At 67.3% G+C, this 891,632-nt stretch carries 786 protein-coding genes, 7 tRNA genes, 3 rRNA genes, 1 other RNA gene and 5 pseudogenes (2 of these 802 only partly in view); 435 read left to right on the forward strand and 367 right to left on the reverse strand.

Annotation, left to right across the window (positions count from 1 at the left end):
• From ftsA to lpxC, 3 genes are all read left to right on the forward strand, one after another.
• On the forward strand, positions 1 to 226 hold the final stretch of the coding sequence (ftsA, locus tag PotMrB4_RS06290) for a cell division protein FtsA (protein WP_044409544.1). It extends 1,022 nt beyond the left edge of the window; the window shows 226 of its 1,248 coding nt (coding positions 1,023–1,248); its start codon lies beyond the left edge, outside the window; its stop codon occupies positions 224 to 226.
• Between the two features lie 43 nt (positions 227 to 269).
• Positions 270 to 1,460, forward strand: coding sequence for a cell division protein FtsZ (gene ftsZ / locus PotMrB4_RS06295; protein ID WP_044409541.1), 1,191 nt, complete (start codon positions 270 to 272; stop codon positions 1,458 to 1,460).
• A gap of 112 nt (positions 1,461 to 1,572) precedes the next feature.
• Positions 1,573 to 2,484 (forward strand): UDP-3-O-acyl-N-acetylglucosamine deacetylase, encoded by a 912-nt coding sequence (lpxC, locus tag PotMrB4_RS06300; RefSeq protein WP_044409538.1) that lies wholly within the window; start codon positions 1,573 to 1,575, stop codon positions 2,482 to 2,484.
• An 84-nt stretch (positions 2,485 to 2,568) separates the two neighbouring features.
• Here lpxC and PotMrB4_RS06305 read toward each other — a convergent pair whose 3' ends face one another.
• Entirely contained in the window at positions 2,569 to 3,024 is a 456-nt protein-coding gene (locus PotMrB4_RS06305; protein ID WP_044409535.1) for a DciA family protein, read from the reverse strand.
• 80 nt (positions 3,025 to 3,104) lie between these two features.
• Between PotMrB4_RS06305 and PotMrB4_RS06310 the strand changes: the two genes are divergently transcribed.
• From PotMrB4_RS06310 to PotMrB4_RS06330, 5 genes are all read left to right on the forward strand, one after another.
• Positions 3,105 to 4,025 carry a M23 family metallopeptidase gene (locus PotMrB4_RS06310; RefSeq protein WP_172432803.1) on the forward strand — a complete coding sequence of 307 codons (921 nt, stop codon included), beginning with the start codon at positions 3,105 to 3,107 and terminating at the stop codon, positions 4,023 to 4,025.
• Between the two features lie 117 nt (positions 4,026 to 4,142).
• Entirely contained in the window at positions 4,143 to 6,884 is a 2,742-nt protein-coding gene (gene secA / locus PotMrB4_RS06315; RefSeq protein WP_172432804.1) for a preprotein translocase subunit SecA, read from the forward strand.
• A gap of 117 nt (positions 6,885 to 7,001) precedes the next feature.
• On the forward strand, positions 7,002 to 8,219 hold the full coding sequence (argJ, locus tag PotMrB4_RS06320; protein WP_172432805.1) for a bifunctional glutamate N-acetyltransferase/amino-acid acetyltransferase ArgJ: 1,218 nt from the start codon (positions 7,002 to 7,004) through the stop codon (positions 8,217 to 8,219).
• Positions 8,220 to 8,331: 112 nt separating this feature from the next.
• A complete protein-coding gene (locus PotMrB4_RS06325) occupies positions 8,332 to 8,973 on the forward strand; it encodes a glutathione S-transferase family protein (protein ID WP_172432806.1) in 642 nt (213 codons plus the stop codon).
• Positions 8,970 to 9,917: a Nudix family hydrolase gene (locus PotMrB4_RS06330; protein WP_172432807.1), complete on the forward strand. Its 948-nt coding sequence runs from the start codon at positions 8,970 to 8,972 to the stop codon at positions 9,915 to 9,917. Before PotMrB4_RS06325 ends, PotMrB4_RS06330 begins: the two co-directional genes overlap by 4 nt.
• A 94-nt stretch (positions 9,918 to 10,011) precedes the next feature.
• Here the strand turns inward: PotMrB4_RS06330 and PotMrB4_RS06335 are convergent, their stop codons facing one another.
• From PotMrB4_RS06335 to PotMrB4_RS06355, 5 genes and pseudogenes are all read right to left on the reverse strand, one after another.
• Entirely contained in the window at positions 10,012 to 10,476 is a 465-nt protein-coding gene (locus PotMrB4_RS06335; RefSeq protein WP_172432808.1) for an REP-associated tyrosine transposase, read from the reverse strand.
• Positions 10,477 to 10,549: 73 nt separating this feature from the next.
• The gene (locus PotMrB4_RS06340) at positions 10,550 to 11,125 is read right to left on the reverse strand and encodes a cob(I)yrinic acid a,c-diamide adenosyltransferase (protein WP_107331588.1); all 576 of its coding nucleotides are present in this window, start codon (positions 11,123 to 11,125) and stop codon (positions 10,550 to 10,552) included.
• Between the two features lies 1 nt (position 11,126).
• The gene (locus tag PotMrB4_RS06345; RefSeq protein ID WP_074971587.1) at positions 11,127 to 13,139 is read right to left on the reverse strand and encodes a sensor histidine kinase; all 2,013 of its coding nucleotides are present in this window, start codon (positions 13,137 to 13,139) and stop codon (positions 11,127 to 11,129) included.
• Between the two features lie 49 nt (positions 13,140 to 13,188).
• Entirely contained in the window at positions 13,189 to 14,100 is a 912-nt protein-coding gene (locus PotMrB4_RS06350; protein ID WP_172432809.1) for a putative 2-dehydropantoate 2-reductase, read from the reverse strand.
• Positions 14,097 to 15,068: pseudogene (locus PotMrB4_RS06355) on the reverse strand (response regulator); the annotation flags it as partial. The gene PotMrB4_RS06350 and the pseudogene PotMrB4_RS06355, both read right to left, overlap by 4 nt.
• A gap of 215 nt (positions 15,069 to 15,283) precedes the next feature.
• Between PotMrB4_RS06355 and PotMrB4_RS06360 the strand changes: the two are divergent.
• On the forward strand, positions 15,284 to 15,763 hold the full coding sequence (locus PotMrB4_RS06360) for a YajQ family cyclic di-GMP-binding protein (protein ID WP_044409504.1): 480 nt from the start codon (positions 15,284 to 15,286) through the stop codon (positions 15,761 to 15,763).
• Positions 15,764 to 15,867: 104 nt separating this feature from the next.
• Positions 15,868 to 16,692: a mechanosensitive ion channel family protein gene (locus PotMrB4_RS06365; protein WP_142011823.1), complete on the forward strand. Its 825-nt coding sequence runs from the start codon at positions 15,868 to 15,870 to the stop codon at positions 16,690 to 16,692.
• 40 nt (positions 16,693 to 16,732) lie between these two features.
• Here PotMrB4_RS06365 and PotMrB4_RS06370 read toward each other — a convergent pair whose 3' ends face one another.
• Both PotMrB4_RS06370 and PotMrB4_RS06375 read right to left on the reverse strand, forming a co-directional pair.
• Positions 16,733 to 18,478: an AmpG family muropeptide MFS transporter gene (locus PotMrB4_RS06370; RefSeq protein WP_142011821.1), complete on the reverse strand. Its 1,746-nt coding sequence runs from the start codon at positions 18,476 to 18,478 to the stop codon at positions 16,733 to 16,735.
• A gap of 75 nt (positions 18,479 to 18,553) precedes the next feature.
• On the reverse strand, positions 18,554 to 18,922 hold the full coding sequence (locus tag PotMrB4_RS06375; RefSeq protein WP_044409498.1) for an MGMT family protein: 369 nt from the start codon (positions 18,920 to 18,922) through the stop codon (positions 18,554 to 18,556).
• 171 nt (positions 18,923 to 19,093) lie between these two features.
• Between PotMrB4_RS06375 and PotMrB4_RS06380 the strand changes: the two genes are divergently transcribed.
• Positions 19,094 to 20,098 carry a DUF481 domain-containing protein gene (locus tag PotMrB4_RS06380; RefSeq protein ID WP_044409495.1) on the forward strand — a complete coding sequence of 335 codons (1,005 nt, stop codon included), beginning with the start codon at positions 19,094 to 19,096 and terminating at the stop codon, positions 20,096 to 20,098.
• A gap of 60 nt (positions 20,099 to 20,158) precedes the next feature.
• Here PotMrB4_RS06380 and PotMrB4_RS06385 read toward each other — a convergent pair whose 3' ends face one another.
• On the reverse strand, positions 20,159 to 20,917 hold the full coding sequence (locus tag PotMrB4_RS06385) for an SDR family oxidoreductase (protein ID WP_044409491.1): 759 nt from the start codon (positions 20,915 to 20,917) through the stop codon (positions 20,159 to 20,161).
• A gap of 112 nt (positions 20,918 to 21,029) precedes the next feature.
• Here PotMrB4_RS06385 and PotMrB4_RS06390 point away from each other — a divergent pair, with 112 nt between their 5' ends.
• From PotMrB4_RS06390 to PotMrB4_RS06425, 8 genes are all read left to right on the forward strand, one after another.
• On the forward strand, positions 21,030 to 21,761 hold the full coding sequence (locus PotMrB4_RS06390; protein ID WP_044409488.1) for a HugZ family pyridoxamine 5'-phosphate oxidase: 732 nt from the start codon (positions 21,030 to 21,032) through the stop codon (positions 21,759 to 21,761).
• 66 nt (positions 21,762 to 21,827) lie between these two features.
• On the forward strand, positions 21,828 to 22,277 hold the full coding sequence (locus PotMrB4_RS06395) for an FxsA family protein (RefSeq protein WP_172432810.1): 450 nt from the start codon (positions 21,828 to 21,830) through the stop codon (positions 22,275 to 22,277).
• 219 nt (positions 22,278 to 22,496) lie between these two features.
• Complete coding sequence (locus PotMrB4_RS06400; RefSeq protein WP_044409482.1) at positions 22,497 to 22,790, forward strand: co-chaperone GroES; 294 nt, start codon at positions 22,497 to 22,499, stop codon at positions 22,788 to 22,790.
• A gap of 40 nt (positions 22,791 to 22,830) precedes the next feature.
• Entirely contained in the window at positions 22,831 to 24,471 is a 1,641-nt protein-coding gene (groL, locus tag PotMrB4_RS06405; protein ID WP_044409479.1) for a chaperonin GroEL, read from the forward strand.
• A 219-nt stretch (positions 24,472 to 24,690) separates the two neighbouring features.
• The gene (locus PotMrB4_RS06410; protein WP_044409476.1) at positions 24,691 to 25,374 is read left to right on the forward strand and encodes a response regulator transcription factor; all 684 of its coding nucleotides are present in this window, start codon (positions 24,691 to 24,693) and stop codon (positions 25,372 to 25,374) included.
• Positions 25,364 to 26,650, forward strand: coding sequence for a sensor histidine kinase (locus tag PotMrB4_RS06415; protein ID WP_074971582.1), 1,287 nt, complete (start codon positions 25,364 to 25,366; stop codon positions 26,648 to 26,650). Before PotMrB4_RS06410 ends, PotMrB4_RS06415 begins: the two co-directional genes overlap by 11 nt.
• 250 nt (positions 26,651 to 26,900) lie before the next feature.
• A complete protein-coding gene (locus PotMrB4_RS06420; protein WP_074971581.1) occupies positions 26,901 to 27,125 on the forward strand; it encodes a hypothetical protein in 225 nt (74 codons plus the stop codon).
• A 376-nt stretch (positions 27,126 to 27,501) separates the two neighbouring features.
• A complete protein-coding gene (locus PotMrB4_RS06425; protein WP_172432811.1) occupies positions 27,502 to 28,203 on the forward strand; it encodes a lipopolysaccharide kinase InaA family protein in 702 nt (233 codons plus the stop codon).
• Positions 28,204 to 28,258: 55 nt separating this feature from the next.
• On the opposite strand, the gene PotMrB4_RS06430 is transcribed toward PotMrB4_RS06425, so the two are convergent.
• The 7 genes from PotMrB4_RS06430 to PotMrB4_RS06460 all read right to left on the reverse strand — a co-directional run bounded on the left by PotMrB4_RS06430 (position 28,259) and on the right by PotMrB4_RS06460 (position 39,769).
• A complete protein-coding gene (locus tag PotMrB4_RS06430) occupies positions 28,259 to 31,318 on the reverse strand; it encodes a multidrug efflux RND transporter permease subunit (protein WP_172432812.1) in 3,060 nt (1,019 codons plus the stop codon).
• A gap of 21 nt (positions 31,319 to 31,339) precedes the next feature.
• Positions 31,340 to 32,494 carry an efflux RND transporter periplasmic adaptor subunit gene (locus PotMrB4_RS06435; RefSeq protein WP_172432813.1) on the reverse strand — a complete coding sequence of 385 codons (1,155 nt, stop codon included), beginning with the start codon at positions 32,492 to 32,494 and terminating at the stop codon, positions 31,340 to 31,342.
• Positions 32,495 to 32,733: 239 nt separating this feature from the next.
• On the reverse strand, positions 32,734 to 34,365 hold the full coding sequence (locus PotMrB4_RS06440) for a methyl-accepting chemotaxis protein (protein WP_172432814.1): 1,632 nt from the start codon (positions 34,363 to 34,365) through the stop codon (positions 32,734 to 32,736).
• 242 nt (positions 34,366 to 34,607) lie between these two features.
• Positions 34,608 to 35,702, reverse strand: a complete 1,095-nt coding sequence (locus PotMrB4_RS06445) for a DUF1513 domain-containing protein (protein WP_172432815.1) — start codon at positions 35,700 to 35,702, stop codon at positions 34,608 to 34,610.
• Position 35,703: 1 nt separating this feature from the next.
• Positions 35,704 to 36,768: an imelysin family protein gene (locus PotMrB4_RS06450; protein WP_172432816.1), complete on the reverse strand. Its 1,065-nt coding sequence runs from the start codon at positions 36,766 to 36,768 to the stop codon at positions 35,704 to 35,706.
• 10 nt (positions 36,769 to 36,778) lie between these two features.
• A complete protein-coding gene (locus PotMrB4_RS06455) occupies positions 36,779 to 38,206 on the reverse strand; it encodes a di-heme oxidoreductase family protein (RefSeq protein WP_172432817.1) in 1,428 nt (475 codons plus the stop codon).
• A 225-nt stretch (positions 38,207 to 38,431) separates the two neighbouring features.
• Positions 38,432 to 39,769, reverse strand: a complete 1,338-nt coding sequence (locus PotMrB4_RS06460) for an imelysin family protein (RefSeq protein ID WP_172432818.1) — start codon at positions 39,767 to 39,769, stop codon at positions 38,432 to 38,434.
• A gap of 184 nt (positions 39,770 to 39,953) precedes the next feature.
• On the opposite strand from PotMrB4_RS06460, the gene PotMrB4_RS06465 reads away from it, so the two are divergent.
• Both PotMrB4_RS06465 and PotMrB4_RS06470 read left to right on the forward strand, forming a co-directional pair.
• Positions 39,954 to 40,526 carry a LemA family protein gene (locus tag PotMrB4_RS06465; protein WP_044409450.1) on the forward strand — a complete coding sequence of 191 codons (573 nt, stop codon included), beginning with the start codon at positions 39,954 to 39,956 and terminating at the stop codon, positions 40,524 to 40,526.
• Entirely contained in the window at positions 40,526 to 41,434 is a 909-nt protein-coding gene (locus tag PotMrB4_RS06470) for a GIDE domain-containing protein (protein WP_172432819.1), read from the forward strand. The genes PotMrB4_RS06465 and PotMrB4_RS06470 overlap by 1 nt, the downstream gene beginning before the upstream one ends.
• Before the next feature lie 37 nt (positions 41,435 to 41,471).
• Here PotMrB4_RS06470 and PotMrB4_RS06475 read toward each other — a convergent pair whose 3' ends face one another.
• From PotMrB4_RS06475 to PotMrB4_RS06490, 4 genes are all read right to left on the reverse strand, one after another.
• Positions 41,472 to 43,538 carry a putative bifunctional diguanylate cyclase/phosphodiesterase gene (locus PotMrB4_RS06475; RefSeq protein ID WP_044409444.1) on the reverse strand — a complete coding sequence of 689 codons (2,067 nt, stop codon included), beginning with the start codon at positions 43,536 to 43,538 and terminating at the stop codon, positions 41,472 to 41,474.
• A 337-nt stretch (positions 43,539 to 43,875) separates the two neighbouring features.
• A complete protein-coding gene (gene sodB / locus PotMrB4_RS06480; RefSeq protein WP_044409441.1) occupies positions 43,876 to 44,457 on the reverse strand; it encodes a superoxide dismutase [Fe] in 582 nt (193 codons plus the stop codon).
• A gap of 193 nt (positions 44,458 to 44,650) precedes the next feature.
• Positions 44,651 to 45,253 carry a LysE/ArgO family amino acid transporter gene (locus PotMrB4_RS06485; protein ID WP_142011794.1) on the reverse strand — a complete coding sequence of 201 codons (603 nt, stop codon included), beginning with the start codon at positions 45,251 to 45,253 and terminating at the stop codon, positions 44,651 to 44,653.
• Positions 45,254 to 45,256: 3 nt separating this feature from the next.
• Complete coding sequence (locus PotMrB4_RS06490; protein WP_172432820.1) at positions 45,257 to 45,661, reverse strand: ACT domain-containing protein; 405 nt, start codon at positions 45,659 to 45,661, stop codon at positions 45,257 to 45,259.
• A gap of 100 nt (positions 45,662 to 45,761) precedes the next feature.
• Here PotMrB4_RS06490 and PotMrB4_RS06495 point away from each other — a divergent pair, with 100 nt between their 5' ends.
• Positions 45,762 to 46,652, forward strand: coding sequence for a LysR family transcriptional regulator ArgP (locus PotMrB4_RS06495; RefSeq protein WP_394354021.1), 891 nt, complete (start codon positions 45,762 to 45,764; stop codon positions 46,650 to 46,652).
• A gap of 99 nt (positions 46,653 to 46,751) precedes the next feature.
• Positions 46,752 to 47,744, forward strand: coding sequence for an NAD-dependent epimerase/dehydratase family protein (locus PotMrB4_RS06500; RefSeq protein WP_172432821.1), 993 nt, complete (start codon positions 46,752 to 46,754; stop codon positions 47,742 to 47,744).
• 1 nt (position 47,745) lies between these two features.
• On the opposite strand, the gene PotMrB4_RS06505 is transcribed toward PotMrB4_RS06500, so the two are convergent.
• Positions 47,746 to 48,006 carry a hypothetical protein gene (locus PotMrB4_RS06505; RefSeq protein ID WP_044409426.1) on the reverse strand — a complete coding sequence of 87 codons (261 nt, stop codon included), beginning with the start codon at positions 48,004 to 48,006 and terminating at the stop codon, positions 47,746 to 47,748.
• 336 nt (positions 48,007 to 48,342) lie between these two features.
• On the opposite strand from PotMrB4_RS06505, the gene PotMrB4_RS06510 reads away from it, so the two are divergent.
• Positions 48,343 to 49,194 (forward strand): ATPase, encoded by an 852-nt coding sequence (locus tag PotMrB4_RS06510; RefSeq protein WP_172432822.1) that lies wholly within the window; start codon positions 48,343 to 48,345, stop codon positions 49,192 to 49,194.
• Positions 49,195 to 49,371: 177 nt separating this feature from the next.
• Here the strand turns inward: PotMrB4_RS06510 and PotMrB4_RS06515 are convergent, their stop codons facing one another.
• The 3 genes from PotMrB4_RS06515 to PotMrB4_RS06525 form a co-directional block, all read right to left on the reverse strand.
• A complete protein-coding gene (locus tag PotMrB4_RS06515) occupies positions 49,372 to 50,421 on the reverse strand; it encodes an alkene reductase (protein WP_044409422.1) in 1,050 nt (349 codons plus the stop codon).
• 15 nt (positions 50,422 to 50,436) lie between these two features.
• Entirely contained in the window at positions 50,437 to 51,600 is a 1,164-nt protein-coding gene (locus tag PotMrB4_RS06520; RefSeq protein WP_172432823.1) for an MFS transporter, read from the reverse strand.
• 84 nt (positions 51,601 to 51,684) lie between these two features.
• A complete protein-coding gene (locus PotMrB4_RS06525; protein ID WP_044409417.1) occupies positions 51,685 to 52,008 on the reverse strand; it encodes an ArsR/SmtB family transcription factor in 324 nt (107 codons plus the stop codon).
• Positions 52,009 to 52,158: 150 nt separating this feature from the next.
• Here PotMrB4_RS06525 and PotMrB4_RS06530 point away from each other — a divergent pair, with 150 nt between their 5' ends.
• Complete coding sequence (locus tag PotMrB4_RS06530) at positions 52,159 to 52,737, forward strand: acyl carrier protein phosphodiesterase (protein ID WP_172432824.1); 579 nt, start codon at positions 52,159 to 52,161, stop codon at positions 52,735 to 52,737.
• 93 nt (positions 52,738 to 52,830) lie between these two features.
• Positions 52,831 to 53,688 carry a universal stress protein gene (locus tag PotMrB4_RS06535; RefSeq protein ID WP_044409412.1) on the forward strand — a complete coding sequence of 286 codons (858 nt, stop codon included), beginning with the start codon at positions 52,831 to 52,833 and terminating at the stop codon, positions 53,686 to 53,688.
• A gap of 9 nt (positions 53,689 to 53,697) precedes the next feature.
• Here PotMrB4_RS06535 and PotMrB4_RS06540 read toward each other — a convergent pair whose 3' ends face one another.
• Positions 53,698 to 54,471: a lysophospholipid acyltransferase family protein gene (locus PotMrB4_RS06540; RefSeq protein ID WP_074971569.1), complete on the reverse strand. Its 774-nt coding sequence runs from the start codon at positions 54,469 to 54,471 to the stop codon at positions 53,698 to 53,700.
• A gap of 4 nt (positions 54,472 to 54,475) precedes the next feature.
• Positions 54,476 to 55,246 carry an L-ornithine N(alpha)-acyltransferase gene (gene olsB, locus PotMrB4_RS06545; protein ID WP_172432825.1) on the reverse strand — a complete coding sequence of 257 codons (771 nt, stop codon included), beginning with the start codon at positions 55,244 to 55,246 and terminating at the stop codon, positions 54,476 to 54,478.
• Between the two features lie 139 nt (positions 55,247 to 55,385).
• Here olsB and PotMrB4_RS06550 point away from each other — a divergent pair, with 139 nt between their 5' ends.
• The 22 genes from PotMrB4_RS06550 (at position 55,386) to PotMrB4_RS06655 (ending at position 79,469) form a co-directional block, all read left to right on the forward strand.
• Positions 55,386 to 56,273: an acyl-CoA dehydrogenase family protein gene (locus PotMrB4_RS06550; RefSeq protein ID WP_172432826.1), complete on the forward strand. Its 888-nt coding sequence runs from the start codon at positions 55,386 to 55,388 to the stop codon at positions 56,271 to 56,273.
• Between the two features lie 122 nt (positions 56,274 to 56,395).
• Positions 56,396 to 58,486, forward strand: coding sequence for a type VI secretion system Vgr family protein (locus PotMrB4_RS06555; protein WP_172432827.1), 2,091 nt, complete (start codon positions 56,396 to 56,398; stop codon positions 58,484 to 58,486).
• On the forward strand, positions 58,486 to 59,046 hold the full coding sequence (locus PotMrB4_RS06560) for a DUF4123 domain-containing protein (protein ID WP_172432828.1): 561 nt from the start codon (positions 58,486 to 58,488) through the stop codon (positions 59,044 to 59,046). The genes PotMrB4_RS06555 and PotMrB4_RS06560 overlap by 1 nt, the downstream gene beginning before the upstream one ends.
• Complete coding sequence (locus PotMrB4_RS06565) at positions 59,043 to 61,901, forward strand: toxin VasX (protein ID WP_172432829.1); 2,859 nt, start codon at positions 59,043 to 59,045, stop codon at positions 61,899 to 61,901. Before PotMrB4_RS06560 ends, PotMrB4_RS06565 begins: the two co-directional genes overlap by 4 nt.
• Complete coding sequence (locus tag PotMrB4_RS28160) at positions 61,898 to 62,848, forward strand: hypothetical protein (protein ID WP_232060800.1); 951 nt, start codon at positions 61,898 to 61,900, stop codon at positions 62,846 to 62,848. The genes PotMrB4_RS06565 and PotMrB4_RS28160 overlap by 4 nt, the downstream gene beginning before the upstream one ends.
• A complete protein-coding gene (locus tag PotMrB4_RS06575; RefSeq protein ID WP_232060801.1) occupies positions 62,845 to 63,789 on the forward strand; it encodes a hypothetical protein in 945 nt (314 codons plus the stop codon). Before PotMrB4_RS28160 ends, PotMrB4_RS06575 begins: the two co-directional genes overlap by 4 nt.
• Before the next feature lie 323 nt (positions 63,790 to 64,112).
• Positions 64,113 to 64,730: a hypothetical protein gene (locus PotMrB4_RS06580; RefSeq protein ID WP_172432830.1), complete on the forward strand. Its 618-nt coding sequence runs from the start codon at positions 64,113 to 64,115 to the stop codon at positions 64,728 to 64,730.
• Positions 64,731 to 64,872: 142 nt separating this feature from the next.
• Entirely contained in the window at positions 64,873 to 65,658 is a 786-nt protein-coding gene (locus PotMrB4_RS06585) for an oxygen-binding di-iron domain-containing protein (RefSeq protein WP_044409827.1), read from the forward strand.
• Between the two features lie 224 nt (positions 65,659 to 65,882).
• Complete coding sequence (locus PotMrB4_RS06590; protein ID WP_172432831.1) at positions 65,883 to 66,998, forward strand: serine hydrolase domain-containing protein; 1,116 nt, start codon at positions 65,883 to 65,885, stop codon at positions 66,996 to 66,998.
• Entirely contained in the window at positions 66,995 to 67,327 is a 333-nt protein-coding gene (locus PotMrB4_RS06595) for an amidase (RefSeq protein WP_172432832.1), read from the forward strand. Before PotMrB4_RS06590 ends, PotMrB4_RS06595 begins: the two co-directional genes overlap by 4 nt.
• A 119-nt stretch (positions 67,328 to 67,446) precedes the next feature.
• Positions 67,447 to 68,649: a M20 aminoacylase family protein gene (locus PotMrB4_RS06600; RefSeq protein ID WP_172432833.1), complete on the forward strand. Its 1,203-nt coding sequence runs from the start codon at positions 67,447 to 67,449 to the stop codon at positions 68,647 to 68,649.
• Between the two features lie 13 nt (positions 68,650 to 68,662).
• Positions 68,663 to 69,997, forward strand: a complete 1,335-nt coding sequence (locus PotMrB4_RS06605) for a citrate-proton symporter (RefSeq protein ID WP_172432834.1) — start codon at positions 68,663 to 68,665, stop codon at positions 69,995 to 69,997.
• A complete protein-coding gene (locus PotMrB4_RS06610; protein ID WP_172432835.1) occupies positions 69,994 to 71,481 on the forward strand; it encodes an amidase in 1,488 nt (495 codons plus the stop codon). Before PotMrB4_RS06605 ends, PotMrB4_RS06610 begins: the two co-directional genes overlap by 4 nt.
• Before the next feature lie 70 nt (positions 71,482 to 71,551).
• Positions 71,552 to 72,322, forward strand: coding sequence for an IclR family transcriptional regulator (locus PotMrB4_RS06615; RefSeq protein WP_160482610.1), 771 nt, complete (start codon positions 71,552 to 71,554; stop codon positions 72,320 to 72,322).
• A 182-nt stretch (positions 72,323 to 72,504) separates the two neighbouring features.
• Positions 72,505 to 73,812 carry an OprD family outer membrane porin gene (locus PotMrB4_RS06620; RefSeq protein ID WP_172432836.1) on the forward strand — a complete coding sequence of 436 codons (1,308 nt, stop codon included), beginning with the start codon at positions 72,505 to 72,507 and terminating at the stop codon, positions 73,810 to 73,812.
• Positions 73,813 to 73,921: 109 nt separating this feature from the next.
• Positions 73,922 to 74,503, forward strand: coding sequence for a YceI family protein (locus PotMrB4_RS06625; RefSeq protein ID WP_044409364.1), 582 nt, complete (start codon positions 73,922 to 73,924; stop codon positions 74,501 to 74,503).
• A complete protein-coding gene (locus tag PotMrB4_RS06630; protein WP_160482633.1) occupies positions 74,500 to 75,657 on the forward strand; it encodes a phospholipase D-like domain-containing protein in 1,158 nt (385 codons plus the stop codon). Before PotMrB4_RS06625 ends, PotMrB4_RS06630 begins: the two co-directional genes overlap by 4 nt.
• A 76-nt stretch (positions 75,658 to 75,733) precedes the next feature.
• Positions 75,734 to 76,294 (forward strand): DUF2846 domain-containing protein, encoded by a 561-nt coding sequence (locus tag PotMrB4_RS06635; protein ID WP_172432837.1) that lies wholly within the window; start codon positions 75,734 to 75,736, stop codon positions 76,292 to 76,294.
• 85 nt (positions 76,295 to 76,379) lie between these two features.
• Positions 76,380 to 76,961, forward strand: a complete 582-nt coding sequence (locus tag PotMrB4_RS06640; protein ID WP_044409348.1) for a DJ-1/PfpI family protein — start codon at positions 76,380 to 76,382, stop codon at positions 76,959 to 76,961.
• Between the two features lie 142 nt (positions 76,962 to 77,103).
• Positions 77,104 to 77,406: a ribbon-helix-helix domain-containing protein gene (locus tag PotMrB4_RS06645; RefSeq protein WP_044409347.1), complete on the forward strand. Its 303-nt coding sequence runs from the start codon at positions 77,104 to 77,106 to the stop codon at positions 77,404 to 77,406.
• 143 nt (positions 77,407 to 77,549) lie between these two features.
• Entirely contained in the window at positions 77,550 to 78,050 is a 501-nt protein-coding gene (locus tag PotMrB4_RS06650) for a hypothetical protein (RefSeq protein ID WP_197939508.1), read from the forward strand.
• Between the two features lie 102 nt (positions 78,051 to 78,152).
• Positions 78,153 to 79,469, forward strand: coding sequence for an Nramp family divalent metal transporter (locus PotMrB4_RS06655; RefSeq protein ID WP_172432838.1), 1,317 nt, complete (start codon positions 78,153 to 78,155; stop codon positions 79,467 to 79,469).
• A 4-nt stretch (positions 79,470 to 79,473) separates the two neighbouring features.
• Here the strand turns inward: PotMrB4_RS06655 and PotMrB4_RS06660 are convergent, their stop codons facing one another.
• A complete protein-coding gene (locus PotMrB4_RS06660; protein WP_044409344.1) occupies positions 79,474 to 79,872 on the reverse strand; it encodes a nuclear transport factor 2 family protein in 399 nt (132 codons plus the stop codon).
• 110 nt (positions 79,873 to 79,982) lie between these two features.
• On the opposite strand from PotMrB4_RS06660, the gene PotMrB4_RS06665 reads away from it, so the two are divergent.
• Positions 79,983 to 80,573: a hypothetical protein gene (locus PotMrB4_RS06665; protein ID WP_044409342.1), complete on the forward strand. Its 591-nt coding sequence runs from the start codon at positions 79,983 to 79,985 to the stop codon at positions 80,571 to 80,573.
• Complete coding sequence (locus tag PotMrB4_RS06670; protein ID WP_172432839.1) at positions 80,570 to 81,442, forward strand: carbon-nitrogen hydrolase family protein; 873 nt, start codon at positions 80,570 to 80,572, stop codon at positions 81,440 to 81,442. The genes PotMrB4_RS06665 and PotMrB4_RS06670 overlap by 4 nt, the downstream gene beginning before the upstream one ends.
• Here the strand turns inward: PotMrB4_RS06670 and PotMrB4_RS06675 are convergent.
• The 4 genes from PotMrB4_RS06675 to PotMrB4_RS06690 all read right to left on the reverse strand — a co-directional run bounded on the left by PotMrB4_RS06675 (position 81,439) and on the right by PotMrB4_RS06690 (position 89,079).
• The gene (locus PotMrB4_RS06675) at positions 81,439 to 81,981 is read right to left on the reverse strand and encodes a hypothetical protein (RefSeq protein ID WP_172432840.1); all 543 of its coding nucleotides are present in this window, start codon (positions 81,979 to 81,981) and stop codon (positions 81,439 to 81,441) included. The genes PotMrB4_RS06670 and PotMrB4_RS06675 overlap by 4 nt on opposite strands.
• On the reverse strand, positions 81,947 to 84,766 hold the full coding sequence (locus PotMrB4_RS06680; protein WP_172432841.1) for a M66 family metalloprotease: 2,820 nt from the start codon (positions 84,764 to 84,766) through the stop codon (positions 81,947 to 81,949). The genes PotMrB4_RS06675 and PotMrB4_RS06680 overlap by 35 nt, the downstream gene beginning before the upstream one ends.
• Before the next feature lie 54 nt (positions 84,767 to 84,820).
• Complete coding sequence (gene gspD / locus PotMrB4_RS06685) at positions 84,821 to 87,142, reverse strand: type II secretion system secretin GspD (protein WP_172432842.1); 2,322 nt, start codon at positions 87,140 to 87,142, stop codon at positions 84,821 to 84,823.
• Between the two features lie 413 nt (positions 87,143 to 87,555).
• Positions 87,556 to 89,079 (reverse strand): fumarate hydratase, encoded by a 1,524-nt coding sequence (locus PotMrB4_RS06690; RefSeq protein WP_172432843.1) that lies wholly within the window; start codon positions 89,077 to 89,079, stop codon positions 87,556 to 87,558.
• A gap of 223 nt (positions 89,080 to 89,302) precedes the next feature.
• Here PotMrB4_RS06690 and PotMrB4_RS06695 point away from each other — a divergent pair, with 223 nt between their 5' ends.
• Genes PotMrB4_RS06695 through PotMrB4_RS06705 form a run of 3 tightly spaced genes read left to right on the forward strand, consistent with a single transcriptional unit; the run spans position 89,303 to position 92,162 of the window.
• Positions 89,303 to 90,430, forward strand: a complete 1,128-nt coding sequence (locus PotMrB4_RS06695) for a GGDEF domain-containing protein (RefSeq protein WP_172432844.1) — start codon at positions 89,303 to 89,305, stop codon at positions 90,428 to 90,430.
• Positions 90,423 to 91,364 carry an iron-sulfur-binding ferredoxin reductase gene (locus PotMrB4_RS06700; protein ID WP_172432845.1) on the forward strand — a complete coding sequence of 314 codons (942 nt, stop codon included), beginning with the start codon at positions 90,423 to 90,425 and terminating at the stop codon, positions 91,362 to 91,364. Before PotMrB4_RS06695 ends, PotMrB4_RS06700 begins: the two co-directional genes overlap by 8 nt.
• Before the next feature lie 24 nt (positions 91,365 to 91,388).
• Positions 91,389 to 92,162, forward strand: a complete 774-nt coding sequence (locus tag PotMrB4_RS06705) for an enoyl-CoA hydratase (protein ID WP_107329617.1) — start codon at positions 91,389 to 91,391, stop codon at positions 92,160 to 92,162.
• 95 nt (positions 92,163 to 92,257) lie between these two features.
• Here the strand turns inward: PotMrB4_RS06705 and pyk are convergent, their stop codons facing one another.
• Both pyk and PotMrB4_RS06715 read right to left on the reverse strand, forming a co-directional pair.
• Positions 92,258 to 93,709 carry a pyruvate kinase gene (gene pyk / locus PotMrB4_RS06710; RefSeq protein ID WP_107329616.1) on the reverse strand — a complete coding sequence of 484 codons (1,452 nt, stop codon included), beginning with the start codon at positions 93,707 to 93,709 and terminating at the stop codon, positions 92,258 to 92,260.
• 96 nt (positions 93,710 to 93,805) lie between these two features.
• Positions 93,806 to 94,612: a tetratricopeptide repeat protein gene (locus PotMrB4_RS06715; protein ID WP_074971547.1), complete on the reverse strand. Its 807-nt coding sequence runs from the start codon at positions 94,610 to 94,612 to the stop codon at positions 93,806 to 93,808.
• Positions 94,613 to 94,780: 168 nt separating this feature from the next.
• Here PotMrB4_RS06715 and PotMrB4_RS06720 point away from each other — a divergent pair, with 168 nt between their 5' ends.
• The 3 genes from PotMrB4_RS06720 to PotMrB4_RS06730 are packed head-to-tail and all read left to right on the forward strand — an operon-like array spanning position 94,781 to position 96,022.
• The gene (locus PotMrB4_RS06720) at positions 94,781 to 95,149 is read left to right on the forward strand and encodes a tetratricopeptide repeat protein (RefSeq protein ID WP_142011727.1); all 369 of its coding nucleotides are present in this window, start codon (positions 94,781 to 94,783) and stop codon (positions 95,147 to 95,149) included.
• Positions 95,150 to 95,178: 29 nt separating this feature from the next.
• On the forward strand, positions 95,179 to 95,604 hold the full coding sequence (locus PotMrB4_RS06725) for a DUF4124 domain-containing protein (RefSeq protein WP_172432846.1): 426 nt from the start codon (positions 95,179 to 95,181) through the stop codon (positions 95,602 to 95,604).
• Positions 95,605 to 95,662: 58 nt separating this feature from the next.
• Positions 95,663 to 96,022 (forward strand): PilZ domain-containing protein, encoded by a 360-nt coding sequence (locus PotMrB4_RS06730; RefSeq protein WP_044413075.1) that lies wholly within the window; start codon positions 95,663 to 95,665, stop codon positions 96,020 to 96,022.
• A gap of 15 nt (positions 96,023 to 96,037) precedes the next feature.
• Here the strand turns inward: PotMrB4_RS06730 and PotMrB4_RS06735 are convergent, their stop codons facing one another.
• The 7 genes from PotMrB4_RS06735 to PotMrB4_RS06765 form a co-directional block, all read right to left on the reverse strand.
• A complete protein-coding gene (locus PotMrB4_RS06735; RefSeq protein ID WP_172432847.1) occupies positions 96,038 to 97,372 on the reverse strand; it encodes a DUF58 domain-containing protein in 1,335 nt (444 codons plus the stop codon).
• Positions 97,369 to 98,511, reverse strand: a complete 1,143-nt coding sequence (locus tag PotMrB4_RS06740) for an AAA family ATPase (protein WP_232060802.1) — start codon at positions 98,509 to 98,511, stop codon at positions 97,369 to 97,371. The genes PotMrB4_RS06735 and PotMrB4_RS06740 overlap by 4 nt, the downstream gene beginning before the upstream one ends.
• Positions 98,508 to 99,839: a DUF4350 domain-containing protein gene (locus tag PotMrB4_RS06745; protein WP_172432848.1), complete on the reverse strand. Its 1,332-nt coding sequence runs from the start codon at positions 99,837 to 99,839 to the stop codon at positions 98,508 to 98,510. Before PotMrB4_RS06745 ends, PotMrB4_RS06740 begins: the two co-directional genes overlap by 4 nt.
• Positions 99,836 to 101,479, reverse strand: a complete 1,644-nt coding sequence (locus PotMrB4_RS06750) for a DUF4129 domain-containing protein (RefSeq protein WP_172432849.1) — start codon at positions 101,477 to 101,479, stop codon at positions 99,836 to 99,838. Before PotMrB4_RS06750 ends, PotMrB4_RS06745 begins: the two co-directional genes overlap by 4 nt.
• Positions 101,466 to 102,443 (reverse strand): stage II sporulation protein M, encoded by a 978-nt coding sequence (locus tag PotMrB4_RS06755; RefSeq protein WP_074971664.1) that lies wholly within the window; start codon positions 102,441 to 102,443, stop codon positions 101,466 to 101,468. Before PotMrB4_RS06755 ends, PotMrB4_RS06750 begins: the two co-directional genes overlap by 14 nt.
• Complete coding sequence (locus tag PotMrB4_RS06760) at positions 102,440 to 103,177, reverse strand: RDD family protein (RefSeq protein ID WP_044413092.1); 738 nt, start codon at positions 103,175 to 103,177, stop codon at positions 102,440 to 102,442. The genes PotMrB4_RS06755 and PotMrB4_RS06760 overlap by 4 nt, the downstream gene beginning before the upstream one ends.
• A gap of 94 nt (positions 103,178 to 103,271) precedes the next feature.
• Positions 103,272 to 104,024: a DUF2189 domain-containing protein gene (locus PotMrB4_RS06765; RefSeq protein ID WP_142011717.1), complete on the reverse strand. Its 753-nt coding sequence runs from the start codon at positions 104,022 to 104,024 to the stop codon at positions 103,272 to 103,274.
• Positions 104,025 to 104,187: 163 nt separating this feature from the next.
• On the opposite strand from PotMrB4_RS06765, the gene sbcB reads away from it, so the two are divergent.
• Complete coding sequence (gene sbcB / locus PotMrB4_RS06770; protein WP_172432850.1) at positions 104,188 to 105,618, forward strand: exodeoxyribonuclease I; 1,431 nt, start codon at positions 104,188 to 104,190, stop codon at positions 105,616 to 105,618.
• A gap of 64 nt (positions 105,619 to 105,682) precedes the next feature.
• On the opposite strand, the gene mvaT is transcribed toward sbcB, so the two are convergent.
• Complete coding sequence (gene mvaT / locus PotMrB4_RS06775) at positions 105,683 to 106,060, reverse strand: histone-like nucleoid-structuring protein MvaT (RefSeq protein ID WP_044413100.1); 378 nt, start codon at positions 106,058 to 106,060, stop codon at positions 105,683 to 105,685.
• A 302-nt stretch (positions 106,061 to 106,362) separates the two neighbouring features.
• Between mvaT and purU the strand changes: the two genes are divergently transcribed.
• Genes purU through PotMrB4_RS06790 form a run of 3 tightly spaced genes read left to right on the forward strand, consistent with a single transcriptional unit; the run spans position 106,363 to position 107,851 of the window.
• Positions 106,363 to 107,214, forward strand: coding sequence for a formyltetrahydrofolate deformylase (gene purU / locus PotMrB4_RS06780; protein ID WP_044413103.1), 852 nt, complete (start codon positions 106,363 to 106,365; stop codon positions 107,212 to 107,214).
• Between the two features lie 30 nt (positions 107,215 to 107,244).
• Positions 107,245 to 107,664 carry a CBS domain-containing protein gene (locus tag PotMrB4_RS06785; protein WP_172432851.1) on the forward strand — a complete coding sequence of 140 codons (420 nt, stop codon included), beginning with the start codon at positions 107,245 to 107,247 and terminating at the stop codon, positions 107,662 to 107,664.
• 10 nt (positions 107,665 to 107,674) lie between these two features.
• The gene (locus PotMrB4_RS06790; protein WP_172432852.1) at positions 107,675 to 107,851 is read left to right on the forward strand and encodes a hypothetical protein; all 177 of its coding nucleotides are present in this window, start codon (positions 107,675 to 107,677) and stop codon (positions 107,849 to 107,851) included.
• Positions 107,852 to 107,876: 25 nt separating this feature from the next.
• Here PotMrB4_RS06790 and PotMrB4_RS06795 read toward each other — a convergent pair whose 3' ends face one another.
• From PotMrB4_RS06795 to PotMrB4_RS06835, 9 genes are all read right to left on the reverse strand, one after another.
• Positions 107,877 to 109,754, reverse strand: a complete 1,878-nt coding sequence (locus tag PotMrB4_RS06795; protein ID WP_107329608.1) for a methyl-accepting chemotaxis protein — start codon at positions 109,752 to 109,754, stop codon at positions 107,877 to 107,879.
• 216 nt (positions 109,755 to 109,970) lie between these two features.
• Complete coding sequence (locus PotMrB4_RS06800) at positions 109,971 to 111,443, reverse strand: inorganic phosphate transporter (RefSeq protein WP_044413111.1); 1,473 nt, start codon at positions 111,441 to 111,443, stop codon at positions 109,971 to 109,973.
• Between the two features lie 153 nt (positions 111,444 to 111,596).
• Complete coding sequence (locus PotMrB4_RS06805) at positions 111,597 to 111,794, reverse strand: hypothetical protein (RefSeq protein ID WP_044413114.1); 198 nt, start codon at positions 111,792 to 111,794, stop codon at positions 111,597 to 111,599.
• A gap of 427 nt (positions 111,795 to 112,221) precedes the next feature.
• Positions 112,222 to 113,631 (reverse strand): GntR family transcriptional regulator MpaR, encoded by a 1,410-nt coding sequence (gene mapR, locus PotMrB4_RS06810; RefSeq protein WP_044413117.1) that lies wholly within the window; start codon positions 113,629 to 113,631, stop codon positions 112,222 to 112,224.
• Between the two features lie 78 nt (positions 113,632 to 113,709).
• Complete coding sequence (gene ccoG / locus PotMrB4_RS06815; RefSeq protein ID WP_044413121.1) at positions 113,710 to 115,119, reverse strand: cytochrome c oxidase accessory protein CcoG; 1,410 nt, start codon at positions 115,117 to 115,119, stop codon at positions 113,710 to 113,712.
• A 604-nt stretch (positions 115,120 to 115,723) separates the two neighbouring features.
• Positions 115,724 to 116,191, reverse strand: a complete 468-nt coding sequence (locus PotMrB4_RS06820) for a BRO-N domain-containing protein (RefSeq protein WP_172432853.1) — start codon at positions 116,189 to 116,191, stop codon at positions 115,724 to 115,726.
• A 466-nt stretch (positions 116,192 to 116,657) separates the two neighbouring features.
• Positions 116,658 to 117,386 carry a hypothetical protein gene (locus PotMrB4_RS06825; protein WP_232060803.1) on the reverse strand — a complete coding sequence of 243 codons (729 nt, stop codon included), beginning with the start codon at positions 117,384 to 117,386 and terminating at the stop codon, positions 116,658 to 116,660.
• Between the two features lie 161 nt (positions 117,387 to 117,547).
• Positions 117,548 to 118,348 carry a hypothetical protein gene (locus PotMrB4_RS06830; RefSeq protein ID WP_172432854.1) on the reverse strand — a complete coding sequence of 267 codons (801 nt, stop codon included), beginning with the start codon at positions 118,346 to 118,348 and terminating at the stop codon, positions 117,548 to 117,550.
• Between the two features lie 184 nt (positions 118,349 to 118,532).
• A complete protein-coding gene (locus tag PotMrB4_RS06835) occupies positions 118,533 to 119,825 on the reverse strand; it encodes a DUF1173 family protein (protein WP_172432855.1) in 1,293 nt (430 codons plus the stop codon).
• Positions 119,826 to 120,118: 293 nt separating this feature from the next.
• Between PotMrB4_RS06835 and PotMrB4_RS06840 the strand changes: the two genes are divergently transcribed.
• The 5 genes from PotMrB4_RS06840 to pbpG all read left to right on the forward strand — a co-directional run bounded on the left by PotMrB4_RS06840 (position 120,119) and on the right by pbpG (position 126,144).
• Complete coding sequence (locus PotMrB4_RS06840; protein WP_172432856.1) at positions 120,119 to 122,014, forward strand: ATP-dependent nuclease; 1,896 nt, start codon at positions 120,119 to 120,121, stop codon at positions 122,012 to 122,014.
• The gene (locus PotMrB4_RS06845) at positions 122,011 to 123,759 is read left to right on the forward strand and encodes a UvrD-helicase domain-containing protein (RefSeq protein ID WP_172432857.1); all 1,749 of its coding nucleotides are present in this window, start codon (positions 122,011 to 122,013) and stop codon (positions 123,757 to 123,759) included. Before PotMrB4_RS06840 ends, PotMrB4_RS06845 begins: the two co-directional genes overlap by 4 nt.
• A gap of 424 nt (positions 123,760 to 124,183) precedes the next feature.
• The gene (locus PotMrB4_RS28095; RefSeq protein WP_083272564.1) at positions 124,184 to 124,606 is read left to right on the forward strand and encodes a GNAT family N-acetyltransferase; all 423 of its coding nucleotides are present in this window, start codon (positions 124,184 to 124,186) and stop codon (positions 124,604 to 124,606) included.
• A gap of 134 nt (positions 124,607 to 124,740) precedes the next feature.
• The gene (locus PotMrB4_RS06855) at positions 124,741 to 125,076 is read left to right on the forward strand and encodes a hypothetical protein (RefSeq protein ID WP_044413125.1); all 336 of its coding nucleotides are present in this window, start codon (positions 124,741 to 124,743) and stop codon (positions 125,074 to 125,076) included.
• A 135-nt stretch (positions 125,077 to 125,211) separates the two neighbouring features.
• A complete protein-coding gene (gene pbpG / locus PotMrB4_RS06860) occupies positions 125,212 to 126,144 on the forward strand; it encodes a D-alanyl-D-alanine endopeptidase (RefSeq protein ID WP_172432859.1) in 933 nt (310 codons plus the stop codon).
• Between the two features lies 1 nt (position 126,145).
• On the opposite strand, the gene PotMrB4_RS28355 is transcribed toward pbpG, so the two are convergent.
• Positions 126,146 to 126,271, reverse strand: a complete 126-nt coding sequence (locus tag PotMrB4_RS28355; protein WP_269473704.1) for a hypothetical protein — start codon at positions 126,269 to 126,271, stop codon at positions 126,146 to 126,148.
• A 179-nt stretch (positions 126,272 to 126,450) separates the two neighbouring features.
• Between PotMrB4_RS28355 and PotMrB4_RS06865 the strand changes: the two genes are divergently transcribed.
• Entirely contained in the window at positions 126,451 to 127,137 is a 687-nt protein-coding gene (locus tag PotMrB4_RS06865) for a tellurite resistance TerB family protein (RefSeq protein WP_044413129.1), read from the forward strand.
• Here the strand turns inward: PotMrB4_RS06865 and PotMrB4_RS06870 are convergent.
• The gene (locus PotMrB4_RS06870; protein ID WP_172432860.1) at positions 127,130 to 128,797 is read right to left on the reverse strand and encodes a diguanylate cyclase domain-containing protein; all 1,668 of its coding nucleotides are present in this window, start codon (positions 128,795 to 128,797) and stop codon (positions 127,130 to 127,132) included. The genes PotMrB4_RS06865 and PotMrB4_RS06870 overlap by 8 nt on opposite strands.
• A gap of 167 nt (positions 128,798 to 128,964) precedes the next feature.
• On the opposite strand from PotMrB4_RS06870, the gene PotMrB4_RS06875 reads away from it, so the two are divergent.
• From PotMrB4_RS06875 to PotMrB4_RS06925, 11 genes are all read left to right on the forward strand, one after another.
• Positions 128,965 to 130,974, forward strand: coding sequence for a VIT domain-containing protein (locus PotMrB4_RS06875; protein WP_172432861.1), 2,010 nt, complete (start codon positions 128,965 to 128,967; stop codon positions 130,972 to 130,974).
• Entirely contained in the window at positions 130,971 to 132,302 is a 1,332-nt protein-coding gene (xrtQ, locus tag PotMrB4_RS28100; RefSeq protein ID WP_197939509.1) for an exosortase Q, read from the forward strand. The genes PotMrB4_RS06875 and xrtQ overlap by 4 nt, the downstream gene beginning before the upstream one ends.
• A gap of 89 nt (positions 132,303 to 132,391) precedes the next feature.
• A protein-coding gene (gene prfB / locus PotMrB4_RS06885; protein ID WP_107330352.1) for a peptide chain release factor 2 occupies positions 132,392 to 133,487 on the forward strand; the annotation gives its coding sequence in 2 pieces (ribosomal slippage) (positions 132,392 to 132,463 and positions 132,465 to 133,487; 1,095 coding nt in all).
• 123 nt (positions 133,488 to 133,610) lie between these two features.
• Positions 133,611 to 135,116, forward strand: coding sequence for a lysine--tRNA ligase (gene lysS / locus PotMrB4_RS06890; protein ID WP_172432862.1), 1,506 nt, complete (start codon positions 133,611 to 133,613; stop codon positions 135,114 to 135,116).
• Between the two features lie 382 nt (positions 135,117 to 135,498).
• On the forward strand, positions 135,499 to 136,212 hold the full coding sequence (locus PotMrB4_RS06895; RefSeq protein ID WP_160481738.1) for a TetR/AcrR family transcriptional regulator: 714 nt from the start codon (positions 135,499 to 135,501) through the stop codon (positions 136,210 to 136,212).
• A 67-nt stretch (positions 136,213 to 136,279) separates the two neighbouring features.
• Positions 136,280 to 136,834 carry a hypothetical protein gene (locus PotMrB4_RS06900; protein ID WP_142011573.1) on the forward strand — a complete coding sequence of 185 codons (555 nt, stop codon included), beginning with the start codon at positions 136,280 to 136,282 and terminating at the stop codon, positions 136,832 to 136,834.
• A 2-nt stretch (positions 136,835 to 136,836) separates the two neighbouring features.
• A complete protein-coding gene (locus PotMrB4_RS06905; RefSeq protein ID WP_044413148.1) occupies positions 136,837 to 138,126 on the forward strand; it encodes a flavohemoglobin expression-modulating QEGLA motif protein in 1,290 nt (429 codons plus the stop codon).
• Positions 138,127 to 138,213: 87 nt separating this feature from the next.
• A complete protein-coding gene (locus PotMrB4_RS06910) occupies positions 138,214 to 138,960 on the forward strand; it encodes a TIGR00266 family protein (RefSeq protein ID WP_044413151.1) in 747 nt (248 codons plus the stop codon).
• Positions 138,957 to 139,838: an alpha/beta hydrolase gene (locus tag PotMrB4_RS06915; protein ID WP_172432863.1), complete on the forward strand. Its 882-nt coding sequence runs from the start codon at positions 138,957 to 138,959 to the stop codon at positions 139,836 to 139,838. Before PotMrB4_RS06910 ends, PotMrB4_RS06915 begins: the two co-directional genes overlap by 4 nt.
• Positions 139,835 to 140,158, forward strand: coding sequence for a hypothetical protein (locus PotMrB4_RS06920; RefSeq protein WP_172432864.1), 324 nt, complete (start codon positions 139,835 to 139,837; stop codon positions 140,156 to 140,158). Before PotMrB4_RS06915 ends, PotMrB4_RS06920 begins: the two co-directional genes overlap by 4 nt.
• Before the next feature lie 8 nt (positions 140,159 to 140,166).
• Positions 140,167 to 140,667: an O-acetyl-ADP-ribose deacetylase gene (locus tag PotMrB4_RS06925; RefSeq protein WP_394354022.1), complete on the forward strand. Its 501-nt coding sequence runs from the start codon at positions 140,167 to 140,169 to the stop codon at positions 140,665 to 140,667.
• A 177-nt stretch (positions 140,668 to 140,844) separates the two neighbouring features.
• Here the strand turns inward: PotMrB4_RS06925 and PotMrB4_RS06930 are convergent, their stop codons facing one another.
• Entirely contained in the window at positions 140,845 to 142,968 is a 2,124-nt protein-coding gene (locus PotMrB4_RS06930) for a heavy metal translocating P-type ATPase (RefSeq protein ID WP_232060804.1), read from the reverse strand.
• Positions 142,969 to 142,992: 24 nt separating this feature from the next.
• Between PotMrB4_RS06930 and PotMrB4_RS28165 the strand changes: the two genes are divergently transcribed.
• Positions 142,993 to 143,139, forward strand: a complete 147-nt coding sequence (locus tag PotMrB4_RS28165) for a hypothetical protein (RefSeq protein ID WP_232060805.1) — start codon at positions 142,993 to 142,995, stop codon at positions 143,137 to 143,139.
• 56 nt (positions 143,140 to 143,195) lie between these two features.
• On the forward strand, positions 143,196 to 143,663 hold the full coding sequence (cadR, locus tag PotMrB4_RS06935) for a Cd(II)/Pb(II)-responsive transcriptional regulator (protein ID WP_142011566.1): 468 nt from the start codon (positions 143,196 to 143,198) through the stop codon (positions 143,661 to 143,663).
• 61 nt (positions 143,664 to 143,724) lie between these two features.
• On the opposite strand, the gene PotMrB4_RS06940 is transcribed toward cadR, so the two are convergent.
• The gene (locus PotMrB4_RS06940; protein WP_107330359.1) at positions 143,725 to 144,501 is read right to left on the reverse strand and encodes an OmpA family protein; all 777 of its coding nucleotides are present in this window, start codon (positions 144,499 to 144,501) and stop codon (positions 143,725 to 143,727) included.
• 35 nt (positions 144,502 to 144,536) lie between these two features.
• A complete protein-coding gene (locus PotMrB4_RS06945; RefSeq protein WP_074974156.1) occupies positions 144,537 to 144,947 on the reverse strand; it encodes a DUF4398 domain-containing protein in 411 nt (136 codons plus the stop codon).
• Between the two features lie 292 nt (positions 144,948 to 145,239).
• Here PotMrB4_RS06945 and ppc point away from each other — a divergent pair, with 292 nt between their 5' ends.
• The 9 genes from ppc (at position 145,240) to PotMrB4_RS06990 (ending at position 154,520) form a co-directional block, all read left to right on the forward strand.
• Complete coding sequence (gene ppc / locus PotMrB4_RS06950; RefSeq protein WP_172432866.1) at positions 145,240 to 147,879, forward strand: phosphoenolpyruvate carboxylase; 2,640 nt, start codon at positions 145,240 to 145,242, stop codon at positions 147,877 to 147,879.
• Positions 147,880 to 148,036: 157 nt separating this feature from the next.
• Positions 148,037 to 148,684 carry an adenylate kinase gene (adk, locus tag PotMrB4_RS06955; protein WP_044413172.1) on the forward strand — a complete coding sequence of 216 codons (648 nt, stop codon included), beginning with the start codon at positions 148,037 to 148,039 and terminating at the stop codon, positions 148,682 to 148,684.
• Between the two features lie 87 nt (positions 148,685 to 148,771).
• Positions 148,772 to 149,452: a tRNA (adenosine(37)-N6)-threonylcarbamoyltransferase complex dimerization subunit type 1 TsaB gene (gene tsaB, locus PotMrB4_RS06960; RefSeq protein WP_172432867.1), complete on the forward strand. Its 681-nt coding sequence runs from the start codon at positions 148,772 to 148,774 to the stop codon at positions 149,450 to 149,452.
• 130 nt (positions 149,453 to 149,582) lie between these two features.
• A complete protein-coding gene (locus tag PotMrB4_RS06965) occupies positions 149,583 to 149,930 on the forward strand; it encodes a hypothetical protein (RefSeq protein ID WP_044413178.1) in 348 nt (115 codons plus the stop codon).
• Entirely contained in the window at positions 149,930 to 150,790 is an 861-nt protein-coding gene (locus PotMrB4_RS06970; protein WP_172432868.1) for a DUF72 domain-containing protein, read from the forward strand. The genes PotMrB4_RS06965 and PotMrB4_RS06970 overlap by 1 nt, the downstream gene beginning before the upstream one ends.
• 78 nt (positions 150,791 to 150,868) lie before the next feature.
• Positions 150,869 to 151,699 (forward strand): isocitrate lyase/PEP mutase family protein, encoded by an 831-nt coding sequence (locus PotMrB4_RS06975; RefSeq protein WP_172432869.1) that lies wholly within the window; start codon positions 150,869 to 150,871, stop codon positions 151,697 to 151,699.
• Positions 151,696 to 152,394, forward strand: coding sequence for an extensin-like domain-containing protein (locus tag PotMrB4_RS06980; protein WP_172432870.1), 699 nt, complete (start codon positions 151,696 to 151,698; stop codon positions 152,392 to 152,394). The genes PotMrB4_RS06975 and PotMrB4_RS06980 overlap by 4 nt, the downstream gene beginning before the upstream one ends.
• A gap of 55 nt (positions 152,395 to 152,449) precedes the next feature.
• Positions 152,450 to 153,232 (forward strand): class I SAM-dependent methyltransferase, encoded by a 783-nt coding sequence (locus PotMrB4_RS06985; RefSeq protein ID WP_172432871.1) that lies wholly within the window; start codon positions 152,450 to 152,452, stop codon positions 153,230 to 153,232.
• Positions 153,233 to 153,245: 13 nt separating this feature from the next.
• A complete protein-coding gene (locus PotMrB4_RS06990; protein ID WP_172432872.1) occupies positions 153,246 to 154,520 on the forward strand; it encodes a cytochrome P450 in 1,275 nt (424 codons plus the stop codon).
• A gap of 16 nt (positions 154,521 to 154,536) precedes the next feature.
• Here the strand turns inward: PotMrB4_RS06990 and PotMrB4_RS06995 are convergent, their stop codons facing one another.
• Positions 154,537 to 155,178 (reverse strand): TetR/AcrR family transcriptional regulator, encoded by a 642-nt coding sequence (locus PotMrB4_RS06995; protein WP_172432873.1) that lies wholly within the window; start codon positions 155,176 to 155,178, stop codon positions 154,537 to 154,539.
• Between the two features lie 95 nt (positions 155,179 to 155,273).
• On the opposite strand from PotMrB4_RS06995, the gene PotMrB4_RS07000 reads away from it, so the two are divergent.
• Entirely contained in the window at positions 155,274 to 156,377 is a 1,104-nt protein-coding gene (locus PotMrB4_RS07000) for an efflux RND transporter periplasmic adaptor subunit (RefSeq protein ID WP_044413198.1), read from the forward strand.
• A 6-nt stretch (positions 156,378 to 156,383) separates the two neighbouring features.
• Positions 156,384 to 159,455 (forward strand): efflux RND transporter permease subunit, encoded by a 3,072-nt coding sequence (locus PotMrB4_RS07005; protein WP_172432874.1) that lies wholly within the window; start codon positions 156,384 to 156,386, stop codon positions 159,453 to 159,455.
• Between the two features lie 105 nt (positions 159,456 to 159,560).
• Here PotMrB4_RS07005 and rnt read toward each other — a convergent pair whose 3' ends face one another.
• Together rnt and pyrC are read right to left on the reverse strand one after the other, a co-directional pair.
• Complete coding sequence (rnt, locus tag PotMrB4_RS07010) at positions 159,561 to 160,229, reverse strand: ribonuclease T (protein ID WP_069561313.1); 669 nt, start codon at positions 160,227 to 160,229, stop codon at positions 159,561 to 159,563.
• Complete coding sequence (gene pyrC / locus PotMrB4_RS07015) at positions 160,226 to 161,272, reverse strand: dihydroorotase (RefSeq protein ID WP_044413214.1); 1,047 nt, start codon at positions 161,270 to 161,272, stop codon at positions 160,226 to 160,228. Before pyrC ends, rnt begins: the two co-directional genes overlap by 4 nt.
• Positions 161,273 to 161,433: 161 nt before the next feature.
• Between pyrC and PotMrB4_RS07020 the strand changes: the two genes are divergently transcribed.
• The 3 genes from PotMrB4_RS07020 (at position 161,434) to gloA (ending at position 164,243) form a co-directional block, all read left to right on the forward strand.
• Positions 161,434 to 162,423 (forward strand): flagellar protein MotY, encoded by a 990-nt coding sequence (locus PotMrB4_RS07020; RefSeq protein ID WP_373874430.1) that lies wholly within the window; start codon positions 161,434 to 161,436, stop codon positions 162,421 to 162,423.
• A 118-nt stretch (positions 162,424 to 162,541) separates the two neighbouring features.
• Positions 162,542 to 163,759 carry an argininosuccinate synthase gene (locus PotMrB4_RS07025; protein ID WP_044413221.1) on the forward strand — a complete coding sequence of 406 codons (1,218 nt, stop codon included), beginning with the start codon at positions 162,542 to 162,544 and terminating at the stop codon, positions 163,757 to 163,759.
• Between the two features lie 91 nt (positions 163,760 to 163,850).
• Positions 163,851 to 164,243, forward strand: a complete 393-nt coding sequence (gloA, locus tag PotMrB4_RS07030) for a lactoylglutathione lyase (RefSeq protein WP_044413224.1) — start codon at positions 163,851 to 163,853, stop codon at positions 164,241 to 164,243.
• A gap of 46 nt (positions 164,244 to 164,289) precedes the next feature.
• Here the strand turns inward: gloA and PotMrB4_RS07035 are convergent, their stop codons facing one another.
• From PotMrB4_RS07035 to plsB, 4 genes are all read right to left on the reverse strand, one after another.
• Complete coding sequence (locus PotMrB4_RS07035) at positions 164,290 to 164,967, reverse strand: DUF4197 domain-containing protein (protein ID WP_044413226.1); 678 nt, start codon at positions 164,965 to 164,967, stop codon at positions 164,290 to 164,292.
• Positions 164,968 to 164,997: 30 nt separating this feature from the next.
• Entirely contained in the window at positions 164,998 to 165,399 is a 402-nt protein-coding gene (locus tag PotMrB4_RS07040; protein WP_044413229.1) for a YbaY family lipoprotein, read from the reverse strand.
• Positions 165,400 to 165,471: 72 nt separating this feature from the next.
• A complete protein-coding gene (locus PotMrB4_RS07045) occupies positions 165,472 to 166,428 on the reverse strand; it encodes a hypothetical protein (protein ID WP_172432875.1) in 957 nt (318 codons plus the stop codon).
• 161 nt (positions 166,429 to 166,589) lie between these two features.
• Positions 166,590 to 169,094: a glycerol-3-phosphate 1-O-acyltransferase PlsB gene (plsB, locus tag PotMrB4_RS07050; protein ID WP_172432876.1), complete on the reverse strand. Its 2,505-nt coding sequence runs from the start codon at positions 169,092 to 169,094 to the stop codon at positions 166,590 to 166,592.
• A 239-nt stretch (positions 169,095 to 169,333) separates the two neighbouring features.
• Here plsB and PotMrB4_RS07055 point away from each other — a divergent pair, with 239 nt between their 5' ends.
• The 5 genes from PotMrB4_RS07055 to PotMrB4_RS07075 all read left to right on the forward strand — a co-directional run bounded on the left by PotMrB4_RS07055 (position 169,334) and on the right by PotMrB4_RS07075 (position 174,342).
• Positions 169,334 to 170,257: an ABC transporter ATP-binding protein gene (locus tag PotMrB4_RS07055; protein ID WP_074969236.1), complete on the forward strand. Its 924-nt coding sequence runs from the start codon at positions 169,334 to 169,336 to the stop codon at positions 170,255 to 170,257.
• Positions 170,254 to 170,988: an ABC transporter permease subunit gene (locus PotMrB4_RS07060; RefSeq protein WP_044413238.1), complete on the forward strand. Its 735-nt coding sequence runs from the start codon at positions 170,254 to 170,256 to the stop codon at positions 170,986 to 170,988. Before PotMrB4_RS07055 ends, PotMrB4_RS07060 begins: the two co-directional genes overlap by 4 nt.
• A gap of 1 nt (position 170,989) precedes the next feature.
• A complete protein-coding gene (locus PotMrB4_RS07065; protein ID WP_172432877.1) occupies positions 170,990 to 172,822 on the forward strand; it encodes a GldG family protein in 1,833 nt (610 codons plus the stop codon).
• Positions 172,823 to 172,831: 9 nt separating this feature from the next.
• Positions 172,832 to 173,815 carry a DUF4340 domain-containing protein gene (locus PotMrB4_RS07070; RefSeq protein ID WP_172432878.1) on the forward strand — a complete coding sequence of 328 codons (984 nt, stop codon included), beginning with the start codon at positions 172,832 to 172,834 and terminating at the stop codon, positions 173,813 to 173,815.
• Positions 173,816 to 174,132: 317 nt separating this feature from the next.
• Positions 174,133 to 174,342 carry a cold-shock protein gene (locus PotMrB4_RS07075; protein WP_044413245.1) on the forward strand — a complete coding sequence of 70 codons (210 nt, stop codon included), beginning with the start codon at positions 174,133 to 174,135 and terminating at the stop codon, positions 174,340 to 174,342.
• A gap of 286 nt (positions 174,343 to 174,628) precedes the next feature.
• Here PotMrB4_RS07075 and PotMrB4_RS07080 read toward each other — a convergent pair whose 3' ends face one another.
• From PotMrB4_RS07080 to metG, 9 genes are all read right to left on the reverse strand, one after another.
• Entirely contained in the window at positions 174,629 to 174,808 is a 180-nt protein-coding gene (locus tag PotMrB4_RS07080) for a PA3496 family putative envelope integrity protein (protein WP_044413248.1), read from the reverse strand.
• A gap of 108 nt (positions 174,809 to 174,916) precedes the next feature.
• A complete protein-coding gene (gene nth / locus PotMrB4_RS07085; protein ID WP_044413251.1) occupies positions 174,917 to 175,555 on the reverse strand; it encodes an endonuclease III in 639 nt (212 codons plus the stop codon).
• Positions 175,556 to 175,602: 47 nt separating this feature from the next.
• Positions 175,603 to 176,154: an Rnf-Nqr domain containing protein gene (locus PotMrB4_RS07090; protein WP_172432879.1), complete on the reverse strand. Its 552-nt coding sequence runs from the start codon at positions 176,152 to 176,154 to the stop codon at positions 175,603 to 175,605.
• Complete coding sequence (locus tag PotMrB4_RS07095; protein ID WP_172432880.1) at positions 176,151 to 176,753, reverse strand: RnfABCDGE type electron transport complex subunit G; 603 nt, start codon at positions 176,751 to 176,753, stop codon at positions 176,151 to 176,153. Before PotMrB4_RS07095 ends, PotMrB4_RS07090 begins: the two co-directional genes overlap by 4 nt.
• Positions 176,750 to 177,754 (reverse strand): RnfABCDGE type electron transport complex subunit D, encoded by a 1,005-nt coding sequence (locus tag PotMrB4_RS07100; protein ID WP_172432881.1) that lies wholly within the window; start codon positions 177,752 to 177,754, stop codon positions 176,750 to 176,752. Before PotMrB4_RS07100 ends, PotMrB4_RS07095 begins: the two co-directional genes overlap by 4 nt.
• Positions 177,755 to 177,761: 7 nt before the next feature.
• On the reverse strand, positions 177,762 to 179,144 hold the full coding sequence (rsxB, locus tag PotMrB4_RS07105) for an electron transport complex subunit RsxB (protein WP_172432882.1): 1,383 nt from the start codon (positions 179,142 to 179,144) through the stop codon (positions 177,762 to 177,764).
• Positions 179,141 to 179,692 carry an Rnf-Nqr domain containing protein gene (locus tag PotMrB4_RS07110; RefSeq protein ID WP_172432883.1) on the reverse strand — a complete coding sequence of 184 codons (552 nt, stop codon included), beginning with the start codon at positions 179,690 to 179,692 and terminating at the stop codon, positions 179,141 to 179,143. The genes rsxB and PotMrB4_RS07110 overlap by 4 nt, the downstream gene beginning before the upstream one ends.
• A 101-nt stretch (positions 179,693 to 179,793) precedes the next feature.
• Entirely contained in the window at positions 179,794 to 180,594 is an 801-nt protein-coding gene (locus tag PotMrB4_RS07115; protein WP_394354034.1) for a DUF4349 domain-containing protein, read from the reverse strand.
• Positions 180,595 to 180,694: 100 nt separating this feature from the next.
• The gene (gene metG / locus PotMrB4_RS07120) at positions 180,695 to 182,737 is read right to left on the reverse strand and encodes a methionine--tRNA ligase (RefSeq protein WP_142011499.1); all 2,043 of its coding nucleotides are present in this window, start codon (positions 182,735 to 182,737) and stop codon (positions 180,695 to 180,697) included.
• A gap of 146 nt (positions 182,738 to 182,883) precedes the next feature.
• Between metG and apbC the strand changes: the two genes are divergently transcribed.
• A complete protein-coding gene (gene apbC / locus PotMrB4_RS07125; protein ID WP_172432885.1) occupies positions 182,884 to 183,978 on the forward strand; it encodes an iron-sulfur cluster carrier protein ApbC in 1,095 nt (364 codons plus the stop codon).
• Positions 183,979 to 184,017: 39 nt separating this feature from the next.
• On the opposite strand, the gene PotMrB4_RS07130 is transcribed toward apbC, so the two are convergent.
• Both PotMrB4_RS07130 and PotMrB4_RS07135 read right to left on the reverse strand, forming a co-directional pair.
• On the reverse strand, positions 184,018 to 184,512 hold the full coding sequence (locus PotMrB4_RS07130; protein ID WP_044413272.1) for a rod shape-determining protein: 495 nt from the start codon (positions 184,510 to 184,512) through the stop codon (positions 184,018 to 184,020).
• Positions 184,513 to 184,588: 76 nt separating this feature from the next.
• Entirely contained in the window at positions 184,589 to 185,341 is a 753-nt protein-coding gene (locus PotMrB4_RS07135) for a glycine-rich domain-containing protein (RefSeq protein WP_172432886.1), read from the reverse strand.
• 173 nt (positions 185,342 to 185,514) lie between these two features.
• Here PotMrB4_RS07135 and dcd point away from each other — a divergent pair, with 173 nt between their 5' ends.
• The 5 genes from dcd to PotMrB4_RS07160 all read left to right on the forward strand — a co-directional run bounded on the left by dcd (position 185,515) and on the right by PotMrB4_RS07160 (position 190,458).
• Complete coding sequence (dcd, locus tag PotMrB4_RS07140) at positions 185,515 to 186,081, forward strand: dCTP deaminase (RefSeq protein ID WP_044413278.1); 567 nt, start codon at positions 185,515 to 185,517, stop codon at positions 186,079 to 186,081.
• A 102-nt stretch (positions 186,082 to 186,183) separates the two neighbouring features.
• Complete coding sequence (locus tag PotMrB4_RS07145; RefSeq protein WP_172432887.1) at positions 186,184 to 188,895, forward strand: ATP-binding protein; 2,712 nt, start codon at positions 186,184 to 186,186, stop codon at positions 188,893 to 188,895.
• 66 nt (positions 188,896 to 188,961) lie between these two features.
• Positions 188,962 to 189,687, forward strand: coding sequence for a response regulator transcription factor (locus tag PotMrB4_RS07150; RefSeq protein WP_044413284.1), 726 nt, complete (start codon positions 188,962 to 188,964; stop codon positions 189,685 to 189,687).
• Between the two features lie 25 nt (positions 189,688 to 189,712).
• Positions 189,713 to 190,264: a hypothetical protein gene (locus PotMrB4_RS07155; protein WP_160482215.1), complete on the forward strand. Its 552-nt coding sequence runs from the start codon at positions 189,713 to 189,715 to the stop codon at positions 190,262 to 190,264.
• Complete coding sequence (locus PotMrB4_RS07160) at positions 190,261 to 190,458, forward strand: hypothetical protein (protein ID WP_172432888.1); 198 nt, start codon at positions 190,261 to 190,263, stop codon at positions 190,456 to 190,458. The genes PotMrB4_RS07155 and PotMrB4_RS07160 overlap by 4 nt, the downstream gene beginning before the upstream one ends.
• A gap of 64 nt (positions 190,459 to 190,522) precedes the next feature.
• Here PotMrB4_RS07160 and nadE read toward each other — a convergent pair whose 3' ends face one another.
• The 3 genes from nadE to PotMrB4_RS07175 are packed head-to-tail and all read right to left on the reverse strand — an operon-like array spanning position 190,523 to position 193,256.
• A complete protein-coding gene (nadE, locus tag PotMrB4_RS07165) occupies positions 190,523 to 191,350 on the reverse strand; it encodes an ammonia-dependent NAD(+) synthetase (RefSeq protein ID WP_074969208.1) in 828 nt (275 codons plus the stop codon).
• Between the two features lie 11 nt (positions 191,351 to 191,361).
• Positions 191,362 to 192,564 carry a nicotinate phosphoribosyltransferase gene (gene pncB / locus PotMrB4_RS07170; RefSeq protein ID WP_172432889.1) on the reverse strand — a complete coding sequence of 401 codons (1,203 nt, stop codon included), beginning with the start codon at positions 192,562 to 192,564 and terminating at the stop codon, positions 191,362 to 191,364.
• Between the two features lie 2 nt (positions 192,565 to 192,566).
• Positions 192,567 to 193,256, reverse strand: a complete 690-nt coding sequence (locus PotMrB4_RS07175) for a nicotinamidase (protein WP_373466867.1) — start codon at positions 193,254 to 193,256, stop codon at positions 192,567 to 192,569.
• 45 nt (positions 193,257 to 193,301) lie between these two features.
• Here PotMrB4_RS07175 and PotMrB4_RS07180 point away from each other — a divergent pair, with 45 nt between their 5' ends.
• Complete coding sequence (locus tag PotMrB4_RS07180; protein WP_394354023.1) at positions 193,302 to 193,907, forward strand: adenylyltransferase/cytidyltransferase family protein; 606 nt, start codon at positions 193,302 to 193,304, stop codon at positions 193,905 to 193,907.
• Positions 193,904 to 194,584 carry an NUDIX hydrolase gene (locus tag PotMrB4_RS07185; RefSeq protein ID WP_142011484.1) on the forward strand — a complete coding sequence of 227 codons (681 nt, stop codon included), beginning with the start codon at positions 193,904 to 193,906 and terminating at the stop codon, positions 194,582 to 194,584. Before PotMrB4_RS07180 ends, PotMrB4_RS07185 begins: the two co-directional genes overlap by 4 nt.
• 35 nt (positions 194,585 to 194,619) lie before the next feature.
• Here PotMrB4_RS07185 and PotMrB4_RS07190 read toward each other — a convergent pair.
• From PotMrB4_RS07190 to PotMrB4_RS07225, 8 genes and pseudogenes are all read right to left on the reverse strand, one after another.
• A pseudogene (locus PotMrB4_RS07190) lies at positions 194,620 to 196,033 on the reverse strand (amino acid permease); the annotation flags it as partial.
• A gap of 446 nt (positions 196,034 to 196,479) precedes the next feature.
• A complete protein-coding gene (locus tag PotMrB4_RS07195) occupies positions 196,480 to 198,258 on the reverse strand; it encodes an ABC transporter ATP-binding protein (RefSeq protein ID WP_172432891.1) in 1,779 nt (592 codons plus the stop codon).
• Entirely contained in the window at positions 198,251 to 198,889 is a 639-nt protein-coding gene (locus PotMrB4_RS07200; RefSeq protein ID WP_142011480.1) for a DsbA family protein, read from the reverse strand. The genes PotMrB4_RS07195 and PotMrB4_RS07200 overlap by 8 nt, the downstream gene beginning before the upstream one ends.
• A gap of 19 nt (positions 198,890 to 198,908) precedes the next feature.
• Positions 198,909 to 199,844: an oxygen-dependent tRNA uridine(34) hydroxylase TrhO gene (gene trhO, locus PotMrB4_RS07205; RefSeq protein ID WP_044413306.1), complete on the reverse strand. Its 936-nt coding sequence runs from the start codon at positions 199,842 to 199,844 to the stop codon at positions 198,909 to 198,911.
• A gap of 602 nt (positions 199,845 to 200,446) precedes the next feature.
• On the reverse strand, positions 200,447 to 201,109 hold the full coding sequence (gene pdeM / locus PotMrB4_RS07210; protein ID WP_172432892.1) for a ligase-associated DNA damage response endonuclease PdeM: 663 nt from the start codon (positions 201,107 to 201,109) through the stop codon (positions 200,447 to 200,449).
• Positions 201,106 to 203,577, reverse strand: coding sequence for a ligase-associated DNA damage response DEXH box helicase (locus tag PotMrB4_RS07215; RefSeq protein ID WP_172432893.1), 2,472 nt, complete (start codon positions 203,575 to 203,577; stop codon positions 201,106 to 201,108). Before PotMrB4_RS07215 ends, pdeM begins: the two co-directional genes overlap by 4 nt.
• Positions 203,574 to 205,238, reverse strand: a complete 1,665-nt coding sequence (locus PotMrB4_RS07220) for an ATP-dependent DNA ligase (RefSeq protein ID WP_172432894.1) — start codon at positions 205,236 to 205,238, stop codon at positions 203,574 to 203,576. Before PotMrB4_RS07220 ends, PotMrB4_RS07215 begins: the two co-directional genes overlap by 4 nt.
• Positions 205,235 to 206,263: a ligase-associated DNA damage response exonuclease gene (locus tag PotMrB4_RS07225; protein WP_172432895.1), complete on the reverse strand. Its 1,029-nt coding sequence runs from the start codon at positions 206,261 to 206,263 to the stop codon at positions 205,235 to 205,237. The genes PotMrB4_RS07220 and PotMrB4_RS07225 overlap by 4 nt, the downstream gene beginning before the upstream one ends.
• Before the next feature lie 175 nt (positions 206,264 to 206,438).
• Between PotMrB4_RS07225 and PotMrB4_RS07230 the strand changes: the two genes are divergently transcribed.
• Positions 206,439 to 207,596 (forward strand): sterol desaturase family protein, encoded by a 1,158-nt coding sequence (locus PotMrB4_RS07230; RefSeq protein WP_044413317.1) that lies wholly within the window; start codon positions 206,439 to 206,441, stop codon positions 207,594 to 207,596.
• Positions 207,597 to 207,866: 270 nt separating this feature from the next.
• On the opposite strand, the gene PotMrB4_RS07235 is transcribed toward PotMrB4_RS07230, so the two are convergent.
• The 4 genes from PotMrB4_RS07235 to PotMrB4_RS07250 all read right to left on the reverse strand — a co-directional run bounded on the left by PotMrB4_RS07235 (position 207,867) and on the right by PotMrB4_RS07250 (position 212,023).
• The gene (locus PotMrB4_RS07235) at positions 207,867 to 210,407 is read right to left on the reverse strand and encodes a penicillin acylase family protein (protein ID WP_172432896.1); all 2,541 of its coding nucleotides are present in this window, start codon (positions 210,405 to 210,407) and stop codon (positions 207,867 to 207,869) included.
• A 156-nt stretch (positions 210,408 to 210,563) separates the two neighbouring features.
• Positions 210,564 to 211,217: a glutathione binding-like protein gene (locus tag PotMrB4_RS07240; RefSeq protein WP_044413323.1), complete on the reverse strand. Its 654-nt coding sequence runs from the start codon at positions 211,215 to 211,217 to the stop codon at positions 210,564 to 210,566.
• A gap of 105 nt (positions 211,218 to 211,322) precedes the next feature.
• Positions 211,323 to 211,514, reverse strand: coding sequence for an SEC-C metal-binding domain-containing protein (locus PotMrB4_RS07245; RefSeq protein WP_069562382.1), 192 nt, complete (start codon positions 211,512 to 211,514; stop codon positions 211,323 to 211,325).
• Between the two features lie 8 nt (positions 211,515 to 211,522).
• Positions 211,523 to 212,023, reverse strand: coding sequence for an LEA type 2 family protein (locus PotMrB4_RS07250; protein ID WP_044413328.1), 501 nt, complete (start codon positions 212,021 to 212,023; stop codon positions 211,523 to 211,525).
• 113 nt (positions 212,024 to 212,136) lie between these two features.
• Between PotMrB4_RS07250 and PotMrB4_RS07255 the strand changes: the two genes are divergently transcribed.
• On the forward strand, positions 212,137 to 212,709 hold the full coding sequence (locus PotMrB4_RS07255; RefSeq protein WP_172432897.1) for a hypothetical protein: 573 nt from the start codon (positions 212,137 to 212,139) through the stop codon (positions 212,707 to 212,709).
• Positions 212,710 to 212,764: 55 nt separating this feature from the next.
• Here the strand turns inward: PotMrB4_RS07255 and PotMrB4_RS07260 are convergent, their stop codons facing one another.
• The 3 genes from PotMrB4_RS07260 to PotMrB4_RS07270 are packed head-to-tail and all read right to left on the reverse strand — an operon-like array spanning position 212,765 to position 214,888.
• Positions 212,765 to 213,865 carry a hypothetical protein gene (locus PotMrB4_RS07260; RefSeq protein ID WP_172432898.1) on the reverse strand — a complete coding sequence of 367 codons (1,101 nt, stop codon included), beginning with the start codon at positions 213,863 to 213,865 and terminating at the stop codon, positions 212,765 to 212,767.
• Between the two features lie 52 nt (positions 213,866 to 213,917).
• Positions 213,918 to 214,388 (reverse strand): YchJ family protein, encoded by a 471-nt coding sequence (locus PotMrB4_RS07265; protein WP_172432899.1) that lies wholly within the window; start codon positions 214,386 to 214,388, stop codon positions 213,918 to 213,920.
• A gap of 2 nt (positions 214,389 to 214,390) precedes the next feature.
• A complete protein-coding gene (locus PotMrB4_RS07270; RefSeq protein WP_044413338.1) occupies positions 214,391 to 214,888 on the reverse strand; it encodes a DUF6231 family protein in 498 nt (165 codons plus the stop codon).
• A 149-nt stretch (positions 214,889 to 215,037) separates the two neighbouring features.
• On the opposite strand from PotMrB4_RS07270, the gene PotMrB4_RS07275 reads away from it, so the two are divergent.
• The 4 genes from PotMrB4_RS07275 (at position 215,038) to PotMrB4_RS07290 (ending at position 217,789) form a co-directional block, all read left to right on the forward strand.
• On the forward strand, positions 215,038 to 215,736 hold the full coding sequence (locus PotMrB4_RS07275) for an OmpA family protein (protein ID WP_172432900.1): 699 nt from the start codon (positions 215,038 to 215,040) through the stop codon (positions 215,734 to 215,736).
• 97 nt (positions 215,737 to 215,833) lie between these two features.
• Entirely contained in the window at positions 215,834 to 216,568 is a 735-nt protein-coding gene (locus tag PotMrB4_RS07280) for an OmpA family protein (RefSeq protein ID WP_172432901.1), read from the forward strand.
• Between the two features lie 197 nt (positions 216,569 to 216,765).
• A complete protein-coding gene (locus PotMrB4_RS07285; protein ID WP_074969177.1) occupies positions 216,766 to 217,035 on the forward strand; it encodes a DUF1145 domain-containing protein in 270 nt (89 codons plus the stop codon).
• Positions 217,028 to 217,789 carry a collagen-like protein gene (locus PotMrB4_RS07290; protein WP_172432902.1) on the forward strand — a complete coding sequence of 254 codons (762 nt, stop codon included), beginning with the start codon at positions 217,028 to 217,030 and terminating at the stop codon, positions 217,787 to 217,789. Before PotMrB4_RS07285 ends, PotMrB4_RS07290 begins: the two co-directional genes overlap by 8 nt.
• 2 nt (positions 217,790 to 217,791) lie before the next feature.
• Here the strand turns inward: PotMrB4_RS07290 and PotMrB4_RS07295 are convergent, their stop codons facing one another.
• Positions 217,792 to 218,256: a CopD family protein gene (locus tag PotMrB4_RS07295; RefSeq protein WP_044413353.1), complete on the reverse strand. Its 465-nt coding sequence runs from the start codon at positions 218,254 to 218,256 to the stop codon at positions 217,792 to 217,794.
• A 94-nt stretch (positions 218,257 to 218,350) separates the two neighbouring features.
• On the opposite strand from PotMrB4_RS07295, the gene dinG reads away from it, so the two are divergent.
• The 5 genes and pseudogenes from dinG (at position 218,351) to pdxH (ending at position 225,851) form a co-directional block, all read left to right on the forward strand.
• Positions 218,351 to 220,495 carry an ATP-dependent DNA helicase DinG gene (gene dinG, locus PotMrB4_RS07300; RefSeq protein WP_044413355.1) on the forward strand — a complete coding sequence of 715 codons (2,145 nt, stop codon included), beginning with the start codon at positions 218,351 to 218,353 and terminating at the stop codon, positions 220,493 to 220,495.
• 137 nt (positions 220,496 to 220,632) lie between these two features.
• Positions 220,633 to 223,080, forward strand: coding sequence for a beta-agarase (locus tag PotMrB4_RS07305; protein ID WP_394354024.1), 2,448 nt, complete (start codon positions 220,633 to 220,635; stop codon positions 223,078 to 223,080).
• A gap of 88 nt (positions 223,081 to 223,168) precedes the next feature.
• On the forward strand, positions 223,169 to 224,314 hold the full coding sequence (locus tag PotMrB4_RS07310) for a serine hydrolase domain-containing protein (protein WP_172435057.1): 1,146 nt from the start codon (positions 223,169 to 223,171) through the stop codon (positions 224,312 to 224,314).
• Between the two features lie 139 nt (positions 224,315 to 224,453).
• Positions 224,454 to 225,155: pseudogene (locus tag PotMrB4_RS07315) on the forward strand (OmpA family protein); the annotation flags it as partial.
• Positions 225,156 to 225,203: 48 nt separating this feature from the next.
• Positions 225,204 to 225,851 (forward strand): pyridoxamine 5'-phosphate oxidase, encoded by a 648-nt coding sequence (gene pdxH, locus PotMrB4_RS07320; protein ID WP_044413361.1) that lies wholly within the window; start codon positions 225,204 to 225,206, stop codon positions 225,849 to 225,851.
• On the opposite strand, the gene PotMrB4_RS07325 is transcribed toward pdxH, so the two are convergent.
• The gene (locus PotMrB4_RS07325; protein ID WP_044413363.1) at positions 225,848 to 226,096 is read right to left on the reverse strand and encodes a hypothetical protein; all 249 of its coding nucleotides are present in this window, start codon (positions 226,094 to 226,096) and stop codon (positions 225,848 to 225,850) included. The genes pdxH and PotMrB4_RS07325 overlap by 4 nt on opposite strands.
• 157 nt (positions 226,097 to 226,253) lie before the next feature.
• Here PotMrB4_RS07325 and PotMrB4_RS07330 point away from each other — a divergent pair, with 157 nt between their 5' ends.
• The 9 genes from PotMrB4_RS07330 (at position 226,254) to PotMrB4_RS07370 (ending at position 234,756) form a co-directional block, all read left to right on the forward strand.
• A complete protein-coding gene (locus tag PotMrB4_RS07330; protein ID WP_074969173.1) occupies positions 226,254 to 226,718 on the forward strand; it encodes an outer membrane lipoprotein in 465 nt (154 codons plus the stop codon).
• A gap of 225 nt (positions 226,719 to 226,943) precedes the next feature.
• On the forward strand, positions 226,944 to 229,739 hold the full coding sequence (locus tag PotMrB4_RS07335; RefSeq protein WP_172432903.1) for a monovalent cation/H+ antiporter subunit A: 2,796 nt from the start codon (positions 226,944 to 226,946) through the stop codon (positions 229,737 to 229,739).
• Complete coding sequence (locus PotMrB4_RS07340; RefSeq protein WP_044413370.1) at positions 229,739 to 230,071, forward strand: Na+/H+ antiporter subunit C; 333 nt, start codon at positions 229,739 to 229,741, stop codon at positions 230,069 to 230,071. Before PotMrB4_RS07335 ends, PotMrB4_RS07340 begins: the two co-directional genes overlap by 1 nt.
• On the forward strand, positions 230,068 to 231,573 hold the full coding sequence (locus PotMrB4_RS07345) for a monovalent cation/H+ antiporter subunit D (RefSeq protein ID WP_172432904.1): 1,506 nt from the start codon (positions 230,068 to 230,070) through the stop codon (positions 231,571 to 231,573). Before PotMrB4_RS07340 ends, PotMrB4_RS07345 begins: the two co-directional genes overlap by 4 nt.
• The gene (locus PotMrB4_RS07350; protein ID WP_172432905.1) at positions 231,570 to 232,070 is read left to right on the forward strand and encodes a Na+/H+ antiporter subunit E; all 501 of its coding nucleotides are present in this window, start codon (positions 231,570 to 231,572) and stop codon (positions 232,068 to 232,070) included. The genes PotMrB4_RS07345 and PotMrB4_RS07350 overlap by 4 nt, the downstream gene beginning before the upstream one ends.
• On the forward strand, positions 232,055 to 232,324 hold the full coding sequence (locus PotMrB4_RS07355; RefSeq protein WP_044413378.1) for a K+/H+ antiporter subunit F: 270 nt from the start codon (positions 232,055 to 232,057) through the stop codon (positions 232,322 to 232,324). The genes PotMrB4_RS07350 and PotMrB4_RS07355 overlap by 16 nt, the downstream gene beginning before the upstream one ends.
• The gene (locus tag PotMrB4_RS07360; protein ID WP_082078339.1) at positions 232,321 to 232,668 is read left to right on the forward strand and encodes a Na+/H+ antiporter subunit G; all 348 of its coding nucleotides are present in this window, start codon (positions 232,321 to 232,323) and stop codon (positions 232,666 to 232,668) included. Before PotMrB4_RS07355 ends, PotMrB4_RS07360 begins: the two co-directional genes overlap by 4 nt.
• Before the next feature lie 75 nt (positions 232,669 to 232,743).
• Positions 232,744 to 233,649: a DMT family transporter gene (locus PotMrB4_RS07365; protein WP_172432906.1), complete on the forward strand. Its 906-nt coding sequence runs from the start codon at positions 232,744 to 232,746 to the stop codon at positions 233,647 to 233,649.
• A gap of 9 nt (positions 233,650 to 233,658) precedes the next feature.
• Positions 233,659 to 234,756 (forward strand): PLP-dependent cysteine synthase family protein, encoded by a 1,098-nt coding sequence (locus tag PotMrB4_RS07370; protein WP_142011442.1) that lies wholly within the window; start codon positions 233,659 to 233,661, stop codon positions 234,754 to 234,756.
• Positions 234,757 to 234,800: 44 nt separating this feature from the next.
• On the opposite strand, the gene gap is transcribed toward PotMrB4_RS07370, so the two are convergent.
• Together gap and PotMrB4_RS07380 are read right to left on the reverse strand one after the other, a co-directional pair.
• Positions 234,801 to 235,820, reverse strand: coding sequence for a type I glyceraldehyde-3-phosphate dehydrogenase (gap, locus tag PotMrB4_RS07375; protein ID WP_172432907.1), 1,020 nt, complete (start codon positions 235,818 to 235,820; stop codon positions 234,801 to 234,803).
• Between the two features lie 107 nt (positions 235,821 to 235,927).
• Positions 235,928 to 236,596 (reverse strand): COG3650 family protein, encoded by a 669-nt coding sequence (locus PotMrB4_RS07380; RefSeq protein WP_142011436.1) that lies wholly within the window; start codon positions 236,594 to 236,596, stop codon positions 235,928 to 235,930.
• Positions 236,597 to 236,663: 67 nt separating this feature from the next.
• On the opposite strand from PotMrB4_RS07380, the gene PotMrB4_RS07385 reads away from it, so the two are divergent.
• Complete coding sequence (locus PotMrB4_RS07385) at positions 236,664 to 237,059, forward strand: DUF488 domain-containing protein (RefSeq protein WP_172432908.1); 396 nt, start codon at positions 236,664 to 236,666, stop codon at positions 237,057 to 237,059.
• Positions 237,060 to 237,063: 4 nt separating this feature from the next.
• Here PotMrB4_RS07385 and PotMrB4_RS07390 read toward each other — a convergent pair whose 3' ends face one another.
• Positions 237,064 to 237,663 (reverse strand): short chain dehydrogenase, encoded by a 600-nt coding sequence (locus PotMrB4_RS07390; protein WP_172432909.1) that lies wholly within the window; start codon positions 237,661 to 237,663, stop codon positions 237,064 to 237,066.
• Between the two features lie 113 nt (positions 237,664 to 237,776).
• Between PotMrB4_RS07390 and PotMrB4_RS07395 the strand changes: the two genes are divergently transcribed.
• On the forward strand, positions 237,777 to 238,697 hold the full coding sequence (locus PotMrB4_RS07395; RefSeq protein ID WP_172432910.1) for a LysR family transcriptional regulator: 921 nt from the start codon (positions 237,777 to 237,779) through the stop codon (positions 238,695 to 238,697).
• Between the two features lie 467 nt (positions 238,698 to 239,164).
• Here the strand turns inward: PotMrB4_RS07395 and PotMrB4_RS07400 are convergent, their stop codons facing one another.
• The 5 genes from PotMrB4_RS07400 to PotMrB4_RS07420 form a co-directional block, all read right to left on the reverse strand.
• Positions 239,165 to 239,866 (reverse strand): ABC transporter ATP-binding protein, encoded by a 702-nt coding sequence (locus tag PotMrB4_RS07400; RefSeq protein ID WP_044413400.1) that lies wholly within the window; start codon positions 239,864 to 239,866, stop codon positions 239,165 to 239,167.
• Between the two features lie 3 nt (positions 239,867 to 239,869).
• Entirely contained in the window at positions 239,870 to 240,637 is a 768-nt protein-coding gene (gene livG, locus PotMrB4_RS07405; RefSeq protein ID WP_074969155.1) for a high-affinity branched-chain amino acid ABC transporter ATP-binding protein LivG, read from the reverse strand.
• Entirely contained in the window at positions 240,634 to 241,896 is a 1,263-nt protein-coding gene (locus tag PotMrB4_RS07410) for a high-affinity branched-chain amino acid ABC transporter permease LivM (RefSeq protein WP_172432911.1), read from the reverse strand. Before PotMrB4_RS07410 ends, livG begins: the two co-directional genes overlap by 4 nt.
• Positions 241,893 to 242,816 (reverse strand): high-affinity branched-chain amino acid ABC transporter permease LivH, encoded by a 924-nt coding sequence (gene livH / locus PotMrB4_RS07415; RefSeq protein ID WP_044413408.1) that lies wholly within the window; start codon positions 242,814 to 242,816, stop codon positions 241,893 to 241,895. Before livH ends, PotMrB4_RS07410 begins: the two co-directional genes overlap by 4 nt.
• Before the next feature lie 116 nt (positions 242,817 to 242,932).
• Positions 242,933 to 244,051, reverse strand: a complete 1,119-nt coding sequence (locus tag PotMrB4_RS07420; RefSeq protein ID WP_172432912.1) for a branched-chain amino acid ABC transporter substrate-binding protein — start codon at positions 244,049 to 244,051, stop codon at positions 242,933 to 242,935.
• A 309-nt stretch (positions 244,052 to 244,360) separates the two neighbouring features.
• Between PotMrB4_RS07420 and PotMrB4_RS07425 the strand changes: the two genes are divergently transcribed.
• The 4 genes from PotMrB4_RS07425 (at position 244,361) to PotMrB4_RS07440 (ending at position 246,926) form a co-directional block, all read left to right on the forward strand.
• Entirely contained in the window at positions 244,361 to 244,678 is a 318-nt protein-coding gene (locus PotMrB4_RS07425) for a DUF2288 domain-containing protein (protein WP_044413413.1), read from the forward strand.
• Positions 244,679 to 244,747: 69 nt separating this feature from the next.
• Positions 244,748 to 245,116, forward strand: a complete 369-nt coding sequence (locus PotMrB4_RS07430; RefSeq protein WP_044413417.1) for a DUF5064 family protein — start codon at positions 244,748 to 244,750, stop codon at positions 245,114 to 245,116.
• 149 nt (positions 245,117 to 245,265) lie between these two features.
• Positions 245,266 to 246,150 carry an NAD(P)-dependent oxidoreductase gene (locus tag PotMrB4_RS07435; RefSeq protein ID WP_172432913.1) on the forward strand — a complete coding sequence of 295 codons (885 nt, stop codon included), beginning with the start codon at positions 245,266 to 245,268 and terminating at the stop codon, positions 246,148 to 246,150.
• The gene (locus tag PotMrB4_RS07440) at positions 246,147 to 246,926 is read left to right on the forward strand and encodes a hydroxypyruvate isomerase family protein (protein WP_160481324.1); all 780 of its coding nucleotides are present in this window, start codon (positions 246,147 to 246,149) and stop codon (positions 246,924 to 246,926) included. Before PotMrB4_RS07435 ends, PotMrB4_RS07440 begins: the two co-directional genes overlap by 4 nt.
• Positions 246,927 to 246,941: 15 nt before the next feature.
• Here PotMrB4_RS07440 and PotMrB4_RS07445 read toward each other — a convergent pair whose 3' ends face one another.
• On the reverse strand, positions 246,942 to 249,107 hold the full coding sequence (locus PotMrB4_RS07445) for a putative bifunctional diguanylate cyclase/phosphodiesterase (protein WP_172432914.1): 2,166 nt from the start codon (positions 249,105 to 249,107) through the stop codon (positions 246,942 to 246,944).
• A gap of 227 nt (positions 249,108 to 249,334) precedes the next feature.
• On the opposite strand from PotMrB4_RS07445, the gene PotMrB4_RS07450 reads away from it, so the two are divergent.
• Positions 249,335 to 250,672, forward strand: a complete 1,338-nt coding sequence (locus PotMrB4_RS07450; protein WP_142011411.1) for a spinster family MFS transporter — start codon at positions 249,335 to 249,337, stop codon at positions 250,670 to 250,672.
• A gap of 55 nt (positions 250,673 to 250,727) precedes the next feature.
• Here the strand turns inward: PotMrB4_RS07450 and rapA are convergent, their stop codons facing one another.
• Positions 250,728 to 253,577 carry an RNA polymerase-associated protein RapA gene (rapA, locus tag PotMrB4_RS07455; RefSeq protein WP_044413428.1) on the reverse strand — a complete coding sequence of 950 codons (2,850 nt, stop codon included), beginning with the start codon at positions 253,575 to 253,577 and terminating at the stop codon, positions 250,728 to 250,730.
• A 154-nt stretch (positions 253,578 to 253,731) separates the two neighbouring features.
• Between rapA and PotMrB4_RS07460 the strand changes: the two genes are divergently transcribed.
• The 3 genes from PotMrB4_RS07460 to PotMrB4_RS07470 are packed head-to-tail and all read left to right on the forward strand — an operon-like array spanning position 253,732 to position 254,825.
• Complete coding sequence (locus tag PotMrB4_RS07460) at positions 253,732 to 254,028, forward strand: aspartate-semialdehyde dehydrogenase (protein WP_074969141.1); 297 nt, start codon at positions 253,732 to 253,734, stop codon at positions 254,026 to 254,028.
• A gap of 45 nt (positions 254,029 to 254,073) precedes the next feature.
• Positions 254,074 to 254,670 (forward strand): alpha-ketoglutarate-dependent dioxygenase AlkB family protein, encoded by a 597-nt coding sequence (locus tag PotMrB4_RS07465; protein ID WP_172432915.1) that lies wholly within the window; start codon positions 254,074 to 254,076, stop codon positions 254,668 to 254,670.
• Positions 254,667 to 254,825 carry a hypothetical protein gene (locus tag PotMrB4_RS07470; protein WP_172432916.1) on the forward strand — a complete coding sequence of 53 codons (159 nt, stop codon included), beginning with the start codon at positions 254,667 to 254,669 and terminating at the stop codon, positions 254,823 to 254,825. Before PotMrB4_RS07465 ends, PotMrB4_RS07470 begins: the two co-directional genes overlap by 4 nt.
• 139 nt (positions 254,826 to 254,964) lie before the next feature.
• On the opposite strand, the gene ccoM is transcribed toward PotMrB4_RS07470, so the two are convergent.
• Positions 254,965 to 255,084: a cytochrome c oxidase subunit CcoM gene (gene ccoM, locus PotMrB4_RS28450; RefSeq protein WP_044413434.1), complete on the reverse strand. Its 120-nt coding sequence runs from the start codon at positions 255,082 to 255,084 to the stop codon at positions 254,965 to 254,967.
• A 279-nt stretch (positions 255,085 to 255,363) separates the two neighbouring features.
• Here ccoM and PotMrB4_RS07475 point away from each other — a divergent pair, with 279 nt between their 5' ends.
• Genes PotMrB4_RS07475 through PotMrB4_RS07485 form a run of 3 tightly spaced genes read left to right on the forward strand, consistent with a single transcriptional unit; the run spans position 255,364 to position 258,429 of the window.
• Positions 255,364 to 257,352: an FUSC family protein gene (locus PotMrB4_RS07475; RefSeq protein WP_172432917.1), complete on the forward strand. Its 1,989-nt coding sequence runs from the start codon at positions 255,364 to 255,366 to the stop codon at positions 257,350 to 257,352.
• Positions 257,339 to 257,545 (forward strand): DUF1656 domain-containing protein, encoded by a 207-nt coding sequence (locus PotMrB4_RS07480; protein WP_074969135.1) that lies wholly within the window; start codon positions 257,339 to 257,341, stop codon positions 257,543 to 257,545. The genes PotMrB4_RS07475 and PotMrB4_RS07480 overlap by 14 nt, the downstream gene beginning before the upstream one ends.
• Positions 257,546 to 257,556: 11 nt before the next feature.
• Positions 257,557 to 258,429, forward strand: a complete 873-nt coding sequence (locus tag PotMrB4_RS07485) for an efflux RND transporter periplasmic adaptor subunit (protein ID WP_172432918.1) — start codon at positions 257,557 to 257,559, stop codon at positions 258,427 to 258,429.
• A gap of 66 nt (positions 258,430 to 258,495) precedes the next feature.
• Here the strand turns inward: PotMrB4_RS07485 and PotMrB4_RS07490 are convergent, their stop codons facing one another.
• Positions 258,496 to 258,966: a MaoC family dehydratase gene (locus PotMrB4_RS07490; RefSeq protein ID WP_044413444.1), complete on the reverse strand. Its 471-nt coding sequence runs from the start codon at positions 258,964 to 258,966 to the stop codon at positions 258,496 to 258,498.
• The gene (locus PotMrB4_RS07495; RefSeq protein ID WP_172432919.1) at positions 258,963 to 259,919 is read right to left on the reverse strand and encodes an alpha/beta hydrolase; all 957 of its coding nucleotides are present in this window, start codon (positions 259,917 to 259,919) and stop codon (positions 258,963 to 258,965) included. Before PotMrB4_RS07495 ends, PotMrB4_RS07490 begins: the two co-directional genes overlap by 4 nt.
• 268 nt (positions 259,920 to 260,187) lie before the next feature.
• On the opposite strand from PotMrB4_RS07495, the gene fadD2 reads away from it, so the two are divergent.
• From fadD2 to PotMrB4_RS07565, 14 genes are all read left to right on the forward strand, one after another.
• Entirely contained in the window at positions 260,188 to 261,876 is a 1,689-nt protein-coding gene (gene fadD2, locus PotMrB4_RS07500) for a long-chain-fatty-acid--CoA ligase FadD2 (protein WP_172432920.1), read from the forward strand.
• A gap of 290 nt (positions 261,877 to 262,166) precedes the next feature.
• Positions 262,167 to 263,852 carry a long-chain-fatty-acid--CoA ligase FadD1 gene (gene fadD1, locus PotMrB4_RS07505; protein WP_107328610.1) on the forward strand — a complete coding sequence of 562 codons (1,686 nt, stop codon included), beginning with the start codon at positions 262,167 to 262,169 and terminating at the stop codon, positions 263,850 to 263,852.
• A 262-nt stretch (positions 263,853 to 264,114) separates the two neighbouring features.
• Positions 264,115 to 264,942: an SGNH/GDSL hydrolase family protein gene (locus PotMrB4_RS07510; RefSeq protein WP_172432921.1), complete on the forward strand. Its 828-nt coding sequence runs from the start codon at positions 264,115 to 264,117 to the stop codon at positions 264,940 to 264,942.
• A gap of 108 nt (positions 264,943 to 265,050) precedes the next feature.
• On the forward strand, positions 265,051 to 268,950 hold the full coding sequence (gene hrpA, locus PotMrB4_RS07515) for an ATP-dependent RNA helicase HrpA (RefSeq protein WP_172432922.1): 3,900 nt from the start codon (positions 265,051 to 265,053) through the stop codon (positions 268,948 to 268,950).
• Positions 268,951 to 268,965: 15 nt separating this feature from the next.
• On the forward strand, positions 268,966 to 269,490 hold the full coding sequence (locus PotMrB4_RS07520) for a DUF3087 domain-containing protein (RefSeq protein ID WP_044413461.1): 525 nt from the start codon (positions 268,966 to 268,968) through the stop codon (positions 269,488 to 269,490).
• Positions 269,491 to 269,519: 29 nt separating this feature from the next.
• Positions 269,520 to 270,110, forward strand: coding sequence for a nicotinamide riboside transporter PnuC (gene pnuC / locus PotMrB4_RS07525; RefSeq protein ID WP_172432923.1), 591 nt, complete (start codon positions 269,520 to 269,522; stop codon positions 270,108 to 270,110).
• Position 270,111: 1 nt separating this feature from the next.
• Positions 270,112 to 271,152, forward strand: a complete 1,041-nt coding sequence (locus tag PotMrB4_RS07530; protein ID WP_172432924.1) for an AAA family ATPase — start codon at positions 270,112 to 270,114, stop codon at positions 271,150 to 271,152.
• A gap of 87 nt (positions 271,153 to 271,239) precedes the next feature.
• Complete coding sequence (locus PotMrB4_RS07535; RefSeq protein WP_172432925.1) at positions 271,240 to 272,304, forward strand: sensor domain-containing diguanylate cyclase; 1,065 nt, start codon at positions 271,240 to 271,242, stop codon at positions 272,302 to 272,304.
• 83 nt (positions 272,305 to 272,387) lie between these two features.
• Positions 272,388 to 272,819, forward strand: coding sequence for an HIT family protein (locus PotMrB4_RS07540; protein WP_044413468.1), 432 nt, complete (start codon positions 272,388 to 272,390; stop codon positions 272,817 to 272,819).
• Between the two features lie 455 nt (positions 272,820 to 273,274).
• Positions 273,275 to 274,396, forward strand: a complete 1,122-nt coding sequence (locus PotMrB4_RS07545; protein WP_044413473.1) for a beta-ketoacyl-ACP synthase III — start codon at positions 273,275 to 273,277, stop codon at positions 274,394 to 274,396.
• Positions 274,396 to 275,007 carry an RNA polymerase sigma factor gene (locus PotMrB4_RS07550; protein WP_172432927.1) on the forward strand — a complete coding sequence of 204 codons (612 nt, stop codon included), beginning with the start codon at positions 274,396 to 274,398 and terminating at the stop codon, positions 275,005 to 275,007. Before PotMrB4_RS07545 ends, PotMrB4_RS07550 begins: the two co-directional genes overlap by 1 nt.
• Positions 275,001 to 275,234 (forward strand): anti-sigma factor, encoded by a 234-nt coding sequence (locus tag PotMrB4_RS07555; protein ID WP_074969113.1) that lies wholly within the window; start codon positions 275,001 to 275,003, stop codon positions 275,232 to 275,234. The genes PotMrB4_RS07550 and PotMrB4_RS07555 overlap by 7 nt, the downstream gene beginning before the upstream one ends.
• A 257-nt stretch (positions 275,235 to 275,491) precedes the next feature.
• Positions 275,492 to 276,823: an OprO/OprP family phosphate-selective porin gene (locus PotMrB4_RS07560; RefSeq protein WP_074969111.1), complete on the forward strand. Its 1,332-nt coding sequence runs from the start codon at positions 275,492 to 275,494 to the stop codon at positions 276,821 to 276,823.
• A gap of 189 nt (positions 276,824 to 277,012) precedes the next feature.
• On the forward strand, positions 277,013 to 278,140 hold the full coding sequence (locus PotMrB4_RS07565) for a GNAT family N-acetyltransferase (protein WP_172432928.1): 1,128 nt from the start codon (positions 277,013 to 277,015) through the stop codon (positions 278,138 to 278,140).
• A 3-nt stretch (positions 278,141 to 278,143) separates the two neighbouring features.
• Here the strand turns inward: PotMrB4_RS07565 and PotMrB4_RS07570 are convergent, their stop codons facing one another.
• From PotMrB4_RS07570 to PotMrB4_RS07590, 5 genes are all read right to left on the reverse strand, one after another.
• Entirely contained in the window at positions 278,144 to 278,410 is a 267-nt protein-coding gene (locus PotMrB4_RS07570; protein ID WP_044413486.1) for a DUF2790 domain-containing protein, read from the reverse strand.
• Between the two features lie 530 nt (positions 278,411 to 278,940).
• The gene (locus PotMrB4_RS07575; protein ID WP_107328589.1) at positions 278,941 to 280,770 is read right to left on the reverse strand and encodes an ABC transporter ATP-binding protein; all 1,830 of its coding nucleotides are present in this window, start codon (positions 280,768 to 280,770) and stop codon (positions 278,941 to 278,943) included.
• 82 nt (positions 280,771 to 280,852) lie between these two features.
• Entirely contained in the window at positions 280,853 to 281,407 is a 555-nt protein-coding gene (locus PotMrB4_RS07580; protein ID WP_044413490.1) for a peptidylprolyl isomerase, read from the reverse strand.
• Positions 281,401 to 282,210, reverse strand: a complete 810-nt coding sequence (locus PotMrB4_RS07585) for an alpha/beta fold hydrolase (protein ID WP_074969103.1) — start codon at positions 282,208 to 282,210, stop codon at positions 281,401 to 281,403. Before PotMrB4_RS07585 ends, PotMrB4_RS07580 begins: the two co-directional genes overlap by 7 nt.
• Before the next feature lie 10 nt (positions 282,211 to 282,220).
• A complete protein-coding gene (locus PotMrB4_RS07590) occupies positions 282,221 to 283,147 on the reverse strand; it encodes a LysR family transcriptional regulator (protein ID WP_044413495.1) in 927 nt (308 codons plus the stop codon).
• An 85-nt stretch (positions 283,148 to 283,232) separates the two neighbouring features.
• On the opposite strand from PotMrB4_RS07590, the gene PotMrB4_RS07595 reads away from it, so the two are divergent.
• The 3 genes from PotMrB4_RS07595 to rarD all read left to right on the forward strand — a co-directional run bounded on the left by PotMrB4_RS07595 (position 283,233) and on the right by rarD (position 285,573).
• The gene (locus PotMrB4_RS07595) at positions 283,233 to 283,550 is read left to right on the forward strand and encodes an S-Ena type endospore appendage (protein WP_044413498.1); all 318 of its coding nucleotides are present in this window, start codon (positions 283,233 to 283,235) and stop codon (positions 283,548 to 283,550) included.
• A 145-nt stretch (positions 283,551 to 283,695) separates the two neighbouring features.
• A complete protein-coding gene (locus PotMrB4_RS07600; RefSeq protein WP_044413500.1) occupies positions 283,696 to 284,295 on the forward strand; it encodes an FMN-dependent NADH-azoreductase in 600 nt (199 codons plus the stop codon).
• A gap of 378 nt (positions 284,296 to 284,673) precedes the next feature.
• Positions 284,674 to 285,573, forward strand: a complete 900-nt coding sequence (gene rarD, locus PotMrB4_RS07605; protein WP_074969099.1) for an EamA family transporter RarD — start codon at positions 284,674 to 284,676, stop codon at positions 285,571 to 285,573.
• A 10-nt stretch (positions 285,574 to 285,583) separates the two neighbouring features.
• Here the strand turns inward: rarD and PotMrB4_RS07610 are convergent, their stop codons facing one another.
• On the reverse strand, positions 285,584 to 285,991 hold the full coding sequence (locus tag PotMrB4_RS07610) for an NUDIX hydrolase (protein ID WP_074969097.1): 408 nt from the start codon (positions 285,989 to 285,991) through the stop codon (positions 285,584 to 285,586).
• Positions 285,988 to 286,533, reverse strand: coding sequence for a dihydrofolate reductase family protein (locus tag PotMrB4_RS07615; protein WP_107328584.1), 546 nt, complete (start codon positions 286,531 to 286,533; stop codon positions 285,988 to 285,990). The genes PotMrB4_RS07610 and PotMrB4_RS07615 overlap by 4 nt, the downstream gene beginning before the upstream one ends.
• 164 nt (positions 286,534 to 286,697) lie before the next feature.
• Here PotMrB4_RS07615 and PotMrB4_RS07620 point away from each other — a divergent pair, with 164 nt between their 5' ends.
• The 4 genes and pseudogenes from PotMrB4_RS07620 to PotMrB4_RS07635 all read left to right on the forward strand — a co-directional run bounded on the left by PotMrB4_RS07620 (position 286,698) and on the right by PotMrB4_RS07635 (position 290,291).
• Positions 286,698 to 288,029: a DEAD/DEAH box helicase gene (locus tag PotMrB4_RS07620; RefSeq protein ID WP_044413509.1), complete on the forward strand. Its 1,332-nt coding sequence runs from the start codon at positions 286,698 to 286,700 to the stop codon at positions 288,027 to 288,029.
• Between the two features lie 14 nt (positions 288,030 to 288,043).
• Positions 288,044 to 288,274, forward strand: a pseudogene (locus PotMrB4_RS07625) (DUF1294 domain-containing protein); the annotation flags it as partial.
• Between the two features lie 162 nt (positions 288,275 to 288,436).
• Positions 288,437 to 289,495 carry a haloacid dehalogenase-like hydrolase gene (locus PotMrB4_RS07630; RefSeq protein WP_172432929.1) on the forward strand — a complete coding sequence of 353 codons (1,059 nt, stop codon included), beginning with the start codon at positions 288,437 to 288,439 and terminating at the stop codon, positions 289,493 to 289,495.
• 70 nt (positions 289,496 to 289,565) lie between these two features.
• Complete coding sequence (locus tag PotMrB4_RS07635) at positions 289,566 to 290,291, forward strand: substrate-binding periplasmic protein (protein ID WP_052807669.1); 726 nt, start codon at positions 289,566 to 289,568, stop codon at positions 290,289 to 290,291.
• Here PotMrB4_RS07635 and PotMrB4_RS07640 read toward each other — a convergent pair.
• The gene (locus PotMrB4_RS07640; protein ID WP_172432930.1) at positions 290,285 to 290,581 is read right to left on the reverse strand and encodes a hypothetical protein; all 297 of its coding nucleotides are present in this window, start codon (positions 290,579 to 290,581) and stop codon (positions 290,285 to 290,287) included. The genes PotMrB4_RS07635 and PotMrB4_RS07640 overlap by 7 nt on opposite strands.
• Before the next feature lie 35 nt (positions 290,582 to 290,616).
• Positions 290,617 to 292,377 (reverse strand): S8/S53 family peptidase, encoded by a 1,761-nt coding sequence (locus tag PotMrB4_RS07645; protein ID WP_172432931.1) that lies wholly within the window; start codon positions 292,375 to 292,377, stop codon positions 290,617 to 290,619.
• A gap of 141 nt (positions 292,378 to 292,518) precedes the next feature.
• Here PotMrB4_RS07645 and PotMrB4_RS07650 point away from each other — a divergent pair, with 141 nt between their 5' ends.
• On the forward strand, positions 292,519 to 292,920 hold the full coding sequence (locus PotMrB4_RS07650; RefSeq protein ID WP_044413521.1) for a hypothetical protein: 402 nt from the start codon (positions 292,519 to 292,521) through the stop codon (positions 292,918 to 292,920).
• A gap of 3 nt (positions 292,921 to 292,923) precedes the next feature.
• Here PotMrB4_RS07650 and PotMrB4_RS07655 read toward each other — a convergent pair whose 3' ends face one another.
• A complete protein-coding gene (locus PotMrB4_RS07655) occupies positions 292,924 to 293,232 on the reverse strand; it encodes a hypothetical protein (RefSeq protein WP_044413524.1) in 309 nt (102 codons plus the stop codon).
• A gap of 195 nt (positions 293,233 to 293,427) precedes the next feature.
• Between PotMrB4_RS07655 and PotMrB4_RS07660 the strand changes: the two genes are divergently transcribed.
• Entirely contained in the window at positions 293,428 to 294,726 is a 1,299-nt protein-coding gene (locus PotMrB4_RS07660; protein WP_172432932.1) for a phospholipase, read from the forward strand.
• 25 nt (positions 294,727 to 294,751) lie between these two features.
• Here the strand turns inward: PotMrB4_RS07660 and PotMrB4_RS07665 are convergent, their stop codons facing one another.
• On the reverse strand, positions 294,752 to 295,450 hold the full coding sequence (locus PotMrB4_RS07665) for an RNA pseudouridine synthase (protein WP_172432933.1): 699 nt from the start codon (positions 295,448 to 295,450) through the stop codon (positions 294,752 to 294,754).
• Positions 295,451 to 295,495: 45 nt separating this feature from the next.
• The gene (locus PotMrB4_RS07670; RefSeq protein ID WP_172432934.1) at positions 295,496 to 297,844 is read right to left on the reverse strand and encodes an LTA synthase family protein; all 2,349 of its coding nucleotides are present in this window, start codon (positions 297,842 to 297,844) and stop codon (positions 295,496 to 295,498) included.
• 242 nt (positions 297,845 to 298,086) lie between these two features.
• On the opposite strand from PotMrB4_RS07670, the gene PotMrB4_RS07675 reads away from it, so the two are divergent.
• Both PotMrB4_RS07675 and PotMrB4_RS07680 read left to right on the forward strand, forming a co-directional pair.
• Complete coding sequence (locus tag PotMrB4_RS07675) at positions 298,087 to 298,926, forward strand: CvfB family protein (RefSeq protein WP_074969078.1); 840 nt, start codon at positions 298,087 to 298,089, stop codon at positions 298,924 to 298,926.
• Between the two features lie 178 nt (positions 298,927 to 299,104).
• A complete protein-coding gene (locus tag PotMrB4_RS07680) occupies positions 299,105 to 299,374 on the forward strand; it encodes a DUF3509 domain-containing protein (protein ID WP_172432935.1) in 270 nt (89 codons plus the stop codon).
• Between the two features lie 75 nt (positions 299,375 to 299,449).
• Here PotMrB4_RS07680 and PotMrB4_RS07685 read toward each other — a convergent pair whose 3' ends face one another.
• The 4 genes and pseudogenes from PotMrB4_RS07685 to PotMrB4_RS07695 form a co-directional block, all read right to left on the reverse strand.
• Entirely contained in the window at positions 299,450 to 299,764 is a 315-nt protein-coding gene (locus tag PotMrB4_RS07685) for a hypothetical protein (protein WP_044413539.1), read from the reverse strand.
• A 190-nt stretch (positions 299,765 to 299,954) separates the two neighbouring features.
• A complete protein-coding gene (locus PotMrB4_RS28170) occupies positions 299,955 to 300,146 on the reverse strand; it encodes a hypothetical protein (RefSeq protein ID WP_232060807.1) in 192 nt (63 codons plus the stop codon).
• A 180-nt stretch (positions 300,147 to 300,326) separates the two neighbouring features.
• A pseudogene (locus PotMrB4_RS28480) lies at positions 300,327 to 300,410 on the reverse strand (DUF4124 domain-containing protein); the annotation flags it as partial.
• Positions 300,411 to 300,515: 105 nt separating this feature from the next.
• Entirely contained in the window at positions 300,516 to 301,445 is a 930-nt protein-coding gene (locus PotMrB4_RS07695; protein WP_172432936.1) for a DMT family transporter, read from the reverse strand.
• Positions 301,446 to 301,566: 121 nt separating this feature from the next.
• On the opposite strand from PotMrB4_RS07695, the gene PotMrB4_RS07700 reads away from it, so the two are divergent.
• Entirely contained in the window at positions 301,567 to 302,499 is a 933-nt protein-coding gene (locus tag PotMrB4_RS07700; protein WP_074969069.1) for a LysR substrate-binding domain-containing protein, read from the forward strand.
• A 44-nt stretch (positions 302,500 to 302,543) separates the two neighbouring features.
• On the opposite strand, the gene PotMrB4_RS07705 is transcribed toward PotMrB4_RS07700, so the two are convergent.
• Positions 302,544 to 302,753 carry a cold-shock protein gene (locus PotMrB4_RS07705; protein ID WP_044413549.1) on the reverse strand — a complete coding sequence of 70 codons (210 nt, stop codon included), beginning with the start codon at positions 302,751 to 302,753 and terminating at the stop codon, positions 302,544 to 302,546.
• Positions 302,754 to 303,045: 292 nt separating this feature from the next.
• On the opposite strand from PotMrB4_RS07705, the gene def reads away from it, so the two are divergent.
• Together def and PotMrB4_RS07715 are read left to right on the forward strand one after the other, a co-directional pair.
• Positions 303,046 to 303,585, forward strand: a complete 540-nt coding sequence (gene def, locus PotMrB4_RS07710) for a peptide deformylase (RefSeq protein WP_142011350.1) — start codon at positions 303,046 to 303,048, stop codon at positions 303,583 to 303,585.
• A 31-nt stretch (positions 303,586 to 303,616) separates the two neighbouring features.
• Positions 303,617 to 305,155 carry a ComEC/Rec2 family competence protein gene (locus PotMrB4_RS07715; protein WP_172432937.1) on the forward strand — a complete coding sequence of 513 codons (1,539 nt, stop codon included), beginning with the start codon at positions 303,617 to 303,619 and terminating at the stop codon, positions 305,153 to 305,155.
• Position 305,156: 1 nt separating this feature from the next.
• Here PotMrB4_RS07715 and PotMrB4_RS07720 read toward each other — a convergent pair whose 3' ends face one another.
• Together PotMrB4_RS07720 and PotMrB4_RS07725 are read right to left on the reverse strand one after the other, a co-directional pair.
• Positions 305,157 to 305,492, reverse strand: coding sequence for a DUF2025 family protein (locus PotMrB4_RS07720; protein WP_044413557.1), 336 nt, complete (start codon positions 305,490 to 305,492; stop codon positions 305,157 to 305,159).
• A gap of 140 nt (positions 305,493 to 305,632) precedes the next feature.
• Positions 305,633 to 306,175 carry a hypothetical protein gene (locus PotMrB4_RS07725; RefSeq protein ID WP_044413559.1) on the reverse strand — a complete coding sequence of 181 codons (543 nt, stop codon included), beginning with the start codon at positions 306,173 to 306,175 and terminating at the stop codon, positions 305,633 to 305,635.
• A gap of 229 nt (positions 306,176 to 306,404) precedes the next feature.
• On the opposite strand from PotMrB4_RS07725, the gene PotMrB4_RS07730 reads away from it, so the two are divergent.
• From PotMrB4_RS07730 to PotMrB4_RS07740, 3 genes are all read left to right on the forward strand, one after another.
• Complete coding sequence (locus tag PotMrB4_RS07730) at positions 306,405 to 307,205, forward strand: PP2C family protein-serine/threonine phosphatase (protein ID WP_172432938.1); 801 nt, start codon at positions 306,405 to 306,407, stop codon at positions 307,203 to 307,205.
• Positions 307,206 to 307,222: 17 nt separating this feature from the next.
• Positions 307,223 to 308,764, forward strand: coding sequence for a serine/threonine-protein kinase (locus PotMrB4_RS07735; RefSeq protein WP_172432939.1), 1,542 nt, complete (start codon positions 307,223 to 307,225; stop codon positions 308,762 to 308,764).
• Positions 308,765 to 308,825: 61 nt separating this feature from the next.
• Entirely contained in the window at positions 308,826 to 309,686 is an 861-nt protein-coding gene (locus PotMrB4_RS07740) for an FHA domain-containing protein (protein WP_044407376.1), read from the forward strand.
• Positions 309,687 to 309,719: 33 nt separating this feature from the next.
• On the opposite strand, the gene PotMrB4_RS07745 is transcribed toward PotMrB4_RS07740, so the two are convergent.
• The 3 genes from PotMrB4_RS07745 to PotMrB4_RS07755 form a co-directional block, all read right to left on the reverse strand.
• Entirely contained in the window at positions 309,720 to 310,148 is a 429-nt protein-coding gene (locus tag PotMrB4_RS07745) for a DUF4019 domain-containing protein (RefSeq protein ID WP_074969059.1), read from the reverse strand.
• A gap of 55 nt (positions 310,149 to 310,203) precedes the next feature.
• Entirely contained in the window at positions 310,204 to 310,602 is a 399-nt protein-coding gene (locus PotMrB4_RS07750; RefSeq protein ID WP_172432940.1) for a hypothetical protein, read from the reverse strand.
• A 394-nt stretch (positions 310,603 to 310,996) separates the two neighbouring features.
• Positions 310,997 to 312,262: an OprD family porin gene (locus PotMrB4_RS07755; RefSeq protein ID WP_107331410.1), complete on the reverse strand. Its 1,266-nt coding sequence runs from the start codon at positions 312,260 to 312,262 to the stop codon at positions 310,997 to 310,999.
• A gap of 333 nt (positions 312,263 to 312,595) precedes the next feature.
• Between PotMrB4_RS07755 and PotMrB4_RS07760 the strand changes: the two genes are divergently transcribed.
• The gene (locus tag PotMrB4_RS07760; protein WP_142011335.1) at positions 312,596 to 313,969 is read left to right on the forward strand and encodes a CSLREA domain-containing protein; all 1,374 of its coding nucleotides are present in this window, start codon (positions 312,596 to 312,598) and stop codon (positions 313,967 to 313,969) included.
• Between the two features lie 356 nt (positions 313,970 to 314,325).
• On the opposite strand, the gene PotMrB4_RS07765 is transcribed toward PotMrB4_RS07760, so the two are convergent.
• The 4 genes from PotMrB4_RS07765 to PotMrB4_RS07780 form a co-directional block, all read right to left on the reverse strand.
• The gene (locus tag PotMrB4_RS07765; RefSeq protein WP_044407361.1) at positions 314,326 to 314,667 is read right to left on the reverse strand and encodes an FKBP-type peptidyl-prolyl cis-trans isomerase; all 342 of its coding nucleotides are present in this window, start codon (positions 314,665 to 314,667) and stop codon (positions 314,326 to 314,328) included.
• A gap of 88 nt (positions 314,668 to 314,755) precedes the next feature.
• Entirely contained in the window at positions 314,756 to 316,606 is a 1,851-nt protein-coding gene (locus PotMrB4_RS07770) for an ABCB family ABC transporter ATP-binding protein/permease (RefSeq protein ID WP_172432941.1), read from the reverse strand.
• A 103-nt stretch (positions 316,607 to 316,709) separates the two neighbouring features.
• Positions 316,710 to 317,837: a PilT/PilU family type 4a pilus ATPase gene (locus PotMrB4_RS07775; protein ID WP_044407355.1), complete on the reverse strand. Its 1,128-nt coding sequence runs from the start codon at positions 317,835 to 317,837 to the stop codon at positions 316,710 to 316,712.
• Between the two features lie 140 nt (positions 317,838 to 317,977).
• Positions 317,978 to 318,259, reverse strand: a complete 282-nt coding sequence (locus PotMrB4_RS07780; protein WP_044407352.1) for a peptidylprolyl isomerase — start codon at positions 318,257 to 318,259, stop codon at positions 317,978 to 317,980.
• Between the two features lie 284 nt (positions 318,260 to 318,543).
• Here PotMrB4_RS07780 and PotMrB4_RS07785 point away from each other — a divergent pair, with 284 nt between their 5' ends.
• The gene (locus tag PotMrB4_RS07785) at positions 318,544 to 319,143 is read left to right on the forward strand and encodes an eCIS core domain-containing protein (protein WP_172432942.1); all 600 of its coding nucleotides are present in this window, start codon (positions 318,544 to 318,546) and stop codon (positions 319,141 to 319,143) included.
• Here the strand turns inward: PotMrB4_RS07785 and PotMrB4_RS07790 are convergent, their stop codons facing one another.
• Complete coding sequence (locus PotMrB4_RS07790) at positions 319,144 to 320,064, reverse strand: ABC transporter six-transmembrane domain-containing protein (protein WP_172432943.1); 921 nt, start codon at positions 320,062 to 320,064, stop codon at positions 319,144 to 319,146.
• 112 nt (positions 320,065 to 320,176) lie between these two features.
• Here PotMrB4_RS07790 and PotMrB4_RS07795 point away from each other — a divergent pair, with 112 nt between their 5' ends.
• Positions 320,177 to 320,791 carry a TetR/AcrR family transcriptional regulator gene (locus PotMrB4_RS07795; RefSeq protein ID WP_172432944.1) on the forward strand — a complete coding sequence of 205 codons (615 nt, stop codon included), beginning with the start codon at positions 320,177 to 320,179 and terminating at the stop codon, positions 320,789 to 320,791.
• A 26-nt stretch (positions 320,792 to 320,817) separates the two neighbouring features.
• Here PotMrB4_RS07795 and PotMrB4_RS07800 read toward each other — a convergent pair whose 3' ends face one another.
• The 4 genes from PotMrB4_RS07800 to PotMrB4_RS07815 form a co-directional block, all read right to left on the reverse strand.
• Positions 320,818 to 321,042: a hypothetical protein gene (locus tag PotMrB4_RS07800; RefSeq protein WP_044407341.1), complete on the reverse strand. Its 225-nt coding sequence runs from the start codon at positions 321,040 to 321,042 to the stop codon at positions 320,818 to 320,820.
• On the reverse strand, positions 321,042 to 321,746 hold the full coding sequence (locus PotMrB4_RS07805; protein WP_172432945.1) for a YebC/PmpR family DNA-binding transcriptional regulator: 705 nt from the start codon (positions 321,744 to 321,746) through the stop codon (positions 321,042 to 321,044). The genes PotMrB4_RS07800 and PotMrB4_RS07805 overlap by 1 nt, the downstream gene beginning before the upstream one ends.
• Before the next feature lie 110 nt (positions 321,747 to 321,856).
• Complete coding sequence (locus PotMrB4_RS07810; RefSeq protein ID WP_107330647.1) at positions 321,857 to 322,438, reverse strand: NAD(P)H-dependent oxidoreductase; 582 nt, start codon at positions 322,436 to 322,438, stop codon at positions 321,857 to 321,859.
• A 53-nt stretch (positions 322,439 to 322,491) separates the two neighbouring features.
• Positions 322,492 to 322,890 carry a MerR family transcriptional regulator gene (locus tag PotMrB4_RS07815; RefSeq protein WP_172432946.1) on the reverse strand — a complete coding sequence of 133 codons (399 nt, stop codon included), beginning with the start codon at positions 322,888 to 322,890 and terminating at the stop codon, positions 322,492 to 322,494.
• A 108-nt stretch (positions 322,891 to 322,998) separates the two neighbouring features.
• Here PotMrB4_RS07815 and PotMrB4_RS07820 point away from each other — a divergent pair, with 108 nt between their 5' ends.
• On the forward strand, positions 322,999 to 323,424 hold the full coding sequence (locus PotMrB4_RS07820; RefSeq protein WP_172432947.1) for a group II truncated hemoglobin: 426 nt from the start codon (positions 322,999 to 323,001) through the stop codon (positions 323,422 to 323,424).
• A 3-nt stretch (positions 323,425 to 323,427) separates the two neighbouring features.
• Here PotMrB4_RS07820 and PotMrB4_RS07825 read toward each other — a convergent pair whose 3' ends face one another.
• Positions 323,428 to 323,907, reverse strand: coding sequence for a hypothetical protein (locus PotMrB4_RS07825; RefSeq protein WP_142011316.1), 480 nt, complete (start codon positions 323,905 to 323,907; stop codon positions 323,428 to 323,430).
• Positions 323,908 to 324,108: 201 nt separating this feature from the next.
• Here PotMrB4_RS07825 and PotMrB4_RS07830 point away from each other — a divergent pair, with 201 nt between their 5' ends.
• The 3 genes from PotMrB4_RS07830 (at position 324,109) to PotMrB4_RS07840 (ending at position 326,272) form a co-directional block, all read left to right on the forward strand.
• Positions 324,109 to 324,501, forward strand: a complete 393-nt coding sequence (locus PotMrB4_RS07830) for a hypothetical protein (protein ID WP_142011314.1) — start codon at positions 324,109 to 324,111, stop codon at positions 324,499 to 324,501.
• 114 nt (positions 324,502 to 324,615) lie between these two features.
• Complete coding sequence (locus PotMrB4_RS07835; protein WP_172432948.1) at positions 324,616 to 325,239, forward strand: hypothetical protein; 624 nt, start codon at positions 324,616 to 324,618, stop codon at positions 325,237 to 325,239.
• Between the two features lie 181 nt (positions 325,240 to 325,420).
• Positions 325,421 to 326,272, forward strand: coding sequence for a CAP domain-containing protein (locus PotMrB4_RS07840; RefSeq protein WP_044407322.1), 852 nt, complete (start codon positions 325,421 to 325,423; stop codon positions 326,270 to 326,272).
• A gap of 13 nt (positions 326,273 to 326,285) precedes the next feature.
• Here the strand turns inward: PotMrB4_RS07840 and PotMrB4_RS07845 are convergent, their stop codons facing one another.
• Positions 326,286 to 326,723: a helix-turn-helix domain-containing protein gene (locus PotMrB4_RS07845; RefSeq protein WP_172432949.1), complete on the reverse strand. Its 438-nt coding sequence runs from the start codon at positions 326,721 to 326,723 to the stop codon at positions 326,286 to 326,288.
• 71 nt (positions 326,724 to 326,794) lie between these two features.
• Here PotMrB4_RS07845 and PotMrB4_RS07850 point away from each other — a divergent pair, with 71 nt between their 5' ends.
• Complete coding sequence (locus PotMrB4_RS07850; RefSeq protein ID WP_172432950.1) at positions 326,795 to 327,301, forward strand: DUF2938 domain-containing protein; 507 nt, start codon at positions 326,795 to 326,797, stop codon at positions 327,299 to 327,301.
• Between the two features lie 9 nt (positions 327,302 to 327,310).
• Here PotMrB4_RS07850 and PotMrB4_RS07855 read toward each other — a convergent pair whose 3' ends face one another.
• The gene (locus tag PotMrB4_RS07855; RefSeq protein ID WP_142011307.1) at positions 327,311 to 328,198 is read right to left on the reverse strand and encodes a LysR family transcriptional regulator; all 888 of its coding nucleotides are present in this window, start codon (positions 328,196 to 328,198) and stop codon (positions 327,311 to 327,313) included.
• Between the two features lie 85 nt (positions 328,199 to 328,283).
• Between PotMrB4_RS07855 and PotMrB4_RS07860 the strand changes: the two genes are divergently transcribed.
• Positions 328,284 to 329,063, forward strand: coding sequence for an NAD(P)H-dependent oxidoreductase (locus PotMrB4_RS07860; protein WP_172432951.1), 780 nt, complete (start codon positions 328,284 to 328,286; stop codon positions 329,061 to 329,063).
• Between the two features lie 482 nt (positions 329,064 to 329,545).
• Here PotMrB4_RS07860 and PotMrB4_RS07865 read toward each other — a convergent pair whose 3' ends face one another.
• The 12 genes from PotMrB4_RS07865 to PotMrB4_RS07920 form a co-directional block, all read right to left on the reverse strand.
• Positions 329,546 to 330,385, reverse strand: a complete 840-nt coding sequence (locus PotMrB4_RS07865) for a bifunctional allantoicase/(S)-ureidoglycine aminohydrolase (protein ID WP_074969031.1) — start codon at positions 330,383 to 330,385, stop codon at positions 329,546 to 329,548.
• Positions 330,386 to 330,575: 190 nt separating this feature from the next.
• Complete coding sequence (locus tag PotMrB4_RS07870; RefSeq protein WP_044407304.1) at positions 330,576 to 331,460, reverse strand: LysR substrate-binding domain-containing protein; 885 nt, start codon at positions 331,458 to 331,460, stop codon at positions 330,576 to 330,578.
• 166 nt (positions 331,461 to 331,626) lie between these two features.
• Positions 331,627 to 332,193, reverse strand: coding sequence for a prolyl hydroxylase family protein (locus PotMrB4_RS07875; RefSeq protein ID WP_074969029.1), 567 nt, complete (start codon positions 332,191 to 332,193; stop codon positions 331,627 to 331,629).
• A 129-nt stretch (positions 332,194 to 332,322) separates the two neighbouring features.
• Positions 332,323 to 334,374, reverse strand: a complete 2,052-nt coding sequence (locus tag PotMrB4_RS07880) for a TonB-dependent receptor (protein WP_172432952.1) — start codon at positions 334,372 to 334,374, stop codon at positions 332,323 to 332,325.
• 218 nt (positions 334,375 to 334,592) lie between these two features.
• Positions 334,593 to 335,945 carry a methyl-accepting chemotaxis protein gene (locus tag PotMrB4_RS28360; protein WP_394354025.1) on the reverse strand — a complete coding sequence of 451 codons (1,353 nt, stop codon included), beginning with the start codon at positions 335,943 to 335,945 and terminating at the stop codon, positions 334,593 to 334,595.
• 15 nt (positions 335,946 to 335,960) lie between these two features.
• On the reverse strand, positions 335,961 to 336,884 hold the full coding sequence (locus PotMrB4_RS07890; RefSeq protein WP_172432953.1) for a LysR family transcriptional regulator: 924 nt from the start codon (positions 336,882 to 336,884) through the stop codon (positions 335,961 to 335,963).
• Between the two features lie 901 nt (positions 336,885 to 337,785).
• Positions 337,786 to 339,486, reverse strand: a complete 1,701-nt coding sequence (locus PotMrB4_RS07895; RefSeq protein WP_172432954.1) for a sulfate adenylyltransferase — start codon at positions 339,484 to 339,486, stop codon at positions 337,786 to 337,788.
• A gap of 324 nt (positions 339,487 to 339,810) precedes the next feature.
• The gene (locus PotMrB4_RS07900; protein WP_232060809.1) at positions 339,811 to 340,302 is read right to left on the reverse strand and encodes a BRO-N domain-containing protein; all 492 of its coding nucleotides are present in this window, start codon (positions 340,300 to 340,302) and stop codon (positions 339,811 to 339,813) included.
• Positions 340,303 to 341,021: 719 nt separating this feature from the next.
• The gene (locus tag PotMrB4_RS07905) at positions 341,022 to 341,555 is read right to left on the reverse strand and encodes an REP-associated tyrosine transposase (RefSeq protein WP_172432956.1); all 534 of its coding nucleotides are present in this window, start codon (positions 341,553 to 341,555) and stop codon (positions 341,022 to 341,024) included.
• A 349-nt stretch (positions 341,556 to 341,904) separates the two neighbouring features.
• A complete protein-coding gene (locus PotMrB4_RS07910) occupies positions 341,905 to 342,693 on the reverse strand; it encodes a hypothetical protein (RefSeq protein ID WP_172432957.1) in 789 nt (262 codons plus the stop codon).
• A gap of 117 nt (positions 342,694 to 342,810) precedes the next feature.
• Positions 342,811 to 344,055, reverse strand: coding sequence for a ribonucleotide-diphosphate reductase subunit beta (locus PotMrB4_RS07915; RefSeq protein WP_044407281.1), 1,245 nt, complete (start codon positions 344,053 to 344,055; stop codon positions 342,811 to 342,813).
• 315 nt (positions 344,056 to 344,370) lie between these two features.
• A complete protein-coding gene (locus tag PotMrB4_RS07920) occupies positions 344,371 to 347,265 on the reverse strand; it encodes a ribonucleoside-diphosphate reductase subunit alpha (protein WP_074969015.1) in 2,895 nt (964 codons plus the stop codon).
• Between the two features lie 709 nt (positions 347,266 to 347,974).
• On the opposite strand from PotMrB4_RS07920, the gene PotMrB4_RS07925 reads away from it, so the two are divergent.
• Together PotMrB4_RS07925 and PotMrB4_RS07930 are read left to right on the forward strand one after the other, a co-directional pair.
• Positions 347,975 to 348,697: a response regulator gene (locus tag PotMrB4_RS07925; RefSeq protein WP_172432958.1), complete on the forward strand. Its 723-nt coding sequence runs from the start codon at positions 347,975 to 347,977 to the stop codon at positions 348,695 to 348,697.
• Positions 348,698 to 348,734: 37 nt separating this feature from the next.
• Positions 348,735 to 350,351 carry an ATP-binding protein gene (locus tag PotMrB4_RS07930; RefSeq protein ID WP_172432959.1) on the forward strand — a complete coding sequence of 539 codons (1,617 nt, stop codon included), beginning with the start codon at positions 348,735 to 348,737 and terminating at the stop codon, positions 350,349 to 350,351.
• Position 350,352: 1 nt separating this feature from the next.
• On the opposite strand, the gene PotMrB4_RS07935 is transcribed toward PotMrB4_RS07930, so the two are convergent.
• The 7 genes from PotMrB4_RS07935 to PotMrB4_RS07965 all read right to left on the reverse strand — a co-directional run bounded on the left by PotMrB4_RS07935 (position 350,353) and on the right by PotMrB4_RS07965 (position 357,247).
• Positions 350,353 to 351,066, reverse strand: coding sequence for a 4'-phosphopantetheinyl transferase family protein (locus PotMrB4_RS07935; protein ID WP_197939511.1), 714 nt, complete (start codon positions 351,064 to 351,066; stop codon positions 350,353 to 350,355).
• Positions 351,067 to 351,321: 255 nt separating this feature from the next.
• Positions 351,322 to 351,645: a DUF6176 family protein gene (locus PotMrB4_RS07940; protein WP_044407271.1), complete on the reverse strand. Its 324-nt coding sequence runs from the start codon at positions 351,643 to 351,645 to the stop codon at positions 351,322 to 351,324.
• A gap of 212 nt (positions 351,646 to 351,857) precedes the next feature.
• Positions 351,858 to 352,910, reverse strand: coding sequence for an AbrB family transcriptional regulator (locus tag PotMrB4_RS07945; RefSeq protein ID WP_172432961.1), 1,053 nt, complete (start codon positions 352,908 to 352,910; stop codon positions 351,858 to 351,860).
• Positions 352,903 to 354,414, reverse strand: coding sequence for a tripartite tricarboxylate transporter permease (locus tag PotMrB4_RS07950; RefSeq protein ID WP_044407265.1), 1,512 nt, complete (start codon positions 354,412 to 354,414; stop codon positions 352,903 to 352,905). The genes PotMrB4_RS07945 and PotMrB4_RS07950 overlap by 8 nt, the downstream gene beginning before the upstream one ends.
• Before the next feature lie 4 nt (positions 354,415 to 354,418).
• Positions 354,419 to 354,874 carry a tripartite tricarboxylate transporter TctB family protein gene (locus PotMrB4_RS07955; protein WP_074969007.1) on the reverse strand — a complete coding sequence of 152 codons (456 nt, stop codon included), beginning with the start codon at positions 354,872 to 354,874 and terminating at the stop codon, positions 354,419 to 354,421.
• Between the two features lie 99 nt (positions 354,875 to 354,973).
• Positions 354,974 to 355,951, reverse strand: a complete 978-nt coding sequence (locus tag PotMrB4_RS07960) for a Bug family tripartite tricarboxylate transporter substrate binding protein (protein WP_044407258.1) — start codon at positions 355,949 to 355,951, stop codon at positions 354,974 to 354,976.
• A 30-nt stretch (positions 355,952 to 355,981) separates the two neighbouring features.
• Positions 355,982 to 357,247 (reverse strand): OprD family porin, encoded by a 1,266-nt coding sequence (locus PotMrB4_RS07965; protein WP_172432962.1) that lies wholly within the window; start codon positions 357,245 to 357,247, stop codon positions 355,982 to 355,984.
• A gap of 200 nt (positions 357,248 to 357,447) precedes the next feature.
• Between PotMrB4_RS07965 and PotMrB4_RS07970 the strand changes: the two genes are divergently transcribed.
• Positions 357,448 to 358,119 carry a response regulator gene (locus tag PotMrB4_RS07970; protein ID WP_044407382.1) on the forward strand — a complete coding sequence of 224 codons (672 nt, stop codon included), beginning with the start codon at positions 357,448 to 357,450 and terminating at the stop codon, positions 358,117 to 358,119.
• Positions 358,112 to 359,497: a sensor histidine kinase gene (locus PotMrB4_RS07975; RefSeq protein WP_044407252.1), complete on the forward strand. Its 1,386-nt coding sequence runs from the start codon at positions 358,112 to 358,114 to the stop codon at positions 359,495 to 359,497. The genes PotMrB4_RS07970 and PotMrB4_RS07975 overlap by 8 nt, the downstream gene beginning before the upstream one ends.
• An 11-nt stretch (positions 359,498 to 359,508) precedes the next feature.
• Here the strand turns inward: PotMrB4_RS07975 and PotMrB4_RS07980 are convergent, their stop codons facing one another.
• The 3 genes from PotMrB4_RS07980 to ygfZ form a co-directional block, all read right to left on the reverse strand.
• Positions 359,509 to 360,264 carry a substrate-binding periplasmic protein gene (locus PotMrB4_RS07980; RefSeq protein WP_172432963.1) on the reverse strand — a complete coding sequence of 252 codons (756 nt, stop codon included), beginning with the start codon at positions 360,262 to 360,264 and terminating at the stop codon, positions 359,509 to 359,511.
• A 61-nt stretch (positions 360,265 to 360,325) separates the two neighbouring features.
• Positions 360,326 to 361,162 (reverse strand): HDOD domain-containing protein, encoded by an 837-nt coding sequence (locus tag PotMrB4_RS07985; protein ID WP_044407245.1) that lies wholly within the window; start codon positions 361,160 to 361,162, stop codon positions 360,326 to 360,328.
• Between the two features lie 38 nt (positions 361,163 to 361,200).
• Entirely contained in the window at positions 361,201 to 362,142 is a 942-nt protein-coding gene (gene ygfZ / locus PotMrB4_RS07990; protein WP_172432964.1) for a CAF17-like 4Fe-4S cluster assembly/insertion protein YgfZ, read from the reverse strand.
• 120 nt (positions 362,143 to 362,262) lie between these two features.
• Here ygfZ and PotMrB4_RS07995 point away from each other — a divergent pair, with 120 nt between their 5' ends.
• Positions 362,263 to 362,517 carry an FAD assembly factor SdhE gene (locus PotMrB4_RS07995; protein WP_044407239.1) on the forward strand — a complete coding sequence of 85 codons (255 nt, stop codon included), beginning with the start codon at positions 362,263 to 362,265 and terminating at the stop codon, positions 362,515 to 362,517.
• A complete protein-coding gene (locus tag PotMrB4_RS08000) occupies positions 362,501 to 362,953 on the forward strand; it encodes a protein YgfX (RefSeq protein ID WP_172432965.1) in 453 nt (150 codons plus the stop codon). The genes PotMrB4_RS07995 and PotMrB4_RS08000 overlap by 17 nt, the downstream gene beginning before the upstream one ends.
• On the opposite strand, the gene nadB is transcribed toward PotMrB4_RS08000, so the two are convergent.
• Positions 362,922 to 364,538: an L-aspartate oxidase gene (nadB, locus tag PotMrB4_RS08005; RefSeq protein WP_044407236.1), complete on the reverse strand. Its 1,617-nt coding sequence runs from the start codon at positions 364,536 to 364,538 to the stop codon at positions 362,922 to 362,924. The genes PotMrB4_RS08000 and nadB overlap by 32 nt on opposite strands.
• 374 nt (positions 364,539 to 364,912) lie before the next feature.
• Between nadB and rpoE the strand changes: the two genes are divergently transcribed.
• The 11 genes from rpoE (at position 364,913) to pdxJ (ending at position 375,033) form a co-directional block, all read left to right on the forward strand.
• Entirely contained in the window at positions 364,913 to 365,494 is a 582-nt protein-coding gene (gene rpoE / locus PotMrB4_RS08010) for an RNA polymerase sigma factor RpoE (RefSeq protein WP_044407234.1), read from the forward strand.
• 32 nt (positions 365,495 to 365,526) lie between these two features.
• Positions 365,527 to 366,108 (forward strand): RseA family anti-sigma factor, encoded by a 582-nt coding sequence (locus tag PotMrB4_RS08015; RefSeq protein ID WP_172432966.1) that lies wholly within the window; start codon positions 365,527 to 365,529, stop codon positions 366,106 to 366,108.
• Between the two features lie 10 nt (positions 366,109 to 366,118).
• Positions 366,119 to 367,075, forward strand: a complete 957-nt coding sequence (locus PotMrB4_RS08020) for a MucB/RseB C-terminal domain-containing protein (protein WP_172432967.1) — start codon at positions 366,119 to 366,121, stop codon at positions 367,073 to 367,075.
• Positions 367,076 to 367,277: 202 nt separating this feature from the next.
• Positions 367,278 to 368,702, forward strand: coding sequence for a DegQ family serine endoprotease (locus PotMrB4_RS08025; RefSeq protein WP_394354026.1), 1,425 nt, complete (start codon positions 367,278 to 367,280; stop codon positions 368,700 to 368,702).
• Positions 368,703 to 368,853: 151 nt separating this feature from the next.
• Positions 368,854 to 370,653 (forward strand): translation elongation factor 4, encoded by a 1,800-nt coding sequence (gene lepA, locus PotMrB4_RS08030; protein ID WP_044407226.1) that lies wholly within the window; start codon positions 368,854 to 368,856, stop codon positions 370,651 to 370,653.
• Between the two features lie 5 nt (positions 370,654 to 370,658).
• A complete protein-coding gene (lepB, locus tag PotMrB4_RS08035; protein WP_044407223.1) occupies positions 370,659 to 371,513 on the forward strand; it encodes a signal peptidase I in 855 nt (284 codons plus the stop codon).
• A gap of 108 nt (positions 371,514 to 371,621) precedes the next feature.
• Positions 371,622 to 371,999: a DUF4845 domain-containing protein gene (locus PotMrB4_RS08040; RefSeq protein WP_074968987.1), complete on the forward strand. Its 378-nt coding sequence runs from the start codon at positions 371,622 to 371,624 to the stop codon at positions 371,997 to 371,999.
• Positions 371,996 to 372,685: a ribonuclease III gene (gene rnc / locus PotMrB4_RS08045; RefSeq protein WP_044407219.1), complete on the forward strand. Its 690-nt coding sequence runs from the start codon at positions 371,996 to 371,998 to the stop codon at positions 372,683 to 372,685. Before PotMrB4_RS08040 ends, rnc begins: the two co-directional genes overlap by 4 nt.
• Positions 372,678 to 373,580, forward strand: coding sequence for a GTPase Era (gene era / locus PotMrB4_RS08050; protein ID WP_044407217.1), 903 nt, complete (start codon positions 372,678 to 372,680; stop codon positions 373,578 to 373,580). Before rnc ends, era begins: the two co-directional genes overlap by 8 nt.
• Positions 373,581 to 373,586: 6 nt before the next feature.
• Positions 373,587 to 374,291, forward strand: a complete 705-nt coding sequence (gene recO / locus PotMrB4_RS08055; protein WP_044407215.1) for a DNA repair protein RecO — start codon at positions 373,587 to 373,589, stop codon at positions 374,289 to 374,291.
• Positions 374,284 to 375,033, forward strand: coding sequence for a pyridoxine 5'-phosphate synthase (gene pdxJ, locus PotMrB4_RS08060; RefSeq protein ID WP_172432968.1), 750 nt, complete (start codon positions 374,284 to 374,286; stop codon positions 375,031 to 375,033). Before recO ends, pdxJ begins: the two co-directional genes overlap by 8 nt.
• Positions 375,034 to 375,147: 114 nt before the next feature.
• Here the strand turns inward: pdxJ and cmoB are convergent, their stop codons facing one another.
• The 5 genes from cmoB to lon all read right to left on the reverse strand — a co-directional run bounded on the left by cmoB (position 375,148) and on the right by lon (position 380,535).
• Positions 375,148 to 376,116, reverse strand: coding sequence for a tRNA 5-methoxyuridine(34)/uridine 5-oxyacetic acid(34) synthase CmoB (cmoB, locus tag PotMrB4_RS08065; RefSeq protein ID WP_172432969.1), 969 nt, complete (start codon positions 376,114 to 376,116; stop codon positions 375,148 to 375,150).
• Positions 376,113 to 376,856: a carboxy-S-adenosyl-L-methionine synthase CmoA gene (gene cmoA / locus PotMrB4_RS08070; protein ID WP_172432970.1), complete on the reverse strand. Its 744-nt coding sequence runs from the start codon at positions 376,854 to 376,856 to the stop codon at positions 376,113 to 376,115. The genes cmoB and cmoA overlap by 4 nt, the downstream gene beginning before the upstream one ends.
• Positions 376,857 to 376,921: 65 nt before the next feature.
• Positions 376,922 to 377,575, reverse strand: coding sequence for a lysoplasmalogenase (locus PotMrB4_RS08075; protein WP_172432971.1), 654 nt, complete (start codon positions 377,573 to 377,575; stop codon positions 376,922 to 376,924).
• Between the two features lie 94 nt (positions 377,576 to 377,669).
• Positions 377,670 to 378,062 (reverse strand): protease inhibitor I42 family protein, encoded by a 393-nt coding sequence (locus PotMrB4_RS08080; RefSeq protein ID WP_377744550.1) that lies wholly within the window; start codon positions 378,060 to 378,062, stop codon positions 377,670 to 377,672.
• A 76-nt stretch (positions 378,063 to 378,138) separates the two neighbouring features.
• Entirely contained in the window at positions 378,139 to 380,535 is a 2,397-nt protein-coding gene (gene lon / locus PotMrB4_RS08085) for an endopeptidase La (RefSeq protein WP_172432973.1), read from the reverse strand.
• Positions 380,536 to 380,698: 163 nt separating this feature from the next.
• On the opposite strand from lon, the gene PotMrB4_RS08090 reads away from it, so the two are divergent.
• The 3 genes from PotMrB4_RS08090 to putP all read left to right on the forward strand — a co-directional run bounded on the left by PotMrB4_RS08090 (position 380,699) and on the right by putP (position 385,742).
• A complete protein-coding gene (locus tag PotMrB4_RS08090; protein ID WP_044407205.1) occupies positions 380,699 to 381,451 on the forward strand; it encodes an AraC family transcriptional regulator in 753 nt (250 codons plus the stop codon).
• Positions 381,452 to 381,632: 181 nt separating this feature from the next.
• Positions 381,633 to 383,672 carry a TonB-dependent receptor gene (locus PotMrB4_RS08095; RefSeq protein WP_172432974.1) on the forward strand — a complete coding sequence of 680 codons (2,040 nt, stop codon included), beginning with the start codon at positions 381,633 to 381,635 and terminating at the stop codon, positions 383,670 to 383,672.
• 576 nt (positions 383,673 to 384,248) lie between these two features.
• Positions 384,249 to 385,742, forward strand: coding sequence for a sodium/proline symporter PutP (gene putP / locus PotMrB4_RS08100; protein WP_044407203.1), 1,494 nt, complete (start codon positions 384,249 to 384,251; stop codon positions 385,740 to 385,742).
• 135 nt (positions 385,743 to 385,877) lie between these two features.
• On the opposite strand, the gene PotMrB4_RS08105 is transcribed toward putP, so the two are convergent.
• Positions 385,878 to 386,798 carry an alpha/beta fold hydrolase gene (locus PotMrB4_RS08105; protein WP_172432975.1) on the reverse strand — a complete coding sequence of 307 codons (921 nt, stop codon included), beginning with the start codon at positions 386,796 to 386,798 and terminating at the stop codon, positions 385,878 to 385,880.
• 267 nt (positions 386,799 to 387,065) lie between these two features.
• Between PotMrB4_RS08105 and PotMrB4_RS08110 the strand changes: the two genes are divergently transcribed.
• On the forward strand, positions 387,066 to 387,881 hold the full coding sequence (locus PotMrB4_RS08110) for a MerR family transcriptional regulator (protein ID WP_142011218.1): 816 nt from the start codon (positions 387,066 to 387,068) through the stop codon (positions 387,879 to 387,881).
• Here PotMrB4_RS08110 and PotMrB4_RS08115 read toward each other — a convergent pair.
• Both PotMrB4_RS08115 and PotMrB4_RS08120 read right to left on the reverse strand, forming a co-directional pair.
• Complete coding sequence (locus PotMrB4_RS08115; RefSeq protein WP_172432976.1) at positions 387,878 to 389,077, reverse strand: GGDEF domain-containing protein; 1,200 nt, start codon at positions 389,075 to 389,077, stop codon at positions 387,878 to 387,880. The genes PotMrB4_RS08110 and PotMrB4_RS08115 overlap by 4 nt on opposite strands.
• An 88-nt stretch (positions 389,078 to 389,165) precedes the next feature.
• Positions 389,166 to 392,642, reverse strand: a complete 3,477-nt coding sequence (locus PotMrB4_RS08120) for a hybrid sensor histidine kinase/response regulator (protein ID WP_172432977.1) — start codon at positions 392,640 to 392,642, stop codon at positions 389,166 to 389,168.
• A 235-nt stretch (positions 392,643 to 392,877) separates the two neighbouring features.
• On the opposite strand from PotMrB4_RS08120, the gene PotMrB4_RS08125 reads away from it, so the two are divergent.
• The 5 genes from PotMrB4_RS08125 to PotMrB4_RS08145 all read left to right on the forward strand — a co-directional run bounded on the left by PotMrB4_RS08125 (position 392,878) and on the right by PotMrB4_RS08145 (position 397,371).
• The gene (locus PotMrB4_RS08125; RefSeq protein WP_172432978.1) at positions 392,878 to 393,447 is read left to right on the forward strand and encodes a GNAT family N-acetyltransferase; all 570 of its coding nucleotides are present in this window, start codon (positions 392,878 to 392,880) and stop codon (positions 393,445 to 393,447) included.
• Positions 393,444 to 394,286 (forward strand): AraC family transcriptional regulator, encoded by an 843-nt coding sequence (locus tag PotMrB4_RS08130; RefSeq protein WP_172432979.1) that lies wholly within the window; start codon positions 393,444 to 393,446, stop codon positions 394,284 to 394,286. Before PotMrB4_RS08125 ends, PotMrB4_RS08130 begins: the two co-directional genes overlap by 4 nt.
• A 37-nt stretch (positions 394,287 to 394,323) precedes the next feature.
• Positions 394,324 to 395,037, forward strand: a complete 714-nt coding sequence (locus PotMrB4_RS08135) for an AzlC family ABC transporter permease (protein ID WP_142011212.1) — start codon at positions 394,324 to 394,326, stop codon at positions 395,035 to 395,037.
• Positions 395,037 to 395,366: an AzlD domain-containing protein gene (locus PotMrB4_RS08140; protein ID WP_172432980.1), complete on the forward strand. Its 330-nt coding sequence runs from the start codon at positions 395,037 to 395,039 to the stop codon at positions 395,364 to 395,366. Before PotMrB4_RS08135 ends, PotMrB4_RS08140 begins: the two co-directional genes overlap by 1 nt.
• 130 nt (positions 395,367 to 395,496) lie before the next feature.
• Positions 395,497 to 397,371 carry an MFS transporter gene (locus tag PotMrB4_RS08145; protein ID WP_172432981.1) on the forward strand — a complete coding sequence of 625 codons (1,875 nt, stop codon included), beginning with the start codon at positions 395,497 to 395,499 and terminating at the stop codon, positions 397,369 to 397,371.
• A gap of 53 nt (positions 397,372 to 397,424) precedes the next feature.
• Here the strand turns inward: PotMrB4_RS08145 and sugE are convergent, their stop codons facing one another.
• The 3 genes from sugE to rdgC all read right to left on the reverse strand — a co-directional run bounded on the left by sugE (position 397,425) and on the right by rdgC (position 399,835).
• Positions 397,425 to 397,739 (reverse strand): quaternary ammonium compound efflux SMR transporter SugE, encoded by a 315-nt coding sequence (gene sugE, locus PotMrB4_RS08150; RefSeq protein WP_044406178.1) that lies wholly within the window; start codon positions 397,737 to 397,739, stop codon positions 397,425 to 397,427.
• Between the two features lie 163 nt (positions 397,740 to 397,902).
• Positions 397,903 to 398,856 carry a bile acid:sodium symporter family protein gene (locus tag PotMrB4_RS08155; protein ID WP_107330404.1) on the reverse strand — a complete coding sequence of 318 codons (954 nt, stop codon included), beginning with the start codon at positions 398,854 to 398,856 and terminating at the stop codon, positions 397,903 to 397,905.
• A 58-nt stretch (positions 398,857 to 398,914) separates the two neighbouring features.
• Positions 398,915 to 399,835, reverse strand: a complete 921-nt coding sequence (rdgC, locus tag PotMrB4_RS08160; RefSeq protein WP_044406173.1) for a recombination-associated protein RdgC — start codon at positions 399,833 to 399,835, stop codon at positions 398,915 to 398,917.
• A gap of 157 nt (positions 399,836 to 399,992) precedes the next feature.
• Between rdgC and PotMrB4_RS08165 the strand changes: the two genes are divergently transcribed.
• From PotMrB4_RS08165 to PotMrB4_RS08195, 7 genes are all read left to right on the forward strand, one after another.
• A tRNA-Val gene (locus PotMrB4_RS08165) sits at positions 399,993 to 400,068 on the forward strand.
• Positions 400,069 to 400,083: 15 nt separating this feature from the next.
• Positions 400,084 to 400,160: transfer RNA gene (locus PotMrB4_RS08170), tRNA-Asp, on the forward strand.
• A gap of 231 nt (positions 400,161 to 400,391) precedes the next feature.
• Positions 400,392 to 401,117 carry an FKBP-type peptidyl-prolyl cis-trans isomerase gene (locus tag PotMrB4_RS08175; protein WP_044406170.1) on the forward strand — a complete coding sequence of 242 codons (726 nt, stop codon included), beginning with the start codon at positions 400,392 to 400,394 and terminating at the stop codon, positions 401,115 to 401,117.
• 401 nt (positions 401,118 to 401,518) lie between these two features.
• Positions 401,519 to 401,962 carry a YkvA family protein gene (locus PotMrB4_RS08180; RefSeq protein WP_044406167.1) on the forward strand — a complete coding sequence of 148 codons (444 nt, stop codon included), beginning with the start codon at positions 401,519 to 401,521 and terminating at the stop codon, positions 401,960 to 401,962.
• Positions 401,963 to 402,089: 127 nt separating this feature from the next.
• On the forward strand, positions 402,090 to 402,398 hold the full coding sequence (locus PotMrB4_RS08185) for a helix-turn-helix domain-containing protein (RefSeq protein ID WP_044406165.1): 309 nt from the start codon (positions 402,090 to 402,092) through the stop codon (positions 402,396 to 402,398).
• Complete coding sequence (locus tag PotMrB4_RS08190; RefSeq protein ID WP_044406163.1) at positions 402,395 to 402,760, forward strand: hypothetical protein; 366 nt, start codon at positions 402,395 to 402,397, stop codon at positions 402,758 to 402,760. Before PotMrB4_RS08185 ends, PotMrB4_RS08190 begins: the two co-directional genes overlap by 4 nt.
• The gene (locus PotMrB4_RS08195) at positions 402,760 to 403,230 is read left to right on the forward strand and encodes a sel1 repeat family protein (RefSeq protein WP_172432982.1); all 471 of its coding nucleotides are present in this window, start codon (positions 402,760 to 402,762) and stop codon (positions 403,228 to 403,230) included. Before PotMrB4_RS08190 ends, PotMrB4_RS08195 begins: the two co-directional genes overlap by 1 nt.
• Positions 403,231 to 403,396: 166 nt before the next feature.
• On the opposite strand, the gene PotMrB4_RS08200 is transcribed toward PotMrB4_RS08195, so the two are convergent.
• Both PotMrB4_RS08200 and PotMrB4_RS08205 read right to left on the reverse strand, forming a co-directional pair.
• The gene (locus PotMrB4_RS08200) at positions 403,397 to 405,145 is read right to left on the reverse strand and encodes a bifunctional diguanylate cyclase/phosphodiesterase (RefSeq protein ID WP_172432983.1); all 1,749 of its coding nucleotides are present in this window, start codon (positions 405,143 to 405,145) and stop codon (positions 403,397 to 403,399) included.
• A 90-nt stretch (positions 405,146 to 405,235) separates the two neighbouring features.
• The gene (locus PotMrB4_RS08205; RefSeq protein ID WP_172432984.1) at positions 405,236 to 407,317 is read right to left on the reverse strand and encodes a carboxy terminal-processing peptidase; all 2,082 of its coding nucleotides are present in this window, start codon (positions 407,315 to 407,317) and stop codon (positions 405,236 to 405,238) included.
• Positions 407,318 to 407,444: 127 nt separating this feature from the next.
• Between PotMrB4_RS08205 and PotMrB4_RS08210 the strand changes: the two genes are divergently transcribed.
• The 4 genes from PotMrB4_RS08210 (at position 407,445) to PotMrB4_RS08225 (ending at position 411,554) form a co-directional block, all read left to right on the forward strand.
• Positions 407,445 to 408,407: an NAD(P)H-quinone oxidoreductase gene (locus PotMrB4_RS08210; RefSeq protein ID WP_172432985.1), complete on the forward strand. Its 963-nt coding sequence runs from the start codon at positions 407,445 to 407,447 to the stop codon at positions 408,405 to 408,407.
• A 224-nt stretch (positions 408,408 to 408,631) separates the two neighbouring features.
• Positions 408,632 to 409,195: an alkyl hydroperoxide reductase subunit C gene (ahpC, locus tag PotMrB4_RS08215; protein WP_044406148.1), complete on the forward strand. Its 564-nt coding sequence runs from the start codon at positions 408,632 to 408,634 to the stop codon at positions 409,193 to 409,195.
• 138 nt (positions 409,196 to 409,333) lie between these two features.
• Complete coding sequence (gene ahpF / locus PotMrB4_RS08220; protein ID WP_044406145.1) at positions 409,334 to 410,887, forward strand: alkyl hydroperoxide reductase subunit F; 1,554 nt, start codon at positions 409,334 to 409,336, stop codon at positions 410,885 to 410,887.
• 178 nt (positions 410,888 to 411,065) lie between these two features.
• Positions 411,066 to 411,554 carry a GNAT family N-acetyltransferase gene (locus tag PotMrB4_RS08225; RefSeq protein WP_172432986.1) on the forward strand — a complete coding sequence of 163 codons (489 nt, stop codon included), beginning with the start codon at positions 411,066 to 411,068 and terminating at the stop codon, positions 411,552 to 411,554.
• 17 nt (positions 411,555 to 411,571) lie between these two features.
• Here PotMrB4_RS08225 and PotMrB4_RS08230 read toward each other — a convergent pair whose 3' ends face one another.
• Entirely contained in the window at positions 411,572 to 412,168 is a 597-nt protein-coding gene (locus PotMrB4_RS08230) for an NAD(P)H-dependent oxidoreductase (RefSeq protein WP_172432987.1), read from the reverse strand.
• Between the two features lie 161 nt (positions 412,169 to 412,329).
• On the opposite strand from PotMrB4_RS08230, the gene PotMrB4_RS08235 reads away from it, so the two are divergent.
• Positions 412,330 to 412,647, forward strand: a complete 318-nt coding sequence (locus PotMrB4_RS08235; RefSeq protein WP_172432988.1) for a putative quinol monooxygenase — start codon at positions 412,330 to 412,332, stop codon at positions 412,645 to 412,647.
• 95 nt (positions 412,648 to 412,742) lie between these two features.
• Here the strand turns inward: PotMrB4_RS08235 and PotMrB4_RS08240 are convergent, their stop codons facing one another.
• Positions 412,743 to 413,741: an AraC family transcriptional regulator gene (locus PotMrB4_RS08240; RefSeq protein WP_044406132.1), complete on the reverse strand. Its 999-nt coding sequence runs from the start codon at positions 413,739 to 413,741 to the stop codon at positions 412,743 to 412,745.
• 321 nt (positions 413,742 to 414,062) lie between these two features.
• On the opposite strand from PotMrB4_RS08240, the gene PotMrB4_RS08245 reads away from it, so the two are divergent.
• The 5 genes from PotMrB4_RS08245 (at position 414,063) to PotMrB4_RS08265 (ending at position 420,509) form a co-directional block, all read left to right on the forward strand.
• On the forward strand, positions 414,063 to 415,367 hold the full coding sequence (locus PotMrB4_RS08245; protein WP_142011196.1) for a dicarboxylate/amino acid:cation symporter: 1,305 nt from the start codon (positions 414,063 to 414,065) through the stop codon (positions 415,365 to 415,367).
• Between the two features lie 198 nt (positions 415,368 to 415,565).
• Entirely contained in the window at positions 415,566 to 416,705 is a 1,140-nt protein-coding gene (locus PotMrB4_RS08250; RefSeq protein ID WP_044406126.1) for an acyl-CoA dehydrogenase family protein, read from the forward strand.
• Positions 416,706 to 416,755: 50 nt separating this feature from the next.
• Positions 416,756 to 417,592 (forward strand): amidohydrolase family protein, encoded by an 837-nt coding sequence (locus PotMrB4_RS08255; RefSeq protein ID WP_172432989.1) that lies wholly within the window; start codon positions 416,756 to 416,758, stop codon positions 417,590 to 417,592.
• Between the two features lie 66 nt (positions 417,593 to 417,658).
• The gene (locus PotMrB4_RS08260; RefSeq protein ID WP_172432990.1) at positions 417,659 to 419,296 is read left to right on the forward strand and encodes an AMP-binding protein; all 1,638 of its coding nucleotides are present in this window, start codon (positions 417,659 to 417,661) and stop codon (positions 419,294 to 419,296) included.
• 19 nt (positions 419,297 to 419,315) lie between these two features.
• Positions 419,316 to 420,509, forward strand: a complete 1,194-nt coding sequence (locus tag PotMrB4_RS08265; RefSeq protein ID WP_107329489.1) for a CaiB/BaiF CoA transferase family protein — start codon at positions 419,316 to 419,318, stop codon at positions 420,507 to 420,509.
• A gap of 21 nt (positions 420,510 to 420,530) precedes the next feature.
• Here PotMrB4_RS08265 and PotMrB4_RS08270 read toward each other — a convergent pair whose 3' ends face one another.
• Entirely contained in the window at positions 420,531 to 421,445 is a 915-nt protein-coding gene (locus PotMrB4_RS08270; protein ID WP_172432991.1) for a DUF6685 family protein, read from the reverse strand.
• A gap of 153 nt (positions 421,446 to 421,598) precedes the next feature.
• On the opposite strand from PotMrB4_RS08270, the gene PotMrB4_RS08275 reads away from it, so the two are divergent.
• Entirely contained in the window at positions 421,599 to 421,823 is a 225-nt protein-coding gene (locus PotMrB4_RS08275; RefSeq protein ID WP_044406117.1) for a DUF2835 domain-containing protein, read from the forward strand.
• 54 nt (positions 421,824 to 421,877) lie between these two features.
• Positions 421,878 to 422,915, forward strand: coding sequence for a quinone-dependent dihydroorotate dehydrogenase (locus tag PotMrB4_RS08280; protein WP_142011186.1), 1,038 nt, complete (start codon positions 421,878 to 421,880; stop codon positions 422,913 to 422,915).
• Positions 422,916 to 423,004: 89 nt separating this feature from the next.
• On the opposite strand, the gene rmf is transcribed toward PotMrB4_RS08280, so the two are convergent.
• A complete protein-coding gene (rmf, locus tag PotMrB4_RS08285; protein ID WP_074968920.1) occupies positions 423,005 to 423,220 on the reverse strand; it encodes a ribosome modulation factor in 216 nt (71 codons plus the stop codon).
• A gap of 430 nt (positions 423,221 to 423,650) precedes the next feature.
• Between rmf and rlmKL the strand changes: the two genes are divergently transcribed.
• Together rlmKL and PotMrB4_RS08295 are read left to right on the forward strand one after the other, a co-directional pair.
• Positions 423,651 to 425,837, forward strand: coding sequence for a bifunctional 23S rRNA (guanine(2069)-N(7))-methyltransferase RlmK/23S rRNA (guanine(2445)-N(2))-methyltransferase RlmL (gene rlmKL / locus PotMrB4_RS08290; RefSeq protein ID WP_172432992.1), 2,187 nt, complete (start codon positions 423,651 to 423,653; stop codon positions 425,835 to 425,837).
• Positions 425,838 to 425,963: 126 nt separating this feature from the next.
• On the forward strand, positions 425,964 to 428,723 hold the full coding sequence (locus tag PotMrB4_RS08295) for a diguanylate cyclase (protein ID WP_172432993.1): 2,760 nt from the start codon (positions 425,964 to 425,966) through the stop codon (positions 428,721 to 428,723).
• Positions 428,724 to 428,754: 31 nt separating this feature from the next.
• On the opposite strand, the gene dacB is transcribed toward PotMrB4_RS08295, so the two are convergent.
• Positions 428,755 to 430,203, reverse strand: coding sequence for a D-alanyl-D-alanine carboxypeptidase/D-alanyl-D-alanine endopeptidase (gene dacB / locus PotMrB4_RS08300; RefSeq protein ID WP_044406212.1), 1,449 nt, complete (start codon positions 430,201 to 430,203; stop codon positions 428,755 to 428,757).
• A 193-nt stretch (positions 430,204 to 430,396) separates the two neighbouring features.
• On the opposite strand from dacB, the gene PotMrB4_RS08305 reads away from it, so the two are divergent.
• Positions 430,397 to 430,738: a YggL 50S ribosome-binding family protein gene (locus PotMrB4_RS08305; protein WP_044406107.1), complete on the forward strand. Its 342-nt coding sequence runs from the start codon at positions 430,397 to 430,399 to the stop codon at positions 430,736 to 430,738.
• A gap of 71 nt (positions 430,739 to 430,809) precedes the next feature.
• Here PotMrB4_RS08305 and PotMrB4_RS08310 read toward each other — a convergent pair whose 3' ends face one another.
• Entirely contained in the window at positions 430,810 to 433,773 is a 2,964-nt protein-coding gene (locus PotMrB4_RS08310) for an HD domain-containing phosphohydrolase (protein ID WP_172432994.1), read from the reverse strand.
• Positions 433,774 to 434,169: 396 nt separating this feature from the next.
• On the opposite strand from PotMrB4_RS08310, the gene PotMrB4_RS08315 reads away from it, so the two are divergent.
• On the forward strand, positions 434,170 to 434,811 hold the full coding sequence (locus PotMrB4_RS08315) for a response regulator transcription factor (RefSeq protein WP_044406209.1): 642 nt from the start codon (positions 434,170 to 434,172) through the stop codon (positions 434,809 to 434,811).
• A 46-nt stretch (positions 434,812 to 434,857) separates the two neighbouring features.
• Here the strand turns inward: PotMrB4_RS08315 and PotMrB4_RS08320 are convergent, their stop codons facing one another.
• From PotMrB4_RS08320 to PotMrB4_RS08345, 6 genes are all read right to left on the reverse strand, one after another.
• On the reverse strand, positions 434,858 to 435,982 hold the full coding sequence (locus tag PotMrB4_RS08320) for an FUSC family protein (RefSeq protein ID WP_172432995.1): 1,125 nt from the start codon (positions 435,980 to 435,982) through the stop codon (positions 434,858 to 434,860).
• Positions 435,983 to 435,991: 9 nt separating this feature from the next.
• Positions 435,992 to 437,323: a deoxyguanosinetriphosphate triphosphohydrolase gene (locus PotMrB4_RS08325; protein WP_074968910.1), complete on the reverse strand. Its 1,332-nt coding sequence runs from the start codon at positions 437,321 to 437,323 to the stop codon at positions 435,992 to 435,994.
• Positions 437,324 to 437,426: 103 nt separating this feature from the next.
• Positions 437,427 to 438,590: an EAL domain-containing protein gene (locus tag PotMrB4_RS08330; protein WP_172432996.1), complete on the reverse strand. Its 1,164-nt coding sequence runs from the start codon at positions 438,588 to 438,590 to the stop codon at positions 437,427 to 437,429.
• Positions 438,591 to 438,699: 109 nt separating this feature from the next.
• Positions 438,700 to 439,035: a hypothetical protein gene (locus PotMrB4_RS08335; protein ID WP_164707345.1), complete on the reverse strand. Its 336-nt coding sequence runs from the start codon at positions 439,033 to 439,035 to the stop codon at positions 438,700 to 438,702.
• Positions 439,032 to 439,421: a phage holin family protein gene (locus tag PotMrB4_RS08340; protein WP_044406089.1), complete on the reverse strand. Its 390-nt coding sequence runs from the start codon at positions 439,419 to 439,421 to the stop codon at positions 439,032 to 439,034. The genes PotMrB4_RS08335 and PotMrB4_RS08340 overlap by 4 nt, the downstream gene beginning before the upstream one ends.
• Before the next feature lies 1 nt (position 439,422).
• Positions 439,423 to 439,737 carry a DUF883 family protein gene (locus PotMrB4_RS08345; RefSeq protein WP_044406086.1) on the reverse strand — a complete coding sequence of 105 codons (315 nt, stop codon included), beginning with the start codon at positions 439,735 to 439,737 and terminating at the stop codon, positions 439,423 to 439,425.
• Positions 439,738 to 440,106: 369 nt separating this feature from the next.
• Here PotMrB4_RS08345 and PotMrB4_RS08350 point away from each other — a divergent pair, with 369 nt between their 5' ends.
• On the forward strand, positions 440,107 to 441,315 hold the full coding sequence (locus PotMrB4_RS08350) for an ammonium transporter (protein ID WP_044406083.1): 1,209 nt from the start codon (positions 440,107 to 440,109) through the stop codon (positions 441,313 to 441,315).
• A 378-nt stretch (positions 441,316 to 441,693) separates the two neighbouring features.
• Here PotMrB4_RS08350 and PotMrB4_RS08355 read toward each other — a convergent pair whose 3' ends face one another.
• The gene (locus tag PotMrB4_RS08355) at positions 441,694 to 442,380 is read right to left on the reverse strand and encodes a pentapeptide repeat-containing protein (protein WP_172432997.1); all 687 of its coding nucleotides are present in this window, start codon (positions 442,378 to 442,380) and stop codon (positions 441,694 to 441,696) included.
• Between the two features lie 53 nt (positions 442,381 to 442,433).
• Entirely contained in the window at positions 442,434 to 444,299 is a 1,866-nt protein-coding gene (exaA, locus tag PotMrB4_RS08360; RefSeq protein WP_172432998.1) for a quinoprotein ethanol dehydrogenase, read from the reverse strand.
• Between the two features lie 308 nt (positions 444,300 to 444,607).
• Between exaA and pedF the strand changes: the two genes are divergently transcribed.
• The 4 genes from pedF (at position 444,608) to exaC (ending at position 448,444) form a co-directional block, all read left to right on the forward strand.
• Positions 444,608 to 445,048 (forward strand): cytochrome c-550 PedF, encoded by a 441-nt coding sequence (gene pedF / locus PotMrB4_RS08365; RefSeq protein ID WP_044406073.1) that lies wholly within the window; start codon positions 444,608 to 444,610, stop codon positions 445,046 to 445,048.
• Between the two features lie 3 nt (positions 445,049 to 445,051).
• Positions 445,052 to 445,801, forward strand: a complete 750-nt coding sequence (locus PotMrB4_RS08370) for a quinoprotein dehydrogenase-associated SoxYZ-like carrier (RefSeq protein WP_083422351.1) — start codon at positions 445,052 to 445,054, stop codon at positions 445,799 to 445,801.
• A gap of 80 nt (positions 445,802 to 445,881) precedes the next feature.
• Positions 445,882 to 446,814 (forward strand): quinoprotein relay system zinc metallohydrolase 1, encoded by a 933-nt coding sequence (locus tag PotMrB4_RS08375; RefSeq protein WP_172435061.1) that lies wholly within the window; start codon positions 445,882 to 445,884, stop codon positions 446,812 to 446,814.
• 109 nt (positions 446,815 to 446,923) lie between these two features.
• Complete coding sequence (gene exaC / locus PotMrB4_RS08380) at positions 446,924 to 448,444, forward strand: acetaldehyde dehydrogenase ExaC (RefSeq protein ID WP_172432999.1); 1,521 nt, start codon at positions 446,924 to 446,926, stop codon at positions 448,442 to 448,444.
• A 303-nt stretch (positions 448,445 to 448,747) separates the two neighbouring features.
• On the opposite strand, the gene PotMrB4_RS08385 is transcribed toward exaC, so the two are convergent.
• The 9 genes from PotMrB4_RS08385 to PotMrB4_RS08425 all read right to left on the reverse strand — a co-directional run bounded on the left by PotMrB4_RS08385 (position 448,748) and on the right by PotMrB4_RS08425 (position 457,695).
• Positions 448,748 to 450,202 (reverse strand): NAD-dependent succinate-semialdehyde dehydrogenase, encoded by a 1,455-nt coding sequence (locus tag PotMrB4_RS08385; protein ID WP_172433000.1) that lies wholly within the window; start codon positions 450,200 to 450,202, stop codon positions 448,748 to 448,750.
• A gap of 94 nt (positions 450,203 to 450,296) precedes the next feature.
• Positions 450,297 to 451,100 (reverse strand): 4-hydroxy-2-oxoheptanedioate aldolase, encoded by an 804-nt coding sequence (hpaI, locus tag PotMrB4_RS08390; RefSeq protein WP_142011165.1) that lies wholly within the window; start codon positions 451,098 to 451,100, stop codon positions 450,297 to 450,299.
• Between the two features lie 23 nt (positions 451,101 to 451,123).
• A complete protein-coding gene (gene hpaH, locus PotMrB4_RS08395; RefSeq protein ID WP_111264611.1) occupies positions 451,124 to 451,927 on the reverse strand; it encodes a 2-oxo-hept-4-ene-1,7-dioate hydratase in 804 nt (267 codons plus the stop codon).
• Between the two features lie 13 nt (positions 451,928 to 451,940).
• Positions 451,941 to 453,251, reverse strand: a complete 1,311-nt coding sequence (locus PotMrB4_RS08400) for an MFS transporter (RefSeq protein WP_172433001.1) — start codon at positions 453,249 to 453,251, stop codon at positions 451,941 to 451,943.
• 81 nt (positions 453,252 to 453,332) lie between these two features.
• Positions 453,333 to 453,725 carry a 5-carboxymethyl-2-hydroxymuconate Delta-isomerase gene (locus tag PotMrB4_RS08405; protein WP_044405200.1) on the reverse strand — a complete coding sequence of 131 codons (393 nt, stop codon included), beginning with the start codon at positions 453,723 to 453,725 and terminating at the stop codon, positions 453,333 to 453,335.
• A 10-nt stretch (positions 453,726 to 453,735) separates the two neighbouring features.
• Positions 453,736 to 454,659 (reverse strand): 3,4-dihydroxyphenylacetate 2,3-dioxygenase, encoded by a 924-nt coding sequence (hpaD, locus tag PotMrB4_RS08410; protein ID WP_172433002.1) that lies wholly within the window; start codon positions 454,657 to 454,659, stop codon positions 453,736 to 453,738.
• A 132-nt stretch (positions 454,660 to 454,791) separates the two neighbouring features.
• Positions 454,792 to 456,252 carry a 5-carboxymethyl-2-hydroxymuconate semialdehyde dehydrogenase gene (gene hpaE / locus PotMrB4_RS08415; RefSeq protein ID WP_172435062.1) on the reverse strand — a complete coding sequence of 487 codons (1,461 nt, stop codon included), beginning with the start codon at positions 456,250 to 456,252 and terminating at the stop codon, positions 454,792 to 454,794.
• Positions 456,253 to 456,257: 5 nt separating this feature from the next.
• Complete coding sequence (locus PotMrB4_RS08420) at positions 456,258 to 457,028, reverse strand: fumarylacetoacetate hydrolase family protein (RefSeq protein WP_074968526.1); 771 nt, start codon at positions 457,026 to 457,028, stop codon at positions 456,258 to 456,260.
• Positions 457,029 to 457,038: 10 nt separating this feature from the next.
• Positions 457,039 to 457,695 carry a fumarylacetoacetate hydrolase family protein gene (locus PotMrB4_RS08425; protein WP_107331043.1) on the reverse strand — a complete coding sequence of 219 codons (657 nt, stop codon included), beginning with the start codon at positions 457,693 to 457,695 and terminating at the stop codon, positions 457,039 to 457,041.
• A gap of 332 nt (positions 457,696 to 458,027) precedes the next feature.
• On the opposite strand from PotMrB4_RS08425, the gene hpaR reads away from it, so the two are divergent.
• The 3 genes from hpaR to PotMrB4_RS08440 are packed head-to-tail and all read left to right on the forward strand — an operon-like array spanning position 458,028 to position 459,881.
• Positions 458,028 to 458,450 (forward strand): homoprotocatechuate degradation operon regulator HpaR, encoded by a 423-nt coding sequence (gene hpaR / locus PotMrB4_RS08430; RefSeq protein WP_044405190.1) that lies wholly within the window; start codon positions 458,028 to 458,030, stop codon positions 458,448 to 458,450.
• Between the two features lie 20 nt (positions 458,451 to 458,470).
• Positions 458,471 to 459,370 (forward strand): 4-hydroxyphenylacetate catabolism regulatory protein HpaA, encoded by a 900-nt coding sequence (gene hpaA, locus PotMrB4_RS08435; protein WP_069564844.1) that lies wholly within the window; start codon positions 458,471 to 458,473, stop codon positions 459,368 to 459,370.
• A gap of 7 nt (positions 459,371 to 459,377) precedes the next feature.
• Entirely contained in the window at positions 459,378 to 459,881 is a 504-nt protein-coding gene (locus PotMrB4_RS08440) for an AAA family ATPase (protein WP_172435063.1), read from the forward strand.
• Positions 459,882 to 459,979: 98 nt separating this feature from the next.
• Here PotMrB4_RS08440 and PotMrB4_RS08445 read toward each other — a convergent pair whose 3' ends face one another.
• Positions 459,980 to 461,242: an OprD family porin gene (locus PotMrB4_RS08445; protein WP_074968540.1), complete on the reverse strand. Its 1,263-nt coding sequence runs from the start codon at positions 461,240 to 461,242 to the stop codon at positions 459,980 to 459,982.
• 314 nt (positions 461,243 to 461,556) lie between these two features.
• Here PotMrB4_RS08445 and PotMrB4_RS08450 point away from each other — a divergent pair, with 314 nt between their 5' ends.
• Genes PotMrB4_RS08450 through PotMrB4_RS08465 form a run of 4 tightly spaced genes read left to right on the forward strand, consistent with a single transcriptional unit; the run spans position 461,557 to position 465,677 of the window.
• Positions 461,557 to 462,579: a TRAP transporter substrate-binding protein gene (locus PotMrB4_RS08450; RefSeq protein WP_044405181.1), complete on the forward strand. Its 1,023-nt coding sequence runs from the start codon at positions 461,557 to 461,559 to the stop codon at positions 462,577 to 462,579.
• 5 nt (positions 462,580 to 462,584) lie between these two features.
• Entirely contained in the window at positions 462,585 to 463,109 is a 525-nt protein-coding gene (locus tag PotMrB4_RS08455) for a TRAP transporter small permease (RefSeq protein ID WP_044405178.1), read from the forward strand.
• Entirely contained in the window at positions 463,106 to 464,428 is a 1,323-nt protein-coding gene (locus PotMrB4_RS08460; RefSeq protein ID WP_044405176.1) for a TRAP transporter large permease, read from the forward strand. Before PotMrB4_RS08455 ends, PotMrB4_RS08460 begins: the two co-directional genes overlap by 4 nt.
• Positions 464,429 to 464,483: 55 nt before the next feature.
• Complete coding sequence (locus PotMrB4_RS08465; protein ID WP_172433003.1) at positions 464,484 to 465,677, forward strand: Bcr/CflA family multidrug efflux MFS transporter; 1,194 nt, start codon at positions 464,484 to 464,486, stop codon at positions 465,675 to 465,677.
• Here PotMrB4_RS08465 and PotMrB4_RS08470 read toward each other — a convergent pair.
• Positions 465,641 to 466,837 carry an MFS transporter gene (locus tag PotMrB4_RS08470; RefSeq protein ID WP_069563643.1) on the reverse strand — a complete coding sequence of 399 codons (1,197 nt, stop codon included), beginning with the start codon at positions 466,835 to 466,837 and terminating at the stop codon, positions 465,641 to 465,643. The genes PotMrB4_RS08465 and PotMrB4_RS08470 overlap by 37 nt on opposite strands.
• 322 nt (positions 466,838 to 467,159) lie before the next feature.
• Between PotMrB4_RS08470 and PotMrB4_RS08475 the strand changes: the two genes are divergently transcribed.
• The 3 genes from PotMrB4_RS08475 (at position 467,160) to PotMrB4_RS28365 (ending at position 470,452) form a co-directional block, all read left to right on the forward strand.
• On the forward strand, positions 467,160 to 468,329 hold the full coding sequence (locus tag PotMrB4_RS08475; RefSeq protein ID WP_044405165.1) for a p-hydroxyphenylacetate 3-hydroxylase oxygenase component: 1,170 nt from the start codon (positions 467,160 to 467,162) through the stop codon (positions 468,327 to 468,329).
• Positions 468,330 to 468,388: 59 nt separating this feature from the next.
• Positions 468,389 to 469,321 carry a p-hydroxyphenylacetate 3-hydroxylase reductase component gene (locus tag PotMrB4_RS08480; RefSeq protein ID WP_107331669.1) on the forward strand — a complete coding sequence of 311 codons (933 nt, stop codon included), beginning with the start codon at positions 468,389 to 468,391 and terminating at the stop codon, positions 469,319 to 469,321.
• A 126-nt stretch (positions 469,322 to 469,447) separates the two neighbouring features.
• A complete protein-coding gene (locus PotMrB4_RS28365; protein ID WP_172433004.1) occupies positions 469,448 to 470,452 on the forward strand; it encodes a methyl-accepting chemotaxis protein in 1,005 nt (334 codons plus the stop codon).
• A gap of 3 nt (positions 470,453 to 470,455) precedes the next feature.
• Here PotMrB4_RS28365 and tyrS read toward each other — a convergent pair whose 3' ends face one another.
• The 4 genes from tyrS to PotMrB4_RS08505 all read right to left on the reverse strand — a co-directional run bounded on the left by tyrS (position 470,456) and on the right by PotMrB4_RS08505 (position 474,095).
• Positions 470,456 to 471,694, reverse strand: coding sequence for a tyrosine--tRNA ligase (gene tyrS / locus PotMrB4_RS08490; RefSeq protein WP_172433005.1), 1,239 nt, complete (start codon positions 471,692 to 471,694; stop codon positions 470,456 to 470,458).
• A gap of 271 nt (positions 471,695 to 471,965) precedes the next feature.
• On the reverse strand, positions 471,966 to 472,823 hold the full coding sequence (locus PotMrB4_RS08495) for an EamA family transporter (RefSeq protein ID WP_107331666.1): 858 nt from the start codon (positions 472,821 to 472,823) through the stop codon (positions 471,966 to 471,968).
• A 25-nt stretch (positions 472,824 to 472,848) separates the two neighbouring features.
• The gene (locus PotMrB4_RS08500; RefSeq protein WP_044405153.1) at positions 472,849 to 473,511 is read right to left on the reverse strand and encodes a response regulator transcription factor; all 663 of its coding nucleotides are present in this window, start codon (positions 473,509 to 473,511) and stop codon (positions 472,849 to 472,851) included.
• Positions 473,512 to 473,552: 41 nt separating this feature from the next.
• Entirely contained in the window at positions 473,553 to 474,095 is a 543-nt protein-coding gene (locus PotMrB4_RS08505; RefSeq protein ID WP_172433006.1) for a PQQ-dependent catabolism-associated CXXCW motif protein, read from the reverse strand.
• Between the two features lie 429 nt (positions 474,096 to 474,524).
• Here PotMrB4_RS08505 and pqqA point away from each other — a divergent pair, with 429 nt between their 5' ends.
• The 6 genes from pqqA to PotMrB4_RS08535 are packed head-to-tail and all read left to right on the forward strand — an operon-like array spanning position 474,525 to position 479,619.
• On the forward strand, positions 474,525 to 474,596 hold the full coding sequence (pqqA, locus tag PotMrB4_RS08510) for a pyrroloquinoline quinone precursor peptide PqqA (RefSeq protein WP_072432761.1): 72 nt from the start codon (positions 474,525 to 474,527) through the stop codon (positions 474,594 to 474,596).
• 44 nt (positions 474,597 to 474,640) lie between these two features.
• Positions 474,641 to 475,555: a pyrroloquinoline quinone biosynthesis protein PqqB gene (gene pqqB, locus PotMrB4_RS08515; RefSeq protein ID WP_172433007.1), complete on the forward strand. Its 915-nt coding sequence runs from the start codon at positions 474,641 to 474,643 to the stop codon at positions 475,553 to 475,555.
• 11 nt (positions 475,556 to 475,566) lie between these two features.
• Positions 475,567 to 476,319: a pyrroloquinoline-quinone synthase PqqC gene (pqqC, locus tag PotMrB4_RS08520; RefSeq protein ID WP_107331906.1), complete on the forward strand. Its 753-nt coding sequence runs from the start codon at positions 475,567 to 475,569 to the stop codon at positions 476,317 to 476,319.
• Positions 476,316 to 476,594, forward strand: a complete 279-nt coding sequence (gene pqqD / locus PotMrB4_RS08525) for a pyrroloquinoline quinone biosynthesis peptide chaperone PqqD (protein WP_074968563.1) — start codon at positions 476,316 to 476,318, stop codon at positions 476,592 to 476,594. The genes pqqC and pqqD overlap by 4 nt, the downstream gene beginning before the upstream one ends.
• A complete protein-coding gene (gene pqqE, locus PotMrB4_RS08530; protein WP_172433008.1) occupies positions 476,566 to 477,729 on the forward strand; it encodes a pyrroloquinoline quinone biosynthesis protein PqqE in 1,164 nt (387 codons plus the stop codon). Before pqqD ends, pqqE begins: the two co-directional genes overlap by 29 nt.
• A gap of 30 nt (positions 477,730 to 477,759) precedes the next feature.
• A complete protein-coding gene (locus PotMrB4_RS08535; protein ID WP_172433009.1) occupies positions 477,760 to 479,619 on the forward strand; it encodes a S9 family peptidase in 1,860 nt (619 codons plus the stop codon).
• A 4-nt stretch (positions 479,620 to 479,623) separates the two neighbouring features.
• Here PotMrB4_RS08535 and PotMrB4_RS08540 read toward each other — a convergent pair whose 3' ends face one another.
• Genes PotMrB4_RS08540 through PotMrB4_RS08550 form a run of 3 tightly spaced genes read right to left on the reverse strand, consistent with a single transcriptional unit; the run spans position 479,624 to position 483,477 of the window.
• Complete coding sequence (locus PotMrB4_RS08540; protein WP_074968569.1) at positions 479,624 to 480,055, reverse strand: copper uptake system-associated protein; 432 nt, start codon at positions 480,053 to 480,055, stop codon at positions 479,624 to 479,626.
• 23 nt (positions 480,056 to 480,078) lie between these two features.
• Positions 480,079 to 481,995: a TonB-dependent receptor plug domain-containing protein gene (locus PotMrB4_RS08545; RefSeq protein WP_172433010.1), complete on the reverse strand. Its 1,917-nt coding sequence runs from the start codon at positions 481,993 to 481,995 to the stop codon at positions 480,079 to 480,081.
• Between the two features lie 51 nt (positions 481,996 to 482,046).
• Complete coding sequence (locus PotMrB4_RS08550; protein ID WP_394354027.1) at positions 482,047 to 483,477, reverse strand: di-heme oxidoreductase family protein; 1,431 nt, start codon at positions 483,475 to 483,477, stop codon at positions 482,047 to 482,049.
• 122 nt (positions 483,478 to 483,599) lie between these two features.
• Between PotMrB4_RS08550 and PotMrB4_RS08555 the strand changes: the two genes are divergently transcribed.
• From PotMrB4_RS08555 to PotMrB4_RS08565, 3 genes are read left to right on the forward strand one after another with little or no spacing between them, the layout of a single operon-like run.
• On the forward strand, positions 483,600 to 483,896 hold the full coding sequence (locus tag PotMrB4_RS08555) for a hypothetical protein (RefSeq protein WP_172433012.1): 297 nt from the start codon (positions 483,600 to 483,602) through the stop codon (positions 483,894 to 483,896).
• A 33-nt stretch (positions 483,897 to 483,929) separates the two neighbouring features.
• On the forward strand, positions 483,930 to 485,093 hold the full coding sequence (ercA, locus tag PotMrB4_RS08560; RefSeq protein WP_044405130.1) for an alcohol dehydrogenase-like regulatory protein ErcA: 1,164 nt from the start codon (positions 483,930 to 483,932) through the stop codon (positions 485,091 to 485,093).
• A complete protein-coding gene (locus PotMrB4_RS08565; protein WP_172433013.1) occupies positions 485,077 to 486,759 on the forward strand; it encodes a hybrid sensor histidine kinase/response regulator in 1,683 nt (560 codons plus the stop codon). The genes ercA and PotMrB4_RS08565 overlap by 17 nt, the downstream gene beginning before the upstream one ends.
• Positions 486,760 to 486,769: 10 nt before the next feature.
• On the opposite strand, the gene PotMrB4_RS08570 is transcribed toward PotMrB4_RS08565, so the two are convergent.
• The 4 genes from PotMrB4_RS08570 to mobA all read right to left on the reverse strand — a co-directional run bounded on the left by PotMrB4_RS08570 (position 486,770) and on the right by mobA (position 488,908).
• Positions 486,770 to 487,555, reverse strand: a complete 786-nt coding sequence (locus PotMrB4_RS08570; RefSeq protein ID WP_172433014.1) for a substrate-binding periplasmic protein — start codon at positions 487,553 to 487,555, stop codon at positions 486,770 to 486,772.
• Positions 487,556 to 487,774: 219 nt separating this feature from the next.
• Positions 487,775 to 487,851 (reverse strand) — tRNA-Pro (locus PotMrB4_RS08575).
• A gap of 163 nt (positions 487,852 to 488,014) precedes the next feature.
• Positions 488,015 to 488,236 carry a YgdI/YgdR family lipoprotein gene (locus PotMrB4_RS08580; protein WP_044405121.1) on the reverse strand — a complete coding sequence of 74 codons (222 nt, stop codon included), beginning with the start codon at positions 488,234 to 488,236 and terminating at the stop codon, positions 488,015 to 488,017.
• An 84-nt stretch (positions 488,237 to 488,320) separates the two neighbouring features.
• Positions 488,321 to 488,908, reverse strand: coding sequence for a molybdenum cofactor guanylyltransferase MobA (gene mobA, locus PotMrB4_RS08585; protein ID WP_074968577.1), 588 nt, complete (start codon positions 488,906 to 488,908; stop codon positions 488,321 to 488,323).
• A 70-nt stretch (positions 488,909 to 488,978) separates the two neighbouring features.
• Here mobA and moaB point away from each other — a divergent pair, with 70 nt between their 5' ends.
• Both moaB and PotMrB4_RS08595 read left to right on the forward strand, forming a co-directional pair.
• Positions 488,979 to 489,518: a molybdenum cofactor biosynthesis protein B gene (gene moaB / locus PotMrB4_RS08590; protein WP_044405115.1), complete on the forward strand. Its 540-nt coding sequence runs from the start codon at positions 488,979 to 488,981 to the stop codon at positions 489,516 to 489,518.
• The gene (locus tag PotMrB4_RS08595) at positions 489,515 to 490,729 is read left to right on the forward strand and encodes a molybdopterin molybdotransferase MoeA (RefSeq protein ID WP_172433015.1); all 1,215 of its coding nucleotides are present in this window, start codon (positions 489,515 to 489,517) and stop codon (positions 490,727 to 490,729) included. Before moaB ends, PotMrB4_RS08595 begins: the two co-directional genes overlap by 4 nt.
• A gap of 124 nt (positions 490,730 to 490,853) precedes the next feature.
• Here the strand turns inward: PotMrB4_RS08595 and gliR are convergent, their stop codons facing one another.
• Positions 490,854 to 491,876 carry an AraC family transcriptional regulator GliR gene (gliR, locus tag PotMrB4_RS08600; protein WP_074968581.1) on the reverse strand — a complete coding sequence of 341 codons (1,023 nt, stop codon included), beginning with the start codon at positions 491,874 to 491,876 and terminating at the stop codon, positions 490,854 to 490,856.
• Between the two features lie 132 nt (positions 491,877 to 492,008).
• Here gliR and PotMrB4_RS08605 point away from each other — a divergent pair, with 132 nt between their 5' ends.
• From PotMrB4_RS08605 to PotMrB4_RS08615, 3 genes are read left to right on the forward strand one after another with little or no spacing between them, the layout of a single operon-like run.
• Positions 492,009 to 493,604 carry an FAD-binding oxidoreductase gene (locus PotMrB4_RS08605; RefSeq protein WP_172433016.1) on the forward strand — a complete coding sequence of 532 codons (1,596 nt, stop codon included), beginning with the start codon at positions 492,009 to 492,011 and terminating at the stop codon, positions 493,602 to 493,604.
• A 3-nt stretch (positions 493,605 to 493,607) separates the two neighbouring features.
• Entirely contained in the window at positions 493,608 to 495,179 is a 1,572-nt protein-coding gene (locus PotMrB4_RS08610; RefSeq protein WP_172433017.1) for a glycerol-3-phosphate dehydrogenase/oxidase, read from the forward strand.
• 20 nt (positions 495,180 to 495,199) lie between these two features.
• Positions 495,200 to 496,759: an FGGY-family carbohydrate kinase gene (locus PotMrB4_RS08615; RefSeq protein ID WP_044405102.1), complete on the forward strand. Its 1,560-nt coding sequence runs from the start codon at positions 495,200 to 495,202 to the stop codon at positions 496,757 to 496,759.
• A 91-nt stretch (positions 496,760 to 496,850) separates the two neighbouring features.
• On the opposite strand, the gene PotMrB4_RS08620 is transcribed toward PotMrB4_RS08615, so the two are convergent.
• Positions 496,851 to 497,549 carry a pirin family protein gene (locus tag PotMrB4_RS08620; RefSeq protein WP_172433018.1) on the reverse strand — a complete coding sequence of 233 codons (699 nt, stop codon included), beginning with the start codon at positions 497,547 to 497,549 and terminating at the stop codon, positions 496,851 to 496,853.
• Between the two features lie 207 nt (positions 497,550 to 497,756).
• On the opposite strand from PotMrB4_RS08620, the gene yegS reads away from it, so the two are divergent.
• From yegS to PotMrB4_RS08635, 3 genes are all read left to right on the forward strand, one after another.
• Complete coding sequence (gene yegS, locus PotMrB4_RS08625; RefSeq protein ID WP_142011111.1) at positions 497,757 to 498,662, forward strand: lipid kinase YegS; 906 nt, start codon at positions 497,757 to 497,759, stop codon at positions 498,660 to 498,662.
• A gap of 131 nt (positions 498,663 to 498,793) precedes the next feature.
• A complete protein-coding gene (locus PotMrB4_RS08630; protein WP_044405093.1) occupies positions 498,794 to 499,720 on the forward strand; it encodes a chemotaxis protein CheV in 927 nt (308 codons plus the stop codon).
• Between the two features lie 78 nt (positions 499,721 to 499,798).
• Positions 499,799 to 500,602 (forward strand): MOSC domain-containing protein, encoded by an 804-nt coding sequence (locus PotMrB4_RS08635; protein WP_172433019.1) that lies wholly within the window; start codon positions 499,799 to 499,801, stop codon positions 500,600 to 500,602.
• Between the two features lie 75 nt (positions 500,603 to 500,677).
• On the opposite strand, the gene PotMrB4_RS08640 is transcribed toward PotMrB4_RS08635, so the two are convergent.
• A complete protein-coding gene (locus tag PotMrB4_RS08640) occupies positions 500,678 to 502,606 on the reverse strand; it encodes a transglycosylase SLT domain-containing protein (RefSeq protein WP_172433020.1) in 1,929 nt (642 codons plus the stop codon).
• A gap of 180 nt (positions 502,607 to 502,786) precedes the next feature.
• On the opposite strand from PotMrB4_RS08640, the gene PotMrB4_RS08645 reads away from it, so the two are divergent.
• Together PotMrB4_RS08645 and PotMrB4_RS08650 are read left to right on the forward strand one after the other, a co-directional pair.
• Positions 502,787 to 504,712 carry an ATP-binding cassette domain-containing protein gene (locus PotMrB4_RS08645; protein ID WP_107328884.1) on the forward strand — a complete coding sequence of 642 codons (1,926 nt, stop codon included), beginning with the start codon at positions 502,787 to 502,789 and terminating at the stop codon, positions 504,710 to 504,712.
• 23 nt (positions 504,713 to 504,735) lie between these two features.
• The gene (locus PotMrB4_RS08650; protein ID WP_172433021.1) at positions 504,736 to 505,422 is read left to right on the forward strand and encodes a DUF6901 family protein; all 687 of its coding nucleotides are present in this window, start codon (positions 504,736 to 504,738) and stop codon (positions 505,420 to 505,422) included.
• Positions 505,423 to 505,441: 19 nt separating this feature from the next.
• Here the strand turns inward: PotMrB4_RS08650 and PotMrB4_RS08655 are convergent, their stop codons facing one another.
• Positions 505,442 to 505,885 (reverse strand): universal stress protein, encoded by a 444-nt coding sequence (locus PotMrB4_RS08655; RefSeq protein ID WP_044405078.1) that lies wholly within the window; start codon positions 505,883 to 505,885, stop codon positions 505,442 to 505,444.
• A gap of 89 nt (positions 505,886 to 505,974) precedes the next feature.
• On the opposite strand from PotMrB4_RS08655, the gene PotMrB4_RS08660 reads away from it, so the two are divergent.
• Positions 505,975 to 506,412: a hypothetical protein gene (locus tag PotMrB4_RS08660; RefSeq protein ID WP_172433022.1), complete on the forward strand. Its 438-nt coding sequence runs from the start codon at positions 505,975 to 505,977 to the stop codon at positions 506,410 to 506,412.
• Positions 506,413 to 506,432: 20 nt separating this feature from the next.
• On the opposite strand, the gene PotMrB4_RS08665 is transcribed toward PotMrB4_RS08660, so the two are convergent.
• Positions 506,433 to 507,245: a hypothetical protein gene (locus PotMrB4_RS08665; protein ID WP_172433023.1), complete on the reverse strand. Its 813-nt coding sequence runs from the start codon at positions 507,243 to 507,245 to the stop codon at positions 506,433 to 506,435.
• 472 nt (positions 507,246 to 507,717) lie between these two features.
• Between PotMrB4_RS08665 and fadB the strand changes: the two genes are divergently transcribed.
• The 6 genes from fadB to PotMrB4_RS08695 all read left to right on the forward strand — a co-directional run bounded on the left by fadB (position 507,718) and on the right by PotMrB4_RS08695 (position 515,107).
• Complete coding sequence (gene fadB, locus PotMrB4_RS08670; RefSeq protein WP_044405068.1) at positions 507,718 to 509,865, forward strand: fatty acid oxidation complex subunit alpha FadB; 2,148 nt, start codon at positions 507,718 to 507,720, stop codon at positions 509,863 to 509,865.
• A gap of 30 nt (positions 509,866 to 509,895) precedes the next feature.
• On the forward strand, positions 509,896 to 511,071 hold the full coding sequence (fadA, locus tag PotMrB4_RS08675; RefSeq protein ID WP_044405065.1) for an acetyl-CoA C-acyltransferase FadA: 1,176 nt from the start codon (positions 509,896 to 509,898) through the stop codon (positions 511,069 to 511,071).
• Positions 511,072 to 511,207: 136 nt separating this feature from the next.
• A complete protein-coding gene (locus PotMrB4_RS08680) occupies positions 511,208 to 511,444 on the forward strand; it encodes a DUF1653 domain-containing protein (RefSeq protein ID WP_044405062.1) in 237 nt (78 codons plus the stop codon).
• A 121-nt stretch (positions 511,445 to 511,565) separates the two neighbouring features.
• Positions 511,566 to 514,175, forward strand: a complete 2,610-nt coding sequence (topA, locus tag PotMrB4_RS08685; RefSeq protein WP_172433024.1) for a type I DNA topoisomerase — start codon at positions 511,566 to 511,568, stop codon at positions 514,173 to 514,175.
• Between the two features lie 108 nt (positions 514,176 to 514,283).
• On the forward strand, positions 514,284 to 514,802 hold the full coding sequence (locus tag PotMrB4_RS08690) for a DUF6586 family protein (protein ID WP_172433025.1): 519 nt from the start codon (positions 514,284 to 514,286) through the stop codon (positions 514,800 to 514,802).
• Between the two features lie 71 nt (positions 514,803 to 514,873).
• Complete coding sequence (locus PotMrB4_RS08695) at positions 514,874 to 515,107, forward strand: hypothetical protein (RefSeq protein WP_044405053.1); 234 nt, start codon at positions 514,874 to 514,876, stop codon at positions 515,105 to 515,107.
• A gap of 53 nt (positions 515,108 to 515,160) precedes the next feature.
• On the opposite strand, the gene sulA is transcribed toward PotMrB4_RS08695, so the two are convergent.
• Together sulA and lexA are read right to left on the reverse strand one after the other, a co-directional pair.
• Complete coding sequence (sulA, locus tag PotMrB4_RS08700; protein WP_044405049.1) at positions 515,161 to 515,628, reverse strand: SOS-induced cell division inhibitor SulA; 468 nt, start codon at positions 515,626 to 515,628, stop codon at positions 515,161 to 515,163.
• Between the two features lie 11 nt (positions 515,629 to 515,639).
• Positions 515,640 to 516,248, reverse strand: coding sequence for a transcriptional repressor LexA (gene lexA / locus PotMrB4_RS08705; RefSeq protein WP_044405045.1), 609 nt, complete (start codon positions 516,246 to 516,248; stop codon positions 515,640 to 515,642).
• A 236-nt stretch (positions 516,249 to 516,484) separates the two neighbouring features.
• Here lexA and PotMrB4_RS08710 point away from each other — a divergent pair, with 236 nt between their 5' ends.
• The 4 genes from PotMrB4_RS08710 to PotMrB4_RS08725 are packed head-to-tail and all read left to right on the forward strand — an operon-like array spanning position 516,485 to position 519,515.
• Positions 516,485 to 517,192 (forward strand): TetR/AcrR family transcriptional regulator, encoded by a 708-nt coding sequence (locus tag PotMrB4_RS08710; RefSeq protein ID WP_044405042.1) that lies wholly within the window; start codon positions 516,485 to 516,487, stop codon positions 517,190 to 517,192.
• A 43-nt stretch (positions 517,193 to 517,235) separates the two neighbouring features.
• Positions 517,236 to 517,757: a L,D-transpeptidase gene (locus tag PotMrB4_RS08715; RefSeq protein WP_172433026.1), complete on the forward strand. Its 522-nt coding sequence runs from the start codon at positions 517,236 to 517,238 to the stop codon at positions 517,755 to 517,757.
• Between the two features lie 11 nt (positions 517,758 to 517,768).
• Positions 517,769 to 518,767: a beta-N-acetylhexosaminidase gene (nagZ, locus tag PotMrB4_RS08720; protein ID WP_172433027.1), complete on the forward strand. Its 999-nt coding sequence runs from the start codon at positions 517,769 to 517,771 to the stop codon at positions 518,765 to 518,767.
• A 10-nt stretch (positions 518,768 to 518,777) separates the two neighbouring features.
• Positions 518,778 to 519,515 (forward strand): S-methyl-5'-thioinosine phosphorylase, encoded by a 738-nt coding sequence (locus PotMrB4_RS08725; RefSeq protein WP_074968613.1) that lies wholly within the window; start codon positions 518,778 to 518,780, stop codon positions 519,513 to 519,515.
• Positions 519,516 to 519,544: 29 nt separating this feature from the next.
• Here the strand turns inward: PotMrB4_RS08725 and PotMrB4_RS08730 are convergent, their stop codons facing one another.
• The 3 genes from PotMrB4_RS08730 to mfd all read right to left on the reverse strand — a co-directional run bounded on the left by PotMrB4_RS08730 (position 519,545) and on the right by mfd (position 526,176).
• The gene (locus PotMrB4_RS08730; RefSeq protein ID WP_449405567.1) at positions 519,545 to 522,070 is read right to left on the reverse strand and encodes a DEAD/DEAH box helicase; all 2,526 of its coding nucleotides are present in this window, start codon (positions 522,068 to 522,070) and stop codon (positions 519,545 to 519,547) included.
• A 117-nt stretch (positions 522,071 to 522,187) separates the two neighbouring features.
• Positions 522,188 to 522,712, reverse strand: coding sequence for a CsiV family protein (locus PotMrB4_RS08735; RefSeq protein ID WP_074968618.1), 525 nt, complete (start codon positions 522,710 to 522,712; stop codon positions 522,188 to 522,190).
• 11 nt (positions 522,713 to 522,723) lie between these two features.
• Positions 522,724 to 526,176 carry a transcription-repair coupling factor gene (gene mfd / locus PotMrB4_RS08740; protein WP_172433029.1) on the reverse strand — a complete coding sequence of 1,151 codons (3,453 nt, stop codon included), beginning with the start codon at positions 526,174 to 526,176 and terminating at the stop codon, positions 522,724 to 522,726.
• 133 nt (positions 526,177 to 526,309) lie between these two features.
• Between mfd and PotMrB4_RS08745 the strand changes: the two genes are divergently transcribed.
• The 11 genes from PotMrB4_RS08745 (at position 526,310) to sthA (ending at position 538,121) form a co-directional block, all read left to right on the forward strand.
• The gene (locus PotMrB4_RS08745) at positions 526,310 to 527,776 is read left to right on the forward strand and encodes a glyceraldehyde-3-phosphate dehydrogenase (RefSeq protein ID WP_074968622.1); all 1,467 of its coding nucleotides are present in this window, start codon (positions 526,310 to 526,312) and stop codon (positions 527,774 to 527,776) included.
• A gap of 94 nt (positions 527,777 to 527,870) precedes the next feature.
• A complete protein-coding gene (locus PotMrB4_RS08750; protein WP_142011095.1) occupies positions 527,871 to 529,262 on the forward strand; it encodes an amino acid permease in 1,392 nt (463 codons plus the stop codon).
• 270 nt (positions 529,263 to 529,532) lie between these two features.
• The gene (locus PotMrB4_RS08755; protein WP_172433030.1) at positions 529,533 to 530,870 is read left to right on the forward strand and encodes a Na(+)-translocating NADH-quinone reductase subunit A; all 1,338 of its coding nucleotides are present in this window, start codon (positions 529,533 to 529,535) and stop codon (positions 530,868 to 530,870) included.
• Position 530,871: 1 nt separating this feature from the next.
• Entirely contained in the window at positions 530,872 to 532,083 is a 1,212-nt protein-coding gene (locus PotMrB4_RS08760) for an NADH:ubiquinone reductase (Na(+)-transporting) subunit B (RefSeq protein WP_172433031.1), read from the forward strand.
• Positions 532,076 to 532,864 carry a Na(+)-translocating NADH-quinone reductase subunit C gene (locus tag PotMrB4_RS08765; protein ID WP_074968629.1) on the forward strand — a complete coding sequence of 263 codons (789 nt, stop codon included), beginning with the start codon at positions 532,076 to 532,078 and terminating at the stop codon, positions 532,862 to 532,864. Before PotMrB4_RS08760 ends, PotMrB4_RS08765 begins: the two co-directional genes overlap by 8 nt.
• On the forward strand, positions 532,861 to 533,535 hold the full coding sequence (locus PotMrB4_RS08770; protein WP_172433032.1) for an NADH:ubiquinone reductase (Na(+)-transporting) subunit D: 675 nt from the start codon (positions 532,861 to 532,863) through the stop codon (positions 533,533 to 533,535). Before PotMrB4_RS08765 ends, PotMrB4_RS08770 begins: the two co-directional genes overlap by 4 nt.
• The gene (gene nqrE, locus PotMrB4_RS08775; RefSeq protein ID WP_021219522.1) at positions 533,535 to 534,143 is read left to right on the forward strand and encodes an NADH:ubiquinone reductase (Na(+)-transporting) subunit E; all 609 of its coding nucleotides are present in this window, start codon (positions 533,535 to 533,537) and stop codon (positions 534,141 to 534,143) included. Before PotMrB4_RS08770 ends, nqrE begins: the two co-directional genes overlap by 1 nt.
• A 9-nt stretch (positions 534,144 to 534,152) precedes the next feature.
• Positions 534,153 to 535,379: an NADH:ubiquinone reductase (Na(+)-transporting) subunit F gene (gene nqrF / locus PotMrB4_RS08780; protein ID WP_074968631.1), complete on the forward strand. Its 1,227-nt coding sequence runs from the start codon at positions 534,153 to 534,155 to the stop codon at positions 535,377 to 535,379.
• Complete coding sequence (locus tag PotMrB4_RS08785; protein ID WP_172433033.1) at positions 535,363 to 536,379, forward strand: FAD:protein FMN transferase; 1,017 nt, start codon at positions 535,363 to 535,365, stop codon at positions 536,377 to 536,379. The genes nqrF and PotMrB4_RS08785 overlap by 17 nt, the downstream gene beginning before the upstream one ends.
• A 2-nt stretch (positions 536,380 to 536,381) precedes the next feature.
• Positions 536,382 to 536,609 carry a (Na+)-NQR maturation NqrM gene (gene nqrM, locus PotMrB4_RS08790; protein ID WP_044404977.1) on the forward strand — a complete coding sequence of 76 codons (228 nt, stop codon included), beginning with the start codon at positions 536,382 to 536,384 and terminating at the stop codon, positions 536,607 to 536,609.
• A gap of 117 nt (positions 536,610 to 536,726) precedes the next feature.
• On the forward strand, positions 536,727 to 538,121 hold the full coding sequence (gene sthA, locus PotMrB4_RS08795; protein WP_044404974.1) for a Si-specific NAD(P)(+) transhydrogenase: 1,395 nt from the start codon (positions 536,727 to 536,729) through the stop codon (positions 538,119 to 538,121).
• 223 nt (positions 538,122 to 538,344) lie between these two features.
• On the opposite strand, the gene PotMrB4_RS08800 is transcribed toward sthA, so the two are convergent.
• Genes PotMrB4_RS08800 through PotMrB4_RS08810 form a run of 3 tightly spaced genes read right to left on the reverse strand, consistent with a single transcriptional unit; the run spans position 538,345 to position 539,940 of the window.
• Positions 538,345 to 539,064, reverse strand: coding sequence for a glycerophosphodiester phosphodiesterase (locus tag PotMrB4_RS08800; RefSeq protein WP_044404971.1), 720 nt, complete (start codon positions 539,062 to 539,064; stop codon positions 538,345 to 538,347).
• Positions 539,061 to 539,354 (reverse strand): phosphodiesterase, encoded by a 294-nt coding sequence (locus PotMrB4_RS08805; protein WP_107328902.1) that lies wholly within the window; start codon positions 539,352 to 539,354, stop codon positions 539,061 to 539,063. The genes PotMrB4_RS08800 and PotMrB4_RS08805 overlap by 4 nt, the downstream gene beginning before the upstream one ends.
• A 4-nt stretch (positions 539,355 to 539,358) precedes the next feature.
• Complete coding sequence (locus PotMrB4_RS08810; protein ID WP_172433034.1) at positions 539,359 to 539,940, reverse strand: PilZ domain-containing protein; 582 nt, start codon at positions 539,938 to 539,940, stop codon at positions 539,359 to 539,361.
• A 96-nt stretch (positions 539,941 to 540,036) separates the two neighbouring features.
• On the opposite strand from PotMrB4_RS08810, the gene PotMrB4_RS08815 reads away from it, so the two are divergent.
• The 3 genes from PotMrB4_RS08815 to PotMrB4_RS08825 are packed head-to-tail and all read left to right on the forward strand — an operon-like array spanning position 540,037 to position 543,218.
• Positions 540,037 to 541,287, forward strand: a complete 1,251-nt coding sequence (locus PotMrB4_RS08815; protein WP_172433035.1) for a lipoprotein-releasing ABC transporter permease subunit — start codon at positions 540,037 to 540,039, stop codon at positions 541,285 to 541,287.
• A 1-nt stretch (position 541,288) separates the two neighbouring features.
• The gene (gene lolD, locus PotMrB4_RS08820) at positions 541,289 to 541,972 is read left to right on the forward strand and encodes a lipoprotein-releasing ABC transporter ATP-binding protein LolD (RefSeq protein ID WP_160481182.1); all 684 of its coding nucleotides are present in this window, start codon (positions 541,289 to 541,291) and stop codon (positions 541,970 to 541,972) included.
• A gap of 1 nt (position 541,973) precedes the next feature.
• Complete coding sequence (locus PotMrB4_RS08825) at positions 541,974 to 543,218, forward strand: lipoprotein-releasing ABC transporter permease subunit (RefSeq protein ID WP_172433036.1); 1,245 nt, start codon at positions 541,974 to 541,976, stop codon at positions 543,216 to 543,218.
• Between the two features lie 63 nt (positions 543,219 to 543,281).
• On the opposite strand, the gene PotMrB4_RS08830 is transcribed toward PotMrB4_RS08825, so the two are convergent.
• Positions 543,282 to 543,812, reverse strand: a complete 531-nt coding sequence (locus tag PotMrB4_RS08830) for a DUF2062 domain-containing protein (protein ID WP_044404954.1) — start codon at positions 543,810 to 543,812, stop codon at positions 543,282 to 543,284.
• 147 nt (positions 543,813 to 543,959) lie between these two features.
• On the opposite strand from PotMrB4_RS08830, the gene PotMrB4_RS08835 reads away from it, so the two are divergent.
• The 8 genes from PotMrB4_RS08835 to murB all read left to right on the forward strand — a co-directional run bounded on the left by PotMrB4_RS08835 (position 543,960) and on the right by murB (position 550,796).
• Positions 543,960 to 546,182 (forward strand): DNA internalization-related competence protein ComEC/Rec2, encoded by a 2,223-nt coding sequence (locus PotMrB4_RS08835; RefSeq protein WP_172433037.1) that lies wholly within the window; start codon positions 543,960 to 543,962, stop codon positions 546,180 to 546,182.
• Between the two features lie 72 nt (positions 546,183 to 546,254).
• The gene (locus PotMrB4_RS08840; protein ID WP_044404948.1) at positions 546,255 to 546,890 is read left to right on the forward strand and encodes a MotA/TolQ/ExbB proton channel family protein; all 636 of its coding nucleotides are present in this window, start codon (positions 546,255 to 546,257) and stop codon (positions 546,888 to 546,890) included.
• Complete coding sequence (locus PotMrB4_RS08845; RefSeq protein WP_044404945.1) at positions 546,887 to 547,330, forward strand: ExbD/TolR family protein; 444 nt, start codon at positions 546,887 to 546,889, stop codon at positions 547,328 to 547,330. Before PotMrB4_RS08840 ends, PotMrB4_RS08845 begins: the two co-directional genes overlap by 4 nt.
• A complete protein-coding gene (gene lpxK / locus PotMrB4_RS08850) occupies positions 547,330 to 548,334 on the forward strand; it encodes a tetraacyldisaccharide 4'-kinase (RefSeq protein ID WP_172433038.1) in 1,005 nt (334 codons plus the stop codon). The genes PotMrB4_RS08845 and lpxK overlap by 1 nt, the downstream gene beginning before the upstream one ends.
• 35 nt (positions 548,335 to 548,369) lie before the next feature.
• Positions 548,370 to 548,555 carry a Trm112 family protein gene (locus tag PotMrB4_RS08855; RefSeq protein ID WP_069561688.1) on the forward strand — a complete coding sequence of 62 codons (186 nt, stop codon included), beginning with the start codon at positions 548,370 to 548,372 and terminating at the stop codon, positions 548,553 to 548,555.
• Positions 548,555 to 549,319 carry a 3-deoxy-manno-octulosonate cytidylyltransferase gene (gene kdsB / locus PotMrB4_RS08860; protein WP_044404936.1) on the forward strand — a complete coding sequence of 255 codons (765 nt, stop codon included), beginning with the start codon at positions 548,555 to 548,557 and terminating at the stop codon, positions 549,317 to 549,319. Before PotMrB4_RS08855 ends, kdsB begins: the two co-directional genes overlap by 1 nt.
• A complete protein-coding gene (locus tag PotMrB4_RS08865) occupies positions 549,319 to 549,780 on the forward strand; it encodes a low molecular weight protein-tyrosine-phosphatase (RefSeq protein WP_172433039.1) in 462 nt (153 codons plus the stop codon). The genes kdsB and PotMrB4_RS08865 overlap by 1 nt, the downstream gene beginning before the upstream one ends.
• Positions 549,777 to 550,796, forward strand: coding sequence for a UDP-N-acetylmuramate dehydrogenase (gene murB, locus PotMrB4_RS08870; RefSeq protein WP_172433040.1), 1,020 nt, complete (start codon positions 549,777 to 549,779; stop codon positions 550,794 to 550,796). Before PotMrB4_RS08865 ends, murB begins: the two co-directional genes overlap by 4 nt.
• 81 nt (positions 550,797 to 550,877) lie before the next feature.
• Here the strand turns inward: murB and PotMrB4_RS08875 are convergent, their stop codons facing one another.
• On the reverse strand, positions 550,878 to 551,939 hold the full coding sequence (locus tag PotMrB4_RS08875) for an SMP-30/gluconolactonase/LRE family protein (RefSeq protein WP_074968655.1): 1,062 nt from the start codon (positions 551,937 to 551,939) through the stop codon (positions 550,878 to 550,880).
• Positions 551,940 to 552,239: 300 nt separating this feature from the next.
• On the opposite strand from PotMrB4_RS08875, the gene PotMrB4_RS08880 reads away from it, so the two are divergent.
• The 6 genes from PotMrB4_RS08880 to PotMrB4_RS08905 all read left to right on the forward strand — a co-directional run bounded on the left by PotMrB4_RS08880 (position 552,240) and on the right by PotMrB4_RS08905 (position 558,782).
• Positions 552,240 to 553,946 (forward strand): vWA domain-containing protein, encoded by a 1,707-nt coding sequence (locus PotMrB4_RS08880; RefSeq protein WP_172433041.1) that lies wholly within the window; start codon positions 552,240 to 552,242, stop codon positions 553,944 to 553,946.
• Position 553,947: 1 nt separating this feature from the next.
• Positions 553,948 to 554,538: an RNA polymerase sigma factor gene (locus PotMrB4_RS08885; protein ID WP_069564895.1), complete on the forward strand. Its 591-nt coding sequence runs from the start codon at positions 553,948 to 553,950 to the stop codon at positions 554,536 to 554,538.
• Positions 554,535 to 555,275, forward strand: coding sequence for a hypothetical protein (locus tag PotMrB4_RS08890; RefSeq protein WP_172433042.1), 741 nt, complete (start codon positions 554,535 to 554,537; stop codon positions 555,273 to 555,275). Before PotMrB4_RS08885 ends, PotMrB4_RS08890 begins: the two co-directional genes overlap by 4 nt.
• Before the next feature lie 78 nt (positions 555,276 to 555,353).
• Positions 555,354 to 557,798, forward strand: a complete 2,445-nt coding sequence (locus PotMrB4_RS08895) for a hypothetical protein (RefSeq protein WP_172433043.1) — start codon at positions 555,354 to 555,356, stop codon at positions 557,796 to 557,798.
• A complete protein-coding gene (locus PotMrB4_RS08900) occupies positions 557,795 to 558,145 on the forward strand; it encodes a hypothetical protein (RefSeq protein WP_044404913.1) in 351 nt (116 codons plus the stop codon). The genes PotMrB4_RS08895 and PotMrB4_RS08900 overlap by 4 nt, the downstream gene beginning before the upstream one ends.
• A 67-nt stretch (positions 558,146 to 558,212) precedes the next feature.
• Positions 558,213 to 558,782, forward strand: a complete 570-nt coding sequence (locus tag PotMrB4_RS08905; protein ID WP_197939512.1) for a hypothetical protein — start codon at positions 558,213 to 558,215, stop codon at positions 558,780 to 558,782.
• Positions 558,783 to 558,844: 62 nt separating this feature from the next.
• Here the strand turns inward: PotMrB4_RS08905 and PotMrB4_RS08910 are convergent, their stop codons facing one another.
• The 8 genes from PotMrB4_RS08910 to PotMrB4_RS08945 form a co-directional block, all read right to left on the reverse strand.
• Complete coding sequence (locus PotMrB4_RS08910; RefSeq protein ID WP_044404910.1) at positions 558,845 to 560,674, reverse strand: long-chain-acyl-CoA synthetase; 1,830 nt, start codon at positions 560,672 to 560,674, stop codon at positions 558,845 to 558,847.
• A gap of 214 nt (positions 560,675 to 560,888) precedes the next feature.
• Complete coding sequence (locus PotMrB4_RS08915; RefSeq protein ID WP_160482931.1) at positions 560,889 to 561,713, reverse strand: SDR family oxidoreductase; 825 nt, start codon at positions 561,711 to 561,713, stop codon at positions 560,889 to 560,891.
• Between the two features lie 73 nt (positions 561,714 to 561,786).
• Positions 561,787 to 563,772, reverse strand: coding sequence for an acetyl/propionyl/methylcrotonyl-CoA carboxylase subunit alpha (locus PotMrB4_RS08920; protein ID WP_172433044.1), 1,986 nt, complete (start codon positions 563,770 to 563,772; stop codon positions 561,787 to 561,789).
• Positions 563,773 to 564,070: 298 nt separating this feature from the next.
• Positions 564,071 to 564,865: an isohexenylglutaconyl-CoA hydratase gene (atuE, locus tag PotMrB4_RS08925; RefSeq protein ID WP_172433045.1), complete on the reverse strand. Its 795-nt coding sequence runs from the start codon at positions 564,863 to 564,865 to the stop codon at positions 564,071 to 564,073.
• Positions 564,866 to 564,878: 13 nt separating this feature from the next.
• Positions 564,879 to 566,039, reverse strand: coding sequence for a citronellyl-CoA dehydrogenase (gene atuD / locus PotMrB4_RS08930; protein WP_172433046.1), 1,161 nt, complete (start codon positions 566,037 to 566,039; stop codon positions 564,879 to 564,881).
• A gap of 58 nt (positions 566,040 to 566,097) precedes the next feature.
• Positions 566,098 to 567,714 (reverse strand): geranyl-CoA carboxylase subunit beta, encoded by a 1,617-nt coding sequence (gene atuC / locus PotMrB4_RS08935; RefSeq protein ID WP_172433047.1) that lies wholly within the window; start codon positions 567,712 to 567,714, stop codon positions 566,098 to 566,100.
• Between the two features lie 3 nt (positions 567,715 to 567,717).
• Entirely contained in the window at positions 567,718 to 568,587 is an 870-nt protein-coding gene (locus PotMrB4_RS08940; RefSeq protein ID WP_107331182.1) for an SDR family oxidoreductase, read from the reverse strand.
• A gap of 22 nt (positions 568,588 to 568,609) precedes the next feature.
• Positions 568,610 to 570,397, reverse strand: a complete 1,788-nt coding sequence (locus PotMrB4_RS08945) for an acyclic terpene utilization AtuA family protein (protein ID WP_172433048.1) — start codon at positions 570,395 to 570,397, stop codon at positions 568,610 to 568,612.
• A 207-nt stretch (positions 570,398 to 570,604) separates the two neighbouring features.
• Between PotMrB4_RS08945 and PotMrB4_RS08950 the strand changes: the two genes are divergently transcribed.
• The 3 genes from PotMrB4_RS08950 to PotMrB4_RS08960 are packed head-to-tail and all read left to right on the forward strand — an operon-like array spanning position 570,605 to position 572,956.
• On the forward strand, positions 570,605 to 571,228 hold the full coding sequence (locus PotMrB4_RS08950; protein ID WP_044405217.1) for a TetR/AcrR family transcriptional regulator: 624 nt from the start codon (positions 570,605 to 570,607) through the stop codon (positions 571,226 to 571,228).
• A gap of 56 nt (positions 571,229 to 571,284) precedes the next feature.
• Complete coding sequence (locus tag PotMrB4_RS08955; protein WP_172433049.1) at positions 571,285 to 572,082, forward strand: substrate-binding periplasmic protein; 798 nt, start codon at positions 571,285 to 571,287, stop codon at positions 572,080 to 572,082.
• Positions 572,083 to 572,104: 22 nt separating this feature from the next.
• On the forward strand, positions 572,105 to 572,956 hold the full coding sequence (locus PotMrB4_RS08960; RefSeq protein ID WP_172433050.1) for a substrate-binding periplasmic protein: 852 nt from the start codon (positions 572,105 to 572,107) through the stop codon (positions 572,954 to 572,956).
• On the opposite strand, the gene PotMrB4_RS08965 is transcribed toward PotMrB4_RS08960, so the two are convergent.
• From PotMrB4_RS08965 to PotMrB4_RS08975, 3 genes are all read right to left on the reverse strand, one after another.
• On the reverse strand, positions 572,907 to 573,665 hold the full coding sequence (locus PotMrB4_RS08965; protein WP_044404886.1) for a CPBP family intramembrane glutamic endopeptidase: 759 nt from the start codon (positions 573,663 to 573,665) through the stop codon (positions 572,907 to 572,909). The two genes, PotMrB4_RS08960 and PotMrB4_RS08965, sit on opposite strands and share 50 nt — an antisense overlap.
• Positions 573,666 to 573,768: 103 nt before the next feature.
• Positions 573,769 to 573,936 carry a DUF2897 family protein gene (locus tag PotMrB4_RS08970; protein WP_069561667.1) on the reverse strand — a complete coding sequence of 56 codons (168 nt, stop codon included), beginning with the start codon at positions 573,934 to 573,936 and terminating at the stop codon, positions 573,769 to 573,771.
• A 73-nt stretch (positions 573,937 to 574,009) separates the two neighbouring features.
• Complete coding sequence (locus PotMrB4_RS08975) at positions 574,010 to 574,921, reverse strand: LysR family transcriptional regulator (RefSeq protein WP_172433051.1); 912 nt, start codon at positions 574,919 to 574,921, stop codon at positions 574,010 to 574,012.
• 66 nt (positions 574,922 to 574,987) lie between these two features.
• Between PotMrB4_RS08975 and PotMrB4_RS08980 the strand changes: the two genes are divergently transcribed.
• Positions 574,988 to 575,602 carry a LysE family translocator gene (locus tag PotMrB4_RS08980; protein ID WP_172433052.1) on the forward strand — a complete coding sequence of 205 codons (615 nt, stop codon included), beginning with the start codon at positions 574,988 to 574,990 and terminating at the stop codon, positions 575,600 to 575,602.
• A gap of 247 nt (positions 575,603 to 575,849) precedes the next feature.
• The gene (locus PotMrB4_RS08985; protein WP_172433053.1) at positions 575,850 to 576,374 is read left to right on the forward strand and encodes a hypothetical protein; all 525 of its coding nucleotides are present in this window, start codon (positions 575,850 to 575,852) and stop codon (positions 576,372 to 576,374) included.
• 136 nt (positions 576,375 to 576,510) lie between these two features.
• Here the strand turns inward: PotMrB4_RS08985 and PotMrB4_RS08990 are convergent, their stop codons facing one another.
• Both PotMrB4_RS08990 and PotMrB4_RS08995 read right to left on the reverse strand, forming a co-directional pair.
• Positions 576,511 to 577,116, reverse strand: coding sequence for an SMI1/KNR4 family protein (locus tag PotMrB4_RS08990; protein WP_172433054.1), 606 nt, complete (start codon positions 577,114 to 577,116; stop codon positions 576,511 to 576,513).
• Between the two features lie 117 nt (positions 577,117 to 577,233).
• A complete protein-coding gene (locus PotMrB4_RS08995) occupies positions 577,234 to 577,743 on the reverse strand; it encodes a BRO-N domain-containing protein (RefSeq protein WP_107331189.1) in 510 nt (169 codons plus the stop codon).
• Between the two features lie 769 nt (positions 577,744 to 578,512).
• Here PotMrB4_RS08995 and PotMrB4_RS09000 point away from each other — a divergent pair.
• Positions 578,513 to 578,797 (forward strand): hypothetical protein, encoded by a 285-nt coding sequence (locus PotMrB4_RS09000; protein ID WP_142011013.1) that lies wholly within the window; start codon positions 578,513 to 578,515, stop codon positions 578,795 to 578,797.
• A gap of 29 nt (positions 578,798 to 578,826) precedes the next feature.
• Entirely contained in the window at positions 578,827 to 579,699 is an 873-nt protein-coding gene (locus PotMrB4_RS09005; RefSeq protein WP_172433055.1) for a hypothetical protein, read from the forward strand.
• A gap of 158 nt (positions 579,700 to 579,857) precedes the next feature.
• Here PotMrB4_RS09005 and PotMrB4_RS09010 read toward each other — a convergent pair whose 3' ends face one another.
• From PotMrB4_RS09010 to PotMrB4_RS09030, 5 genes are all read right to left on the reverse strand, one after another.
• On the reverse strand, positions 579,858 to 581,036 hold the full coding sequence (locus PotMrB4_RS09010; RefSeq protein ID WP_044409328.1) for a vWA domain-containing protein: 1,179 nt from the start codon (positions 581,034 to 581,036) through the stop codon (positions 579,858 to 579,860).
• Positions 581,037 to 581,065: 29 nt separating this feature from the next.
• The gene (locus PotMrB4_RS09015; RefSeq protein ID WP_074968701.1) at positions 581,066 to 581,461 is read right to left on the reverse strand and encodes a GFA family protein; all 396 of its coding nucleotides are present in this window, start codon (positions 581,459 to 581,461) and stop codon (positions 581,066 to 581,068) included.
• The gene (locus tag PotMrB4_RS09020) at positions 581,454 to 581,888 is read right to left on the reverse strand and encodes a hypothetical protein (RefSeq protein WP_172433056.1); all 435 of its coding nucleotides are present in this window, start codon (positions 581,886 to 581,888) and stop codon (positions 581,454 to 581,456) included. The genes PotMrB4_RS09015 and PotMrB4_RS09020 overlap by 8 nt, the downstream gene beginning before the upstream one ends.
• Positions 581,889 to 581,895: 7 nt before the next feature.
• Positions 581,896 to 582,741, reverse strand: coding sequence for an AAA family ATPase (locus PotMrB4_RS09025; protein WP_044409321.1), 846 nt, complete (start codon positions 582,739 to 582,741; stop codon positions 581,896 to 581,898).
• A 142-nt stretch (positions 582,742 to 582,883) separates the two neighbouring features.
• Positions 582,884 to 584,011, reverse strand: coding sequence for a DUF748 domain-containing protein (locus PotMrB4_RS09030; protein ID WP_172433057.1), 1,128 nt, complete (start codon positions 584,009 to 584,011; stop codon positions 582,884 to 582,886).
• 133 nt (positions 584,012 to 584,144) lie between these two features.
• Here PotMrB4_RS09030 and cysK point away from each other — a divergent pair, with 133 nt between their 5' ends.
• Positions 584,145 to 585,119 (forward strand): cysteine synthase A, encoded by a 975-nt coding sequence (cysK, locus tag PotMrB4_RS09035; protein ID WP_044409315.1) that lies wholly within the window; start codon positions 584,145 to 584,147, stop codon positions 585,117 to 585,119.
• Between the two features lie 65 nt (positions 585,120 to 585,184).
• Here the strand turns inward: cysK and PotMrB4_RS09040 are convergent, their stop codons facing one another.
• Entirely contained in the window at positions 585,185 to 588,391 is a 3,207-nt protein-coding gene (locus tag PotMrB4_RS09040; protein ID WP_197939513.1) for a PKD domain-containing protein, read from the reverse strand.
• Positions 588,392 to 588,926: 535 nt separating this feature from the next.
• Between PotMrB4_RS09040 and PotMrB4_RS09045 the strand changes: the two genes are divergently transcribed.
• The 8 genes from PotMrB4_RS09045 to PotMrB4_RS09080 all read left to right on the forward strand — a co-directional run bounded on the left by PotMrB4_RS09045 (position 588,927) and on the right by PotMrB4_RS09080 (position 598,817).
• Entirely contained in the window at positions 588,927 to 589,016 is a 90-nt protein-coding gene (locus PotMrB4_RS09045; RefSeq protein ID WP_069566518.1) for a K(+)-transporting ATPase subunit F, read from the forward strand.
• 8 nt (positions 589,017 to 589,024) lie between these two features.
• Entirely contained in the window at positions 589,025 to 590,725 is a 1,701-nt protein-coding gene (gene kdpA, locus PotMrB4_RS09050; RefSeq protein ID WP_044409313.1) for a potassium-transporting ATPase subunit KdpA, read from the forward strand.
• A 12-nt stretch (positions 590,726 to 590,737) separates the two neighbouring features.
• The gene (gene kdpB, locus PotMrB4_RS09055) at positions 590,738 to 592,792 is read left to right on the forward strand and encodes a potassium-transporting ATPase subunit KdpB (RefSeq protein WP_172433058.1); all 2,055 of its coding nucleotides are present in this window, start codon (positions 590,738 to 590,740) and stop codon (positions 592,790 to 592,792) included.
• Positions 592,793 to 592,870: 78 nt separating this feature from the next.
• The gene (gene kdpC, locus PotMrB4_RS09060; RefSeq protein WP_044409304.1) at positions 592,871 to 593,422 is read left to right on the forward strand and encodes a potassium-transporting ATPase subunit KdpC; all 552 of its coding nucleotides are present in this window, start codon (positions 592,871 to 592,873) and stop codon (positions 593,420 to 593,422) included.
• On the forward strand, positions 593,419 to 596,082 hold the full coding sequence (locus PotMrB4_RS09065) for a sensor histidine kinase (RefSeq protein WP_172433059.1): 2,664 nt from the start codon (positions 593,419 to 593,421) through the stop codon (positions 596,080 to 596,082). Before kdpC ends, PotMrB4_RS09065 begins: the two co-directional genes overlap by 4 nt.
• A 268-nt stretch (positions 596,083 to 596,350) precedes the next feature.
• Complete coding sequence (locus PotMrB4_RS09070) at positions 596,351 to 597,040, forward strand: response regulator (RefSeq protein WP_044409289.1); 690 nt, start codon at positions 596,351 to 596,353, stop codon at positions 597,038 to 597,040.
• 105 nt (positions 597,041 to 597,145) lie between these two features.
• Positions 597,146 to 598,054: a glutaminase B gene (glsB, locus tag PotMrB4_RS09075; RefSeq protein ID WP_044409287.1), complete on the forward strand. Its 909-nt coding sequence runs from the start codon at positions 597,146 to 597,148 to the stop codon at positions 598,052 to 598,054.
• Between the two features lie 94 nt (positions 598,055 to 598,148).
• Positions 598,149 to 598,817 carry a phytanoyl-CoA dioxygenase family protein gene (locus tag PotMrB4_RS09080; RefSeq protein ID WP_172433060.1) on the forward strand — a complete coding sequence of 223 codons (669 nt, stop codon included), beginning with the start codon at positions 598,149 to 598,151 and terminating at the stop codon, positions 598,815 to 598,817.
• Between the two features lie 24 nt (positions 598,818 to 598,841).
• Here PotMrB4_RS09080 and PotMrB4_RS09085 read toward each other — a convergent pair whose 3' ends face one another.
• On the reverse strand, positions 598,842 to 599,867 hold the full coding sequence (locus PotMrB4_RS09085; protein ID WP_074968724.1) for a patatin-like phospholipase family protein: 1,026 nt from the start codon (positions 599,865 to 599,867) through the stop codon (positions 598,842 to 598,844).
• A 162-nt stretch (positions 599,868 to 600,029) separates the two neighbouring features.
• Here PotMrB4_RS09085 and PotMrB4_RS09090 point away from each other — a divergent pair, with 162 nt between their 5' ends.
• From PotMrB4_RS09090 to PotMrB4_RS09130, 9 genes are all read left to right on the forward strand, one after another.
• On the forward strand, positions 600,030 to 600,308 hold the full coding sequence (locus PotMrB4_RS09090; protein ID WP_044413842.1) for a hypothetical protein: 279 nt from the start codon (positions 600,030 to 600,032) through the stop codon (positions 600,306 to 600,308).
• A 164-nt stretch (positions 600,309 to 600,472) separates the two neighbouring features.
• The gene (locus tag PotMrB4_RS09095) at positions 600,473 to 601,897 is read left to right on the forward strand and encodes an MFS transporter (RefSeq protein ID WP_172433061.1); all 1,425 of its coding nucleotides are present in this window, start codon (positions 600,473 to 600,475) and stop codon (positions 601,895 to 601,897) included.
• A 69-nt stretch (positions 601,898 to 601,966) separates the two neighbouring features.
• Complete coding sequence (locus tag PotMrB4_RS09100) at positions 601,967 to 602,575, forward strand: flavin reductase family protein (RefSeq protein WP_044413836.1); 609 nt, start codon at positions 601,967 to 601,969, stop codon at positions 602,573 to 602,575.
• A 250-nt stretch (positions 602,576 to 602,825) separates the two neighbouring features.
• Positions 602,826 to 604,790: a HAMP domain-containing methyl-accepting chemotaxis protein gene (locus PotMrB4_RS09105; protein WP_172433062.1), complete on the forward strand. Its 1,965-nt coding sequence runs from the start codon at positions 602,826 to 602,828 to the stop codon at positions 604,788 to 604,790.
• Positions 604,791 to 604,913: 123 nt separating this feature from the next.
• Complete coding sequence (locus PotMrB4_RS09110) at positions 604,914 to 605,831, forward strand: AAA family ATPase (protein ID WP_044413830.1); 918 nt, start codon at positions 604,914 to 604,916, stop codon at positions 605,829 to 605,831.
• Complete coding sequence (locus PotMrB4_RS09115) at positions 605,831 to 606,790, forward strand: DUF58 domain-containing protein (protein ID WP_172433063.1); 960 nt, start codon at positions 605,831 to 605,833, stop codon at positions 606,788 to 606,790. The genes PotMrB4_RS09110 and PotMrB4_RS09115 overlap by 1 nt, the downstream gene beginning before the upstream one ends.
• Positions 606,787 to 608,781: a transglutaminase TgpA family protein gene (locus tag PotMrB4_RS09120; RefSeq protein ID WP_172433064.1), complete on the forward strand. Its 1,995-nt coding sequence runs from the start codon at positions 606,787 to 606,789 to the stop codon at positions 608,779 to 608,781. The genes PotMrB4_RS09115 and PotMrB4_RS09120 overlap by 4 nt, the downstream gene beginning before the upstream one ends.
• 41 nt (positions 608,782 to 608,822) lie before the next feature.
• Complete coding sequence (locus PotMrB4_RS09125) at positions 608,823 to 609,584, forward strand: CHAD domain-containing protein (protein ID WP_044413820.1); 762 nt, start codon at positions 608,823 to 608,825, stop codon at positions 609,582 to 609,584.
• A gap of 118 nt (positions 609,585 to 609,702) precedes the next feature.
• On the forward strand, positions 609,703 to 610,500 hold the full coding sequence (locus tag PotMrB4_RS09130; RefSeq protein ID WP_172433065.1) for an acyl-CoA thioesterase: 798 nt from the start codon (positions 609,703 to 609,705) through the stop codon (positions 610,498 to 610,500).
• Position 610,501: 1 nt separating this feature from the next.
• Here the strand turns inward: PotMrB4_RS09130 and PotMrB4_RS09135 are convergent, their stop codons facing one another.
• The 5 genes from PotMrB4_RS09135 to PotMrB4_RS09155 form a co-directional block, all read right to left on the reverse strand.
• Positions 610,502 to 612,076 (reverse strand): GGDEF domain-containing protein, encoded by a 1,575-nt coding sequence (locus PotMrB4_RS09135; RefSeq protein WP_172433066.1) that lies wholly within the window; start codon positions 612,074 to 612,076, stop codon positions 610,502 to 610,504.
• Positions 612,077 to 612,079: 3 nt separating this feature from the next.
• Complete coding sequence (locus PotMrB4_RS09140; RefSeq protein WP_172433067.1) at positions 612,080 to 612,583, reverse strand: molybdopterin-dependent oxidoreductase; 504 nt, start codon at positions 612,581 to 612,583, stop codon at positions 612,080 to 612,082.
• A gap of 95 nt (positions 612,584 to 612,678) precedes the next feature.
• Positions 612,679 to 613,035: an Mpo1-like protein gene (locus tag PotMrB4_RS09145; protein ID WP_172433068.1), complete on the reverse strand. Its 357-nt coding sequence runs from the start codon at positions 613,033 to 613,035 to the stop codon at positions 612,679 to 612,681.
• Between the two features lie 88 nt (positions 613,036 to 613,123).
• Positions 613,124 to 614,605, reverse strand: coding sequence for a methyl-accepting chemotaxis protein (locus tag PotMrB4_RS09150; RefSeq protein WP_044413808.1), 1,482 nt, complete (start codon positions 614,603 to 614,605; stop codon positions 613,124 to 613,126).
• Positions 614,606 to 614,713: 108 nt separating this feature from the next.
• Positions 614,714 to 615,520: a TatD family hydrolase gene (locus PotMrB4_RS09155; protein ID WP_044413805.1), complete on the reverse strand. Its 807-nt coding sequence runs from the start codon at positions 615,518 to 615,520 to the stop codon at positions 614,714 to 614,716.
• Positions 615,521 to 615,760: 240 nt separating this feature from the next.
• Between PotMrB4_RS09155 and PotMrB4_RS09160 the strand changes: the two genes are divergently transcribed.
• Together PotMrB4_RS09160 and PotMrB4_RS09165 are read left to right on the forward strand one after the other, a co-directional pair.
• On the forward strand, positions 615,761 to 617,176 hold the full coding sequence (locus tag PotMrB4_RS09160; protein WP_044413802.1) for an MltF family protein: 1,416 nt from the start codon (positions 615,761 to 615,763) through the stop codon (positions 617,174 to 617,176).
• Positions 617,177 to 617,288: 112 nt separating this feature from the next.
• Complete coding sequence (locus PotMrB4_RS09165) at positions 617,289 to 617,723, forward strand: DoxX family protein (protein ID WP_172433069.1); 435 nt, start codon at positions 617,289 to 617,291, stop codon at positions 617,721 to 617,723.
• A gap of 71 nt (positions 617,724 to 617,794) precedes the next feature.
• Here PotMrB4_RS09165 and PotMrB4_RS09170 read toward each other — a convergent pair whose 3' ends face one another.
• From PotMrB4_RS09170 to thpR, 5 genes are all read right to left on the reverse strand, one after another.
• Positions 617,795 to 618,829: a lipase secretion chaperone gene (locus PotMrB4_RS09170; RefSeq protein WP_172433070.1), complete on the reverse strand. Its 1,035-nt coding sequence runs from the start codon at positions 618,827 to 618,829 to the stop codon at positions 617,795 to 617,797.
• A gap of 46 nt (positions 618,830 to 618,875) precedes the next feature.
• The gene (locus PotMrB4_RS09175) at positions 618,876 to 619,808 is read right to left on the reverse strand and encodes a lipase family alpha/beta hydrolase (RefSeq protein WP_172433071.1); all 933 of its coding nucleotides are present in this window, start codon (positions 619,806 to 619,808) and stop codon (positions 618,876 to 618,878) included.
• A gap of 364 nt (positions 619,809 to 620,172) precedes the next feature.
• Positions 620,173 to 621,207, reverse strand: a complete 1,035-nt coding sequence (locus PotMrB4_RS09180) for a lipase secretion chaperone (RefSeq protein WP_172433072.1) — start codon at positions 621,205 to 621,207, stop codon at positions 620,173 to 620,175.
• Between the two features lie 46 nt (positions 621,208 to 621,253).
• On the reverse strand, positions 621,254 to 622,186 hold the full coding sequence (locus PotMrB4_RS09185) for a triacylglycerol lipase (protein ID WP_172433073.1): 933 nt from the start codon (positions 622,184 to 622,186) through the stop codon (positions 621,254 to 621,256).
• A 198-nt stretch (positions 622,187 to 622,384) separates the two neighbouring features.
• A complete protein-coding gene (gene thpR / locus PotMrB4_RS09190; RefSeq protein WP_172433074.1) occupies positions 622,385 to 622,930 on the reverse strand; it encodes an RNA 2',3'-cyclic phosphodiesterase in 546 nt (181 codons plus the stop codon).
• 239 nt (positions 622,931 to 623,169) lie between these two features.
• On the opposite strand from thpR, the gene PotMrB4_RS09195 reads away from it, so the two are divergent.
• Complete coding sequence (locus PotMrB4_RS09195; RefSeq protein WP_044401509.1) at positions 623,170 to 623,478, forward strand: hypothetical protein; 309 nt, start codon at positions 623,170 to 623,172, stop codon at positions 623,476 to 623,478.
• A 1-nt stretch (position 623,479) separates the two neighbouring features.
• Here the strand turns inward: PotMrB4_RS09195 and greB are convergent, their stop codons facing one another.
• From greB to PotMrB4_RS09210, 3 genes are all read right to left on the reverse strand, one after another.
• The gene (gene greB, locus PotMrB4_RS09200; protein ID WP_044401512.1) at positions 623,480 to 623,977 is read right to left on the reverse strand and encodes a transcription elongation factor GreB; all 498 of its coding nucleotides are present in this window, start codon (positions 623,975 to 623,977) and stop codon (positions 623,480 to 623,482) included.
• Between the two features lie 64 nt (positions 623,978 to 624,041).
• A complete protein-coding gene (locus PotMrB4_RS09205) occupies positions 624,042 to 626,549 on the reverse strand; it encodes an ABC transporter permease (protein ID WP_394354035.1) in 2,508 nt (835 codons plus the stop codon).
• 5 nt (positions 626,550 to 626,554) lie between these two features.
• A complete protein-coding gene (locus PotMrB4_RS09210; protein WP_044401515.1) occupies positions 626,555 to 627,238 on the reverse strand; it encodes an ABC transporter ATP-binding protein in 684 nt (227 codons plus the stop codon).
• Between the two features lie 10 nt (positions 627,239 to 627,248).
• Here PotMrB4_RS09210 and PotMrB4_RS09215 point away from each other — a divergent pair, with 10 nt between their 5' ends.
• The 3 genes from PotMrB4_RS09215 (at position 627,249) to PotMrB4_RS09225 (ending at position 629,222) form a co-directional block, all read left to right on the forward strand.
• Complete coding sequence (locus tag PotMrB4_RS09215) at positions 627,249 to 627,854, forward strand: arylesterase (RefSeq protein WP_074968762.1); 606 nt, start codon at positions 627,249 to 627,251, stop codon at positions 627,852 to 627,854.
• Positions 627,855 to 627,910: 56 nt separating this feature from the next.
• Positions 627,911 to 628,192 (forward strand): hypothetical protein, encoded by a 282-nt coding sequence (locus PotMrB4_RS09220; protein WP_044401521.1) that lies wholly within the window; start codon positions 627,911 to 627,913, stop codon positions 628,190 to 628,192.
• A 70-nt stretch (positions 628,193 to 628,262) separates the two neighbouring features.
• Positions 628,263 to 629,222, forward strand: coding sequence for a L,D-transpeptidase family protein (locus tag PotMrB4_RS09225; RefSeq protein WP_044401524.1), 960 nt, complete (start codon positions 628,263 to 628,265; stop codon positions 629,220 to 629,222).
• Positions 629,223 to 629,345: 123 nt separating this feature from the next.
• Here the strand turns inward: PotMrB4_RS09225 and oprI are convergent, their stop codons facing one another.
• A complete protein-coding gene (oprI, locus tag PotMrB4_RS09230; RefSeq protein WP_011335311.1) occupies positions 629,346 to 629,597 on the reverse strand; it encodes an outer membrane lipoprotei OprI in 252 nt (83 codons plus the stop codon).
• 444 nt (positions 629,598 to 630,041) lie between these two features.
• Here oprI and PotMrB4_RS09235 point away from each other — a divergent pair, with 444 nt between their 5' ends.
• Entirely contained in the window at positions 630,042 to 631,313 is a 1,272-nt protein-coding gene (locus tag PotMrB4_RS09235; protein WP_044401534.1) for a hypothetical protein, read from the forward strand.
• 18 nt (positions 631,314 to 631,331) lie between these two features.
• Positions 631,332 to 631,613 (forward strand): GNAT family N-acetyltransferase, encoded by a 282-nt coding sequence (locus PotMrB4_RS09240; RefSeq protein WP_044401548.1) that lies wholly within the window; start codon positions 631,332 to 631,334, stop codon positions 631,611 to 631,613.
• Between the two features lie 59 nt (positions 631,614 to 631,672).
• Here PotMrB4_RS09240 and PotMrB4_RS09245 read toward each other — a convergent pair whose 3' ends face one another.
• Both PotMrB4_RS09245 and PotMrB4_RS09250 read right to left on the reverse strand, forming a co-directional pair.
• Positions 631,673 to 632,749 (reverse strand): 3-deoxy-7-phosphoheptulonate synthase, encoded by a 1,077-nt coding sequence (locus PotMrB4_RS09245; protein WP_044401551.1) that lies wholly within the window; start codon positions 632,747 to 632,749, stop codon positions 631,673 to 631,675.
• Between the two features lie 162 nt (positions 632,750 to 632,911).
• Positions 632,912 to 633,331 carry a PilZ domain-containing protein gene (locus PotMrB4_RS09250; RefSeq protein ID WP_160479743.1) on the reverse strand — a complete coding sequence of 140 codons (420 nt, stop codon included), beginning with the start codon at positions 633,329 to 633,331 and terminating at the stop codon, positions 632,912 to 632,914.
• On the opposite strand from PotMrB4_RS09250, the gene PotMrB4_RS09255 reads away from it, so the two are divergent.
• From PotMrB4_RS09255 to cysB, 5 genes are all read left to right on the forward strand, one after another.
• Positions 633,332 to 633,715, forward strand: coding sequence for a YbbN family protein (locus PotMrB4_RS09255; RefSeq protein ID WP_107328953.1), 384 nt, complete (start codon positions 633,332 to 633,334; stop codon positions 633,713 to 633,715).
• Complete coding sequence (locus PotMrB4_RS09260) at positions 633,715 to 634,674, forward strand: putative 2-dehydropantoate 2-reductase (protein ID WP_160479746.1); 960 nt, start codon at positions 633,715 to 633,717, stop codon at positions 634,672 to 634,674. Before PotMrB4_RS09255 ends, PotMrB4_RS09260 begins: the two co-directional genes overlap by 1 nt.
• 9 nt (positions 634,675 to 634,683) lie before the next feature.
• The gene (locus PotMrB4_RS09265) at positions 634,684 to 635,586 is read left to right on the forward strand and encodes a 5'-nucleotidase (RefSeq protein WP_044401563.1); all 903 of its coding nucleotides are present in this window, start codon (positions 634,684 to 634,686) and stop codon (positions 635,584 to 635,586) included.
• Positions 635,587 to 635,629: 43 nt separating this feature from the next.
• Positions 635,630 to 636,130 carry a universal stress protein gene (locus tag PotMrB4_RS09270; RefSeq protein WP_044401565.1) on the forward strand — a complete coding sequence of 167 codons (501 nt, stop codon included), beginning with the start codon at positions 635,630 to 635,632 and terminating at the stop codon, positions 636,128 to 636,130.
• Positions 636,131 to 636,251: 121 nt separating this feature from the next.
• Entirely contained in the window at positions 636,252 to 637,226 is a 975-nt protein-coding gene (gene cysB, locus PotMrB4_RS09275) for an HTH-type transcriptional regulator CysB (RefSeq protein WP_044401568.1), read from the forward strand.
• 48 nt (positions 637,227 to 637,274) lie between these two features.
• Here the strand turns inward: cysB and PotMrB4_RS09280 are convergent, their stop codons facing one another.
• Positions 637,275 to 637,550: a hypothetical protein gene (locus tag PotMrB4_RS09280; RefSeq protein ID WP_172433076.1), complete on the reverse strand. Its 276-nt coding sequence runs from the start codon at positions 637,548 to 637,550 to the stop codon at positions 637,275 to 637,277.
• Between the two features lie 4 nt (positions 637,551 to 637,554).
• A complete protein-coding gene (locus PotMrB4_RS09285) occupies positions 637,555 to 638,289 on the reverse strand; it encodes a phosphoadenylyl-sulfate reductase (RefSeq protein ID WP_074968774.1) in 735 nt (244 codons plus the stop codon).
• A gap of 192 nt (positions 638,290 to 638,481) precedes the next feature.
• Here PotMrB4_RS09285 and thrH point away from each other — a divergent pair, with 192 nt between their 5' ends.
• On the forward strand, positions 638,482 to 639,099 hold the full coding sequence (gene thrH / locus PotMrB4_RS09290; protein ID WP_044402055.1) for a bifunctional phosphoserine phosphatase/homoserine phosphotransferase ThrH: 618 nt from the start codon (positions 638,482 to 638,484) through the stop codon (positions 639,097 to 639,099).
• A gap of 53 nt (positions 639,100 to 639,152) precedes the next feature.
• Here the strand turns inward: thrH and pabB are convergent, their stop codons facing one another.
• Positions 639,153 to 640,493 carry an aminodeoxychorismate synthase component I gene (gene pabB / locus PotMrB4_RS09295; RefSeq protein WP_172433077.1) on the reverse strand — a complete coding sequence of 447 codons (1,341 nt, stop codon included), beginning with the start codon at positions 640,491 to 640,493 and terminating at the stop codon, positions 639,153 to 639,155.
• A 256-nt stretch (positions 640,494 to 640,749) separates the two neighbouring features.
• Between pabB and PotMrB4_RS09300 the strand changes: the two genes are divergently transcribed.
• From PotMrB4_RS09300 to PotMrB4_RS09330, 7 genes are all read left to right on the forward strand, one after another.
• A complete protein-coding gene (locus PotMrB4_RS09300) occupies positions 640,750 to 643,461 on the forward strand; it encodes a LuxR C-terminal-related transcriptional regulator (RefSeq protein WP_232060811.1) in 2,712 nt (903 codons plus the stop codon).
• On the forward strand, positions 643,458 to 646,157 hold the full coding sequence (locus PotMrB4_RS09305; protein ID WP_394354028.1) for a helix-turn-helix transcriptional regulator: 2,700 nt from the start codon (positions 643,458 to 643,460) through the stop codon (positions 646,155 to 646,157). The genes PotMrB4_RS09300 and PotMrB4_RS09305 overlap by 4 nt, the downstream gene beginning before the upstream one ends.
• A 242-nt stretch (positions 646,158 to 646,399) precedes the next feature.
• Positions 646,400 to 646,840, forward strand: coding sequence for a DUF6160 family protein (locus PotMrB4_RS09310; protein WP_044401583.1), 441 nt, complete (start codon positions 646,400 to 646,402; stop codon positions 646,838 to 646,840).
• 87 nt (positions 646,841 to 646,927) lie between these two features.
• Positions 646,928 to 647,689 carry a C39 family peptidase gene (locus tag PotMrB4_RS09315; RefSeq protein WP_044401586.1) on the forward strand — a complete coding sequence of 254 codons (762 nt, stop codon included), beginning with the start codon at positions 646,928 to 646,930 and terminating at the stop codon, positions 647,687 to 647,689.
• Between the two features lie 78 nt (positions 647,690 to 647,767).
• Positions 647,768 to 648,775 carry a transporter gene (locus tag PotMrB4_RS09320; protein WP_172433080.1) on the forward strand — a complete coding sequence of 336 codons (1,008 nt, stop codon included), beginning with the start codon at positions 647,768 to 647,770 and terminating at the stop codon, positions 648,773 to 648,775.
• A 16-nt stretch (positions 648,776 to 648,791) separates the two neighbouring features.
• The gene (locus tag PotMrB4_RS09325) at positions 648,792 to 650,384 is read left to right on the forward strand and encodes an outer membrane protein transport protein (protein WP_172433081.1); all 1,593 of its coding nucleotides are present in this window, start codon (positions 648,792 to 648,794) and stop codon (positions 650,382 to 650,384) included.
• Positions 650,384 to 651,535: a MalM family protein gene (locus tag PotMrB4_RS09330; RefSeq protein ID WP_172433082.1), complete on the forward strand. Its 1,152-nt coding sequence runs from the start codon at positions 650,384 to 650,386 to the stop codon at positions 651,533 to 651,535. Before PotMrB4_RS09325 ends, PotMrB4_RS09330 begins: the two co-directional genes overlap by 1 nt.
• A gap of 83 nt (positions 651,536 to 651,618) precedes the next feature.
• Here the strand turns inward: PotMrB4_RS09330 and PotMrB4_RS09335 are convergent, their stop codons facing one another.
• The 3 genes from PotMrB4_RS09335 to rloA are packed head-to-tail and all read right to left on the reverse strand — an operon-like array spanning position 651,619 to position 654,681.
• Positions 651,619 to 652,605, reverse strand: coding sequence for an alpha-L-glutamate ligase-like protein (locus PotMrB4_RS09335; RefSeq protein ID WP_142010918.1), 987 nt, complete (start codon positions 652,603 to 652,605; stop codon positions 651,619 to 651,621).
• A gap of 4 nt (positions 652,606 to 652,609) precedes the next feature.
• A complete protein-coding gene (rloB, locus tag PotMrB4_RS09340; protein WP_044401600.1) occupies positions 652,610 to 654,136 on the reverse strand; it encodes an osmotic stress tolerance membrane protein RloB in 1,527 nt (508 codons plus the stop codon).
• 5 nt (positions 654,137 to 654,141) lie between these two features.
• The gene (gene rloA, locus PotMrB4_RS09345) at positions 654,142 to 654,681 is read right to left on the reverse strand and encodes a retropepsin-like aspartic peptidase RloA (RefSeq protein WP_172433083.1); all 540 of its coding nucleotides are present in this window, start codon (positions 654,679 to 654,681) and stop codon (positions 654,142 to 654,144) included.
• A gap of 297 nt (positions 654,682 to 654,978) precedes the next feature.
• Here rloA and PotMrB4_RS09350 point away from each other — a divergent pair, with 297 nt between their 5' ends.
• The 5 genes from PotMrB4_RS09350 (at position 654,979) to prpF (ending at position 661,792) form a co-directional block, all read left to right on the forward strand.
• Complete coding sequence (locus tag PotMrB4_RS09350) at positions 654,979 to 655,716, forward strand: GntR family transcriptional regulator (protein WP_044401606.1); 738 nt, start codon at positions 654,979 to 654,981, stop codon at positions 655,714 to 655,716.
• Positions 655,713 to 656,600 carry a methylisocitrate lyase gene (prpB, locus tag PotMrB4_RS09355; RefSeq protein ID WP_172433084.1) on the forward strand — a complete coding sequence of 296 codons (888 nt, stop codon included), beginning with the start codon at positions 655,713 to 655,715 and terminating at the stop codon, positions 656,598 to 656,600. The genes PotMrB4_RS09350 and prpB overlap by 4 nt, the downstream gene beginning before the upstream one ends.
• 125 nt (positions 656,601 to 656,725) lie before the next feature.
• On the forward strand, positions 656,726 to 657,886 hold the full coding sequence (gene prpC / locus PotMrB4_RS09360; protein WP_074968784.1) for a bifunctional 2-methylcitrate synthase/citrate synthase: 1,161 nt from the start codon (positions 656,726 to 656,728) through the stop codon (positions 657,884 to 657,886).
• A gap of 14 nt (positions 657,887 to 657,900) precedes the next feature.
• Positions 657,901 to 660,510, forward strand: coding sequence for a Fe/S-dependent 2-methylisocitrate dehydratase AcnD (acnD, locus tag PotMrB4_RS09365; RefSeq protein ID WP_172435064.1), 2,610 nt, complete (start codon positions 657,901 to 657,903; stop codon positions 660,508 to 660,510).
• Positions 660,511 to 660,604: 94 nt separating this feature from the next.
• Positions 660,605 to 661,792, forward strand: a complete 1,188-nt coding sequence (gene prpF / locus PotMrB4_RS09370) for a 2-methylaconitate cis-trans isomerase PrpF (RefSeq protein ID WP_172433085.1) — start codon at positions 660,605 to 660,607, stop codon at positions 661,790 to 661,792.
• Positions 661,793 to 661,797: 5 nt separating this feature from the next.
• Here the strand turns inward: prpF and PotMrB4_RS09375 are convergent, their stop codons facing one another.
• Positions 661,798 to 662,427, reverse strand: coding sequence for a LysE family translocator (locus PotMrB4_RS09375; protein WP_044401621.1), 630 nt, complete (start codon positions 662,425 to 662,427; stop codon positions 661,798 to 661,800).
• Between the two features lie 17 nt (positions 662,428 to 662,444).
• Positions 662,445 to 663,263 carry a posphoenolpyruvate synthetase regulatory kinase/phosphorylase PpsR gene (gene ppsR / locus PotMrB4_RS09380; RefSeq protein ID WP_044401624.1) on the reverse strand — a complete coding sequence of 273 codons (819 nt, stop codon included), beginning with the start codon at positions 663,261 to 663,263 and terminating at the stop codon, positions 662,445 to 662,447.
• 158 nt (positions 663,264 to 663,421) lie between these two features.
• Here ppsR and ppsA point away from each other — a divergent pair, with 158 nt between their 5' ends.
• The 8 genes from ppsA to PotMrB4_RS09420 all read left to right on the forward strand — a co-directional run bounded on the left by ppsA (position 663,422) and on the right by PotMrB4_RS09420 (position 671,558).
• Complete coding sequence (gene ppsA, locus PotMrB4_RS09385) at positions 663,422 to 665,791, forward strand: phosphoenolpyruvate synthase (protein ID WP_044401628.1); 2,370 nt, start codon at positions 663,422 to 663,424, stop codon at positions 665,789 to 665,791.
• A 63-nt stretch (positions 665,792 to 665,854) separates the two neighbouring features.
• Entirely contained in the window at positions 665,855 to 666,835 is a 981-nt protein-coding gene (locus PotMrB4_RS09390) for an alpha/beta fold hydrolase (RefSeq protein WP_044401631.1), read from the forward strand.
• A 258-nt stretch (positions 666,836 to 667,093) separates the two neighbouring features.
• On the forward strand, positions 667,094 to 667,582 hold the full coding sequence (gene rraA, locus PotMrB4_RS09395) for a ribonuclease E activity regulator RraA (RefSeq protein WP_074968794.1): 489 nt from the start codon (positions 667,094 to 667,096) through the stop codon (positions 667,580 to 667,582).
• A 19-nt stretch (positions 667,583 to 667,601) separates the two neighbouring features.
• Entirely contained in the window at positions 667,602 to 668,597 is a 996-nt protein-coding gene (locus PotMrB4_RS09400) for a zinc transporter ZntB (RefSeq protein WP_172433086.1), read from the forward strand.
• A gap of 55 nt (positions 668,598 to 668,652) precedes the next feature.
• Positions 668,653 to 668,898 (forward strand): hypothetical protein, encoded by a 246-nt coding sequence (locus PotMrB4_RS09405; RefSeq protein WP_044401640.1) that lies wholly within the window; start codon positions 668,653 to 668,655, stop codon positions 668,896 to 668,898.
• A 2-nt stretch (positions 668,899 to 668,900) separates the two neighbouring features.
• Positions 668,901 to 669,725, forward strand: coding sequence for a mechanosensitive ion channel family protein (locus PotMrB4_RS09410; protein WP_044401644.1), 825 nt, complete (start codon positions 668,901 to 668,903; stop codon positions 669,723 to 669,725).
• An 87-nt stretch (positions 669,726 to 669,812) separates the two neighbouring features.
• Complete coding sequence (gene sigX, locus PotMrB4_RS09415; protein ID WP_044401647.1) at positions 669,813 to 670,403, forward strand: RNA polymerase sigma factor SigX; 591 nt, start codon at positions 669,813 to 669,815, stop codon at positions 670,401 to 670,403.
• Between the two features lie 108 nt (positions 670,404 to 670,511).
• On the forward strand, positions 670,512 to 671,558 hold the full coding sequence (locus PotMrB4_RS09420) for an OmpA family protein (protein WP_044401650.1): 1,047 nt from the start codon (positions 670,512 to 670,514) through the stop codon (positions 671,556 to 671,558).
• 295 nt (positions 671,559 to 671,853) lie between these two features.
• On the opposite strand, the gene PotMrB4_RS09425 is transcribed toward PotMrB4_RS09420, so the two are convergent.
• From PotMrB4_RS09425 to acnB, 8 genes are all read right to left on the reverse strand, one after another.
• Positions 671,854 to 672,297 (reverse strand): thioesterase family protein, encoded by a 444-nt coding sequence (locus PotMrB4_RS09425; protein WP_044401653.1) that lies wholly within the window; start codon positions 672,295 to 672,297, stop codon positions 671,854 to 671,856.
• Between the two features lie 83 nt (positions 672,298 to 672,380).
• Positions 672,381 to 673,067, reverse strand: a complete 687-nt coding sequence (locus tag PotMrB4_RS09430; protein WP_172433087.1) for a polysaccharide lyase family 7 protein — start codon at positions 673,065 to 673,067, stop codon at positions 672,381 to 672,383.
• Positions 673,068 to 673,161: 94 nt separating this feature from the next.
• Positions 673,162 to 674,049, reverse strand: a complete 888-nt coding sequence (locus tag PotMrB4_RS09435) for an alpha/beta hydrolase fold domain-containing protein (protein ID WP_172433088.1) — start codon at positions 674,047 to 674,049, stop codon at positions 673,162 to 673,164.
• A 110-nt stretch (positions 674,050 to 674,159) separates the two neighbouring features.
• Complete coding sequence (alaC, locus tag PotMrB4_RS09440; RefSeq protein ID WP_074968800.1) at positions 674,160 to 675,389, reverse strand: alanine transaminase; 1,230 nt, start codon at positions 675,387 to 675,389, stop codon at positions 674,160 to 674,162.
• A 292-nt stretch (positions 675,390 to 675,681) separates the two neighbouring features.
• On the reverse strand, positions 675,682 to 676,785 hold the full coding sequence (locus PotMrB4_RS09445) for a polysaccharide lyase family 7 protein (RefSeq protein WP_172433089.1): 1,104 nt from the start codon (positions 676,783 to 676,785) through the stop codon (positions 675,682 to 675,684).
• A 172-nt stretch (positions 676,786 to 676,957) separates the two neighbouring features.
• A complete protein-coding gene (locus PotMrB4_RS09450; RefSeq protein ID WP_172433090.1) occupies positions 676,958 to 678,313 on the reverse strand; it encodes a pyridoxal phosphate-dependent decarboxylase family protein in 1,356 nt (451 codons plus the stop codon).
• Between the two features lie 157 nt (positions 678,314 to 678,470).
• On the reverse strand, positions 678,471 to 678,680 hold the full coding sequence (locus PotMrB4_RS09455; RefSeq protein ID WP_044401668.1) for a YgdI/YgdR family lipoprotein: 210 nt from the start codon (positions 678,678 to 678,680) through the stop codon (positions 678,471 to 678,473).
• Positions 678,681 to 678,838: 158 nt separating this feature from the next.
• The gene (gene acnB, locus PotMrB4_RS09460; protein ID WP_044401671.1) at positions 678,839 to 681,448 is read right to left on the reverse strand and encodes a bifunctional aconitate hydratase 2/2-methylisocitrate dehydratase; all 2,610 of its coding nucleotides are present in this window, start codon (positions 681,446 to 681,448) and stop codon (positions 678,839 to 678,841) included.
• A gap of 405 nt (positions 681,449 to 681,853) precedes the next feature.
• Here acnB and PotMrB4_RS09465 point away from each other — a divergent pair, with 405 nt between their 5' ends.
• Entirely contained in the window at positions 681,854 to 682,330 is a 477-nt protein-coding gene (locus tag PotMrB4_RS09465; protein WP_044401674.1) for a DUF1289 domain-containing protein, read from the forward strand.
• 51 nt (positions 682,331 to 682,381) lie between these two features.
• On the opposite strand, the gene PotMrB4_RS09470 is transcribed toward PotMrB4_RS09465, so the two are convergent.
• A complete protein-coding gene (locus PotMrB4_RS09470) occupies positions 682,382 to 683,245 on the reverse strand; it encodes a universal stress protein (protein WP_172433091.1) in 864 nt (287 codons plus the stop codon).
• A gap of 188 nt (positions 683,246 to 683,433) precedes the next feature.
• On the opposite strand from PotMrB4_RS09470, the gene miaE reads away from it, so the two are divergent.
• Positions 683,434 to 684,036 (forward strand): tRNA-(ms[2]io[6]A)-hydroxylase, encoded by a 603-nt coding sequence (miaE, locus tag PotMrB4_RS09475; protein WP_172435065.1) that lies wholly within the window; start codon positions 683,434 to 683,436, stop codon positions 684,034 to 684,036.
• 58 nt (positions 684,037 to 684,094) lie between these two features.
• On the opposite strand, the gene PotMrB4_RS09480 is transcribed toward miaE, so the two are convergent.
• The 3 genes from PotMrB4_RS09480 to PotMrB4_RS09490 form a co-directional block, all read right to left on the reverse strand.
• A complete protein-coding gene (locus PotMrB4_RS09480; RefSeq protein ID WP_044401680.1) occupies positions 684,095 to 685,432 on the reverse strand; it encodes an SPFH domain-containing protein in 1,338 nt (445 codons plus the stop codon).
• Between the two features lie 101 nt (positions 685,433 to 685,533).
• Positions 685,534 to 686,256, reverse strand: a complete 723-nt coding sequence (gene lpxH / locus PotMrB4_RS09485) for a UDP-2,3-diacylglucosamine diphosphatase (protein WP_044401683.1) — start codon at positions 686,254 to 686,256, stop codon at positions 685,534 to 685,536.
• A complete protein-coding gene (locus PotMrB4_RS09490) occupies positions 686,253 to 686,747 on the reverse strand; it encodes a peptidylprolyl isomerase (protein ID WP_044401686.1) in 495 nt (164 codons plus the stop codon). Before PotMrB4_RS09490 ends, lpxH begins: the two co-directional genes overlap by 4 nt.
• A 120-nt stretch (positions 686,748 to 686,867) precedes the next feature.
• Between PotMrB4_RS09490 and PotMrB4_RS09495 the strand changes: the two genes are divergently transcribed.
• Both PotMrB4_RS09495 and cysS read left to right on the forward strand, forming a co-directional pair.
• The gene (locus PotMrB4_RS09495) at positions 686,868 to 688,538 is read left to right on the forward strand and encodes a glutamine--tRNA ligase/YqeY domain fusion protein (protein WP_107329660.1); all 1,671 of its coding nucleotides are present in this window, start codon (positions 686,868 to 686,870) and stop codon (positions 688,536 to 688,538) included.
• The gene (cysS, locus tag PotMrB4_RS09500) at positions 688,538 to 689,923 is read left to right on the forward strand and encodes a cysteine--tRNA ligase (RefSeq protein ID WP_172433092.1); all 1,386 of its coding nucleotides are present in this window, start codon (positions 688,538 to 688,540) and stop codon (positions 689,921 to 689,923) included. The genes PotMrB4_RS09495 and cysS overlap by 1 nt, the downstream gene beginning before the upstream one ends.
• A 102-nt stretch (positions 689,924 to 690,025) precedes the next feature.
• On the opposite strand, the gene PotMrB4_RS09505 is transcribed toward cysS, so the two are convergent.
• The 7 genes from PotMrB4_RS09505 to PotMrB4_RS09535 all read right to left on the reverse strand — a co-directional run bounded on the left by PotMrB4_RS09505 (position 690,026) and on the right by PotMrB4_RS09535 (position 702,781).
• Positions 690,026 to 690,523 (reverse strand): DUF934 domain-containing protein, encoded by a 498-nt coding sequence (locus tag PotMrB4_RS09505; RefSeq protein ID WP_074968815.1) that lies wholly within the window; start codon positions 690,521 to 690,523, stop codon positions 690,026 to 690,028.
• Positions 690,507 to 692,165, reverse strand: a complete 1,659-nt coding sequence (locus PotMrB4_RS09510) for a nitrite/sulfite reductase (protein ID WP_044401698.1) — start codon at positions 692,163 to 692,165, stop codon at positions 690,507 to 690,509. The genes PotMrB4_RS09505 and PotMrB4_RS09510 overlap by 17 nt, the downstream gene beginning before the upstream one ends.
• 222 nt (positions 692,166 to 692,387) lie before the next feature.
• On the reverse strand, positions 692,388 to 694,397 hold the full coding sequence (locus PotMrB4_RS09515) for an SWIM zinc finger family protein (protein WP_172433093.1): 2,010 nt from the start codon (positions 694,395 to 694,397) through the stop codon (positions 692,388 to 692,390).
• Positions 694,394 to 695,518: a VWA domain-containing protein gene (locus tag PotMrB4_RS09520; RefSeq protein WP_172433094.1), complete on the reverse strand. Its 1,125-nt coding sequence runs from the start codon at positions 695,516 to 695,518 to the stop codon at positions 694,394 to 694,396. Before PotMrB4_RS09520 ends, PotMrB4_RS09515 begins: the two co-directional genes overlap by 4 nt.
• The gene (locus tag PotMrB4_RS09525) at positions 695,511 to 697,976 is read right to left on the reverse strand and encodes a DUF5682 family protein (protein ID WP_197939514.1); all 2,466 of its coding nucleotides are present in this window, start codon (positions 697,974 to 697,976) and stop codon (positions 695,511 to 695,513) included. Before PotMrB4_RS09525 ends, PotMrB4_RS09520 begins: the two co-directional genes overlap by 8 nt.
• A gap of 3 nt (positions 697,977 to 697,979) precedes the next feature.
• Positions 697,980 to 699,077, reverse strand: a complete 1,098-nt coding sequence (locus PotMrB4_RS09530; RefSeq protein WP_172433095.1) for an ATP-binding protein — start codon at positions 699,075 to 699,077, stop codon at positions 697,980 to 697,982.
• The gene (locus PotMrB4_RS09535; protein ID WP_172433096.1) at positions 699,071 to 702,781 is read right to left on the reverse strand and encodes a DUF4132 domain-containing protein; all 3,711 of its coding nucleotides are present in this window, start codon (positions 702,779 to 702,781) and stop codon (positions 699,071 to 699,073) included. Before PotMrB4_RS09535 ends, PotMrB4_RS09530 begins: the two co-directional genes overlap by 7 nt.
• A 375-nt stretch (positions 702,782 to 703,156) precedes the next feature.
• On the opposite strand from PotMrB4_RS09535, the gene PotMrB4_RS09540 reads away from it, so the two are divergent.
• Positions 703,157 to 704,248, forward strand: coding sequence for an ABC transporter substrate-binding protein (locus PotMrB4_RS09540; RefSeq protein WP_373870841.1), 1,092 nt, complete (start codon positions 703,157 to 703,159; stop codon positions 704,246 to 704,248).
• A gap of 5 nt (positions 704,249 to 704,253) precedes the next feature.
• Here PotMrB4_RS09540 and PotMrB4_RS09545 read toward each other — a convergent pair whose 3' ends face one another.
• From PotMrB4_RS09545 to PotMrB4_RS09575, 7 genes are all read right to left on the reverse strand, one after another.
• Positions 704,254 to 704,472, reverse strand: coding sequence for a DUF2970 domain-containing protein (locus PotMrB4_RS09545; protein WP_044401713.1), 219 nt, complete (start codon positions 704,470 to 704,472; stop codon positions 704,254 to 704,256).
• Positions 704,473 to 704,520: 48 nt separating this feature from the next.
• Positions 704,521 to 705,561, reverse strand: coding sequence for an RNA methyltransferase (locus PotMrB4_RS09550; protein ID WP_160479793.1), 1,041 nt, complete (start codon positions 705,559 to 705,561; stop codon positions 704,521 to 704,523).
• 53 nt (positions 705,562 to 705,614) lie between these two features.
• Positions 705,615 to 705,908, reverse strand: a complete 294-nt coding sequence (locus PotMrB4_RS09555; RefSeq protein WP_107328948.1) for a YceK/YidQ family lipoprotein — start codon at positions 705,906 to 705,908, stop codon at positions 705,615 to 705,617.
• Between the two features lie 73 nt (positions 705,909 to 705,981).
• Positions 705,982 to 707,982, reverse strand: coding sequence for a methyl-accepting chemotaxis protein (locus PotMrB4_RS09560; protein WP_172433098.1), 2,001 nt, complete (start codon positions 707,980 to 707,982; stop codon positions 705,982 to 705,984).
• A 231-nt stretch (positions 707,983 to 708,213) separates the two neighbouring features.
• Positions 708,214 to 711,936, reverse strand: coding sequence for a methionine synthase (gene metH / locus PotMrB4_RS09565; protein ID WP_172433099.1), 3,723 nt, complete (start codon positions 711,934 to 711,936; stop codon positions 708,214 to 708,216).
• Between the two features lie 216 nt (positions 711,937 to 712,152).
• Positions 712,153 to 712,626: a hypothetical protein gene (locus tag PotMrB4_RS09570; protein ID WP_044401729.1), complete on the reverse strand. Its 474-nt coding sequence runs from the start codon at positions 712,624 to 712,626 to the stop codon at positions 712,153 to 712,155.
• A 12-nt stretch (positions 712,627 to 712,638) separates the two neighbouring features.
• Entirely contained in the window at positions 712,639 to 713,148 is a 510-nt protein-coding gene (locus PotMrB4_RS09575; protein ID WP_044401731.1) for a hypothetical protein, read from the reverse strand.
• Between the two features lie 312 nt (positions 713,149 to 713,460).
• On the opposite strand from PotMrB4_RS09575, the gene PotMrB4_RS09580 reads away from it, so the two are divergent.
• From PotMrB4_RS09580 to nfuA, 6 genes are all read left to right on the forward strand, one after another.
• Positions 713,461 to 714,195, forward strand: a complete 735-nt coding sequence (locus tag PotMrB4_RS09580) for a hypothetical protein (RefSeq protein WP_172433100.1) — start codon at positions 713,461 to 713,463, stop codon at positions 714,193 to 714,195.
• 50 nt (positions 714,196 to 714,245) lie between these two features.
• Positions 714,246 to 715,214, forward strand: a complete 969-nt coding sequence (locus PotMrB4_RS09585; RefSeq protein WP_172433101.1) for a hypothetical protein — start codon at positions 714,246 to 714,248, stop codon at positions 715,212 to 715,214.
• Between the two features lie 114 nt (positions 715,215 to 715,328).
• A complete protein-coding gene (locus tag PotMrB4_RS09590; protein WP_172433102.1) occupies positions 715,329 to 716,540 on the forward strand; it encodes a hypothetical protein in 1,212 nt (403 codons plus the stop codon).
• The gene (locus tag PotMrB4_RS09595; protein ID WP_172433103.1) at positions 716,525 to 718,675 is read left to right on the forward strand and encodes an AAA family ATPase; all 2,151 of its coding nucleotides are present in this window, start codon (positions 716,525 to 716,527) and stop codon (positions 718,673 to 718,675) included. Before PotMrB4_RS09590 ends, PotMrB4_RS09595 begins: the two co-directional genes overlap by 16 nt.
• A gap of 80 nt (positions 718,676 to 718,755) precedes the next feature.
• Positions 718,756 to 721,032, forward strand: coding sequence for a fatty acid cis/trans isomerase (locus PotMrB4_RS09600; protein ID WP_172433104.1), 2,277 nt, complete (start codon positions 718,756 to 718,758; stop codon positions 721,030 to 721,032).
• A gap of 147 nt (positions 721,033 to 721,179) precedes the next feature.
• Complete coding sequence (gene nfuA / locus PotMrB4_RS09605; protein ID WP_172433105.1) at positions 721,180 to 721,764, forward strand: Fe-S biogenesis protein NfuA; 585 nt, start codon at positions 721,180 to 721,182, stop codon at positions 721,762 to 721,764.
• 28 nt (positions 721,765 to 721,792) lie between these two features.
• Here the strand turns inward: nfuA and PotMrB4_RS09610 are convergent, their stop codons facing one another.
• From PotMrB4_RS09610 to PotMrB4_RS09635, 6 genes are all read right to left on the reverse strand, one after another.
• Positions 721,793 to 722,176: a DUF2589 domain-containing protein gene (locus PotMrB4_RS09610; protein ID WP_172433106.1), complete on the reverse strand. Its 384-nt coding sequence runs from the start codon at positions 722,174 to 722,176 to the stop codon at positions 721,793 to 721,795.
• Between the two features lie 84 nt (positions 722,177 to 722,260).
• A complete protein-coding gene (locus PotMrB4_RS09615) occupies positions 722,261 to 723,427 on the reverse strand; it encodes an MFS transporter (RefSeq protein WP_142010863.1) in 1,167 nt (388 codons plus the stop codon).
• Positions 723,428 to 723,435: 8 nt separating this feature from the next.
• Entirely contained in the window at positions 723,436 to 723,945 is a 510-nt protein-coding gene (locus tag PotMrB4_RS09620) for an HPP family protein (protein ID WP_142010861.1), read from the reverse strand.
• 12 nt (positions 723,946 to 723,957) lie between these two features.
• Positions 723,958 to 724,206 (reverse strand): DUF1272 domain-containing protein, encoded by a 249-nt coding sequence (locus PotMrB4_RS09625; protein ID WP_142010858.1) that lies wholly within the window; start codon positions 724,204 to 724,206, stop codon positions 723,958 to 723,960.
• Between the two features lie 14 nt (positions 724,207 to 724,220).
• Positions 724,221 to 725,219 (reverse strand): GlxA family transcriptional regulator, encoded by a 999-nt coding sequence (locus tag PotMrB4_RS09630; RefSeq protein ID WP_142010855.1) that lies wholly within the window; start codon positions 725,217 to 725,219, stop codon positions 724,221 to 724,223.
• 182 nt (positions 725,220 to 725,401) lie between these two features.
• On the reverse strand, positions 725,402 to 725,671 hold the full coding sequence (locus PotMrB4_RS09635; RefSeq protein ID WP_142010853.1) for a hypothetical protein: 270 nt from the start codon (positions 725,669 to 725,671) through the stop codon (positions 725,402 to 725,404).
• A gap of 272 nt (positions 725,672 to 725,943) precedes the next feature.
• Between PotMrB4_RS09635 and PotMrB4_RS09640 the strand changes: the two genes are divergently transcribed.
• On the forward strand, positions 725,944 to 726,627 hold the full coding sequence (locus PotMrB4_RS09640; RefSeq protein ID WP_232060812.1) for a PA2778 family cysteine peptidase: 684 nt from the start codon (positions 725,944 to 725,946) through the stop codon (positions 726,625 to 726,627).
• A gap of 61 nt (positions 726,628 to 726,688) precedes the next feature.
• Here PotMrB4_RS09640 and PotMrB4_RS09645 read toward each other — a convergent pair whose 3' ends face one another.
• Entirely contained in the window at positions 726,689 to 727,972 is a 1,284-nt protein-coding gene (locus tag PotMrB4_RS09645) for an NAD(P)/FAD-dependent oxidoreductase (RefSeq protein ID WP_142010850.1), read from the reverse strand.
• 183 nt (positions 727,973 to 728,155) lie between these two features.
• On the opposite strand from PotMrB4_RS09645, the gene PotMrB4_RS09650 reads away from it, so the two are divergent.
• Positions 728,156 to 728,232 (forward strand) — tRNA-Val (locus tag PotMrB4_RS09650).
• Positions 728,233 to 728,308: 76 nt separating this feature from the next.
• Here PotMrB4_RS09650 and PotMrB4_RS09655 read toward each other — a convergent pair.
• Positions 728,309 to 728,470 (reverse strand): hypothetical protein, encoded by a 162-nt coding sequence (locus tag PotMrB4_RS09655; RefSeq protein WP_172433107.1) that lies wholly within the window; start codon positions 728,468 to 728,470, stop codon positions 728,309 to 728,311.
• A gap of 357 nt (positions 728,471 to 728,827) precedes the next feature.
• Between PotMrB4_RS09655 and thrS the strand changes: the two genes are divergently transcribed.
• The 9 genes from thrS to PotMrB4_RS09700 all read left to right on the forward strand — a co-directional run bounded on the left by thrS (position 728,828) and on the right by PotMrB4_RS09700 (position 736,270).
• Positions 728,828 to 730,750, forward strand: coding sequence for a threonine--tRNA ligase (gene thrS, locus PotMrB4_RS09660; RefSeq protein WP_142010847.1), 1,923 nt, complete (start codon positions 728,828 to 728,830; stop codon positions 730,748 to 730,750).
• Positions 730,750 to 731,301, forward strand: a complete 552-nt coding sequence (gene infC, locus PotMrB4_RS09665) for a translation initiation factor IF-3 (RefSeq protein ID WP_170832300.1) — start codon at positions 730,750 to 730,752, stop codon at positions 731,299 to 731,301. Before thrS ends, infC begins: the two co-directional genes overlap by 1 nt.
• Positions 731,302 to 731,362: 61 nt before the next feature.
• Positions 731,363 to 731,557 (forward strand): 50S ribosomal protein L35, encoded by a 195-nt coding sequence (gene rpmI / locus PotMrB4_RS09670; protein WP_044401775.1) that lies wholly within the window; start codon positions 731,363 to 731,365, stop codon positions 731,555 to 731,557.
• 26 nt (positions 731,558 to 731,583) lie between these two features.
• The gene (gene rplT, locus PotMrB4_RS09675) at positions 731,584 to 731,940 is read left to right on the forward strand and encodes a 50S ribosomal protein L20 (protein ID WP_044874620.1); all 357 of its coding nucleotides are present in this window, start codon (positions 731,584 to 731,586) and stop codon (positions 731,938 to 731,940) included.
• Positions 731,941 to 732,033: 93 nt separating this feature from the next.
• A complete protein-coding gene (gene pheS, locus PotMrB4_RS09680) occupies positions 732,034 to 733,050 on the forward strand; it encodes a phenylalanine--tRNA ligase subunit alpha (RefSeq protein WP_044401781.1) in 1,017 nt (338 codons plus the stop codon).
• 37 nt (positions 733,051 to 733,087) lie between these two features.
• On the forward strand, positions 733,088 to 735,466 hold the full coding sequence (gene pheT / locus PotMrB4_RS09685) for a phenylalanine--tRNA ligase subunit beta (protein ID WP_172433108.1): 2,379 nt from the start codon (positions 733,088 to 733,090) through the stop codon (positions 735,464 to 735,466).
• 3 nt (positions 735,467 to 735,469) lie between these two features.
• Positions 735,470 to 735,772 (forward strand): integration host factor subunit alpha, encoded by a 303-nt coding sequence (ihfA, locus tag PotMrB4_RS09690; RefSeq protein ID WP_044401787.1) that lies wholly within the window; start codon positions 735,470 to 735,472, stop codon positions 735,770 to 735,772.
• On the forward strand, positions 735,753 to 736,109 hold the full coding sequence (locus PotMrB4_RS09695; RefSeq protein ID WP_044401789.1) for a MerR family transcriptional regulator: 357 nt from the start codon (positions 735,753 to 735,755) through the stop codon (positions 736,107 to 736,109). The genes ihfA and PotMrB4_RS09695 overlap by 20 nt, the downstream gene beginning before the upstream one ends.
• A gap of 84 nt (positions 736,110 to 736,193) precedes the next feature.
• Positions 736,194 to 736,270, forward strand: a tRNA-Pro gene (locus tag PotMrB4_RS09700).
• Positions 736,271 to 736,521: 251 nt separating this feature from the next.
• Here the strand turns inward: PotMrB4_RS09700 and PotMrB4_RS09705 are convergent.
• Entirely contained in the window at positions 736,522 to 737,103 is a 582-nt protein-coding gene (locus PotMrB4_RS09705; RefSeq protein WP_172433109.1) for a plasmid pRiA4b ORF-3 family protein, read from the reverse strand.
• Between the two features lie 486 nt (positions 737,104 to 737,589).
• On the opposite strand from PotMrB4_RS09705, the gene PotMrB4_RS09710 reads away from it, so the two are divergent.
• The 5 genes from PotMrB4_RS09710 to PotMrB4_RS09730 all read left to right on the forward strand — a co-directional run bounded on the left by PotMrB4_RS09710 (position 737,590) and on the right by PotMrB4_RS09730 (position 741,654).
• Positions 737,590 to 738,075 (forward strand): DUF2165 family protein, encoded by a 486-nt coding sequence (locus PotMrB4_RS09710; RefSeq protein WP_172433110.1) that lies wholly within the window; start codon positions 737,590 to 737,592, stop codon positions 738,073 to 738,075.
• A 4-nt stretch (positions 738,076 to 738,079) separates the two neighbouring features.
• Complete coding sequence (locus PotMrB4_RS09715; RefSeq protein ID WP_172433111.1) at positions 738,080 to 738,796, forward strand: SDR family NAD(P)-dependent oxidoreductase; 717 nt, start codon at positions 738,080 to 738,082, stop codon at positions 738,794 to 738,796.
• Between the two features lie 475 nt (positions 738,797 to 739,271).
• Complete coding sequence (locus PotMrB4_RS09720) at positions 739,272 to 739,418, forward strand: hypothetical protein (RefSeq protein WP_172433112.1); 147 nt, start codon at positions 739,272 to 739,274, stop codon at positions 739,416 to 739,418.
• Between the two features lie 276 nt (positions 739,419 to 739,694).
• Entirely contained in the window at positions 739,695 to 740,015 is a 321-nt protein-coding gene (locus PotMrB4_RS09725; RefSeq protein WP_232060813.1) for a hypothetical protein, read from the forward strand.
• 178 nt (positions 740,016 to 740,193) lie between these two features.
• The gene (locus PotMrB4_RS09730) at positions 740,194 to 741,654 is read left to right on the forward strand and encodes an aldehyde dehydrogenase family protein (RefSeq protein WP_172433113.1); all 1,461 of its coding nucleotides are present in this window, start codon (positions 740,194 to 740,196) and stop codon (positions 741,652 to 741,654) included.
• A gap of 38 nt (positions 741,655 to 741,692) precedes the next feature.
• Here the strand turns inward: PotMrB4_RS09730 and PotMrB4_RS09735 are convergent, their stop codons facing one another.
• The 7 genes from PotMrB4_RS09735 to PotMrB4_RS09765 all read right to left on the reverse strand — a co-directional run bounded on the left by PotMrB4_RS09735 (position 741,693) and on the right by PotMrB4_RS09765 (position 757,438).
• Positions 741,693 to 743,519 carry a hypothetical protein gene (locus tag PotMrB4_RS09735; protein ID WP_172433114.1) on the reverse strand — a complete coding sequence of 609 codons (1,827 nt, stop codon included), beginning with the start codon at positions 743,517 to 743,519 and terminating at the stop codon, positions 741,693 to 741,695.
• A gap of 105 nt (positions 743,520 to 743,624) precedes the next feature.
• A complete protein-coding gene (locus tag PotMrB4_RS09740; RefSeq protein ID WP_172433115.1) occupies positions 743,625 to 744,977 on the reverse strand; it encodes a coiled-coil domain-containing protein in 1,353 nt (450 codons plus the stop codon).
• The gene (locus PotMrB4_RS09745) at positions 744,974 to 751,264 is read right to left on the reverse strand and encodes an AAA domain-containing protein (RefSeq protein ID WP_172433116.1); all 6,291 of its coding nucleotides are present in this window, start codon (positions 751,262 to 751,264) and stop codon (positions 744,974 to 744,976) included. The genes PotMrB4_RS09740 and PotMrB4_RS09745 overlap by 4 nt, the downstream gene beginning before the upstream one ends.
• A gap of 13 nt (positions 751,265 to 751,277) precedes the next feature.
• Positions 751,278 to 751,922 (reverse strand): 4Fe-4S single cluster domain-containing protein, encoded by a 645-nt coding sequence (locus PotMrB4_RS09750; RefSeq protein ID WP_172433117.1) that lies wholly within the window; start codon positions 751,920 to 751,922, stop codon positions 751,278 to 751,280.
• Between the two features lies 1 nt (position 751,923).
• On the reverse strand, positions 751,924 to 753,759 hold the full coding sequence (locus PotMrB4_RS09755) for an AAA family ATPase (protein WP_172433118.1): 1,836 nt from the start codon (positions 753,757 to 753,759) through the stop codon (positions 751,924 to 751,926).
• Positions 753,760 to 753,978: 219 nt separating this feature from the next.
• Positions 753,979 to 755,748, reverse strand: coding sequence for an acyl-CoA dehydrogenase C-terminal domain-containing protein (locus PotMrB4_RS09760; RefSeq protein WP_172433119.1), 1,770 nt, complete (start codon positions 755,746 to 755,748; stop codon positions 753,979 to 753,981).
• A 67-nt stretch (positions 755,749 to 755,815) separates the two neighbouring features.
• Positions 755,816 to 757,438, reverse strand: coding sequence for an acyl-CoA synthetase (locus PotMrB4_RS09765; protein WP_172433120.1), 1,623 nt, complete (start codon positions 757,436 to 757,438; stop codon positions 755,816 to 755,818).
• A gap of 232 nt (positions 757,439 to 757,670) precedes the next feature.
• On the opposite strand from PotMrB4_RS09765, the gene PotMrB4_RS09770 reads away from it, so the two are divergent.
• Positions 757,671 to 759,923 carry a PAS domain-containing sensor histidine kinase gene (locus tag PotMrB4_RS09770; protein WP_172433121.1) on the forward strand — a complete coding sequence of 751 codons (2,253 nt, stop codon included), beginning with the start codon at positions 757,671 to 757,673 and terminating at the stop codon, positions 759,921 to 759,923.
• Between the two features lie 25 nt (positions 759,924 to 759,948).
• Complete coding sequence (locus PotMrB4_RS09775) at positions 759,949 to 760,581, forward strand: response regulator transcription factor (RefSeq protein WP_044401834.1); 633 nt, start codon at positions 759,949 to 759,951, stop codon at positions 760,579 to 760,581.
• A 4-nt stretch (positions 760,582 to 760,585) separates the two neighbouring features.
• Here the strand turns inward: PotMrB4_RS09775 and PotMrB4_RS09780 are convergent, their stop codons facing one another.
• Positions 760,586 to 760,771 (reverse strand): carbon storage regulator, encoded by a 186-nt coding sequence (locus tag PotMrB4_RS09780; RefSeq protein ID WP_172433122.1) that lies wholly within the window; start codon positions 760,769 to 760,771, stop codon positions 760,586 to 760,588.
• 665 nt (positions 760,772 to 761,436) lie between these two features.
• Between PotMrB4_RS09780 and PotMrB4_RS09785 the strand changes: the two genes are divergently transcribed.
• The 5 genes from PotMrB4_RS09785 (at position 761,437) to rrf (ending at position 766,598) form a co-directional block, all read left to right on the forward strand.
• Positions 761,437 to 762,972 (forward strand): 16S ribosomal RNA (locus PotMrB4_RS09785).
• A gap of 93 nt (positions 762,973 to 763,065) precedes the next feature.
• Positions 763,066 to 763,142, forward strand: a tRNA-Ile gene (locus PotMrB4_RS09790).
• Positions 763,143 to 763,168: 26 nt separating this feature from the next.
• Positions 763,169 to 763,244, forward strand: a tRNA-Ala gene (locus PotMrB4_RS09795).
• A 224-nt stretch (positions 763,245 to 763,468) separates the two neighbouring features.
• A 23S ribosomal RNA gene (locus PotMrB4_RS09800) occupies positions 763,469 to 766,360 on the forward strand.
• 122 nt (positions 766,361 to 766,482) lie between these two features.
• Positions 766,483 to 766,598 (forward strand): 5S ribosomal RNA (rrf, locus tag PotMrB4_RS09805).
• The 16S, 23S and 5S rRNA genes sit together here with 2 tRNA genes alongside, the layout of an rRNA operon.
• 228 nt (positions 766,599 to 766,826) lie before the next feature.
• Here rrf and queD read toward each other — a convergent pair.
• Both queD and norR read right to left on the reverse strand, forming a co-directional pair.
• Complete coding sequence (gene queD / locus PotMrB4_RS09810; RefSeq protein WP_172433123.1) at positions 766,827 to 767,213, reverse strand: 6-carboxytetrahydropterin synthase QueD; 387 nt, start codon at positions 767,211 to 767,213, stop codon at positions 766,827 to 766,829.
• A gap of 88 nt (positions 767,214 to 767,301) precedes the next feature.
• Complete coding sequence (gene norR / locus PotMrB4_RS09815) at positions 767,302 to 768,858, reverse strand: nitric oxide reductase transcriptional regulator NorR (protein WP_142010801.1); 1,557 nt, start codon at positions 768,856 to 768,858, stop codon at positions 767,302 to 767,304.
• A 148-nt stretch (positions 768,859 to 769,006) separates the two neighbouring features.
• On the opposite strand from norR, the gene hmpA reads away from it, so the two are divergent.
• The 3 genes from hmpA to PotMrB4_RS09830 are packed head-to-tail and all read left to right on the forward strand — an operon-like array spanning position 769,007 to position 771,659.
• The gene (gene hmpA / locus PotMrB4_RS09820; protein WP_172433124.1) at positions 769,007 to 770,188 is read left to right on the forward strand and encodes an NO-inducible flavohemoprotein; all 1,182 of its coding nucleotides are present in this window, start codon (positions 769,007 to 769,009) and stop codon (positions 770,186 to 770,188) included.
• A gap of 48 nt (positions 770,189 to 770,236) precedes the next feature.
• Positions 770,237 to 770,482: a transmembrane sensor/regulator PpyR gene (locus PotMrB4_RS09825; RefSeq protein ID WP_172433125.1), complete on the forward strand. Its 246-nt coding sequence runs from the start codon at positions 770,237 to 770,239 to the stop codon at positions 770,480 to 770,482.
• Positions 770,469 to 771,659, forward strand: coding sequence for an NnrS family protein (locus PotMrB4_RS09830; RefSeq protein ID WP_172433126.1), 1,191 nt, complete (start codon positions 770,469 to 770,471; stop codon positions 771,657 to 771,659). The genes PotMrB4_RS09825 and PotMrB4_RS09830 overlap by 14 nt, the downstream gene beginning before the upstream one ends.
• A gap of 10 nt (positions 771,660 to 771,669) precedes the next feature.
• Here PotMrB4_RS09830 and PotMrB4_RS09835 read toward each other — a convergent pair whose 3' ends face one another.
• Genes PotMrB4_RS09835 through PotMrB4_RS09845 form a run of 3 tightly spaced genes read right to left on the reverse strand, consistent with a single transcriptional unit; the run spans position 771,670 to position 773,918 of the window.
• Positions 771,670 to 771,927: a DUF5329 family protein gene (locus tag PotMrB4_RS09835; protein WP_232060814.1), complete on the reverse strand. Its 258-nt coding sequence runs from the start codon at positions 771,925 to 771,927 to the stop codon at positions 771,670 to 771,672.
• Positions 771,887 to 772,813: a hypothetical protein gene (locus PotMrB4_RS09840; protein ID WP_044408956.1), complete on the reverse strand. Its 927-nt coding sequence runs from the start codon at positions 772,811 to 772,813 to the stop codon at positions 771,887 to 771,889. The genes PotMrB4_RS09835 and PotMrB4_RS09840 overlap by 41 nt, the downstream gene beginning before the upstream one ends.
• A gap of 25 nt (positions 772,814 to 772,838) precedes the next feature.
• The gene (locus PotMrB4_RS09845; RefSeq protein ID WP_172433127.1) at positions 772,839 to 773,918 is read right to left on the reverse strand and encodes a patatin-like phospholipase family protein; all 1,080 of its coding nucleotides are present in this window, start codon (positions 773,916 to 773,918) and stop codon (positions 772,839 to 772,841) included.
• A gap of 201 nt (positions 773,919 to 774,119) precedes the next feature.
• Between PotMrB4_RS09845 and PotMrB4_RS09850 the strand changes: the two genes are divergently transcribed.
• From PotMrB4_RS09850 to PotMrB4_RS09870, 5 genes are all read left to right on the forward strand, one after another.
• On the forward strand, positions 774,120 to 774,428 hold the full coding sequence (locus tag PotMrB4_RS09850) for a PepSY domain-containing protein (protein ID WP_172433128.1): 309 nt from the start codon (positions 774,120 to 774,122) through the stop codon (positions 774,426 to 774,428).
• On the forward strand, positions 774,428 to 774,742 hold the full coding sequence (locus tag PotMrB4_RS09855; protein ID WP_044408964.1) for a PepSY domain-containing protein: 315 nt from the start codon (positions 774,428 to 774,430) through the stop codon (positions 774,740 to 774,742). Before PotMrB4_RS09850 ends, PotMrB4_RS09855 begins: the two co-directional genes overlap by 1 nt.
• Positions 774,742 to 775,410, forward strand: a complete 669-nt coding sequence (locus PotMrB4_RS09860) for a response regulator transcription factor (protein WP_044408967.1) — start codon at positions 774,742 to 774,744, stop codon at positions 775,408 to 775,410. The genes PotMrB4_RS09855 and PotMrB4_RS09860 overlap by 1 nt, the downstream gene beginning before the upstream one ends.
• Positions 775,407 to 776,726, forward strand: a complete 1,320-nt coding sequence (locus PotMrB4_RS09865; protein ID WP_172433129.1) for a sensor histidine kinase — start codon at positions 775,407 to 775,409, stop codon at positions 776,724 to 776,726. Before PotMrB4_RS09860 ends, PotMrB4_RS09865 begins: the two co-directional genes overlap by 4 nt.
• Positions 776,727 to 776,791: 65 nt before the next feature.
• The gene (locus PotMrB4_RS09870) at positions 776,792 to 777,268 is read left to right on the forward strand and encodes a DUF3429 domain-containing protein (protein ID WP_044408976.1); all 477 of its coding nucleotides are present in this window, start codon (positions 776,792 to 776,794) and stop codon (positions 777,266 to 777,268) included.
• Here PotMrB4_RS09870 and PotMrB4_RS09875 read toward each other — a convergent pair.
• From PotMrB4_RS09875 to PotMrB4_RS09885, 3 genes are all read right to left on the reverse strand, one after another.
• Positions 777,248 to 777,772, reverse strand: a complete 525-nt coding sequence (locus PotMrB4_RS09875; protein ID WP_172433130.1) for an AAA family ATPase — start codon at positions 777,770 to 777,772, stop codon at positions 777,248 to 777,250. The genes PotMrB4_RS09870 and PotMrB4_RS09875 overlap by 21 nt on opposite strands.
• Positions 777,769 to 778,332, reverse strand: a complete 564-nt coding sequence (gene pnuC, locus PotMrB4_RS09880; RefSeq protein WP_044408981.1) for a nicotinamide riboside transporter PnuC — start codon at positions 778,330 to 778,332, stop codon at positions 777,769 to 777,771. The genes PotMrB4_RS09875 and pnuC (PotMrB4_RS09880) overlap by 4 nt, the downstream gene beginning before the upstream one ends.
• Positions 778,333 to 778,414: 82 nt before the next feature.
• Positions 778,415 to 780,046 carry a methyl-accepting chemotaxis protein gene (locus PotMrB4_RS09885; protein WP_172433131.1) on the reverse strand — a complete coding sequence of 544 codons (1,632 nt, stop codon included), beginning with the start codon at positions 780,044 to 780,046 and terminating at the stop codon, positions 778,415 to 778,417.
• Positions 780,047 to 780,280: 234 nt separating this feature from the next.
• Between PotMrB4_RS09885 and PotMrB4_RS09890 the strand changes: the two genes are divergently transcribed.
• Positions 780,281 to 781,111: an undecaprenyl-diphosphate phosphatase gene (locus PotMrB4_RS09890; protein ID WP_172433132.1), complete on the forward strand. Its 831-nt coding sequence runs from the start codon at positions 780,281 to 780,283 to the stop codon at positions 781,109 to 781,111.
• Positions 781,112 to 781,200: 89 nt separating this feature from the next.
• A complete protein-coding gene (locus PotMrB4_RS09895) occupies positions 781,201 to 782,166 on the forward strand; it encodes an alpha/beta fold hydrolase (protein ID WP_172433133.1) in 966 nt (321 codons plus the stop codon).
• On the opposite strand, the gene PotMrB4_RS09900 is transcribed toward PotMrB4_RS09895, so the two are convergent.
• The 4 genes from PotMrB4_RS09900 to PotMrB4_RS09915 all read right to left on the reverse strand — a co-directional run bounded on the left by PotMrB4_RS09900 (position 782,157) and on the right by PotMrB4_RS09915 (position 785,096).
• The gene (locus tag PotMrB4_RS09900; protein WP_142010776.1) at positions 782,157 to 782,465 is read right to left on the reverse strand and encodes a DUF2834 domain-containing protein; all 309 of its coding nucleotides are present in this window, start codon (positions 782,463 to 782,465) and stop codon (positions 782,157 to 782,159) included. The two genes, PotMrB4_RS09895 and PotMrB4_RS09900, sit on opposite strands and share 10 nt — an antisense overlap.
• Positions 782,466 to 782,551: 86 nt before the next feature.
• Positions 782,552 to 782,899 carry an MmcQ/YjbR family DNA-binding protein gene (locus PotMrB4_RS09905; protein ID WP_172433134.1) on the reverse strand — a complete coding sequence of 116 codons (348 nt, stop codon included), beginning with the start codon at positions 782,897 to 782,899 and terminating at the stop codon, positions 782,552 to 782,554.
• Between the two features lie 18 nt (positions 782,900 to 782,917).
• Complete coding sequence (locus PotMrB4_RS09910; protein WP_172433135.1) at positions 782,918 to 784,105, reverse strand: MFS transporter; 1,188 nt, start codon at positions 784,103 to 784,105, stop codon at positions 782,918 to 782,920.
• Between the two features lie 82 nt (positions 784,106 to 784,187).
• Positions 784,188 to 785,096 carry a LysR substrate-binding domain-containing protein gene (locus PotMrB4_RS09915; protein ID WP_172433136.1) on the reverse strand — a complete coding sequence of 303 codons (909 nt, stop codon included), beginning with the start codon at positions 785,094 to 785,096 and terminating at the stop codon, positions 784,188 to 784,190.
• 272 nt (positions 785,097 to 785,368) lie between these two features.
• Here PotMrB4_RS09915 and PotMrB4_RS09920 point away from each other — a divergent pair, with 272 nt between their 5' ends.
• From PotMrB4_RS09920 to PotMrB4_RS09930, 3 genes are all read left to right on the forward strand, one after another.
• A complete protein-coding gene (locus tag PotMrB4_RS09920; RefSeq protein WP_044409076.1) occupies positions 785,369 to 786,382 on the forward strand; it encodes an alpha/beta hydrolase family protein in 1,014 nt (337 codons plus the stop codon).
• Positions 786,383 to 786,503: 121 nt separating this feature from the next.
• Positions 786,504 to 787,112 carry an FMN-dependent NADH-azoreductase gene (locus PotMrB4_RS09925; protein ID WP_074967596.1) on the forward strand — a complete coding sequence of 203 codons (609 nt, stop codon included), beginning with the start codon at positions 786,504 to 786,506 and terminating at the stop codon, positions 787,110 to 787,112.
• 185 nt (positions 787,113 to 787,297) lie between these two features.
• Entirely contained in the window at positions 787,298 to 788,887 is a 1,590-nt protein-coding gene (locus tag PotMrB4_RS09930) for an ABC-F family ATPase (RefSeq protein WP_044409009.1), read from the forward strand.
• Between the two features lie 63 nt (positions 788,888 to 788,950).
• On the opposite strand, the gene PotMrB4_RS09935 is transcribed toward PotMrB4_RS09930, so the two are convergent.
• On the reverse strand, positions 788,951 to 789,958 hold the full coding sequence (locus tag PotMrB4_RS09935; RefSeq protein WP_074967598.1) for a sodium-dependent bicarbonate transport family permease: 1,008 nt from the start codon (positions 789,956 to 789,958) through the stop codon (positions 788,951 to 788,953).
• 96 nt (positions 789,959 to 790,054) lie between these two features.
• Between PotMrB4_RS09935 and PotMrB4_RS09940 the strand changes: the two genes are divergently transcribed.
• On the forward strand, positions 790,055 to 790,969 hold the full coding sequence (locus PotMrB4_RS09940) for a LysR family transcriptional regulator (protein ID WP_044409016.1): 915 nt from the start codon (positions 790,055 to 790,057) through the stop codon (positions 790,967 to 790,969).
• A 161-nt stretch (positions 790,970 to 791,130) separates the two neighbouring features.
• Complete coding sequence (locus PotMrB4_RS09945) at positions 791,131 to 792,642, forward strand: GGDEF domain-containing protein (protein WP_172433137.1); 1,512 nt, start codon at positions 791,131 to 791,133, stop codon at positions 792,640 to 792,642.
• A gap of 14 nt (positions 792,643 to 792,656) precedes the next feature.
• On the opposite strand, the gene PotMrB4_RS09950 is transcribed toward PotMrB4_RS09945, so the two are convergent.
• Positions 792,657 to 795,581 carry a TonB-dependent receptor gene (locus tag PotMrB4_RS09950; protein WP_232060815.1) on the reverse strand — a complete coding sequence of 975 codons (2,925 nt, stop codon included), beginning with the start codon at positions 795,579 to 795,581 and terminating at the stop codon, positions 792,657 to 792,659.
• A gap of 177 nt (positions 795,582 to 795,758) precedes the next feature.
• Between PotMrB4_RS09950 and PotMrB4_RS09955 the strand changes: the two genes are divergently transcribed.
• Positions 795,759 to 796,298 (forward strand): sigma-70 family RNA polymerase sigma factor, encoded by a 540-nt coding sequence (locus PotMrB4_RS09955; RefSeq protein WP_172433138.1) that lies wholly within the window; start codon positions 795,759 to 795,761, stop codon positions 796,296 to 796,298.
• Positions 796,291 to 797,256: a FecR domain-containing protein gene (locus PotMrB4_RS09960; RefSeq protein ID WP_172433139.1), complete on the forward strand. Its 966-nt coding sequence runs from the start codon at positions 796,291 to 796,293 to the stop codon at positions 797,254 to 797,256. The genes PotMrB4_RS09955 and PotMrB4_RS09960 overlap by 8 nt, the downstream gene beginning before the upstream one ends.
• Before the next feature lie 9 nt (positions 797,257 to 797,265).
• Here PotMrB4_RS09960 and PotMrB4_RS09965 read toward each other — a convergent pair whose 3' ends face one another.
• The 6 genes from PotMrB4_RS09965 to PotMrB4_RS09990 form a co-directional block, all read right to left on the reverse strand.
• Entirely contained in the window at positions 797,266 to 798,075 is an 810-nt protein-coding gene (locus PotMrB4_RS09965) for a ChbG/HpnK family deacetylase (protein ID WP_172433140.1), read from the reverse strand.
• Positions 798,072 to 798,461: a GtrA family protein gene (locus PotMrB4_RS09970; protein WP_044409036.1), complete on the reverse strand. Its 390-nt coding sequence runs from the start codon at positions 798,459 to 798,461 to the stop codon at positions 798,072 to 798,074. Before PotMrB4_RS09970 ends, PotMrB4_RS09965 begins: the two co-directional genes overlap by 4 nt.
• On the reverse strand, positions 798,458 to 799,459 hold the full coding sequence (locus PotMrB4_RS09975) for a glycosyltransferase family 2 protein (protein WP_172433141.1): 1,002 nt from the start codon (positions 799,457 to 799,459) through the stop codon (positions 798,458 to 798,460). The genes PotMrB4_RS09970 and PotMrB4_RS09975 overlap by 4 nt, the downstream gene beginning before the upstream one ends.
• Entirely contained in the window at positions 799,452 to 800,945 is a 1,494-nt protein-coding gene (locus PotMrB4_RS09980; RefSeq protein WP_172433142.1) for an ArnT family glycosyltransferase, read from the reverse strand. Before PotMrB4_RS09980 ends, PotMrB4_RS09975 begins: the two co-directional genes overlap by 8 nt.
• A gap of 147 nt (positions 800,946 to 801,092) precedes the next feature.
• Entirely contained in the window at positions 801,093 to 802,397 is a 1,305-nt protein-coding gene (locus PotMrB4_RS28370; protein ID WP_044409045.1) for a methyl-accepting chemotaxis protein, read from the reverse strand.
• 118 nt (positions 802,398 to 802,515) lie between these two features.
• Positions 802,516 to 802,794 carry a peptidylprolyl isomerase gene (locus PotMrB4_RS09990; RefSeq protein WP_044409048.1) on the reverse strand — a complete coding sequence of 93 codons (279 nt, stop codon included), beginning with the start codon at positions 802,792 to 802,794 and terminating at the stop codon, positions 802,516 to 802,518.
• Between the two features lie 143 nt (positions 802,795 to 802,937).
• Here PotMrB4_RS09990 and PotMrB4_RS09995 point away from each other — a divergent pair, with 143 nt between their 5' ends.
• On the forward strand, positions 802,938 to 804,152 hold the full coding sequence (locus tag PotMrB4_RS09995; protein WP_172433143.1) for a PilT/PilU family type 4a pilus ATPase: 1,215 nt from the start codon (positions 802,938 to 802,940) through the stop codon (positions 804,150 to 804,152).
• A gap of 28 nt (positions 804,153 to 804,180) precedes the next feature.
• On the opposite strand, the gene PotMrB4_RS10000 is transcribed toward PotMrB4_RS09995, so the two are convergent.
• From PotMrB4_RS10000 to PotMrB4_RS10010, 3 genes are all read right to left on the reverse strand, one after another.
• Positions 804,181 to 804,915: a substrate-binding periplasmic protein gene (locus PotMrB4_RS10000; protein ID WP_232060816.1), complete on the reverse strand. Its 735-nt coding sequence runs from the start codon at positions 804,913 to 804,915 to the stop codon at positions 804,181 to 804,183.
• A gap of 85 nt (positions 804,916 to 805,000) precedes the next feature.
• Positions 805,001 to 805,726, reverse strand: a complete 726-nt coding sequence (locus PotMrB4_RS10005) for an alpha/beta fold hydrolase (RefSeq protein ID WP_172433144.1) — start codon at positions 805,724 to 805,726, stop codon at positions 805,001 to 805,003.
• Entirely contained in the window at positions 805,707 to 806,498 is a 792-nt protein-coding gene (locus PotMrB4_RS10010) for a crotonase/enoyl-CoA hydratase family protein (protein ID WP_044409054.1), read from the reverse strand. The genes PotMrB4_RS10005 and PotMrB4_RS10010 overlap by 20 nt, the downstream gene beginning before the upstream one ends.
• Positions 806,499 to 806,850: 352 nt before the next feature.
• Between PotMrB4_RS10010 and PotMrB4_RS10015 the strand changes: the two genes are divergently transcribed.
• Entirely contained in the window at positions 806,851 to 808,527 is a 1,677-nt protein-coding gene (locus tag PotMrB4_RS10015; protein ID WP_044409057.1) for a DEAD/DEAH box helicase, read from the forward strand.
• Between the two features lie 66 nt (positions 808,528 to 808,593).
• Here the strand turns inward: PotMrB4_RS10015 and guaD are convergent, their stop codons facing one another.
• The 6 genes from guaD to PotMrB4_RS10045 all read right to left on the reverse strand — a co-directional run bounded on the left by guaD (position 808,594) and on the right by PotMrB4_RS10045 (position 816,201).
• A complete protein-coding gene (gene guaD, locus PotMrB4_RS10020; protein WP_172433145.1) occupies positions 808,594 to 809,895 on the reverse strand; it encodes a guanine deaminase in 1,302 nt (433 codons plus the stop codon).
• 102 nt (positions 809,896 to 809,997) lie between these two features.
• Entirely contained in the window at positions 809,998 to 810,846 is an 849-nt protein-coding gene (gene xdhC, locus PotMrB4_RS10025) for a xanthine dehydrogenase accessory protein XdhC (RefSeq protein ID WP_069562554.1), read from the reverse strand.
• The gene (locus PotMrB4_RS10030; RefSeq protein WP_172433146.1) at positions 810,843 to 810,980 is read right to left on the reverse strand and encodes a hypothetical protein; all 138 of its coding nucleotides are present in this window, start codon (positions 810,978 to 810,980) and stop codon (positions 810,843 to 810,845) included. The genes xdhC and PotMrB4_RS10030 overlap by 4 nt, the downstream gene beginning before the upstream one ends.
• Before the next feature lie 20 nt (positions 810,981 to 811,000).
• Positions 811,001 to 813,394, reverse strand: a complete 2,394-nt coding sequence (gene xdhB / locus PotMrB4_RS10035; protein WP_172433147.1) for a xanthine dehydrogenase molybdopterin binding subunit — start codon at positions 813,392 to 813,394, stop codon at positions 811,001 to 811,003.
• A complete protein-coding gene (xdhA, locus tag PotMrB4_RS10040; RefSeq protein WP_044409069.1) occupies positions 813,387 to 814,841 on the reverse strand; it encodes a xanthine dehydrogenase small subunit in 1,455 nt (484 codons plus the stop codon). The genes xdhB and xdhA overlap by 8 nt, the downstream gene beginning before the upstream one ends.
• 223 nt (positions 814,842 to 815,064) lie before the next feature.
• Positions 815,065 to 816,201, reverse strand: coding sequence for an alkane 1-monooxygenase (locus PotMrB4_RS10045; RefSeq protein WP_044412809.1), 1,137 nt, complete (start codon positions 816,199 to 816,201; stop codon positions 815,065 to 815,067).
• Between the two features lie 259 nt (positions 816,202 to 816,460).
• Between PotMrB4_RS10045 and PotMrB4_RS10050 the strand changes: the two genes are divergently transcribed.
• The 4 genes from PotMrB4_RS10050 to ligA all read left to right on the forward strand — a co-directional run bounded on the left by PotMrB4_RS10050 (position 816,461) and on the right by ligA (position 824,098).
• Positions 816,461 to 817,120, forward strand: a complete 660-nt coding sequence (locus PotMrB4_RS10050; RefSeq protein ID WP_172433148.1) for a GntR family transcriptional regulator — start codon at positions 816,461 to 816,463, stop codon at positions 817,118 to 817,120.
• Between the two features lie 24 nt (positions 817,121 to 817,144).
• Positions 817,145 to 820,633 carry a chromosome segregation protein SMC gene (smc, locus tag PotMrB4_RS10055; protein ID WP_172433149.1) on the forward strand — a complete coding sequence of 1,163 codons (3,489 nt, stop codon included), beginning with the start codon at positions 817,145 to 817,147 and terminating at the stop codon, positions 820,631 to 820,633.
• A 212-nt stretch (positions 820,634 to 820,845) separates the two neighbouring features.
• The gene (gene zipA, locus PotMrB4_RS10060; protein WP_074967626.1) at positions 820,846 to 821,655 is read left to right on the forward strand and encodes a cell division protein ZipA; all 810 of its coding nucleotides are present in this window, start codon (positions 820,846 to 820,848) and stop codon (positions 821,653 to 821,655) included.
• 70 nt (positions 821,656 to 821,725) lie between these two features.
• Complete coding sequence (ligA, locus tag PotMrB4_RS10065; protein ID WP_172433150.1) at positions 821,726 to 824,098, forward strand: NAD-dependent DNA ligase LigA; 2,373 nt, start codon at positions 821,726 to 821,728, stop codon at positions 824,096 to 824,098.
• Between the two features lie 47 nt (positions 824,099 to 824,145).
• On the opposite strand, the gene PotMrB4_RS10070 is transcribed toward ligA, so the two are convergent.
• Positions 824,146 to 824,427, reverse strand: coding sequence for an HU family DNA-binding protein (locus PotMrB4_RS10070; RefSeq protein ID WP_044412796.1), 282 nt, complete (start codon positions 824,425 to 824,427; stop codon positions 824,146 to 824,148).
• A gap of 134 nt (positions 824,428 to 824,561) precedes the next feature.
• Here PotMrB4_RS10070 and PotMrB4_RS10075 point away from each other — a divergent pair, with 134 nt between their 5' ends.
• The 5 genes from PotMrB4_RS10075 to recR all read left to right on the forward strand — a co-directional run bounded on the left by PotMrB4_RS10075 (position 824,562) and on the right by recR (position 829,892).
• Positions 824,562 to 826,196, forward strand: a complete 1,635-nt coding sequence (locus tag PotMrB4_RS10075; protein ID WP_172433151.1) for a methyl-accepting chemotaxis protein — start codon at positions 824,562 to 824,564, stop codon at positions 826,194 to 826,196.
• A 104-nt stretch (positions 826,197 to 826,300) separates the two neighbouring features.
• An RNA gene (ffs, locus tag PotMrB4_RS10080) (signal recognition particle sRNA small type) lies at positions 826,301 to 826,397 on the forward strand.
• A gap of 190 nt (positions 826,398 to 826,587) precedes the next feature.
• Positions 826,588 to 828,750 (forward strand): DNA polymerase III subunit gamma/tau, encoded by a 2,163-nt coding sequence (dnaX, locus tag PotMrB4_RS10085; protein ID WP_172433152.1) that lies wholly within the window; start codon positions 826,588 to 826,590, stop codon positions 828,748 to 828,750.
• An 11-nt stretch (positions 828,751 to 828,761) separates the two neighbouring features.
• Positions 828,762 to 829,088 (forward strand): YbaB/EbfC family nucleoid-associated protein, encoded by a 327-nt coding sequence (locus PotMrB4_RS10090; protein WP_044412787.1) that lies wholly within the window; start codon positions 828,762 to 828,764, stop codon positions 829,086 to 829,088.
• 204 nt (positions 829,089 to 829,292) lie between these two features.
• Positions 829,293 to 829,892 carry a recombination mediator RecR gene (gene recR, locus PotMrB4_RS10095; protein WP_044412784.1) on the forward strand — a complete coding sequence of 200 codons (600 nt, stop codon included), beginning with the start codon at positions 829,293 to 829,295 and terminating at the stop codon, positions 829,890 to 829,892.
• A gap of 50 nt (positions 829,893 to 829,942) precedes the next feature.
• Here the strand turns inward: recR and PotMrB4_RS10100 are convergent, their stop codons facing one another.
• Both PotMrB4_RS10100 and PotMrB4_RS10105 read right to left on the reverse strand, forming a co-directional pair.
• Entirely contained in the window at positions 829,943 to 830,428 is a 486-nt protein-coding gene (locus PotMrB4_RS10100) for a GNAT family N-acetyltransferase (RefSeq protein WP_172433153.1), read from the reverse strand.
• A complete protein-coding gene (locus PotMrB4_RS10105) occupies positions 830,422 to 830,859 on the reverse strand; it encodes a rhodanese-like domain-containing protein (protein WP_172433154.1) in 438 nt (145 codons plus the stop codon). The genes PotMrB4_RS10100 and PotMrB4_RS10105 overlap by 7 nt, the downstream gene beginning before the upstream one ends.
• A 97-nt stretch (positions 830,860 to 830,956) precedes the next feature.
• Between PotMrB4_RS10105 and ftrA the strand changes: the two genes are divergently transcribed.
• Together ftrA and PotMrB4_RS10115 are read left to right on the forward strand one after the other, a co-directional pair.
• Entirely contained in the window at positions 830,957 to 831,925 is a 969-nt protein-coding gene (ftrA, locus tag PotMrB4_RS10110) for a transcriptional regulator FtrA (RefSeq protein WP_172433155.1), read from the forward strand.
• A 77-nt stretch (positions 831,926 to 832,002) separates the two neighbouring features.
• Positions 832,003 to 833,151, forward strand: a complete 1,149-nt coding sequence (locus tag PotMrB4_RS10115; RefSeq protein ID WP_044412774.1) for an acyl-CoA dehydrogenase family protein — start codon at positions 832,003 to 832,005, stop codon at positions 833,149 to 833,151.
• Positions 833,152 to 833,212: 61 nt separating this feature from the next.
• Here the strand turns inward: PotMrB4_RS10115 and PotMrB4_RS10120 are convergent, their stop codons facing one another.
• The 5 genes from PotMrB4_RS10120 to PotMrB4_RS10140 form a co-directional block, all read right to left on the reverse strand.
• Complete coding sequence (locus PotMrB4_RS10120) at positions 833,213 to 834,286, reverse strand: NAD(P)H-dependent flavin oxidoreductase (protein WP_172433156.1); 1,074 nt, start codon at positions 834,284 to 834,286, stop codon at positions 833,213 to 833,215.
• Between the two features lie 130 nt (positions 834,287 to 834,416).
• On the reverse strand, positions 834,417 to 840,494 hold the full coding sequence (locus PotMrB4_RS28375; RefSeq protein ID WP_172433157.1) for a beta strand repeat-containing protein: 6,078 nt from the start codon (positions 840,492 to 840,494) through the stop codon (positions 834,417 to 834,419).
• A 236-nt stretch (positions 840,495 to 840,730) separates the two neighbouring features.
• Entirely contained in the window at positions 840,731 to 847,876 is a 7,146-nt protein-coding gene (locus PotMrB4_RS10130) for a beta strand repeat-containing protein (protein ID WP_172433158.1), read from the reverse strand.
• 384 nt (positions 847,877 to 848,260) lie between these two features.
• On the reverse strand, positions 848,261 to 849,676 hold the full coding sequence (locus PotMrB4_RS10135) for an HlyD family type I secretion periplasmic adaptor subunit (protein WP_172433159.1): 1,416 nt from the start codon (positions 849,674 to 849,676) through the stop codon (positions 848,261 to 848,263).
• Between the two features lie 90 nt (positions 849,677 to 849,766).
• On the reverse strand, positions 849,767 to 851,905 hold the full coding sequence (locus PotMrB4_RS10140; protein ID WP_172433160.1) for a type I secretion system permease/ATPase: 2,139 nt from the start codon (positions 851,903 to 851,905) through the stop codon (positions 849,767 to 849,769).
• A 274-nt stretch (positions 851,906 to 852,179) separates the two neighbouring features.
• Between PotMrB4_RS10140 and PotMrB4_RS10145 the strand changes: the two genes are divergently transcribed.
• Entirely contained in the window at positions 852,180 to 855,644 is a 3,465-nt protein-coding gene (locus PotMrB4_RS10145) for a response regulator (RefSeq protein WP_172433161.1), read from the forward strand.
• 28 nt (positions 855,645 to 855,672) lie between these two features.
• Here PotMrB4_RS10145 and PotMrB4_RS10150 read toward each other — a convergent pair whose 3' ends face one another.
• The 6 genes from PotMrB4_RS10150 to PotMrB4_RS10175 form a co-directional block, all read right to left on the reverse strand.
• Positions 855,673 to 858,594 carry a bpX6 domain-containing protein gene (locus PotMrB4_RS10150; protein ID WP_172433162.1) on the reverse strand — a complete coding sequence of 974 codons (2,922 nt, stop codon included), beginning with the start codon at positions 858,592 to 858,594 and terminating at the stop codon, positions 855,673 to 855,675.
• On the reverse strand, positions 858,591 to 860,423 hold the full coding sequence (locus PotMrB4_RS10155; RefSeq protein ID WP_172433163.1) for a hypothetical protein: 1,833 nt from the start codon (positions 860,421 to 860,423) through the stop codon (positions 858,591 to 858,593). Before PotMrB4_RS10155 ends, PotMrB4_RS10150 begins: the two co-directional genes overlap by 4 nt.
• Entirely contained in the window at positions 860,420 to 860,854 is a 435-nt protein-coding gene (locus tag PotMrB4_RS10160; RefSeq protein ID WP_172433164.1) for a bpX5 domain-containing protein, read from the reverse strand. Before PotMrB4_RS10160 ends, PotMrB4_RS10155 begins: the two co-directional genes overlap by 4 nt.
• Positions 860,851 to 861,960 (reverse strand): AAA family ATPase, encoded by a 1,110-nt coding sequence (locus tag PotMrB4_RS10165; protein ID WP_044412763.1) that lies wholly within the window; start codon positions 861,958 to 861,960, stop codon positions 860,851 to 860,853. The genes PotMrB4_RS10160 and PotMrB4_RS10165 overlap by 4 nt, the downstream gene beginning before the upstream one ends.
• 114 nt (positions 861,961 to 862,074) lie before the next feature.
• Entirely contained in the window at positions 862,075 to 864,723 is a 2,649-nt protein-coding gene (locus PotMrB4_RS10170; RefSeq protein ID WP_172433165.1) for a patatin-like phospholipase domain-containing protein, read from the reverse strand.
• Positions 864,724 to 864,801: 78 nt separating this feature from the next.
• A complete protein-coding gene (locus PotMrB4_RS10175; protein WP_232060817.1) occupies positions 864,802 to 866,064 on the reverse strand; it encodes an MFS transporter in 1,263 nt (420 codons plus the stop codon).
• 157 nt (positions 866,065 to 866,221) lie between these two features.
• Here PotMrB4_RS10175 and PotMrB4_RS10180 point away from each other — a divergent pair, with 157 nt between their 5' ends.
• Entirely contained in the window at positions 866,222 to 867,100 is an 879-nt protein-coding gene (locus tag PotMrB4_RS10180) for a LysR family transcriptional regulator (RefSeq protein WP_172433167.1), read from the forward strand.
• A 190-nt stretch (positions 867,101 to 867,290) separates the two neighbouring features.
• Here the strand turns inward: PotMrB4_RS10180 and PotMrB4_RS10185 are convergent, their stop codons facing one another.
• The gene (locus PotMrB4_RS10185) at positions 867,291 to 868,334 is read right to left on the reverse strand and encodes an LLM class flavin-dependent oxidoreductase (RefSeq protein WP_172433168.1); all 1,044 of its coding nucleotides are present in this window, start codon (positions 868,332 to 868,334) and stop codon (positions 867,291 to 867,293) included.
• 182 nt (positions 868,335 to 868,516) lie between these two features.
• Here PotMrB4_RS10185 and PotMrB4_RS10190 point away from each other — a divergent pair, with 182 nt between their 5' ends.
• The gene (locus PotMrB4_RS10190; RefSeq protein WP_044412705.1) at positions 868,517 to 870,463 is read left to right on the forward strand and encodes a methyl-accepting chemotaxis protein; all 1,947 of its coding nucleotides are present in this window, start codon (positions 868,517 to 868,519) and stop codon (positions 870,461 to 870,463) included.
• Between the two features lie 203 nt (positions 870,464 to 870,666).
• Here the strand turns inward: PotMrB4_RS10190 and putA are convergent, their stop codons facing one another.
• Positions 870,667 to 874,641, reverse strand: a complete 3,975-nt coding sequence (gene putA, locus PotMrB4_RS10195) for a trifunctional transcriptional regulator/proline dehydrogenase/L-glutamate gamma-semialdehyde dehydrogenase (protein ID WP_172433169.1) — start codon at positions 874,639 to 874,641, stop codon at positions 870,667 to 870,669.
• A 216-nt stretch (positions 874,642 to 874,857) separates the two neighbouring features.
• Positions 874,858 to 875,106 (reverse strand): DUF3820 family protein, encoded by a 249-nt coding sequence (locus PotMrB4_RS10200; RefSeq protein WP_044412700.1) that lies wholly within the window; start codon positions 875,104 to 875,106, stop codon positions 874,858 to 874,860.
• Positions 875,107 to 875,253: 147 nt separating this feature from the next.
• Here PotMrB4_RS10200 and PotMrB4_RS10205 point away from each other — a divergent pair, with 147 nt between their 5' ends.
• Positions 875,254 to 876,132 carry a DMT family transporter gene (locus PotMrB4_RS10205; protein ID WP_044412698.1) on the forward strand — a complete coding sequence of 293 codons (879 nt, stop codon included), beginning with the start codon at positions 875,254 to 875,256 and terminating at the stop codon, positions 876,130 to 876,132.
• On the opposite strand, the gene PotMrB4_RS10210 is transcribed toward PotMrB4_RS10205, so the two are convergent.
• Positions 876,107 to 876,463 (reverse strand): transcriptional regulator, encoded by a 357-nt coding sequence (locus PotMrB4_RS10210; protein WP_172433170.1) that lies wholly within the window; start codon positions 876,461 to 876,463, stop codon positions 876,107 to 876,109. The genes PotMrB4_RS10205 and PotMrB4_RS10210 overlap by 26 nt on opposite strands.
• A 308-nt stretch (positions 876,464 to 876,771) precedes the next feature.
• Between PotMrB4_RS10210 and PotMrB4_RS10215 the strand changes: the two genes are divergently transcribed.
• Positions 876,772 to 877,458: an endonuclease gene (locus tag PotMrB4_RS10215; protein WP_044412690.1), complete on the forward strand. Its 687-nt coding sequence runs from the start codon at positions 876,772 to 876,774 to the stop codon at positions 877,456 to 877,458.
• 183 nt (positions 877,459 to 877,641) lie between these two features.
• A complete protein-coding gene (locus tag PotMrB4_RS10220; RefSeq protein ID WP_172433171.1) occupies positions 877,642 to 879,777 on the forward strand; it encodes a TonB-dependent siderophore receptor in 2,136 nt (711 codons plus the stop codon).
• 45 nt (positions 879,778 to 879,822) lie between these two features.
• On the opposite strand, the gene PotMrB4_RS10225 is transcribed toward PotMrB4_RS10220, so the two are convergent.
• Positions 879,823 to 880,215 carry a GFA family protein gene (locus PotMrB4_RS10225; RefSeq protein ID WP_172433172.1) on the reverse strand — a complete coding sequence of 131 codons (393 nt, stop codon included), beginning with the start codon at positions 880,213 to 880,215 and terminating at the stop codon, positions 879,823 to 879,825.
• A 160-nt stretch (positions 880,216 to 880,375) separates the two neighbouring features.
• On the opposite strand from PotMrB4_RS10225, the gene PotMrB4_RS10230 reads away from it, so the two are divergent.
• The 4 genes from PotMrB4_RS10230 to PotMrB4_RS10245 all read left to right on the forward strand — a co-directional run bounded on the left by PotMrB4_RS10230 (position 880,376) and on the right by PotMrB4_RS10245 (position 884,100).
• Positions 880,376 to 880,867: a GNAT family N-acetyltransferase gene (locus PotMrB4_RS10230; protein ID WP_172433173.1), complete on the forward strand. Its 492-nt coding sequence runs from the start codon at positions 880,376 to 880,378 to the stop codon at positions 880,865 to 880,867.
• A 169-nt stretch (positions 880,868 to 881,036) separates the two neighbouring features.
• On the forward strand, positions 881,037 to 881,402 hold the full coding sequence (locus tag PotMrB4_RS10235) for a c-type cytochrome (protein WP_172433174.1): 366 nt from the start codon (positions 881,037 to 881,039) through the stop codon (positions 881,400 to 881,402).
• A 10-nt stretch (positions 881,403 to 881,412) separates the two neighbouring features.
• The gene (locus PotMrB4_RS10240) at positions 881,413 to 882,810 is read left to right on the forward strand and encodes a D-arabinono-1,4-lactone oxidase (protein WP_394354029.1); all 1,398 of its coding nucleotides are present in this window, start codon (positions 881,413 to 881,415) and stop codon (positions 882,808 to 882,810) included.
• Between the two features lie 12 nt (positions 882,811 to 882,822).
• Entirely contained in the window at positions 882,823 to 884,100 is a 1,278-nt protein-coding gene (locus PotMrB4_RS10245) for a DSD1 family PLP-dependent enzyme (protein ID WP_394354030.1), read from the forward strand.
• Positions 884,101 to 884,235: 135 nt separating this feature from the next.
• On the opposite strand, the gene PotMrB4_RS10250 is transcribed toward PotMrB4_RS10245, so the two are convergent.
• Positions 884,236 to 885,180, reverse strand: a complete 945-nt coding sequence (locus tag PotMrB4_RS10250) for a SphA family protein (RefSeq protein ID WP_142010681.1) — start codon at positions 885,178 to 885,180, stop codon at positions 884,236 to 884,238.
• 243 nt (positions 885,181 to 885,423) lie between these two features.
• Between PotMrB4_RS10250 and PotMrB4_RS10255 the strand changes: the two genes are divergently transcribed.
• Positions 885,424 to 886,464 (forward strand): AraC family transcriptional regulator, encoded by a 1,041-nt coding sequence (locus PotMrB4_RS10255; RefSeq protein ID WP_172433175.1) that lies wholly within the window; start codon positions 885,424 to 885,426, stop codon positions 886,462 to 886,464.
• An 18-nt stretch (positions 886,465 to 886,482) separates the two neighbouring features.
• Here the strand turns inward: PotMrB4_RS10255 and PotMrB4_RS10260 are convergent, their stop codons facing one another.
• The 4 genes from PotMrB4_RS10260 to PotMrB4_RS10275 all read right to left on the reverse strand — a co-directional run.
• Complete coding sequence (locus PotMrB4_RS10260; RefSeq protein WP_172433176.1) at positions 886,483 to 886,983, reverse strand: DUF3916 domain-containing protein; 501 nt, start codon at positions 886,981 to 886,983, stop codon at positions 886,483 to 886,485.
• Positions 886,971 to 889,277, reverse strand: a complete 2,307-nt coding sequence (locus PotMrB4_RS10265; RefSeq protein ID WP_172433177.1) for an ATP-dependent DNA helicase — start codon at positions 889,275 to 889,277, stop codon at positions 886,971 to 886,973. Before PotMrB4_RS10265 ends, PotMrB4_RS10260 begins: the two co-directional genes overlap by 13 nt.
• Positions 889,274 to 890,932 carry a VRR-NUC domain-containing protein gene (locus tag PotMrB4_RS10270; protein WP_172433178.1) on the reverse strand — a complete coding sequence of 553 codons (1,659 nt, stop codon included), beginning with the start codon at positions 890,930 to 890,932 and terminating at the stop codon, positions 889,274 to 889,276. The genes PotMrB4_RS10265 and PotMrB4_RS10270 overlap by 4 nt, the downstream gene beginning before the upstream one ends.
• A gap of 106 nt (positions 890,933 to 891,038) precedes the next feature.
• Positions 891,039 to 891,632 carry the 3' portion of a hypothetical protein gene (locus PotMrB4_RS10275; protein WP_172433179.1) on the reverse strand. It continues 354 nt past the right edge of the window, so only the last 594 of its 948 coding nucleotides appear in the window; its start codon lies off the right edge, out of view; the stop codon is at positions 891,039 to 891,041.

Raw genomic sequence — 891,632 nt, forward strand, 5'->3', positions numbered from 1 at the left:
CGAAGAGATTTTCCACATGCCGGTGCGCCTGGGCGTGCCGCATAGCGTCAAGGGGCTGAGCGACGTGGTGCGCAACCCGATCTACTCCACGGGCGTGGGCTTGCTGATGTACGGTCTGCAGAAGCAGTCCGATGGCCTGTCTCTCTCCGTGGGGAACAGCTTCAGCGACGAACCGAAGGCACCTGTCCTGGAACGTTTCAAACGCTGGATCCAGGGCAATTTCTGAGTTTGCAGTAGGCGATACAACTAGAAAGGAAGGAGAGGGGAAAATGTTCGAACTCGTAGATAACGTTCCGCAAACAGCGGTCATCAAGGTTATCGGCGTCGGTGGTGGCGGTGGCAACGCCGTGAACCACATGGCCAAGACCAACATCGAAGGCGTGGAATTCATCTGCGCCAACACCGATGCGCAGGCGCTGAAGAACATCGGTGCGCGCACCGTTCTGCAACTCGGCCCGGGCGTCACCAAGGGCCTGGGTGCGGGTGCCAATCCGGAAGTCGGTCGTCAGGCCGCGCTGGAAGACCGCGACCGCATCGCCGAAGTCCTGCAGGGCACCGACATGGTCTTCATCACCACCGGCATGGGTGGCGGTACCGGTACCGGTGCAGCGCCGATCATCGCCGAGGTGGCCAAGGACCTGGGTATCCTGACCGTGGCCGTGGTCACCCGTCCGTTCCCGTTCGAAGGTCGCAAGCGCATGCAGATCGCCGATGAAGGCATCCGCGCGCTGGCCGAGAACGTCGACTCGCTGATCACTATCCCCAACGAGAAGCTGCTGACCATCCTGGGCAAGGATGCGAGCCTGCTGTCGGCCTTCTCCAAGGCAGACGACGTGCTGGCCGGCGCCGTGCGCGGCATCTCCGACATCATCAAGCGTCCGGGCATGATCAACGTCGACTTTGCCGACGTGAAGACCGTCATGAGCGAAATGGGCATGGCGATGATGGGCACCGGCTGCGCCAGCGGTCCGAATCGCGCTCGCGAGGCCACCGAGGCGGCCATCCGCAACCCGCTGCTGGATGATGTCAACCTGCAGGGCGCCCGCGGCATCCTGGTCAACATCACCGCCGGTCCGGACCTGTCCCTGGGTGAGTACTCCGACGTGGGCAGCATCATCGAGCAGTTCGCTTCCGAGAACGCCACCGTGAAGGTGGGCACCGTGATCGATCCGGACATGCGCGACGAACTGCACGTCACCGTGGTTGCCACCGGCCTGGGCGCGCGCCTGGAGAAGCCGGTCAAGGTTGTGGACAACACCGTCCAGGCCGCTGCGGCCGTGGCTGCCCCGGCTGCTCCCCAGCGTGCCGAGCAACCGTCGGTCAACTACCGTGACCTGGACCGTCCGACCGTGATGCGCAACCAGTCCCATGGCAACACCGCAGCCGCGGCGAAGCTGAACCCGCAGGATGACCTGGATTACCTGGACATCCCCGCGTTCCTGCGCCGTCAGGCCGATTGATGGAGTCAATCAGCGCTATGTCTGTGATTGGTGTTCAGCAAAGGCCGGTTCTGCTATTATCCCCGGCCATTGTTGAAAACAGTTCGCAACTAGCGCGAAAGCGGCCACAGCCATGATCAAACAACGCACTCTCAAGAACGTCATCCGTGCCACGGGTGTCGGGCTGCACTCCGGGGAAAAGGTCTACCTGACCCTCAAGCCCGCTCCCGTGGACACCGGCATCGTGTTCTGCCGTACCGACCTGGACCCGATGGTCCAGATTGCCGCTTATGCCGAAAATGTTGGCGAGACGACCATGTCCACCAATCTTTTCAACGGCGACGTCAAGGTCGGCACGGTTGAACACCTGCTCTCGGCCATGGCCGGCCTGGGTATCGACAACGCCTACGTCGAACTGTCCGCCGCCGAAGTGCCGATCATGGATGGCAGCGCCGGTCCGTTCGTCTTCCTGATCCAGTCCGCTGGCCTGGAAGAGCAGGACGCACCCAAGCGTTTCATCCGTATCAAGCGTGAAGTGAGTGTGCAGGATGGCGACAAGCGCGCCACCTTCGTTCCCTTCGATGGCTTCAAGGTCACTTTCGAGATCGACTTCGACCACCCTGTGGTCAACGGTCGCACCCAGAAAGCGTCGGTGGACTTCTCCAGCACCACCTTCGTCAAGGAAGTCAGCCGTGCGCGTACCTTCGGTTTCGTGCGCGACCTGGAGTTCCTGCGGTCCCACAACCTGGCACTCGGCGGCAGCGTCGACAACGCCATCGTGGTGGACGAGGACAGCGTGCTGAACGAAGACGGCCTCCGTTACGAGGACGAGTTCGTCAAGCACAAGATCCTCGACGCCATCGGCGACCTGTACCTGCTCGGCAACAGCCTGATCGGCGAGTTCCGTGGCTACAAGTCGGGCCATGCGCTCAACAATCGCCTGCTGCGCGCATTGATCGCCGACAAGGATGCCTGGGAAGTGGTGACCTTCGAGGATGCCAGTACCGCACCGATCTCCTACATGCGCCCGGTAGCGGCCGTGTAAGCAACAATACCTTTCCTTTCTTTCGAGGCCACCCGATGGGTGGCCTCTTTTTTTCCGGATTATTGTCGCCTGGGTAGGAAAGGGTCAGTCCGTTGGGCGAGCTCTGGAGGCCAGGCGTTCGAGTGCGGCACGCAGTCGCGGGTCGCTGATGCCTTCGGCCGTGGATTGCAGGCTTTCCGCCGCGTAGGCTGACAGCGCAGCGCCCTGAGAGGGGTTGCGCCCAGCGCTTCTGGAAGGTTGCACCTTGAAGATGATTTTCGTTAAGTTCGCGAACTCTTCGAGCGCCTGCAGCTGACGTTGCAGGCGCCGCTGCTGATAACGCAGGCGAGTCGCCCAGTGACCGTCGCTGATGATCAGCAGCAGGCAGCCGTCCCGCCACGATGCCACCCGACAGTGCTCGCGGGCCGCCGGTTGCAGCTGGCCTTCCAGAACGCGTTGTAGATGGTCGATGCGCTGGGCCTGGTCGAACAGGGCCCTCAGGGGCTTCTCCTCCTTCAGCAAGGCGACGGGGGAACGGGCCGGCAAGGGACGAAAAGACATGGCAGGACGCCTGAAGAATACAGAGCGGGCATGGTAGCAGAAGGCTGCACCAGCGACCCGCCGGATCACATGGGGAAGTCATGCACATCATTTTTCTGAGCCGCGACCGCGGTGCGGCGCGGTCGCTCAGCCTGGACGTTCGCTGGCTGCTGTTGGGTGGCCTGCTGAGTCTCGGGCTGGTGCTTGGCACCGGCGTTGCCCTGGGCTCGTGGATGAACGCGAGCGAGTCGGTATCCGCTGATCCTCGCCTGGCCGATGCGCTCAATGCCCAGCGCAGCGAGATGACCCAGGCCCGCGAGGATGCCCAGCGACAGTTGGATGCCTTCGCCGCCCACATCGCCGAACTCCAGGCCCGCCTCACCCGGCTCGACGCCCTGGGTGAGCGCGTCGCCGAGTTGGCCGAACTGGATGCCAGTGAGTTCGACTTTTCCCTGGGGGTAGGGCAGGGCGGGCCGGAGGATGCGCTCGACGCACCGGCCTACCAGCCGCCGTTCATGGAGGTGCTCGACCAGCTCGGTGAGCGGCTGCACAGCCGCGAGCAGCAGTTGGAGGTGCTTGAGCAGCTGCTGGGTGAGCGCCGCCTCAACGACGCCACCAGCCCGGCTGGCCGCCCGGTCCGCCAAGGCTACGTGTCCTCCCCATTCGGTGTACGCAGCGACCCGCTGACGGGTCGGCTCAGCCACCACAAGGGTGTCGACTTCGCCGCCAAGGCCGGCAGCGATGTGCTGGCAGTCGGCGCCGGTGTGGTGACCTGGTCAGGCCGCAAGAGCGGCTACGGCAACCTGGTCGAGATCAGCCATGCCGACGGGTACCGGACCCTCTACGCGCACAACCAGCGCAACCTCGTCGAGGTGGGGGATCTGGTGCAGCGTGGACAGGCCATCGCCAAGGTCGGCAGCAGTGGCCGATCCACCGGCGCACACGTGCATTTCGAGGTCACCCGGGATGGCGAAGTCGTCAATCCGACCCTCTATATAGCGCGTTCCACCGACGCGGAATAACGCCGCTTTTCTCCAGAACGAATCCGAGTAGAATGCCCCCTTCGCATGCAGCCATGAAGGCTGCAAGGGCGACTTCGGGAGCGCCCCCCATCCATATATGTGGAAGATCCTTTCGATATGTTTGCGCCTTTGTTGAAGAAACTCTTTGGAAGCAAGAACGAGCGCGAAGTGAAGCGCATGACCAGGGCTGTCCAGGCAATCAACGCCCTGGAAGAGCAGATGGTCGCGCTGAGCGACGAGCAGCTCAGAGCCAAGACCGAAGAGTTCAAGGCCCGGGTGGCCAAGGGCGAAACCCTGGACCAGATCCTTCCCGAAGCATTTGCTGTCGTTCGTGAAGCGGGCAAGCGTGTGATGGGCATGCGCCACTTCGACGTCCAGCTCATCGGCGGCATGACCCTCCACGAAGGCAAGATCGCCGAGATGCGTACCGGCGAGGGCAAGACCCTGGTGGGCACACTGCCGGTCTACCTCAACGCCATGTCCTGCAAGGGCGTGCACGTGGTGACGGTGAACGACTACCTCGCTCGCCGCGATGCCAACTGGATGCGCCCGCTGTATGAATTCCTCGGCCTCACCGTCGGCATCGTGATGCCCTTCCAGCCGCCGGAAGAGAAGCGCGCCGCCTACGCCGCCGACATCACCTACGGCACCAACAACGAATTCGGCTTCGACTACCTGCGCGACAACATGGCGTTCAGCCTGGAAGACAAGTTCCAGCGCGAACTGAACTTCGCCGTGATCGACGAAGTGGACTCTATCCTCATCGACGAAGCGCGTACCCCGCTGATCATCTCCGGCCAGGCCGAGGACAGCTCCCGCCTGTACCAGCAGATCAACACCCTGATCCCGCGCCTGAAGAAGCACGTCGAGCCCGAAGAAGGCAACGTCGTCCAGGAAGGTCACTACACCGTCGACGAGAAGACCCGCCAGGTCGAACTCAACGAACAGGGCCACCAGTACATCGAGGAGCTGCTCACCCAGGCCGGCCTGCTGGCCGAGGGCGAGAGCCTCTACTCCGCGCACAACCTGGGCCTGCTGACCCACGTCTATGCCGGCCTGCGCGCCCACACCCTGTTCCACCGCAACGTCGAGTACATCGTCCAGGACGGCCAGATCCTGCTGATCGACGAGCACACCGGCCGTACCATGCCCGGCCGTCGCCTGTCCGAGGGCCTGCACCAGGCCATCGAGGCGAAGGAAAACCTGCAGATCCAGGCCGAGAGCCAGACCCTGGCCTCCACCACCTTCCAGAACTACTTCCGCCTCTACAACAAGCTGGCCGGCATGACCGGTACGGCCGACACCGAGGCGTTCGAGTTCCACAGCATCTACGGCCTCGAAGTGGTGGTCATCCCCACCCACCGCCCGATCGCCCGCAAGGACTTCAACGACCTGGTCTACCTGACCCAGGAAGAGAAGTACGCCGCCATCATCACCGACATCAAGGAATGCCAGGCCACCGGCCGGCCGATCCTGGTGGGTACCGCCTCCATCGACAGCTCCGAGTACGTCTCCCAGCTGCTGACCAAGGCCGGCATCGAGCACAAGGTGCTGAACGCCAAGTACCACGAGCGTGAGGCCGAGATCATCGCCCAGGCCGGCCGCCCCGGCGCCGTCACCATCGCCACCAACATGGCCGGTCGTGGTACCGACATCCTGCTGGGCGGTAACTGGGAGGTCGAAGTCGCCGCCCTGGAGAACCCCACCGAAGAGCAGGTCGCCCAGATCAAGGCCGAGTGGCAGAAGCGCCACCAGCAAGTGATCGAGGCCGGCGGCCTCCACGTGATCGCCTCCGAGCGCCACGAATCCCGCCGTATCGACAACCAGCTGCGTGGCCGTGCCGGTCGCCAGGGTGACCCGGGTTCCAGCCGTTTCTACCTGTCCCTGGAAGACAACCTGATGCGCATCTTCGCCTCCGACCGGGTGAAGAACTTCATGAAGGCGCTGGGCATGCAACAGGGCGAGGCCATCGAACACCGCATGGTGACCAACGCCATCGAGAAGGCGCAGCGCAAGGTCGAAGGCCGCAACTTCGACATCCGCAAGCAACTGCTCGAATACGACGACGTGGCCAACGAGCAGCGCAAGGTGATCTACCACATGCGCAACAGCCTGCTGGCGGCCGAGGACATCGGCGACACCATCGCCGAGTTCCGCCAGGACGTGCTGGGCCGCACCATCGACGCCCACATCCCGCCGCAATCGTTGCCGGAACAGTGGGACGTGGCCGGTCTGGAAGCGGCGCTCTACAGCGACTTCGGCATCAAGCTGCCGGTCCAGCAGTGGCTCGACGAAGACGACAAGCTGTTCGAAGACACCCTGCGCGAGAAGATCCTCGAGCAACTGGTGGCCGCCTACAACGAGAAGGAAGAACTGGCCGGCGCCGAGGCCCTGCGCTCCTTCGAGAAGCAGATGCTGCTGCGCGTGCTGGACGACCTGTGGAAGGACCACCTGTCCACCATGGATCACCTGCGCCACGGCATCCACCTGCGCGGCTATGCCCAGAAGAACCCGAAGCAGGAATACAAGCGCGAGTCCTTTGCCCTGTTCCAGGAGCTGATGGACTCCATCCGCCGCGACACCATCCGCGTCCTCTCCCACGTCCAGGTCCGCCGCGAAGACCCGGCCGAAGAAGAAGCCCGCCTGCGCCGCGAGGCCGAGGAACTGGCCAAGCGCATGCAGTTCCAGCATGCCGAAGCCCCGGGTCTCGACGAGCCCGAAGAGGCGATGGAGGAGGGCGATGTCGCCACCGCTGCCGCCGTGGCTCCGGTTCGCGCCGAGCCCAAGATCGGCCGCAACGAGCCCTGCCCCTGCGGTTCCGGCAAGAAGTACAAGCACTGCCACGGCCAGATCAGCTGACCTGCCCGGCATGACGACAGCGCCGCGACCGGCTTGAGCCGCTCGCGGCGTTTTCACACTGACCCCCTGAACAGCGGCACCCCGCCGCCTGTCCACCTCACGACAAGGAGCGCTTCCATGGCTGTTGGTCTCGGCCCTCTGCCCACCCTCCACCCGGTTCCCGGTTTCGAACTCGGCATCGCCTCTGCCGGCATCAAGCGACCCGGGCGAAAGGATGTGGTGGTGATGCGATGCGCGGAAGGCTCCACTGTCGCTGGTGTGTTCACCCTCAATGCTTTCTGCGCCGCGCCGGTGATCCTGGCCCGCAAACGCGTTCTCGGTCCGGTGCGCTACCTGCTCACCAACACCGGCAACGCCAACGCCGGCACCGGTGAGCCCGGCCTGGCCGCAGCAGCGCGCACCTGCGCCCGCCTCGCCGACCTGGCCGGCGTGGATGAAAGCGCCGTGCTGCCGTTCTCCACCGGCGTGATCGGCGAGCCACTGCCGGTCGAGAAGATCGAAGCTGTACTGGGCGATGCCCTGGCGGACCTCTCCGAGAACAACTGGGCGGCGGCTGCCACCGGCATCATGACCACCGACACCCTGCCCAAGGGCGCCAGCCGCCAGTTCGTGCACGACGGCGTCACCGTCACCGTCACCGGCATCAGCAAGGGCGCCGGGATGATCAAGCCCAACATGGCCACCATGCTCGGCTACATCGCCACCGACGCGAAGGTCGCCCAGGGCGTGCTGCAGGACCTGCTGCGCGATGCCGCCAACAAGTCCTTCAACCGCATCACCATCGACGGTGACACCTCCACCAACGACTGCTGCATGCTGGTCGCCACCGGCCGCGCCGCGCTGCCGGAGATCACCCAGGCTTCCGGCGAGCTGTTCGCCGCCCTGAAGCAGGCGGTGTTCGAAGTGTGCATGGAAGTGGCCCAGGCCATCGTCCGCGACGGCGAAGGCGCCACCAAGTTCGTCACCGTGCAGGTCAACGGCGGTGGCACCCACCAGGAGTGCCTGGACGTGGCCTACGCCGTGGCCCATTCCCCGCTGATCAAGACCGCACTGTTCGCCTCCGACCCCAACTGGGGCCGCATCCTCGCTGCGGTCGGCCGCGCCGGCGTGCCGAACCTGGACGTGAGCAAGATCGACGTGTTCCTCGGTGACGTCTGCATCGCCAGCAAAGGCGGCCGCGCGTCGACCTACACCGAAGCCCTGGGCGCCGAGGTGATGGCCCGCGAGGAAATCGGTATCCGCATCGAGCTGGGCCGTGGCAACTGCAACGAGATCATCTGGACCACCGACCTGTCCCACGAGTACGTGAAGATCAACGCCGAATACCGTACCTGACAGCCCGGCATTCCCATCGCTCATGCCCCCATGAGCGATGGGAATTGCCAGGCCTCGGCGGCCCCTCTAGGGTGCGTGTTCGGCCCCTGGAGCAGCCCCTGAGGAGAACGTCATGCCCCTGAACCTGGTGATCGGCAACAAGAACTATTCGTCGTGGTCCCTTCGCGCCTGGCTCGCCATCGAGCTGACCGGCGCCGCCTATGACGAGACCCTCATCCCCCTCTTCCAGCCCGACAGCCGCCAGCGCCTGCTGACCCACTCCCCCACGGGCAAGGTGCCGGTCCTGCTGACCGAGGCCCATGGCGCCATCTGGGACTCCCTGTCCATCGGCGAATACCTCGCCGAGCGTTTCCCCGAGGCGGGCCTCTGGCCCCGCGATGTAGCCGCGCGAGCCCTTGCCCGTTCGGTATGCGCCGAGATGCACAGCGGCTTCATGGCCCTGCGCAGCCACATGCCGATGGACATGGCGCGTCGCCAGGCCCTGGACACGGTGCCGGCGGAAGTAGAGGCGGACATCCAGCGGGTCGTGGCGTTGTGGGCAGAGTGCCGTCGCCGCTTCGGCCAGGGCGGGCCCTACCTGTTCGGCCAGCCGAGCCTGGCGGACGCCTTTTTCGCACCGGTGGCGAGCCGGTTGCGCAGTTATGCGGTGGCGCTGCCGGACGAGGCCGCCGCCTATGTCGAAACCCTCTACCAGTGGCCTGCCTTCCAGCGTTGGTACCAGGCGGCCCTGGAGGAAGCGGAGAGCAGTGAATGAAGCGAGTACACGTAGCGGCAGCCGTGATCCGTGGCGCCGATGGCCGGGTGCTGATTGCCAAGCGCCCGGAGGAGAAGCACCAGGGCGGCCTGTGGGAGTTCCCCGGCGGCAAGGTCGAAGACGGGGAGGCCATGGAGGCCGCTCTGGCACGTGAGCTGGAGGAAGAGCTGGGCATCCGTGTCGAAGCCGCCCGCCCGCTGATCCAGATCCACCACGACTACCCGGACAAGCAGGTGCTGCTGGATGTCTGGGAGGTCACGGCCTTCTCCGGCGAGCCCCATGGCGCCGAAGGCCAGCCCCTGGCCTGGGTGGAGTCCCGCGACCTGCCCGACTACGGCTTTCCCGCCGCCAACCAGCCGATCATCGCTGCCGCACGGCTGCCGGACCGCTACCTGATCACCCCGGATGGTCTGGAGCCGGCAGAGTTGCTGGCAGGCGTGCGGCGCGCAGTCGCCGAGGGCGTTCAGCTCATCCAGCTGCGTGCGCCGAACATGTTCGACCCGCAGTACCGCGACCTGGCGGTGGACATCCAGGGGCTCTGCGCGCGCAAGGCCCAGTTGATGCTCAAGGGGCCGCTGGAGTGGCTCGGTGACTTCCCGGCGGCGGGTTGGCACCTGACCGCTGAACAACTGCGCAAGTACGCCGCCAAGGGGCGCCCGTTCCCCGAAGCGCGCTGGCTGGCCGCGTCCTGCCACAGCGAAGAGGAACTGGAGCTGGCGACCCGGATGGGGGTGGACTTCGTCACCCTGTCGCCCGTACAGCCCACCCAGACCCACCCGGATGCGCAGCCCCTGGGCTGGGAGGCCGCGCAATCGATGATCCGCCGCTTCAACAAGCCGGTGTACCTGCTCGGCGGCGTCGGTCCCGACGACCGTGAGCGGGCATGGAAAGCCGGCGCCCAGGGCGTGGCGGGCATCCGTGCCTTCTGGCCCGGCCAAGGCTGAAGAGGGGGAGGGTGGGTGCCATTCTTTGCGCCCACCCATGGATGGCATGACCGTGTCTGCCGATTGATCGCGGGTTCGCGAGCAGAGCTCGCTCCTACGGGGCTTTGAGCCAGATGGCGTCCCAGAGCGGGTAATCGGCAAGCCGGCTGACCAGGCCAGCCCGTAATGGGTTGGCCACGACGTAGCGGGCCAGACCGATCAAATCTTCTTCTTTGCGCAGCGCACGGTCGTGATAACCCTTCTGCCAAACCCGCCCGTGCGTTCCAAGGTATTGATTGACTGCCTTGGCACTTCGGGACTTGAAACGTCGCATTAGACTTACCAGCGAGTCGCGCTCCAGTTGCACCAGCCAGTGCAGGTGATCCGGCATCAGTACCCAGCAAAGCGTCTGAGCCAGTCCGCTGGACTGAGTTTCGCGCAGTTGCTCGACTACCTTTCGCCCGGCGTAGATATTGTCGAAAAGCGGCTGTCGATCGTGAGTGACTGTCGTCAGCGGGTAGATCCGGCCCGTTTCGGACACGCGTCCACGACGCAGGGCGCTGCTTTGATAACGCTGCACATCGAATTCCCTCTCCTGGCGGCAAGGTTCGTTCTACTGCGTAGGAGCGAGCTCTGCTCGCGAAGCCGTGGTTTCAGGCCTTTGCCGCTGCCTGCCACAGCACTTCGCCGATCCCCTGTCGCCGGGCGATCAGGCGGGCGGCGACGAAGAGCAGGTCGGAGAGGCGGTTGAGGTAGGCGAGCAATTCCCCCCGCAGGGGCTCCTCGGCGTTGAGGGCCTGGGCCCGGCGTTCGGCAGTGCGGGCGGCGGAGCGGCAGACGTGGGCCTGGGCCACCAGGCGCGAGCCGCCGGGCAGGATGAAGTTCTCCAGGGGGCCCAACTCCTCGTTCCAGCGGTCGATGGCCACTTCCAGCCGCTCCACTTCGTTGGCACGCAGCGACTGGTACTCGGGCATCGAGAGTTCACCACCCAGGTCGAACAGGCGGTGCTGGCAGGGCGCGAGCACCTCGATCACCTCGGCCAGTCCGGGCCAGTCGGCCTGGCGCTCGGCCATCTCGGCCAGCAGCAGCCCGATCTGGCTGTTGAGGCTGTCCACCTCGCCGATGGCTTCGATGCGGGGGTGGTTCTTGGAGACGCGGCGGTTGCCGGAGAGGCCGGTCTGCCCCTGGTCGCCGGTGCGGGTGTAGATCTTCGAAAGGCGGTTTCCCATGTCAGGCTCCTGGGGCGCTGGCATTCAACGGCAGGCGCAGGGTGAAGCAGGTGCCCTGTCCGGGCTTGGACTGCACTTCCATCTGGCCTTTGTGGTTGTTGGTGATGATGAAGTAGGAGACGGAGAGCCCGAGCCCGGTGCCCTGGCCCACCTCCTTGGTGGTGAAGAAGGGTTCGAAGATGCGCTTGCGCACGTTCTCGGGGATGCCCACGCCGTTGTCCTCCACCTGGATTTCCGCCCAGGGCGGCGCCAGGCGGGTGCGCAGGGCGATATGGCCTTCCTGCTCGTCCTCGCGCTGGTGGATGGCCTGGGCGGCGTTCTTCAGCAGGTTGAGCAGCACCTGCTCCAGTTCGTTGGCCGTGCCGGGCACCGGGCCCAGCTTCGGGTCGAACTCGCGGGTGATGCGCATGCCCTTGAAGTCGAAGCCCTCGGTGAGGTCGAAGTCGTTGCTGGCGATCTCCACGGCCTGATCCAGCAACTGGGGCAGCTGGCAGGGCTCCATCTGGCGGTTGCTGCGGCGACTGAACGCCAGCATGTGGGTGACGATCTTGGCCGCTCGGCTGCCGGCCTGGTGGATGCCGTCCAGCAGCTTGGGCACCTCGCGTGCTTCCAGATACTGGTTGACGGCCTCCAGGCGTATGCCGGTGGCCTCGGCCTGCTCGCGGTTCTTCTCCAGCTCGGGGGAGAGGCGGCGGCGGATGTTCTGCACGTTGTGCAGGATGGCGCCGAGGGGGTTGTTGATCTCGTGGGCCATGCCGGCCGCCAGGCCGCCGACGGAGAGCATCTTCTCCGACTGCACCATCAGCTCCTCCATGGACAGGCGCTGAGTGATGTCGTCGATGCGGATCACCACGCCACGCCCGGTGCCGCCCATCAGCGGGTAGAAGGTCAGGGCGTAGTGGTGCACTTCTTCCCCCATCAGCCAACTGACCCGCTCGACCTTCTCCACCCGGTGATACTCGGCGGTGCGCTTGATCTGCGGCAGGAAGGGCTTGAGCGAGGGGAAGGCGAGGAACACCGGCTGGTTGAGCGCGTCGTCCAGCGGTGTGCCGGAGAGGGCGGTGGCTTCCTGGTTCCATTGGGTGACGTAGAGCTGCTCGTCGAGGGCGATCAGCGCCGACGGCATCGAGTCGATGATGCTGTTGAGGTAGTTCTGGAACCCCGTCAGCTTCTTTTCGATCTTGCTGCGCACCTGCACTTCCAGCTCCAGCTTGCGGTTGGAGTGGCGTGTCTCCTCGGCCAGGGCCTGGGCCTGGTTGAAGGCTGCCTGGGACTCGTCCCGCGCGCGCTTGAGCTGCTGTTCGCGGGCTTCCATGCGGCTGAGCATGGTGTTGAAGGCGTCGGCCAGGCTGCCGATCTCGTCGCGGTGGCCGCGCTCGGCACGCAGGGAGTAGTTCTCCTCCCGGGTCACCTGGCGCGACAGTTCTTCCAGTTCGTGGATCGGCCGGGTGATCAGGCGGCGGATCTGGCGGGCCACCAGCATCCACATCAGGACGCTGCAGGCGAGGATCGCCAGGCTGGCGCTGAGGGTGCCGGTGTAGAAGGCGCCGGGTAGTTCGCTGGAGGCCACCAGCAGCAGGTGGCCCGGTGGACCTGCCGGTTGCGGCAGCTCCACCACCTGTGTAGTACGGAATTCATGCAGGCGCCAGCGCTTCAGGGCGTCGGCGTGCTGCGGGAGCTTCAGGCCGCTGCCGCTGATCCGTTCGGCCAGGCGCTGGCCCTGGCTGTCGTAGATCGCGGCGGCGCGCAGCGGTCCGTAGCCCTCCAGCTGGATAAGCAGATGCTCGGCAGCTTTCGCCGAGGACAAGGCTTCGCCAGCCAGTTGTGGGGTGGCGATGAGGCGGCCGAGGGTCTGCAGGGCCTGGGGCGCCATGCTCTCCTGGGAGATCCAGTAGGCTGCGCTGATGAAGGCCAGGTTGGCGATCAGCAGCACGGTGGCCAGCAGGACCAGCAGGGCGGCCAGCAGTTTGCGGCCGACGGACAGGTTCTCGAGGCGTTGGCGCAGGCTGTTCACGGGCAGGGTCCAGGCAGGGCGCGGGGAAGGCGGCAGGTTAGCGCGGGGCTCAGTCCTGGGGCAATCCGTGGGCGGCCAGGTGCTGGCGCAGGGCGTCCAGCAGCTGTTCCAGGCGTGGCAGCGACACGCCCAGGCGCCGTGCCTCGGCACTGGCGTGGCCGATCAGGTAGCGGATCTCGGTGCGTTGGCCGCGCGCCACGTCCTGGTACATGGAGGAGTAGTTGGCGGCGGTGGCGTCGATCACTCGCCACACCTCCTGGTGCAGATCGCGCGCGGCGTCGGTCTGGCCGCAGGCCTGGAGCAGCCGGGCGAGCTCGTCGCACAGGCCGTTGACCGCCTCCGGCTGGGCGGCCAGTTCGCCGTTGCGGCAATGGTGCAGCACCGTCAGCGGGTTGATCGCGCAGTTGAGCGCCAGCTTGCGCCAGAGCCGGGTTTCGATGTCGGCGGTCCAGCCGTGGGGGATGCCGGCTGTCTCCAGTTCGCCCAGCCAGGCCGGCGGGGCGGAGGCGAGTGGGTCGCCCAGCCAGGTGAAGCCCTGCCCGGCGAACACCACGCGGAAGTCCGCCTCGCGGAAGGCACCTTCGGTGCTGGAGGCGAGGATGCAGCGGGCCTGGGGCAGGCTGTCCGCCACGGCCTGCTGGCTACCGAGGCCGTTCTGCAGCAGCACCACCTCGGCACCGGGAGCCAGCCGTGCGCGGACGCTGGCCACGGCGGCTTCGGCGTCATAGGCCTTGCAGGCGACGAGCAGGCGCTGGATCGGGTCGGGGGCGCTGGCGAGTTCGGCTGGCAGGGCGCAGGTCCGGGGCTGGCTTTGGGTCACCAGGGTCAGCCCGCCCGCCTGGTGGTAGGCGGCCAGGCGGGCTTCGTCACGCAGCAGCAGGCGCACGTCCAGGCCCGCCTGGGCGAGGCGGCAGGCCCACAGTGTGCCGAGGCTGCCGCTGCCGAGGATGTGCCAGGTCATGCGCTGGGCAGGCGTACCGCGCTGACCCGGCCGCTGGCGTAGGAGTCCGGCAGGAGACGCTCGGCCCGTTCGAGCAGGGCCTCGACCTCCACAGGCAGGGCCTTGGCATCCAGGCCCACCAGGCTGATGCCGGCCTTGAGGGTGATGAAGCCTTCGCTGGTCTTGAAGGCCTTGAGGTTCAGGCTTTCATGCAGGCGCTTGAAGCTGCTGGGGGAGCACTCGTGCAGGTCACCCAGCAGGGTGATCAGGCCGAAATGGTTGTCGTCCAGCCGGGTCAGCACGTCCAGCGGGCGGACCAGTTGCTGCAGACGGCGGGAAACGCCCTGCAGAAGTTCGTTGTAGAACGCCGGGCCGTACTGGTTGCGCAGCTGCGGCGCATCCTGCAGGCCGATCAGCAGGTAGCACAGGGCGCCGCCACGGGACTCCACCTGGCGCAGGCTGTCGGCCAGCTTCTGGCGCAGGTAGCGGGGGTTGCCGAGGCCGGTGAGGGAGTCCACCAGGTTGCGCTGCTCCAGGCTGGCGATGTTCTGGGTCATCAGCCGGTTCTCGTGGAGCAGGCGCTGCAGGGTGTTGCACAGGCGGTCGGCGGCGTAGACGCGCGGCACCAGTTGTTCGTTCATCGAGGACTTGCTGATGAAGTCGTCCACGCCGCGGTCGAAGGCCTCGCCCAGCACGTTCTCGCCTTCCTTGCCGGTCAGCAGGATGACGTAGGTGTAGTGGTCGATCATCTCGTCGAGCTGGCGCACCCGCGCGGTGAGTTCCAGGCCGTCGATCTCGGGCATCAGCCAGTCCGCCAGCAGCACGTTCGCCGGTCGCTCTTCCAGCAGGCGCAGGGCCTCGCCCGCACTGTTGGCGAAGCGGACGTCCTGATAGCCGGCCTGGCTCAGCGCCCGGCCGATCATCGCACTGGAGAACTTGGCGTCATCCACCACCAGGATGCTGAGGTGAGGGTTGGGCATGGCAGGCTCGCAAGAAAGGCAGAAGAGGGGAAGTTGATGGCTTGGTGATATCAGTGCCTATTTCAGCAGGTTTTCATGCTGACGGTTAGCGCTGAATGTGTCGCTGCCACGCATTCCCGCAAAAAAGGGAATCCTGATCGTTATAATGGGCGCCCATTCTCACCCGTCAAGCCAGGCGCATCCCTTACGTGATGTGGGTCGCGCCGTCTATCTGGAGGAAACCCATGCCATCGTTCGACGTGGTGTCCGAGCTGGACAAGCACGAACTCACCAACGCCCTCGACAACGCCACCAAGGAGCTGGAGCGCCGCTTCGACCTGCGCGGCAAGTGCAGCGTGGAGTGCAAGGACAAGTCCGTCACCATTACTGCCGAGGCCGATTTCATGCTGGAGCAGGTGCTGGACATCCTGCGTAGCTGCCTGATCAAGCGGAAACTCGACATCCAGTGCATGGAGCTCAAGGACCCGTACCCGTCCGGCAAGGTGGTCAAGCAGGAAGTGAACTTCCGCGAGGGCATCGACAAGGAGCTGGCGAAGAAGATCGTCGCCCTGATCAAGGACAAGAAGCTCAAGGTCCAGGCCGCCATCCAGGGCGAGCAGGTGCGTGTCACCGGCAAGAAGCGCGACGACCTGCAGGAAGCCATCGCCCTGCTGCGTGGCGAATCCCTCGGCATGCCGCTGCAGTACACCAACTTCCGCGACTGACCCGGTTGAACCTTCGCGGTCTCCCCGCGTCGCACATAGGCCCGCTTGCCGCCCTGCTTGCCAGGGCGGCTGCGGTTTTCTCGAGTCGATAGAAGGAGGTCCGCATGGACATGAACCTCGACAACCTGGTCAGGCAGTCCGAAGCCTGGCTCCCCGTCATTCTCGAATACAGCGGCAAGGTCACCCTCGCCCTGGTGACGCTGCTGGTCGGCTGGTGGCTGATCAACCTGCTCACCAACCGGGTCAGCGCCCTGCTGTCGATGCGCCGGGTCGACCTGACCCTGCACCGCTTCATTTCCAACCTGGCCAACATCGCCCTCAAGGTGCTGCTGCTGGTCAGCGTCGCCTCGATGATCGGCATCGAGACCACCTCCTTCATCGCCGCCATCGGCGCCGCCGGCCTGGCCATCGGCCTGGCGCTGCAGGGCAGCCTGGCGAACTTCGCCGGCGGGGTGCTGATCCTGTTCTTCCGGCCGTTCAAGGTGGGCGACTTCATCGAGGCCCAGGGCATCTCCGGGACCGTCGACAGCATCCAGATCTTCCACACCGTGCTGCGCACCGGCGACAACCGCACGGTGATCGTGCCCAACGGCGCGCTGTCCAACGGCATCATCACCAACACCTCCAGTCAGCCCACCCGGCAGGTGATGTACGAGGTGAAGGTCGACTACGCCAGCGACCTGGCCAAGGCGCGCGAGGCCCTGCTGGCCCTGGCGAACGATCCCCGTGTGTTGCCTGACCCGGCACCCGTGGTGGTGGTGGCTGCGCTGACGGATACGTCCATCAACCTGTCCCTGCGTCTGTGGACGGCTGCAGGCGACTACGGTGCGGTGATCTTCATGCTCAACGAGCAGGTGCGTGACCGCTTGCGCGCGGCTGGCGTGGAACTGGCCCAGCCGCCCAGGCTGGTGCAGGTCCAGCCGGGCTAGGCCCGGATGATGAAAAAGGCCGGCGTGATGCCGGCCTTTTTCATGGGCGTTCGGAGGATGGGGGCCGTGCCGGCTCCTCGGCCTTGGGTTCGGCGGGCTGCACCGATTTACGCGACTCGCGGCTCCACTGGATGGCGATCAGCACCAGGGTCGGGATGCCGAGGATGGCGGTCAGCTGGAAGAACTGGTGATAGCCCAGGCTCTCCACCATCACCCCGGAATAGCCGCCGATCAGGCGCGGCAGCAGCATCATCAGCGAACTGAGCAGCGCGTACTGGGTCGCCGAGAACTTCAGGTTGGTCAGGCTCGACAGGTAGGCCACGAAGGCCGAGGTGGCGAGCCCGGCGCTGAAGTTGTCGCAGGAGATGGTGAGGATCAGCATCTGCAAATGCGCGCCCATGTCGCTGAGCACCACGAACATCAGGTTGGTGGCCGCCGACGCGGCACCGCCGATGAACAGGATGGGCAGGATGCCGAAGCGCACGATCAGCACCCCGCCGGCGCCGGCGCCCAGCAGCGTCATCACCAGGCCGAAGACCTTGCTGACGCTGGCGATCTGGTCCTTGGTGAAGCCCTGGTCGATGTAGAAGACGTTGGCCATCACCCCCATCACCGTGTCCGACATCCGGTAGGTGGCGATCAGCCCCAGCAGCAGCAGGGCCTGCCAGCGGTAGCGCTGGACGAACTCGCTGATGGGGGTCACCACCGGCGCCATCAGCAGGCGCCCCGGTGCGGAGAAGCAGGCCAGGGTGATCAGCACGAACAGCGTGCCCCGGGGCCAGGCGCCCGAGGCGTAGGCCTTGATGGCTGCCGCCGTGGTCACCAGGATCACGATCAGCACGATCATCGATACGGCCTGGTGCACGAAATCGAAGTTGGGAATCACCTTGCCCCGCGCTGCCGCCAGCAGTTGCCGGCGTTGCTGGCTGAGCAGGTCGCGCACCGGGGCGATCTGGCGGCGCCCCCAGGGCGACAGGCACGCCACCAGGAACAGGAAGTAGAGCAGGGCCCGTGGCCAGGCGCGGTCGAGCATGCCGGTGATCATCGCCGGCAGGGAAATCAGCATCACCAGCAGGATCAGCACCGAGGCGAGCTGGTCCTTGAGGCGGAAGCGCGAGGTGCTGGTCTGCACCTGGGCGTCGATGTGGGGTTCTCGCATCCACAGGCTGGTGATCAGCCCCGGCAGCATCAGCAGCGCGAACACCAGGTAGGTGCTGGCCCAGGCGCCGTATTCATAGGCACCGGCGGTGGAACCGAACCCCTCGGCGAAATACAGGGCGCCCGCCGTGGCGAGCAGGGCCGAGACCCGGTAGCCCAGCATGTAGCTGGCGGCCAGGGCGGCCTGGCGGCTGTCATCGGCGATTTCCAGGCGGTAGGCATCCACCGCGATGTCCTGGGTGGCCGAGGCGAAGGCCACCACCACCGCGAGGCCGATCAGCCAGGTCAGGTGTGCCTTGGGGTCGGCGAGGGCCATGCCGATCAGGCCGAGTGCAACCAGCGCCTGGGATAGCACCAGCCAGGAACGGCGCCGGCCGAGGCGGCCCAGCAGCGGCAGGCGGAACTGGTCCAGCAGCGGCGACCAGATCCATTTGAAGGCGTAGGCCAGGCCAATGAGGCTGGCGAAGCCGATGGTCTCGCGGGCGACGCCGGCCTCGCGCAACCAGACGGAGAGGGTGGAGAACACCAGCATGTACGGCAAGCCTGCCGCAAAGCCCAGCAGGAGCAGGGCCAGGGTGGCCGGGCTGGCATAGGCGGCCAGGGCGGCGCGCCAGGTTCGGTGGGACATCAGGCGTGAGATCCAGAGGGCACGGGGCGGTCCTTGACGGCGTGCGCGCCTGGGGACCGCAACAAAGCGCGCACTCTAACCCTTGGGTGGCATGGGAAGCCAGCCGTGCCGACGCATGTCCACCCGTTCGTTGTGGATGAAGACCCCTTCGGCCCGCAAACGTGCCCGTTGTTCGTCACCGGAGACGGTTCCGGCGGGCAGGCTGAGCCGTCCGCCCGCCGCGATCACGCGGTGCCAGGGCAGGCGGGTGCCCTCCGGCAACTGGCCGAGGGTACGGCCCACCCAGCGCGCCGCGCGGCCCAGTCCGGCCATTTCGCCCAGTTGCCCATAGCTGACCACCTTGCCGGGCGGAACCTGGGCCAGCGTGAGGTAGAGGGCTTCGCGACGGGCTTCCGGGCTGGAGAGCCGCAAATCGTCCTGGGCAGGGGGCGTTGACGGGGGCATGGCGGGTTCCGGCGGGCGGTGGCGGCCAGCATAGGGCGGCGCCAGGGGAGGGGCAATGTGGGAGGCGGCGACGGGAACTTGGCGACGATACGTCGGTCAGTCCTTGCTCAGCCGCCGGGCTTGCGGATAATGCCCGGTTTTTCCGCAAAGTCCTGAGCCTGCGTATCCGCCATGTTGTCCAGAAAACTCCTTTGCCTGGCCCTTGCTGCCGCTTCGACCTCCACCTTCGCCGACACCGTCTGGATGAAGAACGGTGACCGCCTGACCGGCAAGATCCGCGTCTTCGACGGCGGCAAACTGATGTTGCAGACGGACTACGGCGGTTCCATCCCGCTGGACTGGTCCAAGGTCGCCACCCTGCAGAGCGACCAGGAGCTGATGGTCAAGCAGGACGACCTCACCGGCGAGCGCGCCAAGACCCTGATGCCGGCCGAGCCGGGCAAGGTGATCCTGGCCAACGGCGAGGCGCCCAAGACCGTCGAGCTGGCCAGCATCGAGCAGATCATGAAGCCCAAGCCCTTCGTCGAGGACCTGACCTGGACCGGCAACGTCGACGTCTCGCTCGACTACAAGCGCGCCGAGAAGGACACCGACGACTACGACGTCGACTTCAAGACCAAGGCCCGTCATGGTCGCTGGCGGCACAACGCCAACGGCGAGTACAACCGCGAATTCCAGAACGAGGTGAAGACCACCGAGAACTGGGAGCTGGAGTACGCCCTCGACCGCTTCATCACCGACAAGTTCTTCTGGCAGGGCCGCGCCGGCTACAAGCGCGACAAGATCGAGGAACTGCGTCGCCAGCGCACCGTGGGTACCGGCCCCGGTTACCAGTTCTGGGACGACGAGCTGGGCGCCTTCTCCCTGGCCTCCCTGATCAACCGCACCGACTACCAGTACGACACCGGCGAGAAGGACAACTTCTATGCCCTCGGCGTGAAGTGGGACTACAACCGCTACCTGGTGGGCAAGACCGTCGAGTTCTTCACCACCGGCGAAGTGGGCCGCCCGCTGGGCAACGCCGCCGATTACTCCCTGGATGCCGAGGTGGGCCTGCGCTACAAGGTCACCGACTGGGCGTCGCTCAACATGAAGGCCGAGCGCGACCTGGTCAGCGGTGCCGAAGGGGACACCGACCGCACCCGCTACACCGTTGGCTTCGGTATCGGCTGGTAACGCCGACCGGCATGAAAAAGCCCCGCTTCGGCGGGGCTTTTTCGTGGAGCGGGGCGTGCCTTACAGGCGCAGGCCACCGTCCAGTTCCAGCACGCGGCCGGTGAAGTAGTCGTTCTCCAGGATGTAGGCCACCGAGTGGGCGATCTCCATCGGCTTGCCCAGGCGCTTGAGCGGAATGCCGGCGGTCATCTTCTCCAGGGCCTCGGGCTTCATGCTGGCGACCATCTCGGTCTCGATGAAGCCGGGGGCCACGGCACCGACGCGGATGCCGTAGCGTGCCAGTTCCTTGGCCCACACCACGGTATCGGCTGCCACACCGGCCTTGGCCGCGGAGTAGTTGGCCTGGCCCATGTTGCCGGCGCGGGAGATGGAGGAAATGTTGACGATGGCGCCTTCGTTCTTCAGCTCGATCATCTTGGCGGCCACTTCGCGGGTGCAGAGGAACACGCCGGTCAGGTTCACGTCGATCACCGCCTGCCACTGGGCCAGGCTCATCTTGGTCAGCTCGCCGTCCTTGACCTTGATGGTCAGGCCGTCGCGCAGGATGCCGGCGTTGTTCACCAGGCCGTTGATTGCGCCGAAGTCATCCGCCACCTGGCTGACCAGGTGGGTCACCTGCTCTTCGTTGGCCACGTTGCACAGGTAGGCGCGGGCGTCGCCACCGGCTGCCTTGCAGGCCGCCACGGCCTCGTCCAGGCGCTCCTGGTTGAGGTCGACCAGCGCCAGGCGTGCGCCCTTGGCCGCCAGGTATTCGCCCATGGCCCGGCCCAGGCCCTGGCCGCCGCCGGTGATGATGATGACCTTGTCTTTCAGCTGCATGGTGTAGCCCCTCGAACTGGGAATTATGGATCGCTGTGCCCCGCTGGCAGCCCGGAACCGTTATCCTGAGCGCCCGTCCGTTTACGACGGATTCTCTGCGAGGAGTCAGAAGGTGAGCGTGAAAGCCGCAAAGAATGCCCGAGAATTGCTGCTCAAGGAATACCGGGGCGTGCTCTCGACCCAGTCCAAGGCCATGCCCGGCTACCCCTTCGGATCGGTGGCCCCCTATTGCCTGGACGCCGAGGGCCGGCCGCTCATCCTCATCAGCCGCATCGCCCAGCACACCCACAACCTGCAGAAGGACCCGAAGTGTTCGCTGCTGGTGGGTGAGCGCGGCGCCGATGACATCCAGGCTGTCGGCCGCTTGACCCTGCTGGCCGAGGCGCGCCAGTTGACGGAGCCCGAGGCCATCGCCGCCGCCGGTGCGCGCTACTACCGCTACTTCCCCCAATCCCGTGACTACCACCTGACCCATGATTTCGATTTCTGGGTACTGGAGCCGGTGCGTGCCCGTTTCATCGGCGGCTTCGGCGCCATCCACTGGATCGACGAGGTGGCCCTGGCCAACCCCTTCGCCGGGGAAAGCGAGACCGGGATGGTGGAGCACATGAACGCCGACCATCGCAGCGCCATCGACCACTACCTGGCCCTGCGCGGCCTGCCGGCCGATCCGGCGGCCGAACTGGTGGGCATCGACAGCGAAGGCTTCCATGTCCGGCTGGGTCAGAGCATTCACTGGCTGCCCTTCCCAACATCCTGCAACACACCGGGTGCAGTCCGTCAGGCCCTGGTGGCGCTGGCCCGGGCCGACCGCTGGCCGGATGCCGAGGCGCCCGACGCTTGAATTCGCCGGAGGCCGGCTTCATGTAGCTGTCTTACCGGAAGCCGTTCTTCCGCGAAGGAAACTTTCATGCGTGTCTTTGCGTTCCTCTTCCTGCTGTTCCCGCTCATCGAGCTGGCCGTCCTGATCAAGGTCGGCAGCGTCATCGGCGTCTTCCCGACCCTGCTGCTGCTGGTGGCCACCGCCTTGCTGGGCAGCTTCATGCTGCGCATCGCCGGCGTCGCCACCGCCTGGCGCGCCCGTGAGCGGCTGGCCCGGGGCGAACTGCCTGAGCAGGAGATGCTCGAGGGTTTGATGATCGCGGTCGGCGGCGGCCTGCTGCTGCTCCCCGGCTTCATCAGCGACCTCTTCGGGCTTGTCTGCATCATTCCCTTCACACGTCGCCTGATCATCCGTCGTGTCCTGCAGCGTGCCGCTCGACAAGCCGAACGCCAGCGGGCCTTCTCCGACGACCCGCTGGCGCGCAATCAGCCGCGCCGTAACGTCATCGAAGGCGAATACGAGCGTCGCGACGACTGATTCCGCCCCGTTATCGGGCGGCCCGAGGAATTTTTTTCGGGTGCCCCTTGAAATGCCGCCAGGCGACCCTATCTATCCGACACCGCAAGGTTACTGCCCCCAGGGGCAGTTCAGACTTCCGCAGCGTGCCTGGCACGCTGCTGCCGGCACCGCCGGCTTTTGCTAACCCGCCGGTGATTTTCACCGGCGCCGGAAAACACTGATTGGGAGAGTTAGACCATGAAGCTTCGTCCCCTGCATGACCGCGTCGTGATCCGTCGCAGCGAAGAAGAAACCAAGACCGCTGGCGGCATCGTGCTGCCGGGCTCGGCTGCCGAGAAGCCGAACCGCGGCGAAGTGGTTGCTGTCGGTACCGGTCGCGTGCTGGACAACGGCGAAGTCCGTCCCCTGGCTGTGAAGGTCGGTGACCAGGTTGTGTTCGGCCCCTACTCCGGCAGCAACACCGTGAAAGTCGACGGTGAAGACCTGCTGGTCATGGGCGAGAACGAAATCCTCGCTGTCATCGAAGCCTGAACCCGACCCCTTTCCCACTTAGAGATTCGAGGAAGACAACATGGCTGCTAAAGACGTCAAATTCGGCGATGCCGCTCGCAAGAAACTGCTCGTAGGCGTTAACACCCTGGCTGATGCCGTTAAAGCCACCCTCGGCCCGAAAGGCCGCAACGTGGTTCTGGAGCGCAGCTTCGGTGCTCCGCTGATCACCAAGGACGGTGTTTCCGTCGCCAAGGAAATCGAGCTGAAGGACCGCATCGAGAACATCGGCGCCCAGCTGGTGAAAGACGTGGCTTCCAAGGCCAACGACGCTGCCGGTGACGGCACCACCACCGCCACCGTTCTGGCCCAGGCCATCGTCACCGAAGGCCTGAAAGCCGTCGCTGCCGGCCTGAACCCGATGGACCTGAAGCGCGGCATCGACAAGGCCACCACCGCCATCGTTGCCGAGCTGAAGAACCTGTCCAAGCCGTGCACCGACACCAAGGCCATCGCCCAGGTCGGCACCATCTCCGCCAACTCCGACGACTCCATCGGCAACATCATTGCCGAAGCCATGGAGAAAGTAGGCAAGGAAGGCGTGATCACCGTTGAAGAAGGCTCGGGCCTGGAAAACGAACTGTCCGTCGTGGAAGGCATGCAGTTCGACCGTGGCTACCTGTCCCCCTACTTCATCAACAAGCCGGACACCATGGTGGCCGAGCTCGACGGCCCGCTGCTGCTGCTGGTCGACAAGAAGATCTCCAACATCCGCGAACTGCTGCCGGTTCTGGAAGCCGTTGCCAAGTCCGGCCGCCCGCTGCTGATCGTGGCTGAAGACGTCGAAGGCGAAGCCCTGGCTACCCTGGTCGTCAACAACATGCGCGGCATCGTCAAGGTTGCTGCCGTCAAGGCCCCGGGCTTCGGCGACCGCCGCAAGGCCATGCTGCAGGACATCGCCATCCTGACCGGCGGTACCGTCATCTCCGAAGAAGTCGGCCTGTCCCTGGAAAGCGCCACCCTGGAGCACCTGGGCAACGCCAAGCGCGTCGTCCTGAGCAAGGAAAACACCACCATCATCGACGGCGCTGGCGCCCAGGCTGACATCGAAGCCCGCGTTGCCCAGATCCGCAAGCAAGTCGAGGAAACCTCCTCCGACTACGACAAGGAGAAGCTGCAAGAGCGTCTGGCCAAGCTGGCCGGCGGTGTTGCCGTGATCAAGGTCGGTGCGGCTACCGAAGTCGAGATGAAAGAGAAGAAGGCCCGCGTCGAAGACGCCCTGCACGCCACCCGTGCTGCAGTGGAAGAAGGCGTGGTTCCTGGCGGTGGCGTGGCACTGGTTCGTGCCCTGTCCTCCATCAAGGACCTGACCGGTGCCAACGAAGAGCAGACCGCAGGTATCAACATCCTGCGTCGCGCTGTCGAGGCTCCGCTGCGCCAGATCGTCACCAACGCCGGTGACGAGGCTTCCGTGGTTCTGGACAAGGTCAAGCAGGGTTCCGGCAACTACGGCTACGACGCTGCCACCGGCCAGTACGGCGACATGATCGAGTTCGGCATCATCGACCCGGCCAAGGTCACCCGTACCGCGCTGCAGGCTGCTGCCTCCATCGCCGGCCTGATGATCACCACCGAAGCCATCGTGGCTGACCTGCCGGAAGACAAGCCGGCTCCGGCCATGCCCGACATGGGCGGCATGGGCGGCATGGGCGGCATGATGTAAGCCACCCCAGCTCACGCTGATCGAAAAGCCCCGCCTTGTGCGGGGCTTTTCTTTTTGGGGGGCAGGCCCTTGCAGCGACCGGTATGCCCTGCATATGGCTCTGCGCTTCCCAACCCAGGCCGCTCTCGCCAGAATGAGCGCCATTCCCGGAACCTGCGTCCCGGCCGTGGTCAAAGGCCGGCGCCGCGACGTGAGGGCAACCTGTTCGAGGAGGGGGCGATGCGCATCCTGCTGGTAGAAGACAACAAGGACATCCTGGCCAACATGGCCGATTACCTGGAGCTCAAGGGCTACACGGTGGACTGCGCCCAGGATGGCTTGTCCGGCCTGCACCTGGCGGCCAACGGGCATTTCGACCTGATCGTGCTGGACGTGATGCTCCCCGGCCTGGACGGCAACAGCCTGTGCCAGCGCCTGCGGGAAGAGGCCCGCCTGGACACCCCGGTGATCATGCTCACCGCCCGCGATGCCCTGGACGACCGCCTGCAGGGCTTCCGCTCCGGTGCCGACGACTACCTGGTCAAGCCCTTCGCCCTGTCCGAGCTGGCGGCCCGCATCGAGGCCGTCCTGCGGCGCAGCCGGGGCGGCGGCAAGCGTGCCCTGCAGGTGGGCGACCTGCACTACGACCTCGACACCCTGGAGGTCAGCCGGGGTGGCAAGCCGCTCAAGCTCAACCCCATCGGCCTCAAGCTGCTGGCGGTGCTGATGCAGAAGAGCCCGCACCTGGTGCGCCGCGAAGTGCTGGAAGAGGCCCTGTGGGGCGACGACTGCCCCGACAGCGATGCCCTGCGCAGCCACATCCACCAACTGCGCCAGGTGATCGACAAGCCCTTCGGCAAGCCCCTGCTGCACACCCTGCACGGCCTTGGCTACCGGCTCTCGGAGTCGATCGATGGAGTTTAGGCAGAGTCTCGCCCGCCGCATCGTCATCGCCTTCACCCTGATGACCGTGCTGGTGGGCGGCACCTTCTCCCTGGGCATCATCGAAGTGGTGCACGTGATCGAGGAGCAGCTGATCTCCCGCGACCTGAGCAACGAACTGGATCGCGTGCTGGAGCAGAACATCTACCAGGGGCGCCCGCCGATCCTGGACAGCGACACCCGTTTCTACATGGATGATGGCGGCCACAACCGCTACTCCATGCCCGAGTCCTACCGCGAGCTGAGCGAGGGTTTCCACGAGATCTTCGAGGGGGCGCTGTCCTACCACGCCCTGGTGCGGGATGTGCACGGGCGCCGCTACATGCTGCTGCAGGACCAGAGCGACTTCGAAGACCGCGAGCGCGTGCTCTACGGCGTGGTGCTGGTAGGCTTCGTGCTCAGCGTGCTGCTCTCCGCCGTGCTCGGCTGGCTGCTGGCGCGCAAGGTCATCGAACCCGTGGTGCGCCTGGCCCGCCAGGTCCGCCACCGCGACCAGTTGCTCGGGCTCGCGCCGCCACTGGCGCCGGACTACGCCACCGACGAGGTGGGTCAACTCGCCCAGGCGTTCGACGACACCCTGGGCCGTCTGCACCAGGTGCTGACCCGCGAGCGCCTATTCACCAGCGACGTCAGCCACGAACTGCGTACCCCGCTGATGGTGATGGCCTCCTCCTGCGAGTTGCTGGAGGAGAACCGCAGCCTCGACGGTCGTGCCCAGGCCCAGGTGGAGCGTATCGCCCGTGCCAGCGAGGAGATGCGCGACCTGGTGCAGACCTTCCTGATGCTCGCCCGCGCGCGCCAGGAGGAGGTCAACCTCGGGCCCCAGGCCAGCCTGAGGGAAGTGGCCGATGAGCTGGATGCCCTGTGGCGGCCCGCCATCGAGGACAAGGGCCTGGCCTTCACCTACCTGCCCGGCGAGGCGGCCAGCGAGGTGCGCTACAACGCCGCCTTCCTGCGCTCGGTCATGGGCAACCTGCTGCGCAACGCGCTGCACTACACCGACAGCGGCAGCATCCGCCTTGAGCTCTCCGGTGCCGCCTTCGTGGTGCAGGACACCGGCGTCGGCATCCCCGAGGAAGACCGCGAGGCGATGTTCCAGCCCTTCGTCCGCGGCGGCGCCAAGCGGGGCGATGGGCTGGGGCTCGGCCTCTCGCTGGTGCAGCGGATCTGCGACAACCAGGGCTGGAGCATCGCCCTCACCGCCGTCGAGCCCAATGGCTGCCGCTTCGAGGTCGTGCTCGGCAAGCGCCCGACCTGAATTGACGCTTTTTTCACCTTCGCTTGATCTCCCCTTGACCCCCATCCGCGTAGCGTACTGACGCGCGGATGGGGCGGCAGGGAACCTCGAACTGAAACAATTGTCTGCCAGCCTCAGCCGTTGATTTTCTGCGGCGGTGCACCGAGCACCCCGGACCCGAAGGACCGTTCGTCACTCCAAGTCACGGTCACCGCCAGGTGTTCTACGGTTAAGTCACAGCGTTTGGCAGCGCTATCAAGGGGTTGCGATCATGAAATTAGAAATCACGCGAGCTTTGTTCCTCGCCGGCGCCCTGGGAGTCGCCTCTGCGGCGGCAGCGGCATGGCACGAGCCATCGCCCTCGGTAGTCAGTTCCAACGGTCTCGGCTACTGCCCGGTACCGCCCAACGCCCGCCACAAGCCCCTGGCCAGGCCCGACGATAACCTCCTGTTGCTGATGTATGGCCTGACCCAAGGGCTGCGCGGCCAGTCCTGATCCTCGCCATGGTGCTCCTCCCTCATGACGGGGAGGAGCCCGTCAACACCTTCCCTGCTTCTGCTCCAATCGCCATTCCTCGATTCCCTGCTTCAATACCCGGCTAGCGGTACGGCCTTTGCAACGTCGCCGCTACGAGCCGACGAGCGCAGGGATGCTTCGGTGCAACTCCCGGGCTAGAGACGCTGCCGCCCATCCAGGCGATGCGATTCGGGGCTTGCCGTCGTGAATGGGGTTACCCCGTGCACGATCCTGTTACCGCAGGCGACACAAAAAAGGGCAGGAATCATTCGCCCATTCGGACGGTCTCGATCAGAACGATGACCTGGAATTCACCAGGCGACGAACGGAGGGGTACCTGATGGCGGCAGGCGTGATGACGTTGACGAGGGCCATGGATGACCGGTTCGAACAGTTCTGGGACTGGCGAGGCGAATGGGTCGAGCCGCCGAACCTGAGGCGCGGCGGCGAGAGCGGGGTGGAGCGGGTGCGCCGCGACGACGGTGTGCTGCTCTACTGCAAGCGCCAGTGCGGCCACCTCTACCGCAGCCTGTTGCACCCCTTCGGGCGTCCGACGGTGCTGCGCGAGCGGGATGCCATCCGTGCCTTCGAGCGCCTGGGCGTGCGCGTGCCACGGCTCGTCTACTGCGGTGCCCGGCGTGGCGGGGACTCTGGTTGGCAGGCCCTGCTGGTGACCGAGGCGCTGGATGGCTTCATCGATTTCGAATGCTGGTACGCCTCCCTGGCGGGGCGGCCGGACACCGAGGATGAACGTGCCCGGGTGCTGGACCAGATCGCCACGGTCCTGGCGCGGTTGCACCGGGGTGGCTGGCAACATGGCTGCCTGTACCCCAAGCACATCTTCATCCGCCTCGGGGAAGGGCAGGGCGCCACGCCGGAGATTGCCCTGCTCGACCTGGAGAAGAGCCGTCGCCGCTTCGCCCAGGCGCGCGCGGCATTCAATGACGTCGGCAAGATCAAGCGCCACTCCGCCATCAGCGAGGCGGACTGGGCCCACCTGCTGACTGCCTACGAACGCGCCTTCGGCCACCGCGTAGAGGCCCTGCACCGGCTTTGAGCAGCCCCGAACGAAAAAGGCCCCGCATCTGCGGGGCCTTCTCGTTCTACGTGCCTCAGTGGCTCGAGACGGGCTCGGCCTGGGGCTGGTGCTGCGGGTCCTTGCGCGTCAGCAGCGTGTAGACGCATGGCAGGACGAACAGGGTGAACAGCGTGCCGATGGACATGCCGGTGGCGATCACCAGGCCGATGTCGAAGCGGCTCACCGCGCCCGCACCCGTGGCGAGGATCAGCGGCACCATGCCGAACACCATCGCCGCCGTGGTCATCAGCACCGGGCGCAGGCGGATCGACGCCGCTTCCTCCACGGCCTCGCGCGGGGACAGGCCCTTCTCGCGGCGCAGCTGGTTGGCGAACTCCACGATCAGGATGCCGTGCTTGCTGATCAGGCCGATCAGCGTCACCAGGCCCACCTGGGTGTAGATGTTCATGCTGGAGATGCCGAGGAACAGCGGGATCAGCGCCCCGCAGATGGACAGCGGCACCGTCACCAGGATCACCAGCGGGTCGCGGAAGCTCTCGAACTGCGCGGCCAGCACCAGGAAGATGATCGCCAGCGCCAGGCCGAAGGTGACGTACAGCGCGCTGCCTTCCTGGACGTACTGGCGCGAGGCGCCGGCGTAGTCGAAGGCGAAGCCGCGCGGGGCCTCCTCGCGGGCGATCTGGGTCACCGTCTCCACCGCATCGCCCATGCTCACCACCGGGAAGCCCTCGATGATCGCCGAGTTCAACTGCTGGAACTGCTTGAGCTTGGTCGGGCGGGCGGTGTCATGCACGGTGATCAGCGTGGACAGGGGCACCATGGTGCCGCTCTCGCTCTTCACGTAGTAGTTGTTCAGCCAGCCCGGGTTGTCGCGGTAGGCCCGCTCCACCTGGGCGATCACCTTGTAGCTGCGGCCGTCGATGGTGAAGCGGTTGATCTCGCCTTCGCCCAGCAGCAGGGCCAGGGTGGAACCCAGGTCCTGCATGGAGACGCCCATCTGCGCGGCCTTCTGCCGGTCGATGTCCACCACCACCTCGGGCTTGTCGAACGCCAGGTCGATGTTCAGGAAGGCGAACTTCCCGGACTCCTCTGCCCGTTTCTTGATGCGCTCGGTCACCTGCAGCAGCGACTCGTAGTCGTTGGGGGTGTTGACCACGAACTGGAACGGCAGGCCCTCGCCGGTACCCGGCAGGGACGGCAGGTTGAAGCCGAAGATCTGCAGGCCGGGGATCTTGTCCAGCTTGGCCTGGACCTGCGGCAGCAGCTCCATCTGGGTACGCTCGCGCTCGTCCCAGGGCTTGAGCAGGAAGCCGCCGATACCCGCCTGCACGCCGTCGAAGCCGTTGATCTGGAACGACGAGTAGTACTCGGGGAAGGACTTGAACAGGTCCACGAACTGCGCCGAGTAGGCGTTCAGGTAGTCCAGGTTGGTCGGCTGCGGCGCCTTGGCCATGAGGAACACGATGCCCTGGTCCTCGTCGGGGGCCAGTTCGCTCTTGGTGAACATCATCAGCACCGGGATCAGGCAGAACACCAGCACGGCGAACACCACCACCACTGGGCGGGTGTTGAGGGTGCCGTGCAGGGCGCGCTGGTAGCGGTGCTTGAGGCGCTCGAAGATCAGGTCCAGCCGGTGGGCCAGGCCGCTCGGGTTTTCCTCGTGGCGCAGCAGCTTGGAGCACATCATCGGCGACAGCGTCAGAGCGACGATGCCGGAGATGATCACCGCGCCCGCCAGGGTCAGGGCGAACTCGCGGAACAGCGCACCGGTCAGGCCTTCGAGGAAGCCGATGGGGGCGTACACCGCCGCCAGGGTGATGGTCATGGAAATGACCGGCACGGCGATCTCGCGGGCACCCTCGATGGCGGCGTCGAAGGGCGTCTTGCCCTCCTCGATGTGCCGGTGGATGTTCTCCACCACCACGATGGCGTCGTCCACCACCAGGCCGATGGCGAGCACCATGGCCAGCAGCGTCAGCAGGTTGATGGAGTAGCCCATCAGCTGCATGAAGAACAGCACGCCGATCATCGACAGCGGGATGGTGATCACCGGGATCAGCACCGAGCGGAAGGCGCCGAGGAACAGGAACACGACCACGATGACGATCAGCACCGCCTCACCGAGGGTCTTCACCACCTCGTCGATGGAGGCCTGGATGAAGCGGGTGGCGTCGTAGGCGATGGACACCTTCAGGTTCGGCGGCAGCTGCGCTTCCAGCTCGGGCATGATCGCGCGCACGTGCTTGATCACGTCCAGCGGGTTGGCGCTGGGGGTGCCCTTGATGCCGATGTACACCGAGGGGATGCCGTCGAAGGAACTGATGGAGTCGTAGTTCTCCGCGCCCATCTCGACGCGGGCGATGTCACGCACCAGCACGCGGCTGTCACCCACGGTCTTCACCGGGATGGCAGCGAAGGCCTCGGGGGACTTCAGGTCGGTGGTGGCGTTGATGCTGGTCACCACGTACTCGCCCTTCACTTGGCCGGCGGCCGAGAGGAAGTTGTACTTGCGCACCGCATCGCTCACGTCGGTGGCGGTGACCCCGTAGGCGGCCATCTTCACCGGGTCCAGCCACAGGCGCATGGCGAAGACCTGGTTGCCGAGGATCTCCGCCTCCGCCATGCCCGGCAGGGTCGCCAGCTTGGGCTGGATGACCCGCGACAGGTAGTCGGTGATCTGCGGGTTGGACAGCTCATCGCTGTAGAAGCTGATGTACATCAGCGCCGAGGCGTCGGCCGACTCCTTGGACAGCACGGGGTCTTCGGCGTCCTGAGGCAACTGGTTCTTAACCTCGTTGGCCTTGGCCAGCAGCTCGGTGAACAACCGGTCCGAGTTGGCGCCGATGCGCGCGTAGATCGAGATGACCGACATGTTCTGCTGGCTCGACGACGTCATGTAGTCGATGCCTTCGGCACTCGCCAGGCTCTGCTGCAGCGGCTGGGTGATGTAGCCCTGGATGGTCTCGGCGTTGGCCCCCGGGTAGGCGGTGGTCACCGTGATCAGGGCGTTCTCCATCTGCGGGTACTGGCGGATGACCAGCTTGCTGAACGCCTGGAAACCGAGCAGGACGATGAGCAGGCTGACCACGGTCGCCAGGACCGGTCGACGGATGAAGGGATCTGTGAAAGCCATATGCGATTCCTTGGCGCTGCCTTATTGGGCAGCGCTGGCTTGATCTTCCGTTTTGGGGGCGAGGACCGGGTCGTCCACCACCGCGACGTGGGAGCCGTTGTCCAGCTTCAGCTGGCCGGAGGTGACCACCTGCTCGCCGGTCTTGAGGCCCTTGAGCACCACCACCTGGCCGTCGCGGCGCTCGCCGGTCTCGACGAAGCGGCGCTCGACCACCAGGTAGGGTGCGCCCTTGTCGTCCTTCTGCTCCTGGCCGTCCTCGCCCTTCTTCGGCGCGATGACGTACACGGAGTTGCCGTACAGGGTGAAGGTGATGGCGGTCTCCGGGACCACCACGCGTTGCTCTTCACCCGGCAGCAGCACGTCGAGGTTGGCGAACATGCCCGGCAGCAGCTTGTTGTCGGGGTTCTTCAGTACGGCGCGGACCTGCAGGTTGCGGGTGGTGTCCTCGACCTTCGGGTTGATCGCCGAGATGGTGCCTTCGAACACCTCGCCCGGGTACGCCGCCACGCTCACCCGCACGCGCTGTTCCAGGGCCAGCTTGGGCACGGCCTGCTCGGGCAGGAAGAAGTCTACATAGAGGTTGTCCAGGTCCTGCAGGGTGGCGATGGTGGTGCCGGAAGAGAGAAAGTCACCCACGTCCACCTTGCGGATACCGATGGTGCCGCCGAACGGCGCGAGGATGCGCTTCTTGTCCAGCGTCGCCTTCAACTGGGCCACCGAGGCGTTGGCCTTCTGCAGCTCGGAGGACAGACGGTCGAACTCGCTCTTGGAGATGTTCTGCCGGTTGACCAGGCTGCGGCCGCGCTCGAATTCGACGCGGGCCAGGGACAGGGTCGCCTCGGCGGTGGCCAGGCTGGCCTTCTCCACGTCGCTGTCCATCTGGATCAGCGGCTGGCCCTGGCGCACCTTCTCGCCGGAGCGGAACAGCACATCCTGCACGGTGCCGGAGACCTCAACGGTCAGGTCGACGCCCTGGAAGGCCTTGAGCGAGCCGATCGCCGGCAGGCGCTCCTGCCACGGACGCTGTTCGGCCAGGGCGGCCGACACGCTGATGGCCGGTTTGGGCGCGGTGAACATCGCGATCTGTTGCTTGATGGAGAAGGCTTTGTAGGCGGCAAGGGCGAGCACCACGAGGATGACCGCGCCGAGCATGATGAGCATGCGGCGGAGCAACATATTCCGGTTCCTTGGCAAGGCAGAGTCGGGCCTGGGAATAGGCGAGGCGTGCACCTTATTCCTACCGGCGGGGGCAAGTCAAAGCCCCGGAATTTCAAAAGATTGCGCTAGGCGGGCGGTTTGCTGGCTGCTGTTCATGATCGGCGAGGATCGCCGAATATCGCGGATTTTATTTTGGCCGGTAGGCCGGCGCCGAACAGGCGAGGGGGAGGGGAAGGCACATCCCTGTGCCGGGAGAATCAGGCGCTGAAGCGGCGGGTGACGTCGTTCAGTTCGCCCGAGAGGCCATGCAGCCGCTGGCTGGCGCCTTCGGTGCGTTGCACGTTCTCGTTGTTGGTGTTGGCGATGGCGGTGATCTCGGTGAGGTTGCGGGAGATGTCCTCGGCCACCGAGGTCTGCTCCTCGGCTGCGGTGGCGATCTGCCGGTTCATGTCGCGGATCGCCTCCACGGCCTCGGTGATGCGCTGCAGCATGGCACCGGCCTCGGTGACCTGGGTGACGCTCTGCTCGCTGCGGTTCTGGCCGTTCTCGATGGCGCGCACCGCGTTCACCGCGCCGGTCTGCACCGTGTCGATGATCTGGTGGATCTCGGCGGTGGATTCGGCGGTGCGCTGGGCCAGGGTGCGGACCTCATCGGCCACCACCGCGAAGCCACGGCCCTGTTCGCCGGCGCGGGCGGCCTCGATGGCGGCGTTGAGGGCCAGCAGGTTGGTCTGCTCGGCGATGCCACGGATCACTTCCAGCACCTTGCTGATGCGCCCGCTGTCGCTTTCCAGGCGACGGATCACCTCGGCGGTGGAGGCGATCTCGCCGCGCATGCCGGTGATGCTCTGGATGGTGGCCTGCATCACCCGCTCGCCCTGCTGGGCGGAGGTGTCGGCCTGGTCGGCAGCGCCAGCGGCCTCGGCAGCATGGCGCGCCACTTCCTGGGCGGTGGCGGACATCTCGTGCATCGCCGTGGCCACCTGGTCGGTGCGGGAGAACTGCTCTCGCACGCCCTGGGCCATCAGCACGGCGATGGCGTTGAGCTCGCCGCTGGCGTTGTCCAGCTCGCTGGTGCTGTGCTTCAGCCGGTTGAAGGTGTCGGCGAGGAAGTCCCGCAGCACGTTCGCCGAATTGGCCAGGCTGCCCAGTTCGTCCCTGCGGCTGCTGTCGACGCGCTCGCCGAAGTTGCCCTGGCTCAGGCGGGCGATGTGCTCGATGAGGGTGCGGATCGGCGCGATCAGGCGGCGGTTGATCAGCCACAGGGCCAGCACGCCGATCACCAGGCTGGACAGCAGCAGGGTCACCAGGCCGCCAGTCACGGTAGCGCCGGCACTGGCGCTGATCTCGGCCGACTGCTGAATGCCACGGTCATGCAGCTGGGTGACCAGGGCGGTCATCTGGTCGCTGGCGGCACGGTCGATGCCCTGCACCGCCTTGTCGCCGGCGGTCGGGTCGGCCCCGGCGGCAAGGAAGGCCTCGCGGCCCTTGCGGTAGGCCGCGCCCAGGCTCTGGTGCTCGGTGCGCAGGCGCTCCACCTGGGTCTGCAGGTCGCGGTCGCCCATGTCGCGGGCTTCATTGACCAGCTTGCCGAGGATGTCCTGGACCTTGCGTTCCTGATCCTCGAACTGGCCCCAGTACTTGGCCAGGGCGGCCGGGTCCTTGCCGCGCAGCAGCACGTTCTTCCATTCCTGGACCTGGCCTTTGAATTCGACGTTGGCGCTGTCGACGAGGCCGGACGCTTCCAGCGTGCCACCTACGAGATTGCGATAGGACTGGATACCACCAGACAGTGAATTGAAGCAGGCAAGCGCGACCACCAGGATCAGCAACAGGCTGCCACCCAACAGCGCGAGGAGCTGGCCTCGCAGGGAGTTTTGCAGGGACATGGAAGAACGCCTCAGGGAGGAGGAAGGGAAGTGCAGACAAAGTATAGGTCGGCCGCCATGACCGAGGCGTTAGCAGGCTGTTGAAAAACTAACTGCGTTGCCGCTGCGGCGTTGAAAACGCCCTCAAAATGCTCATTTACCGTACGTAAACTGCGCTTTTTCGGGCGTTTTCGCCTTGCATCGGCTGCCTCGTCCACGTTTTTCAACGGCCTGTTGAATCATGGCGACGAAATGCTCGGGTTTCACGCCAGGTGCAGGTGGTTGTCCCAGAGCCCGGCGGGCAATTGCAGCGGTGTGGCGGTGGGGGTGGCCTGGCGGCAGTCGTAGAGGCGGCAGCGCCCCTGGCCGGAGGTGACGACGAAGCCGTCCTTCACCGCGCCCACGCCGGCGCAGTCGGGCAGCGGGGCGTCCAGGCGCAGGGCGCCGCTGTCCAGGTCCCAGATGAAGAAGCGATTGCCGCGTGGGGCGGTCAGGGCCACCAGGCGCAGTTCGTCGTGCACCGCCACGCTGGCGGTGTACTGGGCCATGGCCAGGCGCTGTTCGTCCGCCACGGGGAATGCGACGAACGGCTGGCCAGGGCGCTTGATGGCCAGCAGGTCGGCGTGGTCTCCGCCATCGCCCATGTACTGCTGGCCCGCCACCACGGTGCCGTCGGCAGCGACGGCCAGGTGGCGGATGCTGTTCATCTGTTGTGGCAGGGTCTCGCGGCTGATCAAGCTGCCGTCGCGACGCATCAGTACCAGGCTCGGCTCCATGGCATCGAGGTTCATTTCCTTGCGGCTTTCCGCTTCGGTGCGGATACCGCCGTTGGCTACCACGAAGGTCTCGCCATCCGGCATCCAGGACACCTGGTGCGGGCCGAGGCCGTGGGTGGACAGCTCGCCCTGGAAGCTCAGCTGGCGGTTGGCATAGGCGTAGACGCCCAGCACACCGCGGCCGGGGTCGCGGGTGTCGTTGTCGGTGACGTACAGCCATTCGCCGCTCTTGTGGAACACGCCGTGGCCATAGAAGTGCCGGTCCGGCTGCGAGCGCAGGGTCTGCAGCAGGCGGCCGTCCTCCAGGTCGATCAGGTAGCTCTCGGTGCCCGGGCGACGGGCGACGAACAGGGCCACCGCTTCGCTGGGGTGCTGGACGATGTCGTGGCAGCGCTGGGCGACCCGGGTGGCGAACACCTGGGTGCCGTCCAGGCGGTAGCCCACGGCGTAATGGCCGCCGTCGGCATCGTCACGGGCAGAGAGCAGCAGGGGCTCGCGCCCCTTGCGATTGAGCGACCAGCCGCCCAGCGTCACCGCGCCGAGCAGCAGGCTGCCGAGTGCGACCACCTGGCGGCGCAGCATGTCAGTCACCATCGTTGGCGTTGAAGCCCAGTTGTACGTTGAGGACGCGGGCCAGCTCGTTGGAATGCAGGCGGTGCACCACGTCCAGGCTGGCGTAGAAGACGCCCAATTGCTTGAGGCCCTCTTCGCTCTCCAGCAGCTTGCTCAGTGGCGGCTGCAGTGCGTCGAGCTTGCTGCGGGCGTCGGCATAGGCGGCGTCGATCTGCTCGGCCAGTGCCTTCTGGTCGCTGCCCAGCAGGCTGCGCAGGCCCTTGCCATCGACGCCCTTCCACAGTTGCTCGGCGCTGAGCAGGCTGGCACCAAGGCTGGCCAGGGAGGTGTCGCTGCGCCAACCGTCGGCCTGGTAGGGCTGGGGCACGCCCTTGCTCATGCGGCCCATGGGGGTGCCAAGCTTCTTCTTCAGGGTGTCGAGGGCAGTCACCTGCACGCGCAGCAGCTCCGAGATGGCCTCGTGGGAGTCGGCGTAGCGGGTGTTGGGGAACTTGGTCAGCTGTTCCAGCATGCCGTCCTTCTTGTTCCAGCTCGCAAGGATTTCCTCGGCCAGTGTCTTCTGGCGCTGGCCGATGGCTTCCAGCAGCGGGCAGTAGCGGGCTTTCTGCTCGGCATCGGCCAGGTCCAGGCCGCTGTCGAAGAGGATGTATTCGTAGGCGGACAGGCCCTGCACCACCACGCTGGACTTGCCCAGCCCTTCGGCGTCGATCTGCGGCTTGGCGTTGACCAGTTGCTCCACCTGGCGGCCCACCAGGTTCTTCTTGTCCGGCCAGAACTGCACTTGCCAGGCGCGGTTGCCCTCGGCCAGGGGGCCGACCATCAGCGGCTGCAGCTCGGCCCAGGCCTTCTGGGCGACGAGGAAGTCGGCACGGGCCTTGGCCAGGTCCTCCTTGCCGGAGCAGAACGCCAGGGCGCTGGCGGCCAGGGCACGGTCGGCTTCCACCCAGCGGCTGTAGGTGGGCAGGATCACCTGCTTGGCCAGCGCGGACGTGGCCTGGGCTTGCGGGTCCTGGGGCGCGCAGGCGCCGAGTGCAAGGGCGGCGAGGCTGGTGAAGAGCAGTTTGGGGCGGAACATGCAGGGCTCCTTACAAGGAATTCAGGAATGCCAGCAGCGCGGCTCGCTGCCCGGCGTCGTAGCGCATGACGGTCTGTTTCGCCGCCTCGGCCTCGCCACCGTGCCAGAGGATGGCCTCCAGCAGGTTACGGGCGCGCCCATCGTGAAGGAAGCGGGTGTGGCCATTGACCACCTCGGTGAGGCCGATGCCCCACAGCGGCGGTGTGCGCCAGTCGCGGCCGCTGGCCTGGAACTCGGGGCGGCCGTCGGCCAGGCCCTCGCCCATGTCGTGCAGCAGCAGGTCGGTATAGGGCCGGATCAGCTGGTTGGCCAGTTCCGGTTCGGCGGCATCGGCCCGGGTGGTGAAGCTCGGGGTGTGGCAGCCCTGGCAGCCGGCCTGGTGGAACAGGCCCTTGCCGTCCAGCACCTGCGGGTCGTTGACCCCGCGCCGCGAGGGCACGGCGAGGTTGCGACTGTAGAACAGCACCAGGCGCAGGATGTTGTCGCTGACCTCGGGCTCGCCGCCGTTCACGGCATTCAGGCAGTCCACCTGGGCGGGCGTGCAGTCGTCGTGGGGCAGCAGGCTGGTGGTCAGGCCCATGTCGCCGGAGAAGGCGTGGGCGTTCTGCTGGTTCAGGCTGGGCTGGCCGGCCTTCCAGCCGAAGCGGCCGAGCACGGTCTTGCCGGCGGCGTCGTCCCAGACCTGGTTGGGGCGGCCAACGATGCCAGGGCCCTTGGCCTCGGACGGGCCGGCATTGGCCAGGATGGCCTCCTCGGGAATGGCCTCCAGCAGGCCCAGGCCGATCATCGGTGGGGCGACCCGCGCGGAGAACATCGTCTGCGGGTGCATGGGGCCGTAGCCCAGCTGGGTGATCTCCAAGGTCGGCTTCTGCAGCTCCACCACGGTGCCGTCGCCCAGGGTGACGTTGAGCGGCTCGTAGCGCATGCGCACCTTGCCTTCCGGTGCGACGCCGGGGATGGCGACGTCCTGCAACTGTCCGCCGTACACCGGCTCGGGCACCACGCCCAGGCGCTCCAGCATCTGCTGGTGCTCGGCCTTGGCTTCGGCGGGGATGGACAGGCGCACCAGCATCGACACGGCGTTGTCACCGCGAACGCCCGGCGGATGGCCGCGGCCGTCCTTCACGTGGCAGTTCTGGCAGGCGTTGGTGTTGAACAGCGGGCCCAGGCCATCCCTCGCGGTGGTGGAGGAGGGGGCGATCACCCAGGGGTTACGGAAGAAACTGTTGCCGACGTTGAAGTCCAGTCGGCGGCTCGGCGTGAGGTTGCCGGAGGCCTGGGAGAAGGCGTTGCGGTCATGCAGGTTGATGGTCGCGGCACCGCCTGAAAGCTGCTCGCCGGGTTCGGCCTGGGTGAAGCGGGGGGGCTTGTCGCAACCGGCCAGGGCAACGGCCAGCAACAGCGGCGACAGGTGGCGGAGGGCCGACGATACGGGCATTGGCGGGTCCGGCTGGGGAAAACAGGCGGGCAATGTTAGCAGGCGAACGGCTATTAAATAAGAGGGATTTGCGTTCGTGATAGCGGGTCCGGCTGGCCGCTGCGGAGCGGGTTGAACCCAGGCGTGACGTGCCTTCCAGCGAGGCGAGAGGCGGATTTCCGGGCATGAAAAAAGCGGATGCGGCGATGGGCCGCATCCGCTTTGCGGGACGCGTGGACGAGTCGATCAGAACTCGTGGTCGGCGTTGTCCGGCTTCAGGTCGCTGATGCCCAGCTTGCCGGCGGCCTGCTCGATGGCGCCGGTCTGCTTGACCAGGGCGGCGATGGCGTCACGCACCACCTGGTTGCCTTCGGCGTTGTCCGGGGCGATCAGCTGGTCGAAGTGCTCGCCCTTGTTGGCGCGGTCCACCAGGACCTGCAGCTTGGCCTCGGTGGCCTCCAGGTCGGCCTTCAGGGTGGCGTCGGCCTGGGCATCGGCCTTGGCGACCAGGGAGGACAGGCTCGGGCCGGTCAGGGTGGTGCCGTCGACCTTCTTGTACTCGCCCAGGTAGACGTTGCGGATGCCCTTGCCGTTGTAGAAGTGCGAATTGTGGGTGTTGTCGCTGAAGCAGTCGTGTTCGTCTTCAGGGGAGTTGGCTTCCAGGGCGACCTTCATGCGCTCGCCGGCCAGTTCGCCGAGGGACAGGCTGCCCATGCCGAACAGCATCTTGCGCAGGCCGGACTCGGCCGGTTCGGCTTCCAGCTTGGCGCGGTAGTTGTCGGCCACGCCGGCTTTCCACTGGCCGACCATGTACTCCAGGTCGCTCACCAGCAGGTCGGTGACGGCCTTCAGGTAGGTGGCACGGCGATCGCAGTTGCCGCCGGTGCAGTCCTTGCCCTGGGCGTAGTCGGTGGCCGGGCGGTTGCCGGCGCCCGGGCCGGTGCCGTTCAGGTCCTGGCCCCAGAGGAGGAATTCGATGGCGTGGTAGCCGGTGGCGACGTTGGCCTCGGAACCGCCCAGTTCGTTCAGGCTGGCCAGTTTCTCGCCGGTGATTTCGGTGACGTCGATCTTGTCTTCGCCGACCTGGATTTCCTTGTTGGCGATGATGTTGGCGGTGGCGCCCGGGTTGCCCAGGGCGTGCTGGTAGTCCTTGGCGACGTAGTCGATCAGGCCTTCGTCCAGCGGCCAGGCGTTCAGCTGGCCTTCCCAGTCGTCCACCACCGGGTTGCCGAAGCGGAACACCTCGGTCTGCATGTAGGGCACGCGTGCGGCCAGCCAGGCTTCGCGGGCGGCTTTCAGGGTGTCGTCATTCGGGTTGGCGAGGAAGGCGTCCACGGCCTTCTGCAGGGCTACGCCGGTGGTGTGGGCGTCGGTGAACACGGCCAGGGCCAGGTCGGCGTAGTGCTTGACCACTGCCTTGGTCGCTGCCTCGTCCACCTTGGCGGCGGCCGGTGCAGCGGTGCTGCTGGCGGCTGCCGGGGCTGCGGCCTGGGGCGCGGCGGCCTTGTCCTTGTCGTCGCCGCAACCGGCGAGAGTGATGGCGATGGCAAGCAGGCTGGCGGTGGCCAGGGGCATACGACTCATGGCGGATTCCTTCGGTGGTGTTGGGAAGCGCTGCTGCGCGAAAACGGCGAACATAATGCGAAAGATTTGCATTTTTGAAAAGTGGCACTTTGTCTCGCTGTCGCGTTGGGTGTGCCCCGGGTCGCTGTGCCGGAGGGCGGTGGGCGCTAGAATCCGCCGGAACCGAAGACAAGGAGTCGTTCGCATGTCCCTGAGCACCGTTGCCATCCTCGTCGCCCTGCTGCTGGCGGGCGCCTATGCCGTGATCCTCTACAACGCCCTGGTGCGCCTGAAGCACGGTGTGGGCAAGGCCTGGTCGAACATCGAGGTGCTGCTCAAGCAGCGCCACGACGAGCTGCCCAAGCTGGTGGAAACCTGCAAGCAGTACATGCAGCACGAGCGCAGCACCCTGGAGCGTGTGATTGCCGCGCGCAACGCCGTGGCCGGCGCCCGAGAGCGCGGTGACCTGGGCGCCCTGGGCCAGGCCGAGAGCGGGCTGCGGGCCGGCCTCGGGCAGCTGTTCGCGCTGGCGGAGAACTACCCGCAGCTCAAGGCCAACGAGAACTTCCAGTTCCTCCAGCAGCGCATCAGCGGGCTGGAGAACGGCATCGCCGACCGCCGCGAGCTGTACAACGAGGCGGTCAACCTGAACAACGTGCGCATCGAGCAGTTCCCTGATGTGCTGATCGCCCGCATGTTCGGCTTCCGCCCGGCGGAGCTGCTGGTGTTCAGCGAGGCCGAGAAGGCCGATGTGGACATCAAGAGCCTGTTCAACTGATGGATGGTGGTGACGCCGGCGGCCTGGCGATGAGCCTGGCCTTCAGCCTGGGGGCCTTTCTCGGTGGCGGCTGGTGGTGCCTGAAGCGCTTCTACGAGGGGCGCCTGCTGCTGGATACGCCCACTTCGAAGATCCGCTCGGCAGCCCAGGGTTACGTGGAACTCTACGGCGTGCTGCACGAGCCGCAGCATGGCCTGTTGAGCGCGCCGCTCACCGGCAAGCCCTGCGTGTGGTGGCGCTTCCGGATCGAGGAGCGCAGCGGAAGCGGCAAGGACAAGCGCTGGAAAGTGGTGGAAAGCGGCGCCAGTGACCAGTGGCTGGCGCTGGGGGACGGTACCGGCGAGTGCCTGATCGACCCGCGGGGTGCCGAGGTCCGACCCGCCTCCCGCGACGTCTGGCATGGCAGCCAGCGGCACCCGCTACGGGTGGAGTCTACCGGCTTCTTCGGCTCGCTGTTCGGTGGCGGCGACTACCGCTACACCGAGGAGCGCCTGGAACTGGGCGGCCCGCTCTACGCCATCGGCGAATTCGTCACCACCGGCGCGAGCCAGCAGGGTTTCGATGCCAGCCGCGCCGAGGGGGCGGTGATCCGCGAATGGAAAAGTGATTTCGCCGGCCTGCTGAAGCGCTTCGACAGCAACGGCGACGGCCAACTGGACGAGGCGGAGTGGGGGCGGGTGCGTCTGGCGGCGCAGCTGGAGGCGGAGGATCGCCACCGCGCCACCAGTGCGGCACCGGCGGTCAACCGCATGCGTCGCCCGGGGGAGGCGCGGCCTTTCCTGCTGTCCAGCCATGGCGAGGACGTGCTGGCGCGGACCTTCTTCTGGCAGGCGCTGGGCGCTGGGCTGGTGTGCATCGCAGGGGCGGTGGCAACGGTCTATCTGCTGCGCACCACCGGGTGGCTCTAGCGTCTGGCGGCCATCCGCAGGCGGTGCATGTGGCGTATCACAGGGCAGCGGGGTTGGAGGCAGCGGCGCTCAGGCGGCGGGATTGCTTGAGGTAGCCGGTCAGCTCGCGGGCCGGTAGCGGCTTGCTGTAGAGATAGCCCTGACCCTCGTTGCAGCCCTGGGCAATGATGTAGCTCTCCTGCTCGGGGGTTTCGACCCCTTCGGCGATCACCTGCATGCCGAGGCTGCGGGCCAGCTGGATGATGGCGCGGACGATGGTGGCGTCGTCCTCGTCCTCCAGCACGTCCTGGACGAAGCTCTTGTCGATCTTGATCTTGTCCAGCGGCAGGCTCTTCAGGTAGCTCAGCGAGGAATAGCCGGTCCCGAAGTCGTCGATGGCGATCAGTGCGCCGGAGCGCCGCAGGCTGAGCAGGTGCTGGGCGGCGGTGGAGATGTCCTCCATCAGGCCGGTCTCGGTGACTTCCAGCTCCAGGCTGCGCGGCGGCAGGCGGTAGACCTGCAGCAGGTTGTTGACCACGCGCGGCAGCTCGGTGTGGTGCAGCTGCACGGTGGAGAGGTTCACGGCCATGCGCAGTTCGTTGAAGCCCTGGTCGTGCCAGTCCCGCAGCTGGTGGCAGGCCTGGTCCAGCACCCACTCGCCGATGGGGATGATGCTGCCGTTCTGCTCGGCCAGGGGGATGAACAGGTCCGGCGGCACGAAACCGTGTTGCGGATGCTGCCAGCGCAGCAGCGCCTCCACGCCCACCACACGGTGGTCGCGGTAGTCCACCTGGGGTTGGTAGACCAATTGCAGCTCGTTGCGCTTGAGGGCTTCGCGCAGGTCCTTCTCCAGCTCGCGGCGGCGGCGCATCTCGCTGTCCACGCTAGCGATGTAGAACTGGTAGCGGTTGCGCGAGCGGCTCTTGGCCAGGGTCATGGTCTGTTCGGCTTTCTGCAGCAGCTTCTCGGTGCTGTCGCCGTCTTCCGGGAAGAGGGTGATGCCGATGGTGGCGCGCAGGCGGACTTCCTGCTGTTCCAGCGCGAAGGGGGCTTCCAGGTCGTCCAGCACACTCTGGGCCAGCTCGGCGGCCTCGTAGGGCTGCTCGATATCCGCCTGTACCAGGGCGAACTGGTCACCCCCCAGGCGGGCCAGCGCGCCGAGGCGGCCGCTGTGGCCACGCAGGCGATCGGCCAGGGCGATCAGCAACTGGTCGCCGGTCTGGTAGCTGTACTGCTCGTTGACGCCCTTGAAGTCGTCCAGGCCCACGCACAGCACGGCAACCCGGCGCTGCAGGCGGCCGGCGTCCTCGAGGATCTGATCCAGCTGCTGCTGCAGCTGCTGTCGGTTGGGCAGGCCGGTGAGGAAGTCGTACTGGGCCATGCGCAGCAGGCTGTTCTCGGCCTCCCGGCGCAGGTGCGTATTGCGTTCGATGGACGCCAGCAGCTCGTTGGCGGTGTTGATCCACAACCCCAGCTCGTTCTTCTCGTTGCCCTTGAGCATGGGCAGCTTGTGCTCGCTGGGGCGGTCGGGGTTGATGTTGGTCAGGTGCTCGATGATCTTCGACAGCGGCTTGGTCAGCAGCCAGTGGTAGACGGAGTAGAGCACCAGGCCCATGGCCAGGGCGCGCAGCACGCCGGAGACGAAGATGATCACCGAGCTGATGACGAAGTCCTCGCCATAGGGCGCGGTGTCGAGGGTGATGGTCAGGTCGCCGTAGTACTCGCTGTACGGTCCGCGTCCCACCAGCTGGGTGGTGAAGTTCTGTTCCTTGCCGAGGATCGGGTCGGTGAGCCAGCGGGTGGGCAGCTCACTGAGCGGGCGGGTCTTCTCCGCCAGCATGGGTTCGTTGGGGTGGCCGATGCTGGCAAAGCGCACCGACTCGTGCTGGAACAGGCCTTCGATGACCTGCATGCCCATTTCGCGGTCCAGGCTGTAGACGGCCTGGGTCGATGGATCGCGGAACATGCCGAGGATGCGGTGGGCGTCATTGGCCACCGCCTGGCGGGTCTTGTAGACGTCGAACACGATCTGCGCGCAGCTGAGCACCACGCCCACCACCAGTGCGGACAGCAGCACCACGCGGAGCAACTTCAGTGACAAGCTGTTTTTCAGATCCAGCTTCAAGTAGGAATTCCTTGTTCGATGCCGGTAAGTGCCAGGTGCCAGACCGCTTGAGTATTGGCAAACACGGGGTAGCCGTCAAAGGGCCAGTACGCAAAAAGCGGAACCCGGTCCCCGAATGGGACGTTCGCCAGGCCGGTGGATTAAGCGAACACGCCCCTGTGTCGGTGCGGCATCGGCTGACTTGAATGCCAGACGACGAATGGACAGCGCCGCTGAGTTCAACGGGCGACCCGATTGGTTCTGCGGTTTAGGAGGGTAGGAGGGAGGACGACGCGAGCGCCGGCATGAACGAAAAGACCCGGCGCAAGGCCGGGTCCTTTCAGGTGCTGCGGGTGACTCAGGCGGCGAAGTTCTTGGCCACGAAGTCCCAGTTCACCAGGTTCCAGAACGCCTCGACGTACTTCGGACGCAGGTTGCGGTAGTCGATGTAGTAGGCGTGTTCCCAGACGTCGCAGGTCAGCAGCGGGGTGTCGCCGCTGGTCAGCGGGCAGCCGGCGCCGATGGTGCTGGCCAGGGCCAGGGAGCCGTCAGCCTTCTTCACCAGCCAGCCCCAGCCGGAGCCGAAGGTACCGACGGAGGTCTTGGTGAACTCTTCCTTGAACTTGTCGAAGGAACCGAATGCGGCGTTGATGGCGTCAGCCAGGGCGCCGGTGGGCTGGCCACCGCCGTTCGGGCTCAGGCAGTTCCAGTAGAAGGTGTGGTTCCACACCTGAGCGGCGTTGTTGAAGATGCCGCCCGAGGAGGTCTTGACGATCTCTTCCAGGCTCTTGCCTTCGAACTCGGTGCCCGGAACCAGGTTGTTCAGGTTCACGACATAGGTGTTGTGGTGCTTGTCGTGGTGGAATTCCAGGGTCTCGGCGGAAATGTGCGGCTCGAGAGCGTTCTTCTCGTACGGCAGCGGCGGCAATTCGAAAGCCATGTCTGTCTCCTTCATCAGGTCTGGATATGTGCGCAAGGCGCGGGGCCGTTCACGGGCGGCCGGTGAGCGGCTTTGAGTTCGTACTCTTTATGTGCCGCGAGGGCCGGATCATAGCACCCGACCAGAGGCTTAACCACGCAGTATCCGTGTGGAATAGCCCCTCCGCGGCCCGTGCTGCTTGGACCGCCCGGGTTCAGATCCCGTTCACCAATTGTGCCGCCATGGCGAACATCATCAGCGCCACGGTGAAGTCCAGCAGCCGCCAGGTGGCGGGACGGGCCAGCCAGGGGGCGAGCCAGGCAGCGCCCAGCGCCAGGGCGAAGAACCAGATCAGCGAGGCACTGGCCGCGCCCAGGGCGTAGGCACCGGGCACCGGCTGCTGGGCGCCGAGGGAGCCGATCAGCAGCACCGTATCCAGGTAGACATGGGGGTTGAGCAGCGTCACTGCCAGCGCCGCCAGCAGCACCGCCTTGCGCGAGCGTGGCCCGGCGTCGGCCTGCATCGCCAGGGTGCCCGGGCTCAGTGCACGGCGCAGGGCCAGGCTGCCGTACCAGGCGAGGAAGGCCACCCCACCCCAGCGGGCGATGGCCAGCAGCATCGGGTTCTGTGCCAGCACGCTGGCCAGGCCGAACACCCCGGCGCTCACCAGTAGCGCGTCGCACAGCACGCAGAGCGCCGCCACCGGCAGGTGGTGCTCGCGGCGCAGGCTCTGGGCGAGGACGAAGGCATTCTGCGCGCCGATGGCGATGATCAGCCCGGCCGCCACCAGCATGCCGTTGAAGTAGCTCTGCCACATGCCTCAGCCCTCCACCGCGCTGGCGGCCAGCGCCCGCAGGATCGACACCGCGCACTCGGCGCGTTCGCGGGGCACGAACAGGTGGTCGTGGTGGTAGCCCGCCACCACGTTGCAGCTGATGTCGGCCTGGGCCAGCGCTGCCGCCACGGCGGCCGTCAGCCCCACCGCCGCCAGGGAGGAGTGCACCTGCAGGGTGATCCAGGCGGCGACGTAGTCGTAGGGCAGGTCCAGGGCATCGGCCTGTTCACGCGGGAGGATCAGGCTCAACCCTTCGGCCTCGCGGATGCTGGCCACGGGCGTGCAACTGGTCGGGGCGTCAGACGCCAGGGTGCAGAAGACGTAGTCACCGTCGTCGAGACGGGGTTCCAGGCTGCGCAGCAGCACGGACAGGGCGGTTTCTCCGGCCACGGTCGGTTCCTTGAAAGGCGAAAGGGAATGCTGGCGAGTCTGCCGAGGGCGGTTGTATAAGGAAAACGAATCCTGCTGATCTCGCATAAGGAAAATCGATATGTTCGACTACAAGCTCCTGGCTGCCCTCGCCGCCGTGGTGGAGCAGGGTGGTTTCGAGCGGGCCGCCCAGGTGCTGGGGTTGTCCCAGTCGGCGGTGTCCCAGCGGGTCAAGCTGCTGGAAGCGAGGGTCGGGCAGCCCGTGCTTGTACGTGCCGCGCCACCGGCACCGACGGAGATCGGCACCCGCCTGCTCAACCATGTGCAGCAGGTGTGCCTGCTGGAGCGCGACCTCCAGGCCCAGGTGCCGGCGCTGGACGAAGGCGGCCTGCCGGAGCGCCTGCGCATCGCCATCAATGCCGACAGCCTGGCCACCTGGTGGGCCCCGGCGGTGGCGGACTACTGCTCCAGCCACCGGGTTCTGATGGACCTGGTGGTGGAAGACCAGGAGGTCGGCCTCAAGCGCATGCGTGCCGGTGAAGTGGCCGGCTGCATCTGCGCCGCCGAGCGCCCGGTGGCCGGGGCCCGCAGCCTGGCGTTGGGCGCCATGCGCTACCGCGCCCTGGCCAGCCCGGGGTTCGTGGCCCGGCACTTCTCCCGGGGCGTCACGGCGGAGGCGCTGCTGAATGCGCCCTCCATCGTCTATGGCCCCGACGACCAATTGCAGCATCGCTACCTGGCCGCGCTGGGCATCCAGGGCGCCTTTCCCCATCATCTCTGCCCCTCGTCCGAAGGCTTCGTCCGCCTGACCCAGGCGGGCCTCGGCTGGGGGCTGGTGCCCGAGCACCAGGTGGAGGGTGAACGGGCCCGAGGGGAGCTGGTGGAGCTGATTCCCCAACGGCCCATCGACGTGCCGCTCTACTGGCACCACTGGCGCCACGGTGGCGAGCTGCTGGCCAGCCTCACCGACCATCTGGCCCGGGCCGGTGGGCGCTGGCTGGTACGGGACTGACCCAGGTGGCCGGCATCGGGCGCGTGCTGGCTCGCCGCGCCACGACGGCATGCCGGGGCGCTGCTAGAGTGCGCAACACATGACAGGTTGGGGACGGCAATGAAGATTCTGGTGACCGGAGCGAGTGGCTTCATCGGTGGGCGCTTCGCCCGCTTTGCCCTGGAGCAGGGGCTTACAGTTCGGGTCACCGGCCGTCGGCCCGAGGCCGTGGAACACCTGGTGCGGCGGGGCGCGGAGTTCGTCGCCGGTGACCTGGGGGACCCGCAACTGGCCCAGGCCCTGTGCCGGGACGTGGAGGCCGTGGTGCATTGCGCCGGCGCCGTGGGCGTCTGGGGCCGCTACGAAGACTTCCACCGGGCCAACGTCGAGGTCACCGAGAACCTGGTGGAGGCCTGCCTCAAGCAGCGGGTCAAGCGCCTGGTGCACCTGTCCTCGCCGTCGATCTACTTCGATGGGCGCTCCCACGTCGGCATCACCGAGGATCAGGTGCCCAAGCGCTTCTCCGACCACTACGGCGCCACCAAGTACCTGGCCGAGCAGAAGGTCTTCGCCGCCGAGGAATTCGGCCTGGAGGTCGTCGCCTTCCGCCCACGCTTCGTCACCGGGGCCGGTGACACCAGCATCTTCCCGCGGCTGATCGCCATGCAGCGCAAGGGGCGCCTGTCGATCATCGGCAACGGCCTGAACAAGGTCGACTTCACCAGCGTGCACAACCTCAACGACGTGCTGTTCAGCGGCCTGCTGGCCGCCGGGCCGGCGCTGGGCAAGGTCTACAACATCAGCAACGGCGAGCCGGTGCCGCTGTGGGACGTGGTCAACTACGTGCTGCGCCGCCTCGACCTGCCGCCGGTCACCCGGCACGTGCCCTTCGGTGTGGCCTACGCAGCGGCGACCCTCAACGAAACGGTCTGCCGGCTGTTGCCGGGGCGCCCCGAGCCCTCGCTGTTCCGGCTGGGCGTGGCGGTGATGGCGCGGGACTTCAGCCTCGACATCAGCTGCGCCCGGCACTACCTGGAGTACGACCCCCAGGTGAGCCTGTGGACGGCCCTCGACGAGTTCTGCACCTGGTGGAAGGCGCAGCAGGGCGCCTGATTCAGCCGCGCAGCGGGCCGGCGTACTGGGTGTACTTGCGCACCAGCTCTTCCTCGGTCAGCACCTTCGGCACGCGCACGCCGGTCAGTTCGCTGAGGCGCTCGCCCAGGCTGATCACCGCCTCGCGCCGGGATTCGGCACAGGCCTTGAGCATCTGCTGGATGGCATCGGGTTGGCTGAGACGGATGTCCAGGGCCTGTTCCTCGCGAATCTGGCGACGAAGGCTCTGCATGCAATCCAGCACGGCTTTGGTCAGTTCCACGCGTATTCCCCCCAAGGTGTGAAGAGAGCTCCGGCCTGTCGTCCTGCCCGGACGGAGCGCGTCGGACCCGTTCAGCGGTGGGTCCGTCCGGCGCGGCACGGGCCGCGCATGGAGCGCCCCCAGACGCCCCGCAACGACCGAAGCAAGCCGCGTACCAGTTCACAATCCCAGGAACCATGGGGCCTGCAGCCGGTCCATCAGCTTGGATGCGCACCGACGAAGGGCACCCGCACCAGCATGGCGCGGCGCTGATGCCGGCTAAGCGAACCGGTATACTGGCGCCCCTCGGCCTGGGTGCCGACCCCGATTCCTTGCTCCTCCTGCCGAAGGTCAATCATGCGTAACGATGCTCTCGATGAACTGGACGATGTCCCCAGCCTGTCAACCGACGCGCAGGACCGCGACGAGTTCGGCCACCACCCACGCCGTGTCGCCTCCACGCCGGCCCGGGGCGGTCGCACGGGGTACGAGCCCGAAGCCCGAGGCGGCGCCAGCACCGGTCCGCTGTGGGCCCTGCTGGGTGCCACCGTCATTGCCTTCTGTGGCCTCGGCTGGTGGAGCTTCCAGCAGATCTCGATGATGGAGCAGCAACTGGTCGCCACCCAGGAAAGCTTCGCCCGCATCAGCGAAGAGGCCGCCGGGCGCATCAAGGACATCAGCGGCAAGGTCGTTGCCACCGAGTCCAACGTCACCAGCGGCAGCGAGTCCATCAAGCTGGACATCCGCCAGCTGCAATCCCGCCTGGCCGAGGTGGCCAAGCAGCAGCAGGCCCTCAGCGCCCAGCTGGGCAGCCAGGACAAGCGCGTCGAGCAGCTTTCCGGCGACTTCAAGACCCAGAGCGGCTCTGCCGGCCAACTGGACAGCCGCCTGCAGAGCCTGGCCGAAGAACAGGCCCGCCTGAAGGCCGCACAAGGCGACGCCGCCAAGCTGGACGAGCGCATCAAGGCGCTGGCCGGTGAAGTGGAGGCCCTGAAGAAGCAGGGCAACCCCAGCCAGGCCATCAAGAGCCTCGAACAGGACCTGCTGGTCCTGCGCAGCCAGCTGGACAGCCGCCCGGCCCAGGCCCCGGCAGCCGGCGGCGGTGCCAACCAGGCCGAGTTCGACGCCTTCCGCGCGCAGATGACCCGCAACATCAGCACCCTGCAGAGCCAGGTGCAGAACCTGCAGCAGCAGATCAACGCGCGCTGATCCATCACCGCAGTGAACGAGCCCCGCTCCGCAAGGACCGGGGCTTTTTCATGCACGGGCTACGCCGCCCCTGCAAGGGGGACCTGTAGGGGCGAATTCATTCGCCCGCATCTACCCGCCGCCACGAAAAAGCCCCGACCTTGAAGGCCGGGGCTTCGTTCATTGCAGCGTTGCCGCTTACAGGCGCGGGTAGTCGATGTAGCCGACCGGGCCCTTGCCGTAGAAGGTTTCCGGGTGCGGCTCGTTCCAGGGCGCATCCTTCTCCAGGCGGGCCGGCAGGTCCGGGTTGGCGATGAAGGGGATGCCCCAGGCCACGGCGTCGGCCTTGCCTTCGGCGATCCAGGCGTTGGCCTGGTCCTTGGTGAAGCGCTCGTTGGCGATGAACACGCCGCCGAAGGCTTCCTTCAGTTGCGGGGCCAGGCTGTCGTCGGCTTCCTTCTCGCGGGCGCAGATGAAGGCGATGCCGCGCTTGCCCAGTTCACGGGCCACGTAGCCGAAGGTCTCGGCACGGTTGGAGTCGCCCATGTCGTGGGCGTCGGCACGCGGTGCCAGGTGCACACCGACACGGCCGGCGCCCCAGACCTTGATCAGCTCGTCGGTGATCTCCAGCAGCAGGCGCGCGCGGTTCTCCAGGGAGCCGCCGTAGCGGTCGGTGCGGGTGTTGGTGCTGTCCTGCAGGAACTGGTCCACCAGGTAGCCGTTGGCGGCGTGCAGCTCGACACCGTCGAAGCCGGCAGCCAGGGCATTCTCCGCGCCGAGGCGGTAGGCCTCGATGACGTCGGCGATCTCCTCGGTCTCCAGCGCGCGGGGCACCGGGTAGTCACGCAGCGGGCGCAGCAGGCTGACGTGGCCCTTGGCAGCGATGGCGCTGGGGGCCACCGGAGCTTCGCCGTCCAGGTAGCTCGGGTCGGAGATGCGGCCCACGTGCCACAGCTGCAGGACGATCTTGCCGCCGTTGGCGTGCACGGCCTTGGTCACGTTGCTCCAGCCCTTGACCTGATCGTCGTTCCAGATGCCGGGGGTGTCGGGGTAGCCGACGCCCATCGGGGTCACGGCGGTGGCCTCGCTGATGATCAGGCCGGCGGACGCGCGCTGGCTGTAGTACTCGGCCATCAGCGCGTTGGGCACGCGGCCTTCGTCGGCGCGGCAGCGGGTCAGGGGGGCCATGATGATGCGGTTGGCCAGTTCCAGGTCGCCCACTTTGATCGGATCGAACAATGTTGCCATTTTGAACACCTCGTCTTAGTCGAGAGCGGTTTCCAGCTCGGGTTTGCGTTGGCTGAAGGTCAGCAGGGTGGCGACCAGCGCCAGGATGGCGAGTACGGCAGCGGCGAGCGGCACGCGGGTCAGACCCAGGCCCTGCTCGATCACCACGCCACCGACCCAGGCGCCCAGGGCGTTGCCCACGTTGAAGGCGCCGATATTGAGGGTGGAGACCAGGTTCGGCGCACCGGCGCCGAACGCCACCACGTTCACCTGCAGGGCCGGCACGGCCGCGAAGGCGGCGGTGGCCCAGAGGAACAGGGTGATCTCCATGGGAATCAGGTACGGGCTGGCCAGGTGCACCACGGTGGAGGTGACGGCCAGGGCGATGAACACGCCCATCAGCGTCTGTGCCAGCTTCCAGTCGGCCAGGCGGCCGCCGATGAAGTTGCCCAGGGTCAGGCCCAGGCCGATCAGCAGCAACGTGCCGGTCACGCCGCGTGGCGACACCCCGGTGATCTCGCCCAGCAGCGGCGCCACGTAGGTGAAGATGCAGAACACCGCCGCCGAGAACAGCACCGTGGTCGACAGCGCCAGCCACAGCCCGGCACCGCGCAGAGCGGCCAGCTCGGCGCGCATGTCGGCGGCTTCTTCGTCATCCTGGCGTGGCAGCACGCGCCACAGCCCGATGAAGGCCGCCACGCCGATCAGCGTCACCGCCCAGAAGGTCGAGCGCCAGCCCGCCACCTGGCCCAGCGCGGTACCCAGGGGCACGCCCAGCACGTTGGCCAGGGTCAGCCCGGTGAACATCAGCGCCACCGCCGACGCCTTGCGGTTCGGCGGTACCAGGCTGGCGGCCACCACCGAGCCGATGCCGAAGAAGGCCCCGTGGCAGAGCGCCGTCACCACCCGCGCCAGCATCAGCAGGTCGTAGTTCAGTGCCGTGGCGCACAGCAGGTTGCCGAGGATGAAGATCGCCATCAGCGCCAGCATTGCCGCCTTGCGAGGGAAGCGCGCCGTGGCCATGGCCATGAACGGCGCACCGACCGCCACGCCCAGGGCGTAGCCGGTCACTAGCCAGCCGGCGACGGGGATGCTCACGGACAGGTCCGTGGCGACATCGGGCAGCAGGCCCATGATCACGAATTCAGTGGTGCCGATGGCGAATGCGGACAAAGCCAGGACGAGAAGCGCGGTTGGCATGGGCCAGCTCCTGAGTGAATGGGGGCAGGTGGCAAAGGGGCCGGGGTGAGCCCGCCGGGCGGGACTCTTGATCGGGTACTGCGGTCAGAGTTCGGTGCTCATCCGCTGCAGGAACGCCTCGATTACGGCCTCGTTGCGCTTGAAGAAGTTCCACTGGCCGATGCGCCGGCTGGTCACCAGGCCAGCCTTCTGCAACGTGGTCAGGTGGGCCGATACGGTGGACTGGGAGAGCCCGGTGCGCTGGTCGAACTTGCCGGCGCACACGCCGATCTCGAACGGGTGGTCCTGCTCGACGAAGTAGCGCTCCGGCTCCTTCAGCCACAGCAGCATGTCGCGCCGTACCGGGTGGGCGAGGGCCTTGAGGATCTCGCCCAGGTCGATGTCGAGGCTGTCGGGGGTGTCGGTCATGGCCGTCTCCACCAGTCATATCGGAATGGAGCGAACTATATATCGGGCAAAAACGATACGGGATCGTTTCCCACGATAGTCATCATCAGCCCGGCTGATGGGCATGCGCCGACACAACGGAGTTTTTCAGCAGCCTGCTAAGCTGGCGCGATGAATTACCTCGCCCACCTCCACCTCGGCGGCCCCGCGCCCCACCAGCTGCTCGGCAGCCTCTACGGCGACTTCGTCAAAGGGCCGCTGGACGGCCGTTGGCCCCAGGCCATCGAGGCCGGCATTCGCCTGCACCGGCGCATCGACCTGTTCACCGACACCCACCCGCTGGTGCGGGACGCCCGCGCCCTGTTCCCGGCGGCCCGGCGGCGGGTGTCCGGCATCCTGCTGGACCTGTTTTTCGACCACTGCCTGGCCCGCGATTGGGCCGACTATGCCGAGGTGCCGCTGCCCGCCTTCACCGGCCAGGTCTACCGGGTGCTGGCCGACCAGGCGGCGCTGCCCGGTGCCTTGGCCCGCATCGCCCCGCGTATGGCCGAGCAGGACTGGCTCGGCAGCTACCGCGACTTCGACACCCTGGCAGCCGTGGTGGGTGGCATGAGCCGCCGCCTGTCCCGGCCCGAGCTGCTGGCCGGCGGCTTCGATGAACTGGCCGAGCGCTACCAGCCCCTGAACGATCACTTCCGGCGCTTCTACCCCGAGCTGCAGCGCTTCGCCGCCCAGGCCGGCATGGCTTGACCTGCATCAAGCCCCGGCAGCGGATCGGGGCGTGCAATGCGTGGACCCCGGACCGCCCCGGCCCGGCCTGACGAGAACAGTGGAGGTGCTCCGATGAAAGCGCTGCTCCTGGCGACCGACCTGTCCAACCGCTCCGAACGTGCCCTGCGTCGTGCCGCCCAACTGGTGCGGCAGTTCCGTTGCCCCTGGACGGTGCTGCACGTGGTGGATGCCGACCAGCCCCAGGCCTTGGCCAGCGCCTGGAGCGCCCAGGTCCACGAGGCCCTCGCCTCGCACCTGGGCGAGATCGCTGAACTGGCGGGCGCCGCCCCGGCGCTGCGCGTCGAAGTGGGCGACCCGGCCGAGCGCATCGTCGACTTCGCCCGCAGCCAGGGCTTCGACCTGCTGGTGATGGGCTGCCACCGGCGCAACGCCCTGCGCGACGTGTTCGTCGGCACCACCCTGGAGCGCGTGCTGCGCACCGGGGACACACCGGTGCTGGTGGTCAACCGCGAGACCGACGGGCACTACCACGACATCCTCGTCGGCCTCGACCTCTCGCCCTGTTCGGCTCGCGCGGCCCAGGCGGCTCGTGAACTGGGGATTCTGGAGCTGGCCCGCAGCCGTGCGCTCTACGCCTTCGAGCCCTTCGCCCGGCTCACCCTGCTGGGTGCCGGGCTGTCCGACAGCGCCCTGGAGGACCATGAACAACGCGAAGCCGTGGCGGCCCGTTCGGCCCTGGCGCAGTTCCTTGGTGAGCAGGGGCTGCTGGGCGTGTTCAGCCAGCATTCGGCGGAGGAGGGATTGCCCATCACCGTGCTGCGCCATGCACTGCAGCAGGCCGAACCGGACCTGCTGGTGCTGGGCACGCGGGGCATGAGCGGGGTCAAGCGGGCATTGATCGGCAGCGTGGCGGACGCCGCCCTGCGGGAGTTCGATTGCGACATGCTGGTGGTGCCGCCCGCCCGCTGAGGCAGCGGCTCAGGCCGCCAGTTCGTCGGACGGGGCTTCACCGAACAGCGCCACCTGCACCGCCTGCTGGGCCTCGCGGGCCAGGGCGTTGCGGTGGCGACCGCTGCTGGGGATGGGTGTCAGCAGGCGGATCTCCACCTCGCTGCACGGGCTGCGCAGCAGGCGTACCAGGTGGGACACCAGGTCATCCTCGCCAATGAACGGCGCCACGCTGTCCCGCTCGCCATCGCGCAGGTAGCGGATCGCCACCGGCTGCACCGCCACTCCGGTCTCGCAGGCGCTGGTCAGCAGGCGGCCATGGAAGGTGCGCACCAGGCTGCCATCGGTGGTGGTGCCTTCCGGGAAGATCACCAGGTTGCGGCCCAGCCCCAGGTGCCGGCCCAGTTGCTGCCCCACCAGGTTGCTCTCCCCCGAACCACGGCGGATGAACAGCGTCCCGGCCTTGTGCGCCAGCCAGCCGGCCACCGGCCAGGCGCGCACCTCCGCCTTGGACAGGAAGGACAGCGGCGCGAGCATGCCCAGCAGCGGGATGTCGGTCCACGACACATGGTTGCTGACCCACAGCATCGGCACCGTCGGCACCTCGCCTTCCACGCGGACCCGGAAGGGCAGGGCGCCGGCCAGGCGCGCCAGGAACCAGCGGGTCAGGCGCTGCCGGCGCGGCATCAGGTCCCGTCCCCGGGCCAGCCGTTCCAGCACCACCACCCCGCTCGCCAGCAGCAGGCCGAGGCCGATCACCGCCAGCAGGCGTAGCACCCGCAGGTAGAAGCGCAGCCCGGCCACGGCGTCAGACCGCCGCCTTGAAGTGGCGGGCGTAGCGCGGGCACAGCTCGTCGCGCTTGAGCAGGATGAACACGTCGGCGACCTGGAAGTCCGGGTCCCAGCACGGCTCGCCGCAGATCTTCGCCCCCAGGCGCATGTAGGCCTTCAGCAGCGGCGGCATCTCCGCGATCACGTTGCTCGGCAGCTCCAGCGCCGGCAGCGGGGTGCGCGGCTCGGCACGCAGGTGCTCGGTGCACAGGTAGCGTTCGCGCAGGCGCTGCATGATGGCCTGGGCCTGGATGCCGCCGTCCTGCATGGGGATGCTCGCGCAGCCCATCAGGTAGCGGTAGCCGCCCTCGTTGAGCACCTCTGCCAGCTCGCTCCAGAGCACCGCGATGGTGCCGCCGTTGCGGTAGGCCGCATCGACGCAGGTGCGGCCGATTTCCAGTACCGGGCCCTGCAGCTCGCCCAGGCCTTCGAGGCGGAACTCCTCTTCGCTGTAGAAGCGGCCGATGTCGTGGGCGGCCTGGTGGTCCAGCAGGCGGGTGGTGGCCACCAGCTCACCGCTGTCCAGGTCGCGCACACCGATGTGCTGGCAGTGCGGGTCGAAGTCATCCATGTCGAGGCCGAATTCGGCGCCCTTGAGCTTGGCATCGAACTCCGCGCTGAACACCCGGTAGCGCAGGGCCTGGGCTTCACGCAGGGCAGCCACCCCGCTGAGGCGCTCGGCCTGCAGGCGGCGTGGGCTCTTGTCGCCGCGTGCGGCGTTGTCGCGGGTGATAGCGATCTGAGTCATGAGTAAGCCTCCATTTGGGCCGGCTAGATCCCGGTTGCAGCCGGACGATCTTGTTGTGCAAGCTCAGGCTAGGCAGACCCGGTGTCACCTCCGTGACGTTTCCGTGATGCTTGAATGACAGCCCCCAAGGAGACCGCCCATGACCTGGCAACGCCTGCTCGAGACCCGTGACCGCCTGCCCGCGCAGCCTCTCGAAGAGTGGTACGGCAGCCTGCTGGAGCGCCTGGGTGAGGCCACGCCCTTCGAACTCGCCATCCTCGGCGGGCGCCTCGCCGCCACCCCGGGGCTGGCCTTCCTCGCGGGCTACCAGGGCGCGCTGCGCCTGCTCTGGCCCTCCGCTCCGCGCAGCCTCGGCGCCCTCTGCGTGACCGAAGCGCGCAGCGTGCGCCCGGCGGACATGCAGGTCCGCCTCGACGGGCTCAGCCTCAATGGCCGCAAGGACTTCGTCACCGCCGCCGACGCCGCCGACTGGCTGCTGGTGGCCGCCCGCGAGGAAGCCGACGGCGAAGCCCCGCGCCTGGCCCTCACCGTGGTGCGCAACGGCGCGCCCGGCGTGCGCATCGAACCCCTGCCGGCGCTGCCGCTGATGCCCGACATCCCCCACGCCCGCCTGCACCTGGACGGCGCCCATTGCGAGCGCCTCGCCGGGGACGGCTGGGATGCCTACGTCAAACCCTTCCGCAGCCTGGAAGACCTCCACGTCCTCGCCGCCCTCAGCGCCTGGCTGCTGGGTGTCGGCCAGGACAGCGGCTGGCCGCCGGCCCTGCGCATGCGCCTGCTGGGGCTGCTGGCCGGCGCCGCCGAAGTGGCCCGGCTGTGCGCCACCAGCCCGGTGATGCACGTCATGCTGGCCGGCCTCTTCGCCGAGTTCGACGGCCTGCGCAGCGAACTGGACGCCGCCTTCGCCAGCGGCCCCGGGCCATGGGCAACGCTCTGGACGCGCGACCAGGGCCTGCTGGCCATCGCCGGCGCCGCACGCGCCACGCGCTTGGCCAAGGCGCGGGAGGCACTGGGGTGGGTGGATTGAACCCGGGCGGTTGACACCGTCCAGTGGCGCGGCCGTACACGGCTATCGGAAGCGCCTGATGGAATCGCCCTTGCCCAACCCGGCAGGCTCCGTCCTCCCAGTTCCAATGGACGGAGCCCCGCATGTTCAACCCCGCCAACCAGGCGCACTTCAGCCTCGACATCGAAGGCGCCAACCCTGACTTCAAGGTCCTCGCCTTCACCGGCCACGAAGCCCTCAACCAGCCCTTCCGTTTCGACATCGAACTGGTCAGCGAGCGCAGCCGCCTCGACCTCGAAAGCCTTCTGCACAAACCCGCCTTTCTCGCCTTCACCCCCGACGGGCGCGGCGTGCATGGGCAGGTCTTCGGCATCGCCGTCGGCGAGATCGGCAACCGCCTCACCCACTACCACCTGACCCTCGTCCCGCGCCTCGCCTACCTCGCCCTGCGCCACAACCAGCGCATCTTCCAGCACCTGAGCGTCCCGCAGATCATTGGCCAGGTCCTCGAAGACCACGGCATCCTCGCCGACGCCTACCGCTTCCGCCTCGGCCCCAAGGCCCCGCCGCCCCGGGACTACTGCACCCAGTACGACGAAAGCGACCTGCACTTCATCAGCCGCCTCTGCGAAGAAGAGGGCCTGCACTTCCACTTCGAGCACCAGAGCGACAGCCACCTGCTGGTCTTCGGCGAAGACGCCAGCGCCTTCCCCAAACTCGGCCGCCCCGTCGCCTACGTCGCCAACACCGGCCAGGTCGCCGACGAACCCGTCATCAAACGCTTCGGCCTGCGGATGGAAGCCCGCACCCTGCGCGTCACCCGCCGCGACTACTTCTTCGAAAAGCCCAGGCTGCTGATGGAAGCCGCCCACACCCCCCAGGACGACCTCCCCCAGCCCGACCTCGAAGACTACGACTACCCCGGCCGCTTCACCGAACGCGACCGGGGCCGCCGCCTCGCACGGCAGGCCCAGGAACGCCACCGCCGCGACTACCGACTCGCCGAAGGCGACAGCGACGAACCGCGCCTGGTCAGTGGCCACCTCCTCAGCCTCACCGACCACCCCAAGCACGAGTGGAACGACCTCTGGCTGATCACCGCCCTCCACCACGAAGGCAAGCAGCCCCAAGTGCTGGAAGAGTTCGCCAGCCTCGACAGCGCCATCGACACTCTTACGGGTAACGCCGCTCCCAACGGCGACTTCAAACAGGGCTACCGCAACCGCTTCCAGGCCATCCCCTGGGACGTCCCCGCCCGCCCTGACCTCAACCACCCCAAGCCCCGAGTCCTCGGCAGCCAGACCGCCGTCGTCACCGGTCCAAAGGGCGAAGAAATCCACTGCGACCGCCACGGCCGCATCAAGGTCCAGTTCCACTGGGACCGCGAAGGCCAGGCCGACGAGCACACCAGCTGCTGGCTCCGCGTCGCCAGCAGCTGGGCCGGCAACGCCTACGGCGCCATCGCCATCCCTCGCATCGGCATGGAAGTGCTCGTCACCTTCCTCGAAGGCGACCCCGACCAACCCCTCGTCACCGGCTGCCTCTACCACGGCGTCCACCAGCCGCCCTACGAACTGCCCGCGAACAAGACCCGCACCCTGCTCAAGACCGACAGCAGCCCCGGCGGCGGGGGCTACAACGAACTGCGCATCGAAGACCGCAAGGGCCAGGAACAGATCTACATCCACGCCCAGCGGGACTGGGACGAGAACATCGAACACGACCAGAAGATCCGCGTCGGCCACCAGCGCCACGACCGCGTCGAAGGCAGCGTCTACAGCGAATTCTTCGGCGAGCAGCACCACACCCTGCACAAGGACCGCAAGACCGAACTGAAGCTGGATGACCACCTCACCATCGGAAACGAGCAGCACATCCAACTGGGCAGCGGGCAGTTCGTCGAAGCAGGGCAGGAGATCCACTACTACGCCGGCGACAAGGTCGTCATCGACGCCGGCATGGAGCTCACCGCCAGCGGCGGCGGCAGTTTCCTCAAGCTCGACCCGGGCGGCGTCACCTTCAGCGGCGCCACCATCAACCTGAACTCAGGGGGCGCGGCAGGGGAGGGCTCAGGTGCCCGGCCCATCCTGCCGGGCGCGGTGAAGCCGGCGGACAAGGACAAGGCCGGCATCACCCTGGAGGCCCTGGCCAAGCAACGGCGGGTATTCCTCCAGGCCAGCACGGGCATCTGTGAGGTCTGCGAAGCGGCCAAGCGCGCCAGGGAGGCCAAATGATGGACAGCGGATTCCTGCTCTTCGACGGCGCCTCCCACCGGCAGGCGCTGGTCTGGCTGTGCCAGAACTTTCCCGAACACAGCCCGCGCCCCCTGTTGCAAGGCACCCCGTACGAACCGCTGGCGGCAATCGGCCCCATCCTGCTGCAGGCCGATGCCGGCACTCCGCTGAATGACGCCTGGCAGGCCGGCCAGCCCGAGCTTGAACAGGCCGTCTGGCTCAGGAGCGAGCTGCCCCTGGTCGCCTTGCGAGAGAGCCTGCGTCGGCGTTTACGCATCCTGGCGCCGGATGGCCGCGTGTTCTGGCTGCGGCTGGCCGATGCACGCCCGCTGCGCCAGGCATGGCGCAGCCAGGTCCAGTGGCCGACGGGGTTCTGGCATGGCGTGAGCGAGGTCTGGCTGCGCGACGGGGAGGCCCCGATCCTGGCCTGGCACAACCCCCATCCCCAACTGGATGCGACCCAGCCCGGCCCACCGCTCGAAGCCCAGATCACCCTGGATTGGCCACTGCTCGACGCACTGGCTCAACCCGAACCCCACCCGCAGGACGCACCCGCATGAACGCCCCCGCCACCCAACCCAGCCGTCTCCAGCCCGCCACCTGCCCCTTGCTGGCCGCCGTATTGCCGCTGCGTTATGCCATCGGCCCCATCGAGACGCGCAACCCCTCCACCCTGGACGCCGCCACCCTGGGGCTGCCCGCCCTCAACGGCAACTTCCCGGAGATGGGCCCCGAGCATGCCTCGCTCAAGGATCGTCCCCTGGGCTACGTCCCCCGTGCGCTGCGCGATGGCTGGTTGTACGTCTGGGAAGACAGCCTCAAGGCACTCAGCGAATACCGGGTGGACGCCGCCATGCTGAAACCGACCGCACGCGGCACCCCCGCACCGGACACCACCACCCGTGCCTACCTGATGCTGGAGGCGGGTGCACTGGTGCTGATGGCCTGGTCCCCCATCCGCTGGAGTGCCGACGTCTTCGCGGAGCTGGAGAGCCAGCCCGCCAAGCGCCAACGCATGATGCGCAGCCTGACCCCCGGCGTGGCGCCCTTCAGTGGCAGCGTCCAGGCCATGCACGGGCAGATCGGCGACCTGAAGACCGAGCACTACACCTGGAGCATCGCCGCCAGAAAGGCCAGCTACTGGCTGCTGCAAGACCCGCCCCTCAAACCCATGCAGCGCTGCGAGCAGCAGCACTTCGCCCTGGTCGACGATCCCTGGGGCGTACTGGGTGACCTGGCCGCCCTGGTGCGCGAGCGCCGCATCGCCTTCACCAAGCTCAACAAACACCGCAACGACGAGTGGGCCACGGCCGAACTGATCCAATCCGTAGCCGACAGCGACGAAGTCATCCGCAGCAACCTCGCCTCCATGATCGACGTGCCCCAGCTGCAGAAGGTTCTGAAGCAGCCGGCCCTGGCGCTGGACGCCCTCGATGCCGACCTGCGGCGCCTGACGGAGTGCTGGGCCCGCTGGTTCGAGACCCTGGAAGGCGGCATGCCGTCGCACCTGGACTCCGCCTGCGCCATGTTCGACCTGACCCAGCCCGATCAGCGCGACCTGCTGGAAATCCACTTCGCCTGCAGTTGCCTGGGCCCCTCCGCCACCCCGCTGGGGGTGAAGACCCTGGAGCGGGAGCTGGACGCTGCCCAACCGAGGGAGCAGCCCTGGTTGCTGTGGTCGTTGCTGGGGGCCACCCGCAAGATCGACCCCGGCACCCTGAAGCAAGCCTTGCACCTGCCGGAAGCCCTCGCCGACGTGACCGACGCCCCTGGCGCCGCCGCTCGTGTCGCCAGGGCGACAGCCTTCGCCACGGCCGTCAACCTCGCTGCCGATCAGGTGCAGGCGTTGAATCCGGCGCGCGGTGGGGAGCCCCTGTTCGCCGTGCTCTCACCCAGCCTCGGCGGGCGCCTGCGCAGCCTGAGTGAACAGATCCACCCTCTGGCGTACAACCTCATGACCGCCATGCTGGTACGCAGCGCCCAGCGCCTGGAGGTGGACAGCCTGAGCCGAGTGGATGCGATCGGCTGGCTCAACGAGCAGATCGACCAGGCCCACAACAAGGGCCAACTGCGCCGCCTCAAGAAGCAACTGGAGAAGGAGATCCGCAACCAGGCGCGTGCCGCCCGCGAGGCCGTCGGCCTTTCAACCCCCGCCAAAAGCCCCACGGCGACCCAGGTCGAGGAGGCCATTCCGCATCTCCGTGTCGTACCGGCCCCAGAAGCGGCCCCGCCCCATCCCTCACCCGGCTATGGCAGCGACGCCCCGCGCGCGCCCGGCAAGCCCGGCACAACGCTGCCGCCCCTGAGCGGAAAAGCCGCGCGCCTCTCACTGGGGGTGCCTCGAAATATCAGCGAACTGCTGAACGAGGCGCCCTTGAAGACATTGATTGCGTTTGTGTCGGTTTGGAATTTGGCGGCGGTGGCAACGCAGGCCTGGAATGAGACATCCACGAAGAGCGTTATTTCGGCTGTTGGTGCTGTGACGGCTACGGCAACTGCATCTGCGGCAGTTCTGCAGCAACTTGCTGACGTTCGTTGGGAGCAGCATGTAGGTAGTGCCAGTAAGCTCGACGTCAAGGCTCAGGAGTACTTGGCACGCGCATTGGGCCTGGGAGCCGGAGCTATGCGGCTGCAAGCCATCACCGCAGGCTTGGATGTGTTCATCTACGGCTGGCAAGCGCTGGATGCTTACCAGGCTGGCGACCTGGATACTGCGGCAGTCAGCCTGGGGCTGGTTGGAGCCAACCTTGCTTACGCCCACGTCTCGTTGCGAGCCATGCGCGCCTTGCGCCTGGCTCGCACAGCAGTACTCGCCGGTGAGTCGGCGGCCCTGTCTACCGGTATCCGCGTGTTGTCCCTGCCCCTGCGCCTGAGTCTGGTGGGGCTGGTTGGCACCATCCTGATCGGCATGGTCTCCCTGCTCTACACAAAAGACACCCCGCTGGAAAGCTGGCTCAAGCAGACCCGTTTCGGTATCCGCCCTGCGGACTGGTCCGGCAGCCTCACCGGTACCCTCGAGGCCTTCTGGCGCATCATCTTGCCTGTCAGCCTGATTCTGGAACGCAGGCAGGGCCTCAACACGCGGGGCCAATGGGTGAATGAAATGGCCCTGGTGCTGCACCTGCCCGGCCAGAGCGAGTACCAACCGGGCATGGTCACCTTCGATGGCTATGAAGAATGGGAGGACCTGAGCATCAACAGGCGTTGGTGTGTCCCGCTGGTATGGGAGCGGGACGATCCCATTCCCTTCGATACACAGATCTGCACGCCCTACGACAGGCAGGATGCCGGCGGCGTCTGGCTGCGCCGTGCCTACCACAATCGCCTCGACAGAATCGTCGCCATCCGCGGCAGCCTCACCTACTACCCCGCTGAAGGGCTGAGCCTGCCGGCCATCGACATTGAAGTGAAATGACCATGCCTGACACGACACCGATCACCTTCGTCCGGCGCTTTACCCAAGTGCCGGACAGCCGACTGCTCCAGGCTGATAAGTCCACCGAGGCACAGCTTATGTGCATGCCCGAAGTGGAGGAACAGACCGAGCGCTACCTGAGCCTTGAGCACGGGGAAAGTGTGGATCGGGGGGGCTGGACCGGGGCGTTGGGTGGGGTGGGGGGCGCTTTTTTGTTCTTCTTTGCGCTGTCTATTTTGATAGATGGCCGCACCGAAATCGCTCTCAACCTCTTCTTGGTTGCGCTTGCGTGTGTTCTGGTCCCTTTCATCTTTGAAGTGCGCCAGCCCATGCCCCTGCCTATCCTGCTCAACCGCCGCACCCGAGAGCTGTACTTCGAGCAGGACGGCGAGCTGTACCACACCCCCTGGGACGGCATTGCTGCTGCAGCCTATCCCTTCGAAACTGTGGGGCTCTATACCGGTGGCATGCGCCATGCCGCACTGGAAGTGCTGCTACACCGCTACGGCCACCCGGAGGAGCAGGTGGTGATCAACCTGGGGTCGCCCATTGGCAAGAGCCTGGAGATGCAGTTGGGCTTTTGGGAGTACCTGCGGGCCTATATGGATAACGGCCCCTGGTTCGATGAACACGGCAGGCCCAGCGAATCGCCCGCGTTCAACCAGAGCCTGTTGGAGGTGCGCAAGCGGCGAGGGCATTGGACTCGCCTTCAGTGGCGAGACATCAAGGAGCAGTATGTTGCTCATGGTGCGCTCAGCTATCTCAATCTCTCAGACGTGGCGCTTTTGCTGGGGGGCATGATGTTTGCGCCATTCAACGCCCTGCAGAACTTCACCTACGCCATCGCCAAACGCCGTGCTCGCAGCCAATGGCCGGCCCTGGTCCGCGAGCGCCTGCGGGCCGATGGCCCCACCAGTCGGCTGGTGGATCTGGAGCAGCAGGCGTGACGACAGAGGCTGCCGGCGCCTTTGCCCAGCGCTTCGCTCAAGTGGCCGACAGCCGCTTGCTCCAGGCTGATAAGCCCACTGGGGCACTGCTCATGTGCATGCCCGAAGTGGAAGAGCAGACCGAGCACTATCTGAGCCTTGAGCATGGGGAGAGTGCGGACAGAGGGATGTGGACCGGGGCGTTGGGTGAAGGTGCAGTGTTTTTTGGGCTGATCGCGATTGTGCCCCTGCTGCTAGACGGTGACATGCAATGGGCCAGCCGACTGGCTTTGTTTACGTACCCTCCCGTGCTAGCGGTATTTCTGTGGGAAATCCTCCAACCCATGCCCCTTCCGATCCTGCTCAACCGCCGCACCCGAGAGCTGTACTTCGAGCAGGACGGCGAGCTGTACCACACCCCCTGGGATGGCATCGCCGCTGCGGCTTACCCCTTTGACACCGTCGGGCTGTACACCGGCGGCATGCGCCATGCCGCACTGGAAGTGCTGCTGCACCGCTACGGCCACCCCGAGGAGCAGGTGGTGATCAACCTGGGCTCGCCCATCGGCAAGAGCCTGGAGATGCAGTTGGGCTTTTGGGAGTACCTGCGGGCTTACATGGAGCATGGTCCCTGGTTCGATGAGCAGGGGCAGCGCAGTGATACGCCAGAGCGTGTGGACGAGCTGCGAGAGGTGCGCAGCAGCAAAGGCCAATCGGTTCGCTTGTACTGGGGCCTGATCAAGGCGGAGTACCACGCCAACAATGGACGCAATTTCCTCAGTTACGCCGACACTGTTCTGCTGCTGGGCAGCATTCTGTTGCTGCCGATGCGCACATTGCAAAACCTCACCTGTGCCGTCGCCAAACGCCGGGCCCGCACCCAATGGCCGGCCTTGGTCCGCGAGCGCCTGCGGGCCGATGGCCCCACCAGCCGGCTGGTGGATCTGGAGCAGCAGGCATGACGGCCGAGGCTGCCCGCATGTTTACCCGACGCTTCGCCCAAGTGCCTGACAGTCGCCTGCTCCAGTCCGACCAGCCCACGCACGCATCGCTCATGTGCATGCCCGAGGTGGAAGAACAGACTGAGCACTACCTGAGCCTTGAGCACGGCGAGAGTGCAGATCGGGGGATGTGGACCGGGGCGTTGGGGGGAGGCGTGCTACTGATATTTGGAGGCTTCTCAATAGCTTTTTTCTTGGATGGCAGAACTGGGCCAGGGTGGGCGTGTTTAGCCTTGATTAGTGTGGCCCTGCTAGTGCCTTTCCTACTGGAAATCTTCCGCCCAATGCCCCTGCCGATCCTGCTTAACCGTCGCACCCGCGAGCTGTACTTCGAGCAGGACGGCGAGCTGTACCACACCCCCTGGGACGGCATCGCTGCTGCGGCCTATCCCTTCGATACCGTGGGGTTGTACACCGGCGGCATGCGCCATACCGCGCTGGAAGTGCTGCTGCACCGCTACGGCCACCCTGAGGAGCAGGTGGTGATCAACCTGGGCTCGCCCATCAGCAAGAGCCTGGAGATGCAGTTGGGCTTCTGGGAGTACCTGCGGACTTACATGGATAACGGGCCCTGGTTCAATGAACACGGCAGGCACAGCGAGTCGCCCGAGTTCAACCAGAGTCTGTTGGAGGTACGTAAGACGCGCGGGCAGTGGACCCGCCTGCACTGGGGCATCCTGACGCGCGAGTACAAGGCCAAGCAGGGGCGGAACTTCCTGGGCTATGACGACGTGATGCTGATCCTGCTAAGCGCCTTGTTTGCCCCTATGAATGCGCTGCAAAACTTCACCTACGCCATCGCCAAACGCCGCGCCCGCACCCAATGGCCGGCCCTGGTCCGCGAGCGCCTGCGGGCCGATGGCCCCACCAGTCGACTGGTGGATCTGGAGCAGCACCCCTAAGCCCCTCGGCTGTCGCGGATTGCGACGCAGCGCGCCTCCCTGCGACCTTTGCTCCCTTGACGAAGGGGGCGCTTGACACAGATCAGTACGCCCGGACAAGGGGCTCCGCATGCTGTGCGCCGCAACCGAATCCGAGGTGTCCATGCGCCGTGAACCCATCGTGCTGTTCGACAACGGCACCCACCAATGCATGCTGTTCGACGATCTGGTCAGTGGGGACGGCATCCAGTCCAACCAGTTCCTGATCACCGACCATGACCAGTACCTGCTGCTCGATCCGGGCGGCGACCTGACCTACACCCCGCTGTCGCTGGAGCTGTCCAAGCACATCCCGGTGCAGGACCTGACCTACATCTTCGCCTCCCACCAGGACCCGGACATCATCGCGTCCCTGGACAAGTGGCTGCTGCACACCCGCGCCAAGGTGGTCTGCTCCAAGCTCTGGGCGCGCTTCCTGCCGCACCTGACCGCCAACTACCTGGCCATCAGCCATGGCATCTCCACCTACGACCGCATCATCGCGCTGCCTGACCGTGGCCAGTCGATCCCGCTCGGCCGTTGCAACCTCAAGGCGGTGCCGGCGCACTTCCTGCACTCGGTGGGCAACTTCCAACTGTACGACCCGGTGAGCAAGATCCTCTTCTCCGGCGACATGGGCGCGTCCATGACCGAAGACGCCTCCCCGGTGCGCGACTTCACCAACCATGTGCCGGAGATGGAAGGCTTCCACCGGCGCTACATGGCCGGCAACAAGGCCTGCCGCCTGTGGGCCGCGATGGTCCGTGGCATGGACCTGGAGATGATCGTGCCGCAGCACGGCCGTCCCTTCGTCGGCAAGGAAATGATCAGCGCCTTCCTCTACTGGATCGAGAACCTCGACTGCGGCCTCGACCTGATGGGCCCCGAGGACTACCAGCTGCCTCGCTGACAGCCCGAGGCGAACGCACCTGCAGCAGGTTCGCGTTCGCCAGGCGCGCACACGGAAACCGGCCGGAAGCCTGCGCCTCCCGCCGGTTTTTTTGCGGGATCGCCCACGCCGTGGTACTGCCCCGAAGTTGTCTGGAATGGCCACCTTTCGCGGCGCGTTCGGCGCTTTTGACTGTCATCAACCCGTGCTAGGGTCGGCCTCTTCCTACAACAAGAGGCCTGCCGATGCCCATGTCCCTGCTCCGCGCCCTGTGCCTGGCCCTTGGCCTTGCCGCCGTGCTGCCCGCCCAGGCGGAACGCTGGCCCGATCCTGACTGGACGACCACCCCCGCCGCCAGCAGCCCCGCCCTCGACGCCTTCGAGCGCTACGCCTTTCCCGCCCGTGACGATGCCCAGCGCCAGGGCGTGCGCAGCGACGCGGTGGTGGTGATCCGCGATGGCGAGCTGGTCTACGAACGCTATGCCGGCCCCACCCAGGCGCAGACGCCGCACCTCACCTGGTCGGTGAGCAAGAGCCTGCTGGCCGCCACCCTGGGTGTGGCCTTTGGCGAGGGGCGCTTCAAGCTGGACGACCCGGTCGCCCGCCACTACCCCGCCTTCGCCAGCCACCCCGGCGTGCAGGTGCAGCACCTGCTGCACTGGGCCTCCGGCCTGGCCTGGCAGGAGGACTACGAATACGCCCCGCTCAAGTCCTCCGTAGTGGCCATGCTCTACACCCGAGGCCGTGGCGACATGGCCGCCTTCGCCGCCGAGCACCCGCTGGACGCCGTGCCCGGCAAGCGCTTCCGCTACTCCAGCGGCGACAGCAACGTGCTCTCCGCCGCCCTGCGCGGCATGGTGGGCGAGGCCGCCTACCCGGACTACCCCTGGACCGCGCTGTTCGAGCCCCTCGGCATCCGCTCCGCCGTGTGGGAGCGGGACGCCGCCGGCACCTTCGTCGGCTCCTCCTACGCCTACCTCAGCGCCCGTGACCTGGCCCGGGTCGGCCTGCTCATGCAGCGCAACGGTCGCTGGGGCGAGCGGCAACTGCTGCCCGCCGAGTGGGTGGCCTTCAACCGCACGCCCTTCGCCGACTACCGGCCGGACCCGAAACAGCCCGGCGAAGCCGTCCCCGGCGGGCACTGGTGGCTCAACCGCGTGGTGGAGGGCGCGCCGAAGCCCTGGCCGCACGCCCCGGAAGACGCCTTTGCCGCCCTCGGCCACTGGGGCCAGGCGCTCTACGTGCTGCCCACCGAGAAGCTGGTGATCGTGCGCTACGCCGACGACCGCGACGGCACCTACCAGCACGATCGCTTCCTCGAACTGGCCCTGGCCGCCTTCGCCCCGGAGGTGAAGCCATGATCCGCCGCCGTCCCGTGCTCAGCGTCCTCGTCCTGCTGCTGCTCCTGCTCGCCGGCCTGGCCTGGCACAACCGCGTCCACCTGCAGGCCTTCCCCGGCATCATCAGCGCCTACACCGCCAAGGAGTACTGCTCCTGCCGCTACGTGATGCACAACGCGGCGGACTACTGCCAGGGCTACGTGAAGCAGTACGTGCCCATCAGCGGCTTCCTCGACGATGCCGCCGGCAAGCGCGTGACCGCCCGTGGCCTGGGGCGCAACAACACCGCTGCCTGGCTCGGCGAGCGCCAGGGCTGCCAGTTGCTGGCGGAGCCCGACCCGCTGCCCTGAGGCCGCGCGCTCGGGTTCCACCCTGTGGAACCACCTTCGATTGTTCTCCTCCGCCCCGCGCGGTTAGCTGGAGACCGACCGCCCCGGGCGGTCTCCACCGGACGAGGAGAACAACAACAATGACCCGCTTCGCTCCCATCCAGGCCTGGCTCGACGACATCGCCGATGAGCTGCGTGCCTTGCGACACGACATCCACGCCCACCCCGAGCTCGGCTTCGAGGAGCACCGTACCGCCGAGCTGGTGGCGCGCCTGCTGCGCGGCTGGGGCTACGAAGTGCACACCGGCATCGGCCGCACCGGCGTGGTCGGTGTGCTGCGCCGTGGCCGGGGTACGGCGCGGCTCGGCCTGCGGGCCGACATGGACGCACTGCCCATCCACGAGGCCGGCGCGGCCGCCCACATCAGCCGCCATGCCGGCTGCATGCACGCCTGCGGGCACGACGGCCACACCGTGATGCTGCTGGGCGCCGCCCGCTACCTGGCCCAGGCCGGACGCTTCGACGGCACCCTCAACTTGATCTTCCAGCCCGCCGAGGAAGGGCAGGGCGGCGCCCTGGCCATGCTGGAGGACGGCCTGCTGGAGCGCTTCCCCTGCGATGCCCTGTTCGGCATGCACAACATGCCGGGCCTGCCGGCCGGGCAACTGGCCTTCCGCGCCGGGCCGGTGATGGCCTCCCAGGACCTGCTGGAGGTCACCCTCGAAGGCGTCGGCGGGCACGGCTCCATGCCGCACCTGTGCGTTGACCCGCTGGTGGCCGGTGCCGACATCGTCATGGCCCTGCAGACTGTGGTGGCCCGCCACATCGATGCGCAACAGGCGGCGGTGGTCAGCATCGGTGCCTTCCAGGCCGGCGAGGCGGCCAACGTCATCCCGCAGACGGCCCGCCTGCGCCTGAGCCTGCGTGCGCTGGACCCGGCGGTGCGCGAGCGCCAGCTGCAGCGGGTGATGGCGATCATCCGTGGCCACGCCGCCAGCCATGGCTGCCAGGTGCAGATCGAACACCGGCCGGCCTACCCGGTCACCGTCAACCACCCCGCCGAGACTGCCTTCGCCCGGCGTGTCGCCCTCGACCTGGCCGGTGCCGACGCCGTGCAGGACGCGCCCACCCTCATGGGCAGCGAGGACTTCGGCTGGATGCTGCAGCGCTGCCCCGGCAGCTACCTGATGATCGGCAACGGTGACGGGCCGATGGTCCATAACCCCGCCTACGACTTCAACGACGCCATCCTCCCGAGGGGTGCCGCCTACTGGGCCGCCCTGGCCGAATCCTGGCTGCAGGTGACGCCCGTGCGCCTCGCCGAACCCGCCGCCCACGCCTGACCCGGAGACCGCCATGAAACCATCCGCCAGCGGCGCCTCGCGCAGCCGCCAGGTGACGGCTGCCGTCATCGGAAACGCACTGGAGTGGTACGACTTCATCGTCTACGGCTTCCTTTCCAGCATCATCGCCCGGCTGTTCTTCCCCTCGGACGACGAGTACGCCTCGCTGCTGATGGCCCTGGCCACCTTCGGCGTCGGCTTCTTCATGCGCCCGGTGGGCGGCATCCTCCTGGGCCTCTACGCCGACCGCCGGGGGCGCAAGGCGGCCATGCAGCTGATCATCCTGCTGATGACCGTCTCCATCGCCATGATCGCCCTGGCCCCCGACTACGCCGCCATCGGCCTCGGCGCGCCGCTGCTGATCGTGGTGGCGCGGATGCTCCAGGGATTTGCCACCGGCGGCGAATACGGCAGCGCCACGGCCTTCCTGGTGGAGAGCGCCCCGGCCCATCGGCGCGGGCTGTATGGCGCCTGGCAGCTGTTCGGCCAGTGCCTGGCGGTGTTCGCCGGCTCCGGCATGGGCGCCCTGGTCACCCACGGGCTCTCGCCCGAGGCGCTGGATGCCTGGGGGTGGCGGGTGCCCTTCCTGGTGGGCCTGTTGATCGGCCCGGTGGGGCTGTGGATGCGCCGGCACATGGCCGAGACCGAAGCCTTCCTGGAGGCCCGTGACACCCAGCGCGGCGAGCACATCGGCTTCGGTCGCATGCTGCGGGAGAACGGCCGGGCCGTGCTGGTCACCCTCGGCTGCACCATCAGCGGCACCGTGGCCTTCTACGTGGTGCTGGTGAACATGCCCACCTTCGCCCACAAGCAGCTGGGGCTGCCGCTGGACCAGGTGTTCATGGTGCAGATGGCCGCCGTGGCCTGGATGACCCTGGTGATCCCCCTGGCGGGGCACCTGTCCGACCAGGTCGGGCGGCGCCCGGTGCTGCTGGTGGGCACCTTCGCCTTCCTGGTGATGGTCTACCCGCTGTTCAGCTGGGTGGCGACCGCGCCCGGCCTCGGCCGCCTGCTGGTGATGCAGCTGCTGCTGTGCAGCGCCATCGGCAGCATCTACGGCCCCGGGCCCACCGCCAGCGCCGAGCAGTTCCCGGCGGCGGTGCGCTCCACCGGGCTGGCGCTGTCGAACAACCTGGGGGTGATGCTGTTCGGCGGGTTCGCCCCCTTCATCGTCACCTGGCTTACCCAGACCACCGGTGACCCGGTGGCACCCGCCTACTATGTGGTCTTCGCCGCCAGCCTCGGCCTGGTCGCCAACTGGCACCTGCGCGAAGGCGCTCCTGCCGCCCTGGCGCGCCGTGCCCGCCGGCATTCCCTGTCCCAGCCCACCCGGAGCCTTGCCGAATGAGCCTGACCCGAACCCCCGCACCTGCCCGTTCCCTGCGCGAGGAGATCGTCGCCCTGGATGCCCTGCCGCTGTCCGAGGCCATCCGCACCCGTCAGGTGGCCTGCCGCGAGGTGATGCAGGCCTACCTGGAGCACATCCACGCCCTCAACCCGGTGGTCAACGCCCTGGTTGACCTGCAGCCCGAGGAGCGCCTGCTGGCCGAGGCGGAGCAGCGCGACCGGCAACTGGCCAACGGGCAATGGCTGGGCTGGATGCATGGCATGCCCCAGGCGCCGAAGGACCTGGCCGCCACCGCCGGCCTGCGCACCAGCCTCGGCTCCCCACTGTTCGCCGACCAGGTGACCCGCCACGACGCCTACGTGGTGGCCCGCGCCCGGGCGGCCGGGGCGCTGTTCATCGGGCGCAGCAACACCCCCGAGTTCGGCCTCGGCTCGCACACCTACAACCCGGTACACGGCACCACCGGTAACGCCTACGACCCCAGCCGCAGTGCCGGCGGCAGCAGCGGCGGGGCGGCGGTGGCGCTGGCCCTGCGCCTGCTGCCGGTGGCCGACGGCAGCGACATGATGGGCTCGCTGCGCAACCCGGCGGCCTTCAACAACGTCTACGGCCTGCGCCCGTCCCTGGGGCGGGTGCCCTTCGGCCCGACCCCGGAGCTGTTCGTCCAGCAATTGGCCACCGAAGGGCCGATGGGCCGCAGCGTGGCCGACGTCGCCGCGCTGTTGCGTACCCAGGCCGGACCGGCGGCGGGCGTGCCCCTGGCGCAGTTGTCCAGCCAGGACCTGGAGGGCCCGCTGGAGCGGGACTTCACCGGCACCCGCATCGGCTGGCTTGGCGACCTGGGTGGCCACCTGCCCATGGAGGCGGGGCTTCTGGCGCTGTGCGAGGCCGGGCTGGCGGACTTCCGCGCCCTGGGCTGCGAGGTGGAGCCGGTGGTGCCGGATTACGATCCGGAGCGGCTCTGGCGCTGCTGGTGCGTGCACCGCCACTGGCTGGTGGCCGGCAGCCTGGGGTCGCTGTACGCCGACCCGGCGCGGCGCGCGCGGCTCAAGCCGGAAGCCTGCTGGGAGGTGGAGGGTGGCCTGGGCCTCAGCGCCGAGGCGGTGCACCAGGCCTCGGTGGACCGCAGCGACTGGTACCGCGTGGTGACGGCGCTGTTCGAGCGTTACGACTTCCTGCTGCTGCCCAGCGCCCAGGTGTTCCCTTTCGACTCGGCCCAGCCCTGGCCCACCGAGGTGGCCGGCCGCGCCATGGACAGCTACCACCGCTGGATGGAGGTGGTGATCGGCGTGAGCCTCGCGGGCCTGCCGGCCATGAGCGTGCCGGTGGGCTTCGGCGAGGCCGGGCTGCCCATGGGCGTGCAACTGATCGGCCCGGCGCGCGCCGACCTGGCGGTGCTGCAACTGGCCCATGCCCACGAGCAACAGACCCGCTGGGTGGCGCGGCGCCCGCCCGCGTTGCTGGGCTGGCCATCCGCCAACTGAGCGATCACGGGCTGGCCAAGGCCCGTATCTTGCTGGCGCCTGTCATCGCCATGGGGGAGGGGAGGCGGGTATGCAAACACGAGAAGACAGCGGCACGGTGCGCTCGGTGGAGCGCGCCTTGGGCATCCTCGAACTGCTGGGCGCCCATGACGCCCTGGGGTTGGAGGAGCTGCACTACCTCACCGGCCTGCCCAAGGCCACGGTGTCGCGCCTGTTGCACACCCTGCAGGAGCAGGGCTGGCTGTACCGGGGGCTGTGCGACCGGCGCTACCGGCTCACCGCCGAGCGCCTGTTCGGCGACCCGCAGCAGCGCTTCCTCCGGCAACTGGTGGAGCGCGCCTCGCCGCTGCTCAGCGAGCTGGCCGAGCGCACCGGCCTGGTGGCGGACCTGTCGTTCTTCGACGGCGACGACCTGCTGGTGGTGGAAAGCGCCGTGCCCCAGGTGCTGCGTCGGCGCTATCCGAACAACCGCCTGGTGGTGGGGCTCAAGGCCAGCCTGCACCAGTCGGCCATGGGCAAGGCCTGCGTCGCTGCCCTGGAGCCCACCGACCTGGAGCGCCTCGCCGCACGCCACGGCCTGCCCGGCGAGGCGCTGCAGCGGGTCCATGAACAGGCCCACCGCCAGGGCTATGGCGAGCGCACCGAGGGCAGCTGGGAATATGCCGTGCGCCTGCCCTTCCTGATCCGCGCCGTGGCCCTGCCGGTGCGGCGCCAGGGGCGGGTGGTGGGCAGCGTCGCCCTGCACTGGCCCCGCGACCAGGACAGCGTCGAGCGGGTCAGCGGCCAGCACCTGCAGGACCTCGCCGGCACCGTCGACCTGTTGCAGGGCCGGCTGGCCTAGGCCGCCGGCCCACCCTCCCGCCGGGCAGGCCTGCCCGGCTTCCTGTCGCCTGCACCATCGCCCGCCCGCCATTCCACCCGGTGGAACCCATTTCGATTGCCCGTCGGGGGCGGCCGCCCACAATGGGCATGCCTGTCCGGACAGCCTCACCTTTCATCCAGAACAACAAGAAGGACAACGAGATGAACCTGCGAGAGAAAGGCCTCGCCGGGCTGCTGTGCCTGGCGTCCGGCTGGGCGTGCCATGCCGAACCCTTCATCGACGACAGCCGCACGTCGCTGCGCTACAGCCAGTTCTACTGGAAGGAGAACGACGGCGGCGAGGTCGGCCCCAACCGCGACGAATGGGTGCAGGCCGCCCTGTTCAGCTTCAACTCCGGCTGGTACCGCGACCTGTTCGGCGTGGACTACGCCTACGGCCTGGCCGATGCGCTGCACGTGGGCCACGAGGCCACCAGCATCAGCAACCTGGAAGCCGGGCGCAGCGTGCAGTCGCCCCACGGCATCGCCAAGCCGGTGGAGGCCTACCTGCGCGGGCGGCTCCCGGTGGCCGACGGCTACCTGCAACTGGGGCTCGGCAAGAAGAGCCGGCGCTACGGGCAGTACTACGACGACCCCTTCAGCCGCATCCTGCCGCCCTCCACCCTGGGGACGGACCTGGAGTGGCGCGCCGAGGGCCGCGCCCTGCGCTACAGCCGGCTCACCGGCTTCAGTGCGCGCAACGAGTCGGGCTGGTCCGACACCCTGCGCAACTTCCGTGGCCAGCGCATCGAGGCACTGCACCTGGTGGCCGTGGAGTGGACGTTGCCCACCACCAGCCGCCTGACCGCCGAGTACAGCCTGGCCGAGGACTACCTCAAGGTCGGCTCCATCAAGCTGGAGCACAGCCTGGCCCTGGGGGATGAGCGCTTCATCGACCTCGCGGGCACCCTCGGCGCCCAGCAGGACGCCGGGCGCCTGTTCGAGCACGAGGGCGTGCGCGGCCTGTTCGAGGCGGAGCGGCAGCACCGGGCGCGCTACACCGACCTGTCGCTGAAGTACCGCACGCCCACCTATACCCTGGGGGCGGCCTACAACCGGGTGCGGGGTGGCGACTTCGACCGCCCGTTCTTCCGCCAGGACCACGGCACCTGGAACAGCAGCGCCAAGCTGTTCTACTACTTCGGCGCCGAGGACGAGGCCATGGTCAAGCTCATGGCCGGGATGGACTTCAGCGCCTTCGGCCTGCCCCAGCTGCGGCTGGACAGCCACTACGCCTTCTCCGACCACGCCGCCGGCTACCGCGACTTCTCCCGGCGGGAGTTCCAGAGCCTGCTGCAGTACCGCTTCGACGGGCCGCTCAAGGGGCTCAGCCTGGCCTGGCTGCACAACCGCTTCCACACCGAAGGCGTGCCCGACGGGGTGGACCGCCGGCAGGCCTCGCGCGGGCCGGCGGGCATCATCACCCACCACGCCGAACGTTTGTACCTGAACTACGTCTATAGCTTCTGATCCGAAGGACAGGCCGGCCCTCGCCCTGCTGGCGACGGGCCGGCGACCCTGGTTTGCAGGTGCGCTGGCCGGCGGTTTAAGGTGGCGCCGATTTGCAACAGGAGTCCCCATGCGCACGTCCATTCCCCTCGTCTTCGCCCTGCTGGGCGCCCTGGCGCTGCCGGCCCATGCGGGCTGGTACCTGGACAACGAGTCCTCGCGGCTGTCCTTCATCTCCACCAAGGGCGGCAGCCTCTCCGAGGTGCACCGCTTCCTCACCCTGCACGGCAGCATCGGCGAAACCGGCAAGGCTCACCTGCGCGTCGAGCTGGAGTCGGTGAGCACCGGCATCCCGCTGCGGGACCAGCGCCTGCGCGACCTGTTCTTCGAGATCGAACGCAACCCCGAGGCCGAGGTGCACGCCCAGATCGACCTGCGCCCCATCACCGACCTGGCCCCCGGCGCCCAGCTGGAGCTGCGCCTGCCGCTGAAGGTGACGCTGCACGGCCGCGAGCACGAGTACCAGGCCGAGCTGCTGGCCACCCGGCTGGATGACCGCCGCTTCCAGGTGGTGACCCTGGCCCCGCTGGTGCTGCAGGCGGAGGACTTCGGCCTGATGGAAGGCCTGGGCACCCTCAAGCAACTGGCGGGGCTCTCCTCCATCAGCAGCTCGGTGCCGGTGGGCGCCGTGCTGATCTTCACGGCGCGCTGATGGGCCACATCTTCCCCTGGAAGTCCGGCAACCGCTTCGATCTGCTGATCGACGGGCCGAGCTTCTTTCCCGCCATGCTGGCCGACATCGACCGGGCCGAGCACCACGTCAGCCTGGAGCTCTACCTGGTGGAGGACGGCCGTTGCAGCGAGGCCCTGGTGGAGGTGCTTTGCCAGGCCGCGCGGCGGGGGGTGAAGGTGCGTTGCCTGTTCGACGGCTTCGGCAGCCAGAAGCTCGGCCAGGCCCTGCGCGGGCGGCTGGCCGAGGCTGGTGTGCTGCTGCAGTTCTACAACCCCATCCGCTGGCGGCGTGGGGCGAACAACTTCTACCGCGACCACCGCAAGATCCTGGTGGTGGACGACCGCGTCGCCTATGTAGGCGGCACTGGCTCCACCGACGACTTCTGGCAGCCCGGCGAGGCCGAAAGCCATTGGCACGAGGCCATGGTGGCGATCCACGGGCCGCTGGTGGTGCATTGGAAACTGATCTTCGACTTCCAGTGGCTGGCCAACCTGCGTCGCCGTCCCTGGCTGCCGGACGAGGCGCCGGGGCTCAGCCACCTGCCGCCCTATCCCTCGGCCGGCGTGGGCATGGGCCGGGTGGCCTACGCCGACGCCCGCCAGCACCTGGACATCGTCCAGTCCCTGGTGCGCAGCCTGCGCAATGCCAAGGAGCGGGTGTGGCTGGCCACGCCGTACTTCCTGCCCAGCTGGAAGGTGCGCCGCGCCCTGATCAAGGCCGCCCGGCGCGGCGTGGACGTGCGCCTGCTGCTCACCGGGCGCAACACCGACCACCCGCCGGTGCGCTTCGCCGGGCAGCGCTACTACCCGCGCCTGCTGCGGGCCAACGTGCGGATCTTCGAGTACCAGCCGCGCTTCCTTCACCTGAAGATGGTGCTGGTGGACGGCTGGGTCAGCGTCGGCTCGTGCAACTTCGATCACTGGAACCTGCGCTTCAACCTCGAAGCCAACGTCGAGGCCCTGGACCGGCACTTCACCGAGCAGGTGGCGGCCTCCCTCGGCCGCGACTTCGACGACAGCCGCGAGATCACCCTGGAGGACTGGCACGCCCGGCCGCTGCTCAAGCGCTTCTACCAGCGCCTGTGGGGCTGGCTCGACCGCCTGGCGGTGAACCTGCTGGACCGCCGCCGCTGAGCCGAACCTTTGTCGGGTGTCGGCAGTGGCCCGCCGCCGGCTACGCTCCCTGCACCCCATAACGAGAGATGTGCCCATGCGCCGTCCGCTGCTGCTGCCCCTGCTGCCCCTGCTGGTCGTGCTGTTGTCCGCCTGTTCCACCCCCGGTGCCTTCTTCGGCGCCACCGACGGCCCGGCCTTCGAGGCGCTGGCGCCCCGGGACGGCGACCATGCCCTGGTCTACATCTACCGCCCCCGCAGCGACTGGGCCGACCAGGAGCTGGAGGCGCCTGGGCTGTTCCTCGACGGCCGGCTGATCGGCACCCTGCCGAGCAACGGCTACCTGGCCCTGGAGTTCGACGTCGCCAACTACCGCCTGGAGATGCGCCGCCCGCTGATGGGCACCTACTGGACGCTGCTGGCCGGCGGCTATTTCGACTTCACCCAGATCACCAGCTTCGCCTTCGAGGTCGGTGCCGGCGGCACCTACTACCTGCGCTACGACGAGCTCAATCCGCCGCCGAAGAACGCCGAGCTCCCGCCCCAGGGCGACGGCCCGCTGCAGCTGGTGGGCGAGGCGCTGGGCCGCCAGGAGATCGCCGCCACCCGCCAGGTGCAACCGCTGCTGCGCATCGACGCCAACGGCCAGCCCCTGTAGTAGCCGGGTGTTACCCAGGGGGCCACGCGGGGGAGGATGATTGGCTACCTTTGTCACCCTGAGCCCTGACTGGGAGGACCCCGCAATGGCAGCCAAGAAGATCCTGATGCTGGTCGGCGACTACGCCGAAGACTACGAAACCATGGTGCCGTTCCAGGCCCTCGGCATGGTCGGCCACACCGTCCACGCCGTGTGCCCCGACAAGGTCGCCGGGCAGACCGTGCGCACCGCCATCCATGACTTCGAAGGCGACCAGACCTACAGCGAGAAGCCCGGCCACAACTTCGCCCTCAACTTCGACTTCGACCGCGTCCGCGCCGAGGACTACGACGCCTTGCTGATCCCCGGCGGCCGTGCCCCCGAATACCTGCGCCTGAACGCCCGGGTGATCGAGCTGGTGAAAGCCTTCGACGCCGCGAAGAAACCCATCGCCGCCGTCTGCCACGGCCCGCAACTGCTGGCCGCCGCCGGCGTGCTCAAGGGCCGCTCCTGCAGCGCCTACCCGGCCTGCGCACCGGAAGTCGCCCTGGCCGGTGGCGAGTTCGTCGACATCGCCGTGGACCACGCCCACGTGGACGGCCACCTGGTCACCGCCCCCGCCTGGCCGGCCCATTCGGCCTGGCTGGCGAAGTTCCTCGAGGTGCTGGGGACGCGGATCAGCCTGTAACGAGGCGCAGAATCCCTGCGCCGTCCTGCATACTGCGGTGCGGCGCCAGGGGCGCGACCATCACGCTGGCGCCGTGGCGCACCGCTGGGCGACCGAAGCCGCCCCTGCACGATTCAGGATCACCCGATAAAGGACCCGCCCCATGTGCGAGCTCTATGTAAAGGCCGACCCGATCCTCTACGAATCCCGCTCGCGCTCCCTGCGCATCCGGGGCGTGGTCACCACCCTGCGCCTGGAGAACCAGTTCTGGGACATCCTCCGGGAGATCGCCGAGGTGGACGGCATGACCACCAACCAGCTCATCACCAAGCTCTACGACGAAGTGATGGACTACCGTGGCGAGGTGGTGAACTTCGCCTCCTTCCTGCGGGTGAGCTGCACCCGTTACCTGGCCCAGCGCAGCACGGCGGCCGGGCTGAGCCTGGTCCCGCGCCGCACCGGGTGACCGATTGGTCGGAAACATGAGGCGGTCGGCGGATCGCCCCAGCCTGCTCGGGTAGTCTTGCCCCCGCGCGTGGCAGGGAGGCCACCGCCGCGCGTCCACCGGCTGCATTCGCGGTCGGGGTTCGATGGCCCCAGGAGTTGTTCATGGCTGCCAAACGCTTCATCACCCTCACCGCCCTTGCTGCCTGCCTGCTGGCCGGTGCGCCGGCCTTCGCCGAGCCGTCCCTGGCCGAGCGTCGCGCCATCACCGCCTACGAGCAGGGCGTCTACGTCGACCAGGTCAAGGCCATCCAGGCCGCTGCCGGCTACGAGCTGCCGCTGGACGTGCAATGGAACACCATTGCGCTGCCCGACCAGTCCGCCAACTACGCCCAGGACGGTTTCTGGACCCAGATCTACTTCGTGCCCCTGCAGAAGGCCCTGTCCGCCATTGCCGTGGACGACATGGGCAAGCAGGCCCTGAAAGCCAAGCTGAGCAAGGTGGTGGTGCGCTACGACGAGGCCACGGCACCCTCCAGCGCCTACCAGGACGGCGTGGCCTTCGACGGCGGCGTGCTGAACCTGAACTTCCGCCCGTTCAGCAACGTCGACGACGTGGACGCCCGCGCCGACGCGATCCGCAAGGCCCTCGAAGCCAAGCTCTGATCCGTACCCGGCAACCGGCCTCCCGGCCGGTTGCCACGACGCCTTTGCCCGCGCCGGCGAGGAGTCTAAGCTGCGCTATCTCCCTTCCCGGCGCGTTCCGCGATGTACAAGCTGCCCACCACGGCCACTGCGCCGTTCTGCCCCTCCGCCGTCAGCCACAGCGTGACCATTCCTTCAGGCGCCTCCCTGGGTCGCCGGCTGATGCTGTTCCTCGGCCCGGGCCTCTTGGTCTCGGTCGGCTACATGGACCCCGGCAACTGGGCCACCGCCATCGAGGCCGGGTCGCGCTTCGGCTATGCGCTGCTGTTCGTGGTGGTGCTGGCGAGCCTGTCGGGCATGGTGCTGCAGAGCCTCTGCTCGCGGCTGGGCATCGCCACCGGGCGTGACCTGGCGCAGCTCTGCCGCGAGCGCTACCGCCCCGGCGTGGCGCGGGGGCAATGGCTGCTGGCGGAACTGTCGATCATCGCCACCGACCTGGCCGAAGTGCTCGGCGCGGCCCTGGCCTTTCACCTGCTGCTGGGGGTGTCGCTGACCGTGGGCGTGGTGCTGACGGCATTCGACACGCTGATCGTGCTGGCGCTGCAGGGCGCCAACTTCCGCCGGCTGGAGGCCATCGTGCTGGGGCTGATCGCCACCATCGGCGCCTGCTTCTTCATCGAGCTGCTGCTGGTGCGGCCGCACTGGCCAGAGGTGGCGGCGGGGCTGCGGCCCAGCTGGGAGGTGCTCAGCGGGCAGGAGCCGCTGTACCTGGCCATCGGCATCCTCGGGGCGACGGTGATGCCGCACAACCTCTACCTGCACTCCTCGGTGGTGCAGACGCGGGTCAACGGCGAGGACGAGGCCAGCAAGCGCAGCGCCATCCGCTTCGCCCGGTTCGACACCATCGGCTCGCTGTCCCTGGCGCTGCTGGTCAATGGCGCCATCCTGGTGCTGGCCGCCGCCGCCTTCCATGGCAACGGCCACACCGAGGTGGTGGAGATCCAGGACGCCTACCACCTGCTGGACCCGCTGGTGGGCGGTGCGCTGGCCAGCTTCCTGTTCGGCTTCGCGCTGCTGGCGGCGGGGCAGAGTTCCACCTTCACCGGCACCATTGCCGGCCAGGTGGTGATGGAGGGTTTCCTGCAGGCGAAGATCCCCTGCTGGCAGCGGCGCCTGATCACCCGCGCACTGGCGCTGGCCCCGGCGATCGCCGGGGTGCTCTGGCTGGGGGAAGGGGCGGTGGGCAAGCTGCTGGTGCTGAGCCAGGTGGTGCTCAGCCTGCAACTGCCCTTCGCGCTGTGGCCGCTGATCCGCTTCACCAGCGACCGGCGGTTGATGGGGCCGTTCGCCAACAGCCTGCCGGTGGCGCTGCTGGCCTGGGCGCTGTTCGGGCTGATCGCCCTGGCGAACCTGACGCTGCTGTACTTCTGGCTGGCCTGAGGCCTCAGCTGACCTGCTCGATCCAGTCGGTCAGGTTGTAGTAGTTGGTCACCCGCGCGATCTTGCCGGCGTGCACGTGGAAGAAGGCGCCGGCCGGCAGCACGTAGGTCTGGCCGCGGGCCGGTGGCAGGCCCTCGTCACCCACCAGGTACTGCCCGTGCACCACGAACTCGGCGGCCACGCGGCTGCCGTCTGCGCTGGGCATGATGACGATGTCGGTCAGGCGCTCCTTGTAGCAGCGGTTCATCTTCTCCATGAAGGCGGCGAACACCGCCTTGCCCTGCTGGCGCTCGCCCTGGTTGATGTCGTGCACCACGTCCTCGCTGAGCAGGGCGAGGAAGGCCGGCATGTCCCCGGCGTTGAAGGCGTCGTAATAGGCTTTCACCAGTTCGGCTGCGGTCATGGTCAAGGTCCTGTCGCAAATGGGTCGGTTCGGGGTTGCGCTGCATGATAGGGTCTTGTCCGCCCCCGCTCTTAGCCAGGGGCGTCATCGAGGCTGGCAAAACGACGACCATGGACATCCGACGCTACCAGGGCGCGGCCATCGCGCCTTTCATCGACGACCTCGCACGGCTGCGCCTGACGGTGTTCCGCGAGTACCCCTATCTCTACGACGGCACCCTGGACTACGAAGCGCGCTACCTGGCCACCTACGCCGAGTCGGCCGAGAGCCTGTTCGTGCTGGTGTTCGACCAGGGCCGGGTGGTCGGGGCCTCCACCGGGTTGCCCCTGGCGGACGAGACCGACGCCTTCCAGCGGCCCTTCCTTGACCAGGGCTGGGACCCGGCGCGGATCTTCTACTTCGGGGAGTCGGTGCTGTTGCCGGCGTACCGGGGCGGCGGCCTGGGCGTGCGCTTCTTCGCCGAGCGCGAGGCCTATGCCCGTGCGCTGGGGCGTTTCCAGTGGTGCGCCTTCTGCGCCGTGGAGCGCCCGGACGACCACCCGCGCCGACCGCCCGGCTACCAGCCGCTGCACGGGTTCTGGGCCCGTCGCGGCTACCGCCACCACCCCGCCTTGCGCACCGAGTACCACTGGCGCGACCTGGACGAGCGCGAGGAAAGCGCCAAGCCCATGTCGTTCTGGCTGAAGGAGCTGACCCCGTGAAGATCGCCGCCTGCCAATACCACATCGACCTCTTCGACACCTGGGACGCCTACGCCGAGCACCTCACCACCCTGTGCGAGGCCGCTGCCGGCGAGGGCGCGGAGCTGTTGCTGCTGCCGGAGTACGCCGGCCTGGTGCTGAGCGGGCAACTGCCGCCGGCCCAGCGCGGCGACCTGCAGGCCTCCATCGACGGCATCCAGCCGCTGCTGCCCGCCTGGCGGGCACTGTGCGCGGACCTGGCGCGGCGCCTCGGCGTCTACCTGCAGCCCGGTTCGGTGGCGGTGCGCGATGCCGACGGCCAGTACCGCAACCGCGCCTGGTTCTACGGCCCGGACGGCGAGCTGGGCCACCAGGACAAGCTGATGATGACCCGCTTCGAGCGCGAGCACTGGCACATCGCGGCGGGGCAGGGGCTGCGGGTGTTCGACACGGCGTTCGGGCGCCTGGGCATCCTCATCTGCTACGACAACGAGTTCCCCCTGCTGGCGCGGACCCTGGCCGAGGGCGGCGCCGACCTGATCCTCGCCCCCAGCTGCACCGACACCGAGGCCGGCTACCACCGCGTGCGCATCGGCGCCCAGGCCCGCGCCCTGGAAAGCCAGATCGCCGTGCTGCAGTCGCCCACCGTGGGGCTGGCGCCCTGGTCCCCGGCGCTGGACGAGAACATCGGCCGCGCCGGCCTCTATGTGCCGCCGGACTACGGCATGCCGAGCAACGGCGTGATCGCCGAGAGCCCCGAGCTGTGCCCGGACGGCAGTCGCTGGCTGCTGGCCGAGCTGGACCTGGAGGAGGTGCGCCGGGTTCGGCGGGAGGGGCAGGTGTTCACCCGGCGGGACTGGCCGGAGCAGTTCGAGCGCGTGAGGGGCTAACCCCCGCTCTCGTCCGCCAGCGACGGGCATCCGCCCAGGGCCTGCAGTTCGTCCAGGGGGACGCCTCCGAGGGCGAAGGCTTCGCAGTCGGGCGGCAGGCTGGGCAGGTTGCCGGGGGCCTCGCTGGCCATGGAGGCGACGGCGCTGTCGCCCGTGTCCGGCGCGCGGCCCAGGATCACCAGTTCGCCGAGTTCTCGGCCGCGCCGCAGCAGCAGGCGGTCGCGCTGGATCGCCAGCACCTCGACGCCGCCGGGCAGGCGGTCACCGGTCCGGACGCTGAAGGGCGGCCCGTCTTCAAGGCTGAGGGTGGCGCTGCCCTGGCCATCTCCCCGACTGAACACCCCGTGCAGGCGCCATGCGCTGAGGCCGGGCAGTGCCCCCAGCGGCTGCAGGTGCAGCCGGGGTGGGGTCAGCAGCGCGGTGGGCAGTTCCACTGCGGCAAGCGGCAGGGGCAGCAGCGCCAGCAGCAGCGCCAGGCCCCACGGGGCCCGGCGCCGGTGGGCCTCAGGGGGCCACGGCTTGGGCGCGTTGCTCGGCATAGGCGGTGAAGGCGGCGATGTTGCGGCTTTGCAGCAGCGGCAGCAGGCCGTTGTCGCTGAGGGTGGGGCCGTACCATTTCTGGTTGGCGCCGCCGGTGCAGCCGTAGAGGATCAGCTTGCCGCGCCCGTTGGTGAGGTAGCCGCCGGAGAGGTCCAGGCAGCGGCTGCCGGCCTTCAGCTGTGGCAGTGCGGAGAAGTCCCAGGCCTGGGCGTCCTGCTGGCTGTCGCAGGCGCTCAGGCCCACGTCGTTGCTGGCGGTCAGGCACTGGGTGGGCTGGGCGACGCTGCGGATGCGACCGCTGGCGTCCACCCGCCATTGTTCCTCCGCCGAGCCGGTGCACTGGGCCTTGGTCAGCACGTAGGGCTGCCAGGCGCCATCCACCTGTTCCACCCGCACGCAGTTGCCGTTGCCCATGGCGAAGCCCTGGCGCGGTGGCAGCAGGGTGCGGCTGTCGAACTGCAGGGTGGCCAGCAGGGCATCCAGGGCCTGGCCGGCGTCGGCACTGACGGCCAGCTGGGCGCCGTAGGCGTCGAGCCAGCGATTCAGGCGCAGGGCGCGGGCCTGTTGGTCCAGCAGGCGTTGGCGTACCTGCTGGGCCGTGGCCGAGAGGCCGTCGGGCTGGTCGCTGTAGCTGTCGAAGAGCACCCGTGCGTTGCCCTTGAGGGTGGGCACGAGCTGGCCGGCGAGAGCCGTGAGGGCGGCGTCGAGCTGGGGCAGTTCTTCCTGGCGCAGGGCCTGGAAGCCGGCTTCGCGACCGACGATCACCGGCGGCGGCAGGGCGGGCAGGCCCTGGGGAATGATCACGCTGGCCAGCTCGGTGGTGGCGGCGCCTGCCGTGTCGCGGCATTGCAGGGCCGCGGCGACGGGCTGTTCGGCCTGGGCCAGGTTGACGTGCAGCTTGTTGGCGTTGCTGCCCAGGCGCGTGGGGGCGACGGCGATGCGCTGGGTCCTGTCGTTGGCGAAGCTGACCTCCAGCCAGCATTGCCGGCTGGTGGCGGCGGCGTCGGGCGGCGGCAGGTCGTAGACCTGGCCCCAGTTGCCACGCAGGGCCGGGTAGAGCACGGCGGCGCCGGTCTCCGGGTCGTAGCCGCCGAGCAGGGTGATGACCGGGACGCCGAACAGGCGCGGCTTGCGGTAGTTGCCGTCGGCGCTGTCGTACCAGACGGTGCGGGAGGTCGGTGTCTTCGGCTGGAACACCTCCATCTTGCGGCTGGTGGCGTCCCACTTGCGGTAGCCGGTGGGGGAATCGGGTGCCCAGACGGCGCGGTTCAGCGCCGGCTGGATCTTCTGCCGCGTGCTGTAGCCGGTGTAGTGGGTGTAGCGCGACAGGCCGCTGGCGAAGTTGCCGCCGGCCATGGCGTCGGTGGCGAAGCTGTAGGCATCGGCGTAGATCGGCATGCCGTTGAGGCCGCCGGTCTTGGCGCGGGTCCAGTGCAGGTTGGCGCGCATGCGCTTGCGGTAGGCGATGTAGCCCCAGCCGCTGTCGTGGTGGTGACCGGACCAGAAGTAGTTGTCGCCGCTCTGCCCGGGGTAGTGGCCGAGGCCGTAGTGGTGGCCGATCTCGTGGCTGAACTCGTTCCCCACCGAGTCGATCAGGGTGAGGATGCCGTTGCCGCCGCTGAGGCCGTGGTTGACCGGGCCGTTGGCGTACTGGCCGCGGGCGTGGTGGATGACCGCCGAGTTGGTCAGCTGCGGCTGTTCCTGGCTGGCCATGCCGGCGCTGGTGATGCCCCAGTTGGCCAGGTTGATGCCGGTACTGAAGGTGGACTTGGCAGTGTTCTCGCGCATGTCGCCGCTGTACACGTCGCCGGTGGTGGCGCTGGCCTGGCCCTGGTCGGCGTCGTAGATCGTGCCGTTGGCCACCATGACCTTGCGCAGCAGCACGTCCTCGTACCGGCTGGCCACCATGCGGGCGATGGGCACGGTCTGGAAGTAGTCGGTGGCGGCCTGGGCCGGCTGGGTGTTGAACCAGTGCTGGCCTCCCGGGACCTCGGGGGTGAGCATGCCGATGCGGATGGCCTGGACCAGCAGTTCGGCGGGCGGGGCGAAGTCGAAGGCCTCGGCGCCGCGCTGGCCGCTACGGCCCTGGTCGTCGCTGAGCTGCAGGCTCATGCCCGGCACCACCCAGTCCCAGGGCAGCACGGCGGACCAGGCGCGGCGCGAGTAGACCACGTCGGGGCGGGCGTCGCTGCCGGTGCGGTCGGCGCGGAATAGCTCGTCGGGGTGGCGCAGCGTCAGGTCGCCCTTGAGGGCGCCGTCCACCAGCACCTGCACGCGCAGGGACCTGGGCAGGGGCTGGTCCGGGTCGGGGGTGACCAGCAGCAGGGCTTCGCGCTCGCTGGTCAGGCGCGGCATGTTCTTCGCTTCGTTGCCTTGCGGGTCCACCGAGTGGCTCTGCACGAACTGCAGCATGGCCGCGAGGGTACCGGTGAGGTCGTTGCGCACCGGACGCGGCTGGCCGTCGGCGGTCTGGTCGTAGAAGCCGAGGGCTCCGACCTCATCCACCACGGCGGCACTGGGCTCGGGGAAGCGGTTCTCCGGTTGGGTGACCGGCGGCTCGGTGGGCGGCGTGACCGGGGGCGTGACCGGTGGCTGCGGGGTTTCGGGCGTTTCCGGATCCGGGGTGGCACCACCGCCACCGGCGGGCGGCTGGGATGGCGTCTCCGGGGTGCTGGTGGCCGGTGGGGCGGGGTTGCTGGAGCCTCCACCACCCCCGCCGCCGCCCAGGTCCAGGCAACCGGCCAGGCTGAGCAGTCCGTAGATCAGTACGAGCTTGCGAAACATGTCCCCTCGCTTTCAGTTCGGCTTTGTTGTGATTGTTGTGAGCCGGGGCGAGCGCTAGAGCGCCATGACCCGTCCCCGATGGCTGGGCAGTGTGGCCGGCAGGTCGCGCAGGGCGCGCTCGGCCAGGTCGGCCTGGGAGTACTCGCCGTAGAACATGCGGTACCAGTCCTGGCCGTTGCGCTGCGAATGCTGGATGCGCAGGGGCGCGCCGGGGTGGCGGGCCATCAGTGCGCGCATGTACTGCTCGCTGCTGCCTTCGATCAGGTTGATGCTGTAGCGCTGCGGGGCGGCCGGGGCTGGCGCCAGAGCGGCGGCAGGCTGGGCCGGAGCCGCAGGCGCCGGGGGCTGTGCCGGTGGCGGCGTGGTGGCTGCCACGGGTTGGGCACTGCGCTGCAGGGGCGTTTCAGCCGGGGCGGCGTAGGGTTGGGCCGGGGCCGGGGCCGGCTTGGGCGCAGGTGCCGGTGTTGGTGCCGGTGCCGTCGCGACCGGGGCGGCCGAGCGGGTGGACTTGAACAGCTGCGCCGGCTCCTGGGGCAGGCTGCGCTGGGCGTTTGGCCCGGCGGCCTGCTGCCGCAGGTCGAGGTACTTCTCCTGACTGAGGTCGGCCAGGCGGTTGCCGTCGCGGACCACGCTGGGCCGCAGGAAGACCATCAGGTTGCGCTTGACGTTGACGTCCTTGCTGGAGCGGAACAGGCCGCCCACCAGGGGCATGTCGCCCAGCAGCGGCACCTTGCTCTCGCTGCGGGTGACGTCGTCCTGGATCAGGCCGCCGAGCACGATCACCTGGCCGTTGTCGGCCAGTACAGTGCTCTTGATCATGCGTTTGTTGGTGACCAGGTCCACCGCGCGGGAGGCGGCGCCGGTGCTGGGGGCGATGGAGGAGATCTCCTGCTCGATCACCAGGCGCAGGGTGCCGCCTTCGTTGATGTGCGGGGTGACCTTGAGGGTGACGCCGACATCCTTGCGCTCGATTGTGGTGAAGGGGTTGTTGGCCCCGGCGGCGTCGGTGGTGTAGGAGCCGGTCTGGAAGGGCACGTTCTGCCCCACGAGGATCTCGGCCTTCTGGTTGTCCAGGGTCAGCAGGCTGGGGGTGGAAAGCAGGTTGCTGTTGCCGTTGGCGGAGAGGGCGGTGATCAGCGCACCGAAGTTCTTGTTGCCGATGCCGACGATGGCGCCGTCGGGCAGGCTGACCGGGGTCTTGGCGTCGATGGCGCCGAGCAGGGTGCCCACCGAGAGCCCGGTGTTGCTGAAGTTGCTGCCGCCGATGGGGCCGCTGTCGGAGCGCCCGTCGATGGCCCACTGCACGCCGAGCGCCTCGCTGACGTCGCCGGACATCTCGACGATGGCGGCCTCCACCAGCACCTGGGCGCGGGGCACGTCGAGCTGATGCACCAGGTCTTCCAGCTGCGCCACCATGTCCGGCTCGGCCATCAGGATGAGGGCGTTGATCCCCTCGTCGGCGCGGATCAGCACCGGGGCCTGGGTGGTGGTGGGCGAGGCGGTGCCGCGCAGTTGCTCGGAGAGGTCGCTGAGGGTCTTGGCCAGGTCCTTGGCGTCGCCATGGCGCAGGCGCACGACCCGGGTGTTGGCCGAGCGCACGGGCTGGGTGTCCAGCTGGCGGGCCATCTTCAGCAGGCGCTCGCGGGCCTCGGGCGGGCCGAGCAGCAGCAGGCGGTTGGTGCGCGGGTCGGCGATCACCTGGGCGTTGCCGTTGCCGGCCGGCTGCCCGCGCCGCAGGCTCTCCTGCAGCATCGCGGCGACGTCGCGGGCCCAGGCGTGCTTGAGGTCGTAGAACACGCTGTCGTTGGCTCCGGCGCTGTCCACCTGGGCGATCAGGGCGATCAGCCGTTCGATGTTGGCGCGCTTGTCACTGACGATCAGCGAGTTGCTGGAGGGGATGGCCGCCAGGTGACCGTTCTGCGGCACCAGCGGGCGGATCAGCGGGAGCAGTTCGTTGACCGGCGTCTGCTGCACCTGCAGCAGGCGCGTCTCGAGGGTTTCCGGGCCGCTGCCGACGGGGCTGTTGGCCACGCTGCGGCCCTCCACATCGGGCACGATGCGCGCCTGGTTGCCCTGGGTGACCACGCTGTAGCCGTGGGTGCTCATCACCGAGAGGAACAGCTGGTAGACCTCGCTGAGGGTCAGCGGCGATTCGGAAATGACGGTGACCTGGCCCTTGACCCGGGGATCGAGCACCAGGGTCTGGCCACTGATGCTGGCAACCTGCTCGGTGAAGTCGCGGATGTCGGCGTCGCGCATGTTGATGGTCCAGCGCTCCTCGCCGTCCTGGCTGGCCGGCTCTGCCCACAGCAGCGGGCACAGCAGCAGGCAGGCCCAGGCGAGGCGGGCCAGGCGACGGGGCAGGCACAGGCTCATCGGCGGGGCTCCCGGATGCTCGGGCAATCGGCTACGGGCAGCCGCGTGCCGGCCGGAAGGCGCAGGGAGAGGGCAAAGGTCCAGGGCATAGAGAAAGCTCGACAGACTGCTGCGCATCCATGCGACGTGTTGGTTTCCTATGGCGACCTGCCTGGGGGAGACCCGACAAGCGGGCGAGAGAATAAGGAAAGCGGCACGTCCGTTCGACTGGTCGGAGTACAACTGTGCATGGGCTCACACTCCTGAAATTGACCGGTTGGTCATATCAGGATGTGGGTCCCGTTTTGGGGATTTGGTGGGCAGTAGGTTGGCGTCTGGAATCCGCTTGGCGGTCAGCTGATCAGCAGCGCGTTACCGGAAGAGCGCCAAGAAAAAGCCCGGCGCGAGGCCGGGCTTTTCAATTGCGGTGTGGCTTACTTCACTTCCACCGCGAGGCTTTCAGCGATCTTCTTGTTCCAGATCGCCGGGCCGGTGATGTGCACCGACTCGCCGTTGGTGTCGACGGCGACTGTGACCGGCATGTCCTTCACGTCGAATTCGTAGATGGCTTCCATCCCGAGTTCGGCGAAGGCCAGGACCTTGGACTTCTTGATCGCCTGGGCCACCAGGTAGGCGGCGCCGCCGACGGCCATCAGGTACACGGCCTTGTTGTCCTTGATCGCTTCGATGGCGATGGGGCCACGCTCGGACTTGCCGATCATGCCCAGCAGGCCGGTGCTTTCCAGGATCTGGCGGGTGAACTTGTCCATGCGGGTGGCGGTGGTGGGGCCTGCCGGGCCGACCACTTCGTCACCGACCGGATCGACCGGGCCGACGTAGTAGATGAAGCGGCCCTTGAGGTCCACCGGCAGTTCCTCGCCCTTGTTGAGCATGTCGACCATGCGCTTGTGGGCGGCGTCGCGGCCGGTGAGCATCTTGCCGTTGAGCAGCAGGGTCTCACCCGGCTTCCAGCTCTGCACCTCCTCGGGGGTGATGCTGTCGAGGTCGACGCGGCGGGCGCTCGGGCCGGCTTCCCAGACGATTTCCGGGTAGGCGTCCAGCGGCGGGGCTTCCAGGGTGGCCGGGCCGGAACCGTCGAGCACGAAGTGGGCGTGACGGGTGGCGGCGCAGTTGGGGATCATGCACACCGGCAGCGAGGCGGCGTGGGTCGGGTAGTCCATGATCTTCACGTCGAGGACGGTGGTCAGGCCACCCAGGCCCTGGGCGCCGATGCCCAGCTGGTTGACCTTCTCGAACAGTTCGAGGCGCATTTCCTCGATCTTGTTCTGCGGGCCACGGGCCTTCAGTTCGTGGATGTCGATCGGGTCCATCAGGACTTCCTTCGCCATCACCGCGGCCTTCTCGGCGGTGCCGCCGATGCCGATGCCGAGCATGCCCGGCGGGCACCAGCCGGCGCCCATGGTCGGGACGGTCTTGAGCACCCAGTCGACGATGGAGTCGGACGGGTTGAGCATGGCCATCTTCGACTTGTTCTCGGAACCACCGCCCTTGGCGGCCACGTCCACTTCCACGGTGTTGCCGGGGACGATGGAGTAGTGGATCACCGCCGGGGTGTTGTCCTTGGTGTTCTTACGGGCACCCGCCGGGTCGGCCAGGATGGAGGCGCGCAGGACGTTCTCCGGCAGGTTGTAAGCGCGGCGTACGCCCTCGTTGATCATGTCGTCGACGCTCATGGTGGCGCCGTCCCAGCGCACGTCCATGCCCACGCGGACGAACACGGTAACGATGCCGGTGTCCTGGCAGATGGGGCGGTGGCCGGTGGCGCACATGCGCGAGTTGATCAGGATCTGCGCCATGGAGTCGCGCGCGGCGGGCGACTCTTCGCGCAGGTAGGCCTCGTGCATGGCCTGGATGAAATCGACGGGGTGGTAATAGGAGATGAACTGCAGGGCGTCGGCGACGCTCTGAATCAGGTCGTCCTGCTTGATCACGGTCATGGGTGCGCTCCTCTTCAATTCGGGAACATCAGGAAGCGCCGGACCACGACCCGGCGCGCATTGGATTGGGGGTGAAAATGGCGCGGAAGTATACCGCGTGCTCAAGGCCGGGCACACCCGCCAAGAGTCGACCCCGGGCGCTTGGCGAACCGCTTGCGTCCCCTAGGTTTTTCGTTTTCACGCGCGTAGAGTGGCGGCATCGTGCCAGCACGGGACGGAGCCCATGAGCACATCCAGTCGAGGGTCCACCCAACGGGGCCTGCAAAGCCTGCTGCTGAAGCGCTTCGGCATGGCAGTGGCAACCTATGCGCTCGTGCTGCTGCTGTTCTGGCTGGCGGTGCTGGGCGGTTTCTACCAGCGCTCGCCCTGGGTGGCGCTGGGCTTCACCGGACTCATCGTCATTTCCCAACTCGCGTTCTTCGCGCTCCTGCGCAGCGGCCGCAACCTGCGTTTCCCCGACCCCAGCCTGACCGAGGCGCAGATCCTCGTGGCCATGACCTGGCACACCCTGCTGATGGCCGACCTGGGGCCGGCCCGGGGCGCACTGCTGGTGGTGTATGTGCTGATCCTGCTGTTCGGCGTGTTCCAGCTGCCGCCACGGGTATTCCTGCGCTGCGCGGGCTTCGGGCTGACGGCCTTCGCCGGCCTGAACCTGCTGGAGGCGTACCAGATGCGCCTGCAGTCGCCGGCCTTGGCGCTGTTGCAGGTGTGTGCGCTGTTCGTGCTGCTGGTGTGGCTGGGGCTGTTCGCCAGCTATGTCCAGGCGATGCGCCAGCGCATGCGTCAGCGGCGCTTCGCCCTGCAGGCCCACCAGGACACGCTGCGCGGGATGATGCGCCAGCTGGAAGACCTGGTGGCCACCGACGAACTCACCGGGCTGTTCAACCGCCGGCACTTCCTGCGCATGGCGGCGCGGGAGATGAAGGGCGTGCCGCCGGGTCGCTTCCATGGCCTGGCGCTGATCGACCTCGACCACTTCAAGCGCATCAATGACCAGCATGGCCACGCGGCCGGCGACCGGGTGCTGCAGACCTTCGCGGCCGTGGCGCGGGCCTGCCTGCGCGATGGCGATCTCCTGGCCCGCTACGGTGGCGAGGAGTTCGTGCTGCTGTTGCCCGACTGCGATGCCGACCGCCTGACCAGCTGCTGCGAGCGGCTGCGGGAGGCCTTCGCCAGCGCCGAGCCGGTGGGGGTGCAGGTGGGGGCGCTGAGCCTGTCTGCCGGCATGACCCTGATCGGTTGCAACGATGACCTGGACGACGCCCTGCAGCGGGCCGACCAGGCGCTCTACCGGGCCAAGCGCAATGGCCGCAACCGCTGCGATGCGGCATGGGAGATCCAGGGTGCCTGAACTCGAAGCCGCCGGGCGCCGCTGGAGCGTGGCGCCCGCCAGCAACCTGCTGGATGCCCTGAATGCCGGTGGCTGCCGCGTGCCGTTCAGTTGCCGTGCCGGCAGCTGCCATGCCTGCCTGGTGCGGGTGACCGCCGGCGAGCCGGCCGATGCGCGCCCGGAGGCGCTGGATGCCGAGCGTCGTGAACAGGGATGGCGCCTGGCCTGCCAGTGCCTGGTGGTGCAGGACCTGGCGGTGGAGCTGTTCGACCCCCAGCGCGACGGCATCCCGGCCCGGGTCGCGGCCTGTGACTGGCTGGGGGGCGAGGTGCTGCGCCTGCGCCTGGAACCACAACGACCGCTGCGCTACAGCGCCGGCCAGCACCTGCTGCTGTGGACGGGGGAGGGCGTGGCCCGGCCCTACTCGCTGGCCAGCCTGCCGGGGGAGACGCCCTGGCTGGAGTTCCACATCGATTGCCGTGCGCCGGGCGCCTTCTGCGATGCTGCCCGGGCCCTGGTGCCCGGGGATGCGCTGCGCCTGGGCGAGCTGCGCGGCGGCGCGCTGCACTACGACCCGGCCTGGGATGCCCGGCCGCTGCTGATGCTGGCCGCCGGCACGGGGTTGGCACCGATCTGGGGGGTGCTGCGGGAGGCGCTGCGCCAGCATCATGCCGGCCCCATCCGGCTCATTCACGTGGCCCATGACGAGGCCGGCCACTACCTGGCGGAGCCCTTGCGTGCGCTGGCAGCCGAGCATGCCAACGTCACGGTCGAGCTGGTGACGGTGGCGCAGCTGCAGGCTGTTTTGGCCGAAATCCGGCTTGTGAGCCGACAAACCGTCGCCCTACTCTGCGGGCGGCCGGAGCGGGTCGAGGCCTTCGCCCGCCGGCTCTATCTCGCGGGCCTGCCCCGCAACCAACTGCTGGCCGACGAATTCCTGAGCCGCTCCGTCTGAGGCGGCCACCGCCGAGGACCCACCATGAGCGAACACATCCACCTGGAACGCGAGCAGGGCCTGCTGACCCTGCGCATGGACCGCGAGGACAAGAAGAACGCCCTGACCCGCGCCATGTATGGCGCCCTGGCCGATGCGCTGGACGCCGCCGACGAGGACCGCAGCGTGCGTGCGGTGCTGATCACCGGCAGCGAGACCTGCTTCACCAGCGGCAACGACGTGGCCGACTTCATCCAGGCGCCGCCGTCCGGGCTGGACAGCGAAGTGTTCCGCTTCATGAAGGCACTGTTCGATTTCAGCAAGCCGGTGGTGGCTGCCGTGAGTGGCCCGGCCGTGGGCATCGGCACCACGCTGCTGCTGCATTGCGACCTGGTCTACGTGGCGCGCGACGCCAAGCTGAAGATGCCCTTCGTCAACCTGGGGCTGTGCCCGGAGTACGGCTCCAGCCTGATCCTGCCGCGCCTGCTCGGCCACGCCCGTGCGGCGGAGCTGCTGTTGCTGGGCGAAGCGTTCACCGGTGAGCAGGCGGCTGCCTGGGGCATCGCCAACGAGGCCCTGGCGGACGGCGCCGCAACCCTGGCCCGTGCCCGCGAGATGGCCCAGCGCTTCGAGCAACTGGCGCCCTCGGCGGTGGCGGTGAGCAAGCGCCTGATGCGCGAACCCGGCCGTGAGGAACTGCGCCGGGTGATCATGGAGGAGGGCGAGCTGTTCGGTCAGCGCCTGCGTACGCCCGAGGCCATCGAGGCGCTGTCGGCGTTCATGCAGCGGCGCAAACCCGATTTTTCCAAGTTCGCCTGAGTGGCCCGTGGGGGTGGGCTTCAGCCCACCCCTCCCGTTTCGGCACATGAAAAAAGGCCGCTCGATGAGCGGCCTTTTCACGTGCTGCAGATGCCTTACACCAGCGGGTCGCCGACGTGGAGGATCTTCATGGTGTTGGTGCCGCCGACGGTGTGGTAGCTGTCGCCCTTGGTCAGGATGACCCAGTCGCCCTGTTGCACGATGCCGCGCTTGAGCAGCTCGTCCACGGCGGCCTGGCTGACCTTGTCCGCCGGCAGTGCGGCCGGGTCGAAGGGGATGGTGGAGACGCCACGGAACAGCGCCACGCGCGCCTGGGTGGCGCGGTGGGGGGAGAAGGCGAAGATCGGCACCGAGGAACGGATGCGCGACATGATCAGCGGGCTGTAGCCGCTTTCGGTCAGGCAGATGATGGCCTTCACGCCCGGGAAGTGGTTGGCGGTGTACATGGTCGCCAGGGCCACGCTCTCGTCACAGCGGCTGAAGGTGTGGCCCAGGCGGTGGCTGGACTTCTGGCTGGTGGGGTGCTTTTCGGCACCGACGCAGACGCGGGCCATGGCCTTGACCGCTTCCACCGGGTATTCGCCGGCGGCGCTCTCGGCGGAGAGCATCACGGCGTCCGTGTAGTCGAGCACGGCGTTGGCTACGTCGGAGACTTCCGCGCGGGTCGGCATGGGGCTGTGGATCATCGACTCCATCATCTGGGTCGCGGTGATCACGGCTTTGTTGTAGCGGCGGGCGTGCAGGATGATCTTCTTCTGGATGCCCACCAGCTCGGCATCGCCGATTTCCACGCCGAGGTCGCCACGGGCCACCATCACGGCGTCGCTGGCGCGGATCAGGCCGTCGAGGGCCTCGTCATCGGCCACGGCTTCGGCACGTTCGATCTTGGCCACCAGCCAGGCGCTGCCACCGGCTTCGTCGCGCAGGCGGCGGGCCAGTTCCATGTCGGCGGCGTCACGGGGGAAGGAGACGGCCAGGTAGTCCAGCTCCATTTCGGCGGCGAGCTTGATGTCGGCCTTGTCCTTGGCGGTCAGGGCCGGGGCGGTGAGGCCGCCGCCACGACGGTTGATGCCCTTGTGGTCGGACAGCGGGCCGCCGATCAGTACGGTGCAGTGCAGTTCGTCGGCGGTGGTGGCGTCGACGCGCATGACCACGCGGCCGTCGTCCAGTAGCAGTTCGTCACCGACGCCGCAGTCCTTGATCAGGTCCGGGTAGTCGATGCCGACCACGTCCTGGCTGCCGGCGTCACGCGGGTGGGTGACGGAGAAGCGGAACTTGTCGCCTTCGGCCAGTTCGATGCGCTTGTTGGCGAACTTGGCGATGCGGATCTTCGGACCTTGCAGGTCGCCGAGCAGGGCGACGAAGCGGCCGTGCTTGGCCGCCAGCTCGCGCACCAGGCGGGCGCGTGCCTTGTGTTCTTCGGGGGTGCCGTGGGAGAAGTTCAGGCGGGCGACGTCGATCCCGGCGATGATCAGTTGCTCCAGCACCTCGGGTGAGTTGCTGGCCGGGCCGAGGGTGGCGACTATCTTGGTACGGCGGAAGGACATGCGAAGGCTCCAGTTTCAAAGCAGAGCCCGAGGCTACACCGCCCTTCGGCTGTAGTCTCGTTCCATTTCTACTACCCGCGCGGCGGGTGCACGGCGTCACTTCACGCCGGGGTTCAGCGCCATGTCCAGGTGCCGGGCGGCAGGCTCGGCCTGTTCGGCGTCGGGGAACTCGGCCAGCAGGCGGCGCAGGTAGCCCACGGCCTTCTGGCGGTCGGCATGGGGATTGGCCGGCGCCAGGTTCATCAGGGCCATCTGGTACAGGGCGCGGGCCTTGATGTCCGGCTGCACGTGGTCGTCGATCAAGGCCAGAGCGTAGAGCTGCTCGGCTTCGCCGACCCGGTCCTTGAGCACGGCGCGGCGGGACAGCAGCGTCATGTCGGGGTCCAGGTCGCGCTGGTAGAGGTCGAGGTTCTGGCTGGGCTTCCAGTCCGCCAGCAGCTCGCGGGCGGTTTTCTGCACGGGCGCTTCGGCGCGTTTCTGGATCATCAGGATGCGCGCCTGGGCATGCTCGGCGGCGTGGGTGCCGGGGAACTCGTTGGTGACCTGGTAGAACAGGTTGAGGGCCCGGGTGTCGTCGCGCTGGTCGTTGTAGCGGCTCATGTAGATGAGGCCGATCTGGTAGAGGGCGATGGCGCGGACTTCGGGGGTGAACTGCCGGTCGCGGTAGCCGGTCATGTACAGCGCTTCGGCCTTGGCGCTGGTGCCGTCGCGGATGGCCATGGCGCTGTAGGTGAGCAGGTCGCCTTCTTCCTCCACGGCCGCTGCCATGCGGGCGTTCTTCAGGGCCTTCTGTTCCACCACTTCGTTGGTGGTGATCTGGGCGATGAACAACGGGGTGGTGGGGGCGCAGGCGGACAAGGCGAGCAGGCAACTGGCGAGCAGGGCAGGGCGGAGGTGGCGCATGGGGGCTCCAGGTGGGCTCTCGGGCCGGACGGCGGGAGTCTAGCAGCGCCGCCGGGTGCATCGTTGCGGGGCCGTGCAAGTCCCATCGGAGGTTGTGCCCGGCCGCCGGAAGGCGTTGCAGAAATCCCCGGGAGCGCCGATATACTCGCCAACGGAGGAGACACCCCAATGCGCACGTTCATCATCCTGGCCCTGCTGGTCGGCCTTGCCGGCTGTACCCGCTGGTCCCTCGACCGCCACCTGAACAACGCCTACCAGGCCTATGACGAAGGAAACTGCGAGGAGGCGATGCTCGAGCTGTCCATGGCCGAGCGCAGCAGCCGCTCGCGCAGCTACATGCAGCCGGAGATTTCCCTGCTGCGTGGCCAGTGCCTGGAGCGCCAGAGCCTGTTCGTGGATGCGGCGCAGACCTACCATTTCATCATCAACCGCTACCCCAGCAGTGAATACGCCTTCCGCGCCAAGGCTCGTCTCGAGACCCTGGAGCGCATCGGCCAGCTGGGCAGCGCGGCCAAACCGAGCGCGGCGCCCCTCTGACGGCGGGCGTGGCGGGACAGGGAGAATCCATGCGTCACCTGCTTTTCTGCCTGCTGGCCTGCTCCAGCCTGGCGTCGGCCGAGATCTACCGCTGGACGGATGCCAACGGCCAGGTGCACTTTAGCGAGCAGCCGCAGGAGGGCGCGCAGCAGGTCGAGGTCCGCCCGCCGGCCCTGGATGACGACGCGCCGACCCGGGAGCGTCTGCAGCGCACTGAACAATTCTTCGATGCGCGTCGCCAGGAGAAGGAGGAGGCTCGCCGCAAGGAGGCCCAGGCCCGCAACGAGCGGGCGAGCCAGTGCGTGCAACTGCGTTCCCAGCTGTCGCAGATCAAGCGCGAGGGCAAGTATTTCAGCGTCGATGCCAAGGGAGAACGGCAGTACTACAGCGCCGAGCAGGTGGACGCCGCTCGTCGCAAACTGACCGACGCAATCAAGGAGCGTTGCGGGCGGTAGTTGGTTTGGGTGCAGTAGTGAGGCCATACTGAACGGCCATCAATAGCGATTCGCCATCATGCGTAGCCAGCGCCATATCGAACGCCATCAACTGCCGTACTACCTGAAGGTGTTCAACCGCATCACCGACAAACCCATGGGTTATCTGGGCAATGTGTCCCTGGATGGCCTGATGCTCGTCAGCCAGCTGCCCATGCTGGTGGGGGCCCGTTTCGACATGCGCCTGAAGATCCCGGCGCATGACGGGCAGATCCGCTTCATCGATTTCTACGCCACGTGCCACTGGAGCCGGGAGGATGTGAACCCCGGCAACTACGACTCGGGCTTCTCGCTGGTGGCGCCGCCGCCGGAGTACGCGGAGCTGGTCGAGGCGTTGCGCTACTACTTCAGCTTCCGCCCGTTGGCCGCCTCCGCCTGATCGGGGCGGAGCGACTCAGAAGACGCCGGCCTTCTTCCAGGCCAGGTAGCGGCTGACCAGCTCGGGACCGAGCTCGGAAGGGCGGCAATCCAGAACCGGGACACCGTGGGCGGCCAGCCGCTCGTGCAGGCCGTTGCGGGCGTTGAGGTAGCTCACCGTGCCGCAGTAGCCGAGGGCTTCCTCGTAGCGCTGCACGGGCGTGTGACGCAGGGTGTCGAGCACTTCCTCGCGCAGGCTGGCCACCAGCACACGGTGTTGCCGGCCCAGGCGCTTCACCGCCGTCAGCAGTTCCTCGTCGTCCTCGTCACGCAGGTTGGTCACCAGCACCACCAGGGCGCGGCGGCGTTGCTTGGCCTGCAGCGCGTCGATGGCGGTGGCGAAGTCGGCGGGGCGCTGGCTGCTTTCCAGGTCGTACACCGCGTTGAGCAGCACCGAGAGCTGGGCCTGGCCCTTGACCGGTGCCAGGTAGCGATCCGCGTTGGTGCCGGCGAAGGTCGACAGACCCACCGCGTCGCCCTGGCGCAGGGCCACGTAGCTGAGCAGCAGGCTGGCGTTGAGGGCGTGGTCGAAGTGCGAGAGGTCGCCGTCCTGGCTGCGCATGCGGCGGCCACAGTCGAGCATGAAGACGATCTGCTGGTCGCGCTCGTCCTGGTACTCCCGGGCGATCGGCGTGCGCTTGCGGGCGGTGGCCTTCCAGTCGATCTGCCGCAGGGTGTCGCCGTCGCGGAATTCCCGCAGTTGGTGGAACTCCAGCCCCAGGCCACGGCGTGGGCGCTGGCGCACGCCGAGCTGGCTGATCCAGTCGTCCACCGCCATCAGCTGGGCGCCGTAGAGGCGGGCGAAATCGGGGTAGACGCGGGTTTCGTCGCTCATCTCCAGGCGCCGGCGATGGCCCCAGAGCCCCAGCGGGCTGGGCAGCTCCACCTCGCAGCGGGGGAAGACGAAGCGGCCGCGGGCCAGCGGGCGGACGCGGTAGCCGAATTCGGTGGTGTTGCCGGGCTGCAGGCCGACCACCTGGGGCAGGTGCTCGAACTCCATGCCTTCGGGCACGTGGTCGAACACCTTCAGTGCCAGTTCGCGGGCGTAGGGGTGGTGCACGGTCATGCGCACTTCGCCCCAGCGACCGAGGGACAGGTTGCCGTGCAGCTGGCGCTCCAGGCGCGGCGAGGGCAGTTGCCGGAGCCAGGTGGCGTCGAGCGCGGCGATGAAGCCCAGGGCGCCGAGCAGGCCCCACCAGATGAGGTGGAGCTGCGCCGGCGCACCGACCTTGAGGGCATCCAGGGTGCCGAGCACGATGCCGAGCGCCAGCAGGACGCCCAGCAGGGCCAGCAGGAGGCGCGATGGCTTCATAGGCGGGGTGCCGGCACCTGGTCGAGCAGTTGCTGGAGGACGTCGTCGACGGAGCGGCCTTCGATGTCCAGCTCGGGCGACAGGCGCACACGGTGGCGCAGCACGGCCAGGGCGCAGGCCTTGATGTCGTCGGGGAGCACGAAGTCGCCGCCGCGCAGCAGGGCGCGGGCACGGCCACCACGCACCAGGGCGATGGAGGCGCGCGGGCCGGCACCCATGGCCAGGCCCGGCCAGCTGCGGGTGGCGCGGGCCAGGCGCACGGCGTAGTCGAGCACCTGGTCGTCGATCGGCAGTTCGCTGGCGATGCGTTGCAGGGCCTGGACGTCCTTGGCCTGCAGCAGGGTGCGCAGGGGCGCTACCTCCAGCATGTCGGCACGGGCGGAGCGGGTGACCTGGCGCACCAGGGCAAGCTCTTCGCCGGCCTCGGGGTAGTCCATGCGCAGCTTGAGCATGAAGCGGTCCAGCTCGGCCTCGGGCAGGGGGTAGGTGCCTTCCTGCTCGATGGGGTTCTGGGTGGCCATCACCAGGAATGGCTGGGGCACGGCCAGGGCGCGGCCTTCCAGGGTGACCTGGCGTTCCTGCATCACTTCCAGCAGGGCGGCCTGGGTCTTGGCTGGGGCGCGGTTGATCTCGTCCGCCAGCAGCAGGTTGGTGAACACCGGGCCCTTGCGCAGCTTGAACTGCTCGCTCTGCATGTCGTAGACGGCGTGGCCGGTGACGTCGCTGGGCATCAGGTCGGGGGTGAACTGGATGCGCGAGAACTCACCGCCGAAGCAGCGCGCCAGGGCGCGTACCAGAAGGGTCTTGCCGAGGCCGGGCACGCCTTCCACCAGCACGTGGCCGCCGGCCAGCAGGGCGGTGAGCACGTCGTCGATGACCTGCAGCTGGCCGACCACGGCCTTCTGCAGTTCCTGGCGCAGGGCCTGGGCCAGTTGGCTGGCGCGCTGGCGCTGGGAGCTGGCGGCAGTGGCGTGTGCGGGCGCTGGCTGCGGGGCCGGTGTCGGCGCTGGTGCGGCAGCAGCCGGTGCCGGTTGGGCGGGCTGGGGCGTGGCGGTGGCATCCGAGGTCACGTCGGCGAGGTCCAGGTTGAGGCCTTCGGCTTCGTCGGTGATCGGCTGATCGGGCTTCTGTTCGCTCATAGGGCATTCCTGAGGCTTTGCAGGTGGGCGACCTGGCGGGTGAATTCGGAGGCGCTGAGGCGCTGCTTGGGCAGCGGCCGCATGGCCTGGCTGATGGCGCTGGGGGGCAGGCGGCTGAGGCGGCTGAGCACCTGCCACTGCTCGGCCACGCCGAGGCGTTCGAAACCGGGGTGACGACGACGGGCGCGGCGCAGGATGTCGCCCTGCAGGTGGCGCAGCAGCACCTGGTTGCCGCTGCGGCGCAGGAGGAAGTCGGCGCTGGCGCGCAGGTGCTCTTCCAGTTGCCGGCGCGCGCGGTTCGCCGGGGCGATCTGCGGGCCCTGGCGCAGGCCGACGTGCCACAGGCCGAGCAGCACCAGCAGGGCGAGGGCGGCCAGGGCTTCGGGGAAGTGGCGGCCGAGCAGGCTGGCCAGGTCGTCGCGGTCGGCGTTGTAGAGCAGCGTGGCGTGGGTGTCCTGGGTCAGGTACCAGAGCAGCCAGGCGTTGTCGTGGCTGGCGATGTTGTCGTTCTGCCAGATCCAGCTGTCGGTGAGCACGGTGACCAGGCCGTTGCCGTAGTTCATCTGCAGCATGTGGGTGGCCTTGTCGCTGTTGGCCCAGGCGTGGGCGCGGTCCTCGCTGTCGTACAGGTGGAAGCGGGTGTCGAAGTCGATGTAGGCCGGCGCGTCCTCGTTCTCGAGGTAGAGCTTGGTCAGCTCGGGGTAGGGCTCCCCGTCATCTTCGCCATCCGCTTCCGGCTGCTCGTCCGCGTCCTGCTCGTCGGCGGGGGCTTCGGCCTGCTGGGTCGCTTCGTCGATGCCTGGGTCGGCGTCTTCGTTGCTGTCGGCCTCGCTGTCAGCGTCTTCGCTGTCCGTTGCCTGCTCCTCGTCCGCTGCGCTCTCGGGCGCATCCTCGTCGACGTCGTCGAGCTCCTCGGCGTCGAACTGCTGGATGCCGAGGCGGTTGAGCAGCAGGTCGTCGCTGGTGCCGGTTTCCTCGTCGTAGAGGGCTTCGGCCACGAACAGCAGGTGGCCGCCCTTGCTGGCCCATTCCAGTACGCGGTCGGCCTGGGAAGGCGTCATGTTCTCGCGGCTGGCGATCAGCAGCAGGGTGTTGCCGGGAGCGGGCAGGGTGTCCAGCACGCTGAGGTTGTCGGCCCGGCTGGCTTCGATGCCCTGGCGCTTGAGGTAGTACTGGGCGGCCAGGTAGTCGTCCTGGCGGGCCTCGGGGGCTGCGCCCAGTTCGAGGGTTTCCTCGTAGGGCTCCAGGCGGCCGAGCAGGTAGATGGCAATGAGCCCGATGATCAGGAACGCAAGGGCGCCAAGGATGAACTGGCCGCGACGGCTCATGCGCTGGCCCCCTGGGCGAACAGTCGGCGCCAGCCTTCACAGAGGCCGCGCTTGAGGGTTTCCGGCGGCATCTGGTGGCCGTAGGCGAGGTTCTGCCAGTGGCGGGTCAGCACCTGAGCGAAGCGCCCGAGGTCGTCACGTTCCAGGGCCTGGACCAGCTGCAGTACTTCGCCTTCGGTGTGGGAGCCCTTGAGGGGCAGGCGGAAGTCGTGCAAAAGCCGGCTGAGCAGGGCGCGGTAGAGCAGGCCGAGGGCTTCGCGGGGGTGGTCGCTCCAGAGGCGTTCGGCTTCGGCGGCGACATCGTCGGGCAGGCTTTCGGGCGCCACTTCCAGGCCGAACAGCTGGGTGGGGGTGTCGCGGCGGATGCGGGCGGGCAGGCCGATCCGGTCGACGAAGGTGGAGAGCCATTCGCGGTAGCGCCAGACCAGCAGCAACACCAGGCTGATGACCAGGGTCCAGAGCAGGACCTCGATGACCTTGGCGAGGAAACCGAGGGATTTCCAGAAGTCCCCCAGGGCCATGAGGCCACGGATGAAGCGTTCGAAGGCGTCCTTGTCGTCCTGGCTCAGCTCTTCCTTCTTCTTCTCCGGCTTCTCGTCCTCGTGCAGGCGCCAGCGGGTCAATGTCTCGCGGTTGGTGAAGGGCGGGGCGTCGAGAATGGCCTTGATGTTGTCCCGGGAGGCTGTGCTGGTGAGGGGCTGGTTGAGCAGGCGGTCGGCATCGGGGCCCATCGGGTCGACCTTCTCTTCCGGCTTGGCGGCGGCCTTGTCGCCGGCAGTGGCCGTGTCGGGCACCGACTCGGCTGTGGCTTCCTGCGCAATGGCGGGGGCGGAAGGCAGGGTGAAGGCCAGGCCGACGCCCAGGCCCAGCAGCAGGGCGTAGGCGACTCCGGTGAGGCGCTGGCGCAGGCGGCGGAACACCAGCTCGATGTCCCAGGCTTCCAGCTGGGTGCGGCGGTTCAGGTAGAGCGTGAAGCCGCAGGCGACGTAGACCGGCTCCCAGATGATCAGTACGAAGGCGTAGAACAGGTTGGACAGGTGCTCGATCCAGACCCACTCACCTTCCTGGGCTTGCAGCAGCTTCTGCCAGTCCATGTCGATGATCAGCTGCTGGGGCAGCATCAGGTAGAGGAGGGTGATGAAGCCGGTGAACAGCGCCCACTCCAGGTGCATGCCGATGATGGTCAGCCAGGTGGCCCCGCCGGCGTCGCGCTGGCCCAGCACGGCCAGGCGCTGGCTGCGCGGGATGCCGGACAGGCCTTCGAGCTGCATGACCGGCATGTCGAAACTGCGGGTGGGGCTGAAGCGGCGCCAGGTCAGGCTGGCGATGATCTGCCGCCTGGCCAGGGTCGGCCAGGCCTTGAGCGCTTCGCGCAGGGTAGGGGTGTCGCCGAACAGGGCGCGGGAGAGGATGTACAGCGGCAGGCGTTCGAACAGCGGCTTGAGCCACCAGAAGGCGATGAAGGCCCAGGTGGAGTACTTCCACAGCAGCAGGCTGATGACGATGAACACTGGCAGGGTGGTCAGCGCCCAGCTGGCCATCAGCAGGCCGGCGTGGCGGCGGGCCAGCAGGACGCCCAGGTCCATGGCTTCCCAGGCGCTGCGTGGGCGGATGGCGACGGAGGCGTCAGTCAGGCGCATGGCCACCCCGTCCGGCAAAGGTGAAATAGCTGCCCACCAGCATCCACAGGCTGCCGCCGACCACGTACTTCACCAGGGGCGTGGCGAAGGTCATGGAGGACCAGTAGGCCTCGATGAAGGCGGCGATCAGCAGCATCAGGATCACCCCGGCCACCAGGCGCACGCTGCGGGCACCGGCCAGACGCAAAGATTCGGCACGGGTGTAGCGACCGGGTGCCAGCAGCGCCCAGCCGAGCTGCAGCCCGGCGGCGCCGGCGAAGGTGATGGCAGTGAGTTCGAAGGCACCGTGGCCGATGACGAAGGACCAGAAGGTCTCGCCGTAGCCGGCCTGGGTCAGGTGGCCGGCGATGGCGCCGATCATCAGGCCGTTGAAGAGGATGAAGAACAGGCTGCCGACCCCGAACAGCAGGCCGCCGGCGTAGGTCTGAAAGCCGATGCCGATGTTGTTCATGATGTAGTGGCCGAACATCATCCAGTCGTCGCTGGCGTCGCGCTTGCTGGCGCCGATGCGGTGGGCATCCGGCTCGTACATCGAATCCATCTCGCTGACCTGTTCCGGCGAGACGACGCTGTAGACCAGGTCGGGGAAGCAATACACCAGCACGCCCATGAGGATGAGGGTGCCGTAGAACAGCAGGCTGGACACGGCGATGCTGCGCCACTGTTCGCGCACCAGGCGCGGGAAGCCGCCGAGGATGAAGCCGAGGATCTGTGCACCCAGGTGGCTGCGGTGGCGGTAGAACTGCTGGTGGCCGCGCATGGCCAGGTGCTGCAGCTGGTCGATCAGGTGGCTGCTGTAGCCGCGCTCCTGGGCGAGGGAGAGCTGCTGGCAGAGGTGGCGGTACTCCGCGGCGAAGGTCTCGCAGCTGGCGGGGTCGGCCTTGCCGCGTTCCAGGGCGTCGAGCTGGGCGGCGAAGCGGTTCCAGCCGGCCTGATGGCGGTGTTCGAAGAGGCTCTGTTTCATGGGCTTCCCAGTAGGCCGCGGGCAATGCCGTTGAGCGTGGCTTCGGCCTGTTCGGGCGGTGTTTCCAGGGGCGCGGCGAGGATGCCGGCCAGCTCGGCACGGCGGCCGCTGGAGAGGCCGGCCTGGCGCTCGGCGAAGCCGAGGATGGCGCGCTGCTCCTCCAGGCTCAGGGGCACCGGCGAGCGCAGGGGCGTGGCCTCGGGCAGGTTCGGGCGGCTGGCCTTCTCTTCGCGGTAGACCACCAGGGTCCCGGCGGCAATGTCGCCCAGGCGCTTGAAGGCCGGGTTGAGCAGGCTGCTGATCAGCCCGAGGGTATAGCCGAAGGGCAGCAGGTCGATGAAGCGCAGCAGGTTGCGCACCAGGGAGGAGGCCCAGCCCACCGGGGTGCCGTCGTCATGCACCACGCGCAGGCCCATGACCTGCTTGCCGGGGGAACGGCCCTGGTTGAGCACCTCGAACAGCACCATGTACCACCAGTTGACCAGGAACAGCAGGATCATCCCCAGGCCGATACCGAACTGGCCGAGCAGGGCGAGGACCACGAACATCACCAGCAGGATGCCGCCACGGATCAGCAGGTCGATGAAGAACGCCAGGGCGCGTGGCAGGAGGCTGGCGGGGCGCAGCAGCAGGTCGATGCCTTCGGGCGTCTCGACGCGGTAGCGGGTGTCCAGCGGAGCGGTCAGACCCTGCTCATTTCCGTATGGGCTGTTGTTGCCGGTCGTAGAAGACATGGTCCGACTGCGTGGAGGGGGTGGCCGATGCTAGCGAGCAACGGGGTGGCGAGGCAACCGATCCGCTCGGGCGGATCGGTCCGGGCTCCGCGAATTACTGGGGGAACTGCTGGATGCCGAAGATGCGCTGGTACAGCAGGGCCACCACCACGAAGCACATGGGCAGGGTCCAGACCAGGCCGATGAACAGCGGCAGGGCGCTGAGCATGACGATCAGGCCGAGCAGGGTGAACAGGCCGAAGCACTTGAACCAGCGCTGGCTGATGGCGCGCCGCGAAGCTTCCATCGCCTGCCAGGGCGAGAGGCCGCGCTCCACCACCAGCGGCATGGCCAGGGCATAGGCGATGCCAAGATAGATGCCGGGAATGACCAGCAGCAGGAAGCCGGCATAGACCATCAGCGGGATCAGCAGGCTGAGGATGGCCAGGGGGACGAACTTGCCGGTGTGGGCGAAGACTTCGTTGAAGTTCAGCGGCTGGCCGGTCACGTGACGCATGGCCAGCATGTACAGGCCGGCCATCACCGGCGCGGCGCAGGCACCGGCGATGATGCCGATGATCATCTGGCCGATCACCAGCAGCATGCCCTCGCTGCCGACGAACAGCCCCAGCACCAGGCCGAGGATGAAACTGACGAACTGGCTGACCACCGAGTAGACCAGCAGGCCGCCGATCATCATGCCCTTCAGGCCCTGGATGCGTTGCCAGCTTTCGCTGATGAGTTCGCCGATGCGGAAGTCATAGCCGCGGGCGAGTGCGTCTTCGATGCTGGGCACATTGTCTGCCGGCGGACGTTCTACCAGCTCGCTGCGCGGTGCGGAGTAGGGGTTCTGCTGGAGTTCGCTCATGACGCTTCCCTGTGCCTTGGGCCTGGATATGAATGGTGGGCGAGTTTCTGGAGTTGTCCGGGCAATTGCAATCGGCTGCATCACGATTTGGCGATTTGCCTTGGGAGGGGGCTGTTAGACTTCCGGCCCACTGCGACCCTACGCCCGGATTCAAGGAGGCGGCGTGACCCCCAGCATCTTCTGGTACGACTACGAGACCACCGGCATCAACCCGCGTAGCGACCGGGCCATCCAGATGGCCGGCATCCGCACCGACGAGGCACTGAACGAAGTCGGCGAGCCGGTGAACTTGTATTGCCGCGTCAGCGACGACATCCTGCCCCACCCGGCGGCCTGCCTGGTGACCGGCATCCTGCCGTCGACCTTGCAAGGCAAGGGGCTGGACGAGGCGGCCTTCATCCACCGGGTGCATGCCGAGCTGTCGCGCCCGGGCACCTGCGGCGCGGGCTACAACACCCTGCGCTTCGATGACGAGGTGACCCGCTACAGCTTCTACCGCAACTTCATCGACCCCTACGCCCGGGAATGGCAGGGCGGCAACAGCCGCTGGGACCTGATCGATACCCTGCGCACGGCCTATGCCCTGCGGCCGGAAGGCCTGCAGTGGCCCACCGAGGAGGGGCGGGTGACCCTGCGCCTGGAGCGGCTGACCGCTGCCAACGGCATCGACCATGGCCAGGCCCACGACGCGCTGTCCGACGTGCGCGCCACCATCGGCATGGCCCGCCGGGTGCGCGAAGCCCAGCCCAAGCTGTACGACTACCTGTTCCAGCTGCGCAGCAAGCACAAGGTGATGGAGCAGATCCGCCTGATGCAGCCGCTGGTCCACGTATCGGGCCGCTATTCGGCGGAGCGTCATTTCCTTGCGGTGGTGCTGCCGCTGGCCTGGCACCCGCGCAACCGCAACGCCCTGATCGTCTGTGATCTGCAGGTGGAGGTTTCGCCCTTGCTGGACCTGGACGCCGAGACCTTGCGCGCCCGTCTCTATACCCGGCGGGATGCCCTGGCCGAAGGCGAACTGCCGGTCCCACTGAAACTGCTGCACATTAACAAGTGCCCCGTGGTGGCACCGCTTTCCGTACTAAGGCCGGCGGATCGGGAGCGGATTGGCGTCGACCTGGCCGCCTGTCAGGCCAAGGCAGATGAACTGGCACGGCAACAGGCGAACTGGCAGGACAAGTTGGCAATGGTTTATGCCGAAGAGTCCTTTGCCGGCAGCGAAGATCCCGAGCAGCAACTTTATGACGGCTTCCTCGGGGATCGTGATCGTCGACTGTGCGAGCAGGTGCGCAATGCCGATCCGCAGCGACTGGCGCGGGAAGTATGGCCATTCGATGATTCGCGCTTGCCGGAGTTGCTGTTCCGTTACCGGGCGCGAAACTTCCCGGAAACTTTGAGTGCGGAGGAGCAGTCGCGCTGGCAGGAGTTCTGTCGGAATCGGCTTATGCATCCCAATTACGGAGCACCCAATACCCTGGCGGCATTCACCGAAGCGCTGCTGGAGTTGCGTGCAACTGCGTCAACCGATCAGTTGGCGATTCTTGATGCCTGGCAAGCCCATGCCGAAGTAATGCGTCAGCGTTATTCGCTGTAGTCCTGTTCGAACAGGCAATAAAAAACGCCAGCATCCGCTGGCGTTTTTGTTGAAACCGACTGAATCAGCCCAGCAGGGTGGCCCAGCTTTCAACGGTTTCGGCGCCCCACTTGGCTTTCCACTCTTTCAGGGTCTTGTGGTTGCCACCTTTGGTTTCGATGACTTCGCCGGTGTTCGGGTTCTTGTACTGCTTGACCTTGCGGGCACGCTTGGTGCCGGTGGCCGGCTTGGCTGCGCGCGGTTGCTTGGCGGCTTTGGCCTCGGGGTCGAGCAGGGCAATGATATCGCGCAGGGATTTCTGGTATTCGCCCATCAGGGTGCGGAGTTTGCCTTCGAATTCCAGTTCTTTCTGCAGCTTGTCGTCCTGGGACAGGTTCTTCAGGCGCTCCTGGAGTTCTTTGATGGCTTCTTCAGTGGCGCGGTATTCATTGATCAGCGACATGTCGGCGTCCCTTGGTGAATTAGGGGTGAATGATGTGGAGGGATAATAGTCAGGACACTAAACCAAGTAAACATGTCAGGAAAGTATCAATCGAATATTTTTTACCAATGAATGCAGGCGGGCCTGTTAGTTGTTCACCCACAACTGGCATGAACAACTCCCCCGCCAATTGAAGACCCGCGTGCTAATACCCATGCCCCTGGCAGGGGCACGCGGGACGTCGGATGAAGTGTTCGGGCCTGCTGAAGTTTTCACCGCGTGCCGCTAGAATGGCCGCCTTTGCGAAGTATCTGGAGTTTCCCATGCGCACATTTCGTCTGGTGATTGCCTGCCCGGACGGCGTCGGCATTGTCGCCAAGGTGAGTAATTTCCTGGCCACCTATAACGGTTGGATTACCGAGGCAAGCCATCACTCCGACAACCAGAGCGGTTGGTTCTTCATGCGGCATGAAATCCGCGCCGACTCGCTGCCGTTCGACCTGGACGGTTTCCGCCAGGCCTTCGCGCCGATTGCCCGGGAGTTCTCCATGTCCTGGCGCATCACCGATTCGGCGGTGAAGAAGCGCGTGGTGCTGATGGCCAGCCGCGAGTCCCACTGCCTGGCCGACCTGCTGCACCGCTGGCACAGCGGCGAGCTGGATTGCGAGATTCCCTGCGTCATCGCCAACCATGACGACCTGCGCAGCATGGTCGAGTGGCACGGCATCCCCTACTTCCACGTACCGGTGGACCCGAAGGACAAGGCCCCGGCCTTCGCCGAGGTGTCCCGCCTGGTCGACGCACACAATGCCGACACCGTGGTTCTGGCGCGCTACATGCAGATCCTCCCGCCGGACCTGTGCCAGCGCTATGCCCACCAGGTGATCAACATCCACCACAGCTTCCTGCCCTCCTTCGTGGGTGCCAAGCCTTACCACCAGGCCTCGCTGCGCGGCGTGAAGCTGATCGGCGCCACCTGCCACTACGTCACCGAGGAGCTGGACGCCGGCCCGATCATCGAACAGGACGTGGTGCGCATCAGCCACCGCGACGACATCGAAGACCTGGTCCGCCTCGGCAAGGACGTGGAGAAGCTGGTGCTGGCCCGTGGCTTGCGCTACCACTTGGAAGACCGCGTGCTGGTGCACGACAACAAGACCGTCGTCTTCGACTGATCGCACACTGCCGGAACAAGGAACGATCCCATGCTCAAGTCCATCCAGGTTCGTGACTACATGACCCACCACCAGGTGACCTTCCGGCCGGAGACCGACCTGTTCCTGGCCATCGAGCGCCTGCTGGAGCACCGTCTGAGCGGTGCCCCGGTAGTGGACGCCCAGGGCCACCTGCTGGGCATGCTGTCCGAATCCGATTGCCTGCGCGGCATTCTCTCCGGTGCCTACTACGATGCTGTAGGCGGTGTGGTGGGAGCGTGCATGCAGGCACAGCTGGACAGCGTCTCCCCCGACGAGGACGTGGTTGACGTCTGCCAGCGCCTGCTGCGGGAGCGGCGCGAGGCCTTGCCGGTGGTGGAGCGGGGCGTGCTGGTGGGCGTGCTCAGCCGCCGTGATGCCCTGCGGGCGATCAAGGCCTTCGCCCAGCACGACGCCAGCCGCCTGGCCTAGGGGACTGCCCATGTCCGATCCGCTCGATCGCGCCACCTCGAAAGCCCCGCCCACCCTCGGCGAGGGCTGCGTGCGGCGCTATGACCCCGAGGCGCTGGACGAGGAGGACGGCACCGACTTCCCGGATGCAGAAGCCCTCTGGAAGCAGATCCAGGACGAAGCGGAAGACACGAAAAAGGCGCCTTGAGGCGCCTTTTTCATGCCCGGACGGTTCAGATGCGGAAGCTGTCCACCAGGTGCTTCAGGCGGGCGGCCTGCTGCTCCAGGTCCGCGCAGGCACGCAGGGTCGCCTGCAGGTTCTCCACGCCTTCCTGGTTGAGCATGTTGATCTCGTTGATGTCCACGTTGAGGGACTCCACCACCGAGGTCTGCTCTTCCGTCGCGGTCGCCACCGACTGGTTCATGCCGTCGATCTCGCCGATGCGCAGGGTCACGCTGGAGAGGCGCTCGCCGGCCTGGTTGGCGATGGTCACGCTCTCCTCGCTGTAGCGCTGGCTCTCGGTCATGGTGTTGACCGCCTCGCGAGCGCCCACCTGCAGCTCCTCGATCATCTTCTGTATCTCCTGTGCCGACTCCTGGGTACGGTGGGCCAGGTTGCGCACTTCGTCCGCCACCACCGCGAAGCCGCGCCCGGCTTCGCCCGCGCGGGCGGCCTCGATGGCTGCGTTCAGCGCCAGCAGGTTGGTCTGCTCGGAGATGCCCTTGATCACCTCCAGGATCTGCCCGATGTTCACCGTCTTGGCGTTGAGGGCCTCGATGTTGGCGCAGGAGGTGCTGATCTTCGCCGACAGGTCGCTCATGGCCTTGATGGTCTGCTCCACCACCTGGCGGCCGTCTTCCGACTGGTCCTTGGCATCGGAGGCCTGGTGGGAAGCATCCGCCGCGTTGCGGGCGATCTCCTGGGCGGCCGCGCCCAGCTCGTTGATCGCCGCCGCCACGCTGTTGGTGCGCTGCGCCTGCTCGTCGGAGTTGCTCATGGAGGAGTTCGAGGCATTCAGCACCAGCTGGGCGACCTCGTTCACCTGGCGCGTGGTGGCCGAAACCTCGCGGATGGAGGCGTGGATCCGCTCGACGAAACGGTTGAAGGCCTGGGCCAGCTCGCCGAACTCATCCTGGGAATGCACCTCCAGCCGACGGGTCAGGTCGCCTTCGCCCTGGGCGATGTCGCTCATGGCGCGGCCCATCAGCAGCAGCGGCTGCATCAGGAAGCGGATCAGCATGCCCAGCAGGAGGATGATGATCACCACCGAGATCACCATGACGATGATGGCCGAGGTGCGGAACTCGTTGAGCATCGAGAAGGCCTGGGCCTTGTCGATGGACAGGCCGATGTACCACTTCACCGTCGGCAGCCCCTTGATGGGCGCGAAGGTGAGGATGCTGGGCTTGCCGTCCAGCTCCGTCTCGGTGAAGTCGGTGCTGATGCGCGGGGTGTTGGTCGGGTAGACCTCCGCCAGCTTCTTCATCACCAGGTCCTTGTTGGGGTGGACCAGGATGGTGCCGTCCTCGCTCACCAGGAAGGCGTAGCCCATGCCCTGGAAGTCCAGCGAGTTGACGATCTGCTGCATGGTTTCCAGGCTCAGGTCGCCGCCCACCACGCCCTGGCCGGGCGCCGGCGTGGCGATGGTCATGATCAGCACCTTGGTTGCCGCATCGATGTAGGGCTCGGTCAGGGTGGTCGAGCCGGCGGCGATGGCGTCCTTGTACCAGGGGCGCTGACGGGGGTCGTAGCCGGCCGGCATCGCCTCGTCCGGGCGCATGGTGAAGGCACCGTCCTGGGTGCCCAGGTAGGTAAAGGCAAAGGTGGAGGTCAGCGCCTTCTGTTCCAGCAGCTTGGCCACTGCATCCGGCTCGGGGTGCTGGGCAATGTTCTGGGCCAGGTTCTCCACCATCAGGATCCGGCCGGAGAGCCAGTTCTGGATGTTGCCGGCGGTGACGTTACCCATTTCCTTCAGGTAACTCTCCAGGTCTTCCCGGATCGCATTCCGTTGCAGGTAATCGTTGTACAGGGTGAACAGCGAGAAGGCCGCGATCACCACCAGCGAGGCGGCGAGCAGGATCTTGTGGCTGAACTTCATATTTTTGGTCATGGCTTCGTGCGTCCGGTTGGGGCGGGGTGCCGAGTACGGCAAGTGCGCGGCTTCTGGTGGTCGCGTCCCCCACTGTGTCGGTCATTACCCATTAAAGCTTGAGGCTGGCGAAATGCCTGTATGTCGGAACTTTCCACAGGTATTCAGCGACGCCCCGGCCGGCGAGCAGGCATGAAAAAGGCGCCCGCAGGCGCCTTTCTCGATGAAGCCGATGACTCAGACGAACAGCGTGGTCGCCAGCCAGAACAGGCCAGCGGAGAGCGCCATCGAGGTGGGCAGGGTCAGCACCCAGGCCATCAGGATGTTGCGCACGGTGCCGCCCTGCAGGCCGCTCTTGTTGGCGACCATGGTGCCGGCCACGCCGGAGGAGAGCACGTGGGTGGTGGAGACCGGCAGGCTGTAGATGTTGGCCATGCCGATGGCGATGGCGGCGGTGATCTGCGCGCTCATGCCCTGGGCGTAGCTCATGCCCTGCTTGCCGATCTTCTCGCCGACGGTGAGCACCACGCGCTTCCAGCCGACCATGGTGCCGATGCCCAGGGCCAGGGCCACCGCGATGATCACCCAGAAGGGGGCGTACTCGGTGGTGGCGGTCAGGTCCTTGCGCAGCTTCTCCAGGTCGGCCTTTTCACGGGCCGGCAGGTCGGACAGCTTGCCCACCTTCTTCGCCGTGTCGTCCAGGCAGAGCAGGTAGCGGCGGGTCTCGACGCGCTTCTCTTCGCTCATGTCGGCGTAGCTCTGCACGCCCTGAAGGTTGCCCAGCAGGCCGGCGATGGTCGCCTCGGTCTGCTTCGGCTCGCAGCGGAACGCCTGCGGCATCTCGCTCACGTTGGCTTTGCCGAGGGCCAGCATCTCACCGAGGGTGTCGGTGTGGCGCTGGTAGAACTGGCTCAGGTGAGTGGCAGCGTCGCGGGTGCGTTCGATCTGGTAGGTGGTGCTGTTCAGGTCCAGCACGAACTTGGCCGGAACGATGCCGATCAGCACCAGCATGATCAGGCCGATGCCCTTCTGGCCGTCGTTGGAGCCGTGCACGAAGCTCACGGCCATCGCCGAGAGCACCAGCACCAGGCGGTTCCAGAACGGCGGGTGCTTCTTGTCGTCCAGTTCCTTACGGGTTTCCGGTGTCTTGTGCATCTTCGACAGCGGATACAGCCACTTCAGGCTCAGCAGCACCAGGGCTGCGACCATGAAGCCGGCCGCCGGGGAGAAGATCAGCGACAGGCCGATGTCGATGGCCTTGCCCCAGTTCACGCCCTCGCCCAGGGGCAGGTCGGAGATCAGCGCGTTGGCCAGGCCGACGCCGAGGATCGAACCGATCAGGGTGTGGGAGCTGGAGGCCGGGATACCGAAGTACCAGGTGCCCAGGTTCCAGGTGATGGCCGCCGCCAGCAGCGAGAACACCATGGCCAGCCCGTGGCCGGTGTTGACGTTGATGAGCAGCTCCACCGGCAGCAGGTGGACGATGGCATAGGCCACGCCGACTCCACCCAGCAGCACGCCGAGGAAGTTGAAGATGCCGGAGAGCACCACCGCCCGGTAGGGCGACATGGCCTTGGTGTAGATGACCGTGGCGACCGCGTTGGCGGTGTCATGGAAACCGTTGATGAACTCGAAGGTCAGGACGAATGCCAGGGCGAGCACCAGGCTCAGCACCAGCCAGGCATCAAGCCCGCTGAAGAGATCGAACATGAAGGTTGTATGACGGCTGGTTAGGGGGCGCGGATTATGCCAGAAAACCGCTTCCCGCCCAGCTCCGGACCGCCGATTGGTCGTATCGTTCCGTGCGTCATGGCAGCGCAGCCCTAGAAGCGAGGGCTGCGCAGGCTTTGTTTAAAAATCGTTTCAGTCCGATTGCTTGAGCTCTTTTTCCATCTTCTGGAGCTCGCGCTCGAAGGCCTGGTCCAGGTAGTTGGGGCGTTTGCGCCAGGGCTTGCGTTCGGGGTCCGGCTGGGCGGCGTAGGTGGTGACTTCCCCGCCATATACATCCTTGTAACGTTTCTCCTGGCGCTCGAGTTCGGCGCGCAGTTCGTCTTTCGTCACGTAATGATCCGCTTGTGTGCTGTTGAAATGGTCTTGATCCAAGTTCCGGTGATGAAGGGTCGAATGCCCTTTGCAACTTTCGCCGGAAGAGGAGTGTGCGTGCCTTGCACAATCCTGTTGCAACCTCGAGGTTGTCTTCGTGATCCGCCCAGGCCGCATGGCGCCTGTGTTACAGCGAGGTCGCAATGCGTATCGGGAGGTGGGCGAAGTATATAGGCAAACTTGCCGCCAGCTCTAGGCTCGCGTGAAAAGTTCATACACCGTCACAGGCGGAACATGGGGCCGCCCGCGTGATTCAAACACCGCCGCACTTCGCTGCCATGGCAACTTCGTAGCGACTGTGTATCGAACCTGAAGCATAGAACACACAAAAGCCGGCAAAGTTCAGGTCAATGAACGAGCCGGCCATTGGTGTGGGGAAGGGCGCTCAGAGGGACTTGATGATGCGCCCGAGGGTCTCCACCGCCTGCTCGCTGCGGGGCGTCCAGGGGTGGCCGTAGTTGAGGCGGGCGCAATGCCCGTAGCTGCGGGTCGCGGAGAAGATCGGCCCCGGCGCGATGCTGATGCCCTGGGCCAGGGCCAGCTGGAACAGCCGCAGCGCATCCACCTGGCGGGGGAATTCCAGCCAGAGGAAGTAACCGCCGTCGGGCCGGCTGACCCCGGTCTGCTCCGGCAGGTGTCGGGCCACCGCCGCCAGCATCGCGTTCTGCTGGCTCTCCAGCGCATAGCGCAGGCGCCGCAGGTGGCGGTCGTAGCCGCCGTGCTGCAGGTAGTCGGCAATGGCCGCCTGGGCCGGCACCGAGGCGGAGATGCTGGTCATCAGCTTCAGCCGCTCGATCTCCCCGGCATAGCGCCCACCCGCCACCCAGCCGACCCGGTAGCCCGGCGCCAGGCTCTTGGAGAACGAACTGCAGTGCATCACCAGCCCTTCGCTGTCGAAGGCCTTCACCGGCTTGGGCGCGTGCTGGCCGAAGTACAGCTCGGCGTACACGTCATCCTCGATCATCGGCACCTGGTAGCGGGCCAGCAGCCCCGCCAGGTGCTTCTTGCGTTCCTCGGTCAGGCTCGCCCCGAGCGGGTTGTGGAAGTTGCTCATGAACCAGCAGGCCTTGATCGGCAGGCTGGCCAGGCTGCGCTCCAGCACCTCCAGGTCGATGCCCTCGCGCGGGTGCACGGGGATTTCCACCGCCTTCAGCTTGAGCCGCTCCAGCACCTGCAGGCTCGCGTAGAACGCCGGCGACTCGATGGCCACCAGGTCGCCCGGCCGGGTCACCACCTGCAGGCAGAGGTTCAGCGCCTCCAGCGCGCCGTTGGTGATCACCAGCTCTTCGATGGGCAGCGGCAGCCCGCCGACCATGTAGCGCAGCGCGATCTGCCGGCGCAGGCCGTGGTTGCCCGGCGTCATGTCGGCCACGGTGGAGCGCGGGTCCATGTCGCGCACCGCATGGGCCATCGAGCGCGCCAGGCGTTGCAGGGGGAACAGGTCCGGGCTGGGGAAGGCCGAGCCGAAGGGCACCGTGTCCGGGTCACGGATCGAACTGAGCACCGAGAACACCAGCTCGCTCACGTCCACCTCGGTGGTGGCCGCCTCGCGGCTGCTCACCTGGGGCTCCTGCAGCGGACGCTTGACGTGCTGGCAGACGAAGTAGCCGGAGCGCGCGCGGGCCATGATCAGCCCGCGGCTCTCCAGCAGGTAGTACGCCTGGAACACCGTGGAGGCACTGACCCCGTAGGTGCGGCTGGCATGCCGCACCGAGGGCACCTTCTGGCCCGGCGCCAGGACGCCGGTGCGGATCAGTTCAGCGATCTCGTCCGCGAATTTCTCGTAGCGCTTCATCTTGTCCTGGGGAAGGTGGGCCGGGGAGGCCCACTCTAAGCGCTGCGTGCGGCTACCGCCACGGCCGTGCTCCATGGCTCAGCGCCTCGGGCTGACGAAGGTGCTGCTGGCGCTGGCCTGGGCATCGCCCTCCACCGCGCGGATGCGGAACACCAGCTCGCGGGGGCCGCTGCGGCCATCGTCGTCCACCAGGGCCACCGACACCGGCAGGTCGAGGATCTCCCCGGCTTCCACCTTGATCAGCGCCGGCGCCTCCAGCTCCAGGCCATCGCCCTCGGCCAGCTCCAGGCGGTAGCGCAGGTCCTGCTGGGTCTTGTTGATCAGCTTCAGGTTGTAGATGTTCTCGATCTGCCCAGCGGCGTTCTCGCGGAACATGCCCCGGTCCTTGATCACATCCAGCGACACCTCCGAGCGCGTCGCCAGCAACCAGGCGAAGGCCCCGATCATGATCACCAGCGCAGCGGCGTAACCCACCAGGCGCGGACGCAGCAGGTGCGTGGTACCGCCTTCCAGCTCGCGTTCCGAGCTGTAGCGCACCAGGCCCTTGGCGTAGCCCATCTTCTCCATCACCGAATCGCAGGCGTCCACGCAGGCCGCACAGCCGATGCAGGCGATCTGCAGGCCATCGCGGATGTCGATGCCGGTCGGGCACACCTGCACGCACACCGTGCAGTCGATGCAATCGCCCAGGCCCTGGCTCTTCGGGTCCACCCCCTTCTTGCGCGCCCCGCGCGACTCGCCCCGGGCGGTGTCGTAGGAGATCACCAGGGTGTCCTTGTCGAACATCACGCTCTGGAAGCGCGAATACGGGCACATGTGGATGCACACCTGCTCACGCATCCAGCCGGCATTGATGTAGGTGGCCGCAGTGAAGAACACCACCCAGAACAGCGCCACCCCGCCGGCTTCCAGCGTCAGCAGGTTCATCGCCAGCTCACGCACCGGCGTGAAGTAGCCGACGAAGGTCACCGCCGTGGCCAGGCTGATGGCCAGCCACAGACCGTGCTTGGCCACGTTGCGCGCCACCTTCTCCGCACCCCAGGGCGCGGCGGCCAGCTTGATGCGCTGGTTGCGGTCACCCTGGGTGCGCTGCTCCACCCACATGAACATCCAGGTCCAGACGCTCTGCGGACAGGTGTAGCCGCACCACACCCGGCCGGCGAACACCGTGATGAAGAACAGCCCGAAGGCACAGATGATCAGCAACCCCGACAGCAGGATGAAGTCCTGCGGCCAGAAGGTCGCACCGAAGATGTAGAACTTGCTGTCCTCCAGACTCCAGAGCACGGCCTGGCGGCCGTCCCAGTCGAGCCAGAGGGTGCCGAAGAACAACAGGCACAACAGCCCCGCGCCCAACCGGCGCAGGTTGCGGAAACGCCCGGTGAAGCTGCGGGTGTGGATCGGTGCACTGGAGGCATACAGGGACGTGGCAGCGGGGCGACTCGTTGGGTCGACCTCTACCTGCCGGACGGGGATGGTCTCGCTCATGATTCAGGCCTTTTGGGCTATGACGGCGAGGCGGACTATAGGGAGGCGCTGATACCGGAAACAGATTCAGGTAATCAGGCAAAAACCATATCAGATGACCCCGCAGCACCCCCTGGCCCTTGAAACCCGTGGTTCCTGGCCGCGCGAGCGAAGGCCCTGTCGGGATCGCGGCAATAGGTCGCAGTGCAGATGATCGAACGGCGCGCCTCACACGCAGACGCTCCACCGCAGGCACCCCGCGGGAGCGAATTCATTCGCGAAAAACCTCCCGCTCGACCCACCCGGCCTACACCCGTAGGGGCGATTTCAATCGCCCAAGGGCAACGCAGTTGCCCCAAAGGCCCTTCCTGACACCGAGAGGGGCGTAGGTGCGGGGCCAAGGCAAACGCCATTAGTGGTTGGAAAGAGCGCCATCCCCTCTACGCCTGACCGCAGGCACCCCGTGGGAGTGAATTCATTCGCGAAAGCCCTCCGCCCGCCCCACCCGGCATACACCTGTAGGGGCGATTTCAATCGCCCAAGGGCAACCCCGTTGCCCAAAGAGGCCCCTCCCGATACCGAAAGGGGCCAAGCCCAGCTCAGCGACCGGCAGCCGGAGTACCGGTCACCCCGTCACCTCCGGCTCGCCAGCCATGAAGGACGGCAAATCCCGCCAGGCCACCCACAGCTCACCTTGCCAGCGCACCACCCCCAGCCGACGCCCGCCGTAGTTCAACACCTCACGGCTGGGCGCCGCATCCGGCGTGCGGTGATGGTCATGCAGCGTCGGCACCAGCACCTCGTTCAGCCAGCGGCCCACCTCGCCGTGCTTCGGCTGGCCGAACTGGAACAGCGCCCGGTAGGCACCGATATCGCTGATCACCACCACCTCTTCGTGGAAGTCATCGCTGTAGCCCAGGCAGAGCGTTTGCTGCTCGTGCGGCTCCAGGGCCGGGAGCAGGGGGAGGGCATCGGCCAGGCCGATCAACAGCGCGAAATCATGGGCGACGAACCAGGGCTGGTTGTCGACCATCACGGCGCGCAGGCGTTGGTGGTGGTGATAGAAAACGAAGGGGGTGAAAGCTTTGCTCATGGCGAATAGTCCTTTGCTGAGTTCATCAGCTGCCACCATTCGCTGTCATTCGAAGGGTGGCAGATCGCGTAGGGTTGACAGACCGGGCAAAGGAGCCGGCAGACCCGAGGGTCTCCCCACGCGATCTGCCATAGAGCCATGCAGTTGGAAAACTGCATGCGAGCAAGAGCCTGCAAGAAACGCTCGCCGTTTCTCGCATGCACCTTGCGGCGCAATCGCGCCTTTGCATCGGGCTGTCAAACCCGGCCACGGGATTTACCGTGGCTGGGGGAGGATAGGGAGGTGGGACTTTGAGGGCAAGGGTGTGGCAGTGGTTTGCCTGATGGATCGTGAGGCGGGCGGGCAATTAGCGCTAACTAATGAGTCTGCTGCCTATGACTGGCAGGAAACGGCCAATAGCAGCCCTCCGGAGAGAGGACAAAAGCAGGCGCTAGCGTTGGCCAACGGAATTCGTCCCACTAGACGTTCACTTCAGCTCCACAGGCTCGCTAAGGAAGTCGATAAGCTGCGATCCTAACTCGGTGGTTCTGCGGGCCAGAATGCCTTGGCGCGACATGGTCGTGCCAAGGCATTCTGTGTTGATAAAGCCGCGCTGATAGAGGTCACCCCAGATGACCTTGTAGATCTGCTCTTTGCCTTGGAGATCTGGAAACGCATGCTCAATGGCTTGCGTGATGCCGCCCATGCTCCATCCACTCGGGAACTCCACTCCATGCTTATGGCCCCACTCTTCTGGGCCGTTCATAAGGCTGAGCAGGCGAATGTGGGTCACCGTGCAAACATCGATGAAATTGAGGAACAGCTGTCTTAGGTCTTCTTCTGGGGCATGGCCTACTGCGACGTTCAGCACTGTGTTGCGGAGCGCCTGCAGCTTCTCTTGCTGATGACTCCGTATCGCCAACATCGATGCTTGGGCCACCGTGGTGATAAAGGTTTGGTTGTGCTGCAAGCCTTGCTCGGTCAGCACCCCCTTCTCGATCAGATCGTTCAGCGCGTTGCCGACCTGATTCATCCACTGCACCTTTCTCTCATTCATCGGCGTGTCGATGACTGAGTTGAAGATCTCGACCCCAGCACCGCCCAGGATGGGCAGTGCGCCAATCATGATTCTGGCTACGCGGTGAGCTTTCTCGCCACCTGGTTCAATGACTGGGTCGATCAGTTCGTTGTCGATCTTGTTTATCTGGAGCTCCATTCGAGGACGGATGAAGCAGAGATACCCGATACCTCATCGTTAGCCAAGCCGCAGCAGGCGAATGAGGCGGCTGCAGGTTAGATACTCCGCATGACAGGCCGCTCCGGCCAAAAGCGGATCTCGTAGGCCACCGCGGCGAGTGAAGCCGATTGCGTTGGCACTCAGGCCCGGAGCCGTTGTCGCAAACGCTTCACATACGAGCCATCAAGCAGATCATCGTCTACTAGGCCCAGCGCGCAGTTTGCTAGCGAGGCGAGGCTGTTGTCCGAGGGGCGGAAGTCATTAGGGAGCCAACCGTTCTCAGCACACCGATGCTCCTCAATTGCCACGAACCATGCCTTGAAGAAGTCAGCGAGTGACGATCGCGCAGCATCGGTCGCTGCCTCGGTCAACGGGTCTGAGGCCTCAATCTCAGCTTCGCGTGCGTCATCTGCGATGGCATCAATACAAGCATCCAAAGCCGGCCAGTACTTGAGGTCGTAACGTGCTTGCAGCGTCTCCAGCTCATCCTCCAAATACATCGTGAAGTGGCCGTTATGCTGGCCAGCTTCCTTGATCAGATCAGCAATGTGGTAGCTGGTGTTGCTCCGAAAACCTGACATGTTGTGCGACTTGTCACGGCGCCTTAGTAAGATGGCTAGGTCTTCACCCATTTCAGCGATCTGCTGATTGATCCTGACAAGCTCATCTCGCTCCGCCCGAGCTTTTGCGATCCGTTCCGGCCCCCAGAATGCAACTGAATCAAGGAGAGCTCCGAAAAAGCTATCTAACGCATTCGGATGCGCATACAGCTTCTTGTAGAGGTCGGAATATGCATCACGCAGCTCCAGTTCGCGGAGGAGTAAACGCTCAATGACGATGTTATGGCTGGGTAGAATTCTTCGCTCCAAGTTGCACTGCTTCCTGGCGAGAAGGACTCCATTGCAGACCTTGGCTGACAGATTCGCATCGGTGACTTTCATTTGAAAATTCCATCTTGTGACGTGCGCTTAGGCTACCGAAGCCATTAAGCTCCATCGGTACCTGACGGATTGAAAGTCAAGCGACCTTCAGGTACCTCGCGGTCAAAACGCAGAATAAAGTGCTCCTGGACACAGGTGCTTGCCGCTCTCCAGCTGGTATTGACCGGCGCCTATTCGGCATCGACTAAAGATCCGACACATCGTCATCGGCTGCCTCTGCGTTTTCCTTGTCGCGGTAGTCGATCTCTCGTTTAGGGAGAGCTGGGATCGCGTTCCCTTGGGAATCGTTAAAGGCATCCCAGTACCACCATCCGGTGGGGCCAAACCGCACGTTGTACCAGCGTATCTTTCTCTGCCGGCGTACCTGGTACGCCGGCGTGTTCATTCCGAATACTTCCAGGGGGTACTGCGTGTCACGTCCCATGTCCAATAGCCAGAAGTCAGGAAAAATTTCGTCCTCGGCTTCAAAACGCGGGGGCTTGAAGAAAGCGCGGCCCTCCGCATGAAGCTTCGCCTCGATCGCTGCTTCGTAGCCGGAGTCGAGCGGTATCATCCGCTCGCTTACTCGCATTAGTGCAAGATCCAGGACATCGGCATAGCGTCCCTTTTTCAGGTTCAGCTGTGCTATCGCGATAACCTCGCTCCCTGCCTCCCATGCTGCCAATTCAGCGGCAAAGCTACGTTCGACGCGGCGCCGGACCTCAGCACGAATGTCCATTGAGGGCATGCCGAATGGTCCGGAGAGTGACAGTTGCACGAGGCTGCGACGCTCGGGATTGAAGGAGGCCAGCGGAGACACAGCAATGAGCCTGCGCGAATGCTTCCGTGCCAGATCAACAACCTCGGCGTTACGCGTCGCCCTGTTTGAGTTTTTCTTGGCAGACACCAGCAATACGTCGTGCACCGTCATTCGACTGGCCCGGATACGTTTTGCAGACTCAGAGACCCAGTACGCCACATTCGCAGGTTTACGCTTGCCCTCCATGAGCGGGTACCATTTGGCCAGACCGGCTTCTAACCACAGCAATTGAAGCAGCCCCAGCAGCCGTATCGACGGCTTTTTCACTCCCGGAGTACGCGGCACATCGTCTGCATCATTCTCGACGGGAGCCGCGTCGTTGACTCGGAGGCCATGGGCCAGGCGGATCCGTAGTGTGTTGTCATCAGCTTCTTCTACAACGCCCGCGGCGTATCCCTGCAATCCAGATCGCTCTGGGGCATAGGCATGAAAGCGGCAGTCGTTCGCGTGCTCTGGGCCTGTATTGGCATAACGGGCTAAATGATAGTTGTCGCTCCCCTCCCGATGTTTAACCGAGAGATATCGATTGCCATTGCCGGGGCAGAGGCAGATCACTGGGGTACCGTGTGCTCGTCGTAGGACCAATTTCCAACCGACCTCGAACTCCTTCTCGATCTGGAACTCCCTAGAGTATTTCTTCTGTGTGCTGATCACCCGTACTTCGTAGGTCTTCCCCATTCTCACTCCCTGGATGTGGCAGATTCAGCCTTCCTCAGTCCCCGGCACTAACACGAGGCCTTGGATGCACCTAGAAAACTGGCGCTTATTCATACCAGCCATTTGTACCTCCTGTTGACCACGCTTTCGTAGCTGATCTCTGCGGCCAAGCTCCTGCCTGGCAATGCAGCCAGTATCTTGTCCACCGTCGGGAGCGCTAGGATGTGGCCACTTCCGCACTATTGCTCATGATTGAGGTTGTGTAGAAGCTAAGTCAGCATTACCTCCGCTTAGCTCTGTATGAAGGGATTCTCATGTTTCTGCGAGCGTTAGAGATCGAGGGCTTCAAGTGCTTCAACGCTAGTTTTTCTATCGAATTCCACAACGGACTAAACGTTCTGGTTGGAGAAAACGGTTCAGGTAAGACGGGGGTCGTCAGCGCAATCCGTCAGCTGTTCAATGACTCAGAGTCAGGCAAGCGCTCAATTCACGAGCGAGACTTTTATCGCGGCTTCGAAACAGACTCATTATCTGCTGAGGCCATTCGCATAGAAGCGACCTTCAGCGAGTTGAGCCAGGATGAAAGCACCGCTTTCATCGACTGGTGCGGCAAGGATCCGGAAGCCAAACTCACCTTCAACGCAACAAATCGCGAATCCCGCGGACGTTACCGGCACCAGATCTGGGGCGGTCATCAACGTGTGAAACCGGTAGATCCAGAAACACTCGACTTGATCCACTGCATCTACCTCCCACCGCTACGTGATGCTGAGATAAAGCTTCGTGAAGGACGGCAATCGCGACTTGCCCGCCTACTGAAGGCTCTGTGTCGCAAGGAACTGGACGCCTGTCGAAAGGAGGGCACTGCCCATCCGCTGGAGCAGCGCGTGGGCGCCTTCAATAAAGAGCTTTCTGAGAGCGACGAATACGCCATCAAGCAGGCCAATCAGCGAATCGGGGACAACCTCAAGAAAGCGCTGGGCATGAATTTGTCTCAGGGCACCCTCATTCAGTTTTCAGAGGTTAATTTTTCCAAAATCGTCGAAGGTCTGAGGCTCCTGTATTACCCCGACCTGAGCGAGGCGGTCGCGACTCAATTCAGGTCGCTTGAAGAAAATAGCCTGGGTTACAACAACCTCTTGTACATAGCGTCAATCTTGGCCGAGTTGATCCTTGAAGCGGAGGAGGACCGCGGTGAGGAGACTTATTTGCGGCTGTTGCTAATCGAAGAGCCGGAGGCACACTTACATCCCCAGCTTCAGGTTCGCCTGCTCAAACATCTAAAAGCGGTCGCAGAGAAGCAAGGGATTCAGGTCATCGTGACCACTCACTCGACCGTCATATCCTCTGCCGTATCGGTGGAGAACATCATTCACTTATCACGGAAGGACGCACCAGTAGCGGTACCGTTGCGGAGCTGTGGCCTCTCAGACGCAAGCAAGAAATTCATCGACCGCTGGCTCGACGTAACAAAGTCCAACCTGCTTTTCTCGAGGGGGGTAATCCTCGTCGAAGGAATCGCTGAAGCTATTGTTGTACCTGAGCTTGCTCGAATCGTCCTTAAGGAATATGGGGAGGGGCGTAACACTCTAGAGGACTTTGGTGTCTCGGTGATCAACCTGAACGGCATTTACTTTAACCACTTTATGCAGCTGTTCTGCGATGTCGATGGGGAGCAGGAAAGCCTAAATATTCCGGTTCGATGTGCAGGGCTAACTGATAACGATCCACCGAAATCCGTAGAGACAGTTGAGGATGCTGAGGGCAAGAAGACTGCAGTCCTCTATCTTCCGCACGCCGATAGCTTCATGGCGGGTGAAAACCATGCCCTTAAGCTCGTACCACTGATTGCAAAATCTGAGCATGGAAGGCTGTTTGCCGGAAGCTACAAGACGTTCGAGTATGACCTCGCGCTTGAGGGGAACAATCTCGCCCGAATGTTTGAGGCTGCATCCAGCAACTGGCCTACTCAGGGACCAGTGAAAAAGGGGCTTCATGCCAGATCGGAGCTCAAGTTTGCAGAGATGGGGAATCAGGAACGGGCTAATTACGCGTGGGAGCTCCTAGAGCGCATCGACTCAGATGACATGGGCAAGGGGCTCTACGCACAGATCCTGGCAGATGAACTGGCGGCGAACCAAGAGAGCGAATTCCTCGTCCCAGACTACATTCGTGATGCTGTGCTGTGGGCCTGTGAGCTAAACAAATGACGTTCCCCACCCATGAGCAGCAGGCCTATATCGGGGCATCACTGAATGAGCATGTCTACTTGCGAGCCTGTCCCGGGAGTGGGAAAACCGAGGTAGTCGCCGCGATGATCGCGAAAGCCACTCGGGAATGGCAGCGGTCACCATCGGGGATTGCGGTCCTGACCTTCTGCAACAGCGCGACCGATGAGCTGAAGGATCGACTGTATGAGCACTTGGGCGACGCGCTACCTCATCCGCACTGCGTTTCAACTTTTGACAGCTTTCTGCTGAACCACGTCGTAGGGAATATCGCCACCCACCTGACAGGGTATCCGGGTCGAGATGGCGATTACAGGATACGGCTACTCGATAAGGCCTCTAACATTTACCTGACCCGTACCAAGATCGGTGAAAGGAAAATATCTGCCTGTAAGTACGACTATGACATGGTGACTAGGCGCTTCGAATTCACGACGGGGGATCGGACTGACGCTAAGTTGAATGCCGTTGAGCAAAGCCCAGAAATCATTGATGACCTAACTGAGACCAAACGACGGTTTTGGCGTGGGGGGTTTGCCACTTACCGCGACATAGACATGCTTGCGCTCATGGCATTGAGAGACGTCGCTTTCGAGGACTATTTTGCGAAGGTGGTTCGCAGATTCCCCGTAGTGATCGTTGACGAGTGCCAAGACTTGTCTGTCGAGCAGTTATCGATTGTCCGGCAGTTGGCCCGAAGAGGCATGAAATTTCACTTTGTGGGTGATCTGAACCAATCCATCTATGGATTCCGAAAGTCGGATCCTGCCAGGGTGCGCAAACTGCTTGAGGAACTCAAATTTACTGAGTACGCGCTGACAGCTAACTGGAGAAGCGGTCAAGCCATCGTAGATCTCTGCAGTGACCTGCTGCGCGTATCAAGAAGCGCGGGGAATCCAGACATCGAACCCTTGAAGCCCCTACTGATTCAGTACCAAGAATGCCCATCGGAGCTCACTCCGAAGATTACCGAGCTCACACATGCATACCAAAACGTCGTCGTTGTTGCTCGAGGACACACAACGCTCCAGCGCTTTACCCGCGGAGCATCTGAGCTTTCGGCCATAGAAGAATTGGCACTTTCATGTGTCTTGATCGAGAGCCGAAACCTTGAGGAGGTACGGCAGGCGCTTAAATCATTTGCGGAATGGTTAGCTTCCAAGCTGAGTTTTGAGGTGTCGCCGGGTAGCCTCTCATGCCCTATACAGGTCGAATCGAAACTGGAATGGCGGCAGTTCATCTTCCAATGTCTCAAGTTCCTGAGCGGTTCCGGTGCCTCGAATCTTGATCTCACATGGAAAGAGTGGGCTGCTCAAACAAAGCGGGTGATCCAGACGCTCCCTGGCCAGCCATTCGTGCCGCTCTCTATTGTGCGGCTACTAGAGGGGCTTAGAGACATGAGCCTGTCGGCTCCAGCTGGTAAGGGAGCTGAAGTGGTCGCCGAACAGCTGCTTCAACTTGGTCAGCAACCCCTCTCCAACTATCGGGTCGCCACCATTCATCAGGTTAAAGGCGAATCCCATGACGCTACGGTGCTTCTCTCTTCGCTTAGGACCGGCTTCCAGGGACACTGGAAAGACTGGCTGCAAGATCCGCTTTCGGAGGCTGCACGATTTGCATACGTCGCCAGCTCGAGACCTCGGCACTTACTCATTTGGGGGGTTAAAGCATTGAAGCCAGACGAGCGAGATCGGATAGCTGAATTGGGTTTTGAGATCGTTGATTGATCGAAACCGCACACAGGCGCTTCTTAGACCGGCTAGGGCATCGCTGAGCAATCCGAAATGACTGCTTTTGGCCGAAATCAGTCGTCCATGTGAGCACGTGGCTTCAACTAATCGCACGAACGCTAGCCACGACCCTACGATGAAACTTGAGCTGCCCCACATGTTTTGGTCGCTAATTTCCTTACTTAATAGCGGCCAGCGGGTATGTGACCCTAGCTGTGGCAGCACCTTTATATGGAGATGATGTGGCCTGCCATATCCCCAAGCAGTACGGCACGTTGAAGCTAGGTTTCGTTGAACTGGCGATCCTGCCGAAGCAGATGGGATGCCTTCCCATCGACAAGAAGCTCCTGTCCATACCCAGCGAACATCTGGCTTACTAGCCCACGCCTCTGCCCCTTCCCACCCCACCACGGTGACGCCATTGACTGCCTATTCCTGCCTGCTCGAAACCCCTTCCGTCCCGGTCTACCAGGCCTTGCGCACGGGCTCCGGCCTCAGCGGCAAGACCGATGAAGCAGCGGTGCGCGGGCTGCCCAATACGCTCTTCGCGGTGCAGATTCTTCATCAATCGCAACCCGTAGGAATGGGGCGGGTGATTGGTGATGGCGGGTGCTTTTTCCAGGTCGTCGACATTGCCGTGCTCAAGGCGCACCAGGGCAAGGGGCTGGGCAAACGCATCATGGGCGAGATCCTGAAGTACATCGAAACCCATGTGCCGGAGAGCGGCTACGTCAGCCTCATCGCCGATGGCCAGGCGCAGGACCTCTACGCGCAGTTCGGCTTCGTGCAGACCGCGCCGCGTTCGGTGGGCATGGCCTACCGGCGACCGGAGTTGAAGCGCTGACCGACGTGGCAGCGCTCCGGCCACTACTCGTTCCCCACCACTGATCCGAAACCCATCCCAGCCCCGAACCCAAGCTCTGGAGCGGTTGCCCAACGGACGTATCATCGGCATCCATCCCTCAGCGAAGTACGGCCATGAAGCTCTTCCGTTGTGCGCTGCTGGCCCTGGTGGCGAGCGGTGCGATCCCCGCGCTGGCCGCCGAGCCGAACGGGCAGCAGACCATCCGCGTCATCCCCAAGACCTACGTCAGCCCCGGCGCCAGCGGTAGTGTGGACACCTACGAGCGCAGCGAGCGCTACAACGTCTACGGCGGGCAGCCCGTGCCCCAGGGCACCACGCGCTACAGCACCGGAAGCGGCAGCCAGGTGATCCAGCAGCAGGGCGGAATTCGCCAGAGCACGGAGTACCCCAACGGGGTGATCATCGAGCGGACGCCGGGGCAGGGGAGTTACCAGTACCAGCAGCGCTGACGGGGGCGTTTGCGAGCTGAGAGTTTTCTTTCAGAAAACGATGAAAGTGACTGAAGGAATTGGCCTTCGGGGATCTATAATGTGCGCCAGTTCGCACAGGCGATCTTCATCCCACTCTTCATCCGGTAGCCTCCCGTGAAAATCCGAACCGCTCTGCTCAAGGCCCTGTTCTTCTGCACCAGCCTGGCCGTCGCCGCCCCCCTCGAAGCCCAGGCGGCCACCCCGGCCCGTGACCCCGCCCAGCTGCAGCTCGCCTCCGGCAGCGCCATGCTGGTGGACCTCGCCACCGGCAAGCTGATCTACGCCAACAACCCCGACCTGGTGGTGCCCATCGCCTCGGTGACCAAGCTGATGACCGCCCTGGTGGTGCTCGAAGCCAAGCAGCCGCTGGACGAGATCATCAGCATCGACATCAGCCAGACCAAGGAAATGAAGGGTGTCTATTCGCGGGTACGCGTGGGCAGCCTGGTGAGCCGTCGTGACGTGCTGCTGATGGCGCTGATGTCTTCCGAGAACCGTGCGGCGGCGAGCCTCGCCCACCACTACCCGGGCGGCTACGGCGCCTTCATCGCGGCGATGAACGCCAAGGCCCGCGCGCTGGGCATGAAGCACACCCGCTATGTGGAGCCCACCGGGCTGTCGCTGAACAACGTCTCCACCGCCCGCGACCTGGTCCAGCTGCTGCTGGAAAGCCGCAAGTACCCGCTGCTGAGCCAGATGAGCACCACCAAGGAAAAGACCATCACCTTCGTCAAGCCGCGCTACAGCCTGGGCTTCAGCAACACCAACCACCTGACCCGCAAGAGCGACTGGGACATCGAGCTGACCAAGACCGGCTTCACCGACGAGGCCGGCCACTGCCTGGTGATGCGCACCCGCATGGGCAACCAGCGGGTCGCCATGGTGCTGCTGGACGCCTTCGGCAAGTACACCCACTTCGCCGACGCCACGCGCATGCGCCGCTGGGTCGAGACCGGCAAGGGCGGCCCGATCCCCGAGGCGGCGAAGGCCTATCGCCAGCAGAAGGACGCGGCCCGTCGCCAGCAGATGGTCGCCTCGCCCAACTGAGTCAGGCGCGCCAGTCCTCTTCGCTACGGTCTTCCTTCAGGCCGTAGCGAATGTACAGCCGCACACCCAGGTGCAGGCTCACGGCCAGCAGCACCCATCCCCACCCGCCCAGCGACAACCCTTCCATGACGGCCTCCTGACGAAACGGCCTACAGCCTAGCCGGTAGGCGTCGGCAGGGCTACGCGGCACGGGACCGGTGATAGCGGTTTCGGGACGCAATATCTCGAAGCACTCCGCCTGCGCGGCCCGCGGAGAACTGGCGGTAGAGTGCGCCCCATCGTCCATTGCGACCTTGGAGGCCCCCCATGAACACCCGTGGATTGCTCGATCAATTGCTCAAGTCCGGCCAGGACCTGCTGCAGAAGAAGGCCGGCGGCAAACCGTCCGGCATCGGCGGCGGCCAGCTCGGCAGCCTGCTCGGTGGCGCGGGCGGTGGTGCCCTGGCTGCCGGCGCGCTGGGCCTGCTGCTGGGCAACAAGAGCGCGCGCAAGCTCGGTGGCAAGGCGCTGACCTACGGCGGGCTCGCCGCCCTGGGTGTGCTGGCCTACAAGGCCTACAGCAACTGGCAGGCCAACCAGCCCACCGCGCCCCAGGGCGAGCCCCGCACCCTCGACCGCCTGCCGGCGCCCCAGGCCGAGCAGCACAGCCAGGCCATCCTCAAGGCCCTGGTGGCGGCGGCCAAGGCCGATGGCCATGTGGATGCCCGCGAGCGGCAACTGATCGAGAGCGAACTGGCCCGCCTGACCGACGACCCCAGCCTGCGTGGCTGGCTGGAAACGGAGCTGAACAAGCCGCTGGACCCGTCCGAAGTGGCCCGCGCGGCCACCACCCCGGAGATGGCGGCCGAGATGTACCTGGCCAGCGTGCTGATGGTGGACGAGGAGCACTTCATGGAGCGCGCCTACCTGGACGAGCTGGCGCGGCAGATGCGCCTGGAGCCGGGGCTCAAGGCGGAGCTGGAAGCCCAGGTGCGGGACGCCCAGGTCAGTTGACGGCGGGGCCTGCGGCGATGTGCACCGCTTCGTCTTCGTCATGCAGGAAGGCCCGGTTGCGGCCTTCCCGCTTGGCTCGGTAGAGCGCCTGGTCGGCGCGTTCCATCACCTCTTCCAGGCGTTCCCCGTCCCGGGGCCACAGGGCCCCGCCGATGCTGCAGCCGATGCCCAGGGTGCGCCCCTCCAGCAGCATCGGCTCTCCCAGCACCTGCAGCGCCCGCTGGGCGACCCGGCTGATGTGGCTCAGGCCGTCGTCCTGCTGCAGCTGCAGCACCATCAGGAACTCATCCCCGCCCAGGCGCGCCACCAGGTCCCCGTCCCGCAGGCAGCCGCGCATCCGCTGGGCGGCCTCGCGCAGCACCAGGTCGCCGACGGCGTGGCCGTGGGTGTCGTTGATCGGTTTGAACCCATCCAGGTCCAGGTAGAGCAGCCCCAGTGCGCCGCCCGCTACGTGGCAGCGCTGCTGCAGCCGGGGCAGGTGCTTCTCCAGCGCGGCGCGGTTCGGCAGGCCGGTGAGCGGGTCGTGATGGGCCTTGTTCTCCAGCAGGCCGAGGGTGAGCTGCTGCTGGGTGAGGCTCTCCACCAGGTGGGCGATGGATTTGCTCAGCGTGCGGATCTCCCGGGTGCCGGTGCCGGAGGGGATGACGGCGATCTCCCCGGCGCTGAGGCGGTCCGCTGCGTCGGCGATGCGCTGCAGCGGGCGCGTCACCCGGGCCGCCAGCACCCAGCCGAGAACGGCGAAGAAGATCGCCAGCGCGCCGCCCCAGAGGTAGATCTCCCGCTGCAGGGCGTGGGCGGGGGCGAAGGCTTCTTCTTCTGCCTGGCGGGTGACCACGATCCAGCCGAGGCCGGGGTAGTCGCGGTAGCCGTGGCTGGGGGCGAAGCCGGTGAGGTAGCGGCGGCCGTCCGGCCAGCGCTGCACGCTCCAGAAGCTCTTGCGCGCGTCGATGCTGGCCAGGGCCGGCAGCTCCAGCTTCTGACCGATGCTGCTCGCCGGGCCCAGCAGCACGCTGCGGTCGCTGCTGAGGATGAAGAACTCCACCCGGCGGTGCGTCTGCATGGGCTCGATCAGCGCGCGGCGCACCTCATCGGCCCAGGACCAGGAGAGGTGCGAGGCGAGCACGCCAACGGTGCGCCCGTCCGATCCCTTCACCGGCAGGGCGATGTCGACGAACTTCATCGCCTCCCCGGTGGGGTTGGGCAGCAGCTTGGCCAGCAGCACGGCCTCGTGCACGTCACCGATGAAGCGGCCCTGGATGCCTCGCTGGTAGACCGGCCGCTGGGCGATGTTCACCCCTTCCAGCACGCCGTTGCTGGAGGCCAGGACCAGGCCGTCTGGGTCAGTGAAGCCGATCCAGGCGATGTCCGGCAGCTCGTGCTGCAGGCTGTCCAGCAGGGCGCGGACCTGGCGGATGTCGTCCGGCTGGCGCAAGGCCTGCAACTCGCTGATGACCTGCAGCAGGCGGGCGCGGTTGTCCATGTCGCGGTCCAGCCGGTCGACCATCTGGAACGACAGCTCCGCCAGTCCCTGGCCGAATTCCTCGCCCATGCGCTCGCCGGAGCGCTGGCCGATCAGCGTGCCGAGCAGCCAGCTCAGGGCACACACCAGCAGGGCGACGGACAGGGCGATGCGGCTACGCAGGCTGTGGGGGCGACGCATGGGGGAGGGTCTCCGAGCGAGGACTGCTGGCGAGCCGGCCGGTAAAGCATAGTCCGCTCCGTTTCGGCTCGGCCGCATAAAACCACAGAAACACCACACACCCTGCACGAAGCCTCCACGGGCGCGGGCGAGGCTGGGCTTCCGATACACGCAAGGAGCCATGTCCCATGTCCCGCCCTGTTTCCCTCCCGCGCCGCCGCTGGTGGAGCCTGTTGTTGTTGCTGGTGCCGATGACCGTCCTGGCCGACGCGCCGCAGCCCGCCCCGGAAGGGCCCTACTTCGTGGTGGAGAACGCCGAGCCCGGTGTCGACGGCCTGCCCCTCAAGGCCACTGAGGTGAAGGCGCGGGTGCTTGGGGTGATCGCCGACGTCAGCGTCACCCAGCACTACCGCAACGAAGGCAGCCGGGCGCTGGAGGCGCGCTACGTGTTCCCCGGCTCGACCCGGGCGGCGGTGCACGGCATGACCGTGCGCATCGGCCAGCGGGTGATCGAGGCGCGCATCGAGGAGAAGGGCAAGGCCCGCGAGGACTACGAGGCGGCCAAGGTGGCTGGGCAGACCGCGGCCTTGCTGGAGCAGCAGCGCAGCAACGTGTTCGAGATGAATGTCGCCAACATCCTCCCCGGCGATGCGGTGGATGTGGAGCTGCGCTACACCGAGCTGCTGGTCCCCCGCGATGGGCTCTATTCCTTCGTCTTCCCCACCGTGGTCGGCCCGCGCTACACCGGCCGGCCGGGGGGCGCCGTCGAACCCTGGACGGCCACCGCGCACCTGCCGGAAGGCGAGCCGGGAACCGCCGGGTTCAGCCTGGACGTGGACCTGCAGGCCCCGGCGGACATCGCCGAGCTGGCCTCGCCCAGCCACCGCATCCTGCGCCAGGGGCAGGATGCCCGGCATGTGCGGGTGAGCCTGGACCCGGCCGGCGGCGCGGCGGCCAACCGCGACTTCGTGCTGGATTACCGCCTGGGTGGCGAGGGCTTCCAGAGCGGGGTGCTGCTCAGCGAGGGGGCCGAGGAGAACTTCTTCCTGGCCATGGTGGCGCCGCCCCGGCGCGTGCCCAGCGAGGCGGTGGTGCCCCGTGAATACGTGTTCGTGGTGGACATTTCCGGCTCCATGCACGGCTTCCCCCTGGACACCGCCAAGCACCTGCTGCGTCGGTTGATCGGCGGCCTGCGCCCGCAGGACCGCTTCAACGTGCTGCTGTTCTCCGGCAGTGCCAGCCTGCTGGCGCCGCAGTCCATCCCCGCCGATGCCGAGCACATCCAGCAGGCCCTGGGGCTGCTGGACACCGAGATGGGCAGCGGCGGCACCGAGTTGCTGCCGGCCCTGCGTCAGGCCCTGGCGATGCCGGCGGAGGCGGGGCGCTCGCGCTCCTTCATCGTGGTCACCGACGGTTTCGTGGACGTGGAAAGCGAGGCCTACGCGCTGGTGCGCGGCAACCTGGGCAAGGCCAACCTGTTCGCCTTCGGCATCGGCAGCTCGGTGAACCGCGAGCTGATCGAGGGCCTGGCCCGCGCCGGCCAGGGCGAGCCCTTCGTGGTGCTGGACGCCGCGCAGGCCGATGCCCAGGCCGAGCGCCTGCAGCGGATGATCGAGTCGCCGGTGCTGGTGCGCCCGAAACTGACCTTCGACGGGCTGGACACCTATGACGTGGAGCCCCTGGAGCTGCCCGACCTGTTCGCCGAGCGGCCGCTGGTGGTGTTCGGCAAGTGGCGCGGCGAGCGCCGGGGCTTCCTCCGCGCCCAGGGCCTGACCAGCCGGGGCACCTGGCATGCCGAGGCGCCGCTGCTGGCCGGGCAGGCCGTGGAGGGCAGCGCCCTGGCGCACCTCTGGGCCCGCCAGCGCATCGCCTCGCTGATGGACCAGGAGGCCATCGAAGGTGGCTACGCCTACAACTACAGCCAGCAGATCCTCGACCTCGGCCTCAAGTACAGCCTGCTGACGCCCTACACCTCCTTCGTCGCGGTGGATGAGCAGGTGCGCAACCCGGCGCCGCAGGACGCGGCGGAAGTCGACCAGCCGCTGCCCCTGCCCCAGGGCGGCAGCGCCCAGGCCGTGGGCGGCAACGTCAGCGGGCCGATGGTGCCGGGCACGCCGGAGCCGGCGACCTGGGCGCTGCTGCTGGTGGGCCTGCTGGGCCTGGGATGGGCATTGCGCCGTCAGCGGGGCCAGGCGTGACCCGCGCGCTGCCCGTCTGGGCCTGGCTGGCGCTGCCGGCCCTGGCGCTGTGGCCGGTGTGGCGCTGGGCCGTTGCCCGCATGGGTGATGGCTCGGACGACCCCTGGGGCGCGGTGGCGCTGGTGGTGCTGTTGGCCTGCCTGTGGCGTGACCGTCACGCGCTGCTGGCGGCGCCGCGCCTGCCCGGGCTGCTCGCCTCCCTGGGGCTGACGGCAGCCGCGCTGCTGGTGCCGGGCGTGCCGGTCCTGGGGCGCGGGTTGCTGGCGGTGCTGGCGGTGCTGGTGATGGCCTTCGCCCAGCGTCGGCCAGGCCAGCCGCTGCTGGCCTGGCTGGGGCTGGGGGTGCTGGCGCTGCCGATCCTGGCGTCGCTGCAGTTCTTCATCGGCTACCCGCTGCGGGTGATCACCGCCGAGGCCAGCCTCTGGGCCCTGCGCGGGTTGGGCTTCGCCGTCACGCGCCAGGGCAGTGCGCTGGAAGTGGGCGGCCAGCTGGTGATGGTCGACGCGCCCTGTTCCGGCGTGCAGATGGCCTGGGCCGCCTACTTCGTGGCCTTCACCGCCGCCGCCTGGCTGCGGGTGGCGGATGCTCGGCTGCTGCGCCGGCTGCCCTGGCTCAGCCTGCTGATCCTCGGGGCCAATGCGCTGCGCAATACGCTGCTGGTGCTGCAGGAAGCCGGGCATTGGCAGGGGCCGGCCTGGCTCCACGAGGGCATCGGGCTGGCGGTGTTCGCTGCGCTCTGCGGGCTGGTGCTGCGCCTGGTGGTGGGGTTGCCGGCCCAGCCGGCGAGCCGGGCGGATGGCCTATCCGGCGCGGGGCGCCCGTGGCCCTGGGGCGCGCTCTTCGTCGGCCTGGCGGCGTACAGCCTGGTGCCGGGCGCGGGCGGGGAGGGTGCGCGCCCGGCCGGTTTCGTCGAGTGGCCGAGCACCTTCGAGGGGCAGGCATTGCGCCCGCTGGCGCTGACGGCGGTGGAGCGGCGCTTCGCGGAGGATTTCCCCGGTCGCCTGGCGCGCTTCGCCGCCGGCCCACGCACCCTGGTGCTGCGCCAGGTGCAGGTGCCGACCCGCAAGCTGCACCCGGCGGCGGACTGCTACCGCGCCCTGGGCTTTCGCATCAGCGCCATCGCCTTGCACCGCCGGGCCAGCGGCGAGGGCCTGCAGCGCTGCTTCCTGGCCAGCGCCGCCTCCGGCCGGCTGCGGGTGTGCGAATACATCGAGGACGCCGCCGGGCGGAGCTTCAGCGACACCTCCGCCTGGTACTGGTCGGCCCTGGCCGGCACCTCCCCGGGGCCCTGGCGGGCGGTCACCGTGGCCGAGGTGGCAGGCCTGTAAACGGTCATCGGCACAGGCTGCCCGAGGCGAATCGACTCGGGTATACTCGCCGGCTTTTCCGAAAGTTTTGCCAGTGAGAGCTTCCCGCCATGGAAATCAACCCGATCCTGAACAGCATCAAGGACCTCTCCGAACGTACCCAGGCCATTCGGGGGTATCTTTGACTACGATCAGAAGCATGATCGTCTCGTCGAAGTAAACCGCGAACTCGAAGACCCCAACGTCTGGAACAACCCCGAATACGCCCAGAACCTGGGCCGCGAACGCTCCATGCTGGCGCAGGTGGTCGAGACCCTCGACGAACTCACCAGCGGCCTGGCCGACTCCAGCGACCTGCTGGACATGGCGGTCGAGGAGAACGACGAAGGCGCCGTGAACGACGTCGCCACCGAAGTCGAGCGCCTGCGCGAGATCCTCGAGAAGCTGGAGTTCCGCCGCATGTTCAGCGGCGAGATGGACCCCAACAACGCCTACCTGGACATCCAGGCCGGTTCCGGCGGCACCGAGGCCCAGGACTGGGCCAACATGCTGCTGCGCATGTACCTGCGCTGGGCCGACAAGAACGGCTTCGCCGCCGAGATCGTCGAACTGTCCGAAGGCGAAGTCGCCGGCATCAAGGGCGCCACCGTGCACATCAAGGGCGAATACGCCTTCGGTTGGCTGCGCACCGAGATCGGCGTGCACCGCCTGGTGCGCAAGAGCCCGTTCGACTCCGGCAACCGTCGTCACACCTCGTTCACCGCGGTGTTCGTCTCCCCGGAGATCGACGACAACATCGAGATCGAGATCAACCCGTCCGACCTGCGCATCGACACCTACCGCTCCTCCGGTGCCGGTGGCCAGCACGTGAACACCACCGACTCCGCGGTGCGGATCACCCACGTGCCCACCAACACCGTGGTGGCGTGCCAGAACGAACGCTCCCAGCATGCCAACAAGGACACCGCCATGAAGATGCTGCGGGCCAAGTTGTACGAGCTGGAGATGCAGAAGCGCAACGCCGCCTCCCAGGCCCTGGAGGACACCAAGTCCGACATCGGCTGGGGGCACCAGATCCGCTCCTACGTCCTCGACCAGTCGCGGATCAAGGACCTGCGCACCGGCGTCGAGCGCAGCGACTGCGACAAGGTGCTGGATGGGGATCTGAACGAGTACCTCGAGGCCAGCCTCAAGCAAGGGCTGTAACGCCGCCGCGCCCGGCCAGCCCGCCTCAGGCAGCGGCTGGCCTGCGCCCGCCAGGCTTTGCTGCCGCTGTTATGCAATCCGTTTCCACAGGCAAGAGCGCCTAATCAGGAACCACCGAAGACCATGAGCGACCAACAACCCGACCAGCACGAACTGCAACAGGAAGAGAACAAGCTGATCGCCCAGCGCAAGGAAAAGCTTGCTGCCGTGCGCGAAGCCAAGGCCATCGCCTTCCCGAACGACTTCCGCCGCGACGCCTACTTCGCGGACCTGCAGAAACAGTACGCGGACAAGACCAAGGAAGAGCTGGAAGCTGCAGCCATCCCGGTCAAGGTCGCCGGTCGCATCATGCTCAACCGCGGCTCCTTCATCGTCCTGCAGGACAGCAGCGCTCGCCTGCAGGTCTACGTGAACCGCAAGACCCTGCCGGAAGAGACCCTGGCCGAGATCAAGACCTGGGACCTGGGCGACATCATCGGCGCCGAAGGCACCCTGGCCCGTTCCGGCAAGGGTGACCTGTACGTCGACATGACCAGCGTGCGCCTGCTGACCAAGTCCCTGCGCCCGCTGCCGGACAAGCACCACGGCCTGACCGACACCGAGCAGCGCTACCGCCAGCGCTACGTCGACCTGATCGTCAACGAGGAAACCCGCCACACCTTCCGCGTGCGCTCCCAGGTCATCGCCCACATCCGCCGCTTCCTCAGCGAGCGCGGTTTCCTCGAAGTGGAAACCCCGATGCTGCAGACCATCCCCGGCGGCGCGGCGGCCAAGCCCTTCGCGACCCACCACAACGCCCTGGACATGCCGATGTTCCTGCGTATCGCCCCGGAGCTGTACCTCAAGCGCCTGGTGGTCGGTGGCTTCGAGAAGGTCTTCGAGATCAACCGCAACTTCCGTAACGAAGGCGTCTCGACCCGGCACAACCCCGAGTTCACCATGCTCGAGTTCTACCAGGCCTACGCCGACTACGAAGACAACATGGACCTGACCGAGGAGCTGTTCCGCGAGCTGGCCCAGGCCGTGCTCGGCAGCACCGACGTGCCCTATGGCGACAAGGTCTTCCACTTCGGCGAGCCCTTCGCCCGCCTGTCGGTGTTCGACGCCATCCTCAAGTACAACCCGGACATCACCGCCGCCGACCTCAACAACGTCGAGAAGGCCCGCGCCATCGCCAAGAAGGCCGGCGCCAAGGTCCTCGGCCACGAAGGCCTGGGCAAGCTGCAGGTGATGATTTTCGAGGAGCTGGTGGAGAGCAAGCTGGAGCAGCCGCACTTCATCACCCAGTACCCCTTCGAGGTCTCCCCGCTGGCCCGCCGCAACGACAAGGACCCGAGCGTCACCGACCGCTTCGAGCTGTTCATCGGTGGCCGCGAGATCGCCAACGCCTACTCCGAGCTGAACGACGCCGAAGACCAGGCCGAGCGCTTCATGCTGCAGGTGAAGGAGAAGGACGCCGGTGACGACGAGGCGATGCACTACGACGCCGACTTCGTCAACGCGCTGGAATACGGCATGCCGCCCACCGCCGGCGAAGGCATCGGCATCGACCGCCTGGTGATGCTGCTGACCAACTCCCCGTCGATCCGCGACGTGATCCTGTTCCCCCACATGCGGCCCCAGGCCTGAGTGGGATGAGAAAGCCGCCTTCGGGCGGCTTTTTTGTGGCTGTTGCCTGCCTTCTGCCACGACTCGCCTGGGAAGGCGAAACAGAAAACAACCGCAGAACTCGATACACAGCCTGACACCTTGTTGAGGCTTGGCTTTCTGTGAGCGGCGGGGTTGCTCCTGAACGCCGCATTCCGGGTGCCGACCGATCAATGTCCAGGTCGGTTTTTCGCGCCGAAAGGTGTCAGAGCGGGAAGTCGTCCACACGGCACGACGGGCGGTGTGCCCCGGCCGGGTCTCATCACGTCGAGTACGCAAGTTCTTACCTTGTGGCAGTTGAATCGACCGCTGATTGGTCGAAACTGTCTGACATCCACGTCCCGTAGCCGAAGGTTCCCGCATCTTGCCCCAGCCGTCCCGTCGTGACAGTGCCGCCCAGGCGGCCAGCGCCCTCGCCGAAAGTGTCCAGTACCAGGGCCGCAAGGCCAGCCGCCACGGCAGCGAGCAGCGCCGCCAGGCCATCCTCGATGCCGCCATGCGCATCATCGTCCGCGATGGCGTGCGGGCCGTGCGCCACCGGGCCGTGGCCGCCGAGGCGGATGTGCCGCTGTCGGCCACCACCTATTACTTCAAGGACATCAACGACCTCATCACCGACACCTTCGCCCAGTTCGTCGAGCGCAGTGCCGAGGCCATGGCCGCGTTCTGGAGCAGCGTCGAAGGAGACCTGCAGGACATGGCCGCGGCCATGGAGCAGGGCGGTGAGCCCCGCCGGGAGATGACCGACCGCATCGTCGAGCTGGCCATCGAGTACGTGCGCCGCCAGGTGCTGGAGAACCGCACCCAGCTGCTCGCCGAACAGGCGTTCCGCCAGGAGGCGCTGATCAACGAGGGGTTGCGGGGGCTCGCCGAGGCCCATCGGGGCATCCTCTCCCAGGGGGCGGAGCACTTTTTCCAGGTCCTGGGCACCGAGGAGCCCGCCGAGGACGCCAAGGTGTTGACGGCCATCATTCTGCAGATGGAATATCAGGGCCTTGTCGGCGGTGTGGATAACCTCGACATCAACGAAATGCGAGCCGTGCTGAGGCGTTACTTCCATCTGGTGATGGACCTCTAGCGCAGTGGCGCCGAACCCCGCTCCAGGCATCCGCCTCGCGGGGTTTTTAATGAACAAGGAGAACACGATGAACCCCTGGCGCGTGCTGCTTGCCCTGTCCTTCCTGCTGCTGGGCGGCTGCCTGGTCACCCTTCGGGAGCCGATCCCCGCCAACGAGCCGGCGCCCATGCCGCTGCTGGGGGACTGGTCGCGCAAGGACGAGTGGGGCGAGCGCGCCTACCTGGAGATCAGCCGCTCCGGCTCCAACCTCTACCGCGCCCGCACCTTCGAGGGCGGCAAGGACAACCTCGAGAGCCTGCGCGAGTACGGCTTCACCGTCGCCCACCACGGCCGCCGCTGGTACCTCTCCGCCGGGCTGCCGAAGCAGTGGGGCGCCAACTTCGCCATCGCCGGCTTCGAGCTGACCGCCGACAACGAGCTGGTGGTCTACAACCTCGACGTGGAGCGCCTGCGCCAGGAAGTGGAGCGCGGCACCTTCAAGGGCGAGGCGGTGGAGATGCCCGAGGGCGACGGCGTGGTGCTGGACGTGCCCTGGAGCACCCTGCAGGCCTGGCTGGACGACCCGGCCAACTCCGACGTGTTCATCGAGGCGGCGCGCTACCAGCGGGCCGGGGCGGAATGACCATGAGCCGACGCAAGGTCCCTGACGACTACCAGAACACCGTTCGCAGCCTGTCCGACCGCATCGTCCTGGCGCAGACACCGATCCGCGTGCTGGATGCCATCAAGTGGGACGACAGCGTTCGCCAGGGCTTCCTCAAGCACAAGGGCAAGGCTATGCCCGAGGTGGACCGCGCCTATTACGAGAGCCGGCCGCTGGCCTTCGACCCGGTGGCCAAGAAGCTCGAATTCCAGAACATCGAACGCGACATCACCCGCCAGCTCGGCCAGTTCAACCCGGTGGGGCAGATCATGCGGCGCATGTGCAAGGAGTACCGGATGGTCATCCGCATGCTCGAAGCACGCGGTACGCCGGACTTCGGGCTGATCTCCCAGGAGCTTTACGGCGCGGCCTCCGACGCCTTCCATGCTGGTGACCCGACCCTGTCCGACCTGGGCCTGATGCTCTCGGACTACCTGAACAAGATCGACGACCGCGGCGACCTGAAGGACGAGCCCAAGACCCTCACCGCCAAGGACGCCGTCGGCCTGCTGCAGAGCCGTCTCTCGGCGGTGTTCGGCGACGAGACCATCCGCGTGCTGGAGTCCGACGGCATCGTCGCCGACGCGGCGGCCGGCGCCGACTACATCAAGATCCGCAGCGACGCGCTGTTCAACGAGCGTGACGTGCGCGCGCTGGAAGTCCACGAAGGGCTGGTGCACGTCGGCACCACCCTCAATGGCCAGAACCAGCCGGTGTGCACCTTCCTCGCCAAGGGCCCGCCGTCGTCCACCGTGACCCAGGAAGGCCTGGCGATCCTCATGGAAGTGATCGCCTTCGCCTCCTACCCCTCGCGCCTGCGCAAGCTCACCAACCGCACCCGTGCCATCCACATGGCGGAGGAGGGCGCGGACTTCCTCGAGGTCTACCAGTTCTACCGCGAGCAGGGCTACGGCATGGGCGAGAGCTACGGCAGCGCCAGCCGCGTGTTCCGGGGCTCGTCGCCGGACGGGCTGCCCTTCACCAAGGACCTGTCCTACCTGAAGGGTTTCATCATGATCTACAACTACATCCAGCTCGCCGTGCGCAAGGGCAAGCTGGAGCAGATCCCGCTGCTGTTCTGCGGCAAGACCACCCTGGAAGACATGCGCACCCTGCGCCAGCTGGTGGACGAGGGCCTGGTGGTGCCGCCGAAGTACCTGCCGCCGCAGTTCCGCGACCTCAACGCGCTGTCGGCGTGGATGTGCTTCTCCAACTTCCTCAACCACCTGAGCCTGGACCGCATCGAGGCGGACTACGCCAACATCCTCTGACGCTGCGGCGCTCGGCCCCGGGGTGCCGAACCGCGGCCTGGCCGGCGCTCGCGATTGATCCCCCAGCCACCTCCAAGGGAGCCCTGCATGGCCAGCCACCAGCTCGAATACGACATCCTCGGCGCCTCGGCGCAGACCGTGGAGATCATCCTCGACCCCGGTGAAACGGTGATCGCCGAGGCCGGCGCCATGAACTACATGACCGAAGGCATCCGCTTCGAAGCCCGCATGGGCGACGGCAGCAGCAATGGCCTGCTCGGCAAGCTGTGGGGCGCCGGCAAGCGCATGCTCACCGGCGAGTCGCTGTTCATGACCCACTTCACCAACGAAGGGCAGGGCAAGCAGCGCGTCGGTTTCGCTGCGCCCTACCCGGGCACCGTGGTGCCGGTGGACCTGGCCCAGGTCGGCGGGCAACTGGTGTGCCAGAAGGATGCCTTCCTCTGCGCCGCCCACGGCACGCGCATCGGCATCGCCTTCAACAAACGCCTGGGCGCCGGGTTCTTCGGCGGTGAAGGCTTCATCCTGCAGAAGCTGGAGGGCGATGGCCTGGCCTTCGTGCATGCCGGCGGCACGGTGATCCGCAAGGAGCTGAACAACGAGACCCTGCGCCTGGACACCGGCTGCCTGGTGGCCTTCACCCAGGGCATCGACTACGACATCGGCCTGGCCGGCGGGCTGAAGAGCATGCTCTTCGGCGGCGAGGGCATCCTCCTGGCCACCCTGCGCGGCACCGGGACGGTGTGGATCCAGAGCCTGCCCTTCTCGCGCCTGGCCGAGCGCATCTACGAAGCCACCTACAAGGCGCGCGAGGAAACCCGCGCCGGCGGCCAGTGAGGCGCCTCGTCCCGCTGCTGCTGGCGGCGCTGCTGAGCGGCTGCAGCGGCCTGCTGTTCTACCCCGAGCGCGAGCTGCCCTTCACCCCCGAGCGGGCCGGGCTGGCCTACCGCGACGTGCAGCTGGTGACCCGCGACGGCCTGCGCCTGCACGGCTGGTGGCTGCCGGTGGCGCCGGGCAAGGCGGTCAAGGGCACCGTGCTGCACCTGCACGGCAACGGCGGCAACCTCGCCAGCCACCTCGGCGGCAGCTGGTGGCTGCCCGAGCAGGGCTACCAGGTGCTGATGCTGGACTATCGCGGCTACGGCCACTCCGAAGGCCGGCCGGCCCTGCCGGATGTGTTCCTCGACCTGGACGTCGCCTTCGACTGGCTCGACCGTGCGCCCGAGGCCCAGGGCCAGCCGCGCATCATCCTCGGGCAGAGCCTGGGCGGCGCCCTGGCGGTGCGCTACCTGGCCGAGCACCCCGAGCGCCGCGCCGGCGTCAGGGCGCTGGTGCTGGACGGCGTACCGGCCAGCTACCGTGACGTGGCTCAATTCACCCTCGGCAACGCCTGGTTAACCTGGCCGCTGCAAGTGCCGCTGTCCTGGCTGGTGCCGGATGGCGACAGTGCAATCGGCGCCATCGGCCGCCTGCAGGGGCTGCCGATGCTGATCTACCAGAGCATCGACGATCCGGTGGTGCCCCTTTCCAATGGCGTGCGCTTGTATCAAGCTGCGCCCCCGCCACGGGTGTTCCAGCCGACCCGGGGCGGGCACGTGCAGACCTTTGCCGACCCCACCTGGCGCGAAGTGATGCTGCGTTACCTCGACGACCCCAAGGGGTTCGTCGGGTTGCGACGGCTGGCTGAAGTCCCGAATACAGAGAGTCCCCAATGAGCGAACGCAACCCCATTCCGCTGATCCTCACCGGCGTCGGCACCATCATCGGCACCGTGATGGTCCTCTGGTACTACGGCTACCTGCACTTCGCCAAACCCGAGGACGCGTTGCTGCTGTCCGACTTCACCATGCTCAAGACCGTTCCCGGCGAGGACTACAAGGTCTCGCTGCAGCCGGCCAACCAGGTCGCGCAGTGCATCGATGGCGTGCTGGTGCTGTTCGACACCCAGCAGAAGGGCCTGACCGGCGTGCTGGTGGACAACAAGAAGCAGGCCGTGCGCTGCATGGGCCAGGAAACCCCGCAGGAAGTCCGCTGAGACCGCTGATGAAGATCACCGTCTGGCAGGGCGACATCACCACCCTCGATGTGGACGCCATCGTCAACGCCGCCAATTCCTCCCTGCTGGGCGGGGGTGGCGTCGATGGCGCGATCCACCGTGCGGCCGGGCCGGAGCTGGTGGCCCGCTGCCGGATCATCGGCGGCTGCCCCACGGGCGAGGCGCGCATCACCCCGGGCTACCGCCTTCCGGCGCGCTTCGTGATCCATACCGTCGGGCCGGTCTGGCGCGGCGGTGACCAGGGCGAGCCCGAGCTGCTCGCCCGCTGCTACCGCAACAGCCTGGCACTGGCCGAGGCGCAAGGGCTGGCGCGCATCGCCTTCCCGGCCATCAGCTGCGGCATCTACGGCTACCCGCTGGAGGCCGCTGCCGTCGTGGCCGTCCACGAACTGCGCCAACCGCGCCCCGCCGGCAGCAGCCTGGAAGAGGTGCTGCTGGTGGCCTTCGCTGACGACATGGCCCGCGTCTACCGCAACGCCCTCGCCTGATCCCTCTCCACGTAGGGTGGGTCGGGCGGCGTTCCGTTTCAGCCCACCGCTTTTCAGTGGCTTGAAGCACCAGAATGACCCGGCGACATTCCGGGCTCGCTGCTTCCTTGGGGGGAACCGCCCCGGGCTGAAGCCCGGGCTACGTGAGCTGCACCGTAGCCGGGCGATGCCGTTCCTCTACTTCACGCCGCGCAACAGCCGCAGGCCGTTGAACACCACCAGCAGGCTCGCGCCCATGTCGGCGAATACCGCCATCCACAGGGTGCCTTCGCCCATCAGCGTGAGCACCAGGAACACCGCCTTGATGCCCAGGGCGAGGGCGATGTTCTGCACCAGCACCGACCAGGTCCGGCGCGACAGGCGGATGAACTGCGGCAGCTTGCGCAGGTCGTCGTCCATCAGCGCCACGCCGGCGGTCTCGATGGCGGTGTCGGTGCCCGCCGCGCCCATGGCGAAGCCGATGTCGGCGCGGGCCAGGGCCGGTGCGTCGTTGATGCCGTCGCCGACCATGCCGACCCGCTTGCCGCCGGCCTGGCACTCGCGGATCGCGGCCAGCTTGTCTTCCGGCAGCAGGTTGCCGCGTGCTTCGTCGATGCCCACCTGGGCGGCGATGGCCGCAGCGGTGTGCGGGTTGTCGCCGGTCAGCATCAGGGTGCGCACCCCCAGCTGGTGCAGCTCGGCCACTGCTTCACGGCTGGTTTCGCGGACGCTGTCGGCCACGGCGAAGAGCGCCAGTGGGCCCTGTTCGTCGAGCAGCACGATCACCGTCTTGCCCTGGCGCTCCAGCACGTCCAGGCGGGCTTCCAGTTCGGGCGAGCACAGCCCCAGCTCTTCCACCAGGCGGTGGTTGCCCAGGTGGCAGGCACGTCCGGCCACCGTGCCCCGTACGCCACGGCCGGGCAGGGCGGCTTGCTCGTCCACCTCCAGCAGGGCGACGCCGTCGGCCTCGGCCGCCCGGGCGATGGCCTGGGACACCGGGTGGTCCGAACGGGCGGCCAGGCTGGCGGCCAGCTGGCGCGGGTCGAGGCCCGGCAGGTCGCGCAGGCGTACGTGGTCGGTCTGGGTCGGTTGGCCGTGGGTCAGGGTGCCGGTCTTGTCGAGGGCGACCCAGGCGAGCTGGCGGCCCATCTCCAGGAACACGCCCCCCTTGACCAGCACGCCGCTGCGCGCGGCGGCGGCGAGCCCGCTGACCAGGGTGACCGGCGTGGAGATCACCAGGGCGCAGGGGCAGGCGATCACCAGCAGCACCAGCGCGCGGTAGATCCAGTCCAGCCACAGCCCGCCCAGCAGCAGCGGCGGTACCACGGCAGTGGCCACGGCGATGAGGAACACCACCGGGGTGTAGACGCGGGAGAAGGCGTCGACGAAGCGCTGGGTCGGCGCCCGCGCGCCCTGGGCTTCCTCCACGGCGTGGATGATGCGCGCCAGGGTGCTGTCGTCCGCCGCGCGGGTGACGCTGTATTCCAGCTCGCCCTCGCCGTTGATGCTGCCGGCGAACAGCGTCTCGCCCGGCTCCTTCTCCACCGGCAGGCTCTCGCCGGTGATGGGCGCCTGGTTGACGCTGGAGCGGCCGCGCAGCACTTCGCCGTCCAGGGCGATACGTTCACCGGGGCGTACCCGCACCCGTGCGCCGACCTGCACCTCGCGCGAAGACAGCGCCTGCCAGCTGCCGTCCTGCCACACCGTGGCCTGCTCCGGCGCCAGGTCCAGCAGGCCGCGGATGGCGTTGCGCGCCCGTTCCAGGGAGCGCGCCTCGATCAGCTCGGCGATGGCGAAGAGCACGCTGACCATGGCCGCTTCCGGCCACTGGCCGATCAGCATGGCGCCGGTGACGGCGATGCTCATCAGCGCGTTGATGTTGAGGTTGAGGTTCTTCAGCGCGATCCAGCCCTTGCGGTAGGTGGGCAGGCCGGCGGTGAGGATGGCCATCACCGCCAGCCCGGCTTCCAGCCAGCCCGGGCCGATGGAGAACCACTCGCAGGCCTCGGCCGCCAGGGCGGCGACGCCAGCCAGGGCCAGCGGCCACCAGGGCTTGCGGCGCTCGGCCGGTGCCGGCGCGCCGGCTTCCAGGGGCTCGGCCTGCATGCCGAGCTGGGCCACCAGTTGCTGCAGCGGCGCCAGGTCGACGAAGCGGTGGCGGACCTTGAGCACCCGCTGCATCAGGTTGAATTCCAGGGCCTCGATGGCCGGGACCTTGCCCAGGGCGTCACGCAGCAGGCGCTCCTCGGTGGGGCAGTCCATCGCCTCGATGCGCAGGCTGCTCCAGCGCGCCTCGCCGAGGGTGGCGTCCGGGGCGTGCAACTCCGGCGCGGGGCCCGCAGGCTGATGATCGTGATCGTGATCGTGATCGTGATCGTGATCGTGATCGTGATCGTGATCGTGATGGCCGTGGGCTGCCTTCGGCTTGGCTGTGGCCGCACGTCCGTGGTTGTGGTTGCAGCAATTGTCCTGGCTCATGGCGGACTCCATTGACGGTACGGGCGTCATTGCACACCCTGTAGCAACTACAGAGTCAAGGAGTGCTGCTCATGAAGATCGGTGAACTGGCCCGGCTGACCGAATGCCCGGTGGAAACCATCCGCTACTACGAGCGCGAGGGGCTGCTGCCCGAGCCCGCGCGCAGCGAGGGTAACTACCGCCTCTATACCCAGGCCCACGTGGAGCGCCTGGCGTTCATCCGCCATTGCCGCTCGCTGGACATGACCCAGCAGGAGATCCGCGAGCTGCTGCGCCTGCGGGACAACCCCGAGGCCGATTGCGCAGCGGCAAACCGGCTGATCGACGAGCACATCCACCACGTCGAGGTGCGCATCGCCGAGCTGCGTGCGCTGCAGGGCCAGCTGCGGGACCTGCGCGCCCAGTGCCAGGGCGCCGGCAGCAGCGAGTCGTGCGGCATCCTGCGGGAGCTGGAGCAGCCGGCACCGCCCAGCGTGGTGTCAGAAACCTGCGCCGAGGCGGGGCACCTGCATGTGCCGGGTGTGCACGGGCGGCACTGAGTGAAGATCGCTGCATGAAAAAGCCCGCCATCAGGCGGGCTTCTTCATGGGGGCGACGGCTTCAGAGGGCGCGAGGGGCGACCGGGCCGGGGCCGTTGGCGATGGTCACCTCGACCCGGCGATTCAGCGCGCGGGAGGAGGGCGAGTCATTGCTGGCCACCGGGTAGTCCTTGCCGAAGCCGTGGGTGGTGACGCGGCTCGGGTTCACACCCATGGCCACCAGGGCACGGCGCACGGAGTCGGCGCGGGCCTGGGACAGGCGCAGGTTGTGGTCGACGGTGCCGGTGTTGTCGGTGAAGCCTTCGATCACCACTTGACGGTCCGGGTTCTGGGTCAGGTAGGTGCCCAGCTGGTGCACGCTCTGCATGCCGTTGGGGGTCAGCTCGGCGCGGTCCACCTCGAAGAGCACGTCACCCAGGGTCACCACCTGGCCACGGTCGGTCTGCTTGGCCTTGAGCTGGTTGAGCAGCACGTCCACCTGCTGGTTGCGGGCGTCCAGCTGGGCCTGGGTACGCTGGGCCGGCGCCTTGGCCAGGGCCTCTTCGGCGGCCTTCTGCTTGATGGTCTGGCGGGCCAGCTCGACGCGCTGGTTGGTCAGGTAGGCCAGGTGGTCCACCTGCACCGGCTCCTGCTTGTCGGCGTAGGCCTGCTCGGCACGGCTGAGCATGTCGCCGGCTTCCTTGGTCTCGAGGGCGGCCAGGCTGTTGGCCTGGGGCTCGGCCTGCAGCTGGGAATAGTTGCTGCGGGCCTGGTCCAGGTTCGGGTTCGGCTTGGAGGCGCAGGCCACCAGGGCCAGGCTCAGCACGGAAAGGGCGGAAACGCTGATCAGCTTGTTCATGGGGATCATCCTTAACTGGGTTCGGAGGCCGGGATTCACTGCACCAGGATCGGGGTGCGCGAGCCCTCTTCACGGATCTGCTGGACACCCTGGTGGGCATCGTCCAGCACCTTCTCGGCCTTCACCGCCAGCGCCTTGCGCTCGGCCACGCGGGCGTCCCACTCGGCCTGTTCGGCAACGCGGCGGGCCTCGTCGTAGCGCTCGTCGCGCATCAGGCGCTCGGCCTGGTCGAGCTTGTCCTGGGCGGTCTTCATTTCAACCGGGGCGTACTGCGGAGCGCCGGCATCGACTGCGCTCTTGACCACGGTGTTGGTGACGGCGAACTGTTCGGTCGGCGGGTTGCCGGCGCAGCCGGCGAGCAGGGCGGTAGCGCCCAGGGCCAGCACGGCCATCACTGTTCTCGGATTCGCTACAGCAGCGCGCTTTTTCATCATGTTCAGCTCCATTGGTGACCTCGGCCCGGTGGGGCCTCATGGCTACTTTCCTGCCAGATGCGCGCCAATGAATACCTATTGGCGCCGGATGGCCGCTTTTAGGCGGCGTTTGCCGAATGACCTGGCTTATGGGGTGTGACCGGCCGCCTGTCGAAAATGTTCAAGAAAATTTACGAGGCAGGGGCACAGCCCTTGACCGCAGCGAGCCGGAGCGCAGGTGCCGCGGGGTAGAGCGGCGGTCTTGCCAGTGCTGCCTGGCGTGGGCACTCTGGAGCCTCCTTGCCCTTTACCGGAGAGGCCTGCCATGGCGGAGATCGACCCGCGCCTGCGTGAAGACGTCCACCTGCTCGGCGAACTGCTGGGTGACACTATCCGTGACCAGTGGGGCGATGCCTTCCTGGAGAAGATCGAGCGCATCCGCAAGGGCGCCAAGGCCGCGCGCCAGGGTGTGGCAGAAGGGCGGCAGCGGCTGGAGGCGTCCTTCGCCGACCTCACCACCGACGAGCTGCTGCCGGTAGCCCGTGCCTTCAACCAGTTCCTCAACCTGGCCAACATCGCCGAGCAGTACCACCGGGTACGCCGCCAGGCGCCGGGTGAGCCGCTGGCGTTCGAGCAGCGCGTGCTGCCGGAACTGCTGCAGCGCCTGCGTCAGGCTGGCCATGCCCCCGATGCGCTGGCCCGCCAGGTGGCGACGCTGGACATCGAGCTGGTGCTCACCGCCCACCCCACCGAGGTGGCCCGGCGGACGCTGATCCAGAAGTACGACGCCATGGCGGCGCAACTGGCCCGCCTGGACCATGACGACCTCACCGACGCGGAGCGCGAGTCCGTGCACCTGGCGTTGCGCCGGCTGATCGCCGAGGCCTGGCACACCGACGAGATCCGCCGCCAGCGGCCGACCCCCGTGGACGAGGCCAAGTGGGGCTTCGCGGTGATCGAGCATTCCCTCTGGCAAGCGCTGCCCAACGTGCTGCGCAAGGCCGACCAGGCGCTATTCGCCGCCACTGGCGAGCACCTGCCCCTGCGCGCCGCGCCCGTGCGCTTCGCCTCGTGGATGGGCGGCGACCGCGACGGCAACCCCAACGTCACCGCAGCGGTCACCCGCCAGGTGCTGCTGCTGGCCCGCTGGATGGCGGCCGACCTGTACCTGCGGGACGTCGATCACCTGGCGGCCGAGCTGTCCATGCAACGCGCCACCGATGAATTGCTGGCGTGCGTCGGCGGCGAACAGGCCGAGCCCTATCGTGCCTTGCTCAAGCAACTGCGCGAGCGCCTGCGCGCCACCCGTGCCTGGGCCCAGGCTGCGCTGGACGGCGAACGGCTGCCCGGCACCGATGTGCTGCAGGACAACGAGGACCTGCTGCAACCGCTGGAACTCTGCCACCGCTCGCTGCATGCCTGCGGCATGGGCGTTATCGCCGATGGCGCGCTGCTGGATTGCCTGCGCCGCGCGGCCACCTTCGGCCTGTTCCTGGTGCGCCTGGACGTGCGCCAGGACTCGGCCCGCCACCGCGCCGCCCTGGCCGAGATCACCGACTACCTGGGGCTGGGCGACTACAGCCAGTGGGACGAGGACACGCGCCTGGCCTTCCTCCAGCGTGAGCTGGCCAACCCGCGCCCGTTGCTGCCGCCCCATCACCAGCCCGGCGAGGACACCGCCGAGGTGCTCGCCACCTGCCGCGTGGTGGCCCAGGCGCCGGCGGCGTCACTCGGCTCCTACGTGATCTCCATGGCGGGGGCGGCCTCGGACGTGCTCGCCGTGCAACTGCTGCTGAAGGAGGCCGGGCTGCAACGGCCGATCCGCGTGGTCCCGCTGTTCGAGACCCTGGCGGACCTGGACAACGCCGCGCCGACCATCGACCGGCTGCTGGGCCTGTCGGACTACCGCGCGCGCCTGTGCGGCCCGCAGGAAGTGATGATCGGCTACTCCGACTCGGCCAAGGACGCCGGCACCACCGCCGCCGCCTGGGCCCAGTACCGTGCCCAGGAAGCACTGGTGCAGGTGTGCGCCCGGCATGGCGTAGAACTGCTGCTGTTCCATGGCCGGGGCGGCACGGTGGGGCGCGGCGGCGGCCCGGCCCACGCGGCCATCCTGTCGCAGCCGCCGGGTTCGGTGGCGGGGCGTTTCCGCACCACCGAGCAGGGCGAGATGATCCGCTTCAAGTTCGGCCTGCCCGACATCGCCGAGCAGAACCTCAACCTCTACCTGGCCGCCGTGCTGGAGGCGACCCTGCTGCCGCCGCCGGAGCCCGAGCCGGCCTGGCGTGAGGCCATGGACCGGCTGGCCGCTGATGGCCTGGCCGGCTACCGCGACGTGGTGCGCGGGCACCCGCTGTTCGTCGAGTACTTCCGCCAGGCCACGCCCGAGCAGGAGCTGGGGCGGCTGCCCCTGGGCAGCCGGCCGGCCAAGCGCCGGGCCGGCGGCATCGAGAGCCTGCGGGCGATCCCCTGGATCTTCGCCTGGACCCAGACGCGGCTGATGCTGCCGGCCTGGCTGGGCTGGGAGCGCGCATTGCAGGGCGCCGAGGCGCGGGGCGAGGGGCCGTTGCTGCAGCGCATGCGCGAGGGCTGGCCGTTCTTCGCCACCCGCATCGACATGCTGGAGATGGTCCTGGCCAAGGCCGACGCGCCGATCGCGGCGCTCTACGACGAACGTCTGGTGGAAAATGGCCTGCGTCCGCTGGGTGCGCATTTACGCGACCTATTGTCGCAGGCCTGTACGTCGGTACTGCGCGTGACCGGCCATTCCGAGCTGCTCGCCCTCAGTCCGGAGACCCGCGAGGCTATCGGCGTACGGAATATCTACCTGGACCCGCTTCACCTGCTGCAGACCGAGCTCCTGGCCCGTTCCAGAGCGGCTGGAAGCCGCGTGGAAGACCCCCTGCAGCTGGCCTTGCTGGTGAGCGTGGCGGGCATCGCGGCGGGCCTGCGGAACACCGGCTAGAGGGCCTTTTGCTCCGACTTTCGACGGCTTGTGCGCTATAGGGGTGCTGTGTATCTTGAGCAACCTTTTGGCCGCTCGAAGACGCCGAAACCGATACTGAGATTGGCCCCACGAGGCGAATCCGAAGACTTCAAAACAATTCTTGAGGAGCACATCGATGCGCGTGATTCTGCTGGGGGCGCCCGGTGCCGGCAAAGGTACCCAGGCTGGTTTCATCACCAAGAAATTCTCCATCCCGCAAATCTCCACCGGCGACATGCTGCGTGCCGCCGTGAAGGCCGGTACCGAGCTGGGCCTGAAGGCCAAGAGCGTGATGGATGCAGGTGGCCTGGTGTCCGACGACCTGATCATCAACCTGGTCAAGGAACGCATTGCCCAGCCCGATTGCGCCAACGGCTTCCTGTTCGATGGCTTCCCGCGCACCATTCCCCAGGCCGAGGCCATGAAGGAAGCAGGCGTGAGCATCGACCACGTGGTCGAGATCGCCGTCGATGACGAGGAGATCGTCCAGCGCATCGCCGGTCGCCGTGTGCACGAGGCCAGTGGCCGCGTCTACCACGTCGTCTACAACCCGCCGAAGGTCGAGGGCAAGGACGACGTCACCGGTGAAGAACTGGTGCAGCGCAAGGACGACACCGAGGAGACCGTGCGTCATCGCCTCTCCGTGTACCACTCCCAGACCAAGCCGCTGGTGGACTTCTACCAGAAGCTGTCGGCCGCCGAAGGCACGCCGAAGTACAGCGCCGTCGCCGGCGTGGGCAGCGTCGACGAGATCACCGCCAAGGTGTTCGCCGCCCTGTCCTGATCCCTCGCGATCATCCCGACCAACGGCCCGCTTGCGGGCCGTTGGCGTTTATAATGCGCGCCTTTTTTCGCTCACCTGGATGCCCCGATGACCACCCTGCTGGCCCTGGATACCGCCACCGAAGCCTGTTCCGTCGCCCTCCTGCATGAAGGGCGCGTGCTCAGCCATTACGAGGTGATTCCCCGGCAGCACGCCCAGCGCCTGCTGCCCATGATCCAGGACCTGCTGGGCGAGGCGGGGGTCGCCCTGTCCGCCGTGGACGCCATCGCCTTCGGCCGTGGCCCGGGTGCCTTCACCGGGGTGCGCATCGCCATCGGCGTGGTCCAGGGGCTGGCATTCGCCCTCGAGCGCCCGGTACTGCCGGTTTCCAACCTCGCGGTGCTGGCCCAGCGCGCCCACCGGGAGCAGGGCGTGACCCAGGTGGCCGCCGCCATCGACGCGCGCATGGACGAGGTCTACTGGGGCTGCTACCGCCTGGAAGCCGGCGAAATGCGCCTGGCCGGTGTCGAAGCGGTCCTGCCGCCGGAGCAGGTGGCGCTGCCCCGCGATGCAGCGGGCGACTGGTTCGGTGCCGGCACCGGCTGGGGCTCCTACGGCGAGCGCCTGGCGGTGCCGACCCAGGGGCGCGACGCGGCCCTGCTGCCCCACGCCCAGGACCTGCTCGCCCTGGCCGGTTTTGCCTGGGCCCGTGGCGAGGCCGTTGCGGCCGACGCGGCGCAGCCGGTGTACCTGCGCGACAACGTGGCCACCCCCAAGGCGCCGGTCTGAGGGGAAACATCGGCGGTCGCCATAGGCGACGGCCGGTATGGCCGGACGTCCGTGCCGATTGAAAATCACCCGGCGCCCGGCTAGATTCCACTCCGTTCACGCCCACCTTTAGGGACAGCAGAAGCTCGCAATGCGCATCGACGGTTTCACCTCCTCCATCTCGCTGGACCGCAGCCCTCGCCAGGGCAGCGCGACCAATGCTTTCCGCGAGGTGCAGCGCGAGGTCGAAGCGCGCCGTGATACGCCGTCCAGCCCCGGCAATACCCAGGGTTTCGAACAGGTCGCCCAGCCCCGTAAGGTGGAGGCGGGCAACGCCAGCAGCAATGCCCTGCCGGCCCGTCCCCAGGACCTGCAGCAACCCGCCGCGCGCAACCTCAGCAACCGGGCCTACCAGGCCATCGCCAGCTACAGCTCCACGGCCAGCTTCGCCTCCGAAGCCGACGCGCCGGAAGTCCTCGGACTCGACCTCTACGCCTGATGCTGCCGTACTTCCTCGGCTGCCCGTCCTGGAACGAGCCAGCCTGGCGCGGTTCCCTCTACCCTGACGATGTCCGCCCGGCGGAAACCCTGGAGCACTACGCCCGGGTGTTCAACGCCGTCGAGGGCAACACCACCTTCTATGCCCGTCCCGCGCCCGCCACCCTGCAGCAATGGGCCGAGCGGATGCCGGAGGGCTTCCGTTTCTGCGCCAAGCTGCCCCGGGACATCAGCCACGAAGGCGACCTGCGGGACAAGGTCGAGGCCACCCAGGCCTTCCTGCACCTGCTCGAACCGCTCGGTGGGCGGGTCGCGCCGCTCTGGCTGCAACTGCCGGCCAGCTTCGGGCCGCAGCGGCTCGGCGAGCTGGCGGACTGGCTCGACACCTTCTCCCACCGCGCCATGGCGGTGGAGGTGCGCAACAACGCCTTCTTCGCCCGGGGCGACGAGGAGAAGGCCCTGAACCGCCTGCTCCATGAGCGCGGTGTGGAGCGCATCTGCCTGGATTCCCGGGCGCTGTTCGCCTGTGAGTCCGACGACCCCGCCGTTCGCCACGCGCAATCGAAGAAGCCGCGTGTACCGGTGCGCCCGGCGGCGTTCAGCCGCGCCCCGCAGGTGCGCTTCATCGGCGGCCCTGACCTGGACGCCAACCAGGTGTGGCTGGAGCCCTGGCTGGACAAGGTGGCCGGCTGGATCGAGGAGGGCCTCACGCCCTACGTGTTCCTGCACACCCCCGACAACCACCTGGCCGCCGCCCAGGCCAGGCGCTTCCACGACGGCCTGATGGGACGCCTGCCGGGCCTGCCCGCCCTGGCCGAGCCCGAGGTGGCCCCGGCAGCGGAGCAGTTCGAGCTGCTCTGATCCCCGGGCGCTGTATCTGTCCGCTCCCGTTCCCCTGGGGTAAGGTCGGGCCTCCCCGCCTTCGATGGAGCGACCCCCATGACTGACCAGAGCCAACGCGCCCGAGACTTCGCCGCCCTGCACCAGGGACCGGACCTGCTGGTCCTGCCCAACCCCTGGGATGCCGGCTCCGCTCGCATGCTGGCGCACCTGGGCTTCAAGGCCCTGGCCACCACCAGCGCCGGCCTGGCCTTTTCCCTCGGGCGGCGGGATGCGGAAGGGGCAGTGAGCCGCGAAGAGGCCCTGGCCAATGCCCGCGCCATCGTCGAGGCCACGCCGCTGCCGGTGGCGGCCGACCTGGAGAACGGCTATGGCGACAGCCCGGAAGCCTGCGCCGAGACCCTGCGGTTGGCAGCGGAAGCCGGCCTGGTCGGTGGCTCCATCGAAGACGCCAGCGGCCGGCCGGACGCGCCCATCTACGATGCCGGGCTGGCCCTGGAGCGTATCCAGGCGGCCGTCGAGGCCGCGCGGGCGCTGCCGTTCCCCTTCACCCTCGCTGCACGGGCGGAGAACTTCCTGCATGGCCGGTCGGACCTGGACGACACCCTGCGCCGCCTGGTGGCCTATGCCGAGGCCGGCGCCGATGTGCTCTACGCCCCCGGTCTGACCACCCGCGAGCAGATCGCCGAGGTGGTGGCCGCCGTCGCCCCCAAGCCGGTCAATATCCTGGTGGGCTCGCCGGCGCTGGCGTTGACCCTCGACGAACTGGCCGCACTGGGCGTGCGTCGGGTCAGCCTGGGGTCCAACCTGGCGCGGGTGGCCTACGGTGCGTTCTTCGAGGCGGCGCGCCAGCTCCATGGGCATGACCTGTCCGCGGCCCAGCAGGCGATGCCGTTCGACCGGATCAACGCGCTGTTTTCTCCCCGATGAGTCGACGCGGGCGGGTGCTGGGCGGGGGCCTCGTCCTGGCGCTGGCGCTGCTGCCGCTGGCGGTGAGGCAGGGCTGGATCGAGGTGCCCCCACGCTGGAACCCCTGGGCCCCGCTGGACGTGCGTGAGCCGCCGAACCTGCTGACCTCCTTCAAGCTGATGCGCCTGCAGGCCGACCCCCAGCTCTGCAAGCAGGCCCTGGACAGCGCGGGGATGCGCTACCAGGCGGTGCCCGACAGCGTGCCGGCGCCGGGCTGCCCGGTGGACAACGCGGTGCGTGTGAGCGCATCCGGCGTGCGCTTCAGCAGCAGCTTCCTGGCCACCTGCGAAGTGGCGGTGGGCTGGGCGCTGTTCGAGCGGCATGGCCTGCAGCCGGCCGCCCGCGAGGTGTTCGGCCAGCCGGTGGCGCGGGTGGAGCACCTGGGCAGCTTCGCCTGCCGCAACATCGGTACCAGCCAGCGCCGCAGCCAGCACGCCTACGCCAATGCCCTGGACATCGCCGGCTTCCAGCTGGCCGATGGTCGGCGCATCAGCGTGGCCCGCGACTGGAGCGGCCAGGGCGATGCCGCACGCTTCCTGCACCGGGCGCACCAGGCCGCCTGCGACACCTTCCACGTCACCCTGGGGCCGGATTACAACGCGGCCCACCGCGATCACTTCCACCTCGACATGGGGCTGTTCCGCCAGTGCCGCTGACCCCGGGCAGCCGGCTCTGGCAAAATGCCGCCCATTCGATTCGGTGGAACCCCTGATGAACGACGAGCAGCAAACGGCCCGGGTAAGGGTCGAGGCCCTGGTGCCTCACCTGGAGGCCGAGGCTCGGGCTTGGGCCGAGCGCCTGGGCCTGCCCCTGGACGGCGAAGCGGGCTTCGCCCTGCAACTGGGCGACGACGGCCTGCAACTGGTGGAGCTGGGGCCGGGCGCGCCCGGCCCGGTACGGGTGGATTTCGTCGAAGGGGCTGCGGCGCATCGGCGCCAGTTCGGCGGCGGGGCAGGGCAGATGATCGCCAAGGCGGTGGGCATCCAGCCGGGTATTCGGCCTCGGGTACTGGACGCCACGGCGGGGCTCGGACGCGATGGCTTCGTGCTCGCCAGCCTGGGCTGCGAAGTGCACCTGATCGAGCGCCAGCCGCTGGTGGCGGCCCTGCTGGAAGATGGCCTGGCCCGCGCTGCACGCGATCTTGACGTGGCCCCCATCGCCGCCCGCCTGCACCTGCTGACCGGCAATGCGATCACCCGCATGGCTGAGTGGACGGACGAGCCGCCCCAGGTGATCTACCTCGACCCGATGTTCCCGCACCGGGACAAGAGCGCCCTGGTGAAGAAGGAGATGCGCCTGTTCCGCCCCCTGGTGGGGGATGATCTGGACGCCCCGGCCCTGCTGGCTGCCGCCCTGGAGCTGGCTAGCCACCGGGTGGTGGTGAAGCGCCCCCGCAAGGCGCCGATCATCGACGGGCCGAAGCCGGGCTACGCCCTGGAAGGCAAGTCCAGCCGCTACGACATCTACACGAAGAAAGCCCTCGCCAAGGGCTGAGTGCGAGGTGCTCATGGACGACACGCTGCGTTGCCCCATCCGCCGCACCCTGGCGCGCCTGCCCTGGGTCGATGACCAGCGTGCCGGTGCGCGGCACTGGCTGGCGTTACAGCGCGACCCGCTGGCCTGGCTGGCGCAGGTGCACGCCGAGCAGCCCGATATGGCCGTCTCGCGCATGGGCCTGAACCGCGTGTGGTGCCTGTTCCATCCCGAGGCTGTGCATCAGGCGCTGGTGGAGCACCGTGCCCTGTTGCGGCGCTGGGAGCCGAGCCTGTGCATGATGCGCCAGTGGAACGGGCGCAGTTTCATGATGCGCGAGGGGCCACCCGCCCAGGCCCAGCGCAAGGCTGTCCGCCCGCACATCGCCGCGCCGCAGCCGCTGGAGATCCTGCAATTGGCCGAGCGCTGGGGGCAGGGGCTGGAAGACGGTGGCGAAGTCGATCTCGACCTGCAGATGGCGGCCTACAGCGCCACGCTTACCGGCCACGCGCTGTTCGGCATGGACCTGCGCGACCAGGCCTTCGACATCGCCCGGGCCGTGCGCCTGCTCTCGCGGGTGGCGTTGCTGGAGACCAGCACGGGCATTCCCCTCGGGCACTGGTTCCCCAGCAAGCTCTGCCCGCGCAAGCGCTGGGCCCTGGGGCGTCTGCAGGCGGTGGTCGCCGGCATCGCCGAGCAGTCGCCGCGCCCGCTGGCGGCACAGCGCGACGAACTGGCGACCCTGCTCATGGCCGGTCACCAGTCCACCGGGGTGACCCTGACCTGGACACTGCTGATGCTGGCCCGGCACCCCGAGGTGCTGGCGGCATTGCGGCAGGAGCTGGCCGGCGTCGACTGGTCACGCATCGAGGGTGTGGCGGACCTGCGGGGTTGCCCGCTGCTGCGGGCGGTGATCCAGGAGAGCCTGCGCCTGTACCCGCCGGCCTACGGCCTGGTGCCGCGGCAATTGACGGCCGACACCGAGGTGTTCGGGCAGGCGCTGCAGAAGGGCGACATCCTCATGCTGTCCAGCTGGATCACCCACCGCGACCCGCGCTGGTTCGACGAGCCGCTGGCCTTCCGGCCGCAACGTTTCCTGGAACCGGCCACCTGGCCGAAAGGCGCGTACTTCCCCTTCGGCCTGGGCGACCGGGCCTGCCCCGGCACGGCCATGGCGATGCTCGATGTGGCGGTGTCCCTGGCCTGGTGGGTCACCCACTGGGACGTGGAGCCGCTCGGAGCGATCGAGCCCCAGGGCTGGTTCTCCCTGAGGCCCCGCCGCGCACGGGTGCGCCTGCACCGGCGCTGAGTGCCGGGCGTACTCCTCAGACCCCGGCCCGGTAGGCCTTGAGGAACAGCTCCACCACTTCCTGCACGTGCTGTTCGGCACCTGGCCCTTCCAGTGCGGTGCAGCAGCCGATCAGCAGGCGGAAGTTGTGCCCGCCCTTGATCAGGCAGAAGAAGTGCTCGGCGGCGTTCAACGGCTTGTCGATGCGCAGCTTGCCGGCGTCGTTGGCGCGGGCCAGCAGGCGCTCCATCTCGTTGAGGATGCGCTGTGGGCCGGCGTCGAAGAACAGCCGCGAGAGCTTTGGGTCCTGCGCGCCCAGCGCCACCATCAGGCGATGCAGCTCGATGGATTCGCGGCTGTTGATCAGCGCATGGAAGCCCCGGCCGATGTTCAGCAGCACGCTCTCGATGGTGCCGTCGTGGGGCAGCTGGAACAGCAGCTCCGGCAATTGCTCCTCGCACTTGGCCTTCACGGCGGCGGAGAACAGCGTCTCCTTGTCGGTGAAGTGGCTGTAGACCGTGAGCTTGGAGACCCCGGCTTCCGCGGCGATAGCGTCCATACTGCTGCCGTCGTAGCCCTTGCTGAGGAACAGCGATTTCGCCGCCTCAAGGATCGCTGCGCGTTTCGCCGGATCCTTCGGGCGCCCCGGGCCGCTGCTCTGCAAAGAATTGTCTGACATTTTCTCGTTAATACTGGACTGGTGAGTTCGCTATTTTTACTATACCGGGCAGTATAAATATTCAAAAAACCGTACGTCGCGAAAGGTCATTCACCATGCACCGCCATGCTCTGTCCCTCGCTCTGCCCGTGTCGCTGTCCCTTCTCCTTGGTGCCTGTGGCAATGGTGAAAGCGCGCAGCCTACCATCCGCCCGGCCATGGTGGTGCAACCTCAACCTGCGGCGGACGCCGTGGACACCTACGCCGGCGAGGTGCGCGCCCGCTACGAACCGGACCTGGCCTTCCGCATCGGCGGCAAGATCACCCGCCGTCTGGTGGAGGTGGGTGACCGGGTGAAGAAGGACCAGCCCCTGGCCGAGCTGGACCCCCAGGACGTACGCCTGCAACTGGAGGCGACCCGTGCCCAGGTCGCGGCCGCCGAAGCCAACCTGCAACTGGTGCGTGCCGAGCGTGACCGCTATCGCACGCTGCTGGAGCGCAAGCTCATCAGCCAGTCGCAGTTCGACAACGTCGAGAACCAGTACCGCGCCGGCGAGGCGCGCCTCAAGCAGATCAAGGCCGAGTACAACGTCGCCAGCAACCAGGCGGACTACGCCGTGCTGCGCGCCTCCCAGGATGGCGTGATCGCCTCCCGCCGTGCCGAGGTGGGCCAGGTGGTGGCCGCCGGGCAGACGGTCTTCAGCCTGGCCGCCGACGGCGAGCGCGAAGTGCTGATCAGCCTGCCCGAGCACGCCATCGACCGCTTCAAGGTGGACCAGCCGGTGGCCGTGGAGCTGTGGTCCCAGCCGGGCCGGCAGCTGCCGGCGCGCATCCGTGAACTGGCGCCGGCGGCGGACCAGCAGTCGCGGACCTTCGCCGCGCGGGTCGCCTTCACCGCCGGCCAGGTGCCGGCGGAGCTGGGCCAGAGCGCGCGCGTCTACGTGAAGGGCGTGGGAGCGGAGACCCTCTCGGTACCCCTGTCGGCGCTGACGGCCGAGGCCGGCACCCCGTTCGTCTGGGTGGTCGACCCTGCCACCTCCACCCTGGTGCGGCGTACCGTGCACGTCGGTCCCTATGGCGAGGACCGGGTGCCGGTGCTGGACGGGCTGAAGGCCCAGGACTGGGTCGTCGCAGCCGGCGTCCAGGTGCTGCGCGAGGGGCAGGAAGTACGCCCCGTGGACCGCGCCAACCGCGCGGTGAAGCTGGTGGCCAAGGAGTAAGGCACGGTGAACTTCAACCTTTCCGCCTGGGCGCTGAAGAACCGCCAGATCGTCCTCTACGTCATGTTGCTCCTGGGTATCGTCGGTGCCCTGTCGTACTCCAAGCTGGGGCAGAGCGAGGACCCGCCCTTCACTTTCAAGGCCATGGTGATCCGCACCAACTGGCCCGGCGCCAGCGCCGAAGAGGTCTCCCGCCAGGTCACCGAGCGCATCGAGAAGAAGCTCATGGAAACCGGCGAGTACGACCGCATCGTGTCGTTCTCCCGGCCGGGTGAATCCCAGGTCACCTTCCTGGCGCGGGACTCGATGCACTCCAACGAGATTCCCGAGCTCTGGTACCAGGTTCGCAAGAAGATCAACGACATCCGCTACACCCTGCCCCAGGGCATCCAGGGGCCGTTCTTCAACGACGAGTTCGGCACCACCTTCGGCAACATCTACGCCCTCACTGGCGAGGGTTTCGACTACGCCGTGCTCAAGGACTACGCCGACCGCATCCAGCTGCAACTGCAGCGGGTGAAGGACGTGGGCAAGGTCGAACTGATCGGCCTGCAGGACGAGAAGATCTGGATCGAACTCTCCAACACCAAGGCCGCCACCCTGGGCCTGCCACTGGCCGCCGTGCAGCAGGCGCTGGAAGAGCAGAACGCCGTGGCGGCCGCCGGCTTCTTCGAGACGCCCACCGACCGCGTGCAACTGCGGGTGAGCGGGCGCTTCGATTCGGTGAAGGAGATCCGCGACTTCCCCATCCGCGTGGGGGATCGCACCTTCCGCATCGGTGACGTGGCCGAAGTGCGCCGGGGCTTCAACGACCCGCCGGCGCCGCGCATGCGCTTCATGGGCGAGAACGCCATTGGCCTTGCGGTCTCGATGAAGGCGGGGGGCGACATCCTGGTCCTCGGCCAGGCCCTGGAGGGCGAGTTCGCCCGCCTGCAGGAAACCCTCCCGGCCGGCATGCAGCTGCGCAAGGTGTCCGACCAGCCGGCTGCGGTGAAGACCGGCGTGGGCGAGTTCGTCCGGGTGCTCACCGAGGCGCTGATCATCGTGCTGCTGGTGAGCTTCTTCTCCCTCGGCCTGCGCACCGGCCTGGTGGTGGCACTGTCCATCCCCCTGGTGCTGGCGATGACCTTCGCCGCGATGCACTACTTCGGCATCGGCCTGCACAAGATTTCCCTCGGCGCGCTGGTGCTGGCCCTGGGCCTGCTGGTGGACGACGCGATCATCGCGGTGGAGATGATGGCCATCAAGATGGAGCAGGGCTACGACCGCCTCAAGGCGGCCAGCTTCGCCTGGACCAGCACCGCCTTCCCCATGCTCACCGGCACCCTGATCACCGCCGCCGGCTTCCTGCCCATCGCCACCGCCCAGTCCGGCACCGGCGAGTACACCCGCTCGATCTTCCAGGTGGTGACCATCGCCCTGCTGGTGTCCTGGATCGCCGCCGTGATGTTCGTGCCCTACCTGGGTGACCGGCTGCTGCCCGACCTGGCCAAGCGCCACGCCGAGAAGCACGGCGGCGACGGCGCCCACGACCCCTACGCCACGCCCTTCTACCAGCGCGTGCGGCGTGTGGTGGAGTGGTGCGTACGCCGGCGCAAGACGGTCATCGTGCTGACCCTGGTGGCGTTCGTCGCCTCCATCGCCTTGTTCCGTTTCGTGCCCCAGCAGTTCTTCCCCGCCTCCGGGCGCCTGGAGCTGATGGTGGACCTCAAGCTGGGTGAGGGCGCCTCCCTGCTCAACACCGAAGCCGAGGCCGCGCGCCTGGAGGCGCTGCTCAAGGACCACCCCGGCATCGACAACTACGTGGCCTACGTCGGCACCGGGTCGCCGCGTTTCTACCTGCCCCTCGACCAGCAGTTGCCGGCCGCGAGCTTTGCCCAGTTCGTGGTGCTGGCCAAGACCATCGAGGACCGCGAGGCGGTACGCAGCTGGCTGATCCAGGTGCTCAACGACGAGTTCCCGGCTGTGCGCACCCGCGTGTCCCGCCTGGAGAACGGCCCGCCGGTGGGTTACCCGGTGCAGTTCCGCGTGTCCGGCGAGCACATCGACGAGGTCCGCGCCCTGGCCCGCAAGGTGGCCGACAAGGTGCGCGAGAACCCCCACGTGGTGAACGTGCACCTGGACTGGGAGGAGCCGAGCAAGGTGGTGCGGCTGAACATCGACCAGGACCGCGCCCGCGCCCTGGGCGTGAGCACCGCCGACCTGTCGCGCTTCCTGCAGAGTTCCCTCAGCGGCAGCACTGTCAGCCAGTACCGCGAGGACAACGAGCTGATCGACATCCTCCTGCGCGGCACCCCGCGTGAGCGCGAGGAGCTGGCCCTGCTGCCGAGCCTGGCGGTGCCCACCGACAGCGGCCGCAGTGTGCCGCTGTCCCAGGTGGCGACCCTGGAATACGGCTTCGAGGAAGGCATCATCTGGCACCGCAACCGCCTGCCGACGGTCACCGTGCGCGCCGACATCTACGACAAGTCGCTGCCGGCCAGCCTGGTGACGCAGATCCAGCCGACCCTCGACCCGATCCGCGCCGAGCTGCCCAGCGGCTACCTGCTGGAGGTGGGCGGCACGGTGGAGGACTCCGCGCGCGGGCAGAAGTCGGTCAACGCTGGTGTGCCGCTGTTCATCGTGGTGGTGCTGACGCTGCTGATGCTGCAGCTCAAGAGCTTCTCGCGCTCGGCCATGGTGTTCCTCACCGCGCCCCTGGGGCTGATCGGCGTGACCCTGTTCCTCCTGGTGTTCCGCCAGCCGTTCGGCTTCGTGGCGATGCTCGGCACCATCGCCCTGTCGGGGATGATCATGCGCAACTCGGTGATCCTCGTGGACCAGATCGAGCAGGACATCAGCGCCGGCCTGGACCGCTGGCACGCCATCATCGAGGCCACGGTGCGCCGTTTCCGGCCCATCGTGCTCACCGCCCTGGCGGCGGTGCTGGCAATGATCCCGCTGTCGCGCAGCGTGTTCTTCGGCCCCATGGCGGTGGCTATCATGGGCGGCCTGATCGTCGCCACCGCGCTGACCCTGCTGTTCCTGCCGGCGCTCTATGCGGCCTGGTTCAGGGTCAAGCCGGCCGAGCGGGCCTGATCAGGAAACGTGAACGGGGGCTTCGGCCCCCGTTTTGCTGCAGCGCAGAAAGACAAAAAAGGCCGCGCGTACCAGGTACGGGCGGCCTTTTTCGTGGCGGTGGGATCAGTCGTCGATCCAGCCGCCCATTTCCTTCCAGCGGTTGACGATGCCGCAGAACAGCTCGGCGGTCTTCTCGGTGTCGTAGCGTGCCGAGTGTGCCTCGCGGCCATCGAATTCGATGCCGGCGGCCTGGCAGGCCTTGGCCAGCACCGTCTGGCCGTAGGCCAGGCCCGCCAGGGTGGCGGTGTCGAAGCTGGAGAAGGGGTGGAAGGGGTTGCGCTTGATGCCGGTGCGGTTCACGGCGGCATTCAGGAAGCCCAGGTCGAAGCTGCTGTTGTGCCCCACGAGGATGGCGCGCTTGCAGCCGTGTGCCTTGATGGACTTGCGCAGGCCCCGGAAGATCTCGCCCAGGGCATGTTCCTCGGTCACGGCCATGCGCAGCGGGTGGTCCAGCTTGATCCCGGTGAACTCCAGGGCGGCCTGTTCGATGTTGGCGCCCTCGAAGGGCTCGACCCGGAAGAAGTGCGTGTGGTCCGGGTAGAGGAAGCCGCCTTCATCCATCGAGATGGTGGTGGCCGCGATCTCCAGCAGGGCGTCGGTGGCGCAGTTGAAACCACCGGTCTCCACGTCCACCACCACCGGCAGGTAGCCACGGAAGCGTGCCGCCATCGGGTGGCGCGGGCCGGACGGCAGGCTGCCGTCGAGTTCGTCGTCGAAGAATTCCTCGCTCACGCCTGGCCCTCCAGCAGTCGCCAACGCAGGGTTTCGCCCGCGCGCAGGGGCACCACGCTGTTCTCGCCCAGGGGCAGGGTGGCCGGAGCGGTCCAGTCCTCGCGTACCAGGGTGATGGTGTCGGTGTTGCGCGGCAGGCCGTAGAAATCGGGGCCGTGGTGGCTGGCGAAGGCTTCCAGCTTGTCCAGGGCGTTGCGCTGCTCGAAGGCCTCGGCGTACAGCTCGATGGCCGCATACGCGGTGTAGCAGCCGGCGCAGCCGCAAGCGGCTTCCTTGGCGTGCTGGGCGTGGGGCGCGGAGTCGGTGCCGAGGAAGAATTGCGGGCTGCCGCTGGTGGCAGCGTCCAGCAGGGCTTCCTGGTGCACGTTGCGCTTGAGGATGGGCAGGCAATAGAAGTGCGGGCGGATGCCGCCCACCAGCATGTGATTGCGGTTGTACAGCAGGTGGTGGGCGGTGATGGTGGCGCCCACGTTGCTGGAGGCCGAGCGCACGAACTGCACGGCGTCACCGGTGGTGATGTGCTCGAACACCACCTTCAGGGTGGGGAAGCGCTCGACGACACGCACCAGGTGCTCGTCGATGAAGGCCTTCTCGCGGTCGAACACGTCGATCTCGCTGCGGGTTACTTCGCCGTGCACCAGCAGCAGCATGCCGACTTCGGCCATGGCTTCCAGCACCGGGAAGATGGCGTCGATGCGCGTCACCCCGGAATCGGAGTTGGTGGTGGCGCCTGCCGGGTAGAGCTTGGCGGCGTGGACGAAACCGCTGGCCTTGGCGGCGCGGATGTCCTCGGGGCGGGTGCGGTCGGTGAGGTACAGCACCATCAGCGGTTCGAACCCGCTGCCGGCCGGACGGGCGGCGAGGATGCGCTGGCGGTAGGCGTCGGCTTCCTCGGCGTTGCGCACCGGGGGCACCAGGTTGGGCATGATGATGGCGCGGCCGAAGGTGCGCGCGGCATCGGCCACGGTGTGGGCCAGCACGGCGCCATCACGCAGGTGGATGTGCCAGTCGTCGGGACGCAGCAGGGTCAGGCGGTCGGACATGGGGGGATTCCAGGCGGGTGAAACTCGGCGTGCATGCTACCGGAAAAGCCCGGCCGGGGCACGGGCGGCGCGTCAGGCCCGAGGGCGCCGAACGGCGCTTAAGTTTTCCGCCTTCGCACCGATAGCCCTTGTGAACCTGACGTCTTTCCCCGGAGCCAGCCGTGCGCGCTTTTCCCATCGCCCTGCTCAGCCTCATTGCCCTGCCGGCCATGGCCATCACCTTCCAGACCCGCCTGGAGAAGGTGGAGTGGAAGGTGGAAGGGGACAAGTTCGAGTGCCGCCTGTCGCAGCCAATCACCGACTTCGGCAGCGGAGAGTTCGTCCGCCGTGCCGGCGAGCAGGTCACCTTCCGCCTCAAGCCTAACGAGCGCTGGATGGGCGGCGGCCAGGCGACTTTGCTCGCAGCGGCGGCGCCCTGGCAGCCCGGGCGTGGCGATATCAACCTCGGCGCCGTGGCGGTGGGCAACGGCGAAGTGCCGTTCAACAGCAACCAGCTGCAGGGCGGGCGCCTGCTCACCGGCCTGCTGGAAGGGCGCAGCCCGCTGGTGCGCCACCGCACCCAGCAGGGCGGGGACGCCCTGGAGGTGCGCCTGCTGCCGGTGCATTTCAACAAGGCCTACAACGACTACCTGGCCTGCACCGCCAAGCTGCTGCCGGTGAACTTCGACCAGGTGAAGAAGCTGGAGCTGGGATTTCCCGGCGGCGGCGTGGCGCTGGACCCGATGGCCCGCGCCAAGCTGGAGATCGTCCTCGACTACATGAAGGCCGACCCGGCGGTGAACCACATCGAGATCGACGGCCACTCCGACAACGCCGGCAACCGCCTGACCAACCGCGACCTGTCGCGGCGCCGGGCGCTGGCGGTGTTCGACTACTTCAAGGCCAATGGCGTGCCGGAGTCGCAGATGGTGATGCGCTTCCACGGCGAGCGCTATCCGCTGGTGCCCAACACCAACGAGGCCAACCGGGCGAAGAACCGCCGGGTCGCCGTGGCCCTGTCAAAGGAGCCGGAGGCACCCCCGGCGGAAACCCCAGCCGCCGCACCGGCCGCCGAGCCGGCACCGGCGACGGCCCCTGCCGCACCTTCCACGGCGCCTGCCGTGCCCCCGACCGCCAGCCCGGCGCCTGCCAAGCCGGCGTCCGCCTCCTGAGCGGCGCCGGATCGAAAGAATCTGTCGCCTGGTCGTCATTGCCTGTCGCGCCACTGTAATTTGGCCGCCAGGGTCAGTAGAATCCCCGGTTTTCGTACAACCCCGTGGAGTTGATGGCATGGCGGACGTGAAGAAGGTTGTCCTGGCTTATTCCGGTGGCCTGGACACCTCGGTGATCCTGAAGTGGCTGCAAGATACCTATAACTGCGAAGTGGTGACCTTCACCGCCGACCTCGGCCAGGGCGAGGAGGTCGAGCCGGCCCGTGCCAAGGCCCAGGCCATGGGCGTCAAGGAAATCTACATCGATGACCTGCGCGAAGAGTTCGTCCGCGACTTCGTGTTCCCGATGTTCCGCGCCAACACCATCTACGAAGGCGAGTACCTGCTGGGCACTTCCATCGCCCGCCCGCTGATCGCCAAGCGCCTGATCGAGATCGCCAACGAGACCGGCGCCGACGCCATCTCCCACGGTGCCACCGGCAAGGGCAACGACCAGGTCCGCTTCGAGCTGGGCGCCTACGCGCTGAAGCCGGGCGTCAAGGTCATCGCCCCCTGGCGTGAGTGGGACCTGCTGTCCCGCGAGAAGCTGATGGACTACGCCGAGAAGCACGGCATCCCGATTGAGCGCCACGGCAAGAAGAAGTCCCCGTACTCCATGGATGCCAACCTGCTGCACATCTCCTATGAGGGCGGCGTGCTGGAAGACACCTGGACCGAGCACGAAGAGGACATGTGGCGCTGGACCAAGTCCCCGGAAGCCGCGCCGAACACCCCGACCTACATCGAGCTGACCTACCGCGCCGGTGACATCGTCGCCATCGACGGCAAGGACATGACCCCGGCCCAGGTGCTGACCGAGCTGAACCGCATCGGTGGCGAGAACGGCATCGGCCGCCTCGATATCGTCGAGAACCGCTACGTCGGCATGAAGTCCCGCGGCTGCTACGAGACCCCCGGCGGCACCATCATGCTCAAGGCCCACCGCGCCATCGAGTCCATCACCCTGGACCGCGAAGTGGCTCACCTGAAAGACGAGCTGATGCCCAAGTACGCCAGCCTCATCTACACCGGCTACTGGTGGAGCCCCGAGCGCCTGATGCTGCAGCAGATGATCGACGCCTCCCAGGCCAACGTGAACGGTGTGGTACGCCTGAAGCTGTACAAGGGCAACGTCATCGTCGTGGGCCGCAAGTCCGACGACTCGCTGTTCGACGCCAACATCGCCACCTTCGAAGAAGATGGCGGCGCGTACAACCAGGCGGACGCGGCGGGCTTCATCAAGCTCAACGCCCTGCGCATGCGCATCGCCGCCGGCAAGGGCCGCAAGCTGTTCTGATAAGCTGAGCGCCCCGTGCCAAAAGGAACCCCGGCCACGAGCCGGGGTTCTGCTTTTATGAGCCCTGATCGGGCAACAAGAGGAATCCCTGATGAGACTGCTGCATACCATGCTGCGCGTCGGCGATCTGGACAAATCCATCGCCTTCTACACCGAAGTCCTGGGCATGACCCTGCTGCGTCGCAAGGACTACCCGGACGGCCAGTTCACCCTGGCGTTTGTCGGCTACGGCGACGAGGCCCACAACAGCGTGATCGAGCTGACCCACAACTGGGGCGTGGACAAGTACGAACTGGGCACCGGCTACGGCCACATCGCCCTGGAAGTGGCGGACGTCTACAAGGCCTGCGAAGACATCCGCGCCCGTGGCGGCAAGGTCACCCGCGAGCCGGGGCCGATGAAGCACGGCACCAGCATCCTGGCCTTCGTCGAGGACCCGGACGGCTACAAGATCGAGTTGCTGTCGCCTTCGCGCAACGACTGATAAAAAAGCCCGGCAGATGCCGGGCTTTTTCTTAGTGTGGGCGGGCTCAGAGCACGCCGAACACTTTCTTCGCCAGGCTGGTGGCGGCACCGGCCGGGTTCTGGCGGATGCTCGCTTCCTGCTCGGCGATCATCTTGAACAGGCCATCCAGCGCTTCTTCGGTCACGTAGCTCTCGATGTTGGCGCTCTTGGCGTCCACCACGCCGAAGCTCGCGGCCTGGCCGGCGAAGCTGTTGTACTGCTGCGCCAGGCCGACCTGGTCGGTGGCCTTCTTCACGATGGGCAGGAACTTGGCACGCAGCTGCTCGCGGCTGGTCTTGTTCAGGTACTGGGTGGCGGAGTCCTGCGGGCCGGTGAGGATGCCCTTGGCGTCCTGCACGGTCATCTTCTTCACCGCGTCCACCAGCAGGGCCTGGGCCTGCGGCACGGCGGCCTCGGCGGCCTTGTTCATGCTGGTTTCCAGCTGCTCCACCTGGTCGCCCATGCCCATCATCTTCATGGTCTTGGCGGCCTTGCCCAGCTTGCCGGGCAGTTCGATGCGCACCTCGGGGTTGTTGCTGAAGCCGCCCGGCTTGCCGAGCTGCTGCACGGCGACCTTGGCGCCTTGGGTGAGTGCATCTTTCAGGCCGCCGGCGGCGTCCTGCTGGCTGAGGTCGCTGAGGGAGAGGGCGAAGGCGTTGACGGAAAGGGCCAGGCCGGCGACCAGGGCAGTGAGTCGGAACATGAGGGCTTCCTTGGGCTGGTGGAGTTCGGATCAGCGAACCGGGTCGACCCGGATGCGCAGGGGCTGCGGGTCGGTGCCGTCGAGTTTAACCGAGTGGCGTTCGCTGCTGATGAACATCAGCTTGCCGTCGAGCTCGATGCGCGCCGCCACGGCGTACTGGTGGCCGCTCTGCAGGTTGGCCGGGTCGTAGCTGAGCTGGAAGGCCAGGGGCACCTGGCCCTCGATGCGGCCCTGCTGGTGAGCCAGTTCGCGGGCGGGGGCATCCGCCAGCGAGACGTCCACCAGGGTGACCCGCAGGGTTGCATCCGGCGGCAGGGCCATGCGCTGCAGGTAGTACACCTCGCCTTCGAGCTGGGCCATCGAGGCCGTTTGCGGGGTGGTGCAGGCGCCGAGCAGCAGGCTGGCGAAGAGCAGGGGCAAGGTTCTTTTCATGAGTACATTCCGTGATTGGACCCCACACACTATAGAGCGTCGGGGCAGACCGGGCTGGCGGGCATCGCCGGTTCAGTCATCGACCACCGGCAGGACCTTGCCGATGGCGCCCAGCGTGTTGTTCACGTGGACGTTCTCGTTGACGGTGCGCATCAGCCGGCGAAGGCGCTCCTTGGCGGCCACCAGCTTCTCGATCTGCACATCCAGCTCCGCAGCGCGACGATCGAGGGCGGCTTCGTGCTCGGCCAGACGCGTGCGGCGCTGCTCCTGTTCGTCCTGGCGCGCCTGGAGCTGGGCCTCCAGTGCCTGCAGACGGGCTTCCTGTGCCTGCAGCTCGCGCTCGCGCTCGGCCAGTCCCGGGTCTGGCTGAAGGGGGCCGCCGTCCGGCTGGCGGCGGGTGAACACGCCGGCCATCTCCACCAGGGTGTTGAGGGTGGCCTGCACCTCCCTGAGCATCTGTTCGCTGCGGCTGGCGTTGTGGGGTACCGGGGCTGGGTGCTCGGGCGCGTCCGCTGCCTGCCGGGGCTCCACCGTCGCCACTGGCGAGTCGTGCAGGGGGGATTCGTAGGGCTGGTAGGGCAGCGGATGGGCCGAGTAGAAGGGCGCGCCGATGTTGTCGCTGCTGCGGCAGGCCAGCAGTGTCTGGATGGCGCCGGGGCCGAGGGTCAGCGGGTGGTGCTGTTCCATGCAGGTGGGGTGCGGGGTGAGGGGCGGGCCCAGGCGTTCGATGCGGATGAAGTGGTAGGCGGTGGCCGCATCGCGATTCCCGCGTGCGCCCTCGATGATCTGGCGCAACGCCCGGCGGGCGACCTGGCAGGCGCGCTCGTCCAGGCTGCTCAACTGGTATCCCCCCTCGGCCAGGGGCGCCAGGGCGGCGAGGTAGACCCAGGACGTGCCCTGGGGCCCGGCTTCATTGAGGGTGTAGACGAGGACGTTGGCTTCGATCTCGGGGATGGCGAGGCTGCACAGCACGGCGGCATTGAACGCCTCCCGCTGGCCGTTCTCGACGGTGATGGTTCTCAGCAGCATGGGGGTTCCCTGGGTGAAGAGGGCAGAAGGACGCGCGAATGCGCAGCCGCCATGGTACTGAGGGCCGGACAGGCAGCCCCTCGGGGGATTCTGTCCGGCTTGTAGGGCATTTCTTCTAGTGGGCGAAGCAGAAAGCGGGCGGCCGAAGCCGCCCGCCTGGATCAGGGGGCTTCGGCCTGCGGCTCGTCCTGGGGGGCTTCGTCCGTCTGGCGCTCCAGTGCCACCTGGCGGATGGAGAGACGGATCTCGGCGGTGAGCACGCGCTTGGCCGCGCCCTCGGCCAGGTCGCCCAGCTCGGGGTGGTAGCTGAGCTTGCCGGCTTCGTCCTGGCGCAGCACGCGCTGGTCCAGCAGGGTCTGGATGAAGTGGCGGAACAGCGTCTTGTCGAAGAACTCCGGGGCGTTGAGGCCATGGAGGATCGACAGGCGCTGGGCCATGACGGTGCACAGGTTCTCCAGCTCCTCGGCGGTGAGCTGGTTCTGCCCGGCGTTGAGCAGCAGGGCGATGGCCATGTAGAAGCGCTGCAGCGTCTGGGCGATGGCGCGGGACATCAGCGTCAGCAGCACGAACTGCCGCGAGCTGGGCGCCGGGCGCACGTACACGTCGTTCTCCACCTTCAGCAGCCCCTGCTCGACGAAGGCGGCCAGCCACTGGTCCACCACCGCGTCCAGCTCGTCCAGGTTCCAGCGGATGAACAGCTCGGCCTGCAGGTAGGGGTACAGGGCGCGGGTGTAGCGCAGGATCTGCTCGCGGCTGCTGCGTCCGCTGCTCTGGAAGAAGCTGGCCAGCAGCCCCGGCAGGGCGAAGATGTGCAGCACGTTGTTGCGGTAGTAGGTCATCAGGACGGCGTTCTGCTCGTCCAGGTAGAGGATCTTGCCCAGGGCGTCCTTCTGCTCGGCCAGCAGGTCCATGCTCTGCACGTACTGGATCAGCGCCTGGCCGTCGCCTTCCGGCAGGGTGGCGTGGGGCGAGTAGGGCACCGCGCGCAGCAGGGCCAGGTACAGGTCCAGGACGCGGGTCAGCGCGCGTTCGTCCAGCGCCAGGCGGCTGGTGGAGAGCAGCGCCAGGGCCACCAGGTTGACCGGGTTGATCGCCGCCGCGTCGTTGAGGTGGCGGGCGATGCGCACGGCCAGGCGGTTGGTGGTGTCGTTGAGCCAGGCCGGGCGGAACTGCGGTCCCAGCTCCTGGGCGCGCCAGTCCGGTTGCTGCTGGTCGAGGAACTCCGCCAGCTTGATCGGCTCGCCGAAGTTCACCGCGACGCTGCCGAAACGCAGCTTCAGGGCGCCGATGACCTTGAAGATGTCGAAGATCGACTCCTTCTTCTTGCTCGCACCGCGCAGCTCGCCCAGGTAGGTGCGGCCTTCCAGCACGCGCTCGTAGCCGATGTACACCGGGACGAAGACGATGGGCAGGCGCGAGGAGCGCAGGAAGCTGCGCAGGGTGATGGCGAGCATGCCGGTCTTCGGGTGCAGCATGCGCCCGGTGCGCGAGCGCCCGCCCTCGACGAAGTACTCCACCGGGAAGCCACGGCTGAACAGGGTGTGCAGGTACTCGTTGAACACCGAGGTGTAGAGCGGGTTGCCCTTGAAGGTACGGCGCATGAAGAAGGCGCCGCCACGGCGCAGCAGGCCGCCGATCACCGGCATGTTGAGGTTGATGCCGGCGGCGATGTGCGGCGGCGTCAGGCCGTTGCGGAACAGCAGGTAGGACAGCAGCAGGTAGTCGATGTGGCTGCGGTGGCAGGGCACGTAGATCACCTCGTGACCCTGGGCGATGTCCTGCACGCCCTCGATGTGGTTGACCTTGATGCCCTCGTAGAGCTTGTTCCAGAACCAGCTCAGCACCACTTCGAGGAAGCGGATCGCCGTGTAGGCGAAGTCGGAGGCGATTTCGTTGCCGTACTTCAGCGCCTGGGCCTCGGCCTTGGCCGGGCTGATCTTCTCGCGCTCGGCTTCCTCGGCGATGGCCTGGCGCACCAGCGGCGCATGCACCAGCCCCTTCACCAGGTTGCGGCGGTGGGAGAGGTCGGGGCCGATCACGGCGGTCTTCTGGTTGCGGAAGTGCACCCGCAGGATGCGCTGCACCATGCGCTGGGTGCGCTCCGGGCCCTTGCCCTGGGCGATCAGCTCGCGCAGGTGGATGGGGGCGGAGAACTGCACCCGGGTCTTGCGCCCGAGGATGAGGATGCTGACCAGCTTGCGCAGGCGCCCGGTCACGGCCCAGCTGTCGGCGAACAGCAGCTTCCAAGGGCTGGTCTCGCGGTCCGGGGACTGGCCCCAGAACACCGTCACCGGAATGATCTGCGCGTCATCCACCGCGTGCTGCTGGATGGCGTCCAGCACCCGCACCAGGGTCGGCGAGGTGCCGCGCTTGTCCTGCCCGCCGAACCAGCCCGGCTCCGGGGTCAGGTAGAAGAAGGCGGCCGGCTCCAGGCTGTCGCCCACTGCCACCGGCAGCACCGGGCGCGGCAGCCCGGCCTTGGTGCATTCCCGGTCCACCACCGCCAGGTCGCTGGCCGAGGGTTGCTGCAGCACGTAGAGCACGGGCTTGCTGCGGTCGAGCTTGAGGGTGAAGGCGGACTGGTTGATGGTTTCCGAGCGCACCCACAGGTAGAGGAGGCGGCGCAGGGTGCCGAAGGCCAGGCGGCGGAACGGGGAACGGGTCATACGGGCGTCGTGGTGTGGAACGAGCGTGTGCTCGGGGCGGCTAGTGTGCCGTATTCGCTGACCCGCCGCAAAAAGCCGAAGCCTGCTTTTGCAGGGCGGAATCCCACGTTACAGCAGGAAACTTTCGGCACGCTTCGCTGTCTTGCTATGCCGCCGGGAGACTCCTTATAGTCCGCCGGCGTTTTGCAGGGCCCCTGAGGCCAGCATGGCCGGGGGCTTTTCCCGTTGGGGTAGAGGCCATGATCGACATAAGAAAACTGACCAGACGATTCGCGCAGCACACCGCCGTGGACGACCTGTCCTTCGCGGTCGAGCCGGGGGAAGTGCTCGGCTTTCTCGGCCCGAATGGCGCCGGCAAGTCCACCACCATGAAGATGCTCACCGGCTTCCTGGCGCCCACCTCCGGCACGGCCAGCATCTTCGGCCACGACATCCAGACCCAGACCCTGCAGGCCCAGCGCAGCCTCGGCTACCTGCCCGAGGGCGCGCCCTGCTACGGCGACATGACGGTGCGCGGCTTCCTCGAATTCATCGCCGAGATCCGTGGCTTCCGTGGCGCCGAGAAGAAGGCCCGCGTCGCCCAGGCCGCCGGCCAGGTGGAGCTGGACAAGGTACTCGGGCAGAGCATCGAGACCCTGTCCAAGGGCTTCAAGCGCCGCGTCGGGCTGGCCCAGGCCATCCTCCATGACCCCCGCGTGCTGATCCTCGACGAGCCCACCGACGGCCTCGACCCGAACCAGAAGCATCAGGTGCGCCAGCTCATCCAGAGCCTGGCCCGGGACAAGATCGTGATCATCTCCACTCACATCCTCGAAGAGGTGACGGCGGTGTGCACCCGCGCGGTGGTGATCGCCGCCGGCAAGCTGGTGGCCGACGACACCCCCTACGAGCTGGAGCGCCGCTCCCGCTACCACCAGGCGGTGACCCTGGTGGCCGACGAGCCCCTCGATCCGCTGGCGCTGGCCGTGCTGCCGGGCGTTGCCGGTGTTGAGGAAAACGCCGCTGGCGGTGGCCTGACGGTGCTGGCCAAGCCGGGCGAGGTGATCTTCCCGCAGGTCAACCAGCTCATCCACCAGCGTGGCTGGCGGGTCAAGGAGCTGGACGTGGAGCGCGGCCGCCTCGATGAAGTCTTCCGCAGCCTGACCCGGGGGGAAGCGGCATGAAGCAGTTGCCGGTCATCTTCAAACGCGAGCTGGCGAGCTATTTCGCCACCCCGCTGGCCTATGTGTTCATCGTGATCTTCCTGGTGCTGTCCGGGGTCTTCACCTTCTACCTGGGCGGTTTCTTCGAGAGCGGCCAGGCCAGCCTGGCGCCCTTCTTCAACTTCCATCCCTGGCTCTACCTGTTCCTGGTGCCGGCCATCGCCATGCGCCTGTGGGCGGAGGAGCGCAAGTCCGGCTCCATCGAACTGCTGATGACCCTGCCGGTCACCCGCTTCGAGGCGGTCACCGGCAAGTTCCTCGCCGCCTGGGCCTTCGCCGGCCTGGCGCTGCTGCTGACCTTCCCCATGGTCATCACCGTCAACTACCTGGGCGAGCCGGACAATGGCGCCATCGTCACCGGCTACATCGGCAGCTGGCTGCTGGCCGGCTCCTACCTGGCGGTGGGCTCGTGCATGTCGGCGCTGGCCAAGAACCAGGTGATCGCCTTCATCCTCGCCGTGGTGGTGTGCTTCCTGTTCATCGTCAGCGGCTTCCCGCTGGTGCTCGACGCCTTCAGCGCCTGGGCCCCGCAATGGTTGCTGGACGCGGTCGCCTCGCTGAGCTTCCTGACCCGCTTCGACGCCATCAGCAAGGGCGTGATCGACCTCCGCGACCTGCTCTACTTCCTCTCCCTGATCGCCGCGTGGCTCGCCGCCACCGCCGTGGTGGTCGATCTGAAGAAGGCCGACTGACATGAAGAAACTGATGTATTCCAGCGCCGGCCTGCTGCTCATCGCCCTGGCCTTCCTGGTGTTCAACATGGTCTCGGGCCTGGCGCTGACCAACGCCCGCCTCGACCTCACCGAGCAGAAGCTCTACACCATCTCCGACGGCACCCGGCAGATCCTCGGGGAGCTGGACGAGCCCATCAACCTGTACTTCTTCTACTCCGACAAGTCCGCCAAGGACCTGGTGGTGCTGCGCAACTACGCCCGCCGCGTGGAGGAGATGCTCAAGGCCTACGCCCAGGCGGCGGACGGCAAGATCAAGCTGCACATCGTCGACCCCGAGCCCTTCTCCGAGGATGAGGACAAGGCCGCCGAGTTCGGCCTCCAGGCGGTGCCTGCCCAGCAGGGCGGCGATGCCATCTACTTCGGCCTGGCCGGCACCAACAGCGTCGACGACCACCAGGTGATCCCGTTCTTCCCGCTGGACCAGGAAGAGTTCCTCGAATACGAGGTCAGCCGCCTGGTGCAGAGCCTGGCGCATCCCCAGCGTCCGGTGGTCGGCGTGCTCTCCGGGCTGCCGCTCAACGGCGGCTTCGACATGCAGACCCAGCAGCCCAGCTCGCCGTGGATGGTGATGGAGGAAATCCGCCAGCTGTTCCAGATCGAGAGCCTCAAGCCCGACGTCGACCAGATCCCCGACAAGGTCTCGGTGCTGCTGCTGGTGCACCCGAAGAACCTGCCCGAGCAGACCCAGTACGCCATCGACCAGTTCGTCCTGCGGGGCGGCAAGCTGCTGGCCTTCGTCGACCCCTGGAGCGAGGCCGACCACGCCATGCCGATGCCCGGCGAGATGGGTGGCGAGGGCAAGAGCTCCGACCTGCCGGCGCTGTTCAAGGCCTGGGGCTTCGAGATGCTGCCCGGCAAGGTACTGGGCGACGGTGCCTACGCCATGTCGGTGAGCATGGGCCAGGGCGAGCGCCCGGCCCGTCATCCGGCCTGGCTGACCCTGCCGCGCCAGGCGCTGGACCCGAGCGACGTGGCCACCGCCAACCTGGAGACCCTGACGGTCGCCACCGCCGGCATCCTGCGCCCGCTGGAGGGTGCCAAGACCCTCTTCGTGCCGCTGATCCACAGCTCCGAGTACGCCATGCCGTTCGACGCCCAGCGCTTCGCCATGCTGCGCAACCCGCAGGAGCTGATGGGCGAGCTGAACCCCAGCGGTGACCGCTACACCGTCGCGGCCCGTATCAGCGGGCCGGCACAGAGCGCGTTCCCCGACGGCATCGAAGGGCGCAAGGACGGGCTGAAGTCGGCCGACAACATCAACGTCATCGTGGTCGCCGACACCGACATGCTCAGCGACCGCATGTGGGTGCAGGTGCAGGACTTCTTCGGCCAGCGCGTGCCGCAGCCCTGGGCGGACAACTCCGCCTTCGCCATCAACGCCCTGGACAACCTCTCCGGCTCCGAGGCACTGATCAGCGTGCGCTCCCGCGGTCGCTTCACCCGCCCCTTCACCGTGGTGGAAGACCTCCAGCGCCAGGCCGAAGCGCGTTTCCGCGAGCAGGAGCAGGCCCTCAAGCAGCGCCTGTCCGAGACTGAGGAGAAGCTGGCCAGCCTGCAGAACCAGGACCCGGCCAAGGCCCTGGAACTGACCCCCGAGCAGCAGGCCACCCTGCAGCAGTTCATGCAGGAGAAGCTGCGCATCCGCAAGGAGCTGCGCGAGGTCAACTACCAGCTCAACGCCGACATCGAGAAGCTCGGCCGCACGCTCAAGTTCATCAACATCGCCCTGGTGCCGCTGGTGCTGACCCTGGGCGTGCTGCTGCTGTGGGCCTGGCGCCGTCGCCGGGCCTGAGGAGAGGACATGGGACGCAAGGCTTTCATCTTCCTGTTCATCCTGGCCGTCGCACTGGGCGGCACCTTCCTGGCGCTGCAGCGCCAGGCGGGGCCGACGCCGGGGGCGCAAGCCCAGGCCTGGCTGCCGGCCCTGCAGGGCCGGCTGGCCGACATCGACGCCATCGAGGTGCAGCGGCCCGGTCAACCGCCGGTGCACCTGGCGCGTCGCGACTCCACCTGGGTGGTGGCGGACAAGGCCGGCTACCCGGCCGATGCCCGCGCCGTGGCCGACCTGCTGCGGGCCCTGGGCGAGGCGCGCCGGGTCGAGGCCCGCACCGCCAAGCCGGAGCTGCACGCCCAGCTGGGCCTGGCCGAGAAGCCCGTGGAAGGCCAGGCCCTGCGCCTGGTGGTGCGCGGGCAGAACGGCCTGCCGCAGCAGGACCTGCTGATCGGCAAGCCCGGCCAGCAGGGCAAGGGGCAACTGGTGCGCCTGCCCGGCGACAACCAGAGCTGGCTGATCGACCGGCGCATCGAGCTGCCCGAGACCGAGCTGGCCTGGCTCGACCGGCGCATCGCCGCCATTCCCTTCTCCAGCGTGCGCCAGGTCGAAGTCCGCTACCCCCAGGGCAAGGAACTGACGGTGTACCGCGACGCCGAGAACGAGCCGAACATGAAGGTCCGCCAGCTGCCGGCCGGTCGCAAGCTGGCCTACGAGGCGGCGGCCAACGGCATGGCGGCGGTGTTCGCCGGCCTGCAGTTCGCCGACGCCGCGCCGCTGGACCAGGTCCAGTTCAAGGACAAGCCGCTGCTCAGCTTCGAACTGCAGACCTTCGCCGGCGGCCGCCTCACCGGCGAACTGCTGGGGCAGGGTGAGCAGTACTGGCTGCGCCTGACCGGCCAGGAGAAGCTCGACGACCAGGTACCGGGGCGTACCGATTGGGCCTACCTGATCGAGCCCTTCCAGTACCAGGCACTGGCCCGAAAGCTGGAGGACCTGCTCTCGGCGAAGTGAGCCTCAGGGCGTTTCCGGGCCCTGCCCAGGGGCCCGGAGCGCCTTCGCCGAAATGCCCCATTTTGTGACGCGAAAGCCCCGGAAAAGGGCGTGAACACCTAGTCTCACGGCGTTTTCCGCATGCCGGAAAAAAGTGCTTTTCTGTAGCATTTCCTGTCGTATACTCCGGGCGCGGTGGTTAAAAGAACGCCTTTCGGAGTACCCGCCCACGCCTCGTCAGACCGCGGTCGGATATCGAGAAAAATACGTCTTTACCAACCCGTCTAAGTCCCAGGATTGGGGCCAACAACAAAATTGCGAGTTTGGAGAGAGTAGTAATGGCTGATCGTGAGGTCGGAACCGTCAAGTGGTTCAATGACGCTAAAGGCTATGGATTCATCCAGCGTGAAAGCGGTCCGGATGTATTCGTTCACTACCGCGCTATCCGCGGCGAAGGTCACCGTTCCCTGGTCGAAGGCCAGAAGGTCGAGTTCTCGGTGATCCAGGGCCAGAAAGGCCTGCAGGCGGAAGACGTCGCCCGCGTCTGAGTCTCCAAGCGAAAGGCCCGTCCAAGCGACGGGCCTTTTGTTTGTCCCCTTCTTGCCGCTGTCCTGCGGCGCTCCTTCGTGACCTGCCGTTCTCGCCCGCCCGCTGACCGCTGGCGAAGGCGTTTGCGGGCTGCCGCTCCAGCGCCCGACTGCACGGCATGAATGCTCTGCGCACCTTTTTGCTGCTCTTCAGCGCCTTGCAGCCGTCCTGCTCTGCAACGCGCGGCTGGCGGTGCGCGGCCAACAAAAAGCCCCGCAGGTGCGGGGCTCTTTCAGGCGCTGTCGATCACAGGTCGAAGTCGTAGTCGTTCAGCTGCTTCTGCAGGCGACGCTCTTCGAGGTAGTTGTCGATGATGCGCCGCTTGGTCAGGTTGGTCTTGGCCACTTCGGCAGGCGCCTCGGCTTCTTCCGCTTCCTCGGCGATGAAGTCTTCCTCGATCTCGATCTCTTCTTTGACAGTGCTCATTCAGGTCACTCCACGATGCGGGGCGGTGATGGCGCACCTTATAGCGACAAAGAATCGGCCGGTAAAAAAGATTTTTTCAATTGAAAACCAGGACTTTGCAGGGTCCGCTCAATCGTCCGAAGTCTTCGCCTTGTACTCGCACAAGTCCTCGATCCGGCAGGCTCCGCAGCGCGGCTTCCGGGCGACGCACACATAGCGCCCATGGAGGATCAGCCAATGGTGGGCGTCGAGCAGGTAGTCCTTCGGCACGAACTTCACCAGCTTCTTCTCCACTTCCAGCACGGTCTTGCCCGGGGCGATGCCGGTGCGGTTGCTGACGCGGAAGATGTGGGTGTCCACCGCCATCACCGGCTGGCGGAAGGCGGTGTTGAGCACCACGTTCGCCGTCTTGCGGCCCACGCCGGGCAGGGCCTCCAGGTCCTCGCGGTTGTCCGGCACCTGGCTGCCGTGCTTCTCCATGAGGATGCGGCAGGTCTCGATGACGTTCTTCGCCTTGCTGTTGTACAGGCCGATGGTCTTGATGTACTCCGACAGGCCCTCCACCCCCAGCGCGTGGATGGCTTCGGGGGTATTGGCTACCGGGTACAGCCGGGCGGTGGCCTTGTTGACGCTGACGTCGGTGGCCTGGGCGGAGAGGATCACCGCGATCAGCAGTTCGAAGGGCGTGGTGTAGGCCAGCTCGGTCTTGGGATCGGGGTTGTCTTCGTGCAGGCGACGGAAGATTTCCAGGCGTTTGGCAGCGTTCATGGCATTCGGCTTTTCACGGTGGATTCAGGGTGGGGCGCGAACCGCGCTCAGGGCAAGGCGCGACGCAGCGGCACCCACAGCAGGGCGAGCAGGATAAGCCCTCCCGGCGCCGAGGCGAAGAGCGGGACGCCATGGCCGGCGAACGTGAGGCTCAGTGCACCCAGGCCCAGCCAGTCGCCGTGGCCCAGCAGGCTGGCATGGCCGATGCCCTCGCGCAGCGCGCCGAGCAGCAGGGCCAGCAGGCTGAACTCCAGGCCTGCCCTGAGGCCATCGCTGGCCCGGCCCGGTGCCTCCAGCGCCAGGTGCAGGCACGGCAGGGCCAGCAGCCACAGCCAGGGGCCCAGGGCCTGGTGCAGGTCGTAGGCGAAGGCCCGCAGAAGCTGGTCGGCCAGCGCCACGCCGCAGCCAGCCAGCATCAGCGTCCCGAGCCAGAAGGCCCGGCCCGCCAGGTGGCGATGCAGCCAAGGCAGCAGGGCCCCGACTCCGGTCAGCAAGGGCAGGGCGACCAGGGCCAGGCCCAGTGCTTTCACCAGCAGGTCGCTGGCCCCCAGCAGCGGTGCCAGGCCGAGCAATGCAGCGGTGCGTGCAGGCGTGCTCATGGCGTGGCTCCCAGCAAGGCGTCGCGGTGGGCGTCGAAGTAGCGCAGGCCCGCCTGGACGCCCGCCACCACGGCGCGGGAGGTGATGGTGGCGCCGGCGATCTGGTCGACATCGCCACCATCCGCGCGGACCCGCCATTCCCCCGGCTGCTCCGCCAGGTTCCGGCCTGCCAGGCTGCCCAGCCAGGGGCTGCGGGAGGCTTCGATGCGATCGCCGATTCCCGGTGTTTCCCGGTGCGCCAGGACCTTGCTGTGCAGCAGCCGGCCATCCGGCGCGATGGCCAGCAACAGGTCGATGGGCCCTTCATAGCCCCGTGCCCGTACCGGCAGCAGCACGGCCACCAGGCGCTCGCCCTGGCGTGCGCGCCAGGCGGTGGCCGGTGAGGGGCTGCCCAGGTCGTCAGCCCCGGTCAGGGGCACGGCGTCCTGCAGGGGGTGGTTGTCATAGCTGCCGGCGGGCAGCAGGTCGAGCAGGGCACGCTCGGCGGAGGCCTCGGCGGCCGCCTGCTGGCGAGGGGCGAGTACGCCGTGCAGCGCCGTGAGCAGGCCCACCGCCAGGGCGGCGGCCCCCAGCAGGCATGCGAGGCTGCGCCCGTTCACGGAGAGGGCCTCGCGCGCTGGGCCCAGCGCTCCAGCGCCGGCACCGCCAGGTTCATCAGCAGCACGGCGAAGGCCATGCCGTCGGCATAGCCGCCCCAGGTGCGGATCACGTAGACCAGCACGCCAACGCCCAGGCCGAATGCCAGCCGCGCCCGGTCGGCACTGGGGCCGGAGACCGGCTCGGTGACGATGAAGAAGGCGCCGAGCATGGTGGCGCCGGAGAACAGGTGCAGCAGCGGCGAGCCGTTGGAGTCCGAGCCGCTGCCGTTCCAGCCCAGCAGGCTGGCGACGAACAGCCCGGCGATCAGCCCCACCGGGGCGTGCCAGCGGATCACCCGACGCTGCAGCAGCCACAGGCCGCCGGCGAGGAAGGCCAGGTTGACCCATTCCGCACCGCGCCCGCCGAGGTGGCCGAAGGCGGCGTTGCGGGCGAACAGTTCGTCGATGGTCAGACGGTCGTTGTGGCGCAGGCTGTCCAGCACCGTGGCTTGGCTCCAGCCGTCCACCAGGCCGCTGCCCAGGCCCAGCACCTGCTGCAGCGCGGCCAGCAGGCCGTGGGGTTGGCCGGCAACGGGCCATTGGGCCATCTGCGCCGGGAAGGCCAGCAGGGCCAGGGCGAAGCCGAGCATGGCGGGGTTGAAGGGGGTGCGGCCGAAACCGCCGAAGACCGACTTGCCCAGCAGGATGGCCGCCGCACAGGCCAGCAGCGTCAGCCAGGCGGGGCAATAGGGCGGCAGGGCCAGGGCCAGCAGGGTGGCCGTCACCAGGGCGCTGCCCTCGGCCAGCCAGGGGCGGCCGAACAGGGCCTCGTCCGGGGCGACGTACTGCCCGCGCAGGCGCCGCACCAGCGCCTCGCAGGCCAGGGCGCAGGGGATGGCCAGGGCCAGTTGCAGCAAGGTACCGAGCCCGTAGTGCCAGAGCTGGACCAGCAGGCCCGGCAGGCACGCCAGCAGCACCAGGCTCATGGCCGGGCGCGGGTCGAAACCGGGAGCGCTGGCCATGGCGGGGTCAGGCCTCGGGGTGTTCGCCGAGGCGGCGTTCGGCTTCGGCCAGGCGGGCCTGGGCGCGGCCGATGGCAGCCTCGTCGCGGGGTTGGCGGCGCTCCAGGCGGCTGACCTCGGCACGGGCCATGGCCAGCTCGGTCTTCAGCGCGCGCAGGGCCGGGTCCACCGGGCGCTTGTCGATGCGCTGCAGTTCGGGCGGCGCCTTGCCGCAGGCATCCTCGGCGGCATGCAGGGCGGCCTCGGCGTCGGCCAGGGCCTGGCGCAGCGGCGCCAGCTCGGCTTCGTCCGCGCCACGGGCCTCGGCGCTGCGCAACGCGCCCCGACGGGTCACCAGGGCGACCTTGGCCTGCTTGAGCGCGGCCTCGCCCGGGCTGGGCGGCGTGGCCGGCTGCGCTGCCTGCAGGCGCGCCAGGGTGGCCTCGGCGGCATCCACCGCCTGTTGCAGGGCGGCCAGCTGGGCCTGCTGCCCGGCATCCGGTTCGGCGCCATAGGCCTTCTGTGCCTTGGCCAACTGGGCGCGGCTCATGGCGGCTTCGATCTTGGCTTTCTTCAGCGCCGCTTCGTCCGTGACCGGCGCGGGGGCGGCGCTGGCTTGGGCCAGGGCGGCCTCCGCCCGCTCGCTGGCAGCTTTGAGCTCGGCCACCTGGGCGGCGAGGTCGGAGGTGCCGTAGGTGGCGTACTGCTTCTCCGCGCGGGACAGCGCCACCCGGGCCATGGCTGCCTCCACCTTGAGGCGCTTCTGTTCGTCGCTGAGGGTGCCGGCGGCGGCCTTCTGGGCCTTGACCCGTTCGATGGCGGCCTGCACCGGGTCGATGCTGGCGGCGGCTTCGTTGCGGGCCTTTTCCTGGGCGTGGGCCTGGCGCTGTGCGCGAGCCTCGCGCTCGGCCTGGCGGCGGGCTTCGTCACGGGCCAGGCGGGCATTGCGCTGCTCGAAGCGCTGGCGGAACTGGTCGGCCCGCTCGCGCTGGGCGCTGGCGTCCGGCTCGGCCAGGGGCAGGATGTCGATGCAGTCCACCGGGCAGGGCGCGACGCAGAGTTCGCAGCCGGTGCACTCGTCGCGGATGACCGTGTGCATCTGCCGCGCGGCCCCGACGATGGCGTCGGTCGGGCAAGCCTGGATGCACTTGGTGCAGCCGATGCACTCGGCCTCGCGGATGAAGGCGACCTGCGGCGGGACCGGGCCATTGGGCGCGTCCAGCGGCAGGACCGGCACCTGCAGCAGGTCGGCCAGGGCGATGAGGGTCACCTGGCCGCCGGGCGGGCACTTGTTGATGGCTTCGCCCTGGGCGATGCCTTCGGCGTAGGGGCGGCAGCCGGGGTGGCCGCACTTGCCGCACTGGGTCTGCGGCAGCAGGGCGTCGATGCGCTGGACAAGGGCCTGGCTCATGGCGCCACCAGGCCGTTGAAGCCCATCAGCGCGACGCCCATGAGGCCGGCGCAGAGCAGGGTGATCGGCGTGCCGCGCAGGGGCGCGGGTACATCGGCGGCGTCGACCCGTTGCATCAGGTCGGCGAACAGCCCCAGTGCCAGCCAGAAGCCGATGCCACCTGCCAGGCCGAGGCCCAGCGCGTGGACGAAACCACTGCTCGCGGCCAGGTACAGGCCACCGAGTACCGCGCCATTGCCCAGCAGCAGCGGGAACAGGCCGTTCGGTACGTCGGCGGTGCCGGGCAGGTGCTTGAGCAGCGCCAGCGCGGCCCAGGCCAGGGGCGCCAGCAGGGGCAGCAGCACCAGCGGGCGCAGGTGGTCGAGGGCCAGGGGCGCCAGCAGAAGACGGTCGAGCAGCCAGGCCAGGGGAAGCCCCAGGACCAGCATCAGGCCGCCGGCACGGGCCAGGGCCTGCAGACGGGGCTGGGCGTCGCCACCCGCTGCCTGTGCCAGCAGCAGGTTGTTGACCAGGGCGGCGCCCAACAGCGCGATGAGGAGATCGGTCATGGATTCGGGACGGGCCGGATCGTTCACAAAGGGCCGCGTATTATCCGGGATGGCGCCGGGCGGGTACAGGGCCGCCCGGGGCGACCCTGGTCCCAGCCTGTTCAGCCTTGGGCAGCGGCCTTGTTGCGGCCCGTGGCGCGGCGCCACAGCCCGCGCACCAGCAGCGCCAGGGGGAAGAGGATGACCACGAAGGGAATGCCGTAGCCGAGCATCTCCAGGGCCTGGGCGGTGCCTTCGGTGGCGTTGTCCAGCAGGCCGGCGGCAGCCTCGCCGATGCGCGACAGGCGGCTCGGGCGCTGCTGGTCGGTGGTGAAGTCCAAGGTCAGCAGGTTGGTGGCGATGCGCCGTTGCTGCTGGGCGGACTCCTGGGCATTGGCGGCCAGCTGCACCTCCAGCTCGGCCATCTCCCTGGCCAGGGCCAGCAGGTCGGCGACGGCCAGGTCCTTGCGCTCCTGGAAGGCTTGCAGGGTCTTGTACTGGCGCTCCAGGCGCTCGCGGGTGCGGGCATTGTCGCCCACCGCCTGGGCCAGGTCTTCGGCGCGGGTGGTGCGGCTTTGCAGCTCGCCGCCCTCGGCGGCCAGGGCCACGATCTTCTCCACGCCTTCGGGCACGATGCGCAGCACCAGCTGGCCGGCGCGGTAGCCGCCCTGGTTCTGCTCGATGGTCAGCAGCTCGCAGCTGCCGAAGCGGCCGTCGTTGCAGGCTTCGCGGGTGGCGGCCAGACGCGGGGCAACGGCCTCGGCGGCGAGGTGGATGGAGACTTGGTGCTCGTAGGCGAGGAAGGCGCCGGGCTTGGAAGCTTCGCCCTGGAGGGCGGCACCGCCGCTCGCCTCGCGGTCCGACGGGGAGCAGCCGGCCAGGGCGGTGAGGGCCAGCAGGAAGGGGAGGGTCCAGTGCTTGATCATGGGCGTTCCTTGCGTGGTGTCGCGTGGTTTGTCGGTTCCTGAAACGACGAAGCGCCTGGCCGGTGACCGGGCAGGCGCTTCGCGAAGGCGGCGCGGCTTACTTGACGCGCTGGCCCGGCTTGGCGCCGCTGTCGGGGCTGAGCAGGTAGATCTCCTCGCCGCCGGGGCCGGCCGCCAGGACCATGCCTTCGGAGACGCCGAACTTCATCTTGCGCGCAGCCAGGTTGGCCACGTACAGGGTCAGGCGGCCTTCCAGCTTGCTCGGGTCCGGGTAGGCGCTCTTGATGCCGGAGAATACGTTGCGCTTGGCGTCGCCGATGTCCAGGGTCAGGCGCAGCAGCTTGTCGGCACCCTCGACGAACTCGGCCTTCTCGATCAGGGCGATGCGCAGGTCCACGGCAGCGAAGGCGTCGAAGGCGATTTCCGGAGCCAGCGGCTCCTTGGTCAGCTCGCCGTTGCCGGCGGGGGCCGGGGCGGCGTTCTGGGCGGCGAGGTCTTCCTTGGAGGCAGCGATCATGGCGTCGATCTTCACGGGGTCGATCCGGGTCATCAGCGGGTTGAAGGGGTTCAGGTCGTGGTCGGCCAGCAGCACCTGGTGGTCGTTCCAGCTCAACGGGGCGACGTTGAGGAACTGCTCGGCGGCGGCGGCCAGGTTCGGCAGCACCGGCTTGAGGAAGATCACCAGCTGGCGGAACAGGTTCACGCCCGCGGCGCAGATGGCCTGCACCTCGGCCTGCTTGCCGTCCTGCTTGTTCAGGGCCCAGGGCGCCTTGTCGGCGATCCAGGCGTTGGCGCGGTCGGCCAGCGCCATGATCTCGCGCATGGCACGGGCGAAGTCGCGGTTCTCATAGGCCTCGGCGATGCTCGGCGCGGCGCTGGCGAATTCGGCGAACAGCTCCGGCGCGGCATTCTCGGCCACCAGGCGGCCGCCGTTGCCCTTGTGGATGAAACCGGCGCAGCGGCTGGCAATGTTGACCACCTTGCCCACCAGGTCGGAGTTCACCTTCTGCACGAAATCCTCCAGGTTCAGGTCGAGGTCGTCGACGCTGCGGCTGAGCTTGGAGGCGTAGTAGTAGCGCAGGTATTCCGGGTCCAGGTGGTCCAGGTAGGTGCGGGCCTTGATGAAGGTGCCGCGGGACTTGGACATCTTCTGGCCGTTGACGGTCAGGTAGCCGTGCACGTTCAGCGCGGTGGGCTTGCGGAAGCCGGCGCCTTCGAGCATGGCGGGCCAGAACAGGGCGTGGAAGTTGACGATGTCCTTGCCGATGAAGTGGTACAGCTCGGCGCTGGAGTCCTTGGCCCAGTAGGCGTCGAAGTCCAGCTCCGGGCGGCGCGCACAGAGGTTCTGGAAGCTGGCCATGTAGCCGATGGGGGCATCCAGCCAGACGTAGAAGTACTTGCCCGGCGCGTCGGGGATCTCGAAGCCGAAGTAGGGCGCATCACGGCTGATGTCCCACTGCTGCAGGCCGGCGTCCAGCCATTCGGCGATCTTGTTGGCCACCGACTCCTGCAGGGCACCGCTGCGGGTCCACTGCTTCAGCATGGCGTCGAAGTCCGGCAGTTTGAAGAAGTAGTGCAGCGACTCCTTGAGCACCGGGGTGGCGCCGGAGATGGCCGACTTGGGGTTCTTCAGCTCGGTGGGGGCGTAGGTGGCGCCGCACACTTCGCAGTTGTCGCCGTACTGGTCCTCGGCCGCGCATTTCGGGCAGGTGCCCTTGATGAAGCGGTCGGCCAGGAACATCTGCTTGTCCGGGTCGAAGTACTGGGTCACCGGGCGGGTGGCGATGTGGCCGGCGTCGCGCAGGCGGGTGTAGATCAGGCTCGACAGCGCCTGGTTCTCCGGCGAGTGGGTGGAGTGGTAGTTGTCGAAGTCCACCAGGAAGTCGGCGAAGTCGGTGGTGTGCTCGGCGCGCACGTTGTCGATCAGCTGCTCGGAGGTGATGCCCTCCTTCTCGGCGCGCAGCATGATGGCCGAACCGTGGGCGTCGTCGGCGCAGACGTAGATGGCCTGGTTGCCGCGCATCTTCTGGAAGCGCACCCAGATGTCGGTCTGGATGTACTCGACCATATGCCCCAGGTGGATGGAACCGTTGGCATAGGGAAGGGCGCTTGTCACAAGGATCTTGCGGGGCTCGGTCATGGTGCTGGGCTACCGGATACGGAACGAAGGGAAGTCGGCAACTATAAAGAGTCGCCGGCTTTTTTTCACGCCCGGAGGGCCCGGTGGCGGGAGGGCTCGGGTAGGATACCCGCCAGTTTTGCTCGGTCTTTATCTGGAGTCCCGCCATGAGCACCGTTTCCCGCGCCCAGGTCGAAGCGACCCTGCGCCAGTTCACCGATCCCCACCTCAACCAGGACCCGGTCAGCGCGGGTTGCCTGCGTGATGTCGACATCCAGGGCGGCAAGGTCAGCGTGCGCCTGGAGCTGGGCTACGCGGCCGGGCTGTTCAAGAGTGGCTGGGCGCAGACCCTGCAGATGGCCCTGGAGAACCTCGACGGCGTCGACCGCGCCGAGGTCCGCGTGGACTGCGTGATCCAGCCGCACAAGGCCCAGGAGCAGGTCCCGGCCCTGGCCAACGTGAAGAACATCATCGCCGTCGCCTCCGGCAAGGGCGGCGTCGGCAAGTCCACCACCGCCGCCAACCTGGCCCTGGCCCTGGCCCGCGAAGGCGCCCGCGTCGGCATCCTCGACGCGGACATCTACGGCCCCAGCCAGGGCATCATGTTCGGCATCCCCGAGGGCACCCGCCCGCAGGTGCGCGACCAGAAGTTCTTCGTACCGCTGGAAGCCCACGGCGTGCAGGTCATGTCCATGGCCTTCCTCACCGACGACAACACCCCGGTGGTGTGGCGCGGGCCGATGGTCTCCGGCGCGCTGATCCAGCTGATCACCCAAACCGCCTGGGACGACCTCGACTACCTGGTGGTGGACATGCCCCCAGGCACCGGTGACATCCAGCTGACCCTGGCGCAGAAGGTGCCGGTGGCCGGCAGCGTGATCGTCACCACCCCGCAGGACCTGGCCCTGCTGGACGCCAAGAAGGGCGTGGAGATGTTCCGCAAGGTCAACATCCCGGTGCTAGGCGTGGTGGAGAACATGGCCGTGCACATCTGCTCCAACTGCGGCCATGCCGAGCACCTGTTCGGCGAAGGCGGTGGCGAGAAGCTGGCGGCCCAGTACGGCGTCGACCTGCTGGCCTCGCTGCCGCTGTCCATGGCCATCCGCATGCAGTCCGACGGTGGCAAACCCACCACCGTGGCCGACCCCGAAAGCCAGATCGCCATGATCTACCAGCAGATGGCCCGCACCGTCGGCGCGCGCATCGCCCAGGCCGGCCTGGGTGCCACGGCGATGCCGAGCATCACCATCAGCGACGATTGATCAAGGGCGCCGCTGCGTGCTTGAGGGCATCCGGGTCCGCTAGATCGCCAGCAGCGTGCCGCCTTCCGTGGGGAACTGCCGGGCCAGCAGTTCCTCGCGGGTGAGTTCCCGGCCGACCCACAGGTGCACCTTGCGGGCACCGGCGCTGCGGCCCAGTTCATACAGCCCACGGATTTCCACCTGGGTCAGCCCGCCCTCCAGGTGCTCCAGCGGGTGCAGGACCAGCACCGGCGCCGCGCTGGTGAAGGTCCGGGGCGCCAGTTGGCGGATGAACAGGCGCAGGGTGTTCTCCGCGAGGGTGAAATCCGCCAGCAGGGCGCGTGGGTGCTCGAAGCCGTTCACCAGCTCCACCTCGGGCTGGCCGAGCAGTTGCCGGGCTGCGTGCCCGGCCGCCAACACCGTGCGTTTGCCGTTGCGGGTCTGGATCGCCAGCACAGGTGGCTCGTCGAGCACCTGGCCCGATTTCGCATTCAGGCCGCGGAGCTGCTGCGCACGGAGCGTGATGTAGAGCAGTGGGGAGAAGGCGTCGATCATGGCGGCGTTCCAGGCGGGGAGGGCACCAGCCTAGCGGGCGTGCGACCCGCCGTCGGTCGACCGCCTCACAGGGCGCTCAGTCCCCGCCACCGCCACACCCGCCACCGCATCCGCCGGAGTCGCCGCCGCTGTCTCCACCGCCGGAGTCCCCGCCCCAGCTGTCGCCGCTGCCCGATGAGCTGTCGCTCACGCCACGGCCGTCGCCGAAGTCGCTGGAGTCGTAGCTGCTGTCGCTGCCGACGAAGTCGCCACCGCAGTAGATGACGGTGCTGCCCGAGTCGCCCTGGTCGTCACGGCGCACGCCCCGGCAATCAGCCACATAGAGGAAGCCGCCGGCGATGCCCAGGCGCCGGTCCAGGTCGAACAGCAGCGGCACACGGCCCGGTGTGTGCGGGTCGATGCGTTCCTGCTCGCAGGCGTACCACCAGCAGCGCCGCAGGCCGGCGTCGGCCTGCCGGGCCTTGCCGGACAGTGCCCAGGCCGGGCGGTGGTGGAGGAAGCGGCCGAAGGCGCGCTGGCAGAAGCGCCGGTATTCGCGGGTGTCGAGGATCAGCGCATGCCACAGGTCGTCCACCACCTGGGAGGGCATGGACACATAGCCGAAGCCGCTCTTCAGGTAGCAGAGGAAGAACTGCCGCAGCCCGGCGCAGACCAGCATGCAGTCCTCCAGGCTCAGCTGCGGGTGGCGTTTGCGCAGCTCGTCGAGCAGGCGCGGCGGCGGGCGGAACGCTCGGATCAGGCGTTCCCGGGCGGCGATACGGCGACGCTTCCACAGGGTGAAGCCGAAGGCGGCCGCGCACAGGCCGGGGATGACGATCCAGAAGGTCATGGTGGGTCCTTTCTCCACGAGGGCGGCCCACAGTGTCCCAGGCGGCCCGGACGCTTCAAGCCCCTCGCGCTGCCGCTGGGCGGCAGGCCACGGAACCCGGCGCTGCCCTTTGCCCGGAACGTGCGCGACCGGTAAGATTCGCGGTCAAATTTCGCCTCACAGGAACACCCGCCATGAGCATCAAATCGGACAAGTGGATTCGCCGCATGGCACTGGAACACGGCATGATCGAGCCCTTCGTCGAGCGCCAGGTGCGCGGCGCGGACGACAGCCGGGTGATCTCCTACGGGGTGTCCAGCTACGGCTACGACGTGCGTTGCGCTGCCGAGTTCAAGGTCTTCACCAACATCCACTCGGCCGTGGTGGACCCGAAGAACTTCGACGAGAAGAGCTTCGTCGACATCAACAGCGACGTCTGCATCATCCCGCCGAACTCCTTCGCCCTGGCCCGTACCGTCGAGTACTTCCGCATCCCCCGCGACGTGCTGACCATCTGCCTGGGCAAGAGCACCTATGCCCGCTGCGGCATCATCGTCAACGTCACCCCGCTGGAGCCGGAGTGGGAAGGCCACGTGACCCTGGAGTTCTCCAACACCACCAACCTGCCGGCGAAGATCTACGCCAACGAAGGCGTGGCGCAGATGCTCTTCCTGCAATCGGACGAGGCCTGCGAGGTGTCCTACAAGGACCGGGGCGGCAAGTACCAGGGCCAGGTCGGCGTGACATTGCCGAAAGCCTGACCCACACCTTCTGTCGGAAAAGCCGGGCATTGCCCGGCTTTTTCGTGAGTGGCGCCCCGCCAGCGCCTTTCCTTGAAGCCAGCCGCCCGCCGAGGGTTTCCCGTGTCCCGATTGCGCCTGTACCTGTTCCTCTGCCTGTCGCTGTGGCTGCCGGCCTGGGCCGCCCAGGCCGAGCCGCTGAACGACCTGCGGGCCTGGGACCCGGCACAGGGCGCCCTGCACGTGCTCGACGGCACCTGGCGGCTGACCTGGCTGGAGCCGGCACGGGCAGAGCAGGAGGTGCCGCTGCCCTTCACCTGGAAGGACGGCACCCGCAAGCCCTGGGGCGAGGTGGGCTTCGGGCGCATCGAGCTGACCAGCAAGCTGCTGCTGCCCGATTACCCGGAACCCCTGGCGCTGTACTTCGACGACTTCAAGTCCGCAGCGCGGGTCTGGATCGACGGCGAGCTGGCCTTCGAGCGCGGCCAGCCGGGGGATGCCGAGCACGAGGTGCAGCGGCTGCAGTCGGCCATCGTGCCGCTGCCCGTCGGTGCCAAACGAGTGACGGTGCGGATCGAGCTGTCCAACCACTTCCACCATGAAGGCGGCATCGACATGGAGGTGCGTGCCGGCACCCTGGCCGGCCTGGCGCTGGATGCCAGCCGCCAGCGCGCCCTGTACCTGCTGACCCTGGGCGGTGCGCTGATGATGGCGCTGTTCATGGCCCTGATGGACCGCAGCGCGGCGCGGGCGCTCGGTGGCCTGCCGTTTGCCGTGCTGCTGGTGCTGGCCGGGTTGCGCGCGGCGTCCAGCGGCGAACTGCTGGACCACTACCTGCAATGGCCGTCGGTGTGGATCTACCGCATCGAATACCTCACCGGGCACCTGTTCTCCCCGGTCTACGGCGTGTTGCTGCTGCGCCTGTTCCCCGACGAGCTGTCGCGGCGGGTGCAGCGCGTGCTGGTCGCGGTGGGCGTGCTGGGTGCGCTGGTCACCCTGGGGACACCGCCGGCCTTCTTCACCCTGACGCGGGACCCCTGTGCCATCTGGCTGCTGCTCTGCGAGCTGTACTTCCTCGGCGCCCTGGTGCTGGCCGTGCGGCGTCGGCGCCCCGGGGCCCTGGTGGCGCTGGGCGGGATGCTGGTGATGGACGTCACCATCGTCAACGACCTGCTGCTCTATTCCCTCAGCGTGCCGACCCTGAACCTGATCCCGCTGGGCATCCTCTTCTTCATGCTCTCCCACGGCGTGGTAGTGGGCAGCCGGGTGATCGACGCCCTGCAGCGCAGCAAGCAACTGAGCCGGGACCTGCAGCGCCTCAACGCCTCCCTGGAAGCCCGCGTGGAGGAGCGCACCCAGGCCCTGGCGGTGGCCCGCGACCAGGCCCTGCACGAGGCCCAGCAGTCCCTGGAGCGCCAGGCCATGCTCAGCCACGAGCTGCGCACCCCGCTGGTGGCCATCCAGGGGCACCTGCACCTGCTGCAGGGCGACGGCCTGGACGAGCAGCAGCGCCATCGCCTGGACACCGTGCGCGTCGCCGCCCAGAGCCTCACCGACGTGCTCGACGGGCTGATGCTGCTGTCCCGCGCCGAGAAGCTCGAACTGCCGCCGGCCCAGGTGTTCTCCCCGGAGCGCCTGGTGGAGGAGTGCGCCGCCATCTTCCGGCCCCAGGCCGAGGCTCGCGGCCTGCGCCTGCTCACCCGCTGTGCCGACGACCTGCCCGCCTACGTGCTGGGGCACCCCCAGCCGTTGCGCCAGGTGCTCTACAACCTGCTGGGCAACGCCCTCAAGTTCACCGACCAGGGCCAGGTGCTGGTGATCCTCGAACGCAGCAGCCAGGGCCTGGCCCTGCGGGTGGCCGACACCGGCCCCGGCATCCGCCACGAACTGCAGCCGACCCTGTTCGAGGCCTTCGTCCGCGACCCCGAAGCGGGCCAGCCCGGCATCGGCCTGGGGCTCTACATCAGCGCCCGCCTGGCCGCGCTGATGGGCGCCCGCCTGGCGCTGGACAGCGCCCCCGGCCAGGGCACGCGCATCGACCTCTGGCTGCCCTGGCAGCCGGCCGAAGCCCCGGCAGCGGAGGAGGAAGACGAAGCCGCCGCGCTGCTGCAGGGCCTGCGGGTGCTGCTGGTGGAAGACGTGGAGGTGAACCGCCTGGTGACCGCCGAACTGCTGGAGCGCTGGGGCTGCCAGGTGAGCACCGCCCGGGATGGCCGCGAAGGCGTCGAGGCCTGCGCCACGGGCACCTTCGACCTGGTGCTGATGGACCTGCGCCTGCCGGACATCGACGGCCTCACCGCCAGCCGGCTGATCCTCCAGCAGGCCCGCTCGACACCGCCCCTGCTGGTGGCCCTGACCGCCAACGCGCGGGACCTGGACCCGCGCCAGTGGCGCGAGGCCGGCTTGCGCGCGGTGCTCGGCAAGCCCCTGCGGCGCGAGGCCCTGCTGGCCGTGCTGGAGGACTGGGACATCCCCGGCGAAGCCTCGCCCACCCAGCCCGAGGAGTTCTCCGAGGCGCGCCTGGAGGCGCTGCGCGGTTGGCTCGGTCACGCCCTGTTCGACCGCCTGCTGCCCACCCTGGTGGCGTCCCTGGAGGAGGTGCGTGACGCCCTGGCGCACCTGCCCGAGGCCCCCGAGGCAGCCCGCCTGGAGCTGAGCGCCCTGTGCCACCGCCTGCGCGGCAGCACCCTGAACTTCGGGCTCGACAGCCTGGCCCAGGCCGCCGAGCGCACCGAACGGCCGGAGCAGGTGCCCGAGCTGCTGGCGATCCTGGAGCGCCACCTGCTGCTGCTCAGGGAACGCCTGCAGCGTGAAGCGGGTCGCGCAATCCCTTGACCCAGGTGGTGGCAACGCGCCTTGGGTTTGCGCCAGAATCCGCCGCCTGACGAAGAGGGGCTGTGGATGGTCGACAAGCTGCTGGTGGTCGAAGACGCGCCGGAAATCCGCGAGATGCTGGTGCTGTACCTGCGCGAAGCCGGGTTCGAGGTGCATGCCACCGACTCCGGGCGGGCCTGCCTGGAGCTGGTCCAGCAACTGCGCCCGGCCCTGGTGCTGCTGGACATCGGCCTGCCCGACCTGGACGGCCTGACCATCACCGCCCAGCTGCGCCGCAGCCAGCCGCAGCTCGGCATCATCCTGGTCACCGTGCGGGACGAGGACTACGACCGCGTGGTGGGCCTGGAGGCCGGTGCCGACGGCTACCTGACCAAGCCGCTGAACCTGCGCATCCTCCTCGCCCAGGTGCGCAGCCTGCTGCGCCGCTGTGGCCAGGGTGAGCGCGAGGCCGACTTCTCCGTACGCCTCGGGCGCTTCCGCGTCGACCTGCTGCGCCGCCGCATCAGCGATACCGCCGGCCAGGACGTGGTGCTCACCCCCGGCGAGTTCGCCCTGCTGATCGGCCTCATCGAGCGCCGGGGCAGCGCGGTCAACCGCCACGACCTCATGCAGTGCCTGCGCCGGGGCCAGGACGACGACGAGGAAGTCGACGCCCGTACCGTGGACGCCCTGATCGTGCGCCTGCGCCGCAAGCTGGAGGTCAACGCCAACCGCCCACAACTGATCCAGACCGTCTACGGCAAGGGCTACCGCCTGGCCGCCGAAGACGAGGCCAGCCTGGCCACCCCCTGAACCCACGGACCCGGGAGCTTCACCGATGAAACGCCTCTTCGCCCTTGGCCTCGCCTTGTGCCTGTCCCTGCCCCTGGCCCACGCCCGGACCCTCTCGGTAATCGGTGATCGCGAGGTGTTCGGCCTTCCCGCGGATGCCTCGCCGGAGCGCTTCGTCCAGGCCCTGGGCGAGCCCACTGTCCGGCTGCCCATGAGCGGCAACAGCCAGGGTCTGCTCTACGGCAACAGCCTGCTGCTGGTGTTCCAGGACGGGCGCCTGGCCGAGGTGCGCTGCTGGCGCCTCGACCGCTTCACCGACGAGCTCGGCCTGGGCTGGCTGCAGCGGGTGGCGCCCGGCGCGGCGACCTGGGACTTCGTGGTGGACAAGCAACTGGCCCTCGGCATGGACCGGGAGCGGGCCCTCACCCTGATGCAGGGGCTGGAGGGCGATGGCGACGAGTATTCGGACGTGCGCCAGCGTGGCGGCAGCACCCTCTGGCTGGGCTACGGGCAGTCCGGCAACTACGGCCTGGAAGGGCCGGATCGCCAGGTGGTCACGTCCCTCACCGTGACCTACGACGCCCCCGGCGACGAATGACCCGGAATCCCACGGGCTGCGTGGCGTCCCACAAGGACAGCCCCTCCGTGGAGAACCTCGCCATGCCCATCGCCGTACACGAACTCCCGGCCACCCGGCCCTGGCCCTTCTTCGCCCAGCACGTGCCTGGCGACCCCGGCGAGCCGGGCGAGCCGACCCTGCCGGACGAACCGCCGCCCGACCCAGTCGCCTGAACCCAGACAGCAGAACGCCCGGCATTGCCGGGCGTTTTGCGTCAAGCGCTGGTGCTTCAGGGCTTCAGGGCGCCAGCGGCAGCTCGCGCTTGTGACGGGTGTTGTCGTAGGTGCGGACGATGGCGTCATAGGCCGCCTGGCTGACCGGCTGGCCGTGCAGGAAGGCGTCGATCTCGGTGTAGCTCACGCCGTGGGCTTCCTCGTCCGGCTTGCCGGGGCGCAGCTCTTCCAGGTCGGCGGTCGGCACCTTGTTCACGGCGCTGTTCGGCGCCCCCAGGTAGGCGGCGATGGCTCGCACCTGGCCTTTCACCAGGCCGGAGAGCGGAGCCAGGTCGCAGGCGCCGTCGCCGAACTTGGTGAAGAAGCCCATCACCGCTTCGGCGGCGTGGTCGGTGCCGATCACCAGGCCGTTGTTGGCGTTGGCGATGGCGAACTGCGCCACCATGCGGATGCGCGCCTTGATGTTGCCGGTGACGAAGTCGCGGCGGGCGTCGGTCAGGTGGTTGAGGTGGGTGACCTGCTCGGCCAGGCCGACCACGCTGTCGGCGATGTTGACCGTCTCTTCCTCGTCGGCGCGGATGAAGTTCATCGCCACCTGGGCGTCGGCCTCGTCGTGCTGCACGTTGTAGGGCAGGCGCACCGCGATGAAGCGGTAGCCGTCATCGCCGGTCTCGGCGCGCAGCTCTTCCACCGAGAGCTGGGCCAGGCGGCCGGCGGTGGTGGAGTCGACGCCGCCGCTGATGCCCAGCACCAGCACCTTGAGGCCGGAGGTGCGCAGGCAGTCCTTGATGAAGGCCTTGCGCCGCTCGACTTCCGCCACCAGGGCGGCCTGGTCGGCGAAGGGCGGGACCACGGCGAGGGCTTGGGCGATTTCTTGCTGGCGGTTGCTCATGGGGTGTCTCCTCAGCGTGCGTCCACGCGGAATACATGTTTCAGGTAGGTCACGAAGTTCTCGTCGCGGCACTGGGTCTTGCCCGGCGTGTCGGAGAGCTTCGCCACCGGCTGGCCGTTGCAGGCGGTCATCTTGATGACGATGTTCATCGGTTCGACCCCGGGGATGTCGCAGGTCAGCCGCGTGCCGATGCCGAAGCTGACATGGATGCGCTCATGCAGGGCGCGGTACAGATCCAGCGCCTTGGGCAGATCGAGACCGTCGGAGAATACGAGGGTCTTGGAGAGCGGGTCTATACCGAGCTTCTCGTAGTGGCGGATGCATTTTTCGGCCCACTCCAGCGGGTCCCCGGAGTCGTGCCGCAGGCCGTCGAAGAGCTTGGCGAAGTACAGGTCGAAGTCCCGCAGGAAGGCATCGGTGGTGATGCAGTCGGTCAGCGCGATGCCGAGCAGGCCCCGGTACTCGCGGACCCAGCAGTCCAGCGCGGCGATCTGGCTGTCGATCAGGCGCGGGCCGAGCTGCTGGTGGGCCATCAGCCACTCGTGGGCCATGGTGCCGATGGGCTTGATGCCGAACTCGCGGGCCAGGTGCACGTTGCTGGTGCCGACGAAGCGCCCGGGGAAGTCGCGCTTGAGGATGTGCACCATCTCCTCCTGCACCCGGTAGGAGAAGCGCCGGCGGGTGCCGAAGTCGGCCACCTGGAAGCCCTCCAGCTCGCTCGGGCTGGCCTCGCGCTTGAGCCAGTCGAGCTTCTCGTAGAGACGCTCGCTGGCCTGCTCGATCACCACCTCGCGGTAGCGGTAGCGGTTGCGCACCTCGCTGACGATGGCCAGCAGCGGGATCTCGAAGAGGATCACGTGCAGCCAGGGGCCGCGCAGGCGGATGCACAGCTGGCCGTCTTCGACCCCGGCCTGGACGTAGCGCATGTTGAAGCGGAACAGGCTGAGGAAGCGGATGAAGTCCGGCTTGATGAAGGGGATGCGTTCGAGGAAGGCCAGTTGGTCAGCGGTGACGCTGATCTCGGCCAGGCGCTCGATCTGGTAGCGGATCTCCGCCAGGTAGGGCGTCAGGTCCTCGGCGTTGCGGCAGCGGAACTCCCATTCCACCTCGGCGTTGGGGTAGTTGTGCAGGACCGCCTGCATCATCGTCAGCTTGTAGAAGTCGGTGTCCAGCAGGTTCTGCACGATGCGGTCGGAAAACACGCTCTCGGCCATCTTCAGCACTCCCAGGTGGTGCGGTTGAGCAGGGCATCCAGCTCGGCTTCGCCGGCGCACAGGACGATGCCCGCTGCGTTCATCTCGAGCCGAGCAGTCTCGGCGGTGGCCTCGGCAATGGCACGGCAGGCGGGGAGGTAGACGATAACCTCAAAGCCGGCGCGGCGCAGTTGCAGGGCCGTGGTTTTCACGCAGTAGTCCAGCGCCAGGCCGCCGACCAGCACATGGCTGACCGCGTTCTGCCGGAGGAATTCGATCACCCCGGTGCTGCGGCGTTCCGCCAGGTCGTGGTAGCAGGCGCCGTAGGGGTGCAGGTCGGGCTCCACGCCCTTCCACACGAAGTAGTCGTACTCCAGCGGGCGGGGCAGTTCATCCAGCAGCTCGAAGCCGGCGGTGCCGGGCACGCAGTGGCTGACCCAGGTGATGTCGGCATTGGCCAGGGGCAGCGGTGCGAGCATCTCCGCGTGGCTGCCCACCACCCAGGGGGCGCTGGGGCTGTGGGCGTCCTTGCTGCCGATGCGCAGGGTGGCGCGGCGGGCCAGCAGGTTCAGGTGCGCCGCGATCTCGTCGCCGCCGGGCACCGGCAGTTCGTCCGGGCAGAGCGGGGTGAAGCCCTTCTGGGCGTCGACATCGAAGCTGGCGATCTTCATGGCTGCGTTCCTTTCTCGGTGACGGCTGGCTACATATTCCATCTCGTGTAATATGTCGTCAAGCGTTTTTCAGGAAGGAGTGGAAAAGTGAGCAGCCATCCGCATTCGAATCCCTCGGCAAGCCTGGCCGCCTACGCCGCCGGCAGCCAACGGGCTGGCACCCTGCGTTTCCGCCTGGCGGTCTACGGTGGCGCCTTCGACCCGCCGCACCCGGGGCACGAGACGGTGGTCCGCCGTGCCCTGGCGGTGGCCGACCGGGTGCTGCTGGTGCCCAGCCACCGCCACGCCCACGGCAAGCGCATGGTGGACTTCGCCCTGCGCTGCGCCTGGCTGGAGCGCCTGGCCCAGCGCATCGACCCGCAGCGGGTGCTGTGCGAGCCCATCGAGGCCTGCCTGTCGCCGGGGCAGGGGGCGGTGTACAGCTACGACCTCATGCACGCCTTGGCCGAGGCCCATGGCGTGGCGCCGGAGGCCATGGCGCTGGTGATCGGCGAGGACAACCTCGAACACCTGCCGGGCTTCCACCGCGGCGCCGAGTTGCGCCGGGATTTCGGCCTGCTGGTGGCGAAGGAGACGCGGGTGCTGCACAGTTCCGCCATTCGCCTGCACCTGCGGGAAGGACGACCACTGCCGGCCACCTGGTGCCTGCCGGAAGTGGCCGGTGATCTAGCTGTCTATAGGGAGATGCAATGAGTTCCGCACAGGTACTGGCCAGCGTCGACATCGTCGCACTGCGCCTCGATCCGGCCCAAGGCCTTGACGTGCTGCTGATCCGCCGGGCCCAGGGGCCCTTCGAAGGGGAATGGGCGCTGCCCGGTGTGCTGGTCAACGGCCGTTGCGCCGACGACGACCTCGACGCCGCCGCCAAGCGAGCCCTGGGCGGCAAGGCGCGGGTCGAGCCGCAGCACCTGGAACAGGTGGCCACGGTGGGCAACTCCCGGCGCGACCCCCGGGGCTGGTCTCTGTCCACCTTCTACCTGGCGCTCCTGGCGCCGGACACCGAAGTGACCGCCGACGACCTGCGCTTCGCCCCCCTGGCGGGGCTGGCGGGCCTGCCCTTCGACCACGACCAGCTGGTGACCCAGGCCCGCGAGCGGTTGTCGAGCAAGTCGGTCTACACCTCGCTGCCGCTGCACCTGCTGGCGCCGCGCTTCACCGTCACCGAAGCCCTCGGCGCCTTCCAGGCCTGCCTCGGCCAGCCGGTGCAGCACACCACCCTGCGCGGGCGGCTGGAGAAGATGAAGGGGCAGGGCTGGATCGTCGACACCGGCGAGCAGAATCACCCGAGGATGGGCCGCCCGCAGAAGGTGCTGGAGCACCGACCCGGCGCGGGTGGGCTGTTCACCTTCGACCGCAGCGTTCTGTCCTGAGGAATGTGCCCCCTGCCCGGCCGGGCAGGGGGCGTGGCGTCAGCCGGCGGCCAGCGCGTTGCGGGCCTGGGCGGCGCGGCTGAGCTTGAGGCGGTAGCAGCCGCCCATCACCAGCAGCCACACGGGGATGGCATAGACCGAGACGTTGATGCCGGGGGTCAGCAGCATCACCCCGAGGATGAACGCCACGAAGGCCAGGCACAGCCAGTTGCCGAAGGGCGACCAGAAGGCACGGAAGGCGGTGCGTACGCCCTCGCGGTCCTTGTGCTGGCGGAACTTGAGGTGGGCGTAGCTGATCATCGCCCAGTTGATCACCAGGGTGGCCACCACCAGGGACATCAGCAGTTCCAGGGCGTTGTGCGGCAGCACGTAGTTCACCAGCACCGCCAGCCCGGTTACCAGGGCCGACACCACCAGTGCCGGCACCGGCACGCCGCGCTTGTCCACACGGGCCAGAGCGCGGGGGGCGTCGCCCTGTTCGGCCAGGCCCACCAGCATGCGGCCGTTGCAGTAGGTGCCGCTGTTGTAGACCGACAGTGCGGCGGTCAGCACCACGAAGTTCAGCAGGTGGGCGGCGGTGTCGCTGCCGATCAGCGCGAAGATCTTCACGAAGGGGCTGCCGCTGTACGGATCGCCGGCGCTGCTGATGCTGGCCAGCAGGGCATCCCAGGGGCTGAGGGCGAGCAGCACCACCAGGGCGCCGACGTAGAAGATCAGGATGCGCCAGATCACCTGGTTGATCGCCTTGGGGATCACCTGGCTGGGTTTCTCCGCCTCGGCGGCGGTGAAGCCGAGCATCTCCAGCCCGCCGAACGAGAACATGATGAAGGCCATGGCCATCACCAGCCCGCTGATGCCGTTGGGGAAGAAGCCGCCGTGGGCCCAGAGGTTGGTGACGCTGGCCTGCTCGCCGCCATTGCCGCTGAACAGCAGCCAGCAGCCGAGGATGATCATGCCGACGATGGCCACCACCTTGATCATGGCGAACCAGAACTCGGCCTCGCCGAACAGCTTCACGTTGGCCAGGTTGATGGCGTTGACCAGCACGAAGAAGGCTGCGGCCGTGGCCCAGGTGGGCACGTCGGGCCACCAGAAGTGGATGTACTTGCCCACCGCCGTGAGTTCGGACATGCCCACCAGGATGTACAGCACCCAGCAGTTCCAGCCCGAGAGGAAGCCGGCGAAGCCGCCCCAGTACTGGTGCGCGAAGTGGCTGAAGGAGCCGGCGACCGGCTCGTCGACGATCATCTCGCCGAGCTGGCGCATGATCAGGAAGGCGATGAAACCGCAGATGGCGTAGCCGAGGATCATCGACGGCCCGGCGGACTTGAGCACCCCGGCGGAGCCGAGGAACAGGCCGGTGCCGATGGCGCCACCGAGGGCGATGAGCTGGATGTGGCGGTTCTTCAGGCCGCGCTTGAGCGATCCGGTGTGTTGCGCGTCGTGCATGGCGTCACCTTTTCTTGTTGTCGTGACGGAAATCGAACCCGCTGCGCTTGTGGCGCGGCGGCGTGGGCAAGGCGGTTGACCTTTAGTGGCCGTGCATGGGCACGTCCCCGAGTGGGGGCCGCGATTGTACAGGCGCAGGTGGGAGGATGCGCGCCGGCACCACCGGGTCACAGGCGGGCGGGGCGAGGGCGGGGAGGCGCACGCGGGCGCCGGGCAGCAAGGCTGGGGTCACGGTGACCTCCGGTTGTTGTTCTTGTCGGTCGAGCGCGGCCATCTGACCCCGCCGCACCGGCGCGAAACAAGGCACAGTCGCGCACCGGAACTGTGCTGGCCGGCGCTGGGCGCGGCAGCTTTTCCTGACAGCACCGCCCCGCGCCCCGGCAATGCCGGGTGCGGGCGTAACGTTTGCTTGACAGGCTGGTGCGCCGACGTGACGCAGGGGCGGCTCAGTGCTGCAGGTGGCCGTAGAGGCGGGCGTAGAGGCCGCCGTGGTCGATCAGGCGCTGGTGGTCGCCGTCCTCGGCGATGCGCCCGCCGTCGAACACCAGTACCCGGTCGGCCTGCTTCACCGCCGACAGGCGATGGGCGATGACCAGGGTGGTACGGCCGGCGAGGAAGCGCGCCAGGGCCTGGTGCAGGGCGTATTCGGTGGCCGCGTCCAGGGCCGAGGTGGCCTCGTCGAGGATCACCACCTTTGGCTCGGCCAGCACCATCCGGGCGATGGCCAGGCGCTGGCGCTGGCCGCCGGACAGGCGCACGCCGGAGCGCCCGACGATGCTGTCCAGGCCCTTGGGCAGGGCGCGGATGGTCTCGGCCAGCTGGGCGATCTCCAGGGCCTGCCAGCAGGCCTCGTCGCTGCGCTCGCGGCCCATGGTCAGGTTGGCGCGCACGCTGTCGTTGAACAGCGCCGGGTGCTGCAGCACCACCGCGACGTGTTCGCGCACCCGCTCCAGGCCGATCTCCTCCAGGCTGGCGCCGCCGAAGCGGATGCTGCCGGCCTGGGGCGTGTAGAGACCCAGCAACAGCTGCACCAGGGTGCTCTTGCCACCGCCGCTGGCGCCGACGATGGCGACCTTCTCGCCGGGGGCGATGGTCAGGTCGAGGCCGTCCAGCACCGGCTCCTCGCCGTAGGCGAAGCGCAGGCCGCGCACCTCGACGCCCACGGTGCGGTGGTCGGCGAAGGGGTCGATGCGCGGCGGGTACTGCGGCTCGTCGGCCCGTGCCAGCAGCTCGTTGAGGCGGCTCAGTGCGCCGCCGGCGGCGTAGAAGGCGTACTGCAGGCCGAGCAGCTGCTCCACCGGGCCGATCATGAACCAGAGGTAGCTGAACACCGCCAGCATCTGGCCGATGGACAGGTCGGAGAACAGCACGGTGAGCATCGCCGCGCCGCGGAACACGTCGATGCCGAACTGGAACAGCAGGCCGCTGGTGCGCCCGGCGGCGTCGCTCTTCCATTGCGAGGCCACGGCGTAGTCGCGCACTTCCCGCGCCCGTTCGCCGAGGCGGCCGAGGAAGAAGCCCTGGCGGTTGCCGGCGCGGATCTCCTGGATGGCCTCCAGGGTCTCGGTCAGGGCCTGGGTGAAGCGGGCGGTGCTGTCGTTCTCCAGCTTCTTCAGGTGCTTCACGCGCTTGCCCAGCTGCACCGTGGCGTAGATCACCAGCGGGTTGAACAGCAGGATCAGCAGCGCCAGCTTCCAGTGCATCCACATCAGGATGCCGGCGGTGCCCACCAGGCTGAGCATGGCCACCAGGAAGCGGCTGAGGGTCTCGCCGATGAACTTGTCCAGGGTGTCCAGGTCGGTCACCAGGTGGGCCGAGACGGTGCCGCCGCCGAGGCTTTCGTACTCGCCAAGGGAGATGCGCTTGAGGCGTTCGATCAGGCGCACCCGCAGGCGGTACACCACGTCCTTGGAGAGGCGGGCGAACAGGCGTGCCTGCAGCACGTTGAACACCAGGGCGCAGCTGCGCAGCACCAGGGTGACGGCCAGCATCAGGCCGATGTAGCCCACCGGCCCCTGCCAGGCATCGGGCAGGAAGCCGTCCATGAAGCGCAGGGCGGCGTCGCCCTTGCCCAGCAGCACTTCGTCCACCAGCAGCGGCAGCAGCAGCGGGATCGGCACGGCGCAGAGCGCGGCGAGGATGGCCACGCCGTTGGCCAGCCAGAGGGCCTTGCGGTGGCGCAGGGCGAGGCGGCGGATCTCCGCCCAGCTCAGCTGGTCAACCATGGGCGATGCGCTCCAGCCAGCGGCCCAGCAGCGGTTGCAGGTCACTCAGCGGCTGGTAGCCGTTGGTCAGCAGGGCCAGCTGGCCATCGCGTTCGGCCAGCAGGGTGGGGAAGCCGGCGATGCCCAGGTCCTGCACCCAGGTGAAGTCCTCGGCGGTGGCCTGGCGGGTGGCCGGGTCATCGAAGGCCTCGGCGAACTCGATGCGCGGGATGCCGGCTGTTTCGGCCAGGGCCACCAGTTGCTGGGCCTGGGTCACGTCCTGGCCTTGTGCATAGAAGGCGTGCTGGATGCTGCGGGCCAGCGCCCAGGTGGCGTCTTCGTCGAGCCCGCGCGCGGCCACCAGGGCCCGGCACGCCGGTTCGGTGTCGTAGACGAAGCCGTCGGGCAGCGCGCCGTCGAAGCGGAACGGCTGGCCGGTGGCCTGCTCGACGGCGTGCCAGTGTTCGAGGATGTAGCGCCGCGTGGTCGGCTCCAGCGCTGCGCCCTGGCCGGTGCGCAGGCCACCGACCACCAGGCGCAGCGGCACGCCGGCGTCACGCGCCTGCTCGATCAGCGCTCCGGCCACCGGGGCGAACCCCCAGCACCAGGAGCACATGGGGTCCATCACGTAGAGCAGGCGTGCGTTGGCCATGGCGATCCCTCGTCGTCGGTCAGTGTTCCGGATTCTGCCGCGGGTCGCGGCCGATGGGGTGGGGCTGGTTGCGCTGCTTGGCCAGCTCGATCTGCTTCTGCCGTTCACGGGCGCTGGCGCGGGTCTTCTCCGAGAGGCTGTCCCAGCAGTGGGGGCAGCTGATGCCGGGGGCGTAGTGCGGGGACTGGCGGTCTTCCACCGAGATCGGGTTGCGGCAGGCGTGGCACTGGTCGTAGTCGCCTTCGCTGAGGTCGTGGCGCACGGTCACGCGGTTGTCGAAGACGAAGCAGTCGCCGCGCCACAGGCTCTGCTCCTGGGGCACGTCCTCCAGGTACTTGAGGATGCCGCCCTTGAGGTGGAAGACTTCTTCGAAGCCCTGGTTGAGCATGTAGCTGGAGGCCTTCTCGCAACGGATGCCGCCGGTGCAGAACATCGCCACCTTCTTGTGCACCGCCGGGTCGTAGTGGGCCTTGATGTACTCGGGGAACTCGCGGAAGGACTTGGTCTTCGGGTCCACCGCGCCTTCGAAGGTGCCGATGGCCACTTCGTAGTCGTTGCGGGTGTCGATCAGCAGCACCTCGGGGTCGCTGATGAGGGCGTTCCAGTCCTGCGGCTCGACGTAGGTGCCCACCTGCTGGTTCGGGTCCACGCCCGGCACGCCGAGGGTGACGATCTCTTTCTTCAGCTTGACCTTGGTGCGGTAGAAGGGCTGCTCGTCGCAGTAGGACTCCTTGTGGTCCAGGTCGACGAAGCGTGGGTCGACCTTGAGCCAGGCCAGCAGGGCGTCGATGCCCTCGCGGGTGCCGGACACGGTGCCGTTGATGCCTTCCTCGGCGAGCAGCAGGGTGCCCTTGATGCCGTGCTCGGTCATGGTCTTGAGCAGGGGCTCGCGCAGGGCGACGTAGTCTTTCAGGGATACGAACTTGTAGAGCGCCGCGACAACGATGCGGGACATGAAAACCTCCAGTGGTCGCCCACGCAAAGGGCGGACCGGGTGACAGAAACGACAGCGCCGGCTGGGCCGGCGCTGGGGGCGGAGTCTATCAAAAACCGCTGGGTCACGGATGTGGGGGAATGTCTCAGTCGTCGGGTGGGGAGGTCATGAGCGGTGGATTGCTCGAGGTCTGGCTGTATATCGAGTTCTGCGGATGTTCTTTGTTTCGCCTTCCCAGGCGAGTTTCTTTTTTCAGTCGTCGGAATGCCGCCCACAAAAAAGAAACCAAAAAGGCTCGCCCCTGCATCCGGGTCCCGCTTCGCGGGCCTTCCCTCGCTCCGTCATTGCTACGGGGGCCGGCGCGATGGGCCATCCATGGCCAGGCGCGCCTCTCGCGGCATCCATGCCGCTCGTCCCCCTGCGCAACGACTGCGCTCGGTCTCCTGAAGGGGCAGGTTCCCTGCCTCAACTTCTCAGCCACATGCAATTTCGGAGTGCGCTTCAGATGGACTGCTCTCCAAAAAAACAGGCGCCACGAGGGCGCCACAGGGAGCAATGAACAATGCCCTTGTTCTGACCCCCTGGGGGCCGACACGTTCAGTCGTTGGCCCGGATCGGTGGTTTCAGGCCGTCGGCACGGGCCAGACGCCGCCGTCGCCGCAGAGGTAGAGGCGGGTGCCCGGGGTGGCGGGTTGTTCCAGCCCGCCGGTGAATTCGCCGAAGGCCGGCAGCAGGCTGACGCTGCGGCCGAGGGCGAAGCAGGGCAGGCGCAGGCTCTGCCGGCCGGGGCCGCGCAGGCGGTGGCAGGGGTGCAGGTGGCCGGCCAGGACGTGGCGCTCGGGGTGGGGTTCGGGCTCGTGGCGCAGGGCGAAGGGGCCGAGCAGCAGTTCGGCCTCGTGCAGGTCGAAGCCGAGGCTGGCGGGCGGGTCGCCGGCGTGGCGGTCGTGGTTGCCGCGCACCAGGTCGACGTGCAGCGCGGGATGCTGTTCGCGCCAGTCGGCCAAGGCCTGCCAGAGGCCGTCGTGGCGCCCGTGGCGGGCGTGCAGGAAGTCGCCGAGGAAGACCAGGCGCCGGGTGTCGTGGCTGTGCAGCAGGCGGTCCAGCCGTGCCAGGTTGGCGGCGGTGGTGCCGGCGGGGACCGGTTGGCCGAGGCGGCGGAAGCTGGCGGCCTTGCCGAAGTGGATGTCGGCGATCAGCAGGCAGTGCTGTTCCGGCCAGTAGAGGGCGCGGTCCCCCAGCAGGCGCAGGCGGGTGCCGGCCAGGTCCACGTCGAGGTGGGTGTTCACGGGCGGCGCCTCCGTCTGGGCGGGGCGTCGGCGGCTTTTTCCAGTTGCGCCACCATGCGGGCGATGCGGTCGGCGAGCTTCTCGGTGCTCAGGCCCTCGCGCAGGCGCTCCACCAGCAGGGGGAAGGCCAGCGGGGTGGCGCGTTCGACGTCCTTCACCACCAGGCGCCGCTGGCGCAGGCGGGCGAGGGCGTCGGCCAGGCGTGGCAGGTCCAGCTCCTGGCGCAGGGCTTCGTCGCGGGCCTGGTGCAGCAGGCGGTTGTCCGGGTCGTACTGGCGGAACACGTCGAAGAACAGGCTGCTGGAGGCCTGCAGCTGGCGGGTGCTTTTGTGCGCCCCGGGCGGGCCGCTGTAGAGCAGGCCGGCGATCTGGGCGATCTCGCGGAAGCGGCGGCGGGTCAGCTCGCTGGCGTTGAGGCTGTCCAGCAGTTCGGTGAGCAGGTCGCCGTCCTCCAGCAGGGCGGGCAGGCGGGCGTCGTCCCAGTCGGGGGCTTCGGCGGCCAGCAGCTCCAGGCCGTAGTCGTTGACGGCGATGGAGAAGGTGCCGGGGCGCTGGCGGGCCAGTCGCCAGGCCAGGAGGCTGGCAAGGCCCAGGTGCACGTGGCGGCCGGCGAAGGGGTAGAGGAACAGGTGCCAGCCCTCCCGCGAGTGCAGGCGCTCCACCAGCAGGTTGTCGTCCTCGGGCAGGGCGGACCAGGCAGCCTGCAGGCTCAGCAACGGGCGCACGAGCTGCAGTTCGGGGCTGTCGTAGCGGCCCTGGGCGGCCTCGCCGAGCTGGTGCACCAGGGCGGCGGCCAGTTCGCTGGAGAGCGGCATGCGCCCGCCGTTCCAGCGCGGGATGGCGGCCTTGCGGGCGCTGGAGCGGCGTACGTAGGCGGTCATGCCTTCCACCCGCACCAGTTCCAGGTGGCGGCCGGCGAAGAGGAACACCTCGCCGGGGCGCAGGCGGGCGATGAAGCTCTCTTCGATGCTGCCCAGGTGGCCGGCGGCACCGCCCTTGCCCCAGAAGCGCACCTGCAGGCTGGCGTCGCCGACGATGGTGCCGACGCTCTGCCGGTGGCGCCGGGCCAGGGCGCGGTTGGGTACGCGCCAGAGGCCCTGCTCGTCGGGCTCCACCCGCTGGTAGTCGGGGTAGGCGCTGAGGGAGCTGCCGCCGTGGCGGACGAAGGCCAGGCACCAGGCCCAGTCGGCGGCGTCGAGGTGGCGGTAGGCCCAGGCGCCGCGCACTTCCGCCAGCAGTGCGTCGGGCTGGAAACCGCCCCCCAGGGCCATGCTGACCAGGTGCTGCACCAGCACGTCGAGGGGCTTTTCCGGGCTCTGCCGGGCTTCGATGCGGCGCTCGGCCACGGCCTGGCGGGCGGCGACGGCCTCCACCAGTTCGAGGCTGTGGGTGGGCACCAGGGTGACCCGCGAGGTGCGGCCGGGGGCGTGCCCGGAGCGGCCGGCGCGCTGCATGAGGCGGGCGATGCCCTTGGCGGTGCCGATCTGCAGGACCCGTTCGACGGGCAGGAAGTCCACCCCCAGGTCGAGGCTGGAGGTGCAGACCACGGCCTTGAGCCGGCCGTGCTTGAGGGCGTCCTCGACCCATTCGCGCACCTCGCGGGACAGCGAGGCGTGGTGCAGGGCGATCAGCCCGGCCCAGTCGGGCCGCGCCTCCAGCAGGGCCTGGTACCAGAGTTCGGCCTGGGAGCGGGTGTTGGTGAACATCAGGCTGCTGGGGCTGGCCTCCAGTTCGGCGACCACCTTGGGCAGCATGCGCAGGCCCATGTGGCCGGCCCAGGGGAAGCGTTCGACGCTGTCGGGGAGCAGGGTGTCCACCGCCAGGGCCTTGTCCTGGCGGCCTTCCAGCAGCAGGCCCTGGCCGTCGGGTACCAGCACCTCCAGGGCGTGGTCGAGGTTGCCGAGGGTGGCGGAGAGGCCCCAGGTCACCAGTTGCGGGTGCCAGCGGCGCAGGCGTGCGAGGGCCAGCTGCAGTTGCACGCCGCGCTTGCTGCCGAGCAGTTCGTGCCATTCGTCCACCACCACCATCTGCAGGTGGGCGAAGGCCTCGGCGGCGTCGGCGCGGGTCAGCAGCAGGGTGAGGCTTTCCGGGGTGGTGACCAGGGCGCTGGGCAGGCGCCGGGCCTGGCGGGCGCGCTCGCTGCTGCCGGTGTCGCCGGTGCGCAGGCCGAGGCTCCAGGGCAGGCCGAGGGCGTCCAGGGGCGCCTGCAGGGCGCGGGCGGTGTCGGCGGCCAGGGCGCGCATGGGGGTGATCCACAGCACCGAGAGGGGCAGCGGCTTGGCGGGGCTGGCGGTGCCGGGGGCGATGGCGTCGAGGGCGGCGAACCAGGCGGCGTAGGTCTTGCCGGAGCCGGTGGTGGCGTGGAGCAGGCCGGAGCGGCGCTGGCGGGCGGCGTCCCAGAGCTGGCGCTGGAAGGGGAAGGGCGTCCAGCCCTGGGCGTCGAACCAGGCTTCGGAGGGGCGGCTCATGCATCGTCCTCTGCCGGGGCATCGCCCAGCAGGGCGTGCAGGCTGGCCAGGGTGTCGGCGTCCTCCACGGGTTTGTCGCGGCGCCAGCGCAGCATGCGTGGGAAGCGCACGGCGACGCCGCTCTTGTGCCGGCGCGAGCGGGCGATGCCTTCGAAGCCCAGTTCGAACACCAGGCTGGGGGTGACGCTGCGCACCGGGCCGAACTTCTCCACGGTGGTGCGGCGGATGATGGCGTCCACCTGGCGCATCTCCTCGTCGGTGAGCCCGGAGTAGGCCTTGGCGAAGGGCACCAGGCTGCGCGGGGCGTCGCCTTCGCCCTCGGCCCAGACGGCGAAGGTGAAGTCGGTGTAGAGGCTGGCGCGGCGGCCGTGGCCACGCTGGGCGTAGATGAGCACGGCGTCGACGCTGTAGGGGTCGAGCTTCCATTTCCACCAGGTGCCGTCCTCGCGGGTGCGGCCGACGCCGTAGAGGGCGTCGCGGGCCTTGAGCATGAGGCCTTCCACGCCCTGTTCGCGGGCGCGCTGGCGTTCGGCGGCCAGGGCCTCCCAGGTGGCGCCGGTGACTTCCGGGGACAGCCCCAGCAGCGGGGTGTCGAGCCCCGCCAGCAGCTGTTCGAGCTGGGCGCGGCGGGCCTGTTGCGGGCGGCTGCGCCAGTCTTCGCCCTGCCATTCCAGCAGGTCGTAGGCCAGCACCCGCACGGGGGCGTCTTCCAGCATCTGGCGGGTCAGGCGCTTGCGGCCGATGCGCTGTTGCAGCAGGGCGAAGGGCTGGGCGCGGCCGTCTTTCCAGACCAGCAGTTCGCCGTCGATCACGCAGCCGTCGGGCAACTGCCGGCAGAGGGCGTGCAGCTCGGGGAAGCGCTCGGTGACCAGCTCTTCGCCCCGGGACCAGATCCACAGCTGGCCGTCGCGGCGTACCAGTTGCGCGCGGATGCCGTCCCACTTCCATTCCGCCAGCCAGTCGCTGGGCGGGCCGAGGCGTTCGTCGAAGGCCTCGGGCTCCAGCTGCAGCGGGTGGGCGAGGAAGAAGGGATAGGGCTGGCCGCCGCGTTCGCGGTGCTCGTCGGGGCTTTCGGCGGCGATCAGCCGGCGGTAGCCGTCGGCGCTGGGGACGCGGCTGATGTCGGTGTAGCCGACCATGCGCTGGGCGATGCGCTTGGGGTCCAGGCCGCTGAGGCTGGCCAGGGCGCGGGTCACCAGCAGGCGCGAGACGCCGACGCGGAAGGCGCCGGTGATGAGTTTGTTGAACACCAGCAGGCCGTCGCGATCGAGCCGCGCCCAGAGCCGCGACAGGCGCTCGGTGAGTTCGGCCGGCGGCAGGCCGCGCAGGGGCAGCAGGTGCTCTTCCAGCCACTGGGCGAGGCCCTCCTGGCTGTCGCTGGCGGCGGGGGGCAACAGCAGGGCGATGGTTTCGGCGAGGTCGCCGACGCTCTGGTAGCTCTCTTCGAAGAGCCATTCGGGCAGGCCGGTGACGGCCAGGGTGCTGGCCTTGAGCTGGCGCACCGGCACCAGTTGGCGCGGTTTGCCGCCGCTGAGGAAGTACACGGCCCAGGCGGCGTCTTCGGCGCTGGCCTGGCGGAAGTAGTCCTCCAGGGCGGCGAGCTTGGCGTTGCTGGAGGTGCTGGCGTCGAGGCGCACGTAGAGGTCGGCGAAGGCCTTCATGCGGGGGCCTCCGGGGTGGCGTCGGCGCTGTCGGGGGTGTCGTCCTCGTCGCCGTACTCGGTGCTGAAGCCCTGGGCGTCGAGGCCCTGTTCGCGCAGGTAGCGCACAAGCACGGGGACCGAGCCGTGGGTGACGAAGACCCGCTCCGCGCCGCTCTGCTGCACGGCCCAGAGCAGGCCGGGCCAGTCGGCGTGGTCGGAGAGCACGAAGCCGCGGTCCACGCCCCTGCGGCGACGGGCGCCACGCAGGAGCATCCAGCCGCTGGCGAAGGCGTCGCTGTAGTCGCCGAAGCGGCGCATCCAGGTGCTGCCACCGGCGGAAGGCGGGGCGATGACCAGGGCTTCGCGCAGCAGCGGGTCGTTGCGCTTGAGTTCGCCGGCGTAGCGGGTGGCTGCCAGGCGCACGCCGGCTTCGCGGTAGACGCGGTTGAGGGGCTCCACGGCGCCGTGGACGAGGATCGGGCCGGGTTCGTCCGCCAGGCCGTGGAGCAGCCGCTGGGCCTTGCCGAAGGCGTAGCTGAACAGCACGCTGGCGCGCCCGGCGGCACGGTTGGCCTGCCACCACTGGCGCACCTGGTCCATGACCTGGGCCTGGGGCTGCCAGCGGTAGATGGGCAGGCCGAAGGTGGATTCGGTGATGAAGCAGTGGCAGCGCACCGGCTCGAAGGGGGCGCAGGTGCCGTCGGCTTCGGTCTTGTAGTCACCGGAGGCGACCCAGACCTGGCCCTGGTGTTCCAGGCGCACCTGGGCGGAGCCGAGCACGTGGCCGGCGGGGTGCAGGCTGATGCGCACGCCGTTGTGCAGCAGGGCTTCGCCGTAGTCCAGGGTCTGCAGGGGCACGTCGCCGAGGCGGGCACGCAACACGCCGGCACCGGGGGTGGCGGTGAGGTAGTGGCCGTTGCCGCTGCGGGCATGGTCACCGTGGCCGTGGGTGATGACGGCGCGGGCGACGGGTTTCCAGGGATCGATGTAGAAATCGCCGGGCGGGCAGTAGAGGCCCTCCGGCCGGGCGACGACCAGGTCCATGGGATGCCTTGCTGTGGGTTCGTGTCTGCTGACCCTGCCGTGCGCCGGTTGGTTCGCCCTCAACGCGATGGACGTCGCAGTTGGACGCGGCATTCGTCGCCGGAGGTGGCCTGGAGCGCGGCAGGTGCGTCAAGATCGTGAACGGCCAGAAGGCCGGTTTCAAGGAGGATGTCCGATGGAGGCTCTCAAAGCCTATTTCCAGCGTCATGGCCACGCCCCGTTCCGGGTCGGGGAAGGGCGCATCAGTGGTTACCTGTCTGCGGCACTGGGCCTGTTGAGCCTCTGCGCGGTGCTGTGTTTCCTGTTTCCCGAGTGGCTGACCTTCGCGGAGTTCCGCAAGGTCTACAGCGAGCAGTTCGCCCGTACGGTGCTGCTGGTGGGCCTGGTGCTGTCGTTCAGCCTGGGCACGCTGAACATCCTGCTGAACCGGCGCAAGCGCCTGGGCTTCACCGGCATCGCGGCCTCGGGGCTGGCGGTGTTCCTGGGGGGGACCAACATCCAGTTCGAGACCATCGGCGAGACGCCCTATTCCCTGGGGCTGGACTGGTTCGTGCTGGCGCTGCTGGTGTCGGCCATCGTCTTCATCCCGCTGGAGAAGCTGTACGCGAAGGACCCGGAGCAGAACATCCTGCGGCCGCACTGGCGCACGGACCTGGCGTACTTCTTCGTAAGCCACATGCTGGTGCAGTTCATCCTGATCTTCGTCACTGCGTCCTCCACCCTGCTGGGGGGCTGGGCGGTCTCGGCGACCTTCCAGGCCGGCGTGCAGTCCATGCCGATCTGGCTGCAGTTCATCCTCGCGGTGCTGGTGGCGGACCTCGGCCAGTACTGGCTGCACCGCCTGTACCACGTGGTGCCCTGGCTGTGGCGCTTCCATGCGGTGCACCACTCCAGCACGTCGATGGACTGGCTGGCCGGCTCGCGCATCCACTTCGTGGAGATCCTGCTGACCCGTACCGGGGTGCTGGTGCCGCTGATGCTGATGGGCTTCTCGCCCCAGGCGATGAACGCCTACGTGATCCTGGTGGGCGTGCAGGCGGTGCTGGCCCACGCCAACGTGCGCATCGATGGCGGCTGGCTGAACTACCTGCTGGTGCTGCCGCGCTACCACCACTGGCACCACGCCCGGCACCCGGACTACATCTACAAGAACTATGCGATCCACCTGCCGATCGTCGACATGGTGTTCGGCACCTTCAAGCTGCCGCCGAAGGAGTGGCCGACCCGCTACGGGGTGTTCGGCAAGCCGCTGCCGGACGGCATCCTGCGCCAGCACCTGTATCCCTTCCTGAAGCCGGAGCCCAAGGCGCCGGTGAAGCCCAAGGCGTCCTGAACCCGGGCGGCCCCTGTGCAATGCAGGGGCCGCTTTCCCTGGCTTTTCCCTTCTTGCCGATTTCCCGGGCTGAAGCCCGGGCTACGTCCGTGCATTTTTCCGCAGGTTGGCGCCGAGCTCGCGATGCCCGACGTTGGGCGTCTGGATCGGCCGGGAGGCTTTTCACGGGCAAAAGAAAGGGCGCCGGTAAGGGCGCCCTGAAGATGTGATCTATGGAGTAAGTCCGTTTACATAGACAGCCACCACGCGGGGAGTTCCGCGTGGTGGTGATCATTTTTGCGGGGTGAGCATCAGCCGCTTGGTGCCGTAGACGCCGTCGAGGTTCTGCGACTGGAACGGGAAGCTCAGGTAGCGGGCCTTGAGCCAGGCGTCGATGCCGTCGGCGTAGTGCGGGCTGGCGGGGTTGCCGGACTGGCCGGAGCTGTTGAGGCCGATCATGGGTTCCGGCTGGCCGAAGTCGACGATGATGCGCATGGCCGGGATCAGCCAGGTGTCGAAGTCGTTGCCCCAGTTGTAGCCGGAGACGTTGAGGGTGTTCATGTCGCCGCCGGCGGGGTAGGGGCCGCGGTCCAGGTAACCCTTGATGGCGTTGATGCTGGTGCGCTGGCTGGCGCTCATGTAGGGCGCGAGACGGGTGGTGTCGGTGGCCCAGGTGTAGGTGTGCAGCTTGCCCCACTGCCAGCTGCGGCGGTCGGCGCCGAGCTTGCCTTCGGCGAAGCTGACGGCGGCGGCGAGGCTGCGGGCGAGGATGGCGGGCTTGTCTTCCTTCTGCGGGGTGCGCACGTCGTCCCAGAAGGGGCTGTCGGCGCGGCCCAGGAGGTGGTCGGCCTGGGCGGAGTAGGAGAGGTTGGCGGTCTCCACCAGGGCCTGCCAGGCGGGGCTGGTGTCCGGGCCCAGTTCGTCGAGGAAGATCTGCCGCGCACTCTCGTGGAGGAAGGCTTCGTAGTAGACGGCGTCGGCCGAGGTCGGGGCGAGGTTGCCGTCGAAGGCCAGCAGGCGGCTCAGGGCTTCGCGGGCACGGTCACGCTCGGCGCCGGGCAGGGCGTCGATGGCCTGCTTGAGCGGCTGGGCCATGGCCGGGTCTTCGAACATGGCCTTGAGCTTGGCGGCGAAGGGGGTGGTCTGGTCGTACTGCATGGCGATCATGCTGCGGGTGTCGTGCTTGCCGCTGCCGGCCAGCTGGGCGATGCGCTCGGCCCGCTCGGGGTAGAACCAGGAGTTGGACAGCTGCACGCCATAGCCGCCCTGGACGGTGCGCTGGTTGGCGGTGCCGAGCCAGCCCTGGGGCGGGTCCTGGTCGTAGGGGTGGAGCATGGGGTCGGCGTAGCCGTCCCAGTCGTAGCGGCTGTCCCAGCCGGGAGAGGGCATCAGGCCCCGGCCTTCACGGCGGTTCGGGTAGCGGCCGGTGACCTGCCAGGCGATGTGCTGGGCGTCGGCGGTGAGCAGGTTGAGGCCGATGGCGCGGATGGCACGGGTGGCTTCGGCGGCCTGCTCCACGGACTGGGCGCGGGACAGGTCGAAGAAGGCGTCGAGGGTGGTGTCCTGCTCGAACTGGGCGGTCTTCAGGGCGATGCCCAGGCCGCTCTTCAGCTCCACCGGCTGCAGCGGGTGCTTGCGCTGGCCGAGCACGGAGTTGAGCAGCGGGCCGTGGCGGGTCTCGTAGATGGTCTCGCGGATCGGGCGCTCGCCCTTGATGAAGAAGGTCTCGTTGCGCTCGATGGCCGGCTGCCATTTGCCGTCGGCCAGGTAGTAGAGGCGGTTGCCTTCGCGCTTGACCTTCTCCAGGTAGAGGTCCTGGTTGTCGGCCATGACCATGGTCATGCCCCAGGCGAGCTTGCCGTTGAAGCCGGCGACGATGGCCGGGACACCCGCCACCGAGACGCCGGCGGCCTGGAATTTCGGCGAGCGGATCTGCACGAAGCTCCAGATGGAGGGCATGGACAGCGGCAGGTGGGTGTCGTTGGCGAGGATGCTCTTGCCATTGCGCGCGCGCTGCGGGGCGATGGCCCAGTTGTTGGAGGCGGCGACGCCGAGCATGCCGAGGCCGGCCACCTGGCCGGCGGCCTGGTCGATGCTGGCCAGGCCGGGGATCTGCCCGCCGAGGTTGAGGCCCTTGAGCTTTTCGGCTTCGTCGAAGGGCAGGTTCTCGTCGGGGTAGATCGGCAGCAGCCAGGCCACCTTGTCGGCGCCGACCTTCTGCGCCATGACCAGGGAGGCGATTTCTTCCTGCAGGTTCACCGCCAGGCCGAAGTTGAGCAGGGTGAAGACCAGCACCGAGTCCTCGGGCTTCCAGTAGGCGGGCCGGTAGCCGGATTCGGCCAGGTCCATCGGCAGCTTGTCGCGGTAGCGGTAGAGGTAGGCGTTGACGCCCCGGGCGTAGACCTCGAAGAAGGACTTCAGGCGCGGGGAGGCGTTCTTGTAGAGGAGGTCGGCGCTCTTGCGCAGGTTGGCCGCGCGCATGAAGCGGTCGATCTCCAGTACGCCCGGGCCGGCCATCTCTGCCAGGCGGCCTTCGGCCATGAGGCGCAGGCCGACCATCTGGCTGAGGCGGTCGGAGGCGTGCACGTAGCCCATGGCGAAGAGGGCGTCGTGGAAGGTGGTGGTTTCGATCAGCGGCATGCCCAGCGGGTTGCGGCGGATCGAGACGCTCTGCGCCAGGCCCTTGACCGGCTGGAAGCCGGAGGTGGGCGGCAGGCTGTCGGCGTAGCGGCTGTCCAGCCAGGACTGGCAGCCGGTGAGGCCGACCATGGCGCTGAGGGCGGCGCCCAGGCAGAAGGTGGAGATGAGGCGCTTGGGCGCAGGCGAAGCCATGGGGCGGTGTCTCCCGGGGAAGGCGGCGGTTCGAAACGCGCTACGTTAGAGAGCGTCTTCGGACTGCGCAAGGGCCGGATGACCGGCCTTCCGACGGGGGCGCCCGGGCAGTGCCCGACGCCCGTTGCATCACGGGTGCCGGGCGCTGTGCAGGGGTTACTTCCGGACGGCAGCGGCGGGGTTGATGCGCTCCACCAGGTCGTAGGCGCGGACGGTGGCCGGGCGCGCCTGGATGGCCTGGAACCAGCGCTTGACGTGGGGGAAGTCGTCCAGGTCCTGCTCCTGGTAGGCGTGGGGCACGATCCAGGGGTAGATGGCCATGTCGGCGATGCTGTAGTCGTCGCCGGCGACGAAGGCGCGGTCGGCCAGGCGGCGGTCGAGCACGCCGTAGAGGCGGGCGGTTTCCTTGACGTAGCGCTGGATGGCGTAGGGCACCTTCTCCGGGGCGAAGCGGTTGAAGTGGTGGTTCTGCCCGGCCATCGGGCCGAGGCCGCCCATCTGCCAGAACAGCCACTGCAGGGCTTCCTGGCGGCCGCGCAGGTCCTGGGGAATGAAGCGCCCGGTCTTCTCGGCGAGGTAGAGCAGGATGGCCCCGGACTCGAACAGCGAGAGCGGTTCGCCGCCGTCCGCCGGCTCGTTGTCGACGATGGCGGGGATGCGGTTGTTGGGGGCGATCTTGAGGAAATGCGGCTGGAACTGTTCGTCCTTGCCGATGTTGATGGGGTGGATCCGGTAGGGGAGGCCGGTCTCCTCGAGGAACAGGGTGATCTTGTGGCCGTTGGGGGTGGTCCAGTAATACAGGTCGATCATGGCGGGACTCCTCGGAACAGCGCTGGAATGGGTCGGTCAGCCTAAAGGATTCCCGGCAGATACGAAAAGGCCCGTACTAGACGGGCCTCGTTGTGCGGATGCGGATCAGGCACCGTGGCACTTCTTGAACTTCTTCTGGCTGCCGCAGGGGCAGGGATCGTTGCGGCCCACTTCCTTCAGCGGGTTGCGCACGGGCTCCTGGTGACCGTGGTTGCAGTGCGGGCCGTGGACGTGGTGGTGATCGTGGTCATGGTCGTGGTTGCAGTCGGGACCATGGACGTGTTCGTGCTGGCTCATGGGGTGGATCACTCCGGGATGTAGTTGCCCGGGATTATCTCGCCATTGCGGGCGAGGTGCACGCTCTTGCCGAACATGAGGCCGGTCTTCACTTCGCCTTCGAGGCGGTAGCGGATGACCTCGTTGGGCTTCTCCAGCAGCTTGACGATGTACTTCATGTGGCGCCACAGGTTGGTGCGCACCGGCACTTCGAAGGTCTCGCGGCCCAGGGCGGGGACGGTGAACCAGGTGTCGGACTCGCCGGTGGCGAGCTTCACGTCGTTGAGGTAGACGGTGTAGGCCAGGCCACGGATGGGCAGGCTGACGTCGTTGGGGTTGTCTACGCGAAAGCGCAGCAGGAACTGTTGTTCGAGGAGACGGGCCTTGATCACGTCGACCTTGACCAGTTGCACGTCGGGATCGCGAAAGCCCCCGGTCAGCCAGGTGGAACAACCGGAAAGGCCCGAGGCAGAGAGGGTCAGCAAAACCAGTAGGCTGAGAATTCTTATCGTTTGCGCCTGATAAAACATCGCGATACTCCGAAGACGCTCAAGTGTAACAAGCAACTGCTCGGCTGCAACTTGTTGTTGGCAGAAAAAAACCTGCGCCATACTGCGGGCTGTTTTGGACAGGAGTGTGACCGATGAGCCGCTACGAGATCGCCTTCTCCGGCCAACTGGTTCCCGGTGCGGATGCCGACCAGGTGAAGGCCAACCTCGCCAAGCTGTTCCAGGCCGACGCACAGCGCATAGCCTTGCTGTTTTCCGGCCGGCGCATCGTGATCAAGAACAATCTTGATGCGGCCGGGGCGGAAAAATACCGGGTGACGCTGGAGCGGGCCGGGGCGCGGGTGGATGTGCGCGACATGGACGTGGAGATCGAGGAGGTGGAGCTGGCGCCCCCGCCACCCGCCGAGCCGGCAGCGCCTGCCGTGGCACCGGTGCCCGCTGCTGCGGCTCCCGCAGCCGCACCGGCCGGACGCCTCAAGGTGGCCCCGCGGGACGAGTACATGGCGGCCTTCATGGACGTCGACGCGCCGAACTTCGGCATCGCGCCGGTGGGGGCGGACCTGCAGGACGCCAAGGCCGAGCCGGTGGCGCCGAAGGTGGACCTCAGCCAGTTCAGCCTGGCGCCGGTGGGCAGTGACATGGGCCAGGCCAAGGCCGTGCCGGCTGGCCCGCCGCCGGACATCTCGCACCTGAAGCTGCAGGAATGAACGAAAGAGCCCGCCGATCTGGCGGGCTCTTTCGTTCCGGCCGTTGCGCCCTGCCTCAGCCTTGCGGGGCGGTGCAGGTCTGCTTGGCCTTGTCGGCGTCGTACTTGCGGATGGAGGTGTAGAACAGCTCGCAGGTCTGCACCTTGTTGGTCACCTGCCAGGTCTGCTTGCAGCTGGAAAGGGTGGTGGACGGATCGGCACTTGGGTTGCTGCCCAGCTTGGCCTGCCAGCAGGCAGCGCTGAGATCCTGGCCCATCACCTTGAGGCCGGCGGCGTTCGCCTTGGCTTCGTCGCCGTCGTAGTTGTCCGGGTTGGCGGCGTACCAGATGTAGCTCGGGTGGTTGCTGCCCAGCACCGGGACCTTCTGGTCCTTGCCGAGATCGATCTGCCCGAGGCCGAGCACGCCGATGCTGACGTTGTACTGCTTCTTCACCCAGTCCCGGACCGGCTTGCCGAACGCCACCATGGGCAGCGCCGGCTTGCCGGCGGTGAGCTCCTGGACCATCCGCGTCTGGTAGGGGGTGAAGTAGTCGTAGACGGTTTCCAGGGTGCTGCCCGCGTCGGCCGGGGCGGCGATGGGGGCGATGTCGATGATGGTCTGGTAGCCCGGGGTCGCGTCGGCGGCCACGCCGTTGACCACCAGCAGGCTGGCCCAGCGGTTGGTGGTGGACGACTCGAGGTAGTCCTGCGCCTTGGTCAGGGAGTAGTCCGGCGGGAAGTGCAGCAGCTCGACGCTGCGGCGGTTTTCCAGGGCCATGCCCAGCGGCAGGAAGAAGTACCAGTTGTACTGCCACTGCTTGTCATGGTTCAGGCGCTTGGCGCCTTCGTAGGCGCTGTCACCGGCATCCAGCAGCTTCATCAGCGGCTTGCCGTAGTCGGCCGGCACGCCGGAGAAGTTGGCGTAGACGCCGTCCTTGTCGCGGTGGACCTTCACCGAGGCCTTGGCCAGGCCGTCGCGGGCCAGGCTCTGCTTGAGGTAGTGCTCGACCGTCTGCTCCAGGCTCCAGTCGCGGTAGCAGATGACGTTGCAGTTGTTGGGGTAGGCGAACAGGCGGGTGACCCGCTCGGCGCTGCCGAGTCCGAGGTGGACTTCGGCGGCCTGGCTGGCGCAGGCCATGGCGGCGAGCAGGGGGATGAGCAAATGGCGCTTGGCCATGGGTGTCTCCTTCTTGGGGTTGGCGTGGATTCCTTTCGCTGCGCAGCCGTGTCTAGAGATACCCCGCGCAGCATTTCTTGAATTTCTGCCCGCTGCCACAGATGCAGGGGTCGTTGCGGCCCGCCTTCACCGGCACGGTGGGGTCGATGAAGTACCAGCGCCCGTCACGTTGGACGAAGGACGAGCGCTCGCGATGGGCGTGCTCGCCCTGGCTGTCGTGCCAGCGGGCGGTGAAGGTGACGCGGGCGTGTTCGGGGGCGCCGCCGAGGACTTCGCTGGCCTCCACCTCCAGGCCCAGCCAGGTACTGCCCAGGCTCCAGGCCTTGATCGACTCCTGGTCCAGGCCCGCCTGCTGGCTCGGCAGGGTGGTGGCGAGCAGGTAGTCCACCCGGCCCAGTACGTAGGCGCAGTAGCGCGAGCGCATCAGCGCCTCGGCGCTGGGGGCCGGCTGGCCGGCGTGGTAGCGGCCGCAGCATTGGTCGAGCAGGTTGCCGCTGCCGCAGGCACAAGGGGTTGCGCTCATGGTCACCACCAGTACTTGCCGAAGTTTTCCGGGTTGGCCCAGAACTTCGCGTTCAGCCAGTCGGGCACCTGCTTGTATTCGTGCAGGTCGTAGGTGAACAGGTGCAGCACCTGGCCTTCGCGCTGGAAGGTTTCGGTGGCCTGGAGGGCCAGGGCGAAGAAGTCGGTGTCCTGCCAGCCGCAGGCTGCGAGGTCCACCAGCACGGCGATGCGGCTGGCGTTCAGGTTGCGGATGCCGCCCAGCAGTTCCAGGCCGGTGCGCTTGGGCAGGTGTTCCAGGCAGTCGGCCAGCAGGGCCAGGTCATAGCGCTGGGCCGCCTGGGCGCTGGGCAGCGGGGCGGCGGGGGCGTGTTCCACCTGGCTGTCGGGATGGGCGGCGGCAAAGGCTTCGGCCGCCGGCAGCGGGGTATTGCCCACCAGCAGCAGGCGGGCCGGGGCATAGCGGTCGAGCAGGGCGGCAACGGCCTGCTGCGGAGTGCGGGTGGAAAAGCTCTGGGTCATCGTGGTTCCTCGGACAGGTTTGCGAAGACTAGCTTGCCCGTGGGGCCAGGCCTAGTTCTGCCGGGTGCCTGGCTGGCAGTTTGCAGGGGCCGCGTCTTTACTCCCCAGGGATCGGCTTTCCGGGCCGACAACCACGAGGAGACAGGCATATGAGCATCACAAGGACAGCAATACCCTTGCTACTTGTGTCGACTCTGCTGACCGGCTGCGCCGGCCTGCAGAAGACCGACTGGCCCAAGTGCGCAGCAGTAGGCGGTGTAGGCGGTGCGGCGTTGGGTGCGATCGAGAGCAGTTCCTGGGCGGGTTGGGGGGCGTTGCTCGGTGGCGGCCTGGCGGCCGGCTACTGCTGGTCGCACGGCGACGGCGACGAGGATGGCGACGGCGTACCGGACAGCCGCGACAAGTGCCCCGGCACGCCGCGCGGTACCGTGGTGGACGCCAACGGCTGCCCGCCGGCGGCCCCGGTGGTGGAGCAGGTGGAAGAGGTGGTGGTGGTCAAGGAAGAAACCATCGTGGTCCGTGACCTGCTGTTCGCCTTCGATTCGGCCAAGCTCGATCCGGCCGACAAGATCAAGCTGGACACCATCGTCGCGCGGCTGCGCAACGAGGCCCCCAGCGCTCGCCTGAGCGTGACCGGGCACACCGACAGCGTCGGCAGCGATGCGTACAACCTCAAGCTGTCGGAGAAGCGCGCCAAGTCGGTGGCGGACTACCTGGTGGCCTCGGGGATTCCGGCGGACAGCGTGCAGTCGGTCGGCGGGGCGGGCGAGAGCGAGCCGGTGGCGGACAACAAGACCGCTGAAGGCCGCGCGCTGAACCGCCGCGTGGAGATCGTCATCCACCGCTAGGCCACGGCCCGCGTGGCCTGCGGCTTGGCAAGCGCAGCGCCGGGGTCTTTACTCCTGTGTTGCCGGCATTCGGTCGGTGACACAGGAGAACTTCATCATGAGTACCTTTCCACGGGTGGCTCTCTTTCTTCTGGTCGGCAGTGTTCTTTCCGGTTGCGCCTCGACGTCCAGTAAGGGCGACGCGCCGCTCAACCAGGGGAACTGGCCAATCTGCAGTGCGATCGGTGCCCTGGCCGGCGGTGGGCTGGGGGCGATCGAGAGTTCAGCCTGGGCTGGGGGCGGGGCCGTCGCGGGTGCGGTGGTCGGCGGCCTCATCTGCTATGCCCAGGACGGTGACGCGGACGGTGACGGTGTCTTCGACCGCCGCGATACCTGCCCCAACACCCCGGCCGGCATGAAGGTCAACCACAACGGTTGCCCGCAGCCGAGCTACCCCGACACGGTGCGCAACGAGCCGCCACCACCCCCGCCGCCCGCCGAGGACGAAGTCATCGTGCTGAGCGACCAGGGCAAGGTGCTGTTCGCCTTCGACTCGGCCGAGCTCACGGCGGCCGCCAAGCAGGAGCTGGCCACCATCGCGACCCGCCTGAACGGCGCCTCGATGGTGTCGGTGAAGGTGGTCGGGCATACCGACAGCGTGGGGGCCGATGGCTACAACCAGCGGCTTTCCGAGCGCCGGGCCCGCAGCGCGGCGGACTACCTGATCAGCCAGGGCGTGCCCTCGGGCAAGGTCACCACCGAAGGGTTCGGCGAAAGCCAGCCGGTGGCGGACAACGGCACCGACGCAGGCCGTGCGCAGAACCGGCGGGTGGAGATCCACGTCGACCGTTGAAACATGTCAGACCATCGAAGGGGCCGGCAGGCCCCTTCTTTTTGCCTGTTATCAACCGCCGGTATCTGGCTTATGAAGGGAGGCGCAAAGGTCGCCAGGACAGGAGGTCCGTCGCTGCAACTTTATTTCGGCGGGGGTATTTGGCTGCGGCGACGTTAGGGGTAAGGTCGCCCCACTAGAAAAACAAAGGGGGTGACATGAAATTATTCCTGGGGGTGGGCAAGTCCGTTGCCCTGCTGTTCTGGCTGGCGGTGCTGGCCAATCTGTTCGAACCCTTCGCTCGACCCTTCTCCACACTGCTCAATGGCCTCGCCCTGCTGGTGCTCGGGCTGCACGTGCTGGAAGCGCTGCTCTACAACGCCCAGCTCCGGGCGCGGCCGCACCCCTGGCGGGACCGCCTGCAACTGATGCTCTTCGGCGTGTTCCACCTGGCCGGACTGCCGAAGCAGGAGGCCAGCCATGCGTAGACTCTGCCTCCTCGCCCTGCTGGTCAGCCCGCTGGCCCTCGCTGAAACCAGCGTGACCGTCGCCACCAACAGCTTCATCAAGCTGCCGGCACTGACCGGCACCCTCAGCCTCGATCGCGTGGTGATTGCCGACCACGGCACCCTCGTGGTGCCTGCCAGCATCACCGAACTCAAGGTGGGCGAGTTGCGCATGGGGCGTGATGCGCGCATCGGCATTGCCTCGGCTGATCAGCCCTTCCGCCTGGAAGTCACCCAGGGTGAGATCGCCACCGGCGGCCACATCACCGCCTCCGGCGCAGCCGGCAGCATGAAGAAACCGGCCAGCGACGGCCGCGACCTGACCCTGCGCCTCGGCACCGTCGCCGTCGACGAACTCACCGTGGATGTACGCGGTGGCATCGGTGCACCGGGCTACAGCGGCCTGGCCGGTGCCGATGGCAAGCCCGGTGGCTGCCTCTGGGGCCAGGCCAGCCGGGGCCACGATGGCCAGAACGGCGGCAACGGCGGGGAAGGGGGCAAGGGCGGGCACATTCGCCTGGAAGTGGCCCAGGACTTCCCGCTGGAGCAGGTACGGGCCCGGGTCGAGGGCGGTGCCGGCGGGCCGGCCGGCGAGGCCGGTGCCCCCGGCGCGGGTGGTGCCGCCAAGGGCTGCCTGGTCTACAGCACCGACCGTGGCCAGAAAGGCCGGGCCGGCCAGCCGGGGCAGGCAGGCCCGGCCGGCACGAACGGTCGCATGGACGTGGTGCGCTACTGACCTCAGAAGCTGGGGCGGGCGGCGGCGATGGCCACCAGCAGCAGCCCCAGCAGCAGGTTGATCCCCACCAGCCGACGGATGCGCCCCAGGGCCGCGCCGCCGGCTGGCCAGTCTTCCGCCGCCACGGCGCGCTTCAGTTCCGGTAGCTGCAGCAGGCTGACCCGCAGGAACAGCGCCAGCATGGCCAGGTACAGGCCCACCATGATGTGCACGTAGCGCGGCGAGCCGTCGAAGCCGGCGAAGCGCAGGTGCATCATCCCCACGCCGCTCAGCGGCAGCGCCAGCACGGCGACCCAGACCCAGACGAAGAACCGGCGAAACACCTCGATCCACAGCTTCAGGCGCTCTGGCGGTTGCAGCGTGGTCACGGCCGCCGGGCGCAGCACCATCCAGGCGAAGAACATGCCGCCGACCCACACCAGGGCGGCGAGGACGTGGGCAGCGTAGAGCGCGGCGAAGGGCGTCATCGGGTTTCTCCAGTCGGAAACAGGGCGCGGTATGATAGCCGCCCTGTTAAAGTACTGAAAATTTATCCAGCTCTCCGGCGTCCGCAACCTCCCCATGCTCAGCACCGAACTCAAGTCCCAGATCCAGGGGGCCTACTCCCGTTTCCTCGAAGCCAAGGGGCTCAAGGCCCGCTATGGGCAGCGCCTGATGATCGCCGAGGTGGCCAAGGTGCTTGGCGCCATTCCCCAGGATGACGAAGGGCACCGCCAGGGCGAGCCGGCGGTGGTGGCGGTGGAGGCCGGCACCGGTACCGGCAAGACCGTGGCCTACAGCCTGGCGGCGATTCCTTCGGCCAAGGCGGCGGGCAAGCGGCTGGTGATCGCCACGGCCACCGTGGCCCTGCAGGAGCAGATCGTCCACAAGGACCTGCCCGACCTGATCCGCAACAGCGGGCTGAATTTCAGCTTCGCCCTGGCCAAGGGGCGCGGTCGCTACCTGTGCCTGTCCAAGCTCGACATGCTGCTGCAGGACGGCCAGGCGCAGAGCGCCACCGCGCAGCTGTTCGCCGAAGAAGGCTTCCGCATCGACGTCGACGAGAGCAGCCAGAAGCTGCTCAACCAGATGATCGAGCGCCTGGCCGGCAACCGCTGGGACGGCGACCGTGACTCCTGGCCCGAGGCCATCGAGGACCAGGACTGGGCCCGCGTCACCACCGACCACAGCCAGTGCACCAAGCGCCATTGCCCCAACTTCCAGCAATGTGCCTTCTACAAGGCGCGCGAGGGCATGACCAAGGTGGACGTGATCGTCACCAACCACGACATGGTCCTGGCAGACCTTGCCCTGGGCGGTGGTGCCGTGCTGCCCGACCCGCGCGAAACCCTCTACGTGTTCGACGAGGGCCACCACCTGCCGGACAAGGCCATCGGCCACTTCGCCCACTACACCCGCCTGCGCTCCACCGCCGACTGGCTGGAGACGGTGGCCAAGAACCTCACCAAGCTGCTGGCCCAGCACCCGCTGCCGGGGGACATGGGCCGCCTGATCGAGAACGTGCCCGAGCTGGCGCGGGAGATCCGGGCCCAGCAGCAATTCATGTTCACCGCCTGCGAAGAGCTGGCCGACTTCCGGGCCGGCGAAGACATGGAAGGCCGCGAGCGCCCGCGCCACCGCTTCGAGGGCGGCGTGGTGCCGGAGCACCTGGTGGAGATGGGCATCGAGCTGAAGAAAGGCTTCGCCAAGCTCAACGACCTGTTCACCCGCCTGGCCGAACTGCTCAAGGAAGCCATGGACGGGGAGGGCGCCAACGGCCTCTCCAGCCAGCAGGCCGAGGAGTGGTACCCGCTGTTCGGCAGCCTGCAGACCCGCGCCCAGAACAACTGGGAGCTGTGGACCGCCTTCACCACCGAGGACCCGGAGGAGAGCCCGCCCATGGCGCGTTGGCTGACCCTCGCCGAGTTCGGCGCGGCCTACGACATCGAGGTCAACGCCAGCCCGATCCTCGCCGCCGAGACCCTGCGGCGGAACCTGTGGAACGTCGCCCACGGCGCCCTGGTGACCTCGGCGACCCTCACCGCGCTCGGCACCTTCGACCGTTACCGCATGCGCGCCGGCCTGCCGCGGCAGTCGGTCACGGCCGTGGTGCCCAGCCCCTTCCACCATGCCGACGCGGGCCTGCTGCGGGTGCCGGACCTCAAGGCCGACCCCCGTGACGCCGCCGCCCACACCGCCGCCATCACCCGCGAGCTGCCGCGCCTGGTGGAAGGCGCCCGGGGCACCCTGGTGCTGTTCGCCTCGCGCCGGCAGATGCAGGACGTGTTCGACGGGCTGGAGCGCGACTGGCGCAAGCGGGTGCTGATCCAGGGCAACCTGTCCAAGCAGGAGACCCTCAACAAGCACAAGGCCCGGGTGGACGACGGCGAGCCCAGCGTGCTGTTCGGCCTGGCGTCCTTCGCCGAGGGTGTGGACCTGCCGGGTGCCTACTGCGAACACGTGGTGATCGCCAAGATCCCCTTCGCGGTGCCGGATGACCCGGTGGAAGCGGCCCTGGCCGAGTGGATCGAGGCCCGTGGCGGCAACCCCTTCATGGAGATCGCCGTGCCCGATGCCTCCCTGCGCCTGGTGCAGGCCTGTGGTCGCCTGCTGCGTACCGAAAGCGACCGCGGCACCATCACCCTGCTGGATCGCCGGGTGGTCACCCAGCGCTATGGCAAGGCCATCCTCAACGCGCTGCCCCCCTTCCGACGCGAGATCGAATGACCGGACGGTCCCCGGCGCTTGACGCCGGGCTTGCCTCTGCGATCATTGCCCGCTCGCGCGGACACGGATCGCTCGATCAGCGGCAACATTCGCCGGATCCGTTGTCTATGCACTGACTTTTCTTGGGGATCGGCTTGATGTTCTCGACACCTAAATCGGCACGCCTGCTGCCCATCGTGCTGGCCCTGGCCGGCATGAGCGCCTCCGTCCAGGCCGACACGCTGTTCAATTTCGTGCGTCCGCTGGACGCCGTCACCGTCACCACCCAGGACGCTGCCCTGCCCAGCGTCACCGCGGAAACCACGCCCGAGGGGGAGGTGCTGCGTCGCCTGACCTTCAACCCGGCCGAGAAGCCCAGCCTGCGCCTGGCGCCGCAGAACGGCACCTGGGACTGGAGCCAGGCCGGTGTCATGAGCCTGCGCCTGCAAAGCGCCCAGGACTGGGCCATCACCCTCGACGTCACCGTCGAAAGCGCCGACGGCAAGACCTTGCGCAGCCGCATCGCCCTGCCGGCCGGCCCTGCCCAGACCCTGCTGCTGCCCCTGGCCGCCACATCGCCCCGTGCCCAGGGCATGCGCGCCGCGCCGCCCCAGCCCTGGGTGAAGGACGGCAAGCGCTACCTGCTGGCCACCGAGGTGGAAGGCGAGCTGGACCTGTCCAAGGTCACCGCCGTGACCCTTTCCCTGGAGCACCCGGACGCGGCGCAGAACATCCTGCTGGGCCGCTTCGGCACCGAGGACAAGAACCCCCAGGCTGATTTCTACGCCGGCCTGATCGATGCCTACGGCCAGTACACCCGCGCCGACTGGCCGGAGAAGGTCAAGAGCGACGAGCAGCTCAAGGCGGCCGCCGAGAAGGAGCGCAAGCAACTGGAGGAATGGAAGGCCAAGCTGCCCGAGCAGGACGCCTATGGTGGTTGGCTCGGTGGCCCGAGCTTCGAGGCCAGCGGGTTCTTCCGCACCGAGAAGCGTGACGGGCGCTGGTACCTGGTCTCTCCCGAAGGCCACCCGTTCTTCTCCCTGGGCGTCAACACCGTCACCCCGGACAACAGCCAGACCTACGTCGAAGGCCGCGAGGGCATGTTCACCGCGCTGCCCAAGGACGGCGAACCCCTCGCCAACTGGTACGGCAACGGCGACAGCCGCCGCGAGACCGGCTCCAACAAGGGGCGGGCCTTCGACCATGGTCGCTGGTACGACTTCTACCGTGCCAACCTGGAGCGCACCTACGGTCCGCAGGAGCCCGCACGCTGGGTCGAACACAGCCTGGATCGCCTGAAAGCCTGGGGCTTCAACACCGTGGGCAACTGGAGCGCCGGCGAATTCGGCACCGCCCAACGCATGCCCTACACCCTGCCGCTGTCGATCCATGGCGATTTCGCCACCATCAGCACCGGCCTCGACTGGTGGGGCGGCATGCCCGACCCGTTCGACCCGCGCTTCGCCATGGCGGCCGAGCGGGCGATTGCCATTGCCGCCCGTGACCACCGCGACGACCCCTGGCTGATCGGCTACTTCGCCGACAACGAGCTGGCCTGGGCCGGCCCCGGCAGCGATCCCAAGTCCCGCTACGCCCTGGCCTACGGCACCCTGCGCCTGACCACCGACGTGCCGGCCAAGCGTGCCTTCCTCAAGCAGCTGCGCGACAAGTACCGCAACCAGCAGGGCCTGTCCCAGGCCTGGGGCATCGAGCTGCCGGCCTGGGAGCTGATGGAGGACCCGGGCTTCGAGGCACCGCTGCCCAATCCCGAGCACCCGGCCATCGAGGAAGACCTCAAGCGCTTCCAGCGCTTCTTCGCCGACACCTACTTCAAGACCATCGCCGAGTCGATGAAGTGGCACGCACCGAACCACCTGCTGCTGGGCGGACGCTTCGCCGCCACCGTGCCGGAGGCCGTGGAGTCATGCGCCCAGTATTGCGACGTGCTCAGCTTCAACTTCTACACCCGCGAGCCGCAGCAGGGGCATGACTTCGAGTTCCTGCGCAAGCTGGACAAGCCGCTGCTGGTCACCGAGTTCCACTTCGGTTCCCGCGACCGGGGCCCGTTCTGGGGCGGTGTCTCCGAGGTCTACAAGGAAGAGGAGCGTGGCCCGGCCTACGCCAACTTCCTCAAGAAGGCCCTGGAGGAACCGCTGATCGTCGGTGCCCACTGGTTCCAGTACCTTGACCAGCCCGCCAGCGGTCGCCTGCTGGATGGCGAGAACGGCCACCTCGGCCTGGTGGCCATCACTGACCGCCCCTACGAGGGCTTCGTCAAGTCGGTGCGCAAGACCAACCTCGACATCGCCGCGCAACTGGCCGCTCCCGCTCCGGCAGCGAACGAGTCGGCCAAGCAGCCGGCCAGCGCACCGAAGGCAGCGCCCGCCAAGCCCGAGACGCCGAAGGCCCAGGCACCCAAGCCTGAAGCCGCCAAGCCGGAAGCCCCGAAGACCGAGCCGGCGAAGCCCGAGGCGCCGAAAGCTGAGGCACCCAAGGCCGAGCCTGAGGCCAGCGAAGCGCCGAAGCCTGAGGCGTCCAGCCCCGTGCCGGCCCAGCCTGCACCCGAGGCCAAGGATGCAGCGCCGGCACAACCCGCCGCGAACTGAGGCCACCCGCGCCGAACTTCAGCGGGGTTCACAGCAGACGGCGGCATCGCAACAATGCCGCCGTCGTCTTTTTTGAAGGAGAGTGATGGTGCAGATCCAGGGTTACTTCGACTTGCGTTTCGAAGCGGTGCGCGACCAGTTCGCCGCCCTGTTCGAGGGCTCCCAGGAGCGCGGGGCCGCGCTGTGCGTGCAGGTGGGCGGGGAGACCGTACTCGACCTGTGGGCCGGCACCGCCGACAAGGACGGCCAGCAGGCCTGGCACAGCGACACCCTGCTGAACCTCTTCTCCTGCACCAAGACCTATGCCGCCGTCACCGCCCTGCAGCTGGTGGGGGAGGGCAAGCTCGACCTCGATGCACCGGTCGCCCGTCTGTGGCCGGAGTTCGCTGCCGCCGGCAAGGAGCGCATCACCCTGCGCCACCTGCTCAGCCATCGCGCCGGCTTGCCGGCGATCCGCGAGCCGTTGCCGGCCGAGGCGCTCTATGACTGGGACGCCATGACGACCGCCCTGGCCGCCGAGCAGCCCTGGTGGACGCCGGGCGAGGGCCATGGCTACGCGCCCATCACCTACGGCTGGCTGGTGGGCGAACTGATCCGCCGTGCCGATGGCCGTGGCCCCGGTGAATCCATCGTGGCCCGCGTGGCCCGGCCCCTGGGGCTGGACTTCCACGTCGGCCTGGACGATGCCGAATTCCATCGTGTCGCCCACATCGCCCGGGGCAAGGGCAACCTGGGGGATGCAGCGGCCCAGCGGCTGCTCAAGTGCATGATGAGCGAGCCCACCGCCCTCAGCACCCGCGCCTTCACCAACCCGCCGTCGATCATGACCAGCACCAACAAGCCCGAATGGCGGCGCATGCAACAGCCGGCGGCCAACGGCCACGGCAATGCCCGCAGCCTGGCCGGCTTCTATGCCGGCCTGCTGGATGGCAGCCTGCTGGACTCGGCACTGCTGGCCGAGCTGACCCGCGAACACAGCCTGGGTGACGACCGCACCCTGCTGACCCAGACCCGTTTCGGCCTGGGCTGCATGCTGGAGCAGCCCGATGTGCCCAATGCCACCTACGGCATGGGGCGCCTGGCGTTCGGCCATCCGGGTGCGGGCGGTTCCATCGGTTTCGCCGATCCGGAGCGCGACGTGGCCTTCGGCTTCGTCACCAACACCCTCGGTCCCTATGTGCTGATGGACCCCCGCGCCCAGCACCTGGCACGCACCCTGGTCAGCTGCCTGTAGCGCCACTCGTCAGCTGGAACGAATATCCCTTTTCGGATTAATGGGTTGCGTCCAGAATTTCAGCCTGAATCTGAGATTGATGCGCCATCACGCGATGGCGCATCGGCTTTCTTCACCCCTCCTGTCACGGGTCCTTTCCATGAAGCTGTTCAAGTACTCCACCTTGATCCTCTGCATGACCGTTGCTGGTTGCAGCACCTTCAGCCATGACAAGCAGCCGGCGGAGGCCCAGGCGCAGAACAGCGGTACCCACCACTGGTGGTGGCCGTTCGGTGGGGGCGAACAGAAGGCCGAGCCGGCCAAGGTCGCCAAGATCGACACCCAGGCCACCCAGGCCTGGCTGGACCAGTACGAGCCGCGCCTGCGTGAAGCGGTGAAGGGCTCGCGCATGGAAGTGGAGCGCCGCGACAACGTGCTGGTAGTCACCGCGCCGGTGGACGGTTCCTTCAACCCGGACCGCCCGAGCATGCTGCTGCCGATCTCCCTCGGGCCGGTGTCCCGCGTTGCCAAGCTGGTGGAGGGCGATGCCAAGACCGGCGTGCTGGTGCTCGGCCATGCCGATCCGTCCGGCGACGACGCCAAGAACCGCCAGCTCAGCCAGGAACGGGCCCAGGCCGTGGCTGCCATCTTCCGCCTCAGCGGGCTGCAGCGTGACCGCCTGTCGCTGAAGGGTGTGGGCTCCGACATGCCGCGCGCCGCCAACGACAGCAAGGACGGCCGTGCCCTGAACCGCCGTGTGGAAATCGTCCTCACCCCGCAGGACACCCTGGTGGCCCTGCTGGCGCGTTACAACCAGCCGCCCAAGGTCGCCCAGCAGGCGGTTGCGGCAGATCAAGGCAAGTGAGCAATCCTCGGATAGGCTAGCGTTTTCCCTTTCCGGAGAGCCCCCATGACCCAGACCCTGGCCGATATGCGCCGCGACTACACCCGCGACGGACTCAGCGAGGAGCAGGCCCCCCAGGAGCCGCTCGCGCTGTTCCACCGCTGGTTCGACGAGGCGGTAAAGACCGAGCAATTGCCCGTCGAACCCAACGCCATGACCCTGGCTACGGTGGACGCCGATGGGCGCCCCCATTGCCGGGTGCTGCTGCTCAAGGGGCTGGATGAGCGTGGCTTCACCTTCTTCAGCAACTACGACAGTGCCAAGGGCGAGCAACTGGCGGCGCGGCCGTTCGCGGCCATGACCTTCTTCTGGCCCAGCCTGGAGCGCCAGGTGCGCATCGAGGGGCGCGTGGAGCGGGTGACTCCGGCGGAGTCTGACGCCTACTTCCAGGTCCGCCCGCTGGGCAGCCGCATCGGCGCCTGGGCCTCACCGCAGAGCCGGGTGATCGCCGATCGCGCCGAACTGGAGGCCTTGCTGGCCGACACCGAGCGGCGTTTCCTCAACCAGTCCCCCACCTGCCCGCCGCACTGGGGCGGCTACCGGCTGCTGCCGGAGCGCGTCGAGTTCTGGCAGGGGCGCCCAAGCCGGCTGCACGACCGCCTCAACTACCGCCTGGTAGATGGGCGCTGGCAGCGCGAGCGCCTCGCACCCTAGGACGCCTGGGGCGGCTGCGGGTAACGGCTGGCCGCCTGCTCCAGCCAGGCCTGCAGCGCCTTGCGCTTGATCCCCGCAGCCTTCGCCGCCTCCAGTTGCTCCAGCATGTAGGCGCGGCGCTGCGGGTCATCCCCCGCCATCGACAGGGCCAGGTCGCGGTCCACCCAGCGCTTGATGCGCACGTAGATCCACCAGTGGAAGTACAGGCCCGCGACGGTGGTGACGACGATGATGAAGTAATCCATGGACTAACCTTGCTGCTCGGCACCCTGGCGTCGTTTCGTTGTCCGATAGCCGTGGCTGTACGGAAACTGAACGAGTCTGCACTTTGGCCGAGCGTCGAGTGACAGTTGAAGGTGCCGCGCAGTCTAATGGAGGCGCATCCAATCTGGAGGAAAAATCATGCGTAAATCCGTTCTGCTGGCCGCTTCGTTCGCCTCGATGGCGATGGTTCTGAGCGGCTGTCAATCGAGCCTGACCGGAGACACCTACTCCCGCGCCGAGGCCCGCCAGGTGCAGACCGTGCGCATGGGGACCATCGAATCGCTGCGCCCGGTGAAGATCGAGGGCACCAAGACCCCCATCGGCGCCGGTGCCGGTGCGGTGGTGGGCGGTGTCGGCGGCAGCGCCATCGGCGGTGGCCGTGGCAGTGTGGTGGCCGCCGTGATCGGCGCCGTGGCCGGTGGCCTGCTGGGCGCCGCGACCGAAGAAGGCCTGACCCGCACCCAGGGCGTGGAGATCACCGTGCGCGAGGATGACGGTTCCATGCGCGCCTACGTGCAGGAAGTGCAGGAAAACGAGATCTTCCGTGTCGGCGAACGTGTTCGCATCATGACCGTCAATGGCACCAGCCGCGTGACCCACTGATCCATCCCCCCGCAACCGGCGGGCTTTCCGCCGGTTCGTCCCCTACGCTTCATCTCACCAGCCAACCGGCAGGCGATTCATGGCTCTGTAGAGCGGGTCGCCTGTTCCGGCTTGCTAGGTTTTGAAATAATTCATGCATGCGCGGTGATCGATAGTTCTGGATAATCGATCACCGCATCGCCATTGCCGTGCTCAGCGCTGGCAGGCCGAAAGAGGAGGATTTCGATGCTACTGGCGCTGATCGTCGCCCTGCCGTTCCTGGGAACCCTGTTGCCGCTGCTGTTCGGCCGCCATTGCCGCACCCGTGCCGCGCTGGCAGCCGCCGTGGCGCCGGCCATCGGCCTTGGCCTGCTGCTCGCCCAGGCCGGCACCGTGCTGGGTGGGGAGGTCCTGAAACTGTCCATCCCCTGGTTGCCGCAGCTGGGGCTGAACTTCAGCCTGCGCCTGGATGGGCTGGGCTTCCTCTTCGCACTGATGATCCTCGGCATCGGCCTGCTGGTGATCCTCTACGCCCGCTACTACCTCTCCGAGCGCGAGCCCTGTGGCCGCTTCTTCGCCTACCTGCTGCTGTTCATGGGTGCCATGCTCGGCGTGGTGCTGTCCGAGAACCTGTTGCTGATGCTGGTGTTCTGGGAGGCCACCAGCCTGTCGTCGTTCCTGCTGATCGGTTTCTGGGGGCATCGCTCCGACGCCCGCAAGGGCGCACGCATGGCGCTGGCGGTCACCGGTGGCGGCGGCCTGGCGTTGCTGGCGGGCATCCTCCTGCTCGGGCAGATCGCCGGCAGCTTCGAGCTGACCGAGGTGCTGGCCCAGGGCGAGCTGATCCGCCAGCACAGCCTCTACCCGGTGATGCTGTGCCTGGTGCTGCTGGGGGCGCTGACCAAGTCGGCGCAGTTCCCCTTCCACTTCTGGCTGCCCCACGCCATGGCCGCGCCGACCCCGGTGTCCGCCTACCTGCACTCGGCGACCATGGTGAAGGCCGGTGTGTTCCTCCTGGCGCGGCTCTACCCGGCCCTGGCCGGCACCGACCTGTGGTTCTACCTGGTGGGCCTGAGCGGCCTGGCGACCCTGCTGCTGGGCGCCGGTATGGCGCTGTTCCAGCATGACCTCAAGGGCCTGCTGGCCTATTCCACCATCAGCCACCTGGGCCTGATCACCCTGCTGTTCGGCCTGGATACCCCGCTGTCCAACGTCGCGGCGGTGTTCCACATCATCAACCACGCCACCTTCAAGGCATCGCTGTTCATGGCGGCCGGCATCATCGACCACGAGACCGGCAGCCGCGACATGCGGCAGATCAACGGCATGTGGCGCTACCTGCCGCACACCGCCGTGCTGGCGATGGTCGCCTCCCTGGCCATGGCCGGGGTGCCGTTGCTCAACGGCTTCCTCAGCAAGGAGATGTTCTTCAGCGAGACCCTGGGGCAGGACCTGCTGGGCAGCTTCAGCTGGCTGATCCCGGCCGGGGCGACCCTGGCGGGCGTGTTCTCGGTGGCCTACTCGCTGCGCTTCGTCCATGACGTGTTCTTCAACGGCGAGCCGCGCCAGTTGCCCAAGTTCCCGCCCCATGAGCCGCCGCGCTACATGAAGGTGCCGGTGGAGGTGCTCGTCGCCCTGTGCCTGCTGGTGGGCATGGCGCCGAACTTCAGCGTCGCGCCCCTGCTGGCGGCCGCGTCCTCGGTGAGCATGGGCGGCACGCTGCCGGAGTACAGCCTGGCGATCTGGCACGGGCTCAACCTGCCGCTGCTAATGAGCACCCTGGCACTGGTCGGCGGCGTGCTGATCTACATCGGCCGCAAGCCGCTGTTCCTCTGGTACGAAGGGCTGCCGGACGCGGACGCGAAGGAAATCTTCGAGGCAGCCGTCCAGCGGCTGATCGGCGTGGCTGCGCACTTCATCGCCGCGCTGGAGAACGGCTCCCTGCAGCGCTACATGGCGGTGCTGCTGCTGGCGGCCATCGTCGTGGTGGTCGTGGCCCTGGCGCCGCTGACCTCGCTGACGGGCTCGCGGCCGCTCACCGGGCTGGATGGCGTGACGGCGGTGGGAATGCTGGTGCTGGCCGCCAGCGGTGTGCTGACGGCGTTGCTGCACCGCCAGCGCATGGTGGCGCTGCTGGTGCTGGGCGTCGGCGGCCTGCTGGTGGCCCTGGCCTTCGCCCGCTTCTCCGCGCCCGACCTGGCACTGACCCAGCTGACGGTGGAGGTGGTGACCCTGGTGCTGCTGATCCTCGCCATGTACTACCTGCCCTCGCGTACCCCGGCGGAAAGCTCCAGCCTGCGCATCCTCCGCGACCTCGGCCTGGCCGGCGCCGGCGGCACCCTGGTGGGCCTGCTGACCTACGCGGTGATGACCCGCCCGTACACCACCATCGCCGACTACTTCATTGCCAACGCCATCCCCGGCGGCGGCGGGCACAACGTGGTCAACGTCATCCTCGTGGACTTCCGCGGGTTCGACACCCTGGGCGAGATCACCGTGCTGGCGATCGCCGCGGTGGGCGTGCATGCGCTGCTGTCCGGGCTGTTGCTGCGCAACCCCACCTGCGATCCCCAGGGCCGCAACTGGGCACGGGCCAAGCACCCGCTGATCCTCGAAACCCTGTCGCGGCTGCTGCTGCCCCTGGCGCTGATGGTGTCGGCCTTCATCTTCCTGCGCGGGCACAACCTGCCGGGCGGCGGCTTCATCGCCGGCCTGATCACCGCCGTGGCCCTGGTGTTGCAGTACATCGCCAGTGGTTCGGCCTACGTCGAATCGCGGCTGCCGCTGCGCTACCAGCGCATGGCCGGCTGCGGCGTGCTGCTGGCCGGCCTTACCGGGCTGGGCAGCTGGGCCTTCGGCGCCCCGTTCCTGACCTCGGCCTTCGACCACTTCCACCTGCCGCTGGTGGGTGAGTTCGAACTGGCCACGGCACTGGCCTTCGACCTGGGCGTCTACCTCGCCGTGGTCGGCGCCGTGATGCTGATCCTCTCCGGGCTCGGCAAGCTGAGCCTGCACCCGCCCATGACCGAGGAGGTCCACTGATGGAAGCCCTGTTCGCCGTCACCCTCGGGCTGCTCACCGCCAGCGGCCTGTACCTGCTGCTCCGGGCGCGCACCTTCCCGGTCGTGCTCGGGCTGACGCTGTTGTCCTACGCGGTCAACCTGTTCCTCTTCGCCATGGGGCGCCTGGCAGGCGACGCCGCCGTGCTCGGCCAGGGCGGCACCCCGGCCGACCCGCTGCCCCAGGCGCTTGTGCTCACCGCCATCGTCATCGGCTTCGCCATGACCGCCTTCGTGGTGGCCCTGGCCCTGCGGGGCGTCGGCGAGCTGGGCAACGACCATGTCGATGGCCGCCGTGACGGGGAGGGCCGATGAACCACCTGCTCATCCTGCCGATCCTCCTGCCCCTGTTCGCCGGGGCGGCGCTGCTGATGCTGCCCTCGCTGGAGCGCATCAAGCGCACCCTGTCGATCCTTGCCTGCCTGGCGCTGATTCCCGTGGCCCTGTTGCTGATGCGGCAGGCGGCGGAAGGCGACCTGCAGGTGTACGCACTGGGCGGCTGGCAGGCACCGTTCGGCATCGTGCTGATGCTGGACCGCCTCAGCGCGCTGATGCTGCTGGTCACCGCCGTGCTCGGCACCGCCGTGGCGATCTATGCGGCCCGGGGTGATGACCGCCGGGGCATGCGCTTCCACGCGCTGCTGCAGTTCCAGCTGCTGGGCCTGAACGGCGCCTTCACCACCGGCGACCTGTTCAACCTCTTCGTGTTCTTCGAGGTGATGCTGATCGCCTCCTATGCGCTGCTGTTCCATGGTGGCGGTGCCGAACGGACCCGCGCCGGTTTGCACTACGTGGTGCTGAACCTGGTGGGCTCGGCGTTCTTCCTGATCGCCCTGGGCGTGTTCTACGGCATCACCGGCACCCTCAACATGGCCGACCTGTCGGTGAAGGTGGCCGCCGTGGCACCCGCCGATGCGCCGTTGCTGGCGGCTGCCGGGCTGCTCCTGCTGGTGGTGTTCGCACTCAAGGCGGCGTTGCTGCCGCTGCACTTCTGGCTGCCGCGTGCCTATGCCGTGGCCAGTGCGCCGGTGGCGGCGCTGTTCGCGATCATGACCAAGGTGGGCGTCTACTCCATCGTGCGGGTCTACCTGCTGGTGTTCGGTGCCGGGGCGGGTGAGCTGGCCCACCTGGGCAACGACTGGCTGTGGCCGCTGGCGCTGCTGACCATGGCCGTGGCCGCACTCGGTGCCCTGGCTGCCGCCAGCCTGCAGGCGCTGGTGGCCTACCTGGTGCTGCTCTCCGCCGGCACCCTGCTGGTGGCCGTGGCCCTGGGCACGCCGGCCTCCCTGGGCGCGGCGCTTTACTACCTGGTGCACAGCACCTGGGCGGCGGCCGGGCTGTTCCTGCTGGCCGACCTCATCAGCCGCGAGCGTGGCGAACGCCGGGGCGCGCTGGTGCAGGGGCCGCTGCTGGAGCACCCGGCCCTGCTGGGCGGCGCCTTCTTCTTCGCGGCCATCTCGGTGGCCGGCCTGCCGCCGTTGTCCGGCTTCATCGGCAAGCTGCTGCTGCTCAAGGCCGCGACGCCGGGCCTGCCGACGGCCTTGCTGTGGGGCGTGCTGCTGGGCGGCAGCCTGCTGTGCCTGGTGGCCCTGAGCCGGGCTGGCAGCACGCTGTTCTGGCGCACCACCGGGGCTGATGCGCCCGGTGGCGAGGGGCTCGACGGCGTGCGCCTGGCCGTCACCCTTGCCCTGCTGGGCCTGGCGGTGCTGCTGGTGGTGCTGGCGGGCCCGCTGATGAGCTACCTGGAGGCCACGGCCACCCAGCTGCACGATGTCGATCTCTACCGGCAGGCCGTCCTGCCAGGAGCGGGCGCATGATCCGTCGTCTCTTGCCCCATCCGGCCACCAGCCTGCTGCTGCTGGTCACCTGGCTGCTGCTGGTGGATTCCCTGTCCTTCGGCCAGTGGCTGCTGGGCGGCGCACTGGCCGTGCTCATCCCGCTGCTGTGCAACCCGCTGATGCTGGAGCACCCGCGCGCCTGGCGCCCGGCCCGCCTGGCCCGGTTCATCCTGCTGGTGCTGTGGGACATCCTGGTGGCCAACTTCCTGGTGGCCCGCCAGACCCTCGGCCCGATCCGGCGCCTGCAGCCGGGGTTCGTCGAGGTGCCGATCGACCTGGACAACGAAATGGCCACCAGCCTGCTGGTGTGCGTGGTGTCCCTGACCCCGGGCTCGGTGTCCGCCGACCTCAGCGGCGACCGCCGCATCCTGCTGGTCCACGCCCTGGACGTGCCCGATGCCGACGCGCTGGTGGCGGAGATCAAGCAGCGCTACGAAGCGCCCCTCAAGGAGGTGTTCCCATGCTCGCGTACGTGATTCCCGTCTGCCTGGGGCTGCTGGTGGTGGCCATGCTGCTGACCCTGGCCCGCCTGGTGCGCGGGCCCTGCCTGCCCGACCGGGTGCTGGCGCTGGATACCCTCTACGTCAACGCCATCGCCATGCTGATCCTGCTGGGCATCTGGCAGGGCACCAACCTGTATTTCGAGGTGGCGCTGCTGATCGCCGTGCTGGGGTTCGTCGGCACGGTGGCGGTGGCCAAGTACATGCTGCGCGGAGACATCATCGAATGAACATCGCCGACCTGCCCCTGTGGGCCGAGATCCTGGTTTCCCTGCTGCTGCTGCTGGGGGCGCTGTTCGTGCTGATCGGTGCCATCGGCCTCTATCGCCTGCCGGACTTCTTCATGCGCCTGCACGGGCCGACCAAGGCCACCACCCTGGGTGTGGGCAGCCTGGTGATGGGGTCGCTGGTGTACTTCTCCTGGGTGTCCGGCACGCTCAGCTTCCACGAGCTGCTGATCAGCCTGTTCCTCTTCATCAGTGCCCCGGTCAGTGCCTACATGCTGGCCAAGGCCGCTGTGCTGCAGCAGCTGCCGCTCACTTCGCGGACCCGCGGCAAGCCCTGGCAGCAGTAACAGTTTTACCGGGCGGCTGTGCCTGTCGGGGGCGCCTGCCGCCCCCTAGACTGTCGATTTTTCCGGAGATGGGGCATGGCGCAGCAGGCTCGGTGGGTGGCAGTGGTCTGCCTGGTGCTGGCCATGGCGCTGTGGGGCAGCTCGTTCATCGCCCTCAAGTTCGCTTTCCGCGAGGTGCCGTCGATGTGGGTGATCTTCGCCCGCATGGCCCTCGGCAGCCTGGTGTTCCTGCTGGCCTGGCGCTGGCGGGGGAGGGCTGAACCCCGGCGCGGCGACTGGAAGTACTTCCTGGCCCTGGGCGCCTGCGAGCCCTGCCTCTATTTCATCTTCGAAGCCCTGGCGCTGGAGCACACCAGCGCCTCCCAGGCGGGGATGATCACGGCGCTGTTGCCGCTGCTGGTGGCGGTGGGGGCCTACCTGTTCCTCCAGGAGCGCATCACCCGCACCACCCTGGCCGGCTTCCTGCTGGCGGTGCTCGGCGCGGTGTGGCTGAGCCTGGCCAGCGAGTCGGACGCCCATGCCCGCGCGCCCCTGCTGGGCAACTTCTACGAATTCCTCGCGATGCTCTGCGCCACCGGCTACACGCTGCTGCTCAAGCACCTGTCGTCGCGCTACTCGGCCTTCCACCTGACGGCCTTGCAGGCGTTCATCGGGGCCGGGTTCTTCCTGCCGGTGGCGCTGCTGGGCGAGCCCTTGCCCGCCGTCATCAGCCCGCTGGCGCTGGGGTCGATGGTCTACCTCGGCATCGTGGTCACCGTCGGCGCCTATGGCCTCTACAATTTCGGCGTGGGGCGCCTGCCGGCCAGCCAGGCCACCGGCTTCATCAACCTGATCCCGGTGTTCACCCTGATCTTCGCCATGCTGCTGCTGGACGAACGCCTCAGCCCTGCCCAGTTCTGCGCCGCTGCCCTGGTATTCGCCGGGGTGGCCCTCAGCCAGTGGCGCAGCGCCCCGCCGGCCCCGGCCGGCATCCTCGATTGAGTACACACCATGCCCGCTGATTTCCGCCGTTGGACCCGCGACGCCATCCGCCTCATCGAGGCCGACTTCCAGCGCAGCGCCGATACCCACCTGATCCCCCTCGCGCTGCCGGGCTTCCCGGGTGTCGACCTGTATTTCAAGGACGAGTCCAGCCACCCCACCGGCAGCCTCAAGCACCGCCTGGCCCGTTCGCTGTTCCTCTATGCGCTGTGCAACGGCTGGCTGAAACCGGGGGCGCCGGTGATCGAGGCCTCCAGCGGCTCTACGGCGGTGTCCGAGGCCTACTTCGCGCGCCTGCTGGGGCTGCCGTTCATCGCCGTGATGCCGGCCAGCACTTCCCCGGAGAAGATCGCCCAGATCGCCTTCTATGGCGGCCGCAGCCACCTGGTGAGCGACCCGACGCAGATCTATGCCGAGTCCGAACGACTGGCGCGGGAGAGCGGCGGCCACTTCATGGACCAGTTCACCTACGCCGAGCGCGCCACCGACTGGCGGGCGAACAACAACATCGCCGAGTCGATCTTCCAGCAGATGCGCCACGAGCCGCACCCGGAGCCGAGCTGGCTGGTGTCCAGCCCCGGCACGGGCGGCACCCTGGCCACCCTCGGGCGCTACGTGCGCTACCGCCAGCACCCGACCCGGGTGCTGTGTGCCGACGCCGAGCGTTCGGTGTTCTTCGATGCCTACGTGAGTGGCGACCGCAACCTGACCCTGGGCTGCGGGTCGCGCATTGAGGGCATTGGCCGGCCTCGGGTCGAGGCGTCTTTCCTGCCCCAGGTGATCGATGCGATGGCCAAGGTGCCGGATGCGCTGTCCCTGGCGGCCATGCACTACCTGGCGCAGCGTCTGGGACGGCGGGTCGGTGGCTCCAGCGGGACCAACCTGGTGGGGGCCTTGCGGGTGGCCGCAGACATGGCGGCCAAGGGCGAGCAGGGCTCGGTGGTGGCGATCCTCTGCGACGGCGGCGAGCGCTACGCGACCACCTACTACGATCCGGCCTGGCTGGCGAGCCAGGGGTTCGACCTCGAACCCCTGGTCGCGCAGATCGCCGCCTGCGCCGAGCAGGGCGCGCCCCTGCCGGATTCGCTGGCGGTGGCCGGGCTCTGACAGGCTGTTGAAACGCATACGGCGCTGCCGTGGCGCCGTGTGCGTCATTCAACGGCGTGCCGGGCCTCGCCCCCTCGCCAGGCGAGGGCCACATCCAGCATGCGGTGGGCGAAGGCCCACTCGTTGTCATACCAGGCGAGCACCTTCACCAGCTCGTCCTGCACCCGCGTCTGGGTCAGGTCGGCGACGCAGGACACCGGGTAGCCGTTGAAGTCCACCGACACCAGCGGCAGCTCGTTGCAGCTCATCACCCCCTCCGGCATGCGGAAGGCGCCTTCGCGCAGCGCGGCGTTGACCGCCTCGCGGGTGGTGGGGCGCTCGGCGATGAAGCTCAGGTCCACCAGCGAGACGTTGGGGGTCGGCACCCTGACCGCCAGGCCGTCGAGGCGCCCGGCCAGCTCCGGTAGCACCAGGCCGATGGCCCGTGCCGCGCCGGTGCTGGTGGGAATCATCGAGAGGGCGGCGGCCCGCGCGCGGTAGAGGTCGTCGTGGGTCTTGTCCAGCAGGTTCTGGTCGTTGGTGTAGGCGTGCACCGTGGTCACCAGGCCGCTGCGGATGCCCACGGCGGCATGCAGCACCTTGGCCAGGGGCGCCAGGCAGTTGGTGGTGCAGGAGGCGTTGGAGACGATGCGTTGGTCGCCCAGCTGGTCGTGGTTGACCCCGTACACCACCGTCAGGTCGGCGCTGTCCAGCGGGTGGGAGAGCAGCACGTGGGAGGCCCCGGCGGCCAGGTGCCGTTCCACCTGTTCGCGCTTCTTCATCCGCCCCGAGCATTCCAGCACCAGGTCCACCCCCAGGTCCGCCCAGGGCAGGTTGCCGGGTTCCGGCTCGGCCAGCAGGCGGATCGCCTGGGTGCCGACGTGCAGGTGGTCCTGGCGCAGTTCGAGGGGGCCGGCGAAGCGGCCGAAGGTGGAGTCGAAGCGGGTGAGGTGGGCGAGGGTGGCGAAATCGCCGAGGTCGTTGATGGCTTCGATCCGCACCTGCTGGTCGAGGCCCCGTTCGAACACGGCGCGGACAATGGCCCGGCCGATGCGTCCATACCCGTTCAATGCGATGCGCAGCATGACGTTCTCCTTCTTGCGTGTCCTGCCTGCAAGCTTAGGAGGTCATCGGCGAACGGGGGCCGCTCCGGCCCGGGGAACGGGCCGAGGCGGGGGAGGGAAACAACGGTTCAGTCGTTGCGGGCGCCGCCGAAAGCGGCACAGCCGCGCAGGGTCTTGCCGTCCAGGCGCAGTTCGGCGGAGAGGTGCTCGACGGCGCCGCTCATGCTGTCGACGCAGCGTTTCGGGGCGATCCACAGCTCCACCCGGCGGCCGTTGGCTTCGCTGGTGAGGTTGAAGCGGCCGTCGGGCAGTTGTTCTTCCATGTAGGGAATGGCCAGCGGCGGCTGCTCCGGCTGTTCCAGCACCAGGCCGGCGTTGCTGACGTTGACGTTCCAGGACGGCTCGTTGCCGCTGGCACGCAGCAGCAGGCGGCGGAAGTTCGGGTCGTCGCAGCCATGGCCCTCGCGCTGCAGGCGGTACAGGCGGCGCACGTCCAGCTGGCCATCGGCACCGGCCTTGCTCGCACCCAGCTGGCCGCCGAGGTCGGCGAACAGCGGGCCCGGCCCGTCGTCCAGGAGGGTGGCGGCTTCCTGCAGGATGCCGGTGGCGCCCACGTCGGTAATCACGAAGCGGCGCTGCTCCTGGCAGGGGCGGAACACCAGGCGTCCATCGCTGGCCTCCAGTTCGCCCTGCATCCGCTGCTGCGGGAGTTGCGGCGCCTTCTCCGGGCCGGTGAACACCTGGCAGCCGGCGAACAGGGGGATCAGACTGAACAGCAGGGGACGAACGATGCGCATGGGGGCCTCCTTGGGAAGCGGCCACGTTACCGGGGCGCCTCGGCGAGCTCAAGGGCGAGGAGGACGGATGATCCAGTGCAAGCGGGTTTATGAACCCTGGGATGAAGGCGATGGCCAGCGGGTGCTGGTGGACCGGCTGTGGCCGCGCGGATGCCGCAAGGAAGCACTGGGGCTGGCGCTCTGGCAGAAGGCGGTGGCGCCTTCGGATGCGTTGCGCCGCGACTTCTGCCACGACCCCGAGCGCTTCGATGAATTCCGCCTGCGCTACCGGGGCGAGCTGGTGGCCCATCCGGAGCACTGGCAGGGGTTGCTGCAGATGGCGCGGGAAGGGACGCTGACCCTGCTCTACGCCGCCCGTGACGAACAGGCCAACAACGCCCGGGTGCTGGCCGAGTTCCTCGAGGAGGAGCTGGACCGCGAAGGGCCGTCCAGCTCCCCGGTGTGCTACGCCGGCGAGGTGTAGCGGCTTACCAGACGCGGTACACCTGGCCGGTCTGGCCGCCTTCGGCGCTCTTGGCATAGGCCAGGGCTGCGACGGCTGCCGGCACGGCCTTGAAGCCGCGGAAGAACGGGCCGTAGGACGGCAGGGCTTCTTCGATCACCGTGGGGCTGACGCTGTTGATGCGCAGGCCGCGGGGCAGTTCGATGGCGGCGCTTTTCACGAAGCTGTCGATGGCGCCGTTGACCATGCTGGCCGAGGCGCCGGCGCGGATCGGGTCGTCGCTCAGCACCCCGGAGGTGAGGGTGAAGGAGCCGCCGTCGTTGATGAACTCACGGCCGATCAGCACCAGGTTCACCTGGCCCATCAGCTTGTCCGCCAGGCCCTTGGCGAATTCCGCTTCGCCCATTTCCGCCAGGGCGCCGAAGTGCACCTTGCCGGTGGCGCTGATCAGCGCGTCGAAGTGGCCGGTCTGTTCGAACAGGCGGCGGATCGAGGCAGCATCGCGGATGTCCACCTGGAAGTCGCCGCTGCTGTGGCCGACGCGGACGATCTCGTGGCGCTCCTTGAGCTCGTTGTCGATGGCTTGACCGATGGTGCCGCTGGCGCCGATGAGAAGGATCTTCATGAAGGGATTCCTGTGGCTGAGGGATGACGGAATCCAGTGTAGAGTCGCTTTTGTTTCCGATAAGCGGGGTAATCGGAAACCTTGGGTTTTCATTTGGAAACAGTGAGGGGCGCGTGAGCGAACTCGACGACCTGGCGGCGTTCGCCGTCTTGCTGGAAGCGGGCAGCTTTACCCGCGCGGCCGAACGGCTGGGGTGCAGCAAGGGGCAGTTGTCCAAGCGCATCCGTCATCTGGAGGAGGGGCTGGGCACGACGCTGTTGCACCGCACCACCCGGCGCCTGGATCTGACGGCGGCCGGCGCCGCGCTGTTACCCCAGGCCCGCGCCCTGGTGGCCCAGGCGGAGGTGGCACGGCAGGCGGTGAAGCGCCTGCAGGAGGAAGTGTCCGGTCGGGTGCGGATCAGCGTGCCGGTCTCCCTGGGGGAGACCTTCTTCGATGCGCTGCTGCTGGACTTCACCCGCCAGTACCCGGCGGTGCGGGTGGAGCTGGACCTGAGCAATGCCTACCGCGACCTGATTGCCGAGGGCTTCGACCTGGGCGTGCGCAGCGGCCCGCATCAGGACGAGCGGCTGGTGGCCCGGCCGCTGTTCTCCCTGGAGGAGATCACCTGCGCCGCCCCGGACTACCTGGCCCGCCACGGTGAACCCCATGCCCCGGCGGAGCTGGCCGGCCACCAGTGCCTGCTGAACACCCACTACGCCGGCTACGAGGAGTGGCTCTACCACCGCCAGCACCAGCTGGAGCGGGTGCAGGTGGCGGGCAACCTCGCCAGCAACCACTACAGCCTGCTGAAGAAGGCCGCCCTGGCCGGCGCCGGCATCGCCCGGCTGCCGTCCTACATGCTGCACGACGAACTGGCGGATGGCCGCCTGGTGTGGCTGCTGCGTGGGTACCGTACCCGGCAGTCGCCGGTGTTCCTCGTGCATCCCTACCAGAGCGGCCTGCCCCGCCGTACCCAGGTGCTGGTGGACTACCTGCTGGACTGGTTCGAGCGCAGCCGCCAGGCCCTCGACCGGCTGGAGCTCGGGGCGTAGGGCGGAGTCATCTGCAATGCCATGGGCGCAGGCTCGGTGGGAGCTGCCCCGGTGTGATGCGCTTCGTGCCCCAGCACATCCTACGAGCCGACGTCACCCGTAGGATGGGCTGAGCTGTGCGAAGCCCATCGTGTCCAGGCGATTACCGGCTAAACGCTGCAGGGTGGACCGCGTTTCATCGGTCCACCGTTGTGCGCCCAGCCAGGCATCGATGGTGGATGGGAAGAGCGCCATCCCGCTACAACCCCGTGATGCGCTTCGTGCCTCAGCGCATCCTACGAGCCGACGTCACCCGTAGGATGGGCTGAGCTGTGCGAAGCCCATCGTTTCCAGGCGATTGCCGGCTAAACGCCGCAGGGTGGACCGCGCTTCGTCGGTCCACCGTCGTGCGCCCAGCCAGGCTCCGGGGCTCTGGCGACACAAACGAAAACGGCCCCTTCCGGGGCCGTTGTCGTGTCGCTGCGGGATCAGCCGCCGAGGTACGCGTCGCGCACCTTGGGGTCGGTCAGCAGGGCTTCACCGGTGCCCTGCATGACGATCCGTCCGTTCTCCAGCACGTAGCCGCGATCCGCCAGCTTGAGCGCCTGGTTGGCGTTCTGCTCGACGAGGAACACGGTCACGCCATCACGGCGCAGCTGTTCGATGATGTCGAAGATCTGCTGGATGATGATCGGCGCCAGGCCCAGGGACGGCTCGTCCAGCAGCAGCAGCTGGGGCTTGCTCATCAGCGCGCGGCCGATGGCGAGCATCTGCTGTTCGCCGCCGGACATGGTGCCGGCGCGCTGGGCATAGCGTTCCTTGAGGCGCGGGAACAGGTGCAGGATCTTGTCCAGCTGCTCCTGGTAGTCACCCTTGGGCGTGAAGAAACCGCCCATGGCCAGGTTCTCCTCGACGGTCAGGCGGGCGAACACACGGCGGCCTTCCGGCACCACCGCGATGCTCTTGCGCATGATGTCGCTGGACTCCTGGCCCACCAGCTCCTCGCCGAGGTAGCGGATGCTGCCGCTGGCCGCACGCGGCGAGCCGCAGAGGGTCATCAGCAGGGTGGACTTGCCGGCACCGTTGGCACCGATCAGGGTGACGATCTCGCCACGGCTGACTTCCATGCTGACGTCGTGCAGCGCCTGGACCTTGCCGTAGAAGGTGGAAACCTTGTCGAAACTCAGCATGACTCAGGCCTCCCCCAGATAGGCTTTGATCACATCCGGGTTGCTGCGGATCTGCTCCGGCGTACCGTCGGCCAGGGGCGTGCCCTGGTTGATCACGTAGATGTGGTCGGAAATGCTCATCACCAGGTGCATGTCGTGCTCGATCAGCAGCACGGTGACGTTGTGCTCGTTGCGCAGCAGGGCGATCAGCGCCTTCAGGTCCTCGGTCTCGCGCGGGTTCAGGCCGGCGGCGGGCTCGTCGAGCATGAGGATGCGCGGGCGCGTCATCATGCAGCGGGCGATCTCCAGCCGGCGCTGCTGGCCGTAGGCGAGGGTGCCGGCGGGGCGGTTGGCCACGTCGGTGAGGTTGACCTGCTCCAGCCAGTGCGCCGCCAGGTCCATGGCCTCGCGTTCGCTCTTGCGGAAGCCCGGGGTCTTGAACAGCCCGGCCAGGAAGTTGGTGTTGAGGTGGCGGTGCTGGGCGACCAGCAGGTTCTCCACCGCCGTCATTTCCTTGAACAGGCGGACGTTCTGGAAGGTGCGGACCACGCCCTTGCGGGCGATCTTGTGGCCCGGCAGGCCGGCGATCTGCTCGCCGTCCAGCAGGATGCTGCCCCCGGTCGGCTGGTAGAAGCCGGTGAGGCAGTTGAACACGGTGGTCTTGCCGGCGCCGTTGGGGCCGATCATCGAGACCACCTGCTTTTCTTTGACGTTCAGGGCCACACCATTGACGGCCAGCAGGCCGCCGAAGCGCATGGAGAGGCCGCTTACTTCGAGGATGGTGCGGCTCATTGCTTCAGCTCCAGGTGGGGACGCTGCATGGGCAGGAGGCCCTGCGGACGCCAGATCATCATCAGCACCATCAGGGCGCCGAACATCAGCATGCGGTACTCGTTGAATTCACGGGCGAGTTCCGGCAGCAGGATCATCACCACCGCAGCGAGGATCACCCCCAGCTGCGAGCCCATGCCGCCCAGCACCACGATGGCGAGGATGATCGCCGACTCGATGAAGGTGAAGGACTCAGGGGTCACCAGGCCCTGGCGCGCGGCGAAGAAGCTGCCGGCGAAACCGGCGAAGCAGGCGCCCAGGGTAAAGGCCGAGAGCTTGATCACGGTGGGGTTCATCCCCAGCGCGCGGCAGGCGATCTCGTCTTCGCGCAGCGCTTCCCAGGCGCGGCCGATGGGCATGCGCAGGAGGCGGTTGATCACGAACAGGGTCAGCAGCACCAGCAGCAGCGCCACCAGGTAGAGGAACACCACCTTGTACTGGGAGTTGTAGGCAATCCCGAAGTACTCGTGGAAGGTCTGCATGCCCTCGGCCGCGCGACGCTCGAAGGTGAGGCCGAACAGGCTGGGCTTCTCGATGTTGCTGATGCCGTTGGGGCCGCCGGTGATCTCTGTGAGGTTGCGCAGCAGGATGCGGATGATCTCGCCGAAGCCGAGGGTCACGATGGCCAGGTAGTCACCGCGCAGGCGCAACACCGGGAAGCCCAGCAGGAAGCCGAACAGCGCGGCCATCATGCCGGCGATCGGCAGGCACACCCAGAAGCCCAGGCCGTAGTAGTGCGACAGCAGCGCATAGCTGTAGGCGCCCACGGCGTAGAAGCCGACATAGCCCAGGTCCAGCAGGCCGGCGAGGCCGACCACGATGTTCAGGCCGAGGCCGAGCATCACGTAGATCAGGATCAGCGTGGCGATGTCCACCGCACCGCGCGAGCCGAAGAACGGCCAGGCGAGGGCGACCACGATCAGGCCGAGGATGATCCAGCGCTGGGTGGAGGGCAGGGTGAGGAAGTTGGTGGCCTTGTCCGACAGCTTCGGCCGACTCGGGGCCTTGCTCCAGGCTTCGGTCAGCTGGTTGCGGAACAGCTGCCAGACGAACATGGCGATGGCACAGCCGGCGATGGTCCAGAGCACGGCGGGGCTGCCGCCCTGCACCTGCAGGCTGATGCCCACGGTGGTGAGCTTCAGGCCCAGCACCGGGTAGGCGACCGCGACGACCAGCAGGGCGCTGAAGAGGGCGGTCTTGAGGTTCTTGGCGGTGTTCATACCTTCTCCACCTCCGGGCGACCGAGGATGCCGGTGGGGCGGAACAGCAGGACCAGGACCAGCAGGCTGAAGGACACCACGTCCTTGTACTGGTCACCGAACACATCGGCGCCGAAGGCTTCGGCCACGCCGAGCACCAGGCCGCCGAGCATGGCGCCGGGGATGCTGCCGATGCCGCCGAGTACCGCGGCGGTGAAGGCCTTGATGCCGGCGAGGAAGCCCAGGTGCGGGTTGATCACGCCGTACTGCATGCCCAGCAGCACTGCGGCGATGGCAGCCAGGGTGGCGCCGATGACGAAGGTGAGGGCGATGATGTTGTTGGTGTTGATCCCCAGCAGGTTGGCCATCTTGATGTCCTCGGCGCAGGCGCGGCAGGCGCGGCCCAGGCGGGAACGGGAGATGAACTGGGTGAGGCCGAACATGACCAGGAAGGTGACGACGAAGATCAGCACCTGCATGTACGAGATGGTGACCCCGTTCATGGTGCTTTCGCCGAACACGAAGTTGCCCGGCAGCAGGTTCGGGATCGCCTTGTCCTTGGAGTCCTGGGCGAGCAGGACTTCGTTCTGCAGGAAGATCGACATGCCGATGGCGGAGATCAGCGGGATCAGGCGGTTGCTGCCGCGCAGCGGCCGGTAGGCCACCCGTTCGATGCTGTAGCCATAGGCGCTGGCGACGATGATGCTGGCGCTGAAGGCCGCCACCATCAGGAGAGGCAGGCTGTCGAGACCGAGCATGGTGAGCCCGGCAATGGCGATGAAGGCTACGTACGAGCCGATCATGTAAACCTCGCCGTGGGCGAAGTTGATCATGCCGATGATGCCGTAGACCATGGTGTAGCCGATGGCGATCAGGGCATAGGTGCTGCCAACGGTCAGGCCGTTAACCAGCTGTTGCAGGTAGTGATAGAGATCAGGCATTCCCCAACTCCTCGGGCATCACGTAAAGCGGCGCTTGTGGCGCAGCGGAGCCCGTAAAACTCGGATAAACAAAGCCCACTGCGGATGCAGTGGGCTCTGGGCTTAAGGCGGGAAGCTTATTTGGCTTCGGTCTTGGTGCCGTCCTTGTGCCACTCGTACACCACGAAGCTGAAGTCCTTCAGATCGCCCTTCTTGTCGAAGGAGAGGGTGCCGGTCGGGGTTTCGAAAGTGTTGGAGCGCAGGGCTTCAGCCACCTTGGCGGTGTCGTCGCCAGCCTTCTTGATGCCTTCGGCAATGACTTGCACGGCGGCGTAGGCCGGGAACACGAACGGACCGGTGGGGTCTTCGTTCTTGGCCTTGAAGGCCTCTACCAGGGCCTGGTTCTTCGGATCCTGGTCGAAGGACTTCGGCAGGGTCACCAGCAGGCCTTCGGAAGCCGGGCCGGCGATGGCGGAGATTTCCTTGTTGCCGACACCTTCCGGACCCATGAAGCGAGCGCTCAGGCCTTTTTCGGAAGCCTGGCGCAGCAGCAGGCCCAGCTCGGGGTGGTAGCCGCCGTAGTAGACGAAGTCGACATTGGCTTGCTTCAGCTTGGCGATCAGGGCGGAGAAGTCCTTGTCGCCGGCGTTGATGCCTTCGAACAGGGCCACCTTGCCGCCCTTGGCTTCCAGGGTCTGCTTCACGGCCGTGGCGATGCCTTCGCCGTACTGCTGCTTGTCGTGGATGACGGCGACGTTTTTCGGCTTGATGTGGTCAGCGATGAAGTTGCCGGCGGTCGGGCCTTGCAGGCTGTCCAGGCCGATGGTGCGGAACACCAGCTGGTAGCCACGGGCGGTGATCTCGGGGCTGGTGGAGGCCGCGGTGATCATCAGGATGCCTTCGTCTTCGTAGATGTCGGACGCAGGCTGGGTGGAGCTGGAGCACAGGTGGCCAACGACGTACTTCACGCCATCGTTGACGATCTTGTTGGCTACGGCGACCGCTTGCTTCGGATCGCACGCGTCGTCGTAGACCACGCCTTCGAGTTGAGCGCCGTTCACCCCGCCGGCCTTGTTGATCTGCTCGATCGCCATCTTGGCGCCGATGAACTGCATTTCACCGTACTGGGCGACCGCACCGGTCACCGGGCCGGCCAGGGCGATCTTGATGGTGTCGGCCGCTACGGAGTAGCTGGCGGCACCGGCGAGGGCCATGGCGGCGAACAGTTTGGAAAGCTGCTTGGTAGCCTTGTTCATAGTGCTCCACTCGTATGTTTATCGTTGTTGTTGTCCTGGTTGCCTGAAAGCAGAGGACAGGGTCCTTTTTGTCACCCCGCCGAGTCCTGCGGCAACTGTACCGGTACAGTGTAGAGTGCCGATTTGCGGCTTGAAAAGCCGACAGGAGGGTGCGGAATGTTCCTATGTCGCCTAATCGCAACAAACGTATAGAAATACGGCGTGCCCTGAAGGACGCAGGAAGCGTCTGGCTGCACTTGTGAACAAGATGACGGGCGTTGGTTATCATTGCCCGCCCTGCAACCGTTACTTTCCCACTCAGAGCAAGCCATGAACGAATCCTCAAGCACCCTCTATGCCAAGCTGCTCGGCGAAACCGCCGCCATCACCTGGGAGGAGCTGCAGCCCTTCTTCGCCCGTGGGCAACTGCTCTGGGTCGAGGGTCAGGAGGATCTGGTCGGCGTCGCCCTGGCCGTGGCCGAGGACGACAAGCCCCAGGTCGCAGCGTTGCTGCAGGCCGGCAAGCTGGAGCGCGTGGAAGAGGCCCGGGCACGCGACCTGCTGGAGCGTGATCCCACCCTCTGGGCCGTGGTGGTGGCGCCCTGGGTGCTGGTGCAGGAACGCCTGGAGGCACCGGCCCGTCACTGAGGGCTGCGGCCTGCCGGCAAAGGCCGTCTAGACTCCTTCCACCCCGATCGTCTCTCAAGGAGCTTCACCATGTTCGAACCCGGCCACCTGCACCGTGCCAGCATTCCCGGGCTGCCCAACCAGCCGGAGTTCTCCATCGACCTCTATTACGAGGTCCGGCGTGATGCGGAGGAAGGCACCATGCTGCACTTCCGCATGGTGGGCGTGATCAATGGCGTGAGCTTCGAGGAAACCTTCGAGCTGCACCGGGACACCGCCTTCAACTTCGCCAGCGTCGCCACCCGCATTGCCAACAAGCACGGGCTGCACACCAGCGTCGGGCCGATCGTGCACAACCACCAGGAGTTCGATGCGATGTTCGAGGACATCCGTCAGAAGCTGGGGGCGGAACCCGGCGAGCCGGTGAACCTGGATCACCTGCAGAAGGACGGCCTCTGACCCATATCGGTGCGCACTCCTGGTGCGCACCGTTACCTTTCGCACCGTTGAGGTGCATTTTTCCTGCTGGGTGACACACCGATTTCCGGGGCGGTGCACGGCCTGGGCAGCCGGTTAAGATAGGCGCTTCCGCCCGACTGGAGCTCAGCATGTCGTTACCCCGCATCGCCTTCGCCGGCATCGGCCTCATGGGCCTGCCGATGACCCGCCGCCTGCTGGCCGCCGGCTTCCCCCTCACGGTCTGGAACCGGACTCCCGACAAATGCACACCCCTGCTGGAGCTCGGTGCACGCCGTGCCGAAACCCCGGCCGAGCTGTGTGCCGATGCCGACATCCTCATGCTCTGCCTGGCCGACACGGCCGTGGTGCGTGAGGTGGTGTTCGGGCCGGGGGGCGTGGTGGAAGGGGCGCGGGCTGGGCAGGTGCTGGTGGACTTCTCCAGCCTCGAACCGGCGGCGACCCGCGAGATGGCCGCCGAACTGGAGCGACGCACCGGCGTGCACTGGATCGATGCACCGGTTTCCGGTGGCACCCCGGGTGCCGAGGCCGGCACCCTGGCGATCATGGCCGGTGGCCGCGAGGAGGATGTGGAGCGGGTGCGCCCCGTGCTCGCGCACCTGGGGCAGCGTCTGACGCGCATGGGCGAGGTCGGTGCCGGCCAGGTGACCAAGGTCTGCAACCAGATGATCGTCGCCTGCAATGCCCTGGTGATTGCCGAGGTGGTGGCCCTGGCGGAAAAGGCCGGGGTCGATGCCAGTCTGCTGGCGCCGGCACTGGCCGGCGGCTTCGCCGACTCGCGGCCCTTGCAGATCCTGGCGCCGCAGATGGCCGAAAGCTGCTTCGAGCCGGTCAAATGGCATGTCCGCACCCTGCTCAAGGACCTCGACACCGCCACCCGCCTGTCCCGCGAGGAGGGCAGCGCCACCCCCATGAGCGGGCTCGCCGCGCAGCTCATGCGCCTGCATGGCAGCCAGGGCAACCTGGAGCGCGACCCCGCGACCCTGATCGAACTCTACCGAGAGGAGCACCCATGAAGGTTTCCGCCAACCTGTCGCTGCTGTTCACCGAGCTGCCCCTGATCGAACGCATCGGCGCTGCCGCCGAGGCGGGTTTCGACGGCGTGGAGATCCAGTTCCCCTACGAGCTGCCTGCCGGCGAGCTGAAGGCCGCCCTGGACCAGGCCGGCCTGCCGCTGGTGCTCATCAACCTGCCCGCCGGCGATCTGATGCAGGGCGGCGCCGGGCTGGCTGCCGTGCCGGCCCAGCAGGACGCCTTCGACGCCGCCCTGCGCCATGCCTACACCTACGCCGCGCTGGTGCAGCCGCAGTGCGTCAACGTACTGCCCGGGCGCCTGGCCAATGGCGTGTCGCGACCCGAGGCGCTGGCCACGCTGGTGGCCAACCTGCGCAAGGCTGCCGACACCTTCCACCCGCTGGGCATCCAGGTGCTGGCCGAGGCGATCAACCCCTTCGACATGCCGGGCTTCCTCATCAACACCCCCGAGCAGTTGCTGGAGCTGGTGCGCTCGGTGGAAAGCCCCAACTTCGCCGCCCAGCTGGACCTCTATCACCTGGCCCGCCAGCAACTGGACCCGGTGGCGGCCATCCGCCTGCTGGGCGACGCCATCGGCCATGTGCAGTTCGCCGACCACCCCGGACGCGGCGCCCCTGGCAGTGGTGAGCTGGATTTCGCCCCGGCGCTCGCCGCCCTGGCCGAGGTGGGATACGCCGGCTGGTTGGGCGCTGAGTATCGCCCCGGCGGGCCGACCCGCGACGGGCTCGACTGGTTGCCGCGCTTCAAGGCCGCGTGACCGAATGGGCCGGCCTCAGGCGAAGTTGAGGGCCGGCCCCTCGCCCCACTCCTCCAGCAGCGGACGCAGGTCCGCCAGCAATCGGGGGCGACTCAGCAGGTAGCCCTGGATGAAGTCGCAGCCCAGCCCGCGCAGCAACTCCAGCTGCGCCTCGCTTTCCACCCCTTCGGCCACCACCTGCAGGCGCAGGGTATGGGCCATGCCGATGATGGCCTGGACGATCTCCATGTCCGCGTGGGCGTGGGGCAGGTCCTGGATGAAGCAGCGGTCGATCTTCAGCGTGTCCAGCGGCAGGCGCTTGAGGTAGGCCAGGGACGAATAGCCGGTGCCGAAGTCGTCGATGGAGACGGCCACCCCCTGGTCGCGGATGCGATGCAGTAGGGTCAGGGCCTGGTTGATGTTGCTCATCAGCGCGTTCTCGGTCACCTCCAGTTCCAGCCGGTTGGCGGCCAGCCCCGACAAGGCCAGGGCCTCGGCCACGCGGTCGGCCAGTTCGTCCTGGCACAGGTTCAGGGCCGAGCAGTTGACCGCCACCCGCAGGCCGTCGTGCCCCAGCTCTGCCAGCTCGCGGCAGGCACGGCGCAGCACCCAGGCGTCCAGCTCGGTGATGAAGCCGTTGGCCTCGGCAATGCCGACGAACCGGTCCGGCGTCAGCAGGCCATGCTGCGGATGACGCCAGCGCACCAGGGCCTCCAGCTTGCCCAGGCGGTTGCCGGCCAGGGCGAGGATGGGCTGGTAATGCAGCTCCAGCTCACGGTCTTCGGCCAGGGCGCGGCGCAGCTCTTCCTCCAGCTGCAACTCGACGGTGGCCTTGTGCTTCAGGTGGCGGCTGAAGAAGTGCAGGTTGTTGCGGCCGCTGCCCTTGGATTGGTACAGCGCCAGGTCCGCGTGCTTGAGCAGTTCCTCGCAGCTCTCGCCGTCCTCGGGGAACAGGCTGATGCCGATGCTGGTGGTCATCACCATCTTCCGTCCGGCCAGCTCGATGGGCTCCTTGAGCGCCTGCATCACCCGCTGGGCCAGCACCCGTGCCTCTTCCGGGCGGTGCAGGCCGGCGAGGATGCAGAACTCGTCGCCGCCCAGCCGGGCGATCAGGTCCTCGTCCCGCAGCATCGCTGCGATGCGCTCGGCCACGGCCTTGAGCAGGGCATCGCCGGCATCGTGGCCGAGGCTGTCGTTGATCCGCTTGAAGTGGTCGATGTCGAGGAACATCACCGCCAGCGACTGCCGGGTGCGGCCATGGATCGCCAGCCGCTCGGCGAACACCTCGTTGAAGGCCCGGCGGTTGGGCAGGTTGGTCAGCGGGTCGACATGGGCGACTTTCTGCAACACCGCCTTGGCCTGGTCCAGTTGCTTGAGCAGGCTGCCGACGCGCTCCAGGTCCTGGTCGCGGCGCTGCAACTGGCGATCGGCCCAGGCGGCGCCGAGGCCGAAGAACAGGCTGAGGAAGGCGATCAGCCCGACGCTCACGGCCATCGCCAGGTTCTGCGCGGGGGGCTGCAGGTGCAGTTCGGTGCCGGGGGACACGGTCAGCTCCAGCGCCCACATGCCGGTGAAGTGCATGGAAACGATGGCCCCGCCCATCACCAGGCTGGCCGGGATGCGCAGGCGGTGGTTGAGGCTGTCGTCGCGGCCGCGGAAGAACACCGCCAGCATCAGCGCCACCAGGCTGGTGACCACGGCCACGTCGATGGAGAGCATGAACAGCTCGGGGCGGTAGGTCTGGGTGGCTTCCGAGCGGATCGCCGCCATGCCGGTGTAATGCATGCAGGCGATGCCCAGGCCCAGGGTCAGCGAGCCGGCCAGGTAGTGCCGGGGACCCAGTTGCGGATGGCCCAGGGTGCGCATCGTCGCCAGGGAGACGCCGATCACCACCAGCAGGGAGAGGGCGGTCACCAGGGCGTTGTAATGCAGCACCACCGGCGCTTCGAAGGCGAGCATGGCGATGAAGTGCATGGACCAGATGCCGCCGCCCAGGCACAGCGCGCCGATCCAGTACCAGCGTCGTCGGGCTGCCGGGTCGGCCACGTTGGCCACGCGCTCGCCCATGCTCAGCGCGGTGTAGGCGGCGGCGCTGGCCACCAGGAAGGCCAGCAGCACCAGCCAGCCGTTGTGGGTGCAGTCCAGCAGGCGCACCTGTCCCTCGGGGAGTTCGTTGCTGATGCGCAACCCGAGCCATTCCATTGCCTGTTGCCTCCGCGACGGGGCGTGCCGATCCGTTTGAGTATCGGCCAGCCCCATCCACCCGCCACGGCTGCCCGGCGCCGTACGACGAGTGGTCGGGGGAGGGCGCCATCGTTCGCCATAACCAGCGCGAATGTTCGCAGACAGCCGCAAGGCGAGCCTCTAGATTCGGCCTTACAAGCCCGGCAGGCGGTCTGCCGGGTCACCAACAACAAAGAGACCGACCCATGCAGCCTTCCCCGCAAGCGGCCAATGCCTGGCGCGTGCTGTTCCTGTTGTTCCTGGCCAACCTGTTCAACTTCTTCGATCGCACCATCCCCGCGATCATCATCGAGCCGGTGCGCCACGAATGGAGCCTGAGCGACTTCCAGCTGGGGCTGATCGGCACCGCCTTCACCCTGGTCTACGCCGTGGCCGGCCTGCCCCTCGGGCGCATGGCCGACACCGGCTCGCGGAAGAAGATCATGGGCTGGGGCCTGGCGGTGTGGAGCGGGCTGACGGCGGTGAACGCCCTGGCGTGGAACTTCTGGAGCTTCCTGCTGATCCGCATGGGGATCGGCATCGGCGAAGCCAGTTATGCCCCGGCGGCCAACTCGCTGATCGGCGACCTGTTCCCGCCGAACAAGCGCGCCCGCGCCATGGGCCTGTTCATGCTCGGCCTGCCGCTGGGGCTGCTGCTGGCCTTCTTTACCATCGGTGCGATGGTGCAGGCCTTCGGCAGCTGGCGGGCGCCCTTCGTCATCGCGGCGATTCCGGGGCTGATCCTCGCGGTGTTCATGTTCTTCATCAAGGAGCCGCAGCGCGGCGCCGCCGACAACCGCACCCAGGACCAGACGCCGCTGGACCGCCCGCTGCGCCGGGTGCTGTCGATCCGCACCTTCTGGTGGCTGACCCTGGCGGGGCTGACCTTCAACTTCGCCACCTACGCCTGCAACTCCTTCATGGTGCCGATGCTGCAGCGCTACTTCCTGATGTCCCTGCAGGGGGCTGCCGTCGCCACCGGCATCATCGCCGGCCTCACCGGGCTGGTCGGCCTGACCCTGGGCGGCTGGCTGGCGGACAAGGCCCACGAGAAGTCCGAACGTGGCCGCCTGCTGCTGGCCACCGGCAGCCTGCTGGTGGCGACCCTGGCCACCGGCTTCGCGCTGTTCTCCGGGCGCATCGAGGTGGGGGTGTTCGTGGGCGTGTTCAGCATCGGCTGGCTGTTCGCCTACACCTTCTACACCTGCGTCTACACCGCCATTCAGGACGTGGTGGAGCCGCGCCTGCGGGCCACAGCCATGGCGCTGTTCTTCGCCGGTCTCTACCTGCTGGGCGGTGGCCTGGGGCCGGTGGTGGTGGGGCTGCTGTCGGACCACTTCGCCCATGCGGCGATGTACGCCGCCGGTGCCAGCGAGATGACCGAGGCCTTCAAGGCCGTGGGCCTGCACGATGCCATGTACCTGATCCCGGTGGCCCTGGGGCTGACCACCCTGGCCCTGTTCCAGGCAGCGCGCTGCTTCGGGCAGGACGCCCGGCGCATGCGCGCAGGGCAGCAGCCGGCGGCGCAGGCCGCGCTGGCCTGATGCCGCAGAAACGAAAAAGCGCGCCGAGGCGCGCTTTTTCGTGGGCGGGGTTTGCTTAGCCGGCGACCAGTACCCGGATGGACTCCAGCCGCAGCGCGGCCTTCTCCATCAGCGCCAGGCCCTCTTCGCGCTGACGGCGCAGGGCCTCGATCTCGCTGTCGCGGACGCTGGGGTTGACCGCCTTGAGCGCTTCCAGGCGCGCCAGTTCTTCCTCCAGCTCGGCCGCGAGGCGCTTGGTGGCCTCGGCCACGCGGGCGTCGTGGCGCGGGCGGATCTTGGTCTCGGCAACCTGGATCTGCGCCGCGAGCACGTCGCGCTGGGCCTGGACGAACTTGTTGGCACTGCCGCGCGGCACGCTTTCCAGCTGGTCGTTGAGGGTGTCGAAGGCCACCTTGGAGGCCAGGTCGTTGCCGTTGGCGTCCAGCAGGCAGCGCAGCGCGGCCGGCGGCAGGAAGCGGCTCAGCTGCAGGCTGCGCGGCGCCACCACCTCGCTCACGTAGAGCAGCTCCAGCAGCACGGTGCCGGGCTTGAGGGCCTTGTTCTTGATCAGCGCGACGGCGGTGTTGCCCATGGAGCCGGACAGCACCAGGTCCATGCCGCCCTGGACCATGGGGTGCTCCCAGGTGAGGAACTGCATGTCCTCGCGGGACAGGGCCTGGTTGCGGTCGTAGGTGATGGTCACGCCTTCGTCGTCGCCCAGGGGGAAGCCGGCGTCGAGCATCTTCTCGCCGGGCTTGAGCACCAGGGCGTTCTCGGAGTGGTCCTCACTGTCGATGCCGAAGGCGTCGAGCAGGGACTCCATGTAGATCGGCAGGGCGAACTCGTCGTCCTGCTCGAGGATGGCCTCGACCAGCGCACGGCCTTCGCCGCCGCCGTTGGAGTTCAGCTCCAGCAGGCGGTCGCGGCCGGAATGCATTTCGCTTTCCAGGCGCTTGCGCTCGGCTTCGGCTTCGCTCAGCAGCGCACCCCAGGTGTCTTCGTCGGCGTCTTCCAGCAGCGGCAGCAGGCGCGGGCCGAACTGGTGCTGCAGGGCGTTGCCGGTGGGGCAGGTGGCGAGGAAGGCGTTCAGCGCGCGGTCGTACCACTGGAACAGGCGCTCCTGGGGGCTGTTCTCCAGGTAGGGCACGTGCAGCTGGATGGTGTGCTTCTGGCCGATCCGGTCGAGGCGGCCGATGCGCTGTTCCAGCAGGTCCGGGTGGGCCGGCAGGTCGAACAGCACCAGGTGGTGGGCGAACTGGAAGTTGCGGCCTTCGGAGCCGATCTCGGAGCAGATCAGCACCTGGGCGCCGAATTCCTCGTCGGCGAAGTAGGCCGCGGCGCGGTCGCGCTCGAGGATGCTCATGCCTTCGTGGAACACGGTGGCGGGGATGCCGGAGCGCACACGCAGGGCGTCTTCCAGGTCGAGGGCGGTCTCGGCATGGGCGCAGATCACCAGCACCTTGAACTTCTTCAGCATCTTCAGGGTGTCGATCAGCCACTCGACACGGGGGTCGAAGCGCCACCAGCGCTCGCTGTCGTCGACCTCGCCCTGCTGGGCCTGGAAGCTGACCTCGGGGTACAGGTCCGGATGGTCGCCCACCGGCAGCTCCATGTATTCGCTGGGGTTGGGCAGCGGGTAGGGGTGCAGCTGGCGCTCGGGGAAGCCCTGGACGGCGGCACGGGTGTTGCGGAACAGCAGGCGGCCGGTGCCGTGGCGGTCCAGCAGCTCGCGCACCAGGCGCGCGGAGGCGTCGCTGTCGCCCTCGGCGACGGCGGCCAGCAGGGTTTCGCCTTCGCTGCCGAGGAAGTTGGCGATGGTGGCCCGCGCTTCTGCGGACAGGCGGCCCTCGTCCAGCAGCTCCTGCACCGCTTCGGCGATGGGGCGGTAGTGGGCGCTCTCGGCACGGAAGGCTTCCAGGTCATGGAAGCGGTTGCGGTCCAGCAGGCGCAGGCGCGCGAAGTGGCTTTCCTGGCCCAGTTGCTCCGGGGTCGCGGTCAGCAGCAGGACGCCGGGGATGACCTCGGCCAGTTGCTCCACCAGGCGGTACTCGTCGCTGGCGTGCTCGGGGTGCCAGACCAGGTGGTGGGCTTCGTCCACCACCAGCAGGTCCCAGCCGGCGGCGAAGGCGGCATCCTGGGCGCGCTCGCTGTCCTTCAGCCATTCCAGGGACACCAGGGCGAGCTGGGCATCCTCGAAGGGGTTGCTGGCATCGCTCTCGGCGAAGCGCTCGGCATCGAACAGCGCGACCTGCAGGTTGAAGCGGCGGCGCATCTCCACCAGCCATTGGTGCTGGAGGTTCTCCGGGACCAGGATCAGCACCCGGCTGGCGCGCCCGGAGAGCAGCTGGCGGTGGATCACCAGGCCGGCCTCGATGGTCTTGCCCAGGCCCACTTCGTCGGCCAGCAGGACGCGAGGCGCGATGCGGTCGGCCACTTCGCGGGCGATGTGCAGCTGGTGGGCGATGGGCTGGGCGCGGGCGCCGGACAGGCCCCACAGCGAGGATTGCAGCAGGCGGCTCTGGTGTTGCAGGGTGTGGTAGCGCAGGCCGAACCAGTTCAGCGGGTCGATCTGCCCGGCGAACAGGCGGTCGCTGGCCAGGCGGAACTGGATGAAGTTGGACAGCTGCGTTTCCGGCAGGGTGCGGGCTTCGTTCTGGGCCGTGATGCCGTGGTAGACCAGCAGGCCGTCGACGTCGTCGACTTCCTGCACGGTGAGCTTCCAGCCCTCGAAGTGGGTGATCTCGTCACCCGGAGCGAAGCGCACGCGGGTCAGCGGGGCGTTGCGCAGGGCATACTGGCGCGTCTCGCCGGTCGCCGGGTAGAGCACGGTGAGCAGCCGCCCGTCGGATGTCAGGATGGTTCCGAGGCCCAGTTCAGCCTCGCTGTCACTGATCCAGCGTTGCCCCGGTTCATACTGCTGCGCCATGCGTGTCTCCCGCCATGCAAAAAAGCCGGCTAGTTTAGCGGAACGCGTGGCCAAGAGCGACGGAACTTGCGTTCCCGTTTGCGGTAGAAGTGTAGCGAGGCCGCTAAAGGTGTGGCCTGTGTTGCCGACAGGTTGAATGACAGAGGGTCTGACCATGTTGCCGCCGATCCCCCACAGCCTGGTTCCCGTGACCGCCCAGCAGGACGTGGCCAAGCCACGCCCCGACATTCCCCCCGTGGCGCCAGCCCAGGAAAGCCAGCACGAAAGCGAAGTGGGGCTGGACCGCCGCCACCCGCAGGAAGCCGAGGAGATGCTCCGCGAGGAGCAGCGCCGCCGCCAGCGCCGGGGCTACACCCCCGAGCAACTGGCCGAGGGCGAGGTGAAGCCGGCGGACGAGGAGGTGATCGACACCCTCCCGCGTCAGGGCCTCTGGGTGGACGTCGAGGTCTGACGTCGTGGGAGAATGCGTCCCCCTGTTTGCGCAATCGGTCATCCCATGAGCCTGTTCGACGACCTGCCCCTTGAGCTGCCGGACGCCTGCCTGCGCCACGAGCGCCACTGGCTGGCGGTGGAGGAAGCCGACGAATGGCTGGCCGGGTTGCTGGCGGAGACGCCCTGGGAGCAGCCGGTTGTGCACCTGCACGGCCAGGACTACCGGGTGCCCCGGCATGTGGCCTGGTACGGAGACCCCGAAGCGAGCTACCGCTATTCCGGCCTGGTGCATCGCCCGCTGCCCTGGACGCCCCTGCTGGCGAAAATCCGCCAGCGCGTGCAGGAAGACGTGGGGCAGCCCTTCAACGGCGTGCTGCTGAACCTCTACCGGGACGGCCAGGACTCCATGGGCTGGCACAGCGACGACGAGCCGGAACTGGGGCCCAATCCCACCGTGGCGTCGGTGAACCTCGGCGGCACCCGGCGCTTCGACCTGCGCCGCAAGGGCAGCGGGCGCATCGAGCACTCGCTGGAGCTGGCACACGGTGCGCTGCTGGTCATGAGCGGGCCGACGCAGCATCATTGGCAACACCAGGTGGCCAAGACCCGAGCCGCCTGCCAGCCACGTCTCAACCTCACCTTCCGCTGGATCCGCCCATGAGCAATGACGACAAGCTGATCGATTTCGGCGCCGAGCGCGACAAGCGCATCCATGACCTGCACGAGAAACGGCTGGTGGACATGCGCCAGGCCTTCGAAAAGGTGCTGCCGCTGGGCAAGGCGAAGAAGAACCGCAGCAAACCGAAGAAGCGCTGAACGCTAACCTGAACGGCCCGTCATGGGCTGCGGTCAGAGTGTCGCCCGGTGCCAGCTGGGATATTTTCGACGGACGAAAAAAAGGGCGACCGAAGTCGCCCGAGGTGCCTTGCGTGCCTGTGTACCTGGAGAACTCGACTTACGCTTTCTTGTCGCGCTTGTGAGAGTCCTTCCAGATGAAGTATCCGACGCCACCGAAGAAGGCGAGCATCAGGCCAACAGTGCCGATACCGGCTAGAACCACAACATCGACGAACATAAGGGCCTCCTGCGTCTGGCGTCTTGTTTCGATGGGTCAAAGGTAGACCCGGGCCAGGGGGCCGAAATTGATCTGGATCAATGGCCGCAGGGCCCGTCCCGCAAGGTCTGCGGGTAACTGATCCAGGTCAATTTTCCAGGGGGTCCCCTGCGCCGGATGGGGCATTTCAGAGCCTTTCGACAGGGAAGGAGAGGGGGGAGATGATCAGACGAATCCAGGGCCGTGCCGTACAGGCGGGCGGCCGCCTATGCTTGCCGCACCTCTTCCAAGGTTCCCGACGTGCGTGAAACCCTGAAGGCCTTCCTCGCCCCCGACCTCCCGGCCCTGCAGTTCGCCATCAAGACATTGCTCGGGGGCGGCCTGGCGCTCTGGTGTGCGCTGCGCTTCGGCCTGGAGCAGCCGCAATGGGCGCTGATGACCGCCTTCATCGTGGCCCAGCCGCTGTCCGGGATGGTGGTGCAGAAGGGCCTGGCGCGGCTGCTCGGCACCCTGGTCGGAACCACCATGGCCGTGGTGATCATGGCGCTGTTCGCCCAGACGCCCTGGCTGTTCCTCTTCGTCCTGGCCACCTGGCTGGCGCTGTGCACGGCGGCCTCCACCATGCTGCGCAGTGCCTGGTCGTACGCCTTCGTCCTAGCCGGCTACACGGTGGCCATCATCGGCCTGCCGGCCATCGCCCACCCGCTCAATGTCTTCGACCAGGCCGTGGCCCGCTGCACCGAGATCTGCCTCGGCATCCTCTGTGCCACCGCCACCAGCGCGCTGATCTGGCCGCAGCGGGTGGAGCGCCAGCTGGTGCGCCAGGCCACCGAGGCCTGGGAGAGCGGCATCCGTGCGGCCCGCTCGGCCCTGGACGGTGCGCCCTACGAGCGCCAGGGGCTGCTGGGTGTCCTGGGGCGCCTGGTGGCCGTGGATGCCCAGCGCGAGCACGCCTGGTTCGAAGGCGCGCGCGGCCGGCGTCGCGCCGCCGCCTTGCGGGTGCTCAGCCGCGACCTGCTCAGCGTGCTGCGGCTGGCGCGTGGGGTGGCACGCCAGTGGCGGCAGCTGTCGGACGACGAGGCCGAGCGCCTGGCCCCCTGGCTGGAGGCCGTGCGACAGGCGCTGGAGTCACCCGATCCGGCACGCCTCGAAGCCCTGGGGCAGCGCCTGCTGGAGGCGGCCGAATCCCCCGAACTGAGCGTGGTGCAGCAATACTGCCTGGGGCGCCTGGCGGTCACCCTCCGCCAGGTACGGGCCGCCGCCGCAGCGCTGGAGGCCGTGGAGCGTGGCGCTCCCACCGAGGACAGTTCGGCGCCCCTGTCCTGGCACCACGACCTGCCCACGGCCTTGCTCTACGGCTCCCGCAGCGGGCTGGCCTTCCTCGGGCTGGCGACCTTCTGGATGGCCACCGCCTGGACCTCCTCCATCGGCGCGCTGACCCTCACCTGCGTGGTCTGCAGCCTCTTTGCCAGCCGCGAGAACGCCGCGCAGATCGGCCTGATGTTCCTGCGCGGCATCCTCTATGCGCTGCCGGTGGCCTTCTTCATCGGCCAGGTGGTACTGCCCCAGTTCAGTGGCTTCCCGCTGCTCTGCATGGCCCTCGGCGTGCCGCTGTTCTTCGGCACCCTGGGCATGGCGCGGCCGGCCCTGAGCGGCACGGCCACCTCGTTCTGCCTGCACTTCATCGTGCTGTGCGCACCGCAGAACACCATGCACTTCGACGTTGCGGTGTTCCTCAACGAAGCCCTGTCCATCCTGCTGGGGGTCGGTTTCGCCGTGCTGGTGTTCCGCCTCATCGTGCTGACCCACCCCGGCTGGCATGGCCGGCGGCTGCTGCGGGCCACCTTCAGCGACCTGGGCCGGCTCACCCACCGCACCCTGGCGGGGGCGGAGAACTGGTTCGGCGGGCGCATGGCCGACCGCCTGCTGCAACTGGCCCGCCACTACCCGGCGCTGCCCAGCCAGTCCCGCAACCGTTGGGACGACGGTATCACCAGCCTCGACATCGGTGACGAACTGCTGCACCTGCGCCGTTGCCTGGCCGTGGGGGAGCGCTCCCTCGGCGCCTCCGAGGCGCGCTTTCTCGAACGGATCGAGCCACTGCTGGAGCAGGGGCCGGCGCCGGAGCGGGCGGATGCGATGGACGCGCCGTCCGAACAACTGATCCAGGCCCTGCGCGAGGCCGGCAACAGCATCGACCGGCGGCTGGCCCTGGCGGCCTTGCTGCAGTTGCGGCAGAGCTGGCGGCAGTGGTGTGAACAACAGGAGGCGAGCCATGGGCTTGCGTGAATGGTCACTGGGCGGCGTATTGCTCAGCCCGCTGCTGATCTACGCCCTGGCGGCGCTGCTGGTGACCGGCGTGCTGCGCCTGGCGCTGCAGCGGCTGGGCCTGGCGCGCTGGATCTGGCACGAGGCGCTGTTCGATACCGCCCTCTATGTCTGTGTACTGTCGGTGCTGGTCGCCATCTTCGGGCACTGGTGAAGGAGAAAACCATGGGTTCCACCTTGCGTGTCGTTGTCACCCTGGCGCTGGTCGCCGCAGCCGTTGTGGGGGGCTACAGCCTCTGGCAGCACTACATGCTCGCGCCCTGGACGCGGGACGCGCGCATCCGCGCCGACGTGGTGGTGATAGCACCGGACGTGTCCGGCTGGGTGGTGGACCTGAAGGTCCGAGACAACCAGCAGGTGAAGGCCGGGGACCTGCTGATGACCATCGACCGCGACCGCTACGAGGCCGCCCTGGAAAAGGCCCGCGCCGTCGCCGAAACCCGCCAGCAGCAACTGCGCCTGCGTGAGCACGAGGCCTCGCGCCGCGCCAGCCTCGGCCCCCAGGCCATCAGCGCGGAGCTGCGGGAGAACGCCCAGATCACCGCCGACATCGCCCGGGGCGAATACCGCCAGGCCCAGGCCGACGTGAAGGTCGCCGAGTTGAACCTGGCCCGCAGCGAAGTGCGTGCCCCGCGCAGCGGCCAGGTCACCAACCTGCGCCTGGCCCAGGGCAACTACGCCAGCGCCGGGCAGCCGGTGATGGCACTGGTGGACGACCAGTCCTTCTACGTGCAGGCGTACTTCGAGGAGACCAAGCTGCCCGGCATCCGTGTGGGCGCACCGGTGGACATCTGGCTGATGAGCGCCGGCCAGCCGCTCAAGGGCACGGTGGAAAGCGTCAGCCGCGGCATCACCGACCGCAACGCCAGCCCGGACGGGCAACTGCTCGCCAACGTCGAACCCACCTTCAACTGGGTACGCCTGGCCCAGCGCATCCCGGTACGGATCAAACTCGACCAGGTACCGGACACCATCCAGCTCAGTGCGGGGATGACCGCCAGCGTCACGGTCGGGGATCAGCCGCAGGCGCAGGACTAGCCGGAAGCTCCCCCGGAACGAAAAAGCCCGGCGATTGCCGGGCTTCCTTCATCAGGGCTGCGGGGTTCAGCCAATGGTGATCGGCGGCAGCTCCGGCAGCTCGATGGCGAGCGATTGCTTGGGCGCCAGTACCTCGGCCTCGCCGTCCACCACCTGCTCGGCGTTCTGGTTGAACACGCGGGTGGCGATGCGCACGCGGTTCTTCGGCAGCTTCTCGAGGATCTCCAGTTCCACGGTCAGGCTGTCGCCCAGCTTCACCGGGCGGGTGAACTTCAGTTGCTGGCCCAGGTAGATGGTGCCCGGCCCGGGTAGCTCGCAGGCGATGGCCGCGCTGATCAGGGCGCCGCTGAACATGCCGTGGGCGATGCGTTCCTTGAAGAGCGTGCCGGCCGCGTACTCGGCATCCAGGTGCACCGGGTTGCGGTCGCCGGACAGGGCGGCGAACAACTGGATGTCACGCTCCTCCACCTGCTTCGCGTAGCTGGCCTTCTGGCCGACTTCGAGGGCGTCGTAGGTGAAGTTGGTTACCTGGCTCATGGCGTCTCCTTGTTCGGTTGGCAGGCTCGACCCTGGGCGAGGGCGTGCCCCAGCCAGTCGAGCAGATGATTCGTCACCTCGTCGCGGTTGGTCTCGTTGAACAACTCGTGGCGGGCGTCGGGGTAGATCCTCAGTTGCACGTCGCGCACACCGGCCGAGCGCAGGGCATTGGCCAGGTCCTCCAGGCGCTTGCCGTCGCTGACCGGGTCGCACGCGCCGCCGATCACCAGCAGGGGCAGGCCCGGGTCGATCTGCGCCAGGTGGCCGATAGGCGTGATGTTCTGAAGCCCGCCGAGCAGGTCGAGCCACAACTGGTTGGTGCAGCGGAAGCCGCAGAGGCTGTCGTTGACGTACTTGTCCACCTCGTCCGGGTCGCGGCTGAGCCAGTCGAAGGGCGTGCGGTTGGGTTTGAAGGCCTTGTTGAACGAGCCGAAGGAGAGGAACTCGATCAGCGCGCTGCGGCCGTTCGGGCCCTGGCGCCAGCGTTCCAGCCGTGCCACCACGGCAGCCGCGCGGTACAGCCCCACCGGCTGGTAGTTGGAGCCGGAAAGGATGGCCCCCTGCAGGCTGCAGCTGTGGCGCATCAGGTAGCCCTGGGCGATGTAGCTGCCCATGCTGTGGCCGAGCAGGATGATCGGCGTCTGCGGGTGCTGCTGGCGGATGTGGTGGTTGAGGGCCGCGAGGTCGGCGATCACCTTGTTCCAGCCGTCGTGCTCGGCGTACAGGCCGAGTATGCCGTGCTGGGCGGTGCGCCCGTGGCCGCGCTGGTCGTGGGCGTAGACCTCGACGCCCGCCGCCACCAGCGCGGATGCCAGCCGCGCGTAGCGGCCGCTGTGCTCGGCCATGCCGTGGGCGATCATCACCACCGCCCGGGGTGGCTCCTCGCCGCTCCAGCGGTTCACGTAGAGCGGGGCGGCATCGCTGGCGGTGAGCCAGAAAGCGTCGTGGCGCATGGCCAATCCTTTTGGCGGGAGTGGAGTGATCGGCGCATTGTGCACGGGGGCCGGGGCGGCGCAAAGGGGCTGCACTGCGTGACCGGTCGGTCCTGCGCGGACCGTTTCGACAGCCTTTGTTCAGCCGCTCAGGCACGGGCTGTTGCGGCGAGATTCACGGGATCAATGAGAGCGCTTGGCGTATTTGCGCACGCGGGTGGACCTGCTACTTTCCGGGCAGTCCCGCAGCGCGGGCCAGACACATTCAGGGCAAATGAGGACAACAACAATGCAACCTGATTTCTGGAGCGACAAACGCCCTGCCGGCGTACCGGACCAGATCGACCTGGCGGCCTACCGTTCCGTGGTCGAGGTGTTCGAGCGTTCCTGCAAGAAATTCGCCGACCGCCCGGCCTTCCACAACCTGGGCGTGACCCTGACCTACGCCGAGCTGGACCGCCTGTCCGCCGCCTTCGCCGCCTACCTGCAGAAGCACACGGACCTCAAGCCCGGCGACCGCATCGCCGTGCAGATGCCCAACGTCCTGCAGTACCCCATCGCCGTGTTCGGCGCCCTGCGCGCCGGCCTGGTGGTGGTCAACACCAACCCCCTCTACACCGCCCGCGAGATGCGCCACCAGTTCAAGGACGCCGGCGTGCGGGCCCTGGTGTACATCAACCTGTTCGGCAAGCTGGTGCAGGAAGTGCTGCCCGACACCGAGATCGAGCACCTGATCGAGGCGCGCATGGGGGACATGCTGCCCAGCCTCAAGGGCTGGCTGGTCAACACCGTGGTGAAGAAGGTCAAGAAGATGGTGCCGGACTACCACCTGCCCCAGGCCGTCTCCTTCAAGGACGCCCTGCGCCAGGGCCGGGGCCATGGCCTCAAGCCGGTCAGTGTCGGCCTGGAAGACCTTGCCGTGCTGCAGTACACCGGCGGCACCACGGGCGTGGCCAAGGGCGCGATGCTCACCCACGGCAACCTCGTGGCCAACATGCAGCAGGTCAACGCCTGCCTGTCGCAGCTGGGCCCGGATGGCCAGCCGCTGATGAAGCAGGGGCAGGAGATCATGATCGCGCCGCTGCCGCTCTACCACATCTACGCCTTCACCGCGAACTGCATGTGCATGATGGTCAACGGCAACCTCAACGTGCTGATCACCAATCCGCGCGACATCCCCGGCTTCGTCAAGGAGCTGAAGAAGTGGCGCTTCTCCGCGCTGCTGGGCCTCAACACGCTGTTCGTCGCGTTGATGGACAACCCCGACTTCAAGGACCTGGACTTCTCCAACCTCAAGGTCACCAACTCCGGCGGCACCGCCCTGGTCAAGGCCACCGCCGAGCGCTGGCAGGCCGTCACCGGCTGCACCGTGGTGGAGGGCTACGGTCTCACCGAGACCTCCCCGGTGGCCAGCGCCAACCCCTACGGTGCCCAGGCCCGCCTGGGCACCGTAGGCATCCCGGTGCCCGGCACCGCCTTCAAGGTGATCGACGACGACGGTAACGAACTGCCCCTGGGCGAGCGCGGCGAGCTGTGCATCCAGGGCCCGCAGGTGATGAAGGGCTACTGGAACCGCCCCGAAGCCACCGCCGAGGTGCTGGACGCCGAGGGCTGGCTGAAGACCGGCGACATCGCCGTGATCGACCCGGACGGCTACGTGCGCATCGTCGACCGCAAGAAGGACCTGATCATCGTCTCCGGCTTCAACGTCTACCCCAACGAGATCGAGGACGTGGTCATGGCCCACCCGAAGGTGGCCAGCTGCGCCGCCATCGGCGTGCCCGACGAGAAGTCCGGCGAGGCGGTGAAGCTGTTCGTCGTCGCCCGCGAGGGCGGCGTTTCCGTCGAGGAGCTGAAGGCCTACTGCAAGGAAAACTTCACCGGCTACAAGGTGCCCAAGCACATCGTCCTCAAGGACGCCCTGCCCATGACGCCGGTCGGCAAGATCCTCCGTCGCGAGCTGCGCGACATCGCCTGATCCACCCCCTCCGACCCTCGCACCTGCCGCCCGGCAGTGTGCGAGGGTTCACAAACCGCCCTGGGACGCGCTTTCTACGCCAGTTAGGTGGTTTGCTCTAAAGGTGACTGATTGGTTTTATCTGGTCATTTTGTTGACTGGAAAGGGTCTATTTGGCTCTGGTCGCCTTTTTTCAAAGCTGATAATCTCGGCGCGCTTTTCGCCCTGGGAAGGGCCTGAAACCGCACAGACCACAAAAAACAACTGCCTCGTGCAGTGAAGATCAGCTGTTGCTCAGGAGTGGGCTTTCCATGACCGATAACTTCTGGACGGACAAGTATCCAGCAGGCGTTCCTGCGGAAATCAATGCCGACGCTTACCCCAACATTCAGGCGGTATTGAAAGAGTCCTGCCAACGCTTTGCCGACAAGCCCGCATTCAGCAACCTGGGCAAGACCCTCACCTACGGTGAGCTCTACGCACTCTCCGGTGCCTTCGCCGCCTACCTGCAGAACCACACCGACCTGCAGCCCGGCGACCGTATCGCCGTGCAACTGCCCAACGTCCTGCAGTACCCCGTCGTGGTCTTCGGCGCCCTGCGCGCCGGCCTGGTGGTGGTGAACACCAACCCGCTGTACACCGCGCGGGAGATGGAGCACCAGTTCAACGACTCCGGCGCCAAGGCCCTGGTGTGCCTGGCCAACATGGCCCACCTGGCCGAGAGCGTGCTGCCCAAGACCGGCATCCGCCATGTGGTGGTGACTGAAGTGGGCGACCTGCTGCCGCCGCTCAAGCGCCTGCTGGTGAACAGCGTCATCAAGTACGTGAAGAAGATGGTCCCGGCCTTCCACCTGCCCCAGGCCGTCAAGCTCAACCAGGCACTGGCCAAGGGCCAGGGCAAGGCCGTGCGCGAAGCCTCGCCGGCCGCCAACGACGTTGCCGTGCTGCAGTACACCGGCGGCACCACCGGCGTGGCCAAGGGCGCGATGCTCACCCATCGCAACCTCATCGCCAACATGCTGCAGTGCAAGGCGCTGATGGGCGCCAACCTCAATGAAGGGTGCGAGGTGCTCATCACCCCGCTGCCGCTCTATCACATCTACGCCTTCACCTTCCATTGCATGGCGATGATGCTGACCGGCAACCACAACATCCTGATCAGCAACCCGCGCGACCTGCCGGCGATGGTCAAGGAACTGGGCAACTGGAAGTTCACCGGCTTCGTCGGCCTCAACACCCTGTTCGTTGCCCTGTGCAACAACGAGGACTTCCGCAAGCTCGACTTCTCCGCCCTCAAGCTCACCCTGTCCGGCGGCATGGCCCTGCAACTGGCTGCGGCCGAGCGCTGGAAAGAGGTCACCGGCTGCGCCATCTGCGAAGGCTTCGGCATGACCGAGACCAGCCCCGTGGTGTCGGTGAACCCGTTCCAGAGCATCCAGATCGGCACCATCGGCATCCCGGTCCCCTCGACCCAGTGCAAGGTGGTGGACGACGAGGGCAACGACCTCGCCATCGGCGCCATCGGCGAGCTGTGCGTCAAGGGCCCGCAGGTGATGAAGGGCTACTGGCAGCGCCAGGACGCCACCGACGAGATCCTCTCGGCGGACGGCTGGCTGAAGACCGGCGACATCGGCCTGATCCAGGAAGACGGCTACATGCGCATCGTCGACCGCAAGAAGGACATGATCCTGGTCTCCGGCTTCAACGTGTACCCGAACGAGCTGGAAGACGTGCTCGCCACCCTGCCGGGCGTGCTGCAATGCGCTGCCATCGGCATCCCGGACGAGAAGTCCGGCGAGGCGATCAAGGTCTTCGTGGTGGTCAAGCCGGGTGCCAGCCTGACCAAGGACGAGGTGATGCAGCACATGCGCGCCAACGTCACCGGCTACAAGGTCCCGCGCTCCGTCGAGTTCCGCGACAGCCTGCCGACCACCAACGTCGGCAAGATCCTGCGCCGTGAACTGCGTGACCAGGAACTGAAGAAGCTCAAGGGCTGATCCGTCCCGGCATGAACGAGCCCCGCACCTGCGGGGCTTTTTCTTTGCCTCGCCCGATGCAATCACCCCAGCAGAGGTAGCCCGGGCTTCAGCCCGGGAGCGCCCCGTGCCTCCAGCCGCTTCGCCAGCTCTACCGAACGGTATGACCTCCCGTCACCCCCGCCCGCTGCCAGCATTGCGACAGCGGTGGATTCGCATAACCTGCGCCGGTCCGCGGGCCCGTGGCCCGCACCGTTGCGCTTCCTGGGGGACCTCCATGCGTATGAACGTGCGTCGAATCCTCCTGGCCTGGATGCTGGGAGTTGTCGTCGTCGGCCCGAGCGTGGCCGCTGAAAGCCCGTCCGCGAAACCGCTGATCGGCTCCGCCTCGCCGCAGGCCGTGATGGGCCGCCCGCTCAGCGTGCTGTTCGTGGGCAACAGCTACACCTTCTTCAACGACCTGCCGACCATGGTCCGGCAGATGTCGCTCGACGCCGCCCAGCCGCGCCCGCTGGACGTGCGCGACGTCACCTTCGGCGGCGCCAGCCTGGAGGCCCACTGGAACCGCGGCGTGGTGCAGCAGGTGCTGGCCAGCCAGCACTGGGACTACGTGGTGATCCAGGACTTCAGCACCATGCCGGTGGACAACCCCGAGAAGACCCGCACCTACGTGCGCCTGATGGCCGCCGAGGCACGCAAGGCCGGCGCCCAGCCGATCCTCTACCTGACCTGGGCACGCCAGGCGAACCCGGCCATGCAGGCGCAGCTCGATGCCGTCTACACCGGCCTGGCCAACGAGACCCACGCGCTGCTGGCCCCGGTCGGGCAGGCCTGGAAGCAGGCCCTGGCGGCCACCCCGCAACCGCACCTGTTCATCGAGGACGGCAGCCACCCGAGCTACAGCGGCAGCTACCTGACCGCCTCGGTGTTCTACGCGCTGATCTACGGCGTGCAGCCGCCGGCACCGTCCAGCGAGCAGGCCGCGCGCCTGGACCACGACAGCAGCAGCGCCCTGCAGGGCTTCGCCTGGAATTCCCTGCAGGCCCAGGACCTGGCCCTGCGCACCGTCCCGGCCGAGCTGCGCAGCCTGCCGGTCACCGCCACCCGCTGACCCGTTCCGCCCCGCGCCGCCGAGCCATCGGCGCGCGGGCGCTTCCCGGTGCGGTGCGGGGGCGGAATCTGCGACAATCGCGCCTTTGCCACGATTGCCCAGCGCCTGATGACCGACATCGCCTCCCTGCACAAGAACCTCGACCACGCCCTGATCGCCGACCGCCATCGCCTGCGCCGCCAGCTCCACGAGCTGCACAAGAAGCCGGACGAGGCGAAGCTCGCCCAGTGGCTGGAACGCTTCCAGGCTTCCTGCGCCAAGGTCGAGGCTCGTCGCGCCAGCGTGCCGCGCATGCGCTACGACGACGCCCTGCCCATCGCCGCCAAGCGCGACGAGATCAAGGCCGCCCTGGAGAAGCACCAGGTGCTGGTGATCGCCGGCGAGACCGGTTCGGGCAAGACCACCCAGCTGCCGAAGATCTGCCTGGAGATCGGCCGCGGCACCCATGGCCTGATCGGCCACACCCAGCCGCGCCGGCTGGCTGCGCGCAGCGTGGCGACCCGCGTGGCCGAGGAGATCGGCACGCCCCTGGGCGAACTGGTGGGCTACCAGGTGCGCTTCGAGGACCAGTCCAACGAGCGCAGCCTGGTCAAGCTGATGACCGACGGCATCCTCCTGGCTGAAACCCAGCACGACCGCCTGCTCGAGCGCTACGACACGATCATCGTCGACGAGGCCCACGAGCGCAGCCTCAACATCGACTTCCTCCTGGGCTACCTGAAGACCCTGCTGCCGCGCCGCCCGGACCTGAAGCTGATCATCACCTCGGCGACCATCGACCTGGAGCGCTTTTCCAAGCACTTCGGCGACGCGCCCATCGTCGAAGTCTCCGGCCGCACCTACCCGGTGGAGACCTGGTACCGGCCCCTGGCCGCCGAGGTGGACGAGAACGGCGAGCCGCTGTTCGACGACCTGTCGGTGGACCAGGGCATCCTCCGCGCCCTGGACGAGATCGCCGACCACGAGCGCGCCGAAGGCAAGCGCCCGGGCGACGTGCTGGTGTTCCTCCCCGGCGAGCGCGAGATCCGCGACGCCGCCGAGGTGCTGCGCAAGGCCAACCTGCGCCACACCGAGGTGCTGCCGCTGTATGCACGGCTGACCCCGGCCGAGCAGCAGAAGATCTTCGCGCCCATGCCGGGCCGCAAGATCGTGCTCGCCACCAACGTCGCCGAAACCTCGCTGACGGTGCCCGGCATCCGCTACGTGATCGACAGCGGCACCGCGCGCATCAGCCGCTACAGCTACCGCGCCAAGGTCCAGCGCCTGCCCATCGAGGCCGTGTCCCAGGCCAGCGCCAACCAGCGCAAGGGCCGCTGCGGGCGGGTCGAACCGGGCATCTGCGTGCGCCTGTACAGCGAGGAGGACTTCCTCGGTCGCCCCGAGTTCACCGACCCGGAGATCCTGCGCACCAACCTGGCGGCGGTGATCCTGCAGATGCTCCACCTGCGCCTGGGCGACATCGCCGACTTCCCCTTCATCGAACCGCCGGACGGCAAGGCGGTGAGCGACGGCTTCACCCTGCTGCAGGAACTCTCGGCGGTGAACCGCGAGGGCCAGCTCACGCCCCTGGGCCGCCAGCTGGCACGCCTGCCGGTGGACCCGCGCCTGGGCCGCATGCTGTTGGAGGCCGCCCACCAGGGCAGCCTCGACGAGGTGCTGCTGATCACCAGCGCGCTCTCGGTGCAGGACCCGCGCGAACGGCCGATGGATCGCCAGCAGGCCGCCGACCAGGCCCACGCGCAGTGGAAGGACGCCGATTCCGACTTCGCCGCGCTGGTCAACCTCTGGCGCGGCTTCGAGGAGCAGCGCCAGGCACTGGGCTCCAACGCCCTGCGCACCTGGTGCCGCAAGAACTTCCTCAACTACATGCGCCTGCGCGAGTGGCGCGATGCCCACCGCCAGCTGACGCTGATCTGCCGCGAACTCAAGCTGACCCTCAACAAGGAGCCGGCTGACTACCCGCGCGTGCACAAGGCGCTGCTCTCCGGCCTGCTCAGCCAGATCGGCCAGAAGAGCGAGGACGGCGACTACCTCGGTGCCCGCCAGCGGCGTTTCTGGATCCACCCCTCCACCGTGATCGCCAAGAAGCGGCCGCAATGGATCATGGCCGCCGAGCTGGTGGAGACCACCAAGCTGTTCGCACGCATGGTCGCCAAGATCGACCCCGACTGGCTGGAACCCCTGGCCGGCCACCTGGTGAAGAAGAATCACCTGGAGCCGCACTGGGAGAAGCGCCGTGGCCAGGTCGTGGCCTACGAGCAGGTCACCCTCTACGGGCTGATCGTGGTCGGCCGTCGCCCGGTGCACTACGGCCCCATCGACCCGCCGGTGGCGCGCGAGCTGTTCATCCGCGAGGGCCTGGTGCGGGGCGAGATCCACAGCCGCGCCAAGTGCCTGGCCGCCAACCGCCAGTTGCTGGAACGGCTCGACGAGCTGGAGGCCAAGGCCCGCCGCCGCGACATCCTCGCCGACGAGGAAACCCTCTTTGGCTACTACGCCGCGCGCCTGCCCGAGGACATCTACCAGACCGCCAGCTTCGAGAAGTGGTACGAGCGCGAGCGGGCGAAGAACCCCGAGCTGCTGATCATGCGTGAGGAGGACGTGCTGGCCCGCGAAGCCAGCGAAGTCACCGCCGCGCAGTACCCGGACACCCTGCGCATCGGCGAGCTGCAACTGCCGCTGGACTACCACTTCGAACCCGGCCACCCGCGTGACGGCGTGACCCTGCGGGTGCCCGCGCCCCTGCTGCCGCAGCTGCCCGCCGAGCGCCTCGACTGGCTGGTGCCCGGCCTGCTGGAAGCCAAGTGCGTGGCCCTGGTGCGCAACCTGCCCAAGGCCATCCGCAAGAACTTCGTGCCGGTGCCGGATTTCGTGAAGGCCGCGCTGGCCAAGCTGGCCTTCGCCCAGGGCTCGCTGCCCGAGGCGCTGGGCCGCGAACTGCAGCGCATGACCGGCGCTCGCGTGCCCGAGGAGGCCTGGGCGGAAGCCGCCGGCCTGCTGGAGCAGCACCTGAAGATGAACATCGAGGTGGTGGACGCGCGCGGCAAGTTCCTCGGCGAAGGCCGCGACCTGGCCGAGCTGACCGCGCGCTTCGCCGAGGCCAGCCAGGCCGCCTTGGCCATCCCGCAGAAGCAGGGCGAGCAGCGCCCGGTGGAAGCCAAGGGCTTCGCCCAGGTGGCGGAGAAGACCCAGCAGAAGGTCGCCGGCCTGTCCATGACCGTCTACCCGGCGCTGGTGGAGGAGGGCGGCAGCGTCAAGGAAAGCCGCTTCCCCACCCAGGCCGAGGCCGACTGGCAACACCGCCGCGCCCTGCAGCGCCTGCTGCTGCAACAACTGGCCGAGCCGGCCAAGTACCTGCGCGGCAAGCTGCCGGGCCTGACCGAGCTGGGCCTGCTGTACCGCGACATGGGCCGGGTCGACGCGCTGGTGGAGGACATCCTCCTGGCCAGCCTCGACAGCTGCATCCTCGACGGCGAAGCCAGCCTGCCCCGCGATGGCGCGGCCCTGGCCTCGCTGGCGGAGAAGAAGCGCGGTGCCTGGGCCGAGCACGCCGAACGCCTGGCCCGCCTGACCCTGGACATCCTCAAGCTCTGGCATGGCCTGCAGAAGCGCTTCAAGGGCCGCATCGACCTGGCTCAGGCGGTGGCGCTCAACGACATCAAGGCGCAGCTGGGCAACCTCGTGTACCCGGGTTTCGTCCGCGAGACCCCGGCCGAGTGGCTGAAGGAAGTGCCGCGCTACCTCAAGGCCATCGAGCAGCGCTTCGACAAGATCGGCGCCCAGCTGCAGCGTGACCGCGTCTGGTCCGGCGAGCTGGCCGGCTACTGGGAGCAGTACCAGGCGCGCCTGGCCAAGCATGCCCAGGAAGGCAAGCGCGACCCCGAGCTGGTGCTGTACCGCTGGATGCTGGAGGAGTACCGCGTGTCCCTCTTCGCCCAGCAGTTGGGGACGAAGATGCCGGTCTCCGACAAGCGTCTCAACAAGCAGTGGACCCAGGTGGAGGGTTGATCCGTGAGTGATGTGCTGTTCGAAATCCGCCCCATGAGCCCCGAGCTGTACCGTGAGAAGACCCGGCGCATCGCCATCGGCATCGCCGTGCTGTTCATCGCCCTGGCCATGCTGTTCGCCACCGCCAGCGTGCAGCTGTTCGGCACCCCCGGTGGCGACAACTTCCGCTGGAACCTGGCCGGCGTGCTGGCCGGGCTGGCGGTGACCGTGGCCCTGGTGCGCCTGCAGCTCTGGCCGCGCCCGTTCATGGCACCGGCGGTCTATGGCTGGGGGCTCAAGCGCAGCCTGATGCGCGTCACCAACCTGATGCACCGGGTCAAGGCCGGCGTCGCCGTGAACGACCCGGCGGCGATGAAGCTGCTGCGCTTCTACCACCTGGGCGTGACCCAGATGCACCAGCTGGACGGCAACACCTCCGACCTCAGCCAGATGGTCCGCGAGATCGATGCGCACCGCGAGGCCATGCTGGCCTTGGGGCTCGACCCGGAGCAGGGACGCCTGGAGCGCGACTGGCTGGACGCGGTCAAGCGCTTCGGCTGAACCCGGCCGCATCGGACAAGAACGACCCCATGCCTTCCATCCTCGAACTCGTCGCCGACCTGGTGAACCTGATCGCCGTGCTGCTGGCGGCGCGCAACAGCGTGCACACCTGGTCCAGCGGCATCCTCGGCTGCGTGCTGTTCGGCTGGTTGTTCTTCGAATCCCAGCTGTATGCCGACGTCACCCTGCAGGGCTTCTTCATCGTCACCAGCGCCCTGGGCTGGTGGGCCTGGTTGCGTGGCAACGCCGGCACCCAGCTGCCGGTGAGCCGCACCGCGCCAGGCACGCTGGCGTGGATGGCGGCCCTGGCGGTGGTGGTAGCGCTGGCCTACGGGGCGCTGCTGCACCACTTCACCGACGCCTACGCACCGCTGGTGGATTCCCTGGTGCTGACCTTCAGCGTGCTGGCACAACTGTTGCTGATGCGCCGGCGCCTGGAGAACTGGTACGCCTGGCTGCTGGTGAACACCCTGGCGGTGCCGCTCTACGCCTCCCGCGAGCTGTACCTCACCGCCGGGCTCTACACGCTGTTCTGGTGCAATGCCTGGTACGGCCTGTACCGCTGGCGCCGCGAGCTGCGCGAGGCCACCGCGCCCCTGGCCGGACAGGAACCGGCCTGAGATGAACACGGCCTTTCGCACCGGCCTGGTGGTGGGCAAGTTCTCGCCGCTGCACCTGGGCCATGAGCGGCTGATCCGCGCGGCCCGGGGGCAATGCGAGCGGCTGTTGCTGCTTTGCTGGTCCCTCCCCGAGCTGCCGGGTTGCGAGGCCGGGCGCCGTGAGCGCTGGCTGCGCCTGCGCTTTCCGGAGTTGCAGGCCGAGGTGGTCACCCCGGCCCGCATCCAGGCCTGGCGGGAGGAGGGCAAGCGCCTGCCCGACCTGCCCCACAACGACGCCCCCGAGTTCGAGCCGCGCCAGTTCGTCGCCGAGTTCTGCCAGGCGGTGTTCGGCACCACGGTGGACGCGGTGTTCACCAGCGAGGGCTATGGCGAGGGGTTTGCCGCGCACCTGGCGGGTATCTTCGGGCACCCGGTGCAGCACGTCTGCGTCGACCCGCAGCGCCTCGCCGTGCCCGTCTCCGGCACCCGCCTGCGGGCCGACCCCCACGGGTTGCGGGACTTCCTCGCCCCCGAGGTGCACGCCGACTTCGTCGAACGGATCGTCCTGCTCGGTGGCGAATCCACCGGCAAGAGCAGCCTCGCCATCGCCCTGGCCGCCGCGCTCGACGCGCCTTGCGTGGCCGAGTTCGGCCGCGAGCACTGGGTGGCGAAGGACGGCCAGCTGGAGTACGACGACCTGCTGCACATCGGCCGCACCCAGGTGGCGCGGGAAGACCAGGCGGCACTCACGGCCGGGCGCTACCTGGTCTGTGACACCTCGGCGCTGACCACGCTGTTCTACAGCCACGCGATGTTCGGCCGCGCCGAGGCCGAGCTGGCCACCCTGGCCGAACGCCCCTATGCGCACACCTTCCTCTGCGCCGACGACTTCCCCTTCGTGCAGGACGGTACCCGCCAGGACGACACCTTCCGCCGTCGCCAGCAGGCCTGGTACCGCGCGGAACTGCAGCGCCGCGGCTGGCCCTTCCAGGTACTCACCGGTCCGCTGGAGGCGCGGGTGGAGCAGGTGCTGGACGCCCTGCACGGTGGCTCCCCGGGCTGAAGCCCGGGCTACGGGGCGGCGAGCTACGTGGTGAGGGTGGTGGCGCCGTGCTATACAGCCCGGCAGGACTCCCGAGAGTGAACGACCATGGCCAGGCAGAACGGCAGCAGTACCGTCCCGGCAGTGCCTTCCGGCAAGCACGGGCACAGCCGCTTCGTCTGGCGGGCCCTGTTGCCTCGTGCCCTGGGGCTGCCTGTCGGCGCCTTGTGCCTTGCCCTGCCGCTGTGGGAGTTGCACCGACCGGCGTGGGTCTGGGTGCTGCTGGCGTTGTTCTCCTTCGTCTGGCCCTGGGTGGCCCTGGCGTTGAGCCGGAGCTACCAGGACCCGGTGCGCAACGAGCGCCGGCACATCCTGTTCGACTCCTTCGCCGGCACTTTCTGGATCGCCACCGCCGGCTTCAGCCCGCTTGCCACCTGCGTGGCCTTCGCCATGCTGCAGGCGAACAACGTCGCCGCCGGCGGCATCCGCTTCGTGGCCCAGGGCCTGCTGGCGCAGCTGGCCGGCGTGGGGGCGGGCATCCTGGTGTTCGGCTTCACTTTCCACAGCCCCATCACCCTGCAGCACCTGCTGCTGTGCCTGCCGATGATGCTGCTGCACCCCCTGGTGATCGGCGCCACCCTCTATGACCTGGCCCAGAGCGTGGCGCGCAGCCGCAAGGCGCTGCGCACCCTGAGCCAGACCGACAGCCTCACCGGCCTCTACAACCGCCGCCACTGGACCGAGCAGGCCCAGCAGGAATTCCTCCGCTGCCAACGGGGTGGCCAGCCCGCCTGCCTGGCGCTGGTGGACCTGGATCACTTCAAGGCCGTCAACGACACCCGTGGCCACCTGGCCGGCGACGAGTTGCTGGAGCGCCTGGGCCGGGGCTTGCGCGAGACCCTGCGGGACACCGACCTGTGCGGGCGCTATGGCGGCGACGAGTTCTGCGTGCTGCTGCCGATGACCCAGGAGGAGGGCGCCCGGGTGCTGCTGGAGCGCCTGCGCGAGAAGATCGCCCGCGAGGAAGGCGATGTGGGGCTGAGCATCGGCCTGGTCGCCTTCGACGGGCGCATGGCGTCGGTGGAGGACTGGATCCGCGCAGCGGACCAGGCGCTCTACCGGGCCAAGTCCCAGGGGCGCAACCGGGTGGTGGTGCTGGAACGCACGGGGTAACACCAGCACGGTGCCGGGGGTTCAACTCCGGCGCCGCAGCGGGTAAGGTGCGCGGCTGACCAGTCGGCATATGGAGCGCCACGATGAGCCTTCACGGTACCTACGATCCGCAGAACATCTTTGCCCAGATCATCCGGGGCGATGCCCCGTGCTACAGGCTCTACGAAGACGACGACGTGCTCGCCTTCCTCGACCTGTTCCCGCAGTCCTACGGCCATGCCCTGGTGATCCCCAAGCGCTCGGCGGCGCGCAACCTGCTGGACGTGGACCCGGAGGCGCTGGCCAAGGTGATGGCCGTGGTGCAGCGGCTGTCCCGCGTGATCACCGAGGAGCTGAAGCCGGCCGGTGTCCAGGTGGCCCAGTTCAACGGCGCCCCGGCCGGGCAGACCGTGTTCCACCTGCACTTCCACATCATTCCCCGCTACGAGGGTGAAGGCCTGGGCATCCACGCCAGCCAGAAGGCCGACCCCGCCGTGCTGGAAGCACTCCAGGCGCGCATCAGCCGCCATCTGTAAGGCCTGTTGCCCTCGCGCTGCGAGGGCATCCTGGCCGAAATTCCATGCATTTTGGCCACATGAACGCCGACGTTGAGACGCATCGCTGTGTCTTCCAGGTGCTCTCGAGCTTCTACGCAAAAGTGTGACTTGTAAGTCTTTTCTGATTGACGCTTGCTTGTTTTCCTACGGCTGCTGGCCCTCCCGCAGGATTGCGCCGGTGGTCTGCCGTTGCGCTCCGGCAGGCGCCAGAAGGGCCCGTGCTGTGGCAAACTTCGCCGCCAGCAAGCGCCTCGCCCGTTATCCTGCGTGGGCCGTGCCCAGTCCGGGGCACGGATGACTTGTCAACCCGTTCCACCCACCATCCCGCTGCCCGGAGATGGCCCAATTTCAGACGCCGGGCGCGCCCTGTCGGCCGGCGAACCAACTGCCTAACCGGCTGTGCCCGTCACAGCCCCGCAATGAGAGGATCGACCGTGCACAACGTCGTGATCAGTGGCACCGGCCTTTACACCCCGTCCAACAGCATCTCCAACGAAGAACTCGTGGCTTCCTTCAACGCCTACGTGCAGGCCTTCAACGCCGATAACGCCGCTGCCATCGAGCGCGGCGAGGTTGAGGCGCTGGCCGAGTCCAGCGTGGCGTTCATCGAGAAGGCCTCGGGCATCAAGAGCCGCTTCGTGGTGGACAAGGCCGGCATCCTCGATCCGCAGCGCATGGTGCCGCGCATCCCCGAACGCTCCAACGACGAGTGGGGCATCCTCTGCGAGATGGCCGTGGGCGCGGCCCGCGAGGCCCTGGAGCGTGCCGGCCGTACTGCTGCCGATATCGACGGCGTGATCGTCGCCTGCTCCAACCTGCAGCGCGCCTACCCTGCAGTGGCCATCGAGGTCCAGGCTGCACTGGGCATCCAGGGCTACGGCTACGACATGAACGTCGCCTGCTCCTCCGCCACCTTCGGCATCCAGGCGGCCGTGACCGCGATCCAGACCGGCCAGGCCCGCGCCATCCTCATGGTCAACCCGGAGATCTGCACCGGCCACCTGAACTTCCGCGACCGCGACAGCCACTTCATCTTCGGCGACGCCGCCACCGCAGTGATCCTGGAGCGCGCCGACAAGGCCACCTCCAAGCACCAGTTCGAAGTCGTCGGCACCAAGCTGCTGACCCAGTTCTCCAACAACATCCGCAACAACTTCGGCTTCCTCAACCGCGCGGCGGAAGAGGGCATCGGTGCCCGCGACAAGCTGTTCGTGCAGGAAGGCCGCAAGGTGTTCAAGGACGTCTGCCCGATGGTGGCCGAGCTGATCGCCGCGCACCTGCAGGAGAACGACATCGACGTCACCCAGGTGAAGCGCTTCTGGCTGCACCAGGCCAACCTGAACATGAACCTGCTGATCGCCCGCAAGCTGCTGGGCCGTGACGCCGAGCCCCAGGAAGCACCGGTGATCCTCGACACCTACGCCAACACCAGCTCCGCCGGTTCGGTAATCGCCTTCCACAAGCACCAGGACGACCTGCCCAGCGGCAGCCTCGGCGTGCTCAGCTCCTTCGGCGCCGGTTACTCCATCGGCAGCGTGATCCTGCGCAAGCGCTGATGCCCCTCCCTGCGGACGCCGAACTGCTGCCCCGCCTGCGCGCGGGGGAGCCTTCGGCGTTCCGCCAGCTCATCGCCGCCCACCAGGGCGCGATGCGCGCGGTGGCCTACGCCATCGCCGGCCCCCGCCATGTCGAAGAAGTGGTCCAGGACGCCTGGCTGGCCGCCGTGCGCGCGCTCGACGGTTTCGAAGGCCGCTCCAGCCTCAAGACCTGGCTGCTCACCATCGCCGCCAACACCGCCCGTACCCGCGCCAGCCAGGCCCGGCGGGAGGTGCTGCTGGATGACCTGCCGGCGCCCCATGGCAGCATTGATGACGCCCGCTTCGCCCCTGACGGCCATTGGCTGCGCCCGCCCAGCGCCTGGCACGAGGACTCGCCGGAAGCCCTGCTGCAGGCCGACGAGCTGCGCCAGTGCCTGGAGCAGACCCTGCTGAGCCTGTCCGACCTGCAGCGCAGCGTGTTGCTGTTGCACGAGCGCGAAGGGCTGGCGCCGGAGGCCATCTGTAATCTCCTGGACGTTTCGCTCTCCAATATGCGCGTGCTGCTGCACCGCGCGCGCCTGAAGGTCTTCGCCACCCTGGAGCACTACGAGGAGACGGGCCAATGCTGAACTGCCGAGCGCTGGTGGCCTGCTCCAGCGACTACCTCGACGGCCGCCTCGGGCTGCTGGCGCGCCTCGATGCGCGCCGCCATCTGCTGTTTTGCGCCGATTGCCGGCGCTTCATCCACCAGCTGGCGGTGACCCGCGAGGTGGTGCGGCATCTGCCTGATGCTTCCCCGGGGGAAGTGGACGTACTGGCCCAGCGCCTGGCCGACGAGCGCCGCTCCCGGGGCTGACGCACCCTCGCCACCGTTCTGTCATCTTTCCCGCCGCCACGAACCTGTACGCCCTGCTTGATGGCCGGCTGGAACCCGCATGGGTGCTGGCTTTGAGCCTTATTTCCCATCGGACTTAAAAAGTTCCTATGTCATAAAACATTTATCTAAAAGCAACTGAGCTGAAATAACCCCCCGCCAACATTCCCCACCAGCACGAACGAGCCCCGAGGGCTCGGGTGTTTTTCCAGCACTAAGACCAATTAGGGGAATCTTCGATGATCCGTAAGCACCTCGCCGGTATTGCCGCCAGCGCCATCGCCCTGGCCATTTCCGCCCAGGCCTTCGCAGGTACCGTGACCACCGACGGCACCGACATCGTTATCAAGACCAAGGGCGGCCTGGAAGTCGGCACCACCGACAAGGCGTTCAGCTTCAAGCTCGGCGGCCGTCTGCAAGCCGACTATGGCCGCTTCGATGGCCTGTACACCCGCAACGGCGACACCGGTGACGCGGCCTACTTCCGTCGTGCTTACCTGGAACTGTCCGGCGTGGCCTACACCGACTGGGCCTATGCCGTGGCCTACGACTTCTCCGAGAACTCCGGCAACAGCAGCGGCGCGCCCAGCAGCGGCAACTTCGACGAAGCCTCGATCAGCTACACCGGCTTCAACCCGATCACCATCCGCTTCGGTCGCTTCGACCCGGACTTCGGCCTGGAGAAAGCCACCAGCTCCAAGTGGGTGACCGCGCTCGAGCGCAGCGCCATGAACGAAGTGATCGACTGGGCCAACACCCACCAGGACGGCATGGGCATCCAGTTGCAGGCGCTGATCAGCAACTACGCCTACGTGTCCACCAGCCTGAGCAGCAAGGACGCCAACGACGACGAAGGCGACAGCGTCAAGCAGTTCAACGCCCGCGCCGTATTCGCGCCGATGGCCGAAGCCGGCAACGTGCTGCACTTCGGTGCCAACTTCGCCCGCCGCAACCTGGACGACGTGGCCGGTGCCGACGTTCGCTACCGCTCCCGCCTGGGCATGCGCGGTGTAGACACCAACGGCGGCAACGCCTCCGGCAACCTGGGCAACCGTGCTGTGCTGGCCGGTACCAACTCCGCCACTTCCTTCTGGGATGACGACTCCGCCTACGGCCTGGAAGCCGCCTACGCAACCGGCCCGTTCTCCCTGCAGGGCGAATGGATGAAGCGTGAGACCAAATCCGCCGGCACCCAGTCCGACCTCGAAGCCTCCGGCTTCTACGTCCAGGCTGCCTACACCCTCACTGGCGAGGCTCGCGGCTACAAGATGGGCAAGTTCGACTCCATCAAACCGACCAACAAGCAGACCGGCGCCTGGGAAGTCTATTACCGCTACGACAGCATCTCGGCTGACAACGATGTCGCCGTCGCTGCCGCCGCCAACCAGACCTACCTGCGTGATGCCCAGGACACCAAGGCCAAGGTGCACAACCTCGGTGTGAACTGGTACGCCAACGAAGCGGTGAAGATCAGCGGCATGTACACCAAGGCCAAGACTGACCACTTCACCAACCGCAATGGCGACGACAGCGGCGACGGCTTCGTCATCCGCGCGCAATACGTGTTCTAAGCAACTCCGTTCATCCGCTCCTTCTTGGGCCCCGCTTCGGCGGGGCTTTTTTATGGCGCGGATTTTCGCGGTCGGACCCGCGTGCGCGACGCCTTGTGGGAGCGGCTTCACCCGCTCTGCACCAGGGGCGTCGGCAATTTCTCCACGGCGGACTTTTTTTCGACTGCGCCCCGCGCCAGACTGCTCGCCATGCCTATCCAGACCCTCACCCGACTCTCCGACCTGGCGCCCGAGCACTGGGACGCCCTGCTGCCCGATGACCAGCCCTTCCTGCGCCATGCCTTCCTCTCGACCCTGGAGGACAGCGGCAGTGTGGGGGGACAGTCCGGCTGGTACCCGGCGCACCGGCTGCTGCTGGACGACCAGGGCCTCCTGCGCGCGGCGATGCCGGCCTATGTGAAGGTGCACTCCTACGGTGAGTACGTGTTCGACTGGTCCTGGGCCGATGCCTGCCAGCGTGCCGGGATCGGCTACTACCCCAAGCTGCTGGGGGCCGTGCCGTTCTCCCCGGTCGGCGGCGCGCGCCTGCTGGCGGTGGACGCCAGCGCGGCGTCGGCGCTGCTGGAGGGGGTGACCGAAGCCCTCGACGCGGAGGACCTGTCGAGCCTGCATCTGAATTTCACCGATGCCTTCGCCGACGCGGTGCTGCGCGGGCGCGAGCACTGGCTGGAGCGCCTGGGCTGCCAGTACCACTGGCACAACCGGGGCTACCGGGACTTCCAGGACTTTCTCGATGCATTCGCCTCGCGCAAGCGCAAGCAGGTGCGCAAGGAGCGTGAGCAGGTGGCGGGGCAGGGGATCGATTTCCAGTGGCGCGAGGGGTACGAGCTGCTGGAGGCGGACTGGGACTTCGTCTATGCCTGCTACGCCAACACCTATGCGGTGCGGGGGCAGACGCCCTACCTGACGCGCGCCTTCTTCAGCCTGTTGGCCGAGCGCATGCCTCAGGCCATTCGCGTGGTGTTCGCGGTGCAGGCAGGCCGGCCGGTGGCCATGGCGTTCTCGCTGGTGGATGGCAGCACCCTGTACGGGCGTTACTGGGGCTGCCTGGCGGAGTTCGACCGCCTGCATTTCGAGACCTGTTTCTACCAGGGCATCGAGTGGGCGATCCGCGCCGGGCTGTCGCGTTTCGACGCCGGCGCCCAGGGCGAACACAAACTGATCCGGGGCTTCGAGCCGGTCGTGACCCGCTCCTGGCACCTGCTGCTCCACCCCGGCTTGCGCGCGGCAGTGGCGGACTTCCTGGCCCAGGAACGCCCCGCGATCCTCCGTTATGCCGAGGAGGCGCGGGGCCTGTTGCCCTATCGCCAGGGCTGAGCCTCAGCCGTTGCTGAGGGTGCTGCCGCCCCATTCCAGGTAGCGCATCTTGTGCACGTCGCCCTGGCTGTCCTCGTACACCATCACCACCGGCACCACGCCGGCACGGCTGCTGTTGTCGGTGCGGTAGAGCACTTTCTTCACGTCGACCTGCATCCCGTAGTGGTACTCCTCCACCGGGAGGCCGGCGCCGGGGTCGCGGCTTTCGGCGGCGAACACGGTGGGGGCGAGGCTGGAGAGAACGGCGGTGACGGCGGCTGCGATTTTCATGACGGTCTTTCCTCGATCAGTGGGTGGCGCTCCGACCGAAGCCCGGGGCCTGTGGCGCGGCTTCGGTGGGGGCCGGGAACGGGGTCTATATGACCACCGCCCCTTTCATCGCGGAAATTGATGGTTCTTCTAGTCGAGATCATCGGGATTGATAGTCGACACGGGCTCCCTGTGGCCGCCATGCGCGGGAATGGTGGATGGAAAGAGCGCCATCCACCCTACGCAACCACTGGCACCCCGTAGGGTGGATCGCGCTTCATCGATCCACCGTTGCGGTGTGGCCGATGTGGCGGGTGGGTTCCTCAAAACCGTTGCATTGATCGTCGCGATGCGCTTCGTGGCCTCAGCACATCCTACGGGCTGAGCCTGTGGCTGTTGCAGCATGGCCGATGTGTCGGTGGGCTCAGACCGTTGCGGTGCGGCCTGATGCGCTTCGTGGCCTCAGCGCATCCTACGGGCCGTACCTGTGGCCGTAGGATGGGCTTCGCTGTGCGAAGCCCATGGTGTTCGGAGGGTGGATCTCCGGCGGCTCAGTCGACGCCGACGAAGCCGCCGGTCTGGTGGCGCCACAGGCGGGCGTAGAGGCCGCCCTGGGCGAGCAGTTCGGCGTGGCTGCCGCTTTCCACCACGCGGCCCTGGTCGAGGACCACCAGGCGGTCCATGCGGGCGATGGTGGAGAGGCGGTGGGCGATGGCGATCACCGTCTTGCCGCGCATCAGGCTCTCCAGGCTTTCCTGGATGGCCGCTTCCACTTCCGAATCCAGTGCCGAGGTGGCCTCGTCGAGGATCAGCAGCGGTGCGTCCTTGAGCAGTACGCGGGCGATGGCGATGCGCTGGCGCTGGCCGCCGGAGAGCTTCACGCCGCGCTCGCCGACGTGGGCGTCCAGGCCGTGGCGGCCTTCGGCGTCGCTGAGCTGGGGGATGAAGCCGTCGGCGCGGGCCTTGCTCACTGCATCCCAGAGCGCCGCATCGTCCGCGTCCGGACGGCCGTAGAGCAGGTTCTCGCGGATGGAGCGGTGCAGCAGCGAGGTGTCCTGGGTGACCATGCCGATCTGCGCGCGCAGGCTGTCCTGGGTCACCTGGGCGATGTCCTGGCCATCGATGAGGATGCGCCCGCCTTCCAGGTCGTAGAGGCGCAGCAGCAGGTTCACCAGGGTCGACTTGCCGGCGCCGGAAGGGCCCACCAGGCCGATCTTCTCGCCGGGGCGCACGTGCAGGTCCAGGTGCTCGATCACCCCGCTGCCCTTGCCGTAGTGGAAGCGCACCGCCTCGAAACGCACCTCGCCACGCTGCACCTGCAGGGGCTGGGCGTCGGGGGCGTCCACCACCTGGCGCGGCACGGCGATGGTCTGGATGCCGTCCTGCACCTGGCCGATGTTGTCGAAGATGCCGTTGACCACCCACATGATCCAGCCGGACATGTTGATGATGCGGATCACCAGCCCGGTGGCCAGGGCGATGGCGCCGGCGCTGATCAGGCCCTGGTTCCACAGCCACAGGGCGAGGCCGCAGGTGCTGACCACCAGGGCGCCGCCGAGCAGGGTGACGACGGTGTCCATGATGGTGACCACCCGCGCGGCCAGTTGGCTGCGCCAGGTCTGTTCGTCCAGCGCTTCGCGGGCGTAGCCCTCTTCGTCACGGGTGTGGGCGAACAGCTTGAGGGTGGTGATGTTGGTGTAGCCGTCGACGATGCGTCCCATCAGCCGCGAGCGGGCATCGGAGGACTCCACCGAGCGCTGCTTGACCCGGGGCACGAACCAGGCGATGGCGATGACGTAGGCGATGATCCAGGCCACCAGCGGCAGCATCAGCCGCCAGTCGGCCTCGGCGAACAGCACCAGGGAGCTGACGGCGTAGATCAGCACGTGCCAGAGGGCGTCCACCGCCTGCACGGCGGAGTCCCGCAGGGAGTTGCCGGTCTGCATGATGCGCTGGGCGATGCGGCCGGCGAAGTCGTTCTGGAAGAAGCCGAGGCTCTGCTTGAGCACGTAGCGGTGGTTCTGCCAGCGGATCAGGTTGGTCAGGCTGGGGTTGATGCTCTGGTGCACCAGCAGGTCGTGCAGGGCGTTGAACAGCGGGCGCAGCAGCAGGGTCACCACCGCCATCCACAGCAGCTCGTGGCCGTGGGCGCTGAACAGTTCGCCGGCCGGGGTGGACTGCGCCAGGTCGACGATGCGTCCGAGGAAGCTGAACATCGCCACTTCGATCAGCGCCACGATCAGCCCCACCACCAGCAGGGCGGCGAACACCGGCCAGACCTGGCGCAGGTAGTGCAGGTAGAAGCGCAGCACGCTGCGTGGCGGGGTGTCGTCAGGGGCCGGTCGGAAGACGTCGATCAGGCGTTCGAAGCGGCGGAACATGGCGGGACCTCGACGAAGAACGGGGCCGGCTCCAGGGAGCCGGCCCCGTGTGCAGCGGCCCGCCGAGGCGGGCCGCAAGGGGTCAGGAGCGCTTGGCGGAGAGGATCACCACCGGCTGCACTGGCACGTCCTGGTGCATGCCACGGCGACCGGTGGGGACGTTGGCGATCTGGTCGACCACGTCCATGCCGCGCACCACCTTGCCGAACACCGCGTAGCCGAAGCCACGGGCACCGTGGTCCAGCGCGGCGTTGTCGCGGTGGTTGATGAAGAACTGGCTGGTGGCCGAGTCGGTGGCCTGGGTGCGGGCCATGGCGATGGTGCCGCGCACGTTGTGCAGGCCGTTGTCGGCTTCGTTCTTGATCGGCGGGTTGGTGGACTTGTCCTGCATGTCGGCGGTCATGCCGCCGCCCTGGATCATGAAGCCGGGGATGACCCGGTGGAACACGGTGCCGTTGTAGAAGCCCGCGTCCACGTAGGCGAGGAAGTTCTTCACGGTGATCGGCGCCTTGGCCTCGTCCAGCTCCAGCTCGATCTCCCCGGCGGAGGTGTTGAGGGTGACGTGGGGGTTGCCGGCGGCCAGCAGGTGGGAGGCGAACAGCAGGGTGCAGGCCGCGAGGGCGAGTTTCTTCAGCATGTGGGGCGTTCCTTGTTGTGCTCGACCTCGTGGAGGAAGCCGAGGAGGGTGGTGTTGAAGCGTTGCGGTTGATCCAGCGGGGTGGCATGGCGGGATTGCTCGATCACCACCAGGCGGGCATCGGGCAATTCGCGGACGTAGGCCTCCTTTTGCGCCACCGGGGTGTAGTCCCGGTCGGCCGTCACCACCAGCGTAGGACAGGTGATGCGGGCCAGGCGTTCCCGCACGCCCCAGCCGATGATGGCGTCGAGGGCGGCAAGGTAGGCGCGCTTGTCGTTGCGTGGCCAGCGTTCTTCCACCTTGGCGCGCAGCTCGGCCTGCTCCGGCAGCGGGAACAGCAGGCGGCCCAGGGCCTTGGCGATGGTGTCCAGCCCCAGCAGGCGCGAGAGGGTCCAGCGCTTGGCCACCTCCAGGTAGTCGCGCGGGCTGCGGGGTTTCACTTCCGGTGCGCTGTTGACGATGGTCAGGCTGCGCAGCAGTTCGGGGCGGTCGACGCCGAGCTGGAAGCCGATCATCCCGCCCATGCTGATGCCCACCAGGTGCACCGGGGCCAGGCCCAGGTGCTCGATCAGCGCGGCGGCGTCGGCGGCGAAGCCGGCGATGCTGTAGCGCTCGCGGGGCTTGTCCGACTGGCCGTGGCCGCGCACGTCCATCAGCACCACCTGGTGGCGGGCGCTGAGGGCGGGGAGCTGGTACTCCCAGTCCAGGGTGCTGGAGCCGAGGCCGTGCACCAGCAGCACCGGGGTGCCCTGGCCGTGGATTTCGTAGTGCAGGCGACAGCCGTGATGGTCGAACCAGGGCATGGCGGGCTCCTCAGGCGCTGGGCATCGGCGCGGCGAAAGGGGCGTTGAGGGGCGTCGAGTCGAAGGTCTTGATCAGCTCGACGAGGATCTGCGAGGCCGGTCCCAGGGCCTTCTCCTTGCTCGCGTAGAGGAAGAAGTTCGGGTGCCGGGTGGCGCCCTGGTCCAGCGGCAACGGCTTGAGCAGGCCGTCGGCCAGCTCCCGTTCGATGATGTGGCGCGGCAGCCAGGCGAAGCCCAGGCCGTTGCTGACGAAGTTGGCGGCGGTGGGCAGGCTGCCCACCGTCCAGCGCTGTTCGGCGCCCAGCCAGCCGACGTCGCGGGGCTGGGTGCGGCCGGAGTCGCGGATCACCACCTGCAGCTGGCTTTCCAGGTCCTGGAAGCTGAGGGTGCGGTTGAGCCGGTGCAGCGGGTGGTCGGGGTGGGCCACGGCGACGAACTCCACGTTGCACAGTTCGGTGCCCAGGTAGCCGGCCACGGTGAGGCTGGTGATGGCCAGGTCGGCGGTGCCCTCCAGCAGCACCTCCTCCACGCCGGACAGCACCTCCTCGCGCAGGCGCACCCGGCAGCCGCGGCTCTGCGGCATGAACGCGGCCAGTGCACGCAGCAGGCGGGCGGTGGGGTAGGCGGCGTCGACCACCAGGCGCACCTCGGCCTCCCAGCCCTGCTCCATGTGGTGGGCCAGCTCCTCCAGCTGGCTGGCGGCCTTGACCAGGTGGCGGGATCGGCGCAGCAGCACCTCGCCGGCTTCGGTGAGCACCGCCTTGCGCCCGTCGATGCGCAGCAGCGGCACGCCGAGCTGTTCCTGCATGCGCGCGATGGTGTAGCTCACCGAGGACTGGGAGCGGTGGGTGGCCTCCGCCGCCTGGGCGAAGCCGCCGTGGTCCACCACGGCCTGCAGGGTTCTCCATTGGTCCAGGGTGACCCGGGGCGCTTTCATGGCTGGCTCCTCACGTTGACCGGCGCCGATGACCTGGATCGGCGCTCTCCTGTAATCTGGCGGCCCACCGCAGCGGAGACCCCCGATGAAAACAACAATGCTCTGTACCCTGCTGGCCTGCCTGCCCGGCGTCGCCCTGGCCTACCCCATCGAGGTGGAGAAGCAGTACAACGGTGCCGAGATTTCCTACCAGACCAATGACATCGACCACAACATGGGCGCCATCACGGTCTACAACCTGGGCGGGACCCGTGCCGAATGCACCGCGCGCTTCGTCAACGGCCCGGAAACCCCTCGGGTGCGCCGCTCGGTGATCGCACCGGGGGAGAGCGTCTCGCTGACCGCCAAGTTCAACCGCAGCATCATCCGCCTGCGCGTCGGGCTGACCTGCAAGCCGGTTTGATTGCGTCGCCTCCTGGTCGATCAGGAGGCCTTTATAAATTAAAAACATCGATATTTAGTAGCGGATTTTTTCGCTTTTTTATCGAATTGTGTCCTCCTAAGCTGCGCTCCATCGAATCGCAACCGTTCTTGATGGAGCAGCCAGCATGTCCCGTGTCCTCATCGTCGAAAGCAGCGCCCGCCAACAGGGTTCCATCTCCCGCCAACTGACCGCCGAGTTCATCGCCCAATGGAAGGCCGCCCACCCGGCCGACGAGGTGGTGGTGCGCGACCTGGCCCAGGAAAGCGTGCCGCACCTGGACAGCGACCTGCTGGGTGGCTGGATGAAGCCGGCTGACCAGCAGAACGACGCCGAGCGCGCGGCCCTGGCCCGCTCCAACCGACTCACCGAGGAACTGCTGGCCGCCGACGTGCTGGTGCTGGCGGCGCCGATGTACAACTTCGGCATCCCCAGCACCCTCAAGGCCTGGCTGGACCATGTGCTGCGCGCCGGGGTGACCTTCAAGTACACCGAGACCGGCCCCCAGGGCCTGCTCAGCGGCAAGCGCGCCTTCGTCCTCACCGCCCGTGGCGGCGTGTACGCCGGTGGTCCGCTGGACCACCAGGAGCCCTACCTGCGCCAGGCGCTGGCGTTCATCGGCATCCATGACGTCACCTTCATCCATGCCGAGGGCCTGAACATGGGCGCCGAGTTCCAGGAGAAGGGCATCGCCCAGGCCCGTGCGCAACTGGTCAAGGTTGCCTGACCGGCTTCACCCGATTGCTCCGTGCGTGATCCCGACGCACACACTCCGCCCGGCCCATGGCCGGGCTTTTTTATGGGCGCTCGCTTCCCGTTGGAGCGCGCTCTGCTCGCGAAGCCGGTGAGGTGAGAGTCGGTGGGCGTAGGGTGGGCTTCAGCCCACCGCCCTGCTTCGGCCGACTCGGCGCCCGGTTGGTTTCCCAAGCGGGAGCCTGGTAGGCAGGTGCCGCTTTCAGGCCCGTGGATGCCGGGTTGGTCCCAGCGGGTCCGCACGTGCGTGGATAAGCTTCCTCTGTTGGTGATGAGCGGGTATTTTCGCCGGCTGCAATCAGAGGCCTGCCATGTCTTCTTCGTTCTTCTACCCAGCCGTCACGGTGTGCCGGTGAGGCTGTCCGGGCGCGGAGTCGCCCTGTCCCTGGTGGCGTCGGTGCTGTTTGCGCTGATGCCGGGCTACGTGCGCGAGCTGGCGCCGCTGGATGGCGTGCAGGTGTTCGCCCAGCGCGTGCTCTGGTCGATTCCGGCGGTGTTGCTGCTGGTGGCGCTGAGTCGCCAGTGGGCCACCCTTGGCGGGGTGCTCGTGCGGTTGCGGCGCGAGCCGCTGTTGCTGGCGGCGCTGCCGCTGGCGGCGTTGCTGATCGGCCTGCAGTGGGGGCTGTTCCTCTGGGCGCCGTTGCAGGGGCGGATGCTGGAGGTGTCGCTGGGCTACTTCCTGCTGCCGCTGGCGATGGTGGTGTGCGGCCGGCTGTTCTACAACGAGCGCCTGCGTCCGCTGCAACTGCTGGCGGTGATCTGCGCGCTGGCCGGGGTGCTCCACGAGTTGTGGATGACCCGCGCCTTCTCCTGGCTGACGCTGGTCACGGCGTTGGGCTACCCGCCGTATTTCATGCTGCGCCGCTGGATGCGCCTGGATGCGCTGTCCGGTTTCATCCTAGAAATGCTGGTGCTGGCCCCCCTGGCGGCGTGGCTGATCATCGCCCACGGCCCCGAGGGCGCGTTCGCCCAGTCACCGGCGCTGTGGTGGCTGATTCCCGGGCTGGGCGTGTTGGGCACCCTGGCCTTTGCGGCGATGATGGCTTCCAGCCGGCTTCTGCCGCTGGGGCTGTTCGGCATCCTCAGCTACGTGGAGCCGGTGCTGCTGTTCGCGGTGGCGGTGGTGTTCCTCGGCGAGGCGTTCGACCCGGCGCAGCTGTGGACCTACCTGCCCATCTGGCTGGCGGTGCTGCTGATCGGCTGGGACAGCGCCCAGCTGCTGCGGCGCCAGGCGCGCCAGCTGGGCGTGTGAGGCGCAGCCTTCAGGCGAAGGCGGGGTGAGCGGCCAGGGCCGGCAGGACCTGTTCCCGCAGCAGTGGGGCCAGGGTGTCCGGCAGGGGTTGGCCGGGGGCCAGCCAGGCCAGTTCCTCCAGCTCGGCGGCGGGCGCCACCGGCTGCTCCAGGCGTGCGACGAAGACCTGGGCCTCGACCCAGGTGTCAGGCTCGTTGGCCGCTGCCGCGCGGAATGACCCCAGCGGGCTCAGGGCCTCGGCCGGCAGGCTCAGTTCCAGCTCTTCCTGCAGTTCACGGCGCAGCGCCTCGTGCGCGCTCTCGCCGGGCTCGCGCTTGCCGCCGGGAAGCATGAAGGCCCGGGTGTTGCGCTTGCGCACCAGCAGCAGGCGGTTGTCGGCGTCGATCAGGCAGGCGGCGGCGATGTCGAGGGTGGTCATGGGGCAGGGGCTTCCGGTAGCAGTCGGTAATGCAGCTGCACCACGCCGGTGGCGAAGCTGCGTTGTTCGTGCAGTTGCAGGCGCCGTTCGAGGCCGGTGGCGAACATCGGGATGCCCGCACCGAGCAGGTGGGGAATCACGCTGACGATCAGCTCGTCCAGCAGGCCGGCGGCGTAGCAGGTGCCCGCGAGGGACCCGCCGCCCACCAGCCAGACCCGCTTGCAGCCGGCCTCGGCCAGCTCCGCCAGGGCCTCCTGGGGCGTGCTGTGGCGGATCTTCACCTGGGGGCCGGCGGGTTGCAGGTCGGCGCGGGTGAGCACGGTACAGGGCTTGCCGGGGTAGGGCCAGTCGCCGCCCATCGCCAGCACGGTCTCGTAGGTCCCCCGGCCCATCAGTAGGCCGTCGATGCTTTCGTAGAAGGCGTGGTAGCCGTGGTCGTCGCCGGAGCGCTCGATGGGTTCGAGCCAGTCCACCCGGCCGTCGGGGCGGGCGATGTAGCCGTCGAGGCTGGTGGCGACGTAATAGATCAGCGAAGCAGTCATGGGGGCTTTCCGCAGAGGGGATCGGGGGCGTCAGGGTTTGGAGTGGGCCGGTCGGGCGCGAGTTCAGTCGTGCGCAGGGGCCGGCGAAGGGATCGCGGGCGTTCGGGCGCGACACAAGGTAACCTACGCAGCTGTTTTCCAGGCTTCCGATCGAGGTGGTACCCGTGTTCTCCCAATTCGCCCTGCACGAACGTCTGCTCAAGGCTGTCGCCGAACTGAAATTCGTCGAACCGACGCCCGTGCAGCAGGCGGCGATTCCCCCGGCGCTGGAAGGGCGCGACCTGCGCGTCACCGCGCGCACCGGCAGCGGCAAGACGGCGGCCTTCGTGCTGCCCCTGCTGAACCGCCTGATCGGTGAAGCCAAGCCCCGCGAGCGCATCCGTTCGCTGATCCTGCTGCCGACCCGGGAGCTGGCCCAGCAGACCCTGAAGGAAGTGGAGCGCTTCTCGCAGTTCACCTTCATCAAGTCCGGCCTGGTGACCGGCGGCGAGGACTTCAAGGTCCAGGCCGCCATGCTGCGCAAGCTGCCGGACGTGCTGGTGAGCACCCCCGGCCGCCTGATCGAGCACCTCAACTCCGGCACCGTGAGCCTCAAGGAGGTGGAGGTGCTGGTGCTGGACGAGGCCGACCGCATGCTGGACATGGGCTTCGCCGAGGACATGCAGCGCATCACCGCCGAATGCGCCAACCGCCAGCAGACCCTGCTGTTCTCCGCCACCACCGGCGGCGCGGCCCTGCGCGAGGTGTCCGCCCAGGTCCTGAAGGACCCGCTGCACCTGCGCCTGAACGGCATCGAGCAGCTCAACGAGTCGACCCGGCAGCAAGTCATCACCGCCGACGACGTGGACCACAAGGAAGCCCTGGCGCGCTGGCTGCTGGCCAACGAGACCTACCAGAAGGCCATCGTCTTCACCAACACCCGTGCCCAGGCCGACCGTTTCTACGGCCACCTGGTGGCGGCCGGCTACAAGGCCTTCGTGCTGCACGGCGACAAGGACCAGAAGGACCGCAAGCTGGCCATCGACCGCGTGCGCGAGGGCGGCACCAAGGTGCTGGTGGCCACCGACGTGGCGGCCCGTGGCCTGGACATCGAAGGCATGGACCTGGTGATCAACTTCGACATGCCGCGCTCCGGCGACGAGTACGTGCACCGCGTCGGCCGCACCGGCCGTGCCGGGGGCGAGGGCCTGGCCGTCTCGCTGATCTGCCACAACGACTGGAACCTGATGTCCAGCGTCGAGCGCTACCTCAAGCAGAGCTTCGAGCGCCGTGTGATCAAGGAGCTGAAAGGCACCTACAACGGGCCGAAGAAGGTCAAGGCCTCGGGCAAGGCGGTCGGTAGCAAGAAGAAAAAGACCGACAAGAAGAGCACCGGCAAGGCATCCGCCAAGCCCGCCGCCAAGCGCAAGCCGTCCAGCCCGCGCCGCGAGCAGCCGCAGGTGGTGAGCAGCGACGGCCTGGCACCGCTCAAGCGTCGCAAGCCGGCGGCTGAGTGACCCTCCCTTCGGGCTGGCAGCTGCTGGCCCTCGTCTACCTGGTCATGAGCCTGGTCTGCTTCGTCGCCTACTGGTACGACAAGCGCCAGGCCGTGGCCGGCATGCGGCGCATCCCCGAGGCGCGCCTGCACCTCTTCGAGCTTCTCGGCGGCTGGCCCGGCGGCCTGCTGGCCCAGCGGCTGATCCGCCACAAGAACCGCAAGCTGCCCTACCAGTTGCGCTTCTGGTTCATCGTCCTGCTGCACCTCGGGGCCTTCGGCGCCTGGGTCGCGTGGCGCTGGCACTGAAGTGGACGCAAGCGCGATGGTGCGTGTCGGTTACGGTCATGGCGGTGTCATGGTCCTCTGCTAGGGTCCAGGGGCCCGGGGCGCCTGATGCGCCTCGCCCACCCCGAGGGAACCTACGCGATGACATTGACCCGGACGCTTCTCGCCGCCGCCCTGTGCCTTGGCCTGGCCGGCCCCGCCGCAGCCGCCACCGAACTCGCCCACTGGCCGGCGCCCGCCGCCAAGCAGCTGGACGCGCTGATCGCCGCCAACGCCAACAAGGGCGCCTACGCGGTGTTCGACATGGACAACACCAGCTACCGCTACGACCTGGAGGAGTCCCTGCTGCCCTTCCTGGAAATGAAGGGCGTGCTGACCCGCGAGAAGCTCGACCCGTCGCTCAAGCTCATCCCGTTCAAGGACGTCAACGGCCACAAGGAAAGCCTCAACAGCTACTACTACCGCCTCTGCGAAGTGGACGATCTGGTCTGCTACCCCTGGGTGGCCCAGGTGTTCTCCGGCTTCACCCTGCGCGAGCTGAAGGGCTACGTGGACGAGCTGATGGCCTACGGCAAGCCGATCCCCAGCACCTACTACGAGGGGGATGAGGTCAAGACCATCGAGATCAACCCGCCCAAGCCCTTCACCGGGCAGAAGGAGCTGATGAACAAGCTCCGGGAGAACGGCATCGAGGTGTACATCATGACCGCCGCCCTGGAAGAGCTGGTGCGCATGGTCGCCGCCGATCCCAAGTACGGCTACAACGTGAAGCCCGAGAACGTCATCGGCGTCACCACCCTGCTCAAGGACCGCAAGACCGGCGTCCTGACCACCGCGCGCAAGCAGATCAAGGACGGCCACTACGACGAGAAGGCCAACCTCGACTTGGAGGTCACCCCCTACCTGTGGACCCCGGCCACCTGGATGGCGGGCAAGCAGGCGGCCATCCTCACCTACATCGACCAGTGGAAGAAGCCGATCCTGGTGGGCGGTGATACCCCCGAGAGCGATGGCTACATGCTGTTCCACGGCACCGACGTGGAGAAGGGCGGGCTGCGGGTGTGGGTGAACCGCAAGGCCAAGTACATGGACCAGATCACCGCCATGCAGAAGAAGAACGCCGAGTCCCAGGCCAAGCTGGGCCTGCCGGTCACCGCCGACCGCAACTGGGTGGTGGTGACGCCGGAGGAGATCCAGTAACCGGCCGTCTTGCCCCCTGCGCAGCCACAGCGCCAGCGACTATTCTGCGAGGCAGTGACCAGGGGGTGGCATGGGAAAGTGGTTCATCGGCATCGTGCTGGCAGGGGTGACCCTGCTGGCACAGGGGGAAACCCTGCGGTTCGGTTTCGGCACCGAGAAGCCACCTTATGTATTCGAAGCGGAGCAACGCGGCCTGGAGGTGGAGATCATCGCCGCCGCCGCCCGTGAAGCCGGCTTCGAGCTGGAGTACCACTACCTGCCCATGGAGCGCCTGCACCTGATGCTGGCGCGCGGCGAGCTGGACGGCATCGCCCCCACCAGCGAGCTGAGCCAGGTGCAGGCGTTCTATTCCGATGTCTACCTGCAGTACCACAACTACGCCATCGCGCTGGCAGCCTCGAACCTGACCCTGTCCTCCATCGAGGACCTCGGGCAGTACTCGGTGAGCGCCTTCCAGCGTGCGCGCTTCCTGCTCGGGCCGCGCTTCCAGGCCATGGCCGAGAACAACCCGCGCTACCGAGAGGAGGCCCACCAGATCGCCCGCAACCGGTTGCTGTATGCGCGGCGCATCGATGTGGTCATCGGTGACCGGCGCATCATCAACTACCTCAACCAGGAGGTGAGGGACCAGGTGGACGTGGCCCAGCCGCTGGCCTGGTTCGATCTCTTCGAGCCCACCGACTACAAGGTGGGCTTCCTCCACGCCTACCAGCGCGACCGCTTCAACATCGGCCTGCGGCGCATCCGCGAGAGCGGCGAGTACGGCGTGATCGAGCGCAAGTACGGGCGCTACTGATCCGGCGTCTTGCGTTCGGCCTCGCTGCCGGCGCGTTCCACTTCGCGGGCCCGTCGCTCGGCGGCGGCGCATTCATCGGTGCCCGGCCGGGCGGACGTCTCGGGCTTGTCCTGGCGCAGTTCTTTGTTCACCTGGGCTGCCTGCTTCGGGTCGCTGTCGGTGGCCTGGTGCACCTCGCGGGCCAGTTGCCCGCGCTGGTCGACGGCGTCGTCCACGCCGCAGGTGGCCAGGGCCGGCAGCGGTGCGGCGAGCGCCAGTGCCAGGGCGAGGAGCGGGGTACGAGGGTTCATGGTGACCTCCTGTTTCGGCATCTGAGGGGCGTGCGTCAGCGCACGCGGTCGCGGCTCCGGACCGCCAGGTCCAGGGCCTTCTGCATGTCCAGCCGTGCCGAGCGGCCGACATCCGGGTCATCGAGCCGGTAGCGACGTTCCGAGGGCAGGATGGGGGCCGTCAGGTCCTCGGCATCCATGGGCTCGAAGTCATAGTCGCCGCCGATGGTCATGGCGCTGCGGCGCAGCAGCATGCGCAGCTGGTCCGGCTGCAGGCGCGGGTTGATCGAGAGCATGGCGGCCACCACCCCGGTGACCATGGGCGTGGCGTAGGAGGTGCCGCAGTGCACGTCGCCGCGCTGGCCGTCCTGCAGGGTGGAGGCGTGGGTGCAGGCGGCGGCGGTGATGTCCACCCGCATGTCGATGTTCGAGGTGCTGCGCTTGACCGCATAGGCCGGGTCGTCCACCGCCAGGCCTTCGCGTTCGCTGCGCTGGTGGCCGCCCACCACCAGCAACTGGTCGGTGACGAAGGAGGAGGGCAGGCGGTACTCGTCGGTGCCGGAGAAGGAGGCGCCGTTGCCCGCCGAGTTGATCACCACCACATCCGGGTGGGCCTTGCGCAGCCAGAGGAAGAACTCTTCCAGCAGTTCCTCGTAGCCGCTCATGGCGATGCCGGAGCGCACCAGCGAGTCCACCTCGTCGCCTTCCACGTTGCGTGCGCCGACCCGGTGGATGCCCCAGCTCCAGTTGAGGACCCGCACGCCGTCCTCCACCAGGTTCACCGAGGCGGCGATGTTGGCGGTGATGCCAGCATCGGCATTGCGCTCGACGATCACCTCGAAGCCCTGGCTGGCGCCGTCCAGTGCCCGCAGGAAGCCGCTGTTGCCACCGCGCCCGGCATGCGCCGCGAGGATGCCGGCCACGGTGGCGCCGTGGTTGTCCGGGCGCCGTGCGTCGCGAGCGTAGAGGCAGGTGCGCGGCCCTTCGCAGGAACCGAGGTAGTCGGCGAAGTCGGGGGCGTCGAAGTCCACCTCGCGCTCGATCACCCCGATGCGCACCGGGGTGGCCGGCACCGGGGCCTGGTGTGCGGGAATGCGCCGGGTGTAGTAGTTCACCGCGTCCATGAAGCGGTTGGCGGCCCATTCGTCCGAGTCGGGCGCCGGTTTGCTGCGCGCCGGCCCGGCTTCGGCCTCTTCGCCCTTCTCGGGGGCGGATTCCTCCACCACCACGGCGTCGACGCTGGTCTCGCTGCCCAGGCGCAGCACCAGGGCGTCGCGCTCGGTCAGGTCGCGGGCCGGCAGGCGCAGCTGGTAGACGTTCAGCGGCGGGATCGCGCCGACGACCTGGGCACCGTACTTGCCGGCCAGGCGCTGGGCCTCCTGGGCGCCGTCGCGGTCTTCTTCGATCAGCAGGCTCACCAGGTCGACGTAGGTGGTCAGCCCGTCCATGTTCTTCGCCACCTCATCCGGCCCGGCGGCCAGCACGTGGCTGCGGTTGAGCGACAGCCACACCGGGTTGCTGCGCCGGCCATCGACCTCCAGCCAGACCGGCCCGCTGCGGTGTTCGCGGGCGTCCACCTGCAGGCGCAGTCGGCCCTCGGCGGGCTCCCGCTCCACGGCCAGGGTGCGCCCCCCCAGGTGCAGCACGGGGTCGGCCTTGCCCAGCCCGCGCACGCCGAGGCACCAGGTCTGCCGGGTCGGCTCCAGCAGGTCCCCGCAGCGGGCCAGCCGCTCGATGCGCAAGGGCTCCGGGCCGGCTTCGGCCAGGCCGGACAGGGCCAGCAGCACGGGAGCGAGGCAGGCGGGGTGAAGGGGCATCGGCGGTTCTCCTGGATCGGGCCTTGTGCAGTTCCGACTGCCCCCGGGCGGCTTTCGTTCAGGTGACCGTCCGCCTCGTCGGTCGAACCGCCTGGGCGTCGTCCGGTCGCAAGGAAGAGGACCACCACAGGAGTCATCGCCATGAACGAGCACTACGACTGGGAACTGATCGAGCGTCTGCTGCACGAGGCGCAGAACGGCGCGAACCGACCTTTCGCACCGCGCGAGTACGCCGCGCAACTGGCCGAGGAGCGCCTGGCCAGCGGTCGCGACCCTGGCGGCAATCTGGATGCGCTGAAGATGCGCGCCGCGGACTACGAGGCCTTGCTGCTGGAGGGCGGCTACCTGGAACACCGCCCGGAAGCGGAGGGCGGCAACGGCGAGAACTTCGTGCTGGGCGCGCGTGGCGTGCGCCTGCTGGAAATCCTCGGCAGCAGCCTGCCGGCGCACCTGCAGGTGCGTGAGCAGTTGACCGAGCGCGGCAGTGCGGCGCTGGTGCCGGAGGTGTTCGACACCCTGGCCGACCAGGCGGCCAGGGCCTGAGCCTCAGTAGTTCGGCGGGGTTTCCGGCAGCACCTCGGGATCGGGGATGTAGGGCATGGCCCAGGGGTCGAGGTTGCGCCCCTGGTGGGTCAGGTCCAGCCGAACCTGTTCCAGCACGCCGGCCAGGCGCACCGGGTCGGCGTACTGGGTGCTGCGGACGTGGCTGATCTCCAGCACCTTGCCGCCGTGGAGGTCGGTCACGGTGAAGCTGAAGCTGTCGTCCTCGTCATGGGCCCGGGCCTGGCAGCCATAGGGCAGGAAGGCCTGGGTGGCCAGGCGCATGGCGGTGTCGCGGGTGATCGGCGTGGTCATGGCGGGCTCCTCGTGGATGGGGTCGCAGAGGGTGGACCACCGGCCCTGTGGCAGGGGTTCCCATGGCCCGACGAGGGGCAGCGACCGATTTGGTGAGTCGCCTGTCCTGCCTGGACAGTGCCCCGGCGTTCCTTCGATTGTTACCCTTGCGTGACGAGCGCCCCGGCAAGAGGGCGCCCCAGACACGGAGATGCAATGAAACGCCTGCTGCTCGCCCTCTGCGGCCTGATCGCCTGTTCGCCGGCCACCCTGCTGGCCTGGTCCAACCATTCCCTCGGCACCTGGCTGGCCCTGGCCGACCTGCCCGAGCTGCGCCAGGCCGAGCCGGTGCAGGTGGAGCGCCTGGAGGACTTCCTCGCGGCCGAGGCGGTGGCCCTGCAGCAGGTGCTGGACGAGCAGGAGGCGCGTGCCCGCGAGGAGCTGCCGGACTACCCGGCCCGGCCGGACAGCCTGCGCTGGATCGCCGATGGCAGCGGCGACCGGCGTCGTGCCTTCCTCATGGCGCTGCGGGTCAGCCCGGAGATCCGCCTGGCGTATTTCGTCCAGGCGCTGCCGGGGCTGGAGCTGCCGGCGGCCAAGGTGCTGCCGGCCCAGGACGTACTGGTGTTCCGCAAGCTGAGCCTGTGGAACGAATGGCGCTTCCTGGCCGTGGAGCCGGGGGAGCGGGTGAGCCCCCGTGCGGTGCTCGCCAGCGCGGCGGACGAGCCGGACTACGGGCACGACATCAACCTCTTCTCGGACAACCCCGGCGAGGTCGGCGCGCTCTACGGCTTCGGCCCCCAGCCCTTCGGTGATGCGCGTTTCGAATACTCGTCCCAGGCGCCGTTCCACATCGGCTACTACCACGAGTCGGCGGTCATCTATCAGGCCGCGCCGTTCCTCGCCCGCACCTACCCGGAGCTGCGCGTGCGCCAGTACATGGCGCTGGCGCGGCTGGCGTTCGAGAGTGGCCACCCGTACTGGGGCTACCGCTTCCTCGGCTGGGCACTGCACTACGTGCAGGACCTGACCCAGCCCTACCACGCCAAGGCCCTGCCCGGTGAAAACACCGCCACGCTGATGTGGACGGCCATCCAGGCGGCGCTGGGCGATACCTCGGGCAAGGAGGCGGCCATCGAGCGGGTGGCGACCCGCCATACGGAAGTGGAGAAGTACCAGGCCGACTGGTTGCGCCGGCTGCTGCGCGAGGGGCGCAATGACGACCCGCTGCTCAGGGCCTATGCGGACACGTCGGACGACGACCGCTACCCGCCGTTCGGCCCCGGCTACCTGCAGGACGTGGTGGCGCAGGAGTCCTATGAGGCGGCGGACGAGTTCGACGAGCGCATCGGCCTGTGGCTGGCCGGTGCCCAGCCGGGGCAGGGCTTCAGTGCGGGCAACCAGCTCAAGCCGGCGGAGACCGATCCGGCGCTGAACGAGGTGCTGGTGAAGCTGATTCGGCATTTCGCCGGGCACACCCGCAACCTGGTGAAGACCACCCTGGACAATCCATAGGAAGGCGGGCCATTGGCCCGCCGCTTCAGAACTTCTCGCCGGGCAGCAGGTAACGCCACTGCCCCGGCTGCAGCCGTGCTGCCGAGACGCCGCCCAGGCGCAGGCGCCGAAGGCCCAGCAGCTCCAGGCCGAGGTGCTCGCAGATCTGCCGCAGCTGGCCGGGGCGCGGGCTCTTCAGGGCGATGCGCAGGCGGTTCTCGCTCTGCCAGCTGACCTTGGCCCGGGGCAGCGGGCGGCCCTTGTGCTCGACCCCGCGTGCCACCCGCGCCAGGTGTTCGGCATCGGCTTCGCCGCGCACGTCGACGGTGTATTCCTCTTCCAGCGGGCGCTCGAAGCGCAGGGTGACGCCGTGGGCCTGGGTGAAGATCACCAGGCCGCTGGCCCGGGGTTCCAGCGGGGCCATCTGCGTCAGTCGCGAGAAGTGCTTGCGCAGGGTGCGCTCGCCGGCCTGCTCCGCCGCCAGGTTGGCCGGCACCAGCAGGGCGCGGGCGCCGTCCTTATCCACGCCGGCGGGTTTGTGCAGCAGCAGGGTGACCGGCGGCACCGGCGTCGGCTTGGCGTCGGGGTGAAGGTTGATGACTTCGTCGGTCACCCGCGCGTGGGGTTCTTCCACCACCTGGCCGGCGACGCTGACCCAGCCGTTCTCGATGTACAGCTCGGCGTCGCGGCGCGAGCAGGGCAGCAGCTCGGCGAGGCGCTTGGAGAGGCGGATGGGGTCGGTCATGGTGCGGGCTCCTGTGGCGGGGCCCGCATTGTCCCCGGTGCGCGGTCAGCGCACCAGGGTTTCCGGCTCGGCGTCGACCGGTAACAGCTCGGGCAGGGCCTCGGACTCGGCTTCCCCGGTGCTCTCCAGGTCGTTGTCGACCGTCTCCGGATGGCGGGCGAACAGGTTGAGCACCCGGGCGATGCCCTTGCGCTCGGGGGCTGCATCCGCCACCTGGCTGGCCGCCTCCGGCGCGGCAGGGAGATTAGGCAGCGGCTGGGTGACCACCTTGAAGTTGCTGATCTCGATGGTGCCGCGCCCTTCGGCCAGCAGGTGGAAGGAGAACGCCTTGCGTGCCTCGGGGTTGTCGAAGGCGAAGTGCAGGGTCACCGGCTTGCCGCGCTTGAGCAGCGGGAACTCGGGAAGGGCCAGGGCCACGTCGCGCTCGAACTCCTTGGTCTTGAGCTGCAGGCGGGCGCCCTTGGCGTCCATGGCGTGGACCTTGATGGTCAGCTCCACCTCGGTGCGGGTGTTCTTCGGCAGCTCCAGGTACTGGGCGCCGATCAGGTTGTCGGCCCAGTCGTCCTTCACCTGCTGCTTCAGGCGGATGCGCTCGCGAGTGGCGAACTGGTATTCCTGGCCCACCTGGCCGCCGACCAGGGACTGGTCCAGCAGGGTGCCACGGGTGGCCACCTGACGGGCTTCGCGGCCGCTGAAACGGCCTTCGAAGCGGGCCTGGTCGGCGATGAAGCCTTCACTGCGGTAGCGCCGGCAGACCTGCTGGAAGTCGCATTCGACGAAGTGCTCCTTGCCGTCGTGGTAGCGCAGCATGCCGTTGGTGTAGGAGATCATCTCGCGGCCCTGCTCGTAGTCGCGGAACAGCGAGCGGCCGGCCAGGCTCAGCGGGACGCGGTAGCCGAAGTAATCGAGCACCGAGGCGGTCAGGTCGACGTGGCCGTAGACGCCCCCCTTGATCGGCGGCAGGGCGGCCTGCTCGGGGGCCAGCACCAGGTTGAAGCCCCAGGCGGAGGCCAGGCGCACCTGGTCGATGCCGTGGGATTCGTCGGAGGTGATGATGACCAGGGTGTCCTTCAGTACGCCCTGTTTCTCCAGGCCGCTGAGGAAGGCGTCCACGGCATCGTCCAGGTAGGCGATGGCGGCGCGCTTGGCGTCCGGGTAGCGAGCCAGGTAGTCCTCCGGCGCCGAGTAGGGCTGGTGGGTGCCGACGGTGAGCAGGGTGAGCATCCACGGCTTCTTCTGCTTGCGCAGTTGCTGCACGTAGGTCTGCGCGCCCTCGAAGAAGGCCTTGTCGTCCATGCCCCAGGGGAATTCGAGGTAGGGGGTGTTGCGGAACCAGTCGCGGCCCTGGGTCTTGTCGAAGCCCATGCGCGGCATGATCTTGTCCTTGGCCATGAAGCGCAGCCCGGCACCCTGCAGGAAGTGGGTGCTGAAGCCGTGCTGGTGCAGCTGGGCCGGCAGGCAGTCCTGGGCGCGGGTGGGGTTGTTCAGCAGTTCCAGGCCCTTGGGGGTGCCGGAGTCGAGCTTGCTGTAGTCACCGCAGAGCATGGCGTAGAGGCCGCGGATGGTCTGGTGGCTGTGGAGCACGTAGTCCGGCGTGGTCATGGCGCGTTCGGCCCACTGGCTCAGGCGCGGCATGGGCGATTCGACGTAGTGGCTGTTGATGGCGGCGCGGTTGGCGGCGATGTAGGCACCCGGGATGCCTTCCAGGGTGATCACCAGCACGTTGCGCGCCTGGCCGGGGCCGGCCAGCAGCGGGGTGCCGTCGAGGTCCAGGCGGGCCAGGCCGGCGATGTCCGGCGGGCTTTCCGGCTGGTCCCCGGCGAGCCAGTCTTCCGCGGCCATCTGGCCGCTGCTGAGGGCACCGGCGAGCAGCTTGTGGGGCAGGTTGAACTGGCGCCACTGGTCCGCTTCGCTGGGGCGCAGGTACTGCAGGGTGGCGTGGCCGGCCAGCAAGGTGAGCGGCACGGCCAGCCAGGCACGGGCCGGGCGTTTGGCCGGGCGATGCCAGGCCAGCAGGGCGGCGAGGATGCCGACGGCCAGTGCGCCGGCCAGCCAGGGGTAGGTCAGCCCGCCGCCCTGGGTGGAGTGGCCGACGAACTGCGGGTCCAGCAGGTACTTGAGGTCGCTCGGCTCGGGCATGCGCCCGACTGCGCCCACCAGCTCGGCCGTCCCCAGCATGATCAGCGCCCAGAATAGCATCACCGGCAGCGCCACCCAGCGCGGGCGACCATACAGCAGGGCCACCAGGAGGCTGCCGAAGGCCAGGTCGGAACCGTAGCCGAAGCCTTCGCTCCAGCCGAGCAGTGCACGGCTGACCAACGGGATGCCAATGAACAGGACGATGAGCAGGAACAGGTGGAGGGGAGCAGACAGCCAACGGCCGATGGTGCGCACAGGAACTCCTGAGATAGGGCAGCGAGAATCCGAAAAGCGGGCGTGTGTTTCAACGCGGACACGATTCTGAAACATCATTGTGCTAGCGGCCAGTAGACAACGCCGGCAATGCGGAATTCTCCGCATCAAGGTGTTTCAGCGAAGCGGCGACAGGTGGCGTTGCGAGGCCGTCGAGCGGTGTGCGTGGCCCCGTTGCGGCGGGGGCTGTAGAATGCGCGCCCTGTCAATTCGAGGTACGCGAGATGGCCCTGATCGGTCGATTCAACAGCCTGCCGGTGGCCAAGCACACCGATTTCGGTCTCTATCTGGACGGTGGTGCGGAAGGCGAGATCCTCCTGCCCCGGCGTTATGTGCCCAAGGACCAGCCCTGCGAAGTGGGTGACTGGCTCAACGTGTTTGTCTACCTCGACAGCGAGGACCGCCTGATCGCCACCACCCAGAAACCCAAGGTCCAGGTGGGCGGTTTCGCCAGCCTGAAGGTGGTGGAGATCAACCGCATCGGCCTGTTCCTCGACTGGGGCCTGCCGAAGGACCTGCTGTTGCCGCACTCGGAAGAGAAGCGCCCGCTGCAGGTGGGCGACTACTGCGTGGTGCACGTCTACCTCGACCGCTCCCGCCGGATCACCGCCACGGCCCGGCTGGACCGCTACCTGGACACGACCCCGGCCCGCTACAGCGTGGGCCAGGAAGTGGACCTGCTGGTGGTGGAGCAGACCGACATGGGCTTCAAGGCCATCATCGAGGACCGCCACTGGGGGCTGATCCACCGCAACGAGGTGTTCAAGTTCCTGCGCAGCGGCATGCGCGAGAAGGGCTACATCCGCGAGATCCGCCCCGACGGCAAGATCGCCCTGAGCCTGCAGCCCCAGGGGCAAGCCGCATCGTCCGACCTCGCCGAGCGCATCCTCGAGCGTCTGCGCGCCGAAGGTGGCCGCCTGGCGTTGAGCGACAAGAGCCCGCCGGAGGTGATCGCCCAGATGTTCAACGTCAGCAAGGGCAACTTCAAGAAGGCCATCGGCGGCCTCTACAAGCGCGGTGAGATCGTCATCCACGAGGACGGCATCGAGCTGGCGCGCCGCTGAATCGCATCGTGCATATTGCCCGTTGATTTTCGGGTGATCGGGCGAAATGCACGAAAGCGGGTTGGGCTTGTTTCACCAACGCATTGATTTTATTGGGCTTTCGCTTGTCTCAAGGCTGGCACGCTGCCTGCAGGACACCCTGCCAGGAAAAATTTTGCCCCTTGGAGAGTGAAACGCTATGGGTCTCGACATCAAGCAGTTGGCCAAGGCCTTTCCCGAATACGCGCTCAGCGCCCAGCGCCGCCCTGACGGTGGCTACGTGGTGGTGCTGGAGAAGGACGACACCCGCTTCCAGCGCGTGGTGCCGGCGCTCAAGCAGCCGGCTCAGCTGGAGCTGATCATCGCCACGCTGCGGCGCGACATCGCCCTGGAGCTGGGTGAGGTGCCGCCGGTGGAGTCGTTGCGCAACCTGCACAGCACGCCGTTGCCGCGCTACTTCGGCGCCTGATTTCCATACGGCAGAACGCCGGCCCGGGTCGCCCCGGGCCGGCGTTCTCGCGTCTGCGCTGGGTGGCGAGGCTGATCAGGTTTCCACGCCAGCGGGCGGCATCATGGCGTCGCCCTCCTTCGGGCGCTCGCCCTCGGCACGGGGTGGTTGTTCGGGCTGTTCGCCGGGTTGTGCCTTGAGCCATTCGCGGGTGGCCTGCTGCGCCTTGTCCACTTCCTTGTTCACCTGGTCCACGGTGTCGTTGATGGCTTCGCGGGCCAGTTCCTCGGCGGCTTCGCGGGTCTTCTCGGCGAGGCGGTCGGCCGACTCCTGGGCCATGTCGCAGCCAGAAAGGGCCAGCAGCAGGCCGCTGCCGAACAGCAGGGAGGGGAGGCGGGAAAGCGTGGGCATGGTTGGGCTCCGTAGGGCTGGCCGCAGATCGGGCCGACGTCGCCCGGCATGATCAGGCACGCCGGGCCCGGCGTGAACGCCCCGGGCGCAGGGAAACTGTGAGCGGAGATGACAGGTGAAACGACCCCGGACCCCCAGCGGCGACTCTATGGGGTCCGAGGCCTGAGGCCGCCGGTCATCGGCCTCGTTGTCACTGACCCGTGCCCGTGCTCGATGGTTCCCCGGTGGTCGACGAACTGCTGTTGGGGGATGGGGCTGGAGTCTGCTGGCGCTGACGGGCTTCGTATTCGCGCTGCAGGCGCAGTTCTTGCTCTTGACGCTTGATGCGTTCGAAATCCCTGATGTAACTCTCCTCCTTCTCTCGCTGGGCACGTTCGCGCATCTCGTTGGCTCGTGCTTCCCGATTACTGGCGGAGCTGTCCTCAATTACGGTGATGCGCGTGCCAGGTGGGCGGTCTGGCTCGCTTGCCGTTGCTGCGGGGGAGGCTTGTGTTTCCAGGGGGGGGACCGCTGCAGGCGGGCCGGAGGTCGGCATAGGTTCCACGATCCGTGTGGTCTGGCCTTCAGTGGCGGGGCAGGGCACGGCGGAGTAGCTGACAGCGCCGTCGTTGCCGACGCATTTGTAAACGGCCGCCTGCGCCAGCATGGGCAGCAGGCAGAGGCCGAGCAGGGCCGATCTCAAAGTGCATCCCTCACTTTGTCTGAAACGGCCGACAGGCTATCAGCCCTTTTTCCTGACCGATAGGTGCAATCAGGTGCTGTGTGTCACGCGCCGACGCGCCAGGTGGTCGCGCAGCAGCTCGGCGCCGGTGACCAGCAGCAGGCCTCCCAGCACCAGCAGGCCGCCGAAGATGAAGGAGGAGTCCAGCGGCTCGCCCAGCACCAGCACGCCGAAGCCGACGCCGAACAGCGGGGTCATGAACGACAGCATCGACAGGCGCGAGGCGAGGTAGCGGCGCAGCAGCCAGAACCACCCCAGGTAGCTGATCAGCGCCACCACCACCACCTGGAAGCCGAGGCTGAGCAGGGCGCGGTCGCTGGGGACCAGGCCCAGGCGGCCAGTGGCGGCGGCCACCGCCAGCAGGACCACGCCGGCAACGCCGAGCTGGTAGAAAAGCGTCTTCACCGGGGCGGCTTCCGACAGGCTCGAGCCCCGGATGAGCACGGTGGTGGCGCCCCAGGCGACGGCGGCGCAGATGCCCAGCGCATCGCCGAACAGGCTGCCTGCGGCATTCCCCGGTTTGCCGAGAAAGGCCAGGGCGATGCCGCCGAAGGCCACCAGCACGCCCAGCCACTGGATCGGCGACAGGCGTTCCTCGGGGAGGATCAGGTGCAGCCCCAGGGCGGCGAAGATCGGCGCGGTGTAGAGGAACACCGCGATGTGGGATGCGCTGGTGCGGACCAGCCCTTCGGAGATGAAGAAGAACTCCAGGGTGAACAGCAGGCCGACCCCGAGCCCCGGCAGCAGGGTGCCGTCACCGAAGGCCCCACGGCCTTCCCGCCACAGGGTGATGGCGCCCAGCACCAGCGCGGCGATGCCGGAGCGGATGGCCAGTTGCAGGACCGGCGCCACGTCCTGCTCCACCAGCTTGATGGAGACCTGCTGGAAGCCCCAGACGATGCAGAGCAGCAGCATCAGGCCGCAGGCGAAAGGGTCCAGGGGCAGGCGTGTGGGTCTCATCGATGACTCGCAAGGCAGGGGCCGCACAGGTGGGCCGGAAGGGCGGCAGGATGGCGAGCGGGCGCCTTGCATTCAAACGATGTTTTGTCATCATGCTTTGACTTCAACTCAAAGCACTCCCATGCGCACACCATCCCTTGTCGCCCTGCGCGCCTTCGAGGTCGCCGCCCGCAGCCGCAACTTCACCGAGGCCGCCCATGAGCTGTCGGTCACCCCGGGTGCCGTCAGCCGGCAGATCCGTCTGCTGGAGGAAGAGCTCGGGGTCAGCCTGTTCGACCGTACCCGCAACACCGTCACCCTCAACGACAACGGCCGGCGCCTGGCTGCCACCGTGTCCCAGGCGTTCGCCCTGCTGGCCGAGGGGGCGGCGGCGCTGCGGGGCATGCCCGAGGGGCCGCTGCAGGTCAGCTGTGCGCCCTCCATCGCGTCCCACTGGTTGATGCGCCGGCTCAACCAGTTCTCCGGCACTCATCCGGACATCGCCCTGAGCCTGGAGGCCACCGAAGAGCTGGTGGACCTGGAGCGTGGCGAGGCCAGCCTGGCGATCCGCTTCGTCACCGAGGGCACCGTGTTGCCCGCCAGCGAGTTGCTGTTCCGTGAGGTGTTCTTCCCGGTGTGCAGCCCGGCCTACCTGGAGGCCCATCCGGTCCGTGAGCCGGCGGATCTCGTGGGCGCGCGGCTGGTCCACGCCCATTGGAAGAGCGCCAGCAACCTGCGGATTCCCGACTGGGGGGACTGGTTCGAGCGCTATGTCGGCGCGCGCGTCGATACCTCGGCCGGCATCCGCTTCGGCCTGATCGGGCATGCGATCCAGGGTGCGGTGAATGGGCAGGGCTTTGCGTTGGGGTCGACGGCGCTGGCGGGGGATGACATCGCGCAGGGGCGACTGGTGCTGCCGTTCGGTGAGGCGTGTCGCTTGCCGACACCCTGGGAATACCGCCTGGCCTGGAGCCGGAAGGGGCAGCCCAGCGAGCGGCTACGCCGGCTGATTGACTGGCTTGTGGCCGAGGCTCGCGCCAGTACGCGCGTCAGCGAAGCCAAATCGCAGGCATGAAAAAACCGGCCCGAGGGCCGGTTTTTCCGGAAGACGGTCGGTGATCAGATCACTTGGACTTCGTCTGCCTGCATGCCCTTCTGGCCCTGAACGGCTACGAAGGAAACCTTTTGGCCTTCCTTCAGAGTTTTGAAGCCGTTGGACTGGATGGAACGGTAGTGGACGAACAGGTCCGGGCCGTTGTCAGTGGTGATGAAGCCGAAGCCTTTTTCATCGTTGAACCACTTAACGGTGCCAGTTTGACGATCAGCCATTTGGAGTAACTCCTTGAACAAAGTTGACACGGCGAGGACTTTCCACGCCGGACTGAGCGCAAAGAGTACAAATCGAAGCTTGGAACATGGATCGATTTACGTCACACATGCAGCACAGTGGGCAACACCATACCCGTCATTTCGGGGATTGCCTACCGTTTTTTAGCGCTGCGTTGAAAGACCCGTTTGCGCCCCCCGCCGAGGTGCGTTGCAAAGCCGTTGCGACCCTTGCCAGCGGGCGCGTTTGCAGGCTTCATCGAGCCCCTCCAGCCACCGTTCCGGAATGCCCGAGATGATCCGCGAAATCCTCCGCATGGGTGACCCGCGCCTGCTGCGCATCGCCCCGCCCGTGCCCGACGAGATGATCGGCAGCGCCGCCCTCAAGACGCTGATCGACGACATGTTCGAAACCATGCACCACGTCGGTGGCGTCGGCCTGGCCGCCCCGCAGATCGGCGTCGACCTGCAGCTGGTGATCTTCGGGTTCGAGCGCAGCGAGCGATACCCCGACGCGCCGGCCGTGCCACCCACCATCCTCCTCAACCCGGTGATCACGCCCCTGGACGATGCCCGAGAAAGCGGCTGGGAAGGTTGCCTCTCGGTGCCCGGTCTGCGTGGCTGGGTGCCGCGCTACCGGGCCATCCGCTACCAGGGCGTCGATCCGGACGGACAGCCCATCGATCGCACCGTCGACGGCTTCCACGCCCGCGTCGTACAGCATGAATGCGACCACCTGATCGGCCGGCTTTACCCCTCGCGCATCGAAGACTTCACTCGCTTCGGCTTCACCGAGGTGCTGTTCCCCGGCCTCGATCCCACGGCCGACGACTGACCCGCCCAACACGCCCGGAAGGAGCCCGAGCATGACCGCCCAGCACGCCATCGCCGTCGACCTCGCCAACGTCTACGACAGCCCGGAACGCAACACGCTGCTCTACACCCTCGCCTGGGGGGATTTTGTCGAGGTACTGGAGGTGACCGAGCGGCATGTGCGCATCGCCACCCACACCTACGAGGAGCGCCCCGACGGCAGCATCCTGCCCGTCGCGACCGAGGCCTGGCTGGTGCCTCCGCGCTCGGCCCGGCGCCGCGATGGCAAGCCCCTGCGACCGGCCGACCTGGTCATGCCGCGCACGGAAAGCCGGGTGCTCAAGGTCAACTTCGTCGACGTGCAGCAGGGCGATGGCGCGGTGATCGAGACCCCGGGCGGGCAGGTGATGCTGGTGGACGGCGGCGACAACCAGATGTTCGCCCGCTACCTGGCCGCTCGCTACCGCGGCTCCTCGCCCGAGGCGCCCAAGGTGATCGACTGCATCCTCGTCACCCACGGCGATGCCGACCACTTCTCCGGGCTGACCCAGATCCACCGCTCGGAAACCAACGCCGAACCGCGCAAGCGGCTGTTCATCGAGCCCCGGCGGATCTACCACAACGGCCTGGTCAAGCGTGCCGCCAAGGGCCTCAAGGAAACCGAGCAGCTCGGCCCAACCCGCCAGGCCGGCGACGCCCTGCTGGTCTCGCCCCTGCTGGACAACCCCTTGGACGTACCGGCCGAGGCGATGAACACCGACTTCCGTGCCTGGCGCAAGGCATTGGAGGCCTGGTCGAGCCGGGCCCGCCAGCCCATCGAGTTCCGCCGCCTGTCCTTCGGCCAGCACGATGCCTTCGACTTCCTCCGCAAGGAGGGGGTGGACGTCCAGGTGCTCGGCCCATTGCCGGTCGGCGAAGGGGTCGACGCCGGCCTGCCGTTCCTCGGTGCGCCACCCGCCGGGCCCCGTGTCGGCCATGACTCGCTGGAAACGGCGCCCACCGGCTTCTCCGGCTACTCCGCTTCCCACACCATCAACGGCCACTCCGTGGTGTTCCGCCTGGCCTATGGCGGCTTCAGCTACCTGTTCTGCGGGGACCTCAACGACGAAGCCGGACGCACCCTGGCCCGCCAGCACGATGCCGGGCAGGTCAACCTGCGTTCCGAAGTGTTCAAGGTGCCGCACCACGGTTCCGCGGACTTCTCCGGGGCGCTGTTCAAGCGGGTGTCGCCGGTGGTCAACGTCGTCTCCAGCGGCGACGACCCGATGAACGAGTACATTCACCCCCGCGCCACCCTCATGGGCGCCCTGGGGCGGCATTCCCGGGTCGAGGAGCCGCTGGTGTTCGTCACCGAGCTGGTGGCGTTCTTCCGCATGGAGGGCTGGGCTCGCCTGACCGACGCCCAGAAGGCCGAACGCCGTGGCGACTTCTACGCCTTCAGCCGAACCGCCTACGGCCTGGTGAAGACCCGCACCGACGGCCAGCGCCTGCTGGTCTACACCGACAGCGGCAAGGCCAACCTCAAGGAAGCCTACTGCTACGAGCTGGACGAGGCCGGCGAGCCGCGCCCGGTGCCGGTGCTGAAGGCCTGACTCAGGCCTCCAGGCAGCCCCGCAGGCGGCGCTCGGCGGTGATCTCGGGCAGGTCGCGGCGGCGCATGTACACCCGCAGCGGCTCGCTGATGTTCAGGCGCTCGTCGATGTTCTGGTCCAGCAGCAACTGGATCAGCTCGCGCTTGAGGGTCATGGTGTGGTCGGTGTGGGGCTGCCAGACGAATTCGCTGGCCGGCATGATGCTGTCGTTGTCCACGTCCATGCCGAAGGAGTCCTCGCTGAAGCGCACGATGTGGTGCCCGGTCTTCAGGTTGAAGCCGACGAAGCCCTGCAGCTGGTCGGCGGCGGCGCAGATGCCGCTGGAAGTGATGCTCATGGGTAAACCTCGCTGGAAGGTCCGCAGGACCGGTTCGGGTCTACACGCGCAGGCGAAGGGCGCCGGTCTGGCGCCGGGCTCCGGGGGCGGATTGTGCCGCAGGCGTCGGCGAGGTGGGGCTGGGCGTATTGCCGCAGGCGTCAGCGCCCGCTGACCCGCGCCCCGGCCGGGTTGGAGCGGTCCACCAGGGTATTGACCACCGCCAGGGCCTTCTCGAAGGAGGGGTAGCCGCTCTTGGCCACGTCCAGGTCGGCATAGCGTGCCCGGTACAGCTCGGCACGCAACGGGTCGGCCTCGGTGGCCAGGAAGGGTTCGGACCAGATCTTGTAGAGCAGGGCGATGGCGTGGGGGTGCTTGCGCGCCGCTGCCTTCTCCAGCAGATCGAGCACCTCCTCCAACTGCGGCCCCTCGTTGATCAGCAGCACCGCCTGGTAGAAGGGCACCTCGCCGCGCGTATCCCCCGGCTCCGCCCGCTTGAGCAGCGCGCCTGCCAGCTCGTAGTTCTCCGGGTCACCCGCCGCGATCAGCAGCTTGGCCTGCAGCATGTCGTTCTGGTAGAGCAGCTTCTCGTCGCGGCAGGTCTCGCCGGAAAGCGGCTCGTCGCAGGACTGGCCGGCGCAGCCGGCCAGCAGCAGGGGCAGGCCGAGCAACAGGGTGCGGAAGCTGAAGCGGGTCACGGGCATGGGGCGTCCTCGGGTCCGGGTGCCAGGGTTGAGCGTTCGACTGCACGTGGCAGGGCCGGTTCGGCCCGTGCCGGCCCCGAAGCGCAAGCATAGACGCCCGGGTTGCGCACCACGCGTGCGACAAAGCCTCGACTGTTTAACACTTGTGGGGCACGGAACGCGACAGCCAGCGTGGCTGCCGCCATCATTCAGGGTCGACCCGACCCACCCGAGACCCCCGCCGCCGCCCATGCCCAACACGCCCGCCCCCTCCGCACCTGCCTACGCCGCCCTGTCCGTGGCCGGCCGCGTGCGTGAACACAACGAAGACGCCCTGCTGTGCAGCAGCACCCTGGGCCTCTGGGCCGTGGCCGATGGCATGGGCGGGCACCAGTGCGGCGAAGTGGCCAGCGCCACCGCCCTGGCCGCGCTGGAGCAGCACATCCAGGCCGGTGCCGACCTGCCCACGGCCGTACACGGCGCCAATGAAGCCGTGCTCGCGGTGGCAGCCGAAGGGGGCGAGGAGCGCCGCGGCATGGGCACCACCCTGGTCGCCCTGCACCTTCAGGGCGATGCCTACCAGCTGGCCTGGGCCGGTGACAGCCGCTGCTACCTCATCGACGCCAGCGGCATCCGCCAGATCAGCCACGACCACAGCTGGGTGCAGATGCTGGTGGACCTCGGCCAGCTCACCCCCGAGCAGGCCCGCCAGGACCCGCGTCGCAACGTCGTCACCCAGTGCCTAGGCCGGGACGACCAGGCCCTGGAAGTCGGCAGCCTGGTCGGTCGCCTCGCCCCAGGCGAGCTGCTGCTGCTGTGCAGCGACGGCCTCAGCAACGAACTGGACGACGCCACCCTGCACCAGGTCTGCAGTCGCTCGAGCACCCTCGAAGCGATGGTTGGCACGCTGGTCGAGCTAGCCAATTGCCATGGCGGCAGGGACAATATCTCCTGCATCGTGCTGGGCCTGTCGGCGCCGGAGTCCGTTCCACCGGAGGCCCCGCCACGCAGCTTCCTCAGCCGATGGTTCGGCTCCCGAAAACAGCGATAAGCGCACCTTACTTCCCTATGAACGACAGCTTGTTGGAGATACCCGGCTACAGCGTGCAAGGCCGGCTGGGCCGTGGCGGCATGGCCGAGGTCTACCTCGCCACCCAGGAATCCCTGCACCGCCAGGTGGCGATCAAGGTCCTGCAACGCCTGGATGATGAGGCCTTCGCCAAGCGCTTCATCAAGGAAGCGCACCTGGTGGCCTCGCTGCACCACCCCGCGATCATCACCATCCACGACATCGGCCGGCTCGCCGATGGCCGCCCCTACATCGCCATGGAGTTCGTCGCCGGTGGCGACCTGGCGCAGCACCGGGGCGAGCGCTTCGAGCCCCAGCGGGCGCTGACCCTCATCCGGCAGATCGCCAGCGCCCTGGTGGTGGTGCACGACAAGGGCATGATCCACCGCGACATCAAGCCGGCCAACATCCTCTTCCGAGAGGACGGCACCGCCGTGCTCAGCGACTTCGGCATCGCCAAGGAACTGGCCCTGGACAGCGACCTCACCCAGCATGACGTCGCCGTCGGCAGCCCCGCCTACAGCAGCCCGGAGCAGGCCCAGTGCCTGCCCCTGGACCCGCGCAGCGACATCTACAGCCTGGGCGTGATCTTCCTCGAGCTGCTCATCGGCACCAACCCGTTCCGTGGCACCAGCTACACCCAGACCGTGCTCAACCACGTGCAGATGGAGCCACCGCGCCTGGCCGGTGCCCTGGAGCCCTACCAGTTCCTGGTGGACCGCATGCTCGCCAAGGACCCGGAAGAGCGCTTCGCCGACTGCCGCGTGCTGCTGGCCAGCCTCGCCGAGCTGAACGAGAACGAGCAGGACCACACCCGCGTCACCCGCACCCCCGACCTCGCCAAGGGAGCCGGCCCCGCGCGCACCTCCCCGCGTTCGCCCGTGCCGGCCGCTGCCCCGGCCCGTCGCCTGCCCGTCTGGGGCTGGGCGCTGCTTGGCGTGCTGCTGCTGGGTATCGGCTCCGCCGTCGGCCTGCACCTGGTCAAGCAGAAGGAAATCCGCGACCTCCTGGCCCAGGGCGAACAGCGCCTGGCCGCCGGCCAACTCGCCAGCCCGGCCGGTGACAGCGCCGAAGACTTCTTCAACCGCGTGCTCGCCCGCGAACCCGACAATGCCCAGGCCCGCGATGGCCTTGCCCGCGTCCTCCAGGCCCGCATCGAGGCCGCCCTGGCCCAGGGTGATGCGCGCCTGGCCGAGGACCGCCTGGTGCAACCCGAGGATGACAGCGCGGTCTACCACTACCGCCAGGCCCTGGCCCTGAAGCCGGACGAGGCCCGCGCCGAGCAGGGGCTCGACCGCGTCGCCGCGCGCTTCGCCCAGCTCGCCGATGAGGCCTACGGGCACCGCGAGTTCGCCCTGGCCCAGCAGTTCATCGAGGCCGGGCTCAAGGTCCGCCCGCTGGACGAACCCCTGCTGGCCCTGCAGGCCGGCCATGCCCAGCGCGTGCGCCGGGCACAGGCCCGTGCCTCCGGCAGCCAGGCGGCCCGGCAGCAGCAGAGCAGCAACCCGGTCAAGCGTTTGTGGAATCGCATCTTCGATTGATGCGCGGTAACAGGTCAGCTGGGCAATCGGCTTGGCGCAACGGAAATCAAGGACTTCGGACATGCTCAGGATTCACTTCGCGGACAACCGCCAGGAACCCATCTGGCTGGCGGACGAGCGCTTCACCATCGGCCAGGACGAACGCAACCACCTGGTACTGAACGAAGCGGACGTCAGCCCCTTCCACGCCGAGATCCGCCAGGACCACGGCCACTACTACCTCTCCGACTGCGGCACCCGCAACGGCACCCTGGTCAACGGCGAGCGCATCGGCGCCCGCTACCAGCTGCGTTCCGAGGACCGCGTGAAGGTCGGCTCCGTGGAACTGGTGCTGGTCGATCCGGCCAAGGTCAAGCCCAAGGCCGCACCCACCGCGCGCTGGTTCCTGCAGGTGATCAAGGGCGAGAACGAAGGGCGCAAGTACCACGTCACCGGCTCCATGACCTTCGGCCGGTCGGTGAAGTGCGAACTGTGCTTCAGCGACCTGGAACTGTCCCGCCGGCACGCCGAGTTCTTCCTCAAGGACGACGTGCTGGAGATCAAGGACCTGGCGTCTGCCAATGGCGTCTACGTCAACCAGCAGAAGGTCGGCACCGCCGTGCTCGCCCCGGGCGACCAGGTGCGCATGGCCTCGGTGACGCTGCTGGTGATCGGACCCAAGGTGGAAGTGCGCCAGGCGGCCGACGAGGACGCCACCCAGTTCGTGCGCGTGGTCGACCTGCCCAAACCGGCCCCGGCGGCCGCCCGCGAGGCGAGCCAGCCGGCAGCGGCCAACCCGCTGCGCGCCGTGGCACCGGCCCCCGCCGAAGCGGCAGCCTCGGTGGCCACCAATGAAGACGCCAAGGGGCGTCTGGTGCTGATCGGCGGCATCGTCATCGCCGTGCTGGGCATCGGCGCCGCCGTCGCCAAGTTCGTGCTCTGACCCGCCAGGACCCCGCGCCCGTCGGGCGCGGGGTCAATCCACGAAGTAGCTCACCACCCGCCACCGGCCGTCGCTGTCGCGCATCGGCGTCACCGTCTCGGTCGCGCCGTCCCGGTGCTCGAAGTCGCTGCGGTACTGCAGGATCACGTATTCCCCATCCGGCAGCCCCGGCAGCTGCGTGGCGTAGCTGGCGCCCTGCAGTTCACGTTGCTTGAGCGCCCCCAGGGGCGAGCGCAGGTCCACCGCCAGGGTCACCCAGTCGTACTGGCTGGTACTGCGGCGCAGCACACTGGCCGCCTGCTGCCAGGTGCGGATGTAGTCTTCACGGTCGGCCACCGCCAGCCAGGCGCGGGCGGCGGCCTTGGCCTGCTCGATGGCCTGGGCCTCCCCGGCGGCCTGGGCCGGGGTCAGGACGCAGAACAGCAGGCCCACCAGCAGCGGCAGGATGCCGCGTCGGTTCATCACGAAATCCTCCTTGAGGCACCCGCCGCACAGGCGACGGGCGTGGCTTTCTACCTTAGTCCTTCAGGCGCTCGTCACGTTTCAGCTGGACCATGTCGCCCCGCGTGCACTGCTGCGGCTCGGTGGAGGTCAGGTCATAGCAGCGCTGGCCGAAGCCCATGGGCCAGTAGATGATCGCGAACGGCGGCCAGAAGATCGACGCCACCCGGAAGCGCGCCCGCAGCTTGCCCTGCTGCACCGGCGCCCCGTCGATACGGGTGAGCTTGTAGGGGATGCCACCGCTGGCGGTCCAGAAGAACGGCCGGGTGGTGACCATGCCTTGCGGGTACTGCTCGGCGCGTTCGTAGACGGAAACCCGGGTGTTTTCCGGGAGCTTGAAATAGGTGCGGGTGGAGCAACCCCCCGCCACCAGGGCCGCCGCCAGAAGGGCGGCCGTACGCGTGTACTTCTTCACTTCCAATCCTTTTCGGTACGACTGTCCAGGGCGGTATCGCCGCCGGGTGCGCATGGTGCCCGGATCGGCTTGATGGCGCCAGGCCATTAGTCAGTGGATGGGCAGCACCGGGTGTTTATGTGAACCGTTCGACGGTGTGTCGGCGGGGGATTTGTAGCTCGGCTGGTTATCGAGTTCTGCTGATGTCACCTGTTTCGCCTTGGCGGGCGCGTTTCTTTTTCAGTCTCCCCCCGCGTCAGGCAACAGCAAAGTGTGTGCTCGGAATTCGCTCAATTTTTCACTACCTGGGATAAGGCTGGGGGGAGAGTGGGTATCAGCGCCTGGGAAGACAGGACCACCGCCAATAAAAAGCCCCGGCGCTTTCACGACGGGGCCTTTCGGAACGGGACGGGAATCAGAACACCCGGATCGGGTACTCCACGAACACCCGCACCTCGTTGCCATCGTCCACATAGCTGTTGACGTTGTTGGACGCCCGCAGCATCGAACCGCGCAGCTTCAGCTTGAGGTCCTTGGCCGGGCCTTCCTGCACCAGGTACTGCAGCTGGTTGAAGATCTCGCGCTCCTGGCCACGGCCGGCCTGGCCGGCGTCGATGTTGTCGCCGCGCACGTAGGCCACGCGGTAGCTCAGGCCGGGGATGCCGTACTCGGCGAAGTCCAGGCCGTAGGCCACCTGCCAGGAGTTCTCGTCCTTGCCGTTGAAGTCCGACCAGTAGGAGTTGGCCAGCCAGATGGTGGTGCCGCCGTCGCCGATGTAGTCGGCACTCTGGTAGCCGCCGTAGAGGTAGCCGATGTCACCGCTGCTGCGCTGGTGGGCGAGGGTGAAGGAGTGCGCGCCCATGGCGTAGGTGGCCGCCAGGCTCCAGATGCGGTTGGTGCGGTTGTCGTCCTTGGCGAAGTCCTTGTCCAGGCGGGTGCGGTAGCCGTTGAAGTCCAGGGTCAGGGAGCGGTCCTTGGCGATCGGGTAGACGTAGTTCAGGTTCACGTACTGCTTCTTCAGCACGTCTTCCACGTCGGAGCCGTACAGCGAGGCGCTGAACTGGTCGTTGAAGCGGTAGCTGCCGCCCAGCACGTCGATGCGCTTGAGACCGCCGCTGTCACGGCCTTCGGCGCTCTTGCGGGCCTCGGCGGTGAAGTGGCCGGCGTTCAGCTCCAGGCCCTCGATCTCCTTGGAGGTGATCAGGGTGCCGGTGTAGCTCTCCGGCAGCAGGCGCGAATCGTCGTAGCTCAGCACCGGCAGGGCGGGCATCTGGTCACCGAACTTCACCACGGTGTTGGAGAAGCGCGCCTTGACCGCCGCACCGCCACGGGCGATGTCGTCCTGGGCGTGGCCGCTGTCGCCGGGCTTGAAGAAGTCGATGCCGGCCGCGCCGACACGGCCCTTGCCGCCGTCCAGGCGCAGGCCGTAGAGGCCGAAGGCGTCGACGCCCACGCCCACGGTGCCCTGGGTGAAGCCGGAGGTGAAGGTGCCGATGACGCCCTGGCCCCACTCCATCTTGTCCTTGTTGTGGTGCTTGTAGTCGCGGTTCATGTACGCGTTGCGCAGCAGCACGTCGAGGTGGCTGTCTTCCACGAAGCCCTTGGCGGTGGACTGGTCGTCGGCCAGGGCCGAGGTGGAGGCGGCGATGCAGAGGGCGATCAGGCTGAGCGTGTTCTTCATGTTCGGTGCGGCTCGGTTTTTCGAAAGGCGGCGATTCTGACCAAGTCGTCCAAGGGGTTCAACCCGCCTAAGGTCGCGTTTTGCCCCTGGCAGCGTGGGCGACTGCCCGTGCTGCCTGCCGGAGCCGACCGCTCTGCGACGGGGTGTCCAGGCTGCGGATGACCTTCCGTCCGGTTCGTTGAACCCGAGACATGTTGCGCCGGTCGATCACCCTGCCGCACTCGAGCGGAACGTGCGGAGGCCCGGTCGTATCCGCACCCATTGGAACCGGCAGGGCCTGGACGCTCACCTCGAACAGCGACCGCGCCCTGTCCACGACACTCAGGACGGGTCATGCACATGCCACGTATCCCCTCTCGCCTCGGCGCCCCCTGCGCCGCACTGTCCCTTGCCTTCCTCGGCCTGCCGGCCGGCGCAGCCGACTTCATCGTCAACCAGACCGACGACCGCTACGACGGGGTCTGCGATGCCCACTGCTCCCTGCGCGACGCGGTTTCCGCCGCCAATGCGCTGCCGGGGCCGGACCGCATCATCCTCCAGGCCGAAACCTACCGCCTCAGCCTGCCCGCCGGGCGCGACGAGGAGGGCGATGTGCTGGACGAGGACGACAACCTCAACGGCGACCTCGACATCCGCGATTCCCTCACCATCGTCGGCCAGGGCCCCAGCCGCACCATCATCAGCGGCAGCCCCGAGGCCAACGACCGGCTGATCGAAGTGTTCGCCGGGGCCCGCGTGGTGCTGGAGCGCCTGCGCCTCACCGGTGGGCACAGCTCCACCTACGGCGGCGCCCTGGAGAACCACGGCGAAGTGGTGCTGCGCCAGGTGGAGGTGAGCGGCAACCGCTCCACGGCGGCCTTCCAGCCCGGCAACGGCGGCGGCGTGGCCAACCACGGACGGCTGGAGGTGCACCGCTCGCTGTTCGCCAACAACTGGGCGGGGGCCGGCGAAGGGCACTACGGCCTCGGCGGCGGCCTGTACAACGACGGCGATCTGTTGCTGCGCGACAGCACCCTGCTCGGCAACCGCGCCAGCGACGACGATGACGCCGGCTTCGGCGGCGGGCTCTACAACAAGGGCCGCGCCGACGTGGCGCGCACCACCTTCACCGGCAACGAAGCCAGCTTCGGCTCGGCCATCGGCAACGACGGCGTGCTGACCCTGGCCAATGCCACCCTCAGCGGCAACCGCCAGCCCTACTACGGCCAGGCGACCTTCAACAACGGCCAGTACCAGGTGGGCGGCACGCCGCCCGAAGCGCTGCTGGTGAACGTGACCATCGCCAACAACAGCGGCGGCTACGGGCTGATCAACCTCGGCAAGGTGACCCTGCGCAACAGCATCATCGCCGGCAACCTCGACGAGGACCTGGCGACCCCGATGAACTGCGACAACCGGGGCGCCCAGGCGCAGTACAAGGCCATCGGCCTGCTGCTCGGCACCGGTCCGGGTAACTGCACGGGCGAGCTCTACGTGGAACAGGCCGATGTGATGACCAAGGTTCTCTACCCGCTGGCGGACAACAACGGCCGTACCCAGACCCATGCCCTGCGCCCGCGCAGCCCGGCGGTGGACGCCGGCATCGGCACCTGCACCGCCCGTGACCAGCGCGGTTCCAAGCGCCCGCGTGATGGGGATGGTGATGGCGTGGCGCGCTGTGACCTGGGGGCCTATGAGCGGCCGAAGCCGTGGGTGGCGAAGCCCTGAGCGGGTGTAGAGAAAGGGGGCCGGGGCCTGCGAGGGACCCGGTGCTTTTGGGGTGAGGAGGCTGCTGCTAGAGGACTAAGTTGATTACCGAGTTCCGCGGATGTCTTCTGTTTCGCCTTGCCGGGCGAGCCCCTTTTGGCAGTCGCCCTGTACGGACCGGAGACATAGCTGACAGGTGTGCGATGGGCCATCCATGGCCTGACTCGCTTCTCGCGGCATCCATTCCGCTCGTCCCCCTGCGCAACGACTGCGCTCGGCCTCCTGAAGGGGCAGTTTCCCTGCCTCACCTTTTCAGCCAGACGGTGGGGTCAGCGTGCGCTTCATACATGTCGTTGCAAAGGGCAAAGGCTCCCGGTTCAGTCGTCCCGGGTCAGCACTTCCAGCAGTTCGATCTCGAACACGAGGTTGGAGCCGGGGGTGATGTGGGCGCCGACCTGGCGGTCGCCGTAGGCCAGGTGGGCGGGGACGTGGAGCTTGCGCTTGCCGCCGACCTTCATGCCCATCAGGCCCTGGTCCCAGCCCTTGATCACGCGGCCGGTGCCGATCACGCACTGGAAGGGGCGGCCTTTCTGGTAGGAGGAGTCGAACAGGGTGCCGTCCTCCAGCCAGCCGTTGTACTGGGTGGTGATCAGCGCGCCCTTGACCACGGCCTTGCCGTCGCCTTCGAGCAGGTCTTCGATCTTCAGTTCATCGCTCATGGGAGTCGCTCCGGTGGGGAAGGCGCGCGTTTTCGCAGGAAGCGCGGCGCTTGGCAAGGGGCCGGTCGTGGGGCGACCGGCCCTCGGCTCAGGCTTCGGCGGGCTCGTCCGGCTCCTGCTGCTGCAGGGTCCACATCTGCGCGTAGGTGCCGCCGGCCTCCAGCAGTTCGCGGTGGGTGCCCTTTTCGATCACCCGGCCGGCGTCGAGCACCAGGATCTGGTCGGCGTCCATCACCGTCGACAGGCGGTGGGCGATGACCAGGGTGGTGCGGCCTTCCTGGATGCGGTCGAGGGCGGTCTGGATGGCCTTCTCGGACTTGGAGTCCAGCGCCGAGGTGGCCTCGTCGAAGATCAGGATCGCCGGGTTCTTCAGCAAGGCCCGGGCGATGGCGACGCGCTGTTTCTCGCCGCCGGAGAGCTTCAGGCCGCGCTCGCCCACCGGGGTCTCGTAGCCGTCGGGCAGGCGCTGGATGAAGTCGTGGATGTGGGCGGCGCGGGCGGCGGCCTCCACCTCTTCGCGGGTGGCATCGGGGCGGCCGTAGCGGATGTTGTAGTAGATGCTGTCGTTGAACAGCACCGTGTCCTGGGGAACGATGGCGATGGCCCCGCGCAGGGACGACTGGGTCAGCTCCCGCAGGTCGTGGCCGTCGATGCGGATGTGGCCGCTGTCGATGTCGTAGAAGCGGTACAGCAGGCGGGCGAGGGTGGACTTGCCCGAGCCGGAATGCCCCACCACCGCCACCGTGCCGCCGGGCGGGATCTCGAAGTCCACGCCGTGGAGGATCTCCCGGCGCGGGTCGTAGCCGAAGTGCACGTTCTCGAAGCGCACCCGGGGCCGGGTGGCCTGCAGCGGTACGGCGCCCTCGGCATCGCGCACGTCCTGGCGCTCGTCCAGCAGGCCGAACAGCCGCTCCATGTTGGTCAGCGACTGCTTCACCTCGCGGTACATCATGCCGAGCAGGAACAGCGGCGCGGAGAGCTGCAGCAGGTAGGTGTTCACCAGCACCAGGTCGCCGATGGTCAGCTCGCCGGCCACCACGCCGGCGGCGGCGCGCCACATCATCGCGGTCACGCCCAGGGCGACGATGGCGGTCTGGCCCAGGTTGAGCAGTGCCAGGGACTTGGTCGCCTTGACCTTGGCGTTCTCCAGGTGGCGCAGGTTCTCGTCGTAGCGAGCGGCTTCGTGGGCTTCGTTGTTGAAGTACTTCACCGTCTCGTAGTTGAGCAGCGAGTCCACCGCGCGCTCGTTGGCGCGGGTGTCCGCCTCCACCGAGGCGCGGTAGTAGGCGGTGCGCCACTCGGTCACCGCCACCGTCCACAGGCCGTAGGCCACCAGGGTGGCGAGGGTGATGAGGGCGAAGCCCCAGTCATAGGCCCAGACCAGCACGGCGGTGACCATGACGATCTCCACCAGGGTCGGGACGATGGTGTAGAGGGTCCAGTCCAGCAGGTCGGAGATGGCGCTGCCGCCGCGCTCCACATCCCGTGCCACGCCGCCGGTGCGGCGGCCCAGGTGGAACTTGAGGCTGAGGCCGTGCAGGTGCTGGAACACCTGCAGGGTGATCTGCCGCGAGGCCCGCGCCATGACCCGGGCGAACACCACCTGGCGCAGCTCGGTGAACAGGGTCACGCCGATGCGTGCGGCACCGTAGGCCAGCAGCAGGCCGGCCGGCAGCACCACCAGGCTGGGGGCGACGTTGAGCTGGTCGACGATCTGCTTGAGCGCCATGGGCACGTAGAGGTTGACCAGCTTGGCCGCGAGGATCAGCCCCAGGGCCACGGCGATGCGCCCGGTGTAGGGGCGCAGGTAGGGGAGGAGGGTGGCGATCACCGCTGCATCGCCACGGGCGTTCGCCTGACGCGCCACCGGGGAGGCGCCGTCATGGGGGCTGCCGGCGTCCGCCGGCGGGGTCTGGGTCTGTTCGTTCTGGGCTGCCATCGCCCACCTGCCTTGTGTCGTCGAGAAGGGGCGACCTTACTCCAGCGCTGGCGCGGGTGCGAATCGTGCCGGTCGATGGTGGTCATCGACCGCTGGTGGGCGATCAGGCGTCGCGCAGCACCTTGCGCTCGGCGTCCTGACCGTCGAAGCCGTGCTCCAGCTTCACCTTCAGCGCCAGGTCGGTACGCGAGTCGGCGAAGCGCAGCGCATCGGCCAGGCTGACGCGGTTGGCCTCGACCAGGCGGAACAGGCTCTGGTCGAAGCTGCACATGCCGGCCTCCAGGGCGTTCTCGATGGCGTCCTTGAGCTCGTGCAACTCGTCGCGCAGCACCAGGTCTCGCACGTGGGGCGTGCCCAGCATCAGTTCCACGGCGGCCACGCGCTTGTGGTCGATGCCTGGCACCAGGCGCTGGCCGACCATGGCCAGGAGGTTCTGCGAGAGGTCGGCGAGCACCTGCTTGCGGGCCTCGTCGGGGAAGAAGCGGGTGACGCGCTCGATGGCATGGCGGGCGCTGGTGCCATGCAGCGTGGCCACGCACAGGTGGCCGGTCTCGGCGTAGTGCAGGGCGTGCTGCATGGTGTCGGCGTCGCGCACCTCGCCGAGCATGATCACGTCCGGCGCCTCGCGCAGGACGTTGCGCAGGGCGGCGGAGAAGCTGTGGGTGTCCAGGCCCACCTCGCGTTGGTCGACGATGGAGCGACGGTGCGGGTGGAGGAACTCGATGGGGTCTTCGATGCAGATGATGTGGCCGCTGCGCTGGGCGTTGCGGTGGTCGAGCATGGCCGCCAGGGTGGTGGACTTGCCGGAGCCGGCGGCGCCCACCACCAGGATCAGGCCGCGGTCCTGCAGGGCCAGCTTCTCCAGCACCGGTGGCAGGCCGAGGCTCTCCAGGCTGGGGATGCTGGTCTTGATCAGGCGCACCACCATCGAGACCTCGCCCCGCTGCAGGTACATGTTGGCGCGGAAGCGGCCGCTGCCGGGCAGGCTGACGGCCAGGTTCATCTCCCATTCGCGCTCGAACTCGGTGACCTGGGCGGGGGACATCAGCTGATAGGCGAGCTGGCGCACTTCGCCGGGCTGCAGGGCGCGTTCGCCCACGGGCCGGGCGTGGCCTTCGATCTTGATGTGGGGCGGCGAGCCGACGCTGAAGAACATGTCGGAGCCCTGGTGCTGGTGCAGCAGGTCCAGGTAGGTGAATACGCCGGGGACCGTGTCGAGGGAGTCGCTCATCCCGCCTCCTTGCTGGGTGGATCGGGCAAGCCTAGCAGTGGCGGCGCGGGGCGTGCCATCCGGCACGGCGTCGCAGGGGGAAGAGGGGGAGGGGAGAAGGGAACGTGGAAAGGCCCGGCGCTGCCGGGCCTCGGGGCGGATCAGTCCTGGCGGCTGGTGACTTCCACCAGGTGGTAGCCGAACTGGGTCTTCACCGGGCCCTGGACCACGCCGACCGGCGCGCTGAAGACCACGGTGTCGAACTCGCGGACCATCTGGCCGGGGCCGAAGGAACCGAGGTTGCCGCCGTCACGGCTGGAAGGGCAGGTGGAGTTGTCCTTGGCGACCTGGGCGAAGTCGGCACCGCCTTCGATGGCGGCTTTCAGTTCGTTGCACTTGGCTTCGCTGGAAACCAGGATGTGGCGGGCGGTTGCGCGGGGCATGGGTGGACTCCTCTGGAAAAGCGCAGAGCCTACCGTAATGCGCCGGCCAGTCAAACGCCGTCGGGGCACCTCTAAAAACTACCTGCGTTGCCATCGCGGCGTTAAAAACAGGCTCGTGCGCGAGTCCGATCAAAATGCTCATTTACCCCGCGTAAACTGCGCTTCTTCGCCTGTTTTTGCCTTGCGCTGGCTGCCTCGCCTACGTTTTTAGAGGCGCCCGTGGGGGCTGGACAACAGCGCGCGGCTGCCCAAGTATCGCCGCGCGTTTCGTCCCGGAGTCGTCCATGCGCCTTGCCCTGTCCACCCGCTGCCTCGGGTTGCTGCTGTTGTCCGCCTCGCCCGCCTTTGCCGCGTCCTGCCCGGCGGGGCAGACGCAGGTCTGCCTGGGGGGCTGCATCTGCGTGCCCGACCCGGACGGGGTGATCGGCCCGGCCCAGCAGCGGGTCGGCGAAGTGGCGGCCACCTCCCTGGAGGGCTGGATCCTGCGTTCTCGCGCCTCGGCGCTGAGCCAGGGCACCGCGCCGATCCCGCCGGCGATCCGCCAGATGCTGCTGCCGTACTACCCCACCGACGTGCTCGACAACGTGCGCTACCGGGTGGGCGATGCCGACGACATGGCCGCCGCCCGCACCATGTTGCAGAACCCCGACATCAAGGCGGTGACGCTGGTGGACGTGATCGTCTTCCGCAACGAGGCCCTGGCCCAGGACGCCGCGCTCTGGGCCCACGAGCTGTTCCACGTCCAGCAGTACCGCCAGTGGGGCAGCCTGGAATTCGCCCGGCGCTACACCCGCGATTACGACGCGGTGGAGTCGCCGGCCTACCGCCAGCAGTTCGACGTGGCCCGCGAGCTGCGGCAGCAGGCCCAGCGCCCGGCCCACTGATCAGGCCGGGGTGTCGTCCCGGCCGATGTCGACGCGCTTGCCGATGTCCCGCAGGCGGGCCAGCTGGTCCACCACCGAGGGCGCTTCGTCCAGGCTGCCGACGAAGGTCCACAGGTAGGTCATCACCGCGTAGATGTGCCCGGCCTTGATCTGCTCGGCAGAGGCCAGGCAGGTGATGGCGACCACGAACAGCAGCGCAGCCATCACCCCCAGCAGCAGGTAGGCCACTGCCTCGCGGTCGGAGAGCCGCACCCGTAGGCTCGACAGGTGCCGGTAGTGGCGCAGCAGGCTGCCCCGGCCGACCCGACCCACCAGCGCCACCTCCTGCTCCAGGCGGTCGTTCAGGCGCTCGTGCAGGGCCTGGTTGCGGGTGGCGAAGCGCGGCAGGCAGGCCAGGCACAGCGAGAGGGCCAGCAGGCAGGCCGCGCCCACCCAGGGCTCGATGGCCAGCAGCATCGCCGCGGCGCCGACGATGGAGACCAGGGCGGTGGCGATTACCGGGATCTGCTTCTCGAAGAAGTCGACGAACTCCCGGGCCAGCACCACCCGTGCCGCCACCTTCGAGGTGCCATGCTGCTGCCGGCGCTGGTGCAGCACCACCGGCACCGCCAGTTCGGCATAGATGCGGGTGAAGGTGCGGGTGTCCACTGCACGGCGCGCCGCGCCCACCACCCAGAAGCCCAGCACCACCAGCGCATAGAGCACCGCCAGGCGTGCTTCGCCACGCACGATGGCGTCGATGGCGAACCCGGCGAACAGCGGGTAGGCCAGCATCAGCAGGTTCTCCAGGGCGACCAGGGAGAAGGTGCCCAGCAGCTTGCCGGGGTAGGCGCAGGCGATGGCCTTGAGGGTGGTGGCGGCGGATTGCTGGCCGAGGCGGGCGCCGGTGGAGGCCAGTTGCTCGGTATCGAGGGGGTGCATCGTCGGTAGACCGTAGTGAGTGAAGAAGGGCCGCGCTATGATTTGAGCGGCCGCTCAATTTTCCTTGAGCAGTCGCTCAAAATTCAAGAGCCACTCATCCCCCGGAGATCCCATGGCCCGTTCCCCCGTTGCCGAACGCAAGGATCAGATCATCACCGCCGCCCTGGAGCTGTTCCTGCGCAACGGCCTGGCCAGCGTCTCCACCCGTGACCTGGCGGAGCACACGGGGTTGTCCCGTAGCCACCTGTACCACTACTTCAGTGACTGGAAGACCCTGCGCCGGGCGGCGTTCGAGCGCTTCTCCGAGGAACAGTTGGCCGGCACCCAGGCGTTGCTCCAGGGGCTCGACCCCGAGCCTGCGCTCATCGCGCTGATGCGCGATTGCCTGCCGGCGCGCAAGGACGATGCGGCCTGGACGCTCTGGCTGGATGCCTGGGACGAATCCCTGCACGACCCGGAACTGGCCGAGGCCTACCGGCTGGCGCTCGGCCAATGGCAAGGGCTGCTGCTGGGGCTGATCGCCGAGGGATGCGCCAGTGGGGTGTTCAGCTGCGATGACCTGCCACGGGCCACCCGGCAGATCACCGCCCTGGCCAACAGCTACGCGGCGGACCTGCTGCTGGAGCCCTCGCCCATCACCCTGGAGGCGGCGCTGGAGGAAATCATCGAGGTGGCGGGCTTGCTGCTGGGGACGCCCAGGCTGGGCGCACGGCTGAAGCCTGCGTGAGGAGTGCCCGCGCTGTGACGCGCGGGTCAGTGGACCGTGGTGCCCGGCGCGTCCAGCAGGCGCTGGGCCGAGGTCAGCCTCTCCAGCTCGCGGCGCACCATGTTGGCGTATTCCGGCGGCTTGAACTGGTAGAGCTCGGTGGCCACCCAGGCCAGCCAGCGCGGGCCGAGGGCGACGCGCTGGGCCAGCAGGCGCAACGCGTCGGCGCGGGCGCGCTCGGCGTGTTCCTCGTGGAAGTCCCGGCGGCTCATCAGGCCACGGAGAGGCCCACGTAGACGTTCTGCACGTCATCGTGGCCGTCGAGGGCTTCGAGGAAGGCCTCCACTTCCTCCAGCTCGGCGCCGGAGAGGGTGACCGGGTTCTTGGCCTTGTAGCCGAGGTTGGCCGAATGCACGGTGAAGCCGAAGTCCGGCAGGGCCTTGCACACGGCGTCCAGGTCGGTGGGCTCGGTGTAGAACACGCTGGTGTTGTCGTCACCGGGCTCGAAATCCTGGGCGCCGGCTTCGATGGCGGCCAGTTCCACGTCGGCATCGGCGTTGGCCGGCTCGGCCTCGATGATGCCCAGGTGGTCGAAGTCCCAGGACACGGAGCCGGAGGTGCCCAGCTGGCCCTTGCGGAACAGCACGCGGATTTCCGCCACGGTGCGGTTCAGGTTGTCGGTCAGGCACTCGACAATCACCGGCACGCGGTGCGGGGCGAAGCCTTCGTACAGGGTGCGCTCGTAGTTGACCACCTCACCGGACAGCCCGGCGCCTTTCTTGATGGCGCGCTCCAGGGTGTCCTTGGGCATGGAGGCCTTCTTGGCCTGGTGAACGGCCAGGCGCAGCTTGGGGTTCATGTCCGGGTCGGCGCCGTTGCGCGCGGCGATCATGATTTCCTTCACCAGCTTGCCGAAGATCTTCCCTCGGGCGTTGGCGGCGGCTTCTTTGGGTTTGGCTTTCCACTGGGCGCCCATGGCGTATCTCCCGCAGGTTGATGGGGCGGACGTGACCGTCCGGCAGGGCGGCGATTCTACCGGGCCAGCAGGGGCGCCTGCCAGCGGGGCGCCGAGTGGTGCGCGGGGGTTCACAGCGCCCTCGCCAGGCGTCGGGCACGGTGCAGGCCGTTTTCCAGGCGTGGGGCACCGGCCTTGCGGATCGGGCCCAGGGTCAGCGTCTTCACCGGGCGTATGCCGCAGAAACGCAGGGTGGTGCACTCCATCTGCCGCAGGCCCGGCGCGCCCTGCACCCAGCGGAAGTACCAGGGTGGCGTGTCGAGGGTGACCAACTGGTGAGCCGAGCGCCCCTTCAGCAGTTGCTCCGGCCATGGGTTGCCGTCGCGATAGGCGAAGGCGAAGCCGGGCAGCAGCACGCGGTCCAGAAAGCCCTTGAGCAGCGCCGGTACGCCACCCCACCAGATGGGGTAGACGAAGCACAGGTGGTCGGCCCAGGTAAGCAGGTTGCAGGCCTCGACCAGGTCCGCCTCCAGGGGCTGTGGGTGGCGGTAGCCGCTGCGCAGCACCGGGTCGAACTGCAGGTGATGCAGCGCCAGGGTGCGCACGTCGTGGCCGGCCTGCCGGGCCGTTTCGCCGTAGGCCTCGGCCAGGGCCGCGCAGTAGCTGTCACCGTCCGGATGGCCGAGCACCACCAGTACCTTTCTCGTGTTCATGTACCGCCTCCTTGAGCAAGGCGGCAGTCTGCGGTCTGCCCCTAAGGGCAGAGTCAAGCCACAGAGGGGGCAGAGGTGTTGCAGAGCACGTCGTCGGCCCGTGCGGTGTCGGCCAGGCACCGGGCGATCTCTTCGTCGACCTCTCCCAGCCGGGCGTCCAGCCGGCGCAGGCGGACCAATTCGGCGCGTACTGCCTGGCGCTTGGCCTGCAGGTGCTGGCGCAGCAACGCCCAGTCGGGCGTGTCCACGCCCCGCAGCAGGGGCTCCAGTTCGGCGAGGCTGAAGCCCACCGATTGCGCCTGGCGGATCAACAGCAGGCGTTCGAGGTGCGACATGTCGTAGCAGCGATAGGTGCCCCGACGTGGTACCGGGCCCAGCAGGCCACGGCTCTCGTAGAGGCGGATGGCCTTGGCGCTGGCGCCGCTGCGGGCGATGAGCTGGCCGATCTGCATGGTGTCGCTCTCCTCGGGCTGGGCGGGCCATTCTGGTATGCGCCGGCCGGGCTTGTCACCGCTGGCGACCGGCCGTCGCTACAATCCGCGCTTTGCCCGGAGCCCTCCATGAGCCATGCGCCCTACGGCGTCGGCGATGCCTCTTACCAGGCTGCCGGCGGCATCGACGGTTTGCGCCGTCTGGTCGACGACTTCTACCAGCAGATGGACAGCCTGCCCGAGGCGGCGGCGCTGCGCCGGCTGCACCCCGAGGATCTGGCGCCCTCGCGGGACAAGCTGGCCTGCTTCCTAAGCGGCTGGCTGGGCGGCCCGCGCCTGTTCAGCGAGAAGTACGGCGCCATCGCCATCCCGGCGTTCCATGCCCGCTGGCCCATCGACGAGGCGCTCAGCGAGGCGTGGCTGCTGTGCATGGAGCGGGCGATCGCCCGGCAGGGCTACGCGGCGGATTTCGCCGAGTACCTGCTGGTGCAGTTGCGGGTGCCGGCCGAGCGGGTGGTGCAGGCCGCCCGGGCGCGGCACGGCTTGCCGGGCTGAGGCTCAGCGCCGGCGGCGCAGGTCGTCGAGGAAGCTGCAGGCCTGGTCGATGTCTTCGCCCCAGGCCAGCAGCCACGGCTGCTCGCCGCACCACTGCATGAAGCGCAGCAGCAGCCCGAGCTGCTGCGCATCCAGCGCGCCGAGGCGGGTGCGGGTGTCCTCGCGGTAGGCGGGGGAGGGGTTGAGGTTGAGGATGAGGAAGCCCAGCAGCAGGTTGATCTCATCGGGCGGCGACTCCAGCACCAGCCGCAGGTAGGAGGGCAGCGCCCAGCGCCAGCCGGCGGCGGAGAGGCTGCTCATGTCGTCGTGCAGCCAGAAGAGGGCCTCCATCGGCAGCTTGCGCCCGGGCCAGATGGCCAGCTCCGTGCGCAGCATGTCGCAGGCGTCGCAGCCGCTGGGGTGAAAGGACAGGTCCGGACCTACGGGCTTGTCCACCGGGGGCAGCAGGCGGTCCAGTTCGTCGAGCAGTTCCAGCCGGTCCATGTCAGCCCCTCCGCTGTCGCAGGGGGAAACGGACGTGGTCGGGGGTTCGCAGGGCAGGGCTCATGGGGTTCCTTCCATGGGGTGGTGGGGTGTCGGGTGCCACGTTCTGGGACGGTCGTCCGGGCGGTCGCCGATGATGCTCGCTGCGTGGTGCCGAGCGTTGCCTTGCGTCAACATGTGCGCTTTTCACGGAGGAAAACCATGCCTGTCCAGTACCCGCTGACCACCTATGAGCTCGTTGTCCTGGCCATTCCAGTCGTACTGGTTCTGATGCTTTTGGGATGGCTGGGCTTGACCGTCCGTCGAGCGCCGGGTCTGGCTTCGCTATGGGTGTCGGCCCTCGGTGTGGGGAGCGGTTACGTGCTTTTTGTCGGCAACCTGGTCGCCAAGGGATTGCAGCAAGCGTCGCTGGAATGGCCGCTCAGTCTTTCACTGGCGGTGTGCACGGTATTGCTGCTGTTGGGGGCGTGGCGCTATCGGATCGAGGGGCGGCGAACCGTTGGAATGGTGGTGATCGGTGCGGTCATGTTGCTGGCAAGCATGCTGCCGACCTGGTTCGTGTTCGGCTGCATGACCACCTCGGTCTGTCTGTAAGCCCAAACGCCGGCTGATTCCCCTGTCATCCCCGGCCGCTCCTATGCTGGGGCCGCTGACGGTGTGCCTGGGCGTGGGTAATCTGCGCGCCCCTTTGTTTGCCGGCGTTGCCCCATGAATCCGTTGCCCATCGTCCTGCTGGTTGCCCTCGGCCTGGTGCCTGCCGTGGCTGATGCCCGCGCCGTCGACACGGTTGTGGCGGCCCCCGCCCTGGCCTCGCTCGGGCTGCCGCCGCTGGAGCCGGTGCAGGGGGACCTGCGCGGTGCGCGGCTGCTGCACCAGGCGGACTGGTTGCGGGTGCAGTTCCTGGCGCCGGGCCAGCGTGGAGCGGCCGAGGCGGCGTTGAGTGCGCTCAAGACCAGCGGGGCGCCGGGCCCTGGCGCGCTGGGTGGTGTGCCGCTGGTGCCGTTGCCCGATGCACTGGAGCGCCTGGCCGCGCGGCTCGGCGTCACGCCCGGGCCGGCGCCGGTGGTGGTGGCCGAGGGGCAGGTGCTGGGGCGGCTCGCCCAGGGGTTCAGCCTGCCCGTGGGGCGCGGTACCTGGCTCTACGGCTACACCGGCCCGCGCGGGCTGTTGGCGCTGGGCGCCGTGCTGGAGGAGGGGGCGGACTCCCAGGCCTTGATGGGCGCGTTCCTCGCCCTCAACCGCGAGCACGGCCTGTTGCTGGTGGACTGGCCCCAGCGGCTTTTGCTGCTCGGCGCCGATGCCAAGGGCCAGGTGCAGGGCTGGCGGCCCTGAACGGGGCTATCCCGGTGCGAATGGCCTGGGATTTGCCCGGCCCCCGTGGTTGAATCCACCCCTATCCGTCCGGCCAGGCAACCAATCGCCCGTCTGCCGGTCATACGCCCTTCCGATAAGCCGCGACCCCAGCCCCGAGTGGGCTCGCGCACCCGGGCGCAACCCGTCCAAGGAGGCATTCATGCGCGTCACCTCTACCGTCCTGCGGCTTGCGGCCCTGTCGCTGGGCCTGTTGCTCGCCCAAGGCGCCCGTGCCGGCGATGAAGCGCAGCTGATCGAGGCCCTCAACGCCTACCGCGGCCAGGTGCAGAGCTGCGCCGGCCAGGCTTCCCTGGAGCTGCCGCCGCTCACCGCCGACCCGCGCCTGGTGATTTCCGCCACCACCATGGGCGACCTGCAGGAGGCGATGACCCAGTCGCGCTACCCCATGGTCAATGTCCAGGCCATCAGCCTTTCCGGCCCCCGCGATGCGCAGTCGGCGATGAAGGCCATCCGCGAGAGCTTCTGCCAGGTGGTGCTGGACCCGCAGTTCGTCGACATCGGCGTCAGCCGCGATGACCGCGAGTGGCGCATCGTCCTGGCCCGACCGCTGCTCACCGGGCGCCTGGGCGACTGGCAGGCCGAGGGCCAGAAGCTGCTGGAGCAGATCAACACCGCCCGCGCCCAGTCCCGCCAGTGCGGCACACAGTTCTTCGCCGCCGCTGCGCCGCTGAGCTGGAACGCCTCCCTGGCCACGGCGGCCGAGGGGCACTCCCGCGCCATGGCCAACAACAATTTCTTCGACCACAAGGACCGCGACGGCCGCACCCCGGGTGACCGCGCCGAGCTGTCCGGCTACATCGGCCGGCAGATCGGCGAGAACATCGCCGCCGGCCAGGACACCTCGCGCAAGGTGCTCGACGGCTGGCTCGCCAGCCCCGGCCACTGCGCCAACCTGATGAACCCGCAGTTCCGCGACCTGGGCGCCGCCTACTCGGTGGACCCGAAGAGCGACGCCGGCATCTACTGGACCGCGCTGTTCGGCAGCCAGTGACCCCGCGCCGGTCTCAGGGCCGGCGTTTCGTACCCGCCCGCCGCGCCGGTTCCCGCGTGGCGGCGCGGGCCGCCACTTTCATCAGGCGCTGGAAGGTGGGACAGGCCAGGTGATCCTCCGCCGGGCAGTCCACCGCGTGGCGCAGGCTGTCGCGGATCGCCGATAGCTGGCGGATGGTCGCGTCCAGCGCGTCGGCCTGTTCCGCCAGGCGCTGGCGGTCCAGGGTCGGTTGCCGTGTGCTGCCGAGCAGGGCGCCGATGTCGTCCAGCGAGAACCCCGCCGCCCGTCCCATGGCGATCAGCGCCAGGCGCTCCAGCACGTTGGCGTTGAACACCCGCTTCATGCCGGCGCGGCCGATGGAGCGGATCAGTCCCTTCTCCTCGTAATAGCGCAGCGTCGAGGCCGGCAGGCCGGAGTTTCTCGCCACCTGGGCGATGTCCATCTCTTTCATGCTTGACCTCAAGTCGACTTGAACTGGCAGCCTGATTCCACGGGCGTTCCGTGACAGTGGAGGAGCTAAGCATGAACGGTGAGACGGTGGTAGCGGTGGTGGGGATCGGCGTGGGCGCGACCCTGGTGATGGACCTGTGGGGCTGGCTGCTGCGCCGCCTGACCGGCAACGCCGGGCTGGACTACGCCCTGGTGGGGCGCTGGGTCGGGCACATGCCCCGAGGGCGCTTCCGCCACGCGGGCATCGGCCGTGCCGCGCCGGTGCGCGGTGAACGGGTGCTGGGCTGGACCTGCCACTACCTGATCGGCATCGGCTTCGCCGCGTTGCTGGTGGCGGTTGCCGGGCCGGCCTGGCTGTGCCGGCCAAGCCTGTGGCCGGCGCTGGCGTTCGGGCTGCTGAGCGTGGCGGCGCCGTTCCTGGTGATGCAGCCGGCCTTCGGGCTCGGCATCGCCGCTTCCCGCACCCCGGAGCCGCTCAAGGCGCGGCTGCGCAGCCTGCGCACGCACCTGGTGTTCGGCCTGGGCCTGTACCTGGCGGCCCTGGGCATGGCCTGGGGGTGGATCAGCTGCGCGGGCTGAGCGGCGGGCTCACAGGGCGCTGACGATCTGCTCCCGCAGCCACTGGTGGGCCGGGTCGCGGTGCACGCGTTCGTGCCAGAGCATGGCCATCTCGTAGCCGGGCACGTCCACGGGCGCGTCGACCACCTGCAGCGTGCTGCCCTTCAGCAGGCGCTCGGGAAGCATGGCCACCAGGTCGGTGCTCTCCAGCACGGCCCGGAGGAACAGGAAGTGCGGCACCGAGAGCACCACCTTCCGTTCCAGGCCCAGGCTTGCCAGGGCCTCGTCGGTGGGGCCGCTGAAGCCGCCGCCATCGGGCGAGACGATCGCCTGGTCCAGCGCGCAGAACTGCTCCCGCGTCGGCCGCCGCTTGAGGCCGGGATGCCCGGCGCGGCCAGCGAGCACGTAGCGTTCGGCGAACAGGGTGCGGCGATGCAGGCTGGTGGGCGAGCCCTCCACGGTGTGGAAGGCCAGCTCGATTTCCCCATGCTCCGCCTGCCGGGCGATGCGCGAGGGCACCATCTCCACCACCGCCACGCGCATGCCCGGGGCAGCCCGCAAGCGGGGCAGGGCGGGCAGCAGGATGGCCGACTCGCCGTAGTCGGTGGCGGCCACCCGCCAGGTGCCCTGGGCCTGGGCGGGGTCGAACGGGCTGGCCGGGGCCACGGCGCGCTCCAGGGCCTCCAGCGCCTGGCGCAAGGGTTCGCGCAGGGCCTCGGCGCGAGCGGTGGGGCGCATGCCGCGAGGGCCGGGCAGCAGCAGCGGGTCGTTGAAGATCTCCCTCAGCTTGGCCAGGTGCACGCTCACCGAGGGCTGGGAGAAGTTCAGGCGTTCGGCGGTGCGGGTGACGTTGTGTTCGGTCAACAGCGTGTCGAGGGTTACCAGCAGGTTGAGGTCCAACCGTCTGAGATTATTCATGCGTATACCTGGGATATCAGCTATTCATTTCCAATATATCTGCCGGGCTCCCATCCTGCGTACCTCCCGTCCCGTGAGGTGCCCCATGAATATCCTGATCGTCCATGCCCACCCTGAACCCCGCTCCCTCAACGGCGCGCTGAAGGACTTCAGCGTCCGGCACCTGCAGGCCGCCGGCCATGCGGTGCAGGTGTCCGACCTGTACGCCATGGGCTGGAAGCCGACCCTCGACGCCGCCGACAACCTGGACCACGAGCCCGGTGCTCGCTTCGATGCCTCGCAGGACTCCCGGCATGCCTTCGCCAACGGCCGGCAGAGGCCGGACATCGCCGCTGAGCAGGACAAGCTGCGCTGGGCGGATGCGCTCATCCTGCAGTTCCCGCTCTGGTGGTTCACCCTGCCGGCGATCCTCAAGGGATGGGTCGACCGCGTGTATGCCTACGGATTCGCCTACGGCGTGGGCGAGCATTCGGATGCGCGCTGGGGGGACCGCTACGGCGAAGGCTCCATGGCCGGCAAGCGGGCCATGCTGGTGGTCACCACCGGTGGCTGGGATTCCCACTACAGCCCGCGCGGCATCAACGGCCCGATGGAGGACCTGCTGTTCCCGATCCACCACGGCATCCTCCATTACCCCGGCTTCGACGTGCTGCCGCCCTTCGTCGTGCACCGCACCAGCCGCATCGACGCGGCACGCTTCGCCCGCATCCAGCAGGAACTGGGGCAGCGCCTGGACGACCTGTGGCGCACCGAGCCCATCGCCTACCGGAAGCAGAACGCGGGGGACTACGAGATCCCCGCCCTGACCCTCAAGCCCGACGTCGCACCAGGGGAGGAGGGGTTCGCAGCGCATGTGAAGCGGTAGGCGAGGGGCAACGTAGCCCAGGCTTCAGCCCGGGACCGGGATCGACCCCGCATCCCTGGGCTGAAGCCCAGGCTACGAAGCCTTTGCGGCACCGCAGAAACGACGATGGGAGATCAGGCCATCCGAGCCTTGCAGGAGCGAACTCTGCTCGCGAACCGCTGCCGCTCAGAGGTTCAGCAGCAACCGTAGCCCGGGCTTCAGCCCGGGGCCGGAGTTCACCGAAGCATCCCTGGGCTGAAGCCCAGGCTACGAAGCCTTTGCGGCCCCGCAGAAACGACGATGGGAGATCAGGCGATCCGAGCCTTGTAGGAGCGAGCTCTGCTCGCGAACCGCTGCCGCTCCGAGTTTCGGCAGCAACCGTAGCCCGGGCTTCAGCCCGGGGCCGGAGTCCACCGAGGTATCCCTGGGCTGAAGCCCAGGCTACGGGCCTTTTGCGGTCCCGCAGAAACGACGACGGGAGCGCTGGGCTCCCGTCGTTTGGATCAATGGGCCTGGTTGAGGGTCAGGCGCATGTGGCGGTTCACATCCTTGTACAGCAGGTAGCGGAAGCGACCCGGGCCACCGGAGTAGCAGGCCTGTGGGCAGAAGGCACGCAGCCACATGAAGTCGCCGGCCTCCACCTCGACCCAGTCCTGGTTCAGGCGGTACACCGCCTTGCCTTCCAGCACGTAGAGGCCGTGTTCCATCACGTGGGTCTCGGCGAAGGGGATCACGCCGCCCGGCTCGAAGTTGACGATGTTCACGTGCATGTCGTGGCGCATGTCGCTGATGTCCACGAAGCGGGTGGTGCTCCAGCGGCCTTCGGTGTCCGGCATCACCTTCGGCTCGATGTCCTGCTCGTTGGTGACGAAGGCTTCCGGCAGCGGCACGCCGTCAACGCGCTGGTAGTGCTTGCGGATCCAGTGGAAGCGGGTGTGCTGGCCGGAGGTGTTGCGCACCTTGTAGTCGGCACCCGGCGGAATGAACGCATAGCCGCCCGGCTGCATGTTGTGTACCTGGCCCTGCAGGGTCAGGGTCAGCTCGCCTTCGACAATGAACAGCACCGCCTCGGCGTTCGGGTCCAGTTCGGGCTTGTCGCTGCCGCCGTTGGGCGCCAGCTCGACGATGTATTGGGAGAAGGTCTCGGCGAAACCGGACAGCGGGCGGGCGATGACCCACATGCGCATGTCGTCCCAGAAGGGCAGGTGGCTGGTGACGATGTCACGCATCACCCCTTTGGGGATCACGGCGTAGGCTTCGGTGAACATCGCACGGTCGGTCAGCAGCTCGGTCTGGGCCGGGTGACCGCCGTGGGGGGCGAAATAGAAAGGCTTCTTGGACACGAAAAGTCTCCTGTGGGTATTCGGCGCCCCGCCAGTGGCCAGGAGGCCGACGCTGGCGTCGCGTGGGCGCAGCCGCAACCGGACGGGTCGCAGGTGCGCGGGGCGGAATCCACGATATCCAGCTGTCTTAGCATCCACAAATTAAATATCGGGATGGGTCACATTCGGTTATCGAATGCGATGCGCGACCTTAGCGCTGGCGCTCCTCGTCCAGCAGGCGGCACAGGGACTCGGCCAGCGCCTTGATCACCGGCCCGGCGCTGGGGCGGTGCAGCAGTGCCACTTCGAACAGGTCCAGCGGCTGCAGCCCCATCTTCTTCGGCAGCACCGCGTGGTCGGCCGTCACCGCCCGTGCTGGCAGCAGGCCGACGCCCATGCCATCGGCGATGGCAGCCTGGATGCCGCTCAGGCTGGAGCTGGTGAAGCTGATGCGCCAGCGCCGGCCGGCGGCTTCCAGGGCGCTGATCATCTCGTCGCGGTACAGCCCGCGCGGGGGGAAGGTGACGATGGGCAGCGGGTCCAGGTTGGCAGCCGGGGTGCGCGCGCTGTCCACCCAGCGGGTCTTCTCCGGCCAGCGGGCGATGGCGTCGCGGCTGTTGCGGCGCTGCTTGATCAGCACCAGGTCCAGCTCGCCACGGTCATAGCTGGCGGCCAGGTCGCGGCTCAGCCCGCTGGTGACCTCCAGCTTGGCCTGGGGGAAGTGGTGGTTGAACACCGCCAGGTGGCGGGTGGTGCTGCCGGCGGCGAAGTCATCCGGCACGCCGATGCGCACCGTCAGCGACACCCGCGCACCCGCCAGCGCCTCGTGCAGCTCATCGTTCAGCGCCAGCATGCGCCGGGCATAGGCCAGCAGCGTCTCCCCGGCATCGGTGGGCAGCACATCGCGGTTACCGCGCTCCAGCAACCGGTGCCCGGCCAGCTCCTCCAGCCGCCGGACCTTCTGGCTCACCGTCGACTGCGTGGAGCTGAGGCGCCCGGCGGCACTGGTGAAACTGCCGCAATCGGCCACCGCCACCAGCGCCCGCAGCAGGTCCAGCTCGAACAGGCGGTTATTCGATCTGTCACTGTGGTCCATGGGGGTATTCGTCTTTCAAATGGGGATGAAGGCTTGTAGCAGCTTGAGGGGGGAGGGGCAAACATCGTCACTGAGGCGGCGATGGCCCATCACCTCTGCCGTGGAAAGAGCACGGCGATGCACCGATGCTCAAGCTTCTGTGGGGCCACTCGCTAAGCAGGTGCTGTCAGGCCCCGGCTTCTATCCGCCGGTACATCACATCGGTGCGCAGCACGTACTTCACCCCGGCCGTTATCGGCGAGCCCTGGTGCATCACGCGGTGGGGGAAGACCAGTGCCATGCCGGTCTCGGGGCGGATGTCGGCTTCGTCGCGCAGTTGGGTGGCGCCGCCCTGGTAGTTGTCGTTGAGGTAGATGAGCAGGGTCAGCTGGCTGATCTCGCTGGGGCTGCGCTGGAAGGCGCCGTCCCGGTGCCATTTGAAGTACTGCTCCGGGGTGTAGCGGTAGAAGCGGAAGCGCTCGTTCAGGCCCACCAACTGCCACTCGTTGTCCAGGCAGTCGGGCAGCCAGGGGCGGGCCCGTTCCAGCAGGCGCTGGGCCAGGGCCGGGTCGTCGAAGAGGATGCGGTCGTTGTTGCGGATGGCCTTGTTCATCGCCTGGCCGCCGTCGCGGGTCTGGATGGCGGCTTCTTCGTAGCCCAGGGCTTCGCTGGCGTGGATGTGGCCCTGGCATTCGTCGGGGCTGAGGAAGCCGTGGATGAGAAAGCGCATGCCGCCCAGGTCGGTCTTTTCCATGATCCGGTCCGTGGTTTCGTGGGAAAGGCCGGATGCTACGGCCGCGCCGGGCGGGCTGTCGAGGACCGCTTGCGCCCGGTGGGATGGGGTTCGCGGGCGTGGCAGGGCGGCTGCCACGCCCGCCAGGAGCTACAGCTTCAGGTTCAGCGACAGGTAGGCCGTGCGCCCCGGTGCGGGGGAGAACATCGGCTGGTCAGCACCGCCCCAGAAGAAGTTGTCGTACCAGACGTATTCGTACTGGCGGTCGGTGAGGTTCTTCACCTGCAGGTCCAGGCTGGTGGTGGGGCTCAGCCGGTAGTTCACGCTGGCGTCCAGCAGCGCGTAGCCGCCGTACTTGCCCTGCTGGTTCAGCTCGTCGATGTAGTAGTCGCCCTGGGCGCGGGCCTGCAGGCCGAAGCGCCAGTCGTCGTTGAGCCGGTAGTCCGCCCCCAGGTTGGAGATGTGGCGCGGGGTGGAGAACACCTCCTTGCCGGCCAGGGACTGGCCGCTGGCAGTGAAGGCGCTGACCACCTTGGCCTCCTGGATCGAGTGAGAGGCCCAGAGGCTCCAGTGCTCGTCGAGTTCGGCGGTCAGCTGCAGGTCGACGCCGCGCCGGCGGGTCTTGCCGAGGCCGACGGTGGTGCCGGTGCTGGGCATGTTGGCCACTTCGTCGGTGGCGTCCTGCTGCCACAGGGCGATGCGCGTTTCGGTGCCGTTGACCGGGTTGAACCGCACGCCCACTTCCTTGCCGGTGTTGATGGAGGGCTTGAAGGCCTTCTGCCCGGCGGTGAGGTAGGCCGGCTCGCGGGAGCCGGTGAGGATCTGGAAGGTGCGGCCCCAGTTGGCGTAGACGTTCAGGTCTGGGGTGAGGCTGTAGACCACGCTCAGCTTGGGCTGGCGGATCCAGCCGTAGTCCTGCAGGTCGGCCTTGATGCCGCCGGGCAGCTCGGTCTCGCCGGAGAAGCGGTCCAGGCGGTACGCCGGGATGATCTTCAACTGCTCGGTGGGCTGGATCACCGCCTGCACGTAGGTGCCGAAGTTGTCCAGGGTGTAGGCGTCGTCGTTCTGGATGCGCGCCGGCGGGGCGTCGAAGTTCGTCGGCACGCTGTAGCTGTAGCGGTAACGACGGTACTCGTTGTCCTGGTGTTCGAGGTTGATGCCGCCGTCCAGGGTCAGCCAGTCGGTGCTGGCCCAGGTGAGGTTGCTCAGCAGGCCGGTCTGGCGTTCGTCCCACTGGCGGCGCTGGCGCGGTGCGTTGCCCACGGCGTAGGAGGTGAAGGTGACCTTGCGGTCGTCCTCGTAGCGGTTGTGGTAGAGCGTGTTGCTCAGGCTCAGGTCGTCGCGCAGTTGCCAGTCCAGGTGCAGCGCCAGCTGCTTCATGTCGCGGTCGTCGCCGTCGTTGGCGTTCTTCGCAGCGGAGTCGGTGCGGCTGGCCTTGAGTTCCTGGCGGGTGAGGAAGCCCGGCTCGTCGGCCTCGTGGTGGTAGAGGCGGGTCACCAGGCCGACCTTGAGCAGGCCCTCGTCGTCGGTGAAGAACCACTTGGCGCCGAGGGAGTACTTGTCCGATCTGGCGTGGTCGCGGAAGCCGTCCGAGTCCTGCTTGGCGAAGAAGTAGTTCTGCGCGAAGTTGCCCGACTCACGGCCTACGGCCACCTGCAGTTCGCGGGTGTTGAAGCTGCCGTAGGACAGCCGGCCGTCGCTGTAGTTGCCGCCCTGGCGGGTGACGAAGTTGATGTTGCCGCCGATGTTGTGCAGGCCGTAGCGCGGGTCGTTGGTGCCGCGCACCACCTCGATGTAGTCGATGTCGAGGGGGAAGACCATGTCGATGAAGCGCTGGTTGCCGCTGTTGACGTTGCTCGGCACGCCGTCGATCAGGGTCTTGATGCCGTTGATGTAGCCCTCGCCGTTGAAGGCGCGGAAGGTGGCCTTGCCCGACTCGGCGCCCTGGCGGGTCTCGGTCAGCTGGATGCCGGGCATCTGCCCCAGCAGCTCCCAGCTGTTCATCACGTTCTTTTCCTCCACCTTGTCGGCGCCCAGCACGTCCACCGAGGTCAGCACGCTGCTGCCGGTCTGCAGGGGGCGCCCGGAGGAGGAGTCCACCCGGACTTCGCCGAGGGTCAGGGTGGATTCGCCAGCGGGCGCCGCTTCGGCGCCACCTGCCAGGGCGGCCAGCATGGCCAGGGGGGCAAGCTCGTTCTTCATCGTGTGTCCTTGCAACCGGGTCGGGAGGGCGCCCCGGCAGGTGAGCGGGACGGCAGCCAGCCCGACGCGGCCGCAAGGCCGGTCGACAGGGCGGGGAGGGGCTGCACGGAACCGCTCATGTCTCCGTGCCGGGGTCAGGGGTCGCAAATGTTATACCGTAACGTTTTGTCGCGTCATCCCCGGCGCGATTTCAAGCCTTCTCGTGCAGGTCGGCGGGCTCAGTGCCCGGTTTGCCAGGCGCCGGTCTTCACCTCCGACTCGTCCAGCAGGTTGGCGAACATGCTGACCGCCTGCACGGCGTCGTTGGTGCCCTGGCGGATCTGCTCGATCACCGCACCGGCCTGATCCGCCAGGGCGATGCCGGCTTCGGCGCGGTGATGGGTGTGTTTCATGCTTTCGACCGCCTGCCTTGTCTCGTTCAGGATCATGCCGATCATTTCCGCGATCTCGGTCGTCGCGCTGCTGGTGCGCCCCGCCAGTTGCCGAACCTCATCGGCGACCACCGCGAAACCCCGGCCCTGGTCGCCTGCCCGGGCAGCCTCGATGGCGGCATTGAGTGCCAGCAGGTTGGTCTGGTCGGCGATGCTGCGGATGGTGTTGACGATGGTGGTGATGCGCTCTGAGCGAGAGCCGAGCTGTTCGACGATATGGGTGGACGCGTTGACGTCTTCGGCGATGCCATGCATTTCGCGCGCGGCCTTGTGGATGATCTCGGAGCCGTTTTCCGCGACCCGTTCCGTTTCCACGGAGATGTGGTAGGCGGTGCTGGCGCTGCGTGAGTCCTGCTCGTACTTCTCCATGCGCTCGGTAATGTCGGTGGCGAACTTGACCACTTTTATCAGCACGCCTTCCGAGTTGTAGACCGGGTTATACGTCGCTTCCAGCCAGACAGGCGAACCGCTTCTCCGCAAACGTTTGAATTGCCCGGAGAAAAACTGCCCCTGATTGAGCTGCGACCAGAAGAGTGCATAGTCGGTGCTTTGCACATAGTTCGCTTCGCAAAATACGCGGTGGGTCTTGCCGCGTAAGTCGTGCAGGGTATAGCCCATGACATCCAGGAAGTTCTGGTTGGCATTGAGGATCTGGCCATCGGGTGTGAATTCGATCGTTGCCATGGAGCGGTCCAGCGCGGCAAGGCGTGAGCGCACTTCTGCTTCGGCCTCGACCCGTTCGGTGATGTCGTAGGCGAGTTTGACGATGCGGTGTACTTCGCCGTCCTCAAGTACGGGCGAGTAGCAGGCCTCCAGCCAGATAGACTTGCCCTGGCTGTCCAGACGCTGGAACACGCCGCGAACAACTTGCCCGCTTCTTAATGTGTTCCACAAACGCTCGTAATTAGGGCTGCGTACATAGTCTGTTGTGCAGAACATCCGGTGCGCCTTGCCCGCTATTTGATCCAGTCTGTAACCGAACAACTGCAGGAAGTTCGAGTTGGCTTTGATGATGGTGCCGTCGGGTTGGAATTCAATGACACCCATCGCTACGTCAATAGCCGTCAAGGTGTTCTCTGCCGTCGCCAAGGCGTGGGTCAGTGTGTGGGTGATCTTGGCTGAGCGTTTGAGGTTGAACATGAAAACACCCCTTGCTTACAGGTCTTCGTAATTGCCGAGGAAATGACAGTTCGAGTCTTCCGTGGCGAATGCCTCGGTGTTGGAGAGCGTTGTTTCCAGGACCGCTCGTGCGCAGGCGGACAGCGAGCGTGAATTGAGGTACGTGATGTAGACCGGGCGCCCCTGTGTTGTCAGATTCGGCAGGACCTTGATCAATGAGCCGTTCTCGACATGGCGTTGGGCTAACTGCGATGGCAGGAGTCCTATGCCAATGCCGCTAAGCGTGGCTTGTAGCAGCACCATGCTCGATTTCGTTATCAACCGCTCGTGCAGCCTTACGTGAACAGGCGTCCCGTCCTGATCATAAAGACGGCACTCTGCCTGGCAGTTGTGGTGCAGGACTTCATGCTCACTCAGTTGCTCTGGCCTATCGACGAACGGGTGACTTTCCAGATAGAGCGGGGATGCAAAAAGAGCGAGTTCGGTATCGAACAGCTTTTTCGTTACACAGCCTGTGTTTTTCAATTCGCCAATGTGGATGAGTAGGTCGATTCCCTCCAGGATCAGGTCGGGCTCCAGATCGCTGACCATGATTTCGATACGGATGCCAGGTGAAGTGTCCAGCAGGGTTTTAACTGCCGAACTCTTCGTCCACTCGAAAAAACTACTGGGCACCTGGATACGCACTTTGCCAATCAGCCCGATCCGTTCGTTTTGTACGGAAGACAGGGCTTGTTTCAATTGGTCGACGCTGTCTTTGCAGATGGCGTAAAGGCATTCTCCGTCGCAGGTGCAGCGTAGAGATTTGGTCGAACGGAAGAACAGCGTCGCCCCGATTCGTTTCTCGAAGGCCTGGAGGCGTCGGCTGACAGTGCTGGCCGGCATGTCCAGTATCTTGCCCGCCTTGGCAAGGCTGCCCGCACGAACCAGCGTTACAAAGAGATCGATATCGCTCAGCATTTTTTAATCTACGCAAGGGCTATTTATAGTTTTTGCATGTGCCTTGGTCATATATAGGCTGTCACGCTTATGTAATAAAAGCTGAATCCAGATCGCTTATTAATCTTGTACTTCAGTACCAGGTTTTCGTTTCTACAGTGTGTGCAGCGGGAATAAGGGCTCCTCATGCGAATGATTAATTTTTTTCATTGCTGCACCCCTTTGAGTCGCCATCTCACAAAGTGAAATGTTGTTTATTAATTGTCTTGGTCGCTAAATCTAACAACAGGTGGAATAGGGGGAAACCGTGAATTTCGGGAAAATGGATTGCATTTTTGCACGGCAGTCAACATTCAGTTGAACGGGGTCAAGGTGCGTGGAGGTCAATGCCATATTGAACGGGGGACTGATTTTCAATAATAAAATCAGTCACTTGCTGATCGGCGCGAGAGCTCGCACGGGGGAGTGGCTGCGGGTGTCAGGAATCGAGAGCGCCCATATAGAAGGCTGGATGCACTTTTCTTTCAGATCTAGTATCCGCCTGCTCCCGACAGCGGGTCCGTAGGATGCGGTGAGCTGTGCGAACCGCATCGAATCCGGCGCCCGGGCAATGATGGGCTTCGCACAGCTCAGCCCATCCTACGTTTGCCGCCATGCCCTGATTCGTAGGGGGGAGCGGGCTTCGCCGGTGACACCACGGGCGGGTCCGTAGGATGCGGTGAGCTGTGCGAACCGCATCGACTCCGGCGCTCGGGCAATGATGGGCTTCGCACAGCTCAGCCCATCCTACGTTTGCTGCCATGCCCCGATTCGTAGGGGGGATCGCGCTTCACCGATCCACCGCGTTGCCGCGTTCGATGCCGGTTGTTGGAGGGAGAAACACCCACGGCAGCCCGTGCAGGCGCTGCCGTGGGGTGTGGGGTCAGGCGTCGTCGGCGCCGCGGTAGCGGGGGTAGGGCAGGCTGTTCCAGGCGCGGTTGGCGAGGCGGTTGGCGTCCATCGCTGCGGGGATGTCGTCGAGCAGGGTGCGGGCGGCGCTCAGTTCCCGCTGCACTTCCGCCTGGTCCTGGTACATGAACTCGTCGGAGGCCTGCTCCGGGGCCTGCCTGAATTTCTCGTCCAGGTCATCCAGCAGGCGCCGCTGCTGTCGGTGCAGGGCGTCGCGCGCGTCGTCCACCCAAGACGGTTGCAGGCTGCGGTTGTGGTCCAGCAGGGCGGTGTATTCGCGGTAGACACCGTCGTAGACATCGCCGGTGTGGGTGCGCGCCTCGTGGCAGGCCAGTTCCAGGTCGCGCACGGTGAGGGCGTCCGCGTCCAGGGGCTGCTGGCGCGGTGCGCCGCCCAGGCGGGTGAAGCGGGTGTAGAAGGGGAACAGGCTCTGGATCACCTTGGCCACCGGCAGGGTGCCTTCGCCGTCGTCCCCCAGCCCCTTGGGCTGGATGCCCTGCATGGCCGCCAGGGCCGACTCCGGGCGCACCACCTCCTTGGGCGGCACCAGGCCGTGGCGCAGCATCTCGCGGATGCCGGTGCCGGAGATGTTCAGCCGGTAGCGCTCGTCGTGGGGGCAGGTTTCGGTCGTGGCGTGGCTGGCGCAGCGCACGCAGTAGAACACCTCGTGGAACAGGCGCACCTCGATGCCCAGCTCGTCCGGGGTGAACTGGTCGAAGATGCTGTGGCTGGCGTACTTGTCGTAATAGCTGCCGATCCCCGCGTGGTCGCGGCCGATCAGGGCGTGGGTGCAGCCGTAGTTCTTCATGATCAGGGCGTGCAGCACCGTCTCCCGGGGGCCGGCGAAGATGTAGGTGACCCGCAGCGGCGAGAGCATGGCGCGGTCCTTCGGGTAGTAGGTCTCCAGCACGTTGCGGTAGGCCTGCATGCGGTACTCGTGGCGCACGTATTCACGCTTGGCCATTTCCACCAGCGGCTGCAGCAGCAGGCCGTCGATGCCTTCCAGGGCGTTGCGGTGGATGTATTCGTGGCCACGGTGCAGCGGGTTGGCGCCGGTGATGAAGCCGGCTACGGAGCGGAAGCCGCGCTCCTCGTAGAAGCGCTTCCAGGTGTCCCGGGGTTCCAGGCGCAACGACTCGAAGGGGCCCCAGTCGACCCGTTGCAGCAGCTGCAGCGTGCCGCCCAGGGCGACGTCGCCCATGCGCCGGTGGATGGCGTCCACCCCGGGGTGGTTGCGGTCGGTGGTGCCGAACAGCTGGCGGGCGCGCTCTTCCTTGTCGTAATCGAAGATGTCCTCGATGGCGAGGATGGCCACCGGCTCGTTGCGGTTGTCGATCAGGGCCACTTCATCGCCCACCGCCAGGGCGGCGATCACCTCGCGGTTGCGCTCGCCCACCGGGGCGAAGCTCAGCGGCACCGGCCACACCACGCCGTTGGCCAGCCGGCCGCTGCCCAGTACGGACAGATAGTCGGCCTGGTTCATGAAGCCCTTGTTGGGCGAGAGCACGCCGGTGGTGATCATCTCGATGGTGATCACCGCCTCCAGGTCGATGCGGATCGACGGCATGGCGCGTGCCCGCGCGATTTCTGCCTGGACCCGGTCGGCGGGCACCACCTGGTTGACCAGGGTTCCACCGTGGGGCTGCTGGGGGTAGCGATCGAAGGCGAGTTCCATGTTTCCTCCTGCTCGGCTCTGGCCCCGCTCGCTGGTCGCCTGAGCGTCGAACGGGTCGCACTGTGCCGTTTTGTTATGGGTAGGACATGGCCGGTCACTGCGGCCGTCCGGCCTGCCTGTGGGCGCACCGGACTGGCTGAACGGTAGGGGCCGGGGGCCGGGGCGGACAAGGACGTTGCCCTGTGGGGAAAGTCTGGAAGTTACCGGCGGAGCGTCTGCCGGGCGGGCTGGGCGTGGTACGGGGGCGTGCAAGCGGGCGTTGGCCGTTTGCCGGGCGCACCCTGCGACGGCTCGGCTGCAGGGGCTTTGCGTGGGGCGCGGGGCTTAGCCGATCACCCGTGCCGGTCGCTGCAGCAGGCGGTGGCATTCGCTGGCATCCAGCCAGGTGCGGCCCTGCCAGTGCAGCACTTCCAGCGGGCGTTCCTGCCAGTGCAGCACGTCGCGGTAGGGGCGCAGGGCGTTCGGGTGGCGCTCTTCGCGCAGGCGGGGGATCACCTCGCGGCTGATCCAGCGGCGGATGCCGCCGTTCTCCGGGTGGTAGTAGAAGATCAGCAGCGCGTAGACGCCACAGTCGCTGACCAGCAGCTCGCGCTGGTACTCGCCCCTGCTGTCGCGCACCCAGGCGGGCTGCAGTTGGTCCGGGTCCAGGTTGCGCGGCGCGCGTTCGTCGAGCGGTACGCGGTTGATCAGCCGCGCCAGGTCGTTGAGGACGAACCAGGGCTCGTCGTCCAGCAGCAACGCACGGAGCTGGCGGCGGTGGCGGGTGAACAGGGTGGGGATGAGGATCTCGTCGTGGAGCTCGGGTGAATCGGGCATGTCCATTACCTCTGCTAGGTCTTACAGCTTTCTCAGGGCTGTTGGCGTCGGGAGTTAAGAAACCCCACCTAGAGGGCCGGACGTATTTCCCTTTCGGGTCTTGTATTAGCCCACTCCCGACATACAGAGGTTTTGAGCGTGCGCGAGTGTGCCGCATGCACAAAAAAGCCGCTGAACTTTCGGGAGCGGTCAGGCCGCTAGGTGAGTAAGCGTTTCTTAGGCGCCGGGGACGGAGGCTATGGGCGCACCCGGAAGGTGGCAATGCAGTTGCTGCGTGGGAAATGGCTGATCGGTCAGGCGGAAGCGGGAGGGCGGGGTCGGGTGGATCGCGCGTTATTGATCGACCGCCGTGTCGCGTTCGATGCCGGTTGGTGGATGGGAAGAGCGCCATCCACCCTACGCCCCGAATGGCTTCTGGCACTTGGTCGGTAGGCTGCGCTTCACCGGTCCATCATCACGCCTCGCCCGACTCCTGGCGCATGGCCCGTAGGGTGGATCGCGCTTCATCGATCCACCGTTGTGCCGCGCTCGACGCCGGTTGGTGGATGGGAAGAGCGCCATCCACCCTACGCCCCGAATGGCTTCTGGCGCTTGGCCGGTTGGCCGGGCTTCACCGGTCCCTCATCACGCCTCGCCCGACTCCTGGCGCATGGCCCGTAGGGTGGATCGCGCTTCATCGATCCACCGTTGTGCCGCGCTCGGCTCGCCCGGCGCAGGCCTCACTCGCCCCACTGCGCTCCGTTGGTGTCCACCCCGTTCCCGGCCCAATCCGCCGGGTAGATGCCGTCCCGCACCGCTCGGTGAAAGCTGGAATATGGCCAATCCCGAACCTGTTGGACGTGCCCGTGTTTCATCGGGTTGATGTGGATGTAATCGAAATGCCGCTGGTAATCGAGGTCGTCGCGGATCAGGTGTTCCCAATAGCGGCGTTGCCAGATGCCGCGCTCCTTTCGCGTCCGTTGTCGGTCGGTACGGGGTTCGGTGTCGGGCAGGCGCTTGGAGAAGGCGAATTTGATGGCCTTCCAGCGTTCGGCAAAGGCGTGATCGCCGGGTGGCAGCGTCCAGAGGCAGTGCATATGTTCGGGGAGCACCACCCAGGCATCGATATGGAAGGGCAGGCGCGCCTTCACCAAGCCCACCGTCTGGCGCAGCAGGTGAATTTCGCGCACCAGCAGGTCGCTGCTCCGGTCACGCAGGTTGACGGTAAAGAAGTAGGTGCCGCCCGGCATTCGTGCGCGGCGGTAGTTGGACATGACCCCTCCTTGAGTCAGTGGCAGTGCGGGTGAACGGGAAGATCGTTTCCACCTTCCTCGGCACCCGACGTTCAGGCCCCGGTAGGGTGGATCGCGCTTCACCGATCCACCGTTGTGCCGTATTCAGCGCCGGTTGGTGGATGGAAAGAGCGTCATCCACCCTACGCCCCGAGTTGGCCGTGGTGCGGGTGGGAAGGTAGGTGAATGGGAAGTTCGTTTCCACCTCCCCCGGCACCCGACGTTCAGGCTCCGGTAGGGTGGATCGCGTTTCACCGATCCACCGTTGTGCCGTATTCAGCGCCGGTTGGTGGATGGGAAGAGTGTCATCCACCCTACGCACTAAATCGGATTAGTTCTTTTGAGTACCAAGTTTTTGCTGTTCAAGGCGCTTGGTCAGATTGCGCTTGATATTAACTAAATGCTTACTTTTGCAACCGGATTCCTCTGCTTGGTTTAGGTGCTGAAGTGCATCCTTGATTTCTAGATTTTTTTCATAACGGGCAACAATGAAGTGCGCCTCTGCAGTGAACTGGGCGAGGCTTAGTTTTGGAGCGGCGAGTGCTGCCGTCATTTCTTCCAATGTGGGGTTTTCGCCGAGCGAAGGTAGATCTTCACATTCAGGTCGCTGGAAGGCCTGGATTGGGTAAAACCTGGAATAAGGGTCGGCGCTTGATAGGCCGGTGGCTATATCGTGTGTCGCTTTCTGTTGTGCCTCAATGATTTTCATAATGTTCCTTGATTCGGAACATGAAGTTCTTTTGGCTAGGCTGGAGGCGAGTAGGCCCTGGTGAGATGCGAGTTCAAGTAGTTCGCAAATTCTTTTTTCGTTTTTTGGTTTTTCAAATGTGAGGGTATAGGCAAGAAGGTGTTGCGCTGGTGCGAAGCCAAGTTTTGCAGAGGTCTCCAGGTTATCTTTATATGTTGCAGTGCTCTGGAGGATAGCTTCTCTCATTTGTTCTTTCCTGGCTGACTCTTCTTTTTCTATTGGGTGGCTTTTTTCCTCTAGCAAAATTTCCTGTAGTTGGGACGAGGCTAAAATTGCTTTGTCATACTCTTCTTCGCCTTTCAGCAAGTCAGCATGACTGTAGTTATTGGCCAGGAAGGAAAGCAGTAACAGAAAAGCATGTGATTTGCGCATAACTGACCTTGGGAAAATAAAAACCCCGCACAAGGCGGGGTTTCGTCTTTCTTCGCTACCCCGAAAATCCATATCAGGTTGAAGCGTTTTAAGTAGTCCTAATGGTTCGACCCGGAATCAATCCCAGCTCAGCGCACCACCAGTCTGATACTCGATCACACGGGTCTCGAAGAAGTTCTTTTCTTTCTTCAGGTCCATGATTTCGCTCATCCAGGGGAACGGGTTGGTGGTGCCCGGGTATTCCTCTTTCAGGCCGATCTGGGTCAGGCGGCGGTTGGCGATGAACTTGAGGTAGTCCTCCATCATCGCGGCGTTCATGCCCAGTACGCCGCGCGGCATGGTGTCGCGTGCGTATTCGATCTCGAGCTGGGTGCCCTGGAGAATCATCTGGGTGGCTTCGTCCTTCATCTGGGCATCCCACAGGTGCGGGTTTTCGATCTTGATCTGGTTGATCACGTCGATGCCGAAGTTCAGGTGCATGGATTCGTCGCGCAGGATGTACTGGAACTGCTCGGCGGTGCCGGTCATCTTGTTGCGGCGGCCCATGGAGAGGATCTGGGTGAAGCCGCAGTAGAAGAAGATGCCTTCCAGTACGCAGTAGTAGGCGATCAGGTTGCGCAGGAACTGGCGGTCGGTTTCCGGGGTGCCGGTGTTGAACTGCGGATCGGAGATGGAGCGGGTGTACTTGAGGCCCCAGGAGGCCTTTTTCGCGACGCTCGGAATCTCGTGGTACATGTTGAAGATCTCGCCTTCATCCATGCCCAGGGACTCGATGCAGTACTGGTAGGCGTGGGTGTGGATCGCCTCTTCGAAGGCCTGGCGCAGGATGTACTGGCGGCATTCGGGGTTGGTGATCAGGCGGTACACGGCCAGTACCAGGTTGTTGGCAACCAGGGAGTCGGCGGTGGAGAAGAAGCCGAGGTTGCGCATGACGATGCGGCGCTCGTCTTCGCTGAGGCCGTCCTTGCTCTTCCACAGGGCAATGTCGGCGTTCATGTTCACTTCCTGGGGCATCCAGTGGTTGGCGCAGCCATCCAGGTACTTCTGCCAGGCCCAGTCGTACTTGAAGGGTACGAGCTGGTTGAGGTCGGCACGGGCGTTGATCATCTGCTTGTCGCCGACCTGTACGCGCGCGGAGGCGCCTTCGAGGTCGTCCAGGCCTTCCTGGATGTCGAGGGCGTCGAGGGCCTTCTTGGCGCGGGCGACGGCGTCGGAGTCGTCAGCCGATACGGCGCGGGCGTCCTGCACGGAGCCGGCGGCTTCGTCGTCGAGCTTGTCGGCGTTCTGCGCGGCCTGGGCAACGGCGGGCGCGGCCTTGGCTTCGGTGGGGTCTTCTTTGTCGAATTCGTCCCAGCTGAGCATGTTTCCTCTCCTGGTGTCTGGATGCGTGAAAGTGGGTTGCACGCTAAAGCGATCATCTGGCCGGCGGTGCTTTGCCTGGCCTGCACGCCCGGTTTGTGGACGTGCTGTTCGGATTCGGTACTGCTTGAGGTTTCCCTCTTTACCCATCCCTCTCTCCCGCTGGCGGGAGAGGGGAGGGCTGGCTGCGGGCGCGTCGCAGTTTCCGGCGTGAGTCAGCGCTAGGCGGACACTTGGCCGGAGCCCCTGAGCGTACGTCCGTACGTGATGGGGTCCGGCCGAGTGGCCAACAACGCGATGGCTGCGCCGGGGACTGCGTTACTGGCACGCCTCGCAGTCGGGGTTGTCGATGCTGCAAGCCTTCGGCACCGGCGCCGGCTGCGGCGCGGCGGCCGGGGCAGCCTGCAGGCCTTCGTCGATCACCGAGCTGACGGCGTTGAGCTTGCCGGTGTTGATGGTGGACTTCTCGGTGCTGGTGGCGGCCAGGGCACGGAGGTAGTAGGTGGTCTTCAGGCCACGGTACCAAGCCATGCGGTAGGTCACGTCCAGCTTCTTGCCGGAGGCGCCGGCGATGTAGAGGTTCAGGGACTGGGCCTGATCGATCCACTTCTGGCGGCGGCTGGCGGCGTCGACGATCCACTTGGTCTCGACTTCGAAGGCGGTGGCGTACAGGTCTTTCAGGTCTTGCGGGATGCGCTCGATCTGCTGCACGGAGCCGTCGTAGTACTTCAGGTCGTTGACCATGACCGGGTCCCACAGGCCACGGGCCTTGAGGTCGCGTACCAGGTAGGGGTTGATCACGGTGAACTCGCCGGAGAGGTTCGATTTCACGTACAGGTTCTGGTAGGTCGGCTCGATGGACTGCGATACGCCGGTGATGTTGGCGATGGTCGCGGTCGGCGCGATGGCCATGATGTTCGAGTTGCGGATGCCTTTCTTGACGCGCTCGCGCACCGGGGCCCAGTCGAGGGACTCGGTCAGGTCGACGTCGATGTACTTCTGGCCACGGGCTTCGATGAGGATCTGCTGGGAGTCCAGCGGCAGGATGCCCTTGGACCACAGGGAGCCGTCGAAGGTCTCGTAGGCGCCGCGCTCGTCGGCCAGGTCACAGGAGGCCTGGATGGCGAAGTAGCTCACCGCTTCCATGGACTTGTCGGCGAACTCGATGGCCGCGTCGGAGCCGTAGGCGATGTGCTGCAGGTACAGGGCGTCCTGGAAGCCCATGATGCCGAGGCCTACCGGGCGGTGCTTGAGGTTCGAGTTGCGAGCCTGCGGGACCGAGTAGTAGTTGATGTCGATGACGTTATCGAGCATGCGCACGGCGGTCTTCACGGTCTTCTGCAGCTTGGCGGTGTCCAGCTTGCCGTCGACGATGTGGTTGACCAGGTTGATCGAGCCCAGGTTGCAGACGGCGATTTCGTCGGCATTGGTGTTCAGGGTGATCTCGGTGCACAGGTTCGAGCTGTGGACGACGCCCACGTGCTGCTGCGGGCTGCGCAGGTTGCACGGGTCCTTGAAGGTCAGCCACGGGTGGCCGGTCTCGAACAGCATGGAGAGCATCTTGCGCCACAGGTCCTTGGCCTGGACGACCTTGAACACCTTGATCTTGTTGTACTCGGTCAGGGCTTCGTAATACTCGTAGCGCTCTTCGAAGGCCTTGCCGGTCAGGTCGTGCAGGTCCGGCACTTCGGACGGGGAGAACAGGGTCCACTTGCCGTCGTCGAAGACGCGCTTCATGAACAGGTCCGGAATCCAGTTCGCGGTGTTCATGTCGTGGGTGCGGCGACGGTCGTCACCGGTGTTCTTGCGCAGTTCGAGGAATTCCTCGATGTCCAGGTGCCAGGTTTCCAGGTAGGCGCAGACGGCGCCCTTGCGCTTGCCGCCCTGGTTCACGGCCACGGCGGTGTCGTTGACCACTTTCAGGAAGGGGACGACGCCCTGGGATTTGCCGTTGGTGCCCTTGATGTAGGAGCCCAGCGCGCGCACCGGGGTCCAGTCGTTGCCCAGGCCACCGGCGAATTTCGACAGCATGGCGTTGTCGTGGATCGCGTTGTAGATGCCCGACAGGTCGTCCGGCACGGTGGTCAGGTAGCAGGACGACAGCTGCGGACGCAGGGTGCCGGCGTTGAACAGGGTCGGGGTCGACGACATGTAGTCGAACGAGGAGAGCAGGTTGTAGAACTCGATGGCGCGGGCTTCACGGTCCTTCTCTTCGATGGCCAGGCCCATGGCCACGCGCATGAAGAAGACCTGCGGCAGTTCGAAGCGGATGCCGTCCTTGTGGATGAAGTAGCGGTCGTACAGGGTCTGCAGGCCCAGGTAGGTGAACTGCTGGTCACGCTCGTGGTTCAGCGCGGCGCCCAGCTTGGCCAGGTCGAATTCCTTGAGCTTGGGGTCGATCAGCTCGAACTCGGCACCTTTCTCTACATAAGCCGCCAGGGCCTTGGTGTAGAGGTTGGCCATTTCGTGGTGAGTGGCGCTTTCGGCCACGCCGAGGAAGCCCAGGGCTTCGGCGCGCAGGGTGTCCATCAGCAGGCGGGCGGTGACGTAGGAGTAGTTCGGCTCACGTTCCACCAGGGTACGGGCGGTCATCACCAGGGCGGTGTTGACGTCCTTCTCGGCCACGCCGTCGTACAGGTTCTTCAGGGTTTCGCGCTCGATCAGGGCGCCGTCCACCTCGGCCAGGCCTTCGCAGGCTTCGCGGATGATGGTCTGCAGGCGGCCCATGTCCAGCGGCTGGACGCTGCCGTCGGCCTTGGTGATGCGGATGCTCGGGTGCGGCACGGCAACGTCGCTGGCGGCGGCGCCACGCTTGGCGCGCTCCTGGGCGCGGGCTTCGCGGTAGAGCACGTAGTCACGGGCGACTTTCTGCTCGCCGGCGCGCATCAGGCTCAGTTCGACCTGGTCCTGGATTTCTTCGATGTGGATGGTGCCGCCGGAGGGCATGCGACGCTTGAAGGTCGCGGTGACCTGCTCGGTCAGGCGGGCAACGGTTTCATGGATGCGGGAAGAAGCAGCGGCAGTACCGCCTTCCACGGCGAGGAACGCCTTGGTGATGGCAACGGTGATCTTGTCATCGGTGTAGGGGACGACGGTGCCGTTGCGTTTGATCACGCGCAGCTGGCCGGGAGCGGTGGCGGCCAGGTCCTGGGCGGAGTCGGCTGCCAGCGGCGCGTTGGCCTGCGGGTTCTCGCGAGTGGTGTCGGTCTGCATGGGGGTCTCCATGTTCGTATAGGTCTGGTTGGGCGCCGGGGCACCCGTTATTCCGTTACAAAGCTCGCCGCGCCGGCCAGGGCCGGGCGGTGGGTACTACAAGGCAGAGAGGTCGGACTCAGGTGCCTCCCTGGCCCTACAAAGTCTAGGGTCGCCGTGTTAAGGCACGACGACTGAAACACAATACCTAGTGGTGCGGCCTGCTCCGGCTGCGCACCGCTTCCGGTGGCGGTCACGTCTTGCGCGTCTCGCCCCGGCACCGTCTGCCGGGGCAGCGCGGTGGGTTGGACTCTCGATGGATCACCGGGTTCGAATGCACGGAAAAGGCTCTTCGGGACTTGATTCTGGTTGTGCCTGGTGATCTAGCAAAACCCCAATATGTAGGGGTGCTGCGCGATGGGGGTACAAGATAATGCGCTGTCTGGGCTATTGCAAGGCGAGGGGTACTGAACAAGCTGTGGATAAGTTGTGGGTGCTCTGTGCGCGGCGGCCGGCGGGCGCCGGGTAGGCCTTGGGCGGCGTGGGGTACGCCGTTCGTCGTCACTTCGCAGGCCTTTTCAGGGGCGATCCGAGGATGCCGACGGGTGCGCAAGCTAACACAATATGTAGTGTTTTTCCGCTGTTCTGGCATGCGCTGTGCAGAACGGCCGGCATTGCTACAATCCGCGCGTTTTTCCTGGCCCTCGCGGCGCTGGAGTGGGAGTAGGTGGTGGAACAAGAAGCCTGGCGCATCCTCATTGTTGAAGACGACCAGCGACTGGCCGAGCTGACCCGTGAATACCTGGAAGGCAACGGCCTGCGGGTGTCCATCGAGTCGGACGGCGGCCAGGCGGTGGCGCGCATCCTGGCGGAACGCCCGGACCTGGTGATCCTGGACCTGATGCTGCCGGGTGATGATGGCCTGTCCATCTGCCGCAAGGTACGGGGGCGCTACGACGGCCCGATCCTGATGCTCACCGCGCGCACCGACGACATGGACCAGGTGCTGGGCCTGGAGATGGGCGCCGACGACTACGTGTGCAAGCCGGTGCGCCCGCGCGTGCTGCTGGCGCGCATCCGTGCCCTGCTGCGGCGCAGCGAGGGCGTGACCGACAGCGTGGAAGACACCCCGCGACGCCTGGAATTCGGCAGCCTGGTGATCGACAACGCCATGCGCGAGGCCTGGCTCAGCGAGCGCAGCATCGAGCTGACCAGCGCCGAGTTCGACCTGCTCTGGCTGCTGGCGGTGAACGCCGGGCGCATCCTCTCCCGCGAGGAGATCTTCAATGCCCTGCGCGGCATCGAGTACGACGGCCAGGACCGCTCCATCGATGTGCGCATCTCGCGCATCCGCCCCAAGATCGGCGACGACCCGATGCACCCGCGCCTGATCAAGACGGTGCGCAGCAAGGGCTACCTGTTCGTCGGCGAGGCGGCCGACGGCCAGCCATGACCCGCGCCGCCCGCTCGGCCGTGGCCTGGGGGCGGCCATGAACTCCATCTTCCTGCGCATCTACGGCGGCCTGCTGGCCACCCTGGTGCTGGTGGCCCTGCTGGGGGTGTTCACCCTGCACCAGGTCAACGAGGTGCGCGCCGACCGCTACCGGGAAAGCCTGGCGCGCGGCACCTTCCGCCTGATGTCCGACAACCTCGAACCCATGACCCAGGTGGAACGCCGCCGCGCCCTGGTGCTGTGGAGCCGCCTGCTGGGCATCCCCCTGGCGCTGCAGGACCTGGACGAGGACCGCCTCGACAGCGGCGTGCGTTCCCGCGTGTTGCGCCGCCAGGTGATGGTGGAGCAGACCGGCCCCCACGCCGCCAAGGTCTACAGCCTGGTGAGCGAGAAGGACCACCTGGTGCTCACTGGCGAGGTGCAGCAGATCAGCGAGCAACTGGCCCGGGCCACCGTCTACCTGCTGATCGACGAACTGGTGCGCTACCCGGTCAGCGAACAGCCGCAGCGTCTGGCCGCCCTGAAGGAGAGCAAGCAGTTCGGCTTCGACCTGCACCTGGTGACCCTGGAGAACGCCGACCTCGACGAAGACCAGCGGCGCCGGGTGGACGAGGGCGACACGGTGATGGCCCTGGGCAAGGGCGGCGACTCCATCCGCATCTTCGCCGGCATCGTCGACACGCCCTGGGTGCTGGAGATCGGCCCGCTGGTGCTGATGAACCCCTACCCGCCGGAGCTGCTGATCCTCATCGGCGTGCTCGGGCTGAGCCTGATCGGCCTCACCATCTATCTGCTGGTGCGCCAGCTGGAGCGGCGCCTGCTGGGGCTGGAGGCGGCGGCCACGCGCATCGCCCACGGCAAGCTGGACGCCCGCGTACCGGCCCGCGGCGCCGACTCGGTGGGGCGCCTGGCGGCCGCCTTCAACGGCATGGCCGAGCAGTTGCAGCAGTTGCTCTCGGTGCAGCGCGAGCTGGTGCGGGCGGTGTCCCACGAGCTGCGCACGCCGGTGGCGCGGCTGCGCTTCGGCCTGGAGATGATCGCCGACGCCGAGACCGACACCGCGCGGCGCAAGTACATGGAAGGCATGGACGGCGACATCCAGGAACTCGACAAGCTGGTGGACGAGATGCTGACCTACGCCCGCCTGGAGCAGGGCACGCCGGCGCTGAACTTCCAGCGGGTCGACCTGGATGCGCTGATGGAGCAGGTGATCGCCGAGCTGGCGCCGCTGCGCCCGGCCATCCGCGTCGAGCGCGGCCATGCCTTCGGCCGTGTCGAGGAGGGCGCCTGGGTGGAGGCCGAGCCTCGTTATCTGCACCGGGCCCTGCAGAACCTGGTGAGCAATGCCATGCGCCACGCCGAGTCGCGTGTGCGCCTGAGCTTCCAGATCGGCGAAGCGCTGTGCCGCATCGACGTGGAGGACGACGGCCCCGGCGTGCCGGAAAGCGCTTGGGAGCGCATCTTCACCCCCTTCCTGCGGCTGGACGACAGCCGTACCCGCGCCTCCGGCGGGCATGGCCTGGGCCTGTCCATCGTCCGGCGCATCATCTATTGGCACAGCGGGCGTGCGCAGATCGGCCGCAGCGAGGCCCTGGGTGGCGCGCAGTTCAGCCTGGTCTGGCCGTGCCGGCAGGGCGAACGCCTGCCTTCCTGAGTCAGCGCACCGCCACCAGGGTCAGCAGGCGGTCCGGGTAGTGGCGCACCTGCCCCTGCAGCTCGCGGCCCTGGTGCCATTCGGCGGAGAGGTCGATCAACAGGCGCAGCTGCACGCGGTGGCCGTCCACCGCCAGCACTTCCGCATCATGGAAATAGAAGCGCACCCCCACCAGCGGGTAGAGCGCCTTGAACAGGCTCTCCTTGATGGAGAAGGTCAGGGTCACCCGCTCGGCCCTGGCCTCCAGCGGCAGGGCGTCGAGCCGTTGCAGTTCGGCCTCGGTGAGGATCTCCCCGGCCAGGCGCAGGGCGCGCTCGGGTTCCAGGCGCTGCTCCAGGTCCAGCCCCAGGCCGCGCCATGCCTCGGCACGGGCCACCACGCTGGCCGCCTGGCCGGTGCCGTGGGTGATGGAGCCGACGATGCCGGCCGGCCACACCGGTGCCCGGTCCTCGCCGGTGGCGGGCACCTCGGCCTGCCCGGTGAGCGCCTGCAAGGCCGCCCGCGCGCAGAGCCGCCCGGCCAGGTACTCCGCACGGCGCTTGGCCACCGAGCGCTGGATGCTCGGCGTGGTGGGGATGTTGCAGCGGGCGAAGTCGCCGTCGTCGAGGGCCGCCGGGTCGAAGCGGCAGCTGTGGAAACCCACGCCCTCCAGCGCCTCGGCGAAGGGCCAGGCGGCATCGGGCTGGGTGCAGAAGGGGGGCAGGGTCAGGTTCATGGCGCGCATTCTGCCGCGCCGGTGGGGCGGCCGACCAGACGCTGGCTCGGTTACATATGTTTGCAATCGGGTTACCAAAGCTAAACGGATCGTCCAGTCGGCTTTTGCCAGACTAGCCGTGCGTTTCTTCTGGAACGCAGGTGAGGTTGTAGCCTGGGGCCGTTATCGGCCCCGGCGTTTTCTCTGAATCGAGAACGGGAGCCCTGTGGCTCCCGTTTTTTTTTGCTTTGGATTCTGCACCTGGCGCAGCGCGCCTTATTCAGGGTTCTCCAGGTCCACCAGCAGCCGGGCGGGGTAGACCTTCTCCCAGTGGGCCTTGAAGCGCTTGTGCACGCGGTCGATATCGAAGGTGCTTTCCCGGCCCACCTTCTGCGCGTGGGCGATGTCATGAGCCCGCATGTAGGCGATCAGGAACGGTTCGCCGTTCAGCTCCAGGTGAAACCAGGATTCGACGGTCACGCCCTCCGCCTTGAGGGTTTCCACGGCTTCGGCCTTGCGGCGTTCTATTTCGCTCCTCCAGGCCTCGACCTGTTCCATCGAGTCGCTCTTCAGCTTGATCAGTACGGAACCGACATCCATTGCGGCACTCCAGCGTGTGGTGAAAGGGGATGCCGAGGTTAAACGCGGGCTGGTCGTGCGGTAGGGCGGCTGCCGATTGCTCAGCCAGCCGTTCACGCCGTTGGAGCTGCCACGGGCGGGCGTTGGCGGCTCAATGCGCCGTGTTCGTCAGCGAGGGGAGGTGGACGCGTTGGGCGGAGTCCGACGGGCTCAGTCGTCAATGCACCCTGGGATCAGCGCCCTGGTTCGCCAGGGCCTGATGCACCCAGGCGCTGCCAGCACCGGAACACCGGTTCGGCCAGGAACAGCACCAGCAGCAGCCGGGCCACCTGCAGGGCGGTGACCAGCGGGACGGAGAGCTGCAGGGTCTCGGCGGTGAGGCTCATCTCGGCGATGCCGCCGGGCATCATCCCCAGGGTCAGGGAGCGCAGGTCCAGAGCGCTGGCCCAGGCGATGCCGAAGGCGCAGAGGCTGGCGAAGCCGATCATCAGTGCGGTGCCCAGCAGGGTGCGGGCGAGGAAGGCCGGGGCTCGGCGGAAGAAGGGGCGGTCGAAGTGGCAGCCCAGGCCGCTGCCGATCAGCAACTGACCCACCTGGCTGGCCCCTGGGGGCAGGCCGATGTGCAGGTCCCAGGCGACGCTGGCGCAGGCACTGACCAGCAGCGGGCCGAACAACCAGGGGTTGGGTTGGCGCAGGCGTTGCCAGAGCAGCGCCACCAGGCCGCCGGCCGGCACCAGCACGGCCAGCCAGGCCCAGTCCACCGGGGCGCTGGTGTGCAGGGCGGGGCCGTCGCCCAGCAGCAGTTTGAACAGTGCCGGTATGCACAGCACCACGGCCACCACCCGCAGGCTCTGGGCCGCGGCCACGCGGCTGGTGCTGGCGCCGTTGCGCTGGCCGAGGTTGACCATCTCCCCCGAGCCGCCGGGCATGCAGGCGAAGAAGGCGGTGGCGCGGTCCTCGCCGCTGCGGCGCAACAGCCCGATGGCGAGGACGCTGGAGAGGCTGGTGAACAGGGCACCGAAGAGCACCAGCGCCCAGTGGGCGGTGACCTGCTCCAGCACCTGGGGGGTGAAGTGCAGGCCGATGCCGATGCCGATGATCCATTGCCCGGTCTTGCGCCCGCCCGGCAGGTCACGGATCTGCCAGGGCGTGGCGCAGCGGAACAGGATGACCGCCACCAGGGCGCCGATCATCCACGGCAGCGGCCAGTGGGCGAGGCTGGCGAGCAGGCCGCCCGCCGCGCCCACCAGGGGCGTCGCCCACCAGCTGCGCCAGCCATCACGCATCCGCCAGGGCCTCCCGGCGGGCGCGGCGGCGCCAGATGCGCACCAGCGGCAGGGCCAGCATCACCGCTACCAGCACCCAGGTGCCGATGGCGATGGGGCTGGACCAGAGGATGCCCAGCTCGCCGTTGGAGATGGACAGCGCGCGGCGCAGGTTCTGCTCCATCAGCCCGCCGAGGATGAAGCCCAGCAGCAGCGGCGAGAGGGGGAAGTCCAGCTTGCGCAGGATGTAGCCGAAGATGCCGATGGCGACCATCAGGAACAGGTCGAAGGTGGTGGCGTGCACGGCGTAGACGCCGATGGAGGTGATGATGGCGATCACCGGCACCAGGGCCCAGTTGGGCACGGCGAGGATGCGGGTGAATATCCGGATCATCGGGATGTTGAGGATCACCAGCATGACGTTGGCGATGAACAGCGAGGCGATCAGGCCCCAGACGATGTCCGGCTGCTGCTGGAACAGCATCGGGCCGGGGGTGATGTTGTACAGCGTCAGTGCGCCGATCATCACCGCCGTGGTGCCGGAGCCGGGAACGCCCAGGGTCAGCATCGGCACCATGGCGCCGCAGGCAGAGGCGCCGATGGCGGTTTCCGGGGCGGCCAGGCCGCGCATGTCGCCTTTGCCGAACCTGCCGGAGTCGCCGGCGAGCTTCTTCTCGGTCATGTAGGCCACGGCGCTGGCCAGGGTGGCACCGGCGCCCGGCAGCACGCCGAGGATGAAGCCCATCACCCCGCAACGCAGGTTGACCACGGCGACCGAGGCGGCCTCCTTGAGGTTGAACAGCATTCGCCCGGTGGCTTTCACCGCGACGTGGCCGTGGTGGGTCTTCTCCAGCAGCAGGAGGATCTCGCTCACCGAGAACAGGCCCAGCACCAGCACGACGAACTGGATGCCGTCGGCGACGTGGATGCTGTCGAAGGTGAAGCGGTACACGCCGCTGTTGGCGTCGATGCCGATGGTGGAGAGGAACAGGCCGAGCAGGGCGGCGATGAAGGTCTTCAGCGGCCGGTCGCCGGCCATGCCGCCGAGGGCGACGATGGCGAACACCATCAGCACGAAGTACTCCGCCGGGCCGAAGGCGATGGCCCACTTGGCCAGCAGCGGGGCGAACAGCACCATGCCGCAGGTGGCGATGAAGGCGCCGATGAAGGAGCTCCAGGCCGACAGCGACAGGGCGACGCCGGCCAGGCCCTGGCGGGCCATGGGGTAGCCGTCGAGGGTGGTCATCACGGTGGAGGCTTCGCCAGGGATGTTCAGCAGGATGGAGCTGATGCGCCCGCCGTATTCGCAGCCCAGGTACACGGCGGCCAGCAGGATCAGCGCCGACTCCGGCGGCAGGCCGAGGGCGAAGGCCACCGGGATCAGCAGGGCCACGCCGTTGATCGGGCCGAGGCCCGGCAGCAGGCCCACCACGGTGCCGATCAGGGTGCCCACCAGGGCGGTGACCAGGTTGTAGGGGGAGAGGGCCACGCCGAAGCCCTGGCCGAGGTAGCTCAAGGTATCCATGTCGTCACTCCAGGAAGTCGAGGAGGCCCAGCGGCAGGGGCACGTCCAGGGTCTTGTCGAACAGCAGGTAGAGGCCAACGCTGATGGCCAGCGCGGCGATGGCGCTGGGTAGCCAGCGGCCGCCGTACAGGCGGGCCATCAGCAGGCCGGCGAGGGTGCTGGAGAGGATGAAGCCCAGCGGCTCGAAGAGCCCGGCGTAGACCAGCAGCAGGGCGATGCAGGCGATCACCTTGCGCAGGGTGGGGGCGTCCAGCGGGGTGTCGTCGTGTTTGTGCAGCAGGGCACCGGGGCGCAGCACCTGCCACAGCAGTGCAGCGGCCATCAGCCCGAGGGTGAGCAGGGGGAAGGCGCGGGGGCCGACCGGTTCATAGGAGAAGGCGGCGTGGTAGTCCCAGGCGAGCGCGGCAAAAAACAGGCATGCGACCAGCCAGCCCAGACTGAACAGGCGTTGAAAAAGCATGGGGGATTCCTCGCGGAATGGGGGCGCGGAGGGCCGGCTGGCGGGGGCGCTCAGCCGGCTGTTCGGGGCCTTAGCGTCTGTTCACGCTCTTGTGAGCGCTTACTGAGTGAGGCCGAACTCCTTGGCCATGTCCTTGTACTGGGCGACGCGCTGCTTCACGTAGGCGTCCAGTTCCGGGCCGGTCATGGCGAAGGGGAAGAGCTCGCGCTGGTCGCGCAGCTTGGCGAAGTCCTCGGAGGCCAGCAGCTGGTCGAAGGCGGCCTTCCACCAGGCGTAGTCCTCGTCGCTCACCTTCGGGCCCAGGTAGAAGCCACGCACCACCGGCCAGGTGATGTCGTAGCCCTGTTCCTTGGCGGTGGGGATGTTGGCCTTGTCTTCACCCGGCAGGCGCTCGTCGGAGAGCACGGCGAGGATGCGCATGTTGCCGGCGAGGATGTGCGGCATGGAGTCGGAGATGTCGGTACTGCCCACCTGGATGTGCCCGCCGAGCAGGGCGGTGGCGATCTCGCCGCCGCCTTCCAGGGCCACGTAGCGCAGGTTGCGCGGGTCGATGCCGGCGGCCTTGGCCAGCAGTGCGGTCTGCATCCAGTCCTGGCTGCCGACGGTGCCGGAGGAACCGATCACCACCTTGCCCGGGTCGGCCTTGAGGGCTTTGACCAGGTCGTCGAGGGTCTTGTAGGGGGAGTCGTTGCGCACGGCGATGGCGCCGTAGCTGGTGCCGATGCCGGCGAGCCAGCGCACGGCGTTCTCGTCGAAGCGGCCGAACTTGCCCTGGGCCAGGTTGAGCAGCGAGCCGCTGGACCAGGCGGTGATGGTGCCGGCGTCACCGGGGCGCTGGGCGACCACGGCGTTGTAGGCCACGGCACCGACGCCACCGGGCATGTAGGTGACGCGCATGGGCTTGCTGAGCAGCTTGGCGTCCATCAGGGCGCTCTGGGCCAGCTTGCAGGTGAGGTCGAAGCCGCCGCCGGGGGCGGCCGGGGCGATGCACTCGGGGCGCTTGGGCTCGGCCATCAGCTGGGTGGAGAGCAGCAGGCCGGTGGCGAGCAGGGCAAGGCGGGAGAGGGCGGTCTTCATCGGTTGTCTCCTGTGGAGTCTTATTGTGGATCACCAGATGGCGAGGGCGTAGCTGACGATCAGGCGCAGTTCGTCGGCATCCCGGGCGAAGTTGGAGCGGAAGCCGGCGTGGCGGGCGCGGAAGGTGAGGTCCTTGAGGGCGCCGCTCTGGACGACGTACTTGAACTCCACGTCGCGTTCCCACTCGCGGCCTTCCTGGTCGCTGCCGGTGACCTGGGCGTTGTCGCTGGTGATGTAGCGGGTCATGAAGCTCAGGCCGGGGACGCCGAGGCTGGCGAAGTCCAGGTCGTAGCGGGCCTGCCAGGAGCGCTGGTCGGCGTTGGCGAAGTCGTTGATCTGCACGAAGTTGACCAGGAACGGGTCGCTGCCGTCGATGTAGGCGTAGCCGGTGTCGCCGCTCATGCGCTGGTAGCCGAGGCCGACCTTGTGGGCGCCCTGGCCGTAGCTGACCATGCCGTTCAGCGCGCGGTTGTCCACCTTGCCGGCGGCGGCGCGGCCGGTGTCGGCGCTCATGGCGTAGCGCAGGTCGGCGCTGAGGGTGCCGCTGCCCAGGGGCTGGGTGGCGAGCAGGCCGAAGAAGTGCTGGCGGTAGACGTCGTCCAGCTCGGCGAAGTAGTAGCGCCCGGTGAGCTGCTTGCTGAACACGTAGTCGGCGCCGGCCAGGTCGTAGTGGTCGCCGCTGGCACCACTGGCGAAGCGCCGGTTCTTGTTGTTCAGGGCCAGGTCTTCGGAGTTGGTGGAGGCGCGGTCCTTCACTTCGCGCAGGCGGCCGCCGGTGAAGGTGAGGCCTTCGATCTCCTTGGAGGTGAGCAGGCCGCCTTCGAACACCTGGGGCAGGATGCGGCTGTCGCTGGCCTTGACCACCGGTAGCTCGGGAATGTGGCTGCCGATGCGCAGTTCACTCTTGGAGAAGCGCACCTTGCCGGTCAGGCCCAGCTTGCCGTAGGTGTCCGGGGTGCCGCCGTCGTCCTGCACCGGCAGCAGGTCGGTGCCGCTGCGGCCTTTGCCGGAGTCGAGCTTGACGCCGACCATGCCGAGGGCGTCCACGCCGAAGCCGACGGTGCCTTCGGTGAAGCCGGATTCGATGTTGAGGATGAAGCCCTGGGCCCATTCGTCGCGCTTGGACTGGCCGGTGCCTTCGCGGAAGTCGCGGTTCAGGTAGATGTTGCGGGCTTCGAGAGTGGCCGAGCTGTCCTTGATGAAGTCAGCCTGGGCGAACGGGGCGAGGGTGCAGCCGGCAATGGCCAGGCTGACGATGCGAGCAGGCGGCAACGCCTGCCGGGAGGCAGTTTGCATCGGTGGTCTCCGTTGTTGTTCTTGTAAAGCCGGCTCAACCAGGGCCGGCTATTGATGGGTGGTTTTGTCCACCCTGTGGCGATCCTAGGGGGCGAAGCTTTCGCCAGGCTTTCAGCGTGAAAGAATTCGGCAGGCCGGTTTTTTGCCGGTGGTTGGCCGTTACACTGCGGGCCGTTTCCTACAGCCTGGAGGACTCCACCGTGCGAATCCTGCTCGTCGAAGACCATCTGCAATTGGCCGATAGCGTGGCCCAGGCGCTGCGCGCGGCGGGCTGGACGGTGGACGTGCTGCACGATGGGGTGGCGGCGGACCTGGCGCTGTCCAGCGAGGAGTACGCCCTGGCGGTGCTGGATGTGGGGCTGCCGCGCCTGGATGGCTTCGAGGTGCTGTCGCGCCTGCGCGGGCGGGGCAAGACGCTGCCGGTGCTGATGCTCACCGCGCGGGGCGAGGTGAAGGACCGGGTGCTGGGCCTGAACCTGGGCGCCGACGATTACCTGGCCAAGCCCTTCGAGCTGTCGGAGCTGGAGGCGCGGGTGAAGGCGCTGCTGCGGCGCACGGTGCTGGGTGGCGAGCAGCAGCAGCGTTGCGGGCCGCTGCTCTATGACCTGGGCACCCGGCGCTTCAGCCTGGACGGCCAGCCGCTGACCCTGACCTCGCGGGAGCAGGCGGTGCTGGAGGTGCTGATCGCGCGGCCTGGCCGGGTGATGAGCAAGGACCAGTTGGCCGCCCAGGTGTTCGGCCTGGACGAGGAGGCCAGCCCGGACGCCATCGAGATCTACATCCACCGCCTGCGCAAGAAGCTGGAGGGCAGCACGGCGCGCATCGTCACCTTCCGCGGCCTGGGCTACCTGCTGGAGCACCAGGATGCGTGAGTCGGGAAGCCTGCGCGGGCGGCTGCTGCGGCGGCTGGCGCTGCTGCTGGCGGTGTTGCTGGTGCTCGGCAGCCTGAGTGCCTACTTCAATGCCCGCCAGGCGGCGGACACCGCCTACGACCGCACCCTGCTGGCGTCGGCCCGGGCCATTTCCGCCGGGCTCTACGAGGCCGACGGCCGGCTCAAGGCCGATGTGCCCTATGTGGCGCTGGACACCTTCGCCTACGACAGCGCGGGGCGGATCTTCTACCAGGTGACCGACATCGAGGGGAAGCTGGTCTCCGGCTACGAGAACCTGCCCGGCCCGCCGCCCGGCACGCCACGCACCGATGACTACCCGGCCCTGGCACGCTTCTACGACGCCAACTACGGCGGGGTGGACGTGCGGGTGGTGAGCCTGCTGCGCCCGGTGAGCGAGGCAAGCATCAACGGCATGGCGGAAATCCGCGTGGCCGAGACCGAGGAGGCCCGCGAGCGCCTGGCCCGGGGGCTGCTGGTGGATACGTTGTGGCGCCTGGCGCTGATGTCCCTGGCGGCGCTGGGGCTGGTGTGGCTGGCGGTGAGTGCGGCGATGCGCCCGCTCAACCAGCTGCGTTCGGCGGTGGAGGAGCGCCAGCCGGACGACATGCGCCCGTTGCCGGTGGTGGTGGTGCAGAGCGAGCTCAAGCCGCTGGTGGATGCGCTCAACCGGTTCACCGAGCGCCTGCGCGGGCTGTTCCAGCGCCAGGCGGACTTCATCGCCGACGCCTCCCACGAGTTGCGCACGCCCCTGGCGGCCCTGAAGGCGCGGATCGAGCTGGGCCTGCGCGAGCAGGACCCGGCCGCCTGGCGCCGGACCCTGGAGGAAAGCGCGGCGAACACCGATCGGCTGACCCACCTGGCCAACCAGTTGCTCTCCCTGGCCCGCATCGAGAGCGGGGCGCGGGCGATTGCCGAGGGCGGTGCCGAGCGCATCGAGCTGGGTGCCCTGGCCCGTGAGCTGGGGATGGCCCTGGCGCCCCTGGCCCACGCGCGGGGCATCGCCCTGGCGCTGGAGGCCGAGGACAGCGCCTGGGTGATGGGCGAGCCGACGCTGCTCAACGAGTTGCTCAGCAACCTGGTGGACAACGCCCTGGCCCATACGCCGAAGGGCGCCAGTGTGACCCTGCGGGTGATGGCGCCGGCGGTGCTGGAGGTGGAGGACGAGGGCAGCGGCATTCCGCCGGAAGAGCGCGAGCGGGTGTTCGAGCGTTTCTACCGGCGCACGGCCCAGGCCAGCGGGGCCGGGCTGGGCCTGGCCATCGTCGGCGAGATCTGCCGGGCGCACATGGCCGAGATCAGCCTGCACGACGGCGGCGCGGGTGGGTTGCGGGTGCGGGTGAGCTTTCCGCCGGCCTGAACGGCCTGCCGTCAGTGCAGGGCGCTCAGCGGCTGTTCGGCTTCGAGCAGGTAGCGGGCGACCTTGCCGCTTTCGCGCAGTTGCGCCAGGCCCTGGTTGAAGCGCGCCATGAGCTGTTCGTTGCCGGGCACCGAGCGGGACAGCAGCAGGTGCATGGTGTCGCTGCGCAGGGGCCGGGGGTGGAAGGTGAGGCGGCTGCGTTCCTCGCGGCTGAAGCCTTGCTGCAGGTTGGCGATGCCGACCACTTTGTCCATGGGGAACACGTCGATGCGGCCGGCCAGGAGCATGCGCAGGCCCTGTTCCTCGGCGGCCAGGCGCTGCACGCGCAGGCGGCCGTCCTGCTCGGCACGCTGGAAGGCCTCGCCGTAGTCGTAGCCGATGGTGGCGCCCAGGCGGTGCTGCCGGAGGTCCTCCACGCTCTGCCATTCGAGGGCGGTGTCCTTGCGGTGGAACAGCACGTAGCCGCTCTCGATCACCGGATCACTGACGTAGAAATCCCGCTCGCGGTCGGCCGTGCGCAGCCAGATGGCGGTGCCGTGGCGCTCGCCTTTCTCGGCCAGGCGCAGGGCGCGGGCCCAGGGGTAGAACTCCCAGTGGACGGTGACGCCCTCCAGGGCGAAGGCTTCGGCGACGATGCGCGAGGCTACGCCCTGGTGCGGCAGCGTGGCGCCGAGGTAGGGCGCCCATTCACCGTTGGTGAGGCGCACGTCTTCAGCGGCGGCGAGGCTGCCGAAGGCAAGGGCGAAGAGAAGGAAGAGGGCGCGCATCCGTCGGGTCCGGTACTCCATGTATGCAGGGAGTCTAGACAGGGATGGCGCGCCCGTTAGATCACTGCAGCATGCTCATGGCCGCTTCCATGGCGGCGGAGAGGTCTTCGTCGGCCTGCATGTCGACCTGCGGGTCGAGGCCGAGCTTGGCGAAGGCGGGGACCTGGCTCCAGTCGAGCTGGGTATAGGGGTGCTCGCTGCCCAGGTAGCTCTGCAGGGTGGCGACCTGGACGATGTCCACGTAGTCGACCTTGGGGGAGTTGCGGGTGAAATCCAGGTACTGGCTGGGGATCTGCGCGATCGGGGCGGGGAATTCCCAGGCCTTGAGGATGCGGTCGCCGATGATCGGGTGGATGCGCTCGATCACGTGGTTGAGGCTGATGGAGTCGGCCAGCAGTTCGTAGTGCTCTTCGGCGTAGGTGAGGATCGGCAGCACGCCGATCTGGTGCACCAGGCCGGCGAGGGTGGCCTGGTCCGGCGCGAGGCGGGTGTAGTGGCGGCAGAGGACGTGGCAGATGCCGGCGATCTCGGTGCTCTTGTTCCAGACTTCGCGCATCTTGCGGTCGACCACGTCGGAGGTGGCCTGGAACATCTGCTCCATGGCCAGGCCCGTGGCGAGGTTGCAGGTGTAGTTGATGCCGAGGCGGCTGATGGCCATCTGCAGGTCGGTGATTTCCTTGTTGGTGCGCAGCAGCGGGCTGTTCACCACCTTGATGATGCGGGCGGTGAGGGCGGCGTCGTTGCCGATCACCTTGGACAGGGCGGGGATGCTCACGTCGGGGTCTTCCGCGGCTTCGCGCACCTTCAGCGCCACTTCGGGCAGGGTGGGCAGCACCAGCTCATCGTTGTCGATGGCGCGGATCAGGTCTTCCTGGACTTTCTCGGCAAGCTTGCTCATGGGGGCTCTCTAGGCGTTGTAGGCGGTTGGACCGGCCCTCAGCGCTGGATCTCGCGGTCGGCGTCCAGCGTGTAGGGGAGGTCGAGCAGGTTCAGCACGGGGCCGTCGATGGCGCCCAGGTGGATCCGTCCGTCGTTGACCGCGTCTTCCTGGAGCACGGCGAGGAGTTCGTAACCCTGTTCCGCCGGGGCGGCCAGCACCACTTCGCCGACGCTGCTCTGGTGAACGGGGGAAAAGAGTTCGAGGCCGGGGGCCGGGCGTTCGCCTTCGGGCAGGGCCAGGCGCTGCAGGCGGCGCTTGAGTTTGCCCAGGTACTGCATGCGGGCGACGATCTCCTGCCCGGTATAGCACCCTTTCTTGAAGCTGACGCCGCCGACCGCCTGGAGGTTGATCATCTGCGGGATGAACAGCTCGCGGGTGGCGGCGAAGACCTGGCCGACCCCGGCGCGCACCTGGGCCAGCAGCCAGGCATCCAGCGGGGCCTCGGGCAGGTGGGCGGCGAGGTGGGCGCGCAGGCTGTCGGCTTCGCCAGCCGCTGCCCAGAGTTCAGCGCGGCCGTCGGAGAGGCGCAGGGCGATGCGGCCCTCGGCGCGTACGACGGCGCCGGCTTCGGTGGGCAGGTCGAGGCCCAGTGCGGCCAGCACGGCGTCGCCCCGGGCCAGGCCGAAGCGCACCCAGGTGGCGCTCTCGTCGGCCAGGGTGGCCTTGGAGAACACGGCGTATTTCTTCAGGTCGGCGAGTTGCACGTCCAGCAGCTGGGCGTCGAGGGCGAGCAGGTAGCCGTCGCCTTCGGGCAGGATGCGGAAGCTGGAGACCATGCGTCCCTTGGGGGTGCAGCGGGCGCCGAGGCTGGTGGTGGTGTCGTTGAGGTAGGCGAGGTTGCAGGTGACCTGGCCCTGGAGGAACTTGGCGGCGTCCACGCCACGGACGGCGATGATGCCTTCGTGGGTGAGCGGGCAGAAGAATGCGGTTTCAGCCATGGGATATCGCTGGAAAGGGTGTCCGGGGCGTCATCATAGAGCCCGGTCGGCGGCTTGTCAGCGGGTGCCGGCCGGCGTCCGTGCCGTTATACTGCGCGCCTGTTTACTGGAGGCACCCCGATGGCCGACGCAACTGAACTGAACCGACTCTTCTGGCACAGCCGCCGCGGCATGCTGGAGCTGGATGTGCTGCTGGTCCCCTTCGTGCAGGAGGCGTACCCGCACCTCGACGAGGCCGACCAGGCCCGTTACCGCAAGCTGCTGGAATGTGAGGACCAGGACATGTTCGGCTGGTTCATGCAGCGCGGCGAGCCGGAAGATGCGGACCTGCGGCGCATCGTGAAAATGATCCTGGACCGTGTCCAGCCCAAGTAGTCCCTTCGAATGCCACTGGCGCCCGTCGCGGCGCCTGCTGGCGATCTACCTCTTCCTTCTAGTGCTGTGCCTGGTGGCGCTGGCGGCGGCCGAGTGCCCGGCCTGGGTGCGCCTGCTCGGTGTGCTGCTGTGCGCTGGCCACGCGGCCTGGGTGCTGCCCCGGCGCATTCTGCTGACGGCGCCGTCGGCGATCCTCGGGTTGCGCCTGTCGTCGGATGGGCTGGCGTTGCTGCGCCGGGATGGCGAATGGCTGCCTGTGCAACTGTCGCCGGACAGCCTGGCGCTACCCCTGGCGGTGCTGCTGGTCTATCGCCAGCCGGGTCGCCCCTGGGCCCAGGGGCTCTGCGTGCCGGCCGATGCGATGGACGCCGATTGGCATCGGCGCCTGCGGGTGCAGCTGCGTTTCAGTCGCCAAAGGTGGGCGGCACCAGAATAGTGTCGTGGGCTTCGGGCAGGGTGTCGGGGTAGTCCAGGGTGTAGTGCAGGCCCCGGGATTCCTTGCGCTGCATGGCCGAGCGGATGATCAGGTCCGCCACCTGGGCCAGGTTGCGCAGCTCGATGAGGTCACGGCTGACCTTGTAGTTGGAGTAGAACTCGTCGATCTCGCTGAGCAGCAGGCGCACCCGGTGCTGGGCGCGCTGCAGGCGCTTGTTGGTGCGCACGATGCCGACGTAGTCCCACATGAATCGCCGCAGTTCGTCCCAGTTGTGCGCGATGATCACGTCCTCGTCCGAGTCGGTGACCTGGCTGGCGTCCCAGGTGGGCAGGCTGTCGGGAACGGGGATCTGCTCCATCTGGCCGAGCATGTCCTCGGCGGCGGAGCGGGCGTAGACGAAGCACTCCAGCAGGGAGTTGCTGGCCATGCGGTTGGCGCCGTGCAGGCCGGTGAAGCTGGTCTCGCCGATGGCGTAGAGGCCGGGGACGTCGGTGTGGCCGTGGCGGTCCACCACCACGCCGCCGCAGGTGTAATGGGCGGCGGGCACCACGGGGATGGGCTGGCGGGTGATGTCGATGCCGAAGCCCAGGCAGCGCTCGTAGACCGTGGGGAAGTGGCTCTTCACGAACTCGGCGGGCTTGTGGCTGATGTCCAGGTAGACGCAGTCGATGCCCAGGCGCTTCATCTCGTGGTCGATGGCGCGGGCGACGATGTCGCGCGGTGCCAGTTCGGCACGCTGGTCGAAGCGTTGCATGAAGCGCTCGCCGCTGGGCAGGCGCAACAGGCCGCCTTCGCCGCGCACCGCTTCGGTGATCAGGAAGCTCTTGGCCTGCGGGTGGTAGAGGCAGGTGGGGTGGAACTGGTTGAACTCCAGGTTGCCCACCCGGCAGCCGGCCCGCCAGGCCATGGCGATGCCATCACCGCAGGCGCCGTCGGGGTTGCTGGTGTAGAGGTAGACCTTGGCTGCGCCGCCGGAGGCAAGCACGGTGAAGCGCGCGCCGTAGGTGTCGACCTCGCCGCTGCTGCGGTTCAGTACGTAGGCACCGAGGCAGCGCTGGCCGGGCAGGCCGAGCTTGCGCTCGGTGATCAGGTCGACGGCGACATGCTGCTCCAGCAGTTCGATGTTGGGGCACTGCCGGGCGCGCGCCAGCAGGGTGTTGAAGATGGCGGCACCGGTGGCGTCGGCGGCATGGATGATGCGCCGGTGGCTGTGCCCGCCCTCGCGGGTGAGGTGGAACTGGAAGCCACCGTCTTCACGGGCACTCTCGTCCTCGCGGGTGAAGGGCACGCCCTGGTCGATCAGCCACTGGATGGCCTGGCGGCTGTGCTCGACGGTGAAGCGGACGGCATCCTCGCGACAGAGCCCGGCCCCGGCGATGAGGGTGTCTTCGACATGGGAATCGACGGTGTCGGTGTCGTCCAGGACGGCAGCGACGCCCCCCTGGGCCCAGAAGGTCGAGCCCTGGGACAGGTCGCCCTTGCTGAGGACGGCGATGCGCAGGTGGGAAGGCAGTGTCAGCGCAAGGGTGAGGCCGGCGGCGCCGCTGCCGATCACCAGTACATCGTGCTGGAAGTGTTGGCTCATGTCGGGGATCCCGCGGGAAGGCGGCCCCTAGTATATAGAGGGGGTGGTCGGCACAATAGCGCGTTCATGGTCGCCGAATAAATCGTGGGAACTTTCCATTGCCCCCCGCTTTCTTAGGTGTGTCGCACATGAAGTGACGTGCTTGGCGAGTTGTGCCGCGAGGGGCTTCCTGCTCCTCTGGCTGCGGCAAATCAGGCGAATAAATTATCCGCGCAGCAGCGGTTGAACCCTGCTGCGTGATTCCGTGCAAGAAGGAAACGGTCTTGCAGGAAGCTTGCTTGGAGGGGAGAACTTTTGCGTAACGCCCGAGTCTATCTTGGCAAGCCGATCCACTGGGCGGCGCGGTGCCCCTCGAGCTCCAACGAGGAGTATCCATGCTAACCCAGGAACAGGATCAGCAACTGGTCGAGCGGGTGCAGCGAGGCGATAAGAGGGCTTTCGATCTCTTGGTGCTGAAGTATCAGCACAAGATCCTCGGGTTGATCGTGCGGTTCGTGCACGACACCCAGGAAGCCCAGGATGTCGCTCAGGAAGCCTTCATCAAGGCGTATCGTGCGCTCGGTAATTTTCGCGGTGACAGTGCTTTCTATACCTGGCTGTACCGCATCGCCATCAACACGGCGAAGAACCATCTGGTGGCGCGTGGTCGACGTCCTCCGGATAGTGATGTGAGTGCGGAGGATGCGGAGTTCTACGATGGCGATCATGCCCTCAAGGACAACGAATCGCCCGAGCGCTCGCTGCTGCGGGACGAGATCGAGGGTACGGTCCATCGAACCATCCAGCAGTTGCCCGAGGATTTGCGTACGGCGCTGACGTTGCGTGAATTCGATGGTCTGAGTTACGAGGACATCGCCAGCGTCATGCAGTGTCCGGTTGGTACGGTTCGCTCGCGTATTTTCAGGGCGCGAGAAGCGATCGATAAAGCCCTGCAGCCCCTGCTGCAGGAATCCTGAGACAGCGGCGACAGCAATAGAGAGGAATCGCCATGAGTCGTGAAGCCCTGCATGAATCGCTGTCCGCGGTGATGGATAACGAAGCGGATGAACTGGAGTTGCGCCGAGTGCTCGCCTCCAGCGGTGATGAGGAGATCCGTGCCACGTGGTCGCGCTACCAGATAGCCCGTGCCGTGATGCACAAGGAGCTGCTCGAGCCCCGTCTCGACATCGCGGCGGCGGTATCCGCAGCGCTGGCGGAAGAGGCTGCTCCGGCTACCGCTACCAAGGGCCCCTGGCGGACCCTGGGTCGCCTGGCAGTCGCTGCATCGGTGACTGTCGCCGTGCTGGCCGGTGTGCGCCTGTACAACCAGGACGAGGTGGGCGCCCGCCAACTGGCCCAGCAAGGTGGCGTGCAGCCCCTGATCACTGCGCCCCAGGCCAACAAGGATGCGGTGCTGGCGGGTTACAGCGTCGAGTCCCCGCGTGTACTGCCGCAAGGTTCGGCTGCGCCGTCGGGCTGGCATGACCAGCGCCTGCCGGCCTACCTGCGCCAGCACGCCCAACAGGCCGCCATGAGCGGCTCCGAGAGCGCGCTGCCCTATGCACGCGCTGCCAGTCTGGAGAGCCGCTGAGCAGTAATCCATGCGCGCACTACCACTCTTCTTGCTGCTCGGCGGCGGATGGCTGGCTCAGGCCGCCCACGCCGCCGAACCCCAGGATTGGCTGAAGCGTATTGCCCAGGCCGAGCAGCAGCAGAATTTCCAGGGAACATTCGTCTACGAACGCAGCGGCAGTTTTTCCACCCACCAGGTCTGGCATCGGGTCGATGCCGGCAAGGTGCGTGAGCGCCTGCAGCAGCTCGATGGCCCGGCCCAGGAGGTCGTGCGGGTGGACGGCAGGACGCAGTGTGTCAGTGGCGCCCTTGCCGACCAGATGGGCGGGCAGCTGTGGCCCGCGCGCGACCTAGATGCGGCGCAGATCGCCAAGTCCTACGAGATCAGCGTGGTGGGTGAGTCCCGTGTTGCCGGGCGGCCCGCTGTGGTCTTGAGTCTGGTGCCGCGTGACCAGCACCGCTATGGCTTCGAGCTTCACCTGGATCGCGAGACCGGCCTGCCGCTCAAGTCGCTGATGCTCAATGACAAGGGGGGGCTGCTGGAGCGCTTCCAGTTCACCCAGCTCGAAACGGTCCGTCCGGACGATGCCGAGCTTCAGCCCGGGGCCGATTGCCAGTCGGTGAGTTTCTCCGATGCGCCGGCGGAGCAGGCCAGTGGCTGGCGCTCCGACTGGTTGCCGCCAGGCTTCAGTCTTTCCAGTTCGACCCAGCGCCGCAGCCCGGCGTCATCCGATACCGTGGCCTGCCTGCTCTATGGCGATGGCCTGGCGCGCTTCTCGGTCTTCCTTGAGCCGCTGCACGGCGCGCGGGTGGAGGACATCGTGCCCTACGAGCTCGGGCCTACGGTGGCGGTATCCCGTCGACTGAGCACGGCAGACGGGGATGTGATGGTCACCGTCGTAGGTGAAATTCCTGTGGGAACTGCGGAGCGCGTCGCGTTGTCTATGCGTTCGGCGGGTACCGCTGGCAGTCCGGCGCCCCAGTAATTGAGGGGCGCACGGGCGGCAGCGCTGGGCCTCCTGCTCGAACGGAGGTCAGCAATCGGTGGCAATCTGCCATCGATTCGTGTCCCAAGTTGTGCAATGTTCTATCGGGCTGGAAGCCTCGCTTCCGGCCCGATTTGCGTTTGCCTGCCCCGCCCCAGGGCGCTCGGTGGGTTCAAATTCCTCGTGTAATTACGGGAGCTGTATGTCGATGCTAAGCATGAAATCCTGCATGTCCGCCGTGGCGGCGCTGCTGCTGCTCGGACAAACCCTCGTGGCGCGTGCCGAACTGCCTGACTTCACCCCGCTGGTGGAGCAGGCGTCCCCCGCCGTGGTCAACATCAGTACGCGACAGAAGCTGCCCGAGCGCGCTGTCGCCAACCAGATGCCGGACCTGGAGGGGCTGCCGCCGATGCTGCGGGAGTTCTTCGAGCGCAGCATGCCCCAGGCGCCCCGCGGCCAGGGCGGTCGCCAGCGCGAAGCGCAGTCCCTGGGTTCCGGCTTCATCATCTCCAAGGACGGTTACATCCTGACCAACAACCATGTGGTGGCGGACGCCGACGAGATCATCGTGCGCCTGTCCGACCGCAGCGAACTGGAGGCCAAGCTCATTGGCGCCGACGCCCGCACCGACGTGGCCCTGCTGAAGGTGGAGGGCAAGGACCTGCCCATCGTCAAGCTCGGCAAGTCCGACGCGCTGAAGGTGGGTAGCTGGGTGCTGGCCATCGGTTCGCCGTTCGGCTTCGATCACTCGGTGACCGCCGGTATCGTAAGCGCCAAGGGCCGCAGCCTGCCCAACGAGAGCTACGTACCGTTCATCCAGACCGACGTGGCGATCAACCCGGGTAACTCCGGTGGCCCGCTGTTCAACCTGGACGGCGAAGTGGTCGGCATCAACTCGCAGATCTTCACCCGCTCCGGTGGCTTCATGGGCCTGTCCTTCGCCATCCCGATCGACGTGGCGATGAGCGTGGCCGATCAGCTCAAGGCCAACGGCAAGGTCAACCGCGGCTGGCTGGGCGTGGTGATCCAGGAGGTCAACAAGGACCTCGCCGAATCCTTCGGTCTCGACAAGCCGGCCGGTGCGCTGGTGGCCCAGGTGCTGGAGAACGGCCCCGCTGCCAAGGGCGGTCTGCAAGTGGGCGACGTCATCCTCAGCATGAACGGCCAGCCCATCGTCATGTCCGCCGACCTGCCGCACCTGGTGGGCGGGCTGAAGCCGGGTACCAAGATCGACCTGGGCATCGTCCGCGATGGCAATCGCAAGAACCTGTCCCTGAGCATCGGTGCGCTGCCGGAGGACGGTGAGGAGCTGGCCAGTGCCGGCGAGTCCTCGGGTGCCGAGCGCAGCAGCAACCGTCTGGGCGTGCTGGTGGCCGGCCTCTCCGAGGAACAGCAGAAGGCGCTGGACATCAAGGGTGGCGTGGTCATCCGCGAGATCCAGGATGGACCGGCTGCGCTGATGGGCTTGCGCCCGGGCGACGTGATCACCCACCTGAACAACCAGGCCATCGATTCGGTGCAGACCTTCGCCAAGATCGCCAAGGAACTGCCGAAGAACCGTTCGGTGTCCATGCGTGTGCTGCGCCAGGGCCGCGCGAGCTTCATCACCTTCAAATTGTCGGAGTGATCCGATGCACTGAAAAAGGGCGGCCCAGGTCGCCCTTTTTCATGGGCGGGGCCCGTCGGTCGTGCGTGACGCCCATGATGGCGATCAGGTAAACTCCCCGGCTATTTTTCGGCAAGCAACCGGCTTGCGGCTTTTTTCGAGTGTCGATCCCGTGAGTGACCTGAGTCATATCCGCAACTTTTCCATCATCGCCCACATCGACCATGGCAAGTCGACCCTGGCGGATCGCTTCATCCAGCTCTGTGGTGGCCTTTCCGATCGCGAAATGGAGGCCCAGGTGCTCGACTCCATGGACCTGGAGCGTGAGCGCGGCATCACCATCAAGGCCCACAGCGTCACCCTGCACTACAAGGCGCAGGACGGCCGGACCTACCAGCTGAACTTCATCGATACCCCCGGCCACGTGGACTTCACCTACGAGGTGAGCCGCTCCCTGGCTGCCTGCGAAGGCGCGCTGCTGGTGGTGGACGCGGGGCAGGGCGTCGAGGCCCAGTCGGTAGCCAACTGCTACACCGCCATCGAGCAGGGCCTGGAAGTGATGCCCGTGCTGAACAAGATGGACCTGCCCCAGGCCGAGCCGGAGCGGGTCAAGGACGAGATCGAGCACATCATCGGCATCGACGCCACGGACGCCGTGCCCTGCAGCGCCAAGAGCGGCATGGGCGTGATCGAGGTGCTGGAGCAGCTGGTCAAGGTGATCCCGCCGCCCGAAGGCGAGATCGAGGCGCCTCTGCAGGCGCTGATCATCGACTCCTGGTTCGACAACTACCTGGGCGTGGTCTCGCTGGTGCGGGTCAAGCACGGCCGGGTGAAGAAGGGCGACAAGATCCTGGTGAAGTCCACCGGCAAGGTCCACCAGGTGGACAGTGTCGGCGTCTTCACCCCCAAGCACACCGAGACCGCAGACCTCAAGGCCGGCGAAGTGGGCTTCATCATCGCCGGCATCAAGGACATCCACGGCGCGCCGGTGGGTGACACCCTGACCCTGTCCAATACCCCGGACGTGGACGTGCTGCCCGGCTTCCAGCGCATCAAGCCGCAGGTCTATGCCGGCCTGTTCCCGGTCAGCTCCGATGACTTCGAGGACTTCCGCGAGGCTCTGCAGAAGCTGACCCTGAACGACGCCGCGCTGCAGTACGAGCCGGAAAGCTCCGAGGCCCTGGGCTTCGGCTTCCGCATCGGCTTCCTCGGCATGCTGCACATGGAGATCATCCAGGAGCGCCTGGAGCGCGAATACGACCTGGACCTGATCACCACCGCCCCGACCGTGGTCTTCGAGATCGTCCTTAAGAGCGGCGAGACCGTCTACGTCGACAACCCGTCCAAGCTGCCGGACCTGGCGTCCATCCAGGAGATGCGCGAGCCCATCGTGCGCGCCAACATCCTGGTGCCTCAGGAGCACCTGGGCAACGTCATCACCCTGTGCATCGAGAAGCGTGGCGTGCAGCGCGACATGCAGTTCCTCAGTTCCCAGGTTCAGGTCTGCTACGACCTGCCGATGAACGAGGTGGTGCTGGACTTCTTCGACCGCCTGAAGTCGGTGAGCCGTGGTTACGCCTCGCTGGACTACAGCTTCGACCGCTTCGAGCCCGCCAACCTCGTCCGCCTGGACGTGCTGATCAACGGCGAGAAGGTCGATGCGCTGGCACTGATCGTTCACCGCGAGCAGGCCCACTACAAGGGCCGTGCGTTGACCGAGAAGATGAAGGACCTGATTCCTCGGCAGATGTTCGACGTCGCCATCCAGGCCGCTATCGGCGGCCAGATCGTGGCGCGGACCACCGTCAAGGCACTCAGGAAGAACGTTCTGGCCAAGTGCTACGGCGGCGACGTCAGCCGTAAGAAGAAGCTGCTGGAGAAGCAGAAGGCCGGTAAGAAACGGATGAAGCAGGTAGGCAGCGTGGAAATCCCGCAGGAAGCCTTCCTCGCTGTTCTCAAAGTGGATAGCTAGGGTCTATGTCGATCAATTTCCCGCTCTTGTTGGTTATCGCCGTGGCGGTCTGCGGCGTGCTCGCGCTCCTCGATCTGGTCCTGCTGGCGCCTCGCCGGCGCACTGCGATCGCCACCTACCAGGGGCAGGTCGGCGAGCCCGATCCGGCAGTGCTGGAAAAGCTCGGCAAGGAGCCCCTGCTGGTCGAGTACGGCAAGTCCTTCTTCCCGGTGCTGGCCATCGTGCTGGTGCTGCGTTCGTTCCTGGTGGAGCCCTTCCAGATCCCGTCGGGCTCGATGAAGCCGACGCTGGAAGTGGGCGATTTCATCCTGGTGAACAAGTTCGCCTACGGCATCCGCCTGCCGGTGCTGGACACCAAGGTGATCGAAGTGGGTGACCCGCAGCGCGGCGATGTGATGGTGTTCCGCTACCCCAGCGACCCGAACGTCAACTACATCAAGCGCGTCATCGGCCTGCCGGGTGATCGCATCGCCTACAGCAATGACAAGCGCCTCACCGTCAACGGCCAACTGGTGGCCGAGACGCTGGTGGGCGACGAGCCCGGCACCCTGGGCAGCGCGCGCCTGTACCAGGAGAAGCTGGGCGAGGTCGAGCACATGATCCGCAAGGAAATGCGCCGCAACCTCATGGAGCCCGGCAAGGAGTGGGTGGTCCCGGAGGGGCACTACTTCATGATGGGCGACAACCGCGACAACTCGAACGACAGCCGCTACTGGAACGACCCGAACATCCCCCGCGACCTGCTGGGCATGGTTCCGGACCGCAACATCGTCGGCAAGGCCTTTGCCGTATGGATGAGCTGGCCGGACCCCAAGCTGCGCAGCCTGCCGAACTTCTCCCGCGTCGGCCTGATCCACTGACCGACCCGGGATTTCGCTTTTGCGGCGCTGTTCACGACGGCGCCGCCCGCTATATATAGTCTTGCGACGGGCCGGCCGGCCCGAACAACAACCGACATTGAGGTCAACATGACGTTCGCACGCTCGCAGCGCGGCCTTTCGCTCCTGGGTTGGATGGTGGTCCTGGCCATCGTCGCCTTCCTCGCCAGCACCGCCTTCAAGATCATTCCTCACTACATGGACTACTACGCGCTGGAAAAGCTGATCACGTCCGTGGAGAACGAAAAGGGGCAGGGCATCAGCACCCCGGCTGACTTCAGGGACTATGTGCGTAAGGGTATGCAGGTCAACAGCATCCGCGACATCGACCTGGACAAGGCGCTGGACGTGAAGGTTGAAAACAACGACTTCTACGCCACCCTGAAGTACGAGAAGCGCGAGCCGCTGATCGAGAACCTCGACCTGGTGGTCCATTTCGACAAAGAATTCCGTGTAAGAGTCCCGTGAGCGCATCCCTAAGCCGTCTCGAGCGCCAGCTCGGCCATACCTTCAACGACCAGGGTCTGATGACCCTGGCCCTCACCCACCGCAGCTACGCCGGGCGCAACAATGAGCGCCTGGAGTTCCTGGGTGACGCCGTGCTCAACTTCGTCGCGGGCGAGGCCCTCTACGAGCGCTTTCCCCAAGCCCGTGAGGGGCAGCTCTCACGGCTGCGCGCGCGGTTGGTGAAGGGCGAGACCCTGGCTCTGCTGGCACGGGGTTTCGAACTGGGCGAATACCTGCGCCTGGGTTCCGGAGAGCTGAAGAGTGGTGGCTTCCGCCGCGAATCGATCCTGGCGGACGCCCTGGAGGCGCTGATCGGTGCCATCTACCTCGATGCAGGCATGGACAGGGCCCGTGAACGGGTCCTGGCCTGGCTGGAGAACGAGCTGGAAAGCCTGACCCTGGTGGACACCAACAAGGACCCCAAGACCCGCCTGCAGGAATTCCTGCAGTCCCGGGCCTGCGAGCTGCCCCGCTACGAAGTGGTGGATATCCAGGGTGAACCGCACTGCCGCACCTTTTTCGTCGAGTGCGACATCACCCTGCTGAACGACAAGACCCGTGGCCAAGGGGCCAGCCGGCGCATCGCCGAGCAGGTGGCTGCGGCCGCCGCCCTGGTCGCCCTGGGCGTGGAGAATGGCCATGACTGATCTCGAAACCTCCCGCTGCGGCTACGTGGCCATCGTCGGACGCCCCAACGTGGGCAAGTCCACCCTGCTCAACCACATCCTCGGGCAGAAGCTGGCGATCACCTCCCGCAAGCCCCAGACCACCCGCCACACCATGCTCGGCATCAAGACCGAAGGCGCGGTGCAGGCGGTCTACGTCGACACCCCCGGCCTGCACAAGAACAACGAGAAAGCGCTCAACCGCTACATGAACAAATCCGCCGCCGCTGCCCTCAAGGACGTCGACGTGGTGGTGTTCGTGGTGGACCGCACCCGTTGGACCGACGAGGACCAGATGGTGCTCGAGCGCGTCCAGTACGTGCAGGGCCCGGTGATCATCGCCGTGAACAAGACCGACCGCCTGGAAGAGAAGTCCGAGCTGCTGCCGCACCTGACCTGGCTGCAGGAGCAACTGCCCAAGGCCGAGATCGTGCCGATCTCCGCCCAGCACGGCCACAACCTCGATGCCCTGGAGCGCCTGGTGGCGGACAACCTCCCGGAAAACGAGCACTTCTTCCCGGAAGACCAGATCACCGACCGCAGCAGTCGCTTCCTCGCCGCCGAACTGGTGCGGGAGAAGATCATGCGCCAGCTGGGCGCCGAGCTGCCCTACCAGATCACCGTCGAGATCGAGGAGTTCAAGCACGATGGGCGCACGCTGCACATCCATGCGCTGATCCTCGTCGAGCGCGACGGGCAGAAGAAAATCATCATTGGCGACGGTGGCGAGCGCATCAAACGCATCGGCCAGGATGCGCGCAAGGACATGGAGGTCATGTTCGACTCCAAGGTCATGCTCAACCTCTGGGTCAAGGTGAAGGGCGGCTGGTCCGACGACGAGCGGGCCCTGCGCTCCCTGGGCTACAACGACCTCTGACCCGCCATGCAGACACCCGCGCAGGCGGTACCGGCCTTTGTCCTGCACAGCCGGGCCTACCGCGAAAGCAGTGCGCTGGTGGATCTGTTCACCCCCGATGGGCGCCTGCGCGCAGTGTTGCGCGGCGCCCGTGGCAAGGCCGGCACCCTGGCCCGGCCTTTCGTCCCCCTCGAAGTGGAACTGCGTGGCCGTAGCGAGCTGAAGAACATCGGCCGGCTCGAAGGCGCGGGCATCCCGCATTTCCTCACCGGCGAAGCCCTGTTCAGCGGGCTCTACCTCAATGAACTGCTGGTGCGCCTGCTGCCGGCGGAAGCGCCTCACCCCGACCTGTTCCAGCATTACGCCGTGACCCTCCAGGCCCTTGCCGCCAACCGCCCGCTGGAGCCGCTGCTGCGCGCTTTCGAGTGGCGGCTGCTGGACGAGCTGGGCTACGGTTTCGCCCTGGACATCGACCTGCACGGCGCGCCCATCGCCGTCGACGGCATCTACCGCCTGCTGCCTGACGCCGGCCTGGAGCCGGTCGGCCACCTGCAACCCGGCCTCTTCCAGGGCGCCGAGCTGCTGGCCCTGGCCGAGGCCGACTGGTCGGCGCCGGGGGCCCTGGCCGCGGCCAAGCGCCTGATGCGCCAGGCCCTGGCCCCTCACCTTGGTGGCCGGCCGCTGGCCAGCCGCGAACTCTTCATGACGATCAAGGAACCTGCCCGTGACTGAAGCCAACCGTGTACTGCTCGGCGTGAATATCGACCACGTCGCCACCCTGCGCCAGGCCCGGGGGACCCGTTACCCCGACCCGGTCAAGGCCGCCCTGGACGCCGAGGAAGCTGGCGCCGACGGCATCACCGTGCACCTGCGCGAAGACCGCCGGCACATCCAGGAGCGCGACGTGCGCGTGCTCAAGGAGGTCCTGCAGACCCGCATGAACTTCGAGATGGGCGTCACCGAGCCGATGATGGCCTTCGTCGAGGAAATCCGCCCCGAACACATCTGCCTCGTGCCGGAAACCCGCCAGGAGCTGACCACCGAAGGCGGCCTCGACGTGGCCGGCCAGGAGGCGCGCATCCAGGCCGCCGTCGAGCGCCTGGCCAAGCTCGGCAGTGAGGTTTCGCTGTTCATCGACGCCGACCCGCTGCAGATCCAGGCCGCCCACCGCGTCGGTGCGCCGGCCATCGAGTTGCACACCGGCCGTTACGCCGATGCCCACACCCCGGAGGAAGCCGAGCAGGAGCTGCAGCGCATCCGTGAGGGCGTTGCCCTGGGCCTCAAGCTCGGCCTGGTGGTCAATGCCGGTCATGGTCTGCACTACCACAACGTCGAGCCGGTGGCGGCGATCCCCGGCATCAACGAGCTGAACATCGGCCACGCCCTGGTGGCCCACGCGCTGTTCGTCGGCTTCAAGCAGGCGGTGGTGGAGATGAAGCAGCTGATCCAGGGGGCGCAGGCGTCGCGCGTCTGACGCAGCCCAGGGTCACCACCCGCTGACCCCTGATGAAACGCCGGCCTACCCGTGGTGCACGGGTAGGCCGGTTCGTTTGTGGCGGGCATTCCCGGACTGAAGGCGGGTTGCGGTTCAGGGCTTGCGGGCGACGATCACCGCGCGAGCGGGGGCGGGTAGGCCTTCGACGGTGCGGCTGTGGTCGGCCGGGTCGAGGAACTCGGGCAGCGACTGGAAGCGCATCCACTCCGTGCTGCGCTGTTCCTCCACGCTGGTGACGCTCACGTCCACGCAACGCACGTCCACGTAACCGGCGCGGCGCAGCCACAGCTCCAGCGCCGGCACCGACGGCAGGAACCACACGTTGCGCATCTGCGCGTAGCGGTCCTCGGGCACCAGCACCTGCTGGGCATCGCCTTCCACCACCAGGGTTTCCAGCACCAGTTCGCCGCCGCGCACCAGGCAGCCCTTCAGGTCGTACAGGTGATCGATGGGCGAGCGCCGGTGGTACAGCACGCCCATGGAGAACACCGTGTCGAAGCCTTCCAGCTTCGCCGGCAGCTCCTCCAGGGCCAGGGGCAGGTGCCAGGCGGGGAGGTCGGGCAGGAAGCGCTTCATGGCGAGGAACTGGCAGAAGAACAGCCAGTTCGGGTCCACGCCCACCACGCAGTCGGCGCCGGCGCCGAGCATGCGCCACTGGTAGTAGCCGTTGCCGCAGCCCACATCCAGCACCCGCTTGCCGACGAGGTCCAGATGGGGCGAGACGCGCGCCCATTTCCAGTCCGAGCGCCACTCGGTGTCGACATGCACGCCGAACAGCTCGAACGGCCCCTTGCGCCAGGGAATCAGCCCTTGCAAGGCCGCTTTCAGTTGGGCCCGGGTGGCCTCGTCGCAGGGGCCGTCCAGCAGGAAGCGCTGGGCCAGCTCCACCTGCTGCGGTTGCAGCGCGGGGAGGGCGTTGACGGCCGCTCCCCAGCGCTCCAGGTCGCCGTGGCCGACGGCCAGCTTGGCGTCCAGTTGCGCCGGCAGGTCGGCGGCCCAGTCCTGCAGGCGGGTGCCGGCCAGTTGCTGTTGCAGGCTGTCGAGGTCGAGGGTGCGGATCATGGTAGGGCGATCAACGAGGCGAAGTTGAGGCACTGGAACCAGGGCACCACCTTGGAGAAGCCGGCGGCGAGCAAACGCTCGCGGTGTTCCTCCAGGCTGTCCGGGTGCATGACGTTCTCCAGGGCGCTGCGCTTCTGGGCGATTTCCAGCTCGCTGTAGCCATTGGCGCGCTTGAAGGCGACGTGCAGGTCGGTGAGCAGCGCGTGGGCCTCGGCGTCCTCGAAACGCAGCTTCTCCGAGAGAATCAGCGCCCCACCCGGCAACAGGGCCTGGCGGATGCGCCCCAGCAGTTCCTGGCGGCGCTCGCGGGGGACGAATTGCAGGGTGAAGTTCAGCGCCACCAGGCTGGTGGGCTGGAATTCCAGGGCGAGGATGTCCGCCTCCAGCACCTCCACCGGCAGCAGTTCCTGGAACATCGAGTCCTGGGCGTGCAGGTACTCCCGGCAGCGCGCCACCATGGCGCTGGAGTTGTCCACCGCGATCACCCGGCAGCCTTCGGTCTTCACGTGGCGGCGCAGGGCCTGGGTCACGGCGCCGAGGGAGCTGCCCAGGTCGTAGAGCGGGGTGTTGGGCTGGGCGAACTGCGCGGCCAGCACGCCGATGTTCTCGACGATGGTGGGGTAGCCCGGCACCGAGCGCTTGATCATGTCCGGGAAGACCCGGACCACGTCCTCGTTGAAGGCGAAGTCGGCCACCTGGGCCTGGGGCGTGGCGTAGATGCGGTCGGGTTGTTGCTTCACGGGCCGGTACCAGCAGTTGGAAAGGGCGGCATTCTAGCCAAGACTGCCCGCCGCCCCAAATGCCGCTACGTCGGGTTGCAGGCCGTGCCCGCCTTGAACCGCGCCGAGGCGGTGATGCCCCACTGGCCGAGCCAGTAGCTGAGGATGATGGCGTAGCCGTCACCGGGGAAACTGCCGACGAAGCGCGCAATGCCCAGCAGGCTGTCCGAGACCACGAAGCACAACGCCCCGGCCACGGCGGCCAGCACCGACCCGCGTGCTATCCCGGTCTCGCCGATGCGGGCCAGGGCGCGCCAGAGCATGGTGCTGATGGTCAGGGCGTAGAGCGCCACGGGCAGCGCCAGGGGCCCCAGGCCGCCGCTGCCGAGCAGGGCGAACATGGCGCCGCCATAGACCAGGCAGGCCACCAGGGCGAGTGGCGCCAGGCGGCGGCTGTCGCTCAGGTAGGCGGCGATGTAGCACAGGTGGCCCAGCAGGAACGCCGCCAGGCCGGGGACGAACAGGTCGCCGGGCCATTGCAGCAGCACATCCCCCAGCAGGCACAGCGCCAGGCCGAGGGCGACGCGGTTGCGGTAGGCGCCGGCCGGGGCACACCGCAGCCAGAACATCAGGGCGATGACCGGCAGCGGCTTGCTGGCGAAGCACAGCCAGGGCAGGTCGAGTGCACGGCCGATGAGGAAGGCGCAGGCGCCGGTCAGGCCGATCAGCAGGGCAGGCATGGCGCCGCTCCATCGAGGGGGAGGGCGCACTTTGCTTCAGCATCCGGTCGGGCCGCCAGGCGTCGTGCGCCAGGGCGGCTCGCCGATTGCGCCGTCACTCCACGTGGACGGGGCAGTCGAAGGTCTGCTCCGGGGCGACGTCGGTTTCCCAGGGGCGCTGGTAGACCAGCAGCAGGCGACCATCGCCCGGCTGGGCGGCGCTGAAGCGCCAGGTGGATTCCCCGGCGCCGCCGACCAGGCCGGCCTCCTCGGGGGCGTTGTAGACCTCCGGGCCGAGGCTGCGCAGCACGCCGGGCGCGGCGTCCTTCACCACCCAGCGGAAGCCGGTGGTGGGGTTGCTCGGCAGGGTCAGCACCAGGGTCTGGCCCTTGTCCAGCTCCAGGGGGCAGCGGTCCTGTTCCTGCACCAGCAGGGTGGTCGACTCGTGGGCGCAGCCGGCCAGCAGGGCGAGGGCGCCGGGCAGCAGCAGGCGGGGGAGGGGATTCAGGCGCATGGACGGCTCCATCGTTCAAGGGCCGGTGCAGCATATCCGCTGCTCCGGCCCCTGGGTAGGCACCGCGGGTTCAGCCGAAGAGCACCTTGGCGACATCCGAGAAGCGCTTGGCGAAGTGCACCGTCATGCCCTCGCGCAGGTAGTCCGGCAGTTCCTCGTAGGCACCCCGGTTGGCTTCGGGGAGGATCAGCTCGTGGAGTTTCTGCCGCCGCGCGGCGATGACCTTCTCACGCACCCCGCCGATCGGCAGCACCTGGCCAGTTAGGGTCAGCTCGCCGGTCATGGCCACGCCCTTCTTCGGCGCCTGGTCGCGGGCCAGGGACAGCAGGGCGCTGGCCATGGTGATGCCGGCGCTGGGGCCGTCCTTGGGCGTGGCGCCTTCCGGTACGTGGAGGTGCACGAAGGCCTGGTCGAAGAAGGTCGGGTCGCCGCCGAACTGCTTGAGGTGCGAACTCACGTAGCTGTAGGCGATCTCGGCCGACTCCTTCATCACGTCACCCAGCTGGCCGGTGAGCTTGAAGCCCCGGTTGAGGGTGTGGATGCGGGTGGCTTCGATGGGCAGGGTGGCGCCACCCATGCTGGTCCAGGCCAGCCCGGTGATCACGCCCTTGCCCGCCAGCACCTGTTCCTTGCGGAAGGGCGGTGTGCCCAGCAGCGGCTCCAGGTCCTTGTTGCCGACGCGGATCTTCGCCTCGGGCTCCTCCAGCAGGCGCACCACCGACTTGCGGATGATCTTGCCCAGCTGCTTCTCCAGCTGGCGGACGCCGGACTCCCGCGCATACCCCTCGATCACCGCGGTGAGCGCAGCGTCGGTGATGGCCAGGCGCTGCTTCGGCACACCGGTGCGTTCCAGCAGGCGCGGCCACAGGTGGCGCTTGGCGATGGCGTGCTTTTCCTCGGTGATGTAGCCGGACAGGCGGATCACCTCCATGCGGTCCAGCAGCGGGCCCGGGATCGAATCCAGGGTGTTGGCGGTGCACACGAACAGCACCTTGGACAGATCCAGGCGCAGGTCCAGGTAGTGGTCGAGGAACTCGACGTTCTGCTCCGGGTCGAGGGTCTCCAGCAGGGCCGAGGCGGGGTCGCCCTGGTAGCTGGCACCGAGCTTGTCGATCTCGTCGAGCATGATCACCGGGTTCATCACCTCCACTTCCTTCAGCGCCTGCACCAGCTTGCCGGGCAGGGCGCCGATGTAGGTGCGGCGGTGGCCCTTGATCTCGGCCTCGTCACGCATGCCGCCGACGCTGAAGCGGTAGAAGGGGCGGCCCAGGGACTCGGCGATGGACTTGCCGATGCTGGTCTTGCCGACGCCGGGTGGGCCCACCAGCAGCACGATGGAGCCGTCGATCTCGCCCTTGAAGGCGCCGACGGCGAGGAATTCGAGGATGCGGTTCTTGATGTCGTCGAGGCCCGCGTGGTGGCGGTCCAGCACCTGGCGCGCGTGCTTGAGGTCCAGCCGGTCCTTGCCGTACACGCCCCAGGGCAGGGCCGTGGCCCAGTCCAGGTAGTTGCGGGTCACCGCGTACTCGGGGGAGCCGGTCTCCAGGATCGACAGCTTGTTCAGCTCCTCGTCGATGCGCTTCTTCGCCTGCTCCGGCAGGGTCTTGCCCTCCAGGCGCTGGCGGAACTGCTCGGCGTCGGCGCTGCGGTCGTCCTTGGTGATGCCCAGCTCCTGCTGGATCAGCTTCAGCTGCTCCTTGAGGAAGAACTCCCGCTGGTGCTTGCCGATCTTGCGGTTCACCTCCGCCGACAGCTCGCTCTGCAGGCGGGCCACCTCGACTTCCTTGCGCAGCATCGGCAGCACCTTCTCCATGCGCTTGAGCACGGGGATGGTGTCCAGCACCTCCTGAAGGTCGGTGGCCGGTGCGGTGGTGAGGGCGGCGGCGAAGTCGGTGAGCGGCGACGGGTCGTTGGGGCTGAAGCGGTTCAGGTAGTTCTTCAGCTCCTCGCTGTACAGCGGGTTGAGCGGCAGCAGCTCCTTGATGGCGTTGATCAGCGCCATGCCGTAGGCCTTCACCTCGTCGCGCGGGTCGGATTGCGGGCGCGGGTAGTCCACCTCCACCAGGTAGGGCGGGCGGTGGCGCTTGAGCCAGCCACGGATGCGCACCCGCGACAGGCCCTGGGCCACGAACTGCAGCTTGCCGCCCTCGCGGGTGGCGTGGTGCACCCGCACCAGGGTGCCGTGCTCGGGCAGGGTGCTGGGGTCGAAATGGCGCGGGTCACCCGGCGGGCTGTCGACGAAGAACAGCGCCAGGCTGTGGTGGTTGGTCTTGGCCACCAGCTCCAGGGTTTCTGCCCAGGGCTCCTCCTCGACGATCACCGGCAGCACCTGCGCCGGGAAGAACGGGCGGTTGTGGATGGGGATGACGTACACGGTGTCCGGCAGCGTCTGGCCGGGCAGCGCCAGGCCCGTACTGGTGGCACTGGTGTCATCGACGAGAGTGGCGTGGATCTCCTGATCGCTCATTGGGCACCTGATGGAAACGAATGGGCTTGGGGTGGGGCATGCAGGCTAGATGGGGCGGCTCCGGGGGCTTTTCAACCGGCACGTCGAAGCGGGGCCTGCCCGGTGGTGCTGGGCAGGCGAGCGCCGCTTGTTTAAAATGCGCAAATTTTGAGCAACCCCTGCCATGCTCGTCGCCCGCCTGCAACGCCTGGATGAACAGGCCCACGCCCACGCCCATGACCACCATCAACTGGTGATGTCCCTGGCTGGCCGCGCCGCTTTTGAGGTCGGTGGCCGCGGTGGCGAGGTGTGCCGTATGCGCGCCTGCGTGGTGCCGGGCACCACCGAGCACGTCTTCGCCGGCTGCGGCGACAACCGCATGCTGATCCTCGACCTCAATGCGCCGGAGGCCGCCAGCGAGGACCGCGAGCTGCTCCAGCGCCTGTTCGACATCCCCCGCTTCCCCGACCTCGACGCCGACTTCCAGCACCTGCTGAGCTACGCCGGCGCCGAGCTGCAGCGCTACGGCGACGACCCGCTGCTGGCCCGTGCCCTGGGCGGTGTCCTGCTGCGCGCGCTGTACCTGCGGCTGTTCGGTGAGCGTGGGCGGCGCAGCAACCAGGGCCTCGACCTGGAGCCGCTGGATGCCTACATCGCCGACAACCTGGCCCGGCGCATCAGCGTGGCCGAGCTGGCCCAGGTGGCCTGCCTCAGCCCCAGCCATTTCCACGCCCTGTTCAAGGACAGCGTCGGTCTGACGCCCCACCAGTACCTGCTGCGCGCTCGCCTCGACCGCGCCTCCCGCCTGCTGCGCGAAAGCGACCTCGCCCTGGTGCGCATCGCCGAGGAATGCGGCTTCTCCAGCCAGAGCGCCCTGACCACTGCCATGCGCCGCCACCTGGGTCTGACGCCGAAGCGACTGCGCGACCACGCCTGACGGGGCCGTAAGGCCCGTTCCAAAGCCTTTGTCAGTGAATTGCCGGCCAATGCGATTCGCTCTTATTTGTTACGTTATAACGCTTTATAGTGGCGGCCCGACGCAGCCTGCCTGCGTCGCACGTCCATCCGCCTGACAGGCGCGCAAGGTGGCGCGCCGACGACTATTCGAGGACCCCATGATGAAACCGATCCGCTCTCCACTCGCCCTGGCCATCGCCCTGTTCTCCGGGCCGGCGGCCCTGGCAGCCGAAGCCGAATCGCCCCTGGAGCTGGAGCCCAGCGTGGTGCGCGCCAGCGCCCTGTCCACCGCAACCCGCGACATGACGACCCCCGCCGAGGTGCTGGAAGGCGACGCCCTGCGCCTGCGCCGCGAGGCGACCCTCGGCGAGACGCTCGACGGCCTGCCCGGGGTGCATGCCAGCAGCTTCGGCCCCGGCGCCAGCCGCCAGTTGATCCGTGGGCTGGACGGTGCGCGGGTGCGGGTCCTCAGCGACGGCGTGGACACGCTGGATGCGTCCACCGTCAGCCCGGACCACGCCGTGGCGATCGAGCCGTTGCTGGTGGAACGCGTCGAAGTGCTGAAGGGGCCCGCCACCCTGTTGTATGGCGGCGGTGCCATCGGCGGGGTGGTGAACGTGATCGACAAGAAGATTCCCGTTGCGCTCCCCGAGAAGGGCTACGAAGGCGAGCTGGAGCTGCGCGGCAACACCGTGGCCGACGAGGGCCTCGGGGCCGGTGGCCTGACGATCGGCACCGGCCCGTTCGCCTGGCGCATCGAGGGGCTCAAGCGCCAGGCCAACGCCTACGACATCCCCGGTGCGGCCGGCGACCCGCGCTCCTCGAAGCAGACCGGGGCCTACAACGACACCGACAGCGCCACCCTGGGCGGCAGCTGGATCGGGGATCGCGGCTACCTGGGCCTGGCCTACACCGAGCAGAACAATCGCTACGGCCTGCTCGCCCACGAACATGCCCACTGCCACACCCATGGCCCGCGCGACTGGCATTGCGGTTCCCATGGGCACGGCCATGCCCACGATGACCACGAGGAGGGCGGGCTGCCCTACATCGACATGAAGCAGAAGCGCTGGGACGTACGCGGTGAGTACAGCGACCCGCTGCCGGGCTTCGAACTGGCCCGTGTACGAGGGGGCTACAGCGACTACCAGCACGAGGAGATGGAAGGCGGGGTGGCCGCAACCACCTTCAAGAACAAGGCCTACGACTCCCGCCTGGAGCTGACCCACGCACCGCTGTTCGGCTGGCGTGGCGTGCTGGGCGGGCAGAGCTCGCGCCGGGACTTCCAGGCCCTGGGTGAAGAGGCCTATGTGCCGCCGAGCCTGACCCGCAACCACGGCCTGTTCCTGCTGGAGGAGTACACCTGGGATGACTGGCGCTACGAGCTGGGCCTGCGCCACGAGTGGCAGGACATCTCCGCGCGCGGGGAGCGCAGCCGCCAGCACCGCGGCACCTCCGTGTCCGCCGGGGCGGTCTGGACCTTCGCGCCGGAATACTCCCTTGGCTTCTCCCTGTCCCGCTCCCAGCGCCTGCCCACCGCCGAAGAGCTGTACGCCAACGGCCCCCACGCCGCGACTCGTACCGTCGAGCTGGGGGACCCGAACCTGAGCGAGGAAACCTCGCGGAACGTCGAACTGACCCTGCGCAAGTTCGCCGGCCGCACCCACTTCAGCCTCAGCGTCTACCGCAACCAGATCGATGACTTCATCTACGCGGCGGATACCGGGCGCGACATCGGCGGCGAGATGCGCGAGATCCAGTACCGCCAGCAGGATGCCGTGCTGACCGGCGCCGAGGGCGAGGTGGGCTATCGCTTCAGCGATGACACCGACGTCACGCTCTTCGGCGACCGCGTGCGTGGCCGCCTGCGCAGCGGCGGCGGGGACCTGCCGCGCATCCCGGCCGATCGCCTGGGCATCCGCCTCGATCAGCGCCTGGCACCGGCCCTCGCCGGGCAGCTGGAGTTCTACCGCGTGCAGCGCCAGGACCAGCTCGCCGACTACGAGACCCGTACCGGCGGCTACAACATGCTCGGTGCCGCGCTGACCTACACCGGCAAGCTGGAGATGGCCGGCTACGAGCTCTACCTCAAGGGGAGCAACCTGCTGGATGCCGAAGGGCGCAACCACAGCTCCTTCATCAAGGACGAGGTGCTACTCCCGGGGCGCAACCTGACCATGGGCGTGCGCCTGGCTTTCTGAGCCAAAGTGCCGGCTGCTCTGACGAGTAGCCGGTTGCACCTTTTGGCAGAAAGTTCCCTTTATCGGACTATCCGGAAATGAAATCAGAGGATTGTGTAAGAAAGTCGAGGTGCCACCTCTCTACATTCCACGCTTCCTGATTTTCAGCCCGCCTTCATCGACGGTTTGGGCTGTACTGAATCCAACGCGATGGTCATGAAGACCAACGGGTAGCGCACCCGGGAATCACGCCTTTCCACGTGCAGGCGCGGTACCCGAACGGGCCCCATGTCCGATGAGGTGGCCGCCCGTCACCCCGCAGCGGTTAATCCACGCACCGTCCTGGGCGGACGGTGCGTCAGCCAAGAGGCCAGGTATTTCTGTACATGTTCGCGAGGGCCGCTCCCCATGAGCAGGGCCTTCGATGACGGGTGGGGCCGGATCGCCTCGCTTGAAGTTCGATCGGACGTTAATCGGCTATTGGCCGACAGGGTCGAGAAGCCAAGCGGTCATCGCCACGCGCGGTCGCCAAACAATCACCACGGGAGCAGACCACCCTCAGCTCCCGAATAACAACAAACGAGCAGGGGAGACCCCATGACACTCAGCAACCCGATGCTGATCACGTTCGTGATCTATATCGCCGCCATGGTACTGATCGGCCTGGCCGCCTACCGTTCCACCAACAACCTGTCCGACTACATCCTCGGGGGCCGCAGCCTCGGCAGCTTCGTCACCGCGCTGTCCGCTGGCGCTTCCGACATGAGCGGCTGGCTGCTGATGGGCCTGCCCGGCGCCATCTACCTCTCGGGCCTGTCCGAGGCCTGGATCGCCATCGGCCTGATCGTCGGCGCCTACCTCAACTGGCTGCTGGTGGCCGGCCGCCTGCGGGTGCAGACCGAGCACAACGGCAACGCCCTGACCCTGCCGGACTTCTTCACCAACCGCTTCGAAGACCACAGCCGCATCCTGCGCATCTTCTCCGCCGTGGTGATCCTGGTGTTCTTCACCATCTACTGCGCCTCCGGCATCGTCGCCGGTGCCCGCCTGTTCGAAAGCACCTTCGGCCTGTCCTACGGGACCGCGCTGTGGGCCGGCGCCGCCGCCACCATCGCCTACACCTTCATCGGTGGCTTCCTGGCGGTGAGCTGGACCGACACCGTGCAGGCGACCCTGATGATCTTCGCCCTGATCCTCACCCCGGTCGTGGTGATGATGATCAACGGCGGCATTGATCCGACCTTCGCCGCCATCGAACTGCAGGACGCCGCCCACTTCGACATGCTCAAGGGCGCCACCTTCATCGGTGTGATCTCGCTGATGGCCTGGGGCCTGGGCTACTTCGGCCAGCCGCACATCCTGGCGCGCTTCATGGCCGCTGACTCGGTCAAGTCCATCCCCAACGCCCGCCGCATCTCCATGACCTGGATGATCGCCTGCCTGGGCGGCGCGGTTGCCGTCGGCTTCTTCGGCATCGCCTACTTCTCCGCTCACCCGGACGTGGCCGGCCCGGTCACCGCCAACCCCGAGCGCGTGTTCATCGAACTGGCCAAGCTGCTGTTCAACCCCTGGGTGGCCGGCGTGCTGCTGTCCGCCATCCTGGCGGCCGTGATGTCCACCCTGAGCTGCCAGCTGCTGGTGTGCTCCAGCGCCCTGACCGAAGACTTCTACAAGGCCTTCTTCCGCAAGAACGCCAGCCAGAACGAACTGGTCTGGGTCGGCCGCGCCATGGTGCTGCTGGTGGCCGTGATCGCCATCGCCATCGCCTCCAACCCCGAGAGCAAGGTGCTGGGCCTGGTGTCCTACGCCTGGGCCGGCTTCGGCGCCGCCTTCGGCCCGGTGGTGATCCTCTCCCTGGTGTGGAAGGGCATGACCCGCAACGGTGCCCTGGCGGGCATGGTGCTGGGCGCCGTCACCGTGATCCTGTGGAAGAACTTCTTCGGCTGGACCGGCCTGTACGAAATCATCCCGGGCTTCATCCTCGCCACCCTCGGCATCCTGATCTTCAGCCGCATCGGCGCCGCGCCGTCGGATTCGATGATCAAGCGCTTCGACGCCGCCGAGAAGGAATACCAGGACGCCAGCGCCTGACCGGCGTCCTCCAGCGGGGCACAGACTCCGCCTGACGATTGCGATAGCGCCTCAACGGCCCACGTCCTCCCCGACTTGGGCCGTTTTTTTATGTTGTGTGGCAGGTGGTGCGATGGGGTCGGAAACTTCCCCTGCTCAGGGCGCCGCGTGCCCGGCGTCGTGCTCCTTCGCCTCGACGAAGGCCCGCAACCAGGCCGCCAGGCGACCCGGACGGGCCAGCAGTTGCCAGTGGCCGGCGTCCACCTCGCGCCGCAGCAGGTCCGGGACCCAGCGTTCCAGGCCGTCGAACAACTGGGGTCGCACGTAGCGGTCGCGGGTCTGCACCACCAGTTGCACCGGTACCCGGGTGGGGCGTTGGCGAGCGGCGAACAGGCGCGGCATGAAGTTGGCGCGGTAGAGCTTCACCCCGTGCTGGCCGTCGGCCAACTGGTGCGGGTTGCGCTCCGGCTCGCGGATGCGCTCCATCTGCCGCATCACGGCCGGCCAGGCGCGCGCCAGGCCCAGCCGCCAGCACAGTTCCGGCAGCCAGGGCGTCTGGAAGAAGGCGATGTACCAGGAGCTGACCAGTTGCCCGAGCGCCTGCAGCCAGCCGCGTGGGGCGAGGCGCCCGAAGCGGGCGCGCATCCAGTGGCCGACATGGTCCAGGCAGGGCCCGGAGAGGCTGGTGTAGGAGGCCAGCAGCGGCTCGAAGCGCGGATCGGTCACCGCCTCCCAGCTCTGGATCGAGCCCCAGTCATGGGCCACCAGGTGCACCGGGCGGTCCGGGCTGTGGGCGCGGATCACCGCTTCGAGGTCGTTGGCCAGGTGCACCAGGCGGTAGTCCCGCACCCGCCGGGGGGCTTCGGAGTCACCGGCGCCGCGCACGTCGTAGGCGATGATCCGGTAGTCGGCGGCCAGTTCGCGCACCAGCGGCAGCCAGACCCGGTGGTTGTCGGGGTAGCCGTGCACCAGCAGCAGCACCGGGCCCTTGGCGTTGCCCCATTGGTAGGTGGCCAGGCGCACGCCATCGCCCTGGACGAGGGTGCGCTGGGGTTCGAGGTTGAGCGGTGCGTTCATGGACGTGCTCCCGGGCGTGAGGTGGGCCTGGGGCACGGATCGTGACATCAGGCGATGTCATGGATTGTCAGTGAGACGCCGGCGCCTGGCCAGTTGCCGCGCCCGCAGCGTTACCCCGTTACCGCCCGCCTGAAGGCCTTGCCGTACCTGGCTTTGCGCGCTTCTGCGAGGTGGCGGGCGGGAAGGGGCGGCAGCAAGTCCAGCCATAGGATGGGGCGGGGTGGGCGTGTTGTTGGCGGTCCGGGGGCGGGGCTATGATCCGCCCCCATGAAGACACCCCAGCCCTTCCTGTCCCGCCTGCTGGCCCGTACGCCAGCCGAGGGGGATGCCCCGCCCGAGGCGGCGGAATACACCGTCGATGAACTGGCCCGCGAGGCCGGCACCACCGTGCGCAACCTGCGGGCCTACCAGGATCGGGGCCTGCTGCCGCCGCCGGAGCGTCGCGGGCGGGTGGGCATCTACAACGGCGGGCACCTGTCGCGGTTGCTGCTGATCGGCCAGTTGCTGGAGCGCGGCTACAGCATCGCCAGCATCCGCGAGCTGCTGGAGGCCTGGGAGCAGGGGCGCGACCTGGCCCATGTGCTGGGCCTGGACGCTGCCATCGCCGGGGCCTGGGGCCAGCCGGAGCCGACCCGCCTGGGCTTCGACGAGTTGATTGCGCTGTTCGGCGAGGCGCTGACCGACGACACCCTGGACCGCGCCCGCGAGCTGGGGCTGGTGGAGTTCGCCGGGGATCACCTGCGGGTGCTGAACCCGCGCATCTTCAACGCCGGGGTGCAGCTGCACCGCTCCGGCATCCCGCTGGCGGTACTGCTGGAGCAGTTCGCGCTGATCCGCCAGCAAGTGGCGCCGGTGGCCGATGGCATCGTCGGCATGATCGTTGCCCACCTGGTCAACCCGCTGCTCAGCAGCAGCCTGCCCCACGTGTCCGAGCTGGAGGCGCTGAACCGGCAACTGCTGGCCCTGCGGCCGCTGGTGGAGGAGGTGGTGGACAGCGAGCTGGCGCGGGGGCTGCAGGCGTCGGCCAACCAGGAGCTGGGTGGCCGTGTCGGTGAACTGCTGAAGGGCTTTCTGAAGAGCTAGGGAGCACTGGTTGCCGGGGCATCCTCGGCGGTGAAGGCTTCGACCCGGTTACGGCCCTGGTGCTTGGCCTTGTAGAGCGCCACATCCGCATTCCCTACCAGGGCCTCTTCACGGGCCACCGGCTGTTCGGTGGAGGCCACGCCGATGCTCACCGTGAGGTAGCCGCGCTGCGCACCGGCATGGGGGACCTGCAGAGACTCGATGGACGCGCGGATGCGTTCGGCGATGGCCTGGGCCGTGGCCAGGTCGGTGCCGGGCATGACCACGGTGAACTCCTCCCCGCCGAAGCGTGCGACGAAATCGCAGTGCTCGCGGATGCTGCCGCGCATGGCCTCGGCCACCTGGCGGATGCAGGTGTCGCCGGCCAGGTGGCCATAGCGGTCGTTGTAGAGCTTGAAGTGGTCGATATCCAGCATCAGCACGCTCAGCGGCGCGTGGGTGCGGGCGCAGCGGTGCCACTCGCGCTTGAGGGTTTCGTCCAGGTGGCGCTTGTTGGCGATGCGGGTCAGGTCGTCGGTGCGGCTCAGCACCGCCAGCTCCTGGTTGGCCAGGGCGTACTTGTGCGCCAGCACCTGGTGTTCCCAGGCCAGCTTGAGGGCCTCGTTGAAGCGGATCTGCAGGCGCCGGCCCATCTCGGCGATGAAGGGGCACACCACCCAGGCGGAGATGGCGAGGAAGCGCGCCTGGGGCTCCGGGTCGAGGGCGTAGGCGATGCCCAGCAGGGTGAACATCGGCACGTGGAACGCCAGGTGGGCCGGCCAGTAGGAGACGTTGCTCATCGCCACCATCACCGAGGCCAGGGCGATGCAGCCGTAGATCACGTCCTCGTAGGCGGTGCCGTAGCCCATCAGCCAGATGGCGCCGAAGCCCCAGGCGAGGCCGACCGCGCCGCACTGGCACATGGTCAGGCGGGCCCAGGCAAGCGGGGTGAAGCGCTGCGGGTTGCGGCGCCAGGCCGCCACCAGCCAGAGCCGCACGCCCATCAGCAGCACCAGCACCAGCAGCCAGACGCAACGCCCGAACAACGGGGCGCTGGCGTGGTAGACGCCGAACACCATGGTGCCGGAGAAGACGTTGCCCACCGCCGTGGCCGGGCTGGTGGAGAAGAGGGTGGCGACCCGTTCTGCGAGGTAGTCCTCGGCGGGGCGTTCGGGCAGGGGCGGCATGACTGCGGCCTGCCCGGTCTGGAGTGGCATCGACGGCATTCCTGGATTTCGTGGCGCTTCTTATACCGCGATGCCTGGAAAGCGGGAACTGCGTCACATCGGTTGGCGTTTTTGCCCGTCAGCGCAGCGTCACGTGGCGGCTGATCAGCGCCCGCAGCGCGGCGGGCTTCACCGGCTTGGCGAGGTAGTCGAGCCCCGCCGCGTGGACTTCCGCCACCAGCTCGGCGCGGGCGTCGGCGCTGATCACCACACCGGGCACCGGGCCGCCCATGCGGGTGCGCAGCCAGCCCATCAGCTCGGTGCCGGTCTCGCCTTCGTCGAGGTGGTAGTCCACCAGCACCAGTTCCGGGCGCACGGCTTCCTCCAGCAACTGCTCGCACTCCAGGCGGTTGCGCGCGGTCCAGACGCGGCAGCCCCAGCGTGACAGCAGGCTGTCCATGCCGGTGAGGATGCTGTCCTCGTTGTCGACGCACAGCACCTGGGTGCCGTTGAGGGCCTGGCCGGCGCCTTCCTGCGGCTGGCGGGCCGGGGCCGGACGGGCCTGGCGCGCCACGGGCACGGTAACGCTGAAGACGCTGCCCTTGCCGGGCCAGGAGCGCACCTCCAGCCGGTGGCCGAGCACCCGGCAGAGGCCGTCGGCAATCGCCAGGCCCAGGCCCAGACCCTTCTCGGCGCGGGTCTGGTGGCTGTCGAGGCGCTTGAACTCCTCGAAGATGACCTTGCGCTTGTCCTCGGGGATGCCGGGGCCGCGGTCCCAGACTTCCAGGCGCAGGGCGTCGCCTTCGCGGCGCACGCCCAGCAGCACGTGGCCCTTGGCGTAGCGGAAGGCGTTGGTGAGGAAGTTCTGCAGCACCCGGCGCAGCAGCTTGGCGTCGCTCTCGATGTTCAGCCGGCTTCCGCACAGGCGGAACTGCACGCCCTGTTCCTGGGCCAGGGCCTTGAACTCGGCTCCCAGGGTGTCGAACAGGCTGGCCAGGGGGAAGGTGGTGCGGTCGGGGGTGATGCGGCCGCTTTCCAGGCGCGAGATGTCCAGCAGGTCGGTGATCAGGTCCTCGGCCGAACGCAGCGAGCTGTCGAGGTGCCCCACCAGTTCGCGGGCCTCGGGGGGTAGCGCTTCCAGCTGGTGGGCGAGGGCGGCGGAGAACAGCCGCGCGGCGTTCAGCGGCTGCATCAGGTCGTGGCTGACGGCGGCGAGGAAGCGGGTCTTCGACTGGTTGGCGGCCTCGGCCGTGCCCTTGGCCTCGATCAGCGCCTGGTTCAGCTGGGACAGTTCCTGGGTGCGCTCGACGACGCGCTGCTCCAGGCTTTCGTTGGATTCCTTGAGGGCGTGCTCGGCCTCGCGGAAGGCGGTGATGTCGGTGAAGCTCATGACGAAGCCGCCGCCGGGCATGGGGTTGCCGATCAGCTCGATGACCCGGCCGTTGGGGAACATCCGTTCCGAGGTGTGGGCGTTGCCCTGGCGCATCCAGTACAGCCGGCGGGAGACATGGGCTTCGGCATCACCGGGGCCGCACAGGCCGCGCTCGGCGTTGTAGCGGATGATGTCGGCGATGGGCCGGCCGACGCTGATCAGGCCTTCCGGGTAGTCGAACAGCTCCAGGTAGCGGCGGTTCCAGGCCACCAGGCGCAGGGACTGGTCCACCACGCTGATGCCCTGGGTGATATTCTCGATGGCGCCCTGCAGCAGGGCGCGGTTGAACTGCAGCACCTCGGAGGCTTCGTCGACGATGCGCACGACGTCCTCCACCTGCATCTCGCGGCCTTCGATGGCGGCCTTCACCACCGCGCGGGCGGAGGAGGCGCCGAGCACGCCGGCCAGCAGGCGTTCGGTGTGGGTGATCCAGTCCTGGTTGGCGTTCTGCGTGGGGGTGAAGCTGGTGCCCTGGCGGTAGGCGAAGCGGGCGAAGCTCTGCCGTGCGCGTTCCTCGCCGACGAAGCGGGCGGCGAGCATCAGCAGGTCCTCCACCTGCACCGCCAGCAGCGAGCGGCCGCTGGGGCGTGCCGAGACCACCTGGCCGATGAAGCGGCTGGCCTGCCAGTGTTCGGAGACGCGGGTGCGGGAGAGCAGCGAGACCCAGGCGAACAGCAGCCAGTTGCCGGCCAGGGAAATGACCACGCCCTGGGTCTGCGGGTCGATGGGCAGGTGCAGCGGGTTGGCCATCAGCCAGGCCAGGCCGGGGAAGGCCTCCAGTGGCCAGCCGAGGCCGCGCGCCACCAGCGGCAGCACCAGGGTGTAGGCCCAGAGCGCCGAGCCGGTGGCCAGCCCGGCGAACACGCCCCGGCGGTTGGCCTGCTTCCAGTACAGGGCGCCGGCCATGGCCGGGCCGAGCTGGGCGATGGCGGCGAAGGCGATCTGGCCGATGGTGGCCAGGCTCGCGGTGGAGCCCAGCAGGCGGTAGCTGACGTAGCCGAGCAGGATGATCACCACGATGCTGATGCGGCGCACCGAGAGCATCCAGTGGCGGAACACCTCGAACGGCCGCTCGGCGTTCTGCCGGCGCAGCAGCCAGGGCAGCAGCATGTCGTTGGAGACCATGGTCGAGAGGGCCACGGCTTCGACGATCACCATGCCGGTGGCTGCCGAGGCGCCGCCGATGAAGGCCATCAGGGCCAGGGCCGGGTGGGCCTCGGCCAGGGGCAGGCTGATGACGAAGGAGTCCGGCATCACGCCGGCGGGCAGCAGCATCATGCCGGCCAGGGCGATGGGCACGACGAACAGCGCGGCCAGGGCCAGGTACACCGGGAACACCCAGCGGGCGGTGCGCAGGTCGCGGGCGTCGATGTTCTCCACCACCGCCACGTGGAACTGCCGGGGCAGGCAGACGAAGGCGGTCATGGCCACGGCGGTCTGCACGATGAGGGTTGGCCATTCCACCGGGTGGTTCCAGAAGTTTTCCAGCTGCGGGGCGAGCAGGGCGCGGCGGGTCAGGTCGTCGAAGCCGTCGAAGAGCACGAAGCTGACGTAGGTACCCACCGCGAGGAACGCCAGCAGCTTGATCAGCGATTCGAAGGAAATCGCCATCACCATGCCCCGGTGGTGCTCGGTGGCGTCCAGGTTGCGGGTGCCGAAGAGGATGGTGAACAGGGCCAGCACCAGGGACACGATCAGCGCCGTGTCCTGGGCGCGGGTGCCGGTGGAGTCCGCGCCGGAGCCCACCAGCAGGTTGACGCCGAGGACGATGCCCTTGAGCTGCAGGGCGATGTAGGGCAGCACGCTGACCAGGCAGATCAGCGCCACCACCACCGCCAGCGCCTGGGACTTGCCGTAGCGGGCGGCGATGAAGTCGGCGATGGAGGTGATGTTCTCCTGCTTGCTGATCAGCACCATCTTCTGCAGCACCCAGGGGGCGAACACCATCAGCAGGATGGGCCCCAGGTAGATGGGCAGGAAGGCCCAGATCTGCCCGGCGGCCTGGCCGACGGCGCCGAAGAAGGTCCAGCTGGTGCAGTACACCGCCAGCGACAGGCTGAACATCAGGGCACGCGCCCGGGGCGGCATCGGGGCGCTGCGGCGATCGCCGTAGAAGGCGATGCTGAACAGCACCGCCATGTAGAGGAGGGCGACCGCGGCGATCAGCCCGCTGGACAACGACATGCAGACTCCGGAGGAAAAAGGGCGGGCAGGGCCCGGGCACAGGCTGCAGTTTCGCACCAAAGGTCATTTCCGTCAGGCGGCTGCTACCAAGGTCGCAGGCGGACTTGAGCGCCTCTTGCCGGGCTGTTAGCTTGGCTTGCCGCGCCGGGCCTGGAGCCCGCCGCAGCCCTGCCAGGCAACCGCGTCCGGTTGTCGCGTAGAACGGGCAGGGGTTATTCGCCTGAGGAGGGCGCAGATGTTCAATCCGCAACCGGTCACCCTGCAGCGTGGCGCATTGCGCCTGGAGCCACTGGGGGAGGCCGATGTCAGCGAGCTGGCGGCCCTGGCCGAAGCCAATCGCAACGAACTGGTCTACATGAGCGGCCCGCTGCGGCCGGACTGGTACCGGCAGGGCATCGCCCAGCAGCGCGAAGGCCAGGCCGTGGTGTTCGCCATCCGCCTGGGTGACCGCCTGGTGGGCACCAGCCGATTCGCCGAATTCATGCCGGCCCTGCCCGCCGTGGAGATCGGCTGGACCTGGCTGGCCGGCAGCGAGCACGGCACTGGCCTCAACGCCTCGATCAAGTACCTGATGCTGCGCCACGCCTTCGAGGAGTGGCATGTGGTGCGGGTGCAGCTGAAGACCGCCGGCAGCAACCTGCGCTCGCAACGGGCCATCGAGAAGCTTGGCGCGGTGCGTGAGGGTGTGCTGCGCAACCACCGTCGCCTGGCCGACGGGCGCCTGGACGACAGCGTCATGTTCAGCATCACGGACCACGAGTGGCCGGCGGTGAAGCAGGCACTGGAAGCTGCATTCGTCCAATGAGCACGGGGGGTGAGCGCACCCGCTTCTGGCAGGCCAGTGCGCTGAGCGGGGTCGAGCTCCTGCATGCGCGCTACATCCAGCATCGCTTCTCGCCCCACGTGCACGAAGGCTACGTCTTCACCATCCTCGAGTCCGGCGCCCAGCGCTTCCGCCATCGCGGCAGCGACCACCTGGCCGCCGTCGGCAGCATGGTGCTGATCAACCCGGACGAGCTGCACACCGGCTCCAAGGCCCACGAGGAAGGCTGGCGCTACCGGGGGTTCTACCCCGACCTGCACCGGGTGACCGATGTGCTGGACGAGCTGGAGATCGCCACCGGTGGCCTGCCCACCTTCGCCGACAGCGTGCTGCATGACCCCGAGGTGACCCGCCGCTTCCTCGACCTGCACTGCCTGCTGGAGCGCAATGCCTCCGCCCTGGAGCAGCAGGTGGCCTGGCGCGAGGCGATCCTGCTGCTGTTCAGCCGCCACGCGCGCATCGGTGCGCCACGGCCGGCGGGGCAGGAGCCCCAGGCCGTGGCGCTGGCCCGCGAGATGATGGCGGCGCGCCTGGCCTCGCCGCCATCCCTGGAGGAACTGGCGGCCCTGGTGGGGCTTTCGCCGTTCCACTTCGCCCGGGTCTTCCAGCGCGCCACCGGGATGCCGCCCCACGCGTGGCTCAAGCAGCGTCGCCTGGAGCAGGCGCGGGCCATGCTGCGCAGCGGTTGCGCGCCGTTGTCGGTGGCGATGCAGCTGGGCTTTGCCGACCAGAGCCACCTGACCCGTCAGTTCAAGCAGACCTACGGGGTAGGTCCCGGCGAATACCGGACCGCCAGCGCAAGATCGTTCAAGACCGACTGAGCGCCGGCTGGCAGAGTACGGGGACAAGGAGAATCCCATGTCCCGCTCTACAGAATTCCTCCGTGGCGTTCGCGACATCGTGCCGATGCTCATCGGCGCCATGCCCTTCGGCATCATCTACGGCACCCTGGCCGCCGGGGCTGGCCTCGATGCCTGGCAGACCCTCGGCATGTCCCTGTTGGTGTTCGCCGGCTCGGCCCAGTTCATCGCCATCACCCTGCTGGGCGGTGGTGCCGGGGTGGCGGTGGTGCTGCTCACCACCCTGGTGGTGAACCTGCGCCACGCCCTCTACAGCGCCACCCTGCAACCCTTCGTGCGGCACCTGCCGCGGCGCTGGCGCCTGCTGCTGGCCTTCTGGCTCACCGACGAGGCGTTCGCCGTGGTGCAGCACCGTTATGCAGAGGAGGACGACTCGCCGCTCAAGCACTGGTACTTCCTCGGTGCTGCGCTGGCGATGTACCTGAGCTGGGTGTCCTACACCCTGGTGGGGGTGGTGTTCGGCCAGGCGGTGCCCAATCTCGCGGCCTGGGGGCTGGACTTCGCCATGCTGGCGACCTTCATCGGCATCGTCGTGCCCATGCTGCGCAATCGTCCGCAGGTGGCGGCGGCGCTGGTGGCCGGTGCGGTGGCGGTGGCGTGTCAGGGCCTGCCCTACAAGCTCGGGCTGATGGCCGCGGCGCTGGCCGGCATCGTGGTGGGCGTGGTGCTGGAGCGCCGTGATCGCCTTGACCTGCTGGGGGAGACCCTGTGATGGAAACCTGGTTGCTGATCCTCGGCATGGCCGCGATCACCTTCGCCATTCGCTACAGCCTGTTCGCCTGGCCGGACCTGCGCTTCCCGCCGGTGGTGCGCCAGGGGCTGCACTACGTGCCCACGGCGGTGCTCACCGCCATCGTGGTACCGGGCATGCTGATGCCTGACGGCGAGCACCTGGCCCTGGCGCTGGACAACGCCTACCTGCTGGGCGGGCTGGGCTGCATCCTCATCGCCGCGCTGACCCGGCACCTGCTGGCGACCATCCTCGGTGGGTTGCTGCTGTTCTTCGCGCTGCGGGCGTACCTGGGGCAGTTGCCGTTGTAGGGGGAGAATTCCGCGCCGTTTCAAACATCCTCGCGGCAGATGTGGCTTTCCGACCGGGTCCTGATGTCCAATCAGCGACGTGCGATTCCCTGCGGGGCGCATTCTCGCCAACCATCAGGTACCAAGGACGATGAGCCAACATTCGCAATTCGCTCTGCTGGGCACGCGGCGCTTCCTGCCGTTCTTCGTGACCCAGCTGCTCGGGGCCTTCAACGACAACATCTTCAAGCAATCGCTGATCCTGGCGATCCTCTACAAGCTGGCGATCTCCGGTGACAAGGGGATCTACGTCAACCTCTGCGCGCTGTTGTTCATCCTGCCGTTCTTCCTGTTTTCGGCCCTGGGTGGCCAGTTCGGCGAGAAGTACGCCAAGGACGCCCTGATCCGCGCCATCAAGCTGGCGGAGATCGCCATCATGGCGGTCGGTGCGCTGGGCTTCTTCTTCGACAACCTCTGGCTGCTGCTGGCGGCGCTGTTCGCCATGGGCACCCACTCGGCGCTGTTCGGCCCGGTGAAGTACTCGATCCTGCCGCAGACCCTGCGCGAGCAGGAGCTGGTGGGGGGCAACGCGCTGGTGGAGATGGGCACCTTCCTGGCGATCCTCGCCGGCACCATCGGCGCGGGCGTCATGATGTCCGCGTCGCACTACGAGCCGATCGTGGCTGGTGCCATCCTGCTCACCGCCTGCCTGGGCTACCTGGCCAGCCGGGGCATTCCCCGGGCGGCGGCGGCCATGCCGGAGCTGAAGCTGGAGTGGAACATCTTCGTGCAGTCCTGGCGCATCCTGCGGCTGGGCCTGGAGCAGCGGCCGTCGGTGTCGCGCTCGCTGGTGGGCAACTCCTGGTTCTGGTTCCTCGGCGCCATCTACCTGACGCAGATCCCGGCCTACTCGAAGGACCTGCTGTACGGCGACGAGAGCGTGGTGACGCTGATCCTCACGGTGTTCTCGGTGGGCATCGCCATGGGGTCGATGCTTTGCGAGCGCCTTTCCGGCGGCAAGGTGGAGATCGGCCTGGTGCCCTTCGGCTCCATCGGCCTGACGGTGTTCGGCATCCTGCTGTGGTGGCACTCCGGCGGCTTCCCCCAGGGCGCCCAGTCCCATGACTGGCTGGCCGTGCTGAGCGAGCCGCAGGCGTGGATGATCCTGGCGGACATCTTCGGCATCGGCCTGTTCGGCGGCTTCTACATCGTGCCGTTGTATGCGCTGATCCAGTCGCGCACCGCGGAGAACGAGCGGGCGCGGGTGATCGCGGCCAACAACATCCTCAACGCCTTGTTCATGGTGGTTTCGGCCATCGCCTCGATCCTGTTCCTGAGCGTCGCCAAGCTGTCGATCCCGCAGCTGTTCCTGGTGGTGTCGCTGATGAACATCGCGGTGAACAGCTACATCTTCAAGATCGTCCCCGAGTTCAGCATGCGCTTTCTGGTGTGGCTGCTCGGCCACTCCATGTACCGCGTGCACCATCGCGGCCTGGAGGCGATCCCGGAGGAGGGCGCGGCGCTGCTGGTGTGCAACCACGTGTCCTTCGTCGATGCGCTGCTGATCGGCGGCGCGGTGCGCCGGCCGGTGCGCTTCGTCATGTACTACAAGATCTACAACCTGCCGGTGCTCAACTTCATCTTCCGCACGGCCGGCACCGTGCCGATCGCCGGCCGCAGCGAGGACCTGCTGGTCTACGACCGTGCGTTCAAGAAGATCGACGAGTACCTGAAGGCGGGCGAGGTGGTGTGCATCTTCCCCGAGGGCAAGCTGACCGGCGATGGCGAGATGAACGAGTTCAAGAGCGGCGTGGAGCGCATCCTCGAACAGAACCCGGTGCCGGTGATCCCGATGGCGCTGCAGGGCCTGTGGGGCAGCTTCTTCAGCCGCGACCCGAACAAAGGCCTGTTCAAGCGCTTCTGGTCCCACATCAACCTGGTGGCTGGCCCGGCGCTGGCGCCGGAGACGGTGGACCGCCTCAGCCTGCAGGCGTCGGTGGCGGCGCTGCGTGGTGAGGTGCGCTGAGCGATCCGGAACGAAAAAGCCCGCCGGAAGGCGGGCTTTTTCATGGGCGCGATTCAGGTACTCATCTTGAGCCCGATCAGCCCGCAGATGATCAGCGCGACGCTGCCCAGGCGCATCAGCGCGACCGACTCGCCGAACAGGATGACGCCGGCGATGACGGTGCCGACGGCGCCGATGCCGGTCCAGATCGCGTAGGCGGTACCCAGGGGCAGCTGCTTCATGGCCAGGCCCAGGAGGCCGAGGCTGATGGCCATGGCCAGCACGGTGAGGGCGGTGGGCAGCGGGCGGGTGAAGCCTTCGGTGTATTTCAGGCCGACGGCCCAACCCACTTCGAACAGGCCGGCGAAGAACAGGATGATCCAGGACATGGTGACCTCCAGAGGGGGACGGAATGTGGGGGCCGTCCCCGGGTGGTCACTGCAGCGCCGCACTGAAGGCGTGGCTGGAAGTGGCAGGGCCGTCCCTGCGTTTGCGCAGTATTTTGCACATCCTGCCCGTGCGGACAAGTCCGAACGGGCAGGCGGTTGTCAGTCAATGGTGTGCGGAACGGTCGGAATCGGGTTCGCTCATGCGTCGGAAGATCGCGGCGAGGAGTGAGCCGGACAGATTGTGCCAAACGCTGAACAGCGCGCTCGGCACGGCGGCCAGGGGGGAGAAATGGGCGTTGGCCAGGGCTGCGCCGAGCCCGGAGTTCTGCATGCCGACCTCGATGGAGAGGGTCTTGCGCTGGGCCAGCGGCAGGCCGAAGACGCGGCCGGCGAGGTAGCCCAACGCCAGGCCGAAGCCGTTGTGCAGCACCACCACCGCCATGATCAGCAGGCCGGACTCGGCGATCTTGGCCTGGCTGGCGGCCACGACGCCGGCCACGATGGCGACGATGCACAGCACCGACACCAGTGGCAGCACCTGCTCGGCCACCTGCACCCGCGCACCCAGCAGGCGCTGCACCACGAAGCCGAGGGCGATGGGCACCAGCACCACCTGCAGGATGGACATGAACAGGGCGCTGAACTGCACTGGCAGCCAGGCCGAGGCCAGCAGCCAGATCAGTGCGGGCGTGACCAGTGGCGCCAGCAGGGTGGTGACGGCGGTGATGGCGACGGACAGGGCCACGTCCCCGCGGGAGAACCAGGTCATCACGTTCGAGGCGGTGCCGCCGGGGCAGCAGCCGACCAGGATGACGCCGACGGCGATTTCCGGTGGCAGCTGCAGCAATCGGCAGAGCAGCCAGGCCAGGCCCGGCATGATGATGAACTGGGCGAGCACGCCGATCAGCACCCACAGCGGCCGCCGCGCGACCTCGCGGAAGTCCGCTGCCTTCAGTGTCAGGCCCATGCCGAACATCACCAGCCCCAGCAACGGCACGATCCATTGGGTGATCGGCAGGAAGGGTGCCGGGACGCAGAACGCCAGCACGGCGAACAGCAGGATCCAGAGGGCGAAGGTGTTGCCGACGAAGCGGCTCAAGGCAGCGAGGGCGCGCATGGTCATTCCTTGTCGTTATCGTGAAAGCGCCGGCTCTGGGCCGGCGCTTCGGGGAGGGTCAGATGCCCTGGGGTATCTCTTCGCCGCCGAGGGCGTCGAGCAGCTGGGGCAGGAACTCCACCAGCGTCAGCATCATCAGGGTGAAGCTGGCGTCCAACTGGGCGAGGGCGTCTTCGCCGCCGTCCTGCTCGGCCTTCTCCTGCAGCAGGTCTTCGAAGCGCAGGCGCTTGATCACCAGCTTGTCGTCGAGGATGAAGGAGAGCTTGTCCTGCCAGGCCAGGGACAGCTGGGTGACCAGCTTGCCGGAGGAGAGGTGCAGCTGGATCTCGTCGCTGGTCAGGTCCTGGCGCTTGCAGCGCACCACGCCGCCGTCTTCGTCGGTGTCACGCAGCTCGCATTCGTCGAGGACGTAGAAGTCCTTGGCGGCTTCCTGGGTCTTGACCCACTCGGTGAGGGTGGCGGTGGGGGCGATCTTCACCGAGGCCGGGCGCACCGGCAGCGAGCCGATGGCCTCGCGCAGGGTGGAGAGCAGGTCCTCGGCACGCTTCGGGCTGGAGGCGTCTACCAGGATCAGGCCCTGGGCCGGGGCGATGGCGGCGAAGGTGGCCGACTTGCGGATGAAGGCGCGCGGCAGCAAGGTCTGGACGATCTCGTCCTTGAGCTGGTCGCGCTCCTTCTTGTAGACCTTGCGCATCTGCTGGGTCTCGATCTCGTCGACCTTCTCCTTCAGCGCGTCACGCACCACGCTGCCGGGCAGGATGCGTTCCTCCTTGCGGGCGGCCACCAGCATGAAGCCCTCGCTCACGTGGACCAGCGGCGCGTCCGCACCTTTGCCGAAAGGCGCCACGAAGCCGTAGGTAGTCAGTTCCTGGCTGGCGCAGGGGCGCGCGGGCTTGGTGGCCAGGGCGGCCTCCAGGGCGTCGGCGTCGAAGGGCACATCCTGGGTGAGGCGGTAGACGAGCAGGTTGCGGAACCACATAAGAGGAACTCTCCGGAAACAAAGGCCGCATTATTCTCGTCCCGGGCCTGCAGGCCAACCCTGCGCTAAGCCTTTGGAACGGCTGAAAAATTTTTTTGAAAAAGGGCTTGCCAGAGTTCGAATGCATCCCTAGAATGCGCACCACTTCGAGAGTGAAGGGTGATTAGCTCAGCCGGGAGAGCATCTGCCTTACAAGCAGAGGGTCGGCGGTTCGATCCCGTCATCACCCACCAATCTCGGGGTAACGCGCAGCGGTAGTTCAGTCGGTTAGAATACCGGCCTGTCACGCCGGGGGTCGCGGGTTCGAGTCCCGTCCGCTGCGCCATATACAAAGCCCTCAGGTAGCGATACCTGAGGGCTTTTTCGTTCGTCCCGGTTTTTTCGGTGCGGTTCCGGCCCAGGTGACTGGTGGCGAAAAGCCGCAAAATCCTCGCCCTGGCGCTGAACTTATTCCCCTGTTTTCGATCCTAAGTGCCCATAGCCACTGATCGCAGCGGCCTGCTAAGCTCGCCGCTTCTTCGAACATGCCCTCACGGCGTACAGATAAGGAATCAGCATGAAACAAACTCGGTTGGCGGCAGCGGTGGCCCTGGTGGGCCTGGTGCTCGCAGGTTGCGACTCCCAGACCAGCAGCGTCGAGCTGAAGACCCCGGCCCAGAAGGCGTCCTATGGCATCGGCCTGAACATGGGCAAGAGCCTCGCCCAGGAAGGCATGGACGACCTGGATTCCAAAGCCGTCGCCCTGGGTATCGAAGACGCCATCGGCAAGAAGGACCAGCGCCTGAAGGATGAAGAGCTGGTCGAAGCCTTCGCCTTCCTGCAGAAGCGTGCCGAAGAGCGCATGACCAAGCTGAACGAAGAGTCCGCCAAGGCGGGCAAGAAGTTCCTGGAAGAGAACGGCAAGCGCAAGGAAGTCACCACCACCGCTTCCGGCCTGCAGTACGAAGTGATCAAGAAGGCCGACGGCGCCCAGCCCAAGCCCACCGACGTGGTCACTGTCCACTACGAAGGCAAGCTGACCGACGGCACCGTGTTCGACAGCTCTATCCAGCGTGGCAGCCCGATCGACCTGCCGGTGAGCGGCGTGATCCCCGGTTGGGTGGAAGGCCTGCAACTGATGCACGTCGGCGAGAAGTACAAGCTGTACATCCCGTCCGAGCTGGCATACGGCGCGCAGAGCCCGAGCCCGGCGATCCCGGCCAACTCGGTCCTGGTCTTCGACCTGGAACTGATCGGCATCAAGGATCAGGCCGCTGACCAGGGTGCTGCTCCGCAGCAGTAATGCCTGGTCGACCAGACGCCCCGCTTAGCGGGGCGTTTTCGTTTGTGCCTTTCTTTCGATAGGCGCTCCTGACCGTAACGGGACTGCGGGTTACCAAACGAACCCCGGCTCGACCGGCAGGTCTGAAAGGGGGTGGAGGCACGCCACCCTGTTACGGTTATGCACATGGTCGTGCAGTCACGGATTTGTCATTGCGACGGGCTGCCGCAGCGACTGGACAAAAAATCAACTGGTTGATTTAGCTGGCTTTTTCGGCGTGGCGAAAAAATCGCCGATCTGAGCGGAGGCCTCGTGGCGCGGGGCTTTCATGGCGTAATCAATACACTGTCAACAAGGTTATCCACAGGATCTGTGAGTAACCGCCGAAGAGCCCGTCCCATGCGGTTCGGAGAGACGAGACGATGAAGGCACCCTGGAATTTCGAGCGTTACCTGCCCCTGGCCGGCCGATTCCTGGCTCGCGGGCGGCTACCGGCCTTGTTGTTGGCCGTCACCCGAAAGAGTGCCCGCCAAGGTGGTCGTCTGGGTGGCGCACGGGAGGACCTGAAGCTGCTGATGGCGCTCTGCGTGGCACGGGTTCGCGGGCAGTATCGGGATCTGAGCCCAAAGGCGCTGCTGTCGGTGGTGGCCGGGCTGGTCTACTTCCTGACGCCAGTGGATGCGATCCCCGATTGGGTGCTGGGAGCGGGCCTGATCGACGACCTCGCGGTGCTGGCCTGGGTCATGCGCACCTGGGGCCAGGAGCTGGAGGCATTCCGCCGCTGGCGCGATGCCCAGGCACCGGAGGTGGTGGCGCGTCTGGAGCAACTCCCCGCACCGCAGGAACTGTCGGAGGAATTCAGCTGATCCCGTGGGTCTGCCTACCCGGTCATGCTCCGTTCATGTAGGACCCCGTAGGCCGATTCGCCCTGTTAAGATGGCCGCCTGCAAGGAAGGTGCTGAGACGTCGGCACTGCTGTCCACGGGAGTTGCAATGAACGTGCAAGTGATCATGCGTGACGGCGAAGCAGAATACGCCGTATTGCCTTGGGCCGATTACCAGGCGCTGCTGCAGGCCGCCGGACAGGCCGCACCCGCTTCGGCCCCCGCCGATACCCATTCCCTGCGCGAGCTGCGGGCACTGCGCGAGGCGCGTGGCCAGAGCATCGAGCAATTGGCGCGTGCGGTGGGCATCAGCCCGGTCTACCTGGGGTTGATCGAGGAGGGCGAGCGCGAGCCTGATGCCGCTATCCAGCGGTCCCTGGCCGTGACCCTGGGGATCGCCGGCTGGGAGGTGCAATGAGCGTACGCATCAGTCGCCAGCACTGGCAGTCGCTGTTGAATGAGCTGGATGATGCGCGGCGCCAGCGGCATCTCCTGACCTACCGGGCCTTGGTGGAGCGCCTGCAACTGCCGAGCCCGGCGATGCAGACCCTCACTGCTGCCCTGGAACACCTGGCGGCGCTGGATGCCCGGGCCGAGCGGCCGTTGCGCAGCTCCCTGGTGATCAGCCAGGGCGCCAGTCGCCTGCCGCGTACCGGCTTCTTCGAATTCGTGGTGCGACTGGGGCGTTTCTCCGGTCCTCCGGACGGCGTGGCCGCTGCCTCCTGGCATGCCGCCGAGGTGGTTCGCGTCTTCGAATTCGACTACCCCGAGGAACCCTGATGGCCATCTGGAAGCTGCGGGCCTGGCTGGGTTATGCGGTGGCCCGCTGGCTGCTGCGCTTCCCGTCGCTGGTGCGCAACCCGCGTGCCTGGAACTGGATGCAGGGGCAGTACGCCCGGCAGGCCAACCTCGGGAATATCGCGGCCCAGCGCTTCTACGGCCACCTGCTGTTGCACCGCGGCCAGGGCTTCGGCGCGCGGGAGGAGGGCATTCGCTTGTTGCGCCTGGCGGGCCAGGCCGGGGACGGCAAGTCGGCTTACCAACTGGGCGTACTGGCATTGGCCGGTGATGCCCGGCAGGCACCGGATGCGGCCCAGGCCGCCCATTGGTGGAGCCTGGCGGAGCAGGCCGGCCACCCGCTCGCGGCGCGCAAGCTGGCGGACCTGTACCGCGAGGGCGGGCCGGGACTGGCGGCGGATGTCGAGGCCGCCGAACGCCTGGATCGTCGCGCCGCCCAGCTCGGGCTCTGAGTCGAACCTAGGCTCTGTACGAAAAGTCGTCGAGCGAAGGTCAGGCAAGGCGAAAACGCCCGAAGAAGCGCAGTTTACGTGTTGTAAATGAGCATTCTGATCGGACTCGCGCACGAGGGCGTTTTCAACGCAGCATCACCGAGCGCAGGCACTTTTCGTTCAACGCCTAGACTGCGTCGAGGATATGCAGGCTGTATCCGGGCACAGCCTTGGCGTGGCGCTTGGCCTCCGAGGCGAGGCCGGCCAGCTGCCCGGCATCCAGCTGGCTGCAGGCCTCGGGCGTCAGGTTCACCACGCCGATGGAGAGTGACAGCAGGGGGAACTCCTCACGCTGGCCGCTGCGGTTGTGGGCGATGAAGCAGCCCGCCTGCAGGTGGTCGGCCCGGTAGAAGCGCCGGCACTGCCCCTGGAAGTCCTCCAGCAGGAAGTTGAGCTTGCTGCGCCAGTCATCCGAGCCCAGCACCAGCATGAAGTCATCCCCGCCGATGTGCCCGACGAAATCCCGCGCCGGGTCGACGCGCTCGTTCAGGCATTGCGCCAGGCACAGCAGCACTTCGTCGCCCTTGGCATAGCCGTAGAGGTCGTTGAAGGGCTTGAAGCTGTCGATGTCCACGTAGCAGACCCGTGCGGCACGCCCCTGCTGAAGCAGGCGGCTCAGGCACTGCTGGATGGGCACGTTGCCCGGCAGCAGGGTCAGCGGGTTGGCGTGGCGGGCCTGCTGGATCTTCATCTCTGTGATCAGCTTGAGCACGTCGATCACCCGCCCCAGGCCGAGGTAGCGCCCCTCGGAAATGATCACGAAGTCTTCCTCGATCCGCTGCCGCGCCCGGCTGGTGAGCAGGCGGCTGACCTGCTGCAGGGACTGGCCGATCTCCACGGCGAGGAAGTCATCGCTCATCAGCCGGCTGATGGGCTTGCGAGCGAACAGGTCGGTGGCGAAGGGCTTGAGCAGCGCATCGGAGAGCAGGTGGCGGTGGACGATGCCGATGGGCTGCTGCTGGTCGTCCAGCACGGCCACCGAGTTCAGGTTGGCTTGCACGCGGAAGGCCTCCAGCACTTCGCTGATGGGGGTGTTGCGGTGCATCGCCGGCTGCTCGTTGAGCAGGTGCTTGAGGTCGGCGCTGTCCTCGCCCAGTTGGCTCTGAGCGCGGTCCAGTAGCGGCAGGTAGGCGCGGGCCTCTCGCGGCGGGTTCTCCTGGGGCCGGCAGAGCAGGTAGCCTTGCACCAGGTCCAGGCCCATCTCGGCCAGCACGGCCAGTTCCTCGCTGAGCTCGATGCCCTCGGCGATGACCTGGGCGCGGGAGGCCTTGGCCATCTTCAGGATGGAGCCGACGAACTCGCGCTTCACCGCGTCCTGGTGGATGCCGTCGATGAAGTGGCGGTCGATCTTCACGTAGTCGGGGCGCAGCTCCGACCACAGGCGCAGGCTGGAATAGCCCGCACCCAGGTCGTCCAGGGCGATGGAGAAGCCCATGGCGCGGTAGTGGTGCAGGGCGGTGTCGAGCAGGGCGAAGTCATCGGTGGGGGCATGCTCGGTGAGCTCGATGACCACCTCGCTCGGCGGGATGCCGAAGGCCTGCAGCATCTGCAGGGTGCGGCCCGGTTGGTGGGCCGGGTCCAGCAGGGATTCGGGGGAAACGTTGAGGAACAGCTTGCCGTCGAGCTTCAGCTCATGGAAGCGGGTGCAGGCGCGCTTGCGGCAGGCCATTTCCAGTTCGCTCAACCGTCCGGCGTGGCGGGCCATGGCGAACAGGGTGACGGGGGAGTGCAGCGGGCTGTTGGAGGGGCCGCGGGTCAGGGCCTCGTAGCCGAGGATGCGCCGCTCGGAAAGGGAGAAGATCGGTTGGAACAGGCTGTTCAGGTCGCCGTGAGCGAGGATCTGGCCCAAGGCGCTCAACTGCTCGGTGACTGTCATGAGGGGCTCTCGTAAAGGAGGCGCTAAAAGCAAGGGGCCGCATAAGCGGCCCCTGCATTTCACGACAGTTTCGTGACGATCTGATGACGCTCAGTGCTTGGCTACCGTGGTGTTCAGGCCCAGGTAGTCCAGTAGGATCTGTCCGGTCTCGGTCAGGTAGGCGTCGTCTTCCGGCTTGGTCTTGTCGTCCTCCGGCAGGGCGTCCTCGTCTTCCCTTTTCAGCTCCTTGAGCAGGTCTTCGCCCTTGGCCTTGCGGCGGGCGTTTTCCATGGCCAGCTGCTTGTTCTCGATATCGGTCTGCTGGGCGCGGCGCTTGGCTTCGTTGAGGCTGACGACGGTTTCCTTCATCAGCTTCTGGGCCAGTGCCAGGCGTTCGCGACTGTAAACGAAGTCCGGGTTGTGGGCGGTACGCGCGTCGTGGCGGGCCTTCAGCTCAGCCAGGAAGGGGCGGAAGGGGTCGACCTCCGGCTTGATCGCCGGGCGGATGCTGTCCCAGGGCATGGCCTCGGGCAGGGCGCTCTCGCCGATTTCCTTGGTGTCCACCACCGAGGGGTACTCGATGTCGGGAATCACGCCCTGGTGCTGGGTGCTCTGGCCGGAGACGCGGTAGAACTTGGCCAGGGTCAGCTTCAGTTCGCCATGGTTCAGCGGCTGGATGGTCTGCACGGTGCCCTTGCCGAAGGTCTGGCCGCCGATGATGAGCGCGCGGTGGTAGTCCTGCATGGCGCCGGCGAAGATCTCCGAGGCCGAGGCGGACAGTCGGTTCACCAGCACGGCCATCGGGCCCTTGTAGAACACGCCGCTGTTCTCGTCGGCCAGCACGTCGACGCGGCCGTCGCTGTTGCGTACCAGCACGGTGGGACCCTGGTCGATGAACAGGCCGGTCAGTTCGGTGGCTTCCTGCAGGGAACCGCCGCCGTTGTTGCGCAGGTCGATGACCACGCCGTCGACGTTTTCCTTCTGCAGCTCACCCAGCAGCTTCTTCACGTCGCGGGTGGTGCTCTTGTACTCGGGGTCGCCGGCGCGGAAGGCCTTGAAGTCCAGGTAGAAGGCCGGAACCTCGATCACGCCGAGTTTGAACGGATGGCCGTCGTGCTCGAGCTTGAGCACCGATTTCTTCGCGGCCTGCTCCTCCAGCTTCACTGCCTCACGGGTGATGGAGACGATCTTGCTGGTCTGGTCGTTCGGGGCGTTGCTGGCAGGCACCACTTCCAGGCGAACCACCGAGCCCTTCGGTCCGCGGATCAGCTTGACCACTTCGTCCAGGCGCCAGCCGATCACGTCGACCATCTCGCCGTTGCCCTGGGCAACGCCGACGATCTTGTCGGCCGGAGCGATCTGCTTGCTCTTCTCGGCGGGGCCGGCCGGAACCAGGCGCACCACCTTCACATGCTCGCTGTCGCTCTGCAGGACGGCACCGATGCCTTCCAGCGACAGGCTCATGTTGATGTCGAAGTTCTCGGCGTTGTCCGGGGAGAGGTACTGGGTGTGGGGGTCGTAGGTCTGGGCGAAGGCGTTGATGTAGGCCTGGAAGATGTCTTCGCCACGGGTCTGCTCAAGGCGCGAAAGCTGGTTCTTGTAGCGCTTGATCAGCAGCTCCTGGATGGCCTTGGGCTCCTTGTTGGCGAGCTTCAGGCGCAGGACCTCGTCCTTCACGCGCTTGCGCCACAGGTCGTCCAGCGCGGCGCTGTCCTTGGCCCAGGTGGCTTTCTCGCGGTCGGTCTCGAGGGTCTCGTCGACGGTGAAGTCGATCTTGTCGACGCCCTTCTCGAGCATCGCCAGGGCGAAGTCCAGACGCTCCTTCAGGCGGTCGAGGTGGCGCTTGTAGATGGTGAAGCCGGGCTGCAGGTCACCCTTCTTCAGGAAGTCGTCGAACTGCGTCTTCCAGGCGTTGAATTCGGCGATGTCGCCCGCAGTGAAGTACATCTTCGCGGGGTCGAGCATCTTGAGGTAGCCCTCGTAGATCTTCACCGAGCGTTCGTCGTTGAGCGGGGGCTTGTTGTAGTGGTGGCGCTTGAGCAGCTCGACCACGTTGAGGCTGGCGATCACCTGCTCGCGGTCCGGCTGGAGGGAGTCCCAGCTGTCGCTTGCCGAGGTGGTGGAGGCATGCAGCGGGAGCGCGCTGATGCTGAAAACGAACGCAAGGGCGGAGCAGATCAGAGAACGCTTCATGCTGATTCGACGTCGGGGCAGGTGATAACGCATATTAGGCCGTATTTGAGGGCGCCGGGTTCCTTCGGCGCAAAGCAAAAGCCCGGCGGTCAGCGCCGGGCGGGTCCGGGGTCACTATGGAGGCAGCGTGAAAGCATTGCAAGGCATTGAAGGCCGCGTGGAGTGGGCAGAGCGCACGGTTCCGAGCTGTGATGTGGGCCAGGTCCGAATCCGTGTCGCCGCGGCAGGTTTGAACCGTGCCGACCTGCTCCAGGCAGCGGGTCATTACCCCCCACCGCCGGGGGCCAGTGACGTGATCGGGCTGGAGTGTTCCGGGGTGATCACCGAGGTCGGTCCCGGGTGCGCCTGGGCGGTTGGCGACCGGGTCTGTGCACTGCTCGCGGGCGGTGGCATGGCCGAGGAGGTGGTGGTGGATGCCCGCCACGCGCTGCCGGTGCCGGAGGGGCTGTCCCTGGCCGAGGCGGCCGCTGTGCCCGAGGTGTATGCCACCGCCTGGCTCAACCTGTTCCAGCTCGCCGCGCTCGGCCCGGGTGAGAAGGTGCTGCTGCACGCGGGCGCCAGCGGCGTCGGCTCGGCGGCCATCCAGTTGTGCAAGGCGTTCGGCAACCCGGTCTGGGTCAGCGTGGGTTCAGCTGAACGGCTGGCTTATTGTGTGGGCCTGGGTGCCCAGGGCGGCGCGCTGCGGGGTGATGACCTGCAGGGCCTCAAGGATTTCGGTCCGTTCGACGTGATCCTCGATCCGGTCGGCGGCAACTACGCCGCGCTGAACCTCGACCTGCTGGCCCGCGACGGCCGCTGGGTCAACATCGGCCTCATGGGCGGCCGCAAGGCCGAGCTGGACATGGCCCAGGTGCTGGGCAAGCGCATCCAGCTCATCGGTTCCACCCTGCGCAACCGCGACGACGCCTTCAAGGCCGACCTGTTGCGCGATCTGCACCAGCAGGTCTGGCCGCTGTTCGCCGAGGGGCGTGTGAAGCCGCAGCTGGAAAAGACCTTCGCGGCGGCCGATGTGCAGCTCGCATTCGACACGCTCGCCGGCAACCAGGTGGCCGGCAAGCTGGTGGTCATACTGGACGAGAGCCTGTCGTGATGGTCTGATCGTCGGCCGTTCATCGGCGAATTCTCGGCGCAGACGGCCTCGCCAAGGCCCGCTGAATCGCTGCAGGCCCCGTAGTCACTGGGCTGCAGCATTGATTTAGTAAACCAATGATGGCGATGCTCTCAATCAATAAGCTCTTTACCGAGTAACCGCCTAGTATTCGTCGGGTAGATTTTTCAACCCACCCTTCACCCATGGAAAAGAGGTCTAACTGGATGTCTCTGATCAATACCTCCGTACAACCCTTCAAGGTCAACGCTTTCCACAATGGCAAGTTCATTGAGGTCACCGAAGAGTCCCTCAAGGGCAAGTGGTCGGTCCTGATCTTCATGCCGGCAGCCTTCACCTTCAACTGCCCGACCGAGATCGAAGACGCCGCCAACAACTACGCCGAGTTCCAGAAGGCCGGTGCCGAGGTCTACATCGTGACCACCGACACCCACTTCTCCCACAAGGTGTGGCACGAAACCTCCCCGGCGGTCGGCAAGGCTCAGTTCCCGCTGATCGGCGACCCGACCCACCAGCTGACCAACGCGTTCGGCGTGCACATTCCGGAAGAAGGCCTGGCCCTGCGCGGTACCTTCGTGATCAACCCGGAAGGCGTCATCAAGACCGTCGAGATCCACTCCAACGAGATCGCCCGTGACGTGTCCGAGACCCTGCGCAAGCTGAAAGCTGCCCAGTACACCGCTGCCCACCCGGGCGAAGTGTGCCCGGCCAAGTGGAAGGAAGGCGCCGCTACCCTGGCCCCGTCCCTGGACCTGGTCGGCAAGATCTAAGTCACGCAATACCCTTCCCCCGGTGGCCGGCCGACCGGCTGGCCACCCTGCACAAAGCCCGAATCCGAGCGAGCAGGGCGGACGCGTCAGCGTCCGCCGCGGGGACCCCTTACGCCCGAAATACCCAAGGAGTCAGTCATGTTGGACGCCAATCTTAAAACCCAGTTGAAGGCCTACCTGGAAAAGGTCACCCAGCCGTTCGAGATCGTCGCGTCCCTCGATGACAGCGACAAATCCCGCGAACTGCGCGAACTCCTGCAGGAAATCGTCGGCCTGACCGACAAGATCACCCTGCGCGAAGACGGCAACGACGCCCGCAAGCCCTCCTTCGCCCTGGAGCGCCCGGGTGCCGACATCAGCCTGCGCTTTGCCGGCATCCCCATGGGCCACGAGTTCACCTCCCTGGTCCTGGCCCTGCTCCAGGTCGGCGGCCACCCGTCCAAGCTGGACGCCGCCGTGATCGAGCAGATCAAGAACCTCGAAGGCGAATTCAACTTCGAAACCTACTTCTCGCTGTCCTGCCAGAACTGCCCCGACGTGGTGCAGGCGCTGAACCTGATGGCCGTGCTCAACCCCAACATCCGCAACGTGTCCATCGACGGCGCGCTGTTCCAGGACGAGGTCGAGCAGCGCCAGGTCATGTCCGTGCCCAGCATCTACCTGAACGGTGAGCTGTTCGCCCAGGGCCGCATGGGCGCGGAAGAGATTCTCGCCAAGATCGATACCGGCGCCGCCGCCCGCGATGCCGAGAAGCTCAGTGCCAAGGAGGCCTTCGACGTGCTGGTGGTGGGCGGTGGCCCGGCCGGTGCCTCGGCCGCCATCTATGCCGCCCGCAAGGGCATCCGCACCGGCGTTGCCGCCGAGCGCTTCGGCGGCCAGGTGCTGGACACCATGGCCATCGAGAACTTCATCTCCGTCCCGGAGACCGAAGGCCCGAAACTGGCCCGCGCGCTGGAAGAGCACGTCAAGCACTACGACGTCGACATCATGAACCTGCAGCGTGCCAGCGCCCTGATCCCGGCCAAGGCCGAAGGTGGCCTGCACGAAGTGAAGTTCGAGAGCGGTGCCAGCCTCAAGGCCAAGACCGTGATCCTCGCCACCGGCGCCCGCTGGCGTGAAATGAACGTCCCCGGCGAGCAGGAATACCGCGGCCGTGGCGTCGCCTACTGCCCGCACTGCGACGGCCCGCTGTTCAAGGGCAAGCGCGTTGCGGTGATCGGCGGGGGCAACTCCGGTGTCGAGGCGGCCATCGACCTGGCCGGCATCGTCGCCCACGTCACCCTGATCGAGTTCGACAGCAAGCTGCGCGCCGACGCCGTGCTGCAGAAGAAGCTGCACAGCCTGCCCAACGTCGAGGTGATCACCAGTGCGCTGACCAGCGAAGTGAAGGGCGACGGCCAGAAGGTCACCGGCCTGACCTACAAGGACCGCACCAACGATGAGTTCAAGACCCTGGAGCTGGAAGGCATCTTCGTGCAGATCGGCCTGCTGCCCAACAGCGACTGGCTGAAAGGCACCGTCGAGCTGAGCCCCCGTGGCGAGATCATCGTCGACGCCCGTGGCGAAACCTCGCTGCCCGGCATCTTCGCCGCTGGCGACGTCACCACCGTGCCGTACAAGCAGATCGTCATCGCGGTTGGCGAGGGTGCCAAGGCTTCCCTCAGCGCCTTCGATCACCTGATCCGCAACTGATCGGTCGACGCTCCACCCCAAAAGGCAGCCCTCGGGCTGCCTTTTTTGGTTAGTGCGAGTCGTCCATGCCGACGCCGGACATGCTCCTTGGGCGATCCATGGGCAGCGATTATGCTCGGCGCTCTTTTGCCGACAGCACCGCACCCACCTTATCCAGGCCAATCGACAGGGAGTCCCCGTGAGCCTTCACATCCGCCCGGCCGTGCGCAGCGACGCCAGCCAGATCCTCACCTTCATCCTCGAACTGGCCCGTTATGAAAAGGCCGAGCACCAGGTGGTCGCCACCGTCCCGGATATCGAGCAGAGCCTGTTCGCCAGCGACTCGCCGGCCCAGGCGTTGATCTGCGAGGTGGAGGGGCAGCCCATCGGCTTCGCCGTCTACTACTACGCCTATTCCACCTGGCTGGGCCGCAAGAGCCTGTACCTGGAAGACCTCTACGTTTCCCCCGAGCACCGTGGCCTGGGCGCCGGCAAGGCGCTGCTCGCGTACCTGGCCCGGGTGGCCTGCGAGAGCGGCTGCCGCCGCATGGAATGGATGGTGATGGAGTGGAACGAGCCCGCTCTGGCGTTCTATCGCCGCCTGGGCGCGGGCCCTCTGGAGGACCTGGTGCGCTATCGCCTCGCCGACGACGCACTCCAGGCCCTGGCCGAAACCCGCCCGGCCTGAAGCAGCCGGTCGGAGCCTCAGGCCGGGGTGCCGACGCCGAAGACCTGGGCCAGGTGCGCCTGGTAGCGGGCCACGTCGCCGTCGATGTCCGGGCGCTTCATTACATCCACCGCGAGGAAGGTCGGCAGCGGCTGCATGCCGAGGAACTGGTTGGCCTTGTGGAAGGGGAAGTACACCGCGTCCACGCCCTTGGCTTCGAAGAAGTCGGTGGGGTCGTCGAAGGCCTGCCGGGGCGCATTCCAGGTGGCGGAGATCATGTAGCGCTTGCCCTGCAGCAGGCCGCCGCTGCCGTACTTCTGCGAGGCGTCCGAGCGGGTGCGGCCATCGTTGGCGTAGAGGCTGCCATGGCCGGCGGTGAACACCTCGTCGATATAGCGCTTCACCGTCCAGGGCGCGCCCATCCACCAACCCGGCATCTGCCAGACGATCACGTCGGCCCAGAGGAATTTCTGCACTTCCTCGGCGATGTCGTAGCCGCCGTCGATGAAGGTGGCTTGCACCTCGAATCCGGCGCGGTCGAGGAAGGCGAGGGCCGCCTCGTGCAGGGTCTGGTTGTAGCGGCCGTCGGAGTGGGCGAACTGCTTGCCGCCGTTGAGCAGGAGAATCTTTTTCATGGCCAGGGCCTCATGGGAGCGAAGAATGGCCGGCAGCGTAGCGGGCGATAGGTGCGGGAAACACCGTCTCCCGTTCAAATCGCCTTTGCGTGAAAGTCATGAATCGGTCGCTGACCCGTGCGCTAGGCTGGCGCTCCCTTTCGACCCCCGACGGAGTGTCCATGACCGCGCCCTATGCCTTCATCCTTCATGCCCAGTTGCGCCCGGAGAAAGCCGATGACTTCGAGGCGCTGTTCCGCGCCTACGTCGAACCCAGCCGCGCCGAGGCCGGCTGCCTGGAGTACCACATGCTGCGGGATGCCCAGGACCCGACGCTGTTCATCTTCTTCGAGGTCTGGCGCTCGCGGGCGGATCTGGAGTTCCACGCCGCCTTGCCCCACATGCAGGCGTTCCATGCCCGGCGCATGGAGTACCTGGTGCGGGATTTCGAGATCCGCGAGGTGGCGGTGCTCAGCGAGGGGGGGAGGAGGGCGCGTTGAGGGGCGTGCGGGGGCTTCAGGTGTTCTGAAAACCCTGCTCCCCGGACTGAAGTCCGGGCTACGTCCGGGCTACGGCCAGGAACAAGCCGGGGCGGTCAGGCTTCCTGGGCGCGGTAGGCACCGGGGGTGAGCCCCGTCCATTTCTTGAAGGCGCGGTGGAAGGCCGAGGGCTCGGAGAAGCCGAGCTGCTCGGCCAGGTCCTGGATGGACAGCTCGTCCCGCCCCAGGTGGTAGATCGCCAGGTCCCGGCGCAGGTGGTCCTTCAGTTCCTGGAAGCTGGAGCCTTCTTCCCGCAGGTGGCGGCGCAGGGTCTGCGGGCTCATGTGCAGCTGCTGGGCGACTCGCTCCAGGTCCGGCCAGGTGCGGCAGTCGCGCCCCAGCAGGCGGCGGATCTGGCTGGTCAGGCTGTCGCCGCCATCCGGGCGGGCCAGCAGGTCGGCGGGGGAGTGTTCGAGGAAGTGCTTCAGCGTGCGCTCGTCCTGCAGCAGTGGCATGGCCAGGTAGCGCGCGTTGAACAGCAGGCTGGTGCCCATCGCGCCGAAGCGGCGAGCGGTGGGGAAGAGCAGCTCGTACTCGGCCACGTGCTCCGGCTCGGCATAGGCGAAGGTGGCTTCCTCCAGGCGGATGCGCTGGCCGATCAGCCAACTGCCCAGGCGGTGCCAGATCACCAGCAGGCTCTCCACCAGGAAGTGGTCCGGGTCCCAGAGCATGCTGTCGTCCACGCTCAGGCGCACGCACTCGCCCTCACGCTCCAGGCGGATCATCGGGGCTTCCGGGAACAGCCCGTAGAACAGCGCACCGCGCACCAGGGCTTTTTCCAGGGACCGGCAATGGATGATGGCGTGGCACATCATGGCGAAGGTGCCGCGCTTGCTGCGCTGCCGGCCGAAGCCCATGTACTCGTCGTCCAGCGCTTCCCACAGCAACTGCATCAGCCGGCTGAACTGCTCGGGGGCGACCCGTGCGCGGGGCTCCTCCAGGAGGGCCGGGTGGATCCCGGCCTGCCTGAGGAGGGCACTGCAGTCCAGGCCATGACGTGCCGGACCACGCAGGGCGGCACGGACGAAATGGCTGGCAATGGTGCGCTCGCGCATGGGCGGATTCCCGGTCTGGAGGTGGCCGATGGTAGGGCGCTGCCGGAACGCGCCACAAGGGGCAGGGTGGCGGAAATCCCCCTCGCGGGAGGGCGGAAACCCGCCCTGAATCGCCCGTCACGCAATCGGACGGTGAGCTAGGCCCTTAGTGCCACAAGGGTTTGATGGGTTGAGTGAAGTTGGCACAAGGGCTGCAAAAGGCAGCTGCCGTCCAATGGTTTGGGCCGCAGAACAAGAAAGCCTCCCGGCAAGGGAGGAGCCAGATACCCGGTGCTGCGGGTCCGTTACGGACCTGGTCCCCAGCGCCCGAGAGGAACTGCCATGACCCGTCAACCCCTCTACAAAAGCCTCTATGTCCAGGTGCTGGTGGCCATCGCCATCGGTATCCTCATCGGGCACTTCTACCCGCAGACCGGCGTAGCCCTGAAACCCCTGGGCGACAGCTTCGTCAAGCTGATCAAGATGGCCATCGCCCCGATCATCTTCTGCACCGTGGTGACCGGCATCGCCGGCATGCAGAGCATGAAGGCCGTGGGCAAGACCGGTGGCTACGCGCTGCTGTACTTCGAAGTCGTGTCCACCCTGGCCCTGATCATCGGCCTGGTGGTGGTCAACGTCGCCCAGCCCGGCGCCGGCATGCATGTCGACCCGACCACCCTGGACACCAAGGGCATCGCGGCCTACGCGGCGGCGGGCGAGAAGCAGTCCACCATCGACTTCCTGATGAACGTGATTCCGGGAACCGTGGTCGGCGCCTTCGCCAATGGCGACATCCTCCAGGTGCTGTTCTTCTCCGTGCTGTTCGGCTACGCCCTGCACCGCCTGGGTGACTACGGTCGCCCGGTGTTCGAGTTCATCGAGCGCATCTCCCAGGTGATGTTCAACATCATCAACGTGATCATGAAGGTCGCGCCCATCGGCGCCTTCGGTGCCATGGCCTTCACCATCGGCGCCTACGGTGTGGGCTCGCTGGTGCAGCTCGGCCAACTGATGGCCTGCTTCTACATCACCTGCCTGCTGTTCGTGCTCATCGTCCTGGGCGGCATCGCCCGTGCCCATGGCTTCAGCATCCTCAAGTTCATCAAGTACATCCGCGAAGAACTGCTGATCGTGCTGGGCACCTCCTCCTCCGAGTCCGCCCTGCCGCGCATGATCGACAAGCTGCAGAAACTGGGCGCCGACAAGTCCGTCGTTGGCCTGGTGATCCCCACCGGCTACTCCTTCAACCTCGACGGCACCTCCATCTACCTGACCATGGCCGCGGTGTTCATCGCCCAGGCCACCGACACCCCGATGGACATCACCCACCAGATCACCCTGCTGCTGGTGCTGCTGATCGCTTCCAAGGGCGCTGCCGGCGTCACCGGCAGTGGCTTCATCGTCCTCGCCGCCACCCTCTCCGCCGTCGGCCACCTGCCGGTCGCCGGCCTGGCGCTGATCCTCGGCATCGACCGTTTCATGTCCGAAGCCCGCGCCCTGACCAACCTGGTCGGCAACGGCGTCGCCACCCTGGTGGTGGCCAAGTGGTGCAAGCAGCTGGACACCGACACCCTGAACCGCGAGCTGGCCGGCAACGGTGCGACGGCTGTGGACGTTGCCAGTGCGGGTGACGCCCAGCGCGCCTGATAGCGTTTCAACGGTTTCTCCTCCCTCCCCACGGGGAGGAGCCTTTCCAAGCCCGTCTCAGGACGGGCTTTTTTATGTCCGGAAGCCCACGCCGCCCCCAAGAGCGCATCGGTCAATCCACCCTGAGCGCTTGCGTCATTGAGCGGCCATTCGGCCGACGCCTACCCTGCGGGACGATTCCAACAGGGGGGACCCCGCATGCAACGCCAGCACTTCGAGACCGAGCACAACCTGTTCCGCGACGCCTTCAGTGCCTTCCTGCAGAAGGAAGTGGTGCCGCACCAGGACGAATGGGAAGCCGCCGGGGTGGTGGACCGCAGCGTGTGGAAGAAGGCAGGGGAAATGGGGTTCCTGCTGCCGTGGGCGGACGAGACGTACGGCGGGGCGGGGCTCAAGGACTTCCGCTACGAACAGATCATGTGTGAGGAACTGGCGGCCATCAACGAGCCCGGTTTCATGATCCCGCTGCACTCCGCCCTGTGTGGCCCATACATCGCCGAGTACGGCAGTGAGGAGCAGAAGGCCCGCCTGCTGCCGGGGATCATTCGCGGCGAGATCATCCTCGCCGTGGCGATGACCGAGCCGTCCGCCGGCTCCGACCTGGCCGGCATGCGCACCACCGCCGTGGACAAGGGTGACCACTACGAGCTGAACGGCTCCAAGGTGTTCATCTCCAACGGCCTGCTGGCCGACGTGGTGATAGTCGCCGCCAAGACCGATCCGGCGAACAAGCACGCCATGGGCCTGTTCCTGGTGGAGCGGGGCATGGAGGGCTTCGAGCGCGGGCGCAACCTGAAGAAGCTGGGCATGAAGAGCCAGGACACCGCCGAGCTGTTCTTCAACAACGTCAAGGTGCCCAAGGCCAACCTGCTGGGCGATGCCAAGGGCGGCTTTTTCTACCTGATGAACATGCTCGCCCAGGAGCGCCTGACCAACGCCTGCGGCGCGGTGGCCGGTGCCGAAGCGGCGCTGCAGACCACCCTCGACTACGTGAAGGAGCGCAAGGCCTTCGATCGGCCCGTGTCCCACTTCCAGAACACCCGTTTCAAACTGGCCGAGATGCGCACCCAGATCGACGTCGCCCAGGTGTTCACCGACCGCTGCGTGATGGACCACAACCAGAAGAAGCTCACCCCCGAGGTGGCCGCCGAGGCCAAGCTGTTCACCACCGAACTGCTGTGCAAGGTGGTGGATGAAGGCGTGCAGCTGCACGGCGGCTGGGGCTACATGTGGGAGTACCCGATCTGCAAGATGTACGCGAATGCGCGCATCCAGCGCATCTTCGCCGGCACCTCGGAAATCATGAAGGAGATCATCAGCCGCGGGATGAAGCTCTGAGCCCTGTCCCGGCTGTCACCGCCATGCCTGACGGCCAGGAGGCCACTGCCATGAATGCCACTGCTTCGCTGGGCGCCATCGACGCCTGGGCCCAACCCGCCAACGGCCGCGCCCGGCAGCTGCTGCCAGAGGTGGTGCGGTTGTTCGAGAAGTCCGGCTCTGCGCACCTGCTGGACCAGCCCCTGACGCCGGCGCAAACCGTGGCGGCCATGGACGAGGCCGGGGTGGAGAAGCTGATGCTGGCAGCCTGGTGCCGGCCGGAAGGGTGGGTGTTCGACAACGACCTGGTGGCCGAGTACACCCGTGCCTTCCCCGACCGCTTCGTCGGGGTCGCCACCGTGGACCTGACGCGCCCCATGGCGGCCCTGCGCGAGCTGGAGCGGGCGGTGCAGGAGCTGGGCTGCAAGGCGCTGCGCATCGTGCCCTGGCTGTGGAAGCTGCCGCCCAACCACCGGCTCTACTACCCGCTGTACGCCAAGTGCATCGAGCTGGACATTCCCTTCTGCACCCAGGTCGGCCACACCGGGCCGCTGATGCCTTCGGAGACCGGACGGCCGGTGCCCTACCTGGACGAGGTGGCGCTGGACTTCCCCGAGCTGCGCATCGTCGCCGGGCACATTGGCCATCCCTGGACGGAGGAGATGATCGGGCTGGCCTGGAAGCACGACAACGTCTTCATCGACACCTCCGCCTACCTGCCGCGCTACTACCCCCAGGCGCTGCTGCACTACATGGCCAGCTACGGGCGGGACAAGGTGCTGTTCGGCAGCAACTTCCCGCAGCTGTCGTTGCAGCAGTGCATGGAGCAGGTCCGCGCCCTGGGGCTCAGGCCGGAGGTGGAAGCCGCCTTCCTGCAGGGCAATGCCCGGCGGGTGTTCCGCCTCTGAATCGCGCGGCCGGGAGAGCCGCCTGGCACCAGCCTCCACCACAACGACAAGCACAAGGGGGACGGGATGACTGACGCACTGCCACTGCAACAACTGGCCCACTGGGTCACCACCACGCCGGACCGGGTCTGGCTGCGCCAGCCGGTGGCGCGCCACTGGCACACGCTCACCTGGCGCCAGGCCGACGACCAGGCCCGGCGTATGGCCAGCGCCTTGCGCGCCCTGGGCTGCGAGCCGGGGGATCGGGTCGCGATCCTGGCGAAGAACTGCGCCGAGTGGGTGCTGAGCGACCTGGCGATCATGCTTGCCGGGCTGGTCAGCGTGCCGCTCTACCCGCTGCAATCGGCCGAAAGCATCGACTACGTGCTGCGCCATGCCGGCTGCAAGGTGATCATCCTCGGCAAGCTGGACGACCCCGAGCGCCTGGCGCCGGGCCTGCCCGAGACGCTGGCACGCATCGCCATGCCCTATCCGACTCTGCCGGCCGAGCACGCCTGGGACGACCTGCTGCGCCGCCATCCGCCCCTGGAGGACGCCCACTGGCAGCAGCCCGACGACCTGCTGAGCATCCTCTACACCTCCGGCACCACCGGCCAGCCCAAGGGGGTGATGCACAGGGCCCGGGCCTTTGCCTTCGCTTCCAGCCGCTCGGTGCGGGAAATGGGCCTGGGGCCGGAGGAGCAGTTCGTTTCCTACCTGCCCTTGTCCCACGCGGCCGAACGCTTCCTGGTGGAGAGCAACAGCCTGTACAGCGGGGGCAGCATCGCCTTCGTCGAATCCCTGGAGACCTTCGCCGAGGACCTGCGGATCATCCGCCCCACGGTGTTCTTCTCGGTGCCGCGCCTGTGGACGCGCTTCCAGCAGGGCGTGCTGGAGAAACTGCCCCAGGCGAAGCTGGAGCGCCTGCTGCGCCTCCCCCTGGTGGGCGGCCTGGTGGCCCGGCGCATCCGCCGAGCCCTCGGGCTGGACCGTGCGCGGGTGCTGGTGAGTGGCGCCGCACCGATCCCGGTGGCGCTGCTGAGCTGGTACCAGCGCCTGGGCATGACCATTTGCGAGGGCTACGGCATGACCGAGAACTTCGCCTACGGCAACTTCAACCGGCCCGGGCAGGTGCGCTTCGGCACGGTCGGCCGGGTCATGCCCGACAACGAGCTGCGCATCGCCGAGGACGGCGAGGTGCTCTATCGCAGCCCCAGCCTGATGACCGGCTATTACCGGGAGCCGGAGAAAACTGCCGAGACCCTGCGTGATGGCTGGCTGCACACCGGCGACAAGGGCCAGGTGGACGAGGAGGGCTACCTGCGCATCACCGGGCGGGTGAAGGACATCTTCAAGACCAGCAAGGGCAAGTACGTGGCTCCGGCGCCCATCGAGGGTGAACTCGCCAAGAGCCACTGGGTGGAGCAGGTGTGCCTGATGGGCAGCGGCCTGGACCAGCCCCTGGCGCTGCTGGAGCTGAGCCCGGCAGCCCGTGCCGAGGCCCGGGAGCAGCTGGAGCGCGACCTGCTCTCGGTGCTGGAGCGGGTGAACGCTACGCTGTTGCCCCATGAGCGCATCCGCCACCTGGTGCTGGTGCGCGAACCCTGGACGGTGGACAACGGCTGCATGACACCCACCATGAAGATCCGCCGCAACGTACTGGAAGACCGCTTCGCCGCGCTGGCCGCCGGGCTCGACCCGCAGCGGCCGTTGCATTGGGAATGAACCGAACCTGGGAGTCGCCATGAAAGGCCCGCTCGCGTCACTGAAGATCCTCGATTTCTCCACCCTGCTGCCGGGGCCCTTCGCCTCGCTGCTGCTGGCCGACATGGGCGCCGAGGTGCTGCGCGTCGAGTCCCCTACCCGCATGGACCTGGTGCGGGTGCTGCCACCCCATGACGGCGGGCAGTCCACCAGTCACGCCTACCTGAACCGCAACAAGCGCAGCATCGCGCTGGACCTGAAGCGGCCCGAGGCGCTGGCGGTGATCCATCGCCTGGTGGCCGAGTACGACATCCTGCTGGAGCAGTTCCGCCCCGGTGTGATGGAGCGACTGGGCCTCGGCTACGAGGCGCTGAAGGCGATCAACCCGCGGCTGATCTACGTCTCCATCACCGGCTACGGGCAGACCGGCCCCTACCGTGACCGTGCCGGGCATGACATCAACTACCTGGCCCTGGCCGGGGTGGCCAGCTACACCGGCCGCCGCGACAGCGGCCCGTTGCCGCTGGGGGTGCAACTGGCAGATATCGGGGGTGGCTCGCTGCATGGTGCCCTGGGGTTGCTGGCGGCGGTGATCCACCGGCAGGCGACGGGGGAGGGGCAGCACGTGGACGTGAGCATGACCGACTGCGCCTTCAGCCTGAACGGTATGGCCGGCGCGGGCTACCTGGGGGCCGGGGTCGAGCCGGACATGGAGAACCAGGCGCTCAACGGCGGCAGCTTCTACGACTACTACCGCACCCGCGACGGCCGCTGGTTCTCCGTTGGCAGCCTGGAGCCGCAGTTCATGGAGGCGTTCTGCGCGGCCATCGGCCGGCCCGAGCTGGCGGCCCGTGGCCTGTCACCCCGTCCAGAGGACCAGCAGGCGCTCAAGCGTGCCATCGAGATCGAGTTCGAGAAGCGCGACTTCAGCGAGTGGCAACAGGTGTTCGCCGGCCTGGATGCCTGCGTGGAACCCATGCTGCCGCTCTCCGAAGCGGTGGAGCACCCGCAGATCCGCGCCCGTGAGCTGGTGGTGGAGGTCCCGCGCGAGGGGCAGCCGGCCCAGCGCCAGATGGCCTGCCCCATCCGTTTCTCGGCGGGGCTGCCGGCACCGCGCCACACGGGCGTGGCGTTGGGCGCGCACACCCGGGAGGTGCTGGCGGGCCTGGGCTACACCGAGGAGCAGATCGAGGCGCTGAAGGCAGCCGGCGTCACCGGGCCGGCGAAGCGCTGAGGCGCTGGCCGGCGAAGGGCGTCACTTCGCGCCGGGGAGGGCGGGGGGCTTGTCCAGGAGGGTGCGCAAGTAATGCACCACGTCGGCCGCACCGGCCAGGCGCAGGCCTTCGCCCAGGGCGGTGGCCTCGGGGTTGTCCTTGGGCAGCAGCAGGAACTCGGGGGCCTTGCCCTTGCGATTCTTCAGCAGGCTGAGGCGGGCGTAGGGAATGCCCTCGCTCATCAGCAGGGCCATGAACTCGGCGTGGCTCCAGGCCTCCACCGGCATCGACAGCACGTGGTAGCGGCTGTCCAGCAGGTCCAGCCCGGCGGGGAGCAGGCGGTAGGTCACCAAGTCGGCCGGCAGCGTCACCTCCATCTGCCGGCGCCGAGCGTATACGACAGCCGCAGCGAAGGCCTCGGGGTGATGGCTGCCGTGCCAGAAGACCCGGTCGCCGTACCAGCTGGCCTGGTACAGGGCCAGCCGTTCACCGGCGAGGAAGCGCGGCAGCGGCTGGCTGATGGCCTTGACGAAATCCTTGTAGCTGATGATCCGCACGTTCTTGCAGGCGGGCGTGGCGGCGTACAGCTCGAAGCTGGGGCAGGGCGGTTCCGGTTCGTCGTGCCCGTGGATCCCTTCCACTAGGCGCAGGTCGAAGTCGGACAGGTCGCGCCGTTCTTCCTCCACCAGATGCACCAGCACGGCGTGGGCCTGGGCCTTGTCTTCCTGCACCGGGCCGGAAAGTGCGTTGCGCGGCAGGTCCACCAGGCGTTGCAACGGCGGACCGTTCTGCCACCAGATGTCCGGCTGCAGGGGGGAGAGCGGGGCGAAAGGCAGTTGCAGGCGGCTGGCCTGTTCCAGTACCTGGCGGGAGGCACGGCCCACCAGCCCCAGGCGTTGAGCCAGGGCTGCCAGGCGGGACGACAGGGTGTTCGTTGGGGACTGCGGCGAACTCATGGCCAGACAAGGACTCCCGGATCACGAAGGGGAGTTTGGCAGAGGTCGCGGATGGCTGCACGGCTTTGACGGTAACGGCAGTGATACGCTGGCGCGGTACGCCGCACAGTGCCGGCAGGTTGGATCATTTCGACGAACAACGAGGAGGCCTCCATGCCCAGCCTGGTGCTGGATATCTCACTGACCGCGGACCAGTTCCTCGCGGTCTATCAGGGCCACGCCAATCGGGTGATGGTGCGTAGCCGGGACGGGCGCAAGGTTAGCTTACCTGCGCATCATCTGCGGCCTTTTCTGACCCACGAAGGCATCCGCGGTTCCTTCGAACTGGTGTTCGACCCGGCCAGCGGCACCCTGGAGTCGTTGCGTCGCCTCGCCTGAGTCGGGTCCGACGGCTATAATCGCCGGCCCATCCCGCCGATCGAAAACCCGCCCATGTACACCCTGGCCCGCGAGCTGCTGTTCAAACTGTCCCCGGAAACCTCCCACGAGCTGTCCATCGACCTGATCGGGGCCGGCGGACGCCTGGGCCTGAACCGCCTGCTGACCAAGGCACCGGCCAGCCTCCCGGTGAAGGTGATGGGGCTGGAGTTCCCCAACCCCGTGGGCCTGGCTGCCGGTCTGGACAAGAACGGCGACGCCATCGACGGCTTCGCCCAGCTGGGCTTCGGCTTCGTCGAGATCGGCACCGTCACCCCACGACCGCAGCCGGGCAACCCCAAGCCGCGCCTGTTCCGCCTGCCCCAGGCCGAGGCGGTGATCAACCGCATGGGCTTCAACAACCACGGCGTCGACCACCTGCTGGCACGCGTGCGTGCAGCCAGGTTCGACGGCGTGCTGGGCATCAACATCGGCAAGAACTTCGACACCCCGGTCGAGCGTGCCGTCGACGACTACCTGATCTGCCTGGACAAGGTCTACGCCCACGCCAGCTACGTGACGGTCAACGTCAGCTCGCCCAACACCCCCGGCTTGCGCAGCCTGCAGTTCGGTGACTCGCTCAAGCAGCTGCTCGAAGCCCTGCGCCAGCGCCAGGAAGACCTCGCCGTGCAGCACGGCCGCCGCGTGCCGCTGGCGATCAAGATCGCCCCGGACATGAGCGACGAGGAAACCGCCCTGGTGGCCAGCGCGCTGGTGGAGTCGGGCATGGATGCAGTGATCGCCACCAACACCACCCTGGGCCGCGAAGGCGTCGAGGGCCTGGAGCATGGCGACGAGGCCGGCGGCCTGTCGGGCGCGCCAGTGCGGGAGAAGAGCACCCACACCGTGAAGGTGCTGGCGGCGGAACTGGGCGGGCGCCTGCCGATCATCGCCGTGGGCGGGATCACCGAAGGCCGTCACGCCGCCGAGAAGATCGCCGCCGGCGCAAGCCTGGTGCAGATCTACTCGGGCTTCATCTACAAGGGGCCGGCGCTCATCCGTGAATCGGTGGACGCCATCGCCGCGCTGCCGGGATTCGGCAAGGGGCGCTGAAATGAAAAGGGCTCCCGCTTGGGAGCCCCTGGGCTTGCGCCCGCCGCCCGGATGGGGCGTGCTTGGTGAAATCGGTCAGGTCCGAGGTATCAGCCTACGGCGTGGAGTTGATTGAGTCGGTGAATGCCGGCCGTGCCGGTAAAGCCATCCCAGTGGTCGCCGCGGCCCTCCCGCCAGCCGTTGATCCAGGCTTGGCGAGTGGTGGGATGGGTGAAAGGACAAAGGTCGCGGGATTTGCCATGAATGCCGTGCTGATAACCGCGCAGGAATGCTCGTTCCATCGGATCACGCTTAAGTCTTCTCATAGGGTGTAGCCCTCATTTGTTGACTGTTATGTCCCATGGCCCGGGTGCCGGGCCTGGCAGGTCTGGCCTGCCTTCGGGGAGGCGCTGCCGGCGTGGCGCTCCCCTCGTCCGCTGCCGTTGCGGTAGCGGATTAAGCTGTGTTCTAACCCTTGCTCCGGGGCATTGGAATGATCGTTTTGTCATAAGGACGTAACGAACATGGGCTCCGGACCATAAGCCGGAGGGGCTGTTTTTCGCCCCTCGGCGCCCTGTGCCCCCTGTGGCGCGGCCTTGCGCGAAGTTGATGTCGAGGTGCCATGAAGGCCTCGCGCTTGAGAATGAGAATTCTCCAATCCGACGAAGGGACGTTCTGCGACCTTCAGTCACATAATTCTTTGAGGTGTGGAGACATTTCCGCGCCGTTGATCAGCCGAAAGGCATTGGAACTAGCATGTCGGACCGTTACGAACTCTTCCTCACCTGCCCGAAAAGCCTGGAAGGGCTGTTGCTGGAGGAAGCCAGCCAGCTCGGCCTGGAGGAGCCCCGCGAGCAGGTCGCTGCCATTCGCGGCCACGGCAGCCTGGAAACGGCCTATCGGCTGTGCCTCTGGTCGCGCCTGGCCAACCGCGTGCTGCTGGTGCTCGCGCGCTTCCCGGTGAGCAATGCCGACGACCTCTACGAGGGCGTCAAGGCCGTGGACTGGCATGACCACCTGGCCGCCGACGGCAGCCTGGCCGTGGAGTTCAGCGGCCACGGTGCCGGCATCGACAACACCCACTTCGGCGCCCTCAAGGTGAAGGACGCCGTGGTCGACCGCCTGCGTACCAGCACCGGCCAGCGCCCCTCGGTGGACAAGCAGAACCCCGACGTGCGCCTGCACCTGCGCCTGGAGAAGGGCGAGGCGATCCTCTCCCTCGACCTCGCCGGCCACAGCCTGCACCAGCGCGGCTACCGCCTGCAGCAGGGCGCGGCGCCGCTGAAGGAGAACCTCGCCTCGGCGATCCTGATCCGCGCCGGCTGGCCGCGCATCGCTGCCGAGGGCGGCGCCCTGGCCGACCCCATGTGCGGTGTCGGCACTTTCCTGGTGGAGGCGGCGATGATGGCCGCCGACGTCGCCCCCAACTTCAAGCGCGAGCGCTGGGGCTTCTCCAACTGGCTCGGTCACGTACCGGCGATCTGGCGCAAGCTGCACGACGAGGCCCAGGCCCGTGCCGACGCCGGCCTGGCCCGCCCGCCGCTGTGGATCCGTGGCTACGAGGCCGATCCCCGGCTGATCCAGCCGGCCCGCAACAACATCGAGCGTGCCGGGCTGGGCGCCTGGGTGAAGATCTACCAGGGCGAGCTGGCCACCTTCGAACCGCGCCCGGACCAGAACCAGAAGGGCCTGGTCATCAGCAACCCGCCCTACGGCGAACGCCTCGGTGACGAAGCCAGCCTGCTCTACCTCTACCAGAACCTCGGCGAGCGCCTGCGCCAGGCCTGCATGGGCTGGGAAGCCGCGGTGTTCACCGGCGCGCCCGAGCTGGGCAAGCGCATGGGCATCCGCAGCCACAAGCAGTACGCCTTCTGGAACGGCGCGCTGCCTTGCAAGCTGCTGCTGATCAAGGTGCTGCCCGAGCAGTTCGTCACCGGCTCGCGCCGCCAGGATTCCACTGCCGAGGTAGAACCAGGCGTGGCCCCGGCCGCAGAGCCGGCACGCCTGTCCGAGGGCGGGCAGATGTTCGCCAACCGCCTGCAGAAGAACCTCAAGCAGCTGGGCAAGTGGGCGCGCAAGGAAGGCATCCAGTGCTACCGCCTGTATGACGCCGACATGCCCGAGTACGCCCTGGCCGTCGACCTCTATGGCGACTGGGTGCACGTGCAGGAATACGCCCCACCGCGCTCCATCGACCCGGAGAAGGCCCAGGCCCGCCTGCTGGACGCCCTTGCGGCGATTCCCCAGGCCCTGCAGATCGACCCGTCCCGCGTGGTGGTCAAGCGCCGCGAACGGCAGACCGGCACCCGCCAGTACGAGCGCCAGGGCGCCGAAGGGCGCTTCATGGAGGTGAACGAAGGCGGCGTGAAGCTGCTGGTCAACCTCACCGACTACCTGGACACCGGCCTGTTCCTCGACCACCGTCCCATGCGCCTGCGCATCCAGCGCGAGGCTGCGGGCAAGCGTTTCCTCAACCTGTTCTGCTACACCGCCACCGCCACCGTGCATGCTGCCAAGGGCGGTGCCCGCAGCACCACCAGCGTCGACCTCTCCAAGACCTACCTGGACTGGGCGCGGCGCAACCTCTCGCTGAACGGCTTCTCCGACAAGCAACGGCTGCAGCAGGGCGACGTGATGGCCTGGCTGGAGGAGGATCGCGGCGAGTACGACCTGATCTTCATCGACCCGCCGACCTTCTCCAACTCCAAGCGCATGGAAGGGGTGTTCGACGTCCAGCGCGACCATGTGCACCTGCTCGACCTGGCCATGGCCCGCCTGGCCCCTGGCGGGGTGCTCTACTTCTCCAACAACTTCCGCAAGTTCCAGCTGGATGAAGCCCTGGGCGCCCGTTACCAGGTCAGCGAGATCAGCGCCGAAACCATCGACCCGGACTTCGCCCGCAACGGCAAGATCCACCGAGCCTGGCGCCTGACCGCCCGTTGAGCACCGTCCGTCCCCGCCCGTAAGGGCGGGGCGGAACTTTTCCCGACGGCGCTAGGCAAAATGCCAGCATCCCGCTAGGTTTGTGATCACAGGGACGTCTTTTCCATCACGAACCGAGGCTCGAGCATGGCTACGCCTGCCCAGTCAATCACGTCCCTTTCCTTTCCGGCAGGCAGCCGCGGTCTGCTCCTGCTCATCTGCGTACTGGTGATCGGTATCGGCCTGGGGTTCACCGTCCTGCTTGGCCGAGCCGTGCACGACTCCGAGGAGCACCAGCTGCGGGAGCGCTTCGCCCAGGTCGCCAACGAGCGCATCAGCCGGGTCGAGGAGCGCCTCAACGGGCAACTCAAGGAGCTGGATGCGCTGCAGCGTTTCGTCGCCAACTCGCCCCGCCTCGACCTGCAGCGCTACCGGCGCTTCGTCGAGCCGATGCTGCTGGACACGCTGGCGTACTACTGGGTACCGCGGGTGGACGCCGGCCAGCGCGACCGCTACGAGAGCACGGCGCGCCACGAGGGATTGGCGGACTTCCGCATCCATGACCTGGAAGGGGCCAGCCCCGCCCGCGACTACTACCTGCCGCTCTTCTATGGAGCGGCCCGCCGCAACAGCGAGCTGCCCATCGGCCTGGACATGCGCGCCTTGCCCGAGCGCCAGGCCCTGCTGAACAAGGCCGAGGTGGAGCGGCAGGTGACGGTGTCCGGCCTGGTCCGGGTCTATGGCATGCCGGACAACATCCACGAAGGCGTCCTGATCGTCGCCCCGGTGCTTGGGCGGGCGGAGGAGCCACTGCCCGGTTTCGTCGTCGCCATCGTGAGCCTGCGCCAGGAGCTGGAAGACGGCCTGCCGAGCGAAATGCTCGCCAATATGCCCACGCGGCTCGACGACATCACCGACCCGGTTCGTCCGCAACGCCTCTACCAGAGCCATTCCGTCGCCGACGACAGCGAGCTGGTGCTGGAACGTACCCTGGCTTTTGGCGACCGGACCTACCGCCTTGAGGTACGGCCCAGCCCGAAGTTTCTCGCCGACAACCGCACCACCTCCTGGCACCTGGTGCTGGGCACCGGCATCGCCCTCAGCCTGATGCTGGGCGGCTACGTCCTGCTGCTCATCAGCCAGCGCCAGCGGGCCTTGCGCCTGGTGGCCGAGCGCACCGCCGAGCTGCGCCAGCGCGAACTGCAGCTCAAGCTCAGCGAGGAGCGCTGGAGCTTCGCCCTGGACGGCGCCGGCCACGGCGTCTGGGACTGGGAGCCGGACAGCGGGCGGATGTTCTTCTCTCCGGCCTGGAAGACCATGCTCGGCTACCTGCCCGGCGAGCTGGAGGACAGCCTCGACACTGCGCTCGGGCTGCGTCATCCCGATGACCTGCAGGGCTCGCGGGAGGCGCTGCGGCGCTACCTGAACGGCGAGGTCGACGTCTACCGCAGCGAGCACCGCATGCGCCGCAAGGACGGCAGCTGGGCCTGGGTGCTGGAGCGCGGCCAGGTGGTGGAGATCAATGACGATGGCTCGCCGCTGCGGCTGATCGGCACCCAGACCGACATCAGCGAGAGCAAGGCGGTGGAGCTGCAACTGGCCCTGGCCAACGGCAACCTGCGCAGCCTGCTGGACGCGGCGACCGAGGTGTCGATCATCGCCACCGACCTGGAGGGCTACATCCTCCAGTACAACGCCGGTGCCGAGCGCATGTTCGGCTACAGCGCCGAGGAGATGCTCGGCACCCGTCCCCGCACCCTGCACCTGGAAAGCGAGGTGCGCGAGCGCTGCGCGGCCCTGGCCCAGCGCCTCGGCCGCCCGGTGCCCGACTTCCACCGCTATGTGGTGGAGGTGACCGCCGGACGCTGCTACGACGAACACGAGTGGACCTACGTGCGCAAGGACGGCAGCCAGTTGATCGGCAACCTGATCCTCACCGAGGTGCGCAACGAGGCGGGCGAGTTGATCGGCTTCCTCGGCATTTCCACCGACATCACCGAGCGCAAGCGTGTGCAGCAGGCCCTGGAGGAGCGCGACCGCCTGCTGGAGAAGCTCAGCGCGCGGGTACCGGGGGCGATCTACCAGTACCTGTTGATGCCCGACGGCTCCAGCCGTTTCCCCTACGTCAGCGCCGGCATCCACGACCTGGTGGAGATGAACGCGCCCGAGGTCCGGCAGGATGGCGAACGGGTGTTCCAGCGTGTGCACCCGGAAGACCTCGAACGGGTGCAGGGCAGTATCCTCGCCTCCGCCCAGACCCTGGAGACCTGGCGCGAGGACTTCCGCGTGCTCCTGCCGCAGAAGGGGGTGCGCTGGCTGCGCGGCGAATCGGTGCCCGAGCGCATGCCCGACGGCAGCGTGCTCTGGCATGGCTACATCTCCGACATCACCGGCCACAAGCTGGTGGAGCAGGAGCTGCGCACCCTGTCCATCACCGACGCACTTACCGGCGTCTACAACCGCCGGCACTTCCAGGAGCGCCTGGAGGTGGAGATCGCCCGCGCCCAGCGCAGCGAAGGGCCGCTGTCGGTGCTGATGTTCGACATCGACCACTTCAAGCAGGTCAACGACCGCTTCGGCCACGAAGCCGGCGACCGGGTGCTCAAGGCCATCTGCCAGCGGGTCGGCGAGCGGCTGCGGCGCATCGACGTGTTCTGCCGCCTGGGGGGCGAGGAGTTCATCGTCATCTGCCCCAACACCGGCGAGTCCCAGGTCCAGGTCCTGGCCGACGCGCTGTGGAACACGCTGTCGAAGGAGGCGTTGCCGGAGGTGGGCGTGGTCACTGCCAGCTTCGGGCTGGCCTGCTGGCGGGAGGGGGAACTGGCCGACGACCTGTTGCGGCGGGTCGACGAGGCGGTCTATGCCGCCAAGCAGGCCGGACGCAACCGCGTCTGCGTCGCGGCCTGAATGCGGCCCCGGGCGGGGCCGCCATTCAACTTCAGCGGGCGCCGCCCTTGGACTGGTGCAGGTCCAGCAGCACCTGATCGAGGATCGACGAGGCACCCCAGGGGCGCGGGTCGTTGAGGATCGCCACCACGGCCCAGGTGTTGCCCGCGCCGTCGCGGCTGAAGCCGGCAATGGCCCGTACCGTGTTCAGCGTTCCGGTCTTGATGTGGGCTTCGCCTGCCATGGGGGTTCGGCGCAGGCGCTTGCGCATGGTGCCGTCCATCGCCACCAGCGGCAGCGAGGCGATGTACTCGGCGGCGTAGGGGCTCTGCCAGGCCGCGTGGAGGATGGTGGCCATCTCCCGCGCACTGACCCGCTCGTTGCGCGACAGGCCCGAGCCGTTCTCCATCACCAGATGCGGGGCGGTGATGCCCTTCTGTGCCAGCCACTTGCGGATGACCCGTTGCGCCGCCTTGGCGTCGTCGCCATCGGCGTCGGTGCGGAACTGCGCGCCGATGCTGAGGAACAGCTGCTGGGCCATGGTGTTGTTGCTGTACTTGTTGATGTCCCGAATGATCTCCACCAGGTCCGGGGAGAAGGCGCGGGCCAGCAGCTTGGCGTCCTTGGGCACGTCGGCCTGGCGGTCCTTGCCGAGGATCGAGCCGCCCAGCTCCTTCCAGATGGCGCGCACGGCACCGGCGGCGTAGGCCGGGTGGTCGAGGATCGACAGGTAGGTCTGGGCGCTGCAGCCTTCCGGCAGCTGGCCGGTGGCGATCACCGTGGTGCCGTCGAACTGGGTCACCGGGTTGTAGCGCACGTCGGGGAAGGCGGGGCAGGGCGCGGCCTTGGTCACCTTGATCTGGTTGTCCAGGCGGATGCTCTCGATGGGCGGCTCGGCCGCCAGGCTCACGCGGCCCCCGTCGGCGCGGGCGACGAAGCGCAGGGCCTTGAGGTTGACCAGCAGCGAATCCGGGCCCACCAGGAAGGGCTTGTTGTCGTCGCCGCCGTCGTCGTTGAACGCCGGCAGCTGCGGGTGGACGAAGCGGCTGCGGTCCAGCACCAGGTCACCGGTGACCTTCAGCACGCCGTTGGCGCGCAGGTCGCGCATCATCAGCCACAGCTTCTCCATGTTCAGCTTCGGGTCGCCACCGCCCTTGAGGTAGAGGTTGCCGTTGAGCACCCCGTCCTTGAGCGTGCCGTCGGTGTAGAACTCGGTCTTCCACTGGTAGGTGGGGCCCAGCAGCTCCAGGGCGGCGTAGGTGGTGATCAGCTTCATGGTGGAGGCTGGGTTCACCGACACGTCCGCATTGAAGATGGTCTGGGCGCCCGGGCCGGTCAGCGGCAGGGTCACCAGCGACAGGGAGGAGGGGGCGATCTTGTTCTTCTTCAGGGCCTGTTGGACCTTCGGCGTGAGGGTCGCATTGACCTGGACGGCCTGGGCCGGCAGGGCGAGGGGCAGGAGCAGGCCGGCGAAGGCGAGTGGGCGAAGGGTCTTGAACAGGGACATCAACGACGATCCTCCAGGCGGAGGCGGACAACGGGGTCATGCATGGCTGGGTGTTCCCGCGGTGGTTTGGGGAAAATGCGCGCATTATGCCGCAAGCGACCGCCGGGCGCAGGGCCCCATGCGGCACGGGCCAAGCGGCGCCGAACCTGCTAGAGTGCGCGCCTTGAAAACCTCTGAGGACTGCCTGATGGCCAAGAACCGCTCCCGTCGCCTGCGTAAGAAGCTCTGTGTGGATGAATTCCAGGAGCTGGGCTGCGAACTCAGCCTGACCTACAAGGAAGGCCTGGACCTCAACGCGCTGCAGGACTTCCTGGATGCCTTCATCGTCGAAGCCATCGATGGCAACGGCCTGGGCTACGTCGGTGGCGAAGACTACGGCTTCGTCTGCCTGGCCAAGCGTGGCTCGGTCAACGAAGAGCAGCGCACCGCCCTGGAAGCCTGGCTCAAGGGCCGCAGCGAACTGGCCGAGTTCAACCTCAGCCCGCTGGTCGACGTGTGGTACCCCGAGAACGCGATCAACGCCCAGTAAGCAGTTGACGTGACTCGGAAAAAAGGCGCCCCAGGGCGCCTTTTTTCATGCTCGCAGGAAGGCCGCAGTGGCTATGACGGGCTCTCCGTCACCCCCGCCCGCTGCAGCAGCTGTGCCTCGTCCACCGCATCCACCTGCTCGGGCCGCAGGAAGCGTTCGGCGTAGTCCCGGTACACGCCGCTGCGGATGAACAGCCCGAACAGCTCGGTGTCGATGTGCGCGCCCTTGCACATGCCGGCCATGATCCCCAGCGCCTCGGAGAGGGTCTTGCCCTTCTTGTAGGGGCGGTCAACGGCTGTCAGCGCCTCGAAGATGTCGGCGATGGCCATCATCCGCGCCGGCAGACTCATCTGCTCGCGGGCCAGGCGCTTGGGATAGCCGGTGCCGTCCATCTTCTCGTGGTGCCCGCCAGCGATCTCCGCCACGTTCTTCAGGTGTGGTGGGAAGGGCAGGCGGCTGAGCATCAGGATGGTCTGCACGATGTGGTGGTTGATGATGTAGCGCTCCTCCGCCGTCAGCGTCCCGCGTGCGATGGCGAGGTTGTGCAGTTCGCCCCGGTTGAACTTGTGTTCCGGCACGTCGAGACGGAATCCCCACGGATTGTCCGCCGCCATGCGCTCGCCCTCGGGGCGCTCCAGCAGGTGCTCGGGACGGTCCGCCAGCAGCGGCTCCTCCGCCGGCAGGGGGCGTGGCGGCGTGCGGGCCTGGCGCTGGGCCTCTTCCCAGGACACCCCCAGGCGGTCGTCCAGGGTGCGCAGCCAGGTGCGCCCGGCAATGGCGTGCAGCCGCTGCTGGTCTGCCTCGGCCATGAACTCCCCGCCCAGGTTGCAGCGGGCGATGAAGGCGAATTCGTCATCCAGGGTGGCCAGCAGCGCGTCCCGCTGCGCCGCCAGCACGGCCTCATCGGCTCCTTCTGCACGGGCCCGCCAGTAGGTGATCCAGGCATCGCGCTTGAGCACCTCGAAGCGCATCCGCACTTCATGGATGCGGTCGTAGAGGGTTTCCAGCTTGGTGGCCTTGTCCACCACGTACTCGGGGGTGGTGACCTTGCCGCAGTCGTGCAGCCAGGCGGCGATGTGCAGGGCCTCCCAGTCCTCGTCACTGGGGTTGTAGTCGCGGAAGGGGCCGTCCTCGCTCTCGGCAGCGGCACGGGCCAGGGCCAGGGTGATCTCCGGGACGCGCTGGCAGTGGCCGCCGGTGTAGGGGCTCTTGGCGTCGATGGCGCCGGCGATCAGCTGGATGAACGCATCCAGCAGCTGCTTCTGCCGTTCCAGCAGGCGCTGGCTTTCGATGCACAGCGCCGCCACGCCGGACAGGGCCTCGACGAAGGCGATGCGTTCCGGCCGCAGCATGGCGGGGTTGGCCTCGCCGCCGGTGTCGCGCTGCAGCAGCACCAGCAAGCCGATGGTGTCGCCCTGGCGGTTATGCAGGCCGGTGCCCATCAGGTGGGCGCGCGGCGTGCCCAGGGCGTTCAGCAGCGGCCCCAGTTCGCCAGCCTGGTCGTAGCCGAGCGACTGGGCCAGGGTCGCGCCGCCGTTGGCGGGCTGGCGGATCCAGGCGGGGAGGGCGGGGTCGTTCATGTCCCGTGCGGCCAGGCCGAGCTCCGAGGGCTGCCGCTGCTGGCCGTCGAGGAACAGGGCCTGGGGTTCGAGCCGCCCCTGCTCGGCGTCCAGCAGGTAGAGGATGCCGCCGGCGGATTCGCTGATCTCCACGGTCTCTTCGAGGACCCGGCTCAGCAACGCATCGAAGCGCTTTTCCGCCGAGAGGCTGGCAGTGATGTCGAGGAAGCTGCCCAGGGTGACCTTCATCTTCTCCATCGCCACGGCCAACTGGTCCACCTCCAGCACCGGCGAGCGGCCGAGCGCGGGCATATCGAAGTCGAAGCGACGGATGGCCTCGGCTTCCACCACCAGCGCCCGCAGGGGCTTCACCAGGATGCGTGACAGCAGCCAGCCGACCGGGATGCACAGGATGAGGATGACCAGGGTGAGCACGCCGCCCTGCCAGCGGATGCGGTAGGCATCGGCCAGCAGCTCGTCCTCGGGGGCCAGCAGGGCCAGGTAGAGCCCCTTGGGGCCGCCGGCCTGCAGGTGCTGGCGGGAAACCACCCATTGCCGTCCCGCCAGTTTCAGGGTGGTGCGCAGGTCGTCTTGCTCGCTGCGGTCGAGCAGCGCGGCGATGGCCGGGTCCAGGTCGCGGGCCATGGTCAGGCGCGGCTTGTCGTCGATGCGGGTGATCAGGCGCGTGCTGTCGGGGTAGGCCACTGCTTCGCCACTGGGCGCGAACAGTACTACCTGGGTGCCGGGGGTGACCCGGTGCGCCGCCAGGGTGGCGGAGAGGTCGGCCAGGGTCAGGTCGGCGCCGATCACCGAATCCTCGCCCGCCGGCAGTGCCAGGGTGGTGCCCACCGCGCCGCTGGAGAAGAACACATAGGGCGCGGTGGCGATATGGCCACCCTGCTCCAGGGCGGTGTTGAACCAGGGGCGGCTGCGTGGATCGTAGCGCTCGTTGAGGTCCTGCCGACGGCTGATCACCGTCAGGTTGTCGTCGAGGAAGGTCGACTCGGACTGCGCGCGGGACAGGTTGTTGCGCTCGATGCTCCAGACCTGGAAGGCCGCGCCAGGCGGGGCATCGAAGCGCTTCTTCAGGGCTTCGGTGCGCAGCGGGCGGACCATGAGGAAGTCACCGTCGTCGTACCCCTGGTAGAGGGCGGCCAGCTTGGGGTGGTCGCGCAGGGCCTGGACGAAGGGCCTGAGCAGGCGTTCCTGGCGCTGCCAGGCGGGGTCCTGTGCGCTGCCTGGCGTCAGGGCCATCAGGTTGAGCAGGGTGTCGATGGGACGGTAGGTGCCCTCCAGGTCCGCCTCCACCTGCTGGCTGATTTTCCCGAACAGCGCGTCGCTGCTGGACAGGATGATCTGCGTGGCCTGCCGGTAGTTGAAGACCCCGAGGATCACCCCGGAGATCAGCAGGAGCAGCGTGAACAGCAGGCTGATGTGGACATGCAACGGAAATCGACGTTCGAGCGACCTTGGCATTGCCGAAGCTCCTGATCCCTGTTTGGGGCGCGCTTGCAGCATAGATGAGGCCTGGGGAAGGCGCTGGGGCAGCCGCGGAATAGACCGCTCTGCCTGGGCAGTGACGGCTGCCGGGGGATATGGCCGAACGGGGAAGCACAGGCGGAGTGATCGCGCATCTGCTTCCAGTGGTAGCGAGAGCTGGGAATGAGAGGGGAAAAGACGGGTTTGGGCCCTGATGCTGCGGTTAGAAAGTAGGACTATTCCTAAGGTTCTGACGGCTCCGTCCCTAATCCCTGCGATCCACCCCATCGACGCTCGACAGGCCTCCCGTCATCTCTATCTTGGCGAAACCCGTACACCCTCAAGGGAGATAAAAAGGTGAGCAAATTGGTAGACCTGGATGAGTTCCTGCGCATGGGCAGCGAAGCACCGAGCAAGGTGCTGATCGTCGACGACCACCCCGTGATCCGACTGGCCGTGCGCCTGCTGCTCAACCGCGAGGGGTATGAAGTGATCGCCGAGACCGACAACGGCGTCGATGCCATCGCCCTGGCCCGCGAACACGTGCCGGACCTCATCATCCTCGACATCGGCATCCCCAAGCTCGGCGGCCTCGACGTCATCGCCCGCCTCAGTTCGCTGGAGCTGCCGCTGCGCATCCTCGTGCTGACCGGACAGAACCCCAGCCACTACGCCGCCCGCTGCATGCAGGCCGGCGCTGCCGGTTTCGTCTGCAAGGAAGGCGACCTGGGCGAACTGGCTTCGTCCGTACGCGCGGTGCTCTCGGGCTACAGCTACTTCCCCAGCGACGTGATCCGTTCCGGCAAGCGCCAGGTCGGTGTCCCCGACGAGCAGGAGCTGATCAGCCGCCTCTCCGACCGCGAGCTGGTGGTGCTCAAGTACCTGGCCAACGGCTACAGCAACAAACGCATCGCCGACGAGATGTTCATCAGCAACAAGACCGTCAGTACCTACAAGTCCCGCCTGCTGCTCAAGCTCAACGCCCGCTCGCTGATCGAGTTGGTGGAGTTCGCCAATCGCAACGCGCTGGTCTGAGCGCATCACAACCCAGTAGGCGTCGGGATCGGCGACGCTGCGGGGGTCAGTCGCGCAGGGGCTCGGTGACGGGCTCCGCCTGCGGGGCCGGTCCAGCCGCCCCAAGCGCTTCCTCTACTTCCACGTCTGCCTCCGCCGGCGCCTGTGGCGTCCAGCGCAGCCGTGCGCGGTGCGCGCCGTAGGCCACCAGCAGTGCCAGGGCGGCGCCCAGCAGGCTGTTGTAGAGGCGCACCTCCGGCAGGTGCCAGTCGTGGGCCAGGCTCTCGGCCAGCAGCACGAAACACAGCATGGTCTGCGCCACGAACAGGCCGTAGTGCTGGGCGATGAAGGCACGGCTGAGCACGATCAGCGGCAGCATCGCCGCCACCAGCCAACCCGGGCTTTCCAGCCAGTGACCGAACAGGATCAGTGCCAGCGCCGCCGCCAGGCTGCCGAGGCTGCGCTGGATGGCCCGCACCAGGCTGCCGTCCAGCTCCATCTGCAATGTCGTCACCACCGTCAGCGTCAGCCAGTAGCCTCGCGGCAGGCCGCTGAGGTTGGCCGCCAGGCCCGCCAGGGCCACCGCCAGGGTGCAGGCCAGGGCGTGGATCCACCACAGCCGCTGTGGCAGGCGCCCGGCGTGCCGGCCGAACACCTTGATGAACCCGCTCAGGCGCGGCAGCACCGGCCACAGGCGCAGGCCGTGGGCGCCCCGCAGGAAGAACGCCAGCAGCATCACCCACAGCCCGCCGATGGCGAACAGCGCCCCTACCGCCAGGCCGTTGTGCAGGTTGCCGCTGCCGGCCTGGCCCTGGCCGAGGCACAGGCACACCGCCAGCCCGACCCCCAGCTTGCCCAGCTCCGTGCCGTAGCGCTGCAGCACCGCCAGCAGGAAGCCCCACAGGGCGAAGGTGCCGAGGCTGGCCAGGGGATGGCTGGCGGCCCAGAAGCCGATGCCTGCGCTGAGGGCGCCGAGCAGCGTGAGCAGCAGCATGCGCAGCATGCCGAAGCGATGCATCGGGTTGGCCAGCGCCGCCTGGAAGGCCCCGGTGGCGGCCCAGAGGAAGCCCGTGTGCGCGGTGAACAGACCGAGCAGCAGCGGCAGGCCGCAGCCCAGGCCGGCGATGGCCGCCGGGCCCCAGGCCGGAGGGCCGGCGTGCCAGTGGAAGCTCTGCCTGATCGCCTGACGCACGGAGGTTCCCTAGACCGGGCTCGAACGGCCGGTCATCTCCCGGGCCATCTCGGTGGCGTAGCTGTCGGTCATGCCGGCGATGAAATCCAGCACCCGCAGGAAGGAGCGGTACAGCGGCCAGCCCGGGTTGGGCGCGTTGTTGCCCAACAGGTCGAGGATGCGCCGGTTCTTGAACGACGGCGTACGCCCGCCGTGCTGCTCCAGCGCTGCGCCGCAGAAGGCGTTGAGGAGGATTTCCAGGGTGGTGTAGGCGCCGATCTCGTGCAGCGTCTTGCGCTTGTCCTGGAAGATGCGTTCGCGGGCGATGGCCTTGGCGCGCAGCACGCAACGCTTGGCCGGACCGTCCATGTGCTCCACCAGGTCGCCGTGCAGGGTGCCGGCGAGCAGGGCGTCCTGCTGTTCGACGAAGGCCCGCGCGGCGGCGTTGGTCAGGTGCTCGATGGCCTTGCCACGCAGGATCGCCAGCTTGCGCCGGCGCGAGTCGTGTGGGCCGAGCTGGCGGTAGGTTTCCGGCAGGTCGTCGCCCACCAGGCCCAGCAGCACGGCCTCCACCTCGGCGTAGTCCAGCAGCTCCATCTCCAGGCCGTCTTCCAGGTCGATGAGGGCGTAGCAGATGTCGTCGGCCGCCTCCATCAGGTAGACCAGCGGGTGGCGCGCCCAGCGCTGCGGTTCCAACTGCGGCATGCCGAGCTTCTGGGTGATCTGCTCCATCAGCGGCAGTTCGCTCTGGTAGCAGCCGAACTTGTGCTTCTTGTAGCCCAGCGCCTCGGCGTGCTGCGAGGTCCAGGGGTACTTGAGGTACGCGCCGAGTGTGGCGTAGGTCAGGCGCGTGCCGCCGTCGAACTGGTGGTACTCCAGCTGGGTGAGCACGCGAAAGCCTTGGGCATTGCCCTCGAAGCTGAGGAAGTCGGCGCGCTCGACGTCGCTCATCGCATCCAGCCAGCCGCGCCCGGCCGCCTGCTGGAACCAGTGGCGGATGGCGTCCTCGCCGGAGTGGCCGAACGGCGGGTTGCCGATGTCGTGGGCCAGGCAGGCGGACTGCACGATCACCCCCAGGTCCGAGGGTTCGCACCAGTCCGGCAGCGCCTCGCGCAGCACCTCGCCCACGCGCATGCCCAGGGAGCGGCCGACGCAGCCCACCTCCAGGGAATGGGTCAGGCGGGTGTGGATGTGGTCGTTGCTGGAAACCGGGTGCACCTGGGTCTTGCGGCCCAGGCGGCGGAAGGCGCCGGAGAAGATGATGCGGTCGTGATCCTTGTGGAACGGGCTGCGGCCCAGCTCCTCGGTGCTGTGCACCGGCTTGCCGAGCCGTTCCCGGGTAAGCAGTGTCTGCCAGTCCAATGCCTGTCCTCGCCTTCAGTGGCTCAATGGGAGGCTAGCTTCCCGGTTAAGCCCGGGCGAGGCAAGTGGACCTTGGGACGGCTGCGGTAGTTCCGCGCCTGGCTCAGAGCCCGGCGGCGTCGATGTCCACCAGCAGCAGGCGGCGGCCGTTGTCGATGAACTGGCCGGCGGTCAGGCAGTACTGGTTGGTGGTGGCGTCGCGGTAGGTGGTGGAGAGCGTCAGGCGACGCTCCTCCCAGCCCTCGGCCAGCAACTGGTAGAAGTACGGCCGCCAGGACCAGTTGTGGCCCTGGTAGCGGGCGTCCTCCCGCCACGCGCCCTGGTGCCATTCCAGGTTGGGGGTCAGCTGGGTGCCGGTGCGGTCGCACTGGTAGATGCGTAGCAGCCAGGGGAACTCGGCGGGGTTCGGCAGCGCCTGGTGGCTGCTGCCGGCCTCGGCCCAGGACTTCAGCTGGTTCATCAGGCGGTTCAGTTGCTGGCGCATGTCCATCAGTTGCGAGCGCTCGGCCAGCTTGCGCTTCACGTAGCGATCGCGCAGCTCGGCGAAGCGCGCAACGAAGGCATCCGCCGGGAAGAACGCCAGGTGCGGCGCGGCGAACAGATAGCCCTGCACGTAGCGGGCGCCGCACTCCAGGGCGAAGTCCAGTTCGGCCTCGGTCTCCACGCCCTCGGCGATGATCCAGCAGCCGGTCTTCTCCGCCATCTGCGCCAGCGCCTTCACCACCTCGCCGCTCGGCCCACCCCGGGCGGCGGCCTGGAACAGCTGCATGTCCAGCTTGAGGATGTCCGGCTGCAACGCCAGCACCCGGTCGAGCTGCGAATAGCCCGCGCCGAAATCATCGATGGCGATGCGTGCACCGGCCTCGCGGTAGCGCGCCACCACGTCCGGCAGGCGCTGGCTGGCGCCGCCCAGTTCGGTGATCTCGAAGACGATGCGCTCGGGGCTCACTCCGTTGCGCTGCAGCTGCTTGAGGCTGGGCAGGGCCTGGCCGGGGCGCAGCCGGCTGATCCAGCGGGGCGAGATGTTGAGGCTGAGGAACCAGTCGGCCGGCGCTTCGTGCAGGCGGCGCAGGGCGTCCTCGCGGATCTCCCGGTCCAGCCGGCGCAGGGCGGCGGGCGGGATGCGCGGGTCGACGAACAGCGGGCCCACCGAACGCAGGGTGGCGTCTTCCAGGCGCAGCCGCCCCAGGGCCTCGACCCCCGCGATCCGGCCGGTGGCGGTATCGATGAAGGGCTGGAAAGAGGCGAGTGGTTGCCCCTCGATCACGGGCGGCTCCTTGTTGTAATGACCCCAGGGTCCGCGCAAGCCAGCGCGGGAACGACGGGCGATGCCCGGACCGTTCCATTAGCAAGAACGTGGCCAGTTTGTCCGACGATCAGGGGCGGGGCGGGCGGTCCACGGCCTGGCTGTGTTGCTTCCACAGGGCGCCCAGCAGCGGTAGCAGGGTGCCACCCAGCCGGACCCAGCGCGCCAGCGAGCCGCCGCGGGCCGCGAAGAAGCCCAGCGCGGCGATGCCGGCAATGCCCCAGAGTGGTGCGTGCCCCTGGCCCAGGGGATGCTGCAGGCTTTGCGCCAGGCCCTTCACCCGGCGCAGGGGCCGGGTAATCACCTGGGCTTCGTGGCGGATCTCCTGGCGGTGCATCTCCAGGCGCAGGCGGACCAGCGCCTTGCGCAGTTCACGGCGGGAGGAGGGCAGGGGCGGCTGGGTCATGGCAGCAGGCGCTCGCGGTCAAGGGCCAGCTCTTCGAGGGTGCCGGCGAAGGGGGAGGCTTCGTCGTCCACGGCCTGCTTCAGGCGCCAGGCGCAGTAGACGGTGAGCAGCCCGTAGAACAGGCAGAGCCCGCCGATGGCCTGCAGGCGCCAGGCGTCCCAGCACAGCACCAGGACCAGCGCCGACAGGCTCATCAGCAGCAGCAGGGCGAAGACCAGCGCCAGCCCGGCGAACAGCAGCAGGCGCAGGCTGTTGGCCTTCTGCTCCTGCAGCTCGATGCCGAACAGCTCCACATGGCTGTGCAGCAGCCCCAGCACGGCCGCGCCGAGGCGGCGCGGCGACGGGCCGGGCTCGCCGGCCTCGGGGTTGGGCGCGTCCGCCTGCATGTCAGCGACGGTTGGCCAGCAGGCCGAGCAGGAAGCCGACCCCGGCGGCAAGGCCGATGGTCTGCCACGGGTGCTCCTGCACGTAGCCCTCGGTGGCGGCGACGGCGGCCTTGCCCTTGTCCACCAGGCGTTCTTCCGCGAGGTTCAGGGTTTCCCGGGCGCGCTTTAGGGAGTCGTGGATCTGCAGGCGGAGGTCCTCGGCCTGCTCGCCGGCCAGGCTCGCGGTGTGCTGCAGCAGTTTCTCGGTGTCGCCGACGAGGGCCTGGAATTCGGCGATCAGGTCATCCTGGGCGCGGGAGGCGTTGTTGCGGGGCATGGCGGTTCTCCTTGAAAGGCTCAGGGGTTCTGAGTCCTGCCCGGCGCAAAGGGTTCAGGGGAAATTTGCCCGGCCGTCCGCCAACACCCGCCGTGCCTTGGTATGCGGCTTGCTTTGCCCTGGTGCGCCCGGCTGGAAAACGCCCCGTTATCGAGCGGCAAGGCGGCCTGCCGAGGTGCACGCTTGATTGGTCAAGCGACTGATAAATAAAGAAAAAGTCATGAGTCAGCTGATGCTTCACACTGCCTTTCGCCCCGTTGCGGGGCATCGCCAGGGAGCGGTCCCCGGTGGGGTGGCATCAGTCTGGTGCGCTGTGATGGTGCTGTGACCTTTCTTGGTGCCCTTTCACTGCCGGAGAGCCCCCTCTCGATGGAAAACCTCAACAGCGCCGTGCAAACCCTGATCCACGGCTCCAATACCCTGTTCATCCTGATGGGTGCGGTCATGGTCCTGGCCATGCACGCCGGCTTCGCCTTCCTCGAAGTCGGCACCGTGCGGCAGAAGAACCAGGTCAACGCCCTGTCGAAGATCCTCTCGGATTTCGCCGTCTCCACCCTGGCCTACTTCTTCATCGGTTACTGGGTGGCCTACGGGGTCAACTTCCTGCAGCCGGCCGCCGTCCTGGCGGAGGACCATGGCTACGCGCTGGTGAAGTTCTTCTTCCTGCTGACCTTCGCCGCCGCCATCCCCGCGATCATCTCCGGCGGCATCGCCGAGCGCGCCAAGTTCGGTCCGCAGCTGTGCGCCACCGCACTGATCGTCGCCTTCGTCTACCCCTTCTTCGAGGGGCTGATCTGGAACGGCAACTTCGGCCTGCAGGACTGGCTGAAAGCCAGCTTCGGCGCCAGCTTCCATGACTTCGCCGGCTCGGTGGTGGTGCATGCCGTGGGCGGCTGGCTGGCCTTCGGCGCGGTGGTGCTGTTGGGCCGCCGCGATGGCCGCTACCGTGATGGCCGGCTGATCGCCTTCGCCCCGTCGAACATCCCGTTCCTGGCCCTCGGCTCGTGGATCCTCATCGTCGGCTGGTTCGGCTTCAACGTCATGAGCGCCCAGACCCTGCAGGGCGTCAGCGGCCTGGTGGCGGTCAACTCGCTGATGGCCATGGTGGGCGGCACGGCGGCCTCGCTGCTGGTGGGCCGCAACGACCCCGGCTTCCTGCACAACGGGCCGCTGGCCGGCCTGGTGGCGGTGTGTGCCGGCTCCGACCTGATGCATCCGGTGGGCGCCCTGGCCACCGGCGCCATCGCCGGCGGGTTGTTCGTCTGGGCCTTCACCGCCACCCAGGTGAAATGGAAGATCGACGACGTCCTCGGCGTCTGGCCCCTGCACGGCCTGTGCGGCGCCTGGGGCGGCATCGCCTGCGGCCTCTTCGGCCAGCAGGCCCTGGGCGGCCTCGGCGGCGTCAGCCTCGCCAGCCAGTTCATCGGCACCGCGCTGGGCCTGGTGGTGGCGCTGGTGGGGGGCTTCGCCGTGTATGGCCTGCTGAAGAAGACCCTGGGCATCCGCCTCAGCCAGGAGCAGGAGTATTACGGCGCCGACTTGTCGATCCACCGCATCGGCGCGACCAGCCAGGATTGACCCCGGCAGCGGGCACGGAGAGGCGCACCTGTGCGCCTCTTTTCGTTTGTGGTGGTGGGCGCCCGTAGCCTGGGCTTCAGCCCAGGGGGGCGGTGCAGGCCATTCCCGGACTGAAGTCCGGGCTACGGGGATGTTCAGGTGGCGCAGGGGGATCGCACTCCACCGATCCACTCCCGCCGCCGCACCGGGCGCCCCGGTTTGATGCGGTTCGCACGGCTCACCGCATCCTACGGCTGCTCGGTTCGTAGGATGGGCTGAGCTGTGCGAAGCCCATCGTTGCGGGCTGTGTGCTTAACCGATCCACCGAATTGTTGGGAGGCACAGGCACAAAAAAGGGGCCATCCCTGGCCCCTTGCAGAAACGCGTGTGGAGTGCCGGTTACTTTTCCCAATCCTGGGGGCAGGCGGTGCAGCCTTCCATGTTCACGCCCTGGAACGAGGCGTAGTGCTGGCGGGTGCCGCTGAGGTCGGCGTTCTCCAGGTTTGCGTCGGCGAGCTTGGCCTCCTGCAGGTTGGCGTCGTTGAGGCGGGCGCCCTTGAGGTCGGCGCGGCTGAGGAAGGTCATCTCCAGGTCGGCCGCCTGCAGGTTCACGTCGTGCAGCTTGGCGCCGGAGAGGCGGGCGAATTCCAGGTAGGCACCGGTCAGGTCGGCCCCCTTGAACTGCGCGCCCTGGCCGAACAGGCCCCAGCCCTGGATGGCCATCAGGTGCGCGTCGCTGAGGTCGGCCAGGCGCAGGTTGGTCTGCTGCAGGCTGGCGCGGGTGAGGTTGGCGCCCACCAGTCGGGCCTTCTCCAGGTTGGCCAGGTCGAGGTTGGCGTGGCGCAGGTTGGCACCGGCCAGGTTGGCCCCGGACAGGTCGATGCGGCGCAGGTCCAGGTTGCTCAGGTCGGCGTTGGCCAGGTTGGCCCCCGGGCAGTGGGCGCCGGGCTCCAGGCGGCAACCGTCGATCACGCGCACGGCGTCGGCATCGCTGTCGTCGGCGGCTGGCTGGGCGGGTTCGGGCTGGGCCCAGGCGAGGCCGAAGACCAGCATGAGCAGGGGAAGGAACATGGGCAGGTAGTTCATGGCAGCTCCCGGAACGAGAACCGGCGCACCCGAGGGCGCGCCGGTGAGGATGGTCAGCGGCTGGCGGTCTTGTTGTCCCAGCTGGGCAGCTTGAACACCCAGAAGGAACCGCCCTGGGCGACCGGCTTGGTCAGCTCGGCCATGTCGCCGCCCCACAGGGGCACGGCACCGCCGTAGCCGACGGTCACGCCGATGTACTGCTCGCCATCCTGTTCCCAGGTGATGGGCGGGGAGACGATCCCGCTGCCGGTCTGGAATTTCCACAGCTCCTTGCCGGTCTTCGCATCGAAGGCCTTGAGGAAGCCGTCACCGGTGCCGGTGAACACCAGGTTGCCCTTGGTGGCCAGCACGCCGGCCCACAGCGGCAGGTGCTCGTTGTGCTCCCACACCACCTTGCCGGTGGTCGGGTCCATGGCGCGCAGGCTGCCGACGTGGTCGTCGTACATGCGCTTGATGCGGAAGCCCATGCCCAGGTAGGCGGAGCCCTTCTTGTAGTTCACCTCCTCGGTCCAGTAGTCCTCCTTCCAGTTGTTGGCCGGCACGTAGAACAGGCCGGTGTCCTGGCTGTAGGCCATCGGGTTCCAGTTCTTGCCGCCGAGGAAGGGCGGGGAGACCTCCACCGGCTTGCCGTGCTTCTGGCCCGGCTCGGGCAGCGGCGGACGCTGGCCTTCGTTCTCCACCGGGCGGCCGGTCTTCAGGTCGATGTGGCTGGCCCAGGTGATGTTGTCGACGAAGGGGAAGGCGTTCTGCAGCTTGCCGTTGGTGCGGTCCACCACATAGAAGAAGCCGTTGCGGTCGGCGTGGGCGGTGGCCTTCACCGTCTTGCCGTCCTTGCCCTTGTAGTCGAACAGCACCAGCTCGTTGTTGCCGGAGAAGTCCCAGGCGTCGTTCGGGGTGTGCTGGTAGAACCACTTCACCTCGCCGGTGCTCGGGTCCACGCCCACCTGGCCGGAGGTGTAGAGGCTGTCGTAGTCGTGGGGGTTGCCGCCCTTGGTGGTGCGCGCCCAGGTGTTCCAGGGGCCGGGGTTGCCGGCGCCGACGATGATGGTGTTGGTCTCGGCGTCGAAGCTGGCGCTCTGCCAGGGGGCGCCGCCGCCGTGGCTCCAGGCCTCCACCTTGCCGGTGGGGGAGTCCTTGTCGTCCGGCCAGGAGGGGGCCTTCACGTCGCCGGTGGGGGTGCTGTCCTTGCCGTTCAGGCGGCCCATGTGGCCCTCGACGAAGGGACGCATCCAGACTTCCTCGCCGGTATCCGGGTCGCGGGCGAACAGCTGGCCGACCACGCCGAATTCGTCACCGGAGCTGCCGTGGATCAGCAGCACCTTGCCGGTCTTCTGGTCCTTGATGAGGGTCGGCGCGCCGGTCATGGTGTAGCCCGCCGTGTGGTCGCCGAACTTCTTGTTCCACACCACCTTGCCGGTGTCCTTGTTCAGCGCCACGAGGCGGCCGTCCAGGGTGCCGAAGAAGATCTTGTCGCCGAAGATCGCGGCGCCCCGGTTGACCACGTCGCAGCACGGGCGGATGTCGGCCGGCAGGCGGTGGTTGTAGACCCACAGGCGCTTGCCGGTCTTGGCGTCCAGCGCGAACACGCGGGAATAGGAAGCGGTGACGTAGATCACCCCGTCGCTGACGATGGCCTGGGACTCCTGGCCGCGCTGCTTCTCGTCACCGAAGGAGAAGGACCAGGCCGGCACCAGCTTGAACACGTTCTTGTCGTTCACCTGGGCCAGGGGGCTCCAGCGCTGGGCATTGGTGCCCATGCCGTACTGCAGCACGTCCTTGACCGAGACATGGTCGTTGGCGATGTCTTCCCAGGTGACGTTCTTGGCGAAGGCAGCGCTGGTGGCAGCCAGGCCGCCGGCGAGGAGCAGACCCTTGACGGCGAGGGCCAGCGGGGAGTGGGGGAGCGATCTTGTTGTCATCTTTGTGGTTCCCGTGGTCGTTGAGGACCAGTGCGCCACCTGGCGTCCTGGCGTATCGCATAGTGGAAGCGACCCCCTTGCCGGGATACGGAAAAACTCCCGCGATGGCCGGGAAAAATTCCCAGTCCGGACATGACTTGGACTTGCTGCCAAAGCCTCCCCCGGCACCTCCCCGGGGCCTGCTACCAAGGGAGTAGGGCGCGCCCACCAAAGCAGCATTCGGGCCCCCTGGGGGCCTCCTTACCATCCTCGGCACCACGCTCCAGGCGAGCGTTGCCTTGCCCAGCATCTCGATGAGGATGGAAGTCATGCACAACAACAAGAACACCCTGCGCGGTCTGCTGCTGCTCGCCGGCATGGGCCTGTCCGGCCTGGCCCTGGCCCACGGCGACGTGGTGCCCCAGGCGGTGAACACCGAAGGCCTCGAGCCCCTGGGCAAGGAATGGCGCGAAACCAACCCCTACCGCGCGCCCTACGAGAAGAACGCCCTGGCGGTGGAGATCGGCGCCTCGGCCTATAACCAGAACTGCGCCCGCTGCCACGGCCTGGAAGCCAAGTCCGGCGGCATCGCCCCCGACCTGCGCTACCTGGAGACCGATGCCAGCGGTGACGAGTGGTTCAAGGAGCGGGTGATCAACGGCGCCGTTCGCGATGGGGCCGTGTACATGCCGAAGATGGCCGACTTCCTCAGCCAGGAAGCGCTCTGGGCCATCCGCTCCTACCTGGAAAGCGTCCACGTGGACGAGTGAGCCATGCGCCGCTGGCTGCCACTGGCCCTGGGGGTGTGCCTGAACGTCCAGGCCGCTCCCGATCCGGGCCCGGACCCGGTGCCCTCGGTGATGTGGGCCTACCACCACCAGCGCATCCTCGAAGGCGCCCCCTTCGTCTTCGACTCGCGCGTGGTGCTGCAGGCCCCGCCCTTCGCCGAGGACGCCCGGCAGGTGCCGATCCAGGTCGACGCCCGGGGGCTGCCCGGCCCGGTGCGGCGGCTGGTGGCCTGGGCCGAGCTCAATCCCATCCCGCGGATCTTCGATTTTCGCCCCGGCGAGCGGGTGCTGCCGGTGGTGGCCGTGCGCATCCGTGTCGAGCAAGCCACCGCCGTGCGGGTTGCCGCGCTCACCGATGACGGTGTCTGGCATGTCGGCTCCGCCTGGGTCGACGCCGCCGGCGGTGGCTGCACCGCCCCCAGCGTGGTGCGCGCCCAGCCGGGCTGGGAGCAGCGCCTCGGGCACATCCAGGGCGCCCGCTTCGCCCACGACGGCGCAAGCCGCCTGCGCCTGCGCATCGACCACCCCATGGACAACGGCCTGGTCGGCGGCGTGCCCGAGTTCTTCCTCAACCAGGCCGAACTGCGCAGCCCCACGGGCGAGGTCCTCGCCAGCCTGGAACTGTTCCCCGCCGTCGCCGAGAACCCCACCCTCAGCCTGGAGACCCGCACCCCGGAGCCGACCCACCTGTGGCTGAGGGACAACAACGGCAACGAGTTCGAGGCCGACTTCTGAACCGTGCGCTCAAGGAGATAGACGTGCGCCATCACGAGCCCCATCCCCGCGAACCACGGCCCGTGGCCACCCGCCCGGCGATGGGCCTGCTGGTGCTGGTGTTCCTGATCCTGCTGCCGCTGCTGTCCCGTGCCGAGCCGGAATACCCCCTGGAACCCCGGCGCATCGCCGACGACACCTGGCTGCTGGAAGGCAGCACCGAGAACTTCAGCAGCGCCAACGGCGGCAACGTGGTCAATAGCGCCTTCATCGTCACCGATGCCGGCGTGGTGGTGATCGACACCGGCCCCTCGCGGCGCTACGGCGAAAGCCTGCGCCGCGCCATCGCCCGGGTTACCGAGCGCCCGGTGGTGCTGGTGTTCAACACCCACCACCATCCTGACCACGTGCTGGGCAACCAGGCCTTCGCCGACGTGCCCATCGCCGCACTGCCCGGCACCACCGAACTGCTGCGCCAGCAGGGCGACGCCATGGCCGAGAACATGTACCGCCTGGTGGGCGACTGGATGCGCGGCACCGAAGTGCGCCTGCCGGACCAGGCCGTGCAGGCGGGCACCCGCACCGTTGGCGGCCACCCGCTGCGCCTGCTGGCCCTGCGCGGCCACACCGGGGCCGACCTGGCCATCCTCGACGAGCGCACCGGCGTGCTGTTCGCCGGCGACCTGGTGTTCTACCAGCGTGCCCTCACCACCCCCAACAGCCCGGGGCTGGAGGTCTGGCTCGACGACCTGCGCCAGCTCCAGGCGCTGCCCTGGAAGCACCTGGTGCCCGGCCACGGGCCGGTCACCGAGGACGCCGCCGCCTTCGATCAGATGCGCGACTACCTGGGCTGGCTCGACGGCCTGCTGCGCGAGGGTGCCGCCCAGGGCGCGGACATGAACGAGCTGATCCGCGCGCCGATTCCCGAGCGCTTCGCCGCCGTCAGCCTCAGTCGCTTCGAACTGGTGCGCAGCGTCAGCCACCTCTACCCCCGCTACGAACAGGCCGTGCTGCAAGGCGCTACTACCAAATGAGGAGGCCACCGCACCCATGGGCGCATACCGATGGGGGCAGCGTGGCCACTAGCATCCACTCACCCCCTGGCCCGTATCGGCGCCAGGCCCCGTCAGGAGAGCCCATCGCATGCGTTACGCACAACCCGGCACCCCCGGCGCCGTCGTTTCCTTCAAGGACCGCTACGGCAACTACATCGGCGGCGAATTCGTGCCCCCGGTCAAAGGCCAGTACTTCACCAACACCTCCCCGGTGAACGGCCAGCCCATCGCCGAATTCCCCCGCTCCACCGCCGAAGACATCGACAAGGCCCTCGACGCCGCCCACGCCGCCGCCGATGCCTGGGGCCGCACCTCCGTGCAGGACCGCTCCAACGTCCTGCTGAAGATCGCCGACCGCATCGAACAGAACCTCGAAGTCCTCGCCGTCACCGAAACCTGGGACAACGGCAAGGCCGTGCGCGAAACCCTCAACGCCGACATCCCGCTCGCCGCCGACCACTTCCGCTACTTCGCCGGCTGCATCCGCGCCCAGGAAGGCGGCGCCGCCGAAATCAACGACGGCACCGTCGCCTACCACATCCACGAACCCCTCGGCGTGGTCGGCCAGATCATCCCCTGGAACTTCCCGCTGCTCATGGCCGCCTGGAAGCTCGCCCCGGCCCTCGCCGCCGGCAACTGCATCGTCCTCAAGCCCGCCGAACAGACCCCGCTGGGCATCACCGTACTCATGGAGCTGATCGGCGACCTGCTGCCGCCCGGCGTACTCAACGTCGTCCAGGGCTTCGGCAAGGAAGCCGGCGAAGCGCTCGCCACCAGCAAGCGCATCGCCAAGATCGCCTTCACCGGCTCCACCCCCGTCGGCTCGCACATCCTCAAGTGCGCCGCCGAGAACATCATCCCCAGCACCGTCGAACTGGGTGGCAAGAGCCCCAACATCTACTTCGAAGACATCATGCAGGCCGAACCGGCCTTCATCGAAAAGGCCGCCGAAGGCCTGGTCCTCGCCTTCTTCAACCAGGGCGAAGTCTGCACCTGCCCCTCCCGCGCCCTGGTGCAGGAATCCATCTACCCCGCCTTCATGGCCGAAGTGATGAAGAAGGTGAAAGCCATCAAGCGCGGCGACCCCCTGGACACCGACACCATGGTCGGCGCCCAGGCCTCCCAGCAGCAGTACGAGAAGATCCTCAGCTACCTCGACATCGCCCAGCAGGAAGGCGCCGAAGTGCTCACCGGCGGCGCCGCCGAGAAGCTCGAAGGCAGCCTCGCCACCGGCTACTACATCCAGCCGACCCTGCTCAAAGGCCACAACAAGATGCGCGTCTTCCAGGAAGAGATCTTCGGCCCGGTGGTGGGCGTCACCACCTTCAAGGACGAAGCCGAAGCCCTGGCCATCGCCAACGACACCGAGTTCGGCCTCGGCGCCGGCCTCTGGACCCGCGACATCAACCGCGCCTGGCGCATGGGCCGTGGCATCAAGGCCGGTCGCGTCTGGACCAACTGCTACCACCTGTACCCGGCCCACGCCGCCTTCGGTGGCTACAAGAAGTCCGGCGTCGGCCGCGAAACCCACAAGATGATGCTCGACCACTACCAGCAGACCAAGAACCTCCTGGTCAGCTACGACATCAACCCCCTGGGCTTCTTCTGACCCCACCCGCTCCACGAAAAACGCGGCCTCGGCCGCGTTTTTCGTTTCAGCCAGCCCCCACACGCACCGGGTCGCGGCGACAAACGTAGGATGGGCTGAGCTGTGCGAAGCCCATCATTGCGGAGCCAGGGCACGGAGCGATGCGGTTCGCCGAGCTCACCGCATCCTACGGATGCGACCGTGCGTGGATCGCGTTTCATCGATCCACCGCCGGAGCCATGCCGCTCCCACGGGGTGCTGCCCGGTGGGTTGGGGCATTTCCGTAGGGTGGGCTTCAGCCCACGCTGAGCAACGCTGAGGGCATCAGCCGATGCCCAGGCACATGTACTTCTGCTCGATGTAGTCGTCGATGCCGTATCTGGAGCCTTCGCGGCCGAGGCCGGATTGCTTGATGCCGCCGAAGGGGGCGACTTCGGTGGAGATGAGGCCTTCGTTGACGCCGACCATGCCGTATTCGAGTGCTTCGCTGACCCGCCAGGCGCGGCCGAGGTCGCGGGTGTAGAGGTAGGAGGCGAGGCCGAACTCGGTGTCGTTGGCCATGGCGATGGCCTGCTCCTCGGTGTCGAAGCGGAAGATCGGCGCCAGCGGGCCGAAGGTCTCGTCGCGGGCCACCAGCATCTCCGGGGTCACCTCGCCGAGCACGGTGGGCTCGAAGAAGTTGCCGCCCAGGGCATGGGGCTTGCCGCCGGCCAGGACGCGGGCGCCCTTGGCGACGGCGTCGGCGATGTGCTCCTCCACCTTGGCCACGGCCTTGGCGTTGATCAGCGGGCCCTGTTGGGCGCCGTCGTCGTCGGCCGGGGCCACCTTGAGGGCGTTGACCGCCGCCACCAGGCGCCGGGCGAATTCGTCGTAGACGCCGCGCTGCACCAGCAGGCGGTTGGTGCACACGCAGGTCTGCCCGGTGTTGCGGAACTTGGAGCCGAGGGCGCCCTGCACGGCGGCGTCGAGGTCGGCGTCGTCGAAGACGATGAAGGGCGCGTTGCCGCCCAGTTCCAGGCTGACCTTCTTGATGGTCTCGGCGCACTGGGCCATCAGCAGCTTGCCGATGCCGGTGGAGCCGGTGAAGGAGAGCTTCTGCACCAGCGGGTTGCCGGTCAGTTCGGCGCCGATCTCCCGCGAGCGGGTGCCGGGGACGATGTTCAGCACCCCGGCGGGAATCCCGGCGCGCTCGCCGAGCGCGGCCAGGGCGAGGGCGGACAGCGGCGTCTCCGAGGCGGGCTTGAGCACCACGGTGCAGCCGGCGGCCAGGGCCGGGCCGACCTTGCGGGTGATCATGGCGTTGGGGAAGTTCCACGGGGTGATGGCGGCGACCACGCCTATGGCCTGCTTGATCACCACCAGGCGGCGGCCGGGCTTGTCGTGGGGGATGACGTCGCCGTAGACGCGCTTGGCCTCTTCGGCGAACCACTCGATGAAGCTGGCGCCGTAGGCGATCTCGCCCCGGCTTTCCGCCAGGGGCTTGCCCTGTTCCCAGCTGAGCAAGCGGGCCAGGTCCTCCTGGTTGGCCATGATCAGCTCGTACCAGCGACGCAGGATCGTGCTGCGCTCCTTGGCGGTGCGGGTGCGCCAGGCGGGCAGGGCGGCCTGGGCGGCGTCGATGGCGCGGGCGGTTTCCACCCGGCCGAGGGAGGCGACTTCGGCGATCAGCTCGCCGTTGGCGGGGTTGGTCACGGCGAAGCGCGCGTCGTCGTCGGCTTCGATCCACTGGCCGTTCACGTAGGCCTGTTCGCGCAGCAGGTTGAGGTCATCGAGGGTCATCGGTCTGCCTTCTTTCGGACGGTCGTCGCCCGTTCCCGGTGCTGCGTGCAGCACCGGGGCGGACGTTGATGGGGGAGCGGGTCGGGAATGCGGGTCAGTAGACGCTGCCGGCGCTGGGTGGCGGCGCGGGAGTGCCCTTGAAGCGGCCGGCGAGGCCTTGCAGGGCCTTCATCAGCAGGCTGGTGTCGACGCCGACGGCGACAAAGCTGCAGCCCAGCTCCAGGTAGCGGCGAGCCAGGGCCTCGTCGGCGCTGAGGATGCCGACGGCCTTGCCGGCGCGGCGGATGCGGGCGATGGCGTCTTCGATGGCGGCCTGCACCTCGGGATGGCCGGGGTTGCCGCGATGGCCCATGGCGGCGGAGAGGTCGGCTGGGCCGATGAACACGCCGTCGACACCCTCCACGGCAGCGATGGCGTCGAGGTTGGCCAGCCCGTCGAGGTTCTCGATCTGCACCAGCAGGCACATCTGTTCGTCGGCCTTGTCCAGGTAGCCGGGGATGCTGTTCCAGCGCGAGGCACGGGCCAGGGCGCTGCCGACACCCCGGATGCCGAATGGCGGGTAGCGCATGGCACGCACCAGTTCGGCGGCCTGGGCGGCGGAGTCCACCATGGGCACCAGCAGGGTCTGCACGCCGATGTCCAGCAGTTGCTTGATCAGCACCGGGTCGCCGATGGGTGGGCGGATGATCGGCTGGGCAGGGTAGGGCGCCACGGCCTGCAACTGGCCGAGCAGGCTGCGCAGGTCGTTGGGGGCGTGCTCGCCGTCGATCAGCAGCCAGTCGAAGCCGGCGTTGGCGGCCAGCTCCGCGCAGTATGGGTCGGCCAGGCCGAGCCACAGGCCGACCTGGGCGTCACCGGCCAGGAGGCGTTGCTTGAAGGTGTTGACGGGCATGTCCATGGGGACTCCTCGTGGGCGGTGGTTCAGACGAAGCGGCAGGCAATCGAGCCCAGCTGGTCATAGTCGACATGGAAGGTGTCGCCGGGGCGGGCGGCCACCGGGCGGGTGAAGGAGCCGCCGAGGATGATCTGCCCGGCTTCCAGGGTGACGTCGTAGGGCGCCAGCTTGTTGGCCAGCCAGGCGACGCCCTTGGCCGGGTGGTTGAGCACGGCGGCGGAGACGCCGGATTCCTCGATCACGCCGTTGCGGTAGAGCACGGCGGGCACGCGGCGCAGGTCGATCTCGGTGGGGCGCACGGCGCGTCCGCCCATCACCACGCCGGCGTTGGCGGCGTTGTCGGAGATGGTGTCGAAGACCTTGCGGGTGGCCTGGGTCTCCGGGTCCACCTGCTGGATGCGGGCGTCGATGATCTCCAGGGCGGGGATGACCCACTCGGTGGCGTCGAGCACGTCGAACAGGGTGACGTTCGGCCCGCGCAGCGGCTTGCCGAGGACGAAGGCCAGCTCCACTTCCACGCGGGGGACGATGAAGCGCTCGAAGGGGATGTCGGTGCCTTCGTCGAAGAACATGTCATCCAGCAGCGCGCCGTAGTCCGGCTCGGTGATGTTGGAGGACACCTGCATGGCGCGGGAGGTGAGGCCGATCTTGTGGCCCACCAGCTTGCGCCCGTCCTGGATCTTCTGCGCCACCCAGGCGCGCTGGATGGCGTAGGCGTCTTCGATGGTGATGCCGGGGTGGTCCAGGGAGAACTGGCGGATCTGCTGCCGCGAGCGTTCGGCGGCGTCGAGTCGGGCGGCGGCCTGCTGGATCAGGGTGGCGTCGAGCATGGTGGGGTCTCTCTTAGCGTGGGTTGACCAGGGCGGCGGGGGTGCGCAGCACCAGTCCGGCGCCGAGGGCGATGAAGAAGGCCAGGACGAACAGCGCGAGGCTGGCGCTCTGGGTGGTGTCGCGCATCCAGCCGATGAGGTAGGGCGCGAGGAACGAGGCGATGCTGCCGAAGGAGCTGATGAGGCCGATGCCGGCAGCCTGGGCCTTGTCGGAGAGGAAGGCCGGCGGCAGCTGCCAGAACATCGGCAGGGCGGCGCTGGCGCCCATGCCGGCGATGATCAGGCCGGTCAGCACGGGGATCGCGCTGGTGGGCGCGAGGCCGCTGCTGGCGATGCCCACGGCGCACATCAGCAGCGGCACGCTGAGGTGCCAGCGGCGTTCGCGGTGGCGGTCCGACGAGCGGCCGCAGGCGAGCATGAAGAACACCCCGGCGAGGTAGGGCACGGCGCTGAGCAGGCCGACCTGGCTGTCGCGGGCGACGCCGGCGCCGTGGATCAGGGTGGGCATCCAGAAGGCCAGGGTGTTCACCGCGAGCATCACGGCGAAGTAGATGGCCACCAGCAGCCAGACGTGGCGGTCGCGCAGGATGCCGGCGAAGGAGGTGATCGGCTTGCGCTGTTCCTCCTGGGCCATGTCTTCGCGCAGCTGGCGCTTCTGGGCGTCGTCGAGCCAGGCGACGTCATCGAAGCGCTCCGGCAGGCGCGCCCAGACCAGCAGGCCGAGCAGCACCACGGGGGCGCCTTCGAGGAGGAACATCCACTGCCAGCCGCGCAGGCCGAGGGCGTCGTGGAAGCCTTCGAGGATGGCGCCGGACAGCGGCCCGCCGATGACCCCGGCCATGGGCACGGCGATGGCGAACAGGGCGGTGATCTGCGCGCGGCGGCGGGCCGGGTACCAGCGGTTGAGGTAGACGAGGATGCCGGGGAAGAAACCGGCCTCGGCGACCCCCAGCAAAAAGCGCAGGACGTAGAAGCCGGTGGCGCCCTGCACCAGGAACATGCTGGTGGAGAGCACGCCCCAGACCACCATCAGGGTGGCGATCCAGCGGCGCGGGCCGACGCGGTCGAGGGCGAGGTTGCTGGGCACGCCGAACAGCGCGTAGGCGATGAAGAACAGGCCGGCGCCGAAGCCGTAGACGGTGTCGCTGAACTGCAGGTCGGCGCTCATCTGCATCTTGGCGAAGCCGATGTTGATGCGGTCCAGGTGGGCGAACAGGTAGCACACCAGCAGCAGCGGCATGAGCCGCCAGGTGACGGTGCGGTGGGTGGTGTCGCGGGTGGCGTGGTCAGCGCCGGTGGGGCAGGCGGTGTGGGCGGTGCTCATGGTCTTGTACTTCTTGTTGGGAGTCGCGTCGGGGTGCGCGGCGCGGGGCGTTGCCACCCCGCGCCGGCGGTGGACCGGGGGTCAGCCGGCCTGGCCCTTGAGGAAGGCGTGCACGTTGTTGAGCTTGTAGTTGAGCTCGGCGTCCAGCTCGGTCATCTCGAAGGAGAGGGCCAGCAGGCGCCGGGCCTGGAGCGCGGCGAAGTGGCCGCTGATCACCTCGAACAGCGCATCGGCCACCTGGCGGCGGGTGGCCAGGTCGCGGCCGGCGCCCACCTTCAGGGTCATGTGGACGAAGGCGTAATCGTGCTGGCCGTCGGCCATGCGCCAGGTGTCCAGGCGCACGGCACGGCTGCGGATGCCGCCGAGGGGGAAGACCCCGGAGGCGCCCAGGCAGGCGTGGACCTTCTCGAACAGGCCGGGCAGGTCGGCCTCGGCTTCGATGTTGTGGGTGTATTCGGCGATGAAGTGCGGCATGGCGCGGTCCTCAGAGGCGGCTGCCGGTGGGGCTGCCGCCGGGGTTGGAGGCCTGGGCGGCGGGAATGGCCGAGCCGTCCTGGGGGGTGACCGGGAAGATGGCGTTGATCTGGCCGGTGCCGGAGGAGCCGAAGTAGGGGGTCACGACCTCTGCCTTGCCGTCGTACTTCGACCAGCCGAGGGCGCCGAGCAGCATGGCGGTGTCATGCATGAAGCCTTCGCCATGACCCTTGACGGCGTACTCGGGGAGCATGGCGCAGAAGTCTTCCCATTCGCCGTCCTGCCACATCTGCACCACGCGGTGGTCGAGGGTCTCCAGGAAGGGGCTCCAGACCTTGGTGGCGAACTCGGGGGCCTGGCCGTTCTGGGCGAAGCGGTGGGACAGCGAGCCACTGGCGAGGAAGGCGACGTTGCCGTCGTAGTGCTTCTCCACGGCCTGGCGCATGGCCCAGCCGAGGCGGGCGCTGTCGTTGAGGTAGTGGGAGGTGCACAGGGCGGAGACGGAGATGACCTTGAAGTGGCGGTCGGTGTTCATGTAGCGCATGGGCACCAGGGTGCCGTACTCGGGGGCGAGGGTGGTGGCGTCGTGGGCCATGGTCTCCACGCCCAGGCGGTTGCATTCATCGGCCAGCAGGCGGCCCAGCTCGGGGTTGCCGGGGAAGGCGTAGTCCATGTTGCTGATGAAGTGCGGCAGTTCGTTGCTGGTGTAGAGCCCTTCGAACTGGGCAGCGCAGTTGACGTGGTAGTTGGCGTTGACCAGCCAGTGGGTGTCGAACACCACGATGGTGTCGACGTTCAGTTCGCGGCAGCGGCGACCGATCTCGATGTGCCCGTCGATGGCGGCCTGGCGGAAGCCGTGGCGCGGGCCGGGCAGCTCCGACAGGTACATGGAGGGGACGTGGGTGATCTTGGCAGCCAGAGCAACGTTGCCCATGACGGTTCTCCTGGTGGCGGGCGCCTGGTGGGGCGGCCGGGATTCTTGTGGTTGTGGATGCACGCCAGCTGATACGACGCCCTGGGTGCCGGGTTCCGGCACCTGGGCGTTCTGCATGAGTACCTGGCGTGGCTACACGCCCCAGCGGGGAATGTGGTGGCTCCCCATGGAAATGCACACGTTCTTGATCTCGGCGAACACTTCGAAGCTGTACTGGCCGCCTTCGCGGCCGGTGCCGGAGCCCTTCACACCGCCGAACGGCTGGCGCAGGTCGCGCACGTTCTGGCTGTTGATGAACACCATGCCGGCTTCGATGCCACGGGCCAGGCGGTGGGCCTTGCTGATGTCCTGGGTCCAGATGTAGGAGGCCAGGCCGTATTCGGTGTCGTTGGCCAGGCGCAGGGCCTCGGCCTCGTCCTTGAACTTCATCAGGCACACCACCGGGCCGAAGATCTCTTCCTGGGCGATGCGCATGCGGTTGTCCACGTCGGCGAAGACGGTGGGCTGGATGAACTGGCCCCTGGACAGGTGCGCGGGCAGGTTGGCCGGGCGCTCCAGGCCGCCGGCCAGCAGGGTGGCGCCTTCCTCGATGCCGATGCGGATGTAGCCGGTGACCTTGTCGTAGTGGGCCTGGGTGATCATCGAGCCGACCTGGGTCTTCGGGTCCTGCGGGTCGCCGACGATCAGGCGCTTGGCGCGGGCGGCGAACTCGGCGACGAAGCGGTCGTAGACGGTCTCCTGGATGAAGATGCGGCTGCCGGCGGTGCAGCGCTCGCCGTTGAGGGAGAAGATGGTGAACAGCGCGGCGTCGAGGGCGCGGTCGAGGTCGGCGTCATCGAAGATCAGCACCGGGGACTTGCCGCCCAGCTCCATGGAGTACTTCTTCAGGCCGGCGGTCTGCATGATCTTGCGGCCGGTGGCGGTGCCGCCGGTGAAGGAGATGGCGCGCACGTCCGGGTGGCGGACCAGGGCGTCGCCGGCGGTGGCGCCGTAACCCTGCACCACGTTGAGCACGCCCTTGGGGATGCCGGCTTCCAGCGCCAGGCGACCCAGTTCGTTGGCGGTCAGCGGCGACAGTTCGCTCATCTTCAGCACGGCGGTGTTGCCCAGGGCCAGGCAGGGTGCGGTCTTCCAGGTGGCGGTCATGAACGGCACGTTCCACGGGGAGACCAGGCCGCACACGCCCACCGGCTGGTAGAGGGTGTAGTTGAGCATCTGGTCGTCCACCGGGTAGCTGTGGCCGTCCATGCGGGTGCAGACCTCGGCGAAGAACTCGAAGTTGTGCGAGGCGCGGGGGATCAGCACGTTCTTGGTCTGGTGGATCGGCAGGCCGGTGTCCAGGGTCTCCAGCTCGGCCAGCTTGGGCACGTTCTGGTCGATCAGTTCACCCAGCTTGCGCATCAGCTTGGCGCGCTCCTTGGCCGGGGTGTTGGCCCACTTGGGGAAGGCGTCCTTGGCGGCGGCGACGGCCGCGGCGATCTCTTCGGCACCGCCGCTGGCGACTTCGCCGATGGCGTCCATGGTGGCCGGGTTGTAGTTGACGAAGGTCTCTTTGCTTTCGACTTCCTGGCCGTTGATCCAGTGCTTGATCATGCTGCTCATGCCTCTTGTTTGCGGGCGAAGAACTCGGCTTCGCTGACGATTCGGTTGACCAGGCGGCCGACGCCTTCCACTTCCACCACCACTTCATCGCCCGGCACCACGTCGGCCAGGCCCTCCGGCGTGCCGGTGGCGATCATGTCGCCCGGCTGCAGGGTCATGAAGCTGGAGAAGTATTCGATCAGGTAAGGGATGTCGAAGATCATGTCGGCGGTGGTGCCTTCCTGCTTCAGCTCGCCGTTGATCCAGGTGCGCAGCCTGAGCTTCGACGGGTCCGGCACGTCGGCGGCGTCGACGATCCAGGGGCCGACCGGGGTGGTGCAGTCGCGGTTCTTCACTCGCAGGTTGGGGCGGTAGTAGTTCTCGAGGAAGTCGCGGATGGCGTAGTCGTTGCAGACGGTGTAGCCGGCCAGGTACTGCAGGGCGTCCTCGCGCTTGACGTTGCGCGCGGGCTTGCCGATCACCGCCACCAGCTCGCACTCGTAGTGCATGTAGGCGACGTTGTCCGGGCGCCAGGTGACCTGGTTGTGGCCGGTGTAGGTGCCGGGGGACTTGATGAAGGCCAGCGGCTCGGTGGGCGCCTTGAAGGCCAGTTCGGCGGCGTGGTCGGCGTAGTTCAGGCCGAGGGCGAACATGCTGCCGGTGGCCGGGGGCAGCCACTCGACCTGGTCTTCGGCCAGCAGGCGGCCATCGGCGAGGCGGACGGCGTTGCCGTCTTCGACGGTCACGGCGTGGATGTCGCCCTGGTAACGGATACGTGCGTGTTTCATCAGGGACTCCTTATTCCGCAACCACGGTGTTGGCGAGGCGGCCGAGGCCGTCGATCTCCACCACCACCTCGTCGCCGGGCTGCACGTCGACACGGCCTTCCGGGGTGCCGGTGATCAGCACGTCGCCTTCGTGCAGGGTCATGAACTCGCTGATCTCGGCGATCAGCTGGGGGATGCTGCGCACCAGGTTGGCGGTGCTATTCTCCTGGCGCAGCTCGCCGTTCACCCGCAGGCGGATGCCCAGGGCGTGCGGGTTGCCGATGCTCTCGGCCGGCACCAGCTCGTCGGAGAGGGCGCAGAAGCCGTCGCGGCACTTGGCTTTCACCGCCGGGCGGTAGTAGCTCGTTTCCGGCAGGCTGAACTCGTTGACGATGACGTAGCCGGCCACGTGGGCCAGGGCGTCCTCGGCGCTGACGCGGCTGGCGTCGCGGCCGATCACCACACCCAGGGCCGGGCCCGGCTGCAGGCGCTCGCCGGCCGGGAAGGGCACGGCGCCGCCGTCGTGGTTGCGGGTGTTCGGGGTCTTGATGAAGAGCACCGGCTTGACCGGTGGCTTCTGGTAGGGCGGCTCGTTGAACTCGGGCAGTCGGCTTTCCAGCAGCCCCCTGTAGTTCAGCGCGACGCCGAACAGGGTGCCTTGGGCGACTTCGCTAGTGGCGCGACGCATGGATCTGTTCACTCCTGACGCAGGTGGGGCAGGGCCCCGATGGAAAAACCAGGTGGGCTCGACGGTGGGAGCGCAGCACCTGAAAACCGTTAACTCATTAACAGGTTAACTTTTATAGTTAATATGTTAACGACAATCAAGCCTTGGTCGTGCGATCGGGCTGTGGCTATTTAAAGCGCGGAGGGCAAACGGGACTTGTCGCTGGCTGCCAAACCGAGTTGCACCGGGTTGCCAGGCGGGGGCTTACAGGCTGTGGCAGCAGGAAGGTAATTGCCTCGGTTCGGCGGTTGTTGATTAAATTCTTCACCTTCACTTCCCACCGAGACCGCCTGATGTCGACCCCACGACCGTCCCTGACCCTGACCCTGTTGCAGGCCCGCGAGGCCGCCATGGCCTTCTTCAGGCCGCTGCTCAACCAGCACGGGCTGACCGAGCAGCAGTGGCGGGTCATCCGCATCCTGCGCCAGTCCGGCGAGATGGAGAGCCACCAGCTGGCGCAGCAGGCCTGCATCCTCAAGCCGAGCATGACCGGCGTGCTGGCGCGCCTGGAGCGTGATGGGGTGGTGCGCCGCTGGAAGTCCGCCCAGGACCAGCGCCGGGTCTTCGTCGGCCTGACCGAGAAGGGCCAGCAGTGCTTCGTGTCCATGAGCGATGGCATGGAGCGCAACTACCAGAAGATCCACCAGCAGTTCGGCGAGGCCAAGCTGCAGCAGCTCCTGGACCTGCTCAACGAGCTGAAGCAGATCAAGCCCTGAGCCCCGCGGAGGCGGCCACGATGGCGGTGTCCTCGCCCATCCCCAACATCGACATCGGCCAGGTCTACGACCAGCGCTACGCCGATGCCGACGTGCACTACGAGGCCCTCGGCAAGCTCGCCGACTTCTTCGGCCGCAACATGCCGGTGCACCGCCACGACCGCTTCTTCCAGGTGCACTACGTCAAGAGCGGCACCGTGCGGGTGTTCCTCGACGACGAGGGCTTCGTCCAGGAAGGGCCGATGTTCTTCCTCACCCCGCCCACCGTCACCCACGCCTTCGTCACCGATGCGGAAAGCGACGGCCATGTGCTGACCGTGCGCCAGCAACTGGTGTGGCCGCTGCTGGAGGCCCACGCCGGGCTCGCCAGCGGTCCGCGCATCGCGCCGTTGTGCGTGTCGGTGGGGGCGCTGGAGCCGCGCTACGAAGGGGAGGTGGCGCGCCTGAACCTGTTGTTCGACGAACTGCGCCAGGAATTCGCCGACAGCCGACCGGGCCGCGCCCTGAGCCTGGTGGCACTGACCGAGCTGATCTTCATCAGCCTGTTGCGCCTCTCCAGCCGCTCCCTGGCCGCCCAGCCGGCCCGCCGCGAGGACCTGCACATCTTCCAGCGCTTCAACGTGCTGATCGAACAGCGCTACCCCGAGCACTGGGGCCTGGGCCAGTACGCCGATGCCCTGGGCGTGACCGAGGCACGGCTCAACGAGGTGTGCCGACGCATCGCCGGCATGCCCTCCAAGCGCCTGGTATTCGAACGGCTGATGCAGGAAGCGCGGCGCCTGCTGCTGTTCACCGGGGAGTCGGTGAACGGCATCGGCTACCGCCTGGGCTTCAAGGACCCGGCCTACTTCAGCCGCTTCTTCACCCGCCACGCCGGGATGACCCCGGGGGCCTACCGCAGCAGCCGAGGGACGGAATGAAATGAGCGTGCTGATCGTCTTCACGGGGCTGCCGGGCACCGGCAAGACCACGCTCGCATCGCGCCTGGCCCGCGAGCTGGGTGCGGTGTACCTGCGGCTCGACGTGATCGAGCAGGCCATCCGCGAGGCCGGCATCGCCGCCGACGTGGGCACCAGCGGCTACCGCGTGGCCAACGGCCTGGCCCTGGGCAACCTGCGGCTGGGGCATCGGGTGGTGGTGGATTGCGTCAACCCGGTGGCCGAGAGCCGCCAGGCCTGGGCACAGGTGGCAGCCGACGCCGGCGCGAGGCTGTGCGACATGCGGGTGATCTGCAGTGACGCGGCCGAGCACCGGCGCCGGGTCGAGACGCGCCAGGGCGACATCCCGGGCCTGGTGCTGCCCACCTGGGCGTCCGTGCAGCGGCACGCGTTCGACCCGTGGGACAGCCCGCCCTTCACCGTCGACACGGCCCGGCTGACGGTGGACGCGGCGCTGGAGGCGATCCGCACCCACCTATCGCTTCCGGTCTAGAACCCTCCACGCTCACGCCAGCACCGAGCCGCCGCCGGGGCGCGCCGAATGCCGGCTCCCCGGCAGCCCGTGTGGCCACCGGGGAGACGCGACGGGGCTCAGAACAGCGGCAGGGTGTAGCCGAGGATCAGCCGGTTCTCGTCCACGTCGGTGGTCAGCCCGTTGCTGGAGCGGAAGGTGGCGTTGCGCAGGCGCACGTTGAAGCCCTTCAGCGGGCCGTCTTGGAAGACGTAGGCCAGGTCGGTGTCGCGCTCCCATTCCTTGCCGTTGCGCACGCTGGCGGTCTGCACGTGTTCACCGCTCACGTAGCGGGTCATGAAGCTCAGGCCGGGGATGCCCAGGGCGGCGAAGTCGAAGTCGTAGCGCGCCTGCCAGGCGTCCGTCTCGGCCTTGGTGAAGACGTTGAAGGTCACCAGGTTGACCGAGTACGGGTCCAGCCCCGGGTAGGCGAAGTCGCCGTCGCCGGAGAGGTTCTGGTAGCCCAGGCCGACCTTGTGGGCGCCCATGCCGAGGGTGAGCATGCCGTTGAAGAAGCGGTTGTCGATGCGCCCGCCGTCCACCCGCTTGGCGCTGCGGTAGCGGTGGTCGCCGTGCTCGCCGGTGTCGAAGTAGCGCAGGTCGGTCTTCAGCGTCACCCCGTCGCCGAGGGTGGCGTTGTGCACCAGGCCGACGAAGTGCTGGCGGTAGATGTCCTCCATCTGCGCGGCGTAGTAGCTGAGGGTCAGCCCCGGGTTGACCGCGTAGCTGCCGCCGATCAGGTCCAGGTGCGCGCTTTCCACGCCGCCGTAGTTCATCTCGTCGTTGCTGGAGGAGTCACGCAGGTTGATCTTCTCCAGCCGGCCGACGTTCAGCGTCAGCCCATCCACGTCCTGGGAGGTCAGCAGGCCGCCGGAGTAGGTGGAGGAGAGCAGGCGCACGTCGTTGTAGGCGGCCACCGGCAGCTGCGGCTGCAGGGTGCCGAGCTTCAGCACGCTGCGCGCCAGGCGCAGCTTGGCGGTCACGCCCAGCTCGCTGTAGGTGTCCTCGGGCTCGTGGCTCTGGGCGCCGTAGGGCAGCAGGCCGGTGCCGCGCCGGCCCTTGCCGGAGTCGAGCTTGATGGCGGTCTGGCCCATGGCGTCCAGGCCGAAGCCGACGGTGCCTTCGGTGAAGCCGGACTCGTAGCGCAGGGTGAAGCCCTGGGCCCATTCCTCGGCCTTGGCCTGGGCGGCGCCGTGCTGGCGGAAGTCGCGGTTCATGTACATGTTGCGGGCTTCGACGCTGGCCTTGCTGTCGGCCAGGAAGTCGGCCCGTGCCACGCCACCGAGGCCCAGCGCGGGGCCCAGCAGGCAGGCGAGTGCCAGCGGTTTCGGGGTCCTGATCATTGTTCTTGTCTCCAGGATTGAGGGGAAACCATCGCCGTTGGGTGGGCGATGGCGGGCATACTCTAGGCATTTAGTTAATATTTTAACAATACGAATGGGGATCGACCTTGGTGGGGTAGGTGACCTTTTTGCGTGTGGATTGTTTATTAAATAATTGATTTATATGAATTTAATTGAGTTAAAGACGCGAGAAGAGCCCACCTGAGACGCAGCGGTCCCGCGAAGAGGTGTTGACAGTGCGCGCAATAAAATTAACTTATTAACGGAATTGCGTTCCCCGTCCCGCCCTACAAGAACAACAAGGAGCCACCCCGATGAAGATCCTTCCCCTCGCTACCCTGTGCCTGGCCCTGCCGCTGGCGCACCTGGCCCAGGCCGCCGATGTGATCACCCTCAAGGTGGCGCATTTCCTGCCTTCCACCTCCAACGCCCAGGCCAACATCATCGAGCCCTGGTGCGCGCAGCTGACCGAGGAATCCGCCGGGCGCCTGCGTTGCCAGCTCTACCCCTCGATGCAGCTCGGCGGCACGCCGGCCAAGCTCGCCGACATGGCGCGCAACGGCGTGGCCGACATCGTCTGGACCGCCCCGGCCTATTCCGCCGGCAAGTTCCCCCGGGTCGAGGCGCTGGAGCTGCCGTTCGTGCTGCCCAGCGGCGGCGCGCGGGGCAACGCCATCATCTGGGACTACTACGAGCGCTACGCCAAGGACGACTTCAAGGGCTACAAGGTGCTGGTGGTCCACGGTGACGGCGGCATGAGCCTGCACACCCGTGGCCAGCCGGTGAAGACCCTGGCGGACCTGGCCGGGCTGAAGCTGCGGGCCTCCAGCCGCACCGCCGCCAAGACCGTCGAAAGCCTGGGCGCGACCCCGGTGAGCATGCCGCCGGCGCAGATGACCGAAGCCATCTCCAAGGGCGTGGTGGATGGCGCCCTGGCCGCCTGGGAAGTGGTGCCCGCCACCAAGCTCGACGAAGTGACCCAGTTCCACACCGACGTGCCGGAAGGGCAGCCCGCCGTGGGCTACACCGTGCTGGCGATGCTGATGAACCCGCGCAAGTTCGACAGCCTGCCGCCGGACCTGCAGGCCATCATCGAGCGCAACAGTGGCAAGGCCCTGTCGGAACGCTTCGCCAGCGCCTGGGACAAGGCCACCGATGCCGCCGTCGCCGCCACCCCGGCCGACGCGCGGGTGACCTTCGCCGAGGCCGACTACGAAGCCCTGCGCAAGGCCTCGGCCGGTGCCGTCGAGCAGTGGATCAGCGAAGCCGACGGCAAGGGCCTGGACGGCCGTGCCCTGGTCGACGGCGTGCGCACCCTCGCCAGCGAGGCCCGGTAAGCACCATGAAGGAATCCCTGGATTTCACCCCGGCGGCGGACCTCGGTCCGCTGCAGCGGGGGCTGCTGCGGGTGGCCGAGGCCTTCGCCCTGGCCGGTGGCCTGGTGCTGATCGCCCTGGTGGGCATGTCCATGCTCTCCATCATCGGCCGCAAGCTGTTCTCCACCCCGGTGCGCGGTGACATGGAGCTGATGGAAGTCGGCGCGGCCATCGCCATCGCCGCCTTCCTGCCGCTGTGCGAGCTGCGCGGCATGCACATCCGCGTCGATGCCCTGAGCAACTGGCTGCCGGCGGGCATCCGCCGTGGCCTGGACACCCTGGCCCACCTGCTGTGCGCCGCCGCGGCCGGCCTGCTGGCCTGGCGCACCGCGCTGCAGATGGTCGACAACCGCGAATACGGCGATGCCACCACGCTGCTGTCGCTGCCGCTGTGGATCCCCCTGGCGCTGATCGTGCCCAGCCTCGGCCTGCTCGCCCTGTGCGCGCTGGCCCGGGCGGCGCGGGTACTGGGCGGCGGGGGTGCGGCATGAGCGGCCTCGCCCTCGGGCTGATCGCCCTGGCCATCACCATGAGCCTCCTGCTGCTGCGGGTGCACATCGGCATCACCATGCTGGTGGGCGGCGCCGCCTGCTTCTGGGCGGTCAACGACGGTGACCTGTCCTCGCTGCTGTTCACCCTCAACGACCTGGCCTACTCGCGGCTGTCCAACTACGACCTGGCGGTGATCCCGCTGTTCGTGCTGATGGGCCAGTTCGCCACCCACGGCGGCCTGTCGCGGGCCATCTTCCGCTGCGCCTCGGCCTTCATCGGCCACTGGAAGGGCGGCATGGGCCTGTCCGCCATCGGCGCCTGCGCCGGCTTCGGGGCCATCTGCGGCTCGTCCCTGGCCACCGCCGCCACCATGAGCCACGTGGCCCTGCCGGAGCTGCGCCGGCACAACTATTCCGGGCGCCTGGCCACCGCCACGGTGGCGGCGGGCGGCACCCTGGGCATCCTCATCCCGCCGTCGGTGCCGCTGATCATCTACGCGGTGCTGACCCAGGAATCCATCGCCAAGCTGTTCGTCGCCGCCATCGTGCCGGGGGTGATCGCCATCCTCGGCTACATGCTGGTGCTGCGGATCATGGTGGCGCGGGACGAGAGCCAGGCCACCGTCTCCCCCCGTGCCAGCACGGCGGAGCGGCTGCGCGCGCTGCTGGGCGTGAGCCCGGTGATCGGCGTGTTCCTGGTGGTGATCGTCGGCATCTACGGTGGCTGGGCCAACCCCACCGAGGCCGCCTCCATCGGCGCCGCCGCCTGTGGCGTGCTTGCCGTGCTGCAGGGCGGCATGCGCTGGAGCGGGCTGCGCGCCAGCCTGCTGGGCACCGCCGAGACCACCGCGATGATCTTCCTCGTGCTGCTGGGTGCCGACCTGCTCAACTCCGGCCTGGCGCTGACCCAGATGCCCGGCGAGCTGGCGGCCTGGGTGATCGGCAGCGGCCTGGCGCCGATGCTGGTGCTGATCCTGATCCTCGCCCTGTACCTGCTGCTGGGCTGCGTGATGGATTCGCTGGCGATGATCCTGCTGACCATCCCGATCTTCTACCCGATGATCATGGGCCTGGATTTCTTCGGCCTCGGCGAGACGGAGAAGTCCATCTGGTTCGGCATCCTCGCGCTGATGGTGGTGGAGATCGGCCTGATCCACCCGCCCCTGGGCATGAACCTGTTCATCGTCCAGCGCGCCGCCGGCGACGTGCCCTACGGCGAGACGGCACGGGGCATCGTGCCCTTCCTCTGTTCCGACCTGGTGCGCATCGCCCTGCTGGTGGCCTTCCCCGGGCTCAGCCTGTGGCTGCTCAGCCTCTGATCCAGCCGGCCGCCTGCGGGCGGCCGTTTCCTTCCTGCCGCTGCGGAACCCGCCCATGACCCCGACCGTTGCCCAGCCCCAGCGCCTGATCGTGCTGCTGGCCGCCCTGGTGGCCTTCGCCCCGCTGTCGATCGACATGTACCTGCCGAGCCTGCCGCGCATCGCCGCCGACCTGGGCGCGCCGGAGTCGGCGGTGCAGCTGACCATCGGCGTGTTCCTCGCCGGGCTGTGCCTGGGCATGCTCGCCTACGGGCCGCTGTCCGACCGCTACGGCCGGCGCCGCCTGCTGCTGGGCGGCATCGCCCTGTACCTGGTGGCCAGCCTCGGCTGCGTGCTGGCCAGCGGCGTCGAGGCGCTGATCGCCTGGCGCTTGCTGCAGGCCCTCGGCGGGGCCGCGGCCTCGGTGCTGGCGCGGGCCATCGTGCGGGACCTGTTCCCCCTGCGCGACGCGGCCCGGGTGCTCTCGCTGATGCACCTGGTGACCATGTTCGCCACCCTGGTGGCGCCGCTGCTGGGCGGCTACCTGATGCTGGTGGCCGGCTGGCGCTCGCTGTTCGTGGTGCTGATGGTGTTCGCCGGGCTGTGCCTGCTGGCCACCGCCTGGAAGATCCCCGAGACGCACCTGCCGGAGGCCCGTGGCCGCACCCTGGGCGAGGCCTTCCGCGCCTACGGGCGCATGGCGCTGCAGCCGCTGGCGCTGGGCTACATCTTCTGCATGGGCCTGTGCTTCGCCGGCATGTTCGCCTTCATCACCGCCTCGCCCTTCGTCTACATCGGCTACTTCGGCGTCTCGCCCCTGGGCTATGCCTGGCTGTTCGGGCTGAACATCGCCGGCATCATCGTCGCCACCTTCCTGAATGCCCGGCTGGTGGGGCGCGTGTCGCCCGAGCGCATGCTGGCCTGGGGCACCGTCGTGGCCGCCGTGGCCGGGCTGGCCCTGGCCGGCGTGGGGCTCGCCGGGGTCGGCGGGTTGCCGGCGGTGGTGGCCTGCGTGGTGGCGTACGTCAGCGTCACCGGGTTGCTCGGCGCCAACTGCCTGGCCTGCCTGCTGGCGGCCTACCCGGGGCAGGCCGGCGCGGCGGCCGGGCTGGCGGTGGCCACCCAGTTCGGCCTGGGCACCGCCTGCAGCGCGCTGGTCAGTGCCCTGTACGACGGCACCCCGTTGCCCATGTGCCTGGTGATCGGCGCCACCGGCATCGGTTGCCTGCTGGCCTACCGGCTGGCCCGGCGCGCATCCCACAGGCAATAGAGCAGCAACAGCACGCCGGCTGCGGCCAGCACCGGCGGCGCGCCCAGCTGCGCCGCCAGCAGGCCGGCGAGCAGCCCGCCGATGGCGTCGAAGCCGAAGCGCACCGAGGTGTACAGCGACACCACACGCCCGCGCAGGGTCTCCGGGGCCGAACTCTGCAGCACGATGTTGGTGCCGACGTTGCTGCTGGAGATGCCGAAGCCCAATACCGCCATCGCCACCAGCGACAGCCACAGCTGCGTGCTCCAGGCGAACACCAGCATGGCCAGCCCGCTGGCCGCCGCCGAGGCGAGGATGACCCGGGGCAGGGCGCTCGGCGCCCGGTGGCTGGCCAGCAGCACGCTGGAGGCCAGCGAGCCGAGCCCGGCGGCGCCCCAGAGCCAGCCGAGGGTGGTGGCATCACCGGCGAAGATGTCCTTGGCGAACACCGGCAGCAGCACCACGTAGCTGGAGGCGGTGAGGTTGACCGCCATCACGCTGAGCATCATCGCCTTCACCGCCGGCGTGCCCCGTGCATAGGCCACCCCTTCGCCGAACACGTTGCGGAACGAGCCGCTGGCCCGCGGGATCGGTCCCATGCGCACCCACCACAGACCCAGCATCAGCGCGCCGTAGGAGAGGGCGTTGAGGGCGAAGCACAGCGCCTCGCTGACCACCCCCAGCAGCAGCCCGGCCAGGGGCGGGCCGACGAAGCGGGCGAGGGTGAAGAGCATGGCATTCAGCGCCAGGGCGTTGGCCAGGTCCTCACGCTCGTCGACGAAGCGGCTGAGCAGCGACTGGCGCAACGGCGTGTCCACCGCGTTGAGCACCCCCAGCAGCCCGGCCATGAATACGATCAGCCCCGGCCCGATCAGGCCGCTGGCGGTCAGCGCCGCCAGGGTGGCGGCCTGCACCCCGAGCAGCGCCTCCACTGCGATCAGCAGGCGGCGCTTGTCGTGCCGGTCGATCCAGGCGCCGGCCAGCGGGCCCACCAGCAACTGCGGCAGCAGTGCCACGAAGGTCACCAGCCCCAGCAGCGCCGAGGAGCCGGTAAGGCGGTACACCAGCCAGGCCAGCGCCACCTGCTGGATCCAGGTGCCCAGGGTGGAAACGGCATGGCCGAAGAAGTACAGGCGGAAGTTGCGGTGGCGCAGGGCACGCAGGGCGGTGGGCCAGGTCATGGTTGGGCGGCGGCAAGGGGGGCGGGGCGCCCATGCTAATGAAAAACGCCGTTCATTAACATATTCATGTCTGTCGCAACGGGTGCCTCCCGGCGCGAGCGGGGCCGGGCGTCGGCAGCGCTTGGAAAGCCGGGCATGAAATCGCGGAAATCCCATGAAAAGTACAATCGACCCTGTGGAACGTCCATTCAGGGGGATCGTTCATATCTTCATAATGTGCCCGAACCCCACCGGGTAGTCAGACCGCATGTCACGCATGCCGGGTGTTCCGGAGCGTTCGCGGTAGCGCCTGCCTGCGACCAACAATAACCAGGGCCTCCAGATGAAAAAGACAAATCCCCTGCTCGACGCACTGCGGGAAATCCTCCCCGCCATCGCCGCCAATGCCGCCCAGGCCGAGCGTGATCGCATGGTCCCCGCCGAGAACATCGCCATGCTCAAGGGCATCGGCATGCACCGCGCCTTCCAGCCCCGTGCCTATGGCGGCCTGGAGATCTCCCTGCCGGAATTCACCGAGTGCGTCATCGCCCTGGCCGGCGCCTGTGCCAGCACCGCCTGGGCCTTCAGCCTGCTGTGCACCCACAGCCACCAACTGGCGATGTTCCCCAAGCAACTGCAGGACGAAATCTGGGGCAAGGACCCGGACGCCACCGCCAGCAGCTCCATCGCCCCCTTCGGCCGCATCGAGGAAGTGGACGGCGGTGTGCGCTTCAACGGCGAGATGGGCTGGAGCAGCGGTTGCGACCACGCCGAGTGGGCCATCGTCGGCTGCCGCCGGCAGAACGCCGAGGGTGAGCTGGTCTACTGCTTCGCCGTGCTGCCGCGCAGCGACTACGAGATCCGTGACGACTGGTTCGCCGCCGGCATGCGCGGCAGCGGCACCAAGACCCTGGTGATCAAGGACGCCTTCGTCCCCAACCACCGCATCCAGGCCGCCAAGGACATGATGGAAGGCCGCTCCGCCGGCTTCGGCCTGTACCCCGACAGCAAGATCTTCTACACCCCGTACCGCCCGTACTTCGCCAGCGGCTTCGCCTCCATCAGCCTGGGTATCGCCGAGCGCATGCTGGAGGCCTTCAAGGAAAAGACCAGAAACCGCGTGCGGGCCTACACCGGCGCCAGCGTCGGCACCGCCACCCCGGCGCTGATGCGCCTGGCCGAGTCGACCCACCAGGTGGCCGCCGCCCGCGCCTTCCTGGAGAAGACCTGGCAGGACCACGCCGCCCATGGCGAGCGCCACGAGTACCCGAGCCGCGAGACCCTGGCCTACTGGCGCACCAACCAGGCCTACGCCGTGAAGATGTGCATCCAGGCCGTGGACCGCCTGTTCGAAGCCGCCGGCGGCACCGCCTGGTTCGAGGGCAACGAGATGCAGCGCCTGTTCCGTGACTCCCACATGACCGGTGCCCACGCCTACACCGACTACGACGTCTGCGCGCAGATCCTCGGCCGCGAGCTGATGGGGCTGGAGCCGGACCCGAGCATGGTCTGACCCCGCCACCCGATAACAAGAACGCCGCCCTCGCCAGCAGGGCGGCCAGCGAGACGACTATGACTACCCAAGCGTGCTTCGACCCGCGCGACTTCCGTCGCGCGCTGGGCAACTTCGCCACCGGCGTGACCATCGTCACCGCCGCCACCGCCTCGGGCGAGAAGGCCGGCGTCACTGCCAACAGCTTCAACTCCGTGTCCCTCGACCCGCCGCTGATCCTCTGGAGCATCGACAAGCGCTCCGGCAGCCTGCCGGTGTTCGAGGCGGCCAGCCACTTCGCGGTGAACATCCTCGCCGCCGACCAGATCGACCTGTCCAACCGTTTCGCCCGCTCCAAGGACGACAAGTTCGCCGGCTTCGAGCACGAGGTCGGCCTTGGCGGCTCCCCGCTGTTCGCCGACTGCTCGGCGCGCTTCCAGTGCGAGAAGTGGGCGCAGATCGAGGGCGGCGACCACTGGATCCTGATCGGCAAGGTGGTGGCCTTCGACGACTTCGGTCGCTCCCCCCTGCTCTACCACCAGGGCGCCTATTCCATGGTCCTGCCCCATGCGCGTATGACCCGCAAGGAAGAGGAGCGCCCCGCCACCAGCGCCTTCCAGGGCCGCCTGCGGCACAACCTCTACTACCTCATGACCCAGGCCCTGCGCAGCTACCAGGCCGCCTACCAGCCGCGCCAGCTGTCCACCGGCCTGCGCACCAGCGAGGCGCGCATGCTGATGGTGCTGGAGAACGACGCCGGCCTCGACGAGTGCGGCCTGCAGCGCGAAGTGGCGATGCCCAGGCGCGAGATCGAGGAAGCGGCCGCCATCCTCCGGCGCAAGGACATGGTGGTGGAGCAGGGCGGCAGCTACGCCCTCACGCCGCTGGGCGTGGAGCAGGCCGAAGCGCTCTGGAGCATCGCCCAGGAGCAGCAGGACAGCGTCTTCAGCCAGTTCAGCGCCGAACAGGTGGAGACCTTCCGCAGCGTGCTCAAGGCCATCATCGCTGCCTGATCCGTGCCGGCAGGCTCGGTCAAGCGCCGGGCAGGGTCGTGCAAGACCCTGCCCGGCGGCTTTCCTAGAGTGCCCGGCACGTCGCCCTTCCCCCCTTCCTCGCCGGGGCGGCGCCCGGGAGGATGCATGCTGTTCCGCGACACCCGAAAGGACTGGGTCCGCCAACTCGACACCTTGCTGCGGCAGGTGCTCGCCGACCCCGGCCAAACGCCCGCCCAACTCCACGACCGCGCACTCGCCGAACCCCTGGAGGACCTGCGCCAGGCCCTGCTGGAGGCGCAGCGCCTGGGTGCCGACCTAACGCGCTGCCAGCGCGAGCACGCGGCCGACCAGGCCCGCCTCGCCGATCTTGCGCGGCAGCTCGCCCAGCTCGAAGGGCAGCAGGCCGAGACCCTCCAGGCCTTCGACGCCGAACGCCGGCACTGGGCCCAGGCCCAGCGCGACTGGGCGCTGGAAACCCATGTCTGGGAGCAGACCCGCGCCACCCTCACCGAGGGCTGCTGGGACCTGCAGGTGGCCAACGGGCGCCTCGATGACCCCCACAGCCTGATGCGCATCTCCAACCAGTTCCGCGCCGTGCTCGGCTACCGCCCGGACGAACTGCCCGATGGCTGGGACAGCCAGGTGGGCATCACCCACCCCGAGGACCTGCCCCGGGTGCTGGGGCTGTTCGAGCGGGAGATCGCCGACCCCGCCGGCAGCGGCGAATACGTGGTGGAGTACCGCATGCGCCATCGCCAGCGCGGCTACATCTGGTGCCGCGAGCGCGGGCGTGCGGTGCGCGACGAAGGCGGCCGGCTGTACCGGGTGATCGGCGCCGTGCGCGACATCAGCGACGAGCGCGCCCTGCACCTGGCCCACGAGCAGCGCCAGCGGCGCAACCAGCAGGCCTACGGGCAGATCGCCCAGGTGGTGGGGGTGATCAAGGGCATCGCCGAGCAGACCAACCTGCTGGCCCTGAATGCCGCCATCGAAGCCGCGCGGGCCGGCGATGTCGGCCGGGGCTTCTCGGTGGTCGCCGACGAGGTGAAGAAGCTCGCCGGCAACACCCGCCAGGCCACCCAGGAGATCCAGGCCATGCTCGACGCCCAGGCCCGCGAGGCCGAGGCGCCGGAGAGCGCCCCGGCCTGAGCCTCAGCCCCGGGTCACGCGGATCGCGTAGTGGCGCTTCTTGCCCAGGCTCAGGGTCCAGCCCTGGGCCTCGGCCGGCAGCGGCGCGTCGAGGTCGCGCACCTCCACGCCGTCCAGGCGCACGCCACCGCCGGCGGCCAGGCGCCGGGCCGCGCCACGGGAGGGCTGCAGGCCGGCATCCAGCAACAGGTCGATCAGCGTCGCGCCCCGCGCCAGCGCCTCGGCCGACAGCTCCAGCTGCACCGCCGCCAGGTCGCCCTGGCCGCCGCCGAACAGCGCCGCTGCCGTGGCTTCCGCCTCACGGGCCGCCGCCTCGCCGTGGGCGAGGGCGGTGGCGTGGTTGGCCAGCACCACCTTGGCGGCGTTCAGCTCGGCGCCCTTGAGGGCTGCCAGGCGGGCGATCTCGTCCAGCTCCAGTTCGGTGAACAGGGCCAGGAAGCGGGCCACATCGCGGTCGTCGCAGTTGCGCCAGAACTGCCAGAAGGCATAGGGCGCCAGGCGGTCGGCGTTGAGCCACACCGCGCCATTGGCGGACTTGCCCATCTTGCGCCCGTCGCTGGTGGTCAGCAGCGGCATGGTCAGCCCGTAGAGCGGCGCGGTGCCCTGGCGGCGCCCCAGCTCCACGCCGTTGATGATGTTCGCCCACTGGTCCGCACCGCCCAGCTGCAGGGTGCAGCCATGCCGGCGCGCCAGCTCGGTGAAGTCGTGGGCCTGCAGCAGGGTGTAGCCGAACTCCTGGAAGGACAGCGAGTGCTCGCGGTCCAGGCGCTGGCGCACCGCGTCGAAGGTCAGCAGGCGGTTGACCGAGAAATGCCGCCCCACCTGGTTGAGGAAGGCCAGGTAACCGATGCCGTCGAGCCACTCGGCGTTGTCCACCACCCGCGCGCCGGGGGCGTCGAGGTCGACGTAGCGGCCAAAGGCGGAGGTGATGCCGGCGATGTTCGCCTGGATCTGCGCCTCGCTCAGCATCGGCCGGCTCTCGTCACGGAAGCTGGGATCGCCGATGCGCGTGGTGGCCCCGCCGATCAGCAGGATCGGGTGGTGGCCGAAGCGCTGCATCCAGCGCATCAGCATCAGGCCCTGCAGGTGGCCGACGTGGAGGCTGTCGGCAGTGGCGTCGAAGCCCAGGTAGAGGCTGACCGGGCCCTGGGCGAGGTGCTGGCGCAGGCCTTCCAGATCGGTGCATTGGTGCACGAAGCCGCGGGCTTGCAGCAGGGCGAGGAGGTCGGGGGTGGTGTTCATGGTGTCTCCTTGGTTGGGCCCGAGGAGACCGGGGATTCCGAGCCGCCTCAGGCGGATCGGATGAGCACGCGGCTACCGCCTGGAATCAGGAGTCGGGTAGGCGTAATAGGCGGCCGCGAGGCGGATCGTTAACGTATTCATGGTCGCGCATTCTAGCGGCATGAAAGGTCGCGTCAATGCGCGGTGGATCATGGAATGGGTTCTTTCTGCAGAGGGCCTTGTCGCTGTCCCATCGTCCGGCATGACGTCGGCGTGCGTCTCGCGGTTCGGCTCAGGCCCCTGCCGGCTTCGCCTGGAACCGCCCCCGCAGCACCAGTGCGATGCCACCCAGCACCGCCACCGACACCAGCGCCAGGCGCAGGCTGATGGCCTCCCCCAGCAGCAGGGCGCCACCGAGGGCGGCCAGGACCGGGACGCTCAGCTGCACGCTGGCGGCCTGCAAGGCGCCCAGACCGGGGAGGGCGCTGTACCAGATGGCGTAGCCGATGCCGGAGGTGAGCGCGCCGGAGAGCAGCGCATAGGCCAGGCCCGGGCCGTCCCAGCTCAACTGGCCGAGGAAGGGCAGCAGCAACAGCCCGGCCAGGGGCAGGGCGCGGATGAAGTTGCCCGCCGTGGCCGCCAGCGGCGGGCCGGCCTGGCGGCCGAGCAGGGTGTAGGCGCCCCAGGCCAGGCCTGCCAGCAGCATCAGCAGCGCGCCGCCCAGGGGCGGGGCGCTGGCGCCGGGCAGCAACAGGACCACCAGCCCGCCGCCGGCCAGCAGGAAGCCGAGGCTCTGCAGCGGCCCCAGGCGTTCGCCGCGCAGCAGGCCCACCGCGCCCATGCTCAGCTGCACCGCGCCGAACAGCAGCAGTGCGCCGCTGCCCGCATCCAGTTGCAGGTAGGCGTAGGAGAAGGCGGCGGCGTAGACGAACAGCGCGGTGGCGGCCCGCCAGTTGCCGCTGGGGGCCAGGGGCGGGCGGCGCAGGCGCAGCAGCAGGCCGAGCACCAGGGCACCGGCCACCAGGCGCAGCACGGTGAAGCTCACCGCGTCCACGGCGGTGTGCTTGAGGGCCAGGCGACAGAGCAGGGAGTTGCCGGCGAAGGCCAGCATGGCCAGGGCGGTGAGCAGCAGGATGCGTGGAGCGGGCATGGGCCTCCGGGCGTGGGCGCCGTGGTCAGCGGCGCAGGTAGGCCGAGAAGTCGATGTCGCTGGCGCAGAGGATCGCCTGCACCCGGTTGTGCACGTTGAGCTTGCGCAGGATGGCCGAGACGTGGGCCTTCACCGTGGTCTCGGCGATGTCCAGGTTGTAGGCGATCTGCTTGTTGGATTCGCCCTTGGTCATGCGCTCCAGCACCAGCAGCTGCTTGCGGGTCAGCGCCTGCAGCAGCTCCGGCGGGATGGCGTGCTCGTCCTGGCCCCGGCGCGGCGCGGCCTTCTGGGTGCGGATGATGTCCGAGGGCAGGTAGACGTTGCCGTTGAGGATCTGCTCGATGGCCTCGGTCATCTGCGCGCGCGGCGAGGACTTGGTGATGAAACCCACCGCGCCGTAGGTGATGGCCTGCAGCACCACCTGCTTGTCCTGCTCGGCGGAGACGATCACCACCGGGATGGTCGGCGCCTCGTTGCGCAGGTTGATCAGGCCGTTGAGGCCGTGCATGCCGGGCATGTTCAGGTCGAGCAGGATGAGGTCGAGGTCGTCGTGCTCCTGGGTCAGGCCGAGGGCGCTGTCCAGGTCGGCGGTCTCCATGACTTCGCTGTCGGGGAAGCCGTCGCTGATGACGTTGTGGATGGCTTCGCGGAACAGGGGGTGATCGTCGGCGATCAGGATCTTGTACATGGCCAGGTCACCTCATTGTTGTGGTTGTGGGTGGACGGCGATCAGGGGAAGGGCTGCGGTTCGGCCGGTGTCAGCGGCAGGCCGGCCTGCTGCCAGGCGTCGATGCCGTCACGGTACCAGTAGAGGTTGCGGTAGCCCAGTGCGTGGGCGCGGCGGGCGGCGTTCCAGCCCAGCCAGCAATCGGAGCGGCAGTAGAACACCAGGGGCCAGTCCTTGTCGCCCTGGCTGATGCGTTCGAGGTTGCGGCTGAAGTAGGCCTGCCAGTCCGGGGCCAGGGCGCCGTCGCCGGTGTTGGCCAGCCACAGGCTGCCGGGCAGGTTGGCGTGGACCTCGTCGGGGATGAAGCGATCGTTCAGCCAGGTGCGCCGGTAGACGTCCAGCAGGCGGGTACGCGGCTCGTGGGCCAGCAACTGGCGCAGGCCCTCGGTGTCGAGGGTGCGGGCCTGCTCGTGCCGGGCCGGGGTGGGGCTGCGGTATTGGGTGATGCGGTAGCCGTCCGGGGAGAACAGCGGGGCGGTGGTGTCCGCCGCCCAGGCAGGGACGGACAGCAGGCAGAGCAGCAGGGCCTTCTTGATGAGGCGCATGGCGAGGTTCTCATTGTTCTTGTCGGCCCATTACATGCCAGGGCGGGAGCCTTGCAAATCCTACGTTCTACGGATTGAAGCAGTACCAAAGTAGTAGGTCGGGGCCCCGTGGTCGGCGGCTGGGGTGGGGCAAGGCCTCATCTATCGGGGCTTGGCGAGCTGCGTGGCGGGCCTGGTGAGAGAGGGCTGGGCACCGGTCGCCGTTTTCTTCGAACCCGGGGCGGGCTCGGGCCCTCCAATCCCGGGTAGGGCACGCGGGGCCTTGCCGTGGCGGGTTCGGTGACCCGATCGGCCGGTGCGCAGGGGCTCGCCGACCCCTACCAAATCAGGACCGGAACTCCGTCGAAAGTAGCATTCGGAGCCCTCCGGGCCGGTGTTTAACTCGAGGCGCCGGAATGCTCCGGCCCCCAATAAGAAGAGGATCGACCCATGTGGACCAAACCCGCCTTTACCGACCTGCGCATTGGCTTCGAAGTGACGCTGTACTTCGCCAACCGCTGATCCGAAGCGCCCCGGTCCGCCGGGGCGTCCTGGGGGGTTCTCCCATGCATATCCGCATTCTCGGGTCCGCCGCTGGCGGCGGATTCCCGCAGTGGAACTGCCACTGCCGCAACTGCGCCGGCCTGCGCGCCGGCACCCTCGACGCCGAGGCGCGCACCCAGTCGTCCATCGCCCTGAGTGACGACGGGGTGAACTGGGTGCTGTGCAACACCTCGCCCGACATCCGCGCGCAAATCGAGTCCTTCGCGCCGCTGCGTCCGGCCCGCCGCCTGCGGGATACCGGCATCGCGGCGGTGCTGCTGATGGACAGCCAGATCGACCACGTCACCGGCCTGCTCAGCCTGCGCGAGGGCTGCCCGCACGCGGTCTGGTGCACCGAGATGGTCCACCAGGACCTGACCCGGGGCTTCCCGCTGTTCGAGATGCTCCGGCACTGGAACGGCGGCCTGGCCTGGAACCCCATTGCGCTGGACGGCGAACCCTTCGTCATCCCCGCGTGCCCGGGGCTGCGCTTCACCGCCATCCCCCTGCGCAGCAGCGCGCCGCCCTATTCGCCGCACCGGGGCAACCCGCACCCGGGGGACAACATCGGCCTGTTCATCGAGGACCTGCGCAGCGGCGGCTCGCTGTTCTACGCGCCGGGCCTGGGGCAGGTGGACGAGGCCCTGCTGGGCTGGATGCGCCGCGCCGATTGCCTGCTGGTGGACGGCACGCTCTGGCGTGATGACGAGATGCGCCTGTGCGAGGTGGGCGACAAGCTCGGCAGCGAGATGGGCCACCTGCCCCAGAGCGGGCCGGGCGGCATGATCGAGGTGCTGGACGGCATCCCCGGCCCGCGCAAGGTGCTCATCCACATCAACAACACCAACCCCATCCTCGACGCCGGCTCCGCCGAGCGGGCCGAACTGGCCCGCCATGGCATCGAGGTGGCGCGGGACGGAATGGACATCCGGTTATAGGAGTCTTGCCCATGAGCCAGCACGCCATGACCCCGGCGGCATTCGAGCAGGCCCTGCGCGCCAAGGGCGCCTGCTACCACATCCACCACCCGTTCCACGTCGCCATGTACGAGGGCCGCGCCAGCCGCGAGCAGATCCAGGGCTGGGTGGCCAACCGCTTCTACTACCAGGTGTGCATCCCGCTGAAGGATGCGGCGATCCTCGCCAACTGCCCGGACCGCGACACCCGCCGCGAGTGGATCCAGCGCATCCAGGACCACGACGGCGCACCGGGCGAGGCCGGCGGCATCGAGGCCTGGCTGCGCCTGGCCGAGGCGGTGGGGCTGGAGCGCGAGCAGGTCCTGTCACAGGAGCTGGTGCTGCCGGGGGTGCGTTTCGCGGTGGACGCCTACGTCAACTTCGCCCGCCGCGCCAGCTGGCAGGAGGCGGCGAGCAGCTCGCTGACCGAGCTCTTCGCGCCGCAGATCCACCAGTCGCGACTCGACGCCTGGCCCACCCACTACCCGTGGATCGACCCGGCCGGCTACGACTACTTCCGCTCGCGCCTGTCCCAGGCCCGGCGCGACGTGGAGCACGGCCTGCGCATCACCCTCGCGCACTACCGCACGGCGGAGCAGCAGGCGCGGATGCTGGAGATCCTGCAGTTCAAGCTCGATGTGCTGTGGAGCATGCTCGACGCCATGAGCATGGCCTACGAGCTGGAGCGCCCGCCCTACCACACGGTGACCCGCGAGCGGGTCTGGCACCGGGGGCTGGGGCTATGAGCGAGGACCTGCGCATCCGCGTACCGGCCCTGCGCCGGGGCTTCCGCTTCCAGTTCGAGCCGGCCCAGGGCTGCCACGTGCTGCTCTACCCGGAAGGCATGGTGAAGCTCAACGAGAGCGCCGGGCTGATCCTCGAACGGGTGGACGGCCAGCGCAGCGTCGCCACCATCATCGACCAGCTCGCCGAGCGCTTCCCCGGCGTGCCGGGGCTGGACGAGGACATCCTCGCCTTCATGGAGGTGGCCAGTGCTCAGTTCTGGATCGAGCTGCGTTGAATCGCTCGGCGCTGCCAGCCCGCCCGGACCGCCCCTGTGGCTGCTCGCGGAGCTGACGTACCGCTGCCCGCTGCAATGCCCCTATTGCTCCAACCCCCTGGACTTCGACCGCCAGGGCGAGGAACTGAGCACCGCCGAGTGGATCGAGGTGTTCCGCCAGGCCCGTGAGCTGGGCGCGGCGCAGCTGGGGTTTTCCGGCGGCGAGCCGCTGGTGCGCCAGGACCTGGCCGAGCTGATCCGCGCGGCGCGTGGCTTGGGCTACTACACCAACCTCATCACCTCCGGCATCGGCCTCACCGAGGCGCGCATCGCCGAATTCGCCGAGGCGGGGCTGGACCATATCCAGGTCAGCTTCCAGGCCGCCGACGAGGCGGTGAACAACCTGCTGGCCGGCTCGCGCAAGGCCTTCGCCCAGAAGCTGGCCATGGCCCGGGCGGTGAAGGCGGCGGGCTACCCGATGGTGCTCAACTTCGTCACCCACCGGCATAACATCGACCACATCGAACGCATCATCGAGCTGTGCCTGGCGCTGGAGGCGGACTACGTCGAACTCGCCACCTGCCAGTTCTACGGCTGGGCCGAGCTGAACCGCGCTGGCCTGCTGCCGACCCGCGAGCAACTGGCCCGTGCCGAGGCAGTCACCCAGGCCTACCGGGAAAAGCTGGCGGCCGAGAACCACCCCTGCAAGCTGATCTTCGTCACCCCGGACTACTACGAGGAGCGCCCCAAGGCCTGCATGAACGGCTGGGGCAACCTGTTCCTCGACATCACCCCCGACGGCACCGCGCTGCCCTGCCACAGCGCCCGGCAACTGCCGGTGCAGTTCCCCAACGTGCGTGAACACAGCATCCGCCACATCTGGCAGGAGTCCTTCGGCTTCAACCGCTTTCGCGGTGATGCCTGGATGCCCGAACCTTGCCGTTCCTGCGACGAGAAGGACCGCGACTTCGGCGGCTGCCGTTGCCAGGCCTTCATGCTCACCGGGGATGCCAGCAACGCCGACCCGGTGTGCAGCAAATCGAAGCACCACGGCCTCATCCTCGATGCCCGCCGCCAGGCCGAGGAGGCGCCCGGCGGGCTGGACGAGCTGGTGTTCCGCAACCCGGCCAACGCCCGGCTGATCGCCAAGGCGTGACCCTTGCCGAGGCCCTGAACGGAGGCCGTCATGCCGTCAACTGCCCTGCCTTTCGGGACCTGGCCGAGCACCTTCAGCGCGATCGATGCGGCCACCGCCAGCTGTGACTTCGGCGAGTTGCGCGTCGCGCCCGAGGGGCTGTTGTGGAGCCGTTTCGACCCGCGCGATGCGCGCACCACCCTGTGGGTGTGGCAGGTCGGCGCGCCCCGCTGCCTGACCCCGCCGGGGCAGTCGGTGCGCAGCCGCGTGCACGAGTACGGCGGGGGCGCCTTTTGTGTGCTGGACGGCGCCGTGGCCTTCGTCGACGAGGCCGACCAGCAGCTCTGGCTGCAGCCCCTCGACGGCGACCCGCTGTGCCTTGCCGGCGCGTCGGGCAGCCGCCTGGGTGACCTGGCCTTCGACCGCCAGGGCCGGGCGGTGCTGGCGGTGGAGGAGCAGCACGGTGATGGGCCAGTGTGCAATCGCCTGGTCAGCCTCGACCTGGGTGACGGCCAGCGCCGGGTGGTGGCCGAGGGGGCCGACTTCTACGCCGCGCCGACCCTCTCCGAGGACGGCCTGCGCCTGGCCTGGATCGAGTGGGACCGGCCCGCCCAACCCTGGACCAGCACCCGCCTGTGCTGCGCCTGGCGCGAAGCCACGGGTGCCTGGTCGGCGCCGCGCGTGGTGGCGGGGGAGGGCGGTGGCGAATCCCTGCAGCAACCGCGCTTCGACGCCCGGCGGCGCCTGCTCTGCCTCAGCGACCGCGACGGGGCCTGGCGCCCCTGGGGCGAGACGGCCGATGGCTGGCTGCCGCTGCCGGGCTGCGCGCGGCTGGACCACGCGCCGGCACCCTGGCAGCTGGGGCTGTGCACCTGGCTGTCGCTGGCGCCCGGCCACCTGCTGCTGAGCCGCTTCGAAGGCGGCTTCGGCCACCTGGTGGAGCAGCAGGGCCACGCCGAGCGGCGGCTGGCCCCGGAGTGGACCCGCTTCCGTGCCCTGGCGGCGGATGCGCGGGCCTTCTACTGCATCGCCCATGCACCGGACCGGTCACCGGCGGTGCTGGCGGTGGACCGAATCGGGGGCGAGGTGCAGGTGCTGGCCGGGGGTGAGCGGCCCTTGCCGGCCGAGGCCGTGCCCAGGCCCGAGGCCATCACCTTCGCCAGCGACGGCGAGCCGGCCCACGGCTTCTTCTACCCGCCGTGCAACCCGGCCTGCGAGGGCCCGGCGGGCGAGCGGCCGCCGCTGCTGGTGTTCGTCCATGGCGGGCCGACCTCGGCCTGCTACCCGCAGTTCGACCCGCGCATCCTGTTCTGGACCCAGCGCGGTTTCGCCGTGTTCGACCTCAACTACCGGGGCAGCAGCGGCTACGGCCGTGCCTACCGTCAGGGGCTGCAGGGGCGTTGGGGGGAGGTGGACGTGGCGGATGCGCGGGCGGTGGTCGCCCACCTGGCCGGGCTCGGGTGCATCGACCCGGCGCAGGCGTTCATCCGTGGCGCCAGCGCCGGCGGCTTCACCACCCTGCTGGCCCTGGCCGGGGACACGCCGTTCCGCGCCGGCACCAGCCTTTACGGCGTCAGTGAGCCCCTGGCGCTGCGCCGGGTGACCCACAAGTTCGAGGCCGATTACCTCGACTGGCTGATCGGCGACCCCGTGCGCGATGCCGCCCGCTACCACGCCCGCAGCCCGGCCCTGCACCCGGAGGCGATCCGCGCGCCGGTGCTGTTCTTCCAGGGCGGCCGCGACGTGGTGGTGGTGCCGGAGCAGACCCGGGCCATGGCCGATGCCCTGCAGCGCCTCGGTCGCGAGGCCCAGGTGCACCTCTACCCGGAGGAAGGCCACGGCTTCCGCCAGGCCGCCAGCCTGGCCCATGCGCTGGAGGCGGAGTACGGGTTCTATCAGCGTTGGTTGTGAGGCCTCAGTGCGTGCCGTGAGCGTGCCCGGCGTCCACCCGCACCTGCCCCTGGAACAGGGCGAACTGGCGGATGCGGGCGGCCGGTTGCCGGGCTTCTGCCTCGCGGGCCTTGCCTTGCAGCGTGCCGATCCGGGCTTCGGGTACGCCAGCATCGCGCAGGGTGGCGCTGTCCAGCAGGCTGTCGCCGGCACAGAGCACCACGCGCCAGCCCTCGGCAGTGCGCTGCAGCAGTGCCCGGCCGCCACGCTCGCCCTGGGTCCAGCCGGCGATGGCGTAATCCTCGACCGTGCTGACCGGCCCGACATCCAGCGGCGCGCCGGGCTTTTCCCAGGTGTGTTTCATCAGGTGCTCGATCTGCTGGGTCTCGTCGGCCAGGGCAAGCGGGCTGCCCAGGCTCAACAGGCCCAGAAGGGCCAGCGTTCGCAGGGTGGTCATGGGGCGTCTCCTTTCATGGGGCTTCAGAAACCCATCTTCACGCCGACCTGGGCCGAGGTGCCGGGCATGGGGTAGCCGGTGCGGTAGGCGTAGTCGCGGTCGAACAGGTTTTCCACGGCGAGGAAGACCTCGCCCACTTCGCCGAGGGCCGGCACGGCATGGCCGACCCGCAGGTTGACCACGGTGAAGGCGTCCACCTGCTCGGTGTTGCTGGCGCCGTTGACCCGCTCTTCCTGCAGGACGTACATCCGGCTCTGGTACTGGGCATCGGTGCTGACGCGCCAGGGGCCCTGTGCGTAGGTGACTCCCAGGGAGACGGAGCGCTCGGGGGCATACGGCAGGGTCTTGAGGGTCGGGTCCAGCCAGGTGAGGCCGAGGAAGCTGCTCCAGTTGGCGTTCCAGCGCTGCTGCCAGCTGGCCTCGCTGCCGCGCACTTCGTAGTCGCCGAGGTTGATGTAGGTCGGTTGCGACACGGCAGGCGGGAAGGCGAAGAGGTAGCGGTTCTCGAGCTTGTCCTGGAACACGGCCAGGTCGAGGGTGGCGCTGTCGGTGGGGTTGAATTTCACGCCCAGTTCGCGGTGGTCCAGGCGCTCGGGGTCCAGCTCGCGCCAGGTCTGGCCGAGGGCGGGGATCAGGTGGGAGAGCACCGAGGTTTCCAGCCCGGGGTAATTCACCCCTCGGGAGACGTTGGCTCGCAGCTCCAGGTTGCGGGTGGAGAGCACCACCCCGGCATGGGGCGCCTGCTCGCTGGCGTAGACGTTGTGGTCGTAGGTGCGGATGCCGGCGGAGGGGGTGAGGGTCCAGTCCGGCCCCAGGTCGATGGCCTGGCTGATTGCGATATGCGGGGAGACCAGGCGCAAGGTCGGGGTGTCGAACTGGTCCTGCGGGGCGGGTGCGACGCGGCGGAAGGTGACGTCGCCCCGGGTTTCGTCGATGTCCAGGCCCAGCGCCAGCTCGCCCTGGGACCAGGGTTGCAGGGTTTCTTCCCAGCGCAGCCCCTGGAGGACGAAGTCGGTGATGGTGTCGCCGTCCAGTCCGGTCTGCTCCAGGGCGCTGCCGCGACCTTCGTTGCGGTACAGCTTGAGGCTGCCCTGGGCCTGCTCGTAGTCATGCGCGAGGGTCAGGGCGGCGAGGGTTCCTCGGGTGCGGAAGCGTCCGTTGCGGGTTTCCGGCTTGTGCAACTGGCCGGGATCGGAGGCTTCGTTGTCGGCGTGTAGCAGCAGCAAGCGGGTCGACCAGTTTTCATTCAGGCGGTAGCCCAGTTGGCCGAGGCCGTTGTTGAGCCGGCCGTCGCCATCGGCACGGTCGCCGTCGGAGTGGGCACTGCCTTGGGCCAGTGTGTAGTCCCAGTCGCCGCTACGCCCGCTGAGGGCGGCCTGTTCGGTGACGGTGCGGAAGCTGCCGCCGGTCAATTGCAGTTCGCCGTGATGGTTGTCACCCGGTCCGGCCAGGCGCGGGGCCAGGTCGATGGCGGCGAAGGTGTTGCCGAAGCGCTGTGGTTGCGGCCCTTTGTAGACGGTGACGCTTTGCATGCCATGGATGGGCAGCAGGTCGAGGAGCGGGTGGTTCCAGACCGGCATGTAGAACGGCACGCCGTCGATGTAGGTCTTGATTTCGCTGCCCGGGCGGCTGGCGCCCATGCCGCGGATGTAGACCGCACCCCCTTCGGCGCCCCCGAAGGCGCCTACCGGGTTGAAGCGCGAGACGGTGACGCCTGGGGTTCGACGCAGGGCGGAGGACAGGTCGAGGGCATTCAGGTCGCGGATCTGCTCCTGGCCGACCACGGTGGCGAGGCTGCCGAAGCGGTCGGTTTCGTTCTGGTCGATCACCGGCGAGTCCACCACCTGGGTGGTGTCCAGCTCCAGGGCAGCGGCTTGGGTGAGGCCGCTCATGCCGGTGAGGGCCAGGGTCATGGCGTGACGCAGTAGGGGGCTGTTCATCCGCGATTCCTTGTTGGGTTTTTGTTGTGCGGTGCTGTTCGCTGGACGGGTTCAGAGCGATTCGAGAAAGCGCAGCAGGGCCTGGCGGTCGTCGGTGGCCAGGGCCACGACCCTGTCGCGCGAGCCCTGGGCTTCGCCGCCGTGCCAGAGGATGGCTTCCAGCAGGCTTTCGGCGCGGCCGTCGTGCAGGTACTGGGTGTGCCCGCTGACGGTGGCGGTGAGGCCGATGCCCCACAGCGGCGGTGTCCGCCATTCGCTGCCGCTTGCGAGGAACTCGGGGCGACCGTCGGCCAGGCCTGGCCCCATGTCGTGCAGCAGCAGGTCGGTGTAGGGGTAGATGTGCTGCTGGGCGAGCTCCGCTTCGGCGGCCTCGCCGGTGGTGTAGGAGGGGCGGTGGCAGGCGGCGCACCCCAGCTCGCTGAACACGGCCTTGCCGCGCAGGACGTCTGGACTGCCCGCCTCGCGACGCATGGGCACGGCGAGGTGGCGGGTATAGAACAGCACGCTGTCGAGGACCGATTCGCTGACCTCGGGCTGGCTGCCCTGGGGCGCTTCCCGGCAGGCGGACTGCGCGCCGGTGCAGTCGTCATGGGCGAACACGCTGCTGCTCAGGCCCATGTCGCCGGCGAAGGCGGCGGCGTTCTGCTGGCGCAGGCTGGGTTGCCCGGCCTTCCAGCCGAAGCGGCCGATGACCGTACGGGCACTGGCTTCGTCCCAGACCCGGTTGAGGCGGCCGCTCACCTGGCCGTGGCTCGCCTGGTCGCGCGCGTTGGCTTCGAGCTCTGCGTCGGGAATGGCCTCCAGCAGGCCGAGGCCGATCATCGGCGGGGCGACATGCAATGACATCAGGGTGTCGGGGTGGAGCGGGCCGTAGCCGAGGTCGCGGATCTCGATCTTCGGTTGGCGCAGGTGCACGTCGGTGCCGTCGGCCAGGGTCACGCTGCTGCGGGTGTACTCCAGCCACACACGGCCTTCGGGGCGGTGGCCTTCGAGGGCGTTGTCCTGCAGCTGACCGCCATAGACCGGCTCGGCGATCACGCCGTTGCGCACCAGGCTCGCGGCATCCTCCTCGCTTGCCGGGATCGACAGCCGCACCAGGGCGGAGAGCGCCGGCGCCAGGCTCTGCTCGTGGGGCGGGTGGCCACGGCCGTCCTTGATGTGGCAGCTCTGGCAGGCGTCGGTGTTGAACAGCGGCCCGAGGCCGCTCTTGCCCTGTGCGCCGTTGCCTGCAGGTTTCCAGCCGGAGCGGAAGAAGGCATTGCCGACGAAGAAGTCCATGCGCCGGATCGGGCGCAGGTTGTTGCTGGGCATGGAGAAGGCGTTGGCATCCTGCTGGGCGGTGGTGGTGGCCCCGCCCGGGTGGCTCTCGCCAGGCTCCAGGCGGGCCTGGGGCGAGCTATCGCAGCCGTGCAGGCAGGCGCAGAGCAGGAGCAGTGGAATGTTCAATGTCCACCCGCTGCGGGTGGCGCCTGTGTCGGGCACGTTGACCTCGTCGATACCGATGGGCGAGGGGAGGGCGGCATGGCCGCCGGGGCGGGATCGGAACCCGGGCGAGTACGGCGCCGGTGGCTGAAAGAGAGGCCCTTTGCGGGGAAGGGCCATCCATGATCAAACCGATCCAAAGGGCTTCAGGCCTAACCGTGGAAACCCATTTTTCAGCGATCTTCCGGCCTGAAGTGAGGCGCACCTTAGGCAGCGGGCCGGGCTTCAACAACTGCGACGACCTGCCGCAGCAAGGTGTCGTGCGAGCCTGTAAAACGGGCAGCGGGGTGGGTGTGGCGGAATGTCGCGGAGTCGCCTGCAGGTTGGTTGGCGAAACACAAGCGTGGTGGTCGGCTTTTTCTGTCGGACAACACCCGATGGTCGGATTGAAAACGTTATCTTTTGCAGTAGTCTGCTAGCCCATTCCATAACAACAAGAATCAGGCGGTTTCATGCGCCACGACATCAGCCAACTGCGTAAATTCGTCTCCCCGGAAATCATCTTCGGTGCCGGCTGCCGGCATAACGTCGGCAACTACGCCAGCACCTTCGGCGCGCGCAAGGTGCTGGTGGTGTCCGACCCCGGCGTGGTCGCGGCCGGCTGGGTGGCTGATGTAGAGGCCAGCCTGGCGGCCCAGGGCATCGACTACCGGCTGTTCACCCAGGTGTCACCGAACCCCCGGGTGGAGGAGGTGCACCAGGGCGCGGACGTCTACCGCGCCGAGGGCTGCAACGTGATCGTCGCCGTCGGCGGCGGCAGCCCGATGGATTGCGCCAAGGGTATCGGCATCGTGGTGGCCCACGGGCGCAGCATCCTGGAGTTCGAGGGGGTGGACACCATCCGCGTGCCCAGCCCGCCGCTGATCCTGATCCCCACCACCGCCGGCACCTCGGCGGACGTCTCGCAGTTCGTGATCATTTCCAACCAGACCGAGCGGATGAAGTTCTCCATCGTCAGCAAGGCGGTGGTGCCCGATGTGTCGCTGATCGACCCGGAAACCACCCTGAGCATGGACCCGTTCCTCTCGGCCTGTACCGGCATCGATGCGTTGGTGCACGCCATCGAGGCGTTCGTCTCCACCGGCAGCGGCCCGCTCACCGATCCCCATGCCCTGGAGGCGATGCGGCTGATCAGCGGCAACCTGGTGGAGATGATCGCCAACCCCGACGACATCGGCCGCCGCGAGAAGATCATGCTCGGCAGCATGCAGGCGGGGCTGGCGTTCTCCAACGCCATCCTCGGGGCGGTGCATGCCATGTCCCACAGCCTGGGCGGCTTCCTCGACCTGCCCCACGGCATGTGCAACGCGGCGCTGGTGGAGCACGTGGTGGCCTTCAACTACAACGCCGCGCCGGAGCGCTTCCGGGTGGTGGCCGAGACCCTTGGGCTGGACGTGCGCGGGCTGAACCAGACGCAGACCCGCCAGCGCCTGGTGGAACACCTGGTGGCCTTCAAGCGCTCGGTGGGCTTTGCCGACACCCTGAGCCTGCACGGGGTGTCGGTGTCGGACATCCCCTTCCTGTCGCGCCACGCCATGGAGGACCCGTGCATCCTCACCAACCCCCGCGAGTCCAGCCAGCGGGACGTGGAAGTGGTGTATGCCGAGGCACTCTGAGGAGCAGCGCCAGGCCCTGCTGGGCCTGGGCAGCCACTCCGCGCGCAAGAGCCATTACCCCGAGCTGCTGAGCCGCCTGGAGGAGCTGGAGACCGAGCGCAACCGCTACAAGTGGCTGTTCGAGCACGCGGTGCACGGCATCTTCCAGGCCAGCCTGCAGGACGGGCTGCGCGCGGCCAATCCGGCGCTGGCGCGGATGCTGGGCTACGCCCAGGCCGACGAGCTGCTGGCGATGCCGGCGGATTTCGCGGCGCTGCTGTTCGCCGACGGTGCGGCGGAGCTGGAGCGCATCCGCGCCCGCCTGCGCGGCAAGCCGGGGCTGTTCGGCTACGAGACGCGCCTGCGGCGGCGCGATGGCAGCCATGTGGACGTATTGATGAACCTGTTGCTCAAGCCGGACGAGGAGGGGCTGGTGGAGGGCTTCGTCGCCGACATCACCGAGCGCATCCTCGCCCAGCAGCGCCTGCAGCACCTCAACGATGAACTGGAGCAGCGGGTGGCGGCGCGCACCGCCGAGCTGGAGGCGCTGAACGGCCAGCTGCGCGAAGCGCGGGATGCCGCCATGGCGGCGAACCTGAGCAAGGACAAGTACCTGGCGGCGGCCAGCCACGACCTGCTGCAACCGCTCAATGCGGCGCGACTGCTGGTGGCGACCCTGCGCGAGCGCCGCCTGCCGAGCGCCGAGCAGCAACTGGTGGAGCGCACTCACCTGGCGCTGGAAGGGGCGGAGGACCTGCTCACCGACCTGCTGGAGATTTCCAAGCTGGACCAGAGCGCCATCCGCCCGGACGTGGAGGCCTACCGCGTGCAGGACCTGCTGGCGCCGCTGGTGTCGGAGTTCGAGGGGGTGGCGCAGTCCGCCGGGCTGCAGTTGCGCGCGCGCATTCCCCGGCACCTGGCGGTGCGCACCGACTTCCGTCTGCTGACGCGCATCCTGCGCAACTTCCTCAGCAATGCCTGCCGCTACACCGAGCGTGGCCGTGTGCTGCTGGGGTGCCGCCGGCAGGGCGATACCGTGCGCCTGGAGGTGTGGGACAGCGGCCGGGGCATTCCGGCGGACCAGCTGCGGGCGATCTTCCTGGAGTTCAACCAGCTGGACCGGGGCCGGGCGGCCGAGCGCAAGGGCGTTGGCCTGGGCCTGGCCATCGTCGACCGCATCGCCGGCATCCTCGGTTGCCCGGTGGAGGTGCGCTCCAAGCCGGGGCGGGGCTCTGTCTTCGCCATCCGCGTGCCGCTGGCGCCGCTGCCGGAGGTGCCGGCCCATGATAGCGCAGTGGCGCGCCCGCTGGCCGGCGACCCGCTGCCGGGACGACGCCTGCTGGTGGTGGACAACGAGGTGAGCATCCTCCACAGCATGGCGGCGCTGCTCGGGCAGTGGGGCTGCGAGGTGCTGGTAGCGCCTGACCTGGACGCCGCACGGGCGGTGCTGCAGGGGCAGGCGCCCGAGGCGATCCTGGCGGACTTCCACCTGGACCACGGGGTGACCGGCTGCGAGGTGGTGCGGGCCCTGCGGGAGCAGTTCGAGCGGCCCATCCCGGCGGTGATGATCACGGCCGACCGCAGCGACGAGTGCCGCCGCGAACTGCAGGGGCTGGGTGCGCCGATGCTCAACAAGCCGGTGAAGCCGGGCAAGCTGCGGGCGGTGCTGAGCCAGTTGCTGGGCTAGCGAAGGCGGTTCAGGGGGCTTTGCCGAGGGTGCTCTGCAAGCGCTGGCGGTAGGCGTCCGATTCGCGCTGGCGGCGCACTTCATCCCAGATTGCCTGGGCCAGCTGGGGCGTTGTCTGCACCCGCTGGTGGGAGAGCATCAGGTAGTAGTCCTTCTGCTCCAGCGGGATGGGGCGCTTTTCGATATCGACTGACAGGTCCGGGTGGTCCGCCAGGACCTTGTCCGCCCGCAGCGTCTGCATGGCCGCCACGTCGAAGCGGTGGCCGTGGAGCATGCGCATCAGTGCCACCGGGTCGCGGCTGGTTTCTTCTACCTGCAGGCCGTGCTTGAGCAGCATCGGGATGATGGAAAAGCCGCCGAGGGAGCCTACCTGCCCCTGGATGCCGTGGAAGGCCTGGCCGTCCCAGTCGGCGGCGCTGCCCTTGATGCGGTAGAGCGAGTAGCTGGCGTCGTGCAGGCGGTAGTCGCGGTCCGGTCGGCCGTCCTTGAGGCCGGGATAGAGGCCCAGCGCCAGGCGCTCCGGGTTGAAGGACGCGGCGAAGGCGCCGTCGTAGAGCCCTCGGGACAGGCCGTCGAGGCAGCGCTTCCAGGGCATCGGCACCTGGCGGATGTCCAGGTGCAGGTCCTTGCCGAGCTGGTTGAGCAGGGCCTGGTTGAGGCCGCTGCCATCGAGCATCACCCAGGGCCAGGAATCCTGGTCCTCGTAGCAGAACACCAGTGGGCCGGTGGAGTCCGCCCGGGCTGGTAGGCAGAGGAGGCAGGCGATGAGGCAGGCAAGTGGCTTGAAGCTCGGCATGAACTGGCTATCCCGGGCGTGTGCCCGGAGAAGTGTAGACGGGGGGAAAGGGGGGCGGCTTTCTACCATGCTGGCCAATGGCCGTCCCGGTTCGTTGGTGAGGATGTGAACCGGTCTGCGTTCTGCAGCCGTTGCGCTGGAAGAAGGGGCGGAATGATGGGCCTGGGGTTTTCGTCAGGCAATAAAAAACCCGCCGTTGAGGCGGGTTTTTTCGGGATTTGGTCGGAGCGACTGGATTCGAACCAGCGACCTTCTCGTCCCGAACGAGACGCGCTACCAAGCTGCGCTACGCTCCGTGAGATGGCGCGCATTCTACAGAAAACTTTTTGGTCGACAAGGGGTTAGCGAAAAAAATTTTGCGGGGCGACGGTTTTCGCGCTCTGGCGGGGGTGCAGATGAAACAAAGCCCGCGACGGGCAGGACCCGTGGCGGGCTGGGCGCGGGTGAGGCGCGGGACGATCAGAGTTCCTTGATGGTGCGGACCTGGTCCTTGTTGACCTTGGCGCGCTTGCCATCGAGTTGTTCGAACTCGTAGAAGCCGGTGTCGTCGTCGTAGTCCGGCTTGTCCACGGTCTGCAGCTCGCGGCCGTCGTTGAGGGTGATCACGCTGGGGGTGGAGCAGCCGGCGAGGGCGGCCAGGCCCAGTACAAGCGCAAAAGCGGGAAGGATCCGCTGGTTCATCTGCCATCTCCTTGATGAATGAACGGGTTGTTCTGGAGGCTCTGACGGACGAAGCGCGGCCAAAGTTCCGGAACCGGGCCAGTGTCACGCCGTCGGGGGCGTGCTTTCAAGCAGTTCCGGGGTGTTCAGGTTGGCCAGGCGCGGGTCGTCGTCGGCGCAGGGGATGGCCAGCGGGTCGAGTGGGCGCAGGGCGCGCTGGGGGCTGCGCTCGCCGGCCTGCCAGGCAGCTTCCAGCACCGGCAGTACGCTGCGCGGCAGGACGCAGAACAGCGGCTCCCAGAAACCGCCCCGGTGCAGCATCGCCGGGCGCTCGCCGGCGGCGTCCAGCAGGCGCTGCAGCAGCTCGTCGTCCACCAGCGGGGCGTCGCAGGGCAGCACCAGCAGGTGCGGGTGGCGGGCGGCGGCCAGGCCGGCGCGGATGCCGGCCAGGGGGCCCTGGTAGTCGGGGCTGTCGTCCTGCACCAGGCGGTCGGCCCAGGCGGCGTAGCGTTCGGTGTTGCGGTTGCAGGAGATGATCAGGTCGTCGGTGATCGGCCGGGCCACGGCGTGCAGCCAGTCGATAAGCGGGCGGCCGCGCCATTCCACCAGGCCCTTGTCGCGGCCGCCCAGGCGTTGCCCCCGGCCACCGGACAGCAGCAGGACGGAGCAGGGCAGGGCAGGCACGGCGGGCATGGGCGAGGTCTCGGCGAACGGGCGCTGTGATATAACACCGGCCTCCCTGTCCTACAACTGGAAGCCAGCCATGAACCACAAGGCCGAGGCGGTGTTCGTGCCGCTCAATATCGCCGTGCTCACCGTCAGCGACACCCGCTCCCTGGAGACCGACACCTCCGGCCAGCTGTTCGTCGATCGCCTCACCGCTGCCGGCCACAACCTGGCTGCGCGCGTCCTGCTGAAGGACGACCTGTACAAGATCCGCGCCCAGGTGGCCACCTGGATCGCCGAGGACACCGTGCAGGTGGTGCTGATCACCGGTGGCACCGGTTTCACCGGCCGCGACAGCACCCCCGAGGCGGTAGCCTGCCTGCTGGACAAGCGCGTCGACGGCTTCGGCGAGTACTTCCGGCAGATCTCGGTGGCCGACATCGGCACCTCCACCCTGCAATCCCGCGCCCTGGCGGGCCTGGCCAACGGCACCCTGGTGTGCTGCCTGCCGGGTTCCACCAATGCCTGCCGCACCGCCTGGGACGGCATCCTCGGCGAGCAGCTGGACAACCGCCACCGCCCCTGCAACTTCGTGCCGCACCTGAAGGCCGCCGCCCCCTGCGAGAGCCGCGGATGAGCGGCTGCGACCACCCCGGGTTGCTGCCGGTCGAGGCGGCCCAGGCGCGCCTGCTGGCGCTGGCCGATGCGGCGCGGATCGCCGGTGTGGAGGCCCTGCCGCTGGCCCAGGCCGATGGCCGCGTGCTGGCCGAGCCCCTGGTGGCCAGCCTGGACCTGCCGCCCTGGGACAACAGCGCCATGGATGGCTATGCCCTGCGCCTGGACGACTGGCAGGGCGAGCCGCTGGTGGTGAGCCAGCGGATCCTCGCCGGCAGTGCCCCGGCACCGCTGCAGCCCGGTACCTGCGCGCGTATCTTCACCGGGGCGCCGCTGCCCGAGGGCGCCGACTGCGTGGAGATGCAGGAGAACGTCGAAGTGCTGGCCGATGGCCGGGTGCGCCTGCTGCAGCCGCTCAAGGCCCGGCAGAACGTGCGCCCCCGTGGCCAGGAAACGCGGGTGGGCGAGACGGTGCTGGATGCCGGCACCCTGCTCGGCCCCATCGAACTGGGGCTGGCCGCGACCCTGGGCGTGGCCGTGCTGCCGGTGCGCCGCCGTGCGCGGGTGGCGGTGCTCTCCACCGGTGACGAGCTGGTGGAGCCGGGCCAGGCCCTTGGCCCCGGGCAGATCTACAACAGCAACCGCACGCTGCTCTGCGCCTGGCTGCGCCGCCTGGGCTGCGAGGTGGTGGACGGTGGCATCCTCGCCGACGACCTGGAACTGACCCGCCAGGCCCTGGGGGCGCTGAGCGATGTGGACCTGATTCTCTCCACGGGCGGGGTGTCGGTGGGCGAGGCGGACTTCCTCGGCCTGGCGCTGCGCGAGGAGGGCGAGCTGGCGCTGTGGAAGCTGGCCATCAAGCCGGGCAAGCCGCTGACCTTCGGGCATTTCCGGGGTGTGCCGGTGATCGGCCTGCCGGGCAACCCGGCCTCGACCCTGGTGACCTTCGGCCTGCTGGCGCGACCTTACCTGCTGCGTCGCCTGGGCGTGGAACGCATCGAGCCGCTGGGCTTCCCGGTGCCGGCCGGGTTCACCTGGAGCAAACCGGGCAACCGCCGCGAGTACCTGCGGGCACGGCTGGAGAATGGCCGGGCGGTGATCTACCGCAACCAGAGCTCCGGCGTGCTGCGCAGTGCCGCCTGGGCAGACGGCCTGGTGGAAGTGCTGGAAGGCACCACCCTGGCCGAGGGCGACCTGCTGCGCTTCATCCCCCTCAGCGAACTGCAGGCCTGATCTGGCGAGCCCGTAGCCCCGGGCTTCTGCTCGGGGATCAAGAGCCCCTGGGCTGAAGCCCAGGCTACGGGGTGGTGCTTGTAGGGGCTTTTGTAGCCCGGACTTCAGTCCGGGGATGGAGCGCTCAGCCCTGGCGCTTGGCCTCCCGGTATTCGCCGGGTGTCTGGCCGGTCCAGGCCTTGAAGCTGCGGTGGAACGAGCGTGATTCGGTGAAGCCGAGGTAGGCGGCGATGTCCTGGATCGCCAGGTCGCTGCGCAGCAGGTAGTGCTCGGCCAGCTCCTGGCGCAGTTCGTCGAGGATCTGCTGGTAGCTGGTGCCGGCCTGCTGCAGGTGGCGCTGCAGGGTGCGCACCGTCATGTGGAATTTCTCCGCCACCCGCTCCTTGCGCGGCAGGCCGTCCTTGAGCAGCAGGCGCAGGGCGTTCTTCACCCGTTGCGGCAGCGGCTCGTCCTGGTCCAGCCCGGCCATCATCGCCAGGGCGTGTTCCTCCAGGGTGCGCAGGAGGTTGGCATCGGCCTGGCGCAGGGGCACGGCGAGGTATTCCAGGGGCACCAGCAGGGCGCTGCAGGGCTGCTCGAAGTGCACCGGGCAGCCGAATACCGCTTCGTAGTCCTCCTGGCGCGTGCCCGTTGGCAGCGCGTGCTCGAACCAGACCTCGCGGGGCGAACGCTCCATGTCGGCGATCCAGCGGGCATAGAGCAGCCAGGAGGCGAGCACGTTCTCCACCATGTGCCGGCGGATCTCCGGGGCTTCGTGGCGGCAGTTCCAGCTCAGGCGGATGTGGTCCGCGCCGGCTTCGATCTGGCTGGTGCCCATGTCCCCCACCAATTTCTCGTAGGGGATGATGCGGCTCATGGCTTCGCCCAGGGTGGCGCAGTTCATGGTGATGTAGCCCAGCACGCTCCAGGAGCCCGGCTGGACGAAATGCGCGGAGTGCAGGCCGAACAGCGGGTCGCCGGACACTTCGATCAGGTGCTGCAGCAGGCGTTCGTGGCTCTCGCTGGGAATCCGCCGGCCGTTGTCGGTGAGGTCCTCGGGCTGCAGGCCGGCGGCGCGCAGGGCGGCGTCGCGGTCCAGGCCCAGGTGGTCGGCATGGCGCAGGTACTTCAGCAGGGCGGGAACGGAGGTATAGCCGAGCGCGTGCATGGGTTCTTCTTGTTCTGGGTTGTCCTGATTGGCGATAGCCGCTGTCCCGATCAGACAGTGACGCTGCGGGGCGGCTGGCTAGTATAGGCAGCCATCGAAAACCTTCGAAACAACCAGGACAAGGAGAACGGGATGCGACGCTGGAACGGCTGGGGCGACGAGTCGACCGTGGTGGAGCTGCCGGCCAATGGGGCCGAATTCCTGGGCGCGCGGGTCGGCGCCGGGCAGGTATTGGCGGATGCCACCCTGGAGCAGGTGCTGGCCAGCGTGCCGGCCTCGCGCCTGCCGGAGCACCCGCTGGTGAGCCAGGATGCGGAGGTGCGGGTGCGCCATGCCCGTGGCCAGAGCCTGCCGGACTGGCTGGCGATGCGCGAAGGCCGCTTCGAGGTGTTCCCCGACGGCGTGGCCTTCCCCGAAAGCCCGCAGGACATCCGCGTGCTGATGGCCTGGGCGGCCCAGCATGACGTGGTGCTGATCCCCTACGGCGGCGGTACTTCTGTGGCCGGGCACATCAACCCGCAGGCCTCCAGCCGCCCGGTGCTGACCCTGTCCCTGGCGCGCATGAGCCGCCTGCTGGAGCTGGACGAGGCGAGCCAGATCGCCACCTTCGGCCCCGGTGCCAACGGCCCGCAGGTGGAAAGCCAGTTGCGCGCCCGGGGCTTCACCCTGGGGCACTTCCCGCAGTCCTGGGAGCTGTCCACCCTCGGCGGCTGGGTCGCCAGCCGCTCCAGTGGCCAGCAGTCGCTGCGCTACGGGCGCATCGAGCAGTTGTTCGCCGGCGGCACCCTGGAGACCTTCGACGGCCCGCTGGAGCTGCCGACCTTCCCGGCCTCGGCGGCCGGGCCGGACCTGCGCGAGCTGGTGCTGGGCTCCGAGGGGCGCTTCGGGGTGATTTCTGAGGTCAAGGTGCGGGTGTCGCGCCTGGCCGATCAGGAGCGCTTCTACGCGGTGTTCCTGCCGGACTGGACGCGGGCGCTGCAAGCGGTGCGGACCCTGGCCCAGGCGCGGGTGCCGCTGTCCATGCTGCGCCTGTCCAATGCCATCGAGACCGAGACCCAACTGGCCCTGGCCGGCCATCCGGAGCGCATCGCGCTGCTGGAGAAGTACCTGGCCTTCCGTGGGGCGCGCGCCGGCAAGTGCATGCTGACCTTCGGCGTGACCGGCTCGCGGGTGCAGAACGCCGCCTCGCTGCGCCAGGCCAAGGCGCTGCTGAAGCCGTTTGGCGGGGTGTTCACCGGCACCCTGCTGGGCAGCAAGTGGGCGGAGAACCGCTTCCGCTTCCCCTACCTGCGCCACGCCCTGTGGGAGGCCGGCTACGTGGTGGACACCCTGGAGACGGCCACCGACTGGTCCAACGTCGACGCCCTGATGGGCAAGGTGGAGGCCAGCCTGCGCGAGGGCCTGGCGGACGAGGGCGAGCGGGTGCACGTGTTCACCCACCTGTCCCACGTCTACGGCGAGGGTTCGAGCATCTACACCACCTACGTGTTCCGCCCTGGTGCGAGCTACGAGACGGCCCTGGGCCGCTGGCAGCGCCTCAAGTTCGCGGCGAGCGAGGTGATCGCCCACAACCGCGGCACCATCAGCCACCAGCACGGCGTGGGCCGCGACCACGCGCCCTGGCTGCCGCTGGAAAAGGGTGTGCGTGGAATGGCCACGCTGCAGGCGATGGCCAGCCACTTCGACCCGGACGGCCGCCTGGCGCCCGGCGTGCTGCTGCAGGACTGAGCCGTGGAGACCTGGAACGCCGCCTGGCGGGCGGCCGCGCTGCCGACGCTGGCTGCGCGGGAGTGGGACCTGATCGTGGTCGGGGGCGGCATCACCGGGGCCGGCATCCTGCGTGAGGCGGCGCGGCGGGGCTGGTCCTGCCTGCTGCTGGAGCAGCGGGACTTCGCCTGGGGCACCTCCAGCCGCTCGTCGAAGATGGTCCACGGCGGCCTGCGCTACATCGCCAAGGGGCAGATCGGCCTCACCCGCGACTCGGTGCGCGAGCGCCAGCGGCTGCTGGCGGAAGCGCCCGGCCTGGTGGACCCGCTGAGCTTCGTGATGCCCCATCGCGGCGGCTTTCCCGGTCCCCGGGTGTTCGGCACGCTGCTGGCGCTGTACGACGCTCTGGCCGGGGTGCGCAACCACTGCTACCACCCGCTGCCGCAGCTGCGCTTCCTGGCCCCTGGGCTGGGCGAGGCGGGGCTGCAGGGCGGGACGCAGTTCTTCGATGCCGTGACGGATGATGCACGCCTGGTGATGCGGGTGCTGGCCGAGGCCCGGCGCGAGGGCGGTGAAGCCCTCAACGGGATGCGGGTGCTGGAACTGACCCGCGACCAGGGGCGGGTGACCGGCCTGGTGGCGGAGGACGCCGAGGGCGGCGGGCGGCTGGCGTTTCGCAGCCGCGCCGTGGCCCTGGCCACCGGCGCCTGGGCAGACGAGCTGCGCCGTCGCGAGGGGCCGGAGCACATCCGCCCGCTGCGGGGCAGCCACCTGTTGTTGCCGGCCTGGCGCCTGCCGCTGGCCCATGCCATCAGCTTCATGCACTCGGATGACGGGCGCCCGGTGTTCGTCTTCCCCTGGGAAGGCGCGACCGTGGTGGGTACCACCGACCTGGACCACCGCGCGGGGCTGACCGAAGACGCAGCCATCAGCGCCGAGGAAGTCGACTACCTGCTGGCCGCCTGCGCCGCGCAGTTCCCGGGTGCCGCCATCGGCCGCGCCGATGTGCTCTCCACCTGGGCCGGTGTGCGGCCGGTGGTCAGCGATGGGGCCGAGGGTCGCAAGCCCTCCGACGAGAAGCGCGAGCACGCGCTGTGGACGGAGCCCGGCTGCGTGACCCTGGCCGGGGGCAAGCTCACCACCTTCCGCCTGCTGGCCCTGGAGGTGCTGCAGGCTTGCGCACCGTTCACCGGGCGCGAAGTGGCGGACCATGGTTCGGCGGTGTTTACGCCGGCACCGCTGCCGCCCCTGCCGGTGGGCGCGGGTTTGCAACGGCGCCTGGCGGGCCGTCATGGCCCGGAACTGGCGCGGCTGGCGCCCTGGCTGGAGCGCTTGGGGAGCGAGCGGGTGGGCGGCAGCGAGGTGCTTTGGGCCGAGCTGGCCTGGGCGGCCGAAGGCGAGCTGGTGCTGCACCTGGATGATCTGCTGCTGCGCCGCACGCGGCTGGGCCTGCTGGTGGCGGAGGGCGGCCAGGCGTACCTGCCGCGCATCCGCGCACTGTGCCAGCCGCTGCTGGAATGGGACGATGCGCGCTGGGCGCACGAGGAGCAGGCATACCGGGCACTGTGGCGCCGGTACTACAGCCTGCCCGCATAACGACAAGAAAGGACGTCACCGTGAGCGAAACGAGCTACCTGCTGGCCATCGACAACGGCACCCAGAGCGTGCGTGCCCTGCTGTTCGACCTGCAGGGCAACCTGGTGGGCAAGGGCAAGGTGCCGCTGGAGGCCTACTACTCCAAGCAGCCCGGCTGGGCCGAGCAGGACCCGGACTACTACTGGTCGAGCCTGGCCGAGGCCTGCCGCCTGCTGTGGGCGTCGGTGGATATCGACCGTAGCCTGATCCGTGGCGTGGCCCTGACCACCCAGCGCGGCACGGTGATTCACGTCGACGAGCAGGGTCAGCCGCTGCGCCCGGCGATCATCTGGCTGGACCAGCGTCGCGCCGAGGCCGAGGGCCGCATCAAGGGGCCCTGGGGCTGGCTGTTCCGCCTGCTGCGGCTGGAGCCGACGGTGGACCACTTCCGCACCCAGGCGGAGGTGAACTGGGTGGCGCAGAACCAGCCGGAGCTGTGGGCGCGGACCCACAAGGTGCTGCTGCTGTCGGGGTTCCTGACCCACCGGCTGTGCGGCCGCTTCGTGGATTCGGTGGGCTGCCAGGTGGCCTACCTGCCGTTCGACTACAAGCGCCTGGACTGGGCCAAGCCGAGCGACTGGAAGTGGCAGGCGATGCCGGTGCGCCGCGAGCAGCTGCCGGACCTGTGCAAGCCGGGCGAGACCCTGGGGCGCATCACCGCCGAGGCGAGCCGCCTGACCGGCATCCCCGAGGGGCTGCCGCTGGTGGCCGCCGCCGCCGACAAGGCCTGCGAGGTGATGGGCTCGGGTGGGGTGGCGCCGGACACGGCCTGCCTCTCCTACGGCACCACGGCCACCATCAACACCACGCGCCAGCGCTACCTGGAGACGATTCCGCTGATCCCGCCTTACCCGGCGGCGGTGCCGGACCACTTCAATACCGAGGTGATGATCTACCGCGGGTTCTGGATGGTCAGCTGGTTCAAGCAGGAGTTCGGCCTGCGGGAAATGCAGCGGGCGCGGGAGCTGGGGGTGGAGCCGGAGGCGCTGTTCGACGAGCTGGTCAACGGCGTGCCGCCCGGCTCCATGGGGCTGACGCTGCAGCCGTACTGGTCCCCGGGCATCCGTGAGCCGGGGCTGGAGGCGAAGGGGTCGATCATCGGCTTCGGCGACGTGCACACCCGGGCGCACATCTACCGGGCCATCCTCGAAGGGCTGGCCTACGCCCTGCGCCAGGGCAAGGAGCGCATCGAGAAGCGCTCCGGCACGCGCATCACCCGGCTGCGGGTGTCTGGCGGGGGCTCCCAGAGCGATGCGGCGATGCAGTTGACGGCGGACATCTTCGGCCTGCCGGCGGAGCGGCCCCATGTGTTCGAGACCTCGGGGTTGGGGGCGGCCATCGACTGCGCGGTGGGCCTGGGCCTGCACCCGGACTTCCCCACGGCCATCGCGGCGATGACGCGGGTGGGGCAGGTGTTCCAGCCCAACCCGGAGGCGCGGCGGGTGTACGAGCAGTTGTACCGCGAGGTGTACCTGAACATGTACCGGCAGCTGAAGCCGCTGTACCAGAAGATCCGCGACATCACCGGCTACCCGGCCTGAATGGAACCGGGGCACGGGTGTGTCGTGATCCCGGGCTACGGCTTGAACGGAACGCCCCCGGTGGTTGCCACCGGGGGCGTTCTGCTTCGGCTCAGGCCACGTCCACCAGCACGATCTCGGTGTCTTCCTGGGCGCTGAAGGACAGGTGCGTTTCATCCTTCACGGCGACGCCGTCCCGGGCCTGGGCGGGGATGCCGTTCACTTCGTAGCGACCCTGGGCCGCCACCAGGTAGGCCTTGCGGCCGGGTTCGAGGTGGTACTCGGCGGTCTGTCCGGCCTTGATCGTGGCGGCTACCAGCCGGGCATTGGCGCGGATGTGCAGGGCATCGCTGCCTGCGTCGATACCGCTGGCGAGGGTGACGAAGGTGCCGGCGCGCTCCCCCTTGGGAAACGGTCGGGTCCCCCAGGACGGCGCCGTACCGAACTCGGTGGGCATGATCCAGATCTGAAAGATGCGGGTGGTCTCGTCCTCCAGGTTGTATTCGGAGTGGGCGATGCCGGTGCCCGCGCTCATCACCTGCACGTCGCCGGCCACGGTGCGGCCCTTGTTGCCGAGGTTGTCCTGGTGGGTGATGGCGCCGTCACGGACGTAGGTGATGATCTCCATGTCCCGGTGCGGGTGCGGCGGGAAGCCGGAGTGCGGGGCGATCTCGTCGTCGTTCCACACCCGCAGCTGGCCCCAGTTCATCCGCGCCGGGTCGTGGTACTCGGCGAAGGAAAAGTGGTGACGGGCATTCAGCCAGCCATGCTGGGCGGCGCCGAGTTGCTGGAAGGGGCGTACGTCGATCATGGGAATCTCCTGTCGGGCCGGGGTGGGTTGGGCTCCCCGGTGCAATGGTGGCCATGATCCATCGACTGGAGGCGGTGAAGAAGCGGGATTTCTGGGTTCCAGCTATCGATGTGTTCGATGGTTGTTTTGGATTTGGCTGACAGGCCTTTTCACTTTTTCCCTGGGGGCGTGCCTATACTCGGGCCCATTCCCGGCGTGGAGCGATTGATGACTGAGCGCAAGGCGGTGCTGGTGCTGCATGGCAAGCAGGCCATGAACGAAGAGGTCCGCGCGGCGGTGATGGCCCGCCGTGAGGCGGGCTGGGAGCTGGCGGTGCGAGTGACCTGGGAAGGCGGCGATGCCCGCCGGCTGGTGGACGAGGCCCTGGCGGCCGGCTACAGCACCCTGGTAGCCGGGGGTGGCGACGGCACCCTGCGGGACGTGGCCGAGGCCATTGCCCTGTCGGGCGAGGACGCCAGCCTGGCCCTGCTGCCCCTGGGCACCGCTAACGACTTCGCTCGCGCAGCCGGGGTGCCGCTGGTGCCTGGCGAGGCGCTGGCGCTGCTGGACGTGCCGGCCCGGGCCATCGACCTGGGGGAAGCCGACGGGCGGCTGTTCCTCAACATGGCGACCGGTGGCTTCGGTTCCAAGGTCACGGCCAACACCTCGGAGGACCTGAAGAAGGTGCTCGGCGGGGCGGCCTACCTGCTCACCGGGCTGACGCGCTTCTCGGAGGTGCATGCGGCCTTCGGGCGCTTCCGTGGGCCTGATTTCGCCTGGGAGGGGGAGTTCCTCGCCCTGGGCATCGGCAACGGCAGCCAGGCGGGCGGCGGGCACGTGCTCTGCCCCCGTGCGCGGGTGGACGACGGCCTGCTCGATCTGTGCATCGTGCCGGCGCCGCAGGACGTGGTCGGCACCCTGGGGACGCTGTTGTCGGGCGGCATGCGCGGCCTGGAGGCTGTGTCCGTGACCGCCCGTCTGCCCTGGGTGGAGGTGGAGGCGCCGGAGGGGCTGGATGTGAATCTGGACGGCGAGCCGCTGGAATGTCGGCAGGTTCGCTTCAGTGCACGCCGTAACGCACTACGCTTACATCTGCCGGAGGGTTCGCCGCTGCTACAGGCTGCCGTGCCGTGAGCCGCCTTCTGGTGTGGTGCGCCGGGGTGGTGCATGATGGCTCCCCGCCATGACGGCTACAGTTATCCCATCACCCTGCCGATAAGGTGAAGCAGCCGCAGCCCGGCTGGAATTTTCTACAGGAGCATGCAATGGCCGGTATTCTCGACACAGTCGACCAGCGCACCCAACTGGTGGGTGAGAACCGCCTGGAAATCCTCATGTTCCGACTGGTGGGCCGTCAGCTGTTCGCCATCAACGTGTTCAAGGTGCAGGAAGTCCTGCAACTGCCCAAGTTGACCCTGATTCCCCAGCGCCATCCCTACGTTTGCGGCGTGGTCAACCTGCGCGGCCATACGCTGCCGGTGATCGACCTGTCCCGCGCCATCGGCATGCGCGCGCTGGTGCCGGACCAGAACAGCACCATCATCGTCACCGAGTACAACCGCTCGGTGCAGGCCTTCCTGGTGGGGGGCGTGGACCGCATCCTCAACCTCAACTGGGAGTCCATCCAGCCGCCGCCCGGTGGGGCCGGCCGCCAGCACTACCTGACGGCGATCACCAAGGTGGAGGACCAGATCGTCGAGATCATCGACGTGGAGAAGGTGCTGGCCGAGATCGTGCCCATGAGCACCCGCGTTTCGGAGGAGCGCCTGGGCAACCCGCTGCTGGAGCGTGCCCGTGGCCGCGAAGTGCTGCTGGTGGACGACTCCAACGTCGCCCTGACCCAGTTGCGCGAGACGCTGTCCCAGCTGGGCATCCGCACCCATGCCGCCAGTGACGGCCTGAAGGCCCTCAACCTGCTGAAGAAGTGGGCGGATTCCGGCGAGGTGATGACCGACAAGCTGCTGATGATCTTCACCGATGCCGAGATGCCGGAGATGGACGGCTACCGCCTGACCACCGAGATCCGCAACGACCCGCGCCTGCGTGACCTCTATGTGGTGATGCACACTTCGCTGTCCGGCAGCTTCAACGACGCCATGGTGAAGAAGGTGGGCTGCGACAACTTCCTCTCCAAGTTCCAGCCCGACAAGCTGGTCGACGTGGTGGCGGACCGCCTGAGCAAGGGCAACTGACCGCCGGGCGACGGGCTTGGCCGCCCGTCGCCGATTCCGTATAAGGGACGCTTCCGACCGCCTGATGGAAGCTGGCCCATGCTGCGTCTCACCGCCCTGTATCGCTACCCCATGAAATCCGCCATCGGCGAGTCCCTCGCGCGCGCCGAGCTGGACGGCCTCGGCCTGGCCGGTGATCGCCGCTGGATGCTGGTTGACGCCAGCAACGGGCGCTTCCTCACTCAACGTGCACTGCCGCAGATGTCCCAGCTCAGCGCCCGCTGGAACGCCACGGGTGGCCTGAGCCTGCGTGCCGCCGGCCTGCCGGAACTGGAGGTGCCCCTGCCGGGGGCCGAGGCGGAGTTGCGCAGCGCGCTGATCTGGAGCGATGCGATGCGGGTGCCGGATGCCGGCGATGAGGCGGCCGAGTGGCTGAGCCGCTTCATCGGCAAGCCGTGCCGCCTGGTGCACGTGCCGGCCGAGCGTGCCCGGGACATTCCGGGCAGTCTGCTGCCGGAGGAGAAGGTGGGCTTTGCCGACGGCTACCCGCTGCTGCTGATCGGCCAGGCCTCCCTCGATGACCTCTCGGCCCGGGTCGGTCGTCCGCTGGAGATGCTGCGCTTCCGCCCGAACCTCGTGGTGGAGGGCAGCGAACCCTATGCCGAGGACAGCTGGAAGCGCATCCGCATCGGCGGCGTGGAGTTCAGCGTTGTCAAGGGCTGCAGCCGTTGCATCCTCACCACCATCGACCCGGCCACCGGCGAGCGCAGTGCCGACCGGGAACCGCTGACCACCCTGAAGACCTATCGGGAGCGGGAGGGCGAGGTGTTCTTCGGGCAGAACCTGATCAACCGCAGCAGCGGCGCCCTGGAGGTGGGGATGACGGTGGAGGTGCTGGAGTGAGGGGCTGACCCCGCTGCAGCAGGACGATGAAACAAGACGGGCGCCGATGGGCGCCCGTCTTGTTTCAGGAGGGGATCACTGGTCGTCGAAGAAGCGCTCGTGCCAGTCCACCAGGGGCTGCGGGGCGTTGAGCTTCTTGCCGTAGATGACCGAGTAGGACAGGACGTTCTGCACGTACTGGCGGGTCTCGTCGAAGGGGATGCTCTCCACCCAGACGTCGAAGGCCAGGTGGTTGGCGCCCTTGAGCCACTGGCGCACACGGCCGGGGCCGGCGTTGTAGGCGGCGGAGGCGAGCACGCGGTTGCCGTTGAACTGGCCGTGCACCTGGCTCAGGTAGGCGGCACCGAGCTGGATGTTCACGTCCGGATTGAGCGCCTGCTGGGGCGAGGCGAGGGGGATGCCGAACTTGCGCGCGGTCTCCTTGGCGGTGCCGGGCATCAGCTGCATCAGGCCCATGGCGCCCACGCCGGAGCGGGCGTCGGCCATGAAGGCGCTTTCCTGGCGGGTGATGGCGAACACCCAGCTGGAATGTAGCCCGCGCACCTTGGCCTGTTGGGTGAGGGTGCTGCGGTGGGCCATGGGGAAGCGGATGTCCAGGTCGTCCCAGTACTGGGCCTGGCTGATGGTGCGGATGGCCGGGAAGTACCACTCCATGTCGTAGGCGAGCTTGGCCTGGGCGACCAGTTCCTCGCGGCTGAACAGGCGGCTGACGTAGTACCACTCGCGGCGGCCGTCGACGATCTCGCCGCGGTCATGGAACTCCATGGCCCGGCGGATGCCGGCGGTGTTGCGCACCTTCTGCATCACCTTGGGGTCGATGGCCATCGGCTTGTTGTTGAGCTGGTACGGCACCTGGATGCGGTCGGCGGCGAGGAAACCGTAGAAGTCACGCTCGCGGGCCAGGGGCTGCATGAGGCGGGTGGCTTCGGCGCTCTGCGGCTGTGCCAGCTGCAGGCTGCGGGCCTGCCAGTAGCGCCAGCGGTTGGTGCTGGCCAGCGATGGCGGCATCTGCCGGGTCAGCTGGTAGGCGTCCTGCCAGCGGCCCAGGCGCAGCAGCAGGCGCGCGCGCCATTCGCTGACGGTGTCGTCGCGCAGCTTGGGGTCGTACTGGGTCATCAGCTGCAGGGCGCGGGCGTCGAAGCGCTTGGCCAGTGCCAGGCCGATCTCCCGGGCGATGGCGACCTTTTCCTCGCTGGAGAAGGGCATGCGGGTGGCGTAGGCGTCCAGCAGGGTGGTGGCCTTGTCCGGGTCCTGGCGGGCCAGGCGGCGCAGGCCGAGCCCGACCACGTCGGCCATGGCACGGTCGGCGGGGCTGAAGCGGGCGGTCTGGCTGAGCAGTTGCGGGTTCTGGGCGACGTCCACCAGCAATTTGCCCTGGGTGGACAGGCTCGGCAGGCTCTTGGCCAGGAAGCTGGCCAGGCCGTAGTTGCGGGCTTCGGCCGCCAGCTTGGCGCGGCGCCAGCGCATCTGTTCGGTCATCTGGCCGTCGGCGCGCCAGAGTTCGAACAGCACGTCGCAGGCCTCGGGCTGGGACTTGCCCACCAGCCAGAGCTTCTCGGCGGTCTTGTGGCCTTCGGCCTTGAGGCCGTGCTTGAGCTGGTACTGGCCGTAGAGGCAGTCCAGCTCGGTGAAGTTCATCTTGGGGTCGTAGTGGTTGACGAAGGTCTTCCAGTCGCCGCGCTCGGCGAGCCAGCGCAGCCAGCGCAGGCGCATCCAGTTGGACTGGGGCAGGTCGCCATGCTCGGCGAGGAATTTCTCGATTTCCTCGTTGCTGGCCCATTTCAGGCGGGCGGTCAGCTCGTCGTAGGCCAGGTGCGGCTCCAGCGGGTAGTCGGCCAGCGCGCTGGCGTAGCGCTTGTACGGGCCGCTGTCGCCCTTGGCCAGGGCGCGCTTGGCCTCGTCGTACATCTGCCGCTGCTGGGCGAGGGGCACCGCATGGGCCGCGTCGAGCGTGAAGGTGGTGAGAAGCAGGCAGGAGAACAGGCTGAGCAGACGACCGCGCATGACACTTCCGGGTAGAGAAAACGTAGTGGGCGACGGCCACAGGGCCACCGGAGGTGCGTAGCTTAGCCGTTTGCCGGGTGCAGGTGGAGTCTCGTCGGAGGGGGGAAACATGATGAAAAAATGGCGGCCGTGGCGATGGCCAATCGGGGTAGAATGCGCGCCCATCTTTCGGAGGCCCCCATGACCCTGCTCAAGTTCAGTGATGTTTCCCTTGCCTATGGCGCCATGCCGTTGCTGGACAAGGTGTCGTGGCAGATCGCCCGGGGCGAGCGGGTCTGCGTGATTGGCCGCAACGGCACCGGCAAGTCCAGCATGCTGCGCCTGGTGAAGGGTGAGCAGCACGCGGACGACGGCGAGATCTGGCGGGCTCCGGCGCTGAAGATCGGCGAACTGCCCCAGGAGCTGCCCCGTGCCGACGAACGTACGGTGTTCGACGTGGTGGCCGAGGGCCTGGCTGGCGTTGGCGAGTTGCTGGCCCAGTACCACCACCTGAGCCAGAACATCCGCGACGAGCACGACCTGGAGCGCCTGACCCATGTCCAGCAGGAGCTGGAGGCGAAGGACGGTTGGCGCCTGCAGCAACTGGTGGACAGCACCCTGAGCCGCCTGCAGCTGCCGGCGGACAAGACCCTGGCGGAACTCTCCGGTGGCTGGCGCCGCCGCGTGCTGCTGGCCCAGGCGCTGGTTTCCGAACCTGACCTGCTGCTGCTGGATGAGCCCACCAACCACCTGGACATCGGTGCCATCGCCTGGCTGGAAGAGGCCCTGTCGGGCTTCGGTGGCGCGGTGCTGTTCATCACCCACGACCGTTCCTTCCTGCAGAACCTGGCGACCCGCATCCTCGAACTGGACCGTGGCAACCTGATCGACTGGAACGGCGACTACGCCAGCTTCCTGGTGCACAAGGAGCAGCAGCTGGCGGCGGAAGAGACCGCCAACGCGCTGTTCGACAAGCGTCTGGCCCAGGAAGAGGTGTGGATCCGCCAGGGCATCAAGGCCCGGCGGACCCGCAACGAGGGCCGTGTGCGTGCGCTCAAGGCGATGCGCATGGAGCGTGCCGAACGCCGTGAGCGCCAGGGGCGCGCGACCTTCCAGCTGGAGACGGCGGACAAGTCCGGCAAGCAGGTGATCGTGGTGGAGAACGTGGGTTTCGCCCACCCGGGCGGCGAGCTGCTGATCCGCGACTTCTCCATGGTGCTGCAGCGTGGCGACCGCATCGGCCTGCTGGGCGCCAACGGCACCGGCAAGACCACGCTGCTCAAGCTGCTGCTGGGTGACCTGCAGCCGACCCAGGGCAGCATCGAGGTCGGCACCAAGCTGGAGGTGGCCTACTTCGACCAGCTGCGCCATGCGCTGGAGCCGGAGAAAACGGTGATCGACAACCTCGCCGAAGGGCGCGAGTTCATTACCGTGGGCGGACAGAACCGCCATGTCCTCAGCTACCTCGGCGATTTCCTCTTCAGCCCGCAGCGTGCGCGTACGCCGGTCAAGGCACTGTCCGGCGGCGAGCGTGCGCGCCTGTTGCTGGCCAAGCTGTTCAGCAAGCCGGCCAACCTGCTGGTGCTGGACGAACCGACCAACGACCTCGACGTGGAAACCCTGGAGCTGCTTGAAGAGGTGCTGCTGGAGTTCCCGGGCACCGTGCTGATGGTCAGCCACGACCGGGCCTTCCTCGACAACGTGGTGACCAGCACCCTGGTGTTCGAGGGTGAAGGCCGGGTGCGCGAGTACGTCGGTGGCTACCAGGACTGGCTGCGCCAGGGTGGTTCGCCACGCCTGCTGGGTGTGGGCGAGGGGCGCAGCGCCAAGGCCGAGCCCCGTGCCGAATCGCCGGCCGTCGCCGAGGCACCTGCGCAGGCGGCCGAGAAGCCGGCCGGCGAGGCGCCGAAGAAGAAACTCAGCTACAAATTGCAGCGTGAGCTCGAAGCCCTTCCCGGGCAGATCGAGGCCCTGGAGGCCGAGATGGAGGCCGTCCAGCAGGAGATTTCCGACCCGGCGTTCTACCAGCGCCCCGCAGAGCAGACCCGCGCGGTGCTGGAGCGTTTCGAGCAGCAGCAGCAGGAACTGGACCGCCTGCTGGAGCGCTGGGCCGAACTGGAAGATTGATGTCTGTTTGAGTCGGAGAGCCCATGGCTGTCGAGTACCGCATCACGCTGGACGATGAACACGAGTTCAGCTATCGCATCGAGCTGGACCGGGAATATGACCACGAGCGCGCGGCGACGGCGCCGAAGTGGACGCGCCTGGATTTCAACCAGTGCAGCAATTGCCCGCTCTCACGTGATCGCTTCAGCCATTGCCCGGCAGCCGTAGACCTGCACCGGGTGATCGAGGACTTCCACGGCCTGCCGGCCTTCAAGAAGGCGGTGTTCATGGTGCGCACGCCGGAGCGCGAGTACACCAAGCACGTCGGCCTGGAAGAGGGCTTGCGGGCGCTGCTGGGGGTGATCATGGCCTCCAGTGCCTGCCCGGTCCTGGGGCGTCTCAAGCCGATGGCCCAGCAGCACCTGCCGTTCGCCAGCAACCAGGAGTTCATCCTGAGGGCGGTGTCGCTCTACCTGGCGCGGCAGTACTTCAACATGCGCGAAGGGCGACATGCCGATTGGGAGCTGAAGGGGCTGGTGAGGCTGTTCCAGCAATTGCAGCTGGTGAACCAGGCGTTCTGGCAGCGCATCCATGACGTGTGCGAAGGGGATTCGAACCTCAAGGCCTTCCTGACCTTCTTCTCCATGGCGTCCAGCATGACCTACTCGCTGGAAACGCAGCTGCAGAAGATCCGTCCTCTGGTGATGAGTGCCGACGAAGGCTTCATGTAGGCCTTCGTCGGCAGCCGCGTTATTTCTCTGATTTGTTGAGACGCACCGCGAGCACGTCGCAAGGCGCGCCGTGGAGGACGTCGTTGGCGGTGGAGCCCAGCAGCAGGGCCAGGCCGTGGCGGCCATGGCTGCCGACCACGATCAGGTCGCAGCCCTGCTCTTCGGCCAGCCGGTGGATCTCCTGGCGAGGCTGGCCGTAGGTCAGGTGGCGTTGCTCGGCGCTGATCTCGGGGTAGAGGCCGGCAAAGCCGTCGAGGCGCTCACGGGCCTGTTCGAACTGCTGCTGCTGCAGCATGGAGAGGTCCATGGGGACATCGCCGCCGAAGGCCATGGCCATGGGCTCGACGATGTGCACCAGGGACAGCCGGGCCTGGGAGGCTTGAGCCAGGGCCTGCGCGCGGCGCACGACGGGGTGGCATTCGTCGGTGAGGTCGATGGCGACCAGGATGTGCTGGTAGGGCATGGGGTGACTCCTCCTTAAGGTTGCACCTGGCATGAAGTATGGCCGCCATGGGGGCGCGCCGGCATGATTTTCATCATGGGAATGCAGTTATGACCCTGTGGTTGGTGGTGTTTCTCCTGCTCGCTGTGCTCAGTCCGCTGGTCTGGCTGTTGCCTTCCAAGGGGCAGCGCGGGCGCATGGACTTGCGCATGCAGGCCCGACGCATGGGGCTGGCGATGCAGTTGGCGCGGCAGGAGTGGCCGCACTGGCTGTCGGTCGAGCCGCCGCCCTCCTGTGCACAGTTCCACCGAGCCCGCCGCCGTGGGGCCGAGGGTGCATGGGCCTATTGGCAGGTGGCACCCGGGCAGTGGGTCAACCAGTGGCGCGAGCCGTTGGAAGACCCTGTATTGCTCGGGTGTTTCGCGGGGTTGCCTGCCGATGTCTACAAGGTCGAGACCACGCCGCAGATGGTGGCGCTGTACTGGGGCGAGCGGGGTACGGCGGAGGACCTCCAGCGCATCGCCGAGGTGCTGCGCGCCATCGACTGACGCGCAGCGAGCAGGGCGGCTCAGAGCTGGGCCGTGGCGTACTGGGCGGACACGCCTTCGAGGCCTTCGATGATGCTGTCCGAGTACTTGTTGATGAGGAACGGCACGCTGTTCTCGTTGTAGTTCTGCAGCGAGCGCTCGATGTAGCGCCACTTGGTGCCGATGCTGGTCAGCGCCTGGCTGATCTGCGGGGTGTTCCTGGGCTGCTGTGCCAGTGCGGTGAGCTGACCGGCAAAGTCCCTGGCCAGTTCGTCGATGGCCTTGCCCTCACCACCGCCGAAGAAAGACGCGCCCACGGACGCACTGCGCGAGGCGTAGTCAACGGCGATGGTTTGCATCAGCAGGCTCTGCTGGCGGCTTTGCTGGGTCAGCGGGGGGACGACGAAGTTGCTTTCCTGCTGGATGCGGTCATAGAGCTCGCCGGCCAGTGCGATCAGCTTCTGGTTGCGCGCCGTCATGTCGGCGACGGGCTGCAGGTCGGTGAAACCCTTGGTGCGCAGGGCGGTGACCAGGCCGCCGAGTTCACTGGAATAGTCCTTCCACTGCTGTTGCAGCTGGGTGTGCAGGGCCTTCGAAGCGTCGCCCTGGATGTCCTTGAGTTCCTTCATGCGCGCATCGGCTTCCTGCGCGGACTCGTCGATCATCCGGGCGTAGCGCTGGTCGCCTTCCATGCCGTTGTACATGTAGAAGTCGCCCAGGCTTTTCAGGGCGGCCAGGCGCATCTGGTGGAGCTTGAGGAGGGTGGTGCCGGGGTCGGCCGCCTGGCTCGGGGAAACCAGGCAGAAGAAGGAAAGGAGGGTGCCTAGCAGTACGGCAAGCGTGCGGCTCGTCATGGTGCTACTCCGTGTGCCCCTGGGGGCGTGTTTGTTGTTTTTATTCGGCCTGTCCCGGCCGTGCCACGGGACTCTACTCTTCATGGCTGGCCTTTGGCTAGCGTGCTTCGGCAGCTACCGGAGTGGCCTTCCATCGACTTTCTGATGCAATGACATAAGCTCCGTGCATAGTGGTTTCGGCAGCCTGCCGCATCGCTTGAAGCGCCGGTTACAGAGCGGTTTGGGCGTGGCTGGGCGGTCACGAAGCGCAATTGACAACGGAGGACTTTTCCGTGAATGTGTGCGCACCCAAATCAAACGGGCGTATGAATTGAGCGTTTGCCTGGTGGGCGCGCTCCAATGACCACGACCCGATATCGCGTCGGTGGGTGTGCCGGACCGAATCGGACTTGACCCAGGGCCCAGCCCAGGGCCGGTTCGCCGGTTGGCTCCGATGTGTACTGTTCAGCTTCCATACCGTGGAGATCAGTTGATGATTTACGAAGGTAAAGCCATCACGGTTAAGGCTCTTGAGGGCGGCATCGTCGAACTGCAGTTCGATCTCAAGGGTGAGTCCGTCAACAAGTTCAACCGTCTTACCCTGAACGAACTGCGCCAGGCCGTCGACGCCATCAAGGCAGACGCTTCGGTCAAGGGCGTCATCGTCACCAGCGGCAAGGACGTGTTCATCGTCGGCGCTGACATCACCGAGTTCGTCGACAACTTCAAGCTGCCCGACGAAGAACTGGTGGCCGGCAACCTCGAAGCCAACAAGATCTTCAGCGATTTCGAAGACCTGGCCGTACCCACCGTCGTCGCCATCAACGGCATCGCCCTGGGCGGCGGCCTGGAGATGTGCCTCTCCGCCGACTACCGCGTGATGAGCGAAACCGCCAAGATCGGCCTGCCTGAAGTCAAGCTGGGCATCTACCCGGGCTTCGGCGGCACCGTGCGCCTGCCGCGCCTGATCGGTGTGGACAACGCCATCGAGTGGATCGCCTCCGGCAAGGAGAACAAGGCCGCCGACGCCCTGAAAGTGGGTGCTGTCGACGCCGTGGTCGCTCCGGCCAAGCTGAAGGAAGGCGCCCTGGACCTGGTCAAGCGCGCCATCGCCGGCGAGCTGGACTACAAGGCCAAGCGCCAGCCCAAGCTGGAAAAGATCAAGCTGAACGCCATCGAGCAGATGATGGCCTTCGAGACCGCCAAAGGTTTCGTGGCTGGCCAGGCCGGCCCGAACTACCCGGCGCCGGTCGAAGCGATCAAGACCATCCAGAAAGCCGCCAACTTCGGCCGTGACAAGGCGCTGGAAGTCGAGGCCGCCGGCTTCGTCAAGCTGGCCAAGACCTCGGTTGCCGAGAGCCTCATCGGTCTGTTCCTGAACGACCAGGAACTGAAGAAGAAGGCCAAGAAGCACGACGAGATCGCCCAGGACGTGAAGCTGGCCGCCGTACTCGGCGCCGGCATCATGGGTGGCGGTATCGCCTACCAGTCCGCTTCCAAGGGCACTCCGATCCTGATGAAGGATATCCGCGAAGAGGGTATCCAGATGGGCCTGAACGAGGCGTCCAAGCTGCTCGGCAAGCGCGTCGAGAAAGGCCGCATGACCCCGGCCAAGATGGCCGAGGCGCTGAACGCCATCCGTCCGACCATGTCCTACGGTGACTTCGCCCATGTCGACATCGTGGTCGAGGCCGTGGTCGAGAACCCGAAGGTCAAGCACGCCGTGCTGGCCGAGGTGGAAGGCCATGTGAAGGACAACGCGATCATCGCGTCCAACACCTCCACCATCTCCATCAGCTACCTGGCCCAGGCCCTGAAGCGCCCCGAGAACTTCGTCGGCATGCACTTCTTCAACCCGGTGCACATGATGCCGCTGGTCGAGGTCATCCGTGGCGAGAAGTCCAGCGAAGTGGCCGTGGCCACCACCGTTGCCTACGCCAAGAAGATGGGCAAGAACCCCATCGTGGTGAACGACTGCCCCGGCTTCCTGGTGAACCGCGTGCTGTTCCCGTACTTCGGTGGCTTCGCCAAGCTGCTGGAGTTCGGCGTGGACTTCGTCCGCATCGACAAGATCATGGAGAAGTTCGGCTGGCCCATGGGCCCGGCCTACCTGTCCGACGTGGTCGGCATCGACACCGGCCACCACGGCCGTGACGTGATGGCAGAAGGCTTCCCGGACCGCATGGCGGTCGAGGGCAAGACCGCCGTCGACGTGATGTACGAAGCCAACCGCCTGGGCCAGAAGAACGGCAAGGGCTTCTACGCCTACGAAATGGACAAGCGCGGCAAGCCGAAGAAGGTCCAGGACCCCGAGGCCTACGAGATCCTGAAGCCGATCATCAAGGAACAGCGCGAGCTGACCGATGAGGACATCATCAACTTCATGATGATCCCGCTGTGCCTGGAAACCGTTCGCTGCCTGGAAGACGGCATCGTCGAAACCGCAGCCGAGGCCGACATGGGCCTGATCTACGGCATCGGCTTCCCCCCCTTCCGTGGTGGTGCGCTGCGTTACATCGATTCCATTGGTGTAGCCGAGTTCGTCGCCCTGGCCGACAAGTATGCCGACCTGGGCGCCCTGTACCACCCGACCGCCAAGCTTCGTGAGATGGCCGCCAAGGGCCAGAAGTTTTTCGGTTAATCGCGCAGCGAACAGAGCGAGAGAAGAAATATGAGCCTGAATCCGAGAGACGCGGTCATTGTCGACTTCGGCCGCACCCCGATGGGTCGTTCCAAGGGTGGCATGCACCGCAACACCCGTGCCGAGACCATGTCGGCCCACCTGATCAGCAAGCTGCTGGAGCGCAACCCCAAGGTTGACCCGGCTGAAGTGGAAGACGTGATCTGGGGCTGCGTGAACCAGACCCTGGAACAGGGCTGGAACATTGCGCGCATGGCGTCGCTGATGACCCAGATCCCCCACACCAGCGCTGGCCAGACCGTCAGCCGCCTGTGCGGTTCCTCCATGAGCGCCCTGCACACTGCCGTGCAAGCCATCCAGACCGGCAACGGCGATGTGTTCGTCATCGGCGGCGTGGAGCACATGGGTCACGTCGGCATGATGCACGGCGTCGACCCGAACCCGCACCTGTCCCTGTACGCCGCCAAGGCATCCGGGATGATGGGCCTGACCGCCGAGATGCTGGGCAAGATGCACGGCATCACCCGCGAGGCCCAGGACCAGTTCGGCGTGCGCTCCCACCAGCTGGCCCACAAGGCCACTGTGGAAGGCAAGTTCAAGGACGAGATCATCCCGATGGAAGGCTATGACGAGAATGGCTTCCTGAAGGTGTTCGACTTCGACGAAACCATCCGTCCGGAAACCACCCTCGAAGGTCTGGCGTCCCTGAAGCCGGCGTTCAACCCGAAGGGCGGTACCGTGACTGCCGGTACGTCGTCGCAGATCACCGACGGTGCGTCCTGCATGATCGTGATGAGCGCTCAGCGCGCCAAGGACCTGGGCATCGAGCCCATGGCCGTGGTTCGTGCCATGGCGGTCGCGGGTGTCGACCCGGCGATCATGGGTTACGGCCCGGTGCCGTCCACCCAGAAAGCACTCAAGCGTGCCGGCCTGACCATGGCTGACATCGACTTCATCGAGCTCAACGAAGCCTTCGCTGCCCAGGCCCTGCCCGTGCTGAAGGACCTGAAAGTGCTCGACAAGATGGAAGAGAAGGTCAACCTGCACGGCGGCGCCATCGCCCTGGGTCATCCGTTCGGCTGCTCCGGTGCGCGTATCTCCGGCACCCTGCTGAACGTGATGAAGCAGAACGACGGCAAGCTGGGCGTGGCCACCATGTGCGTGGGCCTCGGCCAGGGCATCACCACCATCTTCGAGCGCGTCTGAGCCTGAAGCTGGACAAGACCGGGGCCTCGTGCCCCGGTTTTCGTTTCCGCCAATTTCTCACCAAGGCTGGCCATATCCCGTCGGAGTGGGCACCATGCGCACCTTGGCAAGCCGTCGACCGAGCACTGAGGGGAACATGAGCGTACAACCGGGACTCTATCGCCACTACAAGGGGCAGCAGTACCGCGTGATCGGAACCGCTCGGCACTCGGAGAGCGAAGAGGAGCTGGTGGTGTACCAGGCGCTCTACGGCGAACATGGGCTCTGGGTGCGTCCGCTGGAGATGTTCACCGGCACGGTGACGGTGGAGGGCGAACAGATCGCGCGCTTCTCCCTCGTGACTGCCGAGTCGGATCCCTATCCGCGCCGCTGAGTCGACTCGCCGGCCCCGGCGAACTTGACCTTGTCTCCTTCGCCACTATATATAGCGGTGCCGCCTGGGGCGGCTCCCGCCTTTGTTTATCTATCTCTCGAATTCAGGAACTTTCCGATCCATGGGCAAATCGCTGGTCATCGTGGAATCCCCGGCCAAGGCCAAGACCATCAACAAGTACCTGGGCAACCAGTACGTGGTGAAGTCGAGCATCGGCCACATCCGTGACCTGCCCACCAGCGGTTCGGCAAGTGCCACCAAGGAGCCGGTCAAGCGCGGCAAGGCCGCAGCAGCCGAAGCGCCGGCCCTCTCGCCGAAGGAGAAAGCCAAGCGCCAGCTGTTCGCGCGCATGGGGGTGGACCCCGAGCACGGCTGGAAGGCCAAGTACGAGATCCTGCCCGGCAAGGAAAAGGTGATCGACGAACTGCGCCGCCTGGCCAAGGATGCCGACACCATCTACCTCGCAACCGACTTGGACCGCGAAGGGGAGGCCATCGCCTGGCACCTGCGGGAATCCATCGGCGGTGACGACAGCCGCTACAAGCGCGTGGTGTTCAACGAGATCACCAAGAAGGCCATCCAGGAGGCTTTCTCCCAGCCCGGCGAATTGGACATCAACCGCGTCAACGCCCAGCAGGCGCGTCGCTTCCTCGACCGCGTGGTGGGCTACATGGTCTCGCCGCTGCTGTGGCAGAAGATCGCCCGTGGCCTGTCCGCCGGTCGCGTGCAGTCGGTGGCGGTGAAGCTGGTGGTGGAGCGCGAGCGCGAGATCCGCGCCTTCGTCCCCGAGGAATACTGGGAGGTCCATGCCGACCTGGGCACCGCCAAGGGCGCCAATGTGCGCTTCGAGGTGGCCAAGGAGAACGGCGCGGCCTTCAAGCCGCTGAACGAAGCCCAGGCCATGGCCGCGCTGGAGAAGCTCAAGGCCTCCAGCTACAGCGTGCAGAAACGCGAGGACAAGCCCACTTCCAGCCGTCCCTCCGCGCCGTTCATCACCTCCACCCTGCAGCAGGCCGCGAGCAACCGCCTGGGCTTCGGGGTGAAGAAGACCATGATGATGGCCCAGCGTCTCTACGAGGCGGGCTACATCACCTATATGCGTACCGACTCGACCAACCTTTCTGCCGACGCCGTCACCATGGTGCGTGGCTTCATCGAGGGCGAGTTCGGTGAGAAGTACCTGCCGGCCAAGCCAAACTTCTATTCGAGCAAGGAAGGCGCCCAGGAGGCGCACGAAGCCATCCGGCCGTCCGACGTCAACCTCAAGCCGACCCAGCTGTCCGGCATGGAGCGTGATGCCGAGCGCCTGTACGACCTGATCTGGCGCCAGTTCGTGGCCTGCCAGATGCCGCCTGCCGAGTACCTGTCCACCAGCGTCAGCGTGGCGGCGGGCAACTTCGAGCTGCGTGCCAAGGGCCGCATCCTCAAGTTCGACGGCTATACCCGTGTGCTGCCGCAGCAGAGCAAGCCGGGCGAGGACGACGTACTGCCCGACATGAAGGAAGGCGAGGCGCTCAAGCTGATCAAGCTCGACCCCAGCCAGCACTTCACCAAGCCGCCGGCGCGCTTCTCCGAGGCCAGCCTGGTCAAGGAGCTGGAAAAGCGTGGCATTGGCCGCCCGTCCACCTATGCGGCGATCATCTCCACCATCCAGGAGCGTGGCTATGTGACGGTGCACAACCGCCGCTTCTACTCCGAGAAGATGGGCGACATCGTCACCGAGCGCCTCAATGAAAGCTTCGCCAACCTGATGGACTACGGCTTCACCGCCGGCATGGAAGAGAATCTGGACGACGTCGCCCAGGGCGAGCGCGACTGGAAGAACCTGCTGGACGAGTTCTACGGTGATTTCCGCAAGAAGCTGGAGCTGGCCGAAGGCAGCGACAGTGGCATGCGTGCCAACCAGCCGACCCTTACCGATATTCCGTGCCGTGAGTGCGGCCGCCCGATGATGATCCGTACGGCCTCCACGGGCGTCTTCCTGGGATGCTCGGGCTATGCGCTGCCGCCGAAGGAGCGCTGCAAGGCCACCATCAATCTCGTGCCGGGCGATGAGATCGCCGCGGATGACGAGGGTGAGTCCGAATCCCGTGTGCTGCGTGGCAAGCACCGCTGCCCGATCTGCTCCACGGCGATGGACGCCTACTTGCTGGACGAAAGCCGCAAGCTGCACATCTGCGGCAACAACCCGGATTGCGCGGGCTACGAGATCGAGCAGGGCCAGTACCGCATCAAGGGCTACGAAGGCCCGAGCCTTGAGTGCGACAAGTGCGGCAGCGAGATGCAGCTGAAGACCGGCCGTTTCGGCAAGTTCTTCGGTTGCACCAATTCCAGCTGCAAGAACACCCGCAAGCTGCTCAAGAACGGTGAGGCCGCGCCGCCGAAGATCGACCCGATCAAGATGCCGGAGCTCAAGTGCGAGAAGGTGGACGATACCTATGTGCTGCGTGATGGTGCCTCGGGTCTCTTCCTGGCTGCCAGTCAGTTCCCGAAGAATCGCGAGACCCGTGCGCCGTTGGTGCTGGAGCTGATTCCGCACAAGGATGAGCTGGATCCGAAGTATCACTTCCTGCTCAGTGCACCGGTAAAAGATCCGGATGGCCGCCCGGCTGTCATTCGTTTCAGCCGCAAGACCAAGGAGCAGTACGTGCAGTCGGAGGTGGATGGCAAGCCGACCGGCTGGCGTGCATTCTTCGACGGCGGCAAGTGGAAGGTCGAAGACAAGCGCTGAGTCCCGCTGCGCGCATGGCTCCCATGCGCGCATACTGGCAAGGCCGGACCACAGGTCCGGCCTTCTTCGTTTCGGTCTTATACCGATTGCATATCCGGAGTCCGTGCCATGGCCCATGAGCCCTACACCCGCACCAACCAGAAACTCTTTTTCGCCGGACTTTGCCTTGAGAACTGGCGCAAGGCAGAAGAGGGGCGTGCGATGAATGCGCAAGCCCAGGTCCAGGCGGAGCGGGAGGCTGCGCTTTTCCACCTTCACGGTGCCTTGCTGGGGCTATGCCACGAGATCACCCATTACTACCGCATGCCTAACCCGGGGGCTCCGGATGTGGCAGCGATCCTGAGTTCAGAGGTGCTGTCTGCCTCGCCGAGCCCGGAGCTGGCCGAGTTGGTGGAACTGTTCCAGCAGCCCGAGAGCTGGCTGGGTTCCCTCGAACGGGCCTATCAGGCGCTCTTCCTGCCGCCTCAGGCACCCACCAAGGCCAAGGTGGACCCGACGCTTCCCTTGATCGAGGCGGTTGTACTGGATGAGGAGGAAGCCCCCCTGTCCCGTGAGGAGTTGGAGTCCTGGCGTCAGCAGCTGAAGGCGCTGGTGCTTCGTTATCGGGAAAGTCTCTCGGAGTGCTGAGTGACGGAAGGGGTAGGGCGCCAAGCCGAGCGGCTGTTACAATGCGCGGTCTTTAGTGGAGAGATGAAGCGATGACAACGTCCTTCCTGGAAATAGTCGAATTGCCCGACGGGCGCATTATTCTGCGCCGTGCAGAGGACGAGGAAGCGCTGGTGACGCTGGACTTCTCCGCTGATGCCAAGGCATTCCTCCAGGGGCATCACCTGGAAGTGGCCAAGGCCATGCTCAACGTGGGTGTGCAGATGGCCGGCCGACTCGCCGAAGGCGAGATGGACCATGATGACCAGCCCCGCGTCTTGCACTGATCAACGAATAGTCTCCTCGCCGATCATTGCCATTTGATTAAGCAGGGCCCTGGCTATCCGAGGTGGATGTTCAGGCTCTGTGCATTGCCTTCCCGTGCGGCCCTGATGAGGGCGTCCTTGTCCCGAGCACTGAGTGAAAGCCAACTCACGACAGTGTGGCTGCGCCCCAACCGGAGGGCTTCGCATGCCAATTCCAGAGCGTCCTTGCCGCCTCGGGGTTCGAGCAGGAGGATGCGCTCACGGTTGAGTCCCGCATCCCGCAGCCAGGCCTGATTAAGGGTGGCGGGTGCTCCGATGAGGGTGAGCCAGCGGGCGTCCTGTTCTTCGCTCAGCTCCCTCAGCATCGGGGCCAGCAGGTGGCGGCAATGGAGTGGGCTGCCTCGCAATGAGAGTTCGCTGAAGGCCTCGCTTTCCGCTTCCAGGGGAGCCTCGGGCTCCAGCAGGTCGTGAAGCGGTGTTGCGACGATGGCGTCGTGGAAGAGGGGCAGTTGGATGCGGCCGATCGGTTGCGAGAACTGCATGACGCCTCCTGTTAGCGGCGAATGACGCCGACGCTCAAGCCTTCGATCACCAGTTCCTGCTCGTGCAGGTCGACTTCGATCGGAGAGAATTCGGGGTTTTCGGCGATCAGCCAGACTTTGTCGCCTTCGCGTTTGAAACGCTTGACCGTCACTTCGTCGCCCAGTCGTGCTACCACCACTTGGCCGTTGCGGGCCTCACGAGTGGAGTGGACGGCCAGGAGGTCGCCATCGAAGATTCCGATGTCCTTCATGCTCATGCCGCGTACGCGCAGCAAATAGTCGGCCTTGGGGTGGAAGAAGTCGGGGTTGATGCGGCAGGATTCCTCGATGTTCTGCTGGGCAAGGATAGGCGCACCTGCAGCGACTCGGCCGATCACGGGAAGTCCACCTTCCTCGGCTGCCGGCTCGAATCCAGGGATACGGATGCCGCGGGAAGCGCCCGGGGTCATCTCGATGGCGCCCTTGCGCGCCAGGGCCTTGAGGTGTTCCTCGGCGGCGTTGGGCGACTTGAAGCCGAGCTCCTGGGCAATTTCCGCCCGGGTCGGCGGATAACCGTTGTCTTCCAGGCAGCGCTTGATGAACGCGAGAATCTCGGCTTGGCGGGGCGTCAGTTTCAGCATGTCGGGCTCTGTCTTTTTATACAGTGACTGGTGTTTTATACAGTGCCTCGAGTGGGCCTACAAGTATTTTCTGAAGACCCGGCCTGCCATTCGGCGGTGTGCCGGATGAGGTTTCGCCTCGGCTGCGTAGGATGTCCTCCGGCGTGACCCATGCGTCAGAAGGTGGTGAGTGCGACTTGACAAAGGCAGGGTCTGAAACGTATGTTTCAAACAAGTGTTTGTCAGGTGGGGGAACCATGGCTCAGTCGGAAACCGTCGAACGCATCCTCGATGCAGCGGAACAGTTGTTCGCGGAGAAAGGCTTCGCCGAAACCTCCTTGCGCCTGATCACCAGCAAGGCCGGGGTCAACCTGGCGGCGGTGAATTATCACTTCGGTTCGAAGAAGGCCCTGATCCAGGCGGTCTTCTCGCGCTTCCTCGGGCCGTTCTGCCAGAGCCTGGAGCGTGAGCTCGACAAACGCCAAGGCAAGTCTGAAACGCCGCCCTCTCTGGAGGAGCTGCTGGTGATGCTCGTGGAGCAGGCGCTGGCGGTAAAGCCTCGCAGTGGCAACGACCTTTCCATTTTCATGCGCTTGCTCGGGCTTGCCTTCAGTCAGAGCCAGGGTCACCTGCGCAAGTACCTCGAAGAGGTGTATGGCAAGGTGTTCCGTCGCTACATGCTGCTGGTCAACGAGGCGGCGCCCCGGTTGCCGCCTCTTGAGATCTTCTGGCGTGTCCACTTCATGCTGGGGGCTGCTGCGTTCAGCATGTCCGGCATCAAGGCGCTGCGGGCCATGGCCGAGACCGATTTCGGTGTGAATACCTCCATCGAACAGGTCATGCGCCTGATGGTCCCGTTCCTCGCGGCAGGCATGCGCGCAGAAACGGGCCTGGCCGACGAGGCCCTGTCCAAGGCCGTACTGAAGCCCAGGGCAAAGCCCGCTCCTGCAGCCGGCAAGGCCTGACGCCGGTGGGCGAGGGCGGCGGGATCAGCTAAGCTAGCCGCCCATGTCCGACCTCGATCTACTCCATATCTCCATTGCTGATCAGCGCCTCTACGGCTTCGCTGCTGGACGCCTGCTGGTCAGTTATCCCGTGTCGACCGCCCTCAATGGCCCCGGTGAACTCAGTGGTTCCAACTGCACACCCCGTGGTCTCCACGAAGTGCGGGCCAGGATTGGTGCCGATCTTCCGTTGAATGCCGTTTTGCGCGGACGTCGCTGGACCGGTGAGGTCTGGTCCGAGGCGCTGCACGAACAGTTCCCCGGGCGTGACTGGATCCTCTCTCGCATCCTCTGGCTGAGTGGGCGGGAGCCCGGCTTCAACCGCCTGGGCAAGGTCGACAGCATGCGCCGCTACATCTATATCCACGGCACGCCGGATACCGAGCCCATGGGCGTCCCGCGCTCCCACGGCTGCGTGCGCATGCGCAACGCCGACCTGCTGGAACTCTTTCCCCGCGTACCCGTCCACTGTGCGGTGCGCATCGATGAAGCGCCCAGGCCCGAGTGGGCGGCGCCCAACCCCTGACAAGGAACCCCATGCAAGGCTCCCTGATGCTGGACATCGGCGGCACCTGGCTGACTGCCGAAGACCGCCACATCCTGCGCCAGCCCGAAGTGGCCGGCCTGATCCTGTTCGCCCGCAATATCGAGGACCCACGCCAGGTGCGTGACCTGTGCGCTGCGATTCGTGCCGTACGCCCCGACCTCATCCTCGCCGTCGACCAGGAAGGCGGACGGGTGCAGCGCCTGCGTCGCGGCTTCGTGCGCCTGCCGGCGATGCGCGCCCTCGCCGATACGCCCAACGCCGAGGCCCTGGCCGAGCAATGCGGTTGGCTGATGGCGACCGAAGTGCTGGCCGCCGGCCTGGACCTCAGCTTCGCCCCGGTGCTGGACCTGGATCAACAGCGCAGCGCCGTGGTGGGCAGCCGTGCCTTCGAGGGCGATCCTCAGCGCGCCACAGACCTGGCCGGTGCCTTCATCAAGGGCCTGCGTGTTGCCGGCATGGCGGCCACTGGCAAGCACTTCCCCGGTCACGGCTGGGCGGAAGCCGACTCCCACGTCGCCATCCCCACGGATGAGCGCAGCCTGGAGCAGATCCGTGCGGCCGACCTCGTGCCCTTCACCCGCCTGGCGTCCGATCTGGACGGCATGATGCCCGCCCACGTCATCTACCCCCAGGTCGATGCCCAGCCCGCCGGCTTCTCGCGTCGCTGGCTGCAGGACATCCTGCGCGGCGAGCTGAAGTTCACCGGGGTGATCTTCAGCGACGACCTCTCCATGGCCGGTGCCCATGTGGTGGGTGATGCCGCCGAGCGCATCGAGGCCGCGCTGAGCGCAGGCTGCGACATGGGCCTGGTGTGCAACGACCGCGCTGCCGCCGAGCTGGCCCTGTCGCGTCTGCAGCGCCTGGGCGTGACCCCGTCCCCGCAACTGGCCCGCATGCGCCGTCGTGCCTTCCCGGGCACCGAATACCGTCAAGACCCGCGCTGGCAGGCCGCTGTGGGTGCCCTGCGCGAAGCCCAGCTGATCGACTGAAGGAAGCGACATGACCGTTTACGCGATTATCGGTGGTACCGGCCTGACCCAACTGGACGGCCTCAGCATGAAGGCCCTGCTCAACCCCGAGACGCCCTACGGCGCACCGTCCGCAGGGATCGTGCAGGGCGAGTACGCCGGTCGTGAGGTGCTCTTCCTCGCCCGTCACGGCCACCCGCACCGCATTCCGCCGCACCAGGTCAACTACCGCGCCAACCTCTGGGCGCTGAAGCATGCCGGGGCCGAGGCGGTCATCGCCGTCAACGCCGTTGGCGGCATCACCGCCGGGATGGGCACCGGGCAACTGGTGGTGCCGCATCAGGTGATCGACTACACCCAGGGGCGCATCGGTACCTTCTTCGAGGGCGAACTGGACCACGTCACCCACATCGACTTCAGCCACCCCTACGACGAACCGCTGCGGCAGAAGCTGCTCGATGCCCTGCGTCGCGCCGGCCACGCCCACAGCGATTACGGCGTCTATGGCTGCACCCAGGGCCCGCGCCTGGAGACGGTCGCCGAGATTGCCCGCATGGAGCGCGATGGCTGCGACATCGTCGGCATGACCGGCATGCCCGAAGCCGCCCTCGCGCGCGAGCTGAACCTGCCCTATGCCGCCCTCTCCCTGGTGGTCAATCCGGCAGCCGGCAAATCCACCAGCATCATCACCATGGCCGAGATCGAGGCCGCGCTCGCGGCGGGTATCGGCAAGGTGCGCGAAACCCTGTCCATCCTGCTGAAGGCGTGACCGATGCCTGGCCCGGGCGGTAACCCGGGTCAGGCGTGGGGGAGGGGCGCGAACAGCGCGTCGATGTCTTCCTCGCGCAGGTGCCAGTCGCTGCCGGCCGGCGCGCTCAGCACGCTTTGCGCCAGGTCGGCCTTGCGCTGCTGCAGCTGCTGGATCTTCTCTTCCACCGTGCCCCGGGCGATCAGCTTGTAGACGAACACCGGCTTGTCCTGGCCGATGCGGTAGGCGCGGTCAGTGGCCTGGCGTTCGGCTGCCGGATTCCACCAGGGGTCGAAGTGGATCACCGTGTCGGCCTGGGTCAGGTTCAGCCCGGTGCCGCCGGCCTTGAGGCTGATGAGGAACAGTGGCACCTCGCCGGCCTGGAAGCGCTCCACCGGCGTGCGCCGGTCGCGGGTCTCGCCGGTCAGCAGCAGGTAGTCGATCTGGCGCGTCTGCAATTCGCCCTCGATCAGTTCCAGCATGCTGGTGAACTGGGAGAACAGCAGTACTCGCCGGCCTTCCATGAACAGCTCCTCGAGCATCTCCATCAGGCTGTCCAGCTTGCCCGAGGTGCTGCCGCGTACCTCACGCTCCGGCTCCACCAGGCGCAGGTCGCAGCAGGTCTGGCGCAGCTTGAGCAGGGCTTCGAGGATCACCATCTGGCTGCGGGCCATGCCCTTGTGCTCGATTTCCGAACGCACCTTCTGGTCCATCGCCAGGCGCACGGTCTCGTAGAGGTCGCGCTGGGCCTCGCTCAGTTCCACCCAGTGGATCATCTCGGTCTTGGCCGGCAGTTCGGTCGCCACCGACTCCTTGGTGCGCCGCAGCATGAAGGGGCGGATGCGGCCGTTCAGGTGGGCCAGGCGTTCGTTGTCGGCGTGCTTCTCGATGGGGGTGCGGTAGTCGCGGGCGAACTGCTTGGCATCGCCCAGCCAGCCGGGCATCAGGAAGTGGAACAGCGACCACAGTTCGCCCAGGTGGTTTTCCAGCGGCGTGCCCGACAGGCACAGGCGCTGGCGGGCCTGCAGCTGGCGCACGGCCTGGGCGGCCTTGCTGGTGGCGGTCTTGATGTTCTGCGCCTCGTCCAGCACCAGCAGGTGCAGCGGCTGCTCCTTCCATTGCGGCAGGTCGCGGGGCAGCAGGGCGTAGGTGGTGAGCAGCAGGTCGTGATCGGCCAGGTGCTCGAAGTCCTTGTGCCGGTTGGGGCCATGCAGCGCCAGGACCTTCAGATCCGGGGCGAAGCGCGCGGCCTCGTCCTGCCAGTTCGGCACCAGGCTGGTGGGCATCACCACCAGGGCAGGACGGTCCAGCCGGCCGGCCTCCTTCTCGGTGAGGATGTGCGCCAGGGTCTGCAGGGTCTTGCCCAGGCCCATGTCGTCGCCCAGCACGCCACCGGCGTCCAGCTCGCGCAGGGTCTGCAGCCAGGCCAGGCCCTGGAGCTGATAGGTGCGTAGCTCGGCCTTCAGTCCCTTGGGCGTGGGGTGGCTGCCATGACGGCTGTCCCGCAGGCGTTCGGCGAAGGTGCGCAGGCGTTCTCCGCCTCGCCAGGCCAAGCCGAGGGACTCCAGTTGGTCGAGCCGTGCAGCATCCGGCAGTCCGAGCCGCAGGCTGCGGCCCTCGCCGCGATCCCGCAGGAACAGCTCGCCCAGCGTGCCGAGCAGGGGCTTGAGGCGGCCGTAGGGGAGGGCGACCTGCAGGGGACGCCCGGTCTCGCTGCTCAGCGTATCGAGCTGGAGGCGCAACTGGTCGTCGTCCTTGCGTCGCTGCAGGACCTTGGCACTGAGCAGCTTGGGGTTGTCCCGGATCAGCTTGAGCAACACCGGCAGCAGGCTGATGCGCTGTCCTTCCACGAGGATGCCCAGCTCCAGGTCGAACCACTGCTGGCCCGGTTGCTCGTCCACCTCGGCATACCAGCCATCCACCGGGGTGAGGTCGAAGTGGAAGCCGGGGCGGATCTCGATCAGCCAGCCCTCGTCGCGCAACTGCGGCAGTTGCAGCTGGACGAAGCGCTGCCAGGCCTCGTCGTCGGGCAGCTCGAACAGTTCCAGCAGGTCCCCCGGCAGGGCCTGGCTCTGCCGCAGGGATTCCTTGAAGCCCAGCTGTCGCAGGCGCTCGCGCAGCGTTTCCTCGGCCTGGGGATTGCGCTGCATGGCCACCAGCTCGCCATCCTGCCGACGCCTGACCGGGTTGGCGCGGGTGTTCTTGCCGTGGACCAGCGCCCCTGCATAGTCGAAGGCCAGCCCGGCGCGGTGCTGCTGGTTGCCCACCATGCGGCCGCTGCGCAGGTCATAGAGGCTCTGGGCCAGGCTGCCCAGGGCCAGGTGCGGACGTGGCGGGATGTCTTTCAGCAGCCGGGGTGCGCGCGCCGGTGCCGGGGTGACGGGCTCCGGTCGTGCGGCCGGCGGGCCGTCGGACAGCAGCTGGAGGATGGCGGCGACGCAGTGCTTGCAGTTCAGGCCGACCGGGCAGGTGCAACGACCGATCACCCCGAGCCCATGGGGCGCGAGGCGGATCGTCTGCAGGTAGGGCGTCTCGGCGGAGCCTGCGCAGCTGGCCAGCAGCTGCGTCTCGTCCATGGCCCGCAGGCGCGCTTTCCGCTGTTGGGCGTAGCGGGCGCCGCGGTCGAGCGCGCCCTGGTCGAAGTCCTGGCGCCAGTCTTCCTGGCGCAGGTGTTCGAGCAGGGTGGGCATGGGTCAGAGCGGGTTGACGCGGATCAGGATGCCCAGGCTGGAGTGGTCGAGGTAGGTCAGCTCGCCGCTCTTCAGGCGGGTGCCCTGCTTGATGCGCTCACTGCCGCTGAGCAGGCCGCTGGCGTCGAAGCGGTTGACCCAGAAGTCGACGGACACGTCGGTGAAGCGGCCCTGGCTCAGCTCCACGGTGCCTTCTACCGGGAAGTGGCCGAGCTGGCCGTCGCCGGTAGTGACCGCCACCTTGCTCGGGGTGGCGCCAATGCTCTGGGACCAGGCCTTGTGCAGCAGCACCTGGTAGCCGGCGCCCGGGTTGAGGCGGGCGGCTTCGTTGTTCAGGTTGGTGGCGCGCTCGCCGACGCTGGACAGGGTCTGGCTGCCGTTGGCCCAGTCATCCGGGGCGTTCTGGCTGGCCGGGACCGGCTCGCCGGCCTGGCGGAAGAGGATCATCTCCACCTGGTAGAGCCCGTCGGCGAAGGCGCTGGGGGCCACCAGGGCGAGCAGCAGGGTGATGAAACGGAACGCACGCATGGATCAGTCCTTTAAGCGGATTGCGGAACGAGGCGCTCGAACAGCGCCTCCAGTGTGTTGAAGCGTTCTTCCGGTCGCTCCATCGGGACCAGGAAGCGGAACTGGGTGGCGCCTTCGAATTTGTAGCGCTTGGGCTGGCCCTGGATCAGCTTGATCAGCACCAGCGGGTCGACGCAGGTGTCGGCGGCGAATTCTATCCGACCACCTTGGGGGCCGGCGTCGACTTTCTTGATGCCGAGCTTCTCCGCCTGCAGCTTGAGCAGGGTGAGGCGCACCAGATTCTTGGTGGGCTCGGGGAGCAGGCCGAAGCGGTCGATCATTTCCACCTGCAGCTCCTTCAGGCCGTCCTCGTCGGCGGCCGAGGCGATGCGCTTGTAGAGGATCAGCCGTGCGTGCACGTCGGGCAGGTAGTCCTCGGGAATCAGTGCCGGCACCCGCAGGTTGATTTCCGGCCCGCCGCCCAGGGGCTGCTCCAGGTTGGGTTGCTCGCCCTTCTGGATGGATTTGACCGCGCGTTCGAGCATTTCCATGTAGAGGGTGAAGCCCACGGCCTGGATCTGCCCGCTCTGGCCCTCGCCCAGCAGCTCACCGGCGCCGCGGATCTCCAGGTCATGGGTGGCCAGCACGAAGCCGGCCCCCAGGTCCTGGGCGTTGGCGATGGCTTCCAGGCGCTTCTGGGCGTCCTCGGTCATCTGCTTGCGCGGTGGCGTCAGCAGGTAGGCGTAGGCCTGGTGGTGGCTGCGGCCGACGCGGCCACGCAGCTGGTGCAACTGGGCCAGGCCGAACTTGTCGGCACGCTCGATGATGATGGTGTTGGCGCTGGGCACGTCGATGCCGGTCTCGATGATGGTGGAGGCCACCAGCACGTTGAAGCGCTTGTGGTAGAAGTCGCTCATCACCTGTTCGAGCTCGCGCTCGTGCATCTGCCCGTGGCCGATGCCGATACGGGCCTCGGGCACCAGTTCGGCGAGGTCGGCGGCGCACTTCTCGATGGTCTTGACCTCGTTGTGCAGGTAGTAGACCTGCCCGCCCCGTAGCAGCTCGCGCAGCAGGGCCTCCTTGATCACCGTGTTCTGCTGTTCCATCACGAAGGTGCGCACCGACAGGCGGCGCGCCGGCGGGGTGGCGATGATCGACAGGTCGCGCATGCCGGCCACGGCCATGTTCAGGGTGCGCGGGATCGGCGTGGCGGTGAGGGTGAGGATGTCCACCTCGCTGCGCAGGGCCTTGAGCTGCTCCTTCTGGCGCACGCCGAAGCGGTGTTCCTCGTCGATGATCACCAGGCCCAGCTGCTTGAAGCGGATGTCGCCCTGCAGCAGGCGGTGGGTGCCGATGACGATGTCCACCTTGCCTTCGGCCAGCTCGTTGGCGGCGCCTTCCACTTCCTTGGCGGTCTTGAAGCGGCTCATCACCTCCACGCGCACCGGCCAGTCGGCGAAGCGGTCGCGGAAGCTGTTGTAGTGCTGCTGGGCGAGGAGGGTGGTGGGCACCAGCACCGCCACCTGCTTGCCGCTGTGCACGGCGACGAAGGCCGCGCGCATGGCCACCTCGGTCTTGCCGAAGCCGACGTCGCCGCAGACCAGGCGGTCCATCGGCTTGGGCGCCAGCATGTCGGCGACCACGGCCTCGATGGCGGCCTGTTGGTCCGGGGTTTCCTCGAAGGGGAAGCCGGCGGAGAAGGTGGCGTAGTCGGCCAGCGGGTCCTTGAAGGCATAGCCTTTTCGCGCGGCGCGGCGGGCGTAGATGTCCAGCAGCTCGGCGGCGACGTCGCGCACCTGTTCGGCGGCCTTGCGCTTGGCCTTCTGCCAGGTTTCCGAGCCCAGGCGGTGCAGCGGTGCCAGGGCGTCATCGGTGCCGGTGTAGCGGGCGATCAGGTGCAGGCTGGCGACCGGCACGTAGAGCTTGGCTTCCTCGGCGTACTGCAGGGCGAGGAATTCGGCGGCCTGGCCTTCGATCTCCAGGGTGATCAGGCCGAGGTAGCGGCCCACGCCGTGGTCGATGTGCACCACCGGTGCGCCTTCGCGCAGCTCGGCGAGGTTCTTGATGACGTTGTCGCCACCGTCGCTGCGGCGTTCGCGGCGACGGCGCTGCATGACGCGCTGGCCGAACAGTGGGCTTTCGGCGACCAGCGCCAGGGCCGGTTCGTCCAGCAGCAGGCCCTCGTCCAGCGGGGCGATGGTGATGGCCAGGCGCTCGCTGCTGGCGACGAACTCCGGCCAGCCGGCGACTTCCTGCGGGCGTAGCTTGAGCCGGGCGAGCAGTTCCAGCAGCACTTCGCGGCGGCCGGCCGATTCGGCGCTGAACAGCACGCGGCCGGGGAACTCCTCCAGGAAGCGGCGCAGGGCCGCCAGCGGCTCGCTGGCCTTGCCTTCGATGGCGAGGTCGGGCAGGGCGCGGGTGGGGAAGCGCTCGCGGCCCACGCCGGGCGCCAGGTCGCTGGGGTCGGCCACCACGCGGGGTGAGGCCTTCAGCCGGGCGAAGCAGTCCTCCACCGGCAGGAACAGTTCGGCCGGCGGCACCAGCGGGCGCTCGGGGTCGACGCGGCGCTCTTCATAGCGGCTGCGCACGTCGCTCCAGAACTGCTCGGCGGCCTGTTCGATGCCGGGCAGGGAGAACACCTGGGTGTTGCCGGGCAGGTAGTCGAAGAGCGTCTCGGTCTCCTCGAAGAACAGCGGCAGGTAGTACTCGATGCCGGCCGGGGTGATGCCGCTGGCCAGGTCCTGGTAGATCGGGCAGCGGCGGAAGTCGACGTCGAAGCACTCGCGGAAGCGGCCGCGGAAGTCGGTGACCGCCTTCTTGTCCAGCGGGAACTCGCGGGCCGGCAGCAGGCGGATCGATTCCACCTTGTCCACCGAGCGCTGGGTTTCCGGGTCGAAGGTGCGCAGGGTCTCGATCTCGTCATCGAACAGGTCGATGCGGTAGGGCAGGTCGCTGCCCATGGGGAACAGGTCGATCAGCGCGCCGCGCACGGCGAACTCGCCGTGCTCGTAGACCGTTTCCACGCAGCGGTAGCCGGCCCCTTCCAGGCGCAGGCGCATCTGCTCCACGTCCAGCTTCTGGCCCACGTCCAACACCAGGCTTGAACCCAGCAGGAAGCGCCGGGGCGGCAGGCGGTGCAGGGCGGTGGTGATCGGCACCACCAGCACGCCATGGTCCAGTTCCGGCAGGCGATAGAGGCTGGCCACCCGCTGGGAAATGATGTCCTGGTGGGGGGAGAACAGGTCGTAGGGCAGCGTTTCCCAGTCCGGGAAGTGCAGCACCGGCAGGTCCGGGGCGAAGAAGCCCAGTTCCTGCTCCAGGCGTTCGGCGCTCTGGCTGTCGGCGGTCAGCAACAGGGTGAAGCGTCGGGCAGTGCTCGCCGCTTCGGCGATGGCCAGGCCGAGGGCCGCACCGTTGAGGTTGCCCCACTGCTGCTTGCCGCTGGCGGTGGGGAGGGTCGGGAGACGCAGGACGGAGGCGGGCAAAAGGGGGCTCCGGTCGGAATTCTAACCGGGCGATTGTAACTATCCCGACCGTTGGATGTCAGTCTTGCGACGGCTGCAGATTGCCGGCGCTTGCGCGCGTCGTCATAATGTAGCCCCTTTTTTCATCCCCTACATGTGGAAGGTACTGCCCGTGACTCAGAAGCCCGACCAGTGTCTCGGTGAATGGATCGATCGTGAAGCCCTCGCGGAAGCGATGATTCCGCTGATCGGCCAGCTCTATCGCAACAACAACGTGGTCACCTCGATCTATGGTCGCGGCCTGATCAACCGTTCCGTGATCGACATCCTGAAAGCCCACCGTTTCGCCCGCCACCGCCAGGCCGACGAAGCCGAGCTGTCGGTCCACGACACCTTCCCGATCCTGAAGGCCATGAGCGAGCTCAAGCTGGGCGCCGCTTCCGTAGACCTGGGCAAGATGGTCGCCAAGTTCAAGGCCGAGGGTGCCGGTCGCAGCCTCGAGCAGTTCACCAAGGACGAGCTGGCCGAGCTGGTCGGCAAGCAGAACGGCGCTGCCCGTGAAGGCACCGACGTCGTCCTCTACGGCTTCGGCCGCATTGGTCGCCTGCTGGCGCGCATCCTCATCGAGAAGACCGGTGGCGGCGACGGCCTGCGCCTGCGCGCCATCGTCGTCCGCAAGGGCGCCGAGAACGACCTGGTCAAGCGCGCCAGCCTGCTGCGTCGCGACTCCGTGCACGGTCCGTTCGACGGCACCATCGTCATCGACGAGGAGAACAACACCCTCACCGCCAACGGCAACCTGATCCAGGTGATCTACTCCAACGATCCCGCCTCGGTCGACTACACCGCCTACGGCATCAAGAACGCCCTGCTGGTGGACAACACCGGCAAATGGCGTGACGCCGAGGGCCTGAGCCAGCACCTGAAGTGCCCGGGCATCGATCGCGTGGTCCTCACCGCTCCCGGCAAGGGCGCGCTGAAGAACATCGTCCACGGCATCAACCACGGCGAAATCACCGCCGACGACAAGATCATCTCCGCTGCCTCCTGCACCACCAACGCCATCGTGCCGGTGCTCAAGGCCGTGAATGACAAGTTCGGCATCGCCAACGGCCACGTCGAGACCGTTCACTCGTACACCAACGACCAGAACCTGATCGACAACTTCCACAAGGGCAGCCGCCGTGGCCGCAGCGCCGCGCTGAACATGGTGATCACCGAGACCGGTGCCGCTACTGCAGCCGCCAAGGCCCTGCCGGTGCTGAAAGGCAAGCTGACCGGCAACGCCATCCGCGTGCCGACCCCGAACGTCTCCATGGCCATCCTCAACCTGAACCTGGAGAAGGCCACCACCCGCGACGAGATCAACGAGTACCTGCGCCAGATGGCCATGCACTCCGACCTGCACAAGCAGATCGACTACGTCTCCTCCCAGGAAGTGGTTTCCACCGACTTCGTCGGCTCCCGCCACGCTGGCGTGGTGGATGCCGAAGCCACCATCTGCAACGACAACCGTGTCGTCCTCTATGTCTGGTACGACAACGAGTTCGGCTACAGCTGCCAGGTGGTCCGCGTGATGGAAGACATGGCTGGGGTCAACCCGCCGGCCTTCCCGCGCTAAGTCGCTGGTCCGTGAAAACGGGAGCTCTCGGGCTCCCGTTTTTCATTTTTCCGGCTGTAATCGCTAGACCCCTCCCTTCTTTTCGGAACTCCTGATGGACGGACAACAGCAGCACGCCGGCTCGCTCAAGCGCGGGCTGGAAAACCGCCATATCCAGTTGATCGCCCTGGGTGGCGCCATCGGCACCGGCCTGTTCCTCGGCTCCGCCGGGGTGCTCAAGTCCGCCGGGCCGTCGATGATCCTCGGCTACGCCATCGCCGGCTTCATCGCCTTCCTGATCATGCGCCAGCTCGGCGAGATGATCGTCGAGGAGCCCGTGGCCGGCTCCTTCAGTCACTTCGCCCACAAGTACTGGGGCGGCTACGCGGGCTTCCTGGCCGGCTGGAACTACTGGGTGCTCTACGTCCTGGTGGGCATGGCCGAGCTGACCGCCGTGGGCAAGTACATCCAGTTCTGGTGGCCCGACGTGCCCACCTGGGTGACGGCAGCGGTGTTCTTCGTGCTGATCAACGTGATCAACCTGGCCAACGTGCGGGTCTTTGGGGAGACGGAGTTCTGGTTCGCCCTGATCAAGGTGGTGGCGATCATCGGCATGATCATCCTCGGCCTCTACCTGCTGGTCTCCGGCACCGGCGGCGAGCAGGCCGCGGTGAGCAACCTCTGGAGCCACGGCGGGTTCTTCCCCAATGGCCTGGAAGGGCTGGTGATGGTCCTGGCGATCATCATGTTCTCCTTCGGTGGCCTGGAGCTGGTGGGCATCACCGCCGCCGAGGCCAGCGAGCCGAAGAAGGTGATCCCCAAGGCGATCAACCAGGTCATCTACCGCATTCTGATCTTCTACATCGGCGCCCTCAGCGTGCTGCTGATGCTCTATCCCTGGGACAAGCTGCTGGAAACCCTGAACGCCGCCGGCGACCCCTACAGCGGCAGCCCCTTCGTGCAGATCTTCTCGCTGATCGGCAGTGACACCGCCGCCCACCTGCTGAACTTCGTGGTGCTGACCGCCGCGCTGTCGGTCTACAACAGTGGCGTGTACTGCAACAGCCGCATGCTCTACGGCCTGGCCGAGCAGGGCGATGCGCCGAAGGCGCTGCTCAAGGTCAACCGCCGTGGCGTGCCGGTGCTGGCCATCGGCGTGTCCGCGCTGATCACCCTGCTCTGCGTACTGGTGAACTACCTGGCGCCCAAGCAGGCGCTGGAACTGCTGATGGCGCTGGTGGTGGCAGCCCTGGTGATCAACTGGGCGATGATCAGCCTGTCGCACCTGATGTTCCGCAAGTCGCTGCAGCGCCAGGGCATCGAGCCGTTCTTCAAGTCGCTCTGGTACCCCTTCAGCAACTACCTGTGCCTGGCCTTCGTGGCGCTCATCCTGGGCGTGATGCTGCTGATCCCGGGCATCAACGTGTCGGTCTACGCCATTCCGTTCTGGCTCGCATTTATTGCGGTTTGTTACTGGATCAGGCGCTCCACCGGGGCGCGCCGGTAAAACCTGAAACGGGGGCCTCGGCCCCCGTTTTTCATGGCGTGGCGGGCGGTGACCATTCGTCCGCACGCTGACTTCCAGTTGCCCGAGTCGCTCTAACAGTCGGAAATTTCAGGACTTTCAGTGGCCGCTTGGGAAGTCGCCTCTTTATAATGCGCGGTTTTCGTCCCGAGGCTCTGCCGCGTGCCGGCATATGTGCCGGTGCCTGCCTGGCGTTTGGCGGCTACTGTTCGACACCGGGACGAAACCCTTCTCAAGGTTCAGGCGAGAGACATGACAAGAATCAGACGGGGGTTGGACCTGCCCATCGCAGGCCAGCCTGAGCAGCGCATCGAGGCTGCACGCGCCGTGCGTAGCGTGGCCGTGATCGGCTTCGACTACCACGGCATGAAGCCCACCATGCAGGTGCAGGTCGGGGACCGGGTGAAGCTGGGCCAGGCCCTGTTCGCCGACAAGAAGAACCCCGGCGTGCTCTTCACCGCCCCGGCGGCGGGCGTGGTCTCGGCCATCCACCGCGGCGAGCAGCGTGTGCTGCAGTCGGTGGTGATCGATGTGGACGGCGACGACGAAGTCGTCTTCGACACCTGCCCGGACAACGCCCTGGATGCCCTCGAGCCTCAGGCCGTGCGGGACAACCTGCAGCGCTCGGGCCTCTGGACCGCACTGCGTACGCGCCCGTTCAGCCGGGTGCCGGCCGTCGATGCCGTTCCCAGTTCGATCTTCGTGACCGCCCTCGATACCCACCCGCTGGCCGCCGACCCGCAGCCGATCATCGCTGCCCACGCCGCCGACTTCGAGCGCGGTCTCAAGGTGCTGGCGCGTCTGGGCCGGGTGTTCCTGTGCAAGGCCGACGGGGCCAGCCTGCCGGGTGAGCAGTTGACCGGCGTGCGCGCCGAGTCCTTCTCCGGTCCGCATCCGGCGGGTCTTCCGGGCACCCACATCCACTTCCTCGACCCGGTCAGCGCCACCAAGAGCGTCTGGCACATCGGCTACCAGGACGTGATCGCCATCGGCAAGCTGTTCGCCACCGGCCGCCTGTGGGTCGAGCGTGTCGTGTCCCTGGCCGGCCCGGTGGTGGAGAAGCCGCGCCTGCTGGCCACCCGCCTGGGTGCGAGCCTCGACGAGCTGACCGCCGGCGAGCTCAAGCCCGGCGTCAACCGCGTGGTGTCCGGCTCCCTGCTGGGCGGGCGCACCTCCCGTGGCGCCTGCGCCTACCTGGGGCGCTACCACCTGCAGGTGTCCTGCCTGGCCGAAGGCAATGACCGCGAACTGCTGCACTACCTGCGCGCCGGGGTGAACAAGCATTCGGTGCTGAACATCTTCGTCTCCAAGCTGATGGCGGCCCGCCGGTTTGCCTTCAGCACCAGCACCAACGGCAGCCCGCGCGCCATGGTGCCGGTGGGCAACTACGAGGCGGTGATGCCGCTGGACATCCTGCCCACCCAGTTGCTGCGCTACCTCATCGTCGGCGACACCGAGATGGCCCAGAAACTGGGCTGCCTGGAGCTGGACGAGGAAGACCTGGCGCTGTGCAGCTACGTCTGCGCCGGCAAGTACGAGTACGGCCCCATCCTGCGGGACAACCTCAACCGCATCGAGAAGGAGGGCTGACATGGGCCTGCGCAAATTCCTCGACCGGATCGAGCACAACTTCGAACAGGGGGGCCGCTTCGAGAAGTGGTACGCCCTGTACGAAGCGATCGACACCTTCTTCTACCGGCCGGCCAACGTCACCCGGACCACGGCCCACGTGCGCGATGGCATCGACCTCAAGCGCATGATGATCACCGTGTGGCTCTGCACCTTCCCGGCGATGTTCTTCGGCATGTGGAACGTCGGCTACCAGGCCAACCTGGTGTTCGCCCAGAGCCCGGACCTGCTGGCCGCCCAGGACGGCTGGCGCTTCGCGCTGATCGGCAGCCTGGCGGGCTTCGACCCCAACAGCCTGTGGGACAACGTCATCCAGGGCGCCGCCTGGTTCCTGCCCATCTACGCCGTGACCTTCATCGTCGGCGGCTTCTGGGAAGTGCTGTTCGCCGCCATCCGTCGTCATGAAGTGAACGAAGGTTTCTTCGTCACCTCCGTGCTCTTCGCCCTCACCCTGCCGCCGAGCATCCCGCTGTGGCAGGTGGCCCTGGGCATCAGCTTCGGCGTGGTGCTGGGCAAGGAAGTGTTCGGCGGCACCGGCAAGAACTTCCTCAACCCCGCCCTGGTGGGCCGTGCCTTCCTGTTCTTCGCCTACCCGGCGCAGATTTCCGGTGACGCCGTGTGGACGGCGGTGGACGGCTTCGCCGGCGCCACCTCCCTGAGCCTGGGCGCTGCCGGTGGCGTGGAGAACATCGTCGGCCACGGCATCACCTGGATGGACGCCTTCCTCGGGACCATTCACGGCTCCATCGGCGAGACCAGCACCCTGGCCATCTTCATCGGCGGCGGCGTGCTGCTGCTGACCCGCATCGCCGCCTGGCGCATCGTCGTCGGCGTGCTGCTGGGTATGATCGCCACCAGCACGCTGTTCAACGCCATCGGCTCCGACACCAACCCGATGTTCGCCATGCCCTGGTACTGGCACCTGGTCCTCGGCGGCTTCGCCTTCGGCATGATGTTCATGGCCACCGACCCGGTGTCCGCCTCCATGACCAACACCGGCAAGTGGCTGTTCGGCGCGCTGATCGGCCTGATGGTGGTGCTGATCCGCGTGGTCAACCCCGCCTTCCCGGAGGGCATGATGCTGGCGATCCTCTTCGCCAACCTCTGTGCACCGCTGATCGACCACTTCGTCGTCCAGGCCAACATCAAGCGGAGGCTGGCACGCCATGGCTAACCAGAAGGAATCCACGATCCGCACCCTGCTGGTGGCCCTGGTGGTCTGCCTGGTGTGCTCCATCTTCGTCGCCGGCGGGGCAGTAGCCCTCAAGCCGGTGCAGGTGGAGAACCGCGAGCTGGACAAGCAGCGCAGCATCCTCTCCATCGCCGGCCTCGGCCAGCCGGGCATGTCCGCCAGCGAAGTGAAGGCGCTCTATGCCGAGCGCATCACCGCCAAGGTGGTGGACCTCTCCAGCGGCGAGTACAGCGACGCCATCCAGGCCGCCGGCTTCGACCCGCTGAAGGCCGCCAAGGACCCGAAGCTCTCCGACGCCCTGCCGGGTGACCAGGACATTGCCTCCATCAAGCGCCGCGAGCGCTTCACCACCGTCTACCTGGTGGAGAAGGACGGCCAGCTTGACACCCTGATCCTGCCGGTGCGCGGCTACGGCCTGTGGTCCACCCTGTACGGCTTCCTCGCACTCAAGGGCGACCTCAACACCGTGGTCGGCCTGGGCTTCTACCAGCACGGCGAGACGCCCGGCCTCGGCGGTGAGGTGGACAACCCGAAATGGAAGGCGCTGTGGAACGGCAAGAGCCTGTTCGATGAGCAGGGCCAACTGGCCATCCAGATCATCAAGGGCAGCGTCGAGCCCGGCTCGCCCAACGCCAGCCACCAGGTCGACGGCCTGGCCGGCGCCACGCTGACCAGCAAGGGCGTCAACAACCTGCTGCATTTCTGGCTCGGCAAGAACGGCTTCGGCCCCTTCCTGGCCAAGCTGAACAACGGGGAGGCATGAACATGGCGCAACCCACGATCCGCTCGGTCCTGCTGGACCCGATCCTGCACAACAACCCCATCGGCCTGCAGATCCTCGGCATCTGCTCGGCCCTGGCGGTCACTTCCAACCTGAAGACCGCGCTGGTGATGTCCATCGCCCTGACGCTGGTGACCGGCTTCTCCAACCTGTTCATCTCGATGATCCGCAGCCAGATCCCCAGCTCGATCCGCATGATCGTGCAGATGGTGATCATCGCCTCGCTGGTGATAGTGGTGGACCAGGTGCTCAAGGCCTATGCCTTCAGCCTGTCCAAGCAGCTCTCGGTGTTCGTCGGCCTGATCATCACCAACTGCATCGTGATGGGCCGCGCCGAAGCCTTCGCCATGGCCAACCCGCCCGTGCTGTCGTTCTTCGACGGCATCGGCAACGGCCTGGGCTACAGCGCCATGCTCATCGTCCTCGGCGTGATCCGCGAGCTGTTCGGCTCCGGCAAGCTGCTGGGCTACGAGATCCTCCCGGTGATCAACGACGGCGGCTGGTACCAGCCCAACGGCCTGTTGCTGCTGCCGCCCTCGGCCTTCTTCCTCATCGGCCTGATCATCTGGGCCCTGCGCAGCTGGAAGACCGAGCAGAAGGAAGCGCCGTCCTTCAAGATCGCGCCCCAGGTATCCAACAAGGAGGCCTACTGATGGAGCACTACATCAGCCTGTTCGTGAAGGCGGTGTTCGTCGAGAACATGGCCCTGGCCTTCTTCCTCGGCATGTGCACCTTCATCGCCATTTCCAAGAAGGTGGAAACCGCCATCGGCCTCGGCATCGCCGTGATCGTGGTGCAGGCCATCACCGTGCCGGCCAACAACCTGCTCTACACCCTCCTGCTCAAGGACGGTGCGCTGGCCTGGGCCGGCCTGCCGGACGTGGACCTGTCGTTCCTCGGCCTGCTCAGCTACATCGGGGTGATCGCCGCCATCGTGCAGATCCTCGAGATGCTGCTCGACAAGTACGTGCCCTCGCTCTACAACGCCCTCGGCGTGTTCCTGCCGCTGATCACGGTGAACTGCGCCATCATGGCCGGCTCGCTGTTCATGGTGGAGCGCGACTACAACCTGGGCGAGAGCGTGGTCTACGGCGTCGGCTCCGGCTTCTCCTGGGCCCTGGCCATCGCGCTGCTCGCCGGCATCCGCGAGAAGCTCAAGTACAGCGATGTACCCGAGGGCCTGCAGGGCCTGGGCATCACCTTCATCACCATCGGCCTGATGTCGCTGGGCTTCATGTCCTTTTCGGGCGTCCAGTTGTAAGGAGACGACATGCCGAGTTTCGAAATCTTCCTCGCCATTGGCATGTTCACCGCCATCGTCCTCGCGCTGGTGGTGATCATCCTCGCCGCCCGCGCCAAGCTGGTGTCCAGCGGCGACGTGAACATCGTGATCAACCGCGAGCGCACCATCACCGTCCCGGCCGGCGGCAAGCTGCTGCAGACCCTGGCAGCGCAGAACATCTTCCTCTCCTCGGCCTGCGGCGGCGGCGGTACCTGCGCCCAGTGCAAGTGCGTGGTGGAGAGCGGCGGCGGCGAGATGTTGCCCACCGAGGAGTCCCACTTCACCCGCCGCCAGGCGAAGGAAGGCTGGCGCCTGTCCTGCCAGACCCCGGTGAAGCAGGACATGCACATCGAGGTGCCCGAAGAGGTCTTCGGGGTGAAGAAGTGGGAATGCACGGTGGAGTCCAACCCCAACGTCGCCACCTTCATCAAGGAGCTGACCCTGCGCCTGCCGGAAGGGGAGAGCGTGGACTTCCGCGCCGGTGGCTACGTCCAGCTGGAGTGCCCGCCCCACGAGGTGCACTACAAGGACTTCGACATCCAGCCCGAGTACCGAGCCGACTGGGACAAGTTCAACCTCTGGAAGTACGTCTCCAGGGTCGACGAGACCGTCATCCGCGCCTACTCCATGGCCAACTACCCGGATGAGAAGGGCATCGTGAAGTTCAACATCCGCGTGGCCTCGCCGCCGCCGGGCAAGGACGAGATCCCACCGGGCAAGATGTCCTCCTGGGTGTTCAACCTCAAGCCGGGCGACAAGGTCACCGTGTATGGCCCCTTCGGCGAGTTCTTCGCCAAGGAGACCCAGGCCGAGATGGTCTTCATCGGTGGCGGCGCGGGCATGGCGCCCATGCGCTCGCACATCTTCGACCAGCTCAAGCGCCTGGGCTCCCAGCGCAAGATCAGCTTCTGGTACGGCGCGCGCTCCCTGCGTGAAGCCTTCTACACCGAGGAGTACGACCAGCTGGCCGCCGAGAACCCGAACTTCCAGTGGCACCTGGCGCTGTCCGACCCGCAGCCCGAGGACAACTGGACCGGCTACACCGGCTTCATCCACAACGTGCTGTTCGAGAACTACCTCAAGGACCACCCGGCCCCCGAGGACTGCGAGTTCTACATGTGCGGCCCGCCGATGATGAACGCCGCCGTGATCAAGATGCTGCTGGACCTGGGCGTCGAGCGCGAGAACATCCTGCTGGATGATTTCGGTGGTTAGACCCTTCGCCCTGCTGCTTTCGGCCAGCGTTCTCTTGGCCGGATGTGGCGACTCCCTGGAGCAGTTCGGCGGCCCGACCATGGGCAGCAGCTACTCGGTGAAGTACGTGCGCAACGCGTCCGGGCCCTCCGTGGAGCAGGCGCGGGGCGAAGTGGAGGGCATCCTCGCCGAGATCGACCGGCAGATGTCCACCTACCGCGCCGACTCCGACGTGGAGCGTTTCAACGCCTTGCCGGCGGGCAGCTGCATGGCCCTGCCGGCGCCCATGCTGGAGCTGGTGGCCTTTGGCGACAGCCTGTCCGCACAGAGCGACGGCGCCTTCGACATGACCCTGGAGCCGCTGCTCAACCTCTGGGGCTTCGGCCCGCAGTCGCGCGGGGACCAGGTGCCCAGCGCCGAGGCCATCGCCGCGGCCCGGGCCAATGTCGGCCACCAGCACCTCAAGCGCCAGGGCGACCAACTGTGCAAGGACGCCGCCGTTCAACTGGACTTCAACGCCATCGCCGCCGGCTATGCCGTGGATCGCGTCAGCGCGCGGCTGGGCGAGCTGGGCGTGACCAGTTCCCTGGTGGACATCACCGGGGAGATGAAGGCCGTCGGCCACAAGCCCGACGGCAGCCCCTGGCGCGTGGCCATCGAGGCACCGCGCGACGACCGCCAGGTGGCGCAGAAGATTGTTGCATTGCAGGACATGGGCATTTCCACCTCAGGCGACTATCGCAACTACTTCGAACGGGGTGGACAGCGGTATTCTCACACCCTCGACCCCACCAGCGGCGCACCCATCACCCATCACCTGGCAGCGGTCACGGTCATCGACCCGTCGGCCCTGCGTGCCGATGGACTGTCTACGCTGTTGATGGTGCTCGGCCCCGAGGCCGGCCTGGCGTTTGCCGACCGCCACGACATCGCGGCGTTCTTCGTCACCCGTGAAGGCACGGGCTTCGCCACCCGCGGCAGCCGCCGCTTCGAGCAACTGTTCCCCACGGAGGCGCACTGAACATGACCTGGCTACTGGTCTTCCTGATCATGCTGCTGGTGGTGCTGGGCATGGCCATCGGCGTGATCATGGGGCGCAAGCCCATCGCCGGTTCCTGCGGCGGCATCGCCAACCTGGGGATCGAGAAGGAGTGCTCGATCTGTGGCGGCAATCGCGAAAAGTGCGAAGAGGTGAATCGCGCTGGCGATGTAGTGGACGCGGAACTCGCCTACGACGCGACCAAGCGCTAATGTGCAGCGCCATGCAGTGTGACTAAGCTGCGCGCCGAATTCGAATTGCCACGGCCGCTGGTGCCGTGGCCCTGCCGGGGGCGCTGACGATCCCCGGTCCGTGTATGAGGAGTAAGCATGGCTGTCTACAACTACGACATCGTGGTGCTGGGTTCCGGCCCGGCGGGTGAGGGTGCGGCAATGAACGCCGCCAAGGCGGGCCGCAAGGTCGCCGTGGTGGACAGCCGCCGCGAAGTCGGCGGCAACTGCACCCACCTGGGCACCATCCCTTCCAAGGCCCTGCGTCACTCCGTCCGACAGATCATGCAGTTCAACACCAACCCGATGTTCCGCCAGATCGGCGAGCCGCGTTGGTTCTCCTTCCCCGACGTGCTCAAGAGCGCCGAGAAGGTCATCGCCAAGCAGGTGGCCTCGCGCACCGGCTACTACGCCCGCAACCGCATCGACACCTTCTTCGGCACCGGCAGCTTCCATGACGAGCAGACCATCGAAGTGGTGTGCCTGAACGGCGTGGTGGAGCGCCTGGTGGCCAAGCAGATCATCGTCGCCACCGGTTCGCGCCCCTACCGCCCGGCGGACGTCGACTTCACCCACCCGCGCATCTACGACAGCGACACCATCCTCAGCCTGACCCACACCCCGCGCCGGATCATCATCTACGGAGCCGGGGTGATCGGCAGCGAATACGCCTCCATCTTCAGTGGCCTGGGCGTACTGGTGGACCTGATCGACAACCGCGACCAGCTGCTCAGCTTCCTCGACGACGAGATCTCCGACGCCCTCAGCTACCACCTGCGCAACAACAACGTGCTCATCCGCCACAACGAGGAGTACGAGCGCATCGAAGGGGTGGACAACGGCGTGGTCCTGCACCTGAAGTCCGGCAAGAAGATCAAGGCCGACTGCCTGCTGTGGTGCAACGGCCGTACCGGCAACACCGACCGCCTGGGCCTGGAGAACATCGGCATCAAGGTCAACAGCCGTGGCCAGATCAGCGTCGACGAGCACTACCGCACCGAAGTCAGCAACGTCTACGCCGCCGGTGACGTGATCGGCTGGCCGAGCCTGGCCAGTGCCGCCGCCGACCAGGGCCGCTCCGCTGCCGGCAGCGCCGTGGAGAACGACAGCTGGCGCTTCGTCGACGACGTGCCCACCGGCATCTACACCATCCCCGAGATCAGCTCCATCGGTAAGAACGAGAAGGAACTGACCCAGGCCAAGATCCCCTACGAAGTCGGCAAGGCCTTCTTCAAGGGCATGGCCCGCGCGCAGATCGCCGTTGAGCCCGTGGGCATGCTGAAGATCCTGTTCCACCGCGAGACCCTGGAAGTGCTCGGCGTGCACTGCTTCGGCTACCAGGCCTCGGAGATCGTCCACATCGGCCAGGCGATCATGAACCAGAAGGGTGAGGCGAATACCATCAAGTACTTCATCAACACCACCTTCAACTACCCGACCATGGCGGAAGCCTATCGGGTGGCGGCGTTCGACGGCCTCAACCGGCTTTTTTGAGCGGCACCGGCCGGGCGCCTGAACCGGCCGGGGAGGACCCTCGCGGGGATCCGGCCAACTGGCATTGGCCTAATCGCGAGAGCTTCTGATCAGGCAGCGCCCATGAAAAAACCGGCCCAGGTGGCCGGTTTTTTCGTTTCTGCCGTTCGCCGCAGGGTGGGCTTCAGCCCACCGCCTGCCCAGGCCTTGCGGAGCCCAGGCTTCAGCCCGGGAGCCAGGGTATTCAACGCGGCAGCGTACTCACCGCCACGCCGGGGAAGTCGGTGATGATGCTGTCGACACCGAAGTCCGCCAGGCGGCGCATCAGGGCCGGCTCGTTCACCGTCCATACCGATACGTGCAGCCCCTGCTTCTGGGCGCGCAGCAGGCGCTCCGGGGTGCACAGGGTCCAGTTCAGCGCCAGCAGGTCGCAGCCGTGGTGGGCGGCGACCTTCAGCGGGTCGAGCCAGGCATATTCCGCCACCAGCCCACGGGAGAGCTTCGGTGTCAGCCGGTTCAGCGCGCGCAGCACCTCGCGGGAGCTGGAGGTGACCGTCACCTTGTCCATCAGCCCGTAGCGCTCGGCCAGTTCCTGGATCGCCAGCACGGTACGCGCGGCGCGCACGCGGGAGGCGCTCTTCACCTCCAGCTGCCAGTGCTCGAAGTCGCAGCGCTCGAACAGCTCGGACAGGCGCGGGATGGGGCAGGGGCTGACCCAGCCCGGGCCGCCCAGGCGTGCGTCGTACTTCACCAGCTCCTCGGCGTCATGCTCCACCACCTTGCCGCGACGGCCGGTGGTGCGCTTGAGGGTCGGGTCGTGGATCACCATCAGCTCGCCGTCGCGGGACAGGTGCAGGTCCAGCTCGCAACGCTTGACGCCGTGGGACAGGCACTGCTGGAAGCTGGCCAGGGTGTTTTCCGGGCATTCGCCCTTGGCGCCGCGATGGCCGTAGATCAGGGTCACTGGGAAACCTCGGGGTTGCGGGGTTGGTGGTGGCGGACGCTGTCGATCACGCGGCCGCTCTCGAAATAGACGGAGAACTCACGGTAGTCCCAGCGGGCGATCGGCGGTTTGCCGACCGCCGGGTGCTCCTCGTCCGGGAGGCCGAAACGCTCCAGCACGGCGCGCTGCGACTCACCGCGCGCAGGCAGCGGGGTGCCGCTGTCGCCTTGCTGGCCCAGCGGGATTTCCAGGGTGTCAGCGAGGACGGGGAGGGGCAGGGCGAGGCAGAGCAGGAGCAGCAGACGCGACATGGATTCATCCTGAAGACGGGCGTTGGCGGGCCAGGCGACGGGCCTGGGCCTGTTTCTGCAGGATATGCCGGGCCAGCAACTGGCGCTGTGCGTCAGTCAGCGCTTCGAATTCGGTGCCCAGTTCGTACTGGCCGTCCTCGCGCGGCTTGCAGTGGATCACTACCGCACGCAACAGCAGGCCGAGCGCCTGGGGCATCAGCACCATCTTGATCGCCAGGTGGGTGCCCTGATCGAACGGCTGTGCCGTGATGAAGCCTACGCCGCCCTCGGACAGCGTCACCTGCCGGGGCGGGCCGATGTCGCGCATCAGGCTCTGGGCCACCGCCTGGCCCAACAGGTCGATGCGCTTGTTGATCACCTTCAGGTAGCTGGCCAGGGTACGGTCGCGCTCGGCGATGTGGCGCAACAGGTGCTGCGACTCGAAGTCCATCAGGTGCAGGTCGCTGAGCAGGTTGAACAGCGGGGACGGGTCTTGGAGGGCTTCGCCAGCCTGCGCCTGGGCACTGGAAAGCGGCATGAATTCCAGTGCGATCGTATCTTCGATACGGTAGTATTCGCGGCGGTCATCTGCGTCTTGTATCGACATGGCGAACCCATGGCTGCAGGGGTGGTCAGAGTGTAAAGCTGCTCGCCGGGCCCCGCCACAAGGACGTTCCTTTCTTCGCAAGCGAACCTTTTTTCTATGTTCAGACCGCTGCCCCTGTTCATCGGCGCCCGTTACACGCGCGCCAAGCGTCGCAGTTACTTCGTCTCGTTCATCTCCCTGACTTCCATGATCGGCCTCGCCCTCGGCGTGCTGGTGATGATCCTCGTGCTGTCCGTGATGAACGGCTTCGACCGGGAGATGCGCGAACGCGTGCTGGGCATGGTGCCCCACGCCACCATCGAATCCGCCGTGCCCATCAACGACTGGCAGGCCCTCGCCGAGCAGGTCCGGCAGCAGCCGGGCGTCGCCGCCGTGGCGCCCTACATCCAGATGCAGGGCCTGCTGACCAGCAATGGCCAGGTGCAGAAGGTGCTGGTCAATGCGGTGGACCCGGACCTCGAAGGCGCCGTGTCGATCATCGGCAACTTCATGCAGCAGGGCAGTATCCAGGACCTGCGCCCGGGCGAGTTCGGCATCGTCATCGGCGACCGTGCCGCTGCCAAGCTGGGCGTGAAGATGGGCGACAAGGTCACCATCGTGCTGCCCGAGGTCTCGGTGACGCCGGCCGGGGTCTTCCCGCGCATGAAGCGCTTCACCGTGGTCGGCCTGTTCCATGTCGGCGCCGGTGAACTGGACGGCTTCCTGGCGCTGACCAACCTGCAGGACACCGCCCGCCTGCACCGCTGGAAACCCGAGCAGGTGCAGGGCCTGCGGCTCAAGCTGGACGACCTGTTCCAGGCACCGCAGATCGCCTGGCAGATCGCCGGGCAGCTCAAGGGCGAGGACTTCTACGCCCGCGACTGGACCCGCACCCACGGCAACCTCTACCAGGCCATCGGCATGGAGAAGACCATGATCGGCCTGTTGCTGCTGCTGATCGTCGCCGTGGCCGCCTTCAACATCATCTCTACCCTTGTGATGGTGGTGACCGACAAGAAGGGCGACATCGCCATCCTCCGCACCCTCGGCGCCACGCCGGGGCAGATCATGGGCATCTTCATGGTCCAGGGCACGGTGATCGGCGTGGTCGGCACCGCCATCGGCTGCGTGCTGGGCGTGCTCGCCGCCCTCAACATCAGCGCCGCCATCGACGGCCTGGAGCGACTGATCGGCCACAAGTTCCTCAGTGCCGAGGTGTACTTCATCGACTACCTGCCCTCCCAGCTCCAGCTGGAGGACGTGGTCCTGGTCTGCGGCGCTGCCCTGATCCTGAGTTTCTTCGCCACCCTTTACCCGGCCTGGCGTGCCTCCCGCACCCAGCCTGCTGAGGCGCTTCGTTATGAGTGACGTGAAAGACCGCGCGGTGCTGAGCTGCCGCAACATCGCCAAGAGCTACGAGGAAGGCCCGCAGTCCGTGCAGGTGCTCAGCGGCGTCGAACTGGAGCTGAACCCCGGCGAGCGCGTGGCCATCGTCGGCAGCTCCGGCTCCGGCAAGAGCACCCTGCTGAACATGCTCGGCGGCCTCGACGTGCCCACCACCGGCAGCGTCTGGCTGGCCGGCGAAGAGCTCTCCGCCCTCAACGAACGCGCCCGTGGCCTGCTGCGCAACCGCGCCCTCGGCTTCGTCTACCAGTTCCATCACCTGCTGCCGGAGTTCACCGCCCTGGAGAACGTCTGCATGCCGCTGCTGATCGGCCGCACGCCGATCGCCGAGGCCCGCCAGCGTGCCACCGCGCTGCTGGAGCGTGTCGGCCTCGGCCACCGCCTGACGCACAAGCCGGCGGAGCTGTCCGGTGGCGAGCGCCAGCGCGTCGCCATCGCCCGCGCCCTGGTCAACAACCCGGCGCTGGTGCTGCTCGACGAGCCCACCGGCAACCTCGACCAGCACACCGCCCAGGGCATCCAGGAACTGATGCTGGAGCTGAGCCAGTCGTCGCGCACCGCCTTCCTGGTGGTCACCCACGACCCGCAACTGGCCCGGCAGATGGACCGCGTGCTGCGCCTGGAAGACGGCCGGCTGGTGGCTGCCTGACATGTTCAGACCGCTCGCCGTCTTCGTCGGGGCGCGCTACGTGCGCGCCAAGCGACGCAACCACTTCATCTCCTTCATCTCCCTGACCTCGATGATCGGGCTGGCGCTGGGCGTGCTGGCGATGATCGTGGTGCTCTCGGTGATGAACGGGTTCCAGAAGGAAATGAGCTCGCGCATCCTCGGCATGGTGCCCCACGCCACCCTGTCCGGGCCCGAACCGCTGGCCGACTGGCACCAGGTGGCCGAGGCCGCCTCGCGCAACCGCAGCGTCACCGGCGTGGCGCCGTTCGCCGAGCTGGAGGGCATGCTCTCCTTCAAGGGGCTGATGCAGCCGGTGCAGATCAACGGCATCGACCCGGCGGAAGAGCCCAAGGTTTCCATCATCGGCCAGCACATGGTGCAGGGCTCGCTGCAGGACCTGCGCCCCGGCGAGTCCGGCATCGTCATCGGCGAGATCACCGCGCGGCGCTTCCGCCTCTCCGTGGGCGACAAGCTGACCCTGATCGTCCCCGAGCTGAGCAGCGCCCCGGGCGGCATCACCCCGCGCATGCAGCGCTTCAACGTGGTGGGCGTGTTCAAGGTCGGCGCTGAGCTGGACAGCACCCTGGCGCTGATCAACGTCGCCGACGCCTCCGATGTGTTGCGCCTGCCGGAAGGCACCGTGCAGCGGGTGCGCATCGCCCTCAAGGACCTGTACCAGGCGCCCCAGGTGTCCGCCGAGATCGCCCGGCAACTGGGCGCGGGCTACCGGGCCGACGACTGGACCCACACCCAGGGCAGCCTGTTCAGCGCGATGAAGATGGAGAAGACCATGATCGGCCTGCTGCTGATGCTGATCGTCGCCGTCGCCGCCTTCAACATCATCGCCACGCTGATCATGGTGGTCTCCGACAAGCGCGCCGACATCGCCATCCTCCGCACCCTGGGCGCCACGCCCCGGCAGATCATGGCGGTGTTCATGGTCCAGGGCAGCGTCATCGGCAGCGTCGGCACCTTGATCGGCACCCTGCTCGGCGTGGTCACGGCGCTCAACGTCAGCACCTGGATCGCCGCCCTGGAACGCGCCACCGGCCTGCACATCTTCAGTTCCGACGTGTACTTCGTGGCCTACCTGCCGTCCGACCTGCAGGTGGGCGACGTGGTGATGGTCTGCGGCGCGGCCTTGCTGATGAGCTTCCTCGCCACCCTCTACCCGGCCTGGCGTGCCGCCCAGACCCACCCGGCCGAGGCCCTGCGCTACGAGTGATCCCCGCCCGGATGCCGCAGACGAAAAAACGCCGCAGTGATGCGGCGTTTTCGTTTCCCGGTGTCAGGCCCCCGTGCGCTCGCGGCGGCGACGTTGCCGCTTGCGCCAGCTGTGGGCGACCCACCAGCGCCAATAGAGCATGGTGAGCACGTAGCCCAGCGCCCCCACCAGCACACCGCAGACCAGCGAGCCCAGCAGGAAGGGTTGCCACAGGGTGGACAGCTCCTGGGTGATCCACTCCCAGGTGAGCGAGTCCGGCAGCGTGCGCGGCGCCACGCCCATCAGCCAGGCGCCCATCTTGTAGGTGCAATAGAACACCGGCGGCATGGTGATAGGGTTCGTCAGCCACACCAGCCCCACCGAGATGGGCATGTTGGCTCGCACCATCACCGCCAGGCCGGCGGCCAGCAGCATCTGCATCGGGATCGGCACGAACGCCGCGAACAGCCCCATGGCCATCGCCCGCGAGACGGAATGGCGATTGAGGTGCCAGAGGTTGGGATCGTGCAGCAGCGTGCCGAGGAAACGCAGGGACTTGTGCTCCCTGATCGTGTCCGGGTTGGGCATGTAGCGTTTGAAGAGGTGGCGCGGCATCGGCGGTCTCGGCGGGCGGAAGCGCCGGTCATTATGCATAGCGATTCATGACACCGCCGGGACAGTTTGTGTCGATAAATGAACGAACCCGAGGCACCCGCTCAACCACGGGCCTCGGGTTCGCATCGTCTCCAGGGAGGGTAGGGGATGCGAGGTTTCTGGCTGGCCCTGGCCGGCGGGCTGCTGGCGCTGCGCTTCCTGCCGGCGCTGCCGCCCGGTTGGGTGCTGCTGGGGCTGGCGGGCATCGGCGTGGTGCTGCTGCCCTGGCGGACGCGAGCGCTCGGCGTTGCCCTGATCGGCTTCGCCTGGGCCTGTCACTGCGCCCAGGTCGCCCTCGACGACCGGCTCGACCCGGCGCTGGACGGCACCACCCGCTGGCTGCAGGGGCAGGTGGTCGGCCTGCCGCAGCAGGACGGCGGCGTGGTGCGCTTCGAACTGGTGCCCGCCGCCATCGAAGGGCTGCGCTTGCCCGGGCGGATGCGGGTGTCCTGGTACGGCGGGCTGGAGGTGCGCAGCGGCGAGACCTGGCGACTGGCCGTCACCCTTCGCCGTCCGCGTGGCCTGGTGAACCCCCACGCCTTCGACTACGAGGCCTGGCTGCTGGCTCGGCATATCGGCGCCACCGGCACGGTGAAGGCGGGCGAGCGGATCAAAGCGGCCGAAGGGCCCGGCGCCTGGCGTGACGACCTGCGCCAGGCCATCCAACAGGCCGAGGCGAGGGGGCGCAACGGCACCATCGCCGCGCTGGTCCTGGGCGACGGCTCCGGCCTCAGCAGCCGCGACTGGCGGCACCTGCAGGACACCGGCACGGTCCACCTGATGGTCATCTCCGGGCAGCACATCTCCCTGCTGGCACTGCTGCTCTACGGTGCCGTGGCCGCCCTGGCCCGGCTCGGGCTCTGGCCAACGCGCCTGCCCTGGCTGCCCTGTGCCTGCGCGCTGGCCCTGGCTGGTGCTCTCGGCTATGGGGCGTTGGCCGGGTTCGACGTACCGGTGCAGCGCGCCTGCCTGATGACCGCCCTGGCGCTGCTCTGGCGCCTGCGTTTCCGCCGGCTCGGGGTGGTCACGCCGCTGTTGGCGGTGCTTTGTATCGTGCTGCTGGTGGACCCGCTGGCCTCCCTGCGGGCGGGCTTCTGGCTCTCCTTCGCTGCCGTGGCGCTGCTGGTGCTGGTGTTCGCCGGGCGACTGGGCAGCCTGCCGGCCTGGCGCAGCGCGTGGCGGGCACAGTGGGCCCTGAGCCTGGCGCTGACCCCGGCGCTGATGGCTCTTGCCCTGCCCATCAGCCTCAGCGGCCCCCTGGCCAACCTGGTGGCGGTGCCCTGGGTCAGCTTCGTCTCGGTGCCGCTGTCCCTGGCCGGCACGGCCCTGCACGCCGTGCCCGGCCTGGGTGAGGGCCTGCTGTGGCTGGCGGGGCTTTCCCTGGAGGGGCTCTTCCTTCTACTGGGCTGGATCGCCGAGGCGATGCCGGCCTGGCAGGCGCCTGCGCTGGCGGTCTGGAGCTGGGGCCTGGTGCTGCTGGGCTGCCTGCTGCTGATCCTGCCGCCGGCGCTGCCCTTTCGCCTGCCGGGGCTGCTGTTGCTGGTGCTGCTGGTTTGGCCGCCCCTGCAGCGGCTCGCGCCCGGTACGGCGGATGTCCGCGTGTTGGACGTGGGGCAGGGCCTGGCGGTGCTGGTGCTCACCGAGCACCACGCCTTGCTGTATGACGCCGGCCCGCGCCAGGGCGGCTTCGACCTGGGCGAGCGGGTGGTGGTGCCGGCCCTGCGCGGGCTGGGTGTACGGCATCTGGACGAACTGCTGCTGAGCCACGCCGACAACGACCATTCCGGCGGGGCCGAGGCGGTGGTGCGCGCCCTGTCCGTGGCGCGGGTGATCAGCGGCGAGGTGGAGCGCCTGCCGCCCGGCCTCAACGCCCAGCCCTGCGAAGCCCGCCAGTGGGAGTGGGATGGCGTGCACCTGCGCACCTGGCGCTGGCCCGAAGCCCGCGACAGCAATGATCGCTCCTGCGTGCTCACCCTCGAGGCCAACGGCGAGCGCCTGCACCTGACCGGCGACCTCGGCCAGGCCGCCGAAGCCGCCTGGGTGGAGAGCGGCGAGCCCCTCGCAGCGGACTGGCTGCTGGCGCCCCACCATGGCAGCCGCAGTTCCTCCTCGGCGCGCCTGCTGCAGGCGGTGCGGCCGCGCGGGGCGCTGATCTCCCGGGGCGCGCGCAACGCCTTCGGCCATCCCCATCCCCAGGTGCTGGCGCGTTACCGTGCACTGCCGGCGGCTCTTTACGACACCGCCGAGTCCGGCGCGCTGCTGATTCGCCTGGGCACCCACGGCGAGGTGTCGGGACTGCGGAGCCAGGCACGTTTCTGGCGGGAAAAATGAGAACAGCGACGGTCGGCGGGCCGGGTGCCCTGTGCTAGAGTTGCGCGACTTTTTTCGAGGGGATTTACCACCGTGTGGGAGCTGGTCAAAGCAGGCGGCTGGATGATGCTGCCGATCATTCTGAGTTCCGTGGTCGCCACCGCCATCATCGCCGAGCGTCTCTGGACGCTGCGCAAGAACCGTGTCGCACCGCCGCAACTGCTGGGTCAGGTCTGGCGCATGGTCAAGGACAAGCAGCTCAACAGCCAGAAGCTCAAGGAGCTGCGCGCCTCCTCGCCGCTGGGTGAGGTGCTCGCCGCAGGCCTGGCCAACTCCAAGCACGGTCGCGAGATCATGAAGGAGTGCATCGAGGAGGCCGCGTCCCGCGTCATCCACGAGCTGGAGCGCTACCTCAATACCCTCGGCACCATCGCCGCCATGGGCCCGCTGCTCGGCCTGCTGGGCACCGTGTTCGGCATGATCGAGATCTTCGGCGGCTTCATGGACAACGGCATGGCCAACGCCCCGGCCCTGGCCGGCGGCATCGGCAAGGCGCTGATCACCACCGCCGCCGGCCTGATGGTCGCCATCCCCGCCGTGTTCTTCCACCGCTTCCTGCTGCGTCGTGTCGACGAGCTGGTGGTGGCCATGGAACAGGACGCCATCAAGCTGGTGGAAGTGACCCAGGGCGACCGTGAAGTGGACTTCGCAGAGGAAGGCAAAGCGTGAAGTTCCGCCGTCGGGCGGGCAACGTGGCCCGCGAGGAAGTCTTCCTCAACCTGACCTCGTTCATCGACGTCATCTTCGTGCTGCTGCTGTTCTTCGTGGTCACCACCACCTTCAGCCGCCCCAGTGAGATGAAGATCGAACTGCCCGAGGCGGTCAGCGGCACGCCCACCGAGGCCACCACCGAGAAGACCCTGGAGCTGAGCATCAGCGCCGACGGGCAATACGCCCTCAACGGCCAGGTGCTGGTGAAGAACGACCTCACCACCCTGATGAACGCCCTCGGCAAGGAATCCGGTGGTGACAACAGCCTGCCGATGATCATCAGCGCCGACGCCAAGACCACTCACCAGTCGGTGATCACCGCCATGGATGCCGCCGGCAAGCTGGGCTTCAGCAAGCTGCGCATCACCACCGTCGAGGCCCAGCCGGAGAAGCCCTGATGGCCTTCTCCGACCGCCTGCTGGAGGCCTGGTACCGGGGCCATCCCGCACTGGGCCTGCTGCGCCCGCTCGAGGCCCTCTACCGCCGCATCGCCGCCCGCCGCCGCGCCGCCTTCCTGGCCGGCGAGGGCGAGATCTATCGTGCCCCGGTCCCGGTGATGGTGGTGGGCAACATCACCGTCGGCGGCACCGGCAAGACCCCGATGATCCTCTGGCTGATCGAGCACTGCCGGCAGCGCGGCCTGCGCGTCGGCGTGGTCAGCCGGGGCTACGGCGCCGAGCCGCCGCACCTGCCCTGGCGGGTCGAGGCCGACCAGAGCGCCGCCGTCGCCGGTGACGAACCCCTGCTGATCGTTCAGCGCAGCGGCGTGCCGCTGGTGATCGACCCCGACCGCTCCCGCGCCGTCCGCGCGCTGCTGGAGGAGGGGCCCTTCGACCTCATCCTCAGCGACGACGGCCTGCAGCATTACCGCCTGGCGCGGGACATCGAACTGGTGCTGATCGACGCCGCCCGTGGCCTCGGCAATCGTCGCTGCCTGCCGGCCGGCCCCCTGCGCGAGCCCGCCGAGCGCCTGGCCAGCGTCGATGCCGTGCTCTACAACGGCGCAGACGAGGGCCCAGACGGTGCCCACGGCTTCCGCCTGCGCCCCTCGGCGCTGGTCAACCTGCGCAGCGGCGAGCGCGTCGGGCTCGAATATTTCCCCCCCGGCCAGGCCCTGCACGCGGTGGCCGGCATCGGCAACCCGCAGCGTTTCTTCACCACGCTCGAGGCGCTAAACTGGCGCCCGATTCCGCATGCCTTCGCCGATCACGCCCGCTTCGGGCCCGCTGAGCTGCAGTTCAGCCCGCCGCTGCCCCTGGTGATGACGGAGAAGGATGCGGTCAAGTGCCGGGCCTTCGCCGGCGCCGACTGGTGGTACCTGGCGGTGGACGCCGCGCCATCCGCCGGCTTCGTCCGCTGGCTCGATGCGCGCCTCGCCGCACTGGCGCCGGCCTGCCCCTGAAACCCGCCCCCGAGGCGGTCACCAAGGATTCCCCCATGGACCCGAAACTGCTCGACATCCTCGCCTGCCCGCTGTGCAAGGGCCCGCTCAAGCTCGCCGACGACAAGAGCGAGCTGATCTGCAAGAACGACGCCCTGGCCTTCCCCGTGCGTGAAGGCATCCCGGTGATGCTCGAAGGCGAAGCCCGCACCCTCAACGTCGACGAACGGCTGGACAAGTGATGGGCCAGGCCTTCACCGTCGTCATCCCCGCCCGCTACGCCTCCACCCGCCTGCCCGGCAAGCCCCTGCAGGACATCGGCGGCAAGCCGATGATCCAGCACGTCTGGGAGCAGGCCCGCCGCAGCGCCGCCGAGCGTGTGGTGGTGGCCACCGATGATGCGCGCATCGTCGAGGCCTGCCAGGGCTTCGGCGCCGAGGTGGTGCTGACCCGCGTCGACCACAACTCCGGCACCGACCGCCTGGCCGAAGTGGCCACCCAGCTGGGCCTGGCCGGCGACGCCATCGTGGTCAACGTCCAGGGCGACGAGCCGCTGATCCCCCCGGCGATCATCGACCAGGTGGCCGCCAACCTGGCCGCCCACCCGGAAGCCGGCATCGCCACCCTGGCCGAGCCCATCGGCGAGGTGCAGGCCCTGTTCAACCCCAATGTGGTGAAGGTGGTGACCGACCTCAACGGCCTGGCCCTGACCTTCAGCCGCGCACCGCTGCCCTGGGCGCGGGACGCCTTCGCCCGGGACCGCGACAGCCTGCCGGCCGGCGTGCCCTACCGCCGCCACATCGGCATCTACGCCTACCGCGCCGGCTTCCTGCATGACTTCGTCGCCTGGGGCCCGTGCTGGCTGGAAGACACCGAGTGCCTGGAGCAGCTGCGTGCCCTCTGGCACGGCGTGCGCATCCACGTCGCCGATGCTCTGGAAGCCCCGGCTGCCGGGGTCGACACCGCCGAAGACCTGGAGCGGGTCCGCCGCCTGCTGGGGGCCTGATGCGCGTTCTCTTCGTCTGCCTCGGCAACATCTGCCGCTCGCCCACCGCCGAGGGCGTCCTGCGCGGCAAGCTGGAACAGGCCGGCCTGGCTGAGCGGGTGGAAGTGGATTCCGCCGGCACCGCCGGCTGGCACATCGGCAAGGCGCCGGACCCGCGCACCTGCCAGGCCGCCGCCAAGCGCGGCTACGACCTTTCCGCCCTGCGTGCGCGCCAGGTCAGCGCCGAGGACTTCCAGCGCTTCGACCTGGTCCTGGCCATGGACCACTCCAACCTGCGCGACCTCAAGGCCCTGCACGCCGGCCGGGGCAACGCCCCGGACCTGTTCCTGCGCCGCTACGACCTAGCCACCGAGGAAGTGCCCGATCCCTACTACGGCGGGGAAGACGGCTTCGAGACCGTGCTCGACCTGGTGGAGCAGGCCTGCGACGGCCTGATCGCCGAGATCCGGGAGCGCCTGTGAGCCTGCAGCTGCACGACAACCAGCCCCTCAAGCCCTACAACACCTTCGGCGTATCGGTGCAGGCGCGCCTGTTCGCCGAGGCCCGCACCGACGACGAGGTGCGCGAAGCGCTGGCCCTGGCCGCCGAGCGCGGCCTGCCCCTGCAGGTGATCGGCGGCGGCAGCAACCTGCTGCTGACCCGTGATCTCGACGCCCTGGTGCTGCGCATGGCCAGCCGTGGCATCCGCGTGCTGGCCGAGGCCGACGGGCGCGTCATCGTCGAAGCCGAAGCCGGCGAACCCTGGCACCCCTTCGTGCTCTGGACCCTCGACCAGGGCCTGGCCGGGCTGGAGAACCTCAGCCTGATCCCGGGCACGGTCGGCGCCGCGCCGATGCAGAACATCGGTGCCTACGGGGTGGAGATCAAGGATGTCTTCGTCGGCCTCACCGCGCTGGATCGCCAGAGCGGCGAGCTGCACGAGTTTGGCCTCGACGACTGCGCCTTCGGCTACCGCGAGAGCCGCTTCAAGCGCGAGGCCGGCCGCTGGGTGATCCTGCGCGTGCGCTTCGCCCTGGGCCGCGCCGCCGCGTTGCACCTGGACTACGGCCCGGTGCGTCAGCGCCTGGAGGCCGAAGGCATCAGCGCGCCGACCCCGCGTGATGTCAGCCGCGCCATCTGCGCCATCCGCAGCGAGAAGCTGCCGGACCCGGCCCAGCTCGGCAACGCCGGCAGCTTCTTCAAGAACCCCGTGGTGCCGGCCGCCCAGGCCGAGGCGCTGCGCCAGCAGTACCCCGACCTGGTGGCCTATCCCCAGGGCGAAGGCCAGGCGAAGCTCGCCGCCGGCTGGCTGATCGACAAGGCCGGCTGGAAGGGTTTTCGCGAAGGGGATGCGGGCGTCCATCGCCTGCAGGCGCTGGTGCTGGTGAACCACGGCCAGGCCACCGGTGGGGAGATCCACGCCCTGGCCGGGCGCATCCAGGCGGACATCGCCGCCCGGTTCGGGGTCGAGCTGGAGATGGAACCCAACCTGCTCTGACCCCTGGCAGGCTGCGGGAATACCGACGGCGTTGAAAACGCCCGTCCGGAGGGCTCTCCCAGGCGGGAGAGCCCTTTTGCCTCAATGCAGCTTCAGCTTGCCGATGCGGTCGTTGTCCAGGCTGCCGAAGTACAGCGTGTCGCCCACCGGCTTCACCGACGTGATCATGCGCAGGTGCGTGCCGCTGGTGTCGTGCAGGCTGCGGATGATCTGCCCGTTCTCGTCCAGCGCGATCACCAGCCCGTAGGGCACCGGCTTCGGCCACAGCGCGCGGGGCAGCTTGGCGATCTGTGCCTTCAGCCAGGGCTGGGTGTGGAGGAAGTCCGCATCGGCCTTGCGCGGGGAGGGCAGGGCCACCCAGAAGGTGCCCTTGCGGTCGCCCTGCAGGTTGTCCGGCAGGCCCGGCAGGTTGTCGATGAACACGTCATGGGTGCCGGCCTTCTCGCCGCTCAGCCAGTAGCGGGTGATGCGGTAGCGGTAGGTTTCGTTCACCAGCACGAAGTCTTCCTTGGCCGACAGCGCCACGCCGTTGGCGAAGTACAGGTCCTTGAGCAGCACCTCCACCTTGCCGGTGGCCGGGTCGTAGCGCATCAGGCGGCCGTGGGGGCGGGCCTCCAGCAGGTCCAGCAGGTAGTCCGGCTGCTGGAACTTGTCCGAGGCGTCGGTGAAATAGATGCGGCCGTCGCTGGCGATGTCCAGGTCGTCGGTGAAGCGGAACGGGCCGCCTTCGGCCTCGGTGGCCAGCACCTTGATGGTGCCTTTCGGGTCGATGCTCAGCAGCCCCTTGTAGGCGTCGCCGACGATCAGGTTGCCCTGGGCGTCGAAGTCCATGCCCAGCGGGCGGCCGCCGGTCTCGGCGAAGGTTTCCAGTCGCCCGTCGGTGTCGATGCGCACCACGCGGCCGTCATGCAGGCCGGCGTAGACGCGGCCCTGGGCATCCACAGCGGTGTCTTCCGGCCCGTGCACCTGCCCCTTGGCCAGCAGCTCGGCCTTCATCAGCGTGTCGTTGGGTTCCAGCACCCCGGTCATGGTCGGCGCCGGCGGCGCATCCCAGGCCAGCGGGTCGATGGGGGAGGGGGTGAAGGCAAGGTAGAGGGTGAGCGCGAGGATCAACAGGGCCAGCAGGCCCAGCAACTTCTTCATGTCCGAATTCCCTGGCGGTGGCCCACGGGGCCTGGTTGTTGTCGGAGGCGGCTCTTTCGTGGCGTGCCGGCCGCCCCGGGGGATCGGCGCGAGGCCGAAGGTCCGAGGCGGGATGCTACTGCGTCGCGGTTAGGGTGGGGAGGTTTTTTACGGACGACCCGCAAGCGGCGGCCGTTTTTCCGCCGCCAGGGGGGCGCATTCTCGAACCGCAAAAAAACTTCACACCCCTTAACCCGTTCGCCGAACCCCCTCCGTCTACTGGTGCACAAGGACATTCCGGTCCCCCCAGGAGAACCCGCCATGCACCCGCTTCAAGCCCTGACCCGTCGCCCCCTCGCCGCCGGTTTCGCCGCCACCCTGCTGCTCGCCCTGGCCGCCTGCTCCCAGCATGGCGGGGAGACCCGCGGCGCTGCCAACGAGTCGCAGAAAGACAGCCTGGCCGCCAAGCCCGTCGCCATCGAAGCCATCGCCATCGAACCCAGCGCCAGCTACGCGGTGATGGAGCGCAAGATGATGGCACCGGCACCGGTGGCCCCCGCGCCGCTGACCGACAGCCTCCCCGGCTACCAGGACAGCTACCGCGAGCAGTACGCCAAGGTGGAAGAGAGCAGCGTCCACGCCGTGGCCGCCGAGCCGGTCTCCACCTTCAGCATCGACGTCGACACCGGCGCCTACGCCAACGTACGGCGCTTCCTCAACGGTGGGAGCCTGCCGCCCAAGGAGGCGGTGCGCCTCGAAGAGATGGTCAACTACTTCCCCTACAACTACCCGCTACCCAAGGGCAACGTGCCGTTCGGCATCGACACCGAACTGGCCCGCTCGCCGTGGAACCCCGAGGCGCGCCTGCTGCGTATCGCCATCAAGGCCTCCGACACCCAGGTCGCACGCATTCCCCCGGCCAACCTGGTGTTCCTGGTGGACGTCTCCGGCTCCATGGACCGTCGCGAAGGCCTGCCCATGGTGCAGGGCACCCTGAAGCTGCTGGTGGACCAGCTGCGCCCCGAGGACCGCGTGTCCCTCGTCACCTACGCCGGCGAAGCCCGCGTGGTGCTGGAGTCCACCCCGGGCAACGAGAAGGAGAAGATCCGCGCCGCCATCGACCAGTTGGCCGCCGGGGGCTCCACCGCTGGCGAGTCCGGCATCCAGCTGGCCTATGCCCAGGCGCGCAAGGGCCTGATCAAGGACGGCATCAACCGCATCCTCCTGGCCACCGACGGTGACTTCAACGTCGGCATCAGCGACTTCGACAGCCTCAAGGCCCTGGCCGAGGAGAAGCGCCGCACCGGCATCTCCCTCACCACCCTCGGCTTTGGCGTGGACAACTACAACGAACACCTGATGGAACAGCTGGCCGACGCCGGCGACGGCAACTACGCCTACATCGACAGCCTGCGCGAAGCCCGCAAGGTGCTGGTGGACCAGCTCAGCTCCACCCTCCAGGTGGTGGCCAAGGACGTGAAGCTGCAGGTGGAATTCAACCCCGCCCAGGTCAGCGAATACCGCCTGCTGGGCTACGAGAACCGTGCCCTCAAGCGCGAAGACTTCAGCAACGACAAGGTCGATGCCGGCGAGATCGGCGCGGGCCATACCGTCACCGCGCTGTACGAGATCGTCCCGGCCGGCGGCAAGGGCTGGCTGGAGCCGCTGCGTTACCAGCCGGCCGCACCGGCGGCCGGCAAGGCCGGTGAGCTGGCCTGGCTGCGCATTCGCTACAAGGCGCCGGGCACCGACACCAGCCGCCTGCTGGAGCAACCCATCGCCGCCGCCGACGCCCGTCCCATCGCCCAGGCCAGCGACGACCTGCGCTTCGCCGCCTCGGTCGCCGCCTTCGCCCAGCAGCTCAAGGGCGCCCGCTACACCGGCCAGTTCGGCTACGCCGACACCCTGGCCCTGGCACGCGGCGCGCGCGGCGATGACCCCTACGGCCTGCGCAACGAGTTCGTGCAACTGGTGGAACTCGCGCAAAGCCTGCAAAATCCGGCCTCCAACCCGGTACGGACCGAGTGACTTGAGCGACACCATCACGGATGACGACGCCGCCCTGCTGCGGCGTTACCGACGCGGCGATGCCGAGGCCTTCGGCGTGCTCTACGCGCGCCATCGCCTCGGCCTCTACCGTTTTCTCTGCGGCCTGTGCGGCGACAGCTCGCTGGCCGAAGAGATCTTCCAGGAGACCTGGCTCAGCCTGGTGCGCAGCGCCAGCGAGCAGCGCGAGGCCGTGGCCTTCCGCACCTGGCTCTACCAGATCGCCCGCAACCGCCTGATCGACCATTGGCGCAAGCACGGGCGGCTGCAGGGCAAGGTGGAGGCCTTCGACGAGCAGGCCCATGCCGACCTGCTGCCGAGCGAGGAGGCCGACGACCCCGAGGCCCAGCTGAGCCTCAGCCGCGACCGCCAGCGCCTGCAGGCCGCCCTGGACGAACTGCCCGGCGAGCAGCGAGAAGTCTTCCTGCTGCGCGCCCATGGCGACCTCGAGCTGCACGAGATCGCCGAGATGACCCGCACACCCGCCGAGACGGTGAAGAGTCGCCTGCGCTATGCCCTGCAGAAGCTGCGCCGGCTGCTGGCCGACCCCGCCGCCGAGGAGAGAACCGCATGAACCAGGACCCACGCAGAGAGGACGAGCTGGAGCGGCAATTGCTCGCCCACTTCCGTGCCCACGGCGAGGGCGAGCCCTCCGCCGAGCTGGATGCACGCATTCTCGCCGCCGCCCGCGAGGCCGTCCGCCCGCCGGCGCCGAGCCTGGGCCAGCGCCTGCATGCCTGGCTGTTCGGCCCCGGTGGCCGCCAGCGCTGGTCGGTGGCCTTCGCCGGCCTGGCCTGTCTGGGCGTGGGCGTCAGCCTGACCTTCCAGAACCTCGATCGGCAGCCGCCGGAGTACGCCGTCGCCCCCGCGCCGGCCATGGCCCCAGCCGCCCCGGCGCCCCTGGCCCGTAGCGCCCCCGCCCCGGATGCGGGCTACAGCGCCGAGCCCGCTGCGCCGCCGATGCAGGCCTTTTCCGCGCCCGCGCCGGCAGCGGAGATGAAGAAGGCCGCACCTCAGTTCGAGTCCGCCCCGGTGGCCGCGCTGGCCGACAGCGCCACTGCCGATGCGCGGATCGCCGAGCAGGCCCGCCTGGCCGCCGACGAGGCCTTCCCGCCTGCGGCCAAGCTGGCCAAGCCCGCTGCCGCGCCCCTCGAACCGGCCCTGCAGCAGGGCCTGCGCGAGGTGCTGGAGTTGCGACGCCAAGGCCAGGCCAAGGCCGCCGACGAGCGCCTGGAGGCCCTGCGCAAGGCCTACCCCCGGCAGGACCTGGACGCCCTGCTGAAGGCCCTGGAGCCTTCCCCGGCGCCTTGATGGTCGCAACTTGCCGCCTGTGTCACGCCAGGGTGACGGTCGATCCGTCACCCTGTGACGCCCGCGCAGGAGCCTGACATGCACCCCGTTCCCGAATCCGACGCCCCGACCGAGAGCCTGCCGCGCCTGTTGCTGGGGCTCGTCTGGCAGCTGGCGGTGCTGGTGCTGCCGATCCTGCTGGTGGCCAGCCTGCCCTTGGCCGGTGCGGCCACAAGCGTGGTGGGGCTGGCCCTGGTGCTGATCGTCGTCGCCCGCTGGCCGCGCATCGGCAAGGGCGTCAGCAGCCTGCTCACCAGCGCCGTGATAGGCGCCGCCTTCAGCCTGGGAGCCACGCTGCCCGGCTACTGGGGCATCGGCGCCGGCGTGCTCTGGGTGTTCATCGGCCTGGCCAGCGCGGCGACCCTGGAGCGTCGTCTGGGCCTGGCCAGCGGCCCGGTCACGGCTGAACCCATCGGCCCGGTGGACGCGGGCGCCCGGGGCACCAGCGCCTGGGGCGGCGGTGAGCTGCTCACGCCGGAGGGCGAGCCGGTGCGCACCCTGGGCTGGGGCGAGATCGCCATGGGCGGGCCGGTGTACACGGACTACCTGATGCCCGACGGCGTGTTGCTGGAGGGGCTGGGCAGCTCGGCCCGCTTCTCCGACGACGGCCGCTACTTCGCCGCGCCGATCCCCTCGCGCGGCGCCTGGTCGCTGGCGGTGTTCGATCGCCAGCTGCGCCGGCTCTACCACTGCGCCAACGACGCCTTCTGGGAGCTGGACGCCTTCAGTGGTGGCGAGCTGCGCGGTCGCCACAGCCCGCTGGTGTCGGACCAGGGCTACCGCCTCAGCCTCGAAGCCGTGCTGCGCGAGGCGACCTGCGAGGACTTCGTCACCATCGGCGACCTCTGGCTCGCTCCCGGTTGGGCCGAGAGGCAGCAGCAGGCCGTGCTGGACCTCTCGCCCCCCACCGGCCCCCATCGCCTGCGCGGCGAACCCTGGCTGCCGGCGCGACTGCGCGAGCGTGACGATCCGCTGCTGCCGCTGCGCTACCCCAGCTACCAGCTGTGGCTGGACGACGCCCCCACCGGGCTGCTGCTGCCCGACGACGCGCGCCCCGTGTGGCGAGCCGACGGCCTGGCCTTCGCCTGCCGCCTGCGCGACACCGCCCAGGAGCGCCCGTGGCCATGCCCTGTCCGGGTCTGGGAAGCCGGGCCGGGCTGGCGCACCCTGGACGACTGGCAGCCCCGGGAAGATGAGCCGCGCCTGATGCTCGAAGCGCCGCTCGCACTGGAGCCGACCCACCTGGTCATGCAGGCCCGCTTCGACCTCCCCGAACTGGACCAGATGGAGCATGGGAACGCCGTGCACCACATCTTCAACGAGGAACTCGAACGCCTGGCCGGCTTCGACGCCTGGGGCCGCGCCGTACCGGGTTTGCGTGCTGCCACGCGGCTGGAGCTGCTGCACCCCCTCGGCCGCGCCGCGCCGGTGATGCGGGCTGACCTGCGCCTGGCACCGCTGGCCGATGGCCGCCGCCCGTTGCTGGAGTGGCAGCGGGAGAGCGCCGACGGGCTGCGGGCGGCCTACCGCTGCCGCATCGGTGAGTGGGTGCTGGAGGGTGAGTGGTGCCTGGATCACCGTGTTTCCGCCTGCGGTCGCTACCTCGCACTGGTGGCGTTCGCCGAAGCCCCGGCCGTGCCCCATCGCCTGGTGGTGGCGGACGTGCCGGCCCGTCGCCTGCTGGGCATCGACCTCGGCCTTTCCCTGACACGGCTGATGGATTTCCAGGACGGCATCGTCGAACTGGCCGTGGTGACCGGACGCCTGGCCGACACGCGCACGGCCACCCCGTTGCAGACCATCGACCAGCCGCCACCCCCGGTGGCAAGCGCTGCGGATTTCCTCACGCGCCGTGAGGGCAGCCAGCTCTGCTATGCCCTGCGCCGCCTGCGTTTGGGCGCGGCGCTCGAGCCGCTGCCCGACTGGCACCCGCTGAGCCAGCCGCCCGCTTCCAACGCCTACGGCGACTTCGTGCTGCCGGCGCCCGCCGGCGGCAATGCGGCCTGGCTGTTCGGCAGCCGCACCGCCTATGGCGGCGCCTACCTGCATGAGCGCCTGCCGCGCCAGGGTGGGTACCTGCTCACCGCCTGCGGTTGCGCCCTGGCCGATCTCGCGCCGGCCATGGCCTGGTCGGCGGACGGCCGCTACCTGGCCCTGACCCGCCATGACGACGGTGAGTGGCACCTGCTGGTGCTGGACACACTCGCGCACCGGCTCCACCCCTGGCCCGACCCCATCGGCCCGATGCCGCGTTTCGAAGGGTTCAGCGGAGGGGCGTTGCATTGGCGGAACCACCCGTACCACGACGACGTCGCAGAAGAGGCTGGCGAGCCTCGACACCTGCCCCTCGACGCCCTCCTGGGCGTCGCCCCCGAGGCGCTGGAGGCCGTGGACGGCCTCTGGCTGCCACCTTCCGAGCGCCTCCGTGCTGCCCAGTGGCGGCGCCTCGATACCGCCCATCTCGACCCCTGGAGACCCCAATGAGCGAGAGCATCCTCTCCCACGCCCTGACCATGCAGGTTCTCGGTTACATCGGCCTGGTACCGCTGATCATCGCCTGGCTGGCCGGCATCGCCCTGTCCGTCCGCTACTGGCGCGAGCGCCCCCGGGCCGCCCGCTTCTGCCTGGCCAGCATGGGCGTGATGCTGGCCTGGACCCTGCTGCAGCAGGTGCTCTACCTCACCGTCTACCTGTGGGCCGAGGACATGGAGGCAGCGCGGGTGAGCGTGGTCTTCAGCGGCATCAGCGCCATCGGCGGGCTGGTCCATACCCTGGGCTTCGGCCTGCTGCTGGTGGCCGTATTCACCGGCCGTGAAGCCGCCCGCGAATGAAGCAGGGTTGCCAGTGTCCGCCTGGCGCGCCAGCATGGCGCACATCTCACCCTGCGGTAGCCGCTCCATGACCCGAATCCTGCTGCCTGCCCTGTTCCTTGGCTTCTGCGCATCGACCCTGGCCAGCCCGGCCCCGGTGGCCCCCCGGGTGGACGCCTGGCCTGGCCTGGTGGCCATGCCCGCCGTGAGCCCCGGCAACGCCTGCGCAGAGGCCTCTACGCAAGCCAAGCCGAAACCCAAGCCGACCGCCACCAAGGCCGAGACCGCCAAACCCAAACCCAAGCCGGCACCGACCAAGGCCGAGACCACCAAGCCGAAGCCCAAACCCAAGCCCGCCACCCCCAAGCCAAAACCGAAGCCCACGCCCGCCAAGCCCAAGCCGTCCAAGGTGGAGCAGGTCAAGCTGCGCGAGCCGAAGCTCGACCTGAGCCTGCCCAAGCACCTGGTGGACGAACTGGAACCGCGGGTGAAGCAGGAGCAGCACGTCGAGCAGCCACTGCTGCCGCCGATGTTCGTGGAGAAGCCGCCGGAGCAGAGCCCCTACCAGCTCAACGGCAAGCTGATCACCAACCAGCGGGAAGAAGACTATCTGCGCTCCGTGGAGGGCGCCGAGCTGCAGATCGAGTTCAAGCAGTAGCCCGGCTGGCGCTCACGGCGAGGAGGCAACGGGGCGAGCCGGGCTCACCCCGTGGAACAGCCTCAGAAGCGGTACTCGCCGCTCTGGATCGCTGCATGCAGGTCGGTGTCTAGGGGACGGAAGGCCGGTTCCCCCGGTAGCCGCACGTAGAGTGGCTCGTTGACCTGGGTGGGGTCGAAGCCGGCCTTCTTCAGGTCGGTCTTCTTGTACTTGAAGGTGCCGGTGGTCTCGATCTCGTCCAGTAGCCGCAGGAACAGCGGGGCGGCGTAGGGCGGCAGCTCGCGGTCCAGGTGCTCGGCCACGGCGGCGGCGTCCAGGTCCGCGTCGGGGCTCAGGCGCAGGGCCGCCATGCCGCAGCGGCCGTTGGTGCCGGGAATCTCCACACCGTAGACCACCGCATCCTCCACCCCGTCGAACACCCCCAGCACGCTTTCCACCTCGGTGGTGGAGACGTTCTCGCCCTTCCAGCGGAAGGTGTCGCCCAGGCGGTCGACGAACTGCGCGTGCTTGCAGCCGATGTCGCGCATCAGGTCGCCGGTGTTGAACCAGGCATCGCCCTTCTTGAATACGTTGCGCAGGATCACCGCCTCGCTCTTGGCCGGGTCGGTGTAGCCGTCGAAGGGCCACTTTTCGCTGATCTCGCTGATCAGCAGGCCCGGCTCGCCCTTGTCCACCTTGGTCAGGAAGCCCTTGTGGTCGCGCACCGGGCAGTCGTTCTCCAGGTCGTAGCGGACGATGGCGTAGGTGGCCGGGGAGAAGCCCACGGTGTTGTCGAAGTTGAAGACGTTGGTGAAGCCGATGTTGCCTTCGCTGGAGGCATAGAACTCGGTGACGCGCTGGATGCCGAAGCGGGTCTTGAACTCGTCCCAGATGGCCGGGCGCAGGCCGTTGCCGATCATGCTGGTGAGGGTGTTGTCCTTCTCCTCGGGGCAGGGCGGCTGGTTCAGCAGGTAGCGGCACAGCTCGCCGATGTAGCCGAAGCAGGTGGCCTGGTAGCGCGCCACGTCCTTCCAGAAGTTGCTGGCGGAAAACTTGCGGCGCAGGGCGATGGCCGCGCCACCGGCCAGCACCGAGGCCCAGCTCACGGTCACGGCGTTGTTGTGGTAGCAGGGCAGCGTCAGGTAGAAGACGTCGCGGTCGGTGAGCCCCAGCCCGGAGTGGCCGAAGCCGCCGTAGGCCTTGATCCACTTGCCGTGGCTGAGGATCGAGGCCTTCGGCAGGCCGGTGGTGCCGGAGGTGTAGATGTAGAAGCAGGCGTCCTTCAGGCGCACCCGCCCGGTGTCCGCCGGGTTCTCCGCACTGTGCTCGCCGGCCAGGCGCATCAGGTTGGTCCAGCCGCGCGGGGCCTGTCCGGCGTCGCGGCGGGTGTCCAGGTCGTCGGCCACCCAGTAGCGCCGGGCGCCGGCGGTCTCCAGTTCCGCCTCCACCTCCTCGAAGGCGCTGCGCAGCTCTTCGCCGACCACATGGTGGCCGGCCTTCACCAGGTTGAGGCTGTGGGCGAGCACCTTGCCGCGCTGGGTGGTGTTGACCAGCGCGCCGATGCCGCCCAGCTTGGCCACCGCCGCCAGCACCGCGAGGATCTCGATGCGGTTCTCCAGCATGATCGCCACCACCTTTCCAGGGCCCACGCCTTCGGACTTGAGCGCGTGGGCGATGCGGTTGGCCCAGGCATTGAACTCGGCGTAGGTCAGGCTGCGCGTCTCGTCCATCACCGCCGGCCGCTGCGGATAGCGCGCCGCCGCCCGCTCCAGGGCCCAGCCCAGGGAGAGCGTCTTGTCGCGGTTGCGGATCCCGGTGAAGTAGAGGCCCAGCAACATGCGGGGCACGCGATTGAGGTTCGCCGGCAGGCGGGCGAGGAAGCGGAACGGGGAGATCAGGTCGGCCTGGGTCATGGTTCTCGCACTTCAGTCTTGTTGTTCTGACCACCTTCGCGGGGTGGGAATAGGCGCCACCGGCGAATCTAGGCGCGTTTCCGGCGAATGCACTTGGCCCGCGCGCGGAGGAGGGCGGTCAGTTCGGCAAATACCGGGGATGTGGTTCAGGTGCGGTGCCCAGGCGGCGAAGTGCGACGCCGTGCGCGGGTGTACGCACGGCGCGTGGCGTGGCTCAGTCGACGAACAGGTCCGGGATGAGGCTGCCGCCCTCGGGGTCGAAGCGGTAGTGCTCGAACTCGGTCTGGCCCTGTTCGCGGAGGATCTCCTCGTCCACCAGCAGGCGCCCGGTGATGCGGCGGCCTTCGCTGGAGAGGATGGCGTGGGCGGCGTCGGCCATGATCGCCGGGGTGCGGGCGCGCTTGAAGGCGTCGCGGCTGCCCAGTTCGAACTCGATGGCGGCGGTGGCGATCATGGTCTTCGGCCACAGCGAGTTGACGCTGACGCCGTAGCGCTTGAACTCCTCGCTCATGCCCAGGGTGAGCATGCTCATGCCGTACTTGGTGACGGTGTAAGGACCGTGCTGGGTGAACCACTTGGCGTCGAGGTTCAGCGGCGGGGACAGGTTGAGGATGTGGCCGTTGCCGCTCTGCTTGAGGTAGGGCAGGGCGGCCTGGCTGCAGACCATCACCGCGCGGGTGTTGATCTGGTACATCAGGTCGAAGCGCTTGGGCTCCAGGCGCTCGACGCCCACCAGCTTGATGGCGCCGGCGTTGTTGACCAGGGCATCGATGCCGCCGAAGTGCTCGGCCGCCTGGGCCAGGGCATCACGTACGGCGGCTTCGTCGCGCACGTCCAGTTGCAGGGGCAGGGCCCGACCGCCGGCCGCTTCCACTTCCGCGGCGACGCTGTGGATGGTGCCTTCCAGCTTGGGATGGGGCTCGGCGCTCTTGGCGGCGATGACGATGTTGGCGCCATCGGCGGCGGCCCGCAGGGCGATCTCGCGGCCGATGCCACGGCTGGCACCGGTGATGAACAGGGTCTTGCCGGAAAGGGACATGGGGGTGCTCCTGTCGGTGTTGTCGGGTTCCTGGCCACTCAACTTAGTCGAGTGGCGCGGTTCGAGCGGTTGTTCAGTCGGCGGCTTCGACCTCCACCAGCACCTGGCGGCTCTTCACCTGGTCGCCGGCGCTGACCTGCACGCGGCAGACGGTGCCGTCCATCCCGGCCTTGAGGGGGTGCTCCATCTTCATGGCTTCCAGCACCACCAGCAGTTGGCCCTTGGTGACCGGGGTGCCTTCCTCCACCAGCACGTCGACGATGGCGCCGTCCATGGGCGCCTTGACGGTGCCGGAGGCGGCGCCGGCCTGGCCGCCGGCGGGTTCGTGGGTGACGTCCTGCAGTTCGATGCTGCCCTGGTGGCCCTTGAGCCACAGACGCTCGCCGTCGTGGTGGTAGGCGAGGCGGCGGCGGATGCCGTCCAGCTCCAGGGTGGCCCAGCGGCCGTCGCAGGCCAGCAGGCGTACGGCGACGGACTGCCCGGCGGCCTGGACCTGCAACTGCGGTTGCGGGCCGCTGGCGCGGACGTCCAGCAGGACTTCGTGCTTCTGCTCGCCCTGGCGCAGCACCAGGCGCCAGGGCGCGCTGCCGGCGCTGCGCCAGCCGGCGAGGCCGGCCTGGTGGGCGCGGGATTCGGCGGAGGCCTGGTAGAGCAGGGTGGCTGCGGCGGCCAGCTCCACGGCCGGCAGCGGCTGCGGGGCCAGGCTCGGGTCGGCGGCGAAGTGTTCGCCGATGAAGGCGGTGGTGGCGTGGCCGGCGGCGAATTCGGGGTGGGCCAGCAGGTTGGCGAGGAACCGCTGGTTGCCCTTGACCCCCAGCAGCACGCAGTCCTCCACCGCGCGGATCAGCTTGCGCCGGGCTTCGTCACGGGTGGCGCCCCAGGCGATCACCTTGGCCAGCATGGGGTCGTAGAAGGGCGTCACCGGCTGGCCTTCCACCAGGCCGTGGTCGATGCGCACGCCGGCGCCGCTGGCGGGTTCCCAGCGCAGCACGTCGCCGGTCTGCGGCAGGAAGCCGGCGGCCGGGTCCTCGGCGTAGAGGCGGACTTCCATGGCATGGCCGTCGAGGCGGATGTCGTCCTGGGCCAGCGGCAGGGCTTCGCCGGCGGCGACGCGGATCTGCCAGGCCACCAGGTCGAGCCCGGTGACCAGTTCGGTGACCGGGTGCTCCACCTGCAGGCGGGTGTTCATTTCCAGGAAGTAGAAGCGGCCTTCGGCGTCCAGCAGGAACTCCACGGTGCCGGCGCCCAGGTAGTTCACCGAGGCGGCCGCCTTGACGGCCGCTTCGCCCATGGCCTGGCGCAGGGACGGTGTCATCACCGGGCAGGGGGCTTCTTCCACCACCTTCTGGTGGCGGCGCTGCACCGAGCAGTCGCGCTCGCCCAGGTAGAGGATGTGGCCGTGGCGGTCGCCGAATACCTGGATCTCCACATGGCGCGGCTGGATCACCGCGCGTTCGAGGATCAGCTCGCCGCTGCCGAAGGCGTTCTGCGCTTCCGAGCGCGCGGTGCGGATCTGCGCCGCCAGCTCGCTCGCCTCGTGCACCAGGCGCATGCCACGGCCGCCACCGCCGGCGCTGGCCTTGATCATCAGCGGGTAGCCGATGCGCTCGGCCTCGTGGGCGAGGGTGGCGTCGTCCTGATCGGCGCCTTCGTAGCCGGGGATGCAGGGCACGCCGGCTTCGAGCATGGCGATCTTGGACAGGCGCTTGCTGCCCATCAGGTGGATGGCCTCCACGGTGGGGCCGATGAAGGTGATGCCGGCGGCCTCGCAGGCCTGGGCGAAGGCGGCGTTCTCGGAGAGGAAGCCGTAGCCCGGGTGCACCGCATCCGCGCCGGTGCGCCGCGCGGCGTCGAGGATGGCCTCGACGCACAGGTAGGACTGGCCCACCGGTGCCGGGCCGATGCACACGGCTTCGTCGGCCAGCTGCACGTGGCGCGCGTCGCGGTCGGCCTCGCTGTACACGGCCACGGTGCGGTAGCCCAGGTCGTGGGCGGTGCGCATCACCCGACAGGCGATCTCGCCCCGGTTGGCGATCAGGATCTTGTTGAATGCGGGCATCTTCGTGCTCCTGCTGGGGGACCGGAGGGCGTCCGGGATCCGGGCTGTTTGCGTTCGGTGTTGCCGGCGGATCGGGTTGGGGTGATCCGCCTGTTGTGTTCGGTGTAGTGGTGGATGTGAAGAGCGACATCCACCCTACGGGTGCCTCGGTGTTGCGTGGGGATCGGGTTGGGGTGATCCGCCTGTGGTGTTCGGTGTTGCGGTGGATGTGAAGAGCGACATCCACCCTACGGGTGCTTCGGTGTTGCGTGGGGGCGGGCGTAGGGTGGATCGCGCTCCATCGATCCACCGCCTGGGCTCACTGGGCCCAGGTCGGTTTGCGTTTCTGCACGAAGGCCAGGGTTCCCTCGGTGCCTTCGGCGCCGGTGACGGCTTCGGCGAACCAGGCGGCGGCGTCGTCCAGCAGCGGGCCCAGCTCGCGTTCCTCGGTGGACAGCAGCAGCGCCTTGGTACGGGCATTGGCGCCGGGGGCGCAGCGGCGCACCTGGTCGAGGGTGTCGGCCAGGCGCTGGTCCAGGGCCGCTGCGTCGGCCTCGGCGCTGTGCACCAGGCCCAGGCGCAGGGCCTCGCGGCCATCGAAGCGGGCGGCGGTGAGGGCCAGGCGGCGGGCCTGGGTGAGGCCGATGCGCTTGACCACGAAGGGCGCGATCTGTGCCGGGAGGATGCCGAGGCTGGTCTCCGGCAGGCCGAACTGGGCGCTTTCGGCGGCCAGGGCGATGTCGGAAACGCAGGCCAGGCCGAAGCCGCCACCGAGCACCGCGCCTTCCAGCACGGCGATCACCACCTGCGGCTGGGCCTGGGCCTCTTCCAGCAGGCGGCCGAAGGCGCGGTTCAGGCGCTGGTAGGCCTCACCGCCGGTGGCGCGGGCGCTGGCCATGTCCTTGATGTCGCCGCCGGCGCAGAAGTGCCCGCCGGCCCCGCGCAGCACCAGGGCACGCACCTCGGGCGCCTGGCGCGCGGCGGCGAGCACCGCGCGCAGCTCTTCCACCATGGCCAGGCTCATGGCGTTGCGGCTCTCCGGGCGGTTGAGGGTGATGTGCAGCACGCCGTCAGCGGGCTCCAGCTGCAGGGTCTCGGTGTTCGGCAGTTCCATGGTCACCCCCGTCTCAGTCTTTCTTCTTGCCCGGCAGGATGCCCATCAGCTTGCAGATGATGCCGAGCATGATCTCGTCGGCACCGCCGCCGATGGACACCAGGCGGGTGTCGCGGTAGGCGCGGGAAATGTGGTTGTCCCACATGAAGCCCATGCCGCCCCAGTACTGCAGGCAGGCATCGGTGACCTCGCGGCCCAGGCGCCCGGCCTTGAGCTTGGCCATGGAGGCGAGGCGGGTGACGTCCTTGCCCTTCACGTACATTTCGGTGGCCTGGTAGACCAGGGCGCGCAGGCATTCCACCTCGGTCATCAGCTCGGCCATGCGGAAGTGGATGACCTGGTTGTCGATCAGCGCGTTGCCGAAGGTCTTGCGTTCCTTGCAGTAGTCGATGGTGGCGTCGATGCAGTGCTCCAGGCCCTTGATCATGTTGGCCGCGCCGAACAGGCGCTCTTCCTGGAACTGCAGCATCTGCATCATGAAGCCGGCGCCTTCGTGGCCGATGCGGTTGCGCTGCGGCACGCGGACGTTGTCGAAGAACACCTGGGCGGTCTCGGAGCTGCGCATGCCGAGCTTGTCCAGGTGCGGGCTGAGGGTGATGCCGGGGGTGTTCATCGGCACCATGATCAGCGACTTGTTGACGTGGGGCTTGTCGTCGGAGGTGTTGGCCAGCAGGCAGATGAAGTCGGCGGACGGGGAGTTGGTGATCCACATCTTGCTGCCGTTGATCACGTAGTCGTCGCCGTCCTTGCGGGCGCTGGTCTTGAGCCCGGCGACGTCGGAGCCGGCACCCACCTCGGAGACGCCGATGCAGCCGACCATCTCGCCGGTGATGGCCGGGCGCAGGAACTCTTCGCGCAGCTCGTCGGAGCCGAAGCGCGCCAGGGCCGGGGTGCACATGTCGGTCTGCACGCCGATGGACATGGGGATGCCGCCGCAATGGATGGTGCCGAACTCTTCGGCGGCGACGATGGAGTAGCTGTAGTCCAGGCCCATGCCGCCGAATTTCTCCGGCTTGGAGATGCCCAGCAGGCCCAGCTCACCGGCCTTCTTGAAGATGTCGTGGATGGGGAAGCGGCCGTCCTTCTCCCACTGGTCGACGTGGGGGTTGATCTCCTTGTCGACGAAGTTGCGGACGGTACGGCGGAGTTCTTCGTGTTCCTGGGTGAAGATCATTGTTGTTGTTCTCCGTGAGTAAGCCGTTGGGGGTGCGCCAGGCGCACCGTGAGGGTTCTCAGAAGCGAGCCACGCCGAAGCGGTTGGACTTCAGGGGCCGGGCCTCGGCCTCGGCGCAGATGTCCAGCAGGTAGCCCAGCAGCTTGCGGCTGTCGCGGGGGTCGATCAGGCCGTCGTCCCACAGGCTGGCGGTGCCGTAGAGCGCGGTGGACTGGCTGTCGAGCTTCTGCGCGGTCATCTGTTCCAGCATGTCGAGCATCTTCGGGTCGGCTTCCTTGCCCTCCTTGGCGTGTTTCTCCTCGGTGACGATGCGCAGCACCTTGCCGGCCTGGGCGCCGCCCATCACGGCGGTGCGGCTGTTGGGCCAGGCGAAGATGAAGCGCGGGTCCAGCCCACGGCCGCACATGGCGTAGTTGCCGGCGCCGTAGGAGCCGCCCACCACCAGGGTGAGCTTGGGCACGCTGGCGTTGGCCACGGCCTGGATCATCTTCGAGCCGTGCTTGATCACCCCCAGCTGCTCCGACTCGGTGCCCACCATGAAGCCGGTGGTGTTGTGCAGGAACAGCAGCGGGGTGTTGCTCTGCTCGCAGAGCTGGATGAACTGCGCGGCCTTGGCGGCGCCGCGCGGGGTGATCGGGCCGTTGTTGCCGATCAGCCCGCAGGGGCGGCCCTCGATGCGCAGGTGGCCGCAGACGGTCTGGCTGTCGAATTCGTTCTTGAAGTCGAGGAATTCCGAGCCGTCGGCGATGCGGGCGATGATCTCGCGCACGTCGTAGGGCTTCTTCGGGTCCGCCGGCACCACGCCCAGCAGCTCGTCGGTGCTGTACAGCGGCTCGCGCCAGGTGGGCTTCACCGGGGCCGGCAACTGGGCGTTCCAGGGCAGCATGGCGAGCACCTCGCGGGCGATGCGCAGGGCGTCGGCATCGTTCTCGGCCAGGTATTCGGCGGTGCCGGCCACCTGGGCGTGCATCTCGGCGCCACCGAGTTCTTCGTCGGTGGCCACTTCGCCGGTGGCGGCCTTGAGCAGGGGCGGGCCGGCGAGGAACATCTTGGCCTTGCCGCGCACCACGATGACGTAGTCCGACAGGCCCGGCTGATAGGCCCCGCCGGCGGTGCTGGAGCCGTGCACCACGGTGACCTGGGGAATGCCCATGGCGGAGATGCGCGCCTGGTTGGCGAAGCCGCGCGCGCCTTCGACGAAGATCTCCGCCGCGTAGTTGAGGTTGGCGCCGCCGCTCTCGGTGAGGGCCACCATGGGCAGCTTGTTCTCCACGGCGATCTGCTGCAGGCGCAGGGTCTTCTTCAGGCCGGTGGGGGAGATGGTGCCGCCCTTGATGGCGCTGTTGCTGGCGCTGATCAGGCAGCGCACCCCGGCGATGTAGCCGATGCCGGCGATGATGCCGCCGCCGGCCTGGGTGCCGTCCTTGTCGTCGTGCAGCTTGTAGCCGGCCAGGGAGCACAGCTCCAGGAAGGGGCTGCCCGGATCCAGCAGGAGGTTGAGGCGTTCGCGGGGCAGCAGCTGGCCGCGTTTCTCGAACTTGGGCTTGGCGTCCTGTGCCTTGTCCAGCACCTTCTGCTCAACCTCGCGGAAGCTCGCCACCGCGGCCAGCATGGCCTCGCGGTTGCGGGCGAAGTCGTCGCCGTGGACGTCGAGTTCGGATTGGATCACGGCCATGGCTTACTCCTCGTCCTTGAACACGGCGGGCAGATAGGCCCGGTGGAAACCGTTGTAGGACTCGCTGGCGCGGGCCTTGCCCAGGGTCCAGGCACGGGTGCCCTGGCTGGCGGCACCGTCTATGCGGATGGTGTTGCCGCTGATGAAATGGGCACCCGGGGAGAGCAGGAAGACGATGGCGGCCGCCACCTCGGACTCGGTGCCGATGCGCTGCAGCGGGACGTGGTCCTTGAGGGAACGGATCATCGCTTTCATCGACTCCGGGTAGGTGTCCATGCCGCTGGAGGCGATCCAGCCCGGCGCCACGGCGTTGACCCGCACCCCGGCGTGGCCCCATTCGTAGGCGGCGGTCTTGGTGAAGTTCTCCATGCCGGCGCGGGCGGCGCCGGAGTGGCCCATGCCGGGCATGCCGCCCCACATGTCGGCGAGCATGTTGACGATGCTGCCGCCGGTCTTGCTCATGCTCTGCAGGAAGACCTCCTTGGCCACCAGGAAGCCGCCCACCAGGTTGGTGCGCACCACGGTCTCGAAGCCCTTCTGGTTGATGCCGATGAGCGGCGCGGGGAACTGGCCGCCGGCGTTGTTGACCAGGTGGTGGATGGGGCCGCGCTCGGCCACCACGGCCTTGACCATGGCCTTGACCGCTTCTTCGTCACGGATGTCGCAGGCCTGCCAGCTGGCGCTGCCGCCGTCTTCGATGATCTCGCCGGCGGTGGCTTCGAGTTTTTCCGCCTTGCGCCCCACCAGCACCACGTGGGCGCCCAGGTGGGCCAGTTCGTGGGCCACGCAGCGGCCGATGCCGCTGCCGCCGCCGGTGACCAGGATGGTCTGGCCGGCGAACAGGCCGGGCCGGAATACGGAGTCGTAGCTCATTGTTGTTGTCGTCCTCGTCGCGCTACAGGGTCTCGGCCAGTGCGCGCGGCACCGGTACGGGGAATTCAAGCAGTTGCTGGGCGAAGGCCTTGCCCTGCGGGTCGATGCGCAGGCTGGCGACGCCGCCGCCGCCCAGGGCGTTCTCCAGCAGGAAGTTCAGGCTGTGGGTGCCGGGCAGGTACCAGCGCTGCACGCGGCCGGTCTGCGGGTCGAGCACGTGGGCCATCCAGTCCACCACGGCCTCGGGCGTCAGCGCCTCGGCGATCCACGGCAGGAACTCGGGCCGGCGCGCCATGACGCCGATGTTGCTGTGGTTGCCCTTGTCGCCGGAGCGGGCCACGGCGAGCCTGATCAGCGGCACGCTGGCGTCGGCCTCGCCGACCGGGCGTGGCGGGTGCAGGTCTTCGGCCAGGGCCGTCGGGTCGGCGCTGCCGGCTTCGGGCAGGGCCACCGGGTGGCGTTCGCCGTCCAACTCCACCTCCAGGCTGCAAGCGCTCTTGTCCACCAGGAAGGAGAACAGGCGGATCACCGGGTACACCGTGGGGCGGCCGCCGACGATGCCGGTCAGGCCGGGGGCCATGCCGGTGGCGGCCTGGGCGATCTCGCGGGAGAAGAGGATCAGCGCTTCCTTCTTGCTGTGGCGCACGGCGAGCTTGATCACTACTTCGCGGCTGTCCTGTCGTTGGCCGTGGGGCCCGTAGGTGGCCTCGCTGCCGAGCAGTTCGATGTTCACCTCGCGGTAGGGGCCCCAGCCTCGTGCGGCGAAGATTTCCTCGGTCTTGGCGATGATGGCGCGGCTCACCCGCTCGGCCTTCTTCACCGCATCGATGCCGGCGATCAGGCAACTGGCGGTGCAGCGGAAGCCGTCGGGGTAGGTGGCGCTGACCTTGTAGCGGTCGGTGGGCGCCAGGCCCCGGGCGCCGGAGACGCGCACGCGGTCGGTGCCGGCGGCCTCCAGGCGCACCTGGGTGAAGTCGCAGATCACGTCGGGCAGCAGGTAGGCGCGCGGGTCGCCGATCTCGTAGAGCATCTGCTCGCCGACGGTGAAGGGCGTCACTAGGCCGCCGGAACCGTCCGGCTTGGTCACGCAGAACTGGCCGTCGGCCTCCACTTCGACGATGGGGAAGCCGATGTGCTCGTAGTCCGGCACCTGTTCCCAGTCGGTGAAGTTGCCGCCGGTGCACTGGGCGCCGCATTCGATGATGTGGCCGGCGAGGGCGGCCTGGGCCAGGCGGTTGTGGTCGTCCCAGCGCCATTTGAATTCGTGGACCAGGGCGGCGCTGACCACGGCGCTGTCCACCACCCGGCCGGTGATGACGATGTCGGCACCGGCCTCCAGCGCCGCGACGATGCCGGGGGCGCCCAGGTAGGCGTTGACGGAGACGCACATGGGCGGCAGCGGGGCGTCGGTGAACATCTCGCGGACGCCGGCCTTGGCCAGCTCGCCCAGGCGTGGCTGCAGGTTGTCGCCGTGCAGCACGGCGATCTTCAGCGCCACGCCGGCTTTCTCGCAGGCTGCGGAGAGCGCGGCAGCGCAGGCCACCGGGTTGACCCCGCCGGCGTTGCTGATCACGCGGATGCGCTTGTCGGCGATCTGCGGCAGCAGCGGTGCCAGCACCTCGACGAAGTCGGTGGCATAGCCTTCGTCCGGCTTCTTCATGCGTGCCCCGGCGAGGATCGACATGGTGATCTCCGCCAGGTAGTCGAACACCAGGTAGTCCAGCTGCGCGCCGTTCACCAACTGGGCGGCGGCGGTGGAGGTGTCGCCCCAGAATGCGGAGGCGCAACCGATGCGTACGGCTCTGGTCATTGTTATGGCCCGTATCACTCAAGAAGGTGGGGCGACATTACCAAGCAAGCGCTTGGTTGAAAAGTGGAGGGTGGCAGTTTTTTGCCCAAGCGCTTGCTTGGGCGCCGGGCGGGGAATAGATTTCGCGAATCAAGACAGAGACTTGCGCTCCATTCTTAAGTTGGATGGGCAAGCGCCGTGCGAACGAGGTAGTGGCGAGCGATGAGCCTGGACAACCCAAAAGCCCAAGACGTGATGCGTGAACTGGTGGAAAGCGGGCAGATCACCGACCCGGAAAGCCCCCGCGGCAAATTGCTGCAGACCGCCGCCCACCTGTTCCGCAGCAAGGGCTACGAGCGCACCACCGTGCGCGACCTGGCCAGTGCCGTGGGCATCCAGTCGGGCAGCATCTTTCACCACTTCAAGAGCAAGGACGAGATCCTCCGCTCGGTGATGGAGGAGACCATTCTCTACAACACCGCGCTGATGAAGGCCGCCCTGGCCGAGGCCGACAGCCTGCGCGAGCGGGTGCTGGCGCTGATCCGCTGCGAGCTGCAGTCGATCATGGGCGGCACCGGCGAGGCCATGGCCGTGCTGGTGTACGAGTGGCGTTCGCTCTCGGAGGAGGGGCAGCGCTACATCCTCGAACTGCGCGATGCCTATGAGCAGTTCTGGCTGGAGGTGCTGGGCGAGGCCCGTGCCCAGGGCTACGTCCAAGGCGACCCGTTCATCCTGCGGCGCTTTCTCACCGGCGCGCTGTCCTGGACCACCACCTGGTTCCGCCCCGAGGGTCCCATGAGCCTCGATCAGCTCTGCGAAGAGGCTCTGGCGCTGGTGCTCAAGGACGGCTGAGCCGGCATGAACTAGTCTTCCCCGGGAGCCGTTCCACCTCTTTCTCCGGGGCCAAGATGTCGGGTGTCTGGTCTATCACGTCACGGTTGTTCCTGCTGTCGCTCTGCCTCCTGGCAGGGAGCGCCTGGGCCGCGCTGCCCCGCGAGATTCTCATCGGCGCCTACAACTTCCCGCCCTACATGGTGCACCCCGAGCGGGATACCGGCAGCGGCCTGACGGTGGAGCTGGTGGCGCTGTTCAACCAGGTGCAGAAGCGCTTCCACTTCAGCATCGTGCCCACCTCTTCGGCACGCCGTTACCGCGACCTGCAGACCGGCCGCTTTGATCTCATCCTCTTCGAGGACCCCCACTGGGGCTGGGAGGGCGCGCGCTACACCCTCATCGACATGGGCATCGACGATGCCGAGGTCTACGTGGCCCGCGCCGAGCCCGAACGGGGCGAGGACTATTTCGACACCCTGCTCGGCAAGCGCCTGGTGCTCTATGCCGGCTATCACTACGGCTTCGCCGGCTACGACGCCGATCCGCTCATGCTGCAGAAACGCTTCCAGGCCACGCTCACCTATTCCCACGACAGCAACCTGCTCATGGTTTTGCATGATCGTGCCGATATAGCCGTGGTCACCCGGTCCTACCTCGAGCAGATGCTCCAGCGGGACCCCGAACTGCACGGCAAACTGCTTGTTTCCCGTCGGTTCGATCAGGAATACCATCTCAACGCCATGCTCAGACCCAACGCCCCCATCGAGCCCCAGGACTTCGAAGGGCTGTTGCAACGGTTGCAGGCGGATGAGTCTTACCAACGGCTGCTGGAGCGATACCAACTGCCGTTCAAGAAGAACGACCGAGATTAAGAACGGCGCATACGGGGAAAACATGGCTTTTGCACACGTTCGGCGGAAGGTTTGCCGACAACGGATTGGGGGACGCAAGGGACTGCTGGCCGCTCTGGCCCTGTTCGCTTCGCTGGAGCCGGCGCTCGCCGCCGAGGTGGTCAAGGTGGGCGGCGCCCACTTCCCGCCCTATGTGATCAAGCCGGAATCGGAAGCGGCCACCGGCCTGCTGCCCGAACTGCTGGAGGCCCTCAACCAGGCCCAGGCGGATTACCGTTTCGTCATGCTGCCCACTGCCATCCCGCGGCGTTTCCGCGACTTCCAGAGCGGGCGCATCGACATGGCGGTGTTCGAGAACCCCGGCTGGGGCTGGCAGGACATCGAGGCGGCGCGCATCGACATGGGCCTGGAGGACGCCGAAGTCTTCGTCGCCCACAAGCGCGACAGCCGTGGGCAGAACTACTTCCGCAGCCTGGATGGCAAGCGCCTGGCCCTCTACAGCGGCTACCACTACGGTTTCGCCGGGTTCGATGCCGACCCGGAATACCTCATGCGCGAATTCAACGCGATGCTGACCTACTCCCACGACAGCAACCTGCTGATGGTGCTGCGTGACCGCGCCGACATCGCCCTGGTGACGCGCTCGTACCTGGGCATGTACCTGGAGCGCAACCCGGACGTGGCGGGGCAATTCCTCGTCTCCGACCGGGTCGACCAGTACTACCGCCACTACGCCCTGTTGCGGCCGGGCGCAGCCATCAGTCCGTCGCGCTTTGCGCATCTGCTGGAAAGCCTGCGGGCCGATGGCAGCCTGGAGCGCATCTTCGGCCGCTACCGCATCCGCGTCAGCCCAGCTTCAGTGGATAACTCAGCAGCAGGACGTGGCAGAGATTGACCCCCAGGTGCAGGGCCACCGCCGGCCCCAGCCGACCCGAGAAGTGGAACGCCAGGCCGTAGCCCAGGCCCGCCACCGTCGCCACCACGGCGAACAGCGTGCTGAAGGGCAGGTGCACCGCACCGAACAGCAGCGTCGCCAGCAGCAGCCCCGCCCAGGGGCCCAGGCGCGCCGCCAGGGAGCGCTGCAGCAGCGCACGGAACACCAGCTCTTCCGCCAGCACCGTCACCAGCAGGTTCACCGCCAGCCATAACGCCAGGTGTTCCGGCCACTTCGGCACCCAGCCCACCAGCCCCAGGGCCAGCGCCAGTACCGGCACGGCCACCAGCGTCGCCAGCATCACCGCCAGGGTCGCGCTGCGGCGCGCCGTCGGCACCGGGTCCGGGCGGCCCAGCCACCAGGCCAGCAGGCTCATGCCCACCAGCGCCTTGTCCCAGTTCACCCGCAGGGCGTAGGGCGGCGCGTCCGGGCTCCAGGGTGTCGGCTCGGTCAGGGAGAGGTAGGCGAAGCCCGGCACCAGGTGCGCGGCCAGGGCCACGCTGGCCAGCAGCGTCACCGGCAGCCACAGCCAGTTGGGCAGGCGTTTTGCCGCCAGCACCCAGCCGGCATAGGCCACACCGAGTGCCAGGCCGAGCGGGCTGATGTGGCCGGTGGCATGGCCTAGGGCCAGGGTGAGCAGGGGAAGCAGGATTTGTAGATGGATAGGCATGTCACCTCCTGAGAAATCAGGTGGCGCACTTTAAGGCCATCTCGCCATCAGGTGTTGGCGGATGTGCGGGAAACCGGCCCGTGGCCGGCTTCCGTGCCGGCTCTCAGCGGTCTTCCGCGTCCTTGGCGTCCGCTTCCGCGTTGCGCTGGCGGATGCGCGCCAGTTGCTCCTCGGTCAGCGGAACCTTCTTCGCGGTGTCGCGCAGCATCATCAGGCCGCCGACGATGGAGCCAAGGGCCAGCGCTAGGATCAGCCAGGCATACCAGGGCATGTCGATCTCCTTTTCAAATAGGGCATGTGGGGTTGGATGCTACGGCGCGCGTGCCGTTCCGTCATTCGTTGCATCAGGCCTGCTCCCGCAGCCACGCCAGTAGCGCGGCCGGCAGGCTGCCGGGCGGCGGTGGGGCCTCGCTCAGCAGGCAGTAGCGCGAGCCATCGGCCACGAACCCCAGCGGCGCCACCAGCGCGCCGCTCGCCAGGTCGTCGCGCACCAGGTGCCACGGGCCGATGGCCACCCCCAGTCCGGCCACCGCCGCCTGCAGGCTGAAGTAGAAGTGCTCGAACACCTGCCCGCCCGGCAGGCCCGGAGCGCGACCGGCCGCCGTGCTCCAGTCCGCCCAGGCTGCTGGCCGGGTGCGGGTGTGCAGCCGGGGCGCATCCGGGCGCAGGTCGTCCGCCTCGAACCACTGGGTGGCCCGCTCCGGCCGGCACACCGGCCCCACCTGCTCCTCGAACAATGGCTCCACGTGCCAGTGCGGCGGGTGCGGGAAATCCTCGCGGCGGATTGCCAGGTCGATGCCGGCCTGGAAGGAGAAGGCCCCGCCGCCGGCCACCAGGTGGATCACCCAGTCCGGGTGGCGCGCCTGGAAGTCCGGCCAGCGCGGGATCAGCCAGCGCATCAGCAGCGTCGGCTCGCACGACACCACCCATTGCCGCTCCCGGCGTGCCTTGGTCCGCAAGCCCTGGGCAGCCTGTTGCATCAGTGCCAGTCCGTCGTGCACCGCGCGAGCCAGGGTGCGGCCGTCCTCGGTGAGGAAGACGCGGCGGTTGCGCCGTTCGAACAGCGCCACGCCGAGGTCGTCTTCCAGCAGCCGAACCGCCCGGCTCACCGCGCCATGGGTCAGGTGCAGCGCCTCCGCCGCGCGGGTGAAGTTCTCCAGGCGGGCTGCGGCCTCGAAGCAGCGCAGCGCCATCAGCGAGGGCAGGCGGGAATCGCTGGATGGTGAGCCAGGCTCACCGGAATGGTCAGAAAGCATCGTTGGTCAGGCCCCTGGCTGGCTTCCTATGATCGGCACCTCTATCGAACCGCCAGAGGATACGCCATGGCCGAACTGTTAGCCGTCATCACCATCACCCTGCTTGCGGTGATCAGCCCCGGGCCGGACTTCGCCCTCGTCTCACGCAACAGCCTGCTGCGCTCCCGCCGCGCCGGCGCCCTGACGGCGCTGGGCATCGGGCTGGGTGTGCTGGTGCATGTCAGCTACACCCTGGTGGGTGTCGGCGTGCTCATCCAGCAGTCGCTCTGGCTGTTCGATGCCATCCGCCTGGCCGGTGCCGCCTACCTGATCCTGCTGGGGGTGAAGATGCTGCGCAGCCAGCCCGCCGGTACCCAGGCCGAGACGCCCGAAGCACCGCTGAGCGACGCAGCGGCCCTGCGCATGGGCTTCTTCACCAACGTGCTCAACCCCAAGACCACGGTCTTCATCGTCAGCCTGTTCCTGCAGGTGGTGCGCCCGGACACGCCCCTGGCGGTGCAGGTGGGCTATGGCGCCTTCATCGCCAGCGCCCACGTCGCCTGGTTCGGCCTGGTGGCGCTGTGCTTCTCCTCCGGCGCCGTGCGCCAGCGCTTGCTGGCGGTGCGGCACTGGGTGGACCGCAGCTTCGGCGCGTTGCTGGTGGGCTTCGGTTGCTGGCTGGCGTTGTTCCGCAGGGGGTGAAGGTCGCCGCCAGTCCACAGCCAGCCACGGGGCTTTGCCACCTGTCGAACTCTTTTCAGTGGTGTGCGCCTGAGCGGGTGGTTTCTTCCTGAGGCGCTTTCATCAGTTTTGGACGATACGGTTGCGGCTGCTTGGCCTTGTACAGCGCTTGCCAGAGACGCCTCGCCGCAAAGGTGCTCCTGTGCTGTCTTGCCTGCCCTGTGAGGGCTGGGATAGGTTGCGAGCCTGTCCACAACGGGGCAACGCCATGCGCAAACCTTCAAGACACATGCACGACATGCCACACGCACCGGCACGGTTACCGCTCGGCTTGGTTCTGTTGCTGCTGTGCCTGCTCGTTGGCCTGGTCTGGAGCATCGTGCAGCAGCCTGCGCTGCTGTGGGTTGTGGCCGGCACGGCTGTGCTGGTGACGTACTTGAGCTGGCGAGAGCAGCGACGTTTAGCGAGGCTGGCTGCGCAGCGCCAGGGGCAGTCCATATGCCAGTTCGCTCGCGCCTTCCCTCGGTGGCAGGTGGACACCTGGGTGATCCGCGCCGTGTACGAGTCTCTGCACGGTTATCTCGGTGGACGCTTGCCGATCCGTGCCGATGATCGCTTCGAGGAGGATCTGAACCTGGACGACGAGGATCTGGAGTTCGAGCTGCTGGAGGATATGGCCCGACTAAGTGGCCGGTCTCTGGCGGGCGTTGAGAACAACCCCTTCTACGGCAAGGTTCTGCACGTGCGTGACCTGGTGCTGCTGCTGGATCATCAACCGCGCAGCCTTTCCTGAGTGCCTCACTAGGCGTGCAGCCTGACAACAGGCCCAGGTAAGCCCTCGCTGGTTCAGCGCGCAGGGCAGGCCACTCCTTGTCGTGCGGAGCGCCTGGGCCGCGCGCATCCTGGCACAGCTGGCGCTGTTCCCTGGGTCAGCCGAAGGCTTCCAGCCCCTCGCGTACCTCGTCCAGCGCCTGGCCGAGCAGGGCCTCCAGCGAGTGGCCGGGCAGGCCCGACTCCAGCAGCCCGAGCAGGCCACGCCGGGCTTCGGCGAAACGGTCCTGGTGGTAGTGCAGGCGGCCGAACCCGCCGGCCCGGTCGAAGAACAGGAAGTGCGCGCCTTCCAGCATGTCGTCGCCCATGAACCAGCCAAAGCCGATGAAACGCTGGTCCAGCGCTTGCAGCTGAGCCGCATCGAAGTGCGTGCCCGCGTCCAGCTCCGGACGGTCGCCACCCCAGAAGGCCCGCATCAGCGACACCAGCCCGGCGCCACTGCCCTGGTCTTCCAGCCAGTCCACCAGCTCGCCCGGGGCGGGCAGCCAGAAGCAGTGGTTGTCGTCCTGGGTGTTGTTCTTCAGGCTGCCGAAGTGGCGGTAGAAGGCAACCAACTCCGCCGGCAGCGGCATCCCGGCCAGGGCCTGGAAGCGCTCGATGTCCGCCGCCGGCGCGGGGCCGTCGCAAGCCAGCTCATCGTCTTCGCCGTGCAGGTCCTGGAAGGTCTGGTTGTACGCGTCGATGCCGTTTTGCAGGGTGTCCATGCTCGAATCCGCTCGGTGGGGGCAAAGGCAGCACCCTAGCCGAATGGCCACCGGTGCATACCGCACACGCGCACAATTTCGACAACCGGGAGCGGGGCGCACCCGCTCCCGGTTCGGCTACCAATCGCCGAAGGGCATGTGCTTCCAGCTCGGTTCGTTGCCCAGTGCCGGCTCCTCGCGGCTGCAGAGGAACACCGGCAGGTCGCGCCGGGCGATCCAGATGTCCCCTTGCCACTTCACCACGCCGATCCGCTGGTTGGCCCAGCTCATGTACGCCCGGCGGGGCGCCGCGTTGGCGTCACGGTAGTGGTCGTGCAGCGTCGGCACCACCTCCTCGCTGAGCCAGCGGCTCAGGCAGCGGTGCTCCGGGTGCTGGTAGCGGTACAGCAGGCGGTAGGCGCCGGCCTCGCTGAGGGCGATGACTTCCTCGCTGCCACCGCTGGCGTGCCGCAAGCGGACGGCGCGGCGCTGGTGCGGGTCCACCAGGCGGGGCAGGCGGCCGGGCTTCAACGCGCCGATCATCCGCGCGAAGTCCATGGCCACGAACCAGGGCTGGTTGTCGACCATGGCGGCACGGAGCTGGTGGTTGTGGCGTTGGAAAACGATGGGGGTGTATGCGTCGTGCATGGTGTTGCTCCCGAGCTAGATGAAGGAGCTGCCACCTGTCGCTGTCATTCGAAGGGTGGCAGACCGCACGGGGTTGACAGACCGGGCTCGGACCGGCAGACCCGCTAGGGTCTCCCCGCGCGATCTGCCATAGAGCAGAGCAGCCAAGAAAGCTGCATGCGTGCCGATGCCTGCAAAAAACATTCGCCGTTTTTCGCATGCACCTTCAGGCGCATTCGCGCCGAGCAACGGGCTGTCAAACCCGGTCGCGGGATTGACCGCGACGCCGGGAGGATAGGGAGGTGGGGGAGGGAGGGCAAGGGGCATGGCCAACGCCCTGGGCTGGGGATGCCGTGCGATGGGGTGGTGGCGGATCGCATGGGGTTGGCGAGCCGGCTAGTAGAGGCCGGCAGACCCGAAGGTCTCCCCATGCGATCCGCCGTGACGAGATGGCTGTATCGCCGGACGTTGATGGGAGCAGGAGGGCAGACCGCGCGAGATTGACAGACCGGTACAGGTAGCCGGCAGGCCGCTAGGCCTCCTCGCGCGGTCTGCCGACACGGAGTCTGCCTCGTAGTCGGCAGTGGTGCGTGTATTGAGTGGCCTGCCGAGTGGTGGGACCTGTCGTATTCGGTCTGGTGGCGATTACTCAGGCCCAGTAATGCGTTCTGACGATCCGCAGTGGTGTTGTATAGAATCGCCCGCCGCGTTATGCCTGAAACGGTACGACGCTCCGTTATCCGATACGTCAGCCGTTGATTGGCTGATCCAGTACAAGCAAGGAGTCGCTATGTCATCCCATTTCAAGCAAGTTTCCATGATCGTTTTTCTGGTAGGACTTTCGTTGTCGGCAGATGCCGCCGAGAGAGCCTCGGGGGGTTCGCCATGGGTCAGTTTGTTTTTCACATTCGGCCCCCTGATGCTCATGTTGGTTTGTATGCCGCTGGTTCTGCGGATCGCCATGCAGCGAACGCGTAACCTGGCTCAGCGAACTGCCGAGGCCAATGAGCGCATTGCCAAGAGCCTCGAAGAACTTGTGGAGCTGATGCGGAAAAATGGAAAGGCTGATCACTGATAACGACTCTTTTTAAGCAAGGAGGCTGCATGTCTAGCAACGACTTCACTATCACGTGTCTGGCTGATGAACAGGAGTCTTTGGTTCCTCTTCACCACGTATTTCGTCATGCGCGCGAAACCGAAGAGTGGCCGAGTGATCTACAGCATCTGGCTGACGATTGGTCTCCCGCATGGGTTAACGATGTCCAGTGGAGAGGAAACTCGCTGCATCTGCTCATTCAGGGTTCCTCGGGAAGCATGTTCGAGTCTTGGCATGCCGCTGCATTGCACGCCAGGGGAGCGAAGTATGTACGGGTTCGCATTTATCACGGACAAACAGACGATGTGAGCGAGCTTTTCTACCGTGCCGGGGAACCCATTTCCAGAAGGCAATTTCCCGCAGTTCAAATGTCTGAACGCGAGGAAATTCAAAGCCTGGTTCTTGATGGTGAAGATGTACGTTTGGCTACGCGTATCAAGGCAGGCGCCAGTCTGGATATAGAGGTCGATGGCCAGCCGCTGATTCTGAAACTTCTGGAATACGGACTGGAGAAGTCGATCAAGGCCGCATTGGCACGGGGGATTGATCTATCCCCATGCCTGGTTGACTTATGCGAGTTCGCGCGACTGATTGTTATCTATGGTGGTAAGCAGCGAGCCTCAATCTTGCGTTCTTTGCTGGACTTGACGCCCACGGGTGCGGCTTTGCTTTGGCAGGACGAAGACTTCATGGCGCGTGCTGCCGGCTATCTGGAACTGCTGGAGTTGCTGATCGAGCACGGTGCTGATGTGAACGCATCGATATCTGAGCAAGGTTCACTACTGTTCGACAGCGACCGGTATTTCGACAGTCAGCCACGAATATTGGCGTTCCTGCGGAAACATAACGCACAGTCCATACCGCCGGCGGCGGATCAATAGAAGCTCCGTCTGCAGTGAGTACGACCTTTGGAACACGCTCTTTTGCTATTTCTGGTTTCGCCATACAAGGCGAAACAGGTGACATCAGTAGCGGTCTGTCAGGCCTCTGAAAGCACGAGAGCAGCCAAAGAAAAGGGCCCTTCCGGGCCCTTTCTTTTTCACTTGGAGAGAAAGCGCATCCCTTCCTCCAGCCCCTGCAGGGTGAGGGGGAACATCTGGTCGTTGATCAGCTCCCGCACCAGCCCGGTGGAGGCGGTGTAGTTCCAGGTGTCCTTGGGGTAGGGGTTGATCCAGATGAGCTTCTTGTACTTCTCCATGAAGCGCTTCATCCACACGTAGCCCGGCTCTTCGTTCCAGTGCTCGACGCTGCCGCCGGCCTGGGTGATCTCGTAGGGGGCCATGGCGGCGTCGCCGACGAACACCACCTTGTAGTCGGCGCCGTACTTGTGCAGCAGGTCCTGGGTGGAGGTGCGCTCGGAGGTGCGGCGCAGGTTGTTCTTCCACACCGATTCGTAGACGAAGTTGTGGAAGTAGAAGTATTCCAGGTGCTTGAACTCGGTCTTGCAGGCGGAGAACAGCTCTTCGCAGACCTTCACGTGGGCGTCCATGGAGCCGCCGATGTCCAGCAGCAGCAGGAGCTTCACGGTGTTGCGCCGTTCGGGGCGCATCTGGATGTTGAGCAGGCCGGCATCGCGGGCGGTGTGGTCGATGGTGCCGTCCAGGTCCAGCTCTTCCGCTGCGCCTTCACGGGCGAACTTGCGCAGGCGGCGCAGGGCGACCTTGATGTTGCGGGTGCCCAGTTCCACCTGGTCGTCGAGGTTCTTGTACTCGCGCTGGTCCCAGACCTTGGCGGCCTTGCCCTGGCGCTTGCCGGCGTCGCCGACGCGGATGCCCTCGGGGTTGAAGCCGCCGGAGCCGAAGGGGCTGGTGCCGCCGGTGCCGATCCACTTGTTGCCGCCGGCGTGGCGTTCCTTCTGTTCTTCCAGGCGTTTCTTGAATTCTTCGATGAGCTTGTCCAGCCCGCCGAGGGACTGGATCTGCGCGCGCTCTTCGTCGGTGAGCAGGCGCTCGAATTCCTTGCGCAGCCACTCTTCGGGGATCAGCGCCTCGATGTGCTCGTTGAGGTTCTCCAGGCCCTTGAAGTAGGCGGAGAAGGCGCGGTCGAACTTGTCGAAGTGGCGTTCGTCCTTCACCAACACGGTGCGGGCGAGGTAGTAGAACTCGTCCATGTCGGCGAAGACGACGTTGTGCTTGAGCGCGTTGATCAGGTCCAGCAGTTCGCGGACCGAGACCGGCACCTTGGCGGCGCGCATTTCGTTGAACAGGTTGAGCAGCATGGCTGCACCCTCTTGCTAGCGGTGGGGCCTCAGGACCGGGATTCCTGGGGCAGGCCGTCGGCGATGGCGTACCAGTCGGCCTTGGATTCTGTGTAGATGTGCTTCTGCGGGACGTCACCCAGGGGCGAGTCCAGGGTGCCCAGGGCCACTGAGACCCACTTGGGGTGCGGGTGGTCGGCGAACCATTGCAGGTTGCTGCCGCACTGGCGGCAGAAGGTCCGGGTCACGTGGGGGGAGGAGTGGAACGCGGCCACCTGGTCCTGCCCTGCGGTGAAGCGGAAGTGCTCGCGCCGCACGTTGCCGTAGCTGGCGAAGGCTGCGCCATGGCCCTTGCGGCACTGGCCGCAATGGCAATGGGTGGCGGATTCGATGGGCGCGTCGATCTGGTACTTCACCGCGCCGCACAGGCAGCTGCCGTTATGCATCGTCGCTGGCCTCTCCGTTGAGCTGACGTTGGATTTCCAGGGCCCAGGCACCGTCGCTGACACCCGTCCCGCGGTGTTGACGGGAGGTCGAGGTCTGCTCGGTCACGTCATGCCAATGGTTGCGGCCTTCGGCATCCAGCTCGGAGCAGTCCTCGTTGGTATCGAGGTCGAATTCGATGAACCGGCAGTCCTGTGTCAGCAGCAGGCCGCTGACCCCATGGCCACCGTATTGCTCGATATGCAGGTCGACCACGATGGTGCGGCTCCAGTCGATCCCCTGTGCCTGCGGGTGCTGCAACAGCACGCGGGGCACTTTGTCTGGCTGTTTGCGGTAGTACTCGGCGGTCAGTTGCAGCCCCTCACGCCGGAGCAGGGCCTGCTCCTGAACGTTCTTCTGGCGCTTGCGCCTGATCCGCTCGAGGTCCATCGCAGCCTCAGCGGCTGGCGCGGCGCGCCATGAAGGCCAGGCGTTCGAGCAGCATCACGTCCTGCTCGTTCTTCACCAGGGCGCCGGCCAGCGGCGGGATGGCCTTGGACGGGTCGCGCTCGCGCAGTACGGCTTCGCCGATGTTGTCGGCCATCAGCAGCTTCAGCCAGTCCACCAGTTCGCTGGTGGAGGGCTTCTTCTTCAGGCCCGGGACCTTGCGCACGTCGAAGAACACGTCCAGCGCCTCGGCCACCAGTTCGCCGCTGATGTTGGGGTAGTGGACGTCGACGATCTTCTTCAGCGTCTCGCGGTCGGGGAAGGCGATGTAGTGGAAGAAGCAGCGGCGCAGGAAGGCGTCCGGCAGTTCCTTCTCGTTGTTGGAGGTGATGATGATGATCGGGCGCTGCTTGGCCTTGATGGTCTCGTTCGTCTCGTAGACGTAGAACTCCATCTTGTCGAGTTCCTGCAGCAGGTCGTTGGGGAACTCGATGTCGGCCTTGTCGATCTCGTCGATCAGCAGGATCACGCGCTCGTCGGCCTCGAAGGCCTCCCAGAGCTTGCCTTTCTTGATGTAGTTGCGGACGTCGTGGACCTTGTCGGAGTTGAGCTGGGAGTCGCGCAGGCGGCTCACGGCGTCGTACTCGTAAAGGCCCTGGTGGGCCTTGGTGGTGGACTTGATGTGCCAGGTGATCAGCTTGGCGCCGAAGGCTTCGGCCAGCTGCTCGGCGAGCATGGTCTTGCCGGTGCCCGGTTCGCCCTTGACCAGCAGCGGGCGTTGCAGGGTGATCGCGGCGTTGACGGCGAGCTTGAGGTCGTCGGTGGCGACGTAGGACTGGGTGCCTTCGAACTTCATCAGGTAATCCTCGAACGGTAACGACCGGCAGTGCCGGGCGCGCGGTATCAGGTGGAGGCGCCGACTATAGCGTGAGCCCCGGCGCACTGTGAACGCAGACGGGGCATTCAGTCACTGAATGGGCGGTCACGGCCCTTGCAGCCTAGTCCGTCGTGGCGGCGGCGGGGCCCTGTCCTCCGGTGGGTCGTGTGGCGTCATCGCGCTCGGGCGGGGCATGTTCGAAGCGCGGGGTGAAGGCTTCGATGAAGGCATTGCGCAGGATGGCGATGAACGCCTGGAAGGCGCTGACGTCCTGCTGGTGCACGTTGCCGCTGAGTTCCACGCGGGTGGCGAACTGGTCGCGGCGCTGGTTCTTCAGCAGGGTCTCGCCGCCGCCGACGAGGGCCTCCCAGAGGGCGCGGAGCGCGCCCTTGTCTTCGTTCTCCACGTCCTGGCGCCAGTCGAACACGTCCACATCGTGCAGCAGTGGCTTGATGTAGCCGCTGAGCCGGGCGTTGTCGGCGCGGGCTTCGATCACCAGGTCGCCCTGGCCCCGGCGGAAGTCGAAGCGGCCGTAGGCGCGGGCCAGGTCGTTGAGCCGGGGCAGGTCGATGTCGCGGGCGCGCAGGCGCAGCTGGAAGTCCTCGAAGTTCTTGAACGGGTCGAAGGTGGCCTCCACCTCCAGGGGCGCATGGCCGAGCAACTGGGCGCGGCCCTCGAAGCGGGCCACGCGCTCGCCCTGGCTGTCGGCGACGTTGGTGAGGTTGTAGAGGCTGGCGTTCACCTGGCTGGCGTCCAGGTCCACTTTGGGGGTGGAGGTGAAGTTGTGGAAGGCGATGCGGCCGTCCAGCACGCGCAGTTCGTTGAGGGTGATGGGCAGCAGTTTGTTGAGCTGGTCGCGCCAGTCGGTGCCGGCACCGGTCTGGGACTGGCGCTTGTCGGCGCCGCCGTCGACGAAGTTCAGTTCGGGGCCCTCGAACACCACCCGCGCGACCACGGCGCGGTCCTGCCAGAGCGCCTGCCAGCTCACCGCCAGGTCGATGCCCGGCGCGTCCAGCAGCGGCACCGGCACGCTGCCATCGGCCTTGACGATGGACAGGCCGTTGATGCGGTACGCGCCTCGCCACCAGGCCAGGTCGATGTCGTCGATGTGGCCGCGGTACTCGCCCATGTCGGCGAGCTTGCCGTTGAGGTAGTCACGGATCAGCCAGGGCAGCGTCAGCTGGGCCACCAGCAGGAGCAGCAGGAGGGTGAGCAGGGCCTTGAGCGGCCAGCCATAGCGTCGCTTCATGGGGGGCTTCCGGCGTTTGGCACATGTCCGATGGACTGTGCCGGCGCCATTCGGTTCGGCTGGACTGCCGGGGCACCTGGGCATAGGCTGGGCCCCTTTCTCCCATCGACCCGCCACCTTCGAGGACCGGTTCATGAGCCGCATCTACGCAGACAACTCCAAGGCCATCGGCAACACGCCGCTGGTGATGATCAACCGCCTGGGCCCCAAGGGCGTGACCATCCTCGCCAAGATCGAGGGGCGCAACCCGGCCTATTCGGTGAAGTGCCGCATCGGCGCCAGCATGATCTGGGACGCGGAAGAGAGCGGCCGCCTGCGCCCGGGCATGACCCTGGTGGAGCCCACCTCGGGCAACACCGGCATCGGCCTGGCCTTCGTCGCGGCGGCGCGGGGCTACAAGCTGATCCTCACCATGCCGGCCTCCATGAGCCTGGAGCGGCGCAAGGTGCTCAAGGCCCTGGGCGCCGAGCTGGTGCTCACCGAACCGGCCAAGGGCATGAAGGGCGCCATCGAGAAGGCGGCCGAGATCGCCGCCGGCAACCCCGAGCAGTACCTGCTGCTGCAACAGTTCGAGAACCCGGCCAACCCGGCCATTCATGAGAAGACCACCGGCCCGGAGATCTGGAACGACACCGACGGCGCCATCGACGTGCTGGTGGCCGGCGTCGGCACCGGCGGCACCATCACCGGCATTTCCCGCTACATCAAGCAGCAGCGCGGCAAGCCGATCCTCTCGGTGGCGGTGGAGCCGGTGACTTCGCCGGTGATCAGCCAGACCCTGGCCGGTGACGAGGTGAAGCCCAGCCCGCACAAGATCCAGGGCATCGGTGCCGGCTTCGTGCCGAAGAACCTGGACCTGTCCATCGTCGACCGCGTCGAGCAGGTCAGCGATGAGGAGGCCAAGGCCATGGCCCAGCGCCTGATGCGCGAGGAAGGCATCCTCTGCGGCATTTCCTGCGGGGCGGCGATGGCTGCCGCCGTGCGCCTGGCCGAGAAGCCGGAGATGCAGGGCAAGACCCTGGTGGTGATCCTCCCTGACTCGGGCGAGCGCTACCTGTCCACCATGCTCTTCGACGGCCTGTTCACCGAGCAGGAGTTGCAGCAGTAACCCCGCTGCCCGCAATGAAAGAGGCCGCCCACTGGGCGGCCTCTTTCGTTTGGCGGGGTTGGGGTTTACCGGCAGGCGCCCTCGTCACGCCAGACCTTGCCGCTGCCGTCGGCGCCGGTGAAGGCCGGGTTGCCGGGCTCGTTGCCCTTGGTCCACCAGCGGGCGGTGTAGGTGCGGCCCTTGTGGGTCACCTTGTTGCCTTCCCAGTAGGTGCCCGAGGCGCTCCAGGGGCTGGCACAGGTACCGGGTTGCTGGCCGGCCTCGGCCTTCACCCGGACCTTGTGGGTGCGGGTCACTTCGTGGTGGCCGTTGCCCAGGGTGAGGGTGAAGGTGTAGTCGGCATCCTTGTCCAGGCGCGGCGCGGTGAAGCTGAGGCCGGCGCCGTCGCTCTGGAAGGCGAGGGCAGGGTTCACGCTCCAGCGGTAGCGGAGGTTGAGTCCGTTCGGGTCTGTCGATCCGGCGGCACTGAGCTGCACGCGGTCACCAGCCTTGGCTTCTGCCGGTCCGCTGATGGCTGCAACGGGTGGCAGGATCGCCGGAGCCTCGGCCTTCACCCGGACCTTGTGGGTGCGGGTCACTTCGTGGTGGCCGTTACCCAGGGTGAGGGTGAAGGTGTAGTCGGCGTCCTTGTCCAGGCGCGGCGCGGTGAAGCTGAGGCCGGCGCCTTCGCTCTGGAAGGCGAGGGCGGGGCTCACGCTCCAGCGGTAGCTGAGGGCCAGCCCGTTCGGGTCGCTGGAGGCAGAGGCGCTGAGCTGCACACGGTCACCGGCCTTGGCATCCGCCGGTCCGCTGATGGCGGGCACCGGCGGCAGGATCACCGGCGGCTGCTCGGGCGTGCCGCTGGCCTCGCAGGGGCCCAGGTCACGCCAGACCTTGCCGCTGCCGTCCGCCCCGGTGGAGGCGGCGGTGCCGGGCTCGTTGTTGCGCGTCCACCAGCGGGCTTCGTACAGGCGGCCTTTCCACTGGGCCTTGTGGCCTTGCAGGTACTCGGTGCCGGGTTGCCAGGTGGCTTCGCAGGTGGCGCCGGCGCCGCTGGCAGCCTTGACCAGCAGCTCATGCACGCGGGTGGTGGTCTGCTTGCCGTTGCTGACCGTCACGCTGAAGCGGTAGCGGGTGTCGCTGCTGTGCTCCGGGGCCTTGAGGGTCAGGCGCGGGCCGTCGATGTCGAAGTCCAGCGCCGGGGTCACGGACCAGCTGTAGCTCAGGGCGCTGCCCTGGGGATCGCTGGAGCCGGAGGCGTCCAGCTGTACCTTCTGGCCGGCTTCGGCCGAGGCCGGGCCCTGGATCACCACCACCGGCGGCTTGCCGGCGTCCTCGGCTTTCAGCGGGGCGGCCTGGGCCTCGTTGCTGGCGCTGAATTCGCCCTGGCCGAGCAGGGCCCAGTTGCCGTTGGGGTTGTCGCTTCCATAGATGCGGTAGCCCTTGATGTTGCCCTCCATGTCGCGCACCTGCTGGGGCAGGTAGTTGAGGCTGGAGAAGCGCTGCTCGCCACCCAGGTCGATGACCATCTGGTGGGGGTAGCGGTCACCGGGCACGGTGCTCCAGTAGGAGCTGGTGTTGCCGTCGATGGCGTGGGCGCCGCTCGCCGAGGCGGGGACGGCGCTGCTGACGGAGTGCACCCGCCAGCCGTCACGGGACAGCAACCGGCCCTGGGCGTCCGCCAGGTGCAGCTCGGCGGCGCTGGCGCGCTCCTTGCCATCGATGGAGGACTCGGCCACCAGCTTCAGGTAGCGCGCCTGGGCGGTGTCCTGGGTGGCGGCGTAGAGGGCGCCGTCCAGGTAGATGTCGTCCACCGGGTTGTTGGGTTCTGCGCGGATCGCCAGGTGCCAGCGGCCCGGGGCCGGGTTGTCCAGCGCCAGGAAGGGGTGGTTGTTCAGCGTCGAACGGGCGTCGAACTGGGCGTCGCTGGGCAGGGCGCCACGGCGCAGCAGCAGTTGCGAGCGGCCGTTGCCCCGGTCGTAGCCCTCGCCATGGGCGGTGCTGATCAGCAGGCGTCGGCTGCCCTCGGGCACGTCGATGACGAAGTTGCGCCATTGGTTCTTGGCCAGGCTGACCCGCTCCTTCAGCACCTCGCGCTTGATCTCCTCGGCCAGGGGCACGACCGCCGGGCTGTAGGCCGACATGCGTGCCGCGTTCTCGCGCCAGACCCTGGCCATGTTGGCAGTGCTGGCATCGCCCAGGGGGATCCCCTGCACGTCGCGCAGGTCCGGGTTGGAGTAGAAGGGCACATGGTTGCCGCAAAGGATGGTGCCGACCCGGCCGTTGTTGTAGCCGAAGCGGTAGCTCTTGCCGTCCGAGCAGTGGCTGCCGCCGGCGTTGTGGGCAACTTCGTGGCGGAAGGTGGTGGGGGAGTTGATGTAGTTGATCGAGTAGCGCCCCGGCACGTAGGCCCAGCCAATGGCGGTGTCGACGCCTGGGGTGCCCATGATGAAGCCGGCCACCAGGTCGGGGCTGTACTGGCGCATGCCATCGCGGAACAGCGTCGACAGCTTGGCGAGGGTGTCGGTGGTGATGGGGTGGTCGTCCGCGATCACCTGGGTGCCCACCAGGCGTATGCGTACCCCTTCGACCTGGGACTGCTTCAGGGCGCGGTTGACCAGGGCCACCTGGGCCAGGGCATAGGCCTCGTGGTCGCGGATGTAATTGGCGGCTTTCTGGGAGAAGCCGGCCAGCAGGTCGATCACGATCTCTCCGGCCTGGCTACGGTCCACCAGCAGGCTGCGCTTGCCACGTTCCTCGAGGATGCCGGGCACCTCTTCAAGCACCTGCTCGACGTAGTCGACCTGGCTCGGGTGGAAGGCGTGCGGGGTGTCGAAGCGGGTCAGCACCTGCTCGCCGTCGGCCGAGCCACGGATGATGGCGTTGGCCTCGGGCAGCAGGGCGACGAAGCTGCCGTTGTCCCGCGCAGCGAGGAAGAACTCACCAGGGCCCGAGAGGCTGCGAGCCGCCCCCAGGGTCTGGCCGACGTACACGTTGAGCCCGGCTTGATGCTCGATGGGTTCGGCGCTGGTGCGCAGCAGGCTCAGGCCTGCCTCCTGGCGTAACTGCTCGGTGCCCAGGGCGGCGACACCGCTGCGCGCCGTGCCCGGCTTGAGGGCCTGCAGGTCGATGAACTGGCCGGTGAGGGTGACTTCCCGCGTGGCGCTGGCGTGCTGAGCGGTGGCGGGATCGGCCGCAGTGGCCGTTGCCACCGGCAGGGCCGCCAGGGTGCCCAGTGAGGCTGCCCAGAGGCAGATGCCTCGGCAGACGGGGTTGATCTTGAAGCTCGGCATAAAGCACTCCTGAGCCTGCACCGCCCGAAGGCGCGCGGGCTCGCCAGCCTGTGGCTGGTGTTCGTTCAGTGGGAGGGTTGGTTGCCGGCGCGCCGATGGTAGGCACGGCCTCGGGCCGCTGTAAAAGAAGCGGGGGGATTTTCGGACAGGTCCGAACCGGGCGTTTCGGCAGGGTGTTTCCCGCTGCCGGGATGGATCATGCCGGGGGCGTTTTGGCACTCGGCAGCGGGCGTGGGAGGGGGTAGGCGGTGGACGGTCGGGGGCGCAGGACTTCGGGTGGAGCGTTCCGCTTCCGACGCGTTCTGCCGACTCCCATGGCTCGCCCGCCTGAAGGCCACTGTCCCCGCCCGAGCCTTCCCCGCTTCGCGTCGGCGCGGCGTGCTGGCCAGGCGCTGGGAGTCCTGGCAGACGGGCACTTGGCCCACTTCTTTACGCGATCTTTATGCCGCCAGGCCCTTCCGTGGCTCGTTCCTTTACGCCCCCCTTGTCGAGAATTTGCCCAAAGCGGCGCCGTCCGCATCACGGAGCACTACACATGAGCATTCTCGACGGGTTGTCCCTGGCCATGGCCACGGGGCTTTTCATCTACCTGCTGGTCGCGCTGCTGCGCGCCGAGCGTGGCTAGGGGGCGCCATGGACGTACAGGACTACGGCCTGATCCTGGCCTTCTTCCTCCTGGTGCTGGTGCCGGCGCCCTTCATCGGGCGCTACATCTACCGTGCCATGGAGGGTGAGCGAACCTTCCTGACCCCGCTGTTCGCCCCGGTGGAGCGTCTGTGCTACCGCATCGCCGGCGTCGACCCGCAGCGCGAGCACGACTGGAAGACCTACACCCTGGCGCTGTTGGCGTTCAACGCCGCCGGGCTGGTGCTGCTGTTCAGCATCCTCACCCTGCAGCACCTGCTGCCGCTGAACCCGCAGCACCTGCCGGGGCTGGAATGGAGCCTGGCGTTCAACACCGCCGTCAGCTTCGTCACCAACACCAACTGGCAGTCCTACAGCGGCGAGGCGAGCCTGAGCTACTTCAGCCAGATGGTCGGCCTGGGCGTGCAGAACTTCGTCAGCGCCTCGGTGGGCCTGTGCGTGCTGGTGGCCCTGGCCCGTGGCATCGCCCGGCGCAGCACGCGGGACCTGGGCAACTTCTGGGTCGACCTGACCCGGGGCACCCTCTATGCGCTGCTGCCGCTGTGCCTGCTGCTGGCGCTGTTCCTGGTGTGGCAGGGCGTGCCGCAGACCTTCGCCGACTACGTCAGCGCCAAGACCCTGGGCGGCACCGACCAGGTCATCCCCCTCGGCCCGGCGGCCAGCCAGATCGCCATCAAGCAGCTCGGCACCAACGGCGGCGGCTTCTTCGGCGTGAACTCCAGCCACCCGTTCGAGAACCCCAGCGCCTGGAGCAACCTGTTCGAGGTGGCGTCGATCATCCTGATCCCCGCCGCGCTGGTGTTCAGCTTCGGCCACTACGTGAAGGACCTGCGCCAGAGCCGCGCGCTGCTGGCCTGCATGCTGGTGCTGTTCGCCGTCGGCCTCAGCGTCACCCTGTGGGCGGAGTTCCGCCCCAACCCGGCCCTGGCCGCGCTGCCCATCGAGCAGGTGGGGTCGCTGGAGGGCAAGGAGGCGCGCTTCGGCACCGCCGCGTCGGCACTCTGGGCGGTGACCACCACGGCCGCGTCCAACGGCTCGGTGAACGCCATGCACGACAGCTTCAGCGCCCTGGGCGGCATGGTGCCGATGTTCAACATGATGCTCGGCGAGGTGATCTTCGGCGGGGTCGGCGCAGGCCTCTACGGCATGCTGCTGTTCGTGCTGATCGCGGTGTTCCTCGCCGGCCTGATGATCGGCCGCACCCCCGAATACCTGGGCAAGAAGCTGGAAGCCCGCGAGGTGCGCCTGCTGGTGGCCACGCTGCTGGTGATGCCGGTGGGCGTGCTGGTGTTCTGCGCCCTGGCGGTGAGCCTGCCGGGCCCGGCGGCGTCCATCACCAACCCGGGTGCCCACGGCTTCAGCCAGGCGCTGTACGCCTACACCTCGGGTACCGCCAACAACGGGTCGGCGTTCGCCGGGCTGGGGGCCAACACGGTGTTCCACAACGTGATGATCGGCCTGGCCATGCTGCTCGGGCGCTTCGGCTACATCCTCCCGGTGCTGGCCATCGCCGGCAGCCTGGCGGCGAAGAAGCGCGCGCCGGTCGGTGCCGACAGCTTCCCCACCCACGGCCCGCTGTTCGTCACTTTGCTGACCCTGACCATCCTGCTGGTGGGTGGCCTGACCTTCCTCCCGGCATTGGCCCTCGGGCCCATCGCCGAACACCTCGCGCAGCTCCAGGGCTTCTAACGGAGAACCATGATGAACGCCCCTCTGAAGGCGCCCAAGGCCGGCGCCAAGCAACCCTCCGCCACCACTGTCGCCGCGCTGTGGAAGCCGGCGCTGGTGCAGGCCTTCGTCAAGCTCGACCCGCGCCAGCTCAAGCGCTCGCCGGTGATGCTGGTGGTGGAGCTGACCGCGGTGCTGACCACCGTGCTCTGCTTCATCCCCAACCCGGCGGTGTCCCTCGGCCTGGCGCTGCAGCTCGCGCTGTGGCTGTGGTTCACCGTGCTCTTCGCCAACTTCGCCGAGGCCCTGGCCGAAGGCCGTGGCAAGGCCCGCGCCGACAGCCTCAAGGCTGGCAGCCAGGGCCTTGGCGCCCGTCGCCGCACGGCCTCCGGTGCCTTCGAGACGGTGCCGGCCAGCAGCCTGCGCCGGGGCGACATCGTCCGCGTCGAGGCCGGTGAGCTGATCCCCGGTGACGGCGAGGTGATCCAGGGCATCGCGGCGGTCAACGAGGCCGCCATCACCGGTGAATCCGCACCGGTGATCCGCGAGTCCGGCGGCGACCGCTCGGCCGTCACCGGCAACACCCGCGTGGTGTCGGACTGGCTGCTGGTGAAGATCACCGCCAACCCCGGCGAGTCGACCCTGGACCGCATGATCGCCCTGGTGGAAGGCGCGCGCCGGCAGAAGACGCCGAACGAAGTGGCGCTGGACATCCTGCTCATCGGCCTGACGCTGATCTTCCTGCTGGTAGCGGCCACCCTGCAGCCCTTCGCCCGCTTCGCCGGTGGCGACCTGCCGCTGGTGTACCTGGTGGCGCTGCTGGTGACGCTCATCCCCACCACCATCGGCGGCCTGCTCTCGGCCATCGGCATCGCCGGCATGGACCGCCTGGTGCGCCTGAACGTCATCGCCAAGTCCGGCCGTGCCGTGGAAGCGGCAGGGGACGTGCACGTGCTGCTGCTGGACAAGACCGGCACCATCACCTTCGGCAACCGCCGCTGCAGCGCGATGGTCAAGGCCCCCGGCATTAGCGGCAAGGAACTGGCCGACGCGGCGCTGCTGGCCTCCCTGGCCGACGACACGCCGGAAGGCAAGTCCATCGTCGAGTACCTGCGCGCGCTCAACACCCTGGAGGAGCCGGCCCGCGAGGCCGTCACCGCCATCGCCTTCAGCGCCGAGACGCGCCTCTCCGGTGCCGACTGGAACGGCCACCGCTACCGCAAGGGCGCCGTGGACGCGGTGCTGGCCTGGGTCGGCATGGAGCGCGACGGCATGCCCGAGGTGCTCGCCCGTGAGGTCGAGCGCATCGCCCAGGGCGGCGGCACGCCGCTTCTGGTGGCCGCCGACGGCCGCCTGCTGGGTGCCATCCACCTCAAGGACGTAGTCAAGCCCGGCATCCGCGACCGCTTCGCCGAGCTGCGCCGCATGGGCATACGCACCGTGATGGTGACCGGTGACAACCCGCTGACCGCCGCCGCCATTGCCGCCGAAGCCGGGGTGGACGACGTGATCGCCGAGGCCACGCCGGAGAAGAAGCTGGCGCGCATCCGCTTCGAGCAGGGCGAAGGCAAGCTGGTGGCCATGTGCGGCGACGGCGCCAACGACGCCCCGGCGCTGGCCCAGGCCGACGTGGGCCTGGCGATGAACGACGGCACCCAGGCCGCCCGCGAGGCCGCCAACCTGGTGGACCTGGACTCCGACCCGACCAAGCTGCTGGACGTGGTGCAGGTGGGCAAGGAACTGCTGGTGACCCGTGGCGCGCTGACCACCTTCTCGGTGGCCAACGACGTGGCCAAGTACTTCGCCATCCTCCCCGCGCTGTTCGCCGGCATCTACCCGCAGCTGGGCGTGCTCAACCTGATGCAGCTGCACAGCCCGCAGAGCGCCATCCTCTCGGCCATCGTGTTCAACGCGCTGATCATCATCGCGCTGATCCCCCTGGCCCTGCGCGGGGTGCGCATCCAGGCCGCGGACGCCGCCAGCCTGCTGCGCCGCAACCTGCTGATCTACGGCCTGGGTGGGCTGGTGGCGCCCTTCGTCGGCATCAAGGTGATCGACGTGCTGCTGACCTTCATCGGCCTGGTGTGACGCCATTCCCTCCTACCAGAGGAGGACCGGGGGCACACCCGCCCCCGGTCGCTTTCGCTTTCCATCGAGGAACTGAATATGCTTTCGCAACTTCGACCCGCCCTGAGCCTCCTGGCCCTGATGACCCTGATTACCGGCGTCGCCTACCCCCTCACCGTGACCGGCATTGCCCAGGTGGCCTTCCCCGAGCAGGCCAACGGCAGCCTGGTGCGCGATGCCCAGGGCGAGGTGCGCGGCAGCCGCCTGCTAGCCCAGCCCGTGGACGGCCCGCAATGGTTCCAGCCGCGCCCCTCCGCCGGTGACTACGCCACCGTGTCCAGCGCGGCCAGCAACCTGGCGCCAAGCAACCCGGCCCTGGCCGAGCGCATCAACAAGGACGCCAACCGCCTGCTGGCCGACGCCCAGGGCCCGGTGCCGATGGCCCTGGTGACTACCTCCGGCAGCGGCCTCGACCCGCACCTGCCGCCGGCTGCCGCGCGCTACCAGATTCCGCGCATCGCCGCCGCCCGCCACCTGCCGCCCGAGCAGCTGGAGCGCCTGGTGGAGCGCTACACCGAACGGCCGGCCATCGGTGAGCCGGTGGTCAACGTCCTGGCCCTCAACCTGAGACTGAACGAGATGCCCGAATGAGTGATGCCGGCCGCGCGGACGCGCTGTTGGCCGAACTGCCCCGCGAAGGGCGTGGCCGCCTGAAAGTCTTCCTCGGAGCCGCGCCCGGCGTAGGCAAGACCTACGCCATGCTCCAGGCCGCCCAGGCGCAACGGCGCCAGGGCGTCGACTTGCGCGTGGGCGTGGTGGAGACCCATGGCCGCAGCGAGACCGAGGCGATGCTCGCCGGCCTGCCGCAACAACCCCAGCGACGCCTGGAGTACCGGGGCGTGCCGCTGACCGAGATGGACCTGGACGGCCTGCTGGCCCACCCGCCACGCCTGGCCCTGGTGGACGAGCTGGCTCACAGCAACGCCCCCGGCAGCCGCCACGCCAAGCGCTGGCAGGATGTGCAGGAGCTGCTGGCCGCCGGCATCGACGTGTACACCACGGTCAACGTGCAGCACCTGGAGGCCCTCAACGACCAGGTGTTCGACATCACCGGCGTGCAGGTGCGCGAGACGGTGCCGGACTGGGTGCTGCAGGAGGCGGACGAGATACTCCTCATCGACCTGCCGCCCCGCGAGCTGCTGGAGCGCCTGCGCGAAGGCAAGGTCTACGTGCCGGAACAGGCCCGCGCGGCCATCGATGCCTTCTTCTCCCAGACCAACCTCACCGCCCTGCGCGAGCTGGCCATGCAGACCGCCGCCGCGCGGGTGGATGCCGACCTGGCGCGGCGCTACCGCCTGCAGGGCCAGGAGGCACCGCCGGTGCGCGGCCGCCTGCTGGTGGGCGTGGACGGCGACGACCAGGCCGAGCGCCTGGTGCGCCATGCCTGCCGGGTGGCCGAGCGCCGCCACCTGCCCTGGAGCCTGGTGCACGTGGACACCGGCCGCACCCGCAACGAAGACAGCCGCGCCCGCCTGCAGGCCGCCCAGCAACTGGCCGAGCGCCTGGGCGGGGAGGTGGTGACCCTGCGTGCCGAGGCCGTGGCCTCGACCCTGCTGGCCCACGCCCGCGAGCGCCGCGCCAGCTTGCTGCTGGTGGGGCGCAGCCGTCAGCGCCTGCGTCGTCGCTGGCTGGGCCGGGGCGTGGCGGAACGCCTGTTGCGCCATGGCCAGGGGCTGGAGATCAGCGTGCTCGACACCGACCCGGACGCCCGCCCCGCGCCCAATGGGCGCGATCCCGTGCCGGCGGGCGACTACGGCCTGGCGCTGGGGGCGGTGCTGGCCGCCAGCGGCATCGCCTGGGGCGCGCACCTGGTGCTGGCGCTGCCGAACATCTCCCTGGTGTTCCTCGCCGCCGTGCTGCTGGTGGCGGTGCGCAGCAGCCTGGCCCCGGCACTGGTGTGCGCTGGGCTGTCGTTCCTGGCCTATGACTTCCTGTTCATCCCGCCGGTGTTCTCCCTGACCATCGCCCGCCAGGAAGACGTGCTGACCCTGCTGTTCTTCCTGCTCATGGCCGGGCTCACCGGCAACCTCGCCTCGCGCCAGCGTCGCCAGGTGCAGGCCCTGCGCAGCACCCAGGCGGAAACCACGGCACTGCTGGACCTCTCGCGCAAGCTCACCGCCGCCACCGACCGCCAGGCGGTGATGAAGGCGGCCACCCAGCAGTTCGAGGCCTGGAACGACCTGGAGGTGTGCCTGCTGGGCCGTGGCCGTGACGGGTTGTGGAAGATCGAAGCCGGCGTGCAGCGCCTGCTGGCGGACCAGGAGCGGGCCGCCGCCGACTGGTCCTGGCAGCACGAACAGAGCGCCGGCCTGGGCACCGGCACGCTGCCGGGCGGGCGCTGGTGGTGGCTGCCGCTGAGTGGCGAGGACGGCCCGCTGGCCCTGCTCGGCGTCGCCCCGCGCGATGGCCAGCCGCTGTCCGCCGAGCGCCGTCGTCTGCTGGCCGCCCTGGGCCAGCCGCTGGCCCAGGCCCTGGCCCGCGCCCAGTTGGCGGAGGACCTGGAGGCCGCGCGCCTGCACGGCGAGACCGAACAGCTGCGCAGCGCGCTGCTGGCGTCCGTCTCCCATGACCTGCGCACGCCGCTGACGGCCATGCGCGGCTCCATCGACAGCCTGCTGGCCCTGGGCGAGGCGATCCCCCTGGCGGACCGCCGCGAGCTGCTGGAGGGCACCCGCGACGAGGCCGAGCGCCTGGACCGCTACATCCAGAACTTGCTGGACATGACACGCCTGGGCCACGGCGGCCTCAAGCTCGCCCGCGACTGGGTGGCGCCGGTGGACATCGTCGCCAGCGCCCTGCAACGGCTGCGCCCGGTGCTGGCGCCACTGAAGGTGGAGACGCAGGTGCCCGAGGCGCTGCCGCTGCTCTACGTGCACGCGGCACTCATCGAGCAGGCGCTGGTCAACGTGCTGGAGAATGCCGCGCGCTTCTCGCCCACCGGCGGCCGCCTGCGGGTGGCGGTGGAGGCGGGCGACGACGAACTGCGCCTGGCGGTCAGCGATGAAGGCCCCGGCATCCCGGTGGCCGAGCGCGAGCGCATCTTCGACATGTTCTACACCGCCGCCCGGGGCGACCGGGGCGGGCAGGGCACCGGCCTGGGCCTGGCCATCTGCCAGGGCATGGTCGGCGCCCACGGCGGCCGCGTCAGCGTCGGTGAGGGGCTGGAGGGTCGGGGGACTACGCTGACCCTGCACCTGCCGTTGCACCCGCAGCCGGTGCTGGAGGAGGAGGCGGGCGATGACCCGCTGTAGGGCACCTCTAAAAACTACCTGCGTTGCCATCGCGGCGTTAAAAACAGGCTCGTGCGCGAGTCCGATCAAAATGCTCATTTACCCCGCGTAAACTGCGCTTTTTCGCCTGTTTTTGCCTTGCGCTGGCTGCCTCGCCTACGTTCTTAGAAGCGACCTGTAGGGGCGAATTCATTCGCCATGCGGGCCGCAGGACCGCCGCGAGTAACCCGGCGCGGCGTTGCTGCTCTGGGCTGCTACCGGTAGCCAACGGTTTTCGATGAAGGATTGTATGAGCACCAACCAATCAACCGTGCTGGTCATCGACGACGAAGCACAGATCCGCAAGTTCCTGCGCATCAGCCTGGCCTCCCAGGGGCACAAGGTGCTCGAAGCCGCCAACGGCACCGAGGGCCTGGCCCAGGTGGCCCTCGGCCGGCCCGACCTGGTGGTGCTGGACCTCGGCCTGCCGGACATGGACGGCCAGGCCGTGCTGGCCGAGCTGCGCCAGTGGTCCCACGTGCCGGTGCTGGTGCTCTCGGTGCGGGCCAGCGAGGGCGAGAAGGTGCTGGCGCTGGACAACGGCGCCAACGACTACGTGACCAAGCCCTTCGGTATCCAGGAGTTCCTCGCCCGGGTGCGGGTGCTGCTGCGCCAGGGCGGCGGCGAGCCCCAGGAGGCCAGCGTGAGCAGCGGCCCGCTGCACCTGGACTTCGCCTACCGCCGCGTCACCCTGGACGGCCAGGAGGTGGCGCTGACCCGCAAGGAGTACGCCGTGCTCGCCCAGCTGGCGCGGCACCTCGGGCGGGTGGTGACCCAGCAGCAACTGCTCAAGGACATCTGGGGCCCCACCCATGTCGAGGACACCCACTACCTGCGGGTGGTGGTGGGCCACCTGCGGCAGAAGCTCGGCGACGACCCGGCCGCACCGCGTTTCATCGTCACCGAGGCCGGCGTCGGTTACCGCCTGCTTGAGGGTTAGGGGCATCCTGTCGCGGTTTTGCGACGGCGCTGTGTTGCGCGCGGTGAATCCGTCGTCTAGCGCTTATTCCTGACCCGCTTGGTTACCCGTTCGGACCCTCTCACGATGCAAGCCCTGCTCGACGACATCCTCGATCACGTACGCCCCCTCATCGGCACCGGCAAGGTCGCCGACTACATCCCGGCCCTGGCGCGGGTTTCCGCCAACCAGCTGGGCATCGCCGTGTACGGCAACGACGGCCAGCTGTACACCGCCGGCGACGGCCACCTGCCGTTCTCCATCCAGAGCATTTCCAAGGTGTTCAGCCTGGTGCAGGCCTTCCAGCATTCCGGCGAGGCCATCTGGGAGCGACTGGGCCACGAGCCGTCGGGCCAGCCGTTCAACTCGCTGGTGCAGCTGGAGTTCGAGCGTGGCGTGCCGCGCAACCCCTTCATCAACGCCGGGGCGCTGGTGATCTGCGACATCAACCAGTCGCGCTTCGCCGCGCCGAGCCTCTCCATGCGCGACTTCGTGCGGCGCCTCTCAGGCAACCCGGAGGTGGTATCGGACGCGGTGGTGGCGCGCTCGGAGTACGAACACCGCTCGCGCAATGCTGCAGCGGCCTACCTGATGAAGTCCTTCGGCAACTTCCACAACGACGTGGAGGAGGTGCTGCGCAGCTACTTCCACCACTGCGCGCTGTGCATGAGCTGCGCCGACCTGGCGCGGGCCTTCAGCTTCCTGGCCAACGAGGGCGTCAACGTGCACAGCGGCGAAACCGTGCTGAGCGCCCGGCAGACCCGCCAGGTGAACGCACTGATGGCCACCAGCGGGCTCTACGACGAGGCCGGCAACTTCGCCTACCGCGTCGGCCTGCCGGGCAAGAGCGGCGTCGGCGGCGGCATCGTCGCCGTGGTGCCGGGGCAGTTCACCGTGTGCGTCTGGTCGCCGGAGCTGAATGCATCCGGCAACTCGGTGGCCGGCATGGCGGCGCTGGAGGAACTCTCCGCGCGGATCGGCTGGTCGATCTTCTGACGATGATCAATGCCGGTGGGGCGCGGATCGGTTGATCATCCGCCGCACCGGATCACCCCCACCCACGGCCACCGATAGGGACATCGAGCACGCCATGAACGAACGCGAACAGCTTCACCGGGATGGCTTCGCGCTGCTGCGCGGGGCGGTGCCGGCCGACTGGCTGGAGGGCCTGCGCAGCGCCTTCGACGCCGGGGTGAAACCCTCCGCCGAATGGCCGGTGCCGCGCGGCCAGGATTGGCAGCACGCGCTGCTGGACCTCGACGCCGGCGTCCGCGCGGTGTGCCGCCTGCCGGCGCTGCTCGCCGTGGTGGGCGCGTTGATCGGCGAGCGCTTCTTCCTCGCCCAGGTGGAAGGGCGCGAGCCCCTGCCCAACGGCGGCAGGCAGCGGCTGCACCGGGACTTCTCCGCCGAGCGCCCCGGCGACACCGTCAACGCCCTGGTCTTTCTCGACGACTACGGCCCCGACAACGGCGCCACCCGCCTTATCCCCGGCAGCCACCGCCCCGACCTGGCAGCGCCTCCCGTCGACTTCGACGACGAGTCCCATGCGATTCAACTGAGCGGCTCGGCGGGCGACATCCTCGTCTTCGACGCCGACCTGATCCACGCCGGCAGCCTCAACCGACTCGGTAGCCGACGCCGCACCCTGCTGGTCGCCTACTTCGCCGCGCCCCTCTACGCCCAGCACCAGGCCACCGCCGCGCTGCGCTATGTGCGGATGGAGCCTGTGGAGTATTTCGAGGTGGGGCGGCGTGGCTAGCTGAGCGGTGCCGCTTGTAAAGGCTCAGTGCAACTCCTCATACCGCTCCAGCGTATCCCGCGCGATCTGCCGGCCCAGCTGGATCAGCTCCGGCGCTTTGTAGAACTCGAAGAAGCGGCAGACGCGCTTGGGCACGTTGATGAGGATGTCCGGCGGGTAGCCGGCGATCTTGTATTGGGCGAGGGAGGTCTGCATGACCTCGAAGCTCTGGTTGACCAGCTCCAGCAGGGAGGCGGGGCCGACGCTGGCGACCACCTGGGAGCCGCTGGCCGAGCGAGGGGCGCCTTCGCGTTCCGGGGCGGCCGCGGGTTGCTGGGCCTGGGGGCGGGCGCTGTCGTCGGTCCACGGGTCGGGCAGGGCGGGGAGGGTGGCGATGGCGTCGGGTTCCTCCTCGTCGCTGCGACGGCGGAAGGGCAGGCGATCGCCCAGGGAGCTGATGAGCTGGTCCAGGCGCCCCTTGAGGGCGGGGGAGCGCTCGATCACCGGGAGCTGGTACTGCTTCTGGTTGGTGGCGTTGAGGTTGACCGCGATGATCAGGTCGCAATGGCTGGAGACCACCGGGACAATCGGCAGCGGGTTGAGCAGGCCGCCGTCCACCAGCATTCGCGAGCCCTGCATCACCGGGGTGAAGAGGCTGGGGATGGCTGCCGAGGCGCGCATGGCCTGGTGCAGGCAGCCTTCCTGGAACCAGATTTCCTGCTGGTTGGTGAGGTCGGTGGCGACGGCGGTGAAGGGGATGGGCAACTGCTCGATGTCGATCTCGCCGACGATTTCGCGGATGCGGCCGAACACCTTTTCCCCGCGGATGGCCCCCAGGCGGAAGCTGACATCCAGCAGGCGCAGCACGTCGAGGTAGTCGAGGCTCTCGGTCCACTCGCGGTATTCGTCGAGCTTGCCGGCGGCGTAGATGCCGCCCACCACGGCGCCCATGGAGCAGCCGGCGACGCAGGCGATCTCGTAGCCCCGCGCCTCCAGTTCCTGGATCACCCCGATGTGGGCATAGCCCCGGGCACCGCCCGATCCGAGCACCAGTGCGACGCGTTTGCTCATGTGCTGTCATCCGTTTCTTTCAGAATGCGCCAGACAATACCTGTCGAGTCCTAGGGCAGCCAAGCGGCGACCGAGCATTGCGTGACCCCGTGGAATCTTTTGGCGGAGCGGCCAGTCTGAGTAGACTGATGGCCATTTCCCATGCAGCCGAGGAGGAAAACCATGAAAGCCTGGATCAGCCTGTCCCTCGTTGCCCTTGCCCTCGTGGGGTGCGCTGGCAAGACGGCGTACCGCGAGAGCTGCGGCAGCCAACTGGATGCCGCCTGGCGTGAGCTCGACCTGGCCAAGGCCGAGGGCTTCGCCGGCACCGTGAGTTATTCCAAGGCCCTGAGCCTGCTGACGGCGGCCAAGACCCAGCAGCAGTTCGAGGGGTTCCAGGGCTGCACGGCGAAGGCCGAGAAGGCGCGCTTCTACATCCGCGAGTCCCGCGCGGGCCGCTGAAACCCTTGGGTGAACGAGCCGGGGCTTGCCCCGGCTTTTTTGTGGCCGCGAGAAGGCCATAGGCAGCGCCTATCGGCTTTATCAAAGAAATTTCTTGTTTAATTTGTCGGGCGATTTCTAATATCCAAGCCGTTGCTTGGATAAAGGCCATGGAGAGACGCCTGATGACGACTGCCACTTCTTCCCCGGGAACCCCTTCCACCGCTTCCTGGGGCGATCTTTTCAGCGGGCGCAACGGCCTGCTGGCCGTTGCACTGACCGGCAGCGTGGCGCTGCACGCGATCAACGTTCATATCGTCACCACCGTGCTGCCGTCGGTGGTGCGTGAGATCGGCGGGCTGGACTGGTACGCCTGGAACACGACCCTGTTCGTGGTGGCGTCCATCATCGGCGCGGCGCTGTCGGTGCGGGTGCTGGCGGGCAGCGGGCCGCGAGGCGCCTGCCTGGCGGCGCTGGCCTTGTTCAGCCTGGGCACCATGGGTTGCGCCACGGCACTGTCGATGCCGTGGATGCTGGCGGCCCGTGCGGTCCAGGGGTTGGGCGGGGGCCTGTTGGCGGCCCTCAGCTATGCGCTGATCCGTGTGGTGTTCGAACCGCCGCTGTGGCCCCGCGCGGTGGCACTGGTGTCAGGCATGTGGGGCGTGGCGACGCTGTGCGGGCCGGCGGTGGGCGGGCTGTTCGCCGAGGCCGGGCACTGGCGCTGGGCGTTCTGGTCGCTGCTGCCGGTGGCGGCGGCCCAGGCCCTGCTGGTGACACTGCAGCTCGGCCCGCGTGAGCGTGGGACTGGGGCACCGCCCCGGGTGCCGGTGCTGCAGATCGTCCTGCTCGCCGCCTCGGTGCTGGCGGTGGCCACGGCCAGTCGCGCCGGGCACCTGGCCTGGCAGGGGGCCGGAGTGGTCCTGGGGTTGGCACTGGGGGCCCTGGCCCTGCGGGTGGATCGCCAGGCGCGGGTGCGTCTGTTGCCCAGCGGCAGCGCATCCCTGGGCGCGCCCCTGGGGGCGGCCTACGCCTGCGTTGCGCTGTTGCTGGTGGGCACCACCACCGAGATATTCGTGCCGTACTTCCTGCAGGTGCTGCACGGCCAGACGCCGCTGCTGGCGGGCTACCTGACGGCGGCGATGGCGGCCGGCTGGAGCATCGGCTCGCTGACCTCCTCGGGGCGCGAGGGGCGCCAGGCCAATGGCCTGCTGCGCACGGGGCCGCTGTTCTGCGTGGCGGGCCTGGCGGCGTTGGCGGTGGTGCTGCCCCTGGGCAGTGACTGGAACGCCATGTTGCGGACGCCGCTCGCTGCGCTGGCGTTGGCGGCAGTGGGGGCAGGGGTCGGCATGGGCTGGCCGCACCTGCTCACCCGGGTGATGGCCCTGGCTCCCAAGGGCGAGGAAGACGCCGCGTCCACCGCCATCACCACCGTGCAGCTCTACGGCATGGCCATCGGCGCGGCGGTGGCGGGGCTGGTGGCCAACGCGGCCGGCCTGATCGAACCCGGCGGCGAGGCCGGTGCGCGGTCGGCGGCGATCTGGCTGTTCAGCGGCTTCATCCTTGCGCCGGCCCTGGCCGCCTGGCTGGTAAGGCGCGTGGCAGAGCGCTGAGGCGGTTGCGTCGGGCAGGCGAGGGCGGGGCATAATCCGGCCTCGCCTTTGCCGTTGCCGGAGCACCTGATGCAACTCGACTTCTCCACCCTCACGCCCCTGGAGGCCTACCGCTGGCTGGCCTCCACCGTGACCCCGCGCCCCATCGCCTGGGTCTCCAGCCTGTCTGCCAGTGGCGTCGCCAACCTGGCGCCGTTCAGCTTCTTCCAGGTGATCAGCGACGACCCGCCGACGCTGATGGTCAACGTCGGCAGCCGCGATGACGGCAGCCTCAAGGACACCCTGCGCAACGTGCAGGAAACCGGCGAGCTGGTGATCCACCTGGTGCCGTTCGCCTTCGCCGAGGCGATGAACGCCACCGCTGCACCGTTGGCGTACACGGTGAGCGAGTTCGAGAGCTGCGGCATCGAGCACGAGCCGTCGCTGCGGGTGGCGCCGCCCCGGGTCAAGGGCGCGCCGGTCGCCTTCGAGTGCCGCCTGCTGGAGGCGCAGCCGTTCCCTCGCGACAACCCCAACTGCCACCTGATCTTCGCCGAGGTGCTGCTGGCCCATATCGATGACGCGGTGCTCACCGAGCAGGGGCGCGTCGATACCCAGGCGCTGGACCTGGTAGGCCGCCTGGGCGGCAGCGCCTATGTGCGCACCCGCGACATCTTCAACATGGTGCGCCCCACCTGACCCGCCCGGCCCCGCACCATTGCGGGGCCTTTCGCACGCGCCTGTGCGATCTCGACCGGCTTCTGACGCCGCGACTTTGACGACCTGCCGCCGAATGGTCTGAAAGCGACCTCTGCATATCCAAAAAAACCAGCTAGCGTGGGATTGGCGCGGTCATGGCTTGTCGCCAGCAGGGGCGCGCTCCTAAGTTCGCGCTGTTGTCCGGGGTGGCGAGCGCGTCGACCCGGTTACCGGCATGGAGGGAAGCAGCATGGCATCGGTTGTCCAACGGGGTATCGCCAGCCTGGGCACGGCGGCCAAGCTGGCACTCGGCTTCGGCGTGGTGCTGGCGCTCACGGCAGTGGTGGCGGCCACCGGCTACCTGGCGCTGCGCAACGTGGCGGCCGGGGCGGCGCTGCTGGAGCGCATGGACGCCCTGGGCGGCGAGGTGCAACGCATGCGCCTGGTGGAGAAGGACTACGCCCTGACCGGCGATGCCAAGCGCGCCGAGGCCCTGCGCCAGGCGACCCAGACCCTGCTCGAACACAACGAGGCCCTGAAGGGCGACGTGGATGCCGCCAGCCGCCAGGCCCTGGACGAAGTGGCCGGGGCGGTGGGCGGCTACCGCGCGGCCTTCGACCGCTATGTGGAGCTTTCCGACAACATGCGCCTGGCGCTGGAGGCGGCCAACTGGCTGGTGGTCAGCGCCTCCAACAGCCTCGATGTGCTGCAGTCGGGTCTCAACGAGGACGGCATCGACCTGCTGAAAAGCTCCCAGGGTGCAGAGGGCGCGGACATGGTGGCGCAGGGCGGCGAGATCAGCCGCATCTACCAGTCCCTGCTGTTGGCGCTGAACCAGGCCCGTACGCGCCTGGAGCAGAGCCGCAGCACCGGGGAGGCCGCCGATACCCAGATCCAGGAAGCGCTGGACGCCCAGAAGCTCGCCGGCGAGCTGCGCGACCGCATGCAGGACCCGGGCTACGCCGCCGTCCTCACCGAGGTGATCGGCAACATCGACTCCTTCAACGAACGCCTGCGCGAGTACACCGAGAACCTGCAGCAGCAGAAGCGCGAGTTCCAGGGCCTGACCGCCGGGGCCGAGGCCATGGTCGCGGCCGTGGACAAGGCACGTGATCACCAGGAGCAGGCCATGCAGGACCAGCAGCGTGGCAGCTCGCTGCTGATCATCGGTGGCAGCGCGCTGGCGCTGCTGATCGGCCTGGCGGCGGCGATGCTCATCGCGCTGCTGATTGTGCGGCCGCTCAAGCGGGTGATCGAGGTGGCGCAGCAGATCTCCGCCGGTGACCTCAGCGGCGACATCGAGGTGGGCCGCAGCGACGAGGTGGGCCAGTTGCTGGAGGCCATGCGCGCCATGTCGGCCAACCTGCGGAACATGGTCGGCCAGCTGCAGGGCGGGGTGCAGCAGATTTCCAACTCGGCCCAGGCGCTGTCCGCCGTCACCGAGCAGACCCGCGTCGGGGTCAACGGGCAGAAGCAGGAGACCGACCAGGTCGCCACCGCCATGAGCCAGATGACTGCCACCGTGCACGAGGTGGCGCGCAATGCCGAGGCCGCTGCGGCCTCCACCCACAGCGCCGACACCCGCGTGGCCAGCGGCAACGAGGTGGTACGCCAGAGCCGGGGGCGCATCGACCAGTTGGCCAGGGCGATGGAGGTCACCACCCAGAGCATCGAGCAGCTCAGCCAGGAGGCGCAGAGCATTGGCGCAGTGCTGGACGTGATCAAGAGCGTGGCCGAGCAGACCAACCTGCTGGCGCTCAACGCTGCCATCGAGGCGGCGCGGGCCGGCGAGCAGGGCCGCGGCTTCGCCGTGGTGGCCGACGAGGTGCGGGCCCTGGCGCGGCGTACCCAGCAGTCCACCGCCGAGATCGAGCGGCTGATCGGCACCCTGCGCGAAGGCGTGCGCCGCTCGGTGGAGACCATGCACCAGAGCGAGAGCCTGGTGCAGAAGACTGTGGAGGACGCCGGCCAGACCGAGGCGGCGCTCAACGGCATTGCTGAGGCCGTGTCCACCCTGCACCAGATGAACCAGCAGATCGCCGCCGCCGCCGAGCAGCAGACGGCGGTGGCCGAAGAGATCAACCGCAGCGTCACCAGCATCCGCGACATCGCCGACCAGTCCGCCGAGGCGATGGAGGAGACCGCCACCTCCAGCACCCGCCTGGCCGCTCTGGGGCGGGACCTGCAGGCGATGGCTGCGCACTTCAGGTTGTGACCGGGCCGACGTTTCCGTGATCGCGCGGCCTGTCGGCCCGGGCTTTCATGAGCAAATCTTGCAAGTCGCTTTGCCAGCGCGCCGGGCGCGGCTAGCATCGGCCGATCGTTCATGGAGCCTGATATGCGAACCCGACTGGATGCCTGCCTCGACGCCATCAACCAGGTCCTGCTGGGCAAGGAGGTGCAGGTCCGTCTGGCCCTCACCTGCCTGCTGGCGCGGGGGCACCTGCTGATCGAAGACCTGCCCGGCATGGGCAAGACCACCCTCAGCCACACCCTGGCCAAGGTTCTGGGGCTCAGCTTCCAGCGCATCCAGTTCACGTCCGACCTGCTGCCCGGCGACATCCTCGGCACCTCGGTGTTCGACAAGGACACCGGCCAGTTCGTCTTCCACCCCGGGCCGGTGTTCGCCGAGCTGGTGCTGGCCGACGAGATCAACCGCGCCACCCCCAAGAGCCAGAGCGCACTGCTGGAGGCCATGGAGGAGGGGCAGGTGACCATCGAGGGCGCCACCCGGCCGCTGCCCGATCCCTTCTTCGTCATCGCCACCCAGAACCCGGTGAGCCAGGGCGGCACCTTCGCCTTGCCGGAATCCCAGCTGGACCGCTTCCTCATGCGGCTGTCCCTCGGCTACCCGGCCCGCGCGGCGGAGAAGGCGCTGCTGCTGGGCGAGGCCCGGCGCGACCTGCTGCCACGGCTGGAGGCAGTGCTGGACCACGCGGCCCTGGCCGCGCTGCAGGACGAGGTGCCCCGGGTGCGCGCCAGCGATGCCCTGGTGGACTACGTGCTGCGCCTGGTGGAGGCCACCCGCACCCACCCGCAGTTCGCCCTCGGCCTTTCGCCACGGGGCAGCCTGGCGCTGCTGGGCGCGGCGCGGGCCTGGGCGCTGCTGGCGGGGCGTGACTACGTGATCCCCGAGGACGTGCAGGCCGTGCTGCCCTCGGTGGCCGGCCACCGCCTGCGCGAGCGCGCCGACCCCACCGGCCACGGTGGCGGCACGCTGGTGCAGTGGCTGCTGCGCGAAGTCCCGGCGCTCTGATGGCCCGCGGCATCCTGCGGCCGCGCTGGGACCGCTGGCTGGCCCGGCGCATCCCTCCGGCCCACGAACTGCGCCTGGACCAGAAGCGCATCTTCATCATTCCCACCCGCACCGGCGCGGCCTTCGGCGGTGCCCTGGTGCTGATGCTGCTGGCGGCCATCAACTACCAGAACAGCCTGGCGTACGGGCTGACCTTTCTGCTGGCCTCGGTGTTCATCCTCGCCATCCTCCATACCTACCGGAACCTCTCCGGGCTGGTGCTGCGGGCGGCCGGCGCACCGCCGGTGTTCGTCGGCGAGCAGGCGCGCTTCAAGGTGCGCCTGGAGAGCCGCCGCCATGCCCACGAGGCCATCGCCCTGGGCTGGCCGCCCGAGCCGCTGCAACTGCAGGACGTGCCGGCCAGCGGGGCCACTGATTGCGAGCTGAGCCAGCCGGCGCTCCAGCGCGGCTGGCTGCGGCCCGGTCGCCTGCGGGTGGAGAGCCGCTTTCCCCTCGGCCTGCTGGTGGCCTGGAGCTGGGTCGACCTCGACCAGGCCGCGCTGGTGTACCCGCGCCCCTTGCCCGGTGACCTGCCCCTGGCCGCCGGCGGGCGCGCCGATGCGGAGGAGGAGGGCGTGCGCGTGGACGGGCGCGGTGCCGACGACTTCCAGGGCCTGCGGCCCTACCAGCCGGGGGACTCCCGCCGGCGCCTGCACTGGAAGGCTTATTCCCGGGGGCAGGGGCTGTTCATCAAGGACTTCGCCGCCCTCTCCGGAGCGGACCTGTGGCTCGACCTTGCCGGGCTGGACGGCGACCTGGAGAGCCGCCTTTCGTTGCTCTGCCACTGGGTGCTGACCTTCACCGAGCGCGGCCAGCCCTTCGGCCTGCGCCTGGGTGGCCTGGAGCTGCCGGCCGATGTCGGCGAGCCCCACCGCGACGCCTGCCTGCGGGCCCTGGCGCTCTACGAGGTGGCGCCATGAGCGTGGAACAGCCGATCCCGCGCATCGCCCTGACCTGGCTGCTGGTGGCTCAGGTGCTGGTGATCGTCCCGCACCTGGTGCACCTGCCGGTGTGGATCATCGGCCTCTGGGTGGTCTGTGCGGCCTGGCGGGTGCAGATCTTCCGCATGCGTGCGCGCTACCCCAATGGCCTGGCGAAGATCCTGATGATGCTGGTGGCGGCTGCCGGCGTGGTGCTGTCCCGGGGCAGCCTGATCGGCCTGGATGCCGGCGCGGTGCTGCTGGTGGCGGCCTTCATCCTCAAGCTGGTGGAGATGCGCACCCGGCGTGATGCGCTGGTGCTGATCTTCCTCGGCTTCTTCACCGTGGTGGTGGCGTACCTGTTCGACGACGGCATGCTCGCCGGGCTCTACAGCCTGCTGCCGGTGACGGCCTTGCTGGCGGCGCTGATCGGCCTGCAGCAGAGCGGTTTCGCCCAGCGCCCGACCGCTACCCTGAAGCTGGCCGGCACCCTGTTGCTGCAGGCGTTGCCGCTGATGCTGGTGCTGTTCCTGTTCTTCCCGCGCATGGGGCCGCTGTGGTCCTTGCCGTTGCCCAGCGACAAGGGCGTGACCGGGCTTTCCGATGACATGGCGCCCGGCGACATCGCCGAGCTGAGCCAGTCCGGCGCGCTGGCCTTCCGCGCCAGCTTCCAGGGCGACCCGCCACCCCGGCGTGAGCTCTACTGGCGGGCACTCACGCTGGAGCGCTTCGACGGTCGGCGCTGGTCCCAGTCCCCGGCGAGCCAGGTGCAGGCACCGGCGCAATGGGCGAAACAGGGCCCCGCACTCGACTACAGCGTGGTGATGGAGCCCAGCGGCAAGCCCTGGCTGTTCGGCCTGGACGTGGCCGAGACCCGTGTCGAAGACACCCGCCAGATGGTCGACTTCCACCTCCAGCGGCGCCTGCCGGTGGAGCGCTCGCTGCTCTACAGCGTCACCTCCTGGCCCCAGGCGGTGCGCGACCCGCAGCTGGCGGACGCGGTGCGCCGGCGCAACCTGCAACTGCCCCGCGAAGGCGACCCGCGCGCGCGGGCCTGGGCCGAGCAGTTGAGCGCCCGCTACACCGAGCCGGATGCCCTGGTGCAGGCGCTGCTGCGGCATTTCAACCAGGAACCGTTCGTCTACACCCTGCGCCCGCCGCTGGCCGAGCGGGACACGGTGGATGCCTTCCTGTTCGACAGCCGACGGGGCTTCTGCGCCCACTACGCCGGCGCCATGACCTTCGTCCTGCGTGCCGCCGGCATTCCCGCACGGGTGGTGGCTGGCTACCAGGGGGGCGAGATCAACCCCGCCGGCAACTACGTGCTGGTGCACCAGTTCGACGCCCATGCCTGGGTCGAGTACTGGACGGCCGGCGCCGGCTGGACCCGTGTCGACCCCACCTTCCAGGTGGCGCCGGAGCGCATCGAAAACGGCCTGGAACAGGCCGTGACCCAGGAGCAGAGCTTCCTGCAGGACTCGCCTTTCTCCCCCCTGCGTTACCGCGACATCGGCTGGATCAACCAGCTGCGCCTGGCCTGGGACCGGGTGAACTACGGTTGGCAGCGCTGGGTGCTGGGCTACCAGGGCGAGACTCAGGCCCAGGTGCTGCAACGCTGGTTCGGCCAGCTGGACGCGCGCACCTTCGCCCTCCTGCTGGTGGGCACGGCGGCCTTCCTGGTGGCCCTGGTGGCGCTGTGGATGTTCAAGCCCTGGCGCCGCGAGCGGGACCCGCAGGTGCGCCTGCACCAGGCCTTCGAGCGTGTGCTGGCCCGCCACGGGCTGGTGCGCGGTGCCGCCGAGGGCCCGCGTGATTTCGCCGCCCGTGCCGCCCAGGCCCTGCCGCAGCAGGCGCGGCTGATCGAGGAATTCGCCCGCCGCTATGAGGCGCTGCGCTATGCTGGCGCCCCTGAAGCGCCGGCCGACCTGCGGCGCACGCTGAACAACCTGCGCCGGGCCCTGCCCTGGCGCCTGACTCGACAGGAGCGCTGACCCGGGCCTCGCCGGGGCGCTCCGCCGAAGGAACACCTGCCATGTCCGCCATGCTCGACGACCTGATCGCCCAGGTCCTGAAACTCGAAATCCAGCTCATCTCCGCCCGTGCCCGCCTGGAGGCCAGCACCGACGACGAGGCCCTGCACGACCTGCGCATCAACCTGCGGCGCCTGCGCAGCCTGCTGCGGCCGTTGCGTGGGCTGCCGGTGGCCGATGTGCTGATCGAGGCGGCTCGGGAGCTGGGGCGGATCACCACGCCGCTGCGCGACCTGGAGGTGCTGATCGCCGAACTGGCCCGCCATCACCACGAGCGCCTGGCCGAGCCCCGCCGCCTGCGCCTGCGCCAAGGCTGCCGCGAGGTGCTCCAGGCCCCGGCGCTGGAGCGGCTGTTCCAGGTGCTCGACGCCTGGCCGCAGCTGCTGCGCCTGTCGGCCCGTGAAGGCTTGCTGGAGCAGCCGCGCAAGCGCATCCGCAAGCGCCTGCTGAAGGACTGGGCCCGCCTGGAGCAGGCCCTGGCCGATCCGGCTCACGACCGCCACGCCCTGCGCCTGCTCATCAAGCGCGCGCGCTATGGCGCCGATGCCTACCCGGGGGTGGTGGAGGTGCCGGAGCGTACCCGGCGCCTGCTCAAGGGGGCCCAGGATGCCCTGGGCAAATGGCACGACCGACTGCAGTGGCTGGCCACCGCCGAGCGTGAGCCGGACCTGGCCCCGCGCACCCGTGCCTGGAGCACCGCCCTGCATGCCGCCGAGCTGCGGGCCGACCGCGTGCTGGAGAAGTTGCAGGCGCGCCTGGGCTGAGGTGCCGCCGCTGGCGTTTATCCCCTCCGGGTTGTCGGGACTCGCTTGAAGTTCGGCTTCCGGGGGGCGGGGGCTTCCCCTACCATCGCCCCATCCTAGAGCCGTGGATGAGATCCCGATGACCTTCTTCGAATTGATGCAGGCGGTCCAGAAGGACCCGCTGGACGTGACCGTGCCCGCTCGCTGGGCCCAGGGCCGTGCGAGCTTCGGCGGCCTGGTGGCGGCGCTGGCCTATGGGGCCATGCGTGACAAGGCGCAACCGGGCCGGCCGGTGCGTTCCCTGGCGATCACCTTCGTCGGCCCGATGGAGGCCGAGGTGCCGGCCCGTTTCGAGGCCGAGGTGCTGCGCGAGGGCAAGGCGGTGAGCCAGATGTTCTGCCGGGTGCGCCAGGGCGAGCAGACCGTGGCGGTGGTGCAGGGCAGCTTCGGCGCCGCGCGGGATTCGGCAATTGCCGTGGAGGGCGAGCCGGCCCCCGTGATCAAGGCCCCCGATGCCTGCCAGGAGCTGCCCTACCTGCGCGGCGTGACCCCCGAGTTCACCCGTTACCTGGCGATGCGCTGGGGCATCGGTGGCATGCCGTTCACCAACAACCCCAGCCGTGAGATGGGCGGCTGGGTGAGGCTGCGTGGGGAGGTGGAGGAAACCCCGGTGGACGAGGCGCTGCTGCTGGCCCTGGTGGACGCCTGGCCGCCGGCGGTGCTGCCGCACCTGCGCTCGCCGGTGCCGGGCAGTTCGCTGACCTGGACCATCGAGTTCGTGCAGCCGGCGCCGGCCCTGAGCACCCTGGACTGGTGCCTGTACCGCGCCGAGATCGACCACGCCCGGGATGGCTACGGCCACATCTCCGCACGGCTCTGGACCCCGGCGGGCGAGCTGGTGGCGCTGAGCCGGCAGACGGTGGCGGTATTCGGCTGAGTCAGACCGCCTGCTCGACGCGGTTGCGGCCGGCGAGCTTGGCGGCGTAGAGGGCCTTGTCGGCACGCCCCAGCAGGCTTTCCAGGCTTTCACCGGGGTGCAACTGGGCCAGGCCCAGGCTGACGGTCAGGTGCAGCGCCTGGCAGTCGGGCAGTTCCATGCACTGGCCCTCGATCTCGCTACGCAGGCGTTCGGCCACCTGCCGGGCCGCCTCCAGGGTGGCCTCCGGCAACAGCGCGGCGAACTCCTCGCCGCCCAGCCGACCCAGTACATCCACTTCCCGCAGGGTGGCGGTCATCGCCCGTGCTGCCGCCTGCAGCGCTTCGTCACCGGCGCTGTGGCCGTGCTGGTCGTTGACGGCCTTGAAGTGGTCCAGGTCCATCATCAGCAGGCAGCAGGGGTGGCCGAAGCGGTCCTGCTGGCGCAGCAGGTCACCGGCGCGCTGCATGAAGGCGCGGCGATTGCCCAGGCCGGTGAGGGCGTCGGTGGTGGCCAGGGTCAGCAACTCCTGCTCGAGCCGCTTGCGCGGGGTGATGTCGTAGCTCCAGACCAGGTAGGCCGGCTCGCCGTCCACCTCCACCAGGCGCCCGGAGATGACGCCCCAGTAAGGCTGCTGGCGGCCCAGCCGGGCTTCCCAGTCATCCAGCTCGCCACGGGATTCCAGTGTGGCGCGAAACCGCTGGGCTTCCTCGGGGTCGGTGAACAGCTGCTCGAGGGCGACCCGGCGCGCCCGCGCCCAGGCGTGGCGCCTCAGCAGGCGCTGGGTGACGAAGTGGACCTTGCCGGAAAGGGTGCCGATGAGGGCCACGTCGCTGGGGCTGGCTTCGAGGATGTCCCGCAGCAGCTCGCGGCCCTGGCGCAGCTCGCGGGTACGGGCGTCCACCCGCGCCTCCAGGCTCTGGTTCAACTCGCCCAGGCGCTCGGCCAGGCGTCGTTCGCGCCGGTAGTTGCGCACCAGTTGCAGCATCAGCAGCGAGCCGCCACCGAGCAGGCCGCAGAGGGCCCAGGCCAGGTTGTGGAAGTAGCGGTAGAGGTGCTGGCGCTCGCCGTCCAGCTCGTTGGCCAGGGAGATGTTGGCGGCCACCATCACTTCGTGCATGGCGAGCTGCAGGGGGGGCAGTTCATGGATCACCTCGCCGGCAAGCTGCCTGGCCGTGTCGCGGTCCTCCCAGCTGGCGCGCTGCTGCCAGTGGAGGCTGAGCTGCTCCACCTGGCGCAGGGTGCCGTTCACGTCCGGTCGGGGGCGGGGCAGGTGGGCGAACATCGGGTGGTCGGAGAGGTCGCGGGTCAGGCTGCGCAGCACGCCCAGGCGCACGGTGAAGGCCGAGGGGCTGCTGCCCCCGCTTTCCAGGCTGCGGGCCTCCTCGACGAGGCGGCCCATGGCGTTGCGGATCTGGTAGGCCTGCCACAGCTCGCCATGGGAGGTCGGGTGGCCCAGTTGCCGGGCCTCGCGGATCACCATCCACAGGCAGCCGGCCACCACCACGGCCATGCCGGCCAGCAGCGCCAGCAGGACGAACATGACCATCCGCTGGCGGGCGATGTAGGCGGCGTTGTCGGGTAGGCGCTCGGGCATGGCTTACTCGATGAAGATCTCGCTGAGTTGCCAGATGGCGCGGTTGTAGTACTTCTGGGTCCGCAGTTCGTGGTGCTGGTCGAACGGGTACATGAGAAACAGTGGCCCGAGGGATTCCACCGGCATCGGCTGGCCGTCGCGCTGGTAGGCGATGACCGGGGAATAGCGGTTGATGTCGCTGGCCGGGATGATCACCGAGTAGTCGTTCAGTGCGCGCATGCGCAGCTGGGCATTGGCCGGTGGGCTCACGTGCAGCTGGCGCAGCAGGTAGGCCAGGGGCACGCCGCGCCACTCGGAGACGCGATCATCTGCCGGGCCACGGGCCGTGACGGTGGTGGCTGGCATGCTCTGCAAGGTGCGCAGGGTGAAGGTGCGGACGGGTTGCCCAGGGCTGTGCACCCTCAGGGCGGGCAGGTCCAGCGGGTAGGCGGCCTCATCTGCCCGGACCCAGGGACAGGCCAGTAGCGTCAGGAAAATGGTGACAAAAAAACGTCGCTTTAACGGCATGCGACTGTCCTCGGGCCTCGTGGTGCCAGCATATCGTCAGCATGCCGGCAGGCTTGAGGGAATCCGACGAAACGTGATGGCGCTTTGATGCCCGTTCAGGAACGGTTCCGCCAGTTGCGCCACCAGCCGCCGCTGAAGAGGAAGCGCGGGAAGGTCACGAACTGCTCCATCAGGATGCGTCCCACCGCATCACGGCGGCCCTCGAAGGGCTCCGGCGCTTCGTGCTCCAGGCGGTGGCCGTGGCCTTGCAGGGCAAGGGAGGCCAGCACGCCGATGACCCCCAGCGCCAGGGGCAGCCAGGCGAGGTCGAACAGGCCGGTGAGGATCACCAGCACCGAGACGATGAACAGCGGCACGGCGATCAGGTGCAGCACGAGGTTGGTGGGGTTGCGGTGGTTCCTGGCGTAGGTGCGCCACTGCCAGCGGTGAAGATCGGGATGACGTTTGCCCATGTGCGAATCCTCCGGGATTGGCGGGCAGTCTAGGCCGGCCCCGAGGGGGCCGGCGAATGGGTCTTCTCTATGGGTGGGATAGAAGCGGCTACAGCTTGAGCTGGCGGATGGCGCGGGACAGCTCGCTGGCCAGTTCGGCCAGCTCGTTGCTGGTGGCGGCGGAGCCGACGGTCTGGCCGACGGTGAGTTCGGTGACGTCGCGGATGCGCACCACGGCGCGGGTCATTTCCTCGGCCACCTGGCTCTGCTGCTCGGCGGCGACGGCGATCTGGGTGTTGCTCTCACGCATCTGCGCCACGGCTCCGGCGATGGCGGCCAGGGCTTCGCCGGCTTCGTGGGCCTGCTGCACGCAGCTGTCGGCCTTGTAGGAGCTCTCCTGCATGAACTCCACGGCGTCCCGGGTGCCGGACTGCAGGGCGTTGATCATGGAGGTGATCTCGTCGGTGGAGTCCTGCACGCGGCGGGCGAGGTTGCGCACCTCGTCGGCCACCACGGCGAAGCCACGGCCCATTTCCCCGGCGCGGGCGGCTTCGATGGCGGCGTTGAGCGCCAGCAGGTTGGTCTGCTCGGCGATGCCGTGGATGACGCTGACCACGCTGCTGATCTTCTGGCTGTCCTCGGCGAGGCGGCCGATCATCTCGGCGGTCTGCTGCACGCCGCTGGACAGCCCGGCGATGGACTCACCCACGCGGCTGACCACCTGCTGGCCATTGCCGGCCAACTGGTCGGCGGTGCGCGACTGGTCGCGGGTGTCGGCGGCGTGCTGGGCGATGTGGTGGACGGTGGCGGACATCTCGTTGATGGCGGTGGCGGCCTGGTCGGTCTCGCTCTGTTGCCCGAGCATGCCCTGGCGGACCTCGCCCATGCTGCCGGCGAGGCGGGCGGCACCTTCGTCGAGGCGGGCGGTGACCTGGGCGACGGTGCCCACCACGCGCTGGAAGCCCGACTGCATGGCGTTGAAGGCGCTGGCCATCTGGCCCACTTCGTCGCGGCTGTCCAGCGGAACGCGGGCGGAGAGGTCGCCGCTCTTCTCCACGTGGAGCATCACGTCCTTGAGGGTGTTGAGGTGGCTGAGCAGGAAGCGGATCAGCAGCTGCGAGGACGCCAGCAGCACGATCATCAGCAGGAACACGGTAACGGCGTAGTTGAGGGTGCGATCAGCGAACACCTCGATGAAGCTCGGCCCTCGGACCAGCACGGCCACGCGCTGGCCCTGGCCGGCGTCCTGCACCTGGGCGCCGATGACCGGGTCGCTGCCGAAGAGGTTGTCATGGGGGAGGTCGACCCAGCCATTGGCACGGGCCAGCGCCGAGCCATCGACATCGCGCACATCGGGGCTGCTGCCGCTGGCGAAGACCACCACGTCCCCGCCGCCGGGCAGGGCCTGGCCGCTCGGCCAGGCCTTGAGCAGCTGCGCCCTGGATTGCGCCGCCTCGCGGGCAGCCTGCTGGCGGGCATCCTGCTCCAGGGAAATGGCATGCAGCACCAGGAGCAGGGTGGTGGCGAATGCCACCGCGTTGACGGCCCAGAACTTGTACTTCAGTGACAGGTCGCGAATCCATTTGCCCATGGGGTCGTTCTTCTTCTCGGTATGGCTGTTGGCAAGGTGCCAGCATTGTTTCGCAGCACTCTGACGCGAAACTTGATCCTTATCAATTCGCACTTTCGCACGAAGAGGTTAGGCGATATCTGGCAGCCCAAAGAACTGACGAGCGCATGCCGTGCTGTGTGAGGCGAGCTGTTCCTGGGACTCGCCCCGGTGCAGCGCGACCTCCCGCAGGACTTCCGTGAGGAAGGCCGGCTCATTGCGCCCATGCTTGGGTTTCGGCCGCAAACTGCGAGGCATTAGGTAGGGCGCATCACTTTCCAGCATCAACCGACCGGCGGGAATGTCCCGCACCAGCGGGTGCAGGTGGGTGCCACGGCGCTCATCGCAGATCCAGCCGGTGATGCCGATGTGCAGGTCGAGGTCCAGGTAGGCGTACAGCGTGCGCTGCTCGCCGGTGAAGCAGTGCACCACGGCGGCGGGCAACTGGTCGCGGAAGGGGCGGAGGATCGCCAGCAGGCGTTCGCTCGCCTCGCGCTCGTGGAGGAACACCGGCTTGCCCAACTCCACGGCCAGCGCCAGCTGTTCTTCGAGGGCTTTCTCCTGCAGCGGGCGGGGGGAGAAGTCGCGGTTGAAGTCCAGGCCGCATTCGCCCACGGCGCGTACGTCCGGCTCGCTCAGCAAGGCCTTCAGGCGACGAGCGGTATCGGCGTTCCAGTGGCTGGCATCGTGGGGGTGGACGCCGGCGGTGCTGAACAGCCGTTGCCGCTCGGGATCGAGCCGGCGGGCCAGTGCCAGAGCGGCTTCGCTTTCCTTCTCGCTGGTGCCGGTGAGCACCATCTGCACCACGCCGGCGGCGATGGCGCGCTCCAGAAGGGCTTCGCACTCGGGGGCGAAGCTCGGGTGGGTCAGATTGACGCCGATGTCGATGAGTTGCATCTTTCCTACCTCTCTGATGCGAGCGGGGCAGGATAGCAAGCGCCCGATCAGTCGAAAAAGCCAATATTTACGTGGGGTTATGCGGGTTCGTCGGCAGGGCGACCGCCGGTGGCTGGCAATGCACGGCGGGCTGTGACACTCTCCGCGCCCCCTCGCTGGCGCCCAGGGAACTCCCCTGTGGCATGGCGTTCTCAGTCGCTCGGGTTCGCATGGTGCGGGCCGTACGGGTCCGGAGATCAGATGACGCGAATCCTGCCGCTGCTCGTGTGCCTGCTGGCCCTGCTGCCGTTCCCGGCGGCGGCGCGCCTGGCCGGCCCGCCGGAGAACTGGCAGCAGCCGAGCGAGGCCCGCGACCTGGCGCAGATCCGCCGGACCGGGGTGCTCAAGGTGCTGGTCAACCAGAGCCGCAACAGCTCTGGCGAGGTGAAGGGCCAGGCCATCGGCGTCGAATACCACCGCATCCGTGCCTTCGAACAGTTCCTCAACCGTGATGGGCGCCCGCTCGAAGTGCGCATCATTCCCCGCCCCAAGGACCAGCTCGCCGCGGCATTGCTGCGCGGTGAGGGCGATCTGGTCGCGCCCGGTGAACTCCTCGATCCCCGTGCCACCTCGGACGTCAGCGCCAGCGCGCCGGTACGCGAGCACGTGCCGCTGGTGCTGGTGGCGCGCACCGGCGACCGGCGTTTCCAGCGCCTGGAGCAACTGGCCGGGCGGGTGGTGACCCTGCCCGCCGGCAGCGGCGCGGCGGAGGCGGTACGCAAGGTGAACCGGCAGCTCGCCCAGCGCCACCTGGCGCCCATCGCCATCGAGTGGGTGGACCCCAGCCTGGCGGTGGAAGACGTGCTGGAGATGGTGCAGGCCGGCATCTATTCGATGACGGTGGTGGAGCAGCCCATTGCCGAGCGCTGGGCCAAGGTGCTGCCCAAGCTGCGCATCGACCGCCACCTGGTGCTGGACAACCAGCGCGACATGACTTGGTACGTGCGCCGCGATGCGCCGATGCTGCGGGCCAGCATCGACCGTTTCCTGGCGACCTACAAGACGCCGGCAGACCAGGACGCCACCTTCCAGCGCGTCTACCGGCGCCTGTACAAGGTGCGCTACCCGCTGGCCCGGGCTGATCGCCAGCGGCTTGAGAAGGTCCGCCCGGTGCTGCAGCGCTTCGCCGACGAGCATGCACTGGACTGGTTGAACCTGGCGGCAGTGGCCTTCAAGGAGTCCAGCCTCAACCCCGGTGCGCGGGGCGCCAGCGGGGCGACCGGGCTGATGCAGATCACCCCGGCTGCGGCACGCTCGGTGGGGGTGGGTGACATCCATGCGCTGGACAAGAACGTGCAGGCCTCGGCCCGCTACATGGCGAAGCTGCGCAAGGGTTTCTTCAACAGTGCTCAGCTCAACGAGCGCGAGCGCATGGCCTTCGTGCTGGCGGCCTACAACGTGGGCCCGCAGCGGGTCCAGAGCCTGCGCGCCGAGGCTCGTCGGCGGGGGCTCAATCCCAACCAGTGGTTCTTCCAGGTCGAGCGCGTCGCCGCCGAGCAACTGGGCATGGGCGTGGTGAGTTATGTCAGCGCGGTCAACAAGTACTACCTGGCTTACGCCCGGGAGCGGGACGACCTGGAGGGGCAAGTCCGCGTGGCCAGTCGAGGGCGTAAATAATCGATTTTATCGATAGCGATTACGGGTTTTTTGCGATTTTAATATCGATAAATTTGGATAGGATGGCGTCCACCTGAACCCACAACGCTTCACAACGAAAGGAACAGCCACCATGTCGAACACCCTCAAGCGCCTCTTCTCCACCAACGCCGGCATCGGCATCACCCTGCTTCGCGTCGTCACCGGCCTGACCTTCATGGCCCACGGCTCGCAGAAACTCTTCGGCCTGTTCGGCGGCTACGGCCTGGCCGGCACCGGCCAGTGGATGGAGAGCATCGGCCTGACCCCGGGCTACCTGATGGCCCTGATGGCGGGCAGCGCCGAGTTCTTCGGCGGCCTGGCCCTGGTGATCGGCCTGCTGGTGCGTCCGGCGGCGCTGTCGCTGATCGTGGCGATGGTGGTGGCGACCTTCAGCGTGCACTGGGCCAGCGGCTTCTTCATCATCGACGGTGGCTTCGAGTACGCGATGATCCTTGGCCTGATCGCCGCGACCCTGCTGGTCGAAGGGGCCGGGCGCTACTCCCTGGATCGCAAGCTGGCGCAATAACCCGGCGTTCGCAGCAAGCCCTACACGCAAAACCCGAGGCAGTCACTGCCTCGGGTTTTTTCATGGGCGGCTTATGGGGCGGCCTGCTCGGCGCGACGGCTGGCCAGCTCCAGGGCGGCATTCAGGCGCAGGCGCTCGCGTTCGTCGAAGCGCTCCTCCGCCAGGCGCTGGATGGCCTGACGCCGGTCTGCCTCGCTCAGGCCTGCGTTGGCTTCGATGCGCAGTTTCTCCTCCTGGAAGGCGGCGATACGGCGATTCCAGCCCTGCCGGCGGCCGTCCAGTTCCTCCAGGCGCTGGGTGGCCTCGGCGCCTACCAGTTGCTGGCGCAGGCGGCGGATCTCCGCGGGGCTGGCCCCTTCGGCCTGCAGGCGGCTGGTGGCGGTACGCAGTTCCACCTGCAGTTGCGGCAGGAGCGCATCGTGCAGCTCCTCGGGCAATGCCTGGCGCAGCCGGTCCACGGCGGCCGCCTTGGCCTCGTCGTCAAGGCTGGCGTCGTGGCGGATGGCCAGGCGCTCGAGTGTGAAGCGGTTGTATGCCTCTTCGCGGGCGAAGAACGCCTGGTGGGCTTCCGGGCTGAAGATCCTTGCGCGCAGGGCGGCCACGGCGCCCTCCCGCTGGCGCAGGGCCGCGAGGTCGGTCTGCTGGGGCAGGTCGCGTTCCAGTTCGATCAGTTGCCGCTTGTAGTCCAGGTACTGCTCCAGCAGCGCCAGGGCCTGCTGCCGGGCGGGCTCCTGCAGCTGGCTGGCGACGTAGTCGCGCAGGCGTTGCACGGTGGTGGCCAGGGGCTCTTCACCCATGGCGGCGAGGAAGTAGTCGAACAGCAGGCGTATGTCTTCCTCGATCACCAGGTTGCCGGCTGCATCCACGCGCAGACGGCCATCGACTTCCGTCCCGGCGAAGGAGGGCGGGAGGGGGGCGATGGCTGTCGGCAGCGGCGGTGGGCCGGTGAGCGCAGGTTCGGGAGATTCGATGGGTTCGGCCGCTTGCGGGGTGATGGCCGGGAGTGGGCTGCCGGTGCCCGGTTCGGCCTGCTCGGCAGCCTGGTGAAGGAACACGGCAAGGCCGCCGGCGAACAGCAGCGGGATGGAGAGAAGGCGCTTTTTCACGGTGACCTCGGATGAGGGACGGAGCCCGGAGGCTCCGCCCATGGGGTTACAGCCCTTCGTTCTTCAGGCGGTTGGCGTGCTGGCGGTAGACGCTCACAGGCGGCGTCTCGAACAGGCTGACCAGGCCGAACAGGTGGTTGACCTCGTCCAGGTGGTTCATGCGGTAGTCGTCACGCACGACCCTGCCCAGGTGGGAGCTGCAGCGGCCGACCAGCCCGTCGTTCTCCTGGCCCTTGAACGGCAGCGAGGTGATGAGCAGCAGGGGGTCGCTGATATCGAAGGGGTTGGTGAGGGTACGGACACCGCTCCAGGAGTAGTAGCGCACGCCCCGGGCCGCGTAGGCGCCTTCGCCGCAGACGGTGGTGGGGACGCCCTCGGGGAAGCGGGCGTTGAACTTGGCCGAGCCGACGGGCGTCAGGGATTCCAGGCCGGCCAGGACATCCTGGGGCAGGTTGCTGGAGCTGCCGGACATGATGTGGATCACCTTGCCGATGGCGTTGGCGATGTTGGCGAGGAAGGCTTCGCCGGCGGAGTCCCGCGGTATGTTGCGCAGGAAGTCGGCGGTGGCGGAGCCTTTGTGGGGGCTGCCGACGGAGGTCACCGAGGCCACCAGGTTGGGACGGATGCCGGCGACGTAGCGCGCGGTCGGGCCGCCGTGGCTGTGGCCGATGAGGTTGACCTTGGGCTTGCCGCTGATGGCGACGATGTCTTCCACCTGCTCCAGCAATTCCTCGCCGCGGGCCTCGGTGGAGTTCAGCTGGCTGACCTCGGCGACGTAGACCGAGGCGCCGTGGCGGCTCAGTCCGTAGGGGATGCCGTACCAGTAGTCCACTCCGAGGATGCTGTCGAAGCCGAACATGCCGTGGGCCAGGACGATGGGGTACCGGGTCTGGGTGTAGCCGGTGGCGGCGAAGGATTGGGCGGAGGCGAGCAGGCCGGCGCCGAGGCCGAGGGCCAGGAAAAGTTTGCGTTTCGTCATGAAGTGCTTGCTCTTGCGGTTGATGGATGAGGACGCGGCGCTTCCCGCAAGGTGGCGTCTCGTCCGTGGAACGCTCAGGGCAGTCAGTTGGGGCTCTTCTTGAAATGGAACTGGGCGTCTAGTCGGGGGCTTGGCCGGCCCCCGTGGCCCGAAGCGGGGGGAGTATGCGCGCCGTTACATGGGCGGCTTGAGCGACTCGCCAGTTAAATCCTGTAGGACGTTGCTGAGGAATCGGCGGCTTCTCTTGGGTTGCCGTTCAGGTGGGCCTGGGCATCGATTGATCCCCGGCCCCTGGACGTGTCGGTCGCGGCGCTGCGGCGCGAAGCCCTGTGTGCCGCCCGGACGGGTGCCTGCTTCGAGGGCGCTACTGGACGGACTTGTCGTCTTTCCGGCTGGCCAGCTCCATGGCGGCATTCAGGCGCAGGCGCTCGCGTTCGTCGAAGCGCTCTTCGGCCAGGCGCTGGATGGCCTGGTGCTTGTCGGCCTCGCTGAGCCCGGCATTGGCTTCGATGCGGGTTTTCTCTTCCTGGAAGGCCGCGATGCGGCGGTTCCAGCCTTGCCGACGGCCGTCCAGTTCCTCCAGGCGCTGGGTGGCTTCGGCGCCTACCAATTGCTGGCGCATGCGGCGGATGTCCGCCGGGGTGGCGCCCTCGGCTTGCAGGCGACTGGTTTCCACCCGCAGTTCGGCCTGGAGCTGGGGCAGGACGGCATCCTGCAACTCCTCGGGCAGGGACTGCCGCAGGCGGTCCACGGCCTGGGCCTTGGCGTCGTCGTCGAGGCTGGTGTCATGCCGGATGGCGAGGCGATCGAGGGTGAAGCGGTTGTACGCCTCTTCCTGGGCGAAGAACGCGCGGTGGGCCTCCTGGCTGAAAAGGCGCGCGCGCAGTGCGGCGACGGCATCTTCCCGCTGGCGCAGGGCGGCGAGGTCGGCCTGGCGGGGCAGGTCGCGCTCCAGTTCGGCCAGCTGGCGCTTGTAGTCCAGGTATTGGTCCAGCAGGGCGAGGGCCTGCTGGCGGGCGGGTTCCTGCAACTGGCTGCCGATGTAGTCGCGCAGGCGCTGCACGGTGGTGGGCAGGGGCTCCTCGCCCATGGCGGCGAGGAAGTAGTCGAAGAGCCGGCGCACGCCTTCTTCGATCACCAGGTTGCCGGCGGCGTCCACCTGCAGGCGGCCATCCACCGTGGTACCGGCGAAGGAGGGCGGCAGGGCAGCAACCTTCGGGGGCAGGGAGGGGGCGGCGTCGCTGGCGGCCGGTTCGGGGGAGAGGGCCGGGTCGCTGGTCTGCGGGGCCGGTGCGGTGACGGCAGGCGCGGCACGGCGGGCCTGGCCGGTGTCGATGTAGAGCAGGGCGGCGAGGCAGCCGGCGAACAGCAGGGGCAGGGACAGCAGGAGTTTCTTCACGGGCACCTCGAACAGGGGGCGGGGCCCGAAGGCCCCGCCCGTTGGGTCACAGTCCGTCGTTCTTCAGGCGGTTGGCATGTTGCCGGTAGACGGTGACGGGGTCGGTCTCGAACAGGCTGACGAGGCCGAAGGTCTGGTTGACCTCGTCCAGGTGGTTCATGCGGTAGTTGTCACGCACGACCTTGCCCAGGTGGGAGCTGCAGCGGCCGACGAGGCCGTCGGTGGCTTCGCCCTTGAAGGTCAGGGCGGTGGCGGCCAGCAGGCCGTCGCTGATGTCCAGCAGGTTGGTCATCGGGCTGGTGCCACTCCAGGAGTAGTAGCGCACGCCATTGACCTGGTAGGCGCCTTCGCCGCAGGCGGTGGTGGGGATGCCCTGGGGGAACTTGGTGTTGAAGCGGGCCGCGCCCTGGCTGTTGAGCGACTCCAGGGAACCGAGTGCGTTCTGCGGCTGGGTGCTGCGGCTGCCGGAGAGGAAGTTGATGAGGCTGCCGAGGCCGTTGACGATGCCGGCCAGGACGGCTTCACCGGCAGAGCCCGGGGGGATCTGGCGCAGGAAGTCGGCGGTGGCGGAGCCCTTGTGCGGGCCGCCGACGCTGGTGGCGGAGGCGACCAGATCGGGGCGTACGCCGGCGACGTAGCGAATGGTCGGGCCGCCGTGGCTGTGGCCGATGAGGTTGACCTTGGGCTTGCCGCTGATGGCGACGATCTCTTCCACCTGTTCCAGCAGCTCTTCTCCGCGTGCCTCGGAGGTGTTCAGCTGGCTCACCTCGGTGACGTACACGCTGGCGCCGTCACGTCGAAGGGCGGAGGGGATGCCGTACCAGTAGTCGACGCCGAGGATGCTGTCGAAGCCCAGCATGCCGTGGGCCAGCACGATGGGATAACGGGTCTGGGTGTAGCCGGTGGCGGCCAGTGATTCTCCGGAGGCGGCCAGGCCGACTCCCAGGGCGAGCGCGAGCAGGATCTTGTTGTTGTTCATCGGGTGCTCTCGTGGGTGGTGGAACAGGCAGTGTGGAGTGCGTCCCTGCTACTTCGCGCCCCGTCCCGGGGGCGCACATCGGCGTGGAGCCCGTGGCAGATTCCATGCCAGTGCGGGCCGCAGGTGCCTGTGCCTTCTGGGACGGGCGTTTCGCCGTTGTTTACAGCCGTTCACCCAACGATGCGGGCCGTTTCCCTGTTACTGAGTGAAACGCGCGTTTGAGTCGACTGCCCGTAACGGCCAACTGTGCACGGCGCGGTAATGGAGGCGGTCTCCGTGGTTTTCCGAAGAAAACAGGGTGAAGCGGTCGGCGACCCAATCGAAGGTTTGGGGTGCGCCCTCGGGGCGCTGGCGAGCCCGCCGGGCCAGGGTGACGTGGGGGCGGTAGGCGCGGCGCTCCTGGGGGAAACCGGCGGCGTTGAGGCGCTCGGCGAGGGTTGAGGCCAGGTTCAGCAGGGCGGCGGGCGGCTGGCTGGGCGCCAGGTGCAGCAGCCCCTGGTGCCAGAGGTCCAGCCGGTCCAGGTAGAGGGGGAAGGCATCGGCCTGGATGCCGTCCGCCAGGGCGAGGAGCTCATCGAGGCGTTCGCTGGGTTGGCTGCCCAGGAAGGCGAGGGTGAGGTGCAGGTTGGCGACCGCCACCGGCTGGCCGCCGCAATCGAGGGTGTCGCGCCAGCTGGCCACGGACGAGGCGATGGGGTCGGGTAGCGGCAGGGCGAAGAACAGGCGCAGGGGCGGTGTTGGCATGGCGATCCTGGGTGGAATTGAAGGGGGGAGGGTGGCGTTCGGAATCTTCCCAAAAGGTGACGAGAGTTGTCTTGACAGTGCTGAGGCGCCTTCTCTAGGATTTCGTCCCATGCGCCGATTTAAGACAGCTACTTGCAGGGCGCGGCAGGGGATTCCCCTCGAAAAATACTGCTAAAGCGCTGGTTCGGTGTCGCCTCCACCGCTGCCCAGCGGCAACAACGAGGCAGAGACACGACAACATGACCTGTCCGCAACCCCAGATCCGCCTGACCCCCATCACCACCGGCCCCGCGCCGCGCAATCCGCGCATCCTGCTCAGCGGTGCCAACCAACCCAAGTTGCTGCGTTACCTCGACGGCTGGCCGAAGCGCTGGAACGGGTCACGCAACCTGCTCATCCAGTTCGCCCTCGACGCCCAGGCCATGCAGCGCTACGCCCGGGACAGTTTCGACATGGCGGTGGTCCAGGCGCCTTGCGCGGAAGACCTCGAGGAACTGGTGCACGAGCTGGTCCGGGTCGCCCGCCAGGGGCTGATCACCCGCCGCTGATTCAGGGGTACTCGATCTCCACCAGGTACCAGGTCTTCTCGCCGGTGGGCGTGTTGACCCGGACCTCGGCGTCCAGCGGCTTGCCCACCAGGGCGCGGGCCAATGGCGAGTCGATGCTGATGAGGTTCTGCTTCAGGTCCAGCTCGTCCGGCCCGACGATGCGGTAGCGGGCCTGTTCGCCGTCCTCGTCTTCCAGGGTGACCCAGGCACCGAAGTACACCTTGCCCGGGTCCGCCGGGCGCTCGCGTACCACCTTGAGGTTCTCCAGGCGCTTGGTGAGGAAGCGCACGCGGCTGTCGATCTCCCGCAGCATCTTCTTGCCGTAGGTGTATTCGGCGTTCTCGGAGCGGTCGCCCTGGGCGGCGGCCTCGCTGACGGCCTGGGTCACCTTGGGCCGGCGCACGTGCCAGAGCTCATGCAGTTCGGCGCGCAGGCGGGCTTCGCCTTCCGGGGTGATCAGCGGGGTGCCGGCGGTACGAGGGGGGCGGTAGCGGCTCATGGGGCAGGGGTGTCTCCGGGAACGGGCCGCCGAGTCTAGCAAGGGCTCGGCGGCCACGGCAGGGTCAGCCTTCGCGCAGGACCTGGAGCGGGCTGGCCGTCAGCGCGCGGCGCGTGCCCAGCAGGCCTGCGCTGCCGACCAGCAGGGCGCCGATGACCGGCAAGAGCAGCAGCCAGGGGTGTGGCTTCCAGTCCAGGTTGAAGGCGTAGGTATAAAGGAGGGCGCTGACCAGTTCGCAACCCAGTGCCGCCAGCAGGCCGCTGCAGGCGCCGAGCAGGGCGAACTCGCGGCGCCGGGCCTGTTGCAGCAGGCGCCGCTCGGCCCCCAGGGCCCGCAGCAGCGCGCCCTGGCGCAGGCGCTCGTCGAGGGTGGACTGCAGGCCGGCGAAGAGCACCGCCAGGCCTGCGGCGAGCACGAACAGCAGGACGAACTCCACCGCCACCGTCACTTGGGCGAGGATGCTGCGCAGCTGCTTGAGGATGGCTTCCACCTCCAGCAAGGTGACAGCCGGGAAGTCCCGAGCCAGCTGCACCAGTTCGCGGTCGTGACCCGGCGGCAGGTAGAAGCTGGTGAGGTAGGTGGTGGGCAGGTCGGCCAGGGAGCCGGGCGCGAAGATCATGAAGAAATTGGGCTGGAAGTTGTCCCAGTCGACGGTGCGCAGGCTGGTGATGCGCACTTCCCGTTCCATGCCGCCGACCACGAAGCCGAGCCGATCGCCCAGTTTGAGGCCGAGGTTGGTGGCGAGCTTGGCCTCCACCGAGACGCCGGGCAGCTCGCCGGGCGCTGCCTCGTCCCACCACTGGCCGGCGCTGAGGCTGTTGCCCGGCGGCAGCTCGGCGGACCAGGTGAGGCTGAGGTCGCGCTGCAGGGCGCGCTCGCCCTGGGAGTCCTCGGTGGCGTGCTCGCTGGCGGGCTGGCCGTTGATGCGGGTCAGGCGCCCAGGGATCACCGGGTAGAGCGGCGCGGCATGGGGGGAGAGGGCCTGGATGCGCTGGTCGAAGGCGTCCTTGTCGGCGGGCAGGACGTTGAGGACGAAGTAGTTCGGGGCGTTTTCCGGCAGTTGGTCCTGCCAGGTGTCCAGCAGTTCGCCACGCAGCAGGGCGACCAGGGCCATGGCCAGCAGGATCAGGCCGAAGGCGAGCGACTGGCCGGCGGCGGCCAGTGGGTGGCGCAGCAGCTGGCCCAGCCCGAGGCGCCAGGGCAGGGCGGCGCGGGCGAGGGCCCGGCGCAGGGCATTGAGCCCCAGCAGCATGAGGCCACCCAGCAGCAGGGTGGCGAGCAGCCCGCCGCCGAGCAGGGCGAGGGTCAGTTTCAGGTCCAGGCTCAGGCGCCACATGATCAGCCCGAGGGCGAGGATGGCGGCGCCGTAGACCAGCCAGGCGCTGGGCGGTACGGGGAGCAGGTCCCGGCGCAGCACCCGCAGCGGCGGTACGCGGCCGAGTGCGGCCAGGGGCGGCAAGGCGAAGCCGGCGAGGGCCACCAGGCCGGTGGCGATCCCCGCCAGGGCCGGAATGAAACCGCCGGATGGGACTTCCGCGGGCAGCAGTTCCCGCAGCAGGTGGAACAGGCCCAGCTGTGCAAGCCAGCCGAGCAGGGCGCCCACGAGGCTGGCGGCCAGGCCCAGGATGGCCAGCTGCAGGGCATACAGGGTAAGTGCTTCGCGGCGGGATAGGCCGAGGCAGCGCAGCAGGGCGCTGGCGTCGAAGCGCCGGGCGGCGAAACGGGCGGCGGAGAGGGCGACCGCGACGCCCGCGAGCAGTACGGCGGCAAGGCTGGCGAGGTTGAGGTAGCGCTCGGCGCGGGAGAGGGCGCCGCCGACCTGGCGGTTGCCGTCGCGTGCGTCTTCGATGCGCTGGTTGGCGGCGAGGGTGGGCTCCAGGGCGGCACGGTAGCGTGCCAGGGCTTCGGCCGGGCCGCTCCACAGTTCCCGGTAGCGGACACGGCTGCCGGGCTGCACCACGCCGGTGGCATCAAGGTCGGACAGGTTCATCATCAGGCGCGGGGTTAGGCTGTAGAAGTCGCCGGCGCGGTCGGGTTCGTAGGTGAGTACGCGGGTCAGGCGCAGGGTCTTCTGGCCGACATCGACGCTGTCGCCGGGCTTGATGTCGAGGGCGGTGAACAGGCGTGATTCGGCCCAGGCTTCACCGGGCGCGGGGCCGGCACCGGCCTGCTCTTCACCGTAGGGTTGGGCGGCGCTGCGCAGTTCGCCGCGCAAGGGGTAGCTGCCGTTCACGGCCTTGACGCTGGCGAGCTGGATGCCGTTGTCGCCGGCGATCACGCTGGAGAATTCGACGGCGCTTGCATGGCGCAGGCCGAAGCGGGTGCCGACCTCCACCTGTTCGGCGTCGGCGGGGGAGGAGCCGCTGAGCAGCAGGTCGGCACCGAGGAATTCGGTGGCGCGCAGCAACATTGCGCCGTTAAGGCGGGCGCCGAAGTAGCCGATGGCGCTGCTGGCGGCCACGGCGACCAGCAGGGCGAAGAACAGCACGCGCAGTTCGCCGGCGCGGGCGTCCCGCAGCAGTTGGCGCAGGGCCAGTGCGAGCAGGCGCGAGAGTGGCAGGCCTCCCTTCATCGCCATCAGGGTTCCACCCGGTCGATCAGGTGGCCGGCTTCCAGGCGGATCAGGCGCTGGCAGCGATGGGCCAGGCGTTCGTCGTGGGTGACCAGCACCAGGGTGGTGCCGCGCTCCTGGTTCATTTCGAAGAGCAGGTCGGTGATGCGCTCGCCGGTGTGGCTGTCGAGGTTGCCGGTGGGCTCGTCGGCGAAGAGCACGTCCGGCTCGGCGGCGAAGGCGCGGGCCAGGGCAACGCGCTGCTGCTCACCGCCGGACAGTTGGCGGGGGTAGTGCGTCAGCCGCTGGCCGAGGCCGACCCGTTCGAGCAGGCTGCGGGCGCGCTGGCGGGCATCACGGTGGCCTTCCAGTTCGAGGGGCAGCATGACGTTCTCGAGGGCGTTGAGGCTGTCCAGCAACTGGAAGGACTGGAACACGAAACCGACATGCTCGGCCCGCACGCGGGCGCGCTCGTCTTCGTCCAGCCGCGAGAGGTGGTGGCCGGCCAGGGTGACTTCGCCGGAGCTGGGCAGGTCGAGCCCGGCCAGCAGGCCGAGGAGGGTGGATTTGCCCGAGCCGGAGCTGCCGACGATGGCCAGGCTGTCGCCTTGCGCGAGGTCCAGGTCGAGCCCCTGGAGGATGGTCAGTTCACCTTCCGCGCTGGGGACCACTTTGCTAAGGTGCCGCGCATTGAGAATGCTTGGGCTCATGGAGAATCCGATGCGTGCTGGGTGGATGGGCTGCTGCCTGGGGCTGTTGCTGCTGGCGCAGGAGGCTGCGGCGGGGACCGTGCTGGTCGTCGGCGATAGTATCAGCGCCGCTTTGGGGCTGGAAACCAGCCAGGGCTGGGTCTCCCTGCTGCAGAAAAAGCTCGATTCCGAGCGTATCGATCACCGTGTGGTGAATGCGTCCATCAGCGGCGACACCAGTGCTGGCGGGGCTGCGCGGCTGCCTGCGCTGCTCGGCGAGCACAAGCCGGAAGTGGTGATCATCGAGCTGGGGGGCAACGATGGCTTGCGTGGCCAACCCCCGGCGCAATTGCAACAGAATCTTGCCTCGATGGTTGAGCAGTCCCGGCAGGTGGGCGCCAAGGTGCTGGTGCTGGGGATGCGCCTGCCGCCCAACTATGGCAAGCGCTACACCGACGCGTTCGCTCGTGTGTTCAGTGACGTGGCCAAGGAACAGCAGGTGCCGCTGGTGCCGTTCTTTCTCGAGGGCGTCGGAGGCGTGGAGGGCATGATGCAGGCCGACGGTATCCATCCGGCTGCCGGTGCCCAGCAAAAGCTGCTGGAAAACGTCTGGCCGTCGCTCCAGCCGCTGCTTTGAGGCTTTTCCGAGGCGGGGCTTTCGGCTAATGTTGCGCACCCGCTCCGGAGTCCCCCATGCCTCGCCCCGCCTGGTCCCTGCACGCCTATAAGCTGATCGAGCCAGACGAGCAGCTCGACCTGTTCGCCTGCCGTGAGGTCCGCCTGCATCTGGTGGCGCGCCAGCTCGAGTTGGGGGGCTACGCCGACCGTACGTTGTGCGGCGGGCTGCTGCCGGCCATGCCCCGTTGGTGCGAGGTGGGCCGCAGCCTTCTGCAGGACCGCCGGTTGTGCCCGTTCTGCAAGCAGGAACTCGAGGCGCAGCGCGATGGCAAGCGGCCGGAGTGGCCTGACAGCTAGCCTCCCGGCTGCTGGCGGGCCGGTGTACAATCCGCCACTCATTTTTCAACCCTCAGCCAAGGATTCCCGGATGTTGTCGCGCGTTCCCGCCGTCGCCCGTACCCTGTCTCTGGCCGCCGCTGTACTGGCCGGTAACGCCGCAGCACTGGAGCTGCCCCTGCCGCCCCCCGGGGAGGATATCGTTGGCCAGGTCCAGGTGATCAAGGCCAAGTACGAGGACACCTTCGCCGACATCGGCGTGGCCAATGACCTGGGCTACCTGGAGATGGTCGCGGCCAACCCCGGCGTTGATCCCTGGCTGCCGGGCGAAGGCGCAGAGATCATCCTGCCGACCCGCTTCATCCTGCCGCCGGGGCCGCGCGAGGGGATCGTGATCAACCTCGCCGAGTACCGGATGTACTACTTCCCGAAAGGGCAGAACGTGGTGCACACCTATCCGCTGGGCATTGGCCGGGAAGGCTGGGGTTCGCCTATCAGCACCACCAAGATCACGGCCAAGACGCCGAATCCGGCCTGGTACCCGCCCAAGTCGATCCGTGAAGAGCACGCTGCCGATGGCGACCCGCTTCCGACCGTGGTGCCGGCGGGGCCGAACAACCCCCTCGGTCCGTTCAAGTTCACCCTGGGCCTGCCGGGTTACCTGATCCACGGCTCCAACAAGAAGTTCGGCATCGGGATGCGCGTCAGCCACGGCTGCTTCCGCATGCTCAACAACAACGTGCTGGAACTGGCCAAGATGGCGCCGGTGGGCACGCCGGTGCGGGTGATCAACGAGCCTTACAAGTTCGGCGTCAGCGGCGGCAAGATCTACCTGGAGGCCCACGCTCCGCTGGACGACCATGGCGATCCGTCGGTGGTCGACAAGCACACTGCGGTGATCAATGCGCTGCTCAAGCGCGAGGACCTGGTCAACACCATCCGCCTGGATTGGGACGTGGTGCGTGAGGTGGTGGCGGCCGAAGACGGCCTGCCGGTGGAGATCGCCGAGCCTTCGACGTCGGTTGCGGCCAGCGCTACGCCCGCGCTCTGATCGCATCCAGAAGACCCGCCTCCCATTCGGGTGGCGGGTTTTTTATTGCCGGCGACTTTGTGCAGGCAATAAAAAACCGACCCAGTTGCCTGGGTCGGTTTCAGGTAAAAGCCTTGTGGGCTATTACTTGCGGCTGGCTTTTTCCAGCATGCGCAGAGCGCGCTCGTTAGCCTCGTCAGCGGTCTGCTGGGCTTTCTGAGCGGCGGCCAGAGCTTCGTCAGCCTTGCGGTAGGCTTCGTCAGCACGGGCTTGAGCACGAGCAGCTGCGTCTTCGGTAGCGGTCAGACGAGCTTCGGTTTCTTTGGAGGCGCTGCTGCAACCGGTGGCCAGAACAGCAGCCAGAGCCAGAGCAGAGAATTTCAGAACGTTGTTCATCGTGTTCCCCTTTAAGGTGGACATTTCCATTAAAAGCAATTCCCCGAGCGTGGGAAATTAGCCGGCGTACATACTACCCATAACTTGTAGTAAGTAAACTGACGGGGCGCAAGGCGGACACTTTTTTTTCACCTTGGCTGCCTTTTTACCCCACTGGGCACGGGCGCTTGAGCAAAAAACGACCAGAAAGCCGCTGTTCACCACAAGCGAAGTTCAAATTCTAGCTGCTGTATGCGGCATTGAGCTGTTGAGTGGGCTGCAATGGCTTATCGATAAGTTGAGTTGACCTGTCAGCGCCGGACAGCAAGTTGCCGTCACCCGCACTCTTCAGTGAACTTCTTCACGTAATGGAAAAGTGTTTGTACCGCCATCGTGGGGCGGATGGTGGCACCTTGGGCGCACTGATAAGCTCGTCGCATTTTTTACCGCCTCAAGGATGGCGTCATGGCAAAACTTCTCAAGTGGGCGGTGCTGGGTGTTCTTGCGCTGGCTGTGCTGATCAAGGGCTCTTTGTGGCTCTCCGTGCGTTCCATCATGAACGAGGCGGTCACCAAGCTCTCGCCGGTCATGGACATCAGCTACGGCGGCATCACGTCGTCGTTCGACGGCCGTGTCGGGCTGGAGAACGTCACGATCCGCGTTCCTGCCCTGGGGGACAGCCTGCAGGTGCAACACGCGCAGCTGCGCTTCAACGGGCTTCGCGAGCTGCTGAGCTTCAAGGAGCGTCTGGAGGAGGGCAAGCTGCCCAAGCAGATGTCCGTCGAGCTCAAGGGGCTGCAACTGGCAGTCCATGGCCCGTTCATGCAGCAGCTGTATGACGCGCCGGCCGAGCGCAGCATCTTCACTGCGATGAGTGAGGTGGCGTGCGGCAAGGTGAGCCACATCGGCACCAACGAGTTGCTGGACATGGGTTACCGGACGTTCGAGACCGATGCCCAGTTCTCGTACCAGCTGGAGGAGGGGGCCAAGCGCCTGACCTTCAACCTCAAGGCCGATACCCGCGACATGGGGGATACCCGTCTCAGCCTGTCCCTGATCAACATGCCGGACAACCCGGGTGACCTGCGGGTAAACCCGCCGCGCGTCTCCAGCGTGGTGTTCGAGCTGAACGACAACCAGTACCAGCGCAAGGTGCAGGACTTCTGTGCCGGCAAGCTGGGCCAGTCACGCGAGGCCTACCTCAAGACGGCGGTGGAGCAGTTCGACCGTAACCTGCGGGCCCAGCGTGTCGCACTCGAGCCTGCCGTGCTGGAGGCCTACGGTCGTTACCTGAGCGATCCCCAGGCACTGCGCCTGGAGCTGAGCCCGAGCGAGGGCATGGCCTGGGAAGGCCTGGAGTTCTTCGAGCCGAAAGACGTGATCGGCATGCTGCGCCCGGTGGTGCTGGTCAACCAGCAGGCTGTCCAGCCGATCGCCTTCTCCTGGGTCGATACCACCAAGCGACCGGAGATGAAGGGCAACGAGCGGGTGTCCGCCGAGGTCGAAAAAGATGAAAACGCCGGTGCCTCGCCGCGCTACGAGTTCGTCCAAGTCTCCGATCTGGCGGGATACAAGGGCAAACGCCTGCAATTCATCACCTACGATGGCGCCTATTACCAAGGTGTATTACACAAGGTGGAGAACGGTAAGGCGTTTCTCAGTGTCCAATTTGGGTCCGGCTCGGCTGAAATGTTCCTTCGGCTCGAAAAGATAGATAAGGTACGGGTGATGTTCTAAACCCGCAGAGGAGTTGCGATGAGCGAGGCGTTGTCCATCCATCATGACCAGGCAGGTCATCAGTTCGAGACCACCGTGGATGGTCACCGTGCTTACCTGGCCTATATGGATCTCGGCAAGCAGACCCTGGATATCTACAGGACCTTCGTGCCGAACGCGCTGCGCGGACGCGGCATTGCTGCGGCGCTGACCGAGAAGGCGCTGAGCTTTGCCGAAGACCAGGGTTACACCGTGATTCCCTCATGCTCCTATGTGGAGCGCTATATCGAACGCCGCCAGCGCCACGCTCCGAAGGAGTGAAGGCGCTGAAACGAAAACGCTGGGCAATGCCCGGCGTTTTTGTTTCAGCAGCAGCCCTTTCAGCTGCGCTTGCGCTTGGGCAGCACGTCCTTGAGCTTGGCGTGCATGGAGCGCAGGGTCTTCTCGGTGGTGTCCCAGTCGATGCAGGCATCGGTGATGGAGACGCCGTACTGCAGCTGGTTGAGGTCCTTGGGAATGGATTGGGCACCCCAGCCCAGGTGGCTTTCCACCATCAGGCCGACGATGGAGTTGTTGCCCTCGAGTATCTGGTTGGCGACGTTGTCCATCACCAGTGGTTGCAGCGATGGGTCCTTGTTGGAGTTGGCATGGCTGCAGTCGACCATGATGTTCGGCTTGATGCTGGCCTTGGTCAGGGCTTGCTCGCAGACGGCGACGCTCACCGAGTCATAGTTTGGCTTGCCGTTGCCGCCACGCAGAACCACGTGGCCATAGGCGTTGCCTTTGGTGGTGACGATGGAGACGCCGCCTTCCTGGTTGATGCCAAGGAAGCGATGCGGGCTCGACACCGACTGCAGGGCGTTGATGGCCACGGTCAGGCTACCGTCGGTGCCGTTCTTGAAGCCCACGGCCGAAGACAGGCCGGAAGCCATCTCGCGGTGGGTCTGGGATTCGGTGGTGCGGGCGCCGATGGCCGACCAGCTGATCAGGTCCTGCAGGTACTGCGGGGAGATCGGATCCAGGGCTTCGGTGGCAGTCGGCAGGCCTTTCTCGGCCAGGTCACGCAGGAGCTGGCGACCGATGTGCAGGCCGTCCTGGATCTTGAAGGAGTCATCCAAGTAAGGATCGTTGATCAGGCCTTTCCAGCCGACGGTGGTGCGGGGCTTCTCGAAGTACACGCGCATGACCAGGAACAGCGTGTCGGAGACCTCGGCAGCCAGGCCCTTGAGACGGTCGGCGTATTCGTGAGCGGCCTTGATGTCGTGGATGGAGCAGGGCCCCACGACCACGAACAGGCGGTGGTCCTTGCCGTCGAGGATGTCACGGACCACCTGGCGGCCATGGGCGACGGTCTGCAGGGCGGCGTCCGTCAGGGGGATTTCGCGTTTCAGCTGCGCCGGGGTGATCAGGGTCTCGTTGGAGGCAACGTTCAGGTCGTCGAGCGGTAAATCAGCCATGGTGCTAGTCATTGGAATTCAGTCGTCGGGTCACGGGTGCTTGACCGCCACCATCCCCCGAGCGGCGGAGCACGGCATTGAAGGCGTGGCAGGGACGCGGAACCTTAACGCTTTAGGCAGTGGCTAGACAATGGCGCCAAGGTCGCAATTGGACGGATGCGGTCAGTTCAGGCTGGCGGCCGAGAACTCGGTGGCATGCTGGGCAATCCACTCCTCGGCGATCTGCTCGATGGGCTGCGTTTCGCCCGACTCCGCCTCGCGCTGCTTGCGGTAGGCCTCGATCTGGCAGACCTGCTCCACCATGCGGGCGCGGAACAGGGACTCCTCGTCGGTGAAGCAGATGCCGACAAGGTAGTCGTCCGGCTGCTTGCGGCACCAGGCCACGACCCCTGGGCAGCTGGCCTGCTCACCCAGCAGGGGGATTCGCAGCTCGATTGCCGTGCCCTTGCGGAAGCCCCTCGTGGAGTTGCACGCCACCCCGCCGAGGCTGATATTGTGCAGCCGCTGTCGCGGCAGGAAGTTGTGCTTGCGTAGAACCAGTTCGACCGGCAGGTCGCTGGGGTGACGCAGGAATCGGCGCATATGAGTACTCCCTTGTGCCAGTGGTCTGGCCCGGTTGGAGGATGCGGCTTGCATGAAATCGAGTTGAGCGACTTCGACGCTGATCAGCGTCTGCTCAGTCTGCCCGGAACCTCCCTGCTGATATTCACCAGCATAGGCTGTGCCAGTTGCCGGTGGGCGCGCCGCCATTTGCCCAGCCTCGACCTGGCCGTCGACCGATTGTGCTGGATAGACGCCGCCGATAATGGTGGCCTGGTCCAGCGCTACGAGGTATTCCACCTTCCCGCCCTGTTCCTGGTGCGGGATGGCCAATTTCTTGGCGCCCTGCACAGTACGTTGCGGGACGCTGACCTGAACGAGAACCTGGCGGCTGCCCACCAGCGCCAGGCTGAGGAGCTGCCCTGATGAGTTCGACCCCATCCCCCCGCATCGGCATCATCGGCACCGGCGCCATTGGCGGTTTCTACGGGCTGCTGCTTGCCCGTGCCGGATTCGATGTGCATTTCCTCCTTCGCAGTGAATACGAGACCGTGAGCCGCCAGGGGCTGCGCCTGTCCAGTGCCGTTCATGGCGAGCTGGCGCTGCACCCGGTGAATGCCTACCGGGATGCGGCGGCGATGCCCCCGTGCGACTGGCTGCTGGTGGGGGCGAAGACCACCAGCAATGCCGAGCTGGCACCGTTGATCAGCCAGGTCGCTGCGCCGGGCGCCCGGGTGGTGCTGTTGCAGAACGGCCTTGGGGTGGAGGAGGCATTGCGCCCCCTGCTGCCCGCGCACCTCAACCTGCTGGGCGGGCTCTGTTACATCTGCGTCCACCGCGAGGCCCCGGGGCACGTGGTGCACCAGTCCCTGGGGGCCGTGAACCTCGGCTACCACAGCGGGCCCGCGACCGATGCCGCCGAGCGCATGGCCCTTCTCGAGGAGGGGGTGGCCTGCTTCAGGGCTGCCGGGCTGGACTCCACCGCCATGCCCAGCCTTGAACAGGCGCGCTGGCAGAAGTTGGTGTGGAACGTTCCCTACAACGGCCTTTCCGTTGTGCTCAATGCGGGCACTACCGCGTTGATGGGCAACCCGGACAGCCGCGCGCTGATCCAGGCGTTGATGCAGGAAGTGGTGGAGGGCGCCGTGGCCTGCGGGCACACCCTGCCGGAGGGCTTTGCCGGCAAGTTGCTGGCCTCGACGGACCGCATGCCCGACTACCTGCCCAGCATGTACCACGACCATGTGCAGCGGCGACCTCTTGAACTTGAGGCCATCTATGCGGCCCCCCTGGCTGCTGCGGAAGCCGCGGGGTGTGACCTCCCGCGAATCCGGGCGCTTTACCAGGCGCTGCGTTTCATCGATGCCCGCAACCGCACCGAGTGAGTCGCCAGGATGAGCGCGCTGAACGACAAGCTGGTGCTGGCGATTTCCTCCCGGGCACTGTTCGACCTCGATGAGAGCCATCGCGTCTACGAGTCGGAAGGGATCGAAGCCTATCGCCAGTACCAGATCGAACATGAAGACGAGCTGCTGGAGCCGGGTGATGCCTTTCCCCTGGTGCACAAGTTGCTGGCCCTCAATGAGCAGCTCGGCCAGGCGCGGGTAGAGGTGATCCTGGTCTCGCGCAACAGCGCCGACACAGGCCTGCGGGCGTTCAACTCGATCCAGAAGCACGGCCTGGCGATTTCTCGCGCAGCCTTCTCCGGTGGTCGCAGCCCTGGGCCTTACCTGAAGGCCTTTGGATGCCACCTGTTCCTCTCCACCCACGTGGAGGACGTCCGGGTGGCGTTGCAGGCAGGTTTTGCCGCGGCGACCATTCTCCCCGGCGCGCCACGCAGGGCGTCCAGCAGCGAGTTGCGCATTGCCTTCGATGGCGATGCTGTGCTGTTCGCCGATGACGCTGAGCGCGTCTACCAGTCCGGCGGGCTGGCTGCATTCCAGGCCCACGAGCGTGAGGCAGCATTGAGACCGCTGGACGGTGGGCCGTTCAAACCCTTCCTCTCGGCGCTCAACCAGTTGCAGCGCGAATTGCCCGTGGATGGCTGCCCGATTCGTACCGCGCTGGTCACCGCGCGCTCCGCTCCGGCCCATGAGCGGGTGATCCGTACCCTGCGCGACTGGGACATCCGCCTGGACGAGTCGTTCTTCCTGGGCGGGCTCGAGAAGTCCGCTATTCTCGACGCCTTTGGCGCCGATGTATTCTTCGACGACCAGGCCGGCCATTGCGAGAAAGCCCGCGAAGTGGTCGCCACCGGGCATGTACCGCATGGCGTGAGCAACGAGCCGAAGATCTGACTAAGCTGATGCGAGGCCCGCCAAGCAGGCAGTAGGAGGCCTCATGATTCGCTCGATCCTCTATGCGACCGACCTCGGGTTGTACTCGCCCTATGTCCTTCAACATGCCCTTTCCCTCGCCAAGGCCCACAGGGCCGAACTCTACGTGGTGCACGCGGTGGAGCCCCTCGGGCTGTTCGCCGAATCCGTCCTGCAGACATACCTGGACGAGACCTTGCTAAAGGAGTTGCGTGCCCAGGGCCTGGGCACGGTGATGGCCAGCATCGAGCAGCGGGTTCTCGAGGGTTTTCGTGACGAGATCGGCGATGCGGAGAATGAGCTGAGCCTGATCAAGGCCGTCCGGGTGGTGCAGGGGGACCCGCCGCAGATGATTCTCGAGGAGGCCCAGAAACTTGGCGTCGATCTGCTGGTCGTAGGCAGTCACAGTCACGGCGCTGCGCTCGAGACGCCCCTCGGTCGTACCGCCTCCCGTCTGGTGCAGCTCTCCGAGGTGCCGGTCTACCTGGTTCCGATGCTCCAGCACCGCGGGCGCGGCGAGTTCTGATACGCCGACGAAAGAGCGTGCAGGAAATAAAAAAACGTCTAGTTTTAACCCTCAAACCATTAATATGGTTATAAAAGGTCACCGACCACCTACGCGTCGCCATCTGCTCTGAGGGACATCTATGAAGCTTCAGCAACTGCGCTACATCTGGGAGGTGGCGCACCACGACCTGAACGTCTCAGCCACCGCGCAGAGTCTCTATACCTCGCAGCCGGGTATCAGCAAGCAGATCCGCCTGCTCGAAGACGAGCTGGGTGTCGAGGTCTTCGCCCGCAGCGGCAAGCACCTGACCCGCGTGACACCCGCCGGGGAGCGGATCATCAACACGGCCGGCGAGATCCTCCGCAAGGTCGAAAGCATCAAGCAGATCGCCCAGGAGTTCTCCAACGAGAAGAAGGGCACCCTCTCCATCGCCACCACCCACACCCAGGCGCGCTATGCGCTGCCGCCAGTGATCAGCAGCTTCATCCGCCAGTACCCCGATGTGTCTCTGCACATGCACCAGGGCACCCCGATGCAGATCGCCGAGATGGCCGCCGATGGCACTGTCGACTTCGCCATTGCCACCGAAGCCCTGGAGCTGTTCGGCGACTTGGTGATGATGCCCTGCTACCGCTGGAACCGCTGCGTGATCGTGCCCCAGGGCCACCCCCTGGCCAAGCTGCCGAAGCTGACCCTGGAAGCCCTGGCGGAGCATCCCATCGTCACCTACGTATTCGGGTTCACCGGGCGCTCCAAGCTGGACGAAGCCTTCAGCCACCGCGGCCTCACGCCGAAGGTGGTGTTCACCGCGGCTGACGCGGACGTGATCAAGACCTACGTGCGCCTGGGCCTGGGCGTCGGCATCGTGGCGAAGATGGCGGTCGATGCGAAGCTGGACAGCGACCTGGTGGTGCTGGATGCCAGTGAACTGTTCGAGTCCAGCGTGACCAAGATCGGCTTCCGCCGTGGCACCTTCCTGCGCGGCTTCATGTGCGACTTCATCGAGAAGTTCGCCCCCCACCTGACCCGCGAGATGCTCGCCAAGGCCGTGCAGTGCCACAACAAGGTGGAACTGGACGAACTGTTCCAGGACGTCGAACTGCCCACCTACTGATTCGCCCCCATCAACGAACAAGCCCGGCAATCGCCGGGCTTGTTCGTTTCAGCCTGCCTCCAGGACCTCGTGGAGAAATTCGTGGAAGACGGTGTAGACCCGCTCGCGGCCGTCGTCCGTTCGCACCACGAAGAAGGGGGCGCTGCCCACGCCGTAGAGCTGCGCCGCGATCCAGCCCAGGCCGGCGGGGTCGCGCTCGTCCGCCACCAGGGTGCGGTCGATGCGTGGCAGGTGGTTACCCCGTTCCAGCAGCCGCATCACATCCTTGCACTTGGCACAGGCCGTTCCATCGGCCAGGACCTTGGTCACCAGGGTGATGCGCATCCTGTCACTCCCGAGCGATCAGATTGCCGGCGTGCAGCCCGCATTCCTTCTGGGTGGCTTCCTCCCACCACCAGCGGCCTTCGCGCTCATGCTGGTTGGGCAGCACCGGGCGGGTGCAGGGCTCGCAGCCGATGCTGATGAAACCGCGCTCGTGCAGCGGGTTGTAGGGGATCTCCAGCATGCGGATGTAGGCCCAGACCTCTTCGCTGCTCATCTGCGCCAAGGGGTTGAACTTGTAGAGAGGCTTCTCCGGCGTGGAGAAGGCACCGTCCACTTCCACGGCAGCCACCTTGCTGCGGGTGCCGGGGCTCTGGTCGCGGCGCTGGCCGGTGGCCCAGGCGCTGACGCCCGAGAGCTTGCGCCGCAGCGGCGCGATCTTGCGGATGCCGCAGCATTCCTCGTGGCCGTCCTTGTAGAAGCTGAACAGACCCTTCTCACGGACGAAAGGCTCCAGCTTGGCGGCGTCGGGGGAGAGCACCTCGATGGCGATGCCGTAGTGCTCGCGGACCTTGTCGATGAAGCGGTAGGTCTCCGGGTGCAGGCGGCCGGTATCCAGGCTGAACACCTTCACGTTCTTGTTCAGCTTCCAGGCCATGTCCACCAGGACCACGTCCTCGGCGCCGCTGAACGAGATCCACAGGTCGTCGCCAAACTGCTCGAAGGCGAACTTGAGGATTTCCTGGGGGGATTTGCTGGCGTAGGACGCAGCAATATCGGTGACGTCGAAGGGATGGCTCATCAGGCGGACTTCCTACTGGCTACGGCGCTACGCGCTCTGTGGCGGCGGATGGTAGCAAAAGCCATTTATGCGCCTAAATAACCATACGGAAGGTGGACTGCCTGTTTCGGGTATAAGGCCCCGCGTTGCGTGCCCGACGAGGGAAAGGCTAGAGTGCCGCCTCCTTTACAAGCCAATAACGGGGAAATGCTCGTGGAAATCGCCTGTCTCGACCTTGAAGGTGTGCTGGTTCCTGAAATCTGGATCGCCTTCGCCGAAAAAACCGGAATCGAAGCGCTCAAGGCCACTACCCGCGACATCCCCGACTACGACGTGCTGATGAAGCAGCGCCTGCGCATCCTCGACGAGCACGGCCTGAAGCTGTCCGACATCCAGGAAGTGATCGCCACCCTCAAGCCGCTGGACGGCGCGGTGGAGTTCGTCGACTGGCTGCGTGAGCGCTTCCAGGTGGTCATCCTTTCCGACACCTTCTACGAGTTCTCCCAGCCGCTGATGCGCCAGCTGGGCTTCCCGACCCTGCTGTGCCACCGCCTGATCACCGACGAGACCGACCGCGTCGTCGGCTACCAGCTGCGCCAGAAGGACCCGAAACGCCAGTCCGTGATCGCCTTCAAGAGCCTCTACTACCGCGTGATCGCCGCCGGCGACTCGTACAACGACACCACCATGCTCTCCGAAGCCCATGCCGGCATCCTCTTCCACGCACCGGAGAACGTCATCCGCGAGTTCCCGCAGTTCCCGGCGGTGCACACCTACGAGGACCTCAAGCGCGAGTTCCTCAAGGCGTCCAACCGCCCGCTGAGCCTCTGAGCCCAGCCATGAAAAAGCCCGCGCAAGCGGGCTTTTCTGTCTCTGGCACCGGCCTACAGCGCTTCCAGGGTACGCAGCAGGACCTGGACCTTGGTGATCGACTCGCGGTATTCCGCCTGCCAGTCCGAGTCGGCCACGATGCCGCCGCCGCCCCAGCAGCTCGCCTGGCCGTCCTTCACCAGCAGGGTGCGGATGGCGATGGAGCTGTCCATCTCCCCCCGCACGTCCAGGTACAGCAGCGAGCCGCAGTAGATCGAGCGGCGCGTCGGCTCCAGCTCGTCGATGATCTCCATCGCGCGGATCTTTGGCGCCCCGGTGATGGAGCCGCCGGGGAAGCTGCCCGCCAGCAGGTCCAGCGCGTCCTTGCCTTCGGCCAGCTCGCCGCGAACGGCGCTGACCAGGTGATGGACGTTGGGGTAGCTCTCCAGCGCGAACAGCTCCGGCACCCTCACGCTGCCGATGCGGCAGCTGCGCCCGAGGTCGTTGCGCAGGAGGTCGACGATCATCAGGTTCTCCGCGCGGTCCTTCGGGCTGCCAAGCAGGTCGTCGGCCTGTGCCAGGTCCTCGTCCGGGGTCAGGCCGCGCGGGCGCGTGCCCTTGATCGGGCGGGTCTCCACCTGGCCCTGGCTCAAGCGGATGAAGCGTTCGGGGGACAGGCTGACGATCGCACCGGCTTCCAGCGCCAGGTAGCCCGAGAAGGGGGTCGGACAGGCGCCGCGCAGCGCCAGGTAGGCGCCCCAGGGGTCGCCGTCACAGGGGGCCTGGAAGCGTTGGGTGAAGTTCACCTGGTAGCAGTCCCCGGCACGGATGTAGGCCAGGATGCGTTCGATGCCCCGACGGTAATCCGCCTCGCTGATGCTGGCCGCGAAGGGTGCCTTGAGGCGGAAGGCGCCTGCTGGCTGCGCCGTTGGCTCGCTCAGCAATTGGATAAGCCGAGTGCGTTCGTCATCGGCGAGTGCAGGGTGGAAGACCAGTTGGCTGGTGCGGCGCTCATGGTCGCTCACCAGTGCCCAGGCATACAGGCCCAGTCGGGCGTCGGGCAGCGCCAGGTCGTCCTGGGTCTGTGCAGGCAGGCACTCCAGGCGGCGGCCGAAGTCGTAGGCGAAATAGCCGATCAATCCGCCCGTGAATGGCAGCTCCACGCCGCCCGGCGCTTCGCAGCGCCCCAACTGGCGCAGCGCCGTGCGGAGGCGATCAGCGAAGTCGTTGGCCGATTCGTCGTCGCCCGGCGCAAGTTCTGCCAATGGCCAGGCGCTGAATAGGTCATAGCGTCCACGGCTGGCACCGGGTCGCCCCGCGTCCAGCAGTACCGCCCCGGGTGCATGGCGGATGCGTGAGAAGCGCATTCCCGGGTCTTCATGATAGGGCAGGGGGTGTACGAGACAGTTGGGCATAGGGCAAGGCAAGCAGGGCGACAGCGGATTCTAGGGAAACTCTGAAAAAGTTCCAATTTTGCCTTGTAGCCGTCCCGGACGCGGCATGCTTGCCAGGGTGAAACGGACATTTTCAAGACCGCCCCAGGTACGGCTGTAGAGTCGATGCTAGAGCGATTTCCTAAGTTTACGCAGGAATTGCATTCTGATAATTATGGACAGGTCCCGCGGGGGGAACTCCCCGTCCCACAATGATAAAGACACAGGGATACAGGCCGTGGATGCAGTTCTCGACCCCGCAGCCGGCAGCTTCTTGCGCTCGCAAACGATGACGCCCCAGGCGTCTGCCGGCTATTTGCCGCGACCGCAGATCCAGGCGGCCATGGCGGCATACCCTCAAGCTCGACTGCTGCTGTTCTCGGCTCCGGCCGGTTTCGGCAAGAGCACCGCCCTGGCTTCGCTTGCCGAACAACGTCGGCAGGCCGGCAGCCTCGTGGCCTGGCTCTCGCTGGGCAGCGAGGACGACGATCCCGCGCGTTTCTTCCTGAAGCTCAGCCATGCGCTGGACGAGGCTGTGCCCGGCCTGGCCGATCCTGCCCGCGCCTTCCTGCAGAACACCATGCAAGTGCCCGTCGCAGCGGTGCTGGAGAGCCTGCTGGTGGGGCTTTCCGCCCTCGACCAGCCGCTGCTGCTGGTGCTGGACGACCTGCACCTGGTCACTGATGCCGAAATCTTCAATGCCCTGAGCCGATTGGTGAAGCTGGCGCCACCGGGTTTCAGCCTGGCCATCGGCAGCCGTTCCCTGCCGCCGATGAACCTGGCCACCCTGCGGGCCAAGGGCTGGCTGCTGGAGGTGGGGCTTGACGAATTGCGCCTGACCGAGGACGAAACCCGCGCCTACCTGGAGCGCAGTGGCATCGTGTTGGACGCCACCACCCTGGCCGCACTGCACCAGCGCACCGAGGGCTGGATGATCGGCGTGCACCTGGCCAGTCTCTGGCTGCGCCACCAGCCCCAGGCCGCCGAGCAGGTGCAGACCCTGGGTGCCGATCAGGCCGCCGTGGGTGACTACCTGCTCACCTCCGTGTTCGAGCAACTGCCCGCCGACCTGCAGGAAGCCCTGCTGGCCCTGGGCATCGCCAGCCAGCTCAGTGGCGACCTGGCCAATGCCCTCACCGGGCGCAGCGATGGCCAGGCCCTGCTGGAGCGGCTGGAGACCATGCAGCTGTTCCTCCTGCCCCTGGACCGCGAGCGCCAGTGGTACCGCTTCCACCACCTGTTCGCTGACTTCCTCCGGGGCCGGTTGCGCGCCCGCGACCCGGACCGCTTCCAGCAGCTGCACTTCAACGCCAGCCTGTGGTTCACCAACCACCACATGCAGAACCTCGCCATCGAGCACGCCTGCCTGGCCGAGGACCCCGAGATGCTCGCGGCCCTGGTGGACGGCTGCGGCCTGGAGCTGATCAACCGTGGTCAGCTCAACCAGATCTACCGCTGGCGCCAGCAGGTGCCGGACGACATCGCTGCGCGCTATCCCACCCTGGTGCTGGCCGACGTGTGGAACCGCGCCACCGAACTGGCGCTGCCCGAAGCCAACCAGATGCTCGACGACCTGCTCGCCCGCTGGGGCGGGGAGGGCGGCCAGGCTCCCCTCAGCGACAAATACCTGGCAGCCCTGGCGGTCAAGGCTGCCATCGCCCTGCAGAAGGATGATCTCGATCTGTGCGTGACGCTGGCGCGCAAGGTCGAAGGCCACCTGGGCCAGAACGAGGCCTTCCTCGAAGTGGCCATGCTGGTCATCGGCGCCCTGGCGCTGTCGATCCTCGCCCAGCCCGACCAGGCCCGCCGCTTGCTGGCCCTGGCGCAGCAACGCAACCACTTCCTCGAAGGGCGCTACCTCGACATGCAACTGGGCAACGTCGAGGTGCTGCTCGCCCTGGAGCAGGGCCAGGTCAAGCAGGCACAGCTGCTCCACGAGCAGATGCGCGCGCGCCTGGTGCCGCTGTTCGACGAGCGCTCCCGTGCCCTGGCCCTGCCCGCCATCATCGAAGCGCTGATCGCCTACCACCAGGGCCGCCTGGACGGCCTGGAGGAGCGCCTGCGCTGGGCCCTCGGGCATGTCGACGTGATCAAGCCGATCGACATCTACGCCCAGGGCATGTTGTTCCTCGCCCGTGTCCAGCGCATGCAGGACCGCTCCAAGGAGGCCCAGGCCACCCTGGTGCTGATGCAGAACCTCGCCGCACGCAACCAGTCCTGGCGCTTCTATGCCCAGGCGGTGGCCGACGAGGTGACGCTGATCCTGCAGGAGCCGGCCACCGACCGCATCAAGCGCGCCGAGCAGCGCCTCAAGACCGTGGACTGGGACAAGCTCGCCGCCGACTACGTCCGCCGCGGCTTCAACCCGGTGCTCTGGACCCAGGGCCTGTTGCGGGTGCGCCTGCAGCAGGCGCGGGGGCACTACAGCGAGGCACTGCACGAGATCAACCAGTTGCGCGCCCAACTACTGCCCGGCTGGCACGGCCTGCAGCGCTTGCGGCTCGACCTGCTGGCAGCGCTGAGCTACCAGCGCCTCGGCTACCAGGAGCGCGCCCACAGCCTGCTGGTGCAATGCCTGCTGAGTGCCGAGCGTGAAGGCATCCGCAGCCTGTTCGTCGAAGAGGGCGACGCCATCCGCTTGCTGCTGCAACAGCTGGAGGCGGCCGAGCGCCAGCCCTCCCTGCAGGGCTTCATCCGCGAATTGCTGGCCATCTGGCCGGGGCAGGACGTACGCAAGGCCCAGGACGTGCTGGAGGAGGGGCTGACCGAGCGTGAGCGCGAGGTCGTGCTGCTGGCCGCCGAAGGGCTTTCCAACGAGGAGATCGGCCAGCAGCTCTCGCTGGCCCTGGGGACCGTCAAATGGCACCTGCACAACATCTACGAGAAGCTCAAGGTGCGCAATCGCACCCAGGCCATCCGTCGGGCCCGGGAACTGGGGCTGCTGCAGTGAGCAGCGTCAGCCAGCCGTTCCACCTGCTGCGCACCAAGCTCTACCCGCCGGAAGTCGGCGGGCAGCCGCGCCTGCCGCGCCAGGCGCTGATCGACCGCCTGTGGGAGGCGCGTGAGCGTCGCGTGCTGGTGCTCAGCGCGCCGGCCGGCTTCGGCAAAAGCACCGTGCTCAGCCTGTTCCGCGAGGCCCTGCAGCGCGAGGGCGCGCGGGTTGCCTGGCTCTCCTGCGACGAGTCGGACAGCGAGCCGCAGCGCCTGCTGCAGTACCTGGTGGCTGCCGTCGAGGCGGTGATCCCCGGTTTCGGCGCCAACACCGCCGGCCTGCTCTGTGGTGAGGTGAACTGGCCGGTAGAGGCCATCATCGACGCCTTCGTCAGCGACCTGCAGCGCCTGGAGGGCGAGCTGTACCTGATGCTCGACGACTTCCACCGCATCCGCCACGCCAGCCTGGAGCAGGGCGCCCGCCACCTGGTGGAGCGCCTGCCCCGCAACGTGCACCTGATCAGCAGCACCCGCTTCACCCCGCGCAGCCTGTTCGTCGAGAACGAAGCCTTCATGCTCCAGGCCGAGGACCTGCGCCTGTCCCTGGAGGAGACCGAAGCCTACTTCCGTGACGTGCGCCCGCTGGAACTCAGCCGCAGCGAGCTCAAGCAACTGCACGCACGCACCGAGGGCTGGATCACCGCCCTGCACCTGGCCAGCCTGGCGCTGGCGCGGCATCCCGATCGCACGGCCTTCCTCGCCAGCCTCAGCGGCACCGAGCGCAACATCGCCGACTACCTGGCCGAGGACGTGGTCAACAGCCTGCCGGTGACCTTGCAGCAGTTCCTCGACCAGACCTCGGTGCTGGACGAATTCTGTGCCGACCTGTGCAACGCCCTGACCGGCCGGCGTGACGGCCTGGACATGCTGATGCGCCTGCAGCGCGAGCAGCTCTTCGTCATCGCCCTGGACGAGCAGGGCGAGTGGTTCCGCTACCACCACCTGTTCGCCGAGTTCCTCCAGGGGCGCCTGGCGCGACACGGCGACAGCGCGACCTTGCTGCACGCCGCCGCCCGCTGGTGCGAAAGCCATGACCTGCCCGACCGGGCCATCAAGTACGCCCTGCGCGGGCGCGATTTCGGCTTTGCTGCCGAGTTGCTGGAGCGCCAGGGGGCGCGGCTCATTGCCGGCAACCGGGTCTACGGCATCCTCTCCATGCTCAAGGACGTGCCGGCGGAGGTGATCCGCGAGCACCCGGTGTTCCAGATCTTCTACGCCTGGCAGCTGGCCTTCGAGCAGAAGTTCGCCGAGTCCGAGGCGCTGATCGAAGAAGTCAGCACGCGCCTGCTGCAGGGGCGCGGCAAGGTCATCCACTTTGGACTCGGCGAGCTGCTGGCCGCATCCCAGGTGCTCAAAGCCCTGGTGCTGCTCTACCAGGACAAGCTGGAAGCCTGCCTCAAGGTGGCCCGTCAGTGGCTGGCCATGGTGCCGGACAACCAGCCGGTGTTCCGTGCCAGCCTCGCCTGCGTGCAGGCAGCGGCCTATGCGTTGCTGGGGGAATTCGGTGATGCCGCCGGCTCCATTGCCGCAGCGCGGGAGTGCCTGCGCCTGGTGGACAGCGAATACCTGCACGTCATGACCAGCCTGATCGAGTCACTGATCTGCAAGGAGAGCGGCGAACTGGAGCGTGGGCGCTCCATCGCCGAAGTCGCCCGGGGCCGTGTCGAGCGCGTGTTCGGCCGCCGCAGCCGGGTTGGCGGGCCGCTGGTGCTGGCCTACGCCGACCTGCTCTATGAGCAAGACCGCCACGCCGCCGTGCTGGCCGAATTGCCCCTGGCCACCACCTGGCGCGACGTGGCCACGCCGGTGGAGCTGATCAGCCGTGGTCAGCTGGTGATGGCGCGGGCGCGGTTCTTCGCCGGTGAGTCGGAGCTGGCTCTCAATCAACTGGACGACTGGCTCGCCGGGCTTCAGGGCCCTGGCTACGAGCGGGTCTTCGCCCATGGCATGAGCTGCAAGGTGCAGTTCCTGCTCTGGCTGCGCCGGCCCAACGAGGCCGAGCGGGTCTGCCTGCAGCTGGAACGCCACCTGGCGCCGTTGTCCCAGGCCCGTTATGCCGACGCCCATACGGTGCTGGCGCTTTCCCAGGCACGGCTCGCCCTCAGTGAGCGCCGGCCGGAGAAGGCCCAGTCCGTGCTGGAGGCCTGCCTGGCGCGGCAGGGCGCGGAACACCAGCGTGACCGCCGCCTGCGCCTGTCGCTGTTACTTTCCGTGGCGTACTGGCGCAAGGGTAACAGCGACAAGGCATTCGCCCTGTTCCAGCCCGTGCTGGAAGAGGCCTGGAACCGGGGCTACCGGCGCCTGTTCCAGGACGACGCGCTCTGGTTGCTGCCGTTGTGGGAGGCCTGGCGTGCTGCCGAGCCCAAGCGGGCCGGGGTCTGGCAGGGGTTGGCCGACAACCTGCGCGAGCAGTGCCGCCGCCTCAACGTCGATCCGGAGACCTTCGACGACAACCAGGACATCAGCCACCGGGAGCGGGAGATCCTCCGTTTCGTTGCGGCCGGCTTGTCGAACCGTGACATCGCCCAGGCGGTTCACCTCTCCGAAGCCACCATCAAGTGGCATTTGCACAACCTGTTCGCCAAGTTGGGCGTGCGCAGCCGCACCCAGGCGGTGCTCAAGGGCAAGAGCCTGGGCCTGCTCAGCGAGGCCTGATGAGATCAATGCGGTAGCGACTCGCCATCCTCCATCCCTTGGATGGGCTGGCAGCCGGGCAGGCGCTCGGTAACGTGGAATCAGGTCGGGGCACTCTGTGTGCTCCGAGTCCAAAGCGGGAGCGCATAGGGAAGCAGCGCCTGCTATGGAGATCGGCCAGGCCGATCCAACTGTCGCTGATGAGGAGGTAGGCGGCAGGCCCCCGGGGCAACCCACCTGTGAGAATCTTGGAGATAAAAACAATGAAAAGCTTCAAACAACTGGCTCTCGCCGCTGCTGTGCTCGCTGCTCCGTTCATGGCCCAGGCTGATTTGAAAGCCATGGATGACTCGGCCCTCTCGGGCGTCACCGGTCAGGATGGCATCAGCATCTCCGGTAACTTCAACGGCACCATCGGCAGCGTCGTCTACACCGACAAGGAAGGCTCCGCTTCCGGCAGCCTGCGCCTGGACACCATCGCCTTCACCGGCTTCAACATCTCCGACAGCGCCCCGATCCTGGTCGACGTGATCGACGGCGGTGCCGGCGGCAATGACAAGCTGCAGATCACCCTGCCGACCATCACCGGTCAGCTCAGCGTCGGCGCCATCCGCATGGGTGATGCCACTGCTGCCAGCATCGGCTCCCTGGCCGTCAACGACATGAACCTGGCCGGCACCACCATCAAGGTCTGGGGTCACTGATCCGCGCGCACGACCTGTAGTCCGGAAGGTCCCGTCGAGCCCCGTCGGCGGGGCCTTCCTTGTCGCAAGTCCTGATTCGGAACGGCAATGATCGAGATACTGGTTGGCAGCCTGCTGGGCCTGTTCGGCTTCACCCAGGCCGTGGACACCAAGCCGCAGCCCCAGGGTTCCGTGAACCTGACGCAGTCGCTCGCGCCCAACGGTCCTTACCGGGAGACCGTGAACATCGAGCCGATGAGCCAGTTGCAGTTCCGCAATGTGATCCGCCAGGCGTACGACTACAGCTGTGGCTCGGCCGCATTGACCAGCCTGCTGGACTACTACCTGGGGCGTAACCTGCAGGAGCGCCAGGTGATGGAGGGGCTGCTGCGCTATGGCGAGGCGGACAAGATCGTCGAGCGGAGGGGGTTCTCCCTGCTGGACATGAAGCGCTTCGTCACCGCCCTGGGCTACAAGAGCGGCGGTTTCCGCGCCGAATTCGAGGACCTCGACAAGCTGGAGCACCCGGCGCTGGTCCCGATCCACTACGGCGGCTTCAAGCATTTCGTGGTGGTGCGCGACGTCTACAACGATCACGTGTTCATCGCTGACCCTGCCCTGGGGAACATCAGCTTCACCCGCACCCGATTCGAAGAAGTGTGGGACCAGAACGTGCTGTTCGTGATCTACCCGACCGGTGCGGAACCGCGTAACGCGATGGCCCTGACCGAGCGCGACCTGCGCCTGGTGGATGACAGGACCATCAGCCTCCTGGCGTTCCAGCAGTTTCCGCAGATCACCAAGTTCACCGAAAACCAGTTGGACGAGTTGGGCTCGGGAGGCGATATCCGTTACTACCGACGCAAGTGAGCGTGCCGTCGGCAGGCCGTCCCGGCCAGTAAAAAGAAGAACCCGCATAAGTTAGAAAAATAACCAGGGGACCGTGCCATGGGAGTGAGGGGTTATGCATGGCTGGCCATGCTGGCGCTGGGCGCCTGCGGGCCGCTGTGGGCCGAGGAGAGCTCGGTGGACGATGCGCGTGAGGCGCTGAGCAAGAAGGACGGTGACGCCGACAGCGCCAAGGCGCTGGAGCAGGTGTTCCAGGCATCGGAGAAGAGCTACACGCTGCTGAAGAAGGGCGAGCGCACGCTCACCTACGGCTTCGACTACTCGCTGACCCGGGATGTGCAGATCGAGCAGGTGCGCACCGGGAACAACGTGTACAGCGTGATCCCGCGCAGCGAGGCCCAGCACACCTTCACCAACTCCTTCACCTTCGACTATGGCGTCTGGGACAACCTCACCTTCAGCGTGCGGCTGCCCTTCATCGCCAAGTACGACACCGAGCGTGACGTGAACGTCTACAGCCTGGGCGATGTGTCCGCCAGCCTGCGCTGGCAGCCCTGGTCGGCCACCCGTGGCAAGCCGGTCACCACGCTGTTCGCCACCCTTGGCCTGCCCACCGGCGAGAGCCCCTACGACATCAACCGCGAGTCGGACCTCTCCACCGGCAACGGCTACTACAGCCTGGGCGTGGGGGCCAACACCTCCTATGTGATCGACCCGGTCGTGCTGTTCGGCTCGGTCGGCTACACCTACAACATGCCGGTGCACAACATCCACCAGAACGTCGGCGGGCGAGAACTGGTGGACGTGGACCCAGGCGGCACTCTGTCCATGAGCATGGGTTTCGCCTACGCGCTGTCCTATGACGTCTCCCTGGCCACCTCCTACCAGATGGCCTACAACACGCGCCCTACCTACACCTTCTCCGACGGCAACAAGGCCGAAGGCAGCGAGCAGACCAGCGCAGTCATGAACTTCTCGCTCGGCCTGCGGACCTCGCCGGACTACATCGTCAACATCAACGCCGGCTTCGGCATGACCGAGGACTCCCCGGACGTGATGCTCGGGTTCTCCGTTCCCCTGGACATCAAAGGCCTGAAGGCCCAGTAACCGGCGAGGCGACGACATGACGATGCGTATTTCGCCGCTGGCCTTGGCGCTGGCGGGGGTGGGGCTCGGTTGGGCGGGGGGCGTGCAGGCGCAGTTGGCCAACGACCTGACCATCGGCAACCCCAAGGCCATGGCCATGGCCAATGCCGTGACGGCCGACTCCACCGGGATCGATGCGGTGCACTACAACCCGGCGGCCCTGGTCAAGCTCAAGGGCCGGCAGACCACGGTGAAGGTGATCGCCGGGGTGATGGACATCCGCGCCAAGTTCGATGCGCCCGCCGACTATGGCTTCTTCGGCTACAAGAACGACAGCGTGGCCGGCGCCAGCAGCCGCACCCTCACACCGGCCATGTACCTGCCCGGCATGGGCGGCATGACCGACATGCCGCTGCTGGCAGCCCCGCTGGCGGGGCTGTCGATCAACCCGCCGGGCTCCAAGTTCACCTTCGCCACCAACGTCTACGCGCCCATGGCGCTGGGCTACTCGCGGGACTCGGACAGCGACCCGGCCCGCTTTCAGGGGCGCCAGGTGGCGATTCAGCGCATCACCTACTTCTCGCCCTCGGTGGGCTACCAGGTGAACGACGAGCTGGCCCTTGGGCTGTCGGTGGGGTTCTCCCACCAGGCCATGGCGCTCAACCAGGACTTCCGTGCGCCGGGGATGCTCACCGGCCTCGCGGCCATGGCCCACGACGTGCTGTGCAAACCGGGCCTGGGTGACATGATCGGCCCCATTTTCAACGTCTGCGGCGGACGCATCGGCCCCTTCGACTCGCTCGCCAACCTGGACCTGGACATGCAGGAGTCGCTGTCGCCCACCTGGAACATCGGCGTGCTCTGGGAGCCCACCGACTGGTTCGCCTGGGGCGCCACCTACCAGAGCGAGGCCCGTATGCACCTGCAGGGCAAGTACCGGGTGGACTACTCCAGGGAGTGGCAAGGGTTCTGGAGCGGCTTCCAGTCGGCGGTGTTCGGCCAGATCCTCAGCCCGCTGTTCCCGTATGGGCGTACCGACGAGGAGAGCGGCAACGCCACGCTGACCATGACCTACCCGGACAACTTCTCCACCGGGATCAAGATCAAGCCGTTCGAGCGCTGGCAGTTCAACTTCGACCTGAAGTGGTCCGGCTACAGCGACTGGAACGAGTTCGAGATCGAGTTCGACCGCGAACTGGACATGCTGCGCATCGCCAAGACCTTCGGGGGCGGCAAGGCCACCGCCACCAGCATCACCCTGGACCGCGGCTACCGCGACACCTGGAGCTGGGCGGTGGGGGCGCAGTACGACGTGACCGACCGCCTGGCCCTGCGCGCCGGCTACGAGTTCCGCCCCTCGGCCATTCCGGACGACAAGGCCGACGTGCTGGCCCCCATCGGCGATGCCCACCTCTACGGGCTCGGCCTGGGCTACCGCTGGGACAAGGACACCACCATCGACCTGGGGATGAACTACTTCGTCACCACCCAGCGGACCCCCGCTGGCGAGAGCTGCAACATGAACTGCGTTGGCCTGGACAAGATGGTCTACAACCCCTACGCCGGGATGAACGTGGAGACCTCGGTCAAGGCACTGATCATGGCATTCACCTACACGACGACCTTCTGATGAAGACGCTCATCCCCGTCCTGCTCGCCTTCTCCATCCTGCCGACGGCCCAGGCCAGCGGCGGGCGCTACCTGACCTGGATCGATGACAACGGCCGCGTGCACAACAGCTTCGTCGACGACCGCTACAGCCAGCAGCAGCAGGAGGCGGCCCGGCGCGTCAGCCGCAGCGACCTGGAGCGGCTGAAGGAGCAGGGCGCGGCCGGCTGGGGCGCGGCGGGTGGCGAGCAGAAGCGTCGCTACTTCACCTGGGTGGATGCCAGCGGCAACCTGCAGAACAGCTTCTACGCCGCCGGCCAGGTGCCGGCGGGCCAGCGTGACTACCTGCTGCCCAGCGGGCACCGCGCGGGCGAGTACATCGATGCCGACGTGCTGGAAGGGCGCGGCTACTCCCGCCCGGAGAACGGCACCGGTTACTACACCTGGGTGGACGACCAGGGGCGCACCCACAACTCGCCGGTGCCGCCGAAGGACGGCACCAGGGCGGTGGCCAGCGTCGGCCAGCCAGTGGCCTACACCGAGAGCCGCGAGGTGGTGTTCGAGCGCAAGACGCCGATCCTCCCCGCCCTGGACGGGCAACCCAACGAAGCCATGAAGGCCCTGCTGGAAGGCAGCGAGGAGCGCAGTCGCGTGCTCTACCAGGAGCTGGTGGACCAGTGTTGCGGCCAGTTGTCCGATTCGGCCTTCACCGAGCTGTCCCCCGAGGAACCGCGCTACGAGGAGCTGAACCGCTTCTCGCCGAGCTTCACCTTCCCCATGGGGCGCAGCTACTACGCCGCCGTGCGTCTGCCGCGCTCGGGGCGGGAGTACGGCTTGCGCATCCGCAGCTTCGCCAATCGCCAGGTGGTCTACCCGTCGATCCTCTTCCTCGACGAGGCCAAGCGGCCGACCCGACTGGTGAGCGACGCGGTGTACCAGCTCCACGGCGAGACCTGGTACCGCTACGCCTACATCGAAGGCACCGTGCAGGTCCGCGCCAACCAGGGCGAGCGCTATGCCCTGTTGCTCACCACCGACGAGGATCGCGCGGTGAAGACCCTGGACAACAAGCCCTACAAGCGCCCGCTGCAGGACCTCTCCCTGAACGAGACCGGCATGCAGGTGCATGAGCACTCGGATGAGGGGGCGTTCGAGCTGGCCATCGTGCGGTAGTGCTTGTCGCTCGGTGGCCGAGTCGCGACCGCCCATGAAAAAGCCCGGCATCGAGCCGGGCTTTTTCATGGGGGCGGGGCGGGTCAGATTTCCGTCGGCCGTACGTTGCCGAACAGCGCCTGGGAAAAGCGCACGCGCTCTTCCGGGGACTCCTGGATGCCCTTGGCCTTCAGCTCTTCGAGGCGTGCCTCGACGGCGTGGGCGCGGTGGGTCAGGCCGCAGTCGTTGGCGATCTGGATGTTCAGGCCCGGGCGGGCGTTCAGTTCCAGGATCAGCGGGCCCTTGTCCACGTCCAGCACCATGTCCACGCCGATGTAGCCCAGGCCACACAGCTCGTAGCAACCGGCCGCCAGCTTCATGAAGCCGTCCCAGTTGGGCAGCTGCACGCCGTCCACCGCGTTGGTGGTGTCCGGGTGCTTGGCGATCTTGTTGTTCAGCCAGGTGCCGCGCAGGGTGATGCCGGTGGCGAGATCGACGCCCACGCCGATGGCGCCCTGGTGCAGGTTGGCCTTGCCGCTGGACTGGCGGGTGGGCAGGCGCAGCATCGCCATCACCGGGTAACCCATCAGCACGATGATGCGGATGTCCGGCACGCCTTCGTAGCTGATGCTCTTGAAGATCGGGTCCGGGGTCACGCGGTACTCGATCAGCGCGCGGTCGCGGTGCCCGCCGAGGGAGTAGAGGCCGGTGAGGATCGAGGAGATCTGATGCTCGATCTCCTCGTGGCTGATGATCTTCCCGGAGACGGTCTTGTAGCGGCCTTCGAAGCGGTCGGCGATCACCAGGATGCCGTCGCCACCGGCGCCCTGCGCCGGCTTGATCACGAAGTCGTTGCGCTCGCCGATGATCTCGTCGAGCTTGTCGATCTCCTTCTCGGTGGAAATGATCCCGTACATCTCGGGTACGTGGATCCCCGCCTCGATGGCGCGCTGCTTGGTGATGATCTTGTCGTCGACGATCGGGTACAGGTGCCGTTTGTTGTACTTCAGCACGTAGTCCGCGTTGCGTCGGTTGATGCCCATGATCCCTTTGGCTTCAAGGGCTTTCCACGTCTTGATCAGGCCGAACATGGGCTCAGTCCTTCACGAAGGCTTTGAAGCGGAACAGTTCGGTCAGGCGGTAGCCGCGGTAGCGACCCATCGCCAGCATGAAGCCCACCAGGATCAGCAGCACCGCCGGGAATGTGAAGATGAAGTAGGTCAGCTCCGGCACGGTCATCAGCAGGTGCGCCAGGGTGGCGGCGAACAGCGTACCGATGGCGACCTTGAAGGCATGGCCACCGCCGCGCTCTTCCCAGGTGATGGACAGGCGCTCGATGGTCATGGTCAGGATCACCATCGGGAACAGGGCGACGGACAGGCCGCGCTCCAGGCCGAGCTTGTGGCTGAGCAGGCTGATCACCGCGATGAGGATCACCACGAACGTCAGCACCACCGACAGGCGCGGCAGCATCTGCAGCTTGAGGTGCTCCAGGTAGGAGCGCAGCGACAGGCCCAGCGCCGTGATGATGGTGAACAGGGCGATGCCGAAGCCCAGCTGGGTCTCGCGGAAGGCCAGGGCGATCAGCACCGGGGTGAAGGTGCCGAGGGTCTGCAGGCCGCCGAGATTGCGCAGGATGAGGATCACCAGCACACCGATCGGGATCATGATCATGATCTGGTAGGTCTGCTGGGTCTGCAGCGGCAGGCCGTACAGGGAGTATTCGAGGAAGTCGGCGTCGGTGTTCTCGTCGGTCAGCTTGGCCAGGCGGATGGCGTTCATCTCGCTGTTGTTCAGGCTGAAGGTCACCTGGGCCTTCTTGCCGCCGTCGACGGTGATCAGCGGCTCGTCGCCGGTCCACCACACCAGGCGGTCACCCGGCAGGCCCTGCTGGCCGGTCTCGGGGTTGAAGTAGAGCCAGCTCTCGCCGTTGAAGCTGCGCAGCCAGAGCTCGGGGCTCTGCGGCTGGTCGGCGGCCAGGCGGATGGTGTGCACGCGCTCCATCGGCACGTGGGCGATGGACAGCAGCAGTTCGATGACCTTGGCCTTGTTCGGCGTACCGGCGTCGCCGCCGAGCAGCAGCTTGACGTTGTCATCGTTGACGTTGTTGACGCGCTTGATGGTCTCGCTGATGAAGGTCTCGACGTCGGCCGAGTGCTGGCGGATGGGCGCCAGCAGGGCTTCGGCGGCGATCTTCTCGGCGCCTTCCACCGGGATGCTGTCGCGGAAGATCGGCCCCTTGTCCTTGGGCTTCTCGCCGCTGTAGCGCTTGGTCAGCACCAGGCGGTAGTAGAGGGTCTGGTTGCCACTGGCGCGGCGGGCGGACCAGGTCACCTTGCGGTTGCCGTCCACGCGGTTGATGCTCACGCCGTAGTTGTTGGAGATGAAGCTCTCGTTGAGGCTGACGTAGTCCCGGTTCAGCGGCGGCACGAACATCTGCACCTTGATCGGGTCGCGCGGGCTGGCCTGGAATTCGACCTTGGCGTCGATGTTCCAGAGGTCGTCGGTCTCATCCTCGGTGATCGGGATGCCCTGAATGAAGATCTGGTAGGCCGTTATCAGAACGCCCAGGGTCACCAGCAGGGTGATGAGGACTTTCAGATGCAGGGTAAGAGAGCGCATGTGAGTTACTCGGCAGCGTTTGCGTCAGTGGCACAGCCGGGTTGGCCGGCAGCGTATTTAAGGCTCGGGTCGACCAGTGCATCGAAGCGCTTGAGTGCCTCGGAACCGATCAGGAGCGGGTATTGGAAAGCGCTTCGGTCGGTGAGGTTCACTTCGATCCGCCGCAGGGCGCCGCCCATGCACACGTCCAGTTCGATGACCGGGCGTGCGGTGTAACGGTTGTCGTCTTCCTCGGGGTCGTAGTCGCCGGCACGCCGCTTGATCTTGCTGATGCGCGCCAGGGGGCGCTCGATCGGGTGGGCGTGGGCGTCGTCGATGGCCAGGTAGAAGCGTACCCACGACTCTCCGTTCTTCTTGAAACGCTTGATTTCGCGGGCGCTGAGGGAGGCGGTCTTGGCCCCGGTGTCCAGCTTGGCAGCGATCACCAGGTCAAGGTCGGAAAGGCGGGCGTATTCGTTCAGACCGTAGACGGTCTTGCCGTTGGCGAGGCTGAGGTCTGGCAGGCTCGCCAGGCACAGGAGCAGGGCTAGTGGCTTGTAAGTCATGGGTCCTTGGATGCGGTTCGGGATCCTGATGCCCGGCGCAAGGACCAAAGCCCCGGCGTCTGGCGAAAGAGTCTAGCAAGCAAAACGGTGGCGCCTCGCCAGGCGCATGAGGCGCGCATTCTAGCATGTGGGTTTTCTGCGGCGACAGACGGCCCGCGCGCTTTGTGAAGGCGGTGGCGCCTTTATATGAATTTTTCGCGACACTCGACCATTGTCGACAATGTGGGTCTTTGGTTTGACAGTAAATGGCCTTGGGCGTACTTTTCGGCGCATCTGAAATTAAATGTGTCGACAATCATGGCTGCCACCCTGGAAACTCCCCTGGCTGTGACCGAAGACTCGGAAACCCTCTCCGAGCACGTCTTCCGTCGTATCCAGGCCGCCATCATCCGGGGCGAGATTGCGCCGGGCAGCAAGATCTCCGAGCCGGAGCTTGCGCGTACCTACGGCATCAGCCGTGGCCCGCTGCGCGAAGCCATCCACCGTCTGGAAGGGCAGAAGCTGCTGGTGCGCGTGCCCCACGTCGGCGCGCGGGTGGTGTCGCTGAGCCCCACCGAGCTGATCGAGCTGTACGAGATCCGCGAGTCCCTCGAAGGCATGGCCTGTCGCCTGGCTGCCGAGCGCATGACCCAGGCGGAGATCGACGAGCTGCGCCGGGTGCTGGATACCCATGAGCGCGACGAGGCCTTCCAGGCCGGGCGTGGCTACTACCAGCAGGAAGGCGACTTCGACTTCCACTACCGGATCATCCAGGGCAGCGGCAACCAGACCCTGACCCGCATGCTCTGCGGCGAGCTGTACCAGCTGGTGCGCATGTACCGCATCCAGTTCTCCGCCACGCCGAACCGCCCGCGCCAGGCCTTTGCCGAACACCACCGCATTCTCGATGCCATCGCCGACCGAGACGGCGAGCTGGCCGAGCTGCTGATGCGCCGTCACATCGGCGCCTCCAAGCGAAACATCGAGCGCCACTACGGCTCCCAGAACGGGCAGGACGCGCTCGCCAACCCCTCCCACACCCGAGGTGATTCATGACCCAGCTCTCCGCCGGCCAGCGTTTCCGCCAGGCCCTTGCCGAAGAAAGCCCGCTGCAGGTGATCGGTGCGATCAACGCCAACCATGCGCTGCTGGCCAAGTGTGCCGGTTTCCGTGCCATCTACCTCTCCGGTGGTGGCGTGGCGGCCGGCTCCCTGGGCCTGCCGGACCTGGGCATCAACACCCTGGACGACGTGCTCACCGACGTGCGCCGCATCACCGATGTCTGTGACCTGCCGCTGCTGGTGGACATCGACACCGGCTTCGGCCCGAGCGCCTTCAACATCGAGCGCACGGTGAAGAGCCTGATCAAGGCCGGCGCTGCCGCGGCGCACATCGAGGACCAGGTCGGCGCCAAGCGCTGCGGCCACCGACCGGGCAAGGAGATCGTTTCCTGCGAGGAAATGGTCGACCGCGTGCGTGCCGCCGCTGACGCCCGGACCGATCCGGACTTCTTCCTCATCGCCCGCACCGATGCCATCCAGGCCGAGGGCGTGGACGCCGCCATCGAGCGCTGCAAGCGCTACGTGGAGGCCGGTGCCGACGGCATCTTCGCCGAGGCCGCCTACGACCTGCCCACCTACGCGCGTTTCGTCAAGGAACTGAACGTGCCGGTGCTGGCCAACATCACCGAGTTCGGCGCCACCCCGCTGTTCACCCGTGACGAGCTGGCCTCGGTTGGCGTGGCCATCCAGCTCTACCCGCTGTCGGCCTTCCGCGCGGCCAACAAGGCGGCGGAAGCCGTGTACACCGCCATTCGCCAGAGTGGCCACCAGAAGGACGTGATCGAGCTGATGCAGACCCGCGCGGAGCTTTACGACCGCATCGGCTACCACGCCTTCGAGCAGAAGCTCGACGCGTTGTTCGCCGCCGGCAAGAAGTAGAACCAGCAAGGTCGTAGGGTGGGCTTCAGCCCACCGTGTCAGCGCTGTTGGTGGGCTGAAGCGGATCGCCGCCCGCCCCACCCTACTCAGCGCGCAACAGAACAAAAAGACTCGAGGAGATACCGATGAGCACCACCGAAACCACCACTCCGGGCTTCAAGCCGAAGAAATCCGTGGCCCTTTCCGGCACCGCCGCCGGCAATACCGCCCTGTGCACCGTTGGCCGTACCGGCAACGACCTGCACTACCGGGGCTACGACGTGCTGGATTTCGCCAACCGCTGCGAATTCGAAGAGATCGCCCACCTGCTGGTCCACGGCAAGCTGCCCAATGTGGCCGAGCTGGCCGGCTACAAGGCCAAGCTGAAGGCCCTGCGCGGCCTGCCCGCTGGCGTCAAGGCCGCGCTGGAGCAACTGCCGCCTTCCGCCCACCCGATGGACGTGATGCGCACCGCCGTCTCCGTGCTGGGCTGCCTGTCGCCGGAGAAGGACGACCACAACCACCCCGGCGCCCGCGACATCGCCGACAAGCTGATGGCCTCCCTGGGTTCCGCGCTGCTGTACTGGTACCACTACAGCCACAACGGCAAGCGCATCGAGGTGGAGACCGACGACGACTCCATCGGCGGCCACTTCCTGCACCTGCTGCATGGCGAGAAGCCCCGCGAATCCTGGGTGCGCGCCATGCACACCTCGCTGAACCTGTACGCCGAGCACGAGTTCAACGCCTCTACCTTCACCTCGCGGGTGATCGCCGGCACCGGCTCGGACATGTACTCCTGCATCGCCGGCGCCATCGGCGCGCTGCGCGGGCCCAAGCATGGCGGCGCCAACGAGGTGGCCTTCGAAGTGCAGAAGCGCTATGACAGCCCGGATGAGGCCGAGGCCGACATCCGCGCCCGTGTCGAGAAGAAGGAAGTGATCATCGGCTTCGGCCACCCGGTCTACACCGTCTCCGATCCGCGCAACAAGGTGATCAAGGAAGTGGCCCGCGAGCTCTCCGTGGAGCAGGGCAATACCAAGATGTTCGACATCGCCGAGCGCCTGGAAAGCACCATGTGGGAAATCAAGAAGATGTTCCCCAACCTCGATTGGTTCAGCGCCGTCAGCTACCACATGATGGGCGTGCCCACCGCCATGTTCACCCCGCTGTTCGTGATCGCCCGCACCTCGGGCTGGTCCAGCCACGTCATCGAACAGCGCATCGACGGCAAGATCATCCGCCCGAGCGCCAACTACACAGGCCCCGAAGACCTGAAGTTCGTGCCGCTCAAGGACCGTAAATAACAATGACCACGACCGTGAACAGCCAATACCGCAAGCGCTTGCCCGGCACCGCGCTGGATTACTTCGACGCCCGCGAGGCGGTCGAGGCGATCCAGGCCGGCGCCTGGGACAAGCTCCCCTACACCTCCCGCGTGCTGGCCGAGCAGTTGGTGCGCCGCTGCGAGCCCGCCGACCTGACCGCATCGCTGGAGCAGCTGGTCTACCGCAAGCGCGACCTGGACTTCCCCTGGTACCCGGCGCGGGTGGTCTGCCACGACATCCTCGGGCAGACCGCGCTGGTGGACCTGGCCGGCCTGCGTGATGCCATCGCCGAGCAGGGCGGGGACCCGTCCAAGGTCAACCCGGTGGTGCCGACCCAGTTGATCGTCGACCACTCCCTGGCCGTCGAGGCCCCGGGCTTCGACCCGGACGCCTTCGAGAAGAACCGCGCCATCGAGGACCGTCGCAACGAGGACCGCTTCCACTTCATCGAGTGGACCAAGACCGCGTTCAAGAACGTCGACGTGATCCCCGCCGGGAACGGGATCATGCACCAGATCAACCTGGAGAAGATGAGCCCGGTGATCCAGGCGCGCGGCGGCATCGCCTTCCCCGACACCTGCGTCGGCACTGACTCGCACACGCCGCACGTGGACGCCCTGGGCGTGATCGCCATCGGCGTAGGCGGCCTGGAGGCCGAGACCGTGATGCTCGGCCACCCGTCGATGATGCGCCTGCCCGACATCGTCGGTGTCGAGCTGACCGGCAAGCGTCAGCCCGGTATCACCGCCACCGACATCGTCCTGGCCTTGACCGAGTTCCTGCGCAAGGAGCGTGTGGTGGGCGCCTACGTCGAGTTCTTCGGCGAGGGGGCGGACAGCCTGTCCATCGGCGACCGCGCGACCATTTCCAACATGTGCCCGGAATACGGCGCCACCGCCGCGATGTTCTACATCGACGAGCAAACCATCGACTACCTCAAGCTCACCGGCCGCGAGACCGAGCAGGTGGCGCTGGTGGAGAACTACGCCAAGACCCTGGGGCTGTGGGGCAGTGCACTGAACGCCGCCGAGTACGAGCGCGTGCTGAGCTTCGACCTGGGCAGCGTGGTGCGCAACATGGCCGGCCCGTCCAACCCGCACCGCCGCCTGCCGACCTCGGCGCTGGCCGAGCGCGGCATCGCCGACGAGGCCAAGCTGCAGGCCGGTCGTGACGAAGAGGCGAAGGGCCTGATGCCCGATGGCGCGGTGATCATCGCTGCCATCACCAGCTGCACCAACACCTCCAACCCGCGCAACGTGATCGCTGCCGGCCTGGTGGCGAAGAAGGCCAATGCCCTCGGCCTGGTGCGCAAACCCTGGGTGAAGACCTCCTTCGCCCCGGGCTCCAAGGTCGCCAAGCTGTACCTGGAGGAAGCCGGGCTGCTACCGGAGCTGGAGAAGCTCGGCTTTGGCATCGTCGCCTACGCCTGCACCACCTGTAACGGCATGTCCGGCGCGCTGGACCCGGTGATCCAGAAGGAGATCATCGACCGCGACCTGTACGCCACCGCCGTGCTCTCGGGCAACCGCAACTTCGACGGGCGCATCCACCCCTACGCCAAGCAGGCCTTCCTCGCCTCGCCGCCGCTGGTGGTGGCCTATGCCATCGCCGGCACCGTGCGCTTCGACATCGAGCAGGACCCGCTGGGCACCGATGCCCAGGGCAACCCCGTCACGCTGAAGGACCTGTGGCCGAGCGACGAGGAGATCGACGCCATCGTCGCCGCCTCGGTGAAGCCCGAGCAGTTCAAGCAGATCTACATCCCGATGTTCGACCTGGGCAGCGTGCAGGAGGCGGAAAGCCCGCTGTACGACTGGCGTCCGATGTCCACCTACATCCGTCGTCCCCCGTACTGGGAGGGCGCGTTGGCCGGCGAGCGCACGCTCAAGGGCATGCGGCCGCTGGCGATCCTGCCGGACAACATCACCACCGACCACCTGTCGCCGTCCAACGCCATCCTGGCGGACTCGGCCGCCGGCGAGTACCTGGCGAAAATGGGCCTGCCGGAGGAGGACTTCAACTCCTACGCCACCCACCGTGGCGACCACCTGACGGCCCAGCGTGCCACCTTCGCCAACCCGCAGCTGGTCAACGAGATGGCCGTGGTCGACGGGCAGGTGAAGAAGGGCTCGCTGGCCCGCGTGGAGCCGGAAGGCCAGGTGATGCGCATGTGGGAAGCCATCGAGACCTACATGAACCGCAAGCAGAACCTGATCATCGTCGCCGGTGCCGACTACGGCCAGGGCTCGTCCCGCGACTGGGCGGCCAAGGGCGTGCGCCTGGCGGGTGTGGAAGTGATCGTCGCCGAGGGCTTCGAGCGCATTCACCGGACCAACCTGGTGGGCATGGGCGTGCTGCCGGTGGAGTTCAAGCCGGGCACCACGCGTCTGACCCTGGGCCTGGACGGTACCGAGACCTACGACGTCGAAGGCGACATTTCGCCGCGCTGCGACCTGACCCTGGTGGTCAATCGCCGCAACGGCGAGGTGGTGCGGGTGCCGGTGACCTGCCGCCTGGACACCGCTGCCGACGTCAGCGTGTACAAGGCCGGTGGCGTGCTGCAGCGCTTTGCCAAGGACTTCCTCAAGGGCGAGGTCGCCTGACTGCGCAGGGTGGAGGGCCCTTTTTCCCTCCACCCTGCGGCTCATTGAAGGCTTAGCCCGGATGGCATCCGGGCCATTTTTCAGGACTGCACTCATGGCTCATCTGCCGCAAGTGAAAATCCCCGCCACCTACATCCGTGGCGGCACCAGCAAGGGCGTGTTCTTCCGCCTGCAGGACCTGCCCGAGGCCTGCCAGGTGCCGGGCGAGGCCCGTGACCGGCTGTTCATGCGGGTGATCGGCAGCCCCGATCCCTACGCCGCGCACATCGACGGCATGGGCGGGGCGACCTCCAGCACCAGCAAGTGCGTGATCCTGTCGAAGAGCAGCCAGCCTGGGCACGATGTCGACTACCTCTACGGGCAGGTCTCCATCGACAAGGCCTTCGTCGACTGGAGCGGCAACTGCGGCAATTTGTCCACCGCGGCGGGCGCCTTTGCCATTCATGCCGGGCTGGTGGACCCTTCACGCATTCCGGCCAACGGCACCTGCGTGGTGCGCATCTGGCAGGCCAACATCCAGAAAACCATCATCGCCCACGTGCCGGTCACCGATGGCCAGGTGCAGGAAACCGGCGATTTCGAGCTGGACGGGGTGACCTTCCCGGCGGCGGAGATCGTGCTGGAATTCCTCGACCCGTCGGATGACGGGGAGGAGGGCGGTTCGATGTTCCCCACCGGCAACCTGGTGGATGAGCTGGACGTGCCGGACGTCGGCACCTTCAAGGCGACCCTGATCACCGCCGGCATTCCCACGGTGTTCGTCAACGCCGAGGACATCGGCTACACCGGCACCGAGCTGCGCGAGGCCATCAACGGCGACCCCGAGGCGCTGGCGCGCTTCGAGAAGATCCGCGTCGCCGGCGCACTGCGCATGGGGCTGATCAAGTCCCCCGAAGAGGCGCTGACCCGCCAGCACACGCCGAAGGTGGCGTTCGTTGCCCCGCCCAGGGACTACCAGGCCTCCAGCGGCAAGACGGTGAAGGCCGACGAGATCGACCTGCTGGTGCGGGCGCTGTCTATGGGCAAGTTGCATCACGCGATGATGGGCACGGCGGCGGTTGCCATCGGCACTGCGGCGGCCATCCCCGGCACCCTGGTGAACCTGGCGGCCGGTGGTGGCGAGCGCACGGCGGTGCGTTTCGGACACCCTTCGGGCACCCTGCGCGTGGGCGCCGAAGCCCGGCAGGTGGACGGCCAGTGGCAGGTGACCAAGGCGATCATGAGCCGCAGCGCGCGGATATTGATGGAAGGCTGGGTACGGGTGCCGGGCGACAGCTTCTGAGTCGCTCAGTGCTGGCTGGTACCCAGCAACAGGCCGCCGGCGCCGACAAAGAAGGCGCCGGTGGTGCGGTTGAGGTTGCGCACGCCGCGGGCGCTACGAATCAGGCGGCGAATCTGCAGGCCGAACAGTGCATAGAGCAACGAAGCTGCATATTCAGCCAGCAGATAGGTCGTGCCCAGGTAGAGAAACTGTTCGGCGGCCGGCTGATCGGGGCGGATGAATTGCGGGAAGATCGCTGCGAACAGCAGGATGGCCTTGGGATTGCTGATGCCGATGAGAAACTCCTGGCGCATCGCCAGCCACAAGGTGCGTCTTGATTGCGTCGGGCTTTGCTGTTCGTCCAGGGCGAAGGCGCGGCTACGCCAGGCGCTGACGCCCAGGTAGAGCAGGTAGGCAGCGCCGACCCATTTGACCGCGCTGAACAGCTGTTCGGAGGCCATCAGCATGGCGCCGAGGCCGACCGCCGAAATGAGCAGGAAGAAGGCGAACGCAATCACTCGCCCCGTGGTGGCCAGTACGGCGGTCGCCATGCCGTGGCGGATGCCGTTGTTCATCGCGCAGAAGTTGTTGGGGCCCGGCGTGATCGCGATCAGCAGCGCGATCGGGGCGAACAGCAGGGCATCGTTGAGGGTCATGACGGGCTCGTGACAGATTACTTGAGGCGGCGCTCAACGCCTTTTTCGACGAGGATCTTCGCGGAAATCTCCTCCACCGAGAAATGGGTGGAGTTGATGTAGGCGATGTTTTCCCGGCGGAACAGGTTTTCCACCTCGCGCACCTCGAACTCGCACTGGGCGAAGCTCGCGTAGCGGCTGTTGGGCTTGCGCTCGTTGCGGATGGCGGTGAGGCGGTCGGGGTCGATGGTCAGGCCGAACAGCTTGTGCTTGTAGGGGCGCAGGGCATTGGGCAGCTGCAGGCGCTCCATGTCCTCTTCGGTCAGCGGGTAGTTGGCCGCGCGGATGCCGTACTGCATCGCCATGTACAGGCAGGTGGGCGTTTTGCCGCAGCGCGACACGCCGACCAGGATCAGGTCCGCCTTGTCGTAGTAGTGGGTGCGTGCACCGTCGTCGTTGTCCAGCGCGAAGTTCACCGCCTCGATGCGCTCCATGTAGTTGGAGTTGTGGGCGATGGAGTGGGACTTGCCCACGGAGTACGAGGAATGGGAGGTGAGCTCCTGTTCCAGCGGCGCGAGGAAGGTCGAGAAGATGTCGATCATGAAGCCGTTGGAGGTCGCGAGAATTTCCCGGATCTCCTTGTTCACGATGGTGTCGAAGATAATCGGTCGCGCCCCGTCTGCCTCGGCAGCCTTGTTGATTTGCTGTACCATGGCGCGCGCTTTTTCCACGCTGTCGATGTAGGGCCGCGTGAGCTTTGCGAACGTGATGGTTTCGAACTGCGCCAGCAGGCTCTGTCCGAGGGTTTCAGCGGTAATGCCGGTACCGTCGGAGATGAAAAAAGCGGTTCGTTTCATGCGCCAAAGGCCTTAAGTCGGGAACGATTCTTGGCTATCATAGGTCCGTTTTGCTGGCCTGAAGCCGGCCTGCATTGTGACTCATTTTTCCGGCACCATGCCAGAACGCGGCGGAACCGCTCCGCCCAGCTATTCCAACAGATAGTGGAGAGATCACCTTGGTAGAGTACGTAGTTTCCCTCGATAAGCTCGGCGTCCACGATGTTGAGCATGTGGGGGGCAAGAACGCATCCCTGGGCGAGATGATCAGCAATCTGGCGGGTGCTGGGGTTTCCGTTCCCGGTGGTTTCGCCACGACTGCCCAGGCCTACCGTGACTTCCTCGAGCAGAGCGGCCTGAACGATCGCATCCACGATGCGCTGGACAAGCTCGACGTGGACGACGTCAACGCGCTGGCCAAGACCGGTGCCGAGATTCGCCAGTGGGTCATGGATGCCGAGTTCCCGGCGCGCCTGGACGCTGAAATCCGTGCGGCGTTCGCTGAAATGGCCGCTGGCAACGAGAACATGGCCGTGGCCGTGCGCTCCTCCGCCACCGCCGAAGACCTGCCGGACGCCTCCTTCGCCGGCCAGCAGGAGACCTTCCTCAACATCCGTGGCGTGGACAACGTGATCCGTGCCGCCAAGGAAGTCTTCGCCTCCCTCTTCAATGACCGTGCCATCGCCTACCGCGTGCACCAGGGCTTCGACCACAAACTGGTCGCCCTGTCCGCCGGTGTGCAGCGCATGGTGCGTTCGGAAACCGGCACGGCCGGCGTGATGTTCACCCTGGACACCGAGTCCGGCTTCCGTGACGTGGTGTTCATCACCGGCGCCTACGGCCTTGGCGAGACCGTGGTGCAGGGCGCGGTGAACCCCGACGAGTTCTACGTGCACAAGCACACCCTGGAAGCCGGCCGCCCCGCGATCCTGCGCCGCAACCTGGGCAGCAAGGCGATCAAGATGGTCTATGGCGACGAAGCCAAGGCCGGCAAGTCGGTGAAGACCGTCGACGTCGACCGCGCCGACCGCGCCCGCTTCTGCATCACCGATGCCGAAGTCACCGAGCTGGCCAAGCAGGCCATGATCATCGAGAAGCACTACGGCCGTCCGATGGACATCGAATGGGCCAAGGACGGTGACGACGGCAAGCTGTACATCGTGCAGGCCCGCCCCGAGACCGTTAAGAGCCGCGCCAGCGCCACCGTGATGGAGCGCTACCTGCTGAAGGAAAAGGGCACCGTCCTGGTGGAAGGCCGCGCCATCGGCCAGCGCATCGGCGCCGGCCCGGTGAAGGTGATCCACGACGTTTCCGAGATGGACAAGGTCCAGCCGGGCGACGTGCTGGTCTCCGACATGACCGACCCGGACTGGGAACCGGTGATGAAGCGCGCCAGCGCCATTGTCACCAACCGTGGCGGCCGTACCTGCCACGCCGCGATCATCGCCCGTGAGCTGGGCATCCCGGCTGTCGTGGGCTGCGGCAACGCCACCCAGGTGCTGAAGGACGGCCAGGGCGTGACCGTTTCCTGCGCCGAGGGCGACACCGGCTTCATCTTCGAAGGCCAGCTGGGCTTCGACGTGCGCAAGAACTCCGTCGACGCCATGCCGGAGCTGCCGTTCAAGATCATGATGAACGTCGGCAACCCCGACCGTGCCTTCGACTTCGCTCAGCTGCCCAACGAGGGCGTGGGCCTGGCCCGCCTGGAATTCATCATCAACCGCATGATCGGCGTGCATCCCAAGGCGCTGCTGAACTTCGCCGGCCTGCCGCCGGAGATCAAGGAAAGCGTCGAGAAGCGCATCGCCGGCTACGACGACCCGGTCGGCTTCTACGTAGAGAAGCTGGTCGAAGGCATCAGTACCCTGGCCGCGGCCTTCTGGCCGAAGAAGGTCATCGTCCGCCTGTCGGACTTCAAGTCCAACGAATACGCCAACCTGATCGGCGGCAAGCTGTACGAGCCTGAGGAAGAGAACCCCATGCTGGGCTTCCGTGGCGCCTCCCGCTACATCAGCGAGTCGTTCCGTGATTGCTTCGAGCTGGAATGCCGCGCGCTGAAGAAGGTGCGCAACGAGATGGGCCTGACCAACGTCGAGATCATGGTGCCCTTCGTCCGTACCCTGGGCGAGGCGAGCCAGGTGATCGACCTGCTGGCCCACTATGGCCTCAAGCGCGGTGAGAACGGCCTGCGCATCATCATGATGTGCGAGCTGCCGTCCAATGCCCTGCTGGCCGAGGAGTTCCTGGAGTTCTTCGATGGCTTCTCCATCGGCTCCAACGACATGACCCAGCTGACCCTGGGCCTGGACCGCGATTCCGGCATCATTGCCCACCTGTTCGACGAGCGTAATCCGGCGGTGAAGAAGCTCCTGTCCAACGCCATCGCCGCGTGCAACAAGGCGGGCAAGTACATCGGCATCTGTGGCCAGGGCCCGTCGGATCACCCGGACCTGGCCAAGTGGCTGATGGAGCAGGGCATCGAGAGCGTCTCCCTCAACCCCGACTCCGTGCTGGACACCTGGTTCTTCCTGGCTGAAGGCCAAGCCTGATCCCGAACGGCAACCGGAAAGAGGGCGGGTCATCACCCGCCCTTTTTCGTGCAAGTAGTTTTCATGCAAAGCAGCAGTCTTCTTTTTCCGGTGGCCCTGGTGGGCGCCGAACTCCGTGGGGACCTCACGGAAGACCTCTATCGCCTCAAACCCGGCAACAGCCCTGATCCCAGCGTCGAGCTGGTGGTCACGCGCCTGGGCCTGTACGGGCGTGAAGGACAGCGCGGAGCCCCCGTGGTGCTGGTGCACGGCAGCTTCTCCAATCGTCGCTTCTGGTATTCACCGCGTGGCCTGGGTCTTGGGCCTTTCCTGGCCAGGGCGGGTTTCGATGTGTGGATCGTCGAGATGCGCGGCCACGGTCTTTCCCCTCGCAACCAGGCCTACCGACACAACCGGGTGGCCGACTACGCCCGCTACGACTTGCCGGCCATTGGCGCCTTCGTGCGCGAGCAGTCCGGATCGCCCGCCCATTGGGTGGGGCATTCCCTGGGCGGAGTGACCCTGGCTGCTGCGCTGGGAGGTGGCTACCTCGACGAGGAGACTGCGGCGTCCGCTGCCCTGTTCGGCAGCCAGATCAGCCGGGTCTACTGGCCCCTCAAGGTTCCGCCGGTGGAGTGGCTGGGACGTTTCCTGCTCAAGCGCTTCGAGGTGCTCTCCGGTTCCGGTCTCAAGCGCGGGCCCGAGGATGAGCCCATCGGCGTCGGGCTGGAGAATCTCCGCTGGCACGGCCTGTTCGGCCGCTTCGGTGATGCCGAGCGGGATTGGTGGAAGGGGCTGGCGGATGTCCGCATCCCGGTGCTGGCCGTGGGCTCGGCCGGGGACCACCAGGACCCGGCGTGGGCATGCCGGAAGCTGCTCGACCAGTTCGGCAGCGAGGTCCGTGAGTTCCTTTGCCTGTCCCGCGAGGCTGGCTTCGCCGAGGACTACGGCCATGTGGAGATGCTGGTGAGCAAGTCGGCGCAGCAGGAGGTCTGGCCGCTCGTCGAGCACTGGCTCTTGCATCGCAGCCTGCCGGCGCTGCCAGGTCAGGCTGTGCCTGCCTGAGTGTGGAATTTCTTCGGCTATATGAAACCGATTGCAATTGATTGTCGCTGAATCGCTGCCAAGTGCCCCGGAAAGACGCCGTAACGGCGGTGCTGCGCCCTTGCGCGGCGCTCGCCTCGTCGGTAGGGTGCTGCGCTGTTCCCGCCACGGGATCGCCTTCGACCTGGAATGCGCTGGTGCATGCGCTGCGCACCGCTCTCTGCTGCCAGGACGGTGAACGTGACGGCCCCGATCTCTAGACCCGCAAGGAGCCACGCCATGCAATACGTCACCCCTGATCTGTGCGATGCCTACCCTGACCTGGTACAGGTCGTCGAGCCGATGTTCAGCAACTTCGGCGGTCGCGATTCCTTCGGCGGCGAAATCGTCACCATCAAGTGCTTCGAGGACAACTCGGTGGTCAAGGAGCAGGTCGACCAGCCCGGCCAGGGCAAGGTCCTGGTAGTGGACGGTGGTGGCTCCCTGCGCCGCGCGCTGCTGGGCGACATGCTCGCCGAGAAGGCCGCGAAGAATGGCTGGGAAGGCATCGTGGTGTACGGCTGCATCCGTGATGTGGACGTGATCGCCCAGACCGACCTGGGTGTCCAGGCGCTGGCCAGCCACCCGATGAAGACGGACAAGCGCGGCATCGGCGACCTGAATGTGGCGGTCACCTTTGGTGGCGTGACCTTCCGCCCGGGGCAGTACCTGTATGCCGACAACAACGGCATCATCGTGTCCCCCGAACCGCTGAAGATGCCCGAGTAACCGGGCAGGTGGCGCGAGGATGACAGGTGAGCAGAACCCCGGCGCGGGCCTGGTCCATGCATTCGTGCTCGACGGGCAGGGTGGCGCACGCGCCATCAGTCGCGCCGAGCTGGATGGGCTCCAGCTCGGCGCGCATGAAAGCCTCTGGCTGCACTGGGACCGGGGACATCCCCTGGCGCGCCTGTGGCTGCGCGAGCGCAGTGGGCTGGGGGAGTTCGCCTGTGACTTGCTGCTGGAAGAGAGCACCCGTCCGCGCCTGGTAACCCTGCCGGATGAGCAACTGCTGCTGTTCCTTCGCGGAGTCAACCTCAACCCCGGCGCCCAGCCGGAAGACATGGTGGCGGTGCGCATCTTTGCCGATGCGCGTCGCGTGATTTCCCTGCGCTTGCGTCCCCTCCACGCCACTGATGAGCTGATCAAGCAGTGGCGCGCCGGGACCGGGCCGCGCACTGCATCCGAGGTGTTGCTCTACCTTGCCGAGCACCTGACCAGCAAGGTGGATGCGCTGATCGCCCACCTGGGGGATGCGGTCGATGAGCAGGAGGAGCAGCTCGACGCCAACGAGCGCTACAACCCCGATCATGACCTGATGCTGCAGATCCGCCGGCGGGCGGCGGCCTTGCGGCGCTTCCTCTCCCCGCAGCGGGACATCTATGGCCAGCTGGTGCGCAATCGCCTCGGCTGGTTCGCGTCCGACGATGCGGACTACTGGAATGAGCTGAACAACCGCCTGACCCGCTACCTCGAAGAACTGGAGATGATCCGCGAACGGGTCGCCCTGGTGCTGGAGTCCGAGAACCGCCGGATGAGCGAGCGGATGACGCGCACCATGTACCTGCTGGGCATCATCACCGGCTTCTTCCTGCCCATGAGCTTCATCACCGGGCTCCTGGGCATCAACGTGGGAGGGCTGCCGGGCGCCGACGCGTCCTACGGCTTCCCCATCGTGTGCCTGCTCCTCCTCGGGGTGGCCGCCTTCCAGTGGTGGCTCTTCCGTCGGCTGCGCTGGCTTTGAATGTGACCCATCCCCAGCCTGCCGCGTCTAGCCGACATACCCACGAGAGGTGCGAATGCACGATCCCTTCGAAGAATCCCTGCGGGACATGCTCCGCAACGCGCCGTCCGACCATGACGACAGCGCGGCGCTCGGTCGCGTCCTCAAGACCGCGAACCGGCAGGTTGGCGTGGGCGACCTCTTCTGCCTGCTCGGCCACTGGGCCGAAGCCCTGATGATCGCCCTGAACAACGGCTCGGCGCATGTGGCGCCCGTATCTCGCCGCCCCTCCTCGAAACGCTCTGCTGACAAGGCTGAATGAAGATGGAATTCGACCCCTGGACCCAAGGTATCGTTAACGCCATGACCACGGTGTGGACACCGGTCGCCGGCTTCATTCCGCGCTTCTTCGGCGCGCTGGTGGTGGTTCTGGTTGGCTTCGTCGTCGCCAAGCTGCTGGATACCCTGCTCTCCAAGCTGCTGGCCAAGCTGGGATTGGATCGCCTGATGGCCGGGACCGGCCTGACCAAGATGCTCGGCCGCGTCGGCATCCAGGTGCCGGTTTCGTCGCTGATCGGCAAGATCGTCTACTGGTTCGTCCTGCTCATCTTCCTGGTGTCCGCTGCCGAGTCCCTGGGCCTTGATCGCGTCTCGGCGACCCTGGACATGCTCGCGCTCTACCTGCCCAAGGTGCTGGGCGCTGCCCTGGTGCTGCTGGCCGGCGTGCTGCTGGCACAACTGCTCAGCGGGATCGTCCGTGGCGCGGCGGAGGGTGTGGGCCTGGACTACGCCCATGGCCTGGGGCGCATCGCCCAGGGCCTGGTCATCCTCATCAGCATCTCCGTGGCCATCGGCCAGTTGGAGGTCAAGACCGACCTGCTGAACAACGTCATCGCCATTGCGCTGATCTCCATTGGCCTGGCGGCCGCTCTGGCCCTGGGCCTCGGCAGCCGTGACATCGCCGCGCAGATCATCGCCGGGATCTATGTGCGCGAGCTCTACCAGGTCGGCCAGGAGGTCAAGGTCGGGGACATCGAAGGGCAGATCGAGGAGATCGGCACCGTGAAGACCATCCTGCTCACCGACGAGGGGGATCTGGTATCGGTGGCCAACCGGACGCTTCTCGACCAGCGGGTAACGAGTCGCTAACACGAAGCGCCATCCCTGCTAATATTGGCCGCCGGATCAGCGCCCATGCACTCCGGCGGCTCCCGATCATTGCCGGCCCGACCTGTTTTGAACAAACCCCAATCGCTGTCCCTGCGCTATGACCCTCACGAACTCTCCGACGAAGAGCTGGTGGAGCGTGCGCATGTCGAGCTGTTCCATGTCACTCGTGCCTACGAGGAGCTGATGCGCCGCTACCAGCGGACCCTCTTCAATGTGTGCGCGAGATATTTGGGGAACGAACGAGACGCTGACGATGTCTGTCAGGAGGTGATGCTCAAAGTGCTATATGGCCTGAAGAACTTCGAGGGTAAATCCAAGTTCAAGACCTGGCTCTACAGCATCACGTACAACGAATGCATTACCCAGTACCGCAAAGAGCGACGCAAGCGTCGCTTGCTCGATGCCTTGAGTCTCGATCCGCTCGAGGAGGCTTCAGATGAGAAGGCTCCGAAGATCGAGGAGCGTGGCGGGCTCGAGCGCTGGCTGGTGCATGTGAACCCGATCGATCGTGAAATCCTCGTATTGCGTTTTGTTGCGGAACTGGAGTTCCAGGAAATCGCCGACATCATGCATATGGGCCTGAGCGCGACCAAGATGAGGTACAAGCGCGCTCTGGATCGCTTGCGCGAAAAATTTTCAGGATCGGCCGAAACTTAGTTGGGCAAAATCAATCTCTAAGAGCAGCGAGTTCTGGTAAACTTGCGGACCAAGTTGTCCATTGAGATTGTTCGACAACTTACTGACAACCAAGATGGGGATTTACGGATGAAACTGAAAAACACCTTAGGCGTAGCCGTTGGCTCTCTCGTTGCCGCATTTTCTCTGAACGCGCTGGCGCAAGGCCAAGGCGCTGTCGAGGTGGAGGCTTTCGGCAAGCGCTACTTCACCGATAGCTCGCGTGATCTGTCCAACGGCAACCTGCTGGGCGGCTCGGTTGGTTACTACCTGACCGACGACGTCGAACTGGCTCTGTCCTACGGCGAGTTTCACGACATTCGTTCGGAAAACGACACTGGTAACAAGAACATCAAAGGCAACCAGGCTGGTCTGGATGCGATCTACCACTTCGGCACTCCCGGTGTAGGTCTGCGCCCGTACGTGTCCGCTGGTCTCGCCCACCAGAACATCAGCAACGTTCCGGCTCGTACCGGTCGTGACCACAGCACCTTCGCCAACATCGGCACCGGCGTGAAGTACTACTTCACCGAGAACTTCTACGCCAAGGCTGGTCTGGACGGCATGTACAACATCGACGCCAACGAAGCCGAATGGGCTGCCGGCGTAGGTGTTGGCGTGAACTTCGGTGGTGGCTCCAAGCCTGCTGCACAGCCGGCTCCGGCTCCGGTTGCCGAAGTCTGCTCCGACAGCGACAACGATGGCGTCTGCGACAACGTCGACAAGTGCCCGAACACCCCGGCCAACGTCACCGTTGACGCCGATGGCTGCCCGGCCGTTGCCGAAGTGGTCCGTGTTGAGCTGGACGTGAAGTTCGACTTCGACAAGTCCAAGGTCAAGGAAGAAAGCTACGGCGACATCAAGAACCTGGCTGACTTCATGAAGCAGTACCCGGCCACCACCACCACCGTTGAAGGCCACACCGACTCCGTTGGTACCGACGCCTACAACCAGAAGCTGTCCGAGCGCCGTGCCAACGCCGTTCGTGAAGTGCTGGTCAACCAATACGGTGTAGGTGCTGACCGCGTCAACGCCGTTGGTTACGGTGAGTCCCGCCCGGTTGCCGACAACGCCACCGAAGCTGGCCGCGCTGTTAACCGTCGCGTAGAAGCTGAAGTAGAAGCCCAAGCCAAGTAATTGGTCTGAGCTTCAGGAAAACCCGGCCTAGGCCGGGTTTTTCTTTGCCTGGGGAAAACTGCGCCAAATAAAAAAGGCGTTCCGCCTGGGCAGAACGCCTTCACGCAAGCTGCCCCTCTTGAGGCAAGTGCCACCTCGGAGGATGGGCGCTTCTTGTAGATTGTATGGAGCTTTAAGCACGCTCCGTGCCAGCTCGCGTATCAGCATGCCCTGCGGGCTTTTGAGAGGCCAGTGCTTCCCAGGCGGGCATGTTGTTGCACTTGAAAGGTGCGCGGTGATCCGAAAGGGTGCGCCGTCAGTCCAGCCAGTTGGCCTGCGGAAAGGTCGCGCGGAAGGACTCCGGCATTTCCACCACCCGTGAGTGCGCGTAGTCGAAGAAGACGAAGCCGGACTTGGCCATGGCCACCAGCTTTCCATCGGCGGGGCGGGTGATACGGAAGATGATGTCGCCGCCGTAGCGGTTGAAGTCCATCACCCCCACCTCGAAGCACAGCTGGTCCCGCGCGTGGGCTTCGGCTCGGTAGGTGGTGGCGAGGTCGGTGACGATGATGCCGACGCGGTCGGCGCCCGTCTCGGTGATCCCGTAGTCGTACAGGAAGCGGGCGCGGGCCTCGGAAATCATCGAGATCATCGAGTCGTTGCCCAGGTGGTTCGCGCCGTTGATGTCGGTGACGCGTACGGTGAGGTGGGTGGAGTAGCAGAACTGGTCGTCTGGAAAGCTCAGCGTCAGGCGGGCCATCGTTGAAATCTCAGGGATAGGGCAGGCGCGGATTCTACCTGCCCCCGGCTTGGGCCCGCCTGGTCATTCGCCAGGTGAATGACTCAGCGATGCAGGCTGTTCAGCCAGTGGAACGTGACCCGGCCGCCTTCGTTGCTCGGGCCGTAGTTGTCCTGGATGTAGGCACCGGCCTTGAAGTACAGCTGCTGTTTGCTCCAGTAGCCGCTCAGTTGTCGGTACAGTCCGCCGTCATCGCCCTTGCTGCTGACCGTGATGCCCAGGCGCCCCGTTGGTGTCAGCCGCAGGTCGTAGCCGAAGCGTTCGCCCAGATCGACATGTTCGACCAGGACGATGTTCTCCACCTCTGCATCACCGGGTCGCTTGCGCAGCAGGGCCTCGATCCGGCCATTCCCGTCCTTGAAGTGGTACTGCAGCTTCAGCAGCGGATCGTTCTCGCTGCCGGCTTCGTCCTTGCTGTGGATCTGCCCGATGATCACCTTGTTGCGGCTGGGGACCTGTTGCACGGTCAGGACTGCGCTGAGGTAGTTGTCCGCGCTTGCGTAGTACCAGTAGCTCAGCGTGCCATCTGCCTGGGTTTCCCTCAATTCGCTGCGCGGATACCGGGCGTCTTCGCTCCGGCTCCCGGTCACGGGCACCCAGAAGGTGACGCTGCCGTCCCTGTTGCGTCGGAAGTACTGGCTCTCATAGCCGTTGTTCAGGCGCTGGGTGCTGATTTCGGTGGCGGAGGTGTGGGTGGGAATGTCCAGTTGCCAGGTGCTGAGATCGATCACGCGCGGTCCTTAATGCGGGATGGGAACCCCAGATCGGACCGGCGTGACGCCTGAAGTTCAGCAAGGTTCAGGTTTTGCGACGAACTGCGGCTGCTCAGAGGCGCAGCACGCCCAGGCTGCGCAGGAAGCGCTCGACATCCCGGGTGTAGCCGTTGTCCTGGCCGAGCTCGTGGTTGATCTGCCGGTGCGACATGTCCACCCCCATCACCTCGACGCGCTTGCCCAGGCTGCGGCCCTTGCTGGCGAAACCGCGCGCTTGCGGGCAGGCATCGTCGCGTCGGGTGGAGCAGACCGCCAGCAGCGGCGTGCCAGGTTGCTCCAGTCGCAAGGTCGGGGAGGCCGCCTGCCAGGTGGCGGGATCGTTCCCGAACGCCTTGTCGTACAGCTTCATGTGGGGCGCCTGCATGATGCTTTCGACATCGAAGGCCGCGCTGTCCAGGGCAACGGTCCCGATCCAGGGACGCGCACCCTGCTGGGCGGCAATTTCCGGCGCGGCATCCAGCAAGGCGACCAGATGCGCCCCTGCCGAATGTCCCATCAGGACGAAGCGCGCCGGGTCCGCCTGCCATCCGCTCGCCAGTTGCTGGGCATGCGCCAGGGCGTGAGCCACGTCGTCGGCCTGGGCCAGGGGCGGAGTGTCGGGCAGCATGCGGTAATTGGCCGAGACCAGCACCACCCCCTGGGGCACCCAGCGCAGTGCCTTGTTCAGGGCGACGCTGCCGTTGTCCTTGTCACCGGTGACCCATGCACCGCCGTGGACCATGAAGATCACCGGCGCCTGCCCGCGTCCCGGATTGGCGGGCAGGTAGACATCGAGGCGCTGCCGCTCATCGTTGCCGTAGGCGATATCCCGCAGGACGCGGATTCCCGCCTGCTCCAGCTGGCGGGCTTCCCGGCGGTCCTGCAGCAGGCCGGCACAGGCGGGTTGCAGGGGGAGGGCGAGCAGCAGGGCAAGGCAGCAAAGCAAGCGGGTCATGGACATGGTGGGCTTCCGAAGTGGAGTGTCGTGCACCTGATACGCCGTTCGCCGAACATCCCTGCGTTTTTCCGCGCCCCAACGAAACAGCGCCCCGAAGGGGCGCTGTGTGGCGATCAGGAGGAGGCTTTGCGAGGCTTCGCCTCGATCAACCCATCGGCCCTGAACATCGCCTTGATGCCACGGATGGCCTGGCGGATGCGGTCCTGGTTCTCGATCAGGGCGAAGCGTACGTGGTCGTCACCGTATTCGCCGAAGCCGATGCCGGGGGAGACGCACACCTTGGCCTCGGCCAGCAGCTTCTTGGCAAACTCCAGGGAACCGAGGTGGGCGTAGGGCTCGGGGATCTTCGCCCAGATGTACATCGAGGCCTTGGGGTTCTCGACCATCCAGCCGGCCTCGTGCAGGCCCTTGACCAGCATGTTGCGACGCTGGCGGTATTGCTCGGCGATGTCGCGCACACACTGCTGGTCGCCTTCCAGCGCGGCGATGGCAGCCACCTGCAGCGGGGTGAAGGTGCCGTAGTCGTGGTAGCTCTTGATCCGCGCCAGGGCGCTGACCAGCTCCGGGTTGCCGACCATGAAGCCGATGCGCCAGCCGGCCATGTTGTAGCTCTTGGACAGGGTGAAGAACTCCACCGCGATGTCCTTGGCGCCGGGCACCTGCATGATCGAGGGGGCCTTCCAGCCGTCGTAGACGATGTCGGCGTAGGCCAGGTCGTGGATCACCAGCACGTCGTACTGCTTGGCCAGGGCCACCACGCGTTCGAAGAAGTCCAGCTCCACGCACTGCGCGGTGGGGTTGGAGGGGAAGCCGATGATCATCATCTTCGGCTTGGGGATGGATTCGCGGATGGCGCGCTCCATCTCGGCGAAGAAGTCCACGCCGGGCACCAGCGGCACCGAGCGCACCTGGGCGCCGGCGATCACCGCGCCGTAGATGTGGATCGGGTAGCTGGGGTTGGGCACCAGCACCGTGTCGCCGTGGTCCAGGGTGGCCAGCATCAGGTGCGCGAGGCCTTCCTTGGAGCCGATGGTGACGATGGCTTCGCTTTCGGGGTCGATCTCCACGTCGTAGCGGTCCTTGTACCAGCGCGAGATGGCGCGGCGCAGGCGGGGAATACCGCGGGAGGTGGAGTATCCGTGGGTGTCTTCACGCTGGGCGACCTGCACCAGCTTCTCGACGATGTGTGGCGGGGTGGCCCCATCGGGGTTGCCCATGGACAGGTCGATGATGTCCTCGCCACGACGGCGCGCGGCCATCTTGAGTTCGGCGGTGATGTTGAAGACGTAGGGGGGGAGACGATCGATACGCGCGAAACGGCGCGGAGAACGGGAGTCAGCCATGCTTTCCTCGGATACGTAAGCGCCCGGAACCGTCCGAGCGACGTCGGCCACATGGGTGGCCTGGCGGCGAAGATAAGCGCAGCGGAGGGGCGTTGTCGAGAAAAATCCGAGGCGCTGTGGGGCGCTGTCCTTCGGGGGCGAATGTATGTACCACAGGGTGTTGCGCATCGCGGATGAATCCGCTCCCACAGGGCGGATTCCGCTCTTTGTATCCACCCGCGGTGCGGGCCTGGGCGCCGGTGGGGTGGACCGGTGAAGCGCGGTCCACCCCGCTAGAGCTAGGCGTGCAGGGTTACTGCGGGATGAGGATGGAGAACTTCTTGTGGTGGGTGTTGCCATTGGCATCACGCGCCTGGGCCACGAACCAGTGTGCGGTAGCAGAAGCGGTCCCGGCTTCCGGGGTGCCGCTGACCAGGCCGTCGGCGGCCAGCGTCAGGCCGGCCGGCGGATGGCCGCTGACCAGCTTCCAGGTGGCGCCACCGAGACCGCCGGTGGCGGACAGCTGGGCCTGGTAGGGCTGGCCGACGCGGGCCTCGGGCAGGGCGGCGGGGCTGTTGATCAGGAGACCGTCGTTGGGGTGGCTGGCGGCCAGGCGGTAGAACTTCACCCGCGCGCCTTCGGTGGCGCTGTCGCCGTGCATGTGCAGGTAGGCGCCGGCCTTGAAGTAGAAGGTCTCGCTGTTCCAGGCCGGGTCCATCGCCATGGTCGCCACCGGCCCGCCGTTGGCCGAGGCCATGGCGACGTTGTGGCTGACCTTCATCTGGTAGCTGAAGGTCTCGCCCAGGGCGATGTTCGTGGCGAGCACATGGTTGGTATAGGGCGGGCCCTGTTCCGGCAGACCCTGCAGCTTGGCGATGACGCGGCCGGTCTGCTTGGAGAAGTCATAGCGGTAGTAGAGGAGGATCAGCGGTGCGCTGCCGTAGCCGTGCACCTGGCCGACGATGACGATGCCATCGCGGGGCACTTGCATGACCTTGAGCAGGGCGTCCTGCACCGATTCGCCAGCCCCGCTCCAGGTCACGCCCAGGTTGGTCGGGTCGAGCATTTCGCGCAGTTCGGCGCGTGGGCTGCTTGAGCCGCCGGCCGTAGCGCCGTTGATGGGTGTCCAGAAGGTCATCGAGCCGTCCTGCGGGTCGGTGCGGAACCAGCGGGACTGGTAGCCATAGGGGCCGGACAACTGGTCCGGGCGTATGGTGATCGCTTTGCCGGTGGTGTTGCCGTCGGCGTCCTGAGGCACGGTGATGTTCCAGTTCTCCAGGGCGAAGTTGCCGCCCGGGGCGACGCCCTTGTAGAGCTCGGCCTGGGCTTCGCCGAGCAGCAGGCAGCCGAGCAGGCCGAGCCAGCGGGCAGGGTGGTTGTGCAGGAGATGGGTGTGGGGCGGTTGGAACCTGGGCATGCCTTGCATCCTCGTCGTTGGGCTGCACCCCGCTCGAGACCGCCTGCTTCGACGCGCGTGCCTTCCCTGGGCTTCGTGGGCCTGCCGATGGGCAGGCCTTTCACAGACCCGGCGAGGGCGGAGAAGGTTCGTTTGCAGCGCGATGCCGCTGCCCCAGGCTGTGACGCCGCGCTCAACCCGGGTGCTGGGCCTTGAGGGTGATCAGCAGGTTGGCGAGCCGTTCGATGTCGGCGTCTGTAGTGCGCCAGGACGAGACGCTGAGGCGGAACGCCGGGCGCCCCTGCCACAGCGTGGGGCCGAACCACACCTCGCCCGTAGCCTGGGCGGCGAGGCGGATGGCCAGGGTCTGCTCGTCGCTGTCGGCGCGCACCAGCACCTGGTTCAGCACCACGCGGTTGAGTACCTGGTAGCCGGCGTCGCGCAGGCGTTCGGCGAGGTATGTGGCCTGGCGCAGGTGGCGGTCGATCAACGCGCGCAGGCCGTCGCGGCCGAGGCTGGCCAGGGCTGCCCAGATGGGCACGCCACGGGCGCGGCGGGAGAATTCCAGATTGAGGTTCTTCTGCGCATCGCGGGAGGCGCTGGCGTAGGCGGCGTCGCTGTTCATCGCCGTGGCCAGGGCCTCTGCATCCCGGCAGATGGCCATGGCGCCGTCGTAGGGGGTGTTCAGCCACTTGTGGCCGTCGGTGGTCCAGCTGTCGGCCTGCTCGACGCCTTCGGCCAGCGCGGCGGCGGAGCTGGCCCGGGCCCAGAGGCCGAAGGCACCGTCGACGTGCACCCAGGCGCCAGCGGCGCGGGCGCGGGGGATGAGCGCGGCGAAGGGGTCGAATTCGCCGGTGTTGACCTCGCCGGCCTGCAGGCAGAGGACGGTCATGTCGTCCAGCGGCGGCAGTTGCGCCGGGTCGATCCGGCCCAGCTCGTCGACGGGCGCCACTAGCAGACGGTTGATGCCGAAGCCGAGGATGCGCAGGGCTTTCTTAACGGTGATGTGCACGCTGGCGGAGACCACCACGCGCACCTCGGGCGCGCCCATCAGGCCGTCGCCGTCGAAGTCCCAGCCCTTGCGTGCGAGCAGGGCGCGCCGGGCGGCACTGAGGCAGGCGAGGGTGCAGGCGGTGGCGCTGGTGCCGAAGCCCACGGCGCTCTCGGCCGGCAGGCCGAGGCTCTCCAGCACCCAGCGCGCGGCGGCCTTCTCGATGCGGTCGGCGGCGGGGGAGTTGTCGAAGGAGGATGCGCACTGGTCCCAGGCCAGCACCAGGCGCTCGGCAGCGGCGGCGGCCGGCAGGGTGGCGCCGATGACGAAGCCGAAGTAGCGACCGCCATTGGAGGCCGTGGTAGCGGAGGAGCCCAGCTCGTCCAGCTGCCGTAGCACCCCTTCGGGCGAACGCCCCTGCTGCGGCAGTGGACCTTCGAAGCCGGCCAGTGCGGCGATGGCGTCGGGCGTGGGGAAGACGCGCCGCCCGGGGATGCCGTCGAGGTAGGCGAGGGCGCGGCGGTCGGCGTCTTCGAGGAGTTGGCGTTCGGTGTCCATGGCGGCCTCGGCGTGGGCAGAGGGCCACCTTAGCGCGAGGTGCGGGTTCGCAGCAGGTACAGCTCGAGTCCGAGATGGCTGTACAGCTGGGGGCGGGGAGGGCGAGGCCGCTGCAACAGCGGGGGTTCTGACCCGTACAGTTGCCTCGCCGTCCTGATCAGCGGGGCATCACCTGCTTCACCTGGCTTTCGGGAATGCGCTGCTCACGGCCTTCGCTGTCTTCGAATTCGAGCATGCCGGTGTCGGCGTCCAGCTCGGGTTTGCCGTCACTGGTGAGCATCTGCCCGTCGGTGGTCTGGACGAGGTACTCGCTGGAGCAGCCTGCCAGGCCCAGCAGGCAGACGAGGATGAGGGGCCAGCGTTTCATGGGGATTCTCCTGTTCCGGTGGTTGTCGCTTCGCCATGGCCGGTGGCCAGTGCGGGCGTTCAGGCATTTGGGCCGTCGCCTGCGCCGGGGAGTTCAGGAAAAATCTGCGCCCAAGAAAAAGCCCCGCACGGGGCGGGGCTCTTTCAACAACGCGTGGGTCAGGCCTGGATGACCGGGATCTTGGCGTTGGCTGCAGCTTCGCGGAACTCGGCGATCTGGTCGAAGCTCAGGTAGCGGTAGATATCGGCAGACATGCTGTCGATGTCCTTCGCATAGGCCATGTACTCCTCGACGGTCGGCAGCTTGCCGATGATCGAAGCGACAGCGGCCAGCTCGGCAGATGCCAGGAACACGTCGGTGGCATCGCCCAGACGGTTCGGGAAGTTACGGGTCGAGGTGGAGACCACGGTCGAACCGGTCTGGACGCGAGCCTGGTTACCCATGCACAGCGAGCAGCCCGGCATTTCCATGCGCGCGCCAGCCTTGCCGTAGATGCCGTAGTAGCCTTCTTCGGTCAGCTGGTGGGCGTCCATCTTGGTCGGCGGGGCCAGCCACAGACGGGTCGGAATGCCACCCTTGACCTTGTCCAGCAGTTTGCCGGCAGCGCGGAAGTGACCGATGTTGGTCATGCAGGAACCGATGAACACTTCATCGATCTTGCGGCCCTGGACGCTGGACAGCAGGCGAGCGTCGTCCGGGTCGTTCGGGGCGCAGAGCACGGGCTCCTTGACGTCGGCCAGGTCGATCTCGATGACGGCGGCGTACTCGGCGTCCTTGTCGGCTTCCAGCAGCTCCGGCTTGGCCAGCCAGGCTTCCATCGCCTGGGCGCGACGCTCCAGGGTGCGGGCATCACCGTAGCCTTCGCCGATCATCCAGCGCAGCAGGGTGATGTTGGACTGCAGGTATTCGGCGATGGCCTTCTCCGGCAGCTTGATGGTGCAGCCCGCAGCGGAACGCTCGGCGGAGGCGTCGGACAGCTCGAAGGCTTGCTCGACGGTCAGGTCGTTCAGGCCTTCGATCTCGAGGATGCGGCCGGAGAAGATGTTCTTCTTGCCTTTCTTCTCGACGGTCAGCAGGCCGGCCTGGATGGCGTAGTAGGGGATGGCATGCACCAGGTCACGCAGGGTGATACCGGGCTGCATCTTGCCCTTGAAGCGCACCAGCACGGATTCGGGCATGTCCAGCGGCATGACGCCGGTGGCGGCGGCGAAGGCCACCAGGCCGGAACCGGCCGGGAAGGAGATGCCGATCGGGAAGCGGGTGTGGGAGTCGCCACCGGTGCCGACGGTGTCAGGCAGCAGCATGCGGTTCAGCCAGCTGTGGATGATGCCGTCGCCCGGACGCAGGGAAACACCGCCGCGGGTCATGATGAAGTCCGGCAGGGTGTGGTGGGTCTTGACGTCGATGGGCTTCGGATAGGCCGCGGTGTGGCAGAAGGACTGCATCACCAGGTCGGCGGAGAAGCCCAGGCAGGCCAGGTCCTTCAGCTCGTCACGGGTCATCGGGCCAGTGGTGTCCTGGGAGCCGACGGTGGTCATCTTCGGTTCGCAGTAGGTGCCCGGACGGACGCCCTTGCCTTCCGGCAGGCCACAGGCGCGACCGACCATCTTCTGCGCCAGGGTGAAGCCCTTGCCGCTGTCGGCGGGGGCTTCCGGCTTCTTGAACAGGTCGGATGCGGGCAGGCCCAGTTCGGCGCGTGCCTTCTCGGTCAGGCCACGGCCCACGATCAGCGGGATACGGCCGCCGGCGCGGACTTCGTCCAGCAGGACCGGGGTCTTCAGTTCGAAGGTGGTGACCACTTCGCCGCTGTCATGACGCACGACCTTGCCTTCGTACGGGTACACGTCGATGACGTCGCCCATGGCCAGGTTGGTGCAGTCGAATTCGATCGGCAGGGCGCCGGCGTCTTCCATGGTGTTGTAGAAGATCGGGGCGATCTTGGTGCCGAAGCAGAAGCCGCCTGCGCGCTTGTTCGGTACGTAGGGGATGTCGTCGCCGAAGAACCACAGCACCGAGTTGGTGGCGGACTTGCGGGAGGAACCGGTACCGACCACGTCACCGACGTAGGCAACCGGGAAGCCCTTGGCCTTGACGGCTTCGATCTGCTTCAGCGGGCCGACGGAACCGGGTTGTACCGGCTCGATGCCGTCGCGGGCCATTTTCAGCATGGCCAGGGCGTGCAGCGGGATGTCGGGGCGCGACCAGGCGTCCGGAGCGGGGGACAGGTCGTCGGTGTTGGTTTCGCCGGGGACCTTGAACACGGTCAGGGTCAGCTTCTCGGCAACGGCAGGGCGGGCCTTGAACCACTCGCCATCGGCCCAGGACTGCAGCACGGCCTTGGCGGCGGCGTTGCCTTTCTTGGCGCGTTCGGCGACGTCGTGGAAGGCGTCGAACATCAGCAGGGTGTGCTTCAGCTGCGCGGCGGCGACTTCGGCCAGCTCGGCGCTGTCCAGCAGCTCCACCAGGGTGGCGATGTTGTAGCCGCCCTGCATGGTGCCCAGCAGCTCGACGGCGCGAGCCTTGGAGATCAGCGGGGAGGTGGCTTCGCCCTTGGCGACGGCGGACAGGAAGCCGGCCTTGACGTAGGCGGCTTCGTCAACGCCCGGGGGAACGCGGTTGGTGATCAGGTCGACGAGGAATTCTTCTTCGCCAGCGGGCGGGTTCTTCAGCAGCTCGACCAGGCCTGCGGTCTGTTCGGCGTTCAGCGGCTGGGGTACGACCCCCTGGGCGGCACGCTCTTCTACGTGTTTGCGATAGGCTTCAAGCACAGTTTTACCCTCATCAGTGGTCCCTAGTCTTGGTTCGGGACGCTCATCCAGGATTCCACCGAACACATGCGCCGCGCGGCTTTTTGGGCCGCCTGGCCAGTGTTTCGATGGTTCCATCCAGAAGCTGCTTTCAAAGTTTTACGCCGGAAGGAAGAGCCTGATGAGGGCTGGCGTTGGGTCTCATCGGGAGAGGAGAACCCAGCGCCAAGATTTCCTGCCGGATCGACTGTGCTCGTGACGCTTTGAAAACAGCTTCCAACGGATTTGGCGCCTAAAACGGCGGAACGATTCTAAAGGAAAGCGGAACCGAAGTTAAGACAAAAGCCCCGCCTATCTTGGGGTGACCCTGCTTAGACAAAGGGCTAAGATGCCGCGTCCGTACCTGCGTTACCCAATGTCCCCGCCATGCCCAACCAGCGCATCAAGACGCCTTGCGTCGGCCTCTGCTCCACCGTCTACGGCGATACCGTGTGCCGGGGTTGCAAGCGTTTCCACCACGAGATCATCAACTGGAATCTCTATAGCGACGAGGAGAAGCGCGCGGTCTGGCGTCGCCTGGAGCAATTGCTGGTGCAGGTGGTGGAGGCCAAGCTGGAGGTCTTCGATCCGGCGCTGCTGCGGGGTCAGTTGGAGCAGCGGCAGATCCGCTTCGTGCCGGAGCAGTCGGTGTATTGCTGGGCCTACCAGTTGATCGCGCGGGGCTCGCGGGTGATCAACCGCCTGGAGGCCTATGGGTTGGTGTTGATGCCGGAGTTCCGCGACTGGCCGCTGCCGGACCTGCGCGAGGCCATCGACCGCGAGTTCTTCCTGCTCTCCGAGGCACACTACGAGCGCTACATCGCCCCGCGCTTCCTGCGCGAGGGGATGGAACTCCGCGTTTGACCCGCCCATGAGAAAGCCGCCCGTCGGGCGGCTTTCCGTTCATCGCTTGATTCAGTGCTGGGCTACCAGCTCCTCCAGGTGGGCGATGATCTCGTCCGGCTTCAGCACCAGCACGTCGCTTTCCAGCGCATCCAGGACCACCTCGGCGGTGTTGCCGATCAGCGCGCCGGAGAGGCCGGTGCGGGCGACGGTGCCGATTACGGTGACGGCTGCCTTCAGGGTCTTCGCCGCGTAGGGGATGATCACGTCCGCCGGGCCTTCGGCGATGTGCAGGTTGTCGTCACTGACGTCGAACTCCTCCTGGAATTCCTTGCAGGCACTGCGGTAGCGCGCCTCGATGCTCTCCTTGAGCTGGAAGGTCGGGTCCGCTGCCGAGAGCATGGGGGAGGGGTGGGCGCTGACCACGTGCAAGCTGCCCCGCGCCAGGCCGGCGATGTCGTAGCCGTGGCTGATGATGCTGGCATGCAGGGTGCGGTGCGGGCCGTCGTTGTTGCCCACGTCCACGGCCGCGAGGATCACGCCACCGGTCCAGGGCGTATCGGTCTTCACCATCAGCACCGGGCCGGGACAGTAGCGCAGCAGCTTCCAGTCGTCCGGCGTGAGCAGGGCGCGCTTGAGCGGGTTCTCCGGCACGTGTTGCTTGATCACCAGGCCACAGCCCTCGGCCTGTTGCACGGTGATCACCGTCTGGTGCAGGTTCTCGTGCCAGGCCTGCTGGGTGCTGACGCTGTAGCCGTCGCCGGTCAGGGTGCCGGCCAGGTCGGCGAGCCAGGCGCTGTGGTCCTGCTTGCGATCGCAGACCAGCAGGTGCAGGTGGGATTGGGTCACGCCGGCGATCAGCGTGGCGCGCTTGAGCGCCAGGCTCTCGGGGTGGCTCGGATCGACTACCACCAGGATGCTGCGAATGGCTTGCATGGTCATGCTCTCCCTGTGAGACAGATGGCTGGGAGTCACTCTAGCGGCGATTGCACGAACGTGCTTGATGCATATCAATCGCGGATGGCTGGCCGGCGACCGGTGCATTCGTATAATGCGCACCTTTTTGCCGAGGCCTCGCCGTGAGCGCCCTGGCTGTCTGCTGCCCGAACTGGAGTGCCCGCCCGATGAACCTGCCGGAGATCCACGATTTCCTCCCCTGCCGCACCCCGCAGGCCTGGGTGGAGGCGGCGCTGGCCGATCAGGAAACCCTGCTGATCGACCACAAGAACAACGAGTTCAAGGCGGCGTCCACCGCCATGGCGCTGATCGCCAAGTACAACACGCACCTCGACCTGATCAATTTCATGTCGCGCCTGGCCCGGGAGGAACTGGTCCACCACGAGCAGGTGCTGCGGATCATGAGGAAGCGCCACATTCCCCTGCGGCCGGTATCGGCAGCGCGCTACGCCTCGGGCCTGCGCAAGGCGGTGCGCAACCACGAGCCGGCCAAGCTGGTGGACACACTGGTGGTGGGCGCCTTCATCGAGGCCCGTTCGTGCGAGCGCTTCGAGTCACTGGTGCCTCACCTGGACGAGGACCTGGGCGCGTTCTATTTCGGCCTGCTGAAGAGCGAGTCGCGGCATTACCAGGGCTACCTGAAGCTGGCCTACCAGTACGGTGAGGCGGCGGACGTGGATGCGACGATCGAGCGGGTGCGTGGCGTGGAACAGGAGCTGATCGAGAGCCCTGACGAGGAGTTCCGCTTCCACAGCGGCGTTCCGGCCTGAATCCGGCCCGGAATGAAAAAGCGCCCCAAGGGGCGCTTTTTTTGTGGGCGGTGCCTGGTCAGTCCTTCACTTTCAGGTCCAGGGCCAGGTCGCGGGCGGCCTTGGTGGCGAGTACCCCCATCAGCTGGCCGATCTCGTCCTGGCGGCTGGTGGCACCGTTCTGGCCGGCGCCCATCATCACGCTGGGCACCGGTGCCTGGGCAGCGGCTTCGGCCCACACCTTGTTGATGGCGATCAGTGCATCGAGCTTGGGCTGCAATGCGCCGTCCGCCTTGATCACCGCTTCGCGGGCATAGGCCTCGGCATCGGCGGTGATCTTGGTGGCCTGGGCGGTGATGCTGGCCTTGTCACGCAGCAGTTCGGCGGTCTGCTTCTCGATCTCGGCGCGGCCTTTCTCGCGCTCGGCGTTGATGCGCGCGAGCTGCTTCTCGGTCTCGGCCTGGGTGGTGCGCTCGATCTGGTCGCGCAGGGTCTCCTGGCGGCGGGCCTCCACTTCCTTTTCACCGCGGGCGGTGACCAGCAGCTTCTCTTCCTCTTCCTTCAGGCGGTTCTGCCGCGCCACGGCCAGTTCTGCCAGGGCCTGCTGGACCTTGACCATGCGCTGCTTGTACTGCGGGTTGGGGTCGACGTTGGTGATGCGCGCCTCCACCACTTCCACGCCGTACTTGCGGAACTGCTGCTGCTTGCGCACCGGGATGCCCTTGGAGTCGATGACCTTCTCGGTGACGAACTGGCTGGCATTGTTGTCGCCGAAGGTGCCCTGCTCGGTGCCGGCCTGGAGGATGGCGGTCTGGTGGGGCATGGCGCCGCGCGGGCCGCGCACTTCCTTGCGCTTGATCAGATAGAGGCCGTCGTTGAGCTGGTTTTCGAACTCGGCGGCGAACTCGCTGCGGGCGCCGGCATAGAAGTCGTCGGCGGTCATCAGGGAGGCAGTGGCCTGCAGGGTTTCCTTGATGGCCGGAACCAGGGCGGTGCGGATGAAGTTCTCGGGGTTGCGGTATTCCTGGGCGATCTTCAGGAACTGGTCGCCGCCCGGCAGGCGGAAGCGCGCGGAGGACTCCACCTTGGCGTCGACGTTGCCGAGGAACACGATGGGGAAGGCTTCGATGGTGGCGCCGAGGGAGTCGTTGTCGCTGTTCTCGTCGATCTGGTTGAGCGCTTCGGTGAGCACCGACTGCACGCTCAGGGCCTTCTTCCAGGGGGTGGCGCGGCCGAACCACTTGGTGGCGTAGCCGACGTCGTCCACCACCTTCTCCTCGCCGAAGATGGTTCGCACGTGGGTGGCGAAGCCGGCTTCGTTATAGAAGAAGACGCCGTTGAACAGGGCGAAACCGAGGCCGGCAGCGGCAGCGCCGCCGACCAGGTACTTGATGTAGGGGGCGTTCGCAAACTGCATGGTCGCTCCTTGACGGTGTGGGGATGCGGCATGCTGGAGGCCGCATGCCGCCTCGTCAAGCAGCACTCACTCGGGCTGCGGGCAGGTTCTCGCTGCGGCGGTCAGTCGAGGGCGAATGGCGCCTGGCGGAAGCCGTCGGCGTCCACTTCCAGCGCCCAGCCCTGGCGGTCCCAGTCACCCAGCACGATGCGCTGTGCCGGCTGTCCGCCGATTTCCAGGGTGTGCACCGCCGGTCGATGGGTGTGCCCGTGGATGAGCGTGGGCACCTTGGCGTCGATCATCACCCGGGTGACTTCCTCGGGGGTGACATCGACGATGTCGTAGGCCTTCTGCCGGGTCTGGGCGCGGCTTTCGCTGCGCAGCTTGCGGGCCAGGCGGTGACGCACGCGCAGGGGCAGGTGGCGCAGGATGAAGAGGGTCAGCGGGTGGCGCAGGATGCGGCGCAGGCGCATGTACGCCTCGTCGCGGGTGCACAGGCTGTCGCCGTGCATCAGCAGCACCGGGTGGCCGGCCAGTTCGGCCTGGGCCGGGTCGCCCAGCAGGGTGCAGCCGGCCTCGCGGCAGAACCGCTCACCGACGAGGAAGTCGCGGTTGCCGTGCATCAGGAACAGCCGCGTACCGCCGTCAGCCACCTGCCGCAGTGCACGGGCGATGGCGTGCTGGTAGGGGGTCATGGCGTCGTCGCCGATCCAGGCTTCGAAGAAGTCGCCGAGGATGTACAGCGCCTCGGCCTGGCGGGCGCGGGTGTCGAGGAAACGAAGAAACGCCCGGGTGATGTCCGGGCGTTCCTCTTCGAGATGCAGGTCGGAGATCAGCAGGATCACTCGACGATCTCGGCCTTCTCGATGATCACGTCTTCGACCGGGACGTCCTGGTGGCCGGCCTTCATGGTGGTGGCCACGCCCTTGATCGCGTTGACCACGTCCATGCCTTCGGTCACCTGGCCGAACACCGCGTAGCCCCAGCCCTGGGTGGTGGGGGCGCTGTGGTCGAGGAAGTCGTTGTCGGAAACGTTGATGAAGAACTGCGCGGAGGCGGAGTGCGGGTCCATGGTGCGGGCCATGGCGATGGTGCCGACCTTGTTCGACAGGCCGTTGTTGGCCTCGTTCTTGATCGGTGCGCGGGTGGATTTCTGCTTCATGCCGGGCTCGAAGCCGCCGCCCTGGATCATGAAGTTGGAGATGACGCGGTGGAACACGGTGCCGTCGTAGTGACCGGCCTTTACGTATTCCTTGAAGTTAGCGGTGGTTTCAGGCGCTTTGTCCTCGAAGAGTTCCAGGGTGATAACGCCGTGGTTGGTGTGCAGCTTGATCATGGGCAATTCGCTCTGAACGTGAAATCCGAAGGCCTGTCAGGGGGTTGACAGCTTCGGTATGATAAGCGCTTTGATTTGGCCGGCCTACCCTGAGCCGCAAAGCATGATCTTAAGGACACCATGAGCAAGCCAGAGACCCCCGTCGTCGCCACGAACTTCCTTCGCCCCATCGTCCAGGCCGACCTGGACGCCGGCAAGCACGCGAAGATCGTCACCCGCTTCCCCCCGGAACCCAACGGCTACCTGCACATCGGCCATGCCAAGTCGATCTGCCTGAACTTCGGCCTGGCCCAGGAATTCGGCGGCGACTGTCATCTGCGCTTCGACGACACCAACCCGGCCAAGGAAGACCAGGAATACATCGACGCCATCGAGCGCGATGTGAAGTGGCTGGGCTTCCAGTGGGCGGGCAAGGTTCGCTACGCCTCGGACTACTTCGACCAGCTGCACGCCTGGGCCGTCGAGCTGATCAAGGCCGGCAAGGCCTTCGTCTGCGACCTCACCCCCGAGGAAATGCGCGAGTACCGTGGCAGCCTGCATGAACCGGGCAAGAACAGCCCGTTCCGCGACCGCTCCGTCGAGGAGAACCTGGACCTGTTCGCCCGCATGAAGGCCGGCGAGTTCCCGGACGGCGCCCGTTCCCTGCGCGCCAAGATCGACATGGCCTCGCCGAACATCAACCTGCGCGACCCGATCCTCTACCGCATCCGCCACGCCCATCACCACCAGACCGGCGATAAGTGGTGCATCTACCCCAGCTACGACTTCACCCACGGCCAGTCGGACGCCATCGAGGGCATCACCCACTCCATCTGCACCCTGGAGTTCGAGGACCATCGCCCGCTCTACGAATGGTTCCTGGCCAACCTGCCGGTACCGGCGCAGCCGCGCCAGTACGAGTTCTCGCGCCTGAACCTGAACTACACCATCACCAGCAAGCGCAAGCTCAAGCAGCTGGTGGACGAAGGGCATGTCAGCGGCTGGGACGACCCGCGCATGTCCACCCTGTCCGGCTACCGCCGCCGGGGCTACACCCCCGAGTCGCTGCGCAACTTCTGCGAGATGATCGGCGTCAACCGTGCCAGCGGCGTAGTGGACATCGGCATGCTGGAATTCAGCATCCGTGACCACCTGGACGCCACTGCCGCCCGCGCCATGTGCGTGCTCAAGCCGCTCAAGGTGGTCATCACCAACTACCCGGAAGGCCAGGTCGAGCAGCTCGAACTACCGCGCCACCCGAAGGAAGACATGGGCGTGCGCACGCTGCCCTTCGCCCGCGAGATCTACATCGACGCCAGCGATTTCGAGGAAGTCCCGCCTGCCGGCTTCAAGCGCCTGGTACCCGGTGGCGAAGTGCGCCTGCGCGGCAGCTACGTGATCCGTGCCGACGAAGCCATCAAGGACGCCGACGGCAACATCGTCGAGCTGCGCTGCTCCTACGACGAGAACACCCTCGGCAAGAACCCCGAAGGGCGCAAGGTCAAGGGCGTGATCCACTGGGTGCCGGTGGAAGGCAGCCTGGAGTGCGAAGTGCGCCTGTACGACCGCCTGTTCCGCTCGGCCAACCCCGAGAAGTCGGAAGAGGGCGGCAGCTTCCTTGACAACATCAATCCCGGCTCGCTGGTGGTGCTCACCGGTTGCCGTGCCGAGCCGTCCCTGGCCCAGGCCCAGCCCGAGGAACGCTTCCAGTTCGAGCGCGAAGGCTACTTCGTTGCCGATCTCAAGGACTCCAAGCCCGGCCAGCCGGTCTTCAACCGCACCGTCACCCTGCGTGACTCCTGGGGGCAGTGATGGCGCTGACGATCTACAACACCCTCACCAAGGCCAAGGAAGCCTTCCAGCCCCTGGAAGGCAACAGCGTGCGCATGTACGTGTGCGGCATGACCGTGTACGACTACTGCCACATCGGCCATGCCCGGGTGATGGTCGCCTTCGACGTGGTCACCCGCTGGCTGCGCGAGCGCGGCTATGACGTGACCTACGTGCGCAACATCACCGACATCGACGACAAGATCATCAAGCGCGCCCAGGAGAACGGCGAGCCGTTCGAAGCGCTGGTGGACCGCATGATCGCCGCCATGCACGAAGACGAGGCGCGCCTCTCCGTGCTGCGCCCGGACATCGAGCCCCGTGCCACCGGCCACATCGCCGGCATGCACCAGATGATCCAGACCCTTATCGACAAGGGCTTCGCCTACGCCCCCGGCAATGGCGACGTCTACTACCGCGTCGGCAAGTTCGAGGGCTACGGCAAGCTCTCCCGCCGCCGCATCGACGAGCTGAAGATCGGCGCGCGCATCGAGGTCGACGAATCCAAGGAAGACCCGCTGGACTTCGTCCTCTGGAAGGGCGCCAAGCCCGGCGAGCCGAGCTGGGAATCCCCCTGGGGCGCTGGCCGTCCCGGCTGGCACATCGAGTGCTCGGTCATGTCCACCTGCTGCCTGGGCGAGACCTTCGACATCCACGGCGGCGGCCCGGACCTGGTGTTCCCCCACCACGAGAACGAGATCGCCCAGAGCGAGGCCGCCACCGGCAAGCTCTACGCCAAGGCCTGGATGCACGCCGGCGCGGTCCGTGTGGATGGCGAGAAGATGTCCAAGTCCCTGGGCAACTTCTTCACCATTCGCGAGGTGCTGGAGAAGTACCACCCCGAGGTGGTGCGCTACCTGCTGGTGTCCAGCCACTACCGCAGCCCGATCAACTACTCCGAGGACAACCTCAAGGAAGCCAAGGGCGCCCTGGAACGCTTCTACACCGCCCTGCGCGGCCTGCCGGTCGTCGAGGCGGCAGGTGGCGAAGCCTTCGTCGAGCGCTTCGGCGCGGCCATGGACGATGACTTCAACAGCCCCGAAGCCGTCGCCACCCTGTTCGAGATGGCCCGCGAGGTGAACCGCCTGCGTGACAGCGACCCGAGCACCGCAGCCGCCCTGGCGGCACGCATGAAGGCCCTGGGTGGCCTGCTCGGCCTGCTGCAGCTGGAGCCGGATGCGTTCCTCCAGGCCGGTGCCACCGGCAAGGTGGACGCCGCTGAGGTCGAAGGGCTGATCCAGGCGCGCCTGACCGCGCGTGCGGAGAAGAACTGGGCCGAGTCCGACCGCATCCGCGACCAGCTCACCGCCATGGGCGTGGTGCTGGAGGATGGCAAGGGTGGCACCACCTGGCGCCTGGCTGAATAACAGCTGACCGACGGGGCGTTGCGGATAACGCCCCATCCAAGCGCCATAAAAAAACCGGGACCTGCGAAGGTCCCGGTTTTCTTTTGCCCGTTGCCTGGGGAATCAGGCGCGGCGGCGGAACAGTGGCAGCGGCTGGTCGGCGGAGGCCTGGTAGACCTCGCTGAAGTCCTCGAAGGCCTTCAGCGCGTCGTACGGGTCCTTGTCCTCGCGCAGGGCGAAGGCATCGAAACCGCAGCGCTTGAGGGCGAACAGCTGGTCGCGCAGCACGTCGCCGATGGCGCGGACCTCACCCTGGTAGCCGTAGCGCTGGCGCAGCAGGTAGGCAGTGGAGGAGTGGCGGCCATCGGTGAAGGCCGGGAAGTTCAGCGCAATGACCTGGAAGTGCGAGAGGTCGTCGGCGATCTCCTCGATCTCCTCACCGGCGTCCAGCCACACGCCCAGGCCGCCATCGCGGGCCTTGAGGGCGTGGCTGTGCTCGACCCAGAGGGCCAGGGGCACGATCAGGTCGTCGCAGTTGGACAGGCCATCGAGGGTCGCGTCCTTCGGCAGCAGGTGCCAGGTCTCGTCGATGACCTGGCCGTTCTTAATGATTCGCTGCATATACGCGCTCCTTGAACGGGTCGATGCCGATGCGGCGGAAGGTATCGAGGAAAGGCTCCTCCTCGGTGCGGCGCTCGACGTAGACCTTGATGATCTTCTCGATCACGTCGGCCATTTCCTCCTGGGCGAAGGACGGGCCGAGGATCTGCGCCAGGCTGGCGTCGCGGCCGGCGCTGCCACCCAGGGACACCTGGTAGAACTCCTGGCCCTTCTTGTCCACGCCGAGGATGCCGATGTGGCCGACGTGGTGGTGGCCGCAGGCGTTCATGCAGCCGGAGATGTTCAGGTCCAGGTTGCCGATGTCGAACAGGTAGTCCAGGTCATCGAAGCGGCGCTGGATGGCCTCGGCCACCGGGATCGACTTGGCGTTGGCCAGGGAGCAGTAGTCACCGCCCGGACAGCAGATGATGTCGGTGAGCAGGCCCACGTTCGGCGTGGCGAAGCCCTGCTCGCGCAGTTCGTTCCACAGGGTGAACAGCTGCGCCTGCTCCACGTCCGCCAGGATCACGTTCTGGTTGTGGCTGTTGCGCACTTCACCGAAGGCGTAGCGGTCGGCCAGGTCGGCGATGGCGTCCAGCTGCTTGTCGGTCACGTCGCCCGGGGCCACCCCGGTGGGCTTCAGCGACAGGGTCACGGCCACGTAGCCCGGCTTCTTGTGGGCGAAGGTGTTGCGCTGGCGCCAGCGGGCGAAGCCCGGGTGCTCGGCGTCCAGGGCGGCGAGGGCGGCGTCCTGGTCCTCCAGGGCCTTGTAGGCCGGGTCGACGAAATGCCTGGCGACGCGATCGACTTCCGCCTGGGTCAGGGTGGTGGGGCCATCCTTCAGGTGTGCCCACTCGGCGTTGACGCGCTCGGCGAACACCTCGGGGGTCAGCGCCTTCACCAGGATCTTGATGCGCGCCTTGTACTTGTTGTCCCGGCGGCCGTAGCGGTTGTAGACGCGCAGAATGGCGTCCAGGTAGCTCAGCAGGTGCTGCCAGGGCAGGAATTCGTTGATGAAGCTGCCGACGATCGGGGTACGGCCCAGGCCGCCGCCGACGGAGACGCGGAAACCCAGCTCACCGGCTTCGTTCTTCACCGCTTCCAGGCCGATGTCGTGCACCTCGATGGCGGCACGGTCGCCCACGGCGCCGTTCACGGCGATCTTGAACTTGCGCGGCAGGTGCGAGAACTCGGGGTGGAAGGTGGACCACTGGCGGATGATTTCGCACCAGGGGCGCGGGTCCACCAGCTCGTCACGGGCGACGCCGGCGAACTGGTCGGTGGTGGTGTTGCGGATGCAGTTGCCGCTGGTCTGGATCGCGTGCATCTGCACGGTGGCCAGCTCGGCGAGGATCTCCGGCACGTCCTCCAGCTCCGGCCAGTTGAACTGGACGTTCTGGCGGGTGCTGATGTGGGCGTAGCCCTTGTCGTAGTCGCGAGCGATCTGCGCCAGCTTGCGCACCTGGGCGGACGACAGCAGGCCATAGGGCACGGCGACCCGCAGCATGGGGGCGTAGCGCTGGATATAGAGGCCGTTCTGCAGACGCAGGGGACGGAATTCCTCGCCCGAGAGTTCCCCGGCCAGGTAGCGGCGGGTCTGATCGCGGAACTGCTTGACGCGGTCCTCTACGATGCGTTGATCGTACTCGTCGTATACGTACATGAATGGTCCTGTTGTCAGGCTGCTTACAGCTTTTCTGCGCGCACGGCCGCGCACCCCCTGCGGAGCCGGTGGAAGATACCAGCTCAGGTTTATGCGCAAAAGTGATGTTTGAGTATATGTAAAGAACCTGATCGCATAAGCAGGGGTGTGAGCATAACCTTCCCCGCGCGGCTGGAGGCCCCGGCCGGCGGGCGTCGAGAATGCTTCTCGACTGGCCCGGCGTCAGCCCAGGGCAAGCAGGCGGCTCATCAGGTGCGTCCCCCGCAGCAGGGTCTCGGAGGAGACCCTGGGCGACTCCGCCAATTGCCCCAGCGCTTGCGCCAGCACCGCCACCCCCGCTGCGTCGGCCAGCGCCTGCTGGGCCCGCAGCACCTCCCGGTGATGGGCAGAGGGCTGCTGGCGGCCGCTGCTGGCCAGGCTTTCCAGCACGTCCAGGGCCGGCTCCACCAGCCGTCCGGCGAGGCTCGGCGGCTCCACCGCCGGCACGGGGCGGTCGGTGCGGCTGAGCAGGCGCTGGATGCGGTCGAACAGCCGGCGGTTGCGGCTCAAGCCGCCGCGCACCAGGGATTCGAAGTCCAGCGACAGGCAGCGCAGCCGGCCGTGATCGGCCACCAGCAGCGCGAGGGGCTCCAGGCAGCGGCGGCGACCGTCCAGCCAAGGCCGCACCAGCACGGCACGGATATCGTCCAGGGCCTTCTGCGCCCGCTCCAGGTTGTCCAGGCGTTCGCGACGCTCGGCGGTGCAGGGCAGCTCCAGCAGCAGGGTGCGGCCGTTGCTGTCCTCCAGCGGCCAGGTCAGCACCTGCCTGGCTTCGTCCAGGCTCGCTTCATGGCAGCGTGCGGGGCGCAGCAGCAGCCGGGTCGGCGGCTCGCTGGCGAGGGCGGCGCTGTCTTCCAAGGCCAGGCCCAGCTGTTCCCAGTCCGCCAGGCCGAGGTCGAGCAGGCGCGGGTCATCCGCTGGCCAGCCCTCCTGGGGGCGCGCAATGCCGCCGCCGGGGGCCAGCCGGCCATCCTCGGCCAGGCGCGGTCCTTCCAGCTGCAAGGGCGCGCGGCACAGCCGCTCGGGCGTGCTGCGCCACAGCGCCTGCTGGGCCCAGACCGCGTCGCGGCGGAAGCCGGGGTCGCTGCCATCGGGGCGGGCCAGGGTGGTTTCCAGCACCTGGCCGTCGTTGAGGTCCCAGAAGACCAGGCTCAGGCCGCGGGCGCCGCCGGCACTGGTCCACCAGTGGCCGCCCAGGGGCAGCAGGTCGAGGGTTTCACCGGCCTGGTAGTCGCGCCGCAGGCGGCCGCGCAGCGGGGGCAGGCGCTCGCTGTCGGCGCGCAGAAGCGCCTGGCAGAGGGCGTGGACGCGGGCCATCTGCACCAGTGCCTCCCGCTCGCTGCTGTGGTCGTCGCGCTCGGCCAGGCGGGTGATCTGCCCGCCCAGGGTGTGCAGGTGGCCGGCTAGGCGCGGCAGGCCTTCGGTGCGGGCGCCGAGGTTGAGCAGGCGCAGCTGCAGGGCGCTGGCCCGGCTGACGTGGGACAGCCCCTGGCCCAGCAGCTCATGCAGCAGCTGCTGCACCGAGGCCAGCAGCTCGCGCTCGGCCTCGCCCAGGCCGTCCCGCGTGGTGTCGGTGGGGGCGCTTTCGGCGGTCCAGGCCCAGGGTTGGCCGTGGGCCTGGAAGAGCCCGGCGAGGGCCGCCAGGTGCAGGGCCTTGCGTTCGCTGTCCCGCGCCCCGGAGAGCATCCCCTCGAAGCCGGCACCCGCCAGGTAGCTGACTTCGCCCTCCAGGCCGTCGAAGGCGATGGCCAGGCGCAGGCCGTGGTTGCTCAACCGGGGTGTGCCGAGGGCCTCGATCCATTGCCGGGCGCGGCGGGTGGCCACCTTGCCGGCGAGCTTCTGCAACTGCGCCGGGTCCAGCGCCAGGGCTTCCACCTGGGCGGCATCGGGATCGGGCTGCTCCGTGCCAGTGGCCGCGTCGGGCGCTTCGCTGCGCAGCCACAGCACGGCGGCGAGGATGTGCTTGCAGCAGCCGCTGGCCGGGCAGGTGCAGCGCGCCGCCTCCACGCCGCCGGCGTCCAGGCGCACGGTCTGGCCGTCGGTCTCGATCAGCCCGTGTGCCTCGGTGCGCTCGCCCCAGGCCAGCTTGCCGGCTTCCACGTCCTTGCCGGCGCGGCGCAGCAGGCCGGCGTTGGCCAGGGTTTCCAGGGCCGCGTCGTCGTAGGCCCGGTAGCGGGCCAGCCAGGCGCTCATTGCATCACCTCCGCCAGCCATTCGGCGAAGTGCTCCGGGGTCAGTGCGGCGATCCGCATGCCCCGATCCGCCAGGCGCTGGCCCATGGACGGGTCATAGACCGGCCGGGCGGCATCATCCAGGGCCGCCAGGCCGAGCAGGCGCACGCGGGCCTCGTTCAGCCGCGAGACGCAGGCCAGCAGCGGACCGATGGCCGCGCCTTCTTCGAAGTCGCTGATCAGCGCCAGCACGGTGCGCTGGGGCGTGTCCACCAGTTGCTCGCAGTAGCGCAGGGCCTTGCCGATGTCGGTGCCGCCGCCCAGTTGCACGGTCAGCAGCACCTCCACCGGGTCGTGGGCGAGGTGGCTGAGGTCCACCACCTGGGTGTCGAACAGCACCAGGCGCACACGCACGCTGGGCAGGGTGGCGAGGATGCTGGCGCAGATGGCGCTGTACATCACCGAGTCGAGCATCGAGCCGCTCTGGTCGACGCAGAGGATCACGTCCCAGGGCAGCTGCCGGCGGACCCGGGCGTTGAAGCGCGGCGATTCGATCAGCAGCTGTTTGCGCTCCGGGTCGTAGTGCTTGAGGTTGGCGGCGATGGTGGCGCGCCAGTCGAAGTTCTGCGCGTGGCGGATCGGCGAGCGGCGGAAGCGGTTGCGGCGGCCGTTGAGGGCGTTGGTGAAGCGGCTGCGCAGGCGCTGGAGGATTTCTTCCACCACCTTGGCGATCAGCTGGCGCACCGCGTCGCGGGTGTCGGCGCTGAGGCGACCGCGCACGCTGAGTAGCGCCTTGGCCAGGGCCGGGCTGGGTTCCAGGCTGGCGAGGCTGGCCGGGTCGGTGAGCAGTGCGCTGATGGCGTAGCGCTCGATGGCCTGGGTCTGCAGGCGCTCGAAGGTGGAGCGGGGGAACAGGTTGCGGGCCTGCTCCAGCCAGTTGAGGGCGGTCAGCTGGCTGTCGTCGAGGGAGCCGCCGCGCCCGCCCTGGACATGGCCGCGACGCTGGTACTCACGGTTGTAGAGGTAGTCGAGGGTCTTCTCCAGCCGCGCGTCGGTGGGGTTCAGGGCGGCCTGTTCGAGGGCGCGGTCGGCGTAGCGGCCGAGGATCAGGCGCCAGCGGCGGGCGGTTTCCAGGTCAGTCATGGTCGGCTTCCGTGGCCCAGCCGAGCAGGCCGTCGCGCGCCAGCGAGCGCCCGAGCGCCAGGTGCAGGGCGGCGCCGGCGAGCAGGTCGTGGCTGTCCAGTTCGTGGTGGGCGCTGTCCAGGGCGCTGTCACCCAGGCCGTTCAGCGCGGCCAATTGGCTGGCCAGGCGCCCGGTCTCCTGGGGCTTGAGGCGAGTGAAGGTCAGGCGCAGGTCGGGCAGGTGGCGGACGAAGGTGGCCTCGTCCCAGCCGGCCACCAGGGCGTTGAGTGCCTGGCCCAGGTGTTCGACCCGCAGGATCAGCTCCGGTGCGGCCTGCAGCAGCCCGCCGAGGTAGCGCACGGCGTCTTCGCTGTCGGCGCCCGGGCCGAAGCGGCGGCCCAGGGCTTCGGCCAGGCGGGCCTCGTCATCGAGATCGTCCAGGTAGCGCAGCGCGTCCAGGGCGCCGGCCAGGGTGGGCGGCGCCTCGTCGCGGAGACGGGCCAGGGCGCCCTGCAGGGCTTCGTCCTGGCCATCCAGGCCCACCAGGCCGCTGCCCAGGCGGATGAACTCGCGCAGGGCCAGCAGCGCATCCACGGCGGCGCCTTCCTGCTCGGGGGCGCAGAGGGCCAGGCCCGGCACCAGGAACAGCGCCGCCGGCACGATGCGCTGCAGCAGCGCCGGCAGTTGCGGTTGCTCTTCCAGCCCGAGCAGTTCGCGGCCGCGCCAGAGGTGCAGCAGGCGCTGGCCGCAGGCGACCACCGAGGCCAGTTCGGGGTCTTCGTCCAGGTGTTCGGCCAGGCGCTGGAACAGCCTTGGCAGCTGCTCGCCCAGGCCGATCAGCCCGGCGCGGGCCACCAGCTGTGCCACGCGGCCGGCGCTGCGGCCCTGGCCCTGGCCGAGCAGCGCACGTTCTTCGTCCAGCAGGCGGCGCAGGGCGATGTCGCGCAGGTTACTGCCTTGTTCGGCCCGTTCGATGAGGTTGGCTTCCACCAACGGCGACCAGGCGTATTCCCACTCCTCGAAGAGCAGGTCGAGGCCGCTGCCGTTGACGAAGTCCGGCCCGCCTTGGTGCCGGGCCAGGCCGCTGTCCAGGTAGGCCATGAGGTGCAGGAAGCGGCTGCGGGCGCGGTGGCGGGGCTTGCGGTAGAGGTCCAGGCGGGTGCGCCGGGCCAGGCTGTCGCTGAGGTCCAGGCGGTGGGCGAGGGCCAGCCGCCGGGCTTCTTCCACCAGGGGCGGGGCCTGGGTCGAGGGCGGCACGTCGCCCAGGCGGTTGCCGCCCAGGTGGCGCTGCACGGCCCGCAGCAGGCCGTCCTGGCCTTCGTCCAGGCTGCCCTTGACGAAGCAGGCGTGCACCGCGTCCAGCAGGTCGTAGCGCCCCGGGCCGGGGTGCTGGCGCAGCCGGGCGAGGCCGGCGGCCTGCTCGGCGGCATTGCTCACGCTGGCGAAGGTCAGGGCATCGGCCAGGCGCTGCTCGCGGGTTTCGGCGGCGATGCCGCTGAGCAGGCGGGTGGCGATGCGCTGGCGGGCGAGGGTGTCGTCCTCCTCGCCCAGCAGCGCGTCCCAGACCTGCTGGTAATAGGCCGGCGAGGGCATGCCGGAGGCATAGCCGTTGAGGGCGTCGAGGCGGTCGAAGCTGTAGCGGATCAGCCAGGCCTGGCTGTCCTCCGGGGCGGCGGGTCTGTCCGGTGCCGGGGTGCCGGCGGCCAGGGCCTCCACCAGCGCCAGGGTGTGGAAGCCGCCGGTGACCACCACCAGCGGGCCGTCCACCCGGCCACGCCAGTCGCGGATGCAGCCGAGCATGTGGGCTTCACGGGCCAGGGAACCCTCGGCGGCGAGCACGTCGTCCTCGTAGTCCAGGCGGGCCATGGCGCACCAGGCGAAGGCGTCGTCGAACAGCCGCTGCCAGTCGGCCAGCGCCGCGCGGGGGCGCAGTTCGAACAGGTGCTCCCAGAGTTCGTCGTGGTCCCGGCAGTGGGCTTCGCGGGCCAGGGCGGCGAGGTAGCGGCTGTGGGCCAGGTAGCGCTCGGCCATGAGGCTGCGCTGCTGGTCGGCGGCCTGCTCCTCGTCGTGCTGGCGGGCCCAGGGCAGGTCGATGAAGGCCAGCTGCGCCCCCAGGTGCTGGCCGTCCTGCAGGGCCTGCCATTCCGGCGAGTAGTCGCAGAAGGGGAAGAAGGCCGAGCGCAGCGTCGGCTCGCCCTCGGCATCGGGCCGGCGGTGCTGGGAGAGGATCGCCAGGGGCGGCCGGCTGCGGGAGTCCAGCAGGTCGGGGATGAGCCGGTCGAAGTCCGCCGGCCCCTCGATCAGGATGGCCGCCGGCTGCAGGGCCTGGAGTTGCTGGCGCAGGGCGAAGGCACAGGCCGGGCTGTGGTGGCGCACCGGCACCAGGTGAATGCCGGCCCGGGCCAGGGCTGCGCGCTCACGGGCGGCGGCCTGCAGCCGTTCGGGCAGGCGCGGGTCGCTGGCGAAGGCCTCTGCCATGACTCAGTCCCAGAGGCCCTTGCTGGCGTCGAAGAAACGCTTCCAGTGGTCGTCGCGGCGGGCGCGCTCGCGCACCACGCTGTCCAGGTAGTGGCGCAGGCGGCGGGCGTCGTCCTGGCTGTCTTTGAAGACCACGCCGAGCAGCTGGCGCGCCAGCTCGGCGGCGGTCAGGCGGCCGTCGCCCAGGTAGCGGGCCTCCAGGGCGGCGGCGTAGGCGACGCTGACCGCTTCGGCGGTGGACATCACCGCGTCCGGGGCCTTGATCGCCGTGCCTTCGCGGGTGCTGCCCTGGCGCAGCTCCTGGAACACGGTGACCAGCAGGGCGATGACGTCCCGCTCGACGGCGACCTTGCCGGCCTGCTCGCCCAGTTCGCGCTGCAGCTGGCGCATCACCAGCTCCACTTCGAATTCGCTGTCGGCGATGGGGCGCACCGTCTCGAAGTTGAAGCGGCGCTTGAGGGCGGCGGACATCTCGTGCACGCCGCGGTCGCGCAGGTTGGCGGTGGCGATCAGGTTGAAGCCGGGGCGGGCCAGCAGGCGGCCACCTTCGCCCAGCTCGGGGATCATCATCTGCTTCTCGGAGAGCAGGGAGACGAGCACGTCCTGGATCTCCGGCGGGCAACGGGTGATCTCCTCGAAGCGCACCAGCTTGCCGGCCTGCATGCCCTGGTGCAGCGGGGAGGGCACCAGGGCGCGCGGGGTCGGTCCCTCGGCCAGCAGCAGGGCGTAGTTCCAGGAGTACTTGATGTGGTCCTCGGTGGTGCCGGCGGTGCCCTGGATGGTGAGGGTGGAGTCACCGCTGATGGCGGCGGCCAGCAGCTCGGAGAGCATCGACTTGGCGGTGCCCGGCTCGCCCACCAGCATCAGCCCCTGGCGGCCGAGCAGGGTGACAATGGCGCGGTCCACCAGGGCGTCGTCGCCGTAGAACTTGCGGCTGATGCCCAGGGCGTCGTCACCGAGGATGAAGCGGCGCACCGAACGCGGCGAGCGCAGCCAGCCCGGGGGCAGGTCGGCGCCGGCCTGCTGGTCGGCTTCGCTCAGGCGCGCCAGTTCGTCGGCATGCAGGTGTTCGGCGCTGTGGCGCAGGGCGGTGCTTACCATGGTGTCTTCTTCTTCCACTGGGGATCGAAGCCGACGCAGGCGTCGGCGGCGGCGCGGTAGTCGGCGTAGGTCTCGGCCAGCAGAACGGGCGGGATCTCCGCCAGGGGCAGGCTCTCGCCGGTGGACCAGCGCTGGGCCATGCGTTCGTAGCTGAGGTGGGTGAGCGCGGCGGGGACGTTCTCTTCGGGCAGGCAGTTGCCGGTGAAGCCGATGCACACCCGCAGGCCCAGGCTGGAGAACTCCTTGAAGTAGTGGTCGAAGAAGCCCCCGTCCTCGGCGGCGGCGCGCTGGTAGCCGAGCTTGGTGAGGGTGCCGCGCAGGGTGAAGGTGTCGCTGAGCCAGCCGAGGCGGTCGGCGATGCGTTCGCCGCTGCCTTCGTCCTGCTCCGGCGTCTCGCTGGCGGTGGGCTCGGGCAGCATGCGGCTCATCTGGGCGAACAGCGGCTTGACCTTGTAGTCCTTGAAGTGGGCGGTCCAGGCCTTGGCGGTGTCGGCGTCCACCAGGGCGGCGTGGGCCAGGCGCACGCGGCGGGTTTCGTCCAGCTCGACCTCGTCGTCGTCGAGGTCGATCAGGCTGCCGTCCTCGGTGGGGCGGAACAGGCGCAGGGCGCCGTCCTCGGCCACTTCGGCCCAGACCAGGCGCTGCACCAGGTGGGTGACCACCGGGTGGCGCTGCAGGTATTCGCGCCACTCGCCGGCAGGCCACAGGCGCTCGGCGCACATGGCTTCGTAGAGGCGCTGGGTCTGCAGTTCGATGACCTGCTTGAGCTCCTTCTTGCTGGTGGAGAGCTGGGTCTTGGCTTCCTTGATCAGCGCCGGGTCGTCGCTCTTGCGCGGCTCGGGCAGGGCCTTGACCACCTTGTCGTCGGGGTTGCGCAGCTCCAGCTTGAGGGCGCCGTCCAGGCGCGCGGTGAACAGGCGCTCGCCGTACTGCAGGTTGAGCACGCCCTGTTCGTCGAAGCCGGCGCTGGGGATGGTGCGGTCGGCCAGTTCGTCGGCGCTCCAGCCGTTGCGCTGGGCGATCTGCTCCACCAGTACGCGGGCCAGGGCCTGGACCGAGGCGGTGCGGTGGCGGCGGGCGACGGCCAGCAGCAGCTGGATCACCAGCGGGTCGTTGCTGTTGGCGGCGGCGCTGAGCAGCGCCTCGACCTGGGCGCGGCGCTGGTAGTGGTCGCGCATGTAGGCCTGCAGCAGGCTGACCAGCTCGTGGCCGGCCATGGCCCAGGTGAGGGCGAGGATGCCCTTGTCGGCGATGGCGCTGCCCAGGTAGATGGACAGGTGCTCGCGCTTGAGGATCTCGAAGGCCTGCTCCTGGGTGATGTCGGCGTACTCGGGGGACCACTTGGCCCAGGCCTGGTAGCTCTGCATGCGCTGGGCGAGGTTGGCCTGGGCGTGGGCGATGGCCTCCTCCTGGCTCGGGTGGCGGGTGTCCTGGGCGATGAAGCCCAGCAGCAGGGCCTTGCCCAACGCTGCCCGGCTGGCCGGGGCCAGCAGCTCCAGGTAGCGGTTGAGCAGGGCGTTGCCGGCCGGCTCCTTGAGCTTGCAGGCGAGCACCACCCACCAGCGCACGATCTCCGGCTCCACTGCGCTGCCGTCCAGCCACTGGCAGGCGGGCAGCCGGTCCAGGTCGAGCCAGGCCAGGCTGGCCGGGGGCTTGCCCTGCAGGCCCTTGCGCGCTTCGGCGAGCAGTACGGCTGGGGCGAGGTGGCCGCTGATGTCGTCGCCCAGGGCTTCCAGGGCGGTGAGCAGGGCGGCGCGCACGGTCTCGCGCTTCTCCTTGGCCAGGGCGGCCTTGAGCGCGGGGACGGCTTCGGGGCGGCCCAGGCGTTGCAGCCATTCGGCGGCGAGGGTGCGGATCTCCTGCTTGCTGGAGCCCAGGGCCTCGATGGCGCGCTCGGCGATGTCGGGCAGGGTTTCCAGCAGGCGCTGGGCTTCGCTGCGGTTGGTCTTGCTGGCGCCGAGGGCCAGTTCCAGCAGCACCGGGATCAGCCGTTTCGGCAGCACCGGGAAGCGCTCCAGCAGGCTGAGGGCGGTGGGCACGTCGAACTCGGTGCGGCCATGGTTGGGGCGCAGGCCGAAGGCCTCTTCGAGGAACTGCGGGTGCTCGGCGAAGAACGGCCAGACGCGGTCGGGGTCGAGCTGGGCCAGCGGCGAGTTCCAGCCGAAGCACAGGCCGGCGGTCTCGCGTTCCGGCTCTTCGCTGCCGCAGCGGCGTAGGGCGTCGGCCAGGGTGCGCAGGTCGAGACGGCGCAGGGCGTCGCCCTTGAGCCACTGCATGAGCTGGTAGGCGTTGAAGTAGCGGCGGCGGGTCACCCGCAGGGCGTGCAGCAGGTTGACGTCGGCGCTGGCGGCCAGGCGGCCACGGTAGGCGAGCACGTCTTCGAGGCCGTCGGAGAGCTTGCGGCTCTTGCCGTTGAGGAAGTCGAGGGCGGCCTGCAGGTCCTTGTCGGTCAGGGCCTTGAGCTTCTTGTAGGCCTTCTGCTGCCAGTCCCACTTGCGCTTGTGTTCCAGGTTGCCGCGGATCTCTTCCTCGGCGGAGAGACGGCTCTCCTCCAGCAGTTCGGTGAGGTTGCGGCGCAGCAGGTCGAGGGTGGTGGCCCCCAGTTCCACGTCGGGGCAGCGCTCGTAGTCGCCGGCCTCCGGCAGCACCTGTTCCTCGGCGCTGGACTGGCTGTCCAGGCGGGCCATGGCGCTGGCCAGGGCCTGCTGCACGGGCTTGGAGGTTTCCTCGGCCAGGCGCGCCTGGAGGATCGCCCGTGCGCCCTCGCCGCTGCGGGCGAGGAGGTCGGCGGCCAGGGTGCGTTCGCTGCTGCTGCCGGTCGCCAGCAGGAGGCCGAGCTGTTCCAGCTTGACGTCCTGGGGCAGGGTCTCCACGTGCGGACCGGCGGCGGCGCGCACGGTCTTGGCGCTGTTCACCGCGAGGCGCACGAGGATGTCGGCGTAGGCGGCAGCCAGGCGCGGGTGGGGGCCGATCAGGCCCACCAGGGACAGGTTGCCGCTGGCCGAGAGGCGTGCCGGCAGGGCGCGGGTGGCTTCGGGGTGCTGCAGCAGGTGGTCGGCCAGGTCGGGCAGGCGCAGCAGGGCGTTGAGGTCGCGCCAGTGGTAGTCGCCGAGGTCGCGGCGGTCCAGCACCAGCAGCAGGGCGTCGTCGCCGGGCAGGTCGTCCACCGCCAGCAGGCGCGTGAGCAGGTCGAGGGTCCAGTGCTGGCGCAGGTCGCTGCTGATCTTGCTGCCGAAGTCCTTGCGGGTGGTGTGCAGGGCATCGACCACCAGGTAGATGAACCAGTCGGGCACCTGGGCGATGCGGGTGAGGTTGACGCCCTGGCAGGCGGCGGCCAGCACCTTGCCGAAACGGGCCAGGGCGACGACATCGGGTTCGGCGCCGATCACGTAGAGGCGGGTGCGTGCATTGGTCGCGGCGTTGATGCGCTTCTTGTGCTTCTGGGCGTCGTTGCGCAGGTTGCCCGAGGGGTACCACCAGCCGAGGGTGGCGGGCTGGTCGAGGAGCACGGCGGCTTCTTCGCCATTGAGCCGGGACAGCTCGGCGAGGACCTGTTCCTCCCGCCCGCTGAGGACGAAGGCGGCGGCACGGGCGGCCAGGCCCGGCGCCAGGATGTCCAGCACCTCGAGGCTTTCGGCGACGTGCTTGGCGAAGGGGGTGGCGGGGGCGGTGATGCCGAGTTTTTCCAGCAGTGTCTGCAGCATGGGGAGGGCCTGTCCTTGGAATGCGAGGCGCCGATGTTAAAACATCGGGCCGGTCGCTCGCCTGCTCGCGCGCAGGGTTTGCTGGCTGGCGCAAGTTTTCCTCCCGACGGCCTGCCTTGAGGGCCTGTCGGGGCTGGTCTTAACTGCTGGAGCGTGCCCATCCATAACCACAAGAAGGGGTTGCCATGAACGAGCCTATCCAGCACCCGGGCGGGGACAGCCGCGCGGACGCCATCGCCATCTTCTGCCTGATCCTGATCGTCGTCTCCACGGCGGTGTTCTGGGTGAGCCACCAGTAGACGGGCCCAGCGAGGCGGCGGGGCAGGGCAGACGTGGCGCGGGTATACTGCGGCGCATTCGACGAACAGGTTCTCCTTGATGCCCTTCCTGCGTTCCCTGGCCCTGTGCGTGGGCCTGCTCTGTTGTGGCCTGGCGCAGGCCGCCTCCGTCGTGTTCCTCAACCCCGGTCGTAGCGACGAACCGTTCTGGCGCAGCTACGCCGATTTCATGCAGGCCGCCGCCGATGACTTGGGGATGGACCTGCGCATCGAGTTCGCCGAGCGCGACAACGCGCGCATGCTGCGCCAGGCCCGGGCGATCCTGCAGGGGCCGGAAGCCCAGCGCCCCGACTACCTGGTGTTCGTCAACGAGCAATACGCCGCGCCGGAGATCCTCCGCCTGGGGCAGGGCAGCGGCGTTCGCCTGTTCACCGTCAACAGTACCCTCACCGATGAGCAACGTGAGCTGACCGGTGGCCCGCGCGAGCGCTACAGCAACTGGATCGGCAGCCTGGTGCCCAATGACGAGGAGGCTGGCGCGCTGATGGCCGAGGAGCTGATCCGCCAGCAGCGTCGCCTGCAGCCCCAGGGAACCATCGAGATGCTGGCGTTCTCCGGGGTGAAGCAGACGCCTGCTGCGCGCTTTCGCGAGGCCGGGCTGCGCCGGGTGCTGGCCGCGAACCCGGATGTGCGACTGCGGCAGCTGGTGTACGCGGAGTGGGACCGGGGCCGCGCCTTCGAGCAGGCCAGCCAGCTGCTGCCGCGTTATCCGCGGGTCAGCCTGATCTGGGCCGCCAACGATGAGATGGCCTTTGGCGCCATGCGTGCCGCCGATGCGCTGGGCCCGTTGGTGCGTGGGCGCCTGCATGTTTCCGCGTTGAACAATTCGCCGGAGGTGCTGCAGGCACGCATCGACGGGCGCGTGGACGTGCTGGTGGGTGGGCACTTCACCCTGGGGGGCTGGGCGCTGGTGATGCTGGCGGATTACGACGCCGGGCTGGATTTCGCCCGCTACGGTGGCGTCGACCAGCATGCCCGGCTGTTCACCCGGCTGGATGTGCAGCAGGCGCGCCGGCTGCTGGCGCACATCCGCCAGCCGGGCTACGGGGTTCGCTTCCGCGATTTCGGCGCTCGGGGCAATCCCGGGTTCTCCGGCTACCGCTTCTCCCTGGCGCCGCTGCTGGACTGAGGCGGCTACAGGCCGGCCAGGTGCAGCACCAGCTTCACCACGCCGAACAGCATCAGCGCGAACACCAGGGTGAACAGCACGCCCAGCAGGATGAAGTGGCTGGGCTTGCCCCGGCTGAAATCACGGGCGCGGTTCTTGCCGCTCTGCACCCCGAACGCCGCAGCGGCGACGCTGTGGAGCATTTCGCGAAAGGTCAGTGGGCGGTCTTGCTGTGGGTCGTCCATGGGGCACCTCCTGCTGCAAGCGTAGGTGCTTTCCATGGAATTGCCGGGTCAGGAGGCGGGGGAATGCAGCCGGCGGGTGTTGACCCGCTCTACGGCGCGGGCGCGCAGTTGGCCGCAGCCACCTTCCACGTCCTGGCCGGCGGAGTTGCGCACCTTGGTCAGCACGCCGTTGCGGTGCAGGTAGTGCACCAGCTCGACGATGCGCTCGCCGCTGGGGCGGCTGTAGTCGTCGACTTCCAGGCTGTTGTAGGGGATCAGGTTCATCACCGCGTACTTGCCCTTGAGCAGGCGCAGGATGCCTTCGGCCTCTTCGAGGCTGTCGTTGATGCCTTCGAGCAGGGTCCACTGGTACTGGATGGGGTAGCCGACCTGGCGGGCGTAGGTCTCGCCCAGTTCCACCAGTTCGTCCGGGGTGATGCGCGGGGCCTTCGGCAGCAGTTGCTCGCGGACCTCGGCCTTGCTGCTGTGCAGTGACAAGGCGAGGGCAGGCTTGACCCGCAGGTGCGGCAGGCGCTCGAACACGCGGGGATCACCGACGGTGGAGAACACCAGGTTCTTGTGGCCGATGTCGCCGAGGGTGCCGAGCAGGTCGATGGCTTCCAGTACGTTGTCCAGGTTGTGGGCGGGCTCGCCCATGCCCATGAACACCACCTTCTTGACCTTGCGGTAGCGCCGCGCGAGCACCACCTGGGCGACGATCTCCAGGCTGGAGACCTGGCGCAGCAGGCCGCTCTTGCCGGTCATGCAGAACACGCAGCCCACGGCGCACCCCACCTGGCTGGAGACGCACAGGCCGTCGCGCGGGAGCAGCACGCTCTCCACCATCTGACCGTCGCCCAGGCCTACCAGCAGGCGGGCCGAGCCGTCGCCACCGGGGTGCTCGGAGCGCAGGCGCACCAGGCCGTCGAGGGTTTCGGTGAGGGCGGGCAGGGCTTCGCGCACCCGCAGCGGCAGGAAGTCGTCGGCCTGCTGGCGTGGGCGGCCGCTGTCCAGGGGTTTGCCCTGCAGCCAGGCACGCAGCATCCGATCCCGGTGGATGGGCTTGGCGCCAAGGGCGGCGAGCTGTTGGTCGAGGTCGTGGATACGCATGGGGCGCGCATCCTACCACCGGCTTGGGCGCTTAAGTAGGGGCGCCGGGGGCTTCAGCGCTCGGCGGCGATGTCGTGGGGCAGCAGGGCGACATCCACCACCAGGTCCACCGGCACCGAGACCACGGTGGCGACCGGGCAGATCAGCGACATCCAGCAGACGGTGCTCATGGGGAAGGAGCCTTCGTCCAGGTTGCCGGTGAGCAACTGCACGTCGCCCTGGGTGCTGCGGAAGTAGTCGGCATCCACCAGGTGGACGTCCTGGCTGCGGGCGAGGATGGAGCCACAGCCGCCGAGCAGGGCGGCGATCAGGGCGAGGCCTGCAAGGCGGCCTGTGGGGAAGGGCATGGTGGGTCTCGGTGGCGAAGAAAGCGGGAGCCTAGCAGCTCCCGCTTCGCTTCGGTGGGCACCGTTCGCAGTCTCAGCGACCGCGGCTCAGCTCGGCCAGGCGGCTGGCGGCGTCCTGCACGGAGTGGCCGAGGGCGTCGAGGTCCACGGCGTCGCGGGCGTTCTCTTCGCTGGCGGAGTGGATGCGCACGGCCAGTTCGTTGATCTCCTGGGTGACGTGGCTCTGCTGCTGGGCGGCGACGGCGATCTGCTGGGCGCGCTGGGAGATGTCGTCGAAGCTCTGCACCGTGGCCGACAGGCTGCTGGCGGCGCCTTCGGCTTCCTCCACGGCGTGGCGGGTGCGTGCCTCGCCGGCCTGCATGGCCTGCACCGCCTGGCGCGAGGCCTGCTGGAGGTTGGCGATCATGCCGCTGATCTCGTTGGCCGAGCTCTGGGTCTTGCCGGCCAGGGAGCGCACTTCGTCGGCCACCACGGCGAAGCCCCGGCCCTGTTCGCCGGCCCGGGCTGCCTCGATGGCGGCGTTGAGGGCCAGCAGGTTGGTCTGTTCGGAGATGGCCTTGATCACGTCCAGCACGGCGCCGACCTGCTGGCTGTCCTGCTCCAGCTGGGTGATCACGGCGGCGGCGCTGGCCATCTCGCCGGCCAGGGCCTGGATGGCGCGACTGTTGGCGGCCACCTTGTCCTGGCCCTGGCGCACCACGCTCTGGGAGCGCTGGGCGGTGTCGGCGCAGTCGTTGGTGTTCTGTGCCACTTCCTGGGCGCTGGAGGACATCTGGGTGATGGCGGTGGCCAGCTGGGTGTTCTCCTGGCGCTGCTGCTCGGCCCGTTGCAGCAGGGCGCTGCTCAGGCGGCCGAGGCTGCCGGCTTCGTCACGCAGGCGCTGGGACTCGCTGGCGATGCTCTGCAGCATGCCCTGCAGGCGCCCGGCGTACTGGTTGACCGCCTGGCGCAGCTGGCCGATCTCGTCGTCGCGCAGCACGCTGAGGGCGCCGCCCTGGCCGGACTGGCCATTGCCGAGGGCCTGGATCTGCGCGGTGGTCTCGCCGATCTGCTCCAGCAGCTTGCGCCCGGCCAGCCAGACGAACAGCAGCAGCAGGCCCAGCACCGGCAGCAGGAAGGCCAGCAGCTCATAGGTCAGCGCGCGGGCCAGGCCGGTGACGCGGGCCTGGGGAGTGACCAGCCCGACCACCCAGCCGGTTTGCGGCATGCGGAACAGGTTGGCCTGGACGGCGGTGTCGAGTACGGCGTCGGCGTCCAGCTGCACGCTGGAGTGGCCGTCGGTGGCGGCCTTGCGGCGGGCCTCCTGCAAGGGCGCGAGCCAGGCCTCGCGGCTGGCCAGGTCGTCGAACTTCTGCATGGTCACGTCCTGGCCGAGGGGGAAGAACAGGACGTTGCCGGCCTGGTCCAGGGCGAAGGCGTAGCCGCCGGTAACCGTGCCCTGTTCCTTGAGGAAACGGGCCAGGTCGTCCAGGCGCAGGTCGATGGTGCTGACGCCGGCGAAGCGGCCCTGCAATTGGTAGGGCACGCTGCAGGTGACCATGGGCACCTTGCTGACCGGGTCCTGGTAGGCCTCGGACCAGACGCAGGCATTGCCGGCGGCGCTGCGGGCGCCGGTGTACCAGGCGTCGTTGTGGTAGCCGGGGCCGTCGGGCTTGTTGTAGTCGTCGGAGTAATCCAGGGCGCCGCTGGCGTTGCGCGCCCAGAAGAAGCTGCGGCGCTCGGTGCCGCTGGTGAAGGCATTGGGTTCCGGCCAGATGCCGCCGCCGGCGATGGCGGCGTCGCCGCTGTTGTCGATCAGCGGTGGGTAGGTGGTGCGGTAGAGCGCCTCGTCATGGGGCAGGGTCTGGGCCAGGTGGGCCATGCTCACCGCCAGCCCCTGGATGCCGGTGAGCTGCAGGCCGAGCTGGCGCACGATGGCGCTGCCGGTCTGTTCGATCAGGGCGTTGCTCTCGGCGACGACGCGGGGCTGGCCACGCAACACCATCACGGCGAATACCGCGAGGGCGGTCAGCAGCAGCAGGAGGATGGCGCCCAGGGTCAGGCGGGTGGAAATACGATCAGGCAGCAGCGACATGCAGGTACTCCTCGTTTCCCGGTCTCGAAGGGGAGCCATGGGGCTCCCGGGCCGCACAGATCAGCACGCAAGCGCAATGCCTGGCCAGCGGGCTCGCCTGTTTTGGCTATCGGCGTTTTCGGAAACTGCTCCAGCCCGAAGGGACGGACGGTCGCGAGGGGGTGAGGCAGGGGGGAAGAAGAGAGGAGGGTGGAATGAAGACAGGGCGCCCATGGGCGCCCTGTCGGTGGCTCAGTTGTCGTAGCCCAGGTTGGGCGCCAGCCAGCGTTCGCTGACCGTCTGCTCCTGGCCCTTGCGCTTGCTGTACTGCTCGATCTGGTCGCGCTCGACCTTGCCGACGGCGAAGTACTGCGCCTCGGGGTGGGCGAAGTACCAGCCGGACACCGCGGCAGCCGGGAACATGGCGAAGTGCTCGGTGAGGAACACGCCGCTCTGGCCGGGCTTGCCGAAGTCGGCGGTCGGGTCCAGCAGGCGGAACAGGGTGGCTTTCTCGGTGTGGTCCGGGCAGGCCGGGTAGCCGGGGGCGGGGCGGATGCCCTTGTACTGCTCCTTGATCAGGGCTTCGTTGTCCAGCTGCTCATCGGCTGCGTAGCCCCAGTATTCCTTGCGCACGCGCTCGTGCAGCCATTCGGCGCAGGCTTCGGCCAGGCGATCGGCCAGGGCCTTGACCATGATGGCGCTGTAGTCGTCGCCCTTGGCTTCGTACTGCTTGGCCAGCTCCTCGGCGCCGATGCCGGCGGTGGTGATGAAGCCGCCGACGTAGTCGGTGACGCCGCTTTCCTTCGGTGCGACGAAGTCGGCCAGGCTGAGGTTCGGCTTGCCATCGGGCTTGATGGTCTGCTGGCGCAGGTGGTGCAGGACGGCCAGCGGCTTGCCCTGCTCGTCGCGCACTTCGATGTCGTCGTGGTTGACCTGGCTGGCGGGCCAGAAGCCGAACACCGCGCGGGCCTTGATCAGTTTCTGCTCGATGAGCGACTTCAGCATGGCCTGGGCGTCGGCGAACAGCGCGGTGGCGGCTTCGCCCACCACTTCGTCGGTGAGGATGCGCGGGTACTTGCCGGCCAGGTCCCAGGATATGAAGAAGGGCGTCCAGTCGATGTACTCGGCGAGCACCGCCAGGTCGATGTCTTCCAGCACGCGCACGCCGGTGAAGCTGGGCTTGGGCGCGCGGTAGCCGGTCCAGTCGAAGGCCGGCTTGTTGGCGATGGCGTCGGCATAGGCCAGGCGCTCGGTGCGGGCGGCGCGGTTGGCGGTGCGTTCGCGGACTTCGGCGTAGTCGACGCGGGTCTTCTCGACGAACTCGGGCTTGAGCTCCTTGGACAGCAGGCTGGTGGCCACGCCCACGGCGCGGGAGGCGTCGGTGACGTAGACCACGGCGTCGTTGCTGTACTGCGGCTCGATCTTCACCGCCGTGTGGGCCTTGGAGGTGGTGGCGCCGCCGATCATCAGCGGCAGCTGGAAGCCCTGGCGCTGCATCTCGCGGGCGACGTGGACCATCTCGTCCAAGGAGGGGGTGATCAGCCCGGAGAGGCCGATGATGTCGCACTTCTCCTCGCGGGCGACCTGGAGGATCTTCTCCGCTGGCACCATCACGCCGAGGTCGACGATGTCGTAGCCGTTGCAGCCAAGCACGACGCCGACGATGTTCTTGCCGATGTCGTGGACGTCGCCCTTCACGGTGGCCATGAGGATCTTGCCCTTGGCCTCGGGCTTGTCGCCCTTCTCCGCTTCGATGAAGGGAATCAGGTGGGCCACGGCCTGCTTCATCACGCGGGCGGACTTGACCACCTGGGGCAGGAACATCTTGCCGGCGCCGAACAGGTCGCCGACCACGTTCATGCCGGCCATCAGCGGGCCTTCGATCACTTCGATGGGGCGCGCGCACTGCTGGCGGCACTCCTCGGTGTCTTCGACGATGAAGGCGGTGATGCCCTTGACCAGGGCGTGCTCCAGGCGCTTGGTCACCGGGTAGCTGCGCCATTCCTCGTCTTCGGCTTCCTTGACGGCGCCGCCGCCCCGGTAGTTTTCGGCGATGGCCAGCAGCGCCTCGGTGCTGCCTTCGTGACGGTTGAGCACCACGTCCTCGACCTTCTCGCGCAGCTCTGCGGGGATCTCGTCGTAGATCTCCAGCTGGCCGGCGTTGACGATGCCCATGGTCAGGCCGTTGCGGATGGCGTGGTAGAGGAAGACCGAGTGGATGGCCTCGCGCACCGGGTTGTTGCCGCGGAACGAGAACGAGACGTTGGAGACGCCGCCGGAGGAGAGCGCATGGGGCAGCTCGTCGCGGATGTAGGCGCAGGCCTCGATGAAGTCGACGGCGTAGTTGTTGTGCTCTTCGATGCCGGTGGCGACGGCGAAGATGTTCGGGTCGAAGATGATGTCTTCCGGCGGGAAGCCCACTTCATTGACCAGGATGTCGTAGCTGCGCTTGCAGATTTCCTTCTTGCGCGCGGCGGTGTCGGCCTGGCCGACCTCGTCGAAGGCCATCACCACCACGGCGGCGCCGTAGCGCTTGCACAGGCGGGCGTGGTGCTTGAACTGCTCGACGCCTTCCTTCATGGAGATGGAGTTGACGATGCCCTTGCCCTGGATGCACTTGAGGCCGGCTTCGATCACCTCCCACTTGGAGGAGTCGATCATGATCGGCACGCGGGAGATGTCGGGCTCGCCGGCGATCAGGTTGAGGAAGGTGACCATGGCCGCCTTCGAGTCGAGCATGCCCTCGTCCATGTTGATGTCGATCACCTGGGCGCCGGCTTCCACCTGCTGCAGGGCGACTTCGAGGGCTTCGGTGTAGTTCTCCTCGCGGATCAGGCGGGCGAACTTGGCGCTGCCGGTGATGTTGGTGCGCTCGCCGACGTTCACGAACAGCGAGTTGCGATCGATGGTGAAGGGCTCCAGGCCCGACAGGCGGCAGGCCTTGGGAATGTCCGGCAGGGCACGGGGCTTGTGCTTGGCCACGGCCTCGGCGATGGCCTGGATGTGCGGCGGGGTGGTGCCGCAGCAGCCGCCGACGATGTTCAGCAGGCCGCTGGCGGCGAACTCTTCCACCACGGCGGCCATTTCCGCCGGGGTCTCGTCGTATTCGCCGAAGGCGTTGGGCAGGCCGGCGTTGGGGTGGGCGGAGACGTGGGTCTCGGCCTTGGCCGCCAGCTCCGCCAGGTAGGGGCGCAGCTCCTTGGCGCCGAGGGCGCAGTTCAGGCCCACGGAGATCGGCCTGGCGTGGCGCACCGAGTTCCAGAACGCTTCGGTGGTCTGCCCGGAGAGGGTGCGGCCGGAGGCGTCGGTGATGGTGCCGGAGATCATGATCGGCAGTTCGACGCCGTCTTCCTCGAACACCTGCTGCACGGCAAAGATCGCCGCCTTGGCGTTGAGGGTGTCGAAGATGGTCTCGATCAGGATCAGGTCGGCGCCGCCTTCGATCAGGCCACGGGTCGCCTCGGTGTAGTTCTCCACCAGTTCGTCGAAGGTGACGTTGCGATAGCCGGGGTTGTTCACGTCCGGGGAGATGGAGCAGGTACGGCTGGTGGGGCCGAGGACGCCGGCGACGAAGCGCGGGCGCTCCGGGGTTTCCAGGGTCTTGGCATCGGCCACCTGGCGGGCCACGCGGGCGCCGGCGACGTTCAGTTCGTAAACCAGCGCTTCCATGCCGTAGTCGGCCTGGGACACGCGGGTGGCGTTGAAGGTGTTGGTCTCGAGGATGTCGGCGCCGGCATCCAGGTAGGCGCGCTCGATCTCGGCGATCACCTGCGGCTGGCTCAGCAGCAGCAGGTCGTTGTTGCCCTTCACGTCGCTGGGCCAGTCGGCGAAGCGCGCGCCGCGGTAGTCCTCCTCCTGCAGCTTGTAGCTCTGGATCATGGTGCCCATGCCGCCATCGAGGATCAGGATGCGTTCCTTGAGGGCTTGCTGGAGGGCGTTGAGGCGTGCGCCACGATCGGTGAGCGTGCTGGACATGAGGGACCTGTCTGGCTGGGCGGAAAAAGGGCGCCGATCATAACAAAGATGAAGGGTTTACGGCCTGTGCCGCCTGGAACATGAATGTGGCTCATGTTCGCGCCGGGCAGTGTACGGGCGACTGGCGAGGTGTGCGGGGTACAGCGGGGGATGGCCGGAAACGGCCCGGAAGGCGGGCGCCGTGGATGAGGGGGGATCATCCACGGCGTGGCGGGCTTACTTGGCGCAGCTGACGGTTTCGTACACGAAGTACTTCACCAGGTCGCGGTCGGTGCGGTTCCACACCTCGCCGACCGAACGCACGCCCTGGCTCTGGCCCACCGGGCCGGCGATGCTGCCGCACCAGCAGCGCGGGTAGGTGCCGCGGTACAGGGTGCCGCCGATGACCACGGCGACGTGGCCGTTGTTGCGCGCTGGGTTGTGGTCGCTGCCTTTCAGGCCGGCGATCACGAACCAGCCCTGGGAGGCCTTCTGCGCGGCTTCCGCGCCGCTCTTCAGCTCCTTCCAGCCGCTGGCCTGGGGCAGGCCGGACATGATGGCGTCGGCATTGCCGGCGGGGATCGGCACGTTGAGGGCGGCGGCAACCGATTGGAGGAAGCCGGAGCAGTTGTTCTTGTTCTTGGTGCCGGCGATGAAGCTTTCATCCCAGGCGGCCGTGCAGGCGTTGACGATGCAGGTATCGAGGCTCATTGACGTTCCCTATCAGGGTTTGCAGAACGGTTGGACGGGTTGGCGCGCCTGTTTCTTGCAGCTGCCGAGCGAGTCGCCGTCGCACTGGCTGCCCAGCACCAGCTGCTCGCCCACCACGGCGGCGCGCTTGCCGGAGACGTCCAGGCGGTGGACGGCCTTGCAGGTGGCGGTGTCGTAGGCCACCAGTTCGCTGTTGGAGCCGCTGTACTCGAAAGTCACCAGGCGCTTCTCGTCACGGCTCAGGTACAGGGGTTCACGGGCCCAGATGCCACCGTCCTCGATGTTGCAGCCCTTGCCGCTGGCGGTGTCGCGCAGCACCACGGGGGGCTCGGGGAAGGCATCCGGCTCTTTGATCTCGGGGTTCTCGTTGGTGAAGCTGACCTCCAGGTGCTGGCCCTTGCCGACGAAGACGTTCGGCGCTGCGGCGCTGGCACTGAGGGGGAGCGGCGCGAAACCGCAATCGGCGGCCTGGGTGCAGGCACAGAGGAACAGGGCGGCAAGGCCACCGGCGAGGGCTTTCATGACGATCTCCTGTGGAGCATGCGATGGGGTGGCGACCCTCGGGGTGCGGCCGGGTGGCGAGCGGGCATGGTGCCCGTCGACGTCCCTGTGGCTGCGCCGACTGTCCCTGATGGTCCGGCGTGGCGCGAAGGATACGCCTGACGCGGTGTACGGAAAATGACGCGGTTCACGGATGCGACGGCCTGCAGGGTGCCGCTTGACGGCGTGTCAACCGGCGCCATGCGGGCCTGACAACTCCGGGACTGCCTCGCTCCGGTGGGCGCGGAATACTGGGCCCGTTCTTCCAACAAACCAGGGAAACGGGAGCCTCACATGGACCTGCGCAACGAGCTGATCCGCCAATTGCTGGTGATCGTCAACGCTGATTTCGACTACGTTTCGGACCGCATGCCGTCCCGCCGCCTGCACGAGGCGGAGCTGGTCGGCCTCGAGGCCCAGGACCTGCCCACCTCGCTTCGGCCCTGGTGCGCCGTGGATTTCGCCGACCTGGCCAGCAAGGGGCGGGATTGCACCCTCAGCTCCTGCCGGCTGGCTCGCGCGGACGACGGCCAGGTGTCGATGCTGGTGGACTTCTACCAGCGGGCCTACCTCAGCAACCCCGGTGCAGCGGAGGCGGCCAGCTACCAGGGCACCCGCATCGTGCGGATGATCGAGGAGCGGGTGGCGCAGGATCTGGAGCTGATCGCCGCGCTGGCCGATGGCGGTGAGATCGTCCTCGCCAACCCGACCTTCGAAGGCACCGAGTACTTCGGCCTGGCCGGCCACCCGGCGCTGGCCAAGCTGGTCTGGAACAACCTGGTGCGGACCTACACCAGCCTGGGCATGGGCTACATCAACCCGCCGCTGACGGACGAAGAGCGCCTGGCGTGCTCGATTATCGACATGGATCACGAAAGCCTTTTCCTGCTCTTCACAAGGCGGGCGCTGGTCCTGCAGATTGATGCTGGCACCTCGCTATTGCTTCATGCACTGGACGGCAAGGTGCTGCAGGATGTGCGGGACATCCTGCCCGAGGCCCTCGGCCTCTGTGCTTTCTCTCTGCAATGACCCCCCTCAGGTGGCCGCAGGGCCGCCGACTCGAACAAGGACGCCAACGGATGGAACACGCAAGAAAAGTGATGGAGATGGCTGGATTCTTCGCCGGTCATGCAGTGCAGAGCGTTTCGGACGGGGAGATGCTCATCCCCATCGTCGGTTACCTCGGGGTGGACCAGAGCTCGCGGATGGTGCGCCTGGCCATGGGCAGCTCGGCAGAGGCCATGCAGGTCGGTGAGGCCCGTATCAGCGAACTGGACGGCGACACCCTGGGTGCGGTGTTCATCCGCGACGGCATGGTGACCCTGCCCACGGGCAAGACCGATTGCCTGATCGCCGATGTGCGCTTCGCCTCCGACCGTGGGCGGCGCTTCCAGTGGTTGCTGCCTTACCGCAATGCCAGCCACGCCTCGGGCTTCGCCGTGCACAAACCCAAGGTGTCGGAGGGGGCGGGCTTCTCCAAGGACGAGTTGAAGGCGCTGGGCCAGGTGTTCTTCAGCGGCATGGAGCGCCACGAGCAAGGCTGGGCGCTGTGGAATGCCCACTACGTCGAACAGGCTGGCGAGAGCTCCGCGTCTGCGGGGCAGGAAAATACCGACTTCAGTGCCGAGGAATTCCATGCCCTGTGCCGTTCGCCGGTGCTGGTGTTCCTGCTGGTGGCGGCCTCCGACGGCAAGTTCGACAAGAAGGAGGTGGAGGCCTTCATGAAGCAACTGGTGGCCCTGGCCGGTTCGGGCAGCCCGCTGTTCTCGCGGGTGGCCACCAACGTCGTCGGCAACGCCCCAACCCTGTTGCAGGAACTGGTGAGCACGTCGATGGACTACTCGGCGGAGCTGGTGCGCGTCCGCGAGATCCTCCAGGCCCGCGTCGCGGCTGACGATGCGCGGATCTACTGCGAGACCCTGGTGGCGCTGGGCAAGGCCGTGGCCGCGTCCTCCGGCGGCTTCCTTGGTTTCGGCAGCAAGATCAGCAAGCAGGAAAAGGCGGCTCTCGAGCACATCGCCCTCAACCTGGGTGTCAGCTACAGCTGAGCCTGAGCGCAGGGGGTGGGTCCGCCCCCTGCCATCCCCTTGGCTTTCTCTGGCCCGCCCTTTGGCGGGCCTTTTCCTGCTCCGCCCTGTGGGGCGTTTCACCTGGATTGTCCGATGCAGAACCCGTTGTTTTCCCAGCTGCTCACCCTCTACATGCGGCGCATCCGCGCCAGCGCGGCCGGTGTCGCCACCGAAATCGGCCTCAGCCGCGAGGCGGTCAACAACTGGCGCAACGGGTTGTCCCTGCCCAACCCGAAGTTCCGTGATCGCCTTCTGGCGTGTGCGCGCTACCTGCGCCTGACCGAGGCCGAGACCAACCGCCTGTTCGAGGCGGCGGGTTTCGAGCTGGAGTTTCCCCTGCAGCAAGAGGCAGCGGGGGGCGGCCCCTTCGCCGGTTTCATCGAGGTGCTTTTCGAGCGGCTGGGACGCCTGGCGCCGTTCCCCATCCTCATGCTCCTGTCCCAGGCCCACTGGGGGCAGCCGCCGTTCCGCCAGGCCCTGCTGGCGCGGGCGCGGGCCCTGTACGGCGAGGCGGCGGTGTTGCACGTGCAGCCGCCATTCAGCACCAGCACCGCCAGCGCCGACTATTTCGCAGCCATCGGCCGGCAGTGCGGGTTTGCCGATGTGGGCTCCGACTATGAATTCGAGGCCGCGCTGGAGCGCCGCCTGCTCGATGGCGAGCGGCTGTTCTGCCTGGTCAGCCGTTTCGAGCAGGGCACCGAGACCCAGCGCGAGACCCTCGCCGGCATCCTGCGCAGCCTCAGCGAGATGCATGGCGGCCAGTTGCACCTGCTGCTCTGCGGTGGCGAGGCTCTGGCGGACCTGAAGTACCGCAGCGGTGACCTGTCGTTGCTCAACATCGCCCAGGTGGTGCACTGGCCGGAGCTGGGCCACGGCGACCTGGATGCGCTGGCGCGGCAGCGTTGGCCGGGCCGCGCCTTCGATCCGGCGGCGCTGGGCGTGCTGCTGCAGGTGACGGGCGGGCACCCGGCCCTGGTGGAGGAGGGGCTGCAGGCCCTGGTCGACCAGGCGCTGGAGCCCTCGCCTGAATCCCTGCACCGGCAACTGCTGGGCAGCGAGCGGCTCTGGCAGGCCTTTGTACCGCTGGTGGAGGACGCTGTGGCGAGGGCACGCGTGCAGGAGCGCTTGCAGGCCGATGACCTGGGGCGGGCCCATCCTTACCTGGCGGATGCCGAGTTGCGGCGGCTGTTCTGGAGCAACCTGATCACGGCCCGGGAGACCGAGGCAGGGGCTCGCCTGTGCTGGCGCTCCAGCGTGATTCGCGAGGCCGGGCTGAAGGTGATCGACGCATGTTCCGGTCGCTGATCCGCCGCCCGGGCGCTGCCCGGTTGCTGCTGGTGGCCTTCGCCACGCTGTTCGTGGGCAGCCTGGTGCTGACGCCCCACCTCAACCCGTTCAGCCGGGGCCGTGTGCTGGCGATCACTGCCATGGACCGGGTCTGGGGCGATGTGATGGATGTGCGCCGCAAGCTGATGGACGTCCAGCAGATCGAAGGGGACTGGCCGGCGGACATCACGCCCTACCTGCCTCCGGCGGATCGCAGCAGCGTGCGCATCGAGTCGCCTGCGCCCTATCGCCTGGTGGTGAAGGTGGTGGACCAGGACGAGATGGGCTCCCTGGCGGGCACGCAGATGATCCTCGACTTCGACCGGCAACTGAACATGTCCAGTTGCCGACCGGGCAACCCGCCGTTCCCCCAGGGCTATCTGCCCCTGAACTGCCAGGAGGCGGACAAGGCCCGCGTCCCCATCATCGATACCCTGCATGCGGTGGTGATCGCCTGCGGTGTGCTGTTCGCTATTGCGACGCTGTTGTTGCTGCTCCGCCATCCGCTGTTGATGCCGGTGCAGATGCGGCCGTCCCGCCTGCTGCGTTTGCCGGTGGGGCAACTGGTTCGGCTGGATCGCCTGCTGGGCCTGCTGGGGCGCCGTGAGTCGACGTTGATGGCGGCCGGAACCAATGTCGGGCGCTGGCGCCAGGCCCTGACCTATGCCCGGGGCACGGCCTCGCAGCGCCTGGGTGCCCTGGCCTTGCGCCTTGGGGCGGAGTACCGGCCGAGCAGCGGCTGGAGCCTCCCGGGGGTGATGGGGGAGTGGCTGTTCAAGGGCGAGTTGCCGGTGTCCATAGACCGCTGCCTGGTCTACCTGCCGGAGCCGGGGCTGGCCGACGAGTTGCTGCTGCAGCACCTGCGCGCCCAGCAGACCGGGCTCGACGTGATGCTGGTGGTGCGCGAGGAGGCGGGCGAGGCCCTGCGGGACCATTGTGCCGATCCCGCCAACCTGCTGGTGCTGGTGGACGGGGCGGCCCAGACCGAGCTGTTGCTGGCGGCGCGACCCATCGAGGTGCTGCTGCGCCTGCTGGCGGCCCAGCTGCGGGTGACGCGCATCTCGCCCTACCAGACCCGTGGGGGCGTGGTGCGCCCGGGCTCGTTCTTCGGTCGGGCGCAGATGCTGGCCCGCGTGCTGAACCGGGAGCCGGCCAATTACCTGGTGGTGGGCGGCCGGCAACTGGGCAAGAGCAGCCTGCTGAAGGCCGTGCAGCGCCGCTTGCAGGACCATCCTCACCTGGCCTGCCACTACGTTTCACTGCGTGATCACCGCCTGGCGCCGCGCCTGGCGTTGCAGTTCGGCTTGCCTGCCGAAACGGCGCTGGAGCAGGTGGTGGAGCACCTGGCTGCGCAGTGCGTGGGCAAGCGGCTGTTCCTGCTGATCGACGAGGCGGACCTGTTCTTCCGGGACGAGGCCCAGCACGGGTATGGGCAGCTTTCCACCCTGCGGGCGCTGAGCGAGGAGGGGCGCTGCTGGTTCATGCTCGCCGGCTTCTGGGACCTCTACGCCACGGCCGTGCTGGACTACCAGTCGCCCCTGCGCAACTTCGGCGAGGTGCTGACGGTGGGCGCGCTGGAAGTGGAGGCGTGCCGGGAGCTGGCTCGGGTGCCGCTGGAGCTGCTACGGCTGGGGTTTGCCAACGATTCGCTCATCGAGGACCTGGTGGAGGCCAGTGGGCGCCGGGCCAACCTGGTGGCGATTCTCTGCCAGGAATGCCTGGAAGGCTTGCAGCCGGGTGAGCGGGCCATCGAACGCCGGCACCTGCAGGCGGCGATCTCTTCCCAGGCCGTACGTGACGCGTTGGCCGGCTGGGGACGGCTCAGCCACGACGAGCGTGCCTGCCGGCTGGACCGGATCCTGGTCTACCAGGTTGCGTGCAACGGTGCGGTTCGCCTGGCGGACCTGGTGGAGCGCTTCCGTGGGCGCGGTGTTCGGGTCGAGGCGGACGAGTTGCAGCGTTCGCTTTCGCGCCTGTTGCTGGCCTATGTGCTGCAGCGGGAGGCAGGGGCTTATGGTTTCGCTGTCCCGCTCCTGGCTCATCAGTTCGATGTGGCGGAAACCCGTGTGCTGCTGGAGCAGGAGTTCGAGGCATTGGCGCTGCAACTCGTCTGACCGGGCCTTTGTCACTGCGCGACGGAGACGGGGCCGGTAGAATCCCCGCTTTCCGTTTCGCTTCGTTCAAGGATGAGGTCATGCGCCATCGCCTGTTGTCGTTCGTGTTCCTGCTCTGCGCGGGCTCTGGGGTGCAGGCTGCATCGGTGTCCTACACCCGTGATGTGCAGCCGATCTTCGAGAAGAAGTGCGTGGCCTGCCATGCCTGCTATGACTCGCCCTGCCAGTTGAACCTGGGCAGCGCCGAGGGGGCTGCCCGTGGGGCCACCAAGCAGCCGGTCTACGACGGCACGCGGACCCAGGCCCAGGCCACCACGCGGCTGTACTTCGATGCCCACGGCGAGGCGGCCTGGCGGCAGAAGGATTTCTATTCGGTGCTCAACGGCCAGGGGCCCCAGGCTGCCCTGATGGCGCGCATGCTGGAGTTGGGCCACAGCAACCCGCCGGCGCCCAATGCGAAGCTGCCGGAGGACCTGGACATCGGCATCAACCGGCAGAACCAGTGCCCGACGCCTGCCGAGTTCGACGACTACGCGCGGCGCTATGCCCATGCCGGCATGCCCTTCGCGGTGACCGGGCTGGACGCGCAGGAATACCAGACTCTCCAGCGCTGGCTGGGGGCCGGGGCGCCGGTGGAGGAGCAGGCACCGCTGCCGACGCCGAGCGAGGCGGCCCAGGTGGCACAGTGGGAGGCGCTGCTCAATGCCCCCGGTGCCCGCGAGGTGCTGGTGGGGCGTTGGTTGTTCGAGCACCTGTTCCTGGCGCACCTGTACTTCGACGGTGGGCGCAGCGGCCACTTCTTCCAGTTGGTGCGCTCGCGTACGCCCAGTGGCCAGCCCATCGACCCCATCGCCACCCGCCGGCCGAACGATGACCCGGGCACCACCTTCTACTACCGGATGTGGCCGATCCAGGGGGCCATCGTCCACAAGACCCACATCACCTACCCGCTGAGCGCGGAGAAGATGAAGCGGGTCCGTGAGCTGTTCTTCTCCAGCAACTGGAACACCGACAAGGTGCCGGGCTACGGCGCCCAGCGCCGGGCAAATCCGTTCGAGACCTTCGAGGCGATCCCGGCCCGGGCCCGCTACCAGTTCATGCTGGACAACGCGGAGTACTTCGTTCGCACCTTCATCCGCGGGCCGGTATGCCGCGGGCAGATCGCCACCGACGTGATCCGCGACAACTTCTGGGCGATGTTCCAGGACCCGGCGCACGACCTGTACGTCACCGACGCCGCCTACCGTGGCCAGGCCACGCCGCTGCTGGCGATGCCGGGGCAGTTCGACGACATCGGCAACCTGCTGGGGCTGTGGCTGAGCTACCGGGACAAGCGCAACGCCTACGAGAAGCTGCGCCAGGAGGCCTATGCGGCGGCTCCGGCGCCCACCTGGAGCACCCTCTGGGCGGGCAATGACAATGCGCTGCTGTCGATCTACCGGCAGTTCGACAGCGCATCGGTGCGCAAGGGGCTGATCGGTCAGGTGCCGCAGACGATGTGGTTGTTGGACTACCCGTTGCTGGAGCGCACCTACTACCAGCTGGTGGTCAACTTCGATGTGTTCGGCAACGTGTCCCACCAGGCGCAGACCCGGCTCTATTTCGACCTGATCCGCAATGGCGCGGAGGTGAATTTCCTGCGCCTGATGCCGGCGGCATCGCGGGATGGGTTGCTGGATGACTGGTACCAGAACAGCGGCAAATTGAAGATGTGGCTGGATTACGAGGCCATCGACAACGACACCCCGACCGGGCTGTTCCTGCCGGTTGAGGGGGCCAAGGGCGCCTTTGCCGCTGAGCTGGTCAAGCGCTTCGAGGGGCTCAATGCCCGGCCGGATCCGATCAACCGCTGCACGGTGAACTGCTACCGCCCGGGCATCGACCCGGCGCTGCAGGACGCCGAGCAGGCGCTGAGCCAGTTGGTCAGTCGCCCGGCGGCAGGGCTGCGGGTGATCGAGCAGTTGCCCGAGGCGACCTTGCTGAGGGTGGAGCTGCCCAACGGCAAGCGCGAGGTCTACAGCGTGCTGCGCAACCGCGCCCACAGCAACGTGGCCTTCATGATGGGCGAGGAGCTCCGCTACCAGCCCGGCCTGGACACCCTGACCATCTACCCGGGCGTGCTCACCAGCTACCCGAACTTCATCTTCGCTTTGCGCGCCGACGAGGTGCCGGACTTCGTCACCGCCCTGGGGCGGGTGAAGGACACGGCAGCCTTCGACAAGGTGGTGGAGCGCTGGGGCATCCGCCGTAGTCACCCGCAGTTCTGGTTCTACTTCCACGACCTGTCGGCCTACATCCGCGAGACCGAGCCGGTGGAGGCGGGCGTGCTGGACATGAACCGCTACCAGAACCTCTGAGGCGCGCTGCAGCGCTTTTTCCACCGGGAAGAGCGCTGCGTGAAGCCTGGGCTGAGCTAATCGGGAATAATTCCTACTAAATTACTGGGACTTTATCCGTCGGACCGGATTGGCGTACACTGCGCGCCATGTTCGCGAGGAGTTGCCATGAGCGCCATCACCATTACCCAGGCAGCCCAGGATTACCTGGCTGACCTGCTGTCGAAGCAGAACACCCCCGGCATCGGTATCCGCATCTTCATCACCCAGCCCGGCACCCAGTACGCCGAGACGTGCATCGCCTACTGCAAGCCCAGCGAGCAGAAGCCCGAGGATACGCCCCTGGCCCTTGCGTCCTTCACGGCGTGGATCGATGCCGTCAGTGAGCCCTTCCTCGAAGACGCGGTGGTGGACTATGCGACCGACCGCATGGGCGGCCAGCTGACCATCAAGGCGCCGAATGCCAAGGTGCCGATGGTCAAAGAGGACAGCCCGCTCAACGAGCGCATCGACTATTACCTGCAGACCGAGATCAACCCCGGCCTGGCCAGCCACGGCGGCCAGGTGAGCCTGGTGGACGTGGTCGAGGAAGGCATCGCCGTGCTGCGTTTCGGCGGCGGCTGCCAGGGCTGCGGCATGGTCGACATGACGCTGAAGGACGGTGTCGAGAAGACCCTGATGGAGCGCATCCCCGAGCTCAAGGGCGTGCGTGACGTCACCGACCACAGCAACCGCGAGAACGCCTACTACTGAGGCGTTGCGCGAAGCAGAGAGAGGCAGCCTACGGGCTGCCTTTTTCGTTTTCGGGACTGGGGGCGGTTGGCGCCGAGGCTGCTGACTCGTCGGGCCCGACGTGGTTGTCGCCAGCGGGTGAGACGGGGCGCGGGGCGATGGTCTGGCCGAGGATGTCCAGGACACGCTGCAGGCCTTCGGGCATCAGTGTCTGGCGGGCGTGTACGTCTATGTTGTATTCGACGCCGTACTTCCGGCTTGTGTCGCTGCCTTTGACGTCAGGCGATGGCATCGCGACCGGGGCGTTGATCGTCCCCCAGACCGGCTGGCCCGAGGTTGGGCTGGACAGGTCGATTCCCGGGAGTGGAAGTTCGTGCGCCGACGCTTCTGCGGCGGTGGAGGCATCGTGCGGGTCGGTTATCGGCTTCGACATCGTGCTGGGCCTTGTGGTTGGGGTGGGCCGGTAGCGGGCAACTCTAGCCGTTGGCAGGGCGGCCGGCGAGCAAGGCGGCTGTGCTCAGTGCGCCTTGTGTGGGCGAACGCTGGCTGCCAGCAAGGCGATGACCAGCAGCGGCAGCATGCCGAGGTTCACGGCGGCCCAGCCCAGGCCGGTGATGAGGGCACCGGAGGCGAAGGACGCGCAGGCTGCCACCAGGCTGTTGCTCAGCTCCATCAGGGCCTGGGCCTGGCCCCGCTCGGCACTGTCGTGGCCTTCCGCAAGCACGGTGGTGCCGGCGACCAGCATGAGGTTCCATCCCAGGCCGAGGCACATCGAGCTGACCAGGAAATGGCTGCGCGCCAGGCCTGTAAGGGCGGTGGCCGCGCTGATGGCCAGCAGCAGGATGCCGAGCCGTGCCACCTGGCGGCTGCCGAAGCGGTCCACCAGCGGGCCGGCGGCGAACGCCGGGAGGAACATGCCCAGGACGTGCCAGCGGATCACTTCCGAGCCTTCTTCGATCGACAGCCCGCACAGGCTCATGGCCAGGGGCGTGGCGTTCATCACCAGGATCATCAGGCCGTGCCCGATGGCGGTGGTGGCGATGGCTGCGCGCACCAGGGGGCGGGCCAGCAATGCGCGTGTCGAGGCCCAGCCGGTTCGTGGGGCAGGGGGTGCATCGCCTTCACGCAGGCGATGAAGCAGCAGCAGGGCGAGCGCGGCCAGTGCCGCGATGGCGAGGTAGGCGCCGACGAAGGGTGTCGGCAGGGCGTTGCGCGACCACAGCGCCAGGCTGGGTGCCAGCAGGGCGGCGCAGATGCCGCCGCCGATCACGTAGGCGGTGGCACGGCCCTTCTGCTCCGGCGGGACCGCTTCCTGGGCGGCGAAGCGGTAGTACATCGCCGAGGCCTGGTAGGCCCCGATGGGCAAGGCGCCCAGGCACAGTAGGCTGAAGTCGCCGAGCCAGACGCCCAGGGCGCTGGTCAGGCCGCCGAGGATGCCCCCGGCCGCTCCGAGCATCAGGCCCGGGCGGCGGCCGTGGCGTTGCATGAACACCGACAGCGGCTGCACGGCGAGCAGGTTGCCCAGCACCAGCAGTGCCAGCGGCAGGGTGGCGAGGGCGTTGGCCGGCGCCAGTTGGAGGCCGATCAGCGCGGTCAGGGTGATGCCGATCAGCGAGCAGCTCCAGTACAGCGCTTGGCAGGCGAACAGCAGGCGGACTCCGGGGTTGCTCAGCAGAAGGGGCATGCGGTGGCCTACCAGTACTTGGGGTAGCGGGCCTCGCGGCTCGCGTTGTTGTAGAGCAGGGCGACGAAGACCAGGAGCAGTGCACCGCTGAGGGTGGGGTAGAGCAGGAAGTCCCAGCCGGGCTGCAGCAGGAAGATGATCACCGGGTTGGAGCCGGCCGGTGGGTGCACGGTGCGGGTCACCATCATCAGGGCGATGGCGCTGCCGACGGCAAGGGCAATGGCCCACCAGTGGGGCCCGCAGAGGGCCAGGAATATCAGGCCTACCAGGCTGCTGAGGACGTGGCCGAGCACCACGTTGCGTGGCTGCGAGAAGGGGACGTCGGGGAAGCCGAAGACCAGCACGCAGGAGGCACCGAAGGAGCCCAGCAGCAGGCTGAGGGTGAGTGCGTCGCCCAGGCCGGCGATGCCGGCAATGGCCAGCACGCCGCCGAACCAGGCGAGGATCACCTGGCGCGAAGCGGGACGAGGGGGCAGGGCGGCGGCGTCGCCCCGGAGCTTCTTGGCGAATTCGAGCATGGTGACTCCAGCTTAGGCGTGCTTCAGGCAGCCATTGGGGTGGTGGATGCGTTGGGTTGACGGTGGGTTGGCCGCCAGCTTCGCGTCGGGCCGTATGGGGCGGCTCACCAGTGTGCCGGCGCAGTTGGGGCAGCGCCCGTCCAGGTGGTCTTCGGCGCAGTCACGGCAGAAGGTGCATTCGAAGGAGCAGATCATGGCGTCGGTGGCGGCTGGCGGCAGGTCCTTGTCGCAGCATTCGCAGTTGGGGCGCAGTTCGAGCATCGCGGTTCTCCGGGTCAGGGGCGGCCGAAGCGCTCGGCGTATTCCTGGGGACTGATGGACAGGTGCTTGTGGAAGGTGCGGCGCAGGTTCTCGGGGTGACCGAAGCCGGTGAGGCGGGAGACGGTCGAGATGGAGGCCTGGGCGTCCTGCAACAGGTTGCGCGCGGCCTCCAGGCGCACCCGCTCGACGTACTGGCCGGGCCCCATGCCCAGCTCCTGGCTGAAGAGCCGGGAGAGGGTGCGCGGCGACAGGTTCGCCTGGCTGGCGAGGGTGTCGAGGCTGAGGTCTTCGCCGAGGTGGAGGGGGATCCACTCCAGCAGGGCGGCGAGGCGTGATGTGCGGTGCGGGTCCGGCGCCAGCAGCGGGCTGAACTGCGCCTGGCCGCCGGGGCGCCGCAGGAAGAGCACCAGGCGCCGGGCGACTGCCAGTGCGATGGAGCGGCCGAGGTCGGCCTCCACCAGGGCGAGGGCCAGGTCGATGCCGGCGGTGACCCCGGCCGAGGTGAAGACATGGGGATCGCCGTCGCGGCCACAGGCATCGTAGGTGTGCAGGCGGTCGCCCTGGACGTCCACGGCGGCATGGCAGCGCAGTGTGTCGACGTCGGACCAGTGGGTGGTGGCGGTCCGGCCGTCCAGCAGGCCGGCGGCCGCAAGAATGAGGGCGCCGGAGCAGATCGAGCCGAGGCGGCGGACCTTGGGTTCGGCATCACGCAGCCAGCCAAGGAGGGGCGCATGGCTGCGTAGCGGCTCAACGCCGAAACCGCCCGGTACGAGCAGGGTGTCGAGGGTTTCCGCCGGGCAGTTGCTGCAGGCCTGCTCCGCCAGCAGGGCAAAGCCGGCTGAGGTGCGCACCGGCCCAGCCTCCAGGCCGAGCAGGAGGATGCGGTAGGGCGCGGGCAGGCCCTGGCGCTCTCGCTCGACATTGGCAGACGCGAAGACCTGCAGAGGGCCGGTCACGTCGAGGCTCATCACATCGGGGAAAGCCAGGCAGGCGATGGTCAGTGGGGTGTCCATGGCGTTCGCTTCAAGGGGGACGCCATCAGTGTGGAGGTCGGAGGTCGTGGCGACAACGACAACAAGCCCACGGATCTTGCCAATCCGCTGCTTGGGAAAGAGGGGAGAAGGTGGAGGGGATCAGGTCAGCGGCGAGCCGTGTGGACGGCTCGCCGGCGCAGTGGGCACAGCGCGGAAGAGGATTATTCCGGCATCTTCCACGGGTCGAGGCGGTAGCCCTGGCGTGACAGCTCCTCGCGGGACTGCTTGAGGACGCTGGCCAGTTGGGCCGGGTCGGTGTAGGTGCTGGTGGTGAGTTTCGAGCGGCCCAGCAGGCGGGTGTTGGTGCGGTCGATCACGCTGATGCTGAGTTCACCGCTGCCATCCTGGGGAGCCCAGGCGACGCACTGGTAGGGTTGGAAGGCGCGGCCGGCGATGATCAAGGCTTCGTTGACGCGGAGCGGAGCGTTCATTGGGGGATTCTCTCCATATTGTGCCCAAGGGTTGACTTGGCCGCCGCCAATGTGGCTGGGCGGTGTCGTGGATATGGATGGCTGATTCCCCGCTATAAGTCACAGCGAGTCGCGCTTTGGAAACAATTTGTCGCCAGGATGAATGGTGCAGTGTGCACAGGTCGCATTTCTGTCATCTGACGCTGGGGCGAGGTCCCATAAAACATGGGGTTCCGGTTGGGGGCGAGCGCTATCATGCGGGCCTCTTCCCGGTTGCTAACAAGGTGGTTTCCTTGCGCCGTTCCCGATTTGTTGCCTGTTCCCGCCAGGTCGTGATGGCCTGCCTCGTTCCATTCCTGCTGGTGGCCTGCGCGGGGCACGATCCCGCCGATGATCCGCGCGTGCGGGCCCTGCCGATGGTGGTGGAGCTGAGCAGCGTGCCGTTCTTCGCCCAGCAGACTTATCAGAGTGCGCCGGCTTCCCTGGCTGCGCTGTTTGGCTTCCAGGGAGAAACGGTGACGCCGGGAATGGTGGAGAAGGCGTTGCAACTGCCTGAGGCCGAGGCGTCGCTTGCTCAGCGGATTCCTGTGGTCGCCCACCAGCATGGTCTGTTGGTGTACCCGCTCGATAAACATCTGGAGGACCTGCTGGTCCAGGTGTCGGCTGGCAACCCGGTACTGGTGCATCTGCGCCAGGGCTATGGCTGGCTGCCGTCGTGGCGTTATGCGGTGCTGGTCGGATTCGACCGGGAGCGTGAGGTGGTGCTGTTGCGGTTGGCCGGTGATCGTCGGGCCCAGGTCGGGTTTGCCGAGTTCGCGGCAGACTGGGCCGCCGCTGGGCACTGGGCCGTGCTGCTTCAGGCGCCCAACGTGCTGCCGGTGGCGGCTGATATGGCTCGCTGGCAGGCAGCGGCGGATGCGCTGGCGGCTGCGGGTCAGGTGGATGCGGCGGACATGGCGAGGAAACAGGTGCGCTGAATGTGCATCGTCCCAATGAAAACGGCGCCCTGTGGCGCCGTTTTCATTCAAGGATGGAGCATCAGAAGCCCAGCTTGTCGCGCAGGCTGTAGTACCAGGCGCCGAGGGCGCTGAAGGGTACCTGGAACAGGTGGCCGCCTGGGAACGGGTAGTGCGGCAGGCTGGCGAAGGCGTCGAAACGCTCGGCCTGGCCGCGCAGTGCCTCTGCCAGCACCTTGCCGGCGAGGTGGGTGTAGGTGACACCGTGGCCGCTGCAGCCCTGGGAGTAGTAGATGTTGTCGCCAAGACGACCCACCTGGGGCAGGCGGGACAGGGTCAGCAGGAAGTTGCCGGTCCAGGCGAAGTCGATCTTCACGTTCTTCAGCTGTGGGAAGGTCTTGAGCATCTTCGGGCGGATGATGGCCTCGATGTTCGACGGATCGCGTGCACCGTAGACCACGCCACCGCCGTAGATCAGGCGGTTGTCGCCAGACAGGCGGAAGTAGTCCAGCAGGTAGTTGCAGTCTTCCACGCAGTAGTCCTGCGGCAGCAGGCTGCGGGCCATCTCGTCCGACAGCGGCTCGGTGGTGATCACCTGGGTGCCGCACGGCATCGACTTGGCCATCAGTTCCGGCAGCAGGTTGCCCAGGTAGGCGTTGCCGGCGACGACGACGAACTTGGCCTTTACCGACCCTTTGGGGGTGTAGACCACCGGGTTATCGCCACGCTCGACGCGGATGGCCGGGCTTTGCTCGTGGATCACGCCGCCCAGGGACTCCACTGCCGCTGCCTCGCCGAGGGCCAGGTTCAGCGGGTGGATGTGGCCGCCGCTCATGTCGAGCATGCCGCCAATGTAGTTCTCGCTCGCCACTACTTCGCGGATGCGCTTGCCATCCAGCAGTTCCAGCTGGGTGTGGCCGTAGCGCTCCCAGAGCTTCTTCTGGGATTCCAGGTGGCCCATCTGTTTGGCAGTAAAGGCGGCGAATACGCCACCGTCCTTCAGGTCGCACTTGATGTCGTACTTGGCGATGCGCTCGCGGATGATGCGTCCGCCTTCAAACGCCATCTGGCCGAGCAGTTGGGCCTGCTTGGGGCCGACGGTGCGTTCGATGACATCGATGTCACGGCTGTAGCTGTTGACGATCTGGCCACCGTTGCGCCCCGATGCGCCGAAGCCGACCTTGGCCGCTTCCACGATGGTGACCTTGAAGCCGTTCTCCAGCAGGAAAAGGGCGGTGGAAAGGCCGGTATAGCCCGCGCCGATGATGCAGACGTCGGTCTGCGTCTCGCCTTCCAGTTCCGGACGGGCCGGAACCGGGTTGGCGGAGGCGGCGTAATAGGATTGGGGGTAGGGAGTGTGCGTCATCTTGAATCTCTGTTTTTTATTTTTTACGGATGGCGAGATGCTACCCGAGTTGAAAATAGCCGGCTAGCCTCCGTGCAAGATAATTGACGAGGGGCTGAACAGTAAAAGCTCCACTTTTTCAGTCAGTTAGCGAAAAAAGTTGTTGACACCAAAATTTAACCCCGTAGAATGCGCACCCATCGAAGGCACATAGCTCAGTTGGTTAGAGCACCACCTTGACATGGTGGGGGTCGTTGGTTCGAGTCCAATTGTGCCTACCAAATCAAGCCGAAAGGCTTAGCAGAAAGGGCGATCCGAAAGGATCGCCCTTTTTGTTTTTGGCTTCGTGGTCACGCTTCAGGCAGCTGCGATATGGCCGATCAGCATGCCATGAGCAATCGTGTAGAGGCTGCCGTTTGCCCTGAGGGTGAGTGGTTCTCGGCTGAGAATTCGGCCGCCGCTCTGGATCAGTTCATCAATGTGCGCACGCAGTGCGAGGTATCTCCGTTGTTCTTTCATTGCGCGCCCTCCCGAGGGTGGCGGGTTACCCGCTTGAGCTTAGGTGTGCGAGCGATCTGTCAGGTTGCTGTGCTGGGTTTGTGTGATCCGTGTCTCGTTTCGGCGTGAGTTACGGATGTGCGGTGGGTGGTGAGGTGTCGCTGGCTAAATGCTCTGTGAGGCCCAATTCCTGCTTGTCACTGCGTTGTCTTTCTGAAAGCATTCGCGTTTCCCGAAATACCTCCAGTGACCCTGGTTCGGTCAGGTTGGCCTGAAAGGGCTCTGCCATCGTGTGGCAGGTATACCGCCGGATCATTTACTGGCTCATCCCAACCCATGTGGCCTTTGGTAGAGGTCACCACTAGGAGAGGAGGCGCCATGCCCATCATTACTCTTCCCGACGGCAGTCAGCGTTCGTTCGATAAACCCGTTTCCGTGCTCGAGGTGGCTCAGTCCATCGGTGCTGGTCTGGCCAAGGCCACGCTGGCGGGTCGGGTCAACGGCAAGTTGGTCGATGCTTGTGACCTGATCGAAGCCGACGCCACCCTGCAAATCATCACGCCGAAGGACGAGGAGGGGCTGGAGATCATCCGTCACTCCTGTGCTCACCTGGTCGGGCATGCGGTCAAGCAGCTCTATCCCAGTGCCAAGATGGTCATTGGGCCGGTGATTGACGAGGGCTTCTATTACGACATCGCGTTCGAGCGCCCCTTCACGCCGGACGACATGGCGGCCATCGAGAAGCGCATGGCCGAGCTGATCGACAAGGATTACGACGTCATCAAGAAGGTGACGCCGCGTGCGGAGGTGATCGAGACCTTCAAGGCGCGAGGCGAGGAGTACAAGCTTCGCCTGGTCGATGACATGCCGGACGAGAAGGCCATGGGTCTGTACTTCCATGAGGAGTACGTGGACATGTGCCGTGGCCCGCACGTGCCGAACACGCGTTTCCTCAAGGCCTTCAAGCTCACCAAGATTTCGGGTGCCTACTGGCGCGGCGACTCCAAGAACGAGCAGTTGCAGCGTGTCTATGGCACTGCCTGGGCTGACAAGAAGCAGCTGGCTGCTTATGTCCAGCGCATCGAAGAGGCCGAGAAGCGGGATCACCGCCGTATCGGCAAGCAGCTGGACCTCTTCCACCTCCAGGAAGAAGCGCCGGGCATGGTGTTCTGGCACCCCAATGGCTGGACCGTCTATCAGGTGCTCGAGCAGTACATGCGTCAGGTTCAGCGTGAGCATGGCTATGTCGAGGTGCGGACGCCCCAGGTGGTCGATCGCATCCTGTGGGAGCGCTCCGGCCACTGGTCCAACTACGCCGAGAACATGTTCACCACCGCGTCCGAGAGTCGCGACTATGCCGTGAAGCCGATGAACTGCCCGTGCCACGTGCAGATCTTCAATCAGGGGTTGAAGTCCTATCGCGATCTCCCGCTGCGCCTGGCTGAATTCGGTGCCTGCCACCGCAATGAGCCGTCGGGCGCGCTGCACGGCATCATGCGCGTGCGCGGCTTTACCCAGGACGACGCCCACATCTTCTGCACCGAAGAGCAGGTGAAGAAGGAGGCTGCGGACTTCATCAAGCTAACCTTGCAGGTCTATTCCGACTTCGGCTTCAGTGACATTTCCATGAAGCTCTCGACCCGCCCGGCCAAGCGCGTGGGGTCCGAGGAGTTGTGGGATCGGGCTGAAGGGGCTCTGGCTGACGCGCTGAACGAGTCGGGCCTGGCCTGGGAATACCAGCCGGGTGAGGGGGCTTTCTACGGTCCGAAGATCGAATTCACCCTCAAGGACTGCCTGGGTCGTAACTGGCAGTGCGGTACCCTGCAGTACGATCCGAACCTGCCTGATCGGCTCGATGCCAGCTACATCGCCGAAGATAACAACCGCAAGCGCCCGGTCATGCTTCACCGCGCGATCCTCGGTTCCTTCGAGCGCTTCATCGGCATGCTCATCGAGCACTATGCAGGGTCGTTCCCGGCGTGGCTGGCGCCGACCCAGGCGGTGATCATGAATATCACCGACAAACAGGCGGATTTTGCCCTGGAGGTCGAAAAGACTCTCAACCAAAGCGGGTTCCGTGCCAAGTCCGACTTGAGAAACGAAAAAATCGGCTTTAAAATCCGCGAGCATACTTTGCTCAAGGTTCCCTATCTCCTGGTTATCGGAGACAGGGAAGTTGAGACACGATCCGTTGCTGTGCGCACCCGTGAAGGCGTCGATCTGGGCTCCATGCCCCTCGAGCAATTCGTCACCACGCTCGCGCAGACGGTTTCCCGGCGTGGTCGCCAAGAATCGGAGTAATCACTATTAAGCGTGAAATGAGACAAGATAAACGAGCTGCACCCAAGGCCCCGATCAACGAGAACATCACGGCTCGAGAGGTGCGACTTATTGGTGCAGACGGCCAGCAAATTGGCGTCGTCTCGATCGATGAAGCGCTTCGCGCTGCTGATGAAGCAAAGCTGGACCTCGTAGAGATCTCGGCAGACGCGGTACCGCCTGTCTGCCGGATCATGGACTACGGCAAGCACCTCTTCGAGAAGAAGAAGCAGGCTGCTGCAGCCAAGAAGAATCAGCACCAGCAACAGATCAAAGAGATCAAGTTTCGTCCAGGGACGGAAGAAGGAGATTACCAGGTAAAACTACGCAACCTGGTACGTTTCCTTAATGATGGGGACAAGGCCAAGGTATCGCTTCGATTCCGCGGCCGTGAGATGGCTCACCAGGAGCTGGGTATGGAACTGCTGAAGCGGGTCGAAACTGACCTTGCTGAAATCGGAACCGTCGAACAGCATCCCAAGCTGGAAGGACGCCAGCTGATGATGGTCATCGCTCCCAAAAAGAAAAAGTAACCACCAGGGCACTGGCAGGCCTTGCGGTTATGCGTAATCACTCAATGCGGAGTATCCGAACATGCCAAAGATGAAAACCAAGAGCGGTGCAGCCAAGCGTTTCCTCAAGACCGCTTCCGGCTACAAGCACAAGCACGCTTTCAAGAGCCACATCCTGACCAAGATGTCCACCAAGCGTAAGCGTCAACTTCGCGGTAGCGAACTGATGCATCCGTCGGACAAAGCAAAAGTCGAGCGCATGCTGCGCGTTCGTTAATCGGTCAAGACTAGAGGAATACACTCATGGCTCGTGTTAAGCGTGGCGTTATCGCTCGTGCTCGTCACAAAAAAATTCTGAAACTCGCCAAAGGCTACTACGGTGCTCGCTCTCGCGTGTTCCGCGTTGCCAAGCAAGCGGTAATCAAGGCAGGCCAATACGCCTACCGTGACCGCCGTCAGCGCAAGCGTCAGTTCCGCGCTCTGTGGATCGCTCGTATCAACGCTGGTGCTCGTCAGAACGGTCTGTCCTACAGCCGCCTGATCGCTGGCCTGAAAAAAGCGGCCATCGAGATCGACCGCAAGGTTCTGGCCGATCTGGCAGTGAACGAAAAAGCGGCGTTTGCTGCGATTGTCGAGAAAGCTAAGGCCGTTCTGGCTTAAGTCCCCGACAATCACCGGGCCATCCCGGTGCTGAACGTCACCAATAGGGGAAGAGCCTTGGCTCTTCCCCTATTTCGTATCTGGAGTCAGTAAATGGAAAATCTGGATGCGCTGGTCTCTCAAGCGCTTGAGGCCGTGCAACAAACCGAAGACGTGAATGCTCTCGAACAGATTCGCGTTCAGTACCTCGGCAAGAAAGGCGAGCTGACCCAGGTGATGAAGACCCTGGGTGACCTGCCTGCAGACGAGCGGCCCAAGGTCGGTGCGCTGATCAATGCCGCCAAAGAGCGCGTCCAGGACGCCCTCAACGCCCGTAAGGACTCGCTTGAGCAAGCTGCATTGGCAGCCAAGCTCGCGGCCGAGCGGATCGATGTCACCCTTCCGGGACGCGGCCAGGTATCTGGCGGCCTGCATCCGGTTACCCGTACTCTCGAGCGCGTCGAGCAGTTCTTCACCCGCATCGGCTACGGCATCGCCGAAGGCCCGGAGGTTGAAGACGACTATCACAACTTCGAAGCGCTCAACATCCCTGGCCACCACCCGGCCCGGGCGATGCACGATACCTTCTATTTCAACGCCAACATGTTGCTGCGCACCCACACCTCCCCGGTCCAGGTGCGCACCATGGAGTCCCAACAGCCGCCGATCCGCATCGTCTGCCCCGGTCGTGTTTATCGCTGTGACTCGGATATCACGCATTCGCCGATGTTCCATCAGGTCGAAGGCCTGCTGGTCGACGAAGGCATCAGCTTCGCCGACCTGAAAGGCACCATCGAGGAGTTCCTCCGCGTCTTCTTCGAGAAGGACTTGGGCGTGCGTTTCCGCCCCTCGTTCTTCCCCTTCACCGAGCCGTCCGCCGAAGTCGACATGCAGTGCGTCATGTGTTCCGGCAAAGGCTGCCGCGTCTGCAAGCAGACCGGCTGGCTGGAAGTGATGGGTTGCGGCATGGTCCACCCCAATGTTCTGCGCATGTCCGGCATCGATCCCGAGAAGTACCAGGGCTTTGCCTTCGGCATGGGCGTCGAGCGTTTGGCCATGCTGCGTTATGGCGTCAACGATTTGCGCCTGTTCTTCGACAACGACCTGCGCTTCCTCGCGCAATTCCGCTAGGTCGTAGTCCACGTAACGAATTCCTCAGGAGAGCAGGATGAAATTCAGTGAACAGTGGCTGCGGAGCTGGGTAAGCCCGCAGGTATCCCGCGACGAGCTGGTGGCTCGTCTGTCGATGGCCGGCCTGGAAGTGGACAGCGTCACGCCTGTCGCCGGTGCGTTCAGTGGTGTTGTGGTGGGCGAGGTGCTCAGCACCGAGCAGCACCCCGATGCCGACAAGCTGCGTGTATGCCAGGTCAGCAATGGCAGCGAGACCTTCCAGGTGGTGTGCGGCGCGCCCAACGTGCGCCCCGGCCTGAAGATACCCTTCGCCATGATCGGTGCCGAGCTGCCCGGCGACTTCAAGATCAAGAAAGCCAAGCTTCGCGGCGTCGAGTCCTTTGGCATGCTCTGCTCTGCCAGTGAGCTGCAGATCAGTGACGAGAACGCCGGCCTGATGGAACTAGCTGCCGATGCTCCAGTCGGGCAGGACATCCGGGCCTACCTCGGTCTGGATGATGTCGTCATCGAGCTGGGCCTCACGCCCAACCGTGGCGATTGTCTCAACATGTCTGGTCTGGCCCGTGAGGTGGGTGCCCTGTATGCGGCATCCGTCACCCCTGTAGTGATCAGCCCGGTCGCACCGACTCACGACGAAGTTCGCCCGGTGGACGTGCTGGCGCCGAAGGCTTGTCCTCGCTATCTCGGTCGGGTGGTGCGTAATGTCGACCTCTCCAAGCCCACTCCGTTGTGGATGGTCGAGCGCCTTCGTCGGGCGGACGTGCGCAGCATTGATGCAGCCGTCGATATCACCAACTACGTGATGCTTGAGCTCGGCCAACCGATGCACGCGTTTGACCTTGCCGAAATCAATGGCGGCATCCGCGTGCGCATGGCGGAGGAGGGGGAGAAGCTCGTCCTGCTCGATGGCCAGGAGGTCAGCCTGCGTGGAGACACCCTCGTCATCGCCGACCACAGCCGTGCCCTGGCTATCGCAGGGGTAATGGGGGGCGAGCACAGCGGCGTCAGCGACAAGACCCGCGACCTGTTCCTCGAGGCAGCTTTCTTCGACACCATCGCCGTTGCTGGTAAGGCCCGCTCCTATGGCCTGCACACCGACTCTTCGCATCGCTTCGAGCGTGGCGTGGACTGGCAGCTTGCCCGCCAGGCCATGGAGCGCGCCACTGCGTTGCTGCTGGAGATCGTGGGGGGGGAAGCTGGCCCGATCATCGAGGCTGTAAGTGAGGCAGATCTGCCGAGCGTTGCCCCAGTCATCCTGCGTGCCGAGCGTATTGCCCAGATGCTGGGCATGGAGATGGACGCCGCCGAGGTCGAGCGCTTGCTTACCGCGCTGGGTCTGGGCGTCACCTCTATTGCGCCGGGGCAGTGGAAGGTTTCAGTGCCCAGTCACCGCTTCGACATCAGCCTGGAAGTGGATCTGATCGAAGAGCTTGGTCGTCTCTATGGCTACAACCGCCTGCCGGTTCGCTACCCGCAAGCGCGCCTCGCGCCTCGCGCTCGTGCCGAATCTGCAGTCGAGCTGCCGGCCTTGCGTCGCCTGCTGGTTGCCCGGGGCTATCAGGAAGCGATCACCTACAGCTTCATCGATCCCAAGTGGTTCGAGCTGTTCAATCCTGGCGCCAAGCCGCTCATGCTGGCCAACCCCATCTCGAACGACATGGCTGCCATGCGTTCCTCGCTGTGGCCGGGTTTGGTCAAGGCGCTGCAGCATAACCTCAACCGTCAGCAGAGCCGTGTCCGCCTGTTTGAAAGTGGCCTTCGCTTCGTCGGCCAACTCGAAGGCCTGAAGCAGGAAGCGATGATCGCCGGTGTCGTCTGTGGCAAGCGCCTGCCGGAGGCCTGGGCCCATGGCCGCGAAGGCGTGGATTTCTATGACGTCAAGGCCGACGTCGAGGCGCTGTTGGGTGCAGCTGGCGCGTTGGACGCATTCAGCTTCGTGCCGGGCGAGCATCCGGCGCTGCACCCGGGGCAAACCGCTCGCATCGAACGAGATGGCAAGCTGGTTGGCTACCTCGGTGCCATTCACCCCGAACTGGCCAAGAGCCTCGATCTTGACCAGCCCGTTTACCTCTTCGAGCTCGTGCTGGCTGAGGTCATGAGTGGACGCCTGCCCACGTTCAGCGAGCTGTCGCGCTTCCCCGAAGTGCGTCGTGATCTGGCCGTCCTGGTTGATCGTGAGGTCGCCGCTGAAGCCGTCCTCGACACGATTCGCGAAGCCGCCGGGGAGTGGTTGACGGACCTCAGGCTATTTGACGTCTATCACGGTAAAGGTATTGATCCGCTTAGAAAAAGCCTGGCCGTCGGCTTGACCTGGCAACATCCATCGCGCACTCTTAACGACGATGAGGTGAACACCACAACCCAGAACATCGTCACCTCGCTGGAAGGTAGGTTCAACGCCACGTTAAGGAAGTAGCGTATGGGGGCTCTGACGAAAGCTGAGATGGCTGAACGTCTGTATGAAGAGCTTGGCCTGAACAAACGGGAAGCCAAGGAACTGGTCGAACTGTTTTTCGAGGAAATCCGTCAGGCGCTGGAGCAGAACGAACAGGTGAAATTGTCCGGTTTCGGAAACTTCGACCTGCGCGATAAACGCCAGCGCCCCGGACGCAACCCGAAGACAGGCGAGGAAATCCCGATCACGGCACGTCGTGTCGTGACGTTCCGTCCGGGCCAAAAACTGAAAGCCAGAGTTGAAGCTTATGCTGGAACCAAGTCATAACGACGAACTGCCACCTATTCCTGGCAAGCGTTATTTCACCATTGGCGAGGTCAGCGAGCTCTGCGCAGTCAAGCCCCACGTGCTGCGTTACTGGGAGCAGGAATTTCCCCAGCTCAACCCAGTCAAGCGGCGGGGTAACCGCCGCTACTACCAGCGTCAGGATGTGCTGATGATTCGGCAGATCCGGGCCCTGCTGTACGATCAGGGCTTTACCATCGGCGGGGCGCGTCAGCGTCTCTCCGGTGACGAGGCCAAGGATGACACCACTCAGTACAAGCAGCTGATACGGCAGATGATTGCCGAGCTTGAAGACGTCCTCGTCGTACTGCGTAAGTGAAAAAAATCCAAAAAAAACCTTCCACAATTCAAAAGCTTAAAGTATAGTTCGCGTCGTTCCGGTGACGGAGCTAGCAACAAATGTCGGGGCGTAGCGCAGCCTGGTAGCGCACTTGCATGGGGTGCAAGGGGTCGAGTGTTCGAATCACTCCGTCCCGACCATATTTAGAGAAAGGCCCAAGTCGAAAGACTTGGGAATTTTTCGTTTGTTTGGTCTGTTGTCCCTTTTCCAAGAGAGCTTCGCTGCAGAACTCTTCGCGCTAGTGAAGTCCGCTGCTAAAGATAAGTAAGCCTATGCGTGGTAGGCCGTGCCTGTTAATTGCGGCCGGCCACGACGACTCATGCGTCTTCGCAGTAGTTGGATCTATATGGCCGCCTTTAGCTAAGCCCAGCCGCATTGGCTTGATCGAATATCACCCCCACTGATTATTGCAAACCCGCTGCACGGCTGCCTTCGCAGCCCGGAGATCGAACAGCTCCGGATCGAACGGGCCACCCGCCCACTCCAGTGCCTCCCGACCAGCAGGGCTGGTGGGGGAGTGGATGCTCTGCAAGAACGCCATGTACCCGTGTGGCCCGCCTACGTCCTCCGGCGGACATGCGCCGGCTCCGTCCAGCAGCTCGCACCAGGCCCCCGTAATCTCGCACGGCTGGTTAGTTTCCACTGCGATCACATGCAGCCATTCATCCCCGAAATCGTAGATGTACTGCATCCGGTCACCTGCTTTAAGCGCGTGCCGCACTTTCACTCGGCGATCATCCGCTGTTCCCGCTTCCGGCAGTCCTATGTCTGGGTCAGGTGGCAGGTAGTGGTCGATGCCATTGGAGAACTCATGCAGATGGCGGCTCTCCCAGCCGAATGCTGCCTGGATGAAGTGGTGCAGCCGTCGCAGTGAACAATCCCCCGTTACCGCCAGCCGCCGCCAGACGGGTGGCAGTACCACCAGGGGAGCCAACTGAACATGCAGCACATACATCGATGGAGTCGTTGCCATTCATTCTTCCTGTTGCCCTGGCTTTGAGCAGGAGCTGTCGGTACTTGGTCCGAGGCTCGTCAGTGAGCCGCTCTTGATTGCAGACGAGGGACTGTCGACCAGGTAACGGACTTAAGCAAGGTTTTCTGGGAAGCAAGTCCTGCACATTCGGATGCGAGGTGAGGAGTGATTGATACCGGACGATGGGGAGACGCGTGCTACGGCTTTCGGCGGTATCCTTTGTGTGGGAACGGGTCCTGTTGGCAACCTGGAGTGTTCGCTTTGAGCTGGGTGCTTGTGCTTGAGGAGCATAGGCGGCTGTTTGATGGCTGCTGGTGGGCTGAAGCCCACCCCATGTGCCTTATAGCTCGTCGGACCTCCGGCGGATCTACTTTCCCTGCTTGCCTGCTATTGACCTCAACTTAGCTTGAGGTTTTATCGTCCTGCCCGTTCTTGCCCGCCACCCAGGGTGCGGCAAGCGTCTTTTGCAACCAACAAGGACCCGGAATGGACACCCAGACTTCATTGATGATCTTCCAAACCACGTGCTTCCTTGGGTTTGCGCTGTGGTTGAGCATTGCCCTGATCAACAACCTGCACGGTTTCGCCAGTTCGGTGGGGGCGGTGGGGGCGACGCTGTCGATGGCGCCCTTGCGCCAGCCGCCTGTGGTCGACATCCCCTTGCTCAGCCGGGCACTGGTTTCGCCGACGCTGCATCGCCTGGCACTGGGGGTGATCGTGGTGCTGCAGGCGGTGGCCGTTCTCGCCGTGTGGGCGGGTTGCTACCTCCTGCTGTTCGGCGGTGGGCTGGAGGCCGCTCGACCCTGGTTGAACCTGGCGCTGAGCGTGGCCCTGGCCTCGCTCTTCGCCATGCTGCTGGGTGGGCTCTGGTTCGCCTACTGGATACGCCAGGAGGGCCTGCAACTGACGCACCTGGTGCTGGTGATCTGGGTGTTGCTGAACTTCCTCGTGCTCAATCTGCGCTGGAGCTGACCTTATGAAGATGATGGTGATAGGCGCCAGCCGGGGCCTGGGTCGTGCGTTGGTGGAGGGGCTGGGCAAGCCGGGGGACCGCATCGTGGGCGTATCGCGCAGTCGGCCGGATCGGCTGGCGGTCGCCGCAGGCGTCGACATCCAGTGGATCGAGGCCGACCTGGCCGAGCCGAAGGTAGCCGTGGCGCATATCGAGGCCCAGGCACCGGCGGAGCTCGATGTGCTCATCTGCAACGTCGGCATCTGGGAGCCGCAGGCCTTCAGCGAGGGGTACGGCTTCCTGAACGATAGCGATGAGACGCTCGCCAGGTTGGTGGAGGTGAACATCACCGCCACGCTGTTGTTGCTCAAGCGCCTGATGCCAAGGCTGCTCGGTTCTACCAGGCCACAGCTGATCCTCACCGGCTCCACCTCCGCTCTGCACCGCAGCGGGCGACCCGAGGTAGCGTTCGGTGCCTCCAAGTTCGCGTTGAACGGGATGGCCGATGCGTTGCGCGAGGGCTTTCGCGACCAGCGGCTGGCAGTGACGGTGCTGCAGTTGGGTTGCCTGAATACTGACGACCCACTGGCTGTGCCAATGGAAGAGGCGGCTGCGCGAGGGGAGGGGCAACTAGTGCCTGTGCACGATGTGGTCACCATGGTCAACGCGCTGCTGCGGCTGTCAGCGGCTTCCTTCGTGCGGGAACTGATCTTGCCGGCAATCGAGGACGGACGTTTTTGAGCTGAGTACTGGTGCTGGAGGGGCACGGGCGGATGTTTGATGGCTACCGGTGGGCTGAACACCCTACCGGCCAGGTTGTCTTGCTCAGAGCGCTTACAGCCGCATGTTCACCAGGGCCTTGGTGTGCACCATCACGTCCCCGAGTGCCATGGCCCTCGGCGTGTGCCTGGTGTTGTCTGCGATGCGCTCCAGTTACTCACTCCCTGCCAAAAGCAGACGACGCATGACGGTGTGGTTGGCCTAGGCGATGAGGTAGACACCGTCTCCAGCAAAAACCTTCATGCTGCAATCCACGATGACTGCATCGCCTTCGTTGAGGGTGCTTTCCACATGAGGCTCTTACCGGCGCGGAGCCTCAGCATTTCAAGCACGAAGGCAGCCGTTCCGTCCTTCCCTTGTTAGCGGAAGTGATCGATCTCACCCGCCCCGCTGACGAGCCGCGGCTGCGCGCTGGGCTGCGTAGCTTATAGAAGTGGTGCCGTCGGATCAGCAGTTGGTGTTCCTGCACGAGCACGAGAAGCTGGGAGTCACCAGCCAGGTGCAACTGCTGGGGCTGTTCCTCAATGGGCTGATGGAGCAGGTGGCGACTCCCGGTATCCGGCCCTGCGGCCCCGACACCTAGGCAGTACCTACCGAGCCATGGCAGCACCGGGTTCTACAGCTCCGATTGTCCTCTCCATTCCCACTTTGCACGGGGCGGCGCCTTGCTTTGCGCCTTTGGTGGCCTTAGCGCGAAACGCGTTGTGGTCTGCCGAGGCAAGGCCTACAGCGGTGCCCGAAGCTGGCTACTGTCCGAGTCGTACCGCTGCGTGCGCGTGCGTTGTTAGTGTGGCCTTTGCCGTGCCCGGCTCGCCTGGTAGGAGATCTGCCCGAACAACCGCGCTCGCCGGTCTCCACCTTGTTCGAGGAGGGCCAGGCGCTGCGCACATTGATGCTGTGGCTGACCTTCTTCTGTGGCTTGTTCGTGTTCTATCTGTTGACCAACTGGCTTCCCACCATCCTGCGCTCCAGCGGCTACGGACCGAGCGAGTCGGCTCACGTGGCGTCGATGATTCCCATGGGCGGGGGCCTGGGCAGCATCGTCATGGCGCTGCTGCTGGACCGGGTAGGGCCACGCTGGGTGCTGCCGCTGCGGGCAGCGTTCTCGGCCGTGGCGCTGGGGCTGATCGGCACCCGACTGGGCCGCGCGAGGTGGTGGCCAGCCTGGCGCTCGGAGTGATGGGCTGGCGTCGCGTGGCCGACGGCCTTGATGTGTTACGCCTCGCCGCTTGGCACGGTGGCGAGAGGGCCGGCGGGGTTGCGGCGCCAGAGGTGCAGGTCTGGCGTGGCATATGCGCAGCGGTTTGTGTGCCGCCCTGGATGGGCTGTATTGACGAGGGAGAACCATGGGGACGGGAATGCTTTACATCGATGGCCGCTGGCTGGCTCCGGCCGCCTGTCGCCGTTTCACCAGCGTGGACCCGGCCACGGAGGCTCCTATCCAGACGCTGGTGATGGCCGGCCCGCGAGAGGTGGACCAGGCCGTATGCGCCGCGCGGCGGGCCTTCGACAGCCACTGGCGCTTCACCAGCGGGCGCGAGCGTGGCGCATTGCTGGACGGCATTGCCGACGACCTGGCCGTCCGTGCCGAGGACCTGGCCCTGTTGGAGGTGCAGGACCACGGCAAGCCCTACCCGGATGCTCTGCAGGACGTGGCCGATGCCGCCGCCTGCTTCCGCTATTACGCGGGCCTGGCGCGGGCGCTGGATGAGCGCCAGGGCTTAGCGCTGGAGATCGACGACCCACATTTCGAGTGCCGCGTGATACACGAACCGGTAGGCGTCGCGGCGCTGTTCACACCCTTCACCTTCCCGTTGCTGACAGCGGCCTGGTGCGTGGCACCGGCACTGGCGGCAGGGGCCACCTGCGTCATCAAACCATCCTCGCTGACGCCGCTCTCCACCCTGGAGCTGGCGCGCTCAGCCGATATGGCCGGGCTGCCTTCCGGCGTGCTCAACGTGCTGCTGGGCTATGGCGCGGAGCTGGGGCCCGCGCTGGTGCAGCACCCGGAAGTGGACAAGGTGACCTTCGCCGGCAGCCTGGCCAACGGCACCCAGGTGATGGCCAGTGCCGCGCCGGACATCAAGCCGGTGAGCCTGGAGCTGGGCGGCAAGTCCTCGCTCATCGTGTTCGACGACGCTGACATCGAGACGGCCGTGGAGTGGGCCCTGTACGGCGCGTTCTGGAACCAGGGTCAGACCAGCAGCGCACTGTCGCGGCTGCTGGTGCAGGAGGCGCTGTTCGAGCCGCTGCTGGAATGCCTGGTGGCCCGCACCCAGGCCTTGCGTGTGGGGCCGGGAATGGAGCCGGGCGTGCAGCTCGGGCCCTTGGCCGGGCTTCGCCATCTGCACCGGATGATCAGCCTCATTGCCCAGGGCCAGCAGGACGCACGCCTGCTCTGCGGGGGCCTGCGTCCCTCGCTCCTGGGGCGAGGCTATTTCATCCAGCCGGCGGTGTTCGCCGAGCCCGACGTGGCCAGCCCGCTGTGGCGGCACGAGTGCCTGGGCCCGGTGCTGAGCGTGAAGCGCTTCCGCAACGAGGAAGAGGCGCTGGCCCTGGCCAACGACACCATCTACGGGCTGGCGGCAGCGGTCGTCACGGGTGACCCCGCCCGCGCGGACTGGATGAGCCAGCGGCTGCGGGCCGGGGTGGTCTGGCTCAACTGCGCCCATGCCAGCTTCATCCAGGCGCCCTGGGGCGGCAACCGGCTCAGCGGCAATGGCCGCCAGCGCGGCCCCTGGGGCCTGCAGAACTACCTGGCGCCCAAGCAGGTGACCCGTTTCGTGGGGGCGCAGCCTTGGAGGTGGCGCCAGCCCTAGGCCGGTCGGGGTGCACGTATGCCCGAAGAGGGGCGTACTCATCGCAGCTGCATGAGGCTCCAGTACATGGAGAAGTGCCCGAGGTGATTGGGGTGGAACATGCCGTATTGCCAGGCCTCCCGGCTGAAGCGGGAATCGGCGTACTGGGTCAGCAGGGCGTCGTTGGGGGTGCGGAACCAGCGTGCGGTACTGGCCCAGGGCTCGGTCTGCCAGGGCTTGTACGGCCACCAGTAGCCGGCCGGTGTCTGTTTGTAGGTAGTGGGCAGTTCCAGGTCGTACCGTCCGCTACGTGCGCAAAACCCATGGGTGCGGAAGGGGGCGGCGATGTCGAGCGTCTGCACCTGTCCTCCGGCGCTGGCGAGGATGGTTCGCTGCAGTGGGTCCACAGTCTGGCGTTCGACCTCTTTCACTTTCACGGCGAGCGGGCCGACGGTATAGCGGTCGTACCACGGGGCTACCAACGAGTCCCATAGTTCTTCGTCCAAAACGCGGAACAGCTCGTTTTTCAGGGCCCTGGAAGCGGTGGTCGAAGGACCGATATCGCACACCGCCCCGGACTCGTCACGGGTCGGTGAGGGGTAGTTCAGCTGCAGCAGGCGTGCGGGCTGCAGGTACTGGTTGATCAGTCGATGGCTGAGGCGGATGTTCTGCCCGAGCCAGTTATCCGCGAAGGCCTTTTCGGCGCTGAAGATATCGCCGCAGCGTGTGTCGTTCAGACTGTTGTGTCGGGGGCAGGCCATCTTGCTTTTGGGTGTGAGCGCGCGGTTGACCTGGCTGACGCCGAACAGTGTGGTGACCGAGTTGTACCCGCGCTCCGGAAACGCGGTCCAGGCGATCAGGCCGGAGAAGGCCACATCGTTGCCGCCAATCGTCAGCAGCACTTCGTCGGGCGCTTTGAGCTTGCCGGAAGGGCACCGGCTGACCGTGACCTCATGCTGGATGCCGGTGCGCCGCTGCTCATGTGTGCCCTCGACCTCGCGTTGTGGCGGCTCGCTGCACAGCAGGCCCACCGCCTCATTGAGCTGGGAGTCGGGTGCCTTGTAGGTGCGCTTGCCATCCACCTGGGAGAGCTCCTGGCGGACCAGCAGGCCGTCGTAGATTTCAGCACCGGAGCAAGCGAAGGATGCGAACTTGACGAGAGTATGAGGGTCGCGGGTGGACTGCTTGAGGGCGTAGAGAAATTGCCAGGAATAGAGAGAGCGGTGGCAACTCACGTCCTGCCAATCGGCCTTGTCGTCGTCCTGAATATCGATGGCCTTGAAGGCCCAATCGCGACGCAGCCCTTTGGCGGCCTTTGTGCTCAGCTGTTCCGGCCGCCAGCGGAACGGTCGGTCCGGATTGCCTTCGCCGGAAGAGAAGGAGTCGCCCAGGCCGATGATCAGGCGCTCTTTAGGTTGGACGCTGTAGGTGAAACGGCTGACCTCCTCGCCCTGCTCGACGAAGACCTGGAGGTTGTCCGGGCGAGCGGTATCGATTTCGACGCGTTGCTCGTGTTGGCACGGACCGGCTGGCGTGACGGTTAGGCCTTTCCATGTGCATGTGGCGTCGGTGAGGCTGTCCAGCCGGACCATCACCGCGGTGCGCGGTTGATGGATGTAATCGCGGGCATAACGTTGCTGCGTGCTGTCCCATTGGGTTTGTTGGTACGCGCTGAGTACGGCTTCGCTGTAGAGGGCGAAATCCTGCTGGCGCTCCATGGCATCCAGCCCACGGGTCAGGTACTCCACGTGCTTGGGGTTCTTGACCAGGGGAAATGGATTTTCCACGCGCCATACCAGCCCAGGCGCCGGATCGTCCGCCAGGGCGGGAGTGGGCGCGAGACAAATCGTGAGGACGACCAGGGCTGAGAGGGCGGGCGTTTTCATGCGTGCTCCTTCACGAGTGATGTTGAACCAATATCACTAGCGTGTTTCGCGGGCATTGCAAGAATCGGGGAGCCCTGAGGGGCATCGTGCTCGATGGCTGTTCCGCTACAGGCCGCGCTGCCGGGTGGCCGCGGCTGTGGTCTCGCTGTGCTCCAGCGCCACTTCCTTGAGGGGCACCTCGCCGATGGCCAGGGCTCGCTCGATGGTCAGCTCGTCGCCGTCGGCCTGGAGCAGCGCCTGCAAGCGCTGGAATTCCCCGCACCAGAGGGTCTCAATGTCTCGATCACGCCGGCTGTCTCGGTCAGGCGTCAGGGCCACCGCGCGTACTTGCAAGCGGCCGTTATCTGCCTTGCCGCCAACTTCGACACCGTAGCCGGGAGTGGCGGGCTTGCGCAGCACCACCCGGCCCGTGTCGGCCCAGGCGGTGGCCATGCCTTCGCGAACTTCGTAGCCGAGGCTGGCCAATCCCTGCAGCACCGCTTCGCGGCGGGCAAGGGCGGCCTGCTGCTCCAGGTGCCGGGCCAGCGTAGCCTGGCACTGCCCGGTCAGTTCGACCACTGCCTGGGGCTGGGGTGAGGCCAGGCAGTCAGCGATGCGCTGGAGCAGGTCGCGATGGGTTTCATCGCCAAGGGAGGTGATCTCGCTGGCCAGGTCTTGCAGACGTTCAAGTTGCTCGCGCACCTGCTGATGGGCTCGGGTGGCCTGGGCGAGATCGAGCACCAGGCTGTCGAGCAGGAGGTTGCGTTGCGCAGGCTGAGTCTGAGCTTCGGCTGTGGCCAGTCGTTCGAGAAAGCGCTGCGCGGCCTCAGCACCCTGCAGCAACTGCAACTCGGCGATATGCCGGTCGATGCGCGTCAGTCGCTCCTGGCGTGGAAGGTCCTGGGGTTGCTGGGCCAGCCATTGCGCCAGGGTGGGGCGAGCAGTGCCCTCTTGCAGGCGTTGGGCGAGCGCACGCTGAGTTTCGGTCAGTCGTTCTTCCGTCGGGCTCGGAGCCAGGGCCGCGAAGCCTTGGGCCAGAAGGGTATCGGCGTCAGCCATTGGTGTGCCCTGGGCAACGGCAGCGAGCGACTGACGCAGTGGCTCGGGCAGCGCATTGGGTCTGCCTGCCACGGCCAGTAGCAGGGCGCTGGCGTTTTCCTGGAGCCGACGTTGCCGCTGGCGTTCATCTGCCGCACGGGTGATGGCGCGGGCCTCCCGCTCGGCGAGGTCGCGCTTGAGGAACTCGATTTCGATGGGTACCGCCTTCTGCAGGGCCGCGAACTGCTCATTGGCGAGCATGGCGTGGAGCCGGTCGCGGCGGGCGAGGGTGGCGGCATGTTCGGTCTCGCTGAGCTTACCGATCCGTGTGGTTTGGGCCTGCCAGCGGGCGATGGCGCTTTCCAGGCGCTGCAGGTGGCCTTCACACAGGGCGATGATTTCTTCCCGGGTAACGATGCGTACGACTTTCGGTCCACTCATTGGGCGGCTTCCGTGGTTGGGGGCGGCGGGACGAGGGGGGGCATGGCCGGTTTCAAGGCGTTCTCGATGGCGGAGCGCAACCGGCTGCGCTCGTTTTCGCCGTCGTGGTACCAGGCCTGGGAGGAGACGCGGTGCACATGGGGGATCGCGCGGCGCAGTACCGAGGGGCGCCAAATCTCCCGGGCTCGGGCACGGGCCAGCAGGGGATGGCAGGGGGCATCGCATTCGATGCCGATGGCGTAGAGCCCGTTGCGTGGGTCTTCGATGGCGAAGTCGAGGCCGAAGGCGTCTCCTTCGCTGGCCGGAGCGGCCGCCCAGCCGAGGGAGGCGATGTACTCGCCCACCAGCTCGACGAAGCCGTCGCGCGCGTGGCGGGTACGCCGCAGGCTGTCGCTGCGGTCGGTGTGCAGGCGCTCGAGCAGGGCGCTGGTGCTGGCGAACTCACCGCTGGAGAGCGTCCGCGCGTACTCCAGGTAGCCCTGCAGGTAGTCGCGCGGGCTGCTCGGTGCGCGCTGTGTGCCGAGCATGTCGGATACATCGCCGATCGGCATCGAGGTGATCATCACCACCTTGTGCCTGGCACGGGTGACGGCCACGTTCAGTCGCCGCTCGCCGCCGGTTTGCCCGAGTACACCGAAGTTGCGCCGGAAGCTGCCCTGGCTGTTGCGCCCGAAGGTGGAGGAGAAAACGATGATGTCGCGCTCATCGCCCTGCACGTTCTCCACGTTCTTGACGAAGACCGCCATGTCCTCGCCGTCTTCGCTGCGGTCGCGTTCCTGGGTATAGGCCAGGCGGAAGGCTTCATCGTGCTCGGCTCGGCGTTCCAGGTGCTCTTCGATCAGGTCGGCCTGTTTGCGGTTGAAGGTCACCACGCCTACGGAGGGGCGAGCTTCATAGGGCTGTTGCCACAGCTCGGCCAGGTAGTCGACCACCCGTTCGGCTTCTAGCTCGTTGCTCTGGTTCTGGTACAGGCCATTCACCTGGATCAATTCCACCGGCTTGATGCGCAGGATGTTGGCCTGCGGGTGGCGCACGGGGACGCTCAGGCGGTTGCCATAGAAGGAGGCATTGGAGAACCCGATCAGCTCGCGGTAGGCCGAGCGGTAGTGGATCTGCAAGGTGGTGTTGGGCAAGGCGCTGCGGGCCAGTTGCAGCAGATCGGGGCAGTCCTTGATCTCGCGGCGGTTCCAGGTGTCCTCGAAGGCTTCGCGCTGTTCTTCGTCCACGTCCTCGTCGGGGGCTTCACCGTCGAACAGTTCCGCTTCATCGCTTTCGATCCGGCTGGAGAAGAAGGCCGTCGGTGGCATCTGCTTCTCGTCCCCGCTGACCACGGTGAGCTTGCCCCGGTAGAGCGTTGGCAGGGCGAACTCCACGGGCATCTGCGACGCCTCGTCATAGATGACCATGTCGAACAGGCCGGCCTTCAGCGGCAGCACGCGGCTGGCCACGTCAGGGTTCATCAGCCAGACCGGGCGCAGGTTCATCAGCCCCAGCGGGCTGCCCAGTTCGATGAATTCCCGTAGGCGGCGGGAGCGCTTGCCAGTCAGGCGGGTCACGTCTTCCCATTGCTTGCGGTTGCCGAGGCGGCGGGTGTCGATGACCTTGCCCAGCAGCTCACGGTTGAGCGCACGCATCTGTACGTCGGCCTGCGCCAGGCTGGCGATCTTCGATTGTGCTTCGCCGTGGCCGAGTTGCAGCTCCGGGCGGGTTTGTTCGAGGCGGTACTTCCAGGCCAGCCGTGCCTCCCGGTTGAGCAACCGACGTACGGCGGACTCGAGCTGGTCGGGGGCGATGGCATCCAGCTGCGCCTGGCACTGGCGCAGCAGCGCCAGGAACTGCAGATCGGCCGCGTCCAGCTGGCTGGCGCGGCCCCGGAAGCGCTGATAGGCCACCAGGCTCGGCAGGGCCTCGCGCAGGCGACCGAGCGTCGGCAGGTTGCTTTGATTGGTGATGATGGCGCGGTGAAGCTGCGCGAGCAGATCAGCGCCGAGCCAGTCGGCGAGTGGCTGCAGGCGTTCGAGGCTGTGCTGGCGAGCGGTATGGCGGATCAGGGCAGCATCCAGGTCGCTCAGCAGGGCTTCGAAGCGCTGCTTCTCGCCGGTACGGATGACTGCGTCGAGCTGTTCGGCACGTGGAGCCTGGGCCAGTGCACGGGCCAGGGCCTGGACCTCACGCAGGTGTTGCAGCCCTTGGTTAGCCAGCTCTTTGAGGGCTGGGCCTGCACTGGGCTCCACGTCAGGCAGGCCGAGTGCCTGGTGCAGACGAGCCAGCGCCTGGCGCAACGGGCGCCACTGGCGCTCCAGCTGGGCATTGGCGAGCAGGCTCGGCAGGCGTGCGTCATCGGCGGGTTCGCCTTGAGCCTGAAGGAAGGCACGCAGGCCGCGCCGGCGATAGAGCCGCAGGGGGTTGAGACGAGCCAGCCAGCTGCGGGCGCTGAGAACTTGGGTCACGCGCTCAAGCAGGCTGGCCAGGGCTGGGTCGTCCAGTGCGCTGAGGGCGCCGGCGAGCGATGGCGCATGAGGCGCTGAGTCGATGGCCTGGAGCGCTGCCAGCACATCGTCGAGGGCGCGCAGCAGCTCATCGCCCTCGGGGGGCTCGCTGCGGAACAGGGGTAGCCAGCGCGCCAGGCGTTGGCGCTGTTCTTCCCCGAGTGCCAGCAGGGTGTTGACCTGGGTGGCCAGCCAGGTGCGGTAGGGGGTGGGGTCGTCCACCTCGAAGCTGGCGGGGTGTGCGGCCAACTGACGGTCACGCTCGATCTCCGCTTCGGCGAAATGCCGCACGCTTTCGGTAAAGGCCCGCAAGGTGGCCGTATCGGTATCGAACGGCCGCAGCAGTGCCAACGGGCTGCCTTCATAGCGGGCTGGCAACCAGAGGTGAATCAGGGGGGCGCAGGCTTCCTCCAGGCGCGTAAGGCTGGCGATGTCCAGGCTGGCCAGGCGTTGCCGCAGCGCGGGAAAGTCCAGCGGCACGGTCCCCCTCTCCAGTTCGATCAGCTCGCCGAGCAGGCGCCGATAGCTGAGCCCGGTCAGTTCGTCAGGCCGGTGAAGGCTCTGGTGATAGCGGTCCAGTTCGCCTTCCAGGGCTTCGATGCGTGCGGCCAGCTGTTCACGCTGGCGCTCCAGGCCCAGGGGGGCGTCGTTGCCGAGGAACAGGGCTTCGAGTTGTTCGCGAATGCTGCGTATGACCGGCTCGCGGTCGCGGTTGACGTCGTTGAGCATGACGATGCGCTGGCCCAGGCCTTCGGCAACCAGGCGCTTGTGCACCACCTCCAGGGCGGCGTGCTTCTGGCACACGATCAGCAGGCTGCGCTGGCGGCCGATGGCGTCGCCGACCATGTTGACGATGGTCTGGCTCTTGCCGGTGCCAGGTGGCCCTTCCACCAGCAGGCCCTTGCCTTGCCGCGTCTGGAGCACGGCGGCTTCCTGGGAGGGGTCGCTGGCGACGGTGAAGTAGCGTTGCAGCTCGGGCACTGGGGCATCGGCCTCGGCTTCGCCGGTCTCCTTGAGGCGCAGGGCGCTTTCCAGGGCGGTGCCCGCCGGGGAGAGGGTCTTCAGCTGGCGCAGGTCCTCGCCGATGGCCTGGCCCATGAAGGTGACGTGGAACAGCACGGCGGCACAGGCCAGCTCGTCCTTGTAGGGCTGGATGTCGAGGCCTGCGGGTGACGGCAGGCCGGTGAGGCTGCGCGAACGCGCGGTGGCGAGCATGCCGAAGGCGTCCATCACATCGGCGGCGCGCAGGGCGGAGCGCCCGAGCAGCTCGTCGGCGGTCGTGCGCCAGCGCTTGCAGGGCTCCGGGCCGAGCACGCTTTCCAATGCCGGGTTGAGGCGCACCTCTTCACGCTCGCTGTCGAAGGCGAGTGCGGCCTGTCCGCGGCTGCCGACCTCCAGCAGCAGCTTCAGTGGCCACAGCAGTACGGGGATGATGCGCGGGCGGGCATTGCTGCGCGGGTCTCGGCTGAGCAGGAAGGGGAAGCCCAGGTAGAGGCCGTCGATCCCGGTATCACGTTTGTACAGAGCGCTTTGCCGGTAGAGCGCGTGCAGCCGTGACTCCAGCAGCGGATTGGCGAGGAAGCTTTCCGGATCGAGGTTCACCGCACGGGTGTTGCGTTGCAGCAGGTGGTCGAGCAGTGCGGGCGCGGGGCGCCGCTCGCTGTGCAGTTCGTCCAGGTCGATGCGTGCGGTGCTCTTGCCGATGCTCATGCGTACCAGTGGGCCGCGCATGACGGCGGTGACCACCTTCTTCTCGAAGAAGTCGAGGATCTGCGAAACGTACTGCTGCTTCTGCGGTTCGAGCCATTGCTCCGGCGGTATCGCCAGCAACACCAGCACCCTGGCCAGGGGCATGCGCCGTTCCAGGCGGAACTGCTCGGCCCATTCGTCCACGGCGCTCACACCGCTGCGAGCGAAGCCGCTGATGCGCTCGTCGACACTGCGATAGAGCGCCTGGCGGCTGTGCTGCTGCAACAGTTCTGCGGCGACCTCGCGGTCGAACAGCTGGACGTCGGCAGACCGCGCCAGTGCGGTGGCTTCATCGAGGATGGCGCTGGCGGCGCGGAACTGACCGATGTCGGCACTGAGCAGGACGATGAGGTCTTCTTCGGCGATCACCCGGCGCTCGGCCAGGGCCAGCAGGCCGGGGTGCTCGGTATCGGGCAGCAGGCGCTGACGCTCCTGCCATTCGGCGGCCAGCCGAGCCCGCGAAGTGGAGAGCAGGTAGATGCGCAGGGATTCTTCGGTCAGCGCGATGTGCTGGTGCAGGGCCCGCTGGCGAACGTTCTCGGCGCGCAGCTTGAGGCGCGAGAGCCAGCTTTCGGTTTGCAGTTGTTCGAGCAGGTCGGGCACGGAGCCGCTGATCAGCCGGTAGCCCTCCTGAGGGTGCTCCAGCAGCCAGCCGGGGGTGACGATTTCACCGCGATGGATCAGCGGGATCTCCGGGTTCAGCAGCTTGAGGGCAAGCATCAGACGGAAGTCGTCTTCCAGGCCTTCGTGCTGCACCACCTGACGCAGGCCGGCGAGCAGGCGTGGCGACAGGCCGGCCTGCTCGGCCCAGGTGACGATCACGCCGCGCAGCAGGTGGTCGAGGGCCTCGGTCCAGTGTTCCGCCTGGGCGGCGGCGATGGCGAATACCGAGGGCTTGCCGAAACGCCGGCTGCCAAGGGTGATGCTGGCCCCTTCGGCCAGGTCGGCTTCGTTGCCGGTGGAGGCGGGGGCATGCACGGCTTCGCCATTGAGCCAGGCCTGAACCTGGGGCCACTGCCAGCGCTGGTGCCGGTCCCGCGCCAGAAGGCCGCGCAGGAGCAAGTGCAGGTTGGAGTCGAGGTCGTCAGGGAGGGCTACGCCGTTGGCCAGCACATGGATGAGGAAGGCACTGGGGTGGATGCCTTCGAAGCAGGCGCCATGGGTCAGCTGCTCCAGCAGGATCATGCCCAGGCTCCACCAGTCGGAGGCGGCGGCAACGCCGCCTGCAATGGCTTCGGGGGCCATGTAGCGGCTGGTTTCCAGGGGCGAGACGATATCCAGGTCGAACTCCGACAGGCGCGCCGAGCCGAAGCCGCTGATCACCAGGTCGAGCGGGTCACGGCTGCGCACCAGCAGGCTGGCAGGGCGCAGGTCGCGGTGGCGCAGGCCAGCCTCATTGAAGGCATGCAGGGCCTGGCCCAGTTCGCGTACGACATGGCGAACGGTGGCCGTGTCGCTGACGACCATGCCCAGGTCGGCGAGTGTGCCGCCGGTGAGTTGTTCGATGACCTCGTAGGCGCGCTCGTTCCAGCGGCCGGTGGCGAGGATGTCGGGAACATGCTCGCGCGGCAGACGGCGGATGACGTCGTAGATTGCCGGGTCGGGCTCGGCACCTGCCCGGTACAGGGTGAGGACGGCCTGCTGACCGTCGTCCATCCGTTCGGCGAGGTAGCGCTCCCGCACGCCGTCGGTGTGGCTGATCTGGCGCAGCAGGCGCCAGCCGTCGATCAGGGTTTCGCTGGCGGCGGCCGGCGTTGCATCGTCGGTGGGGCCGGCAGTGGCTGGGGACGTGGCCGGGGCGGCCGCACACTCCAGGCACATGAGATCGCCGGCCTCCATCGGGTGGCCGTTCTCGCACTGGAGCACGGAGGCTGCGGCGGTGGGTTGAACGAGGGCGTCCTGGGTCACGACCGGCTGGGGGCGCCAGCCTTCAGGGTGCAGGGCTTCGCCGGAAAGGTCCCAGGCGCAGGGCTGGCCTTGAACGGTGCCTTCGCAGAAGAGCTCCGACAGCGCGCGTTCGGTCTGGCAGTTCGGGCAGAAACGTATCATCGGTGTCGTTCCGTTAGCGGGATCGCGGTCGGTGGGTGCTGATCTGTAGCTGGTGGCCCTGGTCCTGAAGCAGCGTCTGCAGTCGTTGCAGGTCATCACGGCGGGGGATGCCGGCCATCCAGATGCTGCCGTCGTGGTCGAACATCAGGTCGAGGACCTGGTCGCTGGCTTCGAGTGGGCGCTCGTACTGGCCCAGGCGGCCGCGGCCGCGTTCGGTGAACAGGGTCAGGCGCTGGTTGTCGCTGCCTCGCAGCGCGCGCGTCTGCGGGCTGTGCTGCTGGTAGGGGTCGCTGATCAGGGCGTCGATAAGGCCGGTGGCGCGCTCGAGCTTGTCCGCCAGGTGTTCCAGCGAGTAGCCGCTGTAGACGAGGATGTCGAGCTGGGGGTGTTGGCGCAGGGCCTGCAACAGGGCCAGCAGGGCCTCGAACTGGTCGAAAGGCTCGCCGCCGGACAGGGTGACGCCCTGGGCCTGGTCGAGCCAGGGGCGGATGTCGCTGAGCAACCTGTTCAGCGGCAGGCGGCGGTTGCCGGGGCCCCAGGTGTCGGCGGAGATGCAGCCCGGGCAGCGGATGCTGCAGCCCTGGAACCAGATGCCCAGGCGCTGGCCCGGGCCCAGGGTGGTGACCGGGAAGTGCACGCGGGAGAGGCTCAGCTCCATGTCAGCGGCGTTCCAGGGTGAGCCCGGCGGCGCCCAGCGAGGTAATCGCAAAATGCTCGCCGGGGCCGGCATCCTGGTCGAACAGGGCCCTGGACAGCGGGTTGAGCAGGTGGGCTTCGAGCTGGTTGCGGATGCCGCGTCCACCGTTGGACAGGTCCTGCAGGCAGAGGGTGTGCAGGGCCTGGCGGGCCGAGTCGGCCAGCTCGATGGTCAGTTGCTGCTGTTCGCGCAAGTCGGCCAGGGTGCCGTCGACCATCTGGGTGAAGATCTGCTCGGCGACATCGGGGCGGATGAAGTCGAAGACGATGATGTTCTCGCCGATGCGGTTGAGGATTTCCGGGCGGTTGAGAACCAGCTTGAAGTGGCGGTCTATTTCGCTGCGGACCTTTGCCTGCACACCTTCGAAGGCTTCGCCAGGGAGCACGTTGGCAACCCGCTCGCCGTTCTCGCCCTGACGGTAGATGCCGAGGTTGGAGGTGAAGACGATGAGCGCTTCGGAGAAATAGACCCGGTCGCCCCGACCGGAAGTGAGCACGCCGTCGTCGAGGATCTGCAGGAACTTGTCGAGGATGCGCGGGTGGGCTTTCTCGATTTCGTCGAACAGCACGACGCTGAAGGGTTTTTCTCGGATGGCGTTGGTCAGCTCTCCGCCGACGTCGTAGCCGACATAGCCGGGCGGGGCGCCGATCAGGCGCTGGTCGGCGTGCTCGGCGCTGAACTCGGACATGTCGAAGCGGATGTAGGCGCTCTCGTCCCCGAACAGCAGGCTGGTGACGGTCTTGGCCAGCTCGGTCTTGCCGACGCCGGTGGGGCCGGCGAGGAAGGCGATGCCCCGTGGACGGTTGCCCTTGCGGCTGGCGCCGACGCCGGTCATGGCGCGTTTGACGATGTCCAGCATGTGGGTTACGGCATGCTGCTGGCCCTTTACCCGTCGGCGGACGAAGGTGTCGGCCTGGCGGATGCGGCTGCGGTCGATCTTCTGCCAGGGGTCTTCGGTGACCCCCACCTTGTAGCGCCGGACGGCGTCGGCGATGCGCTCCATGGCGACCCCTTCGACGCGTGCCAACTGGGCGATGGCGCTGAGGTCGAGCAACAGCAGGCCTTCGGTGTTTTCGACGAAGGTGTCGACGGCCTGACGCAGGCTGTCGTCGTTGCCGGGCTGTTGGCTCGACAGGCCTTTGAGCAGCGCCGGCGCCAGGGCCCGTCGGGCCATCTGATCGGGTTTGGAAACGGGGATGTGGCGCAGGCGCGGGTTGTCGACCAGCAGCCAGTCCGGCAGGTCGCCTTCCTTCTCCACGATCCAGACCAGGCTGTTGAAGAACGGTTTGCGTTGCTCGCCCGAGGGGCGGCTGCGGGCCTGGTGGGAGAGCACCAGGGCCTGGGTGAACAACTGGTGTTCGGCGGCGCTCAGGGAGTCGTTGCGTACGACGAGGCGGGAGGCAAAGTCGATCACCAGGGCCACCGGCTCACCGCTTCGGTTGACCAGGCGCTGCAGGGTGGCCGCAAGCAGGTCCAGGCCGGCCGGTGCGGCGCCGTCCACGGGCGTCAGCCCGAGTTCGATCAACAGCGGGTGGCCGCTGTCGGGGGCCTCTCCCGGCCGCCCCGGGGCACGAAAACCGGCCAGCGGGTCCCAGGTCAGGACGCGGGCGTAGCCGGCGTCGAGCAGTTCGTTGCACAGGTGCTGGGTGAAGCCTTGAGCGGTCACGGTTCCGGGTATGACTTCGCAGGCCTGCAGGTCACGGATATTGCCCGAGAGCACGAATTGGCTCTTGAGCGGCAAAAAACGCAGCAGGTCGCGCAACCAGCGCGGCTTTTCGAACACGGCATTCCCTGTCATGGGTGGCTCCCCCTTGGATTCAGCGCACAAGCATATTGCTGGCGGGGCTGTGCTCCAAGCCTGGTGATGGTCGAGGGCTTGGGGTGAGGGGGCTTGCGGCCCGTGAGGAGGCCGAGGTGGACGAGCGCCTCCTTGCTACGGGCTTGAGGGAATGACGCCCTGACGTGCCCGCAATAAAAAACGCGGACACCCAGGACGGGGCCGCGTCACGCTAAGGGGTCAGAACTGCTCGGCGGTGATGCCGTAGAGGGTGCGGCTGCCGGCGAGGATGCTGGCTTCGAGGCTGAGGGTGCGGGGCAGCAGGCGTTCGAAGTAGAAGGCGGCGGTGGCCTGCTTGGCGCTGTAGAAGGCTGGGTCCTGGGGTTGGCGTTCGCTGGCGATGCGGGCCATGCGGGACCAGAGCCAGGCATAGGCGACGTAGCCGAACAGGTGCAGGTAGTCGACGGAGGCGGCGCCGATGGCGTTGGGGTCGCTGGCGGCCTGCTCCAGCACGCGGGTGGTGGTGCGCTCCAGGCGGTCTACGGCGTCGAGCAGGGCGGCGCGGTGGGGGACGTCTTCTGCGGCGTAGCGGCGGATCTCGGCGGTGAAGCGGCGCAGGCTGGTGCCGCCATTGGCGACGACCTTGCGGCCGAGCAGGTCGAGGGCCTGGATGCCGTTGGTGCCTTCGTAGATCTGGGCGATACGGACGTCGCGGACCAGTTGTTCCTGGCCCCATTCGCGGATGTAGCCGTGGCCGCCGAATACCTGCTGGCCGTGGACGGTGCTTTCCAGGCCGGTATCGGTGAAGAAGGCCTTGGCGACGGGGGTGAGCAGGGCGACCAGGGCTTCGGCCGCTTGGCGTTCGTCGGCGTCGTCACTGAACTTGGCAAGGTCGAGTTGCTGGCCGACGTAGCAGGCGAAGGCGCGGCCGCCTTCGGTGAGGGCTTTCATGGTGAGCAGCATGCGGCGCACGTCGGGGTGGACGAGGATCGGGTCGGCCACCTTGTGCTGGGCCTGGGGGCCGGTGGGGGCGCGGCTCTGCAGGCGTTCGCGGGCGTAGGCGACGGCGCTCTGGTAGGAGGCGTCGGCGCAACCGATGCCCTGGATGCCGATGGAGAGGCGCTCGTAATTCATCATGGTGAACATGGCGGCGAGGCCTTTGTTGGCGTCGCCGATGAGGTAGCCGGTGGCGCCGTCGAAGTTCATCACGCAGGTGGCGGAGGCCTTGATGCCCATCTTGTGTTCGATGGAGCCGCAGGAGAGTGCGTTGGGCTGGCCGAGGCTGCCGTCTGCGTTCACCAGGACCTTGGGTACGAGGAACAGGGAGATGCCCTTGGGGCCGGCGGGGGCGTCGGGGAGCTTGGCGAGGACGAGGTGGATGATGTTCTCGGTGAGGTCCTGCTCGCCGCCGGTGATGAAGATCTTGGTGCCGGTGATGCGGTAGCTGCCATCCGCCTGGGGTTCGGCCTTGGTGCGGATGATGCCGAGGTCGGTGCCGGCGTGTGGCTCGGTGAGGCACATGGAGCCGGCCCAGGTGCCGGCGTACAGGTTGGGCAGGTAGGCCTGCTTGAGTTCGGCGCTGGCGTGGGCGTCGATGGCGAGGCAGGCGCCGGCGCTGAGGGCGGAGTAGAGGGCGAAGCTGGAGTTGGCGGCGTAGAGCATTTCCTCGAACTGTACGGCGAGCATCTTGGGCATGCCCATGCCGCCGTACTGCGGGTTGCCGGAGAGGCCGACCCAGCCTCCTTCTATATAGGTGGCGTAGGCGGCCTTGAAGCCGGCTGGGGTGATGACCCGGCCGTCGACCCACTGTGCGCCTTCCTCGTCGCCGCTGCGGTTGAGCGGTGCGATCAGGCCGCCGGTGACTTTGGCGGCCTCTTCGAGGATGGCATCGGCGGTATCGGCATCCACGGTTTCGGCCAGGGCCGGCAGGCGGGCCCAGAGGCGCGGGGCTTCGAACAGTTCATGCAGGACGAAGCGCAGGTCGCGCAGGGGGGCGTTGTACTCGGGCATCGGTGTTCTCTCGGCGTGACGGGGCCGCCCGGGTGGGCGGCCTCTCTCGGGGTTCGCGGGGTTTGGCTCAGAGGGCCTTGGCCATGTCGCGCAGGACGTATTTCTGGATCTTGCCGGTGGAGGTTTTCGGCAGGGTGGTGAAGACCACGGTGCGCGGGACCTTGAAGCCGGCGAGGTGGTCGCGGCAGAAGGCGATGATGTCGCTCTCGCGGACGGACTGGTGGTCGGCCTTGAGGGTGACGAAGGCGCAGGGGGTTTCGCCCCACTTCTCGTCCGGGCGAGCGACCACGGCGGCTTCCAGTACGGCGGGGTGGCGGTAGAGGACGCCTTCCAGTTCGATGGTGGAGATGTTCTCGCCGCCGGAGATGATGATGTCCTTGAGGCGGTCCTTGATCTCGACGTAGCCGTCGGGGTGCCAGACGCCGAGGTCGCCGGTGTGGAACCAGCCGCCGCTGAAGGCTTCGGTGGTGGCGGTGGGGTTCTTCAGGTAGCCCTTCATGACGGTGTTGCCGCGCAGGAAGATCTCGCCAATGGTCTCGCCGTCGCGCGGGGTCGGTTCGAGGGTCTTGGGGTCGGCGACCATGACGCCTTCGAGGGTGGGGTAGCGCACGCCCTGGCGGGCCTTGATGCGGGCACGTTCCTCGAGGGGCAGTTCGTCCCATTCGCCGTGCCAGGCGCAGACGGTGACCGGGCCATAGACCTCGGTAAGGCCATAGACATGGGTGACGCGGATGCCCATCTCCTCGACGGCGCCGATGACCTTGGCCGGCGGGGCGGCGCCGGCGACCATGGCGTGGACCGGGTGGTCGATGGCGGCTTTGGCTTCCGGCGGCATGTTCACCAGGGCGTTGAGGACGATGGGGGCGCCGCACAGGTGGGTGACCTGCTCGTCGCGGATGAGGGTGAGGATGCGTTGCGGGTCGACCCGACGCAGGAAGACGTGGACGCCTGCGAGGGCGGTGATGGTCCAGGGGTAGCACCAGCCGTTGCAGTGGAACATCGGCAGGGTCCAGAGGTAGACGGGGTGGTGGCCGAGGCCCCAGGTCATCTGGTTGCCGAGGGCGTTGAGGAACGCACCGCGGTGGTGGTAGACGACGCCCTTGGGGTTGCCGGTGGTGCCGGAGGTGTAGTTGAGGGAGATGGCTTGCCATTCATCTTCCGGCCATTGCCAGGCGAATTCGGGGTCGCCTTCGGCCAGCAGTGCTTCGTAGTCCAGTTCGCTGATGGCCTGGCCTTCGCCATATTCGGGGTCGTTGACGTCCACCAGCAGGGGCGGGTGGTCGAGCATGCCGACGGCGGCGTGGATGACGTCGAAGAATTCGCGGTCGGTGATCAGGACCTTGGCTTCGCCGTGCTGCAGCATGAAGGCGATGGCTTCGGCATCGAGGCGCACGTTGAGGGTGTTGAGGACGGCGCCGATCATGGGAACGCCGAAATGCGCTTCCAGCATCTGCGGGATGTTGGGCAGCATCACGGCGACGGTGTCGCCCTTGCCGATGCCGCGCCCGGCCAGCGCTGAGGCCAGCCGGCGGCAGCGGGCGTAGGTCTCTGCCCAGTTGCGGCGGGTGGCGCCATGGACGACGGCGGGGTAGTGGGGGTAGATGCTGGCAGTCCGCTCAATGAAGCTCAGCGGGCTGAGGGCGATATGGTTCACGGCAGCAGGGGCGAGGCCCTGTTCATAGATCGACATGCGGATTACCCGGTGGCTGATTGTTAGCTCTTGTGCCCCGGCCGTGTCGTTTTTGACCTGGGTCCGGGATCGTTCGGGGTCATTTATATATCGTTTGCTATTGGGTATGGAATTAATACCTGAGTAGTATAGTATATCTACTATATTGTTTCGTTTTATACCTAAGGCGTAGAGGCCAAGGCTTCGAGCGCTGCTAGGCTGTCGCCGCTTTTGCCCTGGAGCCTGCCGTCCCATGAGCCGTAATCCTGTCCGTTTGCACACCTGGCTGCGTCTGCAACGCGAGGGCGTGGCGGTGTCTGCGCGGGCGGACGCGTTGTGCCGGGCGCTGCGAGGCTACCCGGAGGTGCGCCAGGCTTATTACCTGGTGTGGCAGGCGGGTGCGGGGATCTACACCCACGAGGGGAGCGGGCAGCACTTGCCGCCAGGGCAGGGGGACCCGCTGGGGGCGAGCGATGAGCGTCTGTTCGAGCAAGTGGCAGAGCTGGGGTGCCTGAGCCTTTCGGCTGTGCGCAGTGTGGATTGCTGGCTGGCGGGGCGCCTGCGACGTGCCGGGATCAGCCATGGCCAGGTATTCGACCTGGCGCTGGAGGCCGATCAGCCGGGCCTGCTGCTGGTGGAGGTACAGCCGGGGGTGGGGCTGGAGTGGCTGGGGGCGGTGGAGGAGCTGCTGTCGACGGTGCTGGCGCAGTCGGCAGGCCTGATGCGGGCTTCGCCATTGCTGGGGCACGATCCTCAGCCGAGCCTGCTGCTGGACGAGGCGGGGGTTCCGCTGGAGCTGAACGCGGCGCTGCTGGCCTTGCTGGCGGAGCAGCCGCCGGGTGCGGTGCTGCGCTTCCTGCCGGTCAATCATGTGGCGCTGGTGCGGGCCTGCCTGGCGCAGTGCCGGGCCATTGAGGAGGTGGAGGCGCAGTGTGATGGGCGCATCCTGCTCTGGACCTTCGTGCCCGACCCCGAGAACCAGCGGGTATTAGGGCGCTGCCGTGATGCGACCCGACCGCTGTTGGCCGAGCGTGAGGCGGCGCAGGCGCGGCGCTTGTATCGGCTGATCACCGAGAACACCACGGATCTGATTTCCCGGCACACGCCGGAGGGGCGCTTCCTCGACGCGTCGCCCGCGTCCTGGACGCTGCTGGGTTTCTGGCCTGAGGAGTTGCGCGGGGTGCTGGCGCAGGGGCTGTTCCATGCGCAGGACCTGATGCCGTTGATCCAGCGTGCGCGGGATGCGCTGGAGACCGATGGCTACCACACCATGACCTACCGCATCCGTCACCGCGCGGGGCATTACCTGTGGTTCGAGACGGCGTGCCGGGCGATCCGCGAGACCTATACGGGGGCGGTGGTGGAGGTGGTGAGCGTCTCACGGGATATCACGGCTCGGGTACAGGCCGAGGAGCACAAACGGCGCCTGGCGGAGGTGGTTGAGGCCAATACCGATCCGGTGCTGTTCTTCGATGCGCTGGGGTTGGTCACGGACCTCAATCCGGCTGCTCGTCGTGCGCTGGGGTTGGAGGAAGGGCTGGCGTTGCCGTCGCTGGCGGCGTTGTTCTCGACAGACGACCTGGCGAGGTTGCAGGCGGGGCAGGTACAGGCCGAGCGCGTAGGGGTGTGGAGCGCCGATGCGCGTCTGTGTGCGCTGGATGGCAGTGGGTCGCTGCCGGTCTCGCTGGTGCTGTTGGCGCATCGGGCGGCCGGGGGTGAGCGTTATTACTCGCTGGTGGCGCGGGACATGAGCGAGCGGGAGCTGCGCGAAGCCCAGCAGCGCCGCCATCAGGATGAGTTGGCTCATACGGCACGTCTGGTGACTCTGGGCGAGCTGGCTTCGGGGATTGCCCATGAGATCAACCAGCCGTTGGCAGCGGTGATGAATTACGTGGGCGCCAGCCAGCGCTATCTGCAGAGCCTGGGCAGCAACCCTCAGGCAGCTGAGCGGGTGGCTCAGGGGCTGGAACGCATTGCCGAGCATGCGGAGCACGCGTCGGAGGTGATCAAGCGGCTGCGTGCATTCTTGCGCAAGGGGCAGCGTCGCATGCAGGCGTTGGATGTGGCGGAGGTGGCGCGCGAGGCCGTCCGGCTCTGTGCGTGGGAGGCGGGGGCGGCGCAGGTGGTGATCGAGGAGCGATTGCCGACGGGGCTGCCATCGGTCTTCGCGGATCGGGTGCTGCTGGAGCAGGTGCTGTTGAACCTGTTGCGCAATGCCATCGAGGCCAATCGTGAGGCGAATCCGCAGGCGGCTTCACGGGTAGTGATCAGCGCTCGGTTGATGCCGGGCGCCGGTATTGATGTGGAGGTGCTCGACGAGGGGCCGGGGCTCGATGCCGTGGCGCTGGAGCGCATCTTCACGCCTTTCTATACCAGCAAGCCGGAAGGGCTGGGGCTGGGGCTGTCGATGAGTCGCAGCATCATCGAGGGGTTCGGGGGCTCGCTGGAAGGCGAGCCGATGGAGGAGGGCGGGTTGCGCATGCGTTGCCGCCTGCCGCTGCACTGACAATCACAAGAATGGAGTAGTAAGGATGACGACAAGCGCCCGCCAGGTGGTCTATGTGGTGGATGACGACCAGGGGATGCTCGATTCCACGGTCTGGCTGCTGGAGTCGGTGGGGTTGGCGGCGCTGCCGTTCACCAGTGGCAAGGCCTTTCTGGAGGCGTGTGACCCGGCAGCGGATGCCTGTGTGTTGCTGGACGTGCGCATGCCCGGGATGGGCGGGCTGAATGTGCAGGAGGAGCTGCGGGCGCGGGGGATCGATCTGCCGGTGATCTTTGTCAGCGGTCACGCGGATGTGCCCATCGTGGTGCGGGCCTTCAAGGCGGGCGCGCAGGATTTCATCGAGAAGCCTTACAACGAGCAACTGCTGCTGGACAGCGTGCAGGAAGCACTGAACCGCTCGGCGCGGGTTCGCAATCTCGCTCAGGGGGATCTGCAGGAGCGCTTGGACAGCCTGACTCCGCGGGAGCGAGATGTGTTCCTGCCGTTGGTGAAGGGCTACACCAATCGGGAGGTGGCCGAGCAGCTTTCTATTAGCGTGAAGACTGTCGATCTCTATCGCGCCAGGGTGATGAAGCGGATGCGGGCAGAGTGCCTGCCGGACCTGGTGGGGATGGCGATCGCCGCAGGGATGGTCGATCCGCTGCGGCTGAGAGGGTGAAGCTTCAGCAGGCGCGTGCCACCCGGTGGCCCGGGTTGATGCGCTTGTAGATCTCTTCGCGGTGCACGGCTACATGCTTGGGCGCGACGATGCCCAGCTTGATCTGCGAGCCCTGCGCGGCGACAACACGGACTACGACGCCTTCGCCCAGATCGAGGTGGTCACCGACCTTGATGTTCAGTTCCTGCACGATTCTTCCTCTTGTAGTTGGACAGCGGGTGGCGGGGTTGTCTGCCACGGGCTTGAGCGGAGTTTGATCACCCGCTGGGCCTCGGGTTCAACCGGTTTGTGGGGGAGTTTCGGGAACGCGGATTCCGTCTCAAAAGCACGTTTCGACAGCAAACTGAAAATAGGTGTTGACGCCGTGGCTGAGGTCTCTATAATGCGCACCACTCCCACGGCGGGCAACGAAAACTCCTTGAAAATCAATGAGTTAAGTGTTTGAAGTGGGGTGCGGTTCCGGAGTGGTTGCGGAATCGCGGTGATTGATCTGCTTGCTGGGTTGATTGCTGAAAAGAGGTGTTGACAGCGAGTTTGAATGCTGTATGATTCGCCTCCCGCTGATGTTGAAGAGTGTTTCGACGGATGCGCAAGTTGTTGAGTAGAAAGAAAAAATTCTTCGAAAAACAGCTTGACAGAAAGAAAGGCTGCTGTAGAATGCGCGGCCTCGGTTGAGACGAAAGACTTGATCGAAACGCTCTTTAAAAATTTGAATCAAGCAATTCGTGTGGGTGCTTGTGATGTAAGACTGGTAGTCGACTGATTATCAGCAACACAAGTAACACTCGTGAATTCGAGAGTTTATTTGCGATTGCTGAGCCAAGTTTAGGGTTTTCTCAAAACCCAAGCAGTATTGAACTGAAGAGTTTGATCATGGCTCAGATTGAACGCTGGCGGCAGGCCTAACACATGCAAGTCGAGCGGATGAGTGGAGCTTGCTCCATGATTCAGCGGCGGACGGGTGAGTAATGCCTAGGAATCTGCCTGGTAGTGGGGGATAACGTTTCGAAAGGAACGCTAATACCGCATACGTCCTACGGGAGAAAGTGGGGGATCTTCGGACCTCACGCTATCAGATGAGCCTAGGTCGGATTAGCTGGTTGGTGGGGTAATGGCCCACCAAGGCGACGATCCGTAACTGGTCTGAGAGGATGATCAGTCACACTGGAACTGAGACACGGTCCAGACTCCTACGGGAGGCAGCAGTGGGGAATATTGGACAATGGGCGAAAGCCTGATCCAGCCATGCCGCGTGTGTGAAGAAGGTCTTCGGATTGTAAAGCACTTTAAGTTGGGAGGAAGGGCAGTAAGTTAATACCTTGCTGTTTTGACGTTACCAACAGAATAAGCACCGGCTAACTTCGTGCCAGCAGCCGCGGTAATACGAAGGGTGCAAGCGTTAATCGGAATTACTGGGCGTAAAGCGCGCGTAGGTGGTTCAGCAAGTTGGATGTGAAAGCCCCGGGCTCAACCTGGGAATTGCATCCAAAACTACTGAGCTAGAGTACGGTAGAGGGTGGTGGAATTTCCTGTGTAGCGGTGAAATGCGTAGATATAGGAAGGAACACCAGTGGCGAAGGCGACCACCTGGACTGATACTGACACTGAGGTGCGAAAGCGTGGGGAGCAAACAGGATTAGATACCCTGGTAGTCCACGCCGTAAACGATGTCGACTAGCCGTTGGGATCCTTGAGATCTTAGTGGCGCAGCTAACGCGATAAGTCGACCGCCTGGGGAGTACGGCCGCAAGGTTAAAACTCAAATGAATTGACGGGGGCCCGCACAAGCGGTGGAGCATGTGGTTTAATTCGAAGCAACGCGAAGAACCTTACCTGGCCTTGACATGCAGAGAACTTTCCAGAGATGGATTGGTGCCTTCGGGAACTCTGACACAGGTGCTGCATGGCTGTCGTCAGCTCGTGTCGTGAGATGTTGGGTTAAGTCCCGTAACGAGCGCAACCCTTGTCCTTAGTTACCAGCACCTCGGGTGGGCACTCTAAGGAGACTGCCGGTGACAAACCGGAGGAAGGTGGGGATGACGTCAAGTCATCATGGCCCTTACGGCCAGGGCTACACACGTGCTACAATGGTCGGTACAAAGGGTTGCCAAGCCGCGAGGTGGAGCTAATCCCATAAAACCGATCGTAGTCCGGATCGCAGTCTGCAACTCGACTGCGTGAAGTCGGAATCGCTAGTAATCGTGAATCAGAATGTCACGGTGAATACGTTCCCGGGCCTTGTACACACCGCCCGTCACACCATGGGAGTGGGTTGCTCCAGAAGTAGCTAGTCTAACCGCAAGGAGGACGGTTACCACGGAGTGATTCATGACTGGGGTGAAGTCGTAACAAGGTAGCCGTAGGGGAACCTGCGGCTGGATCACCTCCTTAATCGAAGACATCAGCTTCTTCATAAGCTCCCACACGAATTGCTTGATTCACTTGCGAAAAGCGATTGGGTTTAGACCCGAAAGTGTGACGATTGGGTCTGTAGCTCAGTTGGTTAGAGCGCACCCCTGATAAGGGTGAGGTCGGCAGTTCGAATCTGCCCAGACCCACCAATTGTCGAGGGCGCAGCAGGTCTGAAGGGGCCATAGCTCAGCTGGGAGAGCGCCTGCTTTGCACGCAGGAGGTCAGGAGTTCGATCCTCCTTGGCTCCACCATCCACACAATCGCTGAAAGTTCAGAAATGAGTACCTGGTTCAGGTATTGATTTCTGGTCTTTGCGCCAGAACGTTCTTTAAAAATTTGGGTATGTGATAGAAGTGACTTGTTGAGTGTTTCACTGCACTCAGCAACTCAAGGCAAAATTTGCGAGTTCAAGCGCGAATTTTCGGCGAATGTCGTCTTCACACCATGGCCACTGGCAGATTGCTTGGGGTTATATGGTCAAGTGAAGAAGCGCATACGGTGGATGCCTTGGCAGTCAGAGGCGATGAAAGACGTGGTAGCCTGCGATAAGCTTCGGGGAGTCGGCAAACAGACTTTGATCCGGAGATCTCTGAATGGGGGAACCCACCTAGGATAACCTAGGTATCTTGTACTGAATCCATAGGTGCAAGAGGCGAACCAGGGGAACTGAAACATCTAAGTACCCTGAGGAAAAGAAATCAACCGAGATTCCCTTAGTAGTGGCGAGCGAACGGGGATTAGCCCTTAAGCTTCTTGGATTTTAGCGGAACGCTCTGGAAAGTGCGGCCATAGTGGGTGATAGCCCCGTACGCGAAAAGGTCCTTGAAGTGAAATCGAGTAGGACGGAGCACGTGAAACTTTGTCTGAACATGGGGGGACCATCCTCCAAGGCTAAATACTACTGACTGACCGATAGTGAACCAGTACCGTGAGGGAAAGGCGAAAAGAACCCCGGAGAGGGGAGTGAAATAGAACCTGAAACCGTATGCGTACAAGCAGTGGGAGCCTACTTTGTTAGGTGACTGCGTACCTTTTGTATAATGGGTCAGCGACTTATATTCAGTGGCGAGCTTAACCGAATAGGGGAGGCGTAGCGAAAGCGAGTCTTAATAGGGCGTTTAGTCGCTGGGTATAGACCCGAAACCGGGCGATCTATCCATGAGCAGGTTGAAGGTTAGGTAACACTGACTGGAGGACCGAACCGACTCCCGTTGAAAAGGTAGCGGATGACTTGTGGATCGGAGTGAAAGGCTAATCAAGCTCGGAGATAGCTGGTTCTCCTCGAAAGCTATTTAGGTAGCGCCTCACGTATCACTCCAGGGGGTAGAGCACTGTTTCGGCTAGGGGGTCATCCCGACTTACCAAACCGATGCAAACTCCGAATACCTGGAAGTGCCGAGCGTGGGAGACACACGGCGGGTGCTAACGTCCGTCGTGAAAAGGGAAACAACCCAGACCGCCAGCTAAGGTCCCAAAGTTGTGGTTAAGTGGGAAACGATGTGGGAAGGCTTAGACAGCTAGGAGGTTGGCTTAGAAGCAGCCATCCTTTAAAGAAAGCGTAATAGCTCACTAGTCGAGTCGGCCTGCGCGGAAGATGTAACGGGGCTCAAACCACACACCGAAGCTGCGGGTGTCACGTAAGTGACGCGGTAGAGGAGCGTTCTGTAAGCCTGTGAAGGTGAGTTGAGAAGCTCGCTGGAGGTATCAGAAGTGCGAATGCTGACATGAGTAACGACAATGGGTGTGAAAAACACCCACGCCGAAAGACCAAGGGTTCCTGCGCAACGTTAATCGACGCAGGGTGAGTCGGCCCCTAAGGCGAGGCTGAAAAGCGTAGTCGATGGGAAACGGGTTAATATTCCCGTACTTCTAGTTACTGCGATGGAGGGACGGAGAAGGCTAGGCCAGCTTGGCGTTGGTTGTCCAAGTTTAAGGTGGTAGGCAGGGTGCTTAGGAAAATCCGGGCGCTCAATGCCGAGAGCTGATGACGAGTTATCTTTTAGATGACGAAGTGGTCGATGCCATGCTTCCAGGAAAAGCTTCTAAGCTTCAGGTAACTAGGAACCGTACCCCAAACCGACACAGGTGGTTGGGTAGAGAATACCAAGGCGCTTGAGAGAACTCGGGTGAAGGAACTAGGCAAAATGGCACCGTAACTTCGGGAGAAGGTGCGCCGGTGAGGGTGAAGGATTTACTCCGTAAGCCCATGCCGGTCGAAGATACCAGGCCGCTGCGACTGTTTATTAAAAACACAGCACTCTGCAAACACGAAAGTGGACGTATAGGGTGTGACGCCTGCCCGGTGCCGGAAGGTTAATTGATGGGGTTAGCGCAAGCGAAGCTCTTGATCGAAGCCCCGGTAAACGGCGGCCGTAACTATAACGGTCCTAAGGTAGCGAAATTCCTTGTCGGGTAAGTTCCGACCTGCACGAATGGCGTAACGATGGCGGCGCTGTCTCCACCCGAGACTCAGTGAAATTGAAATCGCTGTGAAGATGCAGTGTATCCGCGGCTAGACGGAAAGACCCCGTGAACCTTTACTGTAGCTTTGCACTGGACTTTGAGCCTGCTTGTGTAGGATAGGTGGGAGGCTTTGAAGCGAGGACGCCAGTTCTCGTGGAGCCATCCTTGAAATACCACCCTGGCATGCTTGAGGTTCTAACTCTGGTCCGTCATCCGGATCGAGGACAGTGTATGGTGGGCAGTTTGACTGGGGCGGTCTCCTCCCAAAGAGTAACGGAGGAGTACGAAGGTGCGCTCAGACCGGTCGGAAATCGGTCGCAGAGTATAAAGGCAAAAGCGCGCTTGACTGCGAGACAGACACGTCGAGCAGGTACGAAAGTAGGTCTTAGTGATCCGGTGGTTCTGTATGGAAGGGCCATCGCTCAACGGATAAAAGGTACTCCGGGGATAACAGGCTGATACCGCCCAAGAGTTCATATCGACGGCGGTGTTTGGCACCTCGATGTCGGCTCATCACATCCTGGGGCTGAAGCCGGTCCCAAGGGTATGGCTGTTCGCCATTTAAAGTGGTACGCGAGCTGGGTTTAGAACGTCGTGAGACAGTTCGGTCCCTATCTGCCGTGGACGTTTGAGATTTGAGAGGGGCTGCTCCTAGTACGAGAGGACCGGAGTGGACGAACCTCTGGTGTTCCGGTTGTCACGCCAGTGGCACTGCCGGGTAGCTATGTTCGGAAGAGATAACCGCTGAAAGCATCTAAGCGGGAAACTCGCCTCAAGATGAGATCTCACTGGGATCTTGAATCCCCTAAAGGGCCGTCGAAGACTACGACGTTGATAGGTTGGGTGTGTAAGCGCTGTGAGGCGTTGAGCTAACCAATACTAATTGCCCGTGAGGCTTGACCATATAACACCCAAACAATCTGGTGTTGTTGGTGAAGTCGACAAACCGAAAGTTCGATTGAACCGCAAAGTACTGTCACATACCCGAATTCGGGTGAGCGTCTCGACGATCACCCTAAAGAATTGCTTGACGACCATAGAGCGTTGGAACCACCTGATCCCATCCCGAACTCAGTAGTGAAACGATGCATCGCCGATGGTAGTGTGGGGTTTCCCCATGTGAGAGTAGGTCATCGTCAAGCACCTATACCAAACCCCCGATCATCGAAAGGTGATCGGGGGTTTGACTTTGCGCGGATGAAAATCGCGCAAGAGCGACCCCAGATCATTCGAGTCTGCGAGCTTTCCGCTGAGTCTTGTTTATCCCTGTGAAAGGATGTCCCAGTCACAGCGGGATGACTGTCTTCCGCTCCCACCCGTCGACCGCTCACCTCTTGGCGTTCGCCATTTCGCAGACACAAAAAAGCCGCCTATTGGCGGCTTTCACTGTGGTGGCGAGTTAATCCCCCCCGGTATTCGCAACCGCTTGTGCACGTCTCGTGTATGCGTACTCGGCTCAGTTCTGGGATCAGCGGCTTGACCTGTTGCCAGATCCACTTGGCCAGCACTTCACTGGTGGGGTTTTCCAGGCCGGGGATGTCGTTCAGGTAGTTGTGGTCCAACTGCTCGTAGATGGGCCTGAACAGTGCCTTGATCTCCGAGAAGTCCCGAATCCAGCCGGTATGGGGGTCAACGTCCCCTTCGATATACAGGGCGACTCGGAACGAATGGCCATGAAGACGGCCGCACTTGTGCCCGGCCGGTACGTGGGGGAGGCGATGGGCTGCCTCGAAGATGAATTCCTTGAAGATTTCCAACTGCTGCGCCCTGGCTGAAAGGGATTTCGGGGGCGCGAGTGTATCAGGTGCGGTGCGTGTTTACGTGCCGTCCGGCGCTAGCCTGGCTTCAGCGAAGGCCCAGGCGCTTTGCCAGGCGCAGAAGGTTGGCGCGATCCAGTCCCAGATCGCGTGCCGCAGCTGCCCAGTTGCCCTGATGATGCTGCAGCCCGGCCTCGATCAGGCGTCGCTGGTAATCATCGACGGCTTCCCTCAGGTCACGGACCTCGCCAGCACCTGCTTCGATTGCACCGGATGTCGCAGTCACGCCCTCCTGGAGCATGGGCAGCGCCAGGTCGGAAGCGTCGATCGTCAGGATACGTGGTCGCTGGGGGCGTACAGCGGCCAGCGCCTTGAGTCCTGCCCGACCGATCAGATGCTCCAGTTCCCGCACGTTCCCTGGCCAGTCATAGCGGAGGAGGGCGGCCTGTGCGTCTGCTGCCAGGCGCAGGCTGCGTAGCCCGAGCTGGGCCCGGTTGCGTTCGAGGAAGAAGCCCGCCAGCAGCAGCACATCCCGCCCACGCTCCCGCAATGGCGGGACCAGCAGTGGATACACGCTCAGCCGGTGGTACAGATCGGCGCGAAAACGGCCTTGCCTGACCTCCTCGGCCAAGTCCCGGTTGGTGGCTGCGATGACCCGTACATCCACCCGGTGCTCCCGATCCGAACCGACGCGCTGCAGTTGCCCGCTCTGCAGCACCCGCAGGAGCTTCGCCTGGACGGCCATGGGCAGCTCGCCCACTTCATCGAGGAACAGCGTTCCCCCGTCGGCCAGCTCGAACTTGCCTCGACGATCATTCACCGCGCCCGAGAACGCTCCGCGTACGTGACCGAACAGCTCGCTCTCCACCAGCGTGTCCGGGAGCGCCGCGCAGTTCAGGCTGACCATCGGCATCCCGTGCCGGGGCGAGCGGGCATGGATCGCCTGGGCCACCAGCTCCTTGCCAACCCCCGTTTCCCCGGTCACCAGCACCGTCAGCTCGCTGTCCGCCACCGTTGCGATCTCCGCCAGCAGCGCCTTGTGCGCAGCACTCTGGCCGATCAGTTCACGAGGCGCCGGCTCGCCGGCGGCCTGGCGGTAAGCATCCGCCCGTTGCCGTTCGTCCTGTGCGCGACGCTCCAGATCATGCATGCGCTCCGCAGCCTTCACCGTGGCGGAAGCCAGGCTGGCGAACTGTTCCAGTGTCTGCAGGTCCTGCTGTGAAAAGCGCGATGGATCCAGGGCGTCCAGCGTCAGCAAACCCCATGGGCGCTCATCGAGGTAGAGCGGGCACCCCAGGCAGTCATGCACCTCCAGGTGCGCGTGATGGCCCTCCACCAACCCGTCGTAGGGATCGGGCAGGTCACAGTCCGCAGGAAAGTGCGTAGGGGATCGCTGTTCCAGCAAGGCCGCGAGACGGGGGTGATCGGCCACGCGGAAGCGCCTGCCCAGGGTATCGAGGCTCAGTCCATCCACTGCCAATGGCACCAGGTGCTCATCCTCCAGGCGAAGAAGTGCCGTGGCATCGCACGGCAGCAACCCGCGGAGAGCTTCCAGCAAGCGACGATAGCGCTCGCGTTCGGGCAGGTCGCGGGAGAGGTCGCTGACCAGGGGAAGCAAGGTCTGCAGCAAGGAAGGTGCAGTCATAATGACTCCATGTGTGTCGTTAAGACATGGCGCCAAGTGTAGTCAAATTAACCTGAATAAATACAACTCACTGAATATAAAGGGAAAATTTTCTGGCACGAAAACTGGAATAGCCAAGGTGAACCATCACACCACAAGGGAAACCCCCATGCTGTCCAGCCAAGCCCGTGCAATCGTCACTTCCACCATCCCGCTGCTGGAAACCGGCGGCGAAGCGCTGACCACCCACTTCTACCGCATCATGCTGACCGAGTATCCCGAGGTTCGCCCGCTCTTCAACCAGGCCCACCAGGCCAGTGGCGACCAGGCGCGTGCCCTGGCCAACGGCATCCTCATGTATGCCCGCCACCTCGATCGCCTCGACGCCCTGGGGCCGATGGTCGGGCGCATTGTCGCCAAGCACGTTGCCCTGCAGATCCTGCCTGAGCACTACCCCATCGTCGGCGCCTGCCTGCTGCGGGCGATTCGCGAAGTGCTGGGCGAGGAGATTGCCACCGACGAGGTGATCGCCGCCTGGGCCGACGCCTACCAGCAGCTTTCCAGCCTGCTGATCGCTGCCGAGGAAGAGGTGTACGCCGCCAACGCCGAGTCCGAAGGCGGGTGGCGGGGCGGTCGTCGCTTCGTGGTCCGGCAGAAGGTGGTGGAGAGCGAAGAGATCACCTCGTTCTACCTGGCTCCCGCCGATGGCGGCCCCGTCCAGGCGTTCATCCCCGGGCAGTTCATCGGCCTGCGGCTGGACATCGATGGGCAGGAGGTGCGCCGCAACTATTCCCTGTCCGCCGCACCCAATGGCCGCGACTACCGCATCAGCGTCAAGCGTGAGCCGAACGGCAAGGTTTCCAACCACCTGCACGACCGGGTCGGGGAGGGCGACGCCCTCGAACTGTTCGCCCCCGCCGGCGACTTCATCCTGCGCCCTGGCCGCAAGCCCCTGGTGCTGATCAGCGCCGGCGTCGGTATCACCCCCGCCCTGACCATGCTCGAAGCCGCCCACGGAAGCGGTCGACCGATCCACTTCATCCACTGCGCCCGCAATGCATCCGTGCAGGCTTTCCGCCCCTGGCTGGAAGAGATGGCCGCGCGCACGCCCAACCTGCGACTCCACACCTGCCTCAGCGAACCGAACGCCGGTGACCGGGCCGATGCCACCGGCCTGCTGAGCCGCGACCAACTCGCCCAGTGGCTGCCCGCCTCCCGTGATGTCGAGGCGTACTTCCTCGGTCCCAAGTCCTTCATGGCCATGGTCAAGAAACACCTCGCCGCGTTGGGCGTGCCGGCTACACAGTGCCACTACGAGTTCTTCGGCCCGGCTGCCGAACTGGATGCCTGAACCGCCGCCCGGCACCCCGGTGCCGGGCCTTTCCTGGAGGAGTTCGCCATGCGCCCTGTCCCTTGCCGTTGCCCCTTGCTGAGCCTGGCCCACCGCCTGCTGGCTGCCGGCCTCGCGCTGCTGCTGGTTGGCGTCGTTGGCGCCTATGGGCTGGATCGTTACCTCGCGCTGCCCGCCCAGGTGCTGGCCCATGGACTGGTCATCCTGGGGCCCACGCTGATCAAGGTCGGCTATGTCATCCGCCTTACCGCCCTGCAGCGGCTGCATCGGGAGGCCTGCCATGCAACTGTGTGACCGTCGCCGCGAACTGGCCATTGCACCGCTCTGGCGCCTGGGGTTCCGCCCCTTCTTCCTGGCGGGCAGTGCCTTTGCGTTGCTCGCGGTAGTGGCCTGGCTGGGCGTGCTGAGCGGGCTGCTTCAGGGTTGGCAGCCCACCGGAGGCTGGCTCGCCTGGCACCGTCACGAGATGCCCTTCGGCTTCGCCGTGGCAATCATTGCCGGCTTCCTGCTCACTGCCGTGCAGAACTGGACCGGCCAGCCGGGCCTTGCCGGCCGCCCCCTGGTCGGCCTGTTCGTGGTGTGGCTGCTGGCGCGCCTGGCCTGGCTGGCCGGTGTGCCCCTGGTGATGGCGGCGCCCCTGCAACTGGTCTTCCTGCCGTTGCTGGCCTGGGTGATCGGCCGTCGCCTGTGGCGGGTGCGACAGCGCAACAACTACCCGGTGGTGCTGATGCTTCTGCTGTTGGCAGTGGCCGATGGACTCGTGGTGCTGGGCATGCTCGCGGGCAACGACGCCTGGCAGCGCCAGGGTGTGCAGGGTGCGCTCTGGCTGGTGGCCGCGCTGATGAGCTTGATCGGCGGGCGGGTGATCCCGTTCTTCACCCAGCGCGGGCTTGGCCTGCCCAGCCAGGTCAAGGCCTGGCCCTGGCTGGAGTGGGGCACCTTGGGGCTGTCGCTGGCAGTGGCGCTGTCGACGCTCATGGGCGCCGCCAACCGGCCTGTTCCGTTCCTGGCGCTGCCGTTCGCCGTGCTCGGGGCGGGGCACCTGCTGCGTCTGGTGCGCTGGTATCACCGGGGCATCTGGCGGGTGCCACTGCTCTGGTCACTGCACCTGGCATTCGCCTGGCTGGTGGTGGCGCCGTTCGGCCTGGCGGCCTGGCACCTGGGTTGGCTGGCGGGCAGCAGTCCGGCCCTCCACGCCCTGGCAGTGGGGGCCATGGGTGGGTTGATCCTGGGGATGCTGGCGAGGGTCAGCCTGGGGCACACCGGGCGCGCGCTGGTGGCACCAGCGGCGATGGGCTGGGCCTTCGGCCTGCTCAACCTGGGGGCGGTGCTGCGGGTCTTCGGCATCGGGATTTGGCCACTGGCCAGCCTGCTGCTAGCCGGGGTCTGCTGGATCCTGGCCTTCGCCCTGTTCCTCGGGCACTACGGGCCGATGTTCTGGCGGGCCCGGGTGGATGGCCAGCCGGGCTGAAGGCAGGGATTCAGGGACGGGCGGCGCGCAGGCGGGTCAGTTCCTGTTTCAGCCAGTCCGCGGAGAGCTGCTCCTGGCCGGCGCAGTTCACTTTGTAGGGCTTGCCGCTCATGCTGCTTTCCGTGGCGGCCCGGGCGATGAAGTCCTCGGCGTTGTCCACCAGGCCCTTGTTTTCCAGGTAGTCCAGCTTCTTCTGCAGGTGCTGCCGTGCCTCGGCGGCGGGGTATTCACTGCCGTTGCGGATGAACAGGCAGCCACTGCTCTCCACGAACCCCAGCAGGGCGTTGATCTCCTGCTGGCTCCGCGCGTCCAGCTGGGCCTGGCTCGGGGTGGTCGCAAGCAGCAAGCAGCTGGCGCAGATGGCCCGCCAGGTAACGGTGGAAGCGCGCATCGTTCCAATACTCCATGTGGCTCAAAGGGGTGTGGCGTTTGTACCAGGGGCCGACCGGCAGGGCGACGTCCTCCGTCACGACTTCGGCATAGTTCTGCAGCGGTCGCAGCGGATAGCCCAGCGGATCGGCCGGCGCATACACGTTCAGCCAGCGCGCAGCGTGCTCAAGGCCCGCCGGCAGGCAATGGCCGGGAAAGCGGATCGGCCGCACCGGGTCGTAGGCGAAGGTGAAGAGCGGGATGTTGCAGCCGAAGGTCACCAGGCCCGCCAGGGTTTCCAGCGCGAGGAAGGGATCGCGCGGGCAACTGGGCGTGGTGTTCAGCTTCTGCTGGTCCCAGACGAAGTTGGAGAAGATGTGCCCGCCCAGCGAGTGGGCCAGCACCACCAGTGGCGTGGTCGGTGCCACCTTGGCCCGCAGGGCGGTGAGGCCGTTGCGCAGGCACTGGTGCACTTCTTCATAGGTGGTGTCGTAGGCCTGGCTCACCTTGCGGTAGCCGCTGGCATCACCGAGGAACAGCGTCACTGCTTCGCGCAGCCAGCGCCAGGTCACCGGTTCGTGCTCCAGGCGGTCGAGGTAAGCCCGCTCGCGGCGGTCCAGCACGCTGGCCCAGTACAGGCTCTGGAAGGCGATGGCGTCGGCCTCCACACCCAGCTCCCGGCGCAACCCGCCGATAAGACCCTGGGCATAGCTGTACTGACCCTCGGCATCGCGCTGGTCGGGCTGGCTGCCAATGCCATGCAGGATGGCGACGGCGAGTTTCATGAATCCTTCCTTGGAACAGATGGGGTCAGAGGGGCAGCAGGCGCTCGGCGAGGCGGCCGCTGTCGGCCAGTTCGAGGAACTCGTCGCCCAGCCGCTGGCTTTCCGCCATGGCCTTGCGCCAATAGCGCTCGCGGCCGTCGTCGTCGCCCAGGTAGCGGGTGAAGTCCTTGCGGTCCGGCAGCTTGCCGTGGGGCAGGGTAGCCAGGTAGTCCCTCGACGGTGCCAGCAGCAGCACGTCCTGCAGGCGCTCGGCATCGCCACGGCGCCAGGGCAGGCCCTTGTCGAACCAGCCGGGGATGACCTTGTCGGTGAAGTGCGGGTAGAGCACCACCCCGTCGCCCTGGTAGGGCAGGTCCAGGTGGTAGTCCAGCAGGCCGCCGTCGCGGTAGGTGCCGGGGCCGACGCCGGGGATGTCGCGCACCCCCTCCATCACCATGGGGATGGAGCCGGAGGCCAGCAGCGCATGGCGCAGGTTGGCACCGTCCAGGGGCAGGCAGCGCGAGGGGAAGTCGTTCAGCGGCGCCAGCGGCGGTGCCAGGCGGCTGTCATGCAGGATCACCCGCTCGAAGTGGCGCGCCAGGCGCGGGCGGCCCAGCAGGTTGGCGCCGATCACCGAAGACAACCCCAGGCCCAGTGCTCCTCGACGGTCGTGGGCGAGCAGGCCGTGGCTCTTCACCACCACCACGTTCAGGCGGTAATGCGGGTTGTTCAGCACCTGCTGGTCCTGGCCGTCGAGCAACTGGTCCAGCATCGCCGTGCAGCGGCGGCTCACGTCCGCCATGCTCACACCCTTGGGGAAGCGCTGCGAGGTGTACAACTCGCCGAGGCGGCGAAGGCCTTCGGCGGCGTCCGGCAGGCAGGCACTGGCGAAGCGCCAGGAGCCGATCGAGGCACCGATCAGCGAGCGCTCCTGGGGCGCACGGGGCAGCCACTCGCCGAACAGCGCCAGGTCCAGGCCCTGGATGCCCAGCGCCTTCGGCCCGCCCGCCGCGCCCGGGAGGATCTTCACATCCGCCGGTTGCAGGCCACGCTCGCGGATACGGGCCAGGGCCCGCTTGCCGGCGCGCAGGGTGAGGGCGGGCGACTTGATGTGAATGGCGCTCATGGGGGCCTCCGAAAAAAGCGAGGCAGCGATTATAGTGGCCCGCGCCTGCGGACCAAGTGCTTTCAGCGCGTGAATGATGCCTCCGCCTGTAGCACGATGACGCCCCGGCAGCGGGGAGCCCGGCGAATTCAGCTTGAATTAATGGCGACTGGCTACAGTGGACCCATCTCAAGACAGCGCCCCCCACAAGGAGAAGCCACGATGAAAACCCTTACCGCCCTGTTCGCCACTGCCGTTCTCGCCGCCACCTCCAGCCTCGCCCTGGCCCGCGACCTGGGGCCGGACGAAGCGCTCAAGCTGCGTGACGCCGGCACCATCCAGTCCTTCGAGAAGCTCAACGCCGCCGCCCTGGCCCAGCACCCCGGTGGCACCATCCACGAGACCGAGCTGGAAGAAGAGTACGGCCGCTACGTCTACCAGGTGGAACTGCGTGACGCCAAGGGCGTGCAGTGGGACCTGGAGCTGGACGCCACCAACGGCCAGGTTCTGAAGAACCACCAGGACGACTGATGCGCCTGATCATTCGCTACAGCGGCATCGTCGCCCTGGTCCTGGCCACCTGCACCCTGCAGGCCATGGCCCGCGACCTGGACCAGGACGAAGCCCTCAAGCTCCGCGAACGAGGGGTGATCATGCCCCTCGAACAACTCCTCGACCGCGCCCTGGGGCTCTACCCTGGGGCGCGCCTGCTGGAAGCGGAGCTGGAGGAAGAGGACGATATCTACGTGTACGAAGTGGAACTGCTGACCACCGATGGCGTGGTCCGCGAGCTGGAACTGGATGCCCGCGACGGTCGCATCCTGAAGGACGAGGAAGACGACTGATGCGCCTGTTGTTGGTGGAGGACCATGTCCCCCTGGCCGATGAACTCCTGGCCGGCCTGACCCGCCAGGGCTACGCCGTGGACTGGCTGGCCGACGGCCGCGATGCCGCCTACCAGGGCGCCAGCGAACCCTACGACCTGATCGTGCTGGACCTCGGCCTGCCGGGCCGACCCGGCCTTGAAGTGCTGCAGGAGTGGCGCGCCAATGGCCTCGCCACCCCTGTGTTGGTGCTCACTGCGCGGGACTCCTGGGCCGAGCGCATCGAAGGCCTCAAGGCCGGTGCCGACGACTACCTGACCAAGCCGTTCCACCCCGAGGAACTGGCCCTGCGCATCCAGTCCCTGCTGCGCCGCGCCAAGGGGCTGGCCAACCAGCCGCACCTGGAGGCCGCCGGCCTGCAGCTGGACGAAGCCCGCCAGTGCGTGCTGCGTGACGGCGAAGAGGTGACCCTGACCGCCGCCGAGTTCCGCCTGCTGCGCTACTTCATGCTCCACCCCGGGCAGCTGCTCTCCAAGAGCCACCTGGCCGAGCACCTCTACGACGGCGAGACCGAGCGCGACTCCAACGTCATCGAAGTCCACGTCAACCACCTGCGCCGCAAGCTCGGCCGCAGCGTCATCGAGACCCGGCGTGGCCAGGGCTACCGCTTCACCGGAGTCACCGGGTGAGGTCCATCCAGCGCCAGCTTTCCCTCGGCCTGGTCGCCCTGCTGCTGGTGGTTGGCCTGCCCCTGGCCCAGCTCAGCCTGTGGTTGTTCGACGACGGCCTGCGGCGTTACCTGGAGAACAACCTGCGCAGCGAAGCGGAAGGCCTGCTCGCCGCCCTGGTGCGCGGTCCCAATGGCATCCAGCTGGACGAGCAGAAGCTCAACCCCGCCCACCAGCAGCCCTTCTCAGGGCGTTACTTCGTGATCCGCATCGACGACCGCCCCTGGCGCTCCCGCTCGCTCTGGGACAGCGAGCTGCAACTGCCCGAGCGCGCCGGCCTGGCCGCCGACCTGCTGCCCGGCCCCCGCGAGCAGTGCCTGCTCACCTACCGGGGTGACTACCGGCGCTTTGGCCGCCAGGTGGTCATCGTCGTCGCCCAGGACTACACCCCCGTGCTGGAAGACTTCCGCCGCGTGCAATGGACCGGCGTCGCCCTCGGCCTGGCCGCGCTGCTGCTGATCCTCGGGCTGCAGCGCTACACCGTGCGCCGCGCCCTGCAGCCCCTGGAGCGGGTGCGGCAGCAGATCGCCCAGTTGCAGCAGGGCCAGCGCAGCGACCTGGACACCCGGGTGCCCCAGGAGCTGGAGCCGCTGGTGGGCCAGGTCAACCACCTGCTGGCCCACACCGAAGACACCCTGCGCCGCTCGCGCAATGCCCTGGGCAACCTTGGCCACGCCCTCAAGACCCCGCTTGCCGTGCTGATCAACCTGCAGAACCGGGAGGAGCTGCGCGAGCATCCCGAACTGCGCGCCACCCTCACCGAGCAGCTGGAGCAGATCCAGCAACGCCTCGCCCGCGAACTGGGACGCGCCCGGTTGGCCGGCGAAGTGCTGCCCGGCGCGCACTTCGATTGCGACGCGGAGCTGCCGACCCTGTTCAACACCCTGGCCATGATCCACGACAGCGCACTCGACCTCGACTGGAGCGTCGAGCCCGGTCTGCGCCTGCCTTGGGACCGGGAAGACCTGCTGGAACTGCTGGGCAACCTGCTGGACAACGCCTGCAAATGGGCTGAGACCCAGGTCCTGCTGGGCATTGCCCGAGAGGGCGACGGCTACCGGCTGTGCGTCGACGACGACGGCCCCGGCATCGCCGAGGACCAGCGCCAGGCCGTGCTCGAGCGCGGCACCCGCCTCGACGAACAGGTGGCCGGGCATGGGCTCGGCCTGGGCATCGTGCGTGACATCGTCGACGCCTGGGGCGGCCGCCTCGCCCTGGACAGCAGCCCCCTCGGCGGCCTGCGGGTGCGTATCGACCTGCCCGCGCCTCGCCGTTGACGGCACGCAGTGCGGTTGGTATCAGGCCTGTCTAGTCTGTAGGCAACCCAACAAGGACCCGCCCCATGCATGCATTCGATGCTCCCCATCCGCCGCAACTGGCCCGGCTGCTCGGTTTTGCCGGGCTGGTGCCCTTCGTCACGGGCGCACTCGGCATCTGGCTGACCCCGATCGGCTGGCGCCCGCTGGTGCTGGCGGCGTTGCTGGACTACGCCGCCGTCATCCTCGCGTTCATGGGGGCCATTCACTGGGGGCTGGCCATGCGCGCCGGCCAGGAGGACACCCGCGCGCGCCTGCAGCTGGGCTTCTCGGTGATTCCCGCATTGTTCGGTTGGGTCGCCATCTCCGCCGGGCTGCCCGCCGGCCTTGCGGTGGCCGTGTTCATTCCGGCCTTCATCGGCCTTTACCTGGCCGACCTGCGTGCCGTGCGCCTGGGCCTGGCACCGGGCTGGTACCCGGCGCTGCGCCGTCCGCTGACCATCGGCGTGGTCACCAGCCTGCTGGTGGCCTGGGGCGGCCTGCTACTCGGCCAGCCAGGCTGACACCGTGGCCAGCGCCGCCTCGCGGCGCTCGGCCCAATCCCCCTCAAGCACCACGTAGCGCTGCCCCCGTGCCTTCAGCCATGCCTCGCTGGCGTGGAAGAATGCCAGGCGTTCGGCCAGTGCCGGCTGGCAGCGCTGCCCATCGCCCACCCAGGGCACGCCTTCCGGGCTCAGCAGCAGGTGCAGGTCGTAGCGGCGCTCGTCCAGGGCCGTCTCCAGCCAGGCCGGGCAGTCGCCGAACAGCGTGCGGCTCCAGAGGATGTTGCTCAGCAGGTGGGTATCCAGCACCAGCAGCACCGGGCGCTCGGCCCGTGCCGCGTCCTCGCGCTGCAATTGCCCCCGGGCGATCAGGGGAATGTCGGCGAAGCAGGTGTCGCGCTGCTGCTCGTCGATGAACTCGCGCACGTACTCGCCCACCACCCGGCCGCCGAAGCGTGCGGCGATCTCGCCGGCCAGCCAGCTCTTGCCGCTGGACTCGGGGCCGGCCAGTACCAGCACCTTCATGCCGAGGCCGCCAGGGGTTGGCGCCACTGCCGCCAGCCGTGCACCGCCAGCAGGGTGAACAGCGCATAGAGCGCGGCGGTGAGGTAGAGCCCCTTGTAGGTGAACAGCCCGACGAAGATCACATCCACCACGATCCACAACGCCCAGCACTCCAGACGCTTCTGCGCCATCCACACCTGGGCCACCAGGCTGAACCCGGTCAGCGCCGCGTCCAGCCAGGGGGCGGCGGCATCGGTGTGGGTGGCCATCACGTAGCCCAGCGCCAGGCTGCCGGCGGCCCCCAGGCCCAGGCCGGTCGCCAGCTGCGCCGGTGCCAGGCGGCTGACCTCGCGGCCGTCATGGCGGGCGCCGCCCCGGGTCCATTGCCACCAGCCGTAGCCTTGCAGCACGGCGTAGATGCCCTGCAGCAGCATGTCGGAATAGAGCTTCACCTCGAAGAAGATCCAGACGTAGATCAGCACCATCACCAGGCCGATGGGCCAGCACCAGATGTTCTGCCGGGCGGTGAGCCAGACGGCCAGCACGCCGAGCGCGGCGGCGAAGAGTTCAAGCGGTGACACGGGCGACCCTCGTTCGATGGAGGGGCGATTGTAGCGGCTCCCACCTGCCGCGCCAGTGGCGGCAGGTGGGGCAGGGGAGGGCTCAGATGCGGAACTGGCGCAGCAGGTGGCCGAGGCGTTCGGCCAGCTCGTTCAGCTGGTGGCTGGCGCTGCGGGTCTGCTCGGCGGCCATCGCCGTGTCGTGGGCCAGGCTGGCGGCCTGGGTGACGTTCTGGTTGACGTCCTCCACCACGTGGGACTGCTCCAGGGTGGCGCTGGCGATGGAGGCATTGAGGCCCGTGAGGTTGCGCAGTGACTGGCCGATCTGCCCCAGGCTCTCGCCGGCCTGGCTGGCGCGTTCCACCGTTGCCTGGGTGGCCCGGCTGCTCTCGTCGATGACCTTCACCGCCGCCTCGGAGTTGGCCTGCAGGCGCTCGATCATGGTCTGGATCTCCGCCGTGGATTTCTGCGTCCGCTGGGCCAGCAGGCGCACCTCGTCGGCCACCACGGCGAAGCCACGGCCCTGCTCCCCGGCACGGGCGGCCTCGATGGCCGCGTTGAGCGCCAGCAGGTTGGTCTGCTCGGCGATGGAGCGGATCACCTCCAGCACGCTGCCGATCTGCGAACTTTCCGCCGCCAGCGAACGGATCACCTCCACCGCCTGGCCAATGGTGCTCGCCAGGTCGCTGATCTGCTGGATGCTGGCATCGATGCTGGTCTGGGCCAGGCGCGCCTGGTCCTCGGCGGTGCGTACCTCCTCGGCGGCGTGCTCGGCGTTCTTGGCCACGTCCTGCACGCCGTAGGTGACCTGGTTGATGGCGGTGGCCACCAGCTCCATGCGCTGGGATTGCTGCTCGCTGTGGGCGTGGCCGTCCTGGGCGATCCCGCCCAGGGCGCTGGCCGACTGGTCCAGCGCACCGGCGGCCTCCAAGGACTGGCGGATCACCCCGCGCAGCTTGCCGGTGAAGGCGTTGAAGTGGCTGGCCAGCGCGGTCACTTCATCCCGGCCGTGGGTGTCCAGTTGGCTGGTGAGGTCCCCCTCGCCGCTGGCGATGTCGGCCATGGCACCCACCACGTCCTTCAGCGGGCGGGTGATGCTGCGGGCGATGAGCATCACCAGCGCGGCCATCAGCAGGGCGATGACCAGGCCGATGGCCGAGGCTTCGAGCGCCTGGTTGCGGAACTCGCCCTCCATGTCGTCGATGTAGATGCCCGAGCCGAGCACCCAGCCCCAGGGCTGGAACAGCTGCACGTAGGACACCTTCGGCACCGGGTCGGAGGCACCCGGCTTGGGCCAGCGGTAGTGGACGAAGCCCGCGCCCTTGGTCTTGGCCACCTCCACCATCAGGTTGAACAGCGGCTTGCCGTCCGGGTCCTTGTAGCCGGAGAGGTCCTGGCCCTCCAGCTTCGGGTTGGTCGGGTGCATGACCATGCGCGGGCCCAAGTCGTTGATCCAGAAGTAGTCGGCCTTGTCGTAGCGCATGCCGCGGATGGTCTCCATCGCCTGCTTCTGCGCCGCCTCGCGGGTCAGCGTGCCCGCGGCTTCCAGGCCCTGGAAGTATTGCAGGGTGCCCATGGCGGTCTGCACCACGTGCTGCGTCTTCAGCTCCTTGCCGGCGAGCAGATCTTCATGGATCTGGCGGAGCATCAGCACCCCGAGGATCAGCAGCATCGACACGGCGACGACGAGGATCAGCCAGAGTCGCTGGCTGATGGGCAGGCTGCGCAGATTCATGAATGAAATACTCCCGCGATATTGTTGTTTTTCCCTAAGGCGACAGAGGCGCGCTACAGATGTTGTCTGATAGCATTTCGGCCCTTTCGCCCTAAACCTGAGCATGCACCGCAGGATGCCCGGGAACCCAGTCGACCAAGGTCGGTCATAGGGCCGCTCGGCAGCTCAGCCGGCAGACACACCAACATACTTAATCTAGTCGGGCCGCGACCTTGTGTGCCCTGGGGAGAATCGATGGATTTGTGGACCGCCTTCCAGGCCTTGTTGCTGGGCATCGTCGAGGGCCTGACGGAGTTCCTGCCGATCTCCAGTACCGGTCACCAGATCATCGTCGCGGATCTGATCGGCTTCGGCGGCGAGCGCTTCGAAGCCTTCAACATCATCATCCAGCTCGGCGCCATCCTCGCGGTGGTCTGGGAATACCGGCGCAAGGTCCTCGACATCGTGGTCGGCCTGCCGCGCCAGCGCAGCGCCCAGCGCTTCACCCTCAACCTGCTGGTGGCCTTCCTCCCCGCCGTGGTGCTGGGGGTGGCCTTCGCCGACCTGATCCACCACTACCTGTTCAACCCCATCACCGTTGCCACCGCCCTGGTGATCGGCGGCGTGATCATGCTCTGGGCCGAACGCCGGCAGCACCGCACCGAGGCTGACACGGTGGACGAGATGACCTGGAAGCATGCCCTCAAGGTCGGCTGTGCCCAGTGCCTGGCGCTGATTCCTGGCACCTCCCGTTCCGGCGCCACCATCATCGGCGGGCTGGTCTTCGGCCTCTCGCGCAAGGCCGCCACCGAGTTCTCCTTCTTCCTCGCCATGCCCACCATGGTCGGCGCGGCCGTCTACTCGGGCTACAAGTACCGCCACCTGTTCCAGTCCGCCGACCTGCCCGTATTCGCCCTGGGCTTCGTGGTGTCGTTTATCTTCGCCATGCTCGCGGTGCGAGCGCTGCTGAAGTTCATCGCCAGCCACAGCTATGCCGTGTTTGCCTGGTACCGCATCGGCTTCGGCCTGTTGATCCTCGCCACCTGGGTCTTCGGCGTGGTGGACTGGAGCACCGTCCAGGCCTGACGAGGCCGAGGTATTCGCCGCATCGATGAAGGCGCGCCACAGGCGCGCCTTTGTCATAGTGGGCCCCCGCCATTGCCCGGAGGCCCACTATGCTCCCGCTCGAACACCGCCTGCTGGCCGTCAACGGCATCCAGCTCGCCCTGCACCTGGCCGGGCCGGAGGACGGTCCGCCGGTCTGGCTGCTGCACGGCTTCCCCGAGTGCTGGCTGGCCTGGCGCCACCAGATCGAACCCCTGGCCCGTGCCGGCTACCGCGTGCTGGTGCCCGACATGCGCGGCTATGGCGCCAGCAGCGCCCCAGCCGACCCGGCCGCCTACGACCTGCTGACCCTCTGCGCCGACATCCGCGCCGCCATGGACGCCCTCGGCCAGGTCCGCGTCTGCGTCGTCGGGCACGACTGGGGTGCCCCCGTGGCTTGGCACCTCGCACTGCTGGAACCCCAGCGCGTCCAGGCGGTGGTGGGCATGGCCGTGCCCTTTGGTGGCCGGCCCCGGCAGCCGGCCACCGAGGCGATGCGCCGCCACTTCGCCGATCGCTTCAACTACATCCTCTACTTCCAGCAGGTCGGCCTGGCCGAGCAGGAGCTGGACGCCGACATCCCCCGCACTCTGCGCATGATGCTGCACCACTGTTCCGCTGCCGTGCCGCTGGGGCATTTCCTCCAGGAGCGCCCCGCCGGCTCGCGGCTCTTCGATGGCCTCGAAGACCCCGGCCAGCTGCCGGTGTGGTGCGAGCCGGAAGCCTTCGCCGGCTACTGCAAGGCCTTCGAACGCCACGGCTTTCGCGGTGCGCTCAACTGGTACCGCAACTTCGAACGCAACTGGGCGCTGACCGAGTCCTTGCAAGGGCAGCGGGTGCTGCAGCCGGCGCTGTTCCTCATCGGCGACCACGACCCGGTGGGCCTGCTGGAAGCCCACACGCTGAAGCAGATGCCGGAGGTGGTGCCAGCCCTGGAGGCCCATCGGATCGAGGCCTGCGGGCATTGGCTGCAGGGCGAGCAGCCCGAGGCGGTGAATGAGCGTCTGCTGAGTTTCCTGGGGCGGCACTACCGCTGAGGGGCTGGGCGGCGCAGCACCAGGTAAAGCAGCGGGCCGATGGAGGCGAAAACCGCCGTCAGCAGGTAGAAGGGCAGCAGGTAGGCCAGGCTCCGGCCCTGGCGGCGGTTGTCCTGGTACATCCAGACCGCGATCAGGGCGCAGGCCAGGTACAGGTCGATCACCACCTGGGCGGTGTCCGGCCGGCTCATCAATTGAGCACCGAAGGCCAGCAGCGACTGTTCGCTGATGGCCATCACATAGAGGGTGTAGCCACCAAAGGCGAGAAGAGCGGCGAGGGCGAGGGGGCGGGCAGGCATGGCAACGTCCTTGTTATGGGTATGAGCGCCGAATCTGCCGCAGTGCTCCCGCGCCGGCAATGAGGCATCGGGTCGCCCCAGGCGGTTCAGTCCAGCAGCAACCCCACCCGCTTGTACTTCGGCAGGCGCGCCACCACCAGTTGGTGGGAGCGGGTCAGCAGGGCTTTCAACTCGGCGTCGCCGAGGGCCGGCGGCATCGCCACGCTGACCCAGAAGGCTCGGGCCAGGTAGGGCGCCGGGCGGATGCCGGGGCGGTCGACGTAGCCGAGGAACAGGTCGGGGTCGACCTTGAAGGCCAGGTCCTCGCCAAGGAAGTCGACGATGGCGAACATCTTGTTCCCGGCCACCGAGAACACCCGGTTCGAGCCCCACTTGAGGTCTTCCCGGGCGCCGGGCAATTGCAGGCAGAACGCGGCAATCTCGTCAGCGGTCATGGACAGCTCCTTGCAGGTCTATAGAGGGCGCTGGCGCGCATCGCTGCGCAACAGCACGAGACCCAGCAGCATGCCGGCCAGGGCCAGCCCGGCGGCTACCAGGAAGATCGCGGCAAAGCCCTGGGCGTTGGCCACCAGGCCCATCAACGGGCCGGCCAGGCCCAGGGCCAGGTCGAAGAACACCGCGTAGGCCCCCAGCGCCGAGCTGCGGCTGGAGGCGGGAATGCGTGAGATGGCCTCCACGCCGAGGGCCGGGTACACCAGCGACAGGCCGAAGCCGGTCAGCGCGGCGCCGCACAGGGTCAGCCAGGGCTGCGGTGCCAGCCACAGCAGGAGCAGGCCCAGGCTCTCGATGCCCAGGCAGGCGATGGCCACCCGGTAACCGCCGAGCCGGTTGATGGTGCCGGCGAACAGCAGGCGCGCGCCGATGAAGGCGCAGCCGAAGGCCGTCAGGCACCAGGCCGCGCCGCTCCAGCCACGGCTGGCGTAGTACAGCGTGACGAAGGTGGCCAGGGTGCCGAAGCCGATGGAGCCCAGGGCCAGCGCCACGCCGTTGGGGGCGATGCGCAGGAACACGTTGCGAAACGGCAGGCGCACGCCGGCGACGATGGGCGCCGGCGCCTTGCCCCGCGCCACCAGCAGCGCTCCGGTGCCCAGCAGGGCGATCAGCGCGCCCATGCTCCACAGCCCCAGGCCGCTCACCAGCAGCACCCCCAGGGGCGCGCCGATGGCCACCGCGCCGTAGGAGGCGATGCCGTTCCAGGAGATCACCCGCGCGGTGTTTTCCGCACCGACCCGGCCGATGCCCCAACTGATCGAGCCGGTGCCCACCAGCCCCTGGGACACCCCCAGCGCCACGCGGCCGGCCAACAGCAGGCCCAGGCTCAGGCTCGGCAGACCCTGCAGGGAGGTGGAGGCCAGGGTCAGCAGGCCGCTCAGCGCGCAGCCCGCCAGGCCCAGCAGCACCGCGTGCTTGGCACCGCGGCGGTCGGCCACCGCGCCGGAGAATGGGCGCGAAAGCAGGGTGGCGGCGTACTGGGTGCTGATCACCACGCCGGCCAGCACCGAGCCGTAACCCAGGTCGTTGTGCACGTAGCCGGGCAGGACCGCCAGCGGCAGGCCGATGCAGAGGAAGCTGATGAAGGTGAAGAAGACGATGGAGACGATCTGCAGGGTGATGGAGGCAGACTGCTCGACGCTGCTCATGGATGGACCTGGTTCGGCTCGGTGCGGGAGGCGCCCATCATCCTCCAGCCGGCGTGCCAAAGGAAAGCCAGCTAACGATTGCTCAGAGGGGCTCCAGCGCTTCGCCGCGGCAGGCGTCGACGAGGTGGTCGATCCACGCCCGCACCGCTGGCAGCAGACCGCGCCGGTGGGTGTAGACCACCTGCAGGTGGCCACCCGGCAGCTCCCAGTCCGGCAGGACCCGTACCAGGCGGCCGTCTTCCAGCTCCCGGTTGCAATGCATCGCCGGCAGCATGGTGATGCCCAGGCCACGCAGGGCCGCCTGCTTGCGCACCTCGAAATCCTCGATGGCCAGCCGGGGCTCGAGCACGATGTCGCGGCGGTTGCCCTGGGCGTCGCGCAGCAGGTAGTGCAGCTTGCGGTCCCGCTCCAGCGCGCCGAGTACCGGCAACCGGGCCAGGTCGTCCGGGGTTTGAGGGGCGCCGGCCTGAAGCAGGGCAGGGGTGGCCACCAGGTAGGCGCGGGCGGGCGCCAGGCGGCGGCAGATCAGCGAGGGCTCCTCGTCCTCCTGGTCGCGTACCCGCAGGGCCACGTCCACCCCCTCCGCCAGCAGGTCGACCCGGTGGTTCACCAGCGCCACCTCCAGTTGCACCAGCGGGTAGCGTTCGAGGAAGTCACTGAACACGCCGCGCAGCCGGGTGCGGGCGACTTCGGTGGGGCAGGTGACGCGAATGCGCCCGCGCGGTTCGCTGGTCAGGCTGGCCACCGCTTCCTCGGCCTGTTCCGCCTCCAGCAGCATCGCCTGGCAATGCCGCAGGAAGCGCTCGCCCACGTCGGTCAGGGCCAGCTTGCGGGTGGTGCGCTGCAGCAGGCGCGCACCGAGGCGCGTCTCCAGCTCGGCGATGCGCCGCGACAGGCGGGACTTGGGAATGCCCAGCAGACGCCCGGCCGCCGCAAAGCCGCCGTGCTCCACCACCTTGGCGAAATAGAAGAGGTCGTTGAGGTCCTGCATGCTGCGCTACCGCTCGGAAGAGGGCGCACTATGGCACTCGGTGGTGGATTTCGTCGACTTGATGAATCCTTTGCCTACGCAGTTGTCGGAGCGGTGTATCTTGAATGCTCCGCGTATCGGTGAATGCCAGGTCAAGACTGGCGCGATACCTGCAACACCTCAGGCTCACTGCCGGTCCATCGGCGGTGGCGCCGGCTCAGGGAGGCGAGCCTGGCCCGAACGCGGGGCGGAGCGCCCGATCCCTGAACCCGGAACGGAAGGTGAGCACCATGTTGGTTCGTCTTTCAGCCATTCTCGGCCTGGCCCTGCTGGCCGCCCTGGCTCCCCTCGATGCCCTGGCCGCCCAGGCCGTCGGCGTGCACCGTCTGGTGCTCAGCGACCCCCTCGACGACAGCGCCAGCCTCAGTGCCGTGGCCTTCTACCCGGCCCGGGGCGAGCCGCAGAGCAGCGACCTGGGCTTCTACCACGTCGCCGCCGGTGAGGACGCGCCGATGGCCGCCGGGCGCTTCCCGCTGGTGCTGCTCTCCCACGGCAACGGCGGGTCGCCGCTGGCCCACCATGACCTCGCCACCGCCCTGGCCCGGCGCGGCTTCGTGGTGCTCGCCGTGCTGCACACCGGCGACAACTACAAGGACCAGAGCCGCACCGGCACCCTGAGCAACCTCTATGGCCGCCCGTTGCAGCTGTCCGCCGCCATCGACGCGGCGGAGTCCGATGCGCTGCTGGCGGGCGGCCTCGACACCGAGCGGGTCGGCGTCATCGGCTACTCCGCCGGCAGCGAGACCGCACTGATCCTGGCCGGCGCCCAACCCGACCCGGATCGCCTGCGTGCCTACTGCCAGCAGCAGCCGGCTGACCACGACACCTGCGGCACCCAGGGCGAGCTGGTGCCCGACCGCGACGACCTCGACCCCTTCGCCGACGAGCGTGTCAGCGCCGTGATGCTGATGGCGCCCCCTGGCGTGCTGTTCGGGCGCAAGGGGCTGGAGCCGGTGCAGGTGCCGGTGCTGCTCTACAGCGGGGACGAGGACCGCGTGGTGCCGCTGGAGCAGAACGCCCGCGCGCTGCTGCGCAAGCTGCCCAACCCGCCGGACTTCCGCCTGGTGCCGGGCGCCGGCCATTTCGTGTTCATGGCGCCCTGTTCCGAGGAGATGGACGCCCTGGTGCCCCAGGTCTGCGAGGATGCCGACGGGGTCGACCGGGTGGAGGTGCACCGCGAGCTGGACGCCGAGGCCGTGCGCTTCTTCACCCGCACCCTGGCGGACCTGCAAACATCGCTGCGCTGATTCGCCTCATGGGTGGGACGCTGCATCGCAAATGCACCGACTAATCGTCGTTTGGCTGCATGGGTAGGATGGCCACCATTCCGATCGCACTCCGCCGATCGCCAGACACAGGGGCCTTCCCATGAAACTTCTGCACCTCGACTCCAGCATCCTCGGTGACGCGTCCGCCTCCCGCCAACTCAGCCGCGCCGTGGTCGAAGCCTGGCAGGCCGCCGAGCCGGCCGTGCAGGTCACCTACCGTGACCTTGCCCAGGACGCTTACGCCCACCTCTCCGCCACCAGCCTGATGGCCGGCGCCACCCCCGCCGAGCTGCGCGACGCCGCGCAGAAGGCCGAGGTCGCCCTGTCCGAAGCCTCGCTGGACGAATTCCTCGGTGCCGACGCTATCGTCATCGGCGCGCCGATGTACAACTTCACCGTGCCCACCCAGCTCAAGGCCTGGATCGACCGCATCGCCGTCGCCGGCAAGACCTTCAAGTACACCGAAGCCGGTCCCCAGGGCCTGGCCGGTGGCAAGAAGGTGGTGATCGTCTCCACCGCCGGTGGCATCCACGCCGGCCAGCCCAGCGGCCAGGCCCACGAGGCCTACCTGGTGCAGGTGCTGAACTTCCTCGGCATCACCGACATCGAGATCGTCCGTGCCGAAGGCCTGGCCTACGGCGAGGAACCCCGCGCCAACGCCTTCAAGGCCGCCCAGTCGCGCATCGGCGAGCTGTTCGTGGCTGCCTGATCGGCAGGCAGGATGAACGAGCCCCGCTTCGGCGGGGCTTTTTCATGGCGGTGCTCGGCCTTCTGAAGGGGCAATGTCGCGGCCTCACCCGTCCTGCTCGCCAGGCGGCTCCCCGCTGGGGGCCCTAAACGGCTACAATCGCGCCCTTTTTTGCGTGCCAGCACGCCCAGCCCAGGATTCCGCCCGTGATCTCCACCGCCAACATCACCATGCAGTTCGGCCCCAAGCCGCTGTTCGAAAACGTTTCCGTCAAGTTCGGCAACGGCAACCGCTACGGCCTGATCGGTGCCAACGGCTGCGGCAAGTCGACCTTCATGAAGATCCTCGGCGGCGAGCTGGAGCCGTCCGGCGGGCAGGTGATGCTCGAACCCAATACCCGCCTGGGCAAGCTGCGCCAGGACCAGTTCGCCTACGAGGACTTCACCGTCATCGACACGGTGATCATGGGCCACGCCGAGCTGTGGAAGGTGAAGGCCGAGCGCGACCGCATCTACAGCCTGCCGGAGATGAGCGAGGACGACGGCATGGCCGTGGCCGAGCTGGAAGTGCTGTTCGCCGAGATGGACGGCTACACCGCCGAATCCCGCGCCGGTGAACTGCTGCTGGGCCTGGGCATTCCCCTGGACCAGCACTTCGGCCCGATGAGCGCCGTGGCCCCGGGCTGGAAGCTGCGCGTGCTGCTGGCCCAGGCGCTGTTCTCCGATCCGGACGTGCTGCTGCTGGACGAACCGACCAACCACCTGGACATCAACACCATCCGCTGGCTGGAAGGCGTGCTCACCGCGCGCAACAGCACCATGATCATCATTTCCCACGACCGTCACTTCCTGAACAGCGTCTGCACCCACATGGCCGACCTGGACTACGGCGAGCTGCGCCTGTTCCCGGGCAACTACGACGAGTACATGACCGCCGCCGAGCAGGCCCGCGAGCGCCTGCTCTCGGACAACGCCAAGAAGAAGGCGCAGATCGCCGAACTGCAGCAGTTCGTCAGCCGCTTCTCGGCCAACGCCTCCAAGGCCAAGCAGGCCACCAGCCGTGCCCGCCAGATCGACAAGATCCAGCTGGAAGAGGTCAAGCCGTCCAGCCGCGTCAGCCCCTTCATCCGCTTCGAGCAGTACAAGAAGCTGCACCGCCAGGCGGTGACCCTGGAGCGGGTCAGCCAGGGCTTCGACGGCACGCCGCTGTTCAAGAACCTGTCCATGCAGATCGAGGCCGGCGAGCGCGTCGCCATCATCGGCCCCAACGGCATCGGCAAGACCACCCTGCTGCGCACCCTGGTGGGCGAGATGGCGCCGATGGCCGGCGAGGTGAAATGGACCGAGAGCGCCGACGTGGGCTACTTCGCCCAGGACCACGCCGAGGACTTCGAGGACGACATGACCCTGTTCGACTGGATGGCCCAGTGGACCCAGGGCGGCGAGCAGCTGGTGCGCGGCACCCTCGGCCGCATGCTGTTCTCCAACGACGACATCAAGAAGTCGGTCAAGGTCATCTCCGGGGGCGAGCAGGGCCGCATGCTGTTCGGCAAGCTCATCCTGAAGAAGCCCAACGTGCTGGTGATGGACGAACCCACCAACCACCTGGACATGGAATCCATCGAGGCGCTCAACCTGGCGCTGGAGAACTACCCGGGCACGCTGATCTTCGTCAGCCATGACCGTGAGTTCGTCGGCTCCCTGGCCACCCGCATCATCGAGCTGTCGGAGAACGGCGTGACCGACTTCAGCGGCACCTACGACGACTACCTGCGCAGCCAGGGCGTGATCGTCTGATCACGACCGGACAGGAAAAACCCCGCTCAGGCGGGGTTTTTCGTTTCCGCAGGCGTGCCGGCTTCAGCCCAGCACCCGGTGGGCCAGGCCGACGTACAGCGGGATGCCCAGCAGGATGTTGAAGGGGAAGGTGATCCCCAGGGACATGCCGAAGTACAGCGAGGGGCTCGCCTCGGGGATGGCGAAACGCAGGGCCGCCGGCACGGCGATGTAGGAGGCGCTGGCCGCCAGCACCATCAGCAGCGCGGCGTTGCCGGCTTCGACTCCGACCAGCACGCACAGGCCCAGGGCCAGGCAGGCATGCACCGGCGGGGCGGCCAGCGCATAGAGCAGCAGCCAGGGCGAACGGCCCTTGAGGTCACCCAGGTTGCGTGCGGCCAGCAGGCCCATGTCCAGCAGGAAGAAGGCGAGCATGCCCTTGAACAGGTCCACCGAGAACGGTGCCAGGGCGGCCTGGCCCTTGGCGCCGGTCACCAGGCCCACCAGCATGGCGCCGAGCAGCAGCAACTGGGCCCCGTCGGTGAGGGACTCGTGCAGCACCTTGCCCAGCCCGACGCCGCCGCTCGGGGCACCGCCCACCGCCAGGGTGCCCGACGGCGTGGCCAGCGCCGCCGGGGCGGGCGCACGGTGGCGCAGGGTGTTGGCCAGCACCACGGCGATGATGATCGCCGGCGACTCCATCAGCGCCATGGCTGCAGCCATGTGCCCGCCATAGGGCAGGCCCTGGTTCTCCAGGTACTGGATGGCGGTGATGAAGGTCACCGCGCTGACCGAGCCGTAGGTGGCGGCCAGGGCCGCGGCGTCGAAGCCGTTGAGCAGGCGGCGCAGCAGCTGGTAGGCCAGCGCCGGCACCAGCAGCGCGAGCACCACGGCCAGGCCCAGGGAGCGCGCCACTTCTGGAGTGAAGCCGGAGGCGGCGAGGGCGAAGCCGCCTTTCAGGCCCAGGGCCATCAGCAGGTAGAGCGAGAGGAAGCGGGAGATCGGTGCGGGGATCTCCAGGTTGGACTTCAGCAGGCCGGCGAAGATGCCGAAGAGGAAGAAGAGGATCGCGGGGTCGAGGAAGTTGGCCATCGTCGGTTTCCAGGGGAGCAGGGATGGCCATAGGCTAGTGCGCAAGATGCATAATCAAAAATCAATAATTGCGATGCAAAGATTAGAGGAAAGGTTATGAATGCGACGTTCCGGCAATTGCGCCTGTTCCTCGCCCTGGCCGAGCACCGCAGCATCACCGCTGCCGCCCGGGCCTGCCACGTGACGCAGCCCACCGTGTCGATGCAGCTCAAGGAGCTGTCCGAGGCGGTGGGCATGCCGCTGTACGAGCAGATCGGCCGGCGCCTGTACCTCACCGAGGCCGGCGAGGCGCTGGCCGAGACGGCCCAGGCGATGGTGGAGGAGTGGGGCTCGTTCGAGCAGCGCATCGACGGCATGCGCGGGTTGACCCGGGGGCGCCTGCGCCTGGCGGTGGCGAGCACCGCGCAGTACTTCGTACCCAGCCTGCTCGGACGCTTCTGCGCCAGCCACCCGCAGATCGACATCGCCCTGGAGCTGCTCAACCGTGATGCAGTGCTGGCGCGCCTGCGGGACAACCGCGACGACCTCTACATCCTCTCCATGCCGCCGGCCGACCTGGAGCTGGAGACCCACGCCTTCCTGCCCAACCCGCTGGTGGTGATCGCCAGCCAGTCGCACCCCCTGGCTGGCCGGCAGGGGCTGACCCTGGCAGACCTGGCGGAGCAGCGCTTCATCCTCCGCGAGCGTGGTTCCGGTACGCGGCTGGCCTGCGATGCGCATTTCCAGCAGGTCGGCTTCGTGCCCCAGGTCTGGGTGGAGCTGGGCAGCAACGAGGCGATCAAGCAGACGGTGGCGTCTGAAATGGGGCTGTCGGTCATTTCCCGCCATGCCCTGGCACCCATCGTCGAGCACGAGCAACTGGCCGTGCTGGATGTGCAGGGATTCCCGCTGCAATCGAACTGGTGGACGCTCTACCCTCGGGGCAAGCGCCTGTCGCCCCTGGCGACGGTGTTCCTCACCCACCTCGATGACATGGCCCAGGCCTGGTACCGGCAGCGCCAGTCGCAGTAGGGCGCCTCCAGGCCCCCCGATGCTGTCATCGGTTCGGGTGTTTGATACGGGGCGAGCGGGTGGCCGGTCGTCTGTTTTTCCAGGTTGTCAGGGGTGCGATGCGACTCGCCGAGGGTTTGCAGCGTCGCATCGCCTGAAATGGAAGTCTGCGTGGTGCATTTGTGAAACGTGATATCCGTCTTACCGCTCTGCTCCTGGCCATCATCGTGGTCTCGCTCATCGCCCTGGTCGGCTGGAAGGTCTGGGCCTCGCGTGAGCGCACCCTGCATGAAGCCTACGTGCACAGCCTAAACCTGACCCAGGCGCTGGACACCTACGCCGAAGGCATCGTCCGGCAGAGTTCGACGCTGCTGCTGGGCTTCATGGAGCGCCTGGAGGCGGAGGGCACCGGGCCGGAGCAGATGAAGCGCCTGCATGCCCTGGCGGACCAGCAGCAGCTGCTGATGAGCCAGCTCAACGGCATCGTCATCTACGACGCGGCGGGCAACTGGCTGATGTCCTCCAATGGCGAGGTCCCGGCCAATGCCAACAGCGGTGACCGGGCCTTCTTCCTCTTTCACCGCGACAACCCGACCCGCGAGGTGCACATCGGCCCGCCGATCCGCAGCCGCGCCACCGGGGCCTGGGTGATCACCGTCAGCCGGCGCTTCGAGGACGCGCCCGGCCATTTCGCCGGCGTGGTGGCGGTCACGCTGGGGGTGGAGAACTTCCTCCGGCTGTTCGGCAAGATCGACGTGGGCACCGAGGGGGCCATCGCGCTCACCTTCACCAACGGGCAGATGCTGGTGCGCTACCCGTTCCGTGAGCAGGACATGACCCACGATTTCTCCGGGTCGCCCATCTACACCCAGTACCTGGTGGGGCACTCGGTGGGCACGGCGGCGCTCACGTCGAGCCTGGACGGGGTCGACCGCCTGTATGCCTTCCGCAAGAACGAACACCTGCCCCTGGTCACCACCGTGGCCGTCGGCAAGGGCGAGACCCTGCAGGCCTGGCGCACCGAAACGCAGTTCACCGTGGGCGTGGCCACGGCGATGCTGGGGGGCATCGGCATCGTCGGGCACCTGCTGATCCGCGACATCCGCCGGCGCATCCGCACCGAGCGGCTGCTCATGGCGACCCGCGAGGACCTGCTGCTGAGCAATGCCCGGCTGGAGGCCCTGGCCTCCCGCGACCCGCTCACCGGGCTGGCCAACCGGCGCGGCTTCGACATGACCCTCACCACCGAGGCCCGGCGTGCCTACCGGGAACGGACGCCGCTGTCGTTGCTGTTGCTGGACATCGATCACTTCAAGCGCTTCAACGACGCCTACGGGCACATCGCCGGGGACGAGTGCCTGAAGGCGGTGGGCGAGGCCCTGCAGGGGTGCGTACGGCGCCCGAGCGACCAGGCCGCCCGCTACGGCGGGGAGGAAATGGCGGTGATCCTGCCCGGCACCGACCTGGCCGGCGCACAGGCCGTGGGCGAGGCCATCCTGGAGCGCCTGGCGGAACTGGCGATTCCCCACAGTGCCAGCCCGCTGGGCCGGGTCAGCGCCAGCATCGGCGTGGCGACCCTGCAGGGCCCGGCGTTGCTGGGGGGCGAGCTGGCGCTGGTGGAGGCGGCCGACCAGGCGCTGTACCGGGCCAAGGACGCTGGCCGCAACCGCGTGGAGCTGGCCGGGCCGGCCTAGCATCGGGCCGCGTGTCAGAACCGCGCCTGCACGCCGAGCCGCCAGGTGCGCCCCGGGGCCGGCATGAAGCTCTGCGCCAGCGGGTCCAGGTAGTAGCGGTCGGTGAGGTTCTGCACCGACAGGTTCAGCTCGGCGTGCTCCAGCACCTTGTAGGTGAGGAACAGGTCGTACAGCGTCACCGCGCGGTAGTCGATCTGCGGCGTGGTGGCGCCGGTCTGCCAGGGCTTGTCCAGCTGCGCGGTGGGGCCGGAGGTGTGGGTCATGCGCCCGCCCAGGGTCAGTGTCTCGTCGAAGAAGCGCAGGCCGGCCAGCAGGTTGGTGGAGAACCGGGGCGGGTTCTGGGTGTTGGTGTACGAGCCCATGTAGCTGCCCGGGGTGCAGTCCGGTGTGTCCTGGGTGCGCTGGTAGGGGCTGGCGGCGGCGCGCAGCTTGGCGGCGAAGGCGGCGTCGCAGGTTTCGGTCTTCAGGTAGTAGGTGGCCGAGAGGTCGGCGAACACGCGCCCGGCGTCGTAGTGCGACTGCAGTTCCAGGCCACGGGTGCTGTAGCGGTCGGTGTTGCTGAAGGTCATCTGCCCCCAGAGGCCCGGGCTCGGGTCGTAGTAGCGGGTGATGTAGTGGCGGATCTCGTTGTCGAAGAACGCCAGCTTGGCGGATGCGGTGTCGCCTGATGCCAGCAGGTCGCTGCGCAGAGCGCTCAGGCCCAGCTCCCAGCTGCGCGAGCGCTCGGGCTTGAGGTGCTTGCCCGGGGTGACCTGCTGGGTGCCCTGGCTGGTCTCGAACAGCGAGGGCTGACGCAGGCCTTCGGTGTAGGTGAGGTAGGCGAAGGTGTCCGGCAGGAACTCGACGTTGACGCCGAAGGCCGGGGCGAAACCGCCGCCGTGGCTGTCGCGCTGCGGGGTGTAGGCGTAGCCGGTGACGACGTTGCTGACCTCCTCGGGGGAGACCGTCACCTGGGTGGCGCCGAAGCTGTCGAAGGGCACGCCGTTGAACGGCTCGTTGCTGTTGCCGAAGACGATGCCGTTGTTCAGGCGCGGGTCGGTGGCGGCGGTGTACTGCCCGTTCTGGTCGGGGAACCACATCATGCTGCCCCAGCCCGTGGGGCTTTCCACCGTGATCCAGCGCATGGCGCGGTCTGCCCGGCGGGCCTCGGCGAGCACGGTGTTGTCGCGGGTGCGGTAGTGGCTGTAGCGGCCGCCGCCCCACAGGGTGACTTCCTCGATGGGCTGGTACTCCAGCTTGCCGTTGAAGCTGAACTCCTGGCGCGAGGCGTCCCGCAGCATGCGGTTGGCGTTGATGTCGTGCTGGGTGACGACCACGCTTTTCTGCGGCTTCAGGTCCTCCACCTGGAAGGCGCCACCCAGCTCCAGGGTGAAGTCGCCGTGGTCGGTGCTGAAGCGCGACACGTTGCTCAGGTCGCCACCGATGCGCCGGTCGTCCTGCCGGGCCCAGGCGCGGTCGGTGCGGTACAGCTGGGAGGCGGGTGCCATCCAGGCGGCGCTGAGGGAGCTGGTCTGCGAGTCGGTCAGCCACAGGCCGGCGTTGAGGTCCAGCAGCGGGTTGTCGGCGGGCAGGTAGTGGTAGCGCGCGGTGTAGGTGTCGATCGCCACGTCGCTGGTGGGGTACTGGTAGATGCCGGCGGTGCCGAAACGGAAGATGTCCGAGGGCATGATCTCGCCCATGTGCCCGTCGAAGCGGCGGTAGCCCAGGTCCAGGGTCTGTTCGTCGTCCAGCCGCCAGGTGGTCTTGAGCAGGTAGGACTCGGTCTCTGCCGAGGAGTTGAGCACCTCTTCACCGGCGTTGTAGGTGCTGGCCACGCTGGGCTGCTCGTCCCCCCAACGGTCGAACAGGCGGTAGCGGTCCTGGCCGTGCTTACCGGCGAAGTAGTTGCCCTGGTTGCGGTGGGCGTAGGCGGCCACCAGGTCCACCCGCTCGTGGTGGAAGGCGAAGGCCGCGCTGCCGGATTCGGCCGCCGAGTTGAACAGGTTGCCGCGCTGTGTGCGGGGGACGGCGCTGAGGTCCTCGGTCCGCGAGTGGGCGTCCCGGCTGGCGGGCTCGACGCCGTTGTTCCAGAGGTTGCCGGTCACGCGCAGGCCCACGTCCTGGCCGTCGACGAGGATGTCGTCGACGCCGAGGGTGGTCATCTCCACTGCGCCGCCGATGGCCCCGGAGCGCAGGCTGGGGCCCTTGTTCACGGTCACGCTGCTGAGCAGGTCCGGGTCGATGTAGCTGCGCTGCTGGGTGCCGCCGTAGCCGCGGTAGACATCCAGCGCCTGCTCCGAGCCGTCCACCCGCACCGCGATCCGGCTCTGCCCCTGGATGCCGCGGATGTTGACGTCCAGCGCGCCGCCGTTGCGGCTGTCGCCCACCTGCACGCCGGCCACGCCCTTGAGCATGTCGCCCACCGAGACGGTGCCGAAGCGGTCCAGGTCCTCCCGCGTCAGGTGCACGGAGGAACGTGGCGCGCGATAGGCCTCCTGCGGATCGTCGAGCAGGGCGGTGGCGCCGACCATCGTCGGGTTCAGTTCGAGCCCGGCCTCGGGCGGCGTGCTCCGGGGCAGCAGGACATAGGTGCCGGCGGCTCCGGGCAGCAGGTCCAGCTCCGTGCCGGCCAGCAGGCGCCGCGCGGCGTCCGCCACGCTGTAGCGCCCCTTGAGTGCGGGGGCGGTGCGGCCCCGCGTCAGGTCGGCATCGTAGGACAGCAGCAGCCCGGACTGGCTGGCGAACAGGCCCAGCGCGGCACCCAGCGGCCCGCGCGGGATGTCGTAGTCGTGGGCGCTGTCCGGCCGGTCGTGGGGTGCGGTCGTCTCGGTGGCCTGCACGGACGGGGCGGTGACACCGGCCAGCAGGCAGCCGATCAACGCCCAGCCGACGGCCAGGCTGATCGGGGAGAGGCGGATGGGCATGGGCGAAGCGGCGGGGTGCCGGTGGACTGCAGGCATGGTTCTCTCGCTCGTAGGGTGTGTGGCCCGCCACTCGCTGCGGGCTGTCACTCCCTCTGTCGCACGAGATTGGAAAAGGTATATGCGGATCGTTCTTGTTTTCATCCGTGCTTGTGGTGGTCCGGATTTTAGTGATAATTGTTTTCATTTGTGACCTGCCGTGCCGATCCCTCCGCGATGACTTCCCCCGAATCCCCGACCCTGCCCGCCGAGCGCTGCCCCGTGACCACGCTGTACACCGAGCACCACGGCTGGCTGCGCAACTGGCTGAGCTACCGGTTGCGCTCCTGGGGCCGGGGTGTCGCCGATGACCTGGCCCAGGACGTGTTCCTGCGGGTACTGGTGAGCCGCGATGCCCGGCAGGGTGGTGCCATCCAGCAGCCCCGCGCCTACCTGACCCGCATCGCCCAGTGCGTGCTGGTCAGCTGGCGGCGGCGCCATTCCCTGGAGCAGGCCTGGCTGGAGGCGCTGTCGCAGCTGCCGGAGCCGGAGCATCCTTCGCCGGAGCAGCAGAGCGTCATCCTGGAAACGCTGCATGAGGTGGACGCACTGCTCGACACCTTGCGCCCGCCCGTGCGCCAGGCGTTCCTCATGGCGACCCTGGACGGCATGAAGCAGAAGGCCATCGCCGAGGCCCTGAACATCGCCCTGCCCACCGTGAAGAAGTACATCCACCAGGGCTACCTGGTCTGCCTGAGTCGGATGCCCGATGCCTGACCTGCGCCCCCCTGGCGACCCCATCGCTGCCACCGTGCTGGAACAGGCCGCGTCCTGGCTGCTGCTGATGCAGGAGCGGCCGCTGACACCCGCCGAACAGGCCGAGCTGGTGCGCTGGCAGCACGCCGGTCCCGAGCACGCGCGCGCCTGGCAGCGTGCCCAGCGGCTGCTGGATTGCCTGGGCACGTTGCCGCCGGGCTTGGCCCGGCAGGCCCTGTCCCGCCCGCTTGGCAGCAGCCGCCGCACGGTGCTGCGCAGCCTGCTGCTGGCCACCTGCTCGGCGCCGCTGGGGTGGTGGCTGTGGCAGCGCAGCCGGGCGGGCGTCGACTACCTCACGGCCCGGGGTGAGCGCCGCGAGCTGTGGCTGGAGGACGGCACCCAGGTGGCGCTGAACAGCGACACGGCCCTGCAGGTGCGCTTCAGCGCCGACCAGCGCCTGCTGCACCTGCAGCGCGGCGAGCTGTACGTGACCACGGCGGTGGATCGGCAGGTGCCGCCCCGGCCGCTACGGGTACGCACCGGGCAGGGGCTGATGCAGGCGTTGGGCACGCGCTTCAGCGTCCGCACCTTCCCGGACGCGACCCTGCTCGCCGTCTACCAGGGGGCGGTGAAGGTGACCCTCGACCACCCGGGTGCGGTGCCGCACGAGGCGGTCCTGCAGGCCGGGCAGCAGGTGCGCTTCAGCCGTGAGCGGTTCGGTGCCGTCGAGGCCGCGCGCGAGTCCGCCCTGGCCTGGTGCAAGGGGCTGCTGGTGGCGGAGGACATGCCGCTGGCGCAATGGGCGCAGGAGCTGATGCGCTACAGCGACCGGCCCCTGGCCTGGTCACCCGCCGTGGCGAGCCTGCGGGTGTCCGGCACCTTCCCCGTCGACGACCTGCCCCTGGCGCTGGCCATGCTGGCGCAGAGCCACGGGGTACGGGTCGAGGCCGTCGGCGGGGGGATGCGCATCCAGCGCTGAGCGGCTGGATCAGCCGAAGCGCGTGAGGAGGATGTCCCGCTGAGCGCAGGCCTCCATGAAGGCGTCGCTGGCGAGGAAGGCGTATTCCCGTTCCCGGGCGTCTGCAATCGGGTCGTCAGCGGCGCGCGGGCCGTGGCCGGGGTGGCACATCAGCAGGCCACGGTCGGGGCAGGCGTCCAGCCAGGCCTGCATGAGCCCCGGGAAGTCGGCCTCTGGCGTCAGGGCATAGAGGCCGGCGAACCAGGGCGGCGTGCGCAGCCCCTGGGCCTTGGCCCGCTGCTGGAAACCCCGGCAGGCGCTGGCCAGCACCCGCGCCTTGAGCCCGCTGTCGCCGGGGTGGGCGAGCCGGTCCGGCGCGCGCAGGTAGGGCGGTGCGATGGTTTCCCAGCGCTGTTCGATGGCCGCCAGCAGCGCCTCGCGGATCACCGGGAAGGCGTGCACGTGCTGGTGCCCGTCGATGAAGTCCGGCAGGCGGCCGAAGTGCTCGGCGAAGCGGTCGATCTGCGCCAGCGCCAGGTCCTGCAGCCGTGCACGGGGCAAGGCGCGGAGCTGGCTCAGCAGCAGCCAGTAGGGCAGTGGACGGGTTCCGTGCTCGAACGGATGGGTCAGGTTGAAGTGCAGGCCGATGTCCGCCTGGCCGTCGAAGGCCTTGAGTGCTCGGGCGTGCTCGGGCCACAGCGGCGACTGGCTCATCACGCTGGTGGCCGACAGGCGCCCGGCGCCCAGCAGCGCGAGGATGGCGCCGCTGGTGGCATCGGTCTGGGCGAAGTCGTCGGCGCACAGGGTCAGCCGACGGGGTGGGCGGGCGTGGCGGTTCATCCGGCACTCCCCGGCAGGCGGAAGGCCCAGAGCTTGCCGAGCACGAAGGTCATCCCGGCCACCAGGACCAGGACCAGCAGCAGGGCCGGGCGGTAGCCGAGGGCCGTGTGCTGCAGCAGCAGGGCGTAGAGCCCTTCGTTGACCGCGAAGCTCAGGCAGGCGACGGCGAAGAAGCGTGGCAGGGCCTGGCGATGGGGCACGCCGGTGGCGCGGAAGGTCTGCACCCGGTGCCCCCAGTAGCTGACCTGGAAGGCCAGCAGGAAGCCCAGCACGTTGGCCAGCAGCGGCGCCAGCCCCAGGGGCACCAGCACCCAGGCCACGCTGGCGAAGTGCACCAGCAGGGCACTGATGCCGACCACGCCGAACCAGAACAGCTCGCGGCTCAAGGACGGGGCTCCCGGTCGCGGCCGCTGATGCGGCTGATCAGGTAGTTGGGGCGCTGCTTGACCTCGTCGAAGATGCGCCCGACGTATTCGCCGAGGATGCCGATGGACAGCAGCTGGACTCCGCCGAGGAAGCACACCGCGACGGCCAGGGTCGGCCAGCCCTGGATCGGGTTGCCGAACAGCAGGGTGCGGATCAGCTCCCAGAAGGCGTAACCGATGGCGAGCAGCGAGATCGCGCAGCCCACCAGGGTCCAGATGCGCAGGGGCAGGTTGGAGAAGGCGGTGAGCCCGGTGATGCCCAGGTCCAGCAGGCGCCGGTAGTTGAAGCTGCTCTGGCCGGCGCGGCGTTCGTCCACGCGGGTGATCATCGGCCGCTGGGTGAAGCCGACCCAGTGGTACAGGCCCTTCATGAAGCGGTTGCGCTCGGGCATCTGGCGCAGGGCCTCCAGCACGCAGCGGTCGAGCACGCGGAAGTCCTGGGTGTCCGGCGGCATCTTGTGCCGGCAGCCGCTGTTGGTCAGGCGGTAGAAGGCGTGGGTGCACAGGCGCTTGATCCAGGGCTCGCCACGGCGGTGCTCGCGCACGCTGTAGACCATGTCGTAGCCCTGGCGCCATTGATCGAGAAAGTCCGGGACGCGCTCCGGCGGGTGCTGGAAGTCGCAGTCGATCAGCACTGCCACGTCGCCCCGGGCCTGGTCGATGCCGGCACTCAGGGCGATCTCCTTGCCGAAGTTGCGCGACAGCTGGATCAGCGTCACGGGCAGCGCATCCAGCTGGCCGAGTACCTGCTGCACGGTGTCGTCGCGGCTGCCGTCGTCCACCACCACCAGTTCGTGGCGGTAGCCGGCGGCGTCGAGCAGGGTGTGCAGGGTCTGCAGCATCGGCACGATGTTGGCCGCCTCGTTGTAGGCCGGCAGGATGCAGCTGACCAGCGGATCGGCCGGCCGCTCCTGGGCACGCAGCGACAGCAGGTAGGGGGGCACCTGGTAATCAGTCATGGCGATGGCCCTCGATGTCCGGGATGGGGGCGGCTTCGCCCAGCAGCAGGAAGGTGTTGCCGACGTTGCGCACCTGCGCCACGGGTTCGAAGCGGGCGCGGATGTCCGCCGGCAGCAGGCGCAGGTCCTTGTCCTGGCAGACGATGAAGCTGCCGGGGCGGCCGCTCAGCCAGGCACGCAGCTGCTCCGGGTCCTCGGTGGTACGGGCGCGGCCGTGGGAATAGAACTCGGCGGAGAAGGCGCGGCTGTCGCTCCAGTACACCAGCGCGCTGGCCGGCGACGGATGCTGGGTACGCCAGGCGGCGATCACGTCCTTCTGGGTGCGCAGGTAACGGTCCCCCTGGAAATGGTTGACGGCCAGCACGGCGGCCAGCAGCAGGGCGCCGATGGCGGCGATCAGGGGCAGGGCGATGCCGCTGTCGGGGTTGCGCCGGGCGCGCAGCCAGAGCTCGGCGAACAGCAGGGCGCAGCCCGGCAGCATGGGCATTGGGTAGGGGAAGATGATGTTGCCGGAGAGGGTGAAGAACAGCGGCGTCATCAGCGTCCAGAGCGCCAGGTAGAGCACCCAGCCGTCCTCGTCTCGCACCAGGCGCGGCAACTGGCGACCATGACGGGCCAGCCAGGCCAGCATGACCAGCGACCAGGGCAGCAGCGCGGCGAAGGTGTAGGGCCAGATCATGCCGCGCGGGGTGGCATGGGCGAAGCCGTACTTGTCGCCCTTCCAGCCGGCATCGAGGAAGCGGCTGAGGTGCTCGCCGACGATGAAGTAGTTCAGGAAGCCCGGGGTGCGGTGTTCCGCCAGCAGGTACCAGGGCAGTGCGATGGCCAGCATCAGGGGGAGGCCGGTAAGCCAGGGAAGGCGCTGCCAGAGGGCACGCCAGCGGTTGCCCAGCAGCACCCAGAAGAACACCGGCATGCCCACCAGCACGCCGGCGAGCGGGCCCTTGGCCAGCAGGCCGAGCCCCAGCCCGACGAACAGCAGATAGCCCCAGGCCCGGCTGCCGAGGACTACGGCACGCCAGACGGCCACCAGGCTGAAGGTGACGCAGAACAGCAGGGCGGAGTCGGTCATCACCGTGCCGGCGGTGCCGAGGAACAGCAACCCGCTGCCGAGGATCAGCGCGCAGGCGAGGGCGGCGTCACGGCCGCTGCGCTGGCGGATCAGGCTGCACGCCAGCAGCAGGGTGGCCACGGCCAGCAGCAGCGAGGGCAGCCGTGCCGCCAGCTCCGTGGCGCCGAGCAGGTCCATGCTGCCGGCGGAGAGCCAGGTGGACAGCGGCGGTTTGGCCCAGAAGGGCACGCCGTAGTCGTGCCACAGGGTGACCCAGTCGCCGGTCTCCCACATCTTGCGGGCGATCTCGCCATAGCGGGCTTCGGTCTTGTCGGTGAGGGGGAGTGCCCAGGCGGCGATGAGACGCAGGAGCAGCAGGAGAAGAAGGACGGGGATCGCGAGTCGCTGCCAGCGCATGGTCGGAGAGGTCTGCATGAGGGTCGATACGCTCCCTGTGGTGCCGTTGGAGCCGTCCAGGCTCGAAGCCAAGCGTAGATGAGATTGGCTGTACGGCTGCTGTACGAACAATCGGAGTCCCCCCGGGGTGACGGGCGCCGTCCGGAGGGGCTCCGCAGGTGGCTGTCAGTCGGTGTAGGAAAGGGCGATCTGCGCCACGGCATCCACCACCCGCTGGGCCTCGGAGCGGATCTCGTTGATCACCGTGCCGGCCTGGTTGGCCAGTTCGACGCCGCGCTGTGCGCGGCTCTGGGTGGTGGCCATGCCGGTCACGGCATCGTGCGCCAGGCTCTGGTTCTGCTGCACCACGGCCTTGATCTCCACCGTGGCCTGGCTGGTGCGGAAGGCCAGTTGGCGGACCTCGTCGGCCACCACCGCGAAGCCGCGCCCCTGGTCGCCGGCGCGAGCGGCCTCGATGGCGGCGTTGAGCGCCAGCAGGTTGGTCTGGTCGGCAATGGAGCGGATCACCTGGACGATATTGGTGATCTGCTCCGACTGCTGGTTGAGGCCTTCGATCTGCCCGGCCACGGCGGCCAGGTCGTCGGCGATCTCGGTGACCACCTGGACCGTCTCGGCGACGGTGCGGGTGCCCCGGTCGGCGGTGATGTCGGTTTCCCGGGCGATGTCCTGGGCCAGCTGCGCGGCGGCGGCTTCGGTGTCGCGCCGCAGCATCTGCGGGGTGATGTCGGTGGCGAATTTGACCACGCCGTAGGGACGTCCGGTGGAGTCGTACAGGGGGCTGTAGGTGGCGCGCAGCCAGATGGTGCTGCCGGAGCGGGTGAGCCGGCGGAAACGGTCGGAGATGTACTCGCCGTGGCGCAGGCGGTCCCAGAAGTGCTGGTAGTCGCTGCCGCTGGCTTCGTCCGGGCAGCAGAACAGGCTGTGGTGCTTGCCCTGCACCTCGTCGAGGCTGTAGCCCATCAGGCCGAGGAAGTTGGCGTTGGCGCCCACCACCCTGCCTTCGAGGTCGAATTCGATGGCCGCCATGGCGTGGTTGATGGCGTTCACGTAGCTCTCGTGGACGTGCTCGGCTTCCAGTTGGCGGGTGATGTCGGTGGCGACCTTGAGGATACGGATGGTCTGGCCGGCTTCATCCAGCACCGGCATGTAGGTGGCCTCCAGCCACACCTGGCGACCGCTGCGGGTCAGGCGCATGAAGCGGTCGCTGAAGTGCTCGCCGGCCCGCAGGCGGCGCCAGAACTCCTCGTAGGCCGGGCTGCGCACCAGTTCCGGGGTGCAGAACAGGCTGTGGTTGCGCCCCAGTACGTTGTCCAGCTGGTAGTCCACGACGCCCAGGAACGCGGCGTTGGCATCGAGGATGGTGCCGTCCGGGCTGAACTCGATCATCGCCATGGCGTTGCGGATGGCCCGCAGCTCGAGCTCTCCCAGCGATACGGGCGGCGCGGCCGGCTTCTTCCTGGCAAACCACATGGTCGGCTTCCTCTATCAGATTCGAAAGCCGCCCACGGTAGCGGAAGGCCATCGGTGCTTCCGGAGGGGCTGGCCGATGGAGGAGGGGGAATGCCTCGACGGTGCGCGTAGGACTGTTTCAGTCCCTGAAGAACACCTGCACCAGGTGATAGCCGAACTGGCTCTTCACCGGGCCGTGGATGGTGCGCACCGGCTTTTTGAAGATCACCTGGTCGATCACCCGCACCATCTGTCCGGGGCGCACTTCGCCCAGGTCGCCGCCGCGCTTGCCGGACGGGCAGATGGAGTGCTTCTTCGCCAGCACGGCGAAGTCCTCGCCCTTGGCCAGGCGCTGCTTGATCTGTTCGGCTTCCGCCTCGGTCTTGACCAGGATGTGGCGGGCAAGGGCCTTGGCCATGGGATTTCCTCTTGGTTTGTGGAGCCGTTCATTGTGCCAGCCACGGGTCGGGCCATACAGTTCGTCGCCTTCACGGCACATGCCGTGCCCACTGGCGAAATTCGCCTACCGTTACCTTGTCCCGCCCCACGGATACACGCCCCATGGATCTCCCTTCGATGCTGAAGGTCCTTGCCTCCCAGGATGGCTCGGACCTCTACCTGTCCACCGGCGCGCCGCCCTGCGCCAAGTTCAATGGCGTGCTCAAGCCGCTGAGCGCCGACCCGCTCAAGCCGGGGGACGTGGCGCGTATCGCCGAGTCGATCATGGACCCGGAGCAACGCGTCGAATTCAACCATGAGCTGGAGATGAACCTGGCGATCTCGGTGCCCAACGTGGGGCGCTTCCGCATCAACATCTTCAAGCAGCGCAACGAGGTCTCCATCGTCGCGCGCAACATCAAGCTGGACATCCCCCGCTTCGAGGACCTCAAGCTGCCCGAGGTGCTGCTCAAGGTGGTGATGGAGAAGCGCGGCCTGGTGCTCTTCGTCGGCGGCACCGGCTCCGGCAAGTCCACCTCCCTGGCGGCACTGATCGACTACCGCAACCGCAACAGCGGCGGGCACATCATCACCATCGAGGACCCGGTGGAGTATGTGCACCGGCACAAGAAATCCATCATCAACCAGCGCGAGGTGGGCGTGGACACCCGCAGCTTCCACGCCGCCCTCAAGAACACCCTGCGCCAGGCGCCGGACGTGATCCTCATCGGCGAGATCCGCGACCGCGAAACCATGGAGCACGCCCTGGCCTTCGCCGACACCGGCCACCTGGCCATTTCCACCCTGCACGCGAACAACGCCAACCAGGCGCTGGACCGCATCATCAACTTCTTCCCCGAGGAGCGCCGGCCGCAGCTGCTCAACGACCTTGGCAACAACCTCAAGGCCTTCGTCTCCCAGCGCCTGGTACGCACTTCCGATGGCAAGCGTCGCGCGGCGGTGGAGGTGCTGCTGGGCACTTCCACCATCAGCGACCTGATCAAGCGCGGTGACTTCAGCTCCATCAAGGAGATCATGGAAAAGTCCAAGGCCCTGGGCATGCAGACCTTCGACCAGGCGCTGTTCGACCTGGTGGTGGAAGGCGCCATCAGCGAGGACGAGGCGATCAAGAACGCCGACTCCGCCAACAACCTGCGCCTCAAGCTGAAGCTCTACCGCGACGGCCCGGCTCCCGCACCGACGCCCGCTCCCGCCACCGCACCCACCCCGCCGCCGACCGCGACCCGTACCCAGGACGCAGCCAGCTGGGGCCTGGAGCTGAAGCTGGAGGAGCTGCCCGAGGAAACGCCGCCGGAAGATCCGGGCAAGCATTTCTGACACCTGCGCGCGGGCAGGGCGTTCCCGTTCACTGCACCCCAGGCAGGTAGCGCTTCTGGATGCGCTGCACCCGGCCTTCGTCGCGCAGGGCCTGCATGGCGTGGGCGACGGCGTCGACCAGTTGTGGGTCGCACTGGCGCGAGCAGGCGATGTAGAGGTCGGTGGTAGCCAGGGGTGGGCTCATGTGCAGCTTGCGGTCGGTGACCTGGGGCCAGATGTAGAGCCCTTCGGTCACGCCGGTGAACCAGGCGTCGATGCGCCCCATCAGCAACAGCTGGGCGGGCTTGTCGCCCAGCACCAGGTGGCGGATCTGTTCGTCGGCGAAGCCTTCGCGGTGGAGGATGTCGCTCTGGGCGGTGCCCAGCCCCACACCGATCTGCCGGTAGCGCTGGCGCGCTTCCTCGAAGCTCTTCACCGGCTCGTCGAGGCTGAAGAACACCCGGTCCAGCGCCATGACCGGGGCCACCCAGGTGTAGAGGGCTTCGCGCTCGGGGGTGCGGGAGAGGGGAATGATCAGCAGATCGCGGCCGTCCATGACGGTTTTCTGCGCCCGGGCCCAGGGCTCGACGCGGATGCGCACCCGGTAGCCGGCGCGCTTGAGCGCGAGGAGCGCGGCGTCGCCGACGATGCCGTGGCCCTTGGCGTCCTGGACCAGGGTCAGTGGTGGTGCATCGGGCAGGTACAGGTCCACCTGGCGTGGTTGTGCCTGGAGGCCGAATGCGAGACACAGCAGGGCGATGATCCAGGGCGCTTTGGCGGGCACGTGGCAGTCCAGTCCAAGGTGGTGCAGCGATTATAGAAAAGCACCGGGAGGGTGCAGGGTGACGGCGGTCATCTCTTCCCAGCGATCAGTTCACACCCAGGTGCAGCCGGGAGAACGCCACGATGGCTTCCGCCGAGGCCAGGGGGTGGGCCTGCAGCAGCGCATGGGGGCCGTCCAGGCGGACCAGGCTGAAGGCTCGGGTGCGCTGGGCCACTGCCCGTGCGGCCCGTGCCGGCACCAACCGGTCCTGCCGGGCCTGCAGGTACAGCAGCGGAACCTGCAGTTCGCCCAGGCGCGCACGCAGGTCCACCGTGGTGACGGCGCGCAGGCGCGAGGCAATGCAGGCCGGCGGTGCCAGGGACAGGCTGTGGCGCAGGGCCGCCAGGGTCGATGCGGGCGCGTTGGCACCCAGCAGGGCGAAGCGCAGCAGCCAACCCGGCACGGCGTCGAGGGGCATCCGGCGGATCAGCGGTTCAAGAAGCGCGATGCCCGGGCGAGGGCGATGGGCGAAGCTGCAGGCCAGCACCAGAGCCCTCAGGCCGGGTGGGCGGCGCAGGGCCAGCTTCAACGCGACGGGGCCGGAGAAGGACTCACCGAGCAGGATGAAGGGCCGGTCTTTCGGCAGTTGGTGTTCTGCCCATTCGGCGAGGCTGTCGTAGTCCTGGGGCGCCACCGTCGGGTAGCCGAGCACCTGGCAGTCCAGGCGCCCGGCAAGGCCTTTGCGCAACGGTTCGAACAGCAGTCCGCTGCCGTCCAGGCCCGGCAGCAGGATCAGCAGCGGTGCGATGGCCTCAGCGTCCCTTGAAGGCACCGGGGCGGCGCTCCAGCATGGCCTGCAGGCCTTCCTGGGCGTCCTCCGAGGCCAGCAGGCGCTGGGCGACTGCCGGCAGGGCACGGGCGGCGGCGAGTTCGCCCTCGTTCACCACCTGCCGCGCGGAGGCGAGGGTGGCGCGGATGCCCAGCGGCGCCTGTGCGGCGATCCGCTCGGCCAGCCAGAGGGCGCGGGGCATCAGCTCTTCGCTGGCCAGCACCTCCTGCACCAGGCCCAGGCGCAAGGCTTCGTGGGCGTCGAATTCGTCGCCGGTGAGCAGCCAGCGCATGGCGTTGCCCCAGCCGGCCACCTGGGGCAGGCGCAGGGTGGCGCCGGCGAAGGGGAAGATGCCGCGCTGGACTTCCATCTGGGCGAAGCGGGTGTTGCTGGCGCAGAGGTTGATGTCGGCGGCGAGCATCAGTTCGATGCCGATGGTGAAGCAGTAGCCCTGCACGGCCACCAGCAGCGGCTTGCTCAGGCGCGGGCCGCCGAAGGTGCCCCAGGGGTCGACGGCGCCCTCGGGCAGTTGCCAGCCGTTGCGGAAGGTCTCGGCCACGTTGGCCAGGTCGAGGCCGGCGGTGAAGTGCTCGCCGTGGGCGAACACCAGCGCGCAGCGCGCCTCGTCGTCCCGCTCGTAGTCCCCCAGGGCCAGCACCAGGTCGTCGAGCATCGCCTGGTCGAAGGCGTTGCGCTTGGCGGGGCGGTCGAGGCCGAGCAGCAGGATGTGGCCGCGCTGTTCGCGGGTCACGCGGCCGGTTTGGGCGTGGGACATGGAGGCGGTCCTCGGAGGGAAGGGGCGGGGGCTCGGAGGATATAGCCGCTGCGTGTGGCGTTGTCCATGCGACCAGAGCCGTCTGGCGCTTTGCGTGAGAAAAACGCTGCGCGCTTGTCAGCTTTTACTGTATGATGCGCGCCGGCCCTAAACCGGGCCCCGTTCAGGAACTGCATCTTTCGGGGCATTCGCCTTCAGCTGCACCGTCCGCATCGCGGACTACCCTAGACGTAACACTCCAACCAATAAGCAACTCGCAAATTCTCTCCCAGGCTGCCAGGGTGACCCACAAGGTCTTTCGGCATATGCAGCTTTGGGTTTGGGTCTTTGCGGATGCACATGAGGCATACCCATGACCCAGGATATCGGCGGATTCGCCGCGCTCGGCCTTCACCCCAATGTTCTCGCTGCCATCGCTGCAGTGGGCTACGAAGAGCCTTCCCCCATCCAGGCCCAGTCGATTCCGGTGATCCTCGCCGGGCACGACATGATCGGCCAGGCCCAGACCGGTACCGGCAAGACTGCAGCCTTCGCGCTGCCGATCCTTTCCCGTATCGATCCGGCCAAACGTGAGCCGCAGGCGCTGATCCTGGCACCGACCCGCGAGCTCGCACTGCAAGTCGCCACCGCTTTCGAAACCTACGCCAAGCAGATGCCCGGCCTGAACGTCGTGGCCGTCTACGGCGGCGCGCCCATGGGCCCGCAGCTCAAGGCCCTGCGCCAGGGCGCCCAGGTGATCGTGGCCACCCCCGGCCGCCTGTGCGACCACCTGCGCCGTGACGAGAAGATGCTCGCCACCGTGCAGCAGATGGTGCTGGACGAAGCGGACGAGATGCTCAAGCTCGGCTTCATGGAAGACCTCGAAGTGATCTTCGAGGCCCTGCCGGAAAGCCGTCAGAGTGTGCTGTTCTCCGCCACCCTGCCGCCGTCGATCCGTTCGATCGCCGAGCGTCACCTGAAAGAGCCGCAGCACGTCAAGATCGCTGCCAAGACCCAGACCGTGGCCCGCATCGAGCAGGCCCACCTGATGGTCCACGCCGACCAGAAGGTCGGTGCCGTGCTGCGCCTGCTGGAAGTCGAGGAGTTCGACGCGCTGATCGCCTTCGTGCGCACCAAGCAGGCCACCCTGGACCTGGCCTCCGCCCTGGAAGCCAAGGGCTACAAGGCCGCTGCGCTGAACGGCGACATCGCCCAGAACCAGCGTGAGCGCGTGATCGAGTCCCTCAAGGACGGTCGCCTGGACATCGTCGTCGCCACCGACGTCGCCGCCCGCGGCATCGACGTACCGCGCATCACCCACGTGGTGAACGTGGACATGCCGTACGACCCCGAGTCCTACGTGCACCGTATCGGCCGTACCGGCCGTGCCGGTCGTGAAGGCCGTGCCCTGCTGCTGGTCACCCCGCGCGAGCGCCGCATGCTGCAGGTGATCGAGCGCGTGACCAACCAGAAGGTCGCCGAAGTCCGCCTGCCCACCGCGCCCCAGGTACTGGATGCACGGATCCGGAAGCTGACCAACAGCCTGGCCCCCCTGGTGGCCGACGCCGAGGCCAGCCATGGCGAACTGCTCGACCGCCTGATCGCCGACATCGGCTGCAGCCCGCGTGCCCTGGCCGCTGCGCTGCTGCGCAAGGCCACCAACGGCCAGTCGCTGAACCTGGCGGACGTGGAGCGCGAGCAGCCGCTGGTGCCGGGTGCTCCCCAGCCCCGCGAGCGCCGTGAGCGTGACGGTGAGCGTGGCGAGCGCGGTGAATACCGCGAGCGTCGTGCGCCGCTGCCGGTCGGCGAAGGCCGCGTGCGTTGCCGCACCGCCCTGGGGACTCGCGACGGCATCGCCGCGAAGAACCTGCTGGGCGCCATCCTCAACGAGGGTGGTCTGGCGCGCGAAGCCATCGGTCGTATCCAGATCCGCGAGACCTTCAGCCTGATCGAGCTGCCCGAAGAGGGCCTTGATCGCCTGCTGGGCAAGCTGAAGGACACCCGCGTGGCGGGCAAGTCGCTGAAGCTGCGTCGCTACCGCGAAGACTGATCCGCACTGCTGCAACGCAACGGGGGGCCATTTGGCCCCCCGTTGCGTTTCTACGTGTGCAAAAAATCAGGCGCGCTGGTGCACCGAGCGGCCGGCGGCGAAGGTTTCCTTCACGGTGCGGTCGTCGCCGAGGATGGTCAGCGCGAACAGCTTCTCCGCCAGGCTACGGGCCTGCTGCATGCGGTAGGCCATGAGCGGGGTGGCCTGGTAGTCGAGGACGACGAAGTCGGCGTCCTTGCCGGCCTGGAAGTTGCCGATGTGGTCGTCCAGGTACAGCGCGCGGGCGCCGCCCAGGGTGGCGAGGTAGAGGGACTTGAACGGGTCGAGCTTCTTGCCCTGCAGCTGCATGACCTTGTAGGCCTCGTTCAGCGACTGCAGCTGGGAGAAGCTGGTGCCGGCGCCGACATCCGTGCCCAGGCCCACGCGCACGCCATGCTGTTCCAGCTTCTGCAGGTCGAACAGGCCGCTGCCGAGGAACAGGTTGGAGGTGGGGCAGAAGGCCACGGCAGAGCCGGTTTCGGCCAGGCGCTGGCACTCCTCGTCGCACAGGTGCACGCCGTGGGCGAACACCGAGCGCTCGCCGATCAGCCGGTAGTGGTCGTAGACGTCCAGGTAGCCCTTGCGCTCGGGGAACAGCGACTTGACCCATTCGATCTCCGCCTTGTTCTCGGAGAGGTGGGTGTGCATGTACAGGCCGGGGTATTCGCCGTAGAGCTTGCCGGCCAGCTCCAGTTGCTCGGGGGTGCTGGTGGGGGCGAAGCGCGGGGTCACCGCGTAGTGCAGGCGGCCCTTGCCGTGCCAGCGCTCGATCAGCGCCTTGCTGTCGGCATAGCCGGATTCGGCGGTGTCGGTGAGGTAGTCCGGGGCGTTGCGGTCCATCAGCACCTTGCCGGCGATCATGCGCAGGTCCAGCGCCTGGGCGGCTTCGAAGAAGGCGTCCACGGAGGTGGCGTGCACGGTGCCGAACACCAGGGCGGTGGTGGTGCCGTTGCGCAGCAGCTCGCCGAGGAACAGGTCGGCCACTTCGCGGGCGTGGGCCGGGTCGGCGAAGGCGCGCTCGGTGGGGAAGGTGTAGGTGTTCAGCCAGTCCAGCAGCTGCTCGCCGTAGGAGGCGATCATGCCGGTCTGCGGGTAGTGGATGTGGGTGTCGATGAAGCCGGGGGTGATCAGCGCGTTGGGGTATTCGCGGATCTCCACGCCGTCGAGCTCGGGCAGCAGGTCGCGGGCGTGGCCGATGCGGGCGATGCGGCCATCCTCCACCAGCAGGATGCCGTCCTCGAAGTATTCGTAGGAGGCCTCGACGCCCACCTCGGCGGGGTCGGCGATGCTGTGGAGGAGGGCGGAGCGGTAGGCGGTCAAGCGGTTCATGGCAGTCTCGTCGGTCAATGCGGTACTTGAGGGCCCGCGTTTCGCGCGGGCGTGGAAAAGCGGGCGCCGGGGTGGCCGCCCGCTTTCCGTTGTGTGGTCTGGTCAGGCCTGTTCGCGGCGGGAGCTGGGCACCAGCCGGGCGACCGTTTCTCCCTTCTTCACGTCCTGGCCATTGTCCTTCTGTCCGAAGGTGGCGTTGTAGGTGGCGATGATCTCACCGGCGATGGAGATGGCAATCTCCACCGGCAGCTTGCCCTTGACCTCGGCCAGGCCCATGGGACAGCGCATGCGTTGCACGGTTTCGCTGGCGAAGCCGCGCTCGCGCAGGCGGTGCTCGAACTTGACCCGCTTGGTGCGCGAGCCGATGAGGCCGAAGTAGGCGAAGTCGTTGCGCTTGAGGATGGCGGCGGTCAGCTCCAGGTCCAACTGGTGGTTGTGGGTCATGACGATGAAGTAGCTGCCGGAGGGCAGGGCGTCGACTTCGTCGACCACCTCGTCGTTCACCACCTTCTCCACCCCGGCGGGCACCTGCTCGGGGAATTCGCTTTCCCGCGAGTCGATCCAGCGCACCTTGCACGGCAGGCTGGCGAGCAGTGGGGCCAGGGCGCGGCCGACGTGGCCGGCGCCGAACAGGGCGATCTGCGCCTGGGGCTGGTCCATCGGCTCGAACAGCAGCACGGTGGCGCCGCCGCAGCACTGGCCGAGGCTGGCGCCCAGGCTGAAGCGCTCCAGGCGGGTGTCGCGGCTGCCGCTCGCGAGCATTTCCCGGGCGATGGCCATGGCCTTGAACTCCAGGTGGCCGCCACCGATGGTTTCGTAGATGCGCTCGGCAGTGACCACCATCTTCGAGCCGGCATTGCGGGGCGTGGAGCCCCGCTCTTCGATGATGGTCACCAGCACGCTGGGTTCGCCGCGCTGCTGCAGCTCGGCAAGGGCGTTGATCCAGCTCATCGGCTCAGCCTCCAGTTGCGCAGCGGGCGGCGCGAGCGGGACAGGCGCCAGTCGTCACGCTCGCCGGGGCGAGGCGTGTCGGTGGCGGCTGCCGGCCGGGCTGGGGTGTCGTGCAGGGTCGGACTTGGGTTCATCGGTCGCCTCCCGGCTGCCCTCAGGCAGGCTCCACGTGGGCGTTGCTGGGGGCCTCGGCCTTGCGTTGCAGCGCCTTCATCTGCTCGACGCCCCAGAGCACGCGCTCGGGGGTGGCCGGTGCGTCGATCTGCGGGTGGGCCTTGTAGTCGGCGAGGCTGGCCACGGCGTCCTTGATGGCGCACCAGGCGGCGATGCCGAGCATGAAGGGTGGCTCGCCCACGGCCTTGGAGTGGAACACCGTCTGCTCGGGGTTCTTGCGGTTCTCCACCAGCTTCACCCGCAGGTCGATGGGCATGTCGGCGATGGCCGGGATCTTGTAGCTGGCCGGGCCGCTGGTCATCAGCTTGCCTTTGGCGTTCCACACCAGCTCTTCGGTGGTCAGCCAGCCCATGCCCTGGACGAAGGCCCCTTCCACCTGGCCGATGTCGATGGCCGGGTTCAGCGAGGCGCCGACGTCGTGGAGGATGTCGGTGCGCAGCATCTTGTACTCGCCGGTGAGGGTGTCCACCAGCACTTCGCAGCAGGCCATGCCGTAGGCGAAGTAGTAGAAGGGGCGGCCGGCGGCCTTGTCGCGGTCGTAGTAGATCTTCGGCGTGCGGTAGAAGCCGGTGCTGGAGAGCGAGACCTGGTTGAAGTAGGCCAGCTGGATGACCTCTTCGAAGGCGAGGTACTGGTCGCGCACGCGCACCTGGCTGTTCTTGAACTCCACGTCCTCGGGGGTGACCTTGAAGTGCCCGACGAGGAAGTCCACCAGGCGACCCTTGATGGTCTCGGCGGCGTTCTGCGCGGCCTTGCCGTTCAGGTCGGTGCCGCTGGAGGCGGCCGTCGGCGAGGTGTTGGGCACCTTGTCGGTGTTGGTGGCGGTGATCTGGATGCGCGAGATGTCCACCTGGAACACTTCGGCCACCACCTGGGCGACCTTGGTGTTGAGGCCCTGGCCCATCTCGGTGCCGCCGTGGTTCAGGTGGATGCTGCCGTCGGTATAGACGTGGATCAGCGCGCCAGCCTGGTTGAGGAAGGTGGCGGTGAAGCTGATGCCGAACTTCACTGGCGTCATCGCCAGGCCTTTCTTCAGCACCGGGCTCTGGGCGTTGAAGGCGCGGATGGCGTCGCGGCGCTGGGCGTACTCGGCGCTGGCTTCCAGCTCGGCGGTCATTTCGGCGAGCAGGTTGTGCTCGACGGTCTGGTAGTAGTGGGTGACGTTGCGCTCGTCCTTGCCGTAGTAGTTGAGCTTGCGCACCGCCAGCGGGTCCTTGCCCAGGTGGTGGGCGATGACGTCCATGATCTCTTCGATGGCGACCATCCCCTGGGGCCCGCCGAAGCCGCGGTAGGCGGTGTTGGAGGCGGTGTTGGTCTTGCAGCGCAGGCCGTTGATGGTGGCGTGTTCGAGGAAGTAGGCGTTGTCCGAGTGGAACATCGCGCGGTCGACGATGGAGCCGGAGAGGTCTGGCGAATAGCCGCAGTTGCCCGCCAGCTGCAGTTCGATGCCGGTAAGCAGGCCCTGGTCGTCGAAGCCGATGTCGTACTCGACGTAGAAGGGGTGGCGCTTGCCGGTGATGCTCATGTCTTCCATGCGCGGCAGGCGCATCTTGGTGGGCCGGCCGGTGAGGTGGGCGATCACCGCGCAGAGGCAGGCCGGGCCGGCGGCCTGGGTTTCCTTGCCGCCGAAGCCGCCGCCCATGCGGCGCATGTCGATGACGATCTTGTTCATCGGCACGCCCAGCACCTCGGCCACCAGCTTCTGCACTTCGGTGGGGTTCTGGGTGGAGGTGTAGACGATCATGCCGCCGTCTTCGCTGGGCATCACCGAGGAGATCTGCGTCTCCAGGTAGAAGTGCTCCTGCCCGCCGATGTGCAGGTGGCCCTGCAGGCGGTGCTTCGAAGCGGCCAGGGCGGTGGCGGAGTCGCCGCGCTTGTGCTGGTGCGGGTCGAGCACGTAGTGCTTCTTCCGGTAGGCATCGACCACGTCGAGCACGGGCTCCAGGTCCTCGTACTCGATGAGGGCGGCCATGGCGGCCTTGCGCGCGGTTTCCAGGCTGTCGGCAGCCACGGCGAGCACCACCTGGCCGACGTATTCCACCTTGCCGTCCGCCAGCAGCGGGTCACCGGCCACCACCGGGCCGATGTCCAGTTGCCCGGGCACGTCCTCGGCGGTGATGGCGATGGCCACGCCGGGGATTGCGTAGCAGGGGCGGGTGTCGATGCGAACGATGCGCGCGTGGGCGCGGTCGCTCATGCGGGCATAGACGTGCAGCTGGTTGGGGAACTCCAGGCGGTCGTCGACGTACACCGCTTCGCCGGTGACGTGCTTGGGCGCGCTCTCGTGCTTGACGCTCTTGCCGACGCCGGTGGCGATGTCGGCACGGAACAGCGCCGCCAGTTCTTCCTGGGTCTTGAAGTGGTGCTTAGACATAGGCGGTCACCCGGGTTTCGACGGCTGGGGATTGCTGTTCGAGGAAGCACTTGCGCAGCAGGTTCTGGGCCGCCAGCAGGCGGTATTCCTTGCTGGCGCGGAAGTCGGTGAGGGGGCTGAAGTCCTGGGCCAGGGCTTCACAGGCGCGCTCGACGGTGCCCGGGTACCAGGCGGAGCCGACCAGGGCCTGCTCGCAGGCGCTGGCGCGCTTGGGGATGCCGGCCATGCCGCCGAAGGCTACGCGGGCACGGCGCACCACGCCGTCCTCGATCACCAGGTTGAAGGCGGCGCAGACGGCAGAGATATCGTCGTCCAGGCGCTTGGAGACCTTGTAGGCGCGGAACACCTGGTTCTTGCGGGCGCGGGGCACACGCACCTTCTCGATGAACTCGGACTCCTGGCGGGCGGTGACCTTGTAGTCCAGGAAGTATTCGTCCAGCGGCAGGGTGCGGGTCTGGTTGCCCTTGCGCAGGACGATCTCGGCGCCGAGGGCGATCAGCAGCGGCGGCGCGTCGCCGATGGGCGAGGCGTTGCCGATGTTGCCGCCGAGGGTGCCCTGGTTGCGGATCTGCAGGGAGGCGAAGCGGTGCAGCAGTTCGCCGAAATCCGGGTACTCGCGGGACAGGGTCTCGTAGCAGTCGGACAGCGGGGTGGCGGCGCCGATCTCGATGAAGTCGGCATCCGTCTCGATGCGCTTCATGGCGTCGATGTGGCCGACGTAGATCATCACCGGCAGCTCGCGGTGGAACTGGGTGACTTCCAGGGCCAGGTCGGTGCCGCCGGCTAGCAGGCGGGCCTGCGGGTTGGAGACGTAGAGTTCGGCCAGGTCGCCGATGGTCAGCGGCACCAGGCAGCGCTTGTCGCCGCTGTTCAGCTCGGCGGTGTCGCGCGGGGCAATCGCCTTGAGCTGGGCGAGGGTCTCGGCTTCGGCGGCGTCGAACTGGTCGGGCTGCGCCTGGCAGCAGGCCTGCTCGGCGGCATCGAGGATCGGGCGGTAGCCGGTGCAGCGGCACAGGTTGCCGGCCAGGGCTTCCAGGGTCTGTGCCTTGTCGTAGCCGGTGCTGCCGGAGGCGGCCCGGCTCTTCTGCAGGGCGAACAGCGACATGACGAAGCCGGGTGTGCAGAAGCCGCACTGGGAGCCATGGCAGTCCACCATGGCCTGCTGGACGCTGTGCAGCTGGCCCTTGTGCTTGAGGTCTTCGACGGTGATGAGCTGCTTGCCGTGCAGCGAGGAGACGAACGTCAGGCAGGCATTGAGGGTGCGGTAGCGGATGCGGTCGTCGACCACCTCGCCCACCACCACGGTGCAGGCGCCGCAATCACCGGAGGCGCAGCCCTCCTTGGTTCCTGTCTTGCCCAGGTGCTCACGCAAGTAGTTCAGCACCGTGACGTTGGGGTCGAGCGCATGTTCGGTGCGCAGCTCCCGGTTGAGTAGAAACTGGATCAAGGAAGACCTCCAGGCACTTTATTGTTGTTTACGAGGGCTCGTATGGCCGCGAATTTAGAGTCCGTTGACTTTTCGGTCAATATTTTTCTGACCTGAAAGTCAGAAAATCATACGGGCTGCGCTGCAAGTGCCGTGCCGTGACGCTGGAACAAGGGTAGACCGGAATGCAAACGCCCCGCTCTGGGGCGGGGCGCTTGGGTGCGACGAGGGGGTAAGGGCGGGGTCAGGCGACCTGTTGCTGGTCGGTCAGCTGGTGTTCTTCACCGGCGTAATAGGCGCGCACCCGCTTGTCCATCACGGCGCGCCACAGCGGCGGGAACAGCGCCAGGACGATCATCCCGGCATAGCCGTTGGGCAACTGCGGGCTGTCGTCGAAATGGCGCAGCACCTGGTAGCGGCGCTTGGCGTAGGCGTGGTGGTCCGAATGGCGCTGCAGGTGGAAGAGGAACAGGTTGGTGAGCAGGAAGTTGCTGTTCCAGGAATGCGCCGGACTGGTGCGTTCATAGCGGCCGTTGTCCAGTTTGCGGCGGTGCAGACCGTAGTGCTCCACGTAGTTGACGATCTCCAGCAGGGTGAAGGCCATCGCCGCCTGCACCAGGAAGAACACCCCGCCCAGCCAGCCCAGGGCGAGGGTGAAACCCACCAGCATCGCGGCGCTCAGGGCGTACCACCACACCAGCTCGTTGCGCCAGTGCAGCGCCGGCAGCCCCTTGCGCTTGAGGCGCTGGGCCTCCAGGTTCCAGGCGTTGAGGAAGTTGTGCTTATAGGCGTGGGGCAGGAACTGGTAGAGGCTCTGGCCGAAGCGGGCGGAGGAGGCATCCTCCGGGGTGGAGACGTTCACGTGGTGGCCGCGCACGTGCTCCACCTTGAAGCCGGCGTAGCACACCGCCGCCAGCAGGATGCCGCCGGCGCTCTGCTCCAGCAGCGGGTCCTTGTGGATCAGTTCGTGGGAGACGGTGATGCCGATGGCGCCCATCACCGTGCCCACCGAGAGCACCCAGCCGAGCTTGCCCACCCAGTTCCAGTCCGGGTGGTGGACGAACACCCAGCCGCTCCAGGCCAGCATCAGCAGCAGCAGCGGCAGGGTCATCAGGCTGAGGAAGCGGTAGTAGCCCTGGCCCTCCATGAACGGCACGTCGTCCGACTCGTCGGGGTTGGCCGGATCGCGGCCGACGATGAAGTCGAGGAACGGAATCACCCCGAAGACGATGGTGATCACCAGCCAGGGCCAGGCATTGGGGTGGTCGCTGCCCAGCGACCAGTAGTAGCTCATGGGAATGCCGGCCACCGGGATCAGCCAGATCCAGTAGCCGACCTTCTTCAGGGCGATCATCCAGTTGGAGGGCAGGCGTTCGAACATGGTGGGCTCCGTCCGTGCAGGTGGGTGGGTTATTCCAGGATTGTCAGACAATCCTGCGCCCCAACCCGGTGCAGGGCGACCGACCTTTAGGTCTGAATGCCCGCCGTCTGTCACCTTCGACGGGTAACACCCTGTGTTACACTTCGCCCCCTGCCGCGTCCTGCGCAGATCCCTCGTGCATGATCCCTTCCGACCAGCCTGCTGCGCCGGACCCCGAGGGCGCCTGATCGACCCCCACAGCCAAGACCGAAGGAAAACCATGACGTTCAAGGCACCGGACAGCCTCGCCGAACAGATCGCCCACCACCTCGCCGAACGCATCATCCGAGGGGACCTGAAGGCCCGCGAACGCATCCAGGAGCAGAAGGTCACCCAGGCCCTCAACGTCAGCCGCGGGTCGGTGCGCGAAGCGCTGCTGATCCTCCAGCGCCGCCACCTGATCACCATCCTCCCGCACCGTGGCGCCCAGGTGTCCGAGCTCACCCCGCACCATGTGCAGAGCCTCTACGCACTGATGATGGAGATGTACATCCTGCTGGGCTGTGCCGTTGCCCAGCGCTGGAAGAGCGAAGAGGACCTCGCGCCTTTCCAGGCCATCCAGCAGCGCCTGGAACAGAACCTGCAGGACCACGACATCAGCGGCTTCGTCGATTCCAGCTTCAGCATCATGCGCGCGGCCTATGCCTTCGCCGACAACCCCTACCTGGAGGAGACGGTGGAGAACCTGCTGCCGGCCATCAGCCGCACCTACCACCTGGCGCTGGAGCAGCGCAAAGGCGAGATGGCGCAGTTCATGGCCGCCTTCGCCGAGCTGCTCAAGGCGGTGATCGGCCGCGACCTGGCGCGCATCCGCGACGTGCTGGTGGGCTACGGCCAGCACAACTGCCAGCTGGTGCTCGCCGCCCTGGCCGGCCACTGACGCCACTGACCGGGAGAGGCGCCCATGCGGCTCAAGTGCATCAAGCTGGCCGGGTTCAAGTCCTTCGTCGACCCCACCACGGTCAACTTCCCCAGCAACATGTCGGCGGTGGTGGGCCCCAACGGCTGCGGCAAGTCCAACATCATCGACGCCGTGCGCTGGGTGATGGGCGAGAGCTCGGCCAAGAACCTGCGCGGCGAGTCGATGACCGACGTCATCTTCAACGGCTCCAACACCCGCAAGCCGGTGGCCCAGGCCAGCATCGAGCTGATCTTCGACAACTCGGACAACTCCCTGGTGGGCGAGTACGCCGCCTTCGCCGAGATTTCCATTCGCCGCCGCGTCAGCCGTGACGGCCAGAACACCTACTTCCTCAACGGCACCAAGTGCCGCCGCCGGGACATCACCGACATCTTCCTCGGCACCGGCCTGGGGCCGCGCAGCTACTCCATCATCGAGCAGGGGATGATCTCCAAGCTCATTGAGGCCAAGCCCGAGGACCTGCGCAATTTCATCGAGGAAGCCGCCGGCATCTCCAAGTACAAGGAGCGCCGCCGCGAGACCGAGAACCGCATCCGCCGCACCCACGAGAACCTGGCGCGCCTGACCGACCTGCGCGAAGAGCTGGAGCGCCAGCTCGACCGCCTGCACCGGCAGGCCCAGGCGGCGGAGAAATACCAGGAGTACAAGGCCGAGGAGCGCCAGCTCAAGGCCCAGCTGTCCGCCCTCAAGTGGCAGGCGCTGAACGAGCAGGTGGGCCAGCGCGAGGGTGTGATCGGCAGCCAGGAGGTGGCCTTCGAGGCACTGGTGGCCGAGCAGCGCAACGCCGATGCTGCCATCGAGCGCCTGCGGGACGGCCACCACGAGCTGTCCGAGCGCTTCAACCTGGTGCAGGGCCGCTTCTACTCCGTGGGGGGTGACATCGCCCGGGTCGAGCAGAGCATCCAGCACGGCCAGCAGCGCCAGCGGCAACTGCAGGACGACCTGCGTGACGCCGAGCGCGCCCGCCAGGAGACCGAGTCCCACCTGGGGCATGACCGCACCCTGCTGGCGACCCTCGGCGAAGAGATGGACATGCTCATCCCCGAGCAGGAACTCAGCGCCGCCGCCGCCGAAGAGGCCAGTGCCCAGCTGGAAGAGGCCGAGGCCGGCATGCAGGGCTGGCAGGAGCGCTGGGACGGCTTCAACCAGCGCAGCGCCGAGCCCAGGCGCCAGGCCGAAGTGCAGCAAGCGCGCATCCAGCAGCTGGAACAGAGCCTCGAACGCGTGCTGGAACGCGAGCGTCGCCTGGCGGATGAGCGTACCCAGCTGGCAGCCGACCCCGAGAGCGCGGCCATCCTCGAATTGAATGAACAGGCCGCCGCTGGCGAGCTGGAGCTGGAAACCCTGCAGGCCGCCGAAGAGGCCCTGGTGGAGCGCCTGGAGCAGCTGCGTGATGAGCTGCAGCGCGCCAGCCAGGCCCAGCAGCAGGCCCAGGGCGAGCTGCAGCGCCTCAACGGCCGCATCGCCTCGCTGGAAGCCCTGCAGCAGGCCGCCCTCGACCCCGGCGCCGGCACGGCGGAATGGCTGCGTGAGCATGGGCTCGACCAGCGCCCGCGCCTGGCTGAAGGCCTGCGGGTGGAGGCGGGCTGGGAACTGGCGGTGGAGACCGTCCTCGGGGCGGACCTGCAGGCCGTGCAACTGGATGACTTCCAGGGGCTCGACCTGGCGGGCTTCAGCCAAGGCGACCTGCGCCTGGTGGCCGCCAGCCAAGGCAGTGCACGAATCGCCGGCAGCCTGCTGGACAAGGTGGAGTCACGGCTCGACCTGGCCCCTTGGCTCGGCCGTGTGCGCCCGGTGGAGAGCCTGGACGAGGCCCTGGCCGGCCGCGCCGCGCTGGCCGCCGACGAAAGCCTGATCAGCCGCGATGGCTACTGGGTCGGGCGCAACTTCCTCCGTGTCCGTCGCGCCAGCGAAGCGGAAAGCGGCCTGCTGGCCCGTGGCCAGGAGCTGGAGCGCCTGCACGCCGAGCGTGACGAGCGCGAAGCCACCCTGGAGCGCCTCGACGAGGCCCTGCAAACCCTGCGGGACCAGCAGCGCCAGCAGGAAGAAACCCGTGAACAACAACGCCGCCAGGTGCAGGACGAGGCGCGTCGCCTGTCCGAGGTGAAGGCCCGCCTGTCCGCCCAGCAGGCGCGGGTCGAGCAGCTCAACCTGCGTCGCCAGCGCCTGGAAGCGGAGCTGGCCGAACTCGATGAGCAGCGCGCCCTGGAGCATGAGCAGCTGGGCGAAGCCCGCCTGGTGCTGCAGGATGCCCTGGACGCCATGGCCACCGACACCGAGCAGCGCGAACGCCTGCTGGCCGAGCGCGATGACCTGCGCGAACGCCTCGACCGCATCCGCCAGGAGGCACGCCAGCACAAGGACCAGGCCCACCAGTTGGCCGTGCGCCTGGGCTCCCTGCGGGCCCAGCACGACTCGACACGCCAGGCCCTGGAGCGCCTCAGCCAGCAGTTCGAACGCCTCGAAGAGCGTCGCGAGCAGCTCAGCCTCAACCTGGAGGAGGGCGCCGCCCCGCTGGAAGAGCTGCGCATGAAGCTGGAAGAGCTGCTGGAACGGCGCATGGCGGTGGAAGACGAACTCAAGCTCGCTCGGCTCGCCCTCGAGGATGCCGACCGCGAACTGCGCGACGCCGAGAAGCGCCGCACCCAGGCCGAGCAGCAGTCGCAACTGCTGCGCGGCCAGCTGGAACAGCAACGCATGGAGTGGCAGGCCCTGACCGTGCGCCGCAAGGCGCTGCAGGACCAGTTGCTGGAAGACGGCTACGACCTGCACGGCGTACTCGCCACGCTGCCCGAGGGCGCCAGCGAGCCCGCCTGGGACGAGGAGCTGGAGCGACTGGCCGCGCGCATCCAGCGCCTGGGTCCGATCAACCTGGCGGCCATCGACGAATACCAGCAGCAGTCCGAGCGCAAACGCTACCTGGACGCACAGAACGATGACCTGGTGGAGGCGCTGGACACGCTGGAGAACGTCATTCGCAAGATCGACAAGGAGACCCGCAACCGCTTCAAGGAAACCTTCGACCAGATCAACGCCGGCCTCCAGGCGCTGTTCCCGAAGGTCTTCGGGGGTGGCCACGCCTACCTGGAGCTGACCGGCGAAGACCTGCTGGACACCGGGGTCGCCATCATGGCGCGCCCGCCAGGCAAGAAGAACAGCACCATCCACCTGCTGTCCGGTGGCGAGAAGGCCCTTACCGCGCTGGCGCTGGTGTTCGCCATCTTCCAGCTCAACCCCGCGCCTTTCTGCATGCTCGACGAGGTGGATGCGCCGCTGGACGACGCGAACGTCGGCCGTTATGCACGATTGGTCAAGGAAATGTCGGAGAAGGTCCAGTTCATCTATATCACCCACAACAAGATCGCCATGGAGATGGCCGACCAGTTGATGGGCGTGACCATGCACGAGCCGGGATGCTCACGGTTGGTCGCCGTGGATGTCGAGGAGGCGCTTTCCCTCGTAGAGGCCTGACACGCCCGGCCGGCAATGCCGCCCGGGTTGCCCTGCAGGCCTCGTGATCAGAGGTTTCTCTGCTGGGCTGGCCGTGCTAGCTTAATGCCCAATTTTTTTGACACGTGGAAAACGCCATTGGGAACATGGAGTTGGGCGCCACGTTTTCAGAGGACCGGATGTCCTTTCTTCATCACTATCAGAATATTTTTTGACCAGGGGACACAGGATTAATGGAAATCGGTCTGCGCGAGTGGCTGATCGTCATCGGCGTCATCGTAATCGCCGGCATTTTGTTCGATGGCTGGCGCCGCATGAGTGGCGGCAAAGGCAAGCTCAAGTTCAAGCTCGACCGCAGCTTCTCCAACCTTCCCGATGACGGGGAGGACCCCAACCTCCTCGGACCGGCCCGCGTTCGCGAACGTGGAGAGCCCTTGCTGGACGAGGAAGACCTGCCCAGCATGAGCGCCAAGGAACTGAACAAGCGCCGCAACGAGCCACGCCAGGGCGACCTGGCGCTGGACGAGCCGGTGCCGACCCTGCTGACCCCCGTCGAGGAGGCCGCAGCGGCCAAGGCGGCGCGCCCGGCCAAGGTCCAGGACCTGCCGCCCGTGGAGGAAGTGCTGGTGATCAACGTGGTCGCCCGCGACGAAGGCGGCTTCAAGGGGCCAGCCTTGCTGCAGAACATTCTCGAGAGCGGCCTGCGTTTCGGTGAGATGGACATCTTCCATCGCCACGAGAGTATGGCCGGCAATGGCGAGGTGCTGTTCTCCATGGCCAACGGCGTCAAGCCCGGCACCTTCGATCTGGACGACATCGACCTGTTCAGCACCCGTGCGGTGAGCTTCTTCCTCGGCCTGCCCGGCCCGCGTCACCCGAAGCAGGCCTTCGACGTGATGGTGGCCGCAGCCCGCAAGCTCTCCCAGGAACTGAACGGCGAGCTGAAGGACGACCAGCGCAGCGTGCTGACCGCCCAGACCATCGAGCATTACCGCCAGCGCATCGTCGAGTTCGAGCGTCGCAGCCTGACCCAGAAGCGCTGAACCGGAAGATCCACCGAAACAGAGCAGCCCAGGCTGCTCTTTTCGTTTGCACGGAAAAGAGCCCCGCATCATGAACGACACATCAGGCAATGCCGCCCAGCGCATCCAGGCACTGCGTGCCGAACTGGATGAGCACAACTACCGCTACTACGTCCTCGACGAGCCCAGCGTGCCCGACGCCGAGTACGACCGCCTGTTCCGCGAGCTGCAGGCCCTGGAGGCCGAGCACCCGGAACTGGTCACCCCCGATTCGCCCACCCAGCGTGTCGGCGGCGAGGCCCTCAGCGCTTTCGGCGAGGTGCGCCACGAAGTGCCCATGCTGAGCCTGGGCAACGCCTTCGAGGAGGAGGACCTGCTGGCCTTCGATCGTAGCGTCCAGAGCGGCCTCGGCCTGTCCGGCGGCGACCTCTTCGGCGGTGGCGCAGCCGTGGAATACAGCTGCGAACCGAAGCTCGACGGCCTGGCCGTCAGCCTGCTGTACCGCAACGGCGTGCTGGAGCGTGGCGCGACGCGTGGCGATGGCGCCACCGGCGAGGACATCAGCGCCAACGTGCGCACCATCCGCAACGTACCGCTCAAGCTGAAGGGCGAGGGCTGGCCGCAGGTGCTGGAGGTACGCGGCGAGGTGTACATGCCCAAGGCCGGCTTCGAGGAGCTCAACGCCCGCCAGGCCGAGAGCGGCGGCAAGACGTTCGCCAACCCGCGCAACGCCGCCGCCGGCAGCCTGCGCCAGCTGGACCCGAAGATCACCGCCAGCCGTCCGCTGGAGTTCTGCTGCTACGGCATCGGCCAGGTCAGCGCCGAACTGGCCCCCACCCAGGTGGGCATGCTGGAGCGCCTCAAGGGCTGGGGCATTCCCATCAGCCGAGAGCTGCGCCTGGCCAAGGGCGTCGAGGCCTGCCTGGACTACTACCGCGACATCGGCCAGCGGCGCATGGCGCTGCCCTACGACATCGACGGCGTGGTGTTCAAGGTCAACACCCTGGAGGACCAGCAGCAGCTGGGCTTCCGCGCCCGCACCCCGCACTGGGCCATCGCCCACAAGTTCCCCGCCCAGGAGGAGCTGACCGAGCTACTGGACGTCGAGTTCCAGGTCGGCCGTACCGGCGCGGTGACGCCTGTGGCGCGCCTCAAGCCGGTCAAGGTGGCGGGTGTCACCGTCGCCAACGCCACCCTGCACAACATGGATGAAGTCGCCCGCCTGGGCCTGATGATCGGCGACACCGTCATCATCCGTCGCGCCGGTGACGTGATCCCGCAGGTCATGCAAGTGGTAGCAGAGCGCCGCCCTGCGGATGCCCGCCCGGTGCACGTGCCGGAGCAGTGCCCGGTGTGCGGCTCCGCCGTCGAGCGCACCCAGCTGGTCAAGCGCGCCAAGGGCAAGGCCACCACCAGCGAAGGCTCGGTTTACCGCTGCGTCGGCCGCCTGGCCTGCGGCGCCCAGCTCAAGCAGGCGATCATCCACTTCGCCTCCCGCCGCGCGATGGACATCGACGGCCTGGGCGACAAGATCGTCGAGCAGCTGGTGGATACCGGCCTGGTGGCGTCGCCCGCCGACCTCTACACCCTCACCTACGAGCAGGTGGTGGAGCTGGAGGGCTTCGCCGATCTGTCGACCCGCAACTTGCTGGCGGCAATCCAGGACAGCGCCAAGCCGACCCTGGCGCGCTTCATCTTTGCCCTCGGCATTCCCGATGTCGGCGAAGAGACCGCCAAGCTGCTGGCTCGCGCCCTCGGCTCGCTGAAGCGCCTGGAACAGGCCCTGCCGGAAGTGCTGACCTACCTGCCCGACGTGGGGCTGGAAGTGGCGTCGGAGATCCACAACTTCTTCGGTGACGACCACAACCGCCAGGTGATTGCCGACCTGCTGGCCCGCGGCGTCGTCCTGCAGGACGAAGGCGAGGTCAGCGCCGAGTTCACCGCCTGCGCCTCCCTGGGTGGCTTCCTCGACAAGCTGAACATCCCCGGTATCGCCACCACCGGCGCTGAGAAGCTGGCGGCCCGCTTCGGCAGCCTGCAGGGCGTGATCCAGGCCGATTGGCTGGACCTGCGCCAGGTGGAACGCCTCAACGAAAAGGCCGCCCGCTCCCTGCGCGACTTCTTCGACGAGCCGGCCAACCGCGAGCACGCCCTGCGCATCGAGGCGCAACTGCTGGAGTTCGGCATGCACTGGTCGTGCGAGCGCAAGGTGGTGGAAGGGCTGCCCCTGGCCGGGCAGACCTGGGTGCTGACCGGCACGCTGGAGGCCATGAGCCGCGACCAGGCCAAGGACAAGCTGGAAGCCCTGGGGGCCAAGGTCGCGGGCTCAGTGTCGGCGCGCACCCACTGCGTGGTCGCCGGGCCGGGTGCTGGCTCCAAGCTGGCCAAGGCCACCGAGCTGGGGTTGCGGGTGCTGGACGAGGAGCAGTTCCTCGCTGAACTGAAGACCCTCGGCGCCGCGTGAGGCGCCACACATGAAAAGGCCGGGCTTCGATGCCCGGCCTTTTCGTATCAGCCGTTGATGGCGTCGGTCAGGGCCTTGGCCGGCACCAGTTTGACCACCTTCTTCGCGGCGATCTCGATGCTCTTGCCGGTCTGCGGGTTGCGGCCGGTGCGCGCCGGGCGTTCGCTGACCTTGAGCTTGCCGATGCCCGGCAGGGTGATCTCATCGCCGTTCTCCAGCGAGTCGCTGACGATCTCGCTCAGTTGCTCCAGCACGGCGCGCACGGTGGCTCGGGTGGCGTCTGTGGCGTCGGCGATGTCGGCGATGAGTTGGTCTTTGGTGAGTGCCATGGGGGTGCTCCGATGAAGATGAAGGCGCCCGGCTCTAAGCGGGGCGGGGGCACGCTAGCACAGATCGGTTTCCCGCGCGTTGCAGGGAGTCGGGCTACGCTTGTGCGAATCGCCGCGCCCTGGGGAGAGTCGTCATGCTGCAAGCCTTCGCCGACCTGAGTTTCCGCTGGAAGATCACGTTGCCCATCCTGCTCCTGCTGGTCCTGCTCGCGCTGCTGGGCGGGCTCGGCGTGCAGGGGCTCAACCAGGTGGTCGACTCCAGTGCCCGCCTGACCAATCGCTACCTGCCCGCCGTCAGCCTGTTGCTGAACGCCGACCGCGACCTCTACCAGGCCTTCACCGCCGAGCGCAGCCTGCTGGACGAGAGCTCCGGGGACTTCGTCACCCAGCTCAAGTCCGACCATGCCGAGAACCTCCAGCAGGCCTACGACCGGGTGCACAAGTACGCCGACCTCAAGCCCGGCGACGAGGCTCGCCAGCTGGTGGCTAGCTTCGACCGTGGGTTTGCCGAGTGGAAGGCCACCTCGCTGAAGGTGGTGGCCCTGTCCTCCAGCGAGCCCGAGGCAGCCAGCCGCCTGAGCTTCGGCGACAGCGAGAAGCAGTTCCAGGCCATGCGCGATGTCATCAACAAGCTGGGTGAACTGGAGGATGCCGAAGCCAACGCCGAGGGCCTGGCGTCCACCGCCCTGGGTCAGCAGCGCAGCCTCCAGCAGGGCGTGATCATGGCCGTTGCCTGCGGCATCTGCCTGCTGCTGGTGCTGGGGTTCCCCACCCTGGTGACCCGCCCGCTGCATCGCCTGCTGGAGCGCATCGAGCAGATCGCCGAGGGCGACGGCGACCTGCGTGTACGGCTGGAAGTCACCTCGCGGGATGAACTGGGCAAGCTCAGCCATGCCTTCAACCGCTTCCTCGACAAGCTCCAGCCGTTGATCCGTGAAGTCGGCCGGGTGACCGACGAGGTGGCCAACTCCGCCCGCAGCCTGGCCGGCCTGGCGGCCGCCAATGACCGCCTGATCACCAGCGAGCACGCCGCTGTCGACCAGGTGAGCACCGCTGCCACCGAGATGAGCGCCGCCGTCCACGAGGTGGCCCGCAGCGCACAGAACGCCGCCGATGCCGCCCGCCACGCCGAAAGTCAGTCCCGCGAGGGCGCCCAGGTAGTGGGGGCCACCATCCGTGCCATCCGCCAGCTCGCCCAGGAAGTGGAGAGCGCCTCCACCACCATCGAGACACTGCAGCAGGAGACCGCCAACATCGGTGCGGTGCTCGCTGTCATCAAGGGCATCGCCGACCAGACCAACCTGCTGGCACTGAACGCCGCCATTGAAGCCGCCCGGGCAGGCGAGCAGGGGAGGGGGTTCGCGGTGGTGGCCGATGAGGTCCGCGCACTGGCTGCCCGCACCCAGGACTCCACCAAGGACATCCAGGAAATGATCGCCCGCCTGCAGGTCGGCGTTGAGAATGCCGTGAGCGCCATGCAGGCCGGCAGTCATCAGGCGCGGGACAGCGTCGAGCGCGCCGCTGGGGTGGACCAGGCCCTGAGCGACACCGGCGATTCGGTGCAGCGGATCAACGACATGGCCGCGCAGATCGCCACCGCCTGCGAGGAGCAGAGCAGCGTGACCGAGGAGATCGCCCGCAACATCAGCGACATCCGCAACCTGTCCATGGAGGCCTCGCAGACCTCGGACCAGAGCACCCAAGCCAGCCGGCACCTGTCCGAGCTGTCCAGCGGCCTGGCCAGCCTGGTGGGGCGCTTCCGGGTCTGAACGCAAGTGCTTGTCAGGAAAAGTGATTTCAGCGGTTGTAAGTTTGCCAAGAGCCAGTACAATGGCGCGGCTCGCCGATCTGGCGAGTCGCGTTATGGTGGCCCTGCCGGTCCCCCCGCATTGATCAGCCGTGAACCCGGTCAGGCCCGGAAGGGAGCAGCCGCAGCGGTGACATCGAGTGCCGGGGTGTGGCTGGTGGGGTCGCCTCCTTATTTTTCCCCTCGCTTCATCCCCTTCTTGCTGATTTCCTCGCCACGCATTGCGTGAGCACTGCCCTTATGGCGTTCCCGTCACCGAAAGAAGTTCGTCACGGGCGTGCATCTCGGGTGCAATTTGCAGGTTGCTCCGCTAGCATTAGCCCCCTCCCGATTCACTGCTGCGACGGTTTTCAATGAGTTATCAGGTTCTTGCGCGCAAATGGCGTCCCCGCTCGTTCCGGGAAATGGTCGGCCAGACCCATGTGCTGAAGGCCCTGATCAACGCCCTGGACAACCAGCGCCTGCACCACGCCTACCTCTTCACCGGTACCCGTGGCGTGGGCAAGACCACCATCGCGCGCATCCTCGCCAAGTGCCTGAACTGCGAGACCGGAATCAGCTCCACGCCCTGCGGCCAGTGCTCGGTCTGCCGGGAGATCGACGAAGGTCGCTTCGTCGACCTGATCGAAGTGGACGCCGCGAGCCGCACCAAGGTCGAGGACACCCGCGAGCTGCTGGACAACGTGCAGTACGCGCCGACCCGGGGCCGCTACAAGGTCTACCTGATCGACGAAGTGCACATGCTCTCCACGCACTCGTTCAACGCGCTGCTCAAGACTCTCGAAGAGCCGCCGCCCCATGTGAAGTTCCTGCTGGCCACCACCGACCCGCAGAAGCTGCCCGTCACCATCCTCTCCCGCTGCCTGCAGTTCTCCCTGAAGAACATGCCGCCGGAGCGCGTGGTGGAACACTTGACCCACGTCCTTACCGCCGAGAGCGTCCCCTTCGAGCCGGACGCGCTGTGGCTGCTGGGCCGCGCCGCCGATGGCTCCATGCGCGATGCCATGAGCCTCACCGACCAGGCCATCGCCTTTGGTGAAGGCAAGGTCCTGGCCGCCGACGTGCGCGCCATGCTCGGTACCCTCGACCATGGTCAGGTCTACGGCGTGCTCCACGCGCTGCTGCAGGGCGATGCCCGTGGCGTGCTTGAGGCCATCCGTCACCTGGCCGAGCAGGGCCCGGACTGGAACGGCGTGCTGGCCGAAATCCTCAACGTGCTGCACCGCGTGGCCATCGCCCAGGCCCTGCCCGATGCCGTCGACAACGGCCAGGGCGACCGCGACCGCGTGCTGGCGCTGGCCGAGGCGCTGCCGGCGGAAGACGTGCAGTTCTACTACCAGATGGGCCTGATAGGTCGTCGCGACCTGCCCCTGGCGCCGGACCCGCGCGGCGGCTTCGAGATGGTGCTGCTGCGCATGCTGGCGTTCCGCCCGGCCGATGCCGACGGCGCGCCGAGGGTGGTGCTAAAGGACCCGGGGATCAGCAAGGCCACAGCTGATTCCAGCCAGAACCCCGTGGCCGGAGCCGCCGTTGTGGCTCCGGCGGCCGTCATCCCCGCGCCTGTGCCTCAACCGACCATGCCGGCTTCTGTCGCCGCACCCGCCCCGGCGGTCGTGCCGGCCCTGCAACCGGCGCCGGAACCGGTGGTCGAGGCCGCGCCTGCTGCCGTGGTGCCCGAGCCTGAACCCGAGCCTGTAGCGCCGGTCGAGTCCGTCGTGGCGAGCGAACCGGTAATCGAGCCGGCGCTGCAGCCCGCCGTGGTTGCCGAGTCCCCCGCCGAGGTGCCGGTCGACCTGCCCTGGGAAGAGCCCGCTGCAGCAGCCGCGTCCGTGCAAGTCGCGCAGCCTGAGCCCGAGCCCGAGCCCGAGCCCGAGCCCGAGCCCGAGCCTGTAGCCGAAGCACCCGTACCGAACGCCGCACCGGCCCCTGACGCCGCAGCGCCGGCCCCTGTCGCCGAAGCCGTGCCGGCGTCCGAAGCGCCCTTCGACGACGAAGAGCCGCCGCCCGGGGACTATGACGACTACTATCAGGCGGACGCCGATTCCATCGCCTACCTCGACGAGCTTCCCGTCGGCGAGCCGGCCGTGGTGGCCGAGCCCGAAGTCCTGCCGGATGTGCAGCCGGCCACTGGCCTGGCCGCCGAATGGCTGGACCTGTTCCCGCGCCTCGGCATCAGCGGCATGACCGGCAACATCGCCGCCAACTGCACCCTGGTGGCCGTGGAGGGCGACACCTGGCGCCTGCACCTGGACCCGGCCCAGAGCGCCCTATTCAATGCCACCCAGCAACGGCGCATGAACGAGGCCCTCAACCAGTACCACGGCCGCACCCTGACCCTTGAGGTGGAGATCCGCCGCCCCGAGCAGGAAACCCCGGCCCAGGCCGCGGCCCGCAAGCGTGCGGCCCGCCAGCGTGACGCCGAAGACTCGATTGCCAGCGACCCGCTGGTGTTGAAGATGATCGAACAGTTCGGGGCCAGCGTGCGCCCGGACACCATTGAACCCCTTGACCGCTGAGGACAACCATCATGATGAAGGGTGGCATGGCAGGCCTGATGAAACAGGCCCAGCAAATGCAGGAAAAGATGCAGAAGATGCAGGAAGAGCTGGCCAACGCCGAGGTGACCGGTCAATCCGGTGCCGGCCTGGTGAGCGTGGTCATGAACGGCCGTCACGACGTCAAGCGCGTGAGCCTGGATGACAGCCTGATGCAGGAAGACAAGGAAATCCTCGAAGACCTGATCGCCGCCGCCGTCAACGACGCCGTGCGCAAGATCGAGCAGAACAGCCAGGAGAAGATGTCCGGCATGACGGCCGGCCTTCAACTGCCGCCCGGCTTCAAGATGCCCTTCTAAGTGGGGAGCGCCCAGCCAGCACGCATGACTCCGTTGCGAACGGCTCCGGGCATCCTCATTTACAGACGTAAACTCCGGTGCCTGTAGCCGTTCACGCCTTGTACTGCATGCCGTCTGATCGCTCCTGGCGACAGCGACTGTAAATAGAAGTCGGAAGCGAGCAGGGCACCGGAGCTCGTTTCAGCCCCAATCCGAGATTTCTGAATGAGCTTCAGTCCGCTGATCCGCCAACTGATCGACGCCCTCCGCATCCTGCCCGGTGTAGGCCAGAAGACGGCCCAGCGCATGGCGCTGCAGTTGCTGGAGCGTGACCGCAGCGGCGGCCTGCGCCTGGCCCAGGCACTTACCGCCGCAATGGAAGGTGTCGGGCATTGCAAGCAATGCCGAACCCTGAGTGAGGACGACCTCTGCCCGCAGTGCGCCGACCCGCGTCGCGACGACTCGCTGCTGTGCGTGGTGGAAGGGCCGCTGGACGTGTTCGCCGTGGAGCAGACTGGCTATCGCGGCCGTTTCTTCGTGCTCAAGGGACACCTCTCGCCCCTGGATGGACTGGGCCCGGAAGCCATCGGCATTCCCGAGCTGATGGAGCGGATCGAGGCCGGCGCCTTCAGCGAAGTGATCCTCGCCACCAACCCGACCGTGGAAGGGGAGGCGACCGCCCACTACATTGCCCAATTGCTGGCACCCAAGGGCCTGGTGGCCTCGCGCATCGCCCACGGCGTACCGCTGGGCGGCGAGCTGGAACTGGTGGATGGCGGCACCCTGACCCACGCCCTGGCCGGCCGCCGCCCCATCGGCCTCTGATCGCTCTTCCGTAGCCCGGGCTCCAGCCCGGGATCGCATCGACCTACCGGCTACCCCAGTGCAGCCAAGGCCTCCAGCGCCTTGTCATCCATCCCGTAGGCAATCCACTTGCTGTCGGGGTGACCGCCCAGGCGTTGATAGAAGCGCTCGGCACCTCGGTTGCCCACCAGTACATCCCACTTCAGGCGTCCCGCGCCGCGAGCTTGCGCCCAGCGCGCCACGGCGGCCATCAGGCGCTGTCCCTGACCCTGGCCACGCGCGTCCGGCACCAGGTACAGCTCCTTGAGCCGCACCGTCGGGCGCAAGTCGTAGGTGAAGACGATCTCCTGGGCCACGGCATAGCCGAGCAGTCGGCCCGAGGTTTCCACCACGAAGACCTGGCACTGGGGCTCCGGGCCGAAGGCGCGGGCCAGCAGTTGCGCCTCGCTCACCGCGAACTCCTCCAGGTACGCCTCGAAACGTGCCAGCTCGCGCATCAGCGGGAGGAGGGCGGGCACGTCCTCGGCCCGCGCCTCGCGTACGGATGGGCTCAACATGCGCACGAGATGGCCGGGCGAGCTGCCTGCTGGCTTTGCGCACCGGTCAGGCTCAGGCCCTCGTCCAGCCAGCCGGTGACACCGCCGAGCATCTCCTTCACCGCGAAACCCAGCCCGGCCAGGCGCACGGCCGCGCGATGGACGCCGTTGCAGTGAGGCCCCGCGCAGTAGACGACGAACAGCGTGTCGCGCGGGTAGCCGGCCATGAACTCGGCGGTCATCAGCCGATGGGGGATGTTGATCGCGCCCGGCACATGGCCGGCGGCGTAGGCCGCCTCGCTGCGCACGTCGACCAGCACGTAGTCCACGTCACCGGCCTGCTGGCTGGCATGTACGTCCGAGCAATCGGTCTCGAAGGCCAGGCGTTGGGCGAAATGGGCGAGGGCGGCTTCCGGGTGGGCAGCGGGATGCTGGCGAACGAGGCTGGGCATGGTGGTTCTCCGTCGGTTAGGGGATGGCGCCACTGTATCCAGCGCGTTTTCTTCCCTAAAGTGGCGGGCGAGACAGTAACTGGTAAGTTTCCGCCAAATGCACGACGACCCCGGCCTGGTGGCCATCCTCGCCTACGACGGCCTCTGCACCTTCGAATTCGGCATTGCCGTGGAGATCTTCGGCCTGCCACGGCCCGAGTTCGATTTCCCCTGGTATCGCCACTGCATCGTCGGCCTGGACGACGGCCCCATGCGCGCCATGGGCGGCATCCAGGTGCTGGCCGATGCCGGCCTGGAGCGCCTGACCGAGGCCCGGACCATTGTCATTCCCGGCTGGCGTGACCGCGCCGAGGTGCCCCCGGAGCGGCTGCTGGCAGCCCTGCGCGGCGCCCATGCCCGAGGGGCACGGCTGGTGTCCATCTGCTCCGGCGTCTTCGTCCTCGCCGCCAGCGGCCTGCTGGATGGCCAGCGCGCCACCACCCACTGGCGCTACACCGACGAACTGGCGCAGCGCTTCCCGGCCATCGAGGTGGACCCGGACGTGCTCTACGTGGATGCCGGCCCGCTCATCACGTCGGCCGGTAGCGCCGCCGGCATCGACGCCTGCCTGCACCTGGTGGCGCGAGACTTCGGCACCCAGGTGGCCAACACCGTGGCCCGGCGCCTGGTCATGTCGCCCCAGCGGGCCGGCGGCCAGGCGCAGTTCATTCCCGCCCCGGTGGCGCAGGCGCCGCGCAATGACCTGTCCGCCCTGATGCAGTGGGCCCGCCAGCACCTGCACGAGCCCCTGGAGGTGAGCCAACTGGCACGCCGCGTGGCCATGAGCGAACGCACCTTCCTGCGACGTTTCAGTGAAGCCACCGGCATGACCCCCAAGGCCTGGCTGCAGCACGAGCGCCTGGCCCGCGCCCGCGAGCTGCTGGAAAGCACGGCCGACGGCAGCGAGCGCATCGCCGAACGGTGCGGCTTCCGCTCGGTTGAGAGCTTCCGCGTGGCCTTCCGCAACGCCGTCGGGCTGCCGCCTTCTGCCTACCGTGAGCGCTTCGGCGCGGCGCATACGACCTGATCGATGGCGCAACTCCCGTCTTGAAAACCAAGCAAGCGCTCGGTAAGTTTTCCTGACTTTCGCCAGGGAGCTACGCCATGCCGGCCTGCCAGGAATACTTCGACGAATCCCATCAACTGGTGCGTGATTCGGTACGCCGCTTCGTCGAGCGGGAAATCCTCCCCCACATCGACGACTGGGAAGAGGCCGAATCCTTCCCCCGCGAGCTCTACCTCAAGGCCGGTGCTGCCGGCATCCTCGGCATCGGCTACCCCGAGCAATACGGCGGCAGCCACGAGGGCGACCTGTTCGCCAAGGTGGCGGCCAGTGAAGAGCTGATGCGCAGCGGCTCCGGCGGCCTGGTGGCCGGGCTCGGCTCCCTCGACATCGGCCTGCCGCCCCTGGTCAAGTGGGGCCGCCCCGAGCTTCGCGAGCGCATCGCCCCGCAGGTGCTGGCCGGCGAGAAGATCATGGCGCTGGCCGTCACTGAGCCCTCCGGCGGCTCCGACGTGGCCAACCTGAAGACCCGCGCGGTGCGCGAGGGGGACTTCTACCGCGTCAACGGCAGCAAGACCTTCATCACCAGCGGCGTGCGCGCCGACTACTACACCGTGGCGGTGCGCACCGGCGGCGACGGCTTCGGCGGCGTCAGCCTGCTGCTGATCGAGAAGGGCACCCCCGGCTTCAGCGTCGGGCGCCAACTGAAGAAGATGGGCTGGTGGGCCTCCGACACCGCCGAGCTGTTCTTCGAGGACTGCCTCGTCCCGGTGGGCAACCTCATCGGCGTCGAGAACATGGGCTTCGCCTGCATCATGGCCAACTTCCAGTCCGAGCGGCTTGCCCTGGCCATCATGGCCAACATGACCGCCCAGATGGCCCTGGAAGAAGCCGAGCGCTGGGCCCGCGAGCGGCAGGCCTTCGGCAAGCCCATCGGCAAGTTCCAGGTGCTCAAGCATCGCCTGGCGGAAATGGCCACCCAGGTCGAGGTCTCCCGCGAGTTCACCTACCGCCAGGCGGCGAAGATGGCCGCCGGCAAGAGCGTGATCAAGGAAATCTCCATGGCCAAGAACTTCGCCACCGACGTGGCGGACCGGGTCACCTACGACGCCGTACAACTGCTCGGCGGCATGGGCTACATGCGCGAGAGCCTGGTGGAGCGGCTCTACCGCGACAACCGCATCCTCTCCATCGGCGGCGGCTCGCGGGAAATCATGAACGAGATCATCAGCAAGCAGATGGGGCTCTGAGCCCCCCGGTGCCGTGAGGCACCGGGGCTCCACCCTCAGGGGATGAAAGCGCAGAGGCCTTTCAGCGCCCCATGCGCTCCAGGGCTTCGGCCGCCAGCACCCGCGTCAGCTCGCCCGCCGGCAGGTGCTTCGACAGCGCCGCCGCCTGGCCCGACCACAGCGACATGAAATCATCGGCACCCGCCGCCTCGGCCTTGGCTCGTAACGGGGCCAGCGCACCGCCCGCCAGCGGGAAGGCCGGTGCCAGGTCACTCAATGGCCCCACCTCACGCATCACCCGATTGAGAATCCCCCGCGCCGGGCGCCCGGTGAACAGGTTGGTGATGGCCGTACCGTCGTCCCGGCTCTGAGCCAGCGCCTGGCGGTGCAGGGCAGGCAGGCGCGCCTCCGGAGTGAACAGGTAGGCCGTGCCCAACTGCACCGCCGCCGCCCCCAGCGCGAAAGCCGCTGCGATGCCGCGTGCATCGGCGATGCCACCGGCCGCAATCACCGGTACCCGCACCGCATCCACCACCTGGGGCAGCAGCGCAAAGGTGCCCACCTGGGTGTCCACCCGCGTATCGAGGAACAGCCCGCGATGACCGCCGGCCTCCGCGCCCTGGGCAATGATCGCGTCACAGCCCCGGGCCTCCAGCCAGCGGGCCTCGGCCACCGTGGTGGCCGACGAAATCACCTTCGCCCCGGTCGCCTTCACCCGCTCCACCAGCGCTGCCTCCGGCAGGCCGAAGTGGAAGCTCACCACCTCCGGGCGCAATGCCTCCACCAGCTCGCAGAGCGCTTCATCGAACGGCGCGCGGTTGGACAGCGGCACTGGCTCGGCCGGGTCCAGGCCGAGTTCCCGGTAGTAGGGCTCCAGGCGCTGCTTCCAGGCCGCCAGGCTGGCCTCGTCCGGCACCGGCGCCGAGTGGGCGAAGAAGTTCAGGTTGATCGGCGCCGCAGTCCCTTCGCGAATCCGCCCGACTTCCTGGCGGATCTGCTCGGCACTCAGCATCGCGCAGGGCAGCGAACCCAAGCCACCGGCCTGTGCCACCGCCACCACCATTTCCGCATAGGACGGCCCCGCCATCGGCGCCTGGATGATGGGCAGTTCGATGCCGAACAGATCCTGGATACGGGTATCGGGCCAACGGGACATGGCAGTGCTCCTGGCAGGGGAAAGGGCGACAGGATACTGCCAAATGCAGCGTGGCAGAGCGGGCGGATTGCCGCGCTGCTGCCCAAGACGAACAAGGCCCCTTGCGGGGCCTTGTCGAAAGCGGGTGGTGTTACTGCCAGTTGGTGGCGATCACCACCTCCAGTTGAGCCCGTTGCTCAGGCGTGAGGTTGGAGTTGCCCGCAGTCGGCGGTGCAAAGGCGGCCATGGCGTTGACCAGGTTCTGTACCTGGCTGTCGAGGAGGGTCTTGCCGTCAGCGGTCTTGATCGTCTCGACGTGGTTCGAGGCGCTGGCGTACCAGTTGCTGATGGTGACCTTGTCGTCGGAGCCGAGGACGGAGAGTTCCAGGTTGTTGCCGGTGCGCTTGAACCAGACATCCGAGGCATTGATGCCTTCGCCAAAGCTCAGGACATCGTTCCCGCCGTTGTCGTAGAGGGTGTCCTGGCCGTCGCCTTTCCCGAAGCGGTAGATGTCATTGCCGGCGCCACCGTTGAGGATGTCGTTACCCAGGCCTCCGATCAGTACATCGTCACCGGCATCGCCATTGAGGTTGTCATTGCCATTGCCGCCGATGAGCAGGTCGTTGCCGTTGCCGCCGTAGAGGGTGTCGTTGCCTTCACCGCCGTCGAGGAGATCGTTGCCATCCTCGCCGTCGAGCCGATCATCCCCGAGTTCGCCGTACAGCGAATCGTTGCCAGCCCCGCCATAGACCGAGTCATTGCCGTTGCCGGCGGTGATCAGGTCGTTCGTGGCATAGCCGGTGAGAGAGTCATTGCCCGTAGTGCTGACCAGGGCCATCTGCTTGACAGTGTCGATGTTCCAGACGGTGCCGTCGGCGAAGCGGATTTCCTCCACCTTGTAGGGGCCGGTGGCATCGTTGCTGAAGTAGCTGTTGACGGTGATGCGGTCAGCGGTGCCGCTGAGCGAGAGCACGAGGTTGGCGCCGCTGCGGGTGATGAGGATGTCACCGGCTGCGATGCCGGCCCCGAACTCGATGGTGTCGAGTTTGTTGGCCGTGGTGTCGTAGCTGCTGATGGTGTCGCTGCCCCAACCGCGCTCGAAGCGGTAGATGTCATTGCCGGCGCCACCGTTGAGGATGTCGTTACCCAGGCCTCCGATCAGTACATCGTCACCGGCATCGCCATTGAGGTTGTCATTGCCATTGCCGCCGATGAGCAGGTCGTTGCCGTTGCCGCCGTAGAGGGTGTCGTTGCCTTCACCGCCGTCGAGGAGATCGTTGCCATCCTCGCCGTCGAGCCGATCATCCCCGAGTTCGCCGTACAGCGAATCGTTGCCAGCCCCGCCATAGACCGAGTCATTGCCGTTGCCGGCGGTGATCAGGTCGTTCGTGGCATAGCCGGTGAGAGAGTCATTGCCCGTAGTGCTGACCAGGGCCATCTGCTTGACAGTGTCGATGTTCCAGACGGTGCCGTCGGCGAAGCGGATTTCCTCCACCTTGTAGGGGCCGGTGGCATCGTTGCTGAAGTAGCTGTTGACGGTGATGCGGTCAGCGGTGCCGCTGAGCGAGAGCACGAGGTTGGCGCCGCTGCGGGTGATGAGGATGTCACCGGCTGCGATGCCGGCCCCGAACTCGATGGTGTCGAGTTTGTTGGCCGTGGTGTCGTAGCTGCTGATGGTGTCGCTGCCCCAACCGCGCTCGAAGCGGTAGGTGTCATTGCCGGCACCACCGTTGAGGTAGTCGTTACCCAGGCCTCCGATCAGCACATCGTCACCGGCATCACCATTGAGGTTGTCATTGCCATTGCCGCCGAGGAGCAGGTCGTTGCCGTTGCCACCGTAGAGGGTGTCGTTGCCTTCACCGCCGTCGAGCAGGTCGTTGCCATCCTCGCCGTCGAGCCGGTCATCCCCGAGTTCGCCGTACAGCGAATCGTTGCCAGCCCCGCCATAGACCGAGTCATTGCCGTTGCCGGCGGTGATCAGGTCGTTCGTGGCATAGCCGGTGAGAGAGTCATTGCCCGTAGTGCTGACCAGGGCCATCTGCTTGACAGTGTCGATGTTCCAGACGGTGCCGTCGGCGAAGCGGATTTCCTCCACCTTGTAGGGGCCGGTGGCATCGTTGCTGAAGTAGCTGTTGACGGTGATGCGGTCAGCGGTGCCGCTGAGCGAGAGCACGAGGTTGGCGCCGCTGCGGGTGATGAGGATGTCACCGGCTGCGATGCCGGCCCCGAACTCGATGGTGTCGAGTTTGTTGGCCGTGGTGTCGTAGCTGCTGATGGTGTCGCTGCCCCAACCGCGCTCGAAGCGGTAGGTGTCATTGCCGGCACCACCGTTGAGGTAGTCGTTACCCAGGCCTCCGATCAGCACATCGTCACCGGCATCACCATTGAGGTTGTCATTGCCATTGCCGCCGAGGAGCAGGTCGTTGCCGTTGCCACCGTAGAGGGTGTCGTTGCCTTCACCGCCGTCGAGCAGGTCGTTGCCATCCTCGCCGTCGAGCCGGTCATCCCCGAGTTCGCCGTACAGCGAATCGTTGCCAGCCCCGCCATAGACCGAGTCATTGCCGTTGCCGGCGGTGATCAGGTCGTTCGTGGCATAGCCGGTGAGAGAGTCATTGCCCGTAGTGCTGACCAGGGCCATCTGCTTGACAGTGTCGATGTTCCAGACGGTGCCGTCGGCGAAGCGGATTTCCTCCACCTTGTAGGGGCCGGTGGCATCGTTGCTGAAGTAGCTGTTGACGGTGATGCGGTCAGCGGTGCCGCTGAGCGAGAGCACGAGGTTGGCGCCGCTGCGGGTGATGAGGATGTCACCGGCTGCGATGCCGGCCCCGAACTCGATGGTGTCGAGTTTGTTGGCCGTGGTGTCGTAGCTGCTGATGGTGTCGCTGCCCCAACCGCGCTCGAAGCGGTAGGTGTCATTGCCGGCACCACCGTTGAGGTAGTCGTTACCCAGGCCTCCGATCAGCACATCGTCACCGGCATCACCATTGAGGTTGTCATTGCCATTGCCGCCGAGGAGCAGGTCGTTGCCGTTGCCACCGTAGAGGGTGTCGTTGCCTTCACCGCCGTCGAGCAGGTCGTTGCCATCCTCGCCGTCGAGCCGGTCATCCCCGAGTTCGCCGTACAGCGAATCGTTGCCAGCCCCGCCATAGACCGAGTCATTGCCGTTGCCGGCGGTGATCAGGTCGTTCGTGGCATAGCCGGTGAGAGAGTCATTGCCCGTAGTGCTGACCAGGGCCATCTGCTTGACAGTGTCGATGTTCCAGACGGTGCCGTCGGCGAAGCGGATTTCCTCCACCTTGTAGGGGCCGGTGGCATCGTTGCTGAAGTAGCTGTTGACGGTGATGCGGTCAGCGGTGCCACTGAGCGAGAGCACGAGGTTGGCGCCGCTGCGGGTGATGAGGATGTCACCGGCTGCGATGCCGGCCCCGAACTCGATGGCGTCGAGTTTGTTGGCCGTGGTGTCGTAGCTGCTGATGGTGTCGCTGCCCCAACCGCGCTCGAAGCGGTAGGTGTCATTGCCGGCACCACCGTTGAGGTAGTCGTTACCCAGGCCTCCGATCAGCACATCGTCACCGGCATCGCCATTGAGGTTGTCATTGCCATTGCCGCCGATGAGCAGGTCGTTGCCGTTGCCGCCGTAGAGGGTGTCGTTGCCTTCACCGCCGTCGAGCAGGTCGTTGCCATCCTCGCCGTCGAGCCGGTCATCCCCGAGTTCGCCGTACAGCGAATCGTTGCCAGCCCCGCCATAGACCGAGTCATTGCCGTTGCCGGCGGTGATCAGGTCGTTCGTGGCATAGCCGGTGAGAGAGTCATTGCCCGTAGTGCTGACCAGGGCCATCTGCTTGACAGTGTCGATGTTCCAGACGGTGCCGTCGGCGAAGCGGATTTCCTCCACCTTGTAGGGGCCGGTGGCATCGTTGCTGAAGTAGCTGTTGACGGTGATGCGGTCAGCGGTGCCACTGAGCGAGAGCACGAGGTTGGCGCCGCTGCGGGTGATGAGGATGTCACCGGCTGCGATGCCGGCCCCGAACTCGATGGCGTCGAGTTTGTTGGCCGTGGTGTCGTAGCTGCTGATGGTGTCGCTGCCCCAACCGCGCTCGAAGCGGTAGGTGTCATTGCCGGCACCACCGTTGAGGTAGTCGTTACCCAGGCCTCCGATCAGCACATCGTCACCGGCATCGCCATTGAGGTTGTCATTGCCATTGCCGCCGATGAGCAGGTCGTTGCCGTTGCCGCCGTAGAGGGTGTCGTTGCCTTCACCGCCGTCGAGCAGGTCGTTGCCATCCTCGCCGTCGAGCCGATCATTCCCTTCGCCACCTTCCAGGTAGTCGGCCCCTCCGTTTCCGTAAAGGGTGTCCTGGCCTCCCTCGCCAAAGAGAAAGTCGGTGCTGTTGGAGCCTTTGATACTGCTCGCCGCCGCAGTATCGAATACCACGCCGCTTCCTGCTCCCAACTGCTGGCGGAGTGCCTCGACCTCCGCCGGTCCCAGTTGGCGAACCCAGCTGCCTAGGATGGCTGCCTCCTGAACGGGCCACCCCCAGCTACCTGCAGCGGCATCGTTGAACTCGATCAGGTCGGCGATTGCCCTAACCGGTTGGCTGGCATGTACCTGGGTGAATTTTTCCATCGTCTTGCTGAAATCCAGCGTCACGATGTCCTGTTTCATGACCAGGGTGACCAACTCGGCGTAAGGTTTCAGACGCGTCTGGAGCAGCAATCCCTTGTAGACCGAGTCGAGCAATGCCTGGTAAGCGGCGCGGATACCGGCTTCTTGGTTCGGGCCGAACGAGAAGTCCTTCTCGGTCAGGTAGTAGGTCGTGCCTGTGGCCAGCACGGCCCCTGCCGTACCGGTGCGATTCTGGCTGCCTGCTCTGTACTCCAGGGGGAGCATGCCGTTCTGGCCATCCTTGGCTGGAGGCTTGAAGTCGAAAAAGTACTGGCCGTTGAAAACCTCCAGGACCCGGACCATTTCCAGCAGCTCTTTCTTGCGCAACTGGTCTGCGGTTGGCCCACTGCTTTGCGGATCGCCGATCGGCGTGCCCTGGACTCCGCCGCCTCCACCAGAGCCACCTACGCCCATGCCCTCCCGTTTGATTTCCCAGGAATAGGCGAACTTGACCTCGAAGGCGCGGCCACTGGCCAGGTCGGAGACACGCTCGTCGAAGGTGCGGAAGTCTGCACTGTCTGCCCAGGCGTTAACGAGGTTATTCAGCAGTGCCAACTGGGCGGCGCGGCTGTCGGCCTGGGAGTAGGTCGACAGGGCTGCTCTCACAGCGCCGCTGAGCGCGGCGGCTTCACGCAAGTCCCTTACAGCACCTGCACCCCGCATGTTCGGGGTGTCGGCCAGGTGCGCCGGGATCGAAATAGCATCGGCGAATCGACGGTAGAACGGGTTGTTCTCGAAGTAGACATCGCCCGATACACCTACCTTCCCGCCATGGTCGTCATCCCATTGGAAGGTGCTGAAACCGTCGATGTGGTTGTCGTTGCCCAGCGCTTGTTTCTTGCCATCGGAGTTCGTGGAAATGCTGGCAATACCCGTTTCCTGCAGCGTCTTGAGCTCGTTGGCCTGGCTGATGCCGTCGCCGTTCAGGTCTCGCCAGATGCGCAGGTCCGCCCAGACCTTATCGCTGGCATCCAGCTTGCCGTCCCCGTTGCTGTCCACGGCCTGCATGGCCTCGAAACCATCGCGGGCCTTCTGTCCGTTGGCGAGTAGGGTGTGCTCGCCAAACAGCTCGCGGCCGCTGTCGATCGTGCCATTGCCATTTCGGTCGAGAACCAGGAGGCCGTCGTCGGACTTCACCCAGCCCGAGCCATGCTTGTTGCCGTCGCCGTCATGGTCGAACAGCGTTTGGCCTTCTGCGCCGTAGGTCTCGATGCCATCGCCGTCCAGGTCCAGCACGATCGGCGAAGACGTTTTCAATGCACCCTCGTAGTGGGTGTTGACCTCTTTGTCGATCTGTTCGATCTCGAAGGCACTCCTGTTCTTCCACCACCACACGGTGCCGACGGCGTCTTGCGGGATATCGTCGATCACACCGGCTTTGTTGAAGAACTTGAGCAACAGCTTGGCGGGCTTGGAGCCCATGCCGCCCGCGGCTGTTTCCAGGGCCTCGTCAAGCGTCTCCAGTGCATCATGAGCCTCACCTGTGCTCATGCCGATGGTGTTGCCGTTTACAACCTCGTCCTTGGTGTTGATTTCGATGCGACGTCCCTGATCGTTCTCCACGACCACAACATCACCATCGCGTCCTACATATCGCCACATATTGCGTGTCTCCTTGACTGGAATATTCCGTTTCATTGGCTGCTGGACCGAGCAGCCGACGGTTTCCGGGCGTTGCCCGGAAATAGGGCGGGGCAGAGGTAGGCGATGGGGGCCACGGTCCATGTGGCATTAGATAGGGCCGTCCCTCTGGCTCCTTGTTAGAAAAAGCGGAAGGCGACAGCCTCCCGCCGATTCGATCAATGCCAGTTGGCGGCGATCACCACCTCCAGTTGAGCCCGTTGCTCAGGCGTGAGGTTGGAGCTGCCCGCAGTCGGTGGCGCGAAGGCCGCCATGGCGTTGACCAGGTTCTGTACCTGGCTGTCGAGTAGGGTCTTGCCGTCAGCGGTCTTGATCGTCTCGACGTGATTCGAGGCGCTGGCGTACCAGTTGCTGATGGTGACCTTGTCGTCGGAGCCGAGGACGGAGAGTTCCAGGTTGTTGCCGGTGCGTTGGAGCCAGAGGTCGGTGCTGTTGATGCCTTGGGTGAAGAGGAGGGTGTCGTTACCAGACAGTTCGATGATGGTGTCCTGGCCGTCACCGAGTTCGAAGAGGTAAGTATCGTTGTTGAAGGTGCCAAGGAGCGTGTCGTTGCCTTTGCCACCGACATAGAGGCTGTTGTTGGAGTAGTCGGCATTGTTGGAGAGGGTATCGTTGCCCTCGCCACCAAAGAGTTGATTGCTGCCTTTGTCCCCGTAGAGGGTGTCGTCTCCTGCTTCGCCATACATACGGTCATTGCCGGTACTGCCAAGGAGTGTGTCTCCGGCTTCGCCGCCTCGGCTGATGATGCCGTTGGCGATGATGTCGGCCATGTTCCAGGTGGTGTTATCGGCGAAGACGATGGACTCGATGGTTTTATTGGACTGATAAGTCTGCGTAGCGGAGAAGGCATCTTTCAACGTGATGCTGTCAGTGCCATTGCTGTGCACGAAGACGATATCGAGCCCGACCTTGCGCACTTCGATGTCCTTGGCACTGATGCCTTGGCCGAAGCGCAGGGTGTCGTTACCGGACAGTTCGATGATGGTGTCCTGACCGTCGCCGAGTTCGAAGAGGTAGGTGTCGTTGTTGAAGGTGCCAAGGAGCGTGTCGTTGCCTTTGCCACCGACATAGAGGCTGTTGTTGGAGTAGTCGGCATTGTTGGAGAGGGTATCGTTGCCCTCGCCACCAAAGAGTTGATTGCTGCCTTTGTCCCCGTAGAGGGTGTCGTCTCCTGCTTCGCCATACATACGGTCATTGCCGGTACTGCCAAGGAGTGTGTCTCCGGCTTCGCCGCCTCGGCTGATGATGCCGTTGGCGATGATGTCGGCCATGTTCCAGGTGGTGTTATCGGCGAAGACGATGGACTCGATGGTTTTATTGGACTGATAAGTCTGCGCAGCGGAGAAGGCATCTTTCAACGTGATGCTGTCAGTGCCATTGCTGTGCACGAAGACGATATCGAGCCCGACCTTGCGCACTTCGATGTCCTTGGCACTGATGCCTTGGCCGAAGCACAGGGTGTCGTTGCCGGACAGTTCGATGATGGTGTCCTGGCCGTCGCCGAGTTCGAAGAGGTAAGTATCGTTGTTGAAGGTGCCAAGGAGCGTGTCGTTGCCTTTGCCACCGACATAGAGGCTGTTGTTGGAGTAGTCGGCATTGTTGGAGAGGGTATCGTTGCCCTCGCCACCAAAGAGCTGGTTGCTGCCTTTGTCCCCGTAGAGGGTGTCGTCTCCTGCTCCTCCGTAGATAAAGTCATTACCTACACCACCATTTATTGAGTCATTTCCAGCGGTACCCCAGCTGGCAATACCATTCGCGATTATCTTGGCCATGTCCCAAATGGTGCCGTCGGCGAAGACGACGGACTCGATGGCTTTGTTGGACTGATAAGTCTGCGCAGCGGAGAAGGCATCTTTCAACGTGATGCTGTCAGTGCCATTGCTGTGCACGAAGACGATATCGAGCCCGACCTTGCGCACTTCGATGTCCTTGGCACTGATGCCTTGGCCGAAGCACAGGGTGTCGTTGCCGGACAGTTCGATGATGGTGTCCTGGCCGTCACCGAGTTCGAAGAGGTAAGTATCGTTGTTGAAGGTGCCAAGGAGCGTGTCGTTGCCTTTGCCACCGACATAGAGGCTGTTGTTGGAGTAGTCGGCATTGTTGGAGAGGGTATCGTTGCCCTCGCCACCAAAGAGTTGATTGCTGCCTTTGTCCCCGTAGAGGGTGTCGTCTCCTGCTTCGCCATACATACGGTCATTGCCGGTACTGCCAAGGAGTGTGTCTCCGGCTTCGCCGCCTCGGCTGATGATGCCGTTGGCGATGATGTCGGCCATGTTCCAGGTGGTGTTATCGGCGAAGACGATGGACTCGATGGTTTTATTGGACTGATAAGTCTGCGTAGCGGAGAAGGCATCTTTCAACGTGATGCTGTCAGTGCCATTGCTGTGCACGAAGACGATATCGAGCCCGACCTTGCGCACTTCGATGTCCTTGGCACTGATGCCTTGGCCGAAGCGCAGGGTGTCGTTACCGGACAGTTCGATGATGGTGTCCTGGCCGTCGCCGAGTTCGAAGAGGTAAGTATCGTTGTTGAAGGTGCCAAGGAGCGTGTCGTTGCCTTTGCCACCGACATAGAGGTTGTTGTTGGAGTAGTCGGCATTGTTGGAGAGGGTATCGTTGCCCTCGCCACCAAAGAGCTGGTTGCTGCCTTTGTCCCCGTAGAGGGTGTCGTCTCCTGCTCCTCCGTAGATAAAGTCATTACCTACACCACCATTTATTGAGTCATTTCCAGCGGTACCCCAGCTGGCAATACCATTCGCGATTATCTTGGCCATGTCCCAAATGGTGCCGTCGGCGAAGACGACGGACTCGATGGCTTTGTTGGACTGATAAGTCTGCGCAGCGGAGAAGGCATCTTTCAACGTGATGCTGTCAGTGCCATTGCTGTGCACGAAGACGATATCGAGCCCGACCTTGCGCACTTCGATGTCCTTGGCACTGATGCCTTGGCCGAAGCACAGGGTGTCGTTGCCGGACAGTTCGATGATGGTGTCCTGGCCGTCACCGAGTTCGAAGAGGTAAGTATCGTTGTTGAAGGTGCCAAGGAGCGTGTCGTTGCCTTTGCCACCGACATAGAGGCTGTTGTTGGAGTAGTCGGCATTGTTGGAGAGGGTATCGTTGCCCTCGCCACCAAAGAGTTGATTGCTGCCTTTGTCCCCGTAGAGGGTGTCGTCTCCTGCTTCGCCATACATACGGTCATTGCCGGTACTGCCAAGGAGTGTGTCTCCGGCTTCGCCGCCTCGGCTGATGATGCCGTTGGCGATGATGTCGGCCATGTTCCAGGTGGTGTTATCGGCGAAGACGATGGACTCGATGGTTTTATTGGACTGATAAGTCTGCGTAGCGGAGAAGGCATCTTTCAACGTGATGCTGTCAGTGCCATTGCTGTGCACGAAGACGATATCGAGCCCGACCTTGCGCACTTCGATGTCCTTGGCACTGATGCCTTGGCCGAAGCGCAGGGTGTCGTTACCGGACAGTTCGATGATGGTGTCCTGACCGTCGCCGAGTTCGAAGAGGTAGGTGTCGTTGTTGAAGGTGCCAAGGAGCGTGTCGTTGCCTTTGCCACCGACATAGAGGCTGTTGTTGGAGTAGTCGGCATTGTTGGAGAGGGTATCGTTGCCCTCGCCACCAAAGAGCTGGTTGCTGCCTTTGTCCCCGTAGAGGGTGTCGTCTCCTGCTCCTCCGTAGATAAAGTCATTACCTACACCACCATTTATTGAGTCATTTCCAGCGGTACCCCAGCTGGCAATACCATTCGCGATTATCTTGGCCATGTCCCAAATGGTGCCGTCGGCGAAGACGACGGACTCGATGGCTTTGTTGGACTGATAAGCCTGCGCAGCGGAGAAGGCATCTTTCAACGTGATGCTGTCAGTGCCATTGCTGTGCACGAAGACGATATCGAGCCCGACCTTGCGCACTTCGATGTCCTTGGTACTGATGCCTTGGCCGAAGCACAGGGTGTCGTTGCCGGACAGTTCGATGATGGTGTCCTGGCCGTCGCCGAGTTCGAAGAGGTAGGTGTCGTTGTTGAAGGTGCCAAGGAGCGTGTCGTTGCCTTTGCCACCGACATAGAGGCTGTTGTTGGAGTAGTCGGCATTGTTGGAGAGGGTATCGTTGCCCTCGCCACCAAAGAGTTGATTGCTGCCTTTGTCCCCGTAGAGGGTGTCGTCTCCTGCTTCGCCATACATACGGTCATTGCCGGTACTGCCAAGGAGTGTGTCTCCGGCTTCGCCGCCTCGGCTGATGATGCCGTTGGCGATGATGTCGGCCATGTTCCAGGTGGTGTTATCGGCGAAGACGATGGACTCGATGGTTTTATTGGACTGATAAGTCTGCGCAGCGGAGAAGGCATCTTTCAACGTGATGCTGTCAGTGCCATTGCTGTGCACGAAGACGATATCGAGCCCGACCTTGCGCACTTCGATGTCCTTGGCACTGATGCCTTGGCCGAAGCACAGGGTGTCGTTGCCGGACAGTTCGATGATGGTGTCCTGGCCGTCGCCGAGTTCGAAGAGGTAAGTATCGTTGTTGAAGGTGCCAAGGAGCGTGTCGTTGCCTTTGCCACCGACATAGAGGTTGTTGTTGGAGTAGTCGGCATTGTTGGAGAGGGTATCGTTGCCCTCGCCACCAAAGAGTTGATTGCTGCCTTTGTCCCCGTAGAGGGTGTCGTCTCCTGCTTCGCCATACATACGGTCATTGCCGGTACTGCCAAGGAGTGTGTCTCCGGCTTCGCCGCCTCGGCTGATGATGCCGTTGGCGATGATGTCGGCCATGTTCCAGGTGGTGTTATCGGCGAAGACGATGGACTCGATGGTTTTATTGGACTGATAAGTCTGCGCAGCGGAGAAGGCATCTTTCAACGTGATGCTGTCAGTGCCATTGCTGTGCACGAAGACGATATCGAGCCCGACCTTGCGCACTTCGATGTCCTTGGCACTGATGCCTTGGCCGAAGCACAGGGTGTCGTTGCCGGACAGTTCGATGATGGTGTCCTGGCCGTCGCCGAGTTCGAAGAGGTAAGTATCGTTGTTGAAGGTGCCAAGGAGCGTGTCGTTGCCTTTGCCACCGACATAGAGGTTGTTGTTGGAGAAGTCGGAATTGTTGGAGAGGGTATCGTTGCCCTCGCCACCAAAGAGCTGGTTGCTGCCTTTGTCCCCGTAGAGGGCGTCGTTGCCAGCCCCCCCGAAGATGCGGTCGTTGCCGCCGCTGCCGGTCAGGGCGTTGCCCGACTGATCGCCAAAAATGAATCTATAGCCGGCCTCTTCGGTTCGTTGACGTACTTTCTGAAGATCTTCATCGGAGAGCTTTTCAAAGAGGTTTACTGCGATCTGCCCGAAGGCCAGTCCGCTGGAGGTGTCTCCTTTCCACGCCAAGCTGAGGTCCAGTGCATCGTTGAAGGCTTTCGTTGCTGAGGTGACAGCTGTCTGCTCGAACAGCTTGGTCATTTCGCTGTAGTCGAGCGCGATACCGGTGTCGGTGATATTCAGCCCGATCTGGTCGACATAGGGCTTGAGGCGGGTTTGCAGCAACAGGCCATCGTAGATGGACTTCCTGAGCGCCTCGTAGGCCTGGTTCAGTAAGCCTGCCTGCCCGGCATTCAGCCCCAGACGATCCTCATTGATGACGACCGAGCCATCCTTGATGGCGTAGGTGGTCGTGCCGTTGGTGGTGCCCATGCCGAACGAAAGGGTCAGGCTGTTTGCGGTAGCACCTACCTTGCCGAAGCGCAGGAAGTTCTGGCCGTTGAACACTTCCAGGGCCTTGATGCGTTCAAGGAGTTGCTGGGTGCTTTTCTGGGCGTCTGTTGGTGCGGCACCGGCCGCCTCCCAAGAGTACTGGAAGCGGACATCCGTGCTGCCTTCGTCCAGCGCGTCGATGCGCTTGTCGAAGGTCTGGTAGTTGGCGCTCTTGGCCCACTCGGCGATCAGCTTGTCCAGCAGGCCCATCTGCTCTTCGCGGGTCTGGGCCTGGGCATAGGTGGCCAGCAGGGTCTTGAGCTCGGCGTTGAGCATCGAGGCTTCGCGCAGGTCGCGCACGGCGCCGGAGCCTTTCATGTCGGGCAGGGCCTTGGCTGCATCGTCCAGCGCGATAGAATCGGTGAACTCGCGGTAGAAGGGGTTGCTGGCCAGGTCCAGGTTGGCAACCACGCTCTGGTTAGCGTTGACGCTGCCTTGGGTACCGTCGCCCCGGATGAAGGTGCCGGTGGCGCTGATCAGGTTGCCATTGGATGTCTGGTTGCTGGCAGTCGAGTCGAGGTTGATGGCGACGATATTGTGCTCGGCCAGGGTCTTGAGTTCGCCGGCCTGGGCGATGCCGTCCTGATTGGTGTCCTGCCAGACTCGGACGTTGGCGAACTGGGCATCCTTCGCATCGAAGACGCCATCACCATTGCTGTCGAAGTCCCGGAGGGCGTCGAAGCCATCGGTGGCTTTCTGGCCGTTGGCCTTGACGGTATCGACCCCGAACAACTCGCCGCCATTGTCGATTTGGCCGTTGCCGTTGCGGTCCAGCACGAGGAAACCGTCATCGCCCTTGACCCAGCCGGTGCCGGTTTTCAGGCCATCGCCATCGAAGTCGAAGGTGATACCGGCGTTCGCACCGACGGTTTCGATGCCGTCGCCGTCGAGGTCGAGGCTGAGGGGGTCGATGCGTTGGATAAAAGTATTTGCGCTGTTGAAATTCTGATTCACATCGCTTTGAACTGCGGCGGCGCTTCTTTTTTTGAGCCAGACGAGGTGTGAGTCCGTGGTTTCGCCGTTGATTACTGCATCCATCCACTCGCCGCGAGTCGCCATCAATTGGCCAACTGCAGAGTTTTCGACAGTTTCATATGCATCATTTGCAATGTCGGGCAGGGACTTCCCAAGGATTTTTAGCTCACCTGTAGGTGCTGTGTAGTTCCAACCTCCTTCTTTTGTCCAGGTGAGCGTGGTTTTGACATCCACTGAAACTATTTTGCTTCCTAACGAAAGTATGGTTCCTGTTGTCTTGAATTCCTCCAATGTAATGGAGCCGTTTTCCTGGATTTTTGATTTTGTTTCTATCTTTGCTCGGCCCATCTCATATGAGAGGCTTACTTCTTTCTTGCTGTTTATGGAGATGCTGGAATTTCCTGATTTGATAGTTACCTCTCCAGAAGAGAGAAGTGTATCTGTTGAAAGTTCGTTTCCATAGCGGTCAAAGAATTTGACACTTCCATCCGGCCCGATATGGGCACTGTAGCCATTTCTGTCAAATATGTGGATGCCATTTGCGTCGGTATAAGACCAGTCTCTGTATTGTCCGGTATAGCCTGTCATATTGTGCTCCTTGCTTTTTAAGGTTATTAGTAAGTTATGGGCTAGCTGTTTTTTTTTTTTTTTTTTTTTTTTTTTTTTGGTGTGTTTTATGTCGTTGGTAATTTGCTCCTTTGGTATTTCTGAAAAGGTATGGTTGTTGTTGTCATCGATTTTTAATTTGGTAGCTGATGTGGGGTTTGCGTAAAGGGGCGTGTGACTTTTGAAGGGTGGCGAATTTAAACCTCTAAGATTTTAAGGTGCTGGCTTTTAATGGTTTGTCTGGTAGGTTTTTTCATAAAAACAAGGTCGGCAGCGGGGCGATAGATAAATACCGGTTCATGCTGGCTTTCAGCGTGAGGAGTACGATTTTATTTGGTGCGTTAACAGCTCGTGTTAACACGGCTCTTACCGCTCCCCCAAACTCTCATCCTGATATTCCTTCAACGGACTCAGGAAGTAGTCGATCACCTTCCGCTTGTCCGTCTTCACTTCCGCCCGTACGGCCATTCCGGGGGAGAGTTCCACGCGTTTGTCGCCGACCTGGATGCTGTTCTCCTCCAGCTGGATGCGGGTGCTGTAGACCAGGCCGCGTTTTTCGTCGTCGATGGCGTCGTTGGAGATGCTGACGACCTTGCCGTGCACCACGCCGTATTTGGTGAAGGTGAAGGTTTCTACCTTGATCTCGACTTCCTGGCCGGGGTGGACGAAGCCGATGTCCTTGTTCTCCAGCATGGCTTCCACTTCCACCGGCTGATCACTGGGGACGATGACCATCAGCGGTTGGGCCTCAGTGACCACGCCGCCGTTGGTGTGGATGGCCAGTTGCTGCACGGTGCCGTCCACCGGGGCGGTGAGGCGCATCAGGCGGTCGCGCTGTTCTGCCTTCTTCAGCTCCTGGACGAGGCCGGCGGCGCGCTGTTCGGACTCGTGCTGCAGATCGAGCATGGCGCGACGGGTCTGGGCCAGCACGGTGTTGCGCTGGCGTTCGGCGGCGCTGCGGGCGGCGGTGAGTTCGATGACGCGGGCTTGCTGGATGGCCAGCTCGCGCTCCTGATCGAGGCGTGCCTGCTCCTTTTCCAGGTAGGCGTGCTTGGCCACGTAGGCCTTGTCCAGCAGGCGCTTGTAGTCGGCGGAGAGCTGGCGGGTGATGGGCAGGGACTCCTCCAGCTTGGCCACCCAGGCCTTGGCAGCCTGGATCTCGGCCACGCGCTGTTCGATCTCGGCGTCGGCCTGGTCGAGTGTGCTGCGTAGTTCCAGGTACTGGCCCTGCAACCAGCGCTGGGCCGCCAGTTGCTGCTCGGGGCTGGCCTCGGGGATCAGCGCGGCCAGGGACGCGGGCTCGCTGTCGCTCTGGATGGCGTCGAGCAGGGCGCGGGCCCGGGCGCTGTCCACCTGGGCGGCGAGCAGGTCGCTCTTCAGGCGGTCGACGTCGGCACCGGTGATTTGCGCGTCAAGGTCCACCAGCAGGTCGCCGGCCTTCACCTTCTGCCCGTCGTAGACGTGGATGGCCTTGACCACCGCTACCTCGCTGGGCTGGATGACCTTGGTCTTGCCGCTGGGGACGATCTTGCCGGTGGCGGTGGCCACCACGTCGATCTCGCCGATGCAGGCCCACACCAGCGCCAGCACGGCGAAGGCGATGATCAGCCACTGGATGATGCGTGGCGCCGGGTGCGGCGGCTGCTCCTGCAGGGCCAGGGCGGCGGGGAGGAATTGCACTTCGTGGCTCAGGCGCGCGGGCGCGTCCATGGCCTTGCGGTTGCGCCAGGCGTGGCGCCAGACGGTGCGGTAGCGGTTGATCAGTTCACGGCGTGCGCTCATGGCGTGGGCTTCCTTGCGGGTGAGGTTGCGCTCACCCCGGGCCTCTCCCGGTGGGAGAGGGGGCTGGCTGGAATGGGGTTCATCAGGGGATCACCCCTGTTGCAGGCGGTGCAGGCGCGAGTAGTGGCCGGCCTGGTGGGCCAGCAGTTCGGCGTGGGTGCCCTGTTCGACGATCTGCCCGCGGTCCATCACCACGATGCGGTTGGCATCGCGAACGGCCGAAAGACGGTGGGCGATGATGATCACCGTGCGCCCCTGGCAGATGGCGCGCATGTTCTGCTGGATCACCCGCTCGGACTCGTAGTCCAGGGCGCTGGTGGCCTCGTCGAAGATGAGAATGCGCGGGTTGCCCATCAGCGCCCGGGCGATGGCCACGCGCTGGCGTTGTCCGCCGGAGAGCGAGGCACCGTGCTCGCCCACCACCGTGTCGTAGCCCTCGGGCAGTTCCAGGATGAATTCATGGGCACCGGCCAGCTTGGCGGCCTGCATCACCGCCTCGATGGGCGCGCCGGGGTCGGTGAGGGCGATGTTCTCGCGGATGCTGCGGGCGAACAGCATGTTGTCCTGCAGCACGACGCCGATCTGCCGGCGCAGGGACGACACGTCCGCCAGGGCCAGGTCCATGCCGTCCACCATCACCCGGCCGCGCTCCGGCGTGTAGAGGCGTTGCAGCAGACGGGTGAGGGTGCTCTTGCCCGAGCCGGAGCGGCCGACGATGCCGATCACCTCGCCCGGCTGGATGGTCAGGCTCACCCCACGCAGGATCTCCGAACCGTCAGGGCGGTAGCGGAAGTGCACCTGGTCGAACTCCACATGGCCACGCAGCGGTGGCAGCGCGCTGCGGGTGGCCTGGGACAGCTCGGTGCGGGTGTTGAGGATGTCCCCCAGGCGCTGCACCGAGACGCCGGTCTGCTGGAAGTTGGTCCACAGCTGGGCCAGGCGCATGATCGGCTGCGACACCCGGCCGGCCAGCATGTTGAAGGCGATCAACTGGCCGACGCTCAGGTCGCCGTCGATCACCAGGCGTGCACCCAGCCACAGGGTTGCCACCGTCACCAGCTTGCCCACCAGGCCGACGCTCTCGTTGGCCAGGGTGGACAGCGTCTGGGTGCGGAAGCTGGCCGCCACGTAGCCGGCGAGCTGGTTGTCCCACTTGCGGTTGATCTGCGGCTCCACCGCCATCGCCTTGAGGGTGTCGATGCCGTTGACGGTTTCCACCAGGAAGGCCTGGTTCTCCGCCCCGCGCGTGAAGCTCTCGTTCAGCCGCGCCCGCAGCAGCGGGGTGATGAACAGGGAGATGAGGAAGTACAGCGGCAGCGACAGCACCACCACCAGCGTCAGCCAGCCGCTGTAGAAGAACATCACGGCGATGAACACCACCGAGAACAGCACATCGAGGATCAGCGTGATGGCGTTGCCGGTGAGGAAACTGCGGATGTTCTCCAGCTCCCGCACCCGTGCCACCGAGTCGCCCACCCGGCGCGCCTGGAAGTAGGCCAGCGGCAGCGTCACCAGGTGGCGGAACAGCCGGGAGCCCAGCTCCACGTCGATGCGGCTGGCGGTGTGGGCGAACACATAGCTGCGCAGGCCCGAGAGCAGCGACTCGAAGAGCATGATCCCCAGCAGACCGAGGGCGATCACGTCCAGGGTGGACAGGCCCCGGTGCACCAGCACCTTGTCCATCACCACCTGGAAGAACAGCGGTGTCAGCAGCGCGAAGATCTGCAGCACGAAGGACACCAGCAGCACCTCGCCCAGCAGCTTGCGGTACTTGACGATGGCGGGGATGAACCAGGTGAAGTCGAACTTGGCCAGGTCGCCGGCCAGCGACGCCTGGGAGCGGATCAGCAGCAGCTCACCGTTCCAGCGGGCCTCCAGGGCGTCGAACTCCAGCACCTCCGGGCGCTGGGCGCGTGGGTCGTGGATCAGCGCCTTGCCGTCGTCCAGCCGCGCGATGATGAAGAAGCGGCCCTCCCGGTCGGCGGCAATCGCCGGCAGCGGCGTGTGCTCCAGCCGCTTGAGGGTGCTGCGCGCCGGGCGTGCCTTGAGCCCGAGCTTCTTGGCGGCCAGGAGCATCTCGGCCTTGGCGAAGTGGCGGCCGTCTTCGGCGAATTCGTGTGCGAGTTGTTCGGGGGAGGCGGCCACGTTGTGGAAACGGGCCAGCATCACCAGGCACGTAAGCCCGGTGTCGAGCGCTTGTCCCGGCTCGTGGGGGGAGCTTTCCTGCATAAAAGCCTTCTTCCTTGATGATGGCGAGGCGCCATGAAATGCGCGCGCCATTCTGACAAAACCGCCCCCGGGATAAAAAGCGGCGGATTGACGAACGGTTCTCACTCCAAGGGGATTCAGAGCCTGTAGGGCTTGGTGACGCACATGCAGGCATTTTGCCTACGACTGTCTACAGTCTTTCTTGGGTGCCTACGCCGTATCCGACCCCAGTGCAAGGCCTCGGGATGTGCCCTTGTGCGGGGAGTTCCGCTCCACCGTTCAGCAGGGAAGGCCGATGAACAGCACGTCTTTCAGCATCGATGCAGACAGTTTCCGCCGCATTCTCACCCGCAACGTGGCATTGCCCTTGGGCGTTGGCGTCCTGGGCGTGGTGCTGTTCGTCGGGCTGATCGGCTACCTGCTGTATGTGCTCAATTGGGTCGAGCACACCGACCAGGTGATCGCCCGCAGCAACGAGAGCCTGCGCCAGTCGGTGGAGTGCGAGTCCAGCTTCAGGGGGTTCCTGCTGTCCGGGGAGGAGGAGTTCCTCGAAGGCTACCGTGAAACGGCCCCGCGTCTGCTGGCCGGGCTGCAGGCGCTGCGTGAGCTGATCCACGACAACCCCGTCCAGAGTGAGCGACTGGCGCGAATCGAGGCTGCCCAGACGCGCTGGCTGCAGATGACCGAACCTCTGATCGAAGCGCGGCGTGCCAATCAGGACATCAGCGCGTTCATCCGCGAAAAGCAGGGCAAGCGGCAGATGGACGAGGTGCGCCAGGGCTTCGTGGCCCTGGTTGCCACCGAAGAGCAGCTGCGCCACGAGCGCAGCGAGCGGGCCAACCGGGCGGTGGTGCTGATCATCGGCTTGCTGGTGGTCATGCAACTGGGCGGCAGCGGAGCGTTGGCGATCTTCGGCCGGCGCGAGTTGATCGGCCTCTCGACCAACTACAACCGCATCCTCGACCAGCAGTCACGCTTCACCGAGCAGTTGCAGGCCCAGGCCTGGCTGCGGGAAGGGCAGTCGCAACTGGCCGAACAACTGATCGGCCAGCAGACCCCGGCACTGATCGGTCGCGCCGTGCTGGATTTTCTCGCCGGTTACCTGGAGGTCGCCGTGGGTGCCCTCTATGTGCGCGAGGGCGAAGGGCGGTTGCGACGCGTGGCCGACTACGGCTTCGCGCCCGGGCAGCAGGCCCGCGAGCAGGTCTTCGAGGACGGCGCCAGCCTGCTCGGCCAGGTGCTGCGGTCCCGCGAGGCACGGGTCATGGAGGGGCTTCCCCCGTCCTACCTGCGGGTCAACTCCGGGTTGGGCGATACCGATCCGCTGACGGTGATCCTGTCGCCGACCCGAAGCGATGGGCAGGTCAACGGCGTGCTGGAACTGGCCTTCCTGCGGCCCCTGTCACCCCGCGACCGGCAACTGCTCGAAGCCGTTGCCGAGAGCCTGGGCACCTCCATCGAGGCGGCTCGCTACCGCCAGCGTCTGCACGACATGCTCACCGAGACCCAGCAGCTCAACGAAGAGTTGCAGGTGCAGCAAGAGGAGCTGCGCGTCGCCAACGAGGAACTGGAAGACCAGGCCCGGGTGATCCGCGACTCCCAGGCCAACCTGGAGACCCAGCAGGCCGAACTGGAGCAGACCAACGAGCAGTTGAGCGAGAAGACCCGCCGCCTGGAAGACCAGCGCGACCTGCTGGACGAGCGCAACCACGCCCTCGACCAGGCCCGGTGCGAGCTGGAGGCGCGTGCCGAGGAACTGCAGCGGGCCAGCCGCTACAAGTCCGAGTTCCTCGCCAACATGTCCCACGAGTTGCGCACCCCGCTGAACAGCTCGCTGATCCTCTCCAAGCTGCTGGCAGAGAACCGCAAGGGCAACCTCGACCCGCAGCAGGTGCATTACGCCGAGCTGATCAACAAGTCCGGCAACGAGTTGCTGCGGCTGATCAGCGACATCCTCGACATCTCCAAGGTGGAGGCCGGCCGCCTGGAGGTGCATCCCGAGGACACCGACGTTGCGCAACTGGTGGACGGGCTGCGCGCTCTGTTCCAGCCCCAGGCGGATGACAAGGGGCTGGCGTTCGACGTGCAGGTCGAGCCCGACGCCCCAGCACGGCTCTACACCGACGGCCAGCGAGCCGGGCAGATCCTGCGCAACCTGCTGTCCAATGCCGTCAAGTTCACCGCCAGCGGTCGCATCGGCCTCAAGGTCCGCGCCGCCAGCGGCGGCATCGCCTTCGAGGTCAGCGACTCCGGCATCGGCATCAGCGACGAGCAGATGGGCATCATCTTCGAGCCCTTCCGCCAGGTGGACGGCACCACCAACCGACGCTTCGGCGGCACCGGCCTCGGCCTGTCCATCTCCCGCAACCTCGCGGAAATGCTCGGTGGCAGCATCAACGTGCAGAGCCAGCCCGGGCGCGGCAGCTGCTTCACCCTCTGGCTGCCCAGCAACTGCCTTGCCGGGGAGCCGCTGCCGTCCATCGCCCAGGTTCAGCCCGCCGAAGGTGTGCGGGCTGTCGCGCCCGCGGCGTCCGCCAGTGGCCTTCAGGACGACCGCCAGCGGCCCGTCGATGCGCGCCACTGCGTGCTGGTGATCGAGAACGACCCGAAGTTCGCCCGTGACCTCTACGAGCTTGCCCACGAACTGGGCCACCGCTGCCTGGTGGCCGGCAACGCCGAGGAAGGCCTGCGTCTGGCACGGGAGCAGGGGCCCGATGCGGTGTTGCTGGACATGCGCCTGCCGGACGAGTCCGGCCTCGCCGTGCTGCAGACGCTCAAGGAAGACCCCGTCACCCGGCACCTCCCTGTGCACGTGCTCTCCGTCGACGACCGCACCGGTCCGGCGCTGCAGCTGGGGGCCATCGGCCACGCACGCAAGCCTGCCACCCGCGACCAACTGCGCGAAGTCTTCGCCCGCCTGGAGGACAAGCTCACCCAGAAGGTCAAGCACGTCCTGGTGGTGGAGGGCGACGCCAGCCAGCGCGACAGCATCGCCCAGTTGGTGAGCGACGAAGACATCCAGGTCAGCGCCGTCGCCAGTGGCACCGAGGCCCTGGAGCGCCTGCGTGGCGGCACGTTCGACTGCATGATCATCGACCTCGCCCTGCCGGACATGCGCGGCAACGAACTGCTGGAGCGCATGGCCGCCGAGGCGCTCGGCAACTTCCCCCCGGTGATCGTCTACACCGCCCGCCAGCTCAGCCTGCGTGAAGAGGAGGAACTGCTGCGCCACTCCCGCTCCATCATCATCAAGGGCGCCTGCTCCCCCGAGCGCCTGCTCGACGAGGTCACCCTGTTCCTGCACAAGGTCGAATCCTCCCTTTCCAGCGACCGCCAGCGCATGTTGCAGAGCGCGCGCAACCGCGACCGCGTGTTCGAGGAGCGCACCGTGCTGGTGGTGGACGACGACGTGCGCAACATCTTCGCCCTCATCAGCGCCCTGGACGAGAAGGGCGCCCAGGTGGTGACCGCCCGCAATGGCCAGGAAGCCCTGCAGAAGCTGGAGGAGAACCCGCAGATCGACCTGGTGCTGATGGACGTAATGATGCCGGTCATGGACGGCTTCGAAGCTACCCGGCGCATCCGCCAGGACCCGCGCTGGAGCCGGCTGCCGATCATCGCCGTCACCGCCAAGGCGATGAAGGACGACCAGGAGCAGTGCATGGGCGCCGGCGCCAGCGACTACCTGGCCAAGCCCATCGACCTGGAGCGGCTGTTCTCGCTGATCCGCGTGTGGCTGCCGAAGCTGGACAGGTTCTGAAGCGCGGCGATGACCGCCGCGCGGCCGCTTACCCGCGCAGCTCGCGGAGTTCGCTGGTCAGGGTGTCCAGGCGCAGCAGGCGTCCCGTCTGGTCGAACAGACGCCAGTCGTGTGCCTGGGCGCGCACCTGCAACGGTGCGTCCGCCGGCCAGTCCAGCACGGCGCAGGTCTGCAGCGACTGCTGGCTCACCAGGCGCCACTGCCGGGTGTTGCCCTGGGGGGCGAGGCCGATCAGCAGCCACTCCGGGAGCACCTCCAGGTCCGGCACCGCCACCTGCTCCGGCGTGATACCGGGCAGGGGGATGTCGTATCGCCCACCGGTGCTTTCCATCGTCAGGGTCATCGTGCCGTTGGTGCCGTCCTGGCAGGTGAAGGTCAGCAACCCGCCCAGGGGGTTGGGGATGATGAGTTGGCGCTCCAGGGGGGCGTCCACCGGCCTGCGCTCGGCCAGGCGCCGCGAGGGCAGGGCGTAGCGCCAGAGTACGAGCGATCTGTCTGCGCCGGACACCAGCCATTGCTCGAAATGCTCGGTGTGGTGGAAGAGGCGGATGTCGCCCTTGAGGTCGCTGACGTGCCAGAGCACGGCGAACGAGCGGTCGACGTCCACGACACGAACGCTGTCCCGCAGGGTGACGGCCCAACTGATGCCGTCGAAGACCGGTGAGTGGGCGTGCAGCTCCAGTACACCCAGGTCCCGTGCCGTGCGCCTGACCAGATCCAGTTTGGTGATGCGCCAGACCTGGTCGCGGCGTGCCATGGCCAGGGCAACGCGCCGGTTGTGCGCGATGACCAGGCGGTGTGCCGGCTCGGCGAAGCTGAATACTGCGCGCCCGTGGGCATCCAGCACCTGGGCACCGGCTTCCCCGAGGGCCACCAGTGTGCGTTGGTCCTCCAGGGCTACCGCGTCGAGAATCGCCTGCTGCCCGGCGGGGGGCGCCTGCCAATGCAGCGGCGAGGTGGCGCGCTGCAAGGGGGTGGCACGCCCCTTGGGAAACCCGCGGGACGGCAGGTCGGCCTGCAGCAGCGTGTCTCGGCTGAGCTTGAGCAGGCTGTCCAGTTCGGACCTGGACAGGTGCGCGCGTTGGGTGGCGTGGTCATCCAGCAAGGCGGGCAGCACCATCCGGGCCAGAAGGGCCAGTGAGCGGTTGTCCCGCGTGTGCCGGTTCTTGGTGCCGACCCACAGCAGGGCGCGGGCCAGGGCCTGGCGATCCCGGAAACGTGCCGGGTCGTCGCGCAGTGCACGCAGGGGGGCGGCATAGGCCTCCAGGGTGTCCGGCAGCAGGGCGGCGCGGGTCACCAGGGCCTCGGTGCCCAGGCTACCGCCTGCCGCTTCGGCTTGACTCAGCCAGTGCACCGCACGATCCCGTGCCTCGGGCAGGGACCAGGCCACGTCCACCGCCTTCAGCCAGTCGCCGCGTGCTACCAGCATCTCGGCCCATTCCATGCGCAGCCGGTCGGCCACTTGCGGCCACTTGGTCTGCAGCATCTGCACCGCGCTGACGAAGGCATCGTCACGGCGTGCCACCTGCAGGGCCGTCTTCCAGTCGTCGGCCAGGCAGAAGAGGCGCACGATCCAGTCGGCCGACATGTCCCAGGCCAGTGCCAGCTCGGCTGCCTGGCGGAAGCGTTGGTGGCGCTCCAGGTAGTCCAGCGCCTCCTGTCGCACCTTGAGCAGCTCCGCGAGGATGAACACTGCTTCGTCGATGCGCCCCGCTCGGTCGAGTTTCTCGAAGTGCTGGCGATAGACCTTGCGCAGGTGGGCTTCCAGGTCCTCGCCCAGGGAGATGGAGGCCCCGGGGCCCGAGGGGCGTCCCAGGGACAGGTCGTCGCGGCGGTCCGGCGTGCCGAATGCCTGGCCCAGGCTGCCCTGTTCGCCTCCCAGGGGCAGCGCGTGGCGCAGCGCCTCGTCGATGTCGCCCTTCTCGAACAGGTTGAGCATGCGCCGCAGGTAGGCACTCTGGCGGCGGTTGAGCAGTGCACTGAAACGGGAAGTGATGGCCAGGCTGGTGAGCAGGCGTCGCCAGCGGCTCGGGGTGGCCGGCGCCTGGCTCTTGCGGGGAGGAAGCTCGCGCGCACGGGTGACCGGCGTAGGGGCTGCCGTCCAGTGCTGGGGGGCGCCGGAGAAGAACCGGCGCAAGGCACCGATGAGCAGCAGGGTGATGACGATCAGCAGGGCGGCCACGAACAGGAGCGCCCCGGGGCCGGATGGATCGTCGGAGTCCTGAGCCAGCGGAGCCGTGCTGGCCGAGGGCGACACGGCGTTCTGGGCCAGGTGCACGGCTTCTGGCAGGTGGCTACCCAGGATCACCACGGCGAACAGCACCAACCAGATGAGCAGGCCCTTGCCGACGCCTCCGGAGGTGGTCTGCGCAGCAGCCGGCTTGCCCGACGCACGCGCCGGGGGTTGCTTCGCCAGTGACTGGAGGAAGGCCTCGCGTTGCGGGCTGGGTGGTTTCACCTTGCCCTGGAGGATGGTGTGGATGTCCTTGGCGGGTGGCAGCTCCTCGATCACCAGTGGCGGTAGCGCGTCCCGGCAGTCATGGGTGTCCTGCCAGGGGTGGCCGTCGAGATCGAGGCAGTCCTCCAGCGCCAGGTGTTCGGCCTGATGCAGGTCCAGCGCGGTGACGCGGCCACCCTGTACCAGCCAGAGGTCGGCGGCCGGCAGGGTTGCCTGCTCTTCCTGTGTCAGCTCGGCCGAGCACAGGCCACCGGTCTCCAGGGCCAGCAGCGGCCAGCCCTCCAGCGCGTCACAGTCCTGCACAACGGTCGCGTTGAAGCGCAACAGGTCGCCCTCGGGGAAGCGCCAGGCTGCCGAGCCGGCCCGCCAATGGCGCAGCAACAGCGCCGCACGGACCTCGACCGCCAGCCAGTCGGCAGGCAGCCACAGGCCTGCGACCGGTCGGCGCCCCTTGAGCGAGGGCTGACGAACGTGGGTATCCGGTGCACTCATGGCGTGCCTCCTTGGTCATCTGCCCGGGTGCAGGAGGCTCGCAGGCGCACGACGTGGTGCCGGGTGCAATAGAGCACCAGCTCGCGAGCCTGACTGAGGACCGCCAGCAGGCCGCTGCTGGCACAGACACTCAGCCGCGCAATGGCATCGGGTGTTTCGACGATGCTCCGGAGCGCAGTGCCGTCATACAGGGCAAGGCGCTTGCGATCGCCGGACATCAGCACCAGCAGCAACCCCCTGGCGTCGGGGTCGGCCACCAGGCCCTGGGCACTCCAGCCCGGCGGCACGTCGAGTGTCCAGTTCTCTGCAGCGCCGCCTTGCCGATCCTTGGGGCGACACAGCCGCCAGCGCTCCTGGGGCGTTGCGCTCAGTCGCAGGGCGCATGCCGGGTGGGTGCTGGTGGTGCTGAACCGGGCCATGAAGGCCTTGCTGGCCTCACCCACCTCGCCAAGGAGCAGGGGCGTGCTCACGCGGTGTCCCGACAGCACCTCCTGGAGGATGAAGCGCTGGTCACGCTTGTGCAGGTAATAGAGGCGGCCATCGTCGAGGTGGCTCATGGCGAGCACATCGTCTTCGACGCGTTCCAGAAGCGGCTCCTGGCTGCGGGGTAGGCCTTTCTGGTGGTGCCAGTGCAGCAGTCGCCCCTGGGCATCCAGCAGGTAGAGGCGCTCGCCGTCATGGACGCTGTCCACCAGGGCGAGGGGCAGCAACCTGGCGGTGCCTGGCGGAGCGCTCAGTACCTCCTGTGGCGGGCGTGTGGCGGTACTCAAGGGCGACAACTGCCAGAAGCGCAGGTGGGGGCCGGCATCCATCACGCCGGCCAGGCTCTGCCCGGTGAACGCCAGGGCCAGCGGCTGCTCCCCCGTGCTCCAGAGGAGCCGGCGGGTCCTGGGTTTCTTCTTGCTTCCCAGGGCCGGCAGCTTGAACACCAGTACGCCGGGCTGATCGAGCAGCGCCAACGCCACCATCTGCCCGGAGCGCGAAATGATCGGTGGCAAGGTCAATGCCACGCGCTCCACGTTCAGGGTCTCGGCGTGCCCGGCAGGCACCTGCCCGGCGAGGGCGAACTGCCCTGAAAGCAGGCGCCTGCCAATGGCCGGGCTCGGCAAGGGCAGGCTCAGGGCACGTCGGCTGTTGCCCAGGTGCAGCTCGGCCTCCAGCGCTTCGCCATCCAGACTGGTGGACAGGTGCAGGCGGTGGCTGAAACCGTCATCCGTGGCCTGAGCGCCAATCAGCCAGCATTCGTCCGGCGTTGCGGGTAGCGCGTTGCGCAGGTCGCTCCAGGTGCGCCAGTCATCGGGCTCGGCGGCTTGCCAGCGCCGGGCTTCGAGCAGGCGGGCGAAGTCGACTGCGCCGCGCACGCCATCGATCCAGCCGGGTTGCTGGAGGATGCCCCAGCGCAACTCGCCACCCACGGCCTGGGCGCGGCGCGCCAGGAGGATCAGCATCGCAATGTGGGCCAGTCGTGGGGCGCCCAGTTGCCGGGGGCCGGCATCGAACAGGGCAATGATCGTGCGGTTGCCCTGGCAGGCGCGTGCCTCCGAGGCGAGGAACAGGTGCTCGCCGCTGGCAGCACGCCGCAGGAACTCGTCGGGAAATGCGTCGGCCAGCAACCACTCGCTGGGCAGCAGGCGCTCATAGGGGCCGCGACGTTGCAGGTCGCCCAGACCATCCGGCTCCTTCAGCTCGCCGCTCTGGCGGCGCTGAACCGGCCCCACCAGGTTGTGCAGGCGTTGCGCCAGGTCGGCCAGGGCTTCTGCCAGCTCGCTGTCCAGTTCCTGCAGAGGCTGGCCCCAGTGGGCCAGGGCGTCGGGCAACTGCAGGCTCATGGGGCTGCCCAATGTTCGGCAATGCGCGCCAGGTGACCTTCGGAAAGCGGCAGCTGGCGGTCCAGCGGCACCGTCCTGGCCGGCGCGGGCCAGAGCAGCAGCGGGGTGCGGCCGTGGCGCTTGGCGAGGGCACGGGCGAGCAGGTCCAGTGGCGCATCGGGGCACAGCCGGGTTGGCAGCCAGAGTTCGGGGGCGACTTCACAGGGGGCGGCGTAGTCGATGCCATCCACCCAGGGCAGGGCGTCGGCTTCCCCGATCACCACCAGCAGGTCATTGGCGGCGGTGGCCTGCAGGCCCGCCAGTTGCCCGGCGGGCAGGGCCAGCAGGCGCGCGTGCAGGCGCCAGGAGGCTTCGCCCCAGGCCACGGCAGCACGGGGTTCCAGGGCCTGGACGCGGGGTTGCCAGCGCCAGGCCTGTTTCAGGGCGCTCATGCGGGGGTGGCGAGGCGGGCGACCAGGCGCTCGCGCAGCTCGGCCAGTTCCGGCGGCAGGGCGTCAGCGAGGAAGTTGGCGTCGATCTCCCGCAGCACCGCTTCCGGGTTCGTCCCCTCGGCCTCGTCCAGGCAGGCGCGGGCTTCTTCGGCCAGGCGGCTGGCTCGCGACAGCGGTTGCAGGGTGGCTTCTTCCACCGCGCTGAAGAGGTTGTCGTTGCTGGCCTGGGCGAACAGCTCGCGCAGGACCTCGCGGGCCTGTTGCTGCATGGCCTGGGTGGGCAGGGCGTAGAGCAGCGGCCAGAGGTCCGCCTCGCTGGCCTGCTGGCGGCCGCCGAGCAGTGCGGCGGCGGCGATCAGGCGTTGCGATTTGACGATGCGCCGGTCGGAAAGCGGGATGCCGGCCTGGCGCAGGCGGCGGATGGCGTCGGCCAGGGCCGGGCGCACGCTGTCGAGGTCGACCTGGCGCAGGGCGCCGCAGAGCGTGTCCAGATGGCCCAGGTGGTGCGCGTCCAGCACGGGTAGCTGCTCGGCCTTCCAGCCCCCGGCGAGCATGGCTTCCAGTTGGTGGTCCGGCACGGTGTCGACGAACAGGTGCAGCAGGAAGCGGTCGGCGAAGGCCGCCAGGGCCTCGTCTTCCGGCAGGCCGTTGGCCGCGCCGACGCAGACCCGCAGCGGGCAGCGCAGCTCGGTGTGGCCACGGCGGAAGCGCCGTTCGTTGAGCACGCCGAGCAGGGTGTTGAGGATGGCGGTGGAGCCGAGGAACACCTCGTCGAGGAAGGCCACGTCGGCTTCCGGCAGCATGCCGCTGACATCGGTTTCCACCGTGCCCTCGCGCAGCTTGCGCAGGTCCACCGGGCCGAACAGCTCGCTGGGTTCGGTGAAGCGCCCGAGCAGGTATTCGAAGTAGCGGCCGCCCAGCACCTGGGCCACCCGCCGTACCACGGCGCTTTTTGCCGTGCCGGGCGGGCCGACCACCAGCAGGTGCTCCTGGGCCACGGCGGCGAGGATGATGAGTTCGGCGAGTTGCTCACGGCCGACGAGGCCGGTGGTGGCGGTACGAATGGCCGAGCGGAGTTCCCTGGCGGCGTGCTGGATGGCGTTCAAAGCGGCGTCTTCCCTGATGGCAAGGCGCGGATTTTGCGCAAATCGACCGGGCTGTCAATGCGCCATGACGCAACCCGTCGGACGGCTCACAAGGAACCGTCCCGGCATGTGCGTTCACTCCCCGGCGGCGTCCTCCAGCACCGGCTTGGCCAGGTAGCGCGACAGGGCGTGGGCGATGTTGTTGGGGCGCTGGCCATCGCCGAACAGCAGTTGCCCGATGCTCAGGCCCAGTTGGCGGTAGCTCTCGAACTGGGCTTCGTCGAAGAACTGGTCGCCGGTGGTTTGGTTGGGGAAGTCCGGGTTGGCGCGCACGTAGTTGAGCACGTCGGTGGGCACGCCCTCGATCAGCCGGGGCTTGATCAGCAGGATGCGGCTGGTGAGGCGGCGCGGGATGTCGGGGTTCTCCCGGTCCGGGGTGTGGAAGACGTTGAGCAGCACGGCGCAACGGCGGTCGCTCGGCTCGGTGGCGGCGCGCAGGGACTGGGTGCTGCCGAACACCTGGGACAGCAGCGGGTGGCGCAGCACGCCGGGGTCTTCCTCGATCTCCAGGTCGTGGTCGATGCGCGACAGCCGCACCAGGTTGGCCAGGTCGTCGAAGCGGTACTCCGGGTCGCAGCCGCAGTCGCACATCACCACCAGTTCGATGTCGCGGGCGGGGCGCAGCAGCTCGTAGGTGGCGGTGTTCTCGAAGTGGCCGCCATCGGTGAGGTAGAGCTTGTCGCGGCGATGGCCGTGGAAGCGCGCGGTGAGTTCGTAAAACAGGTAGGTCTGGGTCGGCAACCAGTGGGACGACGCCTCGCCGATCCGCGACAGCGGCTTGGCGCGGCCGACGAAGTTGCTCTGCCACCAGGTGCCCAGGCGCACGTTGGCCAGCCCCAGCAGCAGCGAGAGGCCCAGGCTGGTCTGGCGGCCGAGGCCGGTGCTGGCGGCGGCGCCGGAGGTGGCCACCCACTGGCCGAGGCTCAGCGGCTGGTTGATCTCGCCACGGCCGTTGGGCGGCTGCCGGGACTTGCGCTGGCCGTCGAGGATGAAGCTAGTGACCTGGTCCTGCTCGCCGCCGGGGGTGTAGCGGTAGGGCGCCACGCACAGCGGCTTGCCCTTGCGGTCGCGCTGCACCAGTTGCTCGGCCGGGTCCACGGTGAGGTTCATGGTGACGTTGATCAGGTGCAGCGGGCCGGCGGTGCGTTTGCCGTAGTAGTCCTTCAGGGGGATGTCGTCCCGCGAGAGGGTCTGCGCCACGCTCATGCGCCGGCGGCTCTGGGCGCAGGAAACGTCGAAGCGCTGGCCGTTGGAGGCGCCCAGGTAGGCGCGGGTCAGGCGGGCGGCGTAGAACGCCTGGAGGCTGGAGAGGTTGATGAAGCCGATGAACTGCCCGGTGACCACCGTCATCACCAGGGCGATGGCCGCCAGCAGGCCGAAGCGGAAGAGCTGCGCATCACCCGCGTGGGCGCCCGGCACCCGGCCGTTCCAGGCGAACCAGTGGGCCAGCAGGCCCCAGGCCAGGGTGACGGCCAGCAGCAGGACCAGGCCGGCGACCAGCGCCAGGGCGTCCAGGGGCAGTTTCTTCAGCAGGCCGGGGGCGGGTTTCTCGTCACGGCTGCGGGCCAGGTGGCGCACCAGCCAGATCAGCACCGGCAGCACGCTGAAGGTGAGGCTGCCCTGCCAGTGCCGGGCCAGCACCGTGTACAGCTCGAAGGTCAACTGGTGCACCAGGACCAGCACCAGGGCGACAGCCGCCCAGGTGATCGCCGTGCTCAGCGCCCGGGTGACGTTGACCCGGTAGTTGCGCACGTTGTCGGCGTCCAGTCCGCCGTCGTCGGGGTGCTGCTTCAGACGTTGGGACGCCACCAGCGCGGCGCACCAGGCCAGCCCCAGGCCGAGCACCGTGACCACTATCCAGAGCAGGTCGCGGGCGGGCACCGGCAGCCAGTCCGCTGTGTCGGGCACCTGGCAGGTGAGCCAGCCCAGCGCCGCGGCCATCGCCAGGGCGCTGCCGGTGGCCCAGTTGAGCAGCGCGGGCGGTTCGTCCTGGGTCTTGCGCGAGTAGATCAGCCAGTACGCCAGCATCAGCGGGGCCACGGCCAACAGGGCGATGCCCAGGGGAATGGCCAGGAGGTGGTCGCAGAACAGGTTCCAGCGCGAACAGGCCACGCCCTGGGTCAGGGCCAGCAGCGCGGTGACCAGCAGGATCGGCAGCCCGATCACCAGGTGCACGGCCACCCAGTTGCGCCAGGTCATCGCCAGGGCGTAGAGCAGGTCACCGGCGCCGGTGGGCGTCAGGTAGCGGCCGTTCTCCCGCAGCCAGGCGGTGGGCCCGGCGCCGACCGGGGCCGCGCGGTAGTTGGTGGAGGAGTGGATGCGCCCCGGCGGCTGGTAGCTCAGCACCCGGTAGGCGTCCTCGGCCGCCTGGCGCGCCTGGGCCTGCTCGGTGCCCGTGCTGGGACGCAGGCGCCCGGGCTGGAACAGGCTGGAGAAGAACGAGCCCATGTAGCCGCCGCCGCTCACGGTGGAGAGGTAGTCGAAACGCGGCAGCAGGCGCTCGGCGGGGGCGTCGCCGGTACTGCCGAGGGGGCGGTTGGCGGGGGTGTAGGGCGCGCGGGCCAGGGCCTGGAGCACGCCGAAGCAGAAGGTGGCGCTGCGGATGCCGCCGCCGGAGAGGGCCAGGGCCCAGGGGCGGCGGCGCGGTTCCGCCGGGGTGTCGATGCCGAGCGTCTCGCGGCGCCAGTCGATGCGTTCCTGTTCGGCCTTGTATTGGTCTTCCACGTGCCCTCCCTGGTGCGATGTTGCCTACAGCTCCTTACTAAAGCAGGTGCCGGGCATTCCGCCAGCCAGGCGTCGGGCTCAGCGCGGGCCTCCCGGGCAGGTTCCCGCTTCGCCCAGGGGGCGCCGGGCCAGGCCGATGGCCAGTACCAGGGCCAGCACCAGCATGCCGCCGACGAACAGGCCGATGCCGTGCCAACCGGCCTGGTGCCAGAACAGCCCGCCGAGGGTGCCGGCCACGCCGGAGCCGGTGTAGTAGAAGGCCTGGTAGAGCGACGCCGCCTGGCCCCGCGCCTGGGTGGCACGGCGGCCGACCCAGCTGCTGGCCACCGAGTGGGCGCCGAAGAAGCCGAAGGTGAACAGCAGCATGCCCAGCAGGATCAGCGGCAGCGGCGCCAGCAGGGTGAGGCCGAAGCCGACGAGCATCAGCAGGATCATCACCCACAGCACTTTCTGCCGGCCCACCCGGTCGGCCAGGGAGCCGGCCATGGCCGAGCTGTAGGTGCCGGAGAGGTACACCACCGAGAGCATGCCCACCGCCGCCTGGCTGAGGTGGTAGGGCGCCTGCAGCAGGTGGAAGCCGATGTAGTTGAAGAAGGTCACCAGGCTGCCCATCAGCAGGAAGGCCTCGACGAACAGCACCGGCAGCCGGGCATCGCGCAGGTGCAGGGCGAAGCCGTCGGCCAGGTTGCCCAGGGTGATCGGCCGGGGCCGGAAGTGCCGGGACTCCGGCAGCAGGCGCCAGAACACCAGGCCGGCGAGCAGCGCCAGCAGGCCGATGCAGGCCAGCACCCAGTGCCAGGACAGGTAGTCCACCATCACCCCGGCCACCAGGCGGCCGCACATCCCGCCGATGGCGTTGCCGCCGATGTACAGGCCCACCGCCAGCCCGGTGTGGGCCGGGTGGATCTCCTCGCTCAGGTAGGTCATGGCCACGGCAGTCAGGCCGCTGAGGGAGAGCCCCACCAGCACGCGCATCAGCAGCACCAGCTCCCAGCGGGTCATGGCGGCGCTGGCGAGGGTGAACAGGGCCGCGCAGAGCAGCGAAACGCCCATTACCCGCTTGCGCCCCAGGGCGTCGGACAGCGAACCGGTGAACAGCAGGCCCACTGCCAGCGCCAGGGTGGACACCGACAGCACCAGGCTGGCCTGGGCCGCGCTGATGGCGAAGGCCTGGGCCAGCACCGGCATCATCGGCTGCACGCAGTAGAGCAGGGCGAAGGTGGCGAAGCCGCCGCAGAACAGCGCCAGGTTGGTGCGCAGGAAGGCGGCGCTGCCTTTCTCGATATGGGTGGGCGGCTCGGCGGGCGCGCCGGTGGCAGTCTGGCGCTCGGGGTGGCTCATCGGGGACCTCATCACGCGAATCAGGCAGTCGGCCCGTGGGGGCCGTGGCCCGCTGCTGGCGGGCTCTGGGGGACGGTGAAAAGCCTATCGGTGCGCAATACGCGTTTCCAATATATTGTTCGACATCTTTGATATCTGAAACCTATCAATCGCCGCCATGGAACTCCGCCACCTGCGTTACTTCATTGCCGTCGCCGACGAACTCCATTTCGGTCGCGCAGCGGAGCTGCTGGGCATATCCCAGCCACCGCTGAGCCAGCAGATCCAGGCCCTGGAGGAGGAGCTGGGGGCGCGACTGTTCGAGCGCACCAACCGCCGCGTGGCCCTCACCGAGGCCGGCCGGCTGTTCCTCGACGAGGCGCGCCAGGTACTCGCCCAGGTGGACCAGGCGGCTGAGGTAGCGCGCCGAGCCCAGCGCGGCGAGCTGGGTCAGTTGAAGCTGGGGTTCACCTCCTCGGCGCCGTTCACATCGGTGATTCCCGGCGCCATCCTGCGCTTTCGCCAGGCCTTCCCCGAGGTGCAGCTGGAGCTGCACGAGCTGAACAGCCGGGAGGTGGCCGACGCGCTGCTCAACGGGCGCATCCAGGTGGGGCTGATCCGCCCGTTGCCGTTGCCGGAGTCTTTGGTGGCGGTGGAGCTGTTCCGCGAGCCGCTGGTGACGGTGCTGCCCGCCCAGCACCGGCTGGCAGGCGAGAGCGCCGGCCTGCACCTGGCGGAGCTGGCGGCTGAACCCTTCGTGTACTTCCCGCGCAATGCCGGCACCGGCCTTTACGACCAGGTGATCGCCCTGGCCCACGAGGCCGGCTTCAGCCTGCGCATCACCCAGGAATCCCACAGCGCACTGACGCTGATCGGGCTGGTGGCGGCGGGGCTCGGGGTTTCGGTGCTGCCGGCGTCCTTCACCCGCATGCACTTCGATGGCGTGGTCTACCGGCCGCTGCTGGATACCGGTGCCACCACCGCCGTGTGGCTGGTACGCCGGGATGACGAGCGCTCACCGCTGTCGCGGGCTTTCATCGAGCTGATCGCGCCCTGAACGCGCGTGCTTGCGGCCCGTCATGGCCGCGCAGGACATGGCCAGGTGCTGCGGGGGCGGAGGGCTGGGTTCGGCGTTCAGCGAGGGGGCAGGTGATGGGGGAGGGCCGTTAAAGGGCGGGGGAATGCAAAACGACCCGCCATGCCTGGACGCTCGATCGGCATGGCGAGTCAGAAGGGAGAGCGGGGGATCAGCGGAACGCGGGCACCACATGCTTGATGAACAGGTCCAGGGACTTCTTCTTCTCGGCGTGGGGCAGGCTGTTGTCACACCAGAAGCTGAACTCGTCCACGCCCAGCTCCTGGTAGTAGCGGATGCGCGCGATGATCTCTTCCGGGGTGCCGATCATGGTGTTCTTGCGGATGTTCTCCAGCTCGAATTCGGGGCGGTCCTTGAACTTCTCTTCCGGGCTGGGCGGCAGGATGCCGTTGACCGGGGTCTGCTTGTTGCCGAACCAGGCGTCGAAGGTGCGGTAGAAACGCGAGATGGCGGCGGCGCCGAGCTTCCAGCCTTCCGGGTCGTCCACGCTGTGCACGTGGGTGTGGCGCAGCACCATCAGTTGCGGGCGCGGTACGTCCGGGTTGTTGGCCAGGGCGGCCTCGAACTTGTTCTTCAGGTCCACCACTTCCTCGTCACCCTTCATCAGCGGGGTGACCATCACGTTGCAGCCGTTCTTCACCGCGAAGTTGTGGGAGTCCGGGTCGCGGGCGGCGATCCACATCGGCGGGTAGGGCTGCTGGATCGGACGCGGGGAGGAAGTGGAGGTGGGGAACTTCCAGATCTCGCCGTCGTGGGCGTAGTCGCCCTGCCACAGGGCTTTAACAGCCGGGACCATTTCGCGCAGGTGCTGGCCGCCGTCGGTGGCCGGCATGCCGTTGGCGAGGCGGTCGAACTCGAACTGGTAGGCGCCACGGGCCAGGCCCACTTCCATGCGGCCGTTGCTGATCACGTCCAGCAGGGCGCATTCACCGGCCGCGCGGACCGGGTTCCAGAACGGCGCGATGATGGTGCCGGCGCCCAGGCGGATGGTCGTGGTGCGGGCCGCGAGGTAGGCGAGGGTCGGCATCGGGCTGGGAGAGATGGTGTATTCCATCGAGTGGTGCTCGCCGATCCAGACGGTGCTGAAGCCGCCGGACTCGGCCATCAGCGTCAGTTCGGTCAGGTCTTCGAACAGCTGGCGGTGGCTGATGCTCTCGTCCCAACGCTCCATGTGTACGAAGAGGGAGAATTTCATTTCGCTTACCTCGGGCTTTTTGTTGTTGGCCGATGCGATGACCCGCTTGCAGCGGGCATTGCCGGGATGTTCAGGCCACCGGATCCCCTCGGGATACCGCTGGTCGGCTGTTGTGATATTGGTATACCATAATATGGAATATCCGCAAACACAATCTGTCGGCCTCAAGGAATCCGAGCGAGATGAACATAAAACAAAAACTCACGATGGCCTTTGCCGCCATCGCCAGCGTGCCGGTCGTCCTCGTGGCGGTGCTGATCGTCCTCAACCTGCGCGGGGAGGCGCGCGAGGATTTCCTCGACAGCAGCGGCCGCGAAATCCGCCAGGTGGAGAACGCCATGAAGCTGTTCTTCGAGGGCATCAGCCAGAACGTCGACTACCTGGCCACCCACCCACGCCTGCAGGCGGTGGATGGCAGCCTCAAGCAGTACATCGCCGCCAACGCAGCGGACCTGCCCACCGGCCCCCAGGACGAGCAGGTGTTCGAGCTGTTCAACGGCCTGGCCAAGTCCCACCCGGCCTATGCCTACCTGTCCCTCGGCACCCAGCAGGGTGGCTACGTGTTCTGGCCCGGTGACCCCAAGCTCGCCAGCTACGACCCGCGCACCCGTCCCTGGTACCAGGCCGCCATGGCCCAGCCGGGCAGGACGCTGCGCACCTCCGCCTACTACTGGGCGGCGGACGACGTGGTGCTGGTGAGCACCGTGCGCAGCTTCGCCAACCAACTGGGCAACCCGGGCGGCGTGGTGAACATCGACGTGTCGCTCAAGCAGCTGACCGACCTGGTCAAGCAGATCCGCCTGGGCGAGAGCGGCTACCTGATGCTGCTGGAAGGCAACGACAAGGTGCTGGTGGACCCCAATGCACCGGAGCACAACTTCAAGAACCTCAGCGACCTGGGCGAGGGCTACGCGCAACTGGCCAAGGCTGGCACTGGCCTGGAAGAGGTGGTGCTGGGCGGAGAGCGCTACATGGCCAACGTCTGGACGTCCGACGCGCTGGGCTGGCGCTTCATCGGGGTGATCCGCGAGGACGAGGTGATGGCCTCGGCCACCCGCCTGAGCTGGGTGATCGCGCTCATCGCCCTGGCCTGCGGCGGCCTGTTCGCGCTGGTCGGCGGCTTCTCCGCCGGGCTCATCGTCAAGCCGATCCGTGGTGTGGCCAGCGGCCTGGAAGGCATCGCCCAGGGTGAAGGCGACCTCACGGCGCGCCTGGACGTGCGCGGCCAGGACGAAACCGCGCAGCTGGCGGGGTGGTTCAACCAGTTCCTCGAAGCCATCCGCACCCTGATCCGCCGTATCGGCGATGCCGCCGGGGAGATCCACAGCACCTCCGGGCGCTCCACCGAGACCGCCCAGGACCTGGCCGAGGTCGCCAGCCGCCAGCGCGAGGCGGTGGACATGGTCTCCACGGCCTTCCACGAGATGGTCGCCACCTCCAACGAAGTGGCGCGCTCCTGCAGCCAGGCCGCCGACTCCGCCGACAGCGGCCAGCGCCAGGCCCACGACGGCCAGCGGCAGATCGACGAAGCGGTGACCAATGTCGACCGCCTGAGCCGCGAGATCGGCCAGTCCGCCGAGGCCATGCAGCAGCTGGAGCAGGACAGCAACGACATCCAGTCCATCCTCGGCACCATCAGCTCGATTGCCGAGCAGACCAACCTGCTGGCGCTCAACGCTGCCATCGAGGCGGCCCGTGCCGGCGAGCAGGGCCGGGGCTTTGCCGTGGTGGCCGACGAAGTGCGGGCCCTGGCCAAGCGCACCGCCGATTCCACCAGCGAGATCGACACCCTGCTGGGCAACCTGGCCCGCCGCACCCACCAGATGGGCAAGCAGATGCATGCCAGCCTGGAGGTCTCCCAGGAAACGGTGGTGTCGATCAACCAGGCCCGGGCGAGCTTCGAGCTGATCCGCGAATCGGTGGACGTGATCCGCGACATGAACACCCAGATCGCCACCGCCGCCGAAGAGCAGCACCAGGTGGCCGAGGACATCAACCGCCACATCAGCCAGATCCACGGCGATGCGCAACTGGTGGCCAACCTCGCCGAGTCCACCCGCGGCGATGCCCACAACCTCACCGACCTCAGTAACGAGCTGAACCAGCTGGTGCGGCGCTTCCGTACCTGATCGGCTGCAGCGGCGAGCCTGCTAAAGGCTGCCTGAACGCCAGGCAAAAAAAGAGCGACGCTTGTGGCGTCGCTCTCGTGCCCTGGGGGGCGGGTGGCGGGACGGGCCGCCGGCTGGGAAGGTGCCCGGCGCAAGGCCGGGAACCGGACGGCCCGGCTTCTTGTGGAAGCGCGGGCCGTTGGGCCGCGAGGCGGCCCGGGACGTCAGCCGATGGTCATCAGGCTGGCGTTGCCGCCGGCGGCGGCGGTGTTGACGCTGAGGGAGCGTTCGATCAGCAGGCGCTCCAGCGGTACGGCGGTTTCCCCACGGGACAGGCCCTGGACGCCGATGATCGCGCCCTTGCGGGCGGCGACCTGCTGGCAGATCTCGCGCAGCTGATCGGAATCACCGTGGTGCAGCACGGCGTCGAACGCCACGTCCTCGCTCTTCCAATCGGCGACCAGCTGGATGCGCGACTGAACCGCCTTCGGCAGTTTGGCGCGCAGGGCCTTGGTCACTTCGCCGTCCTGCCAGACCACGCGGTTGCCCACCGACAGTGCGCCCGCCAGCTGGACCAGCAGGTCGGCTTCGTCGTCGGCCAGGCCCAGCACGTTCTCGCGGGGCAGCAGCAGGTAGGTGTTGCGCTCGCCGGTCGGGCCGGGGAGGGTGCGGCTCAGGCCGCTCTGGGACAGCTCGGCGAAGCGGTCGCAGAGGCTGGCCAGCTCGCCACGGCCTTCCTTCGCGGCCCACTCCTTGAGGGCGGCCAGCGGTTTGTCCTGGCGCTCTTCCTGGAGCGTGCGCAGGCCGGCATCGGCCTGTTGCTCGTCGAGGCGCTGGAAGGTGCGGGTGACCGCATCGTCCGGGCGGGTGGCGAGCAGGCGGTACATGTACAGCGGGCCGCCGGCTTTCGGGCCGGTGCCGGAGAGGCCTTCACCGCCGAAGGGCTGCACGCCGACCACGGCGCCGACCATGTTGCGGTTGACGTAGAGGTTGCCGGCGTGGGCCTTGTCCACCACCTTGGCGATGGTTTCGTCGATGCGGGTGTGCACGCCCAGGGTCAGGCCGTAGCCGGTGGCGTTGATCTGGTCCAGCAGCTGGTCCAGGTTCTCGCGCTTGTAGCGCAGCACGTGCAGCACCGGGCCGAACACTTCGCGCTCCAGCTCGTCCAGGCCTTCCAGTTCGATCAGGGTCGGCATGACGAAGGTGCCGCGGCTCATCACGTCGCCTTCGGTGCGGGCGACCTGGTAGACGTGGCGGCCTTTCTTGCGCATGGCTTCGATGTGGCGGTCGATGCCGGCCTTGGCTTCGGCGTCGATCACCGGGCCGATGTCGACGATGATGTTGTCCGGGTTGCCCAGGCGGCATTCGGCCATGGCGCCCTTGAGCATCTCCAGCGCGCGGTCGGCCACGTCTTCCTGCAGGCACAGCACGCGCAGGGCGGAGCAGCGCTGGCCGGCGCTGTCGAAGGCAGAGGCGACCACGTCGTTGACCACCTGCTCCAGCAGGGCGGAGGAGTCGACGATCATGGCGTTCTGGCCGCCGGTCTCGGCGATCAGCGGGATCGGGCGACCCTGGGCGTCCAGGCGGCCGGCGACGTTGCGGGCGAGGATGCCGGCGACTTCGGTGGAGCCGGTGAACATCACGCCCTTGACGCGCTCGTCGTTCACCAGGGCGGCGCCCACGGTGTGGCCTTCACCCGGCAGCAGCTGCACGGCGCCTTCGGGGATGCCGGCCTGCAGCAGGATGCGCACGGCCTGGGCGGCCACCAGCGGGGTCTGCTCGGCGGGCTTGGCCAGCACGGTGTTGCCGGCAGCCAGCGCGGCGACCACCTGGCCGGTGAAGATCGCCAGGGGGAAGTTCCACGGGCTGATGCAGACCACCGGGCCCAGCGGGCGGTGGCTGTCGTTGGCGAAGTCGTGGCGGGCCTGGGCGGCGTAGTAGCGCAGGAAGTCCACGGCCTCGCGCACTTCGGCGATGGCGTTGGCGAAGGTCTTGCCGGCCTCGCGGCACAGCAGCCCCATCAGCGGCTGGATCTCGGCCTCCATCAGGTCGGCGGCACGGTCCAGGGCGGCGGCGCGCTCCACCGGCGGGGTGGCCTGCCAGATGGGGGCAGCGGTCAGCGAGGCGAGCACGGCGTTGCCGACGTCTTCGAGGCTGGCGTTCTGCACGTGGCCGACGACGTCGCGGCGGTCGGCCGGGTTGAGCACCGGCAGGCTCTCGCCTTCGGAGACCGGGCAGCCCAGCATCGGGCGGGCGCGCCAGTCGGCATGGCCACTGCCGAGCAGGGCGCTGGAGAGGGAACCCAGGCGGTGCTCGTTGGCCAGGTCGATGCCGCTGGAGTTCACCCGGCCGGCGCCGTACAGGTCACGGGGCAGGGGAATGCGCGGGTGCGGCTTGCCGAGGGTGCCTTCGGCCGCAGCCATGGCTTCGATGCTGGCGACCGGGTCTTCCACCAGTTGCTTGATGGAGATGGAGCTGTCGGCGATGCGGTTGACGAACGAGGTGTTGGCGCCGTTTTCCAGCAGGCGACGCACCAGGTAGGCCAGCAGCGTTTCATGGGTGCCCACCGGGGCGTAGATGCGGCAGGGGCGGTTCAGCTTGCCGTCGGCGATCTTGCCCACCACTTGCTCGTACAGCGGTTCGCCCATGCCGTGCAGGCACTGGAACTCGTACTGGCCCGGGTAATAGTTCTGCCCGGCGATGTGGTAGATGGCCGAGAGGGTGTGGGCGTTGTGGGTGGCGAACTGCGGGTAGATGGCATCCGGCACGGCCAGCAGCTTGCGCGCGCAGGCCACGTAGGACACGTCGGTGTAGACCTTGCGGGTGTAGACCGGGAAGCCTTCCAGGCCGTCGACCTGGGCGCGCTTGATCTCGCTGTCCCAGTAGGCGCCCTTGACCAGGCGGATCATCAGGCGGTGGCGGCTGCGGCGGGCCAGGTCGATGACGTAGTCGATCACGTACGGGCAGCGCTTCTGGTACGCCTGGATGACGAAACCGATGCCGTTCCAGCCCTTCAGGCCCGGCTCGAAGCACATGCGTTCCAGCAGGTCGAGGGAGATTTCCAGGCGGTCGGCTTCCTCGGCGTCGATGTTCAGGCCGATGTCGTATTGCTTGGCCAGCAGGGTCAGCGCCAGCACGCGCGGGTACAGCTCGTCCATCACGCGTTCGTACTGGGCGCGGCTGTAGCGCGGGTGCAGGGCGGAGAGCTTGATGGAAATGCCCGGGCCTTCGTAGATGCCGCGACCGTGGGAGGCCTTGCCGATGGAGTGGATGGCCTGCTCGTAGGAGGCGTAGTAACGCTGGGCGTCCTCTTCGGTCAGCGCGGCTTCGCCGAGCATGTCGTAGGAGTAGCGGAAGCCCTTGGATTCGAACTTGTTGGCGTTGGCCAGGGCCTCGGCGATGGTTTCGCCGGTGACGAACTGCTCGCCCATCAGGCGCATGGCCATGTCCACGCCCTTGCGGATCAGCGGTTCGCCGCTCTTGCCGATGATGCGGTTCAGCGAGCTGGAGAGGCCGGCCTCGTTGTGGGTGGACACCAGCTTGCCGGTGATCAGCAGGCCCCAGGAGGCGGCGTTGACGAACATCGACGGGCTTTGGCCCAGGTGCTGCTGCCAGTTGCCGTTGCTGATCTTGTCGCGGATCAGGGCGTCACGGGTGCCCTTGTCCGGGATGCGCAGCAGGGCTTCGGCCAGGCACATCAGCGCCACGCCTTCCTGGGAGGAGAGGGAGAACTCCTGCAGCAGGCCCTGCACCAGGCCGGCACGGCCGCCGGCGCTCTTCTGGTTGCGCAGTTTCTCGGCGATGCCGTAGGCGAGCTTGTAGGTGGCTTCGGCCATCTCGGCGGGCAGGCGGGCCTGCTCCAGCAGCATGGGCACCACTTCTTCCTCGGGGCGGCGGTAGGCGGCGGTGATCGCGGCGCGCAGGACCGACTGCGGGAGGATGCTCTCGGCGAATTCGAGGAAGGGCTGGTAGACCGGGTCGAGGAGGGCCTCCACCGCTTCACTGTCGCCCTCGGCCAGGCGTGCGGCGATGCTTTGCAGCTCCGGCAGGGTGGTGCCGCTCTCGAGGGTCTCGAGGTAGCTGTAGATCGCTTGCTTGATCAGCCAGTGGGGCGTGCGGTCGATGCGGCGGGCGGCTTCCTTGAGACGCTCGCGGGTCGCCTCATCGAGTTTCACGCCAAGGGTAGTGGTGGTGGCCATTTCTTGTCCTCGTCAGCTGCCGTGGTCGGCACGGCGGATTGCGGCGCCAAGAGTAGCTGTGCCGAAGTCGGGGTGCAACCAGGTGCAACCTTGATATTTCGCTGTCTCCAGCAAGCCTGGGAAACCCCGCACCGCCTCGGTGCGCGCGGGGTTGCGCGATGCCTGGGGAGGTGCAACCGGTCGTCGGGAAAACGCGGCGAGGGGCGCGTTTCCATACTAGTCCGAGTTGGTTGCACCTGCTTGGGGTCGGCGCCGTTTCTGGCGCAGGGGCTCCAGCAGCGGCTTGAGGCCGTTGTGGTCGATCTCCTGCATCAGGGCCAGCAGGCGGCCGATCTCGCCCTTGGGGAAGCCCTCGCGGGCGAACCAGTTGAGGTAGTGGCCGGGCAGGTCGGCGATCAGGCGGCCCTTGTACTTGCCGTAGGGCATCTCGCGGGTCACCAGCAGCAGGAGGTCTTCGGGGTTCATCGGGCCGGGCGGGGTCGGGGAGGGGCGGCTAGGATAACCCCAGACCGGTCACGCTGAGTTGAGGTCGGTCGCTCAAGTCGCTATTTTCTGAGCCGCCTCATCATTAGTCTGCTAAACATAGCGGCCGCAGACTGCCCGGAACCCCGCATGAGCCCCAGTACCCCATCGCTGCGCCGCGAGGAGCCCTTGAAGGGCATCCTGCTGATCTGCGTGGCGATCTTCCTGTTCTCCAGCCACGACGCCATCTCCAAATACCTGTCAGCCTTCTACCCGATCATCATGGTGGTGTGGGTGCGCTACCTGGTGCACACGCTGCTGTTGGCCGGCTACCTGCTGCCGCAGCAGGGCTTGCGGGTGCTGCGGGCGAAGCGTCCCGGGCTGCAGGTGGCGCGGGCGTTGTGCCTGATCGGGGTGAGCCTGCTGTTCACCACCGGGCTGCGCTACATCCCCCTGGCGGAGGCGACCTCGGTGATCTTCCTGGCGCCGCTGCTGGTCACGGCGTTGTCGGTGCCGCTGCTGAAGGAGCGCGTCACCCGCGGGCAATGGGTGGCGGTCCTGCTGGGGCTGGGTGGGGTGCTGCTGATCGTGCGGCCCGGGGGCGCGCTGTTCACCCCGGCGGTGCTCCTGCCGGTTTCGGCGGCGGTGTGCTTCGCCTTCTACCAGTTGCTGACGCGCATCCTCTCGCGCTACGACAGCCCGGCCACCACCAACTTCATCACCGGCCTCACCAACACCCTGATCATGAGCACCCTGGTGCCGTTCTTCTGGAGCCTGCCCACCACCACCGGCCACGGTCTGCTGATGCTGGCCCTGGGCGCCTGCGGCATGGGCGGGCACATGCTGCTGACCCAGGCGTTCCGGTATGCCTCGCCGGCCTTGCTGGCACCGTTCAGCTACGGGCAGATCGTCTTCGCCGGGTTGCTCGGCTACCTGCTCTTCGACCACGCGCCGGATGCCATCGGCGTGGTCGGCATCGCCATCATCGTCGGCAGCGGCCTGTTCACGGCATACGCCCAGCGGCGCTGAGCTCGTCGGCGGTGCGTGCCAGGGAGCGGCAGGCCTGGGCGTTCTCCACGTAGTCCTTCAGCCAGCGCAGCACCTCCACCGGCTCCCAGCGGGTCGGGTCGAACAGTGCATACACCAGCCCCTGGTAGCCCACCACGTCCAGCGGCCGGTGGTAGCCCGCCCGCTGGAACAGCGCCTCGATCTCCGCCAGGCAGGTGTTGAAGTGCACCCGGGTGAAGGGCGTCTTGCCGTCGGTCACCAGCCCCTCCAGCAGCAGCTCGTCCACCGCTTCGCGTACTTCGGACACCGCCATGCGGTTGACCGTGTACTTCAACTGCATCACGTCGACCATCCCTGTTCTCCTCATCAGTGCAGGCACCGCGCCCCGTGGCGGCTTCCAGCCGGCCGGCGTGGTGCAGGGTTGTCCGGACCGCCGGCAACGCGCAGCGGTAGCGGGTGTTTCCGGGAACGGATCATCCCAGGGATTTGTGACAGCGGTTTTGGCAAGGGCATGGGGGCTGAAGGCATCATCGGACGATTCTCATTGAATACTGTATGAATATACATATACTCGTTGAACTCATCCCCTGGCAACAAAACTCCGATGAAGAACCGCTGTCAGTGAGTGCCTCTCCACGCTGTACGGGAATCCCCTGATCCATGATCCGTTTCGTCCTGCTGCTCTCCCTCCTGCTGGCCGGTACCGCCCAGGCCGCCGCGCCGCGCACCTTCCAGGAAGCCAAGAAAGCCGCCTGGAAGCTCTACGCTTCCCACCCCGTCGAGTTCTATTGCGGCTGCCGCTACAGCGGCAACAAGGTGGACCTCAAGAGCTGCGGCTACGTCCCGCGGACCAATGCCAAGCGCGCCAGCCGCATCGAGTGGGAGCACATCGTCCCGGCCTGGGTCATCGGCCACCAGCGCAAGTGCTGGCAGAACGGCGGTCGCGAGAACTGCGCCCGTCACGACGACGCCTACCGCCGGGCCGAAGCCGACCTGCACAACCTGGTGCCGAGCATCGGCGAGGTGAATGGCGACCGCAGCAACTACGGTTTCGGTTGGCTGCCCCAGGCGCCCAGCCAGTACGGCGCCTGCCCGATGGTGGTGGACTTCAAGGCACGCAAGGCCATGCCGCGCCAGCAGATCCGCGGGATGATCGCGCGCACCTACTTCTACATGAGCGAACGCTACGGCCTGCGCCTGTCCAAACAGGACCGCCAGCTCTACACCGCCTGGAACAAGCAGTACCCGGTAGAAGCCTGGGAGCGGAACCGCAACCAGCGCGTGGCTTGCGTGATGGGGCACGGCAACCACTTCGTGGGGGCGGTGAATTTGAAGGCGTGCAAGTGAGGGCGCGCTGGTCTTTGTCAGCGAGCCACCCTTGAAGGGTTGGGCGGCTCGCTGGTAGCGCCTGGGCAAGAAGATCTTGTAGGACAAGGCATTGTTTGCGAATGATAAAGCTTGTCATTTGTGATAGCGTGCAGCGCATTCCTACAACTACCTTCACCTCGTCTTGCAAGGAACCGCCTTTCGATGCGCCGTACCCTTCTGTCTCTCTGCCTGCTCCAGGCTGCCGCCCCCGCTTTCAGTGCCGAACCACCACTCTCAGCCGACGACACCGGTTCGCTGGAGCTCAATGCCCTGAACATCGATGCCCAGGCTGAAGCATGGGAGCGCGCGGATGGGCCGGTGAAGGGCTACAAGGCGACCCGATCAGCCAGCGCCACGCGCACCGACACGACCCTGCACGAAACCCCGCAGTCGGTGACCGTGGTCCCCCGCGACGTGGTCGAGGACACCGGGGCAACGCGCCTGCAGGAGGCGCTGGACTACGCCGGTGGCGTCGGTCGCGCCAATAACTTCGGGGGCCAGGGGCTGACCACCTTTACCGTGCGCGGCTTCACCACCGGCGAGTTCTATCGCAATGGCTTCCCCATCAACCGGGGTTACCCCAATGCGCCGGACGCCAACACCATCGAACGTCTTGAAGTCCTGCGCGGGCCGGCGTCCAGCCTCTATGGCCGTGGCGATCCGGGCGGCACCTTCAACGTGGTGACCAAGCAGCCCCAGGCCGAGCGCAAGACCACGCTCGGCGCGCAGGTTACCGACCAGGGCCTGTACCGCAGCACCCTGGACACCACTGGCGCATTCGACGAGGAAGGCCGCGTGACCTACCGCCTGAACCTGCTGGGGGAGGGGGGCGACAGCTTCCGCGACAACGTCGAGAGCGAGCGCTACGACGTGGCGCCGGTCATCAGCTGGCAGGCCACCGACGACACGCGCATCACCCTCGAAGCCGACCTGATGCGCAACAACCATCCCCTCGACCGGGGCCTGACCCGCTACCCCAACCAGGCCGGTAACCCCTCTCGCGACACCAATGCCTGGGGCTCGGGCAGTGACAACCGGCTGCACAACGACAACGACATGCTGCAACTGCGCTTCGAGCATGCCCTCAACGCCGACTGGACCCTCGCTGGCGGCGTGCAGGACCTCAACGGCACCCTGCAGGGCAACGCCATCGAAGCCAACGGGCTGCAGGCTGACGGGCGCACCCTGGGGCGCAACTTCAACTACCGCAAGCTGGACTGGAGCGACCGCGACTACCAGCTCAACCTCACTGGCCACTTCGACACCTTCGGCCTGGCCCACACCCTGCTGACTGGCGTGGAATACGAGGACTACCACTACAGGTCCATCATCCGCCGCTCCGGCGGTTCGACCGGCGACTACACCGTGGACATCTTCAACCCCGCCACCGGCCAGGCACGTCCGGCACTGACCCGCGTGACCACCCACGACAAGGAAAACCTCACCACCTGGGCGGCGTTCGTCCAGGACCAGGTCGCCCTCACCGAACGCTTCAAGGTGCTGGCGGGCGTACGTGTGGAGCGCTACGAGCACGATTACGACAACCGTCTGCCCGGCAGCCGCGACTGGAGCACGGCGGACACCGCCACCACCCCGCGCCTGGGGGTGATCTACGACCTCACCGATAGCCTGGCGCTGTATGCCAACGCGTCGAAGTCCTTCAAGCCCAACACCGGTGCGAGCCGCCAGGGCGATGGCTTCAATCCTGAGGAAGGCAAGGCCTACGAGGTGGGCCTGAAGTGGGAGTCGCCGGACCAGCAGCTCAGCGTCGACGCGGCCATCTACCACATCGTCAAGCAGAACGTGCTCACCCTCGACCCCCTGGATTCCGCCTTCAGTGTTGCCGCCGGCGAAGTACGCAGCCGTGGCTTCGACCTCAACATCGCCGGCAACCTCACCCCTGAGTGGCGCATGACCGGCGGCTACGCCTTTGTCGATGCCGAGGTGACCCGCGACAACAGCCTGAAGAAAGGTACCCGCCTGGCCAATATCCCGCGCAACAGCTTCAGCCTGCTCAACGTCTACGAGTTCCAGGACGGCGCCGCCAAGGGCCTGGGCCTGGGCGCCGGCGTGCGCTACGTGGACGACCGCGCCGGGCAAACCTCCGCCAGCACCTATGCGATGAAGGGCTATACCGTCGTCGACCTGCTCAGCTTCTACCAACTGACGCCGCAGGTACGTCTGAACCTGGACGTGAAGAACCTGCTCAACGAGGAGTACGAGGAGGGCGCCTTCAACCTCTACGCCTACCCCGGCGCGCCGCGCACCGTACAGGCGGGCATCGCCTACACCTTCTAGCCGCTGCCGTACGCCAGCCGTGCGGAGATGTGGCGGTGCGTGCCGTCAGTCCTCGTAGCGGCTGGTCGGGTCGCGATCCTGGGAGTAGTGCCTGGCCAGTGGGAAGGCCGGCAGCCAGGACTCGCGTCGGATCACCCAGCTCTCGTAGGTCGGCACCAACTGGTTGGGCGCGTCCAACGCCCCCAGGTTGACCTCCACCTCATCGCCCGAACGGTTGAACACCGATGACCCGCACCGTGGGCAGAAATGCCGGCCTGCGTAGGCGTGGGCGGTCCCTTCGAGGCTCACCGCCGCCTCGGGGAAGATCGCCGAGGCATGGAACAGCGCCCCGTGATGCTTGCGGCAGTCCAGGCAGTGGCACAGCCCGACCCGGTACGGCCGACCCTCCGCCACCAGGCGCAGGTCGCCACACAGGCAGCCTCCGGTGAATCGTTCCATCTCCTACCCTCCTGTTTCATCAGTCCACCTGGGTTCGACCCGTCCTTGTCCCCGGCAGGTTCCATCCCGTCGGGTGTATGGCCTTTCCCACCTCGATCTGTGCCTATGCCATGGCACGCGATGCCCCTAGGATCGGCGCTCAACCAGGGAGGATAGGGCGATGGAAGAGGGTATCGAGGCAAGCGATTTCGGTGGGCTGCAGGTACGGCAGCTGGTACCGGACGACCTGGAACTGATCTGCAGGCACCGCGAGGCGATGTTCCTCGAAGCCGGAGGTGATCCGGCTGCGCTGCGGGTGATGACCGAGCACTTCCGCCCCTGGCTGCGGGTGCGCCTGGAGGACGGCCGCTACTACGGCTTCATGGTGATGGACGAGGGCAGCCCGGCGGCTGGCATCGGCCTGATGAGCATCGACTGGCCACCGCACCCGGCCCACCCGACCCAGGAGCAGCGCGGCTACGTGCTCAACGTTTACGTCGAGCCGGCCTACCGGCGTCGGGGGCTGGCGACGGCGCTGATGAAGCTGGCGGAAGCCGAGTTCGCCCGGCGCGACCTGGGCTTCGCCGTGCTGCACGCCACCGAGGTCGGCCGCCCGGTGTACCAGGCCCTCGGCTGGGCAGCCACCCGTGAGATGACCAAGACCCTCGGCTGAGGCGCCTCCCCACCCTGTGGTTTCCGGCGCGGTCATCGCGCTGTCCTGCCAAGCCCCCTCGCTGTCCGCCAATGCCCTCAGCGCCCGGAGGCGCCTGGCGTAACGTGGCGCGCTACCCACCACAACAAGCGCCGTGCCCCGCCGGGGCGCGGTAGAAGAGGGGAGTGCGATGCCGAAACCCGCGAACCTGCTGATTCCCGCCCTGCTGGCCCTGGCCGGGCTGCTCGGCGGCTGTGGCGAGGAGGCCAAGCCGGCCGCGCCGCAGAATACCGCCACCTTGGCACCGGCCGACCCGGCCCTGGCCAAGGTCTACGACACCAGCTGCAAGCTGTGCCACGCCAACCCCGCCTCCGGGGCGCCGCAGAGCGGTGACGCCGCCGCCTGGGCGCCGCGTGTCGCCCAGGGCACCGACAGCCTGCTGGACCACAGCATCAACGGCTTCAAGGGCATGCCGCCGATGGGCATGTGCATGCAGTGCTCGGAAGAACAGTTCCTCGCGCTGATTTCCTTCATGTCCGGTCAGCACCTCGAATAAGGCGTCTTCCATGGCTATGAACCTCACCCGACGCCAGCTGCTGCAACGAGCCGGCGTCGCCGGCGCCTTCACCGCGCTGGCCTGCACCCCGGCGCTGGCGGAACTGGCCCGCGCGCCCCGGCTGATCCCCTGGCGCAACTGGTCCGGCGGGCAGAGCTGCCTGCCCCAGGCACGCCTCGCCCCGCAGAGCCTGGACGAGCTGGTCCAGGTCATCCGCCAGGCCGAAGGCAAGGTCCGCCCGGTGGGCTCGGCCCACTCCTTCAGCGCCCTTGTGCCCACCGACGGCACCCTGGTGTCGCTGGCCTACTTCAACGGCCTGCTCGCCCACGACCCGGCCACCCTGCAGGCGGAGTTCGCCGCCGGCACGCCGATGTCCCTCATGGGGCCGGCGCTGCAGGCGGTCGGGCAGGCGCTGCCGAACATGGCCGACATCGACTACCAGACCCTGGCCGGGGCAATCGCTACCTCGACCCACGGCACCGGCGTCGGCTTCGGTTCCTATTCCTCACAAGTCACCGGCCTGCAACTGGTGACCGCCAGCGGCGAGGTGCTGGACTGCGATGCCCAGCGTCACCCCGAGGTGTTCAACGCCGCGCGGGTGTCCCTGGGTGCCCTGGGCGTGGCGACGCGGGTGCGCCTGCAGAACCGCGAGGCCTATCGCCTGCGCGAGAAGCAGTGGATCGCCAGCACCGAAGAACTGCTGGAGGACGTGGGCAACCTCACCCGCGACAACCAGCACTGGGAGATGCTGGTGATCACCCATTCCGACTACGCGCTGTCCGTCGCCCTCAACGAGACCACCGACCCGGCGACGCCGCCGCTGGACCCGGAGGAGGAGGGCGGCAACGGCTTCGTGAAGATCATCGAGAACCTCGACAAGTACGGCAGCGACTTCCCCGCCGCACGCCGCGCGCTGCTAAACAGTCTGCGCCACATCGCCAGCTTCGACGACCGGGTCGGCGACTCCCACGAGATCTACGCCAACGTGCGCAACGTGCGCTTCAACGAGATGGAGTACTCGGTGCCCGCCGAGCATGGCCCGGCCTGCCTGCGGGAGATCCTCGCGCTGATCCGCGACAAGGACCTGCGCACCTGGTTCCCCATCGAGTACCGCTACGTGAAGGCCGACGACATCCCCCTGAGCATGTTCGAGGGCCGCGACAGCTGCTCCATCTCCGTGCACCAGCACTACAGCATGGACCACCACAACTTCTTCGCCGCCGTCGAACCGATCTTCTGGAAGTACGCCGGCCGGCCGCATTGGGGCAAGCTGCACACGCTCAACGCGCGCACCCTGCAGGCGCTCTACCCGCGCTGGAAGGAGTTCACAGAGGTGCGCCAGGCGCTGGACCCGAGCGGCAAGTTCCTCAATGCGCACCTGTCCTCGATCCTCGGCGTGGCCGGATAACAAGGAGAAGCCATGAACCGTCGCAAATTCCTCGTCGGCACGGCCGGTGCCGGCGTACTGCTCGCCGGTGTCGGCGCCTGGCTGCGGCCGGCCGACAAGGGCGCCCCGTACAGCGATTACTTCGCCCGCCTGAACCGCGAGCTGAAGGCCCAGGGGCCGATGCACCCGGTGATGCTGATCGACCTCGACCGGCTGGACCACAACATCGACGTGGTGATGCAGTCGGTGCACCGTGCCGGCAAGTCGCTTCGCCTGGTGGAGAAGTCCCTGCCGTCGCCGCAACTGCTGGACTACATCGCCAAGCGTGCCGGCACCCAGCGGCTGATGTCGTTCCACCAGCCCTTCCTCAACCACGACGCCGAACGCTTCCCCGAGTCGGACATCCTGCTCGGCAAGCCCCTGCCGGTGCGTGCGGCGCAGCTGTTCTACGAGGCCCATCGCGGTCCGTTCGACCCGGCCCGGCAGCTGCAGTGGCTGCTCGACACCCCCGAGCGACTGGCGCAGTACCTGGCGCTGGCCAAGGCCCTGAACATCCGCATGCGCATCAACATCGAACTGGACGTGGGGCTGCACCGGGGCGGCGTGCAGGACACGGCCGGCCTCGGGCGGATGCTCGAGCTGGTCGGCGCCAACCCGCAGCACCTGGAGTTCGCCGGCTTCATGGGCTACGACCCCTTCGTCGGCATGGGCGTGCCCGGCATCCTCGGCTCGCCCGAGGCGCTCTTCGCCAAGGTGATGACGCTGTACGACGGCTTCGTCGACTATGCCCGCACCCGGCACCCCACGCTGTGGCGCCCGGACCTGACCCTGAACACCGCCGGCAGCCCCAGCTACCGCATGCACGAGCGCGAGCGCACCAGCAGCGAGGTCTCGGTGGGCTCGGCACTGCTCAAGCCCACCCACTACGACCTGCCCTCCCTGGAGGAGCACCAGCCGGCGGCCTACATCGCCACCCCGGTGCTCAAGAGCACCGGCGCGGTGCGCATCCCGGCGCTGGACGGCAAGTCGGCACTGTTCTCCTGGTGGGACCCGAACCAGCGCGAGACCTTCTTCATCTACGGCGGCAACTGGATGGCCGAGCCGGAATCGCCCAAGGGCCTGCAGTTCAACGGCCTCTACGGGCGCAGCTCCAACCAGGAAATGATCAACGGCTCCCACGCCGTCGGCCTGTCCGTGGATGACCAGGTGTTCCTGCGGCCGACCCAGTCCGAATCCATCCTCCTGCAGTTCGGCGACCTGCTGGCGGTGCGTGACGGGCGCATCGTCGAGCAGTGGCCGGTGTACAGCTGAGCGCGGGGTCAGCTACTCCAGCGTGAAGCGCTTCGCGAGCAGCGCTCGCTCCTGCGGTCGATGCCAACTGACTGAGAGAACCCCAGGCCCTTGCCTGGGGTTCTGCGTTCCGGGAAGGTCCAGAGGCCGAAAGGTTCAGAGGCTGAACGGCAGGTTCAGCTTGGCCCAGAGCATCTCGCCTTCCGGGCGGTTCTCCACGGCGAACTCCTTGGCCCAGCGCATCTCCACGCTGGCGTACTTGAGGAAGGTCAGGTGCACCGCCGGGCCGATGGCGAAGACCTGCCCGCGCACGCCGTCGTCCACGTCCTCGCCCATGAAGGTCACCGTACGGCCGAACTGCTTGTCGTCGGTGGTCTGCTTCACGTAGTAGCCGTTCAGGCCCAGGCGCAGGTTGTCGGTCACCCGGTAGCTGGTGGAGTAGTCGAAGTGGAACAGCTGGCCGGACTGGTAGTCGGTGTCCGGGTTCTCCTTGTTGAAGCTGTAGGTGGCCTTGACCGACAGCTCGGTGCGCTCGCTGGGCTGCCAGGTGGCCGAGAGCAGCGGCTTGTAGGTGACGAAGTTGTTGCCGGTGTTGGCCGGCCGCGCGGCGTCGTAGCTGCCGGTGGGCAGGGTGATCTCCAGGGCGGCGCCCAGGGTCAGGTCCTTGCCCATGTCCCAGAGAATCAGCGGCGCGATGGTGGTGTCGCCCTGGGCTTCGCGGCGGCTCTCTTGGCCGAACAGCGCCACCTGCTGGCGCATGTACGGCTGCGCCACGTAGCCACCGACCCGGCCGCCCAGCAGCCGCAGCGGGCTGAGGTAGTCCAGGCGCGGGATGATCGCGTCGGAGGTGATCTTCACCTCCGGCACCTTGCCGCCCAGGGAGCTGATGTCCAGCTTCTTAGACTCGTAGTGGTTGTAGTAGAGGTTGAAGGCGAACATGTGGTCCGGAAGGCTGTTCACGTCCAGCGGCAGGACGAAGAAACCATCGGTGCCGGGGCCGATGTTGTCGACACCGTTCTCGGTGGCCTGGGCGGCCAGTGGCAGGGCGATGGCGAGGGCGGCTGCAGGGGGAAGCAGCCAAGTGGCACGGTTCGGATTCATGGGGGTGCTCATTGTTATTGTGTGTGGACGCCGCCGGAGGGCCCCTCGGGCGGCGCCATAGGAATAAGCGCTGGCGGCCTGGCGGAGCAGGGCATTGCCGGACAGGCAGGGGGCATTGAAGGCCAGGCTGCAATACGCTGTTACAACCCCTCTTGGGTCGATCCCGAACGCGTTATGATGGCCACCCTGCGCGCCTGGCCCCACAACAAGAACCCTCAGGCGCCGGCTTCGGATGTGCCTGCCATGACCTTCACACCCCTCGACGCCCAGTACGACCTGGCCCAGGTTTCACCCTTCCTGCTGCAGACCCTGGCAGAGGTGGTGAGCGACCGGGGCATCAGCAGCGAACGCCTGTGCCGTGGCCTGGGCTTCACCCCCGATGACCTCCAGGACCCGGCCCAGCGCATCTCCTACCGCCAGGCGGCGACCCTGATCCAGCGCGCCCTCGCGGCCTTCCCGGAAGGGGGGCTGGGGCTGTGGGTGGGGCACCGCAACGTGCTCGGCACCCTCGGCCTGCTCGGCCACGTGCTGTCGCTGTGCAAGACCCTGCGCGACGCCTTCGAGGTGGGCCTGCGCTTCCAGCACACCGCTGGCAGCATGGCCGTCTACAGCCTGCACGAGGGGGCCGCCGAGAGCTTCGTGGAGGTGGCGTGCCAACTGCCCTTTGCCGATGTGCAGGTGTTCGCGGTGGAAGAGTTCTTCGCCAGCCTGATGGTCTACAACCGCGCCCTGGCCAGCGCCGAATTCCAGCCCCTGCGCTTCGAGTTCACCCATGGCGCGCCGCCCTACGTCGAGCAGTACCAGCGCCTGCTGGGGCCGAACCTGCACTTCGGTTGCCTGCACAACCGCATGGTGTTCGCCAGCCACTGGCTGGACAGGACGCTGCCCGGCCACCAGCCGGTGGCCCTGCGCCAGGCCCTGCAATTGCTGGAGCTGGAAAGCGCCCAGGTGCAGCAGAAGGCCAGCCTGCTGCAGACCGTGGAGCGCGCCATCGCCCGCGACCTGCCTCAGGGCAGCCCCATCGACGCCGTGGCCCATGGGCTGAACATGAGCAGCCGGACCCTGCGCCGACGCCTGAGCGAGCACGGCATCACCTTCGAAACCCTGCTGGAGCAGGTGCGCCGGGCGCGGGCCATGAGCCTGTTGAGCAACCCGGATATGCCCATCGAGCGCATCGCCGAAGCGCTGGGCTACAGCGACGTGCGCGGCTTTCGCCGGGCCTTCAAGCGCTGGACCGGACAGAGCCCCTCGGCCAGCCGTGACGAGGCGATGGCCGCGCCGTGAGGCGGCCCCGCCGCTCCGTTAGGCGGGCTCGCCGAGGCACCACCAGTGCACGGCTTCTTCGTCATCGGGCTGGGTCACGTCCTGCCCGTGTTCGACGAAGCCTTCGGGCAGCACCAGGGCCAGCCGATCACTGAGGCGCTGCGGCGCCAGGGCGTTGGCCTGCCCGAGGAAGCCCAGGTAGTAGTCGCGGTCGTAGAACACTGTCACCTCGCTCTGGTGCAGCCAGGGCCAGACCAGAATGCAGGCGACCCGGCAGTAGCCCTTGCTGCGGTCCGCCGCGCGCGACAGGTGGGCAGCCGCTTCCAGCAGCTGCTGGGCGCAGAAGGCCTGGTGCTCGATGTGTGCCTGCGGGCCCTGGACCAGGGCACCCGGCACCGGGATCTTCCAGTGCTGGTAGCGCTCCATGTCCGGGCTGCGAGGGTGCACCTGGCCGCTGAAGCCTGCGGCCCAGCGCTCCAGGGCGCGTAGGCGGCGGGGAATGCCGCGCAGTTTCTTGTTGCCCGTGGTCAGCCGTCGCAAGCCGATCCCTCCCGCTGTCCAGTGTCTGTGGCGTCGTGCATCTCCACCCGCCACCAGCTGGGCAGCAGCCGGCGGATCTCGGGTTGGGCGAAGCGTTCGTCCATCAGGTGCACCACGCCCCGGTCGCCCTGGGTGCGGATCACCCGGCCGGCGGCCTGCACCACTTTCTGCAGGCCCGGGTAGAGGTAGGTGTAGTCGTAGCCGGCCTGGAAGATCGCGCCCATGCGCTGCTTCAACTGCTCGTTCACCGGGTTCACCTGGGGCAGGCCGAGGGTGGCGATGAAGGCACCGATGAGGCGCTCGCCGGGCAGGTCGATGCCTTCGCCGAAGGCCCCGCCGAGCACGGCGAAGCCGATGCCGCGCCCGCCCTCGGTGAAGCGTTCGAGAAAGGCCAGGCGCTCGGCCTCGCCCATGCTCCGCGACTGGCTCCAGGCCGGGATGAAGGGGTGGCGCTCGGCGAACAGCGTGGCCACCTGTTCCAGGTACTGGTAGCTGCTGAAGAACGCCAGGTAGTGGCCGGGGCGCTGGTAGAACTGGTCGGCCATCAGTTCGACGATGGGCTCCAGGGATTGCGCCCGGTGCTGGTAGCGGGTGGAGAGGCGCTGGGCCACCCGCACCTGCAGCTGCTCGGCGGTGAAGGGGGATTGCACCTCCAGCCACGGCGTGTTGCTCGGCACCCCCAGCAGGTCGCTGTAGTAGCGGCGCGGGTTGAGGGTGGCGGAGAAGAGCACGGTGGAGCGACTGGCTTCCAGGCGCGGGCCGATGAAGGGGGCCGGCACCAGGTTGCGCAGGCACAGGGTGGACTGGCGGTTGCGGCCGCTGCCGTAGGTGTTCAGGTCGAACAGCGAATGGGTGTCGAAGAGTTCGGCCATGCGGGTGAAGTGCAGGGCGTCGAAGTAGAACGTCATCAGCGCCGGGTCCAGCGGCGCGCCGGGTTGTTCCGCCAGGTGGTCGGTGATGGCGGTGACCGCGTTCTGCAGCGCGCCCAGCAGCTTCTGCGGGGGTTCGTCGTAGGCCTGGTAATCCACCAGCTGGGCCTTGTTCAGCTCGCTCCAGCTGCGCTGCACCCGCTCCAGGGGCTTCTTCAGCGGGCCGGGCACGCTGCGGACCAGGGCCTTCAGCGCGCCCTGGCGCAACTCGGCGCTGTACATGGCGCGGGCGCGCTCCACCAGGTTGTGGGCTTCGTCCACCAGCACGCCCACCTGCCACTGGTTGAGCTGGGCAAGGCCGAAGAGCAGGGCGCCGAGGTCGAAGTAGTAGTTGTAGTCCCCCACCACGACGTCGCTCCAGCGCGCCATCTCCTGGCCCAGGTAATAGGGGCAGACGTTGTGGGCCAGGGCCACCTCGCGCAGGGCGGCGCGGTCCAGCCAGCACCGTTCCGCAGCCGCCTCGCGGGCAGCCGGCAGGCGGTCGTAGAAGCCCCGTGCCAGGGGGCAGGCGTCGCCGTGGCAGGCGCTGCCGGGGTGTTCGCAGGCCTTGTCGCGGGCGGTCAGCTCCAGCACCCGCACGGGCAACGCGTCCACGCTGTCGCGCAGGGTCGCCAGGCTGTGCAGGGCCAGTTGCCGGCCGGGGGTCTTGGCGGCGAGGAAGAACAGGCGTTCCAGGCGCCCGCCGCCCAGGGCCTTGAGCTGGGGGAACAGGGTGGCCAGGGTCTTGCCGATGCCGGTGGGCGCCTGGGTCATCAGGCAGCAGCCGGTGCTGGCGGCCTTGTACACCGCCTCGGCCAGTTCCCGCTGGCCGAGGCGGAAGCTGGCATGGGGAAAGCGCAGGGCCTGCAGGGCACCGTCGCGCCGGGCCTGGTGGGCCAGCTCCTGTTCGGCCCAGGCGAGGAAGGCCTGGCACTGGGCCTCGAAGAAGGCCTGCAGTTCGGCGGCGCTGGCGCGGGTGGTGAAGGTGGTTTCCTTCTGGCTGGCGACATCGAGGTAGACCAGGGCCAGCTCCACCTCGTCCAGCCCGCGTTCGGCGCACAGCAGCCAGCCGTAGACGCGCACCTGGGCCCAGTGCAGGTGACGGTGGTTGTCGGGCTGGCGGGCCAGGTCGCCGCGGTGGGTCTTCACCTCTTCCAGGCGGTTGCCTGCCGGGTCGTAGCCGTCGGCGCGGCCGCGCACCTGCAGCGGGCCGAATGCGCCGGCCAGGGGGACTTCGCGCTGGTAGCCGTCGCCCCGCCGGGCCGCCACCAGGGCGTGGCCGGCGATGCCTTCCTGGGCTGTGGGGGAGGGGGTGAAGCGCAGGTCGAGGTCGCCGCGCTTGGCGGTGAACTCGCACAGGGCCCGCACCGCCACGCGGTAGGTCATGCCGGGAGGGCCTCGGTGTCGGCCCATTGCACGTAGCACACGCTCACCGGCATGCCGTGCTCGACGCAGAAGTCCAGCCAGCGCAGCTGGTTGTCCTGCAGGCGGTCGCCGGGGCCCTTCACTTCGATCATCTGGTAGCGCCCCTGGCCGGGCCAGAAGCGGATCAGGTCCGGCAGCCCGGCACGGTTGGCCTTGATGTTCTGCAGCAGGCGGCGGAACCAGTGCTTCAGGTGGTCGGCCGGCAGGCAATGCAGGGCCTGCTCCAGCAGGGGCTCGTCCAGCACGCCCCAGTAGACGAAGGGCGATTGCAGGCCGTGCTTGGTGCGGTAGGTGTGGCGCATGGCGTCGCGCCAGCTGCCGTCGTCCAGCCGGGCCAGGCAGGCGGCAAAACGCTCGGCGCGGCGGGCATGGAAGTCCGGGGCCAGCAGGTCGGCCGGGCCGGCATGGAAGGGGTGGAAGAAGGCCCCAGGCAGCGGGTGGAAGATGGCCTCCCAGCACAGCAGGCCGAACAGCGAGTTGATCAGCGTGTTCTCGACGTAGTGCACCGGCCCGTCGTCGTCGCTGAGGTGGGCCAGCACGCTGTGCTCCACCGAGACGAACGGCTCGGGGCGCGGCAGGTGCAGGTCCAGCCGCTCCACCGGTGCCGGCTTGCGGGCGCCGGCGCGGGGCAGGCCGAGCTTGCGCTGCAGGCGCGGGAGGATGCGCGCCAGGTGCTGGCGCTCTTCCTCGTCGCCGGGGGCGTCGGTCAGGGCCAGGGCGAGTGCGTGGGCCTGCTCGAAGGCCTCCAGGCGCTCCAGTACCCGCAGCTGGCGGATGCGTGCGCCGGGCCAGGGGCAGTCGCGGTAGACGGCCAGGGCCAGGTCCAGCTCGCCAAGGCGTTCGCAGTGCTGGCCGAGCTGGAACAGCAGCCGCGCGCGCCGGCCTTGCAGCCAGGGGTTGTCGTTGGCCGGGGGGATGTCCGCCAGCAGCGTGGCCGGGCAGGCGTCGCCGGCTTCCAGCCGCTCGCGGCACTGGTGCAGGCGCAGGTACAGATCCACGTCGTCGCGGTGGCGGAAGCCCCGGGCATCGGCTTCCAGCGCCACCTGCTCGTACTGGTGGATGCCCAGGTCGGCGAGCACGAACTCGGACCAGTCCTGGGTCAGGTTGCCGAAGAACATCAGCCGCAGCCGGTCACACAGGGGCATCAGGTGCAGCGCGTAGACGCGGTCGTCCAGCGTCGGGCACCAGGCATCGAAGGGGCGCGGTTCGGGGTACAGGGGCTGCAGCCGCGCCAGTTGCTCGGCCTTGCGTGCGTCACCCCGGCCCAGCTGGGCGCCGAAGCAGGCGGCGATCTCCGGTTTGCGCAGCAGGGCGAACAGCTGCTCCAGGTCCAGCGCGGGCGCTGCATCCACCCAGCCCAGCGCCAGCAGCGGGCGCACCGTTTCGCGGGTGGGGCCGATCTCGGCGTACACCAGCTTGCTCTCGCGGAAGCGCTCGCCCTTGCGCATCACCATGCGCACCAGCAGCGCCTGGGCTTCGCGCGGCAGCCCGGCGAAGGTGGCGAGGAAGGTGCGCTCCTCATCCAGCAGCAGGTCGTCGTAGCGCGAGCCGATCCAGTCGAGCACGGTGCTGAAGTTGTTCAGGTAATAGAACGGGTCGTCGAGGGCGCTGGGCATGGCGGAACAGGGTGGGCGAATGGCTGGCTATTTATACAGCTATCCGCGCCGGCGCCCAACCGGATTTCGATCAGTGGGGTGGCCCGTGCCGCCACCCCGCCGTGCCTCAGTAGAAGACCACCGAAGCCAGCCGATCCAGCGAGTCGCCCAGCTTGTAGCTGAAGGGGCGGCCAAGGGCGCCGGCCAGGTGCTCGCATTTCACCGCCAGGTCGGTGTGGGAATAGAAATCCACCTTGGCGTTCTCGTGGTTGACGGTGCCGACGGGGCCGATGATGAACTCGAACTGCTTCAGGCCGCGTTTGTTGCGGAAGGGGGTCGAGCGGTCGGTAATGGCCGAAGTGACCTGCGCCTTCTGCTGATTCACCAGCGCCTGCAGGTCCGGGTCGGCGAAACGCACTTCCACCGGGATCTCGTCGTAGGAGTAAGCGCTGGCGAGGTCCTTCACCATCAGGGTGCGGTAGGGGCCTTCCTCTTCCGGCACCTTCATGCCGATGAAGGGCAGGGCGGGTTCGAACTGCGCGGTGACGTTGCACATCACCTCGCTCTGCATGTTCATCGAGCCCTTCAGGGCTGCGTTGACCAGGTCGGTCATGCCGAACGCCACGCTGAGGGACACCGCGTCGAGGGTGAAGTGGGCGTCGTACTCGCGGGGTAGTTCGAGGGCTTTTTCCCGTGCGCGGGGGAGGCTCGGGGGCATGTC

Source organism: Metapseudomonas otitidis, from assembly GCF_011397855.1.
Classification (GTDB): Bacteria; Pseudomonadota; Gammaproteobacteria; order Pseudomonadales; family Pseudomonadaceae; genus Metapseudomonas; species Metapseudomonas otitidis.

What these genes read in the sequence shown, in the direction of transcription:
- ercA (WP_044405130.1), top strand. Translation starts at nt 483,930, where the DNA reads ATGCGCCACGACATCAGCCAACTGCGTAAATTCGTCTCCCCGGAAATC.
- PotMrB4_RS09015 (WP_074968701.1), bottom strand. Translation starts at nt 581,461, where the DNA reads ATGCATAACGGCAGCTGCCTGTGCGGCGCGGTGAAGTACCAGATCGAC.
- PotMrB4_RS07420 (WP_172432912.1), bottom strand. Translation starts at nt 244,051, where the DNA reads ATGAACAAGGCTACCAAGCAGCTTTCCAAACTGTTCGCCGCCATGGCC.
- PotMrB4_RS08125 (WP_172432978.1), top strand. Translation starts at nt 392,878, where the DNA reads ATGTTCAATCCGCAACCGGTCACCCTGCAGCGTGGCGCATTGCGCCTG.
- PotMrB4_RS09195 (WP_044401509.1), top strand. Translation starts at nt 623,170, where the DNA reads ATGACCTGTCCGCAACCCCAGATCCGCCTGACCCCCATCACCACCGGC.
- PotMrB4_RS09425 (WP_044401653.1), bottom strand. Translation starts at nt 672,297, where the DNA reads ATGGCCCGCCTGACGCTGAGCTTTCCAGACGACCAGTTCTGCTACTCC.
- PotMrB4_RS08025 (WP_394354026.1), top strand. Translation starts at nt 367,278, where the DNA reads ATGTCGATGCTAAGCATGAAATCCTGCATGTCCGCCGTGGCGGCGCTG.
- PotMrB4_RS08605 (WP_172433016.1), top strand. Translation starts at nt 492,009, where the DNA reads ATGCGACGCTGGAACGGCTGGGGCGACGAGTCGACCGTGGTGGAGCTG.
- PotMrB4_RS07995 (WP_044407239.1), top strand. Translation starts at nt 362,263, where the DNA reads ATGGCCGACGCAACTGAACTGAACCGACTCTTCTGGCACAGCCGCCGC.
- PotMrB4_RS06590 (WP_172432831.1), top strand. Translation starts at nt 65,883, where the DNA reads ATGCCCATGTCCCTGCTCCGCGCCCTGTGCCTGGCCCTTGGCCTTGCC.
- PotMrB4_RS07565 (WP_172432928.1), top strand. Translation starts at nt 277,013, where the DNA reads ATGCCTATCCAGACCCTCACCCGACTCTCCGACCTGGCGCCCGAGCAC.
- PotMrB4_RS09480 (WP_044401680.1), bottom strand. Translation starts at nt 685,432, where the DNA reads ATGCAGTTTGCGAACGCCCCCTACATCAAGTACCTGGTCGGCGGCGCT.
- PotMrB4_RS08235 (WP_172432988.1), top strand. Translation starts at nt 412,330, where the DNA reads ATGACCGCGCCCTATGCCTTCATCCTTCATGCCCAGTTGCGCCCGGAG.
- PotMrB4_RS06755 (WP_074971664.1), bottom strand. Translation starts at nt 102,443, where the DNA reads ATGAAACAGAGCCTCTTCGAACACCGCCATCAGGCCGGCTGGAACCGC.
- PotMrB4_RS07745 (WP_074969059.1), bottom strand. Translation starts at nt 310,148, where the DNA reads ATGAACCGACGCGGCATCCTGCCGCTGCTGGTGGGCCTGCTGTTCTGC.
- PotMrB4_RS09620 (WP_142010861.1), bottom strand. Translation starts at nt 723,945, where the DNA reads ATGCTCGAATTCGCCAAGAAGCTCCGGGGCGACGCCGCCGCCCTGCCC.
- PotMrB4_RS06975 (WP_172432869.1), top strand. Translation starts at nt 150,869, where the DNA reads ATGACTGACCAGAGCCAACGCGCCCGAGACTTCGCCGCCCTGCACCAG.
- nagZ (WP_172433027.1), top strand. Translation starts at nt 517,769, where the DNA reads ATGCAAGGCTCCCTGATGCTGGACATCGGCGGCACCTGGCTGACTGCC.
- PotMrB4_RS07785 (WP_172432942.1), top strand. Translation starts at nt 318,544, where the DNA reads ATGCGCCTTGCCCTGTCCACCCGCTGCCTCGGGTTGCTGCTGTTGTCC.
- PotMrB4_RS06920 (WP_172432864.1), top strand. Translation starts at nt 139,835, where the DNA reads ATGAGCGAACGCAACCCCATTCCGCTGATCCTCACCGGCGTCGGCACC.
- PotMrB4_RS07810 (WP_107330647.1), bottom strand. Translation starts at nt 322,438, where the DNA reads ATGAACACGAGAAAGGTACTGGTGGTGCTCGGCCATCCGGACGGTGAC.
- PotMrB4_RS06370 (WP_142011821.1), bottom strand. Translation starts at nt 18,478, where the DNA reads ATGTCCCACCGAACCTGGCGCGCCGCCCTGGCCGCCTATGCCAGCCCG.
- PotMrB4_RS07080 (WP_044413248.1), bottom strand. Translation starts at nt 174,808, where the DNA reads ATGAGCACTGTCAAAGAAGAGATCGAGATCGAGGAAGACTTCATCGCC.
- PotMrB4_RS09735 (WP_172433114.1), bottom strand. Translation starts at nt 743,519, where the DNA reads ATGAAAACGCCCGCCCTCTCAGCCCTGGTCGTCCTCACGATTTGTCTC.
- PotMrB4_RS07650 (WP_044413521.1), top strand. Translation starts at nt 292,519, where the DNA reads ATGAACGAGCACTACGACTGGGAACTGATCGAGCGTCTGCTGCACGAG.
- PotMrB4_RS07875 (WP_074969029.1), bottom strand. Translation starts at nt 332,193, where the DNA reads ATGGAAAAGACCGACCTGGGCGGCATGCGCTTTCTCATCCACGGCTTC.
- PotMrB4_RS09470 (WP_172433091.1), bottom strand. Translation starts at nt 683,245, where the DNA reads ATGCAAGCCATTCGCAGCATCCTGGTGGTAGTCGATCCGAGCCACCCC.
- PotMrB4_RS07445 (WP_172432914.1), bottom strand. Translation starts at nt 249,107, where the DNA reads ATGGAATGGCTCGGGTTGCGCATCAGCAACGAACTCCCCGAGGGACAG.
- PotMrB4_RS09095 (WP_172433061.1), top strand. Translation starts at nt 600,473, where the DNA reads ATGACGACTGCCACTTCTTCCCCGGGAACCCCTTCCACCGCTTCCTGG.
- PotMrB4_RS06965 (WP_044413178.1), top strand. Translation starts at nt 149,583, where the DNA reads ATGCGCATCGACGGTTTCACCTCCTCCATCTCGCTGGACCGCAGCCCT.
- plsB (WP_172432876.1), bottom strand. Translation starts at nt 169,094, where the DNA reads ATGACCCGTTCCCCGTTCCGCCGCCTGGCCTTCGGCACCCTGCGCCGC.
- livG (WP_074969155.1), bottom strand. Translation starts at nt 240,637, where the DNA reads ATGAGCCGCACCATCCTCGAAGTAAGCGGCCTCTCCATGCGCTTCGGC.
- PotMrB4_RS07290 (WP_172432902.1), top strand. Translation starts at nt 217,028, where the DNA reads ATGCGTAGACTCTGCCTCCTCGCCCTGCTGGTCAGCCCGCTGGCCCTC.
- rdgC (WP_044406173.1), bottom strand. Translation starts at nt 399,835, where the DNA reads ATGTGGTTCCGCAACCTGCTCGTCTACCGCCTCACCCAGGATGTGCCC.
- PotMrB4_RS07575 (WP_107328589.1), bottom strand. Translation starts at nt 280,770, where the DNA reads ATGTTCCGCCGCTTCGAACGCCTGATCGACGTCTTCCGACCGGCCCCT.
- pyrC (WP_044413214.1), bottom strand. Translation starts at nt 161,272, where the DNA reads ATGTCCGACCGCCTGACCCTGCTGCGTCCCGACGACTGGCACATCCAC.
- PotMrB4_RS08105 (WP_172432975.1), bottom strand. Translation starts at nt 386,798, where the DNA reads ATGAACGCACCGCTCAACCTCGAACCCCAGCGCACCCTCGTCCAGGGC.
- PotMrB4_RS07815 (WP_172432946.1), bottom strand. Translation starts at nt 322,890, where the DNA reads ATGCAGATCGGCCAGCTCATCGCCCGCAGCGGCGCCAGCGCCAAGGCC.
- PotMrB4_RS07325 (WP_044413363.1), bottom strand. Translation starts at nt 226,096, where the DNA reads ATGGATTACTTCATCATCGTCGTCACCACCGTCGCGGGCCTGTACTTC.
- hmpA (WP_172433124.1), top strand. Translation starts at nt 769,007, where the DNA reads ATGCTGTCCAGCCAAGCCCGTGCAATCGTCACTTCCACCATCCCGCTG.
- PotMrB4_RS09010 (WP_044409328.1), bottom strand. Translation starts at nt 581,036, where the DNA reads ATGCTGCTCAACCTGTTCAACGAAATGCGCGCCGCCAAGGTGCCGGTC.
- PotMrB4_RS08095 (WP_172432974.1), top strand. Translation starts at nt 381,633, where the DNA reads ATGAAACCGATCCGCTCTCCACTCGCCCTGGCCATCGCCCTGTTCTCC.
- PotMrB4_RS07450 (WP_142011411.1), top strand. Translation starts at nt 249,335, where the DNA reads ATGCAGCCTTCCCCGCAAGCGGCCAATGCCTGGCGCGTGCTGTTCCTG.
- PotMrB4_RS09890 (WP_172433132.1), top strand. Translation starts at nt 780,281, where the DNA reads ATGGATTTGTGGACCGCCTTCCAGGCCTTGTTGCTGGGCATCGTCGAG.
- pedF (WP_044406073.1), top strand. Translation starts at nt 444,608, where the DNA reads ATGCACAACAACAAGAACACCCTGCGCGGTCTGCTGCTGCTCGCCGGC.
- alaC (WP_074968800.1), bottom strand. Translation starts at nt 675,389, where the DNA reads ATGGCTGACTCCCGTTCTCCGCGCCGTTTCGCGCGTATCGATCGTCTC.
- PotMrB4_RS08465 (WP_172433003.1), top strand. Translation starts at nt 464,484, where the DNA reads ATGACCCCGACCGTTGCCCAGCCCCAGCGCCTGATCGTGCTGCTGGCC.
- PotMrB4_RS07635 (WP_052807669.1), top strand. Translation starts at nt 289,566, where the DNA reads ATGGGAAAGTGGTTCATCGGCATCGTGCTGGCAGGGGTGACCCTGCTG.
- PotMrB4_RS06465 (WP_044409450.1), top strand. Translation starts at nt 39,954, where the DNA reads ATGTCCCTGAGCACCGTTGCCATCCTCGTCGCCCTGCTGCTGGCGGGC.
- metH (WP_172433099.1), bottom strand. Translation starts at nt 711,936, where the DNA reads ATGTCCAGCACGCTCACCGATCGTGGCGCACGCCTCAACGCCCTCCAG.
- PotMrB4_RS28170 (WP_232060807.1), bottom strand. Translation starts at nt 300,146, where the DNA reads ATGCGCGAACGTGCCCAGCGAGAGAAGGAGGAGAGTTACATCAGGGAT.
- PotMrB4_RS10220 (WP_172433171.1), top strand. Translation starts at nt 877,642, where the DNA reads ATGCGCCGTACCCTTCTGTCTCTCTGCCTGCTCCAGGCTGCCGCCCCC.
- PotMrB4_RS06605 (WP_172432834.1), top strand. Translation starts at nt 68,663, where the DNA reads ATGAAACCATCCGCCAGCGGCGCCTCGCGCAGCCGCCAGGTGACGGCT.
- pqqD (WP_074968563.1), top strand. Translation starts at nt 476,316, where the DNA reads ATGAGCGAGGACCTGCGCATCCGCGTACCGGCCCTGCGCCGGGGCTTC.
- PotMrB4_RS08295 (WP_172432993.1), top strand. Translation starts at nt 425,964, where the DNA reads ATGGCTACGCCTGCCCAGTCAATCACGTCCCTTTCCTTTCCGGCAGGC.
- PotMrB4_RS08555 (WP_172433012.1), top strand. Translation starts at nt 483,600, where the DNA reads ATGATCAAACCGATCCAAAGGGCTTCAGGCCTAACCGTGGAAACCCAT.
- PotMrB4_RS08195 (WP_172432982.1), top strand. Translation starts at nt 402,760, where the DNA reads ATGGCCATCTGGAAGCTGCGGGCCTGGCTGGGTTATGCGGTGGCCCGC.
- livH (WP_044413408.1), bottom strand. Translation starts at nt 242,816, where the DNA reads ATGCCTGATCTCTATCACTACCTGCAACAGCTGGTTAACGGCCTGACC.
- PotMrB4_RS06995 (WP_172432873.1), bottom strand. Translation starts at nt 155,178, where the DNA reads ATGTCAGACAATTCTTTGCAGAGCAGCGGCCCGGGGCGCCCGAAGGAT.
- gliR (WP_074968581.1), bottom strand. Translation starts at nt 491,876, where the DNA reads ATGCACGCGCTCGGCTATACCTCCGTTCCCGCCCTGCTGAAGTACCTG.
- PotMrB4_RS10155 (WP_172433163.1), bottom strand. Translation starts at nt 860,423, where the DNA reads ATGAGCCTGCAGTTGCCCGACGCCCTGGCCCACTGGGGCCAGCCTCTG.
- PotMrB4_RS06715 (WP_074971547.1), bottom strand. Translation starts at nt 94,612, where the DNA reads ATGCGCCACCTCCGCCCTGCCCTGCTCGCCAGTTGCCTGCTCGCCTTG.
- fadB (WP_044405068.1), top strand. Translation starts at nt 507,718, where the DNA reads ATGATTTACGAAGGTAAAGCCATCACGGTTAAGGCTCTTGAGGGCGGC.
- PotMrB4_RS08255 (WP_172432989.1), top strand. Translation starts at nt 416,756, where the DNA reads ATGAATGCCACTGCTTCGCTGGGCGCCATCGACGCCTGGGCCCAACCC.
- PotMrB4_RS09270 (WP_044401565.1), top strand. Translation starts at nt 635,630, where the DNA reads ATGATTCGCTCGATCCTCTATGCGACCGACCTCGGGTTGTACTCGCCC.
- nth (WP_044413251.1), bottom strand. Translation starts at nt 175,555, where the DNA reads ATGAACGCTGCCAAACGCCTGGAAATCTTCCGTCGCCTGCACGAAGAC.
- PotMrB4_RS06535 (WP_044409412.1), top strand. Translation starts at nt 52,831, where the DNA reads ATGAAAGCGCTGCTCCTGGCGACCGACCTGTCCAACCGCTCCGAACGT.
- pheS (WP_044401781.1), top strand. Translation starts at nt 732,034, where the DNA reads ATGGAAAATCTGGATGCGCTGGTCTCTCAAGCGCTTGAGGCCGTGCAA.
- hpaI (WP_142011165.1), bottom strand. Translation starts at nt 451,100, where the DNA reads ATGGACATGCCCGTCAACACCTTCAAGCAACGCCTCCTGGCCGGTGAC.
- recR (WP_044412784.1), top strand. Translation starts at nt 829,293, where the DNA reads ATGAGCTTCAGTCCGCTGATCCGCCAACTGATCGACGCCCTCCGCATC.
- PotMrB4_RS07200 (WP_142011480.1), bottom strand. Translation starts at nt 198,889, where the DNA reads ATGGCCAACGCACGCCTGCTCTACGTGATGGACCCCATGTGCTCCTGG.
- PotMrB4_RS06365 (WP_142011823.1), top strand. Translation starts at nt 15,868, where the DNA reads ATGGACATGAACCTCGACAACCTGGTCAGGCAGTCCGAAGCCTGGCTC.
- prpF (WP_172433085.1), top strand. Translation starts at nt 660,605, where the DNA reads ATGGCTCATCTGCCGCAAGTGAAAATCCCCGCCACCTACATCCGTGGC.
- PotMrB4_RS08570 (WP_172433014.1), bottom strand. Translation starts at nt 487,555, where the DNA reads ATGCCGAGCTTCAAGCCACTTGCCTGCCTCATCGCCTGCCTCCTCTGC.
- PotMrB4_RS09105 (WP_172433062.1), top strand. Translation starts at nt 602,826, where the DNA reads ATGGCATCGGTTGTCCAACGGGGTATCGCCAGCCTGGGCACGGCGGCC.
- rlmKL (WP_172432992.1), top strand. Translation starts at nt 423,651, where the DNA reads ATGTCGGACCGTTACGAACTCTTCCTCACCTGCCCGAAAAGCCTGGAA.
- PotMrB4_RS08765 (WP_074968629.1), top strand. Translation starts at nt 532,076, where the DNA reads ATGGCTAACCAGAAGGAATCCACGATCCGCACCCTGCTGGTGGCCCTG.
- PotMrB4_RS09085 (WP_074968724.1), bottom strand. Translation starts at nt 599,867, where the DNA reads ATGAGCAAACGCGTCGCACTGGTGCTCGGATCGGGCGGTGCCCGGGGC.
- PotMrB4_RS09630 (WP_142010855.1), bottom strand. Translation starts at nt 725,219, where the DNA reads ATGGACACCCCACTGACCATCGCCTGCCTGGCTTTCCCCGATGTGATG.
- PotMrB4_RS06800 (WP_044413111.1), bottom strand. Translation starts at nt 111,443, where the DNA reads ATGTTCGATCTCTTCAGCGGGCTTGATGCCTGGCTGGTGCTGAGCCTG.
- PotMrB4_RS06350 (WP_172432809.1), bottom strand. Translation starts at nt 14,100, where the DNA reads ATGACCTGGCACATCCTCGGCAGCGGCAGCCTCGGCACACTGTGGGCC.
- PotMrB4_RS07610 (WP_074969097.1), bottom strand. Translation starts at nt 285,991, where the DNA reads ATGACCACCCTCGACATCGCCGCCGCCTGCCTGATCGACGCCGACAAC.
- mapR (WP_044413117.1), bottom strand. Translation starts at nt 113,631, where the DNA reads ATGAAGCGCTACGAGAAATTCGCGGACGAGATCGCTGAACTGATCCGC.
- PotMrB4_RS06690 (WP_172432843.1), bottom strand. Translation starts at nt 89,079, where the DNA reads ATGACCGTGATCAAGCAGGACGACCTGATTCAGAGCGTCGCCGACGCC.
- PotMrB4_RS10145 (WP_172433161.1), top strand. Translation starts at nt 852,180, where the DNA reads ATGAACAGCACGTCTTTCAGCATCGATGCAGACAGTTTCCGCCGCATT.
- PotMrB4_RS07215 (WP_172432893.1), bottom strand. Translation starts at nt 203,577, where the DNA reads ATGAGCCGCCCCTCCGAAGCCTGGTTCGACGCCCAGGGCTGGACGCCC.
- gloA (WP_044413224.1), top strand. Translation starts at nt 163,851, where the DNA reads ATGAGACTGCTGCATACCATGCTGCGCGTCGGCGATCTGGACAAATCC.
- PotMrB4_RS10150 (WP_172433162.1), bottom strand. Translation starts at nt 858,594, where the DNA reads ATGAGTGCACCGGATACCCACGTTCGTCAGCCCTCGCTCAAGGGGCGC.
- PotMrB4_RS06585 (WP_044409827.1), top strand. Translation starts at nt 64,873, where the DNA reads ATGCGCCGTGAACCCATCGTGCTGTTCGACAACGGCACCCACCAATGC.
- PotMrB4_RS07435 (WP_172432913.1), top strand. Translation starts at nt 245,266, where the DNA reads ATGTCGTTACCCCGCATCGCCTTCGCCGGCATCGGCCTCATGGGCCTG.
- pqqB (WP_172433007.1), top strand. Translation starts at nt 474,641, where the DNA reads ATGCATATCCGCATTCTCGGGTCCGCCGCTGGCGGCGGATTCCCGCAG.
- sthA (WP_044404974.1), top strand. Translation starts at nt 536,727, where the DNA reads ATGGCTGTCTACAACTACGACATCGTGGTGCTGGGTTCCGGCCCGGCG.
- PotMrB4_RS07100 (WP_172432881.1), bottom strand. Translation starts at nt 177,754, where the DNA reads ATGGCCAGCGCTCCCGGTTTCGACCCGCGCCCGGCCATGAGCCTGGTG.
- PotMrB4_RS10265 (WP_172433177.1), bottom strand. Translation starts at nt 889,277, where the DNA reads ATGACCTACCGCGTGGCGGTGCGGGCCCTGTGCGAGTTCACCGCCAAG.
- PotMrB4_RS10160 (WP_172433164.1), bottom strand. Translation starts at nt 860,854, where the DNA reads ATGAGCGCCCTGAAACAGGCCTGGCGCTGGCAACCCCGCGTCCAGGCC.
- nqrF (WP_074968631.1), top strand. Translation starts at nt 534,153, where the DNA reads ATGCCGAGTTTCGAAATCTTCCTCGCCATTGGCATGTTCACCGCCATC.
- PotMrB4_RS07245 (WP_069562382.1), bottom strand. Translation starts at nt 211,514, where the DNA reads ATGAGCCAGCACGAACACGTCCATGGTCCCGACTGCAACCACGACCAT.
- pnuC (WP_172432923.1), top strand. Translation starts at nt 269,520, where the DNA reads ATGCCTTCCATCCTCGAACTCGTCGCCGACCTGGTGAACCTGATCGCC.
- PotMrB4_RS07940 (WP_044407271.1), bottom strand. Translation starts at nt 351,645, where the DNA reads ATGGATGTCGGTTCCGTACTGATCAAGCTGAAGAGCGACTCGATGGAA.
- PotMrB4_RS09635 (WP_142010853.1), bottom strand. Translation starts at nt 725,671, where the DNA reads ATGAACGCTCCGCTCCGCGTCAACGAAGCCTTGATCATCGCCGGCCGC.
- PotMrB4_RS07740 (WP_044407376.1), top strand. Translation starts at nt 308,826, where the DNA reads ATGCTCAGGATTCACTTCGCGGACAACCGCCAGGAACCCATCTGGCTG.
- PotMrB4_RS06620 (WP_172432836.1), top strand. Translation starts at nt 72,505, where the DNA reads ATGAACCTGCGAGAGAAAGGCCTCGCCGGGCTGCTGTGCCTGGCGTCC.
- PotMrB4_RS07365 (WP_172432906.1), top strand. Translation starts at nt 232,744, where the DNA reads ATGGCGCAGCAGGCTCGGTGGGTGGCAGTGGTCTGCCTGGTGCTGGCC.
- PotMrB4_RS07135 (WP_172432886.1), bottom strand. Translation starts at nt 185,341, where the DNA reads ATGACCTTCTGGATCGTCATCCCCGGCCTGTGCGCGGCCGCCTTCGGC.
- PotMrB4_RS07540 (WP_044413468.1), top strand. Translation starts at nt 272,388, where the DNA reads ATGAGCCTTCACGGTACCTACGATCCGCAGAACATCTTTGCCCAGATC.
- PotMrB4_RS08280 (WP_142011186.1), top strand. Translation starts at nt 421,878, where the DNA reads ATGTACACCCTGGCCCGCGAGCTGCTGTTCAAACTGTCCCCGGAAACC.
- trhO (WP_044413306.1), bottom strand. Translation starts at nt 199,844, where the DNA reads ATGTCCCGCATCGTTGTCGCGGCGCTCTACAAGTTCGTATCCCTGAAA.
- PotMrB4_RS28360 (WP_394354025.1), bottom strand. Translation starts at nt 335,945, where the DNA reads ATGTTCAACCTCAAACGCTCAGCCAAGATCACCCACACACTGACCCAC.
- PotMrB4_RS07980 (WP_172432963.1), bottom strand. Translation starts at nt 360,264, where the DNA reads ATGCGCGCCCTCTTCCTTCTCTTCGCCCTTGCCTTCGGCAGCCTCGCC.
- PotMrB4_RS08345 (WP_044406086.1), bottom strand. Translation starts at nt 439,737, where the DNA reads ATGCCCCGCAACAACGCCTCCCGCGCCCAGGATGACCTGATCGCCGAA.
- PotMrB4_RS08405 (WP_044405200.1), bottom strand. Translation starts at nt 453,725, where the DNA reads ATGCCGCACTTCATCGCCGAATACACCCACAACATCGAAGCCGAGGCC.
- lpxC (WP_044409538.1), top strand. Translation starts at nt 1,573, where the DNA reads ATGATCAAACAACGCACTCTCAAGAACGTCATCCGTGCCACGGGTGTC.
- ppsR (WP_044401624.1), bottom strand. Translation starts at nt 663,263, where the DNA reads ATGAAACGAACCGCTTTTTTCATCTCCGACGGTACCGGCATTACCGCT.
- PotMrB4_RS07825 (WP_142011316.1), bottom strand. Translation starts at nt 323,907, where the DNA reads ATGGACCGGCTGGAACTGCTCGACGAACTGGACCGCCTGCTGCCCCCG.
- PotMrB4_RS08260 (WP_172432990.1), top strand. Translation starts at nt 417,659, where the DNA reads ATGACTGACGCACTGCCACTGCAACAACTGGCCCACTGGGTCACCACC.
- PotMrB4_RS06675 (WP_172432840.1), bottom strand. Translation starts at nt 81,981, where the DNA reads ATGCCGAGCAACGCGCCCAAGCCGTGGCCCCCTGAGGCCCACCGGCGC.
- PotMrB4_RS07225 (WP_172432895.1), bottom strand. Translation starts at nt 206,263, where the DNA reads ATGGACCTGGTCGTCGCCCGGCCGGAGGGCCTCTACTGCCCGCCCGGC.
- PotMrB4_RS07640 (WP_172432930.1), bottom strand. Translation starts at nt 290,581, where the DNA reads ATGAACCCTCGTACCCCGCTCCTCGCCCTGGCACTGGCGCTCGCCGCA.
- hpaH (WP_111264611.1), bottom strand. Translation starts at nt 451,927, where the DNA reads ATGCTCGACGCCACCCTGATCCAGCAGGCCGCCGCCCGACTCGACGCC.
- olsB (WP_172432825.1), bottom strand. Translation starts at nt 55,246, where the DNA reads ATGACTCAGATCGCTATCACCCGCGACAACGCCGCACGCGGCGACAAG.
- PotMrB4_RS06495 (WP_394354021.1), top strand. Translation starts at nt 45,762, where the DNA reads ATGTTCGACTACAAGCTCCTGGCTGCCCTCGCCGCCGTGGTGGAGCAG.
- PotMrB4_RS07040 (WP_044413229.1), bottom strand. Translation starts at nt 165,399, where the DNA reads ATGAAAAGAACCTTGCCCCTGCTCTTCGCCAGCCTGCTGCTCGGCGCC.
- PotMrB4_RS08805 (WP_107328902.1), bottom strand. Translation starts at nt 539,354, where the DNA reads ATGTCGCGTCTGCTGCTCCTGCTCTGCCTCGCCCTGCCCCTCCCCGTC.
- PotMrB4_RS08450 (WP_044405181.1), top strand. Translation starts at nt 461,557, where the DNA reads ATGAAGATCCTTCCCCTCGCTACCCTGTGCCTGGCCCTGCCGCTGGCG.
- PotMrB4_RS10225 (WP_172433172.1), bottom strand. Translation starts at nt 880,215, where the DNA reads ATGGAACGATTCACCGGAGGCTGCCTGTGTGGCGACCTGCGCCTGGTG.
- PotMrB4_RS08425 (WP_107331043.1), bottom strand. Translation starts at nt 457,695, where the DNA reads ATGCGTCGCGCCACTAGCGAAGTCGCCCAAGGCACCCTGTTCGGCGTC.
- PotMrB4_RS09020 (WP_172433056.1), bottom strand. Translation starts at nt 581,888, where the DNA reads ATGGACCTCGAGCGGATCAGGCGCAAGCGCCAGAAGAACGTTCAGGAG.
- PotMrB4_RS06865 (WP_044413129.1), top strand. Translation starts at nt 126,451, where the DNA reads ATGAACACCCGTGGATTGCTCGATCAATTGCTCAAGTCCGGCCAGGAC.
- PotMrB4_RS07360 (WP_082078339.1), top strand. Translation starts at nt 232,321, where the DNA reads ATGAACATCGCCGACCTGCCCCTGTGGGCCGAGATCCTGGTTTCCCTG.
- PotMrB4_RS09350 (WP_044401606.1), top strand. Translation starts at nt 654,979, where the DNA reads ATGGCTGCCACCCTGGAAACTCCCCTGGCTGTGACCGAAGACTCGGAA.
- PotMrB4_RS08335 (WP_164707345.1), bottom strand. Translation starts at nt 439,035, where the DNA reads ATGACCCAGCCGCCCCTGCCCTCCTCCCGCCGTGAACTGCGCAAGGCG.
- PotMrB4_RS08785 (WP_172433033.1), top strand. Translation starts at nt 535,363, where the DNA reads ATGATTTCGGTGGTTAGACCCTTCGCCCTGCTGCTTTCGGCCAGCGTT.
- PotMrB4_RS07255 (WP_172432897.1), top strand. Translation starts at nt 212,137, where the DNA reads ATGAGCCGCTACGAGATCGCCTTCTCCGGCCAACTGGTTCCCGGTGCG.
- PotMrB4_RS07195 (WP_172432891.1), bottom strand. Translation starts at nt 198,258, where the DNA reads ATGGTTGACCAGCTGAGCTGGGCGGAGATCCGCCGCCTCGCCCTGCGC.
- PotMrB4_RS07075 (WP_044413245.1), top strand. Translation starts at nt 174,133, where the DNA reads ATGGCTGATCGTGAGGTCGGAACCGTCAAGTGGTTCAATGACGCTAAA.
- PotMrB4_RS09160 (WP_044413802.1), top strand. Translation starts at nt 615,761, where the DNA reads ATGACGCGAATCCTGCCGCTGCTCGTGTGCCTGCTGGCCCTGCTGCCG.
- PotMrB4_RS07270 (WP_044413338.1), bottom strand. Translation starts at nt 214,888, where the DNA reads ATGACCCAGAGCTTTTCCACCCGCACTCCGCAGCAGGCCGTTGCCGCC.
- PotMrB4_RS09905 (WP_172433134.1), bottom strand. Translation starts at nt 782,899, where the DNA reads ATGACCGCTGACGAGATTGCCGCGTTCTGCCTGCAATTGCCCGGCGCC.
- PotMrB4_RS09205 (WP_394354035.1), bottom strand. Translation starts at nt 626,549, where the DNA reads ATGAAGGGAGGCCTGCCACTCTCGCGCCTGCTCGCACTGGCCCTGCGC.
- PotMrB4_RS10120 (WP_172433156.1), bottom strand. Translation starts at nt 834,286, where the DNA reads ATGTCCCGTTGGCCCGATACCCGTATCCAGGATCTGTTCGGCATCGAA.
- PotMrB4_RS08190 (WP_044406163.1), top strand. Translation starts at nt 402,395, where the DNA reads ATGAGCGTACGCATCAGTCGCCAGCACTGGCAGTCGCTGTTGAATGAG.
- PotMrB4_RS09140 (WP_172433067.1), bottom strand. Translation starts at nt 612,583, where the DNA reads ATGCCGTTAAAGCGACGTTTTTTTGTCACCATTTTCCTGACGCTACTG.
- PotMrB4_RS09625 (WP_142010858.1), bottom strand. Translation starts at nt 724,206, where the DNA reads ATGCTCGAACTGCGCCCCAACTGCGAATGCTGCGACAAGGACCTGCCG.
- PotMrB4_RS07665 (WP_172432933.1), bottom strand. Translation starts at nt 295,450, where the DNA reads ATGACCGACCCCATCCGCCTCTCCAAGCGCCTCGCCGAGCTGCTGCCC.
- PotMrB4_RS07755 (WP_107331410.1), bottom strand. Translation starts at nt 312,262, where the DNA reads ATGAAGAACACGCTCAGCCTGATCGCCCTCTGCATCGCCGCCTCCACC.
- PotMrB4_RS07600 (WP_044413500.1), top strand. Translation starts at nt 283,696, where the DNA reads ATGTCCCGTGTCCTCATCGTCGAAAGCAGCGCCCGCCAACAGGGTTCC.
- thrS (WP_142010847.1), top strand. Translation starts at nt 728,828, where the DNA reads ATGCCCATCATTACTCTTCCCGACGGCAGTCAGCGTTCGTTCGATAAA.
- PotMrB4_RS06875 (WP_172432861.1), top strand. Translation starts at nt 128,965, where the DNA reads ATGTCCCGCCCTGTTTCCCTCCCGCGCCGCCGCTGGTGGAGCCTGTTG.
- PotMrB4_RS10030 (WP_172433146.1), bottom strand. Translation starts at nt 810,980, where the DNA reads ATGAACCCAAGTCCGACCCTGCACGACACCCCAGCCCGGCCGGCAGCC.
- PotMrB4_RS06375 (WP_044409498.1), bottom strand. Translation starts at nt 18,922, where the DNA reads ATGCCCCCGTCAACGCCCCCTGCCCAGGACGATTTGCGGCTCTCCAGC.
- PotMrB4_RS08205 (WP_172432984.1), bottom strand. Translation starts at nt 407,317, where the DNA reads ATGAAGCGTTCTCTGATCTGCTCCGCCCTTGCGTTCGTTTTCAGCATC.
- PotMrB4_RS08540 (WP_074968569.1), bottom strand. Translation starts at nt 480,055, where the DNA reads ATGACCACCCTGCGAACGCTGGCCCTTCTGGGCCTGTTGAGCCTGGGC.
- PotMrB4_RS09255 (WP_107328953.1), top strand. Translation starts at nt 633,332, where the DNA reads ATGAGTACTCCCTTGTGCCAGTGGTCTGGCCCGGTTGGAGGATGCGGC.
- PotMrB4_RS07400 (WP_044413400.1), bottom strand. Translation starts at nt 239,866, where the DNA reads ATGCTGAGTTTCGACAAGGTTTCCACCTTCTACGGCAAGGTCCAGGCG.
- PotMrB4_RS06555 (WP_172432827.1), top strand. Translation starts at nt 56,396, where the DNA reads ATGTTCAACCCCGCCAACCAGGCGCACTTCAGCCTCGACATCGAAGGC.
- PotMrB4_RS07870 (WP_044407304.1), bottom strand. Translation starts at nt 331,460, where the DNA reads ATGGACCACAGTGACAGATCGAATAACCGCCTGTTCGAGCTGGACCTG.
- PotMrB4_RS07820 (WP_172432947.1), top strand. Translation starts at nt 322,999, where the DNA reads ATGAGCCATGCGCCCTACGGCGTCGGCGATGCCTCTTACCAGGCTGCC.
- PotMrB4_RS08355 (WP_172432997.1), bottom strand. Translation starts at nt 442,380, where the DNA reads ATGAACTACCTGCCCATGTTCCTTCCCCTGCTCATGCTGGTCTTCGGC.
- PotMrB4_RS07730 (WP_172432938.1), top strand. Translation starts at nt 306,405, where the DNA reads ATGCCCAACACGCCCGCCCCCTCCGCACCTGCCTACGCCGCCCTGTCC.
- PotMrB4_RS09770 (WP_172433121.1), top strand. Translation starts at nt 757,671, where the DNA reads ATGAGCCGTAATCCTGTCCGTTTGCACACCTGGCTGCGTCTGCAACGC.
- PotMrB4_RS07570 (WP_044413486.1), bottom strand. Translation starts at nt 278,410, where the DNA reads ATGAAAATCGCAGCCGCCGTCACCGCCGTTCTCTCCAGCCTCGCCCCC.
- PotMrB4_RS08835 (WP_172433037.1), top strand. Translation starts at nt 543,960, where the DNA reads ATGCGAGGTTTCTGGCTGGCCCTGGCCGGCGGGCTGCTGGCGCTGCGC.
- PotMrB4_RS08230 (WP_172432987.1), bottom strand. Translation starts at nt 412,168, where the DNA reads ATGAAAAAGATTCTCCTGCTCAACGGCGGCAAGCAGTTCGCCCACTCC.
- ftsZ (WP_044409541.1), top strand. Translation starts at nt 270, where the DNA reads ATGTTCGAACTCGTAGATAACGTTCCGCAAACAGCGGTCATCAAGGTT.
- PotMrB4_RS08710 (WP_044405042.1), top strand. Translation starts at nt 516,485, where the DNA reads ATGGCTCAGTCGGAAACCGTCGAACGCATCCTCGATGCAGCGGAACAG.
- PotMrB4_RS07660 (WP_172432932.1), top strand. Translation starts at nt 293,428, where the DNA reads ATGAAACGCCTGCTGCTCGCCCTCTGCGGCCTGATCGCCTGTTCGCCG.
- PotMrB4_RS09645 (WP_142010850.1), bottom strand. Translation starts at nt 727,972, where the DNA reads ATGACGCACACTCCCTACCCCCAATCCTATTACGCCGCCTCCGCCAAC.
- PotMrB4_RS28355 (WP_269473704.1), bottom strand. Translation starts at nt 126,271, where the DNA reads ATGGAAGGGTTGTCGCTGGGCGGGTGGGGATGGGTGCTGCTGGCCGTG.
- PotMrB4_RS06825 (WP_232060803.1), bottom strand. Translation starts at nt 117,386, where the DNA reads ATGGAGCTCCAGATAAACAAGATCGACAACGAACTGATCGACCCAGTC.
- PotMrB4_RS08735 (WP_074968618.1), bottom strand. Translation starts at nt 522,712, where the DNA reads ATGCGTGCGTTCCGTTTCATCACCCTGCTGCTCGCCCTGGTGGCCCCC.
- PotMrB4_RS08890 (WP_172433042.1), top strand. Translation starts at nt 554,535, where the DNA reads ATGAACCAGGACCCACGCAGAGAGGACGAGCTGGAGCGGCAATTGCTC.
- PotMrB4_RS07805 (WP_172432945.1), bottom strand. Translation starts at nt 321,746, where the DNA reads ATGGGCGCCCAGTGGAAAGCCAAACCCAAAGAAGCCGCCGCCAACGCC.
- PotMrB4_RS07280 (WP_172432901.1), top strand. Translation starts at nt 215,834, where the DNA reads ATGAGTACCTTTCCACGGGTGGCTCTCTTTCTTCTGGTCGGCAGTGTT.
- PotMrB4_RS06740 (WP_232060802.1), bottom strand. Translation starts at nt 98,511, where the DNA reads ATGAGCGAACAGAAGCCCGATCAGCCGATCACCGACGAAGCCGAAGGC.
- PotMrB4_RS09490 (WP_044401686.1), bottom strand. Translation starts at nt 686,747, where the DNA reads ATGATCAAGCTGCACACCAACCACGGCGTTATCACCCTGGAACTCTTC.
- PotMrB4_RS09560 (WP_172433098.1), bottom strand. Translation starts at nt 707,982, where the DNA reads ATGTCGCTGCTGCCTGATCGTATTTCCACCCGCCTGACCCTGGGCGCC.
- kdpB (WP_172433058.1), top strand. Translation starts at nt 590,738, where the DNA reads ATGAACGCCCCTCTGAAGGCGCCCAAGGCCGGCGCCAAGCAACCCTCC.
- PotMrB4_RS09185 (WP_172433073.1), bottom strand. Translation starts at nt 622,186, where the DNA reads ATGAACAACAACAAGATCCTGCTCGCGCTCGCCCTGGGAGTCGGCCTG.
- PotMrB4_RS09585 (WP_172433101.1), top strand. Translation starts at nt 714,246, where the DNA reads ATGGAACACGCAAGAAAAGTGATGGAGATGGCTGGATTCTTCGCCGGT.
- PotMrB4_RS09875 (WP_172433130.1), bottom strand. Translation starts at nt 777,772, where the DNA reads ATGAAGGTGCTGGTACTGGCCGGCCCCGAGTCCAGCGGCAAGAGCTGG.
- ligA (WP_172433150.1), top strand. Translation starts at nt 821,726, where the DNA reads ATGAACGACACATCAGGCAATGCCGCCCAGCGCATCCAGGCACTGCGT.
- dnaX (WP_172433152.1), top strand. Translation starts at nt 826,588, where the DNA reads ATGAGTTATCAGGTTCTTGCGCGCAAATGGCGTCCCCGCTCGTTCCGG.
- PotMrB4_RS09745 (WP_172433116.1), bottom strand. Translation starts at nt 751,264, where the DNA reads ATGATACGTTTCTGCCCGAACTGCCAGACCGAACGCGCGCTGTCGGAG.
- PotMrB4_RS08040 (WP_074968987.1), top strand. Translation starts at nt 371,622, where the DNA reads ATGACGTTCGCACGCTCGCAGCGCGGCCTTTCGCTCCTGGGTTGGATG.
- PotMrB4_RS06835 (WP_172432855.1), bottom strand. Translation starts at nt 119,825, where the DNA reads ATGGGGAAGACCTACGAAGTACGGGTGATCAGCACACAGAAGAAATAC.
- PotMrB4_RS08945 (WP_172433048.1), bottom strand. Translation starts at nt 570,397, where the DNA reads ATGACCAGAGCCGTACGCATCGGTTGCGCCTCCGCATTCTGGGGCGAC.
- PotMrB4_RS08130 (WP_172432979.1), top strand. Translation starts at nt 393,444, where the DNA reads ATGAGCACGGGGGGTGAGCGCACCCGCTTCTGGCAGGCCAGTGCGCTG.
- PotMrB4_RS10010 (WP_044409054.1), bottom strand. Translation starts at nt 806,498, where the DNA reads ATGTCCCACGCCCAAACCGGCCGCGTGACCCGCGAACAGCGCGGCCAC.
- PotMrB4_RS09330 (WP_172433082.1), top strand. Translation starts at nt 650,384, where the DNA reads ATGAAGACGCTCATCCCCGTCCTGCTCGCCTTCTCCATCCTGCCGACG.
- cadR (WP_142011566.1), top strand. Translation starts at nt 143,196, where the DNA reads ATGAAGATCGGTGAACTGGCCCGGCTGACCGAATGCCCGGTGGAAACC.
- PotMrB4_RS07780 (WP_044407352.1), bottom strand. Translation starts at nt 318,259, where the DNA reads ATGCCCCGCGCAACCGCCCGCCACATCCTGGTTTCCAGCGAAGCCAAG.
- PotMrB4_RS09505 (WP_074968815.1), bottom strand. Translation starts at nt 690,523, where the DNA reads ATGCAGCGAATCATTAAGAACGGCCAGGTCATCGACGAGACCTGGCAC.
- PotMrB4_RS07065 (WP_172432877.1), top strand. Translation starts at nt 170,990, where the DNA reads ATGAAGAAACTGATGTATTCCAGCGCCGGCCTGCTGCTCATCGCCCTG.
- groL (WP_044409479.1), top strand. Translation starts at nt 22,831, where the DNA reads ATGGCTGCTAAAGACGTCAAATTCGGCGATGCCGCTCGCAAGAAACTG.
- PotMrB4_RS08665 (WP_172433023.1), bottom strand. Translation starts at nt 507,245, where the DNA reads ATGACGAGCCGCACGCTTGCCGTACTGCTAGGCACCCTCCTTTCCTTC.
- PotMrB4_RS08915 (WP_160482931.1), bottom strand. Translation starts at nt 561,713, where the DNA reads ATGTCCCTTTCCGGCAAGACCCTGTTCATCACCGGTGCCAGCCGTGGC.
- PotMrB4_RS09225 (WP_044401524.1), top strand. Translation starts at nt 628,263, where the DNA reads ATGTTGTCGCGCGTTCCCGCCGTCGCCCGTACCCTGTCTCTGGCCGCC.
- PotMrB4_RS07160 (WP_172432888.1), top strand. Translation starts at nt 190,261, where the DNA reads ATGACCCGGAATCCCACGGGCTGCGTGGCGTCCCACAAGGACAGCCCC.
- PotMrB4_RS08455 (WP_044405178.1), top strand. Translation starts at nt 462,585, where the DNA reads ATGAAGGAATCCCTGGATTTCACCCCGGCGGCGGACCTCGGTCCGCTG.
- PotMrB4_RS09410 (WP_044401644.1), top strand. Translation starts at nt 668,901, where the DNA reads ATGGAATTCGACCCCTGGACCCAAGGTATCGTTAACGCCATGACCACG.
- PotMrB4_RS09990 (WP_044409048.1), bottom strand. Translation starts at nt 802,794, where the DNA reads ATGGCCAAGGCCCTTGCCCGCCACATCCTGGTCAAGACCGAGGCGGAA.
- PotMrB4_RS07675 (WP_074969078.1), top strand. Translation starts at nt 298,087, where the DNA reads ATGGCCCTGATCGGTCGATTCAACAGCCTGCCGGTGGCCAAGCACACC.
- PotMrB4_RS07550 (WP_172432927.1), top strand. Translation starts at nt 274,396, where the DNA reads ATGCCCCTCCCTGCGGACGCCGAACTGCTGCCCCGCCTGCGCGCGGGG.
- PotMrB4_RS08975 (WP_172433051.1), bottom strand. Translation starts at nt 574,921, where the DNA reads ATGCTTTCTGACCATTCCGGTGAGCCTGGCTCACCATCCAGCGATTCC.
- PotMrB4_RS07495 (WP_172432919.1), bottom strand. Translation starts at nt 259,919, where the DNA reads ATGCGCCACGACGCTTTCTGGCTCACCGCCAGCGATGCCGCCCCGCTC.
- PotMrB4_RS09940 (WP_044409016.1), top strand. Translation starts at nt 790,055, where the DNA reads ATGAATGCGACGTTCCGGCAATTGCGCCTGTTCCTCGCCCTGGCCGAG.
- PotMrB4_RS07060 (WP_044413238.1), top strand. Translation starts at nt 170,254, where the DNA reads ATGAAGCAGTTGCCGGTCATCTTCAAACGCGAGCTGGCGAGCTATTTC.
- exaA (WP_172432998.1), bottom strand. Translation starts at nt 444,299, where the DNA reads ATGACAACAAGATCGCTCCCCCACTCCCCGCTGGCCCTCGCCGTCAAG.
- PotMrB4_RS07025 (WP_044413221.1), top strand. Translation starts at nt 162,542, where the DNA reads ATGGCGGACGTGAAGAAGGTTGTCCTGGCTTATTCCGGTGGCCTGGAC.
- PotMrB4_RS08470 (WP_069563643.1), bottom strand. Translation starts at nt 466,837, where the DNA reads ATGACCTGGCCCACCGCCCTGCGTGCCCTGCGCCACCGCAACTTCCGC.
- PotMrB4_RS06610 (WP_172432835.1), top strand. Translation starts at nt 69,994, where the DNA reads ATGAGCCTGACCCGAACCCCCGCACCTGCCCGTTCCCTGCGCGAGGAG.
- PotMrB4_RS09525 (WP_197939514.1), bottom strand. Translation starts at nt 697,976, where the DNA reads ATGGCAGAGGCCTTCGCCAGCGACCCGCGCCTGCCCGAACGGCTGCAG.
- PotMrB4_RS06615 (WP_160482610.1), top strand. Translation starts at nt 71,552, where the DNA reads ATGCAAACACGAGAAGACAGCGGCACGGTGCGCTCGGTGGAGCGCGCC.
- PotMrB4_RS07430 (WP_044413417.1), top strand. Translation starts at nt 244,748, where the DNA reads ATGTTCGAACCCGGCCACCTGCACCGTGCCAGCATTCCCGGGCTGCCC.
- PotMrB4_RS09855 (WP_044408964.1), top strand. Translation starts at nt 774,428, where the DNA reads ATGCGCCTGATCATTCGCTACAGCGGCATCGTCGCCCTGGTCCTGGCC.
- PotMrB4_RS07555 (WP_074969113.1), top strand. Translation starts at nt 275,001, where the DNA reads ATGCTGAACTGCCGAGCGCTGGTGGCCTGCTCCAGCGACTACCTCGAC.
- PotMrB4_RS06640 (WP_044409348.1), top strand. Translation starts at nt 76,380, where the DNA reads ATGGCAGCCAAGAAGATCCTGATGCTGGTCGGCGACTACGCCGAAGAC.
- PotMrB4_RS07835 (WP_172432948.1), top strand. Translation starts at nt 324,616, where the DNA reads ATGAATCCGTTGCCCATCGTCCTGCTGGTTGCCCTCGGCCTGGTGCCT.
- PotMrB4_RS06625 (WP_044409364.1), top strand. Translation starts at nt 73,922, where the DNA reads ATGCGCACGTCCATTCCCCTCGTCTTCGCCCTGCTGGGCGCCCTGGCG.
- PotMrB4_RS09740 (WP_172433115.1), bottom strand. Translation starts at nt 744,977, where the DNA reads ATGAGTGGACCGAAAGTCGTACGCATCGTTACCCGGGAAGAAATCATC.
- PotMrB4_RS08620 (WP_172433018.1), bottom strand. Translation starts at nt 497,549, where the DNA reads ATGATCGACGTACGCCCCTTCCAGCAACTCGGCGCCGCCCAGCATGGC.
- PotMrB4_RS08145 (WP_172432981.1), top strand. Translation starts at nt 395,497, where the DNA reads ATGAGCCAACATTCGCAATTCGCTCTGCTGGGCACGCGGCGCTTCCTG.
- PotMrB4_RS06565 (WP_172432829.1), top strand. Translation starts at nt 59,043, where the DNA reads ATGAACGCCCCCGCCACCCAACCCAGCCGTCTCCAGCCCGCCACCTGC.
- PotMrB4_RS06440 (WP_172432814.1), bottom strand. Translation starts at nt 34,365, where the DNA reads ATGTCCCTGCAAAACTCCCTGCGAGGCCAGCTCCTCGCGCTGTTGGGT.
- PotMrB4_RS09325 (WP_172433081.1), top strand. Translation starts at nt 648,792, where the DNA reads ATGACGATGCGTATTTCGCCGCTGGCCTTGGCGCTGGCGGGGGTGGGG.
- PotMrB4_RS08420 (WP_074968526.1), bottom strand. Translation starts at nt 457,028, where the DNA reads ATGAAACACGCACGTATCCGTTACCAGGGCGACATCCACGCCGTGACC.
- PotMrB4_RS07175 (WP_373466867.1), bottom strand. Translation starts at nt 193,256, where the DNA reads ATGGAATATGTAGCCAGCCGTCACCGAGAAAGGAACGCAGCCATGAAG.
- PotMrB4_RS10175 (WP_232060817.1), bottom strand. Translation starts at nt 866,064, where the DNA reads ATGAGCCACCCCGAGCGCCAGACTGCCACCGGCGCGCCCGCCGAGCCG.
- PotMrB4_RS09130 (WP_172433065.1), top strand. Translation starts at nt 609,703, where the DNA reads ATGACCTTCTTCGAATTGATGCAGGCGGTCCAGAAGGACCCGCTGGAC.
- PotMrB4_RS09120 (WP_172433064.1), top strand. Translation starts at nt 606,787, where the DNA reads ATGAGCGTGGAACAGCCGATCCCGCGCATCGCCCTGACCTGGCTGCTG.
- PotMrB4_RS07950 (WP_044407265.1), bottom strand. Translation starts at nt 354,414, where the DNA reads ATGGATACCTTGAGCTACCTCGGCCAGGGCTTCGGCGTGGCCCTCTCC.
- PotMrB4_RS09550 (WP_160479793.1), bottom strand. Translation starts at nt 705,561, where the DNA reads ATGCGTATCCACGACCTCGACCAACAGCTCGCCGCCCTTGGCGCCAAG.
- pyk (WP_107329616.1), bottom strand. Translation starts at nt 93,709, where the DNA reads ATGTCCTTCCGCCGTACCAAGATAGTCGCCACCCTCGGCCCGGCCAGC.
- PotMrB4_RS06600 (WP_172432833.1), top strand. Translation starts at nt 67,447, where the DNA reads ATGACCCGCTTCGCTCCCATCCAGGCCTGGCTCGACGACATCGCCGAT.
- PotMrB4_RS09400 (WP_172433086.1), top strand. Translation starts at nt 667,602, where the DNA reads ATGACAGGTGAGCAGAACCCCGGCGCGGGCCTGGTCCATGCATTCGTG.
- PotMrB4_RS08750 (WP_142011095.1), top strand. Translation starts at nt 527,871, where the DNA reads ATGGACGGACAACAGCAGCACGCCGGCTCGCTCAAGCGCGGGCTGGAA.
- def (WP_142011350.1), top strand. Translation starts at nt 303,046, where the DNA reads ATGATCCGCGAAATCCTCCGCATGGGTGACCCGCGCCTGCTGCGCATC.
- PotMrB4_RS09210 (WP_044401515.1), bottom strand. Translation starts at nt 627,238, where the DNA reads ATGAGCCCAAGCATTCTCAATGCGCGGCACCTTAGCAAAGTGGTCCCC.
- hpaD (WP_172433002.1), bottom strand. Translation starts at nt 454,659, where the DNA reads ATGGGCAACGTTGCTCTGGCTGCCAAGATCACCCACGTCCCCTCCATG.
- PotMrB4_RS06830 (WP_172432854.1), bottom strand. Translation starts at nt 118,348, where the DNA reads ATGAAAGTCACCGATGCGAATCTGTCAGCCAAGGTCTGCAATGGAGTC.
- PotMrB4_RS08140 (WP_172432980.1), top strand. Translation starts at nt 395,037, where the DNA reads ATGGAAACCTGGTTGCTGATCCTCGGCATGGCCGCGATCACCTTCGCC.
- PotMrB4_RS08340 (WP_044406089.1), bottom strand. Translation starts at nt 439,421, where the DNA reads ATGCAGGCGGACGCGCCCAACCCCGAGGCCGGCGAGCCCGGCCCGTCG.
- PotMrB4_RS10090 (WP_044412787.1), top strand. Translation starts at nt 828,762, where the DNA reads ATGATGAAGGGTGGCATGGCAGGCCTGATGAAACAGGCCCAGCAAATG.
- smc (WP_172433149.1), top strand. Translation starts at nt 817,145, where the DNA reads ATGCGGCTCAAGTGCATCAAGCTGGCCGGGTTCAAGTCCTTCGTCGAC.
- rapA (WP_044413428.1), bottom strand. Translation starts at nt 253,577, where the DNA reads ATGGCGCAGCAGTATGAACCGGGGCAACGCTGGATCAGTGACAGCGAG.
- PotMrB4_RS09510 (WP_044401698.1), bottom strand. Translation starts at nt 692,165, where the DNA reads ATGTACGTATACGACGAGTACGATCAACGCATCGTAGAGGACCGCGTC.
- PotMrB4_RS06485 (WP_142011794.1), bottom strand. Translation starts at nt 45,253, where the DNA reads ATGTGGCAGAGCTACTTCAACGGCATGCTGGTGGCGGCCGGGCTGATC.
- PotMrB4_RS09860 (WP_044408967.1), top strand. Translation starts at nt 774,742, where the DNA reads ATGCGCCTGTTGTTGGTGGAGGACCATGTCCCCCTGGCCGATGAACTC.
- lysS (WP_172432862.1), top strand. Translation starts at nt 133,611, where the DNA reads ATGAGCGACCAACAACCCGACCAGCACGAACTGCAACAGGAAGAGAAC.
- PotMrB4_RS09065 (WP_172433059.1), top strand. Translation starts at nt 593,419, where the DNA reads ATGAGTGATGCCGGCCGCGCGGACGCGCTGTTGGCCGAACTGCCCCGC.
- metG (WP_142011499.1), bottom strand. Translation starts at nt 182,737, where the DNA reads ATGACCGAGCCCCGCAAGATCCTTGTGACAAGCGCCCTTCCCTATGCC.
- PotMrB4_RS07580 (WP_044413490.1), bottom strand. Translation starts at nt 281,407, where the DNA reads ATGCTGAAGAAACTCGCCCTCGCGGCCTGCACCCTGCTGTTCGCCTCC.
- PotMrB4_RS09530 (WP_172433095.1), bottom strand. Translation starts at nt 699,077, where the DNA reads ATGGTAAGCACCGCCCTGCGCCACAGCGCCGAACACCTGCATGCCGAC.
- nqrM (WP_044404977.1), top strand. Translation starts at nt 536,382, where the DNA reads ATGACCTGGCTACTGGTCTTCCTGATCATGCTGCTGGTGGTGCTGGGC.
- PotMrB4_RS07850 (WP_172432950.1), top strand. Translation starts at nt 326,795, where the DNA reads ATGAACGGTGAGACGGTGGTAGCGGTGGTGGGGATCGGCGTGGGCGCG.
- PotMrB4_RS07720 (WP_044413557.1), bottom strand. Translation starts at nt 305,492, where the DNA reads ATGAGCATCACTTCCAGCGGCATCTGCGCCGCCGCCGACCAGCTGCAG.
- PotMrB4_RS10215 (WP_044412690.1), top strand. Translation starts at nt 876,772, where the DNA reads ATGATCCGTTTCGTCCTGCTGCTCTCCCTCCTGCTGGCCGGTACCGCC.
- PotMrB4_RS06695 (WP_172432844.1), top strand. Translation starts at nt 89,303, where the DNA reads ATGAGCACATCCAGTCGAGGGTCCACCCAACGGGGCCTGCAAAGCCTG.
- PotMrB4_RS08655 (WP_044405078.1), bottom strand. Translation starts at nt 505,885, where the DNA reads ATGCCCTACCAGCACATCCTGGTCGCCATCGACCTCACCGACGAATGC.
- PotMrB4_RS06515 (WP_044409422.1), bottom strand. Translation starts at nt 50,421, where the DNA reads ATGGCAACATTGTTCGATCCGATCAAAGTGGGCGACCTGGAACTGGCC.
- xdhB (WP_172433147.1), bottom strand. Translation starts at nt 813,394, where the DNA reads ATGTCTAAGCACCACTTCAAGACCCAGGAAGAACTGGCGGCGCTGTTC.
- PotMrB4_RS08695 (WP_044405053.1), top strand. Translation starts at nt 514,874, where the DNA reads ATGACAACGTCCTTCCTGGAAATAGTCGAATTGCCCGACGGGCGCATT.
- PotMrB4_RS08200 (WP_172432983.1), bottom strand. Translation starts at nt 405,145, where the DNA reads ATGACAGTCACCGAGCAGTTGAGCGCCTTGGGCCAGATCCTCGCTCAC.
- PotMrB4_RS07090 (WP_172432879.1), bottom strand. Translation starts at nt 176,154, where the DNA reads ATGAGCACGCCTGCACGCACCGCTGCATTGCTCGGCCTGGCACCGCTG.
- PotMrB4_RS07035 (WP_044413226.1), bottom strand. Translation starts at nt 164,967, where the DNA reads ATGTTCCGACTCACTGCCCTGGTCGCCGGCCTGGCCCTTTCCGTCAAC.
- PotMrB4_RS06985 (WP_172432871.1), top strand. Translation starts at nt 152,450, where the DNA reads ATGAACGACGAGCAGCAAACGGCCCGGGTAAGGGTCGAGGCCCTGGTG.
- PotMrB4_RS10230 (WP_172433173.1), top strand. Translation starts at nt 880,376, where the DNA reads ATGGAAGAGGGTATCGAGGCAAGCGATTTCGGTGGGCTGCAGGTACGG.
- PotMrB4_RS08305 (WP_044406107.1), top strand. Translation starts at nt 430,397, where the DNA reads ATGGCCAAGAACCGCTCCCGTCGCCTGCGTAAGAAGCTCTGTGTGGAT.
- rraA (WP_074968794.1), top strand. Translation starts at nt 667,094, where the DNA reads ATGCAATACGTCACCCCTGATCTGTGCGATGCCTACCCTGACCTGGTA.
- PotMrB4_RS06415 (WP_074971582.1), top strand. Translation starts at nt 25,364, where the DNA reads ATGGAGTTTAGGCAGAGTCTCGCCCGCCGCATCGTCATCGCCTTCACC.
- gspD (WP_172432842.1), bottom strand. Translation starts at nt 87,142, where the DNA reads ATGAGCCTGTGCCTGCCCCGTCGCCTGGCCCGCCTCGCCTGGGCCTGC.
- PotMrB4_RS08895 (WP_172433043.1), top strand. Translation starts at nt 555,354, where the DNA reads ATGCACCCCGTTCCCGAATCCGACGCCCCGACCGAGAGCCTGCCGCGC.
- PotMrB4_RS10190 (WP_044412705.1), top strand. Translation starts at nt 868,517, where the DNA reads ATGAACATAAAACAAAAACTCACGATGGCCTTTGCCGCCATCGCCAGC.
- PotMrB4_RS06420 (WP_074971581.1), top strand. Translation starts at nt 26,901, where the DNA reads ATGAAATTAGAAATCACGCGAGCTTTGTTCCTCGCCGGCGCCCTGGGA.
- PotMrB4_RS09235 (WP_044401534.1), top strand. Translation starts at nt 630,042, where the DNA reads ATGGCAAAACTTCTCAAGTGGGCGGTGCTGGGTGTTCTTGCGCTGGCT.
- rloB (WP_044401600.1), bottom strand. Translation starts at nt 654,136, where the DNA reads ATGCGCTCTCTTACCCTGCATCTGAAAGTCCTCATCACCCTGCTGGTG.
- PotMrB4_RS08115 (WP_172432976.1), bottom strand. Translation starts at nt 389,077, where the DNA reads ATGCCACTCCAGACCGGGCAGGCCGCAGTCATGCCGCCCCTGCCCGAA.
- PotMrB4_RS08865 (WP_172433039.1), top strand. Translation starts at nt 549,319, where the DNA reads ATGCGCGTTCTCTTCGTCTGCCTCGGCAACATCTGCCGCTCGCCCACC.
- PotMrB4_RS06745 (WP_172432848.1), bottom strand. Translation starts at nt 99,839, where the DNA reads ATGAGCCGTCGCGGCCAGTTCATCCTTGGCGCCCTTGCGTTCCTGATC.
- PotMrB4_RS09495 (WP_107329660.1), top strand. Translation starts at nt 686,868, where the DNA reads ATGAGCAAGCCAGAGACCCCCGTCGTCGCCACGAACTTCCTTCGCCCC.
- PotMrB4_RS06520 (WP_172432823.1), bottom strand. Translation starts at nt 51,600, where the DNA reads ATGCCAACCGCGCTTCTCGTCCTGGCTTTGTCCGCATTCGCCATCGGC.
- PotMrB4_RS07370 (WP_142011442.1), top strand. Translation starts at nt 233,659, where the DNA reads ATGCCCGCTGATTTCCGCCGTTGGACCCGCGACGCCATCCGCCTCATC.
- PotMrB4_RS07725 (WP_044413559.1), bottom strand. Translation starts at nt 306,175, where the DNA reads ATGCCCGTGACCCGCTTCAGCTTCCGCACCCTGTTGCTCGGCCTGCCC.
- PotMrB4_RS09215 (WP_074968762.1), top strand. Translation starts at nt 627,249, where the DNA reads ATGCGTGCTGGGTGGATGGGCTGCTGCCTGGGGCTGTTGCTGCTGGCG.
- PotMrB4_RS28160 (WP_232060800.1), top strand. Translation starts at nt 61,898, where the DNA reads ATGACCATGCCTGACACGACACCGATCACCTTCGTCCGGCGCTTTACC.
- PotMrB4_RS06530 (WP_172432824.1), top strand. Translation starts at nt 52,159, where the DNA reads ATGAATTACCTCGCCCACCTCCACCTCGGCGGCCCCGCGCCCCACCAG.
- PotMrB4_RS07985 (WP_044407245.1), bottom strand. Translation starts at nt 361,162, where the DNA reads ATGAGCAAGCTTGCCGAGAAAGTCCAGGAAGACCTGATCCGCGCCATC.
- PotMrB4_RS08630 (WP_044405093.1), top strand. Translation starts at nt 498,794, where the DNA reads ATGGCCGGTATTCTCGACACAGTCGACCAGCGCACCCAACTGGTGGGT.
- PotMrB4_RS09760 (WP_172433119.1), bottom strand. Translation starts at nt 755,748, where the DNA reads ATGCCCGAGTACAACGCCCCCCTGCGCGACCTGCGCTTCGTCCTGCAT.
- ppc (WP_172432866.1), top strand. Translation starts at nt 145,240, where the DNA reads ATGGCGGAGATCGACCCGCGCCTGCGTGAAGACGTCCACCTGCTCGGC.
- kdsB (WP_044404936.1), top strand. Translation starts at nt 548,555, where the DNA reads ATGGGCCAGGCCTTCACCGTCGTCATCCCCGCCCGCTACGCCTCCACC.
- PotMrB4_RS07390 (WP_172432909.1), bottom strand. Translation starts at nt 237,663, where the DNA reads ATGAAGATCCTTCTCATCGGCGCCAGCGGCACCATCGGTCAAGCCATC.
- PotMrB4_RS07070 (WP_172432878.1), top strand. Translation starts at nt 172,832, where the DNA reads ATGGGACGCAAGGCTTTCATCTTCCTGTTCATCCTGGCCGTCGCACTG.
- PotMrB4_RS08120 (WP_172432977.1), bottom strand. Translation starts at nt 392,642, where the DNA reads ATGTCGTTGTCCAGCGGGCTGATCGCCGCGGTCGCCCTCCTCTACATG.
- PotMrB4_RS09240 (WP_044401548.1), top strand. Translation starts at nt 631,332, where the DNA reads ATGAGCGAGGCGTTGTCCATCCATCATGACCAGGCAGGTCATCAGTTC.
- PotMrB4_RS06980 (WP_172432870.1), top strand. Translation starts at nt 151,696, where the DNA reads ATGAGTCGACGCGGGCGGGTGCTGGGCGGGGGCCTCGTCCTGGCGCTG.
- PotMrB4_RS10105 (WP_172433154.1), bottom strand. Translation starts at nt 830,859, where the DNA reads ATGCCCAGCCTCGTTCGCCAGCATCCCGCTGCCCACCCGGAAGCCGCC.
- PotMrB4_RS09150 (WP_044413808.1), bottom strand. Translation starts at nt 614,605, where the DNA reads ATGGGCAAATGGATTCGCGACCTGTCACTGAAGTACAAGTTCTGGGCC.
- PotMrB4_RS08270 (WP_172432991.1), bottom strand. Translation starts at nt 421,445, where the DNA reads ATGAGTTCGCCGCAGTCCCCAACGAACACCCTGTCGTCCCGCCTGGCA.
- PotMrB4_RS07185 (WP_142011484.1), top strand. Translation starts at nt 193,904, where the DNA reads ATGAGTTCCGCACAGGTACTGGCCAGCGTCGACATCGTCGCACTGCGC.
- PotMrB4_RS08690 (WP_172433025.1), top strand. Translation starts at nt 514,284, where the DNA reads ATGGCCCATGAGCCCTACACCCGCACCAACCAGAAACTCTTTTTCGCC.
- PotMrB4_RS09135 (WP_172433066.1), bottom strand. Translation starts at nt 612,076, where the DNA reads ATGCCCGAGCGCCTACCCGACAACGCCGCCTACATCGCCCGCCAGCGG.
- PotMrB4_RS09610 (WP_172433106.1), bottom strand. Translation starts at nt 722,176, where the DNA reads ATGTCGAAGCCGATAACCGACCCGCACGATGCCTCCACCGCCGCAGAA.
- PotMrB4_RS09850 (WP_172433128.1), top strand. Translation starts at nt 774,120, where the DNA reads ATGAAAACCCTTACCGCCCTGTTCGCCACTGCCGTTCTCGCCGCCACC.
- PotMrB4_RS10180 (WP_172433167.1), top strand. Translation starts at nt 866,222, where the DNA reads ATGGAACTCCGCCACCTGCGTTACTTCATTGCCGTCGCCGACGAACTC.
- putA (WP_172433169.1), bottom strand. Translation starts at nt 874,641, where the DNA reads ATGGCCACCACCACTACCCTTGGCGTGAAACTCGATGAGGCGACCCGC.
- cmoB (WP_172432969.1), bottom strand. Translation starts at nt 376,116, where the DNA reads ATGATCCGCACCCTCGACCTCGACAGCCTGCAACAGCAACTGGCCGGC.
- PotMrB4_RS09965 (WP_172433140.1), bottom strand. Translation starts at nt 798,075, where the DNA reads ATGAACCGCCACGCCCGCCCACCCCGTCGGCTGACCCTGTGCGCCGAC.
- PotMrB4_RS08370 (WP_083422351.1), top strand. Translation starts at nt 445,052, where the DNA reads ATGCGCCGCTGGCTGCCACTGGCCCTGGGGGTGTGCCTGAACGTCCAG.
- PotMrB4_RS07585 (WP_074969103.1), bottom strand. Translation starts at nt 282,210, where the DNA reads ATGCCCTGGTTCGACCATCACGGCTGTCGCCTGCACTACGAAATCCAC.
- purU (WP_044413103.1), top strand. Translation starts at nt 106,363, where the DNA reads ATGCGCACATTTCGTCTGGTGATTGCCTGCCCGGACGGCGTCGGCATT.
- PotMrB4_RS08580 (WP_044405121.1), bottom strand. Translation starts at nt 488,236, where the DNA reads ATGAACCAGCGGATCCTTCCCGCTTTTGCGCTTGTACTGGGCCTGGCC.
- rpmI (WP_044401775.1), top strand. Translation starts at nt 731,363, where the DNA reads ATGCCAAAGATGAAAACCAAGAGCGGTGCAGCCAAGCGTTTCCTCAAG.
- PotMrB4_RS09555 (WP_107328948.1), bottom strand. Translation starts at nt 705,908, where the DNA reads ATGCCCTTCCCCACAGGCCGCCTTGCAGGCCTCGCCCTGATCGCCGCC.
- PotMrB4_RS08990 (WP_172433054.1), bottom strand. Translation starts at nt 577,116, where the DNA reads ATGGACACCCTGCAAAACGGCATCGACGCGTACAACCAGACCTTCCAG.
- PotMrB4_RS06820 (WP_172432853.1), bottom strand. Translation starts at nt 116,191, where the DNA reads ATGAGCAAAGCTTTCACCCCCTTCGTTTTCTATCACCACCACCAACGC.
- PotMrB4_RS07655 (WP_044413524.1), bottom strand. Translation starts at nt 293,232, where the DNA reads ATGACCACGCCGATCACCCGCGACACCGCCATGCGCCTGGCCACCCAG.
- PotMrB4_RS06385 (WP_044409491.1), bottom strand. Translation starts at nt 20,917, where the DNA reads ATGCAGCTGAAAGACAAGGTCATCATCATCACCGGCGGCGGCCAGGGC.
- PotMrB4_RS09030 (WP_172433057.1), bottom strand. Translation starts at nt 584,011, where the DNA reads ATGAAGCGACGCTATGGCTGGCCGCTCAAGGCCCTGCTCACCCTCCTG.
- PotMrB4_RS06970 (WP_172432868.1), top strand. Translation starts at nt 149,930, where the DNA reads ATGCTGCCGTACTTCCTCGGCTGCCCGTCCTGGAACGAGCCAGCCTGG.
- ahpC (WP_044406148.1), top strand. Translation starts at nt 408,632, where the DNA reads ATGTCTCTGATCAATACCTCCGTACAACCCTTCAAGGTCAACGCTTTC.
- PotMrB4_RS06840 (WP_172432856.1), top strand. Translation starts at nt 120,119, where the DNA reads ATGTTTCTGCGAGCGTTAGAGATCGAGGGCTTCAAGTGCTTCAACGCT.
- PotMrB4_RS09455 (WP_044401668.1), bottom strand. Translation starts at nt 678,680, where the DNA reads ATGAAACGCTGGCCCCTCATCCTCGTCTGCCTGCTGGGCCTGGCAGGC.
- PotMrB4_RS06500 (WP_172432821.1), top strand. Translation starts at nt 46,752, where the DNA reads ATGAAGATTCTGGTGACCGGAGCGAGTGGCTTCATCGGTGGGCGCTTC.
- PotMrB4_RS09405 (WP_044401640.1), top strand. Translation starts at nt 668,653, where the DNA reads ATGCACGATCCCTTCGAAGAATCCCTGCGGGACATGCTCCGCAACGCG.
- adk (WP_044413172.1), top strand. Translation starts at nt 148,037, where the DNA reads ATGCGCGTGATTCTGCTGGGGGCGCCCGGTGCCGGCAAAGGTACCCAG.
- PotMrB4_RS06470 (WP_172432819.1), top strand. Translation starts at nt 40,526, where the DNA reads ATGGATGGTGGTGACGCCGGCGGCCTGGCGATGAGCCTGGCCTTCAGC.
- PotMrB4_RS07965 (WP_172432962.1), bottom strand. Translation starts at nt 357,247, where the DNA reads ATGCAAACTGCCTCCCGGCAGGCGTTGCCGCCTGCTCGCATCGTCAGC.
- PotMrB4_RS09845 (WP_172433127.1), bottom strand. Translation starts at nt 773,918, where the DNA reads ATGAGCGCCATTCACATCAAGTCGCCCGCCCTCACCCTGCGCGCCGGC.
- PotMrB4_RS06525 (WP_044409417.1), bottom strand. Translation starts at nt 52,008, where the DNA reads ATGACCGACACCCCCGACAGCCTCGACATCGACCTGGGCGAGATCCTC.
- PotMrB4_RS09435 (WP_172433088.1), bottom strand. Translation starts at nt 674,049, where the DNA reads ATGTCCATGACCCGCTTGCTTTGCTGCCTTGCCCTGCTGCTCGCCCTC.
- PotMrB4_RS08825 (WP_172433036.1), top strand. Translation starts at nt 541,974, where the DNA reads ATGTTCAGACCGCTCGCCGTCTTCGTCGGGGCGCGCTACGTGCGCGCC.
- PotMrB4_RS09310 (WP_044401583.1), top strand. Translation starts at nt 646,400, where the DNA reads ATGAAAAGCTTCAAACAACTGGCTCTCGCCGCTGCTGTGCTCGCTGCT.
- PotMrB4_RS06735 (WP_172432847.1), bottom strand. Translation starts at nt 97,372, where the DNA reads ATGAAGCCATCGCGCCTCCTGCTGGCCCTGCTGGGCGTCCTGCTGGCG.
- sodB (WP_044409441.1), bottom strand. Translation starts at nt 44,457, where the DNA reads ATGGCTTTCGAATTGCCGCCGCTGCCGTACGAGAAGAACGCTCTCGAG.
- cysB (WP_044401568.1), top strand. Translation starts at nt 636,252, where the DNA reads ATGAAGCTTCAGCAACTGCGCTACATCTGGGAGGTGGCGCACCACGAC.
- fadA (WP_044405065.1), top strand. Translation starts at nt 509,896, where the DNA reads ATGAGCCTGAATCCGAGAGACGCGGTCATTGTCGACTTCGGCCGCACC.
- PotMrB4_RS07355 (WP_044413378.1), top strand. Translation starts at nt 232,055, where the DNA reads ATGCTCGCGTACGTGATTCCCGTCTGCCTGGGGCTGCTGGTGGTGGCC.
- PotMrB4_RS06395 (WP_172432810.1), top strand. Translation starts at nt 21,828, where the DNA reads ATGCGTGTCTTTGCGTTCCTCTTCCTGCTGTTCCCGCTCATCGAGCTG.
- PotMrB4_RS07955 (WP_074969007.1), bottom strand. Translation starts at nt 354,874, where the DNA reads ATGCTTTTTCAACGCCTGTTCAGTCTGGGCTGGCTGGTCGCATGCCTG.
- PotMrB4_RS07840 (WP_044407322.1), top strand. Translation starts at nt 325,421, where the DNA reads ATGCGCGTCACCTCTACCGTCCTGCGGCTTGCGGCCCTGTCGCTGGGC.
- PotMrB4_RS09960 (WP_172433139.1), top strand. Translation starts at nt 796,291, where the DNA reads ATGCCTGACCTGCGCCCCCCTGGCGACCCCATCGCTGCCACCGTGCTG.
- cysK (WP_044409315.1), top strand. Translation starts at nt 584,145, where the DNA reads ATGAGCCGCATCTACGCAGACAACTCCAAGGCCATCGGCAACACGCCG.
- PotMrB4_RS10210 (WP_172433170.1), bottom strand. Translation starts at nt 876,463, where the DNA reads ATGGTCGACGTGATGCAGTTGAAGTACACGGTCAACCGCATGGCGGTG.
- ahpF (WP_044406145.1), top strand. Translation starts at nt 409,334, where the DNA reads ATGTTGGACGCCAATCTTAAAACCCAGTTGAAGGCCTACCTGGAAAAG.
- PotMrB4_RS06360 (WP_044409504.1), top strand. Translation starts at nt 15,284, where the DNA reads ATGCCATCGTTCGACGTGGTGTCCGAGCTGGACAAGCACGAACTCACC.
- PotMrB4_RS07630 (WP_172432929.1), top strand. Translation starts at nt 288,437, where the DNA reads ATGACATTGACCCGGACGCTTCTCGCCGCCGCCCTGTGCCTTGGCCTG.
- PotMrB4_RS08015 (WP_172432966.1), top strand. Translation starts at nt 365,527, where the DNA reads ATGAGTCGTGAAGCCCTGCATGAATCGCTGTCCGCGGTGATGGATAAC.
- PotMrB4_RS09165 (WP_172433069.1), top strand. Translation starts at nt 617,289, where the DNA reads ATGTCGAACACCCTCAAGCGCCTCTTCTCCACCAACGCCGGCATCGGC.
- PotMrB4_RS08535 (WP_172433009.1), top strand. Translation starts at nt 477,760, where the DNA reads ATGCCGTCAACTGCCCTGCCTTTCGGGACCTGGCCGAGCACCTTCAGC.
- guaD (WP_172433145.1), bottom strand. Translation starts at nt 809,895, where the DNA reads ATGAACCGCTTGACCGCCTACCGCTCCGCCCTCCTCCACAGCATCGCC.
- PotMrB4_RS06845 (WP_172432857.1), top strand. Translation starts at nt 122,011, where the DNA reads ATGACGTTCCCCACCCATGAGCAGCAGGCCTATATCGGGGCATCACTG.
- PotMrB4_RS06400 (WP_044409482.1), top strand. Translation starts at nt 22,497, where the DNA reads ATGAAGCTTCGTCCCCTGCATGACCGCGTCGTGATCCGTCGCAGCGAA.
- PotMrB4_RS07795 (WP_172432944.1), top strand. Translation starts at nt 320,177, where the DNA reads ATGGCCCGTTCCCCCGTTGCCGAACGCAAGGATCAGATCATCACCGCC.
- PotMrB4_RS06510 (WP_172432822.1), top strand. Translation starts at nt 48,343, where the DNA reads ATGCGTAACGATGCTCTCGATGAACTGGACGATGTCCCCAGCCTGTCA.
- PotMrB4_RS06325 (WP_172432806.1), top strand. Translation starts at nt 8,332, where the DNA reads ATGCCCCTGAACCTGGTGATCGGCAACAAGAACTATTCGTCGTGGTCC.
- PotMrB4_RS08475 (WP_044405165.1), top strand. Translation starts at nt 467,160, where the DNA reads ATGAAAAAGACAAATCCCCTGCTCGACGCACTGCGGGAAATCCTCCCC.
- PotMrB4_RS08595 (WP_172433015.1), top strand. Translation starts at nt 489,515, where the DNA reads ATGAGCGGCTGCGACCACCCCGGGTTGCTGCCGGTCGAGGCGGCCCAG.
- moaB (WP_044405115.1), top strand. Translation starts at nt 488,979, where the DNA reads ATGAACCACAAGGCCGAGGCGGTGTTCGTGCCGCTCAATATCGCCGTG.
- PotMrB4_RS06310 (WP_172432803.1), top strand. Translation starts at nt 3,105, where the DNA reads ATGCACATCATTTTTCTGAGCCGCGACCGCGGTGCGGCGCGGTCGCTC.
- rpoE (WP_044407234.1), top strand. Translation starts at nt 364,913, where the DNA reads ATGCTAACCCAGGAACAGGATCAGCAACTGGTCGAGCGGGTGCAGCGA.
- PotMrB4_RS06765 (WP_142011717.1), bottom strand. Translation starts at nt 104,024, where the DNA reads ATGAGCGAACTCCAGCAGAACCCCTACTCCGCACCGCGCAGCGAGCTG.
- PotMrB4_RS06680 (WP_172432841.1), bottom strand. Translation starts at nt 84,766, where the DNA reads ATGTTTCGCAAGCTCGTACTGATCTACGGACTGCTCAGCCTGGCCGGT.
- PotMrB4_RS09220 (WP_044401521.1), top strand. Translation starts at nt 627,911, where the DNA reads ATGCCTCGCCCCGCCTGGTCCCTGCACGCCTATAAGCTGATCGAGCCA.
- PotMrB4_RS07595 (WP_044413498.1), top strand. Translation starts at nt 283,233, where the DNA reads ATGAAAACAACAATGCTCTGTACCCTGCTGGCCTGCCTGCCCGGCGTC.
- hpaE (WP_172435062.1), bottom strand. Translation starts at nt 456,252, where the DNA reads ATGATCAAGCACTGGATCAACGGCCAGGAAGTCGAAAGCAAAGAGACC.
- PotMrB4_RS10270 (WP_172433178.1), bottom strand. Translation starts at nt 890,932, where the DNA reads ATGCCCAGCGCCCTCGACGACCCGTTCTATTACCTGAACAACTTCAGC.
- PotMrB4_RS09115 (WP_172433063.1), top strand. Translation starts at nt 605,831, where the DNA reads ATGGCCCGCGGCATCCTGCGGCCGCGCTGGGACCGCTGGCTGGCCCGG.
- PotMrB4_RS09975 (WP_172433141.1), bottom strand. Translation starts at nt 799,459, where the DNA reads ATGACTGATTACCAGGTGCCCCCCTACCTGCTGTCGCTGCGTGCCCAG.
- PotMrB4_RS07410 (WP_172432911.1), bottom strand. Translation starts at nt 241,896, where the DNA reads ATGAACACCGCCAAGAACCTCAAGACCGCCCTCTTCAGCGCCCTGCTG.
- PotMrB4_RS10075 (WP_172433151.1), top strand. Translation starts at nt 824,562, where the DNA reads ATGCTGCAAGCCTTCGCCGACCTGAGTTTCCGCTGGAAGATCACGTTG.
- PotMrB4_RS07480 (WP_074969135.1), top strand. Translation starts at nt 257,339, where the DNA reads ATGGGCTTGCGTGAATGGTCACTGGGCGGCGTATTGCTCAGCCCGCTG.
- PotMrB4_RS06595 (WP_172432832.1), top strand. Translation starts at nt 66,995, where the DNA reads ATGATCCGCCGCCGTCCCGTGCTCAGCGTCCTCGTCCTGCTGCTGCTC.
- hrpA (WP_172432922.1), top strand. Translation starts at nt 265,051, where the DNA reads ATGACCGACATCGCCTCCCTGCACAAGAACCTCGACCACGCCCTGATC.
- PotMrB4_RS08755 (WP_172433030.1), top strand. Translation starts at nt 529,533, where the DNA reads ATGACAAGAATCAGACGGGGGTTGGACCTGCCCATCGCAGGCCAGCCT.
- PotMrB4_RS08020 (WP_172432967.1), top strand. Translation starts at nt 366,119, where the DNA reads ATGCGCGCACTACCACTCTTCTTGCTGCTCGGCGGCGGATGGCTGGCT.
- PotMrB4_RS08645 (WP_107328884.1), top strand. Translation starts at nt 502,787, where the DNA reads ATGACCCTGCTCAAGTTCAGTGATGTTTCCCTTGCCTATGGCGCCATG.
- cysS (WP_172433092.1), top strand. Translation starts at nt 688,538, where the DNA reads ATGGCGCTGACGATCTACAACACCCTCACCAAGGCCAAGGAAGCCTTC.
- PotMrB4_RS10255 (WP_172433175.1), top strand. Translation starts at nt 885,424, where the DNA reads ATGACCTTCACACCCCTCGACGCCCAGTACGACCTGGCCCAGGTTTCA.
- argJ (WP_172432805.1), top strand. Translation starts at nt 7,002, where the DNA reads ATGGCTGTTGGTCTCGGCCCTCTGCCCACCCTCCACCCGGTTCCCGGT.
- PotMrB4_RS07845 (WP_172432949.1), bottom strand. Translation starts at nt 326,723, where the DNA reads ATGAAAGAGATGGACATCGCCCAGGTGGCGAGAAACTCCGGCCTGCCG.
- PotMrB4_RS07295 (WP_044413353.1), bottom strand. Translation starts at nt 218,256, where the DNA reads ATGACGCCCTTCGCCGCGCTCTACGCTGCCCACGTCCTCGCCGCCCTG.
- PotMrB4_RS06450 (WP_172432816.1), bottom strand. Translation starts at nt 36,768, where the DNA reads ATGTTCCGCCCCAAACTGCTCTTCACCAGCCTCGCCGCCCTTGCACTC.
- lon (WP_172432973.1), bottom strand. Translation starts at nt 380,535, where the DNA reads ATGAGCGATCAGGAGATCCACGCCACTCTCGTCGATGACACCAGTGCC.
- PotMrB4_RS08265 (WP_107329489.1), top strand. Translation starts at nt 419,316, where the DNA reads ATGAAAGGCCCGCTCGCGTCACTGAAGATCCTCGATTTCTCCACCCTG.
- PotMrB4_RS08760 (WP_172433031.1), top strand. Translation starts at nt 530,872, where the DNA reads ATGGGCCTGCGCAAATTCCTCGACCGGATCGAGCACAACTTCGAACAG.
- PotMrB4_RS08505 (WP_172433006.1), bottom strand. Translation starts at nt 474,095, where the DNA reads ATGCGCCTCATCAAGAAGGCCCTGCTGCTCTGCCTGCTGTCCGTCCCT.
- fadD1 (WP_107328610.1), top strand. Translation starts at nt 262,167, where the DNA reads ATGACCGATAACTTCTGGACGGACAAGTATCCAGCAGGCGTTCCTGCG.
- PotMrB4_RS10205 (WP_044412698.1), top strand. Translation starts at nt 875,254, where the DNA reads ATGAGCCCCAGTACCCCATCGCTGCGCCGCGAGGAGCCCTTGAAGGGC.
- PotMrB4_RS08995 (WP_107331189.1), bottom strand. Translation starts at nt 577,743, where the DNA reads ATGCACGACGCATACACCCCCATCGTTTTCCAACGCCACAACCACCAG.
- glsB (WP_044409287.1), top strand. Translation starts at nt 597,146, where the DNA reads ATGCAAGCCCTGCTCGACGACATCCTCGATCACGTACGCCCCCTCATC.
- PotMrB4_RS09595 (WP_172433103.1), top strand. Translation starts at nt 716,525, where the DNA reads ATGTTCCGGTCGCTGATCCGCCGCCCGGGCGCTGCCCGGTTGCTGCTG.
- PotMrB4_RS09615 (WP_142010863.1), bottom strand. Translation starts at nt 723,427, where the DNA reads ATGCCCCTTCTGCTGAGCAACCCCGGAGTCCGCCTGCTGTTCGCCTGC.
- PotMrB4_RS10015 (WP_044409057.1), top strand. Translation starts at nt 806,851, where the DNA reads ATGACCCAGGATATCGGCGGATTCGCCGCGCTCGGCCTTCACCCCAAT.
- PotMrB4_RS08110 (WP_142011218.1), top strand. Translation starts at nt 387,066, where the DNA reads ATGAAGACACCCCAGCCCTTCCTGTCCCGCCTGCTGGCCCGTACGCCA.
- PotMrB4_RS07535 (WP_172432925.1), top strand. Translation starts at nt 271,240, where the DNA reads ATGGCCAGGCAGAACGGCAGCAGTACCGTCCCGGCAGTGCCTTCCGGC.
- putP (WP_044407203.1), top strand. Translation starts at nt 384,249, where the DNA reads ATGACACTCAGCAACCCGATGCTGATCACGTTCGTGATCTATATCGCC.
- PotMrB4_RS09870 (WP_044408976.1), top strand. Translation starts at nt 776,792, where the DNA reads ATGCATGCATTCGATGCTCCCCATCCGCCGCAACTGGCCCGGCTGCTC.
- PotMrB4_RS09125 (WP_044413820.1), top strand. Translation starts at nt 608,823, where the DNA reads ATGTCCGCCATGCTCGACGACCTGATCGCCCAGGTCCTGAAACTCGAA.
- PotMrB4_RS06795 (WP_107329608.1), bottom strand. Translation starts at nt 109,754, where the DNA reads ATGACCAAAAATATGAAGTTCAGCCACAAGATCCTGCTCGCCGCCTCG.
- PotMrB4_RS08315 (WP_044406209.1), top strand. Translation starts at nt 434,170, where the DNA reads ATGGGCAGCGAAGCACCGAGCAAGGTGCTGATCGTCGACGACCACCCC.
- PotMrB4_RS06905 (WP_044413148.1), top strand. Translation starts at nt 136,837, where the DNA reads ATGAGCCGACGCAAGGTCCCTGACGACTACCAGAACACCGTTCGCAGC.
- PotMrB4_RS06730 (WP_044413075.1), top strand. Translation starts at nt 95,663, where the DNA reads ATGCGTAGCCAGCGCCATATCGAACGCCATCAACTGCCGTACTACCTG.
- PotMrB4_RS09570 (WP_044401729.1), bottom strand. Translation starts at nt 712,626, where the DNA reads ATGAGCCTCGATACCTGCATCGTCAACGCCTGCACGGCCGCCTGGGAT.
- PotMrB4_RS07960 (WP_044407258.1), bottom strand. Translation starts at nt 355,951, where the DNA reads ATGAAGACCGCCCTCTCCCGCCTTGCCCTGCTCGCCACCGGCCTGCTG.
- PotMrB4_RS07915 (WP_044407281.1), bottom strand. Translation starts at nt 344,055, where the DNA reads ATGCTCAGCTGGGACGAATTCGACAAAGAAGACCCCACCGAAGCCAAG.
- PotMrB4_RS07705 (WP_044413549.1), bottom strand. Translation starts at nt 302,753, where the DNA reads ATGGCTGATCGTCAAACTGGCACCGTTAAGTGGTTCAACGATGAAAAA.
- PotMrB4_RS09375 (WP_044401621.1), bottom strand. Translation starts at nt 662,427, where the DNA reads ATGACCCTCAACGATGCCCTGCTGTTCGCCCCGATCGCGCTGCTGATC.
- PotMrB4_RS06380 (WP_044409495.1), top strand. Translation starts at nt 19,094, where the DNA reads ATGTTGTCCAGAAAACTCCTTTGCCTGGCCCTTGCTGCCGCTTCGACC.
- PotMrB4_RS08810 (WP_172433034.1), bottom strand. Translation starts at nt 539,940, where the DNA reads ATGTCGATACAAGACGCAGATGACCGCCGCGAATACTACCGTATCGAA.
- PotMrB4_RS07350 (WP_172432905.1), top strand. Translation starts at nt 231,570, where the DNA reads ATGATCCGTCGTCTCTTGCCCCATCCGGCCACCAGCCTGCTGCTGCTG.
- PotMrB4_RS07230 (WP_044413317.1), top strand. Translation starts at nt 206,439, where the DNA reads ATGGAGGCTCTCAAAGCCTATTTCCAGCGTCATGGCCACGCCCCGTTC.
- oprI (WP_011335311.1), bottom strand. Translation starts at nt 629,597, where the DNA reads ATGAACAACGTTCTGAAATTCTCTGCTCTGGCTCTGGCTGCTGTTCTG.
- PotMrB4_RS09080 (WP_172433060.1), top strand. Translation starts at nt 598,149, where the DNA reads ATGAACGAACGCGAACAGCTTCACCGGGATGGCTTCGCGCTGCTGCGC.
- PotMrB4_RS09535 (WP_172433096.1), bottom strand. Translation starts at nt 702,781, where the DNA reads ATGCTGCAGACACTGCTGGAAAAACTCGGCATCACCGCCCCCGCCACC.
- PotMrB4_RS10135 (WP_172433159.1), bottom strand. Translation starts at nt 849,676, where the DNA reads ATGAGCGCACGCCGTGAACTGATCAACCGCTACCGCACCGTCTGGCGC.
- PotMrB4_RS06460 (WP_172432818.1), bottom strand. Translation starts at nt 39,769, where the DNA reads ATGAGTCGTATGCCCCTGGCCACCGCCAGCCTGCTTGCCATCGCCATC.
- PotMrB4_RS09705 (WP_172433109.1), bottom strand. Translation starts at nt 737,103, where the DNA reads ATGGCAACGACTCCATCGATGTATGTGCTGCATGTTCAGTTGGCTCCC.
- PotMrB4_RS07945 (WP_172432961.1), bottom strand. Translation starts at nt 352,910, where the DNA reads ATGCGTGATGGCTGGCGCAGCTGGTGGGCGACGCCCCTGGTGGGCGCG.
- PotMrB4_RS07760 (WP_142011335.1), top strand. Translation starts at nt 312,596, where the DNA reads ATGCACATGCCACGTATCCCCTCTCGCCTCGGCGCCCCCTGCGCCGCA.
- PotMrB4_RS08385 (WP_172433000.1), bottom strand. Translation starts at nt 450,202, where the DNA reads ATGACCCTCGATGACCTCAACCTGCTGCGCGAACAGGCCTACGTGAAC.
- PotMrB4_RS08185 (WP_044406165.1), top strand. Translation starts at nt 402,090, where the DNA reads ATGAACGTGCAAGTGATCATGCGTGACGGCGAAGCAGAATACGCCGTA.
- ygfZ (WP_172432964.1), bottom strand. Translation starts at nt 362,142, where the DNA reads ATGGCTGAAACCGCATTCTTCTGCCCGCTCACCCACGAAGGCATCATC.
- PotMrB4_RS09545 (WP_044401713.1), bottom strand. Translation starts at nt 704,472, where the DNA reads ATGGACGACCCACAGCAAGACCGCCCACTGACCTTTCGCGAAATGCTC.
- ftrA (WP_172433155.1), top strand. Translation starts at nt 830,957, where the DNA reads ATGCACGACGACCCCGGCCTGGTGGCCATCCTCGCCTACGACGGCCTC.
- PotMrB4_RS07975 (WP_044407252.1), top strand. Translation starts at nt 358,112, where the DNA reads ATGCGTGAGTCGGGAAGCCTGCGCGGGCGGCTGCTGCGGCGGCTGGCG.
- fadD2 (WP_172432920.1), top strand. Translation starts at nt 260,188, where the DNA reads ATGCAACCTGATTTCTGGAGCGACAAACGCCCTGCCGGCGTACCGGAC.
- PotMrB4_RS07485 (WP_172432918.1), top strand. Translation starts at nt 257,557, where the DNA reads ATGGGTTCCACCTTGCGTGTCGTTGTCACCCTGGCGCTGGTCGCCGCA.
- PotMrB4_RS06720 (WP_142011727.1), top strand. Translation starts at nt 94,781, where the DNA reads ATGCGCACGTTCATCATCCTGGCCCTGCTGGTCGGCCTTGCCGGCTGT.
- PotMrB4_RS07155 (WP_160482215.1), top strand. Translation starts at nt 189,713, where the DNA reads ATGAAACGCCTCTTCGCCCTTGGCCTCGCCTTGTGCCTGTCCCTGCCC.
- PotMrB4_RS07000 (WP_044413198.1), top strand. Translation starts at nt 155,274, where the DNA reads ATGCACCGCCATGCTCTGTCCCTCGCTCTGCCCGTGTCGCTGTCCCTT.
- PotMrB4_RS08460 (WP_044405176.1), top strand. Translation starts at nt 463,106, where the DNA reads ATGAGCGGCCTCGCCCTCGGGCTGATCGCCCTGGCCATCACCATGAGC.
- miaE (WP_172435065.1), top strand. Translation starts at nt 683,434, where the DNA reads ATGAACCTGCCGGAGATCCACGATTTCCTCCCCTGCCGCACCCCGCAG.
- PotMrB4_RS08480 (WP_107331669.1), top strand. Translation starts at nt 468,389, where the DNA reads ATGACTACCCAAGCGTGCTTCGACCCGCGCGACTTCCGTCGCGCGCTG.
- greB (WP_044401512.1), bottom strand. Translation starts at nt 623,977, where the DNA reads ATGAGCCGCTACCGCCCCCCTCGTACCGCCGGCACCCCGCTGATCACC.
- PotMrB4_RS07645 (WP_172432931.1), bottom strand. Translation starts at nt 292,377, where the DNA reads ATGCCCCTTCACCCCGCCTGCCTCGCTCCCGTGCTGCTGGCCCTGTCC.
- PotMrB4_RS08660 (WP_172433022.1), top strand. Translation starts at nt 505,975, where the DNA reads ATGACCCTGTGGTTGGTGGTGTTTCTCCTGCTCGCTGTGCTCAGTCCG.
- PotMrB4_RS09260 (WP_160479746.1), top strand. Translation starts at nt 633,715, where the DNA reads ATGAGTTCGACCCCATCCCCCCGCATCGGCATCATCGGCACCGGCGCC.
- PotMrB4_RS08155 (WP_107330404.1), bottom strand. Translation starts at nt 398,856, where the DNA reads ATGCGCGCCCTCGCTGCCTTGAGCCGCTTCGTCGGCAACACCTTCGCC.
- PotMrB4_RS07465 (WP_172432915.1), top strand. Translation starts at nt 254,074, where the DNA reads ATGAGCCTGTTCGACGACCTGCCCCTTGAGCTGCCGGACGCCTGCCTG.
- PotMrB4_RS06430 (WP_172432812.1), bottom strand. Translation starts at nt 31,318, where the DNA reads ATGGCTTTCACAGATCCCTTCATCCGTCGACCGGTCCTGGCGACCGTG.
- PotMrB4_RS08875 (WP_074968655.1), bottom strand. Translation starts at nt 551,939, where the DNA reads ATGAAGAAGTTGCTGGGCCTGCTGGCCCTGTTGATCCTCGCGCTCACC.
- PotMrB4_RS06445 (WP_172432815.1), bottom strand. Translation starts at nt 35,702, where the DNA reads ATGCTGCGCCGCCAGGTGGTCGCACTCGGCAGCCTGCTGCTCGGCGCG.
- PotMrB4_RS07685 (WP_044413539.1), bottom strand. Translation starts at nt 299,764, where the DNA reads ATGCCCACGCTTTCCCGCCTCCCCTCCCTGCTGTTCGGCAGCGGCCTG.
- PotMrB4_RS09995 (WP_172433143.1), top strand. Translation starts at nt 802,938, where the DNA reads ATGGATCTCCCTTCGATGCTGAAGGTCCTTGCCTCCCAGGATGGCTCG.
- tyrS (WP_172433005.1), bottom strand. Translation starts at nt 471,694, where the DNA reads ATGAACACCACCCCCGACCTCCTCGCCCTGCTGCAAGCCCGCGGCTTC.
- PotMrB4_RS09590 (WP_172433102.1), top strand. Translation starts at nt 715,329, where the DNA reads ATGCAGAACCCGTTGTTTTCCCAGCTGCTCACCCTCTACATGCGGCGC.
- PotMrB4_RS07930 (WP_172432959.1), top strand. Translation starts at nt 348,735, where the DNA reads ATGAACTCCATCTTCCTGCGCATCTACGGCGGCCTGCTGGCCACCCTG.
- PotMrB4_RS07615 (WP_107328584.1), bottom strand. Translation starts at nt 286,533, where the DNA reads ATGACTGCTTCGCTGATCTATTACGTCGCCACCAGCCTCGACGGCTAC.
- PotMrB4_RS08240 (WP_044406132.1), bottom strand. Translation starts at nt 413,741, where the DNA reads ATGCGCGAGCGCACCATTGCCAGCCATTTCGTCCGTGCCGCCCTGCGT.
- PotMrB4_RS09925 (WP_074967596.1), top strand. Translation starts at nt 786,504, where the DNA reads ATGAAACTTCTGCACCTCGACTCCAGCATCCTCGGTGACGCGTCCGCC.
- PotMrB4_RS09090 (WP_044413842.1), top strand. Translation starts at nt 600,030, where the DNA reads ATGAAAGCCTGGATCAGCCTGTCCCTCGTTGCCCTTGCCCTCGTGGGG.
- PotMrB4_RS10045 (WP_044412809.1), bottom strand. Translation starts at nt 816,201, where the DNA reads ATGTTCGAACGCCTGCCCTCCAACTGGATGATCGCCCTGAAGAAGGTC.
- PotMrB4_RS09315 (WP_044401586.1), top strand. Translation starts at nt 646,928, where the DNA reads ATGATCGAGATACTGGTTGGCAGCCTGCTGGGCCTGTTCGGCTTCACC.
- dcd (WP_044413278.1), top strand. Translation starts at nt 185,515, where the DNA reads ATGAGCATCAAATCGGACAAGTGGATTCGCCGCATGGCACTGGAACAC.
- PotMrB4_RS06635 (WP_172432837.1), top strand. Translation starts at nt 75,734, where the DNA reads ATGCGCCGTCCGCTGCTGCTGCCCCTGCTGCCCCTGCTGGTCGTGCTG.
- tsaB (WP_172432867.1), top strand. Translation starts at nt 148,772, where the DNA reads ATGACCACCCTGCTGGCCCTGGATACCGCCACCGAAGCCTGTTCCGTC.
- PotMrB4_RS10130 (WP_172433158.1), bottom strand. Translation starts at nt 847,876, where the DNA reads ATGACAGGCTATACCGGACAATACAGAGACTGGTCTTATACCGACGCA.
- PotMrB4_RS07910 (WP_172432957.1), bottom strand. Translation starts at nt 342,693, where the DNA reads ATGCGCAAATCACATGCTTTTCTGTTACTGCTTTCCTTCCTGGCCAAT.
- PotMrB4_RS09840 (WP_044408956.1), bottom strand. Translation starts at nt 772,813, where the DNA reads ATGAAACTCGCCGTCGCCATCCTGCATGGCATTGGCAGCCAGCCCGAC.
- PotMrB4_RS08350 (WP_044406083.1), top strand. Translation starts at nt 440,107, where the DNA reads ATGGAAAACCTCAACAGCGCCGTGCAAACCCTGATCCACGGCTCCAAT.
- PotMrB4_RS08445 (WP_074968540.1), bottom strand. Translation starts at nt 461,242, where the DNA reads ATGATCAGGACCCCGAAACCGCTGGCACTCGCCTGCCTGCTGGGCCCC.
- PotMrB4_RS08565 (WP_172433013.1), top strand. Translation starts at nt 485,077, where the DNA reads ATGCCGAGGCACTCTGAGGAGCAGCGCCAGGCCCTGCTGGGCCTGGGC.
- PotMrB4_RS08910 (WP_044404910.1), bottom strand. Translation starts at nt 560,674, where the DNA reads ATGACCCAGGCCGACCTGATCTCCCCGTTCCGCTTCCTCGCCCGCCTG.
- PotMrB4_RS06705 (WP_107329617.1), top strand. Translation starts at nt 91,389, where the DNA reads ATGAGCGAACACATCCACCTGGAACGCGAGCAGGGCCTGCTGACCCTG.
- nqrE (WP_021219522.1), top strand. Translation starts at nt 533,535, where the DNA reads ATGGAGCACTACATCAGCCTGTTCGTGAAGGCGGTGTTCGTCGAGAAC.
- gap (WP_172432907.1), bottom strand. Translation starts at nt 235,820, where the DNA reads ATGCTGCGCATCGCATTGAACGGGTATGGACGCATCGGCCGGGCCATT.
- rloA (WP_172433083.1), bottom strand. Translation starts at nt 654,681, where the DNA reads ATGACTTACAAGCCACTAGCCCTGCTCCTGTGCCTGGCGAGCCTGCCA.
- PotMrB4_RS09955 (WP_172433138.1), top strand. Translation starts at nt 795,759, where the DNA reads ATGACTTCCCCCGAATCCCCGACCCTGCCCGCCGAGCGCTGCCCCGTG.
- PotMrB4_RS09765 (WP_172433120.1), bottom strand. Translation starts at nt 757,438, where the DNA reads ATGTCGATCTATGAACAGGGCCTCGCCCCTGCTGCCGTGAACCATATC.
- exaC (WP_172432999.1), top strand. Translation starts at nt 446,924, where the DNA reads ATGCGTTACGCACAACCCGGCACCCCCGGCGCCGTCGTTTCCTTCAAG.
- PotMrB4_RS07425 (WP_044413413.1), top strand. Translation starts at nt 244,361, where the DNA reads ATGAACGAATCCTCAAGCACCCTCTATGCCAAGCTGCTCGGCGAAACC.
- PotMrB4_RS08245 (WP_142011196.1), top strand. Translation starts at nt 414,063, where the DNA reads ATGACCCGTCAACCCCTCTACAAAAGCCTCTATGTCCAGGTGCTGGTG.
- PotMrB4_RS07765 (WP_044407361.1), bottom strand. Translation starts at nt 314,667, where the DNA reads ATGAGCGATGAACTGAAGATCGAAGACCTGCTCGAAGGCGACGGCAAG.
- PotMrB4_RS08090 (WP_044407205.1), top strand. Translation starts at nt 380,699, where the DNA reads ATGCTCGTCGCCCGCCTGCAACGCCTGGATGAACAGGCCCACGCCCAC.
- hpaR (WP_044405190.1), top strand. Translation starts at nt 458,028, where the DNA reads ATGTCGACCCCACGACCGTCCCTGACCCTGACCCTGTTGCAGGCCCGC.
- PotMrB4_RS07700 (WP_074969069.1), top strand. Translation starts at nt 301,567, where the DNA reads ATGCGCACACCATCCCTTGTCGCCCTGCGCGCCTTCGAGGTCGCCGCC.
- PotMrB4_RS08545 (WP_172433010.1), bottom strand. Translation starts at nt 481,995, where the DNA reads ATGAACAGCCCCCTACTGCGTCACGCCATGACCCTGGCCCTCACCGGC.
- atuD (WP_172433046.1), bottom strand. Translation starts at nt 566,039, where the DNA reads ATGATCTTCACCCAGGAACACGAAGAACTCCGCCGTACCGTCCGCAAC.
- PotMrB4_RS07790 (WP_172432943.1), bottom strand. Translation starts at nt 320,064, where the DNA reads ATGCACCCCCTCGATACCGAGCAACTGGCCTCCACCGGCGCCCGCCTC.
- PotMrB4_RS09750 (WP_172433117.1), bottom strand. Translation starts at nt 751,922, where the DNA reads ATGGAGCTGAGCCTCTCCCGCGTGCACTTCCCGGTCACCACCCTGGGC.
- lpxK (WP_172433038.1), top strand. Translation starts at nt 547,330, where the DNA reads ATGGCCTTCTCCGACCGCCTGCTGGAGGCCTGGTACCGGGGCCATCCC.
- PotMrB4_RS09420 (WP_044401650.1), top strand. Translation starts at nt 670,512, where the DNA reads ATGAAACTGAAAAACACCTTAGGCGTAGCCGTTGGCTCTCTCGTTGCC.
- PotMrB4_RS09575 (WP_044401731.1), bottom strand. Translation starts at nt 713,148, where the DNA reads ATGAAAGCCCTCGCCGGTGGCCTTGCCGCCCTGTTCCTCTGTGCCTGC.
- PotMrB4_RS06650 (WP_197939508.1), top strand. Translation starts at nt 77,550, where the DNA reads ATGGCTGCCAAACGCTTCATCACCCTCACCGCCCTTGCTGCCTGCCTG.
- ccoG (WP_044413121.1), bottom strand. Translation starts at nt 115,119, where the DNA reads ATGAGCGAGACCATCCCCGTCCGGCAGGTAGAGGTCGACCCAACGAGT.
- PotMrB4_RS09980 (WP_172433142.1), bottom strand. Translation starts at nt 800,945, where the DNA reads ATGCAGACCTCTCCGACCATGCGCTGGCAGCGACTCGCGATCCCCGTC.
- PotMrB4_RS06435 (WP_172432813.1), bottom strand. Translation starts at nt 32,494, where the DNA reads ATGTTGCTCCGCCGCATGCTCATCATGCTCGGCGCGGTCATCCTCGTG.
- ccoM (WP_044413434.1), bottom strand. Translation starts at nt 255,084, where the DNA reads ATGTTCGTCGATGTTGTGGTTCTAGCCGGTATCGGCACTGTTGGCCTG.
- PotMrB4_RS07110 (WP_172432883.1), bottom strand. Translation starts at nt 179,692, where the DNA reads ATGACCGATCTCCTCATCGCGCTGTTGGGCGCCGCCCTGGTCAACAAC.
- PotMrB4_RS07855 (WP_142011307.1), bottom strand. Translation starts at nt 328,198, where the DNA reads ATGAATAATCTCAGACGGTTGGACCTCAACCTGCTGGTAACCCTCGAC.
- pncB (WP_172432889.1), bottom strand. Translation starts at nt 192,564, where the DNA reads ATGGCCGAGAGCGTGTTTTCCGACCGCATCGTGCAGAACCTGCTGGAC.
- PotMrB4_RS08730 (WP_449405567.1), bottom strand. Translation starts at nt 522,070, where the DNA reads ATGGACGAGACGCAGCTGCTGGCCAGCTGCGCAGGCTCCGCCGAGACG.
- PotMrB4_RS06910 (WP_044413151.1), top strand. Translation starts at nt 138,214, where the DNA reads ATGGCCAGCCACCAGCTCGAATACGACATCCTCGGCGCCTCGGCGCAG.
- xdhC (WP_069562554.1), bottom strand. Translation starts at nt 810,846, where the DNA reads ATGAGCTGGATCAACGCCCTTGCCGAGCTGCAGCAGCGCGGCGAACCC.
- PotMrB4_RS06900 (WP_142011573.1), top strand. Translation starts at nt 136,280, where the DNA reads ATGAACCCCTGGCGCGTGCTGCTTGCCCTGTCCTTCCTGCTGCTGGGC.
- PotMrB4_RS06940 (WP_107330359.1), bottom strand. Translation starts at nt 144,501, where the DNA reads ATGAACAAGCTGATCAGCGTTTCCGCCCTTTCCGTGCTGAGCCTGGCC.
- PotMrB4_RS06410 (WP_044409476.1), top strand. Translation starts at nt 24,691, where the DNA reads ATGCGCATCCTGCTGGTAGAAGACAACAAGGACATCCTGGCCAACATG.
- PotMrB4_RS07830 (WP_142011314.1), top strand. Translation starts at nt 324,109, where the DNA reads ATGCCTGTCCAGTACCCGCTGACCACCTATGAGCTCGTTGTCCTGGCC.
- PotMrB4_RS09730 (WP_172433113.1), top strand. Translation starts at nt 740,194, where the DNA reads ATGCTTTACATCGATGGCCGCTGGCTGGCTCCGGCCGCCTGTCGCCGT.
- recO (WP_044407215.1), top strand. Translation starts at nt 373,587, where the DNA reads ATGCAGACACCCGCGCAGGCGGTACCGGCCTTTGTCCTGCACAGCCGG.
- PotMrB4_RS09155 (WP_044413805.1), bottom strand. Translation starts at nt 615,520, where the DNA reads ATGCAACTCATCGACATCGGCGTCAATCTGACCCACCCGAGCTTCGCC.
- PotMrB4_RS07775 (WP_044407355.1), bottom strand. Translation starts at nt 317,837, where the DNA reads ATGAGCGACTCCCTCGACACGGTCCCCGGCGTATTCACCTACCTGGAC.
- PotMrB4_RS08985 (WP_172433053.1), top strand. Translation starts at nt 575,850, where the DNA reads ATGCGCAAACCTTCAAGACACATGCACGACATGCCACACGCACCGGCA.
- PotMrB4_RS08500 (WP_044405153.1), bottom strand. Translation starts at nt 473,511, where the DNA reads ATGTACAAGATCCTGATCGCCGACGATCACCCCCTGTTCCGCGAAGCC.
- PotMrB4_RS07250 (WP_044413328.1), bottom strand. Translation starts at nt 212,023, where the DNA reads ATGTTTTATCAGGCGCAAACGATAAGAATTCTCAGCCTACTGGTTTTG.
- PotMrB4_RS07265 (WP_172432899.1), bottom strand. Translation starts at nt 214,388, where the DNA reads ATGAGCGCAACCCCTTGTGCCTGCGGCAGCGGCAACCTGCTCGACCAA.
- PotMrB4_RS09520 (WP_172433094.1), bottom strand. Translation starts at nt 695,518, where the DNA reads ATGACTGACCTGGAAACCGCCCGCCGCTGGCGCCTGATCCTCGGCCGC.
- PotMrB4_RS07880 (WP_172432952.1), bottom strand. Translation starts at nt 334,374, where the DNA reads ATGAAGAACGAGCTTGCCCCCCTGGCCATGCTGGCCGCCCTGGCAGGT.
- pabB (WP_172433077.1), bottom strand. Translation starts at nt 640,493, where the DNA reads ATGCCCAACTGTCTCGTACACCCCCTGCCCTATCATGAAGACCCGGGA.
- PotMrB4_RS09600 (WP_172433104.1), top strand. Translation starts at nt 718,756, where the DNA reads ATGCGCCATCGCCTGTTGTCGTTCGTGTTCCTGCTCTGCGCGGGCTCT.
- PotMrB4_RS09390 (WP_044401631.1), top strand. Translation starts at nt 665,855, where the DNA reads ATGCAAAGCAGCAGTCTTCTTTTTCCGGTGGCCCTGGTGGGCGCCGAA.
- PotMrB4_RS08635 (WP_172433019.1), top strand. Translation starts at nt 499,799, where the DNA reads ATGCTGCGTCTCACCGCCCTGTATCGCTACCCCATGAAATCCGCCATC.
- PotMrB4_RS07305 (WP_394354024.1), top strand. Translation starts at nt 220,633, where the DNA reads ATGTTCTCGACACCTAAATCGGCACGCCTGCTGCCCATCGTGCTGGCC.
- PotMrB4_RS09885 (WP_172433131.1), bottom strand. Translation starts at nt 780,046, where the DNA reads ATGAATCTGCGCAGCCTGCCCATCAGCCAGCGACTCTGGCTGATCCTC.
- PotMrB4_RS09285 (WP_074968774.1), bottom strand. Translation starts at nt 638,289, where the DNA reads ATGAGCCATCCCTTCGACGTCACCGATATTGCTGCGTCCTACGCCAGC.
- nadE (WP_074969208.1), bottom strand. Translation starts at nt 191,350, where the DNA reads ATGAGCAACCGCCAGCAAGAAATCGCCCAAGCCCTCGCCGTGGTCCCG.
- PotMrB4_RS10200 (WP_044412700.1), bottom strand. Translation starts at nt 875,106, where the DNA reads ATGAACCCCGAAGACCTCCTGCTGCTGGTGACCCGCGAGATGCCCTAC.
- PotMrB4_RS07240 (WP_044413323.1), bottom strand. Translation starts at nt 211,217, where the DNA reads ATGATCGACCTGTATTACTGGACCACCCCCAACGGCCACAAGATCACC.
- PotMrB4_RS08180 (WP_044406167.1), top strand. Translation starts at nt 401,519, where the DNA reads ATGAAGGCACCCTGGAATTTCGAGCGTTACCTGCCCCTGGCCGGCCGA.
- PotMrB4_RS08745 (WP_074968622.1), top strand. Translation starts at nt 526,310, where the DNA reads ATGTGGAAGGTACTGCCCGTGACTCAGAAGCCCGACCAGTGTCTCGGT.
- PotMrB4_RS07735 (WP_172432939.1), top strand. Translation starts at nt 307,223, where the DNA reads ATGAACGACAGCTTGTTGGAGATACCCGGCTACAGCGTGCAAGGCCGG.
- PotMrB4_RS09825 (WP_172433125.1), top strand. Translation starts at nt 770,237, where the DNA reads ATGCGCCCTGTCCCTTGCCGTTGCCCCTTGCTGAGCCTGGCCCACCGC.
- PotMrB4_RS06725 (WP_172432846.1), top strand. Translation starts at nt 95,179, where the DNA reads ATGCGTCACCTGCTTTTCTGCCTGCTGGCCTGCTCCAGCCTGGCGTCG.
- PotMrB4_RS09900 (WP_142010776.1), bottom strand. Translation starts at nt 782,465, where the DNA reads ATGCCTGCCCGCCCCCTCGCCCTCGCCGCTCTTCTCGCCTTTGGTGGC.
- PotMrB4_RS08880 (WP_172433041.1), top strand. Translation starts at nt 552,240, where the DNA reads ATGCACCCGCTTCAAGCCCTGACCCGTCGCCCCCTCGCCGCCGGTTTC.
- PotMrB4_RS06330 (WP_172432807.1), top strand. Translation starts at nt 8,970, where the DNA reads ATGAAGCGAGTACACGTAGCGGCAGCCGTGATCCGTGGCGCCGATGGC.
- pdxH (WP_044413361.1), top strand. Translation starts at nt 225,204, where the DNA reads ATGACCCAGACCCTGGCCGATATGCGCCGCGACTACACCCGCGACGGA.
- PotMrB4_RS10240 (WP_394354029.1), top strand. Translation starts at nt 881,413, where the DNA reads ATGGCTATGAACCTCACCCGACGCCAGCTGCTGCAACGAGCCGGCGTC.
- PotMrB4_RS08650 (WP_172433021.1), top strand. Translation starts at nt 504,736, where the DNA reads ATGGCTGTCGAGTACCGCATCACGCTGGACGATGAACACGAGTTCAGC.
- PotMrB4_RS07055 (WP_074969236.1), top strand. Translation starts at nt 169,334, where the DNA reads ATGATCGACATAAGAAAACTGACCAGACGATTCGCGCAGCACACCGCC.
- PotMrB4_RS08900 (WP_044404913.1), top strand. Translation starts at nt 557,795, where the DNA reads ATGAGCGAGAGCATCCTCTCCCACGCCCTGACCATGCAGGTTCTCGGT.
- PotMrB4_RS10250 (WP_142010681.1), bottom strand. Translation starts at nt 885,180, where the DNA reads ATGAATCCGAACCGTGCCACTTGGCTGCTTCCCCCTGCAGCCGCCCTC.
- PotMrB4_RS09775 (WP_044401834.1), top strand. Translation starts at nt 759,949, where the DNA reads ATGACGACAAGCGCCCGCCAGGTGGTCTATGTGGTGGATGACGACCAG.
- PotMrB4_RS10070 (WP_044412796.1), bottom strand. Translation starts at nt 824,427, where the DNA reads ATGGCACTCACCAAAGACCAACTCATCGCCGACATCGCCGACGCCACA.
- PotMrB4_RS06790 (WP_172432852.1), top strand. Translation starts at nt 107,675, where the DNA reads ATGTCCGATCCGCTCGATCGCGCCACCTCGAAAGCCCCGCCCACCCTC.
- dinG (WP_044413355.1), top strand. Translation starts at nt 218,351, where the DNA reads ATGCTCAGCACCGAACTCAAGTCCCAGATCCAGGGGGCCTACTCCCGT.
- rsxB (WP_172432882.1), bottom strand. Translation starts at nt 179,144, where the DNA reads ATGAGCCAGGCCCTTGTCCAGCGCATCGACGCCCTGCTGCCGCAGACC.
- sugE (WP_044406178.1), bottom strand. Translation starts at nt 397,739, where the DNA reads ATGTCCTGGATCATCCTGTTCTTCGCCGGCCTGTTCGAAGTGGGTTGG.
- PotMrB4_RS08940 (WP_107331182.1), bottom strand. Translation starts at nt 568,587, where the DNA reads ATGAGCTACGACTCCGTATTCCGGCCCGGCCTGTTCGCCGGCCAGACC.
- PotMrB4_RS09950 (WP_232060815.1), bottom strand. Translation starts at nt 795,581, where the DNA reads ATGCCTGCAGTCCACCGGCACCCCGCCGCTTCGCCCATGCCCATCCGC.
- thpR (WP_172433074.1), bottom strand. Translation starts at nt 622,930, where the DNA reads ATGCCAACACCGCCCCTGCGCCTGTTCTTCGCCCTGCCGCTACCCGAC.
- PotMrB4_RS06425 (WP_172432811.1), top strand. Translation starts at nt 27,502, where the DNA reads ATGACGTTGACGAGGGCCATGGATGACCGGTTCGAACAGTTCTGGGAC.
- mvaT (WP_044413100.1), bottom strand. Translation starts at nt 106,060, where the DNA reads ATGTCGCTGATCAATGAATACCGCGCCACTGAAGAAGCCATCAAAGAA.
- PotMrB4_RS06785 (WP_172432851.1), top strand. Translation starts at nt 107,245, where the DNA reads ATGCTCAAGTCCATCCAGGTTCGTGACTACATGACCCACCACCAGGTG.
- PotMrB4_RS06855 (WP_044413125.1), top strand. Translation starts at nt 124,741, where the DNA reads ATGAAGCTCTTCCGTTGTGCGCTGCTGGCCCTGGTGGCGAGCGGTGCG.
- PotMrB4_RS06645 (WP_044409347.1), top strand. Translation starts at nt 77,104, where the DNA reads ATGTGCGAGCTCTATGTAAAGGCCGACCCGATCCTCTACGAATCCCGC.
- PotMrB4_RS09025 (WP_044409321.1), bottom strand. Translation starts at nt 582,741, where the DNA reads ATGAAGTTCGAAGGCACCCAGTCCTACGTCGCCACCGACGACCTCAAG.
- rmf (WP_074968920.1), bottom strand. Translation starts at nt 423,220, where the DNA reads ATGAGAAGACTTAAGCGTGATCCGATGGAACGAGCATTCCTGCGCGGT.
- norR (WP_142010801.1), bottom strand. Translation starts at nt 768,858, where the DNA reads ATGACTGCACCTTCCTTGCTGCAGACCTTGCTTCCCCTGGTCAGCGAC.
- PotMrB4_RS10140 (WP_172433160.1), bottom strand. Translation starts at nt 851,905, where the DNA reads ATGCAGGAAAGCTCCCCCCACGAGCCGGGACAAGCGCTCGACACCGGG.
- PotMrB4_RS09830 (WP_172433126.1), top strand. Translation starts at nt 770,469, where the DNA reads ATGCAACTGTGTGACCGTCGCCGCGAACTGGCCATTGCACCGCTCTGG.
- PotMrB4_RS06750 (WP_172432849.1), bottom strand. Translation starts at nt 101,479, where the DNA reads ATGCGCCTGACTGACGCCTCCGTCGCCATCCGCCCACGCAGCGCCTGG.
- lexA (WP_044405045.1), bottom strand. Translation starts at nt 516,248, where the DNA reads ATGCTGAAACTGACGCCCCGCCAAGCCGAGATTCTCGCGTTCATCAAG.
- PotMrB4_RS08175 (WP_044406170.1), top strand. Translation starts at nt 400,392, where the DNA reads ATGAAACAAACTCGGTTGGCGGCAGCGGTGGCCCTGGTGGGCCTGGTG.
- PotMrB4_RS07285 (WP_074969177.1), top strand. Translation starts at nt 216,766, where the DNA reads ATGAAATTATTCCTGGGGGTGGGCAAGTCCGTTGCCCTGCTGTTCTGG.
- PotMrB4_RS28365 (WP_172433004.1), top strand. Translation starts at nt 469,448, where the DNA reads ATGCTGTTCCGCGACACCCGAAAGGACTGGGTCCGCCAACTCGACACC.
- PotMrB4_RS09000 (WP_142011013.1), top strand. Translation starts at nt 578,513, where the DNA reads ATGTCATCCCATTTCAAGCAAGTTTCCATGATCGTTTTTCTGGTAGGA.
- PotMrB4_RS08640 (WP_172433020.1), bottom strand. Translation starts at nt 502,606, where the DNA reads ATGCGCGGTCGTCTGCTCAGCCTGTTCTCCTGCCTGCTTCTCACCACC.
- PotMrB4_RS07385 (WP_172432908.1), top strand. Translation starts at nt 236,664, where the DNA reads ATGATCCAGTGCAAGCGGGTTTATGAACCCTGGGATGAAGGCGATGGC.
- PotMrB4_RS08275 (WP_044406117.1), top strand. Translation starts at nt 421,599, where the DNA reads ATGCCCAGCCTGGTGCTGGATATCTCACTGACCGCGGACCAGTTCCTC.
- PotMrB4_RS08905 (WP_197939512.1), top strand. Translation starts at nt 558,213, where the DNA reads ATGACCCGAATCCTGCTGCCTGCCCTGTTCCTTGGCTTCTGCGCATCG.
- PotMrB4_RS06925 (WP_394354022.1), top strand. Translation starts at nt 140,167, where the DNA reads ATGAAGATCACCGTCTGGCAGGGCGACATCACCACCCTCGATGTGGAC.
- PotMrB4_RS09245 (WP_044401551.1), bottom strand. Translation starts at nt 632,749, where the DNA reads ATGGCTGATTTACCGCTCGACGACCTGAACGTTGCCTCCAACGAGACC.
- PotMrB4_RS07560 (WP_074969111.1), top strand. Translation starts at nt 275,492, where the DNA reads ATGATCCGTAAGCACCTCGCCGGTATTGCCGCCAGCGCCATCGCCCTG.
- PotMrB4_RS09755 (WP_172433118.1), bottom strand. Translation starts at nt 753,759, where the DNA reads ATGACAGGGAATGCCGTGTTCGAAAAGCCGCGCTGGTTGCGCGACCTG.
- PotMrB4_RS07590 (WP_044413495.1), bottom strand. Translation starts at nt 283,147, where the DNA reads ATGAAAGCGCCCCGGGTCACCCTGGACCAATGGAGAACCCTGCAGGCC.
- PotMrB4_RS08965 (WP_044404886.1), bottom strand. Translation starts at nt 573,665, where the DNA reads ATGCCTATCCATCTACAAATCCTGCTTCCCCTGCTCACCCTGGCCCTA.
- PotMrB4_RS10050 (WP_172433148.1), top strand. Translation starts at nt 816,461, where the DNA reads ATGACGTTCAAGGCACCGGACAGCCTCGCCGAACAGATCGCCCACCAC.
- PotMrB4_RS10185 (WP_172433168.1), bottom strand. Translation starts at nt 868,334, where the DNA reads ATGAAATTCTCCCTCTTCGTACACATGGAGCGTTGGGACGAGAGCATC.
- PotMrB4_RS10245 (WP_394354030.1), top strand. Translation starts at nt 882,823, where the DNA reads ATGAACCGTCGCAAATTCCTCGTCGGCACGGCCGGTGCCGGCGTACTG.
- PotMrB4_RS06655 (WP_172432838.1), top strand. Translation starts at nt 78,153, where the DNA reads ATGTACAAGCTGCCCACCACGGCCACTGCGCCGTTCTGCCCCTCCGCC.
- PotMrB4_RS07130 (WP_044413272.1), bottom strand. Translation starts at nt 184,512, where the DNA reads ATGATCGACGCCTTCTCCCCACTGCTCTACATCACGCTCCGTGCGCAG.
- PotMrB4_RS08310 (WP_172432994.1), bottom strand. Translation starts at nt 433,773, where the DNA reads ATGCCAAGGTCGCTCGAACGTCGATTTCCGTTGCATGTCCACATCAGC.
- PotMrB4_RS09145 (WP_172433068.1), bottom strand. Translation starts at nt 613,035, where the DNA reads ATGGGCAAACGTCATCCCGATCTTCACCGCTGGCAGTGGCGCACCTAC.
- pheT (WP_172433108.1), top strand. Translation starts at nt 733,088, where the DNA reads ATGAAATTCAGTGAACAGTGGCTGCGGAGCTGGGTAAGCCCGCAGGTA.
- PotMrB4_RS07330 (WP_074969173.1), top strand. Translation starts at nt 226,254, where the DNA reads ATGCGTAAATCCGTTCTGCTGGCCGCTTCGTTCGCCTCGATGGCGATG.
- era (WP_044407217.1), top strand. Translation starts at nt 372,678, where the DNA reads ATGACTGATCTCGAAACCTCCCGCTGCGGCTACGTGGCCATCGTCGGA.
- PotMrB4_RS08400 (WP_172433001.1), bottom strand. Translation starts at nt 453,251, where the DNA reads ATGAGCACCGCCCACACCGCCTGCCCCACCGGCGCTGACCACGCCACC.
- hpaA (WP_069564844.1), top strand. Translation starts at nt 458,471, where the DNA reads ATGGCGGTGTCCTCGCCCATCCCCAACATCGACATCGGCCAGGTCTAC.
- PotMrB4_RS09710 (WP_172433110.1), top strand. Translation starts at nt 737,590, where the DNA reads ATGGACACCCAGACTTCATTGATGATCTTCCAAACCACGTGCTTCCTT.
- PotMrB4_RS07380 (WP_142011436.1), bottom strand. Translation starts at nt 236,596, where the DNA reads ATGCGCATCGTTCGTCCCCTGCTGTTCAGTCTGATCCCCCTGTTCGCC.
- PotMrB4_RS06455 (WP_172432817.1), bottom strand. Translation starts at nt 38,206, where the DNA reads ATGCCCGTATCGTCGGCCCTCCGCCACCTGTCGCCGCTGTTGCTGGCC.
- PotMrB4_RS08135 (WP_142011212.1), top strand. Translation starts at nt 394,324, where the DNA reads ATGTCCCGCTCTACAGAATTCCTCCGTGGCGTTCGCGACATCGTGCCG.
- PotMrB4_RS06660 (WP_044409344.1), bottom strand. Translation starts at nt 79,872, where the DNA reads ATGACCGCAGCCGAACTGGTGAAAGCCTATTACGACGCCTTCAACGCC.
- PotMrB4_RS07890 (WP_172432953.1), bottom strand. Translation starts at nt 336,884, where the DNA reads ATGCTGAGCGATATCGATCTCTTTGTAACGCTGGTTCGTGCGGGCAGC.
- PotMrB4_RS09070 (WP_044409289.1), top strand. Translation starts at nt 596,351, where the DNA reads ATGAGCACCAACCAATCAACCGTGCTGGTCATCGACGACGAAGCACAG.
- secA (WP_172432804.1), top strand. Translation starts at nt 4,143, where the DNA reads ATGTTTGCGCCTTTGTTGAAGAAACTCTTTGGAAGCAAGAACGAGCGC.
- PotMrB4_RS07905 (WP_172432956.1), bottom strand. Translation starts at nt 341,555, where the DNA reads ATGTCCAACTACCGCCGCGCACGAATGCCGGGCGGCACCTACTTCTTT.
- PotMrB4_RS06560 (WP_172432828.1), top strand. Translation starts at nt 58,486, where the DNA reads ATGGACAGCGGATTCCTGCTCTTCGACGGCGCCTCCCACCGGCAGGCG.
- PotMrB4_RS08075 (WP_172432971.1), bottom strand. Translation starts at nt 377,575, where the DNA reads ATGCCTGCCCTGCTGATCGGCCTGACCGGCGCCTGCGCCTTCCTCATC.
- PotMrB4_RS07045 (WP_172432875.1), bottom strand. Translation starts at nt 166,428, where the DNA reads ATGCTGCTGAGAACCATCACCGTCGAGAACGGCCAGCGGGAGGCGTTC.
- PotMrB4_RS06550 (WP_172432826.1), top strand. Translation starts at nt 55,386, where the DNA reads ATGACCTGGCAACGCCTGCTCGAGACCCGTGACCGCCTGCCCGCGCAG.
- PotMrB4_RS09580 (WP_172433100.1), top strand. Translation starts at nt 713,461, where the DNA reads ATGGACCTGCGCAACGAGCTGATCCGCCAATTGCTGGTGATCGTCAAC.
- rplT (WP_044874620.1), top strand. Translation starts at nt 731,584, where the DNA reads ATGGCTCGTGTTAAGCGTGGCGTTATCGCTCGTGCTCGTCACAAAAAA.
- PotMrB4_RS06340 (WP_107331588.1), bottom strand. Translation starts at nt 11,125, where the DNA reads ATGGGAAACCGCCTTTCGAAGATCTACACCCGCACCGGCGACCAGGGG.
- PotMrB4_RS09280 (WP_172433076.1), bottom strand. Translation starts at nt 637,550, where the DNA reads ATGCGCATCACCCTGGTGACCAAGGTCCTGGCCGATGGAACGGCCTGT.
- PotMrB4_RS07150 (WP_044413284.1), top strand. Translation starts at nt 188,962, where the DNA reads ATGGTCGACAAGCTGCTGGTGGTCGAAGACGCGCCGGAAATCCGCGAG.
- kdpA (WP_044409313.1), top strand. Translation starts at nt 589,025, where the DNA reads ATGGACGTACAGGACTACGGCCTGATCCTGGCCTTCTTCCTCCTGGTG.
- PotMrB4_RS07470 (WP_172432916.1), top strand. Translation starts at nt 254,667, where the DNA reads ATGAGCAATGACGACAAGCTGATCGATTTCGGCGCCGAGCGCGACAAG.
- PotMrB4_RS06990 (WP_172432872.1), top strand. Translation starts at nt 153,246, where the DNA reads ATGGACGACACGCTGCGTTGCCCCATCCGCCGCACCCTGGCGCGCCTG.
- PotMrB4_RS09040 (WP_197939513.1), bottom strand. Translation starts at nt 588,391, where the DNA reads ATGCCGAGCTTCAAGATCAACCCCGTCTGCCGAGGCATCTGCCTCTGG.
- PotMrB4_RS09335 (WP_142010918.1), bottom strand. Translation starts at nt 652,605, where the DNA reads ATGTTCGGCCTGATCAAGACGTGGAAAGCCCTTGAAGCCAAAGGGATC.
- PotMrB4_RS09695 (WP_044401789.1), top strand. Translation starts at nt 735,753, where the DNA reads ATGCTGGAACCAAGTCATAACGACGAACTGCCACCTATTCCTGGCAAG.
- PotMrB4_RS09450 (WP_172433090.1), bottom strand. Translation starts at nt 678,313, where the DNA reads ATGGACACCGAACGCCAACTCCTCGAAGACGCCGACCGCCGCGCCCTC.
- PotMrB4_RS09265 (WP_044401563.1), top strand. Translation starts at nt 634,684, where the DNA reads ATGAGCGCGCTGAACGACAAGCTGGTGCTGGCGATTTCCTCCCGGGCA.
- PotMrB4_RS07900 (WP_232060809.1), bottom strand. Translation starts at nt 340,302, where the DNA reads ATGCCCGATTCACCCGAGCTCCACGACGAGATCCTCATCCCCACCCTG.
- PotMrB4_RS06305 (WP_044409535.1), bottom strand. Translation starts at nt 3,024, where the DNA reads ATGTCTTTTCGTCCCTTGCCGGCCCGTTCCCCCGTCGCCTTGCTGAAG.
- PotMrB4_RS07530 (WP_172432924.1), top strand. Translation starts at nt 270,112, where the DNA reads ATGAACACGGCCTTTCGCACCGGCCTGGTGGTGGGCAAGTTCTCGCCG.
- PotMrB4_RS08715 (WP_172433026.1), top strand. Translation starts at nt 517,236, where the DNA reads ATGTCCGACCTCGATCTACTCCATATCTCCATTGCTGATCAGCGCCTC.
- topA (WP_172433024.1), top strand. Translation starts at nt 511,566, where the DNA reads ATGGGCAAATCGCTGGTCATCGTGGAATCCCCGGCCAAGGCCAAGACC.
- yegS (WP_142011111.1), top strand. Translation starts at nt 497,757, where the DNA reads ATGACTGAGCGCAAGGCGGTGCTGGTGCTGCATGGCAAGCAGGCCATG.
- PotMrB4_RS07920 (WP_074969015.1), bottom strand. Translation starts at nt 347,265, where the DNA reads ATGCAGACCGACACCACTCGCGAGAACCCGCAGGCCAACGCGCCGCTG.
- zipA (WP_074967626.1), top strand. Translation starts at nt 820,846, where the DNA reads ATGGAAATCGGTCTGCGCGAGTGGCTGATCGTCATCGGCGTCATCGTA.
- PotMrB4_RS08725 (WP_074968613.1), top strand. Translation starts at nt 518,778, where the DNA reads ATGACCGTTTACGCGATTATCGGTGGTACCGGCCTGACCCAACTGGAC.
- PotMrB4_RS10115 (WP_044412774.1), top strand. Translation starts at nt 832,003, where the DNA reads ATGCCGGCCTGCCAGGAATACTTCGACGAATCCCATCAACTGGTGCGT.
- nadB (WP_044407236.1), bottom strand. Translation starts at nt 364,538, where the DNA reads ATGAGCCAACACTTCCAGCACGATGTACTGGTGATCGGCAGCGGCGCC.
- PotMrB4_RS07345 (WP_172432904.1), top strand. Translation starts at nt 230,068, where the DNA reads ATGAACCACCTGCTCATCCTGCCGATCCTCCTGCCCCTGTTCGCCGGG.
- PotMrB4_RS09250 (WP_160479743.1), bottom strand. Translation starts at nt 633,331, where the DNA reads ATGCGCCGATTCCTGCGTCACCCCAGCGACCTGCCGGTCGAACTGGTT.
- PotMrB4_RS07335 (WP_172432903.1), top strand. Translation starts at nt 226,944, where the DNA reads ATGCTACTGGCGCTGATCGTCGCCCTGCCGTTCCTGGGAACCCTGTTG.
- PotMrB4_RS09910 (WP_172433135.1), bottom strand. Translation starts at nt 784,105, where the DNA reads ATGAGCAGCGTCGAGCAGTCTGCCTCCATCACCCTGCAGATCGTCTCC.
- apbC (WP_172432885.1), top strand. Translation starts at nt 182,884, where the DNA reads ATGAGCACCGTTTCCCGCGCCCAGGTCGAAGCGACCCTGCGCCAGTTC.
- PotMrB4_RS09715 (WP_172433111.1), top strand. Translation starts at nt 738,080, where the DNA reads ATGAAGATGATGGTGATAGGCGCCAGCCGGGGCCTGGGTCGTGCGTTG.
- pqqC (WP_107331906.1), top strand. Translation starts at nt 475,567, where the DNA reads ATGAGCCAGCACGCCATGACCCCGGCGGCATTCGAGCAGGCCCTGCGC.
- ihfA (WP_044401787.1), top strand. Translation starts at nt 735,470, where the DNA reads ATGGGGGCTCTGACGAAAGCTGAGATGGCTGAACGTCTGTATGAAGAG.
- PotMrB4_RS07260 (WP_172432898.1), bottom strand. Translation starts at nt 213,865, where the DNA reads ATGGCCAAGCGCCATTTGCTCATCCCCCTGCTCGCCGCCATGGCCTGC.
- PotMrB4_RS07770 (WP_172432941.1), bottom strand. Translation starts at nt 316,606, where the DNA reads ATGGCAGCCCAGAACGAACAGACCCAGACCCCGCCGGCGGACGCCGGC.
- mobA (WP_074968577.1), bottom strand. Translation starts at nt 488,908, where the DNA reads ATGCCCGCCGTGCCTGCCCTGCCCTGCTCCGTCCTGCTGCTGTCCGGT.
- PotMrB4_RS09045 (WP_069566518.1), top strand. Translation starts at nt 588,927, where the DNA reads ATGAGCATTCTCGACGGGTTGTCCCTGGCCATGGCCACGGGGCTTTTC.
- PotMrB4_RS09515 (WP_172433093.1), bottom strand. Translation starts at nt 694,397, where the DNA reads ATGAGCGCCTGGCTGGCCCGCTACCGGGCCTACGACGACGCGGCCCTG.
- PotMrB4_RS08770 (WP_172433032.1), top strand. Translation starts at nt 532,861, where the DNA reads ATGAACATGGCGCAACCCACGATCCGCTCGGTCCTGCTGGACCCGATC.
- PotMrB4_RS07220 (WP_172432894.1), bottom strand. Translation starts at nt 205,238, where the DNA reads ATGAAGGCCTTCGCCGACCTCTACGTGCGCCTCGACGCCAGCACCTCC.
- PotMrB4_RS07860 (WP_172432951.1), top strand. Translation starts at nt 328,284, where the DNA reads ATGAATATCCTGATCGTCCATGCCCACCCTGAACCCCGCTCCCTCAAC.
- PotMrB4_RS09320 (WP_172433080.1), top strand. Translation starts at nt 647,768, where the DNA reads ATGGGAGTGAGGGGTTATGCATGGCTGGCCATGCTGGCGCTGGGCGCC.
- PotMrB4_RS08830 (WP_044404954.1), bottom strand. Translation starts at nt 543,812, where the DNA reads ATGCCGCGCCACCTCTTCAAACGCTACATGCCCAACCCGGACACGATC.
- PotMrB4_RS07275 (WP_172432900.1), top strand. Translation starts at nt 215,038, where the DNA reads ATGAGCATCACAAGGACAGCAATACCCTTGCTACTTGTGTCGACTCTG.
- PotMrB4_RS07680 (WP_172432935.1), top strand. Translation starts at nt 299,105, where the DNA reads ATGGGTCTCGACATCAAGCAGTTGGCCAAGGCCTTTCCCGAATACGCG.
- PotMrB4_RS08855 (WP_069561688.1), top strand. Translation starts at nt 548,370, where the DNA reads ATGGACCCGAAACTGCTCGACATCCTCGCCTGCCCGCTGTGCAAGGGC.
- PotMrB4_RS10100 (WP_172433153.1), bottom strand. Translation starts at nt 830,428, where the DNA reads ATGTTGAGCCCATCCGTACGCGAGGCGCGGGCCGAGGACGTGCCCGCC.
- PotMrB4_RS07800 (WP_044407341.1), bottom strand. Translation starts at nt 321,042, where the DNA reads ATGAGCCGCCGGGACTTCCACGAGGAACACGCCGAGCGCGCCCGCGCC.
- PotMrB4_RS08375 (WP_172435061.1), top strand. Translation starts at nt 445,882, where the DNA reads ATGGGCCTGCTGGTGCTGGTGTTCCTGATCCTGCTGCCGCTGCTGTCC.
- PotMrB4_RS06760 (WP_044413092.1), bottom strand. Translation starts at nt 103,177, where the DNA reads ATGTCTTCTACGACCGGCAACAACAGCCCATACGGAAATGAGCAGGGT.
- PotMrB4_RS08680 (WP_044405062.1), top strand. Translation starts at nt 511,208, where the DNA reads ATGAGCGTACAACCGGGACTCTATCGCCACTACAAGGGGCAGCAGTAC.
- sulA (WP_044405049.1), bottom strand. Translation starts at nt 515,628, where the DNA reads ATGCAGTTCTCGCAACCGATCGGCCGCATCCAACTGCCCCTCTTCCAC.
- PotMrB4_RS06580 (WP_172432830.1), top strand. Translation starts at nt 64,113, where the DNA reads ATGCCCCTGCCGATCCTGCTTAACCGTCGCACCCGCGAGCTGTACTTC.
- kdpC (WP_044409304.1), top strand. Translation starts at nt 592,871, where the DNA reads ATGCTTTCGCAACTTCGACCCGCCCTGAGCCTCCTGGCCCTGATGACC.
- PotMrB4_RS07340 (WP_044413370.1), top strand. Translation starts at nt 229,739, where the DNA reads ATGGAAGCCCTGTTCGCCGTCACCCTCGGGCTGCTCACCGCCAGCGGC.
- lepB (WP_044407223.1), top strand. Translation starts at nt 370,659, where the DNA reads ATGTCGATCAATTTCCCGCTCTTGTTGGTTATCGCCGTGGCGGTCTGC.
- atuC (WP_172433047.1), bottom strand. Translation starts at nt 567,714, where the DNA reads ATGGCCGTGATCCAATCCGAACTCGACGTCCACGGCGACGACTTCGCC.
- PotMrB4_RS08960 (WP_172433050.1), top strand. Translation starts at nt 572,105, where the DNA reads ATGGCTTTTGCACACGTTCGGCGGAAGGTTTGCCGACAACGGATTGGG.
- PotMrB4_RS06870 (WP_172432860.1), bottom strand. Translation starts at nt 128,797, where the DNA reads ATGCGTCGCCCCCACAGCCTGCGTAGCCGCATCGCCCTGTCCGTCGCC.
- PotMrB4_RS09110 (WP_044413830.1), top strand. Translation starts at nt 604,914, where the DNA reads ATGCGAACCCGACTGGATGCCTGCCTCGACGCCATCAACCAGGTCCTG.
- atuE (WP_172433045.1), bottom strand. Translation starts at nt 564,865, where the DNA reads ATGGAACTGCCGAACACCGAGACCCTGCAGCTGGAGCCCGCTGACGGC.
- PotMrB4_RS07695 (WP_172432936.1), bottom strand. Translation starts at nt 301,445, where the DNA reads ATGAGACCCACACGCCTGCCCCTGGACCCTTTCGCCTGCGGCCTGATG.
- PotMrB4_RS09175 (WP_172433071.1), bottom strand. Translation starts at nt 619,808, where the DNA reads ATGACGAAACGCAAACTTTTCCTGGCCCTCGGCCTCGGCGCCGGCCTG.
- PotMrB4_RS07935 (WP_197939511.1), bottom strand. Translation starts at nt 351,066, where the DNA reads ATGAACCTGACCCTGCCCCCCTTCTGCACCCAGCCCGATGCCGCCTGG.
- PotMrB4_RS07510 (WP_172432921.1), top strand. Translation starts at nt 264,115, where the DNA reads ATGAACGTGCGTCGAATCCTCCTGGCCTGGATGCTGGGAGTTGTCGTC.
- PotMrB4_RS09655 (WP_172433107.1), bottom strand. Translation starts at nt 728,470, where the DNA reads ATGAAAGAACAACGGAGATACCTCGCACTGCGTGCGCACATTGATGAA.
- PotMrB4_RS10235 (WP_172433174.1), top strand. Translation starts at nt 881,037, where the DNA reads ATGCCGAAACCCGCGAACCTGCTGATTCCCGCCCTGCTGGCCCTGGCC.
- PotMrB4_RS07895 (WP_172432954.1), bottom strand. Translation starts at nt 339,486, where the DNA reads ATGGAACTCGCCTTCGATCGCTACCCCCAGCAGCCCCACGGTGGAACC.
- PotMrB4_RS08495 (WP_107331666.1), bottom strand. Translation starts at nt 472,823, where the DNA reads ATGCCCGCTCCACGCATCCTGCTGCTCACCGCCCTGGCCATGCTGGCC.
- PotMrB4_RS08815 (WP_172433035.1), top strand. Translation starts at nt 540,037, where the DNA reads ATGTTCAGACCGCTGCCCCTGTTCATCGGCGCCCGTTACACGCGCGCC.
- PotMrB4_RS09915 (WP_172433136.1), bottom strand. Translation starts at nt 785,096, where the DNA reads ATGCAGGACCTCAACGACCTCTTCTATTTCGCCAAGGTGGTGGAGCAC.
- PotMrB4_RS08955 (WP_172433049.1), top strand. Translation starts at nt 571,285, where the DNA reads ATGTCGGGTGTCTGGTCTATCACGTCACGGTTGTTCCTGCTGTCGCTC.
- prpB (WP_172433084.1), top strand. Translation starts at nt 655,713, where the DNA reads ATGACCCAGCTCTCCGCCGGCCAGCGTTTCCGCCAGGCCCTTGCCGAA.
- PotMrB4_RS09100 (WP_044413836.1), top strand. Translation starts at nt 601,967, where the DNA reads ATGCAACTCGACTTCTCCACCCTCACGCCCCTGGAGGCCTACCGCTGG.
- PotMrB4_RS08250 (WP_044406126.1), top strand. Translation starts at nt 415,566, where the DNA reads ATGCAACGCCAGCACTTCGAGACCGAGCACAACCTGTTCCGCGACGCC.
- PotMrB4_RS28370 (WP_044409045.1), bottom strand. Translation starts at nt 802,397, where the DNA reads ATGTGGTTTGCCAGGAAGAAGCCGGCCGCGCCGCCCGTATCGCTGGGA.
- PotMrB4_RS07235 (WP_172432896.1), bottom strand. Translation starts at nt 210,407, where the DNA reads ATGGCTTCGCCTGCGCCCAAGCGCCTCATCTCCACCTTCTGCCTGGGC.
- PotMrB4_RS09445 (WP_172433089.1), bottom strand. Translation starts at nt 676,785, where the DNA reads ATGCCCAGGTTCCAACCGCCCCACACCCATCTCCTGCACAACCACCCT.
- PotMrB4_RS07490 (WP_044413444.1), bottom strand. Translation starts at nt 258,966, where the DNA reads ATGAGCCAGGTAACCAACTTCACCTACGACGCCCTCGAAGTCGGCCAG.
- nfuA (WP_172433105.1), top strand. Translation starts at nt 721,180, where the DNA reads ATGAGCGCCATCACCATTACCCAGGCAGCCCAGGATTACCTGGCTGAC.
- PotMrB4_RS07460 (WP_074969141.1), top strand. Translation starts at nt 253,732, where the DNA reads ATGTTGCCGCCGATCCCCCACAGCCTGGTTCCCGTGACCGCCCAGCAG.
- PotMrB4_RS08980 (WP_172433052.1), top strand. Translation starts at nt 574,988, where the DNA reads ATGGCCGAACTGTTAGCCGTCATCACCATCACCCTGCTTGCGGTGATC.
- PotMrB4_RS08970 (WP_069561667.1), bottom strand. Translation starts at nt 573,936, where the DNA reads ATGCCCTGGTATGCCTGGCTGATCCTAGCGCTGGCCCTTGGCTCCATC.
- PotMrB4_RS09895 (WP_172433133.1), top strand. Translation starts at nt 781,201, where the DNA reads ATGCTCCCGCTCGAACACCGCCTGCTGGCCGTCAACGGCATCCAGCTC.
- PotMrB4_RS28165 (WP_232060805.1), top strand. Translation starts at nt 142,993, where the DNA reads ATGATCGTGATCGTGATCGTGATCGTGATCGTGATCGTGATCGTGATC.
- PotMrB4_RS09465 (WP_044401674.1), top strand. Translation starts at nt 681,854, where the DNA reads ATGCCCAACCAGCGCATCAAGACGCCTTGCGTCGGCCTCTGCTCCACC.
- PotMrB4_RS08920 (WP_172433044.1), bottom strand. Translation starts at nt 563,772, where the DNA reads ATGCCCGCATTCAACAAGATCCTGATCGCCAACCGGGGCGAGATCGCC.
- PotMrB4_RS06945 (WP_074974156.1), bottom strand. Translation starts at nt 144,947, where the DNA reads ATGGAGCTGAACATGATGAAAAAGCGCGCTGCTGTAGCGAATCCGAGA.
- PotMrB4_RS06665 (WP_044409342.1), top strand. Translation starts at nt 79,983, where the DNA reads ATGGACATCCGACGCTACCAGGGCGCGGCCATCGCGCCTTTCATCGAC.
- prpC (WP_074968784.1), top strand. Translation starts at nt 656,726, where the DNA reads ATGAGCACCACCGAAACCACCACTCCGGGCTTCAAGCCGAAGAAATCC.
- PotMrB4_RS09935 (WP_074967598.1), bottom strand. Translation starts at nt 789,958, where the DNA reads ATGGCCAACTTCCTCGACCCCGCGATCCTCTTCTTCCTCTTCGGCATC.
- PotMrB4_RS07440 (WP_160481324.1), top strand. Translation starts at nt 246,147, where the DNA reads ATGAAGGTTTCCGCCAACCTGTCGCTGCTGTTCACCGAGCTGCCCCTG.
- PotMrB4_RS09005 (WP_172433055.1), top strand. Translation starts at nt 578,827, where the DNA reads ATGTCTAGCAACGACTTCACTATCACGTGTCTGGCTGATGAACAGGAG.
- PotMrB4_RS07715 (WP_172432937.1), top strand. Translation starts at nt 303,617, where the DNA reads ATGACCGCCCAGCACGCCATCGCCGTCGACCTCGCCAACGTCTACGAC.